This window comes from Amycolatopsis sp. CA-211722 (assembly GCF_056828465.1).
In genome coordinates this window covers 6,558,190-7,480,935 of the sequence record NZ_CP184752.1, presented here as the reverse complement: position 1 = coordinate 7,480,935, position 922,746 = coordinate 6,558,190, and the positions used below count along the sequence as shown (strand labels likewise).

General features: G+C 68.8%; 728 protein-coding genes, 4 tRNA genes and 2 pseudogenes (2 of these 734 cut by a window edge). 397 read left to right on the top strand and 337 right to left on the bottom strand.

The features are described from left to right. The 17 genes from ACOCEP_RS34620 to ACOCEP_RS34540 form a co-directional block, all read right to left on the bottom strand. Positions 1-5,088, bottom strand: partial view of a WXG100-like domain-containing protein gene (locus ACOCEP_RS34620; protein WP_482333622.1) — the 5' end (the start) only. 12,132 nt of this gene lie to the left of the window's left edge; only the first 5,088 of its 17,220 coding nucleotides appear in the window; the start codon lies at positions 5,086-5,088; its stop codon lies beyond the left edge, outside the window. Positions 5,089-5,241: 153 nt separating this feature from the next. Further along, positions 5,242-6,378 carry a cytochrome P450 gene (locus ACOCEP_RS34615; RefSeq protein WP_482333620.1) on the bottom strand — a complete coding sequence of 379 codons (1,137 nt, stop codon included), beginning with the start codon at positions 6,376-6,378 and terminating at the stop codon, positions 5,242-5,244. Beyond that, a complete protein-coding gene (locus tag ACOCEP_RS34610) occupies positions 6,365-7,339 on the bottom strand; it encodes a terpene synthase family protein (RefSeq protein WP_482333618.1) in 975 nt (324 codons plus the stop codon). The genes ACOCEP_RS34615 and ACOCEP_RS34610 overlap by 14 nt, the downstream gene beginning before the upstream one ends. Further along, complete coding sequence (locus ACOCEP_RS34605) at positions 7,336-8,667, bottom strand: cytochrome P450 (protein ID WP_482333617.1); 1,332 nt, start codon at positions 8,665-8,667, stop codon at positions 7,336-7,338. Before ACOCEP_RS34605 ends, ACOCEP_RS34610 begins: the two co-directional genes overlap by 4 nt. Next, entirely contained in the window at positions 8,664-10,205 is a 1,542-nt protein-coding gene (locus tag ACOCEP_RS34600; protein WP_482333616.1) for a prenyltransferase/squalene oxidase repeat-containing protein, read from the bottom strand. Before ACOCEP_RS34600 ends, ACOCEP_RS34605 begins: the two co-directional genes overlap by 4 nt. Continuing rightward, positions 10,202-11,590 (bottom strand): cytochrome P450, encoded by a 1,389-nt coding sequence (locus tag ACOCEP_RS34595; RefSeq protein WP_482333615.1) that lies wholly within the window; start codon positions 11,588-11,590, stop codon positions 10,202-10,204. The genes ACOCEP_RS34600 and ACOCEP_RS34595 overlap by 4 nt, the downstream gene beginning before the upstream one ends. Continuing rightward, positions 11,587-11,976: a nuclear transport factor 2 family protein gene (locus tag ACOCEP_RS34590; RefSeq protein ID WP_482333613.1), complete on the bottom strand. Its 390-nt coding sequence runs from the start codon at positions 11,974-11,976 to the stop codon at positions 11,587-11,589. The genes ACOCEP_RS34595 and ACOCEP_RS34590 overlap by 4 nt, the downstream gene beginning before the upstream one ends. Before the next feature lie 354 nt (positions 11,977-12,330). Further along, positions 12,331-12,885, bottom strand: a complete 555-nt coding sequence (gene idi / locus ACOCEP_RS34585; protein WP_482333612.1) for an isopentenyl-diphosphate Delta-isomerase — start codon at positions 12,883-12,885, stop codon at positions 12,331-12,333. Continuing rightward, positions 12,872-13,267, bottom strand: coding sequence for a hypothetical protein (locus ACOCEP_RS34580; protein WP_482333610.1), 396 nt, complete (start codon positions 13,265-13,267; stop codon positions 12,872-12,874). Before ACOCEP_RS34580 ends, idi begins: the two co-directional genes overlap by 14 nt. A gap of 40 nt (positions 13,268-13,307) precedes the next feature. Next, the gene (locus tag ACOCEP_RS34575; protein WP_482333608.1) at positions 13,308-14,258 is read right to left on the bottom strand and encodes an oxygenase MpaB family protein; all 951 of its coding nucleotides are present in this window, start codon (positions 14,256-14,258) and stop codon (positions 13,308-13,310) included. After that, a complete protein-coding gene (gene uppS / locus ACOCEP_RS34570) occupies positions 14,255-16,744 on the bottom strand; it encodes a polyprenyl diphosphate synthase (RefSeq protein ID WP_482333606.1) in 2,490 nt (829 codons plus the stop codon). The genes ACOCEP_RS34575 and uppS overlap by 4 nt, the downstream gene beginning before the upstream one ends. A gap of 184 nt (positions 16,745-16,928) precedes the next feature. Then, positions 16,929-18,080, bottom strand: a complete 1,152-nt coding sequence (ispG, locus tag ACOCEP_RS34565; RefSeq protein ID WP_482333604.1) for a flavodoxin-dependent (E)-4-hydroxy-3-methylbut-2-enyl-diphosphate synthase — start codon at positions 18,078-18,080, stop codon at positions 16,929-16,931. Further along, positions 18,077-19,870, bottom strand: a complete 1,794-nt coding sequence (locus tag ACOCEP_RS34560) for a 1-deoxy-D-xylulose-5-phosphate synthase (protein WP_482333602.1) — start codon at positions 19,868-19,870, stop codon at positions 18,077-18,079. The genes ispG and ACOCEP_RS34560 overlap by 4 nt, the downstream gene beginning before the upstream one ends. 26 nt (positions 19,871-19,896) lie before the next feature. Next, complete coding sequence (locus ACOCEP_RS34555) at positions 19,897-21,135, bottom strand: 4-hydroxy-3-methylbut-2-enyl diphosphate reductase (RefSeq protein ID WP_482333601.1); 1,239 nt, start codon at positions 21,133-21,135, stop codon at positions 19,897-19,899. A gap of 487 nt (positions 21,136-21,622) precedes the next feature. After that, the gene (locus tag ACOCEP_RS34550) at positions 21,623-38,266 is read right to left on the bottom strand and encodes a WXG100-like domain-containing protein (RefSeq protein ID WP_482333599.1); all 16,644 of its coding nucleotides are present in this window, start codon (positions 38,264-38,266) and stop codon (positions 21,623-21,625) included. A gap of 167 nt (positions 38,267-38,433) precedes the next feature. Next, a complete protein-coding gene (locus tag ACOCEP_RS34545; protein WP_482333597.1) occupies positions 38,434-39,681 on the bottom strand; it encodes a helix-turn-helix transcriptional regulator in 1,248 nt (415 codons plus the stop codon). Positions 39,682-39,877: 196 nt separating this feature from the next. After that, positions 39,878-41,263: a helix-turn-helix transcriptional regulator gene (locus ACOCEP_RS34540; protein WP_482333596.1), complete on the bottom strand. Its 1,386-nt coding sequence runs from the start codon at positions 41,261-41,263 to the stop codon at positions 39,878-39,880. Between the two features lie 192 nt (positions 41,264-41,455). Between ACOCEP_RS34540 and ACOCEP_RS34535 the strand changes: the two genes are divergently transcribed. From ACOCEP_RS34535 to ACOCEP_RS34520, 4 genes are all read left to right on the top strand, one after another. After that, positions 41,456-42,088 (top strand): type VII secretion system-associated protein, encoded by a 633-nt coding sequence (locus ACOCEP_RS34535; RefSeq protein WP_482333594.1) that lies wholly within the window; start codon positions 41,456-41,458, stop codon positions 42,086-42,088. Between the two features lie 435 nt (positions 42,089-42,523). Beyond that, positions 42,524-42,982 (top strand): SsgA family sporulation/cell division regulator, encoded by a 459-nt coding sequence (locus ACOCEP_RS34530; protein ID WP_482333593.1) that lies wholly within the window; start codon positions 42,524-42,526, stop codon positions 42,980-42,982. 155 nt (positions 42,983-43,137) lie between these two features. Further along, positions 43,138-45,390: a hypothetical protein gene (locus ACOCEP_RS34525; protein ID WP_482333592.1), complete on the top strand. Its 2,253-nt coding sequence runs from the start codon at positions 43,138-43,140 to the stop codon at positions 45,388-45,390. Continuing rightward, on the top strand, positions 45,387-45,974 hold the full coding sequence (locus ACOCEP_RS34520) for a type VII secretion system-associated protein (RefSeq protein WP_482333591.1): 588 nt from the start codon (positions 45,387-45,389) through the stop codon (positions 45,972-45,974). The genes ACOCEP_RS34525 and ACOCEP_RS34520 overlap by 4 nt, the downstream gene beginning before the upstream one ends. A gap of 1 nt (position 45,975) precedes the next feature. On the opposite strand, the gene ACOCEP_RS34515 is transcribed toward ACOCEP_RS34520, so the two are convergent. After that, positions 45,976-48,684, bottom strand: a complete 2,709-nt coding sequence (locus ACOCEP_RS34515; protein ID WP_482333590.1) for an AAA family ATPase — start codon at positions 48,682-48,684, stop codon at positions 45,976-45,978. 691 nt (positions 48,685-49,375) lie between these two features. Between ACOCEP_RS34515 and ACOCEP_RS34510 the strand changes: the two genes are divergently transcribed. The 6 genes from ACOCEP_RS34510 (at position 49,376) to ACOCEP_RS34485 (ending at position 59,679) form a co-directional block, all read left to right on the top strand. Continuing rightward, positions 49,376-51,961 carry a helix-turn-helix transcriptional regulator gene (locus ACOCEP_RS34510; protein WP_482333589.1) on the top strand — a complete coding sequence of 862 codons (2,586 nt, stop codon included), beginning with the start codon at positions 49,376-49,378 and terminating at the stop codon, positions 51,959-51,961. Between the two features lie 40 nt (positions 51,962-52,001). Further along, positions 52,002-54,410, top strand: coding sequence for a right-handed parallel beta-helix repeat-containing protein (locus ACOCEP_RS34505; RefSeq protein ID WP_191260009.1), 2,409 nt, complete (start codon positions 52,002-52,004; stop codon positions 54,408-54,410). 59 nt (positions 54,411-54,469) lie between these two features. Beyond that, positions 54,470-56,995 (top strand): hypothetical protein, encoded by a 2,526-nt coding sequence (locus tag ACOCEP_RS34500; protein WP_482333588.1) that lies wholly within the window; start codon positions 54,470-54,472, stop codon positions 56,993-56,995. Further along, positions 56,992-58,236, top strand: a complete 1,245-nt coding sequence (mycP, locus tag ACOCEP_RS34495; protein ID WP_482333586.1) for a type VII secretion-associated serine protease mycosin — start codon at positions 56,992-56,994, stop codon at positions 58,234-58,236. The genes ACOCEP_RS34500 and mycP overlap by 4 nt, the downstream gene beginning before the upstream one ends. A gap of 98 nt (positions 58,237-58,334) precedes the next feature. Continuing rightward, entirely contained in the window at positions 58,335-58,985 is a 651-nt protein-coding gene (locus tag ACOCEP_RS34490; protein ID WP_482333584.1) for a helix-turn-helix transcriptional regulator, read from the top strand. A gap of 70 nt (positions 58,986-59,055) precedes the next feature. Further along, positions 59,056-59,679 (top strand): response regulator transcription factor, encoded by a 624-nt coding sequence (locus ACOCEP_RS34485; protein ID WP_093935886.1) that lies wholly within the window; start codon positions 59,056-59,058, stop codon positions 59,677-59,679. A gap of 188 nt (positions 59,680-59,867) precedes the next feature. Here the strand turns inward: ACOCEP_RS34485 and ACOCEP_RS34480 are convergent, their stop codons facing one another. Beyond that, positions 59,868-62,060, bottom strand: coding sequence for an ATP-binding protein (locus ACOCEP_RS34480; protein WP_482333582.1), 2,193 nt, complete (start codon positions 62,058-62,060; stop codon positions 59,868-59,870). 674 nt (positions 62,061-62,734) lie between these two features. Here ACOCEP_RS34480 and ACOCEP_RS34475 point away from each other — a divergent pair. Beyond that, positions 62,735-63,070 (top strand): hypothetical protein, encoded by a 336-nt coding sequence (locus ACOCEP_RS34475; protein ID WP_482333581.1) that lies wholly within the window; start codon positions 62,735-62,737, stop codon positions 63,068-63,070. A gap of 66 nt (positions 63,071-63,136) precedes the next feature. Here ACOCEP_RS34475 and ACOCEP_RS34470 read toward each other — a convergent pair whose 3' ends face one another. After that, the gene (locus tag ACOCEP_RS34470) at positions 63,137-63,553 is read right to left on the bottom strand and encodes a cold-shock protein (protein WP_482333580.1); all 417 of its coding nucleotides are present in this window, start codon (positions 63,551-63,553) and stop codon (positions 63,137-63,139) included. 79 nt (positions 63,554-63,632) lie between these two features. Continuing rightward, a complete protein-coding gene (locus tag ACOCEP_RS34465; RefSeq protein ID WP_191260015.1) occupies positions 63,633-64,085 on the bottom strand; it encodes a hypothetical protein in 453 nt (150 codons plus the stop codon). Positions 64,086-64,525: 440 nt separating this feature from the next. On the opposite strand from ACOCEP_RS34465, the gene ACOCEP_RS34460 reads away from it, so the two are divergent. Both ACOCEP_RS34460 and ACOCEP_RS34455 read left to right on the top strand, forming a co-directional pair. Beyond that, the gene (locus ACOCEP_RS34460) at positions 64,526-65,842 is read left to right on the top strand and encodes a helix-turn-helix transcriptional regulator (RefSeq protein ID WP_482333578.1); all 1,317 of its coding nucleotides are present in this window, start codon (positions 64,526-64,528) and stop codon (positions 65,840-65,842) included. A 28-nt stretch (positions 65,843-65,870) separates the two neighbouring features. Next, positions 65,871-67,139: a helix-turn-helix transcriptional regulator gene (locus tag ACOCEP_RS34455; protein ID WP_482333577.1), complete on the top strand. Its 1,269-nt coding sequence runs from the start codon at positions 65,871-65,873 to the stop codon at positions 67,137-67,139. A 112-nt stretch (positions 67,140-67,251) separates the two neighbouring features. On the opposite strand, the gene ACOCEP_RS34450 is transcribed toward ACOCEP_RS34455, so the two are convergent. From ACOCEP_RS34450 to ACOCEP_RS34430, 5 genes are read right to left on the bottom strand one after another with little or no spacing between them, the layout of a single operon-like run. After that, positions 67,252-68,517 carry an acyl-CoA dehydrogenase family protein gene (locus ACOCEP_RS34450; RefSeq protein ID WP_482333576.1) on the bottom strand — a complete coding sequence of 422 codons (1,266 nt, stop codon included), beginning with the start codon at positions 68,515-68,517 and terminating at the stop codon, positions 67,252-67,254. Beyond that, the gene (locus ACOCEP_RS34445; RefSeq protein ID WP_482333574.1) at positions 68,514-69,236 is read right to left on the bottom strand and encodes an HAD family hydrolase; all 723 of its coding nucleotides are present in this window, start codon (positions 69,234-69,236) and stop codon (positions 68,514-68,516) included. The genes ACOCEP_RS34450 and ACOCEP_RS34445 overlap by 4 nt, the downstream gene beginning before the upstream one ends. Further along, the gene (locus ACOCEP_RS34440; protein ID WP_482333572.1) at positions 69,233-70,312 is read right to left on the bottom strand and encodes a polyprenyl synthetase family protein; all 1,080 of its coding nucleotides are present in this window, start codon (positions 70,310-70,312) and stop codon (positions 69,233-69,235) included. The genes ACOCEP_RS34445 and ACOCEP_RS34440 overlap by 4 nt, the downstream gene beginning before the upstream one ends. 16 nt (positions 70,313-70,328) lie before the next feature. Continuing rightward, entirely contained in the window at positions 70,329-70,826 is a 498-nt protein-coding gene (locus ACOCEP_RS34435; protein WP_482333570.1) for a nitroreductase family deazaflavin-dependent oxidoreductase, read from the bottom strand. Continuing rightward, positions 70,823-72,424 (bottom strand): GMC family oxidoreductase, encoded by a 1,602-nt coding sequence (locus tag ACOCEP_RS34430; protein ID WP_482333569.1) that lies wholly within the window; start codon positions 72,422-72,424, stop codon positions 70,823-70,825. The genes ACOCEP_RS34435 and ACOCEP_RS34430 overlap by 4 nt, the downstream gene beginning before the upstream one ends. Before the next feature lie 457 nt (positions 72,425-72,881). On the opposite strand from ACOCEP_RS34430, the gene ACOCEP_RS34425 reads away from it, so the two are divergent. The 6 genes from ACOCEP_RS34425 (at position 72,882) to ACOCEP_RS34400 (ending at position 108,139) form a co-directional block, all read left to right on the top strand. After that, the gene (locus ACOCEP_RS34425) at positions 72,882-74,105 is read left to right on the top strand and encodes an NAD(P)/FAD-dependent oxidoreductase (RefSeq protein ID WP_482333568.1); all 1,224 of its coding nucleotides are present in this window, start codon (positions 72,882-72,884) and stop codon (positions 74,103-74,105) included. Between the two features lie 253 nt (positions 74,106-74,358). Next, entirely contained in the window at positions 74,359-75,348 is a 990-nt protein-coding gene (locus ACOCEP_RS34420; protein WP_482333567.1) for a S1 family peptidase, read from the top strand. Between the two features lie 106 nt (positions 75,349-75,454). After that, positions 75,455-95,431 (top strand): WXG100-like domain-containing protein, encoded by a 19,977-nt coding sequence (locus tag ACOCEP_RS34415; RefSeq protein ID WP_482333565.1) that lies wholly within the window; start codon positions 75,455-75,457, stop codon positions 95,429-95,431. A 169-nt stretch (positions 95,432-95,600) separates the two neighbouring features. Next, a complete protein-coding gene (locus ACOCEP_RS34410) occupies positions 95,601-95,852 on the top strand; it encodes a hypothetical protein (protein ID WP_482333564.1) in 252 nt (83 codons plus the stop codon). Between the two features lie 246 nt (positions 95,853-96,098). Beyond that, positions 96,099-106,583, top strand: coding sequence for a WXG100-like domain-containing protein (locus tag ACOCEP_RS34405; protein ID WP_482333562.1), 10,485 nt, complete (start codon positions 96,099-96,101; stop codon positions 106,581-106,583). Between the two features lie 107 nt (positions 106,584-106,690). Further along, positions 106,691-108,139, top strand: a complete 1,449-nt coding sequence (locus tag ACOCEP_RS34400) for a cytochrome P450 (RefSeq protein ID WP_482333560.1) — start codon at positions 106,691-106,693, stop codon at positions 108,137-108,139. 487 nt (positions 108,140-108,626) lie between these two features. Here the strand turns inward: ACOCEP_RS34400 and ACOCEP_RS34395 are convergent, their stop codons facing one another. After that, entirely contained in the window at positions 108,627-112,085 is a 3,459-nt protein-coding gene (locus ACOCEP_RS34395) for an FAD-dependent oxidoreductase (RefSeq protein ID WP_482333559.1), read from the bottom strand. Further along, positions 112,082-113,872 carry a fatty acyl-AMP ligase gene (locus ACOCEP_RS34390; protein ID WP_482333557.1) on the bottom strand — a complete coding sequence of 597 codons (1,791 nt, stop codon included), beginning with the start codon at positions 113,870-113,872 and terminating at the stop codon, positions 112,082-112,084. The genes ACOCEP_RS34395 and ACOCEP_RS34390 overlap by 4 nt, the downstream gene beginning before the upstream one ends. 215 nt (positions 113,873-114,087) lie before the next feature. Here ACOCEP_RS34390 and ACOCEP_RS34385 point away from each other — a divergent pair, with 215 nt between their 5' ends. The 16 genes from ACOCEP_RS34385 to ACOCEP_RS34310 all read left to right on the top strand — a co-directional run bounded on the left by ACOCEP_RS34385 (position 114,088) and on the right by ACOCEP_RS34310 (position 158,979). Then, the gene (locus tag ACOCEP_RS34385; protein ID WP_482333555.1) at positions 114,088-115,041 is read left to right on the top strand and encodes a 1-phosphofructokinase family hexose kinase; all 954 of its coding nucleotides are present in this window, start codon (positions 114,088-114,090) and stop codon (positions 115,039-115,041) included. A gap of 63 nt (positions 115,042-115,104) precedes the next feature. Continuing rightward, positions 115,105-116,382, top strand: coding sequence for a class I SAM-dependent methyltransferase (locus ACOCEP_RS34380; protein ID WP_482333553.1), 1,278 nt, complete (start codon positions 115,105-115,107; stop codon positions 116,380-116,382). 10 nt (positions 116,383-116,392) lie between these two features. Next, positions 116,393-117,589 (top strand): ROK family transcriptional regulator, encoded by a 1,197-nt coding sequence (locus tag ACOCEP_RS34375; protein ID WP_482333551.1) that lies wholly within the window; start codon positions 116,393-116,395, stop codon positions 117,587-117,589. Between the two features lie 333 nt (positions 117,590-117,922). Continuing rightward, the gene (locus tag ACOCEP_RS34370) at positions 117,923-118,891 is read left to right on the top strand and encodes an ABC transporter substrate-binding protein (protein WP_482333549.1); all 969 of its coding nucleotides are present in this window, start codon (positions 117,923-117,925) and stop codon (positions 118,889-118,891) included. 142 nt (positions 118,892-119,033) lie between these two features. After that, entirely contained in the window at positions 119,034-120,509 is a 1,476-nt protein-coding gene (locus ACOCEP_RS34365; RefSeq protein ID WP_482333547.1) for an NCS2 family permease, read from the top strand. A 367-nt stretch (positions 120,510-120,876) separates the two neighbouring features. Further along, positions 120,877-148,650, top strand: a complete 27,774-nt coding sequence (locus tag ACOCEP_RS34360) for a WXG100-like domain-containing protein (protein WP_482333545.1) — start codon at positions 120,877-120,879, stop codon at positions 148,648-148,650. A gap of 351 nt (positions 148,651-149,001) precedes the next feature. Continuing rightward, the gene (eccD, locus tag ACOCEP_RS34355) at positions 149,002-150,399 is read left to right on the top strand and encodes a type VII secretion integral membrane protein EccD (RefSeq protein WP_482333543.1); all 1,398 of its coding nucleotides are present in this window, start codon (positions 149,002-149,004) and stop codon (positions 150,397-150,399) included. Next, positions 150,399-151,805 (top strand): type VII secretion protein EccB, encoded by a 1,407-nt coding sequence (gene eccB, locus ACOCEP_RS34350; RefSeq protein ID WP_482333541.1) that lies wholly within the window; start codon positions 150,399-150,401, stop codon positions 151,803-151,805. The genes eccD and eccB overlap by 1 nt, the downstream gene beginning before the upstream one ends. A gap of 158 nt (positions 151,806-151,963) precedes the next feature. Then, on the top strand, positions 151,964-152,293 hold the full coding sequence (locus ACOCEP_RS34345; protein WP_191252967.1) for a hypothetical protein: 330 nt from the start codon (positions 151,964-151,966) through the stop codon (positions 152,291-152,293). 43 nt (positions 152,294-152,336) lie between these two features. Continuing rightward, positions 152,337-152,615, top strand: coding sequence for a WXG100 family type VII secretion target (locus ACOCEP_RS34340; protein WP_125695329.1), 279 nt, complete (start codon positions 152,337-152,339; stop codon positions 152,613-152,615). 88 nt (positions 152,616-152,703) lie between these two features. Next, the gene (locus tag ACOCEP_RS34335) at positions 152,704-153,135 is read left to right on the top strand and encodes a hypothetical protein (RefSeq protein WP_482333538.1); all 432 of its coding nucleotides are present in this window, start codon (positions 152,704-152,706) and stop codon (positions 153,133-153,135) included. 63 nt (positions 153,136-153,198) lie between these two features. After that, positions 153,199-155,553, top strand: a complete 2,355-nt coding sequence (locus ACOCEP_RS34330; protein WP_482333536.1) for a hypothetical protein — start codon at positions 153,199-153,201, stop codon at positions 155,551-155,553. A 3-nt stretch (positions 155,554-155,556) separates the two neighbouring features. Further along, entirely contained in the window at positions 155,557-157,167 is a 1,611-nt protein-coding gene (locus ACOCEP_RS34325; protein ID WP_482333534.1) for a WXG100 family type VII secretion target, read from the top strand. 5 nt (positions 157,168-157,172) lie between these two features. Further along, positions 157,173-157,637 carry a YbaB/EbfC family nucleoid-associated protein gene (locus ACOCEP_RS34320; protein ID WP_125695325.1) on the top strand — a complete coding sequence of 155 codons (465 nt, stop codon included), beginning with the start codon at positions 157,173-157,175 and terminating at the stop codon, positions 157,635-157,637. 2 nt (positions 157,638-157,639) lie between these two features. After that, complete coding sequence (locus ACOCEP_RS34315; protein WP_093935474.1) at positions 157,640-157,978, top strand: WXG100 family type VII secretion target; 339 nt, start codon at positions 157,640-157,642, stop codon at positions 157,976-157,978. A 233-nt stretch (positions 157,979-158,211) separates the two neighbouring features. After that, the gene (locus ACOCEP_RS34310) at positions 158,212-158,979 is read left to right on the top strand and encodes a type VII secretion system-associated protein (protein WP_482333532.1); all 768 of its coding nucleotides are present in this window, start codon (positions 158,212-158,214) and stop codon (positions 158,977-158,979) included. A gap of 266 nt (positions 158,980-159,245) precedes the next feature. On the opposite strand, the gene ACOCEP_RS34305 is transcribed toward ACOCEP_RS34310, so the two are convergent. Continuing rightward, positions 159,246-161,339 carry an ATP-binding protein gene (locus ACOCEP_RS34305; protein WP_482333530.1) on the bottom strand — a complete coding sequence of 698 codons (2,094 nt, stop codon included), beginning with the start codon at positions 161,337-161,339 and terminating at the stop codon, positions 159,246-159,248. A gap of 792 nt (positions 161,340-162,131) precedes the next feature. Here ACOCEP_RS34305 and ACOCEP_RS34300 point away from each other — a divergent pair. Further along, the gene (locus ACOCEP_RS34300) at positions 162,132-163,469 is read left to right on the top strand and encodes an amino acid permease (RefSeq protein ID WP_444541934.1); all 1,338 of its coding nucleotides are present in this window, start codon (positions 162,132-162,134) and stop codon (positions 163,467-163,469) included. Positions 163,470-163,509: 40 nt separating this feature from the next. Here ACOCEP_RS34300 and ACOCEP_RS34295 read toward each other — a convergent pair whose 3' ends face one another. Further along, the gene (locus ACOCEP_RS34295; RefSeq protein WP_482333528.1) at positions 163,510-164,151 is read right to left on the bottom strand and encodes a sigma-70 family RNA polymerase sigma factor; all 642 of its coding nucleotides are present in this window, start codon (positions 164,149-164,151) and stop codon (positions 163,510-163,512) included. A gap of 233 nt (positions 164,152-164,384) precedes the next feature. Between ACOCEP_RS34295 and ACOCEP_RS34290 the strand changes: the two genes are divergently transcribed. The 3 genes from ACOCEP_RS34290 (at position 164,385) to ACOCEP_RS34280 (ending at position 166,958) form a co-directional block, all read left to right on the top strand. After that, a complete protein-coding gene (locus ACOCEP_RS34290; RefSeq protein WP_482333527.1) occupies positions 164,385-165,356 on the top strand; it encodes a LysR family transcriptional regulator in 972 nt (323 codons plus the stop codon). Between the two features lie 124 nt (positions 165,357-165,480). Beyond that, positions 165,481-165,867 carry a WXG100 family type VII secretion target gene (locus ACOCEP_RS34285; RefSeq protein WP_093935470.1) on the top strand — a complete coding sequence of 129 codons (387 nt, stop codon included), beginning with the start codon at positions 165,481-165,483 and terminating at the stop codon, positions 165,865-165,867. Continuing rightward, positions 165,864-166,958 (top strand): transglycosylase SLT domain-containing protein, encoded by a 1,095-nt coding sequence (locus tag ACOCEP_RS34280; protein WP_482333525.1) that lies wholly within the window; start codon positions 165,864-165,866, stop codon positions 166,956-166,958. Before ACOCEP_RS34285 ends, ACOCEP_RS34280 begins: the two co-directional genes overlap by 4 nt. 345 nt (positions 166,959-167,303) lie before the next feature. Here ACOCEP_RS34280 and ACOCEP_RS34275 read toward each other — a convergent pair whose 3' ends face one another. Continuing rightward, positions 167,304-168,470 carry an ROK family protein gene (locus ACOCEP_RS34275; RefSeq protein ID WP_482333523.1) on the bottom strand — a complete coding sequence of 389 codons (1,167 nt, stop codon included), beginning with the start codon at positions 168,468-168,470 and terminating at the stop codon, positions 167,304-167,306. A 375-nt stretch (positions 168,471-168,845) separates the two neighbouring features. Here ACOCEP_RS34275 and ACOCEP_RS34270 point away from each other — a divergent pair, with 375 nt between their 5' ends. The 3 genes from ACOCEP_RS34270 to ACOCEP_RS34260 all read left to right on the top strand — a co-directional run bounded on the left by ACOCEP_RS34270 (position 168,846) and on the right by ACOCEP_RS34260 (position 171,227). Beyond that, complete coding sequence (locus tag ACOCEP_RS34270; protein ID WP_191252945.1) at positions 168,846-169,394, top strand: CAP domain-containing protein; 549 nt, start codon at positions 168,846-168,848, stop codon at positions 169,392-169,394. A 91-nt stretch (positions 169,395-169,485) separates the two neighbouring features. Further along, complete coding sequence (locus tag ACOCEP_RS34265; protein WP_191252944.1) at positions 169,486-169,905, top strand: hypothetical protein; 420 nt, start codon at positions 169,486-169,488, stop codon at positions 169,903-169,905. An 800-nt stretch (positions 169,906-170,705) separates the two neighbouring features. After that, positions 170,706-171,227 carry a LuxR C-terminal-related transcriptional regulator gene (locus ACOCEP_RS34260; RefSeq protein WP_482333521.1) on the top strand — a complete coding sequence of 174 codons (522 nt, stop codon included), beginning with the start codon at positions 170,706-170,708 and terminating at the stop codon, positions 171,225-171,227. Here the strand turns inward: ACOCEP_RS34260 and ACOCEP_RS34255 are convergent. Then, on the bottom strand, positions 171,220-171,711 hold the full coding sequence (locus tag ACOCEP_RS34255) for a hypothetical protein (RefSeq protein WP_482333519.1): 492 nt from the start codon (positions 171,709-171,711) through the stop codon (positions 171,220-171,222). The genes ACOCEP_RS34260 and ACOCEP_RS34255 overlap by 8 nt on opposite strands. Beyond that, positions 171,708-172,100, bottom strand: a complete 393-nt coding sequence (locus ACOCEP_RS34250) for a DUF6069 family protein (protein WP_482333516.1) — start codon at positions 172,098-172,100, stop codon at positions 171,708-171,710. The genes ACOCEP_RS34255 and ACOCEP_RS34250 overlap by 4 nt, the downstream gene beginning before the upstream one ends. A 173-nt stretch (positions 172,101-172,273) precedes the next feature. On the opposite strand from ACOCEP_RS34250, the gene ACOCEP_RS34245 reads away from it, so the two are divergent. Continuing rightward, positions 172,274-172,741 carry an SsgA family sporulation/cell division regulator gene (locus ACOCEP_RS34245; protein ID WP_482333515.1) on the top strand — a complete coding sequence of 156 codons (468 nt, stop codon included), beginning with the start codon at positions 172,274-172,276 and terminating at the stop codon, positions 172,739-172,741. 749 nt (positions 172,742-173,490) lie between these two features. Here ACOCEP_RS34245 and eccCa read toward each other — a convergent pair. From eccCa to ACOCEP_RS34225, 4 genes are all read right to left on the bottom strand, one after another. Next, on the bottom strand, positions 173,491-177,462 hold the full coding sequence (gene eccCa / locus ACOCEP_RS34240) for a type VII secretion protein EccCa (protein ID WP_482333514.1): 3,972 nt from the start codon (positions 177,460-177,462) through the stop codon (positions 173,491-173,493). Positions 177,463-177,649: 187 nt separating this feature from the next. Next, the gene (locus tag ACOCEP_RS34235; protein WP_482333512.1) at positions 177,650-178,672 is read right to left on the bottom strand and encodes a polyprenyl synthetase family protein; all 1,023 of its coding nucleotides are present in this window, start codon (positions 178,670-178,672) and stop codon (positions 177,650-177,652) included. Further along, positions 178,669-179,694 (bottom strand): terpene synthase family protein, encoded by a 1,026-nt coding sequence (locus tag ACOCEP_RS34230; RefSeq protein ID WP_482333509.1) that lies wholly within the window; start codon positions 179,692-179,694, stop codon positions 178,669-178,671. The genes ACOCEP_RS34235 and ACOCEP_RS34230 overlap by 4 nt, the downstream gene beginning before the upstream one ends. 5 nt (positions 179,695-179,699) lie before the next feature. Further along, positions 179,700-181,067 carry a cytochrome P450 gene (locus ACOCEP_RS34225; protein ID WP_482333507.1) on the bottom strand — a complete coding sequence of 456 codons (1,368 nt, stop codon included), beginning with the start codon at positions 181,065-181,067 and terminating at the stop codon, positions 179,700-179,702. 293 nt (positions 181,068-181,360) lie between these two features. Here ACOCEP_RS34225 and ACOCEP_RS34220 point away from each other — a divergent pair, with 293 nt between their 5' ends. Further along, positions 181,361-182,128, top strand: coding sequence for a helix-turn-helix domain-containing protein (locus ACOCEP_RS34220; RefSeq protein WP_482333505.1), 768 nt, complete (start codon positions 181,361-181,363; stop codon positions 182,126-182,128). A gap of 541 nt (positions 182,129-182,669) precedes the next feature. Here ACOCEP_RS34220 and ACOCEP_RS34215 read toward each other — a convergent pair. The 5 genes from ACOCEP_RS34215 to ACOCEP_RS34195 all read right to left on the bottom strand — a co-directional run bounded on the left by ACOCEP_RS34215 (position 182,670) and on the right by ACOCEP_RS34195 (position 193,146). After that, entirely contained in the window at positions 182,670-189,317 is a 6,648-nt protein-coding gene (locus ACOCEP_RS34215) for a WXG100-like domain-containing protein (protein ID WP_482333503.1), read from the bottom strand. Between the two features lie 156 nt (positions 189,318-189,473). Further along, on the bottom strand, positions 189,474-190,613 hold the full coding sequence (gene metX, locus ACOCEP_RS34210; RefSeq protein WP_482339870.1) for a homoserine O-acetyltransferase MetX: 1,140 nt from the start codon (positions 190,611-190,613) through the stop codon (positions 189,474-189,476). Between the two features lie 28 nt (positions 190,614-190,641). After that, a complete protein-coding gene (locus ACOCEP_RS34205; RefSeq protein WP_482333501.1) occupies positions 190,642-191,376 on the bottom strand; it encodes an FAD:protein FMN transferase in 735 nt (244 codons plus the stop codon). Beyond that, entirely contained in the window at positions 191,373-191,783 is a 411-nt protein-coding gene (locus tag ACOCEP_RS34200; protein ID WP_482333500.1) for an FMN-binding protein, read from the bottom strand. The genes ACOCEP_RS34205 and ACOCEP_RS34200 overlap by 4 nt, the downstream gene beginning before the upstream one ends. 19 nt (positions 191,784-191,802) lie before the next feature. After that, positions 191,803-193,146: a ferredoxin reductase family protein gene (locus ACOCEP_RS34195; protein ID WP_482339869.1), complete on the bottom strand. Its 1,344-nt coding sequence runs from the start codon at positions 193,144-193,146 to the stop codon at positions 191,803-191,805. A 754-nt stretch (positions 193,147-193,900) separates the two neighbouring features. On the opposite strand from ACOCEP_RS34195, the gene ACOCEP_RS34190 reads away from it, so the two are divergent. From ACOCEP_RS34190 to ACOCEP_RS34165, 6 genes are read left to right on the top strand one after another with little or no spacing between them, the layout of a single operon-like run. Further along, positions 193,901-194,389 (top strand): nucleoside deaminase, encoded by a 489-nt coding sequence (locus ACOCEP_RS34190; RefSeq protein ID WP_482333498.1) that lies wholly within the window; start codon positions 193,901-193,903, stop codon positions 194,387-194,389. A gap of 20 nt (positions 194,390-194,409) precedes the next feature. After that, positions 194,410-195,420: an aminotransferase class I/II-fold pyridoxal phosphate-dependent enzyme gene (locus ACOCEP_RS34185; protein ID WP_482333496.1), complete on the top strand. Its 1,011-nt coding sequence runs from the start codon at positions 194,410-194,412 to the stop codon at positions 195,418-195,420. Then, a complete protein-coding gene (locus tag ACOCEP_RS34180) occupies positions 195,417-196,397 on the top strand; it encodes a polyprenyl synthetase family protein (protein WP_482333494.1) in 981 nt (326 codons plus the stop codon). The genes ACOCEP_RS34185 and ACOCEP_RS34180 overlap by 4 nt, the downstream gene beginning before the upstream one ends. After that, positions 196,387-197,373, top strand: coding sequence for a UbiA family prenyltransferase (locus tag ACOCEP_RS34175; protein WP_482333492.1), 987 nt, complete (start codon positions 196,387-196,389; stop codon positions 197,371-197,373). The genes ACOCEP_RS34180 and ACOCEP_RS34175 overlap by 11 nt, the downstream gene beginning before the upstream one ends. Next, positions 197,370-199,034 (top strand): prenyltransferase/squalene oxidase repeat-containing protein, encoded by a 1,665-nt coding sequence (locus ACOCEP_RS34170; RefSeq protein ID WP_482333490.1) that lies wholly within the window; start codon positions 197,370-197,372, stop codon positions 199,032-199,034. The genes ACOCEP_RS34175 and ACOCEP_RS34170 overlap by 4 nt, the downstream gene beginning before the upstream one ends. Next, on the top strand, positions 199,031-200,272 hold the full coding sequence (locus ACOCEP_RS34165) for an FAD-dependent oxidoreductase (protein WP_482333489.1): 1,242 nt from the start codon (positions 199,031-199,033) through the stop codon (positions 200,270-200,272). Before ACOCEP_RS34170 ends, ACOCEP_RS34165 begins: the two co-directional genes overlap by 4 nt. Before the next feature lie 2 nt (positions 200,273-200,274). Here the strand turns inward: ACOCEP_RS34165 and ACOCEP_RS34160 are convergent, their stop codons facing one another. Then, complete coding sequence (locus tag ACOCEP_RS34160) at positions 200,275-201,297, bottom strand: methyltransferase (protein ID WP_482333488.1); 1,023 nt, start codon at positions 201,295-201,297, stop codon at positions 200,275-200,277. Positions 201,298-201,450: 153 nt separating this feature from the next. Here ACOCEP_RS34160 and ACOCEP_RS34155 point away from each other — a divergent pair, with 153 nt between their 5' ends. After that, positions 201,451-202,287, top strand: coding sequence for a TauD/TfdA dioxygenase family protein (locus ACOCEP_RS34155; RefSeq protein ID WP_482333486.1), 837 nt, complete (start codon positions 201,451-201,453; stop codon positions 202,285-202,287). A gap of 59 nt (positions 202,288-202,346) precedes the next feature. Further along, positions 202,347-203,534 carry a cytochrome P450 family protein gene (locus tag ACOCEP_RS34150; protein WP_482333484.1) on the top strand — a complete coding sequence of 396 codons (1,188 nt, stop codon included), beginning with the start codon at positions 202,347-202,349 and terminating at the stop codon, positions 203,532-203,534. A gap of 64 nt (positions 203,535-203,598) precedes the next feature. Here the strand turns inward: ACOCEP_RS34150 and ACOCEP_RS34145 are convergent, their stop codons facing one another. Next, complete coding sequence (locus ACOCEP_RS34145) at positions 203,599-206,004, bottom strand: DUF6924 domain-containing protein (RefSeq protein WP_482333482.1); 2,406 nt, start codon at positions 206,002-206,004, stop codon at positions 203,599-203,601. Between the two features lie 132 nt (positions 206,005-206,136). Next, positions 206,137-206,595, bottom strand: coding sequence for a MarR family winged helix-turn-helix transcriptional regulator (locus ACOCEP_RS34140; protein WP_482333480.1), 459 nt, complete (start codon positions 206,593-206,595; stop codon positions 206,137-206,139). A gap of 117 nt (positions 206,596-206,712) precedes the next feature. Here ACOCEP_RS34140 and ACOCEP_RS34135 point away from each other — a divergent pair, with 117 nt between their 5' ends. Then, positions 206,713-207,570 carry a VOC family protein gene (locus tag ACOCEP_RS34135; RefSeq protein WP_482333478.1) on the top strand — a complete coding sequence of 286 codons (858 nt, stop codon included), beginning with the start codon at positions 206,713-206,715 and terminating at the stop codon, positions 207,568-207,570. After that, positions 207,570-208,622, top strand: a complete 1,053-nt coding sequence (locus ACOCEP_RS34130) for an alcohol dehydrogenase catalytic domain-containing protein (protein WP_482333477.1) — start codon at positions 207,570-207,572, stop codon at positions 208,620-208,622. Before ACOCEP_RS34135 ends, ACOCEP_RS34130 begins: the two co-directional genes overlap by 1 nt. Here ACOCEP_RS34130 and ACOCEP_RS34125 read toward each other — a convergent pair. Continuing rightward, the gene (locus tag ACOCEP_RS34125; protein WP_482333476.1) at positions 208,608-209,387 is read right to left on the bottom strand and encodes a GntR family transcriptional regulator; all 780 of its coding nucleotides are present in this window, start codon (positions 209,385-209,387) and stop codon (positions 208,608-208,610) included. The two genes, ACOCEP_RS34130 and ACOCEP_RS34125, sit on opposite strands and share 15 nt — an antisense overlap. Positions 209,388-209,697: 310 nt before the next feature. Between ACOCEP_RS34125 and ACOCEP_RS34120 the strand changes: the two genes are divergently transcribed. After that, the gene (locus tag ACOCEP_RS34120; RefSeq protein ID WP_482333474.1) at positions 209,698-209,955 is read left to right on the top strand and encodes a hypothetical protein; all 258 of its coding nucleotides are present in this window, start codon (positions 209,698-209,700) and stop codon (positions 209,953-209,955) included. A gap of 252 nt (positions 209,956-210,207) precedes the next feature. On the opposite strand, the gene ACOCEP_RS34115 is transcribed toward ACOCEP_RS34120, so the two are convergent. Further along, positions 210,208-212,985 (bottom strand): AfsR/SARP family transcriptional regulator, encoded by a 2,778-nt coding sequence (locus tag ACOCEP_RS34115; RefSeq protein ID WP_482333473.1) that lies wholly within the window; start codon positions 212,983-212,985, stop codon positions 210,208-210,210. 122 nt (positions 212,986-213,107) lie between these two features. Here ACOCEP_RS34115 and ACOCEP_RS34110 point away from each other — a divergent pair, with 122 nt between their 5' ends. From ACOCEP_RS34110 to ACOCEP_RS34080, 7 genes are all read left to right on the top strand, one after another. Then, positions 213,108-213,779 (top strand): hypothetical protein, encoded by a 672-nt coding sequence (locus tag ACOCEP_RS34110; RefSeq protein ID WP_482333471.1) that lies wholly within the window; start codon positions 213,108-213,110, stop codon positions 213,777-213,779. Between the two features lie 59 nt (positions 213,780-213,838). After that, a complete protein-coding gene (locus ACOCEP_RS34105; RefSeq protein WP_482333469.1) occupies positions 213,839-215,458 on the top strand; it encodes a PrsW family intramembrane metalloprotease in 1,620 nt (539 codons plus the stop codon). After that, positions 215,458-216,339: a hypothetical protein gene (locus ACOCEP_RS34100; protein ID WP_482333468.1), complete on the top strand. Its 882-nt coding sequence runs from the start codon at positions 215,458-215,460 to the stop codon at positions 216,337-216,339. Before ACOCEP_RS34105 ends, ACOCEP_RS34100 begins: the two co-directional genes overlap by 1 nt. Before the next feature lie 31 nt (positions 216,340-216,370). Then, positions 216,371-216,862: a hypothetical protein gene (locus tag ACOCEP_RS34095; protein WP_482333466.1), complete on the top strand. Its 492-nt coding sequence runs from the start codon at positions 216,371-216,373 to the stop codon at positions 216,860-216,862. Between the two features lie 29 nt (positions 216,863-216,891). Next, positions 216,892-217,734 (top strand): hypothetical protein, encoded by an 843-nt coding sequence (locus ACOCEP_RS34090; RefSeq protein WP_482333464.1) that lies wholly within the window; start codon positions 216,892-216,894, stop codon positions 217,732-217,734. Positions 217,735-217,803: 69 nt separating this feature from the next. Beyond that, positions 217,804-218,049, top strand: a complete 246-nt coding sequence (locus ACOCEP_RS34085) for a hypothetical protein (protein WP_482333463.1) — start codon at positions 217,804-217,806, stop codon at positions 218,047-218,049. Between the two features lie 806 nt (positions 218,050-218,855). Next, positions 218,856-219,608: a response regulator transcription factor gene (locus ACOCEP_RS34080; protein ID WP_482333461.1), complete on the top strand. Its 753-nt coding sequence runs from the start codon at positions 218,856-218,858 to the stop codon at positions 219,606-219,608. Between the two features lie 887 nt (positions 219,609-220,495). Here ACOCEP_RS34080 and ACOCEP_RS34075 read toward each other — a convergent pair. Both ACOCEP_RS34075 and ACOCEP_RS34070 read right to left on the bottom strand, forming a co-directional pair. After that, the gene (locus tag ACOCEP_RS34075) at positions 220,496-221,938 is read right to left on the bottom strand and encodes an aldehyde dehydrogenase family protein (RefSeq protein WP_482333460.1); all 1,443 of its coding nucleotides are present in this window, start codon (positions 221,936-221,938) and stop codon (positions 220,496-220,498) included. Continuing rightward, positions 221,938-223,011: an alcohol dehydrogenase catalytic domain-containing protein gene (locus ACOCEP_RS34070; RefSeq protein ID WP_482333458.1), complete on the bottom strand. Its 1,074-nt coding sequence runs from the start codon at positions 223,009-223,011 to the stop codon at positions 221,938-221,940. Before ACOCEP_RS34070 ends, ACOCEP_RS34075 begins: the two co-directional genes overlap by 1 nt. Positions 223,012-223,181: 170 nt before the next feature. On the opposite strand from ACOCEP_RS34070, the gene ACOCEP_RS34065 reads away from it, so the two are divergent. Then, entirely contained in the window at positions 223,182-224,276 is a 1,095-nt protein-coding gene (locus ACOCEP_RS34065) for an ABC transporter substrate-binding protein (RefSeq protein WP_482333456.1), read from the top strand. A 207-nt stretch (positions 224,277-224,483) separates the two neighbouring features. Here the strand turns inward: ACOCEP_RS34065 and ACOCEP_RS34060 are convergent, their stop codons facing one another. Both ACOCEP_RS34060 and ACOCEP_RS34055 read right to left on the bottom strand, forming a co-directional pair. Further along, positions 224,484-225,359, bottom strand: coding sequence for a LysR family transcriptional regulator (locus ACOCEP_RS34060; protein WP_482333454.1), 876 nt, complete (start codon positions 225,357-225,359; stop codon positions 224,484-224,486). A gap of 9 nt (positions 225,360-225,368) precedes the next feature. Then, positions 225,369-226,331, bottom strand: a complete 963-nt coding sequence (locus ACOCEP_RS34055) for an LLM class flavin-dependent oxidoreductase (protein WP_482333452.1) — start codon at positions 226,329-226,331, stop codon at positions 225,369-225,371. Between the two features lie 188 nt (positions 226,332-226,519). On the opposite strand from ACOCEP_RS34055, the gene ACOCEP_RS34050 reads away from it, so the two are divergent. From ACOCEP_RS34050 to ACOCEP_RS34020, 7 genes are all read left to right on the top strand, one after another. Further along, on the top strand, positions 226,520-227,305 hold the full coding sequence (locus tag ACOCEP_RS34050) for an ABC transporter ATP-binding protein (protein WP_482333450.1): 786 nt from the start codon (positions 226,520-226,522) through the stop codon (positions 227,303-227,305). 65 nt (positions 227,306-227,370) lie between these two features. Then, positions 227,371-228,177: an ABC transporter permease gene (locus tag ACOCEP_RS34045; RefSeq protein WP_482333449.1), complete on the top strand. Its 807-nt coding sequence runs from the start codon at positions 227,371-227,373 to the stop codon at positions 228,175-228,177. A gap of 61 nt (positions 228,178-228,238) precedes the next feature. After that, complete coding sequence (locus ACOCEP_RS34040) at positions 228,239-229,420, top strand: acyl-CoA dehydrogenase family protein (protein ID WP_482333447.1); 1,182 nt, start codon at positions 228,239-228,241, stop codon at positions 229,418-229,420. Then, complete coding sequence (locus tag ACOCEP_RS34035; RefSeq protein ID WP_482333446.1) at positions 229,417-230,610, top strand: thiolase family protein; 1,194 nt, start codon at positions 229,417-229,419, stop codon at positions 230,608-230,610. The genes ACOCEP_RS34040 and ACOCEP_RS34035 overlap by 4 nt, the downstream gene beginning before the upstream one ends. Before the next feature lie 19 nt (positions 230,611-230,629). Continuing rightward, entirely contained in the window at positions 230,630-231,394 is a 765-nt protein-coding gene (locus ACOCEP_RS34030; protein WP_482333445.1) for an SDR family NAD(P)-dependent oxidoreductase, read from the top strand. 37 nt (positions 231,395-231,431) lie between these two features. Further along, positions 231,432-232,697, top strand: coding sequence for an acyl-CoA dehydrogenase family protein (locus ACOCEP_RS34025; protein ID WP_482333444.1), 1,266 nt, complete (start codon positions 231,432-231,434; stop codon positions 232,695-232,697). A gap of 21 nt (positions 232,698-232,718) precedes the next feature. Continuing rightward, positions 232,719-233,891: an acyl-CoA dehydrogenase family protein gene (locus ACOCEP_RS34020; RefSeq protein WP_482333442.1), complete on the top strand. Its 1,173-nt coding sequence runs from the start codon at positions 232,719-232,721 to the stop codon at positions 233,889-233,891. Positions 233,892-234,343: 452 nt separating this feature from the next. Here ACOCEP_RS34020 and ACOCEP_RS34015 read toward each other — a convergent pair whose 3' ends face one another. The 10 genes from ACOCEP_RS34015 to ACOCEP_RS33970 all read right to left on the bottom strand — a co-directional run bounded on the left by ACOCEP_RS34015 (position 234,344) and on the right by ACOCEP_RS33970 (position 245,008). Then, positions 234,344-235,093, bottom strand: coding sequence for an IclR family transcriptional regulator (locus tag ACOCEP_RS34015; RefSeq protein WP_482333440.1), 750 nt, complete (start codon positions 235,091-235,093; stop codon positions 234,344-234,346). Positions 235,094-235,239: 146 nt separating this feature from the next. Continuing rightward, positions 235,240-236,328 (bottom strand): acyl-CoA dehydrogenase family protein, encoded by a 1,089-nt coding sequence (locus ACOCEP_RS34010; RefSeq protein WP_482333439.1) that lies wholly within the window; start codon positions 236,326-236,328, stop codon positions 235,240-235,242. Further along, on the bottom strand, positions 236,325-237,569 hold the full coding sequence (locus ACOCEP_RS34005) for an acyl-CoA dehydrogenase family protein (RefSeq protein ID WP_482333437.1): 1,245 nt from the start codon (positions 237,567-237,569) through the stop codon (positions 236,325-236,327). Before ACOCEP_RS34005 ends, ACOCEP_RS34010 begins: the two co-directional genes overlap by 4 nt. Continuing rightward, positions 237,566-239,512 (bottom strand): acetate--CoA ligase family protein, encoded by a 1,947-nt coding sequence (locus ACOCEP_RS34000; protein WP_482333435.1) that lies wholly within the window; start codon positions 239,510-239,512, stop codon positions 237,566-237,568. Before ACOCEP_RS34000 ends, ACOCEP_RS34005 begins: the two co-directional genes overlap by 4 nt. Then, positions 239,509-240,315: an enoyl-CoA hydratase/isomerase family protein gene (locus ACOCEP_RS33995; RefSeq protein ID WP_482333433.1), complete on the bottom strand. Its 807-nt coding sequence runs from the start codon at positions 240,313-240,315 to the stop codon at positions 239,509-239,511. The genes ACOCEP_RS34000 and ACOCEP_RS33995 overlap by 4 nt, the downstream gene beginning before the upstream one ends. A gap of 117 nt (positions 240,316-240,432) precedes the next feature. Further along, positions 240,433-241,338 carry a LysR family transcriptional regulator gene (locus ACOCEP_RS33990; protein ID WP_482333431.1) on the bottom strand — a complete coding sequence of 302 codons (906 nt, stop codon included), beginning with the start codon at positions 241,336-241,338 and terminating at the stop codon, positions 240,433-240,435. A gap of 42 nt (positions 241,339-241,380) precedes the next feature. Beyond that, positions 241,381-242,478, bottom strand: coding sequence for a CaiB/BaiF CoA transferase family protein (locus ACOCEP_RS33985; protein WP_482333429.1), 1,098 nt, complete (start codon positions 242,476-242,478; stop codon positions 241,381-241,383). Position 242,479: 1 nt separating this feature from the next. Further along, entirely contained in the window at positions 242,480-243,247 is a 768-nt protein-coding gene (locus tag ACOCEP_RS33980; RefSeq protein ID WP_482333427.1) for a crotonase/enoyl-CoA hydratase family protein, read from the bottom strand. Next, the gene (locus ACOCEP_RS33975) at positions 243,240-244,223 is read right to left on the bottom strand and encodes an NAD(P)H-dependent flavin oxidoreductase (RefSeq protein ID WP_482333425.1); all 984 of its coding nucleotides are present in this window, start codon (positions 244,221-244,223) and stop codon (positions 243,240-243,242) included. The genes ACOCEP_RS33980 and ACOCEP_RS33975 overlap by 8 nt, the downstream gene beginning before the upstream one ends. Then, positions 244,220-245,008 (bottom strand): enoyl-CoA hydratase/isomerase family protein, encoded by a 789-nt coding sequence (locus ACOCEP_RS33970; RefSeq protein ID WP_482333424.1) that lies wholly within the window; start codon positions 245,006-245,008, stop codon positions 244,220-244,222. Before ACOCEP_RS33970 ends, ACOCEP_RS33975 begins: the two co-directional genes overlap by 4 nt. A 686-nt stretch (positions 245,009-245,694) precedes the next feature. Here ACOCEP_RS33970 and ACOCEP_RS33965 point away from each other — a divergent pair. Further along, positions 245,695-255,816: a WXG100-like domain-containing protein gene (locus tag ACOCEP_RS33965; protein WP_482333422.1), complete on the top strand. Its 10,122-nt coding sequence runs from the start codon at positions 245,695-245,697 to the stop codon at positions 255,814-255,816. A 208-nt stretch (positions 255,817-256,024) separates the two neighbouring features. Continuing rightward, on the top strand, positions 256,025-257,137 hold the full coding sequence (locus ACOCEP_RS33960; protein WP_482333421.1) for an ROK family protein: 1,113 nt from the start codon (positions 256,025-256,027) through the stop codon (positions 257,135-257,137). A 64-nt stretch (positions 257,138-257,201) separates the two neighbouring features. Here ACOCEP_RS33960 and ACOCEP_RS33955 read toward each other — a convergent pair whose 3' ends face one another. Both ACOCEP_RS33955 and ACOCEP_RS33950 read right to left on the bottom strand, forming a co-directional pair. Then, a complete protein-coding gene (locus ACOCEP_RS33955) occupies positions 257,202-257,555 on the bottom strand; it encodes an antibiotic biosynthesis monooxygenase family protein (RefSeq protein WP_482333419.1) in 354 nt (117 codons plus the stop codon). Between the two features lie 11 nt (positions 257,556-257,566). After that, the gene (locus ACOCEP_RS33950; protein ID WP_482333417.1) at positions 257,567-258,994 is read right to left on the bottom strand and encodes an MFS transporter; all 1,428 of its coding nucleotides are present in this window, start codon (positions 258,992-258,994) and stop codon (positions 257,567-257,569) included. A gap of 377 nt (positions 258,995-259,371) precedes the next feature. On the opposite strand from ACOCEP_RS33950, the gene ACOCEP_RS33945 reads away from it, so the two are divergent. Next, positions 259,372-259,869, top strand: a complete 498-nt coding sequence (locus ACOCEP_RS33945) for a hypothetical protein (RefSeq protein ID WP_482333415.1) — start codon at positions 259,372-259,374, stop codon at positions 259,867-259,869. A gap of 57 nt (positions 259,870-259,926) precedes the next feature. Here ACOCEP_RS33945 and ACOCEP_RS33940 read toward each other — a convergent pair. The 4 genes from ACOCEP_RS33940 to ACOCEP_RS33925 all read right to left on the bottom strand — a co-directional run bounded on the left by ACOCEP_RS33940 (position 259,927) and on the right by ACOCEP_RS33925 (position 260,732). Then, positions 259,927-260,001: transfer RNA gene (locus ACOCEP_RS33940), tRNA-Val, on the bottom strand. Between the two features lies 1 nt (position 260,002). Then, positions 260,003-260,073: transfer RNA gene (locus ACOCEP_RS33935), tRNA-Cys, on the bottom strand. Between the two features lie 25 nt (positions 260,074-260,098). After that, positions 260,099-260,171, bottom strand: a tRNA-Gly gene (locus ACOCEP_RS33930). A 135-nt stretch (positions 260,172-260,306) separates the two neighbouring features. Beyond that, positions 260,307-260,732 carry an SsgA family sporulation/cell division regulator gene (locus ACOCEP_RS33925; RefSeq protein ID WP_005159130.1) on the bottom strand — a complete coding sequence of 142 codons (426 nt, stop codon included), beginning with the start codon at positions 260,730-260,732 and terminating at the stop codon, positions 260,307-260,309. Positions 260,733-261,121: 389 nt separating this feature from the next. Between ACOCEP_RS33925 and ACOCEP_RS33920 the strand changes: the two genes are divergently transcribed. From ACOCEP_RS33920 to ACOCEP_RS33900, 5 genes are all read left to right on the top strand, one after another. Continuing rightward, a tRNA-Val gene (locus ACOCEP_RS33920) sits at positions 261,122-261,193 on the top strand. Positions 261,194-262,063: 870 nt separating this feature from the next. Next, positions 262,064-263,590, top strand: a complete 1,527-nt coding sequence (locus ACOCEP_RS33915) for a sugar transferase (protein WP_482333412.1) — start codon at positions 262,064-262,066, stop codon at positions 263,588-263,590. Between the two features lie 108 nt (positions 263,591-263,698). Further along, positions 263,699-264,313, top strand: coding sequence for a malonic semialdehyde reductase (locus tag ACOCEP_RS33910; RefSeq protein ID WP_482333410.1), 615 nt, complete (start codon positions 263,699-263,701; stop codon positions 264,311-264,313). Between the two features lie 181 nt (positions 264,314-264,494). Beyond that, positions 264,495-266,522: a threonine--tRNA ligase gene (thrS, locus tag ACOCEP_RS33905; RefSeq protein ID WP_482333408.1), complete on the top strand. Its 2,028-nt coding sequence runs from the start codon at positions 264,495-264,497 to the stop codon at positions 266,520-266,522. Continuing rightward, positions 266,519-267,055 carry an HIT family protein gene (locus ACOCEP_RS33900; RefSeq protein WP_482333406.1) on the top strand — a complete coding sequence of 179 codons (537 nt, stop codon included), beginning with the start codon at positions 266,519-266,521 and terminating at the stop codon, positions 267,053-267,055. The genes thrS and ACOCEP_RS33900 overlap by 4 nt, the downstream gene beginning before the upstream one ends. Before the next feature lie 198 nt (positions 267,056-267,253). Here ACOCEP_RS33900 and ACOCEP_RS33895 read toward each other — a convergent pair whose 3' ends face one another. Then, the gene (locus tag ACOCEP_RS33895) at positions 267,254-267,796 is read right to left on the bottom strand and encodes a YceI family protein (protein ID WP_034307837.1); all 543 of its coding nucleotides are present in this window, start codon (positions 267,794-267,796) and stop codon (positions 267,254-267,256) included. A gap of 105 nt (positions 267,797-267,901) precedes the next feature. On the opposite strand from ACOCEP_RS33895, the gene ACOCEP_RS33890 reads away from it, so the two are divergent. From ACOCEP_RS33890 to ACOCEP_RS33865, 6 genes are all read left to right on the top strand, one after another. Continuing rightward, on the top strand, positions 267,902-268,444 hold the full coding sequence (locus ACOCEP_RS33890; protein WP_482333404.1) for a MarR family winged helix-turn-helix transcriptional regulator: 543 nt from the start codon (positions 267,902-267,904) through the stop codon (positions 268,442-268,444). Between the two features lie 104 nt (positions 268,445-268,548). Continuing rightward, positions 268,549-269,190 (top strand): phosphatidylinositol phosphate synthase, encoded by a 642-nt coding sequence (gene pgsA / locus ACOCEP_RS33885; RefSeq protein ID WP_016334780.1) that lies wholly within the window; start codon positions 268,549-268,551, stop codon positions 269,188-269,190. Continuing rightward, positions 269,187-270,104 carry a phosphatidylinositol mannoside acyltransferase gene (locus ACOCEP_RS33880; protein WP_482333403.1) on the top strand — a complete coding sequence of 306 codons (918 nt, stop codon included), beginning with the start codon at positions 269,187-269,189 and terminating at the stop codon, positions 270,102-270,104. The genes pgsA and ACOCEP_RS33880 overlap by 4 nt, the downstream gene beginning before the upstream one ends. Positions 270,105-270,126: 22 nt before the next feature. After that, the gene (locus tag ACOCEP_RS33875) at positions 270,127-271,272 is read left to right on the top strand and encodes a glycosyltransferase family 4 protein (protein WP_482333402.1); all 1,146 of its coding nucleotides are present in this window, start codon (positions 270,127-270,129) and stop codon (positions 271,270-271,272) included. Further along, on the top strand, positions 271,269-271,751 hold the full coding sequence (locus tag ACOCEP_RS33870; RefSeq protein WP_482333401.1) for an NUDIX hydrolase: 483 nt from the start codon (positions 271,269-271,271) through the stop codon (positions 271,749-271,751). The genes ACOCEP_RS33875 and ACOCEP_RS33870 overlap by 4 nt, the downstream gene beginning before the upstream one ends. Positions 271,752-271,763: 12 nt before the next feature. After that, a complete protein-coding gene (locus ACOCEP_RS33865) occupies positions 271,764-272,237 on the top strand; it encodes an XdhC family protein (RefSeq protein WP_482333400.1) in 474 nt (157 codons plus the stop codon). Positions 272,238-272,295: 58 nt separating this feature from the next. Here ACOCEP_RS33865 and ACOCEP_RS33860 read toward each other — a convergent pair whose 3' ends face one another. Next, complete coding sequence (locus tag ACOCEP_RS33860; RefSeq protein ID WP_482333398.1) at positions 272,296-274,404, bottom strand: elongation factor G-like protein EF-G2; 2,109 nt, start codon at positions 274,402-274,404, stop codon at positions 272,296-272,298. A gap of 163 nt (positions 274,405-274,567) precedes the next feature. Between ACOCEP_RS33860 and ACOCEP_RS33855 the strand changes: the two genes are divergently transcribed. The 5 genes from ACOCEP_RS33855 to ACOCEP_RS33835 all read left to right on the top strand — a co-directional run bounded on the left by ACOCEP_RS33855 (position 274,568) and on the right by ACOCEP_RS33835 (position 280,985). Further along, entirely contained in the window at positions 274,568-275,986 is a 1,419-nt protein-coding gene (locus ACOCEP_RS33855) for an FAD-binding oxidoreductase (protein WP_482333397.1), read from the top strand. A 195-nt stretch (positions 275,987-276,181) separates the two neighbouring features. Continuing rightward, entirely contained in the window at positions 276,182-277,096 is a 915-nt protein-coding gene (gene pdxS, locus ACOCEP_RS33850; protein WP_007034941.1) for a pyridoxal 5'-phosphate synthase lyase subunit PdxS, read from the top strand. 92 nt (positions 277,097-277,188) lie between these two features. Continuing rightward, on the top strand, positions 277,189-277,605 hold the full coding sequence (locus ACOCEP_RS33845) for a DUF6892 domain-containing protein (RefSeq protein WP_482333396.1): 417 nt from the start codon (positions 277,189-277,191) through the stop codon (positions 277,603-277,605). Positions 277,606-277,728: 123 nt separating this feature from the next. Then, positions 277,729-278,229 (top strand): peptidase inhibitor family I36 protein, encoded by a 501-nt coding sequence (locus ACOCEP_RS33840; protein WP_482333394.1) that lies wholly within the window; start codon positions 277,729-277,731, stop codon positions 278,227-278,229. Positions 278,230-278,318: 89 nt separating this feature from the next. After that, positions 278,319-280,985, top strand: a complete 2,667-nt coding sequence (locus ACOCEP_RS33835) for an AfsR/SARP family transcriptional regulator (RefSeq protein WP_482333392.1) — start codon at positions 278,319-278,321, stop codon at positions 280,983-280,985. Here ACOCEP_RS33835 and ACOCEP_RS33830 read toward each other — a convergent pair. Together ACOCEP_RS33830 and ACOCEP_RS33825 are read right to left on the bottom strand one after the other, a co-directional pair. Continuing rightward, on the bottom strand, positions 280,982-282,049 hold the full coding sequence (locus ACOCEP_RS33830; protein ID WP_482333390.1) for a DmpA family aminopeptidase: 1,068 nt from the start codon (positions 282,047-282,049) through the stop codon (positions 280,982-280,984). The genes ACOCEP_RS33835 and ACOCEP_RS33830 overlap by 4 nt on opposite strands. Continuing rightward, the gene (locus tag ACOCEP_RS33825; protein ID WP_482333388.1) at positions 282,046-282,657 is read right to left on the bottom strand and encodes a TetR/AcrR family transcriptional regulator; all 612 of its coding nucleotides are present in this window, start codon (positions 282,655-282,657) and stop codon (positions 282,046-282,048) included. Before ACOCEP_RS33825 ends, ACOCEP_RS33830 begins: the two co-directional genes overlap by 4 nt. 142 nt (positions 282,658-282,799) lie before the next feature. Here ACOCEP_RS33825 and ACOCEP_RS33820 point away from each other — a divergent pair, with 142 nt between their 5' ends. Continuing rightward, positions 282,800-284,170 carry an APC family permease gene (locus tag ACOCEP_RS33820; protein WP_482333386.1) on the top strand — a complete coding sequence of 457 codons (1,371 nt, stop codon included), beginning with the start codon at positions 282,800-282,802 and terminating at the stop codon, positions 284,168-284,170. Here ACOCEP_RS33820 and ACOCEP_RS33815 read toward each other — a convergent pair whose 3' ends face one another. Next, positions 284,171-284,737, bottom strand: a complete 567-nt coding sequence (locus ACOCEP_RS33815) for a helix-turn-helix domain-containing protein (protein ID WP_034308044.1) — start codon at positions 284,735-284,737, stop codon at positions 284,171-284,173. 68 nt (positions 284,738-284,805) lie between these two features. Between ACOCEP_RS33815 and ACOCEP_RS33810 the strand changes: the two genes are divergently transcribed. The 5 genes from ACOCEP_RS33810 (at position 284,806) to ACOCEP_RS33790 (ending at position 288,006) form a co-directional block, all read left to right on the top strand. After that, positions 284,806-285,519 carry an AzlC family ABC transporter permease gene (locus ACOCEP_RS33810; RefSeq protein ID WP_482333383.1) on the top strand — a complete coding sequence of 238 codons (714 nt, stop codon included), beginning with the start codon at positions 284,806-284,808 and terminating at the stop codon, positions 285,517-285,519. Beyond that, positions 285,519-285,839, top strand: coding sequence for an AzlD domain-containing protein (locus ACOCEP_RS33805; protein ID WP_007034928.1), 321 nt, complete (start codon positions 285,519-285,521; stop codon positions 285,837-285,839). Before ACOCEP_RS33810 ends, ACOCEP_RS33805 begins: the two co-directional genes overlap by 1 nt. A gap of 54 nt (positions 285,840-285,893) precedes the next feature. Then, on the top strand, positions 285,894-286,523 hold the full coding sequence (pdxT, locus tag ACOCEP_RS33800) for a pyridoxal 5'-phosphate synthase glutaminase subunit PdxT (protein ID WP_482333381.1): 630 nt from the start codon (positions 285,894-285,896) through the stop codon (positions 286,521-286,523). A 50-nt stretch (positions 286,524-286,573) separates the two neighbouring features. After that, the gene (locus tag ACOCEP_RS33795) at positions 286,574-287,323 is read left to right on the top strand and encodes a YebC/PmpR family DNA-binding transcriptional regulator (RefSeq protein WP_016334762.1); all 750 of its coding nucleotides are present in this window, start codon (positions 286,574-286,576) and stop codon (positions 287,321-287,323) included. A 152-nt stretch (positions 287,324-287,475) separates the two neighbouring features. Beyond that, a complete protein-coding gene (locus ACOCEP_RS33790) occupies positions 287,476-288,006 on the top strand; it encodes a DUF4262 domain-containing protein (protein ID WP_482333379.1) in 531 nt (176 codons plus the stop codon). Positions 288,007-288,296: 290 nt separating this feature from the next. Here the strand turns inward: ACOCEP_RS33790 and ACOCEP_RS33785 are convergent, their stop codons facing one another. Beyond that, positions 288,297-288,743 (bottom strand): cupin domain-containing protein, encoded by a 447-nt coding sequence (locus ACOCEP_RS33785; RefSeq protein WP_482333377.1) that lies wholly within the window; start codon positions 288,741-288,743, stop codon positions 288,297-288,299. A gap of 76 nt (positions 288,744-288,819) precedes the next feature. Between ACOCEP_RS33785 and ruvC the strand changes: the two genes are divergently transcribed. From ruvC to ACOCEP_RS33740, 9 genes are all read left to right on the top strand, one after another. Beyond that, on the top strand, positions 288,820-289,404 hold the full coding sequence (gene ruvC / locus ACOCEP_RS33780) for a crossover junction endodeoxyribonuclease RuvC (protein ID WP_016334759.1): 585 nt from the start codon (positions 288,820-288,822) through the stop codon (positions 289,402-289,404). Further along, positions 289,401-290,000: a Holliday junction branch migration protein RuvA gene (gene ruvA / locus ACOCEP_RS33775; RefSeq protein ID WP_016334758.1), complete on the top strand. Its 600-nt coding sequence runs from the start codon at positions 289,401-289,403 to the stop codon at positions 289,998-290,000. The genes ruvC and ruvA overlap by 4 nt, the downstream gene beginning before the upstream one ends. 8 nt (positions 290,001-290,008) lie before the next feature. Beyond that, positions 290,009-291,091: a Holliday junction branch migration DNA helicase RuvB gene (gene ruvB, locus ACOCEP_RS33770; protein ID WP_482333375.1), complete on the top strand. Its 1,083-nt coding sequence runs from the start codon at positions 290,009-290,011 to the stop codon at positions 291,089-291,091. A 145-nt stretch (positions 291,092-291,236) separates the two neighbouring features. After that, positions 291,237-291,644, top strand: coding sequence for a preprotein translocase subunit YajC (yajC, locus tag ACOCEP_RS33765; RefSeq protein ID WP_482333373.1), 408 nt, complete (start codon positions 291,237-291,239; stop codon positions 291,642-291,644). 206 nt (positions 291,645-291,850) lie between these two features. Next, positions 291,851-293,542, top strand: coding sequence for a protein translocase subunit SecD (gene secD / locus ACOCEP_RS33760; RefSeq protein ID WP_482333371.1), 1,692 nt, complete (start codon positions 291,851-291,853; stop codon positions 293,540-293,542). Beyond that, entirely contained in the window at positions 293,539-294,741 is a 1,203-nt protein-coding gene (secF, locus tag ACOCEP_RS33755; RefSeq protein WP_482333369.1) for a protein translocase subunit SecF, read from the top strand. Before secD ends, secF begins: the two co-directional genes overlap by 4 nt. A gap of 108 nt (positions 294,742-294,849) precedes the next feature. After that, positions 294,850-295,368, top strand: a complete 519-nt coding sequence (locus ACOCEP_RS33750; protein ID WP_482333367.1) for an adenine phosphoribosyltransferase — start codon at positions 294,850-294,852, stop codon at positions 295,366-295,368. A gap of 78 nt (positions 295,369-295,446) precedes the next feature. After that, entirely contained in the window at positions 295,447-297,777 is a 2,331-nt protein-coding gene (locus tag ACOCEP_RS33745) for a RelA/SpoT family protein (protein ID WP_482333365.1), read from the top strand. Positions 297,778-297,807: 30 nt separating this feature from the next. Then, positions 297,808-298,587 (top strand): enoyl-CoA hydratase/isomerase family protein, encoded by a 780-nt coding sequence (locus ACOCEP_RS33740; protein ID WP_482333363.1) that lies wholly within the window; start codon positions 297,808-297,810, stop codon positions 298,585-298,587. A 1-nt stretch (position 298,588) separates the two neighbouring features. Here ACOCEP_RS33740 and ACOCEP_RS33735 read toward each other — a convergent pair whose 3' ends face one another. After that, positions 298,589-299,374 (bottom strand): aminotransferase class IV family protein, encoded by a 786-nt coding sequence (locus ACOCEP_RS33735; protein ID WP_482333360.1) that lies wholly within the window; start codon positions 299,372-299,374, stop codon positions 298,589-298,591. Between the two features lies 1 nt (position 299,375). After that, a complete protein-coding gene (locus ACOCEP_RS33730) occupies positions 299,376-300,233 on the bottom strand; it encodes a peptidylprolyl isomerase (protein ID WP_482333358.1) in 858 nt (285 codons plus the stop codon). Between the two features lie 156 nt (positions 300,234-300,389). Here ACOCEP_RS33730 and ACOCEP_RS33725 point away from each other — a divergent pair, with 156 nt between their 5' ends. Both ACOCEP_RS33725 and ACOCEP_RS33720 read left to right on the top strand, forming a co-directional pair. After that, positions 300,390-300,998 carry an MBL fold metallo-hydrolase gene (locus ACOCEP_RS33725; RefSeq protein ID WP_482333356.1) on the top strand — a complete coding sequence of 203 codons (609 nt, stop codon included), beginning with the start codon at positions 300,390-300,392 and terminating at the stop codon, positions 300,996-300,998. Next, the gene (locus ACOCEP_RS33720; protein WP_482333355.1) at positions 300,998-301,654 is read left to right on the top strand and encodes a hypothetical protein; all 657 of its coding nucleotides are present in this window, start codon (positions 300,998-301,000) and stop codon (positions 301,652-301,654) included. Before ACOCEP_RS33725 ends, ACOCEP_RS33720 begins: the two co-directional genes overlap by 1 nt. A 66-nt stretch (positions 301,655-301,720) precedes the next feature. Here ACOCEP_RS33720 and ACOCEP_RS33715 read toward each other — a convergent pair whose 3' ends face one another. The 3 genes from ACOCEP_RS33715 to ACOCEP_RS33705 all read right to left on the bottom strand — a co-directional run bounded on the left by ACOCEP_RS33715 (position 301,721) and on the right by ACOCEP_RS33705 (position 304,502). Continuing rightward, positions 301,721-301,993 (bottom strand): hypothetical protein, encoded by a 273-nt coding sequence (locus ACOCEP_RS33715; protein WP_482333353.1) that lies wholly within the window; start codon positions 301,991-301,993, stop codon positions 301,721-301,723. 83 nt (positions 301,994-302,076) lie between these two features. Further along, positions 302,077-303,483 (bottom strand): YibE/F family protein, encoded by a 1,407-nt coding sequence (locus ACOCEP_RS33710; protein ID WP_482333352.1) that lies wholly within the window; start codon positions 303,481-303,483, stop codon positions 302,077-302,079. A gap of 41 nt (positions 303,484-303,524) precedes the next feature. After that, positions 303,525-304,502 carry a GlxA family transcriptional regulator gene (locus ACOCEP_RS33705; RefSeq protein WP_482333351.1) on the bottom strand — a complete coding sequence of 326 codons (978 nt, stop codon included), beginning with the start codon at positions 304,500-304,502 and terminating at the stop codon, positions 303,525-303,527. Between the two features lie 98 nt (positions 304,503-304,600). Here ACOCEP_RS33705 and ACOCEP_RS33700 point away from each other — a divergent pair, with 98 nt between their 5' ends. Both ACOCEP_RS33700 and ACOCEP_RS33695 read left to right on the top strand, forming a co-directional pair. Next, positions 304,601-305,311, top strand: a complete 711-nt coding sequence (locus tag ACOCEP_RS33700) for a DJ-1/PfpI family protein (protein ID WP_482333350.1) — start codon at positions 304,601-304,603, stop codon at positions 305,309-305,311. Positions 305,312-305,395: 84 nt separating this feature from the next. Further along, positions 305,396-308,362, top strand: coding sequence for an AfsR/SARP family transcriptional regulator (locus ACOCEP_RS33695; protein WP_482333349.1), 2,967 nt, complete (start codon positions 305,396-305,398; stop codon positions 308,360-308,362). A gap of 188 nt (positions 308,363-308,550) precedes the next feature. Here ACOCEP_RS33695 and ACOCEP_RS33690 read toward each other — a convergent pair whose 3' ends face one another. After that, positions 308,551-309,669 (bottom strand): erythromycin esterase family protein, encoded by a 1,119-nt coding sequence (locus ACOCEP_RS33690; protein WP_482333348.1) that lies wholly within the window; start codon positions 309,667-309,669, stop codon positions 308,551-308,553. 675 nt (positions 309,670-310,344) lie between these two features. Between ACOCEP_RS33690 and ACOCEP_RS33685 the strand changes: the two genes are divergently transcribed. The 3 genes from ACOCEP_RS33685 to ACOCEP_RS33675 all read left to right on the top strand — a co-directional run bounded on the left by ACOCEP_RS33685 (position 310,345) and on the right by ACOCEP_RS33675 (position 313,210). Continuing rightward, positions 310,345-311,202, top strand: coding sequence for a helix-turn-helix domain-containing protein (locus ACOCEP_RS33685; RefSeq protein WP_482333346.1), 858 nt, complete (start codon positions 310,345-310,347; stop codon positions 311,200-311,202). Positions 311,203-311,272: 70 nt separating this feature from the next. Next, entirely contained in the window at positions 311,273-312,781 is a 1,509-nt protein-coding gene (locus ACOCEP_RS33680) for a CYTH and CHAD domain-containing protein (RefSeq protein ID WP_482333343.1), read from the top strand. 75 nt (positions 312,782-312,856) lie between these two features. Further along, positions 312,857-313,210: an STAS domain-containing protein gene (locus ACOCEP_RS33675; protein WP_482333341.1), complete on the top strand. Its 354-nt coding sequence runs from the start codon at positions 312,857-312,859 to the stop codon at positions 313,208-313,210. Positions 313,211-313,370: 160 nt separating this feature from the next. On the opposite strand, the gene ACOCEP_RS33670 is transcribed toward ACOCEP_RS33675, so the two are convergent. The 4 genes from ACOCEP_RS33670 to ACOCEP_RS33655 all read right to left on the bottom strand — a co-directional run bounded on the left by ACOCEP_RS33670 (position 313,371) and on the right by ACOCEP_RS33655 (position 319,362). Continuing rightward, entirely contained in the window at positions 313,371-314,819 is a 1,449-nt protein-coding gene (locus tag ACOCEP_RS33670) for a DNA polymerase ligase N-terminal domain-containing protein (RefSeq protein WP_482333340.1), read from the bottom strand. Between the two features lie 128 nt (positions 314,820-314,947). Further along, positions 314,948-316,981 (bottom strand): ABC transporter ATP-binding protein, encoded by a 2,034-nt coding sequence (locus ACOCEP_RS33665; protein WP_482333338.1) that lies wholly within the window; start codon positions 316,979-316,981, stop codon positions 314,948-314,950. Then, a complete protein-coding gene (locus tag ACOCEP_RS33660; RefSeq protein WP_482333337.1) occupies positions 316,981-318,714 on the bottom strand; it encodes an ABC transporter ATP-binding protein in 1,734 nt (577 codons plus the stop codon). The genes ACOCEP_RS33665 and ACOCEP_RS33660 overlap by 1 nt, the downstream gene beginning before the upstream one ends. 30 nt (positions 318,715-318,744) lie before the next feature. Beyond that, positions 318,745-319,362: a TetR/AcrR family transcriptional regulator gene (locus ACOCEP_RS33655; RefSeq protein ID WP_482333336.1), complete on the bottom strand. Its 618-nt coding sequence runs from the start codon at positions 319,360-319,362 to the stop codon at positions 318,745-318,747. Between the two features lie 271 nt (positions 319,363-319,633). Here ACOCEP_RS33655 and ACOCEP_RS33650 point away from each other — a divergent pair, with 271 nt between their 5' ends. The 7 genes from ACOCEP_RS33650 (at position 319,634) to ACOCEP_RS33620 (ending at position 324,852) form a co-directional block, all read left to right on the top strand. Beyond that, positions 319,634-320,854, top strand: coding sequence for a sensor histidine kinase (locus ACOCEP_RS33650; RefSeq protein WP_482333335.1), 1,221 nt, complete (start codon positions 319,634-319,636; stop codon positions 320,852-320,854). Next, positions 320,851-321,285 (top strand): roadblock/LC7 domain-containing protein, encoded by a 435-nt coding sequence (locus ACOCEP_RS33645; RefSeq protein ID WP_005159022.1) that lies wholly within the window; start codon positions 320,851-320,853, stop codon positions 321,283-321,285. Before ACOCEP_RS33650 ends, ACOCEP_RS33645 begins: the two co-directional genes overlap by 4 nt. A 19-nt stretch (positions 321,286-321,304) precedes the next feature. Further along, the gene (locus tag ACOCEP_RS33640) at positions 321,305-321,688 is read left to right on the top strand and encodes a DUF742 domain-containing protein (RefSeq protein WP_482333333.1); all 384 of its coding nucleotides are present in this window, start codon (positions 321,305-321,307) and stop codon (positions 321,686-321,688) included. Then, positions 321,663-322,280 carry a GTP-binding protein gene (locus tag ACOCEP_RS33635; protein ID WP_482333332.1) on the top strand — a complete coding sequence of 206 codons (618 nt, stop codon included), beginning with the start codon at positions 321,663-321,665 and terminating at the stop codon, positions 322,278-322,280. The genes ACOCEP_RS33640 and ACOCEP_RS33635 overlap by 26 nt, the downstream gene beginning before the upstream one ends. Positions 322,281-322,305: 25 nt before the next feature. Next, complete coding sequence (locus ACOCEP_RS33630) at positions 322,306-323,532, top strand: styrene monooxygenase/indole monooxygenase family protein (RefSeq protein ID WP_482333331.1); 1,227 nt, start codon at positions 322,306-322,308, stop codon at positions 323,530-323,532. A gap of 118 nt (positions 323,533-323,650) precedes the next feature. Next, positions 323,651-324,505, top strand: coding sequence for a non-homologous end joining protein Ku (ku, locus tag ACOCEP_RS33625; protein ID WP_482333330.1), 855 nt, complete (start codon positions 323,651-323,653; stop codon positions 324,503-324,505). Between the two features lie 134 nt (positions 324,506-324,639). Continuing rightward, the gene (locus tag ACOCEP_RS33620; RefSeq protein WP_482333329.1) at positions 324,640-324,852 is read left to right on the top strand and encodes a hypothetical protein; all 213 of its coding nucleotides are present in this window, start codon (positions 324,640-324,642) and stop codon (positions 324,850-324,852) included. Between the two features lie 157 nt (positions 324,853-325,009). Here the strand turns inward: ACOCEP_RS33620 and ACOCEP_RS33615 are convergent, their stop codons facing one another. The 6 genes from ACOCEP_RS33615 to ACOCEP_RS33590 all read right to left on the bottom strand — a co-directional run bounded on the left by ACOCEP_RS33615 (position 325,010) and on the right by ACOCEP_RS33590 (position 329,449). After that, entirely contained in the window at positions 325,010-325,231 is a 222-nt protein-coding gene (locus tag ACOCEP_RS33615) for a DUF2795 domain-containing protein (RefSeq protein ID WP_482333328.1), read from the bottom strand. 150 nt (positions 325,232-325,381) lie between these two features. Further along, positions 325,382-325,537 (bottom strand): DUF6131 family protein, encoded by a 156-nt coding sequence (locus ACOCEP_RS33610; protein WP_007034891.1) that lies wholly within the window; start codon positions 325,535-325,537, stop codon positions 325,382-325,384. Positions 325,538-325,910: 373 nt separating this feature from the next. Further along, positions 325,911-327,386: an adenosylhomocysteinase gene (ahcY, locus tag ACOCEP_RS33605; protein ID WP_482333326.1), complete on the bottom strand. Its 1,476-nt coding sequence runs from the start codon at positions 327,384-327,386 to the stop codon at positions 325,911-325,913. Positions 327,387-327,632: 246 nt separating this feature from the next. Beyond that, positions 327,633-328,685 carry a DNA polymerase IV gene (locus ACOCEP_RS33600; protein ID WP_482333324.1) on the bottom strand — a complete coding sequence of 351 codons (1,053 nt, stop codon included), beginning with the start codon at positions 328,683-328,685 and terminating at the stop codon, positions 327,633-327,635. 10 nt (positions 328,686-328,695) lie between these two features. Next, a complete protein-coding gene (locus tag ACOCEP_RS33595; protein WP_482333322.1) occupies positions 328,696-329,121 on the bottom strand; it encodes a YciI family protein in 426 nt (141 codons plus the stop codon). Between the two features lie 61 nt (positions 329,122-329,182). Then, entirely contained in the window at positions 329,183-329,449 is a 267-nt protein-coding gene (locus ACOCEP_RS33590) for a DUF3040 domain-containing protein (protein ID WP_482333321.1), read from the bottom strand. Between the two features lie 255 nt (positions 329,450-329,704). Here ACOCEP_RS33590 and ACOCEP_RS33585 point away from each other — a divergent pair, with 255 nt between their 5' ends. Next, complete coding sequence (locus ACOCEP_RS33585; RefSeq protein ID WP_482333319.1) at positions 329,705-330,763, top strand: cobalamin-independent methionine synthase II family protein; 1,059 nt, start codon at positions 329,705-329,707, stop codon at positions 330,761-330,763. Between the two features lie 23 nt (positions 330,764-330,786). Here the strand turns inward: ACOCEP_RS33585 and ACOCEP_RS33580 are convergent, their stop codons facing one another. Further along, complete coding sequence (locus ACOCEP_RS33580; RefSeq protein ID WP_482333317.1) at positions 330,787-331,413, bottom strand: LysE family translocator; 627 nt, start codon at positions 331,411-331,413, stop codon at positions 330,787-330,789. Beyond that, a complete protein-coding gene (locus tag ACOCEP_RS33575) occupies positions 331,410-331,976 on the bottom strand; it encodes a GNAT family N-acetyltransferase (RefSeq protein ID WP_482333315.1) in 567 nt (188 codons plus the stop codon). The genes ACOCEP_RS33580 and ACOCEP_RS33575 overlap by 4 nt, the downstream gene beginning before the upstream one ends. 51 nt (positions 331,977-332,027) lie before the next feature. On the opposite strand from ACOCEP_RS33575, the gene ACOCEP_RS33570 reads away from it, so the two are divergent. From ACOCEP_RS33570 to ACOCEP_RS33550, 5 genes are all read left to right on the top strand, one after another. After that, positions 332,028-332,801: an alpha/beta fold hydrolase gene (locus tag ACOCEP_RS33570; RefSeq protein WP_482333314.1), complete on the top strand. Its 774-nt coding sequence runs from the start codon at positions 332,028-332,030 to the stop codon at positions 332,799-332,801. Between the two features lie 358 nt (positions 332,802-333,159). After that, positions 333,160-334,032: a glucose-1-phosphate thymidylyltransferase RfbA gene (gene rfbA / locus ACOCEP_RS33565; RefSeq protein ID WP_482339868.1), complete on the top strand. Its 873-nt coding sequence runs from the start codon at positions 333,160-333,162 to the stop codon at positions 334,030-334,032. A 62-nt stretch (positions 334,033-334,094) separates the two neighbouring features. Further along, the gene (locus ACOCEP_RS33560) at positions 334,095-335,219 is read left to right on the top strand and encodes an AMP-binding protein (protein ID WP_482333312.1); all 1,125 of its coding nucleotides are present in this window, start codon (positions 334,095-334,097) and stop codon (positions 335,217-335,219) included. After that, positions 335,216-336,727, top strand: coding sequence for an aromatic amino acid lyase (locus ACOCEP_RS33555; RefSeq protein WP_482333311.1), 1,512 nt, complete (start codon positions 335,216-335,218; stop codon positions 336,725-336,727). The genes ACOCEP_RS33560 and ACOCEP_RS33555 overlap by 4 nt, the downstream gene beginning before the upstream one ends. A 72-nt stretch (positions 336,728-336,799) precedes the next feature. Next, a complete protein-coding gene (locus ACOCEP_RS33550) occupies positions 336,800-337,558 on the top strand; it encodes a class I SAM-dependent DNA methyltransferase (protein ID WP_482333310.1) in 759 nt (252 codons plus the stop codon). Between the two features lie 74 nt (positions 337,559-337,632). Here ACOCEP_RS33550 and ACOCEP_RS33545 read toward each other — a convergent pair whose 3' ends face one another. The 6 genes from ACOCEP_RS33545 to ACOCEP_RS33520 form a co-directional block, all read right to left on the bottom strand. Beyond that, the gene (locus ACOCEP_RS33545; protein WP_482333308.1) at positions 337,633-338,910 is read right to left on the bottom strand and encodes an activator-dependent family glycosyltransferase; all 1,278 of its coding nucleotides are present in this window, start codon (positions 338,908-338,910) and stop codon (positions 337,633-337,635) included. A 23-nt stretch (positions 338,911-338,933) separates the two neighbouring features. Continuing rightward, on the bottom strand, positions 338,934-340,208 hold the full coding sequence (locus tag ACOCEP_RS33540) for an activator-dependent family glycosyltransferase (protein WP_482333307.1): 1,275 nt from the start codon (positions 340,206-340,208) through the stop codon (positions 338,934-338,936). A 21-nt stretch (positions 340,209-340,229) separates the two neighbouring features. Continuing rightward, a complete protein-coding gene (locus tag ACOCEP_RS33535) occupies positions 340,230-341,504 on the bottom strand; it encodes an activator-dependent family glycosyltransferase (RefSeq protein WP_482333305.1) in 1,275 nt (424 codons plus the stop codon). A 23-nt stretch (positions 341,505-341,527) separates the two neighbouring features. Then, positions 341,528-342,799, bottom strand: coding sequence for an activator-dependent family glycosyltransferase (locus ACOCEP_RS33530; RefSeq protein WP_482333304.1), 1,272 nt, complete (start codon positions 342,797-342,799; stop codon positions 341,528-341,530). A gap of 12 nt (positions 342,800-342,811) precedes the next feature. Next, complete coding sequence (locus ACOCEP_RS33525; RefSeq protein ID WP_482333302.1) at positions 342,812-343,822, bottom strand: NAD-dependent epimerase/dehydratase family protein; 1,011 nt, start codon at positions 343,820-343,822, stop codon at positions 342,812-342,814. A 138-nt stretch (positions 343,823-343,960) separates the two neighbouring features. Then, the gene (locus ACOCEP_RS33520; RefSeq protein WP_482333300.1) at positions 343,961-344,251 is read right to left on the bottom strand and encodes a hypothetical protein; all 291 of its coding nucleotides are present in this window, start codon (positions 344,249-344,251) and stop codon (positions 343,961-343,963) included. A gap of 560 nt (positions 344,252-344,811) precedes the next feature. Here ACOCEP_RS33520 and ACOCEP_RS33515 point away from each other — a divergent pair. From ACOCEP_RS33515 to ACOCEP_RS33495, 5 genes are all read left to right on the top strand, one after another. After that, positions 344,812-346,221, top strand: a complete 1,410-nt coding sequence (locus ACOCEP_RS33515; RefSeq protein ID WP_482333298.1) for an NDP-hexose 2,3-dehydratase family protein — start codon at positions 344,812-344,814, stop codon at positions 346,219-346,221. A gap of 91 nt (positions 346,222-346,312) precedes the next feature. After that, positions 346,313-346,948, top strand: coding sequence for a dTDP-4-dehydrorhamnose 3,5-epimerase family protein (locus ACOCEP_RS33510; protein ID WP_482333296.1), 636 nt, complete (start codon positions 346,313-346,315; stop codon positions 346,946-346,948). 137 nt (positions 346,949-347,085) lie between these two features. After that, entirely contained in the window at positions 347,086-348,315 is a 1,230-nt protein-coding gene (locus tag ACOCEP_RS33505) for a methyltransferase domain-containing protein (protein WP_482333294.1), read from the top strand. 88 nt (positions 348,316-348,403) lie between these two features. Beyond that, positions 348,404-349,435, top strand: coding sequence for a class I SAM-dependent methyltransferase (locus tag ACOCEP_RS33500; protein ID WP_482333293.1), 1,032 nt, complete (start codon positions 348,404-348,406; stop codon positions 349,433-349,435). Positions 349,436-349,538: 103 nt separating this feature from the next. Continuing rightward, complete coding sequence (locus ACOCEP_RS33495) at positions 349,539-350,255, top strand: YqeB family protein (RefSeq protein ID WP_482333291.1); 717 nt, start codon at positions 349,539-349,541, stop codon at positions 350,253-350,255. A 158-nt stretch (positions 350,256-350,413) separates the two neighbouring features. Here the strand turns inward: ACOCEP_RS33495 and ACOCEP_RS33490 are convergent, their stop codons facing one another. The 7 genes from ACOCEP_RS33490 to ACOCEP_RS33460 form a co-directional block, all read right to left on the bottom strand. After that, complete coding sequence (locus ACOCEP_RS33490) at positions 350,414-351,700, bottom strand: activator-dependent family glycosyltransferase (RefSeq protein WP_482333290.1); 1,287 nt, start codon at positions 351,698-351,700, stop codon at positions 350,414-350,416. A 12-nt stretch (positions 351,701-351,712) separates the two neighbouring features. Then, entirely contained in the window at positions 351,713-352,990 is a 1,278-nt protein-coding gene (locus ACOCEP_RS33485; protein ID WP_482333288.1) for an activator-dependent family glycosyltransferase, read from the bottom strand. Between the two features lie 10 nt (positions 352,991-353,000). Continuing rightward, positions 353,001-354,275: an activator-dependent family glycosyltransferase gene (locus ACOCEP_RS33480; RefSeq protein WP_482333286.1), complete on the bottom strand. Its 1,275-nt coding sequence runs from the start codon at positions 354,273-354,275 to the stop codon at positions 353,001-353,003. 22 nt (positions 354,276-354,297) lie between these two features. After that, positions 354,298-355,278, bottom strand: coding sequence for an NAD-dependent epimerase/dehydratase family protein (locus ACOCEP_RS33475; RefSeq protein WP_482333285.1), 981 nt, complete (start codon positions 355,276-355,278; stop codon positions 354,298-354,300). Beyond that, positions 355,275-355,844, bottom strand: a complete 570-nt coding sequence (locus ACOCEP_RS33470; protein WP_482333284.1) for a GNAT family N-acetyltransferase — start codon at positions 355,842-355,844, stop codon at positions 355,275-355,277. The genes ACOCEP_RS33475 and ACOCEP_RS33470 overlap by 4 nt, the downstream gene beginning before the upstream one ends. A 63-nt stretch (positions 355,845-355,907) precedes the next feature. Continuing rightward, entirely contained in the window at positions 355,908-356,900 is a 993-nt protein-coding gene (locus tag ACOCEP_RS33465; protein ID WP_482333283.1) for an aldo/keto reductase, read from the bottom strand. 193 nt (positions 356,901-357,093) lie between these two features. Then, positions 357,094-358,641 (bottom strand): PH domain-containing protein, encoded by a 1,548-nt coding sequence (locus tag ACOCEP_RS33460; RefSeq protein ID WP_482333282.1) that lies wholly within the window; start codon positions 358,639-358,641, stop codon positions 357,094-357,096. 362 nt (positions 358,642-359,003) lie between these two features. Here ACOCEP_RS33460 and ACOCEP_RS33455 point away from each other — a divergent pair, with 362 nt between their 5' ends. After that, positions 359,004-359,525, top strand: a complete 522-nt coding sequence (locus ACOCEP_RS33455) for a GNAT family N-acetyltransferase (protein ID WP_482333281.1) — start codon at positions 359,004-359,006, stop codon at positions 359,523-359,525. A gap of 48 nt (positions 359,526-359,573) precedes the next feature. Here the strand turns inward: ACOCEP_RS33455 and ACOCEP_RS33450 are convergent, their stop codons facing one another. Both ACOCEP_RS33450 and ACOCEP_RS33445 read right to left on the bottom strand, forming a co-directional pair. Beyond that, complete coding sequence (locus tag ACOCEP_RS33450) at positions 359,574-361,229, bottom strand: TPR end-of-group domain-containing protein (RefSeq protein ID WP_482333280.1); 1,656 nt, start codon at positions 361,227-361,229, stop codon at positions 359,574-359,576. Continuing rightward, positions 361,226-361,747, bottom strand: a complete 522-nt coding sequence (locus ACOCEP_RS33445; RefSeq protein WP_482333278.1) for a PH domain-containing protein — start codon at positions 361,745-361,747, stop codon at positions 361,226-361,228. The genes ACOCEP_RS33450 and ACOCEP_RS33445 overlap by 4 nt, the downstream gene beginning before the upstream one ends. Positions 361,748-362,080: 333 nt before the next feature. On the opposite strand from ACOCEP_RS33445, the gene ACOCEP_RS33440 reads away from it, so the two are divergent. Then, complete coding sequence (locus ACOCEP_RS33440) at positions 362,081-363,190, top strand: DegT/DnrJ/EryC1/StrS family aminotransferase (RefSeq protein ID WP_482333277.1); 1,110 nt, start codon at positions 362,081-362,083, stop codon at positions 363,188-363,190. A 44-nt stretch (positions 363,191-363,234) separates the two neighbouring features. After that, positions 363,235-364,227, top strand: coding sequence for a Gfo/Idh/MocA family protein (locus tag ACOCEP_RS33435; RefSeq protein ID WP_482333276.1), 993 nt, complete (start codon positions 363,235-363,237; stop codon positions 364,225-364,227). A 197-nt stretch (positions 364,228-364,424) separates the two neighbouring features. Here the strand turns inward: ACOCEP_RS33435 and ACOCEP_RS33430 are convergent, their stop codons facing one another. Continuing rightward, positions 364,425-364,670 (bottom strand): hypothetical protein, encoded by a 246-nt coding sequence (locus ACOCEP_RS33430; protein ID WP_482333274.1) that lies wholly within the window; start codon positions 364,668-364,670, stop codon positions 364,425-364,427. A gap of 176 nt (positions 364,671-364,846) precedes the next feature. Here ACOCEP_RS33430 and ACOCEP_RS33425 point away from each other — a divergent pair, with 176 nt between their 5' ends. Further along, on the top strand, positions 364,847-365,971 hold the full coding sequence (locus tag ACOCEP_RS33425; RefSeq protein ID WP_482333273.1) for a sensor histidine kinase: 1,125 nt from the start codon (positions 364,847-364,849) through the stop codon (positions 365,969-365,971). After that, positions 365,968-366,633, top strand: coding sequence for a response regulator transcription factor (locus ACOCEP_RS33420; RefSeq protein ID WP_482333271.1), 666 nt, complete (start codon positions 365,968-365,970; stop codon positions 366,631-366,633). Before ACOCEP_RS33425 ends, ACOCEP_RS33420 begins: the two co-directional genes overlap by 4 nt. A 107-nt stretch (positions 366,634-366,740) precedes the next feature. Here the strand turns inward: ACOCEP_RS33420 and ACOCEP_RS33415 are convergent, their stop codons facing one another. The 5 genes from ACOCEP_RS33415 to ACOCEP_RS33395 form a co-directional block, all read right to left on the bottom strand. Further along, entirely contained in the window at positions 366,741-367,454 is a 714-nt protein-coding gene (locus ACOCEP_RS33415) for an LmbU family transcriptional regulator (RefSeq protein WP_482333269.1), read from the bottom strand. A 659-nt stretch (positions 367,455-368,113) separates the two neighbouring features. Then, on the bottom strand, positions 368,114-369,043 hold the full coding sequence (gene rfbB / locus ACOCEP_RS33410) for a dTDP-glucose 4,6-dehydratase (protein WP_482333268.1): 930 nt from the start codon (positions 369,041-369,043) through the stop codon (positions 368,114-368,116). Between the two features lie 35 nt (positions 369,044-369,078). Beyond that, on the bottom strand, positions 369,079-376,308 hold the full coding sequence (locus tag ACOCEP_RS33405; protein WP_482333266.1) for an amino acid adenylation domain-containing protein: 7,230 nt from the start codon (positions 376,306-376,308) through the stop codon (positions 369,079-369,081). Then, positions 376,298-388,708, bottom strand: a complete 12,411-nt coding sequence (locus ACOCEP_RS33400; protein ID WP_482333265.1) for an amino acid adenylation domain-containing protein — start codon at positions 388,706-388,708, stop codon at positions 376,298-376,300. The genes ACOCEP_RS33405 and ACOCEP_RS33400 overlap by 11 nt, the downstream gene beginning before the upstream one ends. After that, a complete protein-coding gene (locus ACOCEP_RS33395) occupies positions 388,705-388,920 on the bottom strand; it encodes an MbtH family protein (protein ID WP_482333264.1) in 216 nt (71 codons plus the stop codon). The genes ACOCEP_RS33400 and ACOCEP_RS33395 overlap by 4 nt, the downstream gene beginning before the upstream one ends. A 654-nt stretch (positions 388,921-389,574) precedes the next feature. Here ACOCEP_RS33395 and ACOCEP_RS33390 point away from each other — a divergent pair. The 7 genes from ACOCEP_RS33390 (at position 389,575) to ACOCEP_RS33360 (ending at position 397,715) form a co-directional block, all read left to right on the top strand. Then, complete coding sequence (locus tag ACOCEP_RS33390) at positions 389,575-391,113, top strand: tryptophan halogenase family protein (protein ID WP_482333262.1); 1,539 nt, start codon at positions 389,575-389,577, stop codon at positions 391,111-391,113. 26 nt (positions 391,114-391,139) lie between these two features. After that, positions 391,140-391,667, top strand: coding sequence for a flavin reductase family protein (locus tag ACOCEP_RS33385; RefSeq protein WP_482333260.1), 528 nt, complete (start codon positions 391,140-391,142; stop codon positions 391,665-391,667). Further along, the gene (locus ACOCEP_RS33380; RefSeq protein ID WP_482333259.1) at positions 391,664-393,037 is read left to right on the top strand and encodes a cation:proton antiporter; all 1,374 of its coding nucleotides are present in this window, start codon (positions 391,664-391,666) and stop codon (positions 393,035-393,037) included. Before ACOCEP_RS33385 ends, ACOCEP_RS33380 begins: the two co-directional genes overlap by 4 nt. A gap of 183 nt (positions 393,038-393,220) precedes the next feature. Continuing rightward, positions 393,221-394,390, top strand: a complete 1,170-nt coding sequence (locus ACOCEP_RS33375; protein WP_482333258.1) for a pyridoxal phosphate-dependent aminotransferase — start codon at positions 393,221-393,223, stop codon at positions 394,388-394,390. A 57-nt stretch (positions 394,391-394,447) separates the two neighbouring features. Beyond that, complete coding sequence (locus tag ACOCEP_RS33370) at positions 394,448-395,449, top strand: class I SAM-dependent methyltransferase (protein WP_482333256.1); 1,002 nt, start codon at positions 394,448-394,450, stop codon at positions 395,447-395,449. Positions 395,450-395,500: 51 nt separating this feature from the next. Further along, entirely contained in the window at positions 395,501-396,700 is a 1,200-nt protein-coding gene (gene metK / locus ACOCEP_RS33365; RefSeq protein WP_482333255.1) for a methionine adenosyltransferase, read from the top strand. 37 nt (positions 396,701-396,737) lie between these two features. Continuing rightward, positions 396,738-397,715, top strand: a complete 978-nt coding sequence (locus ACOCEP_RS33360) for a carbohydrate kinase family protein (RefSeq protein WP_482333253.1) — start codon at positions 396,738-396,740, stop codon at positions 397,713-397,715. Between the two features lie 147 nt (positions 397,716-397,862). On the opposite strand, the gene ACOCEP_RS33355 is transcribed toward ACOCEP_RS33360, so the two are convergent. After that, positions 397,863-398,681: a MerR family transcriptional regulator gene (locus ACOCEP_RS33355; RefSeq protein WP_482333251.1), complete on the bottom strand. Its 819-nt coding sequence runs from the start codon at positions 398,679-398,681 to the stop codon at positions 397,863-397,865. 45 nt (positions 398,682-398,726) lie between these two features. After that, positions 398,727-399,881, bottom strand: a complete 1,155-nt coding sequence (locus ACOCEP_RS33350; protein ID WP_482333250.1) for an epoxide hydrolase family protein — start codon at positions 399,879-399,881, stop codon at positions 398,727-398,729. A gap of 135 nt (positions 399,882-400,016) precedes the next feature. Here ACOCEP_RS33350 and ACOCEP_RS33345 point away from each other — a divergent pair, with 135 nt between their 5' ends. Genes ACOCEP_RS33345 through gcl form a run of 3 tightly spaced genes read left to right on the top strand, consistent with a single transcriptional unit; the run spans position 400,017 to position 403,426 of the window. Beyond that, positions 400,017-400,844: a hydroxypyruvate isomerase family protein gene (locus ACOCEP_RS33345; protein ID WP_482333249.1), complete on the top strand. Its 828-nt coding sequence runs from the start codon at positions 400,017-400,019 to the stop codon at positions 400,842-400,844. Further along, positions 400,841-401,728: a 2-hydroxy-3-oxopropionate reductase gene (locus ACOCEP_RS33340; RefSeq protein ID WP_482333247.1), complete on the top strand. Its 888-nt coding sequence runs from the start codon at positions 400,841-400,843 to the stop codon at positions 401,726-401,728. Before ACOCEP_RS33345 ends, ACOCEP_RS33340 begins: the two co-directional genes overlap by 4 nt. A gap of 3 nt (positions 401,729-401,731) precedes the next feature. Beyond that, a complete protein-coding gene (gene gcl / locus ACOCEP_RS33335) occupies positions 401,732-403,426 on the top strand; it encodes a glyoxylate carboligase (RefSeq protein ID WP_257486275.1) in 1,695 nt (564 codons plus the stop codon). Positions 403,427-403,470: 44 nt separating this feature from the next. Here the strand turns inward: gcl and ACOCEP_RS33330 are convergent, their stop codons facing one another. Both ACOCEP_RS33330 and ACOCEP_RS33325 read right to left on the bottom strand, forming a co-directional pair. Then, a complete protein-coding gene (locus tag ACOCEP_RS33330; protein ID WP_126734573.1) occupies positions 403,471-403,899 on the bottom strand; it encodes a pyridoxamine 5'-phosphate oxidase family protein in 429 nt (142 codons plus the stop codon). Positions 403,900-404,026: 127 nt separating this feature from the next. Continuing rightward, positions 404,027-405,220, bottom strand: a complete 1,194-nt coding sequence (locus ACOCEP_RS33325) for a lytic transglycosylase domain-containing protein (RefSeq protein WP_482333244.1) — start codon at positions 405,218-405,220, stop codon at positions 404,027-404,029. A 250-nt stretch (positions 405,221-405,470) separates the two neighbouring features. On the opposite strand from ACOCEP_RS33325, the gene ACOCEP_RS33320 reads away from it, so the two are divergent. The 3 genes from ACOCEP_RS33320 to ACOCEP_RS33310 all read left to right on the top strand — a co-directional run bounded on the left by ACOCEP_RS33320 (position 405,471) and on the right by ACOCEP_RS33310 (position 409,789). Beyond that, positions 405,471-406,049 (top strand): ArsR/SmtB family transcription factor, encoded by a 579-nt coding sequence (locus tag ACOCEP_RS33320; protein WP_482333243.1) that lies wholly within the window; start codon positions 405,471-405,473, stop codon positions 406,047-406,049. A 96-nt stretch (positions 406,050-406,145) separates the two neighbouring features. Next, positions 406,146-408,467: a penicillin acylase family protein gene (locus tag ACOCEP_RS33315; protein ID WP_482333241.1), complete on the top strand. Its 2,322-nt coding sequence runs from the start codon at positions 406,146-406,148 to the stop codon at positions 408,465-408,467. Further along, a complete protein-coding gene (locus ACOCEP_RS33310; protein ID WP_482333239.1) occupies positions 408,464-409,789 on the top strand; it encodes an alpha/beta hydrolase family protein in 1,326 nt (441 codons plus the stop codon). Before ACOCEP_RS33315 ends, ACOCEP_RS33310 begins: the two co-directional genes overlap by 4 nt. A gap of 106 nt (positions 409,790-409,895) precedes the next feature. Here ACOCEP_RS33310 and ACOCEP_RS33305 read toward each other — a convergent pair whose 3' ends face one another. Next, positions 409,896-410,696, bottom strand: a complete 801-nt coding sequence (locus tag ACOCEP_RS33305) for a carbon-nitrogen hydrolase family protein (protein ID WP_482333238.1) — start codon at positions 410,694-410,696, stop codon at positions 409,896-409,898. Positions 410,697-410,799: 103 nt separating this feature from the next. Here ACOCEP_RS33305 and ACOCEP_RS33300 point away from each other — a divergent pair, with 103 nt between their 5' ends. Next, positions 410,800-411,459, top strand: a complete 660-nt coding sequence (locus ACOCEP_RS33300) for a GntR family transcriptional regulator (RefSeq protein WP_482333237.1) — start codon at positions 410,800-410,802, stop codon at positions 411,457-411,459. Here the strand turns inward: ACOCEP_RS33300 and ACOCEP_RS33295 are convergent. Then, on the bottom strand, positions 411,447-412,601 hold the full coding sequence (locus ACOCEP_RS33295) for an agmatine deiminase family protein (RefSeq protein WP_482333235.1): 1,155 nt from the start codon (positions 412,599-412,601) through the stop codon (positions 411,447-411,449). The genes ACOCEP_RS33300 and ACOCEP_RS33295 overlap by 13 nt on opposite strands. An 86-nt stretch (positions 412,602-412,687) precedes the next feature. Between ACOCEP_RS33295 and ACOCEP_RS33290 the strand changes: the two genes are divergently transcribed. From ACOCEP_RS33290 to ligD, 3 genes are read left to right on the top strand one after another with little or no spacing between them, the layout of a single operon-like run. Continuing rightward, positions 412,688-413,254: a TetR/AcrR family transcriptional regulator gene (locus ACOCEP_RS33290; protein WP_482333234.1), complete on the top strand. Its 567-nt coding sequence runs from the start codon at positions 412,688-412,690 to the stop codon at positions 413,252-413,254. Next, positions 413,254-413,595: a sporulation protein gene (locus ACOCEP_RS33285; RefSeq protein WP_482333232.1), complete on the top strand. Its 342-nt coding sequence runs from the start codon at positions 413,254-413,256 to the stop codon at positions 413,593-413,595. Before ACOCEP_RS33290 ends, ACOCEP_RS33285 begins: the two co-directional genes overlap by 1 nt. Positions 413,596-413,604: 9 nt before the next feature. Continuing rightward, the gene (ligD, locus tag ACOCEP_RS33280; RefSeq protein ID WP_482333231.1) at positions 413,605-414,543 is read left to right on the top strand and encodes a non-homologous end-joining DNA ligase; all 939 of its coding nucleotides are present in this window, start codon (positions 413,605-413,607) and stop codon (positions 414,541-414,543) included. An 87-nt stretch (positions 414,544-414,630) separates the two neighbouring features. On the opposite strand, the gene ACOCEP_RS33275 is transcribed toward ligD, so the two are convergent. The 3 genes from ACOCEP_RS33275 to ACOCEP_RS33265 all read right to left on the bottom strand — a co-directional run bounded on the left by ACOCEP_RS33275 (position 414,631) and on the right by ACOCEP_RS33265 (position 418,191). Continuing rightward, complete coding sequence (locus ACOCEP_RS33275) at positions 414,631-417,015, bottom strand: ATP-binding cassette domain-containing protein (RefSeq protein ID WP_482333229.1); 2,385 nt, start codon at positions 417,013-417,015, stop codon at positions 414,631-414,633. A 97-nt stretch (positions 417,016-417,112) separates the two neighbouring features. Further along, the gene (locus tag ACOCEP_RS33270) at positions 417,113-417,676 is read right to left on the bottom strand and encodes an alpha/beta hydrolase (RefSeq protein WP_482333228.1); all 564 of its coding nucleotides are present in this window, start codon (positions 417,674-417,676) and stop codon (positions 417,113-417,115) included. 11 nt (positions 417,677-417,687) lie between these two features. Beyond that, a complete protein-coding gene (locus tag ACOCEP_RS33265; RefSeq protein ID WP_482333226.1) occupies positions 417,688-418,191 on the bottom strand; it encodes an Lrp/AsnC family transcriptional regulator in 504 nt (167 codons plus the stop codon). A gap of 93 nt (positions 418,192-418,284) precedes the next feature. Here ACOCEP_RS33265 and ACOCEP_RS33260 point away from each other — a divergent pair, with 93 nt between their 5' ends. The 7 genes from ACOCEP_RS33260 to pspAB all read left to right on the top strand — a co-directional run bounded on the left by ACOCEP_RS33260 (position 418,285) and on the right by pspAB (position 423,730). Continuing rightward, complete coding sequence (locus tag ACOCEP_RS33260; RefSeq protein WP_482333225.1) at positions 418,285-419,469, top strand: MFS transporter; 1,185 nt, start codon at positions 418,285-418,287, stop codon at positions 419,467-419,469. A 138-nt stretch (positions 419,470-419,607) separates the two neighbouring features. Further along, the gene (locus ACOCEP_RS33255; RefSeq protein ID WP_482333223.1) at positions 419,608-419,796 is read left to right on the top strand and encodes a hypothetical protein; all 189 of its coding nucleotides are present in this window, start codon (positions 419,608-419,610) and stop codon (positions 419,794-419,796) included. Between the two features lie 45 nt (positions 419,797-419,841). Further along, a complete protein-coding gene (locus ACOCEP_RS33250) occupies positions 419,842-420,984 on the top strand; it encodes a type III PLP-dependent enzyme (RefSeq protein WP_482333221.1) in 1,143 nt (380 codons plus the stop codon). Further along, positions 420,974-421,345: an adenosylmethionine decarboxylase gene (gene speD / locus ACOCEP_RS33245; RefSeq protein WP_482333219.1), complete on the top strand. Its 372-nt coding sequence runs from the start codon at positions 420,974-420,976 to the stop codon at positions 421,343-421,345. Before ACOCEP_RS33250 ends, speD begins: the two co-directional genes overlap by 11 nt. Then, positions 421,345-422,205: a spermidine synthase gene (locus ACOCEP_RS33240; protein ID WP_482333218.1), complete on the top strand. Its 861-nt coding sequence runs from the start codon at positions 421,345-421,347 to the stop codon at positions 422,203-422,205. Before speD ends, ACOCEP_RS33240 begins: the two co-directional genes overlap by 1 nt. A 118-nt stretch (positions 422,206-422,323) precedes the next feature. Beyond that, positions 422,324-423,022, top strand: a complete 699-nt coding sequence (locus ACOCEP_RS33235; RefSeq protein ID WP_482333216.1) for a GAF and ANTAR domain-containing protein — start codon at positions 422,324-422,326, stop codon at positions 423,020-423,022. Positions 423,023-423,172: 150 nt separating this feature from the next. After that, complete coding sequence (pspAB, locus tag ACOCEP_RS33230) at positions 423,173-423,730, top strand: PspA-associated protein PspAB (protein ID WP_482333215.1); 558 nt, start codon at positions 423,173-423,175, stop codon at positions 423,728-423,730. 15 nt (positions 423,731-423,745) lie between these two features. Here the strand turns inward: pspAB and ACOCEP_RS33225 are convergent, their stop codons facing one another. Continuing rightward, positions 423,746-424,012 (bottom strand): hypothetical protein, encoded by a 267-nt coding sequence (locus tag ACOCEP_RS33225; protein ID WP_482333213.1) that lies wholly within the window; start codon positions 424,010-424,012, stop codon positions 423,746-423,748. Between the two features lie 395 nt (positions 424,013-424,407). On the opposite strand from ACOCEP_RS33225, the gene ACOCEP_RS33220 reads away from it, so the two are divergent. The 3 genes from ACOCEP_RS33220 to ACOCEP_RS33210 are packed head-to-tail and all read left to right on the top strand — an operon-like array spanning position 424,408 to position 430,716. Continuing rightward, positions 424,408-425,088, top strand: a complete 681-nt coding sequence (locus ACOCEP_RS33220) for a response regulator (protein WP_482333211.1) — start codon at positions 424,408-424,410, stop codon at positions 425,086-425,088. 32 nt (positions 425,089-425,120) lie between these two features. Continuing rightward, positions 425,121-426,191 carry a PAS domain-containing sensor histidine kinase gene (locus ACOCEP_RS33215; RefSeq protein ID WP_482333209.1) on the top strand — a complete coding sequence of 357 codons (1,071 nt, stop codon included), beginning with the start codon at positions 425,121-425,123 and terminating at the stop codon, positions 426,189-426,191. Positions 426,192-426,213: 22 nt separating this feature from the next. Beyond that, positions 426,214-430,716 carry a HAMP domain-containing protein gene (locus ACOCEP_RS33210; RefSeq protein ID WP_482333207.1) on the top strand — a complete coding sequence of 1,501 codons (4,503 nt, stop codon included), beginning with the start codon at positions 426,214-426,216 and terminating at the stop codon, positions 430,714-430,716. Between the two features lie 8 nt (positions 430,717-430,724). Here ACOCEP_RS33210 and ACOCEP_RS33205 read toward each other — a convergent pair whose 3' ends face one another. Continuing rightward, positions 430,725-431,099, bottom strand: a complete 375-nt coding sequence (locus tag ACOCEP_RS33205; RefSeq protein ID WP_482339867.1) for a response regulator — start codon at positions 431,097-431,099, stop codon at positions 430,725-430,727. Positions 431,100-431,200: 101 nt separating this feature from the next. Continuing rightward, positions 431,201-431,506, bottom strand: coding sequence for an ANTAR domain-containing protein (locus tag ACOCEP_RS33200; RefSeq protein ID WP_482333206.1), 306 nt, complete (start codon positions 431,504-431,506; stop codon positions 431,201-431,203). 188 nt (positions 431,507-431,694) lie between these two features. On the opposite strand from ACOCEP_RS33200, the gene ACOCEP_RS33195 reads away from it, so the two are divergent. Next, on the top strand, positions 431,695-432,327 hold the full coding sequence (locus ACOCEP_RS33195) for a response regulator (RefSeq protein ID WP_199745763.1): 633 nt from the start codon (positions 431,695-431,697) through the stop codon (positions 432,325-432,327). Between the two features lie 147 nt (positions 432,328-432,474). Here the strand turns inward: ACOCEP_RS33195 and ACOCEP_RS33190 are convergent, their stop codons facing one another. Then, positions 432,475-433,452 (bottom strand): Acg family FMN-binding oxidoreductase, encoded by a 978-nt coding sequence (locus ACOCEP_RS33190; RefSeq protein ID WP_482333204.1) that lies wholly within the window; start codon positions 433,450-433,452, stop codon positions 432,475-432,477. Positions 433,453-433,582: 130 nt separating this feature from the next. Between ACOCEP_RS33190 and ACOCEP_RS33185 the strand changes: the two genes are divergently transcribed. Next, positions 433,583-435,325 (top strand): GAF domain-containing sensor histidine kinase, encoded by a 1,743-nt coding sequence (locus tag ACOCEP_RS33185; RefSeq protein ID WP_482333202.1) that lies wholly within the window; start codon positions 433,583-433,585, stop codon positions 435,323-435,325. Positions 435,326-435,331: 6 nt separating this feature from the next. Here the strand turns inward: ACOCEP_RS33185 and ACOCEP_RS33180 are convergent, their stop codons facing one another. Beyond that, positions 435,332-435,628 (bottom strand): dsRBD fold-containing protein, encoded by a 297-nt coding sequence (locus tag ACOCEP_RS33180; RefSeq protein WP_478226037.1) that lies wholly within the window; start codon positions 435,626-435,628, stop codon positions 435,332-435,334. A gap of 158 nt (positions 435,629-435,786) precedes the next feature. On the opposite strand from ACOCEP_RS33180, the gene ACOCEP_RS33175 reads away from it, so the two are divergent. Both ACOCEP_RS33175 and ACOCEP_RS33170 read left to right on the top strand, forming a co-directional pair. Beyond that, complete coding sequence (locus tag ACOCEP_RS33175) at positions 435,787-436,743, top strand: Acg family FMN-binding oxidoreductase (protein WP_482333200.1); 957 nt, start codon at positions 435,787-435,789, stop codon at positions 436,741-436,743. A gap of 77 nt (positions 436,744-436,820) precedes the next feature. Beyond that, positions 436,821-437,774 (top strand): DUF6528 family protein, encoded by a 954-nt coding sequence (locus ACOCEP_RS33170; RefSeq protein ID WP_482333198.1) that lies wholly within the window; start codon positions 436,821-436,823, stop codon positions 437,772-437,774. A gap of 168 nt (positions 437,775-437,942) precedes the next feature. Here the strand turns inward: ACOCEP_RS33170 and ACOCEP_RS33165 are convergent, their stop codons facing one another. Together ACOCEP_RS33165 and ACOCEP_RS33160 are read right to left on the bottom strand one after the other, a co-directional pair. Further along, complete coding sequence (locus tag ACOCEP_RS33165; RefSeq protein WP_482333197.1) at positions 437,943-438,932, bottom strand: alpha/beta fold hydrolase; 990 nt, start codon at positions 438,930-438,932, stop codon at positions 437,943-437,945. A gap of 64 nt (positions 438,933-438,996) precedes the next feature. Then, positions 438,997-439,974: a GlxA family transcriptional regulator gene (locus ACOCEP_RS33160; protein ID WP_482333196.1), complete on the bottom strand. Its 978-nt coding sequence runs from the start codon at positions 439,972-439,974 to the stop codon at positions 438,997-438,999. 150 nt (positions 439,975-440,124) lie between these two features. Here ACOCEP_RS33160 and ACOCEP_RS33155 point away from each other — a divergent pair, with 150 nt between their 5' ends. Next, positions 440,125-440,727 carry a hypothetical protein gene (locus ACOCEP_RS33155; RefSeq protein ID WP_482333194.1) on the top strand — a complete coding sequence of 201 codons (603 nt, stop codon included), beginning with the start codon at positions 440,125-440,127 and terminating at the stop codon, positions 440,725-440,727. Position 440,728: 1 nt separating this feature from the next. Here the strand turns inward: ACOCEP_RS33155 and ACOCEP_RS33150 are convergent, their stop codons facing one another. Beyond that, entirely contained in the window at positions 440,729-441,544 is an 816-nt protein-coding gene (locus ACOCEP_RS33150; RefSeq protein ID WP_482333193.1) for a helix-turn-helix transcriptional regulator, read from the bottom strand. Between the two features lie 109 nt (positions 441,545-441,653). Between ACOCEP_RS33150 and ACOCEP_RS33145 the strand changes: the two genes are divergently transcribed. Next, a complete protein-coding gene (locus ACOCEP_RS33145) occupies positions 441,654-443,279 on the top strand; it encodes an AMP-binding protein (protein ID WP_482333191.1) in 1,626 nt (541 codons plus the stop codon). A 104-nt stretch (positions 443,280-443,383) separates the two neighbouring features. On the opposite strand, the gene ACOCEP_RS33140 is transcribed toward ACOCEP_RS33145, so the two are convergent. Beyond that, on the bottom strand, positions 443,384-445,453 hold the full coding sequence (locus ACOCEP_RS33140) for an AMP-binding protein (RefSeq protein ID WP_482333190.1): 2,070 nt from the start codon (positions 445,451-445,453) through the stop codon (positions 443,384-443,386). Between the two features lie 320 nt (positions 445,454-445,773). Here ACOCEP_RS33140 and ACOCEP_RS33135 point away from each other — a divergent pair, with 320 nt between their 5' ends. Beyond that, positions 445,774-446,424, top strand: a complete 651-nt coding sequence (locus ACOCEP_RS33135) for a flavin reductase family protein (protein ID WP_482339866.1) — start codon at positions 445,774-445,776, stop codon at positions 446,422-446,424. On the opposite strand, the gene ACOCEP_RS33130 is transcribed toward ACOCEP_RS33135, so the two are convergent. Further along, entirely contained in the window at positions 446,355-448,910 is a 2,556-nt protein-coding gene (locus ACOCEP_RS33130; protein WP_482333189.1) for a P-loop NTPase fold protein, read from the bottom strand. The two genes, ACOCEP_RS33135 and ACOCEP_RS33130, sit on opposite strands and share 70 nt — an antisense overlap. 106 nt (positions 448,911-449,016) lie before the next feature. Between ACOCEP_RS33130 and ACOCEP_RS33125 the strand changes: the two genes are divergently transcribed. Beyond that, the gene (locus ACOCEP_RS33125) at positions 449,017-450,255 is read left to right on the top strand and encodes an MFS transporter (RefSeq protein ID WP_482333187.1); all 1,239 of its coding nucleotides are present in this window, start codon (positions 449,017-449,019) and stop codon (positions 450,253-450,255) included. On the opposite strand, the gene folE is transcribed toward ACOCEP_RS33125, so the two are convergent. Then, positions 450,245-450,841 (bottom strand): GTP cyclohydrolase I FolE, encoded by a 597-nt coding sequence (gene folE, locus ACOCEP_RS33120; RefSeq protein WP_482333186.1) that lies wholly within the window; start codon positions 450,839-450,841, stop codon positions 450,245-450,247. The two genes, ACOCEP_RS33125 and folE, sit on opposite strands and share 11 nt — an antisense overlap. 132 nt (positions 450,842-450,973) lie before the next feature. Here folE and ACOCEP_RS33115 point away from each other — a divergent pair, with 132 nt between their 5' ends. Then, positions 450,974-451,711 carry a helix-turn-helix transcriptional regulator gene (locus tag ACOCEP_RS33115; RefSeq protein ID WP_482333185.1) on the top strand — a complete coding sequence of 246 codons (738 nt, stop codon included), beginning with the start codon at positions 450,974-450,976 and terminating at the stop codon, positions 451,709-451,711. Positions 451,712-451,716: 5 nt separating this feature from the next. Here the strand turns inward: ACOCEP_RS33115 and ACOCEP_RS33110 are convergent, their stop codons facing one another. Further along, positions 451,717-452,169 (bottom strand): carboxymuconolactone decarboxylase family protein, encoded by a 453-nt coding sequence (locus ACOCEP_RS33110; protein WP_482333183.1) that lies wholly within the window; start codon positions 452,167-452,169, stop codon positions 451,717-451,719. A gap of 83 nt (positions 452,170-452,252) precedes the next feature. Beyond that, positions 452,253-453,629 carry a cytochrome P450 gene (locus ACOCEP_RS33105; RefSeq protein ID WP_482333181.1) on the bottom strand — a complete coding sequence of 459 codons (1,377 nt, stop codon included), beginning with the start codon at positions 453,627-453,629 and terminating at the stop codon, positions 452,253-452,255. A 90-nt stretch (positions 453,630-453,719) separates the two neighbouring features. Between ACOCEP_RS33105 and ACOCEP_RS33100 the strand changes: the two genes are divergently transcribed. Then, entirely contained in the window at positions 453,720-454,319 is a 600-nt protein-coding gene (locus ACOCEP_RS33100) for a TetR/AcrR family transcriptional regulator (RefSeq protein ID WP_482333179.1), read from the top strand. Here the strand turns inward: ACOCEP_RS33100 and ACOCEP_RS33095 are convergent. Beyond that, the gene (locus ACOCEP_RS33095; RefSeq protein WP_482333177.1) at positions 454,237-455,031 is read right to left on the bottom strand and encodes a glycosyltransferase family 2 protein; all 795 of its coding nucleotides are present in this window, start codon (positions 455,029-455,031) and stop codon (positions 454,237-454,239) included. The genes ACOCEP_RS33100 and ACOCEP_RS33095 overlap by 83 nt on opposite strands. Positions 455,032-455,033: 2 nt before the next feature. Continuing rightward, entirely contained in the window at positions 455,034-455,663 is a 630-nt protein-coding gene (locus ACOCEP_RS33090) for a class I SAM-dependent DNA methyltransferase (protein WP_482333176.1), read from the bottom strand. Between the two features lie 124 nt (positions 455,664-455,787). On the opposite strand from ACOCEP_RS33090, the gene ACOCEP_RS33085 reads away from it, so the two are divergent. Beyond that, on the top strand, positions 455,788-456,132 hold the full coding sequence (locus ACOCEP_RS33085; protein ID WP_482333175.1) for an MmcQ/YjbR family DNA-binding protein: 345 nt from the start codon (positions 455,788-455,790) through the stop codon (positions 456,130-456,132). Positions 456,133-457,240: 1,108 nt separating this feature from the next. Here ACOCEP_RS33085 and ACOCEP_RS33080 read toward each other — a convergent pair. The 6 genes from ACOCEP_RS33080 to ACOCEP_RS33055 form a co-directional block, all read right to left on the bottom strand. Further along, positions 457,241-458,494 (bottom strand): HNH endonuclease signature motif containing protein, encoded by a 1,254-nt coding sequence (locus ACOCEP_RS33080; protein WP_482339865.1) that lies wholly within the window; start codon positions 458,492-458,494, stop codon positions 457,241-457,243. Between the two features lie 254 nt (positions 458,495-458,748). Further along, positions 458,749-460,368, bottom strand: coding sequence for a ribosomal protection-like ABC-F family protein (abc-f, locus tag ACOCEP_RS33075; protein WP_482333174.1), 1,620 nt, complete (start codon positions 460,366-460,368; stop codon positions 458,749-458,751). A gap of 242 nt (positions 460,369-460,610) precedes the next feature. After that, a complete protein-coding gene (locus ACOCEP_RS33070) occupies positions 460,611-462,014 on the bottom strand; it encodes a GH1 family beta-glucosidase (RefSeq protein WP_482339864.1) in 1,404 nt (467 codons plus the stop codon). Positions 462,015-462,016: 2 nt separating this feature from the next. Further along, the gene (locus ACOCEP_RS33065) at positions 462,017-462,874 is read right to left on the bottom strand and encodes a carbohydrate ABC transporter permease (protein WP_482333172.1); all 858 of its coding nucleotides are present in this window, start codon (positions 462,872-462,874) and stop codon (positions 462,017-462,019) included. After that, positions 462,871-463,851 (bottom strand): carbohydrate ABC transporter permease, encoded by a 981-nt coding sequence (locus tag ACOCEP_RS33060; RefSeq protein ID WP_482333171.1) that lies wholly within the window; start codon positions 463,849-463,851, stop codon positions 462,871-462,873. Before ACOCEP_RS33060 ends, ACOCEP_RS33065 begins: the two co-directional genes overlap by 4 nt. Before the next feature lie 3 nt (positions 463,852-463,854). Next, complete coding sequence (locus ACOCEP_RS33055; RefSeq protein WP_482333169.1) at positions 463,855-465,156, bottom strand: ABC transporter substrate-binding protein; 1,302 nt, start codon at positions 465,154-465,156, stop codon at positions 463,855-463,857. Between the two features lie 182 nt (positions 465,157-465,338). On the opposite strand from ACOCEP_RS33055, the gene ACOCEP_RS33050 reads away from it, so the two are divergent. The 16 genes from ACOCEP_RS33050 (at position 465,339) to ACOCEP_RS32975 (ending at position 488,623) form a co-directional block, all read left to right on the top strand. Beyond that, the gene (locus tag ACOCEP_RS33050; protein ID WP_482333168.1) at positions 465,339-466,385 is read left to right on the top strand and encodes a LacI family DNA-binding transcriptional regulator; all 1,047 of its coding nucleotides are present in this window, start codon (positions 465,339-465,341) and stop codon (positions 466,383-466,385) included. A 209-nt stretch (positions 466,386-466,594) separates the two neighbouring features. Next, a complete protein-coding gene (locus ACOCEP_RS33045) occupies positions 466,595-467,608 on the top strand; it encodes a LacI family DNA-binding transcriptional regulator (protein ID WP_482333167.1) in 1,014 nt (337 codons plus the stop codon). Positions 467,609-467,686: 78 nt separating this feature from the next. Then, positions 467,687-468,658 (top strand): ABC transporter substrate-binding protein, encoded by a 972-nt coding sequence (locus ACOCEP_RS33040; protein WP_037338701.1) that lies wholly within the window; start codon positions 467,687-467,689, stop codon positions 468,656-468,658. Positions 468,659-468,689: 31 nt separating this feature from the next. After that, on the top strand, positions 468,690-470,183 hold the full coding sequence (locus tag ACOCEP_RS33035) for a sugar ABC transporter ATP-binding protein (protein ID WP_482333166.1): 1,494 nt from the start codon (positions 468,690-468,692) through the stop codon (positions 470,181-470,183). Then, the gene (locus ACOCEP_RS33030) at positions 470,180-471,217 is read left to right on the top strand and encodes an ABC transporter permease (protein WP_482333164.1); all 1,038 of its coding nucleotides are present in this window, start codon (positions 470,180-470,182) and stop codon (positions 471,215-471,217) included. Before ACOCEP_RS33035 ends, ACOCEP_RS33030 begins: the two co-directional genes overlap by 4 nt. Beyond that, the gene (gene yjfF / locus ACOCEP_RS33025) at positions 471,214-472,197 is read left to right on the top strand and encodes a galactofuranose ABC transporter, permease protein YjfF (RefSeq protein ID WP_482333163.1); all 984 of its coding nucleotides are present in this window, start codon (positions 471,214-471,216) and stop codon (positions 472,195-472,197) included. Before ACOCEP_RS33030 ends, yjfF begins: the two co-directional genes overlap by 4 nt. A gap of 154 nt (positions 472,198-472,351) precedes the next feature. Then, on the top strand, positions 472,352-474,025 hold the full coding sequence (gene araB, locus ACOCEP_RS33020) for a ribulokinase (RefSeq protein ID WP_482333161.1): 1,674 nt from the start codon (positions 472,352-472,354) through the stop codon (positions 474,023-474,025). After that, a complete protein-coding gene (locus ACOCEP_RS33015; RefSeq protein WP_400563528.1) occupies positions 474,022-474,708 on the top strand; it encodes an L-ribulose-5-phosphate 4-epimerase in 687 nt (228 codons plus the stop codon). The genes araB and ACOCEP_RS33015 overlap by 4 nt, the downstream gene beginning before the upstream one ends. Then, entirely contained in the window at positions 474,705-476,210 is a 1,506-nt protein-coding gene (araA, locus tag ACOCEP_RS33010) for an L-arabinose isomerase (protein ID WP_482333160.1), read from the top strand. The genes ACOCEP_RS33015 and araA overlap by 4 nt, the downstream gene beginning before the upstream one ends. 26 nt (positions 476,211-476,236) lie before the next feature. Beyond that, complete coding sequence (gene chvE, locus ACOCEP_RS33005; protein ID WP_482333159.1) at positions 476,237-477,364, top strand: multiple monosaccharide ABC transporter substrate-binding protein; 1,128 nt, start codon at positions 476,237-476,239, stop codon at positions 477,362-477,364. Positions 477,365-477,368: 4 nt separating this feature from the next. Then, on the top strand, positions 477,369-478,892 hold the full coding sequence (gene mmsA / locus ACOCEP_RS33000; protein ID WP_482333158.1) for a multiple monosaccharide ABC transporter ATP-binding protein: 1,524 nt from the start codon (positions 477,369-477,371) through the stop codon (positions 478,890-478,892). 3 nt (positions 478,893-478,895) lie between these two features. Further along, on the top strand, positions 478,896-480,143 hold the full coding sequence (mmsB, locus tag ACOCEP_RS32995) for a multiple monosaccharide ABC transporter permease (protein WP_482333157.1): 1,248 nt from the start codon (positions 478,896-478,898) through the stop codon (positions 480,141-480,143). 218 nt (positions 480,144-480,361) lie between these two features. Continuing rightward, a complete protein-coding gene (locus tag ACOCEP_RS32990) occupies positions 480,362-482,896 on the top strand; it encodes an alpha-L-arabinofuranosidase C-terminal domain-containing protein (RefSeq protein ID WP_482333156.1) in 2,535 nt (844 codons plus the stop codon). A gap of 2 nt (positions 482,897-482,898) precedes the next feature. Beyond that, positions 482,899-484,356: a family 43 glycosylhydrolase gene (locus tag ACOCEP_RS32985; protein ID WP_482333155.1), complete on the top strand. Its 1,458-nt coding sequence runs from the start codon at positions 482,899-482,901 to the stop codon at positions 484,354-484,356. 22 nt (positions 484,357-484,378) lie between these two features. Next, positions 484,379-488,113: a glycoside hydrolase family 2 TIM barrel-domain containing protein gene (locus tag ACOCEP_RS32980; RefSeq protein WP_482333154.1), complete on the top strand. Its 3,735-nt coding sequence runs from the start codon at positions 484,379-484,381 to the stop codon at positions 488,111-488,113. Between the two features lie 105 nt (positions 488,114-488,218). Further along, positions 488,219-488,623: a hypothetical protein gene (locus ACOCEP_RS32975; RefSeq protein WP_482333152.1), complete on the top strand. Its 405-nt coding sequence runs from the start codon at positions 488,219-488,221 to the stop codon at positions 488,621-488,623. On the opposite strand, the gene ACOCEP_RS32970 is transcribed toward ACOCEP_RS32975, so the two are convergent. Continuing rightward, entirely contained in the window at positions 488,601-489,155 is a 555-nt protein-coding gene (locus ACOCEP_RS32970; RefSeq protein WP_482333151.1) for a hypothetical protein, read from the bottom strand. The genes ACOCEP_RS32975 and ACOCEP_RS32970 overlap by 23 nt on opposite strands. Positions 489,156-489,228: 73 nt before the next feature. Between ACOCEP_RS32970 and ACOCEP_RS32965 the strand changes: the two genes are divergently transcribed. Together ACOCEP_RS32965 and ACOCEP_RS32960 are read left to right on the top strand one after the other, a co-directional pair. Next, positions 489,229-490,584, top strand: a complete 1,356-nt coding sequence (locus ACOCEP_RS32965; RefSeq protein WP_482333150.1) for an MFS transporter — start codon at positions 489,229-489,231, stop codon at positions 490,582-490,584. A 247-nt stretch (positions 490,585-490,831) separates the two neighbouring features. Beyond that, positions 490,832-492,085, top strand: a complete 1,254-nt coding sequence (locus ACOCEP_RS32960; RefSeq protein ID WP_482339863.1) for an HNH endonuclease signature motif containing protein — start codon at positions 490,832-490,834, stop codon at positions 492,083-492,085. 294 nt (positions 492,086-492,379) lie between these two features. Here the strand turns inward: ACOCEP_RS32960 and ACOCEP_RS32955 are convergent, their stop codons facing one another. From ACOCEP_RS32955 to ACOCEP_RS32925, 7 genes are all read right to left on the bottom strand, one after another. Continuing rightward, positions 492,380-493,318 carry a prenyltransferase/squalene oxidase repeat-containing protein gene (locus tag ACOCEP_RS32955; RefSeq protein ID WP_482333149.1) on the bottom strand — a complete coding sequence of 313 codons (939 nt, stop codon included), beginning with the start codon at positions 493,316-493,318 and terminating at the stop codon, positions 492,380-492,382. Positions 493,319-493,328: 10 nt separating this feature from the next. Next, positions 493,329-494,096 (bottom strand): HpcH/HpaI aldolase family protein, encoded by a 768-nt coding sequence (locus ACOCEP_RS32950; RefSeq protein ID WP_482333147.1) that lies wholly within the window; start codon positions 494,094-494,096, stop codon positions 493,329-493,331. Then, entirely contained in the window at positions 494,081-494,866 is a 786-nt protein-coding gene (gene hpaH / locus ACOCEP_RS32945) for a 2-oxo-hept-4-ene-1,7-dioate hydratase (protein WP_482333146.1), read from the bottom strand. The genes ACOCEP_RS32950 and hpaH overlap by 16 nt, the downstream gene beginning before the upstream one ends. A 184-nt stretch (positions 494,867-495,050) precedes the next feature. Then, on the bottom strand, positions 495,051-496,145 hold the full coding sequence (gene hpaD, locus ACOCEP_RS32940; RefSeq protein WP_482333145.1) for a 3,4-dihydroxyphenylacetate 2,3-dioxygenase: 1,095 nt from the start codon (positions 496,143-496,145) through the stop codon (positions 495,051-495,053). A 31-nt stretch (positions 496,146-496,176) separates the two neighbouring features. Next, on the bottom strand, positions 496,177-497,682 hold the full coding sequence (gene hpaE / locus ACOCEP_RS32935; protein ID WP_482333144.1) for a 5-carboxymethyl-2-hydroxymuconate semialdehyde dehydrogenase: 1,506 nt from the start codon (positions 497,680-497,682) through the stop codon (positions 496,177-496,179). A gap of 13 nt (positions 497,683-497,695) precedes the next feature. After that, the gene (locus tag ACOCEP_RS32930) at positions 497,696-498,367 is read right to left on the bottom strand and encodes a GntR family transcriptional regulator (protein ID WP_482333142.1); all 672 of its coding nucleotides are present in this window, start codon (positions 498,365-498,367) and stop codon (positions 497,696-497,698) included. After that, a complete protein-coding gene (locus ACOCEP_RS32925; RefSeq protein WP_482333141.1) occupies positions 498,349-499,833 on the bottom strand; it encodes a fumarylacetoacetate hydrolase family protein in 1,485 nt (494 codons plus the stop codon). The genes ACOCEP_RS32930 and ACOCEP_RS32925 overlap by 19 nt, the downstream gene beginning before the upstream one ends. Before the next feature lie 149 nt (positions 499,834-499,982). On the opposite strand from ACOCEP_RS32925, the gene ACOCEP_RS32920 reads away from it, so the two are divergent. Continuing rightward, complete coding sequence (locus ACOCEP_RS32920; protein WP_482333139.1) at positions 499,983-501,356, top strand: MFS transporter; 1,374 nt, start codon at positions 499,983-499,985, stop codon at positions 501,354-501,356. 18 nt (positions 501,357-501,374) lie between these two features. Here ACOCEP_RS32920 and ACOCEP_RS32915 read toward each other — a convergent pair whose 3' ends face one another. Beyond that, positions 501,375-502,064: an IclR family transcriptional regulator gene (locus ACOCEP_RS32915; protein ID WP_482333137.1), complete on the bottom strand. Its 690-nt coding sequence runs from the start codon at positions 502,062-502,064 to the stop codon at positions 501,375-501,377. 71 nt (positions 502,065-502,135) lie between these two features. On the opposite strand from ACOCEP_RS32915, the gene ACOCEP_RS32910 reads away from it, so the two are divergent. The 4 genes from ACOCEP_RS32910 (at position 502,136) to katG (ending at position 506,997) form a co-directional block, all read left to right on the top strand. Then, positions 502,136-502,666: a flavin reductase family protein gene (locus ACOCEP_RS32910; RefSeq protein WP_482333135.1), complete on the top strand. Its 531-nt coding sequence runs from the start codon at positions 502,136-502,138 to the stop codon at positions 502,664-502,666. A 30-nt stretch (positions 502,667-502,696) separates the two neighbouring features. Then, positions 502,697-504,154 (top strand): 4-hydroxyphenylacetate 3-monooxygenase, oxygenase component, encoded by a 1,458-nt coding sequence (gene hpaB / locus ACOCEP_RS32905; protein ID WP_482333134.1) that lies wholly within the window; start codon positions 502,697-502,699, stop codon positions 504,152-504,154. A 144-nt stretch (positions 504,155-504,298) separates the two neighbouring features. Beyond that, positions 504,299-504,730, top strand: a complete 432-nt coding sequence (locus ACOCEP_RS32900) for a Fur family transcriptional regulator (RefSeq protein WP_482333132.1) — start codon at positions 504,299-504,301, stop codon at positions 504,728-504,730. 32 nt (positions 504,731-504,762) lie between these two features. Next, the gene (gene katG / locus ACOCEP_RS32895) at positions 504,763-506,997 is read left to right on the top strand and encodes a catalase/peroxidase HPI (protein ID WP_482333131.1); all 2,235 of its coding nucleotides are present in this window, start codon (positions 504,763-504,765) and stop codon (positions 506,995-506,997) included. 53 nt (positions 506,998-507,050) lie between these two features. Here katG and ACOCEP_RS32890 read toward each other — a convergent pair whose 3' ends face one another. Genes ACOCEP_RS32890 through ACOCEP_RS32880 form a run of 3 tightly spaced genes read right to left on the bottom strand, consistent with a single transcriptional unit; the run spans position 507,051 to position 509,422 of the window. Then, positions 507,051-507,506 carry an ester cyclase gene (locus ACOCEP_RS32890; RefSeq protein WP_073843530.1) on the bottom strand — a complete coding sequence of 152 codons (456 nt, stop codon included), beginning with the start codon at positions 507,504-507,506 and terminating at the stop codon, positions 507,051-507,053. Further along, positions 507,503-508,399 (bottom strand): hypothetical protein, encoded by an 897-nt coding sequence (locus ACOCEP_RS32885; RefSeq protein ID WP_482333129.1) that lies wholly within the window; start codon positions 508,397-508,399, stop codon positions 507,503-507,505. Before ACOCEP_RS32885 ends, ACOCEP_RS32890 begins: the two co-directional genes overlap by 4 nt. A 12-nt stretch (positions 508,400-508,411) precedes the next feature. Beyond that, the gene (locus tag ACOCEP_RS32880; protein WP_482333127.1) at positions 508,412-509,422 is read right to left on the bottom strand and encodes an SdiA-regulated/phytase-like domain-containing protein; all 1,011 of its coding nucleotides are present in this window, start codon (positions 509,420-509,422) and stop codon (positions 508,412-508,414) included. Between the two features lie 192 nt (positions 509,423-509,614). On the opposite strand from ACOCEP_RS32880, the gene ACOCEP_RS32875 reads away from it, so the two are divergent. From ACOCEP_RS32875 to ACOCEP_RS32855, 5 genes are read left to right on the top strand one after another with little or no spacing between them, the layout of a single operon-like run. After that, entirely contained in the window at positions 509,615-511,015 is a 1,401-nt protein-coding gene (locus ACOCEP_RS32875) for a fatty acid desaturase (RefSeq protein WP_482333126.1), read from the top strand. Continuing rightward, entirely contained in the window at positions 511,012-511,206 is a 195-nt protein-coding gene (locus ACOCEP_RS32870) for a ferredoxin (RefSeq protein ID WP_037338602.1), read from the top strand. The genes ACOCEP_RS32875 and ACOCEP_RS32870 overlap by 4 nt, the downstream gene beginning before the upstream one ends. A gap of 2 nt (positions 511,207-511,208) precedes the next feature. Continuing rightward, entirely contained in the window at positions 511,209-512,414 is a 1,206-nt protein-coding gene (locus ACOCEP_RS32865; RefSeq protein ID WP_482333125.1) for an NAD(P)/FAD-dependent oxidoreductase, read from the top strand. Between the two features lies 1 nt (position 512,415). After that, complete coding sequence (locus ACOCEP_RS32860; protein ID WP_482333123.1) at positions 512,416-513,042, top strand: TetR/AcrR family transcriptional regulator; 627 nt, start codon at positions 512,416-512,418, stop codon at positions 513,040-513,042. 50 nt (positions 513,043-513,092) lie between these two features. Then, positions 513,093-513,395, top strand: coding sequence for a DUF1905 domain-containing protein (locus ACOCEP_RS32855; protein ID WP_482333121.1), 303 nt, complete (start codon positions 513,093-513,095; stop codon positions 513,393-513,395). 3 nt (positions 513,396-513,398) lie between these two features. Here the strand turns inward: ACOCEP_RS32855 and ACOCEP_RS32850 are convergent, their stop codons facing one another. Both ACOCEP_RS32850 and ACOCEP_RS32845 read right to left on the bottom strand, forming a co-directional pair. Beyond that, positions 513,399-513,701, bottom strand: a complete 303-nt coding sequence (locus ACOCEP_RS32850; protein ID WP_482333119.1) for an ArsR/SmtB family transcription factor — start codon at positions 513,699-513,701, stop codon at positions 513,399-513,401. A 10-nt stretch (positions 513,702-513,711) separates the two neighbouring features. After that, positions 513,712-515,742, bottom strand: coding sequence for an MMPL family transporter (locus ACOCEP_RS32845; RefSeq protein WP_482333117.1), 2,031 nt, complete (start codon positions 515,740-515,742; stop codon positions 513,712-513,714). 106 nt (positions 515,743-515,848) lie between these two features. Between ACOCEP_RS32845 and ACOCEP_RS32840 the strand changes: the two genes are divergently transcribed. The 5 genes and pseudogenes from ACOCEP_RS32840 to ACOCEP_RS32820 form a co-directional block, all read left to right on the top strand. Continuing rightward, entirely contained in the window at positions 515,849-516,322 is a 474-nt protein-coding gene (locus ACOCEP_RS32840) for a MarR family winged helix-turn-helix transcriptional regulator (RefSeq protein WP_482333116.1), read from the top strand. A 12-nt stretch (positions 516,323-516,334) separates the two neighbouring features. Next, the gene (locus tag ACOCEP_RS32835; RefSeq protein ID WP_482333114.1) at positions 516,335-517,822 is read left to right on the top strand and encodes an SDR family oxidoreductase; all 1,488 of its coding nucleotides are present in this window, start codon (positions 516,335-516,337) and stop codon (positions 517,820-517,822) included. A gap of 275 nt (positions 517,823-518,097) precedes the next feature. Then, positions 518,098-518,775, top strand: a complete 678-nt coding sequence (locus ACOCEP_RS32830) for a response regulator transcription factor (protein ID WP_482333113.1) — start codon at positions 518,098-518,100, stop codon at positions 518,773-518,775. Then, complete coding sequence (locus tag ACOCEP_RS32825; RefSeq protein ID WP_482333112.1) at positions 518,768-520,162, top strand: sensor histidine kinase; 1,395 nt, start codon at positions 518,768-518,770, stop codon at positions 520,160-520,162. Before ACOCEP_RS32830 ends, ACOCEP_RS32825 begins: the two co-directional genes overlap by 8 nt. 57 nt (positions 520,163-520,219) lie before the next feature. Continuing rightward, positions 520,220-521,185, top strand: a pseudogene (locus tag ACOCEP_RS32820) (acyltransferase family protein); the annotation flags it as partial. Between the two features lie 165 nt (positions 521,186-521,350). Here ACOCEP_RS32820 and ACOCEP_RS32815 read toward each other — a convergent pair. Next, a complete protein-coding gene (locus ACOCEP_RS32815; RefSeq protein ID WP_482333111.1) occupies positions 521,351-522,799 on the bottom strand; it encodes a DHA2 family efflux MFS transporter permease subunit in 1,449 nt (482 codons plus the stop codon). 210 nt (positions 522,800-523,009) lie between these two features. Between ACOCEP_RS32815 and ACOCEP_RS32810 the strand changes: the two genes are divergently transcribed. Beyond that, positions 523,010-523,861, top strand: a complete 852-nt coding sequence (locus ACOCEP_RS32810) for a maleylpyruvate isomerase N-terminal domain-containing protein (protein WP_482333109.1) — start codon at positions 523,010-523,012, stop codon at positions 523,859-523,861. 34 nt (positions 523,862-523,895) lie between these two features. Here ACOCEP_RS32810 and ACOCEP_RS32805 read toward each other — a convergent pair whose 3' ends face one another. Beyond that, on the bottom strand, positions 523,896-524,285 hold the full coding sequence (locus ACOCEP_RS32805; RefSeq protein WP_482333107.1) for a winged helix-turn-helix transcriptional regulator: 390 nt from the start codon (positions 524,283-524,285) through the stop codon (positions 523,896-523,898). Positions 524,286-524,382: 97 nt separating this feature from the next. On the opposite strand from ACOCEP_RS32805, the gene ACOCEP_RS32800 reads away from it, so the two are divergent. Further along, positions 524,383-524,790, top strand: coding sequence for a RidA family protein (locus ACOCEP_RS32800; protein ID WP_482333105.1), 408 nt, complete (start codon positions 524,383-524,385; stop codon positions 524,788-524,790). Between the two features lie 4 nt (positions 524,791-524,794). Here ACOCEP_RS32800 and ACOCEP_RS32795 read toward each other — a convergent pair whose 3' ends face one another. After that, a complete protein-coding gene (locus tag ACOCEP_RS32795) occupies positions 524,795-525,274 on the bottom strand; it encodes a cupin domain-containing protein (protein ID WP_482333104.1) in 480 nt (159 codons plus the stop codon). Between the two features lie 308 nt (positions 525,275-525,582). Then, complete coding sequence (locus tag ACOCEP_RS32790; protein WP_482333103.1) at positions 525,583-526,014, bottom strand: VOC family protein; 432 nt, start codon at positions 526,012-526,014, stop codon at positions 525,583-525,585. A 101-nt stretch (positions 526,015-526,115) separates the two neighbouring features. On the opposite strand from ACOCEP_RS32790, the gene ACOCEP_RS32785 reads away from it, so the two are divergent. The 12 genes from ACOCEP_RS32785 (at position 526,116) to ACOCEP_RS32730 (ending at position 540,415) form a co-directional block, all read left to right on the top strand. Beyond that, positions 526,116-526,772: a GntR family transcriptional regulator gene (locus ACOCEP_RS32785; RefSeq protein ID WP_482333101.1), complete on the top strand. Its 657-nt coding sequence runs from the start codon at positions 526,116-526,118 to the stop codon at positions 526,770-526,772. 132 nt (positions 526,773-526,904) lie between these two features. Continuing rightward, complete coding sequence (locus tag ACOCEP_RS32780; protein WP_482333100.1) at positions 526,905-528,218, top strand: ABC transporter substrate-binding protein; 1,314 nt, start codon at positions 526,905-526,907, stop codon at positions 528,216-528,218. Next, complete coding sequence (locus ACOCEP_RS32775; protein WP_482333099.1) at positions 528,218-529,174, top strand: carbohydrate ABC transporter permease; 957 nt, start codon at positions 528,218-528,220, stop codon at positions 529,172-529,174. The genes ACOCEP_RS32780 and ACOCEP_RS32775 overlap by 1 nt, the downstream gene beginning before the upstream one ends. Continuing rightward, the gene (locus ACOCEP_RS32770; protein ID WP_482333098.1) at positions 529,167-530,006 is read left to right on the top strand and encodes a carbohydrate ABC transporter permease; all 840 of its coding nucleotides are present in this window, start codon (positions 529,167-529,169) and stop codon (positions 530,004-530,006) included. Before ACOCEP_RS32775 ends, ACOCEP_RS32770 begins: the two co-directional genes overlap by 8 nt. 32 nt (positions 530,007-530,038) lie before the next feature. Next, complete coding sequence (locus ACOCEP_RS32765) at positions 530,039-531,370, top strand: GH1 family beta-glucosidase (protein WP_482333097.1); 1,332 nt, start codon at positions 530,039-530,041, stop codon at positions 531,368-531,370. A 162-nt stretch (positions 531,371-531,532) separates the two neighbouring features. Continuing rightward, a complete protein-coding gene (locus tag ACOCEP_RS32760) occupies positions 531,533-533,008 on the top strand; it encodes an amidohydrolase family protein (protein ID WP_482333096.1) in 1,476 nt (491 codons plus the stop codon). Further along, positions 533,005-534,147, top strand: coding sequence for a M20 family metallopeptidase (locus ACOCEP_RS32755; RefSeq protein WP_482333095.1), 1,143 nt, complete (start codon positions 533,005-533,007; stop codon positions 534,145-534,147). The genes ACOCEP_RS32760 and ACOCEP_RS32755 overlap by 4 nt, the downstream gene beginning before the upstream one ends. Positions 534,148-534,178: 31 nt before the next feature. Continuing rightward, positions 534,179-535,063 carry a GNAT family N-acetyltransferase gene (locus tag ACOCEP_RS32750; protein ID WP_482333093.1) on the top strand — a complete coding sequence of 295 codons (885 nt, stop codon included), beginning with the start codon at positions 534,179-534,181 and terminating at the stop codon, positions 535,061-535,063. Beyond that, a complete protein-coding gene (gene menC, locus ACOCEP_RS32745; RefSeq protein ID WP_482333091.1) occupies positions 535,060-536,166 on the top strand; it encodes an o-succinylbenzoate synthase in 1,107 nt (368 codons plus the stop codon). The genes ACOCEP_RS32750 and menC overlap by 4 nt, the downstream gene beginning before the upstream one ends. A 76-nt stretch (positions 536,167-536,242) precedes the next feature. Continuing rightward, the gene (locus tag ACOCEP_RS32740) at positions 536,243-537,913 is read left to right on the top strand and encodes a PucR family transcriptional regulator (protein ID WP_482333090.1); all 1,671 of its coding nucleotides are present in this window, start codon (positions 536,243-536,245) and stop codon (positions 537,911-537,913) included. A 143-nt stretch (positions 537,914-538,056) separates the two neighbouring features. Continuing rightward, on the top strand, positions 538,057-539,325 hold the full coding sequence (locus ACOCEP_RS32735; protein ID WP_482333089.1) for an MFS transporter: 1,269 nt from the start codon (positions 538,057-538,059) through the stop codon (positions 539,323-539,325). A gap of 175 nt (positions 539,326-539,500) precedes the next feature. Next, positions 539,501-540,415, top strand: a complete 915-nt coding sequence (locus tag ACOCEP_RS32730) for a serine hydrolase (RefSeq protein ID WP_482333088.1) — start codon at positions 539,501-539,503, stop codon at positions 540,413-540,415. Here the strand turns inward: ACOCEP_RS32730 and ACOCEP_RS32725 are convergent. Continuing rightward, entirely contained in the window at positions 540,384-540,578 is a 195-nt protein-coding gene (locus ACOCEP_RS32725; RefSeq protein WP_482333087.1) for a hypothetical protein, read from the bottom strand. The two genes, ACOCEP_RS32730 and ACOCEP_RS32725, sit on opposite strands and share 32 nt — an antisense overlap. Positions 540,579-540,685: 107 nt before the next feature. Here ACOCEP_RS32725 and ACOCEP_RS32720 point away from each other — a divergent pair, with 107 nt between their 5' ends. Continuing rightward, positions 540,686-541,132, top strand: coding sequence for a VOC family protein (locus tag ACOCEP_RS32720; RefSeq protein ID WP_482333086.1), 447 nt, complete (start codon positions 540,686-540,688; stop codon positions 541,130-541,132). 28 nt (positions 541,133-541,160) lie between these two features. Here the strand turns inward: ACOCEP_RS32720 and ACOCEP_RS32715 are convergent, their stop codons facing one another. Both ACOCEP_RS32715 and ACOCEP_RS32710 read right to left on the bottom strand, forming a co-directional pair. Further along, the gene (locus ACOCEP_RS32715) at positions 541,161-541,808 is read right to left on the bottom strand and encodes a response regulator transcription factor (RefSeq protein WP_482333084.1); all 648 of its coding nucleotides are present in this window, start codon (positions 541,806-541,808) and stop codon (positions 541,161-541,163) included. After that, positions 541,796-542,995 carry a sensor histidine kinase gene (locus ACOCEP_RS32710; protein WP_482333083.1) on the bottom strand — a complete coding sequence of 400 codons (1,200 nt, stop codon included), beginning with the start codon at positions 542,993-542,995 and terminating at the stop codon, positions 541,796-541,798. The genes ACOCEP_RS32715 and ACOCEP_RS32710 overlap by 13 nt, the downstream gene beginning before the upstream one ends. A gap of 75 nt (positions 542,996-543,070) precedes the next feature. Between ACOCEP_RS32710 and ACOCEP_RS32705 the strand changes: the two genes are divergently transcribed. Beyond that, on the top strand, positions 543,071-543,397 hold the full coding sequence (locus ACOCEP_RS32705) for a putative quinol monooxygenase (protein ID WP_482333081.1): 327 nt from the start codon (positions 543,071-543,073) through the stop codon (positions 543,395-543,397). On the opposite strand, the gene ACOCEP_RS32700 is transcribed toward ACOCEP_RS32705, so the two are convergent. After that, positions 543,381-544,244 (bottom strand): alpha/beta fold hydrolase, encoded by an 864-nt coding sequence (locus tag ACOCEP_RS32700; protein ID WP_482333079.1) that lies wholly within the window; start codon positions 544,242-544,244, stop codon positions 543,381-543,383. The two genes, ACOCEP_RS32705 and ACOCEP_RS32700, sit on opposite strands and share 17 nt — an antisense overlap. Before the next feature lie 110 nt (positions 544,245-544,354). Here ACOCEP_RS32700 and ACOCEP_RS32695 point away from each other — a divergent pair, with 110 nt between their 5' ends. Both ACOCEP_RS32695 and ACOCEP_RS32690 read left to right on the top strand, forming a co-directional pair. Then, complete coding sequence (locus ACOCEP_RS32695) at positions 544,355-545,263, top strand: AurF N-oxygenase family protein (RefSeq protein WP_482333078.1); 909 nt, start codon at positions 544,355-544,357, stop codon at positions 545,261-545,263. A 1-nt stretch (position 545,264) separates the two neighbouring features. Then, positions 545,265-546,770 (top strand): FAD-dependent oxidoreductase, encoded by a 1,506-nt coding sequence (locus ACOCEP_RS32690; protein WP_482333076.1) that lies wholly within the window; start codon positions 545,265-545,267, stop codon positions 546,768-546,770. Between the two features lie 189 nt (positions 546,771-546,959). On the opposite strand, the gene ACOCEP_RS32685 is transcribed toward ACOCEP_RS32690, so the two are convergent. The 7 genes from ACOCEP_RS32685 to ACOCEP_RS32655 form a co-directional block, all read right to left on the bottom strand. Then, a complete protein-coding gene (locus tag ACOCEP_RS32685) occupies positions 546,960-548,183 on the bottom strand; it encodes a cytochrome P450 family protein (protein ID WP_482333075.1) in 1,224 nt (407 codons plus the stop codon). Between the two features lie 101 nt (positions 548,184-548,284). Continuing rightward, a complete protein-coding gene (locus ACOCEP_RS32680) occupies positions 548,285-549,238 on the bottom strand; it encodes a PDR/VanB family oxidoreductase (RefSeq protein WP_482333074.1) in 954 nt (317 codons plus the stop codon). 15 nt (positions 549,239-549,253) lie between these two features. After that, positions 549,254-550,003 carry an SDR family NAD(P)-dependent oxidoreductase gene (locus ACOCEP_RS32675; RefSeq protein WP_125695144.1) on the bottom strand — a complete coding sequence of 250 codons (750 nt, stop codon included), beginning with the start codon at positions 550,001-550,003 and terminating at the stop codon, positions 549,254-549,256. Beyond that, on the bottom strand, positions 550,000-550,494 hold the full coding sequence (locus tag ACOCEP_RS32670; RefSeq protein ID WP_482333072.1) for an aromatic-ring-hydroxylating dioxygenase subunit beta: 495 nt from the start codon (positions 550,492-550,494) through the stop codon (positions 550,000-550,002). Before ACOCEP_RS32670 ends, ACOCEP_RS32675 begins: the two co-directional genes overlap by 4 nt. Beyond that, entirely contained in the window at positions 550,487-551,782 is a 1,296-nt protein-coding gene (locus ACOCEP_RS32665; RefSeq protein ID WP_482333071.1) for an aromatic ring-hydroxylating oxygenase subunit alpha, read from the bottom strand. The genes ACOCEP_RS32670 and ACOCEP_RS32665 overlap by 8 nt, the downstream gene beginning before the upstream one ends. A gap of 5 nt (positions 551,783-551,787) precedes the next feature. Then, positions 551,788-552,159 carry a hypothetical protein gene (locus ACOCEP_RS32660; protein WP_482333070.1) on the bottom strand — a complete coding sequence of 124 codons (372 nt, stop codon included), beginning with the start codon at positions 552,157-552,159 and terminating at the stop codon, positions 551,788-551,790. 38 nt (positions 552,160-552,197) lie between these two features. After that, positions 552,198-553,337 (bottom strand): acyl-CoA dehydrogenase family protein, encoded by a 1,140-nt coding sequence (locus tag ACOCEP_RS32655; protein WP_482333069.1) that lies wholly within the window; start codon positions 553,335-553,337, stop codon positions 552,198-552,200. A gap of 159 nt (positions 553,338-553,496) precedes the next feature. On the opposite strand from ACOCEP_RS32655, the gene ACOCEP_RS32650 reads away from it, so the two are divergent. The 6 genes from ACOCEP_RS32650 (at position 553,497) to ACOCEP_RS32625 (ending at position 559,104) form a co-directional block, all read left to right on the top strand. Next, positions 553,497-554,984 (top strand): PAS domain-containing sensor histidine kinase, encoded by a 1,488-nt coding sequence (locus tag ACOCEP_RS32650; protein ID WP_482333068.1) that lies wholly within the window; start codon positions 553,497-553,499, stop codon positions 554,982-554,984. A gap of 70 nt (positions 554,985-555,054) precedes the next feature. Continuing rightward, positions 555,055-555,555, top strand: coding sequence for a flavin reductase (locus ACOCEP_RS32645; RefSeq protein ID WP_482333067.1), 501 nt, complete (start codon positions 555,055-555,057; stop codon positions 555,553-555,555). Further along, entirely contained in the window at positions 555,552-555,812 is a 261-nt protein-coding gene (locus ACOCEP_RS32640) for a hypothetical protein (RefSeq protein ID WP_482333066.1), read from the top strand. Before ACOCEP_RS32645 ends, ACOCEP_RS32640 begins: the two co-directional genes overlap by 4 nt. After that, the gene (locus ACOCEP_RS32635; RefSeq protein ID WP_482333064.1) at positions 555,809-557,029 is read left to right on the top strand and encodes an amidase; all 1,221 of its coding nucleotides are present in this window, start codon (positions 555,809-555,811) and stop codon (positions 557,027-557,029) included. Before ACOCEP_RS32640 ends, ACOCEP_RS32635 begins: the two co-directional genes overlap by 4 nt. A gap of 232 nt (positions 557,030-557,261) precedes the next feature. Next, positions 557,262-558,347, top strand: a complete 1,086-nt coding sequence (locus ACOCEP_RS32630; RefSeq protein ID WP_482333063.1) for an IS110 family RNA-guided transposase — start codon at positions 557,262-557,264, stop codon at positions 558,345-558,347. 115 nt (positions 558,348-558,462) lie between these two features. Beyond that, positions 558,463-559,104: a response regulator transcription factor gene (locus ACOCEP_RS32625; RefSeq protein WP_482333061.1), complete on the top strand. Its 642-nt coding sequence runs from the start codon at positions 558,463-558,465 to the stop codon at positions 559,102-559,104. Positions 559,105-559,213: 109 nt separating this feature from the next. Here ACOCEP_RS32625 and ACOCEP_RS32620 read toward each other — a convergent pair whose 3' ends face one another. Both ACOCEP_RS32620 and ACOCEP_RS32615 read right to left on the bottom strand, forming a co-directional pair. Then, positions 559,214-559,783, bottom strand: coding sequence for a nuclear transport factor 2 family protein (locus ACOCEP_RS32620; RefSeq protein ID WP_482333060.1), 570 nt, complete (start codon positions 559,781-559,783; stop codon positions 559,214-559,216). Then, entirely contained in the window at positions 559,780-561,102 is a 1,323-nt protein-coding gene (locus ACOCEP_RS32615) for an MFS transporter (RefSeq protein WP_482333058.1), read from the bottom strand. Before ACOCEP_RS32615 ends, ACOCEP_RS32620 begins: the two co-directional genes overlap by 4 nt. 158 nt (positions 561,103-561,260) lie before the next feature. Between ACOCEP_RS32615 and ACOCEP_RS32610 the strand changes: the two genes are divergently transcribed. The 3 genes from ACOCEP_RS32610 (at position 561,261) to ACOCEP_RS32600 (ending at position 566,101) form a co-directional block, all read left to right on the top strand. Then, the gene (locus ACOCEP_RS32610) at positions 561,261-562,670 is read left to right on the top strand and encodes an amidase (protein WP_482333057.1); all 1,410 of its coding nucleotides are present in this window, start codon (positions 561,261-561,263) and stop codon (positions 562,668-562,670) included. Positions 562,671-562,785: 115 nt separating this feature from the next. Then, the gene (locus ACOCEP_RS32605) at positions 562,786-563,526 is read left to right on the top strand and encodes an ABC transporter ATP-binding protein (protein WP_482339862.1); all 741 of its coding nucleotides are present in this window, start codon (positions 562,786-562,788) and stop codon (positions 563,524-563,526) included. A 4-nt stretch (positions 563,527-563,530) separates the two neighbouring features. Next, the gene (locus ACOCEP_RS32600) at positions 563,531-566,101 is read left to right on the top strand and encodes an FtsX-like permease family protein (RefSeq protein ID WP_482333056.1); all 2,571 of its coding nucleotides are present in this window, start codon (positions 563,531-563,533) and stop codon (positions 566,099-566,101) included. Positions 566,102-566,119: 18 nt separating this feature from the next. On the opposite strand, the gene ACOCEP_RS32595 is transcribed toward ACOCEP_RS32600, so the two are convergent. Together ACOCEP_RS32595 and ACOCEP_RS32590 are read right to left on the bottom strand one after the other, a co-directional pair. Beyond that, complete coding sequence (locus ACOCEP_RS32595) at positions 566,120-567,469, bottom strand: DUF2252 domain-containing protein (protein ID WP_482333055.1); 1,350 nt, start codon at positions 567,467-567,469, stop codon at positions 566,120-566,122. Between the two features lie 51 nt (positions 567,470-567,520). Next, positions 567,521-568,369, bottom strand: coding sequence for a DUF1206 domain-containing protein (locus ACOCEP_RS32590; RefSeq protein WP_482333054.1), 849 nt, complete (start codon positions 568,367-568,369; stop codon positions 567,521-567,523). Positions 568,370-568,420: 51 nt separating this feature from the next. Here ACOCEP_RS32590 and ACOCEP_RS32585 point away from each other — a divergent pair, with 51 nt between their 5' ends. After that, positions 568,421-568,780, top strand: a complete 360-nt coding sequence (locus ACOCEP_RS32585; RefSeq protein ID WP_482333052.1) for an antibiotic biosynthesis monooxygenase family protein — start codon at positions 568,421-568,423, stop codon at positions 568,778-568,780. Here the strand turns inward: ACOCEP_RS32585 and ACOCEP_RS32580 are convergent. The 5 genes from ACOCEP_RS32580 to ACOCEP_RS32560 form a co-directional block, all read right to left on the bottom strand. Beyond that, the gene (locus ACOCEP_RS32580) at positions 568,716-570,083 is read right to left on the bottom strand and encodes a DJ-1/PfpI family protein (RefSeq protein ID WP_482333050.1); all 1,368 of its coding nucleotides are present in this window, start codon (positions 570,081-570,083) and stop codon (positions 568,716-568,718) included. The two genes, ACOCEP_RS32585 and ACOCEP_RS32580, sit on opposite strands and share 65 nt — an antisense overlap. A gap of 2 nt (positions 570,084-570,085) precedes the next feature. Further along, positions 570,086-570,484: a hypothetical protein gene (locus ACOCEP_RS32575; protein ID WP_482333049.1), complete on the bottom strand. Its 399-nt coding sequence runs from the start codon at positions 570,482-570,484 to the stop codon at positions 570,086-570,088. 150 nt (positions 570,485-570,634) lie between these two features. Continuing rightward, on the bottom strand, positions 570,635-571,276 hold the full coding sequence (locus ACOCEP_RS32570) for a response regulator (protein ID WP_482333047.1): 642 nt from the start codon (positions 571,274-571,276) through the stop codon (positions 570,635-570,637). Continuing rightward, positions 571,273-572,376: a sensor histidine kinase gene (locus ACOCEP_RS32565; protein ID WP_482333046.1), complete on the bottom strand. Its 1,104-nt coding sequence runs from the start codon at positions 572,374-572,376 to the stop codon at positions 571,273-571,275. The genes ACOCEP_RS32570 and ACOCEP_RS32565 overlap by 4 nt, the downstream gene beginning before the upstream one ends. 91 nt (positions 572,377-572,467) lie before the next feature. Beyond that, a complete protein-coding gene (locus ACOCEP_RS32560) occupies positions 572,468-573,466 on the bottom strand; it encodes a LacI family DNA-binding transcriptional regulator (protein ID WP_482333044.1) in 999 nt (332 codons plus the stop codon). Between the two features lie 161 nt (positions 573,467-573,627). Here ACOCEP_RS32560 and ACOCEP_RS32555 point away from each other — a divergent pair, with 161 nt between their 5' ends. From ACOCEP_RS32555 to ACOCEP_RS32530, 6 genes are all read left to right on the top strand, one after another. After that, entirely contained in the window at positions 573,628-574,695 is a 1,068-nt protein-coding gene (locus ACOCEP_RS32555) for an ABC transporter substrate-binding protein (RefSeq protein WP_482333042.1), read from the top strand. A 2-nt stretch (positions 574,696-574,697) separates the two neighbouring features. Beyond that, entirely contained in the window at positions 574,698-576,173 is a 1,476-nt protein-coding gene (locus tag ACOCEP_RS32550; protein ID WP_482333041.1) for a sugar ABC transporter ATP-binding protein, read from the top strand. A gap of 34 nt (positions 576,174-576,207) precedes the next feature. After that, positions 576,208-577,164, top strand: a complete 957-nt coding sequence (locus ACOCEP_RS32545) for an ABC transporter permease (RefSeq protein ID WP_034318802.1) — start codon at positions 576,208-576,210, stop codon at positions 577,162-577,164. Beyond that, a complete protein-coding gene (locus tag ACOCEP_RS32540) occupies positions 577,161-578,153 on the top strand; it encodes an ABC transporter permease (protein ID WP_482333039.1) in 993 nt (330 codons plus the stop codon). The genes ACOCEP_RS32545 and ACOCEP_RS32540 overlap by 4 nt, the downstream gene beginning before the upstream one ends. Before the next feature lie 9 nt (positions 578,154-578,162). Then, entirely contained in the window at positions 578,163-580,886 is a 2,724-nt protein-coding gene (locus tag ACOCEP_RS32535) for an AbfB domain-containing protein (RefSeq protein ID WP_482333037.1), read from the top strand. 82 nt (positions 580,887-580,968) lie between these two features. Beyond that, a complete protein-coding gene (locus tag ACOCEP_RS32530; RefSeq protein WP_482333035.1) occupies positions 580,969-581,721 on the top strand; it encodes a LysR family substrate-binding domain-containing protein in 753 nt (250 codons plus the stop codon). Between the two features lie 74 nt (positions 581,722-581,795). Here ACOCEP_RS32530 and ACOCEP_RS32525 read toward each other — a convergent pair whose 3' ends face one another. The 4 genes from ACOCEP_RS32525 to ACOCEP_RS32510 all read right to left on the bottom strand — a co-directional run bounded on the left by ACOCEP_RS32525 (position 581,796) and on the right by ACOCEP_RS32510 (position 583,936). Continuing rightward, positions 581,796-582,146, bottom strand: a complete 351-nt coding sequence (locus ACOCEP_RS32525; protein ID WP_482339861.1) for a DUF5997 family protein — start codon at positions 582,144-582,146, stop codon at positions 581,796-581,798. 75 nt (positions 582,147-582,221) lie between these two features. Beyond that, the gene (locus ACOCEP_RS32520) at positions 582,222-582,491 is read right to left on the bottom strand and encodes a PASTA domain-containing protein (RefSeq protein WP_482333034.1); all 270 of its coding nucleotides are present in this window, start codon (positions 582,489-582,491) and stop codon (positions 582,222-582,224) included. A 27-nt stretch (positions 582,492-582,518) separates the two neighbouring features. Next, a complete protein-coding gene (locus ACOCEP_RS32515; protein ID WP_482333033.1) occupies positions 582,519-583,544 on the bottom strand; it encodes a DUF1648 domain-containing protein in 1,026 nt (341 codons plus the stop codon). Further along, positions 583,541-583,936 carry a GntR family transcriptional regulator gene (locus ACOCEP_RS32510; protein WP_482333031.1) on the bottom strand — a complete coding sequence of 132 codons (396 nt, stop codon included), beginning with the start codon at positions 583,934-583,936 and terminating at the stop codon, positions 583,541-583,543. Before ACOCEP_RS32510 ends, ACOCEP_RS32515 begins: the two co-directional genes overlap by 4 nt. Before the next feature lie 70 nt (positions 583,937-584,006). On the opposite strand from ACOCEP_RS32510, the gene ACOCEP_RS32505 reads away from it, so the two are divergent. Next, positions 584,007-584,369: a hypothetical protein gene (locus ACOCEP_RS32505; protein WP_482333030.1), complete on the top strand. Its 363-nt coding sequence runs from the start codon at positions 584,007-584,009 to the stop codon at positions 584,367-584,369. On the opposite strand, the gene ACOCEP_RS32500 is transcribed toward ACOCEP_RS32505, so the two are convergent. Next, positions 584,366-584,860 (bottom strand): hypothetical protein, encoded by a 495-nt coding sequence (locus tag ACOCEP_RS32500; RefSeq protein ID WP_482333028.1) that lies wholly within the window; start codon positions 584,858-584,860, stop codon positions 584,366-584,368. The two genes, ACOCEP_RS32505 and ACOCEP_RS32500, sit on opposite strands and share 4 nt — an antisense overlap. 214 nt (positions 584,861-585,074) lie before the next feature. Between ACOCEP_RS32500 and ACOCEP_RS32495 the strand changes: the two genes are divergently transcribed. Next, the gene (locus ACOCEP_RS32495) at positions 585,075-586,211 is read left to right on the top strand and encodes a serine hydrolase domain-containing protein (RefSeq protein ID WP_482333027.1); all 1,137 of its coding nucleotides are present in this window, start codon (positions 585,075-585,077) and stop codon (positions 586,209-586,211) included. Positions 586,212-586,763: 552 nt separating this feature from the next. After that, positions 586,764-588,800, top strand: coding sequence for an elongation factor G (gene fusA, locus ACOCEP_RS32490; protein ID WP_482333025.1), 2,037 nt, complete (start codon positions 586,764-586,766; stop codon positions 588,798-588,800). Between the two features lie 96 nt (positions 588,801-588,896). On the opposite strand, the gene ACOCEP_RS32485 is transcribed toward fusA, so the two are convergent. The 6 genes from ACOCEP_RS32485 to pdhA form a co-directional block, all read right to left on the bottom strand. After that, a complete protein-coding gene (locus tag ACOCEP_RS32485; protein WP_482333023.1) occupies positions 588,897-589,664 on the bottom strand; it encodes a PE-PPE domain-containing protein in 768 nt (255 codons plus the stop codon). 83 nt (positions 589,665-589,747) lie between these two features. After that, complete coding sequence (locus ACOCEP_RS32480; protein ID WP_482339860.1) at positions 589,748-590,026, bottom strand: VOC family protein; 279 nt, start codon at positions 590,024-590,026, stop codon at positions 589,748-589,750. Beyond that, entirely contained in the window at positions 589,932-591,320 is a 1,389-nt protein-coding gene (locus ACOCEP_RS32475; RefSeq protein ID WP_482333021.1) for an MFS transporter, read from the bottom strand. The genes ACOCEP_RS32480 and ACOCEP_RS32475 overlap by 95 nt, the downstream gene beginning before the upstream one ends. Positions 591,321-591,401: 81 nt before the next feature. After that, positions 591,402-592,595, bottom strand: coding sequence for a dihydrolipoamide acetyltransferase family protein (locus ACOCEP_RS32470; protein WP_482333019.1), 1,194 nt, complete (start codon positions 592,593-592,595; stop codon positions 591,402-591,404). Continuing rightward, positions 592,588-593,586: an alpha-ketoacid dehydrogenase subunit beta gene (locus ACOCEP_RS32465; protein WP_482333017.1), complete on the bottom strand. Its 999-nt coding sequence runs from the start codon at positions 593,584-593,586 to the stop codon at positions 592,588-592,590. Before ACOCEP_RS32465 ends, ACOCEP_RS32470 begins: the two co-directional genes overlap by 8 nt. Further along, positions 593,583-594,674, bottom strand: coding sequence for a pyruvate dehydrogenase (acetyl-transferring) E1 component subunit alpha (gene pdhA / locus ACOCEP_RS32460; RefSeq protein ID WP_482333016.1), 1,092 nt, complete (start codon positions 594,672-594,674; stop codon positions 593,583-593,585). Before pdhA ends, ACOCEP_RS32465 begins: the two co-directional genes overlap by 4 nt. 135 nt (positions 594,675-594,809) lie before the next feature. On the opposite strand from pdhA, the gene ACOCEP_RS32455 reads away from it, so the two are divergent. Then, positions 594,810-595,292 carry an Lrp/AsnC family transcriptional regulator gene (locus ACOCEP_RS32455; RefSeq protein ID WP_482333014.1) on the top strand — a complete coding sequence of 161 codons (483 nt, stop codon included), beginning with the start codon at positions 594,810-594,812 and terminating at the stop codon, positions 595,290-595,292. Positions 595,293-595,560: 268 nt separating this feature from the next. Here the strand turns inward: ACOCEP_RS32455 and ACOCEP_RS32450 are convergent, their stop codons facing one another. After that, positions 595,561-596,022 (bottom strand): Lrp/AsnC family transcriptional regulator, encoded by a 462-nt coding sequence (locus ACOCEP_RS32450; protein WP_482333012.1) that lies wholly within the window; start codon positions 596,020-596,022, stop codon positions 595,561-595,563. Between the two features lie 81 nt (positions 596,023-596,103). Between ACOCEP_RS32450 and ACOCEP_RS32445 the strand changes: the two genes are divergently transcribed. From ACOCEP_RS32445 to ACOCEP_RS32435, 3 genes are all read left to right on the top strand, one after another. Beyond that, complete coding sequence (locus ACOCEP_RS32445) at positions 596,104-596,709, top strand: LysE family translocator (protein ID WP_482333011.1); 606 nt, start codon at positions 596,104-596,106, stop codon at positions 596,707-596,709. 99 nt (positions 596,710-596,808) lie between these two features. Next, a complete protein-coding gene (locus ACOCEP_RS32440) occupies positions 596,809-597,726 on the top strand; it encodes a lysyl endopeptidase (protein ID WP_482333009.1) in 918 nt (305 codons plus the stop codon). A gap of 322 nt (positions 597,727-598,048) precedes the next feature. Further along, entirely contained in the window at positions 598,049-598,510 is a 462-nt protein-coding gene (locus tag ACOCEP_RS32435) for a hypothetical protein (protein WP_452022349.1), read from the top strand. Here ACOCEP_RS32435 and ACOCEP_RS32430 read toward each other — a convergent pair. Continuing rightward, on the bottom strand, positions 598,467-599,642 hold the full coding sequence (locus tag ACOCEP_RS32430) for an ROK family transcriptional regulator (RefSeq protein ID WP_482333007.1): 1,176 nt from the start codon (positions 599,640-599,642) through the stop codon (positions 598,467-598,469). The genes ACOCEP_RS32435 and ACOCEP_RS32430 overlap by 44 nt on opposite strands. Positions 599,643-599,735: 93 nt before the next feature. Between ACOCEP_RS32430 and xylA the strand changes: the two genes are divergently transcribed. Beyond that, complete coding sequence (gene xylA, locus ACOCEP_RS32425; protein WP_482333005.1) at positions 599,736-600,905, top strand: xylose isomerase; 1,170 nt, start codon at positions 599,736-599,738, stop codon at positions 600,903-600,905. Positions 600,906-601,127: 222 nt separating this feature from the next. On the opposite strand, the gene ACOCEP_RS32420 is transcribed toward xylA, so the two are convergent. Next, positions 601,128-601,883: a thioesterase II family protein gene (locus tag ACOCEP_RS32420; protein WP_482333003.1), complete on the bottom strand. Its 756-nt coding sequence runs from the start codon at positions 601,881-601,883 to the stop codon at positions 601,128-601,130. Between the two features lie 161 nt (positions 601,884-602,044). Here ACOCEP_RS32420 and ACOCEP_RS32415 point away from each other — a divergent pair, with 161 nt between their 5' ends. After that, complete coding sequence (locus tag ACOCEP_RS32415) at positions 602,045-602,422, top strand: hypothetical protein (RefSeq protein WP_482333000.1); 378 nt, start codon at positions 602,045-602,047, stop codon at positions 602,420-602,422. Here ACOCEP_RS32415 and ACOCEP_RS32410 read toward each other — a convergent pair. Further along, positions 602,419-603,270, bottom strand: a complete 852-nt coding sequence (locus tag ACOCEP_RS32410) for an alpha/beta fold hydrolase (protein ID WP_482332998.1) — start codon at positions 603,268-603,270, stop codon at positions 602,419-602,421. The genes ACOCEP_RS32415 and ACOCEP_RS32410 overlap by 4 nt on opposite strands. A gap of 57 nt (positions 603,271-603,327) precedes the next feature. Between ACOCEP_RS32410 and ACOCEP_RS32405 the strand changes: the two genes are divergently transcribed. Next, a complete protein-coding gene (locus ACOCEP_RS32405; protein WP_482332996.1) occupies positions 603,328-604,146 on the top strand; it encodes a helix-turn-helix domain-containing protein in 819 nt (272 codons plus the stop codon). An 87-nt stretch (positions 604,147-604,233) separates the two neighbouring features. Next, the gene (locus ACOCEP_RS32400) at positions 604,234-605,082 is read left to right on the top strand and encodes a fructosamine kinase family protein (RefSeq protein ID WP_482332994.1); all 849 of its coding nucleotides are present in this window, start codon (positions 604,234-604,236) and stop codon (positions 605,080-605,082) included. A 1-nt stretch (position 605,083) separates the two neighbouring features. On the opposite strand, the gene ACOCEP_RS32395 is transcribed toward ACOCEP_RS32400, so the two are convergent. Beyond that, the gene (locus ACOCEP_RS32395; protein ID WP_482332992.1) at positions 605,084-605,758 is read right to left on the bottom strand and encodes a TetR/AcrR family transcriptional regulator; all 675 of its coding nucleotides are present in this window, start codon (positions 605,756-605,758) and stop codon (positions 605,084-605,086) included. A 93-nt stretch (positions 605,759-605,851) separates the two neighbouring features. On the opposite strand from ACOCEP_RS32395, the gene ACOCEP_RS32390 reads away from it, so the two are divergent. Beyond that, positions 605,852-606,577, top strand: a complete 726-nt coding sequence (locus tag ACOCEP_RS32390) for an SDR family oxidoreductase (RefSeq protein ID WP_482332990.1) — start codon at positions 605,852-605,854, stop codon at positions 606,575-606,577. A 561-nt stretch (positions 606,578-607,138) separates the two neighbouring features. Here ACOCEP_RS32390 and ACOCEP_RS32385 read toward each other — a convergent pair. From ACOCEP_RS32385 to ACOCEP_RS32375, 3 genes are all read right to left on the bottom strand, one after another. Beyond that, entirely contained in the window at positions 607,139-607,402 is a 264-nt protein-coding gene (locus ACOCEP_RS32385; protein WP_125677397.1) for an amphi-Trp domain-containing protein, read from the bottom strand. A gap of 81 nt (positions 607,403-607,483) precedes the next feature. Beyond that, positions 607,484-608,080 (bottom strand): formylglycine-generating enzyme family protein, encoded by a 597-nt coding sequence (locus ACOCEP_RS32380; RefSeq protein ID WP_482332988.1) that lies wholly within the window; start codon positions 608,078-608,080, stop codon positions 607,484-607,486. 30 nt (positions 608,081-608,110) lie between these two features. Then, positions 608,111-609,256, bottom strand: coding sequence for a Cmx/CmrA family chloramphenicol efflux MFS transporter (locus tag ACOCEP_RS32375; RefSeq protein ID WP_482332987.1), 1,146 nt, complete (start codon positions 609,254-609,256; stop codon positions 608,111-608,113). A 368-nt stretch (positions 609,257-609,624) separates the two neighbouring features. On the opposite strand from ACOCEP_RS32375, the gene ACOCEP_RS32370 reads away from it, so the two are divergent. Together ACOCEP_RS32370 and ACOCEP_RS32365 are read left to right on the top strand one after the other, a co-directional pair. Beyond that, positions 609,625-610,704: an NAD(P)H-dependent amine dehydrogenase family protein gene (locus tag ACOCEP_RS32370; RefSeq protein WP_482332985.1), complete on the top strand. Its 1,080-nt coding sequence runs from the start codon at positions 609,625-609,627 to the stop codon at positions 610,702-610,704. Continuing rightward, complete coding sequence (locus ACOCEP_RS32365; RefSeq protein WP_482332983.1) at positions 610,701-611,180, top strand: carboxymuconolactone decarboxylase family protein; 480 nt, start codon at positions 610,701-610,703, stop codon at positions 611,178-611,180. The genes ACOCEP_RS32370 and ACOCEP_RS32365 overlap by 4 nt, the downstream gene beginning before the upstream one ends. 42 nt (positions 611,181-611,222) lie before the next feature. On the opposite strand, the gene ACOCEP_RS32360 is transcribed toward ACOCEP_RS32365, so the two are convergent. Then, complete coding sequence (locus ACOCEP_RS32360; RefSeq protein WP_482332982.1) at positions 611,223-612,764, bottom strand: GMC oxidoreductase; 1,542 nt, start codon at positions 612,762-612,764, stop codon at positions 611,223-611,225. Positions 612,765-612,937: 173 nt separating this feature from the next. Between ACOCEP_RS32360 and ACOCEP_RS32355 the strand changes: the two genes are divergently transcribed. The 3 genes from ACOCEP_RS32355 (at position 612,938) to ACOCEP_RS32345 (ending at position 617,180) form a co-directional block, all read left to right on the top strand. Next, positions 612,938-613,303: an RNA-binding S4 domain-containing protein gene (locus ACOCEP_RS32355; RefSeq protein WP_482332980.1), complete on the top strand. Its 366-nt coding sequence runs from the start codon at positions 612,938-612,940 to the stop codon at positions 613,301-613,303. 125 nt (positions 613,304-613,428) lie between these two features. Then, positions 613,429-615,738, top strand: coding sequence for a cellulose binding domain-containing protein (locus ACOCEP_RS32350; protein WP_482332979.1), 2,310 nt, complete (start codon positions 613,429-613,431; stop codon positions 615,736-615,738). Next, positions 615,735-617,180: a cellulose binding domain-containing protein gene (locus tag ACOCEP_RS32345; protein WP_482332978.1), complete on the top strand. Its 1,446-nt coding sequence runs from the start codon at positions 615,735-615,737 to the stop codon at positions 617,178-617,180. The genes ACOCEP_RS32350 and ACOCEP_RS32345 overlap by 4 nt, the downstream gene beginning before the upstream one ends. Positions 617,181-617,224: 44 nt before the next feature. Here the strand turns inward: ACOCEP_RS32345 and ACOCEP_RS32340 are convergent, their stop codons facing one another. Next, positions 617,225-618,028: a class I SAM-dependent methyltransferase gene (locus ACOCEP_RS32340; RefSeq protein ID WP_482332977.1), complete on the bottom strand. Its 804-nt coding sequence runs from the start codon at positions 618,026-618,028 to the stop codon at positions 617,225-617,227. 49 nt (positions 618,029-618,077) lie between these two features. Between ACOCEP_RS32340 and ACOCEP_RS32335 the strand changes: the two genes are divergently transcribed. Next, a complete protein-coding gene (locus ACOCEP_RS32335; protein ID WP_482332976.1) occupies positions 618,078-618,650 on the top strand; it encodes a TetR/AcrR family transcriptional regulator in 573 nt (190 codons plus the stop codon). Positions 618,651-618,851: 201 nt separating this feature from the next. Here ACOCEP_RS32335 and ACOCEP_RS32330 read toward each other — a convergent pair whose 3' ends face one another. The 3 genes from ACOCEP_RS32330 to ACOCEP_RS32320 all read right to left on the bottom strand — a co-directional run bounded on the left by ACOCEP_RS32330 (position 618,852) and on the right by ACOCEP_RS32320 (position 621,250). Beyond that, entirely contained in the window at positions 618,852-619,685 is an 834-nt protein-coding gene (locus ACOCEP_RS32330; RefSeq protein WP_482332975.1) for a bifunctional 5,10-methylenetetrahydrofolate dehydrogenase/5,10-methenyltetrahydrofolate cyclohydrolase, read from the bottom strand. Further along, entirely contained in the window at positions 619,682-620,305 is a 624-nt protein-coding gene (locus tag ACOCEP_RS32325; protein WP_126735132.1) for a cyclodeaminase/cyclohydrolase family protein, read from the bottom strand. Before ACOCEP_RS32325 ends, ACOCEP_RS32330 begins: the two co-directional genes overlap by 4 nt. A 120-nt stretch (positions 620,306-620,425) precedes the next feature. Further along, positions 620,426-621,250 (bottom strand): peptidoglycan-binding protein, encoded by an 825-nt coding sequence (locus ACOCEP_RS32320; RefSeq protein WP_482332974.1) that lies wholly within the window; start codon positions 621,248-621,250, stop codon positions 620,426-620,428. A gap of 170 nt (positions 621,251-621,420) precedes the next feature. Between ACOCEP_RS32320 and ACOCEP_RS32315 the strand changes: the two genes are divergently transcribed. The 3 genes from ACOCEP_RS32315 (at position 621,421) to ACOCEP_RS32305 (ending at position 625,840) form a co-directional block, all read left to right on the top strand. Beyond that, positions 621,421-621,876: a hypothetical protein gene (locus ACOCEP_RS32315; RefSeq protein WP_482332973.1), complete on the top strand. Its 456-nt coding sequence runs from the start codon at positions 621,421-621,423 to the stop codon at positions 621,874-621,876. 189 nt (positions 621,877-622,065) lie between these two features. After that, the gene (locus ACOCEP_RS32310; RefSeq protein WP_482332972.1) at positions 622,066-624,399 is read left to right on the top strand and encodes a chitobiase/beta-hexosaminidase C-terminal domain-containing protein; all 2,334 of its coding nucleotides are present in this window, start codon (positions 622,066-622,068) and stop codon (positions 624,397-624,399) included. Between the two features lie 133 nt (positions 624,400-624,532). Next, on the top strand, positions 624,533-625,840 hold the full coding sequence (locus ACOCEP_RS32305; RefSeq protein ID WP_482332971.1) for an aldehyde dehydrogenase family protein: 1,308 nt from the start codon (positions 624,533-624,535) through the stop codon (positions 625,838-625,840). A 1-nt stretch (position 625,841) separates the two neighbouring features. Here the strand turns inward: ACOCEP_RS32305 and ACOCEP_RS32300 are convergent, their stop codons facing one another. After that, a complete protein-coding gene (locus ACOCEP_RS32300; protein ID WP_482332970.1) occupies positions 625,842-626,522 on the bottom strand; it encodes a hypothetical protein in 681 nt (226 codons plus the stop codon). A gap of 187 nt (positions 626,523-626,709) precedes the next feature. On the opposite strand from ACOCEP_RS32300, the gene ACOCEP_RS32295 reads away from it, so the two are divergent. Continuing rightward, positions 626,710-627,165 (top strand): DUF4383 domain-containing protein, encoded by a 456-nt coding sequence (locus ACOCEP_RS32295; protein WP_482332968.1) that lies wholly within the window; start codon positions 626,710-626,712, stop codon positions 627,163-627,165. 33 nt (positions 627,166-627,198) lie between these two features. Beyond that, positions 627,199-628,080, top strand: coding sequence for a manganese catalase (locus tag ACOCEP_RS32290; protein ID WP_482332966.1), 882 nt, complete (start codon positions 627,199-627,201; stop codon positions 628,078-628,080). A gap of 232 nt (positions 628,081-628,312) precedes the next feature. On the opposite strand, the gene ACOCEP_RS32285 is transcribed toward ACOCEP_RS32290, so the two are convergent. The 5 genes from ACOCEP_RS32285 to ACOCEP_RS32265 form a co-directional block, all read right to left on the bottom strand. Next, on the bottom strand, positions 628,313-628,522 hold the full coding sequence (locus tag ACOCEP_RS32285) for a putative acetyltransferase (protein ID WP_482332965.1): 210 nt from the start codon (positions 628,520-628,522) through the stop codon (positions 628,313-628,315). Next, positions 628,519-628,758, bottom strand: coding sequence for a glutaredoxin family protein (locus tag ACOCEP_RS32280; protein ID WP_482332963.1), 240 nt, complete (start codon positions 628,756-628,758; stop codon positions 628,519-628,521). The genes ACOCEP_RS32285 and ACOCEP_RS32280 overlap by 4 nt, the downstream gene beginning before the upstream one ends. A 3-nt stretch (positions 628,759-628,761) precedes the next feature. After that, positions 628,762-631,650: a helix-turn-helix transcriptional regulator gene (locus tag ACOCEP_RS32275; RefSeq protein ID WP_482332961.1), complete on the bottom strand. Its 2,889-nt coding sequence runs from the start codon at positions 631,648-631,650 to the stop codon at positions 628,762-628,764. An 89-nt stretch (positions 631,651-631,739) separates the two neighbouring features. Further along, a complete protein-coding gene (locus tag ACOCEP_RS32270) occupies positions 631,740-631,934 on the bottom strand; it encodes a hypothetical protein (protein WP_192742314.1) in 195 nt (64 codons plus the stop codon). Positions 631,935-631,946: 12 nt separating this feature from the next. Next, positions 631,947-634,814 carry a type 2 lanthipeptide synthetase LanM family protein gene (locus ACOCEP_RS32265; protein ID WP_482332959.1) on the bottom strand — a complete coding sequence of 956 codons (2,868 nt, stop codon included), beginning with the start codon at positions 634,812-634,814 and terminating at the stop codon, positions 631,947-631,949. An 882-nt stretch (positions 634,815-635,696) separates the two neighbouring features. Between ACOCEP_RS32265 and ACOCEP_RS32260 the strand changes: the two genes are divergently transcribed. Both ACOCEP_RS32260 and ACOCEP_RS32255 read left to right on the top strand, forming a co-directional pair. After that, positions 635,697-636,179 (top strand): hypothetical protein, encoded by a 483-nt coding sequence (locus ACOCEP_RS32260; RefSeq protein WP_482332957.1) that lies wholly within the window; start codon positions 635,697-635,699, stop codon positions 636,177-636,179. 17 nt (positions 636,180-636,196) lie between these two features. Beyond that, positions 636,197-636,691, top strand: a complete 495-nt coding sequence (locus ACOCEP_RS32255) for a hypothetical protein (protein ID WP_482332955.1) — start codon at positions 636,197-636,199, stop codon at positions 636,689-636,691. Between the two features lie 52 nt (positions 636,692-636,743). Here the strand turns inward: ACOCEP_RS32255 and ACOCEP_RS32250 are convergent, their stop codons facing one another. Together ACOCEP_RS32250 and ACOCEP_RS32245 are read right to left on the bottom strand one after the other, a co-directional pair. Beyond that, the gene (locus ACOCEP_RS32250; RefSeq protein WP_482332954.1) at positions 636,744-636,974 is read right to left on the bottom strand and encodes a hypothetical protein; all 231 of its coding nucleotides are present in this window, start codon (positions 636,972-636,974) and stop codon (positions 636,744-636,746) included. Positions 636,975-637,112: 138 nt separating this feature from the next. Further along, positions 637,113-637,919, bottom strand: a complete 807-nt coding sequence (locus tag ACOCEP_RS32245; protein WP_482332952.1) for a hypothetical protein — start codon at positions 637,917-637,919, stop codon at positions 637,113-637,115. 298 nt (positions 637,920-638,217) lie between these two features. Between ACOCEP_RS32245 and ACOCEP_RS32240 the strand changes: the two genes are divergently transcribed. The 4 genes from ACOCEP_RS32240 to ACOCEP_RS32225 are packed head-to-tail and all read left to right on the top strand — an operon-like array spanning position 638,218 to position 641,799. After that, entirely contained in the window at positions 638,218-639,540 is a 1,323-nt protein-coding gene (locus ACOCEP_RS32240; RefSeq protein ID WP_482332950.1) for a M20/M25/M40 family metallo-hydrolase, read from the top strand. Then, positions 639,540-640,421, top strand: coding sequence for an alpha/beta fold hydrolase (locus ACOCEP_RS32235; RefSeq protein WP_482332948.1), 882 nt, complete (start codon positions 639,540-639,542; stop codon positions 640,419-640,421). Before ACOCEP_RS32240 ends, ACOCEP_RS32235 begins: the two co-directional genes overlap by 1 nt. A 40-nt stretch (positions 640,422-640,461) precedes the next feature. Continuing rightward, complete coding sequence (locus tag ACOCEP_RS32230) at positions 640,462-641,052, top strand: winged helix-turn-helix domain-containing protein (protein WP_125695063.1); 591 nt, start codon at positions 640,462-640,464, stop codon at positions 641,050-641,052. Then, on the top strand, positions 641,053-641,799 hold the full coding sequence (locus ACOCEP_RS32225; RefSeq protein ID WP_482332947.1) for an SRPBCC family protein: 747 nt from the start codon (positions 641,053-641,055) through the stop codon (positions 641,797-641,799). 136 nt (positions 641,800-641,935) lie between these two features. Here ACOCEP_RS32225 and ACOCEP_RS32220 read toward each other — a convergent pair whose 3' ends face one another. From ACOCEP_RS32220 to ACOCEP_RS32210, 3 genes are all read right to left on the bottom strand, one after another. Further along, positions 641,936-642,157 (bottom strand): DUF5703 family protein, encoded by a 222-nt coding sequence (locus tag ACOCEP_RS32220; RefSeq protein WP_016334446.1) that lies wholly within the window; start codon positions 642,155-642,157, stop codon positions 641,936-641,938. Beyond that, the gene (locus ACOCEP_RS32215) at positions 642,154-643,167 is read right to left on the bottom strand and encodes a YncE family protein (protein WP_482332946.1); all 1,014 of its coding nucleotides are present in this window, start codon (positions 643,165-643,167) and stop codon (positions 642,154-642,156) included. Before ACOCEP_RS32215 ends, ACOCEP_RS32220 begins: the two co-directional genes overlap by 4 nt. Positions 643,168-643,280: 113 nt before the next feature. Then, positions 643,281-644,246: an aldo/keto reductase gene (locus ACOCEP_RS32210; RefSeq protein ID WP_482332945.1), complete on the bottom strand. Its 966-nt coding sequence runs from the start codon at positions 644,244-644,246 to the stop codon at positions 643,281-643,283. A 137-nt stretch (positions 644,247-644,383) separates the two neighbouring features. On the opposite strand from ACOCEP_RS32210, the gene ACOCEP_RS32205 reads away from it, so the two are divergent. The 4 genes from ACOCEP_RS32205 (at position 644,384) to ACOCEP_RS32190 (ending at position 649,232) form a co-directional block, all read left to right on the top strand. Beyond that, positions 644,384-645,430: an LLM class F420-dependent oxidoreductase gene (locus tag ACOCEP_RS32205; protein WP_482332944.1), complete on the top strand. Its 1,047-nt coding sequence runs from the start codon at positions 644,384-644,386 to the stop codon at positions 645,428-645,430. Continuing rightward, the gene (locus ACOCEP_RS32200) at positions 645,430-646,269 is read left to right on the top strand and encodes an undecaprenyl-diphosphate phosphatase (RefSeq protein WP_482332943.1); all 840 of its coding nucleotides are present in this window, start codon (positions 645,430-645,432) and stop codon (positions 646,267-646,269) included. The genes ACOCEP_RS32205 and ACOCEP_RS32200 overlap by 1 nt, the downstream gene beginning before the upstream one ends. Positions 646,270-646,375: 106 nt before the next feature. Continuing rightward, on the top strand, positions 646,376-647,086 hold the full coding sequence (locus ACOCEP_RS32195) for a histidine phosphatase family protein (protein WP_482332942.1): 711 nt from the start codon (positions 646,376-646,378) through the stop codon (positions 647,084-647,086). A 103-nt stretch (positions 647,087-647,189) separates the two neighbouring features. Further along, positions 647,190-649,232, top strand: a complete 2,043-nt coding sequence (locus ACOCEP_RS32190; protein ID WP_482332941.1) for a M3 family metallopeptidase — start codon at positions 647,190-647,192, stop codon at positions 649,230-649,232. 56 nt (positions 649,233-649,288) lie between these two features. On the opposite strand, the gene ACOCEP_RS32185 is transcribed toward ACOCEP_RS32190, so the two are convergent. Next, a complete protein-coding gene (locus ACOCEP_RS32185; RefSeq protein ID WP_482332940.1) occupies positions 649,289-650,512 on the bottom strand; it encodes an aminotransferase class V-fold PLP-dependent enzyme in 1,224 nt (407 codons plus the stop codon). Here ACOCEP_RS32185 and ACOCEP_RS32180 point away from each other — a divergent pair. The 4 genes from ACOCEP_RS32180 to ACOCEP_RS32165 all read left to right on the top strand — a co-directional run bounded on the left by ACOCEP_RS32180 (position 650,511) and on the right by ACOCEP_RS32165 (position 654,391). Next, positions 650,511-651,893, top strand: coding sequence for an aminotransferase-like domain-containing protein (locus ACOCEP_RS32180; protein ID WP_482332939.1), 1,383 nt, complete (start codon positions 650,511-650,513; stop codon positions 651,891-651,893). The two genes, ACOCEP_RS32185 and ACOCEP_RS32180, sit on opposite strands and share 2 nt — an antisense overlap. Before the next feature lie 106 nt (positions 651,894-651,999). Then, positions 652,000-652,596 (top strand): hypothetical protein, encoded by a 597-nt coding sequence (locus ACOCEP_RS32175; RefSeq protein ID WP_482332938.1) that lies wholly within the window; start codon positions 652,000-652,002, stop codon positions 652,594-652,596. An 89-nt stretch (positions 652,597-652,685) separates the two neighbouring features. Continuing rightward, complete coding sequence (locus tag ACOCEP_RS32170) at positions 652,686-653,501, top strand: alpha/beta fold hydrolase (protein WP_482332937.1); 816 nt, start codon at positions 652,686-652,688, stop codon at positions 653,499-653,501. 23 nt (positions 653,502-653,524) lie between these two features. Then, entirely contained in the window at positions 653,525-654,391 is an 867-nt protein-coding gene (locus ACOCEP_RS32165) for a helix-turn-helix domain-containing protein (protein WP_482332936.1), read from the top strand. Here the strand turns inward: ACOCEP_RS32165 and ACOCEP_RS32160 are convergent, their stop codons facing one another. After that, a complete protein-coding gene (locus ACOCEP_RS32160; RefSeq protein ID WP_482332935.1) occupies positions 654,392-656,191 on the bottom strand; it encodes a right-handed parallel beta-helix repeat-containing protein in 1,800 nt (599 codons plus the stop codon). Positions 656,192-656,279: 88 nt separating this feature from the next. Between ACOCEP_RS32160 and ACOCEP_RS32155 the strand changes: the two genes are divergently transcribed. Then, entirely contained in the window at positions 656,280-657,146 is an 867-nt protein-coding gene (locus ACOCEP_RS32155) for a TetR/AcrR family transcriptional regulator (protein ID WP_482332933.1), read from the top strand. Positions 657,147-657,207: 61 nt separating this feature from the next. On the opposite strand, the gene ACOCEP_RS32150 is transcribed toward ACOCEP_RS32155, so the two are convergent. Both ACOCEP_RS32150 and ACOCEP_RS32145 read right to left on the bottom strand, forming a co-directional pair. After that, positions 657,208-657,441, bottom strand: a complete 234-nt coding sequence (locus tag ACOCEP_RS32150; RefSeq protein ID WP_482332931.1) for a DUF397 domain-containing protein — start codon at positions 657,439-657,441, stop codon at positions 657,208-657,210. Then, on the bottom strand, positions 657,431-658,300 hold the full coding sequence (locus ACOCEP_RS32145) for a helix-turn-helix domain-containing protein (RefSeq protein WP_482332929.1): 870 nt from the start codon (positions 658,298-658,300) through the stop codon (positions 657,431-657,433). Before ACOCEP_RS32145 ends, ACOCEP_RS32150 begins: the two co-directional genes overlap by 11 nt. A 335-nt stretch (positions 658,301-658,635) precedes the next feature. Between ACOCEP_RS32145 and ACOCEP_RS32140 the strand changes: the two genes are divergently transcribed. Further along, positions 658,636-659,733, top strand: a complete 1,098-nt coding sequence (locus ACOCEP_RS32140; protein WP_482332928.1) for a ThiF family adenylyltransferase — start codon at positions 658,636-658,638, stop codon at positions 659,731-659,733. A gap of 5 nt (positions 659,734-659,738) precedes the next feature. Here ACOCEP_RS32140 and ACOCEP_RS32135 read toward each other — a convergent pair whose 3' ends face one another. Continuing rightward, positions 659,739-660,611: a helix-turn-helix domain-containing protein gene (locus ACOCEP_RS32135; RefSeq protein ID WP_482332926.1), complete on the bottom strand. Its 873-nt coding sequence runs from the start codon at positions 660,609-660,611 to the stop codon at positions 659,739-659,741. Positions 660,612-660,777: 166 nt separating this feature from the next. On the opposite strand from ACOCEP_RS32135, the gene ACOCEP_RS32130 reads away from it, so the two are divergent. Then, the gene (locus ACOCEP_RS32130) at positions 660,778-660,978 is read left to right on the top strand and encodes a hypothetical protein (protein WP_482332925.1); all 201 of its coding nucleotides are present in this window, start codon (positions 660,778-660,780) and stop codon (positions 660,976-660,978) included. Between the two features lie 221 nt (positions 660,979-661,199). Next, a complete protein-coding gene (locus tag ACOCEP_RS32125) occupies positions 661,200-662,333 on the top strand; it encodes an SWIM zinc finger family protein (protein WP_482332923.1) in 1,134 nt (377 codons plus the stop codon). Here the strand turns inward: ACOCEP_RS32125 and ACOCEP_RS32120 are convergent. From ACOCEP_RS32120 to ACOCEP_RS32105, 4 genes are all read right to left on the bottom strand, one after another. Next, the gene (locus ACOCEP_RS32120) at positions 662,316-664,766 is read right to left on the bottom strand and encodes a DUF6493 family protein (protein WP_482332922.1); all 2,451 of its coding nucleotides are present in this window, start codon (positions 664,764-664,766) and stop codon (positions 662,316-662,318) included. The two genes, ACOCEP_RS32125 and ACOCEP_RS32120, sit on opposite strands and share 18 nt — an antisense overlap. 172 nt (positions 664,767-664,938) lie before the next feature. Continuing rightward, positions 664,939-665,964 carry an NAD(P)-dependent alcohol dehydrogenase gene (locus tag ACOCEP_RS32115; RefSeq protein ID WP_482332921.1) on the bottom strand — a complete coding sequence of 342 codons (1,026 nt, stop codon included), beginning with the start codon at positions 665,962-665,964 and terminating at the stop codon, positions 664,939-664,941. Further along, complete coding sequence (locus tag ACOCEP_RS32110) at positions 665,961-666,677, bottom strand: iron-sulfur cluster assembly protein (RefSeq protein ID WP_482332920.1); 717 nt, start codon at positions 666,675-666,677, stop codon at positions 665,961-665,963. The genes ACOCEP_RS32115 and ACOCEP_RS32110 overlap by 4 nt, the downstream gene beginning before the upstream one ends. Before the next feature lies 1 nt (position 666,678). Continuing rightward, complete coding sequence (locus tag ACOCEP_RS32105; RefSeq protein WP_482332918.1) at positions 666,679-667,692, bottom strand: amidohydrolase family protein; 1,014 nt, start codon at positions 667,690-667,692, stop codon at positions 666,679-666,681. Positions 667,693-667,811: 119 nt separating this feature from the next. On the opposite strand from ACOCEP_RS32105, the gene ACOCEP_RS32100 reads away from it, so the two are divergent. Further along, on the top strand, positions 667,812-669,308 hold the full coding sequence (locus ACOCEP_RS32100; RefSeq protein ID WP_482332917.1) for an AAA-type ATPase lid domain-containing protein: 1,497 nt from the start codon (positions 667,812-667,814) through the stop codon (positions 669,306-669,308). On the opposite strand, the gene ACOCEP_RS32095 is transcribed toward ACOCEP_RS32100, so the two are convergent. Further along, the gene (locus ACOCEP_RS32095) at positions 669,305-670,141 is read right to left on the bottom strand and encodes an NAD(P)-dependent oxidoreductase (protein WP_482332915.1); all 837 of its coding nucleotides are present in this window, start codon (positions 670,139-670,141) and stop codon (positions 669,305-669,307) included. The genes ACOCEP_RS32100 and ACOCEP_RS32095 overlap by 4 nt on opposite strands. A gap of 52 nt (positions 670,142-670,193) precedes the next feature. Between ACOCEP_RS32095 and ACOCEP_RS32090 the strand changes: the two genes are divergently transcribed. After that, positions 670,194-670,577 (top strand): MerR family transcriptional regulator, encoded by a 384-nt coding sequence (locus ACOCEP_RS32090; protein ID WP_482332914.1) that lies wholly within the window; start codon positions 670,194-670,196, stop codon positions 670,575-670,577. A gap of 12 nt (positions 670,578-670,589) precedes the next feature. On the opposite strand, the gene ACOCEP_RS32085 is transcribed toward ACOCEP_RS32090, so the two are convergent. Next, positions 670,590-671,579 carry a malate dehydrogenase gene (locus ACOCEP_RS32085; RefSeq protein ID WP_005159718.1) on the bottom strand — a complete coding sequence of 330 codons (990 nt, stop codon included), beginning with the start codon at positions 671,577-671,579 and terminating at the stop codon, positions 670,590-670,592. A 415-nt stretch (positions 671,580-671,994) separates the two neighbouring features. Here ACOCEP_RS32085 and ACOCEP_RS32080 point away from each other — a divergent pair, with 415 nt between their 5' ends. Then, positions 671,995-672,636, top strand: coding sequence for a DUF4360 domain-containing protein (locus ACOCEP_RS32080; RefSeq protein ID WP_482332912.1), 642 nt, complete (start codon positions 671,995-671,997; stop codon positions 672,634-672,636). Positions 672,637-672,889: 253 nt separating this feature from the next. Next, positions 672,890-673,534, top strand: a complete 645-nt coding sequence (locus tag ACOCEP_RS32075) for a DUF4360 domain-containing protein (RefSeq protein ID WP_482332910.1) — start codon at positions 672,890-672,892, stop codon at positions 673,532-673,534. A 248-nt stretch (positions 673,535-673,782) separates the two neighbouring features. Here the strand turns inward: ACOCEP_RS32075 and ACOCEP_RS32070 are convergent, their stop codons facing one another. The 4 genes from ACOCEP_RS32070 to ACOCEP_RS32055 are packed head-to-tail and all read right to left on the bottom strand — an operon-like array spanning position 673,783 to position 680,689. Beyond that, on the bottom strand, positions 673,783-675,870 hold the full coding sequence (locus tag ACOCEP_RS32070; RefSeq protein ID WP_482332908.1) for an FUSC family protein: 2,088 nt from the start codon (positions 675,868-675,870) through the stop codon (positions 673,783-673,785). Then, positions 675,867-678,947, bottom strand: coding sequence for a GH92 family glycosyl hydrolase (locus ACOCEP_RS32065; RefSeq protein WP_482332906.1), 3,081 nt, complete (start codon positions 678,945-678,947; stop codon positions 675,867-675,869). The genes ACOCEP_RS32070 and ACOCEP_RS32065 overlap by 4 nt, the downstream gene beginning before the upstream one ends. Positions 678,948-679,002: 55 nt before the next feature. Next, entirely contained in the window at positions 679,003-679,761 is a 759-nt protein-coding gene (locus ACOCEP_RS32060) for an SDR family oxidoreductase (RefSeq protein WP_482332904.1), read from the bottom strand. 31 nt (positions 679,762-679,792) lie between these two features. Next, a complete protein-coding gene (locus tag ACOCEP_RS32055) occupies positions 679,793-680,689 on the bottom strand; it encodes an RNA polymerase sigma-70 factor (protein ID WP_482332902.1) in 897 nt (298 codons plus the stop codon). 153 nt (positions 680,690-680,842) lie between these two features. Between ACOCEP_RS32055 and ACOCEP_RS32050 the strand changes: the two genes are divergently transcribed. Together ACOCEP_RS32050 and ACOCEP_RS32045 are read left to right on the top strand one after the other, a co-directional pair. Beyond that, the gene (locus tag ACOCEP_RS32050) at positions 680,843-683,626 is read left to right on the top strand and encodes a M36 family metallopeptidase (RefSeq protein WP_482332900.1); all 2,784 of its coding nucleotides are present in this window, start codon (positions 680,843-680,845) and stop codon (positions 683,624-683,626) included. Between the two features lie 411 nt (positions 683,627-684,037). After that, positions 684,038-685,429 (top strand): MFS transporter, encoded by a 1,392-nt coding sequence (locus ACOCEP_RS32045; protein WP_482332898.1) that lies wholly within the window; start codon positions 684,038-684,040, stop codon positions 685,427-685,429. A 59-nt stretch (positions 685,430-685,488) separates the two neighbouring features. Here the strand turns inward: ACOCEP_RS32045 and ACOCEP_RS32040 are convergent, their stop codons facing one another. Beyond that, entirely contained in the window at positions 685,489-689,781 is a 4,293-nt protein-coding gene (locus tag ACOCEP_RS32040) for a GH92 family glycosyl hydrolase (RefSeq protein WP_482332897.1), read from the bottom strand. 226 nt (positions 689,782-690,007) lie between these two features. Between ACOCEP_RS32040 and ACOCEP_RS32035 the strand changes: the two genes are divergently transcribed. Next, a complete protein-coding gene (locus tag ACOCEP_RS32035) occupies positions 690,008-691,651 on the top strand; it encodes a tannase/feruloyl esterase family alpha/beta hydrolase (RefSeq protein WP_482332896.1) in 1,644 nt (547 codons plus the stop codon). Positions 691,652-691,919: 268 nt separating this feature from the next. Here the strand turns inward: ACOCEP_RS32035 and ACOCEP_RS32030 are convergent, their stop codons facing one another. The 4 genes from ACOCEP_RS32030 to ACOCEP_RS32015 form a co-directional block, all read right to left on the bottom strand. Then, the gene (locus tag ACOCEP_RS32030) at positions 691,920-692,582 is read right to left on the bottom strand and encodes an ABC transporter ATP-binding protein (RefSeq protein ID WP_482332894.1); all 663 of its coding nucleotides are present in this window, start codon (positions 692,580-692,582) and stop codon (positions 691,920-691,922) included. Continuing rightward, positions 692,582-693,274, bottom strand: a complete 693-nt coding sequence (locus ACOCEP_RS32025) for an ABC transporter ATP-binding protein (protein WP_482332892.1) — start codon at positions 693,272-693,274, stop codon at positions 692,582-692,584. Before ACOCEP_RS32025 ends, ACOCEP_RS32030 begins: the two co-directional genes overlap by 1 nt. Then, a complete protein-coding gene (locus tag ACOCEP_RS32020; RefSeq protein ID WP_482332891.1) occupies positions 693,267-695,843 on the bottom strand; it encodes an FtsX-like permease family protein in 2,577 nt (858 codons plus the stop codon). Before ACOCEP_RS32020 ends, ACOCEP_RS32025 begins: the two co-directional genes overlap by 8 nt. A gap of 147 nt (positions 695,844-695,990) precedes the next feature. Continuing rightward, positions 695,991-699,179 carry an AfsR/SARP family transcriptional regulator gene (locus ACOCEP_RS32015; RefSeq protein ID WP_482332889.1) on the bottom strand — a complete coding sequence of 1,063 codons (3,189 nt, stop codon included), beginning with the start codon at positions 699,177-699,179 and terminating at the stop codon, positions 695,991-695,993. 95 nt (positions 699,180-699,274) lie between these two features. On the opposite strand from ACOCEP_RS32015, the gene ACOCEP_RS32010 reads away from it, so the two are divergent. Together ACOCEP_RS32010 and ACOCEP_RS32005 are read left to right on the top strand one after the other, a co-directional pair. After that, on the top strand, positions 699,275-700,150 hold the full coding sequence (locus ACOCEP_RS32010; RefSeq protein WP_482332888.1) for an NAD(P)-dependent oxidoreductase: 876 nt from the start codon (positions 699,275-699,277) through the stop codon (positions 700,148-700,150). Between the two features lie 11 nt (positions 700,151-700,161). Continuing rightward, a complete protein-coding gene (locus ACOCEP_RS32005) occupies positions 700,162-701,022 on the top strand; it encodes an NAD(P)-dependent oxidoreductase (RefSeq protein WP_482332886.1) in 861 nt (286 codons plus the stop codon). Positions 701,023-701,085: 63 nt separating this feature from the next. Here ACOCEP_RS32005 and ACOCEP_RS32000 read toward each other — a convergent pair whose 3' ends face one another. Then, complete coding sequence (locus tag ACOCEP_RS32000) at positions 701,086-701,970, bottom strand: LysR family transcriptional regulator (protein WP_482332885.1); 885 nt, start codon at positions 701,968-701,970, stop codon at positions 701,086-701,088. 79 nt (positions 701,971-702,049) lie between these two features. Here ACOCEP_RS32000 and ACOCEP_RS31995 point away from each other — a divergent pair, with 79 nt between their 5' ends. Further along, positions 702,050-702,952 carry an EamA family transporter gene (locus ACOCEP_RS31995; RefSeq protein ID WP_482332884.1) on the top strand — a complete coding sequence of 301 codons (903 nt, stop codon included), beginning with the start codon at positions 702,050-702,052 and terminating at the stop codon, positions 702,950-702,952. Beyond that, positions 702,949-703,569, top strand: a complete 621-nt coding sequence (locus tag ACOCEP_RS31990; RefSeq protein WP_482332883.1) for an NAD(P)-dependent oxidoreductase — start codon at positions 702,949-702,951, stop codon at positions 703,567-703,569. The genes ACOCEP_RS31995 and ACOCEP_RS31990 overlap by 4 nt, the downstream gene beginning before the upstream one ends. Here ACOCEP_RS31990 and ACOCEP_RS31985 read toward each other — a convergent pair. After that, positions 703,553-703,801, bottom strand: coding sequence for a hypothetical protein (locus ACOCEP_RS31985; protein ID WP_482332882.1), 249 nt, complete (start codon positions 703,799-703,801; stop codon positions 703,553-703,555). The genes ACOCEP_RS31990 and ACOCEP_RS31985 overlap by 17 nt on opposite strands. Positions 703,802-703,861: 60 nt before the next feature. Here ACOCEP_RS31985 and ACOCEP_RS31980 point away from each other — a divergent pair, with 60 nt between their 5' ends. Continuing rightward, positions 703,862-704,461 carry a TetR/AcrR family transcriptional regulator gene (locus ACOCEP_RS31980; RefSeq protein WP_482332880.1) on the top strand — a complete coding sequence of 200 codons (600 nt, stop codon included), beginning with the start codon at positions 703,862-703,864 and terminating at the stop codon, positions 704,459-704,461. Positions 704,462-704,474: 13 nt separating this feature from the next. Then, positions 704,475-704,960, top strand: coding sequence for a ribonuclease E activity regulator RraA (gene rraA / locus ACOCEP_RS31975; protein WP_482332878.1), 486 nt, complete (start codon positions 704,475-704,477; stop codon positions 704,958-704,960). Between the two features lie 6 nt (positions 704,961-704,966). Here the strand turns inward: rraA and ACOCEP_RS31970 are convergent, their stop codons facing one another. After that, positions 704,967-705,860, bottom strand: a complete 894-nt coding sequence (locus tag ACOCEP_RS31970; protein WP_482332877.1) for an NADP-dependent oxidoreductase — start codon at positions 705,858-705,860, stop codon at positions 704,967-704,969. A 70-nt stretch (positions 705,861-705,930) separates the two neighbouring features. Here ACOCEP_RS31970 and ACOCEP_RS31965 point away from each other — a divergent pair, with 70 nt between their 5' ends. Then, positions 705,931-706,509, top strand: a complete 579-nt coding sequence (locus tag ACOCEP_RS31965; protein ID WP_482332876.1) for a TetR/AcrR family transcriptional regulator — start codon at positions 705,931-705,933, stop codon at positions 706,507-706,509. A gap of 71 nt (positions 706,510-706,580) precedes the next feature. Next, the gene (locus tag ACOCEP_RS31960) at positions 706,581-707,420 is read left to right on the top strand and encodes an MBL fold metallo-hydrolase (protein WP_482332875.1); all 840 of its coding nucleotides are present in this window, start codon (positions 706,581-706,583) and stop codon (positions 707,418-707,420) included. Here the strand turns inward: ACOCEP_RS31960 and ACOCEP_RS31955 are convergent. Genes ACOCEP_RS31955 through cmtR form a run of 4 tightly spaced genes read right to left on the bottom strand, consistent with a single transcriptional unit; the run spans position 707,388 to position 709,473 of the window. Further along, positions 707,388-707,831 carry an LppU/SCO3897 family protein gene (locus ACOCEP_RS31955; protein ID WP_482332873.1) on the bottom strand — a complete coding sequence of 148 codons (444 nt, stop codon included), beginning with the start codon at positions 707,829-707,831 and terminating at the stop codon, positions 707,388-707,390. The two genes, ACOCEP_RS31960 and ACOCEP_RS31955, sit on opposite strands and share 33 nt — an antisense overlap. Positions 707,832-707,874: 43 nt before the next feature. Further along, a complete protein-coding gene (locus tag ACOCEP_RS31950; RefSeq protein ID WP_482332871.1) occupies positions 707,875-708,486 on the bottom strand; it encodes a class I SAM-dependent methyltransferase in 612 nt (203 codons plus the stop codon). A 10-nt stretch (positions 708,487-708,496) separates the two neighbouring features. Continuing rightward, positions 708,497-709,150: a cation efflux transmembrane domain-containing protein gene (locus tag ACOCEP_RS31945; protein ID WP_482332869.1), complete on the bottom strand. Its 654-nt coding sequence runs from the start codon at positions 709,148-709,150 to the stop codon at positions 708,497-708,499. Then, positions 709,147-709,473 (bottom strand): Cd(II)/Pb(II)-sensing metalloregulatory transcriptional regulator CmtR, encoded by a 327-nt coding sequence (gene cmtR, locus ACOCEP_RS31940; RefSeq protein ID WP_482332868.1) that lies wholly within the window; start codon positions 709,471-709,473, stop codon positions 709,147-709,149. The genes ACOCEP_RS31945 and cmtR overlap by 4 nt, the downstream gene beginning before the upstream one ends. 454 nt (positions 709,474-709,927) lie before the next feature. On the opposite strand from cmtR, the gene ACOCEP_RS31935 reads away from it, so the two are divergent. Genes ACOCEP_RS31935 through ACOCEP_RS31920 form a run of 4 tightly spaced genes read left to right on the top strand, consistent with a single transcriptional unit; the run spans position 709,928 to position 714,793 of the window. After that, the gene (locus ACOCEP_RS31935; RefSeq protein WP_482332867.1) at positions 709,928-711,349 is read left to right on the top strand and encodes a family 2B encapsulin nanocompartment shell protein; all 1,422 of its coding nucleotides are present in this window, start codon (positions 709,928-709,930) and stop codon (positions 711,347-711,349) included. Further along, the gene (locus tag ACOCEP_RS31930) at positions 711,346-712,734 is read left to right on the top strand and encodes a family 2B encapsulin nanocompartment shell protein (protein WP_482332865.1); all 1,389 of its coding nucleotides are present in this window, start codon (positions 711,346-711,348) and stop codon (positions 712,732-712,734) included. Before ACOCEP_RS31935 ends, ACOCEP_RS31930 begins: the two co-directional genes overlap by 4 nt. Before the next feature lie 38 nt (positions 712,735-712,772). Further along, positions 712,773-713,636 carry a geranyl diphosphate 2-C-methyltransferase gene (locus tag ACOCEP_RS31925; protein ID WP_482332864.1) on the top strand — a complete coding sequence of 288 codons (864 nt, stop codon included), beginning with the start codon at positions 712,773-712,775 and terminating at the stop codon, positions 713,634-713,636. A gap of 26 nt (positions 713,637-713,662) precedes the next feature. Further along, positions 713,663-714,793, top strand: coding sequence for a family 2 encapsulin nanocompartment cargo protein terpene cyclase (locus tag ACOCEP_RS31920; protein WP_482332862.1), 1,131 nt, complete (start codon positions 713,663-713,665; stop codon positions 714,791-714,793). Between the two features lie 64 nt (positions 714,794-714,857). Here the strand turns inward: ACOCEP_RS31920 and ligA are convergent, their stop codons facing one another. From ligA to ACOCEP_RS31905, 3 genes are all read right to left on the bottom strand, one after another. After that, a complete protein-coding gene (gene ligA / locus ACOCEP_RS31915; protein WP_482332861.1) occupies positions 714,858-716,849 on the bottom strand; it encodes an NAD-dependent DNA ligase LigA in 1,992 nt (663 codons plus the stop codon). A gap of 54 nt (positions 716,850-716,903) precedes the next feature. Beyond that, positions 716,904-718,001, bottom strand: a complete 1,098-nt coding sequence (locus ACOCEP_RS31910) for a calcium:cation antiporter (protein WP_482332860.1) — start codon at positions 717,999-718,001, stop codon at positions 716,904-716,906. A 107-nt stretch (positions 718,002-718,108) separates the two neighbouring features. Further along, positions 718,109-718,360, bottom strand: coding sequence for a hypothetical protein (locus ACOCEP_RS31905; RefSeq protein WP_482332858.1), 252 nt, complete (start codon positions 718,358-718,360; stop codon positions 718,109-718,111). A gap of 334 nt (positions 718,361-718,694) precedes the next feature. Between ACOCEP_RS31905 and ACOCEP_RS31900 the strand changes: the two genes are divergently transcribed. Next, positions 718,695-719,126, top strand: coding sequence for a hypothetical protein (locus tag ACOCEP_RS31900; RefSeq protein WP_482332856.1), 432 nt, complete (start codon positions 718,695-718,697; stop codon positions 719,124-719,126). 57 nt (positions 719,127-719,183) lie between these two features. Here the strand turns inward: ACOCEP_RS31900 and ACOCEP_RS31895 are convergent, their stop codons facing one another. The 3 genes from ACOCEP_RS31895 to ACOCEP_RS31885 all read right to left on the bottom strand — a co-directional run bounded on the left by ACOCEP_RS31895 (position 719,184) and on the right by ACOCEP_RS31885 (position 722,732). Next, a complete protein-coding gene (locus ACOCEP_RS31895) occupies positions 719,184-720,647 on the bottom strand; it encodes a trypsin-like serine protease (RefSeq protein ID WP_482332854.1) in 1,464 nt (487 codons plus the stop codon). Positions 720,648-720,771: 124 nt separating this feature from the next. Further along, positions 720,772-721,173, bottom strand: a complete 402-nt coding sequence (locus ACOCEP_RS31890) for a hypothetical protein (RefSeq protein ID WP_482332853.1) — start codon at positions 721,171-721,173, stop codon at positions 720,772-720,774. Between the two features lie 518 nt (positions 721,174-721,691). Further along, positions 721,692-722,732 (bottom strand): DUF2891 domain-containing protein, encoded by a 1,041-nt coding sequence (locus ACOCEP_RS31885; RefSeq protein WP_482332851.1) that lies wholly within the window; start codon positions 722,730-722,732, stop codon positions 721,692-721,694. Positions 722,733-722,769: 37 nt separating this feature from the next. Here ACOCEP_RS31885 and ACOCEP_RS31880 point away from each other — a divergent pair, with 37 nt between their 5' ends. Beyond that, entirely contained in the window at positions 722,770-723,453 is a 684-nt protein-coding gene (locus ACOCEP_RS31880; protein WP_482332850.1) for a class I SAM-dependent methyltransferase, read from the top strand. Positions 723,454-723,463: 10 nt separating this feature from the next. On the opposite strand, the gene ACOCEP_RS31875 is transcribed toward ACOCEP_RS31880, so the two are convergent. Continuing rightward, complete coding sequence (locus ACOCEP_RS31875) at positions 723,464-723,925, bottom strand: nuclear transport factor 2 family protein (RefSeq protein ID WP_482332848.1); 462 nt, start codon at positions 723,923-723,925, stop codon at positions 723,464-723,466. A 94-nt stretch (positions 723,926-724,019) separates the two neighbouring features. Between ACOCEP_RS31875 and ACOCEP_RS31870 the strand changes: the two genes are divergently transcribed. After that, a complete protein-coding gene (locus ACOCEP_RS31870; RefSeq protein ID WP_482332846.1) occupies positions 724,020-724,586 on the top strand; it encodes a TetR/AcrR family transcriptional regulator in 567 nt (188 codons plus the stop codon). A gap of 286 nt (positions 724,587-724,872) precedes the next feature. On the opposite strand, the gene aztA is transcribed toward ACOCEP_RS31870, so the two are convergent. Then, a complete protein-coding gene (gene aztA / locus ACOCEP_RS31865) occupies positions 724,873-725,610 on the bottom strand; it encodes a zinc ABC transporter ATP-binding protein AztA (RefSeq protein ID WP_482332845.1) in 738 nt (245 codons plus the stop codon). 48 nt (positions 725,611-725,658) lie between these two features. On the opposite strand from aztA, the gene aztB reads away from it, so the two are divergent. The 4 genes from aztB to aztD are packed head-to-tail and all read left to right on the top strand — an operon-like array spanning position 725,659 to position 729,798. Then, the gene (gene aztB, locus ACOCEP_RS31860) at positions 725,659-726,510 is read left to right on the top strand and encodes a zinc ABC transporter permease AztB (RefSeq protein WP_482332843.1); all 852 of its coding nucleotides are present in this window, start codon (positions 725,659-725,661) and stop codon (positions 726,508-726,510) included. Next, positions 726,507-727,703, top strand: coding sequence for a hypothetical protein (locus ACOCEP_RS31855; protein ID WP_482332841.1), 1,197 nt, complete (start codon positions 726,507-726,509; stop codon positions 727,701-727,703). Before aztB ends, ACOCEP_RS31855 begins: the two co-directional genes overlap by 4 nt. After that, entirely contained in the window at positions 727,700-728,599 is a 900-nt protein-coding gene (aztC, locus tag ACOCEP_RS31850) for a zinc ABC transporter substrate-binding protein AztC (RefSeq protein ID WP_482332839.1), read from the top strand. The genes ACOCEP_RS31855 and aztC overlap by 4 nt, the downstream gene beginning before the upstream one ends. Positions 728,600-728,625: 26 nt before the next feature. Further along, positions 728,626-729,798, top strand: a complete 1,173-nt coding sequence (aztD, locus tag ACOCEP_RS31845; RefSeq protein WP_482332838.1) for a zinc metallochaperone AztD — start codon at positions 728,626-728,628, stop codon at positions 729,796-729,798. Positions 729,799-729,923: 125 nt separating this feature from the next. On the opposite strand, the gene ACOCEP_RS31840 is transcribed toward aztD, so the two are convergent. Then, a complete protein-coding gene (locus ACOCEP_RS31840; RefSeq protein ID WP_482332836.1) occupies positions 729,924-730,559 on the bottom strand; it encodes a response regulator in 636 nt (211 codons plus the stop codon). Continuing rightward, positions 730,556-731,722: a sensor histidine kinase gene (locus ACOCEP_RS31835; protein WP_482332835.1), complete on the bottom strand. Its 1,167-nt coding sequence runs from the start codon at positions 731,720-731,722 to the stop codon at positions 730,556-730,558. Before ACOCEP_RS31835 ends, ACOCEP_RS31840 begins: the two co-directional genes overlap by 4 nt. A gap of 172 nt (positions 731,723-731,894) precedes the next feature. On the opposite strand from ACOCEP_RS31835, the gene ACOCEP_RS31830 reads away from it, so the two are divergent. From ACOCEP_RS31830 to ACOCEP_RS31815, 4 genes are all read left to right on the top strand, one after another. Beyond that, positions 731,895-732,977, top strand: coding sequence for an ABC transporter permease (locus ACOCEP_RS31830; RefSeq protein WP_482332833.1), 1,083 nt, complete (start codon positions 731,895-731,897; stop codon positions 732,975-732,977). Further along, a complete protein-coding gene (locus ACOCEP_RS31825; RefSeq protein ID WP_482332832.1) occupies positions 732,974-733,657 on the top strand; it encodes an ABC transporter ATP-binding protein in 684 nt (227 codons plus the stop codon). The genes ACOCEP_RS31830 and ACOCEP_RS31825 overlap by 4 nt, the downstream gene beginning before the upstream one ends. Before the next feature lie 91 nt (positions 733,658-733,748). Next, entirely contained in the window at positions 733,749-734,567 is an 819-nt protein-coding gene (gene map, locus ACOCEP_RS31820; protein WP_482332830.1) for a type I methionyl aminopeptidase, read from the top strand. Positions 734,568-734,611: 44 nt separating this feature from the next. Next, positions 734,612-734,761, top strand: coding sequence for a hypothetical protein (locus tag ACOCEP_RS31815; RefSeq protein WP_185927105.1), 150 nt, complete (start codon positions 734,612-734,614; stop codon positions 734,759-734,761). Between the two features lie 14 nt (positions 734,762-734,775). Here the strand turns inward: ACOCEP_RS31815 and ACOCEP_RS31810 are convergent, their stop codons facing one another. Further along, a complete protein-coding gene (locus tag ACOCEP_RS31810; protein ID WP_482332828.1) occupies positions 734,776-735,447 on the bottom strand; it encodes a hypothetical protein in 672 nt (223 codons plus the stop codon). 258 nt (positions 735,448-735,705) lie between these two features. Here ACOCEP_RS31810 and ACOCEP_RS31805 point away from each other — a divergent pair, with 258 nt between their 5' ends. Further along, positions 735,706-736,071, top strand: coding sequence for an ArsR/SmtB family transcription factor (locus ACOCEP_RS31805; protein ID WP_482332826.1), 366 nt, complete (start codon positions 735,706-735,708; stop codon positions 736,069-736,071). A 424-nt stretch (positions 736,072-736,495) separates the two neighbouring features. On the opposite strand, the gene ACOCEP_RS31800 is transcribed toward ACOCEP_RS31805, so the two are convergent. Beyond that, positions 736,496-737,470 (bottom strand): GlxA family transcriptional regulator, encoded by a 975-nt coding sequence (locus ACOCEP_RS31800; protein WP_482332824.1) that lies wholly within the window; start codon positions 737,468-737,470, stop codon positions 736,496-736,498. 121 nt (positions 737,471-737,591) lie between these two features. On the opposite strand from ACOCEP_RS31800, the gene ACOCEP_RS31795 reads away from it, so the two are divergent. Next, positions 737,592-738,182 carry an isochorismatase family protein gene (locus tag ACOCEP_RS31795; protein ID WP_482332822.1) on the top strand — a complete coding sequence of 197 codons (591 nt, stop codon included), beginning with the start codon at positions 737,592-737,594 and terminating at the stop codon, positions 738,180-738,182. Between the two features lie 298 nt (positions 738,183-738,480). Further along, a complete protein-coding gene (locus ACOCEP_RS31790) occupies positions 738,481-740,220 on the top strand; it encodes a pyruvate dehydrogenase (RefSeq protein WP_482332820.1) in 1,740 nt (579 codons plus the stop codon). Positions 740,221-740,257: 37 nt separating this feature from the next. Here ACOCEP_RS31790 and ACOCEP_RS31785 read toward each other — a convergent pair whose 3' ends face one another. After that, positions 740,258-740,833, bottom strand: coding sequence for a TetR/AcrR family transcriptional regulator (locus tag ACOCEP_RS31785; RefSeq protein WP_482332818.1), 576 nt, complete (start codon positions 740,831-740,833; stop codon positions 740,258-740,260). A gap of 223 nt (positions 740,834-741,056) precedes the next feature. Between ACOCEP_RS31785 and ACOCEP_RS31780 the strand changes: the two genes are divergently transcribed. From ACOCEP_RS31780 to ACOCEP_RS31770, 3 genes are read left to right on the top strand one after another with little or no spacing between them, the layout of a single operon-like run. Next, positions 741,057-741,509 (top strand): (2Fe-2S)-binding protein, encoded by a 453-nt coding sequence (locus tag ACOCEP_RS31780; protein WP_063275439.1) that lies wholly within the window; start codon positions 741,057-741,059, stop codon positions 741,507-741,509. Then, the gene (locus ACOCEP_RS31775; RefSeq protein WP_482332816.1) at positions 741,496-742,458 is read left to right on the top strand and encodes an FAD binding domain-containing protein; all 963 of its coding nucleotides are present in this window, start codon (positions 741,496-741,498) and stop codon (positions 742,456-742,458) included. The genes ACOCEP_RS31780 and ACOCEP_RS31775 overlap by 14 nt, the downstream gene beginning before the upstream one ends. Then, the gene (locus ACOCEP_RS31770; protein ID WP_482332814.1) at positions 742,455-744,623 is read left to right on the top strand and encodes a xanthine dehydrogenase family protein molybdopterin-binding subunit; all 2,169 of its coding nucleotides are present in this window, start codon (positions 742,455-742,457) and stop codon (positions 744,621-744,623) included. Before ACOCEP_RS31775 ends, ACOCEP_RS31770 begins: the two co-directional genes overlap by 4 nt. 195 nt (positions 744,624-744,818) lie before the next feature. Here ACOCEP_RS31770 and ACOCEP_RS31765 read toward each other — a convergent pair whose 3' ends face one another. From ACOCEP_RS31765 to ACOCEP_RS31745, 5 genes are all read right to left on the bottom strand, one after another. After that, positions 744,819-745,262: a DUF6389 family protein gene (locus ACOCEP_RS31765; RefSeq protein ID WP_482332813.1), complete on the bottom strand. Its 444-nt coding sequence runs from the start codon at positions 745,260-745,262 to the stop codon at positions 744,819-744,821. A 53-nt stretch (positions 745,263-745,315) separates the two neighbouring features. Then, entirely contained in the window at positions 745,316-745,759 is a 444-nt protein-coding gene (locus ACOCEP_RS31760; protein ID WP_482332811.1) for a GreA/GreB family elongation factor, read from the bottom strand. Between the two features lie 90 nt (positions 745,760-745,849). Next, a complete protein-coding gene (locus ACOCEP_RS31755) occupies positions 745,850-746,020 on the bottom strand; it encodes a hypothetical protein (protein WP_192744224.1) in 171 nt (56 codons plus the stop codon). Beyond that, a complete protein-coding gene (locus ACOCEP_RS31750) occupies positions 746,020-747,282 on the bottom strand; it encodes an NAD(P)/FAD-dependent oxidoreductase (protein WP_482332808.1) in 1,263 nt (420 codons plus the stop codon). The genes ACOCEP_RS31755 and ACOCEP_RS31750 overlap by 1 nt, the downstream gene beginning before the upstream one ends. A gap of 109 nt (positions 747,283-747,391) precedes the next feature. Beyond that, positions 747,392-748,915 carry a PucR family transcriptional regulator gene (locus ACOCEP_RS31745; RefSeq protein WP_482332806.1) on the bottom strand — a complete coding sequence of 508 codons (1,524 nt, stop codon included), beginning with the start codon at positions 748,913-748,915 and terminating at the stop codon, positions 747,392-747,394. Between the two features lie 175 nt (positions 748,916-749,090). Between ACOCEP_RS31745 and ACOCEP_RS31740 the strand changes: the two genes are divergently transcribed. The 3 genes from ACOCEP_RS31740 (at position 749,091) to ACOCEP_RS31730 (ending at position 753,474) form a co-directional block, all read left to right on the top strand. After that, positions 749,091-750,659, top strand: a complete 1,569-nt coding sequence (locus tag ACOCEP_RS31740) for a discoidin domain-containing protein (RefSeq protein ID WP_482332805.1) — start codon at positions 749,091-749,093, stop codon at positions 750,657-750,659. A 206-nt stretch (positions 750,660-750,865) separates the two neighbouring features. After that, the gene (locus ACOCEP_RS31735) at positions 750,866-752,425 is read left to right on the top strand and encodes a discoidin domain-containing protein (RefSeq protein WP_482332802.1); all 1,560 of its coding nucleotides are present in this window, start codon (positions 750,866-750,868) and stop codon (positions 752,423-752,425) included. A 17-nt stretch (positions 752,426-752,442) separates the two neighbouring features. Then, entirely contained in the window at positions 752,443-753,474 is a 1,032-nt protein-coding gene (locus ACOCEP_RS31730) for a TolB-like translocation protein (RefSeq protein ID WP_482332801.1), read from the top strand. Here ACOCEP_RS31730 and ACOCEP_RS31725 read toward each other — a convergent pair. Further along, complete coding sequence (locus ACOCEP_RS31725; protein WP_482332800.1) at positions 753,455-754,444, bottom strand: Lrp/AsnC family transcriptional regulator; 990 nt, start codon at positions 754,442-754,444, stop codon at positions 753,455-753,457. The two genes, ACOCEP_RS31730 and ACOCEP_RS31725, sit on opposite strands and share 20 nt — an antisense overlap. Positions 754,445-754,604: 160 nt before the next feature. On the opposite strand from ACOCEP_RS31725, the gene ACOCEP_RS31720 reads away from it, so the two are divergent. The 3 genes from ACOCEP_RS31720 to ACOCEP_RS31710 all read left to right on the top strand — a co-directional run bounded on the left by ACOCEP_RS31720 (position 754,605) and on the right by ACOCEP_RS31710 (position 758,308). After that, complete coding sequence (locus ACOCEP_RS31720; RefSeq protein ID WP_482339859.1) at positions 754,605-756,113, top strand: AbgT family transporter; 1,509 nt, start codon at positions 754,605-754,607, stop codon at positions 756,111-756,113. A gap of 50 nt (positions 756,114-756,163) precedes the next feature. After that, positions 756,164-757,258: a M20 family metallopeptidase gene (locus tag ACOCEP_RS31715; RefSeq protein WP_482339858.1), complete on the top strand. Its 1,095-nt coding sequence runs from the start codon at positions 756,164-756,166 to the stop codon at positions 757,256-757,258. A 105-nt stretch (positions 757,259-757,363) separates the two neighbouring features. Further along, positions 757,364-758,308, top strand: coding sequence for a universal stress protein (locus tag ACOCEP_RS31710; protein ID WP_482332798.1), 945 nt, complete (start codon positions 757,364-757,366; stop codon positions 758,306-758,308). On the opposite strand, the gene ACOCEP_RS31705 is transcribed toward ACOCEP_RS31710, so the two are convergent. Next, complete coding sequence (locus tag ACOCEP_RS31705; RefSeq protein WP_482332797.1) at positions 758,226-758,696, bottom strand: hypothetical protein; 471 nt, start codon at positions 758,694-758,696, stop codon at positions 758,226-758,228. The two genes, ACOCEP_RS31710 and ACOCEP_RS31705, sit on opposite strands and share 83 nt — an antisense overlap. A gap of 191 nt (positions 758,697-758,887) precedes the next feature. Between ACOCEP_RS31705 and ACOCEP_RS31700 the strand changes: the two genes are divergently transcribed. Together ACOCEP_RS31700 and ACOCEP_RS31695 are read left to right on the top strand one after the other, a co-directional pair. After that, positions 758,888-759,823 (top strand): glycoside hydrolase family 43 protein, encoded by a 936-nt coding sequence (locus ACOCEP_RS31700; RefSeq protein WP_482332796.1) that lies wholly within the window; start codon positions 758,888-758,890, stop codon positions 759,821-759,823. A 62-nt stretch (positions 759,824-759,885) separates the two neighbouring features. Beyond that, the gene (locus ACOCEP_RS31695; RefSeq protein WP_482332795.1) at positions 759,886-760,119 is read left to right on the top strand and encodes a DUF6480 family protein; all 234 of its coding nucleotides are present in this window, start codon (positions 759,886-759,888) and stop codon (positions 760,117-760,119) included. Positions 760,120-760,177: 58 nt separating this feature from the next. Here ACOCEP_RS31695 and ACOCEP_RS31690 read toward each other — a convergent pair whose 3' ends face one another. Further along, a complete protein-coding gene (locus ACOCEP_RS31690; RefSeq protein WP_482332793.1) occupies positions 760,178-762,397 on the bottom strand; it encodes a glycoside hydrolase family 3 C-terminal domain-containing protein in 2,220 nt (739 codons plus the stop codon). Between the two features lie 128 nt (positions 762,398-762,525). On the opposite strand from ACOCEP_RS31690, the gene ACOCEP_RS31685 reads away from it, so the two are divergent. Further along, positions 762,526-763,728, top strand: a complete 1,203-nt coding sequence (locus tag ACOCEP_RS31685; protein WP_482332792.1) for an acyltransferase family protein — start codon at positions 762,526-762,528, stop codon at positions 763,726-763,728. Beyond that, positions 763,721-764,911, top strand: a complete 1,191-nt coding sequence (locus tag ACOCEP_RS31680; RefSeq protein WP_482332790.1) for a cytochrome P450 — start codon at positions 763,721-763,723, stop codon at positions 764,909-764,911. Before ACOCEP_RS31685 ends, ACOCEP_RS31680 begins: the two co-directional genes overlap by 8 nt. A 67-nt stretch (positions 764,912-764,978) precedes the next feature. Here ACOCEP_RS31680 and ACOCEP_RS31675 read toward each other — a convergent pair whose 3' ends face one another. The 3 genes from ACOCEP_RS31675 to ACOCEP_RS31665 all read right to left on the bottom strand — a co-directional run bounded on the left by ACOCEP_RS31675 (position 764,979) and on the right by ACOCEP_RS31665 (position 778,972). Continuing rightward, entirely contained in the window at positions 764,979-766,196 is a 1,218-nt protein-coding gene (locus ACOCEP_RS31675) for an IS110 family RNA-guided transposase (RefSeq protein ID WP_482339561.1), read from the bottom strand. 330 nt (positions 766,197-766,526) lie between these two features. Next, a complete protein-coding gene (locus ACOCEP_RS31670) occupies positions 766,527-767,021 on the bottom strand; it encodes a TIGR03618 family F420-dependent PPOX class oxidoreductase (RefSeq protein WP_482332788.1) in 495 nt (164 codons plus the stop codon). Between the two features lie 17 nt (positions 767,022-767,038). Continuing rightward, positions 767,039-778,972, bottom strand: coding sequence for an SDR family NAD(P)-dependent oxidoreductase (locus tag ACOCEP_RS31665; protein WP_482332787.1), 11,934 nt, complete (start codon positions 778,970-778,972; stop codon positions 767,039-767,041). Between the two features lie 180 nt (positions 778,973-779,152). On the opposite strand from ACOCEP_RS31665, the gene ACOCEP_RS31660 reads away from it, so the two are divergent. Genes ACOCEP_RS31660 through ACOCEP_RS31645 form a run of 4 tightly spaced genes read left to right on the top strand, consistent with a single transcriptional unit; the run spans position 779,153 to position 792,620 of the window. Beyond that, on the top strand, positions 779,153-780,415 hold the full coding sequence (locus ACOCEP_RS31660) for a cytochrome P450 (protein WP_482332786.1): 1,263 nt from the start codon (positions 779,153-779,155) through the stop codon (positions 780,413-780,415). An 11-nt stretch (positions 780,416-780,426) separates the two neighbouring features. After that, positions 780,427-786,933 (top strand): SDR family NAD(P)-dependent oxidoreductase, encoded by a 6,507-nt coding sequence (locus tag ACOCEP_RS31655; RefSeq protein WP_482332785.1) that lies wholly within the window; start codon positions 780,427-780,429, stop codon positions 786,931-786,933. Positions 786,934-786,935: 2 nt separating this feature from the next. Next, positions 786,936-790,853, top strand: coding sequence for a type I polyketide synthase (locus tag ACOCEP_RS31650; RefSeq protein ID WP_482332784.1), 3,918 nt, complete (start codon positions 786,936-786,938; stop codon positions 790,851-790,853). Between the two features lie 51 nt (positions 790,854-790,904). Beyond that, the gene (locus ACOCEP_RS31645; RefSeq protein ID WP_482332782.1) at positions 790,905-792,620 is read left to right on the top strand and encodes a cation:proton antiporter; all 1,716 of its coding nucleotides are present in this window, start codon (positions 790,905-790,907) and stop codon (positions 792,618-792,620) included. Between the two features lie 37 nt (positions 792,621-792,657). Here ACOCEP_RS31645 and ACOCEP_RS31640 read toward each other — a convergent pair whose 3' ends face one another. Together ACOCEP_RS31640 and ACOCEP_RS31635 are read right to left on the bottom strand one after the other, a co-directional pair. After that, a complete protein-coding gene (locus tag ACOCEP_RS31640) occupies positions 792,658-793,473 on the bottom strand; it encodes a hypothetical protein (protein ID WP_482332781.1) in 816 nt (271 codons plus the stop codon). Then, a complete protein-coding gene (locus ACOCEP_RS31635; RefSeq protein ID WP_482332780.1) occupies positions 793,470-793,880 on the bottom strand; it encodes a hypothetical protein in 411 nt (136 codons plus the stop codon). Before ACOCEP_RS31635 ends, ACOCEP_RS31640 begins: the two co-directional genes overlap by 4 nt. A 178-nt stretch (positions 793,881-794,058) precedes the next feature. On the opposite strand from ACOCEP_RS31635, the gene ACOCEP_RS31630 reads away from it, so the two are divergent. Beyond that, positions 794,059-799,605, top strand: a complete 5,547-nt coding sequence (locus ACOCEP_RS31630; protein WP_482332779.1) for a CHAT domain-containing protein — start codon at positions 794,059-794,061, stop codon at positions 799,603-799,605. Between the two features lie 106 nt (positions 799,606-799,711). Here the strand turns inward: ACOCEP_RS31630 and ACOCEP_RS31625 are convergent, their stop codons facing one another. Further along, positions 799,712-801,097 (bottom strand): KamA family radical SAM protein, encoded by a 1,386-nt coding sequence (locus ACOCEP_RS31625; RefSeq protein WP_482332778.1) that lies wholly within the window; start codon positions 801,095-801,097, stop codon positions 799,712-799,714. A 142-nt stretch (positions 801,098-801,239) separates the two neighbouring features. On the opposite strand from ACOCEP_RS31625, the gene ACOCEP_RS31620 reads away from it, so the two are divergent. Genes ACOCEP_RS31620 through ACOCEP_RS31610 form a run of 3 tightly spaced genes read left to right on the top strand, consistent with a single transcriptional unit; the run spans position 801,240 to position 805,246 of the window. Next, positions 801,240-802,850, top strand: coding sequence for an amidohydrolase (locus tag ACOCEP_RS31620; protein ID WP_482332777.1), 1,611 nt, complete (start codon positions 801,240-801,242; stop codon positions 802,848-802,850). 9 nt (positions 802,851-802,859) lie between these two features. Beyond that, entirely contained in the window at positions 802,860-804,452 is a 1,593-nt protein-coding gene (lnt, locus tag ACOCEP_RS31615; RefSeq protein ID WP_482332776.1) for an apolipoprotein N-acyltransferase, read from the top strand. Between the two features lie 26 nt (positions 804,453-804,478). Then, on the top strand, positions 804,479-805,246 hold the full coding sequence (locus ACOCEP_RS31610; protein WP_482332775.1) for a polyprenol monophosphomannose synthase: 768 nt from the start codon (positions 804,479-804,481) through the stop codon (positions 805,244-805,246). Here ACOCEP_RS31610 and ACOCEP_RS31605 read toward each other — a convergent pair. After that, positions 805,200-805,997: a DeoR/GlpR family DNA-binding transcription regulator gene (locus tag ACOCEP_RS31605; protein ID WP_482339857.1), complete on the bottom strand. Its 798-nt coding sequence runs from the start codon at positions 805,995-805,997 to the stop codon at positions 805,200-805,202. The two genes, ACOCEP_RS31610 and ACOCEP_RS31605, sit on opposite strands and share 47 nt — an antisense overlap. 51 nt (positions 805,998-806,048) lie before the next feature. Between ACOCEP_RS31605 and ACOCEP_RS31600 the strand changes: the two genes are divergently transcribed. Together ACOCEP_RS31600 and ACOCEP_RS31595 are read left to right on the top strand one after the other, a co-directional pair. After that, positions 806,049-806,423, top strand: coding sequence for a DUF4406 domain-containing protein (locus ACOCEP_RS31600; RefSeq protein ID WP_482332773.1), 375 nt, complete (start codon positions 806,049-806,051; stop codon positions 806,421-806,423). Positions 806,424-806,607: 184 nt separating this feature from the next. Further along, positions 806,608-806,685: pseudogene (locus tag ACOCEP_RS31595) on the top strand (hypothetical protein); the annotation flags it as partial. On the opposite strand, the gene ACOCEP_RS31590 reads toward ACOCEP_RS31595, so the two are convergent. Further along, entirely contained in the window at positions 806,659-807,651 is a 993-nt protein-coding gene (locus ACOCEP_RS31590; RefSeq protein ID WP_482332772.1) for a LysR family transcriptional regulator, read from the bottom strand. The pseudogene ACOCEP_RS31595 and the gene ACOCEP_RS31590 sit on opposite strands and share 27 nt — an antisense overlap. A gap of 73 nt (positions 807,652-807,724) precedes the next feature. On the opposite strand from ACOCEP_RS31590, the gene dapA reads away from it, so the two are divergent. After that, positions 807,725-808,627, top strand: coding sequence for a 4-hydroxy-tetrahydrodipicolinate synthase (dapA, locus tag ACOCEP_RS31585; protein ID WP_482332771.1), 903 nt, complete (start codon positions 807,725-807,727; stop codon positions 808,625-808,627). Positions 808,628-808,930: 303 nt separating this feature from the next. On the opposite strand, the gene ACOCEP_RS31580 is transcribed toward dapA, so the two are convergent. The 3 genes from ACOCEP_RS31580 to ACOCEP_RS31570 form a co-directional block, all read right to left on the bottom strand. Beyond that, the gene (locus ACOCEP_RS31580; RefSeq protein ID WP_005151365.1) at positions 808,931-809,278 is read right to left on the bottom strand and encodes an RNA polymerase-binding protein RbpA; all 348 of its coding nucleotides are present in this window, start codon (positions 809,276-809,278) and stop codon (positions 808,931-808,933) included. A gap of 226 nt (positions 809,279-809,504) precedes the next feature. Continuing rightward, complete coding sequence (locus ACOCEP_RS31575; RefSeq protein ID WP_482332769.1) at positions 809,505-810,263, bottom strand: thymidine kinase; 759 nt, start codon at positions 810,261-810,263, stop codon at positions 809,505-809,507. 30 nt (positions 810,264-810,293) lie between these two features. Then, complete coding sequence (locus ACOCEP_RS31570) at positions 810,294-811,694, bottom strand: MFS transporter (RefSeq protein ID WP_482332768.1); 1,401 nt, start codon at positions 811,692-811,694, stop codon at positions 810,294-810,296. Between the two features lie 234 nt (positions 811,695-811,928). On the opposite strand from ACOCEP_RS31570, the gene ACOCEP_RS31565 reads away from it, so the two are divergent. Further along, positions 811,929-812,639: a transglycosylase family protein gene (locus ACOCEP_RS31565; protein WP_465533930.1), complete on the top strand. Its 711-nt coding sequence runs from the start codon at positions 811,929-811,931 to the stop codon at positions 812,637-812,639. A gap of 58 nt (positions 812,640-812,697) precedes the next feature. Here ACOCEP_RS31565 and ACOCEP_RS31560 read toward each other — a convergent pair whose 3' ends face one another. Next, entirely contained in the window at positions 812,698-813,477 is a 780-nt protein-coding gene (locus ACOCEP_RS31560; protein ID WP_482332767.1) for a glycerophosphodiester phosphodiesterase family protein, read from the bottom strand. Positions 813,478-813,543: 66 nt separating this feature from the next. On the opposite strand from ACOCEP_RS31560, the gene ACOCEP_RS31555 reads away from it, so the two are divergent. Continuing rightward, entirely contained in the window at positions 813,544-813,927 is a 384-nt protein-coding gene (locus ACOCEP_RS31555) for a hypothetical protein (RefSeq protein ID WP_007034383.1), read from the top strand. Position 813,928: 1 nt separating this feature from the next. Here the strand turns inward: ACOCEP_RS31555 and ACOCEP_RS31550 are convergent, their stop codons facing one another. Beyond that, positions 813,929-814,909, bottom strand: coding sequence for a tyrosine-type recombinase/integrase (locus ACOCEP_RS31550; protein ID WP_482332766.1), 981 nt, complete (start codon positions 814,907-814,909; stop codon positions 813,929-813,931). Positions 814,910-815,494: 585 nt separating this feature from the next. Beyond that, positions 815,495-815,791 (bottom strand): S1 domain-containing protein, encoded by a 297-nt coding sequence (locus ACOCEP_RS31545; protein WP_482332765.1) that lies wholly within the window; start codon positions 815,789-815,791, stop codon positions 815,495-815,497. A gap of 57 nt (positions 815,792-815,848) precedes the next feature. On the opposite strand from ACOCEP_RS31545, the gene ACOCEP_RS31540 reads away from it, so the two are divergent. Together ACOCEP_RS31540 and ACOCEP_RS31535 are read left to right on the top strand one after the other, a co-directional pair. Further along, complete coding sequence (locus ACOCEP_RS31540) at positions 815,849-816,373, top strand: DUF4303 domain-containing protein (protein WP_482332764.1); 525 nt, start codon at positions 815,849-815,851, stop codon at positions 816,371-816,373. A 147-nt stretch (positions 816,374-816,520) separates the two neighbouring features. After that, positions 816,521-816,685 (top strand): hypothetical protein, encoded by a 165-nt coding sequence (locus tag ACOCEP_RS31535; protein ID WP_482332763.1) that lies wholly within the window; start codon positions 816,521-816,523, stop codon positions 816,683-816,685. On the opposite strand, the gene ACOCEP_RS31530 is transcribed toward ACOCEP_RS31535, so the two are convergent. Then, a complete protein-coding gene (locus tag ACOCEP_RS31530; RefSeq protein WP_482332761.1) occupies positions 816,654-817,022 on the bottom strand; it encodes a winged helix-turn-helix transcriptional regulator in 369 nt (122 codons plus the stop codon). The genes ACOCEP_RS31535 and ACOCEP_RS31530 overlap by 32 nt on opposite strands. A gap of 92 nt (positions 817,023-817,114) precedes the next feature. Here ACOCEP_RS31530 and ACOCEP_RS31525 point away from each other — a divergent pair, with 92 nt between their 5' ends. Together ACOCEP_RS31525 and ACOCEP_RS31520 are read left to right on the top strand one after the other, a co-directional pair. Further along, entirely contained in the window at positions 817,115-817,954 is an 840-nt protein-coding gene (locus ACOCEP_RS31525; protein WP_482332760.1) for an NAD(P)H-binding protein, read from the top strand. 50 nt (positions 817,955-818,004) lie between these two features. Continuing rightward, entirely contained in the window at positions 818,005-818,844 is an 840-nt protein-coding gene (locus ACOCEP_RS31520; protein ID WP_482332759.1) for a class I SAM-dependent methyltransferase, read from the top strand. A 1-nt stretch (position 818,845) separates the two neighbouring features. On the opposite strand, the gene ACOCEP_RS31515 is transcribed toward ACOCEP_RS31520, so the two are convergent. From ACOCEP_RS31515 to ACOCEP_RS31500, 4 genes are read right to left on the bottom strand one after another with little or no spacing between them, the layout of a single operon-like run. Further along, on the bottom strand, positions 818,846-819,487 hold the full coding sequence (locus tag ACOCEP_RS31515) for a class I SAM-dependent DNA methyltransferase (protein ID WP_482332758.1): 642 nt from the start codon (positions 819,485-819,487) through the stop codon (positions 818,846-818,848). A 10-nt stretch (positions 819,488-819,497) separates the two neighbouring features. Continuing rightward, positions 819,498-820,256, bottom strand: coding sequence for a putative protein N(5)-glutamine methyltransferase (locus tag ACOCEP_RS31510; protein WP_482332756.1), 759 nt, complete (start codon positions 820,254-820,256; stop codon positions 819,498-819,500). Beyond that, positions 820,253-821,020: an NAD(P)-binding domain-containing protein gene (locus ACOCEP_RS31505; protein WP_482332755.1), complete on the bottom strand. Its 768-nt coding sequence runs from the start codon at positions 821,018-821,020 to the stop codon at positions 820,253-820,255. Before ACOCEP_RS31505 ends, ACOCEP_RS31510 begins: the two co-directional genes overlap by 4 nt. A gap of 2 nt (positions 821,021-821,022) precedes the next feature. Beyond that, positions 821,023-821,538 carry a DinB family protein gene (locus ACOCEP_RS31500; RefSeq protein WP_482332754.1) on the bottom strand — a complete coding sequence of 172 codons (516 nt, stop codon included), beginning with the start codon at positions 821,536-821,538 and terminating at the stop codon, positions 821,023-821,025. Between the two features lie 145 nt (positions 821,539-821,683). On the opposite strand from ACOCEP_RS31500, the gene ACOCEP_RS31495 reads away from it, so the two are divergent. The 7 genes from ACOCEP_RS31495 (at position 821,684) to ACOCEP_RS31465 (ending at position 826,684) form a co-directional block, all read left to right on the top strand. After that, positions 821,684-822,217 carry an RNA polymerase sigma factor gene (locus ACOCEP_RS31495; protein WP_482332753.1) on the top strand — a complete coding sequence of 178 codons (534 nt, stop codon included), beginning with the start codon at positions 821,684-821,686 and terminating at the stop codon, positions 822,215-822,217. A 22-nt stretch (positions 822,218-822,239) separates the two neighbouring features. Further along, the gene (locus tag ACOCEP_RS31490) at positions 822,240-822,698 is read left to right on the top strand and encodes a peroxiredoxin family protein (protein ID WP_482332751.1); all 459 of its coding nucleotides are present in this window, start codon (positions 822,240-822,242) and stop codon (positions 822,696-822,698) included. A gap of 32 nt (positions 822,699-822,730) precedes the next feature. Beyond that, positions 822,731-823,336 carry a TetR/AcrR family transcriptional regulator gene (locus ACOCEP_RS31485; protein WP_038513474.1) on the top strand — a complete coding sequence of 202 codons (606 nt, stop codon included), beginning with the start codon at positions 822,731-822,733 and terminating at the stop codon, positions 823,334-823,336. After that, entirely contained in the window at positions 823,320-824,939 is a 1,620-nt protein-coding gene (locus ACOCEP_RS31480; protein WP_482332750.1) for an acyl-CoA dehydrogenase family protein, read from the top strand. Before ACOCEP_RS31485 ends, ACOCEP_RS31480 begins: the two co-directional genes overlap by 17 nt. Positions 824,940-824,975: 36 nt before the next feature. After that, positions 824,976-825,263: a hypothetical protein gene (locus tag ACOCEP_RS31475; RefSeq protein ID WP_482332748.1), complete on the top strand. Its 288-nt coding sequence runs from the start codon at positions 824,976-824,978 to the stop codon at positions 825,261-825,263. A 316-nt stretch (positions 825,264-825,579) separates the two neighbouring features. Continuing rightward, a complete protein-coding gene (locus ACOCEP_RS31470; protein ID WP_482332747.1) occupies positions 825,580-826,011 on the top strand; it encodes a hypothetical protein in 432 nt (143 codons plus the stop codon). Between the two features lie 25 nt (positions 826,012-826,036). After that, positions 826,037-826,684 carry a DUF4865 family protein gene (locus ACOCEP_RS31465; protein WP_482332746.1) on the top strand — a complete coding sequence of 216 codons (648 nt, stop codon included), beginning with the start codon at positions 826,037-826,039 and terminating at the stop codon, positions 826,682-826,684. On the opposite strand, the gene ACOCEP_RS31460 is transcribed toward ACOCEP_RS31465, so the two are convergent. Both ACOCEP_RS31460 and ACOCEP_RS31455 read right to left on the bottom strand, forming a co-directional pair. After that, positions 826,621-827,781 (bottom strand): SWIM zinc finger family protein, encoded by a 1,161-nt coding sequence (locus ACOCEP_RS31460; protein ID WP_482332744.1) that lies wholly within the window; start codon positions 827,779-827,781, stop codon positions 826,621-826,623. The genes ACOCEP_RS31465 and ACOCEP_RS31460 overlap by 64 nt on opposite strands. Then, positions 827,778-830,495: a DEAD/DEAH box helicase gene (locus ACOCEP_RS31455; RefSeq protein ID WP_482332743.1), complete on the bottom strand. Its 2,718-nt coding sequence runs from the start codon at positions 830,493-830,495 to the stop codon at positions 827,778-827,780. Before ACOCEP_RS31455 ends, ACOCEP_RS31460 begins: the two co-directional genes overlap by 4 nt. A gap of 100 nt (positions 830,496-830,595) precedes the next feature. Between ACOCEP_RS31455 and ACOCEP_RS31450 the strand changes: the two genes are divergently transcribed. Further along, positions 830,596-831,381, top strand: a complete 786-nt coding sequence (locus ACOCEP_RS31450) for a TetR/AcrR family transcriptional regulator (RefSeq protein WP_482332742.1) — start codon at positions 830,596-830,598, stop codon at positions 831,379-831,381. Between the two features lie 42 nt (positions 831,382-831,423). Here ACOCEP_RS31450 and ACOCEP_RS31445 read toward each other — a convergent pair whose 3' ends face one another. From ACOCEP_RS31445 to ACOCEP_RS31425, 5 genes are read right to left on the bottom strand one after another with little or no spacing between them, the layout of a single operon-like run. After that, positions 831,424-831,654 (bottom strand): hypothetical protein, encoded by a 231-nt coding sequence (locus ACOCEP_RS31445; RefSeq protein WP_482332741.1) that lies wholly within the window; start codon positions 831,652-831,654, stop codon positions 831,424-831,426. 5 nt (positions 831,655-831,659) lie between these two features. After that, positions 831,660-832,208 carry a single stranded DNA-binding domain-containing protein gene (locus ACOCEP_RS31440; protein WP_482332739.1) on the bottom strand — a complete coding sequence of 183 codons (549 nt, stop codon included), beginning with the start codon at positions 832,206-832,208 and terminating at the stop codon, positions 831,660-831,662. Further along, positions 832,192-833,592 (bottom strand): WXG100 family type VII secretion target, encoded by a 1,401-nt coding sequence (locus ACOCEP_RS31435; protein WP_482332738.1) that lies wholly within the window; start codon positions 833,590-833,592, stop codon positions 832,192-832,194. Before ACOCEP_RS31435 ends, ACOCEP_RS31440 begins: the two co-directional genes overlap by 17 nt. Continuing rightward, positions 833,589-833,876 (bottom strand): hypothetical protein, encoded by a 288-nt coding sequence (locus ACOCEP_RS31430; RefSeq protein ID WP_482332737.1) that lies wholly within the window; start codon positions 833,874-833,876, stop codon positions 833,589-833,591. The genes ACOCEP_RS31435 and ACOCEP_RS31430 overlap by 4 nt, the downstream gene beginning before the upstream one ends. Positions 833,877-833,888: 12 nt before the next feature. After that, positions 833,889-834,914, bottom strand: coding sequence for a hypothetical protein (locus tag ACOCEP_RS31425; protein WP_482332736.1), 1,026 nt, complete (start codon positions 834,912-834,914; stop codon positions 833,889-833,891). A gap of 74 nt (positions 834,915-834,988) precedes the next feature. Here ACOCEP_RS31425 and ACOCEP_RS31420 point away from each other — a divergent pair, with 74 nt between their 5' ends. From ACOCEP_RS31420 to ACOCEP_RS31410, 3 genes are all read left to right on the top strand, one after another. Further along, on the top strand, positions 834,989-836,122 hold the full coding sequence (locus tag ACOCEP_RS31420; RefSeq protein WP_482332735.1) for a glycosyltransferase: 1,134 nt from the start codon (positions 834,989-834,991) through the stop codon (positions 836,120-836,122). Next, positions 836,119-837,345 carry an RNA polymerase sigma factor gene (locus ACOCEP_RS31415; RefSeq protein ID WP_482332733.1) on the top strand — a complete coding sequence of 409 codons (1,227 nt, stop codon included), beginning with the start codon at positions 836,119-836,121 and terminating at the stop codon, positions 837,343-837,345. The genes ACOCEP_RS31420 and ACOCEP_RS31415 overlap by 4 nt, the downstream gene beginning before the upstream one ends. Positions 837,346-837,418: 73 nt before the next feature. After that, positions 837,419-838,192: an alpha/beta fold hydrolase gene (locus tag ACOCEP_RS31410; RefSeq protein WP_482332732.1), complete on the top strand. Its 774-nt coding sequence runs from the start codon at positions 837,419-837,421 to the stop codon at positions 838,190-838,192. A gap of 5 nt (positions 838,193-838,197) precedes the next feature. Here the strand turns inward: ACOCEP_RS31410 and ACOCEP_RS31405 are convergent, their stop codons facing one another. Further along, on the bottom strand, positions 838,198-838,689 hold the full coding sequence (locus tag ACOCEP_RS31405; RefSeq protein ID WP_482332731.1) for an anthrone oxygenase family protein: 492 nt from the start codon (positions 838,687-838,689) through the stop codon (positions 838,198-838,200). A gap of 31 nt (positions 838,690-838,720) precedes the next feature. Further along, positions 838,721-839,548: a Rossmann-fold NAD(P)-binding domain-containing protein gene (locus ACOCEP_RS31400; RefSeq protein ID WP_482332730.1), complete on the bottom strand. Its 828-nt coding sequence runs from the start codon at positions 839,546-839,548 to the stop codon at positions 838,721-838,723. Positions 839,549-839,628: 80 nt separating this feature from the next. Here ACOCEP_RS31400 and ACOCEP_RS31395 point away from each other — a divergent pair, with 80 nt between their 5' ends. Further along, the gene (locus tag ACOCEP_RS31395) at positions 839,629-840,567 is read left to right on the top strand and encodes an AraC family transcriptional regulator (RefSeq protein WP_482332729.1); all 939 of its coding nucleotides are present in this window, start codon (positions 839,629-839,631) and stop codon (positions 840,565-840,567) included. Here the strand turns inward: ACOCEP_RS31395 and ACOCEP_RS31390 are convergent. Further along, a complete protein-coding gene (locus tag ACOCEP_RS31390) occupies positions 840,546-841,499 on the bottom strand; it encodes a helix-turn-helix transcriptional regulator (RefSeq protein WP_482332727.1) in 954 nt (317 codons plus the stop codon). The genes ACOCEP_RS31395 and ACOCEP_RS31390 overlap by 22 nt on opposite strands. Before the next feature lie 116 nt (positions 841,500-841,615). Between ACOCEP_RS31390 and ACOCEP_RS31385 the strand changes: the two genes are divergently transcribed. Further along, positions 841,616-842,254 carry an SDR family NAD(P)-dependent oxidoreductase gene (locus ACOCEP_RS31385; RefSeq protein ID WP_482332726.1) on the top strand — a complete coding sequence of 213 codons (639 nt, stop codon included), beginning with the start codon at positions 841,616-841,618 and terminating at the stop codon, positions 842,252-842,254. Between the two features lie 5 nt (positions 842,255-842,259). Here the strand turns inward: ACOCEP_RS31385 and ACOCEP_RS31380 are convergent, their stop codons facing one another. Beyond that, the gene (locus ACOCEP_RS31380) at positions 842,260-843,063 is read right to left on the bottom strand and encodes a pentapeptide repeat-containing protein (protein ID WP_482332725.1); all 804 of its coding nucleotides are present in this window, start codon (positions 843,061-843,063) and stop codon (positions 842,260-842,262) included. A gap of 262 nt (positions 843,064-843,325) precedes the next feature. Here ACOCEP_RS31380 and ACOCEP_RS31375 point away from each other — a divergent pair, with 262 nt between their 5' ends. Next, positions 843,326-844,507 carry a S8 family peptidase gene (locus tag ACOCEP_RS31375; RefSeq protein WP_482332724.1) on the top strand — a complete coding sequence of 394 codons (1,182 nt, stop codon included), beginning with the start codon at positions 843,326-843,328 and terminating at the stop codon, positions 844,505-844,507. A gap of 139 nt (positions 844,508-844,646) precedes the next feature. Here the strand turns inward: ACOCEP_RS31375 and ACOCEP_RS31370 are convergent, their stop codons facing one another. Then, positions 844,647-845,513 carry an SGNH/GDSL hydrolase family protein gene (locus tag ACOCEP_RS31370; RefSeq protein WP_482332723.1) on the bottom strand — a complete coding sequence of 289 codons (867 nt, stop codon included), beginning with the start codon at positions 845,511-845,513 and terminating at the stop codon, positions 844,647-844,649. 110 nt (positions 845,514-845,623) lie between these two features. Between ACOCEP_RS31370 and ACOCEP_RS31365 the strand changes: the two genes are divergently transcribed. Continuing rightward, positions 845,624-846,856 carry a PucR-like N-terminal domain-containing protein gene (locus ACOCEP_RS31365; protein ID WP_482332722.1) on the top strand — a complete coding sequence of 411 codons (1,233 nt, stop codon included), beginning with the start codon at positions 845,624-845,626 and terminating at the stop codon, positions 846,854-846,856. On the opposite strand, the gene ACOCEP_RS31360 is transcribed toward ACOCEP_RS31365, so the two are convergent. Then, positions 846,806-847,657 carry a helix-turn-helix transcriptional regulator gene (locus tag ACOCEP_RS31360; protein WP_482332721.1) on the bottom strand — a complete coding sequence of 284 codons (852 nt, stop codon included), beginning with the start codon at positions 847,655-847,657 and terminating at the stop codon, positions 846,806-846,808. The two genes, ACOCEP_RS31365 and ACOCEP_RS31360, sit on opposite strands and share 51 nt — an antisense overlap. An 84-nt stretch (positions 847,658-847,741) precedes the next feature. Here ACOCEP_RS31360 and ACOCEP_RS31355 point away from each other — a divergent pair, with 84 nt between their 5' ends. Both ACOCEP_RS31355 and ACOCEP_RS31350 read left to right on the top strand, forming a co-directional pair. Continuing rightward, positions 847,742-848,521: an SDR family NAD(P)-dependent oxidoreductase gene (locus ACOCEP_RS31355; protein ID WP_482332719.1), complete on the top strand. Its 780-nt coding sequence runs from the start codon at positions 847,742-847,744 to the stop codon at positions 848,519-848,521. Positions 848,522-848,620: 99 nt separating this feature from the next. Next, entirely contained in the window at positions 848,621-850,270 is a 1,650-nt protein-coding gene (locus tag ACOCEP_RS31350) for a WXG100 family type VII secretion target (RefSeq protein ID WP_482332718.1), read from the top strand. Between the two features lie 280 nt (positions 850,271-850,550). Here ACOCEP_RS31350 and ACOCEP_RS31345 read toward each other — a convergent pair whose 3' ends face one another. After that, positions 850,551-851,456, bottom strand: coding sequence for an NADP-dependent oxidoreductase (locus ACOCEP_RS31345; protein WP_482332717.1), 906 nt, complete (start codon positions 851,454-851,456; stop codon positions 850,551-850,553). Positions 851,457-851,549: 93 nt separating this feature from the next. On the opposite strand from ACOCEP_RS31345, the gene ACOCEP_RS31340 reads away from it, so the two are divergent. Then, complete coding sequence (locus ACOCEP_RS31340) at positions 851,550-852,479, top strand: AraC family transcriptional regulator (protein ID WP_482332716.1); 930 nt, start codon at positions 851,550-851,552, stop codon at positions 852,477-852,479. Here ACOCEP_RS31340 and ACOCEP_RS31335 read toward each other — a convergent pair. Then, positions 852,476-853,177, bottom strand: a complete 702-nt coding sequence (locus ACOCEP_RS31335; protein WP_482332715.1) for a class I SAM-dependent methyltransferase — start codon at positions 853,175-853,177, stop codon at positions 852,476-852,478. The genes ACOCEP_RS31340 and ACOCEP_RS31335 overlap by 4 nt on opposite strands. Beyond that, positions 853,174-853,740 carry a CGNR zinc finger domain-containing protein gene (locus tag ACOCEP_RS31330; protein ID WP_482332714.1) on the bottom strand — a complete coding sequence of 189 codons (567 nt, stop codon included), beginning with the start codon at positions 853,738-853,740 and terminating at the stop codon, positions 853,174-853,176. The genes ACOCEP_RS31335 and ACOCEP_RS31330 overlap by 4 nt, the downstream gene beginning before the upstream one ends. A gap of 61 nt (positions 853,741-853,801) precedes the next feature. Here ACOCEP_RS31330 and ACOCEP_RS31325 point away from each other — a divergent pair, with 61 nt between their 5' ends. Beyond that, positions 853,802-854,947 carry an epoxide hydrolase family protein gene (locus tag ACOCEP_RS31325; RefSeq protein ID WP_482332713.1) on the top strand — a complete coding sequence of 382 codons (1,146 nt, stop codon included), beginning with the start codon at positions 853,802-853,804 and terminating at the stop codon, positions 854,945-854,947. Between the two features lie 9 nt (positions 854,948-854,956). Here the strand turns inward: ACOCEP_RS31325 and ACOCEP_RS31320 are convergent, their stop codons facing one another. From ACOCEP_RS31320 to ACOCEP_RS31310, 3 genes are read right to left on the bottom strand one after another with little or no spacing between them, the layout of a single operon-like run. Further along, on the bottom strand, positions 854,957-855,244 hold the full coding sequence (locus ACOCEP_RS31320) for a hypothetical protein (RefSeq protein WP_482332712.1): 288 nt from the start codon (positions 855,242-855,244) through the stop codon (positions 854,957-854,959). Next, entirely contained in the window at positions 855,241-855,984 is a 744-nt protein-coding gene (locus ACOCEP_RS31315) for a dienelactone hydrolase family protein (RefSeq protein ID WP_482339856.1), read from the bottom strand. The genes ACOCEP_RS31320 and ACOCEP_RS31315 overlap by 4 nt, the downstream gene beginning before the upstream one ends. Before the next feature lie 51 nt (positions 855,985-856,035). Next, positions 856,036-856,803 carry an MBL fold metallo-hydrolase gene (locus ACOCEP_RS31310; RefSeq protein WP_482332711.1) on the bottom strand — a complete coding sequence of 256 codons (768 nt, stop codon included), beginning with the start codon at positions 856,801-856,803 and terminating at the stop codon, positions 856,036-856,038. A 95-nt stretch (positions 856,804-856,898) separates the two neighbouring features. Here ACOCEP_RS31310 and ACOCEP_RS31305 point away from each other — a divergent pair, with 95 nt between their 5' ends. Further along, on the top strand, positions 856,899-857,489 hold the full coding sequence (locus ACOCEP_RS31305) for a CGNR zinc finger domain-containing protein (protein WP_482332709.1): 591 nt from the start codon (positions 856,899-856,901) through the stop codon (positions 857,487-857,489). On the opposite strand, the gene ACOCEP_RS31300 is transcribed toward ACOCEP_RS31305, so the two are convergent. Further along, the gene (locus tag ACOCEP_RS31300) at positions 857,480-858,613 is read right to left on the bottom strand and encodes an FAD-dependent oxidoreductase (RefSeq protein WP_482332708.1); all 1,134 of its coding nucleotides are present in this window, start codon (positions 858,611-858,613) and stop codon (positions 857,480-857,482) included. The two genes, ACOCEP_RS31305 and ACOCEP_RS31300, sit on opposite strands and share 10 nt — an antisense overlap. After that, the gene (locus ACOCEP_RS31295; RefSeq protein WP_482332707.1) at positions 858,610-859,284 is read right to left on the bottom strand and encodes a TetR/AcrR family transcriptional regulator; all 675 of its coding nucleotides are present in this window, start codon (positions 859,282-859,284) and stop codon (positions 858,610-858,612) included. Before ACOCEP_RS31295 ends, ACOCEP_RS31300 begins: the two co-directional genes overlap by 4 nt. 185 nt (positions 859,285-859,469) lie before the next feature. Between ACOCEP_RS31295 and rox the strand changes: the two genes are divergently transcribed. Both rox and ACOCEP_RS31285 read left to right on the top strand, forming a co-directional pair. Then, on the top strand, positions 859,470-860,894 hold the full coding sequence (rox, locus tag ACOCEP_RS31290; RefSeq protein ID WP_482332706.1) for a rifampin monooxygenase: 1,425 nt from the start codon (positions 859,470-859,472) through the stop codon (positions 860,892-860,894). Positions 860,895-860,962: 68 nt separating this feature from the next. Beyond that, complete coding sequence (locus ACOCEP_RS31285; protein ID WP_482332705.1) at positions 860,963-861,343, top strand: VOC family protein; 381 nt, start codon at positions 860,963-860,965, stop codon at positions 861,341-861,343. 25 nt (positions 861,344-861,368) lie between these two features. Here ACOCEP_RS31285 and ACOCEP_RS31280 read toward each other — a convergent pair whose 3' ends face one another. After that, positions 861,369-861,815, bottom strand: a complete 447-nt coding sequence (locus ACOCEP_RS31280; RefSeq protein ID WP_007034427.1) for an Lrp/AsnC family transcriptional regulator — start codon at positions 861,813-861,815, stop codon at positions 861,369-861,371. A 93-nt stretch (positions 861,816-861,908) separates the two neighbouring features. Here ACOCEP_RS31280 and ACOCEP_RS31275 point away from each other — a divergent pair, with 93 nt between their 5' ends. The 6 genes from ACOCEP_RS31275 (at position 861,909) to ACOCEP_RS31250 (ending at position 867,058) form a co-directional block, all read left to right on the top strand. Then, positions 861,909-862,778 carry an LLM class flavin-dependent oxidoreductase gene (locus tag ACOCEP_RS31275; protein WP_482332704.1) on the top strand — a complete coding sequence of 290 codons (870 nt, stop codon included), beginning with the start codon at positions 861,909-861,911 and terminating at the stop codon, positions 862,776-862,778. Next, complete coding sequence (locus tag ACOCEP_RS31270) at positions 862,775-863,200, top strand: nucleoside deaminase (RefSeq protein WP_482332703.1); 426 nt, start codon at positions 862,775-862,777, stop codon at positions 863,198-863,200. The genes ACOCEP_RS31275 and ACOCEP_RS31270 overlap by 4 nt, the downstream gene beginning before the upstream one ends. Positions 863,201-863,441: 241 nt before the next feature. After that, positions 863,442-864,566, top strand: a complete 1,125-nt coding sequence (locus ACOCEP_RS31265) for a tyrosine-type recombinase/integrase (RefSeq protein ID WP_482332702.1) — start codon at positions 863,442-863,444, stop codon at positions 864,564-864,566. Positions 864,567-864,755: 189 nt separating this feature from the next. Beyond that, complete coding sequence (locus tag ACOCEP_RS31260) at positions 864,756-865,268, top strand: CGNR zinc finger domain-containing protein (protein WP_482332701.1); 513 nt, start codon at positions 864,756-864,758, stop codon at positions 865,266-865,268. A gap of 113 nt (positions 865,269-865,381) precedes the next feature. After that, on the top strand, positions 865,382-866,185 hold the full coding sequence (locus ACOCEP_RS31255) for an SDR family oxidoreductase (protein WP_482332699.1): 804 nt from the start codon (positions 865,382-865,384) through the stop codon (positions 866,183-866,185). Between the two features lie 21 nt (positions 866,186-866,206). Beyond that, positions 866,207-867,058: a helix-turn-helix domain-containing protein gene (locus ACOCEP_RS31250; protein WP_482332698.1), complete on the top strand. Its 852-nt coding sequence runs from the start codon at positions 866,207-866,209 to the stop codon at positions 867,056-867,058. Here ACOCEP_RS31250 and ACOCEP_RS31245 read toward each other — a convergent pair. After that, the gene (locus tag ACOCEP_RS31245; RefSeq protein WP_482332697.1) at positions 867,055-868,275 is read right to left on the bottom strand and encodes a hypothetical protein; all 1,221 of its coding nucleotides are present in this window, start codon (positions 868,273-868,275) and stop codon (positions 867,055-867,057) included. The genes ACOCEP_RS31250 and ACOCEP_RS31245 overlap by 4 nt on opposite strands. 152 nt (positions 868,276-868,427) lie before the next feature. Between ACOCEP_RS31245 and ACOCEP_RS31240 the strand changes: the two genes are divergently transcribed. Both ACOCEP_RS31240 and ACOCEP_RS31235 read left to right on the top strand, forming a co-directional pair. Then, on the top strand, positions 868,428-869,183 hold the full coding sequence (locus ACOCEP_RS31240) for an SDR family oxidoreductase (RefSeq protein WP_482332696.1): 756 nt from the start codon (positions 868,428-868,430) through the stop codon (positions 869,181-869,183). Positions 869,184-869,234: 51 nt separating this feature from the next. Continuing rightward, positions 869,235-870,110, top strand: a complete 876-nt coding sequence (locus ACOCEP_RS31235; protein ID WP_482332695.1) for a LysR family transcriptional regulator — start codon at positions 869,235-869,237, stop codon at positions 870,108-870,110. Here the strand turns inward: ACOCEP_RS31235 and ACOCEP_RS31230 are convergent. Further along, positions 870,107-870,571 (bottom strand): MarR family winged helix-turn-helix transcriptional regulator, encoded by a 465-nt coding sequence (locus ACOCEP_RS31230; protein WP_482332693.1) that lies wholly within the window; start codon positions 870,569-870,571, stop codon positions 870,107-870,109. The genes ACOCEP_RS31235 and ACOCEP_RS31230 overlap by 4 nt on opposite strands. Before the next feature lie 93 nt (positions 870,572-870,664). Here ACOCEP_RS31230 and ACOCEP_RS31225 point away from each other — a divergent pair, with 93 nt between their 5' ends. After that, positions 870,665-871,771, top strand: a complete 1,107-nt coding sequence (locus tag ACOCEP_RS31225; RefSeq protein WP_482332692.1) for an epoxide hydrolase family protein — start codon at positions 870,665-870,667, stop codon at positions 871,769-871,771. A gap of 195 nt (positions 871,772-871,966) precedes the next feature. Here the strand turns inward: ACOCEP_RS31225 and ACOCEP_RS31220 are convergent, their stop codons facing one another. After that, positions 871,967-872,692: a TetR family transcriptional regulator gene (locus ACOCEP_RS31220; RefSeq protein ID WP_482332691.1), complete on the bottom strand. Its 726-nt coding sequence runs from the start codon at positions 872,690-872,692 to the stop codon at positions 871,967-871,969. A gap of 103 nt (positions 872,693-872,795) precedes the next feature. Here ACOCEP_RS31220 and ACOCEP_RS31215 point away from each other — a divergent pair, with 103 nt between their 5' ends. Continuing rightward, positions 872,796-873,251: a glycogen operon protein GlgX gene (locus ACOCEP_RS31215; protein WP_482332690.1), complete on the top strand. Its 456-nt coding sequence runs from the start codon at positions 872,796-872,798 to the stop codon at positions 873,249-873,251. An 8-nt stretch (positions 873,252-873,259) separates the two neighbouring features. Here ACOCEP_RS31215 and ACOCEP_RS31210 read toward each other — a convergent pair whose 3' ends face one another. The 6 genes from ACOCEP_RS31210 to ACOCEP_RS31185 all read right to left on the bottom strand — a co-directional run bounded on the left by ACOCEP_RS31210 (position 873,260) and on the right by ACOCEP_RS31185 (position 878,859). Continuing rightward, on the bottom strand, positions 873,260-873,982 hold the full coding sequence (locus ACOCEP_RS31210; protein WP_482332689.1) for a VanZ family protein: 723 nt from the start codon (positions 873,980-873,982) through the stop codon (positions 873,260-873,262). A 124-nt stretch (positions 873,983-874,106) separates the two neighbouring features. Beyond that, on the bottom strand, positions 874,107-874,712 hold the full coding sequence (locus ACOCEP_RS31205) for a TetR/AcrR family transcriptional regulator (RefSeq protein WP_482332688.1): 606 nt from the start codon (positions 874,710-874,712) through the stop codon (positions 874,107-874,109). A gap of 28 nt (positions 874,713-874,740) precedes the next feature. Beyond that, a complete protein-coding gene (locus ACOCEP_RS31200; RefSeq protein WP_482332687.1) occupies positions 874,741-875,784 on the bottom strand; it encodes a hypothetical protein in 1,044 nt (347 codons plus the stop codon). Next, positions 875,781-877,259: an FAD-dependent oxidoreductase gene (locus tag ACOCEP_RS31195; RefSeq protein ID WP_482332685.1), complete on the bottom strand. Its 1,479-nt coding sequence runs from the start codon at positions 877,257-877,259 to the stop codon at positions 875,781-875,783. Before ACOCEP_RS31195 ends, ACOCEP_RS31200 begins: the two co-directional genes overlap by 4 nt. A 212-nt stretch (positions 877,260-877,471) precedes the next feature. After that, positions 877,472-878,134 (bottom strand): hypothetical protein, encoded by a 663-nt coding sequence (locus tag ACOCEP_RS31190; RefSeq protein WP_482332684.1) that lies wholly within the window; start codon positions 878,132-878,134, stop codon positions 877,472-877,474. A 2-nt stretch (positions 878,135-878,136) separates the two neighbouring features. Further along, positions 878,137-878,859: a MerR family transcriptional regulator gene (locus ACOCEP_RS31185; RefSeq protein ID WP_482332682.1), complete on the bottom strand. Its 723-nt coding sequence runs from the start codon at positions 878,857-878,859 to the stop codon at positions 878,137-878,139. A 114-nt stretch (positions 878,860-878,973) separates the two neighbouring features. Here ACOCEP_RS31185 and ACOCEP_RS31180 point away from each other — a divergent pair, with 114 nt between their 5' ends. Continuing rightward, entirely contained in the window at positions 878,974-880,464 is a 1,491-nt protein-coding gene (locus ACOCEP_RS31180; protein WP_482332681.1) for an alpha/beta hydrolase, read from the top strand. A gap of 48 nt (positions 880,465-880,512) precedes the next feature. Next, entirely contained in the window at positions 880,513-881,271 is a 759-nt protein-coding gene (locus tag ACOCEP_RS31175; protein WP_482332680.1) for an SGNH/GDSL hydrolase family protein, read from the top strand. Here the strand turns inward: ACOCEP_RS31175 and ACOCEP_RS31170 are convergent. From ACOCEP_RS31170 to ACOCEP_RS31150, 5 genes are read right to left on the bottom strand one after another with little or no spacing between them, the layout of a single operon-like run. After that, positions 881,262-881,834, bottom strand: coding sequence for a TetR/AcrR family transcriptional regulator (locus tag ACOCEP_RS31170; protein WP_192744354.1), 573 nt, complete (start codon positions 881,832-881,834; stop codon positions 881,262-881,264). The genes ACOCEP_RS31175 and ACOCEP_RS31170 overlap by 10 nt on opposite strands. Positions 881,835-881,864: 30 nt before the next feature. Beyond that, positions 881,865-882,302 (bottom strand): SRPBCC family protein, encoded by a 438-nt coding sequence (locus ACOCEP_RS31165; protein WP_482339855.1) that lies wholly within the window; start codon positions 882,300-882,302, stop codon positions 881,865-881,867. Then, a complete protein-coding gene (locus ACOCEP_RS31160) occupies positions 882,299-882,616 on the bottom strand; it encodes a metalloregulator ArsR/SmtB family transcription factor (protein ID WP_482332679.1) in 318 nt (105 codons plus the stop codon). The genes ACOCEP_RS31165 and ACOCEP_RS31160 overlap by 4 nt, the downstream gene beginning before the upstream one ends. Continuing rightward, positions 882,616-883,002 carry a VOC family protein gene (locus tag ACOCEP_RS31155; protein WP_482332678.1) on the bottom strand — a complete coding sequence of 129 codons (387 nt, stop codon included), beginning with the start codon at positions 883,000-883,002 and terminating at the stop codon, positions 882,616-882,618. Before ACOCEP_RS31155 ends, ACOCEP_RS31160 begins: the two co-directional genes overlap by 1 nt. Positions 883,003-883,035: 33 nt before the next feature. Further along, complete coding sequence (locus ACOCEP_RS31150) at positions 883,036-884,010, bottom strand: hypothetical protein (RefSeq protein ID WP_482332677.1); 975 nt, start codon at positions 884,008-884,010, stop codon at positions 883,036-883,038. A 119-nt stretch (positions 884,011-884,129) separates the two neighbouring features. On the opposite strand from ACOCEP_RS31150, the gene ACOCEP_RS31145 reads away from it, so the two are divergent. The 3 genes from ACOCEP_RS31145 to ACOCEP_RS31135 are packed head-to-tail and all read left to right on the top strand — an operon-like array spanning position 884,130 to position 886,524. Beyond that, the gene (locus ACOCEP_RS31145) at positions 884,130-884,714 is read left to right on the top strand and encodes an NADPH-dependent FMN reductase (protein WP_482332675.1); all 585 of its coding nucleotides are present in this window, start codon (positions 884,130-884,132) and stop codon (positions 884,712-884,714) included. Next, complete coding sequence (locus ACOCEP_RS31140) at positions 884,711-886,153, top strand: DHA2 family efflux MFS transporter permease subunit (RefSeq protein WP_482332674.1); 1,443 nt, start codon at positions 884,711-884,713, stop codon at positions 886,151-886,153. Before ACOCEP_RS31145 ends, ACOCEP_RS31140 begins: the two co-directional genes overlap by 4 nt. After that, positions 886,150-886,524 (top strand): MerR family transcriptional regulator, encoded by a 375-nt coding sequence (locus ACOCEP_RS31135; protein ID WP_482332673.1) that lies wholly within the window; start codon positions 886,150-886,152, stop codon positions 886,522-886,524. Before ACOCEP_RS31140 ends, ACOCEP_RS31135 begins: the two co-directional genes overlap by 4 nt. An 88-nt stretch (positions 886,525-886,612) precedes the next feature. Here the strand turns inward: ACOCEP_RS31135 and ACOCEP_RS31130 are convergent, their stop codons facing one another. The 6 genes from ACOCEP_RS31130 to ACOCEP_RS31105 form a co-directional block, all read right to left on the bottom strand. Next, the gene (locus ACOCEP_RS31130) at positions 886,613-887,959 is read right to left on the bottom strand and encodes an SPFH domain-containing protein (protein WP_482339854.1); all 1,347 of its coding nucleotides are present in this window, start codon (positions 887,957-887,959) and stop codon (positions 886,613-886,615) included. A 58-nt stretch (positions 887,960-888,017) separates the two neighbouring features. Beyond that, positions 888,018-888,449, bottom strand: a complete 432-nt coding sequence (locus ACOCEP_RS31125) for an NfeD family protein (RefSeq protein ID WP_482332671.1) — start codon at positions 888,447-888,449, stop codon at positions 888,018-888,020. A 95-nt stretch (positions 888,450-888,544) separates the two neighbouring features. Beyond that, positions 888,545-889,360 carry a DUF3097 domain-containing protein gene (locus ACOCEP_RS31120; RefSeq protein ID WP_482332670.1) on the bottom strand — a complete coding sequence of 272 codons (816 nt, stop codon included), beginning with the start codon at positions 889,358-889,360 and terminating at the stop codon, positions 888,545-888,547. A gap of 97 nt (positions 889,361-889,457) precedes the next feature. Further along, complete coding sequence (locus ACOCEP_RS31115) at positions 889,458-890,348, bottom strand: aminoglycoside phosphotransferase family protein (protein ID WP_482332669.1); 891 nt, start codon at positions 890,346-890,348, stop codon at positions 889,458-889,460. Continuing rightward, positions 890,333-891,115 (bottom strand): SCO1664 family protein, encoded by a 783-nt coding sequence (locus tag ACOCEP_RS31110; RefSeq protein WP_482332668.1) that lies wholly within the window; start codon positions 891,113-891,115, stop codon positions 890,333-890,335. The genes ACOCEP_RS31115 and ACOCEP_RS31110 overlap by 16 nt, the downstream gene beginning before the upstream one ends. 4 nt (positions 891,116-891,119) lie before the next feature. Next, positions 891,120-891,695 (bottom strand): DUF3090 domain-containing protein, encoded by a 576-nt coding sequence (locus tag ACOCEP_RS31105; protein ID WP_465419285.1) that lies wholly within the window; start codon positions 891,693-891,695, stop codon positions 891,120-891,122. Positions 891,696-891,816: 121 nt separating this feature from the next. Between ACOCEP_RS31105 and ACOCEP_RS31100 the strand changes: the two genes are divergently transcribed. From ACOCEP_RS31100 to ACOCEP_RS31085, 4 genes are read left to right on the top strand one after another with little or no spacing between them, the layout of a single operon-like run. Continuing rightward, positions 891,817-893,757: a S9 family peptidase gene (locus ACOCEP_RS31100; RefSeq protein ID WP_482332666.1), complete on the top strand. Its 1,941-nt coding sequence runs from the start codon at positions 891,817-891,819 to the stop codon at positions 893,755-893,757. Further along, positions 893,754-894,641: a S66 peptidase family protein gene (locus tag ACOCEP_RS31095; RefSeq protein ID WP_482332665.1), complete on the top strand. Its 888-nt coding sequence runs from the start codon at positions 893,754-893,756 to the stop codon at positions 894,639-894,641. Before ACOCEP_RS31100 ends, ACOCEP_RS31095 begins: the two co-directional genes overlap by 4 nt. Positions 894,642-894,689: 48 nt before the next feature. Then, positions 894,690-895,316 carry a class I SAM-dependent methyltransferase gene (locus ACOCEP_RS31090; RefSeq protein ID WP_482332664.1) on the top strand — a complete coding sequence of 209 codons (627 nt, stop codon included), beginning with the start codon at positions 894,690-894,692 and terminating at the stop codon, positions 895,314-895,316. A 14-nt stretch (positions 895,317-895,330) separates the two neighbouring features. Continuing rightward, a complete protein-coding gene (locus ACOCEP_RS31085; RefSeq protein WP_482332663.1) occupies positions 895,331-895,747 on the top strand; it encodes a TIGR03668 family PPOX class F420-dependent oxidoreductase in 417 nt (138 codons plus the stop codon). A 386-nt stretch (positions 895,748-896,133) separates the two neighbouring features. On the opposite strand, the gene mptB is transcribed toward ACOCEP_RS31085, so the two are convergent. The 6 genes from mptB to ACOCEP_RS31055 all read right to left on the bottom strand — a co-directional run bounded on the left by mptB (position 896,134) and on the right by ACOCEP_RS31055 (position 905,289). Continuing rightward, positions 896,134-897,696, bottom strand: a complete 1,563-nt coding sequence (mptB, locus tag ACOCEP_RS31080; RefSeq protein WP_482332662.1) for a polyprenol phosphomannose-dependent alpha 1,6 mannosyltransferase MptB — start codon at positions 897,694-897,696, stop codon at positions 896,134-896,136. 14 nt (positions 897,697-897,710) lie between these two features. Further along, a complete protein-coding gene (gene nikE / locus ACOCEP_RS31075) occupies positions 897,711-899,381 on the bottom strand; it encodes a nickel ABC transporter ATP-binding protein NikE (protein ID WP_482332661.1) in 1,671 nt (556 codons plus the stop codon). Next, positions 899,378-900,283, bottom strand: a complete 906-nt coding sequence (locus tag ACOCEP_RS31070; RefSeq protein ID WP_482332660.1) for an ABC transporter permease — start codon at positions 900,281-900,283, stop codon at positions 899,378-899,380. The genes nikE and ACOCEP_RS31070 overlap by 4 nt, the downstream gene beginning before the upstream one ends. Then, positions 900,280-901,311, bottom strand: a complete 1,032-nt coding sequence (locus ACOCEP_RS31065; protein WP_482332659.1) for an ABC transporter permease — start codon at positions 901,309-901,311, stop codon at positions 900,280-900,282. The genes ACOCEP_RS31070 and ACOCEP_RS31065 overlap by 4 nt, the downstream gene beginning before the upstream one ends. Positions 901,312-901,319: 8 nt before the next feature. Then, positions 901,320-903,104 carry an ABC transporter substrate-binding protein gene (locus tag ACOCEP_RS31060; protein WP_482339853.1) on the bottom strand — a complete coding sequence of 595 codons (1,785 nt, stop codon included), beginning with the start codon at positions 903,102-903,104 and terminating at the stop codon, positions 901,320-901,322. A gap of 394 nt (positions 903,105-903,498) precedes the next feature. Then, positions 903,499-905,289, bottom strand: a complete 1,791-nt coding sequence (locus ACOCEP_RS31055; RefSeq protein ID WP_482332657.1) for a hypothetical protein — start codon at positions 905,287-905,289, stop codon at positions 903,499-903,501. Between the two features lie 111 nt (positions 905,290-905,400). Between ACOCEP_RS31055 and ACOCEP_RS31050 the strand changes: the two genes are divergently transcribed. The 3 genes from ACOCEP_RS31050 to ACOCEP_RS31040 are packed head-to-tail and all read left to right on the top strand — an operon-like array spanning position 905,401 to position 907,111. Continuing rightward, positions 905,401-905,754 carry a cupredoxin domain-containing protein gene (locus ACOCEP_RS31050; RefSeq protein ID WP_482332656.1) on the top strand — a complete coding sequence of 118 codons (354 nt, stop codon included), beginning with the start codon at positions 905,401-905,403 and terminating at the stop codon, positions 905,752-905,754. Next, on the top strand, positions 905,751-906,968 hold the full coding sequence (locus ACOCEP_RS31045; protein ID WP_482332655.1) for a hypothetical protein: 1,218 nt from the start codon (positions 905,751-905,753) through the stop codon (positions 906,966-906,968). Before ACOCEP_RS31050 ends, ACOCEP_RS31045 begins: the two co-directional genes overlap by 4 nt. Next, positions 906,965-907,111 (top strand): hypothetical protein, encoded by a 147-nt coding sequence (locus tag ACOCEP_RS31040; RefSeq protein ID WP_185927096.1) that lies wholly within the window; start codon positions 906,965-906,967, stop codon positions 907,109-907,111. The genes ACOCEP_RS31045 and ACOCEP_RS31040 overlap by 4 nt, the downstream gene beginning before the upstream one ends. On the opposite strand, the gene ACOCEP_RS31035 is transcribed toward ACOCEP_RS31040, so the two are convergent. Together ACOCEP_RS31035 and ACOCEP_RS31030 are read right to left on the bottom strand one after the other, a co-directional pair. Next, on the bottom strand, positions 907,086-907,553 hold the full coding sequence (locus ACOCEP_RS31035) for a hypothetical protein (RefSeq protein WP_482332653.1): 468 nt from the start codon (positions 907,551-907,553) through the stop codon (positions 907,086-907,088). The two genes, ACOCEP_RS31040 and ACOCEP_RS31035, sit on opposite strands and share 26 nt — an antisense overlap. Then, positions 907,543-908,109 carry a TetR/AcrR family transcriptional regulator gene (locus tag ACOCEP_RS31030; protein ID WP_482332652.1) on the bottom strand — a complete coding sequence of 189 codons (567 nt, stop codon included), beginning with the start codon at positions 908,107-908,109 and terminating at the stop codon, positions 907,543-907,545. The genes ACOCEP_RS31035 and ACOCEP_RS31030 overlap by 11 nt, the downstream gene beginning before the upstream one ends. 93 nt (positions 908,110-908,202) lie before the next feature. Here ACOCEP_RS31030 and ACOCEP_RS31025 point away from each other — a divergent pair, with 93 nt between their 5' ends. Next, complete coding sequence (locus ACOCEP_RS31025; RefSeq protein ID WP_482332651.1) at positions 908,203-908,487, top strand: antibiotic biosynthesis monooxygenase; 285 nt, start codon at positions 908,203-908,205, stop codon at positions 908,485-908,487. After that, positions 908,484-909,062, top strand: a complete 579-nt coding sequence (locus ACOCEP_RS31020; RefSeq protein WP_482332650.1) for a DUF2867 domain-containing protein — start codon at positions 908,484-908,486, stop codon at positions 909,060-909,062. The genes ACOCEP_RS31025 and ACOCEP_RS31020 overlap by 4 nt, the downstream gene beginning before the upstream one ends. Positions 909,063-909,367: 305 nt before the next feature. On the opposite strand, the gene ACOCEP_RS31015 is transcribed toward ACOCEP_RS31020, so the two are convergent. Next, on the bottom strand, positions 909,368-909,814 hold the full coding sequence (locus ACOCEP_RS31015) for a winged helix-turn-helix transcriptional regulator (RefSeq protein WP_482332649.1): 447 nt from the start codon (positions 909,812-909,814) through the stop codon (positions 909,368-909,370). Between the two features lie 90 nt (positions 909,815-909,904). Between ACOCEP_RS31015 and ACOCEP_RS31010 the strand changes: the two genes are divergently transcribed. From ACOCEP_RS31010 to ACOCEP_RS30995, 4 genes are all read left to right on the top strand, one after another. Further along, the gene (locus tag ACOCEP_RS31010; RefSeq protein ID WP_482332648.1) at positions 909,905-911,086 is read left to right on the top strand and encodes a thiolase family protein; all 1,182 of its coding nucleotides are present in this window, start codon (positions 909,905-909,907) and stop codon (positions 911,084-911,086) included. Further along, positions 911,083-912,117 (top strand): 4Fe-4S binding protein, encoded by a 1,035-nt coding sequence (locus ACOCEP_RS31005; RefSeq protein WP_482332647.1) that lies wholly within the window; start codon positions 911,083-911,085, stop codon positions 912,115-912,117. Before ACOCEP_RS31010 ends, ACOCEP_RS31005 begins: the two co-directional genes overlap by 4 nt. Before the next feature lie 93 nt (positions 912,118-912,210). Then, positions 912,211-913,557, top strand: a complete 1,347-nt coding sequence (locus tag ACOCEP_RS31000) for an FtsX-like permease family protein (protein ID WP_482332646.1) — start codon at positions 912,211-912,213, stop codon at positions 913,555-913,557. Positions 913,558-913,622: 65 nt separating this feature from the next. Next, entirely contained in the window at positions 913,623-914,510 is an 888-nt protein-coding gene (locus ACOCEP_RS30995; RefSeq protein ID WP_482332645.1) for a sigma-70 family RNA polymerase sigma factor, read from the top strand. A gap of 72 nt (positions 914,511-914,582) precedes the next feature. Here the strand turns inward: ACOCEP_RS30995 and ACOCEP_RS30990 are convergent, their stop codons facing one another. Then, positions 914,583-915,662 (bottom strand): glycoside hydrolase family 5 protein, encoded by a 1,080-nt coding sequence (locus tag ACOCEP_RS30990; protein WP_482332644.1) that lies wholly within the window; start codon positions 915,660-915,662, stop codon positions 914,583-914,585. 177 nt (positions 915,663-915,839) lie between these two features. Here ACOCEP_RS30990 and ACOCEP_RS30985 point away from each other — a divergent pair, with 177 nt between their 5' ends. Further along, positions 915,840-916,592, top strand: coding sequence for a PIG-L deacetylase family protein (locus ACOCEP_RS30985; protein WP_482332643.1), 753 nt, complete (start codon positions 915,840-915,842; stop codon positions 916,590-916,592). Here ACOCEP_RS30985 and ACOCEP_RS30980 read toward each other — a convergent pair. Continuing rightward, complete coding sequence (locus ACOCEP_RS30980; protein WP_482332642.1) at positions 916,581-917,144, bottom strand: CGNR zinc finger domain-containing protein; 564 nt, start codon at positions 917,142-917,144, stop codon at positions 916,581-916,583. The genes ACOCEP_RS30985 and ACOCEP_RS30980 overlap by 12 nt on opposite strands. Positions 917,145-917,471: 327 nt before the next feature. Next, entirely contained in the window at positions 917,472-918,317 is an 846-nt protein-coding gene (locus tag ACOCEP_RS30975) for an LLM class flavin-dependent oxidoreductase (protein ID WP_482332641.1), read from the bottom strand. 181 nt (positions 918,318-918,498) lie between these two features. Here ACOCEP_RS30975 and ACOCEP_RS30970 point away from each other — a divergent pair, with 181 nt between their 5' ends. Beyond that, entirely contained in the window at positions 918,499-919,764 is a 1,266-nt protein-coding gene (locus ACOCEP_RS30970) for a glycoside hydrolase family 1 protein (protein ID WP_482332640.1), read from the top strand. Here ACOCEP_RS30970 and abc-f (ACOCEP_RS30965) read toward each other — a convergent pair. Then, the gene (abc-f, locus tag ACOCEP_RS30965; RefSeq protein ID WP_482332639.1) at positions 919,748-921,334 is read right to left on the bottom strand and encodes a ribosomal protection-like ABC-F family protein; all 1,587 of its coding nucleotides are present in this window, start codon (positions 921,332-921,334) and stop codon (positions 919,748-919,750) included. The two genes, ACOCEP_RS30970 and abc-f (ACOCEP_RS30965), sit on opposite strands and share 17 nt — an antisense overlap. A gap of 317 nt (positions 921,335-921,651) precedes the next feature. Between abc-f (ACOCEP_RS30965) and ACOCEP_RS30960 the strand changes: the two genes are divergently transcribed. After that, positions 921,652-922,248 (top strand): Rv1733c family protein, encoded by a 597-nt coding sequence (locus ACOCEP_RS30960; protein WP_482332638.1) that lies wholly within the window; start codon positions 921,652-921,654, stop codon positions 922,246-922,248. A 42-nt stretch (positions 922,249-922,290) separates the two neighbouring features. Beyond that, positions 922,291-922,746 carry the 5' portion of a M55 family metallopeptidase gene (locus ACOCEP_RS30955; RefSeq protein ID WP_482332637.1) on the top strand. 372 nt of this gene lie beyond the right edge of the window, so 456 of the gene's 828 nt are visible here — the first part of the coding sequence; the start codon lies at positions 922,291-922,293; its stop codon lies off the right edge, out of view.

Below are 922,746 nucleotides of genomic sequence, written 5' to 3'. Positions count from 1 at the left end.
ATTCAGGAGCGGATGTCTACGCTGATCCAGTACGGCGACCGTGATGGCCTTCTTGGCCCCCAGCAGCAGACTCTCATGTCCGATGTACCCTGCGTGTTCGGCACGGCGCGCGATCGCCGTCTTCGTCTCATGGGGATGGTCGGCGGCAAGCCTCCACAGGAGGGCACTGAAATCGTTGGGTACGACGAAGTCATATTTGTGATTTTGACGTCCGGCTCCGCGATATCGGGGATTCCACAATGATCCATCGTGGTCGGCCTCGATGGCCGCCGCGGTCAAAAAGGAGTAAATTCCTTTTTTGTTGAGTACATTTTCCTGGTTCAGGTAGTAAGCTAAAGTGCTGTTTTCGAGGTTCCCATGGCTGTCGATGATCTTTCGTGCCAGTCGTCTGATTGCCGGCGCGTGGGCCGGGTTCTCCGGGTCGAGCTTGTTGTCGTGGACGTGACCGGTGTAGGGGCCGGTTTCGACGGGGTCGAGCGGCGCGCCCGTTTTGTCGCCGGTCTCCTGGAGCTGTCTGATGGCGTGATCTTCGAGATCCTCTCGGGGGCCGGTGATATGTCGCGTTCGCATATGACGGACCAGGATCTTGATCTGGTTCGGGAGTTCGGCTTCTCGGACCGCGGGGATGGAGTTGAGGATGGCTTCGGTACGGTCGCGGATGGCGTTGTAGAGGTCGGGTGCGCTCGACGAGAGACTGGGCAGCCGGTCGCCCTTTCGATCGGCTTCCTCCATTGCCGTGGTGACCAGGGCGCGAATATTTTCGTCTGATCCGGTGACGCCTTCCTTTTGCAGGGTCTCGGCGAGTTTCTCGGTGTCGGCGGTTTTCTCTTCCCAGGCGGCGGCGTAGGCCAGCTTGTCGATGAGAGGGTGGTCCGCCGGATGATCGGCGTTCAGTTTTCTGCCGAAGAACAGTTCAGGCCCTGTCGGCAAAGCGGGATGCCCGCTGTGCCGGGCGGCAACGAGTAGGTCGGGGTTGTTGTCGAGGTGACCTTCTCGTTGTCGCACCAGTGTTCTGAGGTCGGAGTAGGGCCCGGTCACGTTCAAGGTCGTCAGTGCGGTCGCAACCTTGCCAGGGTTGGGATACAGGCCGGTGGCGATCAGCCGATCGGTCAAGGAGGTGATCTCTTCACGGTGGGATGGCGTCGAAAGCGATAGCTTCCGGAGTCGGCGGCCGTCTGCTTCGGCGGCTTTCATCGCTTCCTTGACGGCATCCTCAAGTCTCTCGTGCGGGATCGAGAATCCGGCCTCGGCCGCGCTGCGCGCGACTGCGAGAACAGTGTGGTCCTGGTTGGCGATCACCCTGCGATAGAGCCAGGCGGTCAGGTCGTTGACGTTCGCCTGGTCGAACATCTCGGTGTTGTGCTCCCCCCGATAGAGTGGCCGCCACAGCTCGTCGGAGTTCTTGAGCTTCGCTCGCGCCGCAGCGAGGTGCTCCCTGACATCCGCATCGGACGTCGTTCTGGGAAAGTTTCTGCGTGGTGCGCCATAGACCAGGTGCCGGGCTTCCAGGTCGCCGAATTGGAGAAGGGTGTTTTCGGCTGCGGAAGCGAGTGCGCCGGGAGCCGGCTTGTCCAGATCGATCGGCAGGAGGGAGAAATCGAGGAAAGGCTCGGTGGTGGCTGTTCGGGCTACGCTATGGGCCACGGCCTCGAGGTCTTCCCGACGGCCGGAGATGTGCCGCATTCGCATGTGCTTGACCAGGTTTTCGACCTGGCCCGAATCCGTGGCCGCGAAGAACGCGGGGGTGGAGTTGAAGATGATGCCGGTGCGACTGTGGATGTCGTCGTGGTGGCCGGGATCATCAGTGGAAAGGGGGTGGAGTCGGTCGCCGTTGTGGTCGGCTTCGTCGATGACCGCGCCGACAAGACGTTGGAGGACTTCGCGGGACCCTCCGATACCTTCCCTCATGAGCAGGTCGGTGAGTGTCTCTATGTCGGCGGTCTTCCTTTCCCAGGCCGCTGCGTAGGCGAGTTTTTCGATGAGGCCGTGGTGGGCCTCCTGGTCTGCGTTCAGTGCTCTGCCCAAAAATTGGCCGGTCGGCCGCAGACTGGGCAACCCGCGTTGGCGTGCGGCCGCTTGGAGCTCGGGATGGGCTTCCAGTTCACGTTCACGTGAAGTCGCCAGGGCTCTCAGTGTCTGGTTCGACCCGCGTACATTCAGCTTCTTCAGCTCTGTTGCGATCCCATCGGGGCTACGGTCGTCGCTGTTGGCGACAAGTCGGTCGACCAACGCGACGATCCCGTCCTGGTCGTTCGGCAGCGAAAGTTCCGGGTGGCGGCGCCCGTCTTTTTCCGCTTGTTTGATCGCGGCTTTGATATCGGTCAGGAGGCGATTCTGGGGCACCGCGAATCCGGCCTCTTGGGCACTGCGGCTGACCTGTAGGAGAGTGTGCTGAGGGTCGGCGACCACCTTCCGGTAAACCCAAGCGGTGAAGTCATTGAAGTTCTCGGTGTCGAGGGTCTCGTTGACGCGGTTCCCTCGGTAGATCGGCCTCCAGAGGTCACCGGACGTCTTGAGCGCTTCTCGCTCTTGCTTGAAGGCTTGACGGAGCTCTTTGGGTGAAACATTTTTCGCGATGATCTCTTCGGGAACGTAGGCGATGAGATGCCTGACTTCCAGGTCACCGTGTTGGTGGATGATGTCGGCGACGGTGGCGCTCAGGGCCGGGTCTGTCGCGGCATTGTCGGGATCGACTTCGACGGTGGATCCGTCTCGGCGGTGTTTGGGTGCGAGGTGGAGAGTGCCTTCGACGCCGGGATCGGCGGTGCTCACCTCGCCGTCTGGGGTGATGTGAACGGGGGTGTGGAGGTAGGGGGTGGTGAGGTCGACACCGAGGGTGGTGCGGACCATGGGTGCGAGATGGTCCCGGATGGCCGGGGTGAGATCGCAGGCGATGAGTTCGAGCTCGGAGTAGGTGCTCCACGCGGCGAAGGTCGCGGGAAGTTTTCCGAGTGCTTCGGAGAACTGCCTGGGTCGGTGGATGACGTCGGATCCGTTGTCGCCGGGCAGGGCGAAGGTGCCGTCTCGGTGCTGAGTGATCACCCGGAAGGTGCCTGGCCGAGGTTCGGGGAAGGCGCTGGCGACATTGTCGGCGTAGCCGGCGGGGACGAACGCGGCGCCACCGTTGCCCGGGAGGGGAATGAAACGCACAGGTTCGACCGGGGAGGGAACGGTCACTTCGCGCGGCAGCGACTCCGCGATCGCGGCCGGTGCGGAGGCGGACCGGTGCGGCGCGGGGTCCGCGACAGGCGTGGCCTGGACGACGTCGCGGACGGCCGGTACCGCCTCCATGAGAAAGGAGCGCGCACCGGTGGAGAGCGTCGCCTCGGTCGGGCGTCCGGAGCCGGCGGCAAGGTGCCCACTGGAGGTGTCGGGCCGCGAAGCGGCCGCCGAAGGGGTGCCCTGTGGAAGAGCGGCGCGCTCAGCCTGAACGCGCGATGGTGGCGCTTCCTGTACCGCGGCCCTGGCTGGGTTCGACCCGTCCGGTCGTGTTTCTCCCGGGCGCAGGTCCGTCGTGGACAGCTGCTGGGCGGGAAGTCCACCGGTCGCGACACTCGTGGTGGCGGAGGAACCAGGCTGGACTTCCACCGCGCTGACCGGCGAGGACAGTGTGCCTGCCCCCGGCGAGGACGCCTCGACGGCAGCGAGTGGGTATCCGGTGTCGGTGGTCGCCGCTGGTATCGCCTGGGTGCTCTCGGCTTGTATGAGGCCTCTCGCGGCCGCCTGTGAAGAAGCGGTGGCCTGGGCGAGACCGCTCGGAGAGGTCGAGATGGCGCTGGTCGGTGCCGCGGCCGAGGGCGCGGTGTAGAGCGCGCCGAGAGCTTGAGGATTGGTGGTATACGCGGGGGTTTTCTCTGGGCGGTGGTCTGTTTCGGTGGGGAGGGCGGTGTAGGGCGGCGGCGCTTGGAACACCTCGGGGGTCTCGAAGATGACCTTGTCGCTGTCCTTGGTGGGCTTTTCGGTGCCAATGGGTTTCTCGGCGGCGTGGGGTTTCTCCGTGACGGCGGGGATGGTGAGGTCGGGGATCGCCGGCGGGTGGATGGTGTCGAGAGCGACACCGGTGGCGGTGCCGCCACGGCCGCCGCCGTATTTGGACAGCGACCCCAGCGCGCCGAGGGCGGGGTTGCCGGTGGGGGCGCCGAGGGCGAGGTTGACCAGTGGTGCGGTGGCGACCGTTGTCACGAACTGTCCGGTGGCGTAGGCCGCGTCGCCGAGAGCGGCCACGCGGCCGTCGATGGCGGCGGAGACGGCCTGCGCGGTGACGCTTTTGGCGGCCGCGTCGGGGACGAGTTCTTGGAGGTGGGCGGGGTCGATGGTGAGGCGGTCGCGGAGGCTGAAGGCGGTTTTGCGGATCGCGCCGGCGGCGGAGTGGAACACGCCGGCGAACGCGCCACCTAACGCGCCGCCGACGAACGATGAGGTGAGGGATTTGGTGTCCCAGCCTTGGCGGTCGCCGTCGGCGATTTGGCGGGCTTGGACGCCGAAGTCGGTGCCGCCCATGAGTGCGGCGCCGAAGGCGGCGAAGCCGCCGGTTTTGATGGCGAGGTCTTTCGCGAACTTCAGGAGCGCGGTTTTGGTGGCTTGGGACAGGCCACCGCTGAGGGAGAGTTGTCCCATGCGGGTGATCAGGGCCCGCCAGATCGCGGTCAGCGCCACTCTCGCGGCGGCGATGACGACGCCGGTGAACAAGGCTCCGATCAGGGTGGCCATCAAATGGATGATCGAGGCGAGGGTGAAGGCGGCGAACACCACGAACATGACTTTGGTTTTGTAGACGTCGGCGGCGGCGTTCTGCGCCATTTTCGCCAGCTCACCCGCGGCCTCACCCAGCCCGGCGACACCGTCGGGGATCGTCGCACTCAGGAAGTGGGCGAAGAACTCCCCGGTCTCACCCTCCAAGACCTGCGGGACCGCCACACCGGCTGCCCGGGCAGCGGCCTCGAACACACCGGCCGCGTCCTCGAACGCCTCCCACGCCTTCCACAACGCGACCAGGCCCTGATCGTCACTCTCCGGCCACGACAACCCCAGCGTGAACTCCAGGAACTTCCGCACATCCGGCGGAATGTGCACACCTCCGTTGCTCAAGTGCGACACCTCCTCCGAACATTCGACCAGCGCTGCGGTCGAACCACGGCCGAATCGTCCTGATTCTGTTCTAGACCAGTGAACTGGTGAGTAGTACTCAAAAGGCCTAAGCGTAGGGATTTATCTCAGGAAATTTGTCTGATAGGGCGACGGTCACCAGGCCACGGGAAGCTCCTTGAGTCCGGCGAAGGTGCGATCCCTGCACAGCACGAGCCGATCGGCCGGCACGGCCAGTTCCAAGGCCGGGAATCGCGTCAGGAGCCGATCCAGCACGACGCGGAGTTCCAGCCTGGCGAGGTGCATGCCGACACACAGATGCGGACCGTGACCGAAGGCCAGGTTCGTCAGCGCCGGTCTGGTGGGGTCGTAGGTGTCGGCTCCGGCCCAGCGTTCCCGGTCGCGGTTGGCCGCGGGCAGATCGGCCACCACACGATCGCCCGCCCGGATGTCCGAGTCACCGAGCCGGCAGTCCGCCACCGCGGTACGGTCCACCCCGCGCTGGACGATGGTCGTGAACCTGAGCGCCTCCTCCACGAGGGGATCGAGACGTTCGTCGTCGGCGGCCAGGGTCCTTGGCCGATCCGGGTGGCACAGGAGCAGGGCGACCGCGGTCCCGATACTGGCCGCCAGCGAGTCGAAGCCGCCCAGCACGAGGGTCGCGCCGAGGTCGGCGATCTCCGTGTCGCCGAGGTCGCTGTGTTCGATCAGCTCGCTGAGCAGGTCGGATCCTCGCTCGATCCGGCGTTCCGTGACCAGCGTGCGCAGGTAGCCGAGCAGCCAGTCGTTGGTGGCCGCGGCGTGCTCGCGGTCAGGCGAGTCCGACAGCAGGTCGGTGGCGGCTTTCCGCAACGCGGGCCAGTCTTGCCGGGGCAGGTCCATCATCGTGCCGATGATCGACAGCGGGACCGGCACCGCCAGGGACTCGATCAGGTCGACCGGCGGTCCCAGATCGGCCATGGCGTCCAGCCGGTCGTCCACCGCCCGCGCGATCGCGGGCTGCCAGGCCGCCACCCGCCGGGGGGTGAACGCGCGGCCGAGCGGCCGTCGGTAGCGGGAATGATCGGGCGGGTCGGTGTGCGGCAACCGGCCGATGAAGGGGGCGTCGGCTCCGGGGGTCGCCCGGTGCATCGGGTCACCGGCCGCGCTGAACACGGGATCGCCGAGCACCGTGCGCACGTCGTCGTAGCGGGTGACGAGCCAGACCTGCTCGCCGTTCGCGAGACGCACCCTGGTCACCGGTCCCGCCACGGCGACGGGCGGGAACGGCGGATCGGCGTCACCGTGTCGCATGGGGATCTCCCTGCACCTGGTACCGGCGGGTGCCGGGACTCCAGTTGAGCGGACCGGACATCGTGTGGGTCAGGTTGTCCAGGTAGCCGGGCAGGCCCGGATCGGTGGCGAGCCTGCCGTGGCTCAGCGCGGCGGTCCGGTCGAGAAAGAGGGCTTCCTGCTCGGCGACCCGTCCCGCGATCCAGTCGACACAGTCCTGATGGGACCGGTCTTCGAGTCGTTGCAGGAGCGGGATGAGGCTGATGTACTCGCCGTCCCTTCGTTCCTTGGCGCAGGAGTACAGGTCGTTGGTGAGCCACAGGTGGTCCAGGACGACCTCGCGCAGCGCTCGAAGCTCCGGATCGGTTGCGGTCTCGTCGGACAGCGGCCGATCGTGCCCCAGCTCCGCGACGGTGAGGAACCACTTCATCGCGACGGTGACGCGACGGCGCTCGGCATAGGAGTCCAGGTCGGTCAGCCCGTCCGCGTTCCGGGTGGCGACTTCGAGGAGATAGCCGTCGAGCATGTCCTCGAAGTCCACGACGAACCGGCGCCAGCGGGCCTCGGTCAGGTGCGGTCGCAGCCGCTCGACGGCGTCGCGTGCCGGAGCCGCGGTGTCCGGCACGCTGTCCCAGCCGGTGACCGCGGCCATGATCTGGGCCACGACCTGCCGTGAGGCGTGCACGCTCCCGCCGACCCAGCCGGCGTCGCCGAACGCGTCGTCGATGACGACGATGTACTGGAACAGATCGCACATCGGGCGCATGGCCGGATAGGGCAGGCCGGGCAGCATCGCGCAGCACAGCTCGGCGATCCGGCCGGCGAGGAACTTCTCCATCCCGGCGTCGTCACGGAAGCACGGACGCGTCGTCCGGCGTATCCAGGCGTCGGACTCCGTGACGAGCCGTTCCGTCTCCGGATGGGACCGGGCCGGGAGCACGCTGTGCACCAGCACCTTGGGCGACCGGGCGGCCGTGGTCACGCCCACCGCCTGGCGCGCAGGCGCAACCGCAGGGCCTTCGGTTCGAGCATGCTCCGGGCGCTGGAAGTGACCGGGCCCTTGATCATCGGTTCGAGCCGCCACTGCCGGAGCAGGGTCGCCAGGGTGACGATGATGTTGTTGATCGCGAATTCGTCGCCGATGCACCGGCGCGCGCCTTTGCCGAAGGGAAACATGGGGGCGCCGCGGAAGCGGACGTCCTCCTGCTCGCTCCACCGGCAGACGTCGAAGCGCTCGGGATCGGCGAAGGCGTCCGCGCGGTGCTGGAGCAGGTACGGGCTGACCAGGATCCCCATGCCGGAGGGAATCCGGTGGCCCGCCAGTTCGGTGTCCGCGATCGCCTTCCTGGTGTACATCCACGCGACCGGTTTGATCCGCATGCTTTCGCTGATGGTGCGCCGCAGCAACGGAAAAGACCCGGTGTCGGCATAGCCGATCGGGCCGGTCGGCCGGGCCTGACGGACCTCATCGGCGATCTGGGCGTCCAATGTGGAATCGCGGGACAGGAAGTACAGCGTCCAGGACAGGGTGGCCGCCGTGGTGCCGATTCCCGCGATGAAGAAGGTGACCGCCTGATCCCTGATCTCTTCGTCGGACAGGCCGTCCCCGTTCTCGTCGCGGCCGATCAGCATCGACAGCAGGTCGCCGCGGTCGGCGCCGTCGCGGCGGTACTCGGCGACGGTGGCGTCGATACGCTCGTACAAACGGCGTTTGGCGCCGGAATAGTGCCAGTTGTTCGGCAACGGCAGCCTGCCGAACCACGGCAGCACCATCCGCACGAAAGCTCCGCGGACCAGGGTTTCGACGGCGGCCCGCGTCCGCTGCTCGGCCTCGGCTCCCTCGGCGGCCCAGCCCGCGAACATCGTGTTCACCACGAACCGCATCGAGAGCTGTTGCATGTCGTGCACGGTGTTGACGACCTGGCCGTCCCGCCACCCTTCGGTGACGTCGGCGAGCTGTTCGGCGACGGTGTCGCTGTAGGAAGGGATGCGGGTGCGGCGGAAGGCGGGCTGGACGAGGCGCCGCATCCGGGTGTGGCCGGCGTCGGGGCAACTGGCGAGCCCGTCGCCGAGGAACTCCCCGACACTGTCGAAGAACGGGCCGCCCTTGTCGAAGACCCGGTTCCGGTTGACCAGCACCTGCTCCGCCAGATCGGGGCGGCAGACCACGTAGGTCGGCTGGGTGCCCAGCATGATCTGGACGACGTCGCCGTGCTCGGGCAGCGAGGCGATGAACTGCTCGGGCCCGCGCAACAGCTGGGGCAGATGGCCGATCAGCGGAACGGCGCCGGGTGCGTGGGTGACGGTCATGCCCTCTCCAAACTGAATCCGGAGTACCGCGCATCCGTGCCGGCCAGTACCTGATGCGCTGAGGTCAGGGCGGCGAGACGATAGACGCGGGCGAGAATCGGGACGTCGTAGACGAACGGACGGGGGCCCAGCGAATCGGGGTCCGTGACCGCGGGTCCTTGTTCGGACAGCCACGGCAACGCCTCCTCGATCAGCTCCACGGGCGGGTCGGGCAGGCTGCCGAGCGCCGCGACCGCGTGTGAGGTGACCAGCAAGCTCACTTCGGACTCGTCACGGTGATAGCGCCATCCGCCGCCCGAACCCGCCGTGTCCCGCAGGAATCGGAGGCAGCCGCCGCGGATCTCGGACACGACCTGCTCCGGGTACCCCGGCGGCAGGTCCGCGGCCGCCCGCAGCACGTGGAGAACCGGGAAGGCGGGGCTGCGGCTCCACTCGTGGGAGAAGCCGCCGTCGGGCCGTTGCTTGCCGGCGAGCCATCGCCAGCCCCGGGCGACAGCCGAGGCGGTACCCGGAAACGCTCCCAGCGTGCGCAGGCATTTTGCGGTGATCTCCACTTCGGACGGTGCGCCCCGGACGAACGTGGGAAACCCGCCGTCGTCGTTCTGCAAGGTCAGCAGGTGCCAAGCGCCTCGCTCGGCGGCACGCTCGTGGCCGGGGACCCTGCTCAGTGCGAGGGTGATCACCGCGGTGTCGTCGATATCCGGTTGGTCCACGGTTTCGCTGTAACCCCAGCCTCCACTGGGCAGCTGCTGATCGGCCAGGTAGCGCGCCGCCCCGGCCAGCCGCGTGGGCGGCAAGCCGCTGTCGAGCAGGGTGAGGGTGGTCAGACCGGTGACCCAGGTGTCCTCGTCGGCGATGAACGGCAGGCCCCCGTCCGCCCGTTGCTGGGCGACGAGGAACGCCAGTCCCGAGCGCACGGCGGGGTTGTGCCGGTCCTGTGTGGACAGTGCGAGCAGCGCGATGACGGTCGCGGGCACGTGGCACTGCCAGGAACCGTCCGGCCCCTGGGCCTTCGTCAGTTCCGCCGCGGGCACCGCCTTGTCGGCGTCGTCCGCGATCAGCAGCCGTAACGAGGTGGCGATCAGGGTGATCCATTGGTGGGCATACGGTCCAGGATCGAACGCCCGAGCCGGGGACCAGGAGACCTGGGGTACGAGTTCGGCGAGCAGAGCCAGGAAGAAGTCGTGCTTGCGCTTCCGGGAGTGATGCTCCAGTCCGCCGAGCGCGGCCTTGACGCGGTCGGCCTGCTCGCTGGTCACGGGCAGCCCCAGGGCGCTCGTCGCGATGACACTCGCGAGATCTCTTTCCAGCGCGCCCTGCCATCGCGGGGCGGGCGCGGCGAGCGCTTCGCGGCAGTACGCCGCGAGCTTGCGCGGTGCCGCGCCCTGGACGTTCAGCCGCCGGAACAGGTGCAGGGTGAGCCCGGACTCGAACAACCTGCTCCGGCAGCCGCCCCGCCAGCGGCCGTCGGCCCCGAGCACCGACACCAGCTTCGCCTGTGCCGCCTCGATTTCACTGCTCAGGGTCTCCGTGCTCATGATCGCCCACCGCCCGCGGTGGCCGCGGAATCGAGCGGCTCCGGGCGAAGAAGCAGGTTGGTCGGGGCCACCGCCGCGGAAAGCACGTTCTCGCCGACCTCCCCGGTGCTCGCCGCCGCCAGTCGCCAGCGGGTCATGATCGTGGCCGCCACCACGGTGACCTCCAGCAGCGCCAGCGCGTCACCGATGCATTTGCGGCGTCCCGCGCCGAAGGGGATGAAGGAACTGCGCGGGCGTTCCCGCATCGCCTCGGGCAGCCATCGGTCCGGGTCGAACCGCATCGGATCGGGGTACAGCCGCGGATCTCGGTGGATCGTGGTCGGGCTGAAGACCAGTTCGGTGCCCTCCGGGAAGCGGATGTCCCCGAGGGTGAACTCGGTCCGGGTGCGCCGCATGACGAGCCAGGTCAGCGTGTGCCGCCGGACCGTCTCCATCACCACCTGACGCAGGTAGGGCATGCGGCCGACGTCGTCGTATTCGCACGGGCGGCCCCCGAGGACCTCGCGGTTCTCCGCGTAGACCCGTTCGGCGATCGCGGGATTGAGGCTGAGTTCGTGGAAGAGCCAGGCCATCTGCAGCGCGGTGGTCTCCGAGCCGCCGATGAGCATGGTCATGACCTCGTCCCGGATCTGGCGGGGGTCCATCGGCTTCCCGGTCCGGGGGTCCTCGGCGGACAGCAGAAGCGACATCACGTTGTCCCCGAGGTCTCCGCCGCTCCTGCCCTCCTCGATGACGCGTCCGGTCAGCTCGTGCAGGGTCTCCACGGCGGTGTCGAAGCGGCGGTTCGCCGGGATGGGCAGGCGCTCGAACCGGGAACTGGGGTACACGGTGCGCAGGATCATCCCCTTGAGGATGTGCGGGGTGGCGCCGCGCACCGCGGCGAAGTCGGCTTGGCTGAGGTGCCGGGAGAACACCAGCACCGAGATCACGTTGAGGGCCAGTTCGTTCATGACACGGGCGAACTGCAGCGGTTTACCCGGTCGCCAGCCGGAGATGGCCGCCTCGGCCTGTTCCCGGATGAGGGTCACGTAACCGGGCAGCCTGCCGGGGACGAACGCCGGCTGGATCAGCCGCCGCTGTCCGATGTGGAACTCGTTGTCCGTGGTGGCCAGCCCGTTGCCGAGAAAGGCCTGGGAGCGCTCGAAGATCTTGCCCTTGTCCAGCTGCTCGGCCTGCTTCACCAGCATGGTGTGGATGAGTTCGGCGTTGGTGAGGTAGTAGATCGGCCGCGAGCCCAAGCGGAGCCGGACCACGTCGCCGTGCTCGGCCAGCGAGGCGAACAGCGGCAGCGGCGAACGCAGCAACGCCGGAACGTGCCCCACCACCGGCAAGGCGCCTGGAGCGGTCGGTACCCGGTCGGCCGGGATGGTCGCCGCCGCGCTCATGACTGCGAACTTTCCGCGCCGATACCGCGCCAGAAATCGGTGGCGTGCTTGATACGGCCGTCTTCGTAGCGCATGACGCTGACGATCCGGTGCACCTTCGCCGGGTCGGGACCCACTCCGTGCCAGCCCCATTCCACCCACACCCGGTCCACGTCGTCACAGGCCGCCACCAGCTTGCCGGTCATGCCGGGCGCGCCGGTGAACATTCCGGTGAGGAACTCGAACAGCTCCTCGTGTCCCCGTACGACACTGTCGGCGCCGAGGTCGTCGAGGACGCAGTCCTCTGTGTACAACTCGATGACGCCGGGGATGTCGTGGGCGTTCATCCGGGTGATGAACTTGTCGAGCCGGGTCAGATAGGTGTCGGTGTTCACCGCGTTGGACATGGGGAGACTCCTCTTACTGGTGAGGCGGGAGGATCTTCGAAGGACCTGCGGAGAGAGTCCGAACGCCCGTGCGCTCGGTGTGGTCGCGGGGCGATCGAGTCCGGAAAAGATCAGCCGGTGGGCTGTCTTTCCTCTGGTGGGAGGCGCTTTCCCATACGGTCTCCATCGGTCTCTGAGGGAGAGTTCCGCCTGCTCTCGTGGCCTGGCTGTGAAATTACGGACTTTGTGCCAAGGCGGGAATTAGTCGTTCCAACGGTTGGAACGCGGCGAGCCCGAGAGGCCTTCTGAAGTACATGAAGGCCCCCTTCCTGTACCTAGGCGCAAGGAAGGGGGCCTTCATGTACTTCAGGAGGCCTAGGGGCGCAAAGCCTCGGCGAGCAGCGGAACCTGTTCCTGTGACCATGGGCTGAACAGGAAGGGAGCCCGGGCCATCGCCGCCACCAGATCCGGCCAGGGCAGCCACCGCGACTCGCACACCTCGTCCGGATTCGGGTGGGCCCCGCCGTCGGCGATCGCCGTCCAGACCGGACAGAACTCGTTCTCCTTGATGCCGCTGACATCGACAGCCTGGTATCGGAAGCGGGGGAGGACCTTGGTGAGCCGGCCGATCGCCATGCCCAGTTCCTGCCCGCCGCGTCGCACGACCGCGTCCGCCATGTCCTCACCGGGCGCCGGATGGCCGCAGAACGAGTTCGTCCACACCCCCGGCCAAGTCTTCTTTTCCAGCGCGCGCCGGGTGACGAGGACGTCGCCCGCCTCGTTGAAGACATAGCAGGAAAAGGCGAGATGCAGGGGAGTGTCGGTCGTGTGGACCGACCTTTTGGGGGCGGTGGCACGGGGCTGGAACCGCTCGTCCAGCAGGACCACCAGTTCTTCGGTCCCGGTGGACCGGTCGTCAGGAGTCGTCATCGGAGCCCGCGTTCTCCCCGATGTCGGGTGTCACCGCCCAGACGTCGCCGGGCTTGCCGTAGGTGACGACCTTTCCTCCGAAGCTGCCCCGGTAGCCGCCTTCGGCGACCCGGAAGGCGGCGGAACCACTGATTCCATAGACTTCGATCGGCTCGGCTTCGTCACCGGTGAACCCGGCGAAGTCGGCGCAGTCGCCCGGGTCGACGGCCGCGGTGGCGACGCCGCGCGCCACGAAAGTCACATACGACGAGTAGCTGCCCTGCGAACACACGGTCAGCGTTCCCGCCGCGGCTGAAGCAGGTGAAGCGGCGGCGCCCGTCACGGTTCCCGCCACGGCGAAAGCCGCGATCGCGCGTGCGGCCACATTCCCGGGAAGCTTCATCGGTGACTCCGTAGGAGAGGGATTCACCCGCGAGCCTAGGTCACGACCCGGCGCTCAGATGGGGGCAGGAGCCTGCTCCGTCGTGATGAGGGGAGAACCTTTCACGAACGGTTCGCCGGGACGCGGGAACGTGGCTCCCTTTGGCGGATCGCCTCGCTTCGGCGGCGAAGGGGAGGTAGCGCCGGCTTTCGGGGAGGAGGTTCACCAGGGCCCCGAGCCCGGCGAAGAACCGCTGAGTGTGGCGACGATCCGCTTCGGTGACCGTGATGCCCAGGCGACGGAGATAGCTTTCGGGGAGAGTCGGGATCGTGAGGCCGACCGCCAGCCGCCGGAAGGGCGGCCACACCCGGTCCCACAGGAACCCCGGCACGTGGGGTGGCGGCAGGGGGCGGATGGCCGCCGGGTCGAGCAGATCGCGGACGACGTCGTTGACCTCGAGCCGGTTCTCGACGGTCTCCCGGAAGTATTCCCGGAACCCCGCGACGGTTTCGGGCAGATCCTTCCGGCGCAGGCCCATCACCGCGCCGAGGGCGCGCCACTCGCCGTAGAACCGTTCCTGCTCGTCTTCGCCGAGCGGCGCACCGGACAGTTCGCTCAGCGCGACCGCGGCTTCGAAAAGAGTGGCGTGCACCCAGGCGTAGGCGTTCGGGTCCAAGCCGCGGTACTCGCGTCCCTGACCGTCGACGCCGTGGATCGGCCGGTGGACCGCCCGTAGCCTCCTGGCTTCCGCGCTCGACTGGATGAGCGGGCTGTAGACGAGCCGTTGCAGTGACCGCACGGTATGGAAGAAGCGGCTCACCCCCTCGGACCGGAAATCCGAGTACCCGTCGACCCCCGCGCCGACCACGGGATGGGCGGTCTGCAGCACGATGAGCCGGAGACTCATGGTCAGGATGGCCCAGCGGCCCACCAGGTCCCAGCTGGCCGAGCCCGGGCCGGGCGGCGCGGACCGGACCTGGGCGGTTTCGGCCGGTACGTGGCTCGTGGTCATCCGGCACGCACCTCTCGGGCGAAGGGGGCGAGCTGCTCCGGGTCGAGTGCGTGCGGCAGGCCCTGTCGATAGCGTTCGCGGTCGGCTTCCTTGAGCGCGGCGAAGTCGGGGGCGACGTGAAGCTCCCCGAGCGTGCATCGCGGGGCCGCGGAGCCGTCGGCGTCGAGCAAGGCGTTGACGGCCTGGCGGGCGCCTTCGTTCGCGCCCTCCATGGTGGTGACGTTGATGTTGGTCCGCACCCAGTCACCGGCCAGGAACAGGTTGGCGATCGAGGTCCGGGATTCGGGCCGGTCGTCCCACGAGCCCGGGCTCTGGATGAACAACGGGCTGTCGTTGGCGACGTCGGGGGTCCCCGGCGCGACGATGGCCGGATCGAGGAACCACGAATGCAGCATGTCGTCACGAAGGACCGTCCGGCCTTCCGTGTTCAGGTGGGCCTTGATCTGCTCCCACGCTTCCTTCGCTATCTCATCTGCCGTGCAGTCCTTGGCCGCCTTGCCGTTGAAGGTGCCCGGTTTGAACCAGTCGGAAATGATCCCGGACAGGCACTCCTTGACCGTGTGGTCGTGGTACTCCGAGAACGGGCGCGTCCAGAACTGCGCCTGGCTGATGGACGTGATCGCCCACGGCGAGTCCACGTAGTTGACGTGCCCGTGCACGAGCGGCAGTTCTTCCTTGAGATAGAACATCAGGCCGTTCATCCAGTCCGTGCGCAGCCGGCGGGTGCGGGCCAGTTCCGGGGCGGCGTCGAGGACGTCACGGCTCAACAGCCGGGTGAAGCGTTCCACGGGGATCGCGGAAACGACATGGTCGTAGGAGGTGATGTGATCGCCTCCTTGATCGTCCCGCAGCGTCAGCGCGGTGACCCGGCCGTCCGAGACCCTGAGCGCCTCGGCACTCCAGCCCACCTTGAACTCCACGCCCAGATTTCGCAGGTGGTCGATCCACGGTGAGAGGAGTTTCTCGTCGGTGGATCCGTTCAGGACGCGGTCGACCGTGCCACCCGGTTCGTTGCCCCGGCCGAGCGCGCTCCAGATGGTCGCTTCCGAGACCAGGCCGACCGAATGCGTGCTCGCCTCGTCCGATTTGATCGCCGCCAGGTTGCGGATCATGCCGTCGGCGAACGAGCGCTGGAACTGGATCGACATCTTGTCGGCGTTGAGAAAGTCGTTCCAGGAGATCTTGTCCCACTGGCCGAGGCGCCGTTCGTCGCAGCTGGCCCAGTACGCCAGGAACTTGCGCGCGCCGAAGAGCGCTTCGTCCTCCGGTACATGGGAAATCGTGCTCGCGAGGTAGGAGATGATGGCGGTCGCGGTGTCCGGGGTGAACGAATAGACCGCGGGCGGCAGGGGGGAGTCGGGGAGGAACGGGATCATGGCGTCGGGGGTGCCGTCGGCCCGGGCGCCGAGGTACGCCGACGTGTCCACCAGGTTGTCCCAGGTCCCGTTCACGTTGCCGGGGAAGGGAATCCGCCGCATGGTGTCGGTCAGGTTCTGGTAGAAGCCGGGGAAGAAGCGGAACCCGTGTTCGCCCGGAAGACCGCTGCCGGGGGCGGGGATGCTCCTGGCCTTGCCGCCGAGTTCGTGCCGTTCGTAGACGGTCACCGCGTAGCCCCGCTCGGCCAGTTCGAGGGCGGCGGAGAGACCGGCGATTCCCGCGCCGAGGATCGCCACCCGCTTCCCCGTCGGGGCGATGGGTTCCGCAGTCCTCGGGACAGGCCGGTGCTCGACGGTGCCGGCCGGGGCGGTGTCTTCGCCGGGGTGCTGGTCGACCGCCCCGCCGAAGCGCCGATCGCGATCGGCGTAGGTCTCCACCGCCTCGATCAGGTCCGTTTGGGTGAAGTCGGGCCAAAGCCGGTCGGGGAAGTGCAGTTCCGCGTAGGCGCTTTGCCACAGCAGGAGATTGCTGATGCGCTTCTCGCCGGAGGTGCGGATCAGTAGATCCACCGGCGGGAGGTCCGGCTGGTAAAGGCGCGAGATGATCGCGTCTTCGTCGATGTCCTCGGGGGAAAGCTCTCCCGCCACGATGTCGTCGGACAGGCGGCGCACGGCGTTGACGATCTCCTGCCGCCCGCCGTAGTTGACACAGAGGTTGAGGGTCAGCCCGGTGTGCTCCGCGGTGCGTTCTTGCCAGCCCCGCAAAGTCGCGGTGAGTTCGGGAAATCCTTCGATTTCCCTGCCGCTCCACCGGATCCGGACGCCACGCGTCTCGAAGAAAGGCATGTAGCCGTTGATCGCGTTGGTCATGATCTCCATGATCGTGGCAATCTCGGCCGGTTCCCTTTTCCAGTTCTCACTGGAGAAAAGGTAGAGCGAGAGGTTGCGCAGCCCCAGATCGATCGCCGTGTTGACGATGACGAACATGGACGGGAGCGCGGCGCGATGCCCGGCGGTGCGGGTCAGCCCGTGCTGATTGGCCCATCGGCCGTTGCCGTCCACGATGATCGCGAGATGCCGGGGAAGCCGGTCCGGAGAGAGGGTCGACACGGAACTCCTCCATCGTCTGTTTTCACTGCACGTGGATGTGGTGTTCTTGGCTGAGGACAGCGCTTTCTCGCGCGGCTCGCCGATGATGTCTTCCAGCTTTCATGCGTGTTGAACGAAAGACAAGAGCTGAGAGAATCGATGTGCGAACGTCGAAGGATCGCGCCGTTTCGGGCAGCGGCACCACTCAGCCGACGGTGACGGTGGGCTCTCCTTCACCGATGGTCTGGCCGGATTCCTCGGCGATGCGCATGGCTTCTTCGATCAGCGTTTCGACGATGGCGTGCTCGGGGACGGTCTTGATGACTTCGCCCTTGACGAAGATCTGGCCTTTGCCGTTGCCGGAGGCGACGCCGAGGTCGGCTTCGCGTGCTTCGCCGGGGCCGTTGACGACGCAGCCCATGACCGCGACGCGCAGCGGGACCTCCATGCCCTCCAGTCCGGCGGTGACCTGCTCGGCGAGCGTGTAGACGTCCACCTGCGCGCGGCCGCAGGAGGGGCAGGAGACGATCTCGAGCTTGCGCTCCTTGAGGTTCAGCGACTGCAGGATCTGGATCCCGACCTTGACCTCTTCCACCGGCGGCGCCGACAGCGAGACGCGGATGGTGTCGCCGATGCCTTGACGCAGCAGCGCGCCGAACGCGACGGCCGACTTGATGGTGCCCTGGAACGCCGGGCCCGCCTCGGTGACCCCGAGGTGCAGCGGGTAGTCGCACTGCTCGGCGAGGATCTCGTACGCGCGCACCATGACCACCGGGTCGTTGTGCTTCACGGAGATCTTCACGTCGTAGAAGTCGTGCTCGGCGAACAGCGACGCCTCCCACAGCGCGGACTCGGCCAGCGCCTCCGGGGTCGCCTTGCCGTACTTGTCCATGATCCGCTTGTCGAGCGAACCCGCGTTGACGCCGATCCGGATCGGGGTGCCGTGGTCCTTCGCGGCCTTCGCGATCTCCTTGACCTGGTCGTCGAACTTGCGGATGTTGCCCGGGTTCACCCGGACCGCCGCGCAGCCGGCTTCGATCGCGGCGAAGACGTACTTCGGCTGGAAGTGGATGTCGGCGATCACCGGGATCTGCGACTTCTTCGCGATCGCGGGCAGCGCCTCGGCGTCGTCGGCGGACGGGCACGCGACGCGGACGATGTCACAGCCCGCAGCGGTCAGCTCGGCGATCTGCTGCAGGGTCGCGTTGACGTCGGAGGTGAGCGTGGTGGTCATCGACTGCACCGAAATCGGGTGCTCGCTGCCGACGCCCACCGGCCCGACCTGCAGCTGTCGGGTCTTGCGACGCTCGGAGAGGACGGGAGGAGGAAGCGTCGGCATACCAAGAGCGACGGTCATCGAGTGACCTCCGCCGAGGTGGGAGCGTCCTCGGGAAGTGCCGGTATGGACGCCGACGCCACCCGCGCGATCGAGGGGCCGTCGAGTCCGCACGCGCGAAGGATGGTGGCGCGATCGCCGTGGGCGAGGAACGACTTGGGCAGCCCCAGAGTCACCACCGGAGTCGTGACCCGGGTGTCCGAAACGGCCTCGCGCAGGGCGGAACCCATTCCTCCACCGCGGACACCGTCCTCGACCGTCACCACGAGCCGGTGCCGCGCGGCGAAGTGCACGAGCACCGGATTGACCGGCAGGATCCAGCGGGGGTCCACCACGGTCACGCCGAGGCCTTCGCTTTCCAGGAGTTCAGCGGCTTCCAGCGCCGCGGTGGCGGTGACCCCGGCGGCGACGATCAGGACGTCCAACGGCATGCCGGGGCTGCGGCGCAGCAGGTCGACACCGTCCATCCGTTGCATGGCTGGGATCGCGGGTCCCGCGGTCGCCTTGGGAAAACGCACCGCCGTCGGACCGGTGGACACCGCGACCGCTTCGCGGAGCAACAGCGAGAGCTGGTCGGCGTCCCGCGGGGCCGCGACACGCATGCCAGGTATGCGGCCGAGCAGGGCCAGATCCCACATCCCGTGATGGCTCGGGCCGTCGGGGCCGGTGACCCCGGCGCGGTCCAGGACGAACGTGACCGGCAGGCCGTGCAGAGCGACGTCCATCAGCGCCTGGTCGAACGCGCGGTTGAAGAAGGTCGCGTACACGCAGACCACCGGATGGCTCCCGCCCATCGCGAGACCGGCGGCCGAGGTCACCGCGTGCTGCTCGGCGATACCGACGTCGATGACCCGCTCCGGGAATTCCCGGGCGAACCGGCCGAGCCCGACGGGCAACAGCATGGCGGCGGTCATCGCGACCACGTCTTCGTGCTCGGCGCCGATCTCGGCGATGACGTCCCCGAACAGGCTGGTCCAGCTCCGGCCCGACCCGGGCTTCTGTTCGCCGGTCTCCGGATCCATCGCGCCGACGGCGTGCATCCGGTCCGCTTCGTCGTTTTCGGCGTGGACGTACCCGTGTCCCTTCTCCGTCACACAGTGCACGACGGTCGGCTCGCGCCGAGACGCGGCCTCGCGGAGCGCCTCTTCCACCGCCGCCGTGTCGTGCCCGTCGACCGGGCCGAGGTAACCGAAACCGAGGAGTTCGAAGAGAGTGGTTCCGGTGCCTTCACCCGAGCGGAGGGCGGCGAGGTGGTCGGCGAGGCCGCCGGCCGTGGGCGCGTAGGAGCGGCCGTTGTCGTTCAGCACCACCACGACGGGGGAGCCGCCGGCGCCGAGATTGTTCAGTGCCTCCCAAGCGAGACCACCGGTCAAGGCTCCGTCACCGACCACGGCGACCGCTGTCCGGTCGTTCTCGCCCCGCAACCGGAACGACTTGGCCAGGCCATCCACATAGGACAGGGCGGTCGAGGCGTGCGAGTTCTCGACCAGGTCGTGGACGGATTCGGAGTTCTGCGGATACCCGGCGATCCCACCGGCCTTGCGCAGGGTGCCGAAGTCGACCGCGCGTCCGGTGAGGATCTTGTGCACGTAGGACTGATGGCCGGTGTCGAAGACGATCTTGTCCTTCGGCGAGTCGAACACGCGGTGCACCGCCAGCGTGAGCTCGACGACCCCGAGGTTCGGGCCGAGGTGACCGCCTGTGCGGCTCACCTCCCGGACCAGGAACGTCCTGATCTCCTCGGCCAGCTTGGACAGGCGATCGTGGTCGAGCTCCTTGAGCTCCGAGAGGCCCGGAAAGGATCGGGTCACGTGAGTTCACCTCTTCCCATGAATAGTCAGCCGGCCTGCCGCCGTACGGCCGCGGGCAGTCCGAAGTGGATCGTCTCGCGGGTGACGGCGCGTTCTTCGACAGTGACCTCGCCGAGGCCGCCCAGCGCGGCCACGACCTGGTCGACCAGTCCCGGCGGAGTGGAGGCGCCGGAGGTCACTCCGACGGTGCGTACCCCCGCCAGCCATTCGGGCCGGATGTCGGCGGTGTCACCGATGAGGTGCGCGGACGTGCCCGCGCGGCCGGGGATTTCGGCCAGTCGTACGGAGTTCGACGAGTTCGGGGATCCGACGACCAGGACCAGGTCGGCCTCGGCCATGATCGCCTTCACCGCGTTCTGCCGATTCGTCGTGGCATAGCAGATGTCTTCGGTCGGCGGCTCGCGCAGCGCGGGGAACTTCGCGCGCAGGGCTTTGACGACGTCCGCGGTCTCGTCGACGCCGAGCGTCGTCTGCGTGAGGTAGGAGACCCGATCCGGATCGGGCAGGTCGAGCGCGGCGACGTCGGCCGGGGTCTCGACGAGGACGGTGGCGTCCGGTGCCTCGCCCATGGTGCCCTCGACCTCTTCGTGTCCGGCGTGGCCGATCACGACGATCGTGTCACCGCGCGCCGCGAACCGCTTGGCCTCGGAATGCACCTTCGTCACCAGGGGACAGCTGCCGTCGATCACTTCCAGACCGCGCCGCTGGGCTTCCTGCCGTACGGCGGGGGAGACGCCATGGGCGGAGAAGACCACGGTGGCCCCGTCGGGCACTTCGTCGAGCTCGTCGACGAACTTCGCGCCCCGGCTCGCCAGGTCGTCGACGACGTGTGTGTTGTGGACGATCTGTTTCCTGACGTAGACAGGGGTTCGACGGTCCTCGAGGACTCTTTCGACTATCTCGATCGCCCTTTCCACCCCCGCGCAGAAGGATCGAGGGGAAGCCAGCAACACCCGGCGGGGCGCTTTGACCGCGCTCCAGGCGGCGACGACTCGGCTGACCGTGTCGTGGTGGGCGGCGGAGGCACCGGCGAAGACCGCGATGTCCTCTTTGCCGTCGACGGGCTCGCTGACGATGGTCAGCGCCTGGTCGGTGGTGTCGAGCCGGGAAAGCTCCTGGACCGGGACACCGGCACGACGGAGCGATCCACGGAGCAGATCGGTCGCAGGGCAGCGGAGGATCCTGTCCTCATCGTGTAGTTCCGGGCCCAGTACCGCGTAACCCGCCTCGGTCTCAGCCTCGGCAGCTCCGGATTCGGTACGCATCGACACCTCTCTCACGGACGCTGGGCGTTCCGAGCCCGATCGTCGTCCGTGTGGCCCCGGAACGTGCTGTGTCATCACAGGATTCTGGAACAGGGCGTCGCTGAGCCAAAACGGGCGTTCCACGCGGCGGACCTGCGAGCGTGCCTTGCCGCGGTCCGGCAGGTCCATGACGACTGTTTGAGGGTCGTCAGTGGAGGGGGCGTGAGTGCGTACCGGCTCTCCGCGGGCTCTCGGTGGCGATCAGCGAGGTGAAGGGGACTTTCCGCTCATCGCACGAGCGGAAAGTCCCCTTCACCCCGGTCGTGCGGTCCTCGTGAGTGGTGGAGTCCCGGGAGGGGTTGCGAAAGCCACTTTCGCAACGTTGGAGGTTGTGAAAGTGGCTTTCGCGGCACCCGCGGCCGGTGCGCGAGCGAGCGACGGCACACGCCGCCTGTGCCTTGCCCCTCAATAGAACCCAAAACGCCACTCACGACCCACGCGAGCAAGGTCAGGGGGCCTGATCCTCGTCGTCGGCCGCGGTGTACATGATCTCGATCACGACATCGTGCGCCTGGCCGTTCTGCCCGCCGGTGCGAGCGCGCGACTCTCCGACCCGGAGGAGGTGCTCCGCGACGGTCGAAACTTCCGTGTCGGGACCGAACCGTTCTTGCCGGCGACTTCTCCTTGCATCCTCTTCGCGGCTGAACCATTCGACCGCGCGTGCTTTGAGCGCGTCGGCGCGCGCCTTGGCCCGCGCCGAGGCGTGCGACGTGCCGGTGGCAGGGGAGTCGAAAAGGCCGGTGATGAAGACGTGCGGGTAGTCGAATCCGGCGTTCGCCGCGACCTGGAGCGAGCGCACGTAGATGTGGCGGAAGAGGTTTTCCAGATGCTGGTTGCCGTCGCGGAGGACATTCGACCCCGTCGGGAAGCTGACCTCGACCTGCCGGGGGAGCGTGATCGGCTCCGCGCCGGGGACCGGTGGCCTGGCGTAGGCGGCGCCGGGTGGAGCCACATGGGCGTCGAGGACGGGCTGGGCCGGTGCGGCCGACGTCGCGGGCGCGACCGCCGGTGAGGCCAGGTAGGCCGTGGCGGCCTCGGCGGCCATGGCGGAACGCTCCTCCGCCATGGCCGCTCGCGCGGCGTTTTGCGCTGCGGTCAACGGCTGCCACGGAGCAGGCTGCGCGGCGAGGCCCGAGTCCTGGACCGCGTCCGTGTGGCCGAGCTCGTGTCGCCATTCAACGGGCGCCCGCGCGTGGACTTCGACGAGTTCACCGTCGCGGAACAGACCCCACCGTAGAGAGAAAAAGGTCCGGCCCTCGGGTAGGAGCTGGTCGATCGGTGCGAGGACCGAGCCGCCCAGGGTCTCGGAGAGGATGGCGGCGAGCGACAACTCGGGCCGGGCCGGTTGGCTGGGACGCTGCCCCGGCTGTGCACCGGCACGGTCGGACAACAGCAGCACCCTGTGCGAGCCTGGCGCCATATCGCGTACCCATGTCGCGAAGTCGCGATAAGAAACCCGGTTGCCGTCCCTCAGAAGCACCTCACCGTGGAGATTCGGCTCGGCCCAGATCGCCAGTACACCGCGGAACGGACGCAGCGTCTCCCAGCCTGCCCCCAGGACATCCGTCCACGGCGGGAAGATCATCGCCCCGCCGGGCGACTCCATGGCCAACGCCGGGCCTTCCGGAACGAGGAATCCGAGCTCGGTCATGCGTCCTGGGTCGAGCGGGGGAGGAAAACGGAGTGGCCCGAGCCTCGACGAGTCCACTCCGTGAGGGGCCCGATAGGTGAACGTGGGTACCCGCGCCGGAGCCTGAGGAAAGGCCGGTACCTCGACGAAAGCGCTGCGACGACGTTCCGTCAAGGTGCCGCCGGCGCTTTTGGGGGACTGGGCACGGCCGCCCGAAGTGGCCACGATCGCCCGTGCCAGCTGCCCGGGATCGGTGCTGGCAGTGCCGGACTCCCGGTTTTCGTGCTCCCGCCTCAGGCCGGTCAGGATCCGCCAGCGCACCGATTCCGCGCGTTCCAGACCAGTGGCGGTGGCCTGCGCGGTATTCAGGGCGTTGCCGTACCCGGTGATCTCGATTCTGGGAAGGGGAGTTCCGGCCCGCTGGGCGTTCACCAAGGGGGAATAGAGAGCTGCTCCCAGATCGTAGAGTCGTTGCAGGACGGTGTACTCGATACCCGAGTTCAGGGTCGAGCGGATGCCTTGAGGAAATCTGATGGTCTGGCTTGTGGGGTTGAGGATGATGGCGTCGGGGTGGGGGGTGTCGTCGGGGTGGAGGGGGCGTGCGCCGTGGTGTTCGGTGATTTCGGTGTGGGGGCTGGTGGTGGTGTGGATGGTGCCTTGGTAGCCGAGTTCTTGCGCGGTGGTGCGGATTTGTTCGGTGTGGGTGGGGTTGGGGAGGCAGGTGACGAGGAGGATGTCGTGGTGTTTCCAGGTGGCGCCGAGGTGGGTGAGGGTGGTGTCGAGGGTGTGGAAGAAGGTGGCTGGGTCGGTGGGGTGGGGGGTGGTGTAGCCGGTGTGGTCGTGGTGGGCGAAGACGAGCCGGGCGCCGGGGTGGCCGAGTTGGGTGGCGAGGTCGTGGCGGGCCGCGGCGGCGCGCAGGATGGGGGCTTCGTTCTCGGGGAGGAAGCCGACTCCGGTGATGGTGCCGTCGGCGTCGATGATGCGCTGGTAAAGGGTGCTGGGTGCGGATGCGTGGTCCGCGGACGAGGCGCCCGCTACTTCTTCCGGTATCTCCCGGAGGTTGAACAGTTCGATGACGACTTCGTGGGTGGGGGCGCCGTCGTAGGGGCGTGAGCCGAGGCGGATGAAGGACTCCAGAAAAGATCTGCTCTCTTCCGGGGAACCCGCGTCGAATGTCGATTCACGGCGTGCGGCTCGCTCTTCGAGTTCCTTGGCCATCCACTGCACTGCCAGCTCTTTGATGGCTCGCGCGCGAGTCTTTCCCAGCTGTTTCGACCTTGGCGTGTTTTCTGCGAGAGCGGTGATGACCACCTGGGGAAAGGTTTCCGCCTCGTCATAGGCCTCTTGGGCGTGAAGGTATACCTGCCGAAAGAGTCGTTCGAGTTCGTTGCGGTAGCGAAGTTCGATTCTGTGCGAATCCGGTGAGAACTTGATCCTGGTTCGTTCGGGTAGCTTCACCGGCTTGGAAGCGCTGGGCAGCGGCGGCGGTGGGTTGATGTAGGCCTCGGCGGCCGCGGCGGCGGTCGCTTCTCGTTCCGCGACCAACCCGTTCACGTCTTGCGCGGTCTCAGGATGCCGCGGGTATTCCAAGCGGGTGGCGGCGACCGCGTCAGCAACCGAAATGCCCGCGCGTCGCCAAGTTTCGTGACGTTCGTAAACGCCGAGCAGGGTGCCGTCCTGGAAAAGGCCCCAGTTGGTGGCGTAGTGTTCTTCATCCCCGTACGTCCAGATCGTGCCGGTGAGCGGGGTGAGGACGCGGCCGTGGGTGGCTGCGGACAGAATTCCGGCGAGCGAAGACGCGGGTACGCCGGGCTGGTTCCCGGCGCGTCCCGGCTGTTCGCCGCCGTGATCGGCCAGCAGCAGGAGCCGCTGGGAGTCCGGTGCGCCGTTCAGCATCTCATGGACCCAGGTCGCGAAGTCGTGGTAGGACAGGCGGATTCCGTCCCGGAGCAGCACCTCGCCGGAACGGTGATCCACATCGAGCCGCAGCGAGATCACACCCGGATATTTTCGAATCCAGCTCCAATCCCCTGCCACCCCGAACAGGTAGAGGGGGAAGATCATCGCCCCGGACGGGCTCTCCATGGCCAGGGCGGGACCCGGGGGCACGAGGAATTCCCGGGGCAGCCTCACCGGATTGTCCTCACCTTCGAACCGAAGGGGCCCCAGCCATGAGAGGTCCACACCGGAGGGATTCCGGTACGTGAACGTGGGAACCCGTCCGGCGGGCAGCGGCAGCGCCGGGATCCGCACGAACACACCGCGACGGCGTTCCTCGAGATCGCGGCCGCTGCTCAACGGGGATCCCGCTCGGCCGTGAGTGATCTTCAACATCGCCTGGGGCACGAGGGCGAAGTCGGGAATCCTGTCGGCGGCGGGCCGGTTCTGGTGGGCGACGTTCAGGCCGAACAGCAGCGCGTCGACCACCGAATCCGCGCGGGCGACACTCGTGGCCATGGCCCGCCCCGGACGCCGGGAGTTGCCGTAGCCGTGGACCTCGATCTCGGGAAGCTCGCCCCTGGACTCGTAGGCGTTGAGCAGGCCGTCGTAGAGGGATTCTCCCAGCTGGATGATCCGCTGGGCCGGATGATCGGCGTTGAACCAGTCTCCCGCCATCAGGTCACGGGCCCCTTTGGCGAAAGTGACCGTCTGGCTTGTGGGGTTGAGGATGATGGCGTCGGGGTGGGGGGTGTCGTCGGGGTGGAGGGGGCGTGCGCCGTGGTGTTCGGTGATTTCGGTGTGGGGGCCGGTGGTGGTGTGGATGGTGCCTCGGTAGCCGTGTATTCGTGCGGCGGCGCGGAACTGTTCGGTGTGGGTGGGGTTGGGGAGGCAGGTGACGAGGAGGATGTCGTGGTGTTTCCAGGCGGCACCCAGCCCGGCGAGGGCGTCGAAGAGGCCGGCACCGTCGGTGGGGTGGGGGATGGTGTAGCCGGTGTGGTCGTGGTGGGCGAAGACGAGCCGGGCGCCGGGGTGGCCGAGTTGGGTGGCGAGGTCGTGGCGGGCCGCGGCGGCGCGCAGGATGGGGGCTTCGCTGTCGGGGAGGAAGCCGACTCCGGTGATGGTGCCGTCGGCGTCGATGATGTGCTGGTAGCGGGTGCCAGGGGTGGCCCGCAATGGTCGGATGGGGCCGGGGAAACCGGCGCCGACAGTGGTCGCACCTGAGCCGAGCGGTGTCGTCGCGGGGCGGGTGAGCGCACTGTGTGCATGGGCGGTGAGCAGGTACTGAGGGCCGGTGACCTTGTGGAGGCGCATCTGGCGGACCAACTGCGTGAGCCGCTCCGGGTTGCGGGAGTCGCGCAGGGACGGCGTGTCGGCGAGGATCTGTTCGACGCGAAGCCGCAGGAGGTGGTGATAGGCGGGGCGATCGGCGGGCAGGAATTCGAGCCGGTCACCGTGGAGGTCGGCCTCGGCCACCGTCTCGGTGATCACGCGGAGCAGAGCCGGCTCCGGCCCGGTGACCCCGTCCCGGCGCAGTCGCGCGGCCAGCTGCTCGACGGTGTCGGTCTTATGGGTCCAGGCGGTGGCGTAGGCGAGATGCCCGATGATCTCGCGGTGGCCGGTGTCGGCCGCGTCGAGGATTCCGCCCAGGATCGCGCCTGCCGGTCGTGGAACGAGCAGCGCGCGGGCGGCCTCGATGTCCATGGCGGGGAGACCGAGGCGGCTTTCCACCATGGGGTGCAGGCCACGGAGTCCTTCATGGACGCTGTATCCCCGCAGACGGTCCACCACGGCGGGAGTGTCGAGCCCGGGTTCGGTGATCAGCAGCGCGTCGATCAGGGAGTGGATACGCGGATGGTCGCTCGGCCTGGCCGCCGAGAGGATCCTCCGCTGGTCGTGTACGGCGGAGTCGACCGCCTTTTCGGCGTTGCGCACGAGGTTTTCGCCGCCGAGGAGGCCTGCCTGCTCGGCGCGATGCGCCAAACCTGCGGCGGTGTCCCGCGGGTGGTCGACGGCCAGTCGCCACAGCAGAAGAGTGGCCGGGCCCGGTTCGTCCGGGTCGAACACCCCCGGCCGCCGGTCTCCTCGATACGTCGGATGCCACGCGGAACCTTCGGCTTCGGCCCGCGCCAGCGCCTCGGTGATCGCCGTGTTCAGTTCCGGGTGCCGGATGCCTTCGGTATTCAGCTGGAGGCGTACCGCGGCAGGAGTGAGGCTTCCGTGCGCGTCGACCACCTTCCTGGCCAGGATTTCGGCGATCTCCCGGCCGGTCACCAAACCACCGGTGCGTCCCGCTACCTGGGACAGCGGTAGTGACCGGTTCCCCGTCGAACGGCTCGAGAACTGTGCTTCGACCCAGGCGTTCAGGTGAGAGGCGGGGGCGAGACCGGGCGCGTTGTCGACCCGGAATCGCTCCAGCACTCCGGCCAGCGTTTCGAGGGGAAGCCCGGCCAGGCGCGACATGGTGGGCAGCGTGGCCCGGTCCAGCAGCGCCCCATCGGCTTCCGGCTTCAAGGAAGCGACTTCAGCCACCGGAGCAGCAGGGGCGGGCAAGGCGGGAACGGCTGTGTCATGCGAAACCGCTGACGACTCCGCTTCATCCCCCTCGGCGAACCCGAAGCGGATGGCGCGACCGGAAGCACCGCCCCCCTGTGGAGTCTGGTCGTTCCCGGAACTCGCGCCGCGCGCTTTCGGAGGCAGAAGTGAGGCACCGGCGTCCGGATCGATCTCGACGATCTGATCCGTGATCACGCGAAGGTCGCCGGTATAGCCGTTGTCGTGCGCCAGCTCGCGGAATCGGTCGGCTTCGGCCTGGCTGGTTTTGTACGAGGCCAGCAGGATGTTTTCTTGGCGCCAAGGGAGGACGCCGTCTTGCACGAGCGCGTCGAAAATCCTGAACAGTACCGAAACGTCCGCCCGGCGCGAGCGATCTTCCCCACGCGGGATCAAGTACCGGTCCCGGACATGGTGAGTGAAGATCACCCGGGAGCCCGGATGGCCCAGCTGAGCGGCCAGGTCGCGGCCTGCCATCGCCTCGGCGAGAATTTCGGCCTGCTCTTTGTGTCGGAAGGCAACCGCGCGGATGACCCCGCCACTGTCGACGTAGCGGTGGTAGACCGAGCCGTCTATCTCGCCTCGGACCGCCGCCACCGTGGCGGGCTCGGGGCCGAGGATGAGAGTGCCGACGGGGTGTTTGCCGTTGTCGACGAGACGGATGCCGCCTGTGGGGGTGAAGGCGACGGGCTTGTTCGGATGCGCGACGGTGAGATTCAGGTGCTGCCAGCCGGTTCGCTGGCGGATGAGCCGGGTGAGGTTCGTTCCCGATGCGGGGGTGACATGGCAGGAGAACAGCGCGATCGTGCCGATCGAGCCTCCGGCCGCGATCGAGGCGGGCAGGTTGGCGAGGACCTCGGCGAACTGGGCGGGGTCGTGCCGCAGGTCGGTGTCGGGGAGAAAACCGGGGAGGACGAAGGCGCCATCCCGGCGGTGTTCCCGGGGGACGACGACGCGCAGGGTACCGGCTTCCGGTTGAGGGAAAGCGTTGAAGATGTTCTGGGCGAAGACATCGCGGACGAAGGCGACACCGCCGGGGAAGGGCATCGCCCTCACCGGCCTCCCGGCAGGTGAGGGGACAGGGATCGAAAAGCCGCCAGGTAGCGGGACGTCGGAGCGGATGGCGAGCACGGTCTGCGTGTGGTCGCGCAGAACGTTCTCCGGCGTGGTGATGTCCCGTTCTCGCAGCGCCTTGACGAGGCCGGTCAGCCCGTCGGGATTGTCGGGATCCCGGAGTTCCGGATCGGACAGCAGGATTTCGCCGATCCGCTGGTGAAGAGCATTGCTCACGACGGGGAGCGCCGGTGCCGGGGCACTGCGCCGGGCCGCTTCGGCCGCCGCCTGAACGACCAGTTCGGTCAGCGCCGCGGGATCCCCGGCGATCCCCTCCTCGACGAGCCGGGCGACGACTTCCTCGGTAGTGGCTTCCCTGTTCAGCATGAAGGCGGCGTACGCCAGATTTTCGATCAGGGGGCGATCGGTGTCCGGTGACCGGCCGGCGAACGGCCGTTCCGGCTCAGGACGCAGTGTGGTCCTGCTGCTGCGGGCGATCTCCTGATAGATCTCGGGCGTCCGCTTGGCTGTCCGGGCCAGATCGGACTTACGGGCGGCCAGCAGCGCGCGAAGCTTCGAGACGTCGCCGGTGATGTTGTACGAGGGCAACAGTGCCATGACGGAGTCGACCGTGGCGCCGGGTTCGGTGATGAACAACGCGCCGATCACGGTTTGGAGTCCGAGGCGGTCGCTGGACACGTCGACGTCCAAGAAAGGGTGCCGGCGCTGATGCCGGACGGCGATGTCGATGACGCTTCCAGCGCGCTCAACCAGGTCCGGGTGTCCGGTGAGTCCCGCTTCTTCGGCGCGGCGCGCGATCTGAGCCGCCGTTTCCCGGGGATGATCGATCGAAAGAAGCCACAGCCCAGCCGTCACCTCATCGACATCGTCGAAGCGCGTGGTCTCCTCGCGAGGTGCGCTGTGGCCCGACGATGCAGCGCCTTTATCAGCGTTCAGAGTGATGGGACCGAAGGGGGCCTCGGGCTGGGTCGTGGGGTCGGCGAGCAGGCTCTCCATGGGGATTCTCAGGAGCACGAGCGCCTGAGCTTTCAGCGCTTCCTGTGGCCCGGTGATATGCCGCATCCGCATATGGGTGACCAGCTCGTTGAGCCTGTCGTGTGCGTGCAGGGCGGGGGTGTTCCGCAGGATGCCCCCGATACGGGCACGGACCGCCTCGCGGTTCCCGGGATCGGTGACGGACAGCTCGGCGAGCCTGTCGCCGTTCCGGGTCGCTTCGGATATGGCGGCCGTGGCCAAGGCGATCAGCGATTCGCGTGAACCCGAGATACCTTCGAATCGCAAGCCGTCCGCGATCTGGTCCGGGGTGGCCGCCTTGTCAGCCCACGCCGCGGCGTAGGCGACCCTCATGACCAGGTCACGGTCGAGGTCCACTGACCGGCCCGCGAACAGGGGGACAGGATCAAGCGTGGGTAGCCGAGCGGTGCTCAGGATGTCACCACTGTGCCGTCCACCGTCCTGGGCGCGCAGGCTGTCGAGTTCTTTCTTCCTGTTGGCGACCGCGTTACGCAGGCTGGCCGAATCCGCCTGGACGTTGTACTTCCGTAAGAAGGCGAGCATGGAGTTGAGGTCCATGTCGGGATGTTCGACCAGCGCGGCGTCGATGAGGGCGTTTATCCGTCCATGCTGTTCTTTTGAAGAGAAGGGCAACAAGGGATGGCGGCGCCCGTGTCGCTCGGCCATCCGGATGGCTTCGGCGGCGCCCGACATGAGCTCCTTGTGTCCGGTGAAGCCGGTCACATCGGCGCTGCCGGCTATCCTCCCGGCGTCCCATCGGGTGTTGTCGGCTGCCAGTCGCAGGAGCAGTACAGAGAGATCGTTGGGTGCTTTGGCATTGAATTCCTCGTGAGTTCTGGCGCCACGATAGATGGGGCCCCACAATGTCCCTTCGGCTTCTGCGGCGCTCTTTGCCTTGGTGACCGCTGGAGAGGTCCCCTTCCCTTTTTTGACCCCTCTCCGTGTGAGGAGAGTTGTCAGGAGTTTCCGGTCGATCATCCCGAACTCGTCAACGATGTTTCTGGCCAGCGCGTCGACGATTGGCTCATGCAGTGGGTTCTGCGGGTCGAGCTCACCCGTGCCGAGGATAGGGCGAAGATGCCAGTCGATCTCGATCGTGGGATCGCCGAACAGGTCCGAGTCCGATGTTTCCAGTACTTGGGTGGCGTAAGGCGACAACTCTTCCTGACCGCCGGTGATGTGTCGCATCCGCATGTGTTTCACCACTGCGTTTACCGAGCCCGCCGAGCGCAGGCTCGGTGTGGTCAACAAGATGCCGGCCACGCGATTCCGGATGGCGTCCCGGTGGGCGGGAAGAGCGGTCTGCAGAAGTTCGAGTCGATCGCCGTTCTTTTGCGCCTCGGCCATGGCGTCGGCGACGAGGCCGGTCAGGTTGTCGGCTGAACCGGTCACGCCCAGTTCACGCAACCGGTCGGTGAGTTGTCCTTGATCGGCGGTCTTTTCCGCCCAGGAGGCGGTGTAAGCGAATTTTTCTATCAGTCCTCGATCTTTCGGCTCGTCGGCGTTGAGTGGTCGATCCAGGAATCGTCGCGCCGGAGCGTCCTTCTGGGCAGAGCGTGATCGGCGGCCGTCCTTCTCGGCTGCTTTGATGGCCTCTTGGGCGTCCTTGAGTTGTCTTGTGTAGTGGGCGAGGAAGCCTGCCTCTCGTGCGCTGCGGACGATTTTCGCGGCATCGAACTCCGGCTGGGTCGATGCTTGCCAGTACATGAACACCGTCAGTGAGTTGACGTTATCCGGATCGAACTTTTCCGAGATTCGGCGACCTTGGTAAACCGGTTGCCACAGCAAGTCGTCCTTTTCGAGCCGGTTCCGTGTCGCCACGGCCAGTTTTTCGGCATTCCCTTCTGGTCGAAAAGTGCGTCCGTGCTCTCTTGCGTAACTCACGATGCCTCGGACGCCCAGGTCGCCGTGGCGAAGGTACAGCTCGGTGAAGGTGGAACGGAGCAACTCCGCCTGCTCGGGACTGAAGCCGTGATTCGGGTCCTCGTCGATCCGAGGGCGTTTGGCGCCGGATTCGGAGTCCGTCGGCTTTCCGCGTTTGCCGCCGCCGAGGATGAGCGTGCCGGGGGGCAGACCGGTGGGTTGATCGATGGTGGCGACGATATCTCCGGCGCGGGTGATGGAGACGAAGCGGCCAGGGCGGGCGGAGGTGAGTTCGATGTCGAGAGCCGAGCGGGCGATGGCGGCGAGCTGGTCGGCGTGGCCATCGGCGAGATTGCAGGCGAAGAGCTCGATTTTCCGGTAATTGTGCCAGCCCGCCAGCCGCGAGGGCAGGTGTTCGAGGGTTTCGACCAGGTGCGCGGCCTGGTGAGGGACGGGCCGGGCGTCCTCGCCGGGTAGCGGGAAGTAGCCGTTCTGGTGGTGGACGACCAGGGTGAACACGCCCGGTTCGGGGTGCGGAAAGGCGTTGAGAACGTTGGTGGCGAAGGCGTCGCTGACGAAAGCGGCCCCACCGCCCTCGGGTAACGGGATCACCCTGATCGGTCCCAAGGGGGAAAAGGTCGTGATGCTCGGGGAGGGTGACGGCCTGGCCGGGACGGTCGAGTGCGGGCTGGGTTGGGTCACGATCCGGCCGGACAGTTCTTCGGCCTGGGTGATGGTGATCGACCAGCCGGACATTTTCGCGATCCAGTCCGCCGGGTATTTCTTGGCACGGTCGGTGGCCCAGTCGCGGACCAGGTTCCGGGTGGCGGTGGAGGTCGGTAGTCCTGTGCTGTCGCGGGACAGGTCCAGTTCGGGCAGGAAGGTCGCCTGGAAATGTTCCAGCATCGCCCAGAGCGAGGGCTGGGTCCGGTTTGTCTCCGGGTCGAATCCGACGACGAATTCCCGGATGTCCCCGGGAACGACGAACTCCGGCCTGCTCGCGCTCGACTCGGTCTTGCGTCGCTTCGTCGGACGGAGTTCCAGCTGGGAAACGTCTCCTTGAGCTGTGGTGGCCGCTGGTCCAGCATTAGCGCGGGCACCGACCCGCCACCGGCTCACAGCCGAAGGCTTGACGAGGCCACCGGACTGTTCGGCTGTGTCGGGGCCGCTCAGGTATTCGGCGCCGGTGGCGAGGACCCAGTTTTTGACCAGGGCGCGGCCTCGGGGTGGAAGTTCGTTGTTTCTGTTGGGGGTGAGGTCTGTTGTGGTGGCGTGGTTGTTGTCTAGGAGGAATTGTTTAAGTGTTTCGGTGGTGCCGGGGGGCCGTCGCCAGGCGCCTGTGATGGTGAGGGTGTCCGCGTCGGGCAGTGCTGTTCCGCCCGCTGCCAGAAGCGTTTGCTTCCGCCACTGATACACCGAGCGTAGTGAGGCGAGGCCTCCGGACTGTTCGGCGGTATCGGGAGCGCTCAGGTTCTCGGTGCCGGTGGCGATCACCCAGTTCTTGACCAGGGCCCGAGTCCAGGGTGGAAGTTCGTTGTTTCTGTAGGGGGTGAGGTCTGTTGTGGTGGCGTGGTTGTTGTCGAGGAGGAAGTCTTTGAGTGTTTCGGTGGTGCCGGGGGTGCGTCGCCAGGCGCTGGTGGTGGTGAGGGTGTCCGCGTCAGGCAGTACTACTTCCCGCGGTGCTTGCCGGCGCCACCGGCACACCGAGATTGACGAGACGAGGCCTCCGGACTGTTTGGCTGTCTCGGGGTTGCTCAGGTATTCGACGGTGGCGGTGGCGATGACCCAGTTTTTGAGCAGGGCTTGGCCTCGGGGTGGAAGTTCGTTGTTTCTGTAGGGGGTGAGGTCTGTTTCGGTGGCGTGGTTGTTGTCGAGGAGGAATTGTTTGAATGTTTCGGTGGTGCCGGGGGTGCGTCGCCAGGCGCCGGTGGTGGTGAGGGTGGCTTGGCTGGGGGTGTCGGATGGTGCGAGGTGGAGGGTGTTGTCCAGGCCGGGGTCGGTGGTGGTGATGGTTCCGTCGGGGGTGATGTAGAGGGGGGTTTCGGTGTGGGGGACGGTGAGTTGGAGGCCGAGGTTGGTGTGGATGAGGTCCGCGAGGTCGTCGCGGTGGGTGGGTGTGAGGTCGCAGGCGAGGAGGGTGATGGTGGTGTGGTCGCCCCAGTTCGTGAGTGCCGGGGGGAGCTGGTGGAGGGTGCGGATGAGTTGGTCGGGCCGGTGGGGGATGGCGTGTGGGTGTGCGGGGAGTGCGAACAGGCCTTGTCGGTGTTGGGTGATGAGCCGGAAGACGCCGGGTTCGGGGTGGGGGAAGGCGTTGAGAACGTTGGTGGCGTAGGTGGCGGGGATGAAGGCGATGCCGCCGTTGCCGGGTAGGGGGATGGCGGTGACGGTGAGGCCGTCGTGGGTGGGGAGGGGGATGGTGTGGGTGCCGGGTAGTGGCTGGTGGGTGGGGAGGGTGTAGACGGTGTGGGCGATGTCGCGGAGGGCGTCTTGGGTGCCGGTGATGTGGTTGCGGCGCATGTGCCGGACGAGGCGGGTGGTGGCCCGGGCGGGCTCGAGCGCGAACAGTTCGTCGTGGTTTTTCAGCACCAGCGATCCTGTGCGCCGCTGGAGGGCGGTGTGATCGGCGGGCCGGTCGGCGGAGAGTGTGGTGTGGCGGTCACCGTTGGCGTCGGCCTCGGCCAGGACCCGGGTGATCAGGGGTGTCAGGGCGCCGTCGGTGTCCCGGATGCCTTCCTGGGTCAGGAGGGTGACCAGGTGCTCGACGGTGGCGGTTTTGTGTTCCCATGCCGTGGCGTAGGCGAGTGAGTCGATCCAGCTGTGATCGGCTTCGTTGGCTACGTCGAGGAACCGGCCGTGGTATGTGCCGGTTGGTTGCAGGGTGGGCAGGCCGAGCTGCCGGGCGGCTTCGGCGAGCGCGGGATCGTCCTGCAACGCCTGTCTACGCTCGCTCACCAATACTTGTAAGACTTTGTCGTCTCCGTGCACGTTCACCTCATGCAGTGAGTTCATCACCTGGTGCCGTGTGGGCGAAGGGGTGTTCGCGAGAATTCGGTCGATCAGGGCGATAATCCTGTCACGGTGGTCCGGCTTGGCGGCCTTCAGGTACGCGTGGCGGCGGCCGTCGTTCGTGGCCGCTTCCATCACGGCTCTCGCCTCGTCCGCCAGCTGTTTGGCGTCAGCGGCGAAACCGGCCGCTGCCGCGCTGGAGGCGATCGCGGTCGGGCTCTTCGTGCGGTCGGTGACGACTTGCCGGTACAACCAGGCGGTGAGGTCGTCGGTGTGGCTGTCTTTTCCGGAGTTGCGGAGTCCCCGGTAGGTGGGCAGCCACAGCTCGCCGCTGTCTAGGAGGCGTGCTCGTTCCGTGGTGAGATGCTCGCTCATCTCTTTGAACGAGAGCCTGCTTTTCCTGTTGGGGTTCGGCCACCTGGCGGTCAGGTAGCTGATGTTGAGGTCGCCGAAGTCGAGCAGGAGTTGCTTGGCCGTCGAGGCGAGTCCCTCCTCGGCCGGTGAGATGTCCGGGCCGTTGCCGGTGGGTTCGGTTTCGGCGCCGATGGCCCGTGCCGCGGAAGGGAGGTCGTCGAGGTCGAGCGGGGCGAGGGAATAGTCCTGGGTGAGTTCTTCGGCGGGGGTCTCGAGGATGGTTTGGGCGATGGTTTCGAGGTCGTGCTGGGGGCCGGTGATGTGCCGGGTCCGCATGTGTGTGACCAGGGCTGTGACCGGGGCCGGGTCGGTGGAGGCGTAGAGGGCGGGGGTGACGTTGACGATCGCGGCGGTCCGGGCGTGGATGGCGGCGTGCTGCCCCTTGTCGGTGGCGTCGAGGAGGGGCAGCCGGTCACCCTGGCGGGTGGCTTCGCCGATGACCGTGGTGACGATCTCGCGGAGAACGCCGGGATCTCCGGTGATGCCTTCATCCAGTAGCAGGCGGGTCAGCTCGTCGGCCGTGGCGCTCTTGTGTTCCCACGCCGCGGCGTAAGCGAGTTTCTCGATCCAACCCCGATCCGCCGTCTTGGCCACGTCCAGGAACCGGCCCAGAAACGCGCCGCTCGGCCGCAAAGCGGGGAGCCCGAGTTCCCGCGCGGCAGCGGCCAGCGCGGGATCGTCCTTCAACGCCTGTTCCCGCTCGGTTATCAGTCCGCGCAACGCGGCGATTCCTCCGTGCACGTTCAAGTCATTCAGTGAGGTGAGTGTCTTGCCTTGAGTGCGGCGGGTGGTATTCGCGAGAATCCGGTCGAGCAGCGCGATGATTTTGACGCGGTGTTCAGGTTTACTGAGTATCAGATAGGGGTGGCGGCGGCCGTCGATTGCTGCCGCTTCCGCCGCCGCGTCCGCTGCGTTCGTGAGTTTCGCATAGCTGGAGGCGAAGCCTGTTTCCGCCGCGGTTTTGGCTATCGCGGCAGGATTGCTCGTCTGGTCGGCGACGACTTTTCGGTAGACCCACGCGGTGAGATCATTCAACTCTTCTTTGCTGAAATTTTCGACATTGCTCTTCCCTCGATAAAGCGGACTCCACAGGGTGCCGGAATTGGCCTGATTTTCCCTTTCCTGCTTGAAGTGCAGGTGGAATTGTTTGTCGAATAGGCCCTGTGGGAAGATTTCGCGGGGAATCGAGTAGGAGAGCCACCGGTCGGAGAGGTTGCCGTACTGGTGGAGGAGCCTCGCTGAGACCTCGGCGAGCCTCGCCGAGGTCTCAGGGGCTTTGGGGTCGGCCACCATCGTGTCATTCCGGCGGCGTTTCGGTGCGAGGTGGAGGGTGTGGGGGATGGCGGGGTCGGTGAGGCTGAGGCCGCCGGTGGGTGCGACGAAAAGAGGGGTCTGGTGATAAGGGGCGTGGAGCTCGACGCCGAAGGTGGCGTGGATCGCGGGGGTGAGGCGGTCGAGCAGGGTGGGGGTGAGGTCGCAGGCGAGGAGGTCGATTTTCGTGTAGTTGCGCCAAGCGGCGAGCTGGGTGGGGAGGTCTTGAAGGGCTGCGATGAGCCTTTCGGGCCGGTGTGCCGGGTCCAGGGTGTGGTGTCCGGGTAGCGCGAAGGTGTTGTCGCGGTGTTGGACGACGACGCGGAAAACGCCGGGTTCCGGGTGTGGGAAGGCGTTGGTGATGTTCGTGGTGTAGCCGTCGGGTACGAAGGCCACGCCACCGTTGCCCGGTAGCGGGATGGCTCGCACGGGCTCGATCGGGAAAGAAGCGGGGACGTCGTGTGGTCGTGGCGTGGTGATCGCTGAGGGCTCGGGCATGGACGCTGACGGCGTGGGGTCCGTGAGGGCCGGGGTGTGGAGGGTGTCCGGCACGGTGGGGGGCCGTGTGGTGGCGGGTGCGGTCTCGGCGAGGAAGGACCGGGTGCTGTCCGGCAGCACCGTGTCGGCGGCGCGCGCGGTGGCGGCGAGGTGTCCGCCGGCGGTGTCGGGTCGCGCGGCGGGCAGCGCCGGTGAAAGGCTCGCGGTGGTGCTGAGCGGGGCGGCGGTGCGATCGGCCTGAACACGTGATGACGTCGTGTCCGGGCCGGTGGATCTGGCCTGGTTCGACGTGTCCGGCCGGGTTTCCGAGACGACCGCGGTGTCCGGGTTGAGGAGCCGGTGACCGGGAGGCGCACCGGCCACCACACTCGTGATGCCGTCGGGTGAACCGTGGCCAACCTCCGGCGCGAGGGTGTCCTGGGTGGCGGTTCCCCTGTTCCCCCGTTCCGGTGTCGCGCCGGCGGCAAGGGCTGTCTGACTGGCCGCGTCACTCAGCGGCGAGAGGGTCGTGGGTGCGGCGCCGTTCGCCGCGGCGGTGATGTGGAGGGTGCCGAGGGCGTGGGGGCTGGTGGTGTAGGCGGGGGTCTTCTCCAGGCGGAGGCCGGTTTCCGCGGGGAGGGTGGTGTAGGGCGGCGGCGTTTCGGATGCCTCGGGGGTTTTGAGTACGTCCTTGGCGGGCTTCTCGGTGCCGGGTTCTTTGGCGGTGTCCGGCTTTTCGGTGAGGGTGGGAATGGTGAGGTCGGGGATTTCGGGTGGGTGGATGGTGTCGAGGTTGGCGTTGGTGGTTCCGTTGGTGTGGCTGCCGCCGTAGCGGGAGAGGGCGCCGAGGGCGCCGAGGGCGGGGTTGCCGGTGGGGGCGCCGAGGGCGAGGTTGATCAGGGGTGCGGTGGCGATGACGGTGATCATTTGGCCGGTGGCGTAAGCGGCGTCGCCGAGGGCGGCGAGGGGTTTGTTGATGGTGGTGACGACCTGGCCGATGGTGACGTTGTCGGCGAGGAGGTCGTCGGGATGGCGGGTGGCGAGGCGGTCGCGGAGGCTGAAGGCGGTGGAGCGGATTCCTCCGGCTGCGGAGTGGAAGATTCCGGCGAACGCGCCGCCGAGTGCGCCTCCGACGAGGGAGGAGGTGAGGGATGTGGTGTCCCAGCCTTGGCGGTCGCCGTCGGCGATTTGGCGGGCTTGGACGCCGAAGTCGGTGCCGCCCATGAGTGCGGCGCCGAAGGCGGCGAAGCCGCCGGTTTTGATGGCGAGGTCTTTCGCGAACTTCAGCAACGCGGTTTTGGTGGCTTGCGACAGGCCACCGCTGAGGGAGAGTTGTCCCATGCGGGTGATCAGGGCCCGCCAGATCGCGGTCAGCGCCACCCTCGCAGCGGCGATGACGACCCCGGTGAACAAGGCCCCGATCAGCGTGGCCATCAAATGGATGATCGACGCCAGAGTGAACGCAGCGAAGACGACGAACATGACTTTGGTTTTGTAGACGTCGGCTGCGGCGTTCTGCGCCATTTTCGCCAGCTCACCCGCGGCCTCACCCAGCCCGGCGACACCGTCGGGGATCGTCGCACTCAGGAAGTGGGCGAAGAACTCCCCGGTCTCACCCTCCAAGACCTGCGGGACCGCCACACCGGCTGCCCGGGCAGCGGCCTCGAACACGCTCGCCGCGTCCTCGAACGCCTCCCACGCTTTCCACAACGCGACCAGGCCCTGATCGTCACTCTCCGGCCACGACAAGCCCAGAGTGAACTCCAGGAACTTCCGCACATCCGGCGGAATGTGCACACCCCCGTTGCTCAAGTGCGACACCTCCTCCGAACAACCAACCCGTCGTCTGCCTGCGGACACAAAACGGCCCGATGCAAGTCACCTTGCACCGGGCCGGTGGCCGCTATCAGGGCGGAAGTACCCGATCGGCCTAAACGGAGGGAATCACTTCGCGAACGAAACTCGTCGTCGGTCCAGGCTCAGCCGAGGTCGAGGCCGGGGGCCAGCAGCTCTTTGCGGCTGGAGAGCTGGAGCTTGCGGTAGACGCCGGAGAGGTGGAACTCGACCGTTCGCACGGTCAGCTCGGTTCTCGCCGCGATCTCCTTGTTGGTGAACCCGGCCCTGGCCAGACTGGCGACGCGATGCTCCTGCGGGCTCAGCGACTTGCGGGGCGGGGCCTTGTCCACCTTCCGTTGCTCGACGGCGACTTCCCCGGCCAGTCGGCGGTTGCCGATCTCGTGCGCGAGCTCCGCCGCGAGCGAGAACTGACCGGCCGCCCGTGGGGCATCCCCGGCGGCGGCAAGGGCCCGCCCGAACTCCAGGCACACCGTGGCGAGCTCGACCCGGGCACTGGCGACTTCGAGCAGCTGGACAGCGTCGCCGAGCAGTGCGACTTCCTGGCCCCGGCCTGCGACCATGGCCTTCACATACAGTGCGTAACCGACTCCGGCAGGGGCGCCGCAGTGCTTCGCGGCTTCGTGTTCACCCTCGGCCAGCGAACGGGCCAGGTCCGGGCGGCCGCACCCGGCGGCGGCGAACGCGGCCATGGCGCGCCAGTGCAGGACGGCCTGACTGGCCATGTGCTCGAACGCATGGGTGTCACCGCAGGTGACGAAGTCGTTCAGCGCTTCCTGGTACCGGCCTTCGGCGAGCCGGACGGTGCCGCGCGCGGCCAGCAGCAACGGCCGGTGGGCCGAGGGGCGCCCGGTCAGACCGTCGAGATCGCTTTCTTTGGCCAGGGTCACGGCTTCCTCGATCTCGCCCGACCGCACCAGGGTTTCGAGCTGCCAGGCCAGGGCAAGGTGTCGGACACTGCGTGGAACACCGGGCCCGACCAGGCGTGACAGCATGTCCCGGGCACCGGCCAGGTCGCCCGCCAGCCGGGCGATCTGCGCGCGGACCAGCGGCCACACCAGATCCGAGGCGGGGCCGGCAGGTCCGGTCCGGCCGGCGAGGCGGCTGCAATGAGCGTCGAGCGCCCGGATGGCACGGGCGATGAGCAGCACGGACACCGCCCGCCACACGCAGCGGAGGTCGTTCATGCACGGTGCGGTGGCGAGGGCGCGGTCGGCCAGCTGGGTCGCCAGGTTCCGGTCGATTCCCTGCAGCCCGACCGCCATGGCCTCGGTCGCCAGGCAATCCGGGTGCAGGGGAGCGGGAAGGAACTCCTGAGGCTCGTCGTGCCCAGGTATGGCCGGGGTTTGGGTGTGCTCGAAAAGCTGGGTCATCGCCTCGGCCTCGTCTGGACTCGCGCCGTCATCGGACTCTCTTCGGCCATCGCCAGGTCCCCGCTCGTGCTCCTCGATCTTCCGTCGCGTCACGACCGGATCGTCGATCCGGACATTTCGCCAACGACGTTAGGCCGCCCTTGGCAGCGCGTCAACTGCGGAAACCGCCGTTGAGACAACTTTTCACCTCGGATCGTTACAGTGGAGGGAAGAGCACGGAGCGGAGTCCGCCGCGTCCGGAGATGCCGAGTTTCCGGTAGACCGTGGACAGGCAGAGTTCCACCGTGCGGAGGGAGACGTGCAGCCGTCCCGCGATGTCCTTGTTGCCGAAGCCCAGCCTGGCGAGGTACGCGACCCGGAAGTCCTGGCGGCTCAGCTCGCGGTAGCTTCCTCCATCACCCCAGTTCCGGAGCGCGGTGTCGATGCGGTCGACCCAGAATCGGTTACGTGATCGAGCGGCGAGGTCCCGGGCCGCTGAGAGGGCCTGCTCGCCCTCGGCGAAGTGCCGTTCCAGGCTGAGCTTGGCGCCGAAGTCGTACCAGAGTTTGCGCAGGTCGGCGTTCGCTCCGCCGGTTTCCAGCAGGGCGGCGGCGGTGTGCAGGGGATCGGCGCCCTCGTAGCTGTCGGTGATGAGAGCGTCCACCCCGAGTGCCCTGCCGATGGGATTGGGGGCGCCCCAGCGGTTCGCCTCCACGACCTCTTCCCTGGCGAGCGCTAGCGAGATGTCCCGCCTCTCGATGGCGTAGGCGTTCCGGGCCGCGGCCGAGCGCCAGGGAATGACCGCGGGGTTGATCACGGACCGTTTCAGCAGTTCGCGCCCGCAGGCCATGAAATCCTCGAACGCCGCCTGCGGGCTGTCGATGGCTTCGTGGAGGAGTCCTCTCGACCACAGCACCTCGGCACGGTCGCCTTCGTCGTCGAGAGCGCCGGTCAAGCCGTTCCGGCGGAGCAGGTCTCCGGCGTCTTCCAAGGCGCCGAGGTCGATCAGCGCGGCGACGGTCCAGGCCACCGCCAAGCCGTGCTGCTGGCTGTGCACACCGGCGGCGAGCAGTCCGGTGAACCGGTTGGCCGCGGTGACCGAGTCCCCGGTCAGGAACGCCACCCTCGCGTGCAGCACCGCCGCCGCGTGGCGATGGCGCTCGGAGCTCGACCGGCTGGCGTTGTGCACCGCTCTCGCGCAGTGCTCCCGCGCGGACTCGAGCTGATCCGCGTACACGAGAGCCAGCACCGCGTACCAGAAAGTGCCCACTTCCCAGCGTCCAGGCGAACTCAACGCGGTTTCCGCGGCTTCGACCGCTTCATCGAGCTCGCCGATGCGGTTGACCACCGACAGCGCCTGCATGGCGATGGCGCGTTCGTCCGGGACGATCAGGCGTTCCCCGGCGGGCGGGGACTGGCCCGGCCGGGGGCCGCCGGCGACATAGACCAGGTCCGCCAGTTCGGCCGCGATGACGCCGGTGGGTTCGGACTGCAGGAGGCGGACCGCTTCCAGTGCGGCGTTGTTCGCTTCACTCCAACGGCCCAGTCTGGCGAGTTCGGCCAGGGCGCCTCGGTTGGGAGCAAGGCGATCGACGGGCGGCATCGCTCCTCCGGAGGTTCGAATCGGTACGGTCCAGCGATGATACCTGTCACGCAAAGTGACGCGAACTGAACCGTCGGTGTTCGATCGGGTGTGTTTTGGGGCGGGTTGCGGTGGACGTAAACACGGGAATCGTTCGAGAGGCTGACCTGCCTGCCTAAGGTGCTCGGAAAACTTCGGCCGGAGAGGATGAGGATGATCGGCGAGGACCCGACGGACCAGGAAGCCAGGCTCCTGCTGGTCGACCAGTTCTGGTATCCCGATCCGGACGACGAGGACGAGGAAGACCTGCCGCCGGAGGCGATCATCGGGCATTGGCCCGTCTCCGGCGACGGTCAGCTCGGCACCTTCTCGGCGAATCCGGATTACCTGCCGTCCGACGAGGAATCCCCGTCGGACCCGCTGGACGCGGTGCTGCACATGCTGGTGGACGGCGAAGCGAGGTCGGCGCACCTGCAGGTGATGATGGCCGGCTGTCCGCTCGACGTCGCGATGAACGGCGACGGCAGGCCGATGGTGCTCAAGGAAGAAGACGGCGCCTTGTCGCTGGTGGTGACCACCGGCGACGCCCACCGGGAACGGTTCCGCGCGCCGGACGTCCGGCGAACCGATCTCGCGGGTTTGGTGGACATGCTCGGAGAAGAACACGACGTCGTGCTCAACCCGGGCGGCCCGTCCGCGACGCGGCTCGCCAACGGGTTCGTGCGCTCCACGGCCGAATTCGGGGCCGACGAACTGGACGCCATCACCCAGACGTTCCGCGACATCGAGCAGCTGGTGATGACCGGATCGGAGTCCGAACTCGATCAGGCCGTCGCGACCACCTGAAAGTTGCGGGGTCAGCGCCGGAAGCGTCGCGAAAGCCACTTTCGCGACATCTGACGTCCCGAAAGTGGCTTTCGCGACGTGTTTGGTGCGCGGGCATGGGTGGCGTCTGCGTGTGCTGGGGTCGACGATGGAGGAATTGGGACGTTGAATGTCCCAATTCCTCCATCGTCGCCAGGGGCGCCCGGCCCCGGGTCTTGATCAACGGACGATCCGGGACACTCAACGTCCCCGATCCTCCGTCGACCACACCGGACTCCGGTACAAGCCCCACCCGGCGCCGAGAGCACCAGACCACCCCAATGGGTAAACAAATGCGAGTCCGTGAAAGTGGCTTTCGCGACACCGAGACCGGCGTCTGGGCGAGCGACCGAACACGCCTGACCGCCGTCCACCTCGATAGGGCTGAAATGAAGTCACACCAATGAAGATCCCTTCATGAGTGAGTACGTACTGCCACCGTCCGGCCCGGGCGGCGGGGCCGGCTATTCCACTTGCAGCCATCCGATGGATTTCGCGGTCCTTTGCGTGGTCAACGGACGCGCCGAGGTACGAGGCCATTTCAGTTACGACAGCCGGGACCCGTACACGGTTCGGGCCTTCTTCGCGCGAGGCGAGGACGATTTCGTCGAATGGGTCTTCGGGCGTGAGCTGCTGGCCGATGGGCTGCTGAGGAGGGCTGGGCACGGCGACATCCGGATCCGGCCGTCGTCCGACGACCACGCGCTGATCGTGATCGAGCTGACCAGCCCGTTCGGGACCGCGGTGCTCGCCGCGCCGCGCCAGGCGTTGGAGGAGTTCTTGGCGTGCGCCGCCGAAATCGTGCCCTTCGGTGAGGAACACCGGCTGCTGGACTGGGATTCGGAGCTGGAGCGCCTGCTCGCCGGAGAGCGCTGAACGACGCCGCGTGTTCGTGAGGGAAGTCCAGCCGATCCCGCCGGTATCCGGGGAACGAGGTTCTCCGGCGGCCGGGCCGAGGGCACCATTTCTCGCGGACAAGGGGTTCCCCCGCCGTCCGAACGGACTCGTCGGACCTGCCCGAAGGAGCACGTGTGTCCATTTGGAAAAGGCTTCGCGCACGAGCCGGCGCGAGTCCTAACACCAAGGCCGAAGCCTCGACCGGGATCGAGCGGACCCCCGCCGGCCACGTCGAGGTCGTTCACTTGGCGGGCGCCGTGCCCCACCGGGCCCGTCTGTTCGCGTCGTCGCTGGCGCAGGATCCGCACCACCGGTTGCTGGTCGTCGACCTGCCCGAGCGCGAGCTGGAAGAACTCGCCGGTGTGCTCCCGGTGGGAACGCGAGGAGTGCGCCTGGTTCCCGTCCCGTCGGGGCAGGACCTTTCGTGGGTGGACGGCCAGTCCCTGGCGGAAACCCTCGGGAGCGCGGTCCTTCTCCCGCACGGGACGGTACGGCCCTCGCACGCGGGTGTGTCTTTCGACGACCCGCTCACCGACGGCCGCTGGGTGCGGTACCGCCCCGGAGCCGAGGCGACCTGGGCGGGCCGGAGGTTGCCGCAGCCGTCCTGGGACGTGCCGGGCTCCTTGGCCGAGACGCAGATGCTCGAAAAGGACGTTGTCGCCGAACCGCTGCCGTCGGGCGTCTGGCTGCGGGCGGCGGGCGACGACCGGTGGATCCGCGCCGCCCGGGCCCGGCTGACTCGCTGGGTACCTTGCCGGTCCGACGAGATCCTCGTCGCGCTCGGCGCCGAAGGCCTGGCGCCCTTGCCGATCGACGTGGTTTCGCGATGGTGGGAATCCTTCGTCGGGCCGCGTCGGGAACTGTTCCGCTTCGTCCAATTCGGACCGGTGCGGACCGCCGCCGGGAAGTCCATGGGACAGGCACTTTCCGACTCGACCGACGCGGAGATCGTCGTCTACTGTGGCCTGCCGGTGCATTCGGTCAACGGTCCCGAAGTCGTCGCGCTGCGGCCCGACGGCTCCCACGGCTGGTCGATGTTCGCCCACACCTTGGCCTACCGGCCACACAGTACGGACGAGACCGGCCAGGCGGCACCGGTCCTGCGCGCGTACCGGAAACCGATACCGAGGCTGCCGAAGGTCGCCGCGGGGATCTACCGGTACGACTCGGACACCGTGGTCGAGGTCGTGCCGGCGGGATTGTGGGTCCGTGGCGAGGACGAGCCCGCTTACAGCGACTTCGTACGCACCCTGCCACCGGACCCGCAGGCACCGACCGTGTTCCACAACGCGTCTGACGGGGAGATGACCGCGCATCACTGGCAGAGCGCGGAAGAAGTGGCCGAGAGGCTACGGCAGACCACCGGAACGGCGGTGCGGGTGGTGCCCACCGACGGCATCGAACCCGCCCCGTCGACCAGTTGGGTGGCTCACCCCGGAAAACGGGAGGCGTCCGGTGAACCGAAGATCGCCACTCCGGTCGCCGATGATCAGGCAGAGGTGGAAGAGCCGCTGGTCCTCTTGATGCAACTCGTCGGCGGGAATCAGGACGCGGACACCGAAGACTCCGGGGCGCCTGGTCTCGGCATGGCCGTTCTCGAAGTGGACCCGCCTGCTGAATCCGGCGAAGCCGAAGACCCCGAGCCGATCCACGCCGCCCTGGACGACGCGTTCGTGCCGGAGCAGGGCGCTCCCGCCGACTCCGTGCCGGACCCCGACCGCGATCGCGCGCTCATCAGGGAGACCTGGCCGGAACATTTCGCCGGTGCGGCGGAAGCAGAAGATCAGGACGCGTTCACCGATCTGATGGCGGCGCGGTTGCACCTCGGTCCGTTGGGCCGTGAAGCCGGGATGGACGCGACCGGTCCGCTGGCCGCGCTCGGCAGGCGCGCGGCGGAAGCGATCGTCGACCTGCCCCGGCACCGAGGGGCGACGGCCGCGGCGGTCGCCCCGGACAGGGACCAGTGGGCGTCGCTCGACGGGCGTGCCGTCCTGGTCGAGCCGGGCGTCTGCGCGATGTCCCTCGCGCCTCCGCCGATCGGGGCCGGGACCACCGATCTGCTCGTCTGGTCCATGTCCGGACGGTTGGTGGAACGGCCCGATGGAGACGGGAAAGGGGTCGTCTTCCCGCCTGGTACCTCGTTCGCGGTCCTCGACGTCGTCGAACCGGCGGACGGCCTTCGAGGACGAGTGCTGCTGAGGGAACTGAGCGATCGCGAGCTCGAAAAGCGCGCGCGTTCACTGGACGACCTGATCCTGTCGTCGCTGCGGCAGTCCGCCGAACGCTGGCGCCGGACCGAAACCGGTGAGCCGACGCCGGACGGCGAGGTCGGCCGCGTGCCGGGCATGTCCGCCGGATCCGTGCTCGAAGGGAGCCTCAGCCGATGACCGGGAAGCAGGACACGGCGCCGACCCTGGTCGAGTTGTTCGACGGCGGCGAGGTGAAGCTGCTGCTCGATCCCGCCTGGGCCGCGGAGAACGAGGACGACGCCGAGCCGCCACCGGACGCCATCCTGGGCGGCTGGGCCGTGACCGCCGACGGGATGTGGACCCGGTTCCGGTCCAATCCCGACTACCGGCCGCGGTCCGCCGACGCACCGCTGGATCCGGTGGACGCCGTGCTCCGCGCGATGGCCCGCGGCACCGGCGAAGACCTCACCGACGACCTGACCTCCACCCTGTTCGACACGGTGTTCGGGGTGGCCGTCGACGAGGAGAACGTCGCCCTGGTGCGAAGCGCGCCGGACGGTGTCTCCTCGGTCCTGGCCACCACCGCGTACGGGCACCGCGCCCTGCTCGACGTTCCCGGCTGGGTGGAGGTGACCTTGCCCCAGCTGGCGGCCGCGTTGCCCGAAACCGGGGTGGACGTCCTGCTCAATCCCGGATCCCCGGCGGCGATGCGGGTGCGGGCCGACGTGATCAGGGCGACCGCCGAGTCACCGGACGGTGTCCTCGACGCGGAGAAGCGGTGAATCAGGCGGATGGTGCTCCCGTCTCGAACTCGCCGTTGAGCAAAGCCTTCGACAGTTCGATCCGTGACCGGTGGCCGGTTCGGGAGGCGAGCCTGCTCAGCCTACCTTCGACGCTCTTCTCACTGGTGCGCAAGGCCGACGCGAGTTGCTTGTTGCTCAGGCCCTCGGACATCAGCACCGCGAGCAGATGTTCGTTCTCCGCGACGGCTTCCTGACGGCCGGGCACCGGAATACCGCGTTCACGCATGATGCTGCGGGTCCGCGCGCGTACGAGCAGGCAACCGTGCGCACCGAGGGTCTCGTAGACCTCGCTGAGCCCGTCGGGATCGGCGACCCCGTGTTTGATCAACTTGGCCTGGATCTTGGTCTGTTCGAGCGGCTGCCCGCGTTCACCGCAGCGGCGCAGGCATTCGGCCGCCGCCGCGCGATCACCGGTCACGATCGCGCGGACGAACAGCGCGTGGACGACGTTGCGGACGGTCGGGGTGGTTTCCGCGAGCCGTTCGATGTCGGCGAGGCAGCGTTCCGCGGTCGCGCGATCGCCCAGATCGATCGTCAGGTCGGCCAGCAGGGCCCAGACGAGGTCCAGGCCGATGACGATCCCGCGTGCTTCGGCGTAGGCGAGGGCGGTGCGCACTTTCGCTGCCGCGCTCACCGGATCGCCGAGCAGTAGGTCGTATTCCGCGTCGGCGAGATCCAGCAGGTGCGCGAGCACGGGGTTCGTCGACCGTGCGTTGGCGAGCAGTTGCCGGGCGGTGGCGAATTTCCCGCAGGAGGCCAGCATCGAAACGATCAGATGGTGCATGCCGCTGTAGCCGGCGTCGAAACCGCCACTGGACCGGTAGGCGAGGGCGCGGCGCGCGATGTCGGTCGCCGAGTCGATGTCACCCTTCAGCGCGGCGATCATCACCCGGCTGCTCGGCTGGAGCTCTTCCTCCGGCAGCTCCTCCTCGGCGAGCAGGCTTTCGGCGGGCCCGAGTTCACCGCTCGTCAGCAAACCCGCGACGTGCAGGTTGACCTGCTCGGCGTGATAGCGCCGAACGGTGCGCAGCGGCCACCCGGCCCGGTCTTCGATGGAGGTCTCGAAATAGCGCAGGTCGCCGACGCACAGCCGGGCGAAGCTGCGGTGGAGGCTCGCGAACATCGCGGACGTGGTGTTGCCCGCGGTCCACTGCTCGGCGCCTTCGGCCAGCAGCCGGTCGGTTTCGGCCCAGCGGTCGAGCATGCCGCACGCCAGCGCCCTGGTCACGAGCGTGGCTTCGGGGGTGCCCGGCCAGTGGTGGTGACCTTCGGCCAAGGTGGACAACGGCTCGGTCCGGGCCAGCCGCCCGAGCGCGACCACGGCCGCGGCCTGGAGTTCCTGCGCGGTCCCGGCGGAAAGGTGGTCGGCGAAGTTCTCCAGCAACCGCCGCGCCCCGTGCAGGCTTTCGGCGTACTTCCCCCGGGAATGGCAGATCGCCGTGTGGGTCAGGAGGATCATCATCCGCTGCGAACGGTTCTCGGCCAGTTCGACGGCGGCGCCGAGCCAGCGCAGCGCGACCTCCATCCGGTCTTCACTCGCCGCCGTGCTCTGCCGGAGCAGGTGCCCGAGAGCACGCCGCGAGTCGACGAGCTTGCCCGCGTCGACCACCCGGTCGCTCAGGTAGTCGGCATCCGGACAGGCCGCCGCACCCGTCCAGACCGCGGTGACCGCCTTCGCCGCGAACTGCTGCTTCGTGCAGGGCCCCATCCCCGCGATCAGCGAGGAGGCGATCTGCGGGATCACGAACCGCCAGCCGCCGTCCGCCCCCTTGTGCAGAATGCCGTGGCGGCGCAGGACTTCGAGGTCGCGGATCACTGCTTCCTCCGCCACCTCCAGCGCTTCGGCGGCCAGCACGGGCATGGCGGGCCCGAGGGGAGCGAGGACGGCCGCGGCTTCGGCGGTTCCGAGGACACTCGGACCGAGTCCCGCGCACATCTCGGTGATCCCTTCGCGGGACATCGGCGCGCCGGCTCGCGGAGCGGGCACCAGGTAGGCCCGTTTGTCCACGACCCTGACCTGGCCGAGCCGTTCGAGGTGCTCGTAGGCCTCGTGGAAGGCCGCGCGGACCCCGCGGCTCTGCGCGTGCAGGAAATCGACCAGTTCGGGTTCCGGGAGCACACTCGCGGTCGAGGTCACCTCCCGGCCGATCTCCGTCCTCGACATCGGACGCATCCGGAAATGGCGGACGAGACCGGATTTCCGGAGCTCGTCCACCGCTTCCGAGGCCACCGGCTCCAGCACGGGGGTCCGGACAGCGCACACGCAGCGGATCGTGCCACTCGCCGCGCGGCGGGTCAGGGCGGAGAGGATCGCGAGTGAGTCGGGGTCGACCCAGTGCGCGTCGTCGATCAGCAGGAACGACCGGCCGCCGGGTTGCTGCAGGGAAGCCAGCAACGCCGCCGCCGCCCGTTCGGCCACCGCCTGATCGGACCGGGCCCCCGCGACCGGGCCGAAGGAGGCCAGGGTCGGCTCCCGGGGAACGGACACCGGATCGGTCGAGCCGGTCCTGAACAGCGACGGCAGCACGTCCCCGCGCGCGGTGAACCGGACGGCGGAAACCCGCCCCCCGTCCTCGCGCACCCGGGTACCGAGTTCGGCGAGCGCCGTCGTGCGCCCGGCGCCGGCCCGGCCGGTCACCAGCACGAGCGGCTCGTCGGATTCGTTTACGGTATCGAACAGATCCTCCACGCCGAGAATCGTCGCCGACGAAGAGGCGGCTACGAGCCGTTCGTGGCCGTGCGAAGCGAAAATTTCCGGCGATTCTGCCCCTAGGAACGCCGGATGGATTCTCATGCCGGACTCGGCCGGTTGGAAAAAAGGGCGATTTCGTTCGCCGTGAACTCGTTCCTTCGGTCACCGGTATTCGTTTTCCGGTAGGTCATCCCATGGTGTCGGAGAATTGTCCCATCAGGCGAGACGTGGGTTTTGCCTGGTCGGGGCCCCGGCCCATACTGCGTTCCGGGAACTGATTCCCTGTGCCCTGGAAGAGGGGTGCGGGACAAGTGGCCGAGGTGATCGAATAGCATGGCTTGTCGTTGGTGGGAGCAGGAAACCAAGCCGAAACACCGCGTGAAGTCCGCGAAAGGATGCGGATGCCGGGCAGTTCCTGCGTCACCGTTGCCGGCCGAGGTGACGGCATCGGGTGCCCTTCGTGCTTTCGGTGAAATAGCTCTTTTCTCGAAGGTGGCGTGTCGATCCGATGGCAGCTCGGAGTAGCTCGTCCGGGTAGCGGGAGCGCCTCACTTGCTTTTTCGTCCATCGGTTCTGCCTGAAAGAACATCGGGCGGGCCCGCGGATGCCGATTTCGGTGGATAGAGATTTACTTGAGTCGTGGGTGGTGTGCTGGATATCCGGGTGATGTAGCGGAAAGGAACATGGGATGGCGCGGCAGGGCAATGGTTTTGTCGGACGCCGTGCGGAGTTGACCACGCTCGCCGGCGCGGCCGCCGTCGCCGCGGGCCCGGCGCCCTTGTCGGTGCTGTCCGGCGAGCGCGGCGCGGGCAAGTCGGCGACCTTGACCCAGCTCGGCCGTCGTTTACGCGAAGGAGGCGTCACCACCCTTTGCGTGTCGTGTGACAGTCCTCTTCCGGCTTGGGACCGTTACGGGATCACCTTGCTCGTCGCCGCGATCCGGGGCGCGTTCGAATCCTTCGCAGGTCGTCCACGGCTTTCCGAGGCTGTCGACGCCGTGGTCCGCCAGTGCCAGGAGGAGGCCTATGCCTCGGCCTGGGATCGTTACCGGCTGCTCAACGCCGTGGGTGGGTTGTTCGCCCGGCTCGGCGGGACGCGCCGGGTCGTGGTGCTTCTCGACGACGCGGATCTGCTGGCCGAGCCGGAACCGGTGCTCACCGCCCTGCAGCGGTTCGGCCGGCCGGTCGTGGCCGCCTGCACGCCCGGCGGACCGGTGGCCGGACGACTGCGCACCCTGGCGGACACCGTCGTCGAACTCGGGTCGCTCACCGGGGAAGAGTCCGAGAGGCTCCTGCGCAAGGCCATCGGCGCTCCGGTCGACATCGCGCTTCGGGACGCCGTGCGATCCGCGCTCGGTCCGCTCTGGGGGAATCCGGGGACCCTGCTGTCCACAGTGGCCGATCTGCGACGGCTGGGGCGGCTCGTTCCGGTCTGCGGGGCGGTCTGCCTCCGCGAGCCCGGCCGCGATGTCAGCCTCGCTCCGGACCACCACCTGCTGGAGACGGTCTCGGAGTTCGGCGCGGACGGACGGGATCTCGTGCTGCTCGCCGCTGGGCGGGGCGGCCTGGACATCGACGGCCTCCCGGTGCTCGCGATGGCGACGGGGGGTTCGCCCACCGGCTTCACCCGGCGCGCCGACGCGCTGGTCCGCGCCGGGGTGCTGCACACCCGCACCCCCGGCCGGTTGACCTGTCTCTGTCCCGCACTGGCCGCCTCGGTCGTCGAGCAGACCGGAGCGGACCGGGTCACCTGGTTGCACCGCATGATCGCGCGCCAGCTGCTCGACGCGCGGTCCCGGTACGCGCGCCCGATCTCCATCCTCGCCGAGCACGTCGTCGCCGCGGGCCGGGCGCTCGCGCCCCGCCCGGAACTCGTCGGCCTGCTTCGCGACGACGAGGTGCGGCTCCAGCCGTTCGACCGGTCGAAGCTGATCGCCCACCGCTATGCGTCCTGGTGGCACACCGAACCGGGTGGGGAACGTGATCGGGCGTGGACCGAACTGGTGCGCCTGCTGGCCCGTTCCGGTGCGCCGACCGAGCTGGCGGGCCTGCTCCTGGAACAGGACGGGGATTCCGGCGGGACACAGGTGGCGGCCGCGGCGATGGTGTCGCTCTGCGCGGGGACGGCGGTGTCCACCGAACCGCCGGTGGCGCAGGGCCCGGTCGTGAACCGGTGGCTGTCCGGTGCCCCCGTCCGGTTCGAAGACATCCTTGCGGGATTCGCCGTTCTCGGTGCCCCCGTCGCCGAGGTGGCGGTCGCGGACGCCCGGGTCGAAGCGGCCTGCGCCTCCGGCGACCTGGTCCCCGCGCTCGATCTGGTCCTCGGGCCGGACCACCGGCTGTCCGCGCACGGGCCGCTGGCGGCGTATCACCGCGTGTACGGCGGCTATCTCGACGGCGACTGGGACGAGGCGCTCAGCGCGGCCCGCGAGGTGGAGCTCGACCCCGCGTCGCCGGAACCACTGCGGACGCGGACGCGGCTGCTGGCGGCCGAGATCTGCGGCTGGCGCGGGGACGAACGCGGCGCCGCGGCCTGGCTCGACAAGGCGAAAGCGGCGGAGGTTTCCCCGTTGGCGTTGTGGGCGGCCAAGGGGCCGCGTGTCGTGAGCGGGACGGCGTCCGAAACCCTGGACGAAGGCTGGGCGCTTTACCGAGCGGGGGCGGGGCTGCCCGACGAAGCGGGGATCCTGCGCTCGCTCACGCGCTTGCTGCTCATCTCGGCGGAGTACCGGGAAGCGCACTGGATTCGCCGGTTGCGCTCCGAGGCCGACGCACAGCACGAGCGGTTCGGGTCGCTGTGGAGCGCCGAGGTCACCGCTCTCGCCCATGGCCTCGCCGAGGACGCGCGAGTCGGCTCGGCCGCCGTCGTGGAGCTGGTCCGGGCCAGGGGAGACCGGTTCGGGCTGGCCACCGTCTGCCTGGCGGTGGGCAGGATCGCCGACGAACCGCTCGAACTGCTCACCGAAGCCTACGAGATCGCCCAGGATCTGGGCGCGACCAAACTGGCGGCGGCCGTCCGGCAGGCGATGGCCGACCGCGGCCTGACGGTGCCGGTCGTCCGGGCCAAGAGCCTCGAACTGTCCGAGATCGAGGTGCGCATCATCGGGTTCGTCCGGCAGGGACGGACGAACCGGCAGATCGCCGGGAGCCTCCAGATGAGCGAGAAGACCGTCGAAAAGTACCTCACCCGGCTCTACAGCAAGGTGGGCTGCCGCAACCGGTACGGCTTGGCGACGTCCGATCTGGACGGCTGGACCGAGCAGGTCGGGGCATGAGCACGCGAACCGGGGCAGGCCCGGAGGAGGAACGCGGAACGTGAACCAGAACGTCATCATGGTCGCGCAGGGGCCGGGCAACGGCTACCGGCGCATCGGCGACGCGGTGGCCGCCGCCCCGCACGGCGCGGTGATCGTCGTGGGGCCGGGCCGGTACGCCGAGAACCTGGTGCTCACCAGGCCGGTCACGATCACCGCCGAGGACGGGCTCGGTTCGGTGCGGGTGGCCCCGCCCTCGGGGGTCGCGGTGATCCTCGACTCGGATTCCGCGGCACTCGCCGGGCTGACGATCGCCTCGGCCGACGAGGAGAATCCCGCGATCCTGGTCGCTCGCGGACAGTTGAGCGTCTCGGAATGCGCGGTGCGGGCGGAGGGCTGGACGACCGTGTTCGCCGCGGCGCAGGGCACCCTCCTCATGCGGAACTGCGAGATCGGCAACTCCGTCGGCGCGGGGGTGGTCGTCACCTCACCCGAAGGCGGAGTGCTCGACGCCTGCCGCCTGGAAGCGCTCGGGACCTCCGGGGTCGTCGTCGCGGAGGACGGGGTGCTGCTCATGCGCTCCTGCTCCGTCGACACCGCGGCGGGCAACGGGATCTGCCTCAACGGACGCGGAAAGCTGACCGTCGAGGACACGACGGTCGCCCGCGCCGCGAAGCCCGCGGTCGCCGTCGAGCAGGAGGCGACGCTCACCGCCACCCGGCTGACCGTGTCCGACGCCGAAACCGTCGGGTTCTATCTCGCGAGCTCGAAACCGGTGGTGCTGGAGGAGTGCGTGGTCGAGCGATCGGCGGCCGACGGCATCTTCGTGGCGGAGGGATGCGCTCCGGTGCTGCGGGGCTGCGCCGTGCGGACCGCCGTCAACCACGGCGTGCACTACACCGGCCGTGCGGCGGGGACCGCCACCGGCACCGAAGTGTCCGATGTGGACGGAGTGGGCATCGGCGTGAGCGCCCGGAGCGTGCCCGAATTCGACCGGGTCACCGTTTCCGCCTGCACGATCGCGGGGGTGCGCGTCGACGACGGCGCCGATCCGTTCTTCCGCCGCCTGCGAGTGCTCGGCTGTGACGGTGCCTCCGTCGAGATGACCGGTGCGGCCAGGGGAACTTGGGAAAACCTCGAAATCGAGGAAGGCCGCGGCGTGGGGATCATGGTGACCGACGGGGCCCGTCCGTCGGTCACCGGCTTGAGCCTGAGCCGCACGGCGGACGCCGGGGTGCGCGTGCTGGGTGCCGCGCTGACCCTGACCGACAGCGCCTTGTCCGGCACCGGTGCTGAAGGGGTGCACGCGGGCTCCGGGGCGGACGTGTCGGTGACCGGGAGCCGGGTCCACGGCAGCGCGGGAGCCGGTTGCCTGTTCGCCGACGGCGCCTCGGGCACCATCACCGATTCGGAGTTCACCGGTGGATCGGCCGACGGGATCCGGCTGGACACCGAAGAAGCGGTCCGCGTTTCCGGCTGCACGGTTCGCGACAACCACGCGAGCGGGTTGCGCCAGACCCATCCGAATCCGGCCATCGAGGTGCATGGTCTCGTCTCCGGCGGCAATCTGGCTCCCGACGCCTACGGCACTTCCGCTTCGGCGGGCGCGGCGGCTCCCGCCGCGCGGCCGGATCAGCCGGCGGCGGCCGCCCGGAACAGCGTGGCGGACCCGCTGGCCGAGATGCAGACGCTGGTCGGCCTCGCCGGGGTCAAACGGGAGGTCAACTCCCTGATCAACCTCAACAAGATGGCGCAGCGCCGCAAGGACGCGGGGCTCTCGGCGCCGCCGATGGCGCGCCACCTGGTCTTCGCCGGGGCACCGGGCACCGGGAAGACGACCGTCGCCCGGCTCTACGGTCAGGTGCTCGCGCAGCTGGGCGTCCTTCGCAAGGGACATCTGATCGAGGTCGCGAGGGCTGATCTGGTCGCGCAGATCATCGGCGGTACGGCGATCAAGACGACCGAAGCCTTCAACACCGCGCTCGGCGGGGTGCTGTTCATCGACGAGGCGTACACGCTGAGCTCCGGTTCGGGCAAGGGCGGGACCGGCCCGGACTTCGGCCGTGAGGCGATCGACACCCTGGTCAAGCTCATGGAGGACCATCGCGACGACGTCGTGGTGATCGCCGCCGGCTACTCGAACGAGATGCTGAGTTTCCTCGAGGCCAACCCCGGGATGGAGTCGCGGTTCAGCCGCACGATCGAGTTCGCCAACTACACGCCGGACGAACTGGTGACGATCGTGCGGGTGCAGTGCGCGAAGCACGACTACCGGCTGACCGAGGACGCCGTCGAAGTCCTGCTCAAGTACTTCGACGCGATCCCGAAGGACGGCACGTTCGGCAACGGCCGGACCGCGCGCCGGGTGTTCGAGCGGATGACCGATCGCCAGGCCTCGCGGCTGGCCGAGATCGACGATCCCTCCTCGGCCGACATGACGTTGCTGACCGCGGCCGACGTCGAAACCTGAGAGACCGGACCGGACACGGCGCCACCCGGCGCCGGAGCTGGAAAAGCTGGAGCGAGAAGATGGCTGAAGATTCCGCGGCCGCGCTGGTCGCCGACCGCTGCGGGGCGCACCTGCTCGTGCGGGAGCGCCATGAAACCGTGGACCACGCGGGACGGTTCGCGTGGCCGCCCGTCGTGGACGGGCAGTTGTTCGTGCTGGTCTCGCCGGTCGCCGCCAGAAATCCTTCGGTCTTCGGTGTCCTCCCGGATCTGGTGGGGGTCGCCCGGCGGGAGACCGGCGCCCTCACCGTCCGGATCGGACTTCCCAGGCTGGGCGCGCACACGGCGATCGCGCAGCGGCTCGCCGACCGGCTCGGTACCGACCTGTTCGCCGCGGACGGCGGCTTCCTCGACCGGCCGGGCGCGGCCCTGTTCGCCGGGCACGGGACCGGCGGTACCGGCTGGCGCCTGTTCCGGCCGGGGCAGGGGGCCGAGTTCGGCGGGATGCGGCATCCGCGGCCCGGGTGGGAGCTCGCCGTGGCCGCTCAGCCGTTCGTGCGGGGACCGGTCGCGGTGGAGCCGGTACCCGCCGGGCTGGTCGTCCGCGACCTGCGGACGGCTCCCACGAAGCTGTCCGACCCGGTGGCTTGGATTCCGGTGGACCCACGCGCGCCCCGGGTGTTCGTCGGCGGTCAGGGGGTGGCGCCTTCCCCCGCGGCGGTCGCCGAGGTGCTCCGATCGCTGCCGGAGTCCTTCGTGCTCGTCCCGGGGGAACCCGCGGTGGCGGGTTACGCGTGGCTCGCGGAGACCACCTTGCGCCTCGGCCGGGACCTCGTGACCGTTCCGGGCGGGTTCTCGACCGCGGGGCCCGGGAACCGGCCGCCGCGGACGCGGTTCCCGTCGTTCGCCACCTTGCTCCGCCAGCCGATGGGCGGCGGGGACCAGGTGGTCCTCGACGTCGTGCCTCCTCCCGCCGGTTGGGAGCGGGTCGGTCCCAGCACCTACGGGCTGGGTGACGTGCGGGCCGACGTCGTGCCCTCGGGCCTGGTCGTCCGCTCCGGTGCGGCGGACCCGGCCTCGACCGCGCTGCCCTTCGATCCGGCAGGCTGGACCCTGCAGCTGGGCACCCCCGGATTCCGGGTCGACCGCGCTCTTCTGCACGCGGTGGAGAAGCTGCTGTCCGGGCTGGACCCCGCCTTGCGGGCACGGGCCAGGTTCCGCGTCGCCGGCGAGCCGGACGACTCGACCAGGGCGGTCCTCTCCCGGCTCGCCGCGCCGGGCGGTCCCTCGACGGCGAAGGCCGCACCGCACCGGAATCCGGTGCCCGTCGACCCCGCACCCGCAGCCCCGGCGCCCATCGCTCAGGCTCCGGCCGCCCCGGCGGCGGAACCGGTCACGCCCGCCGCACCGCCGCACGCTCCGGCTGTGCCGAGCGCGGCCGCGGCGGCGAGGATCGCGACGATGTCGGCGATGCCCATTCCGACGGTCTCCGGAATGCCGGGGACCCGGCCCGGCCCCGCCGAGGAGGCGCCTCCGGCACGCAGGGAGGAGCCCGCTCCGCCACCGCCCGCCGAACCGCGGCCGGTCACCCCACCGGCGACCGGTGGTCCCGCCAGCGCGCCGGACCCGTCGCCCTACCCGCCCGAACCGCTCGTGCCGCCCGCCGCGCAAGGCTCTCCCGGACTTGCCGGGACTGATCCGGCGCCGGGCGCACCGCCCGTCCCGGTGGCGCCGCGGCGCGACCCGCTCTCGGTGGCTCCGGGACCGACGCCGCTGGCGGTCGCCGACCGGGGCAGCAAAGCGACGGAGCAGGCCAGTTTCACCGCGGCGGCCGGGCACGACTTCAGCGAGGCCTTGGCCACCGTCAACGCGGCGCTGGCGACCTGGCCGTCGATGCGGCAGGACGATTCGGCCGGGGTGAAGGCCGATTACGCCGCGGTGTGCCTGTTCCTGGGCGAAGGCCGTGGTGGAGCGCAGGCTGTCAACGGAGCTGTCCGGTCCGGCCAGGAGAACGGCTTGCCCGGTCAGCTCGAGTGCCTCTCCTCGGGGATCCGCCGCCTGCCGATGCACCGGCGGCCGGTCCTGCGCCAGAGCCGGTCCGACGAGCCGGTCGAACCGGGCTCGGTCCACGTCGAGCCCGGATTCCTCACGGCGAGTCTCGACCTGGACGTCACGGTCACCGACGCCGCGGTCGACGTGCTGATCTGGCCCGCCACGGCCCGGCGCACCACGGAGCTGCTGGGCCAGCGAACACCGGACGAAGTGGTGTTCGGTGCCGGAGCGCGGTTCAAGGCGCTGGCGGTGCGCCGCGCCGACGACAGCGAGGATCCGGACGTCGAGGGCCCCCGGGCTCCGCGGATCGCTGTCCTCCTGCGCGAACTGGCGCCGGGCGAGGTCCCCGGCGACACCACCGAACTCGACGAACGCGATCAACGGGCGCTCGGCAAGCTCGACGCGGTGCTGGCCCGGCGGCGGAAGAACACCCTCCGGCTGGTGGAAGGTCCGGGGGCGGTCGCCCGGTTGACCAGCCCACTCGTTGAGTGGGACGCCGAGACCATGGCGGCGCCGGGACGGGCGGGCGGGCATTCGACCGTGATGGCGTCATGAGACCGCCACGGTTGCTCGAAACGACGGCGAGCTTGGCGGCCGTCGTCCTCCTCACCGTCCTCTCCGGTGCCCCGGCCTTCGCGCAGCAGCCTCCGCAGCCGCTGCCGACCGACCAGAAAGGCTGCCTCGGTCCGCCTCAAGGGACCGAACGGTCCGCGCCGTGGGCCCAGCAACGGCTGGCACCGGAACGGGTCTGGCCGCTGACCACCGGAGCCGGGATCACCGTCGGCATCGTCGACTCGGGGGTGGACGGCGGTTCACCACAGCTTTCGGGCGGGAAGGTGACCGCCGGGGTCGACGTCACGGCCCCAGGCGGGCGGGCGGATACGGACTGCTACGGCCACGGCACGTTCGTGGCGGGGATCATCGCGGCCTCGCGGGACACCACCACCGGGTTCGCCGGTGTCGCGCCCGGCGCGTCGATCCTGCCGATCCGGTGCGCCAAACTCGGCGAGGACGGCTCCGCGCCGGTCCTGACGGCGGCGTCGCTGGGCGACGGCATCCGGGCGGCCGTGGACGGCGGCGCGCGCGTGATCAACGTGTCCGCCAGCACGACGGTGGACGATCCGAAACTGTCCAGCGCGGTGTCGTACGCGGCGAATCGCGACGTGGTGGTGGTCGCTTCCGCGGCCAACAGCGCGCAACAGGGCGATCCGGTGACCTATCCCGCCGCGTACCCCGGGGTCATCGCGGTGGGAGCGATCGACCGGGACGGCAAGCACGCCGACTTCTCCCAGACCGGGTCCTTCCTGTCGCTCGTCGCCCCCGGTGTCGGGGTGACGAGCATCGGCCCCGGCGGGCCGGGGCAGTGGCAGGGCACCGGGACGAGCTACTCGGCGCCGTTCGTCGCCGGCGCCGCGGCGCTGGTCCGGGCCTACCATCCGAAGCTCAGCGCGGGCCAGGTCAAGCATCGGCTCCAGGTGACCGCCGATCCGCCCGCGGCCGCTCGTCCCGATCCCGGGCTTGGCTGGGGCACGGTGAACGTCGTGGCGGCCGTGACCAGGGTGCTCCCGGAGGAGGCCGGTGTCCTGAGGCAGCTGGCGAGCCCGCCGCCGATGGGTCCCGTACCCGACCCCGAAGGCGAGGGGAACGGCCAAGTGGTCGCGGTCCTCAGCCTGGTCGTCGCGGGAGTACTGGCCCTCGTGCTGGTGCCGGCCCTCCGGCTGATGCGCGGCGGCAGGGAACGGAACTGGGCGGTGCGGCGGACGGTGCGCGTCCGGTCGCGTGAAACTGGTCCTTGAGAACCAGCCGTCGGTGCGCCGGTCGGGCGATAGAGGTCAAGTGAAGTGTGCGAGCCCAGGCTTTCCTCACTGGTGAAATCAGTCAGAGGGAGGCAGTCGTGGAGAGCGCCGAGGTCTTGGTGCACGCGCCCGACCCGTTCACGGCGTCCGGCGTCCGGACCCTGCTCGAACGGTCGCCTCACCTGCACGTTCGTGTCGACGACCCCGAGCAGGACCGGGTCGACGCCCCGGACGTCACGGTGGTGGCGGTGGAGGGGGTCGCCGGTGTCGAGGTGTTCGCCTACCTCCGGCGGCTGCAGAACCGGCTCGGTGCCGACGCGGCGCTGAAGTGCGTGGTGGTCTGCCGGGAGTTTCGCGAGGAGGACATCCTCACCGCCGTGGAATGCGGTGTGGTGGCCTTCCTGCACCGCCAGGACGTCACCAACACCTCCCTCACCGCGATGGTCACCGCGGTGAGCAGGGGAGCGGCATTCCTGCCGGGCTCGCTCCAGGGCACCCTGCTCGAACGGTTGAACTGGTTGCGGACCGAGGTCCTCGATCCGGAGGGGCTGACGCTGTCCGGTCTCGAAGACCGTGAACTCGCGGTGCTCCGGCTCATCGCCGACGGCTACCAGACCGAGGAGATGGCGGATCTGCTGCCTTACTCCGAGGGCACGATCAAGAACGTCCTCTACGGCTTCATCAACCGGATGGGACTGAATTCGCGGGCGCACGCGGTGGCGTACGCCTTCCGGACAGGCGCGATATGAGGCGCTCCAGGTGATTCAGGGGCAGCGGATGTCGCATTCGGACAACAGATACAGCGAGCGGGAGGTTCTGGTGAAGACGGTACGGGTAGGGGTGCGCGCGTTCGATGCGATCACGCAGGTCGGGCTGACCAGCTACTTCCGGTCGCGGCCGGAAGTGGAAGTGGTGGACTGCGCGGCGCTGACCGCGAACGACGTGCGGGTGGTCCAGGCCGATCGGATGTCGTCGCAGGTGGTGGCCGAGCTCAAGCAGTGGGCGGCCGAGGTGGCCGTGCCCACGGTGCTGGTGACGAACGAGTTGCAGGAGCACGAGGTGATGACGGCCGTGGAATGCCGCGTGGTGGCGGTGTTGTCCCGCGAGCAGGTCTCCGCCGATCGGCTGGTGGAGGTGGTGCGCGCGGCGGGATCCGGTCGTGGTGCGCTGCCCCCGGACCTGCTGGGACAGTTGCTGGAGAACGTGCGGCGGTTGCAGCGCGACGTGCTGTCACCCCGCGGGCTCGGAGCGGCCGGGCTGACCTCGCGGGAGGTGGACATCCTGCGGTTGATCGCCGACGGTTTCGACACCGCGGAGATCGCCGAGGAACTCTGCTACTCCGAGCGTACGGTCAAGAGCGTGATCTACTCGATGACGAACAGGCTGCACCTGCGAAACCGCCCGCACGCCGTGGCGTACGCCCTGCGAGCCGGCGTCATCTGAGCCCGAGGAGCCGTCGCGCGCTGGGGGCGCGACGGATATGACGGGCCTCGGGTGTGGTGAAGGAGCGACAGGAGAAGTCGAGGACCACGAACACCGCCGGACATGAAGACAGCCCTCCTCGCCAGTCGGCGAAGAGGGTCTTTGCGCGTTGCAAGTACCGCGTTCAGAGGACGAAACGCGTGTGCCGGCTACGGGGGTTCGGGCCGGCAGGCCAATTCCGGCGGCAGGCGGTCCCTGAGACGGCCTTGGGTGCCGTCAGGAACGCCGTCCGAAATCCGTTGTGGCGGTATGTCGGGTGAAGAAGGTCCCGGATCGCCGTGGGCGAACCCTCTGATCAGTCCTCTATGGACACTTTCGGGATGTCCGCGTTCGCCGGCCGTCGTGCTCGGCGCCGAGCTGACCCATTGGACGAGCCGGAGCGCGGTCTTCGCTGATTCCGGGGCCAGCGTGTGTCCATTGCGGAGCACCCAGTCCCGCACCCACGAATCCACCGAGGTCGGTACGGCCTCGACCCGGTCGGCGACGTGGTCCACCTCGGTTCCGGCCGCGTCGAGGACTTCCGCGAGCTGCCGGTGAAGCGCGAGCCGGATCGCCTGCGGCATCGTCGTGTAGAAAGCCTGGCGGACGGCGGGGTGCCGGAAGCGCAGCCCGTTCCCGGTGCGCGCCAGCAGTCCGGCGTCGACGAGTTCGTCCACCAGACGCGCCACCTCGGCCGCCGGAAGCTCGAGGACGAGCGAAAGGTCGCGCTCCGGGAACTCGGGGTCGGACAGCGCCGCCCAGCGCAACGCTTCCTGGGCGCGCGCGGACAGGAACGCCAGCCGGCGTTTGATCACCTGCGCGGCGGATACCGGCAGCTCGGGCCGGTCTTCGCCGTCCGGTTCGGTGAGTGCGCCGTGGGCCCGCCACGCGTCGACGAGGTCGGTGAGGATCCGGGGGTTTCCCGCCGCTGTCCTGGCGAAAGCGACGACCGCGGGCTCCGGTGAAGGTCCGGCGAGGACGGTCAGGAGGTCGGCCGCCTCGTCGTCGCGCAGGTCCTGCAGCCTGAGGATTTCCCCGGCCTGGTCGCGCAGTTCGCCGAGAGCCGCGTCCGCGGTGAGCGGACGATGCGAGCCGATGAGCAGCAACGGTGACCGAGCGGTCAGCTGGACCAGCTCCCGCCAGACCGACAGGCCCGCCGAATCGATCCACTGTAGATCGTCGGCGAAGAGGATCAAGGGCGCCTGCGCGCAGAGTTCCCGTACCAGCTCGATGATCGATTCGGCGTCGGCCGCGGAATTCCGGTCACGGGGGACCTTCAGAGCGCGCGCGAGCGCAGCCCGGCGAGGATCGGTCGCGGTGAGCCGCACCCCCAGGCATTCGAGAACGAGGCGAAAGGGTGCCTCTGGGCTGAATTCGTCGGCGACGCCGATCCCCACCGCGCAGCGCGCTCCGGCGAGGGCTTCCGCGGCGAGCGCGGACTTGCCGACGCCCGCCGCGCCCTCGATCCACAGCACGCCACCGCGGCCCTGCTCGACCCCGGTGATCGCGGACCGGAGCCGGGAAAGTTCGGCTGCCCGGCCGACGAACTCCGTCGCGCGCAGGCGTGCCGGCCCCGAGGCGTCACCCGTCTCCAGCGGCCACAGCGCCGGGTCGTCCGACCGGATCTGGTCGTAGCGGGTGGTGAGGGCGGAACCCGGTTCGGTGCCGAGCTGCTCGATGGTGATCGCCCGTACCGATTCGAAGACCTCCAGTGCCTCCTCGCGGCGGCCGCTCCGGTAGAGCGAGAGCAACAGAAGGTCCTGCAGATTCTCGCGCATCGGGTGCCGCGAGGCGACGTCACACAATTCGGTGGCGACCTGTGCGTGTTCACCGAGATCCAGCAGCGCTCGCGCGCGTTGCTCGACGGCGTCGAGCCGAAGTTCCTTCAACCGCTCGCGTTGCGCTGCCGCGAACGGGCCGGGCAGTTCCGCCAGCGGCTCCCCGCGGTACAGGGCGAGGGCTTCGTCGAGCGCGGCGATCGTCCCGGCGGGATCGGCGTCCCGGTAGCGTCGGCGGGCTTCTTCGCGCAGGGTTTCGAAGCGGACCATGTCGATGGCCTCGGCTGGAACGCGAAGAAGATAACCCGTCGCGCTCGACTCGAGGACCGGGGGAGTGCCGGGATCGGTTTCCTGGGCCGCGAAGACCTTCCGAAGCGCGGACACGTAGGTGTAGATACTTCCGTTCGCGCTCGCCGGCGGATGCTCACCCCAGACCGCGTCGATCAACTCCGATCGCGTGACGACCTGATTGGCGCGCAACGCGAGAACGGCGAGGACCGTGCGGCGATGGGCCGGCCCCAGGAGGATCTCTTCGTCGTCGTGCCAAGCCCGAACCTGGCCGAAGAGAGCGAAGCGAAATCGCATGACGGCCTCCTTGACGCTCGGGGTATTGGTCCGGGAACGGTGGACGACTATCGAACTGACCGGCCTTCAAAGCGACTTTTCCACCCCTTCGAGGCCGGTGTCGAGCGCGGCGCGGGCCCTTCGGGGAACTCTGCGGTTCATCCACAGGGGTGTGCCGCACCGAAGCCGTCCGGAGAGCGCGAAGGGGCTTGTGGAAACGGTCTTGGCAGGCCGTCAACATGCCTTCGAGCTGCGGTTTCTTGCTTCCTTGTCAAGTCGTGGCGACTGCTCTCACGTGATGATCGGCCTTGGCTGTCAAGTGACCGCCGAGGACTGTCGTAGGTCTCGGCGGGGGAGCGGTCGGCGCACTGGCCGGTATCCGCGGGCACTTTCATGAATACCGGAAATCGGAAATTTCGGAGCGGGTTCCCGGCATTTCTCGCCGGGAAGAAAGTGAACGGGTCGGCGTATTCGTCTGACCGTGCCGGGAATTCGCCCGCGCTGACCGTCACGCGGCGAACAAACCTTGTGGTACCAGGGAGTGAACGTCCACAGTGGGCGGCCTGGGTGCGGAAGGGCAGAGTCGTCCGTCATTTGTCTTGTGATCAGGTCGATTCCACTGAACGGCGGTAGTGTCGACAGTGGAATATGACAGGATCGTCGGGATGTCCGAGCCGCCGAGAAGGGGGGATGTCGTGGTGTTCGAGGATGACCGCCGGAGTCACGCAGAACCGGGGGAGAGGACGACCTGTCCGCCACCCGATACCCGGGAAGACGTCTTCCGTCCGCAGCTGGAGCTGGCGAGTCATTTCGACGAGTACGTCGACCAGCTGGCCGGCCTGGTGGTCGTCCAGCCCCGGGGCGAGGTCCGGGACTCCTACATCGACATCCTGGTCGGCCTGAGCAACGCCGCCGAGGCGTTCCGGCGGTCCGAGGCGGGTGACGCGCAGGAGGCGGCCGAACGGCTCCGGTCCGCTGTGGACCTGCTCAGCAAGGCGCGGACGGACGGATTCGTGCTCGTCCACGCCTGACCGCCCTTTCGGGCGAAGTAGTTGTCCTAAAACACCCTCTCGCGCGCCAGGCTCGGACCTGCGCCGTCAGGCTTCCACCCAGCCGTGCTTGTGCGCCAGGTGGACGAGCTGACGCCGGATCAGCGTGATCTGCTCGCCGGTGACACTCGGCGCGGCACCGATGAGCGACTCGGTGACCTCGTCGAGGAATTCCTTGACCGTCAGGACGTCACACATGCCGTCGTCCTGGGTGCTCGCCGCCGAGCTCCGGCGCGCGAGGTCGCCGGCCCCGCCTTCCGGGGACTCGACGAGGTCCACACGCGACGCCTTCAAGCCGCGTTCGCTCTCCAGCACGTCGAACTTCACCGAGACGCCCGGCCCCAGCAGCCGTTTGTCGAAGGTGAGCGCGTTGACGTGGACGAACACATCCTCGCCACCGTTCTCGGGCGCGGCGAAACCATATCCGCGGATCTCGTCGAAACTGACGATTTTTCCTTCGGGCACGACGGAAATCCTCCGGCTGTTCGATGGGGGGCCAGGGGCGCTCGGGCAGGCCGTGGGGGCTGGTCCTGGCGCCGGGTGATCAGAAGCCGCGCTCGCCGCCGTCGGACGTCTCGGTCTTGCGGGCGAGCAGGATCGGCAGGGTGTACTCCGGTTTCGGCTGCTGATCCGACCGGTTCTTCCTGGCGCCGCGATCGAGGATCAGCAGGAGTGTGCCGCAGATGATGCAGACCAGTTCGGTACCCGTCGCGCAGTACTCAGCGAAGGTGCTGAAGTGGTCTCGTTGAGCGAAGACGCCGACGGTCTCCGCGATGGCGTACGAACCGAGGGTGGCCACCCCGAAATCGACGGCCAGCCAGGTCATGAGCCGATGGCGCCACGCCAGCAGTCCGATGGCGATGAGCGGACCGGATATCGCGTTGAGGAGGAACAGGGGAGCGAGGAAACCCAGTCCTTCGATGGTCCAGAGGTAGAAGTGGACGCCGGAGGAACCCAGCAGGCCAATCACGACGGCGATGCGCAAAGCTGCTTTCATCGTGAACTCCTTCGATCCCTCTGCTCCTTCGCTTCTTACCACGGAGCCCGCTCGTCGTCCGGAACTCGTTGCGCCGGGTGGGACGATCGCCGGTCGTGGACGTGGGAAGGCGCCCTGCACTTGAGACATGTTTCGACCGCATTCTGGCACTTCGCCAATGTCCGATGGCTCTTTGCGGCGGCCGTTGCCAGATCTGGTGAGCACGACTGCCTTTTCTGACACGTCTTTTACGATGTCTTCTCGTGGCCGGGCATCGCGTCGGCGATGTATTTTCGGGTGAACCCCTTGTCTCGAACCGCGCGCGTGATGGATCGTCCTCATCGTCGGAGATACGCTGGCTTGTCTTGTGTTCTTGGACGGAAACGCCAGAGGTGACCATGGTTCGGCGCGGTAACGGCCAGCTCCGGACGAGGGAGCGAGCCGACACACCAAGCGGTGGCTTGGATCTTCGTGGCGTCGAGGGGTTGTGCACCTCGGAAGTCGAGGCACGGCTGGACGTGGTCACCCCCGGATTGACCGCCAGCGTGCCTTGGCTGATGGCCGGACAGGACACCGGGCCCGCTCCGGCCGTGCCCGCCGGGTTGTGCGCCTCGGCCAAGTCGGCCCGAGAGATGACCCGAGGCAAGGACGTCGGCCTTGCCGTCGCGTGGGCCGAGGAGGCGCTGGACGAGGCTCCGTGCCGTCACGACCCGCTGTGCGTGTGGCGTGCCCTCGTGACACTGGTGAGCGCCGGTGAACTCGTGACCGTGGACGAACAGTGCGTCCGGCTGGTGGAGGACGTCGAGCCGGGGCCGTTCACCCGGGCGCAACGCCGCAGCATGATGCTCCGCGCTCGCGCGAGAGTGGCCCGGCACACCGGCGATCTGCCGGGCGCGCGACGGATCCTCGGCGAGCTGATCGAGTCGGACGTGAGCCAGAACGTCCGGCTGCTCGGTGTGTCCTGGCTGGTCGACGTCCTGCTCGAAGAAGGGGCGATCGACGAAGCGGTGGACCTGATGGCCGACAGCGGCCTCGAGCGGGCGGCGCAGCAGTGGCTGATGTGTCGCCCGATGCTGTTGTCGGCCCGGGCGGCGGTCCGGCTGGCCACCGGCGACGCGGACACCGGTTTCCAGGACTTCCTGCAGGCCGAGCGCCTGTTCGAGGGGCAACGGATGTCGAACCGCGCCATGCTGCTGTGCCCGACGCAGATCTCCCTGGCCGCCAAGGCCGCGCGGCGGGACGAACTCGCCGCCCGGATCGCCGGTCAGGTACTGCTCAGGGCTCGTGGCTGGGGCGAGCCGAGAGTGCTGGGCATGGCGCTGAGCACCCTGGCGACGGTCGAAGACGGACCGGACGCCTGTGCGCAGCTCACCGAGGCGGCCGAGCTGCTCGAAGTCGGCGGTGCCCGCAGCGAACTGATCACCGTCAATCAGGAGCTCGCCCGGCGCTTGGCGGCCCGCGACGACGTCGCGGGGGCACGCTGGCGGATCGGCCAAGCCGTGGGAATCGCGAAGGAGATCGGAGCGCACGGCAGGGCACAGAACCTGCGCGCCGAGTTCGGCGGCATGACCGACTCGGTGCGGTTGACCAAACAGGAGAGCAGGGTGGCCTCGCTGGCGAGAGGTGGCCACTCGAACGAACAGATCGCCGGAAAACTCGGTCTTTCACTGAGAGGCATCGAGTTCCATCTGTCCAATGTGTACCGGAAGCTGGGCGTGCGGGGAAGGAGGGGGCTCCGCGACGCGCTCGGTGAAGAAGTGGCCGGTCGGCAGATGTGACGGTGCAGGGGTGAGGCGAGAGGACGAAATGTTCGAAGAAGCCGGATCGAAAGAGCCGGTGGCCGGTCCGGTGGATCCCGTCGGTGCCGTGCGGACCGAACTCGAGCGGCTGGTGGCCGACGGCCGGTGGTATCTCGCCGGGCACTTGGTGCGGATGCTGTCTGCCCAACACTCACTGTCACGTCCCGTCACCGGCTACGCTCAGTTGGTGCACATCGCCGGGGCACGCTTCCTCGCCGGGCTCGAGCAGGACGAGTCACGGCACGCTGGGCGCGAGTCCAAAGAGGTGCTCCGGGTGGTGCAAGCCCTCAATCGCGGCCGCCAGCGGGGTGAGGTGGTGCGGCTGGCTCGGGCGCCGCTGACCTCGGAGGAGCTTCCGGGGCCGGAGAGGATCTGGGTCGGTGTGCTCGCCCTCGCGTACGCGGGGCATCTGGCCGACGCACGTGCCCTGCTGAGGCTGGCCGAGGACACCCGCGGCGAGCACGGCGCCACGGTGACACGGTCGGGTCTCGCGCTGCTGCGGGCGAGGGTGGCGTCGTGGGGAGCGGGGCGGGAAGCCGCCTCGGAAGCGATGAAGGAGATCCTGACGCGCGGGATCCCGGCGGAGCTCCGCAGCCTCGCCGTCGCGTGGACGGTGTCCGCGTCGGTGGCGGCGGGCGAATTCTCGCGGGCACGGGCTCTCCTGCGTGAACACGACTTCGACGGTCCGCTGACCGATGTCGCCGACGAAGCGGAACTCCTCTTCGCCCGCGGCGGACTGCATCTCGCCACGGGTAAGCACGAACTCGGTTACGACGACTACAAGGCCTGCGGACGTCTGCTGCTCAGCCGCTCCGTGCACAACCCGGCGGTGCTGCCTTGGCGCGCCCACGCGGCGCTCTGCTCGCATGTGCTGCAGCGGCCCGTGCTGGCCGCCTCCCTCGCCTCCGCGAGTGTCATCGCGGCGCGCCGTTGGGGCGCCAGGGAAACACTCGCCATCTCGTTGTACGCCTCCTCGACCATCGCCGCGGATCCCGACGGCGCGCCGCGCCGTGACGAGCACGGGGATTTCGCCGGCGTCGTGCTCCGGCCGGAGTTCACCGCGGTACTGAACGATCTGTGCAGCGCCACCGAGCACGCGCCGTTGACCGACCCGGAGCGAGAGGTGACCGAATTGGCTCGCGCCGGACTGCGCAACAAGGAGATCGCCGAACGGCTGTCCGTGTCGACGAGAACGGTGGAGGCCCGGCTGTCCAAGGTGTATCGCAAACTGGGCGTCACGGGCAGGGACGGGTTGCGCGGCATCTTCTCCCTGTGATCAGACGGACGACACACGTGACTGGATGGACGACACACGCGATGTCCATCTGATCACGCGTGTCGTCCGTTCAATCACGTGTGTCGTCCCCCTGATCACAGGCGTCGCGGGGTCACCGGAGGTGGGCGGCGCCGATCAGCGCCAGCAGGTCGTTCTCCCCGTCGGCGACCTTGAACGTTTTCGCGTCGCGGAGCAGCTTTTCGGGATAGAAGACCTCCCCGCCGGGGAGTTCGACACCGTCGAGGCGGGTCGCTCGGGCACCGCAGAGCTGGATCGCGAGGTCGCACACCTCGAAGGCGGTGTCCGTGGTGAACACCTTGCTGGCCGCGGAATGCGCGATCGAACCGAGGTCGCCGGCGTCAGCCTGCCCGTAGTTGTGGGCGTAGACCGCCCGGTTGAGAGCGCGGGCGGCTTCGAGCCGGGTGAACATCCGAAACAGGCGCAGCTGGACGGACTGGTGCTCGCGCAAGGGCTTGCCGCCTTGGACACGATGCCCGGTGTAGCTCAGCGCGCCTTCGTAGGCGGCCCGGCCCGTGCCGAACGCCAAGAGCGCCATCGAGACACTGGCCAGCGCGTGCGTCGCGTGCATGGCGATCGGGTAGGCGTTCTCACCGATCAGCAGATACTCCTTGGGCAAGCGGACGTCGGTGAAGGAAAAGCCACCCTGGTTGAGCGCTCGGAGTCCGAGTTTCTCCAGTGGCGCTGTCCGGGTGACGCCCTCGTGGTCCAGGGGGACGACGAAGATGCCGCCCTTGGCGAGGCTGTCGCCGTCGAGTGTGCAGCAGACCAGGGCGTGGGACGCGGTCACCGCGCAGCTGATCCAGTCCGCTTTGGTCCCGTTCAGCACCCATTCGTCACCGTCGAGGTGTGCCCTGGTGTCTCCGCCGCCGACGGTCAGGGACGGGGTGTGCGCCGCCATCATGTCGGAGCCGTGGTTCGGGTCGGTGATCGCGAAACAACTGGACCACGACGGCTGTTCCCCGGTGTAGTAGGGACGGCTCAGCTCGTCCACGAGCCGGGGACTGCCGAAGTTGTAGACGAACTGGAAGACCAGCGGGGCGATGAACAGGCTGGTGGCCAGTCCGGCGTCCCCGGTGGCCAATTCCTCCAGGACGAGGAATTCCTCGAACCGGGTCAGGCCGAGCCCGCCGAACTCGGCCGGGGCGGTCAGGGTGAGGAAGCCCGCCTTGCGGGCCTCAGTCATGAACTCGAAGTACGGCGAGCCGGTCGCGACCGCTTCGGCCGCGGTCATCCGGTCCAGCCGGTGGCCGATCGGGGCCGCGTACTCCCGCGCGAACACCCGGGCACGGTCACGCCACTCCTTCGCGTGCTCGCTGATCGTCAGGTCGAGTTCGGTGTACGGATCCCGTCGGGTCATTTCTCCTGCTCCTTCGGTCGGTTCAGGTCTGCGAGCACCTCGGAGCAGGCGGCCAAGATCGTTTCACGATCGACGACGTGCCAATCCCGGCCGCTGCTCAAGGCGTGAAGTTCGTCGTCGGGTTCGAACGCGAAGGCGGCGCCCGCGTGGGTGAAGACCTCCGCGTCGATTCCGCCGTTGCCGACGGCGACGGCGACGGCGCATTCGACGTCGCCGCCGGCCGCCAGTTCCCGGACCACCGCGGCCTTTCCCCCGGGTAGCCCGGGGGTGCTCAGGAGTTCGCCGGTGAACCGCCCGCCCGATTCGGCCAGCCGGGCGCCGTACCCCGAATGCAGCCCGAGGTCGTCCACCGCCTCCCGCAGCGGGAGGTCGGAATTGCCGGAGACGAGGACGATCCGGTAGCGGTACCGTTTGAACAGGTCGATGAGCTGCTCGGCGAAGGGGAACAGCTCGTCGCGGCACGCCCGCCAGGTCCGGGCGGCCGTCTCCCTGGCCTCGGCGACCGTCGCACCGCGCAACGCCTTCGCATAAGCCTGATAGGCCTCGGTCATCGCTTGGCGACGCGAATTCCCGCCGGACGCGTAGCCGCGGATCGCCCGCAGACAGGCCAGCCCCTCGTCCTTGTCGCAGACGCCGTCCTCGATGAGGTCCTCGAGGTAGCGGGTGCCGAGAACACCGCGCAACAGGGTGCCGTCCAGGTCCAGCACGGCGTATTTCACGATTCGCGCTCCACCAGCAGCGCGGCGAGGTGACGCAGATCGGCGGCCGCGGAAGGCGGCATCGGCGAGGTGTCGAGCACGGCGAGGGCTTCGGCGGTGCGGTCGGCGATCATGTTCTCCACCATCGCCGGGGCGCCTGTGCCCTCGATGACCTCCAAGACCCGGAGCGCGTCCTGCTCACTCAGCCGCGGGTCGCCGACGTGCTTCTCCAGCAGCGCGCGCCCGGCGGTGTCCGTACGCTGCGCGGCCAAAGCGAGCAGAACCGTGCGCTTGCCCTCGCGCAAGTCATCGAAGACAGGTTTGCCGGTCGTGGCCGAGTTCCCGAAAAGGCCGAGAAGATCGTCCCGCAACTGGAACGCGTCCCCCACCGGCAGGGCGAACCGGCTGAGCCGATCGAGCAGGTCGGAGTCCGCGCCGGCCAGCAGCGCACCCAGCTGGAGCGGACGTTCGACCGTGTACCTCGCCGTCTTGTACCGGATGACGGTCAAGGGAGCGCCGTGGTCGTCGAGGGGGTTGAGGCAGGTGAAAAGGTCCAGGTACTGGCCGTAGTGCATCTCTTCACGCATCTGGTCGACCAGTGAACAGACGGCGGAGCGACGGCCGGGTGGCAGGGCCGCGCCCGTGAGCAGCTCGGTCGACCACATCAGCGCCATGTCGCCGATCAGGATCGCCGCCGCCTCACCGAAGCGCCGCGCGTTCCGGGCCCGCGGATACCGGTCCGCGATCGAGCGATGGACGCTCGGCCGGGATCGCCGGGTCGCGCTGTCGTCGATCACGTCGTCGTGGATGAGCGCGAACGCCTGGTACAGCTCGAGCGCCGCCGCCACGTCGACGACCGTGTCCGGTAGCCCGGTGCCACCGGCGGCCCGCCATCCCGCCGAGCAGAGCATGGGGCGTAACCGTTTGCCGCCCGCGGTGACGAAATCCCTGAGTGTTTCGGGAATCTCCGGACTGAGACCCCGGCAGGCGGCGTCGTCCCGTTTGGCTTCCAGGAAGAGGGTGAGCCGGGTCAGGACCCGCTCCCGGACCTCGTCGAAATCCAGGGACCGGCCGGTGTGTTCCGTGTAGACGGTCATGGGGTGACTCCTGTGCTCACGAAGACGGTGCCTTGTCGAGGGCGAAGATGCGGAAGCTCCCGCGCCCGCTGTTGTCCAGGTAGTCCTGATAGGCGGGGCCGTAGCTGGTGATGAGCCGCCACTGCGCGTCGTGGTCCTCGCCGGTGAGCAGTCGCGCGGTGACCGGGAGGACCTGGTTGCCCAGGGTGATGGTCGCCCTCGGGTCGGCGAGGAGGTTTTCCGACCACGCCGGATGCTTGCGGTCGCCGAAATTCGACGCGACCACGGCGTAGGAGTCGCCGTAGGGGGAGAAAAAGAGCGGCGAGGAGTACTGCTTGCCGCTACGACGGCCGGTGGTGGTGAGCAGCAGCGTGCCGGCGCCGGTGGTGCCGCCGAGGCTGAACCTGCCCTTGGTCCGTTCCAGCAGGAAGCGATCCGCGGGCACCAGCACCGTGCGCATGAACGTGATGAACCAGCGTTTCGGGGCGACGCGGATCATCGTTTTCCAGAGGATGGCCTGCACTCGTTCTTTCATGACGAAAACTCCCGGATGATGAGGTCGGCGGCCCGCTCGGCGAGCATGACGGTCGGGGCGTGGGTGTGCCCCCGGGTGATCCGTGGCATGACCGAGGCGTCCACCACCCGGAGGCCGGCGACCCCGCGCACGCGCAGTTCCGCGTCCACCACCGCGCCCTCGTCCGCCCCCATCCGGCAGGTGCCCGCCAGGTGGTAGACGGTGTCGGTGTGCGCCCGGACGTGCTTCTCGACGCTTTCGGCGTCGTCGGGGTCGAGCGCCGGATACCAGGGCTCGCCGACGTACGGCGCGAGCGCCGTCGTGCCGAACATCCGGCGCGCGATCTCGACACCCTGGGTCAGCCGCCGCAGGTCATGGCCGTCCGGGTCGGAGAACGTGCCGAAATCGATCTCCGGCGCGTCGGCAGGATCCGCGGACCGGAGCCGGACCTGCCCGGAGCTCTCCGGCCGCAGCAGCACGACGGCGATGGTGAGCGCGTGATCGGGTGGCGGGTCGATTCCGTGGTTGACGAAGGCCACCGGCAGGAAGCTGATCTCCAGGTCCGGCGCCGGTTGCTCGGGGCCGCTCGCGAGGAAGCAGGCGGCTTCGGCCACGTTCGAGGTCAGGGGGCCACGGCGTTCGGACTCGTAGAGCGCGGCGGCGGCCGGTTCGCCCGCGGACGCCAGTGTGACCGGTTTCGGGCAGTGGACGATCAGCGGCGTGAAGACGTGGTCCTGCAGGCCGAGCCCGACACCCGGGGCATCGGCGACACAGTCGATGCCGTGCTCGGCGAGATGCGCCGCCGGACCGATGCCGGACAGCATCAGCAGCTGGGGCGAGTTGACTGCGCCCGCGCTGAGCACGACCTCACGACGCGCGGTGAGCGTGACCGCTTCGCCGTCGGAATTCAGGGCTTCGACCCCGGTGGCCCGGCCGTCGGTGACGACGATCCGCTGGACGTGCATCCCGGTCAGGAGCTCCAGGCCGGGATGCCGGAGGATGCGCAGATAGCCGTCCGCCGCGCTCCAGCGTTCACCACGACGCTGGGCCGTGGGGATGCGTCCAGCCCCGGTGTGGTCTCCTCCGTTCACCCCGGCGGACCGTGGTAGCCCGAGCTCGTCGCAGGCGTCGAGGAAAGCGGGCGTCGCCTCGGATTCGCCACGCACGTCTTCGACGTACAACGGGCCTTCCGAGCCGTACACGCCCGCCTCGTCGTCGCCGACGCGGCGTTCCGACCGGCGGAAGTAGGGTTCGACGTCCGCGTAGGACCATCCCTCGGCGCCCGCCTCCGCCCAGCCGTCGAAGTCGGCGCGGTGACCGCGGGTCCAGACGTTGGCGTTGATCGACGAGCAGCCACCGAGAACCCGGCCCCTGGGGACTCGGATCGCTCGTCCGGCCAGGCCGGGCTGCGGGGTGCTGCGGTAGTCCCAGTCGGCTTCGCTGCCGAAGAGGGCAGGGAACGCGACCGGGATCTTGATCGCCGGGTTGTCGTCGGGGCCGCCGGCTTCGACCAACGCCACGGTGACGTCGTGTTCGGCGCCGAGGCGGGCCGCGATGGCGCATCCGGCCGATCCGGCGCCGACGACGATGTAGTCGAAGGCGCGTACTGCGTCCGTCATAAGGGATTTCCCTCCATCTGGCCCTCGCCGGGAAGAGGATGGGCTGTGGCGTTGTGTCTGCGGGTATAGGCACTGCTGGTTTACCGGATCACGTTCGCCCGATCGTGGCGGGCGGTGTGAATTTCTGGTATTTCCGCCCCAAAGGACACCGGGGTGCGGCTGTGTTGGACGGTGCGAAAGAGCTTCGGTGGTGGACGAAAAGTCCTGGTTTCGGCGCCAGGGCCGCGAGGTGTCGCACACTTGCCGACGAAGGACGCGGTGGTCGCTACGGGTTTCGTTCCCGGAGATGGAAACGTCGAGAATTCGTTCAAGGAATTTGCTCGAAAACACTTTCTTCGCGCGCCGAACCTGAGATTTCCGTTAAAGTCTGCGAACCATCACCGGAAAGAAAATCACGCGCTACGCGTCTTCCGTGGTTTTCCTGCGCAGGCCTGCGATCGCTTGAGGAGTACGAGCTATGAGTACGACCGAACAACGGCGCCACGTCGTCCTGCTGGGCGCGGGTTATCTGTCGATCTGGTCGTACCGGGCGTTGAAACGCAAGGTGGGCAAGCAGGTCGACTTCACCGTGGTCGCCCCGGCGACCGCGCACACCTTCCATGGCTGGACCGGCGAGGTCCTTTCCGGCGAACTGCCGCCGGACGCGCAACTGAGCCCGATTTCCGAAGCGATGCCCACCGCGCGGCACGTCCGAGGACATGCCAGGAGCGTGGACCGCGCCGCTCGGACCGTGGAGGTCGAACGGGTCGACGGGACGAAACAGACCCTCCACTACGACCATCTGATCGTGGGCACCGGCCAGTACGAAGACGTGAGCCGGGTGGAGGGGATGGAGGAGCACGCGTTCCGGCTGCGGGACGCGGGCCGGACCGGGAAACTCGTCGCCCACCTCGACGAGTGCGTGGAAAGCGCCCGTTCGGCGACCGAGGAGAAGCTGCGCGCCAAGGCACTGACCGTGGTCGTGGCAGGCGGCGGTCTGGCCGGGATCGAAGCGTCGGTCGCGATCGCGCAGCGGCTGGCCCGTGCCACGGAGGGAACTCCGGAACGCGAGTACGCCGAAGTCGTTCTCGTCACTCCCACCGGTGAACTGGCGAAGGAGATGCCGCCCAAGCTGCGCGCGCATGTCCGCAAAGAGATCCAGGACAACGGAGTACGTCTCGTCGCGCCGGCCCGGGTCGTCGCCGTGGGCTCCGACGGGGTGAAGCTCGACGACGGTTCCTGGCTGGCGGCGTCCACTGTGGTCGCGGCGATCGGGAACAGCCCGCGTCCGTTGCCGGGACTCGACGACCTGCCTGTCGACGACCGTGGAGCCGTGCGGGCCGATCGCATGCTGCAGATCGCGCCGGAGGTGTGGAGCGGCGGCGACGCGGCATCCGTGCCGCTGGCGTCGGGCGAACCGTGCCCGGTCGACGCGGCCTGGGCGATCGGTCAGGGAAGCTGGGTCGGCGGGAATGTCGCGCGGGTGATCCAAGGCCGCGCGCAGCGTGAGTTCACCTGGAAGAGCGTCGGGGTCACCGCCGGTTTCGGTCGCGGTCACGCCGTGCTGGAGGCTTGGGGGATGTCGTTCCGCGGCCGCCCCGCCTGGCTGTCGAGGGCGGCGTTCTTCGGTTACTACCTGCCTTCACGGCCTCAGTTGCGCCGGGTGCTCCGGATGCTCGTGGCCCGGCGCCGGGGGAAGTGACCGGGGCGGGGTGGTCGTGTCGAGCGGCGTGGGTGTGTTGCGAAAGCCACTTTGGCAACCTTCAACGTTGCGAAAGTGGCTTTCGCAACACACCTACGCCGCCGGGCGGCGTCGGGCATGTCGGATCGCGGGGACGCGGGGCGCGGTTCGTGAAGTGATTCCCTCCTTATCGACGGGACCCGTCCGATGATGTGGACGGAAGAGACCCGTGCGGCGAAGGTGATCTGACGAGCACTGGGCCCGAGGAGGAACAATGCGATACCGAAGACTGCTCACCCTGTTCGCCGCACTCATCGCACTGCTGGCGGCCACGGCCGCTATTCCCGCGACATCGTCCGCGCAGGGTTCGGTCGACGTCGCCACCCGTGTCGCGGATTCGGTCGGCTTCGCGTCCGGGGGAATCCACCTCGAGAACGGGAAAGCCGTCGTCAATGTCGTCGACGACGCCGCCGAGCGGAAGGTGCGCTCCGCCGGGCTCAAGGCGAAAAAGGTCAAGCGTTCCCTTTCGGCCCTGACCGAAGTGAAGAACCAGCTGGACAAGATCAGGAACGTCCCCCAGACCGCATGGGGCATCGACACGAGCGCCAACCAGGTCGTCGTCACCGTCTACGACACGGCGACGAAGACGTCCGCCGACCGGGTCACCGCGGCCGCCGCGGCGTTCGGCGACAGCGTCCGGGTCGAGCGGCGTACCGGGAAGCTGTCCCTTCACATCGCCGGCGGCGAGCAGATCAGCAGCAACGCCGGAGCCAACTGCTCGCTGGGCTTCAATGTCACGCGCGACGGCCAGCCGTTCATGCTCACCGCCGGCCACTGCACGAACGCCGGTGGAACGTGGTCCGGTGGCGACGTCACAGGAGCGCCGGTCGTCGCGAGTGACTGCCCTGGCGCGGACACCGGTCTGCTGTCGCGTCCGAACGGTACCGGGCCGGGACAGATCGTCAACGGTCAGCGCATCACCTCCGCGGCGGTTCCCCTTGTGGGACAGCAGATCCAGTCCCATGGCAAGACGACCGGAACGCGCGCGGGCCGGATCATCGCGGTGAATCAGTCGGTCAACACCGACGTCGGCGTCATCAACAACACGTTCATCGCGGAAATCGTGACACTGCCCGGTGACTCCGGCGGTCCGGCGTATGCCGGGACCCGCGGTCTCGGCACTCTTTCCGGCGGTGACGACCGGGTCAGCTTCTACTACCCGCTCACCCTGGCGATGCAGGCCTACCGGCTCAAACTCGCCTGACGACCCACGGCACCGTCCCGACCGATCCGGGCCGTACCAACGGCCCGGATCGGTCATGAGCGGACAACGTACTGGCACACAACGATTTTGAGGGGAGGTGAGAGAAGTGTCGGGTGGTTCGGTCAAGTTGCCTGCCGAGTTGCAGACCTTCTTTTTGGTGACGTTGGGGATGCCCTGGCCGGAGGGTAACGACGCGGCGCTGGCCGAGTTGGCGCGGGCGTGGCGTGAGTTCGAGGCGGCCGCGGAGGAGTATCGGGAGGCGGTGCGGGCCGGTGGTGCGGGGGTGCCGGCCGCGCTGGTGGGGGAGACTGGGGAGTTTTTCGCGTCCTACCTGGGTGGTGACGTGGTGTCCGGGGTCGAGGCGTTGGGGGAGGCGTCGGAGAGCCTGGCGGGGATGGCGAAGACGGCGGCGGCGGATGTGGTGAAGGCCAAGGTCATGATGATCGCGATGGCGGCGATGGCGCTGGCGACGATCATTCATTTGCTGGCGACGTTGATCGGTGCGGCGTTCGTGGGGCTGGCGCAGTTGACGGCGCGGCAGGCGTTGATGGCGATCTGGCGTGGTCTGGTGGCCAAGATGCACGCGCTGGTCACGATGAAGCTCAACCAGGAACTCGCGATCCGCCTGCTGAAGGCGATCGGTGCCGGAGTGGTGGCCGCGACACCGCATACGGTGAAGTTCGCGGCGGCGGGCGCGGGGATCATGGGTGGTCTGGATCTGTCGATCCAGACCGGTCAGATCGCGGCGGGCAAACGTGACGAGCTGGACGGCAAGTCGTTGCTGGGCTCGTTCGGTGGCGGGGCACTGGGTGGCGCGTTCGCGGGGATCTTCCACGCGGGTGCGGTGTGGGCGCGGAGTGCCGCGGCGGGGTGGGGGGACAACGAAGCGGCGAGATTGCTGGCGGAGCGGATGAAGGCTGAGGGGGTGACGCTGGAGACCCTGAAGGAGGCGGGGGAGCGGCTGGCGGTGGCGCCGCGGGCGATCCCCGGCTCGGTGGAGGCGCTGGGACATCTGTCGTACGGGATCGGGCAGGTCGGCGTCGTGTTCATCACCGCGCCGGTGATCAACTTGGCGACCGGTTCGCCACACGCGAGTCCGTGGCTGGGAATGCTGGGGGCGTTGTCGGGGTTCGGGGGTGGCCGCGGCGGTGGTGGCGCTGGTGGCCGCCTCGACGCGCTGCTGGTCGATCTGGGGCATTTGCCGAAGGCGGTGGAGTTCACGATCCCGGCCGCCGACGTCAAGACGGACGTCAAGACCGGCAGCGAGGCGAAGGTCCCCGTCGCCGACATCAAGACCGACTTCACGGCCGACGTCAAAACCGGTGGCAAGGCCGACGGCGGCGTCACCACCGGGGAACAGCTCTTCCTCGAACCGCCACCGTCCTATGCGGACGCGATCGCGGCCGATGCGGCACAGCGTCCCGTGGCCTCGCCTACGCCGGGGCAGGCGCTCGGCACTCTCTTCACCCCCGCGGTCCACGAGAACTCCGCTGTCACGGCGGTTTCGGCAGCCGACACGGGTTCGACAGTCCACATCGGGCAGAAGGACGAGTCGGCGGGCGTCACGAGCCCGGCTTTATCCGAAGAGGGGACAACGGCGCACTTCCTCACGACGGCTGCGGAACCGCAGCCGGGTGCGGTGAACGGTGGCCACGCCACCCCCACTACCACGACGGCCGGCCCTGCAACCGCCGCGAGCACCACCACCGCCACGTCCAGCGCCACGACCGCCACGTCCAGCACGAATACCGCCACGACCGCGACGACCAGCACCGCCGCCACCACCGGGGCTTCCACGGCCACGGCCGCCGCGCAGACGACCTCCGGTGCCGAAGCAGGCAGGGCCGCGCCGGAGCGGAATGTCGGCGCCGCGTCCGAAACAGCGGCCGCGCGAGACACCGACGTGGCCACTTCCGCACAGGTACCCGAGGCGAAGGCCGTCGACACGGCGTCGACCGGCCCGCAGCGCGTCGAGAGCGCTCCCGCGACCACCACCACAGAGCCCGCGCCGGCTCCCGAAGCACCTGCGGTTTCCGAACCCGCGCCGGTCGCGGCGGAAAGCCCGCAGAACCGGCCGCAGCCGGCGGTCACCCGTCCGGCGGCCGCCGAAACAACGACGAGCGACCGCGCGACCCTCCCAGAGAAATCCGCACCCGAGCGAACGACCGGCGACCTGCCTGCCAGGCAGGGGAAGACAGAACTCACGGAGCCCAAGGTCGAGACCGCGGGGGCACAGAGCGGACGATCGGGCGCGGCGACCCCTGCCCGGGTCGAAGGCAAGCCGGTCACGGAGGCGGCCGCGCACACCGCTCAGTCGTCCGACACGTCCAGCCGCCCGGCGCCCGCGCGGCTGGAACCGGACAGGAAGATCGCCGAACCGATCGCACGGGCGGCGGAGGCCCGGACCTCGGTCACGGCCGACGCGCCAGGACGTCCGGCCACCGGCGTCGGACGCGACGAAAACCGTGGACAGACCCGCGACGAGGCCGATTCCGACAAGGCGTTGCTGATCCCGGTCGCCTATGCCGACGAGACCCCGCACACCGCGATCCACGGCGAGGAGCCCCCGGCGCGGATGGGCCGCGCGGAGTGGGCGGAGTGGGAAAACCTGCGAGGGACACTGACGGCGACGCCCTACAAGGCGGAGCGCTTCGAGCCCTACGCCAAAGGTGAGAGCGAGGACGGCAAGCTGGGCGGCCGGATCACGCAGATCCGGTTCACCGTCCGGCGGGGCCAAGTGGCCAACGGGACCTGGATCCGGGAGATCGCGGTCCCGCTGGCCCTGGTTTCCGACGACGTCGATCAGAAGACCCGGGAAACCCTCATCGAGTCGCTGCAAAAGGAACTCGCCACGCTCGAAGCCGCCACCGATCCGCACCTCCTGCGCCTCGGCAATGGCGACCGCGCTCACTTGCGCCTGGAAGCCGTGGCCGCGGACGGGTTCGCGGAGGGCTGGGACCGGTACTCCGGGGAGAGCCTTCCGGTCACCGTCAAGAACGGGGAGGGCGAGACCAACCAGGTCGAGTGGTTCCTCGGTTCCGGTACGGGCGCCATGCTCCACGAGATCGTCCACGCCGCGGGCGGCAAGGACGGCTACCGCGATGCGACCGCCGGCGCCCGACGCGAGCCGGTGCGGGGCATCATGGGGCCATCCCCCGAGACGGAGCGGTTCATCGCCCGCGAGACCATGGCCGTACTGGACGGGCTGTCCCTCGCCGCCGGAGACCACGGCGGCGGGCTCCGCAACCCCGACCCGGCGCGGGCGGGCTCGACGTCGGTCGTCTCCAGCGAGCCGTACAACTCGATGCATCGCCCCGCCGAAGCCCCGAAACCCAAGAAGGATCCCGACCCACCGCCGCCGCTGTCGACCCACCGCCGCGGCTCGTCCGGGTCGCGGCCGCGTTCCCAGGGATCCGACAGCGGCACGCGAGGATTGTGGCGGAGGTCGAACCCGTCGCTCGGCACCCTCCCGCTCTCGCCTTCGATGCCCACGCTCATCGAAAGCGACGCCGAGGCGCGGGCGGGGTTCGCCCGGCTCGTCCGTCCTTCCTTGGTCGCGGTACCGGATTTCGAACCCATCCGGACGGCCGTCCTGGCCAAGGTGTCGAAGTACGAAGACTGGGTGCGGGAAAACCTGTCCGACGCCAAGCTCGCGGATTTCGGCGCGACTCTCGACGGCCTGAAGCAGGACATCAGCCCTCGGCTGAACGTCACCGTCGAGGTGCACGCCATCGACACGGCGCGGAATCCCATCGACCGGACGACGGAATCGGTGACGTCGAGCGAGCATCTGGCGAAAACGATCCAGGCCGCCGACCAGATCGAGCGGACACCGGTGAATCCGACGAGCTTCAGCGCTCCCGCCGGACCGGTGACCGTCTCCGGCGGGCTCCGGGGGATCGGCTCGGCTTCCCAGAGCGGCGTCGTGGCGAAGCGGACGTCGAGCAGCGCGTTCGACGTGACCGAACAGCGGCAAGGCACTCGCTCGCGGCATGACGTGACGTATCGGGTCAAGGTCTTCGAAAAGGGGCACTCGCGGGGGACGCGGGAGCGCGACCCGGGCGACGACGTGGTCCTCGACCTGGAACTCGACTGGCCCAAGAACGCACCCGCGGAACCTCTGACACCGGCCGCTCCGGTCGGCGGCAGGCCCTCCGGGCAGCGGGCGATCGACTTCGCCGAAGTGCACAAACGCATCAAGCACGTCGAACTCAAGGGGACGAAGAAGGTCTTCGACGCCATCGTCGAACAGCTCGACCTCAAAGAACGGCGTGACGGCGAGGTCGTCGCCCTCAAGACCTGGCTGGACAACCTCGGTGGCGACCACGGCAAGGAACTCGTCACCGGCGGTCTCGCGAAACGGACGTTCGAGTTCAGGCACCGTGAACGGCTGGAAATCCTGGTCCGTAGGCACAAACCGGAAGCGGGGTCGCGGCCGCATTCCTCCCACGCGGGCGGCAGCCAGAGCTCGATCGGTCATCGCCGGTCGAGCAGCGCGCTCGACACGGACGCGCGGAGCGGCACGCGGGAATGGGGAGGATCGCTCGGGAGCGGATTCGGTGAATCGCTCTCGGACCTGGTCGGCGCCAAGGTTTCGGTGACCGCCTCCTACGCGCGGTCCGCCTCCGATTCGGAGAGCCACGCCACCAGCCTCGAACACGAATCGATCGAACAGCTCCACGGCGCGTTCGAAAAGCACGATGAGGACTTCCCGTTCGCCGTGACGATCATGCCGGAATCCGGCGATCGCCCGGTCAGCCGTGGTTCGGGCTCCAGCGCGGGCCGGCGGCCGTCGACCCGTGATGGCCGGGTGTACGAACTGGTGGTGCCCGGGTCCGTGCACGTCTATCTCGCCGAGGCGGGGCAGATGGACTCGGAATCCTCCATGGCCTTCGGGTCGGGCAGTGACGGCCAGGCGTCCTCCAAAGCGGGGATGACCGTGAAAGAGGTGCCAGACAGGGCCGCATCGCACTGGAAGATCGCCGAAAGCGACCGGAAGACCATCGCGGGCATCGTGGCGGCCGTGCTGCGGGGCGAGGAGGAGATCACCGACCACCAGAGCCAGGCGGTGCAGGACGACCTGGCCGCACTGCTGGGCGAACCCGGGCGAGTACGGGAACTGGTCGCCGGAACGCGCATGCCGCTACCCGGGGAGCGGAGTCTCTTCATCGACGCCCAGGTGGCGCGAGGGCGTGGACACTACGTCAAGCAGGCCACGTGGAAAGAGCTCGCGAGCAAGGTGGCCGTCGGTGAGACCTCACAGGTCAGCAGTTCCCGCTTGCGGGAGGGCATGCTGTCGATCGAGGTCGAGGCGGACGCCGGGCCGGTGACGATCCTCGGGTCCGTGTCGGCTTCGCGGGAACACGAGCGGGCCTGGAACGTCGGCCAGGCAATCCGGAAGGAACAGGGCTGGCCCGGCGGCGCGGACGCCGTCCACCTCTTCAACTACCCGATGACCCTCAACTTCCGGGTGGGCACCGATTGGGCGAACATCGACAAGGAGCTCGAGTTCGAGGATCCGGAAGCCGGGGTACCGATTCCCGGACTCCAGGCACGGCTCCAGGTGGCGGCGCCGGCCCGGCGGGGGGTCAGGGTCGGGGTGGGGATCGAGCATCTCGACGAAACCACTTGGGGCGATCAAGCCGGGTTGAACACTTCGGCGCTGAGGCCGGGAGGACGGCCGGTCCGCTCCGAGCTCGACTCGCTGCAAGCCCTCCTGGACTTCCCGGCGACCATCATCGAAGGGTTCTCGGGGTTGCTGCCCGAACCGGACCGGACCCGCGATCGGGTCGCCGGCGCGGTCAAGCACCTCGCGGCCGGGGAAAAGCCCACACCGCTCGGGATTCACCACGAGGGTGAGTCCGCGCGCGACGCCTCGCAGCAGAAGATCGAAACCTGGGCCGGCCACGCCGCACGCCAGGCCAGGCTGCCGCTGACCGCCAAATCCGACGTGCTTCCGTTGGACAGCTTCAACGAAGGTGGCTTCTTCGCGACTGGTAGCCGCGACCTGCACGGCACCGCGGAACTGAAGACGGATCTCCTGGAGCCGCAGATTCTCCGGCTGGACGACGCGCATGTCTTCGCCGACACGACGCGGACGACGACGGAACTCTCCCCCGAGGAACGCAGAAAACTCGGCGCTGAAGCGTCCGCCAAGGCCACGGTGCCCACGGGTGGCCTGGCGACCGTCGGTGCCCAGGCCAAGGGAGGACTGGCGCGCGAGCGGAGCGACGAAGGCTCCGAAACAGTGGTGGACGAGACCCGCCGTGAGACGACCGAACGCGCCTACCTCGTGGCCTGGGATCACCGGCACCACTTGACGCTGTCGGTGCTCGAAGGGCGTACCGGCATGCTCGGCGGACGGCACACCGGAGAGGCGAAGAGCCGGTCGCTGGAGAAGTACGTCCCGATGGCGGAACTCCGCTGGGTTCCCGCGTCGGCGCTCGCCGAGATCGGCGAACTCCCGCCCGCTGAACTCAAGAAGCTGCACCCGGACGACCAGAAGGCTCTCTCCGCCGGGACTCAGGCTCGGTCCTCGTCCGGTAACGGCCCCGAAGACATCCTTGGTGATCTCGACCCGGCGGACTCGTCGGTGGTGCCCCGGCTGATCGCGAACCTGACGACGGAATTGCGCGCCTGGGAAGCCAAGATCACCGAGCCGAAGGTCCAGCGCGAATTCAGGGAACTGCACGACGAAATGCTGGGAAGTCTCGGGACGCACCTCGCGCTCGGCGGCTTCGGCGACACCGTGCGCGCCATGCTCCGTGGTGGCGCCGTGCGGTTCGGGAGGCGGTTCCTCGACTCGGGAAAGTTCGAACAAGTATTGGTACTGAAGGCCAGGTTGCCGCATGGCCAGGAGAATCCGGCCGGCTTCGACTACCGCGTCGAGTCGTCCAGTACGACGACGACGCGGCACCGTGACGGCGTCGCCTGGGAGAAGTCCTACGGCGTTACCGCGGAGGGCACGCCGAAGCTGCCGATTCCGGAGTTCACCGGGTCGTCGAAACTCGGACTGGACCAAGCGATCGCGCCGCACGCCGGGTTGCAGGGAGCGCGGACGACCTTCCGCGGACCTGAGCGGGCCGCCGCCACGACCGTCAAATTCGCCTGGAACGGCAAAGCGACGCAGCGGACCCACGATCTCGAGGTCTGGGTGGAGGTCCATCCCTGGGCCAGGTCCGGGGTCTATGCCCGCCACGTGCCGGGTATCCGCCATCAGCACGTGCGGGAAATCGAAAAGCTGAGTCCGTCGACCTTGGACGCCGTGGTGCGCTCCACGCTGCCCGCCTTCCTGACCGACAGCGGCTCTCCCTCGCCTACCATGACCGGCTCTCTGCGCGAGCATTGGGCCGACGACGGGCGCGGTGCCTCCTGGCCGGACGACGCGGCGCTCTGGGGGTTCCCCGTCGAGGCGCCGAAACTCTACGCGGAGATCCACAAGACCGTCGAAAGCATGAACGCGGAGCGCACGTTCGCCGTCCTGGTCGCCACGCAGGCGCCCTTGCTGGGACGACGCCTGCCGTCCTTGCTGTCCGAGGACGGCTACCTCGTCGACGTGGGCAGCCGTACGACCATCGACTCCGTCAGGATCAAGCTGGATCTGGGGGACCGGTACCTCGTCCGGGAGATCGAGGGCGCGTCGCTGACCGTCGGCCGCGACGCCGCGACGAGGGCCACCGTCGAGCGCTCGCACGAGGGCACGGTCTCGGGCGGGCTGCTCGGTGGGCCTGTCTCGGGGCTGGTCGGGGAACTCGGCAAGGAACGGCAGTTCGGAGCTCCCGCCGAAGAGGTCCCGATCGAAATCGGCGGGACCCCGGAAGGCCGGGGCGATGGTGTCTTCTGGGTCAGCGCGGTCCCGGATTTCACGATGATCTTCAAGCAGGCCAACGGGAAGGAGGGCAAACCCCTCCGGATCGGCCCGGATGGCCGGATCGATCTGCTCGTCGACCGCGCGGGGCTGGCGGCGCTCGGTCTGGAGCCGCCCGCGGGGACCCGCGGCGGGCTCGCGCCGGGCATCCCGTCGATCGCGATCAGGGTGCCCACCGCCATCAGCCGGACGTCCACGTTCGCCAGTGACCGGACGGTCAAAGCCGCGAGTGCCAGGAATCCGGCCGGCGAGGCGCGAAGCGACGCCACCTCCGTGCATCGCGCCGTGAGCCGGGAGAAGGATCTCAAGATCCTGCGCAAGGAATTCGCCGCCTTGGGCGGAACGACCGACCGGCCCGCCGTCCGGGTGGAGGTCGACGAGCGCTTCCAGCGCCTTGAGACCGCGCTCGACAACGTCCCCGCGCCGATCGCCCGCCAAGTCCTCGACATGGTCCGCGGGGCGATGTTCACCACCGGGAACATTCCGGTTCGTGAGGTCGACATCGACGGCGTCACACACCGGCAGACGATCCGGCCGGTGTTCCCGGAGACCTTCGGACGCCTGCTGGACACCCTTGCCCAGCAGGCGGAGGAGGAGAACAACCCGTTCCGCGAGGGAGGCCTTTTCGCCGGTCTGGGCCCGCAAAAGGACGAGGCGCTCCTGTCCCGGCTGGCCCACCTTTCCACGGTGAACCTGCCGCGGGTGGGGCGCGACTTCCTGCTGCAGCACCCGGCTTTCCACGCTCTGCTCGCCAATCCGGACGCGCTGAAGGAAGCGCTGTACGCGGCAGGCGAACTCGAACCGGATCGCCGGACCCCGGCCGGAGCCGCGGTGAACTCGGCCCTGCGGGCGAGAGTGCCCCTGCTCACCGGTCTGATCGTGCTCGGCGTCGCAGGGGTCACCAGGTTCCTCAACGACGGCGACCGCTACGCCGGGCTGGAGGTTCAGCCCGCGCGGGAGGCACAGCTCGTCAAGTCGGCGAGGGGAGTCAAAGAGACACTGCTCAAGGCGCTCGATACGACTGCCGACCTGGCCGGCCGGGAGCGGCAGGACCCGAAGGCCTGGCACGGCCTCAGCGAACAGTGGGCGAACGCGATGCAGCAGTTCGCCGTCTTGGCCGGTGTCGGCCTGGAGACGCACGCCGCGCGTGCGGACGCTTACGCCCGTTACGTCGCGGAGGGAGTGCTGCCCGCGTCGGATGTGCCGTCGAGGCCGGGTGAACTCACGTCCCGGGTTCCCCTGGCTTCCTGGCTTTCGGACGGAGGCGAGCTGGCCGCGTTCTGGGAGCGGCTCGCGGCCGGGGCGGGACACGTGCTGGCCGGTGCCGAACTCGCGGTGTTCGTTCAGGCGAGGAGGTCCGCCGACGGACCGGTCTTCGCCGTCGCGGACCCGGAAGGCCGTCCGGTCGAGCTGAATCCGGCCGCCTTCAGGGACTGGGCGGCGGAAAAGGGCCTCGCGGCGCCTCTTTCCCTCTTCCCGGCGGCCCGGACCCATGGGCCGTTGCTGACCGTCCCGTTCAGCGGGGGGCTCTGGGCGGGGGCGCGGGATTCCCGGCCGGTGCCAGGCACGGCGAGGCCGGGGATGTTCGAGCTGGTCCTGGCCAAGGACGGCGAGCGGCCACAGCCGCACCAGCTGGCGGCGGTGCTGCGGGGGAGCGCGTGGAACCACGCCGACGAGATCATGCTGTCCGGACGCGACCGGGCGGATCTGGAGCTCCTCGGTTCCGCGTTGAGCCGCGACCTGGGTGCGACCGTGCGCCATGAGTTCGAGCGGGGGAAGGCGCCGCTCCTCGTCACCTCGGACGGGCATCTGACGGTGGGCGGACTCGGTGCCCAAGCCGCTCCGGTCCGGCGACCGGCCGACGAGATCACCGCTCTGCCCTTGCCGCTCAACCTGGGTGTGGCTTTCGTCGACCCGGCTTTCACTCGCAACCTGACGGGGGTCTTCGAAAACCACCCGGACGACCGGATCCCGGTGGCCGTTCACCACCGCGATGGCCGGTTCTTCCTGCCGGACGCGCGGAAGCGGGAGATCCCCCATGACCCCTTCCAGTTCGCCGAGGCGCTCGCGAGCCAGCCGCTGAGCCTGGTGACGTGGGATCGATTCTCGAAGGTCTCCCTCTTCGCCTGCGATCTGACGAACGAGAGCTTGAGCAAGCTCAAGGCCGCCTTGGTGAAGCTTCCGGTGCTGGCACACCTCGATGTCGAAGCGATCAAGCTCAACACGCGCATTCACATCACGCCGGACAGCGATGTGCTTTTCGGTGATCAGCGCGCGTTGCCGGAGGGGACGCTTTCGCTGACTCCGCCGAGCGCCATCGTCCCGGTCCTGGCCGACCCGGCTTCGGCCGATCCGGGGTTGTCGGTGGCGCGGTTCGGGGAGGACGGGGTTCCCCCGGCCGAGTTCCTCACTTGGCGTCCCGGGGACTCCGGAAGCACACTGCTCGGGCACGCGCGCCAGTTGGTGGTCTCCGACCTGATCAGCCGTTTGGTCGCCAGGTTAGGGGGCGGCGAGTCGCCGGAGGTTCGGGACCGCGTGAGCGAGCCCATGCCGGAGAGCTGGGTCCGCGCCTGGCTCGAAGGCACGGGTTCTCCCCACCACCCCTTGGGAAGCTTCCACGAGGCGGACACCTTCGCCCGGGAGTCGGGTCACGTGGTGAACGCCTGGGAGGTCGCGCAGGCGTGGGGCCGCGCGAGGGTTTCGCAGGAGACCCGCCTGGACGATCACCACGCGATCCCCGCGGAGGACAGGGTTCGTATCGAGTACATGGTGGACGGGTTCGTCGACGCCGCGGTTCAGGCGCCGCCGGACTCGTTGCCGCGAGTGCGGAGCGCGGTGTTCGTGGCGCCGGGTTCCCTGGCCGGTACCGACGGGCTCGGCGCGGTGGTCGAGTCCCGGATCCGGCTGCGACTGAGCAGCTATCCGCCTGGCGTGGTGACGGTCACGGCGGACCAGCTGCTCGCCCAGGTGTCGGTCTCCGCGCTCACCCGTCCCGAGGGCGATCCGCAGATCGGTGTCGTGCAGGTCCATGTGGAGGGGCAGCGTGCGCTGAGTGGTCTCTACGGTCCCGAGGCCTATTCCCTGCCGGGCGATCACCCGAGTCGCCACTGGAAGGAGCTGGACCAGGCGCGTGCGGATCTCGCGCGGCTGGCCGACGGTGCTCCGATCCTCGCCCGGGCCGGAGAGATCATGAATCGACTGCACCAGCCTCCCCGTGTCTTCGTGGAGCGGGAGCCGTCGCGGGTGCACCAGGCACACCGGGAACGTCATTGGGCCGCCACGGACCTGGTCGCTTGGGAACTGCTCTGGAATGGCGAGCAGGCCGCGATCGAGCGCGCGCGTGACCTGGTCCCGGCGGTGGGCTGGCCCCGGCGAGGCGGAGTCGTGGGTGGGGCGCCGCGGGCCGACCAGCCTGGTCCGTCGACGGAAGCCGGTTCGTCGAGGGCCGCGGCTTCCACGACGCCGGAAGAGCCGCCTCCGCCCGCCGATGTGATCGGGTGGCAGCCACCGTTTCCGGGTATGCCGGGGCCGCGCACCCTCGACGCATACGTGGCGGAGAACCACACCATCGCTGGACAGCGCAACTTCGACGGCTTCATCGGGCCCAACGCGCTGGCCATGATGCCTCTCGAACTTTGGGAGATGGTACGAGAACACCTCAGGAACGGCGGGACACCGGCGAGCTGGGCACGGGCCTGGGCCGAGAACATGAGCCCACGCCAGCCGCTCCAAGCACGGTTCGGCGGGACGTACGGTGTCGCGGCGGCTTCGGGAGGGTTGCTGAACGCCTCCGAAGTGCAGCAGGCATGGAATCGCGCGCGAACCACCTTCGAAACCCGCCTGAGCGCCAGTGGTGAGCTCGACGGAATCGACCGGCACTTCTCCATCGGCCTGATGATCGACGGATTCGTCGACGCCGCGTTGCAGCCGCCCCCACGGGTACTTCCGAAAATCCAGGTGGCGGTCTTCGTCGCACCGGGCTCGTCCACCGGGGTGTCCCATCTGCGGACGACGGCCGGGCAAAAGATCGATTCCCGGCTACAGCAGTATCCGGCGCCCGTGAGGTCGTTGTCGGTCGAGCAGTTGCTCGCCCGTGTGTCCATCACCGCGGTCACCAGGCCCGAAGGTGACGCTCGGATCGGCGTCGTCCAGGTGCGAGTGGAAGGGCAGCGAAGGCTGTCCGGACTCTACGGCCCCGAGATGTACACCGACCCGGCCAACCCGCTGCCCACGCACCAGACGGACTTGGCAGAGGCGCGGAAGGCACTCGCCGGGCTCGCCGAGGACCATCCAGCGTTCGCTCAGGCGCGCGAGATCATGAACAAGTACCACCAGCCGCCTCGCGTGTTCGCCGACCAGGAACCCCCTCGGTTGCACCAGGCGCATCGGGAGCGTCGCCGGGCCGCCACCGATCTCGTCGCCTGGGATCTGGTTCGGGTGGTGCCCATCATTCCGGGCGAAGAGGTATGGGCGGCGGAATCACGAGCCCGGGCCTTGGTCGCCGCCGTGGGCTGGCCCCGGGAAAGCAGGCTTCTGGGCGGTGCGCCGCGCGATGATCGAGCCGGGCAGGCGAGCGAAGCCGGTTCGTCGAGGTCCACGGGATCCGAGCGGATGGTCGACGTGGCGTCGCGGTTGCCGGACGGCGACGCGCTGGCCGGATTGTGGGAGCGGCTGGCCGGTCCCGAGGGGCGGATGTTCGATTCCGCCGGTGGCCCCGTGCGGGTCCGGGCCGTGCTGTCGGATGACGGGCCGCTGTTCGCGGTGGAGTCGGCGCCCCGGCAGCTCGAGCTGACTCCCCAGGAGTTCGTCTCGTGGGTGGCCGAGCACGAGGTCTCGGCTCCTGAGTCGCTCTTCCCGCACCGGGACACCGTCTCCGGGAAGGGCAAGGCCCGGCAAGAGAGCGGGCCGGAGCATGTTCCCGCGGTAGTGCGGCAGGCGACCGGTCCGGCCGCGAGCAGCGACCTGGTCACGGTGCACGACGGCCGGGGCACCCCGTACGCGAACGCGAGGAACTCTCAGGCTCTCCTCGCTTCGATGCTGCCGGGAAAGACCACGTTGGCGTCGGTGGCCGATCTCCCCGGCACGCTCTTCTCCTGGGCGGTCGGCACGCACCTTTCCATCGCTTCCTGGCGGGACGGGCGGATCCATCTCCATTCCGACGGTCGCGTCGGCACTTCGGAAACCTCGGATGGGGGACCGGCCGCCTTGGCGGACCTGGTCAACTGGACACCGTCGCCGGCGGGAAAGACCCTGGCGGACGAGGTGCGGGACATCAGCCTCGTCAACGACAAGAACCTCAAGCTGTTGATGGGTAAGAACAACCCCACGCCGATGCCCGTCGAGCTGTGGAAGCTGGTGCAGGACCAGCTCGAACTCGACGCGGTGCCGCCGGAACTGGCGAGGAACTGGGCCGGATCCCCGAGCGTGCATCAGCTCGGAGACGAGCGAGCGGCGGAGGCCTCTGGAAACGTCCTGAGTCCCTGGGAGATTGGGGCGGCGAAGGGGCGAGCGCGGGCCTACTTGGAGACGCGGACGACCGATTTCGGCACTCTTCACGAACCGGCTTCGCGCATGATCAAGCTCATGGTCGAGGGCTTCGTCGACGCCGCGGTACAGGCGCGACCGGAGTCCTTACCCTCGATACGAGGTGAGGTGTTCGTCGGTCCGCGTTCTCTGGGGGCCGTGACCGTGACCAGCCTGCTCGCCCGGATCGACTCGACGATCAACGCCAGGTTGGCCCAATACCCGAAGAACACGGTGACGACGTCGGCGAAGCAGCTGTCGGAACGTGTCTCCGTCCACGCGCTCACCCTTGCCGACGAGGACCCGCGGATCGGAGTCGTCGAGGTCCGGGTCGACGGGCAACGTGAGCTGAACGGGCTGTACGGTCCGTCGGCCTATTCCGACCCGAAGACCCCGCTTCCTCGGGTCAAGACGTTTGTCGCGGTGACGCGGAAACAGCTCGCGAGAGTGGACCGGAACAGCCCGGAGTTCAGCCGGGCACGGGAAATCATGGACAGGTTCCACCAGCCGCCTCAGGAGTTCGCTGGTCTGCCGCCACGTATGCACCAGGCTCACCGGGAACGTCACCTCGCGGCAACGGAGTTGATCGCGTGGATGCTGTACAGCTCGGATCCCAGGTCTGCGGTTCTGGCCGTGAGAGTCGCCGAAAACTTGGTACCGGACGTCGGGTGGCCACGACCGAGCCGGATCGACGGGGTACCGACCCTGAGTCGTGTCATCACCGGACGTCCGTCCGCCGATCGCGAGGTGGCCGCGTTGGCGCTGCCGCGGAACACCGGTGTGGCCTTCGTCGACCCGCGTTTCTTCGGCAACGTCGTGAAGGCATTCGCCGAACGCACGGACGATTCCGTTCCCGTTGTGGTGCACCACAGGGACGGCCGGTTCAGTCTCCCGGATTCCGCCGGTCAGCGTGGCTCGGCCGGCTATCGGGAGCTGGCCGAGAGCCTCGCCAGCATGCCGGCGAGGCTGATCGAATGGCAGAAGTTCTCCCGTGTCGTGCTCTACGCTTGTGACCTTCCCAAGGAGGCGCCAGGAAGGCTCCAGGCCGGGCTTGCCGAGATACCCGCTTTGTCGCATCTCAAGGTCGAGGCCTACTTCTTGGGAGAGCGGGTCCATTTCCTGCCTGAGGGCACCGTCGTCACCGGTGACATGCCCGGTCTGCCGGACGGAACCCTCACGCTCGCGAAATCGGCCCGTGAGTCCGTCAGGGATTTCTTCGCGAGCTTCCGCACGGCCTTGTCCACCGCCGTACATCTCTCCCGATGGCATGGGCGGGTCGAGGTCGATTCCCAGGGCACGGTGACCGGGACCAGGCCCACCCCGTTGAGCGGGCTCGTGGGACGCGAGCCGACCGCCTTCGGCCGGACGCTCACGCCGCCGGACGTGCTTGCCTGGCGGCCGTTCCTCGACGGCGCGGAACCGAGCACGCTGAACGAGTACGTGCGGAACCGCAGTATCGTCAACCAGGCCCGCTTCGACGACTTCCTGTCCACGGGGACGGAAATCCTCGGGTTGCCAACGGAAATCTGGGAACTGGTGCGGATGCAGCTCATTCTGGATCCGGATTCGACCCCGCTGAACTGGGCAGGCGACTGGGCGCAGGAAATGGCCCATGCCGAACGCCCGCGACTGGCCCCGGCCGACGACCTGACACCGACGGGCCCGTATGGCCGGGATGAAATACAGCAGCTGTCCGGCTTCGCCTTGAACCCGGCGGGGGCCCAGCTGGCCTGGCACCGGGCGAGGATTGCTTACGAGACCAGGCTCGACTTCGGCCGTGGTGAGCTGCCCGAGGAGGCGCGTAGCCATATCCACCTGATGGTGGAGGGTTTCGTCGACGCCGCCGCGCGCGCCCATCCTGGCGAGCTGCCTCGAGTACGTGGTGAGGTGGTCGTCCCGAAGGGCCAATCCGGCTGGGCGAACTTGGTGCGTTCACAGGTGAAGAAGACAGTCGAACAACGGCTGGAGGAGTACCCCGCGGGTGCCGTGCCACTGACGGCTAAGCAGCTTTCGGGGCAGATCTCGATCTCCGTGATCACCCGCCCGTGGCGTGACGTCGAGATCGGCAAGGTGCGGCTTCGTGTCGACGGGCAACGTGCCCTGGCCGGGTTGTATGGGCCCGAAGCGTTCACCGATCCGAACGACCCCTGGCCCGGCCACGCGGGGCTTTTGAGCCAGGCACGGGAAAGGCTGGCGCTGACGAAGCCGGACGAACCGGTCTTCGCCAAAGCCAGGGAGATCATGAACCGGTACAACCAGCCTCCACGCGTGTTCGCCGGCCAGGAACCGCCGCTGCACCGAGCACATCGCTTGCGCTATGAGGGGGCTGTGGAGCTGATCGCCTCCGGATTGATGGCCCGCGTCGAGCTGAAAGAACTCGAGGAAACGGCCAGACTGCTGGGCGATGTCGTCGGCATGCCACGACTGGGTGGTGCCCCGGTACCGTCGAAGGGCCTGTTCACCCTTTCCTCGCCTGCCGGGGGCAGGGTCGCCGCCCTGGCGTTGGAGCACAACACCGGTGTCGCTTTCGTCAGTCCTCTCTACCTCACCCACGTCAGCCGGGCCGTTGCCCCGGCCGCAAGTCACGCGCTTCCCTTGGTCGTTCATCATCGGGCGGGTCGATGGGGACTCCCCCGAGCCGATGGGAGCCTGGTGCCGCACAGTTCGCGTGAGCTCGCAGAGGTGCTTGCCCGCGTACCCGCCGAGCTTGTGTCCTGGGGGGCCATCGAGCAGATCGAGCTGTTCGCCTGCGATGTGACGCAGGCCGAGATGTTCAGCCTTCAGGCCGCTCTGCGCGACATACCCTCGCTGGCTGAAATCTCGGTTATCACGCGCCTGCCGAACAGGAGCGTGCGTATCCTGCCCAACGGTCGTATCAGTGATTACCACCGAGGAGCCGACGCAGACCGCGGGGCGCTCGTCCTCGGAACGAACGCGGCCACCCATGCCGGTGATTCCGTGTTCGCCGCACGGAATCTGTACGGTGAGGAAAACCTGATCTCCTTGCTGCCGGACGACGTGGACGCGGCCGTGGTGAGCGGTTCATGGGCGAACGCGACTCCGCATTCGCTGAGAATGATCCGGCGGGAAATCAACCAATATGGGGAAACCCAAGTCGAGTTCGCCCCTTGGGCGCCGCTCGTCACCGACCATCGTCCGTCTCCGCTCGTGCTCAGGCTCTGGCCGCGTGGATCCGGGTTCGGGGTAGGCCCGGAAATTCTCACTCCGGCGGAGACCATGCGCCGCCTTCACGACAGCGAGGCCTTCCAGCGCTATCTGCGAGAACCGGTGCGACGGCCCATCATTGTTCTCTCCTCGGAGAACCAGACGGTATCCGATCAGAGGGTCGGTGAGTTCCTCAACGCCCTCATCGGCATGGTCAGGCCGGTGCAACTGGTCAGCTATCAGGGGCGCTACGTGATGGCCGAAGGAGGTCTCAGGTTCCCGCAGTCTCCGCGGGTCGGCTACAGCCTGGTCGCGCCGCTCCCCGATCTTGAGCTCTCGGCCGGGCCTGACGTGTTCACCCTGTCCGGGACGGCAGGGGCCCCCGCCACGGCCACGGCGCGGAAGATCGCCGCGGCGGTCACGGCGAAATGGGGGACGGCTCGCTCCGAGCCTGCCCCGCTGGTGATGGTGGTACCCGGTGACGACACGGTGGCCCACGTCGCCGTGCGGTCACGCGACGTCCGGCTTCCGCTCGGTGGACGGGAGATCGCGGAGCTGTTCCTTTCGGTACCGGGCGCACGGCAGGTACTGGCCTCGGACGCGCGCAAACCTGTGGTGCTCGTGGGCGACTTCGACGCGAGGGAGGCTCGGCCCGGTGGGATCCGGTTCGATGTGAGCGCGACGTTGGCGGCCCATGGCTTGTTCAACTCCGTGTATGCCACGAACAGCGACGCGTCGAGCGGGTTCCAGCTGGTCTCAGGGTTGTTCGCGGACCGGGTCAGAACCGAACTGGTCTTCGGCCCAGACAGGCTGCCCGCTGCGCTTTTCGTCCGGCATGAGGGGGACGAGATCGCGTTGCGACAGGTTCAGGCCTGGGCAGGCGGCGCGGCCTCGACCATGGGGCAGGTGGTTCTGGGGCCGGACGGCCAGAAGGTGGAAACTCCCTGGCACAACGCCCTTCCGATCTTTGTGAAGCCTGCCGACGCCGGCCGGATCCACCTGAAGCGCTCCGACGGCGAACCCGCCATCGGAGAACCGGGATTGGCGTTGCGTGACAGTATGGAACTGCGTGTGGCCTTGGGAAGAGAGGCGGACGGCCAGTCTTGGCCGCAGGATGAGCGAACCCCGTTCCTGATCCCGGTCGAGGGCAGGCTCAGCGAGCTGGAGAAGTTCACGACAGACCTCGCGGGCGGTGGCTATTCGCGGGCAACCGTCGCGGCGAGAGGCCCCGTGGAGCTCAGGAGCCTCCGCCAGATCAGGCTCACCGAGCAGGGCTTCGACCGCGTGCCGGCGGTCCTGCCCACGCCCGCACAGTTCGTCAGTCACCCCTTGAAGACTCCCGACTCGGCGGTTCACGGGGTGTTCTTCCCGCGAGACCACGTCGATCTGGTCCGGTTCGCGACGGTCGACGCGCGGACCGGTCCGCTCTTGAGCGGCGGGTATTTCCACTTCCCCACGAAACCCGGCAACCCGCATCTCACGCCTGGTGGTGCGCCGAGCTGGCGTACGATCGTGCACGGCAGCCGGGCGAATGTCTGGATGGCGTTGCCCGCTGCTCTTCCCTACGACCTGGGGGATCGGTTCACGGTGACGGGGGACACGGCAGCGGATGCCTTCTTCGCCTCCTCCGCGTACCAGCGCGCCCACCCTGACCGGAACCGTCCTTTCCGGCTGCTTTCCTGCAACGTCGCACACAACAAGAAGCTGATCGAAGCCGTCAAGGCGCGCTGGGGCAATGGGGCGATCATCGCTCCTACCAGTGTGGTGTACCTCGGCGGCAAGATCGCGGGTGCCGCACTGGACGCCCGCAGCCATCTGGTCCGGGCGGACGGGACGCGGCCACCGAAGCTCGCCTTGGCGGACTTGGCGGTCGAGCACATCTCGCAGAGAAAGATCACGCGTGACGCGGGAAATGTCCTGCCGAAGAACGTGCAGGCGGCTGTCCGCACCGCCGTGCGCGCCTCAGTCTGGCGGGTGATCAGTGGCGCGGAACCCGTGCGGATCCGGATCACCGTCGGCGGAAAGGACGAGGGCGACGGAATGTCTTGGGGGAAGGAACTCGCAGCAGGGATCCAAAAGCTCGCGCGAAGCGAGGCGTCAGAGCTGTCGAAGCACTACAGCTTGCCGGCAGAGGGTGCGCGTCGCATGCCGATCGACGTCGTTCACGCGCTCAAGAATGAGCATCCGGCCGTCGCTCACGTGAAGTTCGACCTGGCCGAGGGAGATTTCGGCCAGAAGAGCTTGGCCACTCGTGATCTTGACCAGATCACCCGCGTCTTCGCCGCCTTGGTGCCGAACAGCGAGGGAATCGCGCAAGGGGGTCCGGTCCAGCCCATGGCCGGCGCTCTCGAAGGGCCAGGGCAGCCGTTCGCGGCGAGCTCGTCGTCGGGGCCGTCGATTCCGGTGTCACAGGCCGGCCACCTGGCGCCGATGCCGGAGTCGGAATCCGCTCCTGGCTGGCTGCTGGATGGAACTGTCCCACCTGCCGTGTTGCTCGAATGGCGGCCGCCCGCACCCGGCGAATCGCGTGCGGGGACGTGGGCCGAAGCCGTCCAGCAGCATAATTTCGCGTGGCTGGAGCGCTCCGGCGTACGGCGTCGGCTACCGGACGAACTCTGGCTTATGGTGAATGAAGCCGCTCAGCTTCGAGTGGACTGGGTGCGTGCCTGGGTCGAGTCCATGGATTCGGTCAGTGGGCCGGACGGCTTCAGGTACAAGGACGAAGCGCTGGCGGAGCTCACCGGCGTCGGCCTCACCAAGTGGGAGGTCGCGCAAGCACGCGGGAACGCCCGGGTGAACCTCACGGATCGGCTCGACGAGGACGGCAATCTGACCTATAACGGGAAAGCGTCCTTGTACCTGATGGTCGACGGGTTCGTCGACGCGGCGGTCCAGGCGAGCCCGGACGCCTTGCCTCGGGTCCGTGGAGCGGTCTTCGCCGCAGGACAGGCGTTGGAAGGTGCCGCGAAGGTGGAAGCTCTCGTCAAGGAGAGGGCCCGCCTGCGGCTGGCGCAGCACCCCGAAGAGGTGGTGACGATCACGCTGGAGCAGGTGCTGGCGCGGGTGGAGGTCGAGGTGATCACGCGGCCGGAGGGGCATGAGGAGAATGGTCTCGCCCGGTTCCGGGTGGACGGGCAGCGTGAACTCTCCGGGCTCTACGGTCCGGAGGCCTATTCGAAGCCCGACAATCCTCTGCCACGGCGTGAGGACCTGCTCGCGACCGCGCGCCAGGAAATCGCTCAGTGGGATCCCTCCGCCCCGGAAGTCGTCGAGTTGTTCACCCAGGCGGAGCAGATCATGAAGCGGTATCACCAGCCTCCGCTGGAGTTCGACGGCCCGGAGAAGCCGCGGATCCACGAGGCGCACGAGGAACGCTATACGGCGGCGAGGGATCTGATCGCCTTCCAGCTGGCACAGACGAACCAGAGCTTCGAAGCGAACCTCTACAGCGCCGATTCCGTCGCCAGGATGCTGGTCGGGGAGGTCGGCTGGGCGCGACCGAGCACGTTCGTGGGGGGTACGGTCTAGCCGGTGTCGTGAGTGGCAAGTGTCGTTCTAACGACACTTGCCACTCACGGCCCACTTGGGTGCTCCTTCTTCGTGAGTGAAAGCCCTCCAAGAAGCGTGCGGGGCATAAAGTCTCCTATAGTGTGACCGGCGCTTTCGGCATGCTTTCGCCGAAATATCCTGGTCGAGTGTGCTCATTGACGATATCGGAGTGGTGATGGTCAAGAAATCTCTTGGTGTGCTCTTGTTCGCCTTCTCGGCGTTGGTCGTGATGGCTCCCGCTAGTTCTGCCGAGGATCTGGTCCACCGAGGTAAGTTCGCCAATTACGCCGCTGCTGAGGGATTTTGCGTGATGGGTAAGTGGGCAGGTGCTTTCGAGAGCTGCACCTATGTGAAATATCGGCCGTCCAGCGACGTCATTGATCTTTTCACCAATCGCTGACCGGTTTTGCCGGACAGCGGCGATCAGGCGTGAGGAGAACATCTCCAGGTGAGATACGCGCGTGTTCGCTCCAGGTGGCGTGGTCGGTGCGGGGGTCGTGAGTGGCAAAGAGGGTTAGAACCCGAATCGCCACTCACGCCCCCCCGCGCCCGCCACGCCACCTTCTGCTTAGGCCTCGATGGCTACGTCGAAGGTTGCGAAATTGGCTTTCGCAACCTCTGGTTCGGAGAAAGGAGGTGAGAGTAAGTGGCTGGTGGTTCGGTGAAGCTGCCTCCGGAGTTGCAGAAGTTCTTTTTGGTGACGTTGGGGATGTCGTGGCCTGAGGGCAATGACGTGGCGTTGTCGGCGTTGGAGCGGGCGTGGCGTGAGTTCGAGGTGGCCGCGCAGGAGTATCAGGCTGCGTTGCGGGCGAGTGGTGCCGGGGTGGATGCGGCGCTGGAGGGTGAGACCGGGGAGTTCTTTTCGTCTTTTCTGGGCAAGGACATGGTGTCCGGGGTCGAGGCGTTGGGGGAGGCGTCGGACAGCCTGGCGTCGATGACGAAGACGGCCGCGGCCGATGTGGTGAAGGCCAAGGTCATGATGGTCGCGATGGCGGCGATGGCGCTGGCCACCATCGTGCATTTGCTGGCGACGTTGATTTTCGCGTTCATGGCTGGTGCGGCGATTCTGACGGCGCGGGCGGCGTTGATGGCGGTGTGGCGTGCGCTGGTGGCGAAGATGCGGGCGCTGGCCGGATTGAGCCTGACGAAGGAACTGGGGGTTCAGGTCGCGAAGGGGGTCGGCAGGGCTTTGGTCCCGGTGGCGGGGTTCGCGGCGGCGGGTGCGGGGATCATGGGGGGATTGGATCTATCGATCCAGCTTGGCCAGATCGCGGCGGGCAAACGGGCGGAGCTGGACGGGAAGTCGTTGCTGGGCACATTCGTCGGTGGTGCGCTGGGGGGTGCGTTCGCGGGGATCTTCCACGCGGGTGCGGTGTGGTTGCGGGGTGTGGCGTTGGAGGGGGCGGGCCAGGCGGCGGGGAGGGTCGCGGCGGAAGCGGCGGAGGACGTGGTGGCGAAGGTGGCGGCGAAGGAGGCCGCAGACGCCGTGGATGATGCGGTTCCGGGTGGGGTGATGGGTAAGACGGGTGGCGAGAAAGCACCGGAGGCCACAGCTGGCGGGGAAAAGGCGGTCGAGTCGCCGAAGCGGGTGATCCCGGGGTCCGTCGAGGCGTTGGGGCACTTGTCGTATGGGGCGGGTCAGGTCGGGGTGGTGTTCATCACCGCTCCGGTGATCAACGCCGCCACGGGGTCTCCGCACGCGAGTCCGTGGCTGGGGATGTTGGGGGCGTTGTCGGGTTTCGGTGGTGGCCGTAGTGGCTCCTCGGGCAGTGGTGCTGGGACGTTGGACGCGGTGATGACGGCGTTGGATCATTTGCCGAGCGCGCCGCGGCTGAAGATCCCGGCAGCCGACATCAAGACCGACGGGCTCACCACCGGGGAAAGACTCTTCCTCGAACCACCACCGTCCTATGCGGACACGATCGCCCGGCAGAGCGAGGCAAGCCCGATCACCACGGTGCTGGAGGAAGCTCCCGCCACCGCTGTCGCGACGACCGCGGGCGAGCGAACGTCGATTTCCGCCCCCCTGCCGTTGGCGCCCGGAGTCGGTATCGCTTTCGTCGATCCGGCGTACCTCGGCAACGTGACCAAAGCTTTCGCCGGTCACGCGCCTGGTGTACTCCCCATCGCCGTACACCATCGGGATGGCTCGGTGATCCTCCCCGATTCCAGCGGGCGTCCGGTTCCGCGGGACTACGGCCGGTTCACCGGTGAGCTCGCCGGCCTCGCCTCCTGGGGTGAGATCTCGAAGATCGAGCTGTACGCCTGCGACGTGACCCCGGAAAACGTCGCCGGGCTCAACACCGCTCTGCGGACCGTTCCCGCGCTCGCGCACATCACGCTGACGCCGCACCGGGTGAACGAGCGCGTCCACATCCTTCCCGACGGCAGCGACATTTCCGGTGACGTGCCCGATCTTCCGCCGGGGACGCTCACGCTCGCTCCCGGCACGCCTCCGCCGCTGGACGTGCTCACCTGGCGGCCGCCCTTGTCCGCCGCGGCGGGACCCCAAGATCTGAACGGGTACATCGCGCAGCGCGGTATCGTCAGCCCCCGGAATTTCGACGCGGTGCTGCGCAACGGCGGGCTTCCCCCTGAGCTCTGGACGGCCGTGCGTGACAAGGTCGTCGCCGACACCGGACCGCCACCGGTGAGCTGGGTTCGCTCCTGGGCCGAGGGGATGGAATCCGCTTCGGGGGCACTGGGACTCCACTACCGTCCGTCGGATGTCGCGAGAGCCTCGGGCGCCTTGCTCAGCGAGCACGAGATCGCGCAGACCTGGGGACGCGCGCGGGTGACCTTCGAGTCCACGCTCGACGTCCGTGGCGGACTCGACCAGGCGGATTCCCTGGCTGTCCGATCGATGATCGAAGGGTTCGTCGACGCAGCGGTGCAGGCACGCCCGAACGCGCTGCCTCAGGTCCAGGCCGGGGTCTTCGTCGGGCCGGATTCCACGACGGGCCTGACGGAACTAGGGCGGCTCATCGAGTGGAGCGTCAGGTCCAGGCTGGGGGAGTATCCGGCGGACGTGGTGACGCCGTCCGCCGACGTGCTGCTGACGCGGGTAGCGGTCTCCGCCCTTACCCGGCCGGTGGCCGACGGGCGGATCGGCGTGGTGCAGGTCCGGGTCGACGGTCAACGTGGCCTCTCCGGCCTGTATGGGCCGCAGGCCTACGCCTCTCCCCAGAACTTGCTTCCGGCGGAACTTTCGGCCGAACTCGCCAGCGCGCGAGCGGTTCTCCCGGCCGTCGGGGACACCCCGGCGCTCGCGGAGGCGCGGGCGATCATGAACCGGTATCACCAGCCTCCCCGGGTCTTCGTCGAGCGGGAACCGTCGCGCCTGCACCAAGCCCACGGTGAGCGGCACGAAGCCGCCACCCTTCTGGTCGCCTGGGAACTGTTCAACTACTTCGATCAGGTGGCGGCGGAAAGCCGGGCTCGGCAGCTGGTCGGCTTCGTCGGGTGGCCCCGGCAGAGCGGGATTCTGGGCGGTTCGGTGTCCATACCGGAACCGGCGCCGGTGGAAGCAGGGCCGTCTTCGGCCGAGCCTGCGCTGGTCGCGGCCAACATGTACGGCGAAGAGAACCTGATCGCGCTGCTTCCCGACGACGTGGACCCGGCGGTGCCGAGGACAGCCTGGCGCAACTCCAGCGTGCACTCGATGCGGTACATCCTGCGAGAGTCCGGTCACGGGGACACCGATCCGTCCCGGCCCGCCGAAACCGTCGAACTCGCCCGGTGGGCACGGGTCACCGGCGACCGCCGGCCGACGCCACTGGTTCTGGCGCTGTGGCAGCGGGATTCCGCTTTCCGGGTGGGCCGGGAGAACCTCGATCCGGCCGAAACGGTCCGGTACCTCCAGAATAGCGCGGTCTTCCAGCGTTTCCAGAGTGATTCGCCACGTCCTCCGCTCCTGCTGCTGGTGGACGGCGAGGCGAGCGAACTCACCGCCGAGTTCCTCGGCGCGCTCAGCGCGGAGATGGGACCTGTCCACTCGTTCCTCTATGAAGGTCCGTCGCACTTCGAACCGGAAGGCACGATCAGGGTCCCGTGGGAAGCCGAGTTCACCGAGACCTTCGGCGTCCGGCTCGACGACGTCCAGTACGTCAACGAAGGTGTCGCTTTCTCGTTCTTCGAAACGGGGCACCAGACCGAAGTGGACGGTGCCGGGGAAGTGGCCGCGGCGGCCATCATGGAATGGGGCGCCACCCACGACGGTCCTTTTCCGACGGTGGTGGTGTTGCCCGGTGACGACGCCGTGGTGCCGATCGGCTTGCGGAGGGGCGACGTCCGCGTCCTCGCCGGGGGCGAGGACCTCGCGCGACTGTATCTTGAGGAAGAGGGGACGCGAGAGGAGCTGGCGGCGGATCCGGGCTGGCCGATCCTGCTGGTGGCCGATTTCCCGCACGGGGAAGCCCGGCCCGGTGACGTCCGGTTCGACTTCAGCGCGGCGCTGGCCCGTGAGGGTTTCTTCAACCCGGTGTACGCGACGACCCGCCACGCGCCGGAGGCCGGACGGGTCTTCCCGCTCGTGTCGGGGTTGTACGCGGACCGTGTCGAGTTGGACTTCGTCGCGCAGCCGGATGAGGAACCCACGGTGGTCTTCGTGCGCCACGAGGGGGACGACGCGGCCTTGGACGCGGTGCGGTCGTGGGGCGAACACGAGGACGCGGCAGGGGTGCGTTCGGTCGAGGGACCGGATGGCGAGGACGTTCCGGTGCCCTGGAACAACGCCGTGCCGATTTTCGTCAAACCCGACGCGGACGGCCGTGTTCACTTGGTGCGCTCCGATGGCCGGCCTGCGACGGGCGGCCTCGGAGCCGCGCTCCGGGACAGCGGGAGAGTGCGCTCGGCTCTCGGTTCCTTCGCCGATGGCCGGGCGCCGCATCTGGAGTGGACACCACTGCTGGTTCCGCTGGAGGGGAGGATCACCGGGCTCGGGGAGTTCGCCCGCGTCTTGGCCGACGGCGGCTACTCGCGCGCGATCTACGCGGCCCGTGGCCCGGTGGTGCTGAACGACGACGGGACGATCACCCTCACCGAAGCGGGGTTCGACCATGTCCCAGCGGTGCCGCCGGACCTGACGAGGGTGGTCAGCTTCCCGCTGGCGAACGCCCGCCTGGGTGTCCACGGTCAATTCTTCCCCCGGGACGCCACCGACATGCTCGTCCAGTGGCGAGTGGGCGCGAGTACCGGGCCTGTGTCGGGGCAGCTCTATTTCTCCGAAACGTCGGAAACGGCCGGACCGCTGTACTTCGACACCTTCCTCGCTCCAGGGGGTGAACCGAGCTGGCGCACCGTCGTGCACGGCGGTCCGGGGTGGATCGAAGTGGCGTTGTCCACCGGTCGTCCGTTCGAGCTGGGAGATCGGTTCGCGCTCGAAGGCGATGCGGCCGGCGCCGCGCTTTTCGGATCGGCCGTGTACCGGATGGCCCAGCCCGATCCCCACCGGCCGTACTGGATGCTGGCCTGCGAAAGCGCCGCGAACACGAAGCTCACCCGTGCCATCGAGTCGAGATGGGGGACCGGCCCCGTGCTCGGCCTCACCGACACCGCCAACTTCCGCTGGACCGGCGACGCGGTCCATGTGAACAATGGCGGCCACCTGACCGCGGTGAACCGGCCTCACCTGAGGAACCCCGATCTCGGCCAGCTGGCGACCGGGCACATCGGTCCTCAGCGGATCGAGCGGCGCGACGGGTCCGATCTCGGCTCCGACGTCCTCGAGCTGTCGCGGCGGGCCGCGCGCGCTTCGGCCTGGCGGCTGGCCAACGGTGGCGAGCCCGCGGCGATCCGGATCGTGGTGCGAGGCGGGGCCGAAGCGGACGGCCTCGCCTGGGGTGAGCGACTCGCGGCCGACCTCCGTGCCGCCGCGGACGAAGAGGCCGCCTCGCTGACGAGCCACTATCGCCTTCCGGACGTGCGTGAGCGTTCGCCGGAGACCGTGGTCGCGTTCGAGGACGGCGGACAGCGTCCGATGGTGGCCGATGTGGAAGTAATCCTGTCTGAGGGGGACTTCGGCGCGGACGCGCTGAACCCGAGATACCTGGACGGGATGGAGACGGCGTTCGCCGCGCTGACCCCGGCTGCTCGCGGCGTCCCCGGGCCTGTCGCCGTCCTGGAGCTGCCACGCGGTCTCGGTGTCGCCTTCGTCGATCCGGCTCATACCGGCAACGTGACCAAGGCTTTCGCGGAGCACGAGGCGGGTGTGCTCCCGGTGGCCGTCCATCATCGGGAGGGTCGCTGGGTTCTTCCCGAAGGCCGGGCGACCTCTCGGCAGTTCGCCGACGCCCTCGTGGCCCTTCCGGCGAGTCGCGTCACCTGGCCCGAGATCACCCGCTTGCGGCTGTACGCCTGCTACCTGACGCCGGGAATCGTCACCGGGCTCCAGGCCGCGATCAGGGAGATACCCGCGCTTGAGCACGTGACGGTTTCCGCCGCCCACTCGGGCGTGCGGGTTCAGTTTCTTCCCGAGGGGGACATCGTCACCGGCGCTGTGCGGGATCTGCCGAAGGGGACCCTCACCCTCGCGCGTGACGACGAGAACGCCGGATCGGGTGCCAAGTCGCGTCGTTCGGCCCGGAAGGCGGCGGCGTCGCTGCTGACGGGGGTCCGGGAGGCCTTGTCCACGGTGACCCATCGTCCGCGGCGGAAGGGGAAGGAGGCGGCGGAGTCCGGCCTGCCCGCGATTCCCCGGGAAGTACCCGGTGCTCCGGCCGCGGACGACGGTTCGCTGTATGTCCGGCCGCGAACGCCGGACCGGCATTCGCGTGAGAACGAGCCTCCTCCGCTGGATGTGGTGTCGTTCCGGCCGCCTCTCGCCGGGCAGCCGGGGCCGAAGACGTGGTACGACTACGTGCTGCGGCGCGGTATCGCCGGCGAGGGCAAGCTCGACGAGGTCGTCAAGGGATTGGCCGAAGACCTCGACGCCGGACTCACCAGGGTTCGGCCCCTGCCGACGGAACTCTGGGAACTGGTGCGGGATCAGGTCGAGCTCGACCCCATCCCCGCCGGCTGGGTACGCCCTTGGGCGGAGGCCATGGACACCAGGCTCGACCGGAATCTGCCTTGGTATCGGAACGACGATGTGGTGGAAGCCTCCGGGTATCTGCTGAACCACGCGGAAGCCGATGAGGCCTGGCGATCTGCCAGGGTGGCCTACGAGATGTCCGACCGAGACGGCGGTTACGTCGTAAAGGACCCCATCAAGCAGATACTGAAAGGGTTCGTCGACGCGGCTGTCCAGGCACATCCGGACGCGTTGCCGCGGGTGACCGCGTCGATCTCCCTGATGTTCGACGACCTCCTCGGTCCGAGCTGGTTGCGCGCTCTCGTCGGAAAGACGATCAGGTCTCGTCTGGCGGAGTACCCGCCGGGTGCCGTCACGGTTTCGGCGGAGCAACTCCTGGCACGCGTTTCGCTGTCCACAGGCGGGAGGGACGGCGAGAACCGGGGCTTGGTGAGTATCCGCGTGGATGGCCAACGCGCGCTGTCGGGTCTCTACGGTCCCGTGGCGTTCTCCGATGCCGACAATCCGCTGGACGATCACAAGAGCGTACTGACGGTCAACTGGAAGACGATCGAGGAGACACATACTGTCGCGGCCTCGGCCATCCGGGCTCTGACACCGGACGACCCGGTGTTCACCGAGGCGCGGGAGATGATCAACCGAAGCCAGGAGCCTCCGCGCGAGTCCGGTGCGCGCCATCCGTCGCGGGTCTATCGGGCGCATCGGTCCCGCTACGATGTCGCCGTCAACATCGTGGCCTGGCAGCTCGCCATGGCCCGCGCCGATGTCACCCGGGCCGACACGTTCCGGGACAACGCGAGGGATTTCGTCACGGCCTTGCGTGGATACCTCGCCTGGCCACGGGAAAGCGCGTTTTCGGGTGGTGCCCGGGTCCTGCCCGCCTCATCGCCCACCGGGGTCGAAGTCTCCGTACTGGCACTTCCGCACAGATCCGTCGTGGCGTTCGTCGATCCCGGCTATACCGCCAACGTCGCTCAGGCCTTTCCCGGCTGGGACAACGTGGTCCCGGTGGTCGTGCACCATCGGAATGGCCAGTTCGAGCTTCCCCGGCGAGGCCGAGGGCCCGTTCCGCACGATTCCACCCAGTTCGCCGAAGTCCTCGCGAACTTGCCAGGGGGAGTCGTCTACTGGCCCGATGCCACGGACATCCACCTCTACGCTTGCGATCTGACCCCCGGAATCGTCGGCGACCTCGAAGCCGCCGTGAAGGCCGTACCTGCCTTGAACCACCTCACGGTCTCGGCGCCGAAGCAGGGTTCGGCTTTGCATCTCCGTACCGACGGCACGTTCGATCAGGGTGACCGGGCCGCGCAACCGCCCGGCACACTCACTCTCGCGAGGGCTTCCGGATCGAAGCCCTCGCGATCGGCCAGGGACGTCCTGGCGTCGTTCTCGACCGGGTTACATCAAGCTTTGACGCGTCGCCCCGGGCGTGATCGCACGGCCGGGTACTGGCCGCGCTGGCCCGACGAGATACCCCCGTTCACGCGACCCCAGGACGAAGTGGTGCCGTCCGACGTCCTCGCCTTCCGTCCACCCCAGGACCTTCGAGCGAGGCCGTCGACGCTCTACGAGTATGTGCTGCAACGAGGTCTGGCCGGCGAGGGCCGGGTCGGCGCCCTCATGGACTCCTACCTCGCCGACGGCATCGAAAGCCCGTTGCCGGCGGAACTGTGGACGATGGTGGCGGACGAGGTCCGCCGTGACCCGATCCCGGCGCACTGGGTGCGTTCCTGGGCCGAGAAATATCCGGTCACGAGCACGCGGACGGCTGCGGAGGACTCGGGACTCCTGCTGAACGAGACGGAAGTCGAGCTGGGCTGGGGCGGCGCCCGGACCGTTCACGCCACCTGGCTCACCCGTGGCTTCGACCTTTCACCGATCCCGCGAATGCTCGCGGGGTTCGTCGACGCCGCGGTGCAGGCACCTCCGGACGACCTGCCTCGGGTGGCGGGCCGGGTTTTCGTGGACGCCGGTTCTTCGTGGGAGGTGGCCGAACTCCGAGCGCTGGTGCGGTCGAACATCGAGTCACGACTCGCGGCGTACCCGCCAGGGTCGGTGACGGTTTCCGTGGAGCGGCTGCTCGGGCGGCTCGCGATCACGGCGGTCACCCGGCCGCAGGGGGACCCACTGATCGGGGTCGTGCAGGTCCGGGTGGACGGACAGCGTTCACTGTCGGGTCTGTACGGTCCGGGTGCCTATTTCGATCCCGACAATCCTTCGCACCGCCACGCGAGATACTCGGTGGAGCACCAAGAGCGAGTCCGTGCGGAACTCGCCCGTCTGCGACCGGACGACCCGGTGTTCACCGAGGCGCGGGGACTGATGGATCGGCTCTACGAGCCTCCGCGGGACTTCGCCGGACAAGAACCCCCGTTGCTGCATCGGTTGCACCGCAAGCGGTACCGGGTTGTCCTCGAGAGGATCGCGATGCAACTGGCCCGAGCCCAGCGTTTGACTCCCCGCCAGCACTACGTCGCCATGTCTCGGCAACATCTTCACGAGTATGTCGATTTCGTGGGCTGGCCGCGGATGAGTGCGATCTTGGGCGGCGCACGGGCGATGTTCGCTCCGTCCGGTGCTGGCGGCGAAGTCGCGGCCCTGCCGTTGCGGCACAACGCCGGGATCGCTTTCGTCGAGCCGCGCTATGCCACTAATGTCGCGTTGACGTTCGCCAGACACCCCCGTGACACCATGCCGGTGGCCGTCCATCATCGGCAGGGGCGATGGGTTCTTCCCGACGCCGGCGGCACGCCTGTCCCGCATGATCACGGGCAGTTCGCCGCCGTGCTCGCGAATCTGCCCGCCGGTCTCATCTCCTGGGGAGGTATTTCGTGGATCGACCTGCTCGCTTGCGATCTTCGTGACGAGGACGTCGCCGGTCTCAACGACGCCTTGCGTGCTGTGCCGGCGTTGTCGCACATCACCGCCACGGCGGTGTGGGCGGGGACCCGGATCCACGTCGTGTCCGATGGCCGCGCCCTGCGCGGCGAGCATGCGGACCTGCCGCCCGGCACCCTCACGCTCACGCCCGCGGATTCTTCGGGAACGTCGTCCTCGGACGCGGGTACTCCGCCCGCGGGCGTGCTCGCCTGGCGGCCGGGAGGGCCGGACCGGACGCTGAACGACCTGACCCGAAGGCTCAGCATCGCCAACGAGACCAACTTCTCCAGATTCATGCAGCCCGGCCGGTTCGGCTCCTTGGCCCCGGAACTCTGGCGGCTCATCCAGGAGCAGGTGGCGGCGGACGCCAGCCCGACGCCGCGCAGCTGGGCGCGGTCGTGGATCGAGACCATGGATTCGGTGAGATCCCCCGAGGGTGACGTGTACCGAAGCGAGGACCTGGCCGCGGCCTCGGGAATCCTGAACGCGTGGGAGGTCGACCAGGCTCGCGGGCGTGCCCGGGAGGCCTTCGAGGGCAGACTGGGCGACGACGGGGAACTCGACCGGGACAGCGTGGCTTCGATCGAGCTCATGGTGGACGGATTCGTCGACGCCGCGGTCCGGGCGAATCCGGACGCGCTGCCGATGATCCAGGCCGTCGTTTTCGCGGAGCAGGGCTCCACGGGCGGGACGGCCCTGGTGCGGTCTCTCGTGGAGGCGCAGATCAGGTTCCGGTTGTCTCAATACCCAGCAGACGCGCTGCGGACACCGATGGAGCGGCTGCTGTCGCGCATGTCGCTTTCCCTGCGCACGCCCCAAGCCGGTGACGAGCGGATCGGCAAGGTCGAAGTGCGGGTGGACGGTCAACGGGAGGTGTCCGGTCTCTACGGTCCGGGGGCCTTTTCCGATCCGGACGATCCACTGCCCTTGCATCGCGATGAGCTGGAGGCGGCGCGTCGCGATCTCGCCGACATGGACCGGAACGGTCCGGTGTTCCTCGACGCCCAGCGGATCATGAACCGCTTTCACCAGCCGCCCAGGGAGTCGGGCGGCGAGGAGCCGCGGATCCAGCAAGCTCACCGGGAACGGCATCAGGCGGCCGCCGACCTGGTCGCGTGGGACCTGACGAAGCCGCCTCAACGGTACATCGACGACAATGTCCGGCTCGCGACGCAGCGCGCTCAGGCGTTGGTCGGCCCGGTGGGCTGGCCACGGTAGGGGACGCGTTCGTGAGGGAGACCCCTCCACCTGGAACGGGGTATTGGCAACCCGCCATCAGTGATGCGACGGTCGGGGCAGCAGATCGCGCCAGGGAGATGGTCAGCATGACGAGCGCCCTCGAAAAGGTCACCGGAGCGGTGCGTCAACGGGTCTCTTCGCTCACGTCGGTCCCGCTGCCGCGATCGGTCGACGAGCGGTGGCTCGGCGCGAGGTGGCCTGTCCGGGAACTGGCTCCCGCGCCGCCGGGCCTCAAGCCGGTCCTCGGTGACGACGGCGCGCCCGTCCTCGGGCACACGCTCGACTTCATGCGTTTCGGCACCGATTTCACCCTCAAACGCTACGAGACCTATGGCCCGGTGTCGTGGATGGGCGTGTTCGGACGGCGGATGGTCGTGCTCTCCGGTCCGGAGGCCACCCAGATCGCGCTGGTGAACAAGGACAAGGCGTTCTCGTCGCAGGACGGCTGGAAGTTCTTCATCGAGCGGTTCTTCGACCGCGGCCTGATGCTGCTCGACTTCGGTGAGCACCATCTGCACCGCCGGATCATGCAGACGGCGTTCACCCGGGACCGGCTCGCCGGCTATCTCGGGCAGATGGGGCCGACCTTGCGCGAGGGCGTCGCGGCCTGGTCGGATCGAGCGAACCCGCGGATCTACTGGTCTCTCAAACAACTCACCCTCGACGTCGCCACGCGGGTGTTCATGGGCATGCGGTCGGGTGACGACGCGGACGCGATCAACCGCGCCTTCGTGAAGGCGGTGCGCGCGGGAACGGCCGTCGTCCGGTTCCCGGTGCCAGGTGGCCGCTGGGCGGCGGGACTGCAAGGCCGGAAAGTGCTCGAAAGCTACTTTCGCGCGAACCTGCCGTCGAAACGCTCGAGTGACGGCGAGGATCTCTTCTCGGCCCTGTGTTCCGCGACCACCGACGACGGCGAGCGGTTCACCGACACCGACGTCGTGAACCACATGATCTTCCTGATGATGGCCGCGCACGAGACCGCGACCATCGCGGCCACGTCCGTCGTATACAACCTCGCGAAGAACCCCGAGTGGCAGGAACGCGCGCGCCAGGAGTCGCTCGCGCTCGGCGACGAGATGCCGGACATCGACGCGCTGGAGTCCCTGACGGCGTTGGATCTCGTACTCAAGGAGTCCCTGCGCCTGAACGCCCCGTCGCCCTCCTCCGCACGGATGACGGTGAAGGACACCGAAGTCCTCGGGCATTTCATCCCCGAGGGAACGCTGGTCAACGTCACGCCCACCGTCAACCACTTCGTGCCGGAATGCTGGACCGATCCGATGCGTTTCGACCCGGAGCGCTTCAACGAGCAGCGGCGCGAGGACAAGTCGCACCGCTACGCGTGGCTTCCCTTCGGTGGCGGCGCGCACAAGTGCATCGGTCTGCATTTCGCGACCTTCGAGGTGAAGGCGCTGCTGCACGAGATGCTGCGGGCGTATCGCTGGACCGTGCCGCCGGTGTACAAGGCGCGCTGGGACTACACGTCCCTGCCCATTCCCGCGGACGGGATGCCGATCCGGCTCGAACGGCGCTGACGCCGGGGGCGTTCGAGGTAAGGGCCGAGCTTTCGCAACGCCTCCGTCACCCGCGACGCACTCAAGACCTGAGGTGAAGGGGACTTTCCGCTCATGTTATGAGAGGAAAGTCCCCTTCACCTCACTCGTGCCTTCTGAACACCAGTATCCACAAAGGATCGCAGACGACCGAAGAATGTCGGTTTGATGAATATGTGTAAGGTTTCGCCTGGGGGTCGTGTATGACAATGAGGGTTCTCTTGAGGGGTAAGGCAAACGCGGCCGGGCGCGAGGCGTCACTGAGGGTGAGGGGTGTGTGGAAACAGGGACGTTCAACGTCCCTGTTTCCACACACCCCTACGCGACTGGACCGGTCACGAGGGACTGTGTGGATTTCGGTGCGTCCAACGCACCAAAATCCACACAGTCAGTGCCGGGAGTCCTACGTCGCGCAGAGCCACTGACCTGGCCACGAACACGACACCTTTGCCGCATCCCTCAATAACCCTCATTGCCACTCCGGCAGAAGCGCGCTCCTGACCTGATCGACATGCGGCGGGATGAACATGCTGAAGTGGTTGCCACTCACGGGAAAGACCCGGATCCCCGCGGTTTCGACGTGCTCCCAGCCGTTCGCGGGGGCGTCCAGATGCAGCTTCAGCCCGAAGTGCGACGACGGCATCGGCGCGAATCCGTCGGCGGTCTTCAGCACGCGCAAGGTCAGGTCCGAAGGCGGGAAGGGGTAGGTCGCGTAAGCACGGATCGAGCTGAGCTGGACCTCCACGATCGAGGCCAGGTGTTCTTCGTAGCGGGCCGGATCGGTGGCACCGAGTGCGCGAGCGACCGCGTCCCGCTGCCCGGACAGCGGTGCGTTCAGGTCCACTCCGCAATCACAGGCACCGACAGCGACACAGGACATGTGCCGGACCACGGCCTGGTCGCGCAGCGCCCCGGCGATGTCGTCCTCCGGAACGGCTTGACCGGCGACGGCCACGAAGGTGTCCAGCAGGGCCACCGGCGCGACTTCCGCCCCGGCCGCGCGAAGCTGCCGACCGACCTCGTAGGCGACGACACCGCCGAAGGAATGGCCGCCGATCCGGTACGGCCCTTCGGGAACCAGCGTCCGGATCCGGTCGGTGATCGCTTCGGCGATCTCTTCGACGTCGTCCGTGGCGGCCCCGTCGCCGTCGAGCCTGCCCGGGATCTCGAAGGGGAACAAGGGGCTCTCCGGCCCCAGTGCGGCGGCGAGCGGACGGAAGTAGGTGCCCGCCGCGCCGATGCCGCCCACGCAGAAGAAGGGGCGCACGCCGGGTGCGAAGTTCTGTCGTACCGCGAACTGCCACCGTTCCAGTTCCGACGGTGTTTCGTCTTCGGCGAGGTAACTCGACACGGCGTCGATGGTGGGCAACTGTAGGAACAGAGTGTGCGGGACCCGGAAGCCGAGATACGCCGACAGTCCTGACATGAGGCCGGCCAGGGCGAGGGAGTCGAAGGCGAATCCCGAAAGAGGGGCCCGTGGGTCGGGCTCGGCGGTGCCGGTGGCCTCGGAGACCGCCCGGACCAGCCAGGTTCGGATCTCGGCGGAGGTCCGGGTGACGGTCCTCGCGGGCGCGTCCGGGGCGTCGGGCGCCTCCGAACCGGCGAAGCGGCGCCGGACCAGGTCCAGCGCGTGGCTCATCGCGCATTCCACCGATTCGAAGCCCAGGAGGCCACCGGTGAAGTACGTGTTGTTCTCACCCTGCCGCGCTTCGAGGTCCTCCAGGATCCCGGACCGCACGTCCGCGCTCCTGAAATGCGGCATGAGCGACCAATCCCGGTGCAGCAACGGCCGCAGGTCGTGGCCACCGTATCCGGCGAGGTCGGTTTCGAGCTGTTTGCCGGTGTCCTCGCCGACGTAGGAGTAGCACGTGTAGACGTCGCTTCCGGGATACCGGTGCTGGAAGCCGATGCAGTGCCCGCGATCGACGGAGTCGTCCGCGAATTCGCCCAGCAGGTAGAACGCGTCCCTCGGTAGCCCGGACACGGCCGCCACCGTCGTCCGGTAACGCTGGTAGCGCGTCCGGTCCGCCCACTCCCGCTCGTGCGCCGAGGAGTCGAGCGCGGCGGTGATCCGGTCCGGCGGCACGGCGATGATCAGGTCGTCCGCGACGACGGTGCCTCGGTCGGTGTGGACGAGTACCGCGCCGGTCTCGGTGTCGCGACGCTCGACGGACACGACGTTCGTGGCGACCCGGACATCTCGCAGTTCCGCCGCGACCCGTTCCCACAGGGTCCCGAATCCGCCCTTGATGGTGAATCGCGCGTCGAGGGTCTCGGCCGTGGGCACGGTGTCGGAGATCAGTCCGGTCGTCTCGACGTACTTGACGAAGTACAGCGCGGGAAGGTCGTCGTCGGGGAAACCGTAGCCGGCGCAGGTGTATCCCAGCCCGAACGTGGTGTACATCGACCGGAGATCGTTTTCGGCCAGCCATTCCGACAGCGGAGCCGACAACGCGGCCGCGGAGTGCGCCAGGCCGGGCTCGCCGATCCGGGGGAACCGTTCCGCCCTCAGCCGCTCGTAGCGTTCGACCGAGCCGTCGGTGAAGAAGCGCATGTCGGTGGTGGTCCGTCCCGACCGGCCGGTGCTCAGCACCCGCTCGGCCGGGGTGGGTTCCGTCGCGACACCGAGTTCCGCCGCGAGTGCGGCCAGCCGCCGGTACCGGCCGGTGCAGATATGCGCGCCCAGATCGTGCGGATGCCCGTCGAACTCCACGGACGCGGCCTTGCCCGCGACGTGATCGGCGGATTCGAGCACGATGGCGCGGTGCCCGGCGCGCTCCAGTTCGCGGGCGGCGGTGAGGCCGCTCGGGCCAGCCCCGATGACACAGACCGTCCTCGTCGACGGCACGGCGCCGCGCCGGGGCGGCCGCAGCAGTTCGGCGAGTTCCGGTGGCATCGGCTTGCCCAGGCGCGCGAGCGAGGTCATGCGGTACATCAGCGCACGCAGATGGCCGAGCGACGCGGTGGTGTGCGGGGAGCGGCTCAAGGGGATCCCGAGCCCGGCCGGGGCGAGCGCCGGATCGAAGGCCAGCGCGTCGGTTTCCTCAGTGGACAGTGATCGGTCGAAATGGATTTCGGCCAGGTCGGTCCACTGGGGTGCGCCGGGCCACGGCTTGGTCGCGTCGAGCGCCGCTTGGAACCCGGCGACGTCGGAGTCCACGGGATGCAGACTGATCTGGAGGACGCAGTCGACGCCGCCGGTGTCCAGCCGCGCCCGGAGTTCGTCCCTGAGCCCGGAGGCGGAGCCGGTTTCCCCGGCGGGGCGGCCGACGGCTTCCGGTGGAGTGGGCGGCCACCACAGGTCGCCGTGATCGAACCGGCCGTGCCGCACCGGTTCCCGCGCCGGGATCACCCGGTACCGGGCCAGCCACGGCGTACCGTCCGCGGCGACGAAGATCCGGGGTGCCTGGCTGTACAGCTCGTAGGCCGCGTAGGAGGTCGCCACGCGCTCGGTGTCCCACAGTGCCGTGCGCAGATGTGGAAGACGACGCAGAACCTCGTCGCGCCGCTCCGCCGAACCCGCGGTGAGCTGCCGGAAGGTGTGGGCGTCATGGGCGAAGAAGTGCTCACCGGTGTTGAACGTCAGATCGAGCAGACCGCTCTGGGGCGACGCCGGGTCGAGCAATCGCAGCGAGAGGCCGCGCACCGAGACCTCGTGATCGTCCTCGCCCTGGGAGTTGCTGTACCGGCCGAGAACCGGAAAGACCTGCCCAGGACGGAAGAAGTCCTGGGCGGGGAAGGCCTGGTCGGTGACGAAGCGGAGGAGGCCGCGAGCGCCGGTCGAGGCCGGATGAAGGAACCGGGCCCGGTGGCGCGCCGAGTAGGCGACCAGCCCGGAGAGGTCGATGAGGACCTGACGGAAATCCTCGTCGATGTCGTACAGCCGAGGGTCTCCGGGGCCGGAGGACAGCACGAAACCGGGATTCACATCGCCTCCTGAAGCTCGTGACCGGAAGAGTGGAAGACATGCAGTACTTCGTCCGATCCGGACAGTGAGCCGTCTGAAAAGGACCTTCCGGCCACCTGGCGCCGCAGCTTGCCGCTGGAGGTCTTGGCGGCCAGACCGGGACGGCCGATCAGCAGGGTGTCGACGGTGATTCCGTGGTCCAGTCCGACACAGGTGCGCACGTCCTCCCAGATCCTCCGTGCGTCCTCCGCGTCGAGCCGGTCGGCGCGGGTTTCGACAAGTACCACGACCTTGCTCCCCGTGTCGCCGTCGACCGAAAAGACCATCGTGCCGCCGGGCCGCAGCAAGGGATTGCAGTCCCGGACGGTGTCTTCGACGTCTCCGGGGTACACGTTGCGGCCGCGGATGATCATCAGGTCCTTGATCCTGCCGGTCACATAGAGTTCGCCGTCCAGCAGGAAGCCGAGATCACCGGTCCGGAGCCAGCCACGAGGATCGTCCACTCCTTCAAGCCGGGCATGGAAGATCTCGGCGGTCAGCTCCGGCCGACCCCAGTAGCCGGCCGTGGTGGTCGTGGACTGCACCCAGACCTCCCCGACCCGCTCGGCCGCGCACGGCAGGCGGGTGGCCGGGTCGACGATCCTGATCTCGTCGTCCGCCTTGCTGGAACGGCCGCAGCCACGGAGGATCGTCGCTCGCCCGGTCTCGGAAGTCCTCACGACCTGTCCTCGGGCCAGCGCGTCTTTGTCGACTACCACCCGTCCTTGTCCCCGATTGGTGACACTGGCGGTGTTCTCGGCCAGGCCGTACGCGGCGAAGAAGACGTCCTCGCGGAGCCCGGTTCCGGCGAACGCCTCCGTGAACTCGCGGGCCGTCCGGTCGCGAACCGGTTCGGCCGCGCAGATCGCCATCTCCAGCCGGCTCAGGTCCCAGCCGGCGCGCTGCGCCGCGGTCGTCTTCCGGACGGCGAGGTCGTAGGCGAAGTTGGGCGCGGAGGTGATCGTCGCGCCGACCCGGGACATGACGGCGAACCAGACGGCGGGATCACGCAGGAAGGTCACGGGCGACATCAGGTGAGTGGCCGAATTGCCGCACACCGTGCTGAGGATGACGTTGATCAGCCCCATGTCGTGGTACTGCGGGATCCAGAACACGCCGCGGGTCCCGTCGTGCAGCCGCAGATCGGTCACGTTCGCCGCGAGCTCGTGCGCGATGTTCCCGTGGGTCACCACGACACCCTTGGGCGTGCCGGTGGAGCCCGAGGTGTACTGCAGGAACGCGGTCTCGTCCGGCGAAACCGGCTCGTGCCGGGCAACCGTTCCCGCGTCCCCGCGGAACCGCCGATCGGTGCGGTACCAGGAAAGCTCCGGGACATTCGTCGTGCTCCGGCCGAAAAACCCGGCCACGGCAGCGATCTTGCGGGCCCGGTCGTAGGTCGCGTTCGTCAGCGCGGCCCTGGCTCCACAATCCGCCACGATCTTCGCGAAGGTGTCCATCGAACGACCGGGGCGCGTCGGGTCGGGCGGGTAGACGGGGACCGGCACGACACCGGCGGCCAGACAGCCGGTGAAGGCGGCGATGAAGTCCAGGCCTGGCGGATACACCAGTACTGCCCGGTCACCGGCTCGCAGACCCCAGCCACGAAGAGCCGTCGCGATCTTGTCCGTCGCCTCGCCGAGTCCTCCGGCGGTCAGTGTTCCCGCATCCCGGCCATCGTCGCCCACCCAGGTGAAAAGCAGCCGCGCCGGATCCACCGAACACAGCCTGCGTAACGCTCCGAGCACCGTCGGTGAACTGGGGGAAGTCATGGCTGATCGTGTGCCTCCGGCGCACCTGAAAAGAAGAGGACTCCTGCCGGAGAGTCTTTTCGGCCAAGAATACTGCCCGGTATTCCGACGGTCGTGCCCGAATGACGAGCTGTACCTAAGGGCACAAAGGCTATCCGCGGACGTCCGCTTTTTCCTCTCGCCGTTGAAAAAGAGGATCGCGCTGGACAGGCTGATCCACGGCCTGCGATGGCCTGATGGAGGGTACGGGAATGTTCGTGGTCTTGGCGGCCGATCCGAGCGTCGATCGGGTGATCGAGGTGGATCGGCTCGAACGGGGCGGCCTGCACTGGGCTTCCGCCGGAACGGTGCGTCCCTGTGGCAGGGGCGTCCACTTGGCACGGGCGTTGGCGGGTAACGGTTTCGGCGCCCGCGTGGTGGTCCCCGCGGGCGGGCCCGACGGTGACAACCTGGTCAGTCTGCTCCGCGCCGAGGACATCGAAGTGATCCGGGTCCGCACCGAAGCGGCCGTGCGGCGGAACATCGGACTCGTGGAGCCGGACGCCACGGTGACGAGGGTGAACGAGATCGGCCCGCGCCTGTCCGGCAACGAAGTGCGCGTTCTCTGCGACGCGCTGGTGAAACACGTGGACGACGCGCACTGGGTGGTGCTGGCGGGGCGGACACCCCGCGGAATGGATCCCGAAACGCTCGCCGAAATGGTCGCCCGGCTGACCGGTGCCGGGGTCAAGGTCGCCGTCGACAGCAGCGGCTCGGCCCTGGTGGAGGCTGTGAAGGCGGGGCCGGCGCTGGTCAAGCTGAACCTCGAAGAGCTCGAAAGCGCGACCACTCGTCAGCTGACCACCTTCGCCGACGTCGCCGACGCGGCCCAGCAACTGCGCTCGCTGGGAGCGGGCGCGGTGCTGGCCGGGTTCGGTGCCAAGGGCGCGGTGCTGGTCGAGGACACCGGGACGTGGCGTGCCAAGCCGACGCCGGCCAGGCCGGTGAGCACGATCGGCGCCGGTGACGCTCTGCTCGCCGGATTCCTGGCGGCCGGAGCCGAGGGGGCAGAGGCACTCAGCGCGGCGGTGTGCTGGGCCGCCGCCGCGGTTTCCCTGCCGGGCAGCGTGATGCCGGGCCCCGTCGACATCGAGGCTCGTGAACGCGAAGTGGACGCCAGCTCCGAGTGGGACGAAAAAGTACGCGGTTGATCGTCCGGAACCCCCGACTGCCGGCCTCACTCCGGCGGGGAATGTGAACGAGGGAAGCTTGTGTTGGACAACGCCATTTGTTCGGCCGTCAGGGAACACGCCTGGGTGGGAATGGTCCGGCGGGCACCGTCCGGGGTGCTCGAAGTCCGGCCGGCGAACGACGCGCTGGCCTTCGGCGGCGCGTCGTGGGCGCTGACCGGCGAGTACCTGAGCAACTGGGCGGACCTGTACGAATGGGCGTTCAAATCGGCCGAACTCGACGCGACGGGTTCCGATTTCATCGGGCTGACCACCGCCACCACACCGTTGCCGGACAAGGACGTCCGTGACTGGATCGAGCACACCGTCGCGCTGGTGCGGGAGTCGAAGCCTCGCCGTGTGGTGGATCTCGGCTGCGGGACCGGGTTGCTGCTTCGGCACCTGCACGACGGGATCGAGTCCTACGTCGGGATCGATCCGACGAAGTTCGCGGTGGACCGTATCCGCGAGGCGCGGCTGCCCGGCGTGCGCGCGGTTCTCGGCGGAGCCCACGATCTGTTCTCGCACAAGGTGAAGCGGGCCATCGCCGAAACCATGGGCGAGGGTGGCAGGCCGGATTGCGTCGTGCTGAACAACGTCGTGCAGTGCTTCCCCGGTACGGAGTATCTGGCCTCCGTTCTCCGCGACGCGATCGAACTGGTCGAATCCGGTGGCCGGGTCATCCTCGGAGATCTGCGGAATCTGGCCCTGGCCGGAGAATATCGCCGGTGGCTGGAAGCGGGCGCGGACAGCGGGCCGGGGTTGTTCCGGGACGAGGAGGAACTCTTCGTCGACCCGAACCTGATCGGGTTGCTCGCCGCTTCGGTGGATCGTCCGGTCAAGGTCTCCATCCGGGCGAAGACCATGCCGGGGGACAACGAGTTCACCAGGTTCCGCTACGACGTGGTCATCCACGTCGACCCCGGGCAAGAACAGCCGCCCCTCGCCGAGGTGTCTTGGCGGGAACTCACCGGCGACCGGCTGGCGACATTGTCGGAGCTTGCGGGCGAGGGCCCGCTCGCGATCACCGGGATCCCGAACGCGCGCACCGCGAGCGCGGACGGAGTGTCCTCGGGCGCTTTGAGCGCCGCCATCGAGGGCACCGGTCTGGTGGCCACGTTGTCGCTCGACGACCCGGCGCTCCTGGAAGTCCGGCCGGCCGGCGGTGTGGAGCCGAGGCTGGACGCCGAACCGCTCGAAGACGATTCGCTCGAGAGGTTCGTCGCCCGTCGCCTGCCGGAACTCCTGCGCAGCCACCTGGCCGAGAACTTCCCCGGCGTGCGGCTGCCGGAAATCGTCGTCAGGAAAGCCCCGGGTTCGTAAGGGCTGTTCCTTGACTCCTGCGAAGAAAACCGGCCGGGCGCCGTCGATGCGCGGTGACTCCGCCCGGATGCTGCGACGGCACAACGAATCCCTCATTCTTTCGGCGCTGTATCACGACGGCCCGATGAGCCGAGTGGAACTGGGGCCCCTGACCGGACTGGGGCCCGCCGCGATTTCCCAGCTGGTTTCGGGTCTGCGGCGGAGCCGGTTGGTCCGTGAAGCGGGCCAAGTGGCGTCCAGCGGAGGACGGCCTAGGGTCCTGCTCGAGATCGACCCCGACTTCGGTTACCTGGCGGGAGTGGACCTGACCGGAGACTCCGTCGCCTGGGGATTGTTCGACCTGACGATGCGCCCGGTCGACATGCTGCGGCGGAAACTCCGAAGTGGATTCACGGACGTCGAAGGGCTGGCTCGCGAACTGACTTCGGGGCTTCGCGAGCTGTTGAACTCGGCCGATGTCCGCGAGCCCGACTTGCTGGGGATGGGAATCGGGCTCCCGAAGACGGTGACCGCGCCCTCTCTGGCGGATGAGTGGTCGCCGGACCGGCTGAAGTCCTTGACGGGGCTGGAGATTCCGGTTTTCGTCGGAGGCGGGGTGACCAACCATGCTTTGGCGGAGAGCCGGTTCGGCGCGGGGCGCGGCTTCGAGCGCGTGATCGTGGTGGAGATCGGTGCGGGCGCCGATGCCGCTCTCGTCGTCGATGGGCACGTGGAACGAATCTGCGAATGGGGTCACACGACCCTCGACTTCGGCGGACGGCCGTGCCACTGCGGCTCACGAGGCTGCGTCGAGGCGTACGTCGGCGTGAGCGGCATTCTCCAGCGGTATCACGAATCGTGCGGGCCTCGGCCGCCTTCCCGCGAGAAGGAAAGCGCCAAGCTGAGCGCGCTTCTGCGGTCCACCGCCAACTCCGGACCGGCGGCGGCGCTGGTGCGGGAGACCGTCGGCTACCTCGGCGCGGCGATCGGGAACCTGATCTCCGTGTTCACGCCGTCCAAGGTGATCCTCACCGGCTGGGCCGGTCTGTTGCTGGGAAAACGCTTCATGACCGACATCCGGAAGGTCGTCGCCGGGTACACGTCGCAGCACGCGTATCGGCACACCTCCGTCGACCTCGGAGGCGCCGGGCCGAGGGCGGCGATGATCGGAGCGGCCGCTCTGACGGTCGAGGCCCTACTCGCCAGCGGTGAAGATCCTCGCGCCTAGATGAGCGATTCCGCGAAGATCAGTGGACGACACGCGTGATCAGACGGACGACACGTGTGATCAGATGGACGACACGTGTGATCAGATGGACGACACGGCGGAATCTCGGATCCCGACGCGTGTCGTCCGTCTGATCACGCCCGGCGTCCTTCTGATCACGCCCGGCGTCCATCTGGTCACGCGTGATGCCCCTGCCTGAATATCCTGCCCGTGCGGCCATCCTTCGGGCACGCATGCTGGACGAACGACTGTTTGTCCTCGTGACGGCGCTGGAAACATCCTCCGATCGGGTTACCGTCCGATTCCGGGCGAGCCTCGCGAAGGGGAAAAGAATTGTTCGAACATCTCGGGAAACGGGCCGTCGCGTTCGCGGTCACCATCCTGCTTCTGGTGACTTCGGTGAGTGGTTGCAGCGCTTTCTCCGAATCGGCGCCGCCCGCCCCGGAGAAAGCCAAGATCACGGTGTCCGCCCTGCCGACTATCGACCTGGCCCCCCTGTGGCTGGCGCAGGAGGGCGGCTACTTCGAGGCCGAGGGACTCCAGGTGACCCTGAAACCGGCGAACAGCGGCCAGCCCCCTTACGAGGAGATGAACAGCGGCAAAGTCGACATGGTCCTGTCGAGCTATGTCCCGTTCATCCTCAGCGGGAGCACGCGCACGCAGAACATCAAGCTCGTAGCCGACGGTTCGTCGCTCGACAAGTACAGCAGCGCCATCGTCACCGTGCCGGGTTCTCCGGTCCAGCGGGTCACCGACCTTCCCGGCAAGCGAATCGCGGTCGTGGGGAACAACACCGTGGCGCATCTGCTGATCCGTTCGGTGATGGGTGACCACGGCGTCGACGACGGCCGGGTCGACTGGGTGACGATGCGGTTGGAAGACGTGGCCACCGCCTTGAGCGAGAAGCGTATCGACGCGGCTTATCTGCCCGAGCCGTTCCTGACCCAGGCTGCCCTTTCCTCCCAAGCCTCGATCGTCGCCAGTCTTTCGTCCGGCGCGTCCGTGAACTTCCCGCTGACCGGGTACGCGACCACCGCCGAGTGGGTATCGGCCAATCCGAACACCCTCGCGGCTTTCCGGCGGGCGCTGACCGCGTCGAGCCGCGACATCGCCGATCGGTCGAAGTTCGAACCGATCGTGGTGAACCATCTGAAGATTTCCGCCGACGCCGCGGCCCTGATGTCTCTTCCGACGTTCAGTGCCGTGGTCAATCCGCAGCGGCTGCAACGGGTTTCGGATCTCTTGCACGCGATGCAGGTGACACCCGAGCGATTCGACGTCACCACGATCATCGCGCGGTGACCCGGTCCGGTCGCCCGGTTGCCCTATTCGACTTGATTCTTTTGGACGAACACTCCGCTCTGCCGCCCGGGTCGCTGATCATTTTCTAACATCGTCTCTTCCGTGACGAAGCACTCACGGAACCCGACGAAAGCAGGGGACGATGGTCAAGGCACAGGAGCGAAAAGGCGGCCGTCCGGTGTCCACACTGGACCGGTTCTTCAAGATCAGTGAGCGCGGCTCGACACCGGGGCGGGAGATCCGTGGTGGGGTCGTCACGTTCTTCACGATGGCCTACATCGTGGTGCTGAACCCGCTGATCATCGGCAGCTTCTCCGCGGACGATGCCGGCGCGCACAAGGACGTGCTGGGCAACATCCTGCCCGTGCCGCAGGTGGCGGCGGTGACGGCGCTGGTGGCGGGGGTGCTGACGATCGTGATGGGGCTGGTCGCGAACTATCCGTTCGCGATCGCCACGGGGCTGGGTATCAACAGCCTGATCGCGGTCACGTTCGCCTCGCAGATGAGCTGGCCCGAGGCGATGGGCCTGGTGGTGATCGAGGGCCTGGTCATCGTCCTGCTGGTCTTCGCCGGGATCCGGACCGCGGTGTTCAACGCCGTGCCCGCCCCGCTCAAATCGGCCATCGCCGTGGGTATCGGCCTGTTCATCTGCCTGATCGGCCTGGTCGACGCGGGATTCGTCCGCCGCGTCCCGGACGACGCGAAGACGACCGTGCCGGTCGGGCTGGGCATCGACGGTTCGATCGCGTCGTGGCCGACGCTGGTGTTCGTCGTCGGCCTGCTGATCACCGGGATCCTGGTGGCGAAGCGGGTCAAGGGCGCGATCCTGATCGGTGTGCTCGCCTCGACCGTGCTGGCGATCGTCATCGAGGCGATCACCAAGGTCGGCCCCTCGAAGGGCGTCAACCCGCAGGGCTGGAACCTCGGTTACCCGGCGCTGCCGGATCAGGTCCTGGGCATACCGGACCTTTCGCTGGTCGGTGACATCTCCTTCGGCGCGTGGACGCGGCTGCCGATCATCACCGTCGTGCTGCTGGTGTTCACCCTGGTGCTGGCGGACTTCTTCGACACCATGGGCTCGATGACCGGCCTGGCGAAGGAGGGCGGGCTGCTTCCGCCGGACGGCAAGCTGCCGAACGTCGGCAAGGCGTTGTTCGTCGACGGCACCGCCGCGGTGGCGGGCGGCTTCGCGTCTTCGAGTTCGAACACCGTCTTCGTCGAGTCCGCGTCCGGTATCGCCGAGGGCGCCAGGACCGGGCTGGCGAACGTCGTCACCGGGGTGCTGTTCATCGCGGCCATGTTCCTGACCCCGCTGTATCAGGTGGTGCCGGTCGAGGCCGCCGCTCCGGCGCTGGTCGTCGTCGGCGCGCTGATGATGAGCCAGGTCAAGGAGATCGACTTCTCCGACTTCACCGTCGCGCTGCCCGCGTTCCTGACGATCGTGGTCATGCCGTTCACCTACTCGATCGCGAACGGCATCGGCGCCGGCTTCGTCAGCTACGTCGTGCTCCGCGCGGTCTCCGGCAAGGCCAAGGGCGTGCACCCGCTGATGTGGGGCATCGCGGCCATGTTCGCGGTCTACTTCGCGCTGGGCCCCATTCAGGCCGTGTTCGGCTAGATGGCGTGCGGGCAATGGGGCCGTGCGGTGGCCGTCCTGTGTGTCTGGAGGGACGACACTTGTGATCAGACGGACGACACCTGTGATCAGACGGACGACACGGGGCCACGGTCTTGGGCGATGGCCAGTTCCCCTGAATTTCTTAACGGAGGCTTTGTGCCGGGCCGTGCTTTCGGCGAGGTGTATTGCCCGATCGTCCGGCCCTGAATCGGCTTTCTCGTGAGGGAAGTTCCCTCGAAACGAGGCGCACCGCGAGTTCGGCGCGCGGTTGGAGAAAGTAAGGAAAACGCTGGAAAGAACGTTGATCCGGAGCACTGACGACCTGGGTCGATCACCTGTTCGAGTTCGTGGGAGGAGGTGAGAGGAAATGGCCGGTGGTTCGGTGAAGCTGCCCCCGGAGTTGCAGAAGTTCTTTTTGGTGACGTTGGGGATGTCGTGGCCTGAGGGCAATGATGTGGCGTTGTCTGCGTTGGAGCGGGCGTGGCGTGAGTTCGAGGTGGCCGCGCAGGAGTACCAGGACGCGTTGCGGGCGAGCGGTGCCGGGGTGGACGCGGCGCTGGAGGGGGACACAGGGCAGTTCTTTTCGTCGTTTCTGGGGCGGGACATGGTGTCGGGTGTGGAGGCGTTGGTTGAGGCGTCGGGCAGTCTGGCGTCGATGACGAAGACGGCCGCGGCCGATGTGGTGAAGGCCAAGGTCATGATGGTCGCGATGGCGGCGATGGCGTTGGCGACGATCGTGCATTTGCTGGCGACGTTGATTTTCGCGTTCATGGCTGGTGCGGCGATTTTGACGGCGCGGGCGGCGTTGATGGCGGTGTGGCGTGCGCTGGTGGCGAAGATGCAGGCGTTGGCGGCGATGTCGGCGAAGCAGCTGGGTGGCAAGGCGCTGGCGGGGTTGAGTGCCGCGGCGTGGCAGGCGGGGAAGTTCGGGGCCGCGGGCGCGGGGATCATGGGTGGTTTGGACCTGTCGATCCAGGCGGGTCAGGTCGCGGCGGGCAAACGGGACGGGTTCGACGGAAAGTCGCTGCTGGGGTCGTTCGTGGGTGGTGCGCTGGGGGGTGCGTTCGCGGGGATCTTCCACGCGGGTGCGGTGTGGGTGCGGGGCGCGGCCCTGGCGGGCACGGGGGAGGCGGCGGCGAAGGTAGCGGCGAAAGAGGCCGCAGACGCGGTGGCGGCGAACGTAGCGGCGAAGGAGGCTGCTGATGCTGTGGATGGCGCGGTCCCGGGTGGGGTGACGGGGAAAGCGGGGGGTGAGAAGGCGCCGGAGGCCAGGACGGATGCGGGAAAGGCGGTCGAGGCGCCGAAGCGGGTGGTTCCGGGGTCCGTGGAGGCGTTGGGTCACCTGTCGTACGGGTTTGGTCAGGTGGGGGTGGTGTTCATCACCGCTCCGGTGATCAACGCCGCCACGGGGTCACCGCACGCGAGTCCGTGGCTGGGGATGCTGGGGGCGTTGTCCGGGTTCGGCGGCGGCCGTAGCGGTTCGTCGTCCGCGGGTTCGGGTGCGGGTTCGCTGGACGCGCTGATGTCGGCGTTGGGTCATCTGCCGGGCGCGCCGCAGCTGACGATCCCCGAACCGGGCGCGGTCGCCGCGGACACGAAACCCGGTACGGACGTCAAGACCGGTACGGACATCAAGACCAGCGCCGACGTCAAGACCGGCCTCGCGGCCGGCGCCAAGACCGAGGGCGGGCTCACCACCGGGGAAATGCTTTTCCCCGAGGCGCCACCGTCCTACGCGGACACGATCGCCGCAGACAGCCGAGCGGCCGACCCGGGAGTCACCACGACGACCGGTCACGCGCTGGGCGCGGTGTTCACTCCGGCAAGCGTCACCGAGGCCCCCGTTGCCTCGGCGCGCACAGGCACCGAGACGGCGACAGTCGAGTCAGGCCGCACCACGGCACCGGTGCTGGGCGAGACCTCTGGCGTGGTTCCCGCCGCCACCCCGGTCGCCCCCGTGGCCGGAGCGAATCCGGCGGCCGTTTCGACACCGGGAGACACCGGTGCGGGAAGGACGGCGACCCCGGAGTCCGCGACGGCGCGGCAGCAGGCGAGTACGGCAGGGCCGCTGGAGGCCGCCCGCCCCGTCACGGCAGCGGAGCCACGTGGTGCCACGCCGGCCACCACCGTCGCGCGCACCGACGGAACCGGCCCGGCCAGGCCCGAGACGGTCGCGAACGTCGCCCCCGCGCGGCCGGACGCGGTGGCTCCCGCGCTCGAACGGCAGGTCGGCCCGGAACAGACGGCCGCACGGGACGGTCGTAGTGCCGACACGGCGCAGACCGCGGGCAGGGCCACCGCCGACGCCACGACCACGGGCCCGGCGCGCGCGGAGCACGATCCGGCGCTCCCCGGCCACGACCGGGCAGCCGACGGCGGCGCCACCACCGACCGGTCCCGGCCCGAGGCCGAGGACGCGATGCCTTCGGCACGGCCGCTGATCTCGCCCGAGCAGGCGGTGATCGGCGCTTCGTTCCTGCCGGACGCCGAGGCGACCACGGTGGCCGACGCGTTCGCCGCCGGCGCGAGCAGGGGTTCCGACGCCGACTTCACCGTGGTGTGGCATTCGTCCACCGAAACCGGTGGGGGAGCGCGGACCGGACGGATCGAGCAGGTCGTCGACGCGCTGGCCGACGTGAACCGGAGCCTGTCTGCCACCGGTCAGCCGAAGCCGTGGAACAAACTCATGGTGGTCACCTGCGCGATCACCGACCCCGAGACCGCGCGGTTCGCGCAGCTCGCCCGGGACGCCGGTATCGCCCGGGAGGTGGTGCCCTTCGCCCCCGGACGTCGGGTCGAGGTCACCACGACCGCCCTCCGGCCGCTCGACCCCGGGCAGAACCCGACCCCGGGCGCGGTCCTGCTCGGCAAGGGCGCGGGGTTCGCCGAGGCCGGACCGAGCAGGCAGTCGTCCACCAGCACTCTGGCCTCGTTCGCCGACAGCGATGACGGCGGCTCGACGTTGGCCGGCTCGACGTTGGCCGGCTCGCACTACGACGGCTTCGCAGACGGCAAGCCCGCCCGGCCGACCGACCTCCGCTCCGCCCTGCCCATGTACGCGCGTGACGGAGAAGCGCTCGGCGGAGTCACCGTCACCGGCAAGGCCACCGGCGACAAGGAACTCACCGCGCTGGTCCGCGACTTCGTCAAGGAGCTCAAGGGCAAGGAGATCAAGCACGAGACGGGGTTCGGCCAGATCGCCACGCGGCTCACCCGCACGAGGTTCGAAACCCTGCTGCGCTCCGGCCGGACCTTCGGCGTGTGGGCGGACGGTGAGTGGTACTCGGTCAAGATCCGCGCGAAGATGGACCTCGACAACGCCGTCGTCAAGGGGAAAGAACCGTTCGACGTCGGTGTCGGGCACATCAAGGACTTCGAACAGGTCACGCATACCGAAGGCCGCAACGACACCCGGCCGTGGGTCGTCGGTGGCGGCGCGTCCACGATGCTGGCCACGGCGATGGTGCACGCCTGGGCGTCGGTGACGGCCTTCGTCGGACGCCCGGCCCGGCGGCACATCGCCACCACGACCACCACCAACCTCGGTTCGATCCGGGCGGCCGGTCCCGCCTGGGCGGCGGACGTCGGCGTCGACTACGAGGTCACCGTCACCGACAGCCGCGGCCGGGAGAAGACGGGGCCCGTCACCGGGCAGACGGTCAAGCTGATCATCCCGGAGCACCTGCGAGGGCTCGGCAGGCCGGCGAAGACCACGCGCGTGGGCGAGTTCCAGCCGGACTGGGCGAAGCGCATCGAGTTCACGGCGACCGAGGTCCTGAAAGTCAAAGACGAAGCGGCCCTGTTCGACGACGTGGCCGCGGCGCTGGGCCAGAAGGGACGTCCGTCCGCCACGGCGCTGGGAGCGCCCGGCTGGAACGAGTTGCGTGAGCTGCTGACGGGCACCGGCCTCCGGCCGTCCCTGTCGACGATGCTGTCCGGCACACCGGTGCTCTCCACCGACCTAACCAGCTTCGACGGCTCCGTCCGGCACGCCCTCAAATTCGAGGTGGACAGCCCCCGTGAGAACGATGTCGAGCTCGTCGGCGTGCTGCCGGACGATTCGATGCTCGGCTTCACCAACGTCACGGACATGACCGACACCGCCATTTCCACCGCGACCTCCGGAGGCCAGGTCGAGGTCGGGTTCGGTGGGCTGGCGCCGGTGTCGAAACTGTTCCGGGCGGCGGGCGGTATCACCGCCGGGGTGGGTTTCCGCCGCGTCCGCAGGGTCGCGACCGGCGCCCACACGAGCTCGGGGGCCGCGCTGTACGCCACCGGCGGCATCGGCGTGTACAAGGTGACGACGAACCTCAAGGTCACGCCCGTCGGCGGCAAGACGATGGAACCGCATCAGATCACCGCGTACGTGCGCATGGGCTTGCCGGAGGCCAAGGCACAGGGGCTGCCGGTGCCGCCCGGTACCTCGGACAAGGTCGTCCCGACCGAAGACAAGTTCTTCGAGCCGCCTTACCTGCCGACTTCGGCGGCCGGTGGCCAGGTCGCGGCCGGCCTTTTCACAGGCGCCACGAAGGTGTCCCCGGCTGTCGAGAGCTTCGTACGGTCTCTTCCCGGCTTCGCGAAGTTCCTCCCCGCTCGCGGCGATTTCCTTCCCAGCCCGGTGAAGGTGGATGGGTTCGCACTCCGCGAGCAGCTGGCGAACCTGCGCAAGATCGAGACCGCCTTCTCGGCCACCGCGATGCGGTCCCGGCTGGACAGCCTGATCGGCCCTGGCCTGAAGGTCCAGCTGAAGCGACGCGGCCTGTTCACCAGCGAGTACGTCGAAGTGCGGGTCAAGGCCAAGCTCTCGGAAGGCGAGCACCTCGGGAAGGCCTATGACCGGACGATCCTCGCCACCGCCGCGCACAGCCCGGTCAACTCCAGCGCGACGGCCACCGAACGCGGCGTGACCGTGGGTGCGGAGGCTCGTGCGGTCCTGGTGCCGGACACGTCGGCGGCGAGCGGGATGGCGGATTTCACCGTCGCGCCATTGCGGTTCGCCGGCAGCGAGTCACGGCGGAACGGGGTCGACCTCGAAGCCGAACGCCTCGACTGGAACCTCGGCAGCCAGAACACCCACGTCTTCGCGCACGACGTCGACTTCGAGATCGAGGTGCGTACCTTCAGCCGGCCGCGCGCCTGGGTGCGCCGCCTCACGCCGGGCTCTCCCTTCCGGACCGTGCCGGAGCCCACCGTCTACCGGCAGGACGCGATCGGCAGGCCCATCGAGGGCAAGGTCGAGCTCTGGCTCGACGAAGGCGTGGTGTGGAAACAGGACCCGGCCGAATTCGCCAAGGCCGGCACGCGCGAAGACGCCCCGCCGGAGGTGCGCTGGCTGAGCCAGGAGGAAACGCCGACGCTCGCGGAGTTCACGCAGGCGCCGGCCAAGCCCCCGCAATTCATGCGAGCCGAGGCGGTGACCGGGTCTTCACGGCTGCAAGCCTTGCTCGAAGAACTGCTCGGCAAGGTGACCGACGGCGATGCGGTGCTGACCTTGCCGGGCCCGTCCGCGGAGCGTCTCGACCGGATGTTCACCCCGGAACGGCTCCGCACCGAACTGCGTGCTCTCACCACCCACGGTGAGCTGTCCACGGGTCTGCGGTACAAGCGCCGTGTCCAGGACCGGGTCGCCGATGTCGGTGTCCGGATGGATCTCGAGAATCCCGTCGTGGTCTCGGTGGGGAGTCACTGGGACGCGGAACGGTCCTTCGTCGGGGGAAGCCACGCCGTCGGCGAGTCGGGTGGCCGCAAGGCGTTCGGCGCGCTCGCCTCCATCTCCAGCTATCTGCGGCCGCCCGACGGCAAGGGCCGCGGGCAGGTCTACCTCGGGGCGAATTTCGTTCCCTACAGCCGCGGTCACGACGAGTCGCTCGAAGTGGCGGCGGAGTACGAGCGCATGCGGCGCGGCGGCGCGGACGGCGATGGCCGCAACATCCTCGTGCGCTACGACAACCGCGTCCGCATGGTGGTCGAGACGCGTAACGAAGGGCTCATCGACTCCGAGGTGAAACGCGGCGGAGTCGAGTCCGTCCTCGCGGAGCCGTCGGGCGAGCGGCTGCACACCTATGTGCGCATGACCGAAGAGGAAGCCCGTGCCCTGAATCTGTTGCCAAAGGCCGAAGAACGGGCGAACCCGCCTGGCGAATTCGAGGCTCCCGAGCGCAGCTCCGACGGCTTCGGCACGGAATCGTTCGAGGACGTGCCCGACCTCGGGAACTTCTTCGGCAAGGGGATCGAAGAACTCCGGAAGCTCCGGCCGGGCCTGCTGCCGGCGTCCCTTTTGGACGACGCGATGCACAACCTTCGCCGGTTGCGTGATCTCGAATCCCCTCAGTCGGTGCTGGCCCTGATCGACGACCTCATCTCCGGTGGAGTGGGAATCCCGCTGCATCAGCGCGGTCTCCTGACGACCGAGACCCACCAGGTGCGCCTGCGCGCGGTGCCGACGAGGACCGAATTCAAGGACGTCGTCCACGACAACGTGGACAACGACGTGTGGACCTACGGATCACGGGTCACGATCGACGGCCAGGACAACGGCAAGACCTACGGAGCGACCGCGCGGGCAGGCGCGCGGGGTGTCTACAGCGACGGGGACACCAGCGGTTCCACCGGCGCCACGGCGGGCGGGAGCGTGAGCAAGACCACCACGGCCCGCCGCGAGAACTACAAGATCAACGCGGTCAACTACAACACCTCTTCGAACGGTCCCTTCGCGCGTTACCTCCAGCATCTGCGGCTGGACCTGGAACTCGTCCGCGTGGACGGTGAGCCGCTCCGCCTGGCCTCGCACGACACGTCGGTGACGAGGCGGACGCTCGCCGACGACCAGCGCATCGCCACGGAACCGGCGAGCCCGCCCGCCCGGCGCGAAGATCCCGTGGTGGTCCGGGTCGACCCGGCTGAGATGGACGCGGCCGGGATCCGGGAGTGGATGACCGGCGGCAGCGGAAAGCCGCTGCCCCGGATGGCGGCGATCGCGCACCTGGCGAACGCGGAAGCCATCCGTGACGCGGCGGGCGAAGCGGTGAGGCTCGCTCTCGAATCGGCCGGCCGCGGTGATGCCGCCCCGATGGCGAGTATGGCCTCCGACGCCGTGATCGCCGCCGCGACGTCGAGTAACCAGCTCAAGTCCCACCTGCGCGCCGGGCTCGACTACACCGGATCGGGTAAGACGTTCACCGCCACCGGCGCCGAACTCCCCGCCCTGATCGACGAGCGGGTCGTCGGCGGCAAGAAGGTCAAGGTGCGGCTGTACGCGCGCATCGTCAAGGAAAACCTCGCCGGGATGAGCGGCAAGGCGCGGATCGACCGGACCGCCCGCATCCGCGAGCAGGCGAACACGAGCACCGATCAGACGATCGGCGGGGCCACGGCGGTGAATCCGCTCGAAGCCTTCGTCGTGGACCCGAACGACAACTGGATCGCGCCGGGGCCGATCTCGGCGAACAGCCCCGGTGACTACCACACCCCGGTCACCGGGAACCTGCTGAGGAGGGCGCACGAAGAGCGCGCCTTCCAGTCCAAGTCGCTGCTCAGCCAGCACTTGGAGATCCGGGTCGTCGCGGAGACCGAAGACGGGCACCGTGGCGTGGCCGAGGCGCCGAACGTGTACGCGAAGACCCGGATGCAGACGAAGGAACTGGCGTCGCGAGGCCTGAAGCTGACGCCCGCTCTCCTCTCCGCCCAGACCAAGGTCTCCGACGCGGCGGACGCGTGGCGCGAAGCCGAAAAGAAGGCCGAAGCCACGCAGCGGGCGCTCGACGACAAATATCTCGAGCAGGTCGCGGCCGAGCGCCGGTTCGAAAGGCCGACGCGCGAGCTGGCCGAACTGATCGATCACTCCGCCGGACGCCTCGACGAGGTTTACGAGGCGGCCGAAGAAGCCGCAGCGACGGCTTTCGAAGAGGCCACCAGGGCGAGGGCCGTGCTCCCCGCACTGGCGGAAGAAATCCGGCGGCTCGAACAGCGGCCTCGAGCCGGAGAAGAACAGTCCGGGCTGACACTCGACCCGGCCCAGCCGTTGATGAGCCACGCCGCGGTGGACCGGGTGAAAGCCGACAGGGCACAGATCCACGCGTACGCCGAAACCCAACGGGCGCGCGCCGTCGAACTGACGGACGTCGTCCAGGACTTTGATGCGATCTACCGGGAATGGAAGACCGCGCGAGCCGAGTACGACAAGGCGAGCAAGGCTCTGACGCGAGACGCCAGGGCCGCCCGGCAGTCGGCGGACGAAGCCCTGGCGGCGTGGTGGGAGGCGAAAAAGGAGCAGCAGGAGGCGATCGACCGGTTCAACCGCCGGCCCGCGGCCCCACGGGCACCGGGCAACCGGCCGGAGCACGTCCTCTCCACGATCCCGGAGGACTCGGTAGCGCCGTCGGTCGCGAGGGAGTCCGAAGATGGCTCCGGTCCTGGGGCTGCCAAACCCGCGACGGCTCGCTACTGGCGCGGCGACCGGAGTTTCGGACCCGCACGACAGGTCGCGAAGACCGAGAACGCTGATCTGGTCATCGACGCGGTGGGCACCGCCACCGCGGAACTGAGGCACGCGCTGGAGAACGACGTCCGCTCGTTCTACGGAGGGCGCGAAATCACGGTCGACGGCAAGCGCTACCGGGTTTCCGCCGAGCCTGACTGGAACCGTGCCCGGCCGGTCGAGTCGTCCGCCACCACGACGTCGGAGAGCGCGTCGCGGAGCCACAGCACCACTGCCGCCGTCTCGGCCGGCCGCACGCCGATGGCACGGATCGCGTTCTTCCTGCCGATGGTGCCCGGCCTGTTCGGCCTCGGTCTCGTGTTCGCGCCGACCAACGTCGCGTCCAGCCGGCGTGCCGGGCATACCGAGTCGTCCAGCGAGACCGGCTCGATCTCGCTGCCGGAGGGCCGGACCCGGGTGCTGGACGTCCCACTCGAAGTCCGGGTGACCCCGCTCGACGCGGCAGGCAAGTCGGACGGGCCCACCACGATCGTCGGTTCCCCCGCGCATCCGGACAAGACGCTGGCCCCGGTGACCGTCCGGATGGCCATGCCGGAAGGGCTCACCGCGGCGGAGAGGTCTGTGCCGACTCCCGCGTTCCTGCCCGCCGCGGCTCTCGAAGCGGTGAGCGTCCGGCAGGAGACCGTCGCCGTGCACAAGGGCAAGGCGCGGCCGCCGCGTGCCGGTGAAGACCGGTCGATGGCGGGCCAGCTCATCCGGATCTGGAAGGTCGGCGGCGCGGCCGAACGCGGCGCCATCCGGAACGCGTTGAGCCCGGTGTCATTGGAACAAAGGCTTCCGTCGGTGGCCGTCAGCCGGAAGCAAGCCGACGACGGACACGGCTGGGTGAGCGCGGCGGCGATCCTGCCCGAGGGAAGTCCGCTGCGCAAACTGCTGCCCACCAAGCAGCGCGAACTGGAAATGCGGGTCATCGCCGAGCGGGTGGCCTACCTCGAAACGATCGAAGGAGGCGCCCACCGGCGGACGACCTCCGAATCGGCCACCGCCGAAAGCGGCGCCACCGCCACCCGCGACTGGAGCGGAAGCTTCGCCGCCGGACCCGGATTCGACGTCGGGGCCGTGTCCGTGGCGGGCGGCCTGATGGTCGGCGGCGGCCGGAACGTGATGCGCAGCCGGACCACCACGCGGACGACGGGCACCGATCACGCCACCGAGCGGACCGAACCTGTTGTGCGCTACAAGACCGTCTACCGGGTCGAAGCCCGTACGCCGGGCAAACCGGTCGTGGCCTTCCCCGCCGCTCTCGACGGCTATCACTGGACCGACGTCGAGAACGCGCGACAGGCGGGGATCACCGGCGACCGGGGCGAGCCGGTGCGGACGGTGCCGGCGGCCGAGGCCGAGGGCACGGTAGTGAAGGCCGCCCTCCAGTTGCCGGAAGCGGCGGAGCGGCTCAGCGCGATGATGCGCGCCTCTGCCCGCACCATCCCCGGCCACCACCGCTGGGCATGGCGGAACACGGATTTCGTCGTCGATCCCGACGCGGCTCCGCCCTCCGGCGGGCGGTCGGCCGCGGAGGCACGCCGGGTCGCGCGGGGACGCGCGATCGCAGGCGCCATCTCCGGGGAGAACCTGGCCCGGCGCGCGGCCGACATGCTCTCCGACGGTCCGCTGACGGTGGATCTCACCCCCGAGCACGGGCGGGGACACGAGTACCACGCGTCATTCCAGGTCTCGGCCAAACTCCTGGGTGAGCTGGAACCGCTGGACACCCCGGCCGGGAGGCCGGTCGAGACCACGCTGAGCGAAACCGAGCGAACCGCCGCCACGGCGTCGGTGACGAAGTCGTTCCTGGGTGGCGCGGTGGCGCGGGTCTACTCCTCCGTGGTGAATTCGATGGCGCTGCTCACGGCGTACTCCAAAGGCACCCGGACATCGAGCAGGACGACGGATCTCGAGCAGCAGACCGGCGTCACCGACCGGAGCGCGATCGGGACGGAGCTGGACACCTCCGGGAACGTCCGGCCCGAACCGCTGCGGCGGTACCGGGCCCGCGTCCGGCTGGACGTCGAGGGCAGCTACTGGAACCGGCAGACCGCGCTCGCCCGTGGCGCTTCGTTCGGCGCGTCCGGGCTGCACCGCCCGGAGACGCACAAACTGGAGATCGTCGACCCCGACGGAAACGCCGACCGGGGCTCGGTCGAGGTCGACGTCGTCTTGGAACTGCCCCCGTCCCGTGCGGTCGAGCTGACCCGTCGTGTGGAGCCGGTCGGCTGGGAGATCGTGCCCGAGCACGAACTCGCCCCGGGTGGGCAGCCGCACCGAGGGCAGTCGCGCGAACTCGACAACATTCGCGTGGTCTCGATCAAGGGCCTGGACCACGTGCGGAAGCACGGTGCCGAGGCGCAGGAGCGGGCGAGCGGCGATCCAGCCCTCGCCTTCGCCGACGGCGAGAACTCACGGCTCCGGGACGAACAGCTCTCCGAACGGTCCGCGCGCCTGAACCCCCGGCTCTTCAGCCGTCCGACGGTGATCGGTGACCAGCGGTGGGCGCGGCGGCGCGCCGATGCCGCCGCTCAGCTCGAAGTCTCCTACACCCTGCACGAGCCGAAGGTGCTCGCGACCTACACCCGGCAACCCGACCGGACGGTCTCCGGGACCAAGACGACCGGACAGGGCAAGGCGAAGGGCTGGACGCAGGCGAACTCCGTCGAGTACGCCTGGGTGCCGATGAGCGAGACGGTCCGCGAGGCCGTCGGCGTGCTGAGCCGCGCGATGGGGCTGCTGTTGCAGGAACTGGCCATCTGGAAGGGCGGCCGGAACACGGGCTCGATGACGCGGACGGAGACCGGGACTTCGACGGGGTTCCGGGGCGAGCCGGAGACCTACCACCTCGTCGAGGCGACCCTGGGGGTCACGGAGATCGCCGGCTCGCGGCACCGCGGGAATCTCGATCGTTACGACGTCACGAAGGCCCCGGCGCCGAAGTCCTTCGGTGTGCGGTACCGGCTGCCGGAAGCCGCCACGGTGCTGGTCACGGAGAAGCAGTTGCAGGCGATCCTCGCCGAAGACGCCCGGACCACCGCGGCGGAGCGCGAGCTCGCGGCCGAATCGGTGGGCACTCCGACGCCGGACACGACGGCGGCCTCCGCGAGCGAATCGGCTCGTCCCGGACTGCCCGCGGGCTGGGCACACGGAGTCCTGGATCCGCTCGATCTGAGCGACCAGATCGGCGCTCTGCGGGAAAGCCTCGTGGAGAAGCTGGGCCGCGAGCGCGCCGAGCGGCTGCTGCCGCTGTCCAGGCTGGAAGGACAGCACGACAACCTGGGGGACGCCCAGCGTTACCTCGCCGGTTTCCAAAGCTCGTTGGCCGACGTCACCAACGGCGGGACGAGCACGTCGCTACGGATCGAAGACCGGGTCAGTGGCGAGACCTTCGACCTCGTCGTCAGCGCCGAGCCCTTGACCGGCCCGAAGGCAGCGGCCGTCGAACACGGAACCCTGACCCGGGGCAGCAGCGTCGCGAGGACCAAGACCGAGTCGAAATCTTCGACGCGAATCCTCGCCGAGCTGACCAGCCTGTTCTCTCCGGCTGTTTCCCTGCGATCCGAGAAAGCCGTGGCGGAGTCGGAAGCCAAGCCCGGTAAGCACGGGGCGCCGTACTTCAATTTCGGATACGGCTTCGGTGGCATGTCGGAATGGCTCAAACAGTTCCGCGCCGAACAGCGGCAGCATGTCGAGACCCGGATTCAGTCGGAGATCGCGCGAGGCGCGCTGTACGTTTCCCAGGCCGACTTCCGCTTCGATCTCCGGGTTGAACGCAAGGGGGAGCGGCTGGCCGAGACCTCCGTGGACCGGACGGTGAGCTCCCGTTCGCTTCCGGAGGACAGCCCGAAGCCGGCCGACGGCGAACTCTCGGCGGGACAGGTGACCGTTCGCCACCCGTCGGAAGGTGCCCCGGACGCGCTGGAGCAGTGGGCGCAGGACACGCTGGGCGCCCGGTTCCCGGACCCCGGGCGTTCCCGTGCGCTGGACTTCCGCGGTGACACCGCCGATCTCGTGCGGGCTCTGGACCTCGGCTTGCGGACGGCGGGCCGCGCGGTCGATTCGGAGACCGTGCGGCTGGCGCGCGCCGCGTTCTCGCCGAGCAGGCTGGAGGCGCTGCAGACCCGGTACGCGGAGGGCGTGGAACTCGAACTGCCGCCCGCTCTCGGGGTCAAAGCCACCGTGTACGCACGGCCCCGGGGCGATGGCGAGCTGGTCGGGGCCAGCGCCAGGGTCGGGCTGACCGGATCGTCGAGTTGGTCCGGCAGCAAGCACACCGAAGTGGGCACGGAAAGCGAACACGTTCTTCTGGCGAATCCTTATGTCGCCGCGGGGGTGCCCCAGCCGAAAGGATCGGAGACCTACGAACAGGGCCGCCAGACCCTCGGCGGGGCCAGCGACTGGGTCATCGGGCTCGACCCGCTCGGCGGACGGGGCGACGGCAGCGAGCAAGGCACGGGAAGCAGCTCCGGCGGCCCCGAGCTGCCCTCGGTGAACAAGGGTGCCGAACCCGAGAAGATCACCAGTGTCTGGTCGGAGCCCTGGGACTTCCGGATCGTCATCGAGCCGGACTCCCGGTTCTCGGGCCGTCGCACCGTGGTCGACGTCGAATTCGACCGTGGCTACGTGACCCGCTACGCCGACCGCGCGGACCGTCTGCCCCCTTCGGTGACGGACGCGGCCGACGAGATGGCCCGCGCGGACGCGGTCTGGGAGGCCGCACGGGCGAAACTCCGTACCGAACCCACCGAGGCGAACCGTCTCGCGGAGAACACGGCAGAGGCCGCGTGGCGACTGGCCGAAGAGCGCTATCGGCAGGCGATCGCCGACGTGCGGGAGCCGTGGCTGACCGCGACCGCTCCGGCCGCGCGCGTCGAATTCCAGAAACACGGTGACGGCAGCAACGCCCGGCGGGCCGAGCTGGCCAAAGTCGTCGAGCAAGTGCTGCAGGCGCGGCGGGACGGCAAGCAGACCGTCCTCCGTTACCGGTTCGAGGGCGGTGCGGATCTCCAGGCGCACCGGACGCTCCTCGAACGTGAACTTGGTCATCAGCTCGGTCTCGCCCAGTTCGGTCTGCAGCCTCATGAACGTTTCGGTGTGGCCGAGCTGGGCATGGACACGACGCCTGTCTTCGTCGGCGGCCGCGGTGACACGCGGGCCGACATCTGGGTCGAGGTGGTCGCCGGTGACGAGCGCCCCAGCGCGGGCGCCGAAGAAGTGGAGGCCGGTGCGGAACCGTCCTCGCCGCGACCGGAGCCGCCGTTACCCGCGGAGATCCCCGTGCCTCGGGAGCCGGTCACGCGCGCTTCGGAACCCGCGACGGAGCTGGAGTCCTTCTTGGACCCGGCCGAGTCGGCCGGACCGGCTCGGGAGACACAGCCAGACGCAGACCCGGCTCATCGCGTCGACGAAGCCGATGAGACCGACGGTGCCGCGACTCCCGAACGCCGGGACAGCATGGAGCTGACCGAGATACCGGTCATTCCGCCATTTCAGCCATCCGTGGCGCGCACGCCTGAGATGGGCCACGTGACCGAGGCGCCGGTGATCGAAAGGGTGCTCGCGACGCCCGCGGGGGAAATGGTCGCGTTGCTGCTGCCGGGCAAGGGAGATACGCCGGCGGGCGTCGCGTTCCTCGATCGCGCGGAGGTGCCTGAGGTCCGCGCGATCCGCGCCGCCGCCGCGAAGCTGGAGGAAGAGCGGCCCGGGACCTTCGTGATCGCCGGTATGCAGCGGGGCGGGGAGTTCGCGGTGCCGACGGAATACGGAGCCCCCATGCGGCTTCCTGTCGCGGACACCTTCGCCGCGGTTTCGGAGCATCTCGTGCCATGGTCGCAAGTCCAGCGCGTGGTCGTCGTGGCGTGTTATCTCACCGACCCGATCATGGGCGAGCTGCGCCGGTTCGCCCCTCCCGGAGTGGAGGTCGAGGCCCGGTTCCTGCACGACCAGGTCCATGTTCACCACGACGGCTCCATCGTGTCCGGCGAGACCCCATGGCCGGTAGCCCCGGCCGTCAGCCTCCACCCGGATTCCGCGCCGGGCGCGGCCGGGCCGCCAGTGCGCCGGACCGTCGAATGGACCGAGCACGGGGAAAGGGAAGTGGCTTCCGCCATGGAGGCCGTCAAACGCGTCATCGAGGAAGAAGGCGCGGACGTAACGCAAGGCGAAGTCATCGCACGGCTCCGGAACTTCCCTGCCGAGTCGGTCGTGGCGGCCTGGCATCGAGTCCACGGAACGGTGCCGGCGGCACTTCCGGTGCCGAGGGACCAACTCGGTTCGGCGCTGGCCGAGTTGCTCGGAAGCTCGGCGGGGATCGACCGTGAGGCGGCCTATGGTGCGCTGAAAGAGAAATTCGCCAAAGAAGGCTACGCTCCGCTCGGTAAAACCCGGTTCGATGCCCTCTGGCGGGATACGAACCCTTCATCATCGGGACCGAGCCGGCCCGGCATGCCACCGTCCGCGCCGAAGTCGAAGCATGATCCGGAGAAACTCGACGCGGCCATGCGGGATGCCATGTCGCGGCTGGGCTATGGCGAGAAAAAGGTGACGGCGAAGGCTATTTTCGATCTGGCCAAGAATCTGCTCAAGGATCCGGGCACGGGTAAGAGCCCGGGCAACGAGTTCTTGCAGCAGTCCTGGAACCGGGTGCGCGGGCAAGGTGCCAAGTTGCGAGGAGAACCTGCTACGCGCGCCCTCCGGGACGCCCTTCAGGGTATTCGTGACAGCAACCCTGAGATCGATCCGAGTGAAGCTCTCCGCGAGCTGCGGACTCTCGTCGAACAGAGGCCGGATCTGCCTCAGGTCGACATGGCGACGGTAGTCCAGCTCTGGGGTGGTCCGATCCCGGAGTCAGCTCTCGCGGGAGAGGGAATCCAGCGCGGCAAGAATGTGGAGCACACGTCGGAGGAACTGAAAAACATCACGAAGCAGGCGATCAGCGCTCTCGAGAAGACGAGGCCGGAGGGTTCGACGAAGGAGATCACGCAAAGCCAGGTCAGGAAGTACCTGTCGGACACGGGAGTGAAGGCGGCGGGGAATAGGCTGTGGCAGGCGTGGCACGAGGCGAAGGAGACGGCGCCCGCTGTCCGTCGCGGAGACACTGAGAAGCTGGTCCGCGCCGCGCTCTCCGTCCTTCTGGCGGAGAACGCCAATATCAGTCGGCGTGATGCCTTTCAACTGTTGAAGCCGCAGTTTTCCCAGAACATCAAGGAGGTGTTCAGCCGCGTCTGGCTGGATGCCGGCGTAGGCGCCCGTTCCGTCGCCGATCCGGAAAGCGCCGCTCACGGGTTGGCCTCAGTCGTGCGGGAAACCCTCGAGAACCGGCCGGATTGGACGCTGGAGCAGGCTGTCGGGCACCTCGCGAGCTGGGATGTCGCCGACGAGGCGAGGCTGACCGCCGCGGCGGACGGGATGGGGCGGCTGCCTGCTCCCGCCGCACTTGAAGCGGTCGACGACGCACGGCTGGACGCGACGGTCCGGAGTGTCCTCGCCGAGAACGGTGAACTGACGATCGCGGAGGTCTGGGGCGAGGTCCGGGCCGGCGGAGTCGAAGCGACCTACGAGCGGATCGGCGAGGCCGTGGCCAGGGTGGTGCCCGGGCGCGAGCAGCGTGGTCTGCGGACGATATCGGACATGTTGGTCGGCGAGGTGGCCAAGATACTGGTCAAGGCGAACGAGCGACTGCTGATTGCCGACTTCGAGGCCGAACTTCGTGCACGGGGAATCAGTATCGCCGGCTATCGTGCCACGTACCATTTACGGCTGGCCAAGGCAGTGCTGGGAATTCCCCTTCCCGCGCTGAACGACGCAGCCCTGGATCGACACCTGCTCGGACTTCTGGGCGAAGACCGGACCGAGCGGAAGATCGGATCGGTCACGCAACTTGTCAGGGCCGTGCATGATCAAGGGCGAGATATCGGGTATCGGCGCATTCAGGATTCCTTGGCCCGCTTGCGGTCGACGCATCCGGACCTTGTGGACGGCCTGCGTGGGAAGATTCCCGCGTCAGAGCTCGACACCGGCTCCGCGGCCGGGCGTCCGCGCTCGGTGCCCGCGGGTAAGCGACCGGCCGAGGACCCGGTAGCCGCCCCGTCGAAACGCCCGGTCGTGACCGATGCGCGGGGTACTTCCCACGAAGCGCTTGACCGGCCGCGTGACCCGGCGGCGGACGAGCGCTCAGCGGCCGGTGACGCTGGGGCGTTGCTGGAGAGCGATGTCGCTTTCGTGGTGGGTTTCGATCCATCGGCGAATCTTTCCCAGTCTTCGTTGCGGAGTCTGCTCGAGCAGGTGAGCGAGTGGGTTCCGCCGTTGCGGCCCACGGTGGACGGCGATGGGGTGCTGGTTTCGCCGCGACTGCGTGAAGTGGTGGACCAGTGGGGGATGGCGCGGTTGACGGAGGGTCGTCCCGTGTCGTGGGTGGCGGCCGCTTCGGGTGGGCTGCTTTCGGCGGATCGGGTCGGGGCTCTGCTCGATTCGGTGAGCGCGGCAAGGGATCTGGGTACTTCGGCGGGGCGGGTGGTGGTCTCGGAGTTCGCCGATGGACAGGGCCACGTGGTGGGCGCGGGTTTCATCGATCGTGGTGACATGGCAGCTGTCAAGGGAGCGCGGGCCGCGATCGAACGGTTGCGGACGGACTATCCGGACGCGTTCGTCATGGTGGGCCGCCATCGGGACGGAGTGGTGGAGGCGCCGGGCGCGAACGCGGTGCGCATGGGCGCGGTGGAGGCGTTCCGCGGGCTGGCGGCGGGGGTGGAATCGTGGGCGCCGTTCTCCCGGGTGATCGTGCTGGCGTGCTACCTGTCGGATCCGGTGCTGAATTCGGTGTCGGCCGGTGTCCGGAGCATTCCGGGGGCTGGACACGTCGAGGTGATGCCTTATCACCTCGGCGAGGTGATCACTGTCGATCTCGATGGCACGATCACCACCGGGACGCATCCTGGCCCGCATCGCCCGGTGCTGAGCTTGCACCCCGACTCGGAGTCAGTGGCGTCGCAGGAGACCCGGCCCGCCGGGGAGCCGTCCTCGTCGACCGGAGGACCGCAACGCAACTACGGCTCCCAGGAAGAGTTGGTGGCCGCCGTGCGAGAGGCGAAAGCGGAACTTCTTCAGGCCGGGGCAGCCAAGATCGGGTTGAAAGAGGTGGGGACTTGGCTCAGGTCGAACAAGAAAGGTGCTACGAACAGCGACATCCTCGAGGCATGGCGAATAGTCGAAGGGACGGAGAGCAACCTTCGCGGCATCGAGCTCTGGGAAGCCCAGCGAGCGGCACTGGCCGGGGTCCGCGAGAGCGATCCGGGTATCACCCGCGAGGGTGCCAAGAACGAACTGAAGAAGCTGTACCCGAAACTGGGCAGGGATCGCTTCACCGCGCTCTGGAAAGAGGTTGTGCAAGGGGTCTCCGCGGGAGCGCGTGATTCCGGGACGGCCGTCCTGCCTGGACAGGAGTTCGAGGGGGTTGTGCGCGAAACGATCCAGCGGGATCCCGAGCTGACCGTCGAACAGGTCGTCGACCTCGTGGCCGGGCAGGACGGTGCCGACAGAGCCTCGGTAGCCGCCGCGGCGGAACGTGTGGAGGCCGCCCTGCGGCTGGACGCCGCCGTCACTCGCGTTCTCGCCGAAAGCGAGAACCCTACGACGGTCGAGATCTGGGGTGACGTGAGGTCAGGCGGAATCCTGGCAGGCTACGACAGCGTCGCCAGGACACTGGCCAGGCTGGCACCGCAGCGAAGCTTCGCGGCGACCCAGAAGATATCGGACGAACTTCTCCTCGCGTTCGCCAAGGATTTGGCCGATCCGAAGCTGACTGGATCGGGCTTACGCCACGAACTCGAAAAGAGGAAGATCGAGGCCGGTCAGAGCCGAGTTCACAAGGCTCTGGACGAGGCCCGGAAGAGCGCGGGGCCGGTTCCCGCGCTGCCGCGCGGCGCGGAGCTGGATCAGCGGGTCGCCGGGATACTGGAAGGGGAAACCGGCTCAGGCAACCGTGCCCCTTCGGTCAGCCAGGTTCAGCAACGGCTACTGGCCTCGGGAGTGCCCGCCTTGAGTTTTGAGCAGGTGAAGTCCTCGATAGATCGAGTCGAGGGAACCGTGGAGCTGGACGATGTCGTCCGAGCCGTGGTCGGTGAGAACCCTGGTCTTGCGAGTGCGGAGCTGGTGCGGAAGACCAAGGACAGGGTGCGGGGGGTCACCGCTGAGGAGATCTTCTCGGCGGCGGCGCGAGTGAACGCGCCTCGGGCGAGGGATCGAGTCGAGGGAGCCGCGGAGCTGGACGATGTCGTCCGAGCCGTGGTCGGTGAGAACCCTGGTGTCGAGAGTGCGGAGTCGGTACGAGGGGCGTCAAAGGACCGCGCAGACAGAGCCGTCGAGCTCGATGCCGTTGTCCGGGCTCTGATCGAGGAGGACCCCGGTCGCACCGGTACGGAGTTGGTGCGGGAGACCAAGCACAGAGTGCCCGGGGCCATCACCGAGCAGGTCCTCTCGGCAGCGATGCGAGTGAACGCGCCTCAGGCCCCGGGAAGCGGATCGGGAGCCGTCAAGCGCCCTGCCACCGAGGCGGAGACGTCGCCGGCCGGTGAGGTGGTGGATGCCGCTCCGGCGCCGGGGACGGTGTCGGGGATGCGTGACGCTTTGGACGAAAGTGTCGTGACGCACGTGCTGGAGTTCGATCCGGAGGCCAACGCCCTTCAGCCGTCGCTGGCGGCGATGCTGGAGGCGTTGAAGACCTGGGACCAGGGGATCGTTCTCGAGCGCACGGAAGGAGGTGTGAGGGCGTCGGCTCCGGTGTGGGAGTTGGCCGACCGGTGGGGATTGGCGCGGTTGGCGGAGGGGCGTGACGCGCCGTGGGTAGCGGAGAAGTCCGGTGGATTGATCTCGGCGGAGCGCGCGGACGCGTTGTGGGGAACACCGGCGATGACGAGGGTGCTGGACACGGCCGCGGGTCGCGTGGTCGGCCTGGAGCTGCACGGTCGTCGTGGCGCGTCGATCGGGATGGCGTTCGTACCGCACGAGGACAGCACTGCGGTGCGTGCGGTGCACGCGGCGGCGATGCGCTTGCAAAACGAGCCGGGCACGTTCGCGGTGTTCGGCAAGCACCGTGAAGGGTTCTTCGCGGTACCTCGCGTGGGCGGCGGGACCTCGACGCTGGACGCGGTAAGTGCTTTCACGGCGTTGTCGGCGCAGCTGCGGCCGTGGTCCACCGCGATCCAGCGCGCGGTCGTGGTCGCCTGCTACCTCACCGATCCGCAGATAGGTGAGCTCCGGGCCCATCTCGCGAGCACGCCGCAGGCCCGGCATGTCGAGCTGATTCCCTACCACCTCGGTGACCGGCTCGGCGTCCATCGAGACGGCAGGATCACCGTCGGCGACGACATCGGTGGCGACGCTCCGGCGATCAGGCTCGACCCCGACACGGAAACCTCGACGGAGGTGCGCGGCAAGGCGGGCAGGCCGTTCACCTACACCGACGCGCAACTGGACCACGCCATCCGGCAGATCCTCGCCACCCCGAGGAACGGTGTGAAGGCGACGCTGACGGAGGTCAAACAACGGCTCACGAATCCTGAAACCGGCGGGCGCCCCGGTACCGAGCGCATCACAGAAGTGTTTCGCCGGTTGACGGGAACGCGGCCGGTGCCGCGCGGGTACACCGAAGCCGTCCGCGATTTCACGCGAGAACTGGTCGCGAACAACCCCGCCATGCCCTGGGACGAGGGCTTCGCCGCGGCCAAGGAAAGGGTTCCGCGGCTCATCGAGCGGCATTTCGACCGGGCCTGGAAGGCGGCCGGTGGACGGCCTTCCGAGGCCGTGGTGTCCGAGCCCGCGGTTTCCCGGCCCGACCCCGACCTCGCTCTGGATTCCATGGTGCGGGAAAGCCTCGGTGATCGCACGGACGCGGCGGAGATCAGGCCGATCCTCGACGACCTCCTGGCGCGCGAGGCCGTGGACGCGAAACGGCTCCACTCCTCGGTGGTCCGGGTGACCGGTGTCGCCCTGGACGATCTGCTCCGGCCGGTCGACGACGGCGAAGTGAACCGGCTCGTCGAGAACGTCATCGCGACGTCCGGTTCGCTGTCGTTTCTGGCCATCGCCGACGAACTCCGCGGCCGTGGAGTGCGCGTTTCGCACGACCGGGTTCTCGCCTCGCTGAAGACGGTGCACCCGGCATGGTCGCAGCGGCTGCCGCAACGGATTTCGTCCGCTGACCTGGATCGGTTGCTCGGCGAGCTGTACGGCGAGGGACAGGTTCCGTCCATCGCCAAGACCGTCGACACCCTCGCCGCCTTCAACTACGGAGCCGGCCGCGGCAAGATCGTCGAGTCGTTCGCCAGGATTCGCGAGTCGAGGACAGTGACTCTGGAGTCGATGTCCGGCGAGGACGTGCACGCCCGGTTGGCCGAAATCCTGGCGGAGCGGGGAACCCGTGCCGTGGACATCGAGAAGGTCGTCCCGCATGTCGTCCGGGCCCTGCGGGCCGATCCCGCACGCACCGATCTGGCGATCGGCAAGGAGCTGCGGCTGGAGCGCAAGGCAGGCGCTCGGACGAAACTGGTGCAGCTGACCACGGACGTCCGCGCGGCGATGCGCGAAGTCGCCGCCTCGCTGCCGGTCGAAGCCGCGGTGAACGCGCTCCGCGCCGAGGAACCGGGCCTGACCGCCGAGCAGCTTTCGGCGAAGGTGAGCGAGGCGATGCCGACGGTCGGCGACACGCGGGTTCGCGCGGCGGTGGCCCGGCTGACCGCGGTCGCTTCCTCGGCCAGGCAGGAGCCGGCCCGCATCGCCGACGTCCGTCGAACGACGACGGGGGAGGCGCAGCCCGCGCCCAGGCGGCGCGTGCGGGCCACGGCCGAGCAGAAGGCCGTGAGGCGCGAGCGGATGAGGGTGTTGAGGACCGAGGTCGCCCCGAGGAGCCCTCTGGCGCAGGCCGCTCACCTGGTCCCTCCGCCCAGAAGCGCCCGGCGCATGGACGCGGTGCTGGACCAGCGAGGTGTCGAATTCGTCCTGCGGTTCGACCCGAACACTCCCGCGGGACGGATGTCACCGAGAGCGAAACTCGAAAGTTTGGCGCAGTGGTACCCGGAGATCGACCTCATGCCGCGCGTGGACGGCCTGCTGGAGTCACTGCAGTTGCGCGCGGTGGTCGATCAGTGGGCGCTGGACCGGTTGGCGGAGGGGTATACGCCCGCGTGGGTCGTAGCGGCTTCGGACGCGTTGCTGACGCCGAGCCGGGTGGCTTCGCTGCGGGCCGAGGTGCCGGTGAACGAACGAGTGCTCATGACCCCGATGGGGAACGTCGTCGCCCTGGAACTGCCCGGCAGGGTGGGAATCCCCGCCGGCGCGGCGTTCCTCCCACGCGCGAACCGGGAGGCAGTCCGGGCGGTCGTCACGGCCGCGGCCAGGATCCAGGCCGCCGAGCCGAACTCCTTCGTCCTGTTCGGCCGGCACGCGAACGGACAGTTCCTGGCGCCGGGCGAGGGCGGAGCCATGAAAGGCATCCCCGCGGTCGCGGGACTCGACGCGGTTTCCCGCCAGGTGATCCCGTGGGCCACGGTCTCCCGGGTGATCGTCGTGGCGTGCGACCTCACGGGCCCCGTGCTTTCCGAGCTTCAGTGGCACGTGAGCAACCTGTTGCCGATGAAGAGCGTGCAGGTCGTGGCGTGGCAGTTGAACACGAAGTTGCACGTGTTCGACGACGGCGACATCGCCGGGGGCCTGATCCCGCCGGGTCGTGTCCCGGCGGTGAGCTTCGACCCGGACGGTGCCCCGAGTGGAGCCGTTCCGCCACGGCGGCCCAAATTCACCCTCGACCAGGTGACCGAGGTCATGCGGACGGTGATCACGGACCTGGAGAAGGTCGGGCGCAGCACGACTCAGGCCGCCGCCAAGCGGTTCGCGAAAGACCGGCTGAAGGACCCGATCACCGGACGGGGCCCGGGCAATGACCTGCTCCAGCGCGCCTGGCACGAGGCGAGGGGAACACAGCCGGCTCCCCACGTACTCGGCGAGGTTTTGCGGAAGATCGTCGACGAGAATCCCGGTATCGAGCGAGACACCGCGAAGGACCTGCTGACCGAGCAGATCTCGGGAAGGAAAGACCTGTTCGAGGTGGGCGAAAAGAGGTTCGACGCTCTTTGGCGCGAGGCCGGATCGGTCGATCGGATCAGGCGTGGCGACGACACCGGCTTGGACTCGGTCGTGCGTGACGCGTTCATCGACAGGCCCGATGCGACCGTCAAGGACGTGGTCGATCGTCTCTTGAGCGAGAACGTGGCGGACGAGAGGAGCCTGCTGGCATCCGTGGGCCGTGTCGTTCCCGTCGGCGGGCGGCCTGGCGATCCTTTCGGCGAAACCCGCGGTGCGGACAAGGCCCCCGAGGTCAGTGAGCTGAAGGTGCGGGCGAGCGCGATGCTCGCCGTGAATCCTGACTTGACCAACAAGCAGTTCGTGGCGGCTCTGCGAGAGCAGAACATCGTGATCCGCAAGCAGCTCGCCGGTGAAGCTCTCACCGCGGCCAAGCTCGCGGCCGGTTTCCCGGTGCGGGGAAGGGTGGACGCCCGTCTCGACGACGCGGTGATCGAACTGCTGATCACCCGCCCCAGTACGACACATACCGAGATCCGCAGAGTCCTGCGCGAAATGGACCCACCGATTCGTGTCGGTCCTGAGGCGGCGCGTGCCTCGCTCGCGCGAGCGAGGGAGAAGCTGGCCGAGCTCAGCCCCACGGTGAAAGCCGTTCTCGACGAGCAACCCGACCTCGCCGGACCCGCTCTCGTGGCGAGGGTGCGCGAGATTCAGCCGGACGCCGAAACGGGGCTGGTCGAGGCGACGTCGGCGATGTTGCACGATCCGCAGATCGTTCCTGCCCGGGCGTCGGCAGCGGGGGCGACGAACAAACGGAGCGCCGAAGAGGCGGGGCTGGACGTCAGAGCGCCGAAACGGGCCGCCACGATTCCCAGCGTGCCAGTGGATCCGGAGACGATCGATTTCGTGCTCAAGTTCGATCCGGAGCACAACCGGACTCAGGGCACGCTGCGGGAGATGCTGGCCGCGGTCTCGGTGTGGCGGCCGCAGCTCAGCCTGCCGGATCCCGTGGAACGCCGCGCGGTCTCTCCGGAGATGCGCGAGCTGGTCGACCGGTGGGCGCTCGCGCGACTGGACAGCGCCCGTGAACAGTCGTGGGTGGTGGAGAAATCCGGCGGTCTGCTCTCGGCGGAGCGGGTCGCGTCGCTGGCCGACTCGCGGACGACCGAAAGGGTGCTGGCGACCTCCGACGGTGAGATCACCGTGGTGGCGTTGCCGGACAACGGCGGCGGGTTCGCCGGTGCGGCCTTCGTGCGGAGCGTGGACGCCGCCGCCGTGCGAGGAGTGCGTGCCGCCGCCGCCCGATTACGGGCGACAGACCCGGACGCCTTCGTGCTGTTCGGAGAACATCGAGACGGGCGATTCAGAGCGCCGCGCAATGGTGAAGGCTTCGCGGATCTGGCCGTGTCGGAAGCCTTCGACGCGATCGCCGGAACCCTGGTGCCGTGGTCTTCGGCCAAGCAGGTGATCGTCGTGGCTTGCGATCTCACGGACCCCGTCGTCACAAGGCTTCAGCAGCGGGCCGACGTCCTGTCCGGCGGGAGCCTCAAGGTCTCCGCCTACCACCTGCACGACAAAGTGAACGTCTTCGAAGACGGCAGCCTCGCGGCCGGGACGGGCCCGTGGTCGAGTCCGCCCGTGTGGAGCCTCCACCCGGACGCGACATCGCCTCGGCCGGAGGGGACGGGCACACGGCTGGGCAGGCGGCCGGGGATGACCGACGACGAACTGGAGAATCGCGTGCGGGAGGTGGTTCGGCGACTCGAGGAGATGAACCCGGGGAAGAAGGTCAGTCGAACTCAACTCCAAGAGCACATCAAAGACCCTGACACCGGCAAGGCTCCCGGCACTGACCGGTTGCGGAGAGCTTTGCATGCAGTGCGGGGAACGCAACCCGTTCCGCGTGGAGAAGTGACCACGGAGATCCGGTTCGCCGAAATCTGGACGACCCATGATCGTGACACGGAGGTGGTCGCGGACAATCCGCAGGAAACCGACGCTCCTCGGCAGGCGAAACCGAAGTACTACGAGTCGACGCAGCACCGGATCGACGATGCCGAGCTGGACTCCCATCTCCGTGAGGAGTTTGGTGCGGACTCGCAGCCAACGATTGCCGACGCCGCGCGCAGCCTCCGCGAAAAAGAGTTCTCTGTCGGTGATTACCGCATCCAGAGCAGCTTGAAACGGATCTGGACAGAAAATCGTCTCCCCATCGAATATAAAATCGAAAGACAAACCCAGCGCATTCTTGAAATGCTGCGCAAAGAGCCCTGGCTCGTCCGCCGGAGGATCATTGAAATCCTTCGCGCGGAGAAGGAAACCTTCCGAAACGAGACCTTGAACCGCATGATCAAGACCGCGCGTGAGGAATTGGCAAGGGGTGCGGAATCACTATCCGTCGGCGCCGTCGTGCACGGTCTGCTCGATGGCCACCCCGGCATCACCCCGGCGCAGCTTCGCGCGGCGATGGCCCTCTTGAAGCCCGCGGCGACCCGGGAAGAGATCGACGCGGCGGCAGCCGAGCGCCCTTCTTCGTCCGCTGACGAGGTGACCGCCTCCGGTCTCTCGGACGAGCTCCCCGTCCGGCTGGGCAAACGACCTGCCCAGGAGCCGGTCGCCGGACGTACGAAGCGAGCCGCCACGGTGACCGAGAGGCCGGAGATCGCCGGAATGGGCGACACGGCTCACTCGCGGGCTCCCGGCGAGGGAACCACGGACCCGCCCGGGTACGTGCCCACTGAGGCCTGGCGCGCGGCCTTGGCCGAGAAGGCCGAGGCCGCCGGGCGGGACAATCCCCTCGTTTACGCCGACACCGTGCGGTCCTTGAACGAGCGCTTCTCCCGGGAAGGGTATGCGGATATCGGAAAGAATCGGGCTCGCGCCCTTTGGCAAGAGGTGGTCGGGGAGCAATCTGCGGCAAGAGCCTCTGTTGACGAGCAAGTGGACTCGATCGTCCGTGCCGCGATCGCCGAGAACGCGGGTTCGAGCGTCGGTGAGATAGTCGAACTTCTTTCTGCTAGAAATGTCGCCGACCGGAATACCCTGTTCGCCTCGATCAGCCGGGTCGCGCAAACGTCCCAGCGCGAAATGCCTTCTCGCTTGCCCGCCAGGCGGGGCGAAGTCGGGGGATTGCGGAGTATCGACAGGGAGGAGCTCTCCGGTGTGGTGGAGAGTGCTCTTGCGAAAAATCCCAACCTCTCGATGCTGGGTGTGGCCGCTGCGGTGACCGATGCGGGAATGTACGCCCCGAGAGGCTGGATCGACGATGCGGTACGGGCTGTCGATCCGGAGCGTATGACGAAGAGCGGCGGAAGGATCGCGGACGAAAATCTGTCGAGGCTGGTCAGTGAGCTGATCGCGCGGGAGCACACCTTCGACGAGGTGGTACAGAAGGTTCGCGCGGACGGTTACATCGTCATCCGGCAAACCGTTCACGCGTTGTATCGCCAAGCGAGGCGCGACGCAGGAATGGCCCCGCTGTCGCGAATCGATGACCAGGAGCTCGAGCATCGGGTGACCGAGCTGGTGAACGAGGGTGCGCGCCTCACCGCGACCGATGTCCAGAGACGGCTGGAAGCGGAAGGAATCAGCATCGGCTGGCACCGAGTCCAGCCTGTCCATCTGCGCGTCTCCGTCGCGGCCGAGGTTCGGGTCCAGCTCGGCCAGGACCCCGGACTGTCCCATGCCGCTCTGGTGGCGGCTGTGAAGCAAACGCTGCCGAAGACCGACGACGCACGGATCGCCGCAGCGGTGGCGTGGTCGATGAACGAGGTGCGAGAGCCGGGAACCGCGTCGCGCGCCGAGTTGTTCACGCCACGATGGGAGAGTCCGGAGCCCGCGCCGGGCCTTACTCCCGAGGCGGAAGCCGGGTACGAGCGGGCCGTGGACACACTGCTCTCCTACGACCCGGATGTGCGTGGAAAACAGCCGACTTTGAAGGCGATGCTCGAAGCCGTGTCGCGGTCGGTTCCGGCGCTCGCTCCCGAGCAGCGGGATGGTGTGCTGGTTTCGCCGAGAGTCAAGGAAGTGGTCGATCGCTGGGTGTTGGCACGGCTGGCGGAAGGACGCGCGCCGGCGTGGGTCGCGGAGAAGTCCGGAAGATTGATTTCGTGGAACGAGCTCGCCGTCGACGGTGACGGCCTGATCTTGCCCCGGTTGCGCGAGATGGTGGAGCGATGGGGGGTGGCGAGCCTGGCAGAGGGGCGTTCGCCTCGGTGGGTCGAGGAGACGTCGGGCGGATTGCTGCCCGCGGAGCGGGCGGTCGAACGAGCCGTGCGGTCCTTCGATCCGGAGAACGACCAGAGCCTGCCCTCGCTGAGGGCCTTGTTGGAGAGCCGCTCGTCGTGGTTCTCCGATTTCGACCTGACCCTGGACGACCAAGGCGTAGTGGTGTCGCCGCGACTACGGGCGGTGGTGGACCAATGGGGGTTGGCGCGGCTGGCCGAAGACCGTGTCCCGGCGCTGGTCGCGGCCAAATCCGGTGGGCTGCTCACCGCCCCTCGGCTGGCCAGTGTGTACAACACGACGACGGAGAGCGGAGCACGGGAGACGACCGCGGGAGGGACGACGGTCTGGCAGGATCAAGCCAATTCCCGCACGACCTGGCCGATCTCTGCGGGATCGGCGCCGGATCTCATGCTCTCCGCCGCGAGCCGGACCGGGTTGTACCCCATCGAACGCATGGACGATCTCGTGTACTGGCGTGATCCGGCCGACCCGCTGTACCGGGTGGCCGGCTTCCTGGCCGATGCCGAGGGCCGCGTGCATCCGGAGGTGCGGAAGCGAGCCGATGAGATCGAGGTCAAGATTGTCAGCGGCAAGAGCTACCTCAAGGACATCGCCCGGAACCCGGCTGATCCTCGGATGCCCGTGACGGCGGTGCGCGACCTGGAGCGGATCTGGCCGCGGATCGAGAACACCATCGCGGAGGAGGTGCGCAGGGTGGTCGAACTCGGCTATGTCCCACCTCGAGAAGGAGGCCCAGAGGTACTTTTGCGCCCGCAACCGGGCCGCAAGGTCTACGTCGGGCGGGTCAAGCCGTTGCACACCGCTCCGCACGAGCAGGTCTTGGTCGGGCAGCTCGGGCTGAACCTGGCCGATCCGCCGGGCGCGGTCCCGGCGACGGCTCAGCCTTCGCTTCTCAACGGCGGGATCGTCGCGATCTACCTCGGTGGATATCTGGGCAGGGCCGACGAAGAGGGAACTGAAGCCCAGGCAGCCGTGGAGGCCGACTGGAGGAGGCGATACCCGGCTTACCCGGCGTATCTCATGCAGACGGGAAACCAGCGGCGGGGTGACCTCGTCAGTGCCGAGGCGGCCGCGAACTCGTCCGCCTTCATCAACGCCGCGACCACTCCGGACGGCCGGACCGATTCGTCCCGGGTCAATGTGTCGATGCTCGCGACGAAGATCGTGTTACCCGACAAAGACCGGCCGCGGCGGACGATCGTGATGACGGCGAACGTGTTCGTGGCGCTGGAGAACGCGTTCGACCCGGAAACGAACCCGTTCGGTGTCCTGCTGACCGACTACGGGGACATGTACAAGTTTTCCGATCCAGAGATCAAGACCGAAGAACCCTGAGCGCGCCGTCACCAAGCGTGTGCCGGCAGGCAGCAGCCGTGACGTGTCGCGAAAGCCACTTTCGCGACGTCTGGTGTCCTGAAAGTGGCTTTCGCGACACGTGTGACCGTCAGGGCCGGTCGCACTGGAGAACGCCCGGCCCTGACGGATAAGGGGCAGCCCTGCTAACCGGAAAGGCGGCATTCCGGCTCTGTGAGCCCGCCACCGCAGACGGTGACCCGGCCAGGCCCCATGCTGGTGAGTGAACTTCCCCTATTCGGCGGTGCCGTGCCCGGATTTCGGGGACCCCCACAGCTCAAGAAGTAGCTTCCGGACCAAGGTCTGGCTCTGGCAGGAAGGACCCGGCGCCTCATGGAGGAACAGACACAGCAACGCACCACCAGCTCGGTCCGGCTGCGGTTCGTCCTCGGTCAGCGGACGGCCGAGCTGGCGTTGCCGGCCGAGGTGCCGCTCGCTGATCTGCTGCCCGCGATCCTCCTGCAGTTCGGCGCGGAGACGATCGAAGAGGGAGCGGAGCACGAAGGCTGGGTCCTGCAACGGCTGGGGGAGGAGCCTCTCGACGAGGACCGCTCGCCGGGGCAGCTGAACCTGCTGGACGGCGAAAGCATCTATCTGGCGCCCCGCGCCGACCAACTCGCCGCGATCGACTACGACGACCTCGTCGACGGCGTCGGCGACCGGGTGCGGGAGCATCCCGGCAAGCTGACGCCCACCGGCGTGCGGCGGATGTTCGAAGCGGGCGCGCTGGTGCTGCTGCTGTCCGGCTTGTATCTCCTGCCCGGGGCGGGGGCGCCCGCGGTCCAGGCACAGTTCGTCGGTGGCTCCGCCATCCTCCTGCTTCTGGTGTCCGCGCTGGTCGCGCGCGGCTCCGGGAGCTCCCGCGCGGCGATCATCCTGGTGGGCGGTGGCGTCTGCTACGCAGTACTTTCGGCTTGGCTGATCGTCGGCGTTCTCGCGCCGACGGCGCCGCTGATGGTCCAGATCACGGCCGCCGGCGCGGGTGGGTTGATCGCCCTGACCGTCGGACTGGTGGCGGTCGCCGACGCGGCGCTCCTGTTCGCCGGCGGGATCATCTTCTGCCTCACCCTGGCGATCGCCGGGCTGTTCGGATCCATCGTCTCGGTCAGCGCCGCACAGGCCGCCGGAGTCGGCCTCGCCGTTTCGCTCGTCATGGGGGTGTTCGTCGGACCGACGGCGTTCCGCCTGTCGGGCTTGAGCCTGCCGATGCTGCCGACCGGCGCGGACGAGCTGAGCGAGGACATCGATCCCGTGCCGTTCGAGACGGTGGTGGATCGCGGCGCCGCGGTCGTCGGCTATTCGACCGCGCTGCACGCCGGCCTCGGCTTGGCGCAGGTGGTGCTGATGCTGCTGCTCGTGGCCGAGGCCGACACCTGGTCGATGGTGCTCGCCCTGGTCGCGGCCGTCCTGCTCGCCCTGCGTTCGCGCCACCCCAGCGGGACGATCGCGCGGTGGTCGATGCTGGTCCCGGCGGCGGTGGCCGTCGGTACCGATGTCACGCACGTCGCCGCCGGGCTCTCGCCGACCGGGCGCCTGCTGCTCGTGGTCCCGCTCGTCCTGCTCGGAACCGGCCTCCTCCTGGTGGCCGCCGAGCGGCTGCCGGGCCTGCGGCTACGTCCTTACTGGGGCAGGGCCGCGGAGATCTTCGAAACGATCACCGCGATCGCGATCCTCCCGATCCTGTTGCAGGTGCTGCACGTCTACGCCGCCGTACGGACCATGGTGAGCTGATGAAGTCACGCAAGGACCAGGTTCAGGCGTACTTCTTCGTCGTCGGCAGGCTGACCGCGGCGGTCGCCCACGGCGACGCCGATGCCATCCAGGCGCCGGGACGGCGCATGATCACCGGCACCATCTTCGGGATCATGATCGCGGTGCTGCTGGCGGCGATCTTCGGCATCTACGGGCTTTTCGTGCCGAGCACCGACAACTCGTGGCGGCAGGCCGGGACCATCGTGCTCGATGAGGACAGCGGTGCCCGTTACCTCTACCTGGACGGCCAGTTGCGCCCGGTGCTCAACTATTCGTCCGCGCGGCTGCTGGCGCCGAAAGCCGAAGGGAAGATGGTCGCCGTTTCCCCCGCTTCGCTGAAGGGGACCCCGGTCGGCCAGCCGGTCGGCATCTCGGGCGCTCCCGACGCCCTGCCCACCTCGGGGGAACTCGACACCGGTGCCTGGACGGTCTGCGTGAGCTCCGAAAGCGACGGTGACGGCCCCGGCGTCGTCACCGTCCTCATCGGACGGCCCCCCGAGGGCGGGCTCACCGACCGGCAAGGATTCCTGGTCACCGGGCCGAACGGAGCGGTCTATCTCGTCTGGAACGGCTCCCGGCTGCGGATCACCGACCCCGCGGTGCTGGTCTCCCTCGGGTACGGCAACGCCGAACCCGCGCCGGTGTCCGCCGCCTGGCTGAACCCGATCCCGCAGGGGCCGGATCTCTCCGTACCGGCGGTACCCGGCCTCGGCGGGCGGGGCCCGGTCATCGCGGGCAGGCAGAGCCTCATCGGCCAGGTCTACGAAGTGCGCAACACCGCGCTCGGGACCGAGCAGCTCTATGTCGTCCGTGACGACGGCGCCGCCGCGGTGAACCGTACGGTGGCCGCGCTGCTGCTGGCCGCGCCCTCGACGGCGAAGAGCTACCCCGACGGACCCGTCGAACCGATCCGGATCGGGGTCGGAGAGATGTCCGGGGTACCGGCATCGGGAACGGTACTGGGCGCGGGCCTGCCGGAAGCACCGCCCGAACTGGTCGGTGACTCACCGGAGACCCAGCGCTGCATGCGTTACGGCACCGGAAGCGCCGATCCGCCGACGGCGGAATCGCTGCCCTCGGCGAGCGTCCGCGCCGCGTCGGCGCCCTCCGCCACGCACGAGGTGGGCGCGGCCGCCGGCCGGGTCGGTGTCCCGGCGGGCCGGGGAGTGCTGGTCACCCCCAAGGCGGTGCCCGGCGCGGCACCTGGTCCGCCTTCACTGGTGACACCGCTGGGAATGCGCTATCCGCTGGCAGGCCAAGACGAAATCGCGGCGCTGGGCTATCAGAACGTGACGCCCGTGGCGGTTCCGCAGGAGCTTTTGGACCTTTTCCCGGCCGGACCGCTGCTGAGTACCTCGGCCGCGTCGGCGACCGCGGCCTCCTGACGGGGCCGCTCGTAAGGGGACCTCCTCCGACTGGCCAAGGTTGAGCGAATTCTCCCGACAACGCGGAATCCCCGACCTAATCTTCGAATATGGCCGACGCCGGGGATCGCGATCGGCGGCCGGACCAAGACAAGACCTGACCGCAGGAGGAATCTCAAATGCCGAAAACGACACAGCTCGACCCGGCGGAAATCGACGCGCAGGCCACCCGCCACGAGGCCACTTCCGACAACATCATCCAGCAGCTCAACCAGCTGAAGTCGCAGGTGGACGCGACGCTGGCCGGAAGCAACAGCGCGGCCACCAAGGCCCTGTCCACGACCTGCGACAACTGGATCGAGGGGCTGAAGCGCACCATCCTGGCCAACCTCACCGAAATGGCGGGCTACATCCGCAAGGAGTCGCAGGGACAGGACGCGCAGGACCAGGCCGCCGGCCAGGAGATCGCGCGGCTCCCGATGGAGACCAGCAGCTTCCTCGGCGCCTGACCCGTACTCGACCGACTCTCCATTTCTCTGAAAGGGCAATAAATTGATTACCTACGACTACGAAGTCATCGACCAGTGCCTGACGATGATGAAGAACAAGGCCACCGAGATCGAGGGTCAGACGACCGATCTCGAAAACGACGTCAAGCGCATCATGGTGGGCTGGCAGGGAACCACGGCCGACGCGTACGACGCCAAGTGCCAGGGGCTGAGGGGAAACCTCATCACCAGCCGAGAGCAGCTGGATTCCCTTCGCGTCGCGCTGCAGGCGGGTGCGGAGGGAATGCGGGACCAGGACGCGCGAGGCGCGCGCGGTCTCTGATGCCGGCGCGGCCGTTCCGGTGGTGCGTCCTCCAGCGGACGCACCACCGGAAGGCCCGATCTCATCCTCTCCCTGAAAGGAGCTGATCATGAGCACCAACTTCGACACCGAAGCGATCAAGGCCTCGGCCGAGAAGATCGGCAAGATCATGGACGACATGAGCGCTTTCCAGGCGCTCAAGGCGCAGTGGCCGAACGCCGGCAAGTTCGAGACCGCGGTCTGGCTGGAACACATCATCGACGACCGCCGCAACGGCATCGTCGCCCACGGCGAGCACCTTCAGACCGTTCTCCACGACCTCCGGGCGACCTTGATCTCCATCGCCGACGGTTTCAAGAACACCGACGACGACAACGCCAAGTCGATCCTGCGGAGCATCCAGGGCCTCGAGGCGAAGATCTCCGGCGAGATCGCCCAGTTCGACCAGCAGACCGAAGCCGCACAGCAGAACACCGCCGGACAGGCCACACCCGACGACGGGGACGGCTACAACGATCCGGCGCAAAGCCAATCCGTGTGACCCTCGCCGCAGCACGCCTCGCTTCCGACCGGTCAGCTGCCACCGCCTGAAGGAATTCCAGCCATGTCCGATGCACCCGCCGCACCCGCGTCTGCGCTCGACGGAGCGAAATTCACTCAGTCGGCTCCCGCTTTCGACCCGAAGCAGTACGGCAACCTCACCGAGATCACCAAGGCCGTTCACGATCTCACGCACAACGCCGACGACGCGCACGCCGACCTGTCCCACTCGTCGGCGGCCGAGCAGTTCTACGAGCTGGAAACCTCGGTGAACACGGCGGTGCAGCGCATCGGTGAGATCAACGAGGCGATGGCCACCGAACTGAAGGCCTTGCGGGACAGCCTCGTCGGTGAGGCGGGCGACGCGCTCCAGTCGTACGGCACGGCGATCCTCAAGCAGAGCGAAGACCTCTACAGCGCCCTCAACGGTGGCCAGTACGGAGCGGCGATCGGGAACGTCGGGCACGCCATCCAGGCCTTCGCGGCGGGCTGGTGGCAGATCCAGTCCCAAATGGACAAGGAACAGAACTCCGCCAAGGAGATCCTGGAGAACGAGGCTTCGCGGTACATCCAGGAAGCCACCACGCAGCAGCAGGTCGACAGCGTGCAGCCGTGGCTGAAAAAAGAGCTGGACAGCATGTACGACCAAGCCGCCGAAGAACGCCTGAAGCGGCTTCAGGAAGCGGTCGGCGCGCTGGCGAACCAGTACAACAACCGCGGGAACGATCTCGCCCCGATCCAGATCGTCAACGGCCTCGCCGACCCCGGCTCGGCGACCGATGTCGCCCGGCAACAACAAGAGGCGTTGTCCGCTGCCAAGGGCACGGATCAGCTGGCGGCAGGGGGAGAGGTCGACCGCACCCAAGACCCGTTGTCGGAGCTGAAACCGGCCACCGAAGGTGCCGTCGCGACGGATCCCGCCCAAGCGGAAGAGGCCCAGGCGGCGGCCGAGCAGGCCGCGGGCGGGGCAGGGACCGGCGGAGCGGGTTCGGCGACGGATCCCGCGCTGGAACAGGCCAAGCAGCAGGCGGCGGATGCCGCCGGCGCGCTCACCGACGCGGCTGTGCCCGCGACAGAAGGCGCGACAGAAGGCGCGGCGGCCGGTGAGGGAGCGGCTGCACCCAGCGAGGCGAGCACCGCTCAGCCCGCGACCGATCCCGCGGCCGATCAGGCACTCCAGGACGCGAAGCAGGCCGCCAACGACGCCATCAACGGCCTCACTTCCCCGCCGGGCGGGGACACCGCGGGCGCCGGAACCGACGGCAGCGCCGGAACTGGTGGCGGTGCCACCCCGGGCTCCGAAGGCAGCGGAGCCGTGCCGGCAGGAGGCGTCGGAGTGCCTTCGGCGCAACAGCAGGCCCAATCGGCCGCCGACGCCAAGCGGAAGCAGGCGCTGGACGACGCGAAGAAGGCCGCGAACGACGCCATCGAAGGCCTCACCGGGCAACCCGCAACGGAATCCAGCGGACCCGCGGGTGGCGGTGCCGGATCCGGTGGTGACCCGGCCAGTGCGGCGAAGGACGCGGCCGGACAGGCGATCGACGATCTCGCGAGCAGCTCGCCTGAGCAGCAGCAGGCTCTCGACCAGGCCAAACAGGCCGCACAGCAGGCCATCGACGACCTCACCGGCCAGGGGGTCACCGATCCCGCGGCGCTGGGCCAGGGCGCGAGCGACGCCATCGACAAGATGGCGCAGCAGACGCAGGACCCTGCGACGCAGGAAGCCCTCGCCAACGCCAAGCAGGCCGCGCTGGACGCCATCAACGGTGACTCCGCCGCGGACACCCCGCGTCAAGAAGCCTTGGACAGCGCCAAGAACGCGGTGCACCAGGCGATCGACGGGCTCGAACAGCCCGACTCCACGCCCGAGGAGAAGCAGGCGTTCGCCGACGCGAAGGCCGCCGTGGACAAGGCGATCGACGGTCTCTCCGGCTCCGATCCGCTGGCGGACTTCCTCGGTGGCGACCAGGCGGCGGCCCAGGCGGCCTCGGCGCCGGCTCCGCTGGGCAGTGGTATCGACGCAGGAGCCCTCGACGTCGGCGGTTCGGGCGGCTCGGGTGGCGGCGTCGCTGGTTCCGGCGGCAGCGCCGGGGGTTCCGCCGCGCTTCCCGCGGCGGCGGGCTCCGCCGCACTGGGCCAGTTCGACACGCAACCCGCGCGGGCGGCGGCACTGCCCGCCTCGGCGGCTGTTCCGACGGTCTCGGGAATGCCCGCCCTCGACCCCAACCTCGCCCAGGGCGGTATGCCGATGGGTGGCATGCCCATGGGCGGTGCGCCGATGGGCGGCGGGATGGGCGCCGGGGCCAACGGCGAGCAGAAGGAGCGCGAGCCGCAGATCTGGCTGCAGGCCGAAGAGGGCTCGTGGGGCGATGGCGACAAGGACGGCCCGCGACACCGTCCGGTGCTGGGCAGGGACTGAGCCATGACCCAGCCCGCGCCCCCCGTCGACGACCCCGCCCTGGCCGGTCTCAACTTCGAGCAGCTCGCCCAGCTCGTCGAAGGACAGAATCCGGACGCGCTGTACCAGCAGGCGGCCGCCTTCGACAGTGCGCTCATGCGGTATCACGACATCTTCGCGGAGATCGTGCGAGAGAGCAGGCAGGTGAGCGAGCTGTGGGACGGCCAGATCGCCGAAGCCTTCGACTCCTTCGCCGCCGAGCTGACCGGTGGCGTCGACAAGATGGTCCAGACCATGGAGAGTCCCGGTCACGGTGTGCTGTTACGTCGTGCCGGTGACGCGCTCACCGTCGCGCAGCAGCGTTTCCGGGAGCTGCGGGCTCAACCCGGGCACGAGGCGGACAACCGGCCCGCCCTGCAGATCGTCCACGACCTTTCGGCCGCGTACCAGGAGGCCGGCGGGGCCATGCCGCTACCGCCGGAGTTCGTACGACGCCTGCCCGGTGCCACGGCGGACGCGCAGGGCGTCCGAGGCGGCGGCGCCGCGGCGGGTGGCGCGTCGCCCGTTCTCGCGACGGCCGACCCCGCCGCGAGCGCGGACGCCGCCGTGCACGGACAAGGCGACTGGGCGGCCGCTGGAGCCGGCCATGCTCTCGGCGTCGCCGGAGCGATGATGGGCTCGGCGGTCCCTGGAGGCGGCAGCAGTACCACGATGGGCGCCGTCGGGGGAGGAGTCGGCGGGTACACCGGCCATGGACCTCCGGTGCTGGGCCGGTCCGCGCCGATGGCGGCCCAAGCCGCACATCAGCCCGTCGCCAGGGCCGACACCGCCCGGGGACCGATGGGTGGCGGTCTGGTCGGCGCGCTGGGCCGTGGCCGCCCGGACAAGAAACGCGAGCGGGACCGGCAGACGTTCGCCGTGCAGCAGGAAGACGCGACGGCGGCACCGGGAACGGTGGAGGACGCCCGGCAGCGGGCGGCGGGTGTCAGCACGACCTCGTCGGTTCCCGACGGTGTCGGCGCGAAGTCATCGGCGCCGTCGGAATCCGGAATCGTGATTCCGGCGGTGGCCACCGCCGCCTCGCCCGCACCGGCGAGCGCGCCCGCTGTCGCGACCGCGTCGGCCGGCGGAACGGCTTCGGCGGGCACACCGGCCCCTGGACCGTCCCAGCCGTCGGCGGTCGCACCCGCTTCGGGGTCGTCCGGTAGCGGCGGGGCCACCGCGCCCCTGTCGCTTCCCTCCGGGAGTTCCACGATCTCGCCGGTCCCGGCCGCCCCCGCGGGCGGCGGAACTCCCGCCGTGCCCCCGGTCAGCAGGCTCGACGCGACCCTGCCGGTGACACCTGTGCCCCCGCCCGCCGGTGCACCCGCCCCGGCCGCCACCGGACACGGCGCGCCGATGATGCCGATGGGGATGATGGGCCGCGGGATGGGCGCCGAATCCGGGGCCGAGGGCCGGGATCCGGACATCCCGGTCGGTGCCGCGCCCGAGGTCTGGGACTCCGGTGCCGGAGCGGCGGTGCTGGGACGCCGTCCCAAGGAAGAGATCCCACCCGCCCTGGACGACGGTGCGGGCACGAACGAATTCACGCCGGGCTGGCTTTCCTCCGGCCGCATCGATGGACGAAAGAGCTGAGCGACATGAGCGATTGGGCTTCACTGGGCGATTCGGAACGCGCGCTGGAAAAAGCGATGGCCGATCTGAACGCCGAACGCGAAAAACTCACCGAGCTGAGCCGCGTGTGGAAAGAAGAGCGTACGACCATCAAGGCGAAGGACCAGTCGCTGTCGATGACCTTCGACGGCCGAGGCGACCTGGTGGAACTCGTCTTCAACGAATCGAAGTACCGCGCGATGCCGCCGGCCCAGCTGGCCAGCGTCATTCTCGAAACCTTGCGCAACGGGCGCGCGAAAAGCCTGGAACGCATGAACGAGATCATGGGTGTCGGCGGTTCGCAGGACGGTATCGACCTCGCCGCGTTCGCCACGGGCGAGCTCGATGCGGAGAAGATCATGGAATCCCTGATGGGACCGATGTACGAGAAAATGGACGAATTCGGTGTCGAAATGCCCGGGCGGCGGGAAACGCCGCGGCGTGAGGAGTGACGATGGCTGACCAATTCCGGCTCGACCCGGAGGCACTGGAGCGGGTGAACGGCGACCTCGCCGCGGCCACCGCGCGATTCAAGGAGGCCCTGCGCGAGCTGGGCGGCAAACTCGCCGAGCACTACGGCTGCTGGGGCGAGGACGAGGCGGGCAAGGCGTTCGCGAAGAACTACGTCCAAACCGCGCAGGAGACCAATTCGGGTGCCCATCAGACCGCCGACGGTGTGGAGAGCACCTGCGGGAGCCTGCGCGACGCGTCGAAGCAGTTCGTGGGCCTCGACGAGGAGAACGCCCGCGCGCTCGACAAGAGCATGGGCGAGCAGTTCTCCCAGAACAAATAGCGCGTCGAAGCGAGTACGGGCCGCTCCGCCGATCCGTTGGCGGAGCGGCCCTTCCAGGTCTCGGTGCGCGGAGGCCGGGCGGTCCGAGGGGGAGCGCCCGGCCCCCGGGCACCGAGACCGTTCACGGGGGAAAGTCCCCATTCGGGCTAGTGCGTGCCCTGCGGTCGGGTGGCGGTTGGCGGCACATGGTCCTCTGAGAGTGAATCGGTCTCGGTATCTCGGGAAAGGAAGTGGTGAGGGTGGTCGTGGGCGAGGAGACGATGACCGTGGAGCCCGAGTCGGAGCAGTGGCTGCTGTTGCTGGATCCGGCGTGGAGCCCGTCGGAGGAGGGGCAGGAGCCGCCGGTCGAGGCTGTGGTGGGCATGTGGCCGGTACTGGAGGAGAACCGGGTCGGGAAGTTCCGCGGCAATCCGGAATACCGGCCGACGGACGAGAACTCGCCCGCCGACCCTTTGGACGCGGTGTTGCGGTTGATGATCGAAGGATCTGCGGAGACCGAGCAGCTGCAGGCGATGTTGTGCGGGACGCTGATGGACGTGGCGATGAACGGCGACGGCCGTCCGCTGGTGATGAAGTCGCCGGACGACGTCCGGTGCGTGGTGGTGGCGACGGCGGGCTCGTACCGGGACCTGGTCGTGTCGCCGAGCTGGTTGCGGACGGATCTGGCGGGGCTCATCGAGCTGCTGGAGGACCAGTACGACGTGCTGTTCAACTCGGGCGGGCCGGCCTCGGTGCGGCTGACCGGGGATTTCCTGCGGATGACCGGTGAGCTGTCGGAGGAGGAGCTGGAGGAGATCCAGCAGGCCTTCCGGGACCGGGCCCAGGTGCAGGTGGTGTCGAGCGATGCCGAGACCCCGGCCGAGACCGAACCGGCGGCGGAGTCCGAGACCGAGGACGTTCCGGTGACCGTGACTTCGGCGGGCCCGGAGACCCCGAAGGCCGAAGCCGAACCGGTGGCGGAGCCCGGGACCGCGGCCGAAACCGGTGGCCGAGGGGCGTAGGGAGTGGCGTGGGCCGGGCCGGAACGGACGGCACTCGTGATCAGACGGACGACACCTGTCCCGTCCGTCTGATCACGCGTGTCGTCCGTTCCGTCACGCGAGACCGCCACCCACGGACACGGCCGACCGGATCACAAAGCCCACCTATTAAGGCAAACGTGTCGGCGCCGGAGTGCGCTGGGTCGGGGTGGTCGTGAGTGGCGATTCGGGTTAGAACCCGAATCGCCACTCACGACCACCCCGACCCAGCCTGCCCCGCGGAAGCTTCAGCTTTGACAGGCGCGCAGACCGGCGGTGAATTCGCCGTTCGGATCCGCCGGGTGCCCGCCACGCAGCGCGGTGCGGGTGGCGCGGAGGGCCAGAGGCACCATGGAGTCCGTCTGGAGCGAGGCCGCGTCCGGAATCCCGAATCCGAGAAGCCGCGAAGGCGCCGTAAGGCCGGGAGGTGCGGTGGGGCACGGCTTGCGCCGCCTGCTCGCCGCCGACGGCCGCCCGGCGCGCGACCGGGGCTGATCGGCCGCCGTCTTTCCCGTGAGCCGCCGGACGGGGATCTCGGTCCCGAGCGCGTCGAGAACGGTCGCGCGCACCGACGGCCGTGAGAACGCGAGCTTGGTGCCCGCTTCGACGAGCAGACCGGCTTCCATCGCCTCGGCGAGCGCCGGGACGACGTGTGACGCGGCCTTTCCCATCGTCGCGGCCACCGAGCCGAAGTCGAATTCCTGGCCGGCGATCGCGGCCTGGCGCAGCAGCTCCCGCGTCTCGACGGCGAGCCCCTGGACCAGGCGGACGACCGCCGTGGAATCGGGTTCGGCCGGTTCGGGGAGCGTCGTCCCCGGTGCCACCTCGGCGACCCCGTCGACGACGGTCAGCGCCGGACCCGCCAGCAGGGCTTCGGCCAGTTCACGAAGCCTGCGCGGGTTGCCCGCCGCTCCGGCGGCGAGCCGTCGCAGTGAGGCGCCCGCCGGTGCGCCGACGAGCTCGCCGACGAGGTCGTTCACCTCGGTTTCCGGCAGTGCCGACACCCGGATCACGTCGTCGATACGGTGCGCCACCGTCTCCCTCAGCCGGGCGACCGCGTCCCGCTGTGGGGCGGGCCGGGTGACCGCGAAGGTCAGCAGGGGCAGCCGACGGCTGGCGGCGGCCAGCCGGTGCCACAGTCGCAACGTGGCCTCGTCGGCCTGGTGGAAGTCGTCGAGGACCACCACAAGCCGCGCTTCGGTGCATAGCTCGTCGACGCGGTCCAGGAGACGCTCCACCGCGGCTTCCGGTGGCAGGTCCTCCGTAGTGGTCCCCAGCGCGCGTGCGACGGCCTGGAGAGGTCGCGGGGCGCCGGCTTCACCCAAACTCGCCCAGACGAGGTGACAGGGAAGCCCGCCCAGTTCGTCCAGGCCGGTGGACAGCAGTTCCGTCTTGCCGATCCCGGCGTCGCCTTCCAGCCAGGCGGCCGCCCCGTGGCCGTCCCGCAGAACGCCGACCAGACGGTGCAGAAAGGCGAGCTCGGCACGACGTCCGTGCAGGCGGGTCGTCCGCGCGGAGGGCTCCGGCCACACGCGTACCAGGGACGAGGCCTGTCGTTCCTGCTCGCGGGCCAGATGGACGGGTTCACCGTCGAGGATGTGGTGGTAAGCCCACATCAACTCGTCCCCGGGGTGCACGCCGAGCTCCGTACGGAGGGTGTGGCGTGCCTGGTGGAAGGTCTCCAGGGCTTCGCTGGTGCGGCCACCGCGGTGCAGGGCGATCATCAGCGAGCGCCACAACGGCTCGCGAAGCGGATGTGCCCGCACGGCGGCGGTCAGCTCGGGGACGAGGTCCGCGTAGGAGCTCGTCTCCACGGCGGCGGCAGCGCGTTCTTCGACGACGGTCAGCCGCCGATCGGCCAGCCGCTCGCGGTGCGCCTCGGCGAAGGGGCCGGGCAGGCCGGCGAGCGCCTCACCCCGCCACAGGGCGAGTGCTTCGTCGAACTTCGCGACCGCGGCCACCGGATCCCCGCCACGTGCCGCCGTCCGGCCCGCTTCGAGCGCCTTCTCGAACTCGTCGGCGTCGAGCGATCCCGACACCAGCCGGTACCCCTGAGGGCCGGACAGCAGCGGTCCGTCGGTGGACCAGCGGGCGCGCCCCGGGTCGAGCACCCGGCGGAGTCCCGAAACGTAGGTGTGCACGCTCCCGGCCGCGCTGGCGGGCGCGTTCTCGCCCCAGATGCCGTAGATCAGCTCCGACCGGCTGATGGGCCGGACGGTGGCCTGAAGTGCCAGAACGGCGAACACGGCCTGTTGCCGCGCCGGTCCGAGATCCAGCTCGTGGTCGCCTCGACGGACCCGCAGAGGGCCGAGGAGGTCTACGCGCAGGGAGTGCTCGGTCATGGCTGGATCCGGGTCTCGAGGGTGATGACGGCGGGGCGGAGGAGGTCCATATCGAGCTGCATGGCGGCCTCCTCCTGGGTCGATCGGTCTCCGTTCGCGGGCTACCGGGCCCGGGCCGGGAGAACATCCGATGGGACTTTTTACCTCGTGAGGGGCTTGCCGAGGGGGTACGAGAAGCCTCGGGGGCCGAACTGTGTGGTCGAACCACAGGGTTTGAGCCGCAGGGGTGTCCTGAGCAGGCGCGCGACTGTGTGACTCAGGCCTGGCCGCACCGGCCCTGGCCTGCGGTTTTGCCCGTCCGGAGCGGTGATTCGCGCCGGACTTGCGCGGTCACCCGTTCCGGCTGTGGGGTGACCCGGCGCGGCTGTCGTGCCTTAGCACGCGACGAGTTCCCGCGAAAGCGTTGCGATGAAATGTTCCGGAGAACTCTATGAACACAATTCCGCGGAAGCGCTGCACGTGCATTCGCATCGTCGTCGCCAGATATTGGTGGGGGTTTCCCCTACCGCATTCCTCTGACCGTTTCGAGTGAATGCGGCCGTTCAGTAGAGTCGCCCGGTCCGACTCCGGACGACGGCGATATGGCGCGGCTGTCGTCGAGCGTGCGTGCTTGTTTTTCCTTGCTGGTGCGTATGTGCCCGCCGTGGAGAAATGGTTCTTCGGCCCCTGCCGCGTGGAACCTCAAGAAAATGTCCGTCCTGTTTTGATGATGATTGGATTTTGATGGATCCGGCTGTGCGGGAAAAGAGCAAGGAAGAGTATTCGAAATCCCTCGGCAATCGCCATGTCCAGATGATCGCGATCGGGGGTGCGATCGGCGTCGGGCTGTTCCTCGGCGCGGGCGGGCGGCTGGCCCAGGCCGGGCCGGCGCTGATCCTGTCCTACGCCGTGTGCGGTATCGCGGCCTACTTCGTGATGCGTGCCCTCGGCGAGCTGGTGCTGCACAACCCGTCCTCCGGGAGCTTCGTCACCTATGCGCGGCGGTTCATCGGGCCATGGGCCGGTTTCGCCGCGGGCTGGATGTACTGGCTGAACTGGGCGATGACGGGTATCGCGGAGATCACGGCGGTGGCGATCTACGTCCACAAGTGGTTGCCGGACGTACCGCAGTGGGTCACCGCGCTGATCGCCCTCGGGGTGCTGCTCGGGGTCAACATGCTGTCGGTGCGGCTGTTCGGCGAGCTCGAATTCTGGTTCTCGGTCATCAAGGTGCTCGCCATCGTCGTCTTCCTCGCGGTCGGCGCGGGCCTGGTGCTCTCGGCCGCGCAGGTCGGTGACACCACGGCCGGTGTGCACAACCTGACCGGGCACGGCGGCTTCTTCCCGAGCGGGATCGGCATCACGTTGATGACCCTCCAGGCGGTCGTCTTCGCGTACGCGGCGATCGAGGTCGTCGGCATCACGGCCGGGGAGACCAAGAACCCGGAGAAGGTGCTGCCGAAGGCGATCAACGGTGTGGTCTGGCGGATCGCGATCTTCTACGTCGGTTCGGTGGTCCTGCTCGCCATGCTGCTGCCGTGGTCGGCCTACCGGGGCGGCGAAAGCCCGTTCGTGACCGTGTTCACCCTGCTCGGTATCCCGGGGATCGGCGACGTGATGAACGCGGTGGTGCTGACCGCGGCGTTGTCGAGCTGCAACTCGGGGCTCTATTCGACCGGGCGCATCCTGCGGGCGCTGGCGGAAAAGGGTGAAGCGCCGGCCTTCGTCGGGCGGATGAACAAGCGCCAGGTGCCGTTCGGCGGCATCCTGTTCACCGCCGGGGCCTACCTGCTCGGCGTGGGCCTCAACTACCTGGTGCCCACCGAGGCGTTCGACATCGCCGTCGCCGTCTCGTCGATCGGTGTCGTGAGTACCTGGGCCACCCTGCTCATCTGCCAGATGCGGTTGCGCAAGGCCGTGCTCGCGGGGGAGATCGAACAACCGTCGTATCGCATGCCCGGCGCACCGTATACGGGCTGGCTGACACTCGGCTTCCTGGGACTCGTACTGGTGTTGATGGGCTTCTCGACCGGTCCGGAGAAGATCGCCTTCTATTCCATCCCGGTGGTCGTGGTGGTGCTCGCCGTGGGCTGGCGGCTGGTGTCGCGCAACCGCGTGGTCGCCGGACGGGCGCCGACGCGATCCCGATGAAGTGGGCCGGGGTGCCGGAGTTCCCGTCGGCACCCCGGTTTCATCGTGGCGCTCGCACCAGCGGGTCGGAGGGCGGGATCAGGCGTCGAAGCCGGCGCAGGGCGCGGTGGACGGCGACCCGGACCGAGCCCGGTGTGGAATCCAGCCGCTCCGCTGCTTCGATGGCGGAAAGCCCTTCGAAGACCCTGAGCCACACGGCGCTGCGCTGATTGTCGGAAAGGTAGCGGAGCAGGCCGTGCAGCCGGGCAAGGAACTCCTCGGTGAGGAGATGGTCCTCCGGAGACGGTCCGGGCTGCGGCCGCTCGGGCGGCGTGGCGACCGGTTTCGCCCGGTCGCGCTGGTGCCGCCGCCGGGCGTCGACGACCTTGTATTCGGCGATGCGGTAGACGTAGCCCAGGAACGACGTGCCCTGATCGTGGAACCGGGGCAACGCGGTGAGCAGGGCCATCGCCGTCTCCTGGGCCACGTCGTCGGCGGTGCACATCCGATAGGTGTCCGGGCCGAGCCGGATCCGGCAGTACGCCACGATCTTCGGGTACACGAGGCGCAGCAGTTCGTTCACGGCCCGCCCCGTCCGGGCCCCCCGTTCCGGCCGTGACAAGTCCAGCCGGGCCTCCCGCGCCAGGCGGAGTAATTCGGCGTTCGTGCCGTTCGCGGGCGCGTCGATACAGGACATGGTCATCGGATGCTCCGTCCGGCCGGGCCCGGTATGGGCACCGCGAACGGACGTTCGCGCGCGTTCCGGTTCTCTCGTTCCGCCATGATGCGAAGCCGCACAAAGCGCGTCGAGCGCCGGGACGAGACGTAGGGGTTTCCCGCACGGACCGCCGAAGTGAAGGATTGTCATCCGATCGAGTGATCCGCCGCCGGGCGCGTTTCTTGTAGCCGTCTCTGACAGCGGGATACTGTCACCCGGTGACCGACCTCGACCTGCGGCTGGTGCGATACGCCGTCGCACTGGCCGAAGAACTGCACTTCGGGCGCGCGGCGAACCGGCTGCTCATCGCCCAGCAGACGCTGTCCGCCCAGATCGGCCAGCTGGAACAGCGGCTCGGTGTGGTCCTGTTCATCCGCGACCGCCGGCACGTCGAAGTGACCGACGCGGGCGCGGTCTTCGTGGAACGCGGACGCAGGCTGCTCGCCGACGCCGAGGACCTCGTCACGGCGCTCGGGCGCACGGCACTGCCGCTGCGGATCGACGTGATCACCGAAGGCCTGGTGACCAACGCGATCGCACAGGTACTTCGCGAACGGCTGTCCGGACAGCCCCTCGAGGTCCTTCAAGGACAAGGGCTCGCGGGAGCACTCCCCGACCTCGCGCAGGGCAGGCTCGACATGGCGTTCGGGCGGGTGAACTGGCCGGGAATGGTGCTGCCGAAGTCGATCCAGCACGAACTGGTGCGCTTGGAGCCGCACGGTCTGGTCGTGCCGGAGGGCCACCCGCTGGAAGGCCGCGCGGAACTCCGGATGCGGGAATTGCAGGCGCATCCGTTGCTGCTCCACACCTCCGATCGCGCGCTCGACTGGCACAACTGGAACGTGGAGCTCGCCGAAGAGTTCGGCCTGACCCACGCCGAGAAGCTGCATGGCCACGGACGCAGCGCCGCCAACGCGGCGATCCTGGCCTACGGTCTGCCCGCCATCGCTCCGCTGACCGCACCGGTGCCCGACGGTGTCGTCGTGATCCCGGTGGTCGACCCCGTCCCGCTGTACCCGTTCTCGCTGCTGTGGCGGCCGGATCGGGCGGACGGCGCGATCGCCCGCGCGGTGCAGGTCGTTCGCGACGCCGCCACCGAACTGGGCTGGCTCATCCCGCCGTGGGAATCCTGGTGGCTTCCGTCGACTGATCGCGAGTACGTCGAGACGGTGCTGCGCGGCCGTCACTGATCGACCCTACGTTCGTGATCAGCGGAGGATTTCCCTCCGAAGGACGCTTCCGCCGCCACACGGCCCTTGTGCCGGCCGCCACCGGGGGAACCTCAGCCGAGGAACGAGTCCGGAGGAGACGGTCGTGGTCCAGTACGACGTTGCGGCGATGGAAGCGGCGAGCAAGCGGCTGGCCGCGCTCAGGGACGAACTGGACCGGGCGCGCACCCTGCTGGGGGACGGCGCCGGTGCGAGCAATCCATTCGGCGGGCTCGGCTCGGGCGACGGCGCGCACGCGTCGGTCTCCGGGTTCCACGCCGGCGTGCACGGGGAGTTCGGGCACGCCATCGAGCACCTGGACCGCTCGGCTGCCAAGTTGCGGCAGACCGCCCAGGAGGCCCAGGGCGTCGACACGGACAACGCACGGGTCGTGCACCATGCCACCGGTGCGGCCTCAGCGGATCCTGTACCGGCCTCACCGCCGCGAGACACCCCCGAGGTCGGCAACGCCTGGCTGGACGAGATCCGATGACCGCGCCGATGCCACCCGAATGGGGTGCGGTCGAGGAGAAAGCCGCGCGGCTCGAAGCCCTCGAACCGGAGCGCGTCGAGGAAACGGCGCGAAGTTTCCGGCAGGCCGCCGAACGACTCGATGGCCACGCAAGCGGGCTTCACGCCGCCGTCACCGGACTACGTGAAGGTGCCTGGAGCGGGCAGACCGCCGAGGGCTTCTACGGCTATGTGGACGAACTCGCCGGTGCCGGCGGCCGGCTCCGCGGCAGCCTCGGTTCGGTCGCCGACGATCTCTCAGCGCTCCGGGAGCGGCTCGGCGGCATCCGGACCTCGGCGGGGGAGCGGGTCGAAGCGGCCCGGCGGGAGATCCGGCAGATCGACACCGAAGCGGCCGCGGCGGCGGCCAAAGCCGAGGCGCGGCAGGACGCCGTCAACCGGCAGGTCGTCGGTGCGGTGCCGCCGGAGAAGCCGCCCGCCACGATTCTGGCCGAAGCCGCCGAGCGTGCGGCCACGGCGGCCCGCGCCGCGGGCGAAGACCTCGACCGGCTCGCCACCGAGGCGGACACGGCGATCGGGCAATCACGTGAAGTGATGAGCCGGCACACCGGCGGAACCTTCTCCGCGGTGGGGAAGCCCGTCGTCGGCACCTCGCGCAAGGGCGCCGCGCCGAGCACGAGCGGTGGTGGGGCAGGCGGAGGTGGAGCGAGCGCGCCCGCGACGACGAGCGGAGGGCCGCCCGCCACGATGCCGCCGGGCGACGTCCACCAGTGGATCCTGGAAGCCATCAAAGAACTCCAAGCCGCCGGCGTACCGGTGTCCGAAGCGGATATCGCGAACATCTGGGCGATCATCCAGTACGAATCGAGCGGGAACCCCAACGCGATCAATCTCTGGGATTCCAACGCGGCGGCGGGACATCCGTCGAAGGGGCTCATGCAGTGCATCGACCCGACGTTCGAGGCGCACAAACTTCCGGGACACGACGACATCTACAACCCGGTGGACAACATCATCGCGGGCGTGCGGTACGCGCTCGACCGCTACGGTTCGATCGGCGAGGTGCCCGGCCTGCAGGCGATGGCGGCAGGCGGTGCCTACCGGGGCTACTGACCGGAACCCGTAGACGGCCGGCGAACGCGAAAGTGGACAGGGTCCGGGTCCGGGTCGCGTTCACCGGCCGTCGTGGTCGTCTGCGGCGCTCGGACACCTAGGATCACCGTAACTCCGCCGACAGACCAACCGTAGGACCGACGGCCCCGGTCAGAGGGAAACCGGTGATCTTTCGGACAACGGGAGTGCCCTCGCGGCACCGGTGGCCGCTTCCACCGGACACGGCCCTCTGACGCCACGCGCTGGTGATGTTGTGAAAGCCACTTTCGCAACCATGAGTGTTGTGAAAGTGGCTTTCACAACACTCCGACCTACGCCGCAGACGCCTTCGCGACACGAGTGTGATCACGGCACCGCGTAGGGAAAACCGGCGGGTCTGCCGTCTTCCAGCGGGATGACTTTGCGCGGATCCTGTCCGTACTCCAGAAAAGCGCAGATCGGCAGCGCCGCCGCCCCGATGCGGGCGGTGGCGGCCGTGGCCAGGCCCGCCTCGATCGTCGTGGGACCGAACGCGCGCTCGGCGAGATTCTCGCGCAGTTCGTCGAGATGCCGTTCGCTCAGTGCGCGGCCGAACCAGCCGGTGAGGACGACGCGATCGGGCTGCAGAAGATTTGTCATTCCGGCGATGGAAGCGCCGAGATAACCGACGGTCTCGCGGGCGAGTTCCGGATGGGGAGCCGTCAGGAGACGGCGGCCCGCCTTGGAACCCGGCTTCGGTGTGCCGCCGGAGAGCTGACGGTGGCGTTCGAGCACTCCGTCCGCCCCGATGTAGGTCTCCGCGCATCCGCGCACACCGCACCGGCAAGGCCGTCCGTCGTAGACCAAGGTCGTGTGGCCCCAATCGCCGGACCACTCGATCCGCCGATCCTCGATCAGGACGACATGTGCCTCGGCTTCGAGCACCACGACCGCTGTGCGACCGGCCTTGCCCGCCGCGCCCAACCAGCCTTCGGCGCGTGCCAGCGATCGCACCCGGTTGTCGCCGAGGACGATGCGCAGGCCGCTGCGCCCGGCCAATTCGGTCGCCAGCTCCGTGCCGGCGGGTACGCCGATCGGGCCGGGCACGGCGACTCCGGCGCCGATGATGGCTCCGCGTGTCGTCTTCGCCGCGCGCTCGACCGACCGTAACCCGGCGATGATCCGCTGGGAAAGCGCGCCGACGTCCGACAGGCTGCCGGGAGCGCGGAAATGCGAAACCGCTTGCTGTCGCAGAGCGAAATCGTAGAGACCTATTTGGACATTGTCCTCGGTCACGTCGACGCCGACCACCGAACCGTAGCCGGGATTCACCTCGACCAGGATTCGCGGCCGTCCTCCTCGTGAGTCGGCGGCTCCGACCGTCCGGATCACCCGGTTCGAAAGCAACTCGGTGACCACCCGGCTCACCACCGAGCAGCTCAGGCCGGTCGCGTCACTGAGTTCCACCCGGCTCGACGGACCTTCGTGGTACAGGGTGGTCAGCACCGAAGATCGATTATAACGGCGCATTTCCCGGCCGGCTTCGCCGCGCATGGAGTCACTTTCCTCCCCGTTGACCCTCGAAAATCGACTTCACCATTCGGTTTCCGCTGAAGGCAATATTGTTTGCTTTTTCGGATAAACTGGCTGCCCGTTCGTGGCGGTTCGTCACCCGGTTGCTTGTTGAACACTGTTCGGGAGCAGTGTTGACTGCCTGTCAATAAAATGCGTATTCGGGATGCGATGACGCTGTTTTGCGACACGGATTTCAAGGAAGGTGAAGTCCAAGTATTACTACTGGGAAGTATTCACTGCCGGAATCCTGTCCGAATGGGCGGTCCCGCTGACCCTGGAGGCCGGTCGCGGGGTGCGGAGGCGCTCTCGTGTTAGCTTGCGGAGAGGGTATCTCCGGTGGGCGGGAAGGATCACATGCCCCAAAGTCGTCGAAACCGGAAGCGTGGCAAGTCCGCCGCGCGCGGCTCTTTGCGCCGGAAGGCCACGCCGGTCGTGGATTCGGTGGTCCGCACCTCCGTGCGTGAAGCCGCGCCGTCCGAGCGGGACTCACCGTTCGCCTCGATCGTGGGCAGCGCCGCGCACCAGGCCCGGCACGAGGACGCGGTGACCCGGCTGGTCAACGTGTTCCGGAAGAAGTCCGGCCTTCCGCCGTTCGAGACCGACGAACGGCTGCGGACGGCCGCGCGCCGGCACAGCAAGGACATGGCCCGCAGGAACTTCTGTGCGCATGTCGCGCCCGACGGCAGCACGCCGGCCGACCGGATGCGTGCGGCCGGATATCCCCATCCGGGCGGGGAGAACGTCGCTCGCGGTCAGGTCGACCCGCGAACGGTCGTCCAGGCTTGGCTCGACAGCCCCGGGCATCGGGCGAATCTGGCCAACCCTCAATTCACCACTATCGGCGTAGGTGTCTATTTCCTGGCCGACGCGGGGCCGTACTGGACCCAGAATTTCGGTTACTGAGAGCCGCCCTTTTGTCGGCTGTTTCCCGTGTTCGTCCCTACGGATGGCACTTACCCCCTCCGAACCGGGCGGGAAGTGGGAATATCCGAGTATGAACAACCTTCCTGAGAAAAGCGCTCGGTCGGCCTTCATCGGACGCTGTCGTGTTCCGAAGCGCCCGCCCGATCGGGCCGTACTCGTCGACGCCCTCCGCAAGAGCCCGCTGACGCCCGCGGTGTTCATCACCGGAATCGAGCACCGCGCCGCCGCGGCGATCGTGCACGCGGCCCTGCCCTCGGTGACGCACACCCGGCGCAGCATCCATTGGCTGCTCGACGAGCACCTGTTCGTCGACGAGGCGACGAACACCGGCGTCCGGGTCCTCACTCATTGGGACGAGCATTCGCAGTGTCCCCGGATGGAAGTCGCGGAGATCGGGGATCGTTTGCTGTGGCAGCGCCTCGTCATCACCTTCGCCGACTGGGAACGCGCGGGACGTCCGGTGCCCGAAGAGACGCTGCCCAGCGCTTGATCCGGTCCGGAGGTAGAGGGGGACGGCTCACCGCGCTGTCGGGTGAGCCGTGCCGCGCTGAGGGCCGGACGCGCGGGAAGGAAGGTTCGCGTTCCGGGATCCGGTGACGACGCCGAGGAGCCGACGACGATGAGGGGTGCATCGTCGTCGGCTCCTCGGGTTCCGGCAGGCCCGTGCGATGGGGGCGCGAATCGGCCTGCACTGCCCCGGTCAAGGCCGGGAGTCCTCGGTGACCGAGAACTGTTGTGACCACTGCCCGCTCCGGGCGGGGGATGGGTGAAAACGAAGCGTGCCGCGGTCTTCTTCTTTTCGGTGACGGGATCGGCGGGGGAACCGATCGGGTGTCACAACGAAGACTTTATCCGCGATCGGTGGTGCGGAAAAGGGAAATAAGGGCATTGTCGTTGGACGTCGACGGAATTCGCGAAAGGTGAGCGGATTTCGCATTTCGTTCTTGTGGTTATTCGCCGATGATTTCAGGCGTTGCGGGCTCGGCGACTCGGACATAGGATGATCGGTGATTTGGCGAGTGCCTGAAGAGTCGATCGGGTCGAAAGGGCATGTCTCGCCGAATTTCGCGCTGTCTCCTTGACTGCGCGCTCCGCCTAATTAGAATTCGGCGGAGCATGAACGAGAATAATTCACCTTCGCCGCCCCTTGTCCGTGTGAGATCCTACTTCGGGCCGCCACTCGAGCAGGCAGGCCGGGATCCGGAGGTTCCCAGGGACGCGCGATTCCGCGCCGTGGTGGTGGATCCTCATCCTCGAAGACGGCGCGCGTACGCCGGCCGGTTACGGAGGATGGGGGCCGAGCGCGTCGTCGAAGGCAGTACGCCCCGCGGTTTCCGTGCGGGGAAGACCGCGGCGAGCCGGACCCATGTCGCTGTCCTGTACGCGGGCGGCGACGCGCGCGCCATGGTCGATCAGGTGGGTGACCTGCACCGGCGGGGAGCGGAGAGGGTGGTCGTGGTCGCCGGTTCGCGCGACCCCGGTCTCGCCGTGGCGGCGCTCCGCGCCGATGCCGTCGGCTACCTCGCCGATTCGCCCGACTCGGCGACCCGGATCGCGGCGCGCAAGTCACCCTCGGCGGACGAGAGACGCGTCGTCGCAGAGTACGCCGTGCAGAAGGCGGTTCTCTCGGAACGTGAGATCGAGATTCTGTGCCTGGTGGCCGACGGACGGACGAACCAGGAGATCGGCACCGAGCTCCTGGTCTCGCCGAACACCGTCAAGGGACATCTCGCGCATATGGCGCGGAAACTGCAGACCGGGGACCGGACCCGGATGGTGCTGCTGGCCCTGCGCGCCGGCGTGATCAGCTGAGGCCGTTGCGGTCACGCCACACCCGCCGCCGATATGCGGCGTTCCGGCGGTTCGTCCGGGAGAGTGCCGAAAAGACCCCCGCGGCCAGAGGAAGCCAGCGTTCTTGCGGCGAAGGCTCACGTAGCCAGCGAACCGCTCCGCGGGTACCGACCGTCGGCGGTAGCAGGACCTTGCTCAGCGGACGGTGGAACAGCACGTTCTCGGGAAGATCCTGGTCCGGGATGACGAAGTCGCTCGCGTCGACGAGCGCGTGCACCCGGAACGGTGCGCCCGGGGTCAGGATCAGCGGTCCGCGCGGAACGGCGTCCCGCGCCGAGAAGAGATGCTGGTTCTTGGTGTGGAAGGGAACGGAGAACGCGGCTATTCCCCCGGTCAGCACCAAGGCCAGGGAACGTTCGCCGATTTCGACGTCCCAGGCGAAAGCGCCGCGATAGAACTCGGCCGCCGCCTGTAGCCGCGGCGAGGTCTCGGGAGCGGCCGTCACCGCGCCACGTCCGGGATCGTCCTGGCGAAGGCGCCGACGACCGCGCCGCCGACCACGAGGTGCATGATCATGAGGCCGGTGACGTTGACGGCGGTCGCGCCGTCGTTCAGCAGGAGCAGGTCGGGGATCCACGACAGGACCAGAACGACCGGGACGACCACCCGCGGCGCCCGTGGCGCGAAGCGCGCGAGCAGGCTCAAGCCGAGGGAACCGACGAGGAAACCCACCACCGTGGCTGGAAGGTACTCGGTGGGGTCGAGCCCGACCGTGGCCGGTCCCTCGTCCAGGGACCCCGCGACGAGCGCGATGACCATGTTGACGGTCAGTGCCGCGAGCAGGGCCAGAATGATCCGCAGCGCGGGAGGGCGGGTGGGGTGAATGGTGCGCATCGTGATTCCTTTCCCCGGCAGGGTGCCGCGCTTGTCGATGGTCGCCGGAAAAGGCAGTCCGATACCAGAGAACTTCGGGCATGATCCGCGCCCGGAAACGCCCAGTATGCGATCGGCCGTGCCCCAGCCGAGCGATTGAGCTCGAATGAAGACAGCGCGCCGATCCTGATCGAATGAACCGAGAAGTGGATTCAGGAGCGCCGGACGATCTTTCGGTCCGGCATGTGACGCACCGGCACGAGATCGTTTTCGGGCGGCTGCTGCCCGACGGATCGGAGCTGCCGGAGAGCTGCGAACTGCGGTACGACACCAGCGATCCGTTCGCCGTCGTGGTGCGGTTCCCGCGCGATACGACGACAGAGGTCGAATGGCTGTTCTCAAGGGAACTTCTCGCCGCGGGAATACTCACGCCATCGGGTGAGGGTGACGTGCGGATCGGTCCGGATCCGGATGGTGCCAGGCAGGTGATGGTGACCTTGATGGCGACTGAAGGCGCGGCCACCTTCACCGTCCGGCTGGGCGAACTGGTCGAATTCCTCGATTGCAGTCATGCCCTGGTGGCCCCCGGCGAGGAATGGCGCTGGTTCGATCTCGACCGTGAGCTGAGCCACCTGATCAGTGGCGGAGAACGGGAGAGCTGAGGGCTTTGGGTACCAGTCCTCACAGCGTGATTCCCGGGCCATGGAGCCGAGGTTCTCGGTTCGGCCGGCGGCTGTTCGGGCAGGGGCCTTGGCCGGAAGGACAACCGGCACGGCCGGTCGGCTCATCGCGCGTTAGCGTCAGCGCGAACCGGCGGGAGATCGGGCCCCACCACCGCCGGCATCCGGGCTGGGGGCCGTTCAGCCCCCCGGACAGTCCCCAGCCCGCTCGGTGGGAAGACTTTCGCGACGGCGCGTTCCGTCCGAACACTCCAGCCGGCCGCCTCGGCGGTCGGCTTCTTTCGTTTCCGGTGCCGTGTGCGTCGTGAGTGGTGATTCGGGTTACTGGGAGGTAAGGCAAATATGGCGCATTCAAGCCTGGGGTGCCGCGCTCCGGTGTCCATAGAGGACACTCAAAGTCGAACACGTGTCCGATTGATGCCTTTATGTGCAGTTGTGCGTGGGGTCGTGAGTGGTAAAGAGGGTTAGAACCCTCCTTGCCACTCACGACCCCGTCGGAAAGTTGCCCAAAGTGCCTGAATCGGGCGCTTTGGCTACGATTTTTGTCTCTTGTGGACAGTCGAGAGCGCGTCCAGCTCTCCTGGGGCTGGTGTCAGGCCGCGCCGCAGGGCCTTGCTTTGAAGCCGCCTGCGAGGGGTTAGCGCGGCAGTGGATCCGGGCACGCCACACACGCAACCTCTGCCTCACCTTTCAATAAAGGCGTGGTGAAAGCCACCTTCGCGACGCCAACGTCAAGATTCGACGAGAGGCGTCTGCACGAGCCGCACGGACCGGCGCCGGTTCACGAACTGGGCACGTCCGGTCGGCAGCACCCGGGGCTTCAGGTTGCCGAGGAAGGCCCCTTCCGACTTGGGACAGGACAACATCAGCGCGGGGGTGCCCAGCTCCCACATGCGGCGGATCGCCGGGTTCGACATCGACCGGCCGCCACCCGAGGTGCTGCGGGCGATGATCACGTGCAGACCCACATCGGCGCCCTGTGCCAGCACCGGCAGGAGCGGCTGCAGCGGGCCCGCGCTGCCCGCCGTCTCGGCGAGCTCGAAGTCGTCGATGATGATGTAGAGCCGTCCGCCCTTCCACCAGTCACGCAGCGGCAACCTGCTCGGGCTGATTTCCGGGCCGGGGATGCGTTTCTCGAAGATCGTCGCCGCACCGGCGATCGACTTCGTCAACGCTTCGGCGCCGACGGCGTATTCGAGCTGGTGCGATTCCGGGATGCAGCCGCGTAGCTCGCGGCGGAAGTCACCGAACATCACGCGCGCCTCGCTGGAGGAGTGGTGGGCCACCACCGAGCGCGCGATGTGCTTGAGCAGGTTCGTCTTGCCACTTTCGGCGTCACCGTAGACGAGCAGATGCGGGCTGGCGTCGAAGTCGTGCCACTCGGGCGCCAGGTGGACGTCTTCGACCCCGAGCGGGACGCGCATCTCCGCGGCCGGGTTCGGCGCCGTGGGCCCAGGCAGCTCACGGACGGTCAGCTTGTGCGGCAACAGCCGCACTTGCGGTGCCTTCGGCGCCTGGGGCGTGGTCAGCGCTTCCGCGAGTTCCACCGTGGCGTCGGCGAGATCGTCGGTCCGCGAAAGGCCGTCGATGCGTGGCAGCGCGCTGAGGAAATGCAACCGGTCAGGGGTGATCCCTCGACCGGGAATGGACGGCACGGTCGCCGCGAAGCGGCTGTTCACCTCGGAGTCGACAGGGTCGCCCAGTTTCAGCTCGAACCGGGTGCCGACCACGTCCCGCAACCACGGCCGCATCTCCGACCACCGGTTGGTGGCGATGATCAGGTGGATACCGAAGCTGAGGCCGCGGGCGGCCAGTTCGCTGAACCGTTCCTCCAGCTCCTCGAAGTCCTGCCGCACCGTGTACCAGCCGTCGACGATCAGGAACACGTCGCCGTACGGGTCGAGATCGAGATACCGGCCTTCCCGCCGGGCCCGCCGGTAGCTGGCCATCGAGTCGATGTTGTGCTCGGCGAAGATCGTTTCGCGCCGCGCCATCAGGTTGGTCACTTCGAGCACCGTCCGGGTCACCCGGTCGCGGTCCAGCCGGTTGGCCACGCTGCCGACGTGGGGGAGTGAGGCCAACGCCGTGAGCCCGCCACCGAAGTCGAGGCAGTAGAACTGGACCTCGTTGGCGGTGTGGGTCAGCGCCAGCGAGCAGATCAGCGTGCGCACCATCGTGCTCTTGCCGCTCTGCGGTCCACCGACGATCGCGACGTTTCCCTTGCTGCCCGAAAGGTTCGCGCTCAGCAGCTCGCGCCGTTGCTGGGCGGGCAGGTCGATCAGCCCGACCGGGACGTCGAGGGTCGCGATCTGCAGATCGCCGATCGGGCGGAACCCGAGTTCGGGATGGTCCACCAGCGGGGGCAGCAGCTGGTCGAGGGTCGGGGCCTGTTTCAACGGCGGCAGCCACACCTGGTGGGCTCGCGGGCCGATGCCCTTCAGCCTGCCGAGCAACACGTCCAGCATCGTGTCCGTGGAGTCGTTCTGCTCGTCGATCTCTTCCGGCTCCGGTTCGGGAGTGGAGGCCGGGTCGACGTACCGGGTGCCGAACGGGACGACGTTCTGACCGACCGAAGCGGCGTCGATCCGGCGGCGTTTGACCCGGTACGGCGCCGACGAGTAGGCCCCCTTGAACCGCACCAAAGTCTGGGTATCCGGGCGGAGGTAGCCGTTACCGGGGCTGTTCGGGAGTTCGTAGGCGTCCGGGACGCCGATCACACTGCGGCTCTCCATCGCCGAGAACGTCCGGAGACCGAGCCGGTAGGACAGATGCGTCTCCACCTTGTGGATCCGGCCCTCGTCCAGTCGCTGCGAAGCGAGCAGGAGATGGACACCGAGACTGCGGCCCAGCCTGCCGATCATCGCGAAGACGTCGATGAACTCGGGTTTGCTGGTGAGCATCTCGCTGAACTCGTCGACCACCACGAACAGCGCCGGCATCGGCTCCAGCGGGACACCCTGGGCGCGGGCCGCTTCGTAGTCGCGCCGGGAAGCGTAGTTCCCGGCGGCTCGCAGATGTTCCTGGCGCCGGTTCATCTCACCGGTCAGGGCGTCCTGCATCCGGTCGACCAGTTCGATCTCGTCGACCAGGTTGGTGATCACCGCCGAGGTGTGCGGCAGCTGGTCGAAACCGAGGAAGGCCGCGCCACCCTTGAAGTCCACCAGGACGAAGTTCAGATCCTCCGAAGAGTGGGTGGTGGCCAGCGCGAGTACCAGGGTGCGCAACAGCTCGCTCTTGCCGGAACCGGTCGCGCCCACGCACAGCCCGTGCGGCCCCATCCCGTCTTCCGCAGCCTCCTTGATGTCCAGCTCCAGCGGGACCCCGTTGGCGGCGATCCCGATCGGCACGCGCAGCCTGCGCTTGCTGGTCATCCGCTCGCGGCGGTACTTGACCGGGTCGAAGGTCGCCACGTCGCCCAGGCCGAGCAGCGCGGCGAGGTCGTAGTCGACGGCCAACGGCTCGTCGTCGCCGTCGGCGGCTTCGCCGATCCGGAACCGGGCCATGGTCCTGGCCAGCGCGTTCGCCGCAGTCGCGCTGAGCTGGTCCGGGCTGCACAGCGGCGCGGTCTGCGGTTTGCCGACCCGGTCGAACGACACGGTCCGGATCTCGTCGGCGTCGATTTCGAGGAAGAGCACGTCAGGGCGCTGCTGCCAGGGCAACGCGCCGCCGACGTCCAGAACCACCGCGTTGCGGTAGCCCTCGTCGGCGATCCGGTGGTCGGAAGGCACGGACACACCGTCGACCAGCAGGACCACCAGGGGTTCCGACGCCGTGATCGGCGTGTCCGCCTCGAATCGCGGACGGCCGGTGAACGAGGGGCCGCCCACGAGGAGTTCGACCTCGTCGAGGCTCGTCGTGATCAGCCGCCTGGCCCCGGCGGCGTCGTGGCTTTCCTGGTCTTGGTTGTGGGGCAGCCACTTCAGCCAGTCCCAGCGCTCCAGCCGCTCCTCGGTGGCGCACAGCGCGATCCGGACGTCGCCGGGGGCGTGCGCCGTCACGAGCTGGGCGAGCATGGCCCGCAGCACGCCGAGCACGGCCTCGTCGTCGCCGCTGAACTGGATCTGGCCGAAGCCGCGGAGATAGACCGCGATCGGCGAGTTCGGCAGGGTGGAATAGGCGCGCATGAAGCGGCGCAGGGCATGCGCCGAAAGCGGTTCCAGATCCTCGATCGGCTTGCTGTCCGGCGGAGTGAGGTTGAGCGAGGACCGCTGGGTGCCGAGCCCGATGCGGACCTCGCCGAAATCGTCGTGTGCCGGGCGGCGTTCCCACAAGCGGTAGCCCAGCGCCATGGACCACAGGGAGTGCGGATCGGGGTGGATCCAGCGTGCCGCCTTCTGCTGATCGGTCAGCGCCTTGCGGACGCGACCGCGCAGCTGCGCCAGGTAGCGGATGTAGTCACGCCGGTGCCCGTTGAGCTTCTGCTTGTGCGTCACCGAGTTCCGCAGCATCTGCGCGACCAGCATGCCGATCGTGGAGAGGATCATGAGGCCACCGCCCAGATAGGCGAAGATCCCCGCTCCGGGCCGGACGAACATCATCACCATCGCGAGCGAGCCGAGCCCCATCGGCGCGTACATCAGCACCGAGCTGACGCCGCCGCCGGTGTCCTCGGGAACACTCGGTGGCGGCTGCAGTTCGATGTCCGCGCCGGAGGACGGCGGTTTCGGCCTCCGGGTGCGCCGGGGGAACAAGGTCGTGGCCATGTGGCTCTCCACTCGGTGAGTGAGGTTCTTCGCGCGTGTGGCGATCAGCTACGGCGGAACGTCGCCCGCACGAATGTCCGCGCGTAGCAGAAAACACCGTAGGCGAGCTGCCTGAACGTGGACGGGCGGGTGACACCGTGCCGTTCCTTGAGTGTCATGGTGGCGAGTTCCTTTCTCGTCGGGTTGTTCACCGTTCGCGGTTCGTGACGCTCCGGGCCAGCTCCGCCAGCTTCTTCGCCGCTTCGTTGCCCGGGCCGAGACGCCCGAGCAGTTCGACGGCCGCGGAGACATGGCGGCGGCCCTCCCTTTCGGCCCGCTCGCGCGCGCCGGTGCGGACGATCACTTCGGCCGCCTCCTCCGCCAGTTCGTCGGTGATGACGGCCGGGCTCTGGTAGAGCCGGCGCAGCCATGCCGCATCGGGAGTTCCGGCGTCCATCGCGGTGACGACCGGGAAGGATCGCTTGCGGCGCTTGATGTCGCCCAGGATCGGCTTACCGGTCAGCCGGGGATCTCCCCAGATGCCCAGCACGTCGTCGGTGATCTGGAAGGCGAGGCCGAGGTGCCGCCCGAAACCTTCGAGCGCCGTGACGAAGGTGGGCGGGCTCTGAGCCAGGGTCGGCCCCAGCGTGACGGCCGTGGTGATCAGGGCCGCCGTCTTGGCCGAAGCCATCCGCAGGTACTCCGCCGGCGTCACCACCTCGCGGGTTTCGAACTCCACGTCGAGGTATTCCCCGGAAACCAGCCGTTGGATCGACGACAACAGCAGACGTACGGATTCGGCCGCCCCGGGAGCCGCGCTGGTGGCGAGCACCTCGACCGCGGCCGCGAGCAAGGCGTCCCCGGTCAGGATCGAAGCCGGTTTCCCGAACACCGTCCATGCCGACGGCCGGTGGCGTCGCTCGGCGTCTTCGTCGATCACATCGTCGTGGAGCAGGGAAAAGTCGTGCACCAGCTCGACCGCCGCACCGGCGACGACGCCGAGACCCTCGTCCGCGCCGACCGCACGGGTGGCCAGCAGTGCCAAGGTCGGGCGCACCGCCTTCCCGCCGGGTTCCGACCGGGGCAGTCCCGTCGCGTCCAGCCAGCCGGCGTGATAGCCGGCGATATGTGCAACAGCCGGGCACGAGCGACGCACGGTGTCCCGCATGAGTTCCCGCACCCGGGTGCGGGCGGCGATCGGATCGGTCGCCAGATCGGTGGTCGAAGTCATTCCGGCACCTGCCTCGTGGAGTTCACCAATGTGGAATCCGTGCTCAGCCTGACGCCGTCGACGACCCGGTAGCGAGCGCAATTCCGCGACCATTCGAGGTTGCCGCGCATCCACGTCTGCAGGCCTTCGACGAACAACTCGATCGCGGCCAGGTCGCTCACCGTCAGGCCACCCCAGCCGGGAAGAAGTCCGAAAAGGACGGTGCGGGCCCGGTCGAACTGCTCCATCTGTCCCTCGACCAGGTCGTAGACGGCGTCGATCGCCTCCTGGTCCGACAGCTCCATCTCCTGGCGCAGGACGAGGACGCCGTTGTTCGTCTCGCCGGAGAGCAGCTCTTTTTCCAGGGACATGACATCGTTCACCCAGACGACGACGTCCGCGGCCCGGTTGAACAGGATGTGGAACTGCTCGGTCTCGTGGATCAGGACCGGCACCTCGTGGCCGGTCGCCACCTCCAGCAGATCCAGCGACGGGGTGATCCCGCCGGTCGCCCGGCGCAGCTGGGTGTAGCCGAGCAGATTGGGCGTCCGCCCGCTGGCGCGGCTGTCAGCCTCGTATTTGAACCCGCTCAGGAACTGGCCCATGTGCTGCTCGAACCGGGCCTGCCAGTGCCTGCTCCTGCCCTCCACCACGAGTTCCCGGACCCGGGCGAGCAGCCCGTCGAGCGGGGTCATGTCCGGGATCCGTTCGCCGCGCAGGACCGAAAGCACGCGCTCCGCCGAAGCGTCGTAGTCACCGACGACGTCGTCGTAACAGTCGTCGATCACGAACGCCCAGAGGAACCATCCCGCCAACGCGTCGAGCCGGTCCTCGGTGATGTGGGGATAGGACCGGGCGATCAACTCGCCGAGCCGCGTGCGTTCGAGTTTCGTCCGGGCACGTTCGCCGTCGAGTACCTGGAACTCGTCCGCCCAGTGCAGGATCCGCTGTTCGAGCGTCTCGGCGTGCGGCGAGATGAGGTCGGGCAGCTTGAGCAGGGAGTGGCCGGGCGAGGGCCAGATCCCGAGTTCGGCTGGGCGCACGGTGGTCAGCTCTTCCGGGTTCCGCGGGGTTCGACGGTCATGGGCATGTGACCGATGGTCAGTTCGGCCTTCGGGACGGGCTTGAGCTGATGCCCCGCCTTCTCCCGCAGCCGCCAGCGGGCGGCGATGGAGGCGAGCGCGATCGTCATCTCGTGGTTGGCCAGGACGTCCCCGAGGCATTTCCGGCTTCCCCCGCTGAACGAGATCACCGCGTTCTTCGGCAGCTCCCGGAGCCGTTCGGGCAGCCATCGGTCCGGGTCGAAGGTGTTCGGAGCGGCGAACACGGCGGGGTCCCGGTGCAGCGCGTAGGGACTGAAAAGGATGCTGGAGCCGGCCGGTACGTGGTGACCGCCCAGGGTGGTGTCGACGACGGCGCGCCGGGTGATGAACCACACCGGCGGGTACATGCGAAGAGCCTCGTTGACGATCCGGTTCGTGTAGGGAAGCCGGGGATAGTCCTCGGGCGTGGCCGTCCGGGTGTTGAGCACGCTGTCGACTTCTTCGTGAAGCTTCGCTTCGACATCCGGGTGGGTGCTGGTGAGGTACAGGGCCCAAGCCAGCCCGGAAGCGGGCGTCTCCACACCCGCCGCGAGGATCGTCATGAGTTCGTCGCGGATCTCGAGGTCGGTCATCGCGGTGCCGTCCTCGTCCCGGGCGGCGAGCAGGACGGACAGGATGTCGTCGTGTTCGCGGCCGTCCTCACGATAGGCGTTCACCATCGAGTTGATCACGCCTTCGAGCCGCGCCAGCGCCTGCCGGTAGTCCTGGTTGGCCTTGGTCGGGACCTCGTGGACGACCGGCAAGGGCAGCATCATCCGGCGGAAGACGCCCTTCCAGACCACCGGGAACGAGCGCTGCACCTCGGCGATGGCCTCCGCGCCGAGGTCGTCGTCGGAGAACATGGCCTGCGCGGTGACCCGCGTGGTCAGTTTGCTCATCTCCTCCAGCACGTCGATCTCCTGACCGAACCGCCAGGAGCCGACCAGGTCGGCGACGTGCTTCGCCATCACCTCGGTGTAGCCGGTGATCTTGTGCTTCTGGAAGGCGGGCTGGATGAACGCGCGCTGACGCTTGTGCGTGGTGACACTGCAGGTACCGACGCCGTCGCCGAGGATGACCCGCATCTTGTCGATGAACTCGCCGCCCTTGTCGAAGACGCGGGGACGGTGCAGGACTTCCTGGACCACGTCGTGGGTCACCGCCATGTAGGCGACACCGGGGCCGAGTCTCACCCGGACGACGTCACCTTGATCGCGAAGCCGCGGCAGGTACGTCAGCGGGTCCTTGAAGATCTTGAGCGCGTTGCCGAGCACCGGTATCCGGCCCGGTGCGTCACCGAGCCGGTACTGCGACGATTCCGAGGTGATGGTCATCTGTGCTCCTCGACCTTGTCCGGTCGGCCACCCGGGGCGTGGATGGTCTTGTCGGCCTTGATCCGCACTGTTCCGCACGATGACCCTGCGTGGTCTTCGGAACGCCTTTTCGGTGAACGGTTATGCCCGCGCGGACGACGGACGCCGTCGTTGAATGATCTTGGGAAGCGGTCCAAAGTGCACAATGCCTGACCGAAAATGCGCTGAGGGGTGCGGCCGCGTAGGCGCCCTCCGCTTCACGGCCGCACGATCGAGTGACCAAGTTGCCAGGTGGCCGAAGTGGACGGATACCCATGAGCATTTCCCCAGCTTCTCTGTCCGGGAACCCGATGCGGTCCAAGGAAACACTCAGCGCCGTGGACAAGGCGATGCTCGTCCTGAACGCGGTCATCGCGCACGAAAGCTCGGCCACCCTCGCCGTGCTGACCCGGGAGACCGGCCTGGCCAAGGCCACCGTCCACCGGGTGCTCAACGTCCTGCACGAGCACGGTGTCGTGGCGCGTACCGAGGCCGGGTATCTTGCAGGTGAACAGTTAGTGGACGCCGGCCTCAGCGCCAACGCGGATCTGTTCGCGATGTTCCGCCGGGAATCGACGCCGTTCCTGCTCGATCTGCACCGCGCGTCGGGCGAGACCGCGAGCCTGAGTGTCCTCGTCGGCGACACCGTGCATCACCTCAACCAGCTCTACGGTCACCGGACCTGTCGTCTTCCCGAGCAGGTGACGGCCAGGAAGGCCTCGGCGGAATCCGCGATCACCAGGATCCTGCTGGCGCACAGCAGCAGGGTGCCCGCCGCGGTGGCCAGAGCGAAGGAACTGGCCGCCGCGCGCAAGACCGGGATCGCCACCAGCCAGTGCCGATCCGGGGTGATCACCACGCTCGCCGTGGCCGTGCCGCACGCGTCCGTGCCGTGGCCGGTCGCCTTGGCTGTCACCGGCCGGACAGGGAGCCTCGACGTCAATTCCACCGCGAAGTCGCTTCGTGGCACCGCCTTCGCCTTCGCCAAGCACCTCCGTGTGGTCGCGACGCGCGCGTCGGTGCTGAGCCAGGAGGCCGGCTGACCGGCATTCCCCGGCGCCCTGATCGTCTTTACGTCTAATCATCGATGGCCGTTTGTTGTCGACTCTTGGTGATTCCTGGTCAACTTCCGACCGGTCTGCTGAACTGCTTTCAGCCGGGAAGCGTACGTATTACTCCTGGTGGATTCAGCAGCACTGTACGGAAGAGGTCATGCCATGGAATCCTCGACGAGGAACAAAGCCGTTCTGAAGGCGTCCGAAATCGTGAATGGCTGTCCGAGTTCGCTCACTCCGATGCCGCCGGACACCGAGCACGACGGGTGGACATGCACGCTCCCCGAAGGACATCTCGCGCGCTGTGACCACCTCGCGGAGGACGGGACGACCTGGTAGACCCTGGCCGGATGCCGCGTTTTCGAATTCTGTCCCTTCATCGTATTAGCGCGTGATCGCCGCTCAATCACGCATGATCGCCGTCTGATCACGTGTGTTCGTCGGAAAACGCGCCCGTGCACTATTCGCGACATCGCTGGAAATGTCGCGAAAGCGTTGATCCGTGCTCGGTCGAACTGTCCGTCTCGACTCAATAGTCGTCTTCGCTGTCCATGTCTTCCATGGCCTCGAGAGCCGCTCCGAGGTCCTTCTGGCCGGTCCGGAGCCGGACCGAGCCGGACTCCAGTTCGATCCATTCCGTGTCGGTCTCCAGCCTCCCGTCCGGCGTGATCCGCACCTGGCCTTCGGTGACCACGACCGGTTCCCGCATGCTGAGCGACACCGTGGGACCCAGCCGTGCCGCTCCGTTCCGGACCGCGAGGACGATACGAGGTTCGTCCAGTCTCGCGCTTTGCGCCCGGAGGGTCACGCCACGGGAGGAGAGCGCGTGGAGGAAGTCGCCGTAGGACATCGGACCGGTGGTCCAGGCGTCGATCGCGTCCTCCGCGGAGGTCAGGCTGGCCGCCACGACCTCCGCGTGAGGGTAGCGGGGAAGGCGCGAGGCTGTCGCCACCGCGTCTTCGATGCTGCTGCCGCGCATCGGGAAGTACCACCCACGGCCGCCGGGGCCGATGACGGTCTGTGCCCGGTATCGCGGATCGTTGGCCCTGGTCACCGTCACCGGACGGGTCCAGGAGTGCAGGGCGACGGCCTGCTCTTCGGCGGCGGGACTCAGCGGCAGCAGTTCCAGGAAGTCCATGAGGTAGGCGAGTTCGTCCCGCGGGCTGGAGAACCCGGGTGTGTGCCCCACCAGCCGTGGCCGGGTCAGCCGATCTCCCAGCACACCGTCAATGGACGGATTCTCCGCCGCGAGCAGCATCACGCCGCTGAGTTCGGCGTGCACCTGCCATTCGGCTTCGGTGAGCGCGCCGGCCCAGAACCGGAATTCGTAGCGGTCGCTCAGACGCCAGCGCACATGCGTGAAGTTGATCGCATCACTTCGGTCGAAGTTGAGGCCCCGGACGTCGAGGAGTGAGGTGACCTCGGTCGGCGGCAGCGGAGTCGGGCCGACCATGGTGAGCCGCCGGGGCGGCGAAGCGGGACCGTGGTGGTTGCCCAAGCGGTAGAGGACGTCTTCGAATGCCTTGGCCAGCCGCGCCAGCCTGCCATTGGCGGGCAGGCTGAGCTGGTAGTCGAAGCTGAGGTTGACGTGACCGCCTGTCCGTTCGGCGGTCAGCGGTTCGCCCTCGCTGTCGCGGTAGGTCCTGAGGCTGTGCAGCATTTTCGCGACGTCGGTCCAGCTGCCAGGTCCTCCCGGCAGGATCGGCGAACGCAGCTCCCCGCCTCCCTCGTGGACGTCCTCGGTCACCAAGGTCCATCGGCCGGGTTGGGTTTCGGTGTCGTGGAAATCCTTGCCGTCGTTCCACTCGAGAAGGCCTTCGGCCTCGAGTTGTTCACCGAGGCTCTTGATATCCCCGTCGAAGTCCTTGCTGAGGAGCTGGAACTCGATCTCCAGGCCGAACCGGGCGTCCGGGCTGCTGGTCACGCCGTCGGGTACGCCGTCCGGATAGAACCGCAGCGGGCTTTCGCCGCGCCCGATCCTGGCGATGGCGGCGTCGTGCAGGGCCACCATCCGGTTCAGCCGGGCGTCTCGCAGCGCGGCGACGAGGCGGTCGACGCTTTCGAGCTTGGCGGGGAGCCCGGCCGCGTCCCGTGCGGTCAGGTCACGCACGGTGACCCGGCTCAGCGCGGCCTGCCGCTGATCGATTTCGGCGCGCAGGGCGGGCTCGAAGGTCGGGGGCAGCGCGGTGATATGCCGTTGCGCCTGTTCGAGCCGATCGGACAGCCTCGTGAACAGTCTCGACACGTGGGGCTGCGCAGGAGTGAGCGTCGAGGGGCCGGCTTCCGGGTGACCGGGGCCGAGTGTGAGAGTGCCGGGTGCACTCGAGGGGACGTGCTGGACGTGGCCGTCCGGGGTGATGTGGATGGGGAGACCCGGATGCGCGACGGACAGCCGGAGACCTCCCGCGGCGAAGGAGGGATGGTCTTGCAGGGCCTGGACGAGCCGCGCGTAGCCGTCGGCTTCGGTGATCCGGCAGGCCCAAAGCCGGATTTCGCCGATCGTGTTCCAGGTCGCGAGCGGGAGCGGGAGGGTGGAGATCACCTCGATGAGCTGGTCCGGCGTGTGGATGACCTCGCCGCCCAGGAAACCCGGCAGGGAGAAGACGCCGTTGTCGTGATCGACGACGATGCGCAGGACGCCGGGCTCCGGGGTGGGGAAGGCGGCGGCGATGTTCGCGGCGTATCTCTCCTGGACGAAGGCGAACCCGATCTGGTCGGGAAGCGGGATGGCGCGGACCGGCCGGACAGGTGAGCGAGCGGGAATTCCGGAGCTGTCGGGCAAAGGCCGGTGAGGCTGGATTTCGAGCATGGACTCGGCGTGGGCGCGGAGACCGCGTTGGGAGCCGGCGATCTGCCGGACACGCATTTGCTTGACGAGCTGGGTGACCCGGTCGGGGTTGCCGGGATCACGGAGCGAGGCGTCGCGAAGGAGCAGCTCGCCGATGCGTCGCTGGATGTTGTGCCGGTCGAAAGCCGAGTCGGCGGACAATCGCTCCAGCCGGTCTCCGTTCTTGACGGCTTCGGCGACGACTTTGCCGACGAGGGCCGCCAGGGTGTCGTACGCCCCCTTGATCCCCTCGTCCATCAGGCGGCGGGTCAGGTGTTGGGGAGTGGCGCTCTTGTCGGACCAGGCCGCGGCGTAGGCGAGCTTGTCGATCCAGCCGTGATCCGCCGGATTGTCGGCGTCGAGTGACCGGCCCAGGAACAGCCCGTCCGAAACCAGCGACGGCGGCTCGCCTTCCGCACCGGTCTGGGCTCGGTGGTGGCCCGTGCCCAGGGTGTTCGCCTGTGCGAAAGCGGCTTTACGCTTGGCCAATTCGGCACGCAGCTTACTATTGGTTCCTTCCAGATTGTACGTTCGAACGGCTGTCAGCAAACGGTCGACGTGGTCGTCGGGCTTCTGTCTCAGCAGAGCGGGAACAACGGCATCGAGAAGTTCGTCGACCCGCGGATCGTGCTGTCGATCGGCGATGTTCAAGACCGGGCGCCGACGCTGATGCAGTTCGGCGGCCTCGATGGCCCGCTTGGCGGATGCGACCAGCAAGTCCCGGCTGGCGATCAAACCGGCGTGTTCGGCGCGGCGGGCGATCTCCGTCGCCTTTTCGTTCGGATGACTGATCGCCAGCTGCCACAGCACGGCCGTGAAGTCGTTCGGATAGGTCGTCTGAAAACGAAGGTCTTGCGCGCGGCCACGGTAAACGGGTTGCCACAACGATCCTTCGTCCGCGGCTTGGGCCAACGCCGCGGCCACCCGCTCTGCGATCCCTCCCTTTCTGGCGGCACCTTCCCGATACATGTGGAAGCACAAGGTCGCCGATAGGAGGCTTCCGTTTTCCTCGACCACCTTGCGGGCCAACTCGTCGAGGGCACGGTGGTGCTCCTCGTTGCCGGGGTCGAGTTCGCCGGCGCGGATGACGATGGGATCGAATTCCGGTCCGGCGGTTTCGGGGCCCGTCGGCAGGTGGTCGGCAGGCGTTTCCAGCGCTGCCCGGACGTGCTCCTCGAGGGCGGCTTGCGAACCGGAGATGTGCCGCATTCGCGCGTGCCTCCCCAAGCGCTTGACCCGGGCCGGGTCACGCAGTTCGGGCGTCACGCGCAAGATGGTGCCGATCCGGCTCCGGATGGCGTCGTGATGAGCAGGGTTCTCCGAATCCAAAGGGAGAAGCCGGTCTCCGTTGCGGGCAGCCTCCGCGGTGGCCGTTTCGACCAAGCGGAACAGATTCGCCCACGCTCCGGTGACGCCGCCCTCGATCAGGTTCCTGGTCAGGTCCGCGGGCGTCGCGCTCTTGTCGGCCCAGGCCGCGGCGTAGGCGATTTTGTCGATCAGTTCATGATCGGTGAGCCGGTCCGCGTCCAGAGAACGGCCGAGGAACGTTTTGCCGGAGGGTAAGGCCGGTCGGGCGCCCGCGGCTGTTCTTCCACGCCACGCTTCCTGGCGCTCGTTCACGAGCCGCTGGAGTTCGGCGTCCTCTCCTCGTACGTTCCTTGCCCGCAATCGCTCGATGATGCTCGCCTGGCTCGAACCATGATCGGCGACAAACCGATCAGCCAGCGCCTCGATCATCGGACGGTGGTCGATAGCCTTCAGGACCAGCTCCGGATGCCGGCGATCATCCGCTTTCGCGGCCTCGATCGCCTTCCTGGCCCCGGCGACAAGAACGTCCGCGGGACCGCTGAATCCGGTTGCGTAGGCGGTTCGCGCGATCTGCTCCGCGGTGTCGACGGGGCGGGTGATCGCCTGCTGCCACGACCACACGGTGAACTCGTCGGGCTTGCGCAGATCGAACGCCCCTTGCTGGAGTTCACCTCGATAGAGCGGAGTCCACAGCTCGTCGTTCTTCGCGACGGTTTCCCTGGCCGGCCCGATCACCTTGGCGGCGACCGTGGGGATTCTCAGTGCCGCGCCATGCTCACGCAGATAGCTGAGCAGATGTGCCCGGTTCAGGTCGCCGTACCGATGGAATAGTCCGATCGCCGCGCTGGTGAGTCGCGTCGCCGTTTCGGGATCGACGAGTTCGGTGAGATCGTCGGCGGCATGCGGGGCAGCGGCCTGGCGGCGTCTGGGCGCGCCACGGGAAGCTGAACCGAGATCGGTGGCGTTCCGCTTCGGACCGAGGGTGAGAGTGCCCTCGACGCCGGGGTCTGTGGTGTGCACGGCGCCTTGAGGAGTGAGGTACACGGGCCTGCCGGGGTGGGCGACGGTGAGGTCGGCGCCGAGGACCGTGCGGACAGCGCGGCCGAGCGTCGTCGCGTGCTCGGGGGTGAGGTCGCAGGTCCAGAGCTCGACGGTTTTGAAGGCGCGCCAGGACCCGAGCCGCGGGTCGAGGTGGTTGAGGACCTCGGCGACTTGACCCGGGCGATGGGGAAGGGGGCGGTGGTCATCGCCGGGAAAGACAAGGTGGCCGCCATCCTGGTGGGTGACGAGACGGAACACGCCGGGTTCGGGAGACGGGAAGGCGTTGAGCACGTTCCGGGTCTGCGGTCCGGTGATGAACGCGACGCCGCCACCACCGGGTAGCGGGATCGCGCGGACCGGCTGCACCGGGGAATGTGTGGGAAGGCCCTGGAGGAGTTCGCGGGGAGTGAGATCAGGGAACAGGGCGGGAGAGCCCTGCACGGCGTCCGGGTGGGGCGCGATCGAGACGGTGGTTCCGGGCGGTTCGGTCAGGAACGAGGTGGCGGCCGACGAGAGACCGCGTTCTGCGGGGAGCCCCGGTGTGAGCACCGGGGAACCGTCGCCGTCCGGGACGATGTGGACGCGGGGCCCGGTGTTCGCGGACAGGGCCGTCGGTGCCGTGATGACGCTGGACAGCACGGGACCCCGGTCGTTCCGGGCAGGCGATATCGCCGCTTCCTGTTCTGCGGCGCGGGAGCCGGCTGCCGCGGTGGTGGTCGGCACTGACAGCCGGACCGGCTGGGTGAGGACGGCCGCGGCCGACGGCCCGCGCTCACGCGCGTCGGCGGCCTGCCACGGGCTTGCCGGGATCATTGCCTTGGTGAGTGGCGGGTCGCCGCCGATCACGGTCGGGGCCGCGGTGTGAACAGATGCCGTTTCCAGTGCCGGCAGGGGCTCCCTGCTCGCCACCACGGCGGTGTACGTCGGGGGAACACCAGCGTCGGCGATCGGGTTCTTCTCCGTGGTCGGGCCGGTTTTCACTTCGGGAACGGTGAACGTGGGCAGGACGGGCGGGTGGATCGCATCGAGCGCGGGGGAGCCCGTGGTGGCGGCTCGTCGTCCGCCGTGGGCGCTGAACGCGCTGACGATGCCGAGGAAGGGGTTGGCACCCGCGTTGCCGGTGAGGACGTTGACGAGCGGCGCGGTGAGCAGCGCGATGCCGACCTGTCCGGTGCCGTAGGCGAGATGGCCGATCGCTTTGAGAGGGCCGGCCAGCTCGGTCAGCAGCACGCCTTCGGGTGCGGTGACGATCTTGCCCGCGGCGATCTTGACCAGCCGGCCTTCGAGAGAGAAAGCGGTGGAACGGATCAGGCCGGCTCCGGCGTGGAAGAGCCCGGCGAAGCCGCCGCCGAGCAAGCCTCCGACGAGCGATGAGGTCAGCGACCGGGTGTCCCAGCCGTCGCGGAGTCCGTCGGCGACCTGCTGGGCTTGAACGCCGAAGTCGGTGCCCGCCATGAGTCCCGCGCCGATGGCGGCGAATTTCGCGGTCTGCTTCCCGGTCTCGGCCAGACCCCGCAGGAGCACCGGCCGCGTGAGGGCACCCAGTTTGGTGATCAGGGCGCGCCAGATCGCGCCGATGCTGATCCGCGCGGCGGCCAGGACCGGGGCGACGAACAGGGCCCCGATGACCGAGACGAGCAGCTCGATGACCGTGGCCAGCGCGAACGCGGCGAACACGACGAACATGACCTTGGTCTTGTAGACGTCCGCGGCGGCGTTCTTCGCCATCTTCGCCAGCTCACCCGCGCTGCCTGCCAGGGCATCGAGACCCGCGGGGACGGTGGAGCCCAGGTAGTGGCCGAAGAACTCTCCCGTCTCGCCTACCAGTGCCTCGGCCGTCGCGATCCCCGCCACCTCGGTCGCGGCCTGGTAAGCGGTGGCCGCCTTCTCGAATTCCGCCCACGCCAGCCACAGCGCCGTCAAGCCCCGATCGTCACTCTCCGGCCACGAGAAGCCCAGTGTGACCTCGAGGAACTTCCGGACCTCCGGTGCGATGTGCACACCGCCTTCACCCAACGTTGCCTTACCTCTCGACCCGGCGAAGCGGCACCCGAACAGGTCTACTTTGCGCCAACCGAGTGGCTGTTACCGCCGGGCTACGCCCGCACGGGCCGAAAGAGGGGGATTTACTTCATCAGGTGAGAGGACGCGGAAGGATCAGTCCAGCAGCGAGCGCAGCAACGGGCCGATCTGGTCGATCGCGGTGAGGAAACCGTCGTGGCCGTGCGGTGAGACGATCTCCGATATCCCGGCGCAGCCCGGGATTCCGGTGGCCAGCTCGTCGAGCGCGGACGGCCGGTACATCCGGTCGCCGGAAAGCCTCGCGACGATCGCCTTGGCCGTGATCCCGGCCAGCGCCGCTGAGACGCCGCCCCGGCCACGGCCGAGGTCGTGGCTGTTCCGCACCCTGGTGAGGGTGACGTAGCTTCCCGCGTCGAACCGGCGCACCAGTTTGTCCGCGTGGTGGTCGAAATACGACTCGATGGCGAAGCGTCCGCCCAGGAACGGGTCTTCCCCGACCTGGGGTCTCCGGCCGAACCGCTGCTCGAGTTCGGCCTCGGCCCGGTAGGCGAGATGCGCGATGCGCCGCGCCGTCCCCAGGCCCCGGTGCGGGCCGTCGCCCGGCGGGAGATGGTGGTAATCCCCGCCGTGCCAACCAGGGTCGGCGGTGATCGCGTGGATCTGCGCCGAGCCCAGGGCGAGGTGATCGGGCGGCGTGACGGCGGCACTGCCCAGCACCATGACCGCCGCCACCCGGTCCGGCCAGGTGACCGCCCATTCGAGCGCCCGGTTGCCGCCCATCGAGCCACCGATCACGGCACGCCAGTGCGAGATCCCGAGCCAGGTGCTCAACCGTGCTTCCGCCGCGACCAGATCCCGCAGGGTCAGCAGGGGGAACCGGCTGCCCCACGGGGTGCCGTCCGGGGCGAGGGAAGCGGGACCGGTGGAGCCTTGACAGCCGCCGAGGGCGTTCGCCGCGACGATGAAGTACCGGTCGGTGTCGAGCGGAAGCCCAGGCCCGATCAGCGAGTCCCACCAACCAGGGCTGGGATGTCCCGGACCGGCTTCTCCCGCGGCGTGACTGTCACCGGTGAAGGCGTGTTCGAGCAGAACCGCGTTGGTCTTCGACGGATTCAGCCGCCCCCAGGTCTCGAAGGCCAGGGTGAACTCCGGGAGGGTTCCTCCGCCCTCCAGGGCGATAGCGCTGTCGTGAGTGAACCACTGACGGCGTCCCGGTGGGTCGCCTTCGCGCCAGGCACCCGTCGCCGGAGGTGGCGAAACAGCGGTTTGCAGCAAGGTCAAGGTTCCTTCCGTTCGGTCTTGTTCACCACAGCTTCAGGTCGGACGATCGGTGCACTTGCCGTTCCGCGTCGACGATCAGGACCCGGCATCCGGGCTGTGAGGCGGCCCAGGCGATCCCGTCGACACCCATCGCGAAGGCGGCCGTGGCCAGCGCGTCCGCCCGAAGCAGGTCTTCGGCGATGATGGTCACCGACAGCAGCCCCTCGGCGGGTCGCCCGGTGCGGCCGTTGAAGATATGCGTACCGCGCTCGTAGCAGGCGGACGTCGCGACGGCGCCGTCGGCCGATTCCACGACGGCGCAGATCTCCCCGCGCTGCTCGGGATGACGGATGCCGATCCGCCAGCCGCGACCGGGTTCCGGCTCTCCCGCGGTCACCACGTCACCACCGGCGTTGACGCAGAAGACTTCGAGTCCGGCGGATTTCAGCAGCCGGGCGGCCCGCTGGACCGCCCAGCCTTTCGTGATGGCGTTGGGATCGAGCGGCTTGCCCGGCAGCCGCGCGGTGAACGCCCCGCCGGAGAGCTGTTCGTAGTGGTCACAGGTCATCAGGATGTCGAGCAGGTCGTCACTGAGCTCGGACACGGCCAGGTCGCCGCGATCGAAGCGGCTCACCTCACTGTCCGTCCTGAACGGGCTGAATCGTTCGTCGACCTCGTGCAGCCACGCGAAAACGCGCGCGAGCGACGTCAGGTGGTCGCCTTTGTCACGGATGTCGACCGAAACCGGCAACCCCATGACCTGTTCGACTCGCTTCACCTGGCGTCCAGCGCCGCCTGAAGGGACTTCAGGTACGACTCGCTCGTCATGGTCGCCCCGGACACGGTGTCGATGGCGGCGCTCTGTGCGGTCAGCGTCGCCTGCTGGAGAGCCTTGACCGCCTCCGCGCCCCTCCCTGGTTCAGGTTGCCGGAGCAGCCGGACTTCCGAGATCCGGTTCTCGGACACCACGAGCTGCACTTGCACCGTGCCGTACTTGTCGGTCTCCGCCGAGCCGTCCACCGTGCGCGCGGCCTGCGCGCTCGGCGGTACCTCCAGTGTCTCGAAGATGTTCGGCGGGGCAGCGGCCGGGGCGGTCGGCGCGGACGAGCCCGGGTCGTAGACGTAGAGACCGATGAACCCCGCGGTCGACAAGGCCACGATGAGGGTGAGAACGGTTTTCTTCATGGGTCGGTCGACTCCCGGCTCAGATCGTGAGGCTGAAGCGCTCGGCGTGCACCTGCTGACGCGGAACGCCGATCTCCCGCAGGCTGCGCAACGTGGCCGAGGTCATGCCGGGCGGGCCGCAGACGAAGACGTCCCGCTCACGGATGTCCGGCACCAGCCGCCACAGGCTGTCCGGTCCCAGCAACGGCCCGAACGGCCCGGACCAATCGGACGGCCCGGCGAGGACATGGACCGCCGCGCCCCGGGCCCGTGCCAGGCCCTTGATCTCCGGCAGCAGCACGGCGTCCTGTTCGCTCCGGACGCGGTAGACCAGGATCACGTGCCCGGCGATCTCTTCGAGCAGCGCGCGAAGAGGCGTGATCCCGACCCCTCCCGCCACGAGCAGAGCGCGCGTTTTGCGCTGATGCATCGCGGTGAAAGCGCCGTAGGGGCCTTCCGCGAACACCCAGGTGCCGACCTTCAGCGTGCGCAGGGACGAACTGCCGTCACCGGCGGCCTTCGCGGTCAGCCGGAGAGTGCGGCCGTCGGGTGCGGCCGAGAGGGAATACGGATTGGCCTGCCACCACCGGTCCTTGGTCAGGAACCGCCACAGGAAGAACTGCCCGGCCTTGACCGGCATCCGCTCCAGATGCTTGCCGGTCATGTACACCGACACGGTTTCGGCCGACTCCGGAACCACGGCGACGATCCTGAGCCGGTGACGCAGATTCCGGATCAGCGGCAGCACCAGCCGTCCGACGATCACCGACGCGAGCCCCGTCACCCAGACGGCGTACCAGTAGATCCAGGCGAGGCCGCCGGACGCGAACGACTTGCCCAGCATCACCTGATGGCCGAAGCCCAGCACGACCGCGGCGTAGGCGTAAAGGTGGATGAAGTGCCAGGTCTCGTAGGACATCCGCCTGCGGACGAACCGCGCCGACACGCCTCCGACGAGCACGATGAGCGCGAACGCCACCACCGCGCGGAGAACGCCTTCGAGCTGGGTGACCATCGAAACGAACTCGTCGACGACTCCCTTGTCGTCGAGCTCCGCGTAACCGAAGACGGTGAAGACGAAGTGGGCCACCAACGACCACAAGAGCCCTATGGCCGTCCAACGGTGCCAGGTGGTGAGCCGGTCCATGCCGATCCGCCGGTCCAGCCACGGCAGCCGGGCGACGAGGATCAGCTGGAACGTCATCACCAAGCCGCCGTAGAGGCCGGTGAGCCTGCCGATGTCGATGAGCGTATTGCCGGACAGGCCGGCGGCGAAGAAGAGCACGGTCGTCGCGGCGACGTTGGCCGCGATCACGGCGAGGAAGACCACGGTGGCGAGGATTCTGGGCCGGACGGAGGCCAGTGGCCGGTCGGCTGGTCGCATGACTGCGGTCACTCTCGCTTCCTTTCTTCGCGTCGTGGGGCCGTGATGCGGGGATCGGCCGGGATGTGCGCCGATTCGCCCTGGCACCACAGTCGATGATCGGTTCACCGGGCCCCGGTGTGCCAGGTGCGGAAGGGCATCGCCGCTAGCAGTTTGCCCACACCTGTCCGAGTCCACTGTGGATGGACAGGCGAGGTCGTGAGCGAAAAGTGTCGCTATTGAGAGGCAAGGCAAAGGTGGCTTGTCGGGTGGTCAAGTCCGTGAAGGCCTCCTTGAGGGACCCAGAGTCCCTCAAGGAGGCCTTCACGGACCGGCGATCAGCGGCGATCCGGGAGGCGAAGGGGGTGGCTTTCCTCTCATCGGGCGTGCGGAAAGCCCCCTTCGGCCCGGGTCATGAGGCCGCGGGGGTGGCGAAGGCTCGGAGGTGTCGCGAAAGCCACTTTCGCGGCATCAGATGTCCCGAAAGTGGCTTTCGCGACACCGTGACCGGCGTGCGGAAGAGCGACAGAACACGCCAACTTTGCCCCACTCCTCAATAGATCGACCCGGAACACTCACGACCAACCGGACCGATCCGCCACCGGCACCTCCGTCGTTTCCTACCGGAGCACGCCTTCGGTTCGTGAGGGCTTTCCCTCGGGTTCCCGCTTGGTTTCCCGGCGCAGCGCCGGGCATCGGTGCCGCGACCGAAGATGATCGCTTCAGCCGGTCGCCCGGTCATCCGTGCCACCCGACGACGGAAGTGAGGTCTCGAATGACCCGAGCGGACGGCGGAGCCGAGGAACGCGACTGGCTCATCGAGAGTGTCAGGATCGCCGCCCGCAACGTCGAAGTCGGCGGTGGTCCGTTCGGTGCCCTCATCGTCCGGGACGGTGAGGTGGTCGCCGCCGGAGTCAACCAGGTCACCTCCCTGCTCGACCCGACGGCACACGCCGAGGTGGTCGCCATCCGCCAGGCCTGCTGGAAACTCAAGAGATTCTCACTCGCCGGCTGTGTGCTCGTGTCTTCCTGCGAGCCCTGCCCGATGTGTCTGGCGTCGGCCTTGTGGTCCCGTCTCGAGAAGGTCGTCTACGCGGCCGATCGGCATGACGCGGCGAAAGCGGGCTTCGACGACCTCGCCTTCTACGAACTGTTCGAAAAGCCGCGCGACACCTGGACGGTCCCGGTTTCCGCCCTGCGCGTCCCAGACGCGTGCCTGCCGTTCGAGGCCTGGGAGAGGCAAGCCGACCGTATCGACTACTGACGCAGGAAAGGTTGGCGGTAGTGCGCCGGATCGTGCACCAGCTGTCCTTGAACGAGAACCACTGGCCGATGTTGCCTGGCGTGCGGGAAGCCTTGTCCGAGTCCCTCGGCTCGGTGAACCTGACCGGTGACGCGCTCGCCGCCGGGCTGGAATCACGGCTGGCCGACGAACTCGGGGTGACGGCGGGACAAGTCGTCGCCGGAGCGGGTTCGGGGGCGTTGCTTCAGCAATTCCTTTCCGCGCACTGCGCACCCGGCGACACCGTGGTGCACACCTGGCCATCCTTCGATCTCTACCCCCTGCTGATCCGCAACGCCGGCGCCGAACCGGTCGCCGTGCCGAGCGGCGCCGGGGACGGGCAGGATCTGGACGGGGTCGCCGCGGCCGTTTCCACCCGGACCCGGGTGGTGCTGTTGTGCAATCCCAACAATCCCACCGGTGAGGTGCTCGGAACCGGCCGTTTGGCGGCGCTGCTCGACGCGTTGCCCGCGAACGTCCTCGTGCTCGTCGACGAGGCGTACCGGGAGTTCGCCGAACCGGACGAGATCGCCGACGCGGTGAGCCTGATACCCGATGACCCCCGGGTCGTGGTGGTGCGCACCTTCTCCAAATCGCACGGCCTCATCGGCCTGCGTGTCGGCTACCTCGTCGGCGCCGAGAAGGTCGTGGGCCCGGTACGACCGACGACGCCCTTCCATCGCGTGCCCACTCCGGCCCAGGCGGCCGCGATCGCCGCGCTGGACGCCGAAGACCGGATGCGCGAGCAGTGTCGTGAGCTGGCCGTGGAGCGGGACAGGGTCCGCGACGGCCTGATCGAACTGGGCTTCGACGTCCCGCCGAGCGGTGGGAACTACCTGTGGCTCCGCTTCGGGGCGCGGAATCAGGATTTCGTCACGCGTCTGGCCGGGCACGGGGTGGCCGTCCGGATGGTCGGCGAGGCCGGAGTCCGTGTCAGCACTGGACTTCCGGATGCCAACGACGCCGTTCTCGCGGCCGCGCGTGCCTTCGCCGCCGAAGGAACGACCCGATGATCGAAACCTTGGGGCCAGGGGTCGGCGACCTGTCCGCGATGATCCGCGACGCGCTCGTACGACGGGAGCGGCGAGCGGGTGACCGGTTCGACGAGCTGATCGGTCACGCGCTGGCGGGACCGGGAAAACTGGTGCGCCCCTTGGCGCTCATCGCGTCGGCAGAAGCGGTCGGCGGCTCGGCGGACTCGGCGCTCCCCGCCGCGATCGCGGTCGAGTACCTGCATGTGGCGTCCTTGGTGCACGACGACATCATCGACGGCGACGACCTGCGACGGGGTCGCCCGTCGGTGCACGCGCGCTATGGGGTCGCCGAAGCCATCGTGACCGGGGACGCGCTGCTGTTCGACCTGTTCGCCATCATCGCCGACGGGGGCTTGCCTGCCGGGACGGTGGCACCGGTGGTCGCCGAGATCGCCCGTGCGGGCAACGACCTGTGCCGAGGGCAGGTGCTGGAGTCAGGGCTTGAGCACGACAGCGCGCTGGAGGACTATCTCGCGGTAGCCGGTTTGAAGACCGCCGCGCTGTTCCGCGCCGCCTGCCGGGCGGGCGCGCTGCTCGGCGGCGGCTCCACCGGGCAGATCGAACTGCTCGGGAGCTACGGCGAGCACACCGGGATCGCCTACCAGATGTACGACGACTGCCTGCCCTATCTCGCGGACTCCGCTCGCGTCGGCAAACCCGCCGTGAGCGACGCGGCCAACCTCCGCCCGACCTGGCCGGTCCTGCTCGCGTATCGCGAGGGAGAACCGAAGCATCGGCGGCTGATCGAAACCGCGCTGTCGGGGACACTCCCGCCCGAAGAGACGTTCAGGTCGCTTCGCGTCGCCGTACTCGCGAGCGGCGGCCTGGATTCCGCCTGCCGGAGCGCACGGGAACACGCCGGCCGGGCAAGGGCACGGTTGAGGGAACTGCCGGTGGCCGCGGCGGCGGCCCGGCTCGCCGGGATCACCGACCGCGCCGTTGACCGTGACCGCTGATCGCCCCGCGTGGCGCGGACTCCGCGAGGTCGCCACGGCCCATTGGCAGACCTGGCGGCCTTACACGACCTGCTACCCGGCCCTGCTGGGGCTCGCGGGAGCGTTGGCCGCGGGCGGACGACGGCCCGCCGAACTCTTCGTCGCCGTACTGGCGCCGGTCCTGGGCTGGCTGTCCGGGCACTACCTCGGCGATCACTTCGACCGGCACCTGGACGCGATCGCGAAACCACAGCGGCCCATCCCGTCCGGGCGATTGTCACCCGCCGCGGCGCTGGCCTGCGGGATCGGCTGCGCGGCGACGTCACTGGCGGCTTTGATCGCGGTGAACTGGCGGATCCTGCCGGTCTTCGCCTTGGCGATGGGCGGGATCGTCGCCTACAGCGCCGTGTTCAAGCGGAGGGGCTTCGCCGGAAATCTCAGCCGGGGGGTGCTGTCGGCGCTCGCGCTGACGATCGGCGCGATGACCGTGACCACCTGGCCGCCTTGGACACTCGTCCCGGTGGCGCTGGGATTTCTGCTCCACGACAGCGCTTCCAATCTGATCGGCACGGTCCGCGACGTCGAGGGCGATCGTGCGGGCGGCTACCACTCGGTGCCGGTACGCCATGGCGTGCGGGTCGCGGTGCGGCTCGCGGTGGTGCTGTACGTGGCGGGCGTCGCCGCGGTGGGCGCCGGCGCTTTCGTCGCCCGCTTGCCCGGAGACCAGATCGCGTTCGTCGCGATCGCGGCCGTGACCGGTTTCTTTGCGTTCGCGACCGTCCGGCCCACGGCGCTCACCGCGCGGCGGGCGTTGCGTTCGCACGAGGTGCTCGTCGCGGGGCGGCTGGTGCTCGCGGCGGCTGTCACGGCGGGCGCTGTCGGGGCCGGAGTGGCCGCACTGCTGGTGCTGCCCGCCCTCGCTTTCTCGCTCGTCACTCAGGCCCGGATGCGGGCCCGGCACGAGTTCCCGGCAGGGGACGGAGAGGACACGGTTTGAGCTCAGTCCAGTCGGCGAAGGGGAAGTTGTCCACGGCCATCGCGGAGGGAGCGGAGGAGCTGTGGCGGGCACAGCGGCCGGACGGGGTGTTCGACTACGGGGCGAGCACTCTGCGGTCCACCCTCGCGACGGCAGGGGCGATCACGGCGCTGCACTTCGCGGACCCGGGCGGTGCCGCCGACCTGATCGAGGCCGGCGCCGACTGGCTCCGCCGTACCCAGAACGACGACGGCGGATGGTCGATGGTTCCCGGGCAGGACAGCGAACCGGGTCCGACCGCGGTGTCCGCTGCCGCTCTGCATCTGGTGGGGCCCGACGGCAACGCGGCGGCCGTCGCGGAGGGACGCGGCTGGATGGCCGGTTACGGTGGTCTGGAAGCGATCCCGCATCCAGAGGTGCTGCTGTGGTGCCGCCAGTTCTACGGTATGGCGGGCTGGCTCGACCAGCGGGAGATGCGCCGCTTCCCACTCGAATTGGCTTTGCTGCCAGGGCTTTACCGCCGGTTGTTCGATCTCCGGTTGCCGATGGCGTCGGCACTGGGGCTCGCGCAGACCAGGCACCGGCCGCTGAACCGGCTTCAGCGGATGCTCGCCCGGCGAGCCGAACCCCGGGCCCTCCTGGGGATCCGACAGGTGTTCGAGCACGAGGGTTCGGCGGGATCGTGGTCCGAGGACGCCTGGGTGACCGGTCTCGTCTGCGTCGGGCTGGCGAGAGCAGGGCTGGGACAGGACATGGTCGACGCCGCTGTCGGCTGGCTGCGGCGCACCATGCACCCCGACGGTTCGTGGACGACGACACCGCTCGACGGGGCCTGGACGATGTACGCGGTCCGCGGCCTGATCGAAGCCGGCTACCGCGACGATCCAAGGCTCGCGGTCTCGCGTGATCTCTTCGTGCGTCTCCAGCAGCACCGGCCGTTCCTGGCCTTCGGGTGCCCGCCCGGTTTCTGGGGCTGGTCCGGCGCGCATGGCTGGCCCGCGGTGCTGGAGACCGGCGAGATCGTCTCGCTGCTGACCCGGTTGCCCGGTGAGGCGCAAGCCGAAGCCGTCCGCAAGGGGGTCGCGTGGCTCAGCGGCCGTCAGGACAGCCGCGGCTCGTGGAGCCTCTGTGTCCGCAACACCAGGGTGGCCAACAGCGGACCGTGCCCGATGACGACGGCACAGGCCGTCGACGCCCTGCTCGACGCGGGTGTCTCGGTCGATGATCGGCGGATCCGGCACGCGCTGCATTGGCTCGGTTCGGCGCAATCGCCCGACGGGAGTTACGAATCCGTCTGGTACCGGGAACACACGATGGGGACCGCGGCGGTGCTGGAGACCTTCGCCCGGTGCGGCCGGACCGGTTCAGGGCCCGCGGCACGGGCTCAGGAGTGGCTGGTGCGGGCCCGAAACCCCGACGGTTCCTGGGGCGACGGGCACGGTGCTCCCGGCTCCGCCGAGGAGACGGGATGGGCCGTTTCGACCCTGTTGACCGCGGGAAAGGATTCCGTCGCGGTGACCGACGGCGTGCGCTGGCTCCTCGACGCCCGGACCTCCGGCGGTGGGTGGACGCCGCAGCCGGTGCACGAGTACGTGCGCCGGGTCAGCCGGTACGCCAACCCCGGCTTCACCCAGGGGATGGCGTTGCGGGCACTGGGCCGGTATCTCGAGGTGACGCGATGAGGCCGGAGCACTACGACGTCGTCGTCTGCGGCGCGGGGGTGGCCGGTCTTGCCGCCGCGTGCGGGCTGGGCAGGCTCGGGCACCGGGTTCTGGTACTGGACAAACGCCTGACGCCCGCGCCGGTGGCCAAGGGGGAGGTCCTGCAACCCGGCTCGCTGGCGATCCTGCGCGAGTGGGGAGTGACCGGAGCGCTCGACCGAGCGGGTGCGTTGCGCCTTTCGCGACTGGCCGCCCGCGCCCCGGACGGCGAACCCCGGATGGTCCTCGACTACTCCCGGCTCCCGGCCGCGCATCCGTGGCTGCTGGCGCACGACTATCCCGTGATCCTCGACGCGCTGGAAGGCGCGCTGCCCGGCCGCGTCGAAGTCCGGCGTGGCGTGCGGTTCCGGCGACCCCGGCTGACCGCGGGCCGGGTGACCGGCATCGACTGCGACGACACCGAGATCTCCGCGTCGCTCGTCGTGGCCGCCGACGGCGTTTCGTCGCGGCTGCGCGCCGCGGTCGGGCTGGACGCGCCCCGGCGGGACTATCCCCACCGGTTGGCCGCGTTCGACCTGCACGACGTAACCGTACCGCCGGAATTCACCGCCTACGTCACCGAGAACGGCTTACGCCTGCACTATCCCTTGCCCGGCGGGCGAGTCCGGCTCTACGTCCAGATCGCGCCGGACGAACTCCGCGGTGTCGACGCGGACGGGACGGTCCGGTGGGCGGACCAGGTGCTGGCCGGCTGTCCCGGGCTGGACCCGCTGGCGTCGTCGTTCCGCGCCGCACTGGACCGCAAACAGGTGCTGCCGGTGTCGAGAGCGCTGGCGGATTCCTTGACCGCCCCCGGAATAGCCCTGGTCGGCGACAGCGGTCATCTGGTGCATCCGATGGCGGCACAGGGAATGAACAGCGCGATCGCCGACGCGTACGACCTCGCCGCGAAGTTACGCCAAGGCGGTTCCCTGGCAGACGACGTCGTCGATCACGCGCTGCACCGCTACGACGCCGCGAGACGGCAGAACCTCGGCCATATCGGCCGGACCAGCCACAACGCGGCCCGGATGATCACCGGCGGCAGCCGGATCGGTGACCGCGCGCTGGCGGGCACGGGTGCCAATGACCGCCTCCGGCACGAGGTGACGCACACGATGTCCGGGCTGGGCGTCCGGCGGCTCACCCCGCTGGACCGGCTGCACCAGCTCGGGCTGCCCGACCCGAGGTCGAACCGGTTGCCCGGCTGGGTGCGGTGAACTCATCCGCGCGCGTACTCCAGGACCACGAGACCGTTCGCGCCGTCGAGCCGCGCCCGGCGCACGAGCCCGGCGCCTGCCGCGAGCTCGTCGAAGTCCTCCGGACGGCGCTCCCGGCCGCCCAGCAACGTCAGCGACTGCAGATCGAACGAGGAGTTGTTCTTGGCGTGTTCGGCTCCGGCGAGCACTTCGACCACCAGCAGCCGTCCCTTGTCGCCTGCGGCTTCCGCGCAGCGGCCGAGAATCTCGCGGGCGTCCGCATCGGGCCAGTCGGTGAGCACCCGCGAGACGATCACGACGTCGTAGCCCGGCGGCACCGGGGCGAAGAAACTTCCGCCGAGGAATTCCGCCCGGTCTTTCAGGCCGCCGCCGATGAGGAGTTTCTCCGCCTCTGGGTGGACTTCGGGCAGATCCAGCACCGCACCGGTCAGATGCGGATGCGCGGTCAGGATCGCCGCCAGCAGCGATCCCGTCCCGCCGCCCACGTCGAGCACGGTGGACACGGAACCCCAGTCCCAGCGGGCGGCGACCTCGGGGCCGGTCTGCCAGGCGAATCCGGCCATCGTGGCGCCGAAGAACCGCCTCAGCGTTTCGTCGGCCCGGTAGTCGGACCAGAAGTCGGCGCCGTGCACGACCGGATAGGCGGGCTCGCCGGTGCGGACGGAGTGCGGCATCCCGCTGTAGGCCAGATCCATCGTGAGGCCGGGGCCGTCGGCGTCGAGCCACGAACGCAGCAGCGCGTTGCGTTCGTCCAGCAGCGCTTGCGACACCGGGGTGAGCCCGTGCCGCCCCGGTTCGGTCTCGGCGAACACCCCGACCTTCACGAGATGGTTGAGCAAGCGGGCGAGCGATGCCGGGTCGGACCCGGATTCCGTCGCGAGCGCGGCGGTCGTCGTATACCCGTCGCGGATCAGTTCGGGCAGCCGCAACGCGACCGCGGTCCGCACCGCGAACGGGGTGGCGAGGTCGACGAGTTCGGCGAGCCTGCTGGTGCCGTCCTGGAGATCCGTGTTCTCGGCCGTCACCGCGGTCCTTTCGGGAAGGAGAAAGAGAAAACTTCGGTATTTCAATGAACAATGCACCGGAAAGCCTTGGCAAGCAAGGGTTCCGGGTCGAATTCGACAGGCGTTCCGCCGAGCCGCGGAACGCGGATCGATACTGCGCGAAAGGAACAAGGAATGGATTCCATCGAGGTACGGCCGGTGACCGGCGCGCTGGGCGCGGAGATCCGTGGGGTGACGTTCGCGGAAATCGACGACGCCCTGTTCGAACGGATCCACCGGTTACTGCTCGACCATCTCGTGCTGTTCTTCCCCGACGAGAAGGGCCTCACGCCCGCCGACCACGAGGCGTTCGGCCGTCGGTTCGGGAGCCTGGAGGTGCATCGGTTCCTGCCGAAGCTGGCCGGGCACGACGAGATCGTCGTTCTCGATTCCGAGCTGGGCGCCAAGGCCGACGTCTGGCACACCGACGTCACGTTCGCGCAATCCCCGCCGATCGCCTCGGTCCTGCAGATCGTGCGATCGCCCGAGGTCGGGGGAGACACCATGTGGAGCAATCAGTACCTCGCCTACGAGGCCTTGTCCGCGCCGATCCGGGAACTGGCCGACGGGCTCACCGCGCTCCACGTCTTCGAGCATCCCAACGGTTCTTTCCGCAGCGAGGCCGAGCATCCGGTGGTGCGGATTCATCCGGAGACCGGCAGGCGCTCCCTCTACGTGAACCGGATGTTCACCCGGCGTGTTCCGCAGCTGACCCCGGACGAGAGCGCGCTGCTGCTGGGGCATCTGTTCGCGGTGTCCGAAAGCCCGCAACGGGTCTGCCGCTACCGCTGGACCGAAGGCGCCGTCGCGGTCTGGGACAACCGGGCGACGCAGCACTACGCCGTGAACGACTACACCGAGCGCCGGGTCGGCCGCCGGGTCACCGTGCTCGGCGACGAGCCCAAGGGAGAGGGCGCGCGCTGGCCGCATCACCGGGTCGCGGAGATGAGCGCGACGGTGGTGAAGGGTTGAGGCAACGCTCTCGGGTGGCGTGAACCCTTCGCCTTACCCCACGACGAACGGAGCATTCGATGAGCGACCACGCCGATTTCCTGGACTCCTACTGGCGTGACCCGCACGCCACCCTGAACCACGCCCGCGAGAACACACCTGTGCGCGAGGTGACCTTCGAAGGGGGGCCGACCTGGCTCGTCACCCGCTACGCCGACGTTCGTTCCGGCCTGGCCGACCCCCGGCTGGCGAAGGATTGGAGGGCTTCGTTGCCGCCCTCCGAGCGGGGTTCGGCGCCGCCGGGTCTGCCCGCGCCGCTCTCCCATATGCTCACCTCGCTCGACCCGCCCGATCACACGCGAGTACGCAAGCTGGTGAGCCACGCGTTCACCGCGCGACGGCTGGCCCGGCTGCGTCCGCGGGTCGAGGCCTTCACCGATGCCCTGCTCTCCGAACTGCCCACCGGTGAGCCAGTGGACCTCGTGGGGCGCTTCGCGATCCGGCTGCCGATGGAGATCATCTGCGAACTGATCGGTGTACCCGAATTGGACCAGGAGGACTTCGCGCACTGGTCGATGGTGCTGATGGACGAATGTCCCGAACCGTTGCTCATCGAGGCGTCGAAGCGGCTGTCGGACTACCTGGAAGAACTCGTCGCGGCACGCCGGCGTGAGCCCGACGACGCCCTGCTTTCCGAGCTCATCGGGGCTTCCGAAGACGGGGAGCGGATGTCCGACGTCGAGATCGTGGCGATGGCGATGGCCTTGCTGATCGCCGGACACGAGACCAGCGCGGTCTTTCTCACGAACAGCGTGCGAGCACTGCTCGCCGATCCCGCCGCGCGGGCACGCCTCGGCTCGCCCGAGACCGCGGGGCCGCTGATCGAGGAACTCTTACGGTGGCTTTCGCCCGCCCTCAACGCGTCGTCGCGGTTCGCCACCGAGGATCTCGCGATCGGCGGGGTCTCGATCCCGCGCGGTGCCTCGGTCACGCTTTCGGTCGGGGCGGCCAATCGCGATCCGGACCGGTTCCCGGATCCGGACTCCCTGGATCCGGAGCGGGACACGACGGGAAACCTCGCCTTCGGGCACGGGATTCACCGGTGTCTCGGCGCGGCACTCGTGCGGTTGGAGGCCGAAGTGGCGTTGCCCGCCTTGTTCGGCAGGTTCCCGCGGATGCGGGCCGCGGCCGGCGACGAGGAGCTGACTTATCGGCGAAGCGTGCACGTCCACGCACCGCGGACCTTCCCGGTCGTGCTCGACCCGTGAAGGTCCTCGGCGCGGGCAAGGCTGTTCGCGTGATCGACGGCCAGGTCCTCCGCACGGCCGTGGCTCAGGTGTCCCGTCGTACTCCGTCGTCGTCGAGGTGATCGGCGAAGTCCTCCCAATCCGCGTTGGCGAGCGAAAGGTTGTTTTCGATTTCCTGAATGGCCTGCGGAACGGCGCGGAAAGACCGGCCGGCGGGCACTCCTGGCCAGTCGTCGTCCGGGTCGGGCTCCGAGCCGAGATCCACCACCAGGATCGGGTGCTCGGGGGAGTGGATCGTGATTTCGTCCACGACGAGCATGATCGCGTGTTCGGCACGGTCCACTTCGGATTCCAGCAGGTCGGTACTCGTCATTCCGGTGAAGGCCGGGTCGTCGACATAGCTCACGTTGGCCTCGAACCCGTCCGGCGTGCCCCGGCCGATTCCGGTCTTCACCCGATACCACGCATCGTCGTCGGAGAAGTCGGTCCGGATCACCGGTGCGTTCGGCGTGGCAGGCAGCCGGGGTGGGCCGGACGCGGCCGCGGCACGCTTGCGGTTCGTCTCCGGCCTTCGCCGGTTCGAGGGTTTCGCGAACTTGTCGCTGTCGCGTTTGTACCCGTTGCGCCACATGACTTCGCCGTCGGAGTCCAGCATCTCCAGATCGCCGCTGTCACGGAGCACGACCTGCCGGGGATGGAACGGGAAATTCGGCGTGGTGAGGCTGTCCCATGCCTTGCGGACGCCGCGCAGGTCCACCCCGTCGGCCTCGTCCTTGGACCAGCGCAGGAACAGCCCGTCCTCCTCCAGGACGAGGCGGGTGCCGAAAGGATCCGGATACATCGACGGGACGAGATAGAACCAGCGAGTGATCCGGCCCCCGGGACCGTAGATGAAGGTACCGGCGTGCTGATGGTCGTGCACCAGCACGTAACGGCCGTTGGGAGAGGTGAGGCTCTGGTCGGCCAGGCTCTGCCCGACCAGCATGCGGTCTCCCCGCGCGATGGGCGACGGGGGCCGCGACACGTCGGTGGTGGCGGTGTCGGTGTGCCAGACGATCTCGCCCGCGCCGTTGAGCAGGACGACGTCGCCGTCGTCGCGGACTTCCAGCAAGACCACACCGCGGTCCGCCGTGCCGGTGGACCGCAATGGAACACCATTTTCATCGTGGGCCACGAGATCGCCGTCCGGCCGCAGGGTGACATCGCTGACGCCGGAGCCGCGCGTCTTCCGGCGCCAGTCGCCGGGGCTGAACTCACTCGACCACCACAGCGGCCGTCGATCGTGGTTACGGATGAGAACAAGATCGTCGAAACCGAAGTGTTTCAGGGTGAAAGCGTCGTTGAGTGAGGTCAGGGATTGCCTTCGCAGGCTCTCGCCCGCCCGCAAGCGATGGCCTCCGGTCATCACGTCGCCGTCCTTGGCGAGCGGCGGAAGCGCGCGATCGAAGGACGTGGGGACCTCGGTGCCGGGGAAGCGGCTCAGCCGCTTTCCTCGCCGGTCGGGAAGTCCGTCCGGTAACGGGTCCATCGGGATGTCCGGCGCTTGCGGCGCGGCACACGATCCGCGGTAGGCCAGGGGAGCGTGCCCAGCGCGTCGCCGGTAGCCGGTGAACCCGTTCACCGGGGCGAGGAACCGGACGGTTTCGAGTTGCAGGTGAGGAGAACCGTTGTTCCCGACGATGTCGAGGCGGTAGCAGTGGTGGGCCGCGGGGTCGGCGATCCGATAGGTTCTGGTCTCGTGCCGGGTGGTGAACGACTGATGCGAGCGCGTGTCGAGGGTCCGCCACAGGTGCCCGTCCACGGAGCCACGCAGGACCCATGCGGCAGGATCCCGGTCAGGCGCGTCGTTGGCGGAGGTGAGGAGGTAGTGGTCCACCGCGGTCGGTCGCGAGAACTGGAATTCCAGGGACGCACGGTCATGAGGTGCGAACCATTTGCAGGGTGCTTCCTCGATGAGGTTCGCGGCCACCTCGCCCACTTCGCCGTACTCCGCGCTGGCCCAGACCTCGGTCACCATCCTGGTGACATCCGCGTTGCCTGCCGGACCGGCCGAACGGAGGACGATCGAGCACGAGTCGCCCGTCCGGTCGCGCCAGGCCAGCCATGACGGCGCCACGCCGGATCCGTCGTCGATCAGCAGTCTGAGCGGTTCCGACGGCCGCCGTCCGGTGGCGTCCTCGATCTCCGTGCCGAACGCATAATGTCGCGCAGCGCCGCTGTCCGGCGAATTCACCGGCTCGCCGCTGAGTTCACCTCGTATCTCCAGCACGTCGCCCCCGCCGGTACGGCGATGGCCACGGCACTCGGCCATCCCCGGCGAGAAACCGACCGCACAGGAAGAACCGTCCGCGGCGCCCCAGGACAGTTCCTCGAGTGCGGCGTTCTCGCCGTCGCCGATGTGAACCAGCAACTCGTGACCCGGCGTCCATTCCGTCGAGCCCAAAGCACGCCACCACACCTGGAAGGTGCTTGACGATCCTGCGCTGAACATGCGTTTCCTCGCTGCGCCTGGCGTCCAGTAGGTGAGGACGCGGGAAGGGTGAGGCACTCGAACGCTAAAGCGAGGCGTCCGGCGGTCAAGGGATGCTCGGCGAAGAAGGTCTTTTCGGTTAAACGATCCGCGCTAACCCCGCCCTGGATCGGGATGTGGGATGCCGAGTCCCGTCATGGTTTTCAGCAGCAGGGAGCGGAATTGCCGTTGTTCCGCTTCCGTCAAGGTGGCCATGGCGTGCGCGTCCACCGGTGCGGTCAGTTCCTGCGCTTGTTCCAGGACCGAGACGCCGACCTCGGTGATGGCGTTTTCGAGGACCCGGCCGTGGGTGGGGTGCGGTGACCGCCGCACGAGTCCACGGTGCTCCAGATTGGAGATGGCCGACCACATCGCCTGCGGGGTGACACCGGCGCGGCGGCCGAGTTCGGCACTGGAGAGCCGGTCGGGCGCGCTGATCGCCAGCTGGGCCAAGGCGGCCAGCTGTGCCTGGGTGAGGTCGAGCGGCCGCAGGGCGCGTTCGATCTGCTGGTTGAGCGTGCTGGAGAGCATCCTGAGCAGATAGGCGATCCGGGTGGCCGGTTCGACGGGCACGTTTTCGTCTCCTGGTCCCACGGACGCCTTTCCTTGCGAGCGTCCTGGCGGTTCGGACACCTTGGCATGTTATCAAGTGGTTGATAACATGCGTGCGCCTCCTCGAAGGGATCCGTGATGATCACCCACCTCCGGAGCGTCGAGATCCACGTGACGAACCCGGCCGAACTCCTGCCGTTCTACGCGGACGTGTGGGGGCTCGCGGTGGTCGAGGAGACCGACGATCGGATCCGGTTGCGTGGCCGGGGAACCGAACACCATGTGCTCACGCTCGCCACCGGCGAGGAACACCGCCTCGGCGGGATCAGCCTCGCGGCCGACGGGGAACGCGGTATCGCGAAGCTCACCGATCGCCTGCGGGGCGAGCAGGTCGAGCTCCTGTCCACAAGCGACACGCGGGTGGAGTTCCTCGATCCCGAAGGCCGTCGCATCGAGGTCGCCTGCGGCCTGACCGAACACACGGCCCCTTCCCCGAAGGCGTACGGGCCCGATCGGCTGAGCCATGTCGTGCTCAACTCGGTGGACCTCGCCGCGGCCAAGGACTTCTACACCCGGGTGCTCGGCTTCCAGGTCTCGGACACCTATGAGAACGATCAGATGGTCTTCTTGCGCTGCAACAGCCTGCACCACTGCGTCGTGCTCGCGCCGGGAAAATGGACTTCGCTGAACCACGTGGCCTACGAGGTCCGCGACACCGACGAGGTCATGAAGGCGCTCGGCCGCCTGCGCAAGGCCGGCTTCGACACCGTGTGGGGGCCCGGTCGGCACGGCCCCGGCGGCAACGTCTTCTGCTATTTCCTCGACCCGGTCGGCAATGTCATCGAGTACACGGCGGAACTGCTTGAGGTGGGGGACGATTGGGTGCCTGGAGAATGGGCCCGGACCCCGGAGAACGCCGATGTGTGGGGGACCGGTGGCGGGATCACTCCCGCGGTGATCGAGGCTATGAGCAACCCGCCCCGGGAGCCTGCTTGATGAAGGCGCTCGTCATCCGTGCGTTCGGTGGTCCGGCGGTACTGGAGATGGCCGAACTGCCCGACCCGGAGCCAGGGCCTGGAGAAGTACGGGTGCGCGTCCACGCGGTCGTGGTCGCCCGGACCAAGGACGTCGCCGCCCGGGCGGGAAAACCGCCTTTCGCGCCACAGATCAAGACTTTCCCGCACGTGCTCGGCACCGAGCACGCCGGGGTGATCGATCGGGTCGGGCCAGGCCTGGACGATGGCCTCGTCGGCAGGCGGGTCGCCGTCTCGGCGGTACTGAGCTGCTCACTATGCCGCGCCTGCCTGGTGTCCCGGGAGGAGGCGTGCAGCGAGTTCGCTCTCGTCGGGATCCACCGGCAGGGCAGCTATGCGGAGTACTGCGTCGCGCCCGTGGACAACGTCCGCGAGATCCCGGCCGAGGTCGCTTTCCCCGAGGCGGCGGCCCTCGCGGCCAACGGCGGTGTCGCCAGCGCCCAGCTCGACGCCGGTGCCGCCGGTCCCGGCACCACCGTCCTGGTGCCCGGCGCCGGGGGCGCGCTGGGCGTGACCGTCGCCGCGCTCGCCGCGTTCCGTGGCGCCCGCGTGATCGGTGTGGACCGGCGTCCGCCAAGGCTGGCAGGGTTGCCGCTCGTCGCCCTCGACGGCGCGGCCGACGACCTGCCCGCACGCATTCTCGAGGCCGCCGGAAGTGGCGGACTGGATTGTGTGGTCGACAACCTCGGTATCACGGCCTGGTGCGAGGCCTACCTGCCCGCTCTCGGCGCGCTGGGCCGGGTCGTGGTCTCGGGTGCGGTCAACCACGACCCGGTGCCGATCCGGCTGCTCCAGTTCTACCTGCGCAGCCAGTCGCTGATCGGCGTCCGGACCGGGAACCGGCAGCAGATCGACCGGTTGTGGGCGGATGTCGCCGCCGGTTTCCGGCTCCCGGCCGGATTCGTGCACACCCTGTCGTGGACGCGGGCACCGGACGCGCACGCGTCACTCCAGTCGGGCGGCACCAGCGGGCAGCTGGTGCTGACCATGGACGAGTCGTCAGCTGCAGGATGACCGGTTCTCCGCTTGTTCGTGCTCGCGACGGCGTTCGACGGAACCCAGCCGATTCACCAGGGTCAGCCGGTCCCCGCGGTAGAGAGTGCGGACCCGCTCGAACGGCTCGCCCAGCGCGTCCCAGGAGGTTCGGTGGACCACCAGCGCCGGCAGCGCGGGGAGAGTGCCCAGCAGGTCCGCTTCCCGGGGGCTCACGTGCGCGGTCTCCGTTGCTTGGTCGGCGCCGCCGAACGCGATGCCGAACCGGGTCCGCAATTCGTCATGCAGAGATCGGCCTCCGACGGGAGCGTGGTTCAAACCGGGAAACCGTTTGGCCGGGATGAACGCCGACTCGACGGCGAGAATCTCGTCGCCGGAGCCGCGCACACATTCCAGGTGGATCACTGGATCGTTCCGGTGTATTCGCAGCTCTTGTGCCAGTTCGCAGCCTGCCCGCCGCCGTTCGAACGTGGTCCAGGTCCGGTCGGTCAGGGCGTCATGGTCCGGCCCGTCGGCCGAACCCAGGTGCTGTGCGATTTTCCGGCGTCCGACGACGAAACTGCCGCTGCCCTGGCGCGAGTCCACCCAGCCCTCGACCACGAGTTGTAGTACCGCTTGCCGAAGAGTGGCGCGCGCGACGCCTAACCGGGTGCACAACTGGCGCTCGGAAGGCAGCGCGACGCCTTCGTCCAGCGTTTTGCACAGTGCGAGAATCTGCCTTTTCACCCGGTAGTAGCGCGGAATGCGGCCGTCTTCCGGGATTCCGGCGTGTGCCGGATCGGTCATGGTGCCCGAGTCCGTGCAGTACGGTTCTACGCAGCGAGATTTCACGAACGCCGATCGTAACCATTTCGTCCGGTCCTCTGGCGGACGTGGGCGCCGGAGGGTGTTTTCGTCTTCTCGTATCCGTACTTTCGGCCACGTAATTCCGTCGGATGGCGCAATGTCCGCCATTTCTGCCCGCTCGGGCCGAAGTGCTGTCCGGATACCACCGAACGTGGCCTGTTCTGTTGTCCTCGCCGGGCGGATCGGGCTCACTGGGAAGAGAGGATGCCTGAGACGTCCTCGAATGAGAGCACCGGGACGGTGATCGGGAATGGATCCTGCGGAGCTGAATCATCGCGAACGCGCCATTCTCGGCGCTGTCGCCGCCGGCCGCGGCGAATTGCTCGCGGGCTGCGAGCCGGACCTTGCCGTGGACGGTGGCTGGTGCGACCGCGTCGCCGTCACGCGGCTGATCCTCGGCGGCTGGATCTGCGCGGCACGCCCGGCGAGAGTCGGCGACCTGGTGCCTGCCCAGCTCACGGACGCCGCGCGTGACGCCTTCGCGGCCACCCGCACCCTGACTGCCTGACCCCACGGTCCGTGAAGGCCCCGTCAAGTACGTGAAGGCCTCATCCTTGGCGGTTCGAGGAGAACGAGGGCAACGCGACCACGGACGTGTCCGGTAGCCATGTCGCCCGGCTCCACAGCGCCAAGTGGACGAAGAACCCCGACCCGCGCGGAAGCCGGTTCCGGCTCTATCTCGACGGCCAGGCCGTCCAGGCACGGGGCCGTTCACGAGACGATCTACTGAGCCTGGAGGGCGCTCGGACTCGTGCGTCGGCTATCGGCGCGCGCTGGTGTCGAGGAGTTTGGATTCGATCTCGACGGTGCTGGGGTGGGCCAGGGGGTCGAGGATTTCGAGTGCTCGGGTCCATGCGTCGCAGGCTCCGGGGTGGTCGCCTGCGGCTTGTAGCGCGTCGCCAAGGTGGTCGAGAGTTGTCGCTTCCAGATAGGGACTACCTAGTTCTTGGAACAGGGCGAGTGAGTCGCGGTAGCCCTGCACGGCTTCGGTGTACTGGCCGAGATTGTGGTGTGCGCGTGCGAGGCAGTGGAGGTTGTGGGCCCGGCCGTCTCGGTCGCCGATGCGGTCCAGTAAGGGTTTGGCCTCGCTGCAGCGGGCGAGGGATCGGGCGTGGTGGCCTGCTTTGCCGTGATACCAGCCGATGGCGGTGAGCGTGAATGCTTCCCACGCCTGGTGGCCCGCTTCGCGGCACAGCCGTAGAGCGTGGTTGGCGTGCAGCAGAGCCCGGGTGTGGCACTGCTGCAGGTCGTAGGCCGAGCTGAGGGAGAAATGGGTGATGGCCGTACCGATGGTGTCCCCGAGGCCTGTGTAGAGATCGAGCGCGTGCCGCAGGTTCTTCAGGGCTTGGTCTTGGTCGCCCAGCAGGATTTCGGCCCTGCCGAGCAGTTGGCGGCTGGTGGCTCGGGCGAAGTCGTCATCGAGGCGGTCGGCGGCCGCCAGCGCCGTGCGCTGGGACTCGGCGCGGTGCACCAGATGACCTCGCCTGCTCAGGTATGTGCTGTGCACCCAGGGCAGCTGCCAGGCGTGCACGTCGAGGCCCGCGCGGACGGCCGCCGTCGTCGCGGCGAGCAGGGTGTCGTGCTCCGTGGTGAGCCAGTGCATGGCCTGGCGGTAATCGTCGAGGGGCAGATGCGGGACGTGATCCTGCGCGGTGGCGAGCACGATCGGTGGCCAGTGCGGTGCCAGGTGCCGTTCGGCGGCGAATCCGGTGTGGAGGTAGAAGTCGAGGCATCGGTGCAGTGCGGTTCTCCGTTCCTCGTCGGTGTCCTCCCGCTCAGCCAGTTCGGCCGCGTAGACGCGGAGCAGGTCGTGTGAGCGGAAGCGGCCGGGGCGGGGCTCGTCGACGAGGTGTGTCCGTGTCAGCTCGTCCAGCAGGGTGCGGGTGCTTGACAGGTCGATTCCGGCCAGCGCGGCCGCGGCGAACCGGCTCGCGTCGGGGCCGGGGTGCAGGCTCAGCAGCCGGAACAGCCGGGCCGCCTCGGGGCTCAGCGTGCGGTACGACCAGGAGAACACCGCTCGCACGCTCGATGTGGTGCCGTCCGCTTCCAACGCGTCCAGCCGCGCTCGCTCGTCGCGCAGTTCATCGGCCAGGGCGCTCAGCGGGAAGGCGGGGTTGGCCACCGCGCGACCAGCCACGACGGCCAGGGCCAGCGGGAGCCGGGCGGAGTGCGCGAGAAGTTGCGCGACCGCGTCGGGTTCGGCGGTCACCCGGTCGGGTCCTAGCCGCCTGACGAGAAGCGAGACGGCTTCGATCTCTTCGAGCACGGTCAGGCGGACGGGCACGGCTCCCTCCTGGGCGATCAGATCGGTGGCCCGCTCGCGACTGGTGATCACCGTGAGGCAATCCGCGCCACCGGGAAGAAGGGGCCGGACCTGGTCGGCGTCGTAGGCGTTGTCCAGCACCACCAGTGCTCGCCGGCGGGCCAGCAGACTGCGATACAGCGCGGCCCGCGCGTCCGGGCCTGCCGGGACGTGCTCTGCCGGCACGCCTAGCGCTTCCAGGAAACCGTGCAGTACATCGGCCGGGGACAACGGCTTGCCCACTCGATCGAACCCGCGGAGGTTCACGTACAGCTGCCCGCCGGGGAACCGTCCGGCCTCGCGATGCGCCCAGTGCAGCGCCAAGGACGTCTTGCCCGACCCTCCGGTGCCCGTCACCAGAACGAGGCCGGCGGCGTCTTTCCGCGCCTTGTCGAGCAGGCCGAGTTCACGGGTGCGGGCGACGAACCACGGTGACGCCGCCGGCAACTGCCGTGGCACCGGCTCCTGGTTCTGCTCCGCTCGCTGGGCGGCGGGCGTAGGCGGCACCTGCGAGGCGAGCATCTGCTGATGCAGACGCCGCAGGTGATCGCCGGGCTCGACGCCGATCTCCGCCACGAGCCGGGCGCGGAACGTGCGGTACCGCGTCAACGCCTCCGCCCGGCGCCCGCATCGGTACAGGGCGAGCAGGTGCTGAGCGGCGAGTCGCTCGTCGAACGGGTTCGCCGCTATCAAGGTGGTCAGCTCGGCCAGTAGTTCGGCGTGCATCCCGAGGTTCAGTGCGACGTCGTGGCGCTCGAGCTGGGCGGTGTACCGCTCTTTCAGCAGCTGGTCGCGCATCGCCGCCAGCCAGGGGCTGTCCAGCTCGTCGAACGGCACACCTCGCCAGAGCCGCAGCGCGCGGTCGAACAGGGCCAGCGCTCGCTGAGCTTCGCCGGCTTCGTGAGCCTGCCCGAGCAGGTGCCGGAAGAGGTGCAGGTCGACGGTTTCGACGTCGACCTGCAGTACGTATCCGCCATTTCGGTGGGCGATGTCGAACCCCGAGACGTCCCGCAGGGCGGTCCTGAGCCGGAAGAGGTAGCTGTAGAGGGCGTTCCGAGCTTGGCGAGGGGCTCGCTCGCCCCATACCCGGTCTTCCAGCTGGGCGGCGGTCACCTTGCGGCCGGCCTCGGCAAGCAGGACGGCGAGGACGGACCGCTGGCGCGCGTGCCCGATGTCCAGATCCTGTCCGTCGAGCCGAACCCGGACGTCGCCGAGAACGGCGAACTCGACCTCCACAACAAACTCCCTCTCAACCTGCGGATTCAAGATTAGCGCGAGATACGTACAGGGCTGATCACCCACGGTAGTAGTCCAAGGCCGACGCACGTGGCGGCGGCCCCAGGACGGAGGACGAACGCATGAGGCTTCACCCCGGTGGGCCGGTGCCGCAATCGGTCATCGCCGTGGCCCAGCCGGTACTCGTGGTCGCCTCGGCGCTGGCCGGGGCCTGGCTGTGCGCGCACTCATCGCGCGTGCTGGGCGGGGTCCTGCTCGGCGTCGGCTTGGTGCTCTGGCTGACCTCGATTCTCCTCGCCGCGGCTCCGGGGTGGGTCATGGCGGGTGCGGCGGCCACGGTGATCGCGGCTTTCGCGGCGTGGGAGGGGGTGACCGACGCGGCGTTGTCCGAACGCGGCGTCCGCACGTCCTGCACGGTGCTCGACATCCAGACCCGTCGCGTACCGATCCGGACCTATGACGGGGAGCACTGGAGCACGACCACGGAGACCTACTACGACCATCGCCTCGCCTGCTGGGACGAACGCGAGGAGAACGTGTCTCTGTCCTACCGCGCCGCCGGTGAGGGTGCCCGGCTGGACGTCGTCTACGACCCCGACGGCGCGGTCGCGACCCAGCCTGCCGACGCGGTGTCGGACGGAACCCTTTCCGCGTGGATCGGTGGTACCTCGCTGCTGGTCGCCGTGGGCGCGCGCGTACTCGGGGTCGTACACGACGCGCGGCCCTTCGTCGGCCGCGTTCGGCGGGGGAACGGTCGGCGGTCTCGGTCGCCGGAAGGGGTGCGTCGGTCGTGAGCCGGGAACTCGTGGGTGATTCCCGCGTCACGAAAGCCGGGCAGAGGGTCGGGCAGAGGGTGGGGTACGAACCTGACCCGCACCGGCGGATCTTGGTGATTTGCGCGGTGATCGGTGGCGTCCTCGCTCTGGTGCCGTTTCTGCTGTTCCTGACCAAACCGGCACTGGAGATTCAGGCCGGTGCGTTCTCCGAGAGCTTCGGAGCCGCAGCGAGCACACAGTCCCAGTCGCTCGCCGCCGTCTTCCTGAACGTCATCCGGCTCCTGATGCTCATCGTCCTATACCGAGCGGTGCGTCATCGTTGGCTCGCCACCCCCGACGCGCCGGTGACGCGCGCTCTGGTGGTCATGGCAGCGGCGCTGGCCACGCTGTCCGCCTTCCATCTGTTGGTGGCGGCCGTGCAGTTGGCCCAGCCGGAGTACCAGGTGTCGGAGATGGTCGCGGCGAACATGAACGCCGGTCTCAGTGCCCTGCTGCTGGCGTGCCTGATCCTGGGCGGTGACCGACTCCACCCCAGTCGTGCCGCCGACAGTGAGCGACCGCGGCGCCGGGACAGGAACAGCCAGCTGTGGATCGCACTCGCGTGTGCTCTGCCACCGATCGCGCTCCTGATCAAGATGATCCACGCGAGGGCCGAGAGCGGGGCGGACCTGGTGTCCGCGGCGCTGCTTTCGCTGCCCACGACGGCGATCGCTCTCTGGGCCGTGCACCGGATGCAACGCCATAGGCGGATGCCTTTCCGGCTCCTGATCGCCGGATTCGGCTGGGGTGCGGCGGTGGCCGTCGGATACGGGCTGGCGCTGCCGGTCCTGTACAGCTCCTTGAGCGATCAATTGCTGGGCTTCACCAGGTTCGTCGCGATCATCGACGGTGTCAAAGTGCCCGTCTTCGAGGAATTGGCCAAGGGCGTCGGCGTGCTGCTGATAGCCGTCGTGGCGCGGCGGTGGGTCACCGACCTGGTGTCCGGTCTCGTCGTCGGTGCCAGTGTCGGCCTGGGGTTCAACTTCCTCGAATCCGTGTTGTACATGTCCGCCCCGGGCACGGGCGGCGCCGTCTATCAGCACTGGCTGCGGCAGGTGGTCGGGATCATGCTGATGCATGTGGCCTTCTCGGCGCTGGTCGGTGCGGCGATCGGTGCCGCCCGGCAGATGCGGAACCCGAGGACAAGGCTCGCCGTGATCGGGTGCGGCCTGCTGACCGCGATCTGCGGCCACTATCTGTACAACAGCCTGATCTCGTTGCTGCCGTTGATGTTCCGGGTCAGCGAGCCGGTGTTCGCCATGGTCGTGTTGCCACTCCTGGTGCTGCTGCTCAGTCCGCTCCTGGTGATGTATCTGGTGTTGCTGCGCCGCGGCCTGCGCTACCAGAGCGCGGCGCTCGCCATCGAACTCCGGCACGAGGCGAACAGTGGGCACGACGCGGTCACCGTCTCCGAACTGCCGGTGCTGCTCGATCCCGCACGCCGCTTCCGAAGCATCGTCGACGCTTTCCTGCGTGGCGGGCCGCTTGCCTATCGTCGGCTGTCCCGCCTGTACCAAGCCCAACTCGACCTGGGCATGTGTCGCTGGCATCAGGCACGTCAGGACCCCGACCGGGCGGAGGTGGACTTCCCCGAGCTGCGGCGGCGCATCCACGACCTCAAGGCCGGCCACGAAATCCGCACTGGACGGGACCGCTGATGCGTCGAACGCTCCGGAGGGTCGGGCACGTCGTCGCGATCGTGCTCGCCGTGCTGTTGCTCACCCCCGCGACAGCGGTGGCCCGGTGCACGGGTGGCCTGGTCAACACCCTTGGCTCCGCGGGAGACGACGGCTGCGGCGGTATCTATCCGGCGGTCGGCTCTGCCGTCGCGGTGGCCGCCGCTCTCGCCGTCGCAGCCGGCCATGCCGCGTTCAGTTACGCCCGCGGCGGGACCAACGGGAAGGTCGGCACCGGCGCCAAGACCGGCATCGATCCGACACCGGAGTCGATCGCCCATGGCACGGTGCGGATGGAGGAACACCCCGGTTTCGCAGCCGAGATCGCAAGAGTGAAGGCGATGGGCTTCACGATCGTCGCGGTCGAGAGCGACCCCTCGGTGGCGATCCGGCGGTTCGTCGGGTTGAAGGGGGAAACGCTCAGGACCGACCTCGAGTTCAGGCTTCGACCAGGAATGCGTTATCTGGACCTCGAGCACGAACTCGGGCACATCAATCAACTCTTCGACACGAATCGCTTCCCTGACGGCCCACCGCCGAGCGAGATCGTCACACCGACACGGAACTCGCCGTTGGGCTACAAGCGAGCGTTCGACCAGAGCGGGATATTGACGATCAATCAGAACGCGGTCCTGGAGTACCACAACCGGCTACAGGAACTGCTCTGGCTCAGCGAGCGTGGCGTCCCGCCGGACGTCATGCGGGAGCATCTCGCCGGAGCCGGCGACTGGTTGGACCGCTACCGCAAGGCCACGTCCGGACGCCAGGGGAACAGGACGATCGGCTGGCAACGCCGGCACTTCGGCGACCTTCAGGACCTGGAGCAGCGGGTGCGTTCGATGCGCGCGCGGCTGCGGCCCTGATCGCGGTGACGAGCAGGAAGAAGGTGGCACCGTGCAGGTGACTCCCAAAGCGGACTACCCGGTGGAAGTGCGTTCTCGGCGCTGGGAAGTGGATGGCCCGCAAGCCGTGCTCCACGAGGGCATCTGGGACGTTCTGCTCAACAGAATGGTGACAGTGTCATTCGTTCCCGACATCGGTCAGCCGGTCCACGACCGCGCTCGATCGACGGCAGGCCTCGATGAGATCGCCACCGAGCGGCAGGTCCGGCTGGAAGCGGCCATGTTCGCCGACTACACGGTGACGCCGAACACCGAATTGGCAGGCCGCACAACCCGATCACAGACCAGATCCTGGCGCGGCTTGGTGTTCTACGTCGACCGGGCCGAGTACGCGCGACTGGCGGCCGACCTGCGGGCGCTCGACGTCGTGGGCGCCACGGTCTCCGAACTTCGCGGGCACCCGGCCGTGGACTTCATCGAACGTATCGTCGCCTCGCCCGAGTTCGCCGACGAGGATGCGTTCTGGTTGCGCGGAGAGGACTGACTGCGGTCAATGTGCCGCAAGGAGGAACAATGGAATTCGACTTCTATGTCACCGACCTCGGAAGCCTGCTGGGTGGCTGGACGGTCAACGTGATCGGGGCCGAACTGAGCAAGCACAGCCGGTTGCTGTGCGCCGAGGTCTCCCGTTCGTCATACTCCACTTCGGACAGAGTCGTCAGAGCTGCTCGGGAGGACCGGGATCGCTGGTGTTCGGCGACACGCCGACTGCTGGCGGAGATCCACACCCTGCAGGAACGCGAGGAAGCCGTCAGCCTCCACCGGCGGGCGCCGTTTCGGGGTGGCCTGTGGTGGCGGATCAAGTACGCGCGGCGGAACTGGTTGCTGCGAAAGGGATATGACGCGGCGAGCGCGCGGCTGCGCTCGGACTTCGCCGCTGCTCTCGCGGACCACCAGAAAAGCATGGATGATCTTCCCGCTTACCTGGAGGAGTACGCCATGCGGGAGAAGGAGCGCAAACGGCGAGAAGATGAGCAGGCCAGGAAGAAGCGTGCGGAGGCCATCGCCGACGTGTCCGGTCCGGTGTGGGCCTACGAAATTCGCAAGTCTTCAGGCGGACGCCGCAGCTTCTGGGTCTATCTGAGGAGCCTGGACGCAGGAGGCGGAAGTAGGCACACCGTGCAGGAGGTCCATGCCGCGCTGACCGCGGAAAGGGCCGAACATCGCTACACCGGCGTGTATTGGGGGCAGGAGACCGCTCGCGCGTTGAAAGAGAAATACGAGACCGTGGCATGGGGATGGGCACGGCTCACTGGCGAAGTGATCATCCCGCTTCCCCACGACCCGCGTAATCCACCGATCTGGTCGAAGTACCACGGGGGTCCCTCGAGCAACTACGGGAGCGGCAGCTTCTGATGAAGGACAAGGCGAACGGAGCCGTCTCGAAGAGCACGACATCGGTCACCGGGCCTCTGACGTTTGCGTATGATGGCCACTTCGTGCCGGGTGGACTGGCTCGTGCTGGCCGCGTTGCTGGGCTTGTCGGACTCCGCACGCGCCGCCGGCACGCACATCGTCGGCGACTTCCGCCGCACCGAACGCAACCGGCTGATGGAGATCGCCTATCGCTTCGCCGGATTCACCGACGACCTGCCGACGCTGGACCGCGCCTGTCTGGAACGGCCCCCGGGCGATGCCGGAGACGCGGTGTTCCATCTCGTCCCCGGCTGAGGGAAAGGACGAGCGGTATCGCGATCGAACGGCCGTGGCAGACCCCGCTGTGAAGGCGGGGAAGTCGAGGGCGCCGCATCGAAAAAGTAGTAGGTGCCGGTGAACACCTCTGGCTGCATCTCCGAGGTGCAGCTTCATATCACAGAAGTGCCACCGAGTTGATCATTTCCGTGGATTCCTTCTCGCTGAGGGCGGACTCGCGGAGTTCGTGCAACTTCCGCTAATACGGTGCAATGTCTTCCACCGCTTCCAGGACCAAAATTGCGGTGACAGTGTGAACGATGAGGACGGAGTTGCCGTCGTAATCCTCGAAGAAGCCGAACGCGGTTTAAAAGTCTTCATCGAGACTCTCGGGCGGGACGATGTGCACGTGGCAGTGCGGCAGCAGTGAACACCCCAAAAGGGTTGATTCTTTGGCTGTGGGCACCTGGCCCGACCGGATTCTACTCGAGAGTATTGGACCGGGACTGATCGGGGTGGTTCATAACCAACCAGTAATTCCGTTCCTGGGAACTGGTCGAGCGCCCTGCTCAGCCGACCTGATCCCTGTGCCGAGGAGTGTCATGGGGTCCGCCCTGTCTTTACTCTGCAGTGCCCCGTTGTCAGGTCGGTAAAATATCCATCCTGATGATAGGCTGGAATCAGGCGGACGTGAATGGCAAAGTTTCCGGCATACTTGTCAATCGGCATCGAAAGTGCCCGAAAGGACGCACTGTGGCAAAATATCGGGCAGGCATCAAGAAAACGTCGCGCCGGGGCGTCTGATTTCTTTGCCGCCGGCCCGAATTCGGTTCATAATCTGCTCTATGGACATGGTTCTGGTCTTGAGTGATGACGTCGCAGCGGCAAGCAGGGTGGCTACAATCCTCCAGCGAACTTTCCTGGTCGATCGCGCACTGTCGCTGAGGGAGGCAAAATTCGCAATCAAGGGCGGCGAGCATGCCGGCGTGATCATGAATTTGGAGTTCGCCAGTCGAGGGAGAGTGACGGCGGCGGTCAAGGAGCTGCTTGCGTATGGATCGAAACCGATCCTCGTCCTGACGGGTCATCAGAAAGAGGCCGATATAGTGCAAATATTTCATGCGGGTGCCGATGAATGTCTGCCGCCGACCGTGGCCGGAGTCGAACTGCTGGCTCGGGCCAGGGCGATGATCCGCAGGCAGGGAAACCACCTGCCGGTAGGAGCGGATATCGTTATCGGTGCGCTTCGTATCAACCCGGTGGGCAGGGTGGTGACCTTGGATGGCCGCATCATCGAACTCGCCGGACGCGAGTTCGACCTTCTGCTCGCCTTAGCGAGGCGCCCTGGGTATACCTTCGGCCGGCATGAACTTCAGAAGGCCTTGTGGGGCGAGCACAGCCCCGGAAGACTCAATGTCAACACCTATATCACCAGACTTCGTCAAAAAATGGGCGAGGTCGCGGGTCGGCCGCGTTTCCTGCACACCGTCTACGGCAAAGGGCTGAAGCTGCATGGTTCTGGGGCCGGTCAACCTGCCACCTTGACTTATCCCTCAATAGGCGACGAGCCGGTTGAGTGGGGAAGACCTGATCGGTGATGATCAGCGAGAGCGCGGCCTGCACGGCGCGAGCCGGTCGGCCGAGACAGCCAGCGCGCCTGTAGTCCACCAGTCAGGAAGTGTTGACAGCCGCGCGCCCGCGGTCCGGAAAACTGGTGGCAGGTCTGCAGCGGCCTTTGTCTAACGGGACCGAAGGCGCCTGAGACCATGGACCGAACAGGAACGGCGCGCTCCATCACCGCCACCAGGTCTGTCCAGTGCGGCCGCGGAGACTCGCATACCTCCGATGAGACGGGTCGGGCTTAGCAGCCTGCCACGGCGGTCCATACGGGACGGGATTCGTTTTCCATGATCCCGCCGGCGCCGACTTCACATTCGCAACGTTGAAGCAGCGGAAGCCGCGACGTGCAAACCGAAGTGGTGGCCCGCACCAATACGGACCACGATCGCACCGTTACCGTTGTGGTGATCGGCCCTGTCGGCCGTCAACAACTGTTGTACGGCAATGTAACCGGATCCGATGGGGTTTTATAGTGGCTACTTCCCGCCGACATCGTGTGGCAATCGGAATGGCGGGCGGTGACCGCCAACGGTGCCGAATACGCTGCCTCCAGCGAAGGCTGCGCCGTGTCCTATCACCACCGAAACCCATTGCGGTAAAGGGAAACCAGCACGAGGAACACGAACACCACGACTCCGCCGACGAGCGCCGCACCCGCCGCCCCGGGCGCGGCACAATGGTTGCCCAACGGCGAATTCCGCCGCATGGTCGCCGAACTGCTCACCCAGCAACCCGCCAACGCCGGATTGGCGGCAGGTGCCGCCGCCGGTGGGTGCTAGGGCTCGCGTGGGAACTTTCCGGTGTTCAAGCAGGAAGCTCCTCGCGCGTCCCTGTTTCAGCCGTCGAAGGGTCTCGTTTCGCTGGCTCAGGGTCGCTCAGGCCGTGTCACGGTCCTGAGGTCGGTGTACGAGTCGAGGGCGAACGTCGCTCCGGAGCGGCCGAGCCCGCTGGCCTTGTTGCCACCGAACGGAGCGTCGGGGTGGCGGGCGACGGTGTTGATGCCGATCTGGGCGGATCGCAGTCGCCGTGCGAGACGCCGGGCGTAATCGGTGTCGTCGCTGAAGATGTAGTCGGACAAGCCGTAATGGGTGCTGTTCGCGGCTTCGACGGCTTCGTCGTCGCCGGAAGTCCGCATCACGCACAGTACCGGACCGAAAGCCTCTTCCCGCATCAGCGTGTTTTCCGGGGAGCAGCCGGTCACCAGGGTCGCCGGATGGTGGAACCCGATTTCGGGAAGGTCGGCTTTCCGATGGACCTCACAGCCTTCGTGCTCCGCGGTGTCCACGAGCCGGGTCACGGTCTCGCGTTGTGCGGCGCTGATGAGCGGGCCGACGGTCGTCTCCGGATGCCGGGGGTCACCGTGGCGCAGGTCCGCCCGTAGGGTCAGCAGGCGGTCGACGAGGGCGTCGTGCACCTTCGCGTCGGCCAGGATGCGGGCGGGGGTGAGGCAGACCTGTCCGGCTTGGACGGTCCAGGTGCGCGAGACGGCGGTGGCGACTTGGTCGACGTCGGCGTCCTCGCGGACGATGACCGCTCCTTTGCCGCCGAGTTCGAGAAGCAGGCGCTTCATGCCGGGGGCGGCGTTGCGGTAGATGTCGATGCCGACGCCGGTGCTGCCGGTGAAGCTGACGGCTCCGACAGCGGGGTGGGCGACCAGTGCCGCGCCGGCTTCGGCGCCGGAACCGAGCACGAGGTTGACCGCACCCGCCGGGGCGTTGAGCTCACGCAGGGCCAGGGTGAGGGCATCGGACAGCGCGGCGACCAGCAGAGGATCCTGCGGCGCGGGCTTGAGTACCACGGTGTTGCCCGCGAACAAGGCCGGAGCGGCCTTGCCCACCATGGCGAGCAAGGGGAAGTTGTACGGGCTGATGCAGGCGATCACGCCGACCGGGGTCCGTTCTATCGTGGCACCGATCCCGTCGCGCTGGTCCGGTGAGGGCAGGACGAGACGGTCTTCTCCTTGCGTGGCCCAGTAACGGAGCCGGTCGATCGCGCGGCCCACCTGCACCTCCGCGGCGACCGCGGTCCGCGCGCCCGTGTCGGCGACCGCGAGTTCGATCAGCTCTTCGCGTCGCGCGTCGAGACGGTCCGCGGTCAAGGCGAGGACCGCTTTGCGAGTGAACAGCGGCAGATCCGCGAACGCGGGACTCGCCGCGGCGGCGGCTTCGGCCGCCGCGCCGGCGAGGTCGGTACCGCACTCGGCGACCTCGGCGATCGGCAGTTCGGTAGTGGGGTCGAGCACTGTGTAGGTGTCCGGAGTGAAGATCTCGTCGCCGCCGACGCGTGCGGGCACGCGGATGTGGGTCATCAAACACCTCTGAGGTCGAAGAATCCGCGTTCGAGTTCGCCCCGCCGCAGGTCGGCGATCAGATCACCGGCCTCCGACGGCGGGGCTACTCGTGTGACGAGTGGGGTCAGGGAGAATTCCCCGGCCAGGGCCCTGCGTGCCAGTTCGGGCAGCGCCGTCCGGGGATCGACCGAGCCCATCCGGCAGCCCAGGAGCGCCTTGTCGTGGAAGAGGGACCGGATCCGCAGCGACAGTTCGGTATCGGCGGACGGCAGCCCGACAATCACCGCCCGCCCGCCCCAGCCGAGCGACGCGATGGTGGCGTTCAGCAGATCGGCGCGGCCGACGCATTCGAACGCCGCGTCGGCCCCGTCGGGGACGGTGTCAAGGCAAGCCTTCGCGACGTCGGAGGCCTCGGGGGTGACGAAGAAGTCGGTGGCTCCACAGGCGACGGCGATGTCGTGTTTGCGCGGGTTCCGGTCGCAGACGAGGATCCGGTCCGCGCCCGCGGCACGGGAGGCGAGCACGACGTTGAGGCCGATGCCACCGGCGCCGACGACCAGTACCGTTTCACCCCGTCGCACGCGAGCGCGTTCTTCCACCGCGCCGAACGCGGTCACGGTCGCACACCCGAGCATGGCCGCTTCGGCGTCGGGTAGCTCCTCCGGGATGGGGATTGCCTGGGACTGCGAGACGACGGTGCGTTCGGCGAAGGCGCCGGTCCGCACGAACTGCTGGACGGGGAGCCCGTCACGGCTGAACGGGGTGGCTGCCGGCTCGGCGGTGCGGCGGCAGGCGGTGCGGCGCCCGGCACGGCACTGCTCGCAGGCCCCGCACGGGCGGAACACCGACAGCACGACCCGGGTGCCGATCGCGAGCCGGGCACCGGGGCCGCGCTCCACGATCCGGCCGACGGCTTCGTGACCGAGCACCACGGGTAATTCCTGGGTGATCTTGCCGTCGATCGGGTTGAGGTCGCTGTGGCACAGCCCCGCTGTGGCGATCTCGACGACCACTTCTCCCGGTCCGGGTGGGCGGTGCAGCAGATCGTCCACCAAGGCGAGCTCGGAGCCGTCCCATACCAGTCCGCGCATATCGCTCCCGTCGTTGGGTGACGGCGGCCAACACTATCAGGTGATTCATTCCAGCGAAATCACATTTTACTCAGTAATATTACGGCTTGCTGAAGTCTTGCTTGAAGTGGGCTCCATCACTTAGGCTCATTGAAAGTCAATTCTACTGAGTGAAACTACCGAGGTGCTCCATGCGACAGAGATCAATGCTGATCAGGGGCGGGTCACTGGCCGCGCTCCTGTCGCTGCTCGCGGCCGGGGTGTCGGCCTGTGGTGAAACGTCCTCGAGTGGCGGTGACGCGGCCGGAGCCGACGCCTGTCCCACGGCCGAGACGACGGGCGACATCACGCTCACCGTCAGTTCGAACCTGGTCGTGTTCGCTCCGGTGCTGCTCGCGATTCAGGACGGCGCCTTCAAGAAAGCCGGCTTGAACGTCACCGTCCAGCGCCTGAGCGCCGCGGAGTCGGTGCCGTTGGTGGCTCAGGGGAAGGCCGACGCGCAGGTGACCTCGTACTCCTCGGCGCAGTTCAACGCCGTGAGCGGCGGTGTCGATGTCAAGTGGATCCTGCCGTTGGACACCCAGCCCCAGGCCCGTGCCGACGCCGTCCTGCCGGGATTCTGGGCACGGGAGGACGTGGTGGGTACCGGGCCGGAACCCGACTTCGCGAAGCTGCGTGGACAGACGATCGGTTCGCAGACCTCGGGCACCGGAATCAGCGGCAAGATCCTGAGCGACGCGCTGGCCAAAGGCGGTCTCGGGCTGCCGGATGTGAAGATCACGAGGCTGGTCGGCGCCGACGCTTTGGCGGCGCTAAAGAACAAGGCCGTGGCCGCGACCTGGATAGCCTCCCCGGGAGAGATCGAGGCCAGTAAGACCGCCGGGTTGCGTCGTATCGCGACCTACCCGCCGGGAGTCACCGGAACGTCGATCATCGCCGGTCCGAAACTGCTCGACCGCCCCGCGATCGCGGTGAAGTTCGCGCAGGTCATCAGCGAGACCGTCAAGAAGTATCTCGTCGGGGACTACCGCAAGCAGCCCGAGAGCGTCGCGCAGCTGACGAAGGCCCTCGAAGTCGACGCGTCGGTCATCCAGCAGACCGAACCGCTGGTCTTCGATCCCGACCTCAGCATGGCGGGTACCGACAAGTTCCTCGACGACCTGCAGGCCTTCTTCCTCAAGGAGAACGCGCTCGACTACAAGGAGGCCCTGCCCGCCTCGCGGCTCATCGACACCAGTGTGGCCGATTCGGCTCGCACGTGCTCGCGTGCTTGGTTCCAGCCTTAGCCGAGAGGTGACGCGAAGGTGGGGAGGCCGATACCGCTCGTCGACCACGTCGGGCTGGAGGTGGAGTGGTGTCGCGAAAGCCACTTTCGAGACGTCTGATGTCCCGAAAGTGGCTTTCGCGTCGCGTCGTCGAGCCGGTGCCGGAGCGTCGGCGAAATCCGGAAACGCCACTTGTGCCCGCGGCGGGTACTCGAGACACGGTCGGCTTCAACCCGAATCGCCGCTCGCGACCAGGATCTCGATCAGGGCCCGGCCGGCCGGGGAAAGGTCCGCCGTGCGGTGGATGAGACCGACTTCGCGGGACAACAGGGGTTCCACCGGGCGCAAGGCGACACCGGGAAGCATGACCTCGGCGACCCTGCGCGGCGCGAAGGTGCACAACGCCCCGGCTGCCACCAGTTCCCACAGCAGCTGGCGGTGTGCGCACCGGCAGCGCACCTCGCCTACCAGCGGGGCCATTCTTTCCGCGCTCGGCTGGGTGCCGAGGACGTCCTTGGTCACCACGCCGAAGGGCAGCCGTGCGAGGTCCGCCGCAGTCACCCGGGAGGGCAGAGTCTTGCCGAACGACGCCGGGGCGGCCAGCACCAGTTCCTCCGAACCCAGTGAGCGCACGGCGAGCGCGGTTTCCTGAACCGGAAGCTCGAGAAGGCCGAGTTCGGCTTCGCCGCTACGCACCGCTGACAGCACGCCCGCGGGAGTCGCGCCGTCCCGCACGTGGACCTGCACCCCGGGGTACCGGTGACGTAGTTCCGTCAGCGCTTCCGCCAGGGGAGCGATGGCGAACGTCGACATCGTGGTGACGGTGAGCCGGCCCGATTCCAGTTTCGCGACCCGCAGCACGCGCAGCCGCGCCTCCTCGGCGTCGGCCAGGACGCGCCGGGCCACGGGCTCGAGCGCCCGGCCCGCCGCCGACGGTGTCATACCGCGACCGGTCCGATCGAACAGTTCGACGCCCAGCTTGCTTTCGAGGTTGCGGATCGCCTGCGACAGTGACGGCTGGGCCACGTAGAGCGCCGTCGCCGCGCGGGTCACTCCGCCGTGGTCCACCACCGCGAGGAAGTACCGCATCAGGCGCAGGTCCATAAAGGAAGGTTACTGCCCGGGCGCCGTCAGCTCCGCCGCGCCGAACAGGTCGCCGATCAGGGGTAACTGGTCGAGTGCCTCCTCGAACAGTAGGGAAAGATAGATCCCGTCCACCACGTCGGCCAGCTTCAGCAACCGGTCGCGGCAGTCCTCCGCGGTCCCACAGACGACGAAGCGGTCGAGCAGGTAGTCCTCGACGTCGGGACGGTCGGCGAACAGCGCGGCGTTCGGAGTCGCGCCGGACCGGCCGTGCCAGTCGTAGTCGTAGGCGGCGAACCGCCGCGTCAGCACGTCGGCGAAGTCCGGCGGCACGTTCTTTCCGGCCATTGTGGACGCGAACGCGAAATGTGCCGCGCTGATGGCCCGGGGGAGCATTCGCCGCCGCAGGCTCGTGCGGTGCGCCTCGTCGTGGGCCACGGCGAGGCGGACCGACGCCCAGACCTGCCACGGCGCGCCTCGTTCCTGCTGGGCCGCGGTGCCTTCTTCGGTGATCATGTGCAAGGCTCCGCGGTCCGCGCCGACGCCGGCGATGACTCCGTCGGCGACGCGACCGGCGAGCCGGGCCGTGGCCGGGCCGCTCGCGGCGACCAGGACCGGGACGTCCTGGACAGCGTGCTTGATCGTTTCGATCGTGCCGCGCAGATCCTTCAGGGACGCGGGTTTCAGCCCGAACGTGTGGACGGCGGAGTCGCCGCGTCCGACGCCCAGCCGGAATCGGCCCGGGTAGGCGTTCTGGAACGACCTCGCCGCGCTGATGTGCACCGAAGGGTGGCGAGTGACCGGATTCGTGACGCTCGTCGAGATCGTCAGGCGCGAGCTCGCCGCGAGCGCGTCCGCGCACGCCGAATACAGCTCACCGTAATGCGGGGAGTCGCCGATACCCATGCCCCACAGGCCGGCGGCCTCGGCTCGTTCGGCGACGGCTCGGGTCAGCTCCCGCCGCACGGGCAGCCAGTTGACGCACAGTCTCATGTGGACTCCGGAAGGAAATCGGTGCGCGAACGCGCGAGAGTTTCCAGCTATACGCCACGTGGACTCGCGAGGCAAGGCTCGGTCTCGGACCCTTGACAGTGTGTGGTCCGAAGAGTCATCCTTCATCTCAGTGAAACTGGATTCCAATGAGTGAAATTCCGCCGAAGATGTCGGAAGGAGGCCGAGACGTGAACGTCACCCTCACCCCGAAGATCCGCGTCGAGTCGCTCTCGTACAGCTACCGCAGGCGTGGCAGCGAGGACGTCCAGGCACTGGACGAGCTGAACCTGACCGTCGGCAAGGGGGAGTTCGTCTCGGTGGTCGGCCCGTCCGGCTGCGGCAAGTCGACCCTGTTGCGAGTGCTCGCCGGGCTTCAGCGGCCTACCGGAGGCAGTGCCGGCGTCCTGCGCGAAGACGGCACGAGGCCGTTGATGGTACCGGTGTTCCAGGAGTACAGCATTTTTCCTTGGCGCACCGTCGAAGACAATGTGCGGCTCGGCCTCGACGCGGCCAAGGTGCCGCGGGCGGAGTCGAACGCCCGGGTCCGCGAATGGATTTCCCGCGTCGGGCTGTCCGGCTTCGAGAAGGCGTACCCCTCGCATCTCTCCGGCGGGATGAAGCAGCGAGTCGCCTTGGCCAGGGCGTTCGTGCTCGAACCCGAGGTGCTGCTGATGGACGAGCCGTTCGCCGCGCTCGACGCGCAGCTGCGCAAAGTGCTCCAGGAGGAGTTGCTCGGCATCTGCCAGGAACGCGACTACACCGTCTTCTTCGTTACCCACAACCTCGACGAGGCGATCCTGCTGTCGGACCGGATCGCGTTGATGACCGCGCGCCCCGGCCGGGTGGAAGAGGTCTACGACGTCCCGTTCGGCCACCCCCGCACCCCGGATCTGCGCAAGTCGCCGGAGTTCGTCGCGCTCGAAGAACAGATATGGGACCGGCTTCGCGGCGAGGTCCAAGGAGGACGCAAGTGAGTACCGACGCCGAAACCCGGACCGGGTGCACGACTGAGGGGGAGTGGGTCGTACGGGGGCCCCAGGTGCGACGCCGCACCCCCGCCGCACAGGCACGCCGGGACCTGATCTTGCGGATCACGCTCGGTGCGCTGATCCCGGTGCTGGCGGTGGTCTCCTGGGAATTGAGCGCGCGGCTGGGCTGGATCGACGCCAGGTTCTTCAGCCAGCCGTCCGCGGTGCTGGACCGGTTCCTCGCCGACTCGGCGAGCGGTCTGGTGTGGACGGAAACCCGCATCACCACCGTGCGACTGCTGACCGGGTACGCGCTCGGCTCGGTGGCGGGTATCGTCGTCGGCCTGGCCCTGAGTCAATTCACTTTTCTGCGCTGGCTGATCGAACCGCTGATCCGCGCGCTCTACGTCATCCCGAAATTGGCGATCCTGCCGTTGTTGCTGCTGCTGTTCGGCCTCGGCGAGACGCCCAAGCTGATCTTCATCTCGCTCGGCACCTTCTACATCGTCGCGTTCACGACGCTGTCGGCGGCGATGATGATTCCCACGCCCTTGCATGAGGCGGCACGTTCCTACGGCCTGTCCTGGAGCCAGCGGTTCCGATGGCTGATCATCCCGGCGAGCCTTCCGCAGATCGTGTCGAGCCTGCGCCTGGCTTCGGGCATATCGATGCTGCTGGCCATCGCCGTCGAGTTCGTCAACGCCCAGGAGGGGCTCGGCTATTACACCTGGCATGCCTGGGAACTGTTCGTTCCCGAGCGGATGTACGTGGGCGTCGTCCTGATCTCGATCCTCGGTGTCGTGTTCAGCGCGGTCATCGGTTTCCTCGGCTCCCGGCTGGTGCGCTGGTCGGAGGGTGAATTCGACCAGACCAGGTGAAAGGCCGGCCCCGTACCGGCGGACCGCGCCGCGTTCCGCCCTGTCAGCAAAGGAAAGACGATTGATCGACTATGCCCGGCGGGGCGACGACGGTGACATCGCCGACCTGGTGAAGGTCGCTCGCCAAGTCGCGGAGGAACGCTACGCGCCCTTCGCCGAGGAGTGGGACCGCGAGCGACGGCTCCTGCCCATCGAAGAAAGGCGCTTTCTCGCCGGGCTCGGCTGGCTCGGTATCGCGTTGCCGGAGCGCTACGGGGGTGCCGGCGGCACGTTCCGTCAGGCGCTGGCCGTGGTCGAGGAACTCGCCAAGGTCTATCCGCCGGCCGCTTTCCAGGTCTTCGAAGCGAACGTCGGTCCCGCGCAGCACCTGAGCCGGATCGGCACCGAAGACCAATGCCGGCGCTACCTGCCCCGGATCATCGCGGGGGAGCTGACGATGGCCATCGGGATCTCGGAACCGGACGCCGGATCGGCCGCGACCGACCTGACCACCCGCGCCGTGATCAACGGTGACAAAGTCGTGCTCAACGGCGGCAAACGCTGGATATCCGGCGGCGGGGAGGCCGAGCTCTACCTGATCTACGCGCGGATGACGGATACGCCGGGCTCCCGGGGGATCGGTGCCGTCATCGTCGAGGCCGATCGCCCCGGGATGAGTTACGGCCCTCGCGAACGGCTGATGGGCTTCCGCGGCATCCCGTCCGCCGACGTCATCCTCGACAACGTCGAGGTTCCCCGCGACAACGTCCTCGTCGAACCGCCGGACGGTTTCCGAAGGTTGTTCAGCAACTTCTCGCTGGAGCGGCTGGGCAACACGACGATGAGCCTGGCGCTGGGGCAGGCCGCACTGGACAAGACGATCGCCTACGTCCGGGAACGCGTCCAGTTCGGCAGGCCGATCGCCGAGTTCCAGGCGGTCCAGCTCACGCTGGCCGACATGCTGCTGCAGGTCGAATCGGCCCGGCTGCTGCGCGATCGGGCGGTGGCGGGTGCCGACGCCGGCGAACTGGACACGCTCGCGGTGTCCCTGGCCAAATGCGCCGCCAACGAGATGGCCAAACGCGTCACCGATCTCGCCATGGGGCTGCACGGCGGCAACGGCTACACCGAGGAGTACGGGATCGAGCGGATGCACCGTGACGCCCACGGCTGGGCCCTCGCCGGAGGCACCCCGAACATCCAGCGCGTGCGGATCGCCGCCGAACTCCTGGGCCGCACGTTCGACCAGCGGGGTGGGAAATGACCGAGCTCCGCACGCCCGCGGTCGTCGTCGACGTGGTCCGCACCCCGATGGGCAAGGGAAAACCCGGGGGCGCCCTGCACTCGCTACATCCGGTCGAGCTCCTGGCCCAGACGTTGACCTCGCTGCTCGCCCGGACCGGAGTGGACCCGGGCACCGTCGACGACGTCCTCGTCGGTTGTGTCAGCCAGTCGGGAGAACAGTCCGCCACGCCTGGGCGAATGGCGTGGCTCGCGGCCGGTTTCCCCGCCCACGTCCCGTCGATGACCCTCGAACGCAAATGCGGCTCCGGGCAGCAGGCGATCGAATTCGCCGCCCAGTCGATCGTGGCCGGGGTCAACGATGTCGTGATCGCCGCCGGGGTCGAGTCGATGAGCCGCGTCCCGATGGGCAGCTCGCGCGGCACGGCCGATCCCGTCGGGCCCTCCGTCAAGGCGCGTTTCCCCGCCTTGGTCCCACAGGGAGTGGCGGCCGAGCGCGTCGCTGAACGCTATGGCATCGGCAGGTCCGCCCAGGACGAGTTCAGCCTCGTCTCCCACCGGCGCGCGCACGCGGCGGCGACCTCCGGCGGCTTCGACAACGAAATCGTCCCCGTCACCCTCGACGACGGCAAGGTCGTGAGCGCCGACGAAACCATCCGGCCGGGAACCTCTCTGGAGCAGCTCGCCGCCCTACGGCCCGCGTTCCGGAACGAGCCTTATACCCAGCTTCTTCCCGGTCACGAGTGGGCCGTCACACCAGGCAACTCCTCTCAGCTGACCGACGGCGCCTCCGCCGTGCTGCTCATGTCCGAAGAGCGGGCGCACCGGCTCGGCCTCACGCCACGCGCGCGACTGCTCGGTGGAGCGGTCTGCGGCGACGACCCCGAACTGATGCTCACCGGGCCGATCCCGGCCACCCGGAAGGTGCTCGCCCGCACCGGGCTAGGGCTCGGCGACATCGACGTGTTCGAGGTCAACGAGGCCTTCGCCTCGGTTCCCCTGGCCTGGGCCAAAGAATTCGGCGTCGAGCTCGGCCGGGTGAACCCGTGTGGCGGCGCGATCGCCCTAGGCCATCCGCTCGGCGCGTCCGGCTGCCGGATCTTCACCACGATGCTCAACCACCTCGAGCGGACCGGGGGGCGGCTCGGCCTGCAGACCATGTGCGAGGCCGGCGGGATGGCCAACGCGACCGTGGTCGAACGGCTTTCCTGAACCTGACCGAGGAGAAACCATGAGAATCACCGGAAACTCGGCGCTCGTCACGGGCGGCGCCTCAGGCCTCGGCAAGGCCACGGCCGAACGTCTCGTCGCCGACGGCGCCCACGTCGTGCTGGTCGACCTGCTGGGATCCGCGGGCAAGGAGGTCGCGTCCGGTCTCGGCGAGCGCGCCACTTTCGTTCCGGCCGACGTGACCGACGCGGATCAGATCGCCGAAGCCGTGGACGTCGCCGGCAGGCTCGCGCCGCTGCGGATCCTGGTGCACTGCGCCGGCCGCGGCGGGCCGGTGCGGGTGGTGGAGAAGGACGGCACCCCGGGCTCCCTGGAGAACTTCACCGACATCGTCGGCGTGAACCTGCTGGGCACCTTCAACGTCCTGCGCCTCGCCGCGGCCGCGATGGTACGCAACGAGGACGAATACGGTGAGCGCGGCGTCTGCGTGCTCACTGCTTCAGTGGCCGCCTGGGAAGGCCAGATAGCGCAGACCCCTTACGCCGCTTCGAAAGCCGGCGTGGTCGGAATGACGATCGTCGCCGCGCGAGATCTCGCGCGCCGGCATGTCCGGGTGTGCACGATCGCGCCGGGGCTGTTCGACACCCCGATCCTCGACCGCGTTCCCGAGCCCGTGCGCGAACGTCTCGCGGAGTCGGTACCGCATCCCGCACGCCTCGGAGATCCGGCCGAATACGCCGGTCTCGCCGCGCACATCATCGCCAACCCGATGCTGAACGGCGAAGTGATCCGGCTGGACGGCGCCATCCGCATGGCGCCCCGGTGAGAGCCACCCACCAGACCAAGAAAGCAGGACGATCGTTGTGACTGTCGACGCCGACGAGAGCTTTTTCGACCACACCCGCGACGTCTGGGACCCCGTGGGGCTGGACCCGGAACCCGAGCACGAGGGACTGTGGGCCGAGCTCACGCCGAGACAGCGGGAAGTCCGCCGCCTCGCCCGCGAAGTCGCGACCACCGAACTACGGCCGTGGGCGGCGCATTGGGACGAACACGCGGAGTTTCCGAGGCGGTCGCTCGACGCGATTCGCGAAGCCGGGCTGCTCGGTCTCTGCGTGCCCGAGGAGTTCGGTGGCGAGGGCGAGCCGTTGCTGACCGGCTGTGTCGTGGTCGAGGAGCTGGCCAGGGCCTGTCTCTCCAGCGCGATGGCCGCCCAGCCGTTCCTCAACGGGCCCTGGCGCGCGGTCACCGTGCTCGGGACGCCGGAGCTGCGCGATCGTCTGCTTCCTGACGTCGCCAGGGGAACGCGGCATTTCGCCATCGCGATGAGCGAACCCGGCGCGGGGAGCGCGGGCACCGACCTGCGGGCGGTGTTGCGCAAGGACGGTGAAGGCTTCCGGCTCAGCGGAGTCAAGAGCTGGGTGACCGGCGGACGCGAGGCGACCACGACGATCGTGTTCTGCCGGATCGAAGGCAGCGCCGGACCGTACGGCATCGGCGCCGTCATCCTCGACGGTCCGCTGAAGGACTTCGGCGAGGTCGAGGTCGACCCCAAAATGGGCATCCGCGGGGTCGCCGAGTGCACGCTCCGGTTCGACGACGTGCCGATCGCACCGGAGGACGTCCTCGTCTGGCCGGAGGCCGAGAGCAAGCGTGGTGCGCAGGTCCTGGTCAACCAATTCAATCCGGAACGCTGCGGGAACGCCGCGATGTGCACCGGTCTCGGCCAGGCCGCGCTCGACGCCAGCATCGGGCACCTGACCGCACGGCGGCAGTTCGACCGGCCGCTGTCGGATTTCCAAGGGTTGCAATGGAAGGTCGCCGACATGGCGATGGACGTGCACCTCTCCCGGGTGTTGCTGTGGCGAGCCGCGCGGACCGAGCCCTACGGGTTCCCGGCGCAGACCGAGACGATCATGGCGAAGCTGCACAGCAGCGAGATGGTCCAGCGGGTCACCAACACCGCGCTGCAGTTGCACGGCGCGCGGGGTTACTCGCAGCGGTGGCCGATCGAACGCTATCTACGCGACGGCCGTGGCCTCTCACTCGGCGGCGGCACCGCCGAGATCATGCGCAACATGCTGGGCGCCCGTGTGCTCGGCGTCCGCGCCAGCCAGCGCGCGTCGTGACCGCCCGGGAGGTCGAAGCCGATGCCGATCGTTGAGCGGGATGTCTACGACGCCGAGCACGAAGCGCTCGCCGAGGTGGTCTCCGCCTTTCTGCGTAAGGAGATCGCGCCGAACCTGGCGGAGTGGGAGAGCGAGGGCGCGCTTCCCCGATCCGCTTATCTCGCCGCCGGGAAATTGGGGTTGCTCGGCCTGCAGATTCCCGACGAGTACGGCGGCGGGGGACAGGACGGATTTCGATTCAACTGTGTGGTGACCGAGCAGGTCGCCTACGAACGCGTCGCGATGGGGTCGATGCGTGTCCACACCGACGTCGTCGTCCCGTACGTCCTCGGCCTCGCCGACAGCGCGCAGCGGGCCCGGTGGTTGCCGGGTATGGCCAGTGGTGAGCTGATGAGCTCGATCGCCATGACCGAACCGGGAACGGGCTCCGATCTGGCGGGCGTGCGATCGACGCTGAAACCCACCGCCGACGGCTATCTGCTCAGCGGGACCAAGACGTTCATCACCGGGGGCAGCCAGTCCGACCTCGTCGTGGTGGTCGCCCGGTCGGACCGGACGGAGAACCGCCGTGACGGGCTGACCCTGGTCGTCGTCGAAGCGGGTATGCCGGGATTCAGCCGCGGAAGGAAATTGCCGAAACTCGGGCTCCACACCCAGGACACGACGGAGCTCTTCTTCGACAACGTCGAGATACCGCGGGAAAACGTACTGGGGGAGCCTGGGCGGGCGTTCACCTATCTGTCGGCGAACCTCGCACAGGAACGGCTGTCGATCGCGGTGAACTCCCAAGCGCAAGCGGTGGCGGCGATCGAAACGACGTGCGCGTATGTCCGGGAGCGGAACGTATTCGGCAAACCGCTGGGGACCTTCCAGAACACGAAGTTCGTCCTGGCCGGCCTGACCGCTCAGGTCGCGGCCGGGCAAGCGCTGCTCGACCGTGCCATGCGGCGTCACGACGAAGGTGCGCTCAGCGCGGTCGAAGCGGCCAAGGTGAAGCTGTTCTGTACTGAGTTGCACGGCCGGGTCGTCGACGCGTGCCTGCAGTTGCACGGGGGCTACGGCTACGTGTGGGAACAGGACATCTGCCGGATGTACGCCGATGCGCGGGTCAGCCGTATTTACGGCGGCACGAGCGAGGTCATGAAGACCATCATCGCCCGCTCGCTGGACCTGTCGGGTGAACGGCCGTCCTGATGGGACTGCGAGGTGTTCGGGGACGATGTGTCCCTGACCTGTGTGGGCGTGATTCGCTCCGTTTCGGGACCGTCGATGCAGGATATGCGATCCGGTGCGAGGGGCGTCTTGCCGTCCTCGGGGCAGGGCGGCTTGGGCATGTCGCGAAAGCCACTTTCGCGACGTGTCCGAGCCTTCCGTCGCGCACAAGGACCGCGCCACCTTGTGACGAAGGGGACTTTCCGCGCGTGCGATGAGGGGAACGCTCCCTTCATCTCGCCGAGCACCCCCGAGCGCCTTCACGGACTCGCCACCCGACAGGACACCTTTGCCTTTCGGCTCAATACCCCTCAAGCAGCGGTGTCGCGAAAGCCACTTTCGAGACGTCAGGTATCCGCAAAGTGGCTTTCGCGACACCGCGGCCGGCGTCCGGCGAGTGCCTGCGGGCAGGCGGTGCACCCGGTGTCGCGCGCTCAGAACACCCGGACGCGTCCGCCGAGTTCGGCGGTCATGTCCGAGGCGGCGCGCACGACGGCGGCGATCGTCGTATCGGGGTCGTCGGGGAGGTTCGCCGTGGGCATGGACACGCCGAGCGCGCCGACCGGCTCACCCTGCGGCCCGAACACCGGCGCGGCCACCGCCCACACGTCTGGCCACCGGACGCTGCCGCCACAGGCATATCCTCGCTCTCGCGCTTCGGCGATCCGCCCCCGGAGTTCGTCCTCCGACGCGAATCCGGGCTCGTCAGAAGCGAGGTAGCCGGCGATCGCGGCGTCGACCCGATCCGGAGGGAGGAAAGCGAGCACCGCCTGGCCGGTGACGGTGGTCGGTAGCTTGTAGCTGCGGGCCGGGCGGATATGCGCCCGGACGGGTTTCGCCGGCTCGCTGCGCGCGGAATAGGTGACCTGATCGTTCTCGTAGACGGCGAACACCGAACTTTCGTCGACCTCGTGGGTGATCCGCTCGGTGTAGCCCCGGGCCACCGAGGCGACGCCGATGGTCGAATTGACCGCGTGGCCCAGCCGCCAGACGAGCATCGTCGCCCGCCAGGTGCGGTCCGGCTGCTGCGTCACGAAGCCTTCGTCCGCCATCAGCCGAAGCGTGCGCAGGAGTGTGGGCGAGCTGAGGCCGGTCTTCTCGCTCAGCGTCTTCAGCGTCTGCGGACCTTCTTCGCATACAGCCGTCAGCACGCGCAGCGTGCGGGTGATCGAGCCGTCGGCCACAGTCCGTCCTCGCGTCGTGCGGCCGTTACGGAGCGCGGCCACCTCAGCGCGAAAGTATACCATCGGCATTTCATCGAGTGAAAGACAATTCAGGTGAGTGGAGTCCGGGTGACCCGGCGTGCCCCGCTCCGTCAGGTCACCCGGAGTCAGGATGCCAACAGGCCGAGGAGTGTCTCGCGGTGGCGCGCCGGAGTGCCGAGCAGACCCGCGCCCGCGGTGCACCGCTTGAAATACCAGTGCAGGCGGTGTTCCCAGGTGAATCCGATTCCCCCGTGGATCTGCAAGGCGTCACCGGCGCAGGAAACAGCCGCCTCGGAGCAGACGATCTTGGCCAGCGCGGCCGCCCTCTCGGTCGAGTCGGCTTCACCGGCCAAGTGGTACACCGCCGACCGCGCCGACTCGACGCGGATCAGCATGTCGGCCAGCTTGTGCTTGATCGCCTGCCTGCTGCCGATCGCGCGCCCGAACTGCACCCGCACCTTGGCGTGTTCGACGCTCAGGTCCAGCAGCCGCTGCGCCGCGCCGACGAGATCACCGCACAGGGCCGCGGTTCCGGCGCGCCGGGCGGCGGAGACCGCGCCGGTCACCTCAGGACCGGGCGGGCACAACGCGACGGCTCGGGCCCGGTCGAGTCGCAGCGCCGAGAGGGGCTGGGTGCGGTCGAGGGAGACCAGCTCGCGCCTCTCGATCCCAGGCGAGTCGAGGACCAGGGAGAAAGCCGCCTGCCCCCTCCCGTCATCGGCGACCACCAGCACCTCGTCGGCGATGTCGGCGTCGAGTACGAACGGCAGGCTTCCGGAAATCGTCCAGCCGTCGGCCGTCCGCGCCGCCCGCAGGTCCCGCGATTTCGCGGTCACGTCGCCGTCGGGGCCTAGTAACCCGACCGTCGCGATACGCGTCCCGTCCGCCAACCGGGTCGACAGCTCGGCCGTGGCATCGGTTCGCGGCAGGGCGGCGGTGAACGCCGAGGCCAGCGCCGCGGACGACAGAAACGGCAACGGCGCGGCGAACGAGCCGAGGCATTCGGCCACCAGAACGGCCGTGAAGGGGTCTTGTTCCTCCGGCGGGCACGCGAAGAACCCGAGTGCGCCGGTGCCGGCGAGCGAACGCCACAGGCGCTTGTCGAAGCGGCGGTCGGCGGGCTCGCCGGGCAGGCCGGCGACCGGGTCGGAGCGGGACAACAGCGCTTTCAGCGACGCGAGGTAGTCGAGCTGATCCTGGTCGGGAACCTTCATCGCGTCTCCCCGTTCCTGCCGCCGGCCGAGCCTGTCACGAAGGAACGCCAGGTACCCGACCTGCTGGGATCGGCCTCGCGCGGCAGTCCCAGCCCACGTTCGGCGATCTGGTCCCGCAGCACCTCCGAAGTGCCGCCCGCGATCGTCTTGGGCTGGACACGGAGGTAGGCCCAGACGTCGTAGGCCGCGGCGTCGTCATCCCGCTCGTGCGCGAGCAGCCGCGCCCCGCCGAGTTCGAGGAACAGGCGCTGCAGGCGTTTGGTGTGCTCGGCCTGGAGCACCTTGTTGAACGGCGTGCCCTTGGCGATCGGCGGCAACCCTCGTGCCCGTAGCTCCGCGTTCCGCTGGTTGTTGAGCTTGACGACCTCTGCCTCGACCCACATCCGCACGATCGCCTCCCGCTCGGCCGCCGAAGCCTCCGGCAGGTGGTCCGACACGAGTTCGGCGACGGACCTGCCGACGATCGAACCCGGTGTCGCCGCGCCCGCTCCGGAACCGGCGATTCGCTCGAGCGCCAGGACGGTGCGCACGATCTCCCAGCCCTGGCCCGGTTCGCCGACGCGGTAGCGGTCCTTGACGAGCAGGTCGTCGAAGGTCACCTCGAAGAATTCGGCGTCCCCGGTCATCTGCCGGATCGGGCGGATCGAGACCCCGGCGGCCGCCATGTCGACGCACAGGCACGTCAATCCCGCGTGCTTGGCGACGTCGGCGTCCGTGCGCACGACGGCGAGGCCCCATGACGCCTTGTCCGCCCGGCTGGTCCAGATCTTCGTCCCGTTGACGAGCCAGCCATCGGCCGTGCGCTCCGCCCGGGTCCGCACCGCGGCCAGGTCGGAGCCCGCCTCGGGTTCGCTGAACAGCTGACACCACAACGCCTCGTTCCGCGCGATCGGCGGGAGCACCTCCTCGGCGAGATCCGGTGCGGCGTACCGGATCAAGGCCGGTCCGATCCAGCCCGTACCGATCGCGCTCTCGACCGTGCCGACCTTCCAGCGCGCGAGTTCCTGGCGGACCGGAACGGCCTCCGCGGCGCTCAGACCCAGGCCTCCGTACTCAGGCGGCCACTCCGCGGCCAGCCAGCCCGCCTCGGCCACGATGCCGACCAGTCGTCCCACATCGGCGCGGCCGCTCAGGAACTCCTGGACCGCGGCGGGACCGGCCTCGACCGCGGCAGCCCACTCGGAGGGCAGCGTCGCCTGAAGGAATTTCCTGAGCACAACGGCCGGGCTCTCGGCGGTCATCGGGCCACCACTCTCGCGTCCAGTGCCACGATCCGGCCGTCCACCAGCGCCAGCGGATTGCACTCGACCAGGCCGAAGCCCGATTCGGCGGCGAGATCGGCGAGCGCGTAGGCGATCTTCGCCAGCTGGTGCGCTATACCTTCGTAACGACCTGGCACCCGGCCGAAGACGTGCTCGTCGAGCCGCCTGGCCAGCCACTCCGCCGGCAGGTGAGCCGGCACCGCGACCGTCAGGTCGAGCAGTTCGATGTTCGATCCTCCGAGCCCCGCGCTGACCACCAGACCCCACTGCGGGTCGCGCCGCACCCCGGCGAACAACTCCAGCGAAGTGCGCAGCTGGCGCGCGGCGATGATCCGATGTCCCGTCTTGAGCATGGCTCGCGTGTGCTGGGCCGCGGTCTCGCCGTACACGTCGAGCCGGACACCGCCGGCGGAGGCCTTGTGCACCTCGGCCGGGAGATCGGCCTTCAGTACCACGGGCCAGCCTTCGGCGGCGCCGAAACCGAGTGTCTCCGAGGTGCCGGACACCAGCCGCCACGGCGCGACTTCGATCCCGGCCTTTTCCACCAGTGCAAGGCTTTCCGAGGCGGTCGGGGGTGTACTTCCCGAGACGCCGACGAGGGTGACCGGACGAAGCCCGCCACCGCCCGCGTCGGTTCCGGCGGCGGCCGCGGCCAGCACGGTGCAGGCGGTCGCCAGGTCGGGCAGCACCACCTGGCCCCGTTCGATCCGCGCACGGACACCTGAGGCGTCGCGGTCGAGCAGGGCGACCGCCGCTGGTGTCGAGGCACCGGTGAGGGCGCCGGCCGCGTCGGCTTGATCTTCGCGGCCGATGACCAGAAGGAGGTCCACTTCACCGCTGTCGCGCAGGGTGGCGCATACGCCGGCGAGGACGTCGTTGTCGCCGATCGTCTGCGCGGTCACGTCCACGGGATTGCGGGTGGAGGCGATCTCGGGCAGCTGCGCGGCCAGCTCCTGCCGCAATCCGGCCGACAATTCCGGCAGGGTCAGGCCGCGGGAGGCCAGGATGTCCGCGGCCACCACACCGGCGCCGCCGGATCCGGTGACCACACCGACCCGGGTGCCCGCCCGCCGTCCCAGCATCGACGCGCCCAGCGCCGCTTGGACCAGTTCACGATCGTCGCGCACCAGCAGCGCACCGTGGTAGGCGAACAATTCGGCCAGTACCGCGTGGTCGGAGCTCACCGCGGAGGTGTGCGACGCCGCGGCCGACGAGCCCGCCTCGGTCAGCCCGCCCAGCAGCGCGACGACCTGGACCCCGGCGGCGTTCGCGGCCGTCAGCATCGTGTTCAGCCCGGCGGGATCGCGAAGGCTCTCCAAATACAGCATCAGCACGCGCGGCGCCTCGGGTGACGCGATCAGGGCGGCGCCGAGGGCGCAGGCTTCGAGGTCGCTTTCGTTCCCTGTGCCGATGAGCCCGTCCAGGTGCAGACCGTAGCGGGCCGCGGCCTGCACGAGCCGTACGCCGAACGCTCCGCTCTGCGAGATAAGGAAAGCACCGCTGCCGTGACGGCACTCGGTGAGCGTGTCGAAGGCCTGCGCGAAGGTCACCACGGCCCGCGAGGGCGCGTAGTAGAGACCGACCGTATTGGGCCCCAGCAACCGGGTCCCGGCGGTCATCCGCGGGGCCGGCCGTCCGAGCTCTTCGAACCCGGACGAGTACACGACCGCGTATCCCGTGCGCCCGTCTATCCCGGCCAGGACGTCCTGCACCGCCGGGGCGGGCACGGCGACCACGGTGATGTCGACGCCGTCGGGCACCTCGTCGGACGATCGGCACACCGTCAGCTCACCGGCGTACTCCGCGTCGCGAAGATGCCGCAGCGTGCGGCTGCCCAGCCCGGTCTCCCGGGAGGTGGCGCCGAGCACGGCCACGGAGCGCGGCCGAAGCAGCCGGGTGAGGTCCACCGCGGGCGCGTTCACCGCAGTTCCGCGGGAATCCGCTGGTGCTTGGTGGTTCCCCAGTCCGGATCGCGGCGCTCCTTGAACGCCGCGATGCCGCGCACCGTCTCGCCCAGCGTGCGGATCCAGTTGAGGGTGCGCCGTTCGCGGTTGTAGGCGTGCACTCGGTCGTTGTCCTCGAGGAACTCGTACATCAGCCGTTTCGTCGCGGTGAGCGAGGCGGGTGCGCACCGTGCGGCCGTCTGGTCCGCGAGGGCGAGCGCGGTGGAGAGGACGTCGCCGGCCTCGACGCAGTGCGTCGCGGCGCCGAGCCGGGTGAATTCCGCGCCGTCGATCGTGCGCCCGGTGAGCAGGAGGTCCATGGCCGGACCGAAGCCGATCAGCCGGGGCAGCAGCCACAGCGAGTTACGGTCGGGGATCACCCCGATGCGGTTGAACGAAAACGCCAGCCGGGCGTTCTCGGCGACCACCCTGATGTCGGCCTGCATCGCCCAGGTGAGGCTGACCCCGATGGCGTCACCGTTGAGTGCGGCGATGATCGGCGTGGCCAGCTTCCACGGTGCCTGGTCGGGTTCGGTCAGCGATTCCACCGAGTGGGCGTCCGCGTCGCGCCAGTCCAGGCCGAGGTCGGCGCCGACTCCGAAATGCTCGCCTCGCCCGGTGACCACGATGACGCTGACACCGGCGTCCGCGTCGAGATCGACCAGGGCCTGCTGGAGCTGCTTCGCCATCAGCGGGGTGTAGGAATTGCGGTGCTCGGGACGGTCGAGGTAGACGATGCCCACCCGGCCCCGGTGTTCGACGGCTACGTGCTGTTCGACCATGATCACTTCCTGTCCACGGAGACACTTCCCCGCCCGTTCCGGAAAGGTGCTTCCACTTTCACCGACGACCTCGGCGCCGGGCAAAGACGCATCGACGCAGGAGGGCTGTGGCGATGCCTATGGCCGCCAATCCGGTGACGCGGCCAGCGCGACGAAAGCGCGAGCGGCCGGCGACAGGCGCGCGGGGTCGTAGACGAGCCCGACGGTTTGCCGGAACTTGGGGACGACCTGGCGAACGGCCGCGCCGTGCGCGACCGCGGCGTGCGCGGTCCGGTCGCCGACGAAGGTCGCGCCGGCGCCGGCGACCATCGCGGCCATCCGAGCCTCCCGCTGCTCGACCATCGCGGCGACGGTCATGCGCCGCTGCCCTTGTCCGAGTTCCTCCTCGAGGTCCGGGTACAGGCCGCTGTCCGACCGCGGGAGCACCATGGGGAGGTCCGGCAGGCTGCTCAGATCGACCGAGTCCGCCGGAACGGCGGGCGCGCCGGGCGGAAAGGCCACGTGCAGGTCGTAGGCGCCGATTTCGAGCGTGGCCAGCCGCGCCGCGGCAATCTGCTGAGCCGGGGTGCGGGTGAAGGGGAGTTTGGTACAGACGATCTCGCACTGACCGTCGGCGAGCAGTTCGGTCGTTTCGCGTTCGTCGGTGAGGTCCCGGATGTGCAGGGTCATTTCGGGGAAACGGGCGAAGCACGCGGCCAGAAGGTCGGTGAGGGGGCTGTTGACGGTGGCCGACGGCACCGCGATGTCCAGCCTGCCACCGGTCGCCGGTTCGGGGAGCACGCTGTCGCGGGCTTCGGCCGCGCCTCGCACGATCCGCCGGGCCGGGCCGAGCAGAGCGTGACCGGCTGAAGACAACGTCATACCGCGTCCGACGCGGTGGAACAGGATCGCTTCGAGTTCCCGTTCGAGTGCGTGGACCGACTGGGAGACGGTGGACAGGGTGACGCCGAGATCCGTCGCCGCGCCGCTGATGCTCTCGTTGTCGGCGACCGCGAGGAAGTAGCGCAGCTGCTGCAACTCCATGGCGTCACATTAACGGCCGCCGGTCGATGTTTCCGGCCCGTTTCACCCGTCGGTGCCAGGTGGGCAGGCCAGGAGGATGTCGTCCTGTCCGGGGGTCGGAGCCGGACCCGGTGCCGGGCAGGGCGTCGCGCTGAAGCGTGGTGCCGGGGCCGGGGCTAATCCGCCTTCGCCGTCTCGGAGAAAGACCTCCCGGGCCCGGTTGTGGGCGTGGGCGGCGGCTTCGGCCATGTCCAGCACAGGTGTCACGCAAGCGTCGACCTCGGCGAACACCGCGGCCCAGTCGTCGCGCGGAGCGGAGCCGAAAGCGCGTGCCAGCGCTGAACGGATCCGCGGCCAGTACGCGCGGTCGTGCTGCCGAGCCGGGTCGATCTCGTCGGACAATCCGAGATGGTCCACCAGGTTCACGAAGAACCGTGGTTCGAGGGCACCGACAGCGACATGCCTGGCGTCGGAACACTCGTAGGTGTCGTAGAAGGGCGCTCCGGTGTCGAGCAGGTTCGTCCCCCGTTCCGAGGACCACGTGCCGAGATTGCGGAATCCGTGGATCATCGCCATCAGTGTCGCCGAGCCGTCCACCATGGCCGCGTCGACCACCTGACCTTCCCCGGTCGCCCGGGAGTGCAGCATGGCGGACAGCACGCCGAGGGCGAGCAGCATCCCGCCCCCGCCGAAGTCGCCGACGAGGTTGAGGGGCGGCGTCGGCCGCTCACCTTTCCTGCCGATGGCCGCGAGCGCGCCGGAGAGCGCGATGTAGTTGATGTCGTGCCCGGCGCGTTCGGCCAGCGGCCCGGTCTGCCCGAAACCGGTCATCCGTCCGTAGACGAGTGCCGGATTGCCGGCCAGCAGCGGCTCCGGGCCCAGGCCGAGCCGTTCGGCCACGCCGGGGCGGAATCCTTCGAGCACGACTTCCGCGGAAGCGCGCAGGTAGGTTCGCATCCCGCGAACTTCCGCCTCGTTCCCCAGATCCGCGATCACGGAGCGCTTTCCGCGATCGAGTACGGGGTGGACCCGGCCCGGCCCGTCACCGGGCCGGTGCACCCGGACGACCTCCGCGCCGAGATCGGCCAGCAGCATTCCGCAGAACGGTACCGGCCCGATCCCGCCCAGTTCGACGACGCGCACTCCCTTCAAGGGGCCCATTTCAGCGGCCCGTCCACTGTGGATCGCGTTTCTCGGCGAAGGCGAGCGATCCCTCCCTGGCGTCGGCCGAGGCGAACACCGGATCGGTGTATTCGCGCTGGCGCGCGAACCGCTCCTCCGGGGCCCAGCCGCGAGAGAGCCGGAGAACCTCTTTGCCGGTGGTGACGGCGAGGGGACCGTTGCGCGCGATCCGCCTCGCCAGCTCCAGCGCCCGTTCGAGCGCCCGCCCTTCCTCGACGACGGCGTTGACCAGTCCGGCCTCGTGGAGGCGTTGTGCGGACATCGGGTCACCGGTCAGGACGAGTTCGGAGGCCAGAGCCGGTGGCAGCCGGTCGGGCAAGCGCACCAGCCCGCCCGCGGCCGCGACCAAGCCCCGTTTGACCTCGGGGAGGCCGAAGCGGGCCCCTGCACCCGCTACGACGAGGTCACACGCCAGGACGAGTTCGAAGCCGCCGGCGAGCGCCCAGCCTTCGACGGCGGCGATGATCGGTTTGCGAGGTGGTGCCTCGGTGAGGCCGCCGAACCCGCGGCCGGGAACGCTCGGCCGCTCGCCACGCAGGAAACCCTTGAGGTCCATTCCGGCGCAGAAGACGCCGCCGGCGCCGGCGAGGACGGAAACGGGGGCCGGCCCGGCGTCGAGCTCGTCGAGCGCGGCCGCGATCGTCTCGGCCATCGCGCGGGTCATCGCGTTCTTCGCCGAGGGCCGGTTGAGGGTGATGACCTGGATGCCGTCGACCAGCTCGACCAGGATGTCGCCGTTGTCAGCCACGGGCACCCGCCAGTGCGGGCAAACGCTCGGTCATGATGGTGATCGCCTCCTGGATGACGCGGCCGACCAGCTCGGCCACGGTGGGGATGTCGTCGATGAGGCCCTGGACGAGCCCGACGGTCCAGATGCCGCGTTCGGGGTCGCCGGTTTCGTAGACCTGCCGGCCCCGGGCCCCGGCGACGAGTTCGCGGACCTCCTCGAACTCCGGGTTCTCCGTGAGCCGCCGGATCACCTCGCCGCTGACGCCGTTCCGCGCGACCCGGGCGGTGTTGCGCAGTGGGCGGAAGATCAGCTCGGTGTCCCGTTCGTCGCGCGAGACGATGGCTTCCTTGATGGCGCGGTGGATCGGCGCTTCTTCGGTGCACAGGAAACGCGTGCCCATGTTCACGCCCTCGGCACCGAGGCAGAGGGCGGCGGCGAGGCCCCGGCCGTCGGCGATGCCGCCCGAGGCGATGACCGGGATGTCCAGGGCCGCCGCGGCTTTCGGAATCAGCACCAGGCCCGGGATGTCGTCCTCCCCTGGATGGCCCGCGCATTCGAAGCCGTCGATGCTGACGGCGTCCACCCCTCGCCGCTGCGCGCTGAGGGCGTGCCGGACGCTCGTGCATTTGTGCAGCACCCTCACCCCGGCGTTCTTCAACCGCGTCAAGCGTTCCGGCGGGAGGGAACCGGCGGTTTCGACGATGCGGACGCCCGCGTCGACGAGCGCGTCGATGTACGCGTCGTAGGGCGGTGGGGAGATCGAGGGCAACATCGTGAGGTTCACGCCGAACGGGAGATCGGTCATGCGACGGCAGCGAGTGATCTCGGTGTGCAGGTCTCGCGGCGTGGGCTGGGTGAGAGCGGTCAGGAACCCGAGGGCGCCGGCGTTCGCCACCGCGGAGACCAGTTCGGCGCGGCCGACCCATTGCATGCCGCCCTGGACGACGGGATGGGTGACGCCGAACAGTTCGGTGAACCGTGTCGACAGCGTCATACTCGCCACCCTCCTTCGAAACGGGGCCGTTCGTCCTTGGCCACCTCGCGGGCGGCTGGAGCGTCGGTGGCGAAATTGACCGCCTGAGCGGCGTTCTCCGCCCGGACGGCGTCCGAAAAGGACAGTTGGCTGGACTGATGGAGCAGGATCTTGTTCTGCGCGAGGGCGATCGGCGGCCCGGCGGCGAGCTCCGCTGCCAGCTCGTCGACGACGTTGTCGAGTTCGGCGGCGTCGGCGAGCCGGGTGACGAGACCGATTCGGTGGGCTTCGGTACCGGAGATGATTTCGGCGAGGTAGGCGAGCCGTTTGGCCGTGTGCAGCCCGACCAGCCGGGGGAGCAGCCAGGATCCGCCGCAGTCCAGGGACAGCCCGCGCCGGGCGAAGATCTGGGAGAATCGGGCGTTAGGAGTGGATACGACGAGATCGCAAGCCAGCGCCAGGTTCCACCCCGCGCCGACGGCGACTCCGGAGACCTTCGCGACCACGGGTTTCGCCAGCGCGTGCAGTGCGACCACGGTCTCGGAGATCCAGCGCATCCGGTCCAGCGGATGTGGACGCTCGGCCGGCTCGGGATGGCCGGCGCTCGTGCTGACATCCGCACCCGAACAGAAGTCGCCGCCGGCGCCGGTCACCACGACCACCCTGACATCGGAGTCCGCGACCCGCCGGATGGTGTCGTGCAGCTGCCGCCAGCCCGGAACGTCGAGCGCGTTCTTGCGGCTCGGCCGGTCGAGAGTGATCGTCGCGACGGGACCGTGGCGGTGGAACCGGATGGGGTCGTTCACAGCACGATCAAACCTGCCGGCCACCGATGGGCACAAAGACCAGCCGTCGAAGGTGTCCAACGGTGGAACCTATGACACCGGCACGCTCACGTACCGGAAGGTGGCCGCGCGCTCACTACTCGGCTGGCAGGGTCTCGGCGAAGTCGTCTAGTACTCCAGCCGGACTTCGTGATCGGGGTGGGTGAGGGGAGCTGGAGACGGGTGCGGCCGCCAGTTGATCATGGTTGGTTGTGTGGACTTTCCAAGATTGTCTGGCGGCCGCGGGCCCCAGCCTAGACCCGGGCCGATGACAGGCGATGTTCGAGGAGATGACTGGCCGGATCGCGGGCCGGTTCGGTCGGGTCGAGCCTCGTCGCCGGACTGAGGACCCGTTGCTGGGCTTGGTGTCGCCGCTGAAAGCCACTTTCGCGACACGGCACACTGAGTTCCCTGAAACGCCCAGGCCGCCGGATCGGCGCGATCCCGACACCACGCACGACCTGCTTACGCGACTTCGCCGGGGCTTTGACCTAGGCGCAAGGTGGGGGCCTTCATGTACTTCGGACGACCGCGGGCGAGGGATTTCCCGATGTATCGGCGGTAAGGGCATTTCCGGCCAGGAACTCCGCCGAAAGAATGATATTCGCCTGTACACCCGCACGCTCAAGCCTGGCGGGAGGAGGTGAAGAGATGTGTCGGGTGGTTCGGTGAGGTTGCCTCCGGAGTTGCAGAAGTTCTTTTTGGTGACGTTGGGGATGTCGTGGCCTGAGGGCGATGATGTGGCGTTGTCGGGGTTGGAGCGGGCGTGGCGTGGGTTCGAGGTGGCGGCGCGGGAGTATCAGGACGCGTTGCGGGCGAGTGGTGCCGGTGTGGACGCGGCGCTGGAGGGGGACACAGGGCAGTTCTTTTCGTCGTTTCTGGGGCGGGACATGGTGTCGGGTGTGGAGGCGTTGGGGGAGGCGTCGGGCAGTCTGGCGTCGATGACGAAGACGGCCGCGGCCGATGTGGTGAAGGCCAAGGTCATGATGGTCGCGATGGCGGCGATGGCGTTGGCGACGATCGTGCATTTGCTGGCGACGTTGATTTTCGCGTTCATGGCTGGTGCGGCGATTTTGACGGCGCGGGCGGCGTTGATGGCGGTGTGGCGTGCGCTGGTGGCGAAGATGCAGGCGTTGGCGGCGATGTCGGCGAAGCAGCTGGGTGGCAAGGCGCTGGCGGGGTTGGGTGCCGCGGCGTGGCAGGCGGGGAAGTTCGGGGCCGCGGGCGCGGGGATCATGGGTGGTTTGGATTTGTCGATCCAGGCGGGTCAGGTCGCGGCGGGGAAGCGTGACGGGTTCGACGGAAAGTCGCTGCTGGGGTCGTTCGTGGGTGGTGCGCTGGGGGGTGCGTTCGCGGGGATCTTCCACGCGGGTGCGGTGTGGGTGCGGGGCGCGGCCCTGGCGGGCACGGGGGAGGCGGCGGCGAAGGTAGCGGCGAAAGAGGCCGCAGACGCGGTGGCGGCGAACGTAGCGGCGAAGGAGGCTGCTGATGCTGTGGATGGCGCGGTCCCGGGTGGGGTGACGGGGAAAGCGGGGGGTGAGAAGGCGCCGGAGGCCAGGACGGATGCGGGAAAGGCGGTCGAGGCGCCGAAGCGGGTGGTTCCGGGGTCCGTGGAGGCGTTGGGCCATCTGTCGTACGGGTTTGGTCAGGTGGGGGTGGTGTTCATCACCGCTCCGGTGATCAACGCCGCCACGGGGTCACCGCACGCGAGTCCGTGGCTGGGGATGCTGGGGGCGTTGTCCGGGTTCGGCGGTGGCCGTCGTGGTTCGTCGGGCAGTGGTGCGGGGTCGCTGGACGCGGTGGATCATTTGCCGAGCGTGCCTCAGCTGACGATCCCGGCAGGTGACATCAAGACCGAGGGCGGGATCACCACCGGGGAACGGCTCTTGCCCAAGGCTCCACCGTCCTCTGTGGACGCGATCGCTTCCGAGCCCGCCCAGACCGCGGTCCACGCGGCTTCACCGGAAACACTGCCGCGACAACCGCACGAGAGCGCGCGCGACGAGGGACGCGCGCGAGTGACCCTCGAAGCCCGGCTGACCGACGAAGGTCGCCTCCCACGAAACGCGGCGGTTTCCCTCGGGCTGATGGTCGACGGTTTCGTCGATGCCGCCGTGCAGGCGCGCACTGGCGCGCAGCCTCACTTGCGGGGCGCGGTCTTCGTCGCCCCGGGGACCTCGACCGGCACGACCGAGCTGACCGCGTTCGTCGAGTCGCGAGTCAGGTCGCGGCTGGACGAGTTCCCGGCGGGTGCCGTGACCGTGACGCCAGACCAGGTTCTGGCGCAGGTCTCCATCTCGCCGCTCGTACGTCCCCCTGGGGATGAGCAGCTCGGCCTGGCGCAGGTCCGGGTGGACGGGCAACGCCCCCCGGCAGGTCTCTACGGGCCGGGCGTCTACTCGGAGCCGGGAGATCCGTTACCGGCCTACCGGCGGGAGATCGAGGAGGCGCGGGCCGCCCTGTCCGAGCTGGAATCGGACGACGCGGTGTTCTCCGTCGCGCGAGAGATCATGAGCGGTCATCACCAGCCGCCGCGGCTGTTCATCGAGGAGAAGCCGCCTCGGGCGCACGAGGCTCATCGAGAACGCCATCAGGCCGCGACCGACCTGGTGGCGGCCGAGTTGATCCGGCCTGGCCGTCTCCACACCGGCGAGGGCGTGGTGGCCGCCGAAGCTCGCGCCCGGAGTCTCGTCGATGCCGTGGGCTGGCCCAGGGAGGGGCGGATCCTGGGTGGCGCGCCACAAGAGGGCGACGTCCGGTCACCGGCCGGAGCCGGCCCATCGGCGGTACCGGGAGCACGGCCGCCGGAGGACGCGGCGCTACGAGCGTTCTGGGAACGGCTGTCGGACGACGGCGGGCAGATGCTGTCCAACGCCGACGAGTCGGCCTTCGTCCGGGCCGGTCTCTCGGATGGGAACCGGGTGGTCCTCGTGGATCAGCTGTCGTCCTTGACGGCCGACCCCATGTCAGGGCCCACCGAAATGAGCCTCTCGCAGTTCGGCGAATGGTTGGCGGGCCGGGATTTCGAGGAGTCGGAGGCGCTGTTCCCCGCGGAGCAGGGAGGGGCACGGCCGGAGGGTGAGGCGTCGAAACCGGTCATCGTCGCGAACGCCTACGGCGAGGAGAACCTGGTCGCCTTGTTACCGGACGAGGTGAGCCGCGAGGGCGTGGACATGTGGCGCAATTCCAGCGTGCATACGATGCGATTCACCCTCCGGGCGGACGAAACCGATCCTGGCGGCCTGCTCGAGCCCGCTCCGTGGGCGCGGCTGGTCGCCGATCAGCGTCCACTCCCGCAAGTGGTGGTGCTTTGGCCGCATGACGACGGATTCCGTGTCGGAAAGGAAGTTCTCGACCCGGTCACCACCGTGGATCGGCTCTGGACGACCGACGCGTTTCAGCGGTTCCTGGCCGAACCGGTGCGGCGGCCGCTCCTAATGCTCGGCTGGACGGAAAACAAGGATGCGAAGGATCTGGTCGCGGAATTCGGCACCGCGCTCGGAGCCCGAATCGGCCCGATTCAGGCTTTCGGCTATCAAGGTACCTTTCAGTTCTGGGAATACGGCGCACTCGTCTTCCCGCCGAACGCGGTGTTCCAGGAAACCTTCGGGATGCGGCCGGAGGACCTCCGGCACGTGACCGACAACGGGACGTTCGCGTTGCTGGACACCGCGGGCCCGTTCGCGGCGGACGCGGCGCTGGCCACCGCCGCGGTGGTCAAGGCGGAACGACCTGGTGCGTCGGTGATGGTGCTACCCGGTGATGACCAGGTCGTGCGCGCCCGCGCGAACACGGCCGACGTCCGATACCCGCTGGGCGGAGAAGAAGTCGTGCGGCTGTTCCTCGCCGAGCCGGGACTGAAGGCGGGCCTGGTGTCAGATCCGGACAGGCCGGTGGTGCTGGTCGGGGATTTCGGGAACGGTGAGGCCCGGCCCGGCGGTGTCCGGTTCGATGTCGGAGCGGCCTTGGCGCGAGAAGGCCTGTTCAACCCGGTGTACGCCGCGAACAGGGACGCGCCCCGCGACGCCGTCCTGGTATCGGGTCTGTTCGCGGACCGGACCAAGACCGAACTGATCTCCGGCCCGGCAGGTGATCCGGTCGCGCTGTTCGTCCGGCACCAAGGAGACGAAAGGGAACTGGCCCGAGTGCGCGCCTGGGCCACCAGAGCGGGTGCGGCCGGGGTTCGGACACTCAGGGGAACCGACGGCAGACGGATGAAGGTTCCTTGGCAGGTCGCTGTGCCGATCTTCCTCAAACCGGCCGCGGGCGGCCAGGTCCATTTGACGCGCTCCGACGGCCGCCCCGCCACCGGGGAACCCGGGCAGGCCCTGCGCGACAGCCGTCAGCTACGCGAGGCTCTCGGGCGGAACGAGGCAGGACGCCCTCGGACTCCGCTGCTGATTCCCTTGGAAGGAACCCTCACCGGACTCGAAAAGCTCGCGGCGGACCTCGCCGCGGGCGGCTACGCGCGGGACGTCTTCGCGGCTCGCGGTCCGGTGTTTCTCGCCGGCGGTCAAATGGCTCTCATGGAGCCCGGCCTCGACCGAGTCGACGCGGTCGTACCCGGCCCTTCGGACGTGGCGAGCTACGCCTTGGTCGACGCCAAGTCGGGAATCCATGGTGCGTTCTTCCCCCGCGATCCGGTCGACATCGTCAACCAGTGGCGGGTCGAGACACACGCCGATCCCGTGTCGAGCCGGATCTACTTCTCGAAGAGGCCGGGTACCGCGGATCTCGGCGGCGAGGCGTATCTCGTGCCCGGGGGCGAGCCCGGTTGGCGCAGCGTCGTGCACGGCAACGAGTCCGGGATCGGCGTCGCGCTGCCCACCGCCCGCCCTTATGAACTGGGCGACCAGGTCCTCATCCAGGGCGACGCCGCGGGTGCGGCGTTGTTCGGTTCGTCGGTGTACCTGGCGGCAATGCCCGACGCGGACCGTCCTCATGTGCTCCTCGCGTGCAACGGGGCCGGTGCGCCGGAAACGCTCCGGGCGATCGAGTCCCGATGGGGGAAAGGGCCGATCATCGCCTCGACCGCGAAGACGTATTACGGCTGGCACGGAATCGGTATCCATGTGGCGGACGACGGGCACCTCGTCCGGGCAGACGAGCCCCAGGCGCAGCCGGTCCGGTTGGCCGACCTGGCGGCCGAGAACATCCCGTCGAAGCTGATCACCCACGGCGCCGAGAGCCTGCCGAAGGAAGTACACGAGCTGGTCCGTCGCGCGGTACAAGCCTCGGCGTGGCGCCTGGCCAACGGCGGGGAGGGCGCGAAGATCCAGGTCCTCGTGCACGGCTCGGACGAAGCCGAGGCGACCACGTGGGGGAACGAGCTCGCGACGGAAATCCGGGGCACCGCGGAAGCCGAGGCGATGCGGCTGGCCACTCGATACGAACTGCCGCAGGCACGTTCCCTGGAGATCCTCGTCAACGTCGAGGATACGGGGCAGCATCCCCCGGTGGCAGAGGTCGAATTCCACCTGGCGCGGGGATCTTTCGGTGCCGAGGCGCTGAAGACCGGCGGGCTCGACACGATCAAGGAAGCCTTCTCGGCGTTGGATCCGGCTTCACGAAAGCCTTTCGAATCTCTGCCAGAGCTCCCCTTCGAGCCCGTGGTGTCACCCGGCTCGGTCGCGGCGATGGCGAACCTGTACGGGGAACAGACCTTGATCTCCCTCCTCCCTGAGCCCGAGACCGGTGTCTCGACCCGGGCGAACTGGGCGTTTTCCGGTGGCCAGTCCGGGGTGGTCGTTTCGCGGACGACCGGCAGGGCGGGGGAGACCGAGACCGAGCTGGCACCGTGGGCCGACACGTTCGCCGACGAAGTCCCCGGGCCGCTTTTCTTGACCCTGGACGCGGTGGGCGGAGGGTTCCAAGTGGACGGCCGCGAGGTGACCGTCGCCGACGCCGTGCGCGCGTTCCTGGACAACGAGACGTTCCGCGGGTTCCGGCAGGAGCCGGTGCGTGGTGCGCTGGCTGTCCTGGTGCGGGACAAGGGTGAAGCGCGGCCCGGGCTCGCGACGGATTTCCTCGGTGCGCTCCGCGAAGAGATCGGGCCGGTGCACGCGTTCGCCTACCAGGGGCCGTTCGCGATCCGGTCGACGGGGTTGCTCGAAGTCCCGCATGAAGCGGTTTTCGAGGAGAGCCTCGGTGCGACGCTCGAAGACGTGCGGCACGTGTCGGACGGAGACATGTTCGCCTTCCTGGACTCCGGTGATCCGCGAGAAGCCGCCGACGCCCTGGTGACGGCTGCCGCGGTGGCAGCGGGGTGGGCTCGCTCGTCGCCGGATGGCCGGACGGCGTCGGTGCTGTCCATGCCCGGCGACGACTTCACGGCCGTCGTCGGCTGGGCGAACGGCGATATGAAGCTCCGTACGGGAGGCGGCGAGGCGGCTCGGCTGTATTTGGAACAGTCAGGGGCACGGGGGGCACTGGCGAGTGATCCGGCCCGTCCGGTCGTGGTCGTCGGTGCCTTCACCGCCGGCGGAGCTCGTCCGGGGACGGTTCCCTTCGAGGTGAGCGCGGCACTCGCACGCGAGGGGTTGTTCAATCCCGTGCACGCCACGACCGCCCGGCTGCCGGGCGAGGAACCGATCTTCCACCAGGTGTCCGGGCTCTTCGCCGATCGCGTCAAGACGGAGTTGCTTCCCGACGCCGAGGGACGTCCGGCGGCCGTCTTCGTCCGCTACGAGGGGGATGAGGCGAAACTGGCGGAAGTCCGGGCCTGGGCCCGGCAGGAGGGGGCCCACGGTGTCTTCCGGGTGACCGGACCGGACGGCGTCCGGTTCGAACCCCCATGGCGCGGCAAGGCGGTACCGATCGTCGTCAAACCCGCCGCGGACGGCGGAGTCCACTTGCTGCGCTCCGACGATCGGCCCGTGACCGGGGAACTGGGACCGGCCCTGCGGGACAGTCCTGTGCTCCGCGCCGCGCTGGGCCGCCTCGGTGACGGCAGCGTGGAGCCTCGGGACGAGCGCGCGCCGCTGGTGCTCGCCGTGGACGGGGCGGTGACCGATCTCGGGGGATTCGCGCGTGAGCTGGCCTCAGGCGGCTACTCCCGGACGGTGTTCACGTCGCGGGGTCCGGCGAAGTTCCGCGAGGACGGTGCGCTGGAGGTCACCGACGTCGCGTTCGACCGGGTCGACCCCGCCGAACCGGAGCCCGGACAGATGGTCAGCTATCCGTTGAGGAACGTGAACCTGGGGAACAACGGCGTCTTCTTTCCCGCCAATGTCTGGGATCTGGCGACCCTGTGGCGCTTCGACGCCACCGCGGGGGCAATCACGGGCCGCATCTATCTGTCCCGGAAATCCGGGCGTGGCACGTCCGGTGATTGGTATCTGTCGCCCGCCGGTGGACCCGGCTGGCGTGGGGTGGTGCACGGGTTCGAGGACGGCGTCAAAATGGCGCTGTCGGCAGGGCGCCGTCACGGCCTGGGCGACCAGGTGCACCTCGAATCCGATCAGGCGAGCGCCGCGCTGTTCGCTTCGGCGGTCCACCAGGCGGCGCGGCCCGACCCCGCGAAGCCTTATCGGCTGATGGCCTGCAGAACCGCGGTCGCTCGGCGACTCGTCGAAAACATCAAGAACCGGTGGGGGACGGGGACGGTCGTCGCCCCCACGGCCGTCATCGAGATCGGCTGGAACGGCCGTGGCGTCCAGGTGCACGAGAACGGTCACCTCGTCCGGGTCGACGGCCCTGGACAGTTGCCGGTGCGGCTGGCGCACCTGGCCGCCGAGCGGACGGACCCGGTGTCCTTCAGGCTCCGGCCAGGACTGGAGGACTTCCCCGATCTGCGGCTGCTGGCCGAGTTCGCCGCGCGGCCCACGGCGTGGCGGCTGGCCAACGGCGGGGAGCCCGCGACGCTCGAAATCCGGATACGCGGAGCGGAACCCGGGTCCGGATGGGCGGACACTCTCCGGGACGTCGCGCGGGTCGCGTTCGACGGCGAAGCGGAAAGGCTGACGAAGGAGTTCGGGCTTCCGGACGCGACCGGGCGCTTGGCGATCCGAACCGAATTCACCGAGGTCGGAGCCGTGCTTTCCCGCGCCGAGATCACAGTCCGTCTGCCGGAGGGCGACTTCGGCCTCGCGGCACTGGAAAGCGGCCGCGAGGACGCGATCGTGCGGGCGTTCGCGGCGTTGACACCGGATGCTCCGGCCGGACACGCCCCCGCCGCGCCGCGGGTGGCCCTCGAAGGCAAGTTGTTGGCGGACGCCCAGGGGCGGCGGAACCTGCTCGACCTCGGTTCCGATCCGGAGGTCTCCCGGATGCTGGAATCCCGCTGGGACCGGTCCTCCGACTTCGACCAGCGGATTCTCGCGAAGCCGGTCCGCGACGAGGAGGGAAACGCGGATTACGCCGAGGTCCTCGCGCCCTGGGCCCACACCCTGTCGGACGGCAGCACGCCCGTCCGCTTCCTGGTCGTCGACGCCATCGGCTCGCCATTGGACGCGGCGTGGCGCGTCGCCGGCGACGATCGGTTCCAGGACTTGATGTCCGGACCCGTCCGTCCGCGTCTCGTCGTGCTGGCCACGGCGGGGTCCGTCCCGGCGCCGCCCGCCTTCGCGGAGCGGTTCACGCGCATCCTGGCCGCGCTGACCGGTCCACTGCAGGGCTATCACTTCACCGGCCAGGTCGATCTTCTGGACTCCCATGGTGTCCTCGTCGCCGATCCGGCCGAGTTCACCTCGGAGACCCGTCTTTCGCTCGAAGACCTCCAGCCGTACGAGAACGAGACGGTGTTCGGGCTCAGGACTCCTGGCGACGACACGCTGACGGAAACCGCGCTCGCCGTCGCCCGAGCACCGGAACTGACGGGGGCGATCGTGCTTTTCGCGTCCGGGGCGGCTCCGGCACACTTCCGTGCCGGGCTGGTGGAGCACGCGCAGGAGGCCGAACTGACCGGCGCGGAGGCCGGTCGGATGCTGCTGGAGAATCCGCGGTTGCGGGAACTGCTCGGCGAAGGGCGGCGGGTCGTGTTGCTCTCCGAGGCGGGCGCCGACCGGAACGGCCACGGAGGCAAGGGTTTCGACCTCGTCGACGCCTTGCTCGCCCAGAACTTCCACAACGACGTCTACGCCCACACCGGCCCGGTACCCGCCGTGGGCCAGGGGCTGGACCTCGTCGGCGTCTCACAGTGGCGGACCGGAGAGGTCAAGACGGAGGTGCTCGCGGACGCGGCCGGACGGCCGGCCGCGTTGTTCGTGCGGTACCCGGGCGACACGGAGCGGTTCCGGGAGGTCCGCGAGTGGGTCGCGGGCGGCGATTCGGCCGCGAGCCGGTTCTACGAGGACCAGGACGGCCAATGGGAGCTGCCGGGCCGTCCGGTGCCGCTGTTCCTGGGGGCGCGCTCGGCAGGCGAAGTCGGTGCGATCCGCGACAACGAGGCCGGTGAGGCCGCGGCACTGACCTACGCGGACGTCTCACTGGTGCTCCGGGACGACCCTGATCTGCGCGCGCTACTCGGTTCCCTGGGACACGGTTTCGCGGACCCCGCGAAGGAACGATGGCTGATGCCGGTGTCCCTGGACCACCCGCTCACCGAGCTCGGCACCTTTCACGAGGGCATGGCGGCAGGCGGCTACTCGCGGTGGACGAGGGCACCCCGAGGACAGGTGACCTTGCTGCCCGGGGGCGTCCTCGGGGTGCGCGGTGACGGATTCACCTCGTGGAAGCCGGTGAAGCCCGGCCGGGACAACGTGTTCAGCTACCCGTCCACCTCCGCGCGGGGCGTTCACGGCCAGTTCTTTCCGATACGTGACTTCGAAGCCGTCCAGTGGCGTTCGTCGACCGCCGAGGAGCGTCCGGCGGGCACCCGGTTCTACGCTTCCGAGGTCGCCGGTCCGGACGGGAGCCCGGCCTGGCGGGTGTTCATGACCCCGGCCTCGTCCGACGCGCCTTGGGTCACCGACGTGCACGGGGTGGCGGACGGTGATCTGGTCGTGGCGTTGAAGACCGGGCACCCCCACCGGCGTGGAGACGTCGTCGCGATGTCCGATCCCGCCACCATCGCCACCGTGCTCTACGGCAACACGGCTTTCGACAGCGTGAAACCCGCCGAGGTACTGCTGCTCGGCTGTCACGTGGCCGAACCCGCCCCGAACGCCGACAGCACGGCGAAACGCGTCGACGACGTGCGGGTGCCCGGGACGCACAAACCGATGGCGTTGATCGCGCCGACCGCGCCGGTCGGCCGCGTCTTCGATCTGGTGCCCGCGGTCATGAACGGGAAACATCTGGTCCGGCTCGGCAGCGAGGATCTGCCACCGCTGCCCGCCGCCGATCTGGTGGCCACCGTGATCGACCCCGCGTGGGTGCCCGACCTGTCCGACGGCGATCGTTTCACCGACGTGAGGACCCTGGGCGTGAAGCTCGCCCGGGCGGCGGTGTGGCGCTCGCTGAGCGGGGCGCTCCCGGAACCGGTGCGGGTCCGGATAGAAGGGCACGGCCGGGATGAACAGGCGGCGGGGAGCCTGAACGCGGAAACCGTGCGGGTGACCGAGAGCGAGTTCCTCGCCGAAACCGATCGGCTCCACACTCTCTACGGTCTCGAGCCGGTGGGGTGGGGAGAGCTGGCGGTGCGGACCGTCCAGCACGTGGCCGGGCCGGGCAGGACCGGCTCCCTCGTCAGCGTGGACCTGCCGGTGGACGATGTCGGGGGAATCGCTTTGGCGCGATTCGAGCAACGCCTGGCCGAACTGAGCGACGACGACGACACGCCCCCGCCTCAGCCTGAGCTGGAGGAACTGGAACGCCTGTTCGCGCCGATGAAGAAAAACGGTTCCTCCTGAGACCACACCGGAAGCCCCGAGGTGTTCACGAACGGTGGAATCCAGGGTTCGAAAGTGCACCCGCGCTGACTCGAAAAGACAATTCTCTTGCCGATACGGGAATGCGGTGGTCCGCTGTATTCGCGGATTCGGCGTGCTTTGACAGAGGGGAGCACCGTACATGCGTGGCGAAGGCACGAGGGTGGTACGGAGAGGGAACGAATCTTTTGTGCTGAGTGCCTTGTACCTCGACGGGCCCTTGAGCCGGAAGGAACTGAGCGCGGCGACCGGCCTCAGCCCGTCCGCCGTCTCCCAGTCGATCACCGGCCTCGTCCAGAACGGCCTGGTACGGGAGGCGGGGAAGGCCGACTCCAACGGTGGGCGGCCGAGAACCCTTCTCGACATCAACCCCACCTTCGGCTACACGGTGGGCGTCGCGATCACCGGCAGGGCCTTGCGGATCGGCCTGTTCGATCTGTCGTGCCGCCGGATCCAGGTGGTGAAGCGCGCACTCCCGGCCGGCGTCCAGGACATCGACGAGGTGGCCCGCGAACTCGGCATCGGCATCCGCCACCTGCTGTCCCTGAGCGGCGTTCACGACTCCGCCCTGACCGGCATCGGTATCGGGCTGCCCTCGTCGGCAAGCCCGCACCAGGCGATTCCCTGGACCTCCCGAAAACTCGAAAGCCTGCTGGGGCTCGGCATTCCCGTGTTCATCGAACGTGAGGTCAACATCCGGGCCCTGGTCGAGAGCCGGCTCGGCGCCGCGCGCGGTGTCGGCCGGGCCGTCGTGGTGCAGATAGGTCTCGGAGTCGAGGCTTCCCTCGTGGCCGACGGAACCGCGAAACGCATTCGCGATTGGGGACATACGACCATCGATTACGGAGGGCGCCGCTGCCATTGCGGAGCACAAGGATGTGTGGAGGCGTACGTCGGCGCGAGTGGAATTCTCGAGCGCTATCTGGAACTTCCCGGACGGGAAGCACGTCTGGAAGGAAATGATTTCGAACGGCTGCGCACCCTTGTCGGCGCGACGGAGCACTGCGCGGCCGCGCACGCCCTTGTACGGGAGACCGCCGGGTACATCGGTGCCGCGGTGGGGAATCTCATCTCGTTGTTCGCGCCGGCGCGACTCGTGATCTCCGGTTGGGCGGGCCAGTTGCTCGGTTCCCGGTTCCTGCCGGAGATCAGGGACGCGGCGACCCGGCACGGGCTTTCCCCGGCCGCCGTCCTGCTCGGACGGGTCGAGGTCGACGCGACGCTCACCGGCGCGGCCGTCCTGCCGGTCCTGGGGCTGATCAAACGCGGCACCGCCCTGCCGCGGGCGGTGGCCGGGCTTTGAGTCCGTGAAGGACTCCTTGAGGGACTTGTGGTCCCTCAAGGAGTCCTTCACGGACTTCGCACGGTCAGCCGCAGGCAGGGGTCGCGATCCAATGCCCGGTGTCGAACGGGACAGGGGAGTCTTCGGTGTAGACGTGGCGGCGCGCTTCGAAGATGGCCGGATGCCCCTTCACCCCGGGCACCTGGTACTCGGTGGGCGGGTACTCCTCGTGCGCCTTACGCCAGGCCTCGGCGCTGGTCCATCGGGCGATGTTGATGTACCGGAAGGTGCTGTCACCCACGTCGGTGTTGCGATGCAGGTGCGCCTCCAGGAGCGCTCCTGTCTTCCGGAAGACCGCCGACGTCCGGTCCCAGTTCGTCAGGAACTCCTCCTCCCGCTCCGGCGGGACGATGAATACGTTGATGAGCGTTGCTTCCAAGAGATTCCTTTCTAACGGGCGAGTTCTTCGAGTGACCGCTGACGCGTCTCGATCCCGAGCTTGATGAAGACGCCGAGTCCGATCGCCAATGCGGCACCGAAGACGGCGAACGCGATGACGATGCCGCCGGGCCGTTCCAGGAGCAGGCCGAGCACGATCGGCGAAACGACCGCGGCCAGGCTGCGCAGGGAGCTGCCCACGTTGGTGGCCCAAGCCCGCATCCGGGTGGGATAAAGCTCCGCGCTGTACATGTAGATGAGCGGGGCGTTGATGTTGACCCCGATCAGCACGATCGCACCCGACGCGAACAGCATCTGCCAGCCGCTCACCCCGAACAAGCCGATCGACACCACACCGAGGACGGCACCGAACAACGCGAGCGAGTAACCGGTGATGAACCAGAATCGCCGTCCGATGCGGTCGAGGGTCCACGCCGCCACGTACAGCACGATGAGGTCCCCGAGCGTGATGGCGCCGGTCAGCAGAGATGCGACGGACGGGGAGAGTCCGCCGATCTTCACCAGCAAGGTGGGCATGAACGTGGTGAAGCCCCACAGGGCGAAGAAGGTGGTGAGCCAGGTCGACCACAACAGCACGGTCCGGCCGCGGTATTCGCGGCCGAGCAGCTCACCGAACCGGGTACGCCCGCCCGGGGGCGCCGTGGCGGCGGGAGGGACCGGCTCGGTGCCGGGCTTCGCGCCGTCCGGTCGCCGCACCGCTCGCTCCATCTCGGCGACCACACGATCGGCGTCGCCGACCCGCCCCTTCTCGACGAGATAGCGGGGGGATTCGGGCAGCCGGAACCAAGCCCACACCGCTGTCACCAGTGGGAGCGCGCCGATCAGGAACAGGCCGCGCCAGGCGGTCTCCGGCGGGAACACCGCCAGGAAGACGCCACCGAGGAGCGAGGCGAGCAGGATGCCCCAGATGAACAGGCTTTCGTAAAGGGTGACTATCCGTCCCCTGGCGTTCGCCCGGACGAATTCGTTGAACATCGCCGCGGCGACCGGAACCTCCGCGCCCAGCCCGATTCCCTGTACCAGCCGGATCACCATCAGGCTGTCGACGCTCCAGGAAAACGCCGCGATGAGCGATAGGCCACCGAAGATCACCGAAGAGGCGATGTACGCCCACTTGCGACCGTAGCGTTCCGACAGGACGCCGAAGCCGACCGCGCCGAGGATCTGGCCGAGGTAGCCGGCGGCGATGAGCGGGCCTGCGACGGAAAGCGGGGCGCCGAAGGTCGTCAGAATCGAGGTCAGGGCGACCGCGACGACGAGACCGTCGAAGGAGTCGATCAGTGTGCCGATACCCAGGATCGACGCGACCCTGAGGTGAACACGGGTGAACGGCAGCCGTTCGAGGCGGGCGAGAACCACGGGTCCGTCAGGCGGGTCCGCCGGCGTACTCGCGGTCGACGTCGAGGCCTTTTCGGACATGGGAGGCTCCTCTCTCCTCAGGGGAGGGATGGGAAGTCGATGGGGCTGTGACCGGGTGTGGACGGCCGTCGTGGTCAGGTGATCAAGTCCGGTCTCGCGAACCGCGCCGTGGACGGGTCCTTATCGGACACTTTGCCGTCGAGAAGTGCCGAGCCCCGGGCAGTTCCTTGTGCGCCCGGCGGGCGGGCGGCCTTGACTGGCATCCGGATCCGTTTCGTTCACTACGACGGCTCGCCCGGCCGGTACGGCGGCCGAGGACGCAGTAATCGTGTACTAACGGATATCGGGCGCACACGAAAAGTGACCCGTCGCGGGAATCGTAGGGGAAGTACTCACCGGGCCGGACCAAGACTCCGGCGGGCACGCGGAGCGTGGAGTTGCCGCCGAGCATCGCGGTCTTCTACGAAGAGCTGATCGACAGCCACAGCTTCCCGTTCATCCTCTGCAGTGCCGAGGGTGCGCCGTTGCGGCGGTCGAACTTCCGCAACCGGTACTGGCGCCCGGTGTGGGACGGCAGTGACGCTGAACACACGCGGTCGGCGGAAGTGGTGCAGCCGATCCTGCCGACCTTCACCTTCCACGAGGGCAGGCACAGCCACAGCACCTGGCTCGCCGAGGACGGCATCCCCGAAGTCGCCCGGCGAGCGCGGCTCGGGCAGAAGATGAAAGGCATCGCGAGGGTCTACGACCACGTGACTCCGCTGATGCGCCGTCAGATTCTGCAGGCGCTCGAGACCCGGTGGATCGGTTCGTTGGTCGCGCTCACGCCGAGTGAGCGGACTAAGCTGGGGGGTGGTTCCCGCGCCTGCACGCCACGTTCCGTGACGGGCAGTTGGAGACGGCCCCGAGGGCCATCGCCATTTCATCGCCATTGAACGACTGAAGCCCCGCCCCTCCTATGAGGAGCAGGGCTTCCGACCTGCGAAAACAGATGGTGCGCGATACTGGGATTGAACCAGTGACCTCTTCCGTGTCAGGGAAGCGCTCTCCCGCTGAGCTAATCGCGCGAGGTGGAGACGGGATTCGAACCCGTGTACACGGCTTTGCAGGCCGTTGCCTCGCCTCTCGGCCACTCCACCGTGTCAGGCCCGAGAGGGCCTTCCGAGCGGATGACGGGATTCGAACCCGCGACCCTCACCTTGGCAAGGTGATGCGCTACCAGCTGCGCTACATCCGCACATCCTCGGTCCGGCTGAAGCTCAGAACCTCGCGGTTCTGTTCCTCACCCCGTCGCCGTGGTGTGTGTGAACACTATCGGACCCCGAAATCGGCCCTGCAACCGGGGTGCCACTTGCTGTTCGCAAGCCCGTCATCAGGCCAGATCGTTGGGGATCAGGTGGGTCAGGGCGTCGTCGACGTCGACCCAGAGGTGCTCGTTGCCCGGGAGCACGACGTCGTAGGTCCGGTCGAGGAAGTCGGCCAGCTCCTGGGCGGACGCCTCGAACATGGCGTGCCCGGACGGCGAGTTCAGTTCGATGAGGACGGACTCGGGGTCTTCGACGGAGGGGCGGATGCGTACGTCGCCGTCGCCCGCGTCGGCCAGGAGGCCGTCCGCGAGGAGGTCGCGCGCGTAGACCCACTCGACCCAGCCGGCGCGGCCGGTGCGGAAGGCGGCCACGACCGCGTACGGGTCGCGGGTGTCGTATCGCAGTTCGACCTTGACCGGGACCGCGGGGGTCCGCGGCGCCAGGAGGTCGAACACCGCCGTCGAGCGGAGCGTCACGTGATCGTTGCGCATCGTCCTACCCTTCGTCTCCTTCCCGGCCCGGTCGAACCGAGTGGCGATGATGTGACGTGTCGGCCGGCTGATCGGAACGCGGTTTTGCCGCAGATCACCCGGACGGGGTCATCGGACCCCGCGTCACCCCATCATCACCCGCGCGACGCGCAGCCATCCATGCGCCCTGCAGGCAGTCCACATGTACATACTGCGCGGTTTAGTCGTCACGCGATAGCACCGTCGCACGAATGTCGAAACGCGTCGCGGGCGGCCCCCGGCCAGGACAGCCCCGGCTAGCTCGCGGTTGTTCGCTCCGTATCTGCTGGTGAGCGGAGTGTGGTCGGATGGAACCACCCGTTTGCAGGCCCCCTAAAGTCGTGGGGTAAAGTCTGCCGAACACCGCGAGCGGGCGATTAGCTCAGCGGGAGAGCGCTTCGTTCACACCGAAGAGGTCACTGGTTCGATCCCAGTATCGCCCACCGGATGAAGGCCCTGGACCGTTGGTCCGGGGCCTTGATTCATTCTCGGGGTGCGCCGTCCGGCGGCATTCGATCCCCAGGTCGGACGCGGGTTGTGTGGGGGCGGTACTTCTGCCGTCCCGGGCGGCGCCACCGGCGCGGCCGAATCCGGTCGCCTGGTCGGCGGCCGCGGTTCGAAGATCTCCGAAGCCTCTCGTTCCGGCCGGTGTGGACACTCGTCGGGGAACGCGTGTCACGTCGTGAAAATGTCGCATGAGTCGGCCGTTGAGACATCTTTGTGATCCTGGGCACGAACTGTCAGCCGAAAGGTCCAGACCACGAGAAAGGTGATGTGGGACATGGCCGGTCGGCTCACCCGTCCGGTCGCGGCGGCGGAGTCGCCGTGATGCTGACGTGATGTGACGAAACGCCACTCCGGTGACCGATTGACAAGGTAGGTCGGCTCGCGGTGGGCGCGTCGGGAGGCCGCCCCTCCGCCGGGGTCGTGAAATCCACAGTGGACCGGCCGGAGATCGACTCGCCAGAACAGTCCACTGTGGAGTTTTCGGGGCTGTTCGGCCGATCGGGGGGCCGGTGCTCCAAGTGGCCGGGAATCAGGGGAATTCGTGACTACTTTGAGTAGTTGTTCGCAGGATACGGTCTATTACGCATCGTCATCATGTTGTTATCAACACGGCATTCATTTGCCGGATGCCCGCCCAGGGTGTGGCTGGAAATCCTTGTAACGATGGTCGGAGAGTGGCCGATACCTTGGCGTGTGTCGCCCCATCGGCCGCGGAGAGAGCTTGAGAATCGATCACTCTTCGAGATCACTCTCATTTACTCTGCGTGTTGATCCGGCGTTCGGGAATCCCCACTCCGGGAGGTCTGATGGAAGAGTCGGTGCGGCCGTCGTCCACCGTCAACGGGACGCCGCAGCACATCGACCTTCAGTCGATCCCGCTTCCCCCGCAACGGGGTACGGGCAATGCCGCCGCGGTCGACACGATGTCGGCGCGGCCGCCTTACGCGGCTTGGGAATCGCGCTACCGCGCATGGGTCATCGGTAGTGACGTTTTCACCGCTTTCGTGCTCATCGTGATGAGCGCCTTCTTGATCGATCGATCCGATCCGCACGACATGCACGCGCTCGGTACCGCCGCGGCCTTCCTGTTCGGCTTGTCGGTCTGCCGCGCCTGGAGCCCGCGTGTGCTGGGCGAGGGCGCGGAGGAGTACCGGACGCTCGGGCGTGGCTTGGTGACCACCGCCGTTCTGGTCGCGTTGGGCGGCCTGCTCTTCGGCGCGCTCGCGGTGCAGCCGTGGGTCTTCATCGTCGTCCCGATGATCTCCGTCTTCATGTTCCTGCAGCGATACGCGCTGAGACAGGTGCTGCACCGGCGCAGGCGGCTGGGTGAATGCCTGCTGCCGGTACTCGCGGCGGGAAGTCCCGACACGGTCGCCGATCTCATCGCGCGCACCAAGGCCGATCCTCATGTCGGCTGGCGGGTGGAAGCCGTCTGCACGTATTCCGGCGCCGGCGCGGAACGGGGGAGCGGCGAGGTGGAGGGTGTCCCGATCGTCGGGAAACTCGACGACCTCGCGGGCCACGTCCGCCGCGGCGGATACCGGGTGGTCGCCGTGACGGCCGATCAGCACTGGAACCCGAAACGTCTGCAGCGGCTGGCCTGGGACCTCGAAGGGACCTCGGCCGAGATGGTGGTCGCGCCGATGCTGATGGAGGTCGCCGGCCCGCGGCTGAACGTCTCCGGCGTGCTCGGCATGCCGCTGCTGCGGGTCACCGCGCCGATGTTCACCGGCGGCCGCCGCCTGGTGAAGGAGGCGCTCGACCGCTTCGGTTCCGCCTTGCTCCTCACCCTCGTTTCCCCGCTGCTGCTGGCGATCGCGGTCGCGATCAGGCTCGACGACCGCGGTCCGGTGATCTACCGGCAGCGCCGCGTCGGCCGCGACGGCCACGCCTTCACGATGCTGAAGTTCCGCACGATGGTCACGAACGCCGACAAGCTGAAGCAGGAACTCCAGGCGGACAACGAGGGCGCGGGCCCGTTGTTCAAGATGCGGAAGGACCCGAGGGTCACCCGGGTCGGTGGTCTGCTTCGGCGGTACTCCCTCGATGAACTACCGCAGCTCTTCAACGTCGTGAGCGGGCGCATGTCGCTCGTCGGCCCTCGCCCGCCGCTGCCCGAGGAGACCGCGAAGTACGCGCCGGACGCGCGCCGCCGCCTCCTGGTCAAGCCGGGGCTGACCGGGCTGTGGCAGGTCAGCGGCCGCAGCGACCTCAGCTGGGCCGAGAGCATCCGCCTCGACCTGCGCTACGTCGAGGACTGGTCGCTCGCCCTCGACCTGGTGATCCTGTGGAAGACCTTCCGTGCCGTGGTGCAGGGACGAGGCGCCTACTGACGCCTTCCTGTGACCGTACCCACACGAAGAGGTAGTTGAGCGAGAAATAGTTCAGCGCTCAACTAGGTTGTGACGGGTACAGGACGCGTACGGAAGGAAGATCCACCCATGACCACCAGCGTTGAGCCGACCGAAGCCTTGGACCTCCCGCAGGACGTTCAGGACCTGTTGTTCCGCGAGGCCCGTACCGCGAACAACTTCAGCGACGAGCCGGTGACCGACGAGCAGATCCGCGCGATCTACGAGCTGGTCAAATGGGCCCCGACGTCGATGAACAACCAGCCGCTGCGCGCGCTGGTGATCCGCACCGAAGAGGGCAAGAAGCGCCTCGCGCCGCTGATGTCCGAGGGCAACCGCGCCAAGACCGAGGCCGCGCCGGTGACCGTCGTGCTGGCCGCCGACACCGAGTTCCACGAGAACCTGCCGCGCACCTTCCCGCACTTCCCGGGGGCCAAGGACCTGTTCGCCGACGAGGCGGGCCGCGTCGAGACCGCGAAGCTGAACGCGCTGTTGCAGGTCGGCTACTTCATCATCGGTGTCCGCGCCGCCGGGCTGGCCGCCGGCCCGATGACCGGCTTCGACGCCGAAGGCATCGACAAGGAGTTCTTCGCGGACAAGCCGTGGAAGTCCCTCGTCGTGATCAACGTCGGCAAGCCGGGCGAGAACCCCTGGTTCGACCGCCTGCCGCGGCTGGACTTCGACGAGGTCGTCGAGACCGTCTGACCTCGTTCCCCGATCCGCGAAGGCCTTCTTCCGATGGGAAGGAGGCCTTCGTGGTGCTTGGGGTAATGCGCGTGAGCCGCGCGGTGGGTGACGACTAACATCACACGAAACATCCGCCTTTCATCGCGAGGAGTCCATCGTGTCCCAGCCGTCGTCAGTAGCAGCCGCAACCGCCCCGCGCGTGGTGGTACCGGCGGGCACTACGGCGGGCGCCGCGGTCCGCGAAGCCGGGCTGCCGACCAAGGGGCCGGACACGATCGTCGTCGTGCGCGACGGCGAGGGGAACCTCCGCGATCTCTCCTGGGCCCCGGAGTCCGAGGTCGAGGTCGAAGCGGTCGCCGCCGACACCGAGGACGGCCGCAGCGTCATCCGCCACTCGGCCGCCCACGTCCTCGCCCAGGCCGTGCAGCAGCAGTTCCCGCAGGCCAAGCTCGGCATCGGGCCGCCGGTCAAGGACGGGTTCTATTACGACTTCGCCGTCGACACCCCGTTCACCCCCGAAGACCTGCAGGCGCTCGAAAAGCGCATGAAGCAGATCGTGAAGGGCGCGCAGCAGTTCTCCCGCCGCGTCTTCGACTCGGTCGACGAGGCCAAGAAGGAACTGGCGGACGAGCCGTTCAAGCTGGAACTCGTGGACATCAAGTCCGAAGACTCCACAGTGGACACCTCCGAGGTGATGGAGGTGGGCGGCGGCGAGCTGACCATCTACGACAACCTCGACCCGCGCACCAAGGAGCGCGTGTGGAGCGACCTCTGCCGCGGCCCGCACGTGCCGACCACCAAGTTCATCCCGGCGTTCAAGCTCACCAGGGTCGCCGCCGCGTACTGGCGCGGTGACGACAAGAACCCGCAGCTGCAGCGGATCTACGGCACCGCGTGGGAATCCGCCGAGGCGCAGGACGTCTACCTGGAGCGCCTGGCCGAGGCCGAGCGGCGCGATCACCGCAAGCTCGGTGTCGAGCTGGACCTGTTCTCCTTCCCCGACGAGATCGGCTCGGGGCTGCCGGTGTTCCACCCCAAGGGCGGGATCATCCGGCAGGAGATGGAGAACTACTCGCGCCAGCGGCACGTCGAGGCCGGGTACGACTTCGTCTACTCGCCGCACATCACCAAGGGCGCGCTGTTCGAGACCTCCGGTCACCTCGACTGGTATCGCGACGGCATGTACCCGGCGATGCACCTCGACGCCGAGCACAACGAGGACGGTTCGGTCCGCAAACCCGGCCAGGACTACTACCTCAAGCCGATGAACTGCCCGTTCCACGACCTGATCTTCCGTTCGCGCGGGCGTTCCTACCGCGAACTGCCGCTCCGGATGTTCGAGTTCGGCTCGGTGTACCGCTACGAGAAGTCCGGCGTGATCCACGGCCTGACCCGGGTGCGCGGCATGACGCAGGACGACGCGCACATCTTCTGCACCCTGGAGCAGGTCCCCGGTGAGCTGAAGTCCCTTTTGGACTTCGTGCTGAACCTGTTGCGCGACTACGGTCTCGACGACTTCTACCTCGAACTGTCCACTCGGAACGACGAGAAGTACATCGGTTCCGACGAGGTGTGGGACGAGGCGACCGAGGTGCTGCGCACCGCCGCCGTGGACTCCGGGCTGGAGCTGGTGCCGGATCCGGGTGGCGCCGCGTTCTACGGGCCCAAGATCTCCGTGCAGGCGAAGGACGCGCTGGGCCGCACCTGGCAGATGTCGACCATCCAGCTGGACTTCATGCTGCCCGAGAAGTTCGAGCTGGAATACACCGCGGGTGATGGCAGCCGTCAGCGCCCGGTGATGATCCACCGCGCGCTGTTCGGTTCGATCGAGCGGTTCTTCGGCGTGCTGACCGAGCACTACGCGGGCGCGTTCCCGGCGTGGCTGTCGCCGGTCCAGGTGGTCGGCATCCCGATCACCGAGGACCAGGTCGAGCACCTGCGCGGGGTCGAGAAGGCGCTGCGGGCCAAGGGGATCCGGGTCGACGTCGACGCGAGCGGCGACCGGATGCAGAAGAAGATCCGCACCCACACCACGCAGAAGGTGCCCTTCATGCTCCTGGCGGGCGCGAAGGACGTCGAGGCGGGGGCGGTGTCGTTCCGGTTCCGCGACGGCGGCCAGATCAACGGCGTCTCGGTGGACGACGCGGTCGAGGCGATCGCCGGCTGGGTCCAGCGCCGTGAGAACGCTTCGCCGACCGTGGCGGGCTTGGAGGCGGTACTCCGGTGACGGGCCTGGACGGCCCTGAAGTCGTCGGACAGGACGGTGTGGGGGTCCCGGACGCGTTGCAGCGCCTGTGGACCCCGCATCGGCTCGCCTACGTGCAGGGTGCCAAGAAACCCGACGAGGGCTGCCCGTTCTGTCATCTCCCCGAGAAAAGCGACGAGGACGCGCTGATCATCGCGCGGGGGAAGACCGTGTACGTGGTGCTGAACCTGTACCCGTACAACCCCGGGCACCTGATGGCCGTGCCGTACCGCCATGTCGCGGACTACACGGATCTGACTCCGGAGGAGACCGTCGAGGTGGCGGAGTTCACCCAGCACGCGATGCGGGTGATCCGGGAGGTTTCGTCGGCGCACGGATTCAACATCGGGATGAACCAGGGCGTGATCGCCGGCGCGGGGATCGCCGCGCATCTGCACCAGCACGTGGTGCCGAGGTGGGGCGGCGACGCGAACTTCATGCCGGTGATCGGGCATACGAAGGTGCTGCCGCAGCTGCTGGGGGAGACGCGGCAGCTGCTGGCGGGCGCCTGGTAAGTCCGGGCCCGCGCGCCTCGGTTCCGCTCCGGAATGCAATGAACGGTCCGTTCCTTGCGAATTTCGCAAGGAAAGGACCGTTCCTAGCGCGCGCCGGTGGTCACCCCAGGGCCGGGGCGCGGCCGGTGGCTGATGTCATGAAAGGGTCGTTCAGGACGAAAAACGTCCTGAACGACCCTTTCATGACACTCGGGGGCCTCAGGCGTTGAGCGCGGCCTGCAGCTCGATGTCGATCTTGACCTTCTCGGACAGGAAGGCGTTGCCCTCCGGGCCGATGCCGAAGTCGCGACGGTTCACGGTCGCGGTGGCCGAGACGCCGAGGGTGGTGGCGTTGTCGTTGGCCGGGTTGGTGCCGATGCCGTTGAACTCCGCCTCGAGCGAGACCGGGACGGTCTTGCCGCGCCAGGTGAGCTCGCCGTCGATGACGTAGTCGCCGCCGTCCTCGCGGATGCCGGTGGAGCGGAACGTGATGACCGGGTGCTCGTCGACGTGGAAGAAGTCCTCGGACTTGAGGTGCGTGTCGCGCCCGTCGACGCCGCTGGCGACCGACGAGGCGTCGATCTCGACGGTGACCGACGAGTCGAGGATGTTGTCGGCGGTGACGACCTCACCGGTGAAGGCGGTGAAGTTGCCCCGGGACTTGGCGAGGCCGAGGTGCTTCACGGTGTAGGCGATGTCGGAGTGGGCGGTGTCGATCGTCCACTTGCCTGCGACGTAGCCCGGGATTTCGGTGGTGGTCATGAAGTCGATCTCCAAAGTCTGTGGTGAACCCTGAGCTGGTTGAGCGCTCAACCGTGACTGTAGCGCAATTTGGTTGAGCGCTCAACCAGGGGTAGAATGGGCGGCATGTCCGAACCCCGATGGCTCTCCGACGAGGAGCAAAAAGTCTGGCGCGACTTCTCCGCGGCCACGCGAATGCTGCAAGCGCACCTGGAGGGCCAGCTTCAGCACGAGGCGGGCATGCCCCATACCTACTACGAAGTGCTCGTCGCCCTGTCCGAGGCGCCGGGCCGGCGGCTGCGGATGAGCGAGCTGGCCGACGCGCGCAAGGCGTCGCGCAGCAGGCTTTCGCACGCGGTCGCGCGGCTCGAAGCGAACGGCTGGGTGCGACGTGAGTCGTGTCCCACCGACAAACGTGGTTCCTGGGCGGTGCTCACCCCCGAGGGGTTCGCCGCGCTGGAGGAGGCCGCGCCCGGGCACGTCGAGGCGGTCCGCGAGAGCCTTTTCGACCCGCTGACCCCCGAACAGGTGAAGGCGCTCGGCGAGATCAGCGCCGCCGTCCTGGGGCGGCTGTCGCCGAAATGTGCCGCCGCCGAGGCGGAACTGGCGCTGCGGGAAGAGACCCTCGTGGACCTCGAGGACTCGGCCGAACTGGCCAAAGCGGACTGACCGGAACCCGGTCCGGGGGCGGGCGCGACGACGAGTGTCGGTGCGGGTGGATAGGCTTCGGGCGGCCACCCGACCCTGCTGCTTTAGGTGCACCTGAAGAACCGATGCTCAACATTTTCGCGCGCGCCTCCGTTTCCCGCGTCACCGACCCGATGGGGAAGGTGCTCGTGCGTGCCGGTCTGACCCCCAACGCGATGACCGTCATCGGCACGGCCGGGGCGGTGCTGTGCGCGCTCGGGTTCTTTCCCAACGACATGCTGCTGTGGGGCACCTTCACCGTCTGGGGCTTCGCGATGCTGGACCTGCTCGACGGCGCGATGGCCCGCGCCCGCGGGTACGGCACGGCCTTCGGGGCCGTCCTCGACGCGACCTGCGACAGGCTGGTCGACGGCGCGTTGTTCGCCGCGATCGCGTGGTGGTGCTTCGTCCACGACGACAACCGCCCGGCCGCGGCCGCCGCGCTGATCTGCCTCGTGCTCGCGCAGGTCATCTCGTACGTCAAGGCCCGCGCCGAGGCCTCCGGGCTGGAGGCGGACGGCGGCCTCGTCGAACGCGCGGAACGCCTGATCATCGCCCTCGTGGGAACCGGACTGCACGGTCTGGGCGTTCCGTACACCGTGGACATCACGCTCTGGCTGCTCGCGGTGCTTTCGGTGATCACCCTGCTGCAGCGGACGGCCGCGGTGGCCAAGGCGGCGAGGGCCGCCAAGGCGGCCGGGCCACCCGCCGCGGAGGGCGGGGCATGAGCGGGTTCTCCCAGCGGCTCAGCGACTTCGGTTACGCGGCGGGCTGGCGGCTCGCGCGCTGGCTGCCGGAGTCGGCGGGCTCGGTGACCTTCGGCCTGGGCGCCGATCTGGCCGTCCGGCGGGACGGCGGCGGCGTCCGCCAGCTGCGGCGCAATCTCGCCAGGGTGGTGCCGCAGGCCGACGGCGTCGAGCTCGACGAGCTGACCCGCCGCGCGATGCGGTCCTACGCCCGCTACTGGCACGAGATGTTCCGGCTGCCCTCGATGGACCACAAGGAGGTCAGCCGCAAGGTCGCCCAGTCGATCACCGGCGTGGAGAACCTGGACGCGGCCCTCGCCGAGGGCAACGGCGCGGTGATGGCGCTGCCGCACAGCGGGAACTGGGACGCCGCCGGCGTCTGGCTCGCGGACTATCTCGGCGGTTTCACGACGGTCGCGGAGCGGCTGAAACCCGAATCGCTGTACCAGCGGTTCGTGTCCTACCGGGAATCGCTCGGTTTCGAGATCGTCCCGCTGACCGGAGACAGCTCCGCGATGCGCGTGCTGCTCAAGCGGCTGCGGGAGAACAAGGCGATCTGTCTGGTGGGGGACAGGGACCTGACGAATTCCGGCGTGCCGGTGAAGTTCTTCGGCGAGCAGACCCGGATGCCGGGCGGGCCCGCGCGGCTGGCCGCCACCACGGGTGCCGCGCTGATCCCGGCCGGCTGCTGGTTCACCGAGGACGGCTGGCAGATCAGGCTTCACCCGCGGATCCGGGTGAAGAACCGGTCCGAGGTCCCGGCGGCCACGCAGGCGCTGGCGGACATCTTCGCCGGGGACATCGCCGCGCATCCCGCCGACTGGCACATGATGCAGAAGTTCTGGCTCTCCGACTTCGAAGCCGGGGAACAGGCCGCCCTCGGCGAAGCGAGCTGAGCCGATGGCTCAGGCGCGGGTCATGAAGATCGGGATCGTCTGCCCGTACTCGTTCGACGTACCGGGCGGTGTGCAGGGGCACGTCATCGATCTCGCGAAGGCGCTGCTGGCACGTGGGCACCAGGTCTCCGTCCTCGCTCCCGCGGACGAGGATTCCGACGTCCCGGATTTCGTGGTCCCCGCCGGGAAGGCGCTCGGTATCCCGTACAACGGCTCGGTCGCGCGGCTGCAGTTCGGCCCGGTGTCCTATGCCCGCGTGCGGCGATGGATCCGCGACGGCGACTTCGACGTCCTGCACCTGCACGAGCCCGCCGCGCCGAGTCTTTCGTTGCTGGCGCTGAAGGTCGCGGACGGCCCCATCGTGGCGACCTTCCACACCGCGACGACGCGTTCGCGCACACTGGCGGCGTTCCAACCGGTGCTGCGCCCGCTGCTGGAGAAGATCACCGCGCGGATCGCGGTTTCGGCGCTGGCCCGCCGGGTCCAGGTCGAACACGCCGGCGGCGACGCGGTCGAGGTGCCCAACGGCGTCGACGTCGACTTCTTTTCCCGCGCGCTCCCGTTGGACGGCTACCCGCGCGCGGGCGGCACGGTCGGGTTCGTCGGGCGGTACACCGAGCCTCGCAAGGGGATGGGGGTGCTGCTGGAGGCGTTGCGGGCGCTGCTGCCGGAGTTCGAGGAGCTGCGCCTGCTGGTCGTCGGCCGTGGCGACGCCGATCAGCTCCGCCGCGAGGCAGGGCCGGAGCTGGCGCCGCATATCGACCTGCTCGGCCAGGTCGACGACGAGACGAAGGCGCGGGCGCTGCGCAGTGTCGACGTCTACTGCGCGCCGAACACGGGCGGCGAGAGCTTCGGGATGATCCTCACCGAGGCCATGGCGGCGGGCACGCCGGTGCTGGCGAGCGGGTTGGACTCGTTCCGCCGGGTCCTCGACGACGGCAAGGCCGGGATGCTGACCGAGACCGGCGACGCGGCGGCGCTGGCCGACGGCCTGCGCGAGCTGCTCGGAGACCCTGCCCGGCGGGCGTCGCTGGCGGCGGCCGCGGGGGAGCGGGTCGCGATGTTCGACTGGTCCGTGGTCACCACGCAGGTGCTGCGCGTGTACGAGACGGCGATCGCCGCCGATCCCCGGCGCGTCGGCGCGGGTGAACGCGAGTTCAGCCGATGACGACCTGGGTGTGGATCGGCGGTCTCGTGGCCGCGATCGTGGTGCTGGGCGGGCTTTTCCTGCTCGCGACGGCGAACAGGCTGGACAGGCTGCACGTCCGCACGGACGCGGGCTGGGCGGCGCTCGACGCGGCCCTCGCGCGCCGCGCCGTCGTCGCCAGGGCGGCCGCAGCGATCCTGGGCGACGAGGAGCTGCGCACGCTGGCCGAGCGTGCCGAGCGGGCACAACGGCCGGATCGCGAAGCCGAGGAAAGCGAACTGACGCTGAGGCTGGCGCGCGTCGATCGCGCGGCTTTACCGGCGCCGCTGGCCGAAGAGCTGACCGACGCGGAGCACCGTGTCGTCATCGCGCGGCGCGTGCACAACGACGCCGTCCGGGACACCCTGCATCTGCGGCGCCGGCGGAAGGTCCGGTACTTCGGGCTCGCCGGGACCGCCCGGCTTCCGGAATACTTCGAGATCGCCGAACCCGAGCTGTAGGAGGACGAACCCATGAGCGAGCGGCTGCTGGTGGCGGTGTTCGCGACGCCCGTGGCGTCGTTCCTCCTGCGCTACGGCAAGGATCTCGGCTACAAGACGGTGCTGTTCGAGCCGGACGGCGCGCGGGTGACCGACGTCGACGACGGCGTGGACGCCCTCACGACGGTGCCCGACCTCGGGCCGGACGCCGACGTCGTCGTCACCGATCACGACCGGCCCGAACTCGGCGACGCCCTTAAGGCCGTGCTGGAGCGCCCGGCGCGGTGGGTCGGGGTGCTCGGCAACCCGCGCCACGCGGGCCCCCACGTCGCCGCGCTCAAGGCACTGGACGTCCCGGACGACGAGATCGCGCGGGTCCATCGCCCGGTCGGGCTGAACATCGGCTCACGCACGCCGCCCGAGATCGCCGTCGCCACCCTGGCCGGTCTGCTGGCGGACCGGAACGGGCGACCGGGCGGCTTCGAGTTCCCGCCACCCCGCGTTTAGTCCTCTAGACGCGATCCATGCACACGCAAGTACCGCATCTAGAGGACTAAACGCGGCGTCAGTAGGCCACCGCCCCTTCCGGCATCGGCTCGAACCTGGCGTGCCTGCGGGTGAACGTCGCCGTGCCCGAAGTCAGCGAACGCAGGTCGATCGCGTAGCGCAGCAGCTCGGCCGCGGGGACCTCGGCGCGGATGACCGTCCGGCCGCCTTCACCCGATTCGGTACCGAGCACGCGGCCACGCCGGGACGAGAGATCGCCCAGCACGGTGCCAAGGTGCTCGTCCGGAAGCCGCACCGCCACCTCTTCGAGCGGTTCGAGCAGTGCGATCTTGCCCGCCGCGGCAGCCTCCTTCAGTGCCAGCGCGCCCGCCGTCTGGAACGCGGCGTCCGACGAGTCGACGCTGTGCGCCTTCCCGTCGACGAGGGTCACCCGGATGTCGATCAGCGGATGGCCGTCGACGATCCCTCGCTGTGCCTGGGCCCGGACCCCTTTTTCGACGCTCGGGATGAACTGGTGCGGCACCGAGCCGCCGACGACCTTGTCCACGAACTCGAAGCCCGACCCCCTCGGCAGCGGCTGGACCTCGATGTCGCAGACGGCGAACTGGCCGTGCCCGCCGGACTGCTTGACGTGCCGTCCGTGCCCGCGGCCCGGACCGGCGAAGGTCGAACGCAGGCTGATGCGGACGGGCTCGGTGTCCACGTCGGCGCCTCCGGCGCGCAGCCGTGACAGCACGACGTCGGCGTGCGCCTCGCCCATGCACCACAGGACGAGCTGATTGGTCTCGGCGTTGCGGTCCAGCCGGAGCGTCGGATCGCCCGCGACGAGCCGGGAAAGGTTGCGCGCCAAAGTGTCCTCGTCGCTGCGTGTCTTCGCGACGACGGCGACCGGCAGGAGCGGTTCCGGCATCGCCCACGGCTTCATGATCAGCGGATCGTCCGGTGAGGAAACGGTGTCGCCCGTTTCCGCCGAGCCGACCTTGGTGAGCGCGCAGAGGTCGCCTGCGACGCAGTACGGGACTTCGCGCAGGTTGGCCCCGAGCGGCGAATACAGATGCGCGACCCGTTCGTCGGCGTCGTGATCCTCGTGCCCCCGTTCGGCGAGGCCGTGGCCCGAGACGTGCACCGGCCGTTCGGGGCGCAGCGTCCCGGAGAACACCCGCACCAGGGACACCCTGCCGACGTAGGAGTCGACAGCGGTGCGGACGACCTCGGCCGCCAGCGGGCCGTCGGGATCGGCCCGGAGCCCGGCGTGCGGTTCGCCGGTGGGGGAGGTGACCTCCGGCGGGACGTGTTCCAGCGGCGAGGGAAAGGCACGCACGATCCCGTCGAGGACTTCGGCGAGCCCCACCCCGGTCGTCGAGCACACCGGGATCACCGGATGGAAGGACCCGCGGGCGACGGCCGTTTCGAGGTCGGCGATCAGCGTGTCCTCGGAGATCTCCTCCCCGCCGAGGTACCGGTCCATCAGGGTCTCGTCCTCGCTCTCGGCGATGACCCCTTCGATCAGCTCGTTGCGGGCCTCGGTCATCCTGGCCAGGTCGGCCTCGTCCGGCTCGCCGACCTCGGGTGGGAAGCCGTTCGAATAGTCGAAGTAGCGGCGTGTGATGAGCCCGACGAGCCCGTCGCGCGCGGGCAGGTACAGCGGCAGGACTCCGGCACCGAAAGCCTCCTGACAGGCCGCGATCTCGCCTTCGGGGTCGGCGCGGTGATGGTCCAGCCGGGAGACGACCACCGCCCTCGGCATGTCGACGGCGGCACATTCCTCCCAGACCGCGATCGTGGCGGCGTCGACGCCTTCCGCCGCGCAGACCACGAACAACGCCGCGTCGGCGGCGCGGAGCCCGGCGCGCAGTTCGCCGACGAAATCGGCGTACCCCGGGGTGTCGATGAGGTTGATCTTGTGGCCCTGGTGCAGCACAGGCGCGACCGAAAGGCCGACCGACCGCTGCTGCCGGACCGCCGCGGGGTCGTGGTCGCATACCGTGGTGCCCTCGACGACCGAGCCCGCCCTGGTCACCGTGCCGGACGCGGCGAGCAGCGCTTCGGCGAGTGTCGTCTTCCCCGATCCCGACGGGCCGACCAGGACGACGTTGCGGACCTTCGCCGGGTCGTCCACAGCGACGGCGGCCCCGGAGTCTCCGTTCTTGCTCTGTTTGTCGGCCATGCCGGTCTCCTCACCACACGATGCCGCGGACAGGTGTGTCCTCGATCACACACCCGCGACGGGCGTCGCGGCAAGGTGACCGGCGAGGGAACCCCCGAATGTCGACGCGCCGTTATGCTCGATGGCGGACACCCGGAGGCGATCCGACGGTGGGGGATGAGCGATGGAGCTCGACAGGCGCACGGTGTTACGGCTGGCCGGGGCGGTCCCGATGATGGCGGCGGTGCCCGCCGGGGTTCCCGGCGGGGGTGGTCCGTGGGAACGGTTGCGCGCCCGCCTGACAGGCGAGCTGTTCCGGCCCGGTGACCCGGGGTACGACGAAAAGCGGCTCGGGTTCTTCAGCCTCTACGACCATAAGCTGCCCGCCGGTGTCGCGGTCTGCGCGAACGAGGACGACGTGCGGCACTGCGTCGATTTCGCGGCCAGGCAGCGGATTCCGATCGCGGCCCGCTCGGGCGGGCACAGCTACGCCGGCTATTCCATTGTGGACAGAGGGCTGGTCGTCGACCTGTCCAGGCTGAGCGCGGTCCGGATCCTGCCGGGTGGCCGAGCGGCGATCGGGGCGGGCGCGCAGCTCGGCCCGGTGTACGAGGCGCTGGCCGCGGCGGGTCGCGCGCTGCCCGCCGGCAGTTGTCCCCAGGTCGGCATCGCCGGGCTGACCCTCGGCGGCGGGATCGGTGTCCTGGCGCGAAAGTACGGTCTGACCTGCGACAATGTGGAATCCGTGCGTTTCGTCGGCGCGGACGGGAAGGCGCGCCTGGTGTCGGAGGAGACGGCGCCGGACCTGCTGTGGGCGTTGCGTGGCGGTGGCGGTGGCAACTTCGGCATCGTCACGTCGTTCACCTTCCGGACGGCGGCCGCCAGGACGCTGACGAACTTCACCCTGGTCTTCCCGCCCGCCGCGCTTGCCGCGCTGGTCGCGGCCTGGCAGGAGTGGCAGCCCGCGATGCCGGACGAACTCTGGTGCGGGATGGGACTGGGCGCGGCCGTCGCGAACTGCGGTGGTTGCTTCGTGGGTTCCGCCGCTCAGGTGAACCCATTGCTGGACGATCTGGTTCGCCGCGTCGGTACCGAGCCGATCAAACGCGAAGTGACCGAGCAGGGCCACCTGGTCTCTATGCGGGCCTTCGCCCAGGAGGCCGCGTTCCCGGCCGCGGTCGCGCAGCGGGGCGACTATGTGGCCACTTCGCGGATGTTGACGCATCCGGTGCCCGATCCCGACGCGCTCGCGGCGTTGCTGGGCAGTGATCCGGAGCTGTACTCGATCGTGGACGCGTACGGCGGCGCGATCGCGCGGGTGCCGTCGAGCGAGTCGTGCTTCCCGCACCGGTCCGCGCTGGGCAGTGTCCAGATCATCCGCGGCCTGGCGGGCGGCGAGGCGTACGCGCGCCAGGTGATCGGCCGGGTCCGGGACGAGCTCGGCCGCGAGTACGGGCAGGCCGGGTACGTCAACTACATCGACCCGGAGATGCCCGAGTGGCCGAAGGCGTACTACGGCGACAGCCTGCCGCGCCTGCGGCGGGTGGCGCGAAAGTACGACCCGGACGGGCTGTTCGCCTTCGAGCAAGGCCTGGCCCGCTGACGCGTTTCGTCCTCTGGTTGCGGTAGTTCGCCGGCGAACTACCGCAACCAGAGGACGAAACGCGGCGGAGGGGTGCGGGCCAGATCACCCAGTGGACTGCTGAAATCGCCGCGAACTGGCCTGCTTCAGAGGTCCAAAAGCGGCCTACCCTCGGAGGCGTCACCCCACCTCGTGCGCTTTCCGAAAGGTCCAGCAGTGTCTGACGACTCCACGAACACGGCCACCACCTCGCTCACCGGCACCGCCCGGGTCAAGCGCGGGATGGCGGAGATGCTCAAGGGCGGTGTGATCATGGACGTGGTCACCGCCGAGCAGGCGAAGATCGCCGAGGACGCCGGCGCCGTCGCGGTGATGGCGCTCGAGCGGGTCCCCGCGGACATCCGCGCGCAGGGCGGCGTCGCCCGGATGAGCGACCCGGACCTGATCGACGGCATCATCGAGGCCGTTTCGATCCCGGTCATGGCGAAGGCCCGCATCGGCCACTTCGTCGAGGCCCAGCTGCTTCAGTCGCTCGGCGTCGACTACATCGACGAGTCCGAGGTGCTGACCCCGGCCGACTACGAGAACCACATCGACAAGTGGGCCTTCACCGTGCCCTTCGTCTGTGGTGCGACCAACCTCGGCGAGGCGCTGCGCCGTATCAACGAGGGCGCGGCGATGATCCGCTCCAAGGGCGAGGCAGGCACCGGCGACGTCTCGAACGCGACCACGCACATGCGCAAGATCCGCGCGGAGCTGCGCCGCCTCTCCTCACTGCCCGAGGACGAGCTTTACGTTGCGGCGAAGGAACTCCAGGCCCCGTACGATCTCGTCAAGGAGGTCGCGGAGAAGGGCAAGCTCCCCGTCGTGCTGTTCACCGCCGGTGGTATCGCGACCCCGGCCGACGCCGCGATGATGATGCAGCTCGGTGCCGAAGGCGTGTTCGTCGGCTCCGGCATCTTCAAGTCCGGCAACCCGGCGCAGCGCGCCGAGGCGATCGTCAAGGCCACCACGTTCCACGACGACCCGGACGTCATCGCGAAGGTTTCGCGTGGCCTCGGTGAAGCGATGGTCGGGATCAACGTCGACGACGTGCCCGAGCCGCACCGCCTGTCCGAGCGCGGCTGGTGAATCCGAGTGATCGAGGGACCGGCCCGGCCGGTCCCTCGATCACTTCTCCGGATCCGGCCCCGGCCGGGCGTACCGGCCGGTAAGGTCCGGGCATGAGCCAGACGATCTCGTTCACCGACCTCAACTTCAAGCTCGCCGTGGTGCAAGAGCTGATGTACAACCAGGAACTCCTGCCGAAGTTCGACCTGGGGCAGTACTCCGCCGAGAAGGGCTTCTCCTACGACAGTGGCAGCGTCGAGGCGGTCCCCGAGGCCTTGGCCTACTTCGAGGAGCTCGAGGTCCCCGCCGAGCTGGCGGAGAAGATCACCGAGATCGAGATGGACGGCGGCAACGAGATCTACCTCGAGATCGCGCCGAACTGGGACGGCGAGGACTCGTTGTTCGACGTCGACGAGTTCGCCGATGTCGCGCATTTCCCCAACCTGAAGTCGATGACGCTGCTCTACACGGGCAACGACGAGGCGCTCGAGACGCTGCGTGCCCGGGGCATCGAGGCGGACTGGCTCTGATCGGCCGGCGGCGCCGATAAGCGGATGAACCGCGGTCCCTTTCCGGCCGCTTAAGCGTCGGGTAGCGGATCACGGGACCTTGATTCCGGCGTGCGGAGGGCACGCCGGGATCTAGGAGGACAAATGCGCACACTCCGGTTCGTTTCCGCCGCCCTGGGCGCCGCCGCGATCGCGACCGCGCTCGTGGCTGCACCCGCTTCGGCCGCGACCGACGGAGCGGCCACGCTGAAGGCCGCCGGCGTCGACGCGGCGAAGCTCACCCCGGGCTGGAAGGTCACCCGCGACGAGGTCGTCTGGAACAACGGGGAAACCACACTGTCGCTCTCGCCCATGGCGCCGGGGGATTGCGCCGCGAACTACGTGTGCCTCTGGGAAAACCGCGATTTCACCGGCAGGCGATTGCAGTTCCGGGACCCGGGGCTGAAGAATCTGGTCGATTACGGATTCAACGACCAGATGTCGTCCTGGTACAACCGGCGTGGTGTCGATGCCCGCTGGTACTACAACATCGGCGGCGGGACCAGCCGCTGCATGCAGGCGGGAGCCCGGTCGGCGTATGTGGGCAACGGTGACAACGACCAGGCGACTTCGTTGAGAATTTACACCTCGGCCAGCGCCTGCTGAGTTCGACTTTCCTTCGAATGCCGGACGCCGCCTTCGGATATTTGTGACACTCTCGGTCAGGGGTGTCTCGAATACTGGGGGAGAAAACGGTGAAGGAAAAGAATTATTTCTATCGGTTGTTCGGTGAACCCGCGGCCGAGTGGCAGGGCGTCGACCTGCCACTCGGCCCGCCACAGGCGCGCCGGGTCTTCGCGCTTCTGCTGATCGAGGCGGGGCGGCCGGTGCCCCTCGACCGGATGATCGACGAGCTCTGGGGCGAGGCGCCGCCGATTTCGGCGAGAGTTCAGGTCCAAGGTCTGATCTCAGGCCTTCGCCGGGCTTTGCGCAAGCCGGCCGGTGGAACGCCGATTCTCACCAGGGGAGCGGCGTATCTTCTCGACGCGGCGCCCGAGGAGACCGACACCGGCCGCTTCACCCGCCTCACCGCCCAGGGCCGCGAACTGCTGGCCCGTGACTGCCATCGCGAGGCCGCTCAACGATTCCGGGACGCGCTCGAACTCTGGCGCGGACCGGTGCTCGCCGGCATCCCCGCCGCGGCCGAGGTGGTCGCGCACTGGGAGGAAGAACGCCTGTCGGTACTGGAGGACAAGGCCGACGCCGAGCTCGGCCTCGGCGAACACGACAGGCTCGTCCCCGGGCTGCGCGACCTGCTCGCCGAGGCGCCGTTCCGTGAACGGGCCTGCGGGCAGCTGATGACCGCGCTCGCCCGCGCCGGCCGGATGGCCGAGGCGCTCGACGTCTACGCCGGATGGCGCCGCAGGCTGGTCGACGAACTCGGCGTCGAACCGTCGGCGTCGATTCGCGCGTTGCAGTGCGAGATCCTGCGCGAGGGACGGGGCAGGACCGCGCGCGAGTATCCCGCGTACCACGACATCGCCGTGCCGAGCCAGCTGCCGCCCGGGATCCCGGACTTCGTCGGCAGGGACGCGCTCATCGCGGATCTGCTGAGGGAACTAGGCGAGGGCGACGGCCGCGACACCCCGCCCGTGCTGCTGCTGACCGGCGCGGGCGGAGTCGGCAAATCTTCGCTGGCGATCCGGCTCGCCCACCGGGTCGCGCACGGCTACCCCGACGGGCGGTTGTTCGCGTCCCTGCGGGGGACCACGAACGAGCCGAGGCCGCCGGATGCCGTACTCGCCGGTTTCCTGCGCGCCTTCGGCACCCCCGCCGACGAGATCCCGGCCGACGCCGACGAATGCGCCTGCCTGTTCCGCAGCCTGCTCCACGGCCGTCGCGTGCTGCTCGTCCTGGACGACGCCGCCGGAGAGGCACAGCTGCGTCCGTTGCTTCCCGCGTCCGGCGGCTGCGCGGTGATCGTCACGAGCCGGTGCTCCCTGGCCGGACTCGAACTCGGCCGCAAGGTCCCGGTCGATCTCCTGCCACCGGAGGACGCGGCGGCTCTGCTCTCGAAGCTCACCGAGACCGGCGAAGATCCCGTTGCCGCCCGGCAGGTCCTCGAACTGTGCGGTGGCCTCCCGTTGGCGTTGCGGATCGCCGGCAGCCGGATCGGCGACCGCGCGGGATGGCGGCTCGCCGACGTCGCGGGCGAACTGTCCGTCGAAGGGCGACGGCTGGATTGGCTGCGCACCGGGGATCTCGCCGTTCGCGGCAGCCTGTCCCTCGGCTACCGGCAACTGACGCCGGACCGGCAGCGGGTCTTCCGAAGGCTCGGTTTGCTGCCCGCCGCGGATTTCCCGGTCTGGGCGGCGGCGCTGGCGGACGGCGGCGAGCCAGAGGCGACGTCCCGCGCGCTCGAAGACCTGCGGCATCGGCATATGATCCAGCCGGTTCCTCGGACCACTGGCGCACCCCGGTACCGCTTGCACGATCTCCTGCGCGCGTTCGCCGTCGAGCAGGCCGAGCCGGAACGGCTACGCGCGGAGACGGTCGAAAGAGTGCTCGGCGGCTGGCTCTGGCTCGCCGAAAAGGCCGCGGAACGGTTGCCCCGGAGCGTCTTGCGGCCCGAAGCGGGCGGCGCGACCCGGACCTCACTCGACGAAACGCTGGTGACGGAACCGTTTTCGTGGTTCCGGTGCGAACTGCCCGCCCTGCAGGCCGCCGTCTCGCACGCGGCGGACGCCGGACTGGGCGAGCTCGCCTGGGAACTCGCCGTCGTGACCTCGTCGTACTTCGACCACAATGGACTGTACGCGGAATGGTCGCGGTGCCATCGATGCGCTCTCGCCGCGGCGAGGGAGTCGGGGTGCGCGCGCGGGGAAGCCGCGCTGCTACGGGGAATCGGCCAGATCGACCTGTACCGGGACGACTACCCGGCGGCGGATGAGGCGCTCACCGAGTCGTGCCGGATCAGCGAGCGGATCGGCGACCCCGCCGGACGGGCCAGGGCGCTGACCGGGCTCAGCGTCCTCGCCCGGGTGACCGGACGGCCGGAGGAAGCGCGCGCGACCGCCAGGGGGGCGCTGGTTCTCTTCCGAGAGGTCGGTGACGTTCTCGGCATGGCGCACGCGCACACCTCGTACGCCGTCGCGAGCGTGGAGCTCGGGCTGCTCGACGAGGCGGAAGCGGCACTGGACGACGCCGGCCGCCTGTGCGCCGAGCTGAACGATCCGCACCGCACGGCGCTCGTCCTGCGCAGGCGGGGCCAGCTGTACTTGCGGCGCGAGGACCGGCGGAACGCGATGTCCTGCCTGCGCCGCGCGCTGGAGCTGCTGGACTCGCTCTCCGACGACATCTGCGCCGCGCGGGTCCGGCTGGACCTCGCGCGGGCCCCCGCGAAGGTGCTGATCGCTACCTAGACCGCGTGCCACCGCGCCGTCGGCAAGGCGGGGACCCGGCGGCCGCGGTGACCGGTCATCTCCTCGTTCGCGAACAGGGCGTTGAGCACCGCCTCCTCGGTCGCCTGCACCACCGCCTCGAAGAACGGGTCGAGCCTGCCCCACGGGACGAACCGCAGGCTTTCGTACTCGGCTTCCTCCGTGCGCGGGAACCTGCTGGTGAGCGCTCCCGGGTTCGCCGTGCTGAAGGCGAGGAAGAGGTCGCCGGAGAAATGCGAACCCGCGGTTCCCGTGCGGGCGAGGCCGAGCGGGACCCGGCGGGCGAGCGACGTGCACTGGCCGGGCAGCAGGGGAGCGTCGGTGCCGACGATCACGATCACGGACCCGGCACCCGAGGGCGCCGTCCAGGCCTCCTCCATCGGGTTGTCGGCGCCGAGTTCCGTTCCCACGTGCTCACCCGCGACGGTGAGCTCGCGACGTGAGCCGAAGTTGGCCTGCACCACCACTCCCACGGTGTACTCGTCGTCCCCGTAGGACACGACGCGGGACGCGGTGCCGGTGCCGCCCTTGAAGCCGTAACAGGTCATCCCCGTGCCGCCGCCGACGGAGCCTTCGCTGATCGGACCCGTTCGCGCGGCATCGATCGCGGCGATGGCGTGTCCACTGTGGATCGTCGGCGCGGTGCTGTCGTTCAGGTAGCCGTCCCACGTCTCGGCGACCACCGGGAGCAGCCATTCGGCGGCCACGTCGGGCCGCTCGCGTACGACCCAGTCGATCGTGCCGCGGTGGCACGCGCCGACGGCGTGCGTCGAGGTGATCAGCACCGGCAGGGTCAGCGACCCGGTCTCGGCCAGCCACGCGGTGCCGGTCATCTCGCCGTTGCCGTTGAGGGCGTACGTCCCGGCCGCGCACGGCACGGCGAAGTCCTCGCGTCCGCGCGGCAGGACCGCGGTGACGCCGGTGCGCACCGACTCGCCTTCGACGAGGGTCGTGAAACCGATCTCGACGCCGGGGACGTCGGTGAGCGCGTTGTGCTCGCCGGTCCGGCCGGGCAGCGGGACACCCAGGTCGCGGGCGCGGGTCATGGACGGTCCTCCAAGGGGTTCGAGGTGGCTGTGCGGGCGTAGGAGAGCAACATCGCTTCGGCCGTGGCGGTTTCCAGCGTCGGTACGGCCTGAGTGAGGTGCAGGCCGTAGCCGTCTTCCAGCGCGACGAGGTTCCGCGCGATCGACACCGGGTCCGCGGTCAGGGTGAACTCGCCGGTGGCGGCGCCCGCTTCGAGGATGCCGGTGTAGATCCGCACCTGCTGCTCGTAGAGCGTGATGTGCCGGGCGGCGTACACGGGATCGCGGCGGGCGATCGTGCCGAGTTCGTAGAGCAGCACGCAGAGTTCGTCGTCGGGACCGGCCGGCAGACCGCTGCGGATCATCGCCCGCAACCGGTCGGACGGTTTCGCCGTCGTGCTCGCGGCCAGTTCCCTCGCCGAACAGAACCGGGCAACCGCCTCGCGCTGCACTTCCTGGAGCAGGTCGGTGAGGGTGGGGAAGTAGTACAGGACCGAACCCGACGACAGGCCCGCGCCCTCGGCGACGTCCCTCAGCCTCAGGTTCAGCACGCCGCGTTCGAGGACGGCCTGCCTGGCCACCGCGATCAGTTCGGTACGCCGCTCCGCCGCCTTGCTGGGTCTCGCCATGCCCTCATTCTTCGAATCTTGTTCGAAAAACGCAAGAGCTGGGAGCGATCAGCTCTTGACGTCACACGATGGAGGGCCTTTGATGCGTGCTCAACGGTTTTCCGAAGGAGATTCAAGGAACCCACCTTGTAGGAGGTCGGCCGTGTCCACTCCCGCCCTGCGCCGCGGTCTGCGCACCCTCGGCACGCTGCTCATCACGCTGTCCGCGATCAGTCCCGCCTCGTCGGTCTTCATCATCGCGCCGGGGGTGATCTCCGGTGCTGGGACGGGCGCCTTCTACAGCTTCGTGGCCGCCGCGGTGGTCGGTGTGTTCATGGCCTTCGTCTACGCCGAACTGGCGTCGGCCTTTCCCCTGGCGGGAGGCGAGTACGCGATCGTCACCCGCACGCTGGGCCGCTTGCCCGGATTCGCCGTACTGGGCCTGATGATCATCACGCAGGTGCTCATCGTCGCGGTGATCGCGCTCGGCGTCGGCACCTACCTCGGCGTGCTCCTGCCCGGCGTGCCGGGTTCGGTGATCGCCGCCGTGACCTGCGTGGTCGCGGCCGTCGTCGGCATCTTCGACATCAAGCTCAACGCCTGGGTCACCGGGATCTTCCTGGCGATCGAGATCCTCGCGCTGATCGTGGTCAGCGCGCTCGGGCTGCTGAACCCGGCACGCTCGTTCACCGAACTGCTGGCCCATCCGGTCGCCTCGGACGGCGGACCGGCCACGGTCGGCGCCATCGCGATCGCCACGTCGGTCGCGATCTTCGCCTACAACGGCTACGGCTCGGCCGTGTACTTCGGCGAGGAGACGCAGGACGCGTCGCGGGGGATCGCCAGGGCGATCCTGCTCGCGCTGGGCATCACCGTGCTCGCCGAGCTGGTCCCGGTGACCGCCGTCCTGCTCGGCGCGCCCGATCTGAACGCGCTGTTCGCCTCGGAGAACATGCTGTCCTACTTCATCGATTCGCGCGGCGGCGGAACCCTCGACACGGTGCTCGGGCTCGCGGTCGCGCTCGCGATCATCAACGCCGTGCTGGCGATCGTGCTGATCAGCTCGCGGATGCTGTTCAGCAGCGGCCGCGACCGCGCGTGGCCGTCGCCGGTCAACCGGACGCTGGCCGCGGTGCATCCGAAATTCGGGACGCCGTGGGTCGCCACCGTCGGCACCGGGCTGGTGGCCGCCCTGCTGTGCTTCGTCGACCCGAAATTGCTGCTGGTGGTGACGAGCACGTCGATCGTGGCGGTCTACGCGGCGCTCTGTCTCGGCGCGATCGTCGGACGGCGGACCGGCGCCACCGCGCACGCGAAGTACCGGATGCCGTGGTTCCCGGTCGCGCCGGTGCTGGCGCTGGCCGTCCTGGTGTTCGTCGTCTACCAGAACCTGCTCGATCCGGCGGTGGGACGGCCGAGCCTCATCGTCACGGCCTGCGTCGCACTGCTGTCCATCGCGTATTACGTCCTGGTGCTGCGGCGGAAGGGTGGCTGGAAACTCGCCGACGTCACCGAGGAGAAGGAACCGGTCTGATCAGGTGTACTCGGCGATCTCGACGCCGTACGTGCCCGGTTCGAGTGCCTCGAAGATGTGCGGGACATCGCCGGGGTAACAGATGTAGTCCCCGGGCAGCAGTTCGACCGGCTCGTCCAGCGGGCCGACCTTGGCGCGGCCCGCACTGAGGACGATGTGCTCGACGATGCCGCTCATATGCGGATCCGAGAGCCGCGGTTTCCCGGGCTCGGCGCGGATGAGGTACACGTCGCGCCGGGCGCCGGGCGGGCACGAACTGAGCAGGGTGCACGCGTAGTCGGCGTGTTCGGCGAACACCGTCGGACCGCTGCCCGAGCGGATGACCTGCACGCGAGGGCGTTCCGGCTCGACCACCCGCGAAAACGGGACGTCGAGCGCGACGCACAACGCCCAGATCGTCTCGACGCTCGGATTCCCGGTGCCGGACTCCAGCTGCGAGAGCGTGGATTTCGCGATGCCGGCGCGTTTGGCGACCTCGGTGAGGGACAGCCCGGTGCGGGCGCGTTCCCGGCGCAGGGACATGGCGATGACGTCCAGTGGGGCGCCGTCGGACGCGGTCGGGGACATGCGTTCGCTCCATCGGTCATTGCGTTCGCCTTGACGAACACGGCTGCGTTCGTTCATTGTATGACGCTATGCGTTCGATATGGCGAACAACCGCTCGTGTCCTGGGGCGCGATCTTCTCCGTGACATCGGGCTGGTCTGCCTCGCCGACACCATTGTCGGCATCTCCTACGGCGCCATCGCGGTGGGCTCCGGCTTCCCGATCTGGGCGCCGATGCTGCTTTCCGTGCTGGTCTTCGCCGGTGCCTCGCAGTTCATGTTCGTCGGCATCATCGCCGCGGGGGGCAGCCCGGTCGCGGCCGTCGCGGCGGGACTGCTCGCCAACGCGCGGCATCTGCCCTTCGGCTTCGCGATCGGCGACGTCCTCGGGAAGCGGTGGTCGTCGAGGATCGTCGGCAGTCACCTGATGATCGACGAATCCGTCGCGTTCGCCCTGGCCCAGCGTGACGAAGAGCGGCGCAAGGCGGCGTACTGGGTCTGCGGGATCGGGCTGTTCGTCTGCTGGAACGTCGGCGTCCTCGCCGGGGCCTACGCCGGGACCGCGATCAGCGACACCGACGCGTTCGGTCTCGACGCGGCCTTCCCGGCGGTCCTGCTCGCGCTGGTCCTGCCGTCGCTGCGTGACCGCGCCGCCCGGCTGCCGGTGCTCGTCGGTGTCGCCGTCGCGCTGGCGACGACGCCGTTCCTGCCCGCCGGGCTGCCGGTGCTGCTCGCGCTGGTCGGCGTGCTGGCCGGGGTGGCGGCCAAGGAACCCGCCGAACGCGAACCCGAGGGAGTGCACTGATGGATCCGCTGGAACTGATCATCGCCGGCGGTGTGCTCGCGGCCGGGACCTTCGCCTTCCGGTTCGCCGGACCGGTGCTGAAGGCACGGTTCACCGTCTCGCCCAAGGCCGAGAAACTGATGGCGCGTTCGGCCGTCGTCCTGCTGGCCGCCCTGGTCGCGGTCGCCGCGCTCACCGAGGGTCACGAGTTCGCCGGCTACGCCCGGCCCGCCGGAGTGCTGGTCGGTGGCGTGCTGGCCTGGCGCAAGGCGCCGTTCGCGCTGGTCGTCGTCGCGGCCGCCGCGACCGCCGCCCTGCTGAGGCTGGCCGGGGTCCCGTGACCTGGCCCTTCCCCGGGGCGCCTAAGCTAAGGGGAAGGTCTTTCGGGAGGTCGGGTGGCGATCGCGACGGGGGCACGGCCGGTGGTCGGCGTGCTCGCACTGCAGGGCGACGTGCGGGAGCACGCCGCGATGGTGGAACGCGCCGGTGCGCGGGCTCTGCCGGTCCGTCGCCCGAGTGAACTGTCCGAAGTGGATGGTCTGGTGCTGCCGGGCGGCGAGTCGACCACCATGTCGAGGCTGCTGGAGACCTTCGAACTGCTGGAGCCGCTGCGCGAACGCATCGCGGAGGGCATGCCCGCGTTCGGCTCCTGCGCCGGGATGATCCTGCTCGCCCGCCAGGCCCTCGACGGGCGGCCTGACCAGCGGCAACTCGGCGGTCTCGACGTCGTCGTCCGGCGCAACGCGTTCGGGCGGCAGGTGGACTCCTTCGAGGCGGACCTCGACTTCACCGGCGTCGAGGGCGGCCCGGTGCACGCTGTGTTCATCCGCGCCCCGTGGGTGGAAAAGGCGGGCGACGGGGTCGAGGTACTCGCCAGTGTCCCCGAAATGCCGGGCTCCGAGGACGCGGCCGCTAGGATCGTCGCGGTCCGGCAGGGGGCGGTACTCGCCACGTCGTTCCACCCCGAACTCACCGGGGACGAACGCGTGCACAGGCTGTTCGTCGACCTCGTGCGGCAGGCTTAGCAAAACCGACACTGTGCTCAGCGGCGGGCACAGGAGTAGATGGAGGAGAGATGAGCGGCCACTCCAAGTGGGCCACCACGAAGCACAAGAAGGCCAACCTGGACGCGAAGCGCGGCAAGCTCTTCGCCCGGTTGATCAAGAACATCGAGGTGGCGGCCCGGACCGGCGGTGGCGACCCGGACGGCAACCCGACGCTCTACGACGCCATCCAGAAGGCCAAGAAGAACTCGGTCCCGCAGGACAACATCGAGCGCGCCCGCAAACGCGGCGCCGGTGAAGAGGCCGGTGGCGCCGACTGGCAGACCATCACCTACGAAGGCTACGGCCCGAACGGTGTGGCCGTGCTGATCGAATGCCTCACCGACAACAAGAACCGCGCCGCCATGGAGGTGCGCACCGCGCTCACCCGGAACAACGGCTCGCTCGCCGACCCGGGTTCGGTCGCCTACATGTTCAACCGCAAGGGCGTCGTGATCATGCCCAAGGGTGACGCCGGCGAGGACGACGTGCTCATGGCCGTGCTCGACGCGGGTGCCGAAGAGGTGAACGACCTCGACGAGAACTTCGAGATCGTCTCCGAGGCCACCGACCTCGTCCCGGTCCGGAAAGCCTTGCAGGAAGCCGGTTTCGAGTACGAGTCCGCGGATCTCACCTTCCTGCCGTCGGTCAGCGTCCCGCTGGACGTCGAAGGCGCGAAGAAGGTCTTCAAGCTCATCGACGCGCTCGAGGATTGCGACGACGTGCAGAACGTGTACGCGAACTTCGATGTTTCGGACGAGGTCATGGCCGAGGTCGGCTGATCGATTGTTCGCGACGACGTGCGGAACGTGTACGCACTGCGCCGGATTCCATGTTTCGGACGAGGTCATGGCCGAGGTCGGCTGATCGATTTTCCCGCCATGCCGCGGAAAATCGGTCCCGGGACTAGGTGCGGGCGCTCGCGTGGGGCACAATGTCGCGCGTGACGACCTCCGAAGCCGACGCCCTCACCGCCGAAGAAGCCGAACTGATCCAGTGGATCGAGGGACAGGCGAAGGCGAGAGGGAACGCGGTCATCGCGGTCGAAGGCGACGAGAACGACGCGCCCTTCTGCTTCACCGCGTGCGCCTGGGCGTTGCACAACGTCGCGGAAGCGGTCGTGATCGGACTGCCCGAGCACATGGGGCCGGTCCTCCTCGACGCCTACGTCGACCGCGCGGCCGCGGGCGAGATCTTCGAGGTCGGCAAACGGTACGACGATTTCTTCGAGGGCGCGCCGGTGGTCTTCGAACGGGTCGCGAAGGGGCACTATCCCGAGTACTTCGGGAGCGCGTTCCTGATCTACCCGGACGGGGACTTCCCGGCGCTGCAACTGATCGTCGCCACGCCGGAAGGGCACTTCCCGTGGCACGCGGACGCGCCCGAGGGCTTCGCGCGGTACCAGCCGGTGCTGACCGAATCCGGTGACCCGGAGAGCTGGACCCCGGGCGTCGACGGACCCTGAGGTTCGCTTAGTACGTGAAGGCCCCCTTCATTGCGCTAGACGCAATGAAGGGGGCCTTCACGTACTCGGGGCAGGCGTGTGCCGAGTGTTACCGCAGGTGAGGGGTGTGCGGAAATAGAGACGTTCAACGTCTCTATTTCCACACACCCCTCACCTCTCCGGTGGTCTGGCATCGTGACCGGAGCGGTCACGTGGGGCACTGTGTGGCTTTTTGGTCATCCAACGTCCCGAAATCCACACAGTCGGCGTGCTGGGGCGGACGTCAGGCAAGGACATGCAAAGACCCACGCTCACTCGAGCCAGGGCTCCAGATCCGTAGCCGCGTCCGGCCACTCGCCGACCAAAGCAGCCGCGGACCGGAACTCCACGCAGTCGTCCGTATAAGGCGGCACCACCACGGTGCCGACCAGGCTCCACTCACCGGTACTCACCGACGCCTGCCACACCCCGGCGGGCACCACCACCTGCGGACGTTGACCGGCCGCGACGTCCGGACCCAGCACCGGCCGCGAAACACTCCCGTCCGGGAACAACAGCAGCATCCGCACCGGCGCCCCCGCGTGGTGCGCGTAGATCTCCAGCCGGTCCAGCCGGTGCGGCGCCGAGGCCTCCGGAGGCGCGAGCAGGTAGTAGATCGCGGACGCGGTTTCGTCGCGCCAGCTCTGCGCCCAGCGGCCACCCTCCACGGGTAACGGCTGAAGACCCAGATGGGCGGTGAACTCGTCGGGACTCGGCATGTCCTCATCTTGCCCGGCCCCTGCTCCGGGTAGCCTCGGAGCTCGAACTGATGTTCGCCGGAGCGGAGGAAAACGCGTGCGGGTACTCGGGGTCGACCCCGGTCTGACCAGGTGCGGGCTCGGGGTGGTCGACGGCGGCACGGGCCGCACCGTCCGCCCGGTGGCCGTCGACGTCGTGCGGACCCCGCCGGACGCCGATCTCGCCGTACGCCTGCTGGGGATCTCCGACGCGGTCGAGCGCTGGATGGATCGCTACAAACCCGAGGCCGTCGCCGTGGAGCGGGTGTTCGCGCAGCACAACGTGCGCACCGCGATGGGCACCGCGCAGGCGGGCGGCGTCGTCGCGCTCGCCGCGGCCCGGCGCGGACTGCCGGTCGTGTTCCACACCCCGAGCGAGGTCAAGGCCGCCGTCACGGGCTCCGGCCGCGCGGACAAGGCGCAGGTCACCGGTATGGTCATGCGGCTGCTCGGTCTCGAGGTCAAACCGCATCCGGCGGACGCCGCGGACGCGCTCGCGCTCGCCATCTGCCACCTGTGGCGCGAGCCGATGCGGGTCCGGCTCGCCGAAGCCGAGGCCAGGGCCGCCGAGATCGCCAAGAACCACAAGGCCAGGCTTGCCGCCGCGGCCAAACAAGCAAAGACGCAGGGAGCGGCTCGATGATCTCCTCGGTACGCGGTGAAATCCTCTCCATCGGTCTCGACCACGTCGTGATCGAGGTCGGGGGAGTGGGCTTCGCCGTGCAGGCCACCCCCGCCACCCTCGCGACGCTTCGCCGAGGCGAGCAGGCGATGCTGCACACCGCGCTCGTGGTCCGTGAGGATTCCCTGACACTGTTCGGTTTCGCCGACGCGGATGCCCGCGAGCTGTTCGGCCTGCTGCAGACGGTCTCCGGGATCGGCCCGCGGCTCGCGCTCGCGACGCTCGCCGTCCTCGATCCCGACAAGCTGCGGTCCGCGCTGGTCGAAGGCAACATCACCGTGCTCACCCAGGTGCCCGGCATCGGCCGCAAGGGCGCCGAGCGGCTCACGCTCGAACTGCGGGACAAGGTCACCGCGCTCGCGGGCCCGACCGACGGTTCGCCGTCGGTCGTCGCGCCCGGCGCGCTGCGGGGCGAGGTCGTCGAGGCGCTCGCGGGCCTCGGCTTCCCGGCCAAACAGGCCGAACAGGCCGTCGACAAGGTGCTCGGCGAGGGCGAAGGCCACACGACGTCGTCCGTGCTGCGCGCCGCGTTGGCCACCCTCGGGCGTAAGCGGTAACCGGCCACATGGACTATGAGGCCGTGACGGAGTTCGAAACCGACGGCGACACTGAGACGCTCTCGGCGCTGCCGCAGACGGGCGAACGCGAGGTCGAGACCACGCTGCGCCCGCGCAAGCTCGACGAGTTCGTCGGCCAGCCGCGAGTGCGTGAACAGCTCGAACTCGTCCTGGAAAGCGCGCGGCGCCGGGGTGTGCCGCCGGATCACGTCCTGCTCTCGGGCCCGCCGGGGCTGGGCAAGACGAGTATGGCGATGATCGTCGCCGCCGAACTCGACGCCGCCATCCGCATCACCTCCGGGCCGGCGCTGGAACGCGCGGGCGATCTGGCCGCGATGCTGTCCAACCTGGCACCCGGCGACGTCCTGTTCATCGACGAGATCCACCGCATCGCCCGTCCCGCCGAGGAGATGCTGTACCTCGCGATGGAGGACTTCCGTGTCGACGTCGTCGTCGGCAAGGGCCCCGGCGCCACCAGCATCCCGCTGGAGATCGCGCCGTTCACGCTGGTCGGGGCCACGACGAGGTCCGGTTCGCTGACCGGTCCGCTGCGTGACCGGTTCGGTTTCACCGGACAGATGGAGTTCTACAGCGACGCCGAACTGGAGCTCGTCGCCCGCCGGGCGGCCACGATCCTCGACATCGACATCGACCGGGACGGCTGCGCGGAGATCGCCCGCCGGTCCCGCGGCACACCCCGGATCGCGAACCGGCTCCTGCGCCGGGTACGCGACTACGCCGAGGTCAGGGCCGACGGCAAGGTCACGCGCAAGATCGCGCGTGCCGCGCTGGAGGTCTACGACGTCGACGAACTCGGTCTCGACCGGCTCGACCGCGCGGTGCTGACCGCGCTGGTCCGCTCCTTCGGCGGCGGCCCGGTCGGCGTGTCCACGCTGGCCGTCGCGGTGGGGGAGGAACCGACCACCGTCGAAGAGGTGTGTGAGCCTTACCTGGTCCGCGCCGGTATGCTCGCCCGCACTCCTCGCGGCCGGGTCGCCACAGCGGCCGCGTGGGAACACCTCGGCCTGCCGGTCCCGGCCGGTGCCACCCGTGGTGAGCAGGGCGGACCGACCCTGTTCGACCAGGACTGACCGGACCGTTCACGCGGTCCGGGGCCCGTGGTGACGACGGGTGGTGGTGGAGTTTCCGCTGGCACCTGGCACACTCGGAGAGAGCACACCCCGCCAAACCGGACAAAACAGCGCACCGCGCGGCGTCCGCTCGAAATGGAGAATCATGAACCAGTTATTGCTGCCGCTGCTCCTGATGCTCGTTGTGGCGATTCCGCTCGTCATGGGCACCCGTAAGCAGAAGAAGGCGGCGGCAGCGCAGCAGGAGCTGCTCTCGAGCCTGGCTCCCGGTGACCGGGTGATGACCACCTCCGGTCTCTACGCGTCTGTCGCCGACGCTTCCGCCGACACCACGATCGACCTCGAGATCGCTCCGGGCGTCGTGACCACCTGGCTGCGCCAGGCCGTCCGCGAGAAGGTCGAGCCGGTCGTGGAGACCGACGAGGACGCCACCGACGCCACCGACACCGACGAGGTCGTCGAGGCGCCGGTCGTCGAGTCGAAGGACGACGAGCGCGTCGAGGAGAAGTCGGGCGCGCAGATCGCTCCTCCGCTGGAGCACGGCAAGAAGTAGCGCTGGTAAGGCCATCCCCGACACCAGACTTTCGTAGGTGCGGGGCCAACGCCGGGCTCACGCAGCACCGAGTAGTGTCTCGGTGCTGCGTGCGTGTCCGTCGTCATAGTCGTGCTCGTTCGCGGTACCGCCGGACTCCCGTCCTGTGAGTGAACAGCCAAGTCCATTGGGGAAAAACCCAGTCCGTCCGAGGAGACCGAAGCACAGTGGCCGCACCGGCCGGGCATCTCCGCCCGGGACGCTATCTCGCCTTCTTCGCCCTGATCGTGGTCGCGCTGTACGCCCTGGTGTTCTTCACCGGTAGCGGCAAGCCGACGCCGAAGCTCGGCATCGATCTGCAAGGCGGCACGAGGGTCACCCTGTCCGCCCGAAACCCCGACGGCGGCGACCCTCCGCGAGAGTCCCTCGAACAGGCCCGCTCGATCATCGAGCGCCGGGTCAACGGTATCGGCGTCAGCGGCACCGAGGTCGTCCTCGACGGCAGCAACGTCGTCATCACCGTCCCCGGTGAGCAGGGCGACCAGGCCAAGACCCTGGGCAAGACCGCGAAGCTGGGCTTCCGGAAGGTCGTGACGTCGCAGCCGGTGACCCCGGTCCAGCAGCCGTCGGCTCCGCCCGCTTCCGGCGCGCCGTCTTCGGCGCCGCCGCCCTCTCCGGGCGCGAGCGCCCCGCCGACCAGCCCGGCCAACGGTGGCGGTGGAGCGGCAGGCGCGCCGCAGCAGCAGGGCGACTCCGACGAGCAGACCAAGAAGGAGATCGAGGAGGCCCGGAGTCTCCGGCAGAACCCCGATCTGCTCTCGACGGACCAGGCGAAGCAGGCCGCGGCCGCCGAGAAGGCCTTCGCGGCCCTCAACTGCGACCCCAAGGTGTCGGACCCGCTGGTCGGCAATGACCTCACCGACAAACCGCTCGTCGCCTGCGGTGACAAGAACACCATGAAGTACCTGCTGGAGCCGGAGTTCCTGCCCGGAACCGAGATCTCCGACGCCTCCTCGGGCTACGACACCCAGAACTCCCAGTGGGTCGTCAACCTGAACTTCAAGGGCGAGGGCTCCCGGATCTGGGGCGACTTCACCTCGAAGAACGTCCAGAAGCAGGCCGCGTTCGTCCTCGACACGCAGGTCGTCTCCGCGCCGACCATCCAGTCCGCGATTTTGGGCGGACAGACCCAGATCACCGGCCGGTTCAGCCAGACCGAGGCGAAGGACCTGGCGGACGTGCTGAAGTACGGCTCGCTGCCGCTGTCGTTCGAGTCCTCGGACGCGACGACGGTGTCCGCGACGCTGGGTCTCGCGTCGCTGCAGGCCGGCCTGATCGCCGGTGGTCTCGGCCTCCTGATCGTCTTCATCTACTGCTTGTTCTATTACCGGCTGCTGGGTGTGCTGACGATCCTGTCGCTCGCCTTGTCGTTCTCGCTGGTCTACGCGGTACTGGTGCTGCTGGGACGGTGGATCGGGTACACCCTCGACCTCGCCGGCGTGGCGGGCCTGATCATCGCGATCGGTATCACCGCCGACTCGTTCGTCATCTATTTCGAACGCTTGAAGGACGAGATCCGGGAAGGCAGGACGTTCCGCTCCGCGGTGCCGCGAGGCTGGTCTCGTGCCCAGCGCACGATTCTGGCGTCGGACGCGGTCAGCTTCCTCGCCGCGGCCATCCTGTACTGGCTGGCCGTCGGTGAGGTCAAGGGCTTCGCGTTCACGCTCGGCATGTCGACGGTCCTCGACCTCGTCGTGGTCTACCTCGTGACCCACCCGCTGGTCTCGATGGTGTCGCGCTCGAAGTCGAAGTTCCTGTCCAACCCCAAGAACCTCGGCCTCGGTGCCGTTCAGCAGGTGGGCTCGGAGCGCAAGGCGGCCCGTCCGGCCGCCGGCCGCCCGAACGTCAAGGAGGCGTGACCGTGGTCGACGACAACACCACCACCGCGGGCAAGCGCGAGAGCATCTTCCGCCGCCTCTATGTGGGCACGGGCGCGTTCGACGTGGTCGGCAAGCGCAAGCGCTGGTACCTCTTCTTCGGCGCGCTGGTGCTGGTCTGCATCGCGTCGATGGGGATCAAGGGCTTCAACTTCGGGATCGACTTCGAAGGCGGCACCCAGATCCAGCTGCCCGCCAACGGCAAGAACGGGCAGATCAGCGAGCAGCAGGCCAAGGACGTCTTCTCCGAGGCTCTCGGCCGCCCGGCCGACGAGGCGCAGAAGGTCGGCAGCGGCGCTTCGTCGACCATCCAGCTCCGTTCGGACACCCTGGACGCCGCCGAGGTCGCCAAGATCAAGGAAGCGCTGTTCCGCGACCTCGGCCCGATCGGGTCCAACGGGCAGCCGAGTGTCCAGGCCATCAGTGACAGCGCGGTCAGCGCGTCCTGGGGCGGGGAGATCTCGCGCCAGGCGTTGATCGCGCTCGGGGTGTTCCTCCTGGCGGTCACGCTGTTCCTGGCGTTGTACTTCGACACCAGGATGGCCGCCGCGGCGCTGATCTCGCTCCTGCACGACATCGTGGTGACGGCGGGTGTGTACTCGCTGATCGGCTTCGAGGTCACGCCGGCGACGGTGATCGGTCTGCTGACGATCCTCGGGTTCTCGCTGTACGACACGGTGGTGGTGTTCGACAAGGTCCGCGAGAACACGCGTGGCCTGCTCGGGCTCACCCGCCGTACCTTCGGCGAGGCCGCCAACCTGGCGCTGAACCAGACGCTGATGCGGTCGTTCAACACGGCGCTGATCGCGATGCTGCCGATCCTCGGGCTGCTCGTCGTCGGGTACATCCTGCTCGGCTCGGGCACCCTGCAGGACCTCGCGCTGGTGCAGCTCACCGGCACCCTGGTCGGCGTGCTGTCCTCGGTCGCGCTGGCCACCCCGCTGCTGGTGGACCTGAAGATGCGTGACCCGAAGTTCCGCCAGCAGGCGGACCGGGTCGCCGCGCGGCGCGCGAACCAGGCCCGCAAGGCCGCCGAGCGCGACGACGACTTCGACCCGAACGACGAGGACGCGCTGGCCGCCGAGCTCCGCAAGGAGAAGGCGTACGCCGCGGCGGCGAGTGTTCCCGCGCGGAACCAGAAGGCCCACAAGGGCCGTCCGTCGGGCAAGCGCAAGAGGTAATCCCGGCCGTCGAACGCTATGAACGGTCCGTTCCTTGCAAATTTCGCAAGGAACGGACCGTTCATAGTGTTCAGGGACCCGGAAGCACGACTGGAGAGCAGGAAGTACATGGAGCTGGACAGGGCACTCGACCTCATCGCCGACGTACCGGACTTCCCGGAACCCGGCGTGCTGTTCCGGGACCTGAGCCCGCTGTTCGCCGACGCGGCGGGCTTCAAGGCCGTGACCGACGCGCTGGCCGCCACCGTCGACCCGGACGTCGATCTGCTGGCCGGGGTGGAGGCGCGTGGGTTCCTGCTGGCCGCCGCCGTCGGTTACGCCCGTGGTCTCGGCGTCGCGTTGATCCGCAAGCCGGGCAAGCTGCCCCGGGTCGCGGGGAGGGTCGGCTACACGCTGGAGTACGGCACCGCGACCGTCGAACTCCCCGAAGGCGTCGTCGAGCCCGGCCAGCGTGTCGCGATCCTCGACGACGTGCTCGCCACCGGTGGCACGGTCGCGGCCACCTGCAAACTGCTGGAAGACGCGAAAGCGCAGGTCACCGGCGTTTCGGTGGTCATGGAACTCGGCGCGCTCGGTGGTCGTTCCGTGCTCGAGGGGCGCCGTGTGGAGGCCCTCCGGGTGTGTTGACCGGGCGTACCAAGTGAGCCGCGAGGGGGAGCGGTTACCCTTGATGTCCGAAGGCCGCACGAAGCGCAGGAGGTGCGGGTGAGCCAAGAGCTCGATGCCGCGGTGTCCTCGAAGGACGGCACCGAGCAGAACGGTGTGGCGCGACAGGGGGCGGCGCCGACGCCGTCCGCGACGCGCCGCGTGCGCGCCCGTCTCGCCCGCCGGATCACCGCGCAGCGCGCCGCACCGGTCAAGCAGGTTCTCGAACCGCTCGCCGTCATCCACCGCGAGCTGCATCCCAACGCGGACCTCGCACAGCTCCAGCGCGCCTACGACGTCGCCGAGGAGCTGCACCGCGAGCAGCGGCGCAAGTCCGGCGACCCGTACATCACGCATCCGCTCGCCGTCGCGACCATCCTCGCCGAACTCGGCATGGACACCACGACGCTGGTCGCGGCCCTGCTGCACGACACCGTCGAAGACACCGGCTACTCGCTGGAGAGCCTGAAGGCCGACTTCGGTGAGAAGGTCGGCGAGCTCGTCGACGGCGTCACCAAATTGGACAAGGTCAAACTCGGCACGGCCGCCGAGGCCGAGACCATCCGCAAGATGGTCATCGCGATGGCGCGTGACCCGCGTGTGCTGGTCATCAAGCTGGCCGACCGGCTGCACAACATGCGCACGATGCGCTTCCTGCCGCCGGAGAAGCAGGCCCGCAAGGCGCGCGAGACCCTGGAGGTCCTCGCCCCGCTGGCGCACCGGCTCGGCATGGCGACGGTCAAATGGGAGCTGGAGGACCTGGCCTTCGCCATCCTGCAGCCGAAGAAGTACGACGAGATCGTCCGTCTCGTGGCCGATCGCGCGCCTTCGCGCGACACGTACCTGCGGTCGGTGATCACCGAGCTGACCGGCAATCTCGAAGGCTCGCGGATCACCGCCAAGGTCGAGGGCCGCCCGAAGCACTACTACTCGATCCACCAGAAGATGATCGTCCGCGGCCGCGACCTCGACGACATCCACGACCTGGTGGGCGTGCGGATCCTGGTCGAAGACGTCCGTGACTGCTACGCCGCGATGGGCGTCGTCCACGCGCTGTGGCAGCCGGTCCCCGGCCGGTTCAAGGACTACATCGCGCAGCCTCGGTTCGGTGTGTACCAGTCGTTGCACACCACCGTGATCGGGCCGGACGGCAAACCGCTGGAAGTCCAGATCCGTACCTACGAGATGCACCGCACCGCCGAGTACGGCATCGCCGCGCACTGGCGGTACAAGGAGACCAAGGGCACCCACAACGGGAACGCCATGGACGTCGACGAGATGGCGTGGATGCGCCAGCTCCTCGACTGGCAGCGTGAAGCGGCGGATCCGGGCGACTTCCTGGAGTCGCTGCGCTACGAACTCGCCTCGCGCGAGATCTTCGTGTTCACGCCCAAGGGTGACGTGATCACGTTGCCGGTCGATTCGACGCCGGTGGACTTCGCCTACGCCGTGCACACCGAGGTCGGCCACCGGTGCATCGGGGCCCGCGTCAACGGCAGGCTCGTCGCGCTCGAGCGCAAGCTGGAGAACGGCGAGGTCATCGAGATCTTCACCTCTAAGGCCGAGACGGCGGGTCCGAGCCGCGACTGGCTCCAGTTCGCCGGTTCGCCCAAGGCGCGCGCGAAGATCCGGCAGTGGTTCGCCAAGGAACGCCGCGACGAGGCGATCGAAGGCGGCAAGGAGGCCATCACCAAGGAGGTCCGCAAGGTCGGCCTCCCGATCCAGCGGCTGGTCTCCGCCGAGTCGATGGGCGCGGTCGCCACCGAACTGCGGCATCCCGACATCAGTTCGCTGTACGCGGCCGTCGGCGAGGGCCACACCAGCGCGAAGCACGTCGTGCAGCGGCTGGTCGCGCTGATCGGCGGCGTCGACGAGGCGGAGGAGGAGCTCGCCGAGCGCGCGACACCGTCCACGGTCACCCGCCGCCGCGGCTCGAACGACGTCGGCGTCGTGGTGAAGGGCGCCAGCGACATCTGGGCCAAGCTCGCCCGCTGCTGCACGCCGGTGCCGGGCGACGAGATCCTCGGTTTCGTCACGCGCGGCGGTGGCGTCAGCGTGCACCGGACCGACTGCACCAACGCCGACGACCTGCGGGCCCAGCCCGAGAGGCTGGTCGAGGTCGAATGGGCGCCGTCGGCGTCTTCGGTGTTCCTCGTCGCGATCCAGGTCGAGGCGCTGGACCGGCACCGGTTGCTCTCGGACGTCACGAAGGTGCTCGCGGACGAGAAGGTCAACATCCTGTCCGCGTCGGTGACGACGTCGCGAGACAGGGTCGCGGTCAGCCGGTTCTCGTTCGAGATGGGCGACCCGAAGCATCTCGGGCACGTGCTGAAGGTGGTCCGGGGAGTCGAAGGCGTTTACGACGTGTATCGGGTCACTTCGGCTTCGTGACCGCCGGTGGGTCCCGGCTACAGTCCGAGGATGACTGACGGGTTCGAATTCACTCGCGACGGCGAGGTCGCGCGGCTGACGTTCACCAGGCCGGAGAAGATGAACGCGATCACCTACGGGATGTGGTCGGCGATCCCGGACGTGGTGGCGCGGGTGGAGGCGGATCCGGCGATCAAGGTTCTCGTGCTGACCGGCGCGGGCGCGCATTTCTCGGCGGGCGCGGATATCAGCGAGTTCCGGGAGCTGCGGTCCACCGCCGACGCGGCCGAGACCTACGACAAGGCCGTCGACGGGGCCGTGGCGGCGCTGACGGCGTCGCGGAAGCCGACCGTCGCGATGATCCAGGGCAACTGCATCGGCGGCGGCTGCCAGATCTCGGTCGCGTGCGACTTCCGCTTCGCCGCGGAGGGCTCGCGCTTCGGCATCACGCCGGCGAAGCTCGGGATCGTCTACCACTTCGACTCGACACGGCAGCTCGTCTCACTGGTCGGCGCCGCGAACGCGAAGTACTTCCTGCTCTCGGGCGAGCTCGTCGACGCGCGGCGGGCACGGGAGATCGGGCTGCTCAACGACGTCTTCCCGGCCGACGAGCTGGAGGCCGCGACCGGGAAGTTCGTCGAGACGCTGGCTTCGCGTTCGCAGGCCTCGGTGCGCGGGATGAACCGGATCATCGAGAAGATCGTGGCGGGACAACAGGAATCCGACGCCGAGGTCGACGAGATCCGGCTCGGTGCCCTGCACGGCGAGGACTACGCCGAGGGAGTGGCCGCGTTCCTGGCGCGGCGGCCGCCGAAGTTCACCTACCGCTGAGCTAGATCTCGTCCCAGGGATTGCTTTCGTACGCTTCGGTGAGGATCCGCCCCGTCTCCGGAGCGAACGGCAGCACGACGTCGTCCACCGACGCCACCGGCCACCCGATCGACTCCGAATTGGTCAGGAACACGGCGTCGAACCCGGGAAGATCCGCGGGGTGGACGTCGCGGGTCTCCTGTGGGATCCCGTTTCGTTCGAGGCCGCGACGCACCAGTTGCTGACTGATGCCATCGAGCACCGGCGCCTGCGGCCAGACCACCTTGCCGCCGTCGAGGAAACCGACGTTCCAGATCGACGCCTCGCTGACCCGGCCCTGGTAGTCGATGAACAGCGCGTCGTCGTATCCCGCCAGCTTCGCCTCGCGCGTGTGGTGGAGCAGCCCGAACGTACCGACGTGCTTGACCTCCGGGAGAACCCGCTCGTAGCGCACGGATCGCAGGCGCAGCGGGGTCATCTCGTGCTCTCGGGGCGGTCCGACACGGACCAGGACATCCGGTGCGGCCGGCGCGCCCGGATCGGACCAGTCCAACGCCCGCGAGAAGATCAGCACCCGCACGGACAGCGCGTCCTCACCGCGGATGGCCTGCCGTACGTACCCGCGCACCGCCTCGGTGTCGAGGTCGTGGGCGAACATGCGCCGCGTGCTCGTCACGAGACGACGGAGGTGGATGTCCAGCCCGCGGACCTTGCCGTCGCGGACCTGCATCGCGGTGAAGTGGCCATAGCCGAACGCGCCCGCCAGGTCTTCCGACCGGGCGGGCGCGCCGTTGACTTCCAGCTTCACGTCAGGCGTTGACCGTGACGCCGGTGAACTTGACCTCGGTGTTGGGCGGGCCGGTGCCGTCGCCGTTGCCTGCCTGCGCGTTCGCGCCCGCCTTGGCGACCTTGTCGAGCACCTTCAGGCCCTCGTCGGAGATGCTGCCGAAGACCGAGTAGTCCGGGGACAGTTCGGCCTCGCCGTAGACCATGAAGAACTGGCTACCACCCGAGTTCGGCTGCTGCGTCTTCGCCATCGCGAGGATGCCGCGGCCGTACTTGATCTCCTGGAAAGCTTCGTCCGGCATGGTGTAGCCCGGGCCGCCCCTGCCGCTGGCCTCGGGGTCACCGCACTGCAGCATCTGCAGGCCGGTGGTGCCGAGCCGGTGGCATTTGGTGTCGTTGAAGTAGCCCTGCTGGGAGAGACTGATGAAGCTCTGCACGGCGCACGGGGCGAGCGCGCGGTCGAGCGTCAGCGGGATGTCGCCCGCGGTGCTCTTCAGCACGACGTTCACCGTGCCGTTCGAGGAGACGTCCTTGCCCTCCGGCTTGTTCACCTTCTTCGAAGCCGGCTTGGTGGTGTCGTCCTTGTAGTCGCAGGCCACCGGGTTCGCCAGCGGCGTCGGCCGCTTCGGCATCGGAGCGCGCTCCGTGGGGATGGTGACCTCGGGGGTCGGAGGGGCCGAGCTCTGGGAAGCGTCGGAGGCGGCATCGTCACCACTGTTGCTGCTGACGATCCACCACACCGCGCCCGCCACGATGGCGACGACACCGACGACCGCCACCGAGCCGACGATCCTGCGCCGCTTGGCCTGTTCGGCCCGTCGCACGATCTGTCGCTCGAGCTTGCGCTTCGCGGCTTCGCGGCGCTGCTGGTTGGTCGGCACCCGCCCTCCCGGTTTCCACTCGATGTCACACGTCTGAGGTAGCGGGAGTCTATTGGCACAGCCTGTGAGGCCCCCGTACAGGGGCCGCTAGGCTTACTTGATCGTGATCAGGGCCATCCTGTCACCTGTTCGGCGGAAGAACTGAGGAGGCGTTTCGTGCTGGTTGTCGGTTTTCCGACAGGCCCCCTCGAAGCCAACTGCTACCTGCTCGCCCCTAGGCCCGGCGGGGGGTGCGTGATCGTCGATCCCGGGGAGGACGTCGCCGAACCGCTCGAGGCCGCGCTTTCCACGCACGGCCTGACGCCGGTCGCGATGCTCGCCACCCACGGCCACCCCGATCACGTCGCTTCGGCGGACGAGATCGGCGCGCGCCACGGAATACCTCTCTATCTGCACGAGGCGGACCGGCCACTCCTCGGCCGGGACGCCGGAGAACGGAAGGACGGGATCGTGCCACTCGCCGATGGCCCGCTCGCGCTGGCCGGTCTGGAGATCACGGTGTCCGGTACACCGGGGCACACCGCCGGTTCGGTGGTGTTCGGGCTGACCTCCGCCGAGGGCGGCCGGATCGTGCTCACCGGGGACAGCCTGTTCGCCGGTTCGATCGGCCGGTCCGCCGGGGACGGTGCCGAGCTCGTGCGGTCGCTCGGTGCCAAGGTGCTGACCATGCCCGACGAAACCGTCGTTCTCCCGGGCCACGGCCCGGCCACCACGATCGGGCAGGAGCGGGCGGGAAACCCGTTCCTGGCCGGGACGGGCGCGTGATGACCGAGCCGGCCGGGACCCCGGAGACCCCCGAACGTCTCCCGCTGTTCCACGACGACCCCAAGCTGCGCCGCAGGCGGGGCTGCTCCAGCGTCGCCGGGGTCGTGATCTTCGCGGCCGCGTTCGGCGGGATCGCCGGACTGATCGGCGGTGAGATCGCCGGGCTCGTGGTCGCCGGAGTGATCGCGGTACCGCTGCTCTACATCATGTTCTACAACCTGAGGCGCCGGGTCTGGCTCGAAGGCGACACGCTCATCGTGCGGACCTGGGGTGTGCGGCGGATCGACCTGACCGCGGCCGAGCGCATCGACCTGGTGATCAGCGACGTGCGCGGCACCCGGACGGTGAGCCTGCTGGTCAACGCCGGCAAGCGCCGCAAGGTCGCGAAGGTCGACCTGGCCGTGTATTCCGGCGCGGGCGGCCGGGAACTGGGCATCCTGCAGCTGCGCAAGCTGGCGAACGCGCTGCTGAACAACACCGACGCGAACGGCCTGGTGTTCTCGGAACTGCTGGTGGCCCAGCTGAAGTCGGAGGCGCGCGGGGACGCGGCGGCGGAACGGCCGCTCTACCGGCTGGCCTCGGCGGCGCCCGCCGGGAAGTACATCCAGCGCTTCACGATGGAGGCGGTCAGCCGCTTCGTGGCGACGCTGGACTGAAGTGGGGAATCCCGCTGAGTGTCATGAAAGGGCCGTTCAGGACGAAAAGTGTCCTGAACGGCCCTTTCATGACACTTGCCCGGGCCGGCTGGCCGCCGTTTCCAGCTTCTCCAGCCGCGCCTTGATCTCCTCCAGCTGATAGACGATCTCCGGCAGCTCGCCCGCGGCGAAGGTCGCCAGCCGTTCCGAGTGCTTGAGCGTCGATCGCACGTCGTCGAGCACGGCGGCGATCTTGGGTACCGCCTCGACCGCTTCCAGCGTCGAGACGAGCACGCGCCGCGCGACGGCGGTCAGCTGCCTGGGGACGGCGAACACGGCGAACATGGCCCCTCCGATCACGCGGCGAACCTCGGGTGCGGCCTCTTCGTACCCGACTCCGGCCCGTGATCGCGCGGCGGGCTCGCGCTTTGGGGCGCTTGTGGCTACAGGGACTCTTGGGGCTCTCGCGAGGCGATCAGCGCGGCCAGCACGGTGGTGACCGGGACCGCCGCGACGATGCCGACGCTTCCGGCCAGCGTCCGGACGATCTCCTGCGCGATCTCTTCCGCGCCGAGGATCGAGCCGAGCCCGACCCCGGACAGCGACGTGTACAGCAGCACCGGCAGCGCCGCGCCCGCGTAGGCCATGACGAGCGTGTTGACCGCCGAGCCGACGTGGTCGCGGCCGATCCGCAGGCCCGCGCCGTACAGCTCCCGCCAGCCGAGCGCCGGGTTCGCCCGCCGGAGCTCCCACACCGCGCTCGTCTGCGTCACGGTGACGTCGTCCAGCACACCGAGCGCGCCGATCACGACACCGGCCAGCAGCAGGCCGCGCGCGTCGATCCCGTGCCCGAGCGAACCGATCAGCTGTGAGGTGCTGTCGTCGAGCCCGGTCAGCGACGCCGCGGCCGAGAAGATCGCGGAGAGGACGCCGATCAGGACCAGGCTCACCAAAGTGCCCAGCACCGCCACCGAGGTTCTCGCGGACAACCCGTGCGTCAGGTACAGCGCGACGAACATGATCGCCCCCGCGCCCGCTATCGCCACCAGCAGCGGGCTTTCCCCGGCGAGGATCGACGGCAGCACGAAGAACGCCAGCACCAGGAAGCTCAGCCCCAGCGCGGCCAGCGCGGCGAGCCCCCGCCAGCGGCCCAGCACGATCACCGCGAGCGCGAACAAACCGGCGAGCAGGAGCAGCGGGGTTCCGCGCTGGAAGTCGACGATCTGGAACGACGCGGGGTTCGCGACGTCGCCGCCGTTGTAGGACAGCACCACGTCGTCGCCTGCGGCGAACCGCGGCGTGCTCGGCTCGATGGGAAGCGTGAGCTTCAGCGACTTCCCGGTCCCTGGGCCATCGGTCATCGTCAGCTCGCTGGTGAGACACGGTTTCGCGTCCGGCGGCGGCTCGCCGACCTGCACCTGCCCTTCGGCGAGACACGGGCCGGTGATCGTCCTGGTGATCGTCGCGTTCACCGGTGTTCCCTGGGGGAAGACGCTTTTCGCCGGCTCCCCGCCCCACGGGTAGAGCACGATCATCCCGGCGACGGTGGCGACGGCGAGCGGGATCAGCAGCCACATCAGCAGGAGCCGGACCCGGTGCGACGCCGGTGCCGCCGGCCCGTGACCGTGCGAGTGCCCGTGGCCGACCGGTTCGGGCTTCGGTTCCGGCGCACGACGACGGCCCGATTCAGCCTGCCGTGGCCGCTGGGCCGGGGGACGGGGGCGCCGGGCCCCCTCGGGCGGCGGTGTCCGGCGCGGCGAACGGGGCGTTCCGGGCGAACGATCGGACGGAGTGTCCGTAACCCGGCGAATCGGGCCGGTGTCGTCGTCGGAGATGTCGCGGCGGTTCACCCGCACATCCTCCACAGTCGGCGGCGCGTGCCGCACACGGCCTAGCCGAACGCCTGCCGGAGGTGGACACGGCGATAGGCCGAAGGCGGGGTGTCGAAGTGATCGAGGAAGGCCTGGCGCAGTGTCTCGGTCGAGCCGAAACCGCACCGTCTCGCGATCGAGGTCAGCGGAAGTTCGGTGCCGCACAACAGTTTCGCGGCGTTCTCGGTCCTCGCCGCCCGTACGTACCTGCTGGGCGTGGTGCTCAGATGCGCGTCGAACAGCCTGGTCAGCTGCCGGGTGCTGATCCCGGCCCGTGCGGCGAGGACGGCGGCGCCGAGATCGCCGGCGAGGTGTTCCGCGACGTACGCGGTGATGTCACGGACCAGCCGGTTCTCCGGCGGCGGGCCGGAGAGGAACATGCTCACCTGCGCCTGGTTGCCCGGCCGCTGCAGGTAGGTCACCAGCATGCGGGCGACCTCCCTGGCCACACTCGGGCCGAGGTCGGCCTCGACGAACGCGAGGGTGAGGTCGATCCCGCTGGTCACTCCTGCCGCCGTGTAGACGTTGCCGTCGCGCACGTACAGCGGCACCGGATCGACGTTCACCCGCGGGTAGCTCGTCGCGAGCCGGTTCGCGAACCGCCAGTGCGTGGTGGCGCGCCGTCCGTTGAGCAGCCCGCACGCGGCGAGCACCGTGGCGCCGGTGCACACCGAAGCGACACGACGGCTCTGCTGCGCGAGCCTGCGGACGTGGGTGACGATCCTCGGGTCGGCGGCGGCCGCCTCGTGCCCGGTGCCGCCCGCGACGATGAGGGTGTCCAGTTCGCCGGTGACCTGGTCGAGCCGGTGCTGTGCCTGCAGCGTCAGCCCGGACTCGCAGCGGATGCCGCGCCCGTCGACGCTCGCGAGCATGATCTCGTACCCCGGCTTGCCACCGAGTTTGGTCGCGGCGTCCAGGACGTCCGAGGGACCGGCGATATCGAGCAACTCGGCGTTGCTGTAGCCGACGATCAACACTCGTCTGGGTGAACCCGGCATGATCGAACGCTACCAGTAGTGCCCGGCCGTCGGACGTTGTTCGCAGGAATCCGGACATCCGGGCCACCGCGGTCCCGCTCCTGCGCCACCGTTGTCCCATGACAGACGACAAGAAGACGATCGCGTTCGTGGTGTACCCGGGGATGACCCCGCTGGACATGGTCGGGCCACTGACCGTGCTGGACGGGATGGCGAGCACGGCGCAGGAGTACCGGACGGTCGTGGTCGGTGAGACGAAGGACGCGGTCACCACCGACAACCCGCTGAAGCTCGTGGCGACCCACACCTACGACGAAGTCCCGTCGCCGTACGCGCTGCTCGTACCCGGCGGCGCCGCGCCGACGCTGAAGGCGCTCGCCGACGAGAAACTGGTCGGGTATCTGCGGACCGCCGGGGCGAACGCGGAACTCGTGACCTCGGTGTGCACGGGATCGCTGCTGCTGGGGCAGGCCGGGCTGCTGAAGGGCCGCAAAGCCGCGACGCACTGGATGTTCCGCGAACTGCTGGGCGCTTTCGGCGCGGAGCCCGTCGCCGAGCGCTGGGTCGAGGACGGGAACGTGATCACCGCCGCCGGGGTGTCGGCGGGGATCGACCTCGCCCTGCACCTGGTCGAGCGGCTCGTCGGCGCCGAGATCGCCAGGACGATCCAGTTCGTCATCGAATACGACCCCGAGCCGCCCCAGGGGCCGCTCGACTGGTCGAAGCGGCCGTACGGGGACCTCAAGCCGCTGCTGGAGCACACCCTGAACGAGGCACTCGCGGACGAACCCGCGTTGCGGGACAAGCTGCTCGCGCACACCGGGAAGTAGAGACGGCCATCCGGGTGAGAAACCACTGTTCCGGGGAGGGCACCGGGTTACATTCTGGTCATCCGTCCAGGTGATAGGTGGTTCGTGGAGTTCAAGGTGCTCGGCCCGCTCGCGGCCTCGGTCCCGCTGCCGTCGGCGGCTCAGCCCCGTCGGGTGCTCGCGGTGCTCCTGTCCAGGCCGAACGAGTTCGTCCACCGGGACACCCTCGTGGACGAACTCTGGCCGCAGGGCCCGCCGTCGAGTGCCGCCGCGGTCGTGCAGATGGCGGTCTCCAAGCTGCGCAAGGCGTTGTCGCCCGGTGTCCCGGTGGACGACGCCCGGCAGCGGTTGCGGTCCGGCCGGAGCGGCTACCGGCTGACGGTGTCGGGCGGGGAACTGGACGTCAGCGCGTTCGCCGAGCTGACCACCGCGGCCGCGAAGACGACCGGTGCCGAACGCGGGGCGCTGCTCGACCAGGCGCTGGGGTTGTGGCGTGGCCGGGCCTTCGCCGACGTTCCGGTCGGCCCGCTGGTGGAAGCGCACCGGCTGTGGCTGGAGGACCAGCGGAGTTCAGTGCTGGGCAAGCTCGTCGAGCTGGAACTGGCGGCCGGCGACCATAAGGCGGTCGCCGACCGGTTGGGACCCGAACTGGCCGACCGGCCGGGTGACGAGCGCCTGGCCGGGTGGCTGGCCGAGGCACTGCACGGGCTCGGGCGGCGGGACGCGGCGCTGGCCGTCCTCGACCGGTGCCGTCGGGCGCTGTGGGAGCACACCGGGGTCCTGCCGGGGGAGGATCTGCTCGCGGCGCATCGCCGGATCGCGGGCACCGGCTGGTCCGCGGGCGGCACGCCGTGCCGGCTGCCCTCGGCGACACCGGATTTCATCGGCAGGACAAGGGAACTGGCGGACGTGGGGCGCGCCCTGCGCGGTCCGGCACCGGTCGTGCTGCATGGAGCGGCGGGGTCGGGGAAGAGCGCATTGGCCGTCCAGGCCGCGTGGCGGGTGCGCAAGCGGTTCCCGGACGGGCAGCTCGTCGCCGATCTGCGTGACACCGGCGACGTGCTCGCCGGGTTCCTCGGCGCGCTCGGCCTCGCGGAGGCGGAGATCCCCGCCGACCGGGCCGGGCGGATCTCGTTGTGGCAGAGCCACACCGCGGACCGGCGGTTGCTCGTGGTCCTCGAGAACTGCCGGTCCGAGACCGAGGTACGGCCGCTGCTGCCGACCGGTCCCGGCTGCGCGGCGATCGTCACGACGCGGCGGCGGCTGGCCGGGCTCGTCGGCGCCAGGCCCGTCGAAGTCGGTGCGCTGCCCGACGCGGAAGCACGGGAACTGCTCGGCGCGATCGCCGGTGAGTCCCGAGTGTCCGCCGAACCCGACGCGGTCCGCCGGGTGCTGGCCTGTTGCGACGGGCTCGCGCTGGCGGTGCGGGCGGCGGGGATGAAGCTGCTGCAGCGGCCGCGGCTGAGCGTCGCCGAGTTCGCGGCGCGTCTGGAGAACGAACGCCTGCGCATCGACGAACTCGCCGCCGGGGACTTCGGTGTCGGCCCGGTGCTCGCCGATGCCCTCGCCGAGCTGTCGCCACGACAGCGGAAATCCCTGCGGATGCTCGGTTTCCCCGGCGCCACCGAGTTCGCCGGCTGGTTCGCGGCGGCCATGCTCGGCGGCTCGGCCGTCGAGGCGGCCGAACTGCTCGACGAGCTGGTGGACGACCACCTGCTGCGCGCCGAGCCCGATCGAACGGGTGTCCTCCGGTACCGGCTACCGGCCCTGACCCGGCTCGCGCTCCGGGAACCGCCGGATCCCGGAGCTCTTCGGCGCGCGCTGACGGCCATGGCGGCGTTGTCCGAACACGCGCTGGCAGCACTCGGCGCCGAGTACCCGCCGCGCCGGCGAGCGGACGTCCCGGCGGCTGTGGCTGATCGTGTCGCGGCCGACCCGATCGGCTGGCGTGACACGGAATCGGCGAATCTCGCGCTCGCCGTCCGGACCGCGAAGAACCACGGTTGGACCGAGCTGGCCATGCGGCTCGCCGACGCCTACAGCGATCTCGTCGGCCCGGCGAAAGGCGGATCCCCGGCCTGGCTCGGCTTCGGCATCGTGCGCGATCGCGTCGATCTCCCCGCCGAGGCGGGAAAGCTGCTCAAGCTCGGGCACGCCCACGCCGACGCCGGGGATCTGGCCCGGGCGCGAACCTGCTTCTCGTTGGCGGAGAACAGGTTCCGCTCCGTGGGTGATCATCCGGGCACCGGGTCCGCGTTGATCGCGCTCGCCGACGTCGACGCCGACACCGGGCGGACCGGAGCGGCGGTCCACGCGCTGAGGGAGGCACTGGACCTGCTGCGGGACTGCGGTGACCTGGCCGGGCAGGCGACGGCGTCGGCGCAGTTCGGCTCGCTGTGGGACGACCTCGGCGATTTCCGGCGGGCGAAGGAATGCTTCGACGCGAGCCTGCTGCTTTCGCTCCATTGCGAGGACGGGCGCCAGCACGACAGGTCCGCCAAACGGTACGCCGACGTCCTGCGCCGCAACGGGCGGATGGACGAGGCGGGCGAGCTGCTGACGAGCGCGCTGATCGGCACGCGCAGCTCGCGAGAACGCCATTGGGAGGCGCACGTCCTCCGGAGCTTCGGCGACCTCCACGCGAAGAACGGCGACGCGGGGGAGAGCGAACGATGCCTCTCGCGGTCGCTGGAGCTGTTCGACTACGTCGGCCACCGGCATGCCGCCGCCTACACGCACCGGAGCTTCGGCGAATCGCTGCGTCTGGCGGGTGAGCACGGCCGCGCCGCCGAGCACCTGAGCCTGGCGATGAGCACCTTCCGTGAACTCGGAGACCGCCGGGGCGGTGGATACGCGCTGCTCAGCTTCGGGCGCCTGCGAGCCGCCGAAGGCGTCGCGACCGAAGCCGCCGAAGGACTCCGGACCGCCGCGGGGCTGTTCCGTGAACTGGGCTTCCCGGTGTGGGAATTGCGCGCGCTCAAGGATCTGTCCGCCATGGGCCAGAACGGGTCCCAGCGCGACCGGGCTCGTGAAGCCTTGACGAAGATCCGCTTCGGGGCGACCCCGGCCTAGCCCGGTGGGCGACCGCCGGGCGCGGCGTTTGGCGAAGTTATGGCACCGGGGTGTTGACTCCTGCTCAAGTGAGCGGACTTCGCGCCGCCCCGGATCGCGGCACTGGGGGTGGCGGCGCGTGCTCGTGGCCGGGTGACGCCTTCCGAGGGCAGGAGGCGTCACCCGGTTCGACCGCTGGGCGACGGTGCCTAGGACCGGACGTGCAGAATCGCGTCCGCGTCGTTCAGGATCCCCGGGTCGAGCGGGAAGTAACCCTGCCGAGGGGTGGGGTCGGTCCGGATGCTCGCGGGCGGGACCTCGGCCGCGGTGAGCAGGCCCCAGTCCGTGGTGACGTGCTTCTGAAGGAACCCTTCGTAGGTGTCGGGCTCCGGCTCTTCGAGCGCGATGGCTTCGCTTCGGCCGAGGCTGGTCGCCACGAAGACGTAGCGGTCGCCCAGCAGGGGAGCCACCAGCGCGCCGGCGGGGAACCAGGTGGTCTCCGTCCCCGCCACCCGCATCGTGCTCGCCTGGCGGCGCAGGTGGAGATTGTGGGCGAAGACCAGCGTCCTGCCCCGGACGGCTTCGGCGGCTCGGATGTCCAGCAGATTCCGCGCCATGATGGCGTCCCGGGTCGCGACGAGGGGCGCGTAGCGCTCGTGCGGCTCCAACGGTTCGGCGCATTGCCGGTGGTAGCGAAGCAGATCGATACCCGCCATGAGCTGGATCTCCGCCCGCGACCAGTGCTCCGTGACCGGCTCCGGTTTCCGGGAGCGGAGCGCGCCGAGCAGGTCGGCCGCGATCGCGCGCAGCCGGTAGGCGTCGGCGGAGGCGCCGGGCGACGAAGCCGCGTCCATGACGGCTTCCGTGCGGCCCCAGCGTTCGTCGTCGCCCGCCGGGCCCGCGATGTCGACGTCGAAGCCAAGGAAGTCACGGGCGTGTTCGAGGTAGGGACGAGGACTGGGCGCCGAGGTGTTCTCGGTCTGGGTGTCGAAGCCGTGGAACGAAAGCCGCTCCTCGCGAGGCCGGTTCTCGTTGAACTCGCGCATCCAGGCGATCAGCCGCCTGTTCGCCTCGACGGCACCGAAGACGTGCGAGAAGCCTTCGCTCATCGCGAGGTCGAGGGTTCCGGTGCCGTCGCGGACGAAGTCGTTCGCGACGAGCGCGGCCACGCGATCCGTTTCGAGGGCGATCGAGCGGAAGCCGCGACCGACCAGCTGGGCGAACAGCTCGTTGCGGACGTCCGCGAAGACCGGGGTCGCGTGCGTCGGCTCGCCGAGGGCGAGCAGGTCGCAGGAGGGGGTCACGAAGTCTCGGATGTCTTGACTCATGAGGTTCAAGCGTATCGTTGATGCCTCGGTTGAAACTCTGGTCAGATTCGCCCTTGATCTGGGTGTCAAAGTCTCAAACGTCGTGTCAGGCGCGGGTCGGTAAGCCTTCGTGAGTGACGGTCGGGTTCTGGCCAAGGGTGGCGTACGGACCTGCTGGCTCCCGGCCGCTGTTGATCCCGGGTCCGGCCCGGGAAGGCTTGGGGGTTCTGGAGGGGTATCGCGAAAGCCACTTCCGGGACATCAGACGTCTCGAAAGTGGCTTTCGCGACATGGTCGCCAGGGTGGTGCCGTGCCCGGGCTCGGCCGACCGGGTTGCGAAAGCCACTTTCGCAACCTTCAACGTTGCGAAAGCCACTTTCGCAACCCCGGCCAAGCTCGGATCTCGCCGCCGACGCCACCCGCGCCGCCTCACTCCTCGCGGCAGGCCCACGACAACCTGCCGCGAGGCGCCAGGGCGGCAGCGACGGTCTGCCGTGCCGCAAGAAAAACACTTCCGGACGACTCGCTCCCATTCCTATCGTCCGCTATAAAGTTTAAGGACGCTTCGCGTGCGAAGCGGCTTCGCTTGCGAAGTGGTCCTTCGCAGAAATGCGCGAGCGCAAGTTATCAGCAGTTGAGGTGAATCACCGCGTGGCATTCACCGCGCGGCCGGAGTTCGGCCCTACTTTCTCCCGCATGGTTGAGAAGGATTCGACGGCGCGGACCCGCGAACTGGGCCACCGCATGAAGGCGTTCCGGCAGCGCAAGCACTTCAGCGGAGCCGACGTCAGCCGCCGTAACGGCTGGTTGCAGAGCAAGGTCACGAGGTGGGAACAAGGGCTGCGTGAGCTCTCCGTGGTGGACGCGGCGCTGTACCTCGCGTCCTGTGGCGAGGCGGAGCCCGAACGTGACCTGCTGCTGGAGCTGACCCAGCCCGGCGGAGACCTGTACTGGGTTCGGCCGTACTTCGACGAACTCGTCGATCCGATGAAATCCCTTGCTATCCAAGAGAATCTCGCGCACACGCTGGTGCGCTACGAGTCGTTGACCCTGCCCGACCTCCTCCAGACCGAACAGTACGCCCGCACCGCCTTCGAGCTGATCGGCAACCGCGACCAGGCTCAGCTGGATCAGGTCGTGAAGGCCAGGATCGACCGGCAGAAGCTGCTGCAGCGTGATCGTCCGCCCCGGTGCCGGTTCTACGTCCACGAGCGAGCGCTGCGTTCGGTCGTCGGCGGTCCCCGGATCATGCACGAGCAGCTGCTTCATCTCGTCCTGTCGGCGAACCTGCCGTATTGCTCCATTCGTATCGTCCCGGAAAGCGGCGGAGTCGGCGCGGTGCTCGAGAATTCGTTCACCATCATGGAATTCACGGAACATCCGGCCGTGGTGTACACGGATTCCTATGCGGCCGGGGTGTTCATCGACGACCGGGTGGCGGTCGAGGCCTATTATTCGCTCGTCGCGAGACTGGAAAGCGATACCCTGACCGAGGAGAAGTCACGTCAAACGCTCGCCGAATGGGCGGATCGGTACGACCGGATGGAGGAGTGAGTCGTCCGAGGTTTCCCGCGGTCGCCTCCTGGGGTAATCCTTGCCGGTAGCCGAGAAGAAGGAGTTCGTGGTGACGAAGACGCAGGGTGGTGCCCCGGTCGCCGAGACGGAGATCGAGCGGAAGTACGACCTGGCGGCCGATCGGCCCATCCCGCCGCTGGTCCCGGTCGGCCCCGTGACGAACCAGGCCGACCCGAGGGTCGACATCCTCGACGCCACGTATTTCGACACCTCCGACTTCCGGCTCGCCCAGGCCGGCATCACGCTTCGGCGGCGGCTGGGCGGGAGTGACGAGGGCTGGCACCTCAAGCTCCCGGTCGGCGAAGACCGGCGAGAAGAACTCCGCCTCCCGTTGGCGGGCAAGCCGGACAAGGTGCCGGGCGCGCTGGCGAAGCTGGTCCGGGCGCACACCCTCGGCGCCAAACTCGTCCAGGCCGCGCATCTTCGCACCGAGCGCACCTCGTACGCCTTGCTCGACGCAGGAGGGCGTGAGGTCGCGACGCTGACCGACGACGTCGTCACCGGCGAAGCGGGCGGGGAGAAGGCGCATCTCGACCGGTGGCGAGAGATCGAGATCGAACTCTCGCCCGGTGCCGATCCCGAGGTGCTCGAGAGTTTGGACCACGCGGTGCTGGAGGCGGGCGCGGAGCGGTCACGGTGGCCGTCGAAGCTCCGGCGCCTGACCGACGAGCTCGTGCCGTCCGCGAGGCGAGAATCGGGTTCGGTGCTGGCGGATTACCTCGCCGCGGAGCTGGAATCGTTGCGACGCAACGACATAGGGGTCCGCCGCGACACCGAGGACGCGGTGCACCAGATGCGGGTCGCGAGCAGGCGGCTCCGCAGCGCGCTGCGGACGTTCCGGCGTTCCCTCGATCCGGACGTCGCGGACGGGCTGGCCGCCGAACTTCGCTGGCTCGGGGGCGAACTCGGGCCGGCGAGGGACACCGAGGTGATGTCGGCACGCCTGCACGACGAGGTCAAGGCGCTACCGGCCGAGCTGGTGCTGGGCAACGTCGAGCAGCTGATGACGCGGCACTTCGCGCGCGAGGCCGAAGAGGCCAAGGCTCGGGCGATCCGGGCGCTCGACAGCAAGCGGTACACGGAGCTGTTGCGCGCACTGGAAAAGCTCGTCCGTAAACCCCGGAAGATCAAGGGCGGCAAGAAGGAACTGCGCGCGGCGGTCGCGCGCTCGGCCCGGAAGCTCGGCAAGGCCGTCGCGGCGGCGCGCGAGCTGGAGCCCGGTGCGGAGCAGGACGCCGCACTGCACGAGGTACGCAAGAAGGCCAAACGAGCCAGGTACGCGGCGGATACGGTCAGGCCGGTATCCGGCAGGAAACTTCGAAAATGGCGAAAGAACGTCAAGGCGGTGCAGTCCACGCTCGGCACGCATCACGACATCGTGGTCACCCGGGACGTCCTGCGGCTCCTCGGCCTGCGCGCGTACGCCGAGAACGAAAACGCCTTCACGTTCGGGGTTCTGCATGGGCGCTCGATCGCCGCGGCGGAGTCCGCGCATCGGCGCTTCGCCGGAGAATGGCAAGACATGGGTAAAGGTTCTCGTCCGAAATGGCTCAAATGAGGTAGCCCGGGTTGACCTCTCGCCGTCGCTGAGTACCGTCGAGGGAACTTGGTGGTCTGGAGAGAGGCGCCCCCAATGTTGCCTGGCCAGCGCGTACCCGGCGAAGCCCCGCCCCTGGCCGTGACCACCAGCCGCCGCAAGGACGGCGTCCTCATCCTCACCGCGGTGGGGGAGATCGACGCCGCCACGGTGGGCCGGTTCCGTACCGAGCTCAGCGGTGCTTGTGTCAGAGGAAAGCACGTGATCCTCGACCTCTCCGGCGTCCGTTTTCTCAGCTGTGCCGGATTGCAGGCGCTCGAGGAGGCGAACGCGGTGTCCCCACGATTCTCGGTGATCGTGAAGACCGCTTTGGTGTCACGGATTCTGGACGTCAGCGGGGTCGGAGCCGATCTCGACGTCAGCTGGGATCTCGAGGACGTGCGCATCTAGGGCGTGTTTCACAAGTCACGTTCGCGGTCTTCGCGCCCAGGCGGTCCCTGACGGCACGGGCGGATGCGGCCGAGTACGACCCGGTACGAGGCCGATCCGCCCGCACCGCCAGGAACCACCTGGATCACGAATCCCATCGAACAGACTTGTGAAACACGCCCTAGCCCGATCTGCCGTCGAGTTCCACCTCGTCGGCCTGGACGTCCGGCAGCAGGCCGCGCCAGCGTGGATTGCGCAGGCAGCCCGCGTCGGTCCAGCCGCCGAAGACGACCTCGCCGACGATGGTCGGCCGCGACCAGCGCGCGTCCCGCGCCTGCTTGTCCGGAACGGAGTGGAACGGGGAGGTTTTGCGCTCCAAGCGGAACAGCCGCCGGGAGAGCTCCACCAGTTCGTCGCCCGCGAACCCGACGCCGACGTTTCCGATGTACCGCAGGCCATCCTCGTGCGGGACGCCGAGCAGCAGCGAGCTGAACGTGTCCGCCCGGCTGCCGCCGCCCGGCCGCCAACCGCCCAGAACCACTTGCTGTACCAGGGTTCCGGTGATGGAGAGCCATTCCCCGGTGCGCCTTCCCGGGTGGTACGCGGAGCCGGCCCGTTTGGCGACGATGCCGGCGAGCCCGTGTTCGCGGGCCGCCCGCGCCACCGCGCCGCCGTCCCCGAGGTAGTACCGCGGGACTTGCCAATGCGGCCCGGCGAGACCGAGTTCGTCGAGGAGTTCCCGTCGTGCGACATAAGGCGTCTCGACGCAGGAGCGGCCGTCGAGATGCAGGAGGTCGTTCACGAGGTAGAACGCGGGATACCGGGACGTGAGCCGTTTCGCCGAACTCTTCGTCGCCCGTGCGCGGTGCCCGAGGCCTTCGGGGCTCGGCTTCCCGCCGTCGAAGACGACGATTTCCCCGTCCAGGAACGCTTCCATGGCGCCGAGCTGTTCACCGAGGCCGCGGAATTCGGGATACAGCCCGGTGACGTCGTCGCCCGAATCGTCGTAGGCGGTGATGCGTCCCCCGGACACCCGGATCAGGGTCCGGCGGCCCGACCAGTCGAATTCGTAGGCCCAGTCCGCGTCTTCGCTCGTCGACGGAAGCCGCCCCGGTTTGCTCAGCATCGGGGCGAGGAAAGAGGGGAGGTGCGCGCGGCCGGGATCGGCGGGGTCGAGCCTTTTGAGCAACCAGCCGTTGTCCCTGCCGTCCTTCTTCACGTTGAGGAACAGGTATTTCCCGCGGGCCCGCTCGCCGTGGAAGACGACTTCGACCTTGTGGTCGTTGAAGTGCAGCGTTTCGTACCGGCCGGTGTCCCAGATCGTCATGGTGCCGCCGCCGTATTCGCCCGCGGGAATCTCTCCTTCGAACGTGAGGTATTCCATCGGGTGGTCTTCGGTGTGCACGGCGAGCCGCTCGAGATCCGGCGACATCGGCAGGCCCTTCGGCACCGCCCAGGAGACGAGCACGCCGTCCCGTTCGAGGCGGATGTCCCAGTGCAGACTGCTCGCGTGGTGCTCCTGGATGACGAAGAGATCGTCGGCCCCGGCGTCCCCGTCGCGATCGGGGAGAGGTTCGGGAGTACGTCCCGGTTTGCGCTTACGGCGGTATTCGCCGAGTTTCTCCGCCATGGCCGGCCAGCGCACCCCTCTTTCGGATCGGGTCACGCAAGCCTAGCGCCGTCCACGCTCCTTTCGTGCGCTGAGAGCCTCTTTTCCCACGGTTACAGCAGGAAAAGAGGCCCTCGGCGGGAGGTGGTTCAGTCGGTCTCGGCCAGTGCCTCCGCGAACTGCGCGGCGTAGAGCCGGGAGTACGCACCACCGGTGAGCAGCAATGTTTCGTGATCGCCCTGCTCGACGATCGACCCGTTCTCCATCACCAGGATGACGTCCGCGTCGCGGATGGTGGAGAGCCGGTGCGCGATGACGAAACTCGTCCGCCCTTCGCGCAGCGAATTCATCGCCCGCTGGATCAGCACCTCGGTCCGCGTGTCGACGGAACTGGTGGCCTCGTCGAGGATGAGGATCGCGGGTTTCGCCAGGAACGCCCGCGCGACGGTGATCAGCTGTTTCTCACCGGCGCTGACCGTGCCGCCCTCGTCGTCGATCACCGTGTCGTACCCGTCCGGAAGGGTCCGGACGAACCGGTCGACATGGGTCGCCTTGGCCGCCGCGACGATCTCCTCGTGCGTGGCATCCGTGGCACCGTAGGCGATGTTCTCCGCGATGGTGCCGCCGAACAGCCACGCGTCCTGTAGCACCATGCCGGTCTTGGCCCGCAGGTCCTCGCGGTCCATCCCGGCGATGTCGACGCCGTCGAGGGTGATCCGGCCGCCGTCGAGTTCGTAGAACCGCATGAGCAGGTTGACCAGCGTGGTCTTCCCCGCTCCGGTCGGGCCGACGATGGCGACGGTGTGCCCCGGTTCGACGGTGAGCGAAAGGTCCTCGATGAGCGGCGTGTCCTCGGCGTACCGGAACGACACGTGCTCGAACTCGACCTGGCCCCGCACGTCTGCGACCCGCGCGGGTTCGGCGGGCTCGGGTTCCTGCTCGTCCGCGTCGAGCAGCGCGAAGACCCGCTCCGCGGACGCGATCCCGGACTGCAGCAGGTTCGCCATGCTGGCGATCTGCGTGACCGGCTGGCTGAACTGCCGTGAGTACTGGATGAACGCCTGGACGTCGCCGAGCGACAGCGTCCCGGACGCCACCCGCAGCGCGCCGATCACGGCCACCAGCACGTAGCTCAGGTTGCCGATGAACATCATCGCGGGCTGGATGGTGCCCGAGATGAACTGCGCCTTGAAGCTCGCGCCGTAGAGCGTGTCGTTGTGCTCGCGGAAGACCTCCTCGGCCTCCTCGCGGCGGCCGAACACCTTGACCAGCGAGTGCCCGGTGTACATCTCCTCGATATGCGCGTTGAGCCGTCCGGTGGTGGACCACTGCTTGATGAACTGCGGCTGCGCCTTCTTGCCGATCTTGGCCGCGACGAGCACCGACGCCGGCACCGAAAGCAGCGCGACGAGCGCCAGCAGGGGCGAGATGACGAACATCATCACCAGCACGCCGACGACCATCAGCAGCGACGACACGATCTGTGCGAGGGTCTGCTGGAGGGAGAGCGCGAGATTGTCGATGTCGTTGGTCGCCCGGCTCAGCACCTCGCCGCGCGGCTGGCGGTCGAAGTAGCTCAGCGGGAGCTTGGCGAACTTCTCCTCGATCCGCTCGCGCAGGTCGAACACCGCCCGCTGGACCAGGTTCGTGGTCAGCCTGGCCTGCAGCAGCGAGAAGAACGACGCCACGATGTAGAGCAGCAGCACCCACAACAGGACCTGGCCGACGGCGTCGAGGTCGATCCGCTGACCGGGGACGAAGTCGATCCCCGAGTACAGATCGGCGACGGTGTTGTCGCCCGCCGCCCGCAGCCCGGCGATGACCTGGTCCTTGCTCACTCCCGCGGGCATGTCCTTCGCGACGACACCCGCGAAGATGAGGTCCGTGGCCATCCCGAGGATCTTCGGGCCGATGACGCTCAACGAGACGCTGGCGATGCCGAAGAGCAGGATGCCGTACAGCATGGCTCGTTGCGGTTGCAGCAGACGCAGCAGCCGTTTCAGGGATCCCTTGAAGTCCAACGCCTTTTCGGCGGGCTGCCCGCCCATGAAGCCGGCGGGGCCACGGCCGAGACTGCCGCCCCCGGGGCCGGGGCCCCGCGCGGCGCTCGCGCGCTCGCCCACCGGTTTGGCGGGAGTGTTCCCGGTGTCCGAAGAAGACTGTGTGGATTCGGGCGCGCTCATCAGGCGGCCTCCTGCTCGGTCAGCTGGGACAGCACGATCTCCCGATAGGTCTCGTTCGTGTCCATGAGTTCGGTATGGGTTCCGCTGCCGACGACGCGGCCTTCGTCGAGCACGACGATGCGGTCGGCGTGGCGGATCGTGCTGACCCGCTGCGCGACGATGACCACGGTCGCCTCGGCGGTCTCGGCCACGAGTGCCCGCCGCAGCGCGGCGTCGGTCGCGTAGTCGAGGGCGGAGAAGGAGTCGTCGAAGAGGTAGATCTCGGGGCGCCGCACCAGCATCCGGGCGATCGCGAGCCGCTGCCGCTGCCCGCCCGAGACGTTGGTCCCGCCCTGGGCGATGGGCGAATTCAGCCCCTCCGGCATCCGCTCGACGAAGTCCTTGCCCTGGGCGACCTCCAGCGCGTGCCAGAGCTCTTCGTCGGTGGCGTCCGCCTTGCCGTAGCGGAGATTGCTCGCCACCGTCCCGGCGAACAGGTACGGCTTCTGCGGCACGAGCCCGACGGCGTCGGACAGCACGGTCGCGTCCAGTTCGCGGACGTCGACGCCGTCGACCCGCACCGAGCCGTCGGTGGCGTCCATCAGCCGGGGGATCAGGTTGAGCAGCGTGGTCTTGCCGCTGCCGGTGCTGCCGATGATCGCGGTGGTCTCGCCAGGCCGGGCCAGCAGCGAGATCTCCTGGAGCACCGGCTTCTCCGCGCCGGGGTAACGGAATTCCACATCGGACAGTTCGAGGCGTCCGCGCACCTCGCCGGGGCTGACCGGGTTCGCCGGGAGGACGACGCTGGTGTGCGTGTCGAGCACCTCGGTGATGCGTTCGGCGCTGACCTCGGCGCGGGGCACCATCATGAACATGAAGGTGGCCATCATGACCGCCATCAGAATCTGCATCAGGTACGAGAGGAACGCGGTCAGCGCGCCGATCTGCATGCTGCCGTCGTCGATGCGCAGCCCGCCGAACCACAGCACGGCGACGCTGGAGGCGTTCATCACGAGCATGACGATGGGGAACATCAGAGCCATCAGCCTGCCGACGACGAGCGAGACGTCCAGCAGTTCGGCGTCGGCCTTGGTGAACCGCCGCCGTTCGTGCGTGTCCTTGACGAACGCCCTGATCACGCGGACGCCCATGATCTGCTCGCGCAGGATCTGGTTGATCTTGTCGATCCGTTCCTGCATCAGCCGGAACGCCGGCCGCATCTTCGCGATGATGACCCCGACCGAGACGCCGAGGATCGGCACCACGAGCACCAGCAGCCACGAGAGCGTGACGTCCTGGTTCAGCGCCATGATGATGCCGCCGAAGCACATGATCGGCGCGGACACCATCAGGGTGAAGGCCATCAACGTCAGCATCTGTACCTGCTGGACGTCGTTGGTGGTGCGGGTGATCAGCGATGGCGTCCCGAATTGGCCGACTTCACGGGCGGAGAAGTCCTGGACCCGGTGGAAGATGGCGCCCCGGACGTCCCGGCCGACCGCCATCGCGGTCCGGGCGCCGTAGTAGACGGCGCCGATCGAGCAGGCGATCTGCACCAGCGACACCAGCAGCATGACGCCGCCGACCCCGAGGATGTAGTCGATGTCGCCCTTGACCACGCCAGCGTCGATGATGTCGGCGTTCAGCGTGGGGAGGTAGAGCCCGGCGAGGGTCTGGACGAACTGCAGCAGCACGATCAGCCACAGGTCTCGCCGGTACGGGCGCAGGTGAACGCGCAACAGCTTGGTCAGCACAACGGTTTCTCCCCAGTGGTGGGTCGGGTGTTACTTCTGGTTCGGGTCGGTGAGCGAGGGGACGCCCGCCGCGGCCTCGTGCAGGAGGACGTCGAGCGTCCCCAAGAACGGCCTGGAGCCCTCGTCGATCAGCCAGCTGAAGAACGCGGTCTTCACCGCGGACTCCACGATCGCCGCCATGAGCCGCGCGTTCAACGCGTTTTCCGGGCCCGCGCCCGCACGCTCCAGGATGGCGTCGGCCAGTACCTGTTCGACCTTGGCGTGCGCTTTGAGGAACTCGCCCTGCACGGACGGGTGCAAGAGCAGTGACCGCGCCAGCTCGACCGAGCCGCGGTTCGGTTCCCCCAGGCTGCCGTAGGCTTCCAGCGTCGCGGCGCCGACCGCCTCCCACAAGGTCTCTTCCGAGGGCCGCTCCCGCAGCGCCTCCCGCAGAAGCTCCTGCCGTTCGACGATGAACGAGCAGATCGCCTCCTCCTTGCTGGAGAAGTAGTTGTTGAACGTGCGCGGGGAAACGCCCACGGCGGTGGCGATGTCCTCGACGCGGACCTGTTCGACGCCCTTCTCCATGGCGAGCTTGAGCGCTGCCTCGCTCATGGCGCGCCGGGCCGCGCGCTTCTTGCGTTCACGCAGTCCCAGGGGTTCGGTCATGCCCTCAGTTTAGGGAAAAGTTGCGGGGCGCGCAAATTAATGCGCGACACGCACTTTTCGGGCATCCCCCGTGGCGCGGAACACGCAGATGCAGCCGAATGGCCTAGCGCGCCGCGCTCACCAGCCGTAACGCGTTCGTGACCACGTCACTGCCAGCGGTTGAACGGAAACCGACTGTGGACACGGATAGTGACTTCTGCTTGCATGGCCGTCGTTGTGCTGGGGAGTGCGACACGGGTCCGGGTATGCGAAGAGAAAGAAGTGGAAGCACATGGTGACGCGGGCTCGAGGCTTGCTTGACCGCTCACGGGTTCTTCTGGACCGTTCCAGGGTCGCCGCGGCGCAGTTCCTCGCCGCCCCGCCCCGGCACGCTCCGTCGGCTCCACCGGTCGAACCGGAGGTGGAGCAGAGGCCGGCCGTGGACGCGCCGGACGCCGGCGCGCTCGCCGGTGTCTGCTCCAATGTCGCGCTGCGCGACCTCAATCTGCTCGACCAGCTGCTCGCGCAGCTGGAGACGATGGAGGCGGGGGAGGAGAACTCCGACCGTCTCGCCGAGCTCTACCGGCTCGACCACCTGGCGACCCGGTTGCGGCGCAACGCCGAGAACCTGCGCGTCCTCGCCGGCCGCGACGCCGACGACACGACGGCCGGGATCTCGTCCGTGCTCGACGTGATGCGGGCCGCGATGTCGTCGATCGACCACTACTCGCGGATCACGATCGGCCGGGTCGTTTCGCTCGGTGTCGTCGGTTTCGCCGCCGAAGACGTCAGCCGGATCCTCGCGGAACTGTTCGACAACGCGGCGAACCAGTCTTCGCCGAGTTCACCGGTCAGCGTCAGCGCGCATCTCACCGAACAGGGCAGCGTGCTGATCCGCATCGAGGACGAGGGCATCGGCATGCCGCCCGACCGCCTCGCGGCACTGAACGAGCGGCTGGCGGCCGGTCCGGTGCTCGACGACGATTCCGTGCGGCACATGGGACTCGCGGTCGTCGGCAGGCTCGCCGACCGGCACGAGATCACCGTCAAACTCGACCGCCGCACCCCGCACGGCACGGTCGCGACCGTGCTGCTCCCGGTCCCGGTGGTTTCGGAACTGGCCGAGAAGCAGTGGTCCGGTTCGCAGACCGTCGTGCTGCCGCAGGCCAGGATCACCAACGGAGCGTCCGTGGGCACCCCGGTCGCGACGCCGTCCGGGCTCCCGCGGCGACGCCCGGCTCCTTCGGCGGAACCGGAACGGAAGCCCAGCCCACGTCCGCGCACGGCCTTCGAGCCGCCCGCCGACGGCGGCACCACGGCCAGCGGTCTTCCGCGCCGGGTTTCCCGCAGTATCAGGACTTTGCCCGACGAACCGGCCCCGCCGACCACCCCGCCCGCCGACGCGGCGGACGGGCACGAGGCGCTGCTGGCCGACCTCGATGCCTTCACCGACGGCGAGCGTGCCGCCCTCGACGACCGGCACGAGCGTGAGACCGGAGGAAACACCCAGTGACCGCCCAGGACGCGACCACGGATTTCACGTGGTTGCTCGACGACTTCGTGCGCAAGGTGCACGGCGCCAGCCACGCGCTGATCATGTCCGTCGACGGTTTCCCTTTGACCGCTTCGGAATCGGTGTCCAGCGACGACGCCGAGCAGCTCGCGGCGATCGCGAGCGGCCTGCTCAGCCTCGCGGGCAACAGCGCCGCGCTGTTCGGCAAGGGCAACTGCGAGCAGATCATCATCCGGCTCACCCGTGGGTACTTCCTGTTCATGGGGATCGGTGCCGAGGCGGGGCTCGCGGTGCTCACCGAACCGGACTGCGACATGAAGGTCGTCGCCTACGAGATGACCCAGTTCATCACCAACGCCGGTCACGCGCTCACCCCCGAGGTGCGAGCGGGACTCCGGCAGGTCCTGACCGCCCGACGGCCGCAGGCCTGAGAATCCGGAGAAGGAAGGGATGACCGTGTCCAGCGACCAATCTCCGGACCGGCCCGGCAAGATGCGCAGCCGCAGAATCCGGCCGTACGCGCTGACCGGCGGCCGGACCAAGAGCAGCCAGCTGCTGCTGGTGGAGACCCTGATCTCGGTCCCGCGGTACGACCCGTCACTGGCCGAGGCGCTGATGCCCGAATCGCGCTCGCTGTACGAGCGCGCCCGGGACCGCTCCTCGATCGCCGAGCTTTCGGTGGGACTGGATCTGCCACTGGGCGTGGTCCGGGTGCTCGTCGGCGACCTCGCCACCCAGGGCGCCGTCTTCGTGCACCCGACGGCCCACGCCTACAACCACGATACGAACGTGCTCGAGAGGATCCTCGATGGACTCAAGCGCCTCCCGGTCTGACCCCAGTCTGCTGGCGATTTCCGCCAAGATCGTGGTCGCCGGTGGATTCGGCGTGGGCAAGACGACCTTCGTCGGCTCCGTCTCCGAGGTCCCGCCGCTGAGCAACGAGGCCTGGATGACCGAGGCGGGTGCCGGCGTCGACGAGCTGGTGCCGCCCGGAACCAAATCCACCACCACGGTCGCGATGGACTTCGGCCGGATCACCCTGCGTGAAGACCTGCTCCTGTACCTGTTCGGCACGCCAGGACAGGCCCGGTTCTGGTTCCTCTGGGACGACCTCTCGCGGGGCGCGCTCGGCGCCGTCGTGCTGGTCGACACCAGCCGGATCGACCAGTCGTTCGCCGCGATCAACTACTTCGAGAACGACTCCGAGCTGCCGTTCATCGTCGCGGTCAACCAGTTCGAGGGCATGCCGGTGCACGACCTCGAAGAGGTGCGCGACGCGCTGGCGCTGTCCCCGGACATCCCGCTGGTCACCTGCGACGCCCGCGACCCGAAGTCAGCGGTCGCGACGCTGCAGGAACTGGTGTCGCACACGTTGTCCCTCGCCGTGGTCTCCGGGCCAGGGCGGGAATTCGCCTCACTTGGCTGAACGGGTTCTGGGAGGAACACAGAGGATGCGCAAGGTTCTGATCGTCGGTGCCGGGCAGTCGGGCTTGCAGCTGGCCTTGAGCCTGCTCGCGCACGACTACGACGTCACGGTGATGTCGGCGCGGACGCCGGACGAGATCCGGTCCGGCAAGGTGATGTCGACCCAGTGCATGTTCCACTCCGCTCTGCAGCACGAGCGGGACCACAAGCTGAACCTGTGGGAGGAAGAGACCGTCAGGGTCGAGGGGCTCGGGGTTTCGATCGCCGGACCGGACTCCAGCCGGGTGCTGGACTGGTTCGGGCCGCTTGAGCACTACGCGCAGTCGGTCGACCAACGGGTGAAGATGGCCGCTTGGCTGGAGCTGGTGGAGGAACGCGGCGGCAAGGTCGTCATCCACGGGGTCACCACCTCGGATCTGGCGCCGCTGGCGAAGCTGTACGACCTGGTCGTCATCGCGGCGGGCAAGGGCGAGCTGGTCCAGCTGTTCGACCGGATCCCGGAGCGCTCGCCCTACACCGAACCCCAGCGCGCGCTTTCGCTGGCCTACGTGCACGGGGTCGAGCGACGGCCCGAGCACCCGGACAAGGCGGCGGTGCGGTTCAACATCATCCCCGGTGTGGGCGAACTGTTCATGATCCCCGCGTACACGCTGAGCGGGAACTGCGACATCCTGTTCTTCGAGGGGGTCCCGGGTGGCCCGCTCGACTGCTGGGACGACCGGCCGACGCCGCAGCAGCATCTCGACCGGATCCTGTCGCTGATGAAGCAGTTCCTCCCGTGGGAGTACGAGCGGTCCCGGAACGCCGTACTGACCGACGGCAAGGCGACGCTGGCGGGCGGGTACACGCCGGTCGTGCGGAACGCGGTCGGCAAGCTCGACTCGGGGACCGCGGTGCTCGGCATGGCCGACGTCGTGGTGGCCAACGACCCGATCACCGGCCAGGGCTCGAACAACGCGAGCCACTGCGCGGCGTCCTATCTGGACTCGATCCTCGAACGCGGCGACAAGCCGTTCGACGAGGAGTGGATGTCCGCGTCGTTCGAGAAGTACTGGGAGTACGCCCAGCACGTGACGATCTGGACCAACGCGATGCTGCAGCCGCCGCCCCCGCACGTGCTCCAGATCATCGGCGCGGCGGGGGAGAAGCCGGCCGTGGCGCAGCGGTTCGCGAACGGGTTCTCCGATCCGACCGATTTCCAGCACTGGTTCCTGGACCCCGCGAAAGCCGAGAAGTACCTGGCCGAGGTCTGATTCCAGGACCGCGACGGTCCCGCGATCGAGTTCGCGGGGCTGTCGCGGTGCGCCGTTTCGGGCTACCGTGGTCACCGTGTGTGAGTACGGTCGGTGACGGCAGCGGAGGTGCGGCTCGATGCGTTCGATGTGGAAGGGCTCGGTGTCCTTCGGGCTGGTGAGCATCCCGATCCAGCTCTACGCGGCCACCGAGAACAAGAACGTCTCGCTGCGCCAGGTGCACGAGGCCGACGGCGGCCGGATCCAGTACAAGCGGTTCTGCACGATCGACGGCGAGGAAGTGCCCTACGCCGAGATCGCCAAGGGCTACGAACTGCCCGACGGCGAGATGGTGGTGCTCACCGACGAGGACATGTCCGAGCTGCCGCTGGCGTCCTCGCGGGCGATCGACGTGCTCGAGTTCGTGCCGCTGGAGTCCATCGACCCGATCCAGTTCGACAAGACCTACTACCTCGAACCGCAGAAGAACGCCGTGAAGCCGTACGTGGTCCTGCGTGACGCGCTGCAGAAGGCGAGCCACGTGGCGGTCGCGAAGGTGGCCATCCGCCAACGGGAGACGCTCGCGATCCTGCGGGTCCACAGCGATGTCCTGACGATGACGACGATGCTGTGGCCCGACGAGGTCCGTGTCCCCGATTTCGGGTTCCTGCACGACGATCCGCCGCAGGTACGGCCGCAGGAGCTGACGATGGCCGGCTCACTGATCGACTCGCTCTCGGAGCCGGTGTTCGAGCAGGAGAAGTACAGCGATTCGTACCGCGAGGCACTGGAAGCCATGATCGAGGCCAAGGCCGCGGGCAGCCAGACGACGAAACCGAAGGCCGTCGGCGCGAAGGCCGACGTCGTCGACCTCATGGAAGCCTTGCAGGCCAGTGTGAGCGAGGCGAAGAAGAGCCGGAAGCCCACGGCCGCCAAGAAGACCACGGCTGCCAAGAAGCCCGCGTCGGCCAAGCGGACACCGAAGAGCGCCTGACCCTCCTTTGTGGACTGTTGTGCCCGGTGTCACCCGCCGGGTGACCCGACACGCCGCGTGCATGCCAGGATTTGTCGCCCCTCGGTGGTAGTAAGGCAATCGAGGAGAACTTCGACCTGATCGCGGGAGGCGGCATGAACCTGGAGTGCGCGTTCTGCGCCGGCGGGCTCGATCACTGCCACGGGACCCTGGTGGTCCACGTCGACGGTGGTTTCACCGAATGCAGCGAAGACGGCTGCGTCGACCTCGACTTCTCCCGGCACACGCTGACGATCGACTGTTTCGACGTCGACGGAGGCTGCTCGTGCGCGGAGATGGCGGCCCGGCTGCTGCTGCGAGCTTCTTGACCGGCGGCCAATACACCACTCCGGCCCCCATCGGGAGATCGTGCCCGATTGCCACTCGAAAGTGTATGCGTTCGTGTACATCTCGGCCGGGAATGTGTTAACTATGACGGGGTCCTCCGGCTCTCCCTCCCCCTCGGAGCCGGGGGACCCCTTCATGTCACGGCGCTTCCTTGGCGGTGTCGTGGATCGGCGCCCCGTTGTAGGAGCGTACGGCCTCCCAGACACCCTCTCCGTCCGCGTAGTCACGCGCGGGCAGCGTGCCCAGAGGGCCCAGGACGTCGTCGCCCGCTCCGGCCGCCGCGGCGGCCCGTAGGAGTTCGTCGCGTCCACACGGGTACTTCGCGCCCGTCAAGTACGGGCGAGGGTCCGTCCCTGGCATCGGCTCTCCCTCCTTCTCCTCGTTCGCGGCGGATACCCGGCGATCGGGGAACGAAAACGGCCCGGGCACCCGGCGTGAGGGGAACGCCGGGTGCCCGGGCCGCTTTCAGCGCCGGTACCGGGGGCACGGGTACCGGTTTCGGTCCGGTGCTCAGTACCAGTGGGCGCGACCGCCGATGGCCTTCCCGGTGTTCCCGAGAACGGCCAGGATGATGCCGATGACCGCCAGCGCGATCCCGATCGAGTACAGGACGGGGATGCTGGCGATGACACCGACGACAATCAGGATGACGCCGAGAATGATCACGGGAACACCTTCTCCTTCGTAGTCGCCCGGCCCACGTGCTGCCGGGGTGTGGCTACTAAGGGGATTCCCGCTCGAACCGGTGAGAAACAGGTCCATCCGGCCGAAGTTTTCACGCATTCGGCCTAGTGACCGCTTGACCTCGTGAGCGGTAAGGACGGCTGGAGCGGCACGGACTTGGTAAGCACCACGTCCGCCTCCTGCGCATCAGCAGCCACAACGACTGCGCGTGAAGGCCCCCTTCCCTCGGCTCAGCCGAGGAAACTCGACCTTCACACCCCGCCCAAGTACGTGAAGGACCCCTTCCTTGCGCTAGGCGCAAGGAAGGGGTCCTTCACGTACTGCCATCAGCAAGTGCTCACGAGGCGTGAAGCACTCAGTACCGGTAGTGGTCCAGCTTGTACGGGCCCTCGACGTCCACGCCGATGTACTCGGCCTGGCGCTTGGTCAGCTTCGTCAGCCGGACGCCCAGCGCGTCGAGGTGCAGGCGGGCCACCTTCTCGTCGAGGTGCTTCGGCAGCACGTGGACGTCGGTGGTGTATTCACCCTGCTTCGTGAACAGCTCGATCTGCGCGATCGTCTGGTTGGTGAAGGAGTTCGACATCACGAAGCTCGGGTGGCCGGTCGCGTTCCCGAGGTTCATCAGCCTGCCCTCGGACAGCACGATGATCGAGTGCGCCTCGCGGTCCGCCGTCGCGGGGAAGACCCACTCGTGCACCTGCGGCTTGACCTCGATCTTCTGGATGCCCGGGATCTTCGCGAGGCCGGCCATGTCGATCTCGTTGTCGAAGTGCCCCACGTTCGCGACGATCGCGTTGTGCTTCATGTTGGCCATCTGGTCGGCCATGATGATGTCGAAGTTGCCGGTGGTGGTGATGAAGATGTCGCCCCGCCCGACGACGTCGTCGAGTTCCACGACGTCGAGGCCCTCCATCGCCGCCTGCAGCGCGCAGATCGGGTCGATCTCGGTGACGACCACGCGGGCGCCCTGGCCGCGCAGCGATTCCACGGCGCCCTTGCCGACGTCGCCGTAGCCGCAGACGACCGCGACCTTGCCCGCGATCATCACGTCGGTGCCGCGGTTGAGACCGTCGATGAGCGAGTGGCGGATGCCGTACTTGTTGTCGAACTTCGACTTCGTCACGGAGTCGTTCACGTTCATCGCCGGGAAGAGCAGCTCGCCTTCCTTGGCGAGCTTGTAGAGCCGCTTGACGCCGTTGGTGGTCTCCTCGGTGACCCCGCGGACCTCCTTGGCGATCCGGGTGAACCGGCCGGTGTCGCGGCCGAGGCTTTCGCGCAGGGTCTCCAGCACGAGGCCGTACTCCTCGCCGTCTTCCTCGGTCGCCTGCGGGACGGCGCCCGCGGCCTCGAACTCGACACCCTTGTGGATCAGCAGGGTCGCGTCGCCACCGTCGTCCAGGATCATGTTCGGGAGGCGTCCGTCACCGAAGTCGAAGAGCTGGTCGGTGCACCACCAGTACTCGGCGAGGGTCTCCCCCTTCCATGCGAAAACCGAGGAGCCCGACGGGTTCTCGACGGTGCCGTCCGGGCCGACGACGACGGCCGCGGCCGCCTCGTCCTGCGTGGAGAAGATGTTGCAGGACACCCAGCGCACTTCGGCGCCCAGCGCGACGAGCGTCTCGATCAGCACGGCGGTCTGCACGGTCATGTGCAGCGAACCCGCGACCCGTGCGCCCTTCAGCGGCTGCGAGTCGGCGTATTCGCGGCGCAGCGCCATCAAACCGGGCATCTCGACCTCGGCGAGGCGCAGCTGCTTGCGGCCGGCCTCGGCCAGGGAAAGGTCGGCGACGGCGAATTCGATCCCGTTGACCTTGGACAGGGTCGGGCTCATGGGTTCTCCAATCATCAAGGAAGGCAGGGCGGAGCGGTCCTTTTCGCCGGTGGCGGGAAGGACGGTGTCAGTGCGGGGGATTCAGTGCTCGGCCTCGAAGGCCGGAAAAGGGTTCGGACGCAACAAAGGCACCTCCACTGTGGGAGGCGCCCTTACGTCTGTCGCGGCGGGCCGAGCGTGGCGGAAGAATTCCGTCGCAGCGCCTCTCGACCCGGAACCAAGAATGGCAAAGCGCCGCGAGCGCTGTCAAGGCGACACGGATCGCTCCGCAGCCGAGAGGAATTCGGCGCGGACGCCCAGCAGGCGGACCGGACGGCCGAGGTCGAACATGTCGAGCACGGCCAGGGCCGCCTGTTCGATTTCGGCGGGATCGGAGGTCCGGGCGGGCAGGGTCATGCTGTGCGTATGGGTCTGGAACGGGGCGAACCGCACCTTGACCGCGACCCTGGCCGCGGGCCTGCCCTCCTCGGCGACGTCCTGCGAGACCCGTTTCGCCAGCGCGACGACCTCCGCGGCCATGGCCTCCGGATCGGTGATGTTCTGCTGAAAGGTCGTCTCGCGGCTACGGGATCGCGCGACGTACGGCGTGGCGGTGACCTCGGCGTCACCGATCCCGCCGGCGAGGATCCGGTACCAGGGGCCGAGCTTCGGACCGAACCGGGACGCGAGGTCCGCCGGATCGGCGCCCGCCAGTTCCAGCACGGTGTGGTAGCCGGCTTCGGCGAGCTTCTTCGTGGTCTTGGTGCCGATGCCCCACAGGGCGTCCGTCGGCCGTTCGGCCATGACGTCCCACCAGTTGTCCTGGACGAGGCGGAAGATCCCCGCCGGTTTGGCGAATCCGGTGGCGAGTTTGGCGCGCAGCTTGTTGTCGCCGATGCCGACGGAGCAGGAAAGCCCGGTTTCCCCGGCCACTTCCCGCCGGATGTCGGCGGCGAGGGCTTCGGGATCGTCGGTGGTGACGCCGAGGAACGCTTCGTCCCAGCCGAGCACTTCGACGACCACGGGGAATTCCCGCAGTGTCGCCATCACCCGATCGGAGACCTCTTGGTACGCGGGCGCGTCGGTGGCGAGGAAGATCGCGTCAGGGCAGCGTTTCGCGGCGGTTCGCAGGGGCATCCCGGACCTGATGCCGAACTCCCGCGCCTCGTACGACGCCGTCGCCACCACGGCCCGCTCCGTGGGATCGCCCGTACCGCCGACGACGACGGGCTTGCCGCGCAGCTCAGGCCGCCGGGCGACCTCGACCGCCGCGATGAACTGGTCGAGGTCGACGTGAAGCACCCACTTCCCGGCGGCCATGCCACCGAGCTTAGGACCGATCGGCGATCTCGTCGCGCATCCGCTGCTCGTTCTCCTGCAGTTCGGGGGTGAAGTTGTCGCCGAAATCCTCGGCTTCGAGGATCTTGCGGATCTCGAGCACGGTGTCGCCGGTCGGGGGAGTGGGGCAGCGCTTCGCCCACTCGATCGCCTCGGCGCGCGAAGGGACGTCGACGATCCAGAACCCGCCGACGAGTTCCTTGGCTTCGGTGAACGGGCCATCGGTGACGGTGGCCCCGGCCGGGGTGAGGGTGACCCGTGCGCCCTTCGAGCTCTCCTGCAGGCCTTCGCCGCCGACCAGCACCCCGGCGTCGAGCATCTCCTGGTTGAACTTCGCCATGGCGGTCAACGCCTCCATCGGCGGCATCTTCCCGGCTTCGGAGTCCTCGTCGGCCTTGATGATGATCATGAAACGCATGCGTCTTCCTCCCAGTGAACCGGACGTATCGCCCGGACTCTACCGGCGAGCGGGAAGACGATCAGGCGCGCCCGAACCGGGAAAGATGCACGATCACCGCCGCGGTCACGGTGATCATTCCCATCAGGAGCAGGGCTGGGCTGTTCACCACGATGCCGAGCAGCATGAGCAGTCCCGCGGTGATGTCGAGGCTGAGAACGAGGGCCAAGCGAAGCAAGGGGGATCGGGCCGGCTTGCCGGACCGGAGCCGCGCGGCCAGCGCCGGCTCGGTGAGCTCGAACCAGCGCTCGATCTTCTCCAGCTCTTGCCGATCGTGATGGCTCAGCATCGGTTTCTCCTTCGGCGCGCCCCGGCCGTCGACACCCACGGAATACCCAGGAGGAAGGCCGGATAAGCATCGAATTTCGCCGAGCTTCGTATAACGACCTATACGGCTCGTGAACGAAAATCCTTCCTGGTCCTAAGCATTGCGCCATTGGGGGTCTTGGCGCGCTGAAAGATCGTCAAGGAAGGGGGGAACTCGGTAGTTTCCACGCGCGTGGCCAGGGCGGCCGCGGCTGCGCCATCTGGGAGGACGCGAGCGATGACCATACCCACCGAACCGATCGGCAGTATCCCCCGTCCCGGCTATCTCATCGAAGCGCTCGGTGAGCACGCTGCCGGACGGCTCGACACCGACGGGCTCGGCGAGGCTCAGGAAAAAGCTCTTGGGGAGACCATCAAGCGGCTGGAGGAGACCGGCTCGCCGGTCGTCAGCGACGGCGAACAGGGTAAGCCGAGTTTCGCCACGTATCCCTTGGCGGGCCTCACTTCGCTGGCGCCGGACGGCGTCGTCATCCCGTTCGCCGACGGGCACACCCGGCAGCTTCCGCGGCTGACCGCCGGGCCGTTCCGCTACCAGACCTACGCCGACGCCTACCTGCGTGAGGCCAAGAAGTACGCGACCCGGCCGGTGAAACAAGCGGTGATCGCGGCTTCGGCGATCAGCCTCGTCTATCCCGGTGAAGAACTGGCCGGATACGACAAGGAACAGTTCACCGCCGACCTGGTGAACGAGGCCGAGGCCGACATCCGCCGCAGTCTCGACGCGGGTGCGGACAGCGTCCAGATCGACTTCACCGAGGGCCGGTTGTCGCTCAAGCTCGATCCGTCCGGCGGCCTGCTGAAGTCCTTTGTGGACTTGAACAACGCCGTACTGGACCGGTTCTCCGAGGAGGAGCGGAAGAAGATCGGCGTGCACACCTGCCCTGGCGGGGACCAGGACTCCGTGCACAGCCTGGACGTCGACTACGCCGGACTCCTGCCGACGTTGTTCGAGCTGAAAGTGGGCAACGTCTACGTCCAGCTGGCCAGCGAGGCCGATCCCGAGCGGGCACTGCGGGTGATCGCCGAGCACTCCCGCCCGGAGCAGCGGGTGTTCGTGGGCGTGACCGACCCGATCGACCCGCGCGTCGAAACCGCCGAAGAGGTCAGGGACAGGGTTCTCCAGGCGGCGCGGTACATCTCGCCGGACCGGCTGGGTACCTGTGACGACTGCGGTTTCTCACCGTTCGCCGACGACACCTCGACGTCGCGGGACACCGCGTTCGCCAAGATCGCCGCCCGGGTCGAAGGTACGCGCCTCGCCGCCGAATCCCTCTGACGTCGTGTGATGGGCGCCTTCGGTCAGTTCTGCACCGCGACCCGGATGCCGAGGCCGACCAGGAAGGTGCCCATCACCGCGTCCATCGCGCGGCGCACCCTGCCGGAGCTGAAGAACCTCCGCAGTGAACCGACCAGCGTCGCCAGGACGAAGGTCCAGACGACGGCGACCGCGGTGGCCAGCACGGCCAGTTGCAGGGTTTGCGCGGTCGAGGCCGAATGCGGGAGGAACTGGGGGATCAGCGCGAGGAAGAACATCGCGACCTTCGGGTTGAACAGATTGGTGAGCAGCCCCTGCCGGAACGCCTCCTTGGGCGAGACGGCGGGCGCCACCCTGTCCTTCAGTTCGCTGTAGTCGCCGCGGCGCACCGCCAGCCACGCCTTGACGCCGAGGTAAATGAGGTACCCGGCGCCGATCAGCTTCACCACGGTGAAAGCGATGGCCGACGCGGTGAGGATCGCGGCGACCCCGAGCGCGATCGCGACCACCCAGCCGAAGACGCCGAGCGCGATACCGAGCCCGGCGGCGATCCCGGCCTTGCGCCCACCGAGGATCGCGGTGCGGGTCACCACGAGGAAATCCGGGCCCGGCGCCATCGCGCCGAGCAGGCAGATCAAGACGAACGAGAGTGCGGTGGCCCCGGAGATCATGTTCGGATGCTATCCGGCTCGTCGATGTCCCTGGCCATCACGGCGCCCGGGACGTCGACGCCGTCGGGGGTCGTGACGGTCACCCGTTCCACTTCGGTGAAGCCGAACGACCGGTACAAGGGGACACCGGGCAGGGTCGCGGTCAGGGTCAGCGAGGTGAAGCCCTCGGCCTTCGCGGCGAGCCGGCACGACTCGAGGATCGCGCGCCCGAGACCGCGGCGTGTCCAGTCGCCGCGGACGAACATGGCGCGCACCCGAGCGGGTTCGGTGGCCGGATCGAGCGGCCGGTCGTCGTCCGAGGCGTCGCCGGCGCCCGCGTGGGTCTTGTTGCGTCTGCTCCAGCCGCCGCAGGCGACGATCTCGCCGTCCGCCTCGTGCACGAAGTAGGTGCCGTCTTCGATCAACCGCAGGTCGAGGCGTGCGATGTGGTCCGCCGCGCTCGCGGTCTGCCGTTCGTCGTAGAACCGGGGGAACAACTCCAGCACCGAGGCCCGCATCAGCGCCGCGATGGCGGGAGCGTCGGCGAGGGTGGCCGTCCGCTGCGGCGGCGTGTCCGTCGTCATGTCGCGGAAGATAGCCAACGACCGCGGCCACGCCTACCGGATAATCGCGTGATGATCACCGATGACGGCTGCGAGCTGTGGACCTCGTCGCGTGGCCGGGGTGAACCCATTCTGTGCTGTCACGGCGGCCCGGGCCTGTGGGACATGTTCGGCACCCTCGATCTCGGACCGCGTTTCCGGCTTGTCCGGTGGGATCAGCGCGGTGCCGGGCGTTCGGAAGTGCGTGGTCCGTACACGCTCGAACGGATGGTCGCCGACGTCGACGCCGTCCGCGAGTGGCACGGCCTCGACCGTGTCCCGGTTCTCGGCCATTCGTGGGGTGCGCATCTCGGTCTCCTCTACGCGCTCGCGCGACCGGACCGGGTGAGCGCGCTCGTGTACGTGTCCGGCGTCGGGCTCGGTCACGAATGGCACGCGGAGTTCGAACGGAACTCCGATCGGATGGTGGGAGAGAAGCCGCGCGGTGACGGGCGCGCACGCGCGGTTCGGCAGTGGACGGCCGATTTCGTGTCCGACGGCGCGCGTCATGCCGAAGCGATGGCGACGCCCTGGTTCCCGGTGAACTACGAGGCGAACAGGGTGCTCAGTGAGGAGATGCGGGCCGTGCCGGAGCCGGAGCTGGTCTCGGCGTGCGAGTCGCTGCGGGTACCGACGCTGATCGTGGACGGCATGGCCGACAACCGGCCTCGGTGGGCCGTCGACTCCTTGGAGCAGGCCTTGCCGTCGGTGCGGCGCGTGCGGTTCGAGGACGTCGGGCACGTGCCCTGGCTGGAGGCGCCGGCCGAGTTCCGGGCCGCTGTGACGGAGTTCCTGACCGGCTTGTGAGCGGCCGCCCCGCGGGTGTTCGGACATGACGGGCGCGGTGGCGCGGCAAATGTGAATATCATTCATGTTTGCTGTCGGGCGAGGTGCGCGAAGGATGAATTCCGCTATATTCCCGGAAAGTTTCGGGTATTCGACGAGAGGGTCGCGTTGTGTCCTGTCTCGCTGGCGGGACGCGCCGGATGTCTTGGCGTGCTCCGGTCGGAGGTGTAGCGTCGGTAATGCGAATGCCGGGCTTTTCTGATCGGTATTTACGCACTGGAGTGTTGGAAGTGTTGTAATCGAATCTCGCCCGTTTCGCGCGTTCCTTGAATCGTGCGCGGTGGCGATGAAAATATTCGATCGACGAAACGGGTCGGTGATGAAGGGAATTATCCTTGCCGGTGGCAATGGCACCCGGCTGCATCCCCTGACGAAGGGGACGTCCAAGCAGCTGCTCGCCATTTACGACAAGCCGATGGTGTACTACCCGCTTTCGGTGCTGATGCTGGCCGGTATCCGGGAAATCCTGGTGATCTCCACCCCGCAGAGTGTTCCGCCGCTTCGGAACCTGCTCGGTGACGGCTCCCAGATCGGTCTGGAGATCACCTACGCGGAGCAGCAGGAGCCGCGCGGCATCGCGGAGGCGCTCCTTATCGGCGCGGATCATGTCGACGGGGGGCCGTCGGCGCTGATTCTCGGTGACAACATCTTTCACGGCGCGGGTTTTCCGCGCATTCTGCGGGCATCTCGTGAACGGCTCGACGGCTGCACGCTGTTCGGCTATCCGGTTTCCGACCCGGAGCGATACGGGATCGGTGAGACCGATGAGCGCGGCGCGCTCGTCTCGCTCGAGGAAAAGCCGTTGCGGCCCCGTTCGGACAATGCGATCACCGGTCTTTATTTCTACGATTCGGACGCGGTGGAGATCGCGCGCGGCCTGGAGCCCTCTCCTCGCGGAGAGCTGGAGATCACCGACCTGAACCGGGAGTACTTGAAACTCGGCCGGGCACAGTTGTGCAGGCTCGGACGAGGCTTCACGTGGCTGGACGCCGGCACGCACGACTCGCTGCTGGCCGCCAGCCAGTACGTCCAGGTCATCGAGAAGCGGCAAGGGATCCGGGTGGCCTGCCTGGAGGAGATCGCGCTGCGCATGGGCTACATCGACGCCGAGACGTGCCACCGGCTCGGTGTCGAACTGAAGAGTTCGGAATACGGCCAGTACCTCATGCAGGTCGCCGAGACACTGGGCTGAGAGCCCGCGGCCCGGTCGTCGATCAACCTGTCCGCGCGGAGCGGATCGCAAAGGGAGTTTCTGTGAGCTATACGGAGTTTTCTCCGGAGCGGCTGCTGTCGCTCGGGTTCACCGCGCAGGAGGTGGTGGACGGCTCGTGGACGGCTCGGTGGGATCCGGACACCTCGGCCGCCGAGGAGCTGGTGAACCGGACGCTGGCGCCGACCGTTGATTTCCACACCTCGGGCACCACCGGCCCCAGCCGGACCTGGCGACGGTATCGGGAGCGGATCTGGCTGGAAGCGGGGATGCTCGCGGGCTTCGTCGCGCCGGAACGCCCGGGCGCCGTGGTCTCGTTCGTCCCGCCGACACATCTCTACGGCGCGTTGGTGACCACACTGGTTCCGGCCCACCTCGGTGTCCCGGTCTGGTACCGGTCGAACTTCTTCGGTGCCATGCCGAAGATCGAGCAGGGCAGGGTCGTGGTGATGGCGACACCGTGGATCTTCCGGCTGCTGCTGGAGCATCTGGACTGGGTCCGCGGCCTGGAGCACATCACCGTGATGTACGGCGGCGCCATGCTCCCGGCCACCGCGGGCGAGTTCCTGGAGAAGACCGGTCCAGAGCGGGCGCTGATCGTCGAAGTCATGGGATCGACCGAGGCAGGCGGTGTCGCGACCCGCCGCTGGCGCGAGGGTGAACCTCCGGAGTGGACTCTTTTCCCGGACGTGACCTTCGCCGACGAGGCCCCGGCATCGGGCGAGGAGATTCCGCTCGTGGTACGCAGCCCCCGGCTGGCTTTCCGCCCCGGCGAAGCGGCCCCGCCGACCTGGGAGGCCGACGATCGGATCGTGCGGCTGGGGGAGCGGGGCTTCCGGCTGGTCGGCCGGCGTGGCCGGCTGGTCAAGGTGAACGGCCGCCGGATCAACCTGGACGAGGCCGAGCACGCGATGCGCTCCGTGCTCGACTGCGTGGACCTCGCCTTGCGGCCGATCACCGACGACATGATCGGGGAGCACCTGGAGCTGCTGGTGGTGCTCGAACCCGGTACCGAACTGTCCGATGTGGATCTCAATCCGGCCTTCGGGCAACTGGGCGTGCGCCCGAAACGGGTGTACAGCGTGCCCCGGATCGAGCGGTCCGCCCTGGGCAAATTACGACATGACCAGTCTTCGAACGCAGCGAATGTGGAGGTTTCAGCACCGTGACGCAGATCGTGGAGCACGCGAGCCTGGAGCTGGCGAGCTTCGCCTACTTGGCGGATATCGTCCGTAAGGCGGAGTGGGACGGACGGCTCGAGCCGTGCACCGAAGAAGAGATCACCCGCATGGCGACCGCCACCAAGACGATCGACGACACCCTCGAGTCGGGCAAGCCGATCTACGGGCTCACGCAGGGATTCGGCCCGCTGGTGCTCTACGGCGCGGAATCCGAACTGGAACAGGGCAGCTCGCTCATCTCCCATCTGGGCACCGGGCAGGGACAGCTGTTGTCGCCGGACACGTCCCGGTTGGTGATGTGGCTGCGCCTGCAGAACATGCGGAAGGGATTCTCGTCCGTCTCGCCGGAGTTCTGGCAGAAGCTGGCCGACCTGCACAACAAGGGCTTCACCCCGGCGATCCCGCGTGACGGCACGGTGAGCGCGAGTGGCGACCTGCAGCCGATGGCGCACGCGGCGCTCACCTTCACCGGGCACGGCGAGGCATGGGAGCGCGACAAGCAGGGCCGCTGGGGGACTCGTCCGGCGACGGAGTCGCTCGCCTCGCTGGGGTCCGGCACCTTCGACTGGCCGGTCCGGGAAGCGCTCGCCTTCGTCAACGGGACCGGGGTGAGCCTGGCGGTCTCCATCGAGAACCACCAGTCCGCCGTGCGGCTGGTCCGCGCGGGCGCCCTGCTGGCCGGACGTCTCGCCACGCTGCTCGGCGCGAACCCCGAGCACTACGCCGCCGGGCACGCGGTGGCCCGCAACCAGAACGGTCAGCACATCGTCGCGGGCTGGATCCGTGACGAACTGCCCGAGGGCCACACCTGGAACGACAAGCGCGCGCTGCAGGAGCCGTACAGCCTCCGCTGTGTCCCGCAGGTGCTCGGCGCCGTGCTCGACCAGCTGACCAGCGCGGGAGACGTACTGGCCCGCGAGGTCGACGGCTGCCAGGACAACCCGATCGCCTTCGAAGGTGACGTCCTGCACGGGGGCAACTTCCATGCCATGCCGGTCGGTCTGGCGTCGGACCAGATGGGCCTCGCCGTCCACATGGCCGCGTACCTGGCCGAGCGTCAGATCGGGCTGCTGTTGTCCCCCGCCACCAACGGCGACCTGCCGATGATGCTGACCCCCCGTGCGGGCCGCGGCTGCGGTGTCGCGGGTGTGCACATCAGCGCGACGTCGTTCGTCTCCCGGATCCGGCAGCTGGTGTACCCGGCTTCGCTGACCACCCTGCCCACCAACGGGTGGAACCAGGACCACGTCCCCATGGCCCTGAACGGCGCGAACGGTGTCTCGGACGCGCTCGAGCTCGGCTGGCTCGTCATGGGTTCGCTCGCCCTCGGCGTCGCCCAGCTCGCGGTCATGACCGGGCACGAGCCGGAGACCTCGGGTGTCTGGGCGGAACTCGCCGAACTCTCGCCGCCGCTGGAGGCCGACCGCCCGATGGCGGCCGAGGTCCGCGCGGCCCGCGACCTGCTTTCGCGGCACGCGGCGGAGCTGCTCGCCTAGGCGGTGTCCGGCAAGTCATGTTCGCGGAGACCGCGAGCATGACTTGCCGGCACGGCCCCAGGTCGGGTCCGGATGGCCCGCCATCCCGGCGGCCGCGAGAAGAGGGAATGGATGTACGAGAACGGTTACGTCGAGGTCTACGACCTTCTCATGCGCAACCGGCCCAAGGATTACGCCGCCGAGGCGGCGGACGTGGCCAGGCTGGCCCGGGAGCGCAACCCCGGCGCGTCGTCCCTGCTCGACGTCGCGTGCGGCACCGGACTGCACCTCGAGCACTCGGTGCGGCTCTTCGACCGGGTGGTCGGGCTGGACCAGTCCGCGGACATGCTGGCCTTCGCGCGCCGGCGGATGCCCGGGCTGGACATCCTGCGGGGCGACATGCGCGACTTCGACGCCGGCGCGAAGTTCGACGTCATCACCTGTATGTTCGCCGTCCCGCATCTGGATTCGGCGGCCGAACTTCAGGCGATGGTCGACTGTTTCGTCCGGCATCTGGAACCCGGCGGGGTGCTGGTCGTCGAGCCCTGGCGCACCACGGAACAGTTCACCGAAGGCTATGTGGCCACCGATCTCATCGAGGCCGGCGAATGGAAGATCTTCCGCGCCTCGCATTCCACTTACCATCCCGACCGCGCCGACCAGGCACGGATGGTGGTGCACTACGCCAGTGTCCATCTGAAGTCGGGGATCCAGCATTTCACCGACACCGTGGCGCTGACCTTCTTCGAGCCTGAGCACTACGAAGCCGCGTTCCGCGCGGCGGGCTGCCGGGCGGAGTTCCTGCCGGGCGGCAGGTTCACCCAGGGACTGTGGATCGCCCAGCGCGACTGATCGCCGCGTTCCCCTTGACGACTCGCATGCGAAAGCCGCCTCTGACCCTTCGGGAGGCGGCTTTCGGCGTGTCCTCAGCGTGTGCGGTGCTTGAGGGTGAGCTGTTCGAGATGGGCGACGAAATCGTTGGGGCTGGGCATCGCGCGGATCTCGGCGTCGAGGGCTTCGGCCCGCTGCCGGAGCCCAGGTTCGTTCAGCAGACGCAGGACGCCTTCGCGGATGTTTCGCGTGATCTCCCCGGCCGACTCCGCCCGCACGCACAGCGAACCACCTTGCGCCATCGCGCGGCGGGCGAGTTCGGGGGCATCGAACTCGGCGGGCACGGTGAGCTGGGGGACGCCGTGGCGGGCGGCGGTGAGAAAGGTGCCCGGACCGGCGTGGCTGATGACGACGTCGCAGGTGGCGCTGAGCGCGTTCAGCGGCGCGAACTGGACGACGCGGGTGTTTTCGGGGACGTGGCTGAGTTTCCGCTGTTCCGACTCCGCGATGGTCGCGACGAGTTCGATGTCCAGATCGGCGAGCGTGGTGAGGATGTCCTGGACGTCGACCGTGTAGCCGGCGAACTGCGTGGCGGCGGTCAGCCCCAGGGTGAGCGCCACGCGCGGGCGTTCCGGCGGTGTGCGCAGCCAGCTCGGGACGATGGCGGCGCCGTTGTAGGGGATGTACTGCAGGCCGGCGTACTCGAGGCCGTCGGCCTGCTGTGTCAGGGACGGCGGGAGCTGGTCGATGCTGAAATGGCCGACGGCGAGGTCTTCGGTGAAGTCGTCGCCGTACTTGCGGGCGTAGCCGCCGAGCCAGTCGGCCAGCGGGTCGGTGCGCTCGGCTTCGGGCCGCTGGTCCTTGAGGCCCAGGAAGGTCTGCCGGGTGACGCCGAAGACGTCGATGCTCCACAGCAGCCGGGCGCTGGCCGCGCCGCAGGCCTTGGCGGCGATGGATCCCGCGTAGCTGAAGGGTTCCCAGATCACGACGTCGGGCTCCCAATGGCGGGCGTACGCCACGAGCCCGGTGATCATCGGGAAGTTGTCGGGTTTGTGCGCGGAATCCACTGCCTCGCGATGGCCCGCGACCTGAAGCTCCCAGTCCGCCCGCTCGGGGAATTCCGCGACGTCCCAGGGGTTGGGCAGGCCGAGCCTGCCCTTCTCCATGCCTTCCGGATCGTGGCCGTTGATCCGCGCCGTCACCGAGTCCCGGCCGACGGGGACGGCGGTGAGGCCGGCTTGGGTGACGTGGTGGGTGAAGGCGGGTTGGCAGGCGATGTGGACTTCGTGGCCGGCGGTGCGGAGTGCCCAGGCGAGGGGCACCATCGACATGAAGATGGTTTTTTCCGGGATGACGGCGAAGAGGATGCGCATGGTGTGGGTTTCTTTTCGGCTGGTCAGCGGTGGCGGTGTTGGGTGGTGAGCTGTTCCAGGTGGGGGATGAGTTGGTTGGGGGTGGGGGTGGCGTGGATTTCGTCGCGGAGGTGGGTGGCGCGGTGGCGGAATCGGGGTTCGTTGAGGAGGCGTTGGAGGGCTTCGCGGATGTTGTGGCCGGTGGCTTCGGTGGAGGGGATGTTGAGTCCGGCGCCGTGTTGGGCGAGTTTGCGGCCGAGGATGGGTTGGTCGAAGTGGAAGGGGAGGGTGAGTTGGGGGATGGGTTCGCGGGCGATGGTGGCGAGGGTGGCGGCGCCGGCGTGGTTGATGACGGCGTCGCAGGTGGGGACGAGTGCGTGCCAGGGGACGTAGGAGACGAGGCGGGTGTTTTGGGGGATGTGGGTGAGTTTTCGTTGTTCGGTTTCGGCGATGGTGGCGATGAGTTCGATGTCGAGGTCTTCCAGTGCGGTGAGGATTTCTTGAATGTCCACTGTGTACCCGTTGAAGACCTGGGTGGCGGTCAGGCCGAGGGTGAGCGCCACCCTGGGCCGCTCCGGAGGAGTACGCAGCCAGCGTGGGACGACGGCGCGCCCGCCGTACGGGATGTATTGCGTGCGGACGTAGTGCAGGCCCTCGGCCTCGATCTGCAGTCCGCGCGGGAACTGGTCGATGGTGAAATGCCCGACGGCCATGTCCTCGGTGTACTCGCCGCCGTACTTGCGCGCGTAGGACCCGAGCCAGTCGGCCAGCGGATCGGCGCGCCGGCCTTCGAGCTGCTGATCCCGAAGGCGTACGAAGGTCTGCCGCGTGACGCCGAAGACGTCGACGCTCCAGAGCAGGCGAGCGTGTGCGGCACCGCAGGCCTTCGCGGCGATGGGCCCGGCATAGCTGAGGGGCTCCCAGAGGACCAGATCCGGTTGCCAGTACCGGGCGTAGTCCACGAGACCGGAGATCATCGGGAAGTTGTCCGGCTTGTGACTCTGGTAGACGACGCTCTGGTGGCTCTCCAGCAGCCGCTCCCAGTTCGCCCGGTCCGGGAACTCCGCGACGTCCCACGGTTCGGGGATCCCCACCCGGATCGACTCCAGGAGCTCGGGATCCTCGCGCAGTTTGGTCCACTTCGACGGGACGTCACGTCCGACCGGCACGGCCGTCAGCCCGGCCTGGGTGATGGTGTCGGCGAAGCCGGACTGGCTGGCGACGTGGACCTCGTGGCCGGCGGTGCGCAAGGCCCAGACGAGCGGCACGGTGTAGAGGAACGTGCTCTTCTCGGGGGCGACGGAGATCAGGACGCGCATCGTGGACCACTTCCTCGGTTCTCAGGCGCCGCGGTGCTTGGTGACCAGCTGCTCGAGCGCCGGGACGAAATCGTTGGGGCTGGGCATGGCGAGCAGTTCGTCGCGGAGTTCGGTGGCGCCCTGGCCGAACCGGGGTTCGTTCAGCAGGCGCAGCAGGCTCTCGCGGATGCTCCCCGCGGTCGCGTCCGCGGCCTGGATGCACAGCGAGCCGCCCTGGTTCTCCGCCCGGCGGGCCAGTTCCGGTTCGTCGAAGTCCCGGGGGATGGTGAGCTGCGGGACGCCGTCGCGCGCGACGGTGAGGAACGTGCCGGGCCCCGCGTGGTTGATCACGGCGTCACAGGTGGCCGTGAGGGCCTGCAGCGGAACGTAGGAGACGATGCGGGTGTTGTCCGGGACGCGGGTGAGGTGTTTCTGTTTCTCCTCGGCGATGGTGGCGACGATCTCGATGTCGAGATCGGCCAGGTTGTCGAGGATGTCCTGGATGTTCACCGTGTACCGCGAGAAGATCTCGGTGGTCGACAAGCCGAGGGTGAGCGCGACGCGGGGACGTTCGGGTCGCGTGCGCAGCCAGTTCGGGATGACCGCCGCGCCGCCGTAGGGGATGTACTGCAGGCCCGCGTAGTGGAGGCCGTCCGCCTGCTGCGCCAGCGAAGGCGGTAGTTCGTCGATGGTGAACTGGCCGGTGACCATGTCCTCGCTGAACTCGAAGCCGTACTTGCGGGCGTAGCCCCCCAGCCAGTCGGCGAACGGGTCGATGCGCTGGTCCTCGGGCTGTTCGTCCCTGAGTTCGAGGAAGCGCCGCCGGGTGACGCCGAAGACGTCGATGCTCCACAGCAGCCGGGCATGGGCGGCACCGCAGGCCTTGGCGGCGATCGACCCGGCGTAGGTGAGCGGCTCCCAGATGATCAGGTCGGGTTCCCAGAACCGGGCGTAGTCCACCAGATCGATGATCATCGGGTAGTTGTCGCGGCGGTGCCAGATGTTGACCATATGCGCGTAGTCCGCCGAGACCCGGTCCCAGCCGAGGTCCGCGCCGGACGGCTCGGCCACCTTGTACGGCGACGGAAGCCCCGCCACGTCGATGTCCTCCGGGTAGAACGCCGTCCGCAGCCGCGCGGTGGCGCTGCTGGCCCGGCCGACGGGGACGGCGGTGAGGCCGGCTTGGGTGACGTGGTGGGTGAAGGCGGGTTGGCAGGCGATGTGGACTTCGTGGCCGGCGGTGCGGAGTGCCCAGGCGAGGGGCACCATCGACATGAAGATGGTTTTTTCCGGGATGACGGCGAAGAGGATGCGCATGGTGTGGGTTTCTTTTCGGCTGGTCAGCGGTGGCGGTGTTGGGTGGTGAGCTGTTCCAGGTGGGGGATGAGTTGGTTGGGGGTGGGGGTGGCGTGGATTTCGTCGCGGAGGTGGGTGGCGCGGTGGCGGAATCGGGGTTCGTTGAGGAGGCGTTGGAGGGCTTCGCGGATGTTGTGGCCGGTGGCTTCGGTGGAGGGGATGTTGAGTCCGGCGCCGTGTTGGGCGAGTTTGCGGCCGAGGATGGGTTGGTCGAAGTGGAAGGGGAGGGTGAGTTGGGGGATGGGTTCGCGGGCGATGGTGGCGAGGGTGGCGGCGCCGGCGTGGTTGATGACGGCGTCGCAGGTGGGGACGAGTGCGTGCCAGGGGACGTAGGAGACGAGGCGGGTGTTTTGGGGGATGTGGGTGAGTTTTCGTTGTTCGGTTTCGGCGATGGTGGCGATGAGTTCGATGTCGAGGTCTTCCAGTGCGGTGAGGATTTCTTGAATGTCCACTGTGTACCCGTTGAAGACCTGGGTGGCGGTCAGGCCGAGGGTGAGCGCCACCCTGGGCCGCTCCGGAGGAGTACGCAGCCAGCGTGGGACGACGGCGCGCCCGGCGTACGGCGTGAACTGCATTCCGACGGTGTGCAGGCCTTCCGAGCGCTGCGTGAGCGACGGCGGCAGCTGGTCGATCGTGAAATGCCCGACGGCCATGTCCTCGGTGTACTCGCCGCCGTACTTGCGCGCGTAGGACCCGAGCCAGTCGGCCAGCGGGTCCGTGCGGCTGTCTTCGGGTTGTTCGTCCTCCAGGCGGCGGAAAAGCTGACGTACCCCGCCGAAGACGTCGATGCCGAACAGCAGCCGGGCATGGGCGGCACCGCAGGCCTTGGCCGCGATGGGCCCGGCGTACCCGAGCGGATCCCAGAGGACCAGGTCCGGTTGCCAGTACCGGGCGTAGTCCACCATCGGCGCGATCATCGGGAAGTTCGTCAGCCGGTGCCAGCCCTTGACCGCCTCGTCCATTCCCGGCGCCAGGTACTCCCACGTCGCCTTGCCGACGTCGTCGAAGGCGTCGTAAGGCGCCGCGATACCCGCGCGCATCGCGGCCCGCTTGTCCGGCTCCCGCGCGGTGACGCGCCAGAAGTCCCGGTCGGCGCCCACGGGGACCGCGGTCAGGCCGGCCGCGGTGATCGCCTCGGTCAGCGCCGGCTGCGCGGCGATCTGGACATCGTGGCCCGCGGCGCGCAGTGCCCAGCACAGCGGCACCATGTAATTGAGAAAGCTCCGCTCCGAAATCAGGACAGCCAGAACGCGCACGATTCCCCCTCGTCAGTTCGAACCGAGTGCGGATTCCCTGGCGACGGCGGCGGCGAGCTTGTCCAGACCTTCGAGCAGCGGTACCCGGGCAGACCAGCCCGCCGCCTCCTGGAAGGCGGAAGGGTCGAGGACGAAGTCCATGTCGTCCGTCGCCATCGGGCCTTCCTCGGACACGGCGGAGACCACCGGGGCCGGCGGCTCGCCGGTGTGGGTGGACACGACCTTGGCGATCATGGTGAACAGTTCCGCCACGCTGGTCGCCTGACCCGTGCCGACCAGCCAGGGGCGGCCGGCGACGGTGCCGGCCTCGTCGAGCGCGTGGACGAAGGCGCGCGCGGCGTCGTCCACGCAGAGCAGATCGCGTTTCGCCGAGCCGTCGTGCCACATCGTCAGCGGCTCGCCGGCGAACGCCCGGCGCATCATCGCCGCGACCACACCCCGGTCGTCGCCGGTGAAATCCGTGCCCTGGCTGAACAACGTCGCCAGCCGTAAGCTGCTGCCCCGCAGGACGCCCGCTTCGGTGGCGGCCAGGATGGCCTTCTCGCCCGCCAGTTTCTGCTCGTCGTAGACCGTCAGGGGCCGATCCGGTTCACTGCCGTCGATCCGCGGCAGTGCGGAGCGGCCGGTCTGCGACATCGATCCCGCCAGCAGCAGGACCGGCGGACGTTTCGCGCGGTCCCGGCGCAGGACATCGATGACGTCGTGGACCAGACCGAGGTTGACCCGCTCGCCCATCGGGTCCACAGAGGACGCCCGCCAGCTGGCCGCACCCGAAATACGGTGCGCCACCAGATGGATCACCGCGTCGCTGCCCGCCACGACGTCCGCGACGGCCCCGGAGGCCGTCAGGTCGACCTCGCGCGGCTCGATCGTCGCCTCGGCGTCCGGCGGGAGCACCGGTGTCCGGCGGCTGGCGAGCCGCAGCCGGATCGGGCGGCTCGCCAGCTCGCGCGTGATGGCCCTGCCGAGCAGTCCGGAGGCGCCGAGCACGGTGACGACGGGTTTCGAAGCCTGTTGGCCCACGGGGATCTCCTGAGTCCTACGGCGAGGCGGGGCAGGTCGTTGGAATCGGTTCGCGCGGTTCTCCTCCGGCGAGGCGGCTGCGTGGCGGGCGCCCGCGAGAACCGGATCGCCCGCCGTCCGGACCTCGGTTCGGAGAACTCAGGCCACGGCCCCGTCCTCTTCCGCCACGGTCTTCACGATGAACTCGGCGAGGTCGCGGAAGGTCTCGCCGGAGAAGTTCTCGAACTTCTCCAAGAGCTTGCGCTCCGTGTAGTTCTCGAGTTCGAGCAGCACCTGGACCATCGAAAAGGAGTCGAGGTCCCGCAGCGTCTTCGGCTCCGGCATGTCGGGCTGCTCGGCACAGATCGTCTGCGCCATGTACTGCACGGCCTCCTCGACCTTGTCGACGTCGGTCAAATCGATTTTGATCGTGACTTCTTCGCTCGACACGCCTGAATCATCTCCTTCTACATTGCTTTCCGTCGCCAAAGCGGGGACTCCACTCGGCACTCGCGAACACGAGAACGAATAGGAGCGTCGCTGCATACGCGAATCCAGGCGACGCACTGGCATAACGTGCGGCCGGTATTATTCTGGAGCCTAGCCGTCTCGCCGCCGCCGCGGCAACAACTCGCGCCGCGTCCCGGCAAGTCCCTGTCTCGCCGGCGAGACGCCACCATAACCGCAGCTGCGCCGAGCGAAGACGTGCCCATGGAAACCGCCGCGGTGATGGCTGAATCGCCGGGGAATGACGTACTCTCCGGTGGAATCGGGCAGCGGAACGCCGCCGAATAAGCGACGACTTCACGCCAATGCGATAAATGTCAAGCCTCCCGCGTGTCTCACCGGACGCGGTCGCTTGCCCGCAGCCCGCCAGTAGACAGCCGGTGAGGTCGATTTTCCCGCCCACGTTCGCTCCGCGGCCCGAGATCGGACCGCGGACCGGGCCGTGTCGCGCTTCGGCGACGGCCCGCCGGGTGGGGGCGGAGAACCGAGGAGGGCTCGCAAGCATGAAGCGACTCGCGATTTCCCATGAGGGGATGAACAACCAGTCGTTGCTGCCGGCCGACGTGGGCACGTCGCTCGCGGCGTTCCACTTATGGTGGGCCGAGCGGCACGAGACAGGACACTTCTCCGTCGAGCGGATCCCGTTCTCCGGGCTGACCGACTGGAGCTTCGAACCGGACACCGGGAACCTCGGCCACGCGAGCGGACGCTTCTTCACGATCGAAGGCCTGCGAGTTCGCGAGGCCGGCGTGGAGACCGACGCGCAGCCGATCATCAACCAGCCGGAGATCGGCATTCTCGGGATCCTGGTCAAGGAGATCGGCGGGGTACTGCACTGCCTGATGCAGGCCAAGATGGAGCCGGGGAACGTCAACACCCTCCAGCTGTCGCCGACGGTCCAGGCGACCCGGAGCAACTACACCCAGGTCCATCGAGGCACGGGGACCAGGTACCTGGAATACTTCGTCGGCCCCGGCCGCGGGCAGGTGCTGGTCGACGTCCTGCAGTCCGAGCAGGGCGCGTGGTTCTGGCGCAAGCGCAACCGCAACATGGTGGTGCTGGTCAGCGACGACGTGCCGGTGCACGACGACTATCGCTGGATGTCGCTCGCGGAGATCGGCGAGCTGACCCATGTGGACAATCTCGTCAACATGGACGCGCGCACCGTCCTGTCGTGCATCCCGTTCGCCGTCCCGGACGAAAGCGACGCGTCGACCGGCGACGCCTTCCGCGACGCGCTGATCCGCTCGTACCACTACCACCGAGACGGAGCCCGGTCGCCGGTGCGGCACACCCCGGGTGAGATCCTCAGCTGGTTCACCGAGGCGAAGACCCGGTGCGACTGGACGGCCCGCCCGGGGCCGTTGTCCGCCGTCGCCGGATGGTCGCGCGACGAGTTCGAGATCGCCGACGAGACGCGCGAGAACTTCCGGATCATCGCGGTGTCCGTGGAAGCGGGTACTCGCGAGGTGAAGAGCTGGACCCAGCCGCTGCTCCAGCCACGCGCCCAGGGGAGGGCGGCGTTCCTCGCCCGCCCGATCGACGGCGTGCTGCACCTGCTCGTCCAGGCCCGGCCCGAGTACGGGCTGATGGACATGGTCGAGATGGCGCCGACGATCCACCAGCTGCCGGGCCGGGACCACGGCGCCGAGGTCGACCCGTTCGTACGGGCCGCGCTCGACTCGCCCGGTGCGACGGTCCGCTACGACAATGTGCTGTCGGAAGAGGGCGGGCGCTTCTACAACGCGCTGACGCGCTATCAGATCATCGAGGTCGGCGAAGACGTGCCGCTCGAGGTGCCGCCCCACCTGTGCTGGATGACCGTGCGGCAGCTGATCGATCTCCTGCGGCACGGGCACTACGTCAACATCGAGGCCCGCAGCCTGCTCGCCTGTATCCACAGCCTGTGCTGAGCGGGAATCCACTCGGCCGGCCACTGGCCCGGCCGTCGAAACCGACGACGTCGAGTGACTGCAGGAGGTCTCCGGAAATGGGTCGTGCACGATGAAGATCAACGAGATGTCGATTGCCGACGCCTATCGGCTGGTGCCGGAATTCCATTCCGACCGCCGAGGCTATTTCTCCGAGGCGTTCCGCGCCGAGGATCTTTCCGAAACGCTCGGCTATCCGTTCGTCGTCGGGCAGGGAAGCTTCTCGATGAGTCGTCGCAACACGCTGCGCGGAATTCACGGCACCACGCTTTCGCCGGGGCAGACGCGGCTCGTCACCTGTGTGCGCGGCGCGGTGATGGACGTGGTGATCGACCTGCGGAGAGGGTCGCCCACGTTCGGCAGGTTCGAGGCGACGCGGCTCGACGAGGAGAACCAGATCGCCTTGTGCCTCGCCGACGGCATGGGCCACGCTTTCCTTGCTCTCACTGAAGGCGCGTGCATGAACTACCTGCTCTCGACGCCGTACTCGCCGCAGGCCATGATCGAGATCAACCCGCTCGATCCCGACATCGGCATCCCGTGGGAGCTCACCGGAACTCCCATCATGTCCGACAAGGACGCCGGTGCGGCGAGCCTGGCCTCCGCGATCGATCGTGGAATCCTCTCGACGTACGAGGAATGCCAGGCGCACTACGCCGCCCTGAATGCAGGGTCGGTCGTGGCTCCTGGTGCAGAAAAGAATCCCTGATTCCTCGACTATCGAGTAATCGAACCATTTAGATGTGATACTGAAAGCCGTAAGGTGGATATCGTCCAGTTGTGTGGCCGCTCGTGCGGGTGTCCGCATCCCATACCCGTCATCGTCTGAAATTCAGGAGTCTATCCATGTCGACCGGTTCCCCGTGCCGTGTGTGCGATGGTGCTGTCAGCGAGTTCTTCGAGTTCGGGCGGCAGCCCCTGGCGGATGCCTTTCTGGTGCCCGGCGCCGACACCACCAAGGAGTTCTTCTTCCGGCTGGCCGTGGGTGTCTGTGACACCTGCACGATGGTCCAGCTGATGGAGGAGGTCCCGCGCGAGCAGATGTTCCACGAGACCTACCCCTACTACTCGTCCGGTTCGGCGTTCATGCGCAGCCACTTCGAGAACCTGGCGAAGGACCTGCTGGCGACCGAGCTCGGCGGCGAGGACCCGTTCGTCGTCGAGATGGGCTCGAACGACGGCATCTTCCTGAAGGCGCTGGCCGACTCGGGCGTGCGGCACCTCGGCATCGAGCCGTCGGGCGACGTCGCCGATGTGGCCGCCTCCAAGGGGATCCGCGTGCGGAAGTCCTTCTTCGAGGAGTCGGTGGCCAAGGAGGTGGCGGCCCAGGACGGTCAGGCCGACGTCATCTATGCCGCGAACACCCTTTCCCACATCGACTACATGGACTCCGTCCTGGAGGGTGTCAAGGCGCTCCTCAAGCCGTCCGGCGTGTTCGTGTTCGAGGATCCGTACCTGGGCGACATCGTCACCCGTACGTCGTTCGACCAGATCTACGACGAGCACGTCTACTTCTTCACCCTGCGTTCGGTGCAGGCCATGGCCGCCCGGCACGGGCTGGAGCTGGTGGACGCCGAACGCATCCCGGTGCACGGCGGCGAGGTCCGCTACACCGTCGCGCCGGCGGGGCAGCGCGAGCCGAGTGAAGCGGTGGCCAAGCTGCTCGCCGACGAGGACGCCCAGAAGCTCGGCGACATCGCCACTCTGGAGGGTTTCGGCCGGTCGGTACTGAAGATCCGCGACGACCTGATCTCGCTGCTGCGCAAGCTGAAGGACGAGGGCAAGCGGGTCGTCGCCTACGGCGCGACCGCCAAGAGCGCCACCGTCACCAACCTGTGCGGCATCGGCCCGGACCTGGTCGAGTTCGTCTGTGACAGCACCGTGGCCAAGCAGGGCAAGCTCACGCCCGGTACGCACATCCCGGTGCGCGAGCCCGCGGCGTTCTCGCAGCCTTACCCCGACTACGCCCTGCTGTTCGCGTGGAACCACGCCGAGGAGATCATGGCGAAGGAGCAGGCCTTCCGCGCGGCAGGCGGCCAGTGGATCCACTACGTCCCGGATGTGCACGTCGTCTGAGTAGGGCGGATCGGTCGTGACGAGCCGCTTCGCGCCACTTCGCCGGGCGGCTCGTCGCGACCCTGCGCTCCTGGGGAAAGAGGAAAGTATGACTCGCAACATCACGTCGGCGGACGCTGTGGCCGATGGTTTCGCCGGGGCACCGGCCGGCGGTGCCGCCCGGACCTTCAACTCGATCGTCGCGGGGTTCTCCATCGCGACGGCCTGGGAGGTCGGCGCACTGGACGAACTGAAGGATTCCGGCGAGCTGGCCGTCGGGGAGTTCTGCGTCAAGCACGACCTGCACGAGCAGTCGGTGCACGGCATGTTCGCCGCCCTGGCTTCGGTCGGGGTCGTGGAGCGAGCCGGTGACCTCGTGAAACCCGGCCCCGAGTTCGCCGAGGTCTACCGCGCCAAAGGTTTCTTCCACTGGATGACCATCGGCTGTGCCGAGCTGTTCGCGAACATGCCCGACGTCGTGCGCAACGAGAATCGGCGGGGTGAGTTCTACCGGCGCAACGCCGTGGCGATCAGCTATGCCTGCCGCGACATCAACATGCAGGCGTTCGACCCGATCTTCTGGCAGGCGATGGAGTCACTGGACTTCGACTTCACGAAGATCGCCGACCTGGGCTGCGGCGGCGCGGGCAGGCTGACGCAGGTCGCCGACCGCTTCCCCGGCGTCAAGGGCGTGGGGGTCGACATCTCCGCCGCCGCGCTGGGCGACGCGGCGAAGAACGTGAACGCCGCCGGTTTCGGCGGCCAGTTCGACTTCGTGCGGGCCGACGTCCGGAAGATCGAGCCGGACCCCCGTTTCGCCGACGTCGAGGTGCTGACCTGCTTCATGATGGGGCACGACTTCTGGCCGCGGGAGGACTGCGTGGCGTCCCTGCGCCGCATCCGCGAGGCGTTCCCGAACGTGCGCCGGTTCCTCCTGGGCGACACCGCGCGCACCGCCGGTGTCGCTGACCGGGACAAGGAGGTGTTCACCCTGGGTTTCGAAACCGCTCATGATCTTATGGGTGTCTATCTTCCGACGCTGGCCGAATGGTCGGACGTGTTCGAGGAGAGCGGCTGGCGATGCGTCAATGCGTGGGAAGTCGCCGTTCCCGCGGATTCGTTCATCTACGAGCTGGCCTGATTCTTCGGTCGTCGATCCACCGGCCGGCGAGGAAAGTGAATTCTGTTCTACGGCCGGTGCACCGACGATGCGGAGCGGATTGACTACGGTAGGATATGGCGCCATGAGTAGGAATGATTCGCGGACGGGTAAGGAGACGGTCGTCGCCGAGCCGGCATGGCAGTTCGGGGCGATCGGTGTCGGCTTCGTGGTCCTCGGCGCGGGCGTGCTGTCCGGGGTCTTCTGGCTGCTGAAGCTGCTTGGGCGCTGGTTGCTGTCGATCGACGGCGGGCCCATGCACAAACCGGCCACGTTCCTGAACGCCTTGCCGGAGCCGGGTTTCACGATCGGGGTCGCCGTCGTCGGCGGCCTGATCGGCCTGGTGCTGGCCCTCTGGGCGAAACACGAGAGCCTCAGCATCACCGTGGGCGACGACCGCGTGGTGTTCACTACGGAGGGTAAGTCCGAGGAGTTGTCCTCGGGCGAGATCACGGGTGCGTTCCGGGACGAGAAAGAGGTCGTCGTGCTCGGCCGGCGTGGTGAAGAACTCGTCCGGCTCCCGTCGGACATGAAGACCGGCCCGATCTCGGAGGCCTTCGTCGCGCATGGATACCGTTGGTACGAAAGCGATCCGTACGCGAATGACTTCGAGCGCTGGGTGCCGGGGACACCGGGCGTCCCGGCGCGGGCGAATGCCCTCCTGGAGGCCAGGGGTGAGGCTCTCGCCAGCGACAAATCGTCGAAGAGCGAACTGCGGGAACTTCGGGCCGAGCTGAGGGAAATGGGCATCGTCGTGCGAGACCGCAACAAGCGCCAGTTCTGGCGTGAGGCGAAAGGCTGATTTCAGCCTTTGGTCGAAGAGTCTGATACTTAAGTTCAGAAATCTCTCGACTTTGGTCGGAGTGACAAAGAAACGCCGTTCCCCGGCCAGGGGAGCGGCGTTTCTTTGCTGTTTCCGTGCGGGGTAATGGCGAGGGCCGCTGTGGCTTGCCCGTCAGATCAGGTGTGGGCGACGAGGGACGAGCTTCGTACGAGCTCTTCGATCCGGGCGGCGACCTCGTTCGGAGCGGGCAACGCCAGCATCTCCTCTCGCAGGCGGGCCGCACCTTCCCGGAACCCGGGCTCGGTCAGCAGCCTGGTGACGCCGGCGGTGATGTGGGAGGCGCTGTGCTCGCCAGGGCCCAGCGACAGCCCGGCGCCCTGGGCGGCGAACATGCGGCCCAGCATCGGGGCGTCGTGTTCGGTCGGGAGGAGCAGTTGCGGGACCGCGTACGGGATCGTGGTGGCCAGGGTGCCGAAGCCGGCGTGGTGAACCAGCGCGTCGCAGGTCGGTACGAGCGCGGTGAGCGGGACGTAGGAGACCATCCGGATGTTTCCGGGCAGAGGCCCGAGCCGCTTCTGATCCGCTTCGGCGACCGTGGCCACGACCTCCGCGTCGAGTTCGGCGAGCCCTCCGAGCATCTCCCGCAAGGCGTCGCTCTGGTCGATGTCGTGTTCGCTGGTGGTGAGGCCCATGGTGAGTGCGACACGGGGACGTTCGGGCCGGGCCCGCAGCCACCGCGGTACGACGGCTTGCCCTCCGTAGGGGACGTAGCGCATCGGGAGATAGCGGAGGTTCGCCGAGAGCCGCAGCGACTCGGGAAGCTGCTCGACGGTGAATTGCCCGGTGACCATGTCCTCGCTGAACTCGCCACCGTACTTGCGTGCGCAGGCGCCGAGCCAGTCCGCCAGCGGATCGTGCTGCTCACCCGGGGGACGCTGCGCCCGGAGGCGGAGGAAGTGGTCGCGGGCGACGCCGTAGATGTCCGGACCGAGTAGCACCCGCCCGTGCGCGGCCCCGCAGGCCTTGGCCGCGATCGGGCCCGCGTACGTCGTGGGCTCCCAGAGAACCAGATCGGGTTTCCACTGCCGGGCGAACTCCACCAGGCCCGCGATCATCGGCACGTTGCTGATCTTGTGCCAGCGTTCGACCTGTCGTGCGTATCCGGAGACCAGGTAGTCCCAGGTGATGGCGGTGGGCTCGCGCTCGACGGCGTCGTACGGCGGCGGGATGCCGAGATCGTTGGGATCGTCGGTGAGGAAGTGCCCGTACCGGCCGAGGATCTGCCACAGGTCGCTGTTCCGCCCCACCGGCGCCGCGGTCAGTCCGGCCTGCGTGACGGTGGGGGCGAACTTCGGCTGGACGGCGACCCGGACCTCGTGCCCCGCGGTACGCAAGGCCCAGGCCAGGGGGACCAGCGCGAGGAAATGGGTGCGCTCGGGATACGTCGTGAGCAGGACACGCATGGGCGGGCTACCTCAGCGATTCCGGTACTTGGTGGCGAGTTCTTCCAGCTGGGAGACGAACTCGTTGGGACTCGGGATGGTGTGGATCTCGGTGCGCAGGTCGGCGGCGCGACGGCGGAACGTCGGTTCGTGCAGCAACCGGAGCAGGTTCTCGCGGACCTTCGGGCCGGTCGCCTGGGTGAAGTGGATGCCCAGTCCGGCGCCGTGGGTGGACAGCTTCTCGGCGAGGATCGGCTGGTCGTAGTGGTCGTGCAGGACCAGGTGGGGAACGCCGAACCGGGCCGTGATGCCGGTGGTCCCGGCGCCGCCGTGGTGGATGACCGCGTCGCAGGTGGGAACGAGCGCGTGCAAGGGCACATAGGACACGACCCGGGTGTTGCCCGGGACGCGGGTGACCTTGTGCTGCTCGCTTTCGGCGATGGTCGCGACGATCTCGATGTCGAGGTCGGCGAGGTTGTCGAGGATCTCCTGCACGTCGACCGCGTAGCCGTCGTACACGGTGGTCGCGGTATTGCCGAGGGAGAGCACGACCCGGGGACGCCGGGGCGCGGTGCGCATCCAGTCCGGGACCACGGCCGGGCCGCTGTAGGGGATGTACTGCGTCCGGGTGTAATGCAGGCCCTCGGCCTCGGTCTGCAGGCTCAGCGGGAGCTGGTCGATGGTGAAATGGCCGACGGCCATGTCTTCGGTGAACTCGCCGCCGTACTTGCGGGCGTAGGAACCCAGCCACTCGGCGAGGGGGTCGGTTCGCTCGTCTTCGGGCTGTTCGGCCTTGAGGCGCAGGAAAAGCTGCCGGACGCCGCCCATGATGTCGATGCCGAACAGCAATCGGGCATGGGCTGCGCCGGAGGCCTTGGCGGCGATGGCTCCGGCGTAGGTGAGCGGGTCCCAGAGCACGAGGTCGGGTTCCCAGGAGCGGGCGTAGTCGACCAGATCGGAGATGACGGGGAAGGCCTCGAGCTTGTGCTTGCGCTGGATCGCGCCCTGGATCCCGGGCACCAGATACTCCCAGGTGCCCTTGGCCGGGTTGTCGAACGCGTCGTACGGCTCGGGGATGCCCACCCGCTCCGCCACGGCGTCCTCCTTCGCCGAACCGGCCGCGGGCGACCACAGCCGGGTGTGGTCACGGCCCAGCGGGACGGCTGTGAGCCCGGCCTGCGTGATCGTGTCGGCGAACGACGGCTGGCTCGCGAACCGCACCTCGTGCCCCGCGGTGCGCAAGGCCCAGGCCAGCGGAACCATGTGGAGGAACACGGTCTTCAACGGATTCGTGGTGAGCAGGACGCGCATGTGTGGTTCCTCAGCGATTCCGATATTTGGTGGTGAGCTCTTCGAGTTCCGGCACGAGCTGGTTCGGCGTGGGCATGGCGAGGATGTCGTTGGTCAGATCGGCCGCCCGCCGGCGGAACCGTGGCTCGGTGAGCAGCTTCTGGACGGCCTGGCGGACGCTCGCGCCGGTGGCCTCGCTGTTGTGGATGGCGATCCCGGCGCCGTAGTCGGCCAGCTTCTCGGCGAGGATCGGCTGGTCGAAGTGGTCGTGCAGGGCCAGATGCGGCTGCGGATACCGGGCCGCGGTGCCGAGCGTGGCGGCCCCCGCGTGGTGGATGACGGCGGTGCACGTGGGCACCAGCGCGTGCCACGGCACGAACGAGACGATGCGGGTGTTGTCCGGGATCCGGGTGATCCGGTGCTGTTCGCTTTCGGCGATGGTGGCGACGATCTCGATGTCGAGGTCGGCGAGGTTGTCGAGGATCTCCTGGACGTCCACCCGGTATCCGCCGAGCTGCGTGGCCGAGGTCATGCCGAGCGTGAACGCGACCCGGGGCCGCTTGGGCGGCTCGCGCAGCCAATCCGGGAGGACGGCGGCACCGCCGTAGGGGATGTACTGCATACGCGTGTAGTGCAGGCCCTCGGCCTCGGTCTGGAGGCTGGTGGGGAACTGGTCGATGGTGAAGTGCCCGGTGACCATGTCCTCGGAGAACTCGCCGCCGTACTTGCGGGCGTAGGAGCCAAGCCAGTCGGCGAGCGGGTCGGACCGGTCCTCCGGCGGCTGTTCCGCCTTCAGCCGCAGGAAGAGCTGCCGGACGCCGCCGAAGATGTCGATGCCGAACAGCAGCCGGGCGTGTGCGGCGCCGCAGGCCTTCGCGGCGATGGACCCGGCGAAGGTGAGCGGATCCCACAGGACCAGATCGGGTTTCCAGTAGCGCGCGTAGGCCACGACGTCGGGGATGATCGGGACGCTGATCATCCGGTGCATGCCCTTGACCGCGGTCTCCATCCCGGGGCGCAGGTACGCCCAGGTCGCCTTTTCCGGGTCGTCGAACGCGTCGTACGGCGGGAGGATCCCTTCCTCCATGGACTTCACGATCTCGAGCTTGTAGTTGTTGACCCGCGACGGGTCGAACGGGCGGCCCGCCGGGACAGCCGTGAGCCCGGCCTGGGTGATCGCCTCGGTCTTCGCCTGTGGGCCGCTGACGTGCACCTCGTGGCCCGCGGTGCGCAGGGCCCACATCAACGGCACCATGTACTGGAAAATGGTGTCCGTTCCCGGATTCACCGCAAGTAGGACGCGCACGCGTTCGGCCTTTCCTCTGGGTTCAGTACGTGATGGCGGCGGCCGCCGGCTTCGCGACCGCGGCCGCGAGCCGGTCCAGCCCGTCGGCCAGTGGCACCCGCGGTGCCCAGCCGGTGGCCCGCTGGAACGGGACGGGGTCGAGCAAGGTGTCGAGCTGGTCGATGGCGACCGCGTGCTCCGGAGGGGCCGTCGAGACGACCGGGACCGGCGGGCGTCCGGTATGGACGGCGACGACCTCGGCGATGGTGGTGAACAGCTCCTGGACGGTGATGGAGTGCCCGGTGCCGATCTGCCAGTGCCGTCCGGTCACCGTGTCCGGTGAGTCGAGCGCCGCGGTGAACGCCCGCGCCGCGTCGTCGACGCACAGCAGGTCGCGCCGCGCGTCGCCGCCGCCGTGCCAGATGGTGAGCGGTTCGCCGGCCGCGGCCCGCCGGGTCATCGCGGTGGTCACTCCGCGATCGAGTTCGGTCGAGTCGATCCCTTGGCTGTACAGGGTCGTCAGGCGCAGTGAGGTGGCCCGCAGCACTCCTTCGGCGGTGGCCGCCAGCAGTGCCGTCTCCGCGGCCAGCTTCTGGCGGCAGTATTCGGTGGCGGGCTTCTCCCCGGACGACGTCGTGATGCCCTGGGTGACCGTGCCGGAGAACAGCACCTGTGGAGGACGCTCTCGGCGTTCCGCCCGTACCGCGGCTATCAGGTCGTGCACCAGGCCGAGGTTGATCCGCTCGGCGGCGGTGTCGCCCGTCGCCACCCGCCAGTTCCCGGCGCCCGACGAGAATTTCACGAGATGGATGATCACGTCGCTGCCCGCGACGGCCTCGGAGAGCGCGCCGTCGTCGGAGAGTTCGACGGCGCGCACGTCCACTTCCGCGCGGGTTTCCGCCGGGACCGAAGTCGGTTTGCGGCTCACCAGGCGTAGCCGGACGTGCCTGCTCGCCAGTTCTCTGGTGAGAGCGGTACCCAGCAGCCCGGACGAGCCGAGCACGGTGATCAGCGGGAGGCTCATCGGTTCGACTCGGGTGCGCGGTAGGTCTCGCGAGGGGCGGCACGCCAGCTCGAGGACGGGTCGAGGATGTCGGCCAGTTCGTCGACGACCCGGCCCCAGCCCTCCCGCGAGATCTGGAAGCTGTGCATGTCCCATGCCTTGCCGCGGAAGTACAGATGCTCGCGGAAGATCCCTTCCGACCCTTGGCTTCCCTCGCCCATGCCCAGCGAACCGAAGGTGGCCTGGGTGGTCTGGTTGATCACCTTGTCGACCGGGAACATCGCGAACGCGTAGTTGATCGAGAGGATGATCGCCTCCGAGCCCACGCCGAGTTTGGCCTTCTCGGGGTCCAGGTGCAGCCCGTAGCGGATGTGGCCCGCCGGGTCGAGCCCGTAGAGCATGCTGAAACCGAGGTAGTCGCCGGTGTTGCGCCGGGTGACGGTGAACGCGGCGCTGGCCTGCGCCGGAGAGCCGCCGTTCGGCCGCGGGGTCGGTCGGAAGCTCTCGGTGCTGGTGCGCAGCAGGACCCCGGTGAACTTCTTCTGGTCGGCGACGCTGGCCGGGTTCAGCACGATGCGCCTGGACACGGTGTGGGGAAAGAGCACGGTGCGGAATCCAATCGGTGACAGGGACGAAGTGGCCGGGCGGACTCAGGTGGCGGCGCCGGCCCGGGTGGAATCGGGGGAGCGGGCGGCTTCCCAGTGCATCTTGCCCATCGCCGGCGGCATCCCGTCGAGATAGGCGAGGTCCTCGCGGCTGAGCCGCAACTCCGCCGCCGCGACGTTTTCCTCGAGCCAGCGCCGTTTCCGGGTGCCCGGGATCGGCACGACGTTCTCGCCCTGCGCCAGCGTCCACGCGATCGCGACCTGGGCAGGCGTCGCCCCGTGGCGCGCGCAAACGACGCGGAGCCCGTCGAGGAGCGTCTCGTTGGCTCGCATCGCCTCCTCCTCGAACCGGGGATCCCGGATGCGGGAGTCGCCGTCGACGAGGCTTCCGGAGGCGATCTTGCCGGACAGGAATCCCCGGCCGATCGGAGCGAAGGCGAGAAAACCGACGTTGTTCGCGCGACACCAGGGCAGAATGTCCCGCAGGTTGTCGGTGGCCAGGATGGAAAGTTCGTATTGGACCGCCGTCAGCGGATGGATCGCGTGGATCAGGTCGAGTTCCTCGACCGTGGCGTGCGAGATCCCCAGCCCCCTGAGCTTCCCCTCGGTGACCATGTCGGCCAGCGCGCCCCAGGTGTCGGCGAGCGGGACCGCGGGATCGACCCGGTGCAGCTGATAGAGGTCGATCGTGTCGACCCTCAAGCGGCGCAGGGATCCCGCGCACGCGGCCCGCAAGGACTCCGGTCTGCCGTTGCGGCTCAGTTTCCCGTCGGCTCGCGCCACCAGGCCGCATTTCGACGCGATCGTTACCTCGTCCCGATGGCCTCGAAGGGCCCGGCCGAGAAGGTATTCGTTGGTGAACGGGCCGTAGACGTCCGCCGTGTCGAAAAGCGTGACACCGAGCTCGATGGCACGGTGAATGACCCTTGTCGACTCCTTGTCGTCGCGATTCGCGGGCCCGTATCCATGGGACATCGAAGCACAGCCCAGGCCGAGCGTACTTACATAAAAGTCATCAGTGAGTTTGGTCTCCGGCATTGCCTCTTCTCCCAGATTGGAGGCCGACCGTGTGAGGTGACGCCCCCATTATGCCATCTCACGCGTTCAGGCCAAGGCCGTGCGGACTCGGAATTCGGGGGAGTTCTCTTGTGTGGCAAGCAAAAGTGGCGATGCGTCCAGGGTTCGTGCGGGCGCCGAATTCCCTATCGGCGTCCGCACGGGCAAAGCAAGGTCAATTGTGCTCGGCGGCCACGATTTCGCGCTCTTCGGCTATTTCCGTCTCCGGCCCGGTTTCCCGGTGGAGAAACTCCTCGAAGAGTGCGGGAGTGGCCTGGCCGGTGAAGCCCAGGACCTGCTCCACAGCGAAATCGGGAGTTTCGTAGAAACGATAGCCTCCCGCCGTCGCCACGCCGACGTTCATCAGGCCGAGCCGGCGTTGGAAAATCGACTGCCGCAGTTTCCAGCCGATCACGCCCTCGTGCTGCAGGACCGTGGTCGACCGGCGGGCCAGCCCGCACCGCACCACGAGGAAACGGCCCACGTGGGCGTGTCCGAGCGCGCGGTAGGCGACGAATGCGAACAGCAGTGCCAGCGGTATCGCGTAGAGAGGGAAGACCCACAACCCGGCCGGAAGCGCGTTCGTGGCCTCGAGCCAGGCGAGCACACCGGAAAGGATCGCCGGGACGGCCAAGGCCCAGATCACCCGCCTGGCCAGTGCGGCCCGGGGATGGCTGCGCAGCGGCGCCTCCAGTGGGCGGGACTCGTCCCGCAGGACCAGCCCGGCTACCCGCCGGACTTCGCCGATCGGCGCTCGCGGGAGGATCGCGCTGGCCGCTTCGCCGTCGGACAACGACCAGACCGAAATGCCGGTGGAGATGATCAGCGTCTCGGTCAGTCCCATCCATCGCCACAGCAGCGGTTCACTGATGCGGATACCGCGGATACGCCGGTCTTCGCGGGTGATCTCCCTGGTGGAGAACAACCCTTGCCGGGTCAGCAGCGCGGTGCCGTCCTCGGTGGTGGTGCGGACGAGTTCGAAGTTCCAGTGGTCCTTGGCGAACTGCGCGACCAGCACGAGCGCGCCGACGACGGTCACCACGCCGCCCGCCAGGACGATCGACCATCCCAGGCCGAGGCCGTTCCAGTCGATCCCGTCACGGATGACGAGGAAGATGTTGATGTCGATCAGCTGCAGGAACGGGTAGAGGGTCAACGGCACGAACGCCACGGTGATGACCACCCAGACGTTCATCATGTTGTAGAAGACCCAGTACCAGCGCACCCGCGCGATCGGCGTCTCCTCGGGCCGCTCCTCGGCTTCCAGCGCCGCCGAACCCATCAGTTCGTGCCGCAGGTCGTCCGCCATCGCCGTGGTCACCGCGTCGAGCTTCACCGTGGTCTTGCGGCTGGAACCGCCGGAGTTGATGACCACGACGCGCAGCCCGGAGAGCCGGTGCCGCAGCTTCGCCTTCTTGTCGACCGTGCGGATCCGCTCCCGCGGGATGGACCGGTAGTTGCGGAAGATCCGGCCACTGTGGATCTCGACGAGCTCGTCGGTGATGCGGTAACGCGTACGCAGCCAGCGCAGGAAGTCACTGGTACTGACGACGACACCGATCGTGGTGGTGAAGACGAACGGTGCGATCTCGAACCAGCCCGTGGCGGTCCCGAGGACGAAGATCGAAAAGGCGCTCGGCAGGAGGCTCAGAACGAACCTCGCGGCGTTGACCCAGACCAGCCGGCGGTTCAGCCGTTTCCACGGGACCTCTTCGTCGGTCATCGGGTTTCCCCGTGGGTGGCCTGCGTGGCCGCGCCAGGACGCATGGGTTCATCCTCCAGTGCGAATACGGGGCCGCTTCCGGGCTCGTCGCGTCTCGCCAGCGGGACACGGGGGAGGCGGACCGTTCCCCGTCGCGGGCGACGATCCCTACCGTACCCCCATGGTGACGCTGGGGCGATTTTCCTTGGCTCCCAGTGCTTTCCGGGGATCGCTTGACTACGGTCGGCGGCCGTACTTAATGTCGGCTGTCCGGAGGGCCATCCATCGAGACGGCCGACGCCCCCATGAAGGTGGCTTCACGAAAAGTCAGGCCCGACCTTCGGCTCGACAAACCCTACTCGCGAAACGGGGAATGGCCAGCAATGCTGTCACCGCACACGGAATCCCGGCTGGTCACGTTACGGCCCGCCGGAGTCGAGGACGCCGCGCAGGTGTACGAGATCCTGTTCCGGCTGGGAAGCGCCGGATTACCGTTGATCGACCAGTTCGTCGAGTCGTTCGGTGAAGGGAAGGCCGCCTGTTTTCTGGTGCACCGCAAGGACTCCGGCCAACTGATCGGAGTGAGTTCGCTGTCGGATCTCGCGCCGGCCGGGCACGTCCGCGCCGAGATCGAACTGGTCGCCGAGTCGACCGACGAACTGCGCGCCGAGGTGAACGCGCTGACGGTCAACTTCGCCTTCGCCATGTGGCGGACCCGGAAGGTGTACTTCCATCGGACCACGCCGGACACGGGCGAACTCGGTCTCGGGGACCTGCCGCGCGAAGAGGTCGTCCTGTCGGACTACACCTACTTCCACGGGCGGCTCTGGGACGTCCACGTCGTCGCGATCTACCGCGAAGACTGGGACGAGGCCGGACTGGACATCATCAAGCAGATCGTCTGACCGACGTGGGGAAAGGGCCCGTCCCGTCGTGGGTCGGGCCCTTCGGCGTCACCAGGCGGGAAGGTGTTCCCGAAGGTCCACAATGGCCTCCAGCACGGGATCCCGGTTCTCCCGATAGGCCGCGAAGGTCGGCGGCAGATAGAGATCCGGCGCCAGCGCGGTGCGGGTGTCCAGCGCCACCGAACTCTGCCAGTGCAGGTCGGAGACGTTGGCCGTGAGGCCGCTGTGGGGGAGCGAGAACGGCGTCGTCTCGCCGGTGAAGTTGGGCCGTGACCCACTCGGCTCGCCGAGCACGATCGCCTGAGTGTGCCGGGCGATCAGGGTGCCGGCGATCTGCGCGGCCGAGAACGTCTTCCGGCCGACGACGAGGAACAGCCCGCCCGGCCGGTTGATCCGGTCGGTGGCGATGAGCCGGTGCAGCAGGGGCATGGCGAGGAACATGTTGCCGCCGCGGTTGAGCCGGAGGTCGACGACCAGCCGGCCCACGGTGTTGTCCTCGATGAACGCGAACACTCGTCCGATGAACGCTTCGAGTGGCTCTTGCGGGACGTCCACCATGCCGTTGAGCTGCAGGTAGACCAGGTCGTGCTCGGGAAGGTGCTCGAACCAGTAGAACGCGCCCGCGTTGCGCAGGTACAGCGGCCGGGGACGACCGAGCGTGTCCGGCAGGAACGTCCAGCCGGGAGGCGCGGGGAACCCCTCGCGGGCGGCCGGCCCCGGCGGAACAGCCGCCAGCGCGACCTCGGTTCGCTCGCCCGAAGCGAGGGTGACGGTCAGCTCGACCTTGCCCGGATCCTCGATGAGGCCGAGGGCATGCAGGATCGGGGTCTTCCGGAGCCAGTCCGGGAGGAGTTCGAGGTGCCCGAAGTCGTTGTCGCGGGTGATGATCTCCCCGGCGGCGGCCGCGACGTCCGCCGTGTCGCGGCCGTCGAACCCGAGCACCCGCGCGCCCAGCAACTCGTCGTGCGCCGGATCGGTGGCCGTGACGAACAGACCTTCTTCGAACAGATAGAACTGCACGGGCAGCAGGCGGCTCAGGTCCTCGTCGTCGTCGGGCAGCATCACCCGCGCGTGACCGTCGTCGAGCACGCGCAGCAGGCGCCACAGTTCGACGACGAACTGGGCCTTGGTGAGTTCGGGAACACGTTCGTTCAGCCGCTCCGCGTCGGCGTCGAACCGCCTCGCGGTTTCCGGGGAGAGCGCGTGCGGCGCGCGCCGCTTGGCCTCGCGGACGAGCAGTTTCAGATCGGCGCGCCTGCCTTCGTCGCGGGAAAGCCCTTCGACGTCGGGAATTCCGACGATCTCGGCGAACCGGGGATGCTCGCGCAGCGACCGCAGGTGGCGATCCGTCAGTACTCGCTCGATCTGCCTGAGCCGGGAGCCGAACGCGACGGCGAGCGCGTCGAGGGCGGGCTCGGTCGCGCCGAGCCGGGCGTGGCAACACGCGATGCGGTAGGCGATCTCGCCCGGCCTCGACGCGGCACGTCCGTCCCACACGCCGAGCCGTAGCGCGTTTTCGTAAGCCTTCAGGGCCTCGGCGTAGTGGCCGAGTTCGAAACGTGCTTCGCCCAGCTGGCTCCAGTGGCCGCCGTGTACCGGGTTCTCGGCGACGACGCGGTCCCAGAGGGCCGCGGCTTCCGCCCATTCCCGGACCTGGGTGCGGGCGTTCGCCCAGGCCACCGTGCGGAGATGGTCGGCGATCACGTGGCGTCCCCTGGCGTCGCCTGGGTGATCGCGGTGATCTCACCCGCGACCTTGGTCGCCAGTTCGGCGTCGAGGCCGACGATCTTCAGCGAACCTTCGGGCGAGGCGGTGGTGACCTTCAGCGTCGCGAGCCCGAGCATCTGCTGCAGCGGACCGCGGACGACATCGACGCTCTGGATCCGCGAAACGGGGATGATGCGCCATTCCCGTAGCCACCAGCCTTTGAGCGCGAAGACGGCGTTCTCGGTGCTTTCCCAACGGTGGACGAGATAGCGCCAGGTCGGCATGACGACGAGGTTCACCGCGAAGATCGCCGCGACGCTCCACAGCACCGGCTCGACCCAAGGCCGGGCCGGTTCCACCGCCGAATACAGGATCAGCAGGCCGCCGATGACGACCAGAGCGAGCAGAAGGACCCGGAGTGTCCACCAGAGGATCGAACGCCTTTCGACGCGATGCTCGGGCTGGCGTAGTCCGGGAACGACAGCGGTTGCCGAAGGTCGGACCGACGGCGTCATTTGGCTCACCTCGTCATAGTGCATCGCCTACCCGCGTTGTTCAACGAGAGGTACGCGACGGTCTCGCCGGCGGGACAGGTCGGAATCACCGAAGGGTTGGCGCGTTTTTGTTGATATAGAAAGAGGATGGCGAAAAAGAGGCCGGGCGCGAATTCGGTGCCAGGACCTTGACCGGCCTACGCGGCGATCATTAGTTTGAGCCGGCCGGGACACGCTGCGGACATGCGTGCTCGTCGTGTACCGCGACGGCCGGAGATTCACGGCACGGACTGCATCGAGCAGAGCGCCGCTCATCGAGATGATCATCGACCCCCGCTGGAGGTGACGAGCCATATGACCCTGTACGCGTGGGGCTACCTGGCTGAGTACGAGAAGGAGCGCGCCGAGATTCTCGACGTGGTCGACTCCGTGTTCAGTTCCGGCCAGCTCGTCATGGGGCCGAACGTCCGCGAATTCGAAAACGAGTTCGCGGCCTATCACGGGGTCGCCCACGGTGTGGGCGTCGACAACGGGACGAACGCGCTCGTGCTCGGGCTGCGCGCGCTCGGGATCGGCGCGGGCGACGAGGTGATCACCGTGTCGAACACCGCCGCCCCCACCGTCGTGGCCATCAACGCCGTCGGTGCGACGCCGGTCTTCGTCGACGTCGATCCCGAGAGCTACCTGATGGAGGTCGACCAGGTGGCCGCGGCGGTCACGGAGCGGACCAAATGCCTGCTGCCGGTGCACCTCTACGGGCAGTGCGTCGACATGGCGCCGCTGGAGGCGCTGGCGAAGAAGCACGGCCTGGTCATCCTCGAAGACTGCGCCCAGGCACACGGTGCCCGCCACCACGGCCGGATCGCGGGCTCGATCGGCAAGGCGGCGGCGTTCTCCTTCTATCCCACCAAGGTGCTCGGTGCCTACGGCGACGGCGGCGCGGTGATCACAGGTGACGCCGAGATCGAAGCGAACCTGCGCCGGTTGCGCTACTACGGCATGGAGAAGACGTACTTCGTGGTGGAGACGCCCGGGTACAACAGCAGGCTCGACGAGGTGCAGGCGGCGATCCTGCGCCGCAAGCTGACCCGGCTGGACGGCTACGTCAGCAGGCGCCAGACGATCGCCGCCCGGTATGCGGAGGCGTTCGAGGGCACCGACCTCATCACACCGAAGGTGGTCCAGGGCAACACACACGTCTACTACGTCTACGTGGTGCGGCACCCCGCACGGGACAAGATCATCGAGGCGCTCAAACCGCACGACATCTCCCTGAACATCAGTTATCCGTGGCCCGTGCACACGCAGACGGGATTCGCCTACCTCGGTTATGGGAAGGGGTCCCTTCCGGTGACGGAAGAAGTCGCCGACGAGATCTTTTCCCTGCCGATGTACCCGTCGCTGTCCGACAGCGACCAGGAACGGGTCATCGAGCGAGTGCAGACCGTCCTGAAGTCGCTCTGACCGCGACCGCCGGCGTTGCCCGATCCTGCGAGCGGAGTCCTGTGATGATTTCCACACCGAACCGGCGGCTCCGGATGGGAGTAGTGGGGTGCGCCGACATCGCGTGGCGCCGGACGCTGCCGGCCATGGTGGCCGGTGGTTCCATCGAGGTCGCCGCGGTCGGCAGCCGGAGCAGGGACAAGGCGGAGAAGTTCGCCGACCGGTTCGGCGGCGCCGCCGTCGAGGGCTACGCGGCGCTGCTGGATCGCGACGACGTCGACGCGGTCTACATCCCGCTGCCCGCCCTGATGCACACGGAGTGGGTGACTCGCTCGCTCGAGGCGGGTAAGCACGTCCTGGTCGAGAAGCCGATGAGTCACCGCCTCCGGGACACCGCGGGGCTGATCGAACTCGCCCGTTCGCGTGACCTCGTGCTGGTGGAGAACTACATGTTCCTCCACCACTCGCAGCACGCGACCGCGCAGAAGATGCTCGCCGACGGGGTGATCGGCGACCTGCGGTCGTTTTCCAGCTCGTTCACCTTCCCGCCGAAACCGGCGGGGGACATCCGCTACCAGCGTGACGTCGGCGGCGGCGCGTTCACCGACTTCGGCGGTTACTCCGTACGGGCCGCGCAGCTGTACCTCGACGGTGACCTCGACGTCATCGGCGCGGTGTTCCGGCACGACCTCTCGAAGGGTGTCGTCCTGGCGGGCAACGTCCTGCTGACCACCGCCGACGGAGTCACCGCGCAGCTCGAGTTCGGCATGGAGCACTCCTATCGCAACAGCTACTGCCTGTCCGGCAGTACCGGGCGCCTGTCGCTGGACCGGGTCTTCACGCCGGCGGAGACGTACCGCCCGGTGCTCCGGGTCGACCGGCAGGACCACACCGAGGAGTTCACGCTGGCGGCCGACGACCAGGTGGCCAACGTGCTCGCCTACTTCCTGGACGCGGTATTCGGCAGCGTCGACGTACGATCGGCACAGGAGGCGACCTTGCGCCAGGCCGCCCTGATCGAGCAGATCGAGCGGAAGGCCGTGCACATCAAGGTCTGATCCCGATCCACAGTGGACGAACTGCGCGCGAAGGCCCCCTCCCCGGCAGCGGAAGGGGGCCTTCACGCGAGCCCGCGGGACGTGGGGGTAGACGTCCCGCGGAGCCGGGTGGTCGTGAACGGTTTGGGTCGTTCCCGCGGCCCAAACCATTCACGACCACCCCGCCTGGTCGGCAGGTACGGATTCCGGCCGGGCCGTCAGATCTTGCTCTTCTCACGGGCGCCGACCAGCGCACCCACGGCGATCACCACGATGCCGATCACGCCCACCCCGATGTTGGCGATGAGCTCGTGACCGGTGAGGAAGTCCACTTTCGGGATGACGTAGCGGTTGAAGGCGTTGAGCACCCACCCGAGGAGAGGCTGCTCCGCCAGGTGGTCGATGGTTCCGCTGATGCCCATCGCGAGGAGGATCAATCCGATGGTCTGGATGAGTTTCTGCATGACTCCACGCTAGGGAGCGGGGGCCCGGCCGGGATCAGGCTTCGGCATCGGGCCGCCCTGTCGGGCGTCGGGTGCCGGAGCGGCCCGGGCAGCCTAAGGTCGAGGCTTCGCTGACTTAGGTATGGCGTTCGGCCGCGCGCCCGGTCGAGGGCGTTTCAGCCGGTAGGTTATGGATCATGGAAGCCGTCGGCCCTGTTTCGCGCAGCACCCGCGACTGGTTCGTGGACAGCGCGATGTTCTTGCTGGCGCTGGCCTTCTGGCTCTTCATCGCGGCGACCAGTCTCAAGGCCCCGCCGCCTCCCGATTTCCTCTGGCTCGACCGGGCCAAGGAGGTCGTCGGCGTGCTCGCCTGCGGGGCGATCTGGTACCGCCGGCGCTGGCCGCTCGCCATCGCGGTGGCACTGGTGCTGTTGTCGGTCTTCTCGGACTTCGCGACCGGCGCGATGCTGGTGGCGTTGTTCGTGGTGGCGGTGCACCAGCCGGTGCGCACCACACTGATGGTCTTCGCGCTCAGCCTGGTCGCCCACGTGGCGCAGGTCGTGGTCGACCCGGACCTCGCGCTCTCCGTCCAGGCCTCGCTGGCCATCAGTGCCTGCGCACAGAGCATGGTGGTCGGCTGGGGATTGTTCGTGCACCGGCACCGCGAACTGGTCTCGCAGATCCGCTCGGAGTCGGAGCTGAAAGCCGAACGGGCCAGGCATCTGACGCAGGAGGCCATCGCCCGCGAGATGCACGACGTGCTCGGGCACCGGCTGTCGCTGCTGAGCGTGCACGCCGGGGCCTTGGAGTACCGGCCGGACATGTCCCCGGAGGACGTCGCGAGCACGGCGAAGGTGATCCGTGAGAGCGCCCACCAGGCGTTGCAGGATCTCCGCGAGGTGATCGGGGTGCTGCGGGCACCGGTGGGGGAGCTGCCGCAGCCGACCTTCGCCGACATCCGGCAGCTCATCGACGAGTCCGCGGGCGCGGGCATGCAGCTGACGTACACCGAAACGATCGAGGGCGACGTTCCGGACCGGCTCGGGCGCACGGCGTACCGGGTCGTCCAAGAGGCCCTGACCAATGCCAGGAAACACGCCCCAGGCGCGAAAGTCGAGGTGCGGATGAGCGGGAGTCCGGAGGACGGCCTGACCGTCGACGTGGGCAACGGGCCTGCCACCAGGCCGCCGGTGCCCGGCGATGCCGGAGACGGGCTGGTGGGTCTCGCCGAACGGGTTTCCCTGGCGGGCGGGAAGCTCGGGCACGGCCCTGCGCAGCGGGGCGGGTGGCGGCTTTCGGCCTGGCTACCCTGGCCGTCATGATCAAACCCGACATGATCGACGTCCTCCTCGTCGACGATGATCCGCTGGTCCGGGCCGGGCTGGCGATGATGCTCGGTGGCGCACCGGATCTCCGCGTGGTGGCACAAGCCGCCGACGGGGCCGAGGTGCCACGCCTGATCGAAGAATGGTCGCCCCATGTCGTCCTGATGGACATCCGGATGCCCGGGATCGACGGTCTCACCGCCACGGAGCGCTTGCGTGCGGCCGAGAACGCGCCCGAGGTGATCATCCTGACGACCTTCGACGCCGACGAGCACGTGCTCAGGGCACTCCGGGCCGGGGCGGCGGGGTTCGTCCTCAAGGACACGCCACCGGCGGAGATCGTCGAAGCGATCCGCTTGGTGGTGCAGGGGCATCCGGTGCTTTCCGGGCCGGTCACCCGGCGGCTGATCGACCGGGTGGTCGAGGGCGGCGGTGACGAACGGCGCGCACTGGCACGGGAGAAGGTGGCCATGCTCAACGCGCGTGAACGGGAGGTCGCCCTGGAGATCGGGCACGGCCGGTCCAACGCCGAGATCGCGGCACGGCTCTATGTCAGCGTGCCGACGGTGAAAACGCACGTTTCGTCGATCTTCACCAAACTGGGACTGAACAACCGGGTGCAGATCGCCCTGCTCGTGCATGACGCGGGTGAGCTTTGATGAAAGGCGCCCGTTCGTTTTTCCCGTCGCATTCGGCCGAAAAACCGCCGGGCGGCGGAACCGGGGAGAACACCGGTTCCGCCGCCCGGCGGTTCCTCTTTCGCCGCTCAGGCGGAGCGGCGCTGGCTGAGCTGGTCCGGTTCCGCGGACTGGGCGTTCGCCGCGGCGTTGTCCAGCACGTTCAGCATCCATGCCTCCAGGTCCTGCTGCCGGGACTGCGCGGCGTCCTGCCACCTCTGCTTGCGCTCGGCGGCGACGCTCATCGCGATGTTCTGCAGCGAAGCGGACGGCAGCCCGCGCTTGTCCGGGTTCGGCAGGGAGTGGCGGCTCGCCTTGAGGCGGTTACGCAGGGTGTTCCTGGACCAGGCGAACTTTTCCGCTCGGTCCAGCCATTCCTCGCGCTGATCCTCGGGAAGGCTCGCCAGCTCCGCGTGATGCTGAAAACTCAGATTCGCCCGCCGGCGCGCGACCGGATACCGGCGGGCGACCCAGGCGTAGTTCCGCAGCGTCTGGTAGTCGAGCTGGGTCTTCTCGATCGCTCGCATGTACCGGTCGGGATAGTGGGCCTGGCCGTAGATCAGCCAGTCGCCGAGCCACCATGTCGACGATTCGGAGATAACGAAGATCTTACGCCCGATGTGACCCCATTCTTCAATGGAGATCTTGGGCGGAAGGCTCAGGCTCGTGCGTTTGGTGAGAGCTCCTTCTGCAAAAGGGGTTCCGGTATTTCCACGAGTAGTGACACCGGCGATGTTCTTTCGTGTTATTTCATTGTCGGGTGTATTCTTTTGATCCGACTCACATACTTGCCTGCTCAACATGTCTCCCGATTTCAGATGACGCTGAGTCGTACGCGATCACTTTTCGTGCACAACACAGTCGGGGGTGTGTGTTTGAGCCCCCCAGGGCTTTTTGTATTTCGGGTGCCGCAGGCCGAGTCTTGCATCAGTGCCGGAGGTTGGCAAGAGTCCACCCAATCGAAGGACTTGCCAACGTCGGCCGTGACGTGGGGCGATTTGTTTTCCGGTCGGCGGGGGCGCCGGGTCGGGGTCGGCGCGCTCTGTGGTCCATTCGAACTAACCCGTTCGGGTGGCCGGAGTTTACCTACTGGCAAGTCGGAAAGATCTTGCGTCTCGCCGGCGAGACGCAAGATCGAAGTTGCGTCGCGGAACCGGGATGCTGATTCACGTCTTGGGAGCGGGCGTCCACGATCTGGTTCCCGCTGGCCGGAAACACTGTCGGCGCAACATGTCTGGGCTGGTCTGCGCGGAGCGCGGCGGGTGATCGTCGCCGGTGATCCCCCGCTCGGCCGGTGTCTCCCCGGGAAAGGTCCCGGGGAGCGGTACGGCCGGCGAGGGCCGCCGGCGCCTTGGTCCTGGAATGGGCCGGTGCCGCGATGGCGAATTTACGAAACATTTCCGCGTTCGTTCGGTGAAGTCGACGTTGCCACTATCGCCGGACGCCGGTGTGAGCCGCGCCGTCATCGCTTCGATTTCCACCACGCCGGGTTTTCGGCGTACCACGCAATCGTCGACGCCAGACCGTCGTCGAATGAAGTCTTCGGGGCATACCCGATGCCACGCAGCTTGGTGTCGTCGAGTGAGTAGCGGCGGTCGTGCCCCTTGCGGTCGGTCACTCGCTCTATCGCGGATTCGTCCGCGCCCACCGCCTTCAGGATCCGTTCCGTGAGTTCGATGTTGCTCAACTCGGCGGTGCCCGCGACGTGGTACACCTCACCGGGTTCGCCGCGTTCCGCCACCAAACGGATCGCGCGGCAGTGGTCATCCACATGGATCCAGTCCCGGACGTTACCGCCGTCACCGTAAAGTGGAACTTTTCGGCCCATGAGCAGGTTCGTGACGAAGAGCGGGATCACCTTTTCCGGGTACTGGTACGGCCCGTAGTTGTTGCCGCATCGCGTGATCGAAACCGGCAGGCCGTGGGTGACGGCGTAGGCCGAGGCGATCAGGTCGCCGCCGGCCTTGGCCGCCGCGTACGGCGAGCGAGGCCGCAGCGGCGAGCTCTCGGTCCAGGATCCGGCATCGATCGTGCCGTACACCTCGTCGGTGGAGACCTGCACGACACGGGGCGTGCCCGCGTCGAGACAGGCCTGCATCAGGGTCTGGGTGCCCAGCACGTTGGTGCGCACGAACTCCGACGCGCCCTCGATGGACCGGTCCACGTGTGATTCCGCGGCGAAGTTGACCACGACGTCGTGGCCGGGGACGACCTCGCGGAGCAGGTCGGCGTCGCAGATGTCGCCTTCGACGAACTCGTGCGCGGTGTCCTGGATGTTGGCACGGTCACCCGCGTAGGTGAGCCGGTCGAGCACCGTGATCCGCGCGTCGTCGGCGGTACGGACGAAATGCGAGCCGATGAAGCCGGCACCGCCGGTGACGAGGATTTTCATCGCTTGTGGAACCTTTCGTTGGTGGTTCGGCGGGCTCAGCCCGTGTGGTCGTCGGACAGGATCGTGGTCACCGTGGCCGCGAGGGAGCCGACGTGCGGCGGGCGCAGGGCCCCGACGTGGTCACCGGTCGCCCGGTGCACCCGCAGGCCGCCGACGGCCAGCCGCCGCCAGCCGTCCAGGTAGTCCTCGAACGACCTGCCGAACGTCTCCCGGTAGCGGTCATGGGACAGGTCCTCGCAGACGATCAGATCGACTCGGCCCGCGTACTCGGTGAACCGGTGCTGGGTGCGGGCCTCCAGCAGATCGCTCCAGGAGCGCAGTCGCAGGCCCCATGCCTGGTTGAGGTCCTTGTCGCCGGTGATGTCGCCGAGCAGGTCGCCGAGCACCGCGTCGCCGTCTTCGACCAGTTCGCGGAGCACCGTCTCCAGTTCACTGTGCCGGGCGGGCCTCGAGCCGGGGTCCGCGTCGCCGAGCGAGTCGAACACCTTGCGAGCCCGGCGCAGCACATCGAGGTTGTCCAGGAGGCGGCCGTCGTGAGTGGAGACGACGTCGTCGAACGCGTCGAGCAGGACCAGCCGGTGCGGCCGCCCGCTTTCGTGAAGCCGGCGTGCCATCTCCCAGGCGATGCCGCTGGAGCCGCACCAGCCGAGGATGTTGAGCGGTCCTTCGACACCGGAGGCGTCGATCTCGGCCAGGTAGCGCGCGGCGATCTCGGCGGCCGTGCCCGGGACCTCGAGATCGCCGTGCAGCCCCGGCCATTCGAAGGCGCCCACCGGACGCCGTCCGGCGTACTCGTCCGCGAGTTCGCGGAACCAGTGCGCGCTGCCACCACCGGGGTGCAGGCAGAACAGCGGCGTGCCGGCGCCCTCGGTGTTCAGCCAGTACAGCGCGCGCGGGCCCCGCTCACCCCGATGGCCGACGGCTTCGGCGAGCCGCCGCACGGTCCGTTTCTCCAGGATGTCGGCGAAGGTGATCTCGATGCCGTTCTCGCGGCCGAGCCGGGCGACCAGCCGCAGCATCAGGAGCGAGTGCCCGCCGAGGGCGAAGAAGTCGTCGTCGCGGCCGACCGTGCCGAGCCCGAGCAGTTCGGCCCAGGTCGCGGCGATCGCCGCCTCGACCGGACCCTCCGGCGGTGCGGACGTCGTCGTGACCGCGGCGGGTTCGGCGTCGGACAACGTCAGCGCTGCCCGGTCCACCTTGCCGTTGGCCAGCCGGGGGAGCGACGTCGCCGGGACGAAGTACGTCGGCACCATGTACGCCGGTAGCGAGCGGACCGCGTGTTCGTGGATCTCCGCCACGGAGTCCGTGCCCTCGTGCAGGACGAGGTGCGCGGCCAGCCGAGGACCGGCCTCGCCGGCCACCGGCTGCACCACGACGGCGCGGACGTCCGGATGCGCCGCCAGCACGTGCTCGATCTCGCCGAGTTCGACGCGGAAGCCGCGTACCTTCAGCTGGTGGTCGCGGCGGCCGAGGATCTCCACCCCGCCGTCACGACCGCGACGAGCGAGGTCGCCGGTCGCGTACATCCTCGCGCCGGGCTGATCCCCGTACGGATCGGGCAGGAACACCCCGGCCGTGGTCGCCGGACGGCCGAGGTAGCCGCGCGCCAGACCTTCTCCGGCGATGTGGATCTCGCCGGCCACTCCTTCGGGTACCGGCCGCAGCCGGTCGTCGAGCAGATAGACGCGGGTGTTCACGGCGGCGTGCCAGCGCGGTGCCGCGTCGCCGTGGTGACGGGTGCCGAAGCAGTAGACCGTCGCCTCGGCGGGGCCGTACATGTCCCACAGCGTCGCGTCGTCCGCGGCCAGCCGCGCGGTGAGGTCCGCGCCCATCGACTCACCGCCGGACACCCGGCGGAAGCCGCGCGGCGCGGTCCAGCCGGATTCGGACAGCAACCGCCACGTCGTCGGCGAGGCCTGCATGAAGGTCGCGCCCGACGAGCGCAGCACCCTGGCCAGCGCCAGCGGGTCGCGGGCGGCGTCCTCACCGGCAAGGACCAGCTTGGCGCCGCTGGCCAGGGCGGCGAACACGTCCAGCTGCCAGACGTCCACGATCGCGGGCACGACGCTGACGACCACGTCGGAGGCTTCGAGCTCGATGTCGAGGCGCAGCGCGGCGACCCGTGCGGCCAGCGCGCCGTGCCGCACCATCACCCCCTTGGGGCGCCCGGTCGAGCCGGACGTGTGCACCACATAGGCGAGCGCGTCCGGATCCGGCCGGTGGCGCGGTCCGGCCCCGTCCACGGCGCCGCGAGCGGGTACCAGGGCTCGCGGTCCGTCCGCCGGCAGCCGCTTGGCGACGTCGTCGGTGGTCAGGACGATCCGGACCCCGGCGTCGCTCAGCACCGAGGTGACGCGCTCGACCGGGTGCCCCGGATCGGCGGGGACATAGGTCGCGCCGAGCCGCAGGATCCCGACGACGCTCGCCACGAGATCCGGGACGCGTGGCAAGGCCACGCCCACCAGGTCCCCTGGCCGTGCGCCCGCCGCGGCCAGCTGTGCGGCGATCACGTCGGCACGGGCGTCCAGCTCCCGGTAGGTGAGCCGTTCCGTGCCCGCTTCGACCGCGACCGCGTCCGGGCTCTCCAGGATCCGGTCGGCGACGAGCTCGGTCACGGACCGGTCATCCGTGGGCAGGCTGGGTCCGCGCCCCTCGGCGACGAGCCGGTCGCATTCGCCGTCCGGCAGCGGCGCCGTGGCGGCGCCGTCCGGGTCCGCGGCCATCGCCTCCAGCACGTTCCGGTACATCTCGGCCAGCATTTCGGTGTACCGACGCCCGATCCAGGCGGATTTCGCCACCAGGATCAGGTCGCCGGCTTCGGTCAGGGCGCACAGCGGGAATTCGTTGAGTGAGACGTCGGTGCTGCCGTCGGTGTCCACCGCCTCCCGGTCCAGCACGTGGAAGTTGAGGTAGTTGAAGGCGACGTCGAACAGCCGTCCGCCGCCGGCGAACCGGTGCCGCATCTCCGGCATCGGGTACCGGCGGTGCGGCCAGAGAGCGACCTCTTCGGCGAACACCGCGCTCACCAGTTCCCGCCAGCTGCCCGCGCCCGCGGCGGGCGAGACGAACGGGACCGTGTTGAGGAACATGCCGCGGACCAGGTCGCCGCCTTCGACCTCGGTGCGGCCGTTGCACACCAGGCCCGAGTAGACCGCCTCGCCGCCGGTCACCGTGTGCCAGACCGCGACATGCGCGGCGAGCAGGACGGCCTTGAGCGAGGCGCCGGACACGTCGGCGAGCTTGCGCAGCCCCGCTTCCAGGTCGCGGTACCGGATACGCAGGTGGTAGTCCTCGGGGCCGTCGGGGGCCGCCCACTCCCGCGGGATCAGCAGCGGGGTCGCCCGCGAGGTCCGGTCCGCCCAGAACTCGTGGTCGGCCGGATCGGCCAGGCTGCGCTGCTCCTGAGCGATGAAGTCGGCGAAGCGCACGGTGCGGGGGCTGCCCGCGGGGGCGGGCGAGCTGTCGCGGATCGCACGGTAGTGGGCGACCAGCTCGGAGATGATCGAGTTGTGGCTCCAGCCGTCCAAAATGGAATGGCACTCGGTCTCCGACAGCAGCCAGCGGTCGTCGCTGAGCTGGTGCGCGTGAAAGCGGATCAGCGGCGCTTCGGCCAGATCGAACAGCCGCTCCCGCTGACGGGCGCGGAATTCGTCCATGTATCGCCGTTGCTCGTCGGAGGAGAGGCCGCGGAGGTCCCAGTGGTCGAACTCGACCTGCGCGGTCTCGTGGACGAGCTGCATGGGTTCGGCGTAGTTCGAGAGATCGAACGAAGTGCGCAGGATCTCATGCTCGGCGATCACCTTTTCGACGGCCTTCGCGACGGCGGCCGGGTCGTAGGAGCCGTCTTCGCGGATCATGTACGTGGTGATGTTGTGGTAGTTGTTCCGCCCCGGATCGGCGTACATCTCGTAGACCATCCCGGCCTGCATCTGCGCCATCGGGTACGCGTCCGCTATCCCGGCCGGGATCTTCGCGCGGTCGTCGGCCGAGATCAGCGCGAACGGCGCGGTGCCGCTGAATTCGGTGCCATTCGGGTCGTCGGAGCCGGCGGCCGCGAGTTCGGCGACGGTCTGATGCCGGAACAGGTCCTGTACCGAGCACTCGAAGCCCGCGCTGCGGAGCCTGCCGACCAGCCGCACGGCGAGGATCGAGTCGCCGCCGTGGGCGAAGAACGGATCGTGCACGCCGACCCGGGGCAGGTCGAGGATCTCGGCGAACAGCCGGGCCAGTACCTCCTCGGTGGAAGTGCGGGGCGGGACGTAGGTCGTTTCCGCTTCCTGCAAGGACCGGTCCGGCGCGGGCAGGGCGCGCCGGTCGATCTTGCCGTTGACCGTGAGCGGCAGTTTGTCGAGGCTGATGAACAGCGACGGGACCATGTAGCCGGGTAGCCGGTCCGAGGCGTGCGCGCGCAGTTCCCCCGGTGTGATCACGGCGCCGGGGGACGGCACCACGTAGGCCACCAGCTGGCGGTCGCCCGGTGCGGATTCGTGCACCACGATCACCGCGGTATCCACCTCCGGGTGGTCGGCGAGGCAGGCCTGGACCTCGCCGAGTTCGATCCGGAACCCGCGGATCTTCACCTGGTCGTCGAACCGGCCGAGGAAGTTGATGTCCCCGTTGGCGAGCACCTGCGCCTTGTCTCCGGAGCGGTACAGCCGCGCGCCCGCCGGGCCGAACGGGTCCGGCACGTAGCGCTGCGCCGTGAGGCCGGGACGGCCGAGATAGCCGCGGGTCACGCCGGGGCCACCGACGTAGAGCTCGCCTGGGACACCGACGGGGACGGGGCGCATCCGCTCGTCCAGCACGTACATCGTCAGGTCGCGCATCGGCCGCCCGATGGGGCTGCGCGCGCCATCGAGATCCACTGTGGACAGTGCGCGGTAGGTGACGTGCACCGTCGTCTCGGTGATGCCGTACTTGTTCACCATCACCGGGCGGGTGTCGCCGAAGCGCTCCCACCAGGGGGCGAGCATGGCGACTTCGAGCATCTCGCCCGCGAAGATGATCAGCCTGAGGTCGAGGTCGTCCAGCTGCGAGTCGCCTTCACGGGTGAGTTCCACGAGATTGCGGAAGGCCGACGGGGTCTGGTTGAGCACCGTGACACCCTGATCGGCCAGCAGCTTCGCGAAGTCCCACGGCGACCGGGTGACCTCCTGTGGCACCACGACCAGCCTGCCGCCGTACATGTACGTGCCCCACAGCTCCCACACCGAGACATCGAAGGCGTAGGAGTGAAACAGCGGCCAGACGTCGTCCGGGCCGAAGCCGTACTCCTGTTCGTTCGCTGTCAGCAGGCGGACCACGTTCGCGTGGGTGACCTGGACGCCCTTGGGCCTGCCGGTCGATCCCGAGGTGTAGATGACGTAGGCGAGGTCGTCGGGCGTCGCCGAGACGACCGGGGCGCTCGCGGGCAGTTCCTCCAGACGCGCCTGTTCCTCGGGGGAGTCCAGCACGACGACGTCGTCCGCGGTGACGAGCCCGGTCAGCGCCTGCTCGGTCACCACCACGCGTGCGGCGGAGTCACGGACGACGAACTCGATCCGGTCGGCCGGATGCGCCGGGTCCAGCGGGAGGTAGGCCGCGCCCGCCTTGAGCGTGGCGAGGATGCCGACGATCTGGTTCACCCCGCGCGGCAGGCACAACGCGACGAGGTCCTCGCGACCCGCGCCGAGCGCCCGGAGCCGGTGGGCGAGCCGGTTGGCCCTGACGTCCAGTTCGGCGTAGCCGAGGTGCGTCTCGCCCGAGGTCAGCGCGATCGCGTCGGGCCGCGCCCGGACGTGCTCGGCGAACCACTCGTGCAGGCAGGGACCGTCGGGCGCGGTGCCGGCGGCCGGTGGCAGCGACCGCGCGGTCTCCTGCTCGCTCAGCAACGGCAGATCGGCGACCCTGGTGTCCGGCCTGGTCACCGCGGCTTCCAGCAGCCGGACGAAGTGCCCGGCCATCCGGCGCACGGTCGAGGCGTCGAAGAGCGAGTGCGGGAAAGTCGCTTCACCCGCGACAGAGCCGTCTTCACGCTCTTCCAGCGTCCAGGTCAGGTCGAATTTGGCCTGGCTCGACGCGATCGGCATCAGTTCGCCGGTGAGCGCGCCGGCCTCGAACCGGAACGGCTCGTTGTTCTGCAGGATGAAGTTCACGCCCACCAACGGATGGGTGGAGAGATCCCGTTCGTCCACCAGCGCGTCGACTATCCGCTCGAAGGGCACGTCCTGATGGGCGTACGCGTCGATCGCGGTCGTACGAGCCCGGCCGACCAATTCGGTGAACGTCGGGTCGTCCGCCAGATCGGCGCGCAGCACCAAGGTGTTGACGAACAGCCCGACGAGATTCTGGACGTCCGGGTGATTGCGACCGGCGATCGGGGTGCTGACGCCGAAATCGGTCATGCCGGTGTAGCGGTGCAACAGCGACCAGAACGCCGCCAGGTAGACCATGAACGGGGTGCCCTGGTTCGCCGCGGCCAGCTCGCCCGCCTTGGCGCCGACGGCGGCCGGGATCTCGAAGCTCACCGTTTCGCCCGAGGGCTCCCAGACCGGCGGGCGGGGACGGTCGGTGGACAGTTCGAGGACGGGGAGGCCGTCGAGCTGCTCACGCCAGTAGCCGAGCTCGCGTTCCAACCGGGGATCGTCGGCGTGCTTCCGTTGCCAAGCGGCGAAATCCCCGTATCGCAGCTCGGGCTCCGGCAGTGACCTGCCCAGGCAGAGGTCGGCGAGGTCCCGGGCGAGGAGACTGCCCGACCAGCCGTCCGCCGCGATGTGGTGCGCCACGATGGCCAGCACGTGGTCCTGGGGCGCGAGCCGGAACAACCGTGCCCGCACGACGGGGCCTTCGGCGAGATCGAACGGCCGCACCGACTCCGCCGCCACCAGAGCGTCCACTGTGGACTCGTCCGCCGGGACGACGGCGAATTCGACGGCCGGGTCTTCGAGTACGACCTGCACCGGCTCGCCCTCGGCGTCCACCGCGTACCTGGTGCGCAGGATGGCGTGCCTGCGCACCAGTTCCGTCAGCGCGTTCTCCATGGTGGCGGCGGAAAGCTCGCCGCGCAGCCGGAAGACCATCGGCAGCAGGTACTCGGTGCCACCCGGGCGGAGCTGGTCCAGTACCCACATCCGGCGCTGCGCGAACGAAAGCGGAAGCGGCTCGTCCCGCGGCGCGACCGGGATCCCCCGGCCCGCCGTCTCTCCGGATCCGGACTGACGGCGCAACCGGTCACGCAGAAGCTGGGCGCCGCGGGTCTTCTTGCGCTCGGGCATGTCAGTGCTCATGGTCACTTTCCTCCGGTAGGGGAGACTCCTCGGGCGCTGCCTCCGCTTCGGCGAGTTCCTCTAGTGCGGTGGCCTGCGCCGCGACGGTCGTGGCTTCGAACAGCGTCCGGAGCGGGATTTCGAGGCCGAACCGGCGTTGCAGGCGGGTCATCAGCCGGGTGGCGAGCAGCGAATGCCCGCCGAGGTCGAAGAACGTGCCGAGCACGCTCACCCGGGGGAGACCGAGGACCTCGGCCCATTCCTGGGCGATCGCCTCCTCGATCTCGTCGCGCGGGGCCACGAACTCGTCCTCGCCGAACTCGTCCGGGCCGGGCACCGGCAACGCCTTGCGGTTGATCTTCTGGCTGGTGAACTTCGGCAGGGCGGGCAGCGTCACGAAGGTCGCCGGCACCATGTGCTCGGGCAGCCTCTCGCGCAGGTGATCGCGAAGCGCCGCGATCGACGGCGCCGCGCCCAGCGGTACGACGTAGCCCACCAGCCTGCGTTCCCCGGTTTGCAGCCGATGCACGGCGGCGGCCGCCTCGTGCACTTCGGGATGCCTGGTCAGCGCCGCCTCGATCTCACCGAGTTCGACGCGGAAGCCCCGGATCTTGACCTGGTTGTCCACCCGGCCGAGGAACTCGATCAGGCCGTCCTTCCGGTACCGGGCCCGGTCGCCGCTCCGGTAGAGCCGCGCGCCCGGTTCGTCGCCGAACGGATCGGGCACGAACCGGCTCGCCGTGAGCGACGCACGATGCCGGTAGCCGCGGCCGAGCCGGTCACCGCCGAAGTAGACCTCGCCGGTGACCCCGACCGGGACGGGGTTCATCGCCTCGTCGAGGACGTACACGCGGGTGTGCGGGATCGGACGGCCGATCGGCAGCGCGGTCTCGCCGGGACCGTCCGAGACCTCCGCGGCCGTTGCCCGGTAGGTCGTCCCGAAGATCGTGGTCTCGGTGTGCCCGTAGAGACAGACGAATTCCGCGGCCGCGCCGATCGCGAGCCACCGGCGCGCGTCGTCGCGGGTCACCACGTCCCCGGCGACGATCATCAGCCGCAGGGAGGCCAGCCGCGGATCGTGCGGCTGGAGTGTCCCGACGACTTCGCGGTAGTACGCCGGGGCGATCGCCACCTGGGTGACGCCGTACTCCGCGATCCGGTCGGCGAACGCGGCGGGCGCGGTGATCCCCGGTTCGCTGACCACGACGGTCCCGCCGACCAGCAGTGGCGCGATCATCTGCTCCACCGACGGGTCGAACGTCAAGGGGGCGAAGAACAGCACACGGTCGGCGGGGCCGGTGCCGAACACCTCGGACGCCACCCGGCAGTGGTGCGCGAACGCGCCGTGACCGACCATCGCGGCCTTCGGGCTTCCGGTGGAGCCGGAGGTGTAGATCATGTACGCCAGGCGATCCGGATCCTCCGGGGGAAGATCCATCGGGGGGACGTCCGCGACGATGTCGACCGCCACCACCGGCGCGTCCAGTTCGCGGACCCGGTCGAGGAACCGGCGCTCGGTGACGATGGCCGCGGGGGAGAGGTCGTCCAGCATGAGGTTCAGCCGTTCGGCTGGCTGGTCGGGATCCAGCGGCACGTAGATCCCGCCCGCCTGCAGCACCGCCAGCAGCGCGACGATCGCCGACGGGGAACGCTCCATCAGCACCGCCACCGGTGCCTCCGGGTACACCCCCGCCATCAGCAGCCGCTGGCTCAGCGCCCTGGCCCGGCCGGAGAGTTCGGTATAGGTCAGGTTCCCGGCGTCACTGACGACGGCGATCGCGTGCGGCGTGCGGGCCGTTTGCTCGGCGAACGCCGACGGTACGCACTCCTGGTCCAGCGTGGTGGTGCCCGGAGTCCTGCTCCACTCGTGGAGCAGCACCCTTCGTTCGGCCCGGCCCACCATCGTCTGGCCGCTCAGCCGCAGCGCGGGCCGGACGGCCATCGACCCGGCCAGTTCGGCGAAATGCCCGGCGAACCGCTGGATCATCTCCCGCGAGAACAACGCTTCGGCGTACTCGAACTCCATCTCGTAGCCGCCGTCGCCGTCCGCGGTGAGCAGCAGCGTGAGATCGAACTTCGCCGCGTTGTAGCCCGATGGCGGGCGTTCGGTGACGAGCCCGTCCAGCCGCGGTGTCGCCAACGGTGTCTCCCGCAGGCCGAAACTGACGTCCACCAGCGGAGAACGGCCGTGTTCCCGCTGCGGGGCGAGTTCCTCGACCACGCGGTCGAAAGGCAGGTGGGCGTGTTCGACGCTGTCGAGAACCACGTCTCGTACCCGGGCGAACAGGGTGGCGGGCGACGGATCGTCGGAGAGGTCGACGCGCACGATCACGGTGTTCAGCAAGGGGCCGACCAGATCCCTGAGCTCCGGCCTGGCCCGATCGGCGATGACCGTCCCGACGGCGAGATCCTCTCCGCCGGTGTAGCGGCGCAGGGTGGCGAGGAAGACGGCGAACAGCGTCATGAACGGTGTGGCGTCCTGCTCTCGGCCCTGCGCGGTCAGCGGACCCGCCACGGAAGCGGGCAGCGTGACCCGCACCGCGGACGCCGCGAAGTCCCGGCCGCGGTCGCGGGGCCGATCGGCGGGCAATTCGAGCGGTTCGAGTCCGGAGAGCTCTTCCCGCCAATGAGCGAGCTCCCGCTCGATGACGTCTTCGGTGAGGTAAGCACGTTGCCAGCGGGCGTAGTCGGCGTACTGCAGGGCGGGTGGCTCCAGCCCGGCCGCGGTGCCGCCACGGGCCTCGCGATAAAGCAGCGAGAGCTCCTTGATCAGGATCTCCTCGGACCAGCCATCGCCGGCGATATGGTGTGTCACCAGGACGAAGACGTGGTCCTGTTCATCCAGCCGGATCAGATGCGGCGCGAACGGCGCCCGGTCGGTGAGCGTGAACGGCTCGGTGACCAGCGTTCGCACGAACCGGGCGAGGCCCGCTTCCTCGTCCAGTTTCATCACCGGCACGTGGACCGGCCCGTTCGGCTCGACCACCTGCTCAGGGGTACCGTCCTCGCCTGCCGGGTACCGCGTACGCAGGATTTCGTGCCGCTCGCGCAGGGCGGCCAGCGCCGTCTCGAGCGCGTCGACGTCGAGTTCGCCGCGCAACCGCAGGACGAGGCTCATCTGGTAGCGGGCCGCTTCGGGGTCGAGGCGTTCCAGCAGCCACAGACGAAGCTGTGTCGACGACAGGGGGGCCGGGCCGTCCTGTTCGGACCGGACGATCGCCGGACCGGCGGGAGCGAGCCGGTCCGAACGGGACGAGTGCGAGATCTTGGCGGCCAGCCTGGCCGGGGTGCGCGCGTCGAAGACGTCCCGGACCGCGATCTCCGCCCCGACCGCGCGGATCCGGCTCGCGAGCCGGATCGCGAGCAGCGAATGCCCGCCCAGCGCGAAGAAGTCGTCGTCGACGCCGACATCGGGCAGGTCCAGCAGTTCGGCCATCGCCGCGGCCACGAGTTGCTCTTCGGGTTTGCGCGGCGTCGCCGCGGCGGTGGTCCGCACCGAACGCGACGGCTCGGGCAGCGCCGCCCGGTCGACCTTGCCGCTGGTGGTCAGCGGCAGCCTGTCCAGCGTCACGAACACGCTCGGCAGATACGGTTCGGGTAGCCGGGCGAGCAGGTACGCGCGCAGGCTCTCGTGATCGGGCGCGGTTCCGCGTGGTACCAGATACGCGGCCAGTTCCCGGGATCCCTCGGGTCCGACGCGGGGGACGACGACGACCGCGGCGACCTTCTCGTGACCGCCGATCGCGTGCTCGACCTCCCCGAGTTCGATACGGACACCCCGCACCTTGACCTGGTGGTCGTCCCGGCCGAGGAATTCCAGCGGGCCGTCCGCCCGGCGCCGTGCCCGGTCACCGGTGCGGTAGGCACGCGCCCCTGGCGGGCCGTAGGGATCCGGAACGAACCGCTCCGCGGTGAGGCGGGGATCGCCGAGGTAGCCCCGGGCCAGCCCTTCGCCGCCGAGATACAGCTCTCCCGGCACGCCGGCCGGATTCAGTTCCCCGCCGGCGGACCGGACGGTCGCCCGCATCCCGGCGACGGGTTCGCCGATCGGGACGGTCGTGGCGTCGTCGTCGCCCGCGGTCCAGGTGGTCGCGTTGATCGAGCATTCGGTCGGGCCGTAGAGGTTGACGACGTCGGCCCGCGGCAGCGCGGAACGCAGCGCGGCGACGAGTTCCCGCCCCAGCGGTTCCCCGCCGGAGAACACCCGCCGCAGCGAGGTGCAGCGGCGTAGCCCGGGTTCCTCGGCCAGCAACCGGAAGAGCGAGGGGACCCCCTGGATCGTGGTGATCCCGCGCTCGGCCAGTTCGGCGACGAGTACGGCGGGATCCCGTTCGGCGCCCGGCGCCGCGAGCACCAGCGTGCCGCCCGAGACCAGCGGTACGAAGAACTCCCACACCGAGGCGTCGAAGCTGACGGAAGTCTTCTGCAGCACCCGGTCTTCCGGGCCGAAGCGGTACTGCTCGATCATCGCCAGCACCACGTTCGCGAGTCCTCGGTGAGGGATGGCGACGCCCTTCGGCCGTCCGGTCGAGCCTGACGTGTAGAGCACGTAGGCGACCGCTTCCGGGTCGGTCACCGACGGCGCGACGTCCGCGGGGAGACCGGCGATCTCCGGAGGCGACGGCGGCACGATGGTGACCTCGGTGCTCCGCAGCCGGTCGTCGTCGGCCACCACGACCTGGACGCTCGCGTCGTCGACGAGCCTCTTCAGCCGCTCCGCGGGATGCGCCGGATCGAGCGGCAGGTAGGCGGCGCCGGCACGCAGCACACCGAGCAGGGCCACCACGAGGTCCGCCCGCCGGGGCAGGCAGACACCGACCACGTGCCCGGGCCGTACGCCCACGGCCCGCAGATGGTGGGCGAACCGGTTCGCCGCGTCGTCCAGCTCCCGGTAGCTCAATCCGGCCGTGCCTTCGGAGACCGCGGCGGCGTCCGGTGTCTCCAGCGCCTGGCGCGCGATCAGCTCACCGACGCCCCCGCCGAAGGGCCGGACGCCCGCGTCGCCGGTCAGCGCGCGGATTTCGGCGGCCTCCACCAGCGGCAATCCTTCGACGGCGGTGTCCGGGCTTCCGACCGCCTCGCGCAGAAGCTTCACGTAGTGCGCTGCCAGCCGTTCGACGGTGTCCGGGTCGAAGAGCGCCGTCGCGTACTCCAGTTCCCCGTCGAGCGCGCCGTCCGCGGTCCTGGTCAGCTCCAAGGTCAGGTCGAACTTCGCGGTGCGCGACGGCACGGGCACCGTTTCGACGCGCACGCCCGGGAGATCGAACCGGCCGGTGGTGTCCTCACGGTAGGCGAAGAGCACCTGGAACAACGGGTTCCGGGACAGATCGCGCTCCGGCGCCAGCTCCTCGACCAGCCTGTCGAAGGGGAGTTCCGCGTGTGCGTACGCCTCGATGGCGGTGTCCTGCACCTGCTTGACCAGTTCGGTGAACGTCGTCCGGCCGGTGAGGTCCGCACGCAGCACCACGGTGTTCGAGAAGAACCCGATCAGCTCTTCCAACGCGGCTTCGTCGCGGCCGGAGACCGGCACCCCGACGGCGAGGTCGGTGCGGCCGGAATACCGTGCGAGCAAAGCGAAAAAAGCGCTGAGGAAGACGGTGAACGGAGTGCCGCCGGTGGTACGTGCCAGCTCTTCCACGGCGCCTGCCTGCTCCGCCGGGACCCGGAACCGGTGCACCGCCCCGCGCGGATCGCGCACGGCCGCGCGCGGGCGGTCGGCCGGGAGTTCGGTGGGTTCCAGGCCGTCCAGCCGGGCCCGCCAGTAGTCCACCAGTTCGCGCAGCAGCGGTCCGGTGAGCCGCTCCCGTTGCCAGACCGCGAAATCCGCGTACTGCACCGGGGGAGGCGGGGTGTCGGAACCCAGGTACGCCGCCCGGAGCTCCGCGCCCAGGTTGTCCATCGACCACGCGTCGATCGCGATATGGTGCAGGACGAGGACGAGAGTGTGTTCGTCGGTGCCGGTGCGGACCAGCCGTACGCGGAGCACCGGACCGGTGGCCAGGTCGATCGGGACACCGAGTTCCGCGGCGACGACGTCGTGCGGATCACCGTCCTGGGGCGTCAAGATGATCCGCTCCGGCGCCGGGTCCACCACCTGGACCGGCGCGGAGCCGGGCGCGGCCACATAGCGGGTGCGCAGCACCTCGTGCCGGGCGATCACCCGGTCGAACGCCGCGGCGAGTTCGCGCGGCCGTATCGGGCCGTGTAGCCGCAGCACGGTCGCGACCAGATACTCGACCCCGCCAGGGGACATCTGCTCCAGCGACCAGAGACGCTGCTGGGCGAAGGACAGCGGGAGCGCGCCGGTACGCGGTACCGGCCGGATCGCCGGACCCGTGACGAGGCGTTCCTCTTCTGCCGCGCTCTTCGGCTCATGGAAGCCGAACCGATCGTTGACCAGCGCGAGGGACCGCTCGCCCGCGAGCCGGGCGAGGGCACCGACGGTCTGCGCGGCGAAGACGTCCCGTACGGACATCGGGACGCCGAACCGTTCCCGCAGGCGCACCGCCATCCGGGTGGCGAGCAGCGACTGTCCGCCCAGGTCGAAGAACCTGGCGTCCCGGGAGACCCGCTCGACGTCGAGCAGTTCGCCCCAGACGTCGGCGATCTCCCGCTCCGCCGGGGTCCTCGGCTCGGCACCACCTTGGCCGCCGCCGGTGTCCGGACGGAGTCGCGGCAGCGCCAGCCTGTCCACTTTTCCGTTACCCAGCAAGGGAAGTTCGGGCAAGGTGCCCCACAGCGTCGGCACCATGTGCGCCGGAAGACGTTCGGCGAGGTGGGTCCGGAGCTCGGCGACGGTCGCGTGCTCTCCGGGATCGGCGACCAGATGAGCGGCCAGCCGCGGGTTGCCCGGATCCGTGCGGTCGACGACCACCGCCGCGGCACGGATGGCGGAGTGCGCGGTGAGCGCGCTCTCCACCTCGCCCGGCTCGACCCGGAATCCGCGGATCTTCACCTGACTGTCGCGCCTGCCGACGAAGACGAGCACGCCCTCGCGCGTCCGGCGGGCGAGGTCACCCGTCCGGTACATGCGGGCACCCGGTTCGGCGGAGAACGGATCGGGCACGAACCGGTCGGCGGTGAGTCCGGGCTCACCGAGGTAGCCCCGGCCGACGCCCCGGCCGCCGACATGGATCTCGCCGACCACGCCGAGCGGGACCTCGCGCAGCGCGTCGTCGAGCAGGTACGCGGTGGTGCCGGGGAGCGGGCCACCGATCGGCACGGGACCGGGCTCCAGATCACCGGCCTCGGCGCTGAACGCGCAGCAGGCCACCGAGATCTCACTGGGGCCGTAGCTGTTGACCACGCGGGTCTTCGGCGCGTGCTCGGCCCAGCGGGACAGCTGCTCGCCGCGCAGCTCCTCGCCCGCGACCACCAACGAGCGGGTGGCGCGGAACGCGGAGGCCGGTAGGGTCCCGGCGAGCAGGTTCAGGTGCGTCGGCGTGAGCTTGACGAGCCCATACGGACCGTTCCGGCGGGTCATCGCCTCGGCGAGTGCGTCGGCCCCGGCCTCGGTACCGTCCACCATGTCGACCGTGGCGCCCGCGGCGAGCACCGGGTAGAGCGCGGTCAGAGCGAGATCGTAGGCGAGAGAGGTGTGCAGCGGTGAGCCACCCGCGGGACGTAGTTCGCCTACTGCCCAACGCGTGTAGTTGGCCAGGCCGCCGTGGGTGACCATCGCCGCCTTCGGGCGTCCGGTCGAGCCTGAGGTGTACACGGCGTAGGCGAGGTCGTCCGCGGAGATCCCGGCCTCGGGCGCGGTACCCGGCAGGTTCTCGATCCGGACGCGTTCGGCCGCGTCGTCGGGCGTCAGCACGGTGACACCGGCGGGCGGCTCCGGGAGCGTGCCCGCCGGGGCGATGACGATCGCGTCGGCGATGTCCTTCAGCGCGATGTCCAGCCGTTCCAGCGGATGGGTGAAGTCCAGCGGGATGTAGGCGGCGCCGGATTTCAGTACCGCGAGCAGCGCGACGACGAGGCCGGTGTCGTGCGGCAGCCGGACGAGCACGAACCGGCCAGGGCCCGCGCCGAGTTCGCGGAGCCGGTGCGCGAGCCGGTTGGCCGCGCGGTCCAGCGCGCGGAAGGTGGTTTCGGTGCCGCCCGAGCGGACCGCGACACCGTTCGTGTCCCGAGCCCGGGCGGCGATCATCTCCGGCACGGTGCGGGTCTCCGGCGCGGCCGGGCCCTGCGCGAAGTCGCGGTGCGCGTCGCCGTCGTCGAACGTGATCCGTTCGACCGGGACTTCCGGATTCCGCGCCACTTCGGTCAGCAGACGGACGAAATGCCCGGCGAACCGCCGGGCGGTGTCCTCTTCGAACAACGCGGTCGCGTAGTCGATCCGGCCGTCCAGACCGCCGTCGTGCCGTTCGGTCACGTGACAGCCGATGTCGAACTTCGCCCCGGCCGGACCGGGCAGGTCGAAGCCGACGTCGTCGGCGGCCGGGTGCATGGTGAACAACGTGCCGAAGAGCGGATTCCTGGACAGGTCGCGATCCGGCGCCACGTCCTCGACGACGAGGTCGAACGGGACGTCCGAGTGCGGGTACGCGGTGATCGCGCTGTCCCGGACGGCGGCGAGCAGCTCGGTGAAGGAGGCCTGTTCCGGGAAGCGGGCGCGGAGCACGATCGTGTTCACGAACAGGCCGGCGACGTCCTCGATCTCCGGCTGGCCCCGGCCGGACACCGGGATGCCGACGGCGAGATCGGTGTTCCCGGTGTAGCGCCGCAGGAGCCCGAAGAAGCCGGAGATCAGCGTGATGAACGGGGTCGCCTCGTGCGCGCGCCCGATCCGGCGGAGCTCGTTCACGACATCCGCGCCGACGGTGAACCTGACCGCGGCACCGTCGGTGTCGCGGACCACGCCGCGCGGGTGGTCGGTGGGCAGTTCGGTGGCTTCCAGCCCGGCGAGGCGGTGACGCCAGTAGGCGAGTTCCTCCTCGAGGAAGTCGCCCGTCATGCGTTCCCGTTGCCACACCGCGTAATCGGTATACCGAACCGGCGGCTCCGGCAGCGCCTCGCCACGATAGGCCGCGGTGAGCTCCTTGGCCAGCACCGTGTTCGTGTGATCGTCGGTGGCGATGTGGTGCAGGACGAACAGGACCACGTGGTCGTCGTCGGCGAGGCGCGTCAGCCGCACCCGCACCGGGGGAGCGGCCGCGAGGTCGAACGGTTCGGCGAGTTCCTCGGCGAGGATGTCGCCGGGGGCGGCGTGTTCCAGCACCAGGGTCTGCCGTCGCGGCGGCTCGATCACCTGGACCGGGACGCCGTCCGCATCGGCCGGGTAGGCGGTGCGGAGGATCTCGTGCCGCTCGAACAACCGGGTCAGTGCCTCGTCGAGCCGCGCCGGGTCCAGCGGGCCGGTCAGCCGGACCGCGAGCGGCTCGAGATAGGTCGTCGCGGTGGGGTCGAGCTGCTGGATGAACCACATCCGTTGTTGCGCGTAGGAAAGGGGAGCGGCACCGGACCGCGCGACCGGGCGCACGGGCGGCAGCGAACTGGCGGCGGTGGTGAGCCGGGCGGTCAGGCCCGCGACCGTGCGCGTCTCGAACAGCGCGGAGATCGACAGATTGACACCGAATTCGCCGCGCAGCCGGTTGATCGCCTGGATCGCGAGCAGGGAATGCCCGCCGAGTGCGAAGAAGTCGTCGTCGGCGCCCAGAATCCGACGGCCCAGCACCTCGCCCAGCACCCTCGCCACCACATGCTCGGCGAGGGTGATCGGCGCCCGCCCGGTCCGCGGCGCGGGTTCGGGGGCGGAGGGAGCGGGCAGCGCCTTCCGGTCGATCTTCCCGTTGGGCGTCGTCGGGAACTCCCGCACCACGACGAACTGGGCGGGCACCATGTACGGCGGCAGAGAACGCAGGCACAACGCGCGTAGGGCCGCGTCGTCCGGTTGGGCGTTTCCCGCCATCAAGAGGTAGGCGACCAGCTGCTCGCCGACAGGGTGCACCACGGCTGTCGCTACGTCGGGGCTCGCCGTCAGCACCGTCTCGATCTCACCCGGCTCGACCCGGAAACCCCGGATCTTCACCTGGTCGTCGGTCCGGCCGAGGATCTCCACGACCCCGTTCGCGCGACGGCGCGCGACGTCGCCGGTGCGATACAGGCGCGCACCGTATCCGCGCTGGGGGTCGGGCACGAAACGCTCCGCGGTCAGCCTCGACCGGCCGAGGTAGCCCAGTGCCACCCCGTCGCCGCCGATGTAGAGCTCTCCGACGCCGTCGAGCGGCACCGGGGCCATGCCCTCGTCGAGAACGTAGAGCGTGGTGTTGGCGACGGCGGCGAAGGCATGTGGGACACCGTCGGAGAGCTCGGTCACCGACGACCACACCGTGGTCTCGGTCGGGCCGTAGAGGTCCCACAGCCGCAGTCCGGCCGCGCAAAGCCGCTCCGCGAGTTCCGGGGGCATCCGCTCGCCGCCGCAGAGCGCGGTGAACCCCGCCGGCGGGCGCCATCCCGAATCCAGCAGCAGCCGCCAGGTGACCGGCGTCGCCTGGAGCACCCGGGCCTCACGGCTTTCGAGGACGGACGCGAGCAGTTCCGGGTCCCGCGCGGCTTCCTTGCCGGCGACCAGCACCCGGCCGCCGACGATGAGCGGCAGGAACAACTCCAGCGCGGCGATGTCGAAGGACACCGTGGTCACCGCGGGCAGGACGGCACCGGGTTCCAGCCCCGGCCGTTCCCGCATGGACCACAGGAAGTTGGTGAGGGCGCGATGCGGGATCAGGACGCCCTTCGGCAACCCGGTGGAGCCGGAGGTGTAGATCGCGTACGCGGGATCGCCGGGCGTGGCGAACCTGGGCGCCATCCCGGTCGGGAAGTCCATATCGGACAGGTGCTCGATCTCGACGACCGTCGCGCCGGTGGCCGGAAGTCCTTTCCGGACGGTGCGGGAGGTGACCAGGAAACGGGACCCGGAATCGTTGATCACGTAACCGAGCCGCTCGGCCGGATGCTCGGGGTCGAGCGGAACATAGGCGGCGCCCGCCCGATGCACCCCGAGCAGCGTCGCGACGAGGTCGGTGCCGCGGGGCAGCGCCACCGCGACCAGTTCGCCCGGCACCACACCGAGTTCACGCAGCCGGCCGGCCACCGCGTCGGCGCGGGCGAGCAGCTCCGTGTAGGTGAGCTCGACGTCCTCGTGTTCGACGGCGATCGCGTCCGGGCTGCGGCGGGCCTGCAGGTCGACGAGTTCGGCCATCGTGCCGGCGGGCGGCCGGGTCGCGGTGTCGTGCGGCGCGGGCAGGACCTCGTCCCGCTCGGCGTCGCTGAGCAGGACGAGGCCGCCGAGCGGGGCGTCCGGACGCGCGGCGGCGTCCGCGAGGACGGCGCCGAGGTGGTCCGCCAGCCGATGCGCGGCCGGGTCGCTGATCAGCGACGTCGCGTAGACCAGCTCGGCGGTCGTCGAACCGGCTTCGCGCCGCAACCGGAAGACGAGGTCGTAACGGGTCGCGGTGTCGGCGGTTCGGAGGGGCAGCGCGTCGAGCGCGCCGAAGTCGGCAGGCGCCTCGTCGACGACCTCGAGCACGACACCGAACCAGGGGTTCCGGGACAGATCGGCGCCGGGCGCCAGCTCCTCGGCCAGAGCGTCGGCGTCCGCGCCGCTCGCGCCCCGGTACTGGGCGGCGGCTTCGGCGACGGCGTCGCGAAAGGACAGAGCACGGGTGAAAGGCAGCGGCACGGGCACCGTGCGGCCGTCCTCGTGCACACCGACGACACCGTCCCAGCGCCCGCAGTGCCGCGCCAGCACCGTATGCGTCGCGGCGAGGGCAGCGGGAACCGAGAGCTCCCGGTCCGGCAACGGGACCGGCACAGAAGAGACCGCCGACCGCCAGGTGGCGGGGCGGCGGAGGTCGGCCGGGGTCTCGGCGGCCGGGGTCGAGCGCAGCCGCGCGATCCAGTCGGTCCCCGGTGGCGGCGGCACCGGGGCGGCCTTCGCGAGCCGCTCTGGTGTCCCCGCGTACCGTGCGCCGATCTCGGCGCACAACCCGGCCAGTCCGGTGCCGTCGGTCGCGGCCTGGTGCGCGACCAGGACGAGCACGTGATCGTCCGGGGCGAGCGCGACCAGCCCGGCCGCGAACGAGAAACGATCCCGCAGTGCCGTCGTCAGCTTCCTGGCCAGCTGCGCCGCGGCCTCGATACCCGCGGCCTCGACGTGCAGCCAGGGCAGGTCTTCGGCGGCCGTGGTGGTCAGGTCCGGTACGCCGGCCCTGCCGACGCACCGGACCTGGAGCCGGGGGTGCCGCCGCACGACGTCATGCACGGCTTCGACGAGCGCCCGCCGGTCGAGCAGCCCTCGAAGGCGCACACTCGTGGTGGTGGCGAAAGCCGTGGTGTCGCCCAGCTGCTCGAGAAACCACAGACGGCGCTGCAGTGGTGCGAGGGTGCCGTCCCCGGCGGGCTGCCTCGACTCCGTCGTCAACGTGCCTCGATCACGTCGTCGCCGGCCATGCGCCTGCGCAGGCTCAGCGGCCGCATGTCGGTCCATACCCGTTCGATGTGGTCCAGGCATTCCTCACGGGTTCCGGAGGTTCCCTCTTCGCGCCACCCCGCGGGCAGCTCGCGATCGGCGAACCAGATGGAATACTGCTCTTCGTCGTTCAGCACGACCAGATAGCTGTACCCAGACGACATGTCTCCCTCTCGGATGGCTCGACCGGACGGCTACGCCGCGGCGTGCGCGCACTCCGCCGGGTATTTTCGCGTAAAACGCGTTGTCCGGTGTCCGAAAATTCATCGAAACGTCAGCGAATTCAAGTCGATTCTTACGTGTTAGAATTTCCGCGACTCAATTCGCCGACCACTATTTGTTTGAGGGTAATAGTGGTGGCACTGCGTGGTCAATGCGGGCTACCGGTGGTTTGCCGACTGTCCCGCCAGCGGGACTCGCCCGCACTCTCAGGACGGTCACGTGGCGCGTGTCGCGGTCGCGAGTGGCAAGTCGCGATCCACCGTCATTCGCCACTCGCGACCACGCCGACCGGCCGGTTGACGTCCTGCTGTCCCGCCAGCGGGACTGATCGCCCCGAATCGACACCTCGGATTCCATGCTTGCTTTCTGTGACGTCGAGGACGATGGTTTAGGTCGATCAGGTGATGCACGTAATCGGCTTCCGGTTCTCTCGCGTCGCCGATGAGTTCGTCGCGGAGACCTCGCGGGACTTACTGATCAGCGCAGCGTCGGCGGTTCCTTCGCCGGGACTTCTCCGCGAGTCGCGCGCGGCCATGAGTTCGCCGCCGGACGGCAGCGAGAATTCGAGATCAGCGTCAGTTAAGGGGTGCGAAAGAATGATTCGCTCGGTGGTAATCGTCGGCGGCGGAACGGCAGGCTGGATGACGGCCAGCTATCTCAAGGCCGCTTTCGGTGAACGCATCGACGTCACGTTGGTGGAGTCGGCCGCGGTCTCCCGGATCGGTGTCGGGGAAGCGACGTTCAGTACGGTGCGGCACTTCTTCGACTATCTGGGGCTCGACGAGGCCGACTGGCTCCCCAAGTGCGCCGGCGGCTACAAACTCGGGATCCGGTTCGAAGACTGGGGGCAGCCGGGCGAATACTTCTACCACCCGTTCGAACGCCTGCGTGTGGTCGACGGCTTCTCGCTCGCCGAGTGGTGGCTCGAGCTGGGCGACCGTAGCCGGCCGTTCGACCGGTCCACCTTCATCACGACGGCGCTCTGCGAGGCGAGACGCTCGCCGCGGATGCTCGACGGTTCGCTCTTCGCCTCCGGGCTGGACAACGACCTGGGCAAGTCGACGCTCGACGAGCAGCGGTCCCAGTTCCCGTACGCCTACCACTTCGACGCCGACGAGGTCGCGAAGTATCTCGGCGGCTACGCGCGCAACCTCGGTGCGAAGCACATCGTCGACGACGTGAAGCACGTCGAACAAGACGAGCGTGGCTGGATCAGCAGGGTGCTCACCGCCGGGCACGGCGCGATCGAGGGCGACCTCTTCATCGACTGCACCGGATTCCGCGGGATGCTCATCAACAAGACGCTCGGCACGCAGTTCGAGTCCTTCGAGGACGTGCTGCCGAACAACCGCGCCGTCGCGCTGCGCGTGCCGCGGGAAGAGGCCACCGACATGGCCCCCTACACGACGGCGACCGCGATGAGCGCGGGCTGGCGGTGGACGATCCCGCTGTTCCGCCGCAACGGGAACGGCTATGTCTACTCCGACCAGTTCATCACCCCGGAAGAGGCCGAGAGCGAACTGCGTGCCGCTGTCGCCCCGGACCGGGACGACCTGGAGGCCAACCACATCCGTATGCGCATCGGCCGCAACCGCGAGTCGTGGGTCAAGAACTGTGTGGCGATCGGCCTTTCCAGCGCCTTCGTGGAGCCGCTGGAATCGACTGGCATCTTCTTCATCCAGCACGCCATCGAGCAGCTGGTGAAGCATTTCCCGGACTCGGGTTTCGACCCGGTGCAGGTCTCGGCCTACAACGACCGGATCGCGAACGCCGTCGACGGCGTCAAGGAGTTCCTGGTCTTGCACTACAAGGCCGCGGGCCGGGAGGACACGCCGTACTGGAAGGAAGTGAAGCTGCGCGAAATGCCGGAGGGACTCGCGCAGCGGCTCGCGCTCAGCGAGGTGCGGCTACTGGACGAGGAGACGATCTTCCCGCACTACCACGGGTTCGAGAGTTACTCCTGGAACACGATGAACCTGGGCCTCGGCCGCTTTCCGGCGCGTCCGCAGCCCGCGCTGAAGCATCTGGACCCGGCCAACGCGCTCGAGGAGTTCGCCAAGCTGAAGGCGGAGGCGGACGAGATGGTCGCCGCGCTACCCAGTTGCTATGAGTACCTGGCGAGCATCAACGACTGACCGGGCGACGATGCGGGGGATACGCGATGGACGTTGAGTCTCCGGCGCCCTCGGGCGGTTTCGCGGAAGTGGACGCCTTTCGCGGATTCATGAGCTTCTACTTCACCGGGGTTTCGGTGGTCTGCGCGATCGACGCCGGCGGGCATCCGCACGGGCTCACCTGCAATTCCCTGAGCAGCGTGACGATCTCCCCGCCGACCCTGCAGATCGGCCTCAACCTGCGCAGCGGGACGCTGGCCGCGGTCCGGGACCGGGGATCGTTCGGGGTGAACCTGCTGCACGAGCGCGCGGAGCACGCCGCCAGGCTCTTCGCCTCACCCGAACCGGGCCGGTTCGAGCGGACTCCGTGGCGGCCGTCCACGCACTTGGGGGTGCCGTGGCTGGTGGACGACGCTTTCGCGATGGCGGAGTGCCGGGTGGCCCGGATCGTCACGATCGGCGACCACGCGGTGGTGTTCGGACACGTGACGCACGTCGAATGCGGACCGGGCGCGCCGCTGCTCTACGGGCGGCGCGCGTTCACCCGGCTGCTCGGGCAGGAGGCACGGACATGACCCGGACCGCGCCGCCGGCGGGAGGACTCGCCGCCCCGCGACGCTGGCGGACCGTCCTCGGTTTCGTCATCGCCTTGCTGGCCGCGGCGGCCGTCGTGGTGTTGTTCGGGACCGGCGCGGCCGGCGGGCAGCCGGAAACGCTGACGAAGTTCCTCGTCGTGGTGGCCGTGATCCTGGTCGTGAGCCACCTGTGCGGCGAGGTGATGCGCAGGATCGGCCAGCCGCCGGTGCTCGGCGAGATCGTCGGCGGCATCTTGCTCGGCCCCTCGGCGCTCGGCCTGCTCTGGCCCGGTTCCTCGCAGTGGGCAGGGCCGGAAGTGCTGCACAGCGTGGACAACGTCGCCCAGTTCGGGCTGGTCGTGTTCATGTTCCTGCTCGGCTGCGAACTGCGGACCGGACATCGCGGTGGGGGACGTCAGATCGGCGCGGTGATCGCGGGCGGGATGGGGTTGCCCTTCGTCGCGGGGATCGGCCTCGCGTTCGCCGCCGGCCCGCTCTTCGCCGGAACCGGCTCCCCGACGTCGCACTACGTGTTGTTCTTCGGTCTGGCGATCGCGGTGACGGCGGTGCCCGTCCTGGCCCGGATCCTGGTGGACCTCAAGGTCGACCGGACCGAGGTCGGCGGGATCTGCATGGCGAGCGCCGCGATCGGCGACGGCCTCGCCTGGCTCGTCCTGGCCGGCTTGCTGGCGGGCACCGGGATGGGGCACCCCGGCGGCCTGCTGGTGACCGGGATCCTGATCGCGCTCTTGGTGCTCGTCGCGTTCCTCGGGGTGCGCCCCTTGCTCGCCCGGATGCTCGACCGGGTCAAATCCGACCAGGTGCTGACCGTGATCCTGGTCGCCGGCGCGACGCTGTTCGCCGGGCTGACCCAGGTGATGTACCTGCATCCGGTGATCGGGGCCTTCCTCTTCGGCGTAGTCGTGCCGAGGGGGTCGCCTCGGGTGGACCGGACCTGCAAGCAGTTGCAGGGGTTCACCGTGCTCATCCTGCTGCCGTTGTTCTTCGCGGGCGTCGGGCTGAAGACCTCGATCGGGATGCTGGGCGCGGAGCTGTGGCCATGGCTGATGTTCGCGGCCGTGGTCGCGGTGGCGGTGCTGTCCAAGGTGGTCGGTGCGGCGACGGGCGCGCGGCTCGCCGGGCTGAACGCGAGACGCTCGCTCGTGGTCGGCATGCTGATGAACTGCCGTGGTGTCACGGAATTGGTGATCGCGGCGATCGGCCTGCAGGCCGGGATGATCAACGAGGTCTGCTTCACGATCCTCGTCTTCATGGCCGTGGTGACGACGGCGTCCACGGGCTTCGCTGTTCGCGCCGCCAAGAGACGGGGGCTGATGGACGACTCGGGCAATGGGGTGGTGGCCGCGTAAACGGCCCCGAATCCGGCCGGTCACGTTATGGAATTACGTCGTGCGGACTGGGTAGTCTTACGGTCGGAAAATGCGTTGGCGAACCGCTCTTGGCCGGCGCCGAGTACCTGACGAGCGCAGGCGGACGTAATTGTGCTGCCGTCGAATTCAGCTGCCGAATACAACATCTGGAGGTGTGCAGTGGTGTCGGATCAGGACGTCGCCGGTCAGGCCAAGAGGTCTTTCGCGGAACGTGTCGGGAACGTCCCGGCCGGTGGTCTCGTCTCGCTGCTCGGCGGGGGGATCGCGGCCGGAGCCGTCGACCTCGCGACCGGCATGCCGTCCGCCCCGGCGACCGACGAGCGGCTCATCGAGGCCGCCTGCGCCGCCCTGCGGGCTGGTGTCAATCAGTACGAAAACCCGGCGGGCAACCCGGAACTTCGGGCGAAGATCGCGGCGGGTTTCACCACACCCGCCGATCCCGCCACCGAGGTGACGGTCACCGTGGGCGGTACCGAGGCACTGCTCACCGCGCTGCTTTCGATACTGAATCCCGGCGACGAGGTCGTCGTCTTCGAACCGTATTACGACAATTTCCTCGGAACCCTTTCCCTGGCCGGTGCCGTGCCGCGTTTCGTCGAGCTCAAAGCACCGGACTGGCGTTTCGACCCTGAATCGCTCAAGAGCGTCTTCGGTCCCAGCACAAAGGCCGTCCTGGTGAACTCGCCGCATAATCCGACCGGGCATATGTTCAGCAAGGACGAGCTGGAGTTCATCGCCGAGCTGTGCCAGAAATGGAATGTCACGGTCATCAGCGACGAGGTGTACTCCTGGTTCACCTTCGACGGACGTGAGCACCTTTCGGTCGCGGACATCCCCGCGCTGGCCGAGCGCAGCATCGTCGTCGGCAGCCTCTCGAAGAGCCACGCGCTCAGCGGCTGGCGTATCGGCTACCTGCGCGCCGCCCCGGAGATCACGAGCGTGCTCCGCCGGGTCCACATCGCGACCACCGGTGGCACCACCGCGCCGCTGCAACGGGCGGTACTCGACGCGCGCGTGCTCGAGCCGGGCGTGTGGAATCCCGCACCGGAGCTGCAGAAGAGGCGTGATTCGGTGACCCGGATCTTCACCGACGCGGGGCTGACCTGCCACGTGCCCGACGGTGGGTGCTACACGATGGCCGACATCCCGAGCAGCCACGACGGGGACTGTGAGTCCTACGCCAAGGGTCTGGTCGGCAGCGCCGGCGTGCTCGTCGTGCCCAGCACGATCCTCTACGACCGCAGGGAGCTCGGGGAACGACGGGTGCGGATCGCGTTCAACAAGGCGGAAAGCGTCATCGACGAGGCCGAGCGACGGCTGACCGGCGGCTGAGCAGCCGGCTGACAGCGACGCAACACCTAGTCCGGCACCAAGATTGGGAGAGCTTCTGTGACTACCTCGACAGCGCGCACGACGGCCGGCCGCTCCGCGGCGGACATCTTCAATTCCGCGGTGGCCGCCACCGCGGTGGGTGCCGCGTGGGACCTCGGCGCGCTCGACGAACTGAACGAGCGACGTGTCCTGCTCGTGGATCACTTCGCGACGGAGAACGACCTGGACCCGGAGGCGACCGCGGCGATGTTCCGGGCGCTGGCCTCGGTCGACATCGTGCGACGCGACGGCGAGAAGATCGTGCCGGGCGCGTCGTTCGACGAGGTGTACCTGGCGAAGCCGCTGTTCTACTGGTTGTGCCAGGGCTCGTGGGAGCTCTTCGCCAACATGCCTTCGTTGTTGCGCAACGAGAACAGGATCGGCGATTTCCACCGGCGTGACGCCCGGGCGGTCAGCCACGCCAGCAGGGCGGCGAACAACGAGTTCTTCGATCCGCTGTTCTGGAAGGCGATGGAGAGCGTCGGCGAAGTCGGTTCGGTGGCGGATCTCGGTTCGGGCAGCGGTGAGCGGTTGATCAAGATCGTCGAGCGCAACAAGGAGGCCCGCGGGATCGGGGTGGACATCTCGGCGGCGACGATCGAGATGTCCGAGTCCGAGGTCGCGAAGCGGGGGCTCGCCGATGACATCTCGTTCGTGCGGGCGGATGTCCGGCAGCTCGAGGAGCGCGCCGAGTTCGCCGACGTCGAACTTCTGACGTGCTTCATGATGGGCCACGATCTGTGGCCGAGGGAGGACGCGATCGCCTCGCTGCGCATGCTGCGCCGGGTGTTTCCGAAGGCCCGTCGATTCCTGCTGGGTGACACCGTCCGCAGCGAGAACGTGCCGGACGACCGGATCCCGGTCTTCACTCTCGGTTTCGAGGCCGGGCACGCGCTGATGGGCACCTACATCCCGACGCTGAGCGAGTGGCGCGAAGTGATCGCCGGCTCCGGCTGGCACTGCGCCGCCGTGCACACGAACAGCGAGCTGGCCGGCACGGTCGTCTTCGAACTCGAGTAGACCCGCTCGGTGCCTCGAGCGTTCCCCTTTCCGTGATGTGGAGGATTTCCTGTGACTGCTGACCGAAGGCTGTTCACCAGTGAGTCGGTGACCGAAGGTCATCCGGACAAGATGTGCGACGCGATCAGTGACACCATCCTGGACGCGATGCTGGCAGCGGACCCGCGGAGCCGGGTCGCGGTGGAATCGCTGGTGACCACCGGCCAGGTGCACGTCGCGGGTGAGGTGACCACGGACGCGTACGTCGACGTGCCGACGCTGGTGCGCGAAACGGTGCTTTCCATCGGCTACGACTCGTCGGCCAAGGGGTTCGACGGCAACTCCTGCGGCGTGAACGTGGCGATCGGGTCCCAGTCGCCGGATATCGCGCAGGGCGTCGACACGGCCTACGAGTCGCGGCTGGAGAGCGCTCTGGACGATCTGGACAAGCAGGGTGCCGGCGACCAGGGATTGATGTTCGGTTACGCCTGTTCGGACACGCCTGAGCTGATGCCGCTGCCGATCACGCTGGCGCACCGGCTTTCCCGGCGGCTGACCGAGGTGCGTCGCAGCGGTGCCGTCCCGTATCTGCGCCCGGACGGCAAGACCCAGGTGACCATCGAGTACGCCGGCGACCAGCCGGTGCGGCTGGACACGGTGGTCATCTCCAGCCAGCACGCCGAAGGCATCGACCTGGACAAGATGCTGGCGGTGGATCTGATCGAGCAGGTGATCAAGCCGGAGCTCGCCTCCGCCGGTCTCGACGCGGCCGAGCCGAAGGTGCTGATCAACCCGACCGGCCGGTTCGTCATCGGCGGCCCGATGGGCGACGCCGGGCTGACCGGCCGCAAGATCATCGTCGACACCTACGGCGGCATGGCCCGTCATGGCGGCGGTGCGTTCTCCGGCAAGGATCCGTCCAAAGTGGACCGGTCGGCGGCGTACGCGATGCGCTGGGTGGCCAAGACGGTCGTCGCCGCGGGACTGGCCGAGCGGGTGGAGCTCCAGGTGGCCTACGCGATCGGCAAGGCGGCCCCGGTGGGGTTGTTCGTGGAGACCTTCGGTACCGAGCAGGTGGCGCCCGAGAGGATTCGTGCCGCCATCGACGAGGTCTTCGACCTGCGCCCGGCGGCGATCATCCGCGATCTGGACCTGCTCCGCCCGATTTACGGCCAGACCGCGGCGTATGGCCACTTCGGCCGCGACGACCTCGACCTGCCCTGGGAGCGCACCGACCGTGCGGCGTCCCTGAAGGACGCGGCCAAAGCTTGACCCCTTTTCAGTACCGTGAAAGAGGAGAGTGCTCGCCATGCGCATCGCGGTGACCGGGTCGATCGCGACCGACCACCTGATGTCCTTCGCCGGGCGGTTCAGCGACCAGTTCGTCGCGGAACAGTTGGAGAACGTCTCACTGTCCTTCCTGGTGGACAATCTGGACATCCGCCGTGGGGGTGTCGCCGCGAACATCGCCTGTGCGCTCGGCCGGTTGGGGCTCTCACCGGTCCTGGTCGGCGCGGTCGGCCGGGATTTCGACGATTACCGTTCCTGGCTGGAGCGCCATCGGGTGGACGTGGGGTCGGTGCACGTCTCGGCGGACAAGCACACGGCGCGGTTCCTGTGCACGACCGACGAGGCGCAGAACCAGATCGCCTCCTTCTACGCCGGAGCGATGAGCGAAGCGCGGGAGATCGAACTGGGCGCGGTCGCCGACCGGGTGGGTGCGTTGGACCTCGTGCTCATCGCGCCGAACGATCCGATGGCGATGCTGCGGCACACAGAGGAGTGCCGGCAGCGCGGGTACACCTTCGCCGCCGACATCTCCCAGCAGCTGGCGATCATGCCGGGTGAGGACGTGCGCAAGCTCGTCGAGGGCGCCGCGTACCTGTTCACCAACGAGTACGAGGCATCGCTGCTGCTCAAGCACACCGGCTGGACCAAGGAGCAGGTGCTGGAGCGGGTGGGCAGCTGGGTCACCACCTACGGGCCCAAGGGCGCGACCGTCGAGGGGCGGGGGCACGAGCCGATCTCGGTGGACGCCGTGCCCGGCGTCGACGTGGTGGAGCCGACCGGCGCCGGCGACGCTTTCCGGGCTGGGTTCCTCTGGGGACTGAGCACGAAGATGAGCTTGGAGCGGGCCGCCCAGGCGGGCTGTGTGCTCGCCGGGATCGTGCTCGAGTCCGTGGGGCCCCAGGAGTACACACTGGACCGCACGGACTTCTCCGGTCGGGCGGCGCGCGCCTACGGCAGCCGGGCGGCGGCGGAGATCGAGTCGAAACTACGGGTTTGAGCCCTTTCGTTCGCCTTTCACGGACCTGCGCCTGGTTGACGGGCAGTACGTGGCCGGGGCGCCGAGCACGCAGCGCTGGGCGAAGCGCGCTCGGCGCGTGTCGTTACGGCGTCGAGCGGCCGATGGCGGCATTCACGCTCACGCCGCCTACGAGGTGTGGGTGATCGGCTGCTGCAATTCGGTGACCCACTTGTCCCCGTCGGCAGGGCATTCGAGGTAGAACTCCCGGGCCGGACCGCTCGGGCGGTATCCGTGCGCGTCGACCCACTTCGCCAGGGCCTGATAGCTGGAGAGCACGGTCTCCATCGAACCGCGGTGCAGGATCGTCGCCGCGGTCGCGACCTCGCCGAGGCGGACCGTCGAGAATCCTTCGGAGCCGTCCGTTTCGGCCGTGATCGGGACGGCGGCATGGATCAGCACTCGTTCGCCGCCGGGATCGTCCTCGTAATAGGCGATGAGCGGCCCGGACGGGGTGATCGGGCCGAGCGCCCCGAACAGGTCCTGGTAGAGCCCCTGCACGACGGGCCCGATCTCTTCGTTCACGTATCCGCTCGCCGTCCCGGTCAGCTCGGCGACCCGCACCGCGGGCAGGCTTTTGACGACGACGTCTTCGGAAGGCATGGTTCCCTCGCTTTCGATCGACCGGAGCCTCGCTTCGACGGCCTTGAGCCGCGCCTCGTCGGCCGCGATGGCGGCCTCGAGTTCGGCGCGGCGCAGCCGCAGCATGCCGCGCAATTCGTCCGCGCCGATCTCCGCGTCGAGGATCTCCTGCACCTGGGTGAGGGTGAAGCCGAGATCCTTGAGCGCGATCACCCGGTTGAGCCGGGCCAGCTGCTCGCCGGAGTAGGACCGGTAGCCGCTGAACGGGTCGACGTGGGCGGGGCGCAGCAGCCCGATGGCATCGTAGTGACGCAGCATCCGGACCGATACCCGGCCGTGCTTGGCGAAATCTCCGATGCTGAACATGACGCCTCCCAGCGCACAGCCTGACACGGTGTCACAGTCAAGCGGTCACCGCACGAGCCGGAAGAACGACCGCACCTCCTCGGTGAACACCCCGGGTTGTTCGAAGGCAGCGAAGTGGCCGCCCCGGTCGAGTTCGTTCCAGTACCGGATGTCGGTGAAGCGGCGTTCCGCCCAGCGGCGGGAGGGGCGCGGGGTCTCGCGCGGGAAGATCGAGCAGCCGGTCGGCACGGCGATCGTGTCCACAGTGGATTCGGCGAACCAGCTCGACACCTCGGCGAAACTCTCCCAGTACAACCGGGCGGACGAGGCGCCGGTGCCCGTCAGCCAGTAGAGCGTGATGTCGTCGAGCATCGCGTCGCGGGTCAGCGCGTTCTCGGGGTGGCCGCGGCAATCCGTCCACGCCTGGAACTTCTCGACGATCCACGCGCACAGCGCGACCGGCGAGTCGGCCAGCGCGTAGCCGATCGTCTGTGGCCTGGTCGACTGCTGGATCGCGTAACCCGAGCCGTCGGCCTTGGCGCTTTCGAGGTCGGCGAGCGACTTCCGTTCGGATTCGGTCAGCTCGCCGAACGTCGCGGGGTCCGGCGCCGCCAGGGGTGGGTTGAGGTGGATGCCGGCCAGCCGCTCGGGCGCCGTCCGGCCCATGAGCGTGGTGACGCTGGTGCCCCAATCGCCACCCTGGGCGCCGAAGCGCTCGTATCCCAGCCCGTCCATGAGGCGGATCCACGCGTCGGCGATCCGCTGGATCGACCAGCCCGTGCGCGCGGGTTTGTCGCTGAAGCCATACCCGGGCAGGGACGGGACGACGACGTGGAAGGCGTCCGCGGCGTCACCGCCGTGGGCGGCCGGATCGACGAGCGGGCCGAGCACGTCGAGGAACTCGAAGACCGAGCCAGGCCAGCCGTGGGTGAGGACCAGTGGCAGCGCGTCCGGGTGCGGGGAGCGGACGTGCAGGTAGTGGATGCCGAGGCCGTCGATGTCGGTCCGGAATTGGGGGAAGGCGTTGAGCCGCGCCTCGGCGGCCCGCCAATCGTGGGTCTCCGCCCAATAGGCGCACAGTTCACGCAGGTAGGCGGCGGGTACGCCCTGCGACCAGTCGTCGACGGTCTCGTCTTCGGGCCAGCGGGCACGGCGGAGCCGATCGCGGAGGTCTTCGAGATCGGCCTCCGGGATCCGGGCTTGGAACGGCGTGCTGTCCATGCCGGCCGACGCTAACGAAGGGGTCCGACAATTCCCCGGTTTGCCGGTAGCCGGCCCGTTGACCGAGGACAGGTCAGCGGGCTATTCTCGATATACGAAAGAAAGTTTCCGCATAGCGAAATAACAGAGGTTTCGATGGCTGATCTTGCCGGTTCGCGCCACGCGCTGCCCTACGTGCTGAACCTGTCACTGGTCTTCACCGAGTTGCCGCTGCTCGACCGTGCGGAGGCGGCGCGCGCGGCGGGCTTCACCGCGGTCGAGTACTGGTGGCCGTTCGAGACGCCGGTGCCGGAGACCGCCGAGGTCGACGCCTTCGTGGCGTCGGTCGAGCGGGCGGGCGTCGCGGTGACCGGGCTGAACTTCTTCCCCGGTGACATGTCCGGTGGCGATCGTGGCCTGGTCACCTGGCCCGGCCGCGAGGACGACTTCGCTCGTGGCATCGCCTCGGCGATCGACCTGGGCGAGCGGCTCGGCTGCCGCCGGTTCAACGCGCTCTACGGCAACCGGATCGACGGCGCGGATCCGGCCGCGCAGGACAAGCTCGGTCTCTCGAATCTGGCGCTCGCGTCGGACGCGGCCGCGCGCATCGACGCGGAGATCGTCCTGGAACCGTTGTCGGGGGCGGAGAAGTACCCGCTCAGGACCGCGGACGACGTACTGAAGGTGCTCGACGAACTCGGGCGGGACAACGTGAAGCTGCTGGCCGACCTGTACCACCTGGCGGTCAACGGTGACGACCTCGACACGGTCACCACCGTCCACACCGGACGGATCGGCCACGTGCAGATCGCCGATGCCCCAGGGCGCCACCAGCCGGGGACCGGAACGCTGGACATCGAGGGATACCTGGAAAAGCTGCAGACGGCGGGTTACCGCGGGCAGGTCGGCGTGGAGTACAAACCCGACGGGCCGAGCGCGGAATCGCTGTCGTGGCTGCCTTTCGAACGAAGGGGACTGGCATGACCAAGCTGGGATTCATCGGCCTGGGGATCATGGGCGGGCCGATGGCGGGACATCTCGTCGCCGCCGGCCACGAGGTGAGCGGATTCGACACGAACGCGGACGCCCTCGCGAGGCTGGAAGCCGCGGGCGGCCGGGCCGCGAACGGCGTGACCGACGCCGTGGCGGACGCGGAAGTCGTCGTCACCATGTTGCCGAACCACCCGCAGGTCGAGGCCGTCGTGCTCGCGGCGGGCGGGGTGCTGGAATCCGCGAAACCGGGCACCCTGCTGATCGACATGAGCACCATCCGGCCGGAGACGTCCATCGAAGTGGCCGAGCGGGCGGGGGAACGTGAGATCCGGGTGCTCGACGCGCCCGTTTCCGGTGGCCAGGCCGGGGCCGAGCAGGCATCACTGTCCATTATGGCCGGTGGCGATGCCGAGGACTTCGCCGCGGCGCTCCCGATCCTGGAGTCGGTCGGCAAGACGATCGTCCACGTCGGGCCGCACGGCGCCGGCCAGGTCGTCAAGGCCGCGAACCAGCTGGTCGTCGGGGGAACCTACGGGTTGATCGCCGAGGCGATCGTGCTGCTCGAAGCCTCCGGTGTGGACGCCGGTGTCGGGCTGGACGTCCTCGCGGGCGGTCTCGCGGGCAGCCGCATCCTCGAACTGAAGCGGAAGTCCATGGTGGCGCGGGAATTCGCGCCCGGCTTCCGGATCGATCTGCACCACAAGGACATGGGTATCGCGCTCGCCGCCGCCAGGCAGGCCGAAGTCGCGCTGCCGCTCACCGGGCTGGTCGCCCAGCTCGTCGCCGCCGGACGGGCGATGGGCCACGGCTCGCTCGATCACTCCGCGCTGCTGAAGGTCGTCGAAACGCTGTCCGGCGCGGAAAACAAGGAGTGACGCATGCCCAGAATCCCCGCCATGCAGGCCGTCGTCGACGTCCTGGTCAGTGAGGGCGTCGACACCGCGTTCGGCTGCCCCGGCGCCGCGATCCTCCCGCTGTACCACGCGATGCAGGACAGCGGTATCGAGCACCTGATCGTGCGCCACGAAGAAGGCGCGACCCATATGGCCGACGGCTGGGCGAGGACCACCGGCAACGTCGGCGTCGCGATCGGCACCTCCGGGCCGGCCGGGACGAACATGATCACCGGCCTCTACACCGCCCAGGCCGACTCGATCCCGATCCTGTGCATCACCGGGCAGGCCGATTCGCGGAAACTGCACACCGAGGCGTTCCAGGCCGTCGACATCGTCGAGATCGCCAAACCGGTGACCAAATGGGCCGTGCAGGTCAAGGAGGCGGCCCAGCTGCCGTGGGTGTTCCGGGAGGCGTTCCGGATCGCGCGGTCCGGCCGTCCGGGGCCGGTGCTGATCGACCTCCCGATCGACGTCCAGCGGCAGGAGATCGAATGGGACTCCAGTATCGATTCGCCGCTGCCGGTCACGAAGGCGACGCCGTCACCGGCCAGGGTCGAGCGGGCGCTGGACCTGCTGCTCGCCGCCGAACGTCCGCTGATCCTGGCCGGTGGCGGCGTGGTGCTCGGCGACGCGAGCGACCGGCTGCGCACCGCGGCCGAACTGCTCGGCGTCCCGGTCGGCGTGACGTTGATGGGCAAGGGGACCTTCCCCGAGGATCACGAACTGTTCGCCGGCATGGCGGGTATCCAGACCTCGCAGCGGTGGGCGAACGCGGCCTTCCTCGAAGCGGATCTGGTGCTGGCGCTGGGCGCGCGGTTCGGCGACCGGCACACCGGTGACCTCGACGTCTACCGCGGGAACCGGAAGTTCATCCACGTCGACATCGAGCCGACGCAGCTGGGCAAGGTGTTCGGGCCGGATCTCGGCATCGTGTCGGACACGGGCGCTTTCCTGGACGCGCTGATCGAGGCCGCGTCGAAGCGTTCGCCGGCGCGGGACCGTGCCTGGCCGCGGCGGATCGGCGAGCTCAAGGAGAGCTTGCCCCGGCGCGAGGACTTCGAGGACACGCCGATCAAGGCGCCCCGGGTCTTCAAGGAGATCAACGAGTTCTACGGCGAGGACGCCTACTTCGTCACCGCGATCGGGCTGTACCAGATCTGGTCCGGGCAGTTCCAGCGCGCGCACAAACCGCGGCACTACCAGGTGTGCGGACAGGCGGGGCCGCTCGGCTGGGAGATCCCGGCCGCGATCGGGGTCAAGAAGGCGAAACCGGAGGCCGAGGTCGTCGGCGTCGTCGGGGACTACTCGTTCCAGTTCCTGGTGGAGGAGCTGGCGGTCGCCGCGCAGTACGACGTCGGGTTCGTGCTGATCATGCTGAACAACGAGTACCTCGGGCTCATCCGGCAGGCCGAGACCGGCTACGAGATGAACTTCGAGGTCGACATCCACTACGACAAGATCGGCACGGACAACGTGAAGGTCATGGAGGCCTACGGCTGCTCCGGCACCCGCGTCACCGAACCGGGCGAGATCCGGACGTCACTGGAGTGGGCGCGCAAGGAGGCCGAGCGGACGTCGCGGCCGGTGCTGGTGGAGATCATGATCGAACGCGAAGGGAACGCCGCGATGGGCAAGGCGCTCGACAGCGTCGTCGAGTTCGAACCGATCGCGGGCTGACGACGGTGTCCCGGCGGGCCGACCGCCGGGACACCGTCATGCGGTCAGGCCTTGCTCTGGTCGTTGCTCAGCCATTTCTCCGGCCGGACGCGGACCAGCACGGAGTTGTCGCTGAGCGCGCCGTCGACGTACTTCGTGCCCTCTTCGCCGGGCAGGTAGCGGTGCGCGATCTTCAACGCCTGCTCCCTGGTCGGCGGCGCGTCGTTGGCGACGACCGGACCCTCGGCCGTCACGTACTTGTAGGGGAAGGTCTCCGTCTGCGCGACCAGGCTGAGCCTGCCCGCCTTCTTGATCGCCTTGTCCTTGACCGAACCGCCGTCCATCCAGATCAGGAGTTCGCCGCCGGGCTCGTAGTCGTACCAGACCGGCACGGCGAGCGGCGCCCGGCCTTCCCGCTCCACGGCCAAGACCCCGATGTGGACCTCGCTCAGGAAGGCTTCCCGTTCTTCGGCGGTCATGACGAAAGACGACATCCGTGTCTCGCTTCTCTCGATTGGTGGCTACGAGAAGCGACAACGCGGCCGGTCTTCGGGACATTCCGGGCGCTCGGACTCGTGAGTGGTAAGGACGGTTCTAACCGTCCTTACCACTCACGAGGCGTTACGGGGTCGGGGAAGTGGTGGTGCTGGTCGGGCTCGTCTCACCGGTGTTCCCGGCCGGGGTCGATGACGGAGCCGCCGAGGACGTGCTGGACGGGGGAGGCGTCGTCGAGGGCGGAGGCGTGCTCGACGACGGCGTCGACGAAGGCGGTGTCGACGAAGGAGGGGTACTGGTCGGCTTCGACGGCGCCGTGCTGCTCGACGGCGTGGTGCTGCTCGGCGGGAGCGAGGTGCCCGGCTGAGGGGTCGGTGGCGGCGTGGTCGTGCCGGGCGGGGGAGCGCCGGGCAGGGTCGGCACCGGGACCTCGCCGCCGGGCGTGCCGGCCGCGACGTCCGCGGAGTCGGGAGCGCCGACCGGGACCCGGCTGTCCGGTGTGGTCGCGACGCCGCCGCGATAGGCGACCGCCCATCGGATCACGGTGTCCACATAGGACAGTGAGTGGTTGTAGCGGTACACGGCCACACGCTGGGTCTGCTCCGACGTCAGATCGACGCCGCCGGAGCAGAGATATCGGCCCGAGGCCAGCGTCGCGTCGTAGATGTTGTTCGGGTTCGACTCGCCGTCGCCGTTGCCGTCGGAGGCGTAGCCCTTCCACGTCGACGGGATGAACTGCGTCGGGCCGACGGCTCGGTCCCACACCGTGTCTCCGTCGTACTTGCCGCCGTCGGTGTCCGGGATGGCCGCGAACGGCCCGGCGCCGTTGAGCTGCGGGCCGAGGATCGGTTCGAGGGTGTTGCCCTTCGCGTCGACGTAACCGCCGCGCGCGTGATTGGACTCGATCCGGCCGATACTCGCGATCAGAGCCCAGTCGATGTGGCAGCCGGGCAGTTCCTTCGCGAGGATGTCGGCCGCGTTCTGGTACGCCTTCATCATGCTGGCGGGGATGCCGAGCGCGCCCGAGGGCGCGAACGCGCCACCGACGTTGCCGCTGTACCCGGGGACGGCCAGCGGTTCCGGCGTGGGCGGCTGGGGGAGGCTGCCGTCGACGGCGATCTCCGGGACCGTGCCCGCGGGCGGCTGCCAGGCCGCGGCCTGGTTCTGCGGGGCGGCCGGTTTCGGTGCGGCGATCGGGGCGTCCGGGCCTGCCGACGCGGTGACCGCGGGCAGGACGGCGAGCGCGCCACCGGCGAGCGCGAAGGCCGTCCGGTGCCGGGCGGACAACTTGTCCGTCTGTCGAGGGCGGTGCTTCGGCATGTTCTCTCCCGCTAGGTCGACTCCGGGCAAAACTATCCGATACAACCGAATTTCGGGGACGACGCAACGAAAAACCCGCGATCCTGTCGAGTTTTCGTCCGCCCGGCACAAGACCTTCGTAGTGAAGTTGTCAATTTCACGCTGAGTTCACCGAAACGTCAGCAGAATCCCGGCTCGCTCGCCGGCGGTGGTCTGAACCGTGTGCAAAGAGACCTTTGCACAATCTTCTTTGCACGACTACCTTGGTGTCATGACCGGTCCGCCGCCACCCGAAGAGATCGTCGACGCCGCCGTGTTGAAGGCGGTGACGCACCCGCTGCGCCGCCGGATCATGGAGGCCTTGGGCCGCGGACCCGCGACGGCGACGAAGCTGGCCAAGGAACTGGGGGAGAGTTCGGGTGCGACCAGCTACCATCTGCGGGAACTGGCGAAATACGACTTCGTCGACGAGGCGCCGGAGCTCGCGCACGGCAAGGAGCGCTGGTGGCGCGCCCGGCCTCGCGACATCCGCTGGCCTCGGCACAGCGAGCAGAACGACGAGATGCGTGCCGTGTTCGTCGAGGCGCAGCGCGCCGCGTTCACCGAGGACCTCGAACAGCTGGCGCGTTTCCTCGAGCGGCGCGGTGAGCTGGGCGAATGGGGCGACGCGCTGGTGTTCTCCCGCGGCTCGGTCTACCTGAACCTCGAAGAGCTCAAGGAGTTCTTCGACGACTACCTGGACTTGCTGCGCCGCTACTGGCGGCCGGAGCCGGGCCCGGACGCGCGGAAGGTGCTCGTGCGCTGGACGGCGTTCCCGGACGCCGACGGGGAGGTGAGGGAAGGGAAGTGAAAGCCGGTGGGAGAGCGGCCACTCGACCACCGGTATCGCGTCACCACGCCGGACGGCGTGTCTTCACGAACGACTTCACAGACAAGGGGGAGCAGCATGCTGCTCTGGAAGAGAATCGCGGCCGTCTGCGCCGCGGCGAGCCTGCTCGCGGCGGGGACCGCGGCGGCCGCGCAACCGCCGGACGGGGCATCCCGGCCGGACGTCATCATCCGCTACACCGAACACGGCATCCCGCACATCGTCGCGAACGACTGGGTGAGCCTGGGCTTCGGGCAAGGGTTCGCCGCGGCCAAGGACAACATCTGCGCGATCGCGGACGTCGCGGTCACGACGCGGGCCGAACGTTCCCGCTGGCTGGGGCCGGACGCGCCGCCGACGAGCGGGGTGAGCCAGGCGAGCACGAACCTCGCGAGCGACCTGTACTTCCAAGGCCTGAACGAAAGCGGAGCGATCGAGAAGCTTCTTTCGGCGCCCGCGCCGCGTGGGCTGTACCGGGAGGTCCGCGAACTGATCCGCGGCTACGTGGAGGGGGTCAACAAGTACCTCCGTACCGGCGAGATCACCGATCCGGCCTGCCGGGGTGCCGGCTGGCTGAAGCCGATCACCGAACTCGACGTCCATCGGCACGCCCACGCGGTCGGCATGATCTTCGGCCAGGGCGGTGTCGCGGACTCGATCACCGCGTCGCTCCCGGGGGCCCCACCCGCGGGCGGCGGGACCGAGCAGATGCTCGGAGAGACCGGGGTCGGCAGCAACGCGATCTCGATCGGTTCGGCCGCGTCGGCGAACGGGCGCGGCGTCTCGCTGGCCAACCCGCATCTGCCGTGGCAGCTGAGCGGGACCAGGCTGTGGCAGTCGCAGGTGACGTTGCCCGGCAAGCTCAATGTCAGCGGGGCCGGAATCCCCGGCATTCCGCTCATGTGGCTGGGACACAACGAAACCGCCGCCTGGAGCGGAACCGCGACCGACACGACGCGTACGTACACGCTGTTCGAGCTGAAGCTCGTGCCCGGCTCGCCGACGACGTATCTGGTCGACGGTGAACCCGAGCGGATGCGCCGCCACGACGTGAGTGTCCTGTCCCGCAAGACGGACGGCACCCTGGAGCGCGTCGTGCGTCCACAGTGGACGACGAGATACGGGCCGGTGACGACCCGGCTCGGGCAGCGGGAACTGCCGTGGACGGCGTCGGCCGCGTTCGCCATCGCGGACGCCAACGCCACGAACCTCGGCATGACGAACTCGATGTTCGCGATCGCCCGCGGCCGGACGGCGGCGGAGATGATCGGCGCGGTCCGCGAGACACAGGGGTTGCCGTGGATGAACATCCTCGCCACCGACGACCGCGGCCGGGTGGAGTTCAGCCAGATCCACGGGGTCCCGCACGTCACCGACGAAAAGGCGGCGCGCTGCAACACGCCGCTGGGCAAGGAGACGTTCGAGGCCGACGGCGTCGCGGTGCTCGACGGCTCGAAGACGGCCTGCGCGTGGGGCCGGGATCGGGACGCGCTGCGGCCGGGTGTCTTCGGCCCGTCCAGCCTGCCGAGCCTGAGCCGTACCGACTACGTGGCGAACTCGAACGACAGCTATTGGCTGCCCAATCCCTCGGTGCCGAAGACCGGTTTCCCCAGGATCGTGGGCCCGGTCCGCTACGAACAGAACATGCGGACGAGGGGCGGCTTCGTGGAGATCGCCGATCAGCTGAAGAAGGGCGGCTTCACGGGGCAAGCGATGCGGGACCTGATGTTCTCGCACCGGGACCACGCCGCCGAACTCGTGCGGGCCGACGTCGTCGCGATGTGCCGCACGATGCCGGGACTGGAGGCCGCGTGCGCCGCGCTGGCGGGCTGGGACGGCCGCTCGGACGCGGAGAGCAAGGGCGCTCTGCTGTTCGACCGGTTCTGGTCCGCTGTGGATCGGTTGGGGCCCTCGATCTGGAAGGTCCCGTTCGACGTCGGGAATCCGGTCCACACGCCGAACACCCTCGACACGGGCGACACGGCGATCCGCAAGGCGCTCGTCGACGCTGTGGCGGAACTGCGGGCGGCGAAGATCCCGCTCGACGCGCCGTACGGCGACAACCATTACGTCGTCCGTGACGGCCGGAAGATCCCGCTGGGTGGTGGAACCGCGGCTCGCGGTGTCTACGACTCACTGGGCGGACCGTGGGATCCGGCTCGCGGCTACACCGAGTTCACGCACGGCGGGACCTACCTGCACGTCGTGGCGTTCAACGGGACCGGGTGCCCGGAGACGACGACGCTGACGACCTACTCGCAGTCCGCGAACCCGAAGTCCGCGCACCACAGCGACCAGACGGAGTTGTACTCGCGCGAACAATGGGTCACCGAACGGTACTGCGAGAAGGACATCCTCGCGTCGCCGTCGCTGGAGATCGTCCGGGTGAGCAGGCGATGATCGCCACGTTGCTCGCGGCCGTCGTCGCGGTCTCGTCACCGCTGCCCGCCGCGGCTCCGGACGGCGAAGTCTCGTTCACCAGCCACGGGGTCACTCTGCGGGGAACGGTGGTCGCGCCGGAGGGCGGTGGTCCGGCGCCGGGCATCGTCATGGTGCACGGATCCGGCGAACACGACCGCGACGACTACCGCGCCGAGGCGGAATCCTTCGCCGAGAAGGGGATCGCGACCCTGATCTACGACAAGCGGACCGAGGGCTATTCGCTGTTCGAACGGAACTACTCGGTCCTGGCCGACGACGCTCTCGCCGCTGTCCAGGCGCTGCGCTCGCGTCCGGGGGTGGACCCGGCCCGTGTCGGCGTGTGGGGCTTGAGCGAGGGAGGCTGGGTCGCGCCGCTGGCGGCGTCGAAGTCGAAGGACGTCGCCTTCGTGGTCACTGTCGGCGCCAACGGTGTTTCGCCCGATCGCCAGCAGTCGTGGGCTTTCGAGACCTATCTCCGCCGCGGCGGGGTCACCGGTTCGATGGTGGACATGGTGTCGTCGACGAACATGCGCACCCTCGCGGGCGCGGGCCTGTTCCCCGAGGCCGGATACGATCCGGTTCCGGTGCTGGAGAAAGTGCGGCGGCCGGTCCTCGGCCTGTGGGGCGAACTGGATCGGCTCACCCCGCCCGGCGAGGCGGTCCGGATCTTCCGGGAAACGCTGGACCGTGCCGGGAACCGGCAGTACACGCTGAAAGTGTTCCCGCAAGCGCAGCACGGGCTCCGGCGGACCACCGACGGTTTCGACAAGCTCGACGGTTTCGCTCCCGGCTATCTCGATCTCGTCGCGAACTGGGTGAACGGAGCGAAGGAAGGGCCGTCCGCCGATCCGCCTCCGGTCCAGGCGAGCCAGAGCGCGGCGCTGGCGCCGCTCGCCTGGTACGAGGCGCCGTGGGTGCAGATCGGGGTCTGGGCGCTGGCGTTGCTGGCGTTCGCGGCCTATCCGGTGACGGCGTTGTTCCGCCGTCGCGAGGAGGTTCCGCTCGCCGGGCCCGCACGCTGGCTGGCGTCGGCAGGCCTGCTCGGCACGGCCGGATTCCTCGTCTACTACGTCGTGCTGACGACGGGGGCGGCGATGGCGCCGGGTCCGGTCCTTTTCGGACGGACGTTGCCGTGGCTGGCGTTGCAGCTGATCGCGGTCGGGGTCGTCGCCGCCGGGGCGGTGACCGCGGTCTCGTGGTGGCGGAAGAAGGAACGCGGGGGAGTGCGGGTCGGCCTGCTGCTGGCCGGGACCGCGCTGTTCGTCCCGTGGGCCGTCCACTGGGGACTGCTGCTTCCGTGAAACGAGCCTGGGTGCCGGGCGGCCACCCGGCACCCAGGCGAACGGAAGCCGCGTCACCACGCCCGAGGGCGTGTCTTCACGAACGGACCTCCGGGTCTGAAGATACTCAGGACTTCGGGGTGACGGCGAACCGGCGCAGCCGCAGCGCCGGGTTCTTGGCGCGTACCTCGGAGATCCGCTCGGCGGAGACCTCGCCGGTCGCGGTCCCCGTGCGCTCGCCGAGCGAGGCGACGACGACACCCATCGGGTCGACGATCATGCTGTGCCCGGAACCCGCCGGGGCCGCCTGCCCCGCCGCGACGAGGTAGATCGTGTTCTCGATCGCCCTGGCCCGGACCAGGGTGGTCCAGTGGTCCTCCTTGAGCGGACCGGGCATCCACTCCGCGGGCAGCAGTACCGCGTCCGCGCCCGCGTCGACCAGGCGCCGGGTGACCTCCGGGAACCTCAGGTCGTAGCAGGTCTGGAGGCCGAAGGTGATCCCGTCGACCTCGAACGTCTCCGGGGCCTCGATGTCGCCGGGCCGGACGAGTTCCGATTCGCGGAAACCGAAGGCGTCGTACAGATGCAGCTTGCGGTAGAGCGCGGCGATCGCGCCGTCGGGGCCGGCCGCGACCAGCGTGTTCGAGATCCGCTCGCCGCCGGGGAGCGCTTCGTTGATGCCCGCGACGACGGTGATCTGCCGCTCCTTCGCGAGGCCCCGCAGCCCGGTGACGAACGGCCCGTCGAGATCTTCGGCCGAGGTCACGAATTCCCGGCTCATCGTCGGTACGGTGAACAGCGAGTACTCGGGCAGGGCGACCACCCGCGCACCGCGGTCGGCCGCTTCGCCGACGAGGGAGGCGACTCGGGCGAGGTTGGCCTCTTTGTCGTTGCCGGGCGCGAACTGCGCCACCGCGACGTGCACCATGGAACCCCTTCCAATCAGTGGAACTCTTGTATACATGATGGATACTTGGCTGGTCCAGGTGTAGGCTCTGTCGCGGAAAGTGACTGAATAGAGGGGGAACGAGATGACTGTGACCGCCGAAGGGGGCGGCCCGGCGCGCGAGCGGGTCTACACGTGGCTGCGCGACGGAATCATCTCGGGTGAGCTGGAAGGTGGTCGCTTCCTCGACGAGATGTGGGTTTCCGGAGTCGTCGGCGTCTCCAGGACGCCGGTGCGCGAGGCGTTCCACCGCCTGGCCGCCGAGCGGTTCATCAGTCTCCTGCCCCGCAAGGGCGCCCAGGTGCGCACGGTCACCGCCAGGGAGCTGGAGGAGGTCTACCAAAGCAGGCGGCTGATCGAGGGGCACGCCATCGCCGCGCTGTGCGCGAACCGGGCGGGCGCCCCCGCCGAATTGCCGGAACTCATCGAAGCGATGGCGAACTCCGGCGCCGAACGCGACTGGTTCGCCGTCTCCGGGTTCGACCGCCGCTTCCATCGCGCCATCGTGAACGCCGCGGGAAACACCGTCCTGACCGAGCTGTACGACACGCTCCGGTCACGCCAGCAGCGGGTCACGGTCCGTGCGCTGGAAGCCCGCCCGGAGCGGCTGACGGTGATCAACGAGGAACACCGGGCGCTGGTCGCCGCCCTGAACGACCATGACGTCGAAGAGGCGTCGCGGCTGCTGGAGGAGCATCTGCGCCCGGTGTCCGAAGTGATGTCGGCGCTGCCTCAGGAAGGCTGACCCGGCTGGTCGTGCGTCGAGCAGTGGATCCCGCCGCCGCCCGCGGCGATGGCCGAGATCTTCACGGGCACGATCTCGCGGCCGGGGAACTGGTCCCCCAGCTGCCGCTGAGCACGCTCGTCCGCCGTCGTGTCGCCGAATTCCGGCACGAAGACCGACTTGGTGGCCACGTAGAAGTTGGCGTACGAGATCACGCTGTCCTCGCCGTAGCCTTCGACCTTGGCCGGATCCGGCTGGACGAGGTCGATCACCTCGAAGGGTTTGCCGTCGGCGCCGGTGGCGTTCGCGAGCACGGACCTGGCCTGATCGGCCGCGCGCGACCAGGAATCGGGCGGGGTGCCGGGTGCCGCCTTGTCCAGGAGGACGACGCCGGGCGCGGTGAACCGGGCCAGGCAGTCGACGTGGGCGTCGGTGATGTCCTCACCGCGTACCCCGGCGAACCAAATGACCTTCCGGACGCCGAGCACCTTCTTCAGCTCGTCTTCGATTTCTTGACGGCTCCTGCCCTTGTTGCGGTTGTCGTTGACGAGTGAGCTTTCGGTGACCATCAGCGTGCCGACGCCGTCGGTCTCGAACGAGCCGCCCTCGGCGGTGATCCAGGTTTCCGTGCGGGCCAGGCCGTACTTGCCCAGCACCGACCGCGCGACGGCGTTGTCCTTGTCGTGCGGCTTCTGTTTGCCGCCCCAGCCGTTGAAGTTGAAGTCGACCCCCGCGACCTTGCCCGCCTCCTCGACGAACACCGGGACGGTGTCGCGTGCCCACAGGTCGTCGACCGGGATCGGGACCACCTCGACGGTGTCCCCGCAAGCCTGCTGAGCGGCGTCGGCCTGCTCGGGCCGGGCGAGGAGGACCACCGGTTCGTAGCCGGCGATCGCCCTGGCCAGACCGGCGATCTCTTCCCGGACCGCGGGCAGGTCCTCGGCCCAGATGGACTTCGACGCCGGCCAGGACATGAAGGTGCGCGCGTGACTTTCCCATTCTGCGCCCAGCCGCCGAGCCGTCGCCGTGGCGGGCCCGGACGAACCGGCCGCCGGTGCGGGCGCGGCCGGGTTCTCCGAGCATCCCGCGCTCCCGACGGCGACGGCACCCACCGCTGTCAGCGCGCGCAGGACGGTGCGACGGGGAAGGGACGAATCGAACACTCTGCACTCCTTGGTCGGATCGATGGGGACACGATAACATCCTGACTGAAAATTCAGTCAGGATGAGACCGCTAGGGTGATCACCCGTGTTCGAACGTCAGCAGAAGATCTTGGAAGCGGCCGTGCGGGTGATCGCGCGCAGCGGGGTGCGGGGCCTGCGGGTCGAGAAGATCGCGGCCGAGGCCGGGATCTCGACGTCGCTGATCTACTACCACTTCACCAACCGCGCCGGGCTGCTGCGGAGGACGCTGGAGTTCGTCAGCGATCGCGCCGCGGCGTACACCGAAGAAGCCGCGGCCGAGGCGGCGGATCCCCGTGGCGAGCTGGAGCTCCTGCTGTTCGGGGAACTTCAGGAAACCCAGGCGGTGCGGGAGAACAGCACCGCCTGGGGCGAGCTGCGAGCCAGTGCCGTCTTCGCCCCGGAACTGCGCGAACCGCTGGCCGAGTCGACACGGATCTGGGTGGACGAGGTCGCCGAGGTGATCCGGCGCGTCGACAGTGCCGGCGTCAAGGCCGAAGACGCCGCCGAACGGCTCACCAGCCTCGTCGAAGGACTCAGCGAGCGGTGGCTTTCTGGTTCGATGGAGCTTGAGCGGGCGCGGGAGCTCCTGCGGGACGCGATCGCGCTGGAACTGGACAGGCTGGGGGCCTGATGGGACTCGAAAAGGTCGTCGGTGTCATGCGGGACAACCTCACCGTCCGCCGCGTCTACGGCGAACCCGTGGAGAAGGACGGTGTCGTGGTCATCCCGGCCGCGAGGGTGATCGGTGGCGGAGGCGGCGGGCACGGCGCGGAGCAGGACAAGGAAGGCGAGGGCGGGGGCTTCCTCCTCGCCGCGCGACCCGTCGGGGCGTACGTCCTCAAAGGCGGAGAGGTGCGCTGGGTCCCGGCGGTGGACGTCACCTTCCTCGGTGCGGTGTTCGCGGTCGTGGCCGCCGCGATCCACCGGCGCCGTGGCCATCGAGCGGACGCGGACCGGCGGCTTTCGGGCTAGTTTCCCTGTATGGCGAAAAGCTCGGCGGTGGAGATCGAGGTCGGCGACCGGACGGTGCGCGTCTCGAGCCCGGATCGCGTCTACTTCCCGGCACGCGGTGAGACCAAGCTCGACCTCGTCCGCTACTACCTCGCCGTCGGCGACGGGATCGTGCGGGCGCTGCGGGAACGGCCGTGCATGCTGCACCGGTTCCCGACCGGCGTTTCGGGGGAGAAGGTCCATCAGAAACGGGTGCCGAACGGCGCTCCCGACTGGTTGCGGACCGTCCGTGTCGACTTCCCTTCCGGTAGGCACGCCTACGAACTGTGCGTCACCCATCCCGCGGACGTGATCTGGGCGGTGCAGATGTCGACCGTCGAGTTCCACCCGTGGAACTCCCGCCGCGCCGACACCGAACGCCCCGACGAATGGCGGATCGACCTCGACCCGATGCCCGACTGCCCGTTCTCCACCGTGCGGAAGGTCGCCCACACGGTCCGCGAGATCCTCGACGAACTCGGGATCACGGGCTGGCCGAAGACCTCCGGCGGCCACGGCCTGCACGTCTACGTCCGGATCGAGCCACGCTGGGGTTTCCAGGAGGTCCGCCGGGCGGCGCTCGCCTTCGCGCGCGAGGTCGAGCGCCGGATGCCCGACGAGGTCACGACCACCTGGTGGCGCAAGGACCGCGACCCGGCGAAGCTGTTCGTGGACTACAACCAGAACGCGCGCGACCACACCATCGCGAGCGCGTATTCGGTTCGCGGGGTGCCCGAAGCCGTCGTCTCGACACCGATCCGGTGGGACGAGATCGACGACGTCGAACCGCGTGAGTTCACCATCGCCACCGTGCCCGCGCGGTTCGCCGAACTCGGCGACCTGCACGCGGGCATCGACGACACGGCGTACTCGCTCGACACCCTGCTCGAATGGGCGGACCGGGAAGGTCTCGACCCGGAAGGCGAGTGACGCTCTCCCGCGCCCGGTGGCTGTCGCGAAAGCCACTTTCGAGACTCTGGTGTCCCGAAAGTGGCTTTCGCGACGCGTGAGACGGCGCTACTTGCCGACGTAGGCCGCCAGGTGTTCGCCGGTGAGCGTCGAGGCGCTCGCGACGAGGTCGGACGGCGTGCCCTCGAAGACGATCTTGCCGCCGTCGTGGCCGGCGCCGGGGCCGAGGTCGATGATCCAGTCGGCGTGCGCCATGACCGCCTGGTGGTGCTCGATCACGATCACGGACTTGCCCGCGTCGACGAGCCGGTCCAGCAGGCCGAGCAGGTTCTCGACGTCGGCGAGGTGCAGGCCGGTGGTCGGCTCGTCGAGCACGTAGACGCCGCCCTTGTCGCCCATGTGCGTCGCCAGCTTCAGCCGTTGCCGTTCACCGCCGGAAAGCGTGGTGAGCGGCTGGCCGAGGCTGAGGTAGCCGAGCCCGACGTCGTCGAGCCTGCTGAGGATGGCGTGCGCTGCCGGGATGCGCCCGTCGCCCTCGCCGAAGAACCGCACGGCCTCCGACACCGGCATTTCGAGCGCTTCGCTGATGTTCTTGCCGCCGAAGGTGTACTCCAGCACCATCGCCTGGAACCGCTTGCCGTCGCATTCCTCGCAGGTGGTCGCGGTACCCGCCATGATGCCGAGGTCGGTGTAGATGACGCCCGCGCCGTTGCAGTTCGGGCAGGCGCCCTCGGAGTTGGCGCTGAACAGCGCCGGCTTCACCCCGTTGGCCTTCGCGAAGGCCTTGCGGATCGGTTCGAGCAGACCGGTGTAGGTGGCCGGATTGCTGCGACGTGAGCCGCGGATGGGGGTCTGGTCGACCGAGACCACGCCCTCGGCGGCGGGGATCGAGCCGTGGATCAGCGAACTCTTGCCGGAACCCGCGACGCCGGTGACCACGCACAGGACGCCGAGCGGGACGTCGACGTCCACGTTCCGGAGGTTGTGGCGGTCTGCGCCGCGGATCTCCAGCTTGCCGGTCGGCGTGCGGACGCCGTCCTTGAGCGACGCCCGGTCGTCGAGGTGCCTGCCGGTGATGGTGTCGCTGGCGCGCAGGCCTTCGACGGTGCCCTCGAAGCAGATCGTCCCGCCCGCGGTACCCGCGCCGGGCCCGAGGTCGACGACGTGGTCGGCGATGGCGATGGTCTCCGGCTTGTGCTCGACGACCAGCACCGTGTTGCCCTTGTCGCGCAGCTGCTGGAGCAGGTTGTTCATCCGCTGGATGTCGTGCGGGTGCAGCCCGATGGTGGGCTCGTCGAAGACGTAGGTGACGTCGGTGAGCGAGGAGCCGAGGTGCCGGATCATCTTCGTGCGCTGCGCCTCGCCGCCCGAAAGCGTGCCGGACGGCCGGTCGAGGGAGAGGTAGCCGAGCCCGATGTCGACGAAGGAGTCGAGCGTGTGCTGGAGCTTCTCCAGCAGCGGCGCCACCGACGGCTCCTTGAGCCCGCGGACCCAGTCGGCGAGGTCGCTGATCTGCATCTCGCAGGCGTCGGCGATGTTGATCCGCTTGATCTTCGACGAGCGAGCGAGCTCGCTGAGCCTGCTCCCGTCGCATTCGGGGCAGGTGGCGAAGGTGACCGCCCGGTCGACGAAAGCGCGGATATGCGGCTGCATCGCCTCGCGGTCCTTGGACAGGAACGACTTCTGGATCGTCGGGATCAGACCCGAGTAGGTCAGGTTGATGCCCTCGATCTTGAGCTTGACCGGCTCCTTGTAGAGCAGGTCGTCCAGCTGCCGCTTGGTGTACTTCTTGATCGGCTTGTCGGGGTCGAAGAAGCCGCAGCCACGCAGGATGCGGCCGTACCAGCCGTCCATGGAGAAGCCGGGGATCGTCAGCGCGTGCTCGTTGAGGGACTTGGTCTCGTCGTACAACGCGGTGAGGTCGATGTCGTTGACCTGCCCCCGCCCTTCGCAGCGGGCGCACATGCCGCCGGTGATGCTGAACTCGCGGCGTTCCTTCGTGGTCCGCCCGCCCTTTTCGACGGTCACCGCGCCCGCACCGGAGATCGACGCGACGTTGAAGGAGAAGGCCTGCGGTGAGCCGATATGCGGTTTGCCGAGGCGGCTGAAGAGGATGCGCAGCATGGCGTGGGCGTCGGTGGCGGTGCCGACCGTGGAGCGCGGGTCGGAGCCCATCCGCTGCTGGTCGACGATGATCGCCGTGGTCAGGCCGTCGAGCACGTCGACCTCGGGCCGGGCCAGCGTCGGCATGAAGCCCTGTACGAAGGTGCTGTACGTCTCGTTGATCAGCCGCTGCGACTCGGCCGCGATCGTGTCGAAGACCAGCGAGCTCTTACCGGATCCGGAGACACCGGTGAACACCGTCAGCCGCCGCTTCGGCAGCTCGACGGCGACGTTCTTGAGATTGTTCTCGTTCGCCCCGAGCACGCGGATCAGGTCGTGGCTGTCGGCGGGGTGTTCCTCGGGCGCCTGCGGCCTGGTGGTCTTGCGCATCTTCTCTCCATCCTCAGGGGGCCGCGTGCACTGTCCGTCAGCCTCACCGGGCTCGATCTAACCAGGTTCGAGCCGTCCGTCCTCGACGTTGGTCACGCTAGGTGAGTTCGGGCGTCCGGTGCTTCTCGATTCCTGATCCGTCTTCCCGGAGCAGGGGTGCGAGGAGCTTCTCCCCCTCGGGCCACGGCCCGTGCGCTCCGGTGAGGTGCCCGACGCGACCGGCGTCGACGAACTCGGCACCCCAGGCTTCGGCGAAGACACGTGCGCGGGCCGGCGTCATCCAGCGGTCGTTCGCGCTCGCGGCGACGATCCCCGGAAAGGGGAGCCGGAGGCGGGGGATCGGGCCGAATCCGGCCAGCGCGGGCTCGGGGTTCTCCTCGACGTCGGGAGGAGTGACGAACAGGGCGCCGCTTACGGGCCGGTCACCTCCGGCGGCGAGCCAGTGCAGCACAGTCAGGCAGCCGAGACTGTGCGCTACCAGTACCGGAGGGGCGGTCGTTTCCGCGACGGCCTCGTCGAACCTGGCGACCCAGTCCTCGCGTACCGGCGAGTCCCAGTCGTCCTGCTCGAACCGCCTCGACCCCGGGTACCGGTCGCACCACACCGACTGCCAGTCCCCGGGCTCGGGGCCGAACCAGCCGTCCACGAAGAGAAGTGCCATGGCGTCAGTATTCAGACGCTCCAGCCCTCGCTCTTGGTCGCCTTCAGGTAGTCCTCGACCGGCGGGCCGACCGGCCTGCCCTCGTACTGGGTCGAGAGCACCACCGATGACCGGATCTCACCGTGTTTGCCCAGCCGTTCGAAGAGGCCTTCGAGGTGTTCGAGCGACACGGCCCGCACCTTCAGCATGGTGCAGCGGTCGCCGCTGAGCCGGTGCAGCTCGACCACCTCGGGATAGTCCTCCGATTTGCTGGTGCGCAGCAGGCAACTCCCGAGCGAGCAGCGCATCTCGACGAACGCCTGCAGGCCGTACCCGGCGCGATGGGCGTCGACCTGGGCGCGATAGCCGGTGATGACCCCCGCCTCCTCCAGCCGCCGGACCCGTTCGGCGACGGCGGGGGCGGAGAGGTTCACTCGGCGGCCGAGTTCCTTGAACGAGAGCCGCCCGTCGCTCTGGAGCGTTTCGAGGAGCCGCCAGTCGAGGTCGTCCAGCGTCCTTTCCGATCGTAAGGTCATACCGCCCGGATTCCTTCCATCTCGTGCCTCGAACCCCCGTGAGGCCTTCGCCAGCCTATTCGCCGCGGCGCCCGGAATCCCTAGGTTTGAGGCATGAAACCGATGTTGGCGCTCTTCATGGGCGTCGCCTGTCTCAGTACCGCGGTCGTCGGCCTGTCCACCACGGCGGCGCTGATCGTGGTCGAGCACGCGGGCGCCGCGTGGAGCGGACTGCCGAACGCCGTGCTGGTACTCGGTTCCGCGGCGGGTTCGCTGTGGTCCGGTGCGCTGGCCGCCCGCTACGGCAGGCGGCTCGTCCTGGTGCTGATGTACGGCGCCGCGGTGGCCGGCGCGGCGATCTCGTTCGCCGGTGTGCTCGGTGGATCCGTGCTCGCGCTGGTGGCGGGGATGCCGTTGATCGGCTTCGGCAACAGCGGCGCGCAGCTGTCCCGGTACACGGCCGCCGACCTGTCACCCGAGCACCGCAAGGGATTCGCACTGTCCACAATGGTCTGGGCGGGGACCGTCGGCGCGATCGCGGGGCCCGCCCTGATCGCGCCGGCCGCGGCGAGGGCGGAAGCCGCCGACCTGCCCGCCCTGTCCGGCCCGATCGCGGCGGGCGCGATCGTCGTGGCCATCGCCGTCGTCGCCGTCGCGACCCTGCCGCGTGGCCTCGCCGCCCCGGCGGAGAGGGTGCCGAGGCGGGAGCGGATGTCCGTGCGGAACCCGGTGATCCTCGGCCCGCTCGTGGCGATGGTCGGCGCGCAGCTGGCCATGGTGGCGGTGATGACGATGACGCCGGTCCAGTTGCACCAGCACGGCCAGGGGCTCGACGTCGTCGGCTGGGTGCTGAGCGCCCATCTCGTCGGGATGTTCGCCCTGGCACCGCTGTCCGGCTGGATCGCCGACCGCTGGGGCGGCCGCGCGGCGATCTTCGGCGGGATCGGCACGCTCACCGTCGCGGCGGTCACCGCGATCGGCGCCCCGGATTCGCATCACGTGGGAATCCCGGTCGCGATGTTCCTGCTCGGCTACGGCTGGAACCTGGTGTTCGTCGGCGGCAGCAGCATGCTCAGCCGCGAACTCCCGCCCGCTCAGCGGACGAGGGCGCAGGGCACCGTCGACGCCTTCGTCTGGGGGACCTCGGCCGCCGCGAGCCTGCTCGCGGGACAGCTGTTCGGCCTGGGCGGATACGTTCTGGTCGCGGTCGCGGGCGGACTGTGCGCCCTCGTCCCGCTCGCGGTGATCGGCCGCCGGGTACCGGCGCCGGAACCCGCCGAAAAAGCCGGGCTCCGCTGATCTGCGAAACCCCGGGCCTGCCGTCATACTGCTTCACTCCGACACGAACGAACCCGTGATGACGCAGATCACGTGGGTGACCGATTCGGAGGGTCCTAGGGTGAAAGCAGACAAGGTGCGGGAGATCGGGGGTGCACGATGAGCGAGTTCGCGGTGAATCTGCGGGACCGGGTACGGCAGGCGAGGGAAGACGTCCAGATCGCCAAACAGGCCTCGGACGAGGACAGGGCTTCGGCCGTCGGCGCCGATCTGGCCAACCTGGAGCGACTGGCCGCCGAGCACGGCGTGGAGCTGCCGGAGCAATCCTCGGGTGACGCCCGGGCGTGACCCCGGGTTCCGGGCCGGTGATCGGGCTTTGACACCCTGGGGTGCGTGACCGCAAGCCTGAACCGGATCCGCGCCTTCCTGGCGGACCGCGAGCCGCCGACACCGTGCCTGGTCGTCGACACCGACCTGGTCGCGGAACGCGCGGCCGCGGTCTCGGCGGCGTTCCCGGACGCGCTGATCCGCTACGCGGTCAAGGCGAATCCGGCTCCCGAGGTACTCGACGCCGTGGCGTCGACCGGCGCCGGATTCGACGTGGCGGGCACGGCGGAGATCGAGCTGTGCCTTTCCCGGGGCGCGCGGGCGGCGGACCTGGCCTACGGCAACACGATCAAGAAACCGGCGGACATCGCCTCCGCGTACGCGCGGGGAGTCCGTGAATTCACCACGGATTCCGCCGGTGATCTGGCGAACCTGGCCGAGCACGCGCCCGGTTCGCTGGTCTCGGTCCGGCTCCTGGCCGGCGGCCCGGACTCGGTCACGCCGTTCGGCCACAAGTTCGGCTGCGAGCCCGCGGTCGCCGCCGCCCTGCTCCGCCAGGTCGCGGAAGCCGGGCTGCGGCCGGGAATCGCGTTCCACGCCGGCTCGCAGCAGCCGGATCCGGCCGCCTGGGAGATCGGGATCGCGACCGCGGCCAAGGTCTCCGCCGACGCCGGTGTCGTACCGGAGCGGCTCAACATCGGCGGCGGGTTCGCCACCGAGCACCGGGAGCCCGTGCCGTCGCTGGCGGAGTACGCCGCGGTGATCCACGACGCCCGCCGCGAGCATCTGCCGGGGCCGGAGTTGCTGCTGGAGCCCGGTCGCGTGATCGTCGGCGACGCCGGGCTCATCAGGACCGAGGTCGTCCTGGTGACGACCCGCGCCGCGGCCGACGAACGCCGCTGGGTCTACCTCGACGTCGGCAGGTACAACGGAATGGCGGAGTGCGAGAACGAAGCTGTCGCGTATCGGCTGGAGGCCGTCGGCGTCAAGGGACCGCAAGGACCGGTGGTCCTCGCGGGACCGACCTGCGATGGTGACGACGTGCTGTACCAGCGGACGCCGTGCGCGCTGCCGATGTCGTTGAAGGCGGGCGACCGGCTGGACATCCCGGGGACCGGGGCGTACACCGCCAGCTATTCGTCCGTCGCCTTCAACGGAATCGAGCCGTTGCGTACCTATTGTGTGGGGAGGTTCGCCGATGCCGGGTGAAGTACCACTCGTCGGCCGGTTCGCCGGCCGCCACGTACTCGCGGAGTTCGAGGGGATCGAGCCGTCGTTGCTCGACGACGCCGTGCTCCTCGAGCGGACACTCGCCGAAGCGGTGACCGAGGCGGGGGCGACGGTCTGCGAAGTCGTGTCGCATTCCTTCGCCCCGCAGGGGGTCACCGTGCTGGCGCTGCTGGCGGAATCGCACGCGTCGGTGCACACCTATCCGGAGATCGGCTCGGTGTTCGTGGACGTGTTCACCTGCGGGGACCGGGCGGATCCGGAACGCGCGGTCGCCCTGCTGGCGAAGATGCTCGGCGCCGGGACCGTCCGGATGTCCACCGTGGAACGAGGAGAGAACTGATGGCGCAGCGAGTGATCGTCGAGCCGATGGGCGCGGGGCTCACCCGGAACTGGGACGTCGAGGAGGTCCTGTTCGAGGGCCGGACCGCGTTCCAGAACGTCCTCATCGGACGGACCGCGCAAGGGATCTCCCTGTTCTGCGACGACGAACGGCAGAGCACCGAGCTGAGCCAGCTCGTCTACCACGAGGCGCTGATGGTCCCGTCCCTGTTGCTCGCCGAGCGCGTCGAGCGGGTGCTGATCATCGGCTCCAGCGAAGGGGTCGCCTCCGAGCTCGCGGTCGCCGCGGGTGCCGAGGTCGTCGATCACGTCGACATCGACGCCGAAGCGGTGCGCGTCTGCGCCGAACACCTTCCCTACGGCTACACCCTCGACGATCTGGCCCGCGCCGAGCGCGGCGAGGGCAAGATCCGGATCCACTACCGCGACGGCTGGGAGTTCCTAGCCGAGGCGCGTGAGCGCGGGGATTCCTACGACGTGGTCGTGATCGACCTGCCGGACGAGAACGACGATCCGGAGGCACAGCACAACCGGTTGTACGGTTCCGATTTCCTGGCCCGGTGCACGGAATCGCTCACCGAAGGCGGGGTGGTCGGATGTCAGGCGGGCTGCCCGACGCTGTGGCGCAATCAGACGCTGATCTCGTCGTGGCGCCGGTTCACGGAGTCGTTCGGGACCGTTCTCTACTACGGTTCGGACGAGCACGAGTGGGCGTTCCTGAGCGGCAGGGCCGACGCGGTCGAAGATCCCGGCGCGCTCGTCGCGGAAAGGATCGGCAAAGCGGGAATCGGTGAGTCCACAATGGACGAAGAAGCGCTGAGGGCGAACACGGTCCCGCCGTTTTCCTTGCGGCGGCACTGAGACGCAGTATCCCGTTATCCCGCCGAGATCAACGGTCGTCGCCGTGCGTGACGCCCTCGGTACAGGATCCTCCATCTGGTCGTTGCCGCTGGTCGCGGTGGAGGCCAGAATCGCTCGGGTGAGTAGCTGGCGAGCGGACCGGGAGCCCGCGGTCTGTGCCGCCTTCGCGAGTTTGACCGCGAGCGTCACGGAAGACCTCGGACCGGTCCGGGTGGTGGACACCTTGTCGAGCGAATGCGCGCGGCTGCTTCCGATCGATTCCACGGAGATCTTCCTGCCTGGCCTGGAACTCGAACGTCATCCCGCGGTGGTGGAGGAGGGGCCCGCGCGCGAGTCGTTCGAAACCGGGAACGACATCGCCGTCCACGACCTCTCCGCGGAGGTTTCGCGCTGGCCGGGTTACGCCGCCAGAATGGCGGGGAAGGGGTATGCCGCGGTTTCCGCGTTGCCGTTGCGCGCGATGGACGAAACCGTCGGTGCGATCGCCTTCCTCAGTGCCGAAACCGTGGTCCTGAGCGTCGAAGACCGCCGGCTGGGCCGGGCGCTCGCCGACGTCGCGACGTCGTGTCTCCTGCAGCAGCGGGAATTGCGCCACTATCGGACGCTTTCGGCGCAGCTGCAGACCGCGCTCGACAGCCGGGTCGTCATCGAACAGGCGAAAGGGATCCTCGCCGAACGCGGCGGTGTCGACGTCGGCACCGCCTTCCACCGCATGCGGTCGTTCGCCCGCGGTTCGAACAGGAAGCTGGCGGAGGTCGCGCGCGGCGTCGTCGACGGCACGCTCGACATCCGGGAAACCCGGCCGCGAGACCGGTGACGATCGGCCGGAAAACGGCGGTCGAGTGCTGGTAGGGCCGTTGGTCACCGGAACCGGGGACTTGTCCCGGACAACGCGCGACCGTGCGGCCCTAGGGGACGACGGGGGAATCGGACAGGCTTCACCCACCAGAAGGGTGCGGTGAAGGTCATGGCGTTGCTGGGAAGTCTGCGGGTGCGGAGCCGGTCGGTGCGGCCGAGCCTGCTTCCGTTGCTGGAGTTGAGGTCCGCGGTACTGGCGCTGCGGTCCGGGCATGGGCTGGCGCCCACCGGATCGGGGACGGTCTGCTTCGTCGCGGAAGGTCGTCCCGGCAAGGGGACGGATGCGGAGATCGTCGCCGGGCTCGCCGGGGATTCCGTCCGGCGCAACGTGGTCACCCACGACGCGCACGGGCGGACGATCGTGCGCTGCTGGCGGGAGAACGGGGACCTCGGCTGGTTGCTCGACGATCTCGCCGACGTCAACGAGCGGTTGGCCCAGGCCGGGTTCGCGTCCTGGTTGCTGCATACGACGGTGGACTTCGCCGAGCTGCGGGACATGCGTCATCCGAAGCTGATCATGGTCTACCGCCGGGAGCGCGGCACGTTCTACCCGTACGCGCCTCGCGGATCCCGTGGCCGGGACAGGGCGATGGAACTGAAGGTCCGCTCGTCGCTGACCCGGATCGTGCCCATGGAGTCCGACATCGGCCGGTGGCGCCCGGTGTGACGGGCGCCCGTCCGGTCAGCCCGGCGCGCCGCCGAGCCAGCCGCGCAGCCGCTGGACGCGGCGGTCTCGCGGGCTCCAGCCGGGAAGGCGGCGTCGCGATCGCGTGGCCAGGGCCGCGCCGTCGAGATGCCGGATGGCGGCGAGGACGTCGTCGAGCAGCGAGGCGTGCGTTTCGGGTTTCGTCACGACCCTCGGCAGGCGCTCGAGTTCGGCCGCGCACCGTGCCCGGCGTGCGGCGCGCGTTCCGGGACGGCGGTGGGTCTCGCAGATTCTCGTGGTCACGTCCCGCTCACCCTTCTCCGCGCTCTCGGTCCGGTGTCGTCACGTACGACGATGGGCCACCGGCGCCGTTCCGGTCAGCGCCGAAGGTTGTGCCATCGAGGGCACAAAGACCCCACTCGGTCGCCAGGCGGGTACGGCGGGTCACGGGTCGGCCTCGAAACGCCGGCCGGGCCGGAGCCGGTGGGACAATGCGCCGGCCGTAACACGCGTGCTTCCAGCCGCATCTCGCGTGATCGAAGCCGTAACACGCGTGTTCGGAGGCGTAAGACACCGCGTCTCCGGGCACGTGAGGGCCGCGAATTCGCACGAGGGTGAATGCGGCCGTGGGCCGGATCGATTTCCGGGGATCTGCCGGACAATGGTCCCGGCGAGACCACGATCGACGGAGAAGGTGCATGCCGAACCCGACCTGCCCGCAGCCCGTGCCCCCGGCCGCGGCCCCGATCCGGGTGCTGCTCGTCGAGGATCACAAGATGGTGGCCGAAGCGCTGGGCGCGGCCTTCGAGGAATTCCCGGAGATCGACCTGGTGGCGTCGGTGGAGTCCTTGGCGCACGGGATGATCGCGGCCGAAGAGCACCTGCCCGACATCGTCCTGCTGGATCGGCGGCTGCCGGACGGCGACGGGATCGAGGCGATCGCCGGGTTCCGCGCGATCTCGCCGTCGAGCAGGGTGCTGGTGCTGACCGGCGACGCGAACAGCGCCATCGCCGCCAGGATCCTGGAGGTCGGCGGGGCCGGGCTGCTGCTGAAATCCGGTCTGCTCGACGAGCTGGTCACGGCGATCCGGACGATCGCGGCGGGCGACGTGGTGATCGACCCCGAACTGCTCAGCGGCGCGCTGGCCATGCTGGCAGGCAGCCCTGGCCGGCTCGGGCCGGTGCTGACCCTGAGGGAACGGCAGGTGCTGGGGCTGATCGCCGACGGCGCGGGGACCGACCGGATCGCGGAGGAGCTGCGGCTGGCGCGGAATACCGTGCGGAATCACGTGCAGCGGATCCTGGTGAAGACCGGGACCCATTCGAAACTCGAAGCCGTGGCGCACGCGCGCAAGAATGGCCTCCTCGAACGGCCGTAGCGGGAAGACGTATCCGAGTGCCAAGCTGCACTATGGCCATGCTGCCATCGGAACAGGCACCCGATCACCGCAGCGCTGTGCTCTTCGAGTTGTTCATGCACAGCGTCGTCGACTACGCCATTTACCTGCTGGACGTCGAGGGCCGGGTGATCGGCTGGAATCCGGGGGCGGAGCGGATCAAGGGCTATTCCGAGGACGAGATCCTCGGGCGTCATTTCTCCGTCTTCTACACCGAGAACGACGTCGCCGGCGGCAAACCGGCCGCGGAACTGCTGGTCGCCGCCGAGCGGGGGAGCCACGAGGACGAGGGCTGGCGCGTCCGGCGCGGCGGCGAACGGTTCTGGGCCAACACCGTGATCACCGCCTTGCGGGACGAAAGAGGCGAACTCCTCGGTTTCGGCAAGGTCACCCGTGATCTCACCGAACGCCGGAAAACACAGGAGGAAAGGACCGAACGCCGCCAGGCCTTCGCACATTTGGTCCGGGCGCAGGAAACCGAACGTCGCCGTATCGCGTGGGACGTTCACGACGATTCCATTCAGTCGATGATCGCGGTGAGCATGCGGTTGCAGATGCTCGCCGCACAACGGCGCGATCCCGCGTTGAAGCAACTCGACGAAGCGATTCAAGGGGCCATCCGGCGATTGCGGATCCTCGTCGCCCAATTGCGGCCGCCGGCGTTGAACGACGAGGACCTGATCGCCTCCGTCCGCGACTACCTCGACGAGGTGGTCGCGAGCTGGGGCCTCGAGTACGCGCTGCGGCACGATCTGGCCGTCAGACCGCCGCCCGATCTCGTCGTCACCGTCTTCCGGATCCTGCAGGAGGCGCTGGTGAACGTGCGTAAACACGCGAACGCCACCTCCGTCGAGGTCTCGCTGACCGGGCAGGACGGTGGTCTGCTGGTGACGGTCACCGACGACGGTGGCGGGATGAAGCCGGATGGCGAGAGCGGGCACGAATCGTTGTCGGGCGAGCACATCGGCATGGCGTCGATGCGTGAACGTGCTGAAGCGGCGCAAGGCTGGTTCCGGATCTCCAGCAGACCCGGCGAAGGTACGTCGGTGACCTTCTGGATCCCGCTGAGCCCTCCCCGCGGGTAGTCGGAACGAAGGAGACATCTCGATGCCGGAACCAGGTAGCAAGCGTGGATCGAGAGAGCAGGCCCGGGTGGGCGGGACGATCGACGACCAGGGCCTGCAGCGCCTCCTGGAGGGGCTGAAAGCCGTCCGCGACGGTGATTTCAGCACGCGGCTGCCCCAGGTGGACGACGTCCTGATGGACGAGATGGCGCTCGTCTTCAACGGGATGGTCGATCAGCTGGCGCTGTTCACCTCCGAGGTCACGCGGGTCGCGCGCGAGGTGGGGACCGACGGGAAGCTCGGCGGCCAGGCGGCGGTGCCCTCGGTCTCGGGGACGTGGAAGGACCTCACCGATTCGGTGAACGCGATGGCGGGCAACCTCACCGGCCAGGTCCGCGACATCGCGGAGGTCGCGACGGCGGTGGCGAAGGGTGATCTCTCGCAGAAGATCACCGTCGACGTCAAGGGCGAGATGCTCGAGTTGAAGAACACGATCAACACGATGGTGGATCAGTTGTCGTCGTTCGCGGACGAGGTGACGCGGGTGGCGCGTGAGGTCGGCAGCGAAGGGCGGCTGGGCGGGCAGGCGGAAGTCCCCGGGGTGGCCGGGACCTGGCGGGATCTGACGACGTCGGTGAACTTCATGGCGGGCAACCTGACCGATCAGGTGCGGTCGATCGCCGAGGTCACCACGGCGGTGGCGAAAGGCGATCTGTCGCAGAAGATCACCGTGGACGCGCGGGGCGAGATCCTGGAGTTGAAGAACACGATCAACACGATGGTGGATCAGTTGTCGTCGTTCGCCGACGAGGTGACGCGGGTGGCGCGTGAGGTCGGCACCGAAGGAGCGCTCGGCGGGCAGGCCCAGGTGCCCGGGGTGGCCGGCACTTGGCGGGATCTGACGACGTCGGTGAACTTCATGGCGGGCAACCTCACCGCGCAGGTCCGCTCCATCGCCCAGGTGGCCACGGCGGTGGCGAAAGGCGATCTGTCGCAGAAGATCACCGTGGACGCGCGGGGCGAGATCCTGGAGTTGAAGAACACGATCAACACGATGGTGGATCAGTTGTCGTCGTTCGCCGACGAGGTCACCCGCGTGGCCCGCGAGGTCGGCACCGAAGGACGGCTGGGTGGTCAGGCGGACGTCAAGGGGGTGTCGGGAACGTGGAAGGGCCTGACGGAGTCCGTGAACGTCATGGCCGACAACCTCACTGATCAGGTGCGGTCGATCGCCGAAGTCACCACCGCGGTGGCGAAAGGCGATCTGTCGCAGAAGATCCGCGTCGACGCCCGCGGCGAGATCCTGGAACTCAAGGACACCATCAACACGATGGTCGGCCAGTTGTCGTCGTTCGCCGACGAGGTGACGCGGGTGGCGCGTGAGGTCGGTACGGAGGGGCGGCTGGGTGGTCAGGCGGACGTCAAGGGGGTGTCGGGGACGTGGAAGGGCCTGACCGAGTCGGTCAACGTCATGGCCGACAACCTGACCGATCAGGTGCGGTCCATCGCCCAGGTCGCGACCGCGGTCGCCAGGGGCGACCTGTCGCAGAAGATCACCGTCGAGGCCAAGGGCGAGGTCGCCGCGCTCGCGCAGACGATCAACACGATGGTCGACACGCTGTCGGCCTTCGCGGACGAGGTCACGCGGGTGGCGCGCGAGGTCGGCACCGAAGGCATCCTCGGCGGGCAGGCCAGGGTGCCGAACGTCGCCGGGACCTGGAAGGACCTCACCGACAACGTCAACTCGATGGCGAACAACCTCACCGGTCAGGTCCGCAACATCGCGCAGGTGACCACCGCGGTCGCGCAGGGCGACCTTTCCCGCAAGATCGACGTCGACGCGCGCGGCGAGATCCTGGAACTCAAGACCACCATCAACACGATGGTCGACCAGCTTTCCGCGTTCGCCGCGGAGGTCACCCGCGTCGCGCGCGAGGTCGGCAGTGAGGGACGGCTCGGCGGCCAAGCCGAGGTCGAAGGCGTTTCGGGCACCTGGAAACGGCTGACGGAGAACGTCAACGAGCTCGCCGGGAACCTGACCCGCCAGGTCAGGGCGATCGCCGAGGTCACCAGCGCGGTGGCCACCGGCGACCTCACGCGCTCGATCTCCGTCGAGGCGCAGGGCGAGGTCGCGGAGCTGAAGGACAACATCAACGCGATGGTCCAGTCGCTGCGCGAGACGACACGGGCGAACGAGGAACAGGACTGGCTCAACACCAATTTGGCGCGAATTTCCGGCCTCATGCAGGGGCATCGGGACCTGCGAGTGGTGGCCACGCTCATCATGAACGAGCTGACCCCGCTGGTCGGCGCCCAGCACGGCACGCTGTTCCTCACCGAATCCGGTGAACACGGCACCCGGTTGCGGCTGATCACCAGCTACGGGCACAGCGAGGACCCGGACAAGCCCGCGGATTTCGCGATGGGGCAGTCGCTGATCGGCCAGGCCGCGCAGACCAAGAAACCGATCGTGGTCGACCGGACGCCACCGGGTTTCGTGAAGATCTCGTCGAGCCTCGGCTCCGCTCCGCCGGTCACCCTGATCGTGTTGCCGATCGTCTTCGAGGATCAGGTGCTCGGCGTCATCGAACTGGCCTCGTTCGGCGAATTCACCGCCGTCCGCAAGGATTTCCTCGAACAGCTGATGGAGACCATCGGGGTCAACGTCAACACGATCATCGCCAACGCGCGGACCGACTCCCTGCTGGAGGAGTCCCAGCGGCTCGCCGAGGAGCTGCAGGTCCGTTCCGAGGAACTTCAAGCGCAGCAGGCGAAACTCCAGGTGTCCAACGCGGAACTGGAAGAGAAGGCCGAACTCCTCGCGCGGCAGAACCGCGACATCGAGGTGAAGAACTTCGAAATCGAGCAGGCACGTCAGGAAATCGAAGAACGCGCGCAGCAGTTGGCGCTGGCTTCGAAGTACAAGTCGGAGTTCCTGGCGAACATGTCGCACGAGCTCCGCACCCCGCTGACCAGCCTGCTGATCCTCGCCGGTGTCCTCTCGCAGAACTCCACCCAGAACCTGACGCCCAAACAGGTCGAATTCGCGAAGGTGATCCAGTCCGCGGGCACCGACCTGCTGCAGCTGATCAACGACATCCTCGACCTGTCGAAGGTCGAGGCGGGCAAGATGGACATCCATCACGAGCCGTTCCCGCTGCGTCAGCTGCTCGACTACGTCGGCACGACCTTCCGGCCGCTGACCGCGGAGAAGGGGCTCGACTTCCAGGTCACCGTCGAACCCAACGTGCCGGAACTGCTGTTCACCGACGAACAGCGGCTGCGGCAGGTCCTGCGGAACCTGCTGTCGAACGCGGTCAAGTTCACCGAAGACGGCCGCGTCGAACTGCGGGTCGAACTGGTCGACACCGTCGTCTCGCCATCGGGCGCGCTCCCGCACGAGGCACTGGTGGCGTTCAGTGTCATCGACACCGGCATCGGGATCGCCGACGAGAACCTCGAGTCGATCTTCGGGGCCTTCCAGCAGGCCGACGGCACCACCAGCCGCAAGTACGGCGGCACCGGGCTCGGTCTGTCGATCAGCCGTGAGGTCGCGTACCTGCTCGGCGGTGAGATCCGGGCGGACAGTGTGCTGGGGACCGGCAGCACGTTCACCCTCTACCTGCCGGTGGCCAGGTTCGCCGCGCCCGCGAGCCTCGACGAGTCCACTGTGGACAACGTCGGCGCGGAGCGGCGGGTCCTGGTCGTGGAGGGAGAGCGGAACAGCCTGCTGACCCTGCTCGCCCGCGGCGTCGCGGCCGACGTCGCGGACAGCCACGGCTCGGTCCAGGTCCGGGCGGTGGCCGATCCGGTGGAAGCGTTCGAGGAAGTGAAGCGGGAGAGCTACCGCTGCGTCGTCCTCGACACCAGCATCCCGGGGACGAGCGCGCTGAGCTTCCTCAAACGGCTCGCCGAGGGGCCGGACCCGGTCGAGGTCCCGGTGCTGGCGCACGCGACCCGCAAGCTCAGCGCGGCGCAGGAACGCTTGCTGCACGGGCACGCGAAGATGCATCCGGTCGAGCTGCTGCCGTCGCTGGACATGTTGCGGGAGCGCATCATGTTGCACATCTCGGCCAGTGAGCTCGAAGGCATCCTGCCGCTGATGCGGCAGCCGGAAGTGACGGTGCCGTCGCCGGACCGGCCGTCCGGTCTGCCCGCCGGACCGCCGCGGCTGCGGGGCCGCAAGGTCCTGCTCGTCGACGACGATCCCCGCAACGTGTACGCGATCTCGGGGATGCTCGAACTGCACGGACTGTCGGTCGTGCACGCGCCCAACGGCCGCAAGGGCATCGAGGAACTGCTGTCCGACGACGGTATCGACCTGATCCTGATGGACGTGATGATGCCCGAGATGGACGGCCACGCGACGACCGCCGCGATCCGCGAGATGCCGAAGTTCGCCGGCCTGCCGATCATCACGGTGACCGCGAAAGCGATGGAGGGGGATCGGGAGAAGAGTCTCGCCGCCGGGGCGAGCGACTACGTCACCAAACCCGTGGACGCGGAGGAACTGCTGGCGTGCATGGAACGCTGGCTGGCGGATTGAGCGGCGGGCTACTCGGTCCCGTTGGCGCCGCTCGCGCAGACACGGCGGATGGCCGCGACGATCTCGGTGTTGGGGCTGCCCTTCACGAGGTACTCGGTGACGCCCGCGGACGCCATCTGGGCGATGGACCGGGTGTCGCTGTGCGCGGAGAACGCCATCAGCCGCGTATGGGGCACCCGCCGCCGGATCTCCCGCGCCATCCACGCGCCGCCCCCGCCGGGGATCCGCACGTCGAGCAGCGCGACCTCCGGGACCAGGAGTTCCGCGAGCGCGACCGCTTCACCGGCGTCGACCGCGACGGCGACCACCTCGATGTCCGGTTCGGAATCCAAGAGAGCCCGCAGGGCGTCGCCGATGACCGGGTTGTCGTCCGCGACGAGCACCCGGAGCCTGGGGGGCGGCGTTCGGTTCATCACCCGGTCCGAGCCCGCGCTGTCTGCGGCGCCGGTGGTGGTCGCGGGCCCCCCGCCGAACTCGACGTGACTCAGCAAGAGATCCGGTGGTCGCCTTCGCTCGGCTGCTCGATGAGCGTCCTGGCGACGTCGTGGATCTTCATGTTGTTGTTGCGGCAGAACGAGCGCAGCAGTTCGAACGCCGCGTCGACGTCGATCTGGTAACGCTCGGCGAGGATCCCCTTCGCCTGTTCGATCGGGAGCCGGTGGTCGAGCGCGTACTGGAGCTGCTCGGCGCGGGCACGGTAGAACCGGATCCGGTCGCGCATGGCCACGAGGTCGTCGGCCGGGTCGGAGGATCCGGCCGAAGCGGCCGGCGAAAGCGTGGTCTCGGACATGAGTTGATCGTCGCAGCGGCCGGACTGCTCCGGAAGAACAGAACGTCCTGACTCGAATGATGCAAATGAACCTGGTCCGGTCGGCGGCCGCCACTCGAACGGGCGCCGAACAGGGCCCTTTGGCCTGTCGCAGTGACCGGCCGTGCGCCGTACGCTCATATCCGAGGAGGGAAACCGTGGAGGTCGGAATGCTCCGGGTGTTTCTGGTCGACGATCACGAGGTGGTCCGTCGAGGGGTCGCGGACATGCTCGAGGAGGACGCAGGCCTGTGCGTCGTCGGTCAGGCCGCCACGTTTTCCCAAGCGCTGGCGAGGATTCCGGCGCTGCGGCCGGATGTCGCCGTGCTCGACGTGCGGCTGCCGGACGGCAACGGCGTCGAGCTCGCCCGCGAGCTGCGCTCGAAGATGCCCGAGCTGAAATGCCTGATGCTCACGTCCTACACGGACGAGCAGGCGATGCTCGACGCGATCATGGCCGGCGCGAGCGGATACGTCATCAAGGACATCCGGGGGATGGACCTGGTGGCGGCGGTCAAGGAGGTGGGCCTCGGCCGGTCGTTGCTGGACACGCGGGCCGCCGCGACGCTGATGGCGAAGTTCCGCGACGACGCCGCCAAGAAGGGGCCGCTCGCCGGGCTTTCCGACCAGGAACGCACCTTGCTGGAACTGATCGGCGAGGGACTGACCAACCGGCAGATCGCCGAACGCATGTTCCTCGCGGAAAAGACCGTGAAGAACTACGTGTCGCGGCTGCTGACGAAACTCGGGATGCAGCGGCGGACCCAGGCGGCCGTGCTGGCGACGGAACTTCGGCGGCAGTGAGGGCTCCGGTCGTCGTTGCCGGGCCCCGGGATGTCAGGAAAGGGCCGTTCAGGACGGAAAACGTCCTGAACGGCCCTTTCCTGACATCCGGGAAGTGCTCGGTGTCCTGAAAGGGTCGTTCATGACACAAGACGGCTCCGTCCTCGCTCAAGCGGAGATGAGCGTGTCGAGCAGCATGTCCTCCAGCGGGCGCCGCGGCGTCCACGGCAGCGGCGACCCGTAGCCGACCCGCAGCAGCACCTGCGGCCACACCCCGCAGCCGAGCAGACGCCGGAGCTCGGCACGGGCACCGCGGACCATGATCGGTGGCGAGATGAACGACGCGTCCAGGCCCACGGAGGCCGCGGTGAGCAGCACCCGTTGCAGCGCCTGGCCGGCTTGCAGGCGGTCGAGCCGTTCGTCGGTCAGCGATCCGATCACCACCACGAGCGGAAGAGGCGATGTGCCGGCGTGGCCTTCGGCGAATTCGTCGAGGAGCCAGCTTTCGTCGACGGGGGAGCCTTCGGTCGCGTAGGACGGCACTCCGTCGCGAGTGCTCGCGCCCAGCCCGGTCCAGCGGTCGAGTTCGGCGAGGAACGCGGGCTCGGAGAGCTGCTCGTGCCGGGCGCGCGAGGTGAGGTCGTGCAGCAGACGGCACTGGTCCGCGTCGAGGCTCGACATCCACGCGTGCTCGAGCTCGGTCGCGTGGCGGAGGGCGGTGAGCGTGGGTTCCGGGACGGCGTTGGACAGGAACGGCCGCCGGTTGGTCCGCCGCCGGGGGATCGCCCTGGCGAGCCGGACGACCTTCGGATCCGGCGTGCGCTCGGCGAGCGGGCGGACGACGGCGAGCAAATCCGGATCTGCCCGGCTCGGCAGCAGGGTCGTCGCCGGATGGAAGCCCAGTGCGTGAATCGCCGTCCGGAGCGTGAACAGGGCCGCGCCGCACGAGAGAACGATTTCCCGGCCGTCCGGATCCGTGGCGGGCAGGAGCCGTCGCGGATCCGCGTGGACTTCGATTCCGGTACCGGCGCACCGGAAGAGCCACGGCTGGGTGTTGTGCGTCGACGGGGCCAGCGTGGCCGACCGGAGCACGGAATTCACCTGTTCGGAGTTCAAACGTCCGACCCCGGTGACTTGTATGGTCATGGTTTCCCCCGCCGCCGCGCCACGGGCAATAAGGTTGTCTCGTGAGACGGTCCCCGCCCGCGGTGCGGGGCCGAAAGAGGAGAAAGTCACCACGGCAGGTAGTCGTCCCGATCTTCGGAGGCGCAGCAGGATGTCGGCTGAAGACCGGCTGGGCGGGAACGACGACCGGGTCGCCGGCGCCCTTTCCCAGCTGCGTGTTCGTGAGGTGCTGCGGGATCTGCAGGACCGTATCGAACGGCTCATCGGCACGCGCGACAAGATGGACGGCCTGCTCGAAGCGGTGCTCGCGGTCGCCTCGGGGCTGGAGCTGGACGCGACGCTGCACCGGATAGTGCAGGCGGCCATCGATCTCGGTGAAGCCACCTATGGCGCGCTGGGGGTGATCGCGGACGACGGTTCGCTCGCCCAATTCGTCCACCTCGGTGTAGACGGCGAGACGAAGCGACAGATCGGGCATCTCCCGAAGGGCCACGGGCTGCTGGGTTTCGTCATCGACGAGGCGAAACCGGTGCGGCTGGCCGACATCTCGCGGCATCCCGCGTCGGTCGGGTTCCCCTCGCACCATCCGCCGATGCGCTCGTTCCTCGGCGTGCCGATCCGGGTCCGCGACGAAGTGTTCGGAAATCTCTACCTCACCGAGAAACGCGGGGACAATTTCACCGACGACGACGAGGTGGTCGTCCAGGCGCTCGCCGCCGCGGCCGGGATCGCGATCGAGAACGCCCATCTCTACGAGCGGGCGCGGCTCCGCCAGCAGTGGCAGGCCGCCACCAGCGAGGTGACCACGGAGCTGCTGGGTGGTACCGATCCGGTCGACGCGCTCAACCTGATCGCGGGCCGGGCCCTGGAACTGACCGGTTCCGACCTCACTTTGCTGGCACTGCCCGGTTCCGGCAGGCTCGACGTCAGCCCGGACGGGGAGGACGAGGCCGACGAACTCACGATCGCCGTCTGCGCCGGGACGCGGGCGGCGGAGCTGACCGGGACGCGGATCGGCGTCGCCACCTCGTTGCCCGGGGCGGTCTACCGCGACCGGACTCCGCGCAGCGTGCCCGAACTCGTGCTCGGCGCCGAGGGGGAGGTGCGCCTCGGGCCCACGCTCGTGGTGCCGCTCCGGGCGCGGGAGCGGACGTCCGGCGTGCTGATGGCCGTGCGGAATCCGGGTGCCGTCCCGTTCGAGCTCGCCCAGCTGCCGGTGGTGGCCTCGTTCGCCGACCAGGCCGCGCTGGCGCTGCAACTGGCCGCGCGGCAGCGCACCGCGAGGGAACTCGACGTGCTCGCCGACCGCGACCGGATCGCCAGGGAGCTGCACGACCACGTGATCCAGCGGCTGTTCGCGGTCGGGCTCGCCATGCAGAGCACCCACCGCCGGGCGGACTCGCCGGAACTGCGGCGACGGATCGGGGACAGCATCGACCAGATGCACGAGATCGTGCACGAGATCCGCACGGCGATCTTCGATCTCCACGGCGGTGCGGCAGGCCAGCAGGGAGTGCGGCTGCGGCACCGGCTCTACGACTCGATCACCGAACTCACCGACGACACGGCCATCCACCCGACGGTCAGCCTGTCCGGACCGCTCGACTCCATTCCGCTCGCCTTCGCCGAACACGCCGAAGCGGTGGTCCGGGAATCGGTCGGCAACGTGGTCCGGCACGCGCGGGCGAGCGGGGTCTCGGTGAGCGTGGCGGTGAAGGACGACGTCCTGCGGATCGTCGTCACCGACGACGGCACCGGTATCGGCGGTGAGGCCGTCGAGCCCGGCGGGCTGCGGAATCTGCGTGATCGCGCGGAGAGGGCGGGGGGAGCGTTCCAGGCGGAGACGCGGGAAGAGGGCGGAACCAGGATCGAGTGGTCCGCCCCCTTGCGCTGATCGCGGTCAGTTCGTCGACTGCGTGGTGAGGATCCCGTCGACTTCGACCGAGCGGGCCACGTCGGAGGCGACGGTCTCCAGCAGTTCCGCGGTGAGATCCGAAAGCGCCCGCGTCACCGCGAGGTACGAGCCGATCTGGGAGGCCGAGCCGTTTCTCAGTCCGGCCTCCGCGATTCCCACACCGACGAATTCGCCGCCGTCTTCCAGCCGCAGCAACGCTTCCGCGCGCACCCGGTACGGCTCGTGCTGCAGGGAAACGTCGATCGTCCACTTGTCCGTCATCGTCGGCTCCGTTCCGGTCATCGAGGCTCCCATCACCGCCGTCCGTGGCACAGGGTCCTTGGTCCTCGCTCCGTGAATCGGGGGCGAAAGTCCTCGGAATTCGTGACCGGCGGCCGCTGCGGTCGCCGGGTACCCCGGCCGAAGGTGGACCAACCCTCGTCTTCCGGAGAGAGGCCACGATGAAGATCCCGTTGCCGACTCATGTCGACCAGGCGGTGGCGGCCGCCGTCCGCGCGCCGTCCCCGCTCAACACCCAGCCGTGGCGCTTCGTCGCCGACCGGGACCGGATCGAGGTGTGGCTCGACCGCGGGAGGGTGCTCCGGATCGCCGACCCGGACGCCCGCGAGGCGCGGCTGTCGTGCGGTGCGGCGATGTTCAACCTGATGATTTCGTTGCGGTCCAACGGCAAGACCCTTTCCCTGCGGGTGGTGCCGAAGCCGGACGAGGCGGATCTGCTCGCCGAACTGGAGATCGACGGCGATCGGTTCTCCTCGCCGGAGGAGCGAAGGCTGTCCGAAGCCGTCTTCCGGCGTCACACGAACCGCCGTCCGTTCCTGGACCGGCCGGTGCCCGTGTGGGCGCGGACGACGCTGCGGGCGGCCGCGCTCGTCGAAGGCGGGCTGCTGGAGCTGTTCGGGCGTGGTGACCGGGCGAACGCGGTCGCGCGCGTGCTGCACCGGGCCGAGGCCGCACAGGCACGCAACGGCGCGTTCCAGGCGGAGGTCGCGCTGTGGACCAGGCGAACGCCGCACTCGCCCGACGGTGTCCCGGCGGCGACCAGGCCACCGTCGCCTCATTCCATTCCCGCGCAGGAGTCGTTCTTCACCGCCGAGCCCGAGGGTGGCGAGCCGGTGCTCGGCGCGGTGCTGACCGCGGACGGCGGACCGGCCGCGGACCTTCGGGCGGGAATGGTGCTGCAGCGGGTACTGCTGACGGCGACGGCCGCCGGGCTCGCGACGTCGTTCGTCGGCAGGCCGTTCGAAACCCCCGAGACACGGGCCGCGATGGACCGGATCTTCGGCGACCTCGGCCGGCCGCACGCGGTGTTGCGCTTCGGGTACGGCCGTCCGGTGCCGATGACGGCCCGCCGGCGGCTCGGCGAAGTACTGCTCCGGCGCTCCGAGGTGAGCCTCTGATCCGGGGTCATCTCGTCGACATCCACGTTTCGGGCCGCCGCCACCCGGCCGTCACCCGGGCCGGGTTCGGTCTCCCTATGAAGATCATGCGGAAAACCTGGGTGGCGCTGGTCATCGCGGGCCTCTCGGTCGCGGCGTCGGCGCCGGCGGGGGCGGACATTCGCGATCGCGGTTCGATCGTCATCACCGAGCAGGCGTCCAAGCGGATCCTGGTCCTGCCCGCCGACCGGGTCTCCTGGCAGAACCGGAAGTTGAGCTGGGCGTGGGCGCCGAACGCCGCCAACGGCCTGGCGGACCTGGCGGGTTCGTGGAGCAACCCGAGCGACGCGAAACTCGCCGAGCGAGGCGGCGAGAAGTACCTGCTGACGTCGGCGTCGGGCGGTTTCGCCGCCGTCGTGCCGTATCCGGCCGGCGACCGGGCGTACTGGGCGGCGAACGTCGCCGGGCCCGCCAACCCGCACAGCATCGAACTGCTGCCGGACGGGAACGTCGCGGTGGCGGCCAGCACCGGAGGCTGGGTGCGGGTCTACACCGCTTCACAGGGGCAGCGTTCGACGACCTACACCGAGTACCGGCTGGTGGGGGCGCACGGCGTGGTGTGGGACGCCGGGCGGAACGTGCTGTGGGCGCTGGGCACCGAGGCGCTCGTCGCGCTGAACGTCGGCGGTACACCCGCCGCGCCGGTGCTCACCGAGCAGCGGTCCGTACCGGTGCCGACGAAGGGCGGGCACGATCTCCAGCCGGTCCCTGGTCGGCCTGATCTGCTGTGGGTGACGACGGAAGCGGGGGTGTACCAGTTCTCGAAGGCGAGTGGAGGGTTCACCCAGCGCTACGCGGGTGCGCGGGAGATCGACCGGCCGCATGTGAAGAGTGTGTCGACGAACCCGCGGACCGGGCAGGTCGTGACGGCCTCGGTGCAGGAGGGCCATCTGTGCACGTGGTGCACGGACACCGTCCGGCTGGCCTTTCCACGCGCCGAGCTGGCGCTGCACGGCGCGTGGATCTACAAGGCCCGCTGGTGGATCGGTTGAGCTGAACTTCCGTGTCGGTACCGGCCGTTCGGGGGGCTTTACGGCCGGTACCGACACACCAGAGAAGAGGGGACCCCGTCGCGAGAATGACGCGTGGCCGCGTCTTTCACCTGACCGAGTGAATCGGTCCGTTCGGCGGGCGCCGTTGACCCAATCGGGTTATAAGCCTCACCCGAGGAAGGTCTGCAGTTCGTCGATGACCGCTCGCGGCTGTTCCTCGGCGACGAAGTGCCCGGAACCGGAGATCTTCCGCACCCGGACGTCCACCGCCTTCGACGGCAGGACCGCGGCGAGGTAGTCGTAGTTGAACTCCGAGCCCAGCCCCAGCATCGGCGCGGTGATCTTCGCGTAGGACTTCTGGTCCTCGATATCCGTGCCGAACGCCTGGTACCAGCCGTTCCCCGCGCGGATCGCGTCCGGACGGTCGTACGCGGCGGCGTAGATCGCCCGGTCCCGGGCGCCGATCGAGGCCGGATCGGCCGCGAGATGGTCGAACATCCAGTCGACGAGGAAGCGGGACCGGCCGGCCAGCAGCTGTTCGGGCAGGGTCGCGACCTGGTTGAAGGCGAACCACCAGACGTTCACCGGTTGCCCGGGCGGAGCCAGCATGGGGAGCTGGTACAGGCTTTCGTCGGGATGCGAGACGTCCATGAGCGTGACGGTCTTGGTCGCCTCGGGGTGGTTCGCGGCGAAGGCGAACGCGACCATCGCCCCGATGTCGTGCCCGGCGACATGCGCCTGCCGGATGCGCAGCGTGCGCAGGAGTTCGAAGATGTCGCGGGCCATCGTCTTCTTGTCGTACCCGCCTTGGGGTTTGCCCGAGCCGCCCATGCCGCGCAGGTCGACGGCGATGACGCGGTACCGCTTCGCCAGCTCCGGCATGACCTTGCGGTACTGCCACCAGGTCTCCGGCCAGCCCGGAAGGAGGATCAGCGGTTCGCCCCGGCCACCGGCGACGTAGTGCAGCCGGGTGCCGTTGACGTGGGCGTATTCGCTGCGGAAACCGCCGGAGAGGGACCGGGCGAGTTCCGCGTCGCCCGGGGCGCCGGACTGGCCGGCCTCGGCGATGCCGCCCGAGGCCACCAGCGCGGCCGCGGCACCCGCGCCGAGGGTGAGCATGGACCGGCGGTTGAGGAAGGAACGGCTGTCTTCGGTCATGCCTCGATCCTGGCCCGGCCGGGGCACCGGGCGTGAGCGGTGTTTTCGCCAACCGAGGTTCGTTTCAGGACAGGATGGGTTCGGGCACGCCCAGGCTGGTTCCGAACGTCTCCCGGTAGGACACCGGCGTGACCCCGACCTGCCGCCGGAAATGCGGGCGGAGCGCGGCGGAGGAGGAGAACCCGCAGTATCTGGCGATCTCGTCGACCGGGAGGTCGGTGGATTCGAGCAGCTGCTGTGCTCGGATGACACGCTGGTGGGTGAGCCAGGTGCCGGGGGCGGCACCGGTGATCTCGCGGAACCGGCGATCGTAGTTGCGCCTGCTCATATGGGCCCGCCTGGCCAGTTCGTCGACCGGGAGCGCCGTGTCCAGCCGGGTCAGCGCCCAGGCCATCGTCTCCGACACCGGATCGCCCTCGTCGAGTTCCGGCATCGGCGACTCGATGTACTGAGCCTGCCCGCCGGGCCGGTGCGGCGGGACGACCATGCCCTTCGCCAGCCGGTTCGCCACCCCCGCGCCGCACCACGAGCGGATCAGGTGCAGGCCGAGATCCATCCCCGCCGCGCCGCCGCCCGCGGTCAGGATGTCGCCGTCGTCGATGTAGAGCACCGATTCGTCGAGGAGGACGGCCGGGAACCGGGCGGCGAGCAGCGGGGCCATCGCCCAGTGCGTGGTCGCGGGGCGTCCGTCGAGCAGACCGGCCGCGGCCAGGACGAAGGCACCACTGCACAGGCCGGCGACCCGGGCGCCCCGGTCGTGTGCCGCGCGGAGCGCCTCCAGGGCGGCTTCCGGCGGATCCTCCATCGGTGACCGCCAGTTCGGGACCAGCACCAGATCGGCGTCCCGGACCGCGGCGAGATCTTCGGGAACCGGCACGGTCAGCCCGCCGCCTCGCAGCGCTGTCCCCGGCTCGCCGCCGACCACCTTGAGTTCGAGGTCGGGCAACTCCCCGAAGGCCGACGCCATCTCGAACACGCCGAACGCGAAGGACATCGCGCCGAGCGACGCCCCGTTGAAGACCACCACGGCCAGCCGTCTCATGGGCCGATTCTAGGGTCTCGTGAGTGGTGAGGACGGTTCTAACCGTCCTCACCACTCACGAGACCTGACCGGCGGCGGAGCCGGGTCAGGACTGTCCGAAGGGGACTGTAGATTCCTCGCGCACAGGTTGTCCGGGGGAAGGAAGCATCGATGTCGTACCCACAGGGACCGCAAGGGCCGCAGTGGCAGCAGGGGTACCCCCAGCAGCAATACCCGCAGCAGCAGTATCCCCAGCAGGGTTACCCGCCGCCGGGCTATGGCGGCCCCCAGTTCCCGGGTCAGCAGCCGCCGAAGAAGGGCAACGGCCTCCTGATCGGGCTGATCGCCGGTGGTGGCGCACTCCTGGTGGTCGTCTTCGTGATCCTCGCCTTCGTGGCGCCCGGATTCATGCTGAGCGACAGCAAGTCCTCGAAGTCGGCGAGCGCGACGCAGGCCCCGCTGCACCTCAATTGGGGTCCGGTGCTGGCGGGCAAGTTCATGCTCGCGGTGTTCGGTGACGAGCCCGCCAAGGCCGCCGAGTCGGCTTGCGCGGACGCGAAGGACAAGATCCGGGCCGCGGCGAAGGCGTTCGGCGACCGGAACGCCTCCCTCACGGCGGGGGAGCCGAAGGAGGCGGGTCCGGACCTGATCTCGGTGACCATGTCGGGAACGCTGAACTACGAAGAGAACTTCACCGCGACCATCGAGGTCCGGCGGGAAGGCGCCGACAAGTACTGCATCGCCTCGGTGTCCCCGCTGCCGCCGCCGTCCTGAGTCACGGGAGCAGGCCGATTCGCCGTGCGTGCGTGACGGCCTGCAACCGGGAGGTCGCGTCGAGCTTGCGCATCGCGTCCCGCAGGTAGCTCTTGACCGTTTCCGCGGTCACGCCCAGGCGGTGCGCGATCTCGGCGTTCGTCAGGCCGAGCGCGACGAGCGCGACGGTGTCGAGTTCCCGCGGCGCGAGGCGCACCACCGGGGAAGCGGAGCCGGTGAGGTTGGCGCACACCTCGTCGAGGCGGTCGCGGAGAGCGCCGTCGGCGATCTGTCCGGAGAGCGCCCGGAGCTCGCCGTAGACCTCGCGCAGCCGTTCCCGCGGCGCGGCCTCCTCACGATGCTCCGCCAGCGGCCGTGCTTCGGCCAGCCGACTCTCGATCTCGTCTTCGACGGCCAAGGTCTGTTCGAGATCGCGCGCCGCGTGCAGGGCGGCGGTGATCGTCCGGTCGGAGAGGGCGGCCTCGTCGCGAAGCCCGCCGTAGAGCACTGCGCGGACACGGCGGCGCACGACGACGGGTACCGCGACCACCGAGTGGATCCCCTCGTCGCGGACCGGCTCGTCGTAGTCGTGACTGATCGTGGTCGCGCTGTGGTAACCGTTGGCGACCACCGGCCGGGTGAGCGCGAGCGCCTTGCCGCCGAGGCCGCAGCCCGCGCGGACGGACAGGCCGTTCAACGCGGTGCCGCGATTGCCGAGGAACGCGGTCAGCCGCATCCGCGGCGAGGCGACCGCGACCCCGGCGAAACCGACCGGCAGGCCGGTGTCGCGGCGCAGGTCGGAGACCGCGCCGAGGAGCTGGGCGTCGTCGACCGGCATCGGCTCACCCTCCTTGGTGATCCCCCTCGATCGGGGGTGGTGGGCGGGTCGGGCCCGCCCGCACGATTTCCGGAACTGTACGCCTTCGCCCAACGTCCCGGGAGAAACGATGACCGAAGCTCACGTCCGGCGGTTGCTCGAGGTCTACGACGACGAGCGGGCCAGTGCCGCGACGCTGTTGTGCGACCGGCATCCGGCGGAGGCGGTCGCGTTCACCGTCGTCGAAGCGGATCTGACCAGCCACGATCTCACCTACGGCGAGCTGCGCGAGCGGTCGGAACGCTTCGCCGGGGCACTGCTGGGCCTCGGGGTCGGGCCGGGGGACCGCGTCGCGACGTTGATGGGCAAGTCGGCGGAGCTGGTCGTCGCGCTCCTGGCGATCTGGCGGCTGGGCGCGGTGCACGTCCCGCTGTTCACGGCGTTCGCGCCGCCCGCCATCGCACTCCGCGTCACCGGCAACGACACGAAGGTCGTCATCGCCGACGCCGGCCAGCGCTCCAAGCTGGTGCCGTCCGCCGACCTGCCCGACGACCCCTCGCGGCGGATCGTGGTCGTCGGTGACGGCGAGCCGGGCGATCTGTCGTTCCGGGAGATGCTGGCCGACGCCGCGCCGCTTCGAGGAGCAGCGGTGACGGGTGGGGGCGGGGTCCTGGTCGAGCTGTTCACCTCCGGGACCACGGGAACGCCCAAAGCCGTCCCGATTCCGGTCCGCGCGCTCGCGGGTTTCCAGGCGTACCAAGACTTCGCGCTCGACGTCCGCGCGGACGACGTCTTCTGGAACGCCGCAGACCCCGGCTGGGCCTACGGCCTGTACTACGCGATCATGACGCCGATGGCGACCGGCAGGCGGAGTTTGTTGCTGCACGCGGGTTTCTCGGCCGAACTGACGTGGGCGGTACTGGAGCGGTTCGGCGTCACCAACTTCGCCGCCGCTCCGACGGTGTACCGCGCGCTCCGGAATTCGGCCGCCCCGGTGCCGGAAGGTCTTCGCCTGCGGCACTGCTCGTCGGCGGGGGAACCGTTGACCCCGGACGTCCTGGACTGGGCGTGGGCCAAGCTCGGTGTCGGCGTTTACGACCACTATGGACAGACGGAACTCGGCATGGTGGTGGGTAACGCGTGGCATCCGGACCTCCGCTCGGAGGTCAAACCCGGCTCGATGGGACGTGTCCTGCCGGGCTTAGCGGTCGAAGTCCTCCGCGAAGACGCCGACGTGGTGGCCGAGCCGGGAGAACGGGGACGCGTCGCCGTGGACCTCCCGGCGAGCCCGCTGGTGTGGTTCCGGGGCTACCGCGACGCTCCCGAGCGCACCGCCGCGCGCTTCAGCCCCGACGGCCGCTGGTACTACACCGGCGACGTCGCCGCCAAGGACGCCGACGGTTACTTGACCTTCGCGTCGCGGGACGACGACGTCATCCTGATGGCGGGCTACCGCATCGGCCCGTTCGACGTGGAAAGCGTTCTGCAGCAGCATTCCGCCGTGGCGGAATGCGCCGTCGTCGGTGTCCCGGACGCGTTGCGCGGCGAGGTGGTCGTGGCGTACGTGGTGGCCCGCGACGGCGCCTCCGCCGACACCGCGCTGGTCGCCGAGCTGCAGCAGCTGGTCAAGACCCGCTTCGCCGCGCACGCCTACCCGCGAGAAGTGCACTTCGTGACGGAGCTGCCCAAGACACCCAGCGGGAAGATCCAGCGGTTTCTCCTGCGGGAGCGGCATTCGAACGCGCAACACGCGTGATCAGAGGCGTAACTCGCGTGATTGGAGGCGTAACACGCTCTTCCGCCTCCAATCACGCGAGTTACGGCTTCGATCACGCGAGTTACGTCCCGGTGCACGTCGGGTCACTGATCGATCGGCCAGGTCTCGTCCCTCAGCAACCGCTTGAGCACCTTGCCGGTCGCGTTCCGGGGCAGCTCCTCGACGAAGTACACGTCCCGTGGCACCGCGAAGCGGGCCAGCCGATGGTGGATGTAGGCGCGGACGTCGTCCGCGCTCATGCGGGCGCCGCGTTTCGGCACGATGTACGCCGCGAACCGTTGCCCGAACTCGCGATCCGGCACGCCGATCACGGCGGCTTCGTGGACGCCGGGCAGGGCGGCGATGGCCTCCTCGACCGGGCGAGGGGACACGTTCTCCCCACCGGACACGATCATCTCGTCCGCCCGGCCGGTGACGAAGAGCCGTCCGGCGGCGTCCTGGTAACCGACGTCGCCGGTCGCCATCAGGTTCTCGGCGCGGGGCACGCTGGCGCCGTCGGTGTAGCCCTCGAAAAGCATGTCGTTGCCGACGAAGATCTGTCCCTCCCAGCCCGGCGGGACACGATTGTGGTCGTCGTCGAGGATGGCGACGCGGGTGCCGGGCGGGCAGCGGCCTGCCGTGGTCGGCGCGGCGCGCAGGTCTTCGGGCGTGGCGATGCTGGCCCACGAAACCTCGGTGGAGCCGTAGAAGTTGTAGAGCACGTCGCCGAAGGTGTCCATGAACTCGGTGACGATCGGGCCCGGCAGCGCGGACCCGCTGCTGGCCACGATCCGCAGCGACGAGAGGTCGTAGCGGGCGCGGATCCGTTCCGGCAGATCGAGGATGCGCTGCAACATGATGGGCACGGCGAACAGCACACCGCAGCGGTGTTCGGCGATGGTCCGCAGGATCTCCTCGGCGTCGAACCGGCGGATCAGCGACAGGGACGCGCGCACGGCCATCCCGATCTGCATCCCGGCGAGCCCCCAGCTGTGGAACAGCGGCGCGGCCACCACGAACCGGTCTCCGGAGTGGAGCGGGATGCGGTCGAGCATGGCGGCCGACGTCGACAACCCCTTCGGCGTCGGCCGTCGTGCGCCCTTCGGGGTTCCGGTGGTGCCCGACGTGAGGACGACGAGCCTGCCGATCCGGTCCACCGGTTTGAGTTTGGTGGCGGGCACCCCGGCGATCAGCTGATCGATCGTCGGGTAGCCGTTCTCGGTCTCCGGCCAGGTGGACAGCCGCAGGAAATCGCCGGGGATGCCGGCGATGATCGGGGAGAACTCGTCGTCGGCGAGCACCGCGACCGGTTTGTGCAGCCCGATCACGTCCGCGACCGCGCCGGCGGAAAGCCCGGTGTTGAGCAGGATCGCGTCCACGCCGAGTTTGCTGCACGCGATCAGCGATTCGACCATCGCGGCGTGGTTCCGGCACAGCAAGGCGATCCGGTCGCGGGCGCGCACTCCGCGGCCCGCGAGCGCGTTCGCGAGCTGGTTGCTGCGATCGGCCGTCTGCTTGAAGGTCCGGACGTCGCGTTCGTCGTGCAACGCGACGTCGTCGGGCACGCGGGCGGCGTTGGCCGAGTAGCCACCGGCGACGGTGGCACCCCATTGCGACAACGACGTGAGCTGCCGGGCGATCTTGTCCGGGCGCGCGGCCGCGAGCACCCCGGCCTTGATCAGCGTGCTCGCCGTGTGCAGCGTGGTGGCCTTGGTGTGCGCCGGTTCTTCCTGTGGCGACGCCGCCCGGCCCGAAAGGTGCAGATCGATCCGGCGGGCCGCCGCGCGGACGGAGCGTTTGAAGGACGCGGCGGACACCAGACCGGCGTGCGGAGCAGGAAGCATCAGCTGGGCGGTGAGTTCCGTGCCGCCGTCGGGAGCCTGCCGCAGTTCGACCGAGACCCAGTTCCCGTCGTCCTCGACCCCGCACCAGACGACGTGCTCGCCCGGCCGCCAGACGCGGGCTTCGATCTCACCGACGACGAGTGTTCCCGGCCGTGGCTCCAGCCGGACGAGGCATTTCGGACCGCGTCCGCGTTCGGCGGGGCGCTGGATCTCGCACCAGCTGATCTCCGCGACGAACCTCGAGTAGGACTCGGGATCGCCGATCACTTCCCAAACCTGGCCGGGGGAATGCCCGAGAATCGAGCTCGCCTGGACCACATCGTCTCGCATGCGATTCGCCTCACCACGCGCGTTCGGGTGTTGACCGGGCCGCTGCCGGCGCCTCCTTCGTCGTTCAAGTTCGGCGAACCTACCAGCAATCGGCCGAACGCAATACTCCGAACGATCGCGTGCCCAGGAGGGCCACCTCGGAAAGCGTAAGTGCTCCGGCGGCGCGTTGCCGTCCGCCGACGGTGTTGATCGCGACGTCCGATTCTCGCCAGCCTCCGGCGCGCGGGGCGGCGAAGCTGACGGACGTGACAGTTTCCACGACGGCGGCCGAGGCCGCGCACACCCGTATCGAGCCGGGAATCCTCTACTTCGGCACCCCGGTGGTGCTTCTTTCGACGGTCGACCAAGCGGGCACGGCGAACCTGGCCCCGATGTCGTCGGCGTTCTGGCTCGGCTGGCGGGGCATGCTCGGACTGGGCGCGAAAGCGAAGACGGCGCAGAATCTCATGCGCAACCGTGAATGTGTTCTGAATCTCCCTTCCGACGCGATGGCCGCCGCCGTCGACAGGCTGGCGCTGACCACCGGATCGGATCCCGTCCCGGCCCGCAAGTTCGAACGCGGCTACCGGCACGAACCCGACAAGTTCGCCCGCGCCGGGCTCACCCCGGTCCCCTCGGAGACGGTCCGGCCGCCGCGCGTCGCGGAATGCCCGGTGACGATGGAGGCCGTCGTCGAAGCCGTCCACCCGCTCGCGGAGGACGACCCTCGGCAACGCGGCGGCGTCCTCGTGTTCGAGGTGCGTGTGCGGCGCGTCCACGTCCACGACGAGGTGCGGATGCCGGGTACCGAAGACCGGATCGACCCCGACCGGTGGCGGCCGCTGATCATGAGCTTCCAGAAGCTCTACGGCCTCGGCCCTCAGGTCCATCCGTCGACACTGGCCCGGATCCCGGAACGGCTCTACCGCGGGCCGGACATCGAGCGATCGCGGGCGAACGAGAACCGGTTCACCAGCGGCAGCCAGCGCTGATAGGACGCGGCCAGCTGTGGCCACAGTTCGCCGGACAGGCCGCGTTCGAGCTTCGGCCGCAGTTCGTGGTCGTTCATCGACGACACGATCTCGACGGCCTTGTCCTCCGGGTCGGTCCCTTCGAGGGTGGAGAACCAGCGGACGGCGTCCGGATGCCCGACGTGGACCGCGAGCAGCACCAGTACCGCGCGGAACGGTGCTTCGCGGTCACCGTCGGCGAGGAACCCGGCCAGTTCCTCACCGGCGAAACGCGCCCGCAGCAGGCGGTACAGGTTCAGCAGTCTCTTCGCGGCCCGTGGCGAGCGGATGAGCGGGGCGAGCGTCGGCAGGAAATCCAGTTCCGCCGGTGAGATCACCAGCCTAGGAGGTCGTACGTCTATTGTGGACTGTTCGGACGACGGTTCCGGTGCTTCCGCGCGAGGAGGCGGAGCGACCGCGGCCAGGGCGGGACGGTCGCCGGTGGCCCGATCCGTTCCGGCGGGGGCGGGCGCCGGTCCCGCGTCCGGGACCTCGGTGTCGGCGAGCCCGCGCACGAGCCCCGCGAACCCTGGATCGTCCATGGGGGACAACGTGAACGGCACCTGGAAGATCTTCTCGAGGTAGCTCTCGGCGAAGGATTCGGGATCGTCGCCGAGCATCTCCTCGTAGTGCTGCTCGACGGCCTTCTTGAGCCAGCGGGAGTCGACGCCGACCACGACGACGAACACCGGCAGCGCCAGCAGGAGATGGATGGCTTCGAGGACCTGGACGACGACCTTGGGCGGACAGCGATCGAGGTCGTCGACGTACAGCACGGTCCGTTCGATCTTCCCCGAACCGTGCGGCACCTCGGCGAGCATGGTCGCGAACGTCTCGAGATCCTTGCGCAGCAAGGAGACCACGCCCAGATGCTCGACGTAGTCCGAAACCCTGGACTCGGCGAACGAAACGAGGTCCAGCCCCGGCGCGAGTTCGGCGACCGCCTTTTCGAGCCGGTCGGATTCGGCGTCCAGTTCGGCGAGCCGCCGCTCGGTCTCTTCGTCCTCTTCGGACGGACCGCCGAGTTTGTCGAGCGCTTCGTGGATCCGGCCGGCGCTGGCGCGCATCCGCAGGACGACGGTCAGCGCGGAGCTCACCACGGTGAGCCCGCCGAGCATTCCGGACACCTGCGACCGGCCGACGAGCAGCGTCACCACCAGGACCGTCACCAGCCCACCGATCAGGACCAGCAGCGGGACCGGGTCCTGCCGCAGGCGTCGCCAGAATTCGGCGACGTCCGACCGCAGCCCACCGGTTTCCTGTGCCAGCCGTTCGAGGTCTTCGGCGGTGGGCCGGTCGACGCCGATCCTGGACGCGATCCATGCCTTGTCCGCCTCGGTGAGGCTGTCGAACACCGCGCGGACGTATTCGCGCGGCTTCCGTCGCCTTCGCTTCGCTTGCTTCTGTTGAGCTGTCAAGGTTCTGCGTTCGAGGCGGACCGCGCTGAGCCTGCCGAGCAGGGTCTTCTCGGCCTTGCGGCGTTCGGCGAGCAGGTCGGCCTGGCGCTGAAGGTCGTTCTCGGCGCCGCTCGCGGCGAGGTTGTCGAAGATGTGCGTCGCGAGGCTGGCGAGGAGGTTCGCCTCGCTGTAGTGCCACGCGTTGAAGCTGATCTGGCGAACGCTCGAACAGTAGGAGGACACGGACTTCCCGTGCGTGCCCGCCTCGGTTTCGGCCACTCGCGCGGAATCGGCGAGCTCGCGGACGCGTAGTTGCATCTGGCGCATGAAGAAGCTCTTGCCCGAACCCCAGCTGCCGAACAGGCCGATCGACAGGGGAGGGGTGATCATCCGCGAGACCACGAGGTCGGCGAGCATGCGCACGTCGGGGCCGATGCCGAGCCGGTCGACGCCGTCGTCGGTGTCGGGCCGGTAGTCCGCGACGTGGGCGGCGAACGGATCGGGCTCCTCGCTGTCGGAACTCGCCGGGTTTCGCGCGACGGCGATCTCGTCGATCGTGCGGATGGGCCCCGACGCGGGGAACATCGCCTTGGCTTCCTCGCGTTCGACGGCGGAAAGTGCCGGGCCGATGTGGAGGACGGCCGGTCCGAGGCGATCGATGGCCGCACGGAGTTCGGGATGATCGTATTGGCTTTCGCCGACCAGCCCCAGAAGGCGGCGCCGAGGATCCTTGTCGAGCCACTTGGCCACCGCGGCGGGGTCGCGGCCGAGGGTCTGGGGCAGCTTCCGGTCGAGCCAGAGCACCGCGTCGCTGTCGTGCCTGCCCGTCACGAGCTCGTCGAGCTCCGGCTCGATGACCAGTTCCGTCCCGGCGAACAGCGTCGTCAAGGCTTCCAGGGCCGAACGCCTCGCACCCGAGTAGACCTCGTGGACGAGAAGGGTGAACGGCGTGGTCGTGAGCGCCGACCTGAGCGGACCGTCGACGTCCCTGGGCAGATAGGCCCCGGGTTTCTCGCCCGGCGCCTTGTTCATCAGCAGAACCGACGGATCGACGTCGCGCACCAGCACCATCCGTGCTCCCCTCCCAAGGCCGAACGGAAGGGCAGTCTAGGGGGCAGTCGCTCAGCTGTGGGTGAAACCCCGCATCCGCTCGGTCACCGGTCGCTACGTTGGTCCCATGACGGGGGAGAGGCTCGACGGAAGGTACACGAAGCTCTGGGCGGCGAGTACGACGTCCGCGCTCGGCAGCGGTCTCGCGACAGTGGCGGCGCCGTTGCTGATCGCCTCCCGCACCGACGAACCGCTCGTGGTCTCTGGCGGGTTCGCCGTGGCGTGGCTGCCTTGGCTGCTCTTCTCGTTGCCCGGCGGGGTGCTGGCCGACCGGGTGGACCGGCGCAAGCTGATGATCACCCTCGATTGGATCCGTGTACCCGCGGTCGCGTTGCTGGCGGTCGCGATCTCGATGGGCGACGTCAGTATCGCCTTGCTGTACGCCGTGCTCTTCGTGATCAACGCGTGCGAGGTCGTGTTCCGGACGGCGAGCGGGGCGATGCTGCCCGCGATCGTGCCGAAGGCGTTGCTGGAGCGGGCGAACGGGCGGCTGTACGCCGGGACGACGCTGGCCCACGGCATGCTTTCCGGACCGCTGGGCGGATTCCTGTTCGGCGTCGCGGCGAGCATCCCGTTCTACCTCAACGCCGGAACGTACGCGGTCAGCGCGCTGCTGCTGGGACTGATCGCCGGCTCCTACCGGTCACGGCCCGTCGAGCCGGTCGCGCGCCGGTCGATGCGAGCGGAGTTGACGGAGGGATTCCGCTGGCTCGCCGGTCAGCGTCTGCTGCGGACCATGATCGGGCTGATCGGGATGCTGAACCTGACGCTCGTCGCGGCCACCTCGGTCCTGGTGCTGCTCGCGAAGGAACGGCTCCAGCTGGGTTCCGTCGGTTACGGCCTGCTCTTCACCTGCATGGCGGTGGGCGGGCTGCTCGGCTCGGTCACGGGCGATCGGCTGATCGCCTGGTGCACGCCGACCTGGACCTTGCGGATCGGGCTGCTGATCGAGGCCGGGACCCATCTGGTGCTCGCGACGAGCACGAGCGCACCGGTGGTCGGGGTGACGTTGTTCCTCTTCGGGGTGCACGGTGCCCTGTGGGGAATCGTCGGCAGTTCCCTGCGCCAGCGGCTCACCCCGCCCGGCATGCTGGGCCGGGTCGGCAGCACCAGCCTGTTCATCATCGCCGGCGGCAACTGCGTCGGTGCGCTGCTCGGCGGGGCGGTGGCGTCGAAGTTCGGGCTGACGACGCCGTACTGGGCCGGTTTCGTGGTGGCGGTGATCGTTTCCGCGCTCACCTGGCGGGTGTTCGATCGCGCGGTCGTTTCCGCGGCCTACGCGCAGGAACCCACTGCTAGCCGTTGATCCCGGTGAGCGCGAAGAATTCCTGGCGCGAACGAGCGTCTTCGCGCAGCGTGCCGAGCAGGGTCGAGGTGACGGTGCTCGACCCGACGGCTTGGACTCCGCGCAACGTCATGCACGAGTGCTCCGCTTCGATCACCACGCCGACGCCACGCGGTTCGAGCTGCTCTTCGAGCCAGTCGGCGACCTGCTTCGTGAGCCGTTCCTGAACCTGCGGGCGGCAGGCGAAGTGCTCGACGATCCTGGCCAGCTTGGACAGGCCGAGAATCCGTTCTCCCGGCAGGTAGCCCACGTGCGCGACCCCGACGAACGGCAGCAGGTGGTGCTCGCAGACCGACCGGACCGGGATCCCCCTGGCGAGGACGAGCTCGTCGTAACCCTCGTCGTTGGGGAACGTCGTGAGGTCGAACGGCCGAGGGGTGAACAGCTCGGCGTACGCGCGCGCCATCCGGCCCGGCGTCCCGCGGAGACTCTCCGAATCCAGCGGGATACCCAGTGCGGTGAGAAGATCGGCGGCCGCGGCCTCGGCCGCGGCGAGGTCCGGCCCCGGCCCGGATTCGTGCACGACGCGCAAGGCGGGAGTGGACATTTGGCCTCCTAGGCTGAGCACGATCCCCCGTTGTATTAAACCAAGACTTTTGGGCTTTTTGTCACCCTGCGGCTCATCTTACATGGTAGATCGACAGTCCAGAATGTTCCGCCGGTTGAGATAGGCGATATCGTGGTGAACGTGACAGTGTCCGACTTGCCCGGCCCGTCCGACCCGGACGGCCTCGACACCCCCGCCATCGCCGCGGTGGCGGCGCTCGACGACGATCTCCGTCGCGGCATGTACGCCTACGCCAGGCGCGCGAGGCGCCCCGTCACGCGCGACGAAGCGGCGGCGGCGGTCGGGATCTCTCGCAAGCTCGCCGCCTTCCATCTCGACAAGCTGGTGGCGGCCGGACTGCTCAGATTCGGCTTCGCGGCCGGCCCCGTGGTGAAGGTGGGGCGCAGGCCGAAGGTCTACGAACCGGTCGGCGAGGCCATTCAGGTGCAGCTTCCCGCCCGGCGTCACGAGATCCTGGCCGGCATCCTCGCCGAGGCAGTGCTCGCCGAGGGGAGCGGGGAGACCGCGCGGGAAGCCGTGCTTCGGGTCGCGGGGGAGCGCGGCGTCGCGGCGGGAGAAGAGGAACGAGCGCGAACGCGTCCCGGCAGGCTCGGTGCCGAACGCGCGCTCACCGTCGCCGAAGGGGTGCTTCGCCGGTACGGCTTCGAGCCGAGCCGGGACAGCAGGACCTGTGTCCGGCTGCGGAACTGCCCGTTCCATCCGCTGGCCGCGAAGGCACCGGAGCTGGTCTGCGGGATCAACCAGGCCTTCCTGGCCGGTTTCCTGACCGGCGTGCGCGCCGGGAACGTGGAGGCGGCCCTCGTTCCCGGCGCGGCCGAGTGCTGTGTCGAGTTGCGGCAGGCCGAGTAGGCCGGTCAGGCGGCGCCGGCGATCTGTCGCGTGGCGACGTTGAGCCGGTTCCAGGTGTTGATGGCGGCGATGGACAGGACCAGGCTCGAGAGCTGGGTTTCGTCGTAGTGCCGAGCCGCCTCGGACCAGACCTCGTCGTCGACCGGGTCGGCCCGGTCCGCGATGCGGGTCAAGGCCTCCGCCAGCGCGAGCGCCGCCCGTTCGGCGTCGGTGAAGTAGGCCGTGTCGCGCCACGCCGCCACGGTGAAGATCCGCTCGTCGGACTCGCCCGCCTTGCGCAGTTCCTTGGTGTGCATCTCCAGGCAGCCGCTGCACCCGTTGATCTGGCTCGCGCGGACGTGCATGAGGTAGTGCGTGGTGGCCGGGACACCGGTGTCGCCGGTCGATTCCGCCAGCGCGATCAACGCCTTCAAGGTGGCGGGGTTCGCGAAGGCGGGGTTCGGGATGCGGGTTTCCATGTTCGTTCTCCTTCGGGGTTTCCGTCTTGCTTTCACCGCACTGACGGATCCCGGAACGGAGATGTGACCGGTTTCTGAAAGTCTCAGGCGGCCACCGACGCCCGGTCGCGGAGCGAGACCTCCAGCTTGAAGCCCTCTGGTTTGAGGGTCAGCAGCTCCTGCACCTTCAGCCGATACGACGGGTCACCGCGGAGCTCGTACCGGCTCAGTAGCATGCCGAGCACCAGCGTCGCCTCGTGCAGGGCGAACTGCCGCCCGATGCAGGCCCGCTCGCCGGTGCCGAAAGGTTTGTAGACGTGCGCCGGGCGGGCACGGTTGCGCTCCGGGGAGAAACGGTCCGGGTCGAACGACTCCGGATCGTCTCCCCAAACGGGGTCACGGTGCAGTGCCGGGATGAGGACCAGCGCCCACTGTCCCTTCCGCATCGGGTACTCGCCGCCGACGACCGTGTCCACCTGCGCCTGGCGCGCGAACGCGGGCGCTGTCGGCCAGAGCCGGAGCGCTTCGTCGAGCACCCGCCGGACGTAGCGGAGCTTCGCGACCTCCTCGTAGGACGGGTCCGGATTCCCGCCCCAGACCTTGTCCACTTCGGACTGTGCGCGGGCCAGGACGTCCGGATTCCTGGCCAGGTAGTACAGGGCGAACGACAACGCGCCCGAGGTGGTCTCGTGCCCGGCCACGAGGAAGGTGATGATCTGGTGCCGGATATTGTTCTCGTCCAGCGCCTCGCCGGTGCTCGGCTGCGTGGTGTTCAGCATCAGCCCGAGCAGGTCTTCGGTGCTCGTGTCGTTCCGGCGCGCCTCGATGACGTCGGCGACGACGGAGTGGAGGAACGCCAGGTCGGCTTCGTTGCGCTGGTTCGCCTTCCGGCTGAGGAGCGGGCCGATGACCGGCGGCTGGATCGCCCTGCGCTGCGCGTGCCGCAGTGTGCGGACCATCGCGGCGACGAACGGATGCGGCTCGGCGCGTTCGAACGAGGAGAAGCTGTAGCCGAATCCTGTCCGGCCGATGGTCTCCAGCGTCAGCTTGGTCATGTCGTCCGCGACGTCGACCTCGCCACCCTTGTCCCACGCGGTCAGCAGCTCGCGGGTGATCGCCAGCATCGTCGGGTGGTAGCGCCGCATGGCGTCGCGGCTGAACGCGGGCGCGAGGATCTCGTGCGCGCGCCGCCAGTTCGGCTCTTCGTTGTGCGCGGTGAACAGGCCGTCGCCGCCGAGCGGGCGCAGGTTCGAGATCGCGGGCGTGACGTGCTTCGCGAAACGCTTCTCGTCGGAGAGGTCGGCGACCATCTCGGCCCCGTTGACGAACACGATGCTCCGGCCGAACACCTTGCGCTCGAAAACGGGGCCCAGCTCGGTGGCGTGGCGCATCGAGTCCTGGACCGGCGTCTTCGGCGACACGCCGAGCACGTCGCCGATCAGCGGGATCCGTCGCGGGGGATGGGGGAGAGCGGTGGCCATCGAGCTCCTCCTGACACGCACTGTTGAACCGGCATCCAATAGCGAGCCTGGCCTGGTACTGAACTCGTGTCAAGTAAGTACGATGCCCCGATGGCGCCGAGTACTTCTTCCGGGAAGCCCCGCAGCAGGCTGAGCACCACCGAGCGGCGGGAACAGCTGCTGCGGATCGGCGCCCGCCTGTTCGCGGAACGGCCGTACGACGACGTGTGGATCGAGCAGGTCGCGGACATCGCCGAGGTGTCGCGCGGCCTGCTGTACCACTACTTCCCGACGAAACGGGACTTCGTCACCGAGGTCATCAAGGCGCAGGGCGAGCGCCTGCTCGAAATGACCAAGTCCGATCCCACGCTCCCGGTCCCGGAGCAGTTGACCGCGGGTCTCGACGCGTACCTGCGTTACGTGGAAGCCAACGAGGACGGCTACCGGGCACTGCACTCGGGTACGTCGATCGCCGTCGACGGCGTGCGCGAGGTCTTGGACAACAACTTCGCCGAGCAGGGACGCCGGATCCTCGAGGTGCTGTGCCCGGACGGTGAGCCGCCGGAGACCCTGCGAATGCTCGTGCGGGGCTGGCTGGCCTTCGTCGTCGCGGTCTGCCTCGACTGGCTCAAGGACCGGAAGCTGACCCGGGAGGAGATCCGGGATCTGTGTGCGAAGGCGTTGCTCGACCTCGTCGACGTGCCAACATGATCTCTGCGCGTTCCTCGATCAGCTTCATCCGCGCGAGCCGCTCGCCTTCGTCGTTGTGTGCCGCGGACCGGGTGACCTGGCCGGGCCACTTCCGGTAGAACATGCCACACGTGGAGACGAAGTAACCGTCGGAGCAGGCGTTCGCGGCGAGGATCAGCCCGGTGTCCTCCGACGCGGGCAACGCCATCCAGCCGCCCAGGTCCAGCAGCAGGTCGCGCCGGATGCAGAGCGTCCCGGCCACCACCGACGAGAGGTAGCCGTTGCGCTGCCAGTGGCGCAGGACGGCGCCGCGTTCGATCCGCCCCTCCTCGGGATCGCTGTCGACGCCTGCGGTGGACCCATCGGGAAAGAGGTCGAGCACCCGGCAAGTCGTCCAGCCGATCCCGGGGTCCTCCAGCGCCGAGATGTCCCGAGCGAGCGCGCCGGGCGCCAAGAGGTCGTCCGCGTCGAGCGCCTTGATCAGCTCGCCGGAGGCGCGCGAGAGGGCCAGCATCCGCGCGACTCCCGGTCCGCCCCCGCGTCCTGAGCCGGGCAGTACGCGCTCGTCCACGGGGAGGAGACCGTCGAGCAGGCCGGTCTCGCCGTCCTCCTGCACCAGCCATTCCCAGGTCCAGCCCGGCGGGAGTTCCTGTGCGGCGAGGGATTCGTACGCCTCGGTCAAGTAGGGCAGGCTCGGCGGGTGGACCGGGGTGATCACGCTGACGACCGGCATGATCAGGCCGGCCGTCGAGCGGTGATCAGGAGGTGCTCCTCCGGCGGTGTCCCGGGCTCGTCCGCGGTGAAGATCTCCGAGTGGGTGCCGGTGACCGCCAACCCGGCCTCCTCGACCCGCCTGACGAGGTCGTCCGGGGCGAAACTGGTCACGCGGAAGGTGCGGCCGAAGAACTCCGCCGGCACCTCCTCGGCATCACGCGGAACGGTGACCAGAGCGAAAAGCCCGCCCGGCACCAGCCAGCGCGCGATGGCGGCGAGCACGGCTTCGGTGTCCTTGCGTGGCATCTGGAGGAACGGGAAGAAGGCGCAGACGGCCTCCCACGACGCGGGCTGCGAGGTCCATTCACGCACGTCGGCGTGGACGAAGGTGGCGGCGGGAACCTGCTCACGCGCGAGCTCGATCATCACCGGCGACACGTCGAGTCCGGTCACCCGATGGCCCGCGGCGGAGAGCTCGTCGGCCACCGGCCTGCCGGTGCCGCTGCCGATGTCGAGCACCCTCGATGACGGCGGCAAGCCGTCCAGCAGCTGCCGAACCGCCTTGTCGACCACCGGCGCCCGGCCGAAGACGTCTTCGTAGGCGGAACCGATGGCGTCGAACAGCTCTGCCGCCGTGGCCGGACGGTCCATTCCGCAGCTCCCCGGATCGAGTGGATCTCTCGACGGCGAATCTACCGATCGACGTCCTCAAAAGACGGGCAGACCCGGCCACCTAGACTGAGGCCGACGGAGATACTGGGGTTTGGGGTTCACGATGAGCGTGTCGAGTGACGAGTTCCACCGGATGCTGAAGTCGCTCGCCGAGGTCGAGCGGTCCGACGCGAAGGAGTGGGAGTCGTTCAGCGTGCGCGGGAAGCGGTTCGGCTACTTCTGGCCGCGGACCCAGACCGTCGGCCTGAAGCAGACGCTCTCGGAACAGGAAGCCCTCGTGGCCGAGCGGCCCGACGTGTTCGAGGTGCAGTTCACGGCCGGGGGATTCGGCTGGGTGGTGGTGTACCTCGACGGCATCGAATCCGACGAGCTGAACGAATTGGTCTACGAGGCATGGCGGCTGTCCGCCCCCGAAGAACTGATCGACCGGGTTCCGCCGCCCTGCTGACCGTTGCCGCATTCGTGTGTTGACGCGCGTCACTTCTTTCGCGGGGAACGTTTTCCGTGCCGTGGCGTTGTAGAGGGTGTCGGTACGGATGGTGCCCCCGGGCCTCACCCTTCGCCTTCATGGAATACCGGTTCGGCCGGAGCCATGTCGTGCCTTTCGCCGAGAGGCGGCCCACCGTATCGGCCTTGGCTCCCGCTTCCGCTCGCAGGTAACCCCCAGGCCTTCGCTGAGCGGGAGCGGGTCTTTTTGTCCGGCCGGGTTGACGCAGGTCACTCGCTCGAAGGGAACATTTCGGTGCGCGTTGGCGTTATATGAATTGTCCGCTCCCGCTCGCAGGTAACCCCCAGGCCTTCGCAGAGCGGGGGCGGATCTTTTTCTCGCATTGGAGTGTAGACGCGGGTCACAGCGAATCGGGATGGGTGCGGGGGGAACATTTCGAACGGTGGTGCGTTGTAGAGAGTGTCGGTACGGATGGTGCCCCCGGGCCTCACCCTTCGCCTTCACGGAATACCGGTTCGGCCGGAGCCGTGTCGAGCCACTCGCCGAGAGGCGGCCCCCGTACCGGCCATAAACTCCCGCTTCCTGCTCGCAGGAACCCCCAGCCTTCGCTGAGCGGAAGCGGGACCTTTTCTTTTCTCGCCCGTCGCCGGCGGGCTGTTCGTGGTCGGGCGCTTTTGGTGCGCCGGTGCTCGGGCCGTTGCACGCCCCGAGGGCTCTCTGCTGGGTGGTTGTGTCGCGCTAGGCGAACTCGCGGCGTCCGGCTGTAGGTGCGCGTCGATCTTTCGGTCGTGATCGGCTCGTTGGCGTTGGGACGTCAGTTGTCCCGAGATCCACACAGTCGTGCGTGATCGGTCCGGTCAGGCAGGGGCTACGGGTGGCGGGCATGGTGGCTCGTCGTCTTGGTGGCAGGCCGATCCCCGGGGTCTCCGTCATGGGGTGGGTGAACTCGGGGAACCAGCCGCTCGTCTTGAGCTTGTGCTCTGCTGGTTCGAGCGTTCCACTGTCGCACGCTGATTGCGGCGGGTTCTCGGGTTGGGCTTGGGCAGGCTTTTGTCTGTGGGCATGCCGAAGGGCCCGTCGCCGGGTGGCTGGCGGGCTCTTCGGGGGTTCAGCGGTGGTGCAGGGTGTTGCGCCGGGGTTGTCGGAGCGGATCCCGATACTGGGGTGGAATGAATTCCGGTAGCCCGTCGGCCGCCATCCGTACTTCCCAGTCACCGTGGTGGATCAGGCGGTGGTGAAAGCCGCACAGCAGCACGAGATTCCGCAGATCGGTGGGTCCGCCGTCTGCCCAGTGCTCAATATGATGGGCGTGACAATTCTTGGGTTTCCGATGGCAGCCGGGGAAGGCGCAGCCTCCGTCGCGGATGTTCAGCGCCCGTCGCTGCCCGGGTGTGACGAACCGCCGCAGCCGTCCCACGTCCAAAGGTTCCCCGGCGGTGCTCATCACGACCGGCAGCATGAGGCAGTCGCAGGCCGCGAGCCGTGCTTCCCGTGCGGTCATCGTCCCCACGAAGTCCAGGCACGCGGTCCCGAGGCCGGACTTCAACTCCTCAAGTCCGATGGTGACGTGCACCAACGTGCGGTAGCCGCTGGTTCCGGGTTGGTCGGGGCAGGCGATCGCCAAGTCCAGCAGCTCGGCCCACGCGTCGCCCAGACGTTCGCATTTCATCCGCAGATCGGCTTGCCCGAATTCGTCCACCGGCCGTGGCTGGCCATACGCCTCCAACGCGGCGGCGGTGCGGGCCCCGGTCTCGTCGTCCAGCAGCCCGGTCAGCTTCCAGAACCCGTCTCTGCGCCGCTCCAGCGTGATTTCCCGGCGTGGTTCTTTGGGTTCGGGGTCTTTGGGTTCGTTGCCGTCCGGGTCGAGCCAGCCCAGCAGTTTCGCCTCAGCCTCGACAAGCTGACGGGGACCCGCGTTCGGGGCAAGCTCACCAAGAATCTGTTCGGCGGTGGCCCGATCCTCGGCAGAAGTATCCGCGGGGAGCCGTTTCACGATGTCCAGGATCTGGTCGATCCGCTCATCCCCGACCAAGCCTTCCGCCGCCATCGCCGCAGTGGCCGGAGCAACAGGCGGGACCTCGGTGCCGTCCAAAGCCCGGGTGGGGTTCAACGCGATCGCGCGTTTCACCACCGCACCCGCCTCACCCCGCGACAACCCGGCCATGTCCGCGTACCAGCTGGCCGTGCTGCCATGCCCGTACAGGTCTTTGACGCCCCGATTCTCGATCTCCGCCAGAAACTGCCCCAACGCGGCACTGGCCATCCGGATCACCTGCAAGGTGTGCTGCACGCCCTGGGCAAGCTCCAGCTTGCCGGCACGCCACAACTCCTGCGGCAACTCGGGAAGAAAAGTCTCGGACACCTCCCCATAATACCGCAACAATGTCGAACAGGTGTTCGTAATTTTAAGCAACCAGCGAAAGTGCGCGAACAACACTGAAGAGTGAAACAGCCGCCAAGCGACGATTACCCTAAAGCAATTAGCCGACTAATTGCGCGTCTTCCAGGAACTCGCAGTTTCGAGTGATCGGCCGGGTGTCGAGTGCCAGGCCGGGACACCGGACCTGCTCGCGCAGGCAAGGAAACACCTCAAGCCACGAGCAGATCCGGCGAGCCTCACGACTCCACGAGCGTTCCGCCGGTCAACCGCACCCGACGATCCACCTTGATCTCCCGAAGGAACCGCTCGTCATGGCTCACGACCACGAAAGCCCCTTGATACGCCCCCAGCGCGCTCTCCAGCTGCCCGACGCTGACCAGGTCGAGGTTGTTGGTCGGCTCGTCCAGCAGCAGGAGTTGCGGCGCGGGTTCGGCGAACAGGACGCAGGCCAGGGTGGCTCGCAGTCGTTCGCCCCCGGAGAGCACGCCGACGGGAAGCTGGCTTCGCGCGCCTCGGAACAGAAAGCGGGCGAGCAGGGTCATCCGTTGGGACTCGGGGAGGCTCGGGGCGAACGTGGCGAAGTTCTCCGCGATGGTCCGGTCGAGGTCCAGCAGGTCGAGCCGCTGCGACAGGTACGCGATCCGGCCGTCGGCGCGTTTCACCACGCCGCCGTCCGGCTTGAGGTCTCCGTTGAGCACCCGCAGGAGGGTCGACTTGCCGGTGCCGTTTCCGCCGGTCAGCGCGATCCTTTCCGGGCCGCGGATCGTGAGGTCGACGCCGCCGCCCGCGAAGACGTCCCGGTCGCCGTAGCGGACTTGGATGTGCTCGCCCTGGAACATCGTGCGCCCGGCGGGGACGTTGGTGCCCGGCAGGATCAACGCGATCTTCTGGTCGTCGCGGAGAGATCGTTCGGCCTCGTCCAGGCGGTTCTTCGCCTCATTGACCCTGGCGGCGTGCGTCTCGTTCGCCTTGCCCGCGGACTCCTGGGCGTTGCGTTTCATGGTGCCGGCGAAGATCTTCGGCAGGCCGGCGTTGCCGAGGTTCCGGGCGGCGTTGCCCGCGCGGCGCGCCGCCCGCTCGCGGGCCTGCTGCATCTCCCGCTTCTCGCGTTTGACCTCTTGTTCCGCGCTGCGGACGTTGCGTTCGGCGACCTCTTGCTCCGCCTTGACGGCCGCTTCGTACTGGGTGAAGTTCCCGCCGTGGTAGCGGAGATCGCCGCGGTCGAGTTCGGCGATCCGGTCCATCCGGTCGAGCAGTTCCCGGTCGTGGCTCACCAGCAGCAGGCAGCCGGACCAGTCTTCGAGCACTCCGTAGAGCTTGCGGCGCGCGTCGAGGTCGAGGTTGTTGGTCGGCTCGTCCAGCAGCAGGATGTCCGGCCGCTTCAGCAATTGGGCGGCCAGGCCCAGGGAGATGATCTGCCCGCCGCTCAGCGTACGCAGGCTCCGGTCCAGGGAGATGCCGTCGAGGCCGAGCCGATCGAGTTGGGCGCGGGTGCGTTCCTCGATGTCCCAGTCGGTTCCGATGGTGGTGAAGTGTTCCTCGCTCGCGTCGCCGGACTCGATCGCGCTCAGCGCCGCGAGCTGCGGCGCGATGCCCAGCACCTCGGCCACGGTCAGGTCGGCGGTGAGCGGCAGCGACTGCGGCAGGTAGCCGAGGACTCCCTGGGTGGAGACGGACCCGGACACCGGCCGCAGTTCGCCGGCGATCAGTTTGAGCAGCGTGCTCTTGCCCGCCCCGTTGGGCGCGACCAGGCCGGTGCGGCCACCGGGCACGGTGAAGGACAGGTCGTCGAAGACCGGGGTGTCATCCGGCCAGGAGTAGGAGAGCGCGGACACGACGACGAAGGCGTCTGACATGGAAATGACCTCGTGAAAGACAGCGGGCGCCTCAAGGCAGCACCGCGGTGGACGTGGCTTCGAGGGGACGACAAAGTGGCCACGTCGGCGTCAACGCCGGTGGCCTGCCTTCTCCGGCTCACCCGGAGATGTCGTCTTCACCTGCCACGTCTAGTCTCCCGTTCGTCGATCACGTCCGTTCCACGATAACAAGACCCGCCGGGACGCGGCCACCGCAATCCCGGCGGGTGATGGCGATGCCGTCAGCTCAGCCCGTTGAGACCGATCGCCCGGGCATACCAGAGCGCGCTCTGTTTCGGCGTCCGCCGCTGCGTCGCGTAATCGACGTGGACGAGGCCGAACCGTTTGGCGTACCCCTCGGCCCATTCGAAGTTGTCGAGCAGCGACCAATAGAAGTAGCCGCGCAGGTCGACACCCGCCTCGATCGCCTCGTACGCGGCGCGCAGATGCGAGTCGAGGAAGGCGATCCGGTCGGTGTCCGCGATGTCCCCGCCGATCACCGCGTCCGGATAGGACGCGCCGTTCTCGGTGATGTACAGCGGGATCGGCCGATAGTCGCGATGGACCTGGAGGAGGCATTCGGTGAGTCGCGAGGGCTGGACCTCCCAGCCGGAGTCGGTGCGGGGCGCCGCTTCGTCGGGCACGAAATGGACGTCGGGGGCGCCGAGCCAGTCGGCGCCCGCCGGTTCACTGCCGGGCAGCGGGGTGCCCGCGACCTGGTAGCCGCGGTAGTAGTTGACGCCCAGCCAGTCGATCGGAGCGGCGATGGTCGCGAGGTCGCCATCCCGCACCAGCTCACCGATACCGAGTGACGCCAGATCGGTCAGCAGATCCTCGGGGTAGGAGCCCCGGAGCACCGGGTCCAGGAACAGCCGGTTCTGCAGGCCGTCGATCCGGCGCGCGGCTTCGGAGTCCACAGTGGACGACGGGTCGACCGCCGACACCGGGTACAGGTTCAGCGTGATCCCCGAGGACGCGGCCGGCGCGTGCCGGCGCAGGACGTCCATCGCCAGTCCGTGTCCGAGCAGCAGATGGTGCGCGGCCGCGACGGCGGCGCCGGGTTCCTGCCTGCCGGGCGCGTGAATGCCACGCGCGTAGCCCAGCATCGCGGCGCACCACGGCTCGTTCAGGGTGGACCAGCGAGATACCCGGTCGCCCAGGCGCGCCACGACCGTTTCCGCGTACTCCGCGAACCGGAACGCGGTCTCGCGTGCCGCCCAGCCGCCTTCGTCTTCCAGCGATTGGGGGAGATCCCAGTGATACAGCGTCGCCCACGGCTCGACTCCGGCTTCGAGCAGCTTGTCGACGAGCCGGTCGTAGAACGCGAGTCCGCGCGGATTCGGCGCGCCGCCATCTGGCCGGATCCTCGGCCACGACAGCGAGAAGCGATACGCGCCGAGCCCGAGCTGTCGCATCAGGTCGACGTCTTCGGCATAGCGCCGGTAGTGATCGGCGCCCGGTTCTCCGGTGTCGCCGCCGACGACGGCGCCGGGGCGGCGGGCGAAGACGTCCCAGATCGAGTCGGTCCGGCCGTCGGCGGCCGTCGCCCCTTCGACCTGGAAGGCCGCGGTGGCGGCGCCCCACACGAATCCGGGCGGGAACTCCAGCGCGGTCTTCGCCCGGACACTGTCGGGATGAGCGGACATGGTCACCCTTTCACGGCACCTTGCATGATCCCGGCCACGATCTGGCGGCCGAGGAGGAGGAAGACGATGAGGATCGGGATGGTGGCCAGGGTGGTCCCGGCCAGCACCAGCGAATAGTCGACGTAGTAGCCGCTCTGCAGCTTCTCCAGCGCCAGCTGGACGGTGGGGTTGCCGGCGTCGAGCACCACGAGCGGCCAGAGGAAGTCGTTCCACGACGTCATGAACGTGAACATCGCCAGGATCGCCGCCGCCGGGCGGACCGCGGGCAGGCAGACGTTCCAGAAGATCCGGATCATGCTGCAGCCGTCGACCCGCGCCGCCTCGATCAGCTCGAACGGGACGGCGTCCACTGTGTACTGACGCATCCAGAAGACACCGAACGCCGTCACCAGGTTGGGCACGATCACCGACTGCAGCCCGCCCGCCCAGCCGAACTCCGACATCGCCATGAACAACGGGATGATGCCGAGCTGGGTCGGTACGGCGAGGGTGATGACGATGAACACGAACAAACCGTTCCGCCCGCGGAACCGCAGTTTGGCGAAGGCGAACCCGGCCAGCGACGAGAACAGCACCGTGGTGAGGGTGACCGTGCCGGACACGATCAGGCTGTTCGCGAGCGCCTTCCAGAACGGCACGGTGTCGAACACCCTCGCCGCGTTGGCGAAGAAGTTCCCGCCCGGCAGGAAGGGCGGGACCCGTTCGGTGAGCATCCCGCTGTCCCGGCTGGCGACCAGGAACGACCAGTAGAACGGGAAGAGCGAGCCCAGCACGAAGATCGTGAGCACGACATAGGTCGCCCTGCGCGGCTTGCCCAGCGCCGAAACGCCTCGTTTGAGTCCACTGTGGAGTGTCGTCACTTCTTCTTCACCGCCGTGAGCCTGCCGGTGAGGAAGAAGTTCACCAGCGCGATCAGCACGATGATCACGAACAGCACCCACGCGATCGCCGAGGCATAGCCGAGCTCGTAGTTCTCGAAGGCCGTTTGGTACAGGTACAGCGTCACGGTCTGGAACTGGTTGGACGAACCGCCGTTGTTCGACCCCGGCATGGCGTCGAACAGCTTGGGTTCGGTGAAGATCTGCAGGCCGCCGATCGTCGAGGTGATCGTGACGAAGATCAGCGTCGGCTTCAGCAGGGGGAGCGTGATACTGAAGAACCGGCGTGTGGCGCCCGCGCCGTCGATCAGCGCGGCCTCGTGCAGTTCCTTCGGGATGGCCTGCATCGCCGCGAGCACGATCAGCGCGTTGTACCCGGTCCAGCGCCAGTTCACCATGATGGCGATCGCGGCGTGACTGCTGAACCGGCCGGCCTGCCAGTCGACCGGATCCAGTCCGATCGTCTGCAGCAGGCCGTTGACCAGCCCGTACTTCGGTCCGAACAGGTTCGCGAAGATGATCCCCAGCGCCACCAGGCTGGCGGCGTAGGGCAGCAGGACACCGACGCGCCAGCCGGTCGCCCCGCGGAGCCTGGCGCTGAGCAGCGCCGCCAGGAGCACCGCGATGATCAGCTGCGGAACGCTGGAGAGCAGGAAGATGCTGACGGTGTTCTCGAGCGCGTTCCAGAACTGGGTGTCGGCGAACAGTTCCTTGAAGTTGTCCAGCCCGATGAAGGCCGGATCGTCGTCACCCGCCTCCCATTTGAACAGGGACACGTATGCCGTGTAGAGCAGCGGGAACAGCCCGACGATCCCGAACACGACGAAGAACGGGGCGATGTAGAGGTACGGCGAGACCTTGACGTCCCACCGGTTCAGCCGATGGCGGAGGGGGGGCCGGGGCGACGTGCGCACCCCGGCCGTCTCCTCGTCCGGCGCGATCTTGTCCACGACGGTCATCGGTCAGCGCGTGATCTTCTTCGCGGCGTCGAGCAGTTGCGTCCAGCCTTCGTCAGCGGACTTGCCCTGTTCGACGGCCTGCAGCGCCGGGCTCGACGCGTTCTCCTGGATCTGGCCGTCGCCGGGGCCCTTGTACTGCGGCTTCGCGACCTTCTTCGCCTGCTCGGCGAACAATTGGCCGATCTTGGCTCCGCCGAAGTAGGCGTCGGTCTCGCTGAGCAGCGCCTGGTCCTCCAGCGCCTTGACCTGGCTGGGGAAGGTCCCCTTCGCCTTGAACGCCTTGATCTGCTGCTCGGGTGCGGTCAGCCAGGCGGCGAGTTCGGCCGCCTCCTTCGGGTGCTTGGACTGCGTCGGCACGGTCAGATACGAGCCGCCCCAGTTCCCGCCGCCACCGGGGAAGGCCGCGGTGACCGCCCACTTGCCGGAGTTCTCGGGGCCGGAGTGCTCCTCGATCACGCCGAGCATCCACGCGGGGCATACCTTCGTGGCGAAGGCGCCCTGCTTGAAACCGGAGTTCCACTCGTTGCTGAACGCGGTCAGCTTGGCTGACTGTCCTTTCGCGACCGCGCCGGTCACCTTGGTCCAGGCGTCCATGATGCCCTGGTTCGATTCCAGCGTCGGCTTGTCGTCGTTGCCGATGTAGCCGGTGGGGAGCTGGTTGACCATGGCGTTGAAGTTCTGCGCGGCCGAGTCGAACCACGCCTTCCCGCCGGTCTTGGCGACGTACTGGTCGCCGGCGGCGAAATAGCTGTCCCAGGTCGCGAACAGCGGCTTGACCGCTTCGGGGTCGGACGGCAGCCCGGCCGCTTCGAGCATGTCCTTGCGGTAGCACATCGCCAGCGGGCCGATGTCCGTCCCGTAGCCGATGACCTTGCCGTCCTTGCTCTTCGCCGCGTCGTACTTCCAGCCGAGCCAGCGGTCGGGGGACACGTCCGCCGGGCCGATCTTGGTCAGGTCGTTGAACTTCGAGCCCTTGTCGAGGACGTTCGACAGATGCCCTTCCTCGACGGCGGTGACGTCGGCGAGGCCGGAACCCGCGGCCAGTTTCGTGATCAGATCCTGGTGGTACGGCCCGCCCTGACCGGTTTTCCGGTGGGTGATCTTGATGTTCGGATGCAGCCGTTCGTACTCGGGGATGAGCTCCTCATAGCCGAATTCGGTGAACGTCGCCAGCGACAGCTCGACCTTCGCGTTCGGGTCCGACGCGGCGGGGGTTCCGCCATCGTCTCCGCCGCACGCCGCCAGGCCGAACGTCGTCATCGTGATACCCAGTGCCAGCACCAGGCCTTTCCGGATGCTTCTCACGTCATCGTGTCCCTTGCTGGTGGGGAGGGGAGAAAATGGGAGCGCTCCCAGGATGCGCAGAGTCTGTCGCCAAGGTATGGCGGTGTCAAGGGCTTGTAATGAGAGTGTTTCCATCAGGGGAGCGCTCTCAGTGCGACCGCCCGCCGAGCACTAAGCTGTCGGCGTCCGGATGGAGCTGGAGAGTGAAGGTGGCGCGGGTGGGGCCTCGACCAGAGGAAGACGGCAGGCCGACGCTGGAGGACGTCGCCGCGTCCGCCGGGGTCAGTCGGTCGACGGCGTCCCGTGCGCTGAACGACGACGGCTATGTCAGCGCGCGCTCCCGCGAGAAGGTCCAGGCCGCGGCCCGCGAACTCGGCTATTCCCCGAACCAGGCGGCCAGATCGCTGGTGACCAAGCGGACCGGCGCGGTCGCGGTCGTGCTGTCGGAGCCGGAGGCGCGGCTGCTCGACGACCCGTATCGCACCGCGGTCATGCGCGCGGGCTATCGCGAACTCGCCGACGTCGGCTGCCAGATGGTCTTGATCTTCAGCGACACCCGCGAGGATCTCGACCGCACGGTCCGGTTCCTCGACGGCGGGCACGTCGACGGCGTGCTCGTCTTCGCGCCGCACCGGACCGATCCGTTGCCGAAGGCGCTGCGCCAGTTGCGGATCCCGGTGGTCTACGGCGGGCAGGCGGCCGGGCTGAAACGCGGTGTCCACGTCGTCGACTTCGACAACGAGGGCGGCGCGAAGCTCGCGGTCGCGCATCTGGTCGAGGCCGGTCATCGCCGGATCGCCACGATCGCCGGCCCGCAGGACCAGAGCGCGGCGATCGATCGGCTCTCCGGCTGGCGCAAGACGCTCCTCGACGCCGGGCTCGACCCGGCGGACCTGATGGAGGAGGGTGACTTCACCCTGACCGGCGGCGCGAAGGCGATGACGAACCTGCTCGCACGGCGCCCCGACCTCGACGCCGTCTTCGTGGCCAGCGACATGATGGCGCTCGGCGCGCTCCGCACGCTGCATTCCGCCGGACGGCGGATTCCCTCGGACGTCGCCGTCGTCAGCTTCGACGACAACGCGACCCTCGCGCCGGAGATGGACCCGCCGCTGACGTCGGTCCACCAGGACCCGCGCGAACAGGTGCGGGTCATGGTCGAGACCCTGCTCGCGGTGATGGACGACCGGGATCTCAAGCCTCGCCAGCGGATCTTGCCGGTCTCGCTCACGCATCGCGCCTCCAGCTGACGCGCCGAGACTGCTTGTGCGGAGCTGGCCGTTTCGCGTGTCGTCCATCCGTTGACGGCGGTGGATGCCGAAGGCGCCCTGGCACGCCAAAGTTGACTCACCGAACGGTGCCGTGACCCGACTGTGACTCGGCGAGCGCTTGACCCGGCTCGTGTTATCGCTAACACTTGCGGCACTCGTCACACGGTACCGGGACTGGGAGACAGGCGATGGCGCGCGAAACCACCGAGAGCAAGCAGGCCAGTCTCACCGACGTGGCCGCGCTCGCGGGTGTTTCGCATATGACGGTCTCGCGGGTCATCAACGGCACCGGCCCGGTCCGCGCCGAGACGCGGGTCCGCGTCAACGCGGCGATCGAGCAGCTGGACTACCGGCCGAACTCGGTCGCCCGCGCGCTGGTCACCGGCCGTTCGGGCACGCTCGGCGTGGTCGCGCTGGAGGCCAACCTCTACGGTCCGGCCAGCACCTTGAGCGGCATCGAGCACGCCGCCCGCGAGGCCGGCTACGCGACGACCATAACCAGCATCAGCCGCCCGGGCCGGTCGTCCATCGCGGACGCGGTGGAACGCCTGCGCCGCCAGGCCGTCGAGGGCATCGTCGTGATCGCGCCGCATGTCACCGCCGCCCGCGCGCTGGAGGCGGCACCCAGCGACGTGCCGCTCGTCGCGGTCGGCGGTGGCGAGAAGGCGCCGGTGCCGGTGATCTCGGTCGATCAGTTCGACGGCGCGCGCCGCGCCACCGAGCACCTGCTCGGCCTCGGGCACGAGACCGTCTGGCATGTGGCCGGGCCCGAAGACTGGCTGGAGGCGCTCGACCGCGAACGTGGCTGGCGCGAGACCTTGGAACGGCACGGCGCGCCGGTCCCGCCTGTCATCCGCGGCGACTGGAGCGCGCGGTCCGGGTACGCGGCGGGGCGATCCCTCGTCGGGGAAAAGGGCCTGGACGCGGTGTTCGTGGCCAACGACCAGATGGCCCTCGGCTTCCTTCGTGCCTGCACCGAGGCAGGCGTGAACGTGCCGGGGGAGATGCGGATCGTCGGCTTCGACGACGTTCCCGAGGCGGCGTACTACACGCCGCCGCTGACGACGGTGCGCCAGGACTTCGTCGAAGTCGGCAGGCGCACGTTCGACCTGCTCCGCCGCCGGATGAACGGCGGCGAGGACCGTGACCGCGACCTGGTGGTCCCCGAACTGATCGTGCGGGAGAGCACCGGTCTTTCGTAGCGCCGAGGGTCGTCCCTGAGGCTCAAGGCGCGAATGTTAACGCTAACTCAATTGATCAGTGCGGATCTAGGAGTCGATGTGGCAAGAAAACCGTGGACGGCGATCGTGGCCGGAGTGGCCGGGCTGCTCCTGCTCTCCGCGTGCGGAGGTGGCGGCGGGACGGGTGGCGGCGGCGCCCTCACCCTCGGGTTCGCCCAGGTGGGCGCGGAAAGCGGCTGGCGCACGGCGAACACGAAGTCGATCCAGGAGTCCGCCAAGGCGGCCGGGATCGAGCTGAAGTTCTCCGACGCGCAGCAGAAGCAGGAGAACCAGATCGCCGCGATCCGGTCCTACATCCAGCAGAAGGTCAAGGTGATCGCCTTCTCGCCGGTCGTGGAATCCGGCTGGGACACCGTGCTCAAGGAGGCGAAGACGGCGAACATCCCGGTGATCCTCACCGACCGGGCCGTCGACTCGGCGGACAAGTCGCTGTACAAGACCTTCCTCGGCTCGGACTTCGTCGCCGAGGGCAAGAAGGCGGGCGAGTGGCTGGCCAAGGAGTTCGGCTCCGCGGCGGGCGACGTCAGCATCGTGGAACTGCAGGGCACCACCGGTTCCGCGCCGGCGAACGACCGCAAGAAGGGCTTCGCCGACGTCATCGCGTCGAACCCGAAGTTCAAGGTCGTCGCGTCGCAGACCGGTGAGTTCACCCGGGCCAAGGGCAAGGAGGTCATGGAGGCCTTCCTGAAGTCCCAGCCCAAGATCGACGTGCTGTACGCGCACAACGACGACATGGCCCTCGGTGCCATCGAAGCGATCGAGGCGGCGGGCAAGGTGCCCGGCAAGGACATCAAGATCGTCTCGGTCGACGGCGTCCGTGACGCCCTGCAGGCCTTGGCCGACGGCAAGATCAACCACGTCGTCGAATGCAACCCGCTGCTCGGCCCGCAGCTGATGGACCTGGTGAAGAAGGTCGCCGCCGGGGAACAGGTGCCGCCGCGCATCGAGACCACCGAGACCGAATTCGACCAGGCCGCCGCGAAGGCCGCCCTGCCGCAGCGCCAGTACTGAGCCGATGACAGAACCCCCTGCGATTCTGCGGATGAGCCATATCCGGAAGGAATTCCCCGGCGTGGTCGCCCTCGACGACGTCTCCTTCCGGATGTTCCCCGGCGAAGTGCACGCCCTGATGGGTGAGAACGGTGCCGGCAAGTCCACTCTGATCAAGGTGCTCACCGGCGTCTACGGGGTGGACGCGGGCACGATCGAACTCGGCGGCTCCCCGGTCGCGTTCAGCGGCCCGGGAGAAGCACAGCGCTCCGGCGTGAGCACCGTCTACCAGGAAGTGAACCTCTGCCCGAACCTGTCGGTGGCGGAGAACATCTGCCTCGGCAAGGAGCCGCGGCGGCGCGGCCGCATCGACTGGCGCGAGACCCGCCGCCGGGCCGCCGCGCTGCTGGCCAGGCTGGACGTCGAGGTGGACGTTTCGGCCGAGCTGGGCGGCTGCTCGATCGCGGTGCAGCAACTCGTCGCGATCGCCAGGGCGCTCGACGTCGACGCGCGGGTGCTCGTGCTCGACGAACCGACGTCCAGTTTGGACGCCGGCGAGGTCGAGCAACTGCTGAACGTGGTGCGTTCGCTGCGAGAGCAGGGGATGGCGATCCTGTTCGTCTCCCATTTCATCGAGCAGGTCTTCGCCGTCGCGGACCGGATGACGGTGCTGCGCAACGGGAAGCTGATCGGCGAGTACCGCACCGAGGAGATCACCCCGGTCGACCTGGTCACCAGGATGATCGGCAAGGAACTCGCGGCGCTCGAAGACATCGAGGACGCGGGCCACAGCCGGTCGGACGTCGCCGGTGCGCCCGTCTTCCTCGAAGCGGGCGACGTCGGCCGCAAGGGCGGTGTCGCGCCGTTCTCGCTCGACATCCGGGCGGGCGAGGTCGTCGGCCTCGCCGGGCTGCTCGGTTCGGGCCGCACCGAACTGGCGCGGCTGCTGTTCGGCGCCGATCACGCGGACAGCGGTTCGGTGCGGATCGACGGCGAGCCGGTGTCACTGAAGACGCCGCGGACCGGGCTCGACCACCGCATCGCGTTCTGCTCCGAGAATCGAAAGACCGAAGGCCTCGTCGAGGAACTCACCGTGCGCGAGAACATCGTGCTCGCGCTGCAGGCCTCGCGCGGCTGGGCCCGGCCGATCCCGCGGCGGCGGCAGGAGGAGATCGCCGAGCGTTACATCGAGATGCTCGACATCCGCCCCGCGAACGCGGAAGCGAAGGTCGGCGACCTGAGCGGCGGCAACCAGCAGAAAGTGCTGCTGGCGAGGTGGCTCATCACCGAACCGCGGTTGCTGATCCTCGACGAGCCGACGCGCGGCATCGACATCGGGGCCAAGACTGAGATCCAGCGGTTGGTCGCGCGGCTTTCGAGTGAGGGGATGGCCGTCGTGTTCATCTCCGCCGAACTCGAGGAGGTGCTGCGGCTGAGCCACCGGGTCGTGGTGCTGCGCGACCGCGCGGTGGTCGCCGTGCTGGACAACGAAGCGCTGACCGCGGACCGCGTCATGGCGACGATGGCCGAAGGAGTCGCACGATGACCAAACGTCGCTTGTTCTGGCCCGTCGTCGCGTTGCTGGCGCTGTTGCTCGGCGACCTGATCGTCCACCCGGCGTTCTTCGCGATCGAATTCCGCGATGGGCATCTGTACGGGAACCTGATCGACATCCTCAAGAACGGCGCCCCGCTGATCCTCATCGCGATCGGTATGACGCTGGTGGTGGCGACGCGGGGGATCGACCTCTCCGTCGGCGCCGTGGTCGCGATCAGCGGCGCGCTCGCGTGCCTGCACATCAGCGGTCTCGGCGACCAGAACAGCCTCGGCGGGACGCTCGCGGCGGTCGGGATGGCGCTGGGACTCGCCCTCGTGCTCGGTCTGTGGAACGGCTGGCTCGTGGCGGTGCTGGGCATCCAGCCGATCATCGCGACGCTGATCCTGATGGTCGCGGGCCGCGGTATCGCCCAGCTGATCACCGGCGGCCAGATCATCACCGTCAATTCGCATCCCTACGAATGGATCGGCAGCGGGTTCACCTTCGGCCTGCCCAGCGCGATCCTCATCGCGCTGGCGGTGTTCGCCATCGCCGCGGTACTGGTCCGCCGGTCGGCGCTGGGGCTGCTGGTCGAATCGGTCGGCGGCAACCCGGAGGCGGGCAGGCTCGCCGGGCTCCGCTCGGCCCGGCTGATCTGGCTCACCTACGTCTTCTGCGCGCTCTGCGCCGGCATCGCCGGGCTGATGATCAGCGCGAACGTGCACAGTGCCGACGGCAACAACGCCGGGCAGTTCATCGAACTCGACGCGATCCTCGCCGTCGTCATCGGCGGGACGCTGCTGACCGGTGGCCGGTTCTCGCTCACCGGTTCGGTGATCGGCGCGCTGCTCATCCAGACCTTGACGACGACCGTGTACGCGCTCGGGATCGCACCGCAGGCGATCATGCTGTTCAAGGCCGTGGTGGTGCTGGCGGTGTGCCTGCTGCAGTCGCCGGTGTTCCGCAAGAAGCTCGCCCGGCGGCGGAAGACGGCCCCGCCGTCCGCCGCCGTCGTGCCGGAGAAGGTGGAGGCCGGGGTATGACGACACTCGACCGCGTCAAGGGCTATCGGCCGAGGCAGAGGCATCTGCCGATCCTGGCGACGATGGCGATGCTCGTCGGCGCCTACGTCTACGGCGCTTCGAGCTACACGGCGTTCGGCTCCGGGCAGGTCGTGCTCGACCTGTTCATCAACAACGCCTTCCTGCTGGTCGTCGCCGTCGGGATGACGTTCGTGATCCTCACCGGCGGGATCGACCTGTCGGTGGGCTCGGTGGTGGCACTGTCCACTGTGGTCTCGGCGGACCTGCTGCAGAACCAGGGCTGGCCGGTGCTCGCGGTGATCCCGGCGGTGCTGGCGATCGGTGCGGCGCTCGGCTTCGGCATGGGCGTGCTGGTCCAGGTGTTCGAGATCCAGCCGTTCATCGCGACGCTGATCGGGATGTTCTTCGCCAGGGGGCTCTGCTACACGATCAGCACCCAGGCGTACTCGATCGACGATCCGACGGTCGCGAGCCTCGCGCAGACGCAGATCCCGCTCGGCGGGGACCTGCATATCTCGATCGGCGTGGTCGTCGCACTCGTGGTGGTCGCGGCGGCGGCGTATGTCCTGTACGGAACGCGGTTCGGCCGGACGGTGTACGCGATCGGCGGGAACCCGAAGTCGGCGCTGCTGATGGGCCTGAACGTCGGCCGCACGCGGATCTCGGTCTACACGCTCAGCGGGTTCTGCTCGGCGCTCGGCGGGCTGCTCTTGGTGCTGTACAAGTCTTCCGGCGATCCGCTCAACGGTGTGGGGCTGGAACTCACCGCGATCGCGGCCGTCGTCATCGGTGGCACGCTGCTCACCGGCGGCTCCGGCTACGTCCTCGGGACGGTGCTCGGGATCATGGTGCTGGGCATCATCCAGACCCTGATCACCTTCGACGGCACCTTGAACTCCTGGTGGACCTCGATCATCACCGGCGCGCTGCTGTTCGCCTTCATCGTGCTGCAACGCCTCGTCGGCAGGCGAGCCCCATGACGTCACTCGCGTGATCAAAGGCGTAACTCGCGTGATTGGAGCCGTAACACGCGTGACGCCACGTGATCCGGCTTCGAACACGTGAGTTACGGCTTCAAACACGCGTGATCGTGGTTTCCGACCAGAAATGTGAACGCTAACAGTTGGAGAAGAAGTGAGTACAGGGGAGCCGCTGGTCGTCGGCGTCGACTTCGGGACGCTGTCCGGCCGGGCCGTCGTGGTCCGCGTCCGTGACGGCGCGGAACTGGGCAGCGCGGTTTCGGAGTACCGCCACGGCGTGATCGACCGGATCCTGCCGGAGACCGGCCACGGTCTGCCGCCGGACTGGGCGCTCCAGGTGCCGTCGGACTACGTCGACGTCCTCCGCACCGCCGTGCCGGAGGCCGTTCGTGCCGCCGGGGCGGATCCCGCCGACGTGATCGGCATCGGCACCGACTTCACCGCCTGCACGATGGTGCCGACCACGGCCGAGGGCACGCCGCTGTGCGAGCTGCCCGAGTTCGCCGGGAATCCGCACGCCTACGTGAAGCTGTGGCGTCACCATTCCGCTCAGCCGCAGGCCGACCGGATCAACGCACTGGCCCGGAAGCGCGGTGAGTCGTGGCTGCCGCGCTATGGCGGGCTGATCTCCTCGGAGTGGGAGTTCGCGAAGGCACTGGAGGTCTTCGAAGAGGCACCCGAGGTCTACGCCCGGATGCGCCACTGGGTCGAACTCGCCGACTGGATCGTCTGGCAGCTCACCGGAACCTACGTCCGCAACGCCTGCACCGCCGGGTACAAGGGCATCCTGCAGGACGGCCACTACCCGAGCGCGGAGTTCCTTGAGGAGCTGGCCCCCGGCTTCGGATCCTTTGTGGACGACAAGCTCGCGCATCCGTTGGGCGCCCTCGGTGCCAAGGCCGGAAGCCTGAGCGTCCAGGCGGCGGAATGGACCGGGTTGCCCGAGGGGATCGCGGTCGCGGTCGGCAACGTCGACGCGCACGTCACCGCGCCCGCCGTCCAGGCGGTCGAGCCCGGCCAAATGGTCGCGATCATGGGCACCTCCACTTGTCACGTCATGAACGGCGCCGAGCTGCGCGAGGTGCCGGGGATGTGCGGCGTCGTCGATGGCGGGATCGTCTCCGGGCAGTGGGGTTACGAGGCCGGGCAGAGCGGGGTCGGCGACATCTTCGCGTGGTTCGTCGCACACGGCACGCCCGCGTCCTATGTGGACGACGCCAGGGAAGCGGGGATCTCCGTCCACGAGCTGCTCACGCGGCTCGCCTCGGTACAGGAGATCGGCGAGCACGGACTGGTCGCACTCGACTGGCACAGCGGGAACCGATCGGTGCTGGTCGACCACGAGCTGTCCGGTGTCGTCGTCGGGCAGACCCTCGCGACCCGCGCCGAGGACACCTACCGCGCACTGCTGGAAGCGACCGCGTTCGGTACCCGCACGATCATCGAGACCTTCGACCGCGCCGGGGTGCCGGTCACCGAACTGATCGTCGCCGGTGGCCTGGTCAAGAACCCGCTCCTGATGCAGATCTACGCCGACGTCACGAACCTGCCGCTGTCCGTGGCGGGCTCGGCGCAGAGCCCCGCGCTGGGCTCGGCGATCCACGCCGCGGTCGCCGCCGGAGCACACGCCGACGTCCCGGCCGCCGCGCTCGCGATGGGCTCGGTCCACCGGGCGGTCCACCGGCCGATCCCCGAGAACGTCAAGGCCTACAACGACCTTTACGCCGAGTACGGCGCGCTGCACGACTACTTCGGCCGTGGGGCCAACGACGTCATGCACCGGCTCGCCGCCCGGCGCCGATCCGTCCGGAAAGGACAGCACCGATGAGCCTCGCCGTGGAGATCACGGACACCTTCGAAGAGCTGCGCGACACCGTCGCCCGCTTGCACAGCGAGCTGACCCGTTACGAGCTGGTCATCTGGACCGCGGGCAACGTGTCGGCACGCGTCCCCGGGCACGACCTGATGGTGATCAAGCCGTCCGGGGTGTCCTACGACGAGCTGAGTGCGGACACGATGGTCGTCACCGACCTGTACGGCGAGGTCGTCCACGGTGACCTGGCGCCGTCCTCTGACACGGCCGCGCACGCCTACGTCTACCGGCACATGCCGGAGGTCGGCGGTGTCGTGCACACACATTCGACGTACGCGACCGCGTGGGCCGCGGTCGGGGAACCGATCCCGTGCGTGCTCACGATGATCGCGGACGAGTTCGGCGGCGAGATCCCGGTCGGGCCGTTCGCGATGATCGGTGACGACTCGATCGGCCGGGGCATCGTCGAGACGCTGCGGTCCAGCCGGTCGCCCGCCGTCCTGATGCGCAACCACGGGCCGTTCACCGTCGGCCGCACCGCACGGGACGCGGTCAAGGCCGCCGTGATGGTCGAGGACGTCGCGAAGACCGTCCACCTCGCTTCCGCGCTGGGCACGCCGGAGCCACTGTCCGAACAGGACGTGGACCGGCTCTACGCGCGCTACCAGAACGTCTACGGCCAGCAGGGAGAGAAGTGAGTACACAACGCAAGACCGAGGTCTGGTTCCTCACCGGGAGCCAGGCGCTGTACGGCGAGGAGACCCTCGAACAGGTCGCGGGCCAGTCGTTGCAGATCCAGCGGATGCTGGCCGACACCGGCCGGATCTCGGCCGAGATCGTCGCGAAGCCGGTGCTGACGGAGCCGTCGGCGATCCGGCGCGTGATGCTGGAGGCGAACGCGGACGACGCCTGTGTCGGCGTGATCGCCTGGATGCACACGTTCTCGCCGGCGAAGATGTGGATCACCGGGCTGGACGCGCTGCGGAAACCCTTGCTGCATCTGCACACCCAGCTCAACGAGGCGCTGCCGTGGCAGTCCATCGACATGGACTTCATGAACCTGAACCAGGCCGCGCACGGCGACCGCGAGTTCGGCTACATCCAGACCCGGCTCGGGGTCCCGCGCAAGACCATCGCCGGGCACGCCGCGGATCCGTCGGTCGCCGACCGGATCGACGCCTGGGTCCGCGCGGCGGTCGGGCGCCAGACCATCGGCTCGCTCAAGCTCGCGCGGTTCGGCGACAACATGCGTGACGTCGCGGTCACCGATGGGGACAAGGTCGAGGCGGAGCTGAAGTTCGGCGTCTCGGTGAACACCTACGGCGTCAACGAACTCGTCGCGCTGGTCGACGCGGTGCCCGACGCCGAGGTCGACGCTCTTGTCGACGAGTATGCCGAGACGTACGCGCTCGCACCGGAACTGACCAAGACGGGGGAGCGGCACGAATCGTTGCGTTACGCGGCCCGGATCGAGCAAGGGCTTCGCACGTTCCTGACGAGCGGCGGTTTCGGCGCGTTCACCACGAACTTCGAGGATCTGGGCGGACTGCGGCAGCTTCCCGGTCTCGCTGTGCAGCGGCTGATGGCCGACGGCTACGGCTTCGGCGGCGAGGGCGACTGGAAGACGTCCGCGCTGCTGACGGCGGTAAAGGCGATGGGCCGCGATTCCGAGCGCGGGACGTCCTTCATGGAGGACTACACCTACCACTTCGGCCCCGGCGAACCGAAGATCCTCGGCGCGCACATGCTCGAAGTCTGCCCGAGCATCGCAGCCGCCAAGCCCTCGTGCGAGATCCACCCACTCGGCATCGGTGGCCGCGAGGATCCCGTCCGGCTGGTCTTCGACGCCGCCGCCGGTGACGCCGTGGTGATCGGCCTCGCCGACCTCGGCGACCGGTTCCGGCTGGTGGCCAACGAGGTCGAGGTCGTCTCGCCGGACGAACCGCTGCCGAACCTGCCGGTGGCGCGCGCGGTGTGGAAGCCGGCGCCGTCGCTGGCCACGTCCGCCGAGGCGTGGATCACCGCGGGTGGACCGCACCACACGGTGCTGACCCAGGCCGTCAGCGCCGAAACGATCCGGGATTTCGCCACCATGCTCGACGTCGAACTGCTGGTGATCGACCAGGCCACGACGCCCGCCACGATCGCAGACCGGATGCGCTGGAACCAGGCGTACTACCGGCTCGCACAAGGATTCTGATCGGTCCCCACCGGAAAGAAGGAACAATGAGGTTCACGAAACTGGCCACACTGGCCGTGGCGGTCGGCGTCGGTGCCGCGCTGACGGCCTGCGGTTCGAGTCAGAAGTCCGTCGACCAGCAGGCGGCCGCGGGAGGCGCGGCTGGCGGACTGGTCGGCGTCACCATGCCGACCAAGTCGTCGGAGCGCTGGATCCACGACGGCGACAACATCAAGGCGGCGCTGGAGAAGCTGGGCTACCAGGTCGACCTGCAGTACGCCGAGGACGACATCCCCACCCAGGTGAACCAGATCGAGAACCAGATCACCAAGGGCGCGAAACTGCTCGTGATCGCCTCGATCGACGGCACCGCGATCACCACCCAGCTGCAGGAGGCCGCGGACAAGAAGATCCCGGTCATCGCTTACGACCGGCTGATCCGCAACACCCCGAACGTCGACTACTACGCGACCTTCGACAACTTCAAGGTCGGCGTGCAGCAGGCGACGTCGCTGCTCACCGGGCTCAAGGTGCTCAAAGAGGACGGTTCGCCCGGCGAGGGCAAGGGACCGTTCAACATCGAGCTCTTCGCGGGTTCGCCGGACGACAACAACGCGACGTTCTTCTTCAACGGCGCCATGTCCGTGCTGAAGCCGTACCTCGACAACGGGACGCTGGTCGTCAAGAGCGGCCAGACCGCGTTCAACGTCGCGGCGATCCTGCGCTGGCAGGCGGCGACCGCGCAGCGGCGGATGGAAGACCTGCTGACCAAGACCTACAGCTCCGGCGACAAGGTGCAGGGCGTGCTCTCGCCGTACGACGGGCTCTCCATCGGCATCCTCTCGGCGCTCAAGAGCAACGGCTACGGAACGCCGGGCCAGCCGTATCCGGTGGTCACCGGCCAAGACGCCGAGGTCGCCTCGGTGAAGTCGATCATCGCGAACGAGCAGTACTCGACGATCTTCAAGGACACCCGCAAGCTCGCCGAGACCACGGTCAAGATGGCCGACGCGGTGCTCAAGGGCGGCAAGGCCGAGACCAACAACACGACGGACTACAACAACGGGCAGAAGGTCGTTCCGGCGTTCCTGCTGGAGTCGGTGATCCTCAACAAGGGGAACTACCAGAAGGAACTCATCGACTCGGGCTACTACAAAGCGGAACAGCTGAGGTAGCGACGTGACCGACGAAATCCTTCGGATGCGGGGGATCACCAAGACCTTCCCTGGCGTCAAGGCGCTGCAGGACGTCAACCTGTCGGTGCGCCGGGGAGAGATCCACGCGATCTGCGGCGAGAACGGCGCGGGCAAATCCACGCTGATGAAGGTGCTCTCGGGCGTCTACGCGCACGGCTCGTACGACGGCGAGATCGTCTTCGACGGCGAGCCGTGCGCGTTCTCCGCGATCCGCGACAGCGAACGGCGCGGCATCGTGATCATCCACCAGGAGCTCGCGCTGTGTCAGCAACTGTCCATCGCGGAGAACATCTTCCTCGGCAACGAGAAGGCCCGCGGCGGGCTGATCGATTGGAACCGGACCAACTCCGAGGCGGGCGAGCTGCTGCGGCGCGTCGGCCTGCGGGAGAACCCGGTGACACCGGTGCTGGACATCGGCGTCGGCAAGCAACAGCTGGTGGAGATCGCCAAGGCACTGTCCAAAGAGGTCAAACTGCTGATCCTGGACGAGCCGACGGCGGCGCTGAACGACGACGATTCGGCGCATCTGCTCGAACTGCTGCGCGGCTTGCGCGAGGACGGCGTCACCTGCGTCCTGATCTCGCACAAGCTCAACGAGATCGCCGCGATCGCCGACTCGATCACCATCCTGCGCGACGGCAGGACGATCGAGACGCTGGACGCGGGCACGGTGACCGAAGACCGGATCATCGCCGGGATGGTCGGCCGGAAACTGGAGAACCGGTTCCCGCCGAGGGAACCACGGATCGGCGACGAGGTCCTCCGGATCGAGGACTGGACGGTGCACAGCCCGACGCAACATGGCCGGGTGGTCGTGGACGGCGCGAGCCTGACGTTGCGGCGCGGCGAGATCGTCGGGCTCGCGGGGCTGATGGGCGCCGGGCGGACCGAGCTCGCGATGAGCGTGTTCGGCCGCTCGTACGGCAAGGACATCTCCGGCCGCCTGATCAAGGACGGCAAGGAGATCGAGGTGCGCACGGTCGGCGACGCCGTCGCGAACGGGATCGCCTACGCCACCGAGGACCGCAAACGCTACGGGCTGAACCTCATCGAGGACATCCAGCGCAACGTCTCCGGTGCCGCGCTGGGCAAACTCGCGCGCCGCGGCTGGGTGGACGAGAACGAAGAACACCGTGTCGCCGAAGAATTCCGCAAGAGCATGAACATCAAGGCACCGGACGTGCGCAGCGTGACCGGCACGCTCTCCGGCGGCAACCAGCAGAAGGTCGTGCTGTCCAAATGGATCCTCACCGATCCGGACGTGCTGATCCTCGACGAGCCGACTCGCGGCATCGACGTCGGCGCGAAGTACGAGATCTACACGATCGTGAACCGGCTCGCCGAGGAGGGGAAGGCCGTGCTGGTCATCTCGTCCGAGCTGCCGGAACTGCTCGGGCTGTGCGACCGGATCTACACGTTGTCGGCGGGCCGGATCACCGGTGAGGTCGGCCGGGCCGAGGCCACCCAAGAGGTCCTCATGCGGGCGATGACCAGGGAACAGGAGTAAGACATGAGCACCGCCTCCGCCGACACCGTCACCGGTGTCCCGGACCAGCAGGAAGCCGCGCCGGCCAGGGCGCCGCGCCGGATCTCGTTCAACCCGCGCGAGAGCGGCATCTACGTCGCTTTCGCGCTGATCGTCGTGTTGTTCTCGATCCTCACCGGCGGTGCGCTGCTGGAACCGCAGAACATCTCGAACCTGATCGTGCAGAACTCGTACGTGCTGATCCTCGCGATCGGCATGATCCTGATCATCATCGCCGGGCACATCGACCTGTCGGTCGGCTCCGTGGTGGCGCTGACCGGCGCGATCTCGGCCGTGCTGATGGTGAACCTCGGTGTGGCGTGGCCGATCGCGCTGCTGATCACGCTGGCCGTCGGCGCGGTGATCGGGGCATGGCAGGGGTATTGGGTCGCGTACTTCGGGATTCCAGCGTTCATCGTGACGCTGGCCGGGATGCTGATCTTCCGCGCGCTGACGCTCACCGTGCTCGGGAACCAGGGGATCGGCCCGTTCCCGGACGAAGTGCGCACGCTGGCGAACGGGTTCACCGGCGGCTATCTCGGCAACATCGGGCTCGGCCCGCTCGGCGGCGCCGACGTGGTCAGCCTGCTGGTGGGTGCACTGGCCATCGCGGGCGCGATCGTTTCGCGGTGGCGCAAGCGGACGGCCCGGCTGAACTATCTGCAAGAGGTCGATCCGCTGCCGATGTTCCTGCTGAAGATCGCCGCGGCGGCCGCCGTCGTGCTGTTCGTCGTGGTGCAGCTGGCGCGGTACAAGAACCTGCCGTGGGTGCTGATCCTGCTTTCGGTACTGGTGATCGGCTACTCGCTGGTGACGACGCGGGCGGTGTTCGGCCGCCACATCTACGCCATCGGCGGGAACCTGCAGGCCGCGACGCTGTCCGGCGTGAAGGTCAAGAGCGTGACGTTCTGGATCTTCGTCAACATGGGTGTGCTCTCCGCGCTCGCCGGGATCATCGTGGCCGGACGGCTCAACCAGGCCGGGCCGACCGCGGGAAACATGTTCGAACTCGACGCGATCGCCGCGGCGTTCATCGGCGGCGCCGCGGTGCAGGGCGGCGTCGGCAAGGTGGTCGGGGCGATCACCGGCGGGCTCATCATGGGCGTGATCAACAACGGCATGTCCCTGATCGGCGCGCCGACCGAGAGCGTGAACCTGGTGAAGGGGTTCGTGCTGCTCGCCGCGGTCGCCTACGACATCTGGACCAAACGGCGGGCCCGTACCGCCGCCTGATGGTCGTGAGCTGAAGGGAACTTTCCCCGCATGCCAAGCGGTGAAGGGCGCTTTCCCAGCATCGTATGCGGGGAAAGCGCCCTTCAGCCCCCCCGGCGCCACCGCGGTCCGATATCCCGACACCGAAACACACTGCGGAACGCCGGATCGCCATACCCGGCAGAACACGAAAAACCTTCCTAACTCCGGTTCCTCGCAACGTCGCGAAAGGAAGTGCTGTGCGCAGCAGATCAGTCCGGCTCGGTGTGCTGTCCCTGACCATCGCCGCCGGTGTCCTCGTGCCCGTCCAGACCGCTTCGGGCCAGCCACCGACGACCGACTACAGCCTCGCCGTGGACGCGGCGGGACGCGGTGCCACGATCGACCGTTCGATGTACGGCGTTTTCTTCGAGGACATCAACCGCGCCGCGGACGGCGGCCTGTACGCCGAACTCGTGCAGAACCGCTCCTTCGAGTACGACAAGGCCGACAACGCGTCGTACACCCCGCTTACCTCGTGGGCACCCACATCGCTCAACGGGGGAACCGGCACAGCGACGGTGACCGACGACGACCGGCGGCTCAACGAGCGGAACCGTCGCTACCTGAAACTCGACCTCGGCCGAGGTGAGTACGGCGTCGCGAACTCGGGCTACAACTCGGGGATCCGGGTCGAGAAGGGCAAGCAGTACGACTTCTCGGTGTTCGCCAGGACCGAGCGCGCGGCGGGCACCCCGCTCACGGTGGCCGTCACCGATCCGGCGGGGAAGGCGCTGGCCGATCCGCTGCGGCTCCAGGTCCGCGGCGACGGCTGGGTGCGCTACACCGGCACTGTCCGGGCGCGCGAGTCGAGCGCGCTGGGCAGGCTCGCGCTGACCGCGTCCGGCGGCGGAACCCTGCGGCTGGACATGGTGTCGCTGTTCCCTCGCGACACCTACAAGAACCGGCCCAACGGTATGCGGGCCGACCTCGCGGAGAAGATCGCCGCGCTCAAGCCCGGTTTCGTCCGCTTCCCCGGCGGCTGCCTGGTCAACACCGGCAGCCACCAGGGTTACGAGGCACCGAACTGGGAGCGGAAGCGCTCGTACCAGTGGAAGGACACGATCGGCCCCGTCGAGCAACGGGCCACGAACGCGAACTTCTGGGGCTACAACCAGTCCTACGGCATCGGCTACTACGAGTACTTCCAGTTCTCCGAGGACATCGGCGCGATGCCACTGCCGGTGGTGCCGGCGCTGGTCACCGGCTGCGGGCAGAACAGGGCGACCGACGATCCGGCGCTGCTGCGGCGGCATATCCAGGACAGCCTCGACCTGATCGAGTTCGCCAACGGCCCGGTCTCCTCGACGTGGGGCAGGAAGCGGGCCGAGATGGGACATCCGGCGCCGTTCAACCTGACGCATGTCGGCGTCGGGAACGAGGAGAACCTGCCCGACGAGTTCTTCACCCGGTTCACCGAGTTCCGCAAGGCGATCGCGGCGAAGTACCCGGGGATCACGGTGATCAGCAACTCGGGACCGGACGACACCGGCACGACGTTCGACCGGCTGTGGGACCTGAACCGGAACGCGAAGGTCTCGATGGTCGACGAGCACTACTACAACAGTCCACAGTGGTTCCTGCAGAACAACCAGCGCTACGACACCTACGACCGCAACGGCCCGAAGGTGTTCCTCGGCGAGTACGCGTCGCTGGACAACAAGTTCGGCAACGCGCTGGCAGAGGCCGCGTACATGACCGGGCTGGAGCGCAACGCCGACGTCGTCAAGCTCGCGTCGTACGCGCCGCTGCTGGCGAACACCGACTACGTGCAGTGGAAACCGGACATGATCTGGTTCGACAACCAGCGCTCGTGGGGTTCGGCCAGTTACGAGACGCAGAAGCTGTTCATGACCAACGTCGGTGATCACGTCGTCCCGAGCAAGGCGTCGGCCACACCGGCCACGGTCGCGCCCATTTCGGGCGCGATCGGACTGTCCACCTGGGCGACGAGCGCGGCCTACGACGACGTCAAGGTCACGTCGGCCGACGGCGCGCAGCTGTTCTCGGACGACTTCTCCGGGGATGATTCGCGCTGGTCGAAGGTGGCCGGACGGGGATCGTGGGCGGTGTCGAACGGGGCTTACGTCCAGACGGATCAGGCGGCCGAGAACACCCTCGTGACCGCGGGCGATCCCTCGTGGAGCAACTACGACTTCTCCGTGAAGGCGACCAAGACGGGCGGCAAGGAAGGTTTCCTGGTCGCGTTCGGCGTGAAGGACACCGGCAACAACTACTGGTGGAACCTCGGCGGCTGGAACAACACCGTCTCGGCCGTCGAGAAGACCGAAGGCGGCGGCAAAACGACCCTGCTCCAGAACGACACGAAGATCGAGACCGGCAGGCAGTACGACCTGCGGGTCGAGGTCCGGGGCCGCCAGGTGACGCTGTTCCTCGACGGACAGAAGTGGGGCTCGTTCACCGACGACAAGCTCGCCGAGCCGTTCCGACAGGTCGTCACCCGCGATGTCAAGACCGGGGAACTGGTGGTCAAGGTGGTCAACGCGCAGGCTTCCGCGGCCCGGACCCGCGTCGACCTCGGCACTCGCGTCCAGCCTGGCGCGACCGCCCGTGTGACGACGTTGCAGGGCTCGCCGGACGACGTCAACACCGCCTTCACCACGCCGATCGCACCGCGCGAATCGCGGTTCTCCGGCGTCTCGAACACCTTCACGTACACCTTCCCGCCGAACTCCGTGACCTTCCTGCGGTTCCCGGCCCGAGTGAGGGGATGACCATGACCATCGACCGTCGTGACCTGTTCAGAGCGGGAGGCGGACTGCTGGCCGCCACCGCCGTCGGAAGCCTGGCACCGGGTACGGCCCAAGCCGCCGAAACCGCTCCCGTGCCGTTGACCACGCGGAACCCGTTGGTCGAGCAGCGGGCCGATCCGTTCATCACCCGGCCGGTGAACGGGATGTACTACCTGACCGGTTCGGTGCCCGAATACGACCGCGTCGTCGTGCGCGGCGCCGCCACGCTCGACGGCCTGGCCACCGCCAGGGAGACGACGATCTGGCGACGTCCGTCGTCCGGGAAGATGGGCGGCCACATCTGGGCGCCGGAACTGCACCGGATCGACGGGCGCTGGTACGTGTACTTCGCCGCGGGTGACTCCGACGACGTGTTCCGCATCCGGACGTACGTGCTGGAGTCCACTTCGGACGATCCGCGCGCCGGCACGTGGGTGCTGCGCGGGCAGATGGTGACCAAGTGGGACACCTTCACCCTGGACTCGACGACGTTCGAGCATCGAGGCAAACGCTATTTCGCCTGGGCGCAGAGCGAACCCGGGATCGCGACCAACAGCAACCTGTATCTCGCCGAGATGGCTTCACCGCTGGCGCTGAAGGGCGAACCCGTGCGGCTCGCGGTGCCGACCCTGCCTTGGGAGATCCAGGGCTTCAAGGTCAACGAGGGGCCGGCGGTGCTCATCCGCAACGGACGGGTGTTCATGACCTACTCGGCGAGCGCCACCGACGCCCGCTACTGCATGGGCTTGCTGACCGCGGACGAACGTTCGGATCTGCTCGACCCGCGTTCGTGGACGAAGTCACCGCAGCCGGTGTTCACCACGAACGAGGCGACCCGGCAGTACGGTCCCGGGCACAACTCGTTCACCGTCGCCGAGGACGGCTCCGACGTCCTCGTGTACCACGCCCGCGACTACCGCGACATCACCGGCGACCCGCTGTACGACCCGAATCGGCACACCCGGGTGCAGCGGGTGTACTGGAACGACGACGGTACACCGAGTTTCGGCGTCCCGGTGGGTAAAGGCGGCCCTTGCGTCCGACTGTCCCCGTTGGACGATCCGGCGTTGTACGTGCGGCACTACGAGTACCGGCTGACCGCCGATGGCAATGTCCGCGAGCTGGCCGATTCCCAGTTCCGCGTCGTCGCGGGATTCCGCGGCGCGGGCACCGTCGCCCTGCAGTCGGTGAACTTCCCGGACCGGTACGTCCGGGTGGTGGACGCGACGACCGTGCGGATCGATCCGTACGACGAAAGCGACGCGTACGGCCGGGCGGCGAGTTTCACCCAGGTGCCGGGCCTTTCCGACCGGCTGGCGGTGTCGTTCCGCCTCCCGGGTGAACCTGCCACCTATTTGGCCCACGACAAGGGAAGGATCTTGGTCTTCCGTCCCGGTACCGCGGTGCGGGATCGTCAACGGGTCAGCTTCCGGCTCAGCTGAACTCTCTGGGAGGTTGAACGCAGTGCTGCGAACACGCCCCATCGTCCTGGTCCTGGCGATGCTCGCCGGGACCCTGGTCGCGACCGGCTCCCCGGCGGGCGCCGACGTCCAGTCCTATCTCGACGATCCACGAAAAGTCTCCGAAGGCCAGGAGCCGCCGCACGCCCACCTTCGTCCGTACGCGGACGTTTCCGCCGCGGCCCGCCGCGACGAACGCGGTCCCTACACGATGTCGCTCGACGGCACATGGCGGATCGCCATGGCGGACAATCCCTCTCTGGTGCCGAAGGGATTCCACGACGACGGCTACGACGCGTCGCGCTGGCGTGAGGTGTCCGTGCCGCACACCTGGCAGACGGACGGTCTGGACCACCCGATCTTCCGCAACATCGCCACCGAGATCCAGCCCGACGACCCGCCGCGCGTCCCGCGTGACGTCAACCCGACCGGCGCCTACCTCCGTGACTTCACCCTGCCCGCGACCTGGACGGAGCGCGCGACCTTCCTGCGCTTCGAGGGCGTCACGTCGGCGTACTTCGTCTGGGTGAACGGGAAGTACATCGGCTACGACCAAGGCGGCTACACCCCGGCGGAGTTCGACCTCTCGTCCGCGCTGCGCCCTGGCCAGAACCGGATCGCCGTGCAGGTGCACCGCTGGAGCGCGGGCGCCTATCTGGAGGACGTCGACCAGTGGCGGTACTCGGGCATCTTCCGCTCGGTGACCCTGTATTCGACGCCCGGGACGTTCATCCAGGACGTGGGCCTGACGACGGACCTCGACGCGACCTACACCGACGCCACCCTCAAAGCCGCGGTCGAGGTCGCCACCAAACCCGGTGGGACCACGGGCAAGCACCGTGCCGGGCTGAGCCTGCGTGACGCCGCGGGCAAGGAGGTCGGGACCACGAGCGGGGAGGTCGACGCGGGTGGCAAGACCGCGTTGAGCCTGCCCGTCCGGAATCCGGCGAAGTGGACTGACGAGACGCCGAACCTGTACACGGCGGTGCTCACGTTGGCCGCGCCCGACGGCCGCGTCACGCACATCACCAGCGAGACGGTCGGGTTCCGTGAGATCGAGATCCGCGGCAAGCAGTTGCTGGTCAACGGGAAACGGGTGCTGTTCAAGGGCGTCAACCGCGCCGAGACCGACCCCGACCACGGCAGGCACGTGCCCCGGCGCGCGCAGGAACGCGACGTCGCGCTGATGAAGCAGCTCAACGTCAACGCGGTCCGCACCTCGCACTATCCATCGGATCCCTATTTCTACGAACTGGCCGATCGGCACGGGCTCTGGATCGACGACGAGATCGACATCGAGACCCACAACCACGAGAACTGCGCCCGGTACTGCCAGGCGAACGACCCCGCTTGGCGGGACGCGTTCTTCGACCGCATGATCGGCATGGTCGAGCGGGACAAGAACCACCCGAGCGTCTTCCTGTGGGACACCGGCAACGAGGCGGGCCTCGGCGCGCATCACTTCGCGCTGGCGGAATGGCTGGACGCGAACGAACCGACCCGGCCGATCTACCACCAGTCGAACAGCCCGGACGGGGACGCGCCGTTCGCGGACGTGTGGGGGCCGCGGTATCCGTCTCCGGAGAAGTTCGAGGAGCAGGCGAAGAACACCACCAAGCCGCTGATCTTCGGCGAGTACGCCCACGCCATGGGCAACAGCCTCGGCAACTTCCGGGAGTTCTGGGACACGATCCGGGCGAATCCGCAGACCCAGGGCGGGTTCATCTGGGACTGGGCGGAGCAGAACATCCGGCAGCGGATCCGGATCACGCCCGATTCGTCGGGCAACGACATCTCGGCACACCTCAGCGGGAAGCCGGAGCTGGTCGACGGTCATCGCGGCAAGGCGCTCGCGCTGTCCGGGCTCGACGACTTCGTCGAGGTCTACCGCGACCGGAAGCTCGACATCACAGGGAAGGCGCTGACCCTGGACGCCTGGGTGAAGCCGGGGAAGTGGACCGGCGATTTCCGCATCCTCGGCAAGGGCGATCACCAGTACGCGCTCAAGATGAAGACGCAGGACACGCTGGAGTTCTTCATCCACAGTGGAACGTGGCAGGCGGTGCAGGTGAAGGTGCCCGCCGATTTCTACGGCGACTGGCACCGGGTGAGCGGAACCTACGACGGGACCGCCCTGCGGCTCTACCTCGACGGCAAGGAGATCGGGAGCAAACCGTTCACCGGCGCGATCGACTCGTCTTCGGCGGAGGTCAACATCGGCCGTGACTTCGAGACGTCGTGGAACGACCCGTCGAGTATCGGCTGGATGGGCCGCGGCGCCGTCGACGACGTCCGTATCTACGACAAGCCACTGTCCGCCGCGGAGCTGTCCGGCTCCACCTCGGCGGGCGGTGCGGTCCTGGCACTGGACTTCGACAGCGTCGCGGACCGGGGGAGCCACCTGTCCTACGGCTCCAGTCTGTCCGGTGTGGACGGTCTGATCGGCACGGATCGTTCGGCGCAGCCGGAGACCGCGCAGATGGCGTGGGCACACCAACCGCTCCGGTTCGCCTACTCGGGTGGCTCGTTGTCGGTGACCAACGAGCGTCAGTTCAAGGGCACCGACGAGCTGAACCTGCGGTGGCGGATCCAGGAAGGCTCTCGGGTGGTCGCCCGGGGCGAGCAGCCGTTGCGGGTCGGTGCCGGGTCGACCGGAAAGGTCGCCGTCCCGGTGCCGTCGAATCCCGCGGACCGCGAACGGTTCCTGACCGTCGAAGCGGTGACGACCCAGGGCGAGCCGATGCTCGCGCGGGGCCACGTCCTGGCGCACGACCAGTTCCCGCTCGGTGGGAAGCGGGTGCCGGGTCTGGACCGATCGCCGCTCGACGGGAAGTCCGTCGGCGTCGTCGAGGACGCGGCTTCGGTGACGGCGTCGGCGGCCGGCGTCACGTACCGGGTGGACAAGGCCACCGGCGCGCTGGCGTCGATCCGGCACCAGGGCAAGGAACTGCTGACCGCCGGGCCGAAGCTCGACGCGTGGCGGGCCCCCATCAGCAACGAGACCTTCGCGTGGGGAAGGGCCGAGGGCGAGGACTGGCGCAAGGCGGGCCTGGACCGCTTGAAGACCACGGTCACCGGAGTGCGGGTCGAGAAGGACGGCTCGCGTGGTGTGCGGGTGATCGTCGACAGCCGGGTCGCGGCGCCGGACGTCGCCGGGGCGTGGTTCGACCAGACGATGACCTACGCGGTGGACCGGACCGGGACCCTGAGCCTCGGCAATCGGGTGATTCCGCAGGGGAGTGTGCGCACCCTGCCGTATCTGCCCCGGATCGGTGTGTCGCTCGCGGTACCGGACCGATACGACCGGTTCGCCTGGTATGGGCGGAAAGCCGAGAGTTACGTCGACCGGAAGGACGGGACGCCGATCGGCGTGCAATCCAGCACGGTGGATCAGCAGTACGTCGAGTACCACCGGCCGCAGGACCACGGGAACCACACCGACAGCCGGTGGGCGCTGCTCACCGACGGCCGGACCGGTGGCCTGCTGGTCGGCGGTGCGAACGACGTCAGCGTGACACCGTTCGACGATCTCGACCGGGCGGCGTATCCCTTCCAGTTGCAGCGCAACAAGGGCTGGTTCACGCTGCACGCCGGTCACGCGGTGACCGGCGTCGGGGACACGCCCAACCCGGTGCGGGAACGCAGCCAAGTCCAACCTGACACCACGTACGAGTACACGCTGTCGCTTCGGCCGTTGACGTCCCAGGAAGCGCGGGCGGGACTGCCGACCGGCGGCTGACCCTTTGCGTCTCGTGAGTGGTAAGGACGGTTAGAACCGTCCTTACCACTCACGAGTTGCGGCAGTCGCTAGTCTTGATCTTCGACTGCGAGGGAGACTGAATCCATGGCGGAATGGGCCGATCTGGTCGCGTTCGTACGGCACGAATATCGGGTGGTGAAGGACGAACCGGACGAAATCCGCATCCGGTTGTCCTACGGTGACGAGGACTACGAAGAGCGGGCCCAGACCGTGGTCATCGCGCGGGAGGTCTTCGACCGCCGCGAGGACTGGGTGCAGATCGCGACGCCGTTCGCGCGCGTCGATCAGGTCGACCTCACGACCGTGCTCACCGAGATCGGCAACACGATCGTCGTCGGCGGGCTGGTGGTCATGGGAGACCACCTGGTGCTGCGCCATTCCCTGCCGTTGGTGAACCTCGACATCAACGAGTTCACCGACCCGCTCGAACTCGTCGCGGGCTCGGCGGAAGTGCTGGAGCAGCAGTTCACCGGACGCGACGACTACTGAGCCGCGCGACTTCTTCGAACGAGGTCACGCGCTCGCATTCCTCGTCCGTGAGCTTGTTGATCGCTGCCCGGTACGCCTGTGCTTGAGGCGTACCGGGCAGTTCGCCGTCGAGGAGAAGCGGAAGGCCGAGTTCGAAACCGCAGCGGGCCCGCGCGCCGTAGCGGTGCCGGGTGCGGGCGACCGCGGTGGCGACACGGAGCCCGTGTTCGGTGCCCGGCGGCGTGGCGGGCCGGTCGGTTTCGATGGCCGCGAAACGGAACCCATCGGCCTGGTCGCATCTTTCGCAGCCGCCGGGCCCCGAGCCGAGCCCATTGCCACAGTCGGTGCAGGTCAACCTGTCGAAAGCGGCGTCGACGACTCGCCATTCGAACACGGAAGTATCGGCGATCACCGATTCGGCGAGGTCGATTTCTTCGCTGGTCCCGGCGGCCACCCCGTACTCCGCGAGGAACAGCCGCCAGCGGTCTTCGATGCTCGCCTCGACGGCCCTCAAGGCCTCGGCGGGGCGCCCGCCGCGGGGAAGAGCGGTCATGACGGAATTCCATTTCGCTGGATGGGAGCCATCAGTGGCCCTATCGTGATCGGTCTACGCGATTCGGGGGCGCATGACAACTTCTCGATGGGGTGGCCTCGCCGCCCTGCTGGCGGGATTCTTCGTACTCCTGCTCGACACCACGATCGTCGCCGTGGCGAGCCCGAGCATCCAAGCCGACCTCGGCGGGGACGTCTCGGCGCTGTTCTGGGTGACGGCGGGCTACCTGCTCGCGTTCTCGGTCCCGTTGCTGGTCGCCGGCAGGCTCGGCGATCTCTTCGATCCGAAGCGGGTCTACCTTTTCGGCATGGGAGGCTTCGCGGTCGCCTCCGCGCTGTGCGGGATCGCGCCGTCGATCGGGTGGCTCGTCGCCTTCCGGATCCTGCAAGGCCTGGCAGCGGCCGCGATGGCCCCTCAACCGCTCACCCTGATCCGACGGCTCTTCGCCGATGACGAGAGAGGCCGCGCTTTCGGTATCTGGGGCTCGGTGGCGGCCGCCGCCACCCTGCTCGGTCCTGTCCTGGGCGGAGTGCTGACGGCGAGCCTGAATTGGCGCTGGATCTTCTGGGTGAACGTGCCGCTCTGCGCCGCGGCCGTCGTCATGGGAGTTCGCCTGATTCCGGGAAGTCGTGGCGGTACCACCCGTTTCGACCTGCTCGGCGCCGCGTTGAGCACGGGTGGCCTGAGTCTTCTCGTGTGGGCTCTGCTGTCCTGGAGCCCGCTTTCGGTGCCCGCTGCCACTCTCGCCGTCGTGCTCCTGGCCGGCTTTTGGTTTCAAGAACGCAGGCGAGGCGCGGACGCGCTCGCCCCCTTGCGTCTCTATCGCTCGTCCGGGTACCTGTCCGCGAGCCTCGCGATGGCGTCGCTCGGCGCGACAGTCCTCGCGATGGCGCTTCCGACCATGCTCTACATCCAAGAAATGCGGGGCTTCGGGCCGATCGAAGCGGCGATGGTCCTCGCACCGGACGCCGTCGTCGCGATCCTGCTGTCGCCCTGGGCCGGCCGCTGGGTCGACCGAGTGGGCGGGCGCCGGCCGGCGATCCTCGGCATGAGCCTGCTCGTGACGAGCTTGCTGCTCATCGGGTCGGTGGTGGCGCTGAGCCTGAACCCCTGGTGGATCTCGGTGGGGGCCGCGTTGTTGGGCGCTGCGAACGCGATGGCGTGGTCGCCGCTGTCCGCCGTCGCGATGGCTTCCGTCGAGCCGGACGCCGCAGGTGGCGCCTCGGGTCTGTTCAACACGGTCAGGCAGGTGGGCGCGGTGGCCGGGGTGGCGGTGACCGGCGCGATTCTGGTGGGTCTGGAATCGAGGCCGGGATTGGGTTTCGGGGTGGTGTTCGGGTTCGTGGGGCTGGTCGCCGTTGGTGGAATCGTGGCGGCGGTCCGGCTTCCAGGGAATGCGAGGGTGAGTGAAACGACTGAGGCCTGCTGATTCGAATCACCGTTTCGGAGGTCGGTGGAAATGGCGGGTTCCGTGTCGTCGCGGTGGCGCTCTGGTATTGGGGAAATCAGAGCGGTCAAGCCGGTTGCCTGATTCGAATTACCGGCGCTGGCTGGTCTGGGCACCGTGAGGTAATCGTCGCTTGGCGGCTGTTTCACTTTTCGGTGTTGTTCGCGTGTTTCGCTGGTCGCTTAAAATTACGAACACGTGTTCGACGTGGTTGCGGTATTATGGAGTCGTGTCCGAGACTTTTCTTCCCGAGTTGCCGCAGGAGTTGTGGCGTGCCGGCAAGCTGGAGCTTGCCCAGGGTGTGCAGCACGCCCTGCAGGTGATCCGGATGGCCAGTGCCGCGTTGGGGCAGTTCCTGGCGGAGATCGAGAATCGGGGCGTCAAAGACCTGTACGGGCATGGCAGCACAGCCAGCTGGTACGCGGAGCTGGCCGGGTTGTCGCGGGGTGAGGCGGGTGTGGTGGTGAAACGCGCGATCGCGTTGAACCCCACCCGGGCTTTGGACGGAACCGAGGTCCCGCCTGTTGCTCCCACCACTGCGGCGATGGCGGCGGAAGGCTTGGTCGGGAATGAGCGGATCGATCAGATCCTGGACATCGTGAAACGCCTCCCCGCCGACATTTCTGCCGAGGATCGGGCGGAGGCGGAGAAGATTCTTGGTGAGCTTGCCCCGAACGCGGGTCCCCGCCAGCTTGTCGAAGCTGAGGCGAAACTGCTGGCCTGGCTCGACCCCGACGGCAACGAACCCAAAGACCCCGAACCCAAAGAACCACGCCGGGAAATCACCCTGGAACGGCGCAGAGACGGGTTCTGGAAACTCACCGGGCTGCTGGACGACGAGACCGGGGCCCGGACCGCCGCCGCGCTGGAGGCGTATGCCCAGCCACGACCCGTCGACGAATTCGGGCAAGCCGACCTGCGGATGAAATGCGAACGCCTGGGCGACGCCTGGGCCGAACTGCTCGATCTGGCGATCGCCTGCCCCGACCAACCCGGAACCAGCGGCTACCGCACCCTGGTGAACGTCACCATCGGACTCGAGGAACTCAAAACCGGCCTCGGCACCGCCTGCCTGGACTTCGTCGGCACGATGACCGCGCGGGAAGCACGGCTCGCGGCCTGCGACTGCCTCATGCTGCCGGTCGTGATGAGCGCCGCCGGTGAGCCCCTCGATGTAGGGCGGCTCAAGCGGTTCGTCACCCCCGGGCAAAGACGGGCGTTGAACATCCGCGACGGAGGCTGCGCCTTCCCCGGCTGCCACCGCAAACCCAAGAATTGCCACGCCCACCACATTCATCACTGGGTGGACGGTGGGCCGACGGATCTGCGGAATCTCGTGCTGCTGTGCGGCTTTCACCACCGCCTGATCCACCATGGTGACTGGGAAGTACGGATGGCGGCCGACGGGCTACCCGAGTTCATTCCACCCCAGTATCGGGATCCGCTCCGACAACCCCGGCGTAACACCCTGCACCACCGCTGAACCCCCGAAGAGCCCGCCAGCCACCGGCGACGGGCCCTTCGGCATGCCCACAGTTACCCAGGCCCAGTCCGCTGAACCACAACGCTCGAACCAGCAGAGGCACAAGCTCAAGGGTTCCCCGAGTTCACCCGCCCCAATACAGGGGACCTCGAGGAGCCGTTAGCCACCAAAGCGACGGGCTCCCACCATGCCCGCCACCCATGACCGGACGGATCACGCACGACTGTGCGGATATCAGGACAACTGACGCCCCACCGCCAACAGGCCGAAGATCGGCACTCGCCCCAGCCGGACCTAAACCGCCGAATCCCACCAGTTCAACACTCGAGTGCCATACAGTGTCAGCCGCTTCGACGGCTCGCCCGCCGCGACGTCGACCTCGAACCACACCTGCCCGGCGTGCCGATGGGCTTGGAGCCAGGTCCCGTCCGGCTGCCGGGCGGCACGGACGCGTTCGACGGCGTCGGCCATTCGCGGATCCGGCGAAGTGCCGTCGTGCAGCGATGCCTCACGAAAGTAGTCGGCGGCGTTCAGTACGTCGTAGAACCAGCGGAACGGATACGCGAAGACCGTGATCCACGGCGCGATCTCCGACCCGGTCGACAGCCGCCGGAAGAGTCCCCGCTCCAGCAGAAACTCCTCACCCGAGCGGCGCGCGGCCCGCGAAGCCGGCGTCCCACCGGTCGCGGTCTCAAAGGCCAGCAGGCCCTTGAGCGAGTTCAGCGTCGAGTGCACCGATGAGCGCCGGGAACCCGAGACCCATTCGCAGTTCCAGCCACCGTCGGGTTGCTGATGCTCCGAGAACCACGAGGCGAGCGAGGTGACGTCGGCGCCGAGCCACAGGCCGTTCGCGAGGGTCCACGCGTTGATGCAGCAGTCGACCTCGCCGCCCCAGTACGGAAGATCGTCGTACTCCCACCGGCTGTTCTCGGCGAGGAGTTCGGCGGTCCCTCGCAGGACACCTGCGTCCATGCCCCACTCGCGCAGGGTGTTCAGCGACCACGTGGTCGCCGTCCACGGCTGCTCGCCTTCCGCGCCGGTGAATCCGGCGGGGAAGAACGCGCCGCCCGCCCACTGGCCGTCCGGGTCCTGGTGAGCGAGCAGCCGCGCTCCGAAGCCTTCGGTCGCGATGCGCGCCCGCGTCGCCTCCCAGACCTCGGGCGGTTCGTGCGCGAGATCGCGTTCCACCTGCCAGCGCAGAGCGGGGTCGGAGTCGAGCAGCCACGGGCTCATGTCTGAGACCTTAGGCCTCATGTCGCCGCGCGAGCGCCTCCGAACCTTGAGCGAGCAGGGTGACATCGGCGCCGACCAGTACGAATGAAGCCCCGGCGTCGAGGTAGCGCCGTGCCTGCGCCGGGTCGAACGCGTTGACACCCACCGGCTTTCCCTGGGCAAGGACCGCCTCGAAGGTGCTCAAGACGGCCGCGGTGACGTCGGCGTGCGTCTGCTTTCCGAGCAGACCCATGGAGGCGGCCAGATCGGACGGGCCGACGAACACCCCGTCGACGCCGTCGACAGCGGCGATCTCGGCGGCCGCCGAGACTCCCGCCGTCGACTCGATCTGCACGAACAGCGACGTGAATTCCTCGGCCTTCGCGAGATAGTCCTCGACCCGGTTCCAGCGCGCCGACCGCGACAAGGCGCTGCCGACACCGCGCACGCCGCGCGGCGGATAACGGACGGCCCGCACGACGGCCTCCGCCTCTTCCGCACTGTCGACCATGGGCACCAGCAGGTTCTGGGCGCCCAGGTCGAGCAGCTGCTTCAGCGCGACCGCGTCGCCGGACGGAGCGCGCACCACCGGCGTGATCGGATAGGCGGCGATCGTCTGCAGCAACGACTGCACAGTCTCGAGCCCGGCGGGGGAGTGCTCGGTGTCGACGAGCAGCCAGTCGAGCCCGGATCCCGCGCAGATCTCGGCGACGACCGGGCTGCCCGACGTGACCCACATGCCGATCCGTGGCCGCTCACCCAGCCGATCCCGGAACGGCGGGTCTAGACGAAGCGGCATGTGATCGCCCCCAGGTCCCGGTAGTCGGCGGTCACGGTGTCGCCCGGGTGCACCCACATCGGCCGCGTGAACGACCCGGCCAGCACGATGTCACCCGGATCGAGCTTGTCACCGTGCTGAGCGAGTTTGTTCGCCAGCCAGGCGACGCCGTTCGCGGGATGGTTCAGCACCGCGGCGGCGACGCCGGATTCCTCGATGGTTTCGTTGCGGTACAACAGGGCCGAAACCCAGCGCAGGTCGACGGCGTCCACGGCGACCGGGTTGCCGCCGTAGACCATCCCGCCCATGGCCGCGTTGTCGCTGATCGTGTCGACGATGGTCCGGCCCGCCATCTCGATGCGCGACGACAGGATCTCCAGCGCAGGCACGACGTACTCGGTCGCCCGCAGCACGTCGAACACCGTGGTGTCCGGCCCGGCGAGGGAATCACGGAGCACGAAGGCCAGCTCGACCTCGATGCGCACGTTCGAGAAGCGGCCGTGCTCGATCACGGAACCGTTCTCGAACACCATGTCCGCGAAGATGGCGCCATAGTCGGGTTCGGTGATCCCGGTGGCGGCCTGCATGACCTTCGAGGTCAGCCCGATCTTGCGCCCGACCGGGCGTCGCCCCGCCGCGATTCCCCGGCGCCGCCATTCGTTCTGCACGGCGTACGAGTCCTCGACGGTCATCTCCGGATAACGCGCCGTCAGCAGCGGGATCGTCTCCCGCGCCTTCTCCGCCGCCGCCAGTTCGTCGGCGATCGCGGTGATCGTTTCCTGTTCGAGCATGTCCTCGCCCTATCGTCTGCTGGTGAACCCGCGACCGCGATCGACGTCGGCAGGGCGCACCTGGTCATCCCCGTCACCGCGGCGGATGGGGCGCCCTGCCACCGCGATAGCGGGGCCTTCGGCCGGGGCGGGTTCACGCGTTCGGTCGCCTTTCAGATCCATCTGCAGCTCCGCCGACCGGCGCTCAGAGCTGGTTGCCGAGTTTGTACTCGCCCTGTTTCCACGCCGGCAGTTCGCCGTCGTCGTCACCCTTGCGGGTGTAGGAGAAGCCGTCTGCGCCGATGGTGACCTCCAGTTCGCTGTCCTCGGTCCTCGCGGCGACCGGCTGTGGTTTGCCGTCGAGGTCGAGCACGAGCGAGGCGTCGGTGTACCAGGACGGGACCACCGGCGTGCCCCACCAGTCGCGGCGCTGGTTGTCGTGCACGTCCCAGGTGACGACCGGGTTGTCGGGGTCTCCGGTGTAGTAGTCCTGCGTGTAGATCTCGACGCGGTGCCCGTCCGGGTCGCGCAGGTAGAGGTAGAACGCGTTCGACACGCCGTGTCTGCCGGGCCCGCGTTCGATGTGGTCGGACATCCGCAGCGAGCCGAGTTTGTCGCAAATGGACAGGATGTTGTGCTTTTCGTGCGTGGCGAAGGCGACGTGGTGCATCCGTGGCCCGTCGCCGCCGGTCATCGCGGTGTCGTGCACGGTGGGCTTACGGCGCATCCAGGCCGCGTAGGTGACGCCTTGGTCGTCCTGGATGTCTTCGGTGACCCGGAAGTTGAGGTCTTCCATGTGCTTGACCGCGAGCGGGACGTCCGGCGTGACCTGGTTGAAGTGGTCGAGCCGGACCAGCGCCCCCGGAACGTGCAGGTCGTAGCGCCAGCTGAGCCTGTCGACGTGCTGGACGTCGTGGAAGAACTCGAGCGGGAAGCCCAGCGGATCCTGCACCCGCACCGAGTCGCCGATGCCTTGGGTGAACCCGTTCTCGTTGCGCTCGACCCGGCAACCCAGCTCCGTGTAGAACGCGACGGCCTTGTCCAGGTCCTCCGGCGATCGCACGCGGTACGAGAAGGCCGCGACCGCGGCGACCGGGCCCTGGCGCAGCACGAGGTTGTGGTGGATGAACTCGTCGATCGTGCGGAGGCTGATCGTGGTCTCGTCCTCCTCGGTCACCGTCAAGCCGAGGACGTCGGCGTAGAAGGCCCGCGAACGCGCCAGATCGGTGACGACGAGTTCCATGTACGCGCAGCGCAGGACGTCCGGCGGCGGCGATTTCGGGGTGGGGATCGGCTTCATTGCGTCATCCTTTGTGGACGGGGGAACGGGGTCAGCCCTTGCCGAAGGCGGGGTTGTGCACCTCGCCGAGATTGATGTGCACCGCCTGCTGGTCGGTGTAGAAGTCGATCGAGCGGTAGCCGCCCTCGTGCCCCAGCCCGGACGCCTTCACCCCGCCGAAGGGCGTGCGCAGGTCGCGGACGTTGTTCGAGTTGAGCCACACCATGCCCGCCTCGACGGATTGCGCGAAGTTGTGCGCCCGCTTGAGGTCGTTGGTCCAAACGTAGGCCGCGAGCCCGTACTTCGTGTTGTTCGCGAGTTCGAGCGCTTCTTCCTCACTGTCGAACGGCGTGATCGCGACGACCGGGCCGAAGATCTCCTCCTGGAAGATCCGGGCGTCCGGTTTGACGTCGGCGAACACCGTCGGTGCCACGTAGTTCCCGGTCGGGAAGCCGTCCGGGCGGCCGCCACCGGCGACCAGGGTGGCCTCGGTCTTGCCGATCTCGATGTACTTCATGACCTTGTCGTAGTGCTCGGGGTGCACCAGCGCGCCGACTTCGGTCTTGGGGTCGCTCGGGTCGCCGACCACGACGCGTTTGGCCTGCGCGGCATAACGCTCGACGAACTCGTCGTAGATCGCGCGCTCGACCAGGATCCGGCTGCCCGCGGTGCAGCGTTCGCCGTTGAGGGAGAACACGCCGAAGATCGTCGCGTCGATCGCGGTCTCCAGATCGGCGTCGGCGAAGACGATGGCGGGCGACTTGCCGCCCAGTTCCATCGACAGTCCTTTGAGGAACGGCGCCGCGTTGCCGAAGATCAGGCTGCCGGTGCCGCTCTCGCCGGTGAACGAGATCAGCGGGACGTCCGGATGCTTGACCAGCGCGTCCCCGGCGTCCTCACCGAACCCGTTGACGAGGTTGAACACGCCCGGCGGCAGCCCGGCCTCCTCGAAGATCCCGGCCCACAGCGACGCGGAAAGCGGGGTGAATTCCGCGGGCTTGAGCACCACGGTGTTGCCGGTCGCCAGCGCGGGCGCGAGCTTCCACGACTCCAGCATGAACGGCGTGTTCCACGGCGTGATCAGGCCGGCGACGCCGATCGGCTTGCGGTTGACGTAGTTGACCTGACGGCCGGGCACCTTGTAGGTGTCGTCGGCCTGCGCGACGATCAGGTCGGCGAAGAACCGGAAGTTCTCCGCCGCCCGGCGCGCCTGGCCCAGCGCCTGCGAAATCGGCAGACCCGAGTCGAAGCTCTCCAGCGCGGCCAGCCGCTTGTCCCGCGACTCGACGAGATCGGCGATGCGGTTGAGCACACGCGAACGCTCACGAGGCAGCAGCTTCGGCCAAGGCCCTTCGGTGAACGCCTTCCGGGCGGCGGCGACGGCGCGGTCGATGTCGGCCTTCTTCCCCGCGGCGGCCTGGACGTAGACCTCGTTGGTCACCGGGTCGAGCACGTCGAAGACGGCGCCGTCGGCCGAATCGACGAGCTCGCCGCCGATGTAGTGCCGGATCCGCTCCGGGACACCGTCCGGGATCGGCCGGGGAGTCGTGCTGGTCAAGATTCCTCCTCAGTCAGCGGTTCGCGCGCTCTCGCGCGTCCAAAAAGGCCTGCATGGTGGCCCAGCGGTGATTGCGCGCGGCGAATTCGATGTCGAGCGGGTCGGCCTTCTCGGTGATCAGCCGGAGGATCTCTTCGTGTTCCTCGACCGACCGGTGCGCACGGTCGGGGACGAACGCGAACGTGGAGTCGCGCAGCCCGGACAGCCGGGTCCAGCCCTGGTGCACGAGGTCGAGGATCTGCGGGTTGGGGCAGCATTCGAAGAGCAGCGAATGGAACTGCTGGTTCAGCGCGGTGAACTCGTGCGCGTCGAAATGGTCCAGCAGCGCGATCATTCGCTCGTTGACCCGCCGCGCCCGCGCGATGTTCTCTTCGGACACCCGTGGCGCGGACAGCGCGGTGGCGACCCCTTCGACCACGCCTAGGGTCTGCATCGCGTGGACGTACTCGTCCTGGTCCACCATCGCCACGCGCGCGCCGACGTTGCGTTCGAAGGTCACCAGCCGTTCGGCCTCCAGCCGCCGGATCGCCTCGCGCACCGGGACGACGCTCATGTCGAGCGCGCCGGCGATCTCGGCGAGCACCAGCCGGTAGCCGGGTCCGTACTCGTGCCGGGCGATCCGCTCACGCAGCCACTCGTAGGCGAGCTCGGATTTGCTGGTCGTCTTCACTGCTTCTTCTGCCATGCCTCATACCTTTCCCGCCACAACGGGTTCAGCGGGAAGAGCCCCTCGATCGGGCGGCCCTGTCCGACCTGCTCGGCGATCCAAGCGTCTTCGTCCTCCTGGACGAGCGCCGCGTCGGCGATTTCTCCGGCCAGCGACGGCGGGATGACGACCACGCCGTCGTCGTCACCGACGATGATATCGCCGGGCAGCACCGTGGCTCCGCCGCAGGCGACCGCGACGTCGGTGTCCCACGGCACGTGCTTGCGCCCGAGGACCGCCGGATGGGGGCCTTGCGAGAACACCGGAAGGCCGGTCGCGGCGACGGCCTCGAAGTCGCGGACCCCGCCGTCGGTGATCACCCCCGCCGCGCCGAGGTAGCGCGCCCGCAGCGCCAGGATGTCGCCGAGTGTCCCGGAACCCTTGTCACCGCGGGCTTCGATGACGATCACCTCGCCGGCGCCGACCGAGTCGAAGAGGCGCTTCTGCGCGTTGTAGCCGCCGCCGTGGGATGTGAAGAGGTCCTCGCGGTTCGGGACGAAACGCAGGGTCCGTGCCGTGCCGACGACCTTCGACCCGGGCAGATTCGGGCGCACACCGTCGATCGCGACGTTGTTCAGCCCGCGCTTGCGCAACTGGGCGGACAAACCCGCGACGGGCGCACGCAGCAACTTGGCGCGGAGCTCTTCGCTGAGCGAGGGAGCCTTCTCTTCGGCAGGTTCTTCGACAGGCGTTCCCCAGGCTTCCGCGCGCTGCTTGTCGTCGACCTCGGGCAGGCTGCCGACGTCCGAAAAGGCCCGGATGCCCTGGGAAACGGTGGTGTGGAGCCGTCCGCTGCTCAGCGGGGTGCCGGGAACGTCCACTTCGACCACGACGACGTCGCCGGGGGAGACCACGGTCGATCCGGCCGGGGTGCCGGTGAGGATGACGTCGCCCGGTTCGAGCGTGAAGTGCTGGGAGAGATCGGAAACGAACTGCCGCAAGGGGAAGATGAGCCCGGCCGTGGTGTCCTCCTGCACCAGGTCGCCGTTCACCCAGGTGCGGACGCGCAGCGACGACGGGTCGACGTCGCGTGCGTCGATGAGGCCGGGGCCGAGCGGGGTGTAGCCGTCGCCGCCCTTGGACCGGACGTTGGAGCCCTTGTCCGCGGTGCGCAGGTCGTAGAGGCCGAAGTCGTTCGCGGCGGTGACCGCGGCGACGTGGTCCCACGCCTGGTCCGGTTTGACCCACCGGGCCGCGGTGCCGATGACCAGCGCGATCTCGCCTTCGAAGGCCAGCAGTTCCGTCCCGGCCGGACGTTCGACCGTACCGCCGGACGGGCCGATCGAGCTCGACGGCTTGAAGAAGTACGACGGGTTCGCCGGACGTCGCCCGCGCTGCTCCGCGCGGGACGCGTAGCTGAGATGGACGGCGATGATCTTGCCCGGCCGGCTGTCCAGCGGACCGGACGCGCGGCCGGAAGGCGATGCTGCCTCGTAAGTGCCCATGTTCCCCTGAATCCTCGACCCTTGCTTCGTATCTAATAACGTATATGATTCTGTGCCACAGTGGCAAGGCGGTCACCGAGTGGCCTTCGCCTCGCCCGGGGATCCCTGCGGGCCGCCACTCGCGTCAGGCCTATGTCAAAGGAGTCAAGGTGTCGAATCCAGCGCAGGATGAACGCACGCCCGGCCGGACCGCTCCACCGTCTTCGGATCGGCGCCGGGTCGCGTTCGCGACCGTCGTCGGCACCACGGTCGAGTGGTACGACTTCTTCGTTTACGCGTCCGCCGCCGGTCTCGTCTTCGGCAAGCTGTTCTTCTCCGGCCTCGGCGCGAACAGCACGCTCGTCTCCTTCGCCACGGTGGGCGTGAGCTTCCTTTTCCGCCCGCTCGGGGCGTTCCTCGCCGGGCACTTCGGGGACAAGTACGGCCGCCGTGTGGTCCTGGTGCTCACCCTGATCCTGATGGGCGTCGCGACCACGCTGATCGGCGTGCTCCCGACGTTCGACCAGATCGGTGTCCTCGCGCCGGTACTGCTGATCCTGCTGCGGATCCTGCAGGGCGTTTCGGCTGGTGGTGAATGGGGCGGTGCCGTGCTGATGGCCGTCGAGCACGCGCCGTCGAAGCGGAGGGGACTCTTCGGCGCCTCGCCGCAGATCGGCGTCCCGCTCGGGCTGCTGCTGGCCTCCGGTGTTCTCGCGCTGACCAGCCTGCTCGTCCCCGGCCAGGCGTTCCTCGATTGGGGCTGGCGGATCCCGTTCCTGCTCAGTGTCGGGCTGATCCTGGTCGGCCACTACGTACGGCGCCGCGTCGAGGAAAGCCCGGTCTTCCGGGAGATCGCCGAACGCCGTGAGCAGACCAGGACCCCGATCATCCAGCTGTTCCGCAAGCACGCCGTGCTCGTTCTGGTGGCCGCGCTGGTGTTCGCGGGCAACAACGCCGTCGGTTACATGACCACCGGCGGCTACATCCAGAACTACGCGACCAACCCGAAGGGGCCGATCGGCCTCGACCGCGGCCCGGTGCTGTGGGCGGTGACCGCGTCGGCGGCGACCTGGCTGCTGTCGACGTGGGCGGCGGGCGCGGTGTCCGATCGGATCGGCAGGCGGCGCACGTACGTGGTCGGCTGGATCGCGCAACTCGCCGGTGTCGCGCTGCTCTTCCCGTTGGTGGACACCGGGAACATCGTGTTGCTGGCGTTAGGCCTGATCATTCTCAGCGTCGGGCTCGGGTTCACCTACGGCCAGCAGGCGGCGTTCTACGCGGAGCTGTTCCCCGCGTCGATCCGGTTCTCCGGTGTCTCGATCTCGTACGCGCTCGGCGCGATCCTCGGTGGCGCGTTCGCGCCGACGATCGCCACCGCGCTGGTCGACGCGACCGGTACTTCGGTGTCCGTGGCCGTCTATCTGGGCGGGATGACCGTCGTCGGCCTCATCGCCACGTTGTTGCTGCGTGACCGGTCGGGAATCCCGCTCGGACCGGACCACGAAGCCGAGCAGGCGGTGAGCCCGCTGCGCTTCTCGAAGTGAGCCAGCCGTCCGTGACGCTCACCCGCCGAGAGCGTCACGGACGGCCTTCGCCGCCGCCTTGAGCCGCTCCGCGAGCTCGGTGGGGGTACCCGTGCTGGACAGGTAGACGACCGCGAGCGCGGCGGGAGCGTGGCCGCGCAGGGAGAGTGGCACAGCCACCGAGCTGAGGTTCTCGATCACCTCGCCGTGGCTGTCCGCGTAGCCGCGGTCGGCGACTTCCTTGATCCCCTCCGGCCAGTCCTCCTCCGGAAGCTGGGAAAGAATCGCGCGGCCGGGAGCGCCCGCGGTGAACGGATGCCTGGACCCCGGACGCTGCGCGACGGACGCGACGGCGTGCCGGGGTTCCACGCTGACCAGGGTCACGCATTCCTCGCGGTCCATCACCGCCACGAAACACGTCATGCCGAGTTCGTTCGCGACCGCGGTCAGCTCGGGCAAGGCCGCGGCCTGCAGATCGTGTTTGATCCCCGCCGCGAGCGCCGCCAGCCGTGCGCCGAGTTCGTATTTCCCGGCGGGTTCCCGCGTGAGGAGCCCGTGCTCTTCGAGGGTCCGGATGAGCCGGTACGCGATCGACCGGTGCACGCCCAGCCGTTCGGCGATCCGGTCGACGCTGAGCGGTTCTTGGGCGTCGGCAAGGACTTCGAGGACACGGATGCCGCGACTGAGCGTCTGGGACGTGCTCGCGGTCTTGCGGGACTCCGAAATCATCGTATACGATCCGTTTCGATAGTTGAACTGGCTGTTCGATTATAGAACAGGAATCGGACTGGGTGGTCACGATGTCACGCGAAACCAGTTTCTCGCCGGGTTCGAGCCTGTATCGGCCGCCCGCGCAGTTCTTCCGGGGCTGTCTCGGCCGGTTCGCGACGGGAGTGGCCGTCGTGACGTTCGACGCCGCGACGAAACGGCACGGCCTGACGGTGAACTCCTTCACCGCGGTCTCGATGGATCCGCCGCTCGTCCTCGTTTCGATCCAGCGCACCGTGAAGAGCCACGATCTGCTGGCCGACCGTCCCTTCGCGGTCAACGTCCTCGGCGCCGAACAGGAGGCGCTGGCGATGAACTTCGCCGGCCGCCCGACTCCCGAAGGAGCGCCGGCGTGGGTCGAAGGCGGGCACGCGCCGCGGCTCGCCGGCGTCCTGAGCTGGTTCGACTGCACGCCGTGGGCCGCCTACGACGGCGGCGATCACACCCTGTTCCTCGGAGAGGTGCAGGAGTTCGACTACCGCTCCGGCGACGCGCTCGGCTTCGTCGACGGGCGGTTCTCGACCATCCACGAATCCGCGCAAGGCCACGAATCCCTGTTCTGACAACGACGTCCACCCGAGAAGGAGCACGACATGGGAGCCCGTACCGGACAGCAGTACCTCGACAAGCTCAACGCGATGACGCCGGAGTTGTACGTCGACGGCGAGAAGGTGACCTCGAAGGTCGCCGAACATCCGGCGTTCCGGAACAACGCGCTGACTTACGCGAAGCTGTTCGACCTCCAGCACGACCCGGCGCACCGTGACGTCCTGACCTACGAATCACCGACCACGGGGGAGCGGGTGGGCACCTCGTTCCTGGTGCCGCGCACCGAGGAGGATCTCAAGCGCCGCCGGGCCGCCTTCTCCGTGTGGGCCGAATACGCAGGCGGCTTCCTCGGCCGTACGGGCGACTACATGAACTCGTCGCTCACCGCGCTTTCGACCGCGAAGAAGTTCTTCTCCCAGGCCGATCCCGTCTACGGCGAGCGCATCGCGAAGTACTACGAGCTGGCGCGCGAGAACGATCTCCTCGCGACGCACACCCTGATCCCGCCGCAGGTCAACCGTTCGGTGTCCGGCAGTCAGCAGGGCGGCGGCAACCTGTCGGCGAAGGTGGTCGAGGAACGGGAAGACGGCATCGTCGTCCGTGGCGCCCGGATGCTCGCCACCATCGCGCCGATCGCGGACGAACTCCTGGTGTTCCCGTCGACGGTCCTGCGTGGCACTCCCGAGGACGCCCCGTACTCCTACGCTTTCGCCGTCCCGAACGACGCGCCCGGGCTCAAGTACTTCTGCCGCGCCGGACTCCACCACGGCCGATCGCGCTTCGACGAACCGCTCGCTTCCCGGTTCGAGGAAATGGACGCGGTCGTGGTGTTCGACGACGTCTTCGTCCCGAACGAGCGGGTCTTCCTGCTGGGGCATCCGGAGCTGTGCAATGCCTGGTACTCCGAGACCGGCGCGGCCGCGCTCATGACCCATCAGGTCGTCACGCGCACGCTGGCCAAGACGGAGTTCTACCTCGGCCTCGCCGGCGAGATCGCCGCCGCGATCGGCATCGGCGGCTTCCAGCACATCCAGCAGGACCTGTCGGAACTGATCTCCTACGTCGAGATCGAGAAGGCCGTGCTGCGCGCGGCCGAGGCCGACGGGAAGCTGAGCGAGGACGGCGTCTTCCTGCCCAAGTGGGAGGTCCTCAACGCCGCCCGGAACTGGTACCCCACGAAGGTGTCGCCACGGCTGACCGAGATCATCCGCAAGTTCTCCGCCTCCGGGCTCATGGCCCTGCCGGGTGAAGCGGACTTCGACGCCGAAGGCCGTCCGGACATCGACACGTACCTCCAGTCGGCCACTCTGCCGGCCAAGGAGCGCGCGCGGCTGTTCAAGCTGGCGTTCGACGCGTCGGTCTCGAGCTTCGCCGGGCGGGAGTCGCTGTACGAGTACTTCTTCTTCGGCGACCCGGTGCGGATGGCGGGCGCCCAGGTGAACGCGTACCCGCAGGAGGCGCTGCGGGAACGGGTCCGGGAACTGCTGACACGCGACGAGTGACCGGAGCCGAAGGGCGCTTTCCCCGCATGCGATGGGGGGAAAGCGCCCTTCGCCGCGTCTGATGCGGGGAAAGGCGCCTTCGGCGAGACACGCCCGGGATGCAAGAAACTTGATTCATTCCAGAAAATGGGCCAGACTGCGGCCGTGCCCACGACCCTGGACTTCGAGCGGATGCTGCGCGGGGCCTCCCTGCGCGTCACGCGTCCCAGGGTGGCCGTGCTGACCGCGGTACGCGACCACCCGCACGCCGACACCGACTCGATCATCGGTGCCGTGCGCGCAGAACTCGGCGAGGTCTCTCACCAGGCCATCTACGACGTGCTGCGGGCACTGACCGCCGCGGGTCTCGTACGGCGGATCCAGCCGTCGGGGTCCGTGGCACGGTACGAGTCCCGGGTCGGGGACAACCACCACCACGTCGTGTGCCGAACCTGTGGTGCCATCGCCGACGTCGACTGCGCCGTCGGTCCCGCGCCCTGTTTGACCGCGTCGAACGACCAAGGCTTCGTGATCGAAGAGGCCGAGGTCATCTACTGGGGCCTGTGTCCCGATTGCGCCACCGAACCCCGTTCCTGAGCCCCGCAGTTCTGATTCCCGGAAGGATTCCCGTGTCTGACAGCCCGGACGCCGTCATCGGCGAAATGAACGAAGAGAGCGCGGGCGGCTGCCCCGTCTCGTCGGGCCGCCGTAACCACCCCACCGAAGGAGCGGGCAACCGCGACTGGTGGCCGAACCAGCTCAACCTGAAGATCCTCCGGAAGCACTCGGCCGCGTCCGACCCGATGGACGCCGGGTTCGACTATGCCGCCGAGTTCAAGACCCTCGACCTCACCGAGCTCGCGAAGGACGTCGACGCCGTCCTGACGACGTCGCAGGACTGGTGGCCCGCGGACTTCGGCCACTACGGCGGCTTCATGATCCGCATGGCGTGGCACAGCGCGGGCACCTACCGCATCGAGGACGGCCGCGGCGGCGCCGGCGCGGGCATGCAGCGGTTCGCCCCGCTCAACAGCTGGCCGGACAACGGCAACCTCGACAAGGCCCGCCGCCTGCTCTGGCCGGTCAAGAAGAAGTACGGCCGCAAGATCTCGTGGGCCGACCTGATGATCTTCACCGGCAACCGCGCCCTGGAGACCATGGGCTTCAAGACCTTCGGCTTCGCCGGTGGCCGCGCCGACGTCTGGGAGCCGGACGAGGACGTGTACTGGGGTCCCGAGCGCACCTGGCTCGGCGACGAGCGCTACACCGGTGACCGCGAGCTGGAGAACCCGCTGGCCGCCGTGCAGATGGGTCTCATCTACGTGAACCCGGAAGGCCCGAACGGCAACCCGGACCCGCTGGCCGCCGCCCGCGACATCCGCGAGACCTTCGGCCGGATGGCGATGAACGACGAAGAGACCGTCGCGCTGATCGCCGGCGGCCACAGCTTCGGCAAGACGCACGGCGCGGCCGACCCGGACAAGTACGTCGGCCCCGAACCCGAGGGCGCTTCGATCGAGGAGCAGGGTCTCGGCTGGAAGAACACCTTCGGCAGCGGCAAGGGCCGCGACGCGATCACCAGCGGTCTCGAGGTCACCTGGACGCCGACCCCGACCCAGTGGAGCAACTGGTTCTTCCACAACCTCTTCGAGTACGAGTGGGAGCTGACCAAGAGCCCGGCGGGCGCCCACCAGTGGGTCCCGAAGGACGGCAAGGCGAAGAACACCGTGCCGGACCCCGAGGACGGCAAGCTCAACCGCGCGCCCGGCATGCTCACCACCGACCTGGCGCTGCGTTTCGACCCGGTCTACGAGCAGATCTCGCGCCGGTTCTACGAGAACCCGGACCAGTTCGCGGACGCCTTCGCCCGCGCCTGGTTCAAGCTGACCCACCGTGACATGGGCCCGATCCAGCGCTACCTCGGCCCGCTGGTGCCGCAGGAGACGCTGATCTGGCAGGACCCGGTGCCCGTCGTCGACCACGAGCTGATCGACGACGCGGACATCGCCTCCCTCAAGGAGAAGCTGCTCGCTTCGGGCCTTTCGGTCTCGCAGCTGGTCTCCACCGCTTGGGCGTCGGCCTCGACCTTCCGCGGCAGCGACAAGCGTGGTGGCGCGAACGGCGCCCGCATCCGCCTCGAGCCCCAGCGCGACTGGGAGGTCAACGACCCGCAGACGCTGTCCCAGGTGCTGCGTACGCTCGAGGGTGTCCAGGAGACGTTCAACAGCGCCCAGACCGGCGGCAAGAAGGTCTCGCTCGCCGACCTGATCGTGCTGGGCGGCGTCGCCGGCGTCGAGCAGGCCGCGAAGGAGGGCGGCTTCGAGGTCACCGTGCCGTTCACCCCGGGCCGCACCGACGCGACGGAGGAGCAGACCGACGCCGAGTCGTTCGCCCCGCTGGAGCCGACCGTCGACGGGTTCCGCAACTACCGCGGCAAGGGGCACCGTCTCCCGACGGAGTACCTGCTGCTCGACCGCGCGAACCTGCTGAACCTGAGCGCGCCCGAGATGACCGTCCTCGTCGGCGGTCTGCGTGTGCTCGGCGCCAACGCCCAGCAGTCCAAGCACGGCGTCTTCACCGAGAAGCCGGGGTCGCTGACCAACGACTTCTTCGTGAACCTGCTCGACATGGGGGTCCAGTGGACCGCCACGTCGGAAGACGCGGAGACCTTCGAGGGCCGCGACTCCGCGACCGGCGAGGCCAAGTGGACCGGTACCCGCGCCGACCTCGTGTTCGGGTCGAACTCCGAGCTTCGCGCGGTGGCCGAGGTCTACGCCAGCGACGACGCCAAGGAGAAGTTCGTCCGTGACTTCGTCTCCGCGTGGGACAAGGTCATGAACCTCGACCGGTACGACCTGGTCTGAGGCTGATCCGAACGTCCGGGCCCGTCGCTTCCGCGGCGGGCCCGGACTCTTTTCTAGACGTCGCCGGACGCCAGCAGGGTCAGCAGTTCGGCGTGCCCGGCCTGGGTGATCAGGCTGGCGGCGTCGAAGTAGATGCGCTCGTTGGTGATCCGGTCCTCGTCGAAGAAGAACACCGCGATGATCGGCACCCGGAACGCCTTGCCGGTCGGCGGGCGGCCGTAGAACTCGCCGAGGTTGGTACCGAGCAGGTCGAACTCGACGATGACCGACTCGTCGGCGAAGTGGTACCGGACGTTGTCGTGCCGCTGATCGGGGAACGCCGTCCGGGTCATGCGGTAGTACGCCATGACCTCTTCGTCGCCGTCGAAGATCTGCCCGGTCGCCATGATCTCGTAGTGCGGATGACCGTTGAAGGTGCCCAGAGTGCGGTCGAACTCGTGGGCCACCTCGGTGTCCATGTGCTCTTCGATGATCTTGTGGCGGCGCTCGCGCAGGTCTTCGCTGATCACTGGTCCTCCGGGTCGGTCCTGGTCGCGATCCGGAGCCTACCGCCCGCCGCCTCGTCGTCGGTGCCGTAAAGCAAGCTGCCGCACGAGCGCGAAAGGCAGGTCATGGCCTCGATCTTGTGGCCGGGGAAGTCGCCGATCCGCACCGGAACGGGGGAGAGGGCGATCGAACCGTCGGAACGGAGGACGCCTGCCTCGTACACGGCCGAATCGAAGGGCCCTTCGTCGCCGGGATCGGAGGCGGCCGAGACCAGGACGCGGTCGTCCGCGGTGATCTCGACGTCCGAGGTGTGCCGGACGTCGGTGGTGGGGTACGGGACGCGGAACGGGATCGACTTCGGCTTCTTGAAGGACAGCTTCGAGACCGAGAACTCCGCCGAGTGGAGCGTGGCCGGGCGGGCGTCCTGGCCGCGGTCCGCCCAGAGCGCGAACACTCGATCGTTCACCTTTTTCAGTGCGAAACCCTCGTAATTGTCCTCCGGGTCGCCCTTCGGTACCTGGAAAGTGCCGAGGACTTTCAGGCGCCGGTCCTTCAACGTGAAGTGGAAGCCTTTGCCGTCACTCGCCAGCGCGATGAATTCGCCGCTCTTCCCCGGCACGGGTTCGGCCGCTTCGAGATCGACCGGGAGCTCGCCCGGCCAGTCGATGGAGTCCACCTTGGACACCTCGCCGTGGTCGATGCGGACCCGGACCGCGCGATTCTCGCCAGGCTTCTTGTTGTCCCGCAGGACAAGCGCGTCGATCCGGCCGTCGTCCCGGCCGAGAACGGCGACACCGCTGGCGCCGGACGTCATACCGGTGCCGATGGATGCCCAGCCGTCGTCCGCCAGTGCCGCGGACGGCAGGATCAGCGGAATGGTCAAGGCCGGAAGAATCGCGAGAAAGGCGAATTTCATGCCGCGCCCCGCTCAGCCGCAGGACAGGGTGCCGGCCCTGAGCGCGTGGCCGCCCTCGTTGCCGTCGTCGGCCCAGACGACCTGCTTGCCCCCGGAGGCGCACGTGGCCGAGATCGCGAAGCCTTCGTTGTTGTAGTCCGGCATCCCGCTCGGCCGGTCGTACGTGGCCGTGACGGCGAACTTGCCCTGCGCGTCGACGGCCAGCGTCGTCGAGTCGCCGCCGCAGTTGTCGTCGCAGACCGCCCACAGCTTCCCGGTCGAAGCCTCGTACTCCAGCTCCATGATCGAGGCGAGGCCACTGGCGAAACTCGCGACCCGGGTGTACTTCCCGCCCGCCTGATCGAGCGCGTAGGCGTAGACCATCCCGTTGCTTTCGAGTCCCACGAGGTAGAGGCCGGTGCCGTGGCCGGGATAGTCGCCCGGGTTGTACGGCGCCTTCGTGCGCTGATCCACGAACCCCTTGGCGGTGAGGGCGCTGTCCGGGATCCACGAGACGGCTTCGAGGCCGTCGTTGGCCGAAACCTTCGGCAGGTCCGCCGTCAGGTTCCATTCGGCCTTGGCACTGAGGGTCTTGGCCGTGCCGGAGACGTCGTACCGGAGCACTTTGAGGGCGCTCGTCTTGCTGTTGTCGCCGTCGCGTTCGGTGGCCGCCACCACGCCGTCCGGGGTGGCCACGACGGCTTCGGCGTCGGGGTCGCCCTTGCCGCCGCGGTAGCGCAGCTGCTTGCCCGACGACCAGCCGTTGGCGGTGTCCGGCCGCCACCTGGCGCCGTCGCGCACGAGGCGATACAGCGTGCCGGGGCCGTTCTTGACCGCCCAGAGGACGTCGGGACCGCCGAAGGACAGGCCGCTCATATTGCCGCCGAGGACGTTCGAACCGTCAGCGTCCGCGACGGCCGGCGCGCCCGGCCAGGGGCTGTTCGCCGTCGTGGACGCGGTGGCGGTGGCGGCGGGCAGGACCAGCAGGGCCGCGGCGACGGTGGCCACGGCGGCGGGGCGGATCCGGCGTGATGATCGGGGCATTCGCGCTCCTTCGGGGCGGGCGAAGTGGGTCGCGGCGTGTCGTCACAAGTTAAGTAAGTTTCCTTACAAATACAAGATATCGCCAGATTCTCACGAAATGAAGCAACGCTGAGTTTACAAAAGATGGCCACTTGTCAAACGGGCTGTACATCACCTATGGTTTTGTAAACCCAGCCAACGGAGGAGGGTGCGATGAGCGAGATGACGGGCACGATCCCGGCGGGCTCGACCGAACGCTGGACCGACGGCAAGCGATATCTGTGGCTGATCGGCCTGGTGGTGCCTTCGCTCGCGTTCCTGGCCATCGGCCTGCACGCGGCCACCGGCTGGGGGGTGTGGTTCTGGATCGGGCCGATCGTGATCCTGGTGATCGTGCCGCTGATCGACCTGGTGGCCGGGCTGGACCGCAGCAATCCGCCCGACGACGTGATCGAACGGCTGGAGCGGGATCGCTACTACCGGTGGATCACCTTCGCCTTCCTGCCCATCCAGTACGCGGGCTTCATCGTCGCGTTCTGGCTGATCGCCCGGGGCGACCTTTCCGTGGCGGACAAGATCGGACTGGCGATCTCGATCGGCTGCATCGGCGGTATCGGCATCAACACCGCGCACGAACTCGGGCACAAGAAGGAAAGCCACGAGCGCTGGCTGTCGAAGATCGCGCTGGCGCAGAGCTTCTACGGCCACTTCTACATCGAGCACAACCGTGGCCACCACGTCCGGGTGGCGACCCCGGAGGATCCGGCCAGCAGCCGCGTGGGGGAGAGCTTCTACCGGTTCTGGCCGCGCACGGTGTTCGGCTCGCTGAAATCCGCGTGGGGCCTGGAGCGCAAGCGGTACGCCCGGCGCGACCGGCATCCGTTCCGCATCGGCAACGACGTGCTCAACGCCTGGCTGATGTCGGCGGTGCTGTGGGCGGCGATGACCGTGTGGCTGGGGCCGGGGATCCTGCCGTATCTGGTGATCCAGGCCGTGATCGGTTTCTCGCTGCTGGAGGTCGTGAACTACATGGAGCACTACGGCATGCGTCGGCGGATGGTCGGCCCGCCGAACCGCCGGCGGTACGAACGCGTGGACCCCAGCCACAGCTGGAACTCCAACAACATCGCCACCAACGTGCTGCTCTACCACCTGCAGCGGCACAGCGATCACCACGCCAACCCGACCCGCCGCTACCAGACACTGCGCGATTTCGCGGAATCGCCGGTGCTCCCGACGGGCTACGCCGGGATGATCGTGCTGGCGCTGTTCCCACCGGTGTGGCGGCGCGTGATGGATCCGCGGGTGCTCGCGCATTTCGACGGTGACATCTCCCGCGCCAACATCCAGCCGTCGAAGCGGGCCAAGGTGCTGGCGCGGTACGGAACGCGCGTCACCGCGCCGTCGCGGCACGCCGCCGACACGCACGGCGACGCGACCGAAGGCGGGATGTGCCCCGGCTGCGGCTACGTGTACGACGAGAAACTCGGTGACCCGCGGGAGGGGTTCCCCGCCGGGACCCCGTGGTCGGCGATCCCGGACTCGTGGTGCTGTCCGGACTGCGGCGTGCGGGAGAAGGTCGATTTCGTGGCACCGGGAAGGGTCGGAGCATGATGAAGATCGAGGCGGACCGCGCGAAATGCGACGGGCTGGGCATGTGCGAGGCGATGGCGCCCGACTTCTTCGAGGTGGGCGACGACGGCACGGTCGTGGTGCTCGACGAACAGCCCGGCGAGGAACACCGTCAGGACCTGTCGGCCGCCGTCGACGCCTGCCCGGTCCTCGCCCTGAAACTGCGGGACTGACCATGGCACTGGTCGTCGTGGGCGCGTCGCTGGCCGGGTTGCGCGCGGTGGAGGCCGCGCGCCGGGACGGATACCGAGGGCGGATCGTGCTGATCGGCGCGGAGGACCACCCGCCCTACGACCGGCTGCCGCTGTCGAAGGCGTTCCTCGACGCGGAAGGACCCGGCGAGGTCGAGCCGTTCCACGGCGAGGACGCGTTGCGCGACGAGTTCGGGGTCGAACTGATGCTCGGCGCGCCCGCGGACGGGCTCGACACGGCCGCCCGCGAGGTTTCGGTGGCGGGAACGACGGTTCCTTACGAGGCACTGGTGATCGCGACCGGCGCCACTGCGCGGCGGCTGCCCGGCAGCGAGGGGATCGCCGGAGTCCACACCTTGAGGAACGCGGAGGACGCGCTTGCGGTCCGTGCGGCGCTCGACGCCGGGGCGCGCACGGTCGTGATCGGCGCGGGCTTCATCGGCTCGGAGGTCGCGGCCGCGGCTCGGAAGCGTGGGCTGCCGTCGACGATCGTCGAGACGCTCGACGTCCCGCTCGTCCGGTCCGTCGGCGCCGAAGCCGGCGCGGTGTGCGCCTCGCTGCACCGGGAGGCGGGTACGGAACTGCGGTTGTCCACCACGGTCACCGGCCTGGAGTCCGACGACGGCGCGGTGACCGGCGTGCGGCTCTCGACCGGCGAGGTGCTGCCCGCCGACCTGGTGGTCGCCGGCATCGGCGTCGTCCCGGCCACCGGCTGGCTGGCCGGAAGCGGGGTCCCGCTGCACGAGCGCGACGGTGGCGTGGTGTGCGACGCGACGCTGTGGACCGGGATCCCCGGTGTGTACGCCGCGGGGGACGTCGCGCACGCCTCGAATCCGTTGTTCGACGGCGAACTGATGCGGCTGGAGCACTGGACGAACGCCGCCGAGCAGGGTGCCGCGGCCGCTCGCCACGCGCTCGCTCCGGAGTCGGCCCGCCCGCTGGCGCCGGTGCCGTACTTCTGGTCGGACTGGTACGACCACCGGATCCAGTTCGTCGGCACCCCGCGGGCGGACGAGGTGGTGGCCGCCGTCCCGGAGGCAGGCGGTTTCACCGCGCTGTACCGGCGCGGGGACCGGGTCGTCGGGGCGCTGACGATCGACCGGCCGCGCGAGATCATGAAGTACCGCCAGATCGCGGGCCGGGCTCCGTGGCCCGAGGCGCTGGCGTTCGCCGCGGGAACGGCCGCCTAGAATGACGATCATGAGTGAGGCTCCGGTCGCGGGAGGCCCGTACCGTCAACCGATCGTCGCGGCGGCGATCGAGCTGACCGTGCGTTCCGGCTGGTCCTCGGTGACGATGAGCAGACTCGCGGAGATCGTCGGCGTCAGCCGCCAGACCGTCTACAACGAACTCGGCTCGAAGAGCAGGCTGGCCGAAGCGATGATCTCGCACGAACTCGCCCGCTTCCTCTCGGTGGTCCGGGAAGCGTTCGAACGGCACCCCGAGGATCTCGTCGAGGCGATCCACGACGCGGTCCGCGGCGTCCTCGAACTCGCCGACGACAACCTCCTGCTGCGCGCCATCGTCTCGGCCACGCACGGCGCCGACACCGAACTGCTGCCGTTGCTGACGTCGCGGGCCGGGAGTCTGCTGAGTGAGGCGACGGTCATGTTGCGCGGTCGTGTCCGGGCCTACGGTCCATCGCTGGACGCCGCACAGCTGGACGTGGCGATCGACGTCGTGGTCCGGACCGTGCTGAGCCACATCATGCAGCCTTCGGACACTCCGGCGCGCACGGCCGACGCACTGGCGTGGATGGCTTCACGTGTGCTCGGCGCGACGACGACCCGGTCGCTGCGGCATCCTTCGCGAAACTAGGTTCGCTGCCGTTCGCGGAAACTGTCGGACCCTTGTGCGAGGCTCCATCGATGATCGTCGTGTTCGATGCCGAGCTCTGGGTCTGGGACGCCCGCCGCGGCGAGACCTGGACCTTCGTCAGCCTGCCCCAGGACATCTCCGAGGAGATCCGCGAGATCACCGACGGCCCGCGCAGAGGGTTCGGCGCGGTCCGGGTCCAGGCCGGCATCGGTGGCAGCGAATGGAAGACGTCGATCTTCCCGGACGCCAAACGAGGTGCGTACGTGCTGCCGGTGAAGAAGGCGGTCCGCAAAGCCGAGGGGATCGAGGAGGGTGATGTGGCGGAGGTGACCGTCGAGCTGATCGACCTCTGACCGTCAGAGCAGGCGCTCACCGAGCGGTGTCGTGAGATAGAGAACGCTGCGACCGGTGCGTTCCCGCGCGACCAGGCCGCTGTCGCGCAGGACCTTGAGGTGCTGGGAAACGGCGCTCGGTGTGACGCCGAGAGCCCGGGCCAGATCGGTCGTGGTCGCGGGGGAGGACAGAGCCGAGAGGAGGTCCGCCCGCGTCCGGCGGCCACGTCCGGGAAAGGTCGAGGGGTACGCGATCGAGTTCCTTCCGCGCCCACCGAAGCCACGGCAGGTTGACCGGATTCCCGGCGATGCGGGACCGGCCCGCACCTCGGTGAGTTCATTCCCGGCCGGTCTTGGCCAGCTTCGACGGCCACCAGATCTTCCGTCCGACGTCCACCGCCAGCGCCGGTACCAGCAGCGAGCGCACCAGGAGCGTATCGAGCAGGACGCCGAACGCGACGATGAAAGCCAGCTGTGCCAGGAAGAGAATCGGCAGGACGGCCAGTGCGGCGAAGGTCGCGGCGAGCACGACTCCCGCGGACGTGATCACGCCGCCGGTGACGCGGAGGCCGCGCAGTGTCCCGTCCCGCGTGCCGATTCCGCCCGCCTCTTCGCGGACCCGGGTCATCAGGAAGATGTTGTAGTCGATCCCCAGCGCGACAAGGAAGACGAAGCCGAACAGGGGGACGACCGGGTCGGCGCCGGGGAAGTCGAAGACGTGGTTGAACACCAGCGCCGAGACACCCATCGTCGCCGCGAACGACAGCACCACCGTGCCGATCAGCAGCAGCGGCGCGAGCAGCGATCGCAGCAGGAGGGCGAGCACGAGGAAGATCACGACCAGGACGATCGGGATGATCAGCAACCGGTCGTGCTCGGAGGTCTCCCTCGTGTCGAGCAGGGTGGCGGTGGGACCGCCGACCTTGGTGCCGTCGACGGGGTGCACGGCTTCCCGGATCCGCTGGACCGTCGCGACGGCCGCGTCGGAATCCGGGGGGTCCGCGAGGACCGCGTCGATCTTCGCGAGCCCGCCCGCTTCGCCGCTTTGGCGAACGTCCGAAACGCCGGGGACGCGGGCCAGCGCGGTGACCGCGGGGGCCTGACCTGCGGGGGTGATGATCACGGTGGGCGAGCCGGAGCCGCCGGGGAAGTAGCGTGAGAGGACTTCCTGCCCCGCGACGGAGTCGACCGGCGTGAGGAAGACGTCGGACTGCGCGGTGCCGGAGGCCTTGAGCTGGGGGAGGAACGCGCCGCCCGCGAGCAGCACGACCGTGGTGACGATCCAGATCGTGCGCGGAGCGCGGGCGACCCAGCCCGATACGCGTGCCCAGATCCCGCCGGTCTCTTCGCGCGGCCGGGTCACCGTCGGCCGGAAGGGCCAGAAAGCGTTGCGCCCGCACAAGGCCAGGACGGCGGGAAGGAACGTGATGGTCGTGAGGAAGGCGGCGCCGATGCCGATGGCGGCGACCGGGCCGAGTCCCTTGTTGGAGTTCAGATCGCTGAACAGCAGGCACAGCACGCCGAGGATCACGGTCCCGGCCGACGCCGCGATCGGTTCGATGGTCGAGCGCCAGGCCGTGCGGAGCGCGAGGCGTGCGTCTTCGGTCGTCCGGAGTTCTTCGCGATACCGCGAGACCATCAGGAGCGCGTAGTCGGTGGCTGCGCCGAAGACGAGGATGAACAGGATGCCCTGGCTCTGGCCGTTCAGCGCCAGCACGTCGTGATCCGCGAGCAGGTACACCGCGAGACTCGCCGTTCCCAGCGCGAAGACGGCCGACAGCAGGACGAGGAAGGGCAGCAACGGGCTCCGGTAGACGACGACCAGGATGATCGCGACCACCGCGCCCGCGACCAGGAGCAGCAGCCCGTCGATCCCGCCGAACGCCTCCTTCAGGTCGGCGACCTGGGCGGCGGGCCCGGTCACGAGCACCTTCAGCCCGTCGGGGGTGTCGCGGGCGAGGGCTTCTCGCAGCGCCTCCACGCCGTCGCCGGGGTCACCCGTCGCGTCCAGGAGCACGACGACCTGCGCGCCCGCGTCGCTCCGCGGCGCCGGGACGAGCCGCGCGTTCGACGTCCGGTCGCTGAGGAACCGCTTGTCGGCCTCGGTCAAGCCGGAGGGCCGCTCGGCGACGACGATCGCCGGGATGACGGCGGCGCTGGAGAACTGCTTCTGGAGTTCGCCGACCTCGGTCGCCTCGGCGGACGCCGGCAGGAAACTGCTGCTGTCGTTCTCCGTGACCTGGCTCAGCTTGCCCGCGTACGGGCCGCTGAACCCGCCGAAGATCAGCCACGCGACCGCGACCAGGGCGGGGAGCAGCCACCGCAGACGTGACCGCGTGCGGGCGGGGCGTTCGACTTCCGAGATCATGGACGGATGGCTCCCGTGGCAGTGCTACTTCGACGAGTGAATAGTTCGACCATCGAAATAGTAGAGTGTTCATCCGGACGGGGCAGCGTGAGGGGAGGTTTCGGGCATGGCTGAGGACACCGAGCCCGTCACGGACGACTTGCTCGTGCTCCTGCTGCGGCAGCTGACGGTCGAGTCCGACCGGTTCGCGGAGATGTTCGGCGAGGCGCACGGCCTGCACCGGACCGACCTCAACGCGCTCGCGGTGATCATGGACGCCGCCCGGATGGGGGACCCGATGAGCCCGAGCAGGCTCGCGAACGCCCTGCACCTGAGCGCGTCGGCGACGACGGCGGTGCTGGACCGGCTGGAGCGGGCCGGGCACCTCTACCGGGACCGGAGCGCGACGGATCGGCGCAAGGTCGAACTGCGGATGCACGAGAAGGCGCGGGAGATCGGCTCCGAATTCTTCCAGCCTCTCGGTCGGCGTTACGCCGAAGCGTGGCGGGACATGGGAGAAGACGAGCGGCGGACGGTCGCCCGGTTCCTCCGGAGCAGTATCGCCGCGACCGTCGACGTGCGGGGGCGCCTGGCACCGTGAAGACTCGGGGGCATGCGATGTGTGGTGCTGGGAGCGACGGGTTATGTCGGCGGACGGCTGGTACCGCAACTGCTGGACGCGGGGCACGAGGTGCGCGTGGTGGCGCGCTCGCCGGAGAAGGTCGCCGAGGAGCCGTGGCGTGACCGTGTCGAGGTCGAACGCGGCGACGTCACCGATCCGGCCTCCATCGAATCAGCGCTGACCGACTGCGAGGTCGTCTACTACCTGGTGCATTCGTTGTCGCGCAAGGACTTCGTCGACGTCGACCGGGAAGGGGCGCGGACCGTCGCCGAGGCGGCGAAGGCGGCGGGCGCGCGGCGGCTGGTGTATCTGGGCGGCATCGTGCCCGATGACGAGGAGTTGTCGCCGCATCTGGCGTCCCGTGCCGAAGTGGGCCGGGTCCTGCTGGATTCCGGAGTGCCCGCCGTCGTCCTGCAGGCCGCGGTGATCATCGGTTCGGGTTCGGCGAGCTTCGAGATGCTGCGTTACCTGACCGAGCGGCTCCCGGCGATGGTGACCCCGCGCTGGGTGCGCAACCGCATCCAGCCGATCGCGATCCGCGACGTGCTGCACTATCTCGTGCACGCGGCCGATCTCCCGGCCGAGGTGAACGGCGCCTTCGACATCGGCGGGCCGGACGTGCTGACCTATTTGGACATGATGCGCCGGTACGCCGTCGTCGCCGGTCTGCCGAGGCGTGCCGTCGTACCGGTGCCGGTGCTCACCCCGTGGCTGTCCGCGCAGTGGGTCAACCTGGTCACACCCGTGCCGAAGTCGATCGCCGTACCGTTGATCGAATCGCTGGTGCACGAGGTGGTCTGTCACGACCATTCGATCGCCGAGCACATCCCCGACCCCGAGGCCGGCCTGACGCACTACGAGCACGCCGTCGAGCTGGCGCTCACCCGGATCCGCAACGCCGACGTGCCGACCCGCTGGTCGGACGCGTCGAGTGCCGCGGCGCCCTCGGACCCGTTGCCGAGCGATCCGGAATGGGCGGGCGGGACGGTCTACGAGGACGAACGGGCGCAGCGGACGGACGCCTCGCCGGAGGCGCTGTGGGACGTCATCGAATCGATCGGCGGGGAGCACGGGTGGTACTCGTTCCCGCTGGCCTGGTCGGTCCGCGGCTGGGCCGACCGGCTCGTCGGGGGCGTCGGGTTGCGGCGCGGGCGGCGGGATCCGCGGCGGCTGCACCTCGGCGAGGCGCTGGACTGGTGGCGCGTCGAATACCTCGACCGGCCGCGGCTGCTGCGGTTGCGGGCCGAGATGAAACTGCCCGGCCGCGCCTGGCTCGAACTCGGCGTCGAGTCCGATGAGGACGGTCGGACCGTTTACCGGCAGCGGGCGGTGTTCGAGCCGCACGGGCTGGCCGGGCACGCGTACTGGAAGGGGATCGCGCCGTTCCACGGTGTCGTCTTCGGTGGCATGGTCCGCAACATCACCGGCGCGGCGCAAGGACGCCTCGTGAGTGGTACGGACGGTTCTGTTGAGCCGTAGGGCAAAGGTGTCCTGTCGGGTGGCGAGTCCGTCGCTCCGGGGGTGCTCGGCGAGGTGAAGGGAGCTTTCCCCTCATCGCACGCGAGGAAAGTCCCCTTCGCCACAGGTGGTGCGGTCCTTGTGGGCGCTGGAAGGTTCGGACGCGTCGCGATAGTGGCCTTCGCGACACCGAAGCCCGCGTCCAGCAAGCGCCCGAGCACGCCATATTTGCCTTACGGGTCGTTGGAACCGTCCTTACCACTCACGAGACCGAAGCCGTATGGGATCGTGAGCGGATGAGGATCTTGCTCGTGGAGGACGAGCGACGGCTGGCCGAATCACTGCGCGCGGGGCTGAGTGCCGAGGGCTACGCCGTGGACGTCGCGTACAACGGCCGCGACGCGCTTTGGTACGCCGCCGAGCATCCGTATTCCGCGATGATCCTCGACATCATGCTGCCGGGGCTCAACGGCTACCGCGTCTGCCGGCGGCTGCGCGAACGGGGCGACACCACCCCGATCCTCATGCTGACCGCGAAGGATGGCGAGGACGACGAGATCGAGGCGCTGGACACCGGCGCCGACGACTTCCTCCCGAAGCCGTTCTCCTACGGCGTCCTGCTCTCCCGCCTCCGCGCGCTGATCCGGCGCGGGGGAGCGACCCGGCCGGGAACGCTGCGGATCGGTGACCTCGAACTCGACCAGGCGAGCCACCTCTGCCGTCGCGGTACGGCCGAGATCCCGTTGACCACCAAGGAGTTCGCGCTGCTGGCGTATCTGATGCAACGGCAGGGCGAGGTGGTCACCAAGGCCGAACTGCTGGAGAACCTCTGGGATTTCGCCGCGTCGGCGACCGCGAACCTCGTCGAGGTCCACGTGAGCGCGCTGCGGCGCAAGATCGATCTGCCGTTCGGGGTCGAGACGATCCGCACGGTACGCGGTGCCGGCTATCACGTGGTGCGCTCCGGTGCGTGAGTTCCTGCGGACGACCCGCTTCCGGGTCGCGCTGACTTCGTTCGTGACGTCGCTCCTCGCCCTCGGCGTCGTTTCGGCCTGGCTCGTGCTCGACGCCGAGAACCGGCTGGGGGCGGGGGCCGCGCAGGTGGCGAGGGCGCGCGCGGCGGCGATCGTGCAGCTGCTGAACACCGGCGCCGCACCGGCCGATCTGCTCCTGCTCGTCCGGGATTCGGCCTATGAGGTGGTCGACCAGTCCGGCCGGCGCGTCATCGGGTGCCCTGGCCTGCGGCACGGGCTGCTGGTCCAGGCGGACGACTATCAGCGCGGTGATTCCGTGTCGGTTCTCGAGGCGGGCGCGGTCGACGAGTCGATGGCGGGCTCGGTCGGCTGCCGGGGAGTGCTCGGGCGTGAGGTCGAGACCACCGAGACACGCGTGCACGTCGCGGCCGAGACGAGCGGCGACAGCAAGTACCGGATCTACGGCGCGGCCGTGGTCGACGAGTCCGGGCAGGCGGCGCTCGACGCGGTGCGCGTGACGCTGCTCGCGGGGGTCCCGGTGATCGCGCTGCTGATCGGGGCGGTCGCGTGGCTCGCCGTACGCCGTTCGTTGCGGCCGGTGGAGGCGATCCGCTCGGAGGTCGCGGAGATCGGCGCGCACGACCTCTCCCGCCGGGTCCCGGCCCCGGACAGCGCCGACGAGATCGCGAAGCTCGCCGAAACGATGAACACGATGCTCGCGCGCCTGGACACCGCGGTCACCCGGCAAAGCCGCTTCACCTCGGACGCGTCGCACGAACTGCGCACTCCGCTGGCCTCCTTGCGGACCCAGCTCGAGGTGCTGCTCGCGCATCCGGACCGGCTGGCCTGGCGCGACGCGTGCCGCAACGCGCTCCTCGACGGCACCCGGCTGCAGGATCTCGTCGGGGACCTCGTCCTGCTCGGCAAGCTGGACAACGCGGAGCCGGAACGGACCACGGCGGTGCGGCTGTCCGAAGTGGTCGAATCCTGTCTCTCCGGGCGGCCGGGGGTCCGGGCCGAGATGGACGACGATCCAGTGGTCCTCGGCGACCGTGGCAGGCTGGAGCGGTTGCTGCGCAACCTGGTCGACAACGCGCAACGCCATACCCGCACCGGCGTCGAGGTCCGGGTGTCCACTGTGGACGAACTCGCCGTGGTCGCGGTCACCGACGACGGGCCGGGTATTCCCGCCGTGGACCGTGAGCGGGTGTTCGATCGCTTCGTGCGTCTTGACGACGGACGCGCGCGGGACGACGGCGGGGCGGGTCTGGGGCTGGCGATCGTCGCCGAGATCGCCCAAACGCACGGCGGCACCGTCGAAGTCGCCGACCACGACGGTGGTGCCCGGCTCGTCGTCCGCCTGCCGTTGGCGAAGCCGCGAAGCTGAAGACATCTTCAGCTTCCTTAAGCTCTGGTTCAGCGTCCGCGCACGAACCTTCGGGGCATGTTCGTTCCCGCACTCCGCTCCTGGTGGCGGCCCCTCGACCACGACGGCTATCTGGTCTCGTCGTGGTTCCCCGGCCTCACCGGCGTCCGCGCGCTCGCCGCAGTGGCCGTCGTGTTCTTCCACTACGGAGGCCCGGTCGTCGACCGCCTCCAAGGCTGGATCGCCGTGCAACTGTTCTTCGTGCTGTCCGGCTTCCTCATCACGACGCTGGCCCTGCGCGAGGAAGACCGTGACGGCCGGATCTCGCTGCGCGGGTTCTACCTGCGCCGGGTCTTCCGGATCATGCCGGTGTACTTCCTGCTCCTGGCCCTGACCACGGTCGCGGTCCTGCTCGGCGGGACGTACCAGAGCAGCAGGCTCGCCGATGCCATGCCGTATTACCTCGTCTTCGGCAACGAACTCGTCGACTTCAACACGCCCTATCCGACGTCGTGGTCACTGGGAGTGGAGGAGAAGTTCTACCTGGTCTGGCCCGCGCTGCTGGTGCTGACTTCGTTCGCGCGACGGGGGAAGACCGCGCTGCGCCTGTTGCTGGGTGCATCGGTCGTCCTGGGTGTCGTGCTGATCGCGCTGCCGCTGGCGCCCTCGCACACCTGGGCGAGCCTTTCGGTGCACTACTGCTCGCTGGTCGTCGGCTGCCTGCTGGCGATGACGCTGCACCATCCACGAGGGTTCGCCCTCGTCCGGCCGCTGACCAGCCCGGCCGTCGCCGCGGCGATCGGCTGCGGGTTCGTCGTGCTGCAGTTCTCCGTCGGACCGCTGGCGAAGGCGCTCGGCGGGCACTGGCAGTCCGTGGTACCGGTCTACACGGCGGGCTCGGCGCTGCTGCTCGTGGCCGTCGTGTCGCCAGGCCCGGTCCGCTCGCTGCTCTCGTGTATGCCGCTGACCTTCGTCGGAGATCGTTCGTACGCGCTCTATCTCGCCCAGACCGGCGCGGCCGGGGTCACGGGCTGGCTGCTGCCCAGCGGCCTCGCCAAGGCCGCCGCGACCACCGGCGTCGCGTTGGTGTTCGCCTGCGCGCTGCGCCGCTGGGTCGAACAGCCGGCCATCGCCTACGGCCGGAAGGTGATCGGACGGCGCGCGCCCGCCGACCCTCCGGTGGAGGAGACGACGGGCGCGCGGCGAACGTCAGTGATGCGCGGCCACCGCACCGGTGCCGGCGCTCTTCTTGACGAAGAGCGATCCGGCGAACGCGGCGAGACCGACACATCCGGCGACCATGAAAGTGGTGCGGATACCGCCCGCGTCGGGACTGACCGCCCCGGCCGTGGCCGTGCTCGCCGTGGCCACCGCGATGAACAAGGCGGTGCCGAGCGCGCCGGCGAGCTGCTGAAGGGTGGCGAGGATCGCGCTGCCGTGTGAATAGAGGTGCTCGGGCAGCGAGCCGAGGGATTCGGTCATCAGCGGCGTCATCATGAGGCCGAGCCCGGCCATCAGCAGGACATGGATGGCGATGACCGCGATCAGCGGTGAGTCCGCGCCGAGCAGGGCGAACAGCCACAGCGAGATCGCCATCGCGCCCGCGCCGGGGATGACCAAGGGGCGCGGGCCGAAGCGGTCGTACAGCGCGCCGACCGGACGGCCGAGCAGGCCGAGGACCAGGCCGCCGGGAAGCACCGCGAGCCCGCTGACGAACGTGGTGGTGTGCAGGACGGTCTGCAGGTACAACGGGAGCAGGATCGCCGCTGCGCCGAGCAGGCACATGAACAGCAGGGCCGTCAGCACCAGGGAGACGACGAAACTGCGGTGGGTGAACGGACGCAGGTCCAGCAGTGCGCGGTCTTCCTTCTGGAGGCGCAACTGGCGCCAGGTGAACACCACGAGCGCCACGGCACCGACGGCGATCGGCGCCCACGGCGGCACGGGCTGATGCCCGCCCGCGGATTCGCCGGACACCGAAAGGCCGTACAGCACGCCGCCGAAACCGATCGCGGACAGGACCACCGACAGCACGTCGAGCGGCACCTTGCGGGTGTCGCTGTCCAGCCGGAGCTGCAGCATGCCGACCACCAGGGCGGCGAGCGAGAGCGGCAGCACGATCCAGAACATCCAGCGCCAGCCGAGCGACGAGAGCACGGCGCCGCCGATGGTCGGGCCGATCGCCGGGGCGACCGCGATGACGATCGTGATCGTGCCCATCGTGGCGCCGCGTTTCTCGACCGGGACCAGCCGCATCACCGTGGTCATCAGCAGCGGAAGCATCACCGCCGTCCCGCAGGCCTGGATGACGCGGCCGGTCAGCAGGAGTGCGAAACCCGGGGCGAGCGCGCTGACCAGCGTGCCGGTGCTGAACAGGGTGAGTGAGGCGAGGAACACCTGGCGCGGGGTGAACCGTTCGAGCAGGAACCCGGTGGTCGGGATGACGACCGCCATGGTGAGCAGGAAGCCGCTGGTCAACCACTGGACGGTGGTGGTCGGGACCTTGAGGTCGACGGTCAGGTCGCGCAGCGCGACGCTCAGGATGGTCTCGTTGAGGATCATCACGAACGCGGAAAGGACCAGGACCCCGATCAGGAGGCCGGCTTTCGCCGGTGCCCTTTGCTGGTCGTGGGCGGTTTCGGGCAGGGTCTCGGTCATCAGTGAAGGGCTCCTGGAAGGGCGCGGGTCCGCGTTCGGCCGCCTTCGGTGACGGCGAAGGCGAGGCTGAGTCTTTCGTTCAGTCTGCCTGTGCCGGTCGGGGTGTGTCACGTGAATTTCCGTAGTGAGTACGGTCACTGCGCCTCCGGGCAGGGCCGTTCCGCACGTGAGCGGAACGGATTTCCAGTGGCAGCACGATAAAATCGGCGAGTGACCAGAGCGATCACGGCGGATCGATGGCGTTCGGTGCGGCGAGCCTATCGGGTGACGGGCGCGCGATTCGCGGAACTGGTCGCCCGCGTTCCGGATCCGGAGGCGATGGTCACCGCGGAGTGGACGGTGGCGGAAACGGTCGCCCACGTCGCGATGATCGCGAAGATGTACACCTCACTGGTGCGGCCGGACAGCGCGTCGTTCTTGGACGCCCGCGCGCAGAGCCAGGTCGAGGAGACCACTGTGGACACCGTTTCCGTGCTGAACACCTTGGTGTTGCGTGATTTTCCCGAACGCGACATCCAGGTGCTCGTCGCCGGACTGCTTGCGGACATCGAGGAAGTACTGCGGGTGACCGAAGACGCGGACCCGGACGCTCCGCTGGACTGGCTCGGGGGCTCGAAGGTTCCGCTGGCCGGCGTCCTCGCGCATCTCGTCGACGAACTGCAGATCCACGGCTGGGACATCGCCGAGGCGCTGAAGCTGCCGTGGAGGATCGCCCCGGCCGACGCCGCGTTGTTCTTCGACCTGTTCCTGGTGGGCGTGTTGAGCCACGACGTCGGACATCTTCTCGACACCGACGAACCGCCGCGGGATCGGCGGATCGCCGTGGCGTTCCGGTCGGCGTACACGTCCCCGGTCGTGCTGGCGCTGCATCGGGGACGGGTGACGGTCGAGGAGCCTGGCGGGCCGGTCGACGTGCGGGTCTCGTTCGACCCGCCGACGCTGAACCTGATGCTGTTCCACCGGGTCGGCAAGGTGCGTGCGGCGTTGACGCGCAAGATCGTCGTCGGCGGTCCGCGACCGTGGCTGTTGCCGGCCTTCCTGCGGGTCGTGCGTTTACCGTAGGGCTTCGTGTGTGACTGGCCGGTTCAGGACCTCGTCAACTGATGACGGGCGCGTCGAACCGCCGTCGCGAGTCTTCGATGTCGCCGAGGAACCGATGGGTCCAGTCGCACATCCCGTCGACGGTCGCGCGCAGGCCGTGCCCCGCTTCGGTGAGGGTGTAGTCGACGCGCGGTGGCACCGTGGGGTGCACCGTCCGCTCGATCAAGCCGTTGCGCTCCAGCATGCGCAGATTCTGGGTGAGCATCTTGTGGCTGATGCCCTCGATCTCGTTCCGCAGCTCGGTGAACCGCCGGGTGCGGTCGCCGATCGTCTCGATGATCAGGAGCGCCCACTTGTTGGCGACGTCGGAGAAGATCTCCCGCGCCAGCGAGTCCGCCCGCATCACATCGGCGTCGTCCGAGCCGTTGAGCTGCTTGGTCACCATGAGGTTCCTCAGTCACGAAATAGTGCGTTCTTCCAGGTCGTTGCACACTCTCCTACGGTTCCTGGGTAACCGCAAGTGACCACGAAGAGGAGTACGGATGAGCATCACCCTGGTGAACCCCGCGGGACTGCCGGAGATCCCCGCCTACCGGCAGGTTTCGATCGCGACCGGGTCGAAACTGGTCTTCGTCGCGGGGCAGGTCTCCTGGGACGCCGACGGCGCCCTTGTCGGCGAGGGAGACCTCGCGGCACAGGTCGAACAGTGCTACCTCAACATCGGCACCGCGCTCGCCGAGGCCGGCGCCACCTTCGACGACGTCGCGAAGATGACCGTCTACGTCGTGGACTGGACGCCGGACAAACTCGCGCTGTTCCTCGAAGGCGTGGACCGGGCGGCCGCCAAGCTGGGCGGCACCCCGGTCCCGCCCGGAACGCTGATCGGCGTCGCGGCTCTCGACGTGCCCGAGCACCTCGTCGAGGTCGAGGCGACCGCGGTCCTCGACTGAGCGCTCACTGACCGCGCGCGGCGCGCCAGACCGGGCTGTCGACGTAGTGGTTGTCGTACTGCTTCGAGGACGCGGCGATCTCCGCCGGGTCGGCTTCGCCGCGCGCGACCCGGTCGAGGAGCCGGTAGTAGTCGAAGCGGGCCATGCCGGGTGTGAAGGTGACCAGAACGTCGGCGTCGGATCCGGCGGCGGGCCCGAACGCGTGCGGCACCTTGGGCGGCACGGCGAGGAAGTCGCCCTTCTCGAGCGTGTGCAGGGTTTCGTCGACGAGGACCTGGAGCTTCCCTTCGAGCACGAAGAAGAACTCGGTCGCGCGGGTGTGGAAGTGGGCCGGGGTGCCGAAGACGCCGTCCTTCAGGGTCGCGCGGTTCGCGGTGAAACCCCCGTCGGTGGTGTCCGAGTCGGCCAGCAGCGTGATCTCGCTGCCCGGCGCGTCGCTGACGATCTCGGCGTCGGCGGCTCGGCGCAGGATGGGGTCGAACATGGCGGCGTCTCCTTGGTCCTTCGTGATCTGACAGGACCACTCTCTCCTGGTGCCGGACCTTGATCAACGCGGAAAGCGGGCACCGATCGATAATGCGGAGGTTATCGATTGCGTGCCCGCCTTCATGTGCTGGGAAGGTGTGAAGGTCGAGTTTCCTCGGCTGAGCCGAGGGAAGGGGGCCTTCACGCGCGGCCGCTGTGGCTGTTGTGGTTGCTGGTGTACCTGGGCTGAGAGTGGCGACCCTGGCGGGTCGTGAAGGCCTCCTTCACTGCCCGCCAGGTAGGCAAGGAGGCCTTCACGGACCGCGGTCACACGGCGAAGACCTGCGCGTCGTCGGCGAAAGCCTTGAACTCCAGGGCGTTGCCCGCGGGGTCCAGCAGGAACATCGTCCACTGTTCCCCTGTCTGGCCCTCGAAGCGGACGTAAGGCTCGATGACGAACGAGGTGTTCGCCGCGCGCAGCCGATCCGCGAGCTTCCGGAACTCCGGCACGGTGAGGATCAGGCCGAAGTGGGGCACGGGAACGTCGTGTCCGTCGACGGGGTTGTGGATCCGCCGCGGCCGCTCCGGCGCGACGTGCGTGACGAACTGGTGGCCATGGAGGTTCCAGTCGATCCACGTGTCGGAGCTGCGGCCCTGTTCGAGACCGAGGACTTCGCCGTAGAAGGTGCGTGCGGCCGCGAGGTCGTCGACCGGCATGGCGAGGTGGAAGCGGGGGATGGGGGAATCGAGGACGGTCATGGCCAGGGAATCCTTCCAAGGGAGCGGCGGTTGTCGCAATGTTAACATTAGGACAAAGTGTGAGGTGGCTAGTATCGGGCGTTCCGGTCGGAAGGATGAGGATGAGCGAACCCGGCAGGGTGGTGCCGGCACGTCGTCGCGGGTTGGCGGACGAAGTCGCCGACAGGGTCAGGGACGCCATCTTCGGCGGTGCCTATCCGCCTGGCGCGCAGCTGCGCGAGGTCGAGCTTTCGGAAGCGCTCGGCGTCAGCCGCGGCCCGGTGCGCGAAGCGCTGTTGAAGCTGGAGCGTGAGGGGCTGGTCCGCAGCGAATGGCATCGCGGCGCGATCGTCACCACGCTGTCCGATGTGGACGTCGCGGAACTCGACAGCCTGCGGTCGGCCCTGGAGCAGCTGGCCGTCCGGCTCGTGGTCGCGAACGCGCCGGAAGCGGATCTGGCCGTGATCGACCAGGTCGTCGATCGGATGGACCGGGCGCGCGACGAGCACGAGATGGTCCGCTGTGACATCGACTTCCACGACGCGGTCTACGCGGCGTCCGGTCATCGGCGGCTCGTCGAGGCGTGGCAGGCCATCCGGTCGCAGGTGCACCTGTTCCTGCTGACCCGGATCGGCGTGAGCTCCGACGGCTATCTCGCGAGCATCCCGGCCGAGCATCGCCGGCTGGCGGCCGCTCTTCGTGCCCGTGACGGCGAGAAGGCGCTCGAACTGTTCGCCGTCCACCGCGGCGAAGCCTTCGCTGTGCTGACAGGGGAGTGAAAGAGCCGGACGAATTGGCGTTCAAGGTCTTGACGGCAAGGTTGGCCAAGGCTTAACTCAAGCCCTGAAATAAGACGTGTCCCGGGTCACAGGCTCCGGGCGCGGCTTGGCCACTCACCCCGAGGACCATCGATGCGAATCGGAAAGATCGCTCCCGCGCTCGTCCTGGCGCTGGCGGCCGCCGCCACGACGGCGTGCGGCGGCGGCGACACGGCGTCCAGTGCTCCCCAGGAGCTCGTGTACTGGGCTTCCAACCAGGGCACCAGTCTCGACAACGACAAAGCCGTCCTGCGGCCCGAACTCGACAAGTTCGAAAAGGCCTCCGGGATCAAGGTCAAGCTCGAGGTCGTCCCGTGGACGGATCTGCTCAACCGGATCCTCGCGGCCACCACTTCCGGCAAGGGGCCGGACGTGCTCAACATCGGCAACACGTGGTCCGCCTCGTTGCAGGCGACCGGGGCGTTCCTGCCGTTCGACGACGCCGCGCTGGAGAAGGTCGGCGGCAAATCGCGCTTCCTCGGCCCGTCGCTGGCGGCCACCGGGGCGAGCGGGCAGCCGCCGGTCGGCGTACCGCTCTACGGCCAGGCATACGGCCTGTACTACAACAAGAAGCTCTTCGCGGACGCCGGCATCACCAAGCCACCAGCCACCTGGGAGGAGCTCGTCGAGGACGGCAAGAAGCTCACCAAACCCGACAAGGGCCAATGGGGGCTCTCGCTCCAGGCCGGTCAGGTCACCGAGAACAGCCACCACGCGGCGATCCTCGGCGCTCAGCATGGCGCGCAGTTCTTCACGCCCGAAGGCAAACCGCAGCTGGCCTCGGATCCGTCCGTCGCGGCGGTGCGGCAGTTCGTCGACCTGATGCAGAAGGACAAGATCGTCGATCCGGCCAACGCCGAGTACGCCGACACCGCCAAGTCGCTCAAGGACCTGTCGGACGGCAAAGCCGCGATGTTCATGAACCAGGCTTCCGCGGGGTCGTTCAAGAACATCGGGATGGACATGGCGAACCTCGGCGTCGCGCCGATCCCGCTGCCCGCCACCGCGCCGCCGAACGGCCGGAAGGTGACCAGTTTCGTCGCGGGTATCAACATGGCGGTCTTCAAGAACACCAAGAACCCCGACGCCGCCTTGGATTTCGTCAAGTTCATGGTTTCGGCACCGGAGCAGGCGCTGCTCAACAAGACCTACGGATCGCTGCCGACCGTGCAGGACGCCTACGGTGACCCGGCGTTCCAGACCGAAGACGTCAAGGTCTTCCAGACCGTGCTCGCGAATTCGGCGGAGCCGATGCCGCAGGTCCCGCAGGAGTCGCAGTTCGAGACCCTGATCGGCACCGCGATGAAGGCGATGTTCGCCGACGTCGCCGCGGGCAAGCCGGTCGACGACGCCAAGATCCGTGACCAGCTGAACCAGGCGGACCAGCAGATCGCGGCCGGTGGTTGATGCCGACCGCTCTCGATGAAGCCCCGGCCGTGAAACCGGCCGGGGCGCCCCGGCCGCGGCGTGTCCGGCGCGGACGGCGGATGGTCGCGCTGCCGTATCTGCTCCTGCTGCCCGCGATCCTGCTCGAACTGCTCGTCCACCTCATCCCGATGATCGCCGGGCTCGTGATGAGCTTCTTCAAGCTGACGCAGTTCTCCATCCGGGACTTCTCGTCCGCCCCGGCGGCCGGGCTGGACAACTACAAGTTCGTCCTGGACTTCAACTCGGCCGCGGGTAAGTCGCTGCTCGGCTCGTTCTGGATCACCGTCCTGTACACCGTTCTCTCGGTGGGGTTCTGCTGGCTCTTCGGCACCTCGGCCGCCGTGCTGATGCAGAAGAACTTCCGGGGCCGCGGCCTGCTCAGGACGCTGTTCCTGGTGCCGTACGCGCTGCCGATGTACGCCGCCGTGATCACCTGGTCGTTCATGTTCCAGAAGGACACCGGCCTGGTGAACGATCTGCTGGGCACCGATTCCTTCTGGCTCATCGGGGACAACAGCTTCTGGTCGCTGGTGGTGGTCTCGGTCTGGCGGAACTGGCCGTTCGCGTTCCTGATCGTGATGGCCGGGCTGCAGAACATCCCCGGCGAACTGTACGAAGCGGCGGCCATCGACGGCGCGGGCTGGTGGCGGCAGTTCCAGGCGATCACCCAGCCGATGCTGCGACCGGTCAACCAGGTGCTGCTGCTGGTGCTGTTCCTGTGGACGTTCAACGATTTCAACACGCCGTATGTCCTTTTCGGAGCGTCCGCGCCGAAGGAGGCGTCGCTGATCTCGATCCACATCTACCAGAGTTCCTTCGTGACCTGGAACTTCGGCCTCGGCTCGGCGATGTCGGTGCTGTTGCTGCTGTTCCTGTTGATCGTCAGCACCGTCTACCTGGGACTGACCGCACGCAGGAGGAACGCCGTTGTCTGAGCCTCGCTGGGTTCCGTGGGCCCGCCGATTCGTCCTCGGCTTCCTCGCGTTGTTCACGCTGGTGCCGCTGTACGCGATGGTTTCGTCGTCGCTGAAGCCGCTCGGGGACGTCCAGGGCGCCTGGGAATGGGTGCCGACGAAGCTGACCATCCAGCCGTTCTTCGACATCTGGGAGACCATCCCGCTCGCCGAATACTTCGTGAACAGCCTGGTCATCTCCGGCTCGGCGGCGATCCTCTCGGTGGTGATCGCGATCTTCGCGGCGTACGCGCTGAGCCGCTTCCGGTTCCGGGGCAAGAGCTTCTTCAAGATGACCGTGCTGTCCACGCAGATGTTCCCCGGCATCCTGTTCCTGCTGCCGCTGTTCCTCATCTTCGTCAACGTCGGCAACGCCACCGGCATCGTGCTGTACGGCTCGCGGCTCGGGCTGATCATCACCTACCTGACCTTCTCGCTGCCGTTCGCGATCTGGATGCTCGCCGGCTACATCGACTCGATCCCCAAGGAACTCGACGAGGCCGCGATGGTCGACGGCACCGGGCCGTTCGGCGCGCTGATCCGGGTGGTCGTCCCCGCGGCCATGCCGGGCATCGTCGCGGTGGGGATCTACTCGTTCATGACGGCCTGGGGCGAGGTCCTGTTCGCGTCGGTGATGACCGATTCGGGCACGCGGACCCTCGCGGTCGGGCTCCAGGAGTACTCCACCCAGGTCCAGGTGTACTGGAACCAGGTCATGGCCGCGTCCCTGATCGTCTCCGTCCCGGTGGTCGCCGGATTCCTGCTGCTTCAGCGCTATCTCGTCGCCGGGCTCACCGCCGGTGCCGTGAAATGACCCACCCGTCGCTCCGTACAGAGAGGTCCGCCTTGAATCCGCACCTGCCCGCCGATTTCCTGTGGGGCGCGGCCACCGCCGCGTACCAGGTCGAAGGCGCCGTCGACGCCGACGGCCGCCTCCCGTCCATCTGGGACGATTTCGTCCGGGTCCCGGGTGCCGTCCTGAACGGCGACACCGCCGACGTCGCCTGTGATCACTACCGGCGCTGGCCGGAGGATCTCGCCATCATGAAGAAGCTCGGCCTCGACGCCTACCGCTTCTCGGTCGCGTGGCCGCGGGTGATCCCGGCCGGTCGCGGCGCGGTCAACACGGCCGGTCTGGACTTCTACGACCGGCTCGTCGACGCGTTGCTCGAAGCCGGGATCCGGCCGTTCGCGACGCTGTTCCACTGGGACTTGCCTTCCGCGCTGGAGGGCGGCTGGCCCGAGCGCGACACGGCGTACGCCTACGCCGACTACGCCGCCGTCGTGGCGGCCCGGCTGGGCGACCGGGTGAAGGACTGGAACACGGTCAACGAACCGCTGTGCTCGGCCTGGCTCGGCTACCTCGAAGGACGTTTCGCCCCCGGCGTCAAGGATCTCAAGCAAGCCGTCCACGCGTCGCACCATCTCCTGCTCGCGCACGGACTCGGGGTGCGGGCGATCACCGCGAACGCCGTCCAGCCCGCCAACATCGGCCTCGTGGTCAATCTCAGCGGGATCGAGCCCGCGTCGGATTCGACCGCGGACGTCGAGGCGGCGGCGAGGATGGACGGGCACGTCAACCGCTGGTGGCTCGACCCGTCGAACGGCCGTGGGTACCCCGCGGACATGATCGAGGTGTACGGCGTCGAACCACCCGTGGTCGGGGACGACCTGGAGGTGATCTCGGCGCCGGTCGGCTTCCATGGGCTGAACTACTACTTCCGGCAGATCGTCGAGGACGATCCGGACGGTCCGGCCCCGCGTGCCCGCCAGGTGCCGGTCGAGGGCGCGGCCACCACCGCGATGGGCTGGGAGATCCACGGACAAGGGCTGGCGGACCTGATCCACCGGCTAGCCAACGAGTACGGGGCCCGCGCGATCTACGTCACCGAGAGCGGGGCGGCCTTCGACGACAAGGTCGCCGAGGACGGGTCGATCCACGACGCGGACCGTATCGCCTACCTGGAGGAACACCTGGGCGCGGTGGCGGGTGCCGCTGAAGCGGGGGCACCGGTGAAGGGCTACTTCGCCTGGTCGTTGCTCGACAACTTCGAATGGGACAGCGGGCTGAGCAAGCGGTTCGGGCTGGTGCGGGTCGACTACGACACGCAGGTCCGCACGGTCAAGGCGAGCGGGCACCGGTACGCGGAGATCATCGCGGAACACCGGAACCGCTGAGGGCTCGTGAGTGGTGAGGACGGTTCTAACCGTCCTCACCACTCACGAGGGGTTCGTGTGGGCGGATGGATCGAGGGGGCCGGATTCGTCGCGCGGTACGAACGGACGTCCGCCGAAACCTCCTAGGGTCGCCAGGGAAGAGGCGATCCTAGGAGGCGAAGCATGCGGACACTCTTGCGTGGCGGTCGTGTCATCGATCCGGCGACGGGGTTCGACGGCACGGCCGACGTGCTGGTAGCCGACGGGGTGGTCACCGCCGTCGGCGAGGGGCTGACCGCGGAGGCGGGCGACGTGGAGATCGACGTCGGCGGGCTCGTCGTGGGGCCCGGTTTCGTCGACCTGCACAGCCACGTGCACACCATCGCCGGCCAGCGGCTCCAGGCGATGGACGGCGTGACGACCGCGCTCGACCTCGAAGCCGGGTTGATGCCGATCGAGCGGGCCTACGCCGAGGCGGCCGCCGCGGGACGTCCGCTGCACTACGGCTTTTCCGCGTCCTGGGGTGCCGCGCGGGCGCAGGTGCTCGCCGGGATCGAGCCCGACGCGAATATCGACAGCGGCCTCGCCGTACTCGGGAACCCGGTGTGGCAGAGGTCTTCGTCGCCGACGGAGCTCGCCGCTTGGCTGTCCCTTGTGGACGGTGAGCTGGCGGCGGGCGCGCTCGGCGTCGGTGTGCTGCTCGGCTACGCGCCCGACACCGACCCCGGCGAGTTCCTCGCACTGGCCAGGCTGGCCAAGGAGGCCGGGGCGCCGACGTTCACCCACGTCCGAGAACTGGTCGAGGTGAACCCGGAGACACCGATCGACGGTTCGGCCGAGATCGCGATCGTCGCGGCCGAGACCGGTGCCGCGATGCACCACTGTCACGTGAACAGCACCTCCGGCCACCAGATCGAGCGGGTGCTCGCGGCGCTCGAAGCGGGCCGGGCGGCCGGGTCGCGGGTGACCGTCGAGGCCTATCCCTACGGGGCGGGCAGCACGGGGATCGGCGCCGCCTTCCTGTCGCCCGAGCGCCTGAAGATGAAGGGACTGTCCCCGTCCAGCGTGATCATGCTGGAGTCGGGGGAGCGCATCGCCGATGAAGGCCGCCTGCTCCAGGTGCGCGCCGAAGATCCCGGCGCGCCCTGCATCCTGGAGTTCCTCGACGAAAGCAGCCCGCACGACCTCGGTCTGCTGCGCCAGGCGCTCGCGTTCCCGGACGCCATCGTCGCCAGCGACGCGCTGCCCGTGTACTGGAAGAACGGCACCAGCGAGAGCACCGAATGGCCACTGCCGCCCGGTGGGGCGACCCATCCGCGCACGGCCGGGACCTACGCCAAGACGGTGCGCCTGATGGTGCGCGAGAGCAAGGCCTGGACCTGGCTGGAGGCGTTCCGCCACTGCTCCTACCTGCCCGCGCGGGTACTCGACGAGGTCGCCCCCGGGGCACGGGCCAAGGGACGGCTCGACGTCGGTGCCGACGCAGACATCGTCGTGATCGACCCGCACGCGATCACCGACGCGGCCACGTACTTCGACCCGACCAGGCCTTCCGTCGGTGTCCGGCACCTGTTCGTCTCGGGTGTCCCGGTCGTCACCGACGGGAATCTGTGCACGGACGCGTTCCCCGGCAAGCCGCTGCGGGGTGAGCCGCGATGAGCGACCTGCTCGCGGACATCGAGACGCTCGTCCGCTGCGAATCGCCGTCGTCGGATCACGAAGCGGTGGCCCGCAGCGCCGAGGTGGTGGCTGGACTCGGCCGGAGACTGCTCGGCGTGGATCCGGAGCGGATCGTCGTCGACGGAGTCACCCACCTCCGGTGGAACTTCGGCGCCGGACCGCCGCGTGTCCTGCTGCTCGGCCACCACGACACGGTGTGGCCGCACGGTTCGCTGGAGACCCATCCGTTCTCCGTGCGGGACGGAGTGCTGCGCGGACCCGGCTGCTTCGACATGAAGGCGGGGGTCGTGATGGCGCTGCACGCCGCCGCGACCGTGCCCGATCGCGACGGACTGTCCATTCTGGTCACCGGCGACGAGGAGATCGGCTCGCCGACCTCACGCGCGCTGATCGAGGAGACCGCCGCGGGATGCGACGCGGCGTTCGTGCTGGAAGCCTCGGCCGACGGTGGCGCGCTGAAGTGCCGCCGCAAAGGCGTTTCCCACTACCTTGTGGAGGTGACCGGCCGCGCCGCGCACGCCGGACTCGAACCGGAAAAGGGCGTCAACGCGGGTATCGAGATCTCCCACCAGGTCCTCGCGGTGGCCGAGCTCGCCGATCCCGACGCCGGGACCAGCGTGACCCCCACCGTCGTCTCGGCGGGAACGACGGTCAACACCGTTCCGGCGGCCGCGCGCGTGGCCGTGGACGTCCGTGTCCGGAGCGAGGCGGAACAACTCCGCGTCGACCAGGCCATCCGGGAACTCCGCCCGGTCTTGGCGGGCGCCGAGGTCCGGGTGACCGGCGGGATCAACCGGCCGCCGCTCGAAGCGGGGTCGTCGGCGGGATTGTTCGCGCTGGCTCAGGACTTGGCGGACGAACTAGGCCTCGGAGAGCTGGTTTCCGCGTCGGTCGGCGGTGCCTCGGACGGCAACTACACCGCCGGAATCGGTGTCCCCACCCTCGACGGCCTCGGCGCCGTCGGCGGCGGGGCCCACGCGGATCACGAACACGTCGTCGTCGCGGAACTGCCGCGTCGCACCGCTTTGCTGGCCGCGCTCGTGGAGAACGTGCTCGCGAAACGGGATCCGTCCGGTGCGACGAAACGGGCGGGCGAATCTGGTGCGGCACGACGGTGACTCGGCCGTCGTGCGGGGAAAGGATTGCCCCGTGACAAATCTTGCTACGAACGCCGACAGCCCGGCGCCTGCCGTGGTGCGCGAAGAGGCCGTCGCCGCGGCGCGGGCCGCGGCGGTGGCTTCGGGCGTCGACATTCGCGAACTGACCGAAATCGCCGATCTGGCCGCGGTGGTCGACCTGTTCGAGTCGATCTGGCGGTCCGGGCCGGGCGGCAGGCCGGTCAGCACGGAACTGCTCCGCGCGATGTCCACGGCCGGCAACTACGTCGCGGGCGCGTTCGCGAACGGTGAGCTGCTGGGTGCCTGTTTCGGTTTCTTCGGGAACCCGGGAAAGGCGAGCCTGCACAGTCATATCGCCGGCGTGGCCAACGCGGGCGCGGGCCGCGGGATCGGGCACGCGCTCAAACTGCACCAGCGCGGCTGGGCACTGCGGCAGGAAGTCTCGGTGATCACCTGGACGTTCGATCCGCTGGTGCGGCGCAACGCCTACTTCAACCTCGGCAAACTCGGCGCTCGCCCGATCGGCTACCTGCGCGACTTCTACGGTCCGATGGAGGACGACATCAACGGTTCGGGCGACACCGACCGGCTGATGGTCGGCTGGGACCTCCGGAGCCCGGAGGTCCGCGCCGCCGCCTCCGGTGAACCGGTCCTCGTCGACGCGGAAGCGCTGGTCGCGGCGCGGGCGCTCACGGTCGGCCCCGACGGCGGCCCGAGGATCGGATCCACCGACGGGCCGACCGTCCTCGTCGCGGTCCCGCCCGACATCGAGCGGTTGCGCCGCACCGATCCGGGTCGCGGCAGCGCGTGGCGCGTCGCCCTACGCGAAGTCCTCGGCGGACTGATGGCGGACAACGCCCGGGTCGCCGGTTTCGATCGTGCCGGCTGGTACGTGATCTCCAAGGAGCAGTCGTGAAACTCAGCGGTGTGGAACTGCGTCGGGTCCGGATGCCGCTCGTGGCCCCGTTCCGGACGTCGTTCGGAACCCAGTCCGAAAGGGAACTGCTGCTCGTCCGCGCGGTGACCCCGGCGGGCGAGGGCTGGGGCGAATGCGTGGCGATGGAGGCGCCGCTCTACTCGTCGGAGTACAACGACGCCGCCGAGCACGTGCTGCGGCACCATCTGATCCCCGCACTGCTGGCCGCCGAGGACGTGACCGCCCACAAGGTGACGCCCTTGCTGGCGAAGTTCAAGGGGCACCGGATGGCGAAGGGCGCGTTGGAGATGGCGGTCCTCGACGCCGAACTCCGCGCGCACGAACGGTCCTTCGCGGCGGAGCTGGGGTCCACCCGGGACTCCGTGGCCTGCGGGGTCTCGGTCGGGATCATGGACTCGATCCCGCGTCTGCTCGACGTCGTCGGCGGCTACCTCGACGAGGGTTATGTCCGGATCAAGCTGAAGATCGAACCCGGCTGGGACGTCGAGCCGGTCCGCCGGGTGCGTGAGCGCTTCGGTGACGACGTGCTGCTCCAGGTCGACGCGAACACCGCGTACACCCTGGGCGACGCGCCGCTGCTGGCCAGGCTCGACCCGTTCGATCTGCTGCTGATCGAACAGCCGCTCGAAGAGGAGGATGTGCTCGGCCACGCCGAACTGGCGAAACGTATCCGGACCCCGATCTGCCTCGACGAGTCGATCGTCTCGGCGAAGGCCGCCGCGGACGCGATCAAGCTCGGCGCGTGCCAGATCGTCAACATCAAACCGGGTCGCGTCGGCGGGTACCTCGAAGCCCGCCGGGTGCACGACGTCTGCGCGGCGCACGGGGTCGCGGTGTGGTGCGGCGGGATGATCGAGACCGGGCTCGGCCGGGCGGCCAACGTCGCGCTGGCCTCGCTGCCCGGTTTCACGCTGCCGGGTGACACTTCGGCGTCCGGCCGGTTCTACCGCACCGACATCACCGAACCGTTCGTGCTCGACGCCGGGCACCTGCCGGTGCCGACCGGACCGGGGCTCGGTGTGACTCCGATTCCCGGCCTGCTGGACGAGGTCACCACGGAGAAAGCGTGGATCGGTTCGTAGCGGGCCACGAATTCCGGGGCTAGATTTGGTCGGATCGGACCGGTCGGTCCGACCACGCCGGGTTTAACTTCGGGGGGTGCTGACACCGGTGCCCAGCAAGCCGCACACGAGCTTGGGACGCGTCCTCGAAGACCTCGGGGACGTGCTCCTGGAGCCGGTCGCGGTCGGCCGGACCACCCGCAAGCAGCTCGGCGGGGTGGTCATCCACGATCCGCACGACGAATCCGAAATCCCTGGCGGGGCCGTCGTGCTCGGCGTCGGGGTGCGGGATCAGGACGAGGTCGTCCGCCTCTTGCACGACGTGGGTGCCAGAGGCGCGGCGGCGCTCGTCGTCCGGTCTCCCGTCACCCCGGCGCCGGAACTCCGGCGAGCCGCGGAGTCGTCCGGGGTCGCCCTGCTCGGGCTCGCGCGCGGCGCTTCCTGGGCGCAGCTCGCCGCCCTGCTCCGGACCCTTCTCGCCGAGGAGGACGTCGGCGAGGTCTCGCCGCAGACTCTCGGCGGGATGCCTTCGGGTGATCTGTTCGCGCTGGCCAACGCGATCGCCGCGCTCATCGACGCGCCGGTGACCATCGAGGATCGCAACAACCGGATTCTCGCGTTCTCCGGACGCCAGGACGAAGCGGACCCGTCCCGGGTGGAGACGATCCTCGGCAGGCAGGTGCCGGAACGGTTCGCCCGTGGTCTCGAACGGGACGGCGTCTTCGAGAAGCTGTACCGGGACCAGACACCCGTGTACGTCGATCCGCAGCGGTACGACGACACGGCCATCGCGCTTCCCCGCGTCGCGCTCGCCGTCCGCGCCGGCGACGAGGTGCTCGGCTCGATCTGGGCGGCGGTCCGGGAACCGCTCAGCGGGGAGCGCACCCAGGCGTTGATCGACGCCGCGAAACTCGTCGCGTTGCACCTGCTCCGGTTACGCGCGGGCGCGGACGTCGAGCGGCGGCTGCGCGCGGACCTGGTGAGCACGGCACTCGAAGGGGGTGCCGGCGCGCCGGAGGCCATCGCCCGGCTCGGGCTGCTGGGCCAGCCCTCGATCGTGCTCGCGATGGGCCTGCTCGGCGCACCCGACCCCGAGGACGATCTCCGGCTCGTCGCGGACCGTCAGCGGGTCGCCGACGCGCTGGCCATGCACCTGAGCGCGGTCCAGCCTCGTTCGGCCGTCGCGCTGGTCGGCGACGTCGCCTACGGCATCCTCCCGATGCCCGGCGGTCAGACCGACTGCCAGGAGCGTTCGGTGCGGGTCGCGTCGACCTTCCTGGAGCGCACGGGCCGCCGGGCGGCGGCCGCGATCGGCATCGGACCGCTCGTGCTCGACGCCTCCGGGCTCCATGCCTCCCGCGACGGCGCGGACCGGGCGTTGCGCGTGCTGCTCACCAACGGCGGCGCCAGACGCGTCGCGACCGCCGAAGACGTCCACGTCGACGCGCTGATGCTGGAGCTGGCCGACCTCGCCGCGGCCAGAGGCGACGTCGCGACAGGACCGGTCGCGCGCTTGCTCGCCTACGACGCTCAGCACCAGTCACAACTGGTGCACACCCTTCGATGCTGGCTCGACGCCTTCGGTGACATCGGGGCCGCGTCCGCGTCGGCCTACGTCCATCCGAACACCTTCCGCTACCGGCTGCGGCGCCTCGCCGAGGTCGGCGACATCGACCTCGACGACGCGGGGGAGCGGTTCGCCGCGATGCTGCAATTGCGGCTGCTGCCCCGTGACGCGCGGACCGGGCCGCCGGCCCCCGAAGACTGAACTTGGTCTCCCGGCCCGAAACGACGGGCCGATGTTCGTGAGATCGCACGAACTCCGCCCGGCGACCGCGTTTCAGAATGAGTGATCGGCGCCACGCTCGCGCCGGTCTCCCTTTCTCTCCCGAAGTTTCCCGCGGAGGCGCCATGACGGCAGTGGTCGACGAGGACACCTGGACAGCACGGCGGATCAACCGGACGGCGCTCGTCACGATGGTGGTGATGGTGTGCGCGTGGGCGGTCGACTACATCGACCGGTTCTCGATCGGGATGGCGCTGCCGATGATCGGTGCCGAGTTCGAGCTCAGCAAGACCGAACAGGGCTGGCTCGTCACCGTGTTCGCGCTGGTGTACATGGTCTGCCAGATCCCGGCGGGTTTCCTCGCCGACCGATACGGCTCGCGGGGGCCGATGCTGGTCACGCTGCTGCTCTGGTCGGTGTTCACCGCGATGACCGGGATGGCGGGCACCTTCGGCATGCTGCTCGTCGTCCGCGGGCTTTTCGGTGTGTGCCAAGGACTTTTCCCGGCGGCCTCGTTCAAGGCGATCGCCGAACGGACCACCCCCGGCAATCGCGCGACGGTGACCGGCGTGATGCTGTCCGCGGGCGGGATCGGCGCCGGCCTGGCGCCGCTGATCGTCGGCCCGCTGTTGATGGCGCTCGGCTGGCGGCACACGTTCTTCTGGATGGCGGGGGTCGGCGCGCTCATCGGCGTCGCCGTGTGGACGATCCTGCCCAAGGCATTGCCCGAACGGCTGAGCAGTCTTCCGCGCGACGTGGCCGAAACCCCGGAGGTGTCCCGGAAACAGGTGCTGAAGTCGCCGGTGATCTGGAAGTTCACCCTGCTGTTCTGCGTCACCAACATGCTCAACTACGGGATGATCACCTGGGTGCCCAGCTATCTGCTGGAATCGAGGGGGCTGTCGTTGAGCCAGACCGGGATCCTGGCCGCGATCCCGATGCTGGTCAGCATTGGCACGACCATTCTCGGCGGCTGGCTCTTCGACCGGTACTTCCACGATCACGGCCGGTGGTACCTCGGCTCGATCGCGCTGGTGACCGTGGTGCTGCTGACCTTGATGGTGAACGCGGACAGCACCGCGGAGTTCACCCTCTACGAGACGCTCGCCCTCGCGGTGTTCGGCATGGCGACGATGGCCGTTTTCGGCCTGCCACTGCGGGTGCTGCCCACGGCGGTCACCGGGATCGGCATGGGCGTGATGAACTTCGGCGGCCAGGTGGCGGGCGCGGTCGCCCCGGTGGCGATGGGGTGGCTCGCCGACACGTTCTCCTACACCGCCGCGTTCGGTTTCCTCATCGGCACGACGTTCCTCACCGCCGTGATGGCGTTCTGGGTGCCGCAGAACCCGGGGCAGTTCTCTTTCGCTCCAACGAAATCCAGCTCGGCCTCGTGAGTGTCCGGTGGTTCGGCGCGACACGGCGGGCTCCCGACCACCTGGACCCCATGGCCACCTGCCACGTGAGCCACCGGGAGACGTTGCGAAAGCCACTTTCGCAACCTTCAACGTTGCGAAAGCCACTTTCGCAACACCGCTCCAGCCCACCTCGCCTCGATCAGACAGGAGTCCCATGCCGACCGAGTCCGAAGTCATCGAAACGATCACCGAACGAGCGAAGGAGGCCGGCGTCCGCGTCCGGTTGCACGCGGCCGAAATCGACGGCACCCGGCGGATCGGCGTCGACGAGCACGCCCCCGTCGTCACGGCGTCGGTCTTCAAGGTTCCGATCGCGCTGGAACTGGCGAAGCAGGGCGCCGAGGGCGGGCTCGACCTCGGCGAGCGCGTCACCGTCCCGCCTGGACACCCCACGCCGAGCCCGTACGGCCTCGCCACGTTCCGGCACGAGATCTCGATGTCCTGGTACGACCTCGCGATCCTGATGATCGGGATCAGCGACAACGTCGCCACCGACCTGATCCTCGACCGCGTCGGCAAGGAATCGGCCGAGAAGACGTTGCGCGGCCTCGGTTTCGAGCACACCACCGTGTCACAGGACTGCGGGGAGGTGCTCCGCGGTATCGGCGAGGACCTCGGGATCTCCTACGAGGACGACGAAAAGGTGCTGACCGAACTCCCGATGGAGCGCATCGCGGCGTTGCGCGCGCTCCAGCCGGAGCACAGCTGCGCCACCACGGCCGAAGAGATCACCCGGTTGCTCGGGATGATCTGGCGGGACGAGGCCGCGTCGCCCGCCGCGTGCGCGGACGTCCGGCGCTGGATGGAACTCCAGGTGTGGCCGCACCGGCTCCGGTCCGGATTCCCGGACGACGGGATCCGCGTCAGCGGCAAGACCGGGACACTTCCGTCGGTGCGCAACGAGGTCGGCGTGGTCGAGTATCCCGATGGCGGCCGGTACGCGGTCGGGGTTTTCACCGACGCCGTCGACGCGCGGTCCCGGGTGCCGGAGCGGGACGCGTTCATCGGGTTCGCCGCGGCGCGGGCGGTCGACTGGCTCAGGCTTTCCGCCGGGCCAGGCGGCGAATGATCAGCAGCACGATGCACACGATCGCGAGGGCACCGGCGATCATGCGGAAGGTGTAGTCCATCCCCGCGAACTGACCGACGGCGTTGGTCGCCGCGCTGACGAGGAGGATGAGCCAGAGGGAAGCGGTGACCACGGTGCCGCCGGACTTTTCTGTTTCGTTCATGGGAAAGACGCTACGGTCGGGCAGGACGGGCGAACAGGGGAGTGGCCCCCGTCGCGAGGTGGTGCTGGCGCTACCTCCGCGACCGAGCCGAGCGAAGGAGGCCCAGCGTGGGGATCCAGCGGATGGACAACGTGCTCATCGTCGTCGAAGACCTTGACGCGGTCATCGCGTTCTTCGTCGAATTGGGAATGGAACTGGAGGGCAAGGGACCACTCGACTGGCCGGAGGCGGAACGGGTGATCGGGCTCGAAGACGTCGGCCAGGATATCGCGATGCTGCGGGTGCCGAACGGGCACGGGCGGGTCGAGCTGGCGAAGTTCCACCGGCCGAAGGCCATCGCCCCCGAGCCGAGGGACGCACCGGCGAACACGCTGGGCCTGCGCCGGATCATGTTCGCGGTGGACGACATCGAGGACGTCGTCGCCCGGCTGCGTGGCCACGGCGCGGAACTCGTGGGTGAGGTGGTGCGGTACGAGAACATCTATCGGCTCTGTTACGTCCGCGGTCCCGAGGGGATCGTCGTCGGGCTGGCGGAAGAACTCGGCGGCTCCTGAGGCTGGTTTGGGATAGCCGCCCAGGACCTCAGCCCTTCCCGCCCAGATAGGCCAGCACCGCCAGGACCCGCCGGTGCCCGCTGTCCTCCGGCAGCCCGAGTTTCGCGAAGATGTTCCGGATGTGCTTGTGCACCGCGCCGTCGCTCACCACCAGGAGTTCGGCGATGGTCGTGTTGTTGTAGCCCTCCGCCATCAGCCCGAGCACCTCGCGCTCCCGCGCGGTCAGGCCTTCGAGCGGGTCGGTGGCCCGGCGGTGCGCCATCAGCTGGGTGATGACCTCGGGGTCCATGGCCGTCCCGCCCTTGACGACCCGGTCCAGCGCGTCGAGGAACTTCTCGACCTTCCCGACCCGCTCCTTGAGCAGATACCCGACCGCGCCTTTGCCGTCGGCCAGAAGTTCCGCCGCGTAGCCGGTTTCGACGTGAGCGGACAGCACGAGCACCGGAAGCCCGGGATACATCTTCCGCGCTTTGACGGCGGCGCGGAGGCCTTCGTCGGTATGGGTCGGCGGCAGCCGGACGTCGGTGATCACCGCGTCGGGCCGGTCCTCGGCGACGAGTTCGAGGAACTCCTCCACGTCGTCCACCGCCGCGGCGACGTCGATGCCCGAGGTGTTCAGCAGCATCACGAGGCCTTCGCGCAGCAGCGCGTCGTCCTCGACGATCACGACCCGCATGGCAGCTCCACTTTCACTACGGTCGGCCCACCGGCGGGGCTGGACAGTTTCAGGGTCCCGTCGAACGCCTCGGCCCGTTTGCGGATTCCGGACAGACCGCTGCCCGCGGCTTCGTCGGCGCCACCGCGGCCGTCGTCGCGGATCTCGATGAGCAGGGTGTCGACGGTGCCGTCGAGGGTGATCCAGGCGTGTTCGGCGCCGGAATGCTTGGTGATGTTGGCCAGCATCTCGGCGACCACGAAGTAGGCGGCCGCTTCGACTGCGGCGGGACGGCGGCTTCGGCTGCGAACGTCCACAGTGCACGGAACCGGGCAGCGGTCGGCCAGCGCGGTGACGGCGCCGTCGAGGCCGCGGTCGGTCAGCAACGGCGGGTGGATGCTGCGCACGACGGTCCGGAGTTCGGCCAGCGCCCCGGTCGCGGTGTCCTGCGCCTTGCCGAGCAGTTCGCGCGCCCGCTGCGGGTCCTTCTCGAAGAGCGAATCGGCGATCCCCAGCTGCAGCACCACCGCGGCGATCCTCGCCTGGGTCCCGTCGTGCAGGTCCCGTTCGAGCCGGCGGAGTTCGGCGCCGTGCGCCTCCAGCGCGGCGGCACGTGACGCGGCCAGTTCGACGACGCGGTCGGTCAGCACGACCCCGGCCGCCGGCGCGAGCAGCCGGCGTGCGACGGAGGCCTGCCAACGGGCCACGCGCGGGAACAGGAAGACCAGCGCGATCATTCCGACGCCGGTGATCACGCTGAGCGCCGCCAGCGGCCACGAGGTGACGAAGAACCCGAGCGAGGTTTCCACTCCGCCGGGCACCGTCGGCCACACCAGTGCCGTGACGATCTGCCGGAGCCCGCCGAGCGGCAGCGCGATGGCGAAGATGCCGAGGACGAAACCGGTGGCACCGTGGAAGACGAGCCAGCCCAGATCCCGTCGCGAGGCCGGGTCGGTCACCGGGTTCCCGGACCGGTACGGCTCGGGGATCGGCTCGCCGAGCAGGCGGGCGGCCCGGCGGCGTTCGAAGCCGACCGGACGCCGGATCAGCTGGAGCGCGACGGGCAACGCCGGGATCCCGACCCCGAACGGGCACATCAGCAGCACGAACAGCATGCCGACGAGGACGAACCAGGCGAACATGGAGGAGGCCGCGCCGACCGCCAGGTACCGGATCGCGGACCAACAGGACCGGAGCCGGGTGATCACCCCGTCAGTCTTTCATCCGGCCATCCGCGGCCTCGGAGCGGAGCGCGCGAAGACCCGCTTTGCGATACTCGGACCATGATCCTGATCGTTCTCAAAGCACAGATCCGCCCCGAGAAGCGCACCGAATGGCTCGCGGGTATCGAGCGCTACACGCAGCAGGTGCGTAGCGAACCGGGCAACATTTCGTTCGACTACTACCAGAACGCCGGCGAGGAGAACGAATTCGTCCTCGTCGAGGTCTTCGCCGACAGCGCCGCCGGTGACGCCCACGTCGCCACGCGGCACGCTCAGGAGTTCTTCCCGTTCATGGCGACCGTCGTCGCCGAGAAGCCCCGGATCAACTACCAGAACCTCGACGGCGACGCGTGGTCGGAGATGGCCGAGGTCACGCCGGTCGACTAGCGGCCTCCGTGGCGGTGCGGTCGATGATGGCGGCGAGCGTCGTGGCCGCTTCTTCGGGCACCCAGTGGCTGACGCCGGTCAGGATTTCGAGCCGGTAGGCGGCGTCGACGTACTGGCCGGCGAGTTCGGCGCTGCGCCGGGACAGGGCGGTGTCGCCGTCGCTCCAGACGTGGGTGGCCGGCACGGTGACCCGGGCGCGGAGGGCGGCCGGGTGGGTGAAAACCATCGCGCGGTACCAGTTCAAGCCGCCGCTGAGGGCGCCGCCGCGGACGATGTCCTGGCGGACCTGGCCGATCTGGGCGGGTGTCATCCCGGTGCCGGCCAGCGTGCGTTCCAGTACGCGTGGTCGGCTCCGGATGGCGAGTTCGGGCAGCCAGGGAAGCTGGAACAAGAACATGTAGTACGACCGGACGAGCTGGTCGCTGCCGAGCATCGCGCGGAGGAACGCCCCAGGATGGGGGACCGACACGGTGGTCAGGGAGGTGACCAGGTCGGGTCGCCGGGCCGCGGTCGACCAGGCGGCGACGGCACCCCAGTCGTGCCCGACGAGGTGGACCGGCCCGGAGCCGAGGGTGTCGATGAGGGCGACGGTGTCGGCCACCAGACGGCTGGATCGGTAGGCGAAGCGGCCCCGCGCGCGTGCGCGGGGTGAGTAGCCGCGCTGGTCGGGCACGATCGTGCGGTATCCGCGCTGGTGGAGCAGGGCGGCGGTGTCGGCCCAGGAGGCGCCGGTCTGCGGGAAACCGTGCAGCAGGACGACGACGTCGCCGTCGAGCGGGCCGGTGTCCCGGACGTCGAAGACGAGTCCGTCGCGGTCGAAGGTGGCGATGCGGCGGGGCGCGGTCATGGGCGGATTTCCCCTTCTTTCGTGGACTGCTCGTATATGTTACCTTGAGTAACAGTGAATCGCGGTAACAGGTAGCCGCGCACTCTGTCGACGTCGTCAGGGAGGTCCGTATGACCAGCACCGATGTGCCACGAACGGCCGGGGCAGGCCGCCACGAGACCGCGCAGCGGCTCCTCGATTCGTCCGCGATGCTGTCCTACGACCCGGCCACCGAGGTGGACTGGGAGACGCCGCTGGACAAGGAGTTCCACGGCGCCAGCCCGGAGTGGAGCACGCTCTACGGCACGAGCTACTGGGCCGAGATGAGCCCGGAGCAGCAGAAGGAGCTCACGCGCCAGGAAGCCGCTTCCGTGGCGAGCACCGGGATCTGGTTCGAGATGATCCTGCAGCAGATGGTACTGCGCGACTTCTACGCCAAGGACCCGACCGATCCGGCGTTCCAGTGGGCGCTGACCGAGATCGCCGACGAATGCCGTCACTCGATCATGTTCGCGCGCGGCGCGGCGAAGCTCGGCGCGCCGCCGTACCGCCCGCGCAAGCTCGCCGTCGAACTCGGCCGGATCTTCAAGGCGACGGCCAGCGGCGAAGCGGCGTACGCGGCGATCCTCGTCGCCGAAGAGGTCCTCGACGTCATGCAGCGCGACTGGATGCGCGACGAGCGCGTGGTCCCGTTCGTGCGCACCATCAACAACATCCACGTGGTCGAAGAGTCCCGGCACATGAAGTTCGCCAGGGAGGAGACGCGTGAGCAGCTGGAGGGTGCGGGTTTCCTTCGCCGCCGGGTGAACGCGCTGGTCATCGCGATCGCGTCGTACTTCATCGTCAGCAGCATGATCAACCGCGACGTCTACAAGCACGCGGGGCTCGACACCAAGCGCGCGTTGCGGGAGGCGAAGGCCAACGAGCACCACAAGTCGATGATGCGGTCCAGCTGTGCCGGGCTGATGGAGTTCCTCGGCTCGTGCGGCCTGCTGACCCGCCCCGCGCTGGTGTTCTACAAGCGGGCGAACCTGATCTGACATGGCCTTCGCGATCACCCAGACCTGCTGCAACGACGCCACCTGTGTGTCGGTCTGTCCGGTCAACTGCATCCATCCGACGCCGGACGAGCCCGATTTCGGCACCACCGAGATGCTCTACGTCGATCCGGACACGTGCATCGACTGCGGGGCCTGCGCCGACGCCTGCCCGGTGGACGCCATCTTCCCGGCGGACCTGCTGACCGGACCGCTGCAGGTCTACGCGGGAATCAACGCGGCCTTCTACGCCGACCGCGAGCCCGTCGCCTCGGTGGATCCGGCGCCGAACTTCCACCGGTGGAGCCCGCCGACGTTCGACCGGGCCATCCCGAGCGACTTCGCGCCGCCGGACATCGCCGTCGTCGGCACGGGCCCGGCCGGGATGTACGCGGTGGAAGACCTGCTTCTCCACACGAACGCGCGGGTCACGCTGATCGACCGGCTCCCGGTCGCCGGCGGGCTCGTCCGCTACGGCGTCGCCCCGGATCACCCCGCCACGAAGCGGATCGGCGAGACGTTCTCGCGTCTTCACGAGCACCCGCGGCTGAAGATGCGCCTGGGCACCGAGATCGGCCGCGACGTGTCGGTGGACGAGCTGGCCGGACGGCACGACGCCGTCGTCTACGCGGTCGGCGCCTCGTCCGCGCGCCGGCTCGGCGTCGACGGCGAGGATCTGCCCGGCAGCATCGCCGCGACCACCGTCGTCGCCTGGTACAACGGCCATCCGGACGTGCCCGCGAACGCGGTCGACCTGTCCGCGGAACGTGTCGTCCTGGTCGGCACCGGGAACGTCGCGCTGGACGTGGCCCGGATCCTCACCGCCGACCCCGACGACCTCGCCGGGACGACGATCGCCCCGCACGCCCTGGAACGCTTGCGCACCAGCAAGATCCGGGAGGTCGTGCTGCTCGCCCGGCGTGGACCGGAGGACGCGGCGTACACGTCTCCGGAGTTGCTCGCCTTGGCGGGACGCGCTGGTGTGCCGCTCGTAGTGGATGACGCCGACCCGCGTACCACGGCCGCGATCGACGCGGGCAGCGGCAAGGCGGCGCTGCTGCGGGAACTCGACCGGGAGTCTGTGGACTGGACCGTGCCTCCGGAGTCCGACGCTCGCCGGATTGTTTTGCGGTTCCACTCCGCGCCCACCGAGATCGTCGGCGACACCCAGGTGCGCGGCCTGCGCGTCACGGGGCAGGACGGGCCGGCGGAGATCGCCGCCGGTCAGGTCGTCCGTGCTGTCGGCTATCGCGGAGTCCCGGTGACGGGGCTGCCGTTCGACGACGACCGCGGCACGATCCCGAACACGGCCGGTCGCGTCGACGGGCGCGGTGGCGCGTATGTGGTCGGCTGGATCAAACGCGGTCCCTCGGGCGGAATCGGCGCGAACCGCACTTGTGCGCGGGAGACCGTGGCGACACTGCTGGAGGACATCACGTCCGGCGCGCTTCCGGTGCGGGCGCGGCGATCGCCGGTGGCCGCGTTGGCTTCGCGGTTCCGCGGACGATGACACGACGGTTTCCTTGCTGTCCTGCGTGGGGTGAAGGCTCCCTTCGCCGCATCTGATGCGGCGAAGGGAGCCTTCACCCCGGCTGGATACGGGTCGTGGGCGGCGATTCAGCTCAGAACCGTCAGGCGCGGCGTGCGCAAAGGCGTGACTCACGTGAGTGCGGCACAGGGCGATCAGCCGGCACCCGGGCTACGGGGCTGAATCCGGGCGCTTGAGCGAGACCGGCAGCGATCGATGGCCGTTGGAGATGAACGAGTCGAGATGCCGTAAGGCTTCCGGCGACGCCGCGAGGGTCATGTCGGGGAAACGCTCGAACAGGGCCGGAAGGGCGATCGCCGCCTCCAGCCGGGCCAGCGGTGCGCCGATGCAGAAATGCGCGCCGTACCCGAACGCGATATGCGCTTTGTCCTTCCGCGCCACGTCGAACGCGTCGGCGTCGTGCCCGTGCAGCGCCGGGTCCCGTCCGGCGGCGGCGTAGCCCGCCAGAATCGCGTCGCCCTGCCGGATGACCACATCGGCGACGGCGATGTCCTCGACGGCGTAGCGCAACGGCAGGTTCGCCACGGGAGCCTGCCACCGCAAGGTTTCCTCGATCGCGTCGGTCCAAGAGACCTGCCCCGCGCGGAGCGGAGCGAGCTGATCGGGATGGGTCAGCAGCGCGGTGATGGCCTGGTCGAGGAGATTCACGGTGGTTTCGTGACCGGCCGAGATGAACAGGATCAGGGTGTCGATCAGTTCGGTTTCGTCGAGCCGGGCGCCATCGTCCTGCGCGGCGATGAGCGCGGTGGTGAGATCGCCGCCGGGGTTCTCCCGCTTGGCGGCGACGAGCTCGGTGAAGATCGAATGGATGTCCTGATAGGCGGCCAGCATCGCCTCCTGGCTCGCCGAAGTCCGGAAGAAGACGTCGACCGAGTGCCGAAGTCTGCCGCGGGCCGAGTCCGGTACGCCGAACAGGTGGCAGATCACTTCGATGGGCACTGGATAGGCGAAGCTCTCCCGCAGGTCCACGGGTTCGTCGGCGGGCAGGGCCGCGAGCCCGTCCAGCAGATCGGTGACGATCCGGGTGATCCAGGGCTCCAGCGTGGCGATCCTGCGTGCCGTGAAGGCCTGCGTCACGAGCGAGCGGAGCCGTTTGTGGTCGGCGCCGTAAGCGGTGAACATGTTCCGCACGTTGACCCACACCAGCAACGGCCAGTCCGCGCTGACCTCGGCCAGCGCCGGCCAGTGCCGGCGGGCGTCCTTGGACACACGCGGGTCGCTGAGCAGGTCACGCAGGAGTTCGTAGCCGGTCACCGACCACGCCACGACACCGCCCGGCAACTCGACCCGGGTGATCGGGCCTTGTTCGCGCAGTCGTTCGTTCTCGGCGTGGATGTCTTGGCCGTTCGGGTCCAGAACCAGGGGACGCGTCACCGGGGATCACCCTTTCTCGGCGGAGCGGACCGGGTCCAGCCTGCCAGCGGCGCCCGTCGCCCGGCTATTCGCCAAACGGTGGGCGCCCGAACGGTGGTCGTTCAGTACAGCTCGATGACGAGCCGGTCGGTGAGCGCGCGCGAAACGCAAAGTGCCATCTGGCCTTCGCGGTCGGCCGCGGTCAGGCAGTTGTCCCGATGATCCGGGGTGCCTTCGAGCACGCCGGACACGCACGAGCCGCAAATCCCTTCCTCGCAGGACTTGAAGACCTCGATGCCGTTGTCCTCGAGCACCGCCAGGATCGATTTCCCGGCCGGTACCTCGAATTCCTCGCCGGTGTCGAGTTCGACGGTGAGGGGACGGTCGGCCGACGTGCCCACCTCGGCGGCATCGAAATGTTCGACGTGCACATGGTCCGCACCGACGACCGGGCCGAGCACGTCGCCGACCTGTCGCATGAAACCGTCGGGGCCACAGGTGTAGACGTGGGTCGACGGGGTCAGTCCCTCGGCGATCGTCCGCAGCACGGCGGGATGTTCGCCGCGCGGGACGCCGAAATGCGGCCGGACCCGGTCGGCGAACTCGACCCGTTCTTCCAGCAGTTCCACGAACGCCGCGGTTTCCCGCGAGCGAGCGAAGTAGTGCAGCTCGAATTCGCTGCCCCAGGTGTAGAGCTCGTAGGCCATCGAAAGCAGCGGCGTGATGCCGATACCGCCGGCGACGAGGACGTGCCGGTCGGCGTCTTCGGCGACGGTCAGCAGATTGCGCGGCTCGCTGACCTTGAGGTGGTCGCCGACAGAGACCTGGTGCATCGCCACGGATCCACCGCGCGATGCCGGTTCCCGTTTGACCGCGATCAGGATCGAACGCGGGTCGTCGGGGGCGCCGCACAGCGAATACTGCCGCAGCACCCCCGTCGGGCCGACCACGTCGACGTGCGCACCGGCCCGGTAACGGACGCGCAGCGGCTCGTCGTCCTGCCGGACCAGCCGCAGGGTACGGATTTCCGGTGTCTCTTCGGTGATTTCGACGACGCGGAAGAGGACGTTCGTCATCTGGATGCCTCCTGGTCAGCGCATGAACAGGCCGCCGTTCGCGTCCCAGCAGGCGCCGGTGACGGAGGCGGCTTCGGGGGAGGCGAGCAGCGCCACCATCTCGGCGATGAACGTCATGCTGCCCAGCCGTCCGACCGGGATGCCGGCCGTCAGCTTCGCGAGGTTCTCCTCGCCGACGATGCGGTGGACCATGGGGCTGTCCTGCGGTCCGGGGGAGACCGCGTTCACCGTGACTCCCCGTGCGGCGAGCTCGCGGGCGAACACCTTGGTCGCCGTGAGGATCGCGCCCTTGGAGGACGCGTAGTGCCCGCCGGTCGAGGTGCCGCCGTTCTGCCCGGCCAGCGAAGCCAGGTTGACGATCCGGCCGTATCCGGCTTCGGCCATGTGCGCGCCGAACAGCTGACAGGCGTGGAAGGTGCCGTTGAAGTTCACCGCCATCACCTCGTCGAGCTCCTGCGGCGTGATCTCCAGCAACGGTCGTGCCTGGGTGCGGGCGGCGTTGTTGACCAGCACCTGCACCCCGCCGAAGTCGCCCAGCACCGACGCGAGCAGCTGGTCGATGTCCGGGCGGCTGGCGACGTCGACGCGGTAGCTCTGGGCGTGCGCCCCGGTCCGGTCCAATTCGGTCGCGAGCCGTTTCGCGGCCGCCTCGTCGAGGTCGGCGATCGCCACCCGGTGACCACCGCTGTGCAGGCGCCGCGCGATCTGCTCGCCGAGCCCGGTCGCGCCGCCGGTGATCACGGCGACCGGCGCGTTGCCGCTCACAGCAGGAATCCCGCGGCGGGAACGGCTTCGTCGGCGTTGACCAGCCGGACGACCTTGCGGGCGAAGCGGTCTTCGCCGGCACTGGCGCCGAGGCGGACGACGTAGTCGACGTCCGCGGCCCAGAGGTCGTGACGGCCGCGTTTGTACGCCACGATGATCTGGGCGGCCTTGAGCGTGACCGACCGGTCGTCGACGTCCGTGGGGAGGAAACGCGAGACGGTCCGCACGGTGATCGCCGAGTCCACCGCGGCGATCGCGTAGCCCTCGGTCATCCGCCGCACGCGCAACCCGCGCATCCGGGCGTCGTCGTGGACCATGTTGAGGACGTCGTCGAAATCCTCGGCGTCGCGTTCGATCGGGATGACGTACCGCGCGTCGTCGGCGTAAAGCCCTTGCCAGGTCTCGTAGTCCTTGGCGTCCAGCAGCGCGGCCTCGCGCCAGGCCAGCTCGATCGCGCGGACCACCCGCGGATCGGTGAGGGTCTCAGTCATCGCTCATCATCCGCTTCCATTGGGCGTACGCCGCCCGCATCCCGGTCTCGTCGGTGACATGGCTGGTCGGCCAGCCTTCGGCGGAGGGCTTTTCGCGACCCAGACCGCGGTTGACCATGATCGGCAGTTCGGGTGCGCCCTGGGCGCCGCGCTGCACCCGGTCCCAGCCCTCGGAGTCGTCCGGGGTGCCGAACCCGAACGGACCCTGGAAATGTTCGTGGGCGCGTAGCCGCTCGCGGTTGACCGGCCCGACGATCTCGGCCGGGCCGTCGCTGCCGAGGGCGACGTGCTCGATGACGGTCTCGTCGACGCTGATCGGCCGCAACACCCGGAAGAACGAGATCGACATCGACACGTTCGGGAACAGGTTGAGGTTGAACCCCGTGCCGTGCACGGCACGGACGAGCCTGCGGATCTCGGCCTCGTCCGCCCCGGCCTCTTTGAGCCGGGCGACCAGGCCGTCGAACCGCGGCTGGAGCGGTTCGCTGCCGTCGTCCGCGTCCAGGTCGGAGTGTTCGGGGACCATCTGCATCACCGAGTGGCCGTTGCCCAGGTCGTGGGTGACCGCCGTCGGATCGGTCATGAACGACATCATCTCGGCGGTTTCCGCGTCGACCGAGGCCATCCAGGAGCGGTGCACGATGGGGAAGTGGTACCCGTCGGTGGTGTTCTCCAGCTGGATCTTCCAGTTGCCCCGGTAGGTGAACCGGTGGGTGCCGAGCACCTTCACCGGGTAACCGCCGCCCTGCGCCATGAAACGATCGATCCACAGCTTGACGTCGCCGAGGAAGTCGGCCAGCGGCTCGGCGTCGGCGTTCAGGGTCGCGAAGATCATCCCGCCGTAGGACTCGGTGCGCAGGGTCTTCAGGCCGAGATCCGCCTTGTCCATCACGCCCTCGTACCCGTCGGGGTACGGGATGCCGCGCAGTTTGCCGTCCAGCCCGTAGGACCAGGCGTGATAGGGACAGGTGAATCCGTTGGCGTGGCCGCTCTTCTTCTCACAGAGCGACGCGCCCCGGTGGCGGCAGCGGTTCACGAGAGTGCGGATCTCGCCCTTGCGGTCCTTGGTGACGATGACCGGATGCCGTCCGACATGGGTCGACTTGAAACTGCCGGCCTTGGGCAGTTCCGATTCGTGGGCGACCCAGATCCAGGACCGCTCGAAGATCTTCGTCATCTCCTGGTCGAAGATCTTCGGGTCGGTGTACATCCGGCCGGCGACCCGGTCGCCGAGGACGAGGTCCGCGGGCGGCAGGTCGTACACGGTGGCGGCGGTGAAGTCGGTCATCGCGATCAGCCCCGGTATTCGCGCGGAGTGAGGGCGCGGCCGATGCGGGCCTCGATCTTGGCGTACTTCCACAGCTTCCACGGGCTGTCGCCGACCGGGGTGGTGCGCAGGAAGTCGCACGCCTTCTTGACGGTCTCCTGCGTGTCGACGTCGCAGAGCAGGTAACAGGTCCACGGCCAGCCGTCGGACGGGCCGACCATATGCGAGTCGTCGTCGATGTCGCCGATGAAGTCCACGCCGGGCAGGCCCTTGATGCCGTCCATCAGCGCGACGAAGGCGGTCCAGACGTCGCCGGCGGCGACGCCGTCTTCGGGCAGGTCGAAGAAGTTCTGGTTGATACCGATGCAGAACAGCACGCGCAGCGGGGTATCGCTCATGGTGGTGGTCCAACTCCTCGTCAGCGGTCGGTGGTGGGTCACTGGAAGCCGGGAACGGTGGGCGGATGGCCCATCAGCACGGCACCCGCGGCGTCGTACATGGCCGGACCCAGGAAGGCGTGCTGCTGCGGGACGAGCGCGTCACCGAGCAGCCATTGCAAAGGGTGGTCGTTGGCGATGGCGCCCGTCCCGGACAGGCCGATGACCCGGTTGACGGTCTCGGCGGCGGTCTTCGCGAGATGGGTCGAGGCCAGCCGCAGGTGGGCGTTCTGGTGCGGCGCCACGGGATCGCCGTCCAGCACGGTCTGCCACGCCTCGTCGGTGACCTCGTAGAAGTACGCGCGCGCCGAACGCATCGTCGCCTCGGCTTCGGCCAGACCCGTGCGGTAGTAGGCGCGGTCGGCGAGTTTCGGCGCGCCCGTGACACCCGAACGTCCGCTGCCGACCTCGGTCGCGAAGTCGAGCGCCGCGCGGGCGACACCCGCACCGACGACCGCCAGCACCTGGGAGGCGTAGGCGAGGGTGGGGTAGCGGTACAACGGCTCGTCGATGGTGGGTTCACCGCCGCGGATGAACGTCCATTCGCGTGGCACCTCGACCTTGTCGACGACCAGGTCGAAGGAACCGGTGCCCTTCATCCCGACGACGTCCCACTCCTGAACGATCTCGACCTGCTCGGGCCGCAGCAGGGCGGTGCGGGGCTTTCCGGCGGTCGTGTCGTCGCCTGGGATCCCGACGCCGAGGATGTCCGCACCCATGCAGCCGCTCGCGAACTTCCAGCGCCCGTCGACCAGGAAGCCGGAGGCGGTGGGCTCGGCTCGTTGGACAGGGAAGAGACCACCGGCGAAGCACACGTCGGGACCGTCGGCGTAGAGCTCGGCCTGCGTCTCGACGGGCAGCGCCGCGAGGTAGACCAGCGCGGAGCCGAAACTGGCCACCCATCCGGTGGATCCGTCGACGACGGAGATCCGCTCCACCATCCGCAGGAATTCGGCCGGGGGCAGGGGCCTGCCGCCGAACCGTTCGGGCGTCGCGGACCGGTAGACGCCTGCCGCCTTGAGCCGGTCGACGAAGTCGCGCGAGACGTATCTCTGGTCCCGGAACTCCTGACGGCGCTCGAGGAGTTCGGCCAGGACATCGTCGAGTGTCACGGCCGGGCTCTCCTGGATCTGGGCCATCGGGCGCTCCTCGCGTCGTAGGGAAGATGTCTCCGACGCTAGGGATCACCGCCGCGGGTGGCCATTGGTCATTGCCTGCCGGCGGCCGGGGATTCCCACGCAGAGGGGTAGGGGAAATCCTTACCGGAGGGTCCGGCGGCGAACTCCTATGCTGAGGCCGTGGAGGTCGACCCGATCGCGCCTGAGCTGGCCACCGGCGACTTCGTGGCGATGATGAACGCCTCGAAGGCGTGCGTGCTGGTCCACGACGCGGCGACCAAGAACATCCTGTGGGCCAATCCCGCCGCGTGCGAGATGCTCGAATTCAGTCTTTCCGAGCTGCGCCCGCTCAAGGCCAACCACATGAGCAGCTCCGCCCAGCAGTACGACCGGGTGATCGGTCGGGCGTGGCTCCAGGCGGCGGTGGAACACGGTTCGAGCCGGATCGTGTGGCACTACCGGAGCAAATCCGGCCGGGTCATCCCCACCGACGCGGTCGCCATCCGGGTCGAACTGGAGCGCGGGCCCGCGGTGATGGTCCAGTTCCGCGACATCCAGCGCGCGGAGGAGATCGAACGAGAGCTGAAGCTGACGACGTCGTACGTCGACGCGCTGGCACGGCACACCTCGACCGTGGCGTTCATGCTCGACGCCGCCGGCGCGGTGCGCTTCGCGACGGACAGCGCGCTGACGTTCCTCGGCCTGACCGGCGACGACGATCGGCTGGCGGGGGAGCCGCTGACCGCGTACGCGCGGCTGTATCTGGGCGGCAGGCCGGTGCGGTGGGCCGAAGTGGTCGCCGGTGCCGATCCGGTCGGGCCGGTGCAACTGGAGTTGCCGGGGGAGAGCTCGACCTGGCTGGAAGGGAGCCTGGAACGGCTTTCCGAGTCCGAGGTCGACGCGTATCTGATGATCCTGCACGACGTGTCCGAGCGCGTCCGCGGCGAAGCACGGCGAGAGCTGGAGCTGCGGCACGAGAACTACTTGGCGCGCTACAACGCCATGGGGGACATGGCGATGGCGATCGCGCACGAACTCGGGCAGCCGCTGGCCGCCGCCGCGAACTTCATCGCGGGGATCCGGGCGCGGGCCGCCACGATGGCGGACGGCGGTGACGTCCGCGAGCAGATGGGCTACGGCCTGGACAGCGTCGCCCGCCAGATCGACCGGGCCAAGGACATCGTCGGTTCCCTGCGATCCTTCGTCGGGCACCTGGAACAGGTCGAGCAGGTGGTCGACCTGAACGAGATCGTCCGGGAGTGCCTGTACTTCATCGAGCTGAGCGCCGCGCCGAGCTCGGTCGCCGTCGAGGTCCGGCTCGATCCGGCGCCGGTGCTGGTGCGATGCGAGCGGGTTCTCACCGGGCAGGTGGTGATGAACCTCTGTCTCAACGCGATCGACGAGACCACCGAATGCGAACCCGTGCAGCGGCGGATCACGGTGGGCACCCAGGCGAAGGAAGGGGTCGGCGTCCTCACCGTCGACGATCACGGCCGCGGCGTCGCCAGGGACCCCTTCGCCGAGTCGTTCACCAGCAAACCCGGTGGCAGCGGGATCGGGCTGGCGCTGAGCCACCGCATCGTCACCCGGCAGCACGGGAGCATCTGGGCCGAGCGGCGGGACGGCGGGGGCTCGCGGTTCGGGTTCGCGCTGCCGCTGGACACGTAAGGGAAATCCTCAGGCGGCGCGGTGGAAGTCGGGATATCGCCGGTTTCGGCCCCGGCTCTAGCGTCGAGGTATGCCCGATGAGCTGACCACCACCCAGCGACGGTTTCGCGCGGCGATGGCGAACCTTTCGACGGCTGTCAACATCGTCACCACCGACGGCGTCAGCGGCCGCGCCGGCATCACGGTGAGCGCGGTCTGCTCGGTCACCGACTCGCCGCCGACGCTGCTGGTCTGCGTCAACCAGTCGAGCTACACGCACGACATCTTCCGGACCAACGGCAGGATGGCCATCAACGTCCTGGCGCCCCAGCACCAGGAACTCGCCCTGCAGTTCGCCGGTGCGACGGACGTCCCGATGCTCGACCGGTTCCGGTTCGAGGTCTGGGACCACGACCGGTTCCGCATCCCGGTCGTCCGTGACGCGGCCGCCGTCCTCATCGGCCAGGTCGGTGCCGAGTTCACCCAAGGGACGCACACGGTGCTCTTCGTGGAGGTCGAGGACGTCTTCGTGAACGACGACGCCGGGGCTCTCGCCTACTTCCGCCGCGAATTCCACCGGATCGCGCCATGAACGAGCGCACCACGCTGATGTGTTACAACGACAACCACGGGTACGGCTGGCGTCATGTGGACCTGTTCGTGCACGACTCCGAGGGCCGCGAACTGGAGTGGGTCCATTGGCAGGTCCCGGCCGACGGTCCCGACGCCGCCGACGAGGTGACCGCGCGGGTCGAGCCAACGCTGAGGCGCACCTCGGAGTGGCGGCACGGGGTGAGCGCCGGCGGCGTGGACTTCTGGGAAGCGGATGCCGCGTGGGTGGAACGATGAGGCTCACGCGCCCGTGGTCGCTGGGGGAACTCATCCGGGATCTGCGGGAGGGGCGGACCACTCCAGAGGACGCTTACCGGCGCGCAGTGGGCCGGATCGCCGAGACGGACGCGGACCTGCGCGCCTGGGTCGACCGGACGGACTTCCTGCCGGGCGCGGGCGTGCCACTCGGGGTCAAGGACATCATCGATCTGGCGGGCGTGCCCACCCGTTGCGGTTCCACACTGCGCGCGGAAGCCGCTCCGGCGACCTCGGACGCGGCGATCGTGACCGCCTGGCGCGCGGCGGGCGTCGTGCCGCTCGGGAAAACGGTCACCTCCGAGTTCGCGTTCTTCGCCCCCGGCCCGACCGGCAATCCGGCGGCTCCCGGTCATACCCCGGGCGGCTCGTCGAGTGGATCGGCCGCCGCCGTCGCGTCCGGGCAGGTTCCGCTGGCGCTGGGCTCGCAGACCGCCGGATCGGTCACCAGACCGGCGTCGTACTGCGGGGTCGCTTCGCTGGTCATGAGCCACGGCCGGTATCCGGTCACCGGGGTGACGGGGCTGAGCCCCAGTCTGGACAGCCACGGCGTCTTCGCGGCCACCGTCGCCGACCTCGCGACGGCCTGGTCGGCGCTGACCGCCGATCCAGGTCTGGAACCGCGTCCGCCGCGGATCCTGGTGTGGTCCGCCGACGCGCTCGACGTCGTCGAAGCGCCGATGCGGCACGCCGTGACCCAAGCGGCGAAGCGGCTGCGGGAGGCAGGGGCGATCGTCGAGCCGTTCCGCGACGAACGGCTGATGGCCGAGCTCACGGCCGCGCATCCCGTGGTGATGGCCTACGAAGCGGCCCGCGAACGGGCCGCCGAGCTCGCCGTGGCCGACCGGCTGAGCGCTCCTTTGGCACAGTTGCTGCGGACCGGCGCCGCGACCTCGACCGACGAGTACGAGGCCGCCCGGGCGACCATCGCCGACGGTGCGGTGCGGCTCGCGGAGATGTTCGACGTCGTGCTCGGCCCGGCCGCTCCCGGCGCGGCGCCGCGAGGGCTGGACGCGACCGGGAATCCCGTGCTGAGCCGGGGCTGGCAGGCGCTCGGGCTGCCCGTGGTCGGGCTGCCCGGGTTCACCGACGCGGCGGGGCTGCCGCTGGGCCTGCAACTCGTCGGGCGCCACGGCGGGGACGCCGAACTGCTCGGGCACGCCTGCTGGATGGAGCGGGTGTTGCGAAAGCCACAGTGATGATGATGTGTGTGGATGGAGACCGCGGAGGGTTTGACCCGGAAAGCCACTGACGCCCTGGTTGGGGTTGTCTTGCGAAAGATCTGTGGGCTCTTTGTGGGCTCTGTTCATGCACGTGACCAGGCCGGGGGATGTGACTTGATAGGAGCCTGTGCCACCAGGACACCCATCACTGTGTTGTCCGTCCCCGCCGGCCCGGTACGTGCCATCCGTCGACCGATCGAGACACGGAATGGCAGAGACCAGGATGACCGATCAGCAGCATGCCGTCGACCTGACCCGGGTGACCGGTGGGGTCGATACCCATAAAGACACTCACACCGCGGCCGCGGTCGACGGGCTCGGCCGGGTGCTGGACACGCGTGCGTTTCCCGCTACCACCGCCGGCTACACCGCGCTGCTGGCCTGGCTGAGGGACTTCGGCGTGGTGACCGCGGTGGGGGTTGAGGGCACAGGCTCCTACGGCGCCGGGCTGGCCCGCCACCTGGCCGCCGAGGGTGTCCGGGTGGTGGAGGTCAACCAGCCGGACCGGCATACCCGCCGCCGCAAAGGAAAGACCGACACCCAGGACGCGATCAACGCCGCCCACGCCGTGGTGTCAGGCCGCGCCGACGCGACCCCCAAGGCCGGGACCGGGCCCGCCGCGGCGATCACCGCCCTGCGCGCGGTGCTCAACAGTGCGGTCAAGTCCCGCACCGCGGCCCTCAACCAGCTCGACGCCCTGATCGTCACCGCCCCTGCCGCGCTGCGCGAATCTTTGACCCGGTTCACCGGAAAGGCCCTGATCACCGCCTGCGCCCGGCTACGGCCTTGCTCCGACCTCACCAGCCCCGCCACCGGCACCAAGACCGCGCTGCGCCGTCTCGCACGCCGCATCCAGCACCTCACCACCGAGATCACCGACGCCAAAGCAGACCTGAAAACACTGACCCAGCAAGTCCTGCCCGCCACCACCACCCTGTTCGGCGTCGGCCCCGGCACCTCCTCCCAACTCCTGGCCACCGCCGGGGACAACCCCGACCGGATCGACACCGAAGCCCGGTTCGCGCACCTCTGCGGCACCGCCCCCATCAACGCCAGCAGCGGCCGCACCGACCGCCACCGTCTCAACCGCGGCGGCGACCGCCACGCCAACGCCGCCCTCTACCGCATCGTCATCGTCCGCCTACGCCACTGCCCCCGCACCCGCGCCTACCTCGAACGCCGCACCGCCGAAGGCATTCCCAAACGCCACATCATCCGCTGCCTCAAACGCTACGTCGCCCGCGAAATCCACAAAGCCCTCACCACAGACCTAGCAAACCTCGCCACCCCTTGACATCTATAGGAGCATCTTTCGCAACCTTGAACGTTGCGAAAGTGGCTTTCGCGCCATGGCCTCCGACCGTGCGCGTCCGTCCCTTGGCTTACCCTTCGACCAGAAGGAGCTTCGCATGACCACCACTGAGTCCGCGTCCGGCGGCGAGACGTCGCCGGTGGTCTACATCGTCGACGACGACGAGGCCATCCGCCAATCCCTGGTGTTCCTGCTGGAGAGCGTCGGCATCCAGGCGCTCGTCTACCCGGACGGGCCGACGTTCCTGGAGGAGTTCGACCCCGACGAACCGAGCGTGCTGATCATCGACGTCCGGATGCCCGGGCTGAGCGGGCTGCAGCTGCAGGAGAAGCTCGTCGCGCGCGAATTCCCGGCCCCGGTGATCTTCTGTTCGGCGCACGGCGACATCCCGATGTCGGTGCGGGCACTGCGTCTGGGCGCCGTCGACTTCCTCGAGAAGCCGTACGAGCCGCAGCGGATGCTGGAGGTCGTCCAGGCGCAGCTGGTGGTCGCGGCGGAACGGTTCTCGGCGGCCGCTCGCCGCAAAGCCGTCGCCGAGCGGATCGCGACCCTGACCCCGCGCGAACGGGAGGTGCTCCGGCTGGTGATCGACGGCCTGCCCAGCCAGCTGATCGCGCGACGGCTGGGCACGAGCGTGAAGACCGTCGACGTGCACCGGGCCCGGATCAAGGCCAAGACCGAGTCGGACAGCCTCGGCACCCTGGTGCGCGACGTGCTTCAGCACCAGGTCACCGTCTAGGCGCGATTCTCGTGTTTGAAGGCGTAACTCGCGTGATTGAAGGCGTAACTCGGAGATACGCGTCTGATCACGCGAGTTACGCCTCCAAGCACGCGAGTTACGCCCTCGATCACGAGCCCTCGGCTGGGCCCGGCGCCATCAGCACCGACGACGCCGGGAAGTCCGACGCGAAACCCCCGGGCAGCGGCGCGATGAAGACGTTCTCGGTCCGCGTGCGGGTGATCAGCCACCGTCCGTTCTCACGCCGGAACGCGTTGTTGAGCCTGCTGGAGCGCAGCAACCCGGTCCCGTCGGCGTACAGCCAAGGCTGGACGTGGATCCATTGCCCCTCGGCCCGGTCGCCGTCGACGCGGATCTGCTCCGACGTCAGGTAGTGGGCGTTGAGAACCAGCGCCGGATCCCGCTTCTCGCCCCAGAACCGCTCGAAATGCGCCCGGATCCCGTCCTTGCCGACCGCGCGGCCGAACTGCCCGTCGTAGTACTCGCCGACGCCCTCCCAGACCGCGTCCTCGGCGTACAGTCCGAGGATCAGCTCGATGCGGTGGTCGTCGCCGGTGACGCCGTATTCCGGGCAGGGGGTGTCGCAAAGGAACATGTAGCGGGCCTGGACCCGGCGGATCTCGGCCTCGGCCTCCAGCACCTCGACGCGGTGACGCAGTTCGGCGAGTTCGTCCTTCATCGGCGGGTCCTCACTGGTGCGGTTTCGGGGAGGGCCAGCAAGCAGACGACGGTCAGCGCCATCCCGCCGGCGAGGTAGTAGCCGACCGACGTCGAGGAGCCGGTCCATTCGATGAGCCGGTTCGCCATCGACGGAGCGAGGCCACCGCCGAGCACCGCCCCGAGCTGGTAGGCCAGTCCGGCGCCGGACTGCCGCTGTTCGGGCGTGAACAGTTCAGTCAGGTAGGTGATCAGCGGGCCGAACAGGAAGCCCGTGAGTGCGAAACCGACGGCGATGGCGAGCGCCCACGCGGTCAGCGTGCCGATCCGCGCGATCGGGAACAGCAGGAACATGTAAGCCAGGACCGCGGCGGCCGACGCGAGCATCACCGGTTTGCGGCCCAGTTTGTCGGAGAGCCTGGCACCGATCACCACCGTGACCGCGTGGAGCGCGAGGCCGGGCAGGGTGCCACACAGCGCGTCCTGGATGTCCAGGCCGAGGCCCTTCGGCGCCGGACCGGCGGCGTAGGACAGCATGAACCCGGCAAGGACGAACATGACCCCGTTGAGCCCGGTGTTCGCGCCCGCGGCGAGCAGCAGTTTGCCCCAGTTGTCCCGGATGACGTTCCAGATCGGCAGCTTGACGATCTTCTCGTCCAGTTTGCTGGCCGCGAGCTCGTGGAACACGGGCGATTCCTCGAGGGCACGCCGCGCCCAGACACCGATGGCCAGGACGACCGCGCCCGCGATGAACGGGATCCGCCAGCCCCAGCTGGTGATCACCCCCTGCGGCAAGTAGAAGATCAGCACGAAGGCCAGGTTCGCCAGCAGCGCCCCCACCGGCGACCCCAAGGCGACGAACGCGCCGAACGCCGCCCGCCGTGACGGTGGCGCGTGCTCCACGGCGAGCACCGAAGCGCCGCCCAGTTCCCCGCCTCGGGAGAACCCGTGCACCAGGCGCAACAGGACGAGCAGCAACGGCGCGGCCACCCCCATCGTGGCGTAGCCGGGCAGCAGTCCCATCAGGACGGTGGCCGCGCCCATGAGGTAGAAGGTGATGAGCATGGCGCGGCGGCGGCCGTACCGGTCGCCCACCCAGCCCATCACGATCGCGCCCAGCGGCGCGACGACGTAGCCGATCGTGTAGGTCGTCAGGCTCATGAACGAGGCGAACCACGGATCGGTGTCGCCGGAGAAGAACACCTTCGGGAAGACCAGCGCGGAGGCGACCGTGTAGATCGAGAAGTCGAAGAACTCCAGCGAGGTTCCGGCGCCCGCGCCGATCGCGAGCCTGCGGGTCTGGGCGGAGGTGGTCTTGGATGGAGCGGTGGATGCTGTCATGCGCTCTTCCTTGAACGTGACGGACGGTCGGCGTTGAGCCCCTCCCCGGCAACGTTCGTCCCAACGTAGGAAGCTCGCCGGGTCCCGCCTATTGGAGGAACCCGCTGCCGGACTGAAGGATTTCCCTACCGAGTCCCCGACCAAGAGGAGGTCCGCGCGTGAGCGCGATCAACGATCTGCCCGCCACCACCCAGGCCCGGATGCTCGCCTCCGGCGAGTTGTCGGCGCGGGAACTGCTCGACGCCACGCTCGACCGCGTGGCGGAGCTGAATCCGGTGCTGAACGCGGTCGTCAGCGTCGACGAGGAGAGCGCGCGGGCCGCAGCCGCGGCGGCCGACGAAGCGCACGCGGCAGGGCGGTCGCTCGGACCCCTGCACGGGCTTCCGCTCGCGGTGAAGGATCTCCACGCGACCGCCGGGATGCGCACCACCTTCGGCTCACCCGCGTTCGCGGACCATGTGCCCGACGCCGACGAACTCGTCGTCGCCCGGATGCGGGCGGCGGGAGCGATCGTCTTCGGCAAGACGAACGTTCCCGAGTTCGGCGCGGGTTCGCACACCTTCAACCCGGTGTTCGGCCTGACCCGCAACCCCTACGCGCCGGACCGGTCCGCGGGCGGTTCGAGCGGAGGCGCCGCAGCCGCGCTCGCGGCGGGGCTGACGTCGCTGGCCGACGGCAGCGACATGGGCGGATCGCTGCGGAATCCGGCCTCGTTCTGCAACGTCGTCGGCCATCGCCCGAGTCCGGGACGAGTTCCCGCGTGGCCGGCGAAAGACGCCTGGTTCACCCTCGGCGTCCAAGGTCCGATGGGGCGCACGGTCGCCGACACGGCCCTGCTGCTGTCCGTCCAGGCGGGCCCGGACGAGCGCGCGCCGCTGTCGTTGCCCGAATCCGGCGCTGTGTTCACCGCCGGATTGCCGACCCGGCTCGACGGCTTCCGGATCGCGGTCTCACCCGATCTGGATGGGCGGGTACCCGTCGACGCCGAGGTCGCGGCGATCGTGGAAGACCAGGTGGACGTCCTGCGCGGCCTCGGCACCGGTCAGGTCGTGTCCGGCGGCCCCGACCTGACCGGTGCCGAGGAGGTCTTCCAGACCTTCCGCGCCCTGTACTACGCGCAAGGGGTCGGTGACCTCATCGACGCGGAACCGGGCAAGGTCAAGCAGGCGATCCACTGGAATGTCGCGAAAGGACGCGCGCTCACCGGCGCCGACGTCGCCACGGCCAACCGGCTGCGCACCGAACTCTTCCACCGCGTCCGCGCCTATTTCTCCACTGTGGACGCCGTCGTCCTTCCCGCCAGCCAGGCACTTCCGTTCGACGCGGAACTGGAGTACCCGAAGACGGTCGGCGGGTCCGAAGTGGAGGACTACCTGCACTGGATGCGGGCGGCCTACCTGATCTCCGCCACGGAATGCCCGGCGACCGCCGTCCCGGCCGGATTCACCGCCGACGGACTACCGGTCGGCGTCCAGGTGGTCACGGCACACCGCGCCGACCTGCGCGCTCTCGGAATCGCGCACGCGCTGGAAAACGCGAGCGGCCACACCGCCCGCAGGCCGGGGTGACCGGCGTCATGGTGGTGCCAGCGCTACCACGAGTCTTCCCTCACGCGGGATCGATCCGGACCCTCGCCGGCCGTAGGTTTCCTCGAGAGAGATCACCACCGGTTAAGGGGAAATGATGAATTCAGGGGGCACACGCGCCTTGACGCTGGAATCCGTGAGCAAGGTCTACGGATCCGGCGACGGCGCGGCCACGGCCTTGAACGGGGTGACCGTCGAGGTGCGCAAGGGCTCGTTCACCGCGGTGATGGGACCGTCGGGATCGGGCAAGAGCACCTTCCTGCACTGCGCGGCGGGGCTGGACAAGCCGAGTTCCGGCCGGGTGCTGCTGGGCGACACGGAACTGAACAGGCTGCGCGAGAAAGCGCTCACCGAGCTGCGGCGGACCCGGATCGGGTTCATCTTCCAGGCCTACAACCTGTTGCCGTCGCTGAACGTGCTGCAGAACATCACGCTGCCGATGAGGCTGGCTGGGAAGAAGCCGGATCCGCGGTGGTTGCGCGAGATCGTCGAGGGAGTGGGGATCGCGAAGCGGCTCGAACACCGCCCGTCGGAACTCTCCGGCGGCCAGCAGCAGCGGGTCGCGATCGCCCGCGCGCTGATCACCCGGCCCGAGGTCGTCCTCGCCGACGAACCGACCGGGGCGCTGGACACGCGCACCGCGCGCCAGGTCCTGGACCTGCTTCGCTCCATTGTGGACGGCATGGGGCAGACCGTGCTGATGGTCACCCACGATCCGGTCGCGGCGTCGGCCGCGCACGGCGTGCTGTTCCTCGCCGACGGCAAGCTGGCGGGCCATCTTCCGCAGCCGACTCCGGAGCGGGTCGCCGAGCGTATGACGCACCTCGGGGAGTGGTGACGTCATGTGGGATTTGGCTTGGCAGACGATCAAGACCCGCTTGAGCGGTTTCGTCGGCGCGTTCGTCGCGATCCTCTGCGGGACGGCGCTGGTCGCCGGTTGCGGCATCCTGATGGAATCCGGTCTGCGCGCGGGTGTCCCGACGCAGCGATACGCGGACGCGGCGGTCGTCGTCGGCGGCCGGCAGTCGGTCGATCCGCCGGGCGCCGGTCCGCTCGAGACCCAGCAGGTCGCCGAGCAGGCTTCGGTGCCGGTGAGCCTCGCCGGGGCGATCTCCGCGGTGCCGGGGGTCCGCGGCGTGGTGGCGGAGCAGAGCTTCCCGGCCACCGTGGTGACGGCCGACGGCCGGGCGCTGAACGGGCCCGAAGGCGGCCAATCGCTGGGCCACAACTGGGACGCCGCGGCGCTGGCGCCGTTCTCGCTGCGTGACGGACGCGCGCCCGCGGGCGTCGGCGAGGTGGTCCTGGACGCGGATCTGGCGTCGCGGAGCGGGGTGTCGGCCGGTCAGCGGGTGAAGATCGCCGTCCGCTCCGCGCCGGTGGAGTACTTGGTTTCCGGTATCGCCGCGCCGAAGTCGGGCGACGGCCTCGCGCGGCAATCCGCGGTGTTCTTCTCGCCGGAGAAGGCCGCCGAACTCGCCGGGACACCGGGGCAGGCGCACGCGATCGGTGTACTGGCGGACCCGGGTGTCGCGCCGGGGGACCTCGCCGACCGGATCCGGGCGGCGGTCGGCACCGACGAGGTGACGGTGACGACCGGGGTCGAGCGCAGCACGGTCGAGTTCCTCGACGTCAGCCAGAGCCGGATGCTGCTGATGGCGCTCGCGGGCTCGTTCGGCGGTTTCGCGCTCCTCATCGCGGTGTTCGTCGTGGCCAGCACACTGGCACTGGTCATCAACCAGCGTCGCCGGGAGTTCGCGCTGCTGCGGGCGATCGCGGCGACTCCCCAGCAGATCCGCAAGCTCATCGGCGCCGAGACCATGATCGTCGCGGTGGTCGCCGGGGTACTGGGCAGCGGCCTCGGTGTGGCCGTGGGATTCGGCCTGAGGAACGCGTTCGGGGCCATCGGCGTGATCCCGCCGGACTTCGAACTGGCGATCAGCCCGATCCCGCTCGTCGCCGCGTTGCTGCTCGGCCTCGGCACGGCGCGCCTGGCCGCTTGGTCGGCTTCGCGGCGCCCGTCGTCGATCCGGCCGGTGGAGGCGCTCGGCGAGGCCGCGGTGGAACGGCGTGAACTCGGACGCGTGCGCGTCCTCATCGGCTGCGCGCTGGTGGTGGCCGGCCTCGCCGGATCGATGGTCCCGATCTTCGTCCGCGGCGACGCGGGGCTCGCGGCGTCGGGGAGTTCGGCACTGATCATCGTGATCGGGCTGGCCGTGGTCAGCCCGAAGGTGGTCGCTCTCATGACGCGGCTGATCGCGCCGGTGCTCAACCGGACGTCGCGGATCAGCGGCTACCTCGCCGCGGCGAACAGCCAGGCCAACTCGCGTCGTCTCGCCGCCGCGGTGACGCCGGTGATGCTGGCGGTCTCGTTCGCGCTGACGATGTTCTACAGCCAGACCTCCGCGGCCGCCGCCCGCCAGGAGGAGACCGTCGAGTCGACGACCGCGGACCAGGTGCTCGCCAGTGGCACGGGCGGGCTCTCGCCGGAGGTCGCCGAGGCGGCGCGGCGGATCCCCGGGGTGGCCGCCGCGACCCCGGTCGTCCGCACCGAGGTGATCAACACGGTGCGGGAACAGGAAAGCCTGCGCGTCGAGCGGTACGCGGCGCAGGGACTGGACGGTGCACAGATCCGCGGGAACCTGGAGCTCGGCGTGGTGTCGGGCAAGATCTCCGACCTGACCGGGAACACCGTCGCGATGAGCGAAGCGGAGGCCGGCTGGTACGAGAAGAAGATCGGTGACGAGGTCGAGTTCTACTTCGGTGACGGCGCTCCGGCCAAACTGCGGCTGGTCGCCACCTACACCCGCGACCAGGCTTTCGGCCGCTATGTGCTGCCCGCGGATCTCGCCAGGGCACACACCGCCGATCGGCTGGACGACGCGGTGCTGGTGCGACAGCAGCCCGACGCGGACGCCGCCACCGTGACCGCCGCGCTGAACGATCTCGCGACCCGCTACCCGGGACTGTCCGTGACACCGGGATCGGCCGTGGCCGCTCCCGCGGGCGGGCAGCAGCAGGCCCAGTTCTACGTGAACCTGGTCGCGGTCGGGGTGATCCTCGGCTACGTCGTGATCTCCGTGGCGAACACGCTGGTGATGAGCACGGCGCAGCGCTCCCGGGAGTTCGCGCTCCTGCGCCTGGTCGGCACTTCGAAACGCCAGGTGGTGCGGATGATGCGCTTCGAAGCCCTGACGACGGCAGGCGTCGCGGCCCTGCTGGGAACCGTGGTGGCGGGGGTTCCGCTGGTTCTGCTGAACCTCGGCCTGCGCGGCACGCCGCTCCCGTCCGGCACGATCACCGTGTTCGGCGGCGTCCTCGCCGGGGCGATCCTGCTCGGCGTCCTGTCGCTCGGCCTCGCCACCCGCGTGGCCTTGCGGTCGAAGCCGATCGAAGCGATCGGTCTCCGCGAGTAGCGCGTCCCCGTCGTCCGGTCAGCCCTCCGCGGCGGGCCGGACGGCGGGGATCTTCCCGCCGCGGAAGGCATCGACGAACAACCGGTGGTCGTCGCGTGACTGCTCGGCATAGGCCATCCCGAACTCGGTCAGCGTGCGGACGAACTCCTCCTCACGGTCACCGATCACCGCGGCGATGGCCGCTTCGCTCTGGAAATCGACGAGGGTCTGCTCGGAGTCCGAATCGGACACACAGTGCATCTTCGCGGTGGCCCGGCCGAGGTAGTCGAGGACCGGCCCCATCTCCGACGGTTCGGTCAGATCCGACCAGTCCAGGTCGTCGACGTAGGGCGAGAGCTCCGAGACGACGAACCCGGTCCCGTCGATCTCCGTGTGTCCCAGCCAGGGGTCCGCGTGCGCCTGCAACGCGCGCTGGGAGACCGCGGTGCGGTGCCCCTCGTTGGTGAAGTAGCCGCGGATGCTCTCCTCGGACACGATCCGGCTCGGCGCCGCGACGTTCCCTTGCTTCATCGACAGGACGACGTCGTTCTCCAGCGCCTGGGTGCGGCCTTCGACGAGGATGTTGTACGCGGGCAGCCCGGCCGAGCCGATGCCGAACCCGGTCCGGCCGACGATGTCCTTGACCCGGTAGGTGATGCTGCCGAACCGCTTGTTCTCCGGAATGGTGTCCAAATAGGACTCGAAGGCCCTGGCCGCGATCTCGTGCTCGGCCTTCTCCAGGATCCTGACCCCCGGCCCGTGCCGGAACCTGCGGTCGTAATCCTCCACAGTGGTCAGTTCGTCGAGAAGGTCGATCCGTGTCTTGAGCCGGGCCCTCAGCAGGACCTGGTGCAGGGCGCCCTCGGTGCTGTCGAGCTGGAGGCGGACGAGTTCGTCGCCGGGGCGCTCGGCGTACTCGCGGACCTGTTTGACGTAGGCGCGCAGATAGGTGCCGATCAGTGTCCCGATGTCGTCGTCGGAGATCGCCTTGCTCCACGCCAGCAGCGCGACGCTGGCGGCGAGCCGTTTGAGATCCCAGGTGAAACAGCCGAGGTACGCCTCGTCGAAGTCGTTGACGTCGAACACCAGCGTCCCCGAAGAGTCCATGTAACTGCCGAAGTTCTCGGCGTGCAGGTCGCCCTGGATCCACACGCGACTGGTCTCGGCGTTGGCCCACGGGTCGTCCTCGTGCGCCATGTCCGCGTAGAACAGGCACGCCGAACCCCGGTAGAAGGCGAACGGGGCGGCGGCCATCTTGCGGAACTTGCGGCGGAACGCGTCGGCGTCCGCGCGCATGAGGTCCTCGAAGGCCTCCACCAGCACCTCGACGATCCGCGCTTGACGGTCGGCTTCGCCGCCCTCGCGGATCAGTGCGATCACACCTGTCATCACGACCTCCAGACGTCGTTCACGGTGCCACAGGTCGGGTCGGCGGGCAGATCAGATTTTGCGGAAACGCGCGTCCAGCAGCGCGAAGGCGCCGAACGCGGCGATCCCGGCCGCGAGCGCGAGGAGCATCGGACCGCCGTACGGCTGAGCGGAGAGCGTCTTCAGCGCGGCGTCGAGGCCGCTCGCCTTGGCCGGGTCGAAGGTGACCGCGGCGACGACCGTCAGTACGCCGATGGTGCCGTACGCGGCGGAGAGCGCGATCCAGCCGATCTGCCCGAGCCGGATCGTCGTGGTCCGGGTCGGGCCGGAGGCACCGCCGAAGTCGAGCTCCCGCACGAAGGTCTTCCGGAATCCGCGTTGGGCGAGGAACACGGCCACCGCGACGACGGCGATCCCGGCGGTGATGACCAGCACCGGCCCGTACGGCTCCGCGAGGATCCCGGCGACGAGGGTGCCTTGCCCGTCGTCGGCGCCCGCGGTGGCGATCTTCACCGCGCTGTAGGACACGAGGCCGTACAGCACGACCTCGATGGCGCTGACGATCCGGCGCACGGTCCGCCGCCGCGCCTTGACGTGCCGGTGCCCGGTGATCGCCTCGCTGAGCTGCCACAACGCCAGGAAGGCGAGACCGGCCGCGATCAGCCACAGCAGCCACGCGCCGCCCTCGGCGACGACCATCTGCAGTGCGCCGGCCTTGTCCGCCTTCGCCTTGTCGCCGAGGGCGACCTGCGCCGCGAGCCAGGCGACGAGCAGGTGCACGACCGCGTAGCAGACGAGCCCGCCACGGGCGATCAGGCCGAATGTCTTGCTGTCGCGCATCGGGCGATCCTCGCCGAGTGGACGGCCGTCCGCCAGACCCGGCCGGAGCAACATGTCGGGCAGATCACTCTTGATCTCCACCGAGGTCGAGGGTGAAAGCTCGGGTTCACCATCTGCTTCAAGGGAGTGAACATGGGCGAGGACAAGGGTTTCTACTCGATCATCGAGTACGCGGTCAACGGACCGGAGACCCAGGCGGCGTTGGTGGAGGCGTTCGCGGAGATCCAGGACCGCTGGGTCCGGTACTACCCGGGCTACGTTTCGGCCCGCTTCCACGCGAGCGTGGACGGGACGAGGGTCGTCAACGTGGTCAGCTGGGCGAGTGAGGCGGACTACCGGCATTTCGAAGAGACGTCGGACACCGCGGGACGGCTAGCGGCCATCCAAGCGGCGCTCGACGGCCTGCCCGGCAAGGCCGAGCCACTGGTCAGTGCGAACCCCCGCTACCGCGTCGCACGGGAGACGGGCCCCGGCCCGCGAATCGCCGACTGACGGCGCGGATCCCGAAGGCCGCGAGCAGGCCGAGGACGGCCAGCCCGAACGGCCGGAGCGTGATCGTCCACGGCCACGCCGCACTGTCGGCCGCGAGGTGGGCGGGCTGGTACTCCAACGTCCTCGTCGTCCATCGCGTGGTCGCGGCGTCCGTCGTGCTTGCCAGGTCTTCGACCACGGCGTCGAACGGGAACCCCGGTCCGGTGTGCAGGTACACCGGTGAGAGTCCGGGGTAGCGGTCGGCGGCGCGACTCGCGGCCGCGTCGGTGCCGGGCACGATCAGCCGGTCGAGGCCGTCGGTCGGAGTGCCACGCGGTGCGAAGGTCAGGCCGTGACGGGATCGGATCGGCGCGCCGTCGAGACCGACCGCCCGCGTTTCGACCGCGAGGGACTGGCCGTAGGTGTCGAACACCGCGGCCAGTTCCAGCTCGCGGATCCCGGTGGTCAGCAGGACCTGCAGCCTGGGCTTGTCCCACCGGAAGGCGGTGTTGAACCCGACCACGGTATCCGCCGCTTCGAAGCTGTTCTGCTCCATAGGTGGGCTGAAGCCGGGGGAGTAGTGGGCCCAGCCGACGGCTTCCGCCGCCTTCCGCGCGGTCTCGGTGCCGGCGAAGCGCTCGGTGAGCCGGAGCGCCCCGTCGATCCCGGACAGGATCCCGGCCGTGGTCACGATGTTCCCGTCGTCGACGTAGCGAGTGCCGCGAATCCAGTCCACGGCGGGGAATTCGTCGTCGAAGCCACCGATGCGGATCCAGTGGGCGGTGGCCTTCCGGCCATCGAGGAGCCCGGCCGTCGCGAGCACGCCCGAACCGTTGCAGACGCTCATGAGCAGCGAGCCCCGCGCCGACTGCCGGTTCAGCCACTCGGTCACCGGCCGCGTGGTCGGCTCGCCGAGATCCGGCAACGCGGGCACCACCACGACGTCCGGCGCGCCGGACGGGAGCAGCCTGTCGAGATCGGCGAAACCCAGGTCGGGGATCAGGTCGAGGCCGCCGGTCAACGTGACCGGCCTGGCCTCCGGAGCGACGGTGTAGACGTTGAACGCGCCGGACGCCGCCAGCACCTCGTAGGGCGCGAGCGCGTCCGAGACGACGGCACCTTCGTTGCCCACCACGACCACCGCGGTGGGTTTCGCCGGATCGTGCGGCCGGTGCGCCGGGGGCGCCGCGATCCCGTCGGTTCGCGGCGGGTAGCGGTCTTCGAAGCTGGCGTCGAGCGTGACGGCGCCGAGCGTGACCGGCAGGGCCAGCGCGGCGACGGTGAACGCCAGCACGGTCAGCGTGACACGGATGGAGGATCGCATGGTCAGAGCCCGTACTCGGCGCGGCGGCGGAACATGGCGGCCAGCATCGCGGGCACCATCAGCACGTGCCCGGCCGTCATCAGCGTCGGTCCCGAGATCAAGCCGGTCCAGAAGAACGGCAGGAACAGCAGGTAGGGCACGTACATCGCGGCCGACATCTCCGCGATCGACGCCCAGCCGTGGCGCCGGATCCGCATCCACAGCGCCATCCCGAGCGACATGTTCGTCGCCATCACCAGCGCGTTCGCGGTCACGTTCCCGGGAAGGCCCGGCCACAGGAACGACCAGACCGGTTCCAGGACGACCATCCCGGCCACCATCGAGATCAGCATCTCCACGGCGTGGCGGGCGAAGTGCAGGACGGCCTGCTTGCGGGTCCTCGGTTCGGTCGTGTGCTTCATTTCGGCTCCCTCGGTCGGTGCGATGGGAGCAATGTTCGGCCGGGGCGGGTCACGGGAGCAGGTGCCGGAAGTCATGTGCGAGGTCATGTGACCGGTGCGTGAGTCGTCCGTCCAGTCACGCGTGTCGTCCGTCTGATCACGACCCGCCGCTCAGAACAGGCCGAGTTCCTTCGCGCGCAGGGCCGCCTGGGTGCGATCCCGCACCTGGAGCTTGGACAGGACGCTCGTCACGAGGTTCTTCACGGTGCCCTCGGCGAGGAACAGCGTCTTGGCGATCTCGCGGTTGCTGCGGCCGCCCGCCAGGAGCCGGACGACCTCCAGTTCACGCTCCGAGAGCGGCGTCGTCGACGGCCGGGGTGTCTTGGCCGGCAGCCGCGCCACGTGTGCGACGAGTTTCGCCGCGATCGACGGTTGCAGCACCGATTCGCCCCGTCGGGCCGCGACCAGCGCTTCGACCAGCCGCGTCGACGAGACGTCCTTGAGCAGATAGCCGACGGCGCCCGCACGCAACGCGGCGAACACGTCCTCGTCGTCGTCGAACGTGGTCAACGCCAGGACACGCACGTCCGGTTGCTCGGACTGAAGCCGGGCTGTGGCGGCGATTCCGTCGAGCACCGGCATCCGCAGATCCATCAGCGCGACGTCGGGGCGAAGTTCGGCGCAGAGCCGCACGGCCTCCTCACCGTTCGCGGCCTCGCCGACGACGTCGATCTCGGGCTGGACTTCCAGCAGCGTCGCCAGGGCTTCGCGGAACAGCGCCTGGTCGTCGACGATCAGCACCCGGACGCTCATCCCGGCACCTCCACCGTGAGCGTCGAGCCTTGCCCTGCAGCGGAGTCGACCGTCACGCGGCCACCGAGCGCGGCGACCCGCTCGCGCAGCCCCACGAGGCCGAAACCCTTGTCCGGCGGGGGATCGCCGGTGAACCCGAGACCGTCGTCACGGACTTCGAGGCGGACTCGATCGGTGACGGCGTAGTCGAGCACCACGGCCGCGGCGGTGGCGCGCGCGTGCTTGCGCACGTTGGTCAGTCCCTCCTGGGCCGCCCGGAACAGCGACTCCTCCACGTCGGGGCGGGTTTCCCGGGCGGTGCCCTTGACCTCGAAACCGGTCGGCACACCCGCCGCGGAAGTCTCCTCCGTCAGCGCCCGCACCGCGTCGGCGAGCGGTCCGGAACGCGGCTCCCGCAGCGCCGACACCGACCGGCGGACCTCCGCCAGGGCCTCGCGCGACTGGTCCTGCGCCTTGGCGAGCATCCCGTCGGCCCGCTCCGTGTCGCCGGCGCCGATCACCGCCCGGGCGGCCTGCAGCATCATCTGGACGACGGTGAGGTGGTGGCCGAGCCCGTCATGGATGTCGCGCGCGACGCGGTTGCGCTCTTGGATAGTGGCGAGCTGTTCGGCCTGCGCGGCCTGGTCGCGGAGCCGTTCGTGCGCTTCGGCGAGTTCCTCCCTGGCCCGCTTCTCGCGGACGACCAGCTCGGTCACCACGGCGGCGAAGACCATGACCGCCAGCGTCCCGAGTCCTTCGCGGAGCCCGTCCAGCGGTGCCATCGGCAGGTGGATCAACGGGATCACCACCGCGACCCCGAAGGCCGCCGGCAGCGGCAGCAGCAACACGGTGTGACAGACGAGGACCACGAGAAGCAGGACCGCCCCGATGGCGGCGCCCGAAAGCGAGAACAGGGTGAAGCCGAGCGGTAACTGAACGCAGACGTACACGATCGCCCACGCGCGCCCGTGTTTCTGCACCCAGGGGAAGCCGGCGATCGCGATCGCCGCGTAGACCAGCCCGGCGAGGAGCGTCGGCAGCACGAGCGTCTCGTATTTGGCCGAGCCGAGCGGCAACGTCACGTACGCGACGAGGGTCAGCACCGCCAGGGCCCGGTTCACGGAGACACAATGCCACGAGTCGCGCGTTTCGTCCTCTGGATGCGGTCCTTGCACGCGCAACTACCGCGTTCAGAGGACGAAACGCGGGGGATCAGGCGATGGTGCTGTTCCGGATTTCGAGCGAGAACGGGGTCTGGACGTCTTCCGGTTTCAGGTCACTCCCGCCCGCGATACGCCGCCGCAACAGGTCGACCGCGGCCCGCGCGATCGCTGCCTTGTCCGGAGCGATCGTCGTGAGCGAGGGCAGGCTGTACGCGCTCTCCTCGTTGTTGTCGAAGCCGACGATCGCCATGTCCGATGGCACCTGGACGCCGCGTTCGGCCGCGGCGCGCAGGGCGCCGATGGCGAGGAGGTCGTTGAAGCAGAAGACCGCGTCCGGCGGTTCCGGCAGCGCGAGGAGATGCGCCATCGCCTCGGCGCCGTTGGCGCGGTGGTAGCGCAGGGCGGGCAGGACCAGTTCGGGAATGGGCGTGAGGCCGGCTTCTTCGAGCGCGGAGTGGTAACCCTCCAGCCGTTGCGCGGCGGTGTGGCGTTGCGGATGCGCGCCGATCGCGGCGATCCGCCGGCGGCCGAGCGAGATCAGGTGCCGCACCGCGATCCGGGCGGCCTGGACGTTGTCGATGCCGACGTGGTCGATCGGGACGTCGACGACGTGCTCGCCGAGCATCACCAGTGGCACACCTGGCGCCAGATCCTCGAAATCGTTGGTGTGGAGCGCTTCCGGGCTGATGATCGCGCCGTCGATCAGATGCGGGCCCAGGGCGGACAGGGCGTTGCGCTCACGTTCCCTGGTGCCGAGGGTCTGTTCGATCAGGACGTTCCACTCGTGCTCCTGCGCCGCCTGCAGCACCAGGCCCGCCAGCTCGCCGAAGTACGGGATGCTCAGCTCGGGCAGCATCAGCCCGAGGAATCCGGTGCGCCCGCGGCGGAGATTGCGGGCACCGAGGTTGGGCCGGTACCCGGTCGACGCCAGTGCCTCCTCGACGCGCTTGCGGTTCTCCGGCTTGACGAAGTCGTAGCCGTTGACCACGTTCGACACGGTCTTGACCGAGACGCCCGCAAGCTTGGCGACGTCCTTGAGCGTGGCCACCCTCGCTCCCCTCTGCAGTGCTCCGGCACAGATCCGGCACAGCCTAGCCGCGCGAACGGCGGATTTACAACGTTGTACCAACGATGTAAATCTGGCATCGTCCCTATGAGTGACATGGGTCACCGCCGATCCGTGTGCTCGACTTCCCCGAGGAGCGATCGATGTCCCTGCCCATCCGCCGCACCCTGCTCCTGGTGACCGGCCTCGCGCTCGCGCTGACGGCCTGCACCAGCCGCGAGACCCAGCAATCCGCCCCGTCGGGGGCGGGGCCCGCCGCTTCGGCGGCGCCGAGCCAGGCCGCGGGGCCGGGATGCGCCCGCGAGAAGACCGGCTACCCGCAGGTGGACGTGAAGAACGCGGTCATCGGCTTCTCCCAGTCGGAGAAGGAGGCGAACCCGTTCCGTATCGCCGAGACGCAGTCCATCAGGGACGAAGCCAGGAAACTCGGTGTCCCGGACGACAAACTCCTGATCACCAACGCGCAGAGCGATCTCAACAAGCAGGTCAGCGACATCAAGTCGTTGCTGGACCGGGGCGCGCAGCTGCTCATCGTCGCCCCGCTGAACTCCGACGGCCTCCAGCCCGCCCTCGACGCGGCGAAGGCCAAGAAGGTCCCGGTCGTCACGATCGACCGCAAGGTGACCTCCCAGCCGTGCACCGATTACCTGACCTTCATCGGCTCCAACTTCGTCGAGCAGGGCAAGCGCGCGGCGCAGGAGATGGTGAAGGCCACCGGCGGCACCGGCAAGGTCGCGATCCTGCTCGGCGCTTCCGGCAACAACGTGACCACCGACCGCACCAAGGGCTTCAAGGACGAGATCGCCGCGACCACGGGTATCCAGATCGTCGCCGAGCAGACCGGCGAGTTCGACCGGTCCAAGGGCCAGGCGGTCATGGAGCAGCTCATCCAGAGCAACCCGGAGATCACCGCCGTCTACGCCGAGAACGACGAGATGGGCATCGGCGCGGTCACCGCGCTCAAGGCCGCGGGCAAGACGCCGGGCAAGGACGTCAAGATCGTCTCGATCGACGGCACCCGCAACGCCGTCCAGCTCATCGCCGACGGCAGCTACAACGCGGTGATCGAGTCCAACCCTCGGTTCGGCCCGCTCGCCTTCTCCACGCTGCAGGACTTCGCCGCCGGCAAGGAGATCCCGCCGACCGTGGTGATCTCCGACGACCAGTACGACTCGGCGAACGCGGCCCAGAAGCTCGGGAACGCGTACTGACGATGGAACCGGTTCTCGAGGTCGAAGGCGTGACGAAGACGTTCGCCGGGGTGCGCGCGCTCGACGACGTGTCGTTCGCGCTGCGGCCGGGCGAGGTGCACGCGCTGGTGGGCGAGAACGGCGCCGGGAAGTCGACGCTGATCAAGGTGCTCACCGGCGTGCACAAGCCGGATTCCGGCACGATCCACGCGCGGGGCGCGATCTCCACGATCTACCAGGAGGTCAACCTCATCCCGCTGATGAGCGTGGCGAGCAACGTGTACCTCGGCCGGGAGCCGCGGAAGCGGTTCGGGCTGGTGGACTGGGCGCGGATGAACACCGACGCGGCGGCGCTGCTGAAGGACTACGGCATCGACGCCGACGTCCGTCGTCCACTCGGGACACTCGGGGTCGGCGCGCAGCAGATGGTGGCGCTGGCGCGCGCGGTGTCGGTCGACGCCGACGTCGTGATCATGGACGAGCCGACGTCCTCGCTGGAGCCGCGTGAGGTCGAGACGCTGTTCGAGGTCATCGGCAGGCTGCACGAACGCGGGATCGCGATCGTGTACGTCAGCCATCGGATGGACGAGCTGTACCGGATCTGCGAACGGGTGACGGTGCTACGGGACGGCAAGCGGGTCCACACCGGGCCGCTCGCCGACCTGCCGCGGCTGGAACTGGTGTCGATGATGCTCGGCCGCAGTGTGGGCGACATCCGCTCCCATGGCGCGACGGCGTTCGAGGGCGACCACGAGGCCGGCCGGGAACCGGTGCTGCGCGCGGAGGACCTCACCAGCGGCAACCGGCTGAGCGGTGTCTCGGTGGAGATCAGGCCCGGCGAGATCGTCGGCCTCGCGGGGCTGCTCGGCTCCGGCCGGACCGAGACCGCGCGGGCGATCGTCGGCGACCTGCCGCTCTCCGGAGGCACGGTGCTCGTCGGCGGAAGGCAAGTCCCGCAAGGGAACGTGGCCGCCGCGATGCGCGCGGGCGTCAGCATGCTCGCCGAAGACCGCAAGACCGAGGGCATCATCCCGCATCTCTCGGTCCGGGAGAACATCGTGCTCGCCGCGCTGCCGAAGCTGTCGCGGTTCGGTCTGGTCAGCCGGGCAAGGCAGGACAGGATCGTCGACACGTTCGTGAAACGCCTGCGGATCAAGGTGTCCAGCCCGGACCAGAAGGTCGCGGAGCTCTCCGGAGGGAATCAGCAGAAAGTGCTGCTCGCCCGCTGGCTCTGCACCGAACCGAAGGTACTGCTGCTCGACGAGCCGACCCGGGGGATCGACGTCGGCGCGAAGGCGGAGGTGCAGGCGCTCATCGACGAACTCGCGAAAGACGGGCTCGCCGTCCTGCTGATCTCGTCGGAGATGGACGAACTCCTCGACGGCGCCGACCGGCTGATCGTGCTCAAGGACGGCGCGGTGGTCGGGGAGCTGGCGGGGGAGCAGCTGACCCAGGACCACGTGCTGGCCGCGATCGCTTCGGGCGGCACGGATGACTAGCACCCAGCGGAGAACGGAGGAACCGGGGCCCACCATGACGGATACGGCGAAAACGGTGGACCGGACCCGGGTGGCGCGGTGGCTGCAGGAGTACGGCGTGTACGTCGCCGTCGTCGCGCTCGTGCTGTTCAACATCGCGTTCACGGCGAATTTCCTGACCGTCGGGAACTTCCGCACCCAGCTCATCCAGGCCGCGCCGGTACTGGTGGTCGCGCTCGGGATGGCGCTGGTGATCGGTACCGAGGGCGTCGACCTGTCGGTGGGGGCGGTGATGGCGCTGTCGGCCGCGCTCGTCCCGCTGTACCTCGGCTACGGAACGCTGCCCGCGGTCGCCATCGCGCTCGCCGCAGGGCTGGCGGCGGGGGCGTTCAACGGCGTTCTCGTGGCCAGAGTCGGGATTCAACCCATCGTGGCGACGCTGGCGTTACTCGTCGGCGGGCGCGGGCTCGCGCTGGTGCTCGCCGACGGCCAGCTGATCCAGCTGCACGACCCGGGTTTCCTCGCGCTCGGCACCGGCGAGGTCCTGGGGATCCCGGTGAGCGTGCTGATCGCGGCCGTCCTCGCCGTGCTGATGGCGGCGCTGGTCGGGAAGACGGCCTTCGGCAGGCGCCTGGTCGCGATCGGCGGCAACCGGCGGGCCAGCGTGCTCGCCGGGCTGCCGGTCACCCGCGTCCTCATCGGCGTCTACGCGATCTGCGGCCTGCTCGCGGCGCTGGCCGGGGTGCTGTCCACCGCCCGGCTCGGCGCGGGCGACCCCGCGGACGCCGGACTGCTGATGGAACTGTCCGCGATCACCGCGGTCGTGGTCGGCGGCACCCCGCTGACCGGCGGCCGGGTCCGCATCCTCGGCACGGTGATGGGGGTCCTGCTCATGCAGCTCGTCCGCGCCACGCTCATCAAGCACAACCTGCCGGATTCGACCGCGCAGATGATCCAGGCCGCGATCATCGTCGGCGCGGTGTACGTCGCACGGGAACGGAGCAGCCGATGACCGCGGCGCCCACGATGGCCGCCCAGGACTCCACCCGGCGCGAGCTGATGACCGGGGTCCTGCAGAAACAGGGCGCGGCGATCGCGCTGGTGCTCATGGTCGCCGTCGCGTGGCTGCTGTTCCCGCGGTTCGGCAGCCTGGACAACCTGCGCGACATCGCGTTGCAGAGCTCGTTCCTCGCGATCATCGCGCTCGGGATGACGTTCGTGATCATCACCGGCGGGATCGACCTGTCGGTGGGGTCGGTCTACGCGCTCGGCGGGGTCCTCGCCGCCTACGGGTCGCAGTGGGGTTTCCTCGTCGCACTGCTGCTGCCGTTGGCGGTGTGTGGGCTCATCGGCCTGATCAACGGGCTGCTCGTCGCGAAGACCGGGATGGCGCCGTTCATCGTCACGCTCGCGTCGCTGCTGTTCGCCCGCGGGCTGCTGCTCGCGATCACCTCCGAGGGCGCGACGACGTACAAGATCCCGGAGGGCGAGGCGTTCGTCGAGCTGGGGCGCGGCACGCTGTTCGGGTTCGGCTATCCGGTGTTCATCGCGGCGGCGCTGTGCCTGTTCGGCGGGCTGCTGTTGCGGCGAACGAGGTTCGGGCAGTCGGTGTTCGCGACCGGCGGCTCGGAACAGTCCGCGAAGCTGATGGGACTTCCGGTGGCGCGCACCAAGGTCACCGTCTACGTGATGAGCGGCGTCCTGTCCGGGCTCGCGGGCGCGCTCACCGCGGCGTACCTGCAATCCGGTGTCACGGTGATCGGGGTCGGCCTGGAGCTGGACGCCATCTCCGTGGTCGTCATCGGCGGCACCCTGCTGACCGGTGGAATGGGCACGATTCTCGGCACGGTCATCGGCGTGGGCATCCGGACGGTCATCCAGAACGTCATCAACCAGATCGGCACTCTCGACAGCAACTACCAGTCGGTGGTCAGCGGTGCGTTCCTCTTGGTGGTCGTTGTGCTGCAACGGTCATTGGCCCGGACGACCGCCAGGAGATAGGGAGATCGCATGCACCGAAGAACCGCGCGCGCCCTGAGCGTCGTGGCCGGTCTGCTGGCCGCCGCGACGACACTCGTCCCCGTCGCCCAAGCCGCCCCCGTCCCGCTCCCGACCCCGTGGACGGACCAGGTCTCCCCGTCGAACGCGCTGCCCGAGTACCCGCGCCCGCAACTGGTGCGCACGGAATGGCTCAACCTCAACGGCACCTGGGGTTTCACCGGCGCGCCGAACCTGAACTCGCCGCCGATCGGCAGGCCCCTGGGCGAGAACGTTCTCGTGCCGTACCCGATCGAGTCGATGCTTTCGGGGATCAAACGGCACGAGGACGCCATGTTCTACCGCCGGACGTTCACCGTACCGTCCACTTGGGACGGTCGCCGGGTGAAGCTCAACTTCGGCGCCGTCACCTGGGAGACCAGGGTCTGGGTCAACGGGACGTCGATCGGGAGCCACACCGGTGGTTTCGACGCGTTCTCGTTCGACATCACGCCGGCGCTGAAGGCGGGGGAGAACGAGATCGTCGTCGGTGTCGCGTCGCCGGTCGACGGAAGCCGGTACCCGGTGGGGAAGCAGCGCAAGACCCCCGACGGAATCTTCTACACGGCGGCGTCGGGGATCTGGCAGACCGTCTGGCTGGAGCCTGTGCGTACCGAGCACATCACGCGGCTCGACACCACTCCCGACGTTCCTGGTGGTGCGCTCGACCTCGTCGTCCAAGGGACCGCCGGGCAGCAGGCGACCGCCGAGGTGCTTTCGGGCGGGCAGGTGGTCGGGACCGCCACCGGCGCGGTCGGTTCCCACCTGCGGATCCCGGTACCGAACGCGCGGCTGTGGTCGCCGGACGACCCCTTCCTCTACGACCTGCGCGTGCGGTTGCCGGGAGGCGACGCCGTCACCGGGTACTTCGGCATGCGGTCGTTGGGCAAGGCGATGGTCGGCGGCGTGATGCGGCCGCTGCTCAACGGGAAGTTCGTCTTCCAGCTCGGCACGCTGGACCAGGGATATTGGCCGGACGGCATCTACACCGCGCCGACCGACGAGGCGCTGCGGTTCGATCTCGAACGTCAGAAGGCGCTGGGCTTCACCATGGTCCGCAAGCACATCAAGGTCGAGCCCGCGCGGTGGTTCTACCACGCCGACCGGCTCGGGCTGATGGTCTGGCAGGACATGCCGTCGCTCGACTCGATCGACGAGGTCCCGAACGGGCACGCGAACTTCGAGTCCGAGCTACGGCGGATGATCGAGCAGCACAAGGGCATCACGTCGATCGTGCAGTGGGTGCCGTTCAACGAAGGCTGGGGCGAATACGAGGCCGGGCGCATCGTGGACCTGGTCCGCTCGATCGACGGCACCCGGCTGATCAACCACAACTCCGGCTCGAACTGCTGTGTGTCGGATCCGGATCCGGGCAACGGCGACGTGATCGACGATCACGCGTACCAGGTCTCCACCGGTACGAGGCAACCCGACGCCCGCCGGATCGCCGTCCTGGGTGAATACGGCGGCCTCGGGAGACGCGTCACCGGGCACGAATGGGAGCCGGGCAAGGGCTTCGCGTACGGCGCGTTGTATCCGGACGAGACGTCGCTGACGAACCGGTACGTGGAGATCACCAAGCAGGTCGGGCGGTTCGTGCACGGCCGAGGGCTTTCCGCGTCGGTCTACACCGAACCGTACGACGTCGAGAACGAGGTCAACGGCTTCTACACCTACGACCGCCGCGTGCTGAAGATGACCGAGGCGCGGGTGCGTGAGATCAACCAGAAGGTGCTCGCCATCGCCAAGGGCACCGAGGTCGGCCGGGGCGAACTCGTGTCACTGCGGGTCACCACGGCGGGGTACACGGATCGCTACCTTCGCCACCAGGACGACTTCGTGAGGACCGACGTCCTGGGCGAAGGCAGTGCGGACCTCGCCAAAAAGGACGCCACGTTCTGGGCTCGGCAGGGGCTGGCCGACGCGTCGTGCCTGTCGTTCGAGTCCCGCAACTACCCCGGGCACTTCCTGCGGCACGCGTCTTCGCGGATCCGCAAGGACGCGAACGACGGCTCGGCGCTGTTCGCCGCCGACGCGACCTTCTGCGCGAGGGAGGGCGCCGGCGGAACGGCGCTGGAGTCGTTCAACCAGCGTGGCGCGTACCTCCGGCACTACGCCGAGACCGTCTACCTCGCGCGCAGCGGCGGACCCAACCCGTGGGACACGCCGTCGAGCTTCGTGGCGGACACGACGTGGGCGGCAACGGTCCCGCTTTGGCGCAGCGGCGCGGATCTGCCGCTGGACCAGGCGCGGTCGTTCAAGGTGACGACTCCCGGTTTCACGGATCGTTTCCTGCGCCACCGTGACGGCCTCGCGCGGACGGACGTGGTGAACGGCTCCAGCCCGGCGTTGCTCAAGGCGGACGCGACATTCGTCGTGCGGCGCGGTCTCGCGGATCCGTCGTGCTACTCGCTGGAGGCGCGCAACTATCCGGGCAATTTCCTGCGGCACGCGGACTTCCGGGTGCGACTGGGCGGGAACGACAACACTGACCTGTTCCGGAAGGACGCGACATTCTGCGCCCAGCCCGGGTCCGGTGGAGTGCGGCTGGCGTCGCTGAACGAACTGGGCACGAACATGCGGCACTACGCCGAAGAGGTCTACGTCGCCACCAGCGGCGGTGGCCACGCCTTCGACAATCCGGTCTCGTATGACCAGGACGTGACGTGGGCGGTCTCGGCGGCTTGGGCTCCTTAGCGGGTCTCGTGAGTGGTAACGACGGTTAGAACCGTCCTTACCACTCACGAGGGCGACGACCACTCCCGGTAACCTTTCCTCCATGACCGGCCCGGACACACCCAAATCCTTCAAGCTCGCGTACGTCCCCGGCGTGACGCCCTCGAAGTGGGTCCGGATCTGGGACGAGCGGTCGCCCGACGTCCCGCTCGAACTCGTCCAGACGACCGCGGCCGAAGCCGCGTCGCTGGTCCGCGAGCGCGAGGTGGACGCCGTTCTGCTGAGGCTCCCGATCGATCGCGAGGGGCTGCACGCGATCCCGCTCTACACCGAGACGACCGTCGTGGTCGTTCCCAAGGATCACCTGGTCGCCGCCGCGGACGAGGTCTCCGTCGACGACATCGCCGACGAGATCGTGCTGCACCCGCTCGACGACACGCTGGACTGGGACGCGCCTCCGGGGAAGCCCGCGCTGGAGCGACCCGCCACCACGGCCGACGCCATCGAGCTGGTCGCCGCGGGTGTCGGGCTCCTCGTCGTCCCGCAGTCGCTCGCGCGGCTGCATCACAGGCGTGATCTGACCTACCGCCCGATTTCCGGCACGCCGGAATCCGGGGTCGCGCTGTCCTGGCCGGACGACGAGACCACCGACCTGATGGAGCGGTTCATCGGGATCGTGCGCGGCCGCACGGTCAACAGCACGCGCGGGCGGCAGCAGGCTCCCGAAAAGCAGGCGCCGGAAAAGAAGACTCTGCCGAAGAGCAAACGCCCGCAGCCCGGCGGCCGGAAGCCGCCGGCCGGGAACCGTCGTGCTCCCCAGGGCGGGAAACGCGGCAAGCCTCGTCGGCGTGGTTAGCGTCGGGCAGCTCCGGAGGGCGTCGCGAAAGTGGCTTTCGCGACATGATCGCTGGTCTCGCGCCGGCGTCCAGGTCAGCCTTCGCTGCGGGCCGCCTTGAGGCGTGCCTCCTCCTTGCGTACCTCGGCCTGCGTCTCGCGCTCCCGCCTCAGCCAGTCCGGGTTCTCGTTCTTGACCGCGTCGATCTGTTCGGTGGTGAGGGCGCCGGTGATCCCGCCACGCGCCAGACCGCTGATGGAGACGCCCAGCTTCGCCGCGATGACCGGACGCGGATGCGGCCCGGTGCGGCGCAGTTCGCGCAGCCACTCGGGCGGCTCGGTCTGCAGCGCGTTCAGCTCGTCGCGGGAGACGACACCCTCCTGGAACTCCGCCGGGGTCGCCTCCAGGTACACACCCAGCTTCTTCGCCGCTGTCGCGGGCTTCATCGTTTGAGGGGTTTTCTGCGACGTCATCCCCTCAGGGTAACGAGCCGCCCTGGCACCGCCGATCACACCCGGTGATCAGCCCTCGGCCTGGTCTTCGAGAAGGTCCGGCGGCGGCCGCCGCGGCTCGCGGACGCCGGCGGGGTCTCCGCCGCCGGTGATCCAGACGGTCACCACGCTCCACCGCGGCAGCCGCGTTCCGGCCGCGGGTACCTGCGCGACGACCCGGCCGTTCAGCAGGGGATGTGGGCTGTCCGGATCGGGACCCTGCAGCGACAGGCCCGCCTCGTGCCCGGACAGCCAGGCGTCGAGAGCCTGCTTTCCCACGAAGTCCGGCACCACGGCCACGGTTCCTCACCCACGACCACGGTACCGTCAGCCGCCCTTCGCCGGGAGGGTCACGACGCCGATTCCGGTGAGTACGCCGAGCACGGCGACCGCGGCGAGCACGACCCAGGCGATCGGATGCCCGATGTTGAGCGTCCAGTAGGTCCCGACCCGCCGGTGCACCAGAAGCGCGGGGTCGTTCCGGTTCAGGTAGACCATCCCCGCGGCGTGCCAGTAACGGTCGTCGTCGCGCTGTTCGTACCGGGTCTCCGGTTCCCCGCCGGTGGGTGACAACCGGTGTCCGGCGTCGCCCGCCCGGACGGAGAAGACGATCCACGCGAGGAAAGCGGCGAGGAGGGGCAGGTAGGCCACGATCGTCGTCGCGACCGTCGTTTCCACGACCTCCCAGAGCTGGAGGGAAACGACGAGCATGGTCGCGTTCACGCAGCCCGCCGAGACCAGCAGCAGACTGAGCACCCCGTGCAGGTACTCCCGGTACCGCGAAGCCGACGCGGACGGCTGTGCGGCGTCGACCTCGGGCCGGGCCCGCGAGATGGCGACGGTCAGGGGCGGGATGAGCACGAGGACCAGGAATTGCGTGAGGAGCGTCGAGAACTTCGACGTGCCCACGACCAGGCCGATGACCGCCGTGACGACGGTGAGCAGCACGGCGGGCCCCAGTAGGGTCCACTGTGGACGGACCGGATCCGAGCGCAGCGAAGTGTCGGAGGTGACCGCCTGCCTTGTCCCGGCGTACCAGCCCTCCTCGTGTTTCGCGGCGGCGATCGACCGACCGGCCATGCCGCCGATCAGCGAATAGACCACGACGAGACCGATCAGGACGATCTCGGGCGCGACACCGCCGATGAGGACGATGACGCAGGCGGCGACCGCGCCCACCACGATTCCCACGGTGTAGCGACGGCGCGCGCGCCGGATGACGGCCCCGCCGGTGCGCCGTGCCGGGACCCGGACACCGAAGGGGAGGGTCGGCCGCGCCAGCGCGGGTGCCGAGGCGAAGGTGGCCGCGGTGAACGCGATCAAGGCCAGGTTCAGCCAGAGCGGTCCGGTCATCGGCGGGCGCTCACGGCGAAGGAATCCAGCACGGACTCGCAACGGCTGGTCACCTCACGCGGGCCGAGGCCCAGAGCGACGGCTTCGGCGAGCAAGGTGCGCAACCGTTCCTGCCATTCGTCCGCGTAGCCGTCTTCCGCTGGACCGGAGGACGCGTCGCGCCGGACGACCGCGCCGGTCTTGCGGTTGATCCGGATGAAGCCCTGCGTCCGGAGCAGGTCGTAGGCCTTGTTGACGGTGTGGAAGTTGATCCCGAGATCGGCGCCGAGCTGCCGTGTGGAGGGCAGGGCGCTGCCCTCGGTCAGCACGCCGTCGGCGACGGCTTCGACGACGCGGTCGCGGATCTGCTGGTAGATCGGAACCTCGCTGTCGAGGTCGAGAGTCAGCAACACCCGCCAAGGATATCTGCTATACACTTGCTATAACAACTACATCAGCTGGCTATGGAGGGATGTGGTCACGATGGCGACGGTGGACATCACCGACGGCGGAGTACGGGTGAGGTTCTCGTCCTGGGAACGGCTGGCCGTGTGGCGCGACGAAGTGGTCGTGCCGCGAGCGGCGATCAACTTCGTCGAGCAGGTCGACGCGCCCTTGCGACGGACGCGCGGGGGACGGGCGGGCGCACTGATCAGCGGAGTGCTGAAGGTCGGCTACTGGGGCCTGGGCACAGGGGTCCGTCAGCTGGTGTCGGTCCGCAGGGGTGTGCCGGGGCTCCGGATCGAAATCGATCGCGCGGCCGCCGGGCTCTCGTTCGACGAGGTGCTCGTCAGCGTGCCGGACGCGGCGGCACTCGCCGGCGCGCTCGCGCCGAGCAAGGTCTAGAGGTAGTCGAAGAACCGGTTCCACCACGACGGCGGCCGGTCCCGGGGGTAGAGGGTGTCGAATCCGCTGATCCCGGTGTACTTGGTCCACAACGGGTGTTCGGAGACGGGCAGGTAACCGAGCGCTGCCAGCTCGTCTTCGATCTGTCTCCGGGCCGACGCCGGGAAGAACTCCCGTTCCTCGTCTTCGTCGTAGCTGCCCGGATTCCCCAGTGTCACCGCGACGAGACCGCCGAAATTGCTGACCGTGACGGTCACCCGGTCCCGGGCGGGGATCGCGCTCGCCGGGATCACGATCCGGCCGAGATGGCTGGCGTCCTGGACGTGGCGGTCGGCTTCGCAGGTGCAGCCGAATCGGTGGCCGAGCCGTTCGGCCAGTCGCTCGAATCTGGCCCGTTCGGCCGGTCCGTCGAAGTCGTGCGGCACCTCCCAGTGGCCGGGTTCGTCCAGCTCTCGCAGCATTGCCCAGGTCTGCTGTTCGTCGAGGGGCATCGTCGCCTCCCGGCCTCGGGTGGTCTAGTCCACTTACCGAACCGACCTTAGTCAGCCACCGCCCGCGCGGACAATGGTGGGACGAATTCCGGTCCGAAAATTTTCGGCACGGTAGTGCCAGCACTACCCGGGATCCGGCAGCCAGCACTCCTGATCTCGGCGTCAGGTTCGGCCAGGGTCGTAGGTGTCGATCAGTTCGAGCGAGGGAGTGGGAATGAACGTACGCAAGAGTGTCGTGGTCCTGACGGTGGCGGGCCTGCTGGGCGCCACGTGGACCACGACGGCGGACGCGGCCCCGGCCAAGGGGGCCGAGCTGCAGAAGAGCTTGGACTCGTTGGTGCGCCAGGAGAAGTTCCCGGCCGCGCTCGCCTATGTGGCGGAAGGAAGGCGGACGGCGTCACTGGTCGCGGGGTCTTCGCGGATCGATCGTCAGGTCCCGGTTCCCCGGGACGGCATGGTCCGGGCGGGTAGCAACACCAAGACGTTCACCGCGGTGGCGGTCCTGCAGTTGGTGGCCGAGGGCAAGGTGGAACTGGACGCGCCGATCGAGAAGTACCTTCCCGGGGTCGTCCGTGGCGAGGGCATCGACGGCAGCAAGATCACCGTCCGGCAGCTGTTGCAGCACACCAGCGGGCTGCCGAACTACACCGAGTACCTCGGGCTGGAGAACTTCGAGCAGGTTCAGCACAGGTACTTCCCGGTCCACGAACTGCTCGCCGCGGCCTTGCGTCACCCGGCGAAGTTCGCGCCCGGCACCAAATGGGAGTACAGCAACACCGGCTACCTGCTGGCCGGCATGCTGATCGAGAAGGTGACCGGACGCCCGCTCCAGGAGCAGATCACCGAACGCGTCATCAAGAAGGCGGGACTCAAGCAGACCTATTGGCCGCAGGTCGGCGACCAGACGATCCAGGGACGGCACCCGCAGGGTTACGCCATCGGCGACGCCGCCACCGGAAAGGTGGTCGACGCGACCGAGCTGGACCCGTCCTGGGGCGGAGCCGCGGGGCAGCTGATCTCGACGCCCAGTGACCTCGGCAAGTTCTTCAAGGTGTTGCTCGACGGCAGGCTGCTGCCCGCCGCTCAGCTGGCCGAAATGCGGAAGACGGTCGACGCACCCCTGTTCCCCGGTACGAAATACGGCCTCGGCCTGATGAGCAATCCGCTCAGCTGCGGTGGCGTGTACTGGGGGCACGGCGGGGATATCCACGGCTTCGAAACCCGCGGCGGGGCCACGGAGGACGGCCGGATCGTCGGGCTCGCGGTGACCGCGATGCCGGGTACCTTCGGCGACGGGGAGAAGGGTTCCCAAGCGGTCATGGCCACTGTGGACGCCGCGTTCTGCAGGTGACGGGGCGGGGGGCGTGAGTGGGCGATCCGGGTTCCGGCTGCTGCAGGCCCCAGGTTCCGGTCCGTGAAGCATGGGAGTACTGGAGGCGGTGTCGCGAAAGCCACTTCCGGGACATCAGGTGTCCCGAAAGTGGCTTTCGCGACAGCTGGCCAAGCCCAGCACCCAGCAAGACCCCGACGGCCAAGAACCTCGTGGGCCGTACGGAGCCCATGATCACCGGAAACTCATCGGCTCCGCCCGGTTTTCCGCCGAATCCGCGGAAAACCGGTTCCCGGCCCACATCCGGATGGCTACACTCCTGGCGAATCATCCCGGCGAGGAAGGACAGGACAGTGCGTCATCACCACGCCGTCGTCGTTTCCTCGGCCCGCTACGAGGTGATCCTCGTGTCTCCGCGCTTCCGGTGCCTGCCGCGCGGCTAGCACCGGCTCGCTGACGAACGCCTGACTTCTTCGCGCCCTTCCCGTCGTGCTCGACGGCGAGGGCGCCTGCCCGCGTTCGCCCGAATCGCGCGATCCGAGCTCTGGAGATCACTTTCGAAAGGCCCGCGCCATGCGCACCGTTCCGCTGTCCGCTGTCCGCAATCTGGGCATCCTCGCCCATGTCGACGCCGGCAAGACCACCCTCACCGAACGGATCCTGTACGTCACCGGCACCACCTACAAACGCGGTGAGGTCCATGACGGCACGACCGTGACCGACTTCGATTCCCAGGAGCGAGACCGCGGCATCACCATCTTCGCCGCCGCCGTCAGCTGTACCTGGGACGGCCATCTCGTCAACCTGATCGACACGCCCGGCCACGTCGACTTCTCCGACGAGGTCGAGCGGTCGCTCCGGGTCCTCGACGGTGCCATCGCGGTCTTCGACGGCGTCGCCGGGGTCGAACCGCAAAGCGAATCGGTGTGGCGCCAGGCCGATCGGCACGGTGTACCGCGGATCGCGTTCGTCAACAAACTCGATCGCGCGGGCGCCGACCTGGACGCGGCCGTGGAGTCCATCCGGGAGCGGCTGCATCCGCGTCCGCTGGTGGTCCAGCTGCCGATCGGGGCCGAAGACGGTTTCGTGGGCGTCGTCGACCTGCTGCGGATGCGGTCTCTCGTCTGGGCCGACGGCGCCGGCCGGGCCGGGGAAGGACCGGTTCCGGAGTCCCTTGTGGACGAAGCGAACCGGCGCCGCCGGCTGCTCGAAGAGGCTGTGGCGGAACTCCATCCGGCCGCGCTGGAGGAGTTCTGCGAATCCTCGGCGGTGTCGACCGGCACGCTGGTCTCGGCGCTGCGCGAGCTGACCCGCACGGGAGAGGGCGTCGTGGTGCTGTGCGGCTCGGCCTACCGGAACCGCGGTGTGGAGCCGTTGCTGGAAGCGGTGGTGGCGTATCTGCCCTCGCCGTCGGATGTTCCACCGGTCCGGGGCGACTACGAAGGCACGGCCCAGGAACGGCGGGCCGATCCGTCGGCACCGTTCGCGGCACTGGTGTTCAAGGTGACCTCGACCGCCACCGGGCGGCTGACGTACCTGCGGGTCTACTCGGGCACGATCCGGACTTCGGAGGCGGTGATGGACGTGGGTGGTGGTCGTGTCGAGAGAGTCGGCCGCATCCTGCGGGTCCAGGCGGACCGGCACACCAGGGTGGACAGTGCCGTCGCGGGCGACATCGTCGCGGTGGTCGGGCTGAAAACGGCGCGCGCCGGCACGACGCTGTGCACCCCGTCGGCGCCACTCCTGCTCGAGCCGCCCGTCGTGGCCGATCCGGTCGTGTCGGTCGCCGTCGAGGCACGGACGGGAACCGACACGGAACGGCTGACGACGGCGCTGGCGCGGCTGGTCGAAGAGGACCCGTCGCTGGTCATCCGGACCGATCGCGAGACCGGCCAGACCCTGCTCTCGGGAATGGGTGAGCTGCACCTGGAGGTGGCGGTGGAGAAGATCCGGCGCGACCAGGGGCTGGACGTCGGCGTCGGGCGGCCTCGGGTCGCCTACCGGGAGACGGTGGCGCGCGGTGTGTCCGGTTTCGTCTACCGCCACGTCAAGCAGGATGGCGGCGCCGGGCAGTTCGCCCACGTCGTCATCGACACGGAACCGATGGAGGGAGGGGACTTCGCGTTCGAGTCCACTGTGGTCGGTGGCCGGGTGCCGAGGGAATACGTCCGCGCCGTCGAGGCGGGTTGCCGTGACGCGCTGGCCGAAGGCCCGCTCGGTGGGCATCCGGTGACCGGTGTCCGGGTCACCCTGACCGACGGGGCCACCCATACGAAGGACTCGTCGGAGATGGCGTTCCGGACGGCAGGGCGGTTCGCGCTCCGGGCGGCTTTGGCCGCCGGCACGATCACACTGCTGGAGCCGGTCGCGGAAGTGACCGTCACCGTGCCCGAAAGCGCCGTCGGCGTGGTGCTCGGTGACCTCGCGGCCCGGCGTGGCCGGGTGCTGGGTTCGGTGGTGCGCGCGGGAACGACCGTGGTCACCGCGACCGTGCCGCTGGCCGAACTGTTCGGCTACGCGACGCGCTTGCGCAGCCGGACCCAAGGCCGGGGCACGTTCACCGCCAGGCCGACCGGCCATGCTCCGGCACCGGTGGAGCCGGTCCGGTAGCTCGACGATGGCCCGCCCACGGCACTGTGGGCGGGCCATCGCCCGAACCGCTGTCACCCGGCGATCGGGCGCCGGGTGACAGCCGTCTTCAGCCGGTCAGGCCACCGGCCACGGCGGACTGCAGTTCTGCCGCGGCAGCGCGTGCGATCCGTTGGTGTACACGCCGTCCGCGATCGTGTCCTCCATGATCGACCGGCGATCGGCAGGACGCGCCCACTGGTAACACAGGTGCTGGGCGAAGTACCCGCCCGGCGCTTCGATGGTGTCGAAGTGACAGACACCGTCGGTTTCGATGCAGTAGCGGATGTACGGGATGCCACCGAAGTCGGTGCGGCCGGGGCCGAACGACACGTAGCCGCCGAACGGCGACGGCGCACCCGTACCCGCCGGGAGCACCGCGCTGATCCCGCGTCCCGGCGGACCGACGGGCTGCATCGGGTCGGCGAAGATCTTCGCCCTGAACCGTGACTTGTCCACGGCCAGTTTCCCGTCGGCGATGTCGTTGAGCACCAGGTTCGCGACCAGCGCGCCCTGCGAGTAGCCGACGACGGTGAATTCGGCGCCGGGGTTCTCGTCGAAGGCGCTCTGGGCGACACGACGGGCTTCTTCGTGCCCGCGCGCGACGCTCTGGTCCATCGGCGTCTGGTCGCAGTTCGGTGCTCCGGCTGCCCCTGCCGGGTAGTGGACCACCTTCTTGATCCCGCCCCGCAACCAGGCGTCGTTGTACACGGTCGCGGCCCCGTCGCAGGTGCCGCCGATGAGGAGGTAATAGCGCGCCTGGTCGGCCTGTGCCGTCGGCGCGACGGCGCCGAGCAGGCCGGCGGCCAGCGCGGTGGCAGCCAGGACCCCCCTGAGTTTCTTCATACGTCGTTCCTTTCGTTCGACTACGGTGCGTGTTCGAACGCTAGGGACGAGTCATGAAATTTTGATGAAACCCCCTTCGGCCGTCAGCGGTGGGACAGGATGTTGATCACGTGACCGCTGGGATCGCGGACGAAGAACCGCCGCACACCCCAGGGCTCGTCGGTCAGTTCGTGCACGATCTCGGCGCCGGATTTCTTGGCCGCCGCGTAGCGCGCGTCCACGTCGTCGACCTCGATCGAGGCGACCGGCACGACGGGCGCCGTCTCGTCATGGGTCATGAGGCTCAGCTGGACCTCCGGCCGCTCCGGATCGGCCAGGGTCACGATCCAGCCGTGGTCCATCACCACCGCGAAGCCGAGCACCTGCACGTAGAAGGCCTTCGCTTCCTCCAGCGTCCGGGTTTCGAGGTCGGTGACCACTCTGTTGATCGGCATGTGCGGATACTGGCACAGGGGTCCGACGGTTTCGGGGGAGCAGGAGCGGGGTCGCCAGCATGAGCGCGCCCGCGATGCCGACCGCCGCGCGAGGTCCGGTGAAGGCGGCGAGCAGGCCCCACATCGCGGTCAGTGACGCGGTGGTGAGCTTGCCGGCGATCGACCAGGCCGACAGCGTCCGCGCCGCGCGGTCGAGGGGAACCTGTTCGAGCCTGCTGGTGGCGAGTACCGGGTTGAAGACGCCGATGCAGGTGATCAGGCCGAATTCGACGACGATCACCAGGATCAGGCCGGGAACACCGGGCTGGACGAACACCAGCCCGACGGGCCAGCAGATCCGCAGCCAACCGGCGACGAAGAGGACCCTGTCCCGGCCGTACCGGGCGACCACGGTCCGCGAGAGCCTCGCCCCGATCAGCCCGCCGAGACATGGCACGGCGAAGGCCACCGCGTACTCCCACGGAGCGAAACCGAGGTGTCCGAGCATCAGGACGGCCATCAGCGGCGCGGTCGCCATGATCAGGCCGTTGACCACGATCGTGTTGACGAACAGCGGCCGCAGCAATGGGTGGGTGAGGATGAACCGCCAGCCTTCCCGCAGGTCGCGGCCGGTCAGGCGGGGCCCTTCCGGTTTCGCGGGTGGCGGCTCCGAACCACCGGCAGCCCGGATCCCGAGCGCCGAAAGCAGATAGCTGACCGCGTCGGCGGCGATCGTGATCACCGGCCCGAACAGGCCGACGGCGAAGCCGCCCAGCGGCGGGCCGAGGACGGTCGCCGTCCAGGTCGTCGATTCGAACCGGGCGTTCGCGACCAGCAGGTCTTCCCGCGGCAGCAAGGTTTTGAGGAACGCCCCACTCGCCGCCAGGAACGTGATGTCGGCCGCGGCGACGACGACGGACACGGCGAGAAGCTGGCCGAAACCGAGCAGCCCGAACGCGTACGCCACCGGGACGGTCAGCAGCGCGCCACACCGGACGAGATCCATCGCGATCATCACCGGCCGTTTGCGGCGGAACTCGACCCAGGGGCCGAGCGGCAGCGCGACCACCGCACCGGCGACGAGCCCGGCGGACGCCAGGAGCGACACCTCCGTGGTGTCCGTGCCCAGCGCCACGATGGCGATCAGGCTGAACGCGTCGAACGCGAACCTGGTCCCGAACGCGCTCGCCGCGTACGCCGCCCACAACCAGCCGAACCGTCGCCCCAGCGATCTCCCACCCACTCGCGAGATCCAAGCAAGCCGGGACGCGCAAGTCGAACAACGGGTCGTTGGCGGGGCACAACCGCGGGTTGTGCGGCCCGCTCAGAGCTCCCCGAGCGCGGTGACCGGGGACTCGACGCAGTCGGCCACGAACCGCAGGAATCCGCCTGCGGTCCCGCCGTCGCACACCCGGTGGTCGAACGCCAGGGTCAGCTCGCAGATCTCGCGTGCCACGAGCTCGCCGTCGACCACCCAGGCGCGGTCGATGATCCGGCCGATGCCGAGGATCGCCGCCTCCGGGTGATTGATGATCGCGGCCGAGCCGTCGACGCCGAACACGCCGTAGTTGTTGACCGTGAAGGTCCCGCCGGTGAGGCCCGCTGGGCCGAGCTTTCCGTCCCTGGCCTGTGCCGTCCGGTCACCGATCGCGGCCGAAAGCTCCCTTGTGGACAGTGAGCCGGCGTCGCGGACCACCGGCACGACGAGCCCTCGGTCGGTCTGCGCGGCGAAACCGAGGTTGATGTCCCTCAGCTGGACGATCTCGTCGCCCTCGACGCGCGAGTTCAGCTCCGGATACTTCCGCAGGCCTGCCACGGCGAATCGGGCGACGAGACCCAAAAGACTCACCGGGCGATCCGGTGCCGAGGCGTTGAGCGACTTGCGCGCCGCGACGAGCCCGGTCGCGTCGACGTCCACCCAGACCGTCGCCTCGGGGATCTGACGGCGGGAAGCCGTCAACTTGTCGGCGACCGCCTTGCGGACACCCGTCAGCGGGATCCGCGTTTCGCCGTCCCGCGGCTCGGGGACGGTGAGCGCCGCTTCGACGTCGGCGCGCCGGATGATCCCGCCCGGTCCGCTTCCGGTCAGCTTCGTCAGGTCGATCTTGTTGTCCGCGGCCATCTTGCGGACGAACGGGGAGATCACGCCGGGCGCCTTCGACGGTTCGACCGGGGTGGCCACGACGGTGCGCGTGCGGCGGCGCCTCGTCCTGGTGGTCGTGCCGTAGCCGATGAGGACGTTGCCACTGCCTTCGCTCGCGGTCGTCACGCCGGGTTCGGTGAAACCGGGGCCGATGGTGAGCAGGGGAGCGCCGACCGGCAGCGACTGACCGGGTTCGCCGTGGAGGCGGGTGACGACGCCGGCGAACGGCACCGGCACCTCGACCGCGGCCTTCGCGGTCTCCACTTCGACGACGGGCTGGTCGACCCCGACGGTGTCGCCCTCCGCGACCAGCCAGGTGACGATGGTGCCTTCGGTGAGCCCCTCGCCGAGGTCCGGGAGCAGGAAATCAGGCACCGGCCACCACCGGTTCGTCGTTCCACTGCAGCCGGGCGACGGTGTCCAGGATCCGGTCGACGTCCGGAAGCTGATGGCGCTCCAGTTTCGGCGGGGGATAAGGGATGTCGAGCCCGGTGACCCGCAGGACCGGCGCGTGCAGCTGGTGGAAGCACTGCTCGGTGACCCGGGCGACGACCTCGGCGCCGTAGCCGCCGAACCCGGCGGCCTCGTGGACGACGACCGCGCGTCCGGTGCGGCGCACCGAAGCGGTCACGGTCTCGTCGTCGAACGGGCTGAGCGACCGGAGATCGACGACCTCGACGTCCCAGCCCTCGGCGGTCGCGGCCTCCGCGGTCTCCAGCGCGGTGGCGACCATCGGGCCGTACGCGATCAGCGTGACGTCCTTGCCCTCGCGGCGTACGACCGCGCGGTCCATGGCCGCCCCCTCCCGGGTGAAGGACACGGGCTCCTTCGACCAGTAGCGGCATTTGGGTTCGAGGAAGATCACCGGATCCGGTGAGTCGATCGCGTCGCGCAGGAGGTCGTAGGCATCCTGGGGTGTGCCTGGCGTGACGACCCGCAGGCCGGGCGTGTGGGTGTAGTACGCCTCGCTCGAATCGCAGTGGTGCTCGACGCCGCCGATTCCGCCCGCGTAGGGGACGCGGATGACCATCGGCAGCGACAGCGCGCCTCGGGTGCGGTTCCGCAGCTTCGCGACGTGCGACGTGATCTGCTCGAAGGCGGGATAAGCGAACGCGTCGAACTGCATTTCGACCACGGGGCGGAACCCGCCCATCGCCATCCCGACCGCGAAGCCGACGATGCCGGATTCGGCCAGCGGCGTGTCGAAACAGCGTTCCTCGCCGAAATCGGCGGTGATGCCGTCGGTCACCCGGAACACACCACCGAGCGGGCCGACGTCCTCGCCGAAGATGAGCACGCGGTCGTCGTCCTTGACCGCGTCGCGCAGGGCGGCGTTGAGCGCCTGGGCCATCGAGATCTCGGTCATCGGGCCTCCAGTTCGGCGGCGACCAGTGCCCGCTGGGCGGCCAGCTGGCGGGTCGGGACGGCGTACACGTGCTCGAACAGCGACAAGGGGTCGGGCTCGACGTCGGCATTGAGGGTGTCGCGCACCCCGGCGGCGAACGCCTCCGCCTCGGCCCGGAATCGCTCGATATCTGTGCCGGACACCAGATTCTCGTTCGTCAGATACGTTTCGAGACGGCGCACCGGATCGGCCGCGCGCCACTTCTCGACCTCGGCCTGGTCGCGGTAACGGGTCGCGTCGTCGGCGTTGGTGTGCGCGTCGATCCGGTAGGTGTGCGCCTCGACCAGGACGGGCCCGCGACCGGAACGCGCGTGCGCGACGGCGTCGTCCAGCACGGAAAGGACCGCGAGGGCGTCGTTGCCGTCGACCTGCTCGGAGCGGACGCCGTACCCGACGCCCTTGTAGGCCAGCGCGGGGGCGGCGCTCTGCTTCTCGAACGGCACCGAGATCGCGAAACCGTTGTTCTGCACGAAGAACACCACCGGCGCCTTGAACACGGCCGCGAAGTTGAGTGCCTCGTGGAAGTCGCCCTCGCTGGTGGCGCCGTCGCCGATGAGCGCGAACGCGACGCTGTCCTCGCCGCGGCGCCGCATCGCGTGGGCGAGCCCGGCGGCGTGGAGGGTCTGCGTCGCCAGCGGGGTGCACTGCGGAGCGACACGGGTCTTGGCAGGGTCGTAGCCGCAGTGCGCGTCGCCGCGAAGCAGCGTCAGGATCTCGCCCGGTTCGAGCCCGCGGGCGACCAGCGCGACCGAGTCGCGGTAGGTGGGGAAGAGCCAGTCGGCGTCGGTGAGGGCGAGCGCGCTCGCGACCTGACAGGCCTCCTGACCGGCACTCGACGGGTAGACCGCGAGACGACCCTGCTTGGTCAGCGCGGTCGCCTGGGCGTCGAACCGGCGGCCGAGCACCATCAGCCGATAGGCCTCGACGAGCCGCTCGGAGGGCGGCTCGGCGTAGTGACCGTGCTCGTCGACGCGCGTGCCGTCCTCGGCGAGGAACCGCACCGGGACTTCGGACGGCAGCAACGCGGCGGCAGGGGTCTCCCGCGACATGGCGCAGCACCACCTTTCACAGACATATGATGCTGAGATGGTGGTTTCCGGAGTCCCAGTGTTCAAGAGGCACGCGAAATGAGCGACAAACTGTCCGCCGAATCGGTTCAGCCGAGCCAACCGTCCAGTAGTGGCGTGGCTCACGGGCGGGATCCGGGACGAACGGTCCTTGCCCTCGACGACATCGATCGCGCGATCCTCGCCGAGCTGACCGCCGACGGCAGGCTCGCCGTCCGCGCGCTGGCGGACCGTCTGCACATCTCGCGCACCAACGCCTACGCGAGACTGGACCGGCTGATGTCCGAAGGCGTCATCACCGGCTTCGGCGCCCGGATCGACCCGCGGCGGGCTGGGCTGGGAACGAGCGCGTACATCCTGATCACCGTCGAGCAGACCTCATGGCGGACGATGTCGGCCGAGCTGCGGCAGATCCCGTTCGTCGAACACGTTTCGCTCGTCGGCGGCGATTTCGACATCCTGTTGCTGGTGCGCACGCCGGACAACGCCTCGCTTCGGGACGTCGTGCTGGAACGGTTGCAGGCGCTGGACGGCGTGCGCTCGACGCGGACTTGGCTGATCTTCGAGGAGCAGCCGGGCTCCGCCCCTCGTGAGTGGTGAGGACGGTTTCGGCTCGGACGGGTATTCGCTCACTTGCCGGCGATGGCCGATCTGGCCGCCCCTGGTCGATAGGCGTGGTTGTCACCCCTCCGTGAGCGGACCGGTCACTGGGCGACTGTGTGGATTCCTGGTCATCCAACGCCCCAAAATCCACACAGTCGCCCCCGCTCACGAGGACGTGGTACGCCCTCGCGTGATCAGCGGCGGAACACCCGAGCGCGGCATCCGGCCACGCCGCGCCGCCTGTGTTCACGGACTTCGGACCCGCTCACGAGGCCGTGGTGGGCAGTGGCCGGTCGTTGACCACCTGCTTCATCACGAGCGTCGAGTTCAGCCGCTGCACTCCCGGCAGCGCGGACAGCACGTCGTCCTCGAGCCGCTGATACGCGGCGAGGTCGGCGGTGACGATGCGCAGCAGGTAGTCGGGGTCGCCGAAAAGACGCTGCGCGAGCAGGACGTTCGGGATCCGCGCGACGGCGTCTTCGAAACCCAGCAGCGTCTCGCGGTCCTCTTGCCGCATGGTGACGAACACGAGCGCCTCGAAGTTCAGCCCCAGCGCGGCGGGATCGACCACCGCCCGGTACGCGCTGATCGTGCCGTCCCGTTCAAGCGCGCGCAGCCGGCGGTGACACGGCGACGCGCTCAGCTGGACTCGCTCGGCGAGTTCGGTGAGCGTCAGGCGTCCCTCTTCCTGCAGGATGGCAAGAATCTTCCGGTCGATAGCGTCCATAGAGAAGATTCTTCCATGCTGGGCGTGCTACGAGGCAGAAGTTGAAAGCACCTTCGGCTGGATCGCGAATAGCTTTCGAGCATGTCTCTCGGATCCGTTCTCGCCTTCTGGGGCGTCGCGGCCCTGCTCATCGCGGTACCCGGCGCCGACTGGGCTTTCGCGATCAGCGCCGGACTGCGCCGCCAGGTCCTGCCGGCCGCCTGCGGCATAGTTCTCGGCTACCTGGCCATGACGGTGGTCGTCGCCGCGGGACTGGGCGTCCTCGTCGCGTCGACGCCGGCCGCCTTGCTCGCGCTCACCGTCTCCGGCGGGCTCTACCTGATCTGGCTCGGCTTCAAGACGGTGCGCCATCCGTCGACGCCGGGCAGCGCCCCCGTCGGGGGCCGGGGCGGAACGCTGCTCGAAGGGATGGCGGTCAGTGGGCTGAACCCCAAGGGACTATTGGTCTTCGTCGCGATGCTGCCGCAGTTCACCGACCCCGCCGCGCGCTGGCCGATCCCGGTCCAGCTGGCCGTGCTCGGCCTCACCTTCGTCGGCACCTGCGCGATGGTCTACCCCTGCGTCGGCATGGGGGCACAAGCCTTGCTGCGCGCTCGCCCCGCCGTTTCCCGCGTCGTTTCCCGTATTTCCGGCGCGTCGATGATCGTTGTGGGAACGCTCCTGGTCGCCGAGCGACTGGCGGCGTGAGCCGAACGGTCCATTTCACCGGACAGGTCGCCGAACAAACCTGGCCGTACCGTTGGAAAATCTCATACCCTCCGAAGCAGGCCGAAGGGAGCTGACCTGATGCGGTGGACCTGGGTGCGTACGGCGGTGGCCTTGGTGGTCGCCGCGTCGATCGTCCAAACGAGCCGACCGGACACCGCCGAAGCGCAGGTGAGTCCCGCCGCGGCCGGCAGGTCCGCGATCTACGGCGGGGGACCGTTCTACCAGGACGGTCAGGGTGTCATGGACGTCTTGCGGTCGTCGGGTTTCACCACGGTCATCCTGTGGAGTGTGCACGTCCACGACAACGGCGATCTGTACTACAACGACCACCTCGTGGTGAAGGACGGCCAGTACGTCGGCGACGCGGGATGGCCTGCGCGGCTACGGACGCTGAAGCAGGCGCCGACTTCGGTCGATCGCATCGAGGTTTCGGTCGGCGCGTGGGGCACACCGGACTGGGAAGCCATCGACAACCTGATCACGCGCGACGGCACCGGCAGCGGCACCGTGCTGTACCGCAACTTCCTGGCGCTGAAGAACGCCACCGGCGCGGACGCGATCAACAACGACGACGAAGCGCACTACGACGTCGACTCCACCGTCACCTTCGCGCGGATGGCGAACGCGATGGGCTATCGGAACTTCACGCTCGCTCCGTACACCGCGGTGTCGTACTGGCAGGGCGTGAAGAACGGGCTCGGCAGCCTGGTCGATCGGGTGTACCTGCAGGCATACGCGGGTGGCAGCGGCAACGACCCGGCGGCCTGGACGCGGTCGCTCGGGATGGCGGTGGATCCGGGGCTCTGGAGCAAGAACGGCTCCGGCTGCGCGGCGGGGGATTCGCCCGCTCAGGTGGAGAGCAAGATGCGGGCCTGGAAGTCGTCCGCGGGGATCCCGGGTGGCTTCATGTGGCTCTACGACGACATCGAGAAGTGTTCGGCGCAAGGCACGGCCGCCGACTACGCGCGAGCGATCAACACCGCCACCACGAGCTGACCCCGGGAACGCTGTAACGCTCTCCGCCCTGCCGCCGAATACAGGCGGGTTCAAGGGCGGAGGCGGAGGAATCGTGGCGCGTGTGCTGTGCCTGTTCGCGGTCGGAACCGGCGTCGCGTCCCGTACCGGCCATGTGCTACGAGCCGGGGACCGACACCAAGTGCCGGCTCGGCTGCGTCGACGCCGGACGAGGGATGCCGGGACGCGGCATCCTGTTGGACGACACGCGCCATTCGGGTGATAACGGTTCGGCATTCGATGTATCTGACGTACCTCCTCTTGACACCTACCTGCGATCATGGCGACTGGGTGGAGGAATGCGGTGACGGTGGAGGACGCGGGTCAGGACTACCTGACACGGCAGATCGGGGCGCTGCTCGAAGCGATTCGCGAGGAGGGGCCGGTCGGCGAGGGCAGACGCAGTTTCCGGATCGCCGGGCATCTCGCGGCGGAGGGCGGATTCCACCTCGGCGACATCCTCGCCGCGACCGCGCAACTGCTCGCGGTCCACGCGTGGAACAACGGCTACCTCGCCGCGGCGGAATTGCTGACGCGCCGCATGCGTGAGTTCGGCGCCGAGTCGGCGGAGCTGGTGCGCTACCTCGTGCGGCTGGAGACCGGTTGCGAGCAGGGCTGGCTCCCGCACGCGGATCGCGACGAACTCATCGCCTACGCCCGGCGGGTTCGGCGCGCGGACATCGAGGAGCGCGCGCAGGCGATCGAAGCGTCGTTGCCCGGGGTCACCGACCCTGAGCGTCCTGATCGGATGGCCAGTGAGTCGTGAGATGGTGCTCGGGATCGGCGAGGATGCCGCGGATCACCGACCCGGCGGCTCCGCGAACGGCGGCTCCGGTGCCGAGCGACGAGCGGATGACCCGCACCGGCGACCACGCGGTGCTGGGCACGCGGCGTTCCAGCTCGGCGAGGAGTGGCTCTCGCAGCCACGGCTCCAGCCGCGCGTAGGTTCCGCCTAGCACCACCGCCGGGACGTCCATCAGGTTGACCACTGTGGACAGTCCGACGCCGAGATGGCCGGCGGCGGTGGACACGGCGGAAACCGCCGCGTTTGCGCCGGATTCCAGCGCGGCGACGAGAGCGTCCACCGTGTCCGCGCCCGCGAGCCGCAGGATCTCCTCCTGGCCGGCCATCCGTTCCAGGCAGCCGTTCGCGCCGCACGAACACGGCGGGCCGTCGGGCGCCACCGGCAGGTGGCCGATCTCGCCGCCCGCCCCGCGGACCCCTTCGAACAGGGCGCGGTCGAGCACGATGCCCGCGCCGATCCCGATCTCCCCGGACACGTGGACGAAATCCGGCAACGCCGAGCCGTGCCAGAGCTCGGCCAGTGCCGCGAAGTTCGCCTCGTTGGCGACGGTGAACGTCCCGCCGAGCCGGTCGGCGAGGTCGACGTCGCGCCAGCCCAGGTTGGGCGCGAGCCGGACGAGTCCGGATTCGACCAGGCCCGGGACCGCGATACCGACGCCGCCGACCGGGACGCCCAGCGCGTCGGCGTGCTTCCGTGCTTTGCGCAGGAACGCCGAGACCCGCTGGAAGACGCGCGGCGTGCGGTTGTCCGCGTACCGGACCTCCTGCGCCCGGACGGTGCCGGTCAGATCGACGAGGCAGGACGCCAGGTAGTCGACGCCGATCTCGACGCCGAGCCCATGCGGGCCGGTGGGGGAGAGTGTCAGCACGGTGCCGCGGCGGCCGGGACCGACGCGCTGTTCCGGTTCGCCTTCGGCCACGAGATCCGCCGCGATCAGGCGGTCGACCACGGTCGACACGGTGGCCTTCGTGAGCCCGGTGGCGGCGGCGAGGCCCGCCCGGGACGTGCCGGGGCCGTCCGCGATCGCACCGAGGACGAGGGCGGCGTTGTGCTGTCGCACGGTGTGCTGTCCCGCCGGGCGCGTGCCGATCATCGCGCGATTGTATTCGTTCGATGCCTGAACGAAAGCCTTGACCCGCCACTGTGGCGTCGATAAGTTCAGGCATCAAACTAATTGGGAGGCGACATGGCTCAGGCGCCGACGCGTGAGGACAAGTTCAGCTTCGGGCTGTGGACCGTGGGCTGGCAGGCGAACGACATGTTCGGTCCGGCGAGCCGTCCTCCGCTCGACCCGGTCGAAGCCGTGCACCGCCTCTCGGATCTCGGCGCCTGGGGGATCACCTTCCACGACGACGACCTCGTCCCGTTCGGCTCGGCCGACGCGGAACGCGCCCGGCACCTCGAACGTTTCCAGGGCGCGCTCGCCGAGACCGGTCTGGTCGTCCCGATGGTCACCACGAACCTGTTCAGCCACCCCGTTTTCAAGGACGGCGGCCTCACCAGCAACGACCGCGACGTCCGCCGTTACGCGTTGCGGAAAGTGCTCCGCAACCTCGACCTCGCCGCCGAGCTCGGCGCGTCGACGTTCGTGCTCTGGGGCGGCAGGGAAGGCAGCGAGACCGACGCCGCGAAGGACGTCCGCGCGGCGATGGACCGTTATCGCGAGGGGATCGATTTCCTCGCCCAGTACGTCATCGATCAGGGCTACGGCCTCCGGCTCGCGCTAGAGCCGAAGCCGAACGAGCCACGCGGCGACATCCTGCTGCCGACCATCGGGCACGCGCTCGCGTTCATCTCCACGTTGGACAACCACGAGATCGTCGGCGTGAACCCGGAGGTCGGGCACGAGCAGATGGCGGGGCTCAACATCGTCCACGGCATCGGCCAGGCCTTGTGGCAGGGCAAGCTGTTCCACATCGACCTCAACGGCCAGCGCGGGCCTCGGTTCGACCAGGACCTCGTGTTCGGGCACGGCGACGTACTGTCGTCGTTCTTCCTCGTCGATCTGCTGGAGCACGGCGGCTACGACGGGCCGCGGCATTTCGACTACAAGCCGCTGCGCACGGAGAACACGGACGGCGTCTGGGCCAGCGCCGAGGCCAACATGGCGAGTTACCTCCTGTTCGCCGAACGGGCGCGCGCGTTCCGCGCCGATCCCGAGGTGCGTGCCGCGCTGGACGCCGCGCTCGTCCCCGGGCTGGCGACGCCGACTCTCGGCGAGGGCGAGACGGCGGCGGATCTGCTGGCGGACCGATCGGCGTTCGAGGACTTCGATCCGGACAAGGCCGCGGAACGTGGTTACGGCTTCATCCGGCTGTCCCAGCTCGCCCTCGAACACCTCACCGGGGCCCGCTAGAACCGGTCGACGTCCAGGACGGCCTTGGCGAACTCCGCCGGGGCCTCCTGAGACCAGCGCTTTGCCCCGTCCGGGCCACAGCGCGGTGATGATGTCGGCGTAGCCGACGCTCAGTTGGCCGGCGTCGTTCTCCTGCTGAGCATCCTGATTCCTCCCGCGAAACCAGGAGGATGGTTCGGGCGCGGCTACCGTCGGACGACGTCCCCGGTGTACGTCGCCTGCCTAGGCGACTTCCGGTTCGACGCCCACGAAGGCCGCTTCCAGCCTCCGGATCCGGGCCCAGAACTCCGCCTCCCGGCCGGCCTCGAGAACGCCAAGATATCCACCGGGTACGACGCGCCCCACGAACGGACCGGACGTCCAGACCCGCCACCCGCCGGTGGCGTCGTCGCCCGAGGCGGACGAGGGATCGTCGCTACCGCGGATCGCCGCGATCGGGCACGGGAGCCGGGCCCTGGCGGGCCCGCGGTAGGTGTTCAGCAACTGGAGGTCACCGAGCAGCAGGTCCAGCGCGTACTCCCAGCTTTCGGGGGAGTCGCGGTAGCCCGCGACAGGGGTGAGCCCGGTGCGGCCGAAGACCCGCCCCATCGCCGACGCGCCCGCCTTGGCGTTCTTGTCCGGTGAGCGCCGCTGCGGGGCGCACGCGTCCACGACGATCAGCGCGCCGGGGGCGACGCCGAGCCGTTGCGCGGTCTCCAAGGCCACGAAGGCGCCCATTCCGAACCCGATCGTCACGGAGCGGGAGAACCAGGCCTTCGGTGTGGCGGCCGCCAGGCCCGCGGCGAGATCTTCGAAAGAGGAGGCCGGTGATTCCGCGAGCCGTTCGCCGTGCCCCGGATATTCGAAGGCCCGGAGGTCCGCGTCGACCGCGCCCGCGAGCGCGTCGAATGCCCGGCTGGTCCCACCCGCCGGCGGAAACAGCAGGTAGCCGGGTCCGCGACTGTCTGATGTGGACAGTGGAACGAGTGCGGACGTCATGATCCGAAAGATACGCGCGCTTAACCCGAATGGGGTAACGGTTCGGATTCGACCAAGATCAATTCACCCTGCTGAGGGAGGTTTCGGCGAAACGTTGACCGGACGTGTCGTATCTGGCGCTGCCCGTTCGACGTCTTGATAGGAGCCGGAAGGAGAAAGCGATGAACACCACGACACTGGCCTCGACCACGCGGCTGCACCCGGTGAGCCGCACCCTGCCGGTTCTGCTGGCGATGGAGGACGACGCCGAAGACGTCGGCCGCCTGTCCCCGGACGACCGCCTGACCTGCCACGTGCACGGCCGCTGGATCCACCAGTGTGTGGCTTCCCCGGTGCACGTCAACCCGATCACCCGCCACCGCTGGTGCCGTTCGTGCGCGACCGCGCTGATCGTCACCGTCGACGAGCTGTCGGGCGACGTCACGATGTCCTGCCCTCGGTGCGGCCATGGCGAAAGCGCGGCGTCGGCCCGGCTGATCGCCGCGTGCCGCGCCAGTTTGGCCGCGGCAAGCCGAGGCTCCGGAGCGGTGGCTGCTTAAGCGAGCTTGCCGAGGATCAGAGCGCGATCCTGGGGGCGGAGAAAGAGATAGTGGCCGGCGTCCGGCAGGATTTCGACGTCGGCGTGGGGGAGCAGGTTCTTCAGCCGCGCGGCGGCAGCGGCGGAATCGTGCACGACACTGCGCCCGCCGAACACCGCGAGCGTGGGAACTTCGATGGACCGCACCACCTCCTCGGCCGGGCAGGCCTGGAACGGTATCCGGGCGCGATAGCACCGGATCCCGGCGAGTACGAGCCGGGCGGCGGGCTGGTCGAGCACGTCCTCGCCGGCGGACCAGAGCAAGAACCGGCGCCACAGCCTCTCACTGTCGAGCGCGGCCGCGGCCAAGCCGTACCAGAGCACCTTCCGGGCGAACGGCGCCGAGACGGTCGTCGCGTCCAGCAACACGATGGAGGCGAGCCGTCCGGGCGCGTGGATCGCCTGGTTGACCGCGTGCCAGCCACCGGTCGAGCCACCGACGAGGCGCACGCCGGTCAGCCCCAGGTTCTCGAAGACATCATCGAGAGCACTCGCGCGGTCGCGGACGTCGGTGAACGGCGCCTTTTGCACGCTGCGGCCCGCTTCGCCGAGAGTGTCGATCGCGTAGACCGTGTGCCGTTCGGCCAAGGCGGGAATGAGCGCCGCGAAGCAGGCCGAGGTCGCCAGGAGCCCCGGCAAGAGGACGATCGGAGCGCCGCCGTCGCCGTAGCGATAGACCCGCGTGGTGCCGTGGCGCGTTTCGACGTCGAAGATCGTTCCCGGTTCCGGGCATTCGGCCATGGCGCGGTCGTAGGCGGCGAAATAGCGTTGTTCGGCCACCGGATTTCTGAATCCCCCGACTTTGTTCATGAGCGGAACGCTAGGCAACGCCGTCGTCCGGGTCTTGAACGAAAGTAAGATGACCGCATGGGCGGGTGGGGTCTCGTGGTGCCGCGGCGGGAGATCGTCCGCGCACCAGGCGAGCGGGTTCTCCGGTGGCCGCACCCCGGCCTCGCCGCCCACGTGTCGAGCTATGTCGCGCACGATCTTCCCGACGCGGGCGCCTGCTCCTGGCAGGTCACCCCGTTGTCCGTGCTCACCTGGGTGATCGACATCGGCGCGCCGGCCAGGGCGCCCGGACTCCCGGTTTCGCCGGTGCTGGGTTTGCGGGACCGGCCGTTGCGCGTCGATCAGGCCGGAGCCTCGCGGGGGATCATCGTCACCCTGACTCCGCTCGGTTCGTACGCGTTGTTCGGGATTCCGTTGCGGGAACTGGCGAATTCGGTCGTCGCGGCGTCGGCGCTGCTGCCGTCCGCGTCGTTGACCGAACGGCTGGCCGAGGCGGCGGACTGGCCGGAGCGGTTCCGGCTGCTGGACGAGTACCTCGCGGCGAGGCTCGCTCGCGGCCCCACGCTGGCCGCACCTGTCCGGTACGCCTGGGACAGGCTTTCCGCGGGGCCCGTCCGCGTCGACGCCCTCGCCGACGAGATCGGCTGGAGCAGGCAGCACCTCAACGTCCGCTTCCGGGACCAGATCGGGCTGAACCCCCGCACGGTCGGCCGGATCGCCCGGCTCAATCGCGTGCTGGCGCTGCTGGACCGGGTGCCGTCGCTTTCCTGGGCGGAGGTCGCGCATTCCGGCGGCTACAGCGACCAGGCACATCTCGTCCGGGAGTTCCGGGCGTTGACCGGATGCAGTCCGACCGAGGTCGGGAAGCCGCCGGGTCTGTTCGTTCCGCACCGGTGAAGGCCGTTCATCTCTCGAAAGCGCACGCACGCGGATTTGCCTCCGTACAACGAGCGTTCACCCGATCGGCGGAGGTAGGTTGCGAGCATGACTCAGGTTTCGACGCCTGCCGAGGCTGCCACGAAGATCACCGGACGTGCCGTCGCCGGGCAGAGAAGCCTGTCGAGCGAGGTGACCGAGGTGGTACTCGACAGCGGCGACACGGTGGTCGTCAAACGGGGCCACGCCCGGAACGCGGCACCGGCCGAGGCCGCCGGGCTGCGGTGGCTGGGGGAGGCCGGGGCGGTGCGGGTGCCCGAGGTTCGCGGCCACGACGGCGAGTGGCTGGTCACGGACCTGGTCGGTGGCGGGCGACCGACGCATCACGCGGCGGAGCGGCTGGGAAGGGGGCTCGCGGAATTGCACGCGGCGGGCGCGCCCGCGTTCGGCGCGGCGCCGCCGGACGGGCCGGCCGACGCGTGGATCGGCCTGGCCCCGATGGAGAACACGCGGGGCGAAGACTGGCCGACGTGGTACGCCGAGCACCGGGTCCTGCCCTATGTCCGTCGCGCGGTCGACGAGAGCACTCTGACCGGTGACGAGGCCGCTGTCATCGAGCAGGCTTGCGCCCGGCTGCCCGAAGTGTCCGAACCTCCCGCTCGCCTGCATGGTGACCTGTGGAACGGAAACGTGCTGTGGGGCGCCGTCGAGGCGTCGCTCATCGACCCGGCCGCGCACGGCGGCCATCGCGAAACCGATCTGGCGATGCTGCAGTTGTTCGGTTGCCCGCTGCTCGACCGGGTGCTCGCCGCCTACCAGGAGGTCGCCCCGCTCGCCGACGGCTGGACCGACCGGATCGGCGCGCACCAGCTTTTCCCGCTCCTGGTGCACACCGTCCTTTTCGGACGGTCCTACGCCGGGCAGGCGGTCGCGGCGGCGAAGGGTGTCGGCCGGTAGCTCAGCGTGCGAGCCGGTCGAGCCATTCGCCGAGCATCGCCCGCTCGGCGGGGGTCAGAACGTCACCGGGTTCCTTCTCCAGCGCGGCCTTGAGCGCTATCGCGCGGCTGGGGATGTCCGAAGCCTTGTCCGCGCCGCCGGTGGTGATCGCCGCGATCACGTGTTCGCGCGCGGCGATGATCAGGTCCAGATCGCGCTGCTCCGGCGGGCTCGCGAGGAACGAAAGAATCACCCCCATCCCGGTCGCGTGCACCAGCTGCGCGGCCAGTTCGACCGGGACCCGCAGCCTGCCGGCCTCGGCGATGCGTTCGATGATCCGGCGGAGCATCGCGTCGGCCTCCTGACGTGCTTCGCGGACCCGCGGCTCGCCGTACATGAGCATGTAGAAGGCGGGCTGGTGCAAGCCGAACTCGACGTGCAGATCCCAGCCTCGCCGGAGGTCGCGCACCGGGTCGTCGGTCTGTCCGAGAGCATGCTTCCCCTCCAGGTAGCTCTTGAAGCCGTACGTGGCGACGGCATCGAGAAGACCGTCTTTGTCGCCGAAGGTCCGGTAGAGCGTCGGCGCCTGCACCCCGGCGGCGGCGCTGACCGCGCGCGTCGACAGCGCTTCGCGCCCGCCCTCCTTCAAGAGCTCCGCCGCCGCGTGGATCAACCGGTCTTTCGTCGTCGACGTCATGTAGCGATGATAACACCGATCGGGTAGCAGTGGTTCGATATCGGTGATACGGTGATCTCGTTATCGACGGAAACCCCTGATGGGAGCACTGACATGGCACGCGTAGCGATCGTCACCGGCGGTTCGCGGGGTATCGGCAGGCAGTCGGCCGAGCGGCTGGCGTCCGACGGATTCGCGGTCGTCGTCGTATACGGCGGAAACAAGGACGAGGCGCGAGCCGCGGTCGACGCGATCACCGCGGGCGGAGGCCAGGCGATCGCGGCACAGGCCGACGTCGCCGACGAGCAGGCCGTCGCGGCCGTGTTCGACACCGCGGAGAAGGCCTTCGGCGGAGTCGACGTAGTGGTCCACGCCGCGGGCACCATGTACCTCGCGCCGGTGGCCGAGCTGGACCTCGACCGGCTGGACCGGTTGCACCGCACCAACGTCCGCGGCACCTTCGTGGTCGATCAGCAGGCCGCCCGCCGCGTCCGCGACGGTGGCGCGATCATCAACTTCTCCACGTCGGTGCTCGGCCTCGCACTGCCGGGATACGCGGCCTACGCCGCCTCGAAGGGCGCGGTCGAGGCGATCACCCTGGTCCTCGCCCGCGAACTACGCGGTCGCGACATCACCGTGAACGCGGTCGCCCCCGGCCCGACCGCCACGGCGCTGTTCCTCGACGGCAAGGACGAGGCGACCATCGCGAGCATGGCGGCGCAACCCCCGCTCGAACGCCTCGGCACCCCGTCCGACATCGCCGAGGTCGTCTCGTTCCTCGCCGGACCGGCGCGATGGGTCAACGGCCAGGTCCTTCGCGCCAACGGCGGCATCGTCTGAGCGGCGACGCGGGTTCCGGGGGCGTGTTGCGAAAGCCACTTTCGCAACCTTCAACGTTATTGACCCGTAGGGAAAATGTGGCGTGTTCGGGCGCTTGCTGGATGCGGGCTTCGGTGTCGCGAAAGCCACTTTCGGGACACGTGACGTCGCGAAAGCCACTTTCGCGACGTGTCCTAGCCTTCCGTCGCCCATCAGGACCGCACCACCTGTGGCGAAGGGGACTTTCCTCGCGTGCGATGAGGGGAAAGCTCCCTTCACCTCGCCGAGCACCCCCTCCGAGCGCCGGTCCGTGAAGGCCTCCTTCCCCACCCTGAGAGTAAGTAAGGAGGCCTTCACGGACTCGCCCCCCCGGGAGGACACCTTTGCCCTACGGCTCACTAGAAAGAGGCCTTCGCAACGCCGCCGGGTGAGCGGTCACCCTGAGAGCCCGGTGCCGCGCGGGCGCGTCGCGAAAGCCACTTTCGCGACGCCTGATGTCCTGAAAGTGGCTTTCGCGACAGGAAAAGCGGGCGGGCCCGCCGTGGAAACACGAGCCCGCCCAGGTCCTTTGTGGACAGCGGATCAGACGACGGTGCCCTCGGAGTCGTCGTCCGAGTCGGTCTCCTCGATCTTCCACTTCAGCTGGAACTCGACCTCTTCTTCGCCGTCACCGCGCTCGTGCTCGATCGAGAACTGCGCGCGGGCGGGGACGCGGAACCGTTCCCCGGCGATCTGGATGCGGAAAGAGGTCTCGGATTCGAGCGCGTCGGCGAGCCGGCGCAGTTTCGCGACGACGTCGGCGGTGGAGTAGACGCGTTCGACGTCTCGGGGAGCGGTTCCGGTCACGGTTTCCTCCAGTGTCCGACACCCTGGCCGGGTGTCCTCGCCGCCATTCAATCGCGTGATCATCATGTCGCGGAGGCGGGGTCACAGTGACCGGGCGAGCCGGAAGCCGACGTCGTCGACACGGAAGGTCGGGTGGCTGCGACGCCGGACCGAAACCCGGCAGCTCCAGTGCTCGTCGAACCAGCCGCCGCCCTTCAGGACCCGGTACTCGCCGTACACCTCGGCGTCGTACACGTCCCAGCACCATTCCCAGACGTTGCCGAGCATGTCGTGCAGGCCCCAGGCGTTGGGCGCCTTGCCGCCGACTTCGTGCACGGTCTCCGCGGAGTTCTCGCGGTACCAGGCGATCTCGTCGAGCGGCCCGTAGCGGGGACCGGTCGTGCCGGCGCGGCAAGCGTGCTCCCATTCCGCTTCTGAGGGCAGCCGATAGCCGTTCGCCGCACGGTCCCAGGCCGGGGAATCCAGCCGGTAGGCGGGAGCCAGGCCGTCACGTTCGGACAGGGTGTTGCAGAACGCGAGGGCGTCCTGCCACGAGACGTCGACGAGCGGGAGCCGGCCGGGCTCGCGGGTGACCGGCACCGGGGCGAGGAGGAAGGACGCGACATCGACGGTCCAGTTCCGCTGGGTCCGCCGGTCGGCCAGCGTCACCTCGCCCGCGGGCACAGTGATCATCTCCATGATGTGGCCGATGCTACCCAGCCTTCGTGTTCAGGAGTGCACCTTCGTCCTCTGCCGCAGGAGAAGCGGAAGGGCGACGAGGGTGAGCGCCGCGCTGATCCAGATGGCGTGACGGTGGTCGCCGGTCGACTCCGTGACGAATCCGGCGAGCACCGGGCCCAGGAACGCGCCCGCGTTCAGTGCGACCGTCGCGAACGAGCCACCGAGTGTCGGGGCACCCGGGGCCACGTGCATGACCCGGGCCACCAGCGCCGAACCGCAGCCGAACGACAGTCCACCTTGGACAGCCGTCACCGCGAACAGGGCGGTCGGATGTGTGCCGGCCATCGCCAGCACCGCCCAGCCCGCCGGCAGGGCGCACAACCCGATCACCAGGCCGCGCCGGAGCTCACCGTTTCCCGTGCGGCCCGCCACGGTGACACCGAGGAACGCGCCGACGCCGAATGCCGCCAGCAGGCCCGGAACCGCTCCGGAGGGAAGGTGGGCGACATCCGTCGCGATGACCGCGAGGAAGGCGAACGTCGCGAAGGTGGCGCCGTTCACCAACGCGCCGAGGAGCATCGCCTGCCGCAGGGGAGACGCTTTCAGCTCACGGGCTTCCCGCCGGATCGAGACTTCGGTCCGATCCACAGCGCCGGCGGGCGCGGAACGGAGTACCAGCAGCAGCGCGGGCAGGCACAACGCGGCGACGGCCCAGAACACCGAACGCCAGCCCGCGAGGTCACCCAGCACGGCGCCCGCCGGTACGCCTGCGACACACGACAGCGTGATACCCGCCAACAGGACCGAGGTCGCCCGCGCCTGCTTTCCCGCCGGTGCCAGGGAGATCGCCACCGGCATGGCCACGGCGAGGAATCCGGCGTTGACGATCGCCGCGACGATCCGGGTGCCGAACAGCAGCGGGAAACTCGTCGTCACGGCGCCGATGACGTGCACCACGACGAAAGCGGTCAGGAAACCGGCCAGCGCCCGGCGGCGGGGCCAGCGCGCGCTGAGGACGGCCATGGCGGGCGCGCCGACGATCATTCCGACGGCGTAGGCCGACGTCAGCGCGGCGGCCGCGCCCACCGGGACGGACAGGTCACCGGCGATCCCCGGTACGAGACCGGAGGCCATGAATTCGGAGGTGCCTTGCGCGAAGACGGCAAGGCCGAGGACATAGACGAACAGAGGCAACGGACGACTCCCGGATGAGAAGTGAGCAGGAGGAGCCGTGCGCTGGACAGGGGAGAACCCGGCCGGACGCACGGAACAGCGCTCCGGTCACCGGGAAGCGAGAAAGCCGGCGCCTAACGGCCGGGCACGACGACTCGCCGCCGGATGACCGGCGGCGGGATTCTGTTCGCCTCGGGGCTCGTCACGGGAACGCACAGTACACACGGGGGCCGTCACCCCTCAACCCGATTGCCGGCCGCCGGGGAAAACGGTGTCCGTTCCGCGTGCCGGAACGCTTTCGTTGCCCGCCGGAATGAACCCGAGTAATGCGCTCTGACCTGCGGTTTTCGTGATTGTTTCGGTACGGGGATTCGGATAATCTCGACTTCATGATTCCCACTGTTGTCTGGGGTACAGGCAACATCGGCCGTGCCTCCATCCGGGCCGTCGACGCGCATCCGGCGCTGGAACTCGCCGGTGTGCTCGTGCACGATTCCGCGAAGGTCGGCCGCGACGCGGCCACGCTCGCGGGAATCGACGGCGAACTGGGTGTGTCGGCGACCGATGACGTCGAAGCGGTTCTGGCGGCGGGTCCGCGAGCGGTGGTGTACGCGGCGTCCGGCGACATCCGGCCCGCCGACGCGCTGGCCGACATCGTCCGTGCCATCCGGGCGGGGGCGGTGGTGGTGACGCCCGCGCTCTACGCGTTGTACGACCAGCGGAACGCGCCCGAAGAGCTGCGCGAGCCGGTGCTCGCGGCGATCGCGGAGGGTGGCGGGTCGCTGTTCGTCTCCGGGGTGGATCCGGGGTGGGGCAACGACATCCTGCCGTTGCTGATCAGCGGGCTCGGCACCACCGTGGACGTCGTCCGCTGCCAGGAGATCTTCGACTACTCCACCTACGACCAGCCGGACTCCGTCCGCTACCTGGTCGGGATGGGGCAGCCGATGGACTACGAGCCGCCGATGCTGGCCCCGTCGGTGCCCACGATGGTGTGGGGCGGGCAGGTGCGGCTGATCGCCCGTGGACTCGGCGTCGACCTGGACGAGATCCGGGAGACGCTCGATCGTCGTGCTCTGGAGGAGACCGTGACGACGCGGGCGATGGGCGAGTTCGAAGCGGGCACCCAGGGCGCGGTCCGCTTCGAAGTGCAGGGGATCGTGGACGGCGAGCCGCGGATCGTCATCGAGCACGTCACCCGGATCCACTCGTCGTGCGCGCCGGACTGGCCGACGCCGCCCAGCGGCGACGGGGCGCACAAGGTGATCATCGAGGGCCGTCCCAGGATCGAAGTGTCGGTCGAGGCCACCGACGAGGGCGAGAACCGGTCCGCCGGAGGCAACGCCACCGCTGTCGGCAGGCTGGTCGGCGCCATCGACTGGCTCGTGGACGCCGAACCGGGCCTTTACGACGCACTCGACGTCCCCCTGCGTCCGGCGACCGGCAAGCTCGGAAGGAGCGCGCGATGAACATCGACATTCCGGAGGGCAAGGACCCGATCGGCTACGTGTGGGGCGAGATGGTGCCCGGTATCGGCGTCGCGGCCTCGAAACTCTCGCTCGCGGTGTACTCGCACACCACACTGGGGCTCCGTGAGTTCGAAGCGGCCCGGTTGCGGATCGCACAGATCAACGGCTGCGTCTTCTGCCTCGACTGGCGGACCGAGCGTGATGGGGTGAAGGTCGAGGAGGAGTTCGCCGACGCGGTGACCGAGTGGCGCACCACGGACGCTTTCGACGAGCGGACCCGGCTGGCCGCCGAGTACGCCGAACGTTACGCGCTCGACCACCACGGCATCGACGACGAATTCTGGAAGCGGATGGCCGAGCACTACAGCCAGAAGGAAATCGTCGAGTTGAGCATGAGTATCGGCTCCTGGCTCGCCTTCGGGCGGCTGAACCACGTTCTGGGGATCGACACCGTCTGCGTTATTCCGAAGATATGAGAATAGGCCGGGGTGGCGACCCCGGCCTATTATGGATCGTCGTCACAGATCGGTGGCGACGATCTTTTCGATGTTCCTTTCCGCCAGTGCGGTAATGGTGACGAACGGATTCACCGAGGTGTTCCCCGGGATCAGCGCGCCGTCGATGACGTAAAGCCCCGGATATCCGTGGAGCCTGCCGTAATCGTCGGTCGCCTTGCCGAGCACCGCACCGCCGAGCGGGTGATAGGTGAGATGGTCGCCCCAGATCTTGTAGGCACCGAAGAGGTCGGTCCGGTAGATCGTGCCTTCCTTGGAATTGATCTTGTCGAAGATCGTCTTCGCCATCGCGATCGACGGCTGCTTCCACGCGGTCTGCCAGTTCAGGTCGACCTTGTTCGCGCTCGGGTTCCAGGAGAACGTCGCGCGGTTGGGGTTCTTGGTGATCGACAGGTAGAACGAGGCGTAGGTCTCGATACCGGTCGGGAGGGGTGCGACCTCGGCGAACGCGCCGCCCGCCGCCCAGTTGTCGATACCCGCCGTGGGGATGGACGACTGCAACGCGCCGGTGGCGTCCCACATGTGGTTCGCCCGGCCGCACATGACGTTCCCGTTGTCGCCCCAGCCTTTTCCGACCTCGCCGCTGAGGTTCGGCAGTGCGCCGGTGGCCTTGAGCTTGACCAGCAGCTTGCTCGTGCCGACGCTGCCCGCGGCGAAGAACACCTTGTCCGCGGTGACGGACTTCGTCGCCGTCACGGTGCCGCCGGTGTCGAGCTGCTCCATGACCACGGTGTACCCGCCGCCGGACGCGGGCGTCACCGACGTGACGCGGTGCAGCGCCGAGATCGTCACTCGTCCGGTCGCCTTGATCCGCGGGAGATAGGTCTGCTGCAACGACTTCTTGCCGGCGTTGTTGCCGTAAAGGATCTCTCCGGCCAGCGCGGACCTCGGGACCGTGCCCGCCTGCTCCTTCTTCATGTAGTCCCAGTCGTACACGTCCGGGACGAACAAGAACGGGAAACCGGAGCGCTGCGCGTGCTTCCGGCCGACCCGCGCGTACTGGTAGCACTCGGCGGTCTCGAACCAGTCCGGGTCGATGGTGGCGACACCGAGCCCCGCGTTGGCGCGCGGGTAGTAGACGCCGTACATCTCGTCGGCGTTCACCGTCGGAAGGACGGAGCCGAAGTTCTCGCGTTTCGGTGTGACGGCCATACCGCCGTTGACCAGCGATCCGCCGCCGACGCCGCGGCCCTGGTAGACGGTGATGCCGCCGAACTCCTCGGCGTCGAGGATCCCGGTGTGGCGCGGGACGTCCTTGTCCAGCGGGAAGCCGAGGAAGTTGCTCAACGGCTGCTTGGTCCGCGTCCTCAGCCAGAAGGAGCGGTAGTCGGGTTTGGTGGTGTTGGCGAAGATCTTGCCGTCCGTGCCCGGGGTGTCCCAGGCCATGCCGAGTTCGACGAGATGGACGTCGACGCCGGCTTCGGCGAGCCGGAGCGCCGCGACACAGCCGCCGTATCCGGAACCGACGACGAGGGCCGGGATTCGGGCGGCGTCGGCGATCGAACTCTTCGCGGAAGCGGTCCCGCCGAGGGTGGCCGCCCCCAAGATAGAACCAGTTCCTGCAATAAAGAGGCGGCGGGATAACTGTCCGGAAGCGCTTCTCCACATGGTTTCGTCGCTCACGTGATCTTCCTCACCGTTGAGGGATTTAGAACAAGTTATACCTTCGGCTATGCCGGGTGGCAATAAAGAAGACGCATGGGCCACTATGTAGCGTTGTGGAGTCCACTCGAGTTGATCGTTGGCTGTGGGCCGTCCGGCTGACCAAGACGCGCCCGGACGCCGCGGCGGCGTGCCGTGGCGGCCATGTCCGCGTGAACGGCAAACCGGCCAAACCCGCGACCACGGTCGTGGCGGGTGACGAGGTGCGCGCGCGGGTGCACGACACGACGCGGATCTTGGAAGTGACGCGCGTGATCCAGAAGCGGGTCGGCGCCGCCGATGCCGCGACCTGTTTCATCGACCGGACGCCGGCGCCGCCGCCCGAGGCCGCGATCCCGGTGGCGCGGCGGGAGCGGGGCGCGGGACGTCCGACGAAACGGGAGCGCCGCGTGCTCGACCGCTTCCGCTCTGGAGACCACTGACTCGTCGTTCACATATGTGGACGTGATTCACATCCGTTGACGGGCGACAGGGACGTGAACTATAAAGACGGGGTCCGGGTGTACACGCCGCAACACCTTCCGTCCGTCCGTCACGGAGGTTTCGGGTGTCCCGAAAAAGTCCTCTTCGTCGTGCCGTCCTCCCGGCGATCGCCGCCGTGGTCACCACCGTCGCACTCCTGCAGGTTCCGCCCCAGGTGGCGGACGCGGCTCCGGCCCCCGGCGCGCTGACCGGCCTCGATCTCGGAGCGGCCAACCGCCGCGCGCCGGTCCCGGGGCTCTACGACTGGTCCAAGGCCGGGTATCGCGGGGGCACCGCGCTGCCCGGCTCCGGAGAGGTGAATCCGAACGCCACCTGCCAGGTCACCGCGGCCGAGCTGGGGGCCCAGTACAACGTCAAGCCCGACGACGGCGCCGACGACACGAACGGGATCCAGGCGGCGATCGACGGGATCAAGAGCGCGTGTTCGCCGTCCGGGAACTACACCAAGCTCAGCACGATCACCTTCCCGGCCGGCCGGTTCGACGTCACCCACGAGATCCACGTCGACGCCGACTACCTGATCCTGCGCGGTGCGGGCAAGGACGCCACGAAATTCGTCTACGAACCCGACGCGAACACCCGCTACGACACCCTCACCCCGGACGGTTCCGACTGGGACGAGGACGGGATGACCTCGGGTGCGGGCAAGGGCGGCTGGCTGTGGCCCGGGCGCGGGCTGTTCCGTGTCCAGTCCCGGGGAGTGCACACGTCCTACTCGGGCGATCACGCCTCGGCGCCCGCGAACCGCAAGGACATCTTCGAGGGAACGATCAACGTCCATTGGAAGGCCGGGGTGAAGCTGCGGGGCAAGCCGGGCGACACCGCGTTCGCCGCGCGGACGGGGGACAAGGTCGTCCACTTGGCGAGCAGCGGCGCCCTGACCGCGCTCGCCGCCGGGAACCTGGTCAACATCAGGGCGGCCAACTCGCTGAAGTTCTACGAGCGGCAGCAGGCGACGCCGACCTCGTTCCCGTTGCTGAACATGCACATGCGCCAGCAGATCTTCACGATCGCGGCGCTCGACACGTCCGCGCGCACGATCACCCTGGACAAACCGCTCGAGTACGACGTCCCGGTTAACTCCACTTCGGACGGTTCGGCCCCGATCGACGGCGCCACCTACGACTCGAAGGCGGCGCCGCTGGTCGATCCGGTGCTGGGTGTCGGATTCGAGAACCTCGGCTTCACCCAGGCCATGCCGGGGCTGAACCCGGCCGAGGCGAACCACAACTACGGGAACATGGCGCCGGCCGCGGAGATGCACGGAATCGTCTTCAAATGGGCCGCGAACTCCTGGGTCCGCGGCGTTCGCGCGGACATGACCGGATCACATCCGATCGTCACGGAGGAGGCCAAGAACCTCCAGATCGTCGACAACGAACTCAACGGCTCGTGGAACAAGGGCAAGGGCGGCAACGGCTACTTCCGCGGCTCCCGGGTCTGGGATTCGCTCTACGCCGGCAACACCTCGACCCTGCTGCGGCATTTCACCTTCCAGTGGTCCGCCGCGGGCAACGTGGTGATCGGCAACTCGTTCGACTCGGACCTCAACCTGCACGGAGGCTGGGAACGCAACAACCTGTTCGAACTCAACACTGTCAAGGTCCCGTACGCGCACCGCTCCGGGAACTGCCGGGCCAACTGCGGTGAGGAGGGCGGCGGCGGTCCCGACGACTCGAACTGGTTCCCGATCTGGTGGGGCGCGGGCAAGAAGGCGGTCAAGTGGTCGGGCGCTTCCGGCTACCGCAACGTGTTCTTCAACAACGCCATGACCAAACAGCTCGCGGACAACGGCCCGTACGACGACTTCTACGCCGACCGGCATCGCGTCTATTCCTTCGGCTGGGACGGTGCCGCGTACAAGCACCTCGACGTCGGCGGCACACCGATCGCCGACTGGGCGAAGAACGAGCAACGCGACTACACCGGAGGTCACGGCGTCGACGCGACCAAGACCGACGCGGCGTCGTCGCTGTTCCTGAAGTCCGTCGACGGCACCCCGCCGTCTTCGCCGACGAGCCAGAGCCCGGCCACCTCGACGACGACCCAGACCCCGAGCGCGTGCCTGAACGCGACGTTCACCCGTAAGTCGGTCTGGGACAGCGGCTACGGAGGCGCCTTCACGATCAGCAACACCTGTTCGGCCGCTGTCGGGTCGTGGGCGGTCGAGTTCGATCTGCCCGCCGGGACGATGATCACCGGTTCGTGGAGTTCGGCGCTGACCAGGACCGGGCAGCACTACCGGTTCGGGAACGCGGCCCACAACGGCGGCGTCAAACCCGGCGGCACGGCGACGTTCGGCTTCAACGCCGCCGGCCAGGGGCTTCCGATCGCCTGCACGATCGCCGGAACGAAATGCGGAGGCACGGAATGACGAGGAAACGACTGCTCGCCGCGATCGCGGCCACGGCGTCGGCGGCGGGCCTGCTCGGCGCCGTCGTCACCGCCGAAGCCGCCGCGCCCAGCCTGACCGCGGTGTTCGCGCAGAGTTCGGCGTGGGACAGCGGATACGGCGGCAAGTACACACTCACCAACGCGGGCGACGCGAACAGTGCACAGTGGACGATCGAGTTCGATCTGCCCGAGGGCACCACGATCACGACGTCGTGGAGTTCGGTGCTCACCAGGACCGGCCAGCACTACAAGGTCACCAACGCCGGCTTCAACGGCACGATCAAACCCGGCGGCACCGCGTCGTTCGGTTTCAACACCAAAGGGCTTGGCCTGCCGACCGGCTGCACGGTCAACGGCAGCCCGTGCGGGGGAGGGGCGCCGAGCACCACGACGACCCCGCCCGCCACCACGAGCAAACCGCCGACCACGACCACCAGCGTTCCCGCGGGAGACGTGATCGACGTGAGCACGGCGGCGGAACTACAGGCCGCGCTGGCCGCCGCGAGCCCCGGCCAGACCATCCGGCTGGCCGCCGGAACCTATCGGGGTTCGTTCGTGGCCACGAAACCCGGCACCGCGGGCGCGCCGATCACGGTGACCGGACCGGCGACGGCGGTCCTGATCAACGACGGCCCGTCGGGTGAAGCGCCTTCCTGCCCGGCGCCGGCGGCGGGCTGGGATTCCGGGTACGGATTCTGGCTCTACGGTGCGCCGCACTGGCACCTCAAGGGCTTCACCGTGCAGGAATCGAAGAAGGGCATCGTCGCGGACGACTCGCACCACACGGTGATCGAGGGGGTGCGGGTGCACCGGATCGACGAGGAGGCCGTGCATTTCCGCCGTTCCTCGGCGGACAGCGTCATCCGCGATTCGACGATCAGCCACACCGGTCTCGTGCAGGCGGGGTACGGCGAGGGCGTCTACCTCGGCTCGGCGAACTCCAACTGGGCCTGCCACGGGAACTCCGGCGGGGTCGACCGCAGCGACCGGATCCAGGTGCTCGACAACCACATCGGACCGTACGTCGCCGCTGAGGGGATCGATGTCAAGGAGGGCACCGTGGACGGTGTGATCCGGGGCAACACCTTCGACGGCCAGGGGGTTTCCGGGCAGAACTCGGCCGATTCCTGGGTCGACGTCAAGGGAGCCGGGTACGTGATCGAGGGCAACACCGGCACCTTCGCTTCGCCGGGGACGTTCGCGAACGGCTACGAGACGCACAATCCCGCCACCACGCCGTCGTTCCCGAACGGTTGCGGGAACGTGTGGCGGGACAACAAGTCCGATCTCGGCGGGGTCGGCCAGTACGCCATCAAGATCACGTCGACGTCGAAGTGTTCGGAACGGCCCAACGTCGTCCACGCGTCCAACACCGTGTCGGGGGCGGTGAACGGGCTGACCAACATCCCGGTGACACCTTGACGTGCGCCGGTGGCGGGAGCGGCGCGGCTCCCGCCACCGGCGGGTCAGTCCCGGACCGCGGTGATCGCGACGGTGGCGTAGCGAACCGTGAACCGGCCGCCCACCCTGTCGATCGCCGCGCCGACTTCAGCGAGGATCTCTTGTCGCACTGCGGATTCGACCCAAGTCAGCGAGCCGAACGTCGGAAGCTGGTCCAGCCATTCGTCCCGGGAATAGACGCGGTCCCAGTCGTGGCGGCTTCGTTCCGGCTCGCCGAACGCGCCTGCTTCGCGCAAGCCGTCGGCGACCTTCACGATGAGTGGCCCGTACGGGTCAGAGGGGTGTTTCGGCACGCTGCCGAGATCGATCGGGGAATCCGGCACGAGCCGCCGGTAAGCGTCCGCCAAAGCGTTCGCGATCTCTTCCGGCGGTTCGGGTACGTGCCAGAACGCGGCGAAGGCGCCGGCGGGCCGTAGCACCTCGGCGGCTTTCGCCGCGCCCGCCACCGGGTCGACCCAGTGCCAGGCCTGCCCGGAGACGAGCAGATCGAACCGGCGTCCGGCGGGCTCCCATTCCTCGAATTTCGCGACCTCCACGTCGAGGCCGCTCCGGCGGGCGAACTCGGCCATCCGCGAATCCGGCTCGACGCCCAGCACGCGACAACCCGCGGTCTGGAACTGGCGCGCTTCGATTCCGGTGCCGGCGCCCACGTCGAGGACATCGCGGCCGGGGGCGGCGGCGATGAGGTGACCGATGAGTTCCGGGGGATAGGCGGGCCGGGTCCGGTCGTAGCGTTCGACGTCCGCGCCGAACGAGTCCGCGGCCCGCCGATAGCGGTGAGGCTGGTGCCCCGACGGTAGAGTGGGCATGCGCCCACTTAAGTGGGCACTTGCCCACTCGTCAACGAAAAGGAGCCGTATGCCGACCGGGGTGGCCCTGCGCGCCGTTCGCGCGCACTTGTTCGACGCGGCGGAGCGTGTCCTGCTACGGGACGGGCCGAGCGGGCTCACCAGCCGCGCCGTGACCACTGAGGCGGACTGCGCGAAAGGCGTGCTCCATCGGCATTTCGACGACTTCGACGGATTCCTGGCCGAGTTCGTGCTGGACCGGATCGAGAAGCTGGACGAGAAGGGTCTGCGGGAGGCCGTCGGTACCGGAACGGTGGTGGACAACCTCACCTCTGCGCTCACCGCGGTGTTCGAGTCGGTGGCGGTCGCGATCGTCCCGCTCGTGATCTTCCGCGACGAGCTGCGCGCCCGGTTGCGCCGTGAGTGGCCTGCCGGGGTTCCGGTGCTGACCCAGGCCGCCGTGATGATCGGTGGTTACCTCGACGCGGAACGGGCGAAGCGCCGGGTCGCGGCGGACGCCGACGTCGAGACCCTCGCGGCGACGCTCATCGGTGCCGCGCATCTGCTCTACGCCGACCGCACCGGGCCGGCGCCGGAGGCGGCTCAGGTGCGGAAGGTGGTGGAGACGGTGATCGGGACGTAACTCGCGTGCTTGAAGGCGTAACTCACGTGATTGGAGGCGTAACTCACGTGATTGGAGGCGTAACTCACGTGATTGGAGGCGTAACTTCGTGTGCCGCCTCTGATCACGCGAGATACGCCTTCAAGCACGCGAGTGCGGTGCCTGATCACAGGCAAACGAAAGGCGGCGGGTCCTCAGTGGACCCGCCGCCTTCTCGCTGGATCAGGACTGCGCGGCGGTGACGGTGTGCCGCAGCAGCAGCGAAGTCGTGACCGGGCCGACGCCACCGGGGACCGGGGTGATCGAACCGGCGATCTCCTCGACCGCGGCCTGGTCGACGTCGCCGACCAGCCCGCCTTCGGGAGTCGGGTTGGTGCCGACGTCGATCACCACGGCGCCGGGCTTGACGTGGTCCGCGCCGATGAAGTGCGCGCGGCCGACGGCCACGACCAGGACATCCGCGGTCTTGGTGACCGCCGCGAGGTCCTTGGTGCGGGAGTGGCAGACGGTCACCGTCGCGTGCTCGCCGAGCAGCAGCAGCGCGGCGGGCTTGCCGACGATCGTCGAGCGGCCCACGACGGCGACCTGGGCACCGGACAGGGCGACCTGCTCGCGCTTCAGGATCTCCAGTACCGCGGCGGCGGTGGCGGGCGCGTAGGTCGGGAGGCCCGCGGTGAGCCGGCCGAGGCTGACCGGGTTGGCGCCGTCGACGTCCTTGCGCGGGTCGATGTGCGCGCCGACGTCGTCGAGCGTGACCCCTTCGGGCAACGGGGTCTGGCAGATGATGCCGTGGACCGACGGGTCCGCGGAGAGCTTGTCGAGCTCGCGGGTGACGTCCTCGCCGGTCGGCTTCTCGAGCTGGACCACGCGGCAGTCGACGCCGACCTTCTTCGCGGCACGCTCGATCGAGCGCACGTACCAGGCGGTCGCGTCGTCGTCGGTCGGCACGAGGACGGCGAGCGTCGGGGCGATACCCGATTCGCGCAGCTTGGCGGCGGTCTCGGTGACCTCGGCGGTGATGGCGGCGGCGATCGCGCGCCCGTCGATCAGGGTCATCGGGCGAGCCTTTCGCGGACCTGGGCGATGAGGGCGTCGGCGCGCCCGGCGGCGGGGGTGTATTCGGTGAGGCGGGCCTCCGTCTCCTTGCGGAGCTGCTCGTCCGCCATGGACGCGAGGTTCACCTCGACGTTGACCACGCCGGATTCGAGCGCGGACTTGGCGGACGAAGCCGCGACCGCGATGTCGGAGATGACATTGGTGTTCGCGCCTTCGAGGATCGAGGCCGCGACGTCGATGACCTCGGCGGCGAGGGCGGCCGTGCGCAGCGGGACCTCGGCGGCGCCGACCAGCGCGGCCTGGATCGCGGCGGTGCGCGCCTGCTTCTCCTCGTCGGTGGCCTTGGGGAGCTTGTACGCGGCGACCACGGCGTCGAACGCGGCGGCGTCGTCGGCGGCGAGGCCGAGAGCGCGCGCACGGAGGTCTTCGGCCTTGGCCAGCGCCTCGGTCATGGTGGCCTCGTGCTCGGCGTACTTCGGCTTGCCGATGGTCAGGTTGCACACCATGGAGACCAGGGCGGCACCGACCGCGGCGTTCATCGCGGCACCCGCGCCGCCACCGGGCGTCGAGGCCTTCGATGCCAGCTCGTCGAGCCACTGACCGACCGGTTGAGCCTCCACGCGATGTTCCCTTCCCACTGGTTTCGCCGTCGCGCGAAGCCTACCTGGGGGTTCCCGGACAGCCCGAAGGCCACCTTCGCGACGATCGACGTCGGCGAAGGTGGCCTTCGGCCAGCGGGGTCAGGACCGCTGGTACTCCTCCCAAGTCAGCTTCGGCGTGACGGCGGGGCCGTCGTCGGAACCGCGGCCGGCGAGGCCGTTGTAGCCGAGGTAGTAGTCACCGGCCTGGTGCTGCGCACCCGACGAGAGGTCCGGATCGGACAGTGCGATGGCGTGGATGTGGTAGGCGAAACCCTGTGCCGGCGTCCGGACCCAGGCGGCGAAGCCGACCTGACGCAGCTTCCGCGCGACGTCGGTCCGCGTGGTCGAGGACATGCCCTCGACGCCGATGTCGAGCGCGCCGCCACCGTCGTGCGTCCCGGCCGAGGCCCCGACGCCACCCGGGTTGTACGAGCCCTGCGTGATGGTGAGCTGCCTGCCGAGCAGGCCCTCGGCCTTCACCAGCATCGCCTTGGTCCGCGTGTTCATCGTCTTGCCGTGGTAGGTCAGGCGGCTACCCGCCGAAACCACCGCGGTGACGGTGTACCGGCCCTCGCCCAGCTTCTCGAGTGACGTCTTGCCCGGCAGGCCGGAGGCGTCGATCCCGGTGTAGCCCAGCGACTTCTGGTAGCTGGAATACGCCGTGATGGTCGACGTCCCGAAATGGCCGTCGACGTACTGCTGGGCGAGCAGTCCCTTGGCGGCGAGCGCCTGCTCCACCAGTACCACGCTGTCCTTGGCGCCCGGGGTCAGCGCGCTGTCGGCCCGGCGCGGGTCGATCTGGGCGGCCTTGAGCACCGCTTCCATGCTGGCGGCGGGCAACGCGGTCACTTCGGCGCCGGCCGGTGCGGCCACGCCGAAGGAGAGCGCGGTCGCTGTCGCGAGCACGGCTACCTTGGTCAACAATTCCTGCCTCCTGAGCGGATTCGGTTGTCCGGACAGCATGGGCAGCGTGAATACAAGGGCCGTACAAACGAACCTTTCTCAGGTCCGTGTCGCCCGGTCGGGTGTCACTCCGGCGAAACCGGAAGCGAGCTGATAAGACTTCCGATGGACGCCGAAAGGTCGAGACCCACATGGTGCTACGGACTCAGCCACCCTCAAGGGCTCATCTCAGACTGCTCGCGGCGGCCGACCCGGCCCCGCCGGTGCGACGGCGGGACCGGTACGGCGAGATCCCCGACCGGCGGCTCGCCGCGATCCTCGCCGCGGAGGACGTGGCCGAGGAACACGGGCTGAGCGCGCACCTCCGGACGACGTGTTACGTCCATCGCGGCTGGGTGCATCAATGCGTCTCCGATCCGATGCACATCCTGGTGGTCACCGGGCATCGCTGGTGCCGCCGCTGCGATCGCACGGTCGAAGTCCGGGTCGACGAGACGTTCCCCGGTTCGGTCGAGCTCTTCTGCGACGGCTGCGGTGTCCCGCCGGACACCGTCGCGAACCGCGAGGTCCTCCTGGCCTGCCGGACCAGTCTGAGCGCGATGCACGGCGGGGAAGCGTCGACGCTCTACGTCGTCCCCGACCGCTGACCGGCGCCCGATCGCCCGGTTCGAGGAGGCCGAACGGCGGAATCGGCTTGAGCTGCCCGGCTCATCAAGTGGTTTGGACCACCACTGTTACTGAAGCGTGATCTGGACATATCGCACGGACGGCTACTTTGTTGTGGCGCGCAACGAATTGCTTCGCCCGTGGATTTCCAACGCCGGAGGTGTCACGACGTGAACCGGATCCTTGTGCGGTCCCCACGGCGGAAAGGGGTCCGCGGCCTGTTCGCCGCCGGCCTTTCCGCCCTCCTGATCGCGGCCGGGCTGGGCGGTGCCACCGCCGCGGCCGCCGACTACAGCCAGAGTGCCGCCTCCTTGAACACGAGTCAGGCACAGTTCTCCTTCACGCCGTCGACGCCGGCGCGGTACGTCGACATCCACTACACGGGCGTTCCCGGGGTCGGGCAGCAGAACGTCCGCATGACCGAAAACGGCGGCACGTGGCGGCACACCGTCGGCTCGCTGTCGGCGGGCACGGTGCTCGACTACTGGTTCACCTACGAGAAGAGCGGGCCGCAGTACGACACCCCGCACTTCACGTACACCCACGGCGGCAGCGGTACGACCGTGGCCTCGCCGACGTTCGATCCACCGGGGGGCACCTATCCGAGCGCTCGCTCGGTGACGTTGTCCAGCGCGACCGCGGGCGCGACCATCCGGTACACAGTGGACGGTTCCACGCCGACCGCGTCGTCCACCGTGTACACCGGCCCGATCACGGTCTCCGCCACCTCGACGATCTCCGCGATAGCGCTGAAGTCAGGTTCGGCGAACTCCCCGGTGGCGTCGGCGAGCTACACGATCGGATCGACGCAGGCGACCTGCCCGGCGCAGGCCGAGGTCCCGGACTTCGGCCCGAACGTGCGGATCTTCGACCCCGGCATGCCGGCGTCCTCGATCCAGGCCAAGCTCGACGCGGACTTCAACGCGCAGAAGGACACCCTGACCGCGCAGTTCACCGAGCGCCGGTACGCGCACCTGTTCAAACCCGGCGTGTACAACGGCATCCACGACAACGTCGGCTACTACACCTCCGTCGCGGGGCTCGGGCAGAACCCCGGCGACGTCGTGATCAACGGCGACGTGACCGTCGACGCGTTCAACGAGTCGGACAAGGGTGTCGCGCTGCAGAACTTCTGGCGCTCGGCGGAGAACCTGGCCGTGGTGCCGAGTAGCGGATCGACCCGGTGGGCCGTCGCGCAGGCCGCGCCGTTCCGCCGGATGGACATCCGTGGCGGGCTCCAGCTCTACCCGGCGAGTTACGGCTTCGCCAGCGGTGGCTACACCGCCGACAGCAAGGTGTCCGGGCAGACCGCGTCGATCTCGCAGCAGCAGTGGTACACCCGGGACAGCAGCTATGGCAGCTGGGACGGCGGAGTCTGGAACATGGTCTTCTCGGGGACGAGCGGCGCTCCCGCGAACACCTTCCCGAACCCGCCGGAGACCACGCTCGGCACCACGCCGGTGTCGCGCGACGTCCCGTACCTGTACCTCGACGGCTCCGGCAAGTACCGCGTCTTCCTGCCCTCGTTGCGCACCAACGCTTCCGGGCCGAGCTGGGCCGGCGGCAGCACCCCGGGAGGCTCGCTGCCGATGAGCCAGTTCTACGTGGTGAAGGCGGGGGACACGGCGGCGTCGATCAACACCGCGCTCTCGCAGGGCTGCAACCTGTTCTTCACGCCGGGCGTCTACCACCTGAACCAGACGCTCAACGTGACCAAGGCGAACACCGTCGTACTCGGCGTCGGCTATCCGACACTGGTGCCGGACAACGGTGTCGACGCGATGAAGGTCGCCGACGTGGACGGCGTCCGGATCAAGGGGCTCCTGTTCGACGCCGGGACGACCAACTCGCAGGCGCTGCTCACCGTCGGGCAGGCGGGCTCGACGGCGAACCACTCCGCGAACCCGACGACCCTGCAGGACGTGTTCTTCCGGATCGGCGGCCAGATCGCCGGGAAGGCGACGAACAGCTTGATCGTCAACAGCCGTGACACGATCATCGACCACATCTGGGCGTGGCGGGCCGACCACGGCAACGCGGGCACCTACGGCTGGACGATCAACACCGGTGACACCGGCGTGGTCGTCAACGGCGACAACGTGCTGGCCACCGGTCTGTTCGTCGAGCACTACCAGAAGTACCAGGTGATCTGGAACGGCCAGAACGGCAGGACGATCTTCTTCCAGAACGAGATCCCGTACGACGTCCCGGATCAGGCCGGCTGGAAGAGTCCCAACGGGCTCAACGGATACGCCGCGTACAAGGTGGGGGACACCGTGACCTCCCACGAGGCGTGGGGCCTGGGCAGCTACTGCTTCTTCAACGACAACCCGTCGGTGAACCTGTATCACGCGTTCGAGGTGCCGAACCGTTCGGGCGTCCGGTTCCACAACATGGTGACGGTTTCGTTGAACTACAAGGGGACCATCACGCACGTGATCAACGACGCCGGGGCGGTGACGCCACCGGACACGCGGCCGAGCAACCTGGTGAGCTACCCGTAGCGCCCGCCTGGGTCGCCTGAAAGTACGTGAAGGACCCCTTCATTGCGTCTAGCGCAGTGAAGGGGTCCTTCACGTTGTCTGTATAACGCCCTATACCGAGCGGCGACGGGCGCCCGCGGTTAGGCTCAGCATCATGATCAGCAAGGATGCCGAAGCCGTCGTCGGAGAACTGCGTGACCTCTTCCGATCCGGCGTCACGAAACCGGTGGACTGGCGGCGCACGCAGCTCAGGGGCCTCAAGAGGCTCCTGTCCGAGCAGGCCGACGTCTTCATCGAGGCGCTCTACGCCGATCTGCGCAAGAACGCCGTCGAGGCCAAACGTGCGGAGATCGCGCTCGTGCGCAACGAGATCGACCACACGCTGGAGAACCTCGACGCCTGGCTGACCCCGGAGCCCGCGGGCCTCCCGCATCCGCTGCGACCGGGCGAAGGCCGCGTCGTACGCGAGCCGCTCGGGGTCGCGCTGATCATCGGGCCGTGGAACTACCCGTTGCAGCTGGTGCTCGCGCCGCTCGTCGGGGCGTTGGCGGCGGGCAACTGCGCGGTCGTGAAACCGAGCGAACTGTCCCCGAACACCTCGGCGGCGATCGCGGAGCATCTGCCGGACTACGTCGAGGGCGTCCGGGTCGTCGAGGGGGCGATCCCCGAGACGACGGCGCTGCTGGAGCAGAAGTTCGACACCATCTTCTACACCGGGAACGGCACGGTAGGCCGGATCGTCATGGCCGCGGCGGCGAAGCATCTCACGCCGGTCACGCTGGAACTGGGCGGGAAGAGCCCGGCGATCGTCGAGCCTGGAGCGGATCTCGCGGTGACCGCGCAGCGGCTCGCGTACGGCAAGTTCGCGAACGCGGGCCAAACCTGCGTCGCGCCCGACTACGTCCTCGCGATCGGAGACACCGGCCCGAAGCTGGCCGAGCACCTCGCCGAAACGGTCCGCGCGATGTTCGGCGACGACCCGGCCACCAGCGATTCCTACGGCCGGATCATCTCGGACCGTCATCACGACCGGCTCGCCGGTTTGCTGGGCGACGGAACGGTCGTCGTCGGCGGCCAGGCGGACCGCGAGGAGAAATACATCGCGCCCACCGTGCTCACGGGTGTCTCCCCGGACGCCCCGGTGATGAAGGAGGAGATTTTCGGCCCGATCCTGCCGATCGTCGACGTCCCCGACGTCGACGCCGCGCTGGCGTTCGTCAACGAGCGAGACAAGCCCTTGGCGCTGTACGCCTTCACCGAATCGGAGGAGACGAAGCGCCGGATCGAGACCGAGACGTCGTCGGGCGGGCTGGTGTTCGGTGCCGCGATCATCCATCTCGCCGCCCCGGAGCTGCCGTTCGGCGGCGTGGGGGAGAGCGGGATGGGCCGCTACCACGGGCGCTACTCGATCGACAACTTCAGCCATGTGAAGGCCGTGCTGGACAAGCCGCTCGCGGGGTGAATCAGCGGCCCTCCCGGCTGCCTTCGTAGGCGCGCTCACGGAGCCCGGTGAGCCAGCCGGGCCGCAGCTCCCAGCCCGGCGGTGGGTTGAGCATCGGATCGATGGCGGGACGAGGGGAGTCTTCGTCGACCTCGTGGAGGGTCAGCGTCGCGCAGGGCTTCCGGCGTCCGTTCGCGCGGACGGTCTCGACGAGGTAGGTCACCGGTCCTTCCGCCACCAGCCGCCGCAATCCGTCCAATGACGCTCCGGCGTGCCGTGGCGTCGCCGCCCGGGCCGACAGCCAGACCAGCTCGCCCTTGGTGCGGTAAGGCAGCAGCGTGCTGTAGCGACCGGCGGTCCAGGTGCGGGCGGGCCGTGGCAGAACGCGGCCGACGAGGCCGGTGCCCGAAGTGGTCAGCGTGAGGTCCCACGGGTGACCTCCGACGGCAGGGATCCGTATCGCCAACCCGAGCGCGTCGGGGACGCGTCCCGGAAGACCTGCGCCCTTGGACATCCGCACGGTGACGGCGACCGGCTCTTCCGGCAGAGCGAGCTCGTCCCGCCGTGAAGCCTGAAGCTCTCCCTTGAGCAGTAGGCCGTTCGGGTGGAAGGCCCTGGCGCCGCGAAGTCCCGCGAGGGCGCGAAATCCCGCGCGGAAAAGCTTGCCGACCGGCCCTGCCTGGGGTGTGTCGTCCTCGGCCACGATTTCCACCCTCCTGATGACGTGTGTGCTTCGCAGGGGCTACCCCGGGCAGACCGGATTACACGGGAATTCCCACGGATTCGAAAACACCCTTTTCCCCGGTGTGGCCGGCTTTCGCCCGGGTACTCGCGTGCTGTTCGCCCATCGGGCGTCCGACAGTTCTGTTCCACCTGGATCGGAGGAAATCATGACTGCATCGCCGGCCACGGTTCGGCGGGCTCCGCGCCAGCTCATCGCCCTCGGCGTGGGCGCGGTCTTCCTGCTCGTCGGCATTCTCGGCTTCATCCCCGGTGTCACCACGAACTACGAGCAGCTGAGCGGAGCCGGGCACGAATCAGGCGCGTTGCTGCTGGGCGTGTTCCAGGTGTCGATCCTGCACAACATCGTCCACCTGGCGTTCGGCGTGGCGGGCATCCTGCTGGCCAGGACGGTGAGCGGCGCGAAGGCGTTCCTCGTCGGAGGTGGGGTGATCTACCTCGTTCTCTGGCTGTACGGGCTGCTGATCGACCACGGATCGGCGGCGAATTTCGTGCCGGTCAACACCGCCGACAACTGGCTGCACCTCGGGCTCGCCATCGGGATGATCGCCCTCGGGCTCGTTCCGCTCTCCGGTTCCAAGGCGCCCATCGCCGACTCGCGCTAGCCCGTTCTCCGCTCGATTCTCTGGAGGTTGTCAGTGTTCCGTCATACCAAATCGCTCCAATTCGAGGCCAAACCGGAAAAGCCGGACGCCTTGTACGCCCGCAAGCTGCAGGAGCTCATCGGCGGCGCCTACGGTGAAATGACCGTCACCATGCAGTACCTGTTCCAGGGCTGGAATTGCCGGATCGAGGGCAAGTACAAGGATTTGATCATGGATACGGCGACCGAGGAGATCGGGCACGTCGAAATGCTCGCGACGATGGTCGCCCGGCTGCTCGAAGGGGCGCCGGCCACCACGGTCGCCGAAGCCGTGAAGGATCCGGCCACCGCGGCGATCCTCGGCGGGATGGATCCCCAGCAGGCGATCATCTCCGGTGGCGGCGCCACGCCGAGCGACAGCCAGGGCTATCCCTGGAACGGCCGCTACGTCGTGGCCTCGGGCAATCTGCTGGCCGATTTCCGGGCGAACGCCGCGGCCGAGGCGCAGGGCCGCTTGCAGACGGCCCGGTTGTACAACATGACCGACGACCCCGGCGTGAAGGCGATGTTGCAGTTCAACCTCGCGCGAGACACGGTGCACCAGAAGCAATGGCTCGCCGCCATCGAGGAACTGAAGGCCGACGGCCTGGAAAGCGACATCGCGCCGACGGCGTTGTTCGACGAGGAGAACCAGGACCACAACAACACCGTCTGGCACCTGTCCGACGGCCCGGATGGTGCGAAGGGTGGCTGGAGCTTCGGCGAAGACGGCATCGAGTATCTGATGGAGCCCGAGCCGCTCGGCGGACCGGGCACCGCTCCGAAGCCCGACCCCGCGCTTTACGGCACGTACGCGCCGCTGCAGGACGCGGTCGGGACGGTCAAGGGCAAGGTCAAGGACGCCAAGAAGAAGGCCACCAAGCCGAGCAAGAGCTAGGCCTCGCGAACCCGTGTGAGGAAGTCCGTGAAGGCCTCCTTCCCTACTCTCAGGGCAGGGTCCCGGCAAAGTCCTGCTCACGCTGTTCAGCGGCGCCAGGCGCGCGTTCGTTCGGTGTCGCCACCTTGGGGACACCACGACCGAGCCCGGACCACGCTCCTCAAGCAAGTGCCGCGAGCTGCACCAATCGACTTTGCCGGGACCCTGACCGTCAGGGTAGGCAAGGAGGCCTTCACGGACGCCACTTCGGTGCCGGCGGGGGCGGAACCGTCTTCGCCAGGACGATATCGGCCAGCTGGATCGTGGCGAGTCCGCGTTTGGTCTCCACCGTGCATTCCGTGTCGCCGCGGGACCGGAGATAGCCGAGCGCGTCGGTGAACCCGCCCTCGATCCGGTACCGCACGACCACCCTCGTGCCGAGCGGGACGTCCGGCAGGGTCACCGGTTCAGGTGGGCGGTGAGCTCGTCGTCGCTCGGCTCGACCAGGTGGGTGCCGTCCGGCCAGACGATGGTCGGGATCCGCCGCGCACCGTTCTGCAGCGCCCGCACGGTCTCCTCCGCGCCGGAATCCGCTTCGACGTCGACGTAGTCGTACTCGATGCCCTTCGAGTCAAGGAGGGCACGGCTGCGTTTGACGTCGGGGCACCAGCCGGCGCCGTACACGGTGAGGTCGCTCATGGATCACAGCATGCCAGGCCGCGGTCCGGCGGCGCGTTCGGCGAGGGCGGCGCGGTCGGCGAGCCCGGTCTTGGCGAGCAGGCTCGCGACGTGCTTCTCGACCGTCCGCGGCGAGATGTGCAGGCGGACTCCGATGTCCTTGTTGCCCATCCGCTCGGCGAGCAGCACCAGGACCTCGTATTCGCGCACGGTGACGCCGGACGCTCGCAGATCGCCAGGGACCCGGTCGACCCCCGAGCGGCGCTGCCGGACGGGTGCGCCGAGCTTGCGCAGGAGGGTCCGGCAAGCGGCCGCGACCGCCGGGATGTCCCTGCGGTGGAAGTACTCTTCGGCCTCCTTGAGCCAGCGGGCCGGATCACCCCAGCCGTCGGCGGCGGCCGGTTCGGCGATCAGCCGGAGCCCGAGATGCCGGGCCAGGGGATAGGGCGCCGACGTCTCCAGCGCGGAAGCCACCGCCTGCCCGGCCGCCGCCGCGTCGCCTCGCCTGCCGTGCTCGACCGCGTGCGCGAACTCGACGAACTGCCGGTTCCACCGCATCCCGCTCACCGCGGAGCCGCCCTCCGGGCAGGGCGCACCGTCGAGGGTCTCGACCAGCGTCCGGAGCCCGTGCCTGCCGGCGAGATGGAACCGGCTCGGCCGTCGGTCCTCCAGTTCGACGACCTGGCCGAGTTCGCGGCGGGCCCGGTCGAGGTCCTCTTCGAGCAGCGAACAGAAGACCCGCGCGAGCCCGATGCTGAGCACCATCTCCTGCGCGTTCTCTCCACCGCTCTCCCGGAAGTCGTTCAGCGCCTGCTCCATCGCGGGGCGGTCGGCCCGGTGCCCGGCGGACATCGCCCTCGTCATATGGGCGTAGTGCAGCAACGCGGTCAACCGGAGCCTGCCCAGCACGGCGAGGTTCTCCGCGAGCAGCGCGTGCGCGGTGCCGAATTCGCAGCGCAGGATCGCGTGCATGGTGCGCACGGAATCGACCGCGCAGTGCAGGGTGATCGACCCGGTGCGCTGGGCGTCCGCGCGGGCGAGCAGCAGGGTCTGCTCGTCGCCGTTCATCAGCACCCGATGCCCGCCGAGCCGGACCAGCGCCTGGGTGCGCAGATGGTGGAGATGGTTGTCCTCGGCGGTCCGCCGCGCGAGCTGCATGTAGTGCTCGGATTCGGTGAGGTCCCGCGACAGCGCGAGCATGCCGAGCACCTGCAGCGCCTGGCAGACGACGAACGGCTGCTCGGTCGCCTCGGCCACCTTCCACGCCTGGCGCGCAAGCCGTTCCGCCGTGTCCGCCCGGCCGGGAACGTCCAGCCAGAGGTTCGCTTCGACGGCGTCGAGCGCGGCTTGCTGAGCCGGTGAGATCGCCGAACCGAGGGGAGCGCGGGCGCGTTCGATCTGGCCGAGGCATTCGTCGTGCCGTCCGGCGATGTAGGCGGCCCAAGCCAGCTGGGTATGCAGTTTCGCGGCCCGTTCGAGGGTGCCGATCTCACCGAATCCGGCGGAAAGCTCGACGGCGCGGTCGAACTGGCCGGTCTGCCCGAGCGCGTGCACCAGCGTCTCCAGCACCTCTGCCCGGTCACCCGCGTCGGCCCCGGCGAGCAGGTCGACGGCCTTGGTGAGCATGGTGACCGCGGAGTCGGCGGCTCCCGCGTCGAGGGCCCGGCGACCGGTTTCCGCGAACAGGCGACCGGCGGCCTGTTCGTCCTGCGCGGTGAGGCGGAGCGAAGCGACGAGCGCGCACAGGTCGCCGGGGAGCCCGGGGTAGAGCTCCTCGACGGCGTCGGCGGCCTGGCGGGCGAGAGCCGCCTTCCGTGCCGGTGACTGGCGCGCCAGCAATGCTTCCGCGGTCAGCGGATGACGGAAGGCGTACCAGCCGGGAGTCGTCTCGTCGGTGGTCACCAGGTTCGCCGAGACGGCGGCGCTCAGATGGTTGTGGAGGGTCCGGTCGTTGGTACCGGTGACCGCCTGGACCACGGTCAGCGGGAAGCGGCGGCCGATGATCGCCGCGACCGACAGCAGTTCGCCCGCCTGCTCGCCGAGCCGCTCCATCCGGGCACCGATGCTGGTGACCAGTGCGGCGGGGACGCGGGCGCGGAGTTCGCCGATGACGCGCCAGCCGTCGCGGCCCTCCACGAGCAGTCCGTCGTTCACCATGCCGTGGAGCAGTTCCTCGACGACGAACGGAAGGCCCGCACTGTTGCGCCACAACAGGTCCGCCGCGGCCGACGGAAGCCGCTCCGGTTCGGTCTCGAGGCAGGAGGCGGCGAGGGCGCGGGTGTCGGCGAGGCCGAGCCTGCCCAGTTCGACGACGGCGCAGCTCATCCGTTGCGCGCCGGAGGTCGCCAGGCGCAGGGCGTCGGAGGGTTCGTTGCGAAGCGTGCCCACGAAGAGGACCTGCGCGGCGGACAGGTTGTCGACGAGGTATTCGAGGATGAACAGCGTCTCCGCGTCGGCGTCCTGGAGATCGTCGAGGACCAGGAGCGCGCCGCGGTCGCGGCTGGTGACGGCGAGCAGCCGGAACACCGCTTCGGCGAGCACCAGCAGGGAGCCCGACTCCCGCGGCCGATCGCCCCTGCCCCAGTCGGGGATGAGCTGCGCGAGAACGGGGACGAACGGGTCCAGCTCGGCCGCCGAGGGCGGGCCTCCGCCGCGGAAGTACGACCACAGTGCCTGGACCAGGGGCCGGAACGGAACGAGCGGGCCGATCGAGCCGGCGCGACCCTGCAGCACCGGGATTTCGGCGGCGACCGCTCGTGAGGCGGCTTCGATCGCGAGCCGGGACTTGCCGATCCCGCCTTCGCCCACGAGAAAGATCGCGCCGCCGCGGCCCGCGATGGCGCGATCGAGAGCTCCGGAGAGCTCGGCCAGTTCGGCGTCGCGGCCGATCACCCGCGACGAACGGATACCCACCGCCGTGACTATAGCGAGCGGATTCCCCCGTCACCGCGGCGAAATGATCACGGAGGCGGGTGGCGCGAACCCGCCTCCGTGAGCCTGTCTCAGATCCAGCCGCCGGTGAAGACGCTGACGACGGACGGCGAACCGGGGTCCGTGGACAGGGTGGCGAGCGGGTTGGCGCTCAGTCGCGGCTTGCCGCCCGCCAGCGCGTGGTTGCGCGATCCGACCTCGAGGGCGCGCGGCAGGTTCACGGCGCCGAGGACGTCTTCGGTGGCGGGCAGTTCTCTGTCGTACATGCGGTTTTCTCCTCATACTCGATTTACCGGTGGGACCACGGTGGCCGCGGGATGCGGCCGATCCGGGCGGAGCAGGAGCGCGGAGGGGACCCGGTCACCGAATCCCAGCCGCAGCAGGCCGTAACCGATCCCCGCCAGACCGCTCAGCAGCCCTGGCGAAGGCACCGCGCCGGGTGTCCCGCAGCGGGCGCCGCGCTGGTCGATGGCGGCGAGCAGATGGCCGGTCCGGCGGCGTACCGCGGCGGCGGCGCCAGTGTGCCCGTTCTCCGCCAGCACGCACAACACGTCCAGCACTCCGGACTCGCCGTGGCAGAGACTGAGATCCTTCAACGGCGCCCCGTCGGCCAAACGTTTGATCGTCCGGTCGAGATCCCTGGCGTGCCCGGGGCCGGGCAGACGCGCGGCGAGGCCGAGGGCGTCACCCGCGAGACCTCCGCACCAGCCGCCGGTGCTTTCCGCCCGATCGTCCGCACTTCCGGGTGGTTCTTCGCCGGTCCGGCCGTGCGCTCGCAGTACCCAGTCGATCCCGGCCGCGCCACGGGCGAACGATTTGTCCAGCGGACGCTCGCGGCCGAGTAGTTCTCCGGCATAACGGTCGGCCCGCGCCAGGGCCGCGTCCAGTCCTGTTTGGACATACACCGACCGCATCGACGCGACACCGCCCGCCAGTCCCGTCGTGAACCCGGACGGTGTCCCGGGAGTGGCGTCGGGCATCAGGTCGACGGCCTGTTCGATGAGATCGCCCGCGGGAAGGCCGACGAGGGTGCTGAGCCGGGCGACCGTGTACGCCACGCCCCCGAGCCCGAGAAGGCCGCCGCAGCCGGCGGTGGCGGCCAGCTCCCGGTCGGCGCGGAGCGTGGTGAAAAGGCCGGGGAGGGGGCTGATCGCGTACGCGGCCAGATCGCGGTATCGCGCGATCCCGGTCAGTTCGGCGAGCTGGGCGAGGAACAGCGCGACACCGCAGTAGCCCTCGCCGAGCCCGGCGCCCATCGGCAGCACGGTCCAGTAACGGTCGTCGACGAGTTCGATCCCGAGCCAGTTGGAGCGGTGGTCGTCGGAAAAGGCGGTGGCGACGATCTGGTCGGCGATGCCGCACGCGGTGACCAGCAGCCGTTCCGCGTCGGGCGCCTGGTTCGGTGCCGCCGTCTCCGCGGTCTCGCCGCCGTGATGGACCGTGGTCGCCGTGCTGATCGCGAGGGTGGCCGAGATCAGCCATTCCTGGTCGCGCTGGTCGAGCGGGTCCATGTCGGCGAGCTTCGCCAGCACGGTGTCCAGCGACGGCCGCTCGACCACTCCGTCGACGCTCTCGCCGCGCGCATCCAGCAGCGACGTCGAGCCGGGATTGGAGGTGAACATCGGTACGTCGCCCGTCCAGAGATCGTCCCGCTCGTGCGGTACCAGGCGGAGCAGCTTCTCCTCGTCGGCGGAATCCTCTTCGAGCAGGTCGAACGCGCGGTCGCGGTCGGCGGCGTCGCGCAGCAGGTCGGGATGAGTGGTCTCGTCGAGCAACCGGAAGTAGAAGTTCGTCGGCCGGATCAGCACCCGGATGGGATCCTCGGCGCAGCGCCGGAGGTGCTCGGCGAGTTCGTCGCGCCCAGTGGAGATCGCGTCGTAGCCGAGCCGGAATCCGGCGAGAAGCGCGGCGCTGTGCTCGGCGGGCGGGATGTCGTTGCCGTCGAGACGGGGCAGGTTGCCGGCGCCCGCGAGTTCGCCGGGCACCCGGACCAGCCGCATGCCGTCGGTACCTGGATCGGCCCAATCGACGCGGTCGGTGGGCAGCTTGCCGCCTCGGCCGGCGAGGCCGGAGATGTCGACCGCACCGTGTTCGCCCGCGAGGAGCTGGGGGAGGAGCAGGGTGCGCTGGACCGACCGCGCCAGCATCGCCGCGGCCGGGTCGCTCTCCGGCGTGGCGGGCGGCGACGGCTGGAACAGCGTCTCGATGTCGATCAGCACCGGCTGGTCACCGCAGGCGATGATGTTCTCGTAGTGGACGTCGGTGGCGTCGAGCGCGTACAGCAGCGCCAGGAGGATGCCTTGCCGCCGGTAGAAGCGGTCGACGTCGCCGATGTCCGCGCACGGCCGGTGCTCGACGAACCGGAGCCAGCCGTAGCCCGCGCGCGGTAGCGCGTCCGCGGTCCGCAGTTCGAGGCCGGGCAGGCGTTTGTTCAGTCTCGTGACGACGTCGGTGAACCGCTCGTGCAGGATCAGCGGCCGGGGTTTGTAGATCACCTTGGCGCCGCTGGAGAACCGGAGCAGTTTGACCGAACGGCCGCGGGCGTGCGAGTCACCGATCCCGCCCGCGACCTCGACGAGCGTGCCGAGTTCACCGTCGACGACCGAGCAGGGCAGCAAGGCGGCGTCGGCCGAGAACCGGGCCAGCGTTTCGGCGTGGGCTTCGGCGGCGTGGAGGCACGCCTGTGCGACGAGCCGGGCCAGGACCGGGTACTCGCCGAACAGCCGGACGAGCCCGCCCGGAGTTGCTTGCCGGCGCACGAAATCCGAGAAGCGCTCTTCCGGCGTCTCGCCCCGGAGATTTCCGGCTTTGCGGTCGCGATGGAGTTCGAGGACCAGTGTGCGGACCGCGAGCTTGAGCAGATGCTGGTCGAGCTGAGCCGCGAAACCCCGACGGAGGGCTTCGCGGTCGGCGCCGGGTAGGTCGTCCGGGACCGCGTCCCGGGAAGCGGCGTGGACGAGCGACCTGAAGACCCCGGCGAACTCGGCACGCCAGTCACCGGCTGGGGGACGCTCCGGCAGAAGCGCGGTGACCGCGTGTTCGGCGAAGTCCGCCCAGGCGGGCTTGTCCGCTGTCCGTTCGCGCGGGGTCTGGCCGTGCACCCACCACCTCGGCGGCAGGGACGTCGCCGTTGGTGGGGGCGTCACGGAAGTGATGGTTTCAGCTCGGCGGGACCCGCACATGGGGGCCGCACCCCCACATTCAGCGCACACACGAAGATGTCCGGAGAGTGACGGGCGAGGGAGCCTCAGCGGAATATGGGGTCCCGGCACCCATGCGCGGGGACCGGTCCCGGCCCCACCATGGTCGGGTGGCGCGGAACTCGGGCGCGGGCCGGTTACTGGGGGTCCGGCCCGCGCCCGCCTTGGAGCGGGCCGGAGAATCAACGGTCTTGTTTTCCGCGGTGAAAAACCGGAACCCGGTAAAGGGACACGGACGTGCCCCTTTACCGGGTCGCAAACACGAGGGGCCGACCCGCGCCAACAGATTGGCCCCCGTCAAACCCTGTGCTTAGAGCGTCAGACCAGCCATCCGAGCACGTGGGCCAGGTGCGCGAGCAGACCCGAGATCAGGTCGTGGCCGTGGTGCACGTGCTGGGTGAACATCTGCATTGAGGGGCTCCTTGTATCGGATTTCGTGTTCGGTTTTGCTCTCGCGAGGAGCGATCGAAGATTTTCACCACGTTGGCACCCTGTCAAAAAACGATTTCCCGGGTCGCCGGCGAGTCGTGAATCTTCCCACGATAAACACGTAAGTCTTTCGTGTTTTGCGTCGGGGGTGGGCTTTGGAAGTGTTGCCACTGTGCGTAGCGGGCTCGACGTGGGCCAATGTGGAAGCTAAGCCTCCGCTACGGCAAGTGGGCGGGAGCGTGACACGAACCGGTGATCCACACGGCACGAATGGTGAGTCGGTGAGAATCACCGATACGGGTGACGTCCCCGGCATCCGATAGCACGAAGGAAGACGCTTCACTTCCGCCGGTTGCGGGACGGTGATCGTTCACGCACTCACCGGAAAAGGGGTTTCCTGTGTTTCGTCGAACAATCGCGACCGTCTCGGTCGGGCTGGCAGCCGCGTTCGGGCTGACACTGGCGGCGGATTCGGCCGCGGCCGACACCGTCACCCATACCTGGCGTTGTTATCCGGGACCTTCCATCCGGACCGTGTACGTGACCGTCACAGCACCGGCCACCGTGAAGAAGAACGTGGCCACAGCGGTTTTCGTCAAGACCGAAGACAGTGAGCCGTACCCGGGCCCGAATCCGGGTACGCCTCGCTCCACCGGCCGGCTCCTGCTGGGTGGCGCGGGCAGCGGCACCGTCAACTTCCCCCTGAGTTCACCGACCGTCCTCCAGCCGGGCGATCCGTGGGTCATGGAGGGGACGGCGAACGTCACCTTCACCAGTACGGGCACGGGCACCCTCACCCTGAACGGCCATGGCGTTCCTCCGTACTTCAACTGTGGGCAGACCGATCCGCCCGTGGCCGAGACCGTGACCGTGCAGCCTTGACCGGAAAGGACCTTCCCATGCTCCGTCGAAAGATCGCGGCCGTCGCCGTCGCCGTGGCCACCGGGTTCGGGCTGACCGTGACGGCCGGTGCCGCCTCCGCCGGCACCGTGACCCAGACCTGCCAGCCCTACAGCGGACCGAGAACGTTGCACGTGACGATCACGGCGCCGGCCACCGTGGCCCGCGGGGTGCCCGTGCCGGTCTTCGTCAAGGTCGACGGCGTCGAGCCATGGCCGAATTCTGAGCTGTCGGCGGGGTCGGCCTGGCTGGTCGGCTTCCTGAGACAGGGAGGGGTGGGCACCGGCGAGGTCAAGATCGACACGCTGAGGAACCCGGCCGCGATTCCGACCGGTGGGCACTTCAGTATCGAGGGCACACAGCAGGTCACCTTCTCGACTCCAGGCACCGTCACCCTCGGCCTTCATCGCTTCGGCAGGCCGCTCACCTATTGGTGGTGTGCCTTGCCCGCGGACCAGCAGCCGCCGGTGGCCGCGACCGTGACGGTGACCTGACCCGCCCGGCTCCGGTGACGCGAATCCGCGTCACCGGAGCCGGTACCGCGGGCTACCGCTTGACGTAGAGGTCCCAGGACCAGGTCGACGCGGAGCAGAAGTAGGCCGGCCACCGGCCGGCCTGCTGGCCGGAGTGGCCGTTGATCCGGCAGTCGCCCTCGGTCGACCAGCTGGACTCGTAGTAGTACCTCGGATCGACACCCGCGCTCGCCGGCTGGGCGAACGCGATCGTCGACGCCAGCGCGCCGAGGACGGCGGCGGTCGCCGCGATCTTGTTCTTCACTTGTGCAGCCCCAGTTCTCTTCTTGGAACACTTGCGTGCACAAGTAATCACGAATCGGTGCCGCTTGTCCGCCGAACGGGCGAGATCGGCGATACAGGCACCGATGACCGACGTACTCGCGCGGGGCGAAGAGCCGGTTCAGCCGCCGATCCGCGACGAAGGGTGGATCGGCGCGCCGGATTCGAACAGTTCCAGGGGCAGCGTGCTGACCGTGTTCGTCTTCGGGTCGAGGTGACGACAAGAGATGCCAGGTACGTGGATCCACTGGCCCACGACCGAGGAACCGGAAGGCCTTCGTTTGGTGGAGCCGAATTCGAAGCGGACATGCGCGGGCATGTCGCAGGCTTCGTACTCGGTGACGTTCTGGTGCCGGAGCACGGTCTCGACCCGGTCGCGGACGATCGGTCCGGCGGTGAGGTCCGCGCGGTAGGAGATCGTGCCCGCTTCGGTACGCCCGTCGGTCAGTCCGTTGCCCTGGAACTTGATGTCGCGCAGGACGTACTCGTAACCCTCGCCGAGGTAGGTGACCGTGCAGGTCGCCGTCGTGGTGCGGCTGGGATTGAAAGCGGGACAGGACGAGCGTGCGCCAGGGTCGACGTGGTTGGCGAAGTCGGTGACCTTTTCCAGGGCTTCCCAGGCGATCCGCTCCCGCACGGGGGCGAAGGTGTCGGGTTTGGGTGGGAGGCCGCTCATGTCCGGCTCGGGGTAGACCTTCGGGATGGTGCCGCGGCGCAGGGTCGAAAGATCGACCGGCGGCGCGGTGCTGGTGGGCGCGGCGCTCGCCGGGGACGACGGTGACGTGGTGGGCTGAGGCGTGGGGGCCGGCGGGCTGCCGCAGGCGGATGCGAAAAGGAGCAGTGCCGCTCCCGTCGGGACGAGGAGGCCGGACGAGCGGACAGGCTTCCGGCGGCCGAGGACGGCGGCTTTCACGCCAGCACGGATCACGCCGGTCAACTCCGATCTCGCCCTCGTGGTGACCAGGTCGCCCGGTCCGTTCTGACCGAAGCTAACAGGGGAGCGGCCGTGAGGTGGCCGTGAGAATTGCCGTCATCGGCGGCGTTCGTCCAGCACGCGGTGGTTCCTCGACATCGAGCCGATGTGATCATCCGTCGAAGGCTTGAGCGGAACCGTGCGTCCCTCCGGCCGCACTCCCGCGGTGCCGTCGGCGGGAGTGGGCGGTCACACGCCGTCCACCAAGCGGTGGCAGCGGGTCGGACGGCTCCGCCAATGGTAGGAATGCCTGGTGACCGAACCGAATCTGATCGAAGCAGCCGCCGAAGAGGCAGTCACCCTCACCAGTGAACTGATCCGCATCGACACCACCAACACGGGTGACCCCGACACGCTCGTGGGCGAACGCGCGGCGGCGGAGTACGTCGCCGAGAAGCTCACCGACGCGGGCTACGAGATCACCTACGTCGAGTCCGGCGGCAAGAACCGCCACAACGTGATCGTCCGGCTGCCGGGCGCCGACCCCTCGCGTGGCGCGCTCCTGATCCACGGTCACCTCGACGCCGTCCCGGCCGACGCCTCGGAGTGGTCGGTGCACCCGTTCTCCGGCGCGATCCAGGACGACTACGTCTGGGGCCGCGGCGCGGTCGACATGAAGGACATGTGCGGCATGGCGCTCGCACTGGCCCGCCACTACAAGATCAACGGCATCGTCCCGCCGCGCGACCTCGTCTTCGCCTTCCTCGCCGACGAGGAGGCAGGCGGAAAGTACGGCGCGCAGTGGCTGGTCGAGAACCGGCCCGAACTGTTCGAGGGTGTCACCGAGGCGATCAGTGAGGTCGGTGGTTTCTCGATCACGCTGAAGGACAACGTCCGCGCGTACCTCATCGAGACGGCCGAAAAGGGCATCCGCTGGATGAAACTGCGGGTGCGCGGTACCGCGGGCCACGGCTCGATGATCCACCGCGACAACGCCGTCACCAAGCTGTCCGAGGCCGTCGCCAGGCTGGGCAACCACCGCTTCCCGCTGGTCATGACCGACTCCGTCCGCGAGTTCCTGGACGGTGTCACCGAGATCACCGGCTGGGACTTCCCCGAGGACGACATCGAGGGATCCGTCGCCAAGCTCGGGAACATCTCCCGGATGATCGGCGCGACCCTGCGCGACACGGCGAACCCGACGATGCTCACCGCGGGCTACAAGTCGAACGTCATCCCGTCCGTCGCGGAGGCTTCGGTCGACTGCCGGATCCTTCCCGGCAGGCTCGAAGCGTTCAACGCCGAACTGGACGAGATCCTCGGCCCGGACATCGAGAAGGAGTGGATGGAGCTGCCGCCGGTCGAGACGACCTTCGACGGTGCCCTGGTCGACGCGATGACCAACGCGGTCCTCGCCGAGGACCCTGGCGCCCGCACGCTCCCGTACATGCTCTCCGGCGGCACCGACGCCAAGTCCTTCCAGACGCTCGGGATCCGCAACTTCGGGTTCGCCCCGCTGCGGCTGCCCGCGGACCTCGACTTCTCCGCCCTGTTCCACGGGGTCGACGAGCGGGTCCCGGTCGACGCGCTGAAGTTCGGCGTGCGGGTGCTCGACCGCTTCCTCCGTTCTGCCTGATGCCCGGTCTGCTGGCCGCCGACGGAACACCCCTGCACTTCGAGCGCTGGGGTGATCCGTCCGCGCCGGTGACCGTGGTGCTCCTTCACGGGTACGCCCTCGACAGGCGAAGCTGGCGTGCCATCGCGCCGGTGCTGGCCGAGGCGTCCCCGGAGGAACCGCTGGCCGTGGTGGCCTACGACCAGCGCGGCCACGGCGAATCCGGTGAGGTCCGGGCCTCGTCGGCGACCATGGGGCACCTCGCCGACGATCTGGCCGAGGTGCTGGAGAAGGTGGTCCCCGGCGGCAAGGTGGTCCTGGTCGGCCACGACATGGGCGGGCTCGCGATCCTGTCGCTCGCCCAACGCCATCCGGACGTCTTCACGGCCCGCGTGGCGGGAATCGGGTTGCTCGCCATGTCGGCGGGCGGTGTCACGCCGGACGCGATCTGGCCGAACGCGCTCGGGAAACTCGGGCGGGATCTGGAGATCGTCTTCGGGACGAAGCTGATCGGCCTGGTGCGGGAGCATACGAGCAAGGCGGTGACCGCCGGGCTGCGGTGGTGGCTCTTCGGGGACGACCCGGTGGCCGCCGACGTGGAGCTGACCGTGCGGATGATCCGCGGCAACTGGCCACAGACGGTCTCCGCGTTCCGCCCCGCGCTGGACGCCTACACCCGGGAATCGGCGTTGTCGCAGGTCGGTGCGGTTCCGGTGACGGCGATAGTGGGGGAGCGGGACAAGCTCGTGCCGACGGCGGACGTCGAGGAGCTGGCGGGCGCGGTGGAGAACGGGACGGCCGTGGTGCTGCCGGGCGTCGGGCACGTCGTGCCGCTCGAAGCGGCTCCGCAGGTGATTCCCCGCCTTCTGGCGCTGGCCAACCAGGCTCGCCGACAAGCCTGACTGTCTTGACAAAATCTGTTTTCGGTGACACGGTTCCGGCATGTTCTCCGTTGCGGTGATCGAGGACGCGGAGGCGGCCGAAGTGTCGCTGGATCCGGTCCGGGCCAGGCTGCTCGCCGAACTCGCGGAGCCGGCGTCGGCCACGATGCTGGCCGCGCGGGTGGACCTGCCGAGACAGAAGGTGAACTACCACCTTCGCGCGCTCGAAAAGCACGGGCTGGTCGAGCTCGTCGAGGAGCGGCGGAAGGGCAACGTCACCGAGCGCATGATGCGCGCGACGGCGTCCTCGTACGTCATCTCGCCGACGGCGCTTTCGGCGGTGCAGCCTGATCCGGCCCAGTCGCCGGACCGGCTGTCCGCACGCTGGCTGCTCGCCGTGGCGGGCAGGTTGGTGCGCGACGTCGGCCTCCTGATCACCGGCGCGACCAAGGCGCGCAAACGGGTCGCGACCTTCGCGATCGACGGCGAGGTGCGGTTCTCCTCCGCCGCGGACCGGGCCGCGTTCGCCGAAGAGCTGACCGTCGCGATCACGAACCTGGTGAGCAAGTATCACGACGAAGGCGCCGAGCAGGGCCGCGACCACCGGATCGTCGTCGCCGTCCACCCGAGTGTCAAAACCGAGGAGCGCTGAGTGGGTCACGAATTCGAGATCACCGACCGGGTCGAGGTCGACGCGACACCGGAACAGGTCTGGGACGCCATCGCGACCGGGCCGGGGATCACGTCCTGGTTCATGGGGCGCAACGAGGTCGACGGAGGCGTCGGAGGAACGGTGAAAACCGCTTTCGGCGGCTTCGAGCCCACCTCGGCGATCACGTCGTGGGACCCGCTGGAGCGGCTCGTCTACGGCACGGAACCCGCCCCGGACGGACGCTTCGTCGCCTACGAGTTCCTCATCGAGGGCCGGTCCGGCGGCAGCACCGTGCTGCGGACCGTGACGAGCGGCTTCCTCCCCGGCGACGACTGGGAAGACGAGTTCGAGGCGATGACCGCCGGCGGTCAGCTGTTCCTTCGCACCCTCGTCGAATATCTCGACCGCTTCGCCGGCCGGAAGGCCGTTCCGGTGACGGTGTTCGGGCCGGTGATCGCGGACTGGGACAGCGCCTGGCTGACGCTCGGCAGGGAGCTCGGCCTCGCCGGACGGCCGGAGGCGGGGGACCGGGTCCGGCTGTCCACCGGCCCGGTGTCCACTGTGGACGGCGAGGTCTACTTCGCGAACGCGCAGACGGTCGGGATCCGGACCGGGGACGCGCTACTGAGGTTCGTCCGCGGCTTCGCCGGGCCGATGTGCGCGATGCATCACCTGTTCGGCGATGTCGATTCCGCGGAACAGGACGCGCTGTGGGCCGGCTGGCTGGACCGGGTCTTCAAGAGCTGAAGGGGCCTTTCCTCACGCGTGCCAAGTACGTGAAGGCCCCCTTCATTGCGCTAGACGCAATGAAGGGGGCCTTCACGTACTGCAGGCGATCACCCGCCGGCACGAAGCCGGTCGGGACCATACCCTCGGCCGGCTTTCAGGTGATGAGGCCGGGCAGGGGTGTGGCGGTGCGCTTGCGGCGCAACCACACCCTCCGCGTCCCATCGGAGTAGAGCCGCACGGTCGACAGCTCCCAACCGGCGAACTCGGCGTGGATCGACAGCTGCGTCGCCGCCGCCCGCCGGGAGACACCGGGCGGAAGCTGCAACCGCCGGTACTCCCAATCCCCTTCGACCACCGCCTCGTCCACCACTGTCATGGCGTGATCACCTGGATCCCTTCTCCGATGGCCGAGCCCACGACCACACGGCCGCCCTGCTCGTCGACGGTGACCGAATCTGGCTGCCGCACGGTGGGGAACCGGTGCTTCTCGATCGGTTCTCCGCCGCGGACGTCGAAACCGACGACCTCGTTGCGTTCGGTGAGCGTGACCCAGGCGAGGCCACGGGCGCGGTCGTAGGCGATGCCGTACGCCCCGCCGGGAACGGGATAGCGCTGGCGCAGCAGCAACGGCGTCGTGGAGAAAGCCAGCAGCGCGCCCGCCCGCGCGTCGGTGACGAAGACCCGTCCGAGATCGTCGGTGACGGCGTTGGCCGCGCCGTCGCCCGCCCGTAGGCCCTCGCCGATCTTGCCGCCGTCGACGTCGACGGCGAAGAGGGCGGTGCGGAGCTTGTCGAGTACGACCACCCCGTCACCGGTACTCAGGACGTCGTCGGCGCTGTAGATCTGGCCGGTGATGGTCTTCGGCCCCGCGTTCTTCGACAGCACCTCGACGGCCTTGCGGTCCCGCACCGAGACCAGCGTCGCGTCACCGGCGGCGAGACCGGCCGACGGCTGCCCGGCGACCGGGACCGTCTCCAGCGCGCCACCAGGCAGCGAGACCTTCGCCAGCAGGCTCTTGCCAGGGACGCTGGCGAGCACCTGGGATCCGGAGACGGTGAGCCGCTCGGCCGGGCCTGGCAAGGCCACAGTCGCCTTCGGGGCGTCCAGGGCGGCGAGATCGTAGATGCGCAGCGAAGGCGGCTCCGAGACGGCGACGACCAGCGTCTTGCTCACCTCGTCGGTCACCAGCGCCTTCACGCCCGGCACCGCGAACACCGACCCCGCCGGCTTGACCGTCACCGCGGGGGAGGCCGCCGCGGTCACCGCGACGGGGTTCTGCACGATCTGCAAGGAGTCGTTGGGCGTGTCGTCCGTACTACAGGACGAGAGCACCAGGACACCGGCGAGCGGGATCGCGATCCGGGAAACGGCGGACAGCCGACCCACCTTGGTGCCTCCACCTGCTACTCGTCGTACGGACCTGTCCAGCATCCTCCAGGAAATCCACCACGTCACGTCAGCGTCACCCAACAGTCACCTAATCCAGTATTCGAGACGGCTCACAGGCCGCGTTCCGGGTACCCGACCTCGATCGCGCTCACGTCGTCGAGTGCCGAGCGGATGGCGGGCGGGAGGGTGATCTCCTCGGCCGTGAGCGAACCGGTCAGCTGACCGGTGTCACGGGCTCCGACCACGGGCGCGACCACTCCGGGCCGGTCGCGGACCCACGCCAGCGCGACGGCCAGCGGCGAGGTGCCGAGGCCGTCCGCGGCCGTCGCGACCGCCTGCACGATCCGGGCCGCGCGATCGGTCCGGTGATGTTCGACATAGCCCGCGAAAACACTCGAAGCGCCGCGCGAATCGGCGGGGGTCCCCGTGCGGTACTTGCCGGTGAGCACACCTCGACCGAGCGGCGCCCACGGCAGGAGCCCGATGCCGTGGTGCTCCGCCGCCGGGACGACTTCGCGATCGACCCCGCGCTCCAGCAGCGAGTACTCGACCTGCGTCGAGACCAGCGGCGCGATGGCGGAGCTCCGGGCCGCGGCGGTCGCGAGCTGCCAGCCCGAGTAGTTGGAGACGCCGACGTAGCGGACCTTCCCGCTGGTCACGGCGTACTCGAGGGCGGCGAGCGTCTCGTCGACCGGCACGGTGGTGTCCCACGCGTGCAGCTGCCACAGGTCGATGTGGTCGGTGCCGAGCCGTCGCAGCGAGCCTTCGAGTGCGCTCAGCAGGGCACCGCGCGAGGCTCCGCCCCCGAACGGGCCGTCGGTGCGGCGGGCGACGGCCTTGGTGGCGAGCACGATGTCGTCCCGGGGGACGAGGTCGCCGAGGAGCGCGCCGAGGACGCGTTCGCTTTCGCCCTCGCCGTAGATGTCGGCGGTGTCGACCAGGGTGCCCCCGGCGTCGACGAACGCGACCAGCTGGCTGGCCGCCTCCTCCGAGTCGGTGTCGCCACCCCACGTCATGGTCCCGAGGGCCATCCGCGAGACCCGAAGTCCCGACCGGCCGAGCTGTCGCTTTTCCACGACGGGCGAGCCTAGCCGGAAGGCAAGTGCGGGACGCGGAGCAGGTGAGCGTGTCGTGATCGAGTACCACCGTGCGGGTCATCGCCGTGTCAACACCCTGAACGGAGGAGTGACTCTCCGGTGGATACATTCACGCCGTGCGACTCGGACTGAACTTGGGCTATTGGGGCGCGGGGAACGACGCGGCCAACCTGGCATTGGCGAAGAAGGCGGACGAACTGGACTACGCGGTCGTCTGGGCCGCGGAGGCCTACGGGTCGGACGCGCCGACGGTGCTCTCGTGGGTGGCGGCGCAGACCTCACGGATCGACGTGGGCAGCGCGGTGCTCCAGATCCCCGCGCGGACACCGGCGATGACCGCCATGACCGCCGCGACCCTGGACACGCTTTCGGGTGGCCGGTTCCGTCTCGGCCTCGGGGTTTCCGGCCCGCAGGTCTCCGAGGGCTGGCACGGCGTGAAGTTCGCGTCGCCGCTCGGCCGCACCCGCGAATACGTCGAGATCGTCCGCAAGGCGCTGAGCCGCGAGCGCGTCCGATTCGACGGTGACCACTTTCAGCTGCCGCTGCCTGGCGGGCCGGGCAAGGCGCTGACCCTGACCGTGCACCCCGTACGCGACGAAATCCCGGTGTACCTGGCCGCCATCGGCCCGAAGAACCTCGAACTGACCGGCGAGATCGCGAACGGCTGGCTGCCGGTGTTCTACTCGCCCGACCACGCCGGTGAGCAGCTGAAACTGATCCAGGCCGGCGCGGACAAGGCCGGGCGCACCCTCGATGGCTTCGACGTCGTCCCCACCGTCCCGCTCGTGGTCGGCGACGACTGGAAGGCCTGCGCCGACGCGGTCCGCGGGTACGCGGCGCTGTACATCGGTGGGATGGGCAGCCGGGAGAAGAACTTCTACAACCAGCTCGCCTGCCGCATGGGCTTCGAGCGCGAAGCGGCCGACGTCCAGCAGAAGTACCTGGGCAGGGACTACGAGGGCGCCATGAAGGCCGTCCCGCTGGAGTTCATCGACGCGACGTCGCTGCTGGGCCCGAAGGAGCGCATCGCCGACCGGATGCGGGCCTTCGCCGGGTCCGGCGTCACGACGCTGACCGTCGCGCCCGCCATGCCGGATCCGGAGGGCTCCGCACACGCCCTCGAGGTCGCGGCCGAGGCGATCGAAACGGCCGGTGTCGCCTGATGGGCTGGTTCGAAGCGCTGGTCCTCGGGCTCGTCCAGGGCCTGACGGAGTTCCTGCCGATCTCCTCCAGCGCGCACCTGCGGATCACCGCGGCGCTCGCCGGCTGGGACGACCCGGGCGCCGCGTTCACCGCGGTGACCCAGATCGGTACCGAACTCGCGGTCATCCTGTACTTCTCGGCCAAGATCGGGAGGATCCTGCGCGCCTGGTTCTTCTCGATCTACAAGAAGGACTGGCGCCAGGACCCCGACGCGCGGCTGGGCTGGCTGATCATCGTCGGCTCGCTGCCGATCGTGGTGCTGGGCCTGCTGCTGCAGGACGCTATCGACGAAACCTTCCGTGACCTGCGGATCACCGCGACGACCCTGATCGTGTTCGGCTTGATCCTGCTGGTGGCCGACCGCATCGGGAAGCAGCAGCGGACCCTCGACCATCTGACCGTGCCGCACGGCCTCGGCTTCGGGTTCGCCCAGGCGCTGGCGCTGATCCCGGGTGTCTCGCGTTCCGGTGGCACCACCAGCGCCGGGCTGCTGCTCGGCTACACCCGCGCGGAGGCGGCGGAGTACTCGTTCCTGCTGGCCCTGCCCGCGGTGTTCGGCTCGGGCCTGTACAAGCTGACCGACATCGGCAAGGACGGCGCCCCGGCTCAGTGGGGCCCGACGATCCTGGCGACGCTGGTCGCGTTCGGCGTCGGGTACGCCGTCATCGCCTGGCTGATGTCCTACATCAAGACCAAGAGCTTCGTGCCGTTCGTGATCTACCGGCTCGTGCTCGGTGTCCTGCTGTTCGTGCTGATCTTCACCGGTGTCCTCGACCCCGGTGCCGGCCCGCACCTGTAACCCCCGGCGCGTTTCGTCCTCTGGATGCGGTCCTTGCGCGTGCAAGTACCGCATCCAGAGGACGAAACGCGGGAGTGGGCAAAGCACGACACGTAGGGTGGGCCACGTGAGTACTGTGATCCTTCTGCGCCACGGCAAGTCCACGGCGAACGGTTCGGGCGTCCTGGCCGGGCGCACGCCCAAGGTCGGCCTGGACGACACGGGCCGGGCGCAGGCGGCCGCCCTCGTCGAGCGCCTGGCGCCGGTCCCGCTCGCGGAGCTGGTGGTCTCGCCGATGCTCCGCTGCCGTCAGACGGTCGCGAAGCTGGCCGAGGCACGCGGTCTGGACAAGCTCAAAGAGCCCGGTTTGTCCGAAGTGGACTACGGCGACTGGACCGGGCGCGCGCTCAAGGATCTGTTCAAGGAACCCCTGTGGCGCGTCGTGCAGGCGCATCCCTCGGCGGCGGTCTTCCCCGGCGGCGAAGGGCTCGCCGAGATGCAGGCGCGCGCGGTCGCGGCCGTGCGCGCGCACGACGCGAGGATCACCGCGAAGCACGGCGAGAACGCGGTGTGGCTCTTATGCAGCCATGGCGATGTGATCAAGGCGATCCTCGCCGACGCGCTCGGCCAGCATCTCGATTCCTTCCAGCGGATCGTGGTCGACCCGGCGTCGGTTTCGGTCGTCCGGTACACCGAGACTCGTCCGTTCGTGTTGCGCGTCAACGACAACGGCGGTGACCTCGCCGGGATCGCACCGCCGCCCTCCAAGGCAAAACCCAAGCGTGGCAAGGGAAAACAAAGCTCCGACGCGGTGGTCGGCGGTACCACCGGAGCGTGACCACTTCCCGTCCGCGGTGTCACGCCACGGACGGCATCCACCGGCCCCTCGCTGCCCGTAAGGTGGCGAGACCAGCAGATTCGACGACCCGGGAGCAACACCGATGATTTCGCAGGACAACCCGTTCGCCGCGCCGAGTGAGCTGCCCTACGCCCTGCCACCGTTCGACCGGATCGCCGACGAGCACTTCCTTCCCGCCTTCGAAGCGGGACTTGCCGAGCACGCCGCGGAGATCGAGGAGATCGCCGGTTCGGCCGAGCCGCCGACCTTCGAGAACACCATCGTCGCGCTCGAAAAGTCCGGCAGGCTGTTGTCCCGCGTCTCGAGCGTGTTCTTCAACCTCGCCGGGTCGAACGCGAGTGACGAGATCCAGCGCGTGCAGGCCGAGATGGCGCCGCGGCTGGCCGCGCACGCCGACGCCGTCAACCTGAACCCGGCGTTGTTCGCGAGGATCAACTCCCTGTTCGAGCGCCGGGACGAACTCGGCCTCGACACCGAGTCGCTGCGCCTGCTGGAACGCCACCACACCGACGTGCGGCGCGCCGGCGCCGGCCTCCCCGAGGCCGACCAGAAGCGCCTACGCGAGCTGAACGAGCAGCTTTCGACGCTGTCGACCCGGTTCCAGCAGAACCTGCTCAAGGACACCAACGAACTGGCCGTGGTGGTCCACGACGTCGCGGAACTCGCGGGCCTCGGTGAGGACGAGATCGCCACGGCCGCCGAAACCGCCGGAGAGGAGGGCGAGTACGTCCTCAAACTGACCCTGCCGACCGCGCAGGCGGCGCTGGCTTCGTTGGAGGACCGCGCGCTGCGCGAGCGGATCTTCACCGCGTCGGTCTCCCGTGGCAACCGGGGCAACGAGTTCGACAACAACGAGGTCGTGGCCCAGCTGGTCAGGTTGCGTGCCGAGCGGGCCGCCGTGCTCGGCTTCCCCGACCATGCCTCGTACGTCATCGAGGACGAGACCGCGAAGACCGCCGAGGCCGCTGTCGGTCTCCTGGAACGGCTCGCGCCCGTCGCGGTCGCCAACGCCAAGGCGGAGGCCGAAGAGTTGCAGCGCTACCTCGAAGCGGACATCCCCGGCGCGATCCTGCGGCCGTGGGACTGGGCGTTCTACGCCGAACGCGTGCGCAAGGACCGGTTCGAGGTCGACACCGCCGCGCTGCGCCCGTACTTCGAGCTGAACCGGGTGCTGACCGACGGCGTCTTCTTCGCCGCGTCCAAGCTGTACGGCCTGAGCTTCACCGAGCGGGAAGACCTGCCGAAGTACCACCCCGAGGTCCGGATCTTCGAGGTCTTCGACGCCGACGGCGCGGAACTCGGCCTGTTCCTGCTCGACTACTACGCCCGCGACTCCAAGCGCGGCGGCGCCTGGATGAACAACTTCGTCGACCAGACGAGGCTGCTGGGCACGAAGACGGTCGTGGTGAACGTGCTCAACGTCGCCAAGCCGCCGGCGGGGGAGCCGACCCTGCTGACCTTCGACGAGGTCGTCACCGCGTTCCACGAGTTCGGGCACGCGCTGCACTCGCTGCTTTCGGAGGTCGAGTACCCGACGTTCTCGGGCACCAACGTGCCGCGTGACTTCGTCGAATACCCCTCGCAGGTCAACGAGATGTGGATGCTCTGGCCCGAGGTGCTGGCCAACTACGCCAAGCACCACGTGACCGGTGAGCCGCTGCCGCAGGAGCAGATCGACAAGCTCCTGGCGTCGCAGCAGTACGGCGAAGGCTTCTCGACCACCGAGTACCTCGCCGCGTCCCTCCTCGACCAGGCGTGGCACGCGCTGGGTACCGAGGACAACGTCGAGGACGTCCAGCGGTTCGAGGCCGAGGCGCTGACCAAGGCCGGTGTCGCGCTGGAAGCCGTGCCGCCGCGCTACCGCACCACCTACTTCGCGCACATCTTCAGCGGCGGCTACAGCGCCGGGTACTACTCCTACATCTGGAGCGAGGTCCTCGACGCCGACACCGTCCAGTGGTTCCGCGAGAACGGCGGGCTCACCAGGGAGAACGGCGACCACTTCCGCCGTGAGCTGCTCGGGCGGGGCGGCAGCGTCGACCCGATGGCCGCCTTCCGCGCGTTCCGCGGCCGCGACCCGGAGATCGAGCCGCTCCTGAAGCGGCGCGGCCTCGCGGGCGCTTGACGCCCTGACGGTTTCCCCGCCCGGACACCCCCAGTGTCCAGGCGGGGAAACCGCGCTCAAGCGGCCAGTTCGGCGACGGCCGCGGCCACGTCGTCCACCTCCCGCTCGGTGTTGTAGTAGTGCGGGCTCAGCCGCAGGCACCAGTCGACGTCCTTGTCCCCGAAGTCGAACTGCGCGAATTCCCGGTAGCTGAGCGCCGAGTTGATCCGGCGGGCGTCCATCGCCTCCTTGAACGGCACCGCCTCCCAGCCCTCGATGGAGAAGGTCACCAGCGCGCCCAACTCCGGGCCCCGGTCGAGTACTTCGACGCCTGGGATCGCGCCGAGCCCGTCCCGCAGCCTCGCCGCGAGGGCGGGGGTGCGCCGTGAGATCGCCTCCAGGCCGACCTCACGGGCGTACCGCGCGGCGGCAGCACAACCGAGCACGGTGGCGTAGGGGAATTCCCATTCTTCGAACCTCGAAGCGGACTTCGCCGGTTCGTACGCGCCGGGCGCGCTCCAGCGGGCGCCGTGCATGTCGATGAACAGCGGCTCGTGCCCGGCGTCGAGGAACCGGTCGGAGACGTACAGGAAACCGGAACCGCGCGGACCGCGCAGGAACTTGCGGCACGTCGAGGTGAGCAGATCGGCGCCGACCTCTTCGACGTCGAGGGGGTACTGGCCGATCGACTGGCAGGCGTCGACCAGGTAGGTCAGGCCGAGCTCCCGGCAGTACTTTCCGATCGCGGCGACGGGCTGGACGAGACCCGAGTTGGTCGGAACATGCGTGGCGGCCACCAGCTTCGGCTTCCTCGTGCGCATCAGTGCCGCCATCGCTTCGACGTCGACGCCGCCCTCCCGCGAGTCCGGCGCGTGCAGGACCTCGACTCCGAACCGCTTCCGCAGCGACAGGAACGCGATCTGGTTGGAGATGAAGTCGTTGCGGGTGGTGAGCACGATGTCGCCGGGTTCGAACCGGATCGACGACAACGCCGTGGAGTAGGCGTGAGTGGCACTCGCCGCGAAGGCGATGTTGCGGGGCCGTGCGTTGACGAGCGCGGCGATCCCGTCGTAGAAACCGGCGACCTCGGTCGCGCGGGCAGCGGCGGCCTCGTAGCCACCGATCTCCGCTTCGAGGTTCAGATGATCGAGCATCGCGGCCAGGACCGGCTTCGCCAGGAGCCCACAGCCCGCGTTGTTGAAGTGGACGACCTTCTCGCTGCCCGGGGTGTCGGCTCGCAGGGCCGGAACGTCCAGTAGTGATCCCGCCGGATTTCCAGTAGCACTATTATGTGGCTTCATGTCGGATAGTAGCACTTCCGCACTCGTCGCCCAGCTGCGTTCGCTCATCCGGACCGCGGCCGCGGGGGAGAGGTTGCCTAGTAGCCGGGAGTTGATCGAGCGCTATCGCGTCGGCCCCGGAACGGTCTCCCGCGCGATCGCCCTGCTGGCCGCCGAGGGCACGGTCGTGACCCGTCCCGGGAGCGGAACGTACGTCGCGACCAGGCCGACGGCCGCGGGCGAGCCGCTCGACACGGCATGGCAGACGGTCGCGCTGACCGATCGCAGCGTCGACACCAGATCCCTCACCGGTGTCCTCGGCCCGCCACCGGACGGCGCGATTCTTCTCGACGGCGGCTATCCGCATCGGTCGCTGCAGGCGACCCGCTTCCTGAGCGCGGCGCTGGCGCGGGCGGGCCGCCGCCCGGACGCGTGGGATCGCGCACCCGCCGCCGGCCTGCCCGCGCTGAGGTCGGTGTTCGCGGGGCCGGCCGGTGCGTCACCGGACGACGTCCTGATCACCGCGGGCGGGCAGAGCGGGCTGTCCATGGCGTTCCGGGCGATCGCGGCACCCGGCAGCCCGATCCTGGTCGAATCGCCGACCTATCCGGGAGCGCTCGCCGCCGCGCGGGCGGCGGGGCTCCGGCCGGTGCCGGTCCCGATCGACGACGGTGGGGTCCGTCCGGACCTGCTCGCCGAGGCGTTCGCGATGACCGGAGCCCGGCTCTTCTATTGCCAGCCCACCTTCCACAACCCGACCGGGACCGTGCTCGCGAGCGAACGGCGCCCGCATGTGCTGGACGTCGCCAGAGCGGCGGGCGCGTTCGTTCTGGAGGACGACTTCGCCCGGTATCTCTCCCATGGGGCGACCGCGCCCCGTCCGCTGATCGTCGACGACCGGGACGGCACGGTCGTCCATCTGACGTCGGTGACCAAGGCGGCGGCGCCGAGTCTTCGGATCGGCGCGCTGATCGCGCGGGGGCCGGTTCTCGACCGGATGAAGGCGATCCGGCGGGTCGACGACTTCTTCGTCTCCCGCCCGCTGCAGGAGGCCGCGCTCGAACTGCTCAGCGCGCCTTCCTGGGAACGTCACGTCCGGAGGCTCGGTTCCGAACTTCGGGAACGGTGCGCGAAAGCGGCCGCGGCGCTGGCGGAGAAGTGTCCCGAGTGGACTGTCACGCGGCTCCCCGCGGGCGGCCTGCACCTGTGGGTGCGACTACCGGCGGGGAGTGACGCGAACGTGCTCGCTCGCGCGGCGCGAGAGCGAGGGGTCGTGGTCGGGGCAGGGGAGAGGTTCTTCGCCACCGAGCCGTCCGGGCCTTTCCTCAGGCTGAGCTTCGCGGCCGCCGCCGATCTCGCCGAACTCGGCGAAGGCGTTCGGCGGCTCGACCAGAATGTATAACGATCTATACGGCGTGGCTGAGTCGAGATCATTTCGAGTAACAGCTTGAATTCCTCCCGGATCGCACGGCCCTCCAGGCATCTCATGTCACGTAATGTGGAACGCCGTGCCTGACAAAAGACTGTCGGTCGGCCTCTTCGTTGTGGCCGGCGCGCTCGTACTGGCCGCTTGCGACGGCTCTGCCGCGCCGGACGCTGCCACACTCGACCCCACGAAGTGCGCCGACCCGAATTTCGCCGGTACTCACACGGAGTTCTGCGCCGGCAACGCCGCCACCCCGGAAACCCCGGCGACCGAGGCCGCCATCCTGCCCAACGGCTTGAAGGTCCGGATCGTCTCCGCGAGGTCCGAGACCACGGATACGGACGGCTACGACTCCGGCCCGACCGTGAACGTCGTGGTGATGATAACCATCGAGATCACGAATACCGGCAACGCGCCGTTCGCCTTCCCGCCGGCGAAGAGCAACGTCCGCACGGAGTTGTTGTACGGCGCCAACCACGGCAAGGCGACGAACTCGGCCGTTCAGAAGGGAAACTCCACCGGCCTGCCGGAGCAGCTCGTCGCGGGCGGCTCGGTGACGATGACGTCGACCTTCACGATGCGCGCCGGGGGCGCGGACAACGTCGTTTTCCGGTTCAACCCCGACAGCGCCACCACGGACGACATCACCTTCACGAACGTCCAGACCTTGTACAAGTAGCGCTCACCCGCCCCTTCCCGGCCCGGGTCGGCGTCGCGGGGAACATTTGTCCAAGACCGAAGGCCGGCTGCCCGGGCATCGTCTCGGGCATGAGTGAGTACGACGTCAAGCAGTCGCAAAGGATGCACGTGGTCCATGAGGGCCCGCGACAGGCGCCGCCGCTGGTGCTCGTCCACGGCTCGGGAGCTTCGGGCGCTTGTTGGGGGCCGATGGTCCCAGCGCTCGCCAAGCACCATCACGTCATTCGAGTCGACCTTCCCGGCTGTGGCCAGTCTCCGCCCGCGACGGCGTACGACGTGCCCGCGCAGGCGGATCGCGTGGCGGCGGTCCTCGACGGCCTCGGCCTCGGTCAGGTCGCCGCGGTCGGGCATTCCAGCGGCGGCTACGTCGTCACGGCGCTGGCCGAACAGCGCCCCGATCTGGTGGGTTCACTCGCGCTGATCAGCACCGGCCCGAGTCCCGACGCGCTGCTTCCGCAGCCGCTCATCCTTCGGGTCCTGCTGGCCCCGCCGCTCGGCAGCCTGGTCTGGGCAAGGCGTTCGAAAGCGATGATCCGTGGCGGAATCCGGGCGACGGCCGCTCGCCCGGTGGACGTTCCGGACGACTTGATCGCCGACCTGCGGGGCATCACGTACCGCACGATGAGGGCGGTGTTGAGCCGGAACAGCGCGTATCTCGCCGAACGAAGCATGCCCGAGCGTCTCGCCGACCTCGACGTCCCGGTGCTGGTGATCTTCGGTGCCGCCGACCCCCGGTGGGATCCGTCCTCGGCGCACCAGTACGACTCGGTGCTGGCGGCGCGGGTCGAGCTGATGGCCGGAGTCGGGCATCTGCCGATACTGGAAGCACCGGAGGAAACCAGCAGGCTGCTGCTGGACTTCGCGGCCACGGTCCGCCGTCGGTGATTTCGGAGGCCTAATCTGGTCGTATGTCGTCAACCGGGACATCACCCGACTGGGCGGAGGTGGACATCGCCGTTCCGCGCCGGTCAGCCCGGCTGCCGGGGGTCAGTATGGCCGGGTTCCGGCAACGCGTCCCCGGTGCCGCCGACATCGCCATGGTTCCGCATCCCTCCGTCAGCCTGTTCGTCGACCTGACCGAGGGAACGGGGCTCGTCTACGACACGCACGGCCGGCGCGAGCGCGGCACTGTCGTGATCGGGCTCCTCCCTGGCGAGCTTCGGACCGTTGGCTCAGGCTCGGCGATCGAGTGTCTCCAGATCCGGCTGTCGCCGCCGGTGGCGGCCAAGGTGCTCGGCGCGGCGACCGAGTTCAGCGGGACGGTGGTATCGCTGGAAGATGTCTGGGGCCGCGACGCCGAGCGAGTCGAAGACAGGTTGCGCGGCGCCGCGACGTGGGACGAGCGGTTCGCGATCGCGTCGAGAATCCTCGGCCGCCGGCTGGACTCTCACCCACCGGTCGATCCGGAAGTCGCCCACACCTGGCGGCGGATGCGCGCCGGCCGGGGGCGGGTACGGGTCGACGGCCTGGCCGAGGAGGTCGGCTGGAGCCGCAAGCGCCTATGGTCCCGCTTCGGGGCCCAGCTCGGTACCACACCCAAACGCGCCGCCCGGCTGGTGCGCTTCGACCATGCCGCCCACCTGCTCGCGGCCGGTCACGCCCCGGCCGGCGTAGCCGCCGACAGCGGCTACGCCGACCAGTCCCACCTCCACCGTGAGGTCAAGGCGATCACCGGAGTCCCGCCCGCCGCCGTGGCCGCCGCACCGTGGCTCGCGATCGACGACGTCGCGTGGCCGGATCGGTTCTCCGGGACTCACGCCCGGCAGGTACGGTGATCATCGCTCCAGGCCGCGCCGTCCCGCTCGCGCGAGAATGTCCGCGCCCGCCGGGTCGGCTTGGACGGCTTCGTCGAAGTCTTCCTTCGGCAGCACGGAATTCCCGGCCACGGTCACTGTCTCGGGCGGGGTGTCGTAGCCGTCGGGCAGGACGTCCCAGAAGTTGCCGACGAAGGTGACGTTCTCCATCGGCGGACCCACCTGGAGCACGATCGGGGTGTCGGCCCGGCAGACGACGTTGCCGAGAATGGTGATCCACGCCGCGCCGTAGTCGGCGTACAGCCCGAAATTGTACGAGGTGAGGACATCGCGGACGACGTTCCCGCGGACCAGCGCCCCGCTCGCGAACGACGAGCCCTGTGGGGCCGACAGGTAGATCCCGCCGCCGTCCATCAGCTTCCCCATGCTGCGTTCGACCAGGTTCGAGACCACCTGGGTGCCCGTGGTCTTCTCGCCACCGGTGATCACGATGCCGTTGTGCGGGACGTCGTGGATCTCGTTGTGGGCCACGGTGGTCTCCGCGGACTCGAAGACGACGACGGCGGGGGAACCGCGAAACTCGGTGCCGATGTGGTGGACGAGGTTGTCCTCGATGGAGACCCGGGTACCGGCGTGGACGGCGATCCCGCTGCCCGAGATCTCGTCGAAGACATTCGACCGCACATCGACCTCGGTACCGCCCTCGATCAGGAGCGCTCCCGCGCCGAGCCGGGTGAAGTGGTTGCCCTCCAAGGTGACCCGGCTTACCGACGTGAGGCTGACATTGGCCGGCAACTGGGAGGGCTCGGCCGGCACATGGACGTAGCCCACGTCTGCGCCGAGGTCGATCTTCTGGAACTCGCCCTGCTCGTAGCGTGAGTTGCCGTGATAGTGCAGGTAACCGCCGGCGCGGGCGACGCCGGACCAGGCCGCGTCGGTGAAGGTGAAGCCACGCAGTGCCAGATCGTGCACGCCCTGCCCGCTGATGAGCGACTCGAGCATCGGGGCGACGATCTTGGTCTTGCCGATCTCTTCGCCGGGGCGCGGACGGTAGTGCAGGACGTGGCAGTCCCGTTCGGAGCGGCTGACGGCGAAGGTTCCCGGCTCGGTCAGGAAGGCCACATTGTTCTCGAGCACCGACGGCGCGGCGAGACCGTCCCAGGTCCCGTCTCCGCCCGCGCCGTACCACTTCGAGTCGTAGAGGGATTTGGCGTGATCGAAGGCGGGCTGGGCCATGGTGACGGTGGTGGAGGCGGCGTCGCCGGTGATCGAAGCGACCGTGAGGCGCGCTTCGGACCACGGATAGACGCCGGGATAGACGAACTCCAGGCTGGACGGGTCCGGCCACGATTGCGGTTTCGTGCTGTCCGTGACGTAACCGGTCGCTGTTTTCGTCACGTTTCCGGGGAGCCCTGCGACCCGGGCCGCCCGGGCAGCGGGGCGGCCGTCCACGGTGAGCCGACGTGGGGCGACGTCGCCGATCGGTGCCGTCCAGACGCCGTCGTGGCCCGTCGTCCAGCCGGTGACTTCGCGTCCGCCGCTGAGCTCGACCTTCGCCTGTCCGGGCGTTCCGTAGCCGTCCGCCTGGTAGATCACGCGGAAACCGTGCGTGCCGGAATCGCCGGACGCGTCGTCGAAAGCCAGCGGTTCTTCGAGACGGTGGACACCCGCGTCGAAGGTGACGATGATGTCGCCGGTCATTCCGGCCGTGGCGGCACGGACGGCTCGTTGCGCTGCTTTCGGGGTGGCGAACGGCCGGTCGGCGGTGCCCGCCCAGTCGTCTCTGCCCTCGGGGGACACGAAGAACCTGATTTCAGGCATGCTGAAGCGCTCCTGCCGAGTGGTTTATGGGATATACTGAGGTTTATCAGCTAAACACGAACGAGTGACGAGCGTCAAGGGAGCACGGGTGGCGGAAGACGACGCGCAGCCGGATCCGGAGCGTGCGATCGAGCTGCTGTGGGGAGCTCCCGAGCCGGAGCGGCCGGGGCTGAGTCTCGGCCGGATCGTCGCGGCGGCCGTCGAAGTCGCGGACGAGGACGGGCTGGCCGCCTTGTCGATGCGCAAGGTCGCGGAGCGGTTCGGCACCACCACCATGTCGCTCTACCGGTACGTTCCCGGCAAGGCGGAGCTGGTCGAACTGATGCGCGACGCCGTGTACGGCAGGTTTCCGATGGAGCCGTCGGACGGTCTCGGCTGGCGAACAGGCCTCGAACGCTGGGCACGGCGGGCGTGGGAGATGCATCGCCGGCACCCGTGGCTGGTCGACAGCGCCGGGAGCCGTCGTCTGCCCGGGCCGAACATCATGACCGGATACGACCACGCGCTCGACGTGGCTTCCCGGAGCGGTCTGGCGCCGGCGCAGGTGATCGCGGTCGTGAATCTCGTGGGCGGATTCGTGGAGTCCGTCGCGCGTCAGGCGGGGGAGACCGCGGAGCTTCAGCGCCGCACGGGTGTGTCCCATGAGCGCTGGTGGAGCGAGCGTGAGTCGCTTTTCGAGCGGCTGGACGCTTATCCGGCCCTGGAGCGCCTGTGGAAGGACGGTGGGATGGACGCTCCGCTCGACCAGTTCGAGTTCGGGTTGCAGCGCACTCTCGACGGCGTGCAGGCGCTCGTCGAAGATCAGGTTCGTGAGGTAATGCGTGACGAAAGAGAGTCTGGTGGATGCGCGGTCTGCGGCAAGGAGCTGGACGGGGGCAGGCGGGGCAGGCCTCGGGACTACTGCTCCAGGGCGTGCCAGCAGCGTGCGTATCGCCGCCGCCAGGCTGGTTCTTGACGTCCGGAGGTGGTGATCCGTCCCGCCGCCGAGAGCCGGCGGCGGGACGGATCACGACCGGTCAGGAGAGCAGGTGGTCGAACTCGCCGTTCTTCGCGCCGAGAACGAAGGCCTTGATCTCGTGCGGTTCGAAAACAAGGACGGGGCTGGTCTCGCCGAGCTTCGAATCGCGAACGCCCACGTAGCCCTCTACGGAGTCGTTGACTTCGACGCAACCGTTCGCGCCGGCGCTGTAGCTCGATTTCCACCAGCCGGAAAGGCCGAGCAGGGTGGGACGAGAAGAATCATTGTTCATTGAGATCCCTTGCCAAGTTTTGAATGAAAGACCGTGTCCGCCCAGGATCCTCCGCTTGTGCCTGTAGCCGTTCGAAAGTGCTGCGAAATCGGCGGAGGTCTTCGGTTTCCTCGTAATAGAGGCCTTCGCGTCGGTTCTCGACGTACACGGTTCCGGGATCACCGCCGAATTCGGACGGGTAGTCCAAAAGAATGAACATACCGTCCGAGGCGCCGTGGGCGCCCGCGGTGAAGGGGAGCACTTGAATGTCGATGTTCGGCCGTTCCGACAGTTCGGTCAAGTGCTCCAGTTGATCACGCATGACCGCCGGCCCGCCTACTTGGCGGCGCAGGACGCTCTCGTCCAGGATCGACCAGATATGCGGTGCATCCCCAGGGCGGTCCAATATCTCTTGACGCGCCATCCGCAAGTCGACCATGGTTTCGAGTTCGGCCTTGTTGTTCCAGCGCCTGCCTTCTCGCATGATGGCGAGCGCGTAATCACGAGTCTGGAACAAGCCGGGCAGTACGACCAGGTCGACGGTGCTGATCCGGGCGGCACCGGTTTCCAGGCCCAAATAGAGGTTGAACCAGTCGAACACCCCGTGATCGAAGTTGATCCACCAGTCGCGTCCGCGTTTCGCCCGCTTTGTCAGGTCACGGAAGAACGATGCCCTCTCGGGCACTCCGTAGAAATCGAGCAGGATTTCCAGGTCGGCGGGCGCGGGCAGGTTACGCGAGGTTTCGATATGTGCGATGACCGTCGTGGCCTTGCCGATGCGCTCGGCCGCGGCGGTCCGGTCGTAGCCCGCCGCTTCCCGGAGACGCTTCATCTCGAGCGCGATCCAGCGCTTGATGGCGGTGGGGGTCAGCGTGCCCACGCACCGACCACCTCCTCCCTGTGTTGTCACGGAAAGTGACCCCAGTATCACCCGTATAGCCCAGAGAGAGCCAGTAGACCATAGTGAATGTATAGCTCTACATTTAAGCTCTCTACATCAGGGCACTCTACATTGTAGAGCCGGTCCCGCCTCCGGGCGGGTCGAAAACCCGGGAGGGGGCGGACGCGATGGGTGAGGCCGCGGTTGTCCGGCCCGTCCCGCTTGGTCGGGGGAGAGGGGGTGTCCGGCGATGATCGAAATCGTGATGGTGGAGCGTGCTGACGCGATCCGCCACGTTTACAGCGGAGACAACGGTTGACCGAGGAGGGGTTCCGGTGCGTCCACGTATCAAAGACGAGCACCGCCCGGTCCGGTTCGGCGACGGTTGGATCCGGATCGGCGGGGAGGTGTTCGGTATCGCCGCCGAGTTGAGGGACTCGGACGGCGCCGTGTGGGCGCTACTGGAACTCCTCGACGGCACGCGAACGGTGAGCCAGGTCGTCGCCGACCTGGCTCGTCTGGTTCCCGGCACCTCTCCCGAAGAGGTCGCCGCGGCCGTCGAAAAGCTCGCCGAACTCGGGTATGTCGAGGATGCCGACGAGCCGACGTGCACCGCGCTGAGTGAGCGGCAGCTCGAACGCCACTCGAGAAGCCGGTCGCTGTACCGGTGGATCGATCTGACGCGAAGAACATCGAGCTGGGATTTCCAGGTCCTCCTGGCGAGGGCGCGGGTCGTGCTGGTCGGCGTGGGCGGCGTCGGGTGCACGGCGGCGCTCGGGCTGGTGATGTCGGGGGTGGGGCGGCTTCACTGCGTCGAGCCGGACGTGGTCGAACTTTCCAATCTCGGCCGCCAGATCCTTTACACCGAGGACCATCTGGGCCTGCCGAAGGTGGACGTGGCGGTGGAAAGGTTGCGCGCGGCCAACTCGGATGTCGAGGTCACCGGGGAGCCGACGCGGATCGAGAACGCGGCTTCCCTGCGCAGACTGGCCGCCGGCTGTGACGTCTTGATCATGACCGCCGATCGTCCGCCGGAGATCCGGACCTGGACGAACCAGGCGTGCGCTTCGACCGGCACGCCCTGGGTGTACGGGGGTTACCACGGCCCGCAGGTCAATCTGGGTGTGTACCGCCCGGGCGCGGGGCCGTGTTACGAATGCGCACGGCTCGCCGAGCGTGATCGCGACGCCGCGCGGCCGCCGCTGGCGACGTGGCGCCCGGCCGCGAGTATCCCGGCGCACGCGGCCAACGCGGTGACGGCCGGTGTCGCGGGGAACCTGGTCGCGCACGCGGTGATGCGCCTGATCACGAACGCGCCGAAGCTCGCGCTGAACTGTCAGTACGGTTTCAGTCTCGCCACGATGGACCACAGCTTCGTCACCAGCCTGGAGCGGCCGCACGCGGAGTGCCGGACGTGCCTGGCCGCCGGATGATCGGGTCAGCCGTCTTCGGTCAGTCGTCGTGACACGCTCCGGATCAGCCGCGCGGCCGCGTCGCCGGACAGCGCTTCGGCGTGCAGCGTGCCGAACATGTGCTCGTACAAGGCGATCTCGTCGGTGTCCCTGATCAAGTGCTCGCCGGCGAACAGCTCCACCACGACGAGTTCGGCGTCATAAATGCTGAATCCGTGCAGCGGGGCGATCGGCACGGCCTTGCTGAAGGGAAGAATTCGCAGGTCGACGGTGCGCAGGCCGGCAAGTGAATGGAGCCGGTCCAGCTGGCCGAGCTGTGTGTCGAGATCGCCGACCCGGATCCACAGTGCGGCCTCTCCGATCACCAGCGGCATCGCTTTGCCCGGGTCGTGAAGTCGCGCTTGCCGTTCGATCCGGATGGCCACCATGCGCTCGATGTCCGCTTCCGAGGCGCCACCCGTGCGTGCCGGGCCGGAGGGAAGCGCGAGCAGTTCTCGCATGAAACCCGGTGTCTGCACCAGTCCGGGAAGCAGTGCCGGTTGGAACGTGGCGACTCGGCTCGCCCGCTGTTCCAGTTCGAGGACGGATCGCTGTTTGGCGGCGGCTCCACCGGGTTTGCGGAACTCGTCGCGGAACGACACCGATTCGACACGGGCACGTTTGAGCAGTTCGAGAACCTGCTCCTCCTGGTCGCCGGCGCTCGCCGCGGCGAGCCAGTCGGCGATGTCGTCGCCGGTCGGGAACTGCACGGCGGTTTCGATCTTGGACACTCGTGACTGGGGCCAGCCGAGGTTCTTGGCGAACTGGTTGCCGGACAGGCCGGTGGCCGCCCGGAGCTCGCGGAGTTTCGTGGCGAGCCGGACGCGGTCGGAGCCGGGATGGGGCGACGACGTGGGCATGATCTTCTTTCGCGGGGTCGGGGCGAAGTGGAGCTGCTGCTCGTTGCGCGATCATGCTACCCCCGCACAGCGCTAGAGCGCGAATAGTACACGAATAGCCGAATCAAGTGTGCATAGCTTGGGAATAGAATCGAGGGATCGTACCGGCCGGACCAGGGGAGGGCCGATGTTCGCCAACTGGATTCAGATCGCCGAACTCGCACTGCTGCCACTGGGCTTGGGAATCGGCTATGCGGCAGGGCGGACCTGCCGCCGAGAGGAGCGGATGTCCTTTCGCGACGGGTCCACGATCACCCATCCCGGCTTGGCCGCGGAATATCAGCACCCGGCCCCGGACGTGGGGGCCGACTGGAGAACTGCCCGGTAGCCGAATCCAGGGGAGGGGAGCACCTCGCACGGGTGAAGCCTCCGGGTGGGGGAGGTAGACGGCGGGCCCCGAAACCCGCGCCGGGGTCCGCCGTCGACACTCGCACCCGACTGTCCGTCAAAGTGTATAACGACCTATTCGGCCTGGCGAAGAGCAAGATCAACTCAGCCTGCCGGAAAAGACCGGCAAGGACTGTCGGGGGTCTTGGCTAGGGTTGCCCGATGATCACCGAGGTCTTGCTGGAACAGCCCGACGAGGACGTCCGGACGCCGGTGCTCTTCAAGGGTTTCCTGGAACCCGGAGCGCAGGCGGCGCAGGCGTTGCTCGTGCTGGGAAAGGTCGCCCGCACCCGGTTCTGGATGCCGCCGTCCATGGTGAACCGCCTCGTCGCCGAGTCCGATCCGGTGTTCACCGCGGACGGGACGACGTTGCGAGTGGAAGCCTTTTCCCCGTGCTGCGGTCTGTACGCCAGGCTCGATCTGCCGGGTGTCGGTGACCTCGGCGCCGGCTGTACGAACGTCGATTTGTCCGACGCGACTCGGACCGTCCTCGCGGGTGTCGTGGCGGAGGATCCCTTGCACCTGACCGTTCGCGGTGAGGGAATCCGCCTTCGCACGCTGGACGGGCAGAACGACGAGTCCGTGGTGCCGCTGCCGGACCGCTGGGTGGCGGGTTTCGCCGAAGTCGCCGCTCTCACGGCTGGCGCCGTGGAGAAGGCGAAGCTGGGCAAGGCGGAGGCGCGGAACTTCCTGAGGCGGCTTCCCGCCGCCGGCGGCCGGTCATGGGCGGTGGCGTCCGGCCGTGGGCTCCGGTTGGCCTCGCGGCCGGGACCCGGCTCGATCCCGGCGACCGGCTTGCCTCGGCTGCGAGTGATCGAGCCGCTCGTCAGGTTCGCTCGAGAGCTGACCGTCTACACGCGACCGGACAGCGAGGTCGCCACCTGGGTGGTCCAGCTGGACCGGGCGCGGCTCGTCGTCACGCTGTCTCCGGAGCCGTCCCGCGGCTTCTCGGGCGAAGGCGGCTGGCTGAACTCGCTGGCCGCCGGGCTCGAAGCGGCGGAGCTCGTGGCGGGCCGTGGCGGTCACGACGTCGTCGACGGCACATGGTTCCCGCGTGAACTTCCGAGCGGGAACGCTCCGGCGAACGGTCGTCTCGCGAAGGCTCGCGAGCTCGTCGCGGCCGGGGCCGTCCGCCTCTTGCCGGACGGTGGCTACGAGATCACGCGCGCCGGTTCCGTGCAGCGCGTCCGGCTTTCGCCTGCCGGGTGCACCTGTGCGTGGTGGGCCAAGCATCGGGAGAGCAGAGGGCCGTGTTCGCACGTCCTGGCGGCCCGGTTGTCATCCGCGGAGTCGTGACGCCGCCTTCGCCGCTTTCGAGCTGCCTTTGAAGCGCGTCAGCCACTCCTTTGTTTCGGCGCTGATCGTCCCCGCTCCGCGTTCCACGAGGTCCGCGGCGAGTTCCAGGAGCGCGAAGATTCCGCGCGTCGAATGCTCCAGCTCCGGCAGCAAGGTGTCCAGTGTGGACAGAACGGCTACCGGGTGTTCGTTCGCGATGATCGAGAGCCGCGAAGCGAGCCTTGGTGCGATGAGGTAGCGGCCGAGCACTCCCAGCGCCGCACCGAGTGCTCGGGGGCCGAGCATTCGCCGGTCCAGAAGGGTCAGCGTGATGTCCGTGCCCAGCTGGGCGGCGGTGGAGCGTTTCAGGGTGAGGGTGGTGGCGATGAGCATCGTGCCCGGGAAGCCCGGGATCGAAGGGCGGTCCAGAAACGGGGGTAGTGCGGCCTTCTCGACGGGATAGCCGAATTCGGTGTCGTTGAAGAAGAGGCTTCCGGCGACGGTGGCTTCGATGTGGTCCCGGTCGTAGGGAGAGGCGACAGCTTCGTGGCATTCGGTGAAGCCGAGCCATTCGGGGGCCGGACCATCGAACGGCACGCCCAGCCAGGGAACTTTCGGCGTGGCCGGCTCCGGAGTCGGTTCGATGGCAAGTGTGATCAGGTTGTATCGGCCGCTGGGGCCGGCTTTCGCCGTCCAGGTGAGCGGTGGCGCGGGTTCCCCTCGGAGCGCGGCGGCGGGGTCGGCTGATTCCGGGTGCCGGGCGCGGGCGGCGGCGAGGGCGATCCAGCCGCTTTCTTCGATGGCCGGTCCGCCGAGTGCGTAGCGGATGCTGTCGGCGTGTGGCCCGGTGAGGTCGGAGGCGAGTGCGAGGGCTTCGGGTCTGGTGTCCGGGGCGAGCCGGAGGAGGGCGTCGACGACGTCGTCTTCGGCCGCGTCGGGGTGTTGGAGCATGCGGGCGACGAACACGACGGGATCGAGCCAGCCGCCTTGGTGGGTGGCGGCGGAGACGGGGGTGGCGGTGCCTTCGAGCAAGGCGGTGACCCGGTGGTGGAGCGGTCGTCGCCAGCCGTCGACCTGGGGTGGGTGCGGCACGTCGTGGCCGGTCAGGCCGAGGACGAGGGTGGCGATCATCTTCGGCACGGCCGCGCTGTGCCGCTGGTCGGCGATTCTGGTGGCGCGTTTCACCAGTGGTTTGAGGGCGTCCTGGAGTTCGTCCGCGACGCGGTGGGCGCCGTCGAGGGCGGCCAGGAGGAGGTCGGCCTGGTCGGGGTCGGCGAGCAGGGAGGAGAGGGCTTCCGCGACCGCGGCCGGGGTGTCGGGGATCTCGAGCGGGCTGGTGAGGGTTTTGCGCTGGTCCCAGGGTGGCCGGGCGGGCTCCGGGTGATCGGCGGTCTCGATGGCGGGTGCCTCGTCGGGGGTGACGCCGAGCCGGGTGATGGCGAGGGCGCGGACGTCGGAGGCTTCGTGGGTGAGTGCCGCTTCGAAGACTTCGTGGGCGAGCTCGCCGAGTTCGGGCCGTCGGTCGGCGATGCGGCCGGCGAGTTTGAGTGCGCGTGTGGCGGTTGCGGCGCCGCGTCCGGCCGCCGCGGCGGGGAGGTGCTGGAGCGCGACTTCGTCGTCGAGCGTGCCTTGTTTGTCCACAAGGGACAGTGCTTTGACGGCGAAGGAGACGGTGCGTGGGAGGCCGCTTCCGCACAGCCGGGCGTAGCGGTGTTGTGCCTTGGTGCGTTCGTCCGGGGTGGGGTCGAGTGCTTCGTGGAGTGCGGCGTACCACTGGGCGCGGAAGGCGGCGAAGTCGCGGGCGAGGATGTCGAGGGTGAGGTCGAGCAGTCTGGTGCGGTCGATTTCGCCGGTCTCGGTGAGTTCGAGCAGCGCGGTGGACCACTTGTCTTCGTCGCGGACGTACTTGTCGAAGGCGGCGAAGCTGGCGTCTCCGTTGCCTTCGATGGTGAGAAGTTCCCAAAGTTCGGTGAGGGCTTCGGGTTCGGTTCTGAGCCGTTCGGCCAGGGGTTTGCCGCCGAAGCGTCCGGCCCAGCGGAACCAGCCGGCGTGGTACTCCGGTGTGCGGATGGGTTCGAGGTCGCCGTCGAGGATCATGCGGCGGACCGCTTCCCACGCGGTTTGGTGGCCGATCATGCGTTGCGCGATCGTCTTGCGTTCGGCGAGTGGCCGGTCCCGCAGGACACGGTCGAGGATCGTGGGTGAGGCGATCCAGAGTTTGCGGAGCAGGGGGTCGCTCGCGGGGAGGACGGCCAAGAGCGCGGTGGCGGCTTGCTGGCCCTTGAGCGGGTTGCGGGCGCCGTAGGTGTTGGGCCGGATCTCGATGAACTCGCTGCTGTCCTTGAACGTGGCCAGGAGTTCGGGGACGAGGGCTTTCCGCTCGGCGCGGGTGAGTGCGAGGGTCCGGGTGAGGACTTCCGAGGGTTGGCCGGTGAGGAGCGCGTTCAGCTGCACGGGGCCATTGTGTCGTGAGTGGAGGGGAAGGTCGGAGCCAGCCGGGCCTTGGCGACCGTCACGGGCCGCCGTTCTCCGCCGGCGGACTGCCGAGTGGCGCGAAAGCCACTTTCGGGACATCTGATGTCCCGAAAGTGGCTTTCGCGACATCATTTTCGGAGCGAGTCGTCCGTCAGGGGACGAGGATCGCGCGGCCGCGGATGCGTCCGGCGTCGAGGTCGTCGAGCGCGGTTTGGAACTCTTCGAGCGGATATCGCGCGGTGTGGAGTTTCACGCGGCCTTGTGCGGCTAGGACCATGAGTTCGCAGAGGTCGGTGTAGGAGCCGACGAGGTTGCCGATCAGGTTGATCTCGGTGGAGATGACGTCGATGGTGGGGACGTCGATGTTCTCTCCGTAGCCGACGACGTGGTAGTCGCCCGCGCGGCGCAGCATGGCGAGACCGTCCTTGGTGGCGCCGCCTTCGCCGACGAAGTCGATGACGGTTTCGGCGCCTTGGCCGCCGGTGAGGTCGAGGACCTGGTCGATCTGGGTGCCGTCGGCGATGACGCCGTGGTCGGCGCCGATGCTGACGGCGAGGTCGACGGCGTCGGGGTTGCGGTCGACGACGACGAGTTCGGCGGCGGTGAGGGCTTTGAGCACCTGGATGCCGATGTGGCCGAGGCCGCCGGCGCCGATGACGACGCAGCGGTCGCCGGGCCGGAGCCTGCGGGCGGCTTTCGCCGCGGCGTGGTAGGCGGTGAGGCCCGCGTCGGCGAGGGCGGCGACGTCGGCGGGTTCGAGGGTGTCGTCGATGCGGACGACGCTGCGGGCGGAGGTCTTGAGGTATTCCGCGTAGCCGCCCGCGGTGTCGATGCCGGGGAACTGGGATCGGGCGCAGTGGACGTCGTCGCCGGAGCGGCAGGCGCGGCAGAGGCCGCAGGTGATGAGGGGGTGGACGATGACCTTGTCGCCTTCGCTCACGTTGGTGACCGCGCTGCCGACGGCGTGTACCCAGCCGGCGTTCTCGTGGCCGATCGTGTAGGGGAGGGTGACGCCGGATTTCTCGGCCCATTGGCCTTCGAGGATGTGGAGGTCGGTGCGGCAGACGCCGGCGCCGCCGATGCGGACGATGACGTCGTAGGGGTCGGTGGGTTCGGGTTCGGCGACCTCGGTCAGCTGGAGCTTTTCGTGGTAACCGATGACCTGGATCGCTTTCATGACGCGTGGACCTCCTGGGTTCGGGGTGTCTGGTCTGCGGCGGATTCCGGGTAGCGGGTGCGGAGCAGGCCGCGGCAGAAGTGGGCGTTGCCGTCCATCGAGATGCGGACGGAGCGGGCGAAGCGCAGCCTGAGCGGGATTTCTTCGCGGGGGTAGGGCTTGCCTTGGTCGTCGACGAGGACCGGTGACTCCGGTGCGGTGTCGAGGCCGAGCGCGGCCCGCCGGCGTAGGAGTGCGTGGGTGGTGCGGTGCTCGGGCAGGTCGGCGAGGGTGATCTCGTGGAGCCGGTCTTCGGTCATTTCCGGGTTTTCGCGCAGGAGCCTGGTGAGGGCGCGTTCCATGGCCGCGGTGCAGGCTTTGCGGCGGAAGGTGAGCCGGAGTTCGTCGAGGTCCTGGTCGGCTTCGTCGCCGAAGGTGCCGCGGTAGCCGGCGTCGGCGGCGAGGCCGCGGTTGATGAGGTCGGAGTCGTGGTGGTCGTCGAGGACGACGTGGACCCGGGAGATGCCGTCGAGCGCGGTGAGGACGTCTTTGGCGTCGGAGACCATGAGGTAGGCGAAGTTCGGTGAGCAGAACGACGTCGGGAGCCTCAGGTGGACGGTGACCTCGGTTTCCTCGATGGTCAGGGAGCGGACGAAGCCGAGGTCGGTGATGGGTTCGTCGAGTTCGGGGTCGTAGACGGCGTGGAGTGCGGTGTAGGCGTCGTGTTCGCGCATGTCAGGCCACCGAGACGGCTTGGGTTTCGATGCGCTGGACCTGGAGTTCCGTGGGTACGGGGAGGTCGTACATCGCGGCGGCGTTGAGGCCGAGGATCTTGCGCTTCTGGTCGGTGGTCAGTGGCGCGTACTCGGTCATGTCCTCGGGGATCTGGAAGTCGACGAACCGTTCGACCAGCCATTTCGGGGTCCAGAGCGCGTAGTCGCTGGAGAACTGGATGCGGTCTTCGTCGAGCCAGTAGAGCAGTTCGCCGATGATCTGGGCGAAGTAGCGCGGGCGGGTGTGGATGAACGGCATCGCCACGGCGAGCCCGGCGTGGACGTTGGGTTCCTGGGTGGCGATCCAGCAGAAGTCTTCGAGCCGGGGGAGCCCGCAGTGCTCGACGACGAAGTTGAGGTCGGTGTAGTCGGTGGCGACCTTGTCCACGTCGGCGACGTCGAAGGCGTCGCGGTCGAGCGGGCGGATGGTGGGGCCCTTGTGGATGTGGATGTTGCGGATGCCGAGATCGAGGCAGGTTTCCAGGTAGCGGCGGCACCAGGGGTCGTCGAGTTTGTAGCCGCGGGAGTCGCCTCGCCATTCCGCGGTGTAGAGCTTGACGCCTTTGAGTCCGAAGCGTTCGGCGTCGCGGCGGAGCTGGTCGAGGCCGGCTTGTTCGAGGCGTGGGTCGAAGCAGTGGTTGTAGGTGAGTTTGTCGGGGTGCCGTTCGGTGAGGGCGAAGGCCTCTTCCGTCTGGCCGAAGCCGTTCTTGTAGAAGGCGCCGAGGTGGGCGGGCTGGAAGATGGCGTGGTCGACGTAGCCGTCTTCGAAGAGGTCCTTCATCAGGCGCGCGCCGCCGTAGTAGAGGTATTCCTCGTAGGACCACAGCTCGGATTCCGGGCTGAGGTTGCGGTGGTAGTCGTAGAAGCAGTCGATGAACTGCTTGCCGTGGATGGTGGCCTGGTTCTCCGGCCGGGCGTCCCAGAGCGCGACGTGCGCGTCCACGATGAAGTAGCTCTCGCCGTCCTTGGTGTACATGGGTTTCCTCCGCGTTCGTGACCGCCGTTGGCACGTTGGGGGTGAACGGTAGGGGTGTCGGCGCAGGTCAGGGAGGTGTTCGGTGTCTCAGTTTGAGACATCGACGGGACTGTGTGCCGGTGGCCGCGGACGTACGCTGGCGGAGGTCCGAACGCAGTGTGGCGTCCCGGGAGGTCGATGTGGAGAGCGCGAACGCGGTGATCGCGCCGCGGTTGCGGGCGTCCTGGCAGCGCAGCGCCCGGTACGGCGCGCCGGAGGACGAGGTGCGGCCGGTGTTCACCGGTTCGCTGGACACCGGTTCGCTGCTGTACGAGTGCGGCAACGAGGTGTTGCGCGGCTTGCAGGCGACGTTGGCGAACGAGCCGGTCAGCTTGATGATCACCGACAGTGAGGGTTTGGTGCTGAGCAGGCTGTGCACGGACGCGTCGATCGTGCGGTCGTTGGATCGGGTCCATCTCGCGCCGGGGTTCTACTTCGCGGAGAGCAATGCCGGGACCAATGGGCTGGGTTTGGCGCTGGCCGATCGCGCGCCGACGTTGGTGCGGGCCGCGGAGCATTACTGCACGGGTTTGCGGGGGTACACGTGCGCGGCGGTGCCGGTGCTGGATCCGTTGACCGGTGCGTTGGCGGGGAGCGTGAATCTGACGACGTGGTCGGATCAGTCGTCGGAGTTGCTGTTGGCGTTGGCGCAGGCGGCGGCGGGGAACACGGCGGCGTTGATGCTGGCACGGGCGTCGGGGCGGACTCCGCGGCCGGCGCCGCGCGGTGAGGTGTTCCGGGTGCGGCCTGACCGGTTCGATCCGGCTGAGGTGCCGAGTCTGTCGCCGGGCTGGTCGAACGCGCTCGGTGAGGTGGGTTCGGCGTTGCGCCGTGGGCGGGTGGTCGCTGTCGTCGGTGAGGCGGGGGCGGGGAAGACGGCGCTCGCGTCGGCCGCGCGGCGGGAGTCGTGCCCGAGGGATCGGGTGCTCAACGCGCGTCCGCCGGCGCCGGACGACGTCGACACGTGGTTGACGTTGTGGACTCCGGAGCTGGGGAAGGACGGGACCTGTGTGATCGTCTCGGGGGTGGACACGCTCCCGGCGTGGGCGGCCGCGGAGTTGGCCGGGTTGTTCGCCGAGGCTCGGCGGGAGGGTGAGCCGCCGCCGTTCGTGCTGACGGCGGAGGACGCCGGTGCGATTCCGGAGGCGCTCGCCCCGTTGGTGGAGGTGGTGGTCGAGGTGCCGGCGTTGCGGTTCCGGCCGGACGACATCCTGCCGTTGGCTCACCACTTCGCCCGCCGCGACCGGGGGCGTGAGGTGGTGTTCACCCCGGCCGCGATGCGGGCGCTGGCCGCTTGTGACTGGCCGGAGAACGCCAAGCAGCTGCGCCGGGTGGTGCTGGAGGCGGCGTCGCGGTCGGATGTGATCGACAGCCGTCATCTGCCGGCGGAGGTGTTCTCCGGGGTGGGGCATCGGTTGGGCCGGTTGCAGGCGATGGAGCGGGACGAGATCGTGCGCTGCCTCGCCGAGCCGGGGGCCACCGTGGTCGGTGCGGCGGAGAAGCTCGGGATGGGCCGGGCGACGCTGTACCGGAAGATGGGTCAGTACGGGATCAAGGCGCGGCAGTTCCGGTCTTAGAGTGCGGCGAGCCTGGCGAAGCCGTCGGAGCCGTGGCCGGCGTCGATCGCCTGCCCGACTTGGGTTCGCGCCGCGGTGAGGACTCCGTTGTCGAGTCCTTGCGCACGGATCGCGTCGAGAATGTGGTCCATCGTCGCGGCGGTGGATTCGAGGGTTCCGGCGTCGCCGGCGTAGTTCTGGGTGTCGACCTGCTTGGCGAGGAGGTCGATCATGTCGGGGAAGAAGCCGAGTAGCGCCTTGGCGTGTGCGGCGATCTCGGTGGCGCCGATGTTCTCCGCCTTGGCGAGCGCGAGCATGTGGATCACCCCGCTCATGGAGGTCCAGAGCATGTCCTGCAGGGCCGCGTCGAAGGCTGCGGCCTGGCCGGGGGAGTCGCCGACGTGCTGCGCGTTGTCGCCGAGGGCGGTCAGTGTGGCCCGGTGTGTTCGGTGGACGTCGGCGGGGCCGCTGAAGAACAGGGCCGCGTCCGGTCCGCCGATCGCGTCGGTCGTGGCCATGATCACGCCGTCGAGGTAGTCGATGCCGTGGTCGGCGGCCCAGGTCGCCATCGCGCGGGCCTGCTGTGGTGATCCGCCGCTGAGGTTGACGAGCGTTCGGCCTTTGAGCGCGTCGGCGTCGAGGATCGACTGTGCCACGGCGTAGTCGCGTACGCAGACGATCACGAGCGGGCTCGCCTCGATCGCCTCGGCAGCGGTGGTGGCGACGGTGGCGTCGAGGCCGTTTTCCTTGCCAGGAGTGCGATTCCACACGGTGGTGGGGTGGCCGGCGGCGACGAAAGCGGTGGCGAGGGCGTGGCCCATGGGGCCGAGTCCGAGGACGGTCACGGTGGTCATGGCGGCTAAGCTAAACCTTGACATTGACGTGAGAGTCAAGTCGGGAGTGCGGATGCGGATCGGGGAGCTCGCGCGGCGGGCCGGCGTCAGCGAGCGTGCGCTGCGGTATTACGAGGAGCAGGGTCTGCTCACTCCGGAGCGGCGTCCGAGCGGCTACCGCGTGTACGGGGAAGCCGACGTGGCGGCGGTGCGGCGGATCAGGATCCTGCTCGCGGCCGGGCTGAACACCGCGCAGATCGTCGAGATCCTGCCCTGCATCGTCGACGAGGACGGCTGGCTGACGCCGGATTGCCCGGAACTGGTCGAGGCGCTGCGGCAGCAGCGGAGCCGGATCGACGACGCGATCGGTGAGCTGGAGACCACGCGCGCGAACCTCGACACGATCATCGGCAGCGAAAAGGCGGCCGTGTCCCGGGGGACACGGCCGCCTTCGTGAGGTGGTTCAGGCTCAGATGAGGCCGAGCTTCTTCACCGCGTCGCGCTCCTCGGCCAGCTCGTTGACCGAAGCGTCGATGCGGGCGCGCGAGAAGTCGTCGATCTCCAGGCCCTGGACGATCTTGTACTCGCCGTTCGCGGCGGTGACCGGGAACGAGGAGATCAGGCCCTCGGGGACCCCGTAGGAACCGTCGGACACGACCGCCGCCGAGGTCCAGTCACCCTCGGGGGTGCCGTTGACCCAGGTGTGGACGTGGTCGATCGCGGCGGAGGCGGCCGACGCCGCGGAGGACAGGCCGCGAGCCTCGATGATCGCCGCGCCGCGCTTGGCGACGGTGGGGATGAAGTCGTCGGCCAGCCACTGCTGGTCGGTGACGACCTCGGTCGCGGGCTTGCCGGACACCTCGGCGTGCGCGATCGAGGGGTACTGGGTCGCGGAGTGGTTGCCCCAGATCGCGACCTTCTTCAGCTCGGTCACCGGCACGCCCAGCTTCTTCGACAGCTGCGCGAGTGCGCGGTTGTGGTCGAGGCGGGTCATCGCGGTGAAGCGGTCGGCCGGGACGTCGGGCGCGTGCGCCTGCGCGATGAGGGCGTTGGTGTTGGCCGGGTTGCCGACCACGAGGACCTTGATGTCGCTCGCCGCGCCGGCGTTGATGGCCTCGCCCTGGGGCTTGAAGATGCCACCGTTGGCCTCGAGCAGGTCGCCGCGCTCCATGCCCTTCGCGCGGGGACGGGCGCCGACCAGCAGGGCCACGTTCGCGCCCTCGAAGGCCTGCTTCGGGTCGTCGAAGATGTCGATGCCCGACAGCAGCGGGAACGCGCCGTCTTCGAGTTCCATCGCGGTGCCCTCAGCCGCCTTGACCGCCTGCGGGATCTCCAGGAGCCGCAGCTTCACCGGGGTGTCCGGGCCGAGCAGCTGACCGGACGCGATGCGGAAGAGCAGCGCGTAGCCGATCTGGCCGGCCGCACCGGTGACGGTGACGTTGACAGGGGCTTGGGTCATTGCGGTTCTCCAGCTTGAGGCGACATCGACTTGTACCGAGATGTTAGTCCTGTCCGGAGTCGCCGTTCGGGTGCGTCCAGTCACTGTTCTCTTGATCGATGCGGTCCGCGGCGACTTCACACCGCCGGGTGACCCGGCTCACGCGCTCCGCCGCGCCGGGACGCCCTGTCTCGCCGGAATCGTCAACGGCGAATCCGCGAACGCGTTTTTCATATCGTGCGAAGTGAATGGTGTTTTTCCGGGGCGGCGGTGTTCTCATTGGATCCGGAAAACGGTTACAGACCATAATTCCATTTCATGAACCGATTGCCGGGGCGTTTGCGTCCGATCGGCGGGCGGCATCGTGAAGATCGTTTCGCTAACATGAGTCCGCCCAGTTCCCCGCCCCCGTGTGAAAGTTTTCGGGAAGGACCTCATGCTCAATGCAATGGTCGCCGCCGTATCCCTTTTCTCGTCGATAATAACGCCGAACAGCATGTCTCCGCCGCCGGGACCGCCGCCCGACCGCGTCGTCATCGATGTCGTCACCGTCAACGGCTCCGGCTGCCCGCCGGGTTCGTCCGCGGTCGCCGTCGCCAAGGACAACTCCGCGTTCACCGTGACCTACAGCGAATACACCGCCCAGGTCGGCGTCGGCGCGAAACCCACCGACTTCAGGAAGAACTGCCAGCTCAACCTCAACATCCACGTGCCGCAGGGATTCACCTACGGTATCGCCAGTGCCGACTACCGCGGTTTCGCCTCCCTCGAATCCGGCGCCAAGGCGCTGCAGCGGGCGAATTACTACTTCCAGGGGAATTCCCCGACCGCGCACGTCAGTCACCCCGTCAACGGGCCGATTTCGGACAACTGGCAATTCCGTGACGAGGCCGAAGGCGGCGTCATCATCTACAAGCCGTGCGGCGAGGACCGGAACCTCAACGTGAACACCGAGCTGAGGGTCGGCGCCGGTTCGTCGGATCCCAAGAAGACCACCAGTTTCATCACGATGGATTCGACCGACGGCGCGTTCAGGACCACCTACCACTTCTCGTGGAAGACCTGCCCGGCCTCCTGAAAGCCGCTCCCGGGTGACGGCCTGCTTCCCGATCCGGAAGAAGGCCGTCCCACCCGTGCTCGATCAGGGTCTTGGCTGCCCTGAACGAAGGCTTCACCGCTCGTCGCCGCCCGCCCGGCGGCGACGAGCGGTCTCGACGAGCTCATTTTCGGCGGTCACCCCTGTCCGGTGACCGAATCCGTTTTCGTCAGATCGTCTCGCAGACATCGAATCCGCCCGGTTCCCGCCGTGTGGAAGCTTTGGGAAGGATCCCATGCTCAACGCGCTGGTTGCTGCCGTAATGCTCGCCTCATCGGCCGTCACTCCGAATGCCTGGGTGCCGCCCCCGTTGCCGTCCGACAAAATAGTCATCGACGTCGTGACGGTCAACGGAACCGGATGCAGACCGGGTACGGCGGCCGTTTCCGTCTCGCCGGACAATACCGCTTTCACCGTCACCTACAGCGAATACACCGCCCAGGTCGGCGTCGGCGCGAAACCCACCGATCTGCGCAAGAACTGCCAGCTCAATTTGTACGTCCACGTGCCGCAGGGATTCACCTACGGCATCGCGGGAACCGACTACCGCGGCTTCGCGTCCTTGGCCGCGGGAGCGACCGGGCTGGAACGGGCCAACTACTACTTCCAGGGCAATTCCCCGACGTCCTATGTGACCCACAGCCTCAAAGGCCCGTTCGAGGACAACTGGCAGTTCACCGACAACATCGAAGTCGGCGCCATCGTCTACAAACCCTGCGGTGAGGACCGGAACTTCAACATCAACACGGAACTACGGGCCGCGGTGGGCACGTCCGATCCGAAGAAGACCACCAGCTTCGTCACGATGGATTCGACCGACGGTTCCATCAAGACCACGTACCACTTCTCCTGGAAGAACTGTCCCAAACCGAAGAACTGACGCCTGGCGGCTCACGGCCGTTCGCCGGGCCGGTACCAATTCCATGAAGGCCTCCTTGCCTACCCTCAAGGTAGGGAAGGAGGCCTTCACGGCGCGATCGCCATCCTCGGCCCGAGCAGTCACAGCGGCTGCGCGTGAAAGGCCCCTTCACGCGGCACCTCCCCCAGGTACGTGAAGGACCCCTTCATTGCGCCAGGCGCAATGAAGGGGTCCTTCACGTACCTGGGCGGGCAAGGAACCCGGGGCTCTCACGGCTTCCCGGACGGTTCCGGATCCGTGGCCTCGACCCCGAACGCGCGGCCCAGCGCGATCACCGTCTCGTCGAGGTGCCCGAGGCTGGTGAGCACCGAACGCGCCCGCGGATCGTCGATCCGGTCCGCCACCGGCGTGCCGTCGTCCCGGATCAGCGTTCCGTGCCCCGAACCGCCGGGATCCCCGATCGCCTTCCTCAGCACCGCGGTGTTCTCCCGGATCCGCCCGGTGTACAGCAGCAGCCGGTCCGCCTCGTTGAGCAGCAGGCCCGCCTGCGACCGCGCGGCGACGTGGCGGGCGCGGAAGGCGATCGTCTCCACCGTGGTGAGCACGTGCCAGCCGTAGTCACGACGGCTGCTGAGATTCACCGGATGGGTGAGCGGCTCGATCGTCGTGCGGACCTTGCCCACCGCCCGGTCCAGAGCACGCGACTTCTCGATGACACTCACGTTCTCCGCGCCGGACAGCAGGCCCGCGGCCTTCTCGACGAACTCGTCCAGCTCCTCCAGCAGTGCCGAGACGTCGTCCAGCATCACCGCCCGCGTGCGCACCGGCACGATCACCACCGCCGCGAGCACCCCGGCCGCGGCACCCACGGCGGTCTCCGCGACCCGGATCCAGAGCACCTCGAGGCTGAACGTCCCCAGCAGGCTGTACAGCAGCCCGAGCATGCTGGTGATGAAGAACGCCATGATCACCTGCGACACCCGCGCCATGTAGACCATGCCGAACACGCACACCAGGATCAGCGCCAGCGTCGCCGGCACACTGCCCGACACCAGCAGCGTCAGCACCAGCCCGCCCACGATGCCGATCAGCGTGCCGCCGAGCCGCCGGACACCCTTGACGAACGTCGCCCCGGCGGTCGACGAGCCGATGAACACCACGAACACGGTCAGCACCGCCCAGTACCACCGCTGGCTCGACACCAGTTCCCCGCCGAGCACGGCCAGCCCGCCGCCCACCACGGCCTGGATGGCGCTGCGTGTCTGGTTGTCGTAGGCGAACGCCGACGACTTCTCCTCTTCGGGGTCATCGGGGTCGTCGACGGCGTCGGAGACGTCGTGCTCGGCGACCCGCTGCGCGCGTACGTCGGCCAGCGCGAGTTCGGCGAGCGCGCGGCGGACGCCGTCGCCAGGGGCGGCGTGCTCGTCGATCCGGCTGCCTTCCACCAGCATCTTGCTGAACTCTTCGGTTTCGCTGATCAGCGGCAGCTCCCGCGGGTCGCGCTCAATCAGTGACCGGAAGCGCCGCATCCGCGCGATCAGATCGTCGCGGACGTCCTCGTCGAGGTCTTCGGCGCAGGTGCGCTGCACCGTGATCGTCAGCCACTGCACCGCCAGCTCGACCTCGATCGCCCGGCGGCGGAGCCGGTTCACCGAGTCCGCGCCAGTCACCTCGGGCGCGGTGTCCTCGATGAGCAGGACGGACTCGTGCATGCGGGCGTTGGTCGTACGGAGCCGTTTGCGGGTGCGCTCGCTGCCGCCGACCGCCAGGTGGTCCTCGGCCGCGCGCACCACGGCGGCGAGCCGGGCCCGGAACGCCCGCCGGATCCGCAGGAACTCCGCGTCGGTATGCCGGCGCAGCAGCACGAACCGGACCACCGCGTTGGCCGCGATCCCGATGGTCAGCGCCAGCAGCAGCACCGGCACCTGCTCGAGATGCGTCTGCAGGAACATCGCGAAGAAGAACAAGAAGAACGACAGCGAGCCCAGCGCGATCCCTCGCGAGCCGAACCGCTGGGCGTAGACCGCGACGAAGATCAGCAGGACGAACACGACGCTGTCCAGAGGCGGCACCGCCGAGCCCACACTCGCCGCGGTGAGCGACGCCGCACCGAGTACCAGCCCCAGTACCAGCGTCACCGCCTGCTGCCCAGGGGTCTCGTCGTTGACGGTGAAGGCGGACGTCATCGCCGCGATCGCGGCGACCAGGATCACCGTGAGCGGCTGGTGGAACGGCAGGATCGCCAGCACCGCGACGACGATGCTGAGCACGGCCGAGAAACCGAGCCGGAGCCGGACCAGGCCCGGATCGGAGGCGACCAGACGGTCGGCCGTGGCCTGGGTGATGCGCGAGATCATCGGGCGAGCAGCTCTCCTTGGGCGAGGGTGACCCGCCGGGCGGTGGACGAGGTGACGCGAAGACGGTATCGGGCGTGCCGCGCCGCCTCGGCGAGGGCGAACGGACGCGTCTGACGGCGCCACCGGAACCTCTCGCCCTCACGCTGGTCCAGCAGCGTCCACCGCTCGCCGTCGTCGGATCCCTCCAGCACCCACGAACGCGGATCGCCGCCGCGGCTTCCCGAGGTCAGCGTGTACATCACGACCTCCCGAGACCCGTCCTCGACAGGGAACTCGATGACGGGTTCGCGTCCGGGGAAGGTGACCTCGGTCTTGGTGGTGTCGTCGAAGAGGGGGCCGTCGGGCACGGTGATGTCCGTGAGCGGTCGCGGGGCGGCGGGCTCGACGGGGGAGCGGCCCCAGTCCGACGGCCGCTCGCCCATCGTGAACTTCAGCACGCCGCCCTCGGCGAGGACGGAATGCGCGAGCGTGCCACTGTCGTGCGGACGTCCGTCGATCGTCAGCCCTTGGACGTACACGGTGTCGCCGGTGTTGCCGGGTGCTTCGACGACCAGCTTCTTGCCGTTCTCCAGATGGACGGTCGCCTTCGTGAACAACGGCGCGCCGATCACGTACTCGGGGCTGCCCATCGCCAGCGGATAGAACCCGAGCGCGGCGAAGACGTACCAAGCGGACATCTCGCCGTTGTCCTCATCGCCCGGATAGCCCTGACCGAGATCGCTTCCGACGTAGAGCCTCCGCAGGACCTCCCGCACGATCCGCTGCGTCTTCGCGGGCGCTCCCGCGTAGTGGTAGATCCAGGGGATGTGGTGGGACGGCTGGTTGGAATGTCCGTACTGGCCCATCCGGACGTCGCGGGCCTCGGTCATCTCGTGGATCAGACCGCCGTAGGAGCCGGGTTTGCGGCCGGTCTCCGGGGTCGCGAAGAAAGTGTCCAGTTTGGACTCCAGCGCTTCGGTGCCGCCGTGCAGCGCGGCGAGCCCGGCGCCGTCGTGGGGCACCGAGAACGCCGTGTTCCAGGAGTTCGTCTCGGTGAAGTCGCCACCCCACGCCTCGGGGTCGTAGCCCTCGGCGGCGAAATGGCGGCTGCCGTCACGGTTGCGGCCCTGAAAGAACCCGATCAGGGGATCGAAGTGGTTCGCGTACTGCTGTGCACGCTGCCGGAAGTACGCGGCGTCGTCGTGGTGTCCGAGCGCTTCGGCGAAATTGGCCAGGCCGAAGTCGTTGACGCAGCCCTCGAGCGCCCACGACAGCCCTTCGTGGACCGATGTCGGCGTGAAACCGAGAAAGATCGACTCGTGCAGGCCCTTGCGGCCGACGCTCGGCCCGCGCGGCGTCACCGTCGCGTTCTTCAGCGCCGCTTCGTAGGCGTCCTCGACGTCGAATCCGCGCACGCCTTTGAGATAGGCGTCGGCGAACGCCACGTCGGAACTCGTGCCGGTCATGAGGTTGGCGTAGCCGGGGGAGGACCAGCGCGAGATCCAGCCGCCTTCGCGGTATTGCCGGACGAACCCGTCGATCATCTTCCCGCACCGGCCGGGCGTGAACAGGGCGTAGGCGGGCCACGTCGTGCGGTAGGTGTCCCAGAAGCCGTTGTTGACGTACATTTCGCCGTCGACGACCTTCGCGCCGGTCCTGGTGCGCGTGCTGGGCCACAGGCGACGGATGACGGGGCTCGCGTGACGGACACCCTTGGGGGTGACTTCGTGCGCGGAGTTCGGGTACAGGAACAGCCGGTAGAGGTTCGAGTAGAACGTGGTGCGCTGGTCCTCGGTCGCGCCCTCGATCTCGACCCGGTCCAGCAGCTCGGCCCACTGCGCGCGGGCCTGGTCACGAACCTGCTCGAAGGTCGTGCCGGCCGGGATCTCCTGGTCGAGGTTCCGCTTCGCCTGCGCGAGGCTGATCAGCGAGGTCGCGATCCGCATCGTCACCTCGCCCGTGGAGAACTCCAGGAAACCGGTCACAGTGCGCCACACCGGGCGCCGGATCCTCCCACCGCGTTCGGCCGGGACGTCGAATTCGGCGTGGACGAACATTCGCCGCGCCCCGGCCGACAACCGGCTGCGCACCCAGGTGTGCCCGGTGACCACGCCGTTCGCGGCGTCCAGGCGCAAGCCGCCTCGGTTGCGGGCATTGTCGAACAGCAGCCAGCCCCGATCACCCGGGAAGGTGAAGCGGAACAGTGCCGCGTGATCCGCCGGGGCGATGTCGGTGGTGATGCCGTTGGCGAACCGGACACCGTAGTGATGCGGCCGGTCGACCTCGTCCTCGTGGGAGAACGCGAGCGCGCGCTTGGTCCGGTCGGCCTCGACCGGGCCGACCCCCGGCATCACCTGGAAGGTGTGCCGGTCGCCCATCCACGGACTCGGCTGATGCGACAGCGCGAACGCCTGCAACGCCGGGTGGTTCGCGGCGTCGTTGTGCCGGTGGTAGCTGTAGATCCAGTTCGTGGCGCCCGCGTCGGTGACCGGGGTCCAGAAGTTGAAGCCGTGCGGCACCGCGGTCGCGGGGAAGTTGTTGCCGCGCGAGAACTTGTCGCTGGAATGCGTGCCGCGGGTGGTGCGGACATGGTCGACCGGCTCGCGGATCTCGATCGCGCGTTCGGCGATCCGGACGTCGTCCACCCAGCCCGCGCTCTCGCCACCCGGTGGTTCGCTGACCAGGACGATCCGGGTGATCCGCTGCCCGGCGAACTCACCCAGCCCGCGGCGCACGAGATTCCACTGGTCCACGTACAGCGTCTTGTCCAGGCCCTGCTCCGTGGCGCTGAACCCGGCCGGCGACCCGTCGGCGAACTCGACGTCCAGCGCCACGAAGGTGCTGCGATAGCCGGGCACGTCGGACTCGGACTCGGGGAAGACCACATAGGACAGTTCGGTCCGGCCGGTGACCTCGACGTCCACTTCGAACACGGTCGCGCGCAGTGCGTTCTCGTACCGGAGGGCGTGCGCGCCGGTGAACCCGACACCGGTCTTCGCGGTCGGCGACGACGCCGGGCCGGCGCCGACGCGCAGCGCCGGATCCACCGGCTGCGGATCACCCGTTTCGAAGGAGGAGAAGAACCCGGTGATCGTCACCAGGTCACCGTAACTCGGACGCGTGAGCGCGGCTCGGTGTGCCGCATCCAGAGGACTAAACGCGTGAGGAGAGGAACTCCTCGAAGGTGCCAGAACCGGTCGCGTTCTCCGGTGTCAGGTTCGCGCCCGCCCGGAACGCCCGGGCCGCCTGGCCCGGCAGCCACAGCGACACGACCGGCTTCCGGCGCCCGACCGACCGCTGATACGCCTCCGCCAGGTCACGGGCGCTCCGCACCTCGGGGCCGCCCATATCCGGCACCCGGCCCGCCGGCGCTCCCGACGCCAGCGCGACCAGCCGGTCCGCGACGTCGCCGGTGCTGACCGGCTGGAACCGGAACCCCGACGGCATGATCGTCACCGGCAGCCGCCGCTGCGCCGACGACGCCCGCGCGACGAGCTCATGGAACTGCGTCGCGCGCAGCACCGTCCACGGCAGACCGGACTCCTCGATCACCTTCTCCGAGGCCAGCTTCTCGTTGTAATAGAAGAACCGGATCACGTCGATACCGACGATCGAGATGTACACCACGTGCGGACCGCCCGCCCGCTTCGCCGCCTCGACCAGGTTCCGCGTCACCTGCTCGTCCCCGCGGCCCAGCGTGGACGCGCAATGGATGATCGCCGGCACACCGTCGACCGCCTCGGCGAGGCCGTCACCGGTCTTCAGATCGCATCGTGCCCACTCGTTCGGCTCATCGGCGGGGCGCGGCCGTCGGCTCATGATCCGGACCGGCCGATCTTCGGCCACCAGCCGCCGCACCACCTCGCGGCCGAGGTCGCCGGTACCGCCGGTCACCAGAATCGGGTTCGTCACCTGGGTCCTCCGTTCACGAGAGCTTTCACCCTCAAGAACCGAGGGGCCACCCGGAACGTGACAACTGTCCCGACAGGAACGCGAGCTTGTCCGGATTCCCGACGGCGCGCAGCCCGCGGATCCGGCCGTCCACCACCTCGAATCCGAGGATGCCGAACAGGACGTCACCGGCCGTCGCGACCACCGCCGGGCCGCCGTTGAGCTCCAAAATCTCGATCGACACCTGGCCTGCACCGGCGAACATCCCGGCGTACAGCCGCGCGACCTTGGCCGCGCCGTGCACCGGGCGCCGGGCCGCCGTCACCTTGCCGCCACCGTCCGACCACGCCGTCACATCGGCGGTGAGCAGACTCTCCAAAGCGGGCAAATCGCCGTCCCGCGCCGCGGACAAAAAGCTCTCGACCAGTTTCTCGAGCTGTCGCGGGTTCGAAACCCGTCGCTCGTCCGAGCGGTCCAGCGCCTTTCGTGCACGGCTGTGCAGCTGGCGCGAATTGACCTCGGAGACGTCGAGGATCGCGCCTATCTCGCGATGGCTGTAGGCGAAGGCCTCCTTCAACACGAACACCGCCCGCTCGACCGGGCTGAGCTGCTCCAGCAACACCAGCATCGCCAGCGACACCGAATCCCGCTGCTCCGCCGTCTCGAGCGGACCGAGCACATCGGTCGAGGTCAGCACCGGCTCGGGCAGCCACGGCCCGACGTACCGCTCGCGCTGCGCCCTGGCCGAGGTCAGCCGGTTCAGGCAGAGATTGGTGACCACCTTCGCCAGCCACGCCCTCGGCGACGTGATCGACTCGCGTTCGGCGCCCGCCCATTTCGGGTAGGCGTCCTGAACGACGTCTTCCGCCTCCGCGGCCGAACCGAGCAGGCGATACGCGAGCCCGAACATGGCGGGCCTCAGCCGCTCGAATTCCGTGGCGCCGTCCATCGTCCCCTACGAATCCCTCTCGAATCCACTGTGGACACCATCCTGCCAGGGGTACCGCTCACCGGGATCGCCGTACCTGATCGGCGCTGATGCCACCGTGACTGTATCGGTACGAATGGAACGTCTGCGTCACCACCGAGAGAGGGGTCTGGAGTGACGTCACGTTCGTCGCGTTCGCGTGCCTCGCTGTGCGCCGCGACCGCCATCACAGTATTGGCGCTGGTCACAGCGCCCGAAGCCGGCGCGGCACCGGCGCCGGGCGCCGTGCACACCACGCCGGACAGATCCGGGAAAGATGTCGATGTCCGCGACGCGGCGAGAACCAGCCCGCGCGTCCTCGCCGCGCGCGACCGGCTCACGGCGTCCCGGGCGACGTCCGTCACCAACGCACGGGCGGAGCTGGGTCACCAGGCCCTGCTCGACTTCGACGAGCTGACCGGCACGCCCCGCGTCCTGGCCCGCACCGACGGCTTCCTCACCGGGCCGAGCGGCGCGTCACCCCGCGAGATCGTGCTGAACTACCTGCGGGAGAAGGAAGGGCTCGTCGGCCTCAGCGCGGCCGACACCGCGAAACTGAACCTGCGCAAGGACTACGTCGACGTCGAAGGCACGCACCACCTCTCCTTCACCCAGACCGTCGGCGGGGTTCCCGTGTTCGGCAACGGGCTGAAGGCACACGTCACCAAGGACGGCAGGCTGATCCAGCTGGACGGCGCGCCCGTGCGCGACCTCCCCGCCTCACTCGGCGCGGCGACGCTGGCCGCGCCCGGCCCCGACTCGAAGCAGGTCGCGTTCCTGACCGGCGACGGTATCCGTCCCGCCTGGTACACGCTGACCAAACCCGCCGTGGACAAGATGTTCCAGGAGGTGACCGACGCCGGCACCGGCAAGCTGCTCTACCGCAAGAACCTGGTCAACCACGCCAACGACGCCGATGGTGCCAAGGGCCTCGCTTGGGAGGCGCAACCCGGGCCGCAGAAGCAGATCGACCTCAGCCGGAAGGGCTGGCTGCCCGCCGACGCCAAGACCTTGGACGGCAACGTCGCGCACGTCGCGGCCGACGTCAACGGCGACCTGCAGTTCCAGCCACAGGAAGAGATCGGCCGGAACACCGACGGCACCTTCCGGTACAAGTTCACCGACTTCAACGCCGTCGTCGGCCCGCCGTGCTCGGCGGCGAGGCCGTGCTCCTGGGACCCGAAGACCCCGGGTTCGTGGGCGAAGAACCGGGAACAGAACGCCGTGCAGGCACTGGCCTACGTCGGGAGCTTCCACGACCACCTCGCCTCCTTCCCGATCGGCTTCACCCGGCAGGCAGGCAACTTCGAAAAGGTCGACGGCGACGCCGTCCAGGTCCACACCCTGCTCGGCGCACAGGAACCGGGCTACTACGACAACGCGTTCATGGGCACCCCGCCGGACGGCCAGGCGCCGACGATGGGGATGTTCCTGTTCCACGACCCCAGAAACCCCGACGACCCGTTCCTCGCCGCGAACTCCGCCGACGACGCGACGATCATCCACCACGAGTACACCCACGGCCTGTCCAACCGGCTCGTCGTCGACGCGCAGGGCAACTCCACCCTGAACTCCCTGCAGTCCGCCGCCATGGGCGAGGCATGGAGCGACTGGTACGCCTTCGACTACCTCGTCGGGCGCAACGCGATCAAGGACACCTCGGCGCCCGGTGAACTCCTCGGCGGCGACTACGTCAGCAACGGCGTCCCCCTCGCACGAACCCAGCCGCTGGACTGCCCGGTCGGTGCCGGCGCGCCGCGGTGCCCCGGCACACCAGGGGCCGGCCCCGGTGGTTACACCTACGGCGACCTCGGCCGGATCATCGGTTTCCCGGAGGTCCACGCCGACGGCGAGATCTGGGCGAGCACGCTGTGGGACATCCGCTCGGCGCTCGGGGTGCAGCTGACGCGGGCGCTGGTCACCCGCGCGATGGAGCTTTCGCCCCCGTCGCCGTCGTTCCTGGACATGCGGAACTCGATCCTGCAGGCCGACACGGTGATCAACGGCGGCCGTGCGCACGCCAAACTGTGGAAGGCCTTCGCGGCACGCGGCATGGGCTACTTCGCCGGATCGGTCACCGGCGCGGACACCGCACCGGCCGAGGACTTCTCCACCCCGCCTCCCGCGGGCACCCCGACCGGAACCGTGACCGGCAAGGTCACCGACAGCGAAGGCGGGACGCCGATCGCCGGTGTCGCCGTCCGGTTCAGCGGGCACGACTCCGGGTTCGCCGGATCGTTGGCCGCGGTCACCGACGCGGCCGGCGCCTACACCATCCCCGGCGTGCTGCCCGGCACCTATCCGAAGGTCTACGCGCACGGAGGTGGCGCGGACGGCGAGACCCGCGCGGTCTCGGTGCGGTCGGGGACCACCAAGGTCGACTGGTCGCTGCGGTTCAACTGGGCCTCCAGCGGTGCCGGTGCGGGCGTCACCGCGTTCAACGGCGAGGACTTCACCCCGTACGGCTGCGGCCCCGGCGATCTCACGACGTCGTCGGTGCTCGGCGGGGGCGGCTGGTCGACCGACAAGGTCGTCCGCCCCGACGGCACGGTCGAGACGCGGTTCGTCACGATCAAGCTGGGCAAACCGGTCAACGTCAGCGCCATCGAGATCGACCCGGCCAACGTCTGCGGCGACGACCCGCCCGCCGCGGCCAAGGACGTCACCGTCGAAACCTCGGTCGACGGCACGACCTGGGTGAAGGCGGGCACCGGCGACTTCAAACCCGCCGATCTGAACAAGCTCACCGCGCTCCAGCTCGCGCCGGGCAGCGCGACCGGGGTGCGGTTCGTGCGGCTGACCGTTTCGTCCAACCAGCTGTCGTTCTACCCGGACAGGACCTGTTCGCCGCAGCCCACGACGGCCGGATGCCTGTACATGGACGTGCAGAAACTCGCGGTGCGAGGCACTTCCGCCTGAATGGCCTGTCTGTGAAGGCCTCCTTGAGGGACCCAGAGTCCCTCAAGGAGGCCTTCACGGACTTCCGACCAGTAGGTCCATAGGACACGGTTGGCTCTAACCGTCCTCATCACTCACGAGCCGCGCCCCACCACGCCACTGTCACGCTTGCCCCGGCAGTACATGAAGGACCCCTTCATTGCGCCAGGCGCAATGAAGGGGTCCTTCACGTACTGGGGATAGGTGCGAAGGGCGAGTTTCCTCGGCTCAGCCGAGGGAAGGGGGCCTTCACGCGCAGCCGCCCTAACCGTCCGTAACACTCACGGGCGCAGTAAGCTGGACGCATCGGGGTAGAAACGTGCTCCTCGCCGAGCACGCGCATACGCGGTGTCGAACGAACCGTCACTCCTTCATCACGAAGGAGTAGACCCTTTGCGTACCCCCGCTCTCATCGAGAAATGGCCCGCGCTGGCCGGGCTCTCGGCCGTCTTCCCGGTCGAGATGCTCGACAACTCGATCCTCAACGTCGCGTTGCCGACCATCGGCCGTGACCTCTCCGCCTCCGCGACCACGCTGCAATGGATCACCGGCGCGTACTCCGTCGTGTTCGGCGGCTTGATGCTCGCGTTCGGCGCGCTGGCCGACCGGGTCGGCAGGCGCAAGATCATGCTCACCGGGCTCGTCCTGCTCGGTGTGGCGAGCCTGGCCACGCTGTTCGTCGCCGCCGCGTGGCAGCTCATCGCGGTCCGGGCGCTCATGGGTGTCGCGGCCGCGATGACGACGCCGGGTTCGCTCGGCCTGGCGTTCCGGCTGTTCGACGAAGACGAGCTGCGCGTCCGCGCGACCACCCTGATCTCGACGGTCGGCCTGATCGGTCTCGCCGTCGGCCCCACCGCCGGTGGGCTCGCGCTCACCGTCGCGCCGTGGCAGGCGTTGCTGCTGGTGAACGTGCCGGTCGCCGCGCTCGCCTTCCTCGGCATCCGGACCGGTATCCCCGCCGACGATCCCGCCGGCTTGCATCGCGATCCGATCGACGTCGCCGGCGCCGCGCTGGGAACCGCGACGATCGTCCTCGCGCTGCTCGTCCCCACACTCTTCGTCGAAGAGGGCACCGATTCGGCTCTGACCTGGGGCGCCACCACGGCCGCCCTGGTCGCCGGAATCTGCTTCGTCCTCCGCGAGAAGACCGCCCGGCACCCCTTGCTCGACCTGGAACTCATCGCCCGCCCGCTCGTGTCCAGTGGCCTGGCGCTGAAGGCCGCGGCCGGATTGGCGACCGCTGGGCTGAGCTATCTCGTGACGCTGCACCTCCAGTTCGGCCTCGGCTGGACACCCGCGCAAGCCGCGCTGGGGATGCTGCCGCAGGTCGTCGTCCTCATTGCCGGCGGAGCTCTCATCGGCCCGCTGATCAGGCGCGTCGGCCTCACCAGGGCCGCCTGGCTCAGCGCCGCCGCGGTGGTGTGCGGGCTCGCGGTCTACACCGTGTTCGGCGGGCTCGGCTACGTCTGGATCGCCGTCGCGCTCGCCCTCGTGGCGGCGGGAATGCGTGTGGTCGGCGTCGTAGCCGGTACCAACGTCATGCGCGGTCTGCCCGCGAACCGGACCACCATCGGAGCCGCGCTCGTCGACACCGCCAGCGAGGTCACGACCGGGATCGGCATCGCGTTGAGCGGCACCATCCTCGCGCTGGCCTTCCCCGGCGCGCTGACCGCGGCCCTGCACTCGGCCGACTTCCTGACAGCGACCACCTACGCGGGCCTCGCCCTCACCGTCCTGTCAGCGGCGCTGGTCGGGTTCGGCATCCTGCGTTCCCGAAACGCGTGAAGGCCCCCTTCCCTCGGCTCAGCCGAGGGAAGGGGGCCTTCACGCGCATACCGGGAGGACTACAGCTTCGCGCACTGTCCGGCGGCCGGGCCGCGGACGGTGTTCTGCAGGTCGTAGTCCGCCGGAGCGGGGGAGTTGGCCGCGCACGCCAGGGGGCCGCCGATCGTGCTGGCAGTCAGCACCGGCCCCTTGTTGCCCGTCAACGCCACCGGCCCGCCGATCTCGGTCAGCTCGATCGAGACCGTCCCGGTCGTCCCGGTGATCGCCACCGGGCCGCCCACCTTCGTCCGGTCCAGCACGACCTGTGCCGCGCCGGTCGCCGTCAGCGGCCCGGAGATCGAGCCGCCGCGAACGATCAGGCTCGCACCCGCCGACACCGACACCGGACCGGAGATCGTCGCACCGTCCACACAGGTCACCCCGCTCCGCACGGTCAGCGGACCCTTGCGCTCGCCGGTGATCGTCTGTGCGCACGCCGCGTCGGGCTTGCCCAGCACCTCGAACTCCGACAGCGACGCCTCGCCGCCCGTGGTCGCGGTGACCTCCAGCCGGTAGTAGGCGTAGTGCGCCGGATTCGCGATCTTGAACGCCCTGGTCTGCTGACGCCACTGGAACGTCTGGTCGGTCCGCTGATCCGCGACCGCCCAAGTCTTCCCGTCGTAGGAGCCCTTCAGCACCCAGCTCTTCGCGTCACCCGCACCCTTGCCCGAAGTCAGCGTGTAGAACGAACCCGCCTCGTTCGTCGAGGGCACCTGGTACTGGATCGGCGCCTTGACCTTCGCCTCGGTCCGCGACGTGTTGTCGAAGAACGCGGCGTCCCCGCCGGAGACCGGCTTGGTCAGGTCGTGCACCGGGGTCGGCGCGGCGTCGCCCTTGGTGATCGACTTCGGCGCGTCGTCCGGGCCGGTGCCCCACGACGACGGGTTCGGCCCCATGTCGAAGTCGAGCGTCCCACCGTTCGCGATCGCCGCATGTGCCAGCGACGTCGACGTCTGCGCCTTGCCGTTCACCTTCAGGCCCTGCACGTAGACGTTCTTCGCGCTGTTCTTCGGCGCGTTGACCACGATCTTCTTGCCGCCGGGCAGGTTCACGGTCGCCTTGGTGAACAGCGGCGAGCCGATCGCGTAGTCCGAGCTGCCGACCTGCAGCGGGTAGAAGCCCAGCATGCCGAACAGCCACCAGGCCGACTGCTCGCCGTTGTCCTCGTCACCGCCATAGCCCTGGCCGAGCTCGCTGCCGACGTACAACCTGGCCAGCGCCTCACGGACCTTCGCCTGCGTCTTCGACGGCTGGCCCGCGTAGTCGTACATGTAGAGCGTGTGGTGCGCGGCCTGGTTCGAATGCGCGTACATGCCCATCCGCACGTCCCGGGCCTCGGTCATCTCGTGGATGACGCCGGGGTAGGTGCCGAATTTGAGCCCCTGCTCGGGTTTGGCGAAGAATTCGTCCAATTTGGACGCCAGCCCCGCCTTGCCGCCGAAGAGGTTCGCCAGACCCTGTCCGTCCTGGGGAACCGAGAACCGCATGCCGTACGCGTTGGTCTCGGTGTAGTCGATACCCCAGACCTCCGGATCGAACTCCTCCTTGCTCCGGGTGAACTTGCCCGCCGCGTCCCGGCCCTGGAAGAAGCCGACACTCGGGTCGAACACGTTCACGTACTGCGTGGCCCGCTCGGTGAAGTACCCGTAGTTGTCCAGGTACTCCTGCTTGCGCGGATCGTTCGCCGGAGCCTCGTCGTAAAGCTTCTTCGACATGTTCGCGATGGCGTTGTCGTTGACGTAGCCCTCGATCGCCCAGGAGAACCCGTGGTCCGCGGTGTTCGGCGCGTACCCGAGGAACGTGCCCTCGTCGATGCCCTTACGGCCCACCGCGCCGTTCGGCGGGGTCACCGTGGCGTTCTTGATCGCCGAGTCGTAGGCCGACTGGACGTCGAAACCCTTGACTCCCTTGAGATAGGCGTCCGCGAACGCGGCGTCCGAACTGGTTCCGGTCATCAGGTCCGCGTAGCCGGGGGAGGACCAGCGCGAGATCCAGCCGCCGTCACGGTACTGCTGCACGAAACCGTCGACGAGCCTACCCGCGGTGTCCGGGCTGAGCAGCGAATACGCCGACCACACCGTGCGATAGGTGTCCCAGAACCCGTTGTTGACGTAGAACTCGCCGTCGACGAGTTTCGCCCCGGTCTGGGTCGGCGTGTCCTGACCGGCCTTGGGCGACACCGGGCTCGCGTACTTCTTCACCGGCTTCTCTACGGTGCCGACGTTCTCGAAGCCCGAGTTCGGGTACAGGAACAGGCGGTAGAGGTTGGAGTACAGCGTGATCAGCTGGTCCTTCGAGGCCCCTTCGACCTCGATGACCTTGAGCTTCTCGTCCCAAGCGTTCTGCGCGGCGTCGGAGACGGATTCGAGAGTCGCGTTCGGGGCGAGCTCCTGCTCCATGTTCTTCTTCGCCTGGTCCACGCTGATCAGCGAGGTCGCGATCCGCATGTTCACCGTCTTGTCGGCGCCCGCGTCGAACTTCAGGTACCCGAGGACGTTGTCCCGCTTCTGGTCACCCGAACCGGTCGAGAGCTTCGAACCCGCCGTCACCGGCTTGTCGAAGGTGGCGTAGACGAACATCCGGGTCGCACCGGCCGACAGCCCGCTCTTCACGTCGCTGTACCCGGTGATCGACCGGCCCGCCGGGTCGAGGGTGAGCCCGCCGTTGTTGTTGACGTTGTCGAAGATCAGGTTCGAGTCCGCCCCGGGGAACTTGAAGCGGTACAGCGCCGCGTGATCGGTCGGCGCGACCTCGGCCTTGATCCCGTTCTCGAAGTCGACGCCGTAGTAGTGCGCCCGCGCCGTCTCGTTCGAGTGCTTGAACGGCAGCTTCCGCGCCTCACGGTCCGGATTCGGCACACCGGACGCGGTCGAGGGCAGGAACTGGAAGGTCTGCCGGTCCGCCATCCACGGGCTCGGCGCGTGGCTCGCGGAGAACGCCTGCAGCGCCGGAAGGTTCTGCTCGTTGTTGCGCGAGTGATACGAGTACATCCAGCTCAACGTGCCCGCGTCGGTCGTCGGGATCCAGAAGTTGAACCCGTGCGGGACCGCAGTGGCGGGCATGTTGTTGCCGCGCGAGAACGACCCGTTCGACAGCGAGCCGCGCGTGGTCAGCACGTTGTCGGACGGACGAAGGCTCGACGGCGGCGTCGGCGTCGCCGAGACCTTGATGTCGTCCAGCCAGCCCTGCAGCGAACCGGGCCCGTCGGCGTTGTCGTAGCCGACCAGGATCCGGTCGACCGTCTTGCCCTTCGCGACCACGCCGATCTGCGAGCGCACCAGGTTCCACTGGTTGGTGTAGAGCACCTTGCTCGCGCCCTGGCCCTGCGGGGAAAGCCCGAAACCGTACTGGTCGACCGCGCCGAGCTGACTCAGATAGGTGCCGTCGGTGAACGCCAGGTCCACCGCGACGTTCGTGCTCGGGTACTTCAGATCGCCGCGGATGAACTCCGGCTGCACCTTGTACGACAGCTCCGAGGTCGCCGCCACCGGGATGTCGACGTCGAAGATCTTGTTGTACGACCAGCCGTGCCCCTGCGCCTTGTGGCTGCCCGAGTAGCGGAACGCGCGCAGGCCGGTGAAGCCGACCCGGTTCTTGCTGGTGTAGCCGCTGCCCGGGCCGCTGTCGGTGAAACTGCGCATGTTCGGCAGCGCAGGCGGGGCCGGGTCCTCGTTCGCCAGCAGCAGCTCCGAGAGCTGCAGGATCGGGCCGCCGTTGTTCTTGGTGATCTCGAGCCGGAAGAACTTGTACGCGGCACTCGCGGCGGCGAGGCGGTACTCCTTCTTCTGGAACGGCTCGCTGAACTTCTGCCCGGTCTGCCTGTCCAGATCGGTCCAGGACTTCCCGTCGGCGGACCCCTGGAGCGTCCAGTCCTGCGGATTCCGGTTGTCGAAGTCGTTCGCCGAGGACAACGCGTACCGGGTGATCGACGTCGGCTCGGACAGCGTGACCTGCGCCCAGCCGGTCGGCGTCCAGGCCAGCCACTTGGTGTCGGTCGAACCGTCGACCAGGTTCGCCACGCCCTCGTTCGGGGTGTTCTCGCTGTTGGCGGAGACCTCGGTGACCTTGCCGCGGATGTCACCGGGGATGGTGGTGGCGTTCGCGCCGTCGACACCGAAGGCCTTCGGCTTGCCGGACGGGTCGACGTCGACGGTGTCGCTCCACGTCGGCTGCGGTTCGCCTTGCTCGAAGGAGGAGTAGAAGTCCGGTGGGAGCTCTTCGGCCGCGGCGGTGGCGGGGAGCGCCACCAGCCCGGACGCCACCACCGTGGCACTCAGGAGGCCACAGACCCAAGGTCTGACGCTTCGGGGCATCGTTGCACCAATGCTTTCTCGCGGGGGCATGCTGGGCGCCGCGCGGGCAGGGGGACCGGCGGCGCCAAGAGAGAAAAGCTCGCGTGTGACATCGATGTCAAGACACTCGGACAAACCTGGCCCGAACTGGACAACCCGGATGCCCGCAAACCCGGTGGACAACCGACGGGGCCAGGGCCAGGGTGAAGACACGACTGAAGCCGATCCGGGAAACTGGGGTGGGGAAATGCGGCGGTTGTCCATGCTCGGCGTGGCGGCGCTCATCACGGCAAGCTCGATACTCACGGCGCCGGCGGCCAACGCCGGCGAAACCACCTTCCGTCCGGTGCGCACCTGCGCCGACCTGGTGCGGACCTACGACGTTCCCGGCGCGGTCACGCACGTCGAGACCGCGACCGTCGTACCGGCGACGGCGACCGAACCGGAGAACTGCGACGTCCGCGGCTACGTGGAGCCGGCGGTGCGGTTCCAGCTGCGGCTGCCGACGAAGACCTACGCGGGGCGGTACCTGCAGTTCGGCTGCGGCGGATTCTGCGGGGTGGTGACCACGCCGCCGTTCGCCGACTGCGGTCTCCCGCACGGCGGTGACGTCGCCGTGGCGGCGACCGACGACGGGCACGTCGGCAAGACCCCCGCGATCGTCGACGACGGCAAGTGGGCCGAGAACAACCAGGCCGCCCGCGACGACTTCGCGTTCCGTGCGCCGCACGTGGTCTCGAAGGCGTCCAAACGCCTGATCACGCAGTTCTACGGTGCTCCGCCGAAGAAGTCGTATTTCAGTGGCTGCTCCGACGGTGGCCGCGAGGCGCTTCTGCTCGCGCAGCGCTATCCCCACGACTTCGACGGCATCGTCGCGGGTGCGCCGGCCGGATACTGGGGGCCGCTGCTCGGCGTCTACCAGACCTGGCTCGCCAAGGCGAACACCGGCGCCGACGGCGAACCGATCCTGACCGAGGACAAGCTCCCGGCCCTCCATGCCGCCGCACTGTCGTCTTGCGACAAGTCCGACGGGCTCGGCGACGGCGCCATCGACGATCCGCGTACCTGCCGTTTCGACCCGGCCACGATCGCCTGCCCGCCGGGCACCGACAACGCGGGCTGCCTCACCGCCGCACAGGTCGAAGCCACCCAGAAGCTCTACGCCCCGCCGACCGACGAACGCGGCCGGAAGCTGTACCCGGGCGGCCAGACCGTCGGCTCCGAACTGTCTTGGTACGGCTGGATCATCCCGTCCCCGGAAACCGGCGGGATCCCATTCGCGCACGCGCTCGCCGACAACTACCTGAAGTACATGGCGTACCCGATCGGGACGCCGCATTCGTCGGTCGAGAAGTTCGCCTTCACCGCCCGGGAATTCGACCGGCTGACCCCGGAAGGCGTCCGCTCCAACGCGATGTCGCCGGATCTGCGCGAATTCCGGCGTGCGGGCGGGAAACTCGTGATCTGGCACGGCTGGGCGGACCAGGCGATTCCCGCCGCGGGCAGCATCGACTACTACGAGCGGCTCACCCGCGCCAACGGCGGCCCCGCCGCGACGCGGGACTGGGCCCGGCTGTTCATGGTTCCCGCGCTGTACCACTGCGCGACCGGCGACAAGCTGACCGAATACGACCCGCTGAAGGAACTCGTTTCCTGGGCCGAGCGCGGCACGGCGCCGGACCGGACGATCGCCACCGGTCGCGACGCCGACGGCAAGGTCTTCCGCACACGACCGGTGTTCCCGTATCCGCTGCAGGCGAAGTACGACGGCAGCGGAAGCGTCGACGACGCGGCGAACTTCGTGCCTGTCCCGCCTGCGCGGCCTTCGCACGATCTTGTGAACTGGGCGGGGAACGGCCTGTACGGCAAGCCGGGGCCTGTCGCTCCCTGAGGTGCCGTGGCGCGTCTCGTGAGTGGTAAGGGCGGCTAGCGCCAGCCGTGTCTTGAGTACCTACTGGTCCACGGGTGCGCGGCGTGCGTCAAGGCGTAACTCGCGTGATCAGGCGCGTAACTCGCGTGTCTGGAAGCGACACTCGCGAGTTACGCCTCTGATCACGCGAGTTACGCCTTCAAGCACGCGAGTTACGGCTTCAAACACGCGAGTTACGGCTTCAAACACGCGAGTTACGGCTTCAAACACGCGAGTGCGGCGCCACGAGTCAGGAAAGGACGCCGTCCAGCAGGCGTACCCGCCGGTCCGCGATTCGGTGCACCTCGTCGTCGTGCGTCGCCACGATGACCGCGGCTCCCTCTTCGGCGCAGCGCCGCAACAGCCGAAGCACCCGCGGCGTGCTCCCGGCGTCCAGGTGCGCGGTCGGCTCGTCGGTGAGCAGGACCCGGGGCCGCCCGCTGACCGCCCTGGCGAGCGCGACCCGTTGCTGCTGCCCGAACGAGACCTCCAGCGGATAGCGGTCCCCGAGATCGCCGATCCCGAGTTCCTCCAGCAGGTCCGAAACGCGCGTGTGGATGTCTTTCGCGCTGGGCTTGGGGACATCGGACCGGAGCCGTAACGGCAGCGCCACGTTCTCCGCGATGGTCAGCTCGTTCGCGAGCCCGAGCGCCTGCGGGAGGACGGCGCAGGTGTGCCACGGCGGCGCGCCCGCTATCGGAACGCCGTCCAGTAGGACACTGCCGGAATCGGGCGAGTCGAAACCGCACAGCAGCGCCAGCAGCGCGCTCTTGCCGGAACCCGACCGGCCGGACACCGTGACCAGTTCGCCCGGGGCCACCCGGAGTTCGAGCCCGCGCAGGACTTCGACGTCCCCGCTGGGATGGGGGAACCGGCGGCGCAACCCGACGGCCTCGAGGGCGGGTTCCGCCATCACGGCACGACCTCCCGTTCTTCGACTTCTTCCAGTCTGCCCTTGTGCATTCGCGCGACGCGGCTGCCGAGCTCGATGAGCCGGTCGTCGTGCGACGCGACGATGACGGCGAAATCCTGACCCGCCAGGTATTTCAGGGTGTCGAGCACCCGGTCGGCGGAGCCTTCGTCCAATTGGGACGTCGGCTCGTCGGCGAGCACGACGGTCGAGCGGCGGGCCAGGGTGCAACCGAACGCGAGACGCTGCTGCTGCCCACCCGACAGTGCGGAGATCCGCCAGCTGCCGGTCCCGCCGAGCCCCAGCTGGTCGAGGATGTCGTCGGGCAGGCATTCGGTCCCGGCCGATTCCGCCGCCGCGCGGAGATTGTCGGCGACGCTCAGATACGCGAGCAGATTGTCGGTCGGATTCTGGAACACCAGACCGAGGTGGTTCCGCCGCAGCGCCCGCCGGTCACGATGCCGCAGCTTGCCGGTATCGCTGCCTTGGAAGGAGATCGTGCCCCGCACGGGCTGCTCGAAGAGGCCGAGCGTCCGCAGCAGGGTGGACTTGCCGGAGCCGGACGGCCCCGCCAGCACGGTGATCCCCCGCGCGGGGATGTCGAAGGTGACATCTTCGACGCCGGTGACCGTGCCGGCAGGCGTCGGGTAATCGACGCCGATCCCGCGCAGCCGGAAGATCGGTTTCTCAGGCACGGATCAACTCCGCGGTCCGGGCGGTGCGCACCGAGCGCATCGCGATCCAGCCCGCCAGCGCCACGACGAGCACACCGACGGCGAGCACGGTCAGGGCTAGCGGGGTCGGGTCGGGTAGTGCCGACTGCGGCGGAAGGAACGTCGCCGGATCGAACCGCGGCACCGAAAGCCCCGCGACCGAGACACCGCACACCACGCCGATGACCACGGCGAGCCCGCTGAGGGTGCCCAGTTCCATCAGATGACTCGCCAGCAGGGCACGTGGCCGCATCCCCATCCGAAGCACCAGAGCCCCGGCGAGCGCGTTCTGCCGCCGCCGGACTTCGACCGCGACCAGCAGCGACAGCACGGCCACCACGCCGAGCACGGCCCCGAGCAGTGCCATGAACGAGAACGTCCACGACACCACGTAGAACGGGAGCGCGTCGAGCGCGGACTCACGAGTGACCCGGTTGACCGCGGTCATCACTCCCACCGAAGCCAAGGCCTCGGTCACCTGCGTCATCGACGAGCTGGACAGCACGCTCCACTTGGGCACGGCGCGCAACTGCGCCTCGGTGAGCGACTCCCGCGAGATCACGTACCCGGCCTTGGTGCCGATGATCGGGAACATCGGCAGCTCGCCGATCGCCTTCGCCTCGGCGAGACCGGCGGGCAGTGTGGTCTTCTGGGCGGCGTCGTGTCCGATCCGGATCGCCGGGACACCGGTTCCCTGACTCGACAGACCGCCGAGCAGCCGGTCGACCTCGGTGCCGTCGAGCGGACCGAACGTGGCGGCCTGCCGGAAGGTGCGCGGATCCACGACCAGCACGACGTTGCCGGTGCCGGTCAGCTCACCGACGATCGTGGTGCTGCTGTCCAGTGAAGCGGGCAGCGCGACCTTGCCGGTCCCGACGACGCTTTCGGTGTCGACCCTGGTCTCGGCCCCGACGAAGATGGCGGACTTCGTCTGCAAGGCCTCTTCCTGACCGCGCGCGATACCGATCCCGGTGGCCAGGGTCCCGATGGCGAGCGTGCCGATCACGAGCACACCGGTGACCGGCGCGCGGGCACTGGCGAGCCGCCGGATCGCCAGCTGCAGGGCCGGCCGGGACCACAGCCGGGCGCGATGCGACGCGTGCAGGGCGAGCCAGGCCAGTCGTGCGGCGACGAGCCCGACCGTCAGCACGACGAACACCGGATACGTGAGCGCGAGCGGGTCGACCTGGGGGAGCGGATTGCCGATCCGCGACCCCTTGCTGTAGTCGACGAGCCGGTTCCACCCGAGCAGGGCGACACCGGCGGTGAGCAGTTCCCAGGGGAAGTAGGCCAGGAGCTTCACCTGCTTGCGCCGTCCGGAGCGGACCCGGCCGAGTTCGAACTCCCGATGGGTCCGGACGGAGATCACCCCGGCGAGCAGCGCGAGCGAGACGAGCAGGATCGCGGCGGCGACCAGTGATCCCCAGAACGTCGCACCGTCGTCCAGCTCACCCGGTGGTCCGTAAAGCCCGAGCAACAGCCGGGCGAGCGCCGCGCCCACCGCGCCACCGGCGACGATCGGGAGCCCGAGTTCGGCGACCGCGAGCAACCCCAGCGCCCCGGGGCCGCTGCCGCGCGCGGACAGCAACCTCAGCTGCGCGTGCCGACGCTGGTACCACTGCAACGCGACGGTGCCGATTCCCGCGCAGCCGACGAGAATGCTGATGGCCGCGAGCGGCAGGATCGAGATCAGGACGTTCGATTCCGCCTGATTGCTGATCTGTACCGAGCGCTCGAACGGCAGCGACCCGACGATCGCGTCACCGAGGCCGCGGGAGCCCAGGTCCGCCTTGACCGCGGCGATGAGGGCCTTCCCTCGTTCCTCCAGGTCCTCGGCCTCGCTGACGGTCTTGGGCGGGTCCTCGTAGAACGACATGTGCAACGTCTTGATCATCGGGATGCCCAGCGCCCGGACCGTGTCGTCGAAGGTCTTCCCGTCGTTGGCGAACATGACCGAGTCGAGCGGGTCGTTGGCGAGCCTGCTGACGACGGCGTTCCGCTGCTGCGAACACCACCAGCGCGGCGCCGGGTCGGGAAGGTCGCGGTACAGGCCGGTCACCGGCGGTATCGGGGTGCCCTGGATGCTCGGCGTGGCGCCGACCTTGATGTTCTCCGCCCCGGCGACGACGGTGCCGAGCAGGAACCCGGCGCCCGCGGACCCGCTGGTCACGTCGAGGTGGCCCTGCGCCGCCTGGTCACGATGAGCGAGCACGACCTTGTAGTTGGGGTCGCCGTTGAACTCGGTGCCGAAGAGGTACGGCGTGTAGCGGGAGGTGACCGGCGCGGGGAAGCCGTGCGCCGGCGCGTTCCGGCGGACCGAGTCGACGACCTGCGGCACCACCGCGGCGGGCACGTTGTCCTTGCTGAAGACCGGCCCGTAGTAGTCCGGGCACACGATGCCGGACTGGTACGTGACCGCCGCGCCACCCGAGGCCGAGGCCTGCAGGATGGCGGCGGTGCCGAGGAAACAGGCCAGCAAGGCCGTCACCGCGGCGATGACCAGAGTCAGGGGACTGGTCAGCGCCGCTTTCGGAGCCGCTCGCCACGGCATTGTCACCCTGGGCCCGCCGGGAGCCCCCCACCTCACCCGCATGGATACGCACGCTACCGGTCATGGCGCTTCGACGACAGGAAGGAATCACTGTTTGTTGCTGACGTGAAGTAAGGCGTGGTCCATTGTGGTGACAGGCGTGCGTGCTCACTGACTGTCCGTCACCAAGTGATCGAGCGGTGTCGTCTCACCCGCCTCACACTCCGTCGAGAATGCGGTTTCTCCGAGCGCCGCGACGATCATGCCGGTGATCCTGTCGACGTCGGCGCGTTCGGCTTTCGGCAGGGGAGCCCCCACCGATCGCCGCGCGGCCGCCGCGGCGCCGAGCAGCCTCGCGGCCAGGCGATACGAGCCGCCTATCGCCTCGGCGCCGGCCAGGCCTTCGAGACCGAGGGCGATCGCACGAGGATCCTCGCTGCGGCGAGCGATCACGAGACCGTCCTGGTGGAGCCGTTTCGCCGCCGCGGCGTCTCCGCGTTCCTCGGCGATGAACCCGAGCTCGGCGAGGATCAGGGTGCTGCCCGCTTCGGACTCCACCCGGCGATGCCAGTCCAGTATGGACAGCAGCCGCCGCTCGGCCTCGTCGTACCTCCCCTGGCGGCGCGCACCGAGCGCGAGCCCTGTCTCGGCGTAGACCTCGCCGGGTTTGAAACTGTGTTCGACGGCCAGTGTCCTCGCTCGCTCGTGGAACTCCTTCGCCCCTTCGAAGTCGCCGGTGAGCAGTGCCGTCCGGCCCAGCCACGACAGCTTGTAGGAAACCTCCGGCCAGAGCTCCAATTCCTCCGCGCGGCGCAGGCTTTCCCGATGGACACGGGCGGCGTGGTCGTAGTCTCCGGCGATCGACGCCAACATGCCGATGACGAACGAGGCCTGCAACCAGCCCCAGCGTTCGCCGAGCCCGTCGAAGACGTCGGCGCTCTGCGCGGCGACCCGGCCGCCTCCGGTGAGGTCGCCACCGGCGATCAGGTGGGCCGCCCGGTCGCTCAGCGCGGCGGCGGCGCTCCAGTCGTCACCGATGTCGCGGGCGGTTTCCAGCGCGCCGAGCGTGAGCTTCTCCGCCCGGCACAGGTCTCCGACCGTGGACCACGCGTAGCCGAGGAACCACAACGTCCGCGCCCGGGCGAGCGGGTCGGCGATACCCCACACGCTCTCGTCCGACTCGCCCTCCGTGCCGGTGCCGTCGAGCACGGCGATCCCGGTGCGCCAGCCGAGTGCCCGCGCGTACTCGTCTCCGGCGCCGGGCTCGGTGGCGAGCACGAGGTCCAGCGCGCGTCGCGCCTCGGTGAGCCGTCCGCGGAGGAACCAGAACCACGCCGTCGCGTTCACCAGCCTCAACGCGAGGTGATGTTCTCCCTGCCGTAGCAACGTTTCCAGCGCGCGCCGAGTGTTCGCCCCTTCGGCGTCCAGCCTGTCTAGCCAGCGCCGCTGCTCCTTGCCACGCAGACCGGCGTCCCCACGTTCGGCCAGCTCGACGTGGAAACGAGCGTGCCGCAAGTACAGGTCGTCGAGTTCGCCTGCCTGCTCGGCGCGACCCAAGGCGTACGCGGACACGGACTCCAGCAACCGGAACCGCGGTTCACCCGACCTGCCGGGCCTGCTGACCACCAGCGACCTGTCGACGAGCCGGGACACGAGGTCCAGCACGTCACCGGCGGCGATCTCGCCGCCGGCGCAGACCGACTCCGCCGCGTCGAGCCCGCAGCCCTCGGCGTGGACGGCGAGCCTGCGCAGCACGATCTGCTCGGGCTCGCTCAGCAGGCTCCAGCTCCAGTCGATCATCGCCCGGAGCGTCTGCTGGCGGCGCGGCCCGCCTCGTCTGCCCGAAGACAGCAGGGCGAACCGGTCGTCGAGGCGGGCGAGGAGTTCGTGCACACCCAGTGTCCGGACCCGGGTGGCCGCGAGTTCGAGCGCCAGCGGGATACCGTCGAGCGTGCGGCAGATCCGCGCGACCACCGCCGCGTTTTCCGCGTCGAGCGCGAACCCCGGCGCCGCCGCCGCGGCGCGGGCGGAGAACAACCGGACGGCGCTCGACTCTCGCACGGCGGCGAAATCCGGCAGCTCGGGCAGCTCCAGCGGCGGTACCGCCCAAACGTTCTCCCCTGGCAACCCGAGCGGCTCCTGGCTGGTGGCGAGCACCCGTAGCCGGGGCGCCGTCGCGAGCAGCCTCTCCACCAGCGCGGCGACCGGCTCGACGACCTGTTCACAGTTGTCCAGGACGAGCAGGATCTCCTTGTCCCGCAGGGCATCGGCCAACGACTGTGGCAGCGTTCCGGTCGACGTCGCGTCCTCGCGGAGATCCAGCACGGCCGCCAGGACGACGGCGACGAGATCCTCGGGCGGGCACGTGGAGCACTCGACGTTGTCCAGCCCGGCAAGCTCGACGAGCCAGGTGCCGTCTCCCATCTCGAGCTTCGACGCGGCCTCGATGGCGAGCCTGGTCTTGCCCACACCGCCCGGCCCGGTCAGCGTGACCAGCCGCGCGTCGGTCACGAGCGATCCGACTTCCTTGACCGCCCTCGTGCGGCCGATCAGCTCGGTCACCGCCTCGGGCAGGTTCCCGGGCACCGGCCCGGCGGCGCGAACCGGCTCGAGATCCGGGCTGCGGGTGAGGACCGCCTGGCGCAATGCCGCGAGCTCCGGACCCGGTTCGAGCCCGGACTCGTCACGCAGGCGGGCACGCAGCTCCGCGTAGGTTTCGAGGGCTTCGCTGTGCCGCCCGGCCGCGTACAACGCGCGCATCAGCAGGCCACGGAGCCGCTCCCGCAGCGGATACCGCGAGACCAGCCCGGCCAGCTCCCCGGTGAGGACGCCGTGCTCGCCGAGCGCCAGCCGGGCTTCGGCTCGCTCCTCTTCGGCGAGCAGCCTTTCCTCCTCCAGCCGCTGAGCAGCGGCGACGGCGAACGGCTCGTCCTCGAATCCGGCGTACGCGGGCCCTCGCCACAACGCCAGCGCGTCCGCCAGCAGAGCGGCACGGGCGCGCGGGTCGACGGCGTCGCGGGCCCGTGCGGTGAGCGCGCGGAACCGATGGACGTCCAGGTCGCCCGGCTCGACGGCGAGGACGTACCCGGCGGGTTGGTGCGCCACGAGCTCCCGCGCGCCGGGCTCGGCGCGATCCAGCGCGCGGCGCAACTGGGAGACCTTCGTCTGCAGGGTGTTGCCCGGATTGCCCGGCGGATGCTCGCCCCACAGATCGTCGGTCAACGACGACACCGACGCCGCCCTGCCATCGCGGCTCAGCAGCCCGGCGAGCAGGAGGCGGACCTTCGCCTCGGGCACGACGACGGGCTCGCCCGCGGTCGTCCACACGGCGAGTGGTCCCAGCACTCCGAATCGCACGAAACCGACGTTAGCGCGGACCACCGACAAGATCGTGCGCGATGCCGTGCGCGGACCCGCAGCGATCCGTGCGCGGCCCCCGTCACGGTGGTCCCATGAGCGAACACGGCAAGACCCCGGTGACGGTACTGGGGCTGGGCGCGATGGGAACCGCGCTCACAGAGGCACTACTGGCCGCGGGCCATCCGGTCACCGCCTGGAACCGGACCGCGAGCCGCGCCGAGGCGGTGGCGGCGAAGGGAGCTTCGGTCGCTTCGACCCTCTCGGAGGCTCTCGCGGCGAACCAGATCGTGATCGCCTGCCTGCTCGACTACGACTCGGTGCACGAGGTCCTCGACCCGGTGGCGGCCGACCTCGAGGGGCGGCAGCTGATCAACCTGACCAACGGCACCCCCGGCCAAGCGCGCGAAATGAGCGCCTGGGCCGAGGAACTGGGCGCGGAGTACCTGGACGGCGGGATCATGGCCGTCCCGCCGATGATCGGCACCCCGGCCGCGTTCATCTTCTACAGCGGCTCGGGCACGGTCTTCGGCCGGGCGCGCACCGCGCTCGACACCTTCGGCGGCGCCAACTACCTCGGCGCGGACCCCGGACTGGCGCCCCTGCACGACATCGCGCTGCTCAGTGGGATGTACGGGCACTTCATCGGCGTCATCCAGGCGTACGCGCTGGTCGGCTCCGCCGGGGTCAAGGCGCGGGAATTCGCGCCGCTGCTCCGGGTCTGGATCGACGCGATGAGCGGATTCCTGGAGCGCGCGGCCGAACAGATCGACGACGGCGACTACGTGACCGACGTGGTGTCGAACATCGGGATGCAGGCGGCCGCCTACCCGAACCTCGCCAAGGCCGCGGCGGACCAAGGCATCAGCGCCGAACTGCTCACCCCGCTGCAGTCGCTGATGGACAAGCGGGTCGCCGACGGACACGGCGCCGAAGACCTCATCGGCGTCATCGAACTCCTCAAGAAGTAAAGGAAAACACAATGATCACGATGATCGGGCTCGGCCCGATGGGACAGGCCATGGTCCGGGTGCTCCTGGAGAACGGCCACGGAGTGACCGTCTGGAACCGTACCGCCGCCCGCGCGGACGACGTCGTCGCCGCGGGTGCCGTGCGCGCCGCGACGCCCGCGGACGCGGTGGCGGCCTCGGAGCTGGTGTTGCTGAGCCTCACCGACTACGCCGCGATGTACGACATCCTGGGCAAGGCCGAGGATGCCTTGGCGGGCAAGGTGATCGTCAACCTCAGCTCGGACACCCCGGAGAAGACCCGCGAAGCCGCGGACTGGGTCGAGGCCAGGGGAGGGCAGTTCATCGCCGGTGGCGTGATGGTGCCCGCCGAGCTGGTGGGCAAGGACGAGGCGTACGTCTTCTACAGCGGTCCCGCCGACGTTCTGGAGAAGCACCGCGAAACCCTGTCGCTGATCGGGCGACCGGACTTCCTCGGGGAGGACGTCCGGCTGGCTCAGCTGTTCTACCAGGCGCAGCTGGACGTCTTCCTGACCTCGCTCTCGGTGTTCCTGCACGCGAGCGCGCTGGTGCGCTCGGCCGGTGTGCCGGTGCAGAAGTTCCTGCCGTACGCCAAGGACAACTTCAAGATGATGGATTTCTACCTGGACGCCGCGGCCGAGCAGATGGAGAAGGGCGAGCACCCCGGCGACGACGCCAACGTGACCATGATGGGCGCGACGGCCGACCACATCGTCCAGGCGAGCCGGGACGCCGGGGTCGACCTGGCCCTGCCCGAGGCGGTCAAGTCGCACTACGACCGGGCGATCGCCGCCGGACACGGCCGTAGCTCGTGGACCAGCCTCTTCGAGATCATCAAGGCAGAGGGCAAGTAAGTGCCCGTGGGCTCGTGAGTGGTAAGGACGGTTAGAACCGTCCTTACCACTCACGAGACTTGGTCAGCCGTCCCTGCTGGTGGCGACACCCAGCACCTCCAGGAAGGCCTTCGCCGCCGGAGTGACCGTGAAGCGGTTCCAGACGAGATGCTCGATCCGCGCGGGCGCGTCCCGCACCGGCACGGTGACCACATCGGTCAGATTCGGCACGAATTTCGACGGCAGCAGCGCGACCCCCAGACCCTGATGGATGAGCCGGGCCATGAAATCGGCGGCCGTCACTTCGAAGGCGACTTCCCGGGCCACTCCCGCCGCGGCGAAGGCCTGATCCGTCTGAGCCCGCCCCGCGGATCCCGCCGGGAAATCGACGAACACCTCCGACGAGAGCCGCTCCAAGTCCACTTCGGACTCGACAGCGAGGGGATGCCCCGGAGCCACCACGGCGATCAGATCGTCCCGGCCCAGCTCGCACGTGGCCACGCCGTCCGGCCGGTCGGTCACCGGGAGGCCGAGGAACGCGACCTCGATCGCACCGTCCTTGATCTGCTCCACCAATTGTCCGCTCGCCCCGACCCGCAGCCCGATCCGGACATGCGGATACCGGTCACGGAAGGTCTGCAGGGCGGCAGGGACGTCGACCGCCGCGACGGTCGGGATGACGCCGACGGTGAGCCGTCCGCGGATCTCGCCGACGGCGGCGGCGACCTCCGATCCGGCCCGCTCGGCAGCCTCCAGACATTGCCGCGCGGCGGGCAGGAACGCCTCGCCGGCGGCGGTGAGCCGGACCCGGCGGCTCGTCCGCTCGAACAGCCGCGCGCCGAGTTCCCGTTCCAGCCGCGCGATCTGGTGACTCAGCGCCGACTGCACGACCAGACACCGTTGCGCGGCACGCGTGAAGCTGTTCGTCTCCGCCACGGCCACGACGTACCGCATCTGCTGAAGCTCCATGGATCCATCTTGAATCACGATGGATTAAGTGACAAACATGTGTTGGACTCATCGATAACCAGCGTCGAAGCTGAGAAGCGTGAAAACGCTGACGACCACACCGCTCGCCGCGAGTCTCGCCGGAACCGCGCTGACCGCCTTCGCCCCCATGGTCTGGGGGACGACCTACGTGGTCACCACCGAGCTCCTTCCGCCGGGGCATCCGCTTTTCGCGGGCCTCATGCGCGCCCTGCCCGCCGGGCTGATCGCGCTCGCCATCACTCGCACCCTTCCTCGCGGCACTTGGTGGTTGAAGGCCGCAGCGCTCGGTGTCCTCAACATCGGGATGTTCTTCCCCCTGCTGTTCGTCGCCGCCGAGCGGCTGCCCGGCGGAGTCGCGGCCACACTCGGCGCCGCCCAGCCGCTGCTCGTCGCGATCCTCGCCGTGGCGGTCCTGCGCCAGAGCCCGTCGGCGTGGCGCTTCGCGTGGGGGATCGTCGGGATCGTGGGCGTGGGCCTGGTCGTGATCGGGCCCGCGGCGGGCTTCGACCTCGTCGGCGTCATCGCCGGACTCGGCGGCGCGGGCACCATGGCGCTCGGGGTCACGCTCACCAAACGATGGGGACGCCCCGCCGACGTCGGACCGACCGCGTTCGCGTCGTGGCAGCTCACCGCGGGCGGCTTGTTCCTGGTGCCGGTGACCTTCCTGTTCGAAGGCGCGCCGCCAGCCATCGACTCGAACGCGGCCCTCGGCTACCTCTGGCTCGGCCTGGTCGGCGGGCTGCTCGCCTACGTGCTGTGGTTCCGCGGCATCACGTCCCTGCCGGTCACCTCGGTCGCGGTCCTCGGCCTGCTCTCGCCGATGGTCGCCGCGGTGCTCGGCGCCGTGCTGCTCGGTCAGTCGCTGGGCCCGATCCAGCTCGCCGGTTTCGCGCTGGCGCTGGCCTCGATCGTGGCCGGCCAGATCACCCCGAAAAGCAAGCAGGAAGGTGCCGTCCGATGAAGATCGCCGTCGCCGGAGCGTCGGGAATGGTGGGTTCCCGCATCATCGCCGAAGCCGTTTCCCGCGGACATCAGGTCATCGCCGTCTTTCGCCGCACCCCACCGGACTTCCCACACCCCGCCGTGAGTGTGGTGCGCGGCGACGTAACCGATACGGGTCACATGAGCGCGGTATTCCGCGGAGTCGATGTCGTCGTGGGCGCGACGAGACCCGCGCCCGGCACCGAAGACACGGTCGCCGCCACGGTGACGGCGCTGCTCGACGCCGCGGCGGGCACACGTGTCCTGATCGTCGGCGGCGCCGGGCCGTTGCGGTCGCCGTCCGGCGGACTGGTGATCGACGACCCGGCGTTCGTGCCACCGGCGTGGCGGACCATCGCCTCGGCCAGTACGAGCCAGCTTCGGGCGTGCGAGGCCCATTCGGGCGACTGGGTGTACCTCAGCCCGCCCGCGATGCTCGAACCCGGTGCCCGGACCGGGGTCTATCGGAGGGGAACGACGACCATCCTCACCGCGGAGGACGGGTCCTCCGGGATATCGGCGGAGGATCTGGCCGTCGCGATCGTGGACGAACTCGAGAATCCCGGCCGGGACCGGCATTTCACCGTTGCCTATTGAGCCGCCACTTCAGTTCGGGCGGGTCACCGGGCGACGGCGTCTCCGGGCTGCGCTCGGCCTCGACCTGGATCTCGATGTTGGTCTTGTGCGAGATCGGGTCCCAGATCTCCTCGATCGGCGCGAGCAGCGACTGGCCGACGCCTGCCCGGCGCGCACGCGCGGCGTACCACGCGAACCCGGCCAGGAAGAGGGGAAGGCTGAGGAACGCGGCCACGGGTGCCAGGAATTCCATGCGCCCGACGATACAGTAACGTCGTGTATCCAGAAACGTTCTGTTACTGAATGGCGGGCGATGACCAGGCTGACCCGAGCCGAACAGCAGCAGCGCACCCACGAACACTTGCTGGAGGCCGGTCGCCAGGTGTTCCTGCGGCGTGGCTTCCTGGCGGCGACGGTCGAGGAGATCGCGGCCGACGCCGGGTACACGCGGGGCGCCGTCTACAAGCACTTCGGTGGCAAGGAAGGGTTGTGGCTGGCGATCATCGAAGCCACCGCGGAACGGCACCTCGCGGAGCTGGGGAAAACCCTCGCCCTGGCCACTGGCAGGGACGACGTGATCGCGGCTTTGGCCCCGGTCGACGTGGCGGACAAGGACGCCGCCCGGTGGAGCGCGGCGGCCGCGGAAGTGCTCGCCGCGACGGCACAGCAGCCCGAAACCGCCGACCTCGTCGCCGCCATCCAGCGGCGTCACGACGACGAGCTCGTCTCCCTGCTCGCCGAGCACACCCGGCGGCTCCCCCTCGAACCAGCCTTGCCGCTCCACGAGGCCATCGTGATGCTGGGCGCTCTGGGCATCGGGCTCGCCCTGCGGCAGGCGGTCGCACCGGCCGCCGACCCGGCCGCGATCCTCACACACGTGCTGGACTCGGTGTTCCCGCCCGAGGCGACGTGAGAAACTCGCGCGCGTGATCGATTCCTTCACCACCGCCGACCTCGTCGACGAACACGGCGACCGGCTTCGCGTCTGCGACACCCAGTTCCGCCAGTTCGGCGCACACCGGAAATTCGCGGGCCCGATCCGGACCGTCTCCTGCCACGAGGACAACGGCCTGGTCAAAAAACTCCTGGCCACTCCCGGCGACGGCGCGGTCCTGGTGGTCGACGGTGGCGGCTCGCTGCACAGCGCGCTCACCGGCGACATGATCGCGAAGTCCGCCGTCGACAACGGCTGGGCGGGCATCGTCGTCAACGGCGCGGTCCGTGACAGTGCCGAGCTCGCCGGGCTCCCGCTCGGAGTGAAGGCGCTCGGCACCAACCCACGCAAGAGTTCCAAGGCGGGCGCCGGCGCTGTCGACGTCCCGGTCGGCTTCGGGGGAGTGACGTTCACTCCCGGCGACACGCTTTACGCCGATGACGACGGCGTCGTGGTCCTTCCCACGTCGGAATCCTGAACCCGCTCAGACGACGATGACCCGGCGGCCGCGGGTGTGCCCGGAGTGGCTGTCGGCGTGCGCCGCCGCGGCGTCGGCGAGCGAATAGGACTTCGCGACCGGGATGTGCAGCTTACCGCGTGAGATGAGGTCGACGGCCTCCGCCAGCGCGTCCGGCACGCTTCCGGCCACGCCGGAGAAGCGAACGCCGAACTCGGGCGCGCCGAGATCGGCGATGGAGACGACGTTCCCCGGATCCCCGGTGAGCTCCACCAGTTCGGCGATCACCCCGGACCCGGCCAGGTCCAGAGCGGCGTCGACCCGGCCGAACCCCCGCACCCGCTCCACCCAGCCCTCGCCGTAGGTCGTGGCGAGCGCGCCCAGGCCGCGCAGGTAGTCCTGGTTCGCGGCGCCGGCCGTGCCGATCACCTCGATGCCGCGCTCGCGGGCGATCTGCAGCACCGCCGACCCGACCCCGCCGGACGCGCCGCTGACCAGCAGTCTTTCGCCGGGTCGCACCCCGACTTCGCGGATCAGCCGCAGCGCGGTCTCGACCACGGAGGGGTAGCCCGCCGCCTCTTCGAAAGACAGTCCGTCGGGCATCACCGCCCAGGCCGTCAGCACGGCGAACTCGGCATAGGTGCTCGCGCCCTCACCGAACACGAAGTCGCCGATCTCGACTCCGACGACACCTTCGCCGATCTCGTCCACGATCCCGGCGGCGTCCAGGCCGACACCGGACGGCAACACGGTCGGATGCGCGCCCAGGACCTGGCCCTCGCGGATCCGCCAGTCAACGGGGTTCACCCCCGCGGCCCGCACCGCGATGCGTACCTGGCCTGGGCCGGCGTGCGGGTCTTCGGCGTCGACGAGCTGCAGGACTTCCGGACCACCGAACTCGGTGAAGATCACTTTCTTCATGCGTCCGACCGTAGCACTAACGGTTAGTGTTTTGAAACTGTTGTTGTTTTGGATCTGCTAGCGTTCCCGCATGACCGTGCCGACCGGACGTCGTGAGCGGAAGAAGGCCGCCACCCGTCAGAAGATCGCCGAGACCGCGCTGCGGCTTTTCCTGGAACGCGGATACGAGGCGGTGGGGATCCGCGAGGTGGCCGCGGAGGCCGACGTGGCCGTCACGACGCTCTTCTCCCACTTCGCCTCGAAAGAGGCCCTGGTTTTCGAGCAGGACGCGAACTTCGAGCAGGGCCTTGTGCGGGCGGTGACCGGCAGGGCGCCTCATGGGCCGCTCATTCCCGCGCTGCGTCGTGAGGTTCACGCGATGGTGCGGCACTGCGCGGCGGAGGGCGCCGCCCCGATCTGGCGCATGATCGAGGAGTCGCCCGCGCTGCGGGAGTACGAGGACTCCATGCGGCTGCGCCACGCGGAGACACTGGCGGCGGCCATCATGGCGGATCCGGAGTCGTCGCGGTCCGCGACCGCCTGCCGGACGATCGCGAGGTTCGTACTCGACGCCTACTCGGTCGGCCGGGAGGCCGCCGATCCGGAGGCCGCGGTGAACGAGATCTTCCGGATGATCGAAGCGGCCTGGGAAGCCGCCGGCCCCGCCTAGTGCTTGCAATCTGCCACCAGTTGGGACTACCGTCTCGCTCAAGTGGTTGCATATCACAAGCGGAGGTCGCCGTGCTGACACAGGTCGCGGAGGGCGTACTGGTCCATCAGAGCGCGTTGCTCGAGAACAACACGGTCGTCGTGGAGGGCAGGGACGGCGTGTTGCTCGTCGACCCAGGGCTCACAGCCGACGAAATGGCCTGCCTCGCGCACGACCTGGCCGCTTCGGGCCGCCCCGTGGTGGCGGGTTTCGCGACGCATCCGGATTGGGATCACGTGCTCTGGCACGCCGAGCTGGGTGACGTTCCCCGCTACGGCACCGCCCGTTGCGCGGAGTACCTGCGAGATCTGAAGTCCAAGGCGGATTGGAAGACCGGCATCGCCGAGGGGCTGCCACCGGAAATCGCCGGAGAGGTGCCGCTGGACCTGTTCGGCCTGATCACCGGCCTGCCCGCCGGAACCTCTCGGATTCCTTGGGACGGTCCGCGAATCCGGATCGTCGAACACCCGGCCCACGCTCCCGGCCACGCGGCGCTGGTGATCGAGGAACGCGGCGTGCTCGTCGCCGGGGACATGCTTTCCGACGTCCTGGTCCCGATGTTCGACGACGACGGGGATCCGATCGAGGACTACCTGGCCGGGCTCCGGGTGATCGAAGACGAGGCGGGCGACACCGACGTCGTCGTCCCCGGGCACGGGGCCGTCGGCGGAGCCGGTGACCTGCGGGCACGGATCGACCTGGACCGGGCGTACGTGCACGCCTTGCGCGACGGCCGAGCCCCGGACGACCCGCGAATCGGCCCGTCCGCGAAGCCCGGCTGGGAATGGGTGAGCGATCTGCACGCCGGACAAGCCCAGAGCCTGGCCCGGAGACGGTCGTCAGCCTCTCGGCATGACACAGAGCTCCCGTGACTCCCCGGACTTGAAGTCGTAGACGACGGGATTGCCGTACTCGTAGCCGGGCACGGAGTTGCAGTCCGAACCGGACGCGGACGCGAGCTGGGCGATCACCGAGTAGTTGGCGGAACTGTCCGAACAGTGGACCCGGACGGCGCTGGCGCTGAACGCGCCGTTGCTGCCGGCGTCTTCGTCGGCCGAGATGCAATCCCCGGCCTGCGCGGAGAACGGGTCGGGGTCGACCTGGGGGACGCTGCCGCTGGAGGAGCCGCCGCTCGTGGTGATCGCCACGGTCACCGCGATCGCCCCGCCGGCGACGACGACCGCCGCCGCGGCGATCCCCACGATCAGCCCGGTCTTCGGGCTCTTCTTCGGCGGTGCGACGGGGTATTGCTGCCAGATCGGCTGCTGCTGAGGGTAGGTCACGCCATCAGGGTCGGCCACGCCGATGAAATTCTGATGACACGGTTCACTTGCGGGCGACGAGCCGTTCCACCAGCCCGAGTTTGAACCGCTCGCGGTGCTCCACGGTCAAGCCGAGACCGTCGATCTTGTCGAGCGGGCGGCGGAGGAAATGCTCGCCGGCCATCGGCACGGTGACCTTCTCGGCGATCCATTGCAGACCGCGGACCGCGCGCGACGAGCTCGCGATGTGGTCGAGCAGGATGAGTCTGCCGCCTGGCTGGAGGACCCTGGCCATTTCCCGTAACGCCTTGTCGTCGTCAGGGATGGCGCAAAGCCCGAGAGTGCAGACCACGGTGTCGAACGAATCGGCGTCGAAGGGCAGCTGGTGGGCATCGGCCCGCCGTAGCGTCACCGGGTGGCCGAGGCGTTCGGCGCGAGCTCGGGCGATGGCGAGCATGCCGTCACTGAGGTCGATGCCGGTGAGCGTGACGCCGCCGGGATAGAGCGGCAGGTTCAGCCCGGTCCCGACGGCCACTTCGAGGACTTCGCCGGTGGCCTGGCCGCAGGCCCACGCGCGGGAATCGCCGAAGAGTCTGCGGTCGAGGAACTGCATCTCCCGGTCGTAGCTGCGGGATTTGGTGTCCCAGTAACGGTTCCATCGGGCAGGCCGGGCCATGACGCTCCTTTCAGCAGCAGTGCTCACCGCGCCAGGCCTCACGGCCTTCCTTGATCGCGACGGCGGCGATGACGAGCGCGACCAGCGGATCGGCCCAGTACCAGCCGAAGAGGCCGTTGAGCAGTAGTCCGACGAGCAGGACACCGGAAAGATAGGTGCAGAGCAAGGTCTGCTTCGAATCGGCGACGGCGCTCGCGGAGCCGAGCTCGCGCCCGGCGCGGCGCTGGGCGTAGGACAGGAACGGCATCACGAGCAGCGAGACCGTCGCGAGCACGATGCCGACGGGGGAGTGCTCTGCGGGGTCCGCGCCGAACAGGGCGCGTACCGATTCGACGGTGACGTACGCGGCCAGCGCGAAAAAGGACACCGCGATGATCTTCAGTGCGGTGCGCTCGCGGGCTTCGGGATCCTTGCCGGAGAACTGCCAGGCGACCGCCGTGGCCGAGGCGACCTCGATGACCGAGTCCAGGCCGAAGCCGATGAGGGCGGTCGACGAGGCGATGGTGCCCGCCGAGATGGCGACGACCGCCTCGACGACGTTGTAGGTGATCGTCGCGGCGACCAGGAGCCGGACCCGCCGGGAAAGCGCGGCATGACGGTCCGGGGCGAGCGTGGACGTCACGGTGCGGCAGCCATCCGCGCAGGAACCGCTCTCCACGGTCACCGGACCACCTCGTCCACGCAGGGTTCGGCGGTGTCGACGGCCAGAACGACCTGGATGAGTTCCCGCAGGGCGCGGGCGAGGTGCGCGTCCGCGAGCGAGTAGCGGACCTGCCTGCCTTCGTAGCTGGCCACGACCAATCCGCAGCCTCGCAGGCACGCGAGATGGTTCGACACGTTCGAGCGGCTCAGCCCGAGCTGCCCGGCCAGAAGCCCGGGGTAGCTCACGCCATCGAGCAAGGCGACCAGGATCCGGCACCGGTTCGGGTCGGCGAGGGCGCGGCCGAGCCGGGCGAGGGCCGCCTCTTGGGTCTCACATGTCAGCACAGGTCGGACAGTACAGCGAGCGCTGACATATCAGCAAGGGCTGAACCGTTGACCCGACCGAGTGTCCGGACGCGACCCTCTGTTTCGTCGCGGTCTGTCAAGTCATCGCCGAACGCGGACGCCGGAGCGACCCGAAAGAGTCCGGTGTGGCCACTCCAACGGCCGCATCGCGGGCACGCGGGGGAGTCCCGGTGCGGTTTCGCATGACACCTCAGCACAATCGCCGGCCCGATTGCGTGGCCGCCTAAAACGTCGAGTCACGTTTCCAAAAGGTTTCCCATGCGCCGACGAATTCGGCATTCGAGTGGCCTTGTCGCATTACCTGAAAGTGCGCTTGTGCGGGAAAAACCCCTTGCTATGTTGATCGTGCGGGGCCGCACTTCGGGGCATGACCGGCGCGCCGCGAATTGTGGATCTTGTTTGTTCACACGACTATCGAAGGGTGGACCTTGCTGTGACCGTGACCGAATCGGACACTTCCGCCGAAGGTGTCCAGGGGCCGGAAAATCCGCAGCTGAGTTTGGGCAGGGCCGCCGCTCGCAACCTGGCGACGACCACCAAATCCGTTCCGCAGATGCAGGGAATTTCGTCCCGGTGGCTGCTGAAATCGCTCGAATGGGTTCAGGTGAACGGCGGTGCCTACCGGGTCAACCGGCGGCTGAATTACGCGGTCGGCGACGGGCGGGTGACCTTCTCGAAGGCGGGCGCCGAGGTCAGCGTGATCCCGGCGGAACTGGGCGAATTGAAGCCGCTCAAGGGATATGACGACGAAGAGGTGCTCGCCGAACTGGCCCGCCGATTCGAACAGCAGGAAGTGGCGGCGGGCGACGTACTGGTCGAATTCGGGCACCGGGCCGACCGGGTCTATCTCATCGCACACGGCAAGATCACCAAGACCGGCCCCGGTCACTACGGAGACGAGACCGCGCTCGGCGTGGTCAAGGACGGCGACTACTTCGGCGCGCAAACCCTCGTGGACAGCGACGGGATCTGGGAGTTCACCGCCAAGGCGGCCACCGCCTGCACCGTGCTCACCCTGACCCGCCAGGACTTCGAGCGGGTACTGGAAGAATCCGAATCGCTGCAGGCGCAGATCGAGCAGGCGTCGCAGGACTCCGGGCGCTCCAACGACTTCGGCGAGGCCGAGATCGACATCTCCTCCGGGCACGACGGCGAGCCGCTGCTGCCGGGCACGTTCGTCGACTACGAGACCTCGCCGCGCGAGTACGAACTGAGCGTCGCCCAGACGGTGCTCCGGGTCCACAGCCGGGTGTCCGATCTCTACAACCAGCCGATGGACCAGACCGAGCAGCAGTTGCGCCTGACCATCGAGGCACTGCGTGAGCGGCAAGAGCACGAAATGATCAACAACACGGACTTCGGCCTGCTGCACAACGCCGACTTCACCCAGCGCATCGCGACGCGCACCGGCCCGCCCACTCCGGACGACTTCGACGACCTGCTCGCACTGGTGTGGAAGGACCCTGGATTCTTCCTGGCGCATCCGCGCACGATCGCCGCGTTCAGCCGCGAGTGCAGCAAACGCGGGATCTACCCGACCGGCGCCGATCTCGGCGGACATAAGGTCCCGTCGTGGCGCGGGGTGCCGATCCTGCCCTGCAACAAGATCCCGGTGAGCCAGACCAGCACCAGTTCCGTCCTGCTGATCCGCACCGGCGAGAAGAACCAGGGCGTCGTCGGCCTCCGTCAGATCGGCCTGCCGGACGAGTACGAGCCCGGCCTGAACGTCCGGTTCATGGGGATCTCGGAGCAGGCGATCATCTCCTACCTCGTCAGCACCTACTATTCCGCGGCCGTACTCGTTCCGGACGCACTCGCCGTCCTCGAAGCCGCCGAACTCGGCCGCGAAGGATGACCGCCACGACGCCGGAGGCCGACCGGCGGCTCAGCCTCGGCCCCGCCGCCGCGCGCAACCTGGCGACGACCACCAAGACGCGGCCGCAGATGCAGAGCATCACGCCGCGCTGGCTGCTGAAGATGCTGCCATGGGTCGAGGCGTCCGGCGGTACCTACCGGGTCAACCGGCGGCTGACCTACGCGATCGGCGACGGGCGGGTGAGCTTCACCAACGTCGGCACCGAGGTCCGGGTCGTCCCGCAGGAACTCGCGGAATTGGCCCTGTTGCGCGGTTTCGACGACGAGGACACGCTCACCGCGCTCGCCGACCGGTTCGTGCAGCACGAATACCAGCCCGGCGAGACCATCGTCGCCCACGGGTCTCCGCTCGACGAGGTCGTGCTGGTCGCGCACGGCAAGATCGCCAAGGTGGTGCCGGGCGAGTACGGCGCCGAGGCCGCTGTCGGCGGTATGGCCGACGGCGACCACTTCGGCGACGAAATGCTCGCCGGCATCGACCGGAACTGGCCGTTCACCGCGAAGGCCATCACCCCGGTCATCGTGCTGACCCTGCGCGCGGAAGACTTCGCCGACCTCAACGGCCGGTCCGAAGCCATGCGCCGGCACGTCCAAGACATGCTGGCACACAAGGGAAAACCGCAGAACGCCAAGGGCGAGGCCGAGATCGGCATGTCGTCGGGGCACGACGGCGAGCCACTGCTGCCGGGCACGTTCGTCGACTACGAGATCTCGCCGCGCGAATACGATCTCGCGGTCGCGCAGACGTCGCTGCGGGTGCACACGCGGGTGACCGATCTCTACAACGGGCCGATGGACCAGTTCGACGAGCAACTCCGGCTGACCGTGGCGGCACTGCGGGAGCGGCAGGAGCACGACCTGATCAACAACCACGAGTTCGGGCTGCTGCACAACGCCGACCTCAAATCGCGGTTCCAGACCCGGTCGGGTCCGCCGACTCCCGACGACATGGACGAACTCGTCAGCCGGCGCCGCAAGACGAAGTTCTTTCTCGCCCATCCGCGGGCGATCGCCGCGTTCGGCAGGGAATGCACCCGTCGCGGCCTGTATCCGGAGGGCACCACGGTCGACGGCAAGGTGGTCGGCGCGTGGCGCGGCGTGCCGCTGCTGCCCTGCGACAAGATCCCGATCACCGACAGCGGCACGTCCTCGATCCTCGCCATGCGGACCGGTGTCGAGGACAACGGTGTGATCGGGCTGCACCAGACCGGCCTGCCCGACGAGTACGAGCCCGGCCTGAACGTGCGCTTCGACGGCATCAACGAACAGGCGATCGCGACCTATCTGATCAGCACCTACTACTCGGCCGCCGTACTCGTCCCGGACGCGCTCGGCGTCCTGGAGAACGTCGAGGTCGCGCGGTGACGACGACGAACAACAACGCTCCAGAAAGGACCACACACGTGACCATCGCCCGCACTCCCGCTCCTGCCAAGGTGTTGCGCACCGAGTACCAGAAGTCGGTGGCGTCGTACTGGAACAAGGAGAAGGATCCGGTCAACCTGCGGCTGGGCGATGTGGACGGGCTCTACCACCACCACTACGGGGTCGGCGAGGTCGACTGGTCGGTGCTGGAAGGACCCGAGAACACCCGCGACGAGCGGATCATCGCCGAAATGCACCGCCTGGAGACCGCGCAGGCGGACGTCCTGCTCGATCACCTCGGCGACGTCGGACCGGAAGACCGGCTCCTCGACGCCGGCTGTGGCCGCGGCGGGAGCAGCATCATGGCCAACGCGCGTTTCGGCTGCCACGTCGACGGCATCTCGATCTCGGAGAAGCAGGTCGAGTTCGCCAACCACCAGGCGGATATCCGGGGTGTCGCCGACCGGGTGCGCTACCACTTCCGGAACATGCTCGACACCGGCTTCGAAACCGGCTCGCGCAAGGCGATCTGGAACAACGAGAGCACGATGTACGTCGATCTCCACGAACTCTTCGCCGAGCACGCGCGGCAGCTGGAGTTCGGCGGGCGGTACGTCACCATCACCGGCTGCTACAACGACGTGACCGGCGGCCGGTCCAAGGCCGTCGCGCAGATCGACCAGCACTACACCTGCAACATCCACCCGCGCAGCGAGTACTTCAAGGCCATGACGGCGAACGACCTCGTGCCGATCTCGGTGGTGGATCTGACGCCGGACACGATCCCGTACTGGGAGTTGCGCGCGAAGTCGTCGGTGGCGACCGGGATCGAAGGACCGTTCCTGGACGCCTATCGAGAGGGCAGCTTCCACTACCTGCTGATCGCCGCGGACCGCGTCTGATCTCGCGAAACCATCGGAGCGATGCGATGACCGAACAGGGTGCGCTCGCCACACTGCTGGCCGGTCCGAGCGGGCTGGGCACGTCCGCCGCCCGGCTGGCAGCCCGGCTGACCGCGGTTCCTCAGGAGATTCCGGCGCCCGAGGAACCCGGTCTCGACCCGGCGTACGCCTACCGGCCGTGGGGTGACGGGTCGGCGCCGCCGCTTTACTGCCCCGTCACCGAACGGATCAACGACCCGCTCGCAGACGAGGTCGACCGGCGGCTCGTCCTGTGGGCGGGGGAGTGCGGCTTCGACGAGGACGAGTGCGAGCAGTTCGGGAAGGCCGGCTTCGGCAGGCTGGTGATGCTCGCCCACCCGGACTGCGAGGATCCCGACAGGCTGCTGATCTCGGCGAAGCTCAACGCCGCCTGGTGGGCGGCCGACGACCTCTACGCCGACGACACCTCCCTCGGCGCCGTGCCCGCCGAGCTGCCGCCGAAGCTCGCGCTGGCGATGGCCGCCATGGACCCGGTGCCGTCGTTGGGCGAATTCAGCCGCGAACTGGACGAAACACTGCGGAACGAGCGGGTTCTGGTGGCGCTGGGCTCGGCGACGGACTTCCTGCGGAGATCCGGGACCGCCGCGCAGGTCCAGCGCGTCTGCTACTCGACGTTCGCGATGTTCGTGAGCTGGAGCGCCTACGCCGCATGGCGGCACAGCGGGAAATACCCGCCGGCGTGGGAATACCTCGCGGCACGGCAGCACGACAGCTTCTACACCTCGATGACGTTGATCGACGTCCTCGGCGGCTACGAACTGACCTCGAACCTGTACTACGACCCCAGGGTCCGGGAGGCGGCGATCCAAGCGGGGACGGCGTCCGTGCTGGTCAACGACGTGCACTCGGTCGTCAAGGATCTGGAGGACGAGTCGCCGCCGTGCAACGCGGTCCTGTTGATCGCCGACGACCGGAAATGCTCGATCGAGGAGGCCACGGCGATCACCGTCGAATTGCACAACGACGTCGTCCGGGACTTCCAGGCCGCGCACGAGAAGCTGAGCGCGGTCCCTTCGGTCGAGCTGCAACGGTTCCTACGCGGGTTGCGAGCGTGGATGGGCGGCGGTTTCGAATGGCATTCGACGAGCCCGCGATATCGGACGAAACCCAGCGTTTAGTCCTCTGGATGCGGTGGTTCGCGACACGAACCACCGCATTTAGAGGACTAAACGCGGAAGGGGGCTAGACGACGCCGGCCTCGATCAACTGGCCCCAGATCACGCCCTGGTCCACGACTTCGACTTCGAGTTTCTCGGCCTTGGTGAGCTTGCTCGCCCCGACGTCGGCGCCGGTGATCAGCATGTCCGTGTTCGCCGAGACCGAAGACGCGATGGCCGCGCCCGCCCGTTCGCACAGCCGCTGGAAGGTCGGGCGCGGCACCTTCTCCCCGGAACGGGGGTCGCTGATCGAGCCGGTGACCACGACCGTCTTGCCTTCCAGCGGCGCACCGGCCGCGACGACCGGCGGGAGGTCCTCTTCGCGTACGTCCAGCGAAACTCCGACCTCCCGCAGCCGCTCGAGCTCGGGGCGAAGCCGGGTGAGGTGCTCGATCAGGGACGCGGCGACCTTCGGGCCGATGTCCTCCACGGCGACGAGGCCTTCCTCGCCGGCGTCGGCGACGGCTTCCAGCGAACCGAACCCTGCCCGGCACAGTCGCGCGGCGGTGCCCTCGGAGGCCATCGGGATCGCGAGCCCGATCAGCGCCCGGCGCAGGCCGACGGCCCGGCTCGCGTCGATCGACTCGATCATGCGGGTGGCGGAGACCTCGCCGACGCGGTCGAACTCCAGCAGCTTTTCCTTGGTGAGCCGGTAGAAGTCCGACGGGTGCTCGAGAATCCCGGCCTCGGCGAGCCGCTCGATCCAGACTCCGCCGATCGCGTCGATGTCCGCGGCCGCGCGCGACGCCCAGTGGATCAGCCGCCGGACGGTCTGGGCAGGGCAGGCGACGTTGGTGCAGAACAGCTCCCGGCTGTTGCCCTGCTCGGTCAGCGGCTCTTCGCACGACGGGCAGACCGACGGCGGCACGATCTCCCGCTCCTCGCCGGTCCGTTTGGCGGCGTCGAGCACGCCCGCCACGAACGGGATCACGTCGCCCGCGCGGCGCACCAGCACCGTGTCGCCGATCTTGATACCTCGGGCCTTGATGACCTCTTGGTTGGCCAGCGTCGCCCTCGTGACGGTGGTCCCGCCGACGAACACCGGCTCCAGCCACGCGACGGGCGCGATCTTGCCGGTCTTGCCGACGTCCCACACGACATCGGCGAGCACGGTGGTCTTCTCCTCGGCGGCGAACTTGAACGCCAGCGCGCCGCGCGGTGAGCTGGACCTGGTTCCGGCCGCGGCGTACGCGTCGCGATCCGCCAAGCGCAGCACGGCACCGTCGAGGTCGTAGTCGAGCTCGTTGCGCTGCCGCTCGATGGTCGTGATGACAGCCTGGGCCGCCTCGGCATCCTCACAGTGACGCATGTCGGCCGCGGCGAATCCGAGCGTCCGGAGCGCGCCGTCGAGATCGGTTTCCGCGCTGTCGGGCTCGGTGGAAAGGTCGAAGGCGAAGAACTGGAGACGCCGCTCGGCGACGGTCGCCGGATCCTTGGCGCGCAGCGTGCCGGCGGCGGCGTTGCGCGGGTTGATCAGCGGCTTGTCCGGGTGGGCCTTGTTGTAGGCGGCGAAAGTCGAGCGCAACATGACCGCCTCGCCGCGGACCTCGACCCGGCCGGGCGCGTCCACCTTGTCCGGGACGCCGTCGGTCAGCGCCCGGACCAGCATGGTCACGTCGTCGCCCGTGGTCCCGTCGCCGCGGGTGACCGCCCTGGCGAGCCTGCCGTTCTCGTAGACCAGTGCCAGCGACAGGCCGTCGAGCTTGGGCATGACGACCACCGGCTGCCCCGGGAACCGGGCGAAGAACGCCTCGACCTGCTCGGGTTTGGTCGCCTTCTCCAGCGACAACATCGGGCGCGAGTGCCGGATGGGCGCGTGCAGGATGGCGGGTGCCCCGACCTGCTCGAGCGGGTTCGGATCCGGGGCCAGCTCGGGGTTCGCCTCGATGAGCCCGCGCAATTCGTCTTCGATCGCGTCGTAGTCGGCGTCGGCGACCTTCGGCGAGCCACGGTAGTAGGCGTCGCGAAGGACGACGATCTGATCGGCGAGTTCTTGGATGCGGTCCCGAGCGTTCACAGGGCAGAGATTACCCGGGAGCACCGACAGAACTCCGTCCGAAGAGGACTCGTGTCACGGGTTGATGGCGAGCACCAGGAACGCGGCGAGCAGGACCAGGTGCACCCCGCCCTGCAGCCGGGTCGCACGGCCGGGGACGACGGTGAGCACGCTGACCGCGATCGTCAGCGCCAGCAGCACGATATGCGTGGCGCCCAGGCCCAGCATCAGCGGGCCGTCCAGCCAGATCGACGCCAGCGCGATGGTCGGGATGGTGAGCCCGATGCTCGCGATCGCCGAACCGTAGGCGAGGTTCAGGCTGGTCTGCATCCGGTCGCGCCGCGCGGCCCTGGTCGCGGCCAGGGTCTCCGGCAGCAGGACCAGCATGGCGATCACGACGCCGACGAACGACTGCGGGAAGCCCGCGGCCCGGACCCCCGCTTCGATCGCGGGCGATTCGACCTTCGCCAGGCCGACGACGGCGACCAGCGCGACCAGCAGCAGCCCCAGGCTGGTCAAAGCCGCCTTGTTGCTCGGCGGTTCGGCGTGTTCCTCCTCCTTGACCGAGCCATCGCTGTCGACCGGCAGGAAGAAGTCACGATGGCGCACGGTCTGTGTGAGCACGAAGAGCCCGTAGAGCAGCAGCGACGCGACCGCGGCGAAGGTGAGCTGTGTGCCGTTGAAGGCCGGACCGGGAGTGCTCGTGGTGAAGGTCGGCAGCACGAGCGTGACCGAAGCGAGCGTCGCCACGGTGGCGAGCGCGCCGCCGCTGCCTTCGGGATTGAAGTGTGTCTCGCCGTAGCGGCGGGCGCCGACCATGAGCGAGATCCCGGCGATGCCGTTCATCGTGATCATGACCGCGGCGAACACGGTGTCGCGGGCGAGGGTCCCGGCCTCGGGGCCGCCGGAGGACATCATCGTCACGATCAGCGCCACTTCGATGACCGTGACCGCGATCGCCAGCACCAGCGAGCCGAAGGGTTCCCCGACGCGATGCGCGACCACTTCGGCGTGGTGCACCGCCGCCAGCACCGTCCCGCCGAGCGCGAGCGCGACGATGACCACCGGCGCCGCGCCCAGGTCGCGGCCCCAGCTCAGAGCCAGCACGATGATGGCGAGAACCGGCATGACGGTGGTCCAGGACACGGGGAATCGTCTGCGCGAAGCGGCCATGCCGTCACCTTCGCACACTCTGCGTGACGTCGCCCCTTCGTCGGGGCCGCGGGTGACTTATGTCAGCGTCGCCAACGCCTCGCCCAGTACGTGGAGTCGGCGGACGATCACGAAGGGCGAGCGCCGGGGATCTCGATGGTGATCCGTTCGTCGGCGGCCACGATCCGCTGAAGGCGGAAGCGGCAGAGGGTGTAGAACATCTCGCCGAGCTCTTCGGGATCGATACGGCCTTCGAGGTCGCGTTTGCTCGCGTTGAGCACCCGGCTGATCATGGCCGCGGGCACGCGGCCACCGAATTCGCCCATCAGCCAGACACCGATTTCGCCGATCTCTTCCGTGATCGTGCGCTGCGCGGTCATCAGCCGTACCCCTCTGCGTCGGAGTGTCACGACACTCCGACGGGCGACCGGAACACCCATGACGGGATACCCGCGAGATTGCTCTGCTCGGCCTAACCTGCCGACGTCGGTTGCACCGAACCGTGCAGCGGGATGGGCCGATCTCCGGGAGAACCCCGATGTGACCGGTAGCCGGGTGTGCCAGCCTCGAAGTTGACCATTGTGGACAGTCAGGGAGGAGGGCACACGCGTAGTGGCCCCAGCAAGTGAAGAAGAAACCACGCGATGGACAGCCGAGCTGACCGCGCTCTGTGAGCTTTACCGGTCAGGGGAGATCGCGGGATCGACGGAGTCGGTGTCACACGCGGGGTGGCACACCGGAGCCCGGATCGGGACGAGCACCGCGGACGGACGGATGCTGGCCTACCACGATTCGGGGGTCGAGGCGGAGTGCGTGTTCCGGGCGGGAGAGCGCACGCTGTTCAACATCATGAGCACCGGATACGGGAGCGACACCGGCGAGCGCGGGTTCGCGGTGTGGAGCAGGCGACCGGGCGTTCTCGGCGCGATCGACGGCGGAGTGACTCGGCTGGAGGTGACCGACGCGGACGGCGACGTCGTCCAGGCCGCGATCGTGGCGCACACCTTCGCGGTGGACGTGGATCTGGGGCGGGTTCCCCAGACGATCGACGAGGTTTTCGCCCCATGGGAGCCGCCGGAGCTGACGGTCCGGGTGTACGGCGAGGGTGACGCGCTGAGGTACGAAGGTCCTCTGCTGACCACGTGAAAGCAGGTGAAGCCTCCTTCGCTCGCAGGGCGAAGGAGGCTTCACCTCCTTGTGAGGTCAGCCGTTCGGAGTCGTGATCACCGCGAAGGTGGATCCCTGACCGGCGATCCGCTCGCTGAGATCGGTGGTGATCGTCTCGATCGGCGCGTAGTTGTTCAGCTCACCGGCCTGGCAGGGGCCCGACCGCGCCTGCTGGTTGCCGACCAGGATGCCCAGTGCCGCGTGGTCGGCCTGGCTGAACAGCGGTCCGCCGCTGTCGCCCGGACGGGCGCAGAGGTCGGTGTTGATGCCGACGTCCGTGGAGAGGACGCGCCCGCACCGGGTTCCGACGAGGTAGCCGGCACCCGCGCCGCTGTCGACGGAGTCGGGGTAGTTCACCGCGCTCGACGCCGTCCCGGAGGCGCAGACGACGTACCCGGCCTTGATGTCGGCAAGCTTGCGGGCACTGGTGATGTACTCGTCGACCGAGGTGGCCTGCGCGCCGCACGGGGTGTCGCCGTTGCTGTCCATACCGCCGTTGCGGCAGTACTTCAGCACGCGGTTGCGGCCGGTCTGGCCTTCGAGCCACTGCGTCGACGCCGCGTCGTCGACATACGGCAGGGCCGCGTAGTCGTACGGGTACGAGCTCTTCTCGATACCGTGCTGTTGCAGGACTTCGTTTCCATTGTGCTGCGTCGGCGTGTTGTTGGTCTTGGTCCGCATGCAATGCCCAGCCGTGAGAACCCAGCCCTTGCCGGGGAAGCCGCCACCGGTGGACCGCAGGGTGAAGCCGCTGGTGCAACCACCCCAGGTGCCGTTGTCGCGCTTCATGTCCAGCCGGAGGCCGCCACGCATCGGGCCGTAGTTCGTGCAGTAGAGCGGGTGACAGAAACCCAGATCCACGTTCGCCGTGGACAGCGCGTTCGGGTTCTTCAGCACCCGGGAGACGACCATGCCGGATTCCGCCGCCGCGGCCTGGTGCGCGGCGTTCGTTTCGGCGGCCGCGGTGCGCATGGCGGCCTTCTCCTGTGCCACCCAATCGCGTTCCCAAAGCACGACCCGGTTTTCGGACTCGCTCACCGAAGGCAGGTACACCGCTTCCGGGCCGGCGCCGACCTTGGCCGCGACGCGTTCCTTGGCCGCTGTGAGCTGCTGCAACGAGTGCTGGACCTGGTGCGTGCGAACGGCGGAACGGGCGGGCATCGCCTTCAGATACGGCTCGGCCGCCGAGGGCTTGGTCATCGCCACGACCAGCTGTCCCTTGTCCTGGTCGAGCCACATACCGCCGTACTCCGCCCCATGGTCGCGGCGCAGGAGTTCGTCCAGCTTGCGGCTGTCGTTCTGGAGCTCCAGACGCCGCAACGCCTCCTGCTCGCTCACTCGATGGTTCTCGACCAGATAACGCACCGACTCCCGCACCGAAGCAGGGTCGAGCGCGGTGTGGAACGGCTGCACGGATACAGCCGCCGCCGGGCTGCCCAGTGCGATGGTCGCTGCCAGCACCGAAGCGGCCAGCGCCCCCAGTTTTCCAGCTCTCCGCACGAGATCTCCTCACATGTCGGGACTTCGCGATCATTCAACCGGACGTCGCCGCTGGAGTGGGGAGATTTTCCGACACCGCCGGGCGCCCCGTGCCCGCGGCGGGACGGGCACGGGGCGCGATTCGCTACAGACTCGGCACTCGCCGCTGTTTTCCTTGGCGGGACTTGACGATCCAAGCGCAGAACAGCGTCAGGAGACCGACGCTGGTCCCTGCCGACACCCCGATCTGCGGGGTGCTGGCCCTGACTACGCCGACGACGATTCCGCCGCCGATCGTCAGGAGGAGACACATCCGCAAAGTCGGGGCCCAGCCGGCGAGGACCGCCATCGCCAGACAGAGCCGGCTGTCGCGGGTCGGCTCCTTGCGATGGCGTCCCGGCGTCCTCAGCAGCGGCCGCGCCGTGCGGATCATTTCCGCGGACGTCGCGACTCGCCGAACCGGCCTCTCGGTGTATTCGATGACGACTTTGACCCGTTGGGGCGCCTCGTTGTCTGGTGTCTTCGTGTTGTCGGGCTGTATGGTCACGACCGTCCTGTCCTTGTTCTAGCGAGCGGGCGAATGGACATCCGCGTGGCCTCCTGTGACAGCAGGGGGCCACGCGTGCGTTACCGGTTCTCGACCGGTGCGGCTGAAGACATCTTGGCGAAAGCAGACTGTGACCGTTCAGTAGTACTGCGTGTGTCGCGCTGAACGGTACGCACGCGTCGCTCAACGGTCTGGGTGACTCCGGAAACTACTGAAAGTAGTGGGTGGGACCGAATGGACCAGTGCCGTCGAGGGGTCTCCGTGGCTCGGCGCCTTGCCTTTCCGATGTCATCGCGGCATCTGCGCCGGCAGGGAAGTTCGCAGGTGGAGGGCGATGTCGGTGCGATCGCGCAGGGCGCTTGCGGATTGTGCGAAATACTGATCGCAACCGTCGAGTACGGTCGGATTTCGCCCAAGGTCGACGAGGTTCGAGCATCCGTGCTCACGGTGGGTTCACTCGAACAGGCAGGTATTCGCCCATAGGTGCCTCGCACGGCCCACCAACAGCGAGTGACTGCTCAGCCGAGCAGGAGAAGCGCGTAGTAGGCGAGGAAGTGCTCGACCATGTAGGCGCCGCCGGTGGTCTGCGCGAGTGAGGCGTGGGTATGCGCTCGCGTGGCTTCGAGGACGGCAGGCGTCCGATCGTCCTGGTCGGGAAGTGCGGCCGCGATGCGGTGCCAGCACCATGCCCGGTGCAGGTTGAGCCCGTGCAGATGGGCGAGTTGTCCGTCGGAGGTGTCGGTCACGGTCGCCGGGATGAAGAGGGGCGCTGGTCGCCGATCCACGATGCCGGGCAGGAAACCGTCCAGCCACTCCGCGAACTCGGCCGCCGGCATCAACCGGGACATGAGCTCGGCCTCGGCGAGGGCGGGGGACAGGAAGTCGGCTCCCGACGGTTCCCAGGCTCCGGGGTAGTCGCGGTCGGATCCGAACCAGCGCCAAGCCGTCTCGATGATGAGGTCGCGCAAACGCGGGTCGCCGTGGTCGGCGAGGAACCTCGCGTACGGCAGTGCGCGGGACAGCCCGAACGCGCCGTTGTCATGCACCCCGTACCGGATCGGGTAGGTGGCTTGGGGAAGCCAGCCGAGGTAGCGGTCCACGAAGACCGTGCTCAACCGCCGCAATCCCACGGACCAGCGCATGGCGTCCGGGTCGTCCCAGGTGGCGGTCTCGAAGGTGAGCTCCAGCAGCGCCGACCAGCCGTACGGGCGCTGGGTGTTGCGCTGTTCCTCCGGGGCGAAGTAGGAGATCTCGCCCGACAGTCGCTCCACGGTCAGGTGCTCGCCGAGAAGAGCGCGGATCTCCTCGGCGGGTACGAGCCCGGGGTGACGACGGAGCGAGCGCACGAGCACCCAGAACATCTCCACACAGGAATGCCAATCGAAACTGCCGTAGAAGCACGGGTGCGACTGCCTCGGCGAGGGAATGCGCACCCCTTCGAGGTGCCAGTGACTCTCGTGGTGCGGATACTCGCGTACGACGTTCGCCAGTGCCGTCCTGGCGAGCGCGCCGGCGCTCGCCTTCACCAGCCGGTCGCGTTCGAAATCCCAGTCCGTCATCGCACCGCCTCCCCGCACACGAGGTTACGATGCCGGAGTGGACGAACGACCGATCACCACGGCGCAGCGCAACTTCCGGCGGGTCGCCGAAGAGCTGGAAAGCATGGGGACCCAGGATCGTTTCACCTACATCTTCCGCTCCCGGTTGTGGACTTCCTCCTCGGTCTCCGGGCCCGGTTCGGAGTCGGTCCAGACGCGGCGACTGAGCGAGCTGTTGCCTGCTCTCCTCGGTCGTTTCGGGGTACGCACCCTGCTCGACCTGCCGTGCGGCGACTACGGCTGGCTCAGTGAAGTGGGCCTGGATCTCGACCGGTACATCGGTGCCGACATCGTCCCCGATCTGATCGAGATGAACGCCGAACGGTTCCGCGACGACCCGGAACACGAGTTCCGGGTGCTCGATCTGATCGGCGATCCGCTGCCGTCGGCCGATCTCGTGCTGTGCCGGGATTGCCTGGTCCATCTGAGTTTCGCGGATATCGAGCGAGCCTTGCGCAACCTGCGGCGCAGTGGCTCCCGGTACCTGCTGACCACGACCTTCACCGAACTGCGGACCAATACCGACATCGTGACCGGGGACTGGCGGCCGCTGAACCTGTGCCGGGAGCCGTTCGGGTTCCCGGAGCCGCTCGCCGTGCTGGTCGAGGGATGCACCGAGGAGGACGGCGCCTACGCCGACAAGTCCTTGGGCTTGTGGGAGATCTCCGCGATCGTGGACTGACCGCGCCCGCTCACCGAAGCGGGAAATCGGCGCCGTGTTCTTCCTCCGGGCGCGGTCCGTGGATGCGGCGTTCGGTCTCGAGGATGGCGACGTCGTTGATGCTCGCCTCGCGACGGCTCATGAGACCGTGCTCGTCGAATTCCCACAGTTCGTTGCCGTAGCTGCGCCATGACTGCCCGGTCCGGTCATGCCATTCATACTGGAACCGGACGGCGATCCGGTTCTCGGTGAACGTCCAAAGGTTCTTGCGCAGCGCGTAGTCCAGTTCCCGCTCCCACTTGCCGGTCAAGAACGTGACGATCTCCTCGCGGCCTCGGACGAAGGTCTCCCGGTTCCGCCACACCGAGTCCGGGGTGTATGCCGATGCCACCTTGCGGGGATCCCGGGTGTTCCAGGCGTCTTCCGCGGCTTGGACCTTTCGCAGTGCCGTCTCACGGGTGAACGGCGGGAAGGGTGGGCGCTCTTCGGTCATCGGTGAACCTCCTCAAGTGGAGAACGTGCGTTCTCGACGGCTGGGGGCCTACGATAGGGAACGATCGTTCTCAACGTCAAGGGAGGGAGACCCGATGCCGGCCGCCGTCACCGAGGAGCAGAACCGCGTGGATCGCGAAGCCCTGCTCGATGCCGCTGAGAAACTCTTCTACGAGAACGGCATCCAGGCGGTCGGCATGGACCAGGTCCGTGCGGCGTCCGGCCTCTCGCTCAAGCGCATCTACCGGTTCTTCGAAGCCAAGGAAGACCTCGTGGTGGCGGTGCTCCGACGTCGCGATCAGCGCTGGCGGGGCAGTCTGGCCGCCCACGTGGACCGTGTCGCGGATCCCCGCGAGCGGGTGCTCTCGATCTTCGACTGGCTCGCGGAGTGGTTCGCCGAACCGGGTTTCCGCGGCTGTGCCTGGATCAACGCCCACGGCGAACTCGGCTCGTCGTCCGACGCGGTACTGGCCGAAGTGCGGGCACACAAGCAGGCGTTCCACGAACAGATCGACACCTGGGTGCGAGCCGCGGGCCGATCGGCGACCGAACCGGTCTACCTGCTCGCCGAAGGGGCGATCGTGACGGCGGGAATCAGCGGTGACCCGGCGTCCGCCCGTCAGGCGCGCGAGGCGGTCGCCGCACTACTCGGACGCGCCTGACCACTCACGAGGCGTGGCGCCGTAACTCGCGAGTGTCGCTTCCAGACACGCGAGTTACGCCTTGACGCACGCCGCGCACCTGCGTTCCCAGTCCGGACCAGAAGGCTCGCGCCACCGACAGGGTGGGTAGCCCTTCGGGATCAGGTCTCGTCGACGCCGTCCATGAGTGACCACCACGTGAACGACTTGGGCGGGAACTCGAGGCCGACACGATCTCGCAGACTTCGACGTGCACGGTGGCGGGTAGGTGTTCGGACAACCGGCCACGTCGCTTCACCGGTGCGTTCTAGCGAGTATCGGCGCGATCGGGTGGCTGGACGCGGGCCGGCAGGCCCCATGCCGCCGCCACACGTTCGGGGGTCAGCACCGACGCTGGTTCGCCTTGGCCGACGAGCCGGCCGTCCTGAAGGAGCAGGCAGTGATCCGCCCGCCCCGCCACCTCCAGATCGTGGGTGACGCGCAGGACGGTCGTGCCTCGGGTGAGTGTGGTGCCCAGGGCTTGGTCGATCAGGCCGCGGGCGTGCAGGTCGAGCCCGGCTGATGGCTCGTCGAGCAGCAGTAGCCCGGCTTGCTGAGCCAACCCCTGCGCCACCAGTGCCCGCTGGCGTTGCCCGCCGGACAACGTGCCGATCAGCCGGTCTGCGATCGACGTGATCTCCAGTAGCTCCAGGCATTCCGCGACGATCATCCGGTCCTTCTTGGACAGTCGCCGCCAGTGGCCGCGGTGCGCCCAGCGTCCCATCGTGACGGTGGCGCGGACGGTGATCGGCAGCGACCGTGAGACCTCACTCTGCTGCGTCACGTAGGCGACCCGCCCTGGATCTCGACGGGTCACCGAGCCGGAGGTCGGCGGGAGCACGCCCGCGACGAGGTTCAGCAGCGACGACTTCCCCGCTCCGTTCGCGCCGGCGATGGCGGTGAGCCGCGCCGACGGTACCTGGGCGGTGATCCCGCGCAGCACCTCGCGAGAGCCGTAGTGGGCGTGCGCGTGGGCGATCGTGAGCGCCGCTGTGTCCGGGGTCATCCACACCTCTTTCAGATAATGACAATCATTACCACTATAGTGTGACGGGTGGAGTGGTTGCTGATCCCCTTCGAGGTGTCGTTCGTGCAGCGTGCGCTGGTGGCGGGAGTGCTCGTTTCGGCGGTGTGCGCCGTCGTGGGCACCTGGGTGGTGTTGCGCGGCATGGCCTTCATCGGCGACGCGATGTCGCACGGCATGTTGCCCGGCGTGGCGATCGCCTCGCTGACCGGCGTGAACCTGCTGATCGGCGCGGCGATCAGCGCCGGGGTGATGGCGCTGGGCGTGACCGCGCTCGGCCGTTCGCGGCGGCTGTCCGAGGACACCACGATCGGGCTGCTCTTCGTCGGCATGCTCGCGAGCGGCGTGATCATCGTGTCCCACTCGCGGTCGTTCGCGGTCGATCTGACCGGCTTCCTGTTCGGCGACGTGCTCGCCGTCGGATCGGGTGACCTGGTGGGCCTCGCGATCACCCTTCTGGTCGTGGGGGCGGTGGCGTTGGTGGGACACCGTTCGTTCACCGCGCTCACCTTCGACGTCCGCAAAGCGCACACGCTGGGGCTTCGGCCACGCTTGGCCAACGCGGTGCTGCTCGGGCTGGTCACGTTGACGATCGTCGCGTCGTTCCGCGTCGTCGGGACATTGCTGGTGTTCGGACTGCTCATCGCCCCGGCCGCGGCGGCGCTCTTCTGGTCGCGCCGGATCACCACGATCATGCTCATCGCGGCGCTGCTCGGCATCGCCGCCACGGTCGGCGGCCTGCTCGTGTCCTGGCATTGGGGCACCGCGGCGGGCGCGACCATCGCCGCCGGCGCGGTCCTCCTGTTCTTCCTTTCCGCGTTCCTGTCCTTCGTACGACAGCGATTCCGTTCCCTGACACCGGAGATCGAGAGCTCACGATGAAACTGAAAGCAGTGACGGTCGTCGTCGCGGCGCTGACCCTGGCGGCGTGCGGCTCGGAGCAGCCGAAGGAGGTGACCGCGGAAGTCCCGCACGGCTATGTCGAAGGCGCCGAGGAGGCGGCCGAGGCGCAGTCGCGGCTGATCGTCGCCGACACGGACAACGGGGCCGTACGCGTCGTCGACCTGATCACCGAGGAGGTGCACGAGGTCGGCCGGGTGGACGGGGTGCGAGCCGTGACGAGCGACGGCCGCTTCGGCTACCTGACCGCTCGCGACGGCACGATCCGGGTGATCGACAGCGGCTCGTGGATGGTCGACCACGGAGATCACGTCCACTACTACCGGGCGAAGGTCCGGGATGTCGGCGTCGCGCCCGGCAAGGAGCCACTGGCGGCCTACAGCGATCCGGCCGTCACCGCGCTGTCCTATTCGGACGGTTCCACCACGTTGCTGGATCGGGCCGCGCTCGACAAGGGTTCCGTGACCGAGCTGGGGAAACTCCCGCGTGAGCCGCACGCGGCCGTCGCGATCCCCTACGGCGGGCACGTCATCGCCACGGTGGCCGATGCCGGGAAGCCGCTCGCCCGCGGCGTGCGCGTCCACGACCGTCAGGGCAAAGCCGTCGCGGAGATCGACCAGCCGTGCCCGGAACTGCGGGGCCAGGCCGTGACCAGGCGCGGAGTCGTCTTCGGCTGCGCGGACGGCGCCTTGCTGGTGACCGAAAAGGACGGCGCGTTCGCCGGGGTGAAGATCCCGTACCCGCGCACGGTCACCGCACAGGAACGCGCCACCGCCTTCTTTCACCGGCCCGGGAGCTCCACGCTCGCGGCGCGGGCGGGGGAGTCCGCGGTGTGGTCCCTGGACGTCGGGCGTCGTAGCTGGCAGCACGTCGAGACCGGCCCGGTCGCCGCGGTGAACGCCGTCGGGGAAGGCGGGCCTCTGCTGGCTCTTTCTCGGGATGGAAAGCTGCGCTCCTTCGACAGCGCCGGAAAGGAACAGGCGGCCATCCCGCTCTTGACCCCGGATGCGACCGCCGCCGGCGTCCCGTCGATCCAGGTCGATTCCACCCGCGCCTACGTCAACGATCCGCTCTCGGCCGAGGTGTACGAGATCGACTACAACGACAACCTCCGGCGCGCCAGGACCCTGAAGGTCGGCGGCAAGGCGGGGCACATCGTGGAGACCGGCCGATGACGCGCCGCGTACTCGCCCTGCTCGTGGTGGCGCTGCTGGCGGCGGCCGGCTGCTCCGGGACCGGTGGCGGCGGCAAGTCGGTCGTCGTCACGACGAACATCCTCGGTGACATCACGCGCGCCGTGGTCGGCGACCAGGCCGAGGTGACGGTGTTGATGAAGCCGAACGCGGACCCGCATTCCTTCGGTATCTCCGCGCAGCAGGCGGCGCAGGTCGAACGCGCGGGCCTGATCGTCTACAACGGACTCGGGCTCGAAGAGGGGATCCTGCGCACCGTCCGCACCGCGGAGGAAAGCGGCGTACCGGCGTTGCCCGCAGGGGAGCGGGCGAACCCGATCAGTTACGCCGACAACAAGCCCGATCCCCACTTCTGGACGGATCCGGCGCGGGTGCGCGACGCGGTGAAGGCGATCGCCGACGAGGTCGTCGCCCACGTCGACGGGGTCGACGAAGCGGTGATCCGCGCCAACGCCGAACGCTATCGCGGGGAGATCGAGGCGCTCGACAAGATGATGGCCGAGAAGTTCGGCGGGATTCCGCCGGAACGCCGGAAGCTGGTCACGAATCACCACGTGTTCGGCTACCTGGCCCAGCGGTTCGGATTCCAGGTCGTCGGCGCCGTGATCCCCGGCGGGACCACGCTCGCTTCGCCGAGTTCCTCGGATCTGAAGGCCCTCGCCGACACCGTTCGCGCGGCGGGGGTGCCGGTGATCTTCGCCGATTCCTCACAACCGGACCGGCTCGCGCGGGTCCTGGCCGAGCAGGCCGGGCTGCAGGTCCAGGTGGCCCCGTTGTTCTCGGAATCGCTCAGTGAACCAGGCCAGGGCGCGGCCACCTATCTGGAAATGATGCGCGCCAACACCGAATCGATCACCACCGGTTTGACCCGTTCCTGACCGGAACAGACGAAAGGCACAGGAAAATGGCACGGAAAGCCCGATATCTCGCGCTGATGGCGACGACGGCGAGCACCCTCGCGCTCGCCGCCTGCGGGACGGAACAGCCCGCGGCGGAGCCCGCGAAGGACGCGGCTCCGGCCCCGGTCGTCGCGGACCCGGTGGCCGTCACCTACGACGGCGGGATCGTCCTGCTCGACGGGAAGACCCTGAAGGAGGCGAAGAACATCCCGCTGGAAGGCTTCAACCGCCTCAATCCCGCCGGGAACGACCGGCACCTCCTGGTCTCGACCTCCACCGGGTTCCGGGTACTCGACGCCGTCGGTGCGGTACTCACGGACAACGAGGTGAAGGCGGCCAAGCCGGGACACGTCGTCCGCCACGCCGGCAAGACGGTGCTGTTCGCCGACGGGACCGGTGAGGTGACCGTCTTCGATCCGAAGTCGATCGGTACCGCGGCGCTCCCCGCGCCGAAGTACAAGACGCCCGAGGCGCATCACGGCGTGGCCGTCGAACTCGCGAACGGCGAACTGCTCACCACCGTCGGCGACAAGGACAAGCGGTCCGGGATCGTGGTGCTGGACAAGGACAAGAAGGAGATCGCGCGTAACGAGCAGTGCCCCGGCGTCCACGGTGAAGCCGCCGCACAAGGTGAAGCGGTCGTGGTCGGGTGCCAGACCGGTGCGCTGATCTACCGCAACGGCGTGATCACCAAGGTGACCAGCCCGGATCCCTACGGACGCATCGGCAACCAGGCGGGTTCGGACGTCTCGCCGATCACGTTGGGCGACTACAAGGTCGACGAGGCCGCCGAGCTCGAACGCCCGAGCCGGATCTCGCTGATCGATACCGAGAAGGCCACGCTCAAGCACGTCGACATCGGGACCAGCTACACCTTCCGGTCGCTGGCCCGCGGGCCCCAGGGTGAGGCCCTGGTGCTCGGCACCGACGGGCAGATCCACGTGATCGACCCGGTCAGCGGTGCGGTGACGAGGAAGATCGCCGTCCTCGGCACCTGGCAGGAGCCGATCGAGTGGCAGCAGCCGCGCCCGGCGATCTTCGTCCGGGGAGGAACCGCGTACGTCACCGATCCCGGCAAGAAGGAGATCCACTCGGTCGATCTCGCGTCCGGGACGAAGACCGCGACCGGGACGATTCCGGGAACGCCGAACGAGGTCAGCGGCGTCCTCGGACACTGACCCCCGGGCGTCGGTACTTCGAGTGATGGGGTGGAGGCTCCCTTCGTCGCGTCCAATGCGGTGAAGGGAGCCTTCGGCCCGCCCCCTCAAGTCCAGTATGGACAGTCGCGGTCACGTCGGACCGGTCAACGCCGGATCAGGCCGAGGTCCGTCGCGGTGGCGACGGCGGCGGTGCGCGAATCGACGCCGAGTTTGGTGTAACTGCGGGCCAGATGGGATTTCACCGTGCCCTCGGTCAGGTGGAGCCGCTCGGCGATGGCCCGGTTGGACAGGCCGTCCGCGACCAGGCCCAGGACTTCGATCTCGCGCAGGGTCAGTGCGGTGGCGGGCATCCGCATCCGGCTCATGAGCCGGTCGGCGACGGTCGGGGCGAGCGTGGTGCGCCCGGCGGCGGCGGTTCGCACGGCGGCGGCCAGATCCTCGGGAGGGGCGTCCTTGAGGAGATAGCCGGTGGCACCCGCTTCGATGGCGGGCAACGTGTCGGCGTCGGTGTCGTAGGTGGTGACGATGAGGACGCGGGGAGCGTCCGGCCGCGCCGTGATCGCCGCGGTGGCCTCGGCGCCGGTCATCCCGGATCCGAACCGCAGGTCCATCAGCACGACGTCGATGTCCCCCTCGGCGGCCCGGGCCACCGCTTCCTCGGCTGTCGCGGCTTCGGCCGAGACCACGAGGCCTGGCTCGGTTTCCAGCACGGCACGCAGTCCCGCCCGGACGATGGGGTGGTCGTCGGCCAGCAGGAGCCGGATCGGGGGTTCGGTCACGGGCTTTCCTTGGGCAGTCGCGCGGACACGGTGGTGCCGTGACCGGGGGAGGACTCGACGGTGAGGATCCCGTCCAGCGCTTCGATCCGGGCGCGCATCGCGGCGAGCCCGAAGCCGCTGTGTTCCGGGTCGAAGCCGACGCCGTCGTCGACGACGGCGAGGGTGACGTGCTCGCCGCGGTAGCTCAACGTGACTTCTGCGGAGGACGCGTCGGCGTGCCGGACGGTGTTCGCCAGGGCCGCCTGGCCGATGCGCAGCAACGCGACCTCGTGCGCGGTCGGCAGCGGAACGACGTCGCCTTCGATCGAGAAGCGCGCGGCGATCCGGTGCCGGGCGCTGGTGGTCGCGCACAGCCGTTCCAGCGCGTCGGCCAATGTGGTGTCGTCGAGCGCGGGAGGCGACAGGGCGACGACGAACCGGCGGGCTTCGGCGAGGTTGTCCGCGGCGGCCTGACGAGCCTGTTCGACGTAGCGGGCGGCGTTGCCCGCCGTCTCGGGCAGCGTCCTTTCGGCTGCGCGCAACAGGAGTTGAATGCTCGACAGGCCTTGGGCGAGGGTGTCGTGGATCTCGTGGGCCAGCCGCTCGCGCTCGGCGAGCACTCCCGCCTCGTGCTGGGCTTCGGCGAGGTCGGCACGGGTGGCGGTGAGCTCCTCGATCAGATTTCGGCGACGTTCGCTTTCGCGGTACAGCGCCTGATACCCCCAGACGACGGCGACCGCGACGGCGGCGCCGAGTGCCGGGCCGATCGCGGCCGCCGGGACGAAGGCACCCTGGTGCGCGGCGAACGCGGTGATCGCCGCCAGCGCGGTCACGATCACCGCGACCAGGCCGTGACGGCGCGGCAGCAGATGCAGTTGCAGGAAATACAGCGGGAAGGCGACCCAGACACCGTCGGCGGTCAGCACCAGCAGGACCAGCCACCCGAGGCCCACCGCGACCAGCCACCACCGGGCGGCCCGCCGGGACGTCCGGACGCGAGGCAGGAGCGGACCGGCCGCGTACACCACGGCGCAGGTCACCGCCGTCGCCACGATCGCTCCCGCTTCGGGTGAGCCGTCCGCCACCGCCCTCGCGGCGGCCAGTGCGAGCAGGGCGACCAGCAGCAGGTGCAGACACCAGGTCAGCACCCGGCTGGTCGGGGTCAAGGCGGGCGCGGTGGTCACAGTGCGTCCAGATTACGGAGCGGGATCGGCCCGCGCCTCTATCCAAAGGTAGAGGCGGCGTGCCGTCTTCCGGCGGGCGAAGTGCCATCTCCGGCCGGATGCCGGGGGTGGTCATCGGCGGCGATCGTGGAGAGGTAGCCAGCCCACCGCCCCGAGAGGACAGACCCGAGCCGTGTTCGTCGCCTGGAGAGATCTGAGATTCGCCAAAGGACGGTTCGCCCTGATGGGTGCCGTCGTCGTGCTGATCACCCTGCTGGTCGGCCTGTTGTCCGGGCTCACCGCGGGGCTGGGCGAGCAGAACATCTCCGCGATCACGGGTCTGCCCGCGGACAAGATCGTCTTCGCCGCCCCCGGTGCCGGGCAGAGTCTCTCCTATGCCGATTCGGCCGTCACCGAAACACAGCGACGGCAGTGGGCCGAGACCCGGGGCGTCATGGCGGCCGAACCGCTGGGTATAGCCACCACCAAGGCCACCGCGGGCGAGCGCAGCGCCGGGATCTCCGTTTTCGGTGTCCGGACCGGTTCGTCGCTTGCCCCGGACGGCGGAAAGATCACCGGCGACTCGGTGGTCCTGTCGACGTCCGCCGCCGACGATCTGGACGCTCGGGGCGGGGACGTCATCGCCGTGGCCGGCCGTCCGTTGCGGGTCGCCGCCGTGGCGGGGGACGCCTGGTTCAGCCATACGCCGGTGATCTGGACGGATCTCGACGTCTGGGCGAAGACGGCACCACCCGCCGACGGTGAGCCGAGCGCGACCGTGCTCGCGTTGACCACCACGGCCGACGTCGATCTCGCGGCCACCGATCTCGCGGCCGGCACGAAGACGGTCTCGAAGAGCGACTCGCTGTCCGCGATCGGCTCGTACACATCGGAAAACGGCTCGCTGCAACTGATGCGGGGTTTCCTGTTCGCCATCTCCGCCCTCGTGATCGGCGCCTTCTTCACCGTGTGGACCATCCAGCGCAGCGGTGACATCGCCGTCCTCAAAGCGTTGGGAGCGAGTACCGCGTTCCTGCTGAAGGACGCCCTCGGCCAGGCCGTCGTCCTCCTGGTCGGCGGCACCGCCATCGGAACCGGTTTGGCGGTCGCGCTCGGCACGGCGATCGCCGGCTCCGCCGTGCCCTTCCTGCTGACTCCGGCCACCGTGCTCGTGCCGTCCGCCGTGATGATTCTGCTCGGCGCGCTGGGCGCGGCGCTTTCCGTCCGCCGCATCACTTCCGTCGACCCGCTGACCGCACTGGGGAGTGCCCGATGAGCCTGAACCTGACCGGCGTCACCCTCACCTATCCCGACGGTGACAGCCGCCTCACGGCCTTGGACGACGTCACGTTGGACGTCCCGCCGGCCACGATCACCGCCGTCGCCGGCCCCTCCGGCTCCGGCAAGTCCAGCCTGCTCGCCGTCGCGGCGACCCTCATCACTCCGGACCGGGGGACCGTCACCGTCGACGGCGCCACGACGACCGGCCTGACGCGCGGCGAACTCACCGAACTCCGCCGCCGCAAGATCGGGATCGTCTTCCAGCAGCCGAATCTGCTGCCCGCCCTCACGGCCGCCGAGCAGCTTCAGGTCGTGGCCCGGATCGACGGCCGTCCCGCGGCCAGGGCACGCGGTGTGGCCATGGACCTGCTTGACGCCGTCGGCCTCGCGGCGCAGGCGGGACGTCGCCCGCACCAGCTTTCCGGTGGTCAACGCCAGCGGGTGAACATCGCACGCGCCCTGATGAACGACCCGACGGTGCTGCTGATCGACGAGCCGACGAGCGCCCTGGACCACGAGCGCGGCGCCGCGGTCATCGAGCTGATCACCGGCCTGACCCGCGAGCGGGCCACCGCCACCGTCCTGGTCACGCACGACCGCGTCCATCTCGCCGCGGTGGACCGGATCGTCGAAGTTCACGACGGACGGCTGGGCAGCCCGTCTCCGGTCGGCTGACGATTCTCCACAGAGGGGATTGGTATTATTATACCGCCGCCTGCTAGGGTGCCGGTATAATAATACCAATCCCCCTTGACGCGAGGATCCGATGATCGAACTGAAGACGCCCGCCGAGATCGAGCGTATGCAGGTGACCGGGCGTTTCGTCGCCGAGGTGCTCACCGAGGTCGGCGACCTCGCGGACGTGGGCGTCAACCTGATGGACCTGGAACACCACGTGCGCGGCATGATCAAGCGACGCGGAGCGGAGTCTTGCTACTGGGACTACGCGCCGTCGTTCGGCAAGGGACCCTTCCGCAACGTCATCTGCCTGGCGGTGAACGACGCCGTCCTGCACGGCCTGCCCCACGACTACACGCTGCGCGACGGCGACGTGCTCACCGCGGACCTCGCGGTGAAGATCGACGGCTGGGCGGCCGACTCGGCGCGCACGGTCATCGTCGGGACGCCCGCCGAGGAGGATCTGCGGATCGTCCGCGCCACCGAGGAGGCGCTGGAGGCCGCGATCGAGGCCGCGCGTCCAGGCAACCGTCTCGGCGACATCTCCGCCGCGATCTGGGCGGTGGCCCGCGCCCACGGCTACCCGGTGAACACCGAGTTCGGCGGCCACGGCATCGGCCGCACCATGCACGAGGAACTCCACATTCCCAACAAGGGCAAGGCAGGCCGCGGCCTGAAGCTTCAGCCGGGACTCACCGTCGCGCTCGAACCCTGGTTCGCCCGCACGACCGACCGGATCGTCTTCGACGACGACGGCTGGACGATCCGCTCGGCCGACGGTTCACGCGCGGCCCATTCCGAACACACGGTGGCCATCACCGAAGGCGCTCCACTGGTGCTCACCAGGCGCGAGCACGAGTCGACCGAAATCTCCGAATACGGCCCGTCATCACGGCGCGACCGTTAGAGTGAACGGTCGCTGTAGTCATCACCCTTGAGGAGTAGCGGTTCATGATCGCCGAGAGCGCGAACCAGCAGAGCGTGACCTTCCCGCAGGAAGCCACGCCGATCTTCGACCTGGTCGCGAAGATGGTGGCGCGGACGCAGACCGAGGACGAGCACGACTTCGACCGCGAAGCCGGTCTCGCGACCTCGGTGTAGCTTCCCGCCGGGAATCATTCAGGCGGCGCGCCCGCGTTGGCCCGGAGTTCCGCGGCCGTACGGCGGGCGTGGGCCAGCCCGTCGAGGATCCATTGCGGGGGCTGCCGGTCGTTGGTCGCGATCCGCTCGTAGGCGGCGACCAGTCTTTCCGCGATCTTCAGCCGGGCTTCGACCGTCGGCGGTTCCCGCACCGCTTCGCCGTCGTCCTGTCCGGCCGGGACCGTGACCAGGGCGAGGTGTCCGGTCGGCGAACGGGCCGGTTCCGGCGCGGGCTCGTCAGGTCGCTGTTCCGGGGTCGGCAGCCGTCGTAGCCGGAAGGCCGTCTGCTCGGTGGGCTCAGGCGCGCCCTCGCGCCGTGAGTCCTGTGACGGAAACGGATCCGCGCGGAACCGCGCGACCGAGGGCCAGTACCGGCTCCGCACGGACCGCGGTGTCGCCCCGTCGAGGCCGTAGGCGATCTCCTGCCAGGTCTTCCCATCGAGCCGCGCGGCGATCACCGCCGCTTCGAGGATCTGCTGCGCCATCCCGATCAGGCCGGAACGATCCCGCGTCGAGCGCGCGTCCTGCTCGGCCGCGGTGTCCGCCCGGGCGGCGTTCGCGGCGAGATCGGCCAGTTCCGCCGCGTGCGCGGCGAGGGCGAGGTGGGCCCGGGCGGCGGCGGTGGGGATGGAATGGCGGGTGGTCACCGTCCGCACCTCGTGGCGGACCGGGGGACCGGCAAGAGGCTCGCGGAATCCCGCATGCCGTGACTCACAGGTGTTCTCACCTTCTCTGATATGCAGACTTGCATAAATATGCAATTCATGGGCGTGTGTGAGCGGTCGTTTTTGTGCCCTGATCGGGTGTGGTCGTGCCCGAACTGCGCGGGGTGAGGTTCGGCGGCTCCGGAAATCGGGCACGATCAGGGTTGTGCGGACGGCTGGACCTGCGGGGAAGGGATGCCGATGAACAGCCCCCTGTATCAGGCGACGGCGGAGTTCTTCAAGACGCTGGGGCATCCCGTCCGGATCCGCGTGCTCGAGCTCCTGAGCGAGCGGGAGCATCAGGTCTCGGAGCTGCTCGCCGACCTCGGGATCGAGCCCGCCAACCTGTCTCAGCAGCTAGCCGTCCTGCGGCGAGCCAACCTGGTGGTGCCACGCAAGGACGGCGCCACCGTCTCCTACTCCCTGACCAGTCCGTCGGTCGCCGAACTGCTCGCCGTCGCTCGCGGGATTCTGACCGGGGTCATAGCCGGCCAGCTGGGATTGCTCGACGATCTGCAGAATTCCGTCGGCATTTCCGGTGACGCGCGTTCGGCGGAGAAAGACTGAAAACCCGGAAATGGGCTATTTCGCTCGCTCATGACGTCCGCTGATCTTCATTTGTTTTCCTCGCCTGCGTCCGGGCGCGGCTCGTTCGATTCCGATTTGTCCTCACGGGGGAGCGTGCCATTTCCGGCGGCCGCCCTCCTCGTCTCCTCGACCAGGGAGTCGAAGATGGGGGTTCCGCACAGCTCCACATGGTCCTCCGTCGTGCCGGTCTTCGTGCCCGGTCATCTTGCCCCGGAACGGCTTCTTCGATCCAGTTCCGCCGGGCAATGCACTCGATTGAGCTCACCCTCGGGGGTGAGCTATTCACGGACGCGAAAAGTCGAGCGTAGGCCACGGCACTTTCCGGGCGCGCACCCGGACCCGCCGCCTTGCGGAAATAATGATTCCACTTTCCGGCGCACGGCGAGAAAAGGATTTCTCTCGCCTACCGTGTTCCGTGTGCAGAACCGGTGGCGGAGAACTCGACCCGATAGCGCGTCGGCGTCGTGCTCAGTGCGGCGGTGAAGTGCTCGCGAAGACGGGCGGGTGTGCCGAACCCGGACTGTGCGGCGACCGCATCGATGGAGAGCGTGGTCGTCTCGAGAAGCTGGCGTGCCCGCGCGAGGCGTTGCGCGACAAGCCAGCCGTGGACGGTGGTCCCGGTGCGGGCGCGAAACGAGCGAGTGAAGGTACTTCGGCTCATATGCGCCCGGGCGGCCAGGTCGTCGATGCTGTGCCGAGCGTCGAGATGGGACCGCGCCCAGCTCATCACGGTGGTGAGCGGATCGTCGTCCACGGCGGGTACGGGAAGCTCGATGAACTGGGCCTGGCCGCCGGGACGGTGCGGCGCTGCGACGATCCGGCGGGCGACGCGGTTGGCGACGACCTGTCCCGCTGTGCGGGCGAGCAGGTGAAGGCAGGTGTCGATCCCGGCGGTCGCGCCCGCGCCGGTCACGATGTCGCCTTCGTCGACGTACAGCTCTTCGGGTCGCAATTCCACCGCGGGGAAACGCCCGCGGAAGGTTTCGGCCCATTTCCAGTGGGTGGTCGCGGCGCGCCCGTCGAGGATGCCGGCGTCGGCGAGGGCGAAGACTCCCAGGCAGAGCCCGACGACGAGGGCTCCGCGTTCGTGCGCGGCTCGCAGCGCGGCGGCCACGAGCGAGGGCGTCGAGGTTTCCGGGTCGGACCACCACGGCACGACGACGATATCCGTCTCGGCGAGCGCGCCGAGGCCGGCGGGCACGTCGATCGAATACCCGGCGCTCGTGGTGAGGGAGCCCGGTTCGACGGCGACGACCGTGATCGGCCACGGCTCCATGTCGCCCGCCGGGGATTCAGGCCCCCACACCAAGGACGGCACGGCGAGATGGAACGGGCTGATCCCCTCGAACGCCAGGACGGCCACACTCGGAGCGTTCATCGATTCCTTCCCGCGGATGTCGGCCGATCCCGACCACAGTCGACCCGAATCCGTATCCCAGTAACGGATCGGGTCAGTGATCATGGTAGCCGTACCGACCCGAAACGAAGGAACACCTACGATGACCAGCACCACGCTCCGCGAGATCAGCACCTTGCCGACGACCCCCGCGACCCTCTCGGACGCGACCGTGATCCTCGTCGATTACCAGAACACCTACACGCGCGGCGTGATGGAACTCGACGGCTGGGAAGCGGCGCTCGACGAAGCAGCCACCCTGCTGGCGCGCGCTCGCGCGCAGGGCGCGACGGTCATCCACGTCATGCACGACGGTGGCGAGGACAGCCCGTACGACGTCCGGCAGGACATCGGGCGGATCCACGAGCGTGTCGCTCCCGGTCCGGGCGAGGAGGTCGTGGTGAAGACCGCGCCGAACTCCTTCGTCGGGACCCGGCTGGGGGAGCTGGTCGATGCCGCCGGGAACAAGGACGTCGTGGTTGCCGGGTTCATGACCCATATGTGCGTCACGTTCACCGCGGAAGGCGCCTTCCTGCGCGGGAACACCCCGACCGTGGTGGCCGCTGCCTGCGCCACGCGCGCGCTTCCGTCTGTCGCCGGTCCGGTGACCGCCGCGGAACAACACCGGGCGGCGCTCGCCACGATCGGTGATCTCTACGCGGTCGTCGTCGGTTCGTCAGCCGAGCTCGGCTAGGCCTCGTGAGTGGTGGGGGCGCCTGTCCGTGAAGGCCTCCTTTCCTGCCGTCAGGGTCCCGGCGAAGTCGTGCTCACGCTGTTCAGCGGCGCCAGGCGTGCGTTCGTTCGGTGTCCCCAATGTGGCATTGGAGACGCTCAGCGTCACCAATGCCACATTGGGGACACCACGACCGAGCCTGCTCCCACCGAAGCCTCGATCAGGCCGAATTCGCCCTACCCCTCAACAGGACCTGCGAGGCCGGGGCCGGACGTGGATCATGAGGGTGTTCCGCCGCCGAAGCATCGAAGGGGTCCTGATGGCCAAGCCCAACGTCGCCGAGCAGTTCGTCCAAGTCCTGGTGCAGGCCGGGGTGGAACGGATCTACGGCGTGGTCGGAGACAGCCTCAACCCCGTCGTCGACGCCATCCGCCGCACTCCAGGCATCGAGTGGGTCCATGTCCGCAACGAGGAGGCGGGCGCCTTCGCCGCGGCCGCCGAGGCTCAGCTGACCGGGCGGCTCGCGGTGTGCGCGGGGAGCTGCGGCCCCGGCAACACCCATCTGGTGCAAGGGCTTTACGACGCGCACCGCACCGGCGCCCCGGTGCTGGCGCTCGCCTCGCATATCCCGTCGGCTCAGATCGGGACCGGATTCTTCCAGGAGACCCATCCCGAGCGGCTGTTCGTCGACTGCAGTGGCTATTGCGAGCAGATCAGCAGGCCCGCACAGATGCCCAGGGTGCTGCGGATCGCCATGCAGCACGCGTTGTCCCGTGGCGAGGTTTCGGTGCTGGTGCTGCCCGGCGACGTGGCGCACCTCGACGCCGTCGCGCCGACCGGCACCGGGGCGCCGGTCACCGAGCACGGGACGGTCATGCCACCGGAACCGCAGGTGGCGCGGCTCGCCGAGCTGATCAACGACGCCGAAACCGTCACCTTGTTCGCCGGCGCGGGGGTTCGCGGTGCGCATGCGGAGGTGATGGAGTTGGCCGAGACCGTGCAGGCGCCGGTCGGCCACAGCCTGCGTGGCAAGGAATGGATCCAGTACGACAATCCCTACGACGTCGGGATGAGCGGGCTGCTCGGCTACGGCGCCTGTTACCGGGCCATGCACGACGCGGATCTGCTGGTCCTGCTGGGCACCGATTTCCCTTACGACACCTTCCTTCCGCAGGCGAGGACGGTGCAGATCGACCACGACGCGACCCGGCTGGGCCGTCGCACGCCGCTGGAACTGGCGGTGCACGGTGACGTGCGCGAGACCCTGCGAGCCGTGCAGCCGCTCCTGCGGCGCAAGACCGACCGGACGTTCCTGGACCGCATGCTGCGTGATCACTGCAAGACGCTCGAACAGGTCGTCGACGCCTACACCCGCAACGTCGAACGGCATGTGCCCATCCACCCGGAGTTCGCCGCGGATCTCCTCGACGAACTCGCCGCGGACGACGCGATCTTCACCGTCGACACCGGCATGTGCAACGTGTGGGCGGCCCGGTACCTCACCCCCAACGGGCGCCGCCGCGTCATCGGGTCGTTCCTGCACGGCACGATGGCCAACGCGCTGCCGCACGCCATCGGCGCGCAGTTCGCCTATCCGGGGCGCCAGGTCGTTTCGATGTCCGGTGACGGCGGGCTGGGCATGCTGCTCGGCGAACTGCTCACCGTGGCGTTGCACGACCTACCGGTCAAGATCGTGACGTTCAACAACTCCTCACTGGGCATGGTGAAACTGGAGATGCTGGTGGACGGCCTGCCCGACTACCAGACCGACCACCGTCCGGTCGACTTCGCCGCCATCGCCAGTGGCGCGGGCCTGCGCGCCGAGCGGGTGACCGACCCGACCCGGCTGCGCGCGGCCCTCAAAGAAGCCCTGAGCCACGACGGGCCGGCACTGGTGGACGTCGTGACCGACCCGAACGCGCTGTCGGTCCCGCCGCATATCACCGCCGGTCAGCTCGGCGGATTCGCCTTGGCGGCGAGCAAGGTCGTCCTCGAAGGCGGGGTCGGCCGGATGATCGACCTCGCCAGGGCGAACCTCCGCAACATCCCGCGGCCATGAGACCGCTGAGCCGACTCACAGCGTCCACTGTGGACGATCAGGCTCGGCCGGTGCCCATCCCGCGCCAGAGGAGGTCGAGAAGGCTCGCGACGTCACGACGCCATTCGCCTTTCGGGTCGAGATACAACAGGCCGCCGAGTCCGCGCAGGATGGTCTCGGGTGCCAGGTCCGCGCGGACGGTGCCCGCGTCGACGTTGGCCCGCAGCAAGGTGGAGACCGCACGGACCATATCCTGATAGGCCCCTGCCGGCAGTTCTCCACGTGACGCTCCCGCGGCGCGCAACGCGTCGGCCAGGCCGCGTTTGGTCATCATGTAGTGCGCCAGGTGGTCGGTCGTCCAGACTCGGAAAGCCTGTTCCGGCGGGTACTTCTCGAGCAGGGTGGGCACGATCTCGACGAGCTGGCGCACCTCGCGCCGGTACACCGCGAGGATGAGGGCTTCCGGCGTGGGGAAGTGCCGGTACACCGTGCCGACGCCGACCTCGGCCTGCTTCGCGATGGCGTTGAACGAGACTTCACCGGAGCACGCCAGTGACTTCGCGGCGGTGGCGAGGATGCGCTCGTGGTTGCGCCGGGTGTCCGCACGCCGGGGATTGACCGAGCCCGTCGTCATCTGCCCTCCTGTCCGCCGATCCCGTTCTCAGCTGAATGTAGCCGAGGGGGCCGGGAAACCTGGAGCGGCTCCAGGAGTGGGCATCGTCCTTGCCGGGTGGATCGTTATCCGCTAACTTGAAATCGAAGCGGATGAATATCCGTTTCGATTCACGAACGGACTCCCACCACCTCAACCTACGCCGTCCTGGCCGTGGCCAGGGCGATCTGCGGAAAGAGTTTCAGTGGACATCTCACTCGAAGTCAATGGCAGGACGGAACACCTGAGTGTCGATCCCGGGGTGACCCTGCTGGACACGCTGCGGGAGCGGCTCGCCGTCACGGGGCCGAAGAAGGGCTGCGACAGGGGGCAGTGCGGCGCCTGCACGGTGCACGTCGGCGGACGGCCGGTGCTGTCGTGTCTCACCTTGGCCGCCACCGTGAAACAGCCGGTGACCACGGTCGAAGCACTGTCCACTGAGGACGGTCTGCATCCGGTTCAGCAGGCGTTCGTCGACCAGGACGCCCTCCAGTGCGGGTTCTGCACCTCCGGGCAGATCATGTCGGCGGTCGCCGCCGTCGAGCAGGACGTCGAGGACGTCCGCGAGTTCATGTCCGGCAACCTCTGCCGGTGCGCGGCGTACCCGAACATCGTCGCGGCGGTCGAGCAGGCGAGGAGGGCCGATGCGTCCCTTTGAGCTGCTGACACCCGAGACCGTCGAAGACGCGGTCGCTTCGCCGGGAACCTTCCTGGCGGGCGGCACCACGCTCGTCGACCTGATGAAGCTGAACGTCCTGACACCGCGGCAGGTTCTGGACATCAACGCGGTACCGCTGCGTGGCATCGACACCACCGACGGGCTCCGCTTCGGTGCGCTGGAGCGGATGGGCGACATCGCCGGCCACGCCGGCGTGTACCCGGCGATCTCCCGGGCGCTGCTGCTGAGCGCCTCCCAGCAGATCCGGAACATGGCCAGCATCGGCGGAAACCTCATGCAGCGCACGCGCTGCTCGTACTTCCGGGATGTCGCGATGCCGTGCAACCGCCGGGATCCCGGCAGCGGGTGCCCGGCGATCTCGGGTGCCAACCGGATGCACGCCGTGCTGGGTACGAGCGATTCGTGCGTGGCGACCCACGCCAGCGACGTCGCCGTCGCCCTGGTCGCCCTCGACGCGCGGCTCCGGCTGGTCAGCGAGAGCGGGACCCGCACTGTCGAGCTGGCCTCGTTCTATCGGCAGCCCGGCGACACTCCCGAGGTCGAGACCGATCTGCGGCCCGGCGAACTGATCGCCGAGGTGGTGGTCCCTCGGCTGGACTGGGCGTCGAATTCCACTTACGTCAAGGTTCGCGACAGGCAGTCCTACGAATTCGCGCTGTGTTCCACGGCGGTCGCGCTCCGGGTCGAGGACTCGCGCATCGTCGATGCCCGGGTCGCGGCCGGCGGTGTGGCGACCGTGCCGTGGCGGCTGCCCGCCGTCGAGGAGGCCTTGCGGGGTGCGCCCGCGACCGTCGCCGCTTTCGAAGAGGCGGCGTCGGTGGCCGCCGAGGGCGCGCGCCCACTGGCGGCGAACGCGTTCAAACCTTCGTTGCTGCGGCGGACCATCGTCCGCGCGCTGCTCGAACTGACCGAAGGGAACCGCTCATGACCAGCAGGGTGGACGGGCCGCTGAAGGTCACCGGCCGGGCCGAATACGGGGCGGACCACACCTTTCCCGGACTGGTCCACGGGTATGTCGTACTGAGCACGATCGCCCACGGCGAGATCGACACGATGGACGTCACGGCGGCGAAGGCCGCCCCTGGCGTGGTCGGTGTGTACACGCCGTTCGATCCGCTGGAGTTGCACACGCCCGCCACGCCGATCATGGGCGAGACCTGGGTTCCTTTGCAGGACAAGGAAGTCACCTACTACGGCCAGCCGATCGGCTTCGTGGTCGCCGAGACGTACGAGGAGGCACGCGACGCGGCGATGCTGGTGGAGGTCACCTATCAGAACCGGCCTGCCCTGACTTCGCTGCAGGACGGCCTCGCCTCGGCCGAAGACGCGCCTGACGGGAGGGGCGGCCCATCGTCCCTCGCGATCCTCGCCGACGGCGTCGAGTCGATCGAAGACGCGCTCGCGGAAAGTCCGGTGGTCGTCGATGCCACGTACACCACCGCGACGCAGAACCACGCCGCGATGGAACCGCATTCCGCGGTCGCGGTCTGGGGTTCCGACGGTCTCACGATCCACAGCGGCAACCAGGGCTCCGACCTGCAGGCGGCGGAGCTGGCGATGGCGCTGGGCGTGGAGCCCTCCGAAGTGCACGCGGTGAACCCGTTCGTCGGCGGTGCGTTCGGCGGCAAGGGGCACACGTCCACCCCGGCGTTCCTGGCCGCGGCCGCGGCGAGGGCCCTGGGCAGGCCGGTGAAGGCCGTGCTCAGCCGGGAACAGGTCTTCACCGCGACCGCGGGCCGTGCCGCGACGGTGCAGAAGATCTCCCTCGGCGCGGAACACGACGGCACGCTCAACGCGCTCCAGCACGACTCGTGGTGCAGTACGCCCATGGACCGGTCGTTCGTCGAGCCGACCTCGCACGGCACTTCGCGCGAGTGGTACGCCACCCGCAACCTGGCCATCAGCCAGAAGATGGTGCCGCTCAACATCCCGCCGACGACGTTCATGCGGGCGCCGGGCGAGGCACCCGGCTCCTTCGCGTTGGAAAGCGCGATCGACGAACTCGCGATCAAGCTGCGCATGGATCCGATCGACCTGCGGCAGCGGAACAATTCGACCGCTCCGCCCGGCAAGGACCTGCAGTGGTCGAGCAAGCACCTCGACGAATGCTTCCGGGTCGGCGCGGAACGGTTCGGCTGGGCGGATCGCTCACCCGACGGACGGACCGACGGCGACTGGCTCGTCGGCATGGGCACGGCCACCGCCATGTTCCCCGCGCTGCGGTTCCCGGCCACGGTCGAGATCACCCTGCTGCCCGACGACACGGCCGCCGTCGCGACGAGTGGGGCCGACCCGGGAACCGGTCTGCTGACCGTGCTTTCCCTGGTCGGCGGGGAGTCGCTCGACATCTCGCCGGACCGGGTCAAGCCGCGGCTCGGTGACTCGCGCCTGCCGTCCGGAGGCATGTCCGGTGGTTCCACGGCGACCGCGAGCGCCGGGACGGCCATCATGGTCGCCGCCGCCAAGGCGATCGACGAGCTGCTGGCCCTGGCGTCGGCTCCGGGCGCACCGTTCGAAGGAATGGAGGTCGCGTACGCGGACGGTCGCGTGCAGGCCGGGGAACGGATGATGACCTTCGGCGAGTTGCTGCGGGTTCTGGACCGGCCGTCGTTGTCCGTGACCGGTTCCTCGGCGCCGGGCGAGGAGCTGACGAAACATTCGTTCAGCTCGTTCGGCGCGCAGTTCTGCGAAGTCCGCGTGCACAAGTGGACGCGTGAGATCCGGGTGTCCCGCATGCTCGGGGTGTTCGACGCCGGCCGGATCATCAACCCGACGGCGGCGCGAAGCCAGATCGTCGGCGGCATGATCTGGGGTGTCTCGGCCGCCCTGCACGAGGGGCTGGAGATCGAGGAGAACGGGCGGCTCGCCAACGGGGACTTCGCGAGCTATCTGATCCCGGTCAATGCGGACATCCCCGAGGTCGACGTCCACTTCGTCGAGTACCCGGACACGTTGCACAACTCGGTCGGCGCGAAGGGGCTCGGCGAGATCGGCACCGTCGGGATGGCGGCGGCGGTCGCGAACGCCGTCCACAACGCCACCGGCATCCGGGTGCGGCACATCCCGATCCTGATCGAGGATCTTTTGGACTAGGCCGTGTCCTGTAAGTCTGTTCGATGGGCTTCGTGATCCAGGTGGTTCCTGGCGGTGCGGGGCGGATCGGCCTCGTACCGGGTCGTACTCGGCCGCATCCGCCCGTGCCGTCAGGGACCGCCTGGGCGCGAAGACCGCGAACAAGACTTACAGGACACGGCCTAGGCGAGTGCGCCCGATGTGGCTCGTGCGCGGTCACATCGGGCGTGTCCGCGGGATCTGGGCGGCCGAGCCGTAGCCGTCGGGGGAGGACACCTCCACCGGAACCGGCGGCGGCCGGTCGAACGTCCGGCTCCAGACCGAATCGAGCCAGTCGACGACCGTGTCGACGGTGAGATCCGCCGACAGCCCTCGCGGGAGCGGAGGAACGCCGGGATCCCAGCCCGTTTCCTCGTGGACGACGCCGAACAGATGACGGTGCTCGTCGATCGGTTTGTTGAGGACGTAGGAATCGGGGCCCTCGAACCGGGCCCAGATGTCGAAGGTGCCCTCACCGTCCTGGTCGGGGAAGACCTCGACCTGCACGCTCTCGACGGTGTCACCGATCGCCCCGACGACGGCCTTCAGCCGCGCGGCGACATCCGCGGAGTGAGCGTCGAGGACGCGGCGAAGCCTGCCGCGGTAGTCGTCTTGGTCCACACCGGACAATTTAGCGGTGGGTTGGTGCGCCCCTTCCTGGAGCAAGGCCACGGTCAGTGAGCGGTCTCCCGATGCCGCCCGTAAGGCTTCGCGTCGAGAAGCGTGACGTGCACAGCTCCGCCGCTCGGCACGCGATACTCCCGCCGGTCGCCGGGTTGCGCGCCGTGCAGGGCGCGGCCGAGCGGGGAGTCGGGGGAGCAGACCTCGAGTTCGCCGTGGCCGGCCTCGTCGCGCGTGCCCAGCAGGAAGGTCTCGGTGTCGCCGTCGTCGTACCGGATGGTGAGCACCATGCCCGGCTCGGCGATCCCGTCGTCGGGCGGATCCTGTCCGACGACGGCGGTGCGCAGCATGTCCTCGATCTGCCGGATCCGTGCCTGCCGATGGGCGGTGTGCGCGAATTCGTCGTCGTACCGGTCGTCGCCGCCGGGGCGCCGCAGCGTCGCGAGTTCCCGCACCAAGCGCGCGTGCGCTTCCGGGGTCAGCCAAGGGCCTGACATGGTGATGATCGCCTTTCGGTGGGTACGTCTGTGGGGGCCGGGCGCGGAAAGGACCCAGCCCCCACAGACCTTCGATGAGTCCCGCTTCGGTCAGCGGGTCTCGGGTTCACGAGACCGCCGCTGGAAGGCGCCCGCGTCGGTGGCGAATCCGATCGCGGCCTTCAGCAGCAGGTCCTTCTCCGCGCGCAGCAGCGCGTTCTCGGCACGGAGCCGGTCCACTTCGGACTGTTCGTCGGCTGGGGTTCCGTTGTCCGGGGCCATCAGCGAAGGGGGTCGAAGGGACGCAGGGCCTCCGGCTGTTTGCCGGTGGTGATGTGCTCGGCCAGGAGCCGTCCGGTGATCGGGCCGTGGGTCAGTCCCCACATCCCGTGCCCGCCCGCCACGTAGAGCCCAGGGGTGCTCGTCGCGCCGATCACGTGCCGCCCGTCGGTGGTGACCGGACGGGAGCCGACCCATTCGTCGGTCCGCCGCTCCCAGTCAAGGCCGGTGAGGAAGGGCCGCGCCGACGCGATGATCGAGGCGATCCGGGCCGGATCCAGTGGCGCGTCCGGTTTCCGGAACTCCATCGTCCCGGCCACGCGGAGACCGCCCCGGTACGGCGTGCACGCCACGCGGATGTCCGGCAGGTACAGCGGGCCCGGCACCGGACGGTCGGTCGGCACGGTGAAGGAGTAACCGCGTCCGGCGCGGACGGGGACCTTGACTCCCCACTTCCGGCCCAGGTCACCCAGCCAGGCCCCGGTCGCCAGCACGACGGCGTTGGCGTTCACCGTCTGGCCCGTCGTCGACCGCACGCTCAGGGCGTGGCGGTACGCGCGCAGCGAAGCGACCTCGAACTTGTGGCGGATCGTGCCGCCCCGGCCGACCACCGCCCGGGCCAGCGACTCGACGAACCGGCCCGGGTCCACGTAGCGCTGTCCGTCGATCCGGACCGCGGCGCCGAGCCGGGCCGTGGCCTGGGGAAATCGCTCGGAGAGGTCGGCCGCAGTGAGCCGTGTCCAGGAGATGTCCTGCCCGGTCTCACCGATGCGCCGCAGTTCGGTGATCAGCGCCGCGGCCTGGTCGGCGGTCTCGAACGCGGCCGTGATCGGCGCTTCGACGGTCGGCGCGTCCACCCCGTTCGCGGTGAGGACGTCGAAGGCTTCCAGACACTCGTCGTTGAGCGGCGAATTCGCCTCGACGGCGCGGGTCCACGAGCGTCCGGTGCAGTTCGCGGCGAACCTGGCGAGGAACGACCACAGCCGCGGATCGGGAGACGGCGGAACGTGCAGCGGGGCCTGCCGGTCCAGCAGGGTTCGCAGTCCGTAGCGCAGGACGGCGGGCTCGTTGAGCGGGATCGCGAGCCCGGGGGAGAGCCAGCCGGCATTACCCCACGACGCACCCGCCGCGATGCCTTCGCGATCGAGCACGGTGACTCCGACACCGCGTTCTTGCAGGAACCACGCGGTCGACAGGCCGACCACGCCGGCTCCGATCACGATCGCCGAACGCGGGCCGCCGTCGATCCGGTCGAGCTCGCCCATGAATTCCTCCGCTGCACGAGTGGTGCTGACGCGGTCAGGATGGCTCGGATCCGGACGGCGGAGTTTGTCCGGTTCCGACAATCCGGGCGGGCTGGTTTGGCCGGAACGGTCAAGGGGCCGGTTCGGACACGGCCAGCTCGATGATCATCGCCAGCCGTTTCGCGGGCTGGTCGAGACGGAGTTCGGTCACTTCCGCCATCTTCCGGAGCCGGTAGCGGATCGTGTTGGGATGCACTTCCAGCCGCTCGGCGGCCTCGGCGAGATCCCCTTGCGCCTCGAGCCAGGCGCGCAGCGTCGCGACGTAGCTGGTGGCGTGCGCGCTGTCGTGCCGCCGCAACTCGGTGATCGGACCGCGGGCCGGTGCCCGGCCGGACGCCGCGGCGGCCCGCAGCCGCTGCACGAGGATGTCGTCCCAGGCTTCGTCGTAGGCGATCGCGGGTTTCGTGCTTTGCCGCACGGCGTGCAACGCGAGACATTCGTCGGCTTCCAGCCTGCTGGCCGGCAGCTCCGCCGAAGTCGCGCCCGCGCCGATCCCGGCCAGCATCGTCACCTGCCGGGGCAGCGCCTCGCGGATCGACCTCACCCAAGCCCGGGCCGCCTCGACGTCGTCCCCGGGCAAGACCGTGTAGACGGTGTTGCTGAACAGCGTGCTGCGACCCGGCCGTGACCAGCCGAAGCCAGTCGTCGCCCGCTCGAACGCGAGCAGGAGCGCGGCATGGCGCTCATCCCCGATATGGGCCTGGAGCGCGATCACCCGGAACCGGCCGGGCGGCAGGCCGAGCCTGCTGAGCACGGCGGCCGCGTCCGGCGTTCCTTCCACCAGTCGGATCACGAGATCGGATTCGACCTGCCGCTCCAGGTCGGCGCTCGCCCGTGAGCGCAGGAGATGCAGGCCGACGGTGCGTGAACTGTCCCGCAGGACCGCACGCCGGGCGTCGGTCAGCGGCCGGTCGCATTCCACCCAGATCGAGCCGAGCAGCTCGCGGCCCGCGCGAACGGCGACGACCATGCGCCCGGTCAGCCCGTGTTCGGGATCAGCTTCGACGAACAGCGGCTCGTCGGATTCGGCGAGATGGGCGAAGACGCCCCGCTGTTCGAACAGTTCGCGGACCGGTTCCGGGACGCGCCTGCCGAGGATCGTCTCCAGCCGCGCCCGATCGGCCAGATGCTGGCGGCTGGAGTAGGCCAGGACCCGGGAGAGCCGGTCCTCGATGGTCACCGCGCTGCCGAGCGCGTCCGCCAGGCTGTCGGCCAGCGCGAACAGGTCGGTCGGACCGCGGCCCGACTCGGTCTCGCGGCCTTCCAGGACGAGCCCGTAGACCACGCCGGCGAGCTGGCCCCAGGACACGTCCGGGTCCACCAGCAGCACGGCGACGCCGCCGGTCCCGGCGCGCTCGTCCGGCGCCGACCCGCGGACCAGGACGACCGAGGCGTGTGCCGCGACGGCCAGGTCGACAGCCGTCGCGACCGAGTCCGCGCCGACCGCGAGGAAGACGTCTCCCCGCAGGTCGCGGGGGTCCGCGGCGTCGTGCATCACCACATCGCGCAAGGCCACCTCGCGCGACACCGGGCAGCACCACAGCCGCACCCCGTATCCACCGAGGACGTTCACGAGCCGATCCAGCGTCACCATGGCCGCGACCCTGCCATCAAATGGTGCCGGACACGACGCGTTCACCCGTTGACTGTGAGTTTAGGAACCTTTTACACTGTGATCGTTAGGAAACTTACTTAACTAAAGCGACTCCGGCTGACCCGACGCCGCCCACCGCCGGTACTCGCCGACTCCGCAACGTCGAGGAGTTCGCATGAAACGGAGAACACCCCTGGCCGGTGTCGCGGTGGCGACGCTGGCCCTGCTGGGGCAGACCTTGATCTCGTCGGGTACCGCCGCGCAGGCGGAATCACTGCTGTCCGCGGGCAAACCGACCACCACCTCGTCGGTCGAAGGCGCCGAGTTCGGCGGCGCCAACGCCGTCGACGGCAACACCACGACCCGGTGGGCGAGCGAGGAGATGGTCGATCCGCAGTGGATCGCCGTCGACCTCGGCGGTACGTCGACCGTCACCAAGGTCAAACTGAACTGGGAAGCCGCCTACGCCAAGACCTACAAGATCCAGGGCTCGGCCGACGGCAGGACCTGGACCGACATCAAGTCCGTCGTCGGGGGCGACGGCGGTATCGACGAGCACCCCGGCCTCAACGCGACCGCGCGCCACATCCGCGTCCACGGAACGGCTCGCGGCACGACCTACGGTTACTCGTTGTGGGAGCTGGAGATCTACGGTGACCGCGTCGGCGGCGGGGACACGCAGGCGCCGACGGCGCCCACGGGGCTCACCGCGACCGCCACCACGACGGACAGCGTCACCCTCGGCTGGACCGCGTCCACCGACAACGTCGGGGTCACCGAGTACGAGGTGCTCCGCGACGGCAACGTCGTCGGGACCACGGCGACGACCACCTACACCGACAGCGGCCTGGCGTCCGGAGTGGAGTTCGGCTACTCCGTGCGGGCGCGGGACGCGGCGGGCAACGTCTCCGCGGCGAGCGCGGCGATCAGGGCCGCGACCCAACCAGGCGGCACCGGCCCGGTCACGCTCGCGCTCGCGGGTGACATCGCCAACCCGGAGCTGTTCTCCACGCACCAGGGGACCGCGAACCAGGTCGCCCGGATCAACCCGAAGTACGTGCTGACGGTGGGCGACAACCAGTACCACAAGGGCACCATCTCCGAGTACCGCTCCCACTACGACAAGACGTGGGGCAAGTTCAAGAGCATCACCAAACCCACGACGGGCAACCACGAATGGGACGACCAGCTCCGGGGCTACAAGGAGTACTTCGGCGCGATCGCGTATCCGCAGGGCCTGCCGTACTACAGCTACGACATCGGTGACTTCCACTTCGTCGCGATGGACTCGAACCCGATCTACACCGGTGGTGGTTCCGACCAGGTGACCTGGCTGCGCAACGACCTGGCGAAGAACACGAAGTCCTGCGTGATCGGGTACTGGCACCACCCGCGCTTCAACTCGGGGAACTCCGGGGACAAGAAGCAGATGGCTCCGCTGTGGAACGAGATGGCCAGGGCGAAGGCGGACATGGTGATCACCGGTCACGACCACCACTACGAGCGGACGAAGCCGCTGGACGTCAACGGCCACATCGACGAGGCCAACGGCGTGCGGTCGGTCATCGCCGGTATCGGTGGCGACTACCTCTACACGGACTACAAGGCGCGTGAAGGGGTGGAGAAGATCCTCGCCAAGCACGGGGTGATGAAGCTGATGCTGAACGGGAAGTCCTACTCCTGGGAAATCCACGACACCAACGGGAACGTGCTCGACAAGGCGGGCCCGTACACCTGCCGCTGACAGCCGTGGTCCGATGCCGTGAGTGGCGTTTCGGGTTCTCTTGAGAGGTGAGGAAATTCTGGCGTGTCGCGAAAGCCACTTTCGAGACGTGCGATGTCTCGGAAGTGGCTTTCGCGACACGAAACACCACTCACCCCTCAGCCGACCCGGTCATCGGTAGCCGACGGTCAAGACATGACAACGTGAATCCCCATCCAGGAGTACAGGTGAATCGATTGGTGAAGCCGGGCACCGCCGCGATCGCGGCGATCGTCCTGCTCGCTCAGCCCGTGACGGCTTCCAACGCCACGGCGGAATCGCTGCTGTCGGTGAACAAGCGGACCACGACCTCCACTGTGGAGAGTGAGGGTTTCAGTGGTGCGCTCGCCGTCGACGGCGATTCGACGACGCGCTGGGCGAGCCTGGAGGGCGATCCACAGTGGATCGCGGTCGACCTCGGCGGTCCGGCGGACATCAGCCGGATCAAGGTCTTCTGGGAATCGGCTCACGCGAAGGACTACCAGGTCCAAGCCTCCGACGACGGCCAGAACTGGCGGGACGTGAAGACCGTGGCGGGCAGCGACGGCGGTATCGACGAGTTCACCGGGCTGAACACCTCCGCCAGGCACATCCGGATCTTCGGTACGGCACGGGCGACCGTGTACGGGTACTCCCTGTGGGAGCTGGAGGTCTACGGCGTCCGGACCGGTGACGGCGACATCCAGCCGCCGTCGGTGCCGACGGGGCTCCGGCAGGCGTCGTCCACGACGGAGAGCATCACCCTCGCCTGGACCGCGTCCACCGACAACGTGGGGGTCACCGAGTACGAAGTCCTGCGCAACGGCAACGTGATCGGGCGGTCGGCGACGACTTCCTACACCGACACTTCCTTGGCGTCGGGCTTCGACTTCCAGTACGCGGTGCGGGCGCGGGACGCGGCGGGGAATCTGTCCGGATCGACCGCGCCGGTGAAGGCGTCCACCCGTCCGACGGTGTCCGACGGCATCGTCATCGCGCTCGCCGGCGACATCGCCAAGGCCGAGCTGCCGTCCGAGCACCAGCGGACGGCGGAACTGGTGCGCAAGATCAACCCCCGGTACGTGCTGACGGTCGGCGACAACCAATACGTCGACGGCACCATCGAGGAGTTCCGGACCTACTACGACAAGACCTGGGGCAAGTTCAAGAAGATCACCAAACCCACGCCGGGTAACCACGAGTGGAACAACGAACTGGCGGGCTACAAACAGTACTTCGGGAAGATCGCGACGCCGAAGGGAAAGCCGTACTACAGCTTCGACGTCGGCGCGTTCCATTTCGTCGCGCTCGATTCGGACCCGGTGTACAACGGCGGCGGCGCCGAGCAGGTGGCGTGGCTGCGCAAGGATCTGGCGAAAACGAAGAAGTCCTGTATCGCCGGGTACTGGCACCATCCGCGCTTCAACTCGGGCAATTCCGGTGACGCGAAGAGCATCGCGCCGTTGTGGAACGAACTGGCCAGAGCGAAGGCGGACGTCGTGTTCGCCGGACACGATCACCACTACGAGCGGACGAAGCCGCTGGACGTCAATGGGCATGTCGACGAGGCCAAGGGCGTGCGGTCGGTCATCGCCGGCATCGGCGGCGACAGCCTCTATCTCGATTACAAAGCCCGTGAAGGCGTCGAGAAGATCCTGGGCAAGCACGGAGTGATGAAGCTGGTGCTCAAGGGAAAGACCTATTCCTGGGAGATCATCGGCACCAACGGGGAACTGCTCGACAAAGCGGGCCCGTACACCTGCCGGTGACGAGGAAAGGGGACAGGGTGAAGCTCCCGGTGAAGTTCGTCGTGGCGCTGGCGGGTGTCGCCGCGCTCGCCGCCGCCTCGGTGGTGTACGTCGTGCAGGCCAAGGCGAACAGCCCCGAGCGGCGGACGGCCGACGCGGCGGTCTCGGTGGATTCCTCGGCGCCGGTCGTGCTGGGGGAGCCGGGGAGGCTGCTGTTCCGCAACGGCGCGCCGGGGCCGGGATACGGCAACGTCGCGTCGGTCCCGGTTTTCGAACCCGGTGCTCCGCGGCGGGTCAGTTCGCTCGGGTGCGAACGGTTCTACACGGCGGTGGACGGCGGACTGTGCCTGGCGAAGGAACCCACTCCGCTGCCGGGCGCGGTCGCCAAATTCGTCGATTCCGCGCTCGGCGAGGTCAAGCGCGTCGACGTGCCCGGCATCCCCAACCGCGCGAAACTCTCGCCCGGTGGCCGGATGGGGAGCTGGACCACCTTCGTCACCGGTGACTCGTACTCGACGCCCGGCACCTTCTCGACCCGCACGGCCATCATGGATCGGGAACGGAACGAGCTTTCGAGCAACATCGAGGGCATCCCGCTGCGGATCGGGGACACCGTCCACCGGGGCGAGGACGTCAACTACTGGGGTGTCACCTTCGCCGCCGACGAGCGGACGTTCTACGCCACGGTCTCCACCGGCGGGCGGACCTACCTCGTGGAAGGCGACAACGAGGCGTGGAAGGCACGGACCCTGCGGGAGAACGCGGAATGCCCGTCGTTGTCGCCGGACGGCACGAAGCTCGCGTTCAAGAAACGCGTCGCGGACGGCGACGTCCGGCCATGGCGGGAACATGTGCTGGACCTGACCACGATGCGCGAGACCCCGCTCGCGGAGGCGCGCAGCATCGACGACCAGGTGGTCTGGCTCGACGACGACACGATCGCCTATGGCCTGCCGCGCGCGGACGGCAAGGAGAGCGACATCTGGTCCGTGCCCGCCGACGGCACCGGCGCGCCGCGGCTGCTGGTCCCCCTGGCGTCGTCGCCGTCGGTCACGACGGCTCGTCGATGACGGCGAACCTCCCGTCCTCCCGGTACAGCCAGTACCGGCGCAGCATGCGCAACACCACGGAGACCTGCAACGCGGTGATCCCGGGCAAGGGGGCGAGATCCCTGGTGAGGAAGTCGGCCATTTCGTCCTCGTTCCGGAACACGCCCTGGTGGATGACCGAAGCGGTGCCGGCGACGATCGACACGTATCGCGCCGACGGATGCCGCGCCAGTTCCCCGGCCACGGCCTGGATGGCGCCCGGGGTGATGGTCAGCGCGATGACCGCTTCCAGTTCGTAGCCGAGCTGCGCGGGTTCCACCTCCACGCGTGGCCGGACGAGGCCGCGTCGCAACGTCGACTGGATCAGCCGGTAGGCGGTGGACTGGCTGAGGCCGAGGCTCCGGCCCGCTTCGGCCGCGGTGATCCGCCCGTTCCCGGCCAGCAGCGCGATGAGCCGCCGCTCGTCCGCGCCCACTTCGTCGGCGTCCGGCGCGGCCGGTACCACCTGCTCGCGGGACAAGATCTTCTGCTGGTCTTCGCTCAGCCGGTGCAGCCGCCACGAGTCCGCCCTGGTCAATGCCCGCAGTACCAGCTCCGAATGGGTCCCCGCCACACCCGGCACGCCGGGGATGCGCTCGGCGAGCAGTTCGCGCGCCTCGGCCCGGTCCGGAACGTGCACGGCCAGGTAGACGTCCGACCGGCCCGCCGTCTCCGCCGCGAGCTGGACCTCGGGAAACCGTGCCAAGGCCTTCGCCGCCGAGCCCGACGCGCCCGGTTCGGTCGTGACCCAGACGTGCCGCGGGTTCCCCCGTGCCCTCGCCGTCCACTCGACCTGGCCGATCACCCGGAGGATCCGCTGTTCTTCGAGGCGGACCAGCCGTCGTCCCACCGTGCTGGCGGAGACGTCGAGCGCCTCCGCGAGGGTGGCGACCGAGGCTCGCGGGGCGATCTGGAGCGCCGCGATCAGATCGAGGTCGGGTTCGGTCAGCATCGGCTGAATGTATCAGTCATACCGCGCTCCCAGGTGACTGATCCGTGCGGAAATCAGTTCAGGGTTGCACTATTCGGTCGCTTGAGTTTGTAATGGGCGCTCCGATCAGGAAGGAGCCGCGCCGGTGAGTGCCAGCCAGGCCAGAACGACCTCACGTCCGATGAACTTCCTGCTGCGCGCGCTCGACGGCGTCGAGCGGCTCGGCAACAAGCTGCCGCATCCGTTCTGGCTGTTCGTCATCCTGAGCGGCGTGCTGGCGCTGGCCAGCTGGGGGCTCAGCGCGGCCGACGTGTCGGCGGTGAACCCCGCCTCGGGCAAGACCGTCGAGGCGAAGAACCTGCTGTCCGCCGACGGCGTGCGGATGATGGTGACCGACGCGGTCAAGAGCTACACGTCGTTCCCGCCGCTGGGCACGATCCTCGTGGTGATGCTCGGCGTGGCGGTCGCCGAGCGGTCCGGTCTGCTCGCGGCCGTGCTGCGATCCGGTGTTTCGAAGGTCTCGCCGCGCTGGGTGACCTTCGCGCTGGCGTTCACCGGAATGGTGTCCCACGTCGCGTCCGACGCGGCCTACGTGGTGCTGATCCCGTTGGGGGCCTTGGCTTTCCGCGCGGTGGGGCGGAGCCCGATCCTGGGCATCGTGGTCGCGTTCGTGTCCATCTCCGCGGGGTACGACGCCAGCCCGCTGATCACACCGACCGATGCCATCCTGTCCGGGCTGACCACGGCGGCCGCGCAGACCATCGATCCGGCTTATACGGTCACCCCGCTGGCCAACTACTTCTTCTCGCTCGCGTCGTCGGTCGTGCTGGCCGCCGTGATCACGCTCGTGACCGAGAAGGTCCTCGCTCGGCGCGCCGAGGCGATGCCCGTCGACGACGACGCGGAGGAGGACGACCTCGGTTCGCTCCAGCTCAGCCGTCAGGAACGACGGGGCCTGCTCGCCGCGCTCATCGCGCTGGCCGTCTTCGTGGTCGCGCTGGTGCTGGCGGTGCTGCCCGCGTCGTCGCCCTTACGCGGCAAGGGCGGAAGCATCATCGAGTCGCCGTTGCTGACGTCCATCTCGATCTTCCTCGCGCTCGGATTCCTGGCCGCGGGCTGGGCTTATGGCAAGGTCGCCGGGACGGTGACCAGCAGCCGCGACATCCCCGGGTTCATGGCACACGGATTCCGCGAGATGGCGCCGATCCTGGTGCTGTTCTTCGCCATCTCCCAGTTCCTGGCCTACTTCAAATGGACCGGTATCGGCGAGATCACCGCGATCAACGGCGCCGGCCTGCTCAAATCCGCCGGCGTCTCCGGCCCGGTCATCATGCTGGGCATCCTCGTCGTGGTGACCCTGGTGAACCTGATTGTCACCAGCGGCTCCGCCCAATGGGCGCTGATCGGCCCGGTATTCGTCCCGATGCTGATGTTGCTGGACATCCCGCCGGAGACCACGCAGGCGCTGTACCGCATCGCGGACTCGTGCACGAACGCGATCACCCCGATGAGCCCGTACTTCGTGATGGCGCTGGGCTTCCTGCAGCGCTACCGGCGCTCGGCGGGGATCGGAACGCTGTTCTCGATGACGGTCCCGCTGTCGTTCGCCCTGCTGGTGGTGTGGACGTTGCTGTTCTTCGTGTTCTGGGTGTTCGGCATCCCGCTCGGCCCCGGCGCACCCGTTCGGTAGAAAGGATTCTCTTGTCACACACGGATTGGTCCCGCCAGGCACTGCCCGCCATGCTCGACGATCTGCGGAGCGTCGTCGAACTGGAGACGCACAGCTACGACAAGCCGATGCTGGACGACGGCCTCGACACGATCCGGGCCTGGGTCTTCGACCGCCTCGGCGCACCCGACACCGAGGCCCGCCACACCGACACCGTCCGCGGCGACGTGCTCGAACTGAGCTATGCGGGGACGGCGCCGGGAACGGTGCTGCTCCTGAGCCACTACGACACGGTCTGGCCGACCGGCACCCTCGCCGGCTGGCCGTACACCGACGAGGACGGCCGCGTCACCGGGCCTGGTGCGTTCGACATGAAACTCGGTCTGGTGCAATCGGTCTGGGCCCTGCGAGGTCTCCGCGAGCTCGGCCTTCCGCATCCGTCGGTCAAGTTCCTCTTCAACGGCGACGAGGAGATCGGCAGCCCCCACTCAAGGCCGTACATCGAAGCGGCCAGTGAAGGCGCGCTGGCCACCCTCGTCTTCGAGGCGTCGCTGGATGGCAAGCTGAAGACCGCGCGCAAGGGGGTCGGCCTGTTCGACGTGACCGCCACCGGCGTCGAAGCTCATGCCGGCCTGGACCCGTACGCGGGAGCGAGTGCGATCCACGCCCTCGCCGAGATCGTCGGACAGCTGGCATCCGCGGGCTCCCGCGAACTCGGGACCACGGTCAACGTCGGCACCATCTCCGGCGGCACCGGTCGTAACGTCACCGCGGGCAGCGCCGGCTGCGGCGTCGACGTCCGCGTCGCCGAACCGTCCGAAATGGACCGGATCGACAAGGTGTTCGCCGGTCTGGAAGCGGCCGATCCTCGCGTGAGGGTCTCGGTCGAAGGGGAGTGGAACCGTCCGCCGATGACACCGAACGACCCGTCGAGGGCGCTGTTCGAGACCGCGCGGAAGGTGGCGGCCGACGAGGGCTGGCAGCTGGAGGAGACCGCGGTGGGAGGGGCGAGCGACGGTAACTTCGTGTCCGCGCTGGGACGTCCGGTGCTCGACGGGCTCGGCGCCGTCGGAGGTGGCGCCCACGCGCGCGACGAACACATCCTCGTGCGGCACATCCCGGAACGGACGGCACTGGCGATCGGGCTGATCGCGGCCCTCGCCTGACGAGCGGAAGTCTTTTGGGGAACTCGGTGCGGTTCGAGGTTTCGACGGCCGCCGAACGTGGTAGTCCTCGCGGTGCCACCCCCTTCGTCCAGGACGTGAGCAGCCATGTCAGCACCCGAATCCACAAGGGGCAAGGGAGCCGTCGTCGCGGGTTATGACGGCTCCGAGGAATCAGGCAAGGCCGTGCGCTGGGCCGCGGGCGAAGCCGCTGCCCGAGGCCGCGGACTGGTCGTCGCCCACGTCGTCGGGTTTCCGCCCGTGCCCGAAGCGCTTCCGGGCGGCGGGGCGTGGCCACGGCCGGGATTCCTCGAAGCAGGTCAGGAAACGGCGCAGCGACACGCCGAGGCCATGCTCGGCGACATCGCGCAGGAATGTCGCCGAGCATGGCCGGAGCTGGCCGTTTCGACTCGGCTGTTGTCCGGCCGCGCACCCGACGAGCTGGCCCGCGCGGGCCAGAACGCGGATCTGCTGGTCATCGGGTCGTCAGGGCTCACCGCGCTGCCCAGGCTCCTGGTCGGATCGACGGCCAACGAGCTCCTGCACGTCCACCACCGGCCCATCGTGGTGGTGCGCACCGGTGATGAACCACCGCCGGACGGCGACCGAAAGGTCGTGGTCGGCGTCGACGGATCCGAAACCAGCAGGGAAGCCATAGGGTTCGCCTACGACTTCGCGGACCGGCACGACTGCGCGCTGGTGGCTCTGCACGTCTGGTCGGATCTTCCGCTCGAAGCGATGGCGGTGACTCCCACCGAGCACGACCGGGAGCTCATCGAGGAGCGGGGAAAGCCGGTACTCGACGAATCGCTGGCCGGATATCGGGAGCGGTACCCGGACGTTTCCGTCCACCGGGTGATCGCCGTCGACCGGCCCGCTCACGCGCTGGCGGAACAGGCCGAGGGCGCCGCGCTGCTCGTCGTCGGCAGCCATGGACGCGGCCCGCTGCGCCGTGCCCTCCTGGGGTCGGTCAGCCGCGCCATGGTCCACCACGCGCCCTGTCCCGTCGCCGTGGTCCGTCACCACAAGGAGCGCCACGCCGGTAGCCGCTGAGACCCGGTGAATCCGTCAGCCACAGGCCTGCCCGCTGCCAGATGAGTCGTGCGTCGACACCGGTGGTGTGCCAGGTGGTGGCGCGGGTGGTACCCAGTTCGCGGTACTCACGCATGATCGCGACGTGTGCCGGCAACCCGACGAAACCTCGCAAGCCGTCACGGTCGCGCCACACCGAGACGGAACCCAGCCGTCGACGCAGCGGCTCGGCCCACAGCCACAGACCGACCGCGCCGGGCAGCCGGGGCCACTCGCGGCTGAGCGCGTACCCCGCCCGGTAGGCGCCCGGCGTGGTCCGGAAGTGGTCGAGCGTCAACGCGGTGACACTGACCAGCACGTCTCCGGAGAAGCCCGCCGCCTGGCCGGGAATCCACTTGCCTTTGAGCATGGCCACTCCTCGCGTCGTCGCAGCTGAAATGACTGCCATGCGCTTATGGTACGCACATGCTTACGGTCTCCGGCTACCCCAAGACGCGCGGACGAATCCCGTGGGGCCGGGTGAACGACCAAATCCACGCTTCCCGGTGGCACGGCCCCGGTGAGGCTGCCGACCGCGTCGGCCCGCCGACAGAATCGGGCATGAAGTTCATGCGCCACCTCTTGAGCCTCGCCGTGGTCACGACACTCCTCGCCGCGCCTCCGGCGTTCGCCATCGGGACGCCGAGGCTGCTCATCGGGCAGGATTTCCCGGACCCCGACATCGTCAGAACCGACTCCGGTTACTTGGCTTTCTCCACGAGCACCGGCGCGGTGAAGATGCCGTACGCGCACACTCCGGCGCCTGAAGGTCCGTGGCGGATGGCCGGCGACGCCCTCGCGGCCGTACCGAAGTGGGCGAAACCCGACGGTGGGTTCTGGGCCCCCGATGTGACCCGGCTTTCCGACGGCACGTTCCTGCTCTACTTCTCGGCGGCGGTGGCTCCCGGCGGGGAGATGTGCATCGGCGCCGCGACCGCCGCGAAAGCCGAAGGGCCGTACATCCCTGCCGGTGACGGTCCGCTGATCTGCGTCCCTGGCGACGGCGGCGACATCGACCCGCAGACCTTTGTGGACTCGGACGGCTCGCGGTATCTGATCTACAAGAGCGACGGCGCCGCGGTCGGTCCTCCGGCCGCGATCTGGTCGCAGAAACTGCTCGCCGACGGGCGGACACCGACGGGTCCGCGGATCGAGCTCCTGCGCGCCGATCTCACGTCGGAGAACGCGGTCGTCGAGGCACCGTCGGTGGTGAAGACGTCGAGCCGGCACTTGTTGTTCTACTCCGCCGACACGTTCCAGAGTTCCGGCTACCACACGGGATACGCGTCCGCACCCTCGCTGAGCGGACCGTTCGTGAAAGCCGGCGCGCCGTTCCTGTCCACCGATCTGCTCGGCGGGCAGGTCGACGCCCCGGGTGGGGCCGACGTTGTCGACGGCCGGATCCACTTCCACGGCTGGCTCGGTGGTGGCCGCACGGCCCGTGGGATGTACCAGCTGCCCATCAGCTTCCCGAACGATGTTCCCCAGCTCGGCTGACAGGGTTTCGACTCTGTCGTTCGGGTATCCGAAGGGTGAGACCGACCGAAGGAGTACCGGCGATGACAGCCCAGCCGCCCGACCCGGAACCCGAGAAGACCCACCGCGAACCAGGGGGAGGAGTCCGGCCGGGCGACACGCCGCCCGACTCGGCACAGACCTCCGGGCTCTCGCACCCGCAGCCGATGCCCTCCAAGGCGATGCCTGTCGCCTGGCTGATCCTCATCGGCGTTCTCGTGGTCTTGGCGAGCGGGTTCGTCGTCGCGCTGGCGCTGGGATGGCTCAAGCTGGGCTGACCACGAGCAGGCATTCCGACGAGGCCGCCCCATCAGCTTCGGCCCATGACTCGCGTGATCACGCGCCCCGAGCACCGCTTCTGCTCAGTTCGATCAATCGCGGCAAGGCGTCGGCGGGGAGCGAGACACCGCGGTAGGCCATGAGTTTGGTGAACTGGCGCATCGGCATCGAAGCGACCATGCGCATCCAGTCCGCGCTGTCGCGGGCCTGTTTGCTCTGACCGTCGGCCAGGTTCGCGGCGAGCAGTTCACCGAGCTCCGGCCCCACAATCGGGTGGCTGAACCACTCTTCGACCGTCGAGTCGATCGACAGGACTGGGACGATGACGTCGCCGGCCAGCGTGATGGGCGCTTCGGCGACGACCTTCGCGGCACTCTGGCCGATTTGGACGGTGTAGTCGCCGGGCGAGACCACCCACCGGCTCGATCCGATGTCGTACCAGGCGAAAGCGCGGCGATCGAGCGCGAGCTCGACCCGCCTGGCCTCGCCCGGTTCGAGGGAGATCTTGGTGAACGCGCGAAGTTCCCGTGCCGGGTTGCGAACGGGAGCGGCGTCGCTGGCGACGTAGACCTGGACGACGTGCTTACCGGCGCGGGTTCCGGTGTTGGTGACCGTCACCGCGACCGTGGCGGAGTCGTCTCCCGTCACCGTGACCGCCAGGTCGGCGGTGTCGAAGGTGGTGTAGGACAGGCCGTGGCCGAAGGGGTAGCGGACCGCGACCTCAGCGGTTTCGTAGTAGCGATAGCCGACCATGACACCTTCGCCGTACCGGACGTGTCCCGCCTCGCCGGGGAAGGTGAGATAGCTCGGGTTGTCCTGTAAACGCGACGGAATGCTCTCGGCCAGATGACCCGACGGGCTGACGACCCCGAAGAGGAGGTCGGCGAGCGCGCTGCCGCCCGCCTGCCCCAGGAGCCAGCCGTCGAGAATGGCGTCCACGTCGTCGTGCCAGCCCTCCAGCGACACCACGCCACCGTGCGAGAGGACGACCACGGTGCGCCCGCTCACCGCCGCGACCGCCTTGATGAGCTCGACCTGCGCCGCGGGAAGGTCGATGGTGTCCCGGTCGAAGCCCTCGGATTCGTCCCGTTCACCCAGGCCGGCGAAGACCACCGCGACGTCGGCCACGCGGGCGATCTCGACGGCGTGGCCGGCCGGCCCGCTCGCGTAGGTCACGGATTCCCCGAGCTCGCGGATCGCGTCGAGCGCGGCATCGACCCTGGTCGGATTGACGTGGGAACTGCCGCCGCCCTGGAAGCGGGGACTCGCGGCGAACTCGCCGATGACCGCGACCGCCGACCGCGTGTCCAGAGGCAGCGTGTCCTGGTCGTTCTTCAGCAGGACGGCACAGTCGGCGGCGACCTCTTTCGCCACCCGGTGCTGCTCGTCAAGGTCGACGCCGCTGCCCGCGGGCACGACCCGGCCGGTGAGCGCGAGCACGCGGCGGACGCTCCTGTCGACGACGGATTCGTCCAGTTCCCCGCTCCGGACAGCCGCCACGATCTCGGCGTCGCCGCTGCCGCCGGTTCCCGGCATCTCGAGGTCCAGCCCGGCGGCGAGCGCGGCGACCCGGTCGTTCACCGCGCCCCAGTCCGAGACGACCAGACCGTCGAAACCCCATTCGTCACGCAGGATTTCGGTGAGCAGGCGGCGGTTCTGCGAGGCATGGACGCCGTTGACCCGGTTGTACGAGCACATCACCGTCGCGGGGTGCGCTTCCTTCACGACCCGCTCGAACGCCGGGAGGTAGATCTCGCGCAGGGTCCGCTCGTCGACCTCCACGCTGACCCGCATCCGGTCGGTCTCCTGGTTGTTGGCCGCGAAATGCTTCAGCGACGCGCCCACGCCTTCGGCCTGCATGGACCGCACGTAGGCACTGGCCAGCACTCCGCTGAGCAACGGGTCTTCGGAGTAGTACTCGAAGTTGCGGCCGCACAACGGGGACCGCTTGATGTTCACGCCGGGGCCGAGCACCACCGAGACCCCGGCCGCGCGGGCTTCCCTGCCGATGGCCGCGCCGACCCGTGCGGCGACCTCGGGATCCCAGCTGGAACCGACCGCGACCGACGGCGGGAAACAGGTGGCGGACACGCTGTCGTGCACGCCGAGATTGTCGGCCTCGCTGTCCTGACGCCGCAGGCCGTGCGGGCCGTCGGCGAGCAGGATCGACGGGATCCCCGCGGCCTCGATCGCCTCGGTGTGCCAGAAATCGCTGCCGGACAGCAGCGACGCCTTCTGCTCGAGCGTGAGGTCGGCGGGTTCGTTCTGCGAGGTCAACGGGATTCCTTCCGGCCGGTGACTGTCCATTGTGTTCGAGAGTGCCAGACGCGCGCCGGAACGCGCCCTGGATCAGGTCCGCACCGGCGGAGATGCCCGGCTGAGGAGCGGCCGCTGACGATGGGGGCATGGACATTCCCCACGCGGCCGGGCAGGCCCGTCGGGCGGCGCGAAACACGCGGGCCGCGCGCCTGCCGTCGCTGACAGGGATGCGTTTCGTCGCCGCGCTCGCGGTCTTCCTTTCCCATCTCACCCTGGCGGATCTGTTCGCCGACGACGGCGTCCAGAAGTCGATGACGGCGACGTTCATCCAGGGCGGATTCACCGGTGTCGGATTCTTCTTCGTGCTCAGCGGATTCGTGCTGGCCTGGTCCGCGCGGAAGAAGGACACGGCGCGGACGTTCTGGAGGCGACGGTTCTTCAAGATCTACCCGAACCACGTCGTCACCTTCGTCGCGGCGGCGTTGCTGCTGGGATTCGTCGCGAACGAGACCTTCGACTTCGGTGCCGCGGCGCTGAACCTCTCGCTGTTGCAGGCCTGGGCGCCGGTCGAGGGCGGCTTCAACATCGTCTCGTGGTCCCTCTCCTGCGAGGTGCTGTTCTACCTGTCGTTCCCTTTGCTGTTCCGGTACATCCGCCGGATCCGGCCGGACCGGCTTTGGCTGTGGGCGGGCGTGGTCGTCGCGATGATCCTGCTGGTCCCGCTCGCCGCGACCGCGCTGCCGAACGAGCCCTACCTCTGGTACGCCGAGACTTCGGTGCCGCGGTTCTGGTTCGTCTACGCGTTCGCCCCCGTGCGCCTGCTCGACTTCGTGTTCGGCATCCTGCTGGCGCGTGTCGTGCTGGAAGGGCGCCGCCTGCCACTGGGATTCGGCTGGGCGGCGGTTCTTTCGCTGGCCGCCTACACGCTGGCGCCGTTGTTCCCGATGACCTACAAACTGACCGCGGTCACGGTGGTGCCCCTCGGCCTGCTGATCGCGGCGGCCGCGGTGGCCGACCGTGAAGGACGGCGTACTTTCTTGGCCGGCCGCCGGATGGTGTGGCTCGGTGAGGTCTCCTTCGCCTTCTACATGGTGCATTGGCTGGTGCTCACCTTCGGGGTGCGGTGGATCGGCGACCAGTGGGGCACGCCGGCGGCGCTGGGGGTGTCGGCGCTGCTGTTCGGGGTGACGCTCGCTCTCTCGTGGCTGCTGCACGCGGGCGTGGAACGACCTCTCATGCGGCGGTTCTCCACCCGGCGCGGACCGCGGCTCGTTCTGTATCGGCAAGAACCGGCATCCGCGAAGGACGCGGCACCGGTACCCACGGTGAGGATGGAAGACCATGGCTGAAGAACTCGACAGTTTCCCGTTCCCCCTTGGCCCCCGCGGCCGTCCTGTCGACGACTACGAACGCCGTCTGCGGGAATGCCCGCTCGGCCAGGTGCGGCTGCAAAGCGGCGACGTGGCCAGGCTCGCGGTCCGCTACGACGACGTCGTCAAGGTGCTCAGTGATCAGCGATTCAGCCGGAACCTCACCTACGAGGGGGCGCCGAGGCAGGCCGACGGTCTCGACTTCACGGTGGACCCCGACATCATCATGAACATGGACCCGCCCCGCCACACCCGGCTGCGCCGCCTGCTGGCGGGCACCCTCACCCCGCGCAAGGTCGAGGAGTGGCGGCCGAGGGTGCGCACCATGGCCAACAAGATGATCGACGGACTCGAAGGTCCCACCGTCGACGTGGTGAGCACGATCGCGTTCCCGTTCGCCGTCGAGGTGATCAGTGAGGTGATGGGGGTTCCGGGGATCGACGCCGAGCGGATCCGGCACTGGTCGGATCTCCTGCTCCCGTCCGGCGGCCTCGGGATCGAAGAGCAGACCGCGGCGCTGATGGAGTTCGCGGCGTACTGCGTCGAACTGATCGAACAGGTCCGTCACCTGCCGGGCGACGGCGTGCTCCAGACGATGATCCAGGCGCGGTACGAAGGCGACCGGCTCAGTGACGACGAACTGGTGCGCAACACGATCGGGATGTTCCTCGCCGGGCACGAGACGACCGGATCGGTGCTGTCCCGTGCGTTCCTGCGGCTGCTGGCCCCGCGTGAGCACTACGACCGGCTGGTCGCCGAGCCCGCGCTGATCCCGAGCGCGGTCGAGGAACTGCTGCGTGTCGAGGTACCGGGTGACGGTGCCCCGCTCAGGGTCGCGCTGGAGGACGTCGAGCTGGCGTCCGGGACGATCCGCAAGGGCGAGGCGGTGGTCGCGTCCTTCGTCGGGCCGAACTACGACCCGGAGATCTACGACGCCCCGCGGGACCTGCGCCTCGACCGGGACGAGAAGGCTCATCTGACCTTCGGCCGCGGGGTGCACTTCTGCCTCGGCGCGAATCTGGCGCGGATGGAGATGCAGGAACTGCTGGCCGCCTTCGTCGACCGGCATCCGCGGCTCTCGCTCGCCGAAGACCCGGACGAGGTCGAGTGGACCGACAGCGCGTTCAAGCGGCCGTCCCGGTTGCTGCTGAACCTGCGCTGAACAGCGACATCGTCGGCACCGGCACGGCGGCCCCCGGGTCCGTGAAGACATCCCTGGGTTTTGTGTGTCAAGCGGCGGTGGTGTTGTGGTGGGCCCAGGCGGTTGTTTCGTTGTAGTGGGTGTGGGTTTTGAGGCATCCGTGGAGGAGGCCGACGAGTCGGTTGGCGAGTTGGCGTAGGGCGGCTTGGTGGCCGGCGCCGCGGGCTCGGAGTGTGTCGTAGTAGGCGCGGGCTCCGGGTGAGGCTTTGAGTGCTGATTGGGCTTGGCGGGTGAGGGCGTCGAGGAGCCGGTCGTTGTGCACGTATCGGGCCCGGATGGTGGTTTTGCGGCCGGAGGCGATGGTCAGCGGGCTGGTCCCGGCATAGTTTTTGCGGGCTTTCGCTGAGGTGTAGCGGGTGGTGTCGTCTCCGAATTCGGCGAGCACCCTGGCGCCGAGGATCTGCCCGAGTCCGGGTTGGGACAGGTAGATCTCGGTGTCAGGGTGCTGGCCAAAAGAGGCCTTCACCTCGGCTTCGAGCTGGGTGATCTGCTCGATGAGGGTGATGATCACCGCGATCAGCGAGCGGGTGATCGCCGCCGAGGCCGTGGTCAGGACCGGGCCACGGCCCAGCGCCGGAGCGCGCAGAGCAGCCTGGATCGCGGCGGCTTTACCCTCGATATCGCGTCGGCGGGCCCGGGTGAGCGCTGCGGCGATCTGCTTGCGGGACAACCGGGCCGCGCTCTGCGGGTCGGGTGCCTTCGCCAGCAACGACAGGGCCTCGGGCGTGTCCAGATCGGGGAAGGCCTCCAGCGCGGCGGGGAAGTAGTCCCGCAGCGTGGCCCGCAACCGCAGCACATGCCTGGTCTTGTCCCAGATCAGCGCTTGGTGCGCGCGGGTGAGCCCCTGCACCCCGTCGGCGAGATCGCTGTCGCCTGCGACCTCACGCAACTGGTGGGCGTCGGTGCGGACCAGATCGGCCAGCACATGCGCGTCACCGGCGTCGCTTTTCGCGCCGGAGACCCCGAGCCGGTCCCGGGCCCGCGCCGATTGCCGCGGGTTGACAGCGAACACCCGATACCCCGCGGCGACCAGCGCCGCCGGCCACGGGCCCCGATCGGTCTCGATCCCGATCAGGACCTGAGAAGGATCGGCGTCCTCGGGCAGGAACCGCGCGAGCAGCCCATGCAACCGGGCGATGCCCTCGACGCCTTCCGGGAGCCGGGCTTTGCCCAGCCGCCGCCCGGTCTGGTCCTGGATCTCCACATCGTGATGATCGGATGCCCAGTCATCACCGACGAACAACACCACGCCGCACCAGCTCCTGCCCTGTCCAGATCATGACTGACGGCCACGCGGAAGAAGATCAACGGCCTAATGGTCGAGTGCTCACACCACACACAGCAGGCACGACATCCCTCTAGTGATCAACTTCTCCCGCTACCAGCGGAGGCGACGGTCTTCACGAAGGTCTCGCACAACCCAGGCCTCACGAGTGCTCACCCGCCAGCAGCCACCACATCCAAGCCTGCCAAACCAGCCCGAACACAACCCATTAGGCCTCCTTGAGGGACCCAGGGTCCCGGAGGAGGCCTTCACGGCCTTCAGGGAGAGACTTGTGCGTGGGCCGTGGGCCTGCTACCACTGCCACCGGGTGGGTGTCCCGGTGAAGTCCTCGGCCCGCATGCCGAAGGCCCACGCAGGCCGGATGGCGACGACGGCGTTGACATCCGGGTCGTAGCTGTAGGCCGACGAGTACTTCGCGTTGGCCGTTTCGACGAACCCGGCGATCGCCTCCGGGTCCGTGACGAACTCCGCGACGCCGTCGAGGACGACCGGGTCGAGCGCGTCGTCGATGGTGACGGTGCAGCGGGGATCCGCGCGCAGGTTGCGCATCTTGCGCGAGGTGTGGGTGCTGCCGAACCAGAGCGCCTCGCCGTCCCAGGCCGCCCACACCGGCATCACGTGCGGCCTGCCGTCGGGCCGGACGGTCGCGACCCAGTAGTTCATCGTGGCCCGCAGTTTGTCGTCGGCCCAGGCCCAGGGCAGCAGTCCGGCTTCACCCTGTTGGGTGCCGTAACCGGGCATGTGCGGGCGGCCTGCCTTCAGCGGTTCTCGGATACCAGCGCTCATTTCCCTGCTTTCCTCTCTCAGGCGGCCGACGCGTCGTCGTCGAAGGCGAGGACGTCGTCGATGATGTCGAACAGTTCGTCTTCCGATGCCGAGTCGAGGTCGTCGTCGCCGGGCAGGGCCGGGCGCGCCTTGAGCACCATCGCTTGGAGTCTCTCGGCAATCTCGGCATCGATGTCCACAGTGGACAGGGTGGTTTCGAGCTCCCGGAGTTTCGCGAGCACGCCCCGGGTCGCGTCGGCCTGGTCGTCGCCCAGGCATTCGTCGAGGTGCGCGGCGAGCCCGGCCGGGGTCGGCTGTTCGTAGACGACGGTGGTGGCGAGGCGGAGCCCGGTCTCCGCGTTGAGCCGGTTGCGGAGCTGGATCGCGGCGAGCGAGTCCATTCCGAGGTCGCGGAACGGCTGGTGCACCCCGATCACGTCGTCGTCGTGACCGGAGACCGCGGCGACCGCGCGCACCACCAGGTCGAGCAGGACGGTCCGGCGTTCGTCGGCCGGTACCCCGGCGAGCCGATCACGCAGGGATGTCTCGGGGGCGGCCGTCGTCGACCGCTGACCTTCCACCAGTTCGTCGAACACCCGGCTGACCCGGGTGGCGGTGTGCGCGGGGGCGAACCCGGCCCAGTCGACGTCGCCGATCGCCTGTACGGCCACCGGGCGGGCGATCGCGCGATCGAGCGCCGCAAGCGCGGTCTCCGCGCTCATGGCCGACACACCTTCGTGGTGGCTCTGTCCCGGAACCGCGGTCCCCATGCCTTCGTCCGCCCACGGCCCCCAGGCCAGCGCGGTGGACGGCAGCCCGAGCGCCGCCCGGTGCTGGGCGACCGCGTCGACGGCGGCGTTCGCCGCGGCGTAGTTGGCCTGGCCGGGCGCGCCGAAGGTGCCCGCCATCGAGGAGAACAGCACGAACCGTTCGAGCGGCAGATCCTTGGTCAGTTCGTGCAGGTGCCAGGCGGCGCCGGCCTTCACCGCGAACACGGTCTCCAGCCGTCGCGCGGATTGGGCGTCCACTACGCCGTCGTCGAGGAGCCCGGCGGCGTGCACCACTCCGGTCACCGGATGCTCGGAGAGCAGGGCTCGCAGCGCTTCCCGATCGGCGACGTCGCAGGCGGCGATCGTCACGGTGGTGCCGAGCGCGGTCAGCTCGGCGCGCAGTTCTCCGGCTCCCGGCGTTTCCGCGCCACGACGGCCGGCGAGGACCAGATGTGGTGCGCCGCGGCCGGCCAGCCATCGGGCGACCCGCTTGCCCAGCGCGCCGAGTCCGCCGGTGACCAGGACGGTGCCCGACGGCCGCCAGCCCGCCCCGGTGTCCGGGAAGTCGAGTGTCCTCAGCCGTCGCACGTGGAGCCCGTCGGCACGCACCGCGAAGTGGTCCTCACTGTCGTCGCAGGTGAGTGCCTCACAGACGTGTGCCCAGTCGGCGTCGCCGGATTCCGGCGGCAGGTCGATGAGCCCTCCCCAGCGGTGCGGGGCTTCGAGCGCGACCACGCGCCCGAGTCCCCAGACGGCCGCCTGCCAGGGATCCGGCGGCGCGTCGGCGGGGCCGGTCGCGACCGCGCCAGTGGTCACCGCCCAGACCGGTGCTTCGATCGACGTCCTCTCCAAGGCCTGGACGAGCGCGAGCACGTCGGCCGTCGCGCCCGCCAGCCAGAGGACGCCGTCGGGGGCGGTCTCCGCGAGCCGTTCCGGCCAGCCGTCGGAGCCGGTGTGCCGGACGGTCCGCACCGAGCAGCCGCGTTCGCTCAGCGCCCGCTCGGCCTTGGTGACACGTTCGTCGAGGTCGTCCGCCGGTGGGGCGATCACCAGCCAGTTCCCGGTCGGCAAGGGATGCACTCGAGGATTCCTGAGCCGCCAGACGGGTTCGGTCGCGACCGGATCCTTTGTGGACTGTCGCTGGTGGATCCAGTAGCGCCTGCGCTGGAAGGCGTAGCCGGGCAGGTCCACCCGGCGGCCACCCGCGTACCACGGCGAGAACTCCACGTCGGCCCCTCGCGTGTACAACGTCGCGAGCGCGGCGCCCAGCGTCTCGGTCTCGTTCCTGCCTCGCCGGAGACACGACACGAGTTCGGTCGCGTGGTCGGCGAGGGCCTGTTGCCCCAGTGTGGTGAGGGCGTTGCCGGGGCCGGTTTCGACGACGGTGTGGGCGCCTTCGGCGGCGATCGCGCGCAGGGCATCGCCGAACCGGACGGTGTCCCTGGCGTGCCGTACCCAGTACTCCGGGGTGCTCGCGCCGGACGGTTCGAGCCGCGCTCCGGTCACGCACGAGACGATCGGCACCTCCGCCGGGCGGAAGTCCAGGGTGTCCAGGACCCGCCGGAAGCCGGCCAGCATCGGATCCATGTGCGGCGAGTGGAACGCGTGGCTCACCGCGAGCCGCGTCGCCCGGCCACCGGCGGCGGTGACGGTCGCCGCGAGAGCCAGAACGGCGTCCTCGTCACCGGAGATCACCACGGAGCCGGGACCGTTCACGGCCGCGATCCCGACCCGGCCCGGGTACTCCGCGAGCAGGTCTTCGAGTTCGTGTTCTCCCGCGCGCAAGGCGACCATCGCGCCGCCGGGCAGGGCCTGCATCAGCCGTCCTCGCGCGGCCACCAGTGCGGCGGCGTCGGCGAGCGAGAACACACCCGCGGCGTGGGCGGCGGCGATCTCGCCGACCGAGTGCCCGGCGAGCAGCCCGGGCCGTACCCCGAATCCGGTCAGTGCCCGGAACACGGCCACTTCGACGGCGAAGACGGCGGGCTGGGTGAAGTCGGTGCGATCCAGCAGTGCCGCCTCCGGGGTGCCCGGCGTGGCGAACACGATGTCGGCGAGCGGGCGTTCCAGATGCGGGTCCAGCTCCGCGCACACGTCGTCGAAAGCCTCGGCGAACCCCGGCAGCTCCTCGCGCAGCCGCCCGGCCATTCCCGGGTACTGGCTGCCTTGACCGGGGAAGACCACCGCGACCGGTCCCTCGGTGACTTCGCCGGTGAACAGGGCGGACGCCGGTTCGGCTCCGGTCAGCGCGGTCACGAGGTCGCCGGTGTCGCGGCCGAGCACCACCGCGCGGTGTCGGTGCCGGGTCCGCGTCGTGGCCAAGGAACGAGCCAGGTCGAGTGCGTCGTGGTCGGGCGTGATGTGCCGAGCCAGCCGTCGTGCCTGCTCGGCCAGCGCGCCGGGCGATGCCGCGGAGAAGACCCAGGGGATGAGAGGTCCGCCAGGCGCCGGCGCGGGTTCGAGGGTTTCCGGCTCGGGTCGCTCCAGGATGACGTGCGCGTTGGTGCCGCTGATCCCGAACGCGGACACGGCGGCGCGGCGTGGCCGGTCGGTCTCCGGCCAGGGCGTCGGTTCGGTGATCAGGGCGATCCCGCCTTCGTTCCAGTCGAGGTGCGTGCTGGGCCGGTCGTGGAGCAGGCCGGGCAGGGTGCCGTGGCGCATCGCCTCGATCATCTTGAGCACACCCGCGATTCCCGCGGCGGCCTGGGCATGGCCGAGGTTGGCCTTCGCGGAACCGACGAGCAGCGGGTGACGTCTGTCCTGTCCGTAGGTGGCTTGCAGGGCGCCCGCCTCGATGGGGTCGCCGAGGGTGGTCCCGGTGCCGTGGGCTTCGACCACGTCTATGTCCTGTGTGGACAGTCCAGCGTCGGCGAGGGCGCCGGTGATGACACGCTGCTGCGCCCGTCCGCTGGGCGCGGTGAGGCCGTTGGACGCGCCGTCGGAGTTGATCGCGGAACCCTTGAGGATCGCCAGGACGGGGTGGCCGTTGCGCCGGGCGTCGGACAGCCGCTCCAGGACGACGATCCCGGCGCCCTCGGCCCAGGCGGTGCCGTCGGCGTCGGCGGAGAAGGGTTTGCACCGGCCGTCCGGGGCGAGACCACGCTGCTCGGAGAACTCCACGAACAATTTCGGGGTGGCCATCACCGTGGCGCCGCCGGCGAGGGCGAGCGTGCTTTCCCCGTTGCGCAGGGATTGGGCGGCCAGGTGCATCGCCACCAGCGACGAAGAGCACGCCGTGTCCAGGGTGATCGCCGGTCCCTCGAAGCCGAACACGTACGACACCCGGCCGGAGGCGACGCTGCCGGCGTTGGCGACCGACACCTGGCCGACGAGGTCTTCAGGCAGCTCGGCGAGCGGGAGCGCGTAGTCCCCGCCCATGATGCCCGTGAAGACACCGGTCCTGCTGCCGCGCAGCGCGGCCGGATCGATCCCCGCCGATTCCAGCGCGTGCCACGAGACCTCCAGGAGCAACCGCTGCTGAGGATCCATCACGAGTGCCTCGCGCGGCGACAGCCCGAAGAACTCCGCGTCGAACTCCGTGGCCGTGGTGAGGAAACCGCCGTGCCGGACGTAGGACTTGCCCGGTGTGTCGGGATCCGGGTCGTAGATCCCGGCCAGATCCCAGCCCCGGTCGGTGGGGAACTCCGACACCACGTCGCGGCCCTGGGCGAATACCTCCCACAGGTCCCGCGTCGATTCCACCCCGCCCGGATAGCGGCATCCCGCGCCGACGATCACGACGGGATCGTCGTCGACGGCGCGGACCGGCGCGGGAGTGCTCGCCACGGCGCGTGGTGCCTGGTCTCCCCAGAACCTGCCGGCGAGGTACTCGGCCAGGGCGCCCGGGGTCGGGTGATCGAAGACGAGGGTCGCGGGCAGCCGCAGCCCGACCGCCTCCCCGAGACGGTTGCGCAACTCCAGCCCGGTGAGGGAATCGAAACCGAGGTCCTGGAACGCCCGGTCGCTCACGACCGAGTCCTTCGTGGTGTGGCCGAGTACCGCCGCGACCGTTCGCCGGACGAGTTCGGTCATCGCCGCCTCGTCCCGTTCCGGCGGCAGCGCGGGGCCGGCGGCGCTCGCTTCCCGCACGGCGGTCGCGACGCGCCGTGAAGGCGCGGCAAGCGTGGAGAACAGGGGCGAACGCTGGTGGCGCAGGGCGGTGACGTCCAGGCGTGCCGGTACCAGCAGCGCGGGAGCGCCGGTGAGCGCGGCGTCGAACGCCGCGAGCCCTTGCTCGGTGGGCAGGGGCAGCAGGCCGCGGCGGGCCATCCTGGCGACGTCGGTCTCGGACAGATGCCCGGTCATTCCCGTGTCGAGCGCCCACAGCCCCCACGCGAGCGACGTCGCGGGCAGGCCGAGCGCGCGGCGATGGTGGGCGAGGGCGTCGAGGTAGCTGTTGGCCGCGGCGTAGTTCGCCTGGCCGGCGTTGCCGATGATGCCCGCGATCGAGGAGAACAGCACGAACGCGGCGAGGTCCAGCCCCTCGGTCAGCTCGTGCAGATTCCGCGCTCCGTCGACCTTCGGCCGGAAGACGGTGTCCACAGTGGACTCGGTGAGCGATTCGACCGTGCCGTCGTCGAGTACGCCGGCCGCGTGGACGACCGCGGTCAGCGGGTGTGCGGCGGGGATGGCGGTGAGCACCTCGGCCAGGCGGTCCCGGTCGGCGACGTCGCAGGCGGTCACGGTCACTCGCGCGCCTGCCCTGGTCAGCTCGGTGACCAGCGCGTCTGCGCCTTCTGTGTCCAGGCCGCGGCGGCCGGTGAGCAGCAGGTGACGTGCCCCGTGTTCGGTGACGAGATGCCGGGCGATCAGACCGCCGAGGCTGCCGACGCCGCCGGTGACGAGGACCGTCCCGTCCGGGTCGAGCGGCTCTTCCCGCCGCTCAGCGGGTTCGGTCGCCCTGACGAGCCGGGGCACGAGCACCTGGCCGCCGCGGACCGCCGACTGCGGTTCTCCCGCGGCGAGCGCCTGTTCCGGTGTGCTTTCGTCGTCGAGATCGATGATCAGGACACGGTCCGGCGCCTCCGACTGCGCGGCGCGGACCAGCCCCCACACCGTGGAACCGGCGATTTCCGGCGGGTCGTCGGCGGTGGTGGCGATCGCCCGCCGGGTGAGCACGACGAGCTTCGCGGCGCCGAAGGCCTCATCGGTGATCCAGTCGCGCACCAGCTCCAGCGCCTCGATCGTGACGGCGCGCGGATCAGCCGAGGTGGTCTCTGGTCCACAATGGACGCCGACGAGATCGGGCAGCGCCGCGCCGGTGGCGAGCGACGCGCGCAGCGCGGCCAGATCGTCGAAGACGGCGAACGACGGAGTCTCCGTCCGGGCCTGGGGGACCGGAATCCAGTCCACGCGCAGCAGGGTGCGGTTCACCCGCGGCCCGGCGAGCTTGGCGAGGTCGACGTGGCGGAGGGTGAGGGATTCGATGGTCGCGACGGGGTCGCCCGCCCCATCGGACAGAGCCAGAGCGACGGCGTCGTCCCCGTCCGGGGTGACGTGCACTCGCAGAAAGGCCGAGCCGGTCGCGTGCAGATCGACCGACGTCCAGGCGAAGGGAAGCCGTACGGTGTCGTCTCCCGTCCGGCCGGCGAGGATCGCGTGCAGGGAAGCGTCGAGCAAGGCGGGGTGGATGCCGAATTCCGTTCCGTCCGCTTCCGCGGGCAGCGCGACCTCCGCGTACAGCTCCTCGCCGAGCCGCCACAAGGAGCGCAGTCCTTGGAAGGCGGGACCGTACTCGTAGCCGATGTCGGCGAGGCGCGCGTAAGCGCCATCGAGGTCGACGGCTTCCGCTCCCGGCGGCGGCCACTCCCGGAGCCCTCGCCCTGGTGTGATGGGGGTGGTCAGGGATCCGGTCGCGTGGCGGACCCAACCCGATTCGCCGTCGGAATCCGCGGGGCGCGAGTGGACGGTGAAGCTTCGGCGCCCCGGATCACCCGCGGTGACCGTGAGCTGGAGTTCGACGGCGCCCTCTGCCGGGATGATCAGCGGGCTCTCCAAGGCCAGCTCGTCCACCCGGCGGCAGCCGATCCGGTCGCCGGCGTGCAGGGCCAGCTCCACGAACGCCGCTCCGGGCAGGAGAACCGTCCCGTTCACGGCGTGGTCGGCCAGCCAGGGATGGGTCGACAGCGAAAGCCTGCCGGTCCACAACGATCCGTCGCCGTCCGCGAGGGTGACCATGGCACCGAGCAGGGGATGACCCGCGTCCCGCAGGCCCAGCGACGCGGACCCGGCGGCTCCGGTGGACGGCGTGAGCCAGAAGCGCTCGGTCTGGAAGGGATAGGTGGGCAGCGAGACGAGCCTGCCGCCGGGGAAGACGGTGTCCCAGTCGACTCCGGCACCGTGGACCGCGGCTTCGGCGAGTGAGCGCCGGAACCGGGGGAGGCCGCCTTCGTCCCGCCTCAACGTGCCCAGCGCGACACCCTCGCGCGCGGACTCGTCCAGGATCTCCTGCAGCCCCACGGTGAGCACGGGATGCGGGCTGCATTCGACGAACAACGCGTGTCCTTCGTCCGCGAGCCGCCGGATCACGCGGTCGAACTCGACCGGGTTCCGCAGGTTCCGGTACCAGTACTCCGCGTCCAGGCAGGCGGTGTCGATCAGATCGCCGGTCAGCGTCGAATGGAACGGTACTTCGCTCGTGCGAGGAGCCAGCTCCGCCAGCAGGTCGAGCAGGGGAGTGTGCAGATCCTCGACGTGGGCGGAATGGGAGGCGTAATCGACCGGAAGTCGCCTGGCCCGGACGCCCGCGTCGCGGAGTTCCGCGGTCAGTTCGTCCAGCGCAGCCGGATCGCCCGACAGCACCGTCGCCGACGGCCCGTTCGCCGCCGCGATCGACACCCTGCCGTTCCAGCGCTCGATGCGGCGCCCGGCGTCGGCTCTCGGCAGCGCGACCGAAAGCATCCCGCCCCGGCCCGACAGCGCCCGGATCGCCTTGCTGCGCAACGCCACCACCCGCGCGCCGTCCTCCAGGGACAACGCGCCGGCCGCGGTCGCCGCCGCGATCTCGCCCTGAGAATGGCCGACGACGGCGGCGGGCCGCACCCCGTGTGACTCCCACAGCGCGGCGATCGACACCATCACCGCCCACAGCACCGGTTGGACGACGTCGACGCGCTCCAGCGCCGCCTTGTCGGCCAAAGCCTCCGCCAGGAGCCAGTCCACGTGGGGTTCGAGCGCCCGTCCGCAGTCCGCCATGCGTTCGGCGAACACCGGGCTGGTGTCCAGCAGTTCCTTGGCCATCCCGACCCATTGGCTGCCCTGGCCGGGGAAGACGAACACCGGGCGCGGATCCGCCTTGTCCGTGCCGGTCAGGACCTCAGCCGCCGACTCTCCGGCGGCCAGCGCGCGGAGACCGCGGACGATCTCCTCGCGATCTCCGCCCAGGACCGCCGCCCGGTGGGTGAAGCGGGTCCGCGCGCCGGCCAAGGTGAAACCGGCGTCGTGGACGTCGAGCGCGGGGTCGGATTCGAGGCGGTCGCGCAGCCGATCCGCTTGGTCCCTGAGCGCTTCCTCGCTGTGCGCCGACAGGGTCAGCGGCACGACCGCGGCGATCCTCGGGGCCGCTTCGGGCTCGTCCGGCGCTTCTTCGAGGACGACGTGCGCGTTGGTACCGCTGATCCCGAACGACGACACCGCGGCACGGCGCTTCCGGCCGGTGTCCGGCCAGGGTGTGTGGTCCGCGAGCGGTTCGACCCGGCCCGCCGACCAGTCCACGTGCCGCGTCGGCTCGTCCAGGTGCAGCAGCTTCGGCAGCATTCCGTGCCGCATCGCCTGGACCATCTTGATCACGCCGCCGACACCGGCGGCGGCCTGCGCGTGGCCGAGGTTCGACTTGAGCGAACCGAGCAGCAGCGGACGGTCCGACGGCCGCGCCTGGCCGTAGGTGGCGAGCAGCGCCTGCGCCTCGATCGGATCGCCGAGAGTGGTGCCCGTGCCGTGCGCCTCGACGGCGTCCACATCGGAGGCACGAAGACCGGCGTCGGCGAGCGCGTCCAGGATCACCCTCTCCTGCGCCGGTCCGCTCGGCGCGGACAGCCCGTTCGACGCGCCGTCGGAGTTGACCGCCGAGCCCCGCAGCAGCGCCAGCACCCGGTGGCCGTTCCGTCGTGCGTCGGAGAGCCGCTCGACCACGAGGACGCCGACGCCTTCCGCCCACGCGGTGCCGTCCGCCGACGCGGCGAAGGACTTGCAACGGCCGTCCGGGGCGAGACCCCGCAGGCGGGAGAACTCGACGAACATCTCCGGCGTCGCCATCACGGTGACACCACCGGCGAGCGCCAGGTCGCTGTCACCCGAACGCAGTGATCGCGCCGCGAGGTGGAGCGCGGTGAGCGACGAAGAGCAGGCGGTGTCCACGGTCACCGAAGGGCCGTGCAGGCCGAACACGTAGGACAGGCGCCCGGAGACCACACTGGAGGTGTTCCCGGTGATCAGGTGCCCTTCCAGTCCGTCCGGCACAGTGTGCACCCGCGGCGCGTAGTCGTGGTGCATGACGCCTGCGAACACCGCGGTCCGGCTGCCGCGCAGGCTCGCCGGGACGATACCCGCGTCCTCGAACGCTTCCCAGGCGGCGGACAGCAGCAGGCGCTGCTGCGGGTCGGTGGTCAGTGCCTCTCGCGGTGAGATGCCGAAGAACTCCGCGTCGAATTCGGCCGCGTCGTACAGGAAGCCACCGTGACGGGTGACGGAATGCCCCTGCCTGCCCGGATCGGGGTCGTAGAGGGATTCGACGTCCCAGCCGCGGTCGCGGGGGAGTTCCCCGATCGCGTCGGTACCCTCGGCCGCCAACCGCCAGAGCCCCTCCGGATCACGGACCCCGCCGGGGAAGGTGCAGGCCATGCCGATGATGGCGATCGGCTCGTGCGCCTCGGCGGGTTCCGACACCGTCGCGGGAGGACGCCGCTCCGGTTCCTCGCCGGTCAGCAGCGAACCCAGGTGGCGGATCAGCTCTTCGGGGGTCGGGTGGTCGAAGATCACGGTTTCGGGCACCGTCACGCCCAGTGCTTCGGTGAGCCGCCTCGCCAGTTCCGCGCCCATGATCGAGTCGAAGCCCAGCTCGGTGAACAGGCGGCCGGGCGGCGCGTCGTCGAGCCCGAGTACCGCCGCCGCGTGGCCGAGGACGGTTTCGGCGATCGTGCGCTCGGTGTCCGCTGTGGACGGTGTTTCGGCGGACGGGAGCGTGTCGAGCCAGTGGCGTTCGCGCTGGAAGGCGTAACCGGGGAGGTCCACTGTGGACGGCCGTCCGCCCGGGAACAACGCTGTCCAGTTCACGGAGGCGCCTTCGGCGTACGCGGAAGCCACCGCGGTGAGGAATCCCCTGACGCCGGGCCGAAGCGGGATCTCTCGTCCGTTCGAAGTGCTGAGCACGGTGCCCGTGTGGTCGGTCGGCAGAGCAGCGAGAACCGCTTCGACCACCTCACGCGGCGTGAGCCTCCGGGTCAGATATGCCGCCGTGAACTCGCCGATACCTTCGCCGGAAACCGTTTCCGGCTCGATCCCCGAGTCGGTCAGCAAGCGGTGGAGCGCGACCTGGGACGCGAAAGTCCTGGCCGCCGCGTGGTCGCTCCGTTCACCGAAGAGCGCGAGCGTTTCGGCGAACGCCGTGGTGAACGAGGGGAAGGCGTCGCCGAGGTCTCCGGGCGCCGATCCGAACCGCAGCTCCGCGGACCAGCCGGGAACGGCTTCCGGTACCTCGGTGCTCACCTCGTCCAGCGCGGCCAGCAGTTCCGCCCGATCGCCCGCCACGACGGCGGTCCGGTATTCGAACGCGGTCCGGGTGGTGGCCAGCGACCAGGCGATCTCCGCGAAGTCCTGGTCCGGACGCGTGCGGAGGTGAGCCCGCAGCCGGTCGACCTGGGCGCGCAGCGCGGACGGCGTCCGGCCGGAAATCACGAAAGCAGCGGACGACGGTCCAGCAAGGGTGGTGCGCGGTGTGGTCTCCGGAGCCGTGGTGAGTACGACGTGACAGTTCGTGCCGCCCATCCCGAGCGAGGTGACGCCGGCGGCGCGTTCGGCGTCGTCCCAGGCCGTCCTTTCGGTACAGACGCGCAGCTTGAGCTCGTCCAACGGGATCCGTGGGTTCGGTTCGCGGAAGTGGAGGCTGGGCGGGATTTCCCCGTGGTGGACGGCGAGGGCCGCCTTGATCAGCCCGATCACCCCGGCCGCGGCTTCGAGATGGCCGAGGTTCGTCTTCACCGAGCCCACGGCCAACGGCGCCGAGCGGTGCCTGCCGTAGGCGGCGCCCAGCGCCGCGGCCTCGATCGGGTCGCCGACCTTGGTCCCGGTCCCGTGCAGTTCGACGTAGCCGACGTCGTCCGGGGAGAGGCCGGTGCCTTCGAGCGCCTGGGTCAGCACCTGTTCCTGGGCCGCCCGGTCCGGCACGGTGAGGCCGGCGCCGCCGCCGTCGTTGTTGACCGCGCTGCCCGCGATCACCGCGTAGATCCGGTCGCCGTCGGCGATCGCGACGTCCAGCGGTTTGAGGACGACGATGCCGCCGCCTTCGCCCCGCACGAATCCGTCCGCCGCCGCGTCGAAGGTGCGGCACCGTCCGCCGATGGACAGGCCACCGAATCTCTCGGCCTCACGTGCGCTCGCCGGGACCAGGTTCAGGTTCACCCCGCCGGCCAGTGCGATGGTGGATTCGCCCGACAGCAGGCTCCGAACGGCCAGGTGAACGGCGACAAGGGACGATGACTGTCCACTGTCGACAGTGATGCTCGGGCCCCGCAGCCCGCAGAAGTAGGACACCCGGTTGGCGATCAGTCCGCGCTGGAGACCGGTGAAACTGTGCTGCGTGGTGATGTCGAGTTCCTGGGCCAGCCGGGCGTAGTCGTCCCGCATCGCGCCGAGGAACATGCCGCAGTCCTGGCCGCGCAGGGTGGCCGGGACCAGGCGGGCGTCTTCCATCGCTTCCCAGGCCAGTTCGAGCGCGAGCCGTTGCTGCGGGTCGAGCACCGCCGCCTCGCGCGGTGACACGCCGAAGAACGCCGCGTCGAAACCCTCGACGTCGGCCAAGAACGACCCGTGCCGCGAACCGGCGTCATCACCGGAATCCCAGCGATCGTTCGGGACCTCGGTGACCATGTCCCTCGCCGCGCGCAGGACACTCCAGAACCCGGAAACGTCCGCCGCTCCCGCGACCCGGCAGGCCATGCCGACGATCGCGACCGATCCGGACCGCGCGAAATCTTCCCCACCAGACATGGCTCCGAAACTACGGCCGCCGCCGAAGCGCGAGCCAGGCCGCCGAGTGCATCGGGCACATCGGAAGAACAGAAGTATTACCAGGTCATGAGCATGGCAGCGGAGCAAAGACGGAGGTGTGCGGCCGGCGGCGTGGCGGGCAGAGTGGCGTCCATCGACTCGACCACGGGGGCGCTGAGAATGACTTCGCTCGACGAACGCGAACGGGTGGCGGAACCGGGGAATCCGCTGCACGTCCTGCTGGACCCCGCCATGCGGATCGATCCGCATCCGACCCTGGCCAGGCTGCGGGCCGCGAGCCCGCTCGTCACGCCGGACGGCACGGTGGTCGTCGGGGACTACGCGAGTTGCCTCGACGTGATGCGGAATCCGGCGATGGGCAACGACACCCTGGACTCGCCCGGGCTGCGTGGCCTGGTGCCGAACAGTGGGGCGAAGCAGGTTCTCGACTCGATCTTCTTCATGGACGGCGGTGACCACGGCAGGCAGCGGCGGCTGATTTCCAAGGCCTTCACCCCGAGGATCACCGCGCGCTATCGCCCGTGGATCGAGAACATCGTCGACGAACTGTTCTCCGAGATCGCCGGTGCGGACGAATTCGACGCGGTCGGCGAATTCGCCAATCTGCTGTCGATCCGGATCATCTGCGAGCTCCTCGACGTTCCGATGTCCGATGTGGACGTTCTCAAGGAGTGGTCGGACGACCTCGCGCTCGCGACCGAGCTTCCGACGCTGGTCGCCGGGTTCCGGCGGCTGGGCCTGCTGTCGCCGGAGGAGCTGGCCGTGGTCGACCGCACGTGCGCGTCGATGCACGCCTATTTCGCCGACCTGATCTTCAAACGCCGCCGTGCTCCCGGTGAGGACCTCGTGTCCAGCCTCATCCGCACGGAGGACCGCGGGCAGACCTTGGCCCGGCACGAGGTGACGAACGTGCTCGTCACCTTGTTCGCCGCCGCGCACGAGTCGGTCACGAACCTGATCACCAACGGGATCCTCGCCCTGCACCACCATCGCGATCAGCTGGCGCTGCTGCGAGCCGACCCGGCGCTGGCCGCGCCGATGGCCGACGAGGTGCTCCGTTACGACGCGCCCGTCCAGCTGACCGCCAGGGTCGCGCTGAGCCCGACCACCGTCGCGGGTCTCGACGTCGACGCCGGGACGGTGGTGATCCTCCTGCTCGCCGCCGCGAACCGGGACGAGGCCGAATTCCCCGAGGCGGACCGGTTCCTGATCTCCCGGACCACCAAGCGTATGCAACTGGCCTTCGGCGCGGGCCCGCATTTCTGCATCGGTTCCAGTCTCACCAAGCTCGAAGCCGAGCTCGCCTTCCGTGCCGTCGCCGAGCGGTTCACCGAGTTCGAGGTCGACGAGGGTTCGCTGGAGTACCGCCGCCACGTGGTCGTCCGCGGCCTGCGGAAGATGACCGTCCGCGTCTCGCGCTGAAACCTGGAGCTTTGATGTCTACAGAGGACAAGACCCGCCAGTACCTGAAGAAGGTCACGGCCGAACTGCGGCGTACCCAGGACAGGCTTCGCGAGGTGGAGGGCCGGGCGCACGAGCCCATCGCCGTGGTCGGGATGGGCTGCCGTCTTCCCGGTGGCATCGACTCCCCGTCCGGGCTGTGGGAACTCGTCCGAGACGGGGGTGACGCGATCACGCCGTTCCCGGACGACCGGCACTGGGACCTCGACGAGCTCTACGACCCGGATCCGGACGCGGGAAGGTCCGGCCGCTCCTACGTCCGTGAAGGCGGCTTCCTGCACGACGCGGCGCTCTTCGACGCCGGTTTCTTCGGTATCTCCCCTCGGGAAGCGCTCGTGATGGATCCCCAGCAGCGAGTGCTGCTGGAGGTCGCGTGGGCGACGTTCGAGTCCGCCGGGATCGACCCGGACGAGCTGCGTGGCAGCCGGACCGGCGTCTACGTCGGCTCGACCGGTAACGACTACGAACTGGTGTGGAAGGGCTCGAAGGAGTACTCCCCGCACGGCATCACCGGAAACAGTTCGAGTGTCATCTCGGGGCGGATCTCCTACTGCTTCGGGCTCGAAGGACCCGCGGTGACCGTCGACACCGCCTGTTCTTCGTCGCTGGTGGCGATCCACGAAGCGATTCGCGCGCTGCGCGAGGGCGCGTGCGGGATGGCGCTGGCGGGCGGGATCACCGTGATGGCCACACCGGACACCTTCACCGAGTTCTGCGGCCAGGGCGTGACCTCGATCGACGCCAGGTGCAAATCCTTCGCCGACGGGGCGGACGGGGCGATCTGGGCCGAAGGTGCCGGGCTCCTCCTGCTCGAACGGCTGTCCGACGCCCGCCGTGCCGGGCATCCCGTGCTGGCACTGCTGCGGGGTTCCGCGGTGAACCAGGACGGGACGAGCAACGGTCTCTCGGCGCCCAGCGGGCCCGCGCAACAGCGCGTGATCCGGGCCGCGCTCACCGACGCCGGGCTGTCCGCGCAGGACGTCGACGTGGTGGACGCGCACGGCACCGGCACCACCCTCGGCGATCCGATCGAGGCCAACGCGCTGATCGCGACCTACGGCAAGGACCGCTCACCGGACCGTCCGCTGCGGCTCGGCTCGCTGAAGTCGAACATCGGGCACACACAGGGCGCGGCGGGGGTCGCCGGCGCGATCAAGCTGATCATGGCCATGCGGCACGGTGAACTGCCCAAGACCCTGCACGTCGACGCTCCGTCGTCCAAAGTGGACTGGACGAGGGGCGCGGTCGAACTGCTCACCGAGTCGGTGCCGTGGCCTGAGACGACGACACCGCGGCGAGGCGGTGTGTCCTCCTTCGGCATCAGCGGCACGAACGCCCATCTGCTGATCGAGGAGGCACCGGCGCAGGACGTGCCCCCAGCGACGGCGACCGGGTCGCTTCCGGTGCTGCCGTGGGTGATCTCCGCCAAGACCGGGGCGGCGCTGCGCGGCCAGGCGGCCCGGTTGGCGTCTTTCGCCGAAAGCCAGGTTCCCGCCGATGTGGCGGGCGCGCTGACCGGCACGCGGGTCGGTTTCCGGCACCGCGCGGTGGCGTTCGGCAGGACCGCCGAGGACTTCGCCGTCGCGCTGAGGGCCTACGCGGACGGCACCACGAACGGCGCCGTCGTCGAAGACGTGACCGGCAACGGTTCGGTCGCCTTCCTGTTCACCGGGCAGGGCGCGCAGCGGCCGGGAATGGGACGCAGGCTCGCGGCCGGGTATCCCGTGTTCGCCGACGCGCTCGACGCCGTCTGCGCCGAACTCGACGAGCATCTGCCCCGGCCGCTGCGCGAGATCATGTTCGCCGAAACCGGCTCGGCCGATGCGGAACTGCTGTACCGCACCGAATTCACCCAGCCCGCGTTGTTCGCCTACGAGGTCGCGCTGTTCCGGCTCGTCGAGTCGTGGGGGGTGCGCCCGGATCAGCTGCTCGGGCATTCGGTCGGGGAGATCGCCGCCGCGCACGTGGCCGGAGTCTGGTCGCTGTCCGACGCCTGCCGGGTGATCGCCGCCAGAGGACGCCTGATGCAGGCGCTGCCCGAGGGCGGGGCGATGGTGTCGGTGGACGCGACCGAAGCGGAGGTCCTGCCCGATCTGGCCGGTCTCGAGGACCGGGTGTCGATCGCGGCGATCAACACCGCGGAGTCCGTGGTGTTGTCCGGGGACGAGGACGCGCTGGCCGGTCTCGAACGGCTGTGGGAAGACCGTGGGCGCCGGACCAAACGGCTCCGTGTCAGCCACGCCTTCCATTCTCCGCTCATGGAGCCGATGCTCGCCGAATTCGAAGCCCTGCTCGGCGAGCTCACCTACCACCCGCCGTCCATCCCGATCGTGTCCGACGTGACCGGGGAACCGGCGACGGCCGAACGGTTGCGCTCACCGCGGTACTGGGTCGAGCACGCGAGGGCGGCCGTCCGGTTCCACGACGGCCTGGCCACCCTGCGGGAAGCGAAGATCACCACCCTGCTGGAACTCGGCCCGGCCGCGGTCCTCTCCGCGATGGTGCCCGACGGCGGTGACCCCGGAATGGTCGCCATCCCGGCCGTGCGCACCGACCGGGACGAGGCCGAATCCGTCCTGCGGGCGGTGGGCGCGCTGCACGCCCGAGGGGTGCCGGTGAATTGGTCGGCGGTCCTCGCCCCCGTCGCGCCTTCGCCCGTCGAATTGCCGACCTATGCCTTCCAGCGCGAGCACTACTGGATCGCCCCGGACGCGGACAACGCCGATGTCCAGGCGGCCGGCCTGCTTCCGGCCGGGCATCCGCTGCTGGGCGCCGCACTGACGCTCGCCGACGGCGGTGGTGTCGTGCTCACCGGCCGGATCTCGTTGCGGGCGCAGCCCTGGCTGGCCGGCCACCGCGCCCACGACACCGTGATCCTGCCGGGCACGGCGTTCGTGGAGCTCGCGCTGTCCGCCGGCGAACAGGTCGGCTGCGACGTGATCGAAGAGCTCACGATGGAGACCCCGCTGACCCTGCCGGACGAGGGCGGGGTACGGATCCAGGTGCTGGTCGGCGAACCGCTGGACTCCGGCAGCCGTCCGGTGCGGGTGTTCTCCCGGTCCGACGGCGCCGATGTCGGATCCTGGCATTCCCACGCGTCCGGGCTGCTGGGTGCCCGCACCGCGCCCGCCGGCGACGGACTGACCGAATGGCCTCCCGCGGGTGCGGAGCCGATCCCGTTCGACGGCGGCTACTACGACGACCCGGAGGTCGTGCTGGCGTTCGGGTACGAAGGCGTCTTCCGCGGTCTTCGGAAAGTCTGGCTGCGTGGGGACGCGGAGCTGTTCGCGGAGATCGAACTGCCCGGGGACCGCTCGCTGACCGACGGTTACGGTCTGCACCCGGCGTTGCTCGACGCCGCGCTCCAGGCGGTCGGGCTCGGCCCGTTCCTGGATTCGATCAACCAGGGTTCCGGCAGCATGCCGTTCGCCTGGTCCGGGCTGACCCTGCACGCGGCGGGGGCGTCGATGCTCCGGGTGCGGGTCACCGGCGCCGACGGCCACGTGGCGCTGACCCTCGCCGACGGCGCGGGCGCGCCGGTGGCCTCGATCGAGAACCTCGCGTGGCGGCCGGTCGCCGACCGGTCGGCTCTCGGCGCGCCGGACGTGGACGACTCCCTGTACGGGCTGGATTGGGTGCCCGCCCGCGGACCTGCCGCGGCCGACGGCGGCGGGCATGTCCTGCTGGATTCGGGATCCGCCGGGCTCACCGCGCTGATCGCGGCGGGCGGGCCGGTCCCGGAGACCGTGGTCGTCCCGGTGTCCACACAGGACGGTTCGGTGGTGCCGTCGGCCCGGGCGGCGCTGGCCGAGGTCGCCGACGTGCTGCGGGTCTGGCTCGCCGAGGACCGGTTCGCCGACGCGAAACTGGTGCTTTCCACCCGAGGAGCCGTCGCCGCGGCGGCCGGGGATCGGATCGACCTGACGGTCGCCGGGATCTGGGGTGTGGCGCGCTCGGCCCAAGCCGAGAATCCGGGCCGGATCGTGTTGCTCGACACCGACGGGCCGGTGGACGACGCGATTCCGGCCGCTCTCGCGACCGGTGAGGCACAGGTCGCCGTCCGCGCCGGGACGGCCCTGATCCCGCGGTTGCATCCGGTCGCGGCCGACGGGCTCCTGCCGGTCCCGGCGGAACCGGCTTGGCGGCTCGACAGCACCGGGCACGGCACGCTCGACAACCTGGCGCTCCTGCCTTGTCCGGAGGCGCTCGGACCACTCGGGCCGCTCGACGTCCGGGTCGGGATCCGGGCCGCGGGGGTCAACTTCCGCGACGTCCTGGTCGCGCTCGGCATGTACCCGGGGAAGGCGGTACCGGGGGCGGAAGCCGCCGGGGTGGTCCTGGAAACCGGCGACGACGTGTCCGATCTCAGCACAGGTGACCCGGTGTTCGGCGTGTTCACCGGCGCGATGGGCCCGGTGGCGGTCACCGATCACCGGCTGCTCGCGCCGATTCCCCCGGACTGGTCGTACGAAGCCGCGGCTTCCGTCCCGATCACGTTCCTCACCGCGTATTACGGCCTCACCGATCTCGCCGGGCTCCGGCGGGGAGAGTCCGTGCTGATCCATTCCGGCGCCGGCGGTGTCGGCATCGCGGCGATCCAGCTCGCGAAACATCTCGGGGCGGAGGTGTTCGCCACGGCGAGTGAAGGCAAATGGGACACGCTGCGCGGGCTCGGGCTGGACGACGCGCATATCGCTTCCTCGCGGACGGTCGACTTCGAAACCCGGTTCCGCGAGACGACCGGCGGCCGCGGCGTCGACGTGGTGCTGAATTCGCTGACCGGCGAGTTCCTGGAGGCGTCATTGCGCCTGCTCGCTCCGGGAGGACGGTTCCTGGAGATCGGCAAGGCCGACGTCCGCGAACCCGAAGCGGTGGCCGCGGCCCATCCCGGCGTCCGCTATCACTCGTACGACCTGGTCGCGTCCGCGGGCGAAGACCGGGTCCGCGAGATGCTGACCGAGGTCTCGGTGCTGTTCGGCCGCGGCGTGCTCACCTTGCCGCCGCGCCGCGATTACGACCTCAGGCGTGCGGGAGAAGCGCTCCGGCACGTCAGCCAGGCGAAGCACGTCGGCAAGGTGGTCCTCACCGTGCCGCGGAAACCCGACCCCGACGGCACGATCCTGGTGACCGGCGGTACGGGCTGGCTCGGTGGCCTGATCGCCGAGCACCTCGCACGCCGGGGCGCGCGGCGGCTCATGCTGCTCAGCCGCCGCGGCGAGGACACTCCCGGTGCCGGCGACCTGATCACGAAGCTGTCCGATCTCGGCGCCGAGGTCACGGTCGTCAAGGGTGACGTCGCCGACCGCGGCGACCTCGAAGCCGCGCTGGCCACCGTGGCAGCGGAACACCCGCTCACCGCGGTCGTGCACGCGGCCGGGGTGCTCGCGGACGGCGTCGTCGCCACGTTGACCGGCGAGCAGCTCGACGCCACCCTCCGGCCGAAACTCGACGGGACCTGGCATCTGCACGAACTCACCAAGGACCTCGATCTCGCCGCGTTCGTCTGCTTCTCCTCCGCGGCGGGCATCTTCGGGGCCGCGGGACAGGGCGCCTACGCCGCCGCGAACTCCTTCGCCGACGCGTTGATGACGTGGCGGCGGGATTCCGGCCTGCCCGGCACCTCGCTCGCCTGGGGCCTCTGGGCACCGGGAGACGACTCCGCCGAGCGCGGCGGGATGGCGGGCGGGCTCAGCGCGGCGGACTGGGCACGGATGGGCCGAACCGGCGTCCGCGGGCTGACCGCGACGCAGGGCCTCGCCCTCTGGGACGCGGCGCAGGAGTCGGACCGGGCGCTGCTCGCGCCGCTCGGGCTCGACCTCGGCACGATCTCCGGGCTGGGCGACGGTATCCCGCCGTTGCTGCGGGACGTCGTCCGCGGCTCCGCCCGCCGGGTGGCGGCGGGGCGCCGCCAGGACACGCCCACCGAGGCGCCCGACGCGCTCGTCCGGAGGTTGGGTTCGCTGCCGGAGGCGCAACGCGAACGGCAGCTGGTGTCGCTCGTGCGGAGTCACCTGGCGGCCGTGCTCGGCTACGCCTCGGGCGACGAGGTGCCCACTGAAACCCCCTTCCGCGAACTGGGGTTCGACTCCCTGACCTCGGTCGAGCTCCGCAACCGGCTCACCGCGGCCACGGGCCTCCGGCTGCCGCCGACGCTCGTTTTCGACCACCCGACGGCGAACGCCCTGGCCGGATACCTCGGTAGGGAGATCGCCGATTCCGGTGCTCCCGCCGCTGCGGCGCCGTCGCCCGCCCTGGCTCAGCTGACCGCCTTGGAACGAACTGTCGCCGAGCTGGACGAGGACGCCGAAGTGCGCACGACGCTGGGTGCGCGTGTGCGTGCCCTGCTGACGCAGCTGGAAGGCGCGAGTTCAAGCGACACGGAGGACACGCTGCGGTCCGCCTCCGTGGACGAGCTGTACGACTTCGTCGACCGGGAGTTCGGCCGTGCCAGTGACGACGACGAAACCGTGGGGGCCTAGTCATGTCCGATGACCCGAAGCTCGTCGAGTACTTCAAGCGGGTGACGGCGGAGCTGTACGAGACCAAGAAGCGGTTGAACCGCCTCGAAAACGCCGAGGCCGACCCGGTGGTGATCGTGGGCGCCGGCTGCCGGTTCCCGGGCGGGGTCGAATCGGTCGAACAGCTGTGGGACGTGTTCGTCGAGGGGCGGGACTTGATCTCGGAGTTCCCCGGCGATCGAGGCTGGAACCTGGCGGAGATCTACGATCCCGACCCCGAGGTACCGGGGAAGTCGTATGTCCGCCATGGCGGTTTCATCGACTCCGCGACCGAATTCGACGCGGGATTCTTCGGCATCTCGCCGCGGGAAGCGCTGGTGATGGACCCGCAGCACCGGCTGCTGCTGGAGGTCTCGTGGCATGCGCTGGAGTCCGCCGGGGTCGACCCGGCCCGGCTCCGCGGCAGCCGGACGGGCGTCTTCACCGGCCTGGTCGGCGGCGATTACGCCTCCCGGGTGGAGGAGGTCCCGGTCGATCTGGTCGGGCAGGTCTCGATCGCCAACGCGGCCAGCGTCGCCTCCGGGCGGGTGTCGTACCTCTTCGGTTTCGAGGGCCCGGCGATCACCCTGGACACGGCGTGCTCGTCCTCGCTCGTCGCGATGCACCTGGCCGCGCGGTCGCTGCGGAACGGCGAATGCACCCTGGCCCTCGCCGGTGGCGCGACCCTCATCCCGAGCCCGATCCGGTTCATCGAGTTCTCCCAGCAGCGCGGCCTCGCGCCGGACGGCCGGTGCAAACCCTTCGCCGCCGCCGCGGACGGCACCGCCTGGGCGGAAGGCGCCGGGATCGTCGTCCTGGAGAAGCTCTCCGACGCTCGGCGCAACGGGCACCGGGTGCTCGCCGTGCTCAAGGGGTCGGCGGTCAACCAGGACGGGGCCTCCAACGGTCTCACCGCGCCCAGCGGACGGGCGCAGCAGCGGGTGATCACCGACGCGCTCGCGGACGCCGGACTGTCCACACAGGACGTCGACGTGGTCGAAGCCCACGGCACGGGCACGAAACTGGGTGATCCGATCGAGGCGCAGGCGCTGCAGGCCACCTACGGGAAGGATCGTGCCGAGCCGGTGCTCGTCGGTTCGGCCAAGGCCAACGTGGGGCACACCCAGGCCGCCGCCGGGATCGCCGGGGTGCTCAAGATGCTGATGGCCATACGTCACGGTCTCGTGCCCCCGTTGCCGCATCTCGACCGGCCGACGCCGCACGTCGACTGGGACGGCGGCGGAATCGGCCTGACCACCGAAACCGTTCCCTGGCCGGAGACCGGCCGTCCCCGCCGCGCCGCCGTCTCGTCGTTCGGGATGAGCGGAACGAACGCGCACCTCATTCTCGAACAGGGCGAGCCACCGGCGGAGGCAGGAGCCGGCACTCCGCCGTCGCTGCTGCCGTGGACGGTTTCCGCGGCCACGGCGGCCGGGGTGGCGGCCCAGGCGAAGAAACTGCTCGACGAGCTCGGTGACGCGGACCCGGCCGACGTCGCGTATTCGCTCGCCACGACGCGAACCCATCACCGGCACCGCGCCGTCGTACTGGGCGCCGACCGCGAGGAACTGCTCTCCGGCCTTTCCGCGCTGGCCACGGGCGAGCCGTCGCCATTCGTCGTCGAAGGCACCGCGATCCCGGACTCCGGTGTGGTGTTCGTCTGCCCGGGGCAGGGCGCGCAATGGCAGGGCATGGCGGTGGACCTGCTTGAGGCTTCACCGGTGTTCGCCGAGCAGATCGTCGAGTGCGAGAAGGCGTTGACGCCGTTCGTCGACTGGTCACTGGTCGACGTCCTGCGCCAGGCCGAGGGCGCGCCGTCGCTCGATCGCGTCGACGTCGTCCAGCCCGTGCTGGCGGCCGTGATGATCTCGCTCGCCCGGCTCTGGCGGGAGCACGGCGTGGAGCCTGCCGCCGTCGCCGGTCATTCGCAGGGCGAGATCCCCGCGGCGTGGATCGCCGGTGGCCTGAGTCTTTCCGACGCCATGCGCGTGGCCGCGCTGCGCAGCCGCGCGCTGGCGGCGCTGTCGGGAACCGGTGGGATGGTCTCGGTCGCACTCGGCGCCGAGGCGACGGCCGGACTCCTCGACGGCATACCGGGCGAGCTCACCGTCGCCGCGGTCAACGGCGCACTGTCCACAGTGGTCTCCGGTACCCCGGCCGCGCTGACGGAACTGCTCGACGAGTGCGGGAAGCGTGACCTGCGGGCGCGCCGCGTCCCGGTCGACTACGCGTCGCATTCGGCTCATGTCGAACGGATCCGGGACACCGTCCTGCGCGAACTGGCGCCGCTGGTGCCGGCGGACCCGGTACTGCCGTTCGTCTCCGGCCGGACCGGCCGCTGGCTCGACGGCGAACCGCTGGACGCCGGGTACTGGTACCGGAGCCTGCGCGAAACGGTCCGGTTCGACGAGGTGACCGCCACGCTCCTGCGCGACGGCCACCGGGTACTGCTGGAGGTGAGCCCGCATCCGGTGCTCGCCGGCGCGATGCGCGAGACCCTGGACGCGAGCGGTGCGACCGCCTCCGTGCTCGGAACACTGCACCGTGGCGAAGGCGGTCCGGCCCGGTTCCTGCGCGCCCTCGCCGACGCCCATGTCGCCGGGGTCGAAGTGGACTGGCGGGTCGTTTTCGAAGGCAGCGGGGCACGCCGGGTGGATCTTCCGCCTTACCGGTTCGACCGCGACCGGTACTGGCTCGAGCCGATCCTGCCGGAGTTCGGGGACGGTGGAACGGCGGGGGAGGACCACGCCGAGCCGGACACCGACCTGGCCGCGCTGTCCCCGGAGGAGCGGCGAGCGCGGCTGGTCCGGCTCGTCCGCGGACACGTCGCCGCGGTGCTCAAGTACCCGCGGGGCCGCGAAGTCCCGCTGGACGACACCTTCCGCGACCTCGGTTTCGAATCACTCACCGCCGTGGAACTGCGCAACCGGATCGCGGGAGCGACCGGCGTCGACCTCCAGCTGACCGACGTGCTCAACTACCCGACGGTCGAGGAGCTGGCGGAGTTCCTGGCGGACGAGGTGCCCGAGCACGGTTCCGGCGGGGCCGTGCCGGAAGAGTCCGATTCGGACAGTCTGGTTTCGCTGTACCTGCGGGGTGTCGAACAGGGCCGGCCGCATGACGCGATGGGTCTGGCCAGGATGGCCGGGCGGCTGAGGGCGTCGTTCGACGATTCGACGGACGCGGCCGCCTTGGTGGGGATCTCGCGGCTGTCCGTCGGTTCGGGTGGTCCCGCGCTGGTCTGCGCGGTGCCGCCGGTCTCGCCGATCACCGACGCCGCGTATTCGTTCATCGCTCCCGCGATGCAGCGGCCCCGCGACATGTGGACGATGTGGCCGCCGGGGTTCACCGACGGCCAGCCGCTGCCCCCGGACCTGCCCAGCCTGTTCGAAGCCCAGCGCCGCGCGCTCGACGAGCACGTGGGCGACGGGCCGCTGGTGCTGGTCGGCTACTCCGCGGGCGGCTGGGTCGCCCGCGCGTTCGCCGAGTACCTGGAGGAGCGGAACCGCCCGGCGGACGCCGTCGTGCTGGTGGACATCTACCTGCCCGCTTCGGACCGCGACGAGGTGCGCGGGCGTTTCATGCAGGAACAGGCCGGACGACAGGAACTGTTCGCCGGAGGAAAGACGGGTTCGATGGCGAGCCAGCTCGGCGCGATGGGCCGCTACGTCACGCTCTTCGACACCTGGGAGCCCGTTCCGATCCGTACGCCGACCCTGCATCTGCGGGCCGCGGAATCCCTGCCCGGCCTGCCGGGCTTCACCGCGGACGAGCAGTTCCCGACCGCGCTTTGCGCACGGACCGTCGATCTGCCGGGCAACCACTACACACTGCTCACCGAGCACGAGGAGGCGGCCGCCGCCGCGTTGCACGACTGGCTGACGGAGCTCTTCGGGAACTGACGCTCCGACTTGCGGGGCCGGCGCCGTCGTGTCACCAATGGACGCGTGCCGGTGAACCTGACTCTCGTCGCCGTGCTCGGCGTCGTCATCATCGTGCTGGTGGCCGCGTTCTCCGAACGGCTGAACCTGGCCGCTCCGCTGAGCCTCGTGGTGGCCGGTATCGGGCTGAGCTTTCTCCCGGGTGTCCCGCATCCGGAGATCGAACCCGAACTGATCCTCGCCGGGGTGCTCCCGCCGTTGCTGTATTCGGCGGCGGTGAACATGCCGATGGTCGACTTCCGGCGGAACATCCGGCCGATCACCGGCCTCGCGGTCCTGCTCGTGGTGGGGACCACGCTGGGCGCGGGCTGGCTGTTCCACTGGCTGGTGCCGGGCATCGGATGGCCTGCCGCGTTCGCGCTCGGCGCGGTGATCAGCCCCACCGACGCCGTCGCGGCGACGTCGGTGGGGCGGCGGCTCGGTCTGCCACCCCGGCTGCTGACGGTGCTCGAAGGCGAAGGCCTGGTCAACGACGCTTCGGCGCTCGTACTGCTGCGGTCTGCCGTCGCCGCGGTCGCCGGGTCGGTGTCCGTCTGGGGTGTCGTGGGCGAGTTCGCCTTCTCGGTCGTCGTCGCGGCCGGAATCGGGATCCTGGTCGGGTTCGTCAACGTCCGGGCGCGCGCCTTGCTGGGCAACGCCGTACTCAACACCGCCATCTCCTTCGTGGTCCCGTTCATCGCCTTCCTGCCCGCCGAAGAAGCAGGCGCCTCAGGTGTGCTGGCTGTGGTCGTCGCCGGCCTGGTGACCGGCCATCTCGCCCCGCGGCATCTGCGCGCGACGGACCGCCTCGCCGAGACCGTCAACTGGCGCACCGCGGCGTTCCTGCTGGAGAGCGGGATGTTCCTGCTCATGGGACTCAGCGTGAAAACCCTCATCGACGAGGCACACGAGGACGGCTCGAGCGTCTGGCGCGCGCTCGCCATCGGCCTGGCGGCGTCGGTGCTCGTCATCGTCGCGCGTGTCGTCTTCGTCGGGCCGCTGGTTGCCGGCCTGTACCGCGAGCAGCGAAAGGCGGCGCGATTCAAACCGCGGCTGGAAACGACACAGGCGGTACTGCGCGGAGACAAGTCGAATCCCGCCGTCACCGAGCGACTGGACAAAGCGTCGCCGAGACGGGTGGCGCATTTCCGGAAGCGGCTCGATCGCGCCGCCGCCGACGTCGAGTTCCGGCTCACCGAGACCCTCGGCTGGCGGGGCGGTGTGGTGCTCGGCTGGGCGGGGATGCGCGGCGCGATCACCCTCGCGGCGGCGCAGACCCTTCCGCAGGACACCCCGGATCGCGCTCTGTTGGTCCTGATCGCCTACGTCGTGGCGACCACGACGCTGCTGGTGCAGGGAATGACGCTCCCGGCGGTCATCCGTGCGGCCCGGGTGCCGGCGGAGGATCCGGACCGGGCGCGTCAGGAGTACGTCCGGCTCATGACCGAGCTCGCCGACGCGGCGAAGTCCGTTTTGGACGATCCGGCGGATGGGCCGTTCAGCGAGGCGGTCCTGGAGCGGGTGCGCTCGGACGTGCGCGATCCGGGCAAGGCGCCGGCCGGCCGCTCGGCTTCGGACGTCCACCAATATCTGCGGCTGCGCCTGCGTGTCCTCACCGAACAGTCCGAACGCCTTCAGCGGGCCCGGTCTGGCGGCGGATACAGCTCGGAGACGTTGAGCCGGGCGCAAACAGCGCTCGATGTGGAGATGGCCCGCCTTGAGCAGCTGGCGGACAAACCGGCGTCATGAGCCATGAAGGATTTCGGATGTAGTCGAATCTCGGTGGTCAGTCGCCCTTGGCCAGCCGGTCGTTGATCCGGCGGGCAAGATCGCCGGTGAAGCCCGCGGCCGGCATGGTGTGGCCGAGAGCGGTGACGATCGTGTCGAGATGGGTGTCCACGGTGCCTTCGATCAACGTGGTGAGTGTCGCGGTGGTGGATCGGGCCCGGCTCCACCCCACCACGATGGCACCGATTCCGGCCAGCGCCGCGGGATACCAATAGATCCCTAGGCCGAGGTACAGCACGCCCCAGCCGACGAGTCTGGTGGCCGACCTGAACTGGGATTCGGCCGTCTGCACTGGAGTGCGGACCGTTTCCGGGACCAGCAACCACAAGCGTGGCCACACCAATCCCAGATCGAGTCCGTGGTACTGCCCGGCGATCCGGGCGTTCAGCAGCCGGAACCGTTCGCCGATCCAGGCCGGATGCCGTGGACGGTAGGCGGATACCGGGTCCACCCCCGCCCTGGCCGCCGCTCGATCGAAGAGCCTGCCGCGGACGGCCACTAGCCCACGTGCGAGCCAGGCAGCAGGCCCGCGCCACGGTCTGGACCAGACCGCTTCGGCCAGGCTGCCGACCGCCTGCGCGGCCATGGCCGTCACCGTGGCACCGGCCAGCACGAAGACCGCCGTCGCCGCGACCGGCACGCGCGGCGCCTCCCGCACGATCCAGCCGGCCACCGAGACAAGGTCGAACGCGGAGCGGTGGCCCAGCCGGACCGCGCACACCGCCGCGGCGATGAACAGCGCCCCCGGCAGCACGAGGGTCGCGACCCATCGCTCGGCGAGCTTGCCGCTCAGAGAGGACAAGAAGGGGTTCACGGCGTCGCGCCCGTCGGCAGCATCGGCTCGTTGTCGAACAAGGCGCAGACGGGCGGGTGTCCGTTGTCGTCCCGATGGTCGTGGCGCAGGCACAACCGGCGCGGGCAGCCGTACTCGCCGCGTCCGGTCCGTGGCAGGCGCGGGCTCCGCGTGCCGGGATATACAGGCATGCGTTCTGGAGTGCCCGCGTTCCTGGTCGGCTCCGCCGACTCGGCATCGAGCAGGTCGAACTGCCGGCACGCGTCCAACGCCGAACCACCCGCGCGCACGCGGGAGGCGGTGCGTTCCAGCCGGTCGGTCCACCGGCCGGCGATGGCGGCCTGGCGCAGATCCGGCATGGCGGTGCACCACAGAACGAGCGCTTGTCCCTCGTCGAACGCCGCCACTTCGCCCCTCCCTTGTGCCATCCTGAATCGTCTACCGCACCGTAGTGGGTGGCGAGGGGGAGGAGTCGGCATTTCGCTCTTGGAACGCATCCGACGTTGCCTGGAAACAAACGAATCCGACGAGGTCACCACACCCGAGGCCGTGGCGGACGCCGCTCGGTTGGTCGTGCCCGCCATCGGTACCGGCTTGCCTCCCGAGATGCTTCGAGAACTCGGAATGCTGCACTGGCTGCGGCATTGCGCCCTGCCGCCGGGCGGTATCGGGCCTGATATCCAGATCTGTACGGAACTGTTCGCCCCGCTTGCCGAATCCTTCCCCGGTGTGGTGCCACCACCGGTGCTCAGCTGGCTTCAGGAAAACCGCTATCCGGGATTGACGCCCGCGGAACTCGGTCCGTTCTACGCGTCGGTGATCACCGACGCCGCTTTGACTGCCGCGGATCCCGGCTTGACGGACCTGGGGATAGCCGCGTGTCGAGCCGCCGTCGACGCCGGCGGTGAGGTCGACCGGCCGGCGCACCTGTTCAACCTGATGACGCTGCTGAACCAGCGCTTCGAATGGACGGCCGCCGAGGCGGATCTGGACGATGCCGTCGCGGCGGGCCGCGCGGCACTCGAGTCGGCCGAGCACCCGATCGCGTCGGCGGTCCGGTTTCCTCTCGGGATCGCTCTGCTTACCCGGTTCGGCATCCGAGGACGGGAACGGGACCTCACCGACAGCACGGTGCTCCTGCGCGAAGTGGCGTCGTCTCTACCGTCCGGTGACCCGGACCGCGTCGTCTGCCTGTCGCAGCTCGCCTTGGCATTGGAGACCCATTGCAATATCGGCGGTCCGCTCGCCGTGGTCGAGGAGTACGTCGAGGTGACCCGGGAAGTCCTCGCAAGCTGTGCTTCGGACGACCCCGCATTCGGTGAAGCACTTCTGTTGCGAGGCAGCGCCCTGCGGGTCAGGTTCGTCCGTACGGGCGATGCCACCGACATCGCGGAAAGTGTCCGGTACCTACGGGAGGCGCTGGGGAAGCTCCCCAACGGCTGCGAGTCGCATGTCCCCGCGCTGCTCAATCTCGCAAGCTCGCTTCAGACCCGGTTCTCGTATGCCTCGGCGTTCACCACACCTGATGGTCCCGACAAGGCCGATCTGGCCGAAGCCATCACCCTGGCCAGGGAGGCCGACGCGGCCGTAGGAGAAGGCCACCCGCTGAGGTGGGCGGTCGAGGCCACGCTGGCGACCGTGCTCCGAGCTGACGACGCGGCCCATGCCGAGGTGACACGGGCGGCAAGAGCGGCCTTGGCGGCTCTGCCCGCGGACAGTCCGCTTCGGGGGACCGCGCTGCTGTCCCTCGGTGAGGCACTTCGCCGCCAGTACCGGGCATCCGGTGGGCAGGAGGTCCTCCGGGAAGCCGTGGACGTCCTTCGTGAGGCGAAGACGGCCGGCGCAGGCGGTCCGCTCGGCCGGACGCCGATGCTCACGGCCTTGTCGATGGTGCTGTACGAGGCGGTCAAGCTGGCGGACACCGACGGTGAGATCGATGTCGGCGAGCTCGACGAAGCCATCGAAGCAACGAGAGCGGCCGCGCCGGACATCCCCGATGACACGGTGATTCGCGGCCAGCAGCTCTGGCAGCTGGCGGAACTGCTGCGGTGGCGCTTTCTGCGCACAGGCCAGGCCACGGATCTCGATGAACGGATCGAGACGCTGCGGGCGACGGTGCCGCTGTCCCCCGACGCCCTGGCGTTGGCGCAGTGTTCGTCCGCGCTCGCGGACGCACTCAGCCTCCGGTACAGCCGGAATCCGGACCCCGCCGACCTCGACGAGTCCGTCGCCGCGTTGTGCCGGGTCGTCGAGACCCTGCCCGCGGACGACCCCAGGCTGCCCGACCTGCAGGCGGACACCGCGTTGGCGCACCTGCGACGCTTCGACGCCAGGGGCGAGACTGCCGACAGCGAGGCGGCGACCCGCCTGATCCGCTCGGCGCTCGCTGCTACCGGCTCGGGTCGCTATCGGATACTCGGCGTTCTTGCCGCGATCCTCAGCTCGACAGCCACCTCCGAGCGCGACCCGGAGAAGCTGACCGAAGCCATAGAAGCCTGCCACGCGGCAACACCACCAGGCGCGGTTCCGAAGGTGTCGGTCACCCTCACCCTGGGCAACGCGCTCATGTCCCGCTACGAGAACACCGGTGCCGAAGCGGACCTGGATGCGGCGGCCACGACCTTGCGGTCGGCTTTGGCGCACGCGACCGAGATGAACCGCGTCATGCTCGTGAACAACCTCGTCCAGGTGCTTCGCATCCGCTTTTTTCGCCACGGCGACAAAAGCGCACTGACCGAGGCGATCGACAGGGGGAAGGCAGCACTGCGGGAAAACCCCGACGCGTTACTGCTCGCGGGTAATGTCGCGGCCGCACAGACCGACCGGTACGAATGGGCCCGCGACTCCGCCGATCTCGTCGAGGCCGTCGACGCACTGCGGTCGGTGCTCGGCCGGGCCCGGCCGGACAGTCCGGATCTGCCGACGCTCCGGTTCTATCTCGGCTATGCCCTCCGGGCCCGTTTCCAGGCCACGGCTTCGATCGTGGATCTGGACGAGGCGATCGCGGTGCTGCGGCCAGGCCTCGCGTCGGCCGGCTCGCGCGACCAGAAGGTTCAAGCCGGCATGATGCTGGGAATCGCGCTGTCGCTTCACGGGCAGTGGTCGAACGACCAGGTCGCGCTCGCCGAGGCGAGCGAATTGCTGCGGGTCGCGGCTGACGGGCTACCGGTGGCGAGCCCGGGCCGGAACACGGCCGGGATCTTCTTGGCGAGCACGCTGCGCCTGCGCTTTCTCAACTCCGGAGAGGAGGACCTGCTCGCCGAAGCGATCGAGATCGGCAGGGAGATCGTCCCGCGCACCCAGGACGAGGAGACCAACCGGGCGTACGCGCTGATCACGCTGGGCACCTTGCTGGCCCTGCGGTTCGAGCGGACCGGCGACGTCGGGGTGGTGACCGAGTCGATCGAGGTGCTGCGCCGCGGGGTGGCCGCCGCGGGCACGAACAACGCGATAACGGCGAACGCGTTGTCCGAGCTGGCGCACGCGCTGCGTGGCCGGTACAGCATCCTGGCGGAGTCCGCCGATCTGGACGAGGCCATCGAGGCAGCGGAGCGCGCCACGACCTTGCCGGGCACGACACCGGCCGAACGGAGTGCCCAGTTCACCGCATTGGCCGTCGGCCTGCTGACCAGATCGCTGGCCACCGGCGATCTCGACGATCTCGACGCAGCCGTCGACCTGGGGCGCGAGGCCGCCCGCGCGCCCAACTGGCACGTCGCTTCGGCGGTCAACCTGATGACGCTGGGGCTGGCATTGTGGTCGCGCTTCGATCGGACCGGAACGGTTTCCGACCTCAACGCCGCCATCGACGCGCTGTTCGAGGCGGCGGAGGACGCCCGTCCCGGACACATCATGCGGCCCATCATGCTGACCAACCTGTCCAACGCGCTACGGACGCGGGCCGGCCTGCTTGGCTCGGCCGCCGACCTCGACGCCGCCGTGGACGCCGGGAGATCGGCCGTCGCGTCCGCGCCGGCGGACCATCCGGCGGTGTCGATGTGCCTGATGAACCTCGGGACCGCGCTGCATATCCGGTACCTGGAAAAGCAGGAAACCGCGGACCTCGACGCCGCGGTCGCGGCCTTGACCGAGGCGGTGGACCGCAGCACGCCCCAGAGCCCGAACCGGAGAGAGATTCTGCTGAACCTGGCGGGACTGCTGCGCACCCGCCGTGACCGGCGTCCGAGCCGGGACGCACTGGACCAGGCCGTCGCGCTCGTCCGGGAGGCGATCGCGATCACCGGCGTCGCGCACTCGATGTACCCGCTGTGCGTCCTCAGCCTCTCGACGGTGCTGCACACCCGGTACGACCGCGGTGGGGACGACGCGGACGCGGTCGAATCGATCGAGTCGGCCAGACGGGCGATAGACAGCATGACCGCCGGTGACCCGCGAGTCGCGGTGGCCTGGGTGACGCTGGGAAGGCTGCACGAGCAGAGGCGCGTCGAAGGCAGGCGCGACGTCGACGCCGCGGTCGCCGCCTACCGGACGGCGGTCGAATCTCCCGGTGCCGCACCGACCTATCGGGCGGCCGCGGCCAGATTGTGGGCCGAGTCGGCCGTCCGGCACCGCGATTGGGCCTCCGCTACGGAGGCCTTCGGCGTCGCTGTCGCGCTGCTGCCCCATGTGGCCTGGCACGGCATCGAACGCGACGCGCGCGAGCGCAGGCTGACGATATGGGAAGGCCTGGCCAGGGCGGCCGCCGCCGCGGCGCTGGAGGCCGGTGACCCCGGCCGTGCCGTGGAACTGCTCGAGCAGGGCCGCTCCGTGTTGTGGTCGCAGGCACTGCAGACCAAGGACGACCTGTCGATGCTGCGGGAACGTGACCTCGCGTTGCACGATCGCCTGCGCGCCGTGGCGACGAAGCTGGCGGCCACGACCGCGCCCGACATTCAGGAGTCCTCCGCCGCGACCGATCCGTGGAGCGACCCGAGCCGGCGTATGCAGTCCGACCGGATCAAGCTGGCCGAGGACTGGGACCGGTTACTTGCCGAGGCACGCGCCTTGCCCGGACTGGAATACCTACTGCGGATCCCGCCGCTGGCCACCCTCCGCGAGGGACTGCCCGACGGTCCCGTCGTCCTGCTCAACGTCGACGAAGCCCGATGTGACGCCTTGATCGTGCACCGGGACCGCGACGTCGACCACGTCCCGCTGCCTGATCTGTCGTACGTGGAGGCCGGACGACAGGCAGCGGGATACCTGCGGGCGTTGAAGCTGCTGGAAAACCCCGGCGGCCCCGGCGACCTCGCCACCATCGGCGCCAGACAAACGGTGCACGCGACCCTGGAATGGTTGTGGGACACCGTCGCCGATCCGGTACTGACCCGGTTGGGCTACACCGGGCACGATGAGCCGCTGCCACGACTGTGGTGGTGCCCGACCGGATCACTGACCCTGCTCCCGCTGCACGCCGCCGGTTACCACGACCCGGCCGACACTCCCGCCGGACGCACGGTGATCGACCGCGCGGTGTCGTCCTACACACCGACACTGCGCGCGCTGGCGAAGGCGAACACCGCGAGCGCTATCCAGCCCGCCGACCGACGTATTCTCGTGGTCAGCATGCCGGAGACCCCGCCGGTGCCCGGTAACCCGGACATGTGCCCTCTGCCCGGCGCCCGGGCGGAAGCCGAGTTCGTTTCTCGTGTGCCCTCTCTCAATGGCACGTTGCGTGTCGCCGACACCGCCACCCACGCCGCGACAACCGCCGACCTGCGCACTCACGCATACGCACATTTCGCCTGCCACGGCGGGCAAAACCTGCAACAGCCGTCGACCGGCAGCCTCTACCTGTGGGACAGACCACTGACCGTGCTCGAGGTCGCCGAACTGGATCTCGAGCACGCCGAACTGGCCTACCTGTCGGCCTGCAGTACGGCGATCGGTGGCACGAATCTGCCCGACGAGGCCATCCACCTCGCCGCGGCGCTCCAGCTCGCGGGTTACCGGCAGGTGATCGCGACCCTGTGGACCATCACGGACCGGACCGCGGCCGAGGTGACCGAGACGATGTACAACGGACTGCTCGGACCGTCGGGTCTGCGTCTCGAGGACACCGCACTCCTGCTCCATCGCACCGTGCGCGCCCTGCGCGACTCGGCCCCCCGCAACCCGGCCATCTGGGCCCCATATGTCCACTTCGGACCGTGAAGACGGGTGCATGCCCCGACCCGCTGTCCGCGACGAGTACGCGGCAGAGGGGGCGTTCGAAGCTCGCACGTGAGCCTGAACGCCCCCTCGACAGATGTCCGGCTCGCTACGCCTGCTCGCGCCACCAGCGCTGACCGGCCTCCGGCAAGGTCGAGATCGGGTCGTAGTACGGGTACTTGCGCTGCAAGGCTTCGGGGTCCTCGTGTTCGATCCCGGTCCGGTAGTTCTTGGTCCAGTAGGAGATCCCGAGCTCGCGGTCGTACTCGGCGAGCTGGTGCACCCAGCGCTTCCCGACGTAGGGCACGTCGCAGACGATGCGCGGCGTGGCGTAGCCGGGCAGGTAGCCCATGATCGCGTGCTGCAGTTCCTGCGCCTCGTGCACGGAAACCCGCCAGTGCTCGGCGTTGGGGATCATGTCGCACATGTAGAAGTAGTACGGCAGGATGTTCGCTTCGCCCTGCAGCGCGAAGCACAGGTCGAGCAGGTCGGCCGGGGTCGCGTTGACGCCCTTCATCAGCACGCCCTGGTTGCGCACGTCGCGGACGCCGACGTCGAGCGCTGTCCTGGCTGCTTCGGCGACCAGTGGGGTCACCGACTGGGCATGGTTGACGTGGGTGTGGATCGCGAGGTTGACGCCACGGCGCTGCGCGGTGCCGGCGACGCGTTCGAGGCCTTCGACGACCTTCGGCTGGATCCAGTGCTGCGGCAGGGCGGCGAGCGCCTTGGTGGCGAGCCGGATGTCGCGGACGGTGTCGATGTCCATCAGCCGCATCAGGAACGACTCCAGCTGCGGCCACGGCACGTTGGCGACGTCGCCGCCGGAGACCACGACGTCCCGCACACCTGGGGTCTTCTTCAGGTACTCGATCATCGCGTCCTGGCGGTCGACCGGTTTGAGCGAGAGCTTGTGCTTCTCGATCTGCTCGGTGGAGTTGCCGACCAGGTCCATCCGGGTGCAGTGCCCGCAGTACTGGGGGCAGGTGGAGATCATCTCGGCGAGGACCTTGGTGGGGTAGCGGTGGGTCAGCCCCTCCACCACCCACATCTCCGCCTCGTGCAACGAGTCCCGTTCGGAATGCGGGTGGCTCGGCCACTCGGTGTCGCGGTCGCTGCGTACCGGGAGCATGTAGCGGCGGATCGGGTCGGCGTACCAGGCCTCGGTCACCTTCGCCGGGTCGGTGCCCGCGTTGGGCGCCATCGTGTTGATCATCTGCGGAGGCAGCAGCATCGACATCGTGGCCATCTCGCGCTGGTCGGCGAGCATGTCCTCGTAGAAGCGCTCCTCGAGCAGGTCGCCCATCAGGGCGCGCAGTTGTTTGGCGTTGCGGATGCAGTGCACTCGCTGCCACTGCGCGTCACGCCACTCTGCCTCGGTCACGTCGTGCCAGCCGGGGAAGCGGCGCCAGTCGGGTTCGATCAGTTCGACTCGGGTGTAGTCGTAGGGCTGATCGTAGGCGGCCACCGGCGAGGTCGGTTCCTGGATCGCAGTCACTTGTACTCCTCGTCGTCGGAAACGCGTGAAAATATCCTGTCACATCGTTCGGAAGACGTAAATATTCCTGTCCTGCGGGTTGTGTCGAACGCACGCCGACCCGCTGGTCGAGCGGTCGCGCGCACGCTGCAAACTCGGGAGCGTGACGAACGCGCGAACCACGCTCCTGCTCGGCGGGCGGATCTACAGCCCCTCGGCCCCCGACGCCACCGCGATGGCGATCACCGACGGCACCGTCGTCTGGGTGGGGCAGGACGGCCCGGCCAGGGCCCTGCATCCCGACGCCGAGCTGGTCGACCTCGAGGGTGCCTTCGTCGCCCCCGCGTTCGTCGACGCGCACGTCCACGCCACCGCGACCGGACTTCACCTCACCGGCTTGAACCTCGCGAGCGTCCGGGGCGCCGGCGAACTGCTCGCCGCGGTCCGCGATGCCGCCCGCCCTGGCCGGGTGCTCGTCGCGCACGGATGGGACGAGTCCCGCTGGACCGACGGCAGGCTCCCCAGCCGCGCGGAGATCGACGAGGCCTCGAACGGTGCGCCGGTGTACCTGAGCCGGGTCGACGTCCACTCGGCACTCGTCTCCAGCGCGCTCGTCGCACTCGCCGCCGGCGTGCACGAGGCGCCGGGCTGGTCGGCCGACGGACCGCTGACCCGCGACGCCCACCATCTCGTCCGTGCCGCGATGCGCGAGGCGATCACGCCACAGCAGCGCCGCGAAGCCCAGCGCGCTTTCCTTGCCGAAGCCGCCGCACGTGGCGTGGTGAGCGTCCACGAATGCGCGGGCCCGGACATCTCCGGCGCCGAAGACCTCACCGACCTGCTCGCACTCGCCTCGCAACCGGGGCTGCCGGAGGTCGTCGGCTACTGGGGTGAACGCGGCGGCGTCGACACCGCTCGCGCGCTCGGCGCCAGGGGAGTCGCGGGCGACCTGTTCGTCGACGGCGCGCTCGGCTCCCGCACTGCCGCCCTGCACGAGCCGTACACCGACGCGCCAGGCGGCTCCGGGACGCTCTACCTCGACGCCCCCGCCATCGCCGAGCACATCGGCGCCTGCACCGAGGCCGAGCTCCAGGCCGGTTTCCACGTCATCGGCGACGCCGCCGTCGCGGAAGTCGTCGAAGGGTTCCGGCTCGCGGAGAAGACGGTCGGACGCCGGGCGCTGGCCGCCCGTCACCACCGGCTCGAACATGTCGAGATGATCGACGTCGAGCAGGCGAATGCACTCGCGGGCTGGGGTGTGGTCGCTTCGGTCCAGCCGCAGTTCGACGCGGAGTGGGGCGGCGCCCACGGCATGTACAACGACCGGCTCGGCGCGGAGCGGGCACCGAAGCTCAATCCCTTCGCCGCCATGGCCGCCGAAGGGCTCCTGCTCGCCTTCGGCTCCGACGCCCCTGTCACGCCGGTCGACCCGTGGGCCACCGTCCGTGCCGGCACCTACCACCGCACGCCGGGCTCCGGGCTGTCCGCCCGCGCGTCCTTCACCGCCCACACCCGTGCGGGACACCGCGCCGCCGGGGTCAACGACGGCGTCACCGGCAGCCTGGTCCCGGGCGCTCCCGCGCACTACGCGATCTGGGACGCCGAAGACCTCGTCGTCGCGACACCAGACTCACGCGTCCAGCGCTGGTCGACCGACCCGCGCGCGGGTGTGCCCCCGCTGCCGAACCTCGCGGAGGGGGCGACGCTGCCCCGTTGTCTGCGCACGGTCCGTGGCGGGCAGGTCATCCACGATCTGTTCACCCGGACGGCCTAGGGTTCAGGAGTGTCCACGACCGTGACCGATCCGGATCCCGAAACGGCGCCCCGGAAACGCTTCTCCCGCGCCTGGCTCCTGCGTTTCCTCGTCGCCGCGGCGTCGGGATTCACGCTGTACCTCAGTTTCGCTCCGCGCCCACTGTGGTGGCTCGCGCCGCTGGCGTTCACCGGGTTCGCCCTGGTGGTGCACGGACGGAGGTTCCGCGGCGCGTTCGGTTACGCGTTCGTGTTCGGGATGGGCTTCTTCCTCCCGCTGCTGACGTGGCTGCTGGACTTCCTCGGTCCGGGCTTCGGGCCGTGGCCGTGGCTCGGGCTGGCGATGGCGCTGTCGGTGTATCTCGGTTTCGGCGGAGCCTTCGCCACCGTGGTGTGGAGGCTGCCGCTCGGACCGTTGTGGGCGGCGCTGGTGGTCATCGCGCTGGAGACACCACGCACCTGGTTCCCTTTCGGCGGCTTCCCATGGGGGCGAGTGGCGTTCAGCCAGCCTGAAGGCGCCTTCGTTTCGCTGGCCTCCATCGGCGGCGCGCCCTTGGTCGGTCTCGCCGTCGTGGCGACCGGGTTCGGTCTCGCGGCGTTGTGCCTGCGGCTGAAGGGCGCCGACCCCCGGCGCTCCCTGGTGGCCACGTCGGCGCTGACGTTGGTGCCGGTGGTGGCGGGCCTCGCGGTGTGGCCGACGATCGGCACCGAAGCCCAGGACGGCGAGCTCACCGTCGCCACCGTGCAGGGCAACGCCCCGGACATCGGCCTGGCGCTGGAAGGCCGCCGCGACGAACTCCGGAGCAACCACCTCGCCGAGAGCGCCCGCCTGCTGGACAAGCTCAAGGCGAGCAACACGAAGGTCGATCTCCTGGTGTGGCCCGAGACCGCGATGGCCATGCGCACCGGCGATCCCGGCGTCGACGAGATGGTCCGCGACTACGGCACGCAGGCGATCATCGGCGCGCTGGTCCGGCTGCCCGACGGCAGTGCGCAGAACTCGGCGCTCGTCTGGGATCCGGTCACCGGGCCGGGGCAGCGCTACGCCAAGCAGCAGCTCGTCCCGTTCGGGGAGTACGTCCCGGCCCGTGAGCTCGCGAAGCTGGTCACACCGTTCGTCGACAGCGTGGCGAACATGACACCGGGTGACGGCGCCAACGCCGCCCTGTCGGTCGCTGGAACGAAGGTCGGCGTCTTCATCTGCTACGAGACGGCCTTCGACTACCCGGCTCGCGAATCGGTGGCCGAGGGTGCCGAGCTGCTCGTCGTGCCGACCAACAACGCCTGGTACGGGCCGGGGGAGATGAGCTATCAGCAGCTCGCGATGTCGCGGCTGCGAGCGGTCGAACATGGGCGCGCGGTGATCGTCTCCGCTACCAGCGGGGTCAGCGCGATCGTCGCGCCGGATGGTTCGATCACGGCCTCTACCAGCTTGTTCACCGCAGATTCCCTGGTGGGGCGCGTGCCACTCAGGCAGCAGACTACGCTGTCGGATCTACTCGGTGTAACGACGGAGTACGGGCTGCTCGCCCTGGCGATCGCCGGGGTTACCGGCGGGTACGTGCTGCGTTTCCGCACCCGGCGCGCGAGCGCCGCCAAGGCAACGAGGGAAGCGGCGGGCTGACCCGCCGGAACACGGAGGAAAAGCGGATGGCGCAGGCGCCACGGGGGGCCCAGGGAATCGACCCGGTGCTGGTGGTGGTCCCGACGTACAACGAGCGGGAGAACATCGGCCCGATCCTGGAACGCCTGCTCGAAGCACTCCCGGAGGCCAACGCCCTCGTCGTGGACGACGGCAGCCCGGACGGGACCGGTGACGTCGCCGACGAGCTCGCGAAGGCCGACGAGCGGATCCACGTCATGCACCGGACCGAGAAGGCCGGCCTCGGCGCCGCGTACGTGGCGGGTTTCCGCTGGGGGCTCGCTCGCGACTACGCCACCATCGTCGAGATGGACGCCGACGGCTCGCACGCGCCGGAGGATCTGCCGCGGGTGCTCGCCGCTCTCGAGGACGCGGATCTGTCCATCGGCTCCCGGTACGTTCCCGGTGGCAGCACGGTGAACTGGCCGTTCCAGCGCAAGGCGCTGTCCTGGATGGCGAACTTCTACGCGCGGGTCGCGCTCGGCACGAAGATCAAGGACATCACCGCGGGTTTCCGCGCGTACCGCCGCACGGTGCTGGAAAAGCTCCCGCTCGACGAGATCGCCTCGCGCGGCTACTGCTTCCAGATCGACCTGGCGTTCCGCACGGCGCTCGCCGGGTTCGAGGTGGTCGAGGTGCCGATCACCTTCACCGAACGCGAGGTCGGCCAGTCGAAGATGAGCGGTTCGGTCGTGCGCGAGGCGATCGTCCTGGTCGGTTTGTGGGGACTCAAGCGTCGCTGGCAGCAGCTTCGCGGGCTGGCCAAGAAGGGCTGACCCCCAGCACGCTCACGCCGAGCTTCCCCAGCTCCTTCACCGTCGGCTCGTCCGGGGCCGCGTCGGTGATCACGCCGGCGATGTCGGACAGGGGGAGCACGGTGAACGGCGAGGCCGCGCCGATCTTCTCCGAGCTGGCCAGCACGTAGGTGTCGGCGGCCCGTTTGGCGAGGGTGCGTTTCATCGCGGCCTCGTCGGAGTCGCCGGTGGTGAGCCCGGTCTCGGGATGCACGCCGGTGACGCCGAGGAAGAACAGGTCGGCGTTGATGCCCTCGGCCGCCTCGGCCGCGGCCGCCCCGCAGGTGACGGCGGAGTGCTTGAAGAGCCGTCCGCCGATGAGGAACACCTCGACCTTCGGATGCGTGACGAGCGCGGCCGCGACCGTGGGGCTGTGCGTGACGATCGTCGCTTCGAGGTCGACGGGGAGCGCCTTCGCCAGCGCCAGCGCGGTCGTCCCGCCGTCGAGGACGACCGTCGAGCCGAGCCGGATCAACGCTGCTGCACGTTTCGCGATCCGTTCCTTGCCCGCGACGCTGACCGCCATGCGCGTCGCGTAGTCCGCTGTGGCCGGGGAGACCGGCAGAGCCCCGCCGTATACCCGCTGACAGAGTCCGGCGTCCGCGAGTTCTCGCAGGTCACGGCGGATGCTGTCTTCCGATACGCCGAGTTCGGCGGCGAGGTCCTTGGCCACGATGCGGCCTTCGGTCTTGAGTCGTTCCATCAGCAGGTCTCGTCGTTGCGCAGCCAACATCTGCATGTTCCTCCTTGTTCCTGCCGATTGTTGCACATTATGCTCCGCCGCATGAGCAAACCTTTGATGATCCTCATCGCCGGACCGTTCCGCTCCGGAACTGGCGACGACCCCGAACTCCTCGCCCGCAATCTCGCCCGGCTCGAAGAGGCCGCCTGGCCGATCTTCCGCAGCGGGCACGTGCCGATGATCGGCGAGTGGGTCGCGCTGCCGGTCCTGTGCGGCGCAGGCGGGAAGACCGTCGCCGACCCGATCGCGAAGGAGATCATGTATCCGACGGCCGATCGCCTGCTGCACCACTGCGACGCCGTTCTGCGGCTGCCGGGCGATTCCGCCGGGGCCGATCAGGACGTCGCCATCGCGCTCTCCCGCGGGCTGGCGGTCTATCACCGGGTCGAGGACATCCCGGGCTATCAAGCCGCATAATGCGTAACTCGACCGAGCGTGACGTTTACGGGGGAAGGTGAGGCCGTGACCGGTCAGGTCGGCCGCGTCGCGAACCGGCTGGCGCAAGCCCTGCGGCGCATCGCTCAGCTCGCGCTGCGGACCGAAGAAGAAACGTCACATCGGCACCCGTGACGGAAACCGCACGGCGTCCGCGCGCTCGGAGATGATGCAGAACGTCCTCGACGGCCTCAAGGAGGCCCGGATGACCAAGCGTTCACCGCGGCTCGCCGAAGTCGCCGCCACGCTGGCGTTCCTCGCCTCCGATGACGCCAGGGGGATCACCGGGACTTTCGTCTACGTGACCAGCATGTTCCCCAGCTGACCGGAGTTCGGCGAGGACGGCGCGGATCGCCGGGCTGGCCTCGGCGCTGCGGCGCCACGCCGCGTGCACCTCGCGCGTCGGCGGGCGCCGCAGAGGCCGGACGACGAGTCCTTCGGCCAACGGCGGTCGCGCCAGCCGCGGGATCAACGCGAGGACCTCGCCCGAGGCGACCAGTGACAACTGCGTGGAGAAGTCGTCCACCAGATGCCGGACGTCGGGCTCTTCGGGCAGCCCGGCGAACAGGCGCCGGAACCACTGATGACAGACCGTGCCCGGCGGGCTCGTGACCCACGCGTGGCCGGCCAGGTCGGCGCCGTCGAGCGGCGGCTCGGCTCGCGCCAGTGGATGGGTCCCTGCCATGACGACGTCACCGAAGTCGGTGTGCACCAGGCGACGGGACAGGGCGGGGGAGAGCGGGACGGGCAGGCCGTCGGCGTCATGCAGGAGAGCGAGGTCGGCCGTTCCGGCGTCGACACTGTGCCACGCCTGGTCAGGGTCCTGCTCGGTGATGTGCAGCCGGAGATCGGGGTAGCGCTCCAGCAGCCGCGGGTGAACGGGAGCGAGGAGGCCGCGGATTCCCGTCGAGAACGCGGCCACCCGCAGAACGCCGCGAGGCGCACCTTCCGCCACCGACTGGGCGGCCTCCGCGCACCGCTCGAGTGCCTGGAACACCTCCAGCGAGGAGTCGACCATGGCCTGGCCTGCCGGGGTGAGCACGACGCCACGCCCCGCCGGGGCGAGCACGGGCATCCCGATCTGGCGCTCAAGCCGTTTGATCTGCTGCGACACCGCCGACGCTGTGAACCCCAATTCGTCCGCCGCCCGCGCCAACGTCCCCAGCGCGGCCACCGACCGCAATGCCCGCAGAGCTCCGACCTCAATCATGAAGCAATGCTACGCAATACCCGCCAAAAACCGTCGCTGGACCGCAGGTATCCACGGCGACAGGATCGACCGCATGACCGAGACCCTTTTCGGCTCCAACCTCGTCGCCATGGTCACCCCGATGGAACCCGGCGGCGCGCTCAGCGAACCCGGCGTCACCGGCCTGGTCGACCACCTGCTCGGCACCGGTTGCGACGGCATCGTCGTCGGCGGGACCACCGGCGAGGCACCCACCCTGACCGACACCGAAACCGCCCGGCTCGTTCGCACCGTCGCCGACCGTGTCGGGAACCGGGCGCGCGTGATCGCCGGCGTCGGCACGTACGACACCACCGCCTGCATCCGGCGCGCGAAGGAAGCCCAGGCGGCCGGCGCCGACGGGCTCCTGCTCGTCTGCCCCTACTACTCCAAGCCGACACAGGCCGGGATCGTGGCGCACTGCCTGGCCGTGGCCGACGCCACCGAGCTGCCCGTGATGCTCTACGACGTCCCGGCCCGCACCGGGACGGCCATGGACGCGGCGACCCTGATCGAGCTCGCCCGACACCCCAGGATCCGCGCCGTGAAAGACGCCAAAGGCGACCTGTTCGAGGCGATGTCCGTCATGGCGCGCACCCGGCTGGCCTACTACTGCGGCATCGACGAACTCAACCTGCCCTACCTCGCCGCGGGCGCCACCGGCCTGGTCAGCGTCGTGGGCAACGCCTACGCAAACCGGAACGCCGAACTCATCGCCGCTGTGCGCGGGGGAGACCTCGACACCGCGCGTTCGCTCAACGCCGGGTTGCTTCCGCTGGCGGAGGCCGTCATGCGCACCTCGCAGGGAGCGATCATGGCCAAGGCCGCTCTGGCCGAACTCGGCGTCATCCCGCACGCGACGGTCCGGCTCCCGCTGCTCGAATCGCCTCCCGAACACCTGCAGCGGCTTCGCGAAGCGTTGGTGCCTCTCGGCCTCGGGGCTCTCGCAGTGTCTTAGCCCCTACGCTGCGGCCGATCCCAGACCGGGGGCCGTGAAGGCCTCCTTGAGGGACTCTGGGTCCCTCAAGGAGGCCTTCACAGACTGGACGATCGCCACATGCGCCCCACTGGCAACAGCGGTCAGACGAGCGCGCTTCATGCCTCCCCAAGTACGTGAAGGACCCCTTCACTGCGTCTAGCGCAGTGAAGGGGTCCTTCACGTACTTGGCCGAGCAAGACCCCGGACACGGCGAAGCCCCCGCGGAGGGAGGTCGCGGGGGCTTCGCCGGTTCGTGGTGGGGCTAGCTACTTGTGCCGTGCGTCAGGCGGACCGGGTGGTCCTGCGTCCCTTCAGCTCGGCGAGACGTTCGTTGAGCAGATCTTCGAGCTCCGGGATCGAACGGCGCTCCAGGAGCATGTCCCAGTGCGTCCTCGGGGGCTTGACCTTCTTCTGCTCCGGCTGCCCGCCGTCCACGATCTCGGACTCGCTGCCGTGCAGCCTGCACTCCCACACCGAAGGGATCTCGGCGTCGTCGGAGAAAGGCACCTCGAACTCGTGGTTCTTGGGGCAGGCGTAGCGCACGGTGCGCCGAGGCGCGAGGTCGTGGTTGCGGTCGGTCTCGTAGCTGACCGCTCCCAGCCGGCTTCCACGGAGAACACGGTCGGCCATGATGGGGGTCCTTTCAGTCAGCTCCGGGTGGAGCCAGGGTGATGCTCACCCTATGCAACGACGATGAGGGCCAGAGGATTCCCTGGACAGCATGTCCTTGCTCACGATGAGCTGTGTCACCCGGTGGCAACAGCTTCTCCTAGTAGGAGTGGTTTCGCGCTCTGGCGTGACGTCAATACGGCCATCTTGGTGCGGATATCCCCCAGATGGGCTAGTAGTACGCCTGTCACGTCAACCGTAACTGACCGTGTTGGGCCGAGGTGGGCCCCAGGTCGCCCAGTCGAAAGTGGCGACGGCACAATACCTGATAACGGACCGTGTTCGGTTCGCCCTCGGAACGTGATACCGATGAAGATTCAACGACCATCTGCTCGGTATCCGCCACCACCACGGTGTCGCCGGCCCGCAGCACCTCGCCATCGGCCACCCGCGCGTTGAACCGCCCCGTCTGCCCGCACCAGCACAGCACCTCGACCTGAACCGGCTGCAACTCGTCCGCCAGCTCGAACAACCGCGCCGCACCCGGGAACAACACGCTCCGGAAATCCGTCGCGATCCCGAAGCAGTACACGTCGATCTGGACGTCATCGGCCAGTTCGGCCAACTGATCCACCTGATCGGGCGACAAGAACTGCGCCTCGTCGACGATCAGGTAATCCACATGCCGCCCGGCCGCCCACTGCTCACGCACCAGCAACCGCAGGTCGGTCTCGTTCCCCACCTCGATCGCCTTGCGCGTCAACCCGATCCGGCTCGTGATCTGCGGCTCCCCGGACCGGTCATGGCGCACCAGCACCATCCCGCGACGACCCTGCCGCGCGTGGTTGTGGTCGATCTGCAACGCCAGCGTCGACTTCCCGCAGTCCATCGGCCCGTAGCAGAACTTCAACTTCCCGACGACCGGCACACCCCGCCGTGAACCCGCCACCGGCACCGACGACAACGCGTCCGTGGGATCCGGGCCACTCTCCTTCAGTACGGTCACGACGCCCGACCCTATCGGCACACTCCGCCCTCACAGCACCGCCGGTGGTCGGTTACCCGCCGCCTCGATCGCCCGGCGCACCGGCACCAGCCATACGAACACGAAACCGAGCACGAAGAAGATCACCAGCGCGATGATCGCGTACCGGAACGAGCCGGTGATCTGCCCGACCGCCGCGAACAACAGCGGACCCAGCCACGACGTCCCCCGCTCACCGACCACGTACAGCGAGAAGTACTGCGCGTCCTTGCCCTCCGGGATCATCTGCCCGAACAACGACCGCGACAACGCGTTCGTCCCGCCCAGCACCAGCCCGATCCCGACCGCCACCGCGTAGAACTGCAACGGCTGACCGGCCTCGATGAAGAACGCGAAGCACAACACCACCACCCAAGCCACCAGACTGCCCAGAATCGTCTTCTTCGCTCCGATCCGCGCCGCGATCGCACCATGGATCATCGCTCCGGCGTACGCCAGGAACTGGATCACCAGGATCGTGACGATGAGCACCTGGGTGCTGTACTTCAGCTCGTCCTTGCCGTACTGCGCCGACACCGCCACCACCGTCGTGATCCCGTCGGTGAAGACCAGATAGCTCCCGAGGAACGCCAGCGTCAGCGGATAGGCCCGCGCGTCCTTGATCGTCTGCTTCAGTTCCTTGAAACCTGCCGTCAAGACCGACAGGCCCCGCTCACTCGACTTCGGCACGTGAGTCTGGGGGAGCGCCCGCACCGCCGGGATCGTGAACACCGCCCACCAGATCCCCGAGGTCAGGAAGCAGATCTGGATCGCCAGCCCTTCACTGACCCCGAACGACTCATGTCCCATGAAGAACCCGAGCTGCAGCGCCAGTGCCAGACCGCCGCCGAGATACCCGAAAGCCCACCCCTTCGACGACACCGCGTCCCGCTCGTCAGGCTCCGCGATGTCCACCAGGAACGAGTAGTAGACGACCAGCGCGCCGCCGTAACCGATGTTGGCCAGGATGAACGTCCAGACCCCGACCTCCCAGTTCGTCCCCGCGATGAAGAACATCGCCGCCGACGCCGCCGCGCCCAGGAACGCGAACCCGCCGAGGATCCGCCGCTTGTGCCTGCTCCGGTCCGCGATCGCGCCGGCGATCGGCAGGACCAGCACCTGCGTCACCGTCGCGATCGACAGCAGATACCCCCACAGCGAGCCCGCGGGAAAGTGGAGCCCGAAGAGCGAGACGTCGCAGTTCTGGAGGGTGCTCGACGCTCCACTCGAATCGGTGCACGCCCTGTCCCCGTTAAGGGTGAAATTCGTCTTCGCGTCCGCCGACGCGATGTCGCTCAAATAGAGCGCTCCGAAGACGGTGATCACCGACGAATAGAACGGCGAATTGGCCCAGTCGTAGAGGTACCAAGCCCGCCACACCCGCTTGCGTTCACGGGTCACGGCCACCGTCATGCACTGCTCCTGAAGTCGAGAACGTCGAGGTCAGCGGGAGACTACTGGCGATCACACCCGCCTGTCCGGCACGAGTCCGGACCGTGTTCGTTTCGACGCGGGACGAACCCTTCCCGGACACCTTCCCGACCATCGTCGGCGTGTCGCTGCCACGATCCCCGTGTGTTTCGTGTGAGGCTAGTGAGCGATCTGTGACTCTTGTGAAGCACGGGACAGATACTTACTGTTCCGCTCATGAGGACCCATCGCCTTCGCACAGCACACCGCGTAGTGGCGAGAACGCTCCTGCTCGCCCTCGCCGTGACGGGCCTGCAGATCGCCACCACCGGATCCGCCGCCGCGGACCCCCACGGCTCCCACTGGGCCAAGCTCCGCATGTGTGAATCGAGCGGGCGCTACAACATCAACACCGGCAACGGCTACTACGGCGCCTACCAGTTCGACCTGCCCACCTGGCGCAGTGTCGGCGGCCAAGGGCGACCCGACCAGGCCGCCCCCCGCGAGCAGGACTACCGGGCCCTCTACCTCTACCGCATGCGCGGCTGGCAACCCTGGGAATGCGCCGGCAAACTCGGCTTCCGCAACGACAGCGACGGCCGCAGCAAACGCGTCCCGTCCTACGCCGACTCCGCCTACATCGGCGGGGGAGGACAACCCGCCCCGCCGCCTCCGCCCAAGCCGAAGCCCACCCCTCCCGCACCGCCCGGCGGACCCAAACCCGCCTGGCCCGGCGTCGTCTACGCCTACGGCGACTGCGCGGCACCCCTGAAGCAGTTCCAGCTGCGGATGAACGCCTTCGGCTACGGCTTCACCGGAACAGGCTGCTACTACGACAAAACCCGCGAAGCCGTCCTCGCCCTCCAACGGGCCAACGGCATCAACGACTCAGGACGGCTCGGCCCCAAGACCTGGGACGCCGCCTGGAACGGCAAAGCACCCCGCTGACCCCTCGCGTTTAGTCCTCTAGTTGCGTTCACAACGCAACTAGAGGACTAAACGCGAGTCAGGAAGGCCAAGCGCCGCGTTCCCGAAGCACCTCACGCAGCAGATCCGGCCGATCGGTCACGATCCCGTGCACCCCCAGATCCAGCAGCAACCGCATCTCCGCCGGATCGTCCACCGTCCACGTGTGCACCTCGAAACCCCCGCGCGTCGCCTGCCGCAGGAACGCCCGGTCCACCACCTTCAACCGCCCCTGCCGCACCGGAACCTGCGCCATCGCACCCCGCGACAACGCCCGCAACGACACCAGCGGCAAGAACCCGTTCGCCCACATCACCGCCACCGAACGCGGCCCCATCGCGGTCACCAGCTTCGGCCCCGCCAGCTTCCGGATCCGCGCCAACCGCGCATCGGAGAACGACGCCGCCGCGACCCGGTCGTACGCCCCGGTCCGCTCGATCGCCCGCACGAACGGGGCCACCGCCTCGTTCGACTTCACGTCGATGTTGAACCGCGCCTCCGGCAACTCCTCGAGGACGTCCTCCAGTCGCGACAACGGCACACGACCACCGACCTTGACCGTCCGCAGCTGGGCCCACGTCTGCCGGGAGATCAACCCCGCGCCGTCCGTCGTCCGGTCCAAAGACGCGTCGTGATGAACGACCACCACGCCGTCCGACGTCGCGTGCACGTCCGTCTCCAGGTAGCGATAACCCTCCGCTACCGCCTGCTGGAAGGCGGGCAACGAGTTCTCCAGTCCTTCCAGATCACCGAGGTGCCAGCCCCGATGGGCGAAGGCACGCGGGAGCGGGTCGGCGAGATACGGGAACAGTGTCGGCACCCCACTAGTGTGCACTTCGGTCGTGGCCCCGGCATGATCGCCGGATGGCCAGCTAGGGTCTGATCCGTGAGGGAAGTGGCCGAACACCCGAAGACGTCCGCCGAAGAGGTGTCCGAGCTACGCCGCGCCGGAGCACCCAAACACTGCGGATGGTGCGGCCGACGCCTCGAACAGGGCGGCAACGTCGGCAGGCGCCGCCGCTACTGTGGGCAATCCTGCCGCCAGCGCGCCTACGAACGCCGCACCGCCCTCCAGCGCAGCGGCCTCCCCGAAGACGCCGTCGTCCTCTCCGACACCGAGATCGCCACCCTCCAGGACCGGCTCTTCCAGCTCCGCTGCGCCGCCGAAGACGTCGTCACCGCGGCCGACGACGGCGCTTCCGTCGCCGAACTCCGTAGCCTCGCAGGCGAAATCGCCCAGGCCGCCAAGGACCTCGAGCAACTCCGCTGAGCTACACGATCCCGTCCAACGCCCGATACGTCCGGTTGCTCGCGGCCGCCGCACGCTGCTCACGCCCGGTCGCCTCGATGTAGTTCTGGCTGGTCGCGAGGCTCGCATGCCCCAGCAAGGCCATGATCTCCGACGCAGTCGCGCCGTCCTCCGCCAGGCGAGTCGCGAAGGTGTGGCGCAACGCGTGGAGGTTCGCCCCGACCGGCACCCGGTCGTGCAGGCCTGCCCACCGGTAGCAGGACTTGACGAGATACTCCAGCGCGCCGCGGCCGATCGGTTCGCCCGCGCGATCCCGGAGGAGGGGAGTGGAGAGCCCGAACCGCTGCTGCGGGAACCGGCGGCGACAGGACGTCAGGTACTCCTCGATGATCTTCTCCATGATCGGCTGTACCGGAATCGACCGGTCCCGGCTTCCCTTGCCATGGACGTGCAACCGCATCTCGCCCTGACGGCCGACCAGCGATCGCGCTGTCAGCGCCCGCATCTCCGCGGCACGCAGCCCGGCGACCAGACCCAGCGCGATCACCAGGACGTCCCGCTCGGGCCACGGATCCCGCGCGCGGCGCGAGCCGTCGGCGGCGGCCGCGAGCAACTGCTCCGGGGTTTCCTCACCCCGCAAGGGTTTCGGCGTCAACGGTGGCGCCTTCGGCCGGGCGACCGCGCCCATCGGATTGCCCGCGAGCAGCCCGTCGGACACGCAGAAGGTGAGGAACTGATTCCAGGTCGACCAGGCGCGGAGCACCGAACTCTTCGCGTGGGTGTCCGCGAAGGCACCGAAGGCGTTGCGGAGCGCCTGCGCGGTGAGCATCTCGACGGTGAGTTCGTCAGGGGAGCGGCTCAGCTCCCGGAGCAGAAGAGCGGTGATGCCGGCGAGGTCGCGGCGGTAGGCGTCGGTGGTGTGAGGAGAATCCTTACGGGGACGACGTGCGGCGAAAAAGGCTTGCTGTGCCTCGGAAACCCTCATGAGCATCTTGTACCGCATGACACCGACAGTCTTACACTCGGTTATATTCCGTTTCATGCATAATAGTGATTATGCATGAAACGGAGCGATGGGTCCGGAACCCCTCGCGGGGGATCTCGGCCCTCCTGTCGCTCTCTGAAGTGTCATGAAAGGGTCGTTCCTGACGTTTTTCGTCCTGAACGACCCTTTCATGACACTTGGCGCCATCGAGGCGCCCCGGAGCTTGTGAGGATCGCCGGCTTGGTCGACCCGGCAAGAGATCTGCCCGTGTCGGACGCCTCCGTTGATCATCATCGACCGAGACGTCCCGATCGATTCGTCACTGTGACGTATTGGGGTCGGGTGATCGGACGTCGACTCTTCGTCCCCGGGGGGTGCCCTGAGGTGCTCTGGAACCTTGAGGACGCTGGTCTGCCAAGAGGCCGAAGGGAGCCATGCCCGCATCCGGCGCGGCGAAGGGCGCTTTCGCTGCATGACATGCAGTGAAGGACGCTTTCAGCCCACTTCGGAGGCCCCTCTCGGCCGCCGTTATCCAGGTCGGCCAAAGTGCCGATAATGTACATTATGTCAAGTAGCGTGCGGTCGCATCGCCCCACCCTCCGGTCAACGGACGAGTCGGATTTTGACCTGATGATTGTGGTTCGTGTGCCCGATGACTTCGCCGACGAGCCTGTCGCCGACAGCCGGGAGCGACGCGTCGCGCGGCATCGTCGTCACTTCGGCCAAACCGACCGCGTTGGGCACACCATCGATCCGCACGAACACGCCGAACCGCTGTCGCCCGATCACCTCGCCCGTGACCGACGTTCCGAGAGGCAACGCCTCGATCGTTGCCGTCCAAGCCTCACGAGCGCAGTGTGCGAGACGTTCGCCGTCTTCAGGCCAGCAGTACTCGATCACGGCCTGAGTATGACAAGGTTTCGGGAATCAGCCAGCACAATATGGTTCGATCCCCTGGTGATCCCTACGGAAGCTGAACTCGCCGACGCATTGACCAGGGCCACTCGAGCGGCCGTCGCCGATCTCTTCCGGGAGAACCCCGGCCACACGTTCTATTACGTCACGCTCACCACGCCCGGTGAGGCGTTCGGCCCGGCGTTGTCGGCATGGTCGCATGAGGCGCTGGCTCAGCGAGCGGACGCCGCGGACGTCCGCTATTCCTATGCCGATTCACCGTTTTCGATCGTTGGAGAGAAACACCTGAAGCCGGTCCGCGAGATGTTCGCCGCCCGGCCGGAGGTGTTCGACATCGCCGACGACGATGCGTCCGACGCGGAGTTCGATCTTCGGCTGCGTGCGATCGAGACGGCCCTGCGCAGGCTGGCCGACGAAGGCCTGTTCGGTGCCGGCGACGCTCGCGAGAACGTGCTGGTGCTGGCCGAGGTCGTTCCCGACGACGAGGAGAACGTCGCCCGCGCTCGTCGACTCAACCCGCCTGGGCCGGCGTTGGACGCTTGGCTGGCCTACTGGGGCCAAGTCTGAATTCTCTCGCGAACACCCGCCACAGGATGTCGCGTAGTCGGCATCATCGCGGACTTTCGGTTCGCCGAACTCCCCTGATGCCGACAAGGTCATGCGCGCCCAGCTTGAAACCCCGCACGGATACACGCCGATGGCCAGATCGAGGACGTGCCCTACTCCCCTGGTGACAACGTCGCGATCTACCTCGGCGGCAAACTCCGCGGCCATTTCGAGAAGCAGTTGTGGGGCGACGAGGCGGGCGCGCTCGTGGACAGGTTCGGGATCACCTGGATGTTCACCATCACTCTGAAGCCGGAGCCACTCGCCGGGTGATCCGGTCGAACAATTCGACCAACGGCTCACTGACGTCCCGGCCGAACTCGGTCAGTCCGTAGGTCACCTGTGGCGGCGTCGTGGGTTCGACATGTCGCCAGATCAGGCCGTCTTGGACGAGTGCGCGCAGGGATTGGGCGAGCATCTTCTCGCTGATCCCCTGAATGCTTTCGCGGAGCTCGTAGAAGCGGAGATCGTTGTGCTGCAAGGAGATCAGTACCCAGATCCCCCACCGGCTGGTGACGTGGCCGACCACGTCGCGGGCGGCGCAGTCGGTGTGAAACACCTCATACCGCGGCTCCGTGTCGGCCGGTGTGAACTGCGCGCCTCCTGTCATGGGAGAAGCTTACCTCTGGGTATGTACTTACGAAAAGTTAGCCGGAATCCCTAGCGTCGTCGCCACGTCGAGATCGAACGAAGGAGCTGTTCATGATCGTGGTGACCGGGGCTACCGGGAACATCGGCAGGCCGTTGACCGAGGCGCTGGCCGGGGCGGGTGAACAGGTGACGACGGTGTCGCGGCACGCCGCGGCGGCACCGGCCGGTGGTCGGCATGTGGTGGCCGATCTGGCCGAGCCCGCCACGCTCGAACCCGCCCTCGCCGGGGCGAAAGCGTTGTTCCTGCTGCTTTCCGGCGATCTGCACGCGGTCGGGGCGAACCCGGCCGAGATCATCGGCCTGGCGGCGGCGAGCGGAGTGCGCCGGGTTGTCCTGCTCTCGACGTTGGGTGTGGCGACCAGGCCCTTCGGTACGACGCGGATGGCGATGCGGGGGCTGGAGGATGTGGTGCGGGAGTCCGGTTTGGACTGGGCGATTCTGCGGCCGGGTGGTTTCGCCTCGAACGCGTTGTGGTGGGCGGAGTCCGTGCGCTCGCGGCAGGTGGTCGCCGCGCCGTTCGGGGACATCGGGGTGCCGATCGTCGATCCGGCGGACATCGCCGACGTCGCGGCCGCTTGTCTGCTGGACGATCGGCATCTCGGTGAGGTGTACGAGTTGACCGGTCCGGCGGTGATCACTCCGCGCGAACAAGCTGTGGCCCTCGCTGACGTTTTGGGGTCGCCGGTGCGTTTTCAGGAGCTCACGCGGGAGGAGGCCAAGGCGGGGATGGTCTTGAGCATGCCGGCGGAGCTCGCGGACGACACTTTGGACATTCTCAGCTCCCCGACGGCGGCGGAACTGCGCGTGAGCCCGGATGTGCAGCGGGTTCTCGGCCGTGCGCCGCGTTCGTTCGCCGATTGGGCAGCGCGGAATGTCGCCGCGTTCCGCTGACCGGCTCGCGCTATGGTCTTCCTCCGGAAGCGAGCCTGGGGGTTGCGGATATGTCCGAGAGCACCGCTGTGCGTGTCGATCCGTCCAACGAGCGGATGTTGAAGGCGTGGGACGGCGACGACGGCGCTCTGTGGGCGAAGCGTGCGCAGCGTTTCAACGATGGTGTCGCCGCGTACCGGGATCTCTTCTTCGCCGCGGCTGATGTGCAGGCAGCGGATCGGGTGCTCGACGTCGGCTGCGGTGCAGGTCAGACGACGCGGGACGCGGCCAGGCTGGCCGTCGCGGGTTCGGCGCTGGGTGTCGATCTCTCGAGTGAGATGCTCGGTGTCGCTCGTCGGCTCGCCGAGGAGGAACGTGTTCCCCATGTCTCGTTCGAGCAGGCGGACGCGCAGGTCCATCCGTTCGCCGAGGCGTCGTTCGACGTGGTGATCAGCAGGCATGGCTCGATGTTCTTCGGTACTCCCCTAGCGGCGTTCGGCAATCTGGCCAGGGCGACCCGGCGGGGTGGTCGTCTGGTTCTGCTGACGTGGCAGCCGTTGCGGCTCAACGAATGGATCACCACCTTCCGGACGATCTTCGCGGCAGGCCGTGCGGTGCCGTCGGCGGATCTGGCGCTCAGCGATCCCCGGGAGATCGAGGAGTTGCTGACCTCCGCCGGCTACGTCGAGATCAAGTGCACGGCGGTGAACAAGCCGATGTACTTCGGTGAGGACGTCGACGACGCGGCCGAGTTCATCGTCGAGCAGCATGGTGGCAGGTTGAGCGACCTGGATGACACCGCGCGGGACGGTGCCATCCAGGCGCTGCGTGCGGATCTCGCCGAGCACCAGACCGACCTGGGCGTTTTCTACGGCTCGGCGGCCTGGCTCGTCGAGGCGCGGCGTCCTTGAACTACTGCTTGCGGGCGATCAGGTAGGCCTGTGGGGTGCTTTCGAACTCCCCGGACGGCTCACGGACGAGGGTGGAGAGCAGGCTGAAGCCGGCCTCCCCCAGCTGTTCGGCGATCTTCTCGGGCGCCAGCCGGTACGCGTCGCAGGAAATGTCGTGGCCGTACGCGTGCTCGATGTGGCGTACTTCGTCGCCTACCTGGAAGGCGAGCAGCAGGTGGCCGCCGGGGGCGAGGATCCGGTGGAAGTCGGCGAAGATCTCCGGCAGCCGCTCTCGTGGGGTGTGGATGATGGAGTACCAGGCGACGGCGCCGGCGAGTGCACCGTCCTCAAGGGACAATCCGGGCATCTCGCCGAGCTGGAAGTCCAGATGTGGGTACCACTTCCGGGCGACGGCGAGCATTCCCGGCGAGAGGTCGACGCCGCGGATGTCGAGCCCGAGCTGGTGGAGGTACTCGGTGATGCGGCCGGTTCCGCAGCCGATTTCGGCGACGCGGCCGCCACCGGCGGCCTGGACGAGCTCGGTGTACGCGCCGAGGACGGCGCGGTCCCAGGTGGATCCGGCGAGGTGGTCGCGGAGGAGTTCGGCGTAGTCGGCCGCGACCGTGTCGTAGGCGGTGCGGGTGGTTTGGAGGTAGTCGGTCACGGCGGCGACCCTAGCCCCGGGCACCGACAACAATCGTCGCGTACAGGTCTTCGTCGGTGGTCACTTCGGGAGTCAAACCGTTGTGTGCCATGGCTTCCGCGGTGCTCGCGGCTTGGCTTTCGCCGGTTTCGATGAGCAGGTGCCCGCCTGGTGCGAGCCAGTGGAGGGCTTCGGCGGCGACGCGGCGGTGGACGTCGACGCCGTCGTGTCCGCCGTCGAGTGCGACGCGGGGTTCGTGGTCTCTCGCCTCGGGCGGCATCATCGCGATGGCGTCGGTGGGGACGTACGGGGCGTTGACGACCAGGATGTCGACGCGGCCTTGTAGCGACGTGGGAAGTGGTGCGTACAGGTCGCCTTCGAAGACCTCTCCCCCGGCTTGGGCGACGTTCTCGCGGGCGCAGCGGACGGCGGCGGGTTCGATGTCGGCCGCGTAGAGCCGGATTTCGCCGAGTTCGGCGGCGATGGCGGCGCCGAGTGCCCCGGTTCCGCAGCAGAGGTCGAGGACCACCGCTCCCGGTCCGGCGAGGGTGACGGCGTGGCGGACGAGGAGTTCGGAGCGTTGCCGTGGCACGAAGACGCCGGGTTCGACGGCGATGCGGAGTCCGTGGAATTCGGCCCAGCCGAGGATGACTTCGAGTGGTTCGCCGTCGACGCGGCGTTGGACCATGGTGTCGAGTTCGGCCGGGGTGCGGGCCTCCGCGGTGAGGAGCCGGGCTTCGTCTTCGGCGAAGACGCACCCGGCCGCCCGCAGCTTGTCGATGATGGTCACTTGTCCCGCAGTCTGGTGAGGATTCCGTCGAGGGCCTCGCGGACGGTGTCGGGGACGCCGTTGGTGCGCAGATCGGTGAGGAATTGTTCGTTGAGCCCGCCGGGGGTCATGTGTTTGCCGGTGAGGGTTTCGAGGGAGCCGTTCTGTTCGGCGAGGGACTGGCCGAGCTGGCCGAAGATGTGGCTGGTGAAGGCGGTCGCGGTGGTGTCGTCGATGCCCTGGTCGGTCATCCAGGCGGCGATGGTGCCGAGGTAGTCGAGGTGGGCGGCGAAGGTGGCGGTGGCGCCGCTGAAGATGTCGAGGTCCTTCTCGGCGTCGGGGACGATGCTGCCGCCGATGCTGTCGAAAAGGGCTCGGGCCTCGGGGTTGTCGGGGTACATCGCGGTGAGGCTTTGGCGGCGCGCGGCCGGGGGCAGCGGGATGCTGCGGACGACCACGCCGGCTGGGGCGGCCCAGTCGCGCAGCTGGTCCAGGGGGACGCCGGCGAGGGCGCTGATCAGGACGTGGTCGGGCTGGAAGGTGAGGTCTCTGAGGACTTCTTCGGCGATCAGCGGGCGGACGGCGAGGATGATCGTCGTGGCGCTGTCGACGACGGCTTGGTTGTTGTCGTGGACTTCGACGTTGGCGAAGCGTGCCGAGAGTTCTTGGCCGACGCTGCGGCTGCGGGGCGAGAGGTGGATCGAGGGCGGGTCGGTGACGTCCTTGCTGAGGCCTTCGACGATGGCGGCGGTGATCTCGCCCGCGCCGACGAATCCGTAGTCCATGGTCAGGCTCCCGTGTGGCCGTCGACGCGTTCGCGGATGAGGTCGGCGTGGCCGTTGTGGCGGGCGTATTCGCCGATCATGTGGAGGTACAGCATGCGGAGCGAGAAGGGGTTCCCGCCGAGGTCGAAGGTGTCGTCGAGGGATCCTTCGGCGGCGGCTTCGTCGGCCAGCCGGATCTCTTCGAGGAGGATGTCGTAGGCCTCTTCGGCTTTGGTGGCGTCGAGGACTTCGAAGTCGTGGTCCTTGCCGAGGGCGGGGTCGTAGAGGGGGTCGATGTCCTGTGCGGCGTAGCGCAGGCGGAACCAGAAGCGTTCGACCTTGGCGAGGTGCCGGAGGAGGCCGAGGAGGGTCATGTTCGACGGCGGGACCGACGCCGTGGCGAGCTGTTCTCCGGTGAGGCCGGCGAGTTTGTGGAGGAACGTGTTGCGATGCCAGGCCAGCAGGGAGGGCAGGAGGGTCCGTTCGTCGGCGGCGGTGTCGCCGGACGGCCGGGTGACCTCGGGGGCGGTCCATGTCATAGCGGCGATCATGCCATCGGGTGACGCGGGATTCGTGTTGTGTCCGCTGGGGTGAGCGGCGTCACGTGGAGGCCGCTGAATCCTTTTGCGGGGGTCGTGGCTCTTGTAGGGGCCGGGAAAAGCTCGGCGCAGGAGGAGGTTTGTCGTGGAGGCCGAGTGGCCGAGGGAATCGTTGATCGTGGCGGCGCAGGGCGGGGACGCGTCCGCCATCGCCGCTTTGGTCTCGGGTTCCCATCCGCATGTCCAGCGGTTCGCGCGGTCGTTGTGTGCTTCGCCGGAGGACGCGGAGGATTCGGCGCAGGAGGCGCTGATCATCCTGTATCGGAAGATCGGCTCGCTGCGGGCCACCGGTGCGCTGGCGTCGTGGATGTTCCGGATCGTGCGCAACGAATGCCTTCGTCGGGCGCGCCGGGCGTTGCGTGGTGTGGATCCGGCGGAGTCGGTGGCGATGGTTTCGGCCGAGGAAGACGCGTTGGATCGGCTGGAGGCGCAGCGGGTGGCGGCGGCGATCGCCGAGTTGCCGCCTGATCAGCGTCGCGTCTTGATCATGCGTGACATCCAGGGGCATCCGGGCCGGGTGGTCGCGGACGCGCTCGGGTTGAGCCCGGCCGCGATGAAGTCCCGGCTGCATCGCGCGCGGGCGGCGGTTCGTGCCTCTCTCGACAACCCTGCTTCCTGACCTTCCGTTGAGGAGTTCTTCAATGCTGGAAATCGGTTCCACGGTCCCTGAGGTCACGTTGGAGGACACGGCCGGGCAGGTCGTGCGGCTTTCGGAGTTCCGTGGCACGGGCAACGTGCTGATCTATTTCATGCGGTCGACCTCGTGTCCCGTGTGCAACGGCCATGTGAAGGATCTCGTGGGGCGCGCGGAGGAGCTGGCGGCCGCCGACGTGCGGGTGCTGGTCGCTGTGCCCGAGGAGCGGGTGGAGGCCAAGGCGTGGCGGGCGAAGCGCGGGGTGCCTTTCCGGGTGGTGACCGGTCGGGGTGGGACACCGCATGAGTCGTTCGGGTTGGGGAAGAAGCTGCTGCAGCAGTCGGGCAGTGTGCTGATCGACCGGGACGGGGTGATCCGGCACGCCCATGCGGCGACCATGCCGACCAGTGCCTACGACAAGAAGGGCATCGTCAAGGCGGTGGAGGAGCTCGCCAGGGTGCGTTGACTGAAGGTGTGAATCAGTGCTTCACTTCTTGGGTGCCGTACCGCCGTACACCGAAGGTTCAGGAACGTCTGGACGCCCAGCGTGACGCCGTCCTCGCCGCCGCCATGGAGCAGTTGGCCGAGCGCGGGTACGCGGGCTGCTCGGTGTCGGCGGTCGCCGAGCGGGCCGGAGTGGCGGTCGGGAGCGTGTACCGCCACTACCCCACCAAGGCCGCGTTGGTCGTGGAGTTGTTCCGCAAGGTCGTCACGCGTGAGGTCGAGGCGGTGCGCGAGGTGTCGGAGCGGCCCGGTACGCCCGCGGAGCGGGTCGTGGCGGTCTTCGACACCTTCGCGAGCCGGGCGTTGAAGACGCCGCGGATGGCGTACGCGCTGCTGGCCGAGCCCGTCGACGCGCCGATCGAGGCCGAGCGGCTGGTGTTCCGGCGCGCGTTCCGTGACGTCGTGGCCCAGCACGTGGCCGATGGGGTCCGGTCCGGGGTCCTGCCCGCCCAGGACGCGGACGTCACGGCGGCGGCGCTCGTCGGGGCGGCCGCCGAGGTGCTGATCGGCCCGTTGACCACCGGCAGCGCGGACGAGGTGTCCGGGCTGCGCACATTCGTCCTGCGTTCCCTGGGAGGTTCCGATGCCGGTCACTCATGAGGTCACCAATCAGGTCCCGCCGCTGGCGGACTACGACGTCGCCGCCGATCCGGCCTTGCTGGAAGGGCTGGAGCGGGCGGGCGCGGGCTGGGCGGTGGCCGAGGTGCACGCGCTCGGCAGGCTCGCCGGAAGTGAGCAGGCGCAGGAATGGGGCAGGCTGGTCAACGAGAACGAGCCGGTGCTGCGGACGCACGACCGGGTCGGGAACCGGATCGACGAGGTCGAGTTCCACCCGTACTGGCACGAGCTGATGGACGTCGCGGTGTCCTACGGGCTGCACGCCGCGCCGTGGCGGGATCCCCGCCCGGGCGCGCACGCGGCACGGGCGGCGAAGATGTACGTCTGGGGCCAGGTCGACGCGGGGCACACCTGCCCGATTTCGATGACGTACGCGGCGGTTCCGGCGTTGCGGTTCAACCCCGAGCTTTCCGCGCGGTACGAGCCGTTGCTGGCGGCGACGGAGTACGACTTCGGGCTGCGTGAGCCGAGTTCGAAGCGTGGGCTCATCGCCGGGATGTCGATGACGGAGAAGCAGGGCGGTTCCGACGTCCGGGCGAACACCACCACGGCGCGTCCGCTGGGTGACGGCAGCTACGTGATCGTCGGGCACAAGTGGTTCACCTCGGCGCCGATGTCGGACATGTTCCTGACGCTGGCCCAGGCGCCAGGCGGGCTGTCGTGTTTCCTGCTCCCCCGTGTCCTGCCGGACGGCTCGCGCAACGGGATCCGGTTGCAGCGGCTGAAGGACAAGCTGGGCAACCGGTCCAACGCGTCGTCGGAGATCGAGTACGACGACGCGATCGGCTGGCTGATCGGCGAGGAGGGCCGCGGGGTGCGCACCATCATCGAGATGGTGAACAACACCCGGCTGGACTGCGCGGTCGGGAGCGCGGCGGGCATGCGGGGCGGCGCGGTGCGGGCGGTCCACCACGCGCGGCATCGGCGGGCGTTCGGGGCGAATCTGGTGGATCAGCCGCTGATGGGCAACGTGCTCGCGGACCTCGTCGTGGAGTCCGAGGCGGCGACGACGGTCGGGATGCGGCTCGCGTCGGCGACCGACCGGCCGGAGGACGAGCAGGAGCAGGCGTTCCGGCGGCTGGGGCTGGCGGTGACGAAGTACTGGGTGTGCAAACGCGGGCCGTCGCACGCGGTGGAGGCGCTGGAATGCCTGGGAGGGAACGGGTACGTCGAGGAATCGGGGATGCCGCGGCTCTACCGCGAGGCTCCGCTGATGTCGATCTGGGAGGGTTCGGGCAACGTCGCGGCGCTCGACGCGTTGCGGGCGATGGCGAAGCAGCCGGAGTCGGTGGCGGCGTATTTCGCGGAGATCGAGCAGGCTTCCGGCGCCGACACGCGGCTGGACGACGCGGTGGGCAGGTTGCGTAAGGAACTCTCGGATCTGTCGGACATCGAACACCGGGCGCGGCGGCTGGTCGAGTCGATGGCGCTCGTGCTCCAGGGTTCGTTGCTGGTGCGGCACGGGACGCCGGCGGTGGCCGACGCGTTCTGCGCTTCGCGGCTGGGCGGTGACTGGGGTGTCGCGTTCGGGACGCTTCCGTCCGGAGTGGACACGCGGGCGATCGTCGCTCGCGCGGAGGTCTGAGCGCCGCGCGGAGGAGAAGGTGACCGTGCCGCCACGATGAGCCGGTTCGAGACCGAGTCGTTGGCCCTGATCCCCGGCCTGCGGGTCCGCGCGAAGGTGGTCAGCCACCAGCCGTGGGGCGTGATCGCGCAGATCGTCGGTCACGAGCAGGTAGGCGCTTCGATCGACATGTTGGAGCAGTTCGGCGGCACGGCTCGCGGCGACGAACTCCAGGCGCTGTATCCACCGGTCGGCGCTGAGATCGACGCGTCGGCCATGCGATTTCTGTGGCCGACCGACGAATCTCAGCGCAGGCGGCGACGGCCTGGTGCTCGACGTCCGTAGTAACGACGGACCGGGTAGCACCACCGTCATTTCGCACCGGACATGTCTGGCCGACCGCATCACCCCGGGCAACACCGGCGAACGCGCCCGAGCCCTGCAGGTCGGTCGAAGCGCCCGGCCAGGTGATTCCTTTCCCGACTAGGCGGTTTCGCGGTCGCTTTTCGCGCTTTTCGGACTCTCGGTGCCCGCATGACCACGTGCTGCGCCGGTCCGGCCGATTCCCCCGGTCGGACCGGCGCCGAGCACTGCGAACAGCCGCGGGATTGCGGAATTCGGGTGCATGCAAGGGCTCGCGCTTCGGCTACGTTCGTCGGTCATGGTCGATCGCCGAAGATGCCTGGTCCTGGTTCCCCTGGCGCTGTTCGCCGCCGGTTGCGCGGCGGCCGAGCCGACGCCGATCTTCGCCGCCGAGGATCCGAAGCCTTCCGCGGCGAGCGGGCCGATGATGGAGGCGGTGGCCCCGTCCGGCACACCGTTCGTCGCGGCGGACGGACGGAATCTGAAGGCCTGCTCCGATGGGGAGTGCGAGGTACTGGTCCGGACCGGCGACCAGGTCCCCAACGACGGCGGCGCCGGCCCGCTCTCGGTCACGGTCCAGGCCGGGAAGGTGGGTCTCGCTCCGGCTTCCGGCGGGATGGGCGGGGCCGTGTCAGGCCCGCCGGGGATGGTGCACCAGATCAACCGGCAGGTGATCGCCGTCGTCGCGGTGCAAGGTGACGAGGGGATCGTCCGGCTCAACCGGAAATAGCCCTGTACCTACTAGTATGTACGGCATGCATGCGATGCAGTACGAGATCACCCTCCCCGCCGACTACGACATGGGCATCATCCGCGATCGCGTCGCCACGCGCGGGCATCTGCTCGACGACTTCGGCGGACTGGGGCTGAAGGTCTACGGGATCCGCGAGCGCGGCGTCGACGGCTCGACGCTGAACCAGTACTCGCCCTTCTATCTGTGGCACGACGAGGCCGGGATGAACGCGTTCCTGTTCGGCGGCCCGTTCAGCGGCATCGTCGACTCTTTCGGTCGCCCCTCCGTCCAGCACTGGACGGTGCTCGGGTTCGAAGAGGGACCCGCGTTCGGCTCAGCTCCGGCCACGGCGGGGAAGCACGTCATGCGGATCCCCGACGAGACCGACCCGGTCGCCTTCCTCGGCGACGCACTCGACGGGCTTCGTGAGCACCTGCGGCAGGACGGCGCGCATTCGGGCGCGCTCGCCGTCGATCCGCGGACCTGGCAGGTCGTCCGCTACAGCCTGTGGACCGGTGAGGCGCCGCAGTCGGACGAGACCCGGTACCGAATCCTCCACCTGTCCTCGCCGCACCTGGACCGGCTGCGGCGAGGACGGCAGTGGGATCAGCCGAGCAACGCGGCGAACAGCGCCCCCGGATCGGCTTCGGGCGGACCGGCGGGCCACTGATCCCGGTACGGGTACCAGAGCCCGTCCTTCCCCAGCCGCACCTGTACTCCTGTGCCGAGGACGGTGCAGTGGTTCCGCTCGACGTCCAGCCCCTCACCGGGATCATCCACGACCTCGGCGAAGGCGGCCCGTGCCCGGCCCATCGCCTGAGGCGGCGGGGACCAGGTGCTCTCCAGGACGTCGAGACCGGCCCGGCCACCGTGCCGCCAGGCGAGCACCACGCGGTCGAAGTCCTCACCGTTCTCGGCCGGGCGCAACCGGTCGGCGGCCTCCGGACGGGTGGCGGCCAGGCGGACGGCGTCCTGCTTGCGGGTGAGCTTCGGCTGAGACGCGAGCAGCGCTCCGGCCATCTGGCTCGCGTTGGCGACGAGCAGGGCGAAGGTCTCAGCCGGGATGCCGGGCGCCGCGGGAACTGTCGGGCCCCCGGTGGGCGCGAACCCGGCGAGATCCGGCAGCGGGCCCGGCTCGTCGGCGTACGCGCGCTCGGCGTCGATGCCGTCGTCCCCGGTGCGCACGAACCGCGGTGCGTTGCGCCGCTGCAATTCGTCGAGCAGTTCCCGCTCCCCCTTGCCGCGCATCAGCAGCAGCACGAACGGGTCCGCGTCGAGCAGCCACGATGCCTGGAACGACAGCGCCGCGGCGTGGCGGCACGGCAGCTCCCAGCCGGGGCAGTCGCAGTCCGGATCGAGGTCACCGATCCCGGGCAGCAGATGCACCCCGGCGTCGTCGGCGGCCTCGACCAGATCGTGTGGCATGTCCCGGTCCAGCAACGCGGCGAGATGCCCGGCACGCGAGGCGACCCGGTCGAGGAACCGGTCCCATTCGTCACCGGTCAGTTCCGCGAGACGGACCTCGGTGCGGTACTGGCCCTCCTGGTCGTCGACCACGGCGGCGATCCGCCCGGGGCTCACCGTGATCGGGCCGACCCGGCCCGCCGCGGCGTACTTGCGGCCCTGTTTGAGCTGCTGGAGGTCGAGCGCGGTGTCCTCCATCGCGCTGATCCACGCGCGGCCCCACCACGAGCGGGCGAACTGGCCACGGCCGCCCTGGGCGCCGAAGGCGGGGAAACCGCGGACGCGGTCGTCAGGGGTGCTCATCGGCGGCTCCTCAACTCGACCAGATCGGCGAGCTCAGCGTCGGTCAGTTCGGTCAGCGCGGCTTCGCCACCGGCGAGTACGGCGTCGGCGAGCGCGCGCTTCTCCCGCAGCATCGCCGCGATCCGGTCCTCCACGGTGCCCTCGGCGATGAGCCGGTGCACCTGGACCGGCCTGGTCTGCCCGATCCGGTACGCGCGGTCGGTCGCCTGATCCTCCACCGCGGGGTTCCACCAGCGGTCGTAGTGCACGACGTGATCAGCGCGGGTCAGGTTGAGGCCGGTCCCCGCCGCCTTGAGCGACAACAGGAACACCGGAACCTCACCGGCCTGGAACCGGCGCACGAGCTCCTCGCGTTTGGGCACCGGGGTGCCGCCGTGCAGCAGCTGGGTGCCGACCCCGCGCTGCGCGAGATGACGTTCCAGCAGCCGCGCCATCGCGACGTACTGGGTGAACACCAGCACCGATCCGTCCTCGGCGAGGATGGTGCCCAGCAGCTCGTCGAGCAGCTCGAGTTTGCCCGACCGCCCGTCCAGCACCGCTTCCGACGGCTCCTTGAGGTACTGCGCGGGATGGTTGCAGATCTGCTTGAGCCCGGTGAGTAGCTTGACGATCCGGCCCCGGCGCGCGATGCCCTCGCTGCCGGCGATCTCGGCCATCAGTTCGCGCACCGTCGCCTCGTACAGGGCCGCCTGCTCGGCCGTGAGCGTCACCGGCCGATCGGTCTCGGTCTTGGGCGGCAGCTCCGGCGCGATCCCCGGATCGGATTTGCGGCGACGCAACAGGAACGGGCGGACCAGCCGGGACAGGCTCTCCGCGGCCTCCGGATCCTTCCCGGACTCGACCGGTTTCGCCCACACCCGCCGGAAGTCGGCCATGGTCCCGAGCAGTCCTGGCGTCGTCCAGTCCAGGATCGCCCACAACTCGGCGAGGTTGTTCTCCACCGGGGTGCCCGACAGCGCCACCCGCGCCGACGACGTCAGCGTCCGCAACGCCTTCGCCGTACCCGAGCGGTGGTTCTTGACGTGCTGCGCCTCGTCGGCGACCAGCAGTCCCCAGTGGACGGCGCCCAGCGGTTCCGGGTCGGCGCGCAGGGTGCCGTAGGTCGTGAGCACGAAGCCGCCGTCGAGATCGTCGAGCGAGCGTTCGGCGCCGTGAAACCGGCGCACCGGGACACCGGGGGCGAACTTGGTGATCTCGCGTTCCCAGTTCCCCAGCAGCGATGCCGGGCAGACGACCAGTGTCGGGCCGTCCGCGCGGTGCAGGTGGAGCGAGATCAGCGTGATCGTCTTGCCGAGCCCCATGTCGTCGGCGAGGCAGCCGCCGAGCCCGATCGACGTCATGGCGGTGAGCCACTGCAGGCCGCGCATCTGGTAATCGCGCAGCGTCGCGGCCAGCCCGCGCGGGGGCGCCTGCGGCTCCGGTGGCGCGAGCAACCGCTCCCGCAACGCGGCGAGCCATCCGCCGGTGAGGACGTCGACGCGTTCACCGTCGACCTCGGCCGTCCCACTGAGGGCGGCGCCGAGCGCGTCGATCGGCGTGAGCGGCTTCAGCGCGCGATCCCGCGCCTTCGCCGCCAGTGCCGGGTCGACGAGCACCCACTGGTCACGCAACCGCACGACGGGACGGTGCGCTTCGGCCAGCGCGTCCATCTCGGCCGCGGTAAGCGGAGCGCCGCCGAGGGCCAGCAGCCAGTCGAACTGCAGCAGCGTGCCGCCGGCGAAGAACGACGGAAGGTCGGCGGGCGGCGCGTCACCACCGCCGACGACTGCCTTCGCGCTCAGATCGCGGACGAGGTCGGCTGGCCAGTGGACGTCGATGCCCGCAGTGGCCAGCAAAGGCGCGGCGGCGGTGAGCAGTTCGGTGATGTCGGCGTCGCCGAGCCCGACCTCGTCGGGCACCGCGGCGCTGAGCAGAGGTTCCAGCGGAGGCCACAGTTGCGCCGCGCGGCGCAGCGCCAGCATGACGTCGATCCGCGCTCGCGGGCCGAACCGGTCGTCGCCTGCCCAGAGCGCGGCGGCGTCGATCAGGACGCCGGGGTCGGCGAGACTGTGCACCTGGACGACCCCGCTGAACCGGCCGCTCGTGAAGTCGTCGCCCGGAGCCTCGATCCGCACCGAGACCCGGACCCCGGAGTCGAGCCCGGCGGCGACCTCGGCCGCCCAGTCCCGCAACTGCGGGACACGATGCGCGGGCGCGGCGGCGAACGCCTTGACGCCGGCCGCCTGCGCGGCCGCGGGCGTGCGGGGAAGGGTGTCGGCCACCGCGTCGAGGAACGCGCGCAGCAACGGATACCGTGCGGGAAGCAGGCCTTCCTCACCCGGGATCGCTCGCGCCCGCGCGGGCATGGCCTCGGACAACTCGCGCAGCCAAGCGGCGTCGGCGGGTTCCAGCGGGCCGGCGCGCCAGGCGTCCACATCGGACTCCGTGAGCCCGGGCAGCAGCCTGCCCGCCTCGGCCAGCTTCAGCGCCGCGGTGGCCGCGGTGCTCCAGAACCGCGCGGACGGATCGTCGCTCTCACGGAGCCGTAGCAGCGCGGGAAGCGCCTCGGCCATCGGCAGCCGTACGCACGGCACCGTGACGACCTCGGGGAGGGCGACTGTCACCTCCCCGGCCCCCGGCGTGTTCCCCTCGGCGTTCCAGAAGACGAATCCGCTGGTGCGAGGGGGATTCTTCGGTTCGAAAACGACACTGCCGAAACCGTCGTGAGACGCCACTCAACCCCAATCTCTGTACGGTGTACAGTTCAGGATAACACAACTCTGTACGGTGTACAGTTCAGGATAACACAACTCTGTACACCGTAGAGAGAACGTGATGACAGACGCGGACCACACCGGAACGGGCGATCCACGGCGGACCATCGAACTGCTCTGGGGTGTGCGCGAGAAACCCCGCCGCGGCCCCAAACCGAAGCTCAGCGTCGAGGAGATCGTCACCGCCTCGATCGAGCTGGCCGACACCGAGGGCATCACCGCGCTGTCGGTGCGCCGGGGCGCGGAGAAGCTCGGCGTCTCCCCCATGACGATCTACACCTACATCCCCGGCCGCGCCGAGCTGCTCGACCTGATGATCGACCGGGTCCACGGCGAACTGACCGATCCGCCGGAGAGTCACGACTGGCGGGTCTCGATGACGATCCTCGCCGAGGACGCGTGGGAGATGTACCACCGGCACCCGTGGATGCTCCAGCTCACCACCGGCCGACTCCCCCTCGGCCCGCACACCTTCGCCAAACACGAACGCGAGCTGAAGGCCGTGGACGCGATCGGGCTCACCGACCTGGAAATGGACGCCGTGGTCGCCATGGTCAACGGATTCGTCCAGGGCATCGCCCGTGGTTCGGTCGAATCGGCGAGTCTCGTGCGGCGATCCGGGCTGACCGACATGCAGTGGTGGACCGCCAGCGCGCCGGTGCTCGCGGAGATCCCCGAAGCCGACGCCGGGCTGTTCCCGCTCGCGGCGCGGATCGGGCAGGCGGCCGGGGAGACGCACGGTGCGGCGAGCGCGCCGCTGCACACCTTCCGGTTCGGCCTGGCGCGGATCCTGGACGGAGTCGAGCAGCTGCTGAGCGGCGGCTCCGGAACACCTCGTGAGTGGTAAGGACGGTTCTAACCGTCCTTACCACTCACGAGACTCGCGCGATCACTGGCCGCGCCGTCGCAGCACGCGGTAGAGCAGCCACAAAGCCAGCGCGACCGGCGTCAAGACCGCCGTGAACAGGATCCCCCCGAACATCCCGTAGCCATGCGGATCGAAGGACAAGCCGGTCACGCTGAGCACCACGCGCACGACGAGCAGCACGATCACCGCGGCGACGCAGACGAACGCGCCGAGCACGACGCGTCGTAACACCGTCCGCGATGTGTTCTCCATATCCGTCACTTCGGGTCGGGCGTGCAGACGGTCAGGAAGGACTTCCGGTTCTCCCGCTCGACGCCCGACGCGTCCAGCCAGCCGCTCCGGCCGAACAGGTAGGTCCCGGCCGGATACCGGGCCGACTCCCGCAGGACCTGGGCGACGTCGGCCTTGGCACCATTGGCTTTCGGGCCGTCGACGGCGACGCTGACCGACCCCGCCTTGGTCCAGTCGTACTCCGCGGGCAGCGGTGTCCGCACCTGGAGCGGGCTCTCGGTGTCCGGAAAGGACACCCCGAGCAGATCCAGGCGCTCGACCCGCACCCCCGGCCTCGGCGCGGCCCACACCTGCTCGGTGCTCGCCTGGGTGCCGGAGTCGAACGTCAGCCTCAGTCCGGTGACCCCCTCGCACGGCGTGCCCGTCCACAGTTTCAGGACGCCATCGTCGACGCGGAACCCGGCCTCCGGTGGCAGCGACGGCGCGAACTGCGCCTTGGTGTCGCACGCCGCGGTCACCGCCAGCACGATCAGGGCGGCGCAGGCGACGCGCGACGCCCTAGTGGTATCCGCCATCAGTGAGTCCCGCGTCTTCCTCGGTTTCGTTGCCGCCGGTGATCTGCTCCCACGCGTAGGAGGCGAGGAAGCCGGCGTAGCCTTCGCGCGCCCATTGCTGAGAGTGGCGCTCCTCGTGATGCAGCAACCGGTCCAGGTCGAGCGAACCCTGGGACGCGCCGTTGTCGTCCTCGTACCAGGCGTGGCCCGACTTCACGACCTCTCGCAGTTGCTGTGCCGGGTCCTTCGCGTCGTCGATGTTCAGCATGAACGTGTCGCCCCAGGCGGTTCCGCCCTGCTGGCTGAACTGGTCCTGGATGAGGTTCCCGCCGAGGCCCATCATCATGCCGTTCGGGGTGGTCACCAGCCGCCCGCCGTTGCCGTGCACGAAGCCGACGTCGTCGTCGTAGCTCCAGGAGTTCTCCCGCTGCCGGTCGGTGATCCGCCGCAGTTCCTCGGATCCGTAGGGCGTCGGCGCGAAGTCGGTCTGCTCGCCTTCTGTCCCGTAGTCGGTGCCCGCGTTCATGATGTAGGTCATCCGGACCGCCTTGGCGGCGTCGTCACCGCTGATGCCGGTCGGCATCAGGAAGTACGACTTGAAGGTCCCGTCGCCGTCCTCGTCCTCGCGGATCTCTTCCATGCCCTCGAGGACCTTGAAGTCCTCGGGCGTGATGTCGTGCTCGTCGGCGATCTTCTTGATGGTGTCGATCGATACGCCCCGGCGGACGGCGTTCTCGAGCCACTGCCGGTAGTGCCCGGACGCGGGCGGTCCGGTCAGCAGCCCCGCCTCGCGCAGGGACTGCTCCATCTCGATCACCTTGGCGTCGATCTCCCCGCTCTTCTTGGCTCCCGCGAGGGTGGTCGCGCCGTCGTCGCTGACCTTGCCGTCCTGCGCGAGTCGCATCACGCGAGCGAGGGCGGCGTCGATGTTGTTCGCCGCCGTGAGGATCGCCTTGGTTTCCTGCTCCAGTTGCTTCTTGATGGTTTCGCGGTGCCGCCGGGACTCGGCGTACTCCTCCGCCTCGAACCGCGATTTCGGGGGCGGGTCGGCGGGTTTGTCGTCCACGAGCGCACCGTCGGCGGCGATGCGGAACTGGTAGGTGTGGGCAAGAGAGTCGTTGTCGGCGACCCTGCTCTTGAGGGCGGTCACCTCGTCCGACGCGTTCTGCAGGGCGGTTTCGACGGCGGACAGCTCCGCGACCAGGACTTCGGCCTTGTTCCGCGTGTCGCCCAGCGAACCGCGCGCGCTCTCACCGGCCGGACCGCGCCAATCGGGCAGTTTCCGGGCGTCGTCGAGTTCGTCCTGCAACCCGATGAGCTTGTCCCGCCGCCCGGCCAGGTTCGTCGCCGTCGTGTCGAGCGCCTCGGCGTCCCATTTGCGGACGTCGTCGTACCCGATCGTCATCCTCCGAAAGCCTCCTTCGCGGAGTTCTCGTTTTCGGAGTAGGTGTTCGCGGCCTTCGTGATCGAGTCGCTCCAGCCGTCGATCTCGCCGGCCCACCCCTTCGCGCGGTCGGTGAACGTCGACGCCAGCGTGGGCGCGTTCTTCGCGGCCTCGCCGCCGGGCAGCGCCGTCGCCACCGCGTCCAGGCCGCTGCCCGGTTCCACGGTCCTGGCCTGGTCCGCGGCGGATCCCGCCGCCTTGGCCGCGTTCCGCAGCTGACCGATCTCGACCTCGTACCCGCTCACAGCCGGTGGACTCTACTTCAGCTCGGAGGCCTCCACACCCGATTCGGGCGATTCTTCGACGACCGGAGGACGGGCGAGTTCGGCCAGCTGCCGGACGACGTCGTCGTACCGCGCCTGATCCGCGGCGGCTCGGGCCTGCGCGCGTTCGAGTTCTCCGGCCAGGGCCGTCGCCCGGGCTTCGGCGAGGCTCCTGGCCGTGCGTTCTTCCGCGAACGACGCGCGGACGCGGTCCAGATCGTCACGCAGGGCGGCCGATTCCGCCCGCGCGGCGGCACAGTCCTTTTCGGACACCGTCGCCCTGGCCTTCGCCTCGTCGAGCCGGTCCAGCAGCGCTTCGAGCTCCGCGACGGCCCGGGCCAGCGCCGTGTCACGCTCGCCCAGCTCCGCCGCCAGCCGGGTCTTCTCCTCCCGGATGGCCGCGAAATCCTCGCGCAGCGTCCTGAGATCGGAGACCAGGGCGTCGCGGGCGCGTTCGGCCGCCACGGTCGCGGCTTCCGCGGCACCACGGGCACGTTCGTGTGCGGCGACCTCGGTCCACGACCGCTGGCGGGTCTCCTCCGCGTCCTTCAAGGCCTGTTCGGCGGTGCGTTCCGCTTTGGCCTTGGCCATCTTGTCGTCGCGGGACGCGGCCAGCGCGGTCGCGCGGGCGGTGTCGGCCTTCGCCGCCGCCTGGTGCGCGTCCTCGGCTTCGCGCCGGGCCGCGGCCGCGTCGGTTTCGGCTTCGGTGACCCGGCCCAGCGCGGCTTCGGCAGCGGTGTCGAATCGCGAGCGCATGGCGTCCAGCAGTTCCACCAGCGACGCCGCGGCCGGGGTGAACTCGTCGGCGATCCGCCGGACCTCCAGCAGCGGATCGGCCACGCTCGCCACGGCGGCCGCCCGCCGGGCGCGCGACGCGGCGTCGGCGTGGGTCTTGCCGCAGTAGGCCGAAGGCCTGCCGCCCTTGCGCTTGCCGTCGGCGTCCACGGCGGGCGGGGGCAAGGGATTCTCGCAGCCTTCCAGCGCGCACAGCCGGACCTCGTCGGCGTCCGTATCGATCACCGCAGCAGGGTAGCGCTGCCCGCCCGCGCGAAATGCGAGGCAACGCCGGTGAGACCGCCGATAGGGTCGATCCCATGCGCGCCTTATTCACCTTCGCCGGCGGCAACGGTCACTTCCGGCCGTTGCTCCCTCTTGCCCGCGCGCTCACCGCCGCGGGCCACACGGTCGCGTTCACCGGCGAGCCGTTCATGATCCCGATCGTCGAAGCGACGGGATTCGCCGCGTTCCCCTCGGGGCCGAATCTCGGCAGTGACGGCCGCCGTCGCCCGTTGCTTCCCGTCGACAGGGACCGCGAGGACGCCGACTTCCGTGACGGGTTCGTCCGCCGCACCGCGCCCTTGCGCGCGAAAGACGTCTTGGCGCTCTGCGAAGACTGGACGCCGGATCTGCTCGTCTGCGACGAAGCCGATCACGGCGCGATGATCGCGGCCGAAAAGCTCGGCCTCCCCCACTCGACCGTCCTGGTCATGGCGGCGGGTGTGCTCGTCCGGCCGGGACTGGTCGACGACGCGCTCAACGAGGTCCGCGCCGCCCACGGGCTTCCCCCGCAACGGAACCTCGACATGGCCTACCGGCATCTCGTGCTCTCACCGTTCCCCGCGAGCTTCCGCGATCCACGGTTCCCGCTGCCGCCGACCGCGCAGCCGTTCCACGATCCCGTTCCCGGTCGTGGGCCGGTTCCGGACTGGTACGTCGAAGGCCGCCCGACGGTCTACTTCACTCTCGGCACGATCTTCAACACCGAATCCGGTGACCTGTTCGCCCGGGTGCTGGCCGGTCTGAAGGACGTCGACGCGACCTGTGTGGTGACCGTCGGGAACCTGATCGACCCCGCCGAGTTCGGCCCGCAACCGGAGCACATCCACCTCACGAGGTACCTGCCGCAGGACGACGTACTCCCGTACTGCGACGTGGCGCTCACCCACGGCGGTTCGGGCAGCCTGCTGGGCGCGATAGCCCACGGGCTGCCGATGGTGCTGGTGCCGATGGGCGCCGACCAGCCCCACAACGGCGACCGGGTCACCGAGCTCGGGCTCGGCACCGTCCTCGACGTCGTCGAAGCCACACCGGAGGACATCCGCGACGCCGTGACCACCGTGCTGCGGGACCCGTCCCACCGGGAGACGGCGATGCGGCTGCGTGACGAGGTCACCGCGTATCCGCCGCCGGAGAAGCTCGTCCCGCTCCTGCAAGGGCTGCTCCGGTGACCATCGACCTCGACGCCGCGATCACCCGAGCGTTCCGGGAGGAGTCGGGGCAGGTGATCGCCACCTTGATCCGGGTCACCGGAGACTGGGATCTGGCCGAGGACTGCGTCCAGGAGGCGTTCACGCTCGCGTTGCGCACCTGGCCTCGCGACGGTGTCCCGGCGAAACCCGGGGCCTGGCTGACCACGGCGGCACGCAACCGGGCCACCGACCGGCTCCGGCGCGAGGCCGTCGGTGCGGCGAAACTGCGGGAAGCGGCCACGCTGGACGTCCCCGCCGAACCGGAATGGGACGAGAGCGGCGTCCACGACGACAGGCTCCGGCTGATCTTCACCTGCTGCCACCCCGCGCTGCCGCTGGAGGGCCAGGTCGCGCTCGCGCTGCGGACCTTGGCCGGGCTCACCACGGCCGAGATCGCCCGCGCGTTCCTCGTTTCCGAGGCGACGATGTCGCAGCGTCTGGTCCGGGTGAAACGGAAGATCCGCACCGCGGGTATCCCGTACCGGGTGCCACCGGCGGATCTGCTGCCCGAACGCACGGCCGCGGTACTGGGGATGCTGTACCTGCTGTTCAACGAGGGCTACTCGGCCAGCGCCGGCACCGATCTGCTCCGGCCCGACCTGTCGGCGGAGGCCATCCGGCTCGCCCGCGTCCTCGCCGGCCTGATGCCCGGCGAACCGGAGATCCTCGGGCTGCTGGCCTTGCTGCTCCTGCACGACGCCCGCCGGTCCACCCGGGTCGACGGCGACGGCACCCTCGTTTCGCTCGAAGACCAGGACCGCGGCCGCTGGAACACCGCCGAGATCACCGAAGGCGCCGAACTGCTGGAGTCCGCGCTCCGCCGAGGTGTCCCCGGGCAGTACCAGATCCAGGCCGCCATCGCCGCCTGCCACGCGACGGCCGCCCACGCGGCCGAGACCGACTGGGCGCAGATCGCCGCCCTTTACGGGGAACTGCTGCGTTTCGTGCCTTCGCCGGTCGTCGAGCTGAACCGTGCGGTCGCGGTCGCCATGGCCGAGGGTCCCGAAGCCGGGCTCGCACTGGTCGACGAGCTCGCCGGGAGCCTTCCGGGCTATCACCTGCTTCCCGCGACCCGTGCGGACCTGCTGCGGCGTCTCGGCCGCCACGAGGAGGCCGCCGGCGCCTACCGCGAGGCGCTCGCGCTCGCCGGTACCGACGCCGAGCGCGCCTATCTGTCGGGAAAACTCGCCGAAATCTCCTGACGCCGGGTGTCTGTCCCCGGCGACGCCGTTCGTCGGAGGGGCGACAAAGTCCCGAAGTGGAAGGGGTCATCCGATGGCCGTTCTCGACGTTCCCGGCGCCCGGCTGCACCACACCGTCACCGGTAGCGGTCCCGCGTTGCTGTGCGTTCCCGGCGGTGCGGCGGATTCCGGCATGTTCGCGCCGATCGCGCGTCTGCTCGGGGAGCACTACACGGTGATCACCTACGACCCGCGTGGGATCTCCCGCAGCACCCTCGACGATCCCGACGCCGAGCAGCGGATCGAGGTCCATGCCGACGACGTGCTCCGCCTGCTCGACAGTGTGAGCCCGGAGCCAGCGGCGATCTTCGCGTCCAGCGGTGGTTGCATGCAGGCTTTCGAGCTCGTCACCCGCCATCCCGGGCGGGTGCGCACGCTCCTGGCGCACGAACCGCCGCTGACGAGCCTGCTGGACGAGCAGCCCGACGTCGATCTCCAGGAGCTGCTGCGCATCCACCGCGAGCACGGCATCGAGGCGGCGATGGCGAAGTTCATGGCGGAGGCCGGCTTCGAGGCCGGCGAGGGGGATCTCCCACCGGAGATGCGGAAGAACATGGAGTTCTTCGTCGTACACCTGATGAAGATGATCGGGAACTACACCCCGGACTACGCGGCGCTGAAGACCTCGGGGACCCGGATCATCGTCGGTGTCGGCAAGGAATCGGCCGGGCAGCCCGCCCACGAGGCCGCGGTGCTCGCCGCCGGCCGTCTCGGGCTGGACCCGACCTCTTTCCCCGGTGACCACGGCGGTTTCGCCGCCGAGGCCGCCACGTTCGCTCCGCTGGTCCGGGAGATTCTCGACGCCTGACCGCTTCAGGCGCGGACGTGCACGATCAGCCCGCCCACCAGCGCGCCGAAACCACCGATCGCGGCCAGGGTCCGGACCAGGTTCCACCGCTCCCAGACCCCCTCGAACTTCGCCCGCAGCGCCTCGAAGTCGGTGTCGTCACCGGCGAAACCGGCTTCGAGCGCGTTGTTCAACGGCACGTTGATCGCCATCGTCACGATCAGCATCACCAGCAGCAGGACGAACCCCGCGATGAGCCACGGCAGCGCGGACCGTGATTCCGATCCGAAGTGCAGTGCCACGGCCGCCGCGGCCAGCAAGGGCGCGCCGCCGAAGCTGATCGCGAACCAGCCGTTGAGGATGGCGATGTTGATCTCCCGCATCCCGGTCACGTAGGTCCGGGCGTCGGCCCGGCCCAGCCCCGGCATGACCGAGCACGTGTAGGCGTAGAACAAGCCCGCGATCAACCCCGCCGTGATGACGGCCGCGATCAGGACGATCTCGCTCAGCGTCGCCATTCCTGTCGCCTCCCTTCGATTCCCGCTCGTTTCATCGATTCCAGACCCCGGTGGCCGCCGCTTTCGCGGCGTACACGGAGAAGTCGGTCGCGGGCCTGCCCAGCACCTTCTCGACGTCACCGGTGAGGGATTCGTTCCGGCCGTCGAGGACTCGGGTGAACAGGTCGGTCAGGCCCTCGATCTCTTCCTCCGGCACACCCTGTTCGGCCGCTCCCGCGGCGAACTCCGCAGGGGAAACCGGAACGTACCGGATCTCTCGTCCCGAAGCCTTCCCGATTTCCGCGGCCGCGTCCGCGAAACCCAGCAGCCGGGGCCCGGTCAGCTCGTACACCTCGCCGTGGTGCCCGTCGGTGAGCAGCGCGGCCACCACGACGCCGGCGATGTCCTCGACGTCGACGAACGGCTCGGTCACCTGCCCGGCGGGCAGCACGATCTCCCCGGCGAGTACCGGCTCCAGCAGGAAGTGCTCGCTGAAGTTCTGGGCGAACCAGCTGGCCCGCACCACCGTCCACTCGGCACCGGAGTCCCGCACACCCTGTTCGCTGACCACTGCCTCTTCCTCACCGCGACCCGACAGCAGGACCAGCCGCCGGACCCCGTGATCCACGGCCAGCTTCGAGAAGTCGCGGATCGCCTCGGCGGCTCCGGGGAAGGCGAGGTCGGGGTAGTAGGTCACGTACGCCGCGCCGACTCCCGTCACCGCCGCCGGCCACGTCGACCGGTCGTTCCAGTCGAACCCGGGCCGCGACGCCTTGCGGACCTCGACGCCCCGTTCGGCCAGGCGCTGCGCCACCCTGCTTCCCGTCTTGCCGGTGGCGCCGAGGACCAGGACCGTCTCGTTGTTCTTCGTCTCTGTCATGTCTCCAGTCAAGCGGCCCGGAACGAGACGGGACATAGTTCAAAGGCTCTATTCCATGTTTCATCGTCTACACTTTGAGCATGGATCCCCTCGCCGGTCTGCTCGACGGACCCCGTGCCCGCGGCGCGTTCCTGCTGAAGTCGGTCATGACCCCGCCGTGGTCGCTGCGGATCGAGGACGAAGCCCCGCTGACGGTGATGGCGCAGGTCCGCGGGGAGTCCTGGGTCGTGCCCGAGCACGGGGACGCGGTCCGCCTCGGCACCGGCGACATCGCCATCGCGCGCGGTCCGGACCCGTATCTCGTCGCGGACGACCCGGCGACGCCTCCGCAGGCGATGATCCTGCCGGGACAGGAATGCCTGACCCCGGACGGTCAGCACCTCACCGAACTGTCGGATCTCGGCGTCCGCACCTGGGGCAGCGATCCCGACGGCCCCGTCGTCCTGCTCACCGGCACCTATCCCCTGGAAGGCGAGATCAGCAAACGGCTCCTCAACGCGCTGCCGCCGATGCTGGTCGTGCGGGACGAGGAGTGGGACAACCCGCTCGTGCCGCTGCTCGCCGGGGAGATCGTCAAGGACACGCCCGGACAGGAAGCGGTCCTGGACCGCGTGCTCGACCTGCTCCTGGTCGCCGCGCTGCGGACCTGGTTCGACCGGCCCGGCGCCGAAGCGCCCGCCTGGTACCGCGCGCACCGTGACCCGGTCGTCGGGCGAGCGCTGAAACTGTTGCAGCACAAGCCTTCCGAACCGTGGACCGTGGCGAGCCTCGCGGCCGACACCGGGGTTTCCCGCGCCGCGTTCGCCCGCCGGTTCACCGCCGCGGTGGGCGAACCGCCGATGGCGTACCTCGCGAGCTGGCGTATCGCGCTCGCCGCGGATCTCCTGCGTCAGCACCCCGACGTCACGATCGGCGCGGTCGCCCGCCAGGTCGGCTACGGCAGTTCGTTCGCGCTCAGCGCCGCGTTCAAACGCGAACACGGCGTCAGCCCGCAGGGTTACCGCGCCGGCGTCGCATAACGCTCGACCAGTTCCGCGCCGATCCGCGCGAGTTCCGCCTGGACCGACGGCGGCCCCAGTACTTCGATCATCGAGCCCCAGCCCGCGAGCTGCTGTGCGATCATCCACGCCACCGGCGCCGACACCGTCACCCGCACGCGACCGTCGCCGAGCTTCTCCTCCACAGTGGACTGCCGGCCGAAATGGTCCTGCAGGATCGGCAGATGGCGCTCGGCGATGAGCACGGTCGCGTCCAGCCCCGAACGGCGTTCCTCGACGCGGTCCACCACCTGCTCCCACGCCCGCGCGAGCTCGAAGTCGTCCGGGCGACCGGCGGGCAGGTCGGTGACCTCGGCACCGGACATGCGGTCGACCCGGAAGGTGCGCTGGCCCTTCTCGGTGCCCGCGAGGAGGTACCAGATGTCGTCCTTGTCCACGAGACCCCACGGATCCACGACCCGCTCGACCGGTTCCGCGCCCTTTTTCGCGTAGCCGAACCGGACTTTGCGGCGGCGGACGATCCCGGCCTGCAGCACGTCGAGCGGCTCGGGCCGTTCCTTCTCGCGCTCACCCCATCGCGACGGGTCGATGACGACCGCGTCCGCGGCGGCCTGCGCGTCGGCGCGAAAGGTGTCGGGAAGGGCGCGGACCAGCTTCCGCAGCGCCGATTTGACCTCGGGCGAGATCGACGCGGCCGGGCCCGCGAGCAGGAACAACGCCTGAGCCTCCGACGCCGACAGTCCACTGAGGTCGGTCCGCGCGCCGCCGACCAGCGACCATCCGCCGCCACGGCCGGGCTGCGGGTACACCGGCACGCCCGCGGCGGACAACGCCTCCAGGTCGCGCCGGGCGGTGGCGACCGAGATCTCGAGTTCCTCGGCCAGTTCGGCAGCCGTGACGCGGCCACGGGCCTGCATCAGCAGGAGGGTGGCCACCAGGCGATCGGCACGCATGCGCCCAGTCTCGCAGGCAAACCGCTCACCCGGTGAACACTTTGCGGCCGCGGACTTGACCTTCACATCGATGTCAGCCCCTACGGTCACCGCATCCCGTTCAGAAGGAGAAGCACATGGCAGGCGCAGTGATCATCGGCGCGGGGCCGGGTATCGGCCGATCGGTGGCCCTCCGGTTCGCGAGGGAAGGGCTACCGATCACCCTCATCGCCCGCACCTCGGCGACCCTCGCCCCGCTTGCCGCCGAGATCGGCACCGCGCTCGCGCTGACCGCCGACGTCACCGACGAGAAGTCCCTCAAAACCGCTCTCGACACCTCCGCACGCGAGCACGGCGAACCCGACGTCGTGGTCTACAACGCCGCGATCATCCAGGCCGACGCCCCCGGAGAGCTGTCCGTCGAACGGCATCTCGCTGCGTGGTCGGTCAACGTCGTCGGCGCGATCACCGCCGCGGCCCAGGTCGCGCCGCGGATGGCCGAACGCGGTTCGGGCACGATCGTCGTGACCGGCGGGATGCCCGAGGCCGTTCCCGCCTACACGAGCCTCTCGCTCGGCAAAGCCGGTGTGCGGGCGCTGGTTTCGCTGCTGGACACGCAGTTCGGCCCGTCAGGCGTGCACGTCGCCACGGTCACCGTCGCCGGCCCCGTCGCGAAAGGGACCGCTTTCGACCCCGACGACATCGCCGAGCACTACTGGCGGCTGCACACCGAGCCCCGCGCGGACTGGACGCGGGAGATCGTCCACAAAAGATAGAGAGCTCACCAGTGCGCGGGATGGGCGAGCGACTCCGGCAGCTTCGTCGCCGCGTCGCCCTTCGCCGCGTCCAGCTGGGACTGGACGAGGAAGAGCGCGTCCCGGAAATCCGCGCCGCGGACGTCGGCGTCTCGCAGGTCCGCGCCGGTGACGTCGGCCTGCCGGAGATCGGCTCCCCGCAGGTCCGCCCCGATCAGCAAGGCACCACGCAGCAACGCTCCGCGCAAGTTCGCGCCCTTGAGCTTCGCGCCGATGAGGTCCGCGCCGCGCCGGTCCTTCTTCTTGCCCGGCACGGCGGCGCGGGCGAGTTCGCTCGCACGCACCAGCAGCCCGTTCACCGCGGCCCGATGCGTGGGGACGTCCAGCTTCCGGAGCACGCCGGGCGTGTCCAGCGTCATCCGCTCGGTCCGGTCGATCATCTCGGCGAGGTCGTCACGGATCGGCGCGGACGTCGGCAGTGACGCGGCCTCGGTGAGGTAGTAGAGCAATTCCTGCAGATCCCGCATGACCGGGAAGACCGCGAACATCGACTTCGCCGTCTTCGGCGCCTTCCGCCAGTCCTCACCGGCGAAGGTGACCTGGGAGACCTTCTGGCCGGCGCCGAAGCAGTCGTAGACCGTGCAGCCGGTGAAGCCCTTCTTGCGGAGCTTGTCGTGGATGCCGCACCGGGAATCCTCACGCAGGTTCGGGCACGCCTGGCCGGCCGGTTTGGTGATCGCGAAATCGGCCGACGCCGCGAAGGCCGGGACGACACAGCACAGGCCGAAGCAGTTTTCGCAGTCGGCTCGCAGGCTGGAAAGGGCTGGCACGGTGGTTCGGACTCCAGATGTTCGGCGAGGTGTTCCAGCCACAGGGTACGGAGAGCACTTTCCGTGCAGGGCACCCGCCGCCAATGGCCGCCAGACGAAGGTCGGATGCTGCCCCGTTCAGTCGATATCGGACATCTCGGCCGCTCAATAGCCTCGATCTTCGTGGGATCCGGCAGGTGCCGACCCATGCGGTCGTGCCGGACCGCCTTTCCGCCGCTGTGGTCCTGACCGGCCGGTCCCCTGCGAACGACAGGACGAACACATGCGAGAGACGAGACAAGCGCGTTGGCTGTCGCGTGCCGGGATGGTGAGCGCGGTCGCGGTGGCGATCAGCGTGACCGCTGCTCCCGCCCAAGCCGCCGAAGGACGGATCCTCGCCGCCGGATCCGCCGAAGCGATCCCGAACAGCTACATCGTCACGCTGAAGGACACCGGCGTCGTGAGCGCGCTGGCGAGCCGCTTCGGCGCGAAGGTGGAGCAGGTTTACAGCAGCTCGCTCAAGGGCTTTTCCGCGACGCTGTCGGAGCGACAGGCCAAGCGGCTCGCCGCCGACCCCTCGGTGGCGTCCGTCGAACAGAACCAGGTCGTCCACGCCGACGCGACCCAGACCAACCCGCCGTCCTGGGGGCTCGACCGCGTCGACCAGCGCAACCTCCCGCTCGACAAGAAATACAGCTACACCAGCACCGGCGCGGGCGTGAACGTCTACGTCATCGACACCGGTGTGCGGATCAGCCACCAGACCTTCGGCGGCCGCGCCCGCAACGGCTACGACTTCGTCGACAACGACGCCGTCGCCCAGGACGGCAACGGCCACGGCACCCACGTCGCCGGCACCATCGCCGGATCCCAGTACGGCATCGCCAAGGGCGCGACGGTCTACGGCGTCCGCGTGCTCAACAACTCCGGCAGCGGCACCACCGCCGGGGTCATCGCGGGTATCGACTGGGTCACCAAGAACCACGTCAAACCGGCCGCGGCCAACATGAGCCTCGGCGGCGGCGCTTCCAGCACCCTCGACGACGCCGTCCGCCGGTCGATCGCCGCGGGCGTCACCTACGGCGTGGCCGCCGGCAACTCCAACTCGAACGCCTCGGGCTTCTCCCCCGCCCGCGTGACCCAGGCGATCACCGTCGGCTCGGCCACCGAGACCGACGCGCGCTCCAGCTTCTCCAACTTCGGCAGTGTCGTGGACATCTTCGCGCCGGGCACGAACATCACCTCGGCGTGGAACACCAACGACACCGCGACGAGGACCATCAGCGGCACCTCGATGGCGACCCCGCACGTGGTCGGCGTCGCGGCCCGGTTCCTGCAGAACAACAAGAGCGCCACACCCGCGCAGGTGGCCACCGCGCTGATCAACGCGGCGACCCCCGGCAAGGTGACCAACCCGGGCTCCGGTTCCCCGAACCGGCTCCTGTACTGGGCGCCGACCGCCTGAAGTACATGAAGGACCCCTTCCTTGCGCCAGGCGCAAGGAAGGGGTCCTTCATGTACTGGGCAAGGTGTCAAGGTCGAGGTTCCTCGGCTGAGCCGAGGGAAGGGGTCCTTCACGGACCAGCCCGCGGGAGGCGTTGCGCTTACAGCACCTTCCGGATACTCGGCACCACGGCGGCGAGCCCGGCGGCGTTCGGGTGCAGCGGGGCGAAGCTGTTGTTCACCACCGAAGGGATCAGACCCTCGATCCACTTGACGCCGATCGGCTGGCAGGCGTCGTGACCGATGCTCGGCGTCCGGATGTCGACGTACTTCGCGCCGTGCGCGGCGGATTGCTCGGCCATCCGCGCGTTGAGCCGGTCAATGTTGGCCTGGATGTAGTCGGCGTCCTGCGGCAGGACCGGGACGAGCGGCCAGCACCCTCCCGGCTTGATCCCGGTCGGATAGCCCACCATGACGATCTCCGCGCGCGGCGCGCGCTGGCGGATCTGCTCGATGACCGTGCCGTAGGTGGCGGCGAAGGCGTCGATCTTGGTGGCGTATTTGTCCACCCCGCCCGAGGTGTTGGCCGCCTTGCACGAAGCGCCCACCGGCAGCAGATTCACGCACGACGTCGCGAGCCCGACCAGGCCGACGTCGTTACCGCCGATCCCGACGGTCACCAGGGTCGTGTCGGCCGAGAGCGCGTCGTACTGTGGCGGGTTCGTGCCGGAGATGATGCCCTTCTGCGGGTTGCCGAAATGGGTCGTGGTGGCCGCGCCGCAGGTGACGTCGCGCAGTTCGTCGACGTCGAGCTGCTTCGCCAGCAGTCCGGCGTAGTTGATCGCCGACCGGGCGCAGGTGAGCAGATCGGACTGCGGCAGGACCACCGAGCCGGCGGAGAACGAGTCGCCCATCGCGACGTACACCTCCCGTTCCGCCGTGGCGAGGGCCGGTGTGCCGATTCCGACGAGGGTCAGTGCGGTGCCCGCCACCGCGGCGATCCGGGCGAGTCTTCCCCAGCGTGTCACTGCCGCCTCCTGCATGCGTCGTCGAATGCCGCGATCAGCGTCCGCCGAGCAGGCGAGAACCACTAGAACGGAGGCGCGCGTTCTTGATCGGGGTTTTGTAGGTTGCCTCTATGACGAAGGCGTCTGCGCAGCCCTGGCGCAGGCTGGACGCTTCGGTGCTGACACGGCTGGAGCCGGACACCGCCGCCATCGCGTCCGCCGCGATGGACCAGGTCCGCGCCGGGTTGCGCACCCCGCTGGACGACCGGACGGCGGCGAACCTCCAGGTCACCCTGGACGTCGCCTTGCACGCCTTCTTCAGCGAGATCGGGCATCCCGACATCACCACCGATCGGGAGGTCTACCGGGCGCAGGGCCGGGCACAGCACACCGCCGGCCGCAGCCTCGAAGAGATGCTCGGCTTCTACCAATCGGCGGCGCTGGGTGTCTGGCGGCAGCTCACGTCGGCGGCGCCGGCGGTGGACCTGCCGACCCAGGCGATCGTCGAACTCGGCGAGGCGCTGTTCGCCTTCATCGCGGAGCTCTCCGCGGCGGCAGCGGACGGATACGCCGAAGCACGGTCGCAAGCGGCGCGGGCAGGGCAAGCGCGGCGTGACCGGCTCCTCGGCCTCCTGCTCGCCGAACCGGCCGCCACGCGCGACCAGCTCGACGACGCGGCGAGCCAAGCCGCGTGGGTGCTGCCTGGCCGCCTCGTCATCGCCGTGACCAGTGCCGATGTCGCACCGCAGCTGCTGGACCGGATGCCGGGCCGGGTGCTGATCGGCCGTCACCACGATCTGACCGCGGTCGTCATGCCCGCCGACCGGCTCGACTGGTACCTCGGCCGCCTGCGGGACCTGCTCGGCGACGACCAGGCCGGAGTCGGACCGGTCGTGCCGCTCCGCTCGGCCGCCCTCAGCGCCCGCCGGGCGAGCGCGCTGTGGCGGCTGACCCGCACGGGCGCGCTCGGTGACAGCCCGCTGGTCCACACCGCCGACCACCGCATCGATCTGCTGCTGACCGCCGATCCCGAACTCGCCGCCGAGTTCGCGCAGGATGTCCTCGCGCCGTTGGCCGGTCTGCCGGAACCGGCGAGGCAACGGCTCACCACGACCCTCGCGGCGTGGCTCGCGCGGCCGGACCAGCCGCAGGCGATCGGCGTCGAACTGCACGTCCACGTGCAGACCGTCCGGTACCGGATCCGGCAGTTGCGCTCGCTCTTCGGCGGCACGATCGACGATCCCGCCGGGCGATTCGCGCTGGCGATCGCGCTGAGGATCGATCCGCTGGTATCGAGGGAACCTACAAAACGCTCAGCGCGGGGCGTCCATCCGCTGCGTCCCGACGACGGACAGCAGGCGTAAGGCGTTCTCCGACGGTGTTCCGGGGTCGGCGGTGTAGATCACGACCTGCTGGTCGCGGTCGGAGATGTCGAGGACGTCGCAGTTCACGCTGACCGGGCCGACCACCGGATGCCGGAAGGTCTTGCACAGGGCGGGCGAGGCGCACACGTCGTGCGCGGCCCACAACCGGGCGAACTCCTCGCTGCCGTCGAGGAGTTCCTGGATCAGCCCGGCGACCTCGGGATCGTCGGGATAGCGGCCCGCGGCGGCCCGGAGGTTACGGACCGCGCTCGCGGAGAACTCGTCCACATCGGACACCCCGTAGAGACGGCGCCCACCCGGCCGCGGCCCGAGGAAGGCTCGGCGCACGAGGTTACGGTCCCGCCGCGGCAATGCGGAGAAGTCCTCCATCAACGCGGCGGCGAGGTCGTTCCAGGCGAGCACGTCGTAGGTCGCCGACAGCACGATCGCCGCCGCCTGCGGAAGCCGGTTCAGCAGGGCGAGAATGCTCGGCCGGACCTCTCGGGACGGACCGGGTGGCGGCCCCGGCGGCGCGCCGGCGAGATGGTGCAGGTGGTCGCGTTCCACGTCGGACAGGCGAAGTGCCCTGGTCAGGCCGGCGAGCACCTCACGAGACGGGCGTGGGCCACGGGCCTGCTCCAGCCGGGTGTAGTACTCGGTCGAGATGAACGCCAGCTGCGCCACTTCCTCACGTCGCAGTCCCGGCGTGCGGCGGCGGTGCCCGGCGGGGAGGCCGACGTCCGCGGGGGTGATCCGCGCCCGCCTGGTGCGCAGGAAGTCCGCGAGTTGTCGTCTGTCCACCACTCCAGTGTGGACGATCCCGGTCCGTCAGCCAGGTACCGCCGGTGCCTGGATACGTGCCGGCGGCGGAGGAAATCTCGGGGCATGACCACCACGACGACTGTTCCAGGCCTGCTCGACGGCAAGGTCGCCTTCATCACCGGCGCCGGCCGCGGTATCGGCGCCGCGGCCGCGCGGCTGTTCGCCCGGGAAGGCGCCCGCGTCGTCCTCGCCGCCCGCACCGAATCCCAGCTGAAGGCCGTGGCCGAAGAGATCCGCGAGGACGGCGGCATCGCCGACCACGTCGTCTGCGACCTCGGCGACGCGGCGAGCATCCGCGCGGCCGTCGGCCGTGCCGTGGACCTGCACGGCAGGCTCGACGTCGCGTTCAACAACGGCGCGACGAACGTGCCGCCCGGCCCGATGGACCAGGTGAGCGAGGCCGATTTCGACCGGATCTACGCGGTGAACCTCAAGGGCCCGTGGCTGGCGATGGTCGCCGAGATCGAGGCGATCCGGGCCACCGCGAAAACCGGGGCCATCGTCAACAACAGCAGCGTCGGCAGCCTGATGGCCAACCCGGAACTCCCGGCGTACGGGGCGACGAAACGGGGCGTCAACGGCCTCACCGCCGCGGCGGCCGCCACCTACGGCCCGGAGGGGATCCGCGTCAACGCCGTCGCCCCCGGCACGACGTTGACCGAGATGTTCGACGAGTGGGTCGCGAGCTCGCCGGACATCCTCGACCGGCTCAACGCGAATACCCCGTTGGGCCGGGTGGCCGAACCGAGGGAGATCGCCGAGGCGGCCGCGTGGTTGCTGAGTGATCGCGCCTCGTACGTGACCGGAACGGTCTTGCGGGTGGACGGCGGCATGCTGGCCTGACCGGGAGCGGGGTGGGTGATGCGCGGGAACCGCTGTCCGCCTGGCGGCGTCTGAACGCGCACGACCCACCCTGACCAGGGGTTGCCCGAGGAGAAGCCGATGCCGTTCCTGGATCCCGAACCGCTCCACGCCAAGCTCACGTCGGGTGACGCGGCGGGCATCGCCGAGGTCGGCGCCTCCATCGCCGACGCCAAGGCGTCGTTGCAGACCGTCGCGGACGGCATCTCCGACGGCGCGCTGCGGGCGGCGCGATCCTGGCGCGGCACGGCGGCGGCCGAGTTCGTCGGCAAGGCGAAAGCGTCCTCGCGGGCCGTCGCCGAGGTGTACGCCGAGCTCCAGACCGCGGAGGCCGCCGTCGAGGGCGCGGCGAAGGCCTACACCGCCCTGCGGACGGCAGCCGACACCGCCATCAAGCCTTGGCGCGAACTCGGCCTGAGCGACCTTCTCGAAGCGCCGGAGATCGCGATGAAGACCGTCCGGGCGCTGACCGTGGCCCAGCAGACCTACGAAAGCAGGCTCACCGCGCTGGCTGCGACGACCGACGGCGGTGGTGGTTCGGGCTGGGACAGCGAGGGCAACGCCGACATCAGCGGCGTCGACCCAGGCGAGCCATGGACCTCTCAGGGCTTGGCGTACGACGGCGAGAACCTGCTGGTGGGCTCGTACCACGACGGCGACGGGGACGGCTCCGGTGACAGCCCGATCGGGCCAGGGCTGACGCCGAGCAGGCTGACCTACGTCGACTACGAGACCGGCGTGGAGACGGGGAACGTCTATCTCAACGGCAAGGGCGACGTCGGCGCGCCGACCCATACCGGTGGCGTCGCGACGGACGGCGAGCACGTCTGGGTGTCGTCCAACGGCTACGTGTACGTCTACGACAAGGCCGCACTCGACGCCGCGCAGGACAGCGGTAAGCCGGTCGACGCCATCGACGTGGTCCCGACGCCCGCCCACAGCTACGTCACCTACGCCCAAGGCAGGCTCTTCGTGGGCGACTACGGGAACAACCGGCTCTATGAAGTCCCGCTCGGTCCGGATGGTTCACCCCAGCCGGACAAGGCCGGAGATCCGATCGAGACACCGAACAACGTCCAGGGTGTCGTGGTGCGCGACGACGAGTTCATCTTCTCCTCGTCCGATGGGCACAGCGGCAAGTTCTACCGGCAGGACCGCACGCCGGAGTGGTACGACTTCAACGATCGCGAGGAGATCGAGCTGAAGGGTGGCGAGCCGGGCAACGAGGACGGCTACGACTCGCACGGCGTCGAGGAAGCCGTCGAGATCGACGGCGAGATCGTGCTGGCGCACGAATCCGGCGCCTATGGCTACCAGAAGAACCCGGGTTCGAAGTGGGACGAGCCCGAGCTGACCAGGATCTCCTTGGAGGAGCTGGGACTCGACCCGGACGGCGCGCTCTCCCCTGGCGACGCCGGATACGAAACCGATCCCGATTCGCTGGTCGGTGCCGCGGGCGTCCTGGACGGGGCGACGTCGACGTTGAGCACCGCGGCCGGCGCGATGTCGCGGCTGCAACTGGTGTCGCGTCTGCTCGGCGAGGTTCCGGCCGCCGCGACCTTCAGCGACACGCTGACCAAGCACGTCAACGGCGCCGGGGATCGGCTCGCGGCGGGGGCGGACACGGTCGGCGGCATCGCCGACAGCCTGGTCACGGGCGCGGACACGTACCGGCGTATCGAGGACGGGATCCGCGAGGGGCTGACCAAGCTCGGCGACGTTCTCCCCTGAACCCCGGCCCCGCCGTCCTGGCACGTCTACGGCCTCACCAACTCATCGAAGCACTAGAAAGCTGTCCTTTTTGTCCGTTCACGCGTTACGCGTAACTAGTTTCGCGACTTCTGTGCGCGAAACTGTGGTCAGACGGATGCACGGTGATAATGCCCCTTATGACTGAGTGCCCCTGAAGTGGGCGCGAAATACGCGATTCGGAGACGGCGAACCCGGGACGGAAAGACACCAGGGGCCCCGGATCAGGCGCTCAGCGGCGATCTGAGAGCGTTTTACCTGGTCAGGCCCCTGGCAGGACAATGATCTTGCCGCGGATGCCACCCTGTTCGCTTCTACGGTGCAGGGAGGCGAGCGCGCTGAAGCCGTGCCGCTCGGTGACCTCGACGGCGATCGTGCCGCTGTCGACCAAGGCCACCAGTTCGGCGAGATGGGCGGAGTCGTTACGGGCGACGACCCGGGCGGCATTCGGCGCGTCGAACTCGTTGGTGACCGAGACGATGCGACCACCGGGCCGGACGAGCGCGGCCAGTGCCGCGCTCCGTGCCTCGTCGAGACCGACGAGGTTCAGCACGACATCGACCTGACCGTCGAGCGCTTCCCCGAGCGACGTGGTGGTGTAGTCGACGATCAGGTCCGCGCCGTACCGCAGGACCGCCTCCCTGCTACGCGGACTGGCGGTGGCGGCCACCTGTGCGCCGGCGCGTTTCGCGAGTTGGACGGCGAAACCGCCGATGCCGCCGCCCGCGCCGTTGACCAGCAGCCGTTCACCCGGGACGAGGCGGGCGCGCTCGACCGCCTGCCACGCCGTCAACCCGGCGAGCGGCAGTGCGGCCGCGTCGGCGAGGGGGACGGTGGTAGGCGCGGTGGCCAGCACCGCGGCGTCGGCCACGGCGAACTCCGCGGCCGCGCCATCGATCCAGCCGACGACCTGGTCTCCGACCGCGCGCGTGCGCACTCCCTCCCCGAGTTCGACGATCGTGCCCGCGACATCCCAGCCCAGGGTGAGCGGCAGGGTCACGGGGACGAGGTCGCGGAGCGCGCCGGAGCGCAGGGCCACCTCGGTGGGGTTGAAGGAGGTGGCGGCGACCTCGATCAGCACCTCGCCCGCCGCGGGGACGGGCCGAGCGACCTCCTCGATGCGGATGACGGTCGGGTCCCCATGCCGATGAATCCGTGCGGCTTTCATGTTCTTGACCGTAGGGACGGCTCGCGAGACGAACCATGTGTCAAACCCGCCTATTTCCTTCGCGATCGTCTCGGAACGCGTAGGCTCGCCGCTGTGGACGTGCTGAGCGACGTGCTGTCGGTGGTCCGCGCCGGCCGTCCGAGATCGGCTCTCGTGACGTGGCGGGGCTCATGGGCGCAGGAGTTCTCGCCAGTGCCCGGCGCCGTCGGCTTTCGGGTGGTGGTGCGGGGCAGCTGCGTACTCGTTCCGGCCGGTGCCGAGCCGGTGCGGCTTGTCGCGGGTGACGTCGTGCTCCTGCCGCACGGACGCGGGCACGTGCTGGCCGACAGCCCGGCCACGCCGCCGGCCGTGCGGCCTTGCGGTCCGGCCACCGAGGACCGGTCTCTCGCACTCGCCGACACGCCGGGATCCTCCACCGTCACCCTGTGCGGCGCCTACGAGCTCGCGCCCGAGGGGCGGCACCCCTTGCTTGAGGACCTGCCCGAGGTCGTCCACCTCGATACCCGCGCCGATGGGCTCTTCGAGCTGAGGACCGTGGTGGACCTGCTCGGCGCCGAAGCGGCTCAGCCGCGGCTCGGCACGGACGCCGCCATTCCCGCGCTCCTGGACATACTGCTGCTCTACGCCCTGCGCGCCTGGTTCGACAGCGCCCGGACCGAGTCCGGCACCGGTTGGGCGGCGGCGTTGCGCGATCCTGGCGTCGCGGCCGCGCTACACGCCATCCATCGGAAACCGGCGCACCCCTGGACGGTCGCGTCGCTCGCCGCGCTCGCGGGCCTGTCCCGGGCGCCGTTCGCCAGAAGGTTCACCGAACTGGTCGGCCGGCCACCGATGCGCTACCTGACCTGGTGGCGCATGACCACGGCGGCGAGGCTGCTGCGCGAATCCGACGCGCCGCTCGGCTCGATCGCCGATGCCGTCGGCTATCGGTCGGAATTCGCGCTCGCCGTGGCGTTCAAACGCCAGTACGAGACTCCGCCCGGCAGGTACCGGCGATCGAACCTGGAGAACATCCAGCCCTAGACGGCTTCGAGGACGAAGAACAAGAAGCTCAGGAAGGCGGTCTTGCCCTCGAGTTCCTCCGGGAAACGCTCGCGCGCGCCCGGCGCGGGAGGGGGCTCGCTGACGACGGTGGTCCGGAAGCCTGCCGCGGTGAACGCGTCGGTCATCGCGTGCAGCGGCCGGTGCCAGTAGGTCAGCACGGCTTTCCGGCCGTCGAAGGTGTACTCGTCGGACCACTTGGCGGTCTGGAAGTAATCCGCGTCGGGATGGACGAGTTTGAAGATGAGCGGGTGGTTGACGGCCATGATCAGCCTGCCGCCGGGTTTCAGCACGCGCCGGATCTCGGCCAGCGGCGCGGTCCAGTCTTCGAGGTAGTGCAGGACGAGGGCGGCGATGACGTCATCGAACGCGGCGTCGGGAAAGGGCAGTGGGGCGCCGATGTCGGCGACCTGGAGGGCCGCGTCGTCCCCGAGCCGTTTCCTGGCCAGCTCCAGCATCTTGGCGCTGGAGTCGAAGCCGGTCATGATCGCGCCCCGCTCGCGCAGCTTCTCGAACAAGGGGCCGGCGCCGCAGCCGGCGTCGAGGATCCGCCTGCCGGCCACGTCTCCCGCGAGATCCAGGATCGCGGGCCGTGTGTAGTAGGCGTTGAGCAGGCTGTTCTCGGTCTCGGCCGCGTATGCCTCGGCGAAGGCGTCGTAGTCGTTTTCGGGGGTCTTCAACGGGCTGCTCCAGGGCTCTTGCGGTGGCTGGCGTTGAACCGGGCTTTCTTCTGGCGATTCCCGCAGGTGTTCATGTCGCACCATCTGCGGGTGCGGCTTTGGCTGGCGTCGAAGAAGGCGGCCTGGCAGGTCGGTGACGCGCACAGGGCGAATTTTCCGTCTCGTTCGCCCGCGATAAGGCTGATCGCGTCGGCGGCGATCACGCTGAGGGCGTCTTCCACACGGGACACGCGCCATCGCCGCTCCCCCGTGGGCGTCAGAGCGGCCACCGGTCGTCCCCGGGCACTGTGCTCGTTGATGACCTGGACGGCAGGCGCTGGAAGTGCTTCCTGGAGCGCTGTCGCTGTCGCGGCGGCGTGGATCGCCTCCCTCAGCTCACGGGCGAGGTCCAGCTCGCCGGTGGTGCAGGAGTCCACCTCGAGACCGGTCACGGCCAGCCAGTCGACGAGCCGGTGCGGCACGGGTATGCGCTCCACTGAGTCGCCGTGACGCTCGGTCAACGTCGCCGTGAAGCTGGTCGCCAGCACGCTACCGAGGCGGAAGTCGGGAAACCCGGGAGACATGGAACCACCTTAGCCGGTACCGTAGAACCGTCTTAGCCGGTTCCGCGAGGCAGGAGGTCTCATGACCGACGAGGTTCGAGCATTCGAAAACCGCGCGACGGAGGCCGAACTCGAGGAGTTGCGCGCGCGATTGGCCGCGGCGCGGCTACCGGAAGCCGAGACGGTCCCGCGATGGGGGCAGGGTGTTCCGCTCGCCGACCTCGTCGATGTCGTGGACTACTGGCGCACGGGGTACGACTGGCGGTCGTTCGAAGAGCGCCTCGACCGGATCGGCCAGTTCCGCACGATCATCGACGGCCTGGGGATCCACTTCCTGCACCGCCGGTCGACGCGCGCGGACGCCACTCCCCTGGTCATGACGCACGGCTGGCCGGGCAGCGTCGCCGAGTTCGTCGACGTGATCGAAGAGCTCGCGGATCCGGAGGACGCGGACGCGCCGGCGTTCCATGTCGTGGCCCCCTCGCTGCCGGGGTTCGGGTACAGCGACAGGCCTGCCACTCCTGGGTGGGGCACCGAAAAGATCGCGGCCGCCTGGGTGGAGCTGATGGGAAGGCTCGGCTACGAAAGGTTCCTTGCCCACGGCGGCGACTGGGGAGGCAATGTCACCACGGTTCTCGGGGGCAGGTTCCCCGAGCGGGTACTCGGTATCCACTCGACGTTCGCGCAGGGGCTGCCGGGGTCGTCCCTGGACGGGCTGACGCCGGTCGAGCGTGAGTGGGCCGAGCAGACCCGTGATTTCTGGGGCCGTCGCGCGGCGTACGCGAAACAGCAGGCGACCCGGCCACAGACCATCGGGTACTCCCTGGTCGACTCACCGGTCGGGCTGCTCGCCTGGATCCTCGACAAGTTCGCCGAATGGTCCGACACCGAGGACAGCCCGTTCGAGACAATCTCCCGAGACCGCGTTCTCGACGACGTGACGCTGTACTGGCTGACCCGGACCGGCGCGTCGGCGGCCCGGATCTACTACGAAAGCCACGCCTCGCTGGACCCCGGGCTCCGGGTCGACGTCCCGTCGGCGATCACCATGTACCCCCGCGACATCGAGAAGTGCCCACGTCCGCTGGCGAAGGAGCGGTACCGGCGGATCGTCCGCTGGAACGCTCCCGAATCCGGAGGCCATTTCCCGTCGCTGGAAGTGCCCGGATATTTCGTCGACGACTTGCGGGCAGGCGTCGCGGCGGTGCTGGCCGCGCCGGGTCGGTGAGGTTCACCGTCAGCGGGGAACGAAACGCTCGCCGTCGAAGACCATCTCGAGCGGCGGGCGTCGCGTGGCCGGCTGCCAGCCTGCGCGATAGGCGTCACGAAGGGCGCGGCGGACCTGTGTCCGCGTCGGCAGGAAGTCGTGGTGGTACGGGTCGAGAAGAAGTACCTGCCCGTCGGCGCCGTCTTCCTTGACGCGGATCATGCGGGTAGTCGTTTCCCAGTCGGCATCGAGGTGCCAGAGGAACGACTGGCCGTTGCGCAGCGACACCCGGCGGGTGTCCTTCTCGGGCCAGGTCATCCCAGCGTGCTGCCGAGAAGGGCGAGCAGCCGTTCCCAGTGGCGCCGCGATCCGGCCTCGTCGAAGGCGTCGGTGTCGGACATGGTGAAGCCGTGCACGGTGCCCGGGTAGATCTCGCAGCTGTAGCCGACACCGGCGGCGTCGAACGCGTGGCTGATCTCGGTGATCGCCTCGGGTGTCAGGTCGTTCTCGGCGAGTCCTAGATGGACTTTCGCGGTGAGACCCGGGATCTGCCGATGCGGGCTGTCGGGCTCGTCGGTGACCAGGGCCCCGGGGTGGAAACCGGCGACGGCGGCGACCCGGCCGGGGTGGGCGGTCGCGGTGCGCATCGCGAGGACGGCGCCCATGCAGTAGCCGATCGTGGCGACCGGCCCGCCGCGGACCTCACGCCTGGAAGTGAGGAAGTCGAGGTACGCGGCGGCGTCGCCCAGTGCGCGTTCGGTGGTGTGCTCTTCGATGAGCGGCATGATCTGTTCGAAGAGCGCGGGCCGGTTTTCGGTGGTGATGTGCTGAGGCAGATCGAACACCGGGGCCGGGCGGTGCCGGTGGAAGACGTTCGGGACGAGTACGTGGTAGCCGTGCCCGGCCAGTTCGCGGGCCATGTCCCACAGTGCGGGGCGTGGCCCGAACGCGTCCGGGTACAGCAGGACACCCGGATGCGTCCCGCCGTCGTCGGGGAACGCGGCGAAGGCGTCGGCCCGGCCGTCCGGGGTGGGAATGCTCAGCGTGGTGGCGGGAATGGCGGTGCTCCCTCGTCTCGTCGGTGTGATTCCGAACGTAGACGATCAAGCTCAGCCCAGCCGCAGCCGATCCGCCAGCCCGGCCGAGGTGAACGCGGCGACCAGGTCTTCGCGGCCCTCGGTGAAATGGGCCCAGCTGTCGATGTGCACGGGGACGACCGTGCGGGCGCCGAGGATCCGGGTCGCGTCCGCGGCCAGCGCGCTGTCGAGGACGAGAAGGGCGCCGTCGAAGACCGGCTTGAGGCGCGGCGCGCCGGCGAAGAGCACTGCGGTGTCGACCGGCCCGAACCGGTCGGCGACCTGCCGGACGGCGTCGAGCGAGGCGTTGTCGCCGCTGACGTAGACCGTCGGAAGGCCCTGGCCGGTGAGTACGAAGCCGACGACGTCGCCGGTGATCTTCTCCGAACCTTCCGGCCCGTGGAGCGCGGGTGCGCCGGTCACGGTCACGGTTCCCCCGCCGGGCCGGTCGAGCTCGACCGTTTCCCAGGTCGCCAGGCCTTTCGCGGTGCCGCCGAGCCTGCCCGCGCCGCTGGGTGTGGTGAGCGTCAGGGGGACGTCGGCCAGCAGCTTCCGGCCGGAGTGGTCAAGGTTGTCGGGGTGCTCGTCGTGGGAGAGCAGGACTGCGTCGATGCGGCCGAGATCCGCTGGGTTCAGCGAGGCGGGCGCGGTCTTGGTGAGGCCGGGTCTCCCGTCGGGCCGCTCGTAGTGGCCGGGCTCGTCGAAGGTCGGGTCGGTCACGAACCGCAGGCCGCCGTAGTCGATCACCGCGGTCGGGCCGCCGGAGACCTGGACCGAAAGCTGCTCGCCTAGCTGGTGCATGATTTCTCCTCACGGATATGAATGTCGTCTTCCGTGAGGTTAGCGAGTTCTCACGGAAGAGTGCAACCAATTCCGTGAGGAACTACCATGGGTGCGTGGACGACACCGCTGCCCTTCCCCCTGCGCCGGGTGCCGAGCAGTACGTCGCGCTGGCGCTCGCCAACACCACGCTCGCGCTGCCCGGCGGTCAGTTCACCGATCTGCTCGGCACTCCGGCGGCCGCGACGACGTGGCTCGCCGACCACGGGCTCGCCCCGGTCGACGCCGGTCTGCAGGAGATGTGCGCGGGCTTGGTCCGGTCGTTGCGTGAGCAGGTGCGGGTGCTGCTCGCGTCGAGGTCGTGCTCGGATCCGGCTCCGCAGAGCGCCCTCAACGCCGTCAACGAAGCGCTGAGCAAGGCGCCCACGGCCGAGCTTCTGCGCTGGGACCCGGCCCGTGGGCTGTACCGCACCGCGTCGCATCCGATCACCCAGATCGTCGAGCACGCGTTGGCGACACTCGCCGCCAACGCCGCGGACCTGCTGACCGGTCCGGACGCGGAGCGGATCGCCGCCTGCGGGTCGCCGCCGTGCACGCGGTTCTTCCTGCGCAACGGGCGGCGCCAGTGGTGTTCCGTGCGCTGCGGTGACCGCGCTCGTGCCGCCCGCGCCTATGCCAGGCGCTCACAGCCCGCCGGTCAGCGGTAGAACGCGAACTGGTCGAGCAGGGGTTTCGGGGAGTCTTCGGCGAAGCAGACGGCGAGACTTTCGGCGGATTCGGCCGCCGAGGCCGCGCTGCGCGGGAACAGAGCCGACTCGTACGTGCCGAGTGCGGCTTCGACGTCGCCGGGATGCGCGGCGAGCGCGAGGCCGAGTTCGGCGCCGTCGAGCATCGCGAGGTTGGCCCCCTCGCCGGCGAACGGTGACATCAGGTGGGCGGCGTCCCCGAGGAGGGTGACACCGGGGGTCCGGTCCCAGCGGTGACCGATCGGCAGCGCGTGGATCGGCCGCGGGGTCAGCTCCCCGTCGGCGTCGGTGATCAGGGCCCGTAGTCCAGCGTCCCATCCGTCGAAGTGGTCCAGGAGGGCCGTTTTGGCGGCGGCGGTGTCGGTGAAGTCGAGGGTGGAGATCCAGTTTTCGGCGGTCGTCAGCGCGACGTAGACATGGAGGCTGCCGGTGGTGTCGCGATGCGCCAGGAACCCTTTGCCCGCGTCGAGCGCGAAGAACATGCCACCGCCGACGAGTGCCGCGCTCGCCGGGTGGCGATTCTCGGCGTCGTTCAGATGCACTTCGACGAAGGAGACGCCCTCGTAGGCCGGTTCGGCGGTGGACACCAGGGGCCGGACCTTCGACCACGCGCCGTCGGCACCGATCAGCAGGTCCGTGGTGAACGCCGTCCCGTCGGCGAGGACGACTTCGTGCCTGCCGCCGCCGAGCGGGTGAGCGCCGGCGACCTTGGCACCCCAGCGCACGGTGCCTTCGGGCAGGGAACGGAGAAGCAGGTCACGCAGATCGCCTCGGGCCACTTCCGGACGTCCGCCGTCACCTTCGTCGGACTCCTCGTGGTGCACCACCGCGTGCCGGTCGAGGATGCGCACGGCCTCGCCTCCGGGATGCACGATCGCCCGGAATTCGTCGTGGAGCCCGGCGGCCCGCAGTGCCGCCTGCCCGGACTCCACGTGGATGTCGAGCATTCCGCCCTGCGTGCGCGCGGACGGCGAGGCGTCCAGGTCGAAGACCACGGCTTGAACGCCGTTCACGTGCAGGACCCGGGCCAAGGTGAGTCCGCCGAGGCCGCCGCCGATGATCGCGATGGGGTGATGTGTGGTCATGTCCGGTTCCTTTCGGCGGGGAGGCCGGTGTGGGTGATTCCGGTGATCAGCACCCGCAGCCCCCACGACATCCGCTGCACGGGTGTTCCGGTGAGCAGGTCGTCCGCGTGGGCGGCGATCTGGGGGTGGGTCGTCTCGTCCGCGTCCCGGACGGCGCGGGCCAGCGCGTCCCATTCCTCCGGCGAATCCTGGTCGGCGTGTTCGGCCGCGGTCGCCGTCGCGTGCTGCAGGAGGATGTCGATCCCCCAGGCGCGCCGTCCGGGCGCCACGTCACCCTCGGCGAGGAGGGCGAGCAGGTTTTCGCACAGCGCGAGGTAGTTCTCGCCGCTCGGCCGGGCCACCAGCGCGGACACGGCCAGTCCGGGATATTCGAGCAGCGTCGCGGTGTAGGCCGCGAGCAGCCGTTCGAGCCGGTCGCGCCAGTCGCCGTCGGACGGCGGCGGGGCGATCGTGCCGAGGAGTTCGTCCAGGATCGCCGCGTGCAGCTCGGCGGTGTTGCGGACGTAGACGTAGAGCGAGGCCGCGCCGGTGTCGAGTTCCTGCGCCAGACGGCGCATCGTGACCTTCCGGAGGCCTTCTTCGCGCAGGATCGCGACCGCGGTGGCGACGATGCCGTCACGGGTCAGCGCGGGTTTGGCCGGTCGTTCCCGGCGGCTCTTCTCGGGTGCCATACGACCATCGTACCGAACATGTTCGTAACGAACATGTTCGACCTGTCCTGAAACGACAATGGCAGGGAGATCGACTCGCCCTGCCACTTCCAACGTATAGCGCACCCGGGGGCTTGCGGCAAGACCCCGGTGATGCCGCAGAATCCTCCGCCTTACCGCTTCCAGCTCGACAAACGGGGGAATCCTTGATCGACGTGATCATCGCCGGCGGCGGACCGACCGGCATGATGCTGGGCGCCGAACTGCGGCTGCACGGCGTCCGTGTGGTCGTCGTGGAGAAAGAACTGGAGCAGACCAAGGTCGTCCGCTCCATGGGCCTGCACGCGCGCAGCATCGAGGTGATGGACCAGCGTGGCCTGCTGGAGCGCTTCCTCGACAACGGGACGAAATACCCGCTCGGCGGCTCGTTCGCGGGCATCGTCAAGTCACCGCCGTCGATCGACAGCGCGCACGCCTACATCCTCGGCATCCCGCAGACCGTCACCGACCGGCTGCTGGCCGACCACGCCGCCGAGGTGGGCGTCGAGATCCGGCGTGGCCGCGAACTGGTCGGCCTGAGCCAGGACGAGGACGGGGTCGACGTCGAGCTGGCCGACGGCACCAGGTTGCGCTCGCGATATCTCGTCGGCTGCGACGGCGGCCGCAGTACGGTGCGCAAACTCCTCGGCATCGAGTTCCCCGGGGAGCCCGCCACCGCCGAGACCCTGCTGGGCGAGATGGAAGTGACCGAGGACTGGGAAACGGTGCTCGCGGTGATGACCGAGGTCCGCAAGACCCAGCTGCGTTTCGGTCTCTCCCCCATCGGCGACGGGGTGTACCGGGTCGGCGTGCCCGCCGAGGGCCTGGCCGAGGACCCGCGGATCCCGCCGACCTTCGACGAGGTCAAGCGACAGCTCAAAGCCGTCGCGGGCAGCGATTTCGGCGTGCACTCACCACGCTGGCTGTCGCGCTTCGGCGACGCCACCCGCCTGGCCGAGCACTACCGCTCCGGACGCGCGTTCCTCGCCGGCGACGCCGCGCACATCCATCCACCGGTCGGCGGCCAGGGGCTCAACCTCGGCGTGCAGGACGCCTTCAACCTCGGCTGGAAACTGGCGGCCGCGGTCAACGGCTGGGCGCCGGAGGACCTGCTGGACACCTACCACACAGAACGGCATCCCGTGGCCGCCGCGGTGCTGGACAACACCCGCGCGCAGATGCAGCTGATGTCACTCGACCCGGGCTCGCAGGCGGTCCGGCGGCTGCTGGCGGAACTGATGGAGTTCGACAACGTGAGCCGGTTCCTGACCGAGAAGATCACCGCGACCGCGATCCGCTACGACTTCGGTGGCGGACACGAACTCGTCGGCCGCCGAATGCCGGACCTCGAACTCCAGCAAGGACATCTGTACGGGCTCACCCGCGGCGGCCGGGGGCTGCTGCTCGACCGGACCGGCGCGCTGTCGGTGCGCGGCTGGTCGGACCGGGTCGATCACGTCGACGTCGGCGAGGAACTGGAGGTACCGGCCGCGCTGCTGCGGCCGGACGGTCACGTGGCGTGGGCGGGGGAAGACCAGCACGAGCTCACCGGTGCCGTCCGCCGGTGGTTCGGAGAGGGCGAAGTCCTCTAGCGCGCCGGAGACGGCGGCTCTTGGCTGAGGCCGTTCCGGATCCGCAGCCACGACAGGAGATGGTGACCATGGCCGGACGGGTGGTGCACTTCGAGATTCCGTTCGAGGACGGCGAACGCGCACGCGGCTTCTATCGGGAGGTGTTCGGCTGGAAGGCCGACACGATACCGGGGATGGACTACACGATGGTCGCTTCGGGGCCGACCGCCGAGACCGGTATGCCCGCCGAGCCGGGGTTCATCAACGGCGGGATGCTCGCCAAGGAGCTCAGCCCCGCGCCGGGCCCGGTGATCGTGCTCGACGTCGACAGCATCGACGACACGCTCGCGGTCATCGACAAGCAGGGCGGCGCGACCCTCGTCGGCCGGACCGCGGTCGGCGACATGGGTTTCGCCGCCTACTTCAAGGACCCCGAAGGCAACGTCATGGGGCTGTGGGAGACCGCGTGATCCGCAGGGCCCGTGGCCGGCGTGGTCACGGGCCCTGAGGGCCCCGGTACGGCAACGTCTGGTTGTAGACGATGTTGGTGTTCGTGCTCCCGAAGAGCGCGAGTTCGTTGACGATCTCCTCCAGGCGTCCCATCGACGGAGCCGCGATCTTCAGCGAATAGCAGTCGTCACCGGTCGTACGGAGGCATTCGAGGATCTCGGTCCGCTCGGCCAGGAGCTTGTGCAACGGCGCGTGTTTGCTGCCCGGGTACTTCAGCCGCACCACCGCGAGAACCACGTACCCGGCCTTCTCCAGGTCGACTTCGGCGCGATAGCCGGTGATCACCCCGGCCGACTCCAGCCGTTTGACCCGTTCCGTGGTCGCCGACGCGCTCAAGCTGACCCGCTTCCCCAGCTCGGTGAGGGGAAGGCGCCCGTCCTTCTGCAGCTCGACCAGGATCGCCCAGTCCGTCGCGTCGAGAGTCTCGGCCATGCGGGGAGAATACCGGCAGATCCACGGCGGAAACGGTCATACGCCGGGAAAGATCCCTTCCCGGGATTCGGGCCCCGCCGATAGCCTTGACCTGTGCGAATAGGTGTCAACGTCCCGAATTTCGGACCGGGGACCGACCCCGGCATCCTCCGCGGCTGGGCCACCACGGTCGAAGGCCTCGGCTACGACCTGCTCATGGTGTCCGATCACGTCGCCATCACCCCCGACGTCGCCGAGCAGTACCCGGCTCCGTTCTACGAACCGTTCACGACGCTGTCGTGGCTCGCCAGCGTGACGAACCGGATCCGGCTGGGCACCACCGTGCTCATCGTCCCGTACCGGCATCCACTGCTCATCGCCCGCATGGCCGCGAACCTGAACCAGCTCAGCGGCGGACGGCTCGTACTCGGTGTCGCCTCCGGCTGGGCCCGCCAGGAGTTCGAAGCGCTCGACGTCCCGTTCGAGCGACGGGGAAAGCTGACCGACGGCCACCTCGACGCCGTCCGGAAAGCCTGGGCCGACGACGCCGACTACCGCGCAGGCGACATCCCGATCTGGGTCGGCGGCAACAGCGACGCCGGGATCCGCCGCGCCGTCCGGGTCGGAGACGCCTGGCATCCGCTGCGCGCCACCCTCCCCTGGCTCACCGAAGCCCTCACCAGGGTCAAGACCATCGCCGACGCCCACGACCGCCCGGTCCCCGCGTTCGCCCCGCGGATCCTGCTCAACCTCACCGACCGCCCGGTCACCAGGCCGGATCGTCCCGCCGGGGAAGGCACGATCGAACAGATCGCCGGCGACCTCGAGCACCTTCGACACCTCGGCGCCGAGACGGTCGTGCTCGACCCGTTCTCCGGCGACCCCGCCGAGACCCTCCGCCCGGAAGCCGCCTGGCAGGCACTGGCGACCGTCGCCGCACACTGGGAACTGGGCCACTACCGAACCGAACAGGACCGACGATGACCGAAGAAGACAAGAAGTTCCTCCGCCGCGCCATCGAACTGGCCGCGAAGTCCCGTAAGGACGGAGACCCGCCCTTCGGTTCGCTGCTGGTCGGCTCCGACGGCACGGTGCTGGCCGAGGACCACAACACCACGGTGTCGCAATCGGACATCAGCCTGCACCCGGAGCTGAAACTCGCCGTGTGGGCCGCCCGCGAACTCGAACCCGCCGTCGCCGCGGCGACCACCATGTACACCAGCTGCCAGCCGTGCGGGATGTGCCAGGGCGCCATCGAACGCTCCGGCCTGGGCCGGGTCGTGTTCGCCCTCTCCGGCGAGCAGGTCACCGCCCTGAAGCCACCCGCCGCCGCACCGCCGGTTCAGTTGGAGGGGCCGGCGCTGTACGACGAGGCCCGCGTCCCCGTCGAGGGCTACTACACCTGAGAATCCCCACTCACGAGACCAGACCCACTCGGTACCGCCGGGTGCCGGGCTTGGCCGGGGTTGCGAAAGCCACTTTCGAGACGTCTGGTGTCCCGAAAGTGGCTTTCGCGACACCGGCTCCAGCCCCAGCAGACCGAGACCGGGGGTCAACGGCGGCCGGAAGCCAGTAGGTACCCAAGACACCCTCGACTGGAACCGTCCTCACCACTCACGAGGGGACGGAGCGCCTAGGATGATCACGATGTCCGCCGAACTCGTGCCCACCGCGCCGGAACCGCCGTCCCGGCTTCCGGAGACCAGGCCCGAGAACCGGCGGCAGATCCTCGCCGAAGCCGTCGCGCTGCTGCCCGCGCTTCCCCCAGCCGACCCGTTCGACCGGTACGCGATCCGGCACATCACCACGCTCTGGCTCGAGACCGACAAGACCGACCACACCCGCCGCGCCTACTACGCCGACCTCTCCGCGTGGCTCGGCTGGTGCGCCCGCACCGGGCTCGACCCGCTCATGGCGCGCCGTGCCGACGTCGACGCCTGGAAGAACACCCTCACCGTCACCGGGAAGGACGGCGTTCCCCGGCCCGCGGCCGATTCCACCGTCGCGCGCACCCTCGCCGGCATCTCCAGCTGGTACCGGTACCTGCAGTCCAACGACATCGCCGACCGCAACCCGGTGTCCGCGGTCAACCGGCCCAAGACCGGCAAGACCCCGCCGCTGCCCGCGCTCGGCGGCGAGTCGACGGCGAAACTGCTGAACCACATGGAGAAGCGGGCCCGGGCGAACGACACCGAACCGTCCTGGCGCGACGCCGCAGTGGTCGCGATCCTGTTCTACACCGGCCTGCGCGTCTCCGGCCTCACCACCGCCACCGTGGGCGACCTCGACACCGACTCCGGGCACACGATCCTGCGCTATACCGCCAAAGGCGGCCACCGCGACTTCGTCCCGCTCGTCCCCGCCGCCCAGCACCCGCTGCGGCGCTACCTCGAACTACGCGCCGCGCGCACCGGCGTCCGTCCCGACGAGCTGACCGGCCCGCTGGTCGCGACCATGCCCCACCGCTACGACAGCACCAAATCCGGCGGGAAACCCTTGGCACAACGGGATGTCTGGTTCCTCCTGCGGGCGCAGGCCCGCGCCGCCGGGCTCGCCGAAGCGAACACCATCTCCCCGCACACCGCGCGGCGCACCACCGGCACCCTGCTGCTGGCCAACGACGTCCCGGTGCAGAAGGTCCAGGACCTGCTGGGACACGCCGACATCCGCACCACCCGCGACCGCTACGACGCACATCGCCACAAGCTGGAGACCTCTCCCGTGCACGCGCTCGCGCAACTGCTCGCCGACGCGCGCCACCGTCAGAGCTGAGACTTCGTCGCCCCGATCACCACACCGTCGACACGCGCGAGCCAGCTCCCGCACAGACACCGGACGTACTCCAGCCTCCCCTGCGAGACCCGCTGAGACGGCGTCGCGCTCCCAGGCAGTTCGGCCAGCGGCCACCCACAACGCGGACACTTGTTCGCTTCCATGCCCCGATCGTGCTGTAATGAGTCAATGCACTTCAACCCTTACGGCGGAGCGGCGGCGCAGATCGCCGCCGACCTGATCAACCTCGGCGACGCCGCCGACCCGGCCACGCTGACCGCGATCTTCCGCGACCGCATGACCGTCGCCGCCGTGAAGGACCACGAATCGACCGAGATCATCGCCTGGACCACCAGGCTCCGGGCCGTCTTCGAAGCCGACCCGGCCACCCGCGTCGACCTGGTCAACGCGCTGCTCCACGACTCCGCGTCCAAGCCCTACATCTCCACCCACGACGGCAAGGCGCCCCACCTGCACTACGTCGACGCCCACGCCGGCACCGCATCCCGCGTCCGCGCCTACACCGCGGGCGGGCTCGCACACCTCGTCTGCGACGCCCCGGACCGCTTCGGCGTCTGCTCACGCGAAGGCTGCGCAACGGTCTACGTCGACGTCTCCCGCAACGGCCGCCGCCGATTCTGTTCGACCCGCTGCGCGACCAGGGTCCACGTCGCCGACCACCGGAACCGGCAAGCGAGCTAGCTTCGGCGAACCAGACAAAGGAGCCCTCGCAGTACCTGGATCACCAGGGTCTCCCAGCCGCCCGAAACGCCTGTCAACCTCGTCGAATCGCCCTTGCCGATGACAGGAGACCCATGGCGGACAACCGATTCACCCCTCACCCGGAACTGTTCGATCTGAGCGGGAAGCTCGCCCTCGTCACCGGCGGCACCCAGGGCATCGGGACGATGATCGCGCGCGGCCTCCTCCAGGCGGGCGCCCGCGTCGTCATCAGCTCACGAAAGGCGGACGCCTGCGCGGAGGCGCAGCGTCTGTTGTCCGAATTCGGCGACGTCCGAACGATCCCCGCCGACCTGTCCAGGCACGACGAGTGCCGCCGCCTCGCCGATCTGGTCACTGCCGACTCGGATCACCTGGACATCCTGGTCAACAACGCGGGAGCGATGTGGCGAGAGCCGCTGGAGACGTTCCCGGACGAGGCCTGGGACTCGGTGCTCGACCTCAACCTCAAAGCGCCGTTCTGGCTGGTGCAGGCGCTGCTCCCCGCACTGCGCAGGGCGGGCACCGCCGATGATCCCGCCCGGGTCGTCAACATCGGCAGTATCGCCGCCATCCACGTCGCCGAATCGCCCAACTACTCCTACGCCGGCAGCAAGGCCGCACTCCATCAACTCACCAGGGTGCTCGCCCGGGAACTGGGCCCACACCACGTCACGGTGAACGCGGTGGCCCCGGGCCCGTTCCCCTCACAGATGATGGCGGCCACGCTCGATGCCCTCGGCGACACGATCGCGGCGAAGGCCCCTTTGCGCCGACTCGGCCGCGACGACGACATGGCCGGTGTCGCCGTGTTCCTCGCCAGCCGGGCGGGTTCCTACCTCACGGGCACCGTCATCCCGGTGGACGGCGGCATCGCGACGACCGCATCGGGGACCTGAGCGTCGGCCTACGGTGGGAGGATGGCCACAATGGATCCACGCGCCGACATCCGCGAGTTTCTCAGCTCCCGGCGCGCCCGCATCACACCCGCGCAGGCAGGGCTGACCGCGTATGGCGGCAACCGACGGGTCAAAGGACTTCGCCGCGAAGAAGTAGCACTACTGGCCGGGGTCTCGGTCGACTACTACGTGCGCCTGGAGCGCGGCGGCCTCGCCGGCGCTTCCGACTGCGTGCTTGAGGCGCTGGCCTCAGCCTTGCAACTCGACGAGGCGGAACGCCGGCATCTGTTCCACCTCGCGCGCCGATCCGGCACCCCACACCGGCGTAGGACCACCGCGACGGTGCGCTCCACGCTCCAGCAGGTGCTCGACGCCATCTCCGACGCGCCCGCCTGGATCGGAAACGGCCGTTACGACGTACTCGCCACGAATCAACTCGCTCGCGCGCTGTATTCACCGGTACTGGCCGATCCGCGACGGCCCGCGAACACGGCGCGATTCGTCTACCTCGACCCCGACGCGGCCCGAGAATTCTTCGTCGACTACGACCACGTCGCCGACGCCGTCGCCACCAAGCTACGCATGGAAGCCGGCCGCAATCCGCACGATGAGGAACTGATCGCCCTGGTCGGCGAACTGTCGACACGCAGCGAGCCGTTCCGGCGTAGGTGGGCATCTCAAGACGTGCGACTGCACCGGCCCGGCCGCAAGCGCGTGAACCACCCGATCGTGGGCCGGCTCGACTTGGACGTCGAACCCTTGGAACTCGCCGCCGAACCCAGCCTGCACCTGAACGTCTACACCGCACCCACGGGCACACCGACCGCCGACAACCTGGCGCTCCTGGCGTCCTGGGCGGCATCGAACCACTAGATCGCGTACCGCCACGCCGTCAACGCGTGCGCCGAGAACCACGCGCCCAGCACCACCCACGCCACCGCGGCCGCCACCGCCGTCACCGTCCGCCGCTTCGACAACCCGATCGCGATCGGCACCAGCACCGGAAAAGCCGGCAGGATGAACCGGATCTTCGCATCCGGCAATCCCCGCGTACCGATCGCCAGCACCAGCACCCCGGCCCCGTACAGCGTCAACGGCCACGGCACCCGGATGAATGCCGCCACCAGCACCAGCGCCACCGCACCCAGCAGCAGCAACACCGTCAGCGTGCTGAACACCGACTCGTCCCCGGTCAACCGCGCCATCATCGAATCCGCAGTCTCCACACCGAAGTCGAACTCGGTGTTCCAGCCCCGCAACTCGATGTCCTGCCAGCCGGTCCAGCTACCCGTCCGGTACGCCACGAACCCCAGATACCCGGCGACCCCCAGCGGAGCCACCACCGCACCCGCCAACGCCCACCAGCGCTTCTCGGTACGCCGGAAGACCTCGATCAACGCCGCCACGACGACCACCACGACCAGCACCACGGCCGTCGACCTCGACAACCCCGCCCCGAAAGCGCACAGACCCGCCAGCAACCAGCGCCGCTCCAGCACACCCACCAGCGACCACACCGCGAACGCGCAGAACACCGCCTCCGTGTAAGCCATCGAGAACACGATCGCCATCGGCGCCCCGGCCCACAACGCCACCAGCAACAACCCGGTCCGGTCACCCCGCTCCGGCGAAACCGCCCGCCCGATCCGGATCAACCCGCACGCCAGCACCAGACCGCCCAGCACCGACACCGTCAACGCCGCCGTCACCACATCCGGCCCGAGCCACATCACCGCGCCGACGAGCTTCGGATACAACGGGAAGAACGCCATCGGCGCGTCCGAATACGGCTGCCGCGCCGCATCCAGCGTCCCCGGAAGGTCCGCGTACCCGTGCACCGCCAGCCGCAGATACCACTGCCCGTCCCACGCCGTCAGCCGATCGGTCAGCGTGGCACCACGCCGGGCGGCCAGCAGATCGAGCAGCTGGACACTCGCCGTCCGGATCACCAGATACAGCAGGATCGCCCGCGGATAGGGCGACGAGGCGAGTCTGTCGAGAACTCTCTCGAACACACGCGCCGGACGCCCCTGCCGGGGCGCCTTGCCGGGAGCGGCGGGGTGATCAAGGTCGTCGACTTCTCGGAGCACGCTCAGAGTGTCCACAATGTCGAGTCAGCTCGCCGTTCGATCCCGGAGATTCCCCGCCTCCACGCAGGTGGGGAAGCCCACAAACCAGGCTTGTGACCCCACCTCGATCTTGTGTTTCCCCACCACCGGCCCCGGCTCCTACGTTTGAAGTCATGAGCGAACAGAACCTCGAACGCGCGGTCGTGATCATCGCCGGCGGCGCCAAGAACCTCGGCGGACTCCTCGCCACCACACTCGGCGAAGCCGGCGCCAAGATCGTCGTCCACTACCACGGCGACGCCTCAGCGGCCGACGCCGACAAGACCGTCGAAGCGATCCGCGGCGCCGGCTCAGAAGCCGTCGCCGTCCAGGGCGACCTCACCCGAGTCGCCGACGTCCGCCGTCTCTTCGACACCACGATCGACACCTTCGGCCGCGCCGACATCGCGATCAACACCACCGGAATGGTCCTCCGCAAACCGATCCTCGAAACCACCGAGGAGGACTACGACCGCATGTTCGCGGTCAACGCCAAAGCCGCCTACTTCTTCATCCAGGAAGCCGGACGACGCCTCTCCGACAACGGCAAGATCATCAGCCTCGGCACGTCCCTGCTCGCGGCCTTCACTGACGGCTATTCCACCTACGCCGGCGGCAAAGCCCCGCTGGAACACTTCACCAGGGCCGCCGCCAAGGAATTCGCCGACCGTGGCATCTCGGTCAACGTCGTCGCGCCCGGCCCGATGGACACCCCGTTCTTCTACCCGCAGGAAACCCCCGAGCGGGTCGAGTTCCACAAATCCCAGGCCATGGGCGGACGGCTCACGAAGATCGAGGACATCGTGCCGATCATCCGGTTCCTGGCCACCGACGGCGCCTGGTTCACCGGCCAGACGATGTTCCCCAACGGCGGCTACACCACCCGCTGACCCCTACGCTGGTCAAGACGCCGTAGACCGGAAACGAAGGGGAACCCCTGGGTGGGCCTGGACCTGTACAAGCTGAACCACCTCATCGCCGTCGCCGAAGAAGGCAGCTTCACCCGCGCGGCGGCCCGGCTGCACCTGAGCCAGCAGGCGCTGTCGTCCTCGGTGCGCACGCTCGAGCGGGAAGTCGGCGTCCCCCTGCTCGAGCGGAGCGCCACCGGCGTCACCGTGCTCCCCGCCGGGCAGGCCCTGATCGCCGACGCCCGCCTCCTGAACGGCATCGCCGACTCCGCCATCCGGCGAGCCAGGCGCATCGGCCGCAGCGAACCGGAACGACTCCGCGTCGGCCACACCCCCGCCGTGACCGGCGACGAGGTCACCGCCCTCCTGCGGAGCCACCAGACCGATCCCGACCTGATCATCGACGTCAACCAGCGCTACCCCGACGAGCTCGTCGCGCAACTGCTCGGCGGGCAACTGGACCTCGGCCTCGGCCGCGCGCTGCCCCTCGCGCACGGCCTGGTCGGAACCACTCTGATCCGGCAGCGGCTCAACGTCGCGGTCGCCGCCGGACACCGGCTCGCCGAGCGCGACCACCTCGCGTTGAGCGACCTCGACGGCGAGGAGATCACCGTCTGGGGACACCCCGGCCGCTCCGGATACACCGATCTGCTCGTCAACCTGTGCCGCGACGCGGGATTCGAACCCCGCGTCCGCCGCAACCCCATTCAGGGAACACCACCGGTCACCGCCGTCCTCGACACCGACGGTGTCGCGTTCGTGACCGCGCCACCCGGACCGGCGGCGGGCGGGGCCGTCCGCGTCAGAGAACTCCGGCCCGCCGTGCATGTCCCACTGCAAGCCCTGTGGCCGCAGCACGGCACTTCCGACGCGCGCCAAGCGTTTCTGGCTTCCGCCCAGGGGTTCTAGGCGTCGCCGCCTCGCCGGTCGTGGTGGTCCAGCAGCTTCGACAGCAGCTCTGTGAACCGCTTCCGCTCATCCGCCGAAAGCGGAGACAGCACCTCCTCCTGCCGTTCGGCCAGCTGCTTCTCCAGCCGTCGCAACTGTCGCCTGCCCGCGGTGGTCAGCGAGACGACGTTACGGCGCCGATCGGCCGGATCCGGTGCCCGTTCGACCAGCTCACGCTCGGCGAGCTCGTTGATCGCCGCGACCATCTCGCTCACGTGGATACCGCTCCGGCGGCCCAGCATCGCCTGACTGGCCGGTCCGAACTCGTCCAGCGTCGCCAGTACGCGGTAGTGGTACCCCCGGGCGTCGACGGCGGAGAAACCGTCAGTCACCAGGCGATGCGCGTGGTTCGCGGTCTGCGTGAGCAACCAGCTGGGCAGGTTTCGCCAGCCCCCGCGCGGCTCCTCCGAGGGGTTCTCCATGTGACGAGTCTAACGAATCGTTGGGTTACCCAACAATTCGGATATCGTTGGGCCACTAAACGTTTGGATGCCCAACGACCCCGTGGAGCCGACGTGACGATCCAGCCTTTCCGCATCGACATCCCCCAAGCCGACCTCGACGACCTGGCCGACCGGCTGGCCCGAACCCGCTGGCCCAACGAGGTCGCCGACGCGGGCCTCGACTATGGATTCCCGCTCGCCCGCCTCAAGGAACTCGCCGAATACTGGCGAACCGGATACGACTGGCGCGCCCATGAAGCAGAGCTCAACGAGCTTCCGCACTTCACCACCGAGATCGACGGCCAGAACATCCACTTCGTACACGTCCGGTCGGCCGACCCGGACGCGCTCGCCCTGGTCCTCACCCACGGCTGGCCCGGTTCGTTCCTGGAATTCCTCGACCTGATCGAACCGCTCTCGCCCGACTTCCACCTGGTGATCCCCTCGATCCCGGGCTACGGCTTCTCCGGCCCGACCCACGACCGCGGCTGGAGCTCCGACCGGATCGCCCGCGCATGGGCGGAACTGATGCGCCGCCTCGGATACGAACGCTACGGCGCGCAAGGCGGCGACTTCGGCTCCGGGATTTCGACGGCGCTCGGCGCGGTGGCACCGGAACAGGTCGTCGGGGTGCACGTGAACTACCTGCCGACCCGGCCGGATCCGGACGCCGGCGTCGAACTGTCCGAACAGGACGAAGCACGCCTGGAGAAGGTGAAGCGGCTCATGGCGAATCGCCCGCCGTATCAGGCACTGCAGGCGGCGACCCCGCAGACCATCGGCTACGCGTTGACCGACTCGCCGGTCGGCCAGCTCGCCTGGATCGCCGAGCGCTTCGCGCAGTGGACGGACCCGCGCACGCCGGTCAGCGACGACCGGATGCTCACCGACATCTCGTTGTACTGGCTGACCGCGACCGCGGCATCGTCCGCGCGACTCCACCACGACGCCGGAAGGGGAAACACTCCTTGCCGCGTACCGCTCGGCGTCGCGGTGCTCCCCCAGGACATCACACAGTCGGTTCGGCCACTGGCCGAGCGGCTGTACGACATCAGGCACTGGTCGGAGTTCAACCGTGGCGGTCACTTCGCCGCGATGGAGGTTCCGGAGCTGCTCGCCGCGGACATCCGGGAGTTCTTCCTCGGCCTCCTTGCCGTCCGTGCAGGTGGTTCAAAGTGATCGAAAGGATCTTGTTCGTTCTGGCGTCGTATAGGTCGTTATACATTTGAAGGGGATCCAACATCCCCGGCGGATCGCCTCACGTCCCCGGTGCCCCGGAATCCGGTCGCCGCACCCCTGCTCGACGAACCTCCCAGAGAACGCGTCTCCCCTACCCCGAGCCTTGCCTGACACTCAGTGCCAAGCAAGGCTCCCCTACCGCTCGGTCAAGGCTGCGTTGACCTTCGCGATCACGTCGCGCAGAGGCGTCGCCGTGGTCATCACCGCCACCATGGTCGTCTCGGGCGCGCTGTCCTGGACCTTGAACGCGTCGATCACCAGCGCGAAGGCCTCCGCCGCACTGGCGGCGATGTCATCCTGTCCCCCACTGCGCAGCCAGCGCCGGAGGACGTGGTTGTTGGCTGCCGCGATCGCCGCGGCGGCCACGGCGGCACGCAGGCTCGCCATCTCGTCGCCCTGGTCGGTGAAACGGGCCCGCAGATAGCGGGCGAGTACGCGCTGGTAGCGGTCGACGGTCGCGACTTCCTTGTCCCGCAACGAAGGCACCGTCCGCGTCAACGTGAACCGCTTGAGCGAGATGTCGAGTTCCGCGGCGTAGGAGTCGAGGACCAACTCGACGGCGGCGCAGGCCACCTCGACCGGATCGCGCCCCGGATCCGCGGCGGCGAACGTCTCCTCCATCTCCGCCACGATCTCGTCGTGATTGGCGAAGAGCACGTCGTCTTTGGCGTCGAAGTACCGGAAGAACGTCCGGCGGCCGACCCCCGCCGCGGCCGCGATCTCGTCCACGGTGGTGGCCTCGTAGCCCTTGGCCACGAACAGGTCCACCGCGGCCGCGGCGAGCGCACGGCGCAGCCGGCGCCTCCCGTCGGGGGTCGCGCCGGCTCTGGTCACCGGCGCTCGGCGCGGCGAATCGGTCATAGCGGGACGGTAGCAGCCACTTGCTAGTGGCACTGAGTGCCGTTAGGCTGAGCGAAGTCCCCGGGACCCCCGTGTCCCCATCCCCGTTCGGAAGGCGCCGACGATGTCGCTGGACCACCAGGTACTCCCGGTCGAGTCACGTTCGATCCGCCCTCGGGGCGACGCCTTCTACGGCCGGCTCTTCGGCTGGTCGCTCAAATGGCGCGGGCCGCAGCCGTTCCTGGCACTGGAGGGCGGGATCTGCGCGGTGACCCTGCCCAAGATCAACGGTGCCCAGGTGCTCGGCAGGCTCGCCGAGACCGGCTGCGATGGCCCCGCCATGGCGGTCCTGACGCAGCAGGGCCCACGGGTGGCCATTCTCGCGGAGACCGACGGGCTGATTCCCGCTCGGGATTCCCTGCCGCCGCACGTCGAAGTACTCGCCTGGGGGACGCTGCTCCCGCTTCCCACCGACTCCGGACGAGCCGAGGCCCACGCGGAATGGCTCTCGGCGCCCGATCCCCGGCAGCGGTGGCTTCCCAGCCTGGACGCCGTCCTCGCGGGTGTGCGGCCGAGGTAGCGCGCGGTTCACGCCGCCACCGACGCCTGCGCGGAGACGAGCAGGGCCCCACCGTCCGATTCGGACAGTGTGATCTCGAGAGTCGCCCCTTCCGCCAGCGGCGGAAGGTCGCTCAGGGTCACGCGGCCGATCAACCGTTGCCCTCGCCGGGCGTTCGACGAACCGGAACGCCGAACCTCGATTCCCGAGCGGTGCCACACGCGAACGCTGCCTTTCGCCCGGTTTCGCCAACGGCTTCCGCACCAGGCCGCGATCGCGGCTCCCGCCGTGTTGCACACCACGTCGTCCAGCGATCCCACCCGCCCGGCGCCCTGCCAGACCTGAAGACATTCGATCGACACGGACACCGCGAACGCCGCCAGGACGATCCGCGACACCGGCTTCGCCCAGCCGAAGCGCGCCTGCACCAGTACAGCGAGCGGCGCCAGCAGCAGAATGTTGCCTGCCAGCTGGAACAAGGCGACGTCCGGGCGATCGTCGAACACGGGCAGGACATCGCCCAGCAGATGGAGACTCACCGACGAGCCGCGAGCCGGCATCGGCGCCGGTACGAACACGACCGGGAGTACCGCGAAAAGCGATGCCAGCAAGGCGAAATCCAGGGCGATCGCGGTCCGGCGACGTCGGTTTCCCCGACGTCTCGCGACGAATTCGGCGACGACGGCACCGGCCGCGGCGGCGAGCAGCGACCACGGTGCGGCGTCGAAGAATGCCTGCCACCACCATCCCATGCACTCCCCTTTCGCCGATGATCGTCTTCGGCGAGGGTGGCAGCATCGTGAAGGCCAGACAAGAACCCTGACTATTGTCGGTGAATAACTACCATCCGCGTTGATACTTGACGGAGTTCAATTGTCACGGCCGTGCGGTCAGCGCCGGGCCGATCCAGCGGCGGACGAGGGCCCGCAACCGTTCGTCGGTGTGCGCCGGCGTCGAGGGGTACTGCAGGAACGACAGGAACAGCCGCATCAGTATTTCGGCGAGGCCCTCGAAATCGTCTTCGGTAGTGACGCCGACCGCGGCCCAGTCGACCGGCACGTTCCGGAGGATCCGCGCGCCGAGCGCGAACGACTGCGACGACGTGACGGCCACGGTGAAGACGTCCGCCTCGCCCGCCTTCAGCAGCAGCCCCAGGTACGGCTCGTCGGGGACCGCGCGGACGCCGAACACCACCGATTCCACCGCGACCTCGGCGGGGTCGGCGAACGTGGCCAGATGCCGTTCCATCCGGCCGGCGAACTCCTCGACCCGGTCCAGCGCGACCGCGCTGAGGATGTCGGCGAGGCTCGGGAAGTAGCGGTAGACGGTCTGCCGGGTGACGCCCGCTTCCGCGGCGACGTCGGAGAGGCTGGTCTTGGCGAGACCGACGCGGTCGATGCAGGCGGTCGCCGCCTCGACGATACGGCGACGTGCCTCGCGCTCGGTCCCGGGCGGATTGCCCCGCCATCCGTGGTGCCCCATGCGCCTCATCTTCCCCGAACGGAGAATCTCAGCCGGTGGCAGGTACCGCGCGGCGCGCGCGGTACAGCGCGGTGAGCATCAGGCCCGCGGCCACGAAGCAGGCCAGTACGTAGAGGCCGCTCCCTGGCGTGACACCGTTTTCGAGGACGGCGCCCAGCCAGAACACGACCAGCACACCCAGGTAGACGGCGGGATAGAACCGCACGAAAGGCGCCAACGGCTCATCGGTGTTCCGATGCCGGGCGAAGATCCAGATTCCCGCCACCCAGAGCAGAGCCAGCTCGACCGCGAGAATCCACGCCTGCGCGGTCACGTTGCCGACGAAGAGGCTCGACGGGAGCCCGGCGATCACCATGCTCAGCGGGGTGAGGATACCGACCGCCACGATGCGCGCCACGAGCGACCAGCCGTGCCTCGACCCGCTGCCGAGCCGCACCACCAGGTAGGTCATGGCGCCCATCGAGACGGACGCGAAGAGCAGCATGCTGGTCATCGGCACGGAATCGAGCGCCGGGTGGTTGACGATCCGATTGTTCCCGTTCCAGGCCCACCACTTCAGCTGGGGACCGAGGTGGTCGAAGACCTCGTAGAAGACCTGGCAGGTGAAGGCGACCGCCACCGATCCGGCTAGTGCGCCGCGCGCGCGGAAGATCCCGAGCGACCGGACGAGTTCGTAGGCGAGCTGGCTGATCATCGGGTAGAACGCCACGATGTAGAGCGGCAGGCGGTCCCACATGAACTGCACGGTGAACCGGTTGTGGGCGAAGATGAATCCGTACTGCCGCTCGAGGCCGAACCATTCCGGGAAGTACAACGGCGGTTCGATGACGAAGAGGTAGACCAGCGAAGCGCACCACAGCGCCAGGTTGGCCGAGTCGCCCTGGCGGTGGCGGCGGACGGCGTGCACCAACGCGAACACGGCTCCGCCGAGGACGAGCAGCTCCAGCAGCGGCATCGTCCAGTGTTCCGCCGTCCACGGTGGACGGATCGAGAGCCAGGCGGACACGTCGTGGCAGTCGAAGCCCAGAGCGCCGGTGACCGCTTCCGCGTCCGCCCCGCAGACCGCGCTCATCGGGCGACCGCCGGTGCGGCGGCGCCACCTTCCGGTGAATAGTCCGTGACCGGCGGCTCGGCCCTGGCGTCGAAGTCGAACGGGATCCGGTGCCGCCCCAGCGCCGCCCGGATCCGATAGCGCACGAGGCCGGCGATCACCCTCGGGTTCGTCATCATGTCGCGCAGGGACTCGTCGAGGTTGAACACCTTCGCGAAATGCTCGTCGACCACGTCGTCTTCGCGGGCGGCGCCGACGATGAGCCTGAACGCCGGACCGGACACCGCCGAGAGCAGGCGCCGCTTCCACTCCCCCGCTTTTTCGGTGCCCACCGCGCAGGCGTACCCCTGGTCCCTGGCCATCGCCAGACTCCACGGCACGGTGAGAAGCTTGCGCTGGGCCGCGAGGAATCGCGAGGAGAACCCGGTGCCGAGACGCTCCGCACCGGCGAGGTGCTCGCGCAGCAGCAGCGCCGAACCGGCGGCGGAACTGATGCCCTGCGCGTAGAACGGGTTGAACGCGCAGATCGAGTCACCGATGAACGCCAGCCGTTCCGGCGGGGTGCGGAGCCGGTCGTAGCGGCGCCACTTGTTGCCGGTCGACCGGGTGAGGTGGACCTCGGAGGTCGGGGTGGACCGGTCCATCGCGGCCGCGAACAGCGGCGCCCGCACCCGGCGGGCCGACTCGACGAACGCTTCGGTGGTGCGTGGCATCTCGATGCCCCACGAACCCATGCACGCGATGACCCGGTTGTCCTCGATCGGGAAGAAGTTCACCAGGAACTCGTGCTCGTCCGGATGCGGACCCTTGTCGGGGGTCGGCATGATCACCAGATGCCGCCACCACCAGGACGGCGGCCGTTCCTCGGGCGAGGGCAGGTCGTACCAGCGTGAGGTGTAGGTGACCTTGGCGTCGAGTGTCCGCACTTCGGGTTCCGGCCAGCCCGCCGCCACCAGCCACGCGCCGACCGGGGAACCGCGGCCCATCGCGTCCACCACGAAGTCGGCGTCGAGGTGTTCCTCGCCGTCGCGCGTGGAGATGCCGACACCCGTGACGGCGCCGTCCCGGGTCGTCAGCCCGCCGACCGCGACGCCTTCGCGGATGACGACGTTCGACAGGGCGCGGACCTTGTCCCGGAGCACGCGCTCGATGAGGATCCGCGAACTGTAGATCATCGTCATCGCGCTGCGTTTCCGTGCGGACCAGCCCTTTCCGTCGAGGTACGCGGCGTCCATGGACGGCATGAGATGCAGTCCGCCGGCGGCGACGAGATCGTCCTCGAATCCGGGGAACAGCGCTCCGATGGCGCGGCGGCCGGAGTTCAGGAGGAAATGCGGGTGTTTGCTCTGCGGTACCCCGCGCCGGTGTTCCGCCTCGGCCGGAAGCTCGTCGCGTTCGAGCACCAGCACGTGGTCGAAGTACGGGGCGAGCGCGCCCGCGGTGCAGAGTCCGGCGGCGCTGCCGCCGAGGACGACGGCGGTCTTGCCGAGTCGCATACGACCAACTCCCAGCGTCATTCATACAGTTGGACAACGCGTGTATGAATGTATGAACGGCGCGGCGGCCTGTCAAGGCGGCCCGGCTCGAACGCGGTCGATGACTGTCCACAAGGGACGACGAGTCGGGCGTCTTGGCCGTCTGCCGGATGACGCGGTTCGGCTTCCCCGACCCGCTCGCCCTCGGAAGCGGGCGCCGCTCCCTTTCCGTCTCAAGAGGTGACGGAGTCGATCAACCGGTTGTACCGGAGCCTCAGCGCGCGTTCGAGGGCGGAGAGGAATCCCGCGACCGCGAGGATGATCTTCGCCCACGAGGGCAGCAGCACCGGTGACGTGAACGTACCGACGTGCTCGGCGACGACGGGGATCTTCGTGACGGCCTCGGCTCCCTGGAGCAGGCCGACGACGAGCGCGATCAGGAGGATCACGAGCGAGACGACGCCGATAGCGGCGCTGGTACGGGGAAACCGCCGTCCGAACCTTTCCCGCAGCCCTTCCTGCGAACGCGGGTGAGGACGCAGCGCTCGCTCGTCGCCGTGATCGGGAACGAAATGCATGCGCTTCAACCCGACCGCGCTGGTCGCGACCTCGATGGCACCTCCCGGCACCGGGAACGCCGCGGGAAGATTGGACCGGAAGAGCTGGACACCGTCCCGGTACAGCGCGGCGGGGCTTTTCCCGACCGCGTCTTCGTGCTGTTTCCGGGTCTTGGCGTCCGCGAGGTACCGGACGTCGACCGCGTAGACCTGTGCTTCGAGTTCGAGGAAGAACAGCGAACGGGAGAACAGCTGCCATCGGCGGTACTCGGCCAGCGCGGATCCGTCCCCGGACCTGACCCTGGAGAGCTGCCACCGTCGGGTGAGTTTCTTGACCATGGTCAGGACGTCGCTTCCGGTGGGTTGAGGTCGAGCAGGGCGTTCACGCGCTGCAGGACGTCCAGCTGGGCCGGGTTGTACAGATCGACCACGCCGCGGAGGACGACCGGTCTGGTGAGGGCCTTCCATGTCTTCGCGTCCAGCAATCCGGGCTCGGCTTCGTACTGGCCGCGGGCGATCGGCGCGAGAGCCTCGGCGATACGTTGGCGCGTCAAGTCGTCGGCGTCCGCGGGCAGTTCGTCGAACTCGGTCTGGACGGCGGGCCGTGTCGCCGGCTGAAGCGCGTGCAGCGTAGCCATCGTGGCCGGGTCCAGCACGGTCGAAAAGATCATCATCAGCGAACGTTCCTCCTCCGGCATTCCTTCGACGTTGCCGTCGAAGCCGGGTGGCAGATCCACCAAGCTGCGGCGGCGCAGGATCAGGGCCAGCTCGTCCCGCATCCGCTGCTGTCGCTCGATACTCGCCCGCAGTTCCTCGTCCAGTGCGCGAAGTGTCTGCTCCGTATGCTCGTCCGAGCCCGCCATCGCCGGGATTTCGGACAACGGCACCCCCAGGTCCGCCAGCCGCCGGATCCGCAGCAACCGGATCAGATGCTCGACCCCGTAGCGCTTGTAGCCGTTGTGCGCTCGTTCCGGCTCGTCGAGCAACCCGATCCGGTGGTAGTAGCGGACGGTCTTCAGCGTCGTGCCGGCCAGTTCCGCCAGCTCCCGTGTGCTCCAGGACATCTCCCGCATTGGACACCGTGCCCCAAGGGCACAGTCAAGCGGCTTGACCATGCCCCGAGGGCACGGTCTCGAATACGCCCGTCGGTGATCACACACCAAGATCGGGGAGAGACGATGAGACGGAAACGAGCTGCGGGCCTGGCGGTGCTCCTCGGCCTCATGGCGCCGCTGTTCACCGCGCCCGCCGGAGCGACCGAACCGGCGCCGGGCCTGGCGTGGGCCGCGTGCCCCGAAGACGTGAAGGTGCCCGCGGACATCGTGCTGGAGTGCGCCACCGTGCCGGTGCCACTGGATTACCGGACGCCGGAGGGCGAGCAGATCGACATCATGATCTCCCGCCTGGCCAGCACGAAACCTGCGGCACGGCGGGGCGTGCTCATGCTGAACCCCGGCGGACCGGGCGGGCCGGGTCTGTCGTTCCCCGCGGATCTGGCCTCGCACGGCATGCCCGCGAGCGTCCTGGACGGCTACGACGTGATCGGCATGGACACCAGAGGGATCGGGCACTCGGCCCCCGTGAGCTGCGGGTTCACGGCGGAGCAGGAGTACCTGGGCAACATCCCGCCGTACGCGGTGGACGACGCGGCGGTCATCGCGCAGGCGAAGATCGCGAAGGGGGTCGCCGCACAGTGCGCCGCGAACGACAAGGACGGCAGGCTGCGGCACATTTCGACGGCGAACATGGCGAGGGACCTCGACCGGATCCGGGCCGCGCTCGGCGAGGACAAGGCCAGTTTCCTGGGGTATTCGTACGGCTCCGCGCTCGGTGCGGCGTACGCGTCGATGTTCCCGGAGAAGTCCGACCGTGTGGTGCTCGACAGCAACATCGGCGACACCCACCTCGACCGTGACGGGCTGCGCCGGTTCGGGCTCGGAGCCGAGGAGACCTTCCCGGACTTCGCGAAGTGGGCGGCGGCGCGGCACGAGTCGTACGGCCTCGGCCGCACGGCCACCGAAGTCCGAAGGACGTACTTCGAGCTCGCGGAGAAGCTCGACAAGACCGCGGTGAACGGCCTCGACGGGCGTTTGTTCCGACTGGCCACCTTCGCGGGTCTCTACGGGCAGACGCGGTACGGGCAGACCGCACAGTGGTGGCAATCGGTCCGCGACGGCGACAAGGCCGCGGCTGAACGCGTCGCCGCCGAAGCGAAGCGCCTGTCCCTGGCTGCCACGCCGGCGCCGGCGGGCAACATGTGGTCGGTGTTCCTCGCGGTGACGTGCAACGACGTCGCGTGGCCGTCGGACGTGCGCACCTATCGGCGTGGGGTGGCAGAGGACCGCGAGCGGTACCCGCTCTTCGGCGCCGCCGGCGCGAACATCTCGCCCTGCGCGTTCTGGCCCTACGCGCCGGCCGAACCACCGGTGGCGGTCAAGGACAAGGGGCCGGAGAACGTGTTGGTCGTTCAGAACCGGCGAGACCCCGCGACCCCGCTCGGGGGCGGGCAGCTGCTCGACGAGAAGTTCGGTGCCCGATCGCGCCTGGTGACCGTGGACGCCAGTGGTCACGGCGTCTACGTCCTCGGCGGTAACGCCTGCGCGCTGAACACGACGACGAGCTTCTTGATGTCCGGGAAGCTGCCGAAGCGCGACGTGTTCTGCTCCTGAGCAGGGGTTGAATCGGCCCGGCCGCGCTCGCCTGGGTAGCATCCGGGTATGAGCAAGCGCTTAGTCAGTCTCGGGGATTCCTTCACCGAGGGGGTCGGCGACGAGGACCCGTCGTCGCCCAACGGCGTCCGCGGCTGGGCCGATCGCGTCGCGGGCACCCTCGCGGCCAACCACCAGGACTTCCGTTACGCCAACCTCGCGATCCGCGGCAAGCTCCTCGGGCAGGTTCTCGCGGAGCAGCTCGACCCGGCGCTCGCGCTGAACCCGGATCTCGTGACGCTGTACGCCGGCGGCAACGACCTGATGCGGCCGAAGGTCGACATCGACGCCCTCACCGACGACTACGACGTCGCTGTCGGCAAGGTCGTGGCCACCGGTGCGCGGGTCGTCCTCTTCACGGGGGTCGACGGGGTCGAAGACGCGTTGTTCCGCAGGATCCGGGGCCGGGTCGCGATCTACAACGAACACGTCCGCGGCATCGCGGCCCGGCACGGGGCGCTGCTGGTGGACATGTGGGCGATGCGGCGGCTGCGCGACAGGCGGCTGTGGGCCCCCGACCGCTTGCACCTGAACTCGTTGGGACACAACGAGATCGCCATCGCCGTCCTCGACGCCCTTGGCGAACCGCACAAGCTGACGCCTGCCGAACTCGGGCCGCGACCGCCGCTGAGCCCGCAGGTGCGGCGCACCGAGAACCTCCAGTGGGGCAAGGAGCACGCTGTCCCGTGGATCAAGCGCAGGCTGCGCGGGGAATCCTCGGGTGACGCGCTCGCGCCGAAGCGGCCGACGATGGAGCCTTACGCCTGACGCGGCCGAAGCCCGTCGAAGAGGACGCAGATCGTCCGGGCCCGGAACTCGGGCCCGGCATGCTCCGCCGCCTTCGCGGTTCCGATGATCACCGCGATCAGTTCGTCGACGCCGATGTCCTTGCGGACGTCGCCGGTGTCCTGCGCCCTGCCGAGCAGTACGCCCAGCGCGTCCTTCAGTCGGACGCCGATGACCGACCCGGCCGACGGTACGGTGACCCCGGCCGCGGACAGCGCCTCGAAATAGGCGTTCTTGGCGCCCGCCATCTCGATCCAGCCGGTCAGGAATCCGAAGAACGTCGCGCCGGGGTCGGGCGACTCGACGGCCACCGTGGCCTCGGCTTCGTCGACGAAGCGGTGAAGACGCGCGAAGAGCACTGCCTCCAGCAACGCTTCTTTCGTCGGAAAGTGCCGGAACACGGTGCCGACCCCGACACCTGCTTCCCGGGCCACTTCTTCGGTCGGCGCGCTGGTGCCTTTGGCGGTGAAGACCCGCTCCGCGGCCTCCAACACCCGCGTGCGGTTACGGCGGGCATCGGCTCGGAGCGGTTTCTCGTCCGTCACAGCGGGGATCCTAGACCCGTTGTCGAGAGGCTAGTCCGGGATCTCGTCCAACACACGCGCCAGCGCCTTCGGGACCCCGGTGCGCCAGCCGCCGCCCATGATGCGGCGTGACATCCGCTGGAACTCGTCTTCGGGGTCGAAGCCCTCGTGACTGAGGAACAGCCGCGTCCCGCGCCCCTCCGGCTCGAGCCGCCACGTGACCGTCCACTTCGGACCCCAGCTGATCTTGAGCAACCGCTCCGGCTCCACGGCCAGCACCTCGCAGGCGACCGGGCCGCCCTCGAAACCGGCGGCGGGAACCGGGTCGGCGATCAGCTGGAACCGATGTCCCACAACGGGTTTGATATCATTCGGCATCCGAAGCCAGCGTTCCAGCAGCCGCGGTTCGGTCAGCGCGCGCCACACCTTGCGCGGCGGATGCGCGAGGAACTGGTCGACGTGAACGGCCGTCGGATCCTCGTCGTTCAGAGCTCCTCCTCGTCCAGCAGGTCTCGCAGGTCGCCCAGCTTGCCGCGCCAGTACCGCTCATACGGGGAAAGCCAGTCGGAGACCACCCGCAGCGGCGCGGCCTCGAGAGAGTAGACGCGATTGCGGCCCTGCCTCTCTTCCCGGACGAGCCCGGCTTCACGCAGCACCCGAAGGTGTTCCGACAGGCTCGGCCGCCGCATGTCGAACCGCTCGGCGATCCCCCCCGCCGCCCGCGGGCCGTCGAGGAGGATGCCGAGGACTTCGCGGCGAGCCGGGTTGGCGAGTGCGGCGAAGATGTCGTCGTTGACCGGCACTAGCGCGGCCAGTTCCCGTAACCCGAGGGTTCGAGCAGGCCCATCGCGTTGCCGTCGGGGTCCTTCAGGGAGGTCACGCGGCCCCACGGCATCTCCTCCGCGTCCCCGACCTCGACGCCCTGGGCGCGGAGCTCCGCGATGTCGGCATCGACGTCGGTGGTGCTGAGCTGGAAGTGCACGCGCGTGCCGGGGTCCAGGTCGCCGACGGCGCGGTCCACGAGGACGATCCCGGTGTCCGCGCCCTTGGGGCCGACCATGACGAACGGGCCGTGCGGCCCGCTGACGTCGACGAGCAGGTCGAAGCCCAGCTTGCCGACGTAGAAGTCCCGAGCTTTGCCCTGATCGGTGACCGGCACGGTGAGGAATTGGATGCGGTCGATGTTCATACCCGGGACCATACGTAGGATAATTCCTACATGTCAACCGACGACCAGGAACATCTGGGCACCGAGAGCGTCAGGAGTCGCCTCGGAATCGCCGAACACCGCCGGCCGCCGGACGATTCCCGCCGTTTCCAGGGCATCCATGAGGTTCCAGATCAGCTCATGAGCGACCACGACGACGTCACCCTCGGGAATGTCCCGCAGCAGCGCCGAGACGATCTTCGCCGCGATCCGCGATCCGATCGCGTGGACGGGATCGGCCTCTCGTCGCCTGACGATCGGAATCGTCGCCCGTCCGCCGTCGAGCGACCACACAGAACCACCGTCCGCCACGAGAGCTTCGTCGCGACCCGCCGCACGCAAAGCCGGCCTCAGCCCCGGAGTTTCGGCCAGCCGATTCACGGCCCGTACCGTCGGATCCGTCCAGACCATCGTCAATCCGGCCCCTGGCTCCTTGATCTCATTCGTCCCCATCGCCCCGTCCCTCGGCGGATAGACCGCCCAGAAGGCACCATTCCAATAAGGACGTTCGACGCTGAGCTCACCTGCGGGAAGCAAGCCGCCGGACCGGAGAACATCCCAGACAAGACCGTCGATCACGTACCCGAAGAGCACCGCGTAGGCGCAGTGAGCCAGTCCCCGGCCGGCCAGGACGTCGGCGAACGCGGAAACGTCGGTCGCGATCTCCGGCGCGATCGCGCCGGCCAGGACGCCCATCCGAGCGCGCAACTCGGCCGTCTCCCGAGAACCGAGCACGGGAAACGTGGTCACCAGCCGATCGCCTTCGATCGCCAAGAGGTGGTACGCCCGGAGCAACGCGATCTGACTCTCCAGCGGATCGATTCCTTGCCGCCGTAGTTCCGCCCGGCTGACGCCCAGGCGCGCACGGAAGAGAAGACGGCCGTTGTCGTCCATCTTCACGACATGATGCGGGGTGCTCCGGGCACCGAGGCAAAAACAGTGCAGGCCCCATTTCGCCAGGTCGTCCGGGTCGTCGCCAAGCTGATCCATGACCGAAGACATACCACAGCCATCGACCTACAACCTCTACCTATATAGAGGTCCAGGGTTCGTGACCAGGGACGCAAGAGCTTGAGTTCACCTATGGACGAACTTTTAGCGTCGTCGTCATGAGTGAAGAGACCACTGCCCAGTCCCCCGTCCGCCTCGCCGTCATCATCGGCAGTGTCCGCCACGAACGGTTCGCCGACGCCATCACCGCCTGGCTGCTGACCGAACTCGCCGCGATCGACGGCCTGGAGGTCGACCCGATCGACCTCGCCGACGTCGATCTCCCGCTGCAGGGCACGCGCCCCGGCGGCACCCGAACGCCGATCAGCGACAGGCTGCACGCGGCCGACGCCTACCTCGTCGTCACCCCGGAGTACAACCACAGCTTCCCGGCGGCGCTGAAGAACGCGATCGACTGGCACTTCACGGAATGGGCGTACAAACCCGTCGGGTTCGTCGGTTACGGCGCGGGTTCGGGTGGCATCCGCGCGATCGAGCAGCTGCGCCTGATCTTCCCCGAACTGCGAGCGACCACGATCCGCGACGCGGTCCTGCTGAACGCTCCGTGGACCCGCCTCGGACCGAACGGATACGAGGGCACCGAAGGCGAACGCGGCGCGCTGGCCGCGACGATGACCGAACTGACCTGGTGGGCCCGCACCCTGCGCGCCGGACGCGTCGCGGATCAGGTGAGTGCGGCATGAACCGCTTGACCGCACGAGAACTGCGCATCGCGGCGGTGATCGCGCTCGGCGGATTGATGGCCGTTCTCGACACCACGATCGTCGCCGTCGCGCTGCCGCGGTTCATGACGACCTTCTCCGCGTCGCTCACCACCATCCAGTGGATCGTGACCGCCTACGCGCTCGGCATGGTCGCGGCGATGCCCCTCGCGGCCACTTTCGCGCAACGGTGGGGAGCTCGCCGGGTGTACCTGGCCGCGCTGCTCGTGTTCGCGGTGGCGTCCGCGGCCGCCGGAGCCGCCGTCGATCTGGGCTGGCTGATCGCCGCACGGGCCGTGCAGGGCCTCGCGGGCGGCCTGATCAATCCACTGGGCATGACCATCGGCTTCGGTACGGTGGCCCCGGAACGCCGCAGCCGGATGACCGCGATCACCGGCCTCCCGTTGCTGATCGGGCCGATCCTCGGCCCGATGCTCGGCGGGATCCTGCTGGACGGCCTGTCTTGGCGGGCGCTGTTCTTCATCACTGTTCCCCCCGCTCTGCTCGCCGTCGTGGGCGTGCTTCGGTGGGTGCCCGCCGACGCCCCGTCAACGGAACGCGCTCCGATCGATTTCGCCGGTGGCCTGCTGCTCGTCCCCGGTGTGGTCGCGGTGGCGTACGGATTCAGCGAGGAGACGCTCGGCCTGGACGTCCGGTCGGCCATCGTCGCCGCGGGGCTGGTGCTCATGGCCGTGTTCATCCGGAGGTCGTGGGGGCATCACGCGCCACTGCTGAACGTCCGGCTCCTGCGTGACCGGACGTTCGGCCGCAACACCGCGATCCTGGTCCTGTACGCCGCGCCGTACTTCGGCTCGATGCTGCTGATGCCCGCCTACATCCAGGTGATGCGCGGTGATTCGCCCATGACCAGCGCGCTGATGATGGTTCCCGGGACGATCGGGATGGGCATCACCATCCAGTTCGCCGCCCGCGTCCTGGAACGCTTCGGCCCGAGGATCGTCGTCGGGACGGGACTGAGCCTGGCGATCGTCTCGACCGCCCTGACGGCGCTCGTCCTCACCCCGGACACCCCGTACCTGGTGCTGGGGATCTTGGGACTGGTCCAAGGAGCCGGCACCGGAGCGATCATGATGCCCACCATCGTGAGCGCGGGCCGCGAACTACGCGGGGCGGATCTCGCCTCGGGTTCCGCGATCCTCCCCCTGGCCAGCACCATCGCGAGCGCGATCGGCACCGCGGTGGTGAGCGCGGTGTTCACCGGGTTGATCGCGGCCGCCACCGCCGGTCGGGGTCTCGCCGCGCTGAGCGATCCGGGTTCGGCGCTCACCGGGGAAGTCGTCGACGCGTATCGTCTGACGCTCGTCGGAGTCCTCGCGATCATGGTGCTCGCCCTGGTGGTCAGGTTGCGGACACGGCCGGCCCGGACGACGGAACCCGCCACAGCAGGGAGCGCGGCATGACGACCTCGACACTGTCCCCGCTCGATGCCCGGCTGACCGTCAGCGAGGTCGCGAGCAAGGCCGGCGTCTCGGCGAACGCCGTCCGGTACTACGAGCGCTACCGCGTCATCACCGCGGAGCGGACCTCGGGCAACGCACGCCGGTTCACGATCGACGCCATCTGCCGGATCCGGCTCGCGGTCGCCGCCCAGCGGGTCGGGCTCAGCCTCGCCGAAAGCGCGGAGATCCTGGCCGAGATCCCACCCATGTCCCCCGATCTCGACCAGTGGTCGCGGGCGGGGCAACGGCTCATCGACGCCGGGCAGGCCCGTATCGCCGAGCTCACCTCGGTGGTCGACGAGTACCGGACGCTCGACTTCCTCAGGAGCTGAATGGCCGCGATCGAGGTCCAGAAGTACCCGAAGGCCCGCTTCCTCACGTCCAGCGCGAGGAAGGGGGCCTTCAGGTACTTCGAGCGGCTCAGCGCTGCGGCGGAGGACCACCCTGCGGACCGCCGAACGGGCCCTGCTGCGGGAACGGGCCACTGCCCGGCCCCTGCGACGGCGGTCCCTGGTACGGGCCACCCTGCGGACCGGCGGGCGGCTGCGCCTGCGGCAACCGGGTAGGCGGCGGGGCCTGCTGCGGCTCCGGAGCGGCCTCCGGCTCGGGAGCGGGCGCGGCCTTCGGGACCTGACGCGGAGCGGGCGGCTCCTGCCGCGGCGTCGCGACACCCAGCGCCGGAACCTCCTTGCGCGCCACGGCTTCCGCGGCCGCGACAGCCTCGGCGACCTTCGGGTCGCTGGAAGTGTCGAACCAGCCCTGGACCTCTTCGTCCTCCAGATCCGGCTTTTCGACCGGGTCTTCCTTCGGCGGCTCGTAGCGGAACACACCGTCGTCGCCGGGAGCGCCGAGCGCACGGGCGAAGCCCTCCAGGGCCTTGCCGTAGTCGCTCGGGATCATCCAGACCTTGTTCGCGTCGCCCTGCGCCAGCTGCGGCAGGGTCTGCAGGTACTGGTACGCCAGGACCTCGGGAGTGGGACGCCCGGCCTTGATCGCCGCGAAAACCTTCTCGATGGCCTTCGCCTGGCCCTGCGCCTGCAGGTACCGGGCGGCACGTTCACCCTGCGCCCGCAGGATCCGCGACTGCCGCTCGGCCTCCGCGCTCAGGATCGCGGCCTGCTTGGCACCTTCGGCCGCGAGGATCTGGCTCTGCTTCTGACCTTCCGCGGTCTTGATCGCCGACTCACGCTGACCTTCGGCGGTCAGGATCATCGCGCGCTTCTCACGGTCGGCGCGCATCTGCTTCTCCATCGAGTCCTGGATGGAGGGCGGCGGGTCGATCGCCTTCAGCTCGACGCGGGCGACGCGGATGCCCCAGCGGCCGGTGGCCTCGTCGAGCACACCGCGCAGCTGGCTGTTGATCGAGTCGCGCGAGGTCAGCGTCTGTTCGAGGCTCATGCCACCGACGACGTTACGCAGGGTCGTGGTGGTCAGCTGCTCGACACCGACGATGTAGTTCGAGATCTCGTAGACCGCGGCACGCGAGTCGGTGACCTGGAAGTACACGACCGTGTCGATGGACACCGTCAGGTTGTCCTCGGTGATCACGGGCTGCGGCGGGAACGAGACGACCTGCTCGCGGAGGTCGATCCGCGCCCGGACCTTGTCCAGGAAGGGCACCAGAAACGTCAGGCCGGGAGAAGCCACCGTCCGGAACCGGCCCAGCCGTTCGATCACAGCGGACTGCGCCTGCGGCACCACCATGATCGCCTTGACCACGACGACGACCACGAACAACGCGAGCAGTCCGACGACGATGAACACCACTGTCTCTGACAACTACCTTCCCCTTACGTAGAAATCTGCTGCTGTGCGGCCGTCCGGCTCACAGCTCGGCCGAGACGACCGCAGTGGCACCCGAGATCTCGACGACCGTCACCGACGTCCCCGGGGCGATCGGTTCCCCTTCGGTCATGGTCCGTGCCGACCAGACGTCGCCCGCCAGTTTGACCTGGCCCGCATCGCCGTCCACTGTGGACACTACTATCGCTCGCGCGCCGATCAGCGCGTCGGTGTTGGTCTTGATGTCCGGCCCCGCGAGGAACCGGCGTTTGAGGGTCGGGCGGACGAGGACGAGCATCCCGACCGAGGCGACGGCGAACACCGCGACGTCGATGAACGGGTTGCCGGTCAAGGCGGCCGAACCCGCCCCGAACAGGGCTCCGACGCCGACCATGAGCAGGAACAGATCACCCGAGAGCAACTCGGCGATGATCAAGAGGATGCCGGCGATCAGCCAGATGAGAGCGCCTGTCATGCGCTCATGCTCCCAGATCGCGCCGATTCATACCGAAGAAGCGAAACCGACGTGACCGACGCGTGACCTTGAGTGACCTCTCGCAAACCGGGCATTCAGGACTCTTCGCCCGGGTCCGAGACGAAGTCGATGAGCCGTTCCACCGCTCCGATCAGCGGCGTTTCCAGATCCCGGTAGCTGCCGACCGCCGCCAGGATCCGCTGCCAGCCCTCCCACGGCTCGCCCCAGCCGAGCGCGTCGCAGACGCCTTGTTTCCACTCCGTGCCGCGCGGGATCTCCGGCCAGGCACGGATGCCGACGACCGACGGCTTCACGGCCTCCCAGATGTCGATGTACGGATGCCCGGTGATCAGCACGTTCTCGTCGCGGATCGCGTCGACGATCCGCGACTCCTTGCTGCCCGCGACCAGGTGGTCGACCAGCACGCCGAGCCGCCGGCCGGGGCCGGTGCCGAACTCGTCGACGCGGTCGGACAGCACGTCCACCCCATCGAGTGGTTCCACCACCACACCTTCGACCCGCAGGTCGTGCCCCCAGACCCGCTCGACGAGTTCCGCGTCGTGCTTGCCCTCCACCCAGATGCGTGAATCGCGGGCGACCCGTGCCTTGAGCCCCTGGACCTGGACCGAACCGGACGCCGAGATCCGCCGCGCCGGGGCCTTCGGGGCCGCCTTCGTGGGAACCAGCGTGACCGGTTTGCCTTCGAGCAGGAAGCCCGCGGGGTTCAGCGGGAACACGCGGTGCTTGCCGTGCCGGTCTTCGAGGACGACGTTGCCGTACTCGATCTTCACGACGGCACCGCAGTAGCCGCTTGCCGGGTCTTCGACCACGAGCCCCGGTTCCGCGGGCACCTCGGGGATCTTCCGCTTGCGCGGGCCGGACAACACGTCGTCGTACGAATGGGAGCGCACGGCGCCCGACGCTAGCGGCGCCCGGGGGCGACGTCTCCCCGCCACGCCGGTCAGGCGGCCATCAAGCGCCCTGCCGACGTCGATCGCAGACTCGGGTTCACCTACAGAATGACAGCATCGCTTCGACGAACGGGGTCCGCTCGCCTCGCTCCAGCGGGCGCATCACGAACAGCGGAGCGAGCGCGACACACCACGCGCGCACCCGTTCGGCGTCGAAATCCGGCAGATGCGGCGCGATCGCGTCGAAGCCGTCTTCGAGTGTCCCGCCGTCGCGCATCGGCAACGTCACCCAGTCCGCCAGATCGAACCACGGGTCGCCGACACTCGGACGCGGGTCGATCGCGACCGCTCCCCGCCCGGGCCCGCCGTCGAGGACGTTGCCCGGATGCAGGTCCCCGTGCACGATCGCGCTCCCGCCCACGGCCGACAGTTCGAGCGCCCGCAGCCGCGCTCGATCCAAGGTCTCCAGCGAGAGCGTGGCCTCGGCCACCGAGCCGCGCAGCCCGCGCTCGGCCAGCCGGTACATGAACACGACCCGGTCTTCCAACGGCGCGAAGTCCGACGGCGGGGCCACCGAGTGGATCTGAGCCATCAGATCGCCGACCTCGGCCCAAGGGACGTTCGCCCCCGCCTCCATCAGCTGCGTGCCGGGCTCGATGCCCTCCAGCAGGATCGCCCCGGCGGCGAGCTCCGCGTCGAGCACCTGCACGACCCGCGAGCAGCCGTCCCATGCCCGCAGCGCGGCGGCTTCCGTTTCGGCGATCGTGCGATCCGGGGTCAGCTTCAGGACCTTCGCCAGGCCGTCGTCCCCGCGACAGATCAAGGTCCGGCCGGTGTTGCCCGGTTTGGCGTCGACGACGGTGAGCCCCCACCGGGCGGACAGCCGCTCCACGAGAGCGGGCAGCTCGTCACACCACGTCGCGACGTCGTCGCCGAACCGCCTGATCAGACGCGCACGCACCTCGTCATCGATCAGAACAACGGCCACGGGATGGCCCGCCAGTCGTCACCCGGCTCGGGGAAGACGCCCTCCGCCAGAAGCAGTTCGGTGCGCTCGGCCAGCGCGCGGATCTCGAAACCGGTGAGGTGATCGCCGAGCGCGTCACCCAGCTCGCCGTCCAGCTTCTCGCGAAGCCCGCGGAGCTTGCCGACCTCGGCCTCGGTCAACCGCTCGCCGATCCAGCCCCAGAGCACCGTCCGCAACTTCGGGTCGGTGTGCAGGCAGATCCCGTGATCCACGCCGTAGATCCGGCCGTCGGCGCCGGCCAGCACATGACCGCCCTTGCGGTCGGTGTTGTTGACCACGATGTCGAGCACGGCCAGCTCCCGCATACCCTTCCGGTCCGCGTGCGCGAGCACCGCGGGCTCGCCGTCGCGATCGTGGGCGTGCAGCACGACACGCCAGTCCTCCGGCAGGTTCTCCGGCGACCGGACGTCGACGAGCTCCTCGTCGGTGGTCTCGATCCACAGCTGCACCATGCCCGGCCCGAACGGCCCGTCGCGCAGCACCGTGGGCGGGATCGCGCCGAGCCCGGCGGCGTCCGCGACCATGGCCGTCGCGACCTCACGGCCGGCGAGCGTCCCGTCCGGGAAGTCCCACAACGGCCGCTCACCCGAAACCGGCTTGTACACGACGTTCCCGCTGACTCCGTCGAGCTCGATCGTGCAGAACAGCGTGACGTTGGAGGCGTCGACGAGCCTGCCTTCGACGTCGATCTTGCCGCGCGTCACCAGCTCCCGCGAAGACTCCTCCACCTCGTCAGTCCTCGAGGACGTCGACGTCGCGCCGGTAGCCGTTCTGCCGCGGGCAGATGTGGCCCGCCGGGTCGAGCGGCTCCGCACACAGCGGGCACGGCTTCCGGCCGGCGTTGACCACCCGGTCCGCCCGTTCGGCGAACGCGCGCGCCGCGCCAGGGCTCAGGAAGACGCGCACGGCGTCCGGCCCTTCTTCGGTGTCGTCCAGAACGACCGTTTCGTCCACCTCGCCCTCCGTCATCGCGAGCAGCTCGATGACGACGGCACTGCTTTCGGCGTCCCAGCCGAGCCCCATCGTGCCGACGCGGAACTCCTCCTCGACCGGAACGGCCAAGGGGTCGACGTCGAGGAGCTCGTCGGGCGCGTCGTCCGGAACGTCCGCGCCGAACCGGCTGGCGACCTCTTCCAGCAGCGAGCTGAGCCTCTCGGCCAAGACCACGACCTGCTGTTTTTCGATCGTCACACTGATCGTGCGGACGTCCTCGGACGCCTGGAGATAGAACGTGCGGTCGCCGGGCTCACCGACGGTTCCTGCGACGAACCGGTCGGGCTGGCGGAAGACGTGGATTACGCGAGACATGGCACCTTTGACCCTAGGCCACGACCCCATGATCGGCATCCGCCGCCCCAAGGTTAAGCCCAGGGCGAAACCGCCGCGCCCCGGGCCGTCACGGGCAAAGGGCCGAACCTAGTCTTCAACCGTGGTTGAGATCGCCCCTTACGGCACCTGGACGTCCCCCCTGTCTGCCGCCGCCGTCGCGGCCTCGGGAGTCAGCGCGCAATGGCTCGATACCGTGGGAAACGAGATCTGGTGGGCCGAAGCGAGAACCGGTGAAGGCGGTCGCGTCACCCTCGTGCGCACTCGCGCCGACGGCACGGTCGAAGACGTCCTCCCCGCTCCGTGGAGCGTCCGGAACCGGGTCCACGAATACGGCGGCAGGCCCTGGCTCGTCCTCGGCGACGTCCTGGTCTTCACCCACTGGGCGGATCAGCGCGTCTACCGCCGGGACCTGACCACCGGCGAGACGACACCGCTGACCCCCGAGCCGGCGACCCGGCACGAGATCCGCTACAGCGATCTACAGCCCGGCCTCCCCGGCGAGGTGTGGCTGGTCCGCGAGCGCAGCACTGGACCCCGGCGCGTCGACATCGCCCGTGACCTCATCGCGGTTCCCCTCGACGGCGGCCCGGAACGGGTTCTGACGGCGAGCCATCACTTCCTCACCGCGCCGCGGCTCTCACCCGACGGCACGCACGCGGCGTGGATCGGCTGGAACCACCCCGCGATGCCTTGGGACGGCACCGAACTGTGCGTCGCCGAACTCGACGAGAACGGCACGTTCGGGCCGCGCCGGGTGCTCGCCGGCGCGGCCGACATCTCCGTCTGCCAGGTCGAATGGGAGTCGGCGGACAGCCTGCTGGCGTTGCTCGACCCGGACGGCTGGTGGAACCTGCACCGCGTCGGGCTCGACGGAGCCAGCACGAACCTGGCCCCGGCCGAACAGGAGATCGGCGGGGCGCAGTGGAAACTCGGCGCGCGCTGGTTCGTCCCGCTCGGCGACGGCAGGTTCGCCGTCATCGCGTCGGGCAGGCTCGCCATCCTCGACGAGACGACGCGGGAAGTGACCCCGGTGGCGGCCGCAGCCGAGCTGACCGCGTGGTCCACCAACGGTTTCGCCGTGCACGAAGGCGCCATCGTCGGAATCGCGGCGGGGCCGAAACGCGAAGGCGCCGTCGTGAAGGTCGGTCTCGGCGGCGGGACGGTGACCGAACTCGCTTCCGCGCCCGAGCCGCCCTCGCCCGCCTACCTGTCGATCCCCGTGGAAAGGGTCTTCACAAACGACGACGGCGACCGGATCCCCGCCTTCGTCCACCTCCCCGCGAACGCCGACTACGCCGCGCCGGACGGCGAACTGCCGCCACTGCTGGTGTACCCCCATGGCGGACCGACCGGCCGGGACAGCGCTGTGCTCGACTACGAGATCGCCTACTTCACCAGCCGCGGGATCGCCGTCGTCACGGTGAACTACGGCGGATCCACCGGCTACGGACGCGCCTACCGTGAGCGGCTGCGGGAACAGTGGGGCGTGGTCGACGTCGCCGACTGTGCCACCGTCGCCGAAGCTCTCGCCGCCGAAGGCACCGTCGACGGCGACAGGCTGGCCATCCGCGGCGGCAGCGCCGGCGGGTACACCTCCGCCGCCTCGCTGACCACCACCACGACCTATCGCGCGGGCACCGTGATGTACCCGATCCTCGACCTCACGCAATGGACCGGCGACGGCGGTGAGACCCACGACTTCGAGTCCCGCTATCTCGACGGGCTGGTCGGCCCGCTGCCGGAGGCCGCGCAGCGCTACCGGGACCGGTCGCCGATCGACAACGCGGGCACTCTCGCCGGCCCTTTGCTGTTCCTGCAAGGGCTGGAGGACGAGATCTGCCCGCCCGAGCAGGCGGACCGGTTCGTGGCCGGGCTGGAAGGGCGCGGCATCGAGCACGCCTACCTGAGGTTCGAGGGCGAGCAGCACGGTTTCCGGAAGGCGGAGACGATCGTGGCCGCGCTCGAAGCGGAGTTGTCGTTCTACGGTCAGATCCTCGGCTTCGAGACGCCCGGCGTGCCGAAGCTCCGGCTGAACCGGTGAGGCCGCCGAAAACGCGACCGGGCGACACGATCGCCTTGGTCGCCCCGGCGGGCCCGGTCCCGCCGGACCTCGCCGAGAAGGCGTTACCGGTGCTCCGCGGCTGGGGCGTCGACGTCCTCGTCGGCGAATGCGTCCGCGCGACCTCCGCCGGCTATCTGTCCGCTTCCGACGAGGCGCGGGCCGCCGAGTTCACCCGCGCCTGGCTGGACCCTGGAGTGACCTGCGTCCTCGCCGCCCGCGGCGGCTACGGCTCGCAGCGGATGCTCGACCTGCTCGACTGGCCGGCGCTGAAGGCGGCCGGCCCCAAGACGTTCGGCGGATCGAGCGACGTCACCGCGCTGCACCAGGCGGTGAACGTCCACTTGGGACTGGAGACGCTGTTCTCCCCGATGCCCGCCACCACTCTTTTCGACGCGGTGGCCGCCGAACATCTGCGGCTGTCGTTGTTCGAACCCGACAGCGCCCGGCTGATCGCCTCGCCGACGTCGTCGCCATTGGTGCCCGGCACCGCGACCGGAACGCTCGTCGGCGGCAACCTCGCCCTCGTCGCGGCGGGCCTGGGCACGCCCGAGCAGGGCTTGGGACGTGAGGCGCTCGTGCTGTTGGAGGACGTCACCGAGAGCCCGTATCGGATCGACCGGATGCTGACCCAACTGCTGCGCTCCGGCTGGCTCGACGGAGTTCGAGGCTTCGTGCTGGGCTCGTGGAGGTCCTGCGGTGATCCGGAGGCGATCCGTGCCCTGATGCTCGACCGCCTCGGCCCGCTCGGTGTACCGATCGCCTGGGAGTTCGGAGCCGGGCACGTCCCGGCGTCGCCGACCATCCCTCTCGGCGCACGGGCCACCCTCGACGCCGACGCGGGCACGCTGCAGATTTTGCCATAACGGCAACGGAACTTGCGGAACCGGCCGCAACGGAGGCATCTTGCGGTCATGGATGCCACACAGCAGTTCTGGGAAGACTTCTACCGGGACAAGGATCAGGTCTGGAGCGGGAAGGCGAACCCGATCCTGGTGAACGAGGTCGCCGCGCTCACACCGGGGACGGCGCTCGATCTCGGCTGCGGCGAGGGCGGCGACGCCATCTGGCTGACGCAGCAGGGCTGGCGGGTCACCGCCGTCGACATCTCGGACGTCGCGCTCCAGCGCGCCGCCGCACACGCGGCCGAGGCCGGCGCCGAAGGCATCGTCTGGGAGCGCCACGACCTGGCGAAGTCGTTCCCGGAAGGGCGCTTCGACCTCGTCTCCGCACAGTTCTTCCACTCCCCCGTCGCGGACGACGGCGAGCGCGACAAGGCGCTCCGCCGCGCCACGGAAGCCGTCGCGCCGGGCGGCACGCTGGTGGTCGCGGGCCACGCGGGCTGGCCGACGTGGCTGGAAGAACCGCCGCACAAGGACGTCCACTTCCCGACCACCGACGAGGTGCTCGAATCGCTGGCACTGGCCGAGGGCGAATGGACCGTGGAACGACAGGAGCTGATCACCCACGACTTCCCCGGACCGGAAGGCCAGCACGGAACGCGTTCGGACAACGTGCTCCGCGTGCGACGCTCGGCCTAGGTACCGTCTTCGGCATGCGGATGACGCCTGCCGAAGCCAGGTCGCGGTTCGAGGGCGAGCGGATCGCGAGGCTGGCGACGACCGGTTCGGACGGCGTGCCCCATGTGGTGCCGGTGACGTTCGTTCTCGAGGGCGACTCCGTGGTGTTCGCGATCGACCACAAACCCAAGAGCACCACGGCGTTGCGGCGGTTGAAGAACATCGCGGAGAACCCGGCGGTCAGTTTTCTGACCGACCATTACGACGAAGACTGGGCCGGACTGTGGTGGACCCGGGCCGACGGTCTCGCCCGGGTGCTGACCGATGCCGACGAGCAGGCTTTACCGGCGCGGCTGCTGCGGGAGAAGTATCCGCAGTACGAGGCGCAGCCTCCCCCGCATGCCGTGGTGACCACGCTCGTTCACACATGGAGCGGGTGGCGCGCTTCCTGAGCTTCTTTGGCCGTGTTGCCGTTTCGCGGCAACACGGCCGTCGCCATGCCGTATAGGTCGTTATACACTTTGGTGAGGTTCCGTGAAGGCCTCCTTGAGGGACTCTGGGTCCCTCAAGGAGGCCTTCACGGACTTGATGATCGCCACGTGCGTCCCACATGCAACAGCAGTAACAGCGGCTGCGCGTGAAGGACCCCTTCACGCGGCTCAGCCGAGGGAAGGGGCCCTTCACGCGGCTCAGCCGAGGAAACTCGCCCTTCGCGACCGCGCCGCCCTCCCCTGGCGATGTCCCCAATGTGGCATTGGGGACACTCAGCGGCTCCAATGCCACATTGGGGACACCGAACGAACCGGAAGGCTCCCGCCCCCCAAACCCAGGTACGAATTCAGGAGGACCGAGGAGCCTCAGCGGGCAGGAACTGCTCAACCGGCTTCCCCCGCCAAGCGGCGATGATCCCCAGCGGATCCGGCCGCAGCAGCGAAGCGGCCGCGTACACACTCGCCGCGACGACGCCCGCCATGAACCACCAGTCGTACAGGGCCTGCTCCCCCGTCGGGTAGTAGACCAGCGTCACGAACACCGACACCGCGACGACCACCGCGAGGTTCCGGCGGCGCCATTCGAAGGCCGACAGGACCACGAAACCCCAGGTCAGGTACCACGGCAGCGAGGGCGGCGGGACGATCGCGCCGGCCAGCAGCACGATCGCCATCCGGTGGATCGCCGGGTAGCCGCCGTCGCGGGCGAGCCACCACTGCCAGCCGGCGAAGACGAACAGCCCGACCATCGCGATCGCCCGGAACACCGTGACGAACGGCGAGACCTCGACGTCGATCACCAGGTTCACCAGCGAGTAGAAGATCTCGCCGATCCCGGTCGGGAAGTTCATCCAGTTCGCGATCAGCGTCGGCGCCTTGAGGCCGGTCAGCCAGCCCAGGTTGACCGAGCCGAGCGAGAGCCAGGTGCCCGCGACGAACACCGGCAGGAAGATCCCGACCGACGCGGCGCCCGCGCGGAAGAAGTTGACCACCTTCCGGTCGCCGGGCAGGTGGTTCGCCCACACCCAGACCAGGAACGGCAGGGCCCACGCCGCGGTGGGCTTGATCAGCATGCCGATGGTGACCAGGACGATCGCGAGGACGTGCTTGCGCTCCAGCGCGGCCAGCACGCCGACGGTGAGGAAGCCCAGCATCAGCAGGTCGTTGTGCGGTCCGCCGACGAGATGGATCACCGTCATCGGGCTGGCGATGGCGAGCCACAGCGTGATCGGCAGCTTGCCGCCGAGGTGCTTGACCAGCCGCGGCAGCGACCACAGCATCCCCACCAGGCCGAGCATCAGGACGAGCCGGGTCGCGATGACGCCGGCGATCATGTCGTTGCCGGTGACCGAGACGATCCCCTTGGCGACCAGCAGGAACAACGGGCCGTACGGCGCGGGCGTGGTCTGCCACAGCGGATGGACGTTCTGCACGACGTCCGGCAGCACGGACAGCTCGGCCGGGCCGTTGGCGTACGGGTCGAGGCCGTTGAGCAGCTGCGCGCCCTGCGCGAGGTAGGAGAACACGTCGCGGGTGAACAGCGGCGGCGAGACCAGCAGGGGCGCCATCCAGCAGGCGGCGGCGATGACGATCGGCCGGCTGCCGATGCGGCCCGCGAGCGCGTAGCGGCCCAGCCGGACCCACGCCCAGATGATCAGCGCGAAGCCCGTGTAGAGCACCACGTTGGCGAGGATGCGGCCGTGGCCGTAGCGGATCCACGACAGCGGTCCGTGCCCCAATATCGGGTCACGGACGAGAGTGCCACCGGCACCGAGCGCCGCCAGCATCAGCAGCGTGCTGCCGATGGTTCCCATCGCGATGGTGCGGTACGGGAACCGGGATGGCACCCGGAGCCGCTCGCCGAGGGAACCGGCCGAGGGCGTCTGCTGGGGGTCTGTCGTGGTCGCCATTTCGAGATTGGAGGTTACACACCGCGCCTGTGCGAGTGCGCGGCAATGGGGGTTTCCCGCGCCGTTCCACCGGGCAACGCGGCCAGCAGCGACTTCGTGTAGTCGTGCTTCGGGTCCAGCAGGACCTCTTCCACGGTACCGACCTCCACCAGCTCCCCGCGATACATCACGGCGACCCGGTCGGCGATGTTCCAGGCCAGCCCGAGGTCGTGGGTGATCACCAGCCCGGCGAGTCCCAGTTCACGCCGCAGGCGCAGCAACAGCGCGAGGATCTCCCCTCGCACCGACGCGTCGAGCGAAGCCACCGGTTCGTCGGCGACGATCACGCCGGGGTCCAGCGCGAGCGCGCCCGCGATGACGACCCGCTGCCGCTGCCCGCCGGAAAGCTCGTGCGGAAGCCGGTCGAGGAACTTCTCCGCGGGCCGTAGCTCGGCCGCTTCGAGGGCCTTCGTGACGATTTCGTGCTCGTTCGCGCCCATTCCATGGATGCGCGGGCCTTCCGCGACGGCCTCGTACACCGTGTGGTTCGGGTTCAGCGCGCTCGTCGGGTCCTGCAGCACGAGCTGGACCTGCCGCCGGTACGCCTTGAGCCCGGCGCCACCGAGCGGGACCGGCTTGCCGTCGTATCGCACCGCGCCGGAATCGGGTTTCTGCAGCCCGAGCAGCGTCCGGGCAAGCGTCGTCTTGCCGGAGCCGGATTGGCCGACGAGCGCGACGATCTCGTCCTTCCGCACCTGCAAGCTCACCCCGGCGACGGCGTTGATGCGCTTGCCGGTGCGATCGCGGAAGCTGACGCGCAGGTCTTCGGCCTCCAGCAACGCGGGCTGGTCGGCACTGCGTTCCGGTTCGGGCGGCAGCGGTGTGCTGGTCGCGGGAGCGAACCGGGACACCGGGTCGCCGACGGTCGGGAACGCGGCCGCCAGCGCCTTGCTGTGTTCGTGGTGCGGCGCGCTCATCAGCTCGGCACTCGGCCGTTCCTCGACGATCTCGCCGTCGTACATCACCGCGATCCGTCGGCAGGTGGCGGCGAGTACCGACAGGTCGTGACTGATCATGATCAGCCCGATCCCCTGCTCGACGACCAGCCTGCCCAGCAGGTCCAGCACCTGTGCCTGGACGACCACGTCGAGCGCGGTCGTCGGCTCGTCCGCGATGATCAGCCGCGGCGAACAGGCCAGCGCCATCGCGATCATGACGCGTTGCTTCTGGCCGCCGGACAGCTCGTGCGGGTACGCGCCGGCGCGGCCGGGCGGAAGGTCGACCTGTTCGAGCAGTTCCTTGACCTTGGCCTGGATCTCGCCGTCCGACAGCGCCTTGCCACCGGGTGGGTGCAGGCGGATCGGCTCCGCGATCTGCTCGCCGATCTTCCGCACCGGGTTGAGCGCGTGCATCGCGCCCTGGAACACGACCGAGGCCTCGGCCCAGCGCACCGCGCGCAGCCTGCCCCACTTCATCGCCGTGACGTCTTCGCCGTCCAGCAGGATCTCGCCGCTGACCTTCGCCGACCGCGGGAGCAGCCGCAGCACGCTCATCGCGACCGTCGACTTCCCCGACCCCGACTCCCCCGCGACGCCCAGGGTGTCACCGGGTTCGAGCACGAGGTCGACGCCGCGGACCGCAGCGACCTCGCCGCTTCCGGTGAAGTAGGTGACGCCGAGGTTCTTCAGTTCCAGCAAGGGGCTCATGAGTGCTGTCCCTTCAGGCGCGGGTTCAGCACGGTCTCCAGCGCGCGTCCGACGAGGGTGAAGGCGAGGACGACCACGACGATCGCGACACCCGGCGGCAGCAGGTTCCACCAGGCGCCCTTGCTGATCGCGCCGTTGTTCAAGGCGGTCTGCAGCATGGCTCCCCAGGAGACGGTGTTCGGGTTGCCGACGCCGAGGAACGCCAGCGTCGCGTCCGCGATGACCGCGTTGCCCACGACGAGCGTGGTGTTGGCCAGCACGAGCGGCATGACGCCGGGAAGGACGTGCTTGCCGACGATGTGCAGGTGACCGCCGCCGAGGGCCTTCGCGCGCTCGATGTACGGACGGCCCTCGATCGTGAGGGTCTGCGCGCGGACCAGGCGCGCGGTACTGGGCCAGGCGGTGACGCCGATCGCGATGATCACCGTCATCGTGCCCTGATCCAGCACGGAGGCCAGCGCCACCGCGAGGACGAGCGACGGCAGCACCAGGAAGAAGTCCGTGAACCGCAACAGGAGCCCGGACAGCCAGCCGCCGAAATGCGCGGCCGCGATCCCGATGACGGTGCCGATCAGCACCGAGAGGAACGCCGCCGAGAAGCCGGTGAGCAGCGAGATCCGCGCTCCCCAGAACGTCATCAGCAGCACCGAACGGCCATCGATGTCGGTGCCCAGCCAGAACTCTCCGCTGGGCGGGTCCAAGGAAGTGCCTTCGGCCTTGGTGACGTCGAGACCGGACTCGTCCGAGATCACCGGCGCGAGGATGGCCAGCACGGTGAGGATGCCGAGGAAGGCCAGCCCGAAGACGCCGGCTTTGTTCGTCGTGAACTCGTGCCAGCGCTTCGCCACGGCCTCACGGCGACGGCGCCAGACGATCGAACCGGGTTTCTCCGCTGTGGTCATGCCGTCCGCACCCTGGGGTCGAGCACGCGGTAGAGCAGCTCCGCGAGCAGGTTCATCAGCACCACCGCGCCGGCAAGGGTGACGAAGACTCCTTGCAGGACAGGCAGATCAGGTCCGCGGAGCGCTTCGTAGAGCAATTGCCCGAGCCCCGGCCAGCTGAACACGGCCTCGACCGAGACCGCGCCCGAGACGACCATGCCGAACTGCATGAAGACCAGCGTCACCGTCGGGAGCAGGGCGTTGGGCACGGCGTGCCGTTTGCGGACCAGGTCGTCGCGCAGGCCCTTGGCCCTGGCGGTGGTGAGGTAGTCCGAGTTCATCTCGCCGATCAACGAAGACCGCATGACCAGCATGTACTGCGCGTAGAACACCACCAGCAGGGTCACGCACGGCAGCACCAGATGGTGGAGGACGTCGAGCCCTTCGCTGAAGAAGCCCGGCTCGACGTCCGGCGAATGCATGCCACGGCTGGGAAAGAGCCCGTTGGAGGCCACCAGCAGCATGAGCCCGAGCCAGAACTGGGGAACCGACCACAGGGTCAGCGCGATCCCGGTCTGGACCTTGTCGAACCTGCTCCCCCGCCGCCAGCCCGCGCGGATGCCGAGCCACAGGCCGAGCGCGACCGCGAGCACCGTCGCGCTGCCGACAAGCAGGATCGTCGGCCACAACCGTTCGCCGATCATGTCGAAGACCGGCCGCCGCTGCAGGTACGAGACGCCCATGTCGCCCTGGAGCAGGCCGACGACGTAGTCCCAGAACTGTTGCAGCAGCGGCTTGTCCACGCCCATCTGCGCGCGCAGCTCCGCCATCATCTTCGGATCGGTCGGCCGGTCGCGGACCATGAACCGCACGGGATCACCGGGCAGCGTCCGGAACAGGAAGAACCCCAGCACGACGACGAGCGCCAGGCTCGCCAGCGCGCCGCCGATCTTGGAGAGCACGAACCGGGCGGTGCCGGTCCCGCCCCGGCGCTCGTCGGGATCGCCGAGCGCCGGGGGCTTTTCGAGGGAACTGAGTGCTTCGGTCAACGCTGCTCTTACTCCCGGTCGTCGGCCGACTTGCCGCGCCGCCCGAGCAGCACGCCGCCGCCGACGAGCACCACGAGCACGACCGCGCCGATGCCGATCCACAATCCGGTGTTGCTGCTTTCCTCGGCACCCGCCGCGGCCGCGTCGGCCGGGGTGGCGCCGTAGACGCCCCAGTAGCCGGACTGCTCGAGGATCGCGCCGTCGGGCTGCGGCTGCTTGGTGAACGAGGAGAACTTGTCCGAGCGGTAGGCCTCGAGCACGTTGTCGTAGTCGAGGACGACGTCGACGTACTCGCCGGCCAGCACGGCCTGCGCCTGCTTGACGAGCTCGGCGCGCTTCGCCGGGTCGAACTCGGTCAGCTGCTTCTTGTACAGGTCTTCGTAGCGCGGGTCGCAGAAGAACGTCGCCGAGCTACCGCCGTTGCCCTCGGCGTTCGGGCGGCCGGCGCAGGTGTTCAGGCTGAGCGCGTAGTCCGGGTCCGGCGAGGTGCCGTAGCCGGAGATCGCGAGGTCGTAGTTGCCCGCGGTGGTGCGGTCGTCCAGTTCGTCGTCGGACACGAGTTCCTGCTTGACGCCGATACCGACGTCCTTGAGCCAGCCGCTGACGAACTGCGCGACACGCTGGTCGAAGGGCCGGTTCGCGTGCCCGGCGAGGCGGAACTCCAGCTTCGCACCACCGGGGGCGACGCGGATGCCGTCCGCGCCCTTGGCGTAGCCCGCCTGGTCGAGCGTGGCGTTCGCGGCCGCGATGTCGAACTTGGTCTTCTCGGCGTCCGACGGAGACCAGGTGTAGGCCTTGTAGATCGCCGGCACGACACCCGTGCCGGGCTGGCCGTAGCCGTTCATCACCTTTTCGACGATGGTGTTGGTGTCGACGGCCTGCGCGATCGCCTTGCGGACGCGGACGTCCTTCAGGATCGGGTTCCCGTCACCGATCGGCTGGTCGAGCACGTTCTTGACGCCGAAGTTGATGATGAGCTCGTTGTACCGGCGGCCAGGAGCCTTGTTCGTCGTGATGTTCTTCTCGCCCTTGAGCGCGTCGAACTGCGTCGGCGTGAGCCGGTTGATGACGTCGACCTCGCCCTGCTTCAGCGCGTTGACCGCGGCCTCGGCGTCCTTGAACTGCAGCAGCTGCAGCTCGTCGACCTTGGGCGCCCCGCGCCAGTAGTCCTTGTTCGCCTTGAACTTCACGAACTCGTTCTTCTTGTACTCGGTCAGCAGGTACGGCCCGCTGCCGACGCCGACCACGGCCATCTCGTCGGTCGAGGGGGCGTTGAGATCCTTGATCGGCTCCCAGATGTGCTTGGGCACGATCGGGACGTCGAGCGAGGTCATGCTCGACTGCGGGGCCTTGGTCTTGATGACGAGCGTCTTGTCGTCCGGCGCCGAAACCGAGGCGAAATTGGTGACGTAGCTGCCGTTCGCGGTGCGGGCGTTCTCGTCGTCGAGCATCCGCTGGAAGGTGTACGCGGGGTCCTGCGCGGTGATCGGCTTGCCGTCGGACCACTTCATCCCCTGACGGATGGCGAAGGTCCAGGTGAGCTTGTCGTCGGAGGTCTTCCACGACTCCGCGATCCCGCCCGTGGGCTGGGTGTCCTCGGCCGAAGGCAGGGTCAGGAACTCGTAGTTGAACCGGCCGACCTGGGTCGACGCCGCCAACTGGGCGGTGAAGGGGTTCAGGTGGTCGATGCCGGTCGTGAGCGCCACCCGGAGGACCTTGCCCTGCTGCTGCGCCGCCGCGGCGGGCACGAAAGGCACCGTCGCGACCGCCGAAGCGGCGAGGACCGCGACCACGCGAAGACCGCGCCGTCGCCTGGGAAAACGCTCTGTGCGCACGAAGACCACCCCATCGAAACTCGCTGTAACCCAACCCCCAAGGCGGAAAAGTAACCACATGTCGCGGTAACCGCGCAATGACTCGCCAATACCGATCGTGCACAGCGGATGCCGTCGCGTGGTCGACCGCTACTTTAAGTCTTTCTGGCGTCGCACTGCGTCACCGTTCCGGCGCGCGAAACGCCCACACGTGCGGTGTCCTGGGTATTCAAGGGAAGCGGCCTTGCAAAAGCCTTGCGCGCGATGATGCCCAATCGATACGTGCGACGAAGTGGGAGCAAAGCGTTTCGTCCTCTAGTTGCGGTAGTTGCACGTGCAAGTACCGCAACTAGAGGACGAAACGCGGGGGACGTCAGCCGACGGAGACCTCACGCCGTCGCGCGGTGGCCGCGGCCGCGTAGAGCCACGCGAACAGCGCCCACATCCCGGCGAAGATGAGCCCGACGGTCACGTACGCGACCGTCCACAGCACGGCGGGCGTGTCCGACTTCCGCTCTCGTTGCAGGAACTCGATCTCCGACATGAACGGGCGCGTGCCGGACGTCGCGTCGATCGACGGCGCGTTCGCGGCCGGGTCGGCGGGCGCGTAGATCGGGGCCAGCCCCATCACCCGGTTCGGGACGTGCACCCGGATCCCGGTCTTCCACTGGCCGAACACCGGCAGCGGCTGGGCGGTGCGGTACACCCCGTCGCCGATCTTCTCCAGCGGCGCGGTGAAGAAGTCGCCGCCCTGCCACGCGAAACCGTTGAGCCACACTGCGTCGTCGGCCAGGTCCGGCCGTGAGATCGTCACCGTCGCGTCGACCCAGCGCGGTGTGCCGCCACCGTGCGGATTCGAGATCGGCAGCCCGGTCGCGGCCTCGGTCAGCCGGACGTCCGCGGTGAACCCCGGCTCCGGATCGGCCGGGACGGCGACCGACGACATCAAGGCGACCGCGCCCAGCGCGCCGACGAGCCCGACCACGTGACGAGGCCCCGCCGCGGGCACCCGCGTCGCCGTCTCCTCCACCCGCTGGTACTGCCAGACCCCGATGAACGCGCCCGCGAGCGCCGCGCCGGTCCCGAACAGGACGAACAGCGGCAGATGCGCGGTGGGCCAGGGATTCGGCATCAGCCAGCGGGTGAACGCCGCCTCGGCGAGAATTCCGGCCGTCCCCACGAGCAGACCGGCGACGGCGGCGAACGTGTAGCCCTGCCGGTTGCGCATCGCGAAGGCGACGACCTCGATGATCACCGCTTCGGCGACGTACGGCAGCAGCGACGCCACGTGCAGGTCGGCGAACAACGGGATCACGGCGAACGAAGCGCGAGAGGCAAGGAACACCGCGAGCACGATCAACGCGCCGCCCGGCCCCCAGGACAGCCGCCCGTAGGTCAGCGTCCAGGCACCGATGAGGCCGACGAGCACGACCTGCGACAGCATCGGGAACTGCGGGACGCCGAGGTCGAACTCCATCAAGAATGCCGAAGCACCCATCATCCAGGCACCGGCGAGCACCGGGCCGAGCAGGCGCACGACCGGCCCGGTCGCACCGGCCTGCCGGGCCTCGCCGAGCAGCAGTTGCAGACCGAGCACGACACAAACGCCGCCGCCGATCATCAGGACGTGCGTCGGCCCCCACTCGGTCACGTCCTGGCCGAACAGGCGGTGCCAGACGTCGTCGAGCGGGAAGCCCGCGATGCCGACCAGACCGGTCGCCATCATCTGGATGGAGCCCATCGGCGCCCGCCAGTGCGGACCGATCTTGAACGTGCGCGCGGGCAGATCCTTCGTCGCGAGGGTCGCGCTGAGCACGCCGCTGGCGAAGATGCCCATCAGTCCGAAGTAGATCGGGTAGTGCGACGGGTTCGCGAGCGGACCTTCGTCGCGACCGAGCTCCATGTGGATCGGCACGTCCCAGTAGACGCCGATGAGCGCCGACATCCCGGAGAGGAAGGCGACGAACATCGGCAGCGCCGCCCAGCGCGGCAGACCGGTGAGCCCGGCCATCCAGTCCGCGACGCGACCGAAGACCGTCCGCTTCCCCGCGCGCTCCCGAAGCACGAACAGGGCCAGGGGCAGGAAGACCGCGGTGAACATCAGGCCCGCGATGACGATCTGCCCGAATTGCGCGCCGCCGGCAGGCGGGCTCTCCTGAGCCATGAACACCGTGCTCGCCTTCCTGCTAACCTGAGTAACTGTTACCTTGGGGTAACACGATAGGCGCAAGGTTCCGGCCGGGCAAGCCGGGGCGTACGACTTGGAGGCACCTCGATGCGGAGGATCGGCGGGCTCACCGTGGCCGCACTGCTGGCTTTGACCGGCTGTTCGGGAACGGCGCAGGACCCGGCGCCGGGCACCGGCACCCGGACCGTCAAGTTCTCGATCACCGAGGGCAAGCGCACGGCGGGCCCCGAGGAGGTCGCGGTGCGCACCGGCGAGAACGTCACGCTCGAAGTCACCTCCGACCAGCCCGACGAACTGCACGTCCACGGCTACGACAAGGCCGCCCAGCTGACACCCGGGGTTCCGGGGACGGTCGCGTTCACCGCGAACATCGACGGGATCTTCGAGGTGGAACTGCACAAGAGCGGCGCGGCGGTGACCAAGCTCCGGGTGAGCGGATGATCCTGGCGCACGGTCTCGGCGGCCGGTCCGATCTGCCGGTTCCGCTGTGGCTCGCGCTTTACGCGGGAGCGGGCGCGGTCGTGGTCTCCTTCTTCGCGCTCACCGTGCTGTGGAAGCAGCCCAAGCTCCGTGGCGCCGACGCCGGCCGCCCCCTCCCCCTGCAACGGTTCGTCGACTCCGGGTTCTCGCGAATCGCGACGCGTGTACTCGGTGTCGTGCTGTTCGCGGGGTTCCTGGCGATGGCGTGGGCCGGGCCCGGCAACTCGGCCGACAACCCCGCTCCGGCATGGTTCTACGCGTGGTTCTGGGTCGGCCTGGTCCCGCTGTCGCTTCTGTTCGGCCCGGTCTGGCCGCGGTTGAATCCACTGAGGACGGTCGCGGCCCTGATCCCCGCGCGGCATCGCGAACTCCCCGACCGGCTGGGCTACCTGCCCGCGATCGTTGGCCTCCTGGCTTTCCTTTGGCTAGAACTGGTGTTCCCGCATTCCGACTCGCCGCGGGCGATCGCCCTGTTCGCCACCGTGTATGCCGTTATACACATCTCTCTCGGCGCGGTGTTCGGTCCGCTCTGGTTCGACCGCGGTGACGCCTTCGAGGTCTACGCGCGCTTGATCGCGGCGCTTTCCCCGTTCGGCAGGCGGACGGATGGGCGCCTGGTGATCAGGAATCCGCTGGACGGCCTGCTCACCGTCTCCCCCGCGCCGTGGCTGACCGCGCTGGTGCTGGTGGTGCTCGGCTCGACGGCGTTCGACGGCCTCACGCGGCTTCCGTTCTGGACGTCACTGGACGCCGGTGTCCTCGGCGGCACCGCGGGACTGGCGGCCTGTATCGCGCTCACCTACGGCGCCTATGCGGGCGCCATCAGCCTGACCAGGCCGTATCTGCGCCGGGGATTCGACCCGTATCCGGCGTTCGCGCCGTCGTTGATCCCGATCATGGTCGGCTACACGATCGCGCATTACTTCTCGTTCGCCGTGTTCTCGGGGCAGCAGGGTTTCGGCCGCGCGATCGACTACACGGTCGTGTCGACCGGCGTGATCGCGTTCGTGCAGATCGCCGGGATCGTCGCCGGGCACGTGCTGGCCGTAACCTCGGCCCATGACCGTTCCGTCGGCGTGCTTCGCGCGAACTACGTCAAGGTGGGCCAGTACCCCATGCTGGCGCTGATGATCGGCTACACCGCGCTCGGGATCGCGCTGGTCTCCGGCTCATGACCAGCGCGGCGCGGGTGGTGATGATGCACCAGGGCGGCTGGGACGAGATCCTGATCTTCGTCGGCCCCGTGGTGATCATCGGGCTGCTCATCTATGTCGCGCGCAAGCAAGTGCCGACTACGCCGGAGGATGAGGACGACTGAGGGGGACGTAGTCACCTCCGGCCAGTGCGGCGGCGAGCTCAGGGTGCGTGGACGCGCTTCCTGCGAAGCGACCTTGCACGACACGGATGTAGGCGCCGTCCAGAGGAAAGACGAGCACGAACTTCGACCTGTCGTTTCCCCGCAGGACCGCTCCGTTTCTCAGGTTGTCGAGGAACTCGATGATGGCGCGCTCGATCTCCTCCGCGAAATCACGCTGATCGTCCCGCGTCAGGTCGTACAGGTCGGTGTCGATGTCGTAGGTGGCGCGTTTGCCGGTCACGGGGTCCAGCGCCTCGAACGCCAGCCCGAGCCACCGGCGCGGCTCGACGTCCACGACGGCCTGCCAGCCCGAGCCGCTGAGCTCCCATCTCGATTCCGCGGCCTTCACCGCCTGAAGCTCGCGCAGGAAAGCCAGGAGCCGGTGGCCCGCCTCAAATTCCATGACCAGGCCTGGCGCCGAGAAGGAGCGCACCGGCCAGCTCGGTGACCTCTTCCCGAGTACGGCCGCCGTGGTCCGCGGCCATGAAGTGCTTGCCGATCAGGAGCGAGAACGCGAGCAGACAGCGGGCTTCGACCTCGTCCTCGTCCGTGACGATCTCGCGCATGAGGGAACGCAGGTAGTCCATGCGCTGGTTGTCGACCCGCCGGAGCCGCTCGGCCACCACCGCGTCGCGCCGGGCCCAATCCCGGATGGCCAGATCGATCGGCAGGAGACGATCGCCGGCGAGCAGACCCGCGCGCCGGATCTTCGCCCTGGCGTCGCCGCCTTCGCTCTCCACGCTCTCGAAGAGGAGCTCCGTGCTCATCCGCTCCCAGGTGGCGAGCATTCCCTCCAGCAGCGCGCCCCGATCGGCGAAATGACCGTAGAAACCGCCTTTGGTGACTCCCAGGGTTTTCGCGAGCGCCTCGACGCGCACGGCGCCGGGACCTCCGGCGGCGAGTGCGTGCAGCCCCGCGTCGATCCAGGCGCTCGGCGGGGTCCGGGTTTCGGCGGCCATGGGATCACCGTATCTCCCGTCACTTCGGCACCACGCGGACGATATATACGCTACCGTATAGATGGCGGAAGTTCACTGGGAGGAACAACGACGATGACTGTCGGATTCGTGGCCACGCATTACCCGCACACCGATCACCATGACGAATTCGTCTCGCGAGTCCGGCGAGTCGCCGACGTCTTACGCTCCACTCAGGGCTGTCTCGCCGCCGAATGCTGGGTGACCGCCGCGGGCGACGCCGTGGTGTCGATCGTGCGCTGGGAATCCGAGGCGGCACAGGCGGCCTCGATGCGCGCCCTGGGATCGGCGGACGTGGACGTCGCTTTCGACGACCGCGAGGTCCGGCCGCGCGAGATCGTCCAGCTGGTGTCGGCATGAAACTCGCGAACACGGCCCACAGCACCCGCTCATGGCGGATCCACGAAATCGCCGGCGACTTCGACCTCGAAGACGTCTGGGCGCTCGAAACACCGGGCGGGCCGGACGATTTCGGCAAGCTGGTGAAGCAGTTCTCGTCGGGGAACTTCCCGGACGGGGCGGCACTCCCCGTCCGGGCGCTGTGGGCACTGCGCTGGAAGCTCGGCGCCCTGCTGAGGCTGGACAAGCGAAACACCGGCCTCGACACCCGGGTGGGATCGCTCCGCGGCAAGCTGCCGGAAGACCTCCGCGGCACACCCACCGGCCCGGACGACGACTGGCTGCCCTTCACCCCGCTGTACCGGCTCGACGACGAATTCGCCGCCGAAATGGCGAACCGGACCATGCACGGGGTCCTGCACATCGCTTGGGTCGAGGACGGGCAGGGTGGATATCGCGGTCAGATGGCGGTGCTGGTCAAACCCAACGGGCTCTTCGGCCGGGCGTACATGGGATTCATCAAGCCGTTCCGGTACGCGATCATCTATCCGGCGCTCCTGCGGATGATCGCGCGGGAATGGGCCGCCCGCTCCTGACCCGACCTCATGAGTGGCCAGGACGGTTCTCTTGAGCCGTAGGGCGAAGGTGTCCTGTCGGGTGACTCGCGCTCGGGGGTGCTCGGCGAGGTGAAGGGAGCTTTCCCCTCATCGCACGCGAGGAAAGTCCCCTTCGCCACAGGTGGCGCGGTCCTTCTGGGCGCCGGAAGGCTCGGACACGTCGCGAAAGCCACTTTCGCGACGCCTGATGTCCCGAAAGTGGCTTTCGCGACACCGAAGCCCGCACCCAGCGAGCACCCGAACACGCCACATTTGCCCTACGGCTCAATAACCTTCTTGACCACTCACGAGGACTTGCCGCGACGGCTGCTCCGCACCAGCGTCATGTCCTTCTCCCGCACCGGTTCGCGACAGTGCGCGCAGACGGTCTCCGGCGCGAGGACCTCGCCGCACGCATGCCGCCACACCGTCGGCGGCGGCCCCTCGGTGACGTACGCGTCACCCCACGCCATGAGGTTCAGCAGCACATGGTTGAGGGCGTGCCCCGCCTCGGTGAGCACGTACTCGTAGCGCGGCGGATGCTCCTCGTAGAGCCGTTTTTCGAGGATTCCCGTCTCGACGAGTTTTCGCAGCCGCGCGGTCAGGATGTCCCGGCTCGCCCCGGTGTTGCGGACGATCTGGTCGAACCGCCGCGCACCGAAGAACACTTCGCGCAGCGCGAGCAGGCTCCAGCGCTCCCCAATCACCTCCATCGCGTTGGCGATCGAGCAGTCCCTCGGCCCTTCGGTCATGAGACCAGCGTAAACCCAGTGAGTCTTGATTTCCAACCGACTCGATGCCACAGTGAGTTGGAGATCCCAACTCACCAACTGGAGGCAGCCGTGCACGACGCGGTCATCGTCGACGCCGTCCGTACCCCGATCGGCAAGGGCAAACCCGGTGGCGCCCTGCACGAGGTCCATCCGGTCCAGTTGCTCGCCCACACGTTGCGCGCTCTCGTCGAACGCAACGGCATCGACCCGGAGCTGATCGACGACGTCATCGGCGGCGCGGTCGACCAGGTCGGCGAGCAGGCCCAGAACGTCACGCGGTGGGCCGCCCTCGCCGCCGGGCTGCCGGAAAGCGTGCCCGCGACCACCGTCGACAGGCAGTGCGGGAGCAGCCAGCAGGCCGTCCACTTCGCCGCGCAGGGGGTGATGGCCGGTGCGTACGACGTCGTCATCGCCTGCGGGGTCGAGTCCATGAGCCGCGTCCCGATGTGGTCCAACGTGCTGCCGGGCACCGACCCGCTCGGCCCCGGCGTCGCCGAGCGCTATCCGGAAGGTCTGGTACCCCAAGGCATCAGCGCCGAACTCATCGCCGCGAAATGGTCGCTCAGCCGGCAGGCGATGGACGAGTTCGCGATGGCCTCGCACCGGAAGGCGGCCCGGGCGCACGACCTCGGCCGGTTCGCGAGCCAGATCGTGCCGATCGAAACGCCCTCGGGCCGGGTCTCCACCGACGAGTCCGTCCGGCCCGGCACCGACCTCGAAACGCTCGCCAAGCTGCGCCCGGCGTTCCAGGATCCGGCGGTCGCCGCACGCTTCCCGCAGATCGAGTGGTCGGTGACCGCGGGCAACAGCAGCCCGATCAACGACGGCGCCTCCGCCCTGCTCATCACCTCCAGCGAGACCGCGGCCCGGCTGGGCCTGCGCCCACGCGCCCGCCTGCACAGCTTCGCCGTCACCGGATCGGACCCGCTGCTCATGCTCACCGGGGTCATCCCGGCGACGGAGAAGGTGCTCCGGCGCGCGGGCCTGCGACTGGCGGACATCGACCTTTTCGAGATCAACGAGGCGTTCGCCAGTGTCGTGCTGGCGTGGCAGCAGGAAACCGGGGCCGACCCGGCCAAGGTCAACGTCCACGGTGGCGCGATCGCACTCGGCCATCCGCTCGGCGCGAGCGGGACCCGGCTGATGGGCACCCTGGTCAACGCGCTGCACCACCACGGCGCCCGGTACGGCCTGCAGGCGATGTGCGAAGGCGGCGGCCAGGCCAACGCGACCATCCTGGAGGCGTTGTGACCGGCAGGCTCCCCAAGAAGCTGGCCGACCATCCGTCGGTACGGGCCGTGCTCGCCGAACCGCGGGACAAGCCGTCCCCGGTGATCGACGCGGCCTGGCTCAAGGAGATCTGCCTCGCCGCCGGCGCCGACGACGCGGCCGCCGTCTCACTCGACCATCCGGATCTGGCAGGCGAACGCGAGCACGTCGAGCGCGCCCTGCCCGGTACCAAAACCCTCGTCTCGCTCGTGGTGCGGATGAATCGCGACGACGTCCGCTCCCCGGCCCGCAGCGTCGCCAACCAGGAGTTTCATCGCACCGGCGAGATCATCAACGAGGCCGGGCACACGATCGTCCGGACGCTGCAGGACGCCGGATACCGCGCGATCAACCCATCGGCGACGTTCCCGATGGAGATGGAGCATTACCCCGGCCGGATCTGGGTCGTCGCGCACAAGACGGTCGCCGTCGCGGCCGGTCTCGGCGCCATGGGACTGCATCGCAACGTCATCCACCCGAAGTTCGGCAACTTCGTGCTCCTGGCGACGTTGCTCGTCGACGCCGAGGTGTCCACCCACGGCGAGGCCCTCGACTACAACCCCTGTCTGGAGTGCAAGCTGTGCGTCGCCGCCTGCCCCATCGGGGCGATCTCGAAGACCGGCGAGTTCGACTTCCTCGCCTGTTCGACGCACAACTACCGCGAGTTCATGAGCGGCTTCACCGACTGGGCCCAGACCGTGGCCGACAGCGAGGACGCCGCCGACTTCCGGTCCAGGGTGACCGACTCGGAGAACGTGTCGATGTGGCAGAGCCTCGCGTTCAAGCCGAACTACAAGGCCGCGTACTGCATGGCGGTCTGCCCGGCGGGCGAGGACGTGCTCGGCCCGTACCTCGAAGACCGTCGCGGCTTCCTCGGAACGGTCGTGAAGCCGTTGCAGGACAAGGTGGAGACGCTGTACGTACGAGAAGGATCGGCGGCGAAGGCCTACGCCGAACGCCGCTTCCCGCACAAACCGGTGAAGGAGGTCGACGGCGGCTACCCGCGGCGGTAGGGCCGCCCCTACCCCGCATCCGGGGGCCTGTCCCATGTCCGGGCCGTCCCTAGCTCCGTAGTTTGGCGGCAAAGCCTGGGGAGGACCTTCCGCATGATCGCGACCAAGCTGGCGTTCTCGTCGCTCCGCCGCCGACCGACCGGATTCATCGCGAGCTTCGTCGCGTTGTTCTTCGGCGCCACGATCCTGATGACCTTCGCGTCCCTTTTGGACACTCGCTCCGGCGCGGGACCGCAGACGGCGAAGACGCTGCTCATCATGGCGAGCGTCGTGGGCGGCTGGGGCCTGGTGATCGTCCTGTTCGCGACGCTGTCGACGCTCACCCTGCTGATCCGGCAGCGCGCCGCGGAACTGGCGCTGCTGAAAAGCGTCGGCGCGACGCCGTCGCAGATCGGCAGGATGATCGTCGGTGAAGCGGCGGCCGTCGCCCTCCTCGCCGCGGCCACCGCGGCCGTGCCGTCGGTCTTCGCCGGACGGTGGCTGGTCGCGCTGCTCGGTGACACGGGCCGCGTACCGGCCGGGCTGGAGGCGCGATTCGGCCCGATCGCGGTCTCGATGGGCACCGGCATCACGCTTCTCGCGGCCCTGGCGGCCGCGACCGTCGCCGCGCGGCAGGTCACCCGGCGGGCAGCGGTGGAGGCGATCCGCGAGGCGGACGTCGACACCCGGAGGCCCGGCAAGCTCCGCGTCACCGGCGCCGCGATCGTGCTGGCCTCCGGACTCGGCTGCGGCGTGGTGACGATGACCGTGTTCACCGGGACGGAACCCGCGCTGATGGCGATCGGCGGCCAGGGCGCCATCCTCGCCTCGATCGGCTTGGCGCTCCTCTCCCCCACCCTGCTCGGCCCGATCGCCGCCGCACTGGCCGCTCCGCTGCGACGCGCGGGCGTCACCGGTCACCTCACGGTCGCGCACCTCCGGGTCCGAAGCCGCCAGATGGCGGGGGTGCTGGTGCCGATCATCCTGTTCACCGGGATCGCGACCGGGACGCTGTACATGCAGGCCATCGAGAACGCCGCCGTCACCGCACCGGCCGAGATCGCGGGGAGTATCGAGACCCTGAACCTGGTCGTCGTCGGCATGATCGCGCTGTTCGCCGCCGTGATGCTGGTGAACACCGTCGTCGCCGCGATCATCGGACGCCGCCGGGAGTTCGGTCAGCAGCGGCTCATCGGGTCGACACCGTCGCAGGTCCTGCGGCTCGTCGGTACCGAAGGCACCGTCCTGGTCGTGGTCGGTGTGCTGTCCGGCTCGCTCGCCGCGGCCGTCACGGTGATTCCCTACAGCGTCGCGAGGACCGGCGATCCCGTACCGGACGCGACGATCGGCGCGTATCTCGCCATCGTCGCCGCCGCGGTGGCGCTGACCCTCGGTTCGCACCTGGGCGCGGCGGCGAAGGCGATGCGCACCCCGGCGATCCAAGCGGGTACCCGCGGCTGAAGGCCTGTCACATCCTCGATCCCCCACACGTCAGGGTTACGACTGATCGATGAAGGATGGGGACCGTGGACGAACACGACTGGCTGGCGCGGCGCTTCGAAGGGCACCGGACGCATCTGCGGGCGGTGGCGTACCGGATGCTCGGTTCGCTGAACGAGGCGGACGACGCCGTGCAGGAGGCCTGGCTGCGGCTGAGCCGGTCGGAGTCCGGTGACGTCGACAACCTCGGCGGCTGGCTGACCACCGTCGTCGGCCGGATCTGCCTCGACATGCTGCGCTCACGCAAGTCGCGGCCGGAGGACCCGGTCGGCGCGCAGCTCCCCGACCCGATCATCGGCCGGGAGGGCGGGATCGAGCCGGAACACCAGGCACTGCTGGCGGACTCGGTCGGGCTGGCGCTGCTGGTCGTGCTCGACACCTTGGACCCCGCCGAGCGGCTGGCGTTCGTCCTGCACGACATGTTCGCCCTCCCGTTCAACGAGATCGCGCTGATCGTGGGCCGGTCTTCCGCCGCGACCCGGCAGCTCGCCAGCCGCGCGCGCCGCCGCCTGCAGGGCTCGCCGACGGTCCCGGACGCGGACCTGGGCCGTCAGCGGGAAGTCGTCGACGCGTTCTTCGCCGCCGCGCGGGGCGGCGACTTCGACGCCTTGGTCTCGGTGCTCGACCCGGACGTCATCCTGCGCGCCGAGGGTGGCGCGGCTCCGGCGGGGACCACGCGGTTCGTGCGCGGGGCGGCCACGATCGCGAGCCAGGCGCTCATGTTCCGGACCGCGGGCGAGGGCGGGGTGCTGCGGCCCGCGCTGGTCAACGGCGCGGCCGGGATGGTCGTCACCAAGGACGGCGTGCCGACGACGGTCTTCGCGTTCACCGTCGTGGGCGGGAAGATCGCGGCGATCGACATCCTCGCCGATCCGGACCGCCTCGCCGCGCTGGACTTCGAACCGCTCGGCTGACCTGTCAGGAAAGGGTCGTTCAGGACGTTTTGCGTCCTGAACGACCCTTTCCTGACGTGCGCGCCGCCGGGATCAGGAGGTCGGGAAGTTGTCCGCGGTGCGGACGCGGTCCCGGATCCAGACACCGGCGGGCTTCAGCGGAGCCGTACCGGTGAACGAGCTGCCCGAGCAGGTGCCCGGCTTGAACACCGCGCCCGACCGGCTGTCGTCGGAGAAGTTCCAGTTGGTCCAGCTGATCTTCTTCGACGCGAGGAAGTCGAGGTACTTCTGCGAGTTGGTGAAGTCGTTCCCGCCGTCACCGCTGGCGGTCTGGGTGCCGAACTCGGTCACGAACAGCGGGATCTTGCTCGCGGCGCGGCTCAGCGCGTTGAAGTACTCGGTTTTGTGCGACGCCGCGTAGAAGTGGAACGTGTACATGAAGTTGCCGGCGCGCACCGGGTTGTTGATGATGTCGGTCTCGTCGCGGCCGTCGGAGATGCCGAGCGAGCCCCAGCCGTGCGTGCCCACCAGCACGACGCCGTCGGAGTCCTGGGCGCGGATGACCGGGATCATCTGCTCCGCGTAGCTGCGGACCCGGTCCCAGCTGACGTTGTTGGGCTCGTTGGCGATGTCGTAGATGATGTTGGTCTTGTCCTTGTGCCGCTGGGCGATCTCGGTGAAGAACGTCTTGGCGCGGCTGAGGTTCGCGTTCGGGTCGCCCGGCGTGAGCTGGTGCCAGTCGACCAGGGCGTACATCCCGCGTTTGGTGGCCTCTTCGATGTACCCGTGCACCATGTCGGTGAACTTGCGCGGGTTGGTCTCGTAGCCGCCTTCCTGGATGTACATGGAGATCCGGAGGACGTCGGCCTTCCAGTCGTTGGCCAGCGCGTCGAGCGAAGCGGTCTTCACGCACTGGCTGAACCACTGGATTCCGTGGGTGCTCATGCCCCGAAGCTGGATCGGCTTGCCTGCGGAGTTGCAGAGCTGGAGGCCACAGACCTTCAGCTGTCCGTTGATCGCCGCCGGGCTGCCCGGCGGCAGCGCGGCGGCTGCCTGCGTTGCGGGCTCTGCCGCGGTCTCGGTCGCCATCGAGGTGCTCGCGGCCGCGACCGGTGCCAGCAGTCCGGCGGCCAGTGCGGCCGTCACCCGGAGACGGATCTTGTCCCAACGCATTCGGCTTCTCCTCTCGCGTCGACGGCGCCGACGCCGGCGCGCCGACGGTCAGGGCGGCGGAGTTAAATAGGAAACTTTCCTTACTATTGGAAGGTAAAGGGAAGATTACCCACAGGGTCGACGGACGGTCAAGAGTCCACCACCGTCCGTTTCACCGGATTCGGGCATGCTCGGGGCGTGACGACCATCGTGACCTTCCACGCCCATCCGGACGACGAAGCCCTGCTCACCGGCGGCACCCTCGCCCGCGCCGCCGCGGACGGCCACCGCGTCGTCCTCGTCGTCGCCACCATCGGCATGTGGGACGCGGACGGGTCACGCCGGGCCGAGCTCGACGCGAGCGCGAAGATCCTGGGTGTTGCGCGGGTCGTCCATCTCGGTTACGCCGACAGCGGTCACGGCGCGATCCTGTATCCGGACCCACCGGGCCGGGTCCGTTTCGTCCGCGCTCGCACCGACGAAGCGGCGGCGCGGCTCGTGGAGATCCTGCGCGAAGAGAGGGCTTCGGTCCTGCTGAGCTACGACCGCAACGGCGGCTACGGTCACCGCGACCACGTCAAGGTGCACGAGGTGGGCAAACGAGCGGCGGAACTCGCCGGCGACGTCCGCCTCCTGGAGGCCACGATCCCGCGCGACGCCGTCGCGCGCCTGATCCGGCTCGTGCGCCTGGCAAGGATCCCGTTCCGCTACGACGTCGACGCCCTTCTCCGCGCCTACAGCGCCAAGTCCGAGATCACGCACACTTTCGTCGTCCGGCGTTTCGCGCGCCAGAAGCAGGCCGCGATCGCCGCCCACTCGTCGCAGGTGAAGGGGAATGGCAGGCTCGCGCCGTTGATGCGCGTGATCACCAGGCTTCCGGCGCCGCTCGCCGGCCTCGTGTTCAACCGCGAGTGGTACGTCGACGCGACACCGCGGGGCTCACGCCCCTGAGCGGCGAGCGCGGTACGCGGCGGCCTTCACCCGGTTCTGGCAAGCCAGCCCGCAGAACCGCTTGATCTGCGCCTGGCTCGCGTCGATGTACACCTGGTCGCACCGCGGCGCCGCGCACAACCCGACGCGATGCGGGATGTCCTTGCCGAGCGCCGCGGCCACGGATACCGCGAGACCTGCCGCCCACCGCTGGACGAGGTCGGCTTCAGGACCGTGGAACCGCAGATGCCACGACTGTTCGCCGAGGCGATGCAGGGACGGCCGGGCCTTGCTGTCGACGAGCATCCGGTTGAGCAGTCCGGCCGCCCGGTCCTGTTCCCGCCGGGACAGCGACTCGATGATCTCCCGCAGACGTGACGCGAGATTCCGCAACCGCTCCGCGGTCAGGAGATCGACCTCACCGTTCCCGGTTCCGAGCGCTTCGGTGGCGGCCAGGACCAGACCTTGCCCCTGGAGTGCCGGTTTCGGCCTGCCGTGGACATGTTCGCCGGTCAACGCGTTGACCAGCGCGACCCCGGTTTCCAGCCGCATCGCGTGATGCTCGTCAGCCATTCGAGCCCTCCCCCGGACGTCACTGGTTCGCAGGACGTCAGCGGTGACGCTACCAAAGGCCGACAATGCCGCAAGAGCGATGAAGTCGTTCGGAGCAGCGAAATCCGGCGGACGGCGCAGCGTGGGTCCACTGTGGACGATGAGGCGCCGAGGGCCTCGGGGGCGGGTCACGTGACCAGATGGACGACACGCGTGATCCGGCGGACGACACGCGCTCGAGACCGATGTGACCGCTGCTGTGCGCGAGGCGAGTGGCGGCGGGGTCACCAAGGTGGTGAAGGCCTCCTTGCCAACCCTCAAGGTAGGCAAGGAGGCCTTCACGGCCGCTCACCACCGAGGCGGGCCGGCGTCCACGATCTTCTGCGAAAGCTCCAGCGGGTCGAGATGCATCAGCGACTCCATCCACCACGTCATCCCCGCCTCCCCCAACGCGGGCAGGTCGACCTTGATCGGCTCCTCCCACGCCGGGCTCGCGTTCCCGGCGACCGCGACGTCGAAGGGACGGCCAGGGTCCAGCCCGGCGAGACCGAGCGCGCGGTGGGTGTCCGCGATCTCTTCGGCGGTCGGCGTGTGGTCTTCCGGGTTCGGGAAGATCCCGTCGCACAACGCCGCCCGCCGGACGACGCGCGGGTTGTCGGTGGAGCTCGCCACCCAGATCGGAATGGGGAACGGCTCGGGCGGAGCCTCGGCGAGCGCGACCTGGTAGTGCGCGCCGTCGTGGTCGAAGCGCCTGCCGGACCAGATCGCGCGGATGACGTCGAGGCCCTCGTCGAACATCGCCGACCGGGTCAGCAGGTCGGTCTGCTCGCCGAACCGGCTGAAGTCACCGGATTCGTCCGATCCGAGCCCGGTGCCCAGGATCAGCCGCCCGCCGGAGAGCCTGCTGACCGTCGACGCGTGCCGCGCCACCACCCACGGCCGCCGCCGGGCCGGCGGGGTGATCATCGGGCCGAACAGCAGCCGGCTGGTGGCGTGCGCGATGGCGCCGAGCGTGGTCCACGGGTCCGCGATGGGCATGGTGTCCGCGACGACGTGGTCCCACAGGAAAAATCCGTCCCAGCCCGCCGCCTCGGCGCGCACGGCGAGGTCGACCAGCACCCCCGGTTCACCGAACGGGCCGAAAGGCGGCAGATAGACGGCGTGTCGGACCGTGCTGCCGGTCAAGTCGATCATCTCCCCAACGTCATCGTCGAAGTCCCCGGACGGCCGCTTGTTTACGCCGTTCACCCAAGTTAGCGTCCCGTGGATGGCGGACGCAGGTGAACGACCGACGAAGTGGCCGGAGCATCGGGGAAGGTTACGCCGGGTGGCGTCCTCCGTGGTCGCCGTCTCACTATGCGCGACACTTTCCGCGGTGAACGCGTCCGCATCGCAGGACGACGGCTGGTCACGGGACTTCTACTGGGGCGTCGCGTCGTCGGGTTACCAGTCCGAGGGCAGCGCTCCGGACAGCAACTGGAAGCGGTTCGTGGACCGGTCCGCCGGGAAGGACGGCGTCGACGAATACCGCGACGCGGTGGACTTCCGGCACCGCTACGCCGACGACATCCGTCTCGCGTCCGGGCTCGGCGTCAACACTTACCGCTTCGGCATCGAGTGGGCTCGCGTCGAGCCTGCGCCAGGACGGTGGGACGAAACCGAGCTGGCCTTCTACGACGACGTGTTCCGGCAGGTCCGCGCCGCGGGCATGACCCCGATGATCACGCTCAACCACTGGGTCTACCCCGGCTGGGCGCTCGATCAGGGCGGCTGGGCGGAGTCGCGGACGGCCGACGCGTGGCTGGAGTTCAGCCGCAAGATCGTCCAGCGCTACGCCGGGCAGGACGTCCTCTGGGTGACGTTCAACGAGCCGCTGATCTTCCTCAGGAACGAACAGAAGGTCGGGGCGCTGAACGCGACGCGGTACTTCGCGGCCCAGTCCAACGTCGTCCAGGCGCACCGGCGGGCCTACGACCTGATCCACGAGCTCGATCCGACCGCGAAGGTCACCAGCAACCAGGCCTACATCACCGGCGTCAACGGGATGGCCGACTGGTTCTTCCTCGACCAGGTGAAGGACAAGCTCGACTTCATCGGGATCGACTACTACTACGGCCTGAGCATCGACAACTGGACCGTGTTCGCCGCCGCCACCGACAAGTTCTGGGACGTGAAACTCCAGCCCGAGGGCATCTACTACGCGCTGCGCAGCTATCACAACCGGTTCCCGCGCCTGCCGCTCTACATCGTCGAAAACGGCATGGCGACCGACAACGGCAAGCTCCGCGACCCGGACTACACGCGCGGCGATCACGTGCGCGACACCGTGTACTGGCTCCAGCGGGCCAAGGCCGACGGGATGAACCTCATCGGCTACAACTACTGGAGCCTCACCGACAACTACGAATGGGGCAGCTATCGCGCCCGGTTCGGACTGTACACAGTGGACGCTCTCACCGATCCCGCGCTGAGCAGGCGCCCCACGGACGCCGTTCCCGCCTACCAGGGTCTGGTGACGGCGGGTGGCGTGCCGCAGGGCTTCCGGCCCAAGCGCGGTCCGGGGATCTGTTCCCTCGTGGACGGGCTGAACAGCTGCCTCGACCCGGCCAAGGTCCACGGCCCGCTCATGCCACTGAAGTGACCAGCTCCAGCCGCCTGCCTTCGAACGTCCGCCGCATCCGCCGGTCGTGGGTGACGATCACGAGCGCGCCGGGGTACTCCGCGAGCGCCTGTTCCATCTCCTCCACGAGATCCGGGGCGAGATGGTTGGTCGGCTCGTCGAGCAGCAGCAGGTCGGTCTTGGCCGTCACGAGCCTGGCCAGTTCCAGCCTGCGCCGCTGTCCGATCGAGAGCTCCCGGACCGGTTTACGCAGATCCGGGGCCCGGAACAGCCCCAGCGACAGCAACCTCCCGGCCGCCTCGTCCTCGTCACCGTTCCCGGCGAAGACCGCCAGAACGGTTCGAGCGTCGCCGGCGAGCCCGCCGTTCTGGTGCAGGAAGCCGATCCGGCCCGTCCGCTCCGCCGACCCGGTCGACGGCGCCAGCTCCCCGGCGAGAACCCGCATCAGGGTCGTCTTGCCCGCCCCGTTGGGCCCGGTCACGAGGACACGTTCGCCCGGCAGCACGCTGAGCGACGTCCGCGGCAGCCGGCCGTCGACCGACACGTCGTCCACCTTCACCACGTACTGATCGGCCCCGGTCTCCCCCGTGGCGATCCGCGCGGTGAACCGGAGCGGCTCGGGCGGCGGCGGAACACGGTCCGCTTCGAGCCGTTGGATCCGCTCGCGCGCCGACCGGATCCGGCTCATCGCCCCGTGGGCGCGGGATCGGGCCCGGAACGCGCCTGCCCCGCTGAAGGCCGCCGGGGCCTTCCGCGGGATCGCCGAGAACCGATCGATGTTGACGTCGGCCATCCGTTCGTAGCGGGCCTTCTCCGTCCTCCACTCCTCGTACTCACGGACCCACCGGGCCCGCGCGGCTTCCTTCGCCGCGAGGTAACCCGCGTACCCGTCACCGTGCCGCTGCACGGTCCGGCGATCCGCGTCGACCTCCAGGATCGTGCTGGTGACCCGGCTGAGGAACATCCGGTCGTGGGTGATCGCGACGATCCGGCCGCGGTGCCCGCGCAGGTGGTTCTCCAGCCAGGCGACGGCTTCGTCGTCGAGATCGTTGGTCGGCTCGTCGAGCAACAGCAGTTCGGGCGACGCGGCCAGGGTGGCCGCGAGCGCGAGCCTGGACCGCTGACCACCGGACAGGCTGCCCAGCGCGCGGCCGCGATCGAGGCCCGGCTGCCCGAGCCCGTGCAGGGCGACTTCCACCCTGGCGTCGGCCTCGTAACCGCCACGGGCTTCGTATTCGGCCACGAGGTCGCCGTACGCGGCCAGGTCTTCGGCGGTTTCGAGCGACCTTTCGGCCGCCCGCAGCCGTGATTCGAGGCCCCGGATATCGGCCAGGGCGAGGTCGATCGCGTCACCGACCGTGGCGGTGTCGGGCAGCTCCAGCGTCTGCGGGAGATAACCGACGCCTCCGGGCGCGGTGACGGTCACCGCTCCGTTGTCCGCCCGGTCCCGGCCGGCGATCAGCCTCAGCAAGGTGGACTTGCCCGAGCCGTTGTCGCCGATCACGCCCGCCTTCTCCCCCGGTTTGACGGTGAAGGAGACCTGATCGAGTACGACATGGTCGTCGAAACGCTTGGTGACACTGGAAAGCACGAGTTGTGTTCCGGGATTTCGATACGGGGTACGCACAGGGGCGTCCTCCTGATTCTCGCAAGGGAAGAAGGACATGCGGAAGGACGCGGCCCGGCGGAGCGAAGGCTCTACGCCAGGCCGCGTCGAAGGCGAGAATCACAGAGTGAAGAAAATCCCCATGCCGAAGACGGTAGCGGGGGAACGCGGGCGGGCAAAACGAATTAAAGGTTGTGTACGGGTTCACAGAGTGGTCTGTGTCCCCATACCGCGACAGCGGCGCCCCGGTGACCGAGAATCGAAGGTGGAGGTTTTCGCGGTCTGAGGGAATGGGGTTCCTCGTGCACGGGTCCAGCGGTCCGATCGCCCGGTTCCGGCGACGGCTCTTCCCTGGTCGCAATTCGCTGGCCCGCGGCTCCGACCGGTTCGAGGCCCTGGTGCTCAAGCTCGCCATCCTCGCGGCACTGCTCGCCATCCCGGTCGCGGCCGCCGTCGGCTCCGCCAACCACGGCAGGCAGGTCGCCGCGGCCGCCGCCGACGCCACCGGACGCACCCCCGCCACCGCGTATCTGCTGACGGCCGCGCCCGTCCGCATCGTCGACAGCGAGAGCGTCGGGACCGACAACTCCACCACCCAGGCGACCTGGACCGACTCACGCGGCTCGCGGCACACCGGTGGCGTCCTCGCGACGCCGGGCAGCCCCGCCGGATCGGCCGTGCCGATCTGGATCGACGCCCGCGGCGAGCTCACCACCGCCCCGAGGAACGCGTCGACGGCGGTGTTCGATTCCGTGCTCGTGGGCCTTTGGCTCTGGTTCGCGGTGGTCGGCTCGCTCGTCCTGGTCCACCGGGTCCTCCGGCTGGTGCTCGACCGGCAGCGCGCGGCGGCGTGGGAGCGCGCTTGGTCGGTGTACCCGCGTTCCGGTTCCTGGCCCTGATCCCGGCGGCGAGGGCAAAGCGCCTCGGCTAGGGTGCCCCGCATGCGCATCATGATCTCGGCGGACATGGAGGGCGCCACCGGCGTCACCTGGACCGACGACGTCATCCCCGGTACCGAGCAGTGGCAACGATTCCGCCGCCTGTTCACCGGCGACGTCAACGCCACCATCGCGGGCCTGTTCGATTCCGGCGCCACCGACGTGCTGGTCAACGAGGCGCATTCGTCCCAGCGGAACCTCCTGCTCGAAGACCTCGACGGCCGCGCGCGCATGCTCACCGGCAGGCACAAGCCGCTCTCGATGATGCAAGGCATCGACACCGGCGTGGACGGCGTCGTCTTCCTCGGCTACCACGCCGGCGCGGGATTCGACGGCGTCCTGTCCCACACGTACCTGGAGAATCAGATCACCGGGGTGTGGCTCGACGACGTGCCCGCCAGTGAAGGCAGGCTCAACGCCGCGATGGCCGCCGAGTACGGCGTTCCGGTGCTCGTCGTC

Coding starts and splice junctions, on each gene's coding strand:
- ACOCEP_RS31215 (WP_482332690.1), top strand. CDS start 872,796: ATGTCGCTGGACCACCAGGTACTCCCGGTCGAGTCACGTTCGATCCGC.
- ACOCEP_RS31175 (WP_482332680.1), top strand. CDS start 880,513: ATGAGCAAGCGCTTAGTCAGTCTCGGGGATTCCTTCACCGAGGGGGTC.
- ACOCEP_RS32430 (WP_482333007.1), bottom strand. CDS start 599,642: ATGATCGGCACGCGCCCGGCGGGACAGCACACCGTGCGACAGCACAAC.
- ACOCEP_RS32115 (WP_482332921.1), bottom strand. CDS start 665,964: ATGAAAGCGATCCAGGTCATCGGTTACCACGAAAAGCTCCAGCTGACC.
- ACOCEP_RS32730 (WP_482333088.1), top strand. CDS start 539,501: ATGCCGACCGAGTCCGAAGTCATCGAAACGATCACCGAACGAGCGAAG.
- mmsB (WP_482333157.1), top strand. CDS start 478,896: ATGAGCACCGCCTCCGCCGACACCGTCACCGGTGTCCCGGACCAGCAG.
- ACOCEP_RS33140 (WP_482333190.1), bottom strand. CDS start 445,453: ATGCGAGACGATGTGGTCCAGGCGAGCTCGATTCTCGGGCATTCCCCC.
- ACOCEP_RS32975 (WP_482333152.1), top strand. CDS start 488,219: ATGGCGGAATGGGCCGATCTGGTCGCGTTCGTACGGCACGAATATCGG.
- ACOCEP_RS33650 (WP_482333335.1), top strand. CDS start 319,634: ATGGTGACGCGGGCTCGAGGCTTGCTTGACCGCTCACGGGTTCTTCTG.
- ACOCEP_RS33445 (WP_482333278.1), bottom strand. CDS start 361,747: ATGACGCCGTCGGTCCGACCTTCGGCAACCGCTGTCGTTCCCGGACTA.
- ACOCEP_RS32735 (WP_482333089.1), top strand. CDS start 538,057: ATGACGGCAGTGGTCGACGAGGACACCTGGACAGCACGGCGGATCAAC.
- ACOCEP_RS34360 (WP_482333545.1), top strand. CDS start 120,877: ATGGCCGGTGGTTCGGTGAAGCTGCCCCCGGAGTTGCAGAAGTTCTTT.
- ACOCEP_RS32760 (WP_482333096.1), top strand. CDS start 531,533: ATGCGGACACTCTTGCGTGGCGGTCGTGTCATCGATCCGGCGACGGGG.
- ACOCEP_RS32855 (WP_482333121.1), top strand. CDS start 513,093: ATGATCGTCGTGTTCGATGCCGAGCTCTGGGTCTGGGACGCCCGCCGC.
- ACOCEP_RS32415 (WP_482333000.1), top strand. CDS start 602,045: ATGAACACCACGACACTGGCCTCGACCACGCGGCTGCACCCGGTGAGC.
- ACOCEP_RS32925 (WP_482333141.1), bottom strand. CDS start 499,833: ATGGGCACTTACGAGGCAGCATCGCCTTCCGGCCGCGCGTCCGGTCCG.
- ACOCEP_RS33545 (WP_482333308.1), bottom strand. CDS start 338,910: ATGCGCATCCTCTTCGCCGTCATCCCGGAAAAAACCATCTTCATGTCG.
- ACOCEP_RS31195 (WP_482332685.1), bottom strand. CDS start 877,259: ATGCGACTCGGCAAGACCGCCGTCGTCCTCGGCGGCAGCGCCGCCGGA.
- ACOCEP_RS31325 (WP_482332713.1), top strand. CDS start 853,802: ATGACCGACGAGGTTCGAGCATTCGAAAACCGCGCGACGGAGGCCGAA.
- ACOCEP_RS33150 (WP_482333193.1), bottom strand. CDS start 441,544: ATGCCGGTCGACGACGCCCAGCTCCTCGGCGCGGTCTCCGACCTGCGC.
- ACOCEP_RS32600 (WP_482333056.1), top strand. CDS start 563,531: ATGTGGGATTTGGCTTGGCAGACGATCAAGACCCGCTTGAGCGGTTTC.
- ACOCEP_RS32450 (WP_482333012.1), bottom strand. CDS start 596,022: ATGGACGCTATCGACCGGAAGATTCTTGCCATCCTGCAGGAAGAGGGA.
- ACOCEP_RS34315 (WP_093935474.1), top strand. CDS start 157,640: ATGGCTGACCAATTCCGGCTCGACCCGGAGGCACTGGAGCGGGTGAAC.
- ACOCEP_RS32715 (WP_482333084.1), bottom strand. CDS start 541,808: ATGCGGGTCGTGATCGTCGAGGACGACGCGCTGCTGCGCGAAGGCCTC.
- ACOCEP_RS33575 (WP_482333315.1), bottom strand. CDS start 331,976: ATGACGACGGACACGCCGCCGCAGCGGACGGCCACCCTCGCCGACGCT.
- ACOCEP_RS33495 (WP_482333291.1), top strand. CDS start 349,539: ATGAGTAGGAATGATTCGCGGACGGGTAAGGAGACGGTCGTCGCCGAG.
- ACOCEP_RS34440 (WP_482333572.1), bottom strand. CDS start 70,312: ATGACCGTCTACACGGAACACACCGGCCGGTCCCTGGATTTCGACGAG.
- ACOCEP_RS31205 (WP_482332688.1), bottom strand. CDS start 874,712: ATGGGGCACCACGGATGGCGGGGCAATCCGCCCGGGACCGAGCGCGAG.
- ACOCEP_RS31965 (WP_482332876.1), top strand. CDS start 705,931: ATGACCGTGCCGACCGGACGTCGTGAGCGGAAGAAGGCCGCCACCCGT.
- ACOCEP_RS31480 (WP_482332750.1), top strand. CDS start 823,320: ATGCCGGTCACTCATGAGGTCACCAATCAGGTCCCGCCGCTGGCGGAC.
- ACOCEP_RS34180 (WP_482333494.1), top strand. CDS start 195,417: ATGATCGAAACCTTGGGGCCAGGGGTCGGCGACCTGTCCGCGATGATC.
- eccB (WP_482333541.1), top strand. CDS start 150,399: ATGAAGTCACGCAAGGACCAGGTTCAGGCGTACTTCTTCGTCGTCGGC.
- ACOCEP_RS31815 (WP_185927105.1), top strand. CDS start 734,612: ATGATCGCCGAGAGCGCGAACCAGCAGAGCGTGACCTTCCCGCAGGAA.
- ACOCEP_RS31055 (WP_482332657.1), bottom strand. CDS start 905,289: ATGGCTCAGGAGAGCCCGCCTGCCGGCGGCGCGCAATTCGGGCAGATC.
- ACOCEP_RS33315 (WP_482333241.1), top strand. CDS start 406,146: ATGCTGCTCTGGAAGAGAATCGCGGCCGTCTGCGCCGCGGCGAGCCTG.
- ACOCEP_RS34450 (WP_482333576.1), bottom strand. CDS start 68,517: ATGACCCGACGGGATCCGTACACCGAACTCGACCTGACGATCAGCGAG.
- ACOCEP_RS33460 (WP_482333282.1), bottom strand. CDS start 358,641: ATGACCGACGAAGAGGTCCCGTGGAAACGGCTGAACCGCCGGCTGGTC.
- ACOCEP_RS32515 (WP_482333033.1), bottom strand. CDS start 583,544: ATGACCGGACCGCTCTGGCTGAACCTGGCCTTGATCGCGTTCACCGCG.
- ACOCEP_RS32640 (WP_482333066.1), top strand. CDS start 555,552: ATGAACGAGCGCACCACGCTGATGTGTTACAACGACAACCACGGGTAC.
- ACOCEP_RS32030 (WP_482332894.1), bottom strand. CDS start 692,582: ATGGCGGAACCCGCCCTCGAGGCCGTCGGGTTGCGCCGCCGGTTCCCC.
- ACOCEP_RS32070 (WP_482332908.1), bottom strand. CDS start 675,870: ATGATCTCGCGCATCACCCAGGCCACGGCCGACCGTCTGGTCGCCTCC.
- ACOCEP_RS34190 (WP_482333498.1), top strand. CDS start 193,901: ATGACCCGAGCGGACGGCGGAGCCGAGGAACGCGACTGGCTCATCGAG.
- ACOCEP_RS32550 (WP_482333041.1), top strand. CDS start 574,698: ATGGAACCGGTTCTCGAGGTCGAAGGCGTGACGAAGACGTTCGCCGGG.
- ACOCEP_RS31280 (WP_007034427.1), bottom strand. CDS start 861,815: ATGGCCGAGACTCTCGACGCGACGGACTGGGCGATCCTGGTCGAGCTG.
- ACOCEP_RS31905 (WP_482332858.1), bottom strand. CDS start 718,360: ATGACCGCGCAGCGCACGATCACGGAAGAGATCGGCGAAATCGGTGTC.
- ACOCEP_RS33440 (WP_482333277.1), top strand. CDS start 362,081: ATGACCCTGTACGCGTGGGGCTACCTGGCTGAGTACGAGAAGGAGCGC.
- ACOCEP_RS32880 (WP_482333127.1), bottom strand. CDS start 509,422: ATGCCCCGATCATCACGCCGGATCCGCCCCGCCGCCGTGGCCACCGTC.
- ACOCEP_RS31715 (WP_482339858.1), top strand. CDS start 756,164: ATGCTCGACGATCTGCGGAGCGTCGTCGAACTGGAGACGCACAGCTAC.
- ACOCEP_RS31685 (WP_482332792.1), top strand. CDS start 762,526: ATGGACATTCCCCACGCGGCCGGGCAGGCCCGTCGGGCGGCGCGAAAC.
- ACOCEP_RS31035 (WP_482332653.1), bottom strand. CDS start 907,553: ATGGAATTTGAGGCGGGCCACCGGCTCCTGGCTTTCCTGCGCGAGCTT.
- ACOCEP_RS33855 (WP_482333397.1), top strand. CDS start 274,568: ATGGAGCTCGACAGGCGCACGGTGTTACGGCTGGCCGGGGCGGTCCCG.
- ACOCEP_RS33500 (WP_482333293.1), top strand. CDS start 348,404: ATGACTCGCAACATCACGTCGGCGGACGCTGTGGCCGATGGTTTCGCC.
- ACOCEP_RS31605 (WP_482339857.1), bottom strand. CDS start 805,997: ATGTTGGCTGCGCAACGACGAGACCTGCTGATGGAACGACTCAAGACC.
- ACOCEP_RS33465 (WP_482333283.1), bottom strand. CDS start 356,900: ATGCCGGAGACCAAACTCACTGATGACTTTTATGTAAGTACGCTCGGC.
- ACOCEP_RS33655 (WP_482333336.1), bottom strand. CDS start 319,362: ATGACCGAACCCCTGGGACTGCGTGAACGCAAGAAGCGCGCGGCCCGG.
- ACOCEP_RS31530 (WP_482332761.1), bottom strand. CDS start 817,022: ATGACAGGAGGCGCGCAGTTCACACCGGCCGACACGGAGCCGCGGTAT.
- ACOCEP_RS33635 (WP_482333332.1), top strand. CDS start 321,663: ATGGACTCAAGCGCCTCCCGGTCTGACCCCAGTCTGCTGGCGATTTCC.
- ACOCEP_RS32595 (WP_482333055.1), bottom strand. CDS start 567,469: ATGACAGGTGTGATCGCACTGATCCGCGAGGGCGGCGAAGCCGACCGT.
- ACOCEP_RS33875 (WP_482333402.1), top strand. CDS start 270,127: ATGAAGATCGGGATCGTCTGCCCGTACTCGTTCGACGTACCGGGCGGT.
- ACOCEP_RS31665 (WP_482332787.1), bottom strand. CDS start 778,972: ATGTCTGGTGGGGAAGATTTCGCGCGGTCCGGATCGGTCGCGATCGTC.
- ACOCEP_RS33310 (WP_482333239.1), top strand. CDS start 408,464: ATGATCGCCACGTTGCTCGCGGCCGTCGTCGCGGTCTCGTCACCGCTG.
- ACOCEP_RS31435 (WP_482332738.1), bottom strand. CDS start 833,592: ATGACGATCGGGTACGACGACGTCCGCAAATGGGACGCCGAGGCGCTC.
- ACOCEP_RS31310 (WP_482332711.1), bottom strand. CDS start 856,803: ATGCACCAGCTAGGCGAGCAGCTTTCGGTCCAGGTCTCCGGCGGCCCG.
- ACOCEP_RS34260 (WP_482333521.1), top strand. CDS start 170,706: ATGGGGGCCGAGCGCGTCGTCGAAGGCAGTACGCCCCGCGGTTTCCGT.
- ACOCEP_RS34540 (WP_482333596.1), bottom strand. CDS start 41,263: ATGCCGCCCGTCGATCGCCTTGCTCCCAACCGAGGCGCCCTGGCCGAA.
- ACOCEP_RS32555 (WP_482333042.1), top strand. CDS start 573,628: ATGTCCCTGCCCATCCGCCGCACCCTGCTCCTGGTGACCGGCCTCGCG.
- ACOCEP_RS32230 (WP_125695063.1), top strand. CDS start 640,462: ATGTTCTCCGTTGCGGTGATCGAGGACGCGGAGGCGGCCGAAGTGTCG.
- ACOCEP_RS33300 (WP_482333237.1), top strand. CDS start 410,800: ATGACTGTGACCGCCGAAGGGGGCGGCCCGGCGCGCGAGCGGGTCTAC.
- ACOCEP_RS32420 (WP_482333003.1), bottom strand. CDS start 601,883: ATGACGTCCGCACTCGTTCCACTGTCCACATCAGACAGTCGCGGACCC.
- ACOCEP_RS32020 (WP_482332891.1), bottom strand. CDS start 695,843: ATGCCGTGGCGAGCGGCTCCGAAAGCGGCGCTGACCAGTCCCCTGACT.
- ACOCEP_RS34120 (WP_482333474.1), top strand. CDS start 209,698: ATGGATCCTGCGGAGCTGAATCATCGCGAACGCGCCATTCTCGGCGCT.
- ACOCEP_RS34195 (WP_482339869.1), bottom strand. CDS start 193,146: ATGCGACCAGCCGACCGGCCACTGGCCTCCGTCCGGCCCAGAATCCTC.
- ACOCEP_RS33070 (WP_482339864.1), bottom strand. CDS start 462,014: ATGTCCGCTCATCCCGACAGTGTCCGGGCGAAGACCGCGCTGGAGTTC.
- ahcY (WP_482333326.1), bottom strand. CDS start 327,386: ATGAGCCCGACCCTGTCCAAGGTCAACGGGATCGAATTCGCCGTCGCC.
- ACOCEP_RS34600 (WP_482333616.1), bottom strand. CDS start 10,205: ATGAGCACGGAGACCCTGAGCAGTGAAATCGAGGCGGCACAGGCGAAG.
- ACOCEP_RS32330 (WP_482332975.1), bottom strand. CDS start 619,685: ATGACCCTGATCGACGGGCGCGCGATCGCCGCCGCCATCACCGCCGAG.
- ACOCEP_RS31365 (WP_482332722.1), top strand. CDS start 845,624: ATGACGAAGGCGTCTGCGCAGCCCTGGCGCAGGCTGGACGCTTCGGTG.
- ACOCEP_RS34275 (WP_482333523.1), bottom strand. CDS start 168,470: ATGCGCGGCGAAGCCGGCCGGGAAATGCGCCGTTATAATCGATCTTCG.
- ACOCEP_RS31385 (WP_482332726.1), top strand. CDS start 841,616: ATGGCAGGCGCAGTGATCATCGGCGCGGGGCCGGGTATCGGCCGATCG.
- eccCa (WP_482333514.1), bottom strand. CDS start 177,462: ATGGCCACGACCTTGTTCCCCCGGCGCACCCGGAGGCCGAAACCGCCG.
- ACOCEP_RS32805 (WP_482333107.1), bottom strand. CDS start 524,285: ATGGTGACCAAGCAGCTCAACGGCTCGGACGACGCCGATGTGATGCGG.
- ACOCEP_RS31320 (WP_482332712.1), bottom strand. CDS start 855,244: ATGACCTGGCCCGAGAAGGACACCCGCCGGGTGTCGCTGCGCAACGGC.
- ACOCEP_RS32005 (WP_482332886.1), top strand. CDS start 700,162: ATGATCACGATGATCGGGCTCGGCCCGATGGGACAGGCCATGGTCCGG.
- ACOCEP_RS33405 (WP_482333266.1), bottom strand. CDS start 376,308: ATGAGCACTGACATGCCCGAGCGCAAGAAGACCCGCGGCGCCCAGCTT.
- ACOCEP_RS34135 (WP_482333478.1), top strand. CDS start 206,713: ATGATCACCCACCTCCGGAGCGTCGAGATCCACGTGACGAACCCGGCC.
- ACOCEP_RS33260 (WP_482333225.1), top strand. CDS start 418,285: ATGAAACCGATGTTGGCGCTCTTCATGGGCGTCGCCTGTCTCAGTACC.
- ACOCEP_RS31930 (WP_482332865.1), top strand. CDS start 711,346: ATGACCGCCACGACGCCGGAGGCCGACCGGCGGCTCAGCCTCGGCCCC.
- ACOCEP_RS31090 (WP_482332664.1), top strand. CDS start 894,690: ATGGATGCCACACAGCAGTTCTGGGAAGACTTCTACCGGGACAAGGAT.
- ACOCEP_RS33320 (WP_482333243.1), top strand. CDS start 405,471: ATGACCGGTCCGCCGCCACCCGAAGAGATCGTCGACGCCGCCGTGTTG.
- ACOCEP_RS32365 (WP_482332983.1), top strand. CDS start 610,701: ATGAACATCGACATTCCGGAGGGCAAGGACCCGATCGGCTACGTGTGG.
- ACOCEP_RS31705 (WP_482332797.1), bottom strand. CDS start 758,696: ATGCTCAAAGGCAAGTGGATTCCCGGCCAGGCGGCGGGCTTCTCCGGA.
- ACOCEP_RS31050 (WP_482332656.1), top strand. CDS start 905,401: ATGCGGAGGATCGGCGGGCTCACCGTGGCCGCACTGCTGGCTTTGACC.
- ACOCEP_RS32185 (WP_482332940.1), bottom strand. CDS start 650,512: ATGAAGCCACATAATAGTGCTACTGGAAATCCGGCGGGATCACTACTG.
- dapA (WP_482332771.1), top strand. CDS start 807,725: ATGACCGAGACCCTTTTCGGCTCCAACCTCGTCGCCATGGTCACCCCG.
- ACOCEP_RS33595 (WP_482333322.1), bottom strand. CDS start 329,121: ATGCGTTTCATGATCATCATCAAGGCCGACGAGGACTCCGAAGCCGGG.
- ACOCEP_RS31695 (WP_482332795.1), top strand. CDS start 759,886: ATGACAGCCCAGCCGCCCGACCCGGAACCCGAGAAGACCCACCGCGAA.
- ACOCEP_RS33675 (WP_482333341.1), top strand. CDS start 312,857: ATGTTGCCTGGCCAGCGCGTACCCGGCGAAGCCCCGCCCCTGGCCGTG.
- ACOCEP_RS32395 (WP_482332992.1), bottom strand. CDS start 605,758: ATGACGTCGACGACGAAAGACCGGTTGATCCACGCGGCGGCGGAGCTC.
- ACOCEP_RS33640 (WP_482333333.1), top strand. CDS start 321,305: ATGACCGTGTCCAGCGACCAATCTCCGGACCGGCCCGGCAAGATGCGC.
- ACOCEP_RS30990 (WP_482332644.1), bottom strand. CDS start 915,662: ATGCGTTGGGACAAGATCCGTCTCCGGGTGACGGCCGCACTGGCCGCC.
- ACOCEP_RS31970 (WP_482332877.1), bottom strand. CDS start 705,860: ATGAAGAAAGTGATCTTCACCGAGTTCGGTGGTCCGGAAGTCCTGCAG.
- ACOCEP_RS33305 (WP_482333238.1), bottom strand. CDS start 410,696: ATGGTGCACGTCGCGGTGGCGCAGTTCGCGCCCGGCAACGACAAAGAG.
- ACOCEP_RS33685 (WP_482333346.1), top strand. CDS start 310,345: ATGGTTGAGAAGGATTCGACGGCGCGGACCCGCGAACTGGGCCACCGC.
- ACOCEP_RS34075 (WP_482333460.1), bottom strand. CDS start 221,938: ATGACCCACATCCGCGTGCCCGCACGCGTCGGCGGCGACGAGATCTTC.
- ACOCEP_RS31635 (WP_482332780.1), bottom strand. CDS start 793,880: ATGGCACAAGGGAGGGGCGAAGTGGCGGCGTTCGACGAGGGACAAGCG.
- ACOCEP_RS33195 (WP_199745763.1), top strand. CDS start 431,695: ATGCTCCGGGTGTTTCTGGTCGACGATCACGAGGTGGTCCGTCGAGGG.
- ACOCEP_RS34510 (WP_482333589.1), top strand. CDS start 49,376: ATGGCGCGGCAGGGCAATGGTTTTGTCGGACGCCGTGCGGAGTTGACC.
- ACOCEP_RS32535 (WP_482333037.1), top strand. CDS start 578,163: ATGCACCGAAGAACCGCGCGCGCCCTGAGCGTCGTGGCCGGTCTGCTG.
- ACOCEP_RS32370 (WP_482332985.1), top strand. CDS start 609,625: ATGATTCCCACTGTTGTCTGGGGTACAGGCAACATCGGCCGTGCCTCC.
- ACOCEP_RS33785 (WP_482333377.1), bottom strand. CDS start 288,743: ATGCCGAGTCCCGACGAGTTCACCGCCCATCTGGGTCTTCAGCCGTTA.
- ACOCEP_RS32445 (WP_482333011.1), top strand. CDS start 596,104: ATGTCTCTCGGATCCGTTCTCGCCTTCTGGGGCGTCGCGGCCCTGCTC.
- ACOCEP_RS33910 (WP_482333410.1), top strand. CDS start 263,699: ATGACCACCAGCGTTGAGCCGACCGAAGCCTTGGACCTCCCGCAGGAC.
- ACOCEP_RS31105 (WP_465419285.1), bottom strand. CDS start 891,695: ATGTCTCGCGTAATCCACGTCTTCCGCCAGCCCGACCGGTTCGTCGCA.
- ACOCEP_RS32725 (WP_482333087.1), bottom strand. CDS start 540,578: ATGAACGAAACAGAAAAGTCCGGCGGCACCGTGGTCACCGCTTCCCTC.
- ACOCEP_RS33700 (WP_482333350.1), top strand. CDS start 304,601: ATGACAGACGACAAGAAGACGATCGCGTTCGTGGTGTACCCGGGGATG.
- ACOCEP_RS34055 (WP_482333452.1), bottom strand. CDS start 226,331: ATGAGACTGTGCGTCAACTGGCTGCCCGTGCGGCGGGAGCTGACCCGA.
- ACOCEP_RS34580 (WP_482333610.1), bottom strand. CDS start 13,267: ATGAAGCTTCCCGGGAATGTGGCCGCACGCGCGATCGCGGCTTTCGCC.
- ACOCEP_RS33600 (WP_482333324.1), bottom strand. CDS start 328,685: ATGGCCGCCGGGAAGTGGGTGCTTCACGTCGACCTCGACCAGTTCATC.
- ACOCEP_RS31885 (WP_482332851.1), bottom strand. CDS start 722,732: ATGACGGACTGGGATTTCGAACGCGACCGGCTGGTGAAGGCGAGCGCC.
- ACOCEP_RS33015 (WP_400563528.1), top strand. CDS start 474,022: ATGAGCCTCGCCGTGGAGATCACGGACACCTTCGAAGAGCTGCGCGAC.
- ACOCEP_RS33995 (WP_482333433.1), bottom strand. CDS start 240,315: ATGGTCGAACAGCACGTAGCCGTCGAACACCGGGGCCGGGTGGGCATC.
- ACOCEP_RS32700 (WP_482333079.1), bottom strand. CDS start 544,244: ATGACCGCGCCCCGCCGCATCGCCACCTTCGACCGCGACGGACTCGTC.
- ACOCEP_RS32165 (WP_482332936.1), top strand. CDS start 653,525: ATGTCGTCAACCGGGACATCACCCGACTGGGCGGAGGTGGACATCGCC.
- ACOCEP_RS33840 (WP_482333394.1), top strand. CDS start 277,729: ATGCGCACACTCCGGTTCGTTTCCGCCGCCCTGGGCGCCGCCGCGATC.
- ACOCEP_RS31475 (WP_482332748.1), top strand. CDS start 824,976: ATGAGCCGGTTCGAGACCGAGTCGTTGGCCCTGATCCCCGGCCTGCGG.
- abc-f (WP_482333174.1), bottom strand. CDS start 460,368: ATGTCAGACGCCTTCGTCGTCGTGTCCGCGCTCTCCTACTCCTGGCCG.
- ACOCEP_RS32180 (WP_482332939.1), top strand. CDS start 650,511: ATGTCGGATAGTAGCACTTCCGCACTCGTCGCCCAGCTGCGTTCGCTC.
- ACOCEP_RS31240 (WP_482332696.1), top strand. CDS start 868,428: ATGAGCGAACAGAACCTCGAACGCGCGGTCGTGATCATCGCCGGCGGC.
- ispG (WP_482333604.1), bottom strand. CDS start 18,080: ATGACCGTCGCTCTTGGTATGCCGACGCTTCCTCCTCCCGTCCTCTCC.
- ACOCEP_RS33325 (WP_482333244.1), bottom strand. CDS start 405,220: ATGCCGAAGCACCGCCCTCGACAGACGGACAAGTTGTCCGCCCGGCAC.
- ACOCEP_RS34385 (WP_482333555.1), top strand. CDS start 114,088: ATGGAGGGTACGGGAATGTTCGTGGTCTTGGCGGCCGATCCGAGCGTC.
- ACOCEP_RS31745 (WP_482332806.1), bottom strand. CDS start 748,915: ATGGTGACGCTGGATCGGCTCGTGAACGTCCTCGGTGGATACGGGGTG.
- ACOCEP_RS31265 (WP_482332702.1), top strand. CDS start 863,442: ATGTCCGCCGAACTCGTGCCCACCGCGCCGGAACCGCCGTCCCGGCTT.
- speD (WP_482333219.1), top strand. CDS start 420,974: ATGCCGGGTGAAGTACCACTCGTCGGCCGGTTCGCCGGCCGCCACGTA.
- ACOCEP_RS33830 (WP_482333390.1), bottom strand. CDS start 282,049: ATGACCCGCGCCCGCGACCTGGGTGTCCCGCTGCCCGGCCGGACCGGC.
- ACOCEP_RS32840 (WP_482333116.1), top strand. CDS start 515,849: ATGGCTGAGGACACCGAGCCCGTCACGGACGACTTGCTCGTGCTCCTG.
- ACOCEP_RS34480 (WP_482333582.1), bottom strand. CDS start 62,060: ATGCGATTTCGCTTCGCTCTCTTCGGCCAGGTTCGGGCTTGGCACGAC.
- ACOCEP_RS32055 (WP_482332902.1), bottom strand. CDS start 680,689: ATGGACGGCGCCACGGAATTCGAGCGGCTGAGGCCCGCCATGTTCGGG.
- ACOCEP_RS34425 (WP_482333568.1), top strand. CDS start 72,882: ATGAGTACGACCGAACAACGGCGCCACGTCGTCCTGCTGGGCGCGGGT.
- ACOCEP_RS32110 (WP_482332920.1), bottom strand. CDS start 666,677: ATGCGCGAACACGACGCCTACACCGCACTCCACGCCGTCTACGACCCC.
- ACOCEP_RS33105 (WP_482333181.1), bottom strand. CDS start 453,629: ATGGCCACCGCTCTCCCCCATCCCCCGCGACGGATCCCGCTGATCGGC.
- ACOCEP_RS32220 (WP_016334446.1), bottom strand. CDS start 642,157: ATGACAGTGGTGGACGAGGCGGTGGTCGAAGGGGATTGGGAGTACCGG.
- ACOCEP_RS32680 (WP_482333074.1), bottom strand. CDS start 549,238: ATGACGAACGTCCTCTTCCGCGTCGTCGAAATCACCGAAGAGACACCG.
- ACOCEP_RS32040 (WP_482332897.1), bottom strand. CDS start 689,781: ATGCCCCGAAGCGTCAGACCTTGGGTCTGTGGCCTCCTGAGTGCCACG.
- ACOCEP_RS31875 (WP_482332848.1), bottom strand. CDS start 723,925: ATGACCGAAGAGCGCCCACCCTTCCCGCCGTTCACCCGTGAGACGGCA.
- aztD (WP_482332838.1), top strand. CDS start 728,626: ATGGCACGGAAAGCCCGATATCTCGCGCTGATGGCGACGACGGCGAGC.
- ACOCEP_RS31200 (WP_482332687.1), bottom strand. CDS start 875,784: ATGAGCGCGGTCTGCGGGGCGGACGCGGAAGCGGTCACCGGCGCTCTG.
- ACOCEP_RS34155 (WP_482333486.1), top strand. CDS start 201,451: ATGGATTCCATCGAGGTACGGCCGGTGACCGGCGCGCTGGGCGCGGAG.
- ACOCEP_RS31155 (WP_482332678.1), bottom strand. CDS start 883,002: ATGAACATCGACCGCATCCAATTCCTCACCGTGCCGGTCACCGATCAG.
- ACOCEP_RS31420 (WP_482332735.1), top strand. CDS start 834,989: ATGCGCGCCTTATTCACCTTCGCCGGCGGCAACGGTCACTTCCGGCCG.
- ACOCEP_RS32775 (WP_482333099.1), top strand. CDS start 528,218: ATGCCGACCGCTCTCGATGAAGCCCCGGCCGTGAAACCGGCCGGGGCG.
- ACOCEP_RS34080 (WP_482333461.1), top strand. CDS start 218,856: ATGGACATGGTTCTGGTCTTGAGTGATGACGTCGCAGCGGCAAGCAGG.
- ACOCEP_RS34435 (WP_482333570.1), bottom strand. CDS start 70,826: ATGAAAGAACGAGTGCAGGCCATCCTCTGGAAAACGATGATCCGCGTC.
- ACOCEP_RS34130 (WP_482333477.1), top strand. CDS start 207,570: ATGAAGGCGCTCGTCATCCGTGCGTTCGGTGGTCCGGCGGTACTGGAG.
- ACOCEP_RS32150 (WP_482332931.1), bottom strand. CDS start 657,441: ATGAACAATGATTCTTCTCGTCCCACCCTGCTCGGCCTTTCCGGCTGG.
- ACOCEP_RS33285 (WP_482333232.1), top strand. CDS start 413,254: ATGGGACTCGAAAAGGTCGTCGGTGTCATGCGGGACAACCTCACCGTC.
- ACOCEP_RS31805 (WP_482332826.1), top strand. CDS start 735,706: ATGAACAGCCCCCTGTATCAGGCGACGGCGGAGTTCTTCAAGACGCTG.
- ACOCEP_RS31135 (WP_482332673.1), top strand. CDS start 886,150: ATGACGACCTCGACACTGTCCCCGCTCGATGCCCGGCTGACCGTCAGC.
- ACOCEP_RS33160 (WP_482333196.1), bottom strand. CDS start 439,974: ATGAGACGGCTGGCCGTGGTGGTCTTCAACGGGGCGTCGCTCGGCGCG.
- ACOCEP_RS34305 (WP_482333530.1), bottom strand. CDS start 161,339: ATGACCGAGCACTCCCTGCGCGTAGACCTCCTCGGCCCTCTGCGGGTC.
- ACOCEP_RS32965 (WP_482333150.1), top strand. CDS start 489,229: ATGACAACTTCTCGATGGGGTGGCCTCGCCGCCCTGCTGGCGGGATTC.
- ACOCEP_RS32485 (WP_482333023.1), bottom strand. CDS start 589,664: ATGAAGAAACTCAGGGGGGTCCTGGCTGCCACCGCGCTGGCCGCCGGC.
- ACOCEP_RS34145 (WP_482333482.1), bottom strand. CDS start 206,004: ATGTTCAGCGCAGGATCGTCAAGCACCTTCCAGGTGTGGTGGCGTGCT.
- ACOCEP_RS33095 (WP_482333177.1), bottom strand. CDS start 455,031: ATGCCGGTCGTCAGCGTGATCACCCCGGTCCACCCGCCGAGCCTGCCC.
- ACOCEP_RS32200 (WP_482332943.1), top strand. CDS start 645,430: ATGGGCTGGTTCGAAGCGCTGGTCCTCGGGCTCGTCCAGGGCCTGACG.
- ACOCEP_RS34295 (WP_482333528.1), bottom strand. CDS start 164,151: ATGACCATGTCCTGTATCGACGCGCCCGCGAACGGCACGAACGCCGAA.
- ACOCEP_RS34150 (WP_482333484.1), top strand. CDS start 202,347: ATGAGCGACCACGCCGATTTCCTGGACTCCTACTGGCGTGACCCGCAC.
- ACOCEP_RS32130 (WP_482332925.1), top strand. CDS start 660,778: ATGTTCGCCAACTGGATTCAGATCGCCGAACTCGCACTGCTGCCACTG.
- ACOCEP_RS31070 (WP_482332660.1), bottom strand. CDS start 900,283: ATGACCACAGCGGAGAAACCCGGTTCGATCGTCTGGCGCCGTCGCCGT.
- aztA (WP_482332845.1), bottom strand. CDS start 725,610: ATGACCCCGGACACAGCGGCGCTCACGATCGCCCACGCGCACGCCCAC.
- ACOCEP_RS32815 (WP_482333111.1), bottom strand. CDS start 522,799: ATGACCGAGACCCTGCCCGAAACCGCCCACGACCAGCAAAGGGCACCG.
- ACOCEP_RS33825 (WP_482333388.1), bottom strand. CDS start 282,657: ATGGCGAGACCCAGCAAGGCGGCGGAGCGGCGTACCGAACTGATCGCG.
- ACOCEP_RS31445 (WP_482332741.1), bottom strand. CDS start 831,654: ATGGAGAACACATCGCGGACGGTGTTACGACGCGTCGTGCTCGGCGCG.
- ACOCEP_RS34090 (WP_482333464.1), top strand. CDS start 216,892: ATGGAATTCGACTTCTATGTCACCGACCTCGGAAGCCTGCTGGGTGGC.
- ACOCEP_RS32505 (WP_482333030.1), top strand. CDS start 584,007: ATGGCGACGGTGGACATCACCGACGGCGGAGTACGGGTGAGGTTCTCG.
- ACOCEP_RS32605 (WP_482339862.1), top strand. CDS start 562,786: ATGAATTCAGGGGGCACACGCGCCTTGACGCTGGAATCCGTGAGCAAG.
- ACOCEP_RS31350 (WP_482332718.1), top strand. CDS start 848,621: ATGCCGTTCCTGGATCCCGAACCGCTCCACGCCAAGCTCACGTCGGGT.
- ACOCEP_RS33485 (WP_482333288.1), bottom strand. CDS start 352,990: ATGCGCGTCCTGCTCACCACGAATCCGTTGAAGACCGTGTTCCTCCAC.
- ACOCEP_RS34335 (WP_482333538.1), top strand. CDS start 152,704: ATGAGCACCAACTTCGACACCGAAGCGATCAAGGCCTCGGCCGAGAAG.
- pgsA (WP_016334780.1), top strand. CDS start 268,549: ATGCTCAACATTTTCGCGCGCGCCTCCGTTTCCCGCGTCACCGACCCG.
- ACOCEP_RS34165 (WP_482333489.1), top strand. CDS start 199,031: ATGAGGCCGGAGCACTACGACGTCGTCGTCTGCGGCGCGGGGGTGGCC.
- ACOCEP_RS33275 (WP_482333229.1), bottom strand. CDS start 417,015: ATGCGCAAGACCACCAGGCCGCAGGCGCCCGAGGAACACCCCGCCGAC.
- gcl (WP_257486275.1), top strand. CDS start 401,732: ATGCCCAGAATCCCCGCCATGCAGGCCGTCGTCGACGTCCTGGTCAGT.
- ACOCEP_RS32000 (WP_482332885.1), bottom strand. CDS start 701,970: ATGGAGCTTCAGCAGATGCGGTACGTCGTGGCCGTGGCGGAGACGAAC.
- eccD (WP_482333543.1), top strand. CDS start 149,002: ATGGAGGAACAGACACAGCAACGCACCACCAGCTCGGTCCGGCTGCGG.
- ACOCEP_RS33890 (WP_482333404.1), top strand. CDS start 267,902: ATGTCCGAACCCCGATGGCTCTCCGACGAGGAGCAAAAAGTCTGGCGC.
- ACOCEP_RS32625 (WP_482333061.1), top strand. CDS start 558,463: ATGACCACCACTGAGTCCGCGTCCGGCGGCGAGACGTCGCCGGTGGTC.
- ACOCEP_RS31870 (WP_482332846.1), top strand. CDS start 724,020: ATGCCGGCCGCCGTCACCGAGGAGCAGAACCGCGTGGATCGCGAAGCC.
- ACOCEP_RS32315 (WP_482332973.1), top strand. CDS start 621,421: ATGGTGCTACGGACTCAGCCACCCTCAAGGGCTCATCTCAGACTGCTC.
- hpaH (WP_482333146.1), bottom strand. CDS start 494,866: ATGCTCGAACAGGAAACGATCACCGCGATCGCCGACGAACTGGCGGCG.
- ACOCEP_RS32955 (WP_482333149.1), bottom strand. CDS start 493,318: ATGAGCCCGTGGCTGCTCGACTCCGACCCCGCTCTGCGCTGGCAGGTG.
- ACOCEP_RS31790 (WP_482332820.1), top strand. CDS start 738,481: ATGGCCAAGCCCAACGTCGCCGAGCAGTTCGTCCAAGTCCTGGTGCAG.
- ACOCEP_RS32075 (WP_482332910.1), top strand. CDS start 672,890: ATGCTCAACGCGCTGGTTGCTGCCGTAATGCTCGCCTCATCGGCCGTC.
- ACOCEP_RS32665 (WP_482333071.1), bottom strand. CDS start 551,782: ATGACCGACTTCACCGCCGCCACCGTGTACGACCTGCCGCCCGCGGAC.
- ACOCEP_RS32655 (WP_482333069.1), bottom strand. CDS start 553,337: ATGGCCCAGATCCAGGAGAGCCCGGCCGTGACACTCGACGATGTCCTG.
- ACOCEP_RS33060 (WP_482333171.1), bottom strand. CDS start 463,851: ATGACCGTCGTGGACAAGATCGCGCCGGACGAGGAGACGGCCGGGGTG.
- ACOCEP_RS34125 (WP_482333476.1), bottom strand. CDS start 209,387: ATGACCGATCCGGCACACGCCGGAATCCCGGAAGACGGCCGCATTCCG.
- ACOCEP_RS32540 (WP_482333039.1), top strand. CDS start 577,161: ATGACCGCGGCGCCCACGATGGCCGCCCAGGACTCCACCCGGCGCGAG.
- ACOCEP_RS34555 (WP_482333601.1), bottom strand. CDS start 21,135: ATGCGTACCGAATCCGGAGCTGCCGAGGCTGAGACCGAGGCGGGTTAC.
- ACOCEP_RS34400 (WP_482333560.1), top strand. CDS start 106,691: ATGACGAGCGCCCTCGAAAAGGTCACCGGAGCGGTGCGTCAACGGGTC.
- ACOCEP_RS32910 (WP_482333135.1), top strand. CDS start 502,136: ATGTCACGCGAAACCAGTTTCTCGCCGGGTTCGAGCCTGTATCGGCCG.
- ACOCEP_RS34300 (WP_444541934.1), top strand. CDS start 162,132: ATGATCGCGATCGGGGGTGCGATCGGCGTCGGGCTGTTCCTCGGCGCG.
- ACOCEP_RS33090 (WP_482333176.1), bottom strand. CDS start 455,663: ATGGACCGTCCGGCCACGGCGGCAGAGCTGTTCGACGCCATCGGTTCC.
- ACOCEP_RS32985 (WP_482333155.1), top strand. CDS start 482,899: ATGACCATCGACCGTCGTGACCTGTTCAGAGCGGGAGGCGGACTGCTG.
- hpaB (WP_482333134.1), top strand. CDS start 502,697: ATGGGAGCCCGTACCGGACAGCAGTACCTCGACAAGCTCAACGCGATG.
- ACOCEP_RS31295 (WP_482332707.1), bottom strand. CDS start 859,284: ATGGCACCCGAGAAGAGCCGCCGGGAACGACCGGCCAAACCCGCGCTG.
- idi (WP_482333612.1), bottom strand. CDS start 12,885: ATGACGACTCCTGACGACCGGTCCACCGGGACCGAAGAACTGGTGGTC.
- yajC (WP_482333373.1), top strand. CDS start 291,237: ATGAACCAGTTATTGCTGCCGCTGCTCCTGATGCTCGTTGTGGCGATT.
- ACOCEP_RS32500 (WP_482333028.1), bottom strand. CDS start 584,860: ATGCCCCTCGACGAACAGCAGACCTGGGCAATGCTGCGAGAGCTGGAC.
- ACOCEP_RS31300 (WP_482332708.1), bottom strand. CDS start 858,613: ATGACCACACATCACCCCATCGCGATCATCGGCGGCGGCCTCGGCGGA.
- ACOCEP_RS33240 (WP_482333218.1), top strand. CDS start 421,345: ATGGCGCAGCGAGTGATCGTCGAGCCGATGGGCGCGGGGCTCACCCGG.
- ACOCEP_RS33740 (WP_482333363.1), top strand. CDS start 297,808: ATGACTGACGGGTTCGAATTCACTCGCGACGGCGAGGTCGCGCGGCTG.
- ACOCEP_RS33630 (WP_482333331.1), top strand. CDS start 322,306: ATGCGCAAGGTTCTGATCGTCGGTGCCGGGCAGTCGGGCTTGCAGCTG.
- ACOCEP_RS31025 (WP_482332651.1), top strand. CDS start 908,203: ATGACTGTCGGATTCGTGGCCACGCATTACCCGCACACCGATCACCAT.
- ACOCEP_RS32630 (WP_482333063.1), top strand. CDS start 557,262: ATGGCAGAGACCAGGATGACCGATCAGCAGCATGCCGTCGACCTGACC.
- ACOCEP_RS33810 (WP_482333383.1), top strand. CDS start 284,806: ATGCGTTCGATATGGCGAACAACCGCTCGTGTCCTGGGGCGCGATCTT.
- ACOCEP_RS33845 (WP_482333396.1), top strand. CDS start 277,189: ATGAGCCAGACGATCTCGTTCACCGACCTCAACTTCAAGCTCGCCGTG.
- ACOCEP_RS31580 (WP_005151365.1), bottom strand. CDS start 809,278: ATGGCCGACCGTGTTCTCCGTGGAAGCCGGCTGGGAGCGGTCAGCTAC.
- ACOCEP_RS31650 (WP_482332784.1), top strand. CDS start 786,936: ATGTCCGATGACCCGAAGCTCGTCGAGTACTTCAAGCGGGTGACGGCG.
- ACOCEP_RS31030 (WP_482332652.1), bottom strand. CDS start 908,109: ATGGCCGCCGAAACCCGGACCCCGCCGAGCGCCTGGATCGACGCGGGG.
- ACOCEP_RS31710 (WP_482332798.1), top strand. CDS start 757,364: ATGTCAGCACCCGAATCCACAAGGGGCAAGGGAGCCGTCGTCGCGGGT.
- ACOCEP_RS33345 (WP_482333249.1), top strand. CDS start 400,017: ATGGCTGATCTTGCCGGTTCGCGCCACGCGCTGCCCTACGTGCTGAAC.
- ACOCEP_RS34545 (WP_482333597.1), bottom strand. CDS start 39,681: ATGACCCAGCTTTTCGAGCACACCCAAACCCCGGCCATACCTGGGCAC.
- ACOCEP_RS31185 (WP_482332682.1), bottom strand. CDS start 878,859: ATGTCCTGGAGCACACGGGAGCTGGCGGAACTGGCCGGCACGACGCTG.
- ACOCEP_RS32190 (WP_482332941.1), top strand. CDS start 647,190: ATGATTTCGCAGGACAACCCGTTCGCCGCGCCGAGTGAGCTGCCCTAC.
- ACOCEP_RS31740 (WP_482332805.1), top strand. CDS start 749,091: ATGAAACGGAGAACACCCCTGGCCGGTGTCGCGGTGGCGACGCTGGCC.
- ACOCEP_RS32125 (WP_482332923.1), top strand. CDS start 661,200: ATGATCACCGAGGTCTTGCTGGAACAGCCCGACGAGGACGTCCGGACG.
- ACOCEP_RS31985 (WP_482332882.1), bottom strand. CDS start 703,801: ATGGAATTCCTGGCACCCGTGGCCGCGTTCCTCAGCCTTCCCCTCTTC.
- ACOCEP_RS34320 (WP_125695325.1), top strand. CDS start 157,173: ATGAGCGATTGGGCTTCACTGGGCGATTCGGAACGCGCGCTGGAAAAA.
- ACOCEP_RS33505 (WP_482333294.1), top strand. CDS start 347,086: ATGTCGACCGGTTCCCCGTGCCGTGTGTGCGATGGTGCTGTCAGCGAG.
- ACOCEP_RS32860 (WP_482333123.1), top strand. CDS start 512,416: ATGACGATCATGAGTGAGGCTCCGGTCGCGGGAGGCCCGTACCGTCAA.
- ACOCEP_RS31190 (WP_482332684.1), bottom strand. CDS start 878,134: ATGGTCAAGAAACTCACCCGACGGTGGCAGCTCTCCAGGGTCAGGTCC.
- ACOCEP_RS31270 (WP_482332703.1), top strand. CDS start 862,775: ATGACCGAAGAAGACAAGAAGTTCCTCCGCCGCGCCATCGAACTGGCC.
- ACOCEP_RS33340 (WP_482333247.1), top strand. CDS start 400,841: ATGACCAAGCTGGGATTCATCGGCCTGGGGATCATGGGCGGGCCGATG.
- ACOCEP_RS33510 (WP_482333296.1), top strand. CDS start 346,313: ATGAAGATCAACGAGATGTCGATTGCCGACGCCTATCGGCTGGTGCCG.
- ACOCEP_RS31760 (WP_482332811.1), bottom strand. CDS start 745,759: ATGTCAGGCCCTTGGCTGACCCCGGAAGCGCACGCGCGCTTGGTGCGG.
- ACOCEP_RS33870 (WP_482333401.1), top strand. CDS start 271,269: ATGACGACCTGGGTGTGGATCGGCGGTCTCGTGGCCGCGATCGTGGTG.
- ACOCEP_RS34605 (WP_482333617.1), bottom strand. CDS start 8,667: ATGACCGTCACCCACGCACCCGGCGCCGTTCCGCTGATCGGCCATCTG.
- ACOCEP_RS33100 (WP_482333179.1), top strand. CDS start 453,720: ATGGCGCCGAGTACTTCTTCCGGGAAGCCCCGCAGCAGGCTGAGCACC.
- ACOCEP_RS31670 (WP_482332788.1), bottom strand. CDS start 767,021: ATGAGCGCTGGTATCCGAGAACCGCTGAAGGCAGGCCGCCCGCACATG.
- ACOCEP_RS33990 (WP_482333431.1), bottom strand. CDS start 241,338: ATGGAGTTGCAGCAGCTGCGCTACTTCCTCGCGGTCGCCGACAACGAG.
- nikE (WP_482332661.1), bottom strand. CDS start 899,381: ATGAGCCCCTTGCTGGAACTGAAGAACCTCGGCGTCACCTACTTCACC.
- ACOCEP_RS33490 (WP_482333290.1), bottom strand. CDS start 351,700: ATGCGTGTCCTGCTCACGACGTATCCCGAGCGCACCCATTTCCTCGCG.
- ACOCEP_RS31150 (WP_482332677.1), bottom strand. CDS start 884,010: ATGGATCAGCTTGGCGACGACCCGGACGACCTGGCGAAATGGGGCCTG.
- ACOCEP_RS34245 (WP_482333515.1), top strand. CDS start 172,274: ATGAACCGAGAAGTGGATTCAGGAGCGCCGGACGATCTTTCGGTCCGG.
- ACOCEP_RS32525 (WP_482339861.1), bottom strand. CDS start 582,146: ATGAAGCCCGCGACAGCGGCGAAGAAGCTGGGTGTGTACCTGGAGGCG.
- ACOCEP_RS32950 (WP_482333147.1), bottom strand. CDS start 494,096: ATGCCGCTTCGTCTAGACCCGCCGTTCCGGGATCGGCTGGGTGAGCGG.
- ACOCEP_RS31990 (WP_482332883.1), top strand. CDS start 702,949: ATGAAGATCGCCGTCGCCGGAGCGTCGGGAATGGTGGGTTCCCGCATC.
- ACOCEP_RS33415 (WP_482333269.1), bottom strand. CDS start 367,454: ATGTTGAGCAGGCAAGTATGTGAGTCGGATCAAAAGAATACACCCGAC.
- ACOCEP_RS32340 (WP_482332977.1), bottom strand. CDS start 618,028: ATGCCCACTCTACCGTCGGGGCACCAGCCTCACCGCTATCGGCGGGCC.
- ACOCEP_RS31680 (WP_482332790.1), top strand. CDS start 763,721: ATGGCTGAAGAACTCGACAGTTTCCCGTTCCCCCTTGGCCCCCGCGGC.
- ACOCEP_RS32295 (WP_482332968.1), top strand. CDS start 626,710: ATGACTGCATCGCCGGCCACGGTTCGGCGGGCTCCGCGCCAGCTCATC.
- ACOCEP_RS33175 (WP_482333200.1), top strand. CDS start 435,787: ATGAAGATCCCGTTGCCGACTCATGTCGACCAGGCGGTGGCGGCCGCC.
- mycP (WP_482333586.1), top strand. CDS start 56,992: ATGAGACCGCCACGGTTGCTCGAAACGACGGCGAGCTTGGCGGCCGTC.
- ACOCEP_RS33705 (WP_482333351.1), bottom strand. CDS start 304,502: ATGCCGGGTTCACCCAGACGAGTGTTGATCGTCGGCTACAGCAACGCC.
- ACOCEP_RS31750 (WP_482332808.1), bottom strand. CDS start 747,282: ATGGGCGAGCTCGACCGGATCGACGGCGGCCCGCGTTCGGCGATCGTG.
- ACOCEP_RS34330 (WP_482333536.1), top strand. CDS start 153,199: ATGTCCGATGCACCCGCCGCACCCGCGTCTGCGCTCGACGGAGCGAAA.
- ACOCEP_RS33145 (WP_482333191.1), top strand. CDS start 441,654: ATGACCGAAGCTCACGTCCGGCGGTTGCTCGAGGTCTACGACGACGAG.
- ACOCEP_RS34225 (WP_482333507.1), bottom strand. CDS start 181,067: ATGACCATCACCTCGGAATCGTCGCAGTACCGGCTCGGTGACGCACCG.
- ACOCEP_RS31390 (WP_482332727.1), bottom strand. CDS start 841,499: ATGCGTGCCGATCGCCTGGTGGCCACCCTCCTGCTGATGCAGGCCCGT.
- ACOCEP_RS32335 (WP_482332976.1), top strand. CDS start 618,078: ATGCCGACCGGGGTGGCCCTGCGCGCCGTTCGCGCGCACTTGTTCGAC.
- ACOCEP_RS33670 (WP_482333340.1), bottom strand. CDS start 314,819: ATGGCGGAGAAACTCGGCGAATACCGCCGTAAGCGCAAACCGGGACGT.
- ACOCEP_RS34325 (WP_482333534.1), top strand. CDS start 155,557: ATGACCCAGCCCGCGCCCCCCGTCGACGACCCCGCCCTGGCCGGTCTC.
- yjfF (WP_482333163.1), top strand. CDS start 471,214: ATGACGACACTCGACCGCGTCAAGGGCTATCGGCCGAGGCAGAGGCAT.
- ACOCEP_RS32410 (WP_482332998.1), bottom strand. CDS start 603,270: ATGAACAAAGTCGGGGGATTCAGAAATCCGGTGGCCGAACAACGCTAT.
- ACOCEP_RS33355 (WP_482333251.1), bottom strand. CDS start 398,681: ATGTTCAGCATCGGAGATTTCGCCAAGCACGGCCGGGTATCGGTCCGG.
- ACOCEP_RS33975 (WP_482333425.1), bottom strand. CDS start 244,223: ATGACGCTGTCGACACGGTTCACCGAACTGTTCGGCGTCACCCATCCC.
- ACOCEP_RS31330 (WP_482332714.1), bottom strand. CDS start 853,740: ATGTCTCCCGGGTTTCCCGACTTCCGCCTCGGTAGCGTGCTGGCGACC.
- ACOCEP_RS33170 (WP_482333198.1), top strand. CDS start 436,821: ATGAAGATCATGCGGAAAACCTGGGTGGCGCTGGTCATCGCGGGCCTC.
- ACOCEP_RS33950 (WP_482333417.1), bottom strand. CDS start 258,994: ATGTCCGAAAAGGCCTCGACGTCGACCGCGAGTACGCCGGCGGACCCG.
- ACOCEP_RS33085 (WP_482333175.1), top strand. CDS start 455,788: ATGAGCGTGTCGAGTGACGAGTTCCACCGGATGCTGAAGTCGCTCGCC.
- ACOCEP_RS31980 (WP_482332880.1), top strand. CDS start 703,862: ATGACCAGGCTGACCCGAGCCGAACAGCAGCAGCGCACCCACGAACAC.
- ACOCEP_RS34345 (WP_191252967.1), top strand. CDS start 151,964: ATGCCGAAAACGACACAGCTCGACCCGGCGGAAATCGACGCGCAGGCC.
- ACOCEP_RS32255 (WP_482332955.1), top strand. CDS start 636,197: ATGCTCCGTCGAAAGATCGCGGCCGTCGCCGTCGCCGTGGCCACCGGG.
- aztC (WP_482332839.1), top strand. CDS start 727,700: ATGACGCGCCGCGTACTCGCCCTGCTCGTGGTGGCGCTGCTGGCGGCG.
- ACOCEP_RS32305 (WP_482332971.1), top strand. CDS start 624,533: ATGATCAGCAAGGATGCCGAAGCCGTCGTCGGAGAACTGCGTGACCTC.
- hpaD (WP_482333145.1), bottom strand. CDS start 496,145: ATGAAGCCGATCCCCACCCCGAAATCGCCGCCGCCGGACGTCCTGCGC.
- ACOCEP_RS33720 (WP_482333355.1), top strand. CDS start 300,998: ATGACCGAGCCGGCCGGGACCCCGGAGACCCCCGAACGTCTCCCGCTG.
- ACOCEP_RS31505 (WP_482332755.1), bottom strand. CDS start 821,020: ATGGACTACGGATTCGTCGGCGCGGGCGAGATCACCGCCGCCATCGTC.
- ACOCEP_RS34005 (WP_482333437.1), bottom strand. CDS start 237,569: ATGACCGCCGAGAGCCCGGCCGTTGTGCTCAGGAAATTCCTTCAGGCG.
- ACOCEP_RS34430 (WP_482333569.1), bottom strand. CDS start 72,424: ATGACGGACGCAGTACGCGCCTTCGACTACATCGTCGTCGGCGCCGGA.
- ACOCEP_RS32755 (WP_482333095.1), top strand. CDS start 533,005: ATGAGCGACCTGCTCGCGGACATCGAGACGCTCGTCCGCTGCGAATCG.
- ACOCEP_RS32405 (WP_482332996.1), top strand. CDS start 603,328: ATGGGCGGGTGGGGTCTCGTGGTGCCGCGGCGGGAGATCGTCCGCGCA.
- ACOCEP_RS32575 (WP_482333049.1), bottom strand. CDS start 570,484: ATGAAGCACACGACCGAACCGAGGACCCGCAAGCAGGCCGTCCTGCAC.
- ACOCEP_RS33360 (WP_482333253.1), top strand. CDS start 396,738: ATGCGCATCGCGGTGACCGGGTCGATCGCGACCGACCACCTGATGTCC.
- ACOCEP_RS31355 (WP_482332719.1), top strand. CDS start 847,742: ATGACCACCACGACGACTGTTCCAGGCCTGCTCGACGGCAAGGTCGCC.
- ACOCEP_RS34270 (WP_191252945.1), top strand. CDS start 168,846: ATGCCCCAAAGTCGTCGAAACCGGAAGCGTGGCAAGTCCGCCGCGCGC.
- ACOCEP_RS34530 (WP_482333593.1), top strand. CDS start 42,524: ATGAGTGAGTACGTACTGCCACCGTCCGGCCCGGGCGGCGGGGCCGGC.
- ACOCEP_RS33030 (WP_482333164.1), top strand. CDS start 470,180: ATGACCAAACGTCGCTTGTTCTGGCCCGTCGTCGCGTTGCTGGCGCTG.
- ACOCEP_RS31140 (WP_482332674.1), top strand. CDS start 884,711: ATGAACCGCTTGACCGCACGAGAACTGCGCATCGCGGCGGTGATCGCG.
- ACOCEP_RS32790 (WP_482333103.1), bottom strand. CDS start 526,014: ATGACCGTCCTCGATTCCCCCATCCCCCGCTTCCACCTCGCCATGCCG.
- ACOCEP_RS33750 (WP_482333367.1), top strand. CDS start 294,850: ATGGAGCTGGACAGGGCACTCGACCTCATCGCCGACGTACCGGACTTC.
- ACOCEP_RS33215 (WP_482333209.1), top strand. CDS start 425,121: ATGGCCATGCTGCCATCGGAACAGGCACCCGATCACCGCAGCGCTGTG.
- ACOCEP_RS32865 (WP_482333125.1), top strand. CDS start 511,209: ATGGCACTGGTCGTCGTGGGCGCGTCGCTGGCCGGGTTGCGCGCGGTG.
- ACOCEP_RS31040 (WP_185927096.1), top strand. CDS start 906,965: ATGACCAGCGCGGCGCGGGTGGTGATGATGCACCAGGGCGGCTGGGAC.
- ACOCEP_RS31125 (WP_482332671.1), bottom strand. CDS start 888,449: ATGACAGGCGCTCTCATCTGGCTGATCGCCGGCATCCTCTTGATCATC.
- ku (WP_482333330.1), top strand. CDS start 323,651: ATGCGTTCGATGTGGAAGGGCTCGGTGTCCTTCGGGCTGGTGAGCATC.
- ACOCEP_RS34595 (WP_482333615.1), bottom strand. CDS start 11,590: ATGAGCGCGGCGGCGACCATCCCGGCCGACCGGGTACCGACCGCTCCA.
- ACOCEP_RS31775 (WP_482332816.1), top strand. CDS start 741,496: ATGCGTCCCTTTGAGCTGCTGACACCCGAGACCGTCGAAGACGCGGTC.
- ACOCEP_RS31660 (WP_482332786.1), top strand. CDS start 779,153: ATGACTTCGCTCGACGAACGCGAACGGGTGGCGGAACCGGGGAATCCG.
- ACOCEP_RS31500 (WP_482332754.1), bottom strand. CDS start 821,538: ATGACATGGACCGCCCCCGAGGTCACCCGGCCGTCCGGCGACACCGCC.
- ACOCEP_RS34070 (WP_482333458.1), bottom strand. CDS start 223,011: ATGCGCGGACTGGTATGGGACGGCTCCGAGCTCGCCTTGGTGGACGAT.
- ACOCEP_RS34020 (WP_482333442.1), top strand. CDS start 232,719: ATGCCGATCGTTGAGCGGGATGTCTACGACGCCGAGCACGAAGCGCTC.
- ACOCEP_RS31020 (WP_482332650.1), top strand. CDS start 908,484: ATGAAACTCGCGAACACGGCCCACAGCACCCGCTCATGGCGGATCCAC.
- ACOCEP_RS32270 (WP_192742314.1), bottom strand. CDS start 631,934: ATGTACGACAGAGAACTGCCCGCCACCGAAGACGTCCTCGGCGCCGTG.
- ACOCEP_RS34280 (WP_482333525.1), top strand. CDS start 165,864: ATGACCGCGCCGATGCCACCCGAATGGGGTGCGGTCGAGGAGAAAGCC.
- ACOCEP_RS33270 (WP_482333228.1), bottom strand. CDS start 417,676: ATGGCACTTCTCTTCGTGGACGGCTGGTTCGGCCCCGAGCCCGGGGAC.
- ACOCEP_RS34535 (WP_482333594.1), top strand. CDS start 41,456: ATGATCGGCGAGGACCCGACGGACCAGGAAGCCAGGCTCCTGCTGGTC.
- ACOCEP_RS33535 (WP_482333305.1), bottom strand. CDS start 341,504: ATGCGCATCCTCTTCGCCGTCATCCCGGAAAAAACCATCTTCATGTCG.
- ACOCEP_RS31345 (WP_482332717.1), bottom strand. CDS start 851,456: ATGAAAGCCGCACGGATTCATCGGCATGGGGACCCGACCGTCATCCGC.
- folE (WP_482333186.1), bottom strand. CDS start 450,841: ATGTCCACTCCCGCCTTGCGCGTCGTGCACGAATCCGGGCCGGGGCCG.
- ACOCEP_RS31725 (WP_482332800.1), bottom strand. CDS start 754,444: ATGCTGACCGAACCCGACCTCGATCTGATCGCGGCGCTCCAGATCGCC.
- ACOCEP_RS32785 (WP_482333101.1), top strand. CDS start 526,116: ATGAGCGAACCCGGCAGGGTGGTGCCGGCACGTCGTCGCGGGTTGGCG.
- ACOCEP_RS32695 (WP_482333078.1), top strand. CDS start 544,355: ATGACCAGCACCGATGTGCCACGAACGGCCGGGGCAGGCCGCCACGAG.
- ACOCEP_RS31950 (WP_482332871.1), bottom strand. CDS start 708,486: ATGGCCCGGCCTGCCCGATGGAACCGTTACTGGGACACCAAATCCCGC.
- ACOCEP_RS31400 (WP_482332730.1), bottom strand. CDS start 839,548: ATGACAGAGACGAAGAACAACGAGACGGTCCTGGTCCTCGGCGCCACC.
- ACOCEP_RS34250 (WP_482333516.1), bottom strand. CDS start 172,100: ATGCGCACCATTCACCCCACCCGCCCTCCCGCGCTGCGGATCATTCTG.
- ACOCEP_RS33865 (WP_482333400.1), top strand. CDS start 271,764: ATGAGCGAGCGGCTGCTGGTGGCGGTGTTCGCGACGCCCGTGGCGTCG.
- ACOCEP_RS31460 (WP_482332744.1), bottom strand. CDS start 827,781: ATGAGCACCCCTGACGACCGCGTCCGCGGTTTCCCCGCCTTCGGCGCC.
- ACOCEP_RS32160 (WP_482332935.1), bottom strand. CDS start 656,191: ATGCCTGAAATCAGGTTCTTCGTGTCCCCCGAGGGCAGAGACGACTGG.
- ACOCEP_RS32615 (WP_482333058.1), bottom strand. CDS start 561,102: ATGACAGCATCCACCGCTCCATCCAAGACCACCTCCGCCCAGACCCGC.
- ACOCEP_RS32105 (WP_482332918.1), bottom strand. CDS start 667,692: ATGTACACCAAGGACGGCGAGAGCTACTTCATCGTGGACGCGCACGTC.
- ACOCEP_RS31015 (WP_482332649.1), bottom strand. CDS start 909,814: ATGACCGAAGGGCCGAGGGACTGCTCGATCGCCAACGCGATGGAGGTG.
- ACOCEP_RS34030 (WP_482333445.1), top strand. CDS start 230,630: ATGAGAATCACCGGAAACTCGGCGCTCGTCACGGGCGGCGCCTCAGGC.
- ACOCEP_RS33570 (WP_482333314.1), top strand. CDS start 332,028: ATGATCACCGATGACGGCTGCGAGCTGTGGACCTCGTCGCGTGGCCGG.
- ACOCEP_RS32870 (WP_037338602.1), top strand. CDS start 511,012: ATGATGAAGATCGAGGCGGACCGCGCGAAATGCGACGGGCTGGGCATG.
- ACOCEP_RS32645 (WP_482333067.1), top strand. CDS start 555,055: ATGCCCGATGAGCTGACCACCACCCAGCGACGGTTTCGCGCGGCGATG.
- ACOCEP_RS31600 (WP_482332773.1), top strand. CDS start 806,049: ATGAGCAAACCTTTGATGATCCTCATCGCCGGACCGTTCCGCTCCGGA.
- ACOCEP_RS31465 (WP_482332746.1), top strand. CDS start 826,037: ATGCATGCGATGCAGTACGAGATCACCCTCCCCGCCGACTACGACATG.
- ACOCEP_RS32795 (WP_482333104.1), bottom strand. CDS start 525,274: ATGTTCGACCCCATCCTGCGCCGAGCCGCCGACGCCGAGATCGTCAGC.
- ACOCEP_RS33475 (WP_482333285.1), bottom strand. CDS start 355,278: ATGAGCCTCCCGCTGATCACCGTGCTCGGCTCGTCCGGGCTGCTGGGT.
- ACOCEP_RS31565 (WP_465533930.1), top strand. CDS start 811,929: ATGAGGACCCATCGCCTTCGCACAGCACACCGCGTAGTGGCGAGAACG.
- ACOCEP_RS34010 (WP_482333439.1), bottom strand. CDS start 236,328: ATGAAGGTTCCCGACCAGGATCAGCTCGACTACCTCGCGTCGCTGAAA.
- pspAB (WP_482333215.1), top strand. CDS start 423,173: ATGGCGTTGCTGGGAAGTCTGCGGGTGCGGAGCCGGTCGGTGCGGCCG.
- map (WP_482332830.1), top strand. CDS start 733,749: ATGATCGAACTGAAGACGCCCGCCGAGATCGAGCGTATGCAGGTGACC.
- ACOCEP_RS34390 (WP_482333557.1), bottom strand. CDS start 113,872: ATGACTTCCCCCAGTTCACCGACGGTGCTCGGAGCGTTACGCAGGCTG.
- ACOCEP_RS32530 (WP_482333035.1), top strand. CDS start 580,969: ATGACCGGCCCGGACACACCCAAATCCTTCAAGCTCGCGTACGTCCCC.
- ACOCEP_RS32080 (WP_482332912.1), top strand. CDS start 671,995: ATGCTCAATGCAATGGTCGCCGCCGTATCCCTTTTCTCGTCGATAATA.
- ACOCEP_RS32440 (WP_482333009.1), top strand. CDS start 596,809: ATGCGGTGGACCTGGGTGCGTACGGCGGTGGCCTTGGTGGTCGCCGCG.
- ACOCEP_RS33690 (WP_482333348.1), bottom strand. CDS start 309,669: ATGAGTCAAGACATCCGAGACTTCGTGACCCCCTCCTGCGACCTGCTC.
- ligD (WP_482333231.1), top strand. CDS start 413,605: ATGGCGAAAAGCTCGGCGGTGGAGATCGAGGTCGGCGACCGGACGGTG.
- ACOCEP_RS32545 (WP_034318802.1), top strand. CDS start 576,208: ATGACGGATACGGCGAAAACGGTGGACCGGACCCGGGTGGCGCGGTGG.
- ACOCEP_RS31045 (WP_482332655.1), top strand. CDS start 905,751: ATGATCCTGGCGCACGGTCTCGGCGGCCGGTCCGATCTGCCGGTTCCG.
- rfbB (WP_482333268.1), bottom strand. CDS start 369,043: ATGAAAATCCTCGTCACCGGCGGTGCCGGCTTCATCGGCTCGCATTTC.
- ACOCEP_RS33815 (WP_034308044.1), bottom strand. CDS start 284,737: ATGTCCCCGACCGCGTCCGACGGCGCCCCACTGGACGTCATCGCCATG.
- ACOCEP_RS30980 (WP_482332642.1), bottom strand. CDS start 917,144: ATGGCTGACGAGCATCACGCGATGCGGCTGGAAACCGGGGTCGCGCTG.
- ACOCEP_RS32465 (WP_482333017.1), bottom strand. CDS start 593,586: ATGACCGAGATCTCGATGGCCCAGGCGCTCAACGCCGCCCTGCGCGAC.
- ACOCEP_RS33515 (WP_482333298.1), top strand. CDS start 344,812: ATGAAGCGACTCGCGATTTCCCATGAGGGGATGAACAACCAGTCGTTG.
- ACOCEP_RS31230 (WP_482332693.1), bottom strand. CDS start 870,571: ATGGAGAACCCCTCGGAGGAGCCGCGCGGGGGCTGGCGAAACCTGCCC.
- ACOCEP_RS33550 (WP_482333310.1), top strand. CDS start 336,800: ATGGCCCGCCATCCCGGCGGCCGCGAGAAGAGGGAATGGATGTACGAG.
- ACOCEP_RS32780 (WP_482333100.1), top strand. CDS start 526,905: ATGCGAATCGGAAAGATCGCTCCCGCGCTCGTCCTGGCGCTGGCGGCC.
- ACOCEP_RS33110 (WP_482333183.1), bottom strand. CDS start 452,169: ATGGAAACCCGCATCCCGAACCCCGCCTTCGCGAACCCCGCCACCTTG.
- ACOCEP_RS34590 (WP_482333613.1), bottom strand. CDS start 11,976: ATGTCCAACGCGGTGAACACCGACACCTATCTGACCCGGCTCGACAAG.
- ACOCEP_RS33790 (WP_482333379.1), top strand. CDS start 287,476: ATGTCGCGCGTGACGACCTCCGAAGCCGACGCCCTCACCGCCGAAGAA.
- ACOCEP_RS32170 (WP_482332937.1), top strand. CDS start 652,686: ATGAGTGAGTACGACGTCAAGCAGTCGCAAAGGATGCACGTGGTCCAT.
- ACOCEP_RS33390 (WP_482333262.1), top strand. CDS start 389,575: ATGATTCGCTCGGTGGTAATCGTCGGCGGCGGAACGGCAGGCTGGATG.
- ACOCEP_RS34365 (WP_482333547.1), top strand. CDS start 119,034: ATGGTCAAGGCACAGGAGCGAAAAGGCGGCCGTCCGGTGTCCACACTG.
- ACOCEP_RS33130 (WP_482333189.1), bottom strand. CDS start 448,910: ATGGTGCTGGTGCGCGACGTCGATCCGTCGGTTCTGCTGATGAACAAG.
- ACOCEP_RS32010 (WP_482332888.1), top strand. CDS start 699,275: ATGAGCGAACACGGCAAGACCCCGGTGACGGTACTGGGGCTGGGCGCG.
- ACOCEP_RS32660 (WP_482333070.1), bottom strand. CDS start 552,159: ATGAGCGATACCCCGCTGCGCGTGCTGTTCTGCATCGGTATCAACCAG.
- ACOCEP_RS31610 (WP_482332775.1), top strand. CDS start 804,479: ATGGCGCAGGCGCCACGGGGGGCCCAGGGAATCGACCCGGTGCTGGTG.
- ACOCEP_RS34575 (WP_482333608.1), bottom strand. CDS start 14,258: ATGACCACGAGCCACGTACCGGCCGAAACCGCCCAGGTCCGGTCCGCG.
- chvE (WP_482333159.1), top strand. CDS start 476,237: ATGAGGTTCACGAAACTGGCCACACTGGCCGTGGCGGTCGGCGTCGGT.
- ACOCEP_RS32875 (WP_482333126.1), top strand. CDS start 509,615: ATGAGCGAGATGACGGGCACGATCCCGGCGGGCTCGACCGAACGCTGG.
- ACOCEP_RS33350 (WP_482333250.1), bottom strand. CDS start 399,881: ATGGACAGCACGCCGTTCCAAGCCCGGATCCCGGAGGCCGATCTCGAA.
- ACOCEP_RS33455 (WP_482333281.1), top strand. CDS start 359,004: ATGCTGTCACCGCACACGGAATCCCGGCTGGTCACGTTACGGCCCGCC.
- ACOCEP_RS32670 (WP_482333072.1), bottom strand. CDS start 550,494: ATGACTGAGACCCTCACCGATCCGCGGGTGGTCCGCGCGATCGAGCTG.
- ACOCEP_RS33220 (WP_482333211.1), top strand. CDS start 424,408: ATGCCGAACCCGACCTGCCCGCAGCCCGTGCCCCCGGCCGCGGCCCCG.
- ACOCEP_RS31825 (WP_482332832.1), top strand. CDS start 732,974: ATGAGCCTGAACCTGACCGGCGTCACCCTCACCTATCCCGACGGTGAC.
- ACOCEP_RS31440 (WP_482332739.1), bottom strand. CDS start 832,208: ATGGCGGATACCACTAGGGCGTCGCGCGTCGCCTGCGCCGCCCTGATC.
- ACOCEP_RS33185 (WP_482333202.1), top strand. CDS start 433,583: ATGTCGGCTGAAGACCGGCTGGGCGGGAACGACGACCGGGTCGCCGGC.
- ACOCEP_RS31700 (WP_482332796.1), top strand. CDS start 758,888: ATGAAGTTCATGCGCCACCTCTTGAGCCTCGCCGTGGTCACGACACTC.
- ACOCEP_RS31145 (WP_482332675.1), top strand. CDS start 884,130: ATGAGTGAAGAGACCACTGCCCAGTCCCCCGTCCGCCTCGCCGTCATC.
- mptB (WP_482332662.1), bottom strand. CDS start 897,696: ATGGCGACCACGACAGACCCCCAGCAGACGCCCTCGGCCGGTTCCCTC.
- ACOCEP_RS33585 (WP_482333319.1), top strand. CDS start 329,705: ATGACCATACCCACCGAACCGATCGGCAGTATCCCCCGTCCCGGCTAT.
- ACOCEP_RS31375 (WP_482332724.1), top strand. CDS start 843,326: ATGCGAGAGACGAGACAAGCGCGTTGGCTGTCGCGTGCCGGGATGGTG.
- xylA (WP_482333005.1), top strand. CDS start 599,736: ATGGCTCAGGCGCCGACGCGTGAGGACAAGTTCAGCTTCGGGCTGTGG.
- ACOCEP_RS33210 (WP_482333207.1), top strand. CDS start 426,214: ATGCCGGAACCAGGTAGCAAGCGTGGATCGAGAGAGCAGGCCCGGGTG.
- ACOCEP_RS32380 (WP_482332988.1), bottom strand. CDS start 608,080: ATGGAGATGATCACTGTGCCCGCGGGCGAGGTGACGCTGGCCGACCGG.
- ACOCEP_RS34465 (WP_191260015.1), bottom strand. CDS start 64,085: ATGAAAGCAGCTTTGCGCATCGCCGTCGTGATTGGCCTGCTGGGTTCC.
- ACOCEP_RS34035 (WP_482333446.1), top strand. CDS start 229,417: ATGACCGAGCTCCGCACGCCCGCGGTCGTCGTCGACGTGGTCCGCACC.
- ACOCEP_RS33190 (WP_482333204.1), bottom strand. CDS start 433,452: ATGACCATACAAGTCACCGGGGTCGGACGTTTGAACTCCGAACAGGTG.
- ACOCEP_RS32345 (WP_482332978.1), top strand. CDS start 615,735: ATGACGAGGAAACGACTGCTCGCCGCGATCGCGGCCACGGCGTCGGCG.
- ACOCEP_RS31255 (WP_482332699.1), top strand. CDS start 865,382: ATGGCGGACAACCGATTCACCCCTCACCCGGAACTGTTCGATCTGAGC.
- ACOCEP_RS34200 (WP_482333500.1), bottom strand. CDS start 191,783: ATGAAGAAAACCGTTCTCACCCTCATCGTGGCCTTGTCGACCGCGGGG.
- ACOCEP_RS33915 (WP_482333412.1), top strand. CDS start 262,064: ATGGAAGAGTCGGTGCGGCCGTCGTCCACCGTCAACGGGACGCCGCAG.
- ACOCEP_RS34500 (WP_482333588.1), top strand. CDS start 54,470: ATGGCTGAAGATTCCGCGGCCGCGCTGGTCGCCGACCGCTGCGGGGCG.
- ACOCEP_RS34235 (WP_482333512.1), bottom strand. CDS start 178,672: ATGACTTCGACCACCGATCTGGCGACCGATCCGATCGCCGCCCGCACC.
- ACOCEP_RS32135 (WP_482332926.1), bottom strand. CDS start 660,611: ATGCCCACGTCGTCGCCCCATCCCGGCTCCGACCGCGTCCGGCTCGCC.
- ACOCEP_RS33255 (WP_482333223.1), top strand. CDS start 419,608: ATGAGCGAGTTCGCGGTGAATCTGCGGGACCGGGTACGGCAGGCGAGG.
- ACOCEP_RS33985 (WP_482333429.1), bottom strand. CDS start 242,478: ATGGGCCCCTTGAAGGGAGTGCGCGTCGTCGAACTGGGCGGGATCGGG.
- ACOCEP_RS34110 (WP_482333471.1), top strand. CDS start 213,108: ATGAGGCTTCACCCCGGTGGGCCGGTGCCGCAATCGGTCATCGCCGTG.
- ACOCEP_RS31755 (WP_192744224.1), bottom strand. CDS start 746,020: ATGGCCCCGGACAACGGAACCCCAGCCGACGAACAGTCCGAAGTGGAC.
- ACOCEP_RS32090 (WP_482332914.1), top strand. CDS start 670,194: ATGCGGATCGGGGAGCTCGCGCGGCGGGCCGGCGTCAGCGAGCGTGCG.
- ACOCEP_RS31395 (WP_482332729.1), top strand. CDS start 839,629: ATGGATCCCCTCGCCGGTCTGCTCGACGGACCCCGTGCCCGCGGCGCG.
- ACOCEP_RS31785 (WP_482332818.1), bottom strand. CDS start 740,833: ATGACGACGGGCTCGGTCAATCCCCGGCGTGCGGACACCCGGCGCAAC.
- ACOCEP_RS33580 (WP_482333317.1), bottom strand. CDS start 331,413: ATGATCTCCGGGGCCACCGCACTCTCGTTCGTCTTGATCTGCCTGCTC.
- ACOCEP_RS33180 (WP_478226037.1), bottom strand. CDS start 435,628: ATGACCGGAACGGAGCCGACGATGACGGACAAGTGGACGATCGACGTT.
- ACOCEP_RS33200 (WP_482333206.1), bottom strand. CDS start 431,506: ATGTCCGAGACCACGCTTTCGCCGGCCGCTTCGGCCGGATCCTCCGAC.
- ACOCEP_RS33330 (WP_126734573.1), bottom strand. CDS start 403,899: ATGTCGTCTTTCGTCATGACCGCCGAAGAACGGGAAGCCTTCCTGAGC.
- ACOCEP_RS33925 (WP_005159130.1), bottom strand. CDS start 260,732: ATGCGCAACGATCACGTGACGCTCCGCTCGACGGCGGTGTTCGACCTC.
- ACOCEP_RS32800 (WP_482333105.1), top strand. CDS start 524,383: ATGAGCATCACCCTGGTGAACCCCGCGGGACTGCCGGAGATCCCCGCC.
- ACOCEP_RS32690 (WP_482333076.1), top strand. CDS start 545,265: ATGGCCTTCGCGATCACCCAGACCTGCTGCAACGACGCCACCTGTGTG.
- ACOCEP_RS33895 (WP_034307837.1), bottom strand. CDS start 267,796: ATGACCACCACCGAAATCCCGGGCTACGTCGCAGGCAAGTGGACGATC.
- ACOCEP_RS31470 (WP_482332747.1), top strand. CDS start 825,580: ATGGTCGATCGCCGAAGATGCCTGGTCCTGGTTCCCCTGGCGCTGTTC.
- ACOCEP_RS32580 (WP_482333050.1), bottom strand. CDS start 570,083: ATGCGATCCTCCATCCGTGTCACGCTGACCGTGCTGGCGTTCACCGTC.
- ACOCEP_RS32915 (WP_482333137.1), bottom strand. CDS start 502,064: ATGATTTCGGAGTCCCGCAAGACCGCGAGCACGTCCCAGACGCTCAGT.
- ACOCEP_RS33380 (WP_482333259.1), top strand. CDS start 391,664: ATGACCCGGACCGCGCCGCCGGCGGGAGGACTCGCCGCCCCGCGACGC.
- ACOCEP_RS34520 (WP_482333591.1), top strand. CDS start 45,387: ATGACCGGGAAGCAGGACACGGCGCCGACCCTGGTCGAGTTGTTCGAC.
- ACOCEP_RS31570 (WP_482332768.1), bottom strand. CDS start 811,694: ATGACGGTGGCCGTGACCCGTGAACGCAAGCGGGTGTGGCGGGCTTGG.
- ACOCEP_RS32495 (WP_482333027.1), top strand. CDS start 585,075: ATGAACGTACGCAAGAGTGTCGTGGTCCTGACGGTGGCGGGCCTGCTG.
- ACOCEP_RS33805 (WP_007034928.1), top strand. CDS start 285,519: ATGGATCCGCTGGAACTGATCATCGCCGGCGGTGTGCTCGCGGCCGGG.
- ACOCEP_RS31450 (WP_482332742.1), top strand. CDS start 830,596: ATGACAGACGCGGACCACACCGGAACGGGCGATCCACGGCGGACCATC.
- ACOCEP_RS32705 (WP_482333081.1), top strand. CDS start 543,071: ATGATCCTGATCGTTCTCAAAGCACAGATCCGCCCCGAGAAGCGCACC.
- ACOCEP_RS34065 (WP_482333456.1), top strand. CDS start 223,182: ATGCGACAGAGATCAATGCTGATCAGGGGCGGGTCACTGGCCGCGCTC.
- ACOCEP_RS33590 (WP_482333321.1), bottom strand. CDS start 329,449: ATGCTGAGCCATCACGATCGGCAAGAGCTGGAGAAGATCGAGCGCTGG.
- ACOCEP_RS31180 (WP_482332681.1), top strand. CDS start 878,974: ATGAGACGGAAACGAGCTGCGGGCCTGGCGGTGCTCCTCGGCCTCATG.
- ACOCEP_RS32095 (WP_482332915.1), bottom strand. CDS start 670,141: ATGACCACCGTGACCGTCCTCGGACTCGGCCCCATGGGCCACGCCCTC.
- ACOCEP_RS34060 (WP_482333454.1), bottom strand. CDS start 225,359: ATGGACCTGCGCCTGATGCGGTACTTCCTCGCGGTGGTGGACCACGGC.
- ACOCEP_RS34420 (WP_482333567.1), top strand. CDS start 74,359: ATGCGATACCGAAGACTGCTCACCCTGTTCGCCGCACTCATCGCACTG.
- ACOCEP_RS31795 (WP_482332822.1), top strand. CDS start 737,592: ATGACCAGCACCACGCTCCGCGAGATCAGCACCTTGCCGACGACCCCC.
- ruvA (WP_016334758.1), top strand. CDS start 289,401: ATGATCTCCTCGGTACGCGGTGAAATCCTCTCCATCGGTCTCGACCAC.
- ACOCEP_RS32970 (WP_482333151.1), bottom strand. CDS start 489,155: ATGACCGCTCTTCCCCGCGGCGGGCGCCCCGCCGAGGCCTTGAGGGCC.
- ACOCEP_RS34100 (WP_482333468.1), top strand. CDS start 215,458: ATGCGTCGAACGCTCCGGAGGGTCGGGCACGTCGTCGCGATCGTGCTC.
- ACOCEP_RS32930 (WP_482333142.1), bottom strand. CDS start 498,367: ATGGCAGAAGAAGCAGTGAAGACGACCAGCAAATCCGAGCTCGCCTAC.
- ACOCEP_RS34615 (WP_482333620.1), bottom strand. CDS start 6,378: ATGCGACACGGTGACGCCGATCCGCCGTTCCCGCCCGTCGCCGTGGCG.
- ACOCEP_RS31855 (WP_482332841.1), top strand. CDS start 726,507: ATGAAACTGAAAGCAGTGACGGTCGTCGTCGCGGCGCTGACCCTGGCG.
- ACOCEP_RS33435 (WP_482333276.1), top strand. CDS start 363,235: ATGATTTCCACACCGAACCGGCGGCTCCGGATGGGAGTAGTGGGGTGC.
- ACOCEP_RS33860 (WP_482333398.1), bottom strand. CDS start 274,404: ATGGCCGACAAACAGAGCAAGAACGGAGACTCCGGGGCCGCCGTCGCT.
- ACOCEP_RS33665 (WP_482333338.1), bottom strand. CDS start 316,981: ATGAGCGCGCCCGAATCCACACAGTCTTCTTCGGACACCGGGAACACT.
- ACOCEP_RS31550 (WP_482332766.1), bottom strand. CDS start 814,909: ATGCGGTACAAGATGCTCATGAGGGTTTCCGAGGCACAGCAAGCCTTT.
- ACOCEP_RS32035 (WP_482332896.1), top strand. CDS start 690,008: ATGCGGCGGTTGTCCATGCTCGGCGTGGCGGCGCTCATCACGGCAAGC.
- ACOCEP_RS33155 (WP_482333194.1), top strand. CDS start 440,125: ATGTCGTACCCACAGGGACCGCAAGGGCCGCAGTGGCAGCAGGGGTAC.
- ACOCEP_RS32235 (WP_482332948.1), top strand. CDS start 639,540: ATGCCCGGTCTGCTGGCCGCCGACGGAACACCCCTGCACTTCGAGCGC.
- ACOCEP_RS31520 (WP_482332759.1), top strand. CDS start 818,005: ATGTCCGAGAGCACCGCTGTGCGTGTCGATCCGTCCAACGAGCGGATG.
- ACOCEP_RS31405 (WP_482332731.1), bottom strand. CDS start 838,689: ATGGCGACGCTGAGCGAGATCGTCCTGATCGCGGCCGTCATCACGGCG.
- ACOCEP_RS31720 (WP_482339859.1), top strand. CDS start 754,605: ATGAACTTCCTGCTGCGCGCGCTCGACGGCGTCGAGCGGCTCGGCAAC.
- ACOCEP_RS34220 (WP_482333505.1), top strand. CDS start 181,361: ATGAGCATTTCCCCAGCTTCTCTGTCCGGGAACCCGATGCGGTCCAAG.
- ACOCEP_RS31085 (WP_482332663.1), top strand. CDS start 895,331: ATGCGGATGACGCCTGCCGAAGCCAGGTCGCGGTTCGAGGGCGAGCGG.
- ACOCEP_RS31800 (WP_482332824.1), bottom strand. CDS start 737,470: ATGAACGCTCCGAGTGTGGCCGTCCTGGCGTTCGAGGGGATCAGCCCG.
- ACOCEP_RS33265 (WP_482333226.1), bottom strand. CDS start 418,191: ATGACCTTACGATCGGAAAGGACGCTGGACGACCTCGACTGGCGGCTC.
- ACOCEP_RS32845 (WP_482333117.1), bottom strand. CDS start 515,742: ATGATCTCGGAAGTCGAACGCCCCGCCCGCACGCGGTCACGTCTGCGG.
- rfbA (WP_482339868.1), top strand. CDS start 333,160: ATGAAGGGAATTATCCTTGCCGGTGGCAATGGCACCCGGCTGCATCCC.
- ACOCEP_RS33385 (WP_482333260.1), top strand. CDS start 391,140: ATGGACGTTGAGTCTCCGGCGCCCTCGGGCGGTTTCGCGGAAGTGGAC.
- ACOCEP_RS32390 (WP_482332990.1), top strand. CDS start 605,852: ATGGCACGCGTAGCGATCGTCACCGGCGGTTCGCGGGGTATCGGCAGG.
- ACOCEP_RS31630 (WP_482332779.1), top strand. CDS start 794,059: ATGCTTCGAGAACTCGGAATGCTGCACTGGCTGCGGCATTGCGCCCTG.
- ACOCEP_RS34265 (WP_191252944.1), top strand. CDS start 169,486: ATGAACAACCTTCCTGAGAAAAGCGCTCGGTCGGCCTTCATCGGACGC.
- ACOCEP_RS31250 (WP_482332698.1), top strand. CDS start 866,207: ATGGCCACAATGGATCCACGCGCCGACATCCGCGAGTTTCTCAGCTCC.
- ACOCEP_RS31260 (WP_482332701.1), top strand. CDS start 864,756: ATGCACTTCAACCCTTACGGCGGAGCGGCGGCGCAGATCGCCGCCGAC.
- ACOCEP_RS31525 (WP_482332760.1), top strand. CDS start 817,115: ATGATCGTGGTGACCGGGGCTACCGGGAACATCGGCAGGCCGTTGACC.
- ACOCEP_RS32635 (WP_482333064.1), top strand. CDS start 555,809: ATGAGGCTCACGCGCCCGTGGTCGCTGGGGGAACTCATCCGGGATCTG.
- ACOCEP_RS34455 (WP_482333577.1), top strand. CDS start 65,871: ATGTTCGAAGAAGCCGGATCGAAAGAGCCGGTGGCCGGTCCGGTGGAT.
- ACOCEP_RS31490 (WP_482332751.1), top strand. CDS start 822,240: ATGCTGGAAATCGGTTCCACGGTCCCTGAGGTCACGTTGGAGGACACG.
- ACOCEP_RS33425 (WP_482333273.1), top strand. CDS start 364,847: ATGGAAGCCGTCGGCCCTGTTTCGCGCAGCACCCGCGACTGGTTCGTG.
- ACOCEP_RS31770 (WP_482332814.1), top strand. CDS start 742,455: ATGACCAGCAGGGTGGACGGGCCGCTGAAGGTCACCGGCCGGGCCGAA.
- ACOCEP_RS32620 (WP_482333060.1), bottom strand. CDS start 559,783: ATGAAGGACGAACTCGCCGAACTGCGTCACCGCGTCGAGGTGCTGGAG.
- ACOCEP_RS30975 (WP_482332641.1), bottom strand. CDS start 918,317: ATGATCGACTTGACCGGCAGCACGGTCCGACACGCCGTCTATCTGCCG.
- ACOCEP_RS31910 (WP_482332860.1), bottom strand. CDS start 718,001: ATGGCCGCTTCGCGCAGACGATTCCCCGTGTCCTGGACCACCGTCATG.
- ACOCEP_RS33430 (WP_482333274.1), bottom strand. CDS start 364,670: ATGCAGAAACTCATCCAGACCATCGGATTGATCCTCCTCGCGATGGGC.
- ACOCEP_RS33620 (WP_482333329.1), top strand. CDS start 324,640: ATGAACCTGGAGTGCGCGTTCTGCGCCGGCGGGCTCGATCACTGCCAC.
- ACOCEP_RS33125 (WP_482333187.1), top strand. CDS start 449,017: ATGACGGGGGAGAGGCTCGACGGAAGGTACACGAAGCTCTGGGCGGCG.
- ACOCEP_RS32830 (WP_482333113.1), top strand. CDS start 518,098: ATGAGGATCTTGCTCGTGGAGGACGAGCGACGGCTGGCCGAATCACTG.
- ACOCEP_RS31220 (WP_482332691.1), bottom strand. CDS start 872,692: ATGACCGATTCGCCGCGCCGAGCGCCGGTGACCAGAGCCGGCGCGACC.
- ACOCEP_RS31590 (WP_482332772.1), bottom strand. CDS start 807,651: ATGATTGAGGTCGGAGCTCTGCGGGCATTGCGGTCGGTGGCCGCGCTG.
- ACOCEP_RS32280 (WP_482332963.1), bottom strand. CDS start 628,758: ATGAGCGACCTCACCGTGTACGGCGCCGGCTGGTGCCCCGACGTCAAA.
- ACOCEP_RS31000 (WP_482332646.1), top strand. CDS start 912,211: ATGATCGCGACCAAGCTGGCGTTCTCGTCGCTCCGCCGCCGACCGACC.
- ACOCEP_RS33615 (WP_482333328.1), bottom strand. CDS start 325,231: ATGCCAGGGACGGACCCTCGCCCGTACTTGACGGGCGCGAAGTACCCG.
- ACOCEP_RS31285 (WP_482332705.1), top strand. CDS start 860,963: ATGGCCGGACGGGTGGTGCACTTCGAGATTCCGTTCGAGGACGGCGAA.
- ACOCEP_RS31920 (WP_482332862.1), top strand. CDS start 713,663: ATGACCGAACAGGGTGCGCTCGCCACACTGCTGGCCGGTCCGAGCGGG.
- pdhA (WP_482333016.1), bottom strand. CDS start 594,674: ATGTCGCGGGAGACCCCTGCCGCCGCGTTGCTGCCGTCCGAAGTCCCG.
- ACOCEP_RS33880 (WP_482333403.1), top strand. CDS start 269,187: ATGAGCGGGTTCTCCCAGCGGCTCAGCGACTTCGGTTACGCGGCGGGC.
- ACOCEP_RS32400 (WP_482332994.1), top strand. CDS start 604,234: ATGACTCAGGTTTCGACGCCTGCCGAGGCTGCCACGAAGATCACCGGA.
- ACOCEP_RS33420 (WP_482333271.1), top strand. CDS start 365,968: ATGATCAAACCCGACATGATCGACGTCCTCCTCGTCGACGATGATCCG.
- ACOCEP_RS32570 (WP_482333047.1), bottom strand. CDS start 571,276: ATGAGCGTCCGGGTGCTGATCGTCGACGACCAGGCGCTGTTCCGCGAA.
- ACOCEP_RS33045 (WP_482333167.1), top strand. CDS start 466,595: ATGGCGCGCGAAACCACCGAGAGCAAGCAGGCCAGTCTCACCGACGTG.
- ACOCEP_RS33035 (WP_482333166.1), top strand. CDS start 468,690: ATGAGCCATATCCGGAAGGAATTCCCCGGCGTGGTCGCCCTCGACGAC.
- ACOCEP_RS33395 (WP_482333264.1), bottom strand. CDS start 388,920: ATGTCGTCTGGGTACAGCTATCTGGTCGTGCTGAACGACGAAGAGCAG.
- ACOCEP_RS31210 (WP_482332689.1), bottom strand. CDS start 873,982: ATGGGATGGTGGTGGCAGGCATTCTTCGACGCCGCACCGTGGTCGCTG.
- fusA (WP_482333025.1), top strand. CDS start 586,764: ATGCGCACCGTTCCGCTGTCCGCTGTCCGCAATCTGGGCATCCTCGCC.
- ACOCEP_RS32885 (WP_482333129.1), bottom strand. CDS start 508,399: ATGAAATTCGCCTTTCTCGCGATTCTTCCGGCCTTGACCATTCCGCTG.
- ACOCEP_RS31410 (WP_482332732.1), top strand. CDS start 837,419: ATGGCCGTTCTCGACGTTCCCGGCGCCCGGCTGCACCACACCGTCACC.
- ACOCEP_RS33795 (WP_016334762.1), top strand. CDS start 286,574: ATGAGCGGCCACTCCAAGTGGGCCACCACGAAGCACAAGAAGGCCAAC.
- ruvB (WP_482333375.1), top strand. CDS start 290,009: ATGGACTATGAGGCCGTGACGGAGTTCGAAACCGACGGCGACACTGAG.
- ACOCEP_RS34085 (WP_482333463.1), top strand. CDS start 217,804: ATGATGGCCACTTCGTGCCGGGTGGACTGGCTCGTGCTGGCCGCGTTG.
- ACOCEP_RS32085 (WP_005159718.1), bottom strand. CDS start 671,579: ATGACCCAAGCCCCTGTCAACGTCACCGTCACCGGTGCGGCCGGCCAG.
- ACOCEP_RS32585 (WP_482333052.1), top strand. CDS start 568,421: ATGGGCGAGGACAAGGGTTTCTACTCGATCATCGAGTACGCGGTCAAC.
- ACOCEP_RS32835 (WP_482333114.1), top strand. CDS start 516,335: ATGCGATGTGTGGTGCTGGGAGCGACGGGTTATGTCGGCGGACGGCTG.
- ACOCEP_RS33540 (WP_482333307.1), bottom strand. CDS start 340,208: ATGCGCGTCCTGATCTCCGTCGCCCCCGAGAAGAGCACGTTCCTCTAC.
- ACOCEP_RS33165 (WP_482333197.1), bottom strand. CDS start 438,932: ATGACCGAAGACAGCCGTTCCTTCCTCAACCGCCGGTCCATGCTCACC.